Annotated in this window: 849 protein-coding genes, 8 tRNA genes, 10 pseudogenes, 3 CRISPR repeat arrays, 3 riboswitches and 2 other annotated features (2 of these 875 only partly in view); of the genes and pseudogenes, 200 read left to right on the forward strand and 667 right to left on the reverse strand. The window is 46.2% G+C overall.

What is annotated here, in order from left to right:
- The 8 genes from HW560_RS29070 to HW560_RS29105 form a co-directional block, all read right to left on the reverse strand.
- Nucleotides 1–921, reverse strand: the 5' portion of a protein-coding gene (locus HW560_RS29070; protein WP_090895222.1) for a S1C family serine protease. 774 nt of this gene lie to the left of the window's left edge; 921 of the gene's 1695 nt are visible here — the first part of the coding sequence; its start codon is at nt 919–921; its stop codon lies off the left edge, out of view.
- 148 nt (nt 922–1069) lie between these two features.
- Nucleotides 1070–1732, reverse strand: coding sequence for a response regulator (locus HW560_RS29075; RefSeq protein ID WP_090895219.1), 663 nt, complete (start codon nt 1730–1732; stop codon nt 1070–1072).
- Nucleotides 1729–2766, reverse strand: coding sequence for a HAMP domain-containing sensor histidine kinase (locus HW560_RS29080; protein ID WP_177185656.1), 1038 nt, complete (start codon nt 2764–2766; stop codon nt 1729–1731). Before HW560_RS29080 ends, HW560_RS29075 begins: the two co-directional genes overlap by 4 nt.
- Before the next feature lie 3 nt (nt 2767–2769).
- Nucleotides 2770–3825 carry a cell wall-active antibiotics response protein LiaF gene (gene liaF, locus HW560_RS29085; protein WP_090895216.1) on the reverse strand — a complete coding sequence of 352 codons (1056 nt, stop codon included), beginning with the start codon at nt 3823–3825 and terminating at the stop codon, nt 2770–2772.
- Between the two features lie 172 nt (nt 3826–3997).
- On the reverse strand, nt 3998–4183 hold the full coding sequence (locus HW560_RS29090; RefSeq protein ID WP_090902048.1) for a hypothetical protein: 186 nt from the start codon (nt 4181–4183) through the stop codon (nt 3998–4000).
- A 112-nt stretch (nt 4184–4295) separates the two neighbouring features.
- Nucleotides 4296–5069, reverse strand: a complete 774-nt coding sequence (locus tag HW560_RS34325) for a 3D domain-containing protein (RefSeq protein WP_305729124.1) — start codon at nt 5067–5069, stop codon at nt 4296–4298.
- A gap of 182 nt (nt 5070–5251) precedes the next feature.
- Complete coding sequence (gene thrS, locus HW560_RS29100) at nt 5252–7189, reverse strand: threonine--tRNA ligase (RefSeq protein WP_090895214.1); 1938 nt, start codon at nt 7187–7189, stop codon at nt 5252–5254.
- Between the two features lie 426 nt (nt 7190–7615).
- Entirely contained in the window at nt 7616–8560 is a 945-nt protein-coding gene (locus HW560_RS29105; RefSeq protein WP_090895212.1) for a putative sporulation protein YtxC, read from the reverse strand.
- A 179-nt stretch (nt 8561–8739) separates the two neighbouring features.
- Here HW560_RS29105 and HW560_RS29110 point away from each other — a divergent pair, with 179 nt between their 5' ends.
- From HW560_RS29110 to HW560_RS29125, 4 genes are all read left to right on the forward strand, one after another.
- A complete protein-coding gene (locus HW560_RS29110) occupies nt 8740–9144 on the forward strand; it encodes a hypothetical protein (protein WP_090895210.1) in 405 nt (134 codons plus the stop codon).
- Between the two features lie 311 nt (nt 9145–9455).
- Nucleotides 9456–9950, forward strand: a complete 495-nt coding sequence (locus HW560_RS29115; RefSeq protein WP_053780467.1) for a cation:proton antiporter regulatory subunit — start codon at nt 9456–9458, stop codon at nt 9948–9950.
- 4 nt (nt 9951–9954) lie between these two features.
- Nucleotides 9955–11193, forward strand: a complete 1239-nt coding sequence (locus HW560_RS29120) for a cation:proton antiporter (RefSeq protein ID WP_090895207.1) — start codon at nt 9955–9957, stop codon at nt 11191–11193.
- A 112-nt stretch (nt 11194–11305) separates the two neighbouring features.
- Complete coding sequence (locus HW560_RS29125; RefSeq protein WP_090895205.1) at nt 11306–12211, forward strand: YitT family protein; 906 nt, start codon at nt 11306–11308, stop codon at nt 12209–12211.
- Nucleotides 12212–12309: 98 nt separating this feature from the next.
- On the opposite strand, the gene HW560_RS29130 is transcribed toward HW560_RS29125, so the two are convergent.
- The 6 genes from HW560_RS29130 to metA form a co-directional block, all read right to left on the reverse strand.
- Nucleotides 12310–13323, reverse strand: a complete 1014-nt coding sequence (locus HW560_RS29130) for a zinc-binding alcohol dehydrogenase family protein (protein ID WP_179265310.1) — start codon at nt 13321–13323, stop codon at nt 12310–12312.
- Nucleotides 13320–14297 (reverse strand): aldo/keto reductase, encoded by a 978-nt coding sequence (locus HW560_RS29135; protein WP_179265311.1) that lies wholly within the window; start codon nt 14295–14297, stop codon nt 13320–13322. The genes HW560_RS29130 and HW560_RS29135 overlap by 4 nt, the downstream gene beginning before the upstream one ends.
- A 244-nt stretch (nt 14298–14541) precedes the next feature.
- Nucleotides 14542–15678, reverse strand: a complete 1137-nt coding sequence (gene mqnC, locus HW560_RS29140; RefSeq protein ID WP_090895199.1) for a cyclic dehypoxanthinyl futalosine synthase — start codon at nt 15676–15678, stop codon at nt 14542–14544.
- Between the two features lie 243 nt (nt 15679–15921).
- Nucleotides 15922–17115, reverse strand: coding sequence for a trans-sulfuration enzyme family protein (locus HW560_RS29145; protein WP_090895195.1), 1194 nt, complete (start codon nt 17113–17115; stop codon nt 15922–15924).
- Nucleotides 17108–18295: an aminotransferase class I/II-fold pyridoxal phosphate-dependent enzyme gene (locus HW560_RS29150; protein WP_179265312.1), complete on the reverse strand. Its 1188-nt coding sequence runs from the start codon at nt 18293–18295 to the stop codon at nt 17108–17110. The genes HW560_RS29145 and HW560_RS29150 overlap by 8 nt, the downstream gene beginning before the upstream one ends.
- A 24-nt stretch (nt 18296–18319) precedes the next feature.
- Nucleotides 18320–19237, reverse strand: coding sequence for a homoserine O-acetyltransferase MetA (metA, locus tag HW560_RS29155; RefSeq protein ID WP_090902042.1), 918 nt, complete (start codon nt 19235–19237; stop codon nt 18320–18322).
- A gap of 234 nt (nt 19238–19471) precedes the next feature.
- Nucleotides 19472–19596, reverse strand: a riboswitch (SAM riboswitch).
- Nucleotides 19597–20049: 453 nt separating this feature from the next.
- Between metA and corA the strand changes: the two genes are divergently transcribed.
- Nucleotides 20050–20985: a magnesium/cobalt transporter CorA gene (corA, locus tag HW560_RS29160; RefSeq protein WP_024629019.1), complete on the forward strand. Its 936-nt coding sequence runs from the start codon at nt 20050–20052 to the stop codon at nt 20983–20985.
- Nucleotides 20986–21084: 99 nt separating this feature from the next.
- On the opposite strand, the gene HW560_RS29165 is transcribed toward corA, so the two are convergent.
- The 8 genes from HW560_RS29165 to HW560_RS29200 all read right to left on the reverse strand — a co-directional run bounded on the left by HW560_RS29165 (nt 21085) and on the right by HW560_RS29200 (nt 28399).
- Nucleotides 21085–22086, reverse strand: a complete 1002-nt coding sequence (locus tag HW560_RS29165; protein ID WP_179265313.1) for an HRDC domain-containing protein — start codon at nt 22084–22086, stop codon at nt 21085–21087.
- Between the two features lie 182 nt (nt 22087–22268).
- Entirely contained in the window at nt 22269–23147 is an 879-nt protein-coding gene (locus HW560_RS29170) for an ROK family protein (RefSeq protein ID WP_179265314.1), read from the reverse strand.
- A gap of 78 nt (nt 23148–23225) precedes the next feature.
- Nucleotides 23226–23921 carry an MOSC domain-containing protein gene (locus HW560_RS29175; RefSeq protein ID WP_179265315.1) on the reverse strand — a complete coding sequence of 232 codons (696 nt, stop codon included), beginning with the start codon at nt 23919–23921 and terminating at the stop codon, nt 23226–23228.
- A gap of 29 nt (nt 23922–23950) precedes the next feature.
- Nucleotides 23951–25057 (reverse strand): phosphodiester glycosidase family protein, encoded by a 1107-nt coding sequence (locus HW560_RS29180; RefSeq protein WP_257031469.1) that lies wholly within the window; start codon nt 25055–25057, stop codon nt 23951–23953.
- A gap of 5 nt (nt 25058–25062) precedes the next feature.
- Nucleotides 25063–25956 (reverse strand): 5'-3' exonuclease, encoded by an 894-nt coding sequence (locus HW560_RS29185; protein WP_072734037.1) that lies wholly within the window; start codon nt 25954–25956, stop codon nt 25063–25065.
- 173 nt (nt 25957–26129) lie between these two features.
- Nucleotides 26130–26495, reverse strand: a complete 366-nt coding sequence (locus HW560_RS29190; RefSeq protein ID WP_090895181.1) for an arsenate reductase family protein — start codon at nt 26493–26495, stop codon at nt 26130–26132.
- Between the two features lie 342 nt (nt 26496–26837).
- Nucleotides 26838–27821, reverse strand: coding sequence for an RluA family pseudouridine synthase (locus tag HW560_RS29195; protein WP_179265317.1), 984 nt, complete (start codon nt 27819–27821; stop codon nt 26838–26840).
- A complete protein-coding gene (locus HW560_RS29200; protein WP_090895176.1) occupies nt 27818–28399 on the reverse strand; it encodes a cob(I)yrinic acid a,c-diamide adenosyltransferase in 582 nt (193 codons plus the stop codon). Before HW560_RS29200 ends, HW560_RS29195 begins: the two co-directional genes overlap by 4 nt.
- Nucleotides 28400–28626: 227 nt before the next feature.
- On the opposite strand from HW560_RS29200, the gene HW560_RS29205 reads away from it, so the two are divergent.
- A complete protein-coding gene (locus tag HW560_RS29205; protein WP_179265318.1) occupies nt 28627–29238 on the forward strand; it encodes a DedA family protein in 612 nt (203 codons plus the stop codon).
- A gap of 105 nt (nt 29239–29343) precedes the next feature.
- Here the strand turns inward: HW560_RS29205 and HW560_RS29210 are convergent, their stop codons facing one another.
- From HW560_RS29210 to HW560_RS29240, 7 genes are all read right to left on the reverse strand, one after another.
- Nucleotides 29344–29880, reverse strand: coding sequence for a bifunctional adenosylcobinamide kinase/adenosylcobinamide-phosphate guanylyltransferase (locus tag HW560_RS29210; protein WP_179265319.1), 537 nt, complete (start codon nt 29878–29880; stop codon nt 29344–29346).
- Between the two features lie 37 nt (nt 29881–29917).
- Nucleotides 29918–30469 (reverse strand): type 2 periplasmic-binding domain-containing protein, encoded by a 552-nt coding sequence (locus HW560_RS29215; RefSeq protein WP_090895169.1) that lies wholly within the window; start codon nt 30467–30469, stop codon nt 29918–29920.
- A gap of 163 nt (nt 30470–30632) precedes the next feature.
- Nucleotides 30633–30899 (reverse strand): aspartyl-phosphate phosphatase Spo0E family protein, encoded by a 267-nt coding sequence (locus HW560_RS29220; RefSeq protein WP_053780449.1) that lies wholly within the window; start codon nt 30897–30899, stop codon nt 30633–30635.
- Between the two features lie 145 nt (nt 30900–31044).
- Nucleotides 31045–32253 (reverse strand): aminotransferase class I/II-fold pyridoxal phosphate-dependent enzyme, encoded by a 1209-nt coding sequence (locus HW560_RS29225; protein WP_090895166.1) that lies wholly within the window; start codon nt 32251–32253, stop codon nt 31045–31047.
- Between the two features lie 13 nt (nt 32254–32266).
- Entirely contained in the window at nt 32267–32767 is a 501-nt protein-coding gene (locus HW560_RS29230) for an Lrp/AsnC family transcriptional regulator (protein WP_090895164.1), read from the reverse strand.
- 163 nt (nt 32768–32930) lie between these two features.
- Nucleotides 32931–33326, reverse strand: a complete 396-nt coding sequence (locus HW560_RS29235; RefSeq protein ID WP_090895162.1) for a spore coat protein — start codon at nt 33324–33326, stop codon at nt 32931–32933.
- A 35-nt stretch (nt 33327–33361) separates the two neighbouring features.
- On the reverse strand, nt 33362–33595 hold the full coding sequence (locus tag HW560_RS29240; protein WP_090895159.1) for a hypothetical protein: 234 nt from the start codon (nt 33593–33595) through the stop codon (nt 33362–33364).
- A gap of 96 nt (nt 33596–33691) precedes the next feature.
- Between HW560_RS29240 and HW560_RS29245 the strand changes: the two genes are divergently transcribed.
- Nucleotides 33692–34912, forward strand: coding sequence for an NAD(P)/FAD-dependent oxidoreductase (locus HW560_RS29245; RefSeq protein WP_179265320.1), 1221 nt, complete (start codon nt 33692–33694; stop codon nt 34910–34912).
- A gap of 61 nt (nt 34913–34973) precedes the next feature.
- Here the strand turns inward: HW560_RS29245 and HW560_RS29250 are convergent, their stop codons facing one another.
- The 4 genes from HW560_RS29250 to HW560_RS29265 form a co-directional block, all read right to left on the reverse strand.
- Entirely contained in the window at nt 34974–36188 is a 1215-nt protein-coding gene (locus HW560_RS29250) for an MFS transporter (protein ID WP_179265321.1), read from the reverse strand.
- 128 nt (nt 36189–36316) lie between these two features.
- Nucleotides 36317–36883 carry a hypothetical protein gene (locus HW560_RS29255; RefSeq protein ID WP_090895152.1) on the reverse strand — a complete coding sequence of 189 codons (567 nt, stop codon included), beginning with the start codon at nt 36881–36883 and terminating at the stop codon, nt 36317–36319.
- 120 nt (nt 36884–37003) lie between these two features.
- The gene (locus tag HW560_RS29260; RefSeq protein WP_090902038.1) at nt 37004–37381 is read right to left on the reverse strand and encodes a DUF350 domain-containing protein; all 378 of its coding nucleotides are present in this window, start codon (nt 37379–37381) and stop codon (nt 37004–37006) included.
- Between the two features lie 114 nt (nt 37382–37495).
- Complete coding sequence (locus HW560_RS29265) at nt 37496–39865, reverse strand: endonuclease MutS2 (RefSeq protein WP_179265322.1); 2370 nt, start codon at nt 39863–39865, stop codon at nt 37496–37498.
- 187 nt (nt 39866–40052) lie between these two features.
- Between HW560_RS29265 and HW560_RS29270 the strand changes: the two genes are divergently transcribed.
- Both HW560_RS29270 and HW560_RS29275 read left to right on the forward strand, forming a co-directional pair.
- On the forward strand, nt 40053–40418 hold the full coding sequence (locus tag HW560_RS29270) for a phage holin family protein (protein WP_053780442.1): 366 nt from the start codon (nt 40053–40055) through the stop codon (nt 40416–40418).
- Nucleotides 40419–40624: 206 nt separating this feature from the next.
- Nucleotides 40625–41008, forward strand: coding sequence for a cupredoxin domain-containing protein (locus tag HW560_RS29275; RefSeq protein ID WP_090895147.1), 384 nt, complete (start codon nt 40625–40627; stop codon nt 41006–41008).
- Between the two features lie 103 nt (nt 41009–41111).
- On the opposite strand, the gene HW560_RS29280 is transcribed toward HW560_RS29275, so the two are convergent.
- From HW560_RS29280 to leuB, 15 genes are all read right to left on the reverse strand, one after another.
- Complete coding sequence (locus tag HW560_RS29280; RefSeq protein ID WP_177185654.1) at nt 41112–43832, reverse strand: cell division protein ZapA; 2721 nt, start codon at nt 43830–43832, stop codon at nt 41112–41114.
- Nucleotides 43833–43970: 138 nt separating this feature from the next.
- Nucleotides 43971–46424 carry a phenylalanine--tRNA ligase subunit beta gene (gene pheT, locus HW560_RS29285; protein WP_090895144.1) on the reverse strand — a complete coding sequence of 818 codons (2454 nt, stop codon included), beginning with the start codon at nt 46422–46424 and terminating at the stop codon, nt 43971–43973.
- A 72-nt stretch (nt 46425–46496) separates the two neighbouring features.
- Nucleotides 46497–47531, reverse strand: a complete 1035-nt coding sequence (pheS, locus tag HW560_RS29290; protein ID WP_090895143.1) for a phenylalanine--tRNA ligase subunit alpha — start codon at nt 47529–47531, stop codon at nt 46497–46499.
- Nucleotides 47532–47989: 458 nt separating this feature from the next.
- Complete coding sequence (gene abc-f, locus HW560_RS29295; protein WP_179265323.1) at nt 47990–49882, reverse strand: ribosomal protection-like ABC-F family protein; 1893 nt, start codon at nt 49880–49882, stop codon at nt 47990–47992.
- Between the two features lie 479 nt (nt 49883–50361).
- Nucleotides 50362–50432: transfer RNA gene (locus tag HW560_RS29300), tRNA-Gly, on the reverse strand.
- Nucleotides 50433–50443: 11 nt separating this feature from the next.
- Nucleotides 50444–50517, reverse strand: a tRNA-Pro gene (locus HW560_RS29305).
- Nucleotides 50518–50659: 142 nt separating this feature from the next.
- The gene (locus tag HW560_RS29310; RefSeq protein WP_090895138.1) at nt 50660–52786 is read right to left on the reverse strand and encodes a bifunctional diguanylate cyclase/phosphodiesterase; all 2127 of its coding nucleotides are present in this window, start codon (nt 52784–52786) and stop codon (nt 50660–50662) included.
- A 412-nt stretch (nt 52787–53198) separates the two neighbouring features.
- Nucleotides 53199–54155, reverse strand: a complete 957-nt coding sequence (locus HW560_RS29315; protein WP_090895136.1) for an aldolase catalytic domain-containing protein — start codon at nt 54153–54155, stop codon at nt 53199–53201.
- 83 nt (nt 54156–54238) lie between these two features.
- Nucleotides 54239–55555, reverse strand: coding sequence for a hypothetical protein (locus HW560_RS29320; protein WP_090895133.1), 1317 nt, complete (start codon nt 55553–55555; stop codon nt 54239–54241).
- Entirely contained in the window at nt 55552–56667 is a 1116-nt protein-coding gene (locus HW560_RS29325) for a DUF58 domain-containing protein (RefSeq protein WP_179265324.1), read from the reverse strand. The genes HW560_RS29320 and HW560_RS29325 overlap by 4 nt, the downstream gene beginning before the upstream one ends.
- 3 nt (nt 56668–56670) lie before the next feature.
- Nucleotides 56671–57639 carry an AAA family ATPase gene (locus HW560_RS29330; protein WP_090895128.1) on the reverse strand — a complete coding sequence of 323 codons (969 nt, stop codon included), beginning with the start codon at nt 57637–57639 and terminating at the stop codon, nt 56671–56673.
- Nucleotides 57640–57767: 128 nt separating this feature from the next.
- Nucleotides 57768–58871 (reverse strand): ATP-binding protein, encoded by a 1104-nt coding sequence (locus tag HW560_RS29335; RefSeq protein WP_090895126.1) that lies wholly within the window; start codon nt 58869–58871, stop codon nt 57768–57770.
- Between the two features lie 443 nt (nt 58872–59314).
- A complete protein-coding gene (locus tag HW560_RS29340; protein WP_024628323.1) occupies nt 59315–59731 on the reverse strand; it encodes a hypothetical protein in 417 nt (138 codons plus the stop codon).
- Between the two features lie 356 nt (nt 59732–60087).
- The gene (locus HW560_RS29345) at nt 60088–60627 is read right to left on the reverse strand and encodes a peroxiredoxin (protein WP_090895124.1); all 540 of its coding nucleotides are present in this window, start codon (nt 60625–60627) and stop codon (nt 60088–60090) included.
- Between the two features lie 273 nt (nt 60628–60900).
- Nucleotides 60901–61986, reverse strand: coding sequence for a 3-isopropylmalate dehydrogenase (gene leuB, locus HW560_RS29350; protein ID WP_024628321.1), 1086 nt, complete (start codon nt 61984–61986; stop codon nt 60901–60903).
- 232 nt (nt 61987–62218) lie between these two features.
- Between leuB and HW560_RS29355 the strand changes: the two genes are divergently transcribed.
- The gene (locus HW560_RS29355; RefSeq protein WP_076289930.1) at nt 62219–63199 is read left to right on the forward strand and encodes an aldo/keto reductase; all 981 of its coding nucleotides are present in this window, start codon (nt 62219–62221) and stop codon (nt 63197–63199) included.
- Between the two features lie 224 nt (nt 63200–63423).
- Here the strand turns inward: HW560_RS29355 and HW560_RS29360 are convergent, their stop codons facing one another.
- The 5 genes from HW560_RS29360 to HW560_RS29380 all read right to left on the reverse strand — a co-directional run bounded on the left by HW560_RS29360 (nt 63424) and on the right by HW560_RS29380 (nt 68843).
- On the reverse strand, nt 63424–64965 hold the full coding sequence (locus HW560_RS29360; RefSeq protein ID WP_090895122.1) for a 2-isopropylmalate synthase: 1542 nt from the start codon (nt 64963–64965) through the stop codon (nt 63424–63426).
- A 123-nt stretch (nt 64966–65088) separates the two neighbouring features.
- The gene (gene ilvC, locus HW560_RS29365; protein WP_024628318.1) at nt 65089–66081 is read right to left on the reverse strand and encodes a ketol-acid reductoisomerase; all 993 of its coding nucleotides are present in this window, start codon (nt 66079–66081) and stop codon (nt 65089–65091) included.
- A gap of 303 nt (nt 66082–66384) precedes the next feature.
- Entirely contained in the window at nt 66385–66867 is a 483-nt protein-coding gene (gene ilvN, locus HW560_RS29370) for an acetolactate synthase small subunit (protein WP_090895120.1), read from the reverse strand.
- Complete coding sequence (ilvB, locus tag HW560_RS29375; protein WP_090895118.1) at nt 66864–68615, reverse strand: biosynthetic-type acetolactate synthase large subunit; 1752 nt, start codon at nt 68613–68615, stop codon at nt 66864–66866. The genes ilvN and ilvB overlap by 4 nt, the downstream gene beginning before the upstream one ends.
- A 78-nt stretch (nt 68616–68693) precedes the next feature.
- Entirely contained in the window at nt 68694–68843 is a 150-nt protein-coding gene (locus HW560_RS29380; RefSeq protein ID WP_163759509.1) for a hypothetical protein, read from the reverse strand.
- Between the two features lie 373 nt (nt 68844–69216).
- Between HW560_RS29380 and HW560_RS29385 the strand changes: the two genes are divergently transcribed.
- On the forward strand, nt 69217–69660 hold the full coding sequence (locus HW560_RS29385) for a GNAT family N-acetyltransferase (RefSeq protein ID WP_179265941.1): 444 nt from the start codon (nt 69217–69219) through the stop codon (nt 69658–69660).
- Between the two features lie 6 nt (nt 69661–69666).
- On the opposite strand, the gene HW560_RS29390 is transcribed toward HW560_RS29385, so the two are convergent.
- The 9 genes from HW560_RS29390 to HW560_RS29430 all read right to left on the reverse strand — a co-directional run bounded on the left by HW560_RS29390 (nt 69667) and on the right by HW560_RS29430 (nt 78491).
- Nucleotides 69667–70041, reverse strand: a complete 375-nt coding sequence (locus HW560_RS29390) for a hypothetical protein (RefSeq protein WP_090895116.1) — start codon at nt 70039–70041, stop codon at nt 69667–69669.
- Between the two features lie 215 nt (nt 70042–70256).
- Nucleotides 70257–71219 carry an ABC transporter permease gene (locus HW560_RS29395; RefSeq protein WP_076289934.1) on the reverse strand — a complete coding sequence of 321 codons (963 nt, stop codon included), beginning with the start codon at nt 71217–71219 and terminating at the stop codon, nt 70257–70259.
- Entirely contained in the window at nt 71220–72299 is a 1080-nt protein-coding gene (locus HW560_RS29400) for an ABC transporter permease (protein ID WP_090895115.1), read from the reverse strand. It abuts the gene before it with no gap.
- Nucleotides 72292–73830, reverse strand: a complete 1539-nt coding sequence (locus HW560_RS29405; protein WP_064639494.1) for an ABC transporter ATP-binding protein — start codon at nt 73828–73830, stop codon at nt 72292–72294. The genes HW560_RS29400 and HW560_RS29405 overlap by 8 nt, the downstream gene beginning before the upstream one ends.
- A gap of 341 nt (nt 73831–74171) precedes the next feature.
- Nucleotides 74172–75212 carry a BMP family lipoprotein gene (locus HW560_RS29410; protein ID WP_090895113.1) on the reverse strand — a complete coding sequence of 347 codons (1041 nt, stop codon included), beginning with the start codon at nt 75210–75212 and terminating at the stop codon, nt 74172–74174.
- Nucleotides 75213–75790: 578 nt separating this feature from the next.
- Nucleotides 75791–76150: a 50S ribosomal protein L20 gene (gene rplT / locus HW560_RS29415; protein ID WP_017689664.1), complete on the reverse strand. Its 360-nt coding sequence runs from the start codon at nt 76148–76150 to the stop codon at nt 75791–75793.
- 77 nt (nt 76151–76227) lie between these two features.
- A complete protein-coding gene (rpmI, locus tag HW560_RS29420; RefSeq protein ID WP_062320217.1) occupies nt 76228–76428 on the reverse strand; it encodes a 50S ribosomal protein L35 in 201 nt (66 codons plus the stop codon).
- 24 nt (nt 76429–76452) lie between these two features.
- Complete coding sequence (gene infC / locus HW560_RS29425; RefSeq protein WP_024628309.1) at nt 76453–76947, reverse strand: translation initiation factor IF-3; 495 nt, start codon at nt 76945–76947, stop codon at nt 76453–76455.
- A gap of 305 nt (nt 76948–77252) precedes the next feature.
- Nucleotides 77253–78491: a glycosyltransferase family 2 protein gene (locus tag HW560_RS29430; RefSeq protein WP_024628308.1), complete on the reverse strand. Its 1239-nt coding sequence runs from the start codon at nt 78489–78491 to the stop codon at nt 77253–77255.
- A 714-nt stretch (nt 78492–79205) separates the two neighbouring features.
- Here HW560_RS29430 and HW560_RS29435 point away from each other — a divergent pair.
- The gene (locus HW560_RS29435) at nt 79206–79733 is read left to right on the forward strand and encodes a phosphatase PAP2 family protein (RefSeq protein ID WP_063564190.1); all 528 of its coding nucleotides are present in this window, start codon (nt 79206–79208) and stop codon (nt 79731–79733) included.
- Nucleotides 79734–79783: 50 nt separating this feature from the next.
- The gene (locus HW560_RS29440; protein ID WP_090895111.1) at nt 79784–80932 is read left to right on the forward strand and encodes an MGDG synthase family glycosyltransferase; all 1149 of its coding nucleotides are present in this window, start codon (nt 79784–79786) and stop codon (nt 80930–80932) included.
- An 86-nt stretch (nt 80933–81018) separates the two neighbouring features.
- Here HW560_RS29440 and HW560_RS29445 read toward each other — a convergent pair whose 3' ends face one another.
- The 3 genes from HW560_RS29445 to HW560_RS29455 all read right to left on the reverse strand — a co-directional run bounded on the left by HW560_RS29445 (nt 81019) and on the right by HW560_RS29455 (nt 84514).
- Nucleotides 81019–82572 carry an ABC transporter substrate-binding protein gene (locus tag HW560_RS29445; RefSeq protein ID WP_371129117.1) on the reverse strand — a complete coding sequence of 518 codons (1554 nt, stop codon included), beginning with the start codon at nt 82570–82572 and terminating at the stop codon, nt 81019–81021.
- Nucleotides 82573–82679: 107 nt separating this feature from the next.
- Nucleotides 82680–83519 (reverse strand): carbohydrate ABC transporter permease, encoded by an 840-nt coding sequence (locus HW560_RS29450; RefSeq protein WP_373565020.1) that lies wholly within the window; start codon nt 83517–83519, stop codon nt 82680–82682.
- An 89-nt stretch (nt 83520–83608) separates the two neighbouring features.
- Entirely contained in the window at nt 83609–84514 is a 906-nt protein-coding gene (locus tag HW560_RS29455) for an ABC transporter permease (protein ID WP_063564186.1), read from the reverse strand.
- 401 nt (nt 84515–84915) lie between these two features.
- Here HW560_RS29455 and HW560_RS29460 point away from each other — a divergent pair, with 401 nt between their 5' ends.
- On the forward strand, nt 84916–87162 hold the full coding sequence (locus tag HW560_RS29460) for an AraC family transcriptional regulator (RefSeq protein ID WP_179265326.1): 2247 nt from the start codon (nt 84916–84918) through the stop codon (nt 87160–87162).
- A 122-nt stretch (nt 87163–87284) separates the two neighbouring features.
- Here the strand turns inward: HW560_RS29460 and trmB are convergent, their stop codons facing one another.
- The gene (trmB, locus tag HW560_RS29465) at nt 87285–88034 is read right to left on the reverse strand and encodes a tRNA (guanosine(46)-N7)-methyltransferase TrmB (protein ID WP_179265327.1); all 750 of its coding nucleotides are present in this window, start codon (nt 88032–88034) and stop codon (nt 87285–87287) included.
- 152 nt (nt 88035–88186) lie between these two features.
- Nucleotides 88187–88387, reverse strand: a complete 201-nt coding sequence (locus HW560_RS29470) for a hypothetical protein (RefSeq protein ID WP_062320234.1) — start codon at nt 88385–88387, stop codon at nt 88187–88189.
- Between the two features lie 272 nt (nt 88388–88659).
- Here HW560_RS29470 and HW560_RS29475 point away from each other — a divergent pair, with 272 nt between their 5' ends.
- From HW560_RS29475 to HW560_RS29490, 4 genes are all read left to right on the forward strand, one after another.
- Nucleotides 88660–89613 carry a tRNA modification radical SAM protein MnmL/YtqA gene (locus tag HW560_RS29475; RefSeq protein WP_179265328.1) on the forward strand — a complete coding sequence of 318 codons (954 nt, stop codon included), beginning with the start codon at nt 88660–88662 and terminating at the stop codon, nt 89611–89613.
- A 1-nt stretch (nt 89614) separates the two neighbouring features.
- The gene (locus HW560_RS29480) at nt 89615–90199 is read left to right on the forward strand and encodes a tRNA 5-(aminomethyl)-2-thiouridylate-methyltransferase MnmM (protein ID WP_179265329.1); all 585 of its coding nucleotides are present in this window, start codon (nt 89615–89617) and stop codon (nt 90197–90199) included.
- Between the two features lie 189 nt (nt 90200–90388).
- Nucleotides 90389–91366: a type I phosphomannose isomerase catalytic subunit gene (locus HW560_RS29485; protein ID WP_179265330.1), complete on the forward strand. Its 978-nt coding sequence runs from the start codon at nt 90389–90391 to the stop codon at nt 91364–91366.
- Nucleotides 91367–91447: 81 nt separating this feature from the next.
- Entirely contained in the window at nt 91448–92425 is a 978-nt protein-coding gene (locus tag HW560_RS29490) for an alpha/beta fold hydrolase (protein ID WP_179265331.1), read from the forward strand.
- A 127-nt stretch (nt 92426–92552) separates the two neighbouring features.
- Here the strand turns inward: HW560_RS29490 and odhB are convergent, their stop codons facing one another.
- The 11 genes from odhB to HW560_RS29545 form a co-directional block, all read right to left on the reverse strand.
- Nucleotides 92553–93830: a 2-oxoglutarate dehydrogenase complex dihydrolipoyllysine-residue succinyltransferase gene (odhB, locus tag HW560_RS29495; RefSeq protein ID WP_179265332.1), complete on the reverse strand. Its 1278-nt coding sequence runs from the start codon at nt 93828–93830 to the stop codon at nt 92553–92555.
- Between the two features lie 5 nt (nt 93831–93835).
- Nucleotides 93836–96709, reverse strand: a complete 2874-nt coding sequence (locus HW560_RS29500; protein WP_090895091.1) for a 2-oxoglutarate dehydrogenase E1 component — start codon at nt 96707–96709, stop codon at nt 93836–93838.
- A 677-nt stretch (nt 96710–97386) separates the two neighbouring features.
- A complete protein-coding gene (locus HW560_RS29505) occupies nt 97387–100974 on the reverse strand; it encodes a DUF5704 domain-containing protein (protein WP_257031486.1) in 3588 nt (1195 codons plus the stop codon).
- Between the two features lie 108 nt (nt 100975–101082).
- Complete coding sequence (locus HW560_RS29510) at nt 101083–102369, reverse strand: S-layer homology domain-containing protein (RefSeq protein ID WP_179265334.1); 1287 nt, start codon at nt 102367–102369, stop codon at nt 101083–101085.
- A gap of 367 nt (nt 102370–102736) precedes the next feature.
- Entirely contained in the window at nt 102737–103198 is a 462-nt protein-coding gene (locus HW560_RS29515; RefSeq protein WP_179265335.1) for an NUDIX domain-containing protein, read from the reverse strand.
- Between the two features lie 144 nt (nt 103199–103342).
- Nucleotides 103343–103705, reverse strand: coding sequence for a cupin domain-containing protein (locus tag HW560_RS29520; protein WP_090895083.1), 363 nt, complete (start codon nt 103703–103705; stop codon nt 103343–103345).
- Nucleotides 103702–104220 carry a GNAT family N-acetyltransferase gene (locus HW560_RS29525; protein WP_371129116.1) on the reverse strand — a complete coding sequence of 173 codons (519 nt, stop codon included), beginning with the start codon at nt 104218–104220 and terminating at the stop codon, nt 103702–103704. Before HW560_RS29525 ends, HW560_RS29520 begins: the two co-directional genes overlap by 4 nt.
- 167 nt (nt 104221–104387) lie before the next feature.
- Nucleotides 104388–104642, reverse strand: coding sequence for a hypothetical protein (locus tag HW560_RS29530; protein ID WP_143067006.1), 255 nt, complete (start codon nt 104640–104642; stop codon nt 104388–104390).
- Nucleotides 104643–104812: 170 nt separating this feature from the next.
- Nucleotides 104813–105181, reverse strand: a complete 369-nt coding sequence (locus HW560_RS29535) for a YybH family protein (protein WP_179265336.1) — start codon at nt 105179–105181, stop codon at nt 104813–104815.
- A 29-nt stretch (nt 105182–105210) separates the two neighbouring features.
- Nucleotides 105211–105720 carry an 8-oxo-dGTP diphosphatase gene (locus tag HW560_RS29540; protein WP_090895079.1) on the reverse strand — a complete coding sequence of 170 codons (510 nt, stop codon included), beginning with the start codon at nt 105718–105720 and terminating at the stop codon, nt 105211–105213.
- Between the two features lie 356 nt (nt 105721–106076).
- Nucleotides 106077–106862, reverse strand: coding sequence for a DUF3891 family protein (locus HW560_RS29545; RefSeq protein WP_090895077.1), 786 nt, complete (start codon nt 106860–106862; stop codon nt 106077–106079).
- Between the two features lie 193 nt (nt 106863–107055).
- On the opposite strand from HW560_RS29545, the gene coaA reads away from it, so the two are divergent.
- Nucleotides 107056–107985 carry a type I pantothenate kinase gene (coaA, locus tag HW560_RS29550; protein ID WP_090895075.1) on the forward strand — a complete coding sequence of 310 codons (930 nt, stop codon included), beginning with the start codon at nt 107056–107058 and terminating at the stop codon, nt 107983–107985.
- A gap of 58 nt (nt 107986–108043) precedes the next feature.
- The gene (locus HW560_RS29555) at nt 108044–108406 is read left to right on the forward strand and encodes a DUF423 domain-containing protein (protein ID WP_109999507.1); all 363 of its coding nucleotides are present in this window, start codon (nt 108044–108046) and stop codon (nt 108404–108406) included.
- Between the two features lie 69 nt (nt 108407–108475).
- Here the strand turns inward: HW560_RS29555 and HW560_RS29560 are convergent, their stop codons facing one another.
- From HW560_RS29560 to HW560_RS29665, 23 genes are all read right to left on the reverse strand, one after another.
- Nucleotides 108476–109027: a histidine phosphatase family protein gene (locus HW560_RS29560; protein ID WP_179265337.1), complete on the reverse strand. Its 552-nt coding sequence runs from the start codon at nt 109025–109027 to the stop codon at nt 108476–108478.
- 32 nt (nt 109028–109059) lie between these two features.
- The gene (gene murI, locus HW560_RS29565) at nt 109060–109884 is read right to left on the reverse strand and encodes a glutamate racemase (protein ID WP_179265338.1); all 825 of its coding nucleotides are present in this window, start codon (nt 109882–109884) and stop codon (nt 109060–109062) included.
- 32 nt (nt 109885–109916) lie between these two features.
- Complete coding sequence (locus HW560_RS29570; RefSeq protein WP_179265339.1) at nt 109917–110303, reverse strand: hypothetical protein; 387 nt, start codon at nt 110301–110303, stop codon at nt 109917–109919.
- Nucleotides 110304–110540: 237 nt separating this feature from the next.
- Entirely contained in the window at nt 110541–111236 is a 696-nt protein-coding gene (locus tag HW560_RS29575) for a GNAT family N-acetyltransferase (RefSeq protein ID WP_179265340.1), read from the reverse strand.
- 232 nt (nt 111237–111468) lie between these two features.
- Complete coding sequence (locus HW560_RS29580; RefSeq protein WP_179265341.1) at nt 111469–112353, reverse strand: serine/threonine-protein kinase; 885 nt, start codon at nt 112351–112353, stop codon at nt 111469–111471.
- Nucleotides 112350–112931 (reverse strand): GNAT family N-acetyltransferase, encoded by a 582-nt coding sequence (locus HW560_RS29585; protein WP_179265342.1) that lies wholly within the window; start codon nt 112929–112931, stop codon nt 112350–112352. Before HW560_RS29585 ends, HW560_RS29580 begins: the two co-directional genes overlap by 4 nt.
- Complete coding sequence (locus tag HW560_RS29590; RefSeq protein WP_179265343.1) at nt 112928–113509, reverse strand: DJ-1/PfpI family protein; 582 nt, start codon at nt 113507–113509, stop codon at nt 112928–112930. The genes HW560_RS29585 and HW560_RS29590 overlap by 4 nt, the downstream gene beginning before the upstream one ends.
- Before the next feature lie 22 nt (nt 113510–113531).
- On the reverse strand, nt 113532–113654 hold the full coding sequence (locus HW560_RS34110) for a hypothetical protein (protein WP_257031488.1): 123 nt from the start codon (nt 113652–113654) through the stop codon (nt 113532–113534).
- A gap of 40 nt (nt 113655–113694) precedes the next feature.
- Nucleotides 113695–114615, reverse strand: coding sequence for an SDR family oxidoreductase (locus HW560_RS29595; protein ID WP_179265344.1), 921 nt, complete (start codon nt 114613–114615; stop codon nt 113695–113697).
- Nucleotides 114616–114701: 86 nt separating this feature from the next.
- On the reverse strand, nt 114702–116018 hold the full coding sequence (locus HW560_RS29600; protein WP_179265345.1) for a F390 synthetase-related protein: 1317 nt from the start codon (nt 116016–116018) through the stop codon (nt 114702–114704).
- Complete coding sequence (locus HW560_RS29605; protein ID WP_179265346.1) at nt 116015–116875, reverse strand: MBL fold metallo-hydrolase; 861 nt, start codon at nt 116873–116875, stop codon at nt 116015–116017. The genes HW560_RS29600 and HW560_RS29605 overlap by 4 nt, the downstream gene beginning before the upstream one ends.
- Entirely contained in the window at nt 116869–117864 is a 996-nt protein-coding gene (locus tag HW560_RS29610) for an NAD-dependent epimerase/dehydratase family protein (protein WP_179265347.1), read from the reverse strand. The genes HW560_RS29605 and HW560_RS29610 overlap by 7 nt, the downstream gene beginning before the upstream one ends.
- Nucleotides 117861–119162 carry an ATP-grasp domain-containing protein gene (locus HW560_RS29615; protein ID WP_090895046.1) on the reverse strand — a complete coding sequence of 434 codons (1302 nt, stop codon included), beginning with the start codon at nt 119160–119162 and terminating at the stop codon, nt 117861–117863. Before HW560_RS29615 ends, HW560_RS29610 begins: the two co-directional genes overlap by 4 nt.
- On the reverse strand, nt 119152–120153 hold the full coding sequence (locus tag HW560_RS29620; protein WP_179265348.1) for a beta-ketoacyl-ACP synthase III: 1002 nt from the start codon (nt 120151–120153) through the stop codon (nt 119152–119154). Before HW560_RS29620 ends, HW560_RS29615 begins: the two co-directional genes overlap by 11 nt.
- 263 nt (nt 120154–120416) lie before the next feature.
- Nucleotides 120417–121298 (reverse strand): TIGR01777 family oxidoreductase, encoded by an 882-nt coding sequence (locus HW560_RS29625; RefSeq protein ID WP_179265349.1) that lies wholly within the window; start codon nt 121296–121298, stop codon nt 120417–120419.
- Nucleotides 121299–121379: 81 nt separating this feature from the next.
- Nucleotides 121380–121901 carry a hypothetical protein gene (locus tag HW560_RS29630; RefSeq protein ID WP_179265350.1) on the reverse strand — a complete coding sequence of 174 codons (522 nt, stop codon included), beginning with the start codon at nt 121899–121901 and terminating at the stop codon, nt 121380–121382.
- 40 nt (nt 121902–121941) lie between these two features.
- Entirely contained in the window at nt 121942–122499 is a 558-nt protein-coding gene (locus tag HW560_RS29635; RefSeq protein ID WP_179265351.1) for a DJ-1/PfpI family protein, read from the reverse strand.
- 18 nt (nt 122500–122517) lie between these two features.
- Nucleotides 122518–123039, reverse strand: a complete 522-nt coding sequence (locus HW560_RS29640; RefSeq protein ID WP_090895034.1) for a DUF4937 domain-containing protein — start codon at nt 123037–123039, stop codon at nt 122518–122520.
- Nucleotides 123040–123719: 680 nt separating this feature from the next.
- Nucleotides 123720–124466: a YdcF family protein gene (locus HW560_RS29645; RefSeq protein ID WP_179265352.1), complete on the reverse strand. Its 747-nt coding sequence runs from the start codon at nt 124464–124466 to the stop codon at nt 123720–123722.
- Between the two features lie 52 nt (nt 124467–124518).
- A complete protein-coding gene (locus tag HW560_RS29650; protein WP_306459223.1) occupies nt 124519–125070 on the reverse strand; it encodes a nucleotidyltransferase family protein in 552 nt (183 codons plus the stop codon).
- A gap of 259 nt (nt 125071–125329) precedes the next feature.
- Complete coding sequence (locus tag HW560_RS29655) at nt 125330–126211, reverse strand: glycoside hydrolase family 43 protein (RefSeq protein WP_257032093.1); 882 nt, start codon at nt 126209–126211, stop codon at nt 125330–125332.
- A gap of 78 nt (nt 126212–126289) precedes the next feature.
- Entirely contained in the window at nt 126290–127147 is an 858-nt protein-coding gene (locus HW560_RS29660) for a DMT family transporter (protein ID WP_257031491.1), read from the reverse strand.
- 42 nt (nt 127148–127189) lie between these two features.
- Nucleotides 127190–128155, reverse strand: coding sequence for a metallophosphoesterase family protein (locus HW560_RS29665; RefSeq protein ID WP_257031492.1), 966 nt, complete (start codon nt 128153–128155; stop codon nt 127190–127192).
- A gap of 262 nt (nt 128156–128417) precedes the next feature.
- Between HW560_RS29665 and HW560_RS29670 the strand changes: the two genes are divergently transcribed.
- The 3 genes from HW560_RS29670 to HW560_RS29680 all read left to right on the forward strand — a co-directional run bounded on the left by HW560_RS29670 (nt 128418) and on the right by HW560_RS29680 (nt 130990).
- Complete coding sequence (locus tag HW560_RS29670) at nt 128418–129188, forward strand: DeoR/GlpR family DNA-binding transcription regulator (RefSeq protein ID WP_090895024.1); 771 nt, start codon at nt 128418–128420, stop codon at nt 129186–129188.
- Nucleotides 129189–129264: 76 nt separating this feature from the next.
- Nucleotides 129265–129795: a TetR/AcrR family transcriptional regulator gene (locus HW560_RS29675; RefSeq protein ID WP_090895021.1), complete on the forward strand. Its 531-nt coding sequence runs from the start codon at nt 129265–129267 to the stop codon at nt 129793–129795.
- A gap of 88 nt (nt 129796–129883) precedes the next feature.
- Complete coding sequence (locus HW560_RS29680; RefSeq protein WP_179265355.1) at nt 129884–130990, forward strand: MFS transporter; 1107 nt, start codon at nt 129884–129886, stop codon at nt 130988–130990.
- Between the two features lie 35 nt (nt 130991–131025).
- On the opposite strand, the gene HW560_RS29685 is transcribed toward HW560_RS29680, so the two are convergent.
- From HW560_RS29685 to HW560_RS29730, 10 genes are all read right to left on the reverse strand, one after another.
- Nucleotides 131026–132060, reverse strand: coding sequence for a formylglycine-generating enzyme family protein (locus HW560_RS29685; RefSeq protein WP_179265356.1), 1035 nt, complete (start codon nt 132058–132060; stop codon nt 131026–131028).
- 28 nt (nt 132061–132088) lie between these two features.
- Nucleotides 132089–133987, reverse strand: coding sequence for a rhamnogalacturonan lyase family protein (locus tag HW560_RS29690; protein WP_179265357.1), 1899 nt, complete (start codon nt 133985–133987; stop codon nt 132089–132091).
- Between the two features lie 234 nt (nt 133988–134221).
- Nucleotides 134222–135739: a sulfatase family protein gene (locus HW560_RS29695; protein ID WP_257031493.1), complete on the reverse strand. Its 1518-nt coding sequence runs from the start codon at nt 135737–135739 to the stop codon at nt 134222–134224.
- Nucleotides 135740–135769: 30 nt separating this feature from the next.
- Nucleotides 135770–138184, reverse strand: coding sequence for a helix-turn-helix domain-containing protein (locus HW560_RS29700; protein WP_179265358.1), 2415 nt, complete (start codon nt 138182–138184; stop codon nt 135770–135772).
- A gap of 65 nt (nt 138185–138249) precedes the next feature.
- Nucleotides 138250–139122, reverse strand: coding sequence for a carbohydrate ABC transporter permease (locus tag HW560_RS29705; protein WP_090895012.1), 873 nt, complete (start codon nt 139120–139122; stop codon nt 138250–138252).
- A gap of 52 nt (nt 139123–139174) precedes the next feature.
- A complete protein-coding gene (locus HW560_RS29710; protein WP_371129115.1) occupies nt 139175–140143 on the reverse strand; it encodes an ABC transporter permease in 969 nt (322 codons plus the stop codon).
- Between the two features lie 24 nt (nt 140144–140167).
- Nucleotides 140168–141745 (reverse strand): extracellular solute-binding protein, encoded by a 1578-nt coding sequence (locus HW560_RS29715; protein ID WP_257031494.1) that lies wholly within the window; start codon nt 141743–141745, stop codon nt 140168–140170.
- A gap of 205 nt (nt 141746–141950) precedes the next feature.
- The gene (locus HW560_RS29720) at nt 141951–142487 is read right to left on the reverse strand and encodes a hypothetical protein (RefSeq protein ID WP_090895008.1); all 537 of its coding nucleotides are present in this window, start codon (nt 142485–142487) and stop codon (nt 141951–141953) included.
- A gap of 119 nt (nt 142488–142606) precedes the next feature.
- Nucleotides 142607–143719: an L-dopachrome tautomerase-related protein gene (locus tag HW560_RS29725; protein WP_177185650.1), complete on the reverse strand. Its 1113-nt coding sequence runs from the start codon at nt 143717–143719 to the stop codon at nt 142607–142609.
- Between the two features lie 220 nt (nt 143720–143939).
- Complete coding sequence (locus HW560_RS29730) at nt 143940–144221, reverse strand: hypothetical protein (RefSeq protein ID WP_179265360.1); 282 nt, start codon at nt 144219–144221, stop codon at nt 143940–143942.
- A gap of 188 nt (nt 144222–144409) precedes the next feature.
- On the opposite strand from HW560_RS29730, the gene HW560_RS29735 reads away from it, so the two are divergent.
- The 6 genes from HW560_RS29735 (at nt 144410) to HW560_RS29760 (ending at nt 147513) form a co-directional block, all read left to right on the forward strand.
- The gene (locus HW560_RS29735) at nt 144410–144652 is read left to right on the forward strand and encodes a spore gernimation protein GerQ (protein WP_090895004.1); all 243 of its coding nucleotides are present in this window, start codon (nt 144410–144412) and stop codon (nt 144650–144652) included.
- Nucleotides 144653–144663: 11 nt separating this feature from the next.
- On the forward strand, nt 144664–145050 hold the full coding sequence (locus HW560_RS29740; protein WP_179265361.1) for a spore coat protein: 387 nt from the start codon (nt 144664–144666) through the stop codon (nt 145048–145050).
- Nucleotides 145047–146183 carry a zinc-dependent alcohol dehydrogenase gene (locus tag HW560_RS29745; protein ID WP_090894998.1) on the forward strand — a complete coding sequence of 379 codons (1137 nt, stop codon included), beginning with the start codon at nt 145047–145049 and terminating at the stop codon, nt 146181–146183. The genes HW560_RS29740 and HW560_RS29745 overlap by 4 nt, the downstream gene beginning before the upstream one ends.
- Before the next feature lie 31 nt (nt 146184–146214).
- A complete protein-coding gene (locus HW560_RS29750) occupies nt 146215–146415 on the forward strand; it encodes a cytochrome P450 family protein (RefSeq protein ID WP_090894995.1) in 201 nt (66 codons plus the stop codon).
- 10 nt (nt 146416–146425) lie between these two features.
- Nucleotides 146426–146722 (forward strand): spore coat protein, encoded by a 297-nt coding sequence (locus HW560_RS29755; RefSeq protein ID WP_090894993.1) that lies wholly within the window; start codon nt 146426–146428, stop codon nt 146720–146722.
- Between the two features lie 521 nt (nt 146723–147243).
- On the forward strand, nt 147244–147513 hold the full coding sequence (locus tag HW560_RS29760) for a SunI/YnzG family protein (protein ID WP_090894991.1): 270 nt from the start codon (nt 147244–147246) through the stop codon (nt 147511–147513).
- A gap of 426 nt (nt 147514–147939) precedes the next feature.
- Here the strand turns inward: HW560_RS29760 and HW560_RS29765 are convergent, their stop codons facing one another.
- The 10 genes from HW560_RS29765 to HW560_RS29810 form a co-directional block, all read right to left on the reverse strand.
- Entirely contained in the window at nt 147940–148902 is a 963-nt protein-coding gene (locus HW560_RS29765) for a glycosyl hydrolase (protein WP_179265362.1), read from the reverse strand.
- Nucleotides 148903–148993: 91 nt separating this feature from the next.
- Complete coding sequence (locus HW560_RS29770) at nt 148994–150004, reverse strand: carbohydrate ABC transporter permease (protein WP_179265363.1); 1011 nt, start codon at nt 150002–150004, stop codon at nt 148994–148996.
- Nucleotides 150005–150036: 32 nt separating this feature from the next.
- Entirely contained in the window at nt 150037–150936 is a 900-nt protein-coding gene (locus tag HW560_RS29775) for a carbohydrate ABC transporter permease (protein WP_063564148.1), read from the reverse strand.
- Nucleotides 150933–153518 (reverse strand): DUF5696 domain-containing protein, encoded by a 2586-nt coding sequence (locus tag HW560_RS29780; protein ID WP_179265364.1) that lies wholly within the window; start codon nt 153516–153518, stop codon nt 150933–150935. The genes HW560_RS29775 and HW560_RS29780 overlap by 4 nt, the downstream gene beginning before the upstream one ends.
- Before the next feature lie 14 nt (nt 153519–153532).
- Entirely contained in the window at nt 153533–154153 is a 621-nt protein-coding gene (locus tag HW560_RS29785) for a YIP1 family protein (RefSeq protein WP_090894980.1), read from the reverse strand.
- Entirely contained in the window at nt 154134–155600 is a 1467-nt protein-coding gene (locus HW560_RS29790; protein WP_179265365.1) for an NHL repeat-containing protein, read from the reverse strand. Before HW560_RS29790 ends, HW560_RS29785 begins: the two co-directional genes overlap by 20 nt.
- 11 nt (nt 155601–155611) lie before the next feature.
- Nucleotides 155612–156475 (reverse strand): carbohydrate ABC transporter permease, encoded by an 864-nt coding sequence (locus HW560_RS29795; RefSeq protein ID WP_064639582.1) that lies wholly within the window; start codon nt 156473–156475, stop codon nt 155612–155614.
- Nucleotides 156476–156477: 2 nt separating this feature from the next.
- Nucleotides 156478–157389, reverse strand: a complete 912-nt coding sequence (locus tag HW560_RS29800) for a carbohydrate ABC transporter permease (RefSeq protein ID WP_090902007.1) — start codon at nt 157387–157389, stop codon at nt 156478–156480.
- A gap of 75 nt (nt 157390–157464) precedes the next feature.
- Nucleotides 157465–160392: an extracellular solute-binding protein gene (locus HW560_RS29805; RefSeq protein ID WP_179265366.1), complete on the reverse strand. Its 2928-nt coding sequence runs from the start codon at nt 160390–160392 to the stop codon at nt 157465–157467.
- A gap of 116 nt (nt 160393–160508) precedes the next feature.
- Entirely contained in the window at nt 160509–161840 is a 1332-nt protein-coding gene (locus HW560_RS29810) for an ABC transporter substrate-binding protein (RefSeq protein ID WP_179265944.1), read from the reverse strand.
- Nucleotides 161841–162403: 563 nt separating this feature from the next.
- Here HW560_RS29810 and HW560_RS29815 point away from each other — a divergent pair.
- Entirely contained in the window at nt 162404–163444 is a 1041-nt protein-coding gene (locus tag HW560_RS29815) for a LacI family DNA-binding transcriptional regulator (protein ID WP_257031499.1), read from the forward strand.
- A gap of 109 nt (nt 163445–163553) precedes the next feature.
- On the opposite strand, the gene HW560_RS29820 is transcribed toward HW560_RS29815, so the two are convergent.
- Together HW560_RS29820 and HW560_RS29825 are read right to left on the reverse strand one after the other, a co-directional pair.
- The gene (locus tag HW560_RS29820; protein WP_179265367.1) at nt 163554–164732 is read right to left on the reverse strand and encodes a DUF4272 domain-containing protein; all 1179 of its coding nucleotides are present in this window, start codon (nt 164730–164732) and stop codon (nt 163554–163556) included.
- A gap of 253 nt (nt 164733–164985) precedes the next feature.
- Nucleotides 164986–166206: an RtcB family protein gene (locus HW560_RS29825; protein WP_090894967.1), complete on the reverse strand. Its 1221-nt coding sequence runs from the start codon at nt 166204–166206 to the stop codon at nt 164986–164988.
- A 297-nt stretch (nt 166207–166503) separates the two neighbouring features.
- Here HW560_RS29825 and HW560_RS29830 point away from each other — a divergent pair, with 297 nt between their 5' ends.
- The 3 genes from HW560_RS29830 to HW560_RS29840 all read left to right on the forward strand — a co-directional run bounded on the left by HW560_RS29830 (nt 166504) and on the right by HW560_RS29840 (nt 168753).
- Nucleotides 166504–167010, forward strand: a complete 507-nt coding sequence (locus HW560_RS29830) for a DUF6773 family protein (RefSeq protein ID WP_179265368.1) — start codon at nt 166504–166506, stop codon at nt 167008–167010.
- A 21-nt stretch (nt 167011–167031) separates the two neighbouring features.
- A complete protein-coding gene (locus tag HW560_RS29835; RefSeq protein ID WP_179265369.1) occupies nt 167032–167232 on the forward strand; it encodes a helix-turn-helix transcriptional regulator in 201 nt (66 codons plus the stop codon).
- 63 nt (nt 167233–167295) lie between these two features.
- Nucleotides 167296–168753: an erythromycin esterase family protein gene (locus HW560_RS29840; protein WP_257031500.1), complete on the forward strand. Its 1458-nt coding sequence runs from the start codon at nt 167296–167298 to the stop codon at nt 168751–168753.
- Between the two features lie 48 nt (nt 168754–168801).
- On the opposite strand, the gene HW560_RS29845 is transcribed toward HW560_RS29840, so the two are convergent.
- The 21 genes from HW560_RS29845 to HW560_RS29945 form a co-directional block, all read right to left on the reverse strand.
- A complete protein-coding gene (locus HW560_RS29845) occupies nt 168802–169224 on the reverse strand; it encodes a hypothetical protein (RefSeq protein ID WP_256221949.1) in 423 nt (140 codons plus the stop codon).
- Nucleotides 169225–169330: 106 nt separating this feature from the next.
- Nucleotides 169331–169768, reverse strand: coding sequence for a GNAT family N-acetyltransferase (locus tag HW560_RS29850; protein ID WP_076289992.1), 438 nt, complete (start codon nt 169766–169768; stop codon nt 169331–169333).
- A 39-nt stretch (nt 169769–169807) separates the two neighbouring features.
- The gene (locus tag HW560_RS29855) at nt 169808–170233 is read right to left on the reverse strand and encodes a GNAT family N-acetyltransferase (RefSeq protein ID WP_179265946.1); all 426 of its coding nucleotides are present in this window, start codon (nt 170231–170233) and stop codon (nt 169808–169810) included.
- Between the two features lie 22 nt (nt 170234–170255).
- Complete coding sequence (locus HW560_RS29860; protein ID WP_179265370.1) at nt 170256–170738, reverse strand: GNAT family N-acetyltransferase; 483 nt, start codon at nt 170736–170738, stop codon at nt 170256–170258.
- A 180-nt stretch (nt 170739–170918) separates the two neighbouring features.
- Complete coding sequence (locus HW560_RS29865; protein WP_179265371.1) at nt 170919–172991, reverse strand: S-layer homology domain-containing protein; 2073 nt, start codon at nt 172989–172991, stop codon at nt 170919–170921.
- A 134-nt stretch (nt 172992–173125) separates the two neighbouring features.
- The gene (locus tag HW560_RS29870; protein WP_179265372.1) at nt 173126–175783 is read right to left on the reverse strand and encodes a winged helix-turn-helix domain-containing protein; all 2658 of its coding nucleotides are present in this window, start codon (nt 175781–175783) and stop codon (nt 173126–173128) included.
- Nucleotides 175784–176127: 344 nt separating this feature from the next.
- Nucleotides 176128–176556 carry a hypothetical protein gene (locus tag HW560_RS29875; RefSeq protein ID WP_179265373.1) on the reverse strand — a complete coding sequence of 143 codons (429 nt, stop codon included), beginning with the start codon at nt 176554–176556 and terminating at the stop codon, nt 176128–176130.
- A 10-nt stretch (nt 176557–176566) separates the two neighbouring features.
- Nucleotides 176567–177154, reverse strand: a complete 588-nt coding sequence (pgsA, locus tag HW560_RS29880; RefSeq protein ID WP_179265374.1) for a CDP-diacylglycerol--glycerol-3-phosphate 3-phosphatidyltransferase — start codon at nt 177152–177154, stop codon at nt 176567–176569.
- A 155-nt stretch (nt 177155–177309) separates the two neighbouring features.
- A complete protein-coding gene (locus tag HW560_RS29885; RefSeq protein WP_179265375.1) occupies nt 177310–179235 on the reverse strand; it encodes an ABC transporter permease in 1926 nt (641 codons plus the stop codon).
- Nucleotides 179232–179987, reverse strand: a complete 756-nt coding sequence (locus HW560_RS29890) for an ABC transporter ATP-binding protein (protein WP_090894957.1) — start codon at nt 179985–179987, stop codon at nt 179232–179234. The genes HW560_RS29885 and HW560_RS29890 overlap by 4 nt, the downstream gene beginning before the upstream one ends.
- Nucleotides 179988–180087: 100 nt before the next feature.
- Nucleotides 180088–181092 carry a sensor histidine kinase gene (locus HW560_RS29895; RefSeq protein WP_090894955.1) on the reverse strand — a complete coding sequence of 335 codons (1005 nt, stop codon included), beginning with the start codon at nt 181090–181092 and terminating at the stop codon, nt 180088–180090.
- The gene (locus tag HW560_RS29900) at nt 181089–181778 is read right to left on the reverse strand and encodes a response regulator transcription factor (RefSeq protein WP_090894954.1); all 690 of its coding nucleotides are present in this window, start codon (nt 181776–181778) and stop codon (nt 181089–181091) included. Before HW560_RS29900 ends, HW560_RS29895 begins: the two co-directional genes overlap by 4 nt.
- Nucleotides 181779–182071: 293 nt before the next feature.
- On the reverse strand, nt 182072–182812 hold the full coding sequence (locus tag HW560_RS29905) for an SDR family NAD(P)-dependent oxidoreductase (RefSeq protein WP_090894952.1): 741 nt from the start codon (nt 182810–182812) through the stop codon (nt 182072–182074).
- Between the two features lie 47 nt (nt 182813–182859).
- Nucleotides 182860–183582, reverse strand: a complete 723-nt coding sequence (locus tag HW560_RS29910; protein WP_090894950.1) for a class I SAM-dependent methyltransferase — start codon at nt 183580–183582, stop codon at nt 182860–182862.
- A 267-nt stretch (nt 183583–183849) separates the two neighbouring features.
- Nucleotides 183850–184356 carry a GNAT family N-acetyltransferase gene (locus HW560_RS29915; RefSeq protein WP_179265376.1) on the reverse strand — a complete coding sequence of 169 codons (507 nt, stop codon included), beginning with the start codon at nt 184354–184356 and terminating at the stop codon, nt 183850–183852.
- 30 nt (nt 184357–184386) lie between these two features.
- The gene (locus HW560_RS29920; protein WP_179265377.1) at nt 184387–184860 is read right to left on the reverse strand and encodes an NUDIX domain-containing protein; all 474 of its coding nucleotides are present in this window, start codon (nt 184858–184860) and stop codon (nt 184387–184389) included.
- 28 nt (nt 184861–184888) lie between these two features.
- Nucleotides 184889–185413 carry a YfiT family bacillithiol transferase gene (locus HW560_RS29925; protein ID WP_090894944.1) on the reverse strand — a complete coding sequence of 175 codons (525 nt, stop codon included), beginning with the start codon at nt 185411–185413 and terminating at the stop codon, nt 184889–184891.
- A 47-nt stretch (nt 185414–185460) separates the two neighbouring features.
- On the reverse strand, nt 185461–186003 hold the full coding sequence (locus tag HW560_RS29930) for a GNAT family N-acetyltransferase (RefSeq protein ID WP_090894942.1): 543 nt from the start codon (nt 186001–186003) through the stop codon (nt 185461–185463).
- Entirely contained in the window at nt 185978–186541 is a 564-nt protein-coding gene (locus HW560_RS29935; RefSeq protein ID WP_179265378.1) for a hypothetical protein, read from the reverse strand. Before HW560_RS29935 ends, HW560_RS29930 begins: the two co-directional genes overlap by 26 nt.
- Nucleotides 186542–186561: 20 nt before the next feature.
- Nucleotides 186562–187002: a hypothetical protein gene (locus tag HW560_RS29940; RefSeq protein ID WP_179265379.1), complete on the reverse strand. Its 441-nt coding sequence runs from the start codon at nt 187000–187002 to the stop codon at nt 186562–186564.
- Nucleotides 187003–187060: 58 nt separating this feature from the next.
- On the reverse strand, nt 187061–187732 hold the full coding sequence (locus tag HW560_RS29945; protein ID WP_256222194.1) for a class I SAM-dependent methyltransferase: 672 nt from the start codon (nt 187730–187732) through the stop codon (nt 187061–187063).
- Between the two features lie 225 nt (nt 187733–187957).
- Here HW560_RS29945 and HW560_RS29950 point away from each other — a divergent pair, with 225 nt between their 5' ends.
- Nucleotides 187958–188731, forward strand: a complete 774-nt coding sequence (locus HW560_RS29950) for a sporulation protein (RefSeq protein WP_179265380.1) — start codon at nt 187958–187960, stop codon at nt 188729–188731.
- Between the two features lie 82 nt (nt 188732–188813).
- On the opposite strand, the gene HW560_RS29955 is transcribed toward HW560_RS29950, so the two are convergent.
- From HW560_RS29955 to HW560_RS29965, 3 genes are all read right to left on the reverse strand, one after another.
- The gene (locus HW560_RS29955; RefSeq protein WP_179265381.1) at nt 188814–189119 is read right to left on the reverse strand and encodes a hypothetical protein; all 306 of its coding nucleotides are present in this window, start codon (nt 189117–189119) and stop codon (nt 188814–188816) included.
- Nucleotides 189120–189364: 245 nt separating this feature from the next.
- On the reverse strand, nt 189365–189508 hold the full coding sequence (locus tag HW560_RS34115) for a hypothetical protein (protein WP_256221947.1): 144 nt from the start codon (nt 189506–189508) through the stop codon (nt 189365–189367).
- A gap of 25 nt (nt 189509–189533) precedes the next feature.
- Complete coding sequence (locus HW560_RS29965; protein WP_179265382.1) at nt 189534–190103, reverse strand: DMP19 family protein; 570 nt, start codon at nt 190101–190103, stop codon at nt 189534–189536.
- Nucleotides 190104–190385: 282 nt separating this feature from the next.
- Here HW560_RS29965 and HW560_RS29970 point away from each other — a divergent pair, with 282 nt between their 5' ends.
- Complete coding sequence (locus HW560_RS29970; protein ID WP_179265383.1) at nt 190386–191543, forward strand: glycosyltransferase family 4 protein; 1158 nt, start codon at nt 190386–190388, stop codon at nt 191541–191543.
- Between the two features lie 242 nt (nt 191544–191785).
- Here the strand turns inward: HW560_RS29970 and HW560_RS29975 are convergent, their stop codons facing one another.
- From HW560_RS29975 to HW560_RS34125, 47 genes and pseudogenes are all read right to left on the reverse strand, one after another.
- Entirely contained in the window at nt 191786–192304 is a 519-nt protein-coding gene (locus tag HW560_RS29975) for an NUDIX domain-containing protein (protein WP_257031507.1), read from the reverse strand.
- Between the two features lie 65 nt (nt 192305–192369).
- The gene (locus tag HW560_RS29980) at nt 192370–193032 is read right to left on the reverse strand and encodes an HAD family hydrolase (RefSeq protein WP_179265384.1); all 663 of its coding nucleotides are present in this window, start codon (nt 193030–193032) and stop codon (nt 192370–192372) included.
- A 288-nt stretch (nt 193033–193320) separates the two neighbouring features.
- Nucleotides 193321–193491, reverse strand: a complete 171-nt coding sequence (locus HW560_RS29985; RefSeq protein WP_094030628.1) for a YHYH domain-containing protein — start codon at nt 193489–193491, stop codon at nt 193321–193323.
- A 103-nt stretch (nt 193492–193594) separates the two neighbouring features.
- A complete protein-coding gene (locus HW560_RS29990) occupies nt 193595–194374 on the reverse strand; it encodes a Cof-type HAD-IIB family hydrolase (RefSeq protein WP_090894922.1) in 780 nt (259 codons plus the stop codon).
- A 272-nt stretch (nt 194375–194646) separates the two neighbouring features.
- Nucleotides 194647–196182: a PH domain-containing protein gene (locus HW560_RS29995; RefSeq protein ID WP_179265385.1), complete on the reverse strand. Its 1536-nt coding sequence runs from the start codon at nt 196180–196182 to the stop codon at nt 194647–194649.
- A complete protein-coding gene (locus tag HW560_RS30000; protein WP_090894918.1) occupies nt 196179–196676 on the reverse strand; it encodes a PH domain-containing protein in 498 nt (165 codons plus the stop codon). The genes HW560_RS29995 and HW560_RS30000 overlap by 4 nt, the downstream gene beginning before the upstream one ends.
- A 113-nt stretch (nt 196677–196789) precedes the next feature.
- Nucleotides 196790–197350: a GNAT family N-acetyltransferase gene (locus HW560_RS30005; protein WP_179265386.1), complete on the reverse strand. Its 561-nt coding sequence runs from the start codon at nt 197348–197350 to the stop codon at nt 196790–196792.
- A gap of 28 nt (nt 197351–197378) precedes the next feature.
- On the reverse strand, nt 197379–197801 hold the full coding sequence (locus tag HW560_RS30010) for a hypothetical protein (RefSeq protein ID WP_179265387.1): 423 nt from the start codon (nt 197799–197801) through the stop codon (nt 197379–197381).
- A gap of 202 nt (nt 197802–198003) precedes the next feature.
- Nucleotides 198004–198780, reverse strand: coding sequence for a hypothetical protein (locus HW560_RS30015; RefSeq protein WP_179265388.1), 777 nt, complete (start codon nt 198778–198780; stop codon nt 198004–198006).
- 109 nt (nt 198781–198889) lie between these two features.
- A complete protein-coding gene (locus tag HW560_RS30020; RefSeq protein ID WP_177185646.1) occupies nt 198890–199045 on the reverse strand; it encodes a hypothetical protein in 156 nt (51 codons plus the stop codon).
- 223 nt (nt 199046–199268) lie between these two features.
- The gene (locus HW560_RS30025; RefSeq protein WP_090894910.1) at nt 199269–199601 is read right to left on the reverse strand and encodes an HIT domain-containing protein; all 333 of its coding nucleotides are present in this window, start codon (nt 199599–199601) and stop codon (nt 199269–199271) included.
- Nucleotides 199602–199621: 20 nt separating this feature from the next.
- Nucleotides 199622–200071 carry an NUDIX hydrolase gene (locus HW560_RS30030; RefSeq protein ID WP_090894908.1) on the reverse strand — a complete coding sequence of 150 codons (450 nt, stop codon included), beginning with the start codon at nt 200069–200071 and terminating at the stop codon, nt 199622–199624.
- A gap of 43 nt (nt 200072–200114) precedes the next feature.
- Entirely contained in the window at nt 200115–200711 is a 597-nt protein-coding gene (locus HW560_RS30035; RefSeq protein ID WP_090894906.1) for an HD domain-containing protein, read from the reverse strand.
- Nucleotides 200712–200743: 32 nt separating this feature from the next.
- A complete protein-coding gene (locus tag HW560_RS30040; protein WP_090894903.1) occupies nt 200744–201595 on the reverse strand; it encodes a GNAT family N-acetyltransferase in 852 nt (283 codons plus the stop codon).
- Nucleotides 201595–202392, reverse strand: coding sequence for an inositol monophosphatase family protein (locus tag HW560_RS30045; RefSeq protein WP_090901997.1), 798 nt, complete (start codon nt 202390–202392; stop codon nt 201595–201597). Before HW560_RS30045 ends, HW560_RS30040 begins: the two co-directional genes overlap by 1 nt.
- Nucleotides 202393–202566: 174 nt before the next feature.
- Nucleotides 202567–203565 carry a phosphotransferase gene (locus HW560_RS30050; RefSeq protein ID WP_179265389.1) on the reverse strand — a complete coding sequence of 333 codons (999 nt, stop codon included), beginning with the start codon at nt 203563–203565 and terminating at the stop codon, nt 202567–202569.
- Nucleotides 203549–204004, reverse strand: a complete 456-nt coding sequence (locus HW560_RS30055) for a GNAT family N-acetyltransferase (RefSeq protein WP_090894898.1) — start codon at nt 204002–204004, stop codon at nt 203549–203551. The genes HW560_RS30050 and HW560_RS30055 overlap by 17 nt, the downstream gene beginning before the upstream one ends.
- An 87-nt stretch (nt 204005–204091) precedes the next feature.
- Nucleotides 204092–204160 (reverse strand): annotated as a pseudogene (locus tag HW560_RS34120) (cytidine deaminase); the annotation flags it as partial.
- A gap of 19 nt (nt 204161–204179) precedes the next feature.
- Nucleotides 204180–204905 (reverse strand): annotated as a pseudogene (locus HW560_RS30060) (aminoglycoside adenylyltransferase domain-containing protein); the annotation flags it as partial.
- A gap of 26 nt (nt 204906–204931) precedes the next feature.
- Entirely contained in the window at nt 204932–205825 is an 894-nt protein-coding gene (locus HW560_RS30065; RefSeq protein ID WP_179265390.1) for a PhzF family phenazine biosynthesis protein, read from the reverse strand.
- Nucleotides 205822–206421 carry a GNAT family N-acetyltransferase gene (locus tag HW560_RS30070; protein ID WP_179265391.1) on the reverse strand — a complete coding sequence of 200 codons (600 nt, stop codon included), beginning with the start codon at nt 206419–206421 and terminating at the stop codon, nt 205822–205824. Before HW560_RS30070 ends, HW560_RS30065 begins: the two co-directional genes overlap by 4 nt.
- A 124-nt stretch (nt 206422–206545) precedes the next feature.
- The gene (locus HW560_RS30075; RefSeq protein WP_090894887.1) at nt 206546–207055 is read right to left on the reverse strand and encodes a GNAT family N-acetyltransferase; all 510 of its coding nucleotides are present in this window, start codon (nt 207053–207055) and stop codon (nt 206546–206548) included.
- A gap of 20 nt (nt 207056–207075) precedes the next feature.
- Nucleotides 207076–207642: a histidine phosphatase family protein gene (locus tag HW560_RS30080; protein ID WP_179265392.1), complete on the reverse strand. Its 567-nt coding sequence runs from the start codon at nt 207640–207642 to the stop codon at nt 207076–207078.
- Nucleotides 207643–208009: 367 nt separating this feature from the next.
- Nucleotides 208010–208858 carry an adenylyl-sulfate kinase gene (locus HW560_RS30085; RefSeq protein WP_179265393.1) on the reverse strand — a complete coding sequence of 283 codons (849 nt, stop codon included), beginning with the start codon at nt 208856–208858 and terminating at the stop codon, nt 208010–208012.
- Between the two features lie 37 nt (nt 208859–208895).
- Nucleotides 208896–209408, reverse strand: a complete 513-nt coding sequence (locus tag HW560_RS30090) for a hypothetical protein (RefSeq protein ID WP_090894883.1) — start codon at nt 209406–209408, stop codon at nt 208896–208898.
- Nucleotides 209405–210082, reverse strand: coding sequence for an HAD family hydrolase (locus tag HW560_RS30095; RefSeq protein WP_090894881.1), 678 nt, complete (start codon nt 210080–210082; stop codon nt 209405–209407). The genes HW560_RS30090 and HW560_RS30095 overlap by 4 nt, the downstream gene beginning before the upstream one ends.
- Before the next feature lie 245 nt (nt 210083–210327).
- Nucleotides 210328–210684, reverse strand: coding sequence for a hypothetical protein (locus HW560_RS30100; RefSeq protein WP_090894878.1), 357 nt, complete (start codon nt 210682–210684; stop codon nt 210328–210330).
- A 47-nt stretch (nt 210685–210731) separates the two neighbouring features.
- Nucleotides 210732–211088 (reverse strand): immunity protein Imm33 domain-containing protein, encoded by a 357-nt coding sequence (locus HW560_RS30105; RefSeq protein WP_256221945.1) that lies wholly within the window; start codon nt 211086–211088, stop codon nt 210732–210734.
- Nucleotides 211089–211420: 332 nt separating this feature from the next.
- Nucleotides 211421–211804: a hypothetical protein gene (locus HW560_RS30110; protein WP_090894873.1), complete on the reverse strand. Its 384-nt coding sequence runs from the start codon at nt 211802–211804 to the stop codon at nt 211421–211423.
- A 35-nt stretch (nt 211805–211839) separates the two neighbouring features.
- Entirely contained in the window at nt 211840–212352 is a 513-nt protein-coding gene (locus HW560_RS30115) for a hypothetical protein (protein WP_090894872.1), read from the reverse strand.
- Between the two features lie 58 nt (nt 212353–212410).
- Entirely contained in the window at nt 212411–212914 is a 504-nt protein-coding gene (locus tag HW560_RS30120; protein ID WP_179265394.1) for a DUF4188 domain-containing protein, read from the reverse strand.
- A 52-nt stretch (nt 212915–212966) separates the two neighbouring features.
- Nucleotides 212967–213449 (reverse strand): GNAT family N-acetyltransferase, encoded by a 483-nt coding sequence (locus HW560_RS30125; protein WP_179265395.1) that lies wholly within the window; start codon nt 213447–213449, stop codon nt 212967–212969.
- A complete protein-coding gene (locus HW560_RS30130) occupies nt 213450–214064 on the reverse strand; it encodes a hypothetical protein (RefSeq protein ID WP_179265396.1) in 615 nt (204 codons plus the stop codon).
- A gap of 102 nt (nt 214065–214166) precedes the next feature.
- The gene (locus HW560_RS30135; RefSeq protein WP_179265397.1) at nt 214167–214628 is read right to left on the reverse strand and encodes an NUDIX domain-containing protein; all 462 of its coding nucleotides are present in this window, start codon (nt 214626–214628) and stop codon (nt 214167–214169) included.
- An 84-nt stretch (nt 214629–214712) separates the two neighbouring features.
- Nucleotides 214713–215120 (reverse strand): hypothetical protein, encoded by a 408-nt coding sequence (locus tag HW560_RS30140; RefSeq protein ID WP_179265398.1) that lies wholly within the window; start codon nt 215118–215120, stop codon nt 214713–214715.
- Nucleotides 215121–215154: 34 nt separating this feature from the next.
- Entirely contained in the window at nt 215155–215676 is a 522-nt protein-coding gene (locus tag HW560_RS30145) for a GNAT family N-acetyltransferase (protein ID WP_257031516.1), read from the reverse strand.
- 482 nt (nt 215677–216158) lie between these two features.
- Complete coding sequence (locus HW560_RS30150) at nt 216159–216647, reverse strand: cysteine hydrolase family protein (RefSeq protein ID WP_179265399.1); 489 nt, start codon at nt 216645–216647, stop codon at nt 216159–216161.
- A gap of 18 nt (nt 216648–216665) precedes the next feature.
- Nucleotides 216666–217229 (reverse strand): AAA family ATPase, encoded by a 564-nt coding sequence (locus HW560_RS30155; RefSeq protein WP_179265400.1) that lies wholly within the window; start codon nt 217227–217229, stop codon nt 216666–216668.
- A 37-nt stretch (nt 217230–217266) separates the two neighbouring features.
- Nucleotides 217267–217974, reverse strand: a complete 708-nt coding sequence (locus HW560_RS30160; protein WP_179265401.1) for an AAA family ATPase — start codon at nt 217972–217974, stop codon at nt 217267–217269.
- Nucleotides 217975–218014: 40 nt separating this feature from the next.
- Entirely contained in the window at nt 218015–218341 is a 327-nt protein-coding gene (locus tag HW560_RS30165) for a DUF962 domain-containing protein (protein ID WP_111619912.1), read from the reverse strand.
- A 178-nt stretch (nt 218342–218519) separates the two neighbouring features.
- Nucleotides 218520–219533 carry a bifunctional glycosyltransferase family 2/GtrA family protein gene (locus HW560_RS30170; RefSeq protein WP_111619913.1) on the reverse strand — a complete coding sequence of 338 codons (1014 nt, stop codon included), beginning with the start codon at nt 219531–219533 and terminating at the stop codon, nt 218520–218522.
- Between the two features lie 2 nt (nt 219534–219535).
- Complete coding sequence (locus HW560_RS30175) at nt 219536–220522, reverse strand: phosphodiester glycosidase family protein (RefSeq protein ID WP_218834983.1); 987 nt, start codon at nt 220520–220522, stop codon at nt 219536–219538.
- A gap of 216 nt (nt 220523–220738) precedes the next feature.
- On the reverse strand, nt 220739–221695 hold the full coding sequence (locus HW560_RS30180; protein ID WP_090894844.1) for a radical SAM protein: 957 nt from the start codon (nt 221693–221695) through the stop codon (nt 220739–220741).
- 105 nt (nt 221696–221800) lie between these two features.
- On the reverse strand, nt 221801–222370 hold the full coding sequence (locus HW560_RS30185) for a GNAT family N-acetyltransferase (protein WP_179265402.1): 570 nt from the start codon (nt 222368–222370) through the stop codon (nt 221801–221803).
- 67 nt (nt 222371–222437) lie between these two features.
- Nucleotides 222438–222746, reverse strand: a complete 309-nt coding sequence (locus tag HW560_RS30190; RefSeq protein WP_179265403.1) for a hypothetical protein — start codon at nt 222744–222746, stop codon at nt 222438–222440.
- A 22-nt stretch (nt 222747–222768) separates the two neighbouring features.
- Nucleotides 222769–223287, reverse strand: coding sequence for a pyridoxine/pyridoxamine 5'-phosphate oxidase (locus HW560_RS30195; RefSeq protein ID WP_257031519.1), 519 nt, complete (start codon nt 223285–223287; stop codon nt 222769–222771).
- A gap of 3 nt (nt 223288–223290) precedes the next feature.
- Nucleotides 223291–223425 carry a hypothetical protein gene (locus tag HW560_RS34125; RefSeq protein WP_257031521.1) on the reverse strand — a complete coding sequence of 45 codons (135 nt, stop codon included), beginning with the start codon at nt 223423–223425 and terminating at the stop codon, nt 223291–223293.
- 278 nt (nt 223426–223703) lie between these two features.
- On the opposite strand from HW560_RS34125, the gene HW560_RS30200 reads away from it, so the two are divergent.
- Nucleotides 223704–224150: a GNAT family N-acetyltransferase gene (locus HW560_RS30200; protein ID WP_179265404.1), complete on the forward strand. Its 447-nt coding sequence runs from the start codon at nt 223704–223706 to the stop codon at nt 224148–224150.
- 57 nt (nt 224151–224207) lie between these two features.
- Here the strand turns inward: HW560_RS30200 and HW560_RS30205 are convergent, their stop codons facing one another.
- Nucleotides 224208–224822, reverse strand: coding sequence for a histidine phosphatase family protein (locus tag HW560_RS30205; protein WP_090894836.1), 615 nt, complete (start codon nt 224820–224822; stop codon nt 224208–224210).
- A 154-nt stretch (nt 224823–224976) separates the two neighbouring features.
- Entirely contained in the window at nt 224977–225057 is an 81-nt protein-coding gene (locus HW560_RS34515) for a DUF2569 family protein (protein ID WP_109999424.1), read from the reverse strand.
- Nucleotides 225058–225288: 231 nt separating this feature from the next.
- On the opposite strand from HW560_RS34515, the gene HW560_RS30215 reads away from it, so the two are divergent.
- Nucleotides 225289–226227, forward strand: a complete 939-nt coding sequence (locus tag HW560_RS30215) for a hypothetical protein (RefSeq protein WP_179265405.1) — start codon at nt 225289–225291, stop codon at nt 226225–226227.
- Nucleotides 226228–226253: 26 nt separating this feature from the next.
- Here HW560_RS30215 and HW560_RS30220 read toward each other — a convergent pair whose 3' ends face one another.
- The 12 genes from HW560_RS30220 to HW560_RS30275 form a co-directional block, all read right to left on the reverse strand.
- Entirely contained in the window at nt 226254–226547 is a 294-nt protein-coding gene (locus HW560_RS30220; RefSeq protein ID WP_090894831.1) for an RNA polymerase alpha subunit C-terminal domain-containing protein, read from the reverse strand.
- A gap of 52 nt (nt 226548–226599) precedes the next feature.
- On the reverse strand, nt 226600–227607 hold the full coding sequence (locus tag HW560_RS30225; protein WP_090894829.1) for an aminoglycoside phosphotransferase family protein: 1008 nt from the start codon (nt 227605–227607) through the stop codon (nt 226600–226602).
- Nucleotides 227608–227610: 3 nt separating this feature from the next.
- Nucleotides 227611–228588 carry a GNAT family N-acetyltransferase gene (locus HW560_RS34130; protein ID WP_256221943.1) on the reverse strand — a complete coding sequence of 326 codons (978 nt, stop codon included), beginning with the start codon at nt 228586–228588 and terminating at the stop codon, nt 227611–227613.
- Between the two features lie 54 nt (nt 228589–228642).
- Nucleotides 228643–229146 carry a GNAT family N-acetyltransferase gene (locus tag HW560_RS30240; protein ID WP_090901980.1) on the reverse strand — a complete coding sequence of 168 codons (504 nt, stop codon included), beginning with the start codon at nt 229144–229146 and terminating at the stop codon, nt 228643–228645.
- A gap of 17 nt (nt 229147–229163) precedes the next feature.
- Nucleotides 229164–230198 carry an alpha/beta fold hydrolase gene (locus tag HW560_RS30245; RefSeq protein WP_090894827.1) on the reverse strand — a complete coding sequence of 345 codons (1035 nt, stop codon included), beginning with the start codon at nt 230196–230198 and terminating at the stop codon, nt 229164–229166.
- Between the two features lie 81 nt (nt 230199–230279).
- The gene (locus tag HW560_RS34135; RefSeq protein ID WP_256221942.1) at nt 230280–230534 is read right to left on the reverse strand and encodes a DUF4275 family protein; all 255 of its coding nucleotides are present in this window, start codon (nt 230532–230534) and stop codon (nt 230280–230282) included.
- Between the two features lie 35 nt (nt 230535–230569).
- Entirely contained in the window at nt 230570–230785 is a 216-nt protein-coding gene (locus HW560_RS34140) for a hypothetical protein (protein WP_256221941.1), read from the reverse strand.
- A gap of 58 nt (nt 230786–230843) precedes the next feature.
- Nucleotides 230844–231386: an NUDIX hydrolase gene (locus HW560_RS30255; protein WP_179265406.1), complete on the reverse strand. Its 543-nt coding sequence runs from the start codon at nt 231384–231386 to the stop codon at nt 230844–230846.
- Nucleotides 231387–231554: 168 nt separating this feature from the next.
- Complete coding sequence (locus tag HW560_RS30260; protein WP_179265407.1) at nt 231555–232232, reverse strand: ABC transporter ATP-binding protein; 678 nt, start codon at nt 232230–232232, stop codon at nt 231555–231557.
- The gene (locus tag HW560_RS30265) at nt 232229–233353 is read right to left on the reverse strand and encodes an ABC transporter permease (protein WP_179265408.1); all 1125 of its coding nucleotides are present in this window, start codon (nt 233351–233353) and stop codon (nt 232229–232231) included. The genes HW560_RS30260 and HW560_RS30265 overlap by 4 nt, the downstream gene beginning before the upstream one ends.
- Nucleotides 233354–233419: 66 nt before the next feature.
- Complete coding sequence (locus HW560_RS30270; protein WP_179265409.1) at nt 233420–234796, reverse strand: sensor histidine kinase; 1377 nt, start codon at nt 234794–234796, stop codon at nt 233420–233422.
- Complete coding sequence (locus tag HW560_RS30275; protein ID WP_090894816.1) at nt 234793–235470, reverse strand: response regulator transcription factor; 678 nt, start codon at nt 235468–235470, stop codon at nt 234793–234795. Before HW560_RS30275 ends, HW560_RS30270 begins: the two co-directional genes overlap by 4 nt.
- Before the next feature lie 313 nt (nt 235471–235783).
- Here HW560_RS30275 and HW560_RS30280 point away from each other — a divergent pair, with 313 nt between their 5' ends.
- Complete coding sequence (locus tag HW560_RS30280) at nt 235784–236752, forward strand: cation diffusion facilitator family transporter (RefSeq protein WP_179265410.1); 969 nt, start codon at nt 235784–235786, stop codon at nt 236750–236752.
- A 164-nt stretch (nt 236753–236916) separates the two neighbouring features.
- Here HW560_RS30280 and HW560_RS30285 read toward each other — a convergent pair whose 3' ends face one another.
- Entirely contained in the window at nt 236917–237333 is a 417-nt protein-coding gene (locus HW560_RS30285; RefSeq protein WP_179265411.1) for a hypothetical protein, read from the reverse strand.
- Between the two features lie 66 nt (nt 237334–237399).
- Nucleotides 237400–237612, reverse strand: coding sequence for a hypothetical protein (locus tag HW560_RS30290; protein ID WP_090894809.1), 213 nt, complete (start codon nt 237610–237612; stop codon nt 237400–237402).
- 143 nt (nt 237613–237755) lie between these two features.
- Here HW560_RS30290 and HW560_RS30295 point away from each other — a divergent pair, with 143 nt between their 5' ends.
- Complete coding sequence (locus tag HW560_RS30295; RefSeq protein WP_179265412.1) at nt 237756–238184, forward strand: hypothetical protein; 429 nt, start codon at nt 237756–237758, stop codon at nt 238182–238184.
- Nucleotides 238185–238295: 111 nt separating this feature from the next.
- Here the strand turns inward: HW560_RS30295 and HW560_RS30300 are convergent, their stop codons facing one another.
- From HW560_RS30300 to HW560_RS30325, 6 genes are all read right to left on the reverse strand, one after another.
- Nucleotides 238296–238583 carry an SHOCT domain-containing protein gene (locus tag HW560_RS30300; RefSeq protein ID WP_179265413.1) on the reverse strand — a complete coding sequence of 96 codons (288 nt, stop codon included), beginning with the start codon at nt 238581–238583 and terminating at the stop codon, nt 238296–238298.
- A gap of 424 nt (nt 238584–239007) precedes the next feature.
- On the reverse strand, nt 239008–239748 hold the full coding sequence (locus HW560_RS30305; protein ID WP_179265414.1) for an ATP-grasp domain-containing protein: 741 nt from the start codon (nt 239746–239748) through the stop codon (nt 239008–239010).
- Between the two features lie 128 nt (nt 239749–239876).
- Nucleotides 239877–240335 carry a DUF2262 domain-containing protein gene (locus tag HW560_RS30310; protein WP_179265415.1) on the reverse strand — a complete coding sequence of 153 codons (459 nt, stop codon included), beginning with the start codon at nt 240333–240335 and terminating at the stop codon, nt 239877–239879.
- Nucleotides 240336–240431: 96 nt separating this feature from the next.
- Nucleotides 240432–240734, reverse strand: coding sequence for a MepB family protein (locus HW560_RS30315; protein WP_373564966.1), 303 nt, complete (start codon nt 240732–240734; stop codon nt 240432–240434).
- A 68-nt stretch (nt 240735–240802) separates the two neighbouring features.
- Nucleotides 240803–241666, reverse strand: a complete 864-nt coding sequence (locus HW560_RS30320) for a phosphotransferase (RefSeq protein ID WP_179265416.1) — start codon at nt 241664–241666, stop codon at nt 240803–240805.
- 10 nt (nt 241667–241676) lie between these two features.
- Entirely contained in the window at nt 241677–242225 is a 549-nt protein-coding gene (locus HW560_RS30325; RefSeq protein ID WP_179265417.1) for an HAD-IIIA family hydrolase, read from the reverse strand.
- A gap of 405 nt (nt 242226–242630) precedes the next feature.
- On the opposite strand from HW560_RS30325, the gene HW560_RS30330 reads away from it, so the two are divergent.
- Entirely contained in the window at nt 242631–242906 is a 276-nt protein-coding gene (locus HW560_RS30330) for a hypothetical protein (protein WP_179265418.1), read from the forward strand.
- A 135-nt stretch (nt 242907–243041) separates the two neighbouring features.
- Here HW560_RS30330 and HW560_RS30335 read toward each other — a convergent pair.
- Nucleotides 243042–243359, reverse strand: a pseudogene (locus HW560_RS30335) (NUDIX domain-containing protein); the annotation flags it as partial.
- Nucleotides 243360–243620: 261 nt separating this feature from the next.
- On the opposite strand from HW560_RS30335, the gene HW560_RS30340 reads away from it, so the two are divergent.
- Nucleotides 243621–244130, forward strand: a complete 510-nt coding sequence (locus HW560_RS30340) for an RNA polymerase sigma factor (RefSeq protein ID WP_090894804.1) — start codon at nt 243621–243623, stop codon at nt 244128–244130.
- Nucleotides 244131–244132: 2 nt separating this feature from the next.
- Complete coding sequence (locus HW560_RS30345) at nt 244133–245179, forward strand: anti-sigma factor C-terminal domain-containing protein (protein WP_257031527.1); 1047 nt, start codon at nt 244133–244135, stop codon at nt 245177–245179.
- A gap of 161 nt (nt 245180–245340) precedes the next feature.
- Here HW560_RS30345 and HW560_RS30350 read toward each other — a convergent pair whose 3' ends face one another.
- From HW560_RS30350 to HW560_RS30365, 4 genes are all read right to left on the reverse strand, one after another.
- Nucleotides 245341–246204, reverse strand: coding sequence for a DUF4085 family protein (locus HW560_RS30350; RefSeq protein WP_179265419.1), 864 nt, complete (start codon nt 246202–246204; stop codon nt 245341–245343).
- 301 nt (nt 246205–246505) lie between these two features.
- Nucleotides 246506–246952: a hypothetical protein gene (locus HW560_RS30355; protein WP_090894799.1), complete on the reverse strand. Its 447-nt coding sequence runs from the start codon at nt 246950–246952 to the stop codon at nt 246506–246508.
- A gap of 3 nt (nt 246953–246955) precedes the next feature.
- Nucleotides 246956–247450: an NUDIX hydrolase gene (locus HW560_RS30360; RefSeq protein ID WP_090894797.1), complete on the reverse strand. Its 495-nt coding sequence runs from the start codon at nt 247448–247450 to the stop codon at nt 246956–246958.
- Entirely contained in the window at nt 247447–247845 is a 399-nt protein-coding gene (locus HW560_RS30365; protein WP_090894795.1) for a winged helix-turn-helix transcriptional regulator, read from the reverse strand. Before HW560_RS30365 ends, HW560_RS30360 begins: the two co-directional genes overlap by 4 nt.
- 245 nt (nt 247846–248090) lie before the next feature.
- On the opposite strand from HW560_RS30365, the gene HW560_RS30370 reads away from it, so the two are divergent.
- Nucleotides 248091–248678: an NAD(P)H oxidoreductase gene (locus tag HW560_RS30370; RefSeq protein WP_090894793.1), complete on the forward strand. Its 588-nt coding sequence runs from the start codon at nt 248091–248093 to the stop codon at nt 248676–248678.
- A gap of 102 nt (nt 248679–248780) precedes the next feature.
- Here the strand turns inward: HW560_RS30370 and HW560_RS30375 are convergent, their stop codons facing one another.
- From HW560_RS30375 to HW560_RS30400, 6 genes are all read right to left on the reverse strand, one after another.
- On the reverse strand, nt 248781–249422 hold the full coding sequence (locus HW560_RS30375) for a FusB/FusC family EF-G-binding protein (RefSeq protein WP_090894791.1): 642 nt from the start codon (nt 249420–249422) through the stop codon (nt 248781–248783).
- Between the two features lie 296 nt (nt 249423–249718).
- Nucleotides 249719–251335: a xylulokinase gene (locus HW560_RS30380; RefSeq protein ID WP_179265951.1), complete on the reverse strand. Its 1617-nt coding sequence runs from the start codon at nt 251333–251335 to the stop codon at nt 249719–249721.
- Between the two features lie 204 nt (nt 251336–251539).
- Nucleotides 251540–252127, reverse strand: coding sequence for a hypothetical protein (locus HW560_RS30385; protein WP_179265420.1), 588 nt, complete (start codon nt 252125–252127; stop codon nt 251540–251542).
- 65 nt (nt 252128–252192) lie between these two features.
- Nucleotides 252193–252849 carry a hypothetical protein gene (locus HW560_RS30390; RefSeq protein ID WP_090894787.1) on the reverse strand — a complete coding sequence of 219 codons (657 nt, stop codon included), beginning with the start codon at nt 252847–252849 and terminating at the stop codon, nt 252193–252195.
- 194 nt (nt 252850–253043) lie between these two features.
- Nucleotides 253044–253916: a carbohydrate ABC transporter permease gene (locus HW560_RS30395; RefSeq protein WP_090894785.1), complete on the reverse strand. Its 873-nt coding sequence runs from the start codon at nt 253914–253916 to the stop codon at nt 253044–253046.
- Between the two features lie 16 nt (nt 253917–253932).
- Nucleotides 253933–254790, reverse strand: coding sequence for an ABC transporter permease (locus tag HW560_RS30400; protein WP_177185780.1), 858 nt, complete (start codon nt 254788–254790; stop codon nt 253933–253935).
- 275 nt (nt 254791–255065) lie between these two features.
- Between HW560_RS30400 and HW560_RS30405 the strand changes: the two genes are divergently transcribed.
- The 3 genes from HW560_RS30405 (at nt 255066) to HW560_RS30415 (ending at nt 260688) form a co-directional block, all read left to right on the forward strand.
- Nucleotides 255066–256880 (forward strand): sensor histidine kinase, encoded by a 1815-nt coding sequence (locus HW560_RS30405; protein ID WP_179265421.1) that lies wholly within the window; start codon nt 255066–255068, stop codon nt 256878–256880.
- Nucleotides 256881–257067: 187 nt separating this feature from the next.
- Complete coding sequence (locus HW560_RS30410) at nt 257068–258675, forward strand: response regulator transcription factor (protein ID WP_090894782.1); 1608 nt, start codon at nt 257068–257070, stop codon at nt 258673–258675.
- Between the two features lie 330 nt (nt 258676–259005).
- Complete coding sequence (locus tag HW560_RS30415; RefSeq protein ID WP_090894780.1) at nt 259006–260688, forward strand: type 2 periplasmic-binding domain-containing protein; 1683 nt, start codon at nt 259006–259008, stop codon at nt 260686–260688.
- A gap of 149 nt (nt 260689–260837) precedes the next feature.
- On the opposite strand, the gene HW560_RS30420 is transcribed toward HW560_RS30415, so the two are convergent.
- The 4 genes from HW560_RS30420 to HW560_RS30435 all read right to left on the reverse strand — a co-directional run bounded on the left by HW560_RS30420 (nt 260838) and on the right by HW560_RS30435 (nt 263505).
- A complete protein-coding gene (locus tag HW560_RS30420) occupies nt 260838–261596 on the reverse strand; it encodes a hypothetical protein (RefSeq protein ID WP_090894778.1) in 759 nt (252 codons plus the stop codon).
- Between the two features lie 500 nt (nt 261597–262096).
- Nucleotides 262097–262291, reverse strand: a complete 195-nt coding sequence (locus tag HW560_RS30425) for a hypothetical protein (RefSeq protein WP_090894776.1) — start codon at nt 262289–262291, stop codon at nt 262097–262099.
- Nucleotides 262292–262977: 686 nt separating this feature from the next.
- Nucleotides 262978–263280 (reverse strand): hypothetical protein, encoded by a 303-nt coding sequence (locus HW560_RS30430; protein ID WP_090894774.1) that lies wholly within the window; start codon nt 263278–263280, stop codon nt 262978–262980.
- A 33-nt stretch (nt 263281–263313) separates the two neighbouring features.
- Nucleotides 263314–263505, reverse strand: coding sequence for a hypothetical protein (locus tag HW560_RS30435; protein ID WP_090894772.1), 192 nt, complete (start codon nt 263503–263505; stop codon nt 263314–263316).
- Between the two features lie 164 nt (nt 263506–263669).
- Here HW560_RS30435 and HW560_RS30440 point away from each other — a divergent pair, with 164 nt between their 5' ends.
- Nucleotides 263670–263927: a helix-turn-helix domain-containing protein gene (locus HW560_RS30440; protein WP_090894770.1), complete on the forward strand. Its 258-nt coding sequence runs from the start codon at nt 263670–263672 to the stop codon at nt 263925–263927.
- Between the two features lie 575 nt (nt 263928–264502).
- On the opposite strand, the gene HW560_RS30445 is transcribed toward HW560_RS30440, so the two are convergent.
- Together HW560_RS30445 and HW560_RS34145 are read right to left on the reverse strand one after the other, a co-directional pair.
- Nucleotides 264503–264718 (reverse strand): hypothetical protein, encoded by a 216-nt coding sequence (locus HW560_RS30445; RefSeq protein WP_090894768.1) that lies wholly within the window; start codon nt 264716–264718, stop codon nt 264503–264505.
- Nucleotides 264670–264798 (reverse strand): helix-turn-helix domain-containing protein, encoded by a 129-nt coding sequence (locus HW560_RS34145; protein ID WP_256221938.1) that lies wholly within the window; start codon nt 264796–264798, stop codon nt 264670–264672. The genes HW560_RS30445 and HW560_RS34145 overlap by 49 nt, the downstream gene beginning before the upstream one ends.
- Nucleotides 264799–265292: 494 nt before the next feature.
- Here HW560_RS34145 and HW560_RS30455 point away from each other — a divergent pair, with 494 nt between their 5' ends.
- The gene (locus HW560_RS30455; protein WP_179265422.1) at nt 265293–266993 is read left to right on the forward strand and encodes a DUF4127 family protein; all 1701 of its coding nucleotides are present in this window, start codon (nt 265293–265295) and stop codon (nt 266991–266993) included.
- Between the two features lie 58 nt (nt 266994–267051).
- On the opposite strand, the gene HW560_RS30460 is transcribed toward HW560_RS30455, so the two are convergent.
- From HW560_RS30460 to HW560_RS30495, 8 genes are all read right to left on the reverse strand, one after another.
- Nucleotides 267052–267864, reverse strand: coding sequence for a stalk domain-containing protein (locus tag HW560_RS30460; protein ID WP_179265423.1), 813 nt, complete (start codon nt 267862–267864; stop codon nt 267052–267054).
- Nucleotides 267865–268633: 769 nt separating this feature from the next.
- Complete coding sequence (locus HW560_RS30465; RefSeq protein WP_179265424.1) at nt 268634–269101, reverse strand: hypothetical protein; 468 nt, start codon at nt 269099–269101, stop codon at nt 268634–268636.
- 173 nt (nt 269102–269274) lie between these two features.
- The gene (locus tag HW560_RS30470; RefSeq protein WP_090894756.1) at nt 269275–270024 is read right to left on the reverse strand and encodes a metallophosphoesterase family protein; all 750 of its coding nucleotides are present in this window, start codon (nt 270022–270024) and stop codon (nt 269275–269277) included.
- A 320-nt stretch (nt 270025–270344) separates the two neighbouring features.
- Nucleotides 270345–271112, reverse strand: a complete 768-nt coding sequence (locus tag HW560_RS30475; RefSeq protein ID WP_179265425.1) for a GNAT family N-acetyltransferase — start codon at nt 271110–271112, stop codon at nt 270345–270347.
- Nucleotides 271113–271466: 354 nt separating this feature from the next.
- A complete protein-coding gene (locus HW560_RS30480) occupies nt 271467–271844 on the reverse strand; it encodes a retropepsin-like aspartic protease (RefSeq protein WP_179265426.1) in 378 nt (125 codons plus the stop codon).
- Nucleotides 271845–272087 (reverse strand): hypothetical protein, encoded by a 243-nt coding sequence (locus HW560_RS30485; protein WP_090894744.1) that lies wholly within the window; start codon nt 272085–272087, stop codon nt 271845–271847.
- Between the two features lie 191 nt (nt 272088–272278).
- On the reverse strand, nt 272279–273034 hold the full coding sequence (locus HW560_RS30490; RefSeq protein ID WP_179265427.1) for a Cthe_2314 family HEPN domain-containing protein: 756 nt from the start codon (nt 273032–273034) through the stop codon (nt 272279–272281).
- Between the two features lie 211 nt (nt 273035–273245).
- On the reverse strand, nt 273246–273953 hold the full coding sequence (locus tag HW560_RS30495; RefSeq protein WP_179265428.1) for a hypothetical protein: 708 nt from the start codon (nt 273951–273953) through the stop codon (nt 273246–273248).
- A 228-nt stretch (nt 273954–274181) separates the two neighbouring features.
- Here HW560_RS30495 and HW560_RS30500 point away from each other — a divergent pair, with 228 nt between their 5' ends.
- Both HW560_RS30500 and HW560_RS30505 read left to right on the forward strand, forming a co-directional pair.
- Complete coding sequence (locus HW560_RS30500; protein ID WP_091002190.1) at nt 274182–274442, forward strand: hypothetical protein; 261 nt, start codon at nt 274182–274184, stop codon at nt 274440–274442.
- A complete protein-coding gene (locus HW560_RS30505; protein WP_091002191.1) occupies nt 274439–274825 on the forward strand; it encodes a pepsin/retropepsin-like aspartic protease family protein in 387 nt (128 codons plus the stop codon). The genes HW560_RS30500 and HW560_RS30505 overlap by 4 nt, the downstream gene beginning before the upstream one ends.
- A gap of 85 nt (nt 274826–274910) precedes the next feature.
- Here the strand turns inward: HW560_RS30505 and HW560_RS34150 are convergent, their stop codons facing one another.
- The 22 genes and pseudogenes from HW560_RS34150 to HW560_RS30605 form a co-directional block, all read right to left on the reverse strand.
- A complete protein-coding gene (locus tag HW560_RS34150; RefSeq protein WP_257031537.1) occupies nt 274911–275126 on the reverse strand; it encodes a tyrosine-type recombinase/integrase in 216 nt (71 codons plus the stop codon).
- A gap of 35 nt (nt 275127–275161) precedes the next feature.
- Nucleotides 275162–275521 carry a tyrosine-type recombinase/integrase gene (locus HW560_RS34155; protein WP_257031538.1) on the reverse strand — a complete coding sequence of 120 codons (360 nt, stop codon included), beginning with the start codon at nt 275519–275521 and terminating at the stop codon, nt 275162–275164.
- Nucleotides 275522–275556: 35 nt separating this feature from the next.
- Nucleotides 275557–276096: a phage integrase N-terminal SAM-like domain-containing protein gene (locus HW560_RS34160; RefSeq protein WP_257031539.1), complete on the reverse strand. Its 540-nt coding sequence runs from the start codon at nt 276094–276096 to the stop codon at nt 275557–275559.
- Nucleotides 276097–276310: 214 nt separating this feature from the next.
- The gene (locus HW560_RS30515) at nt 276311–276604 is read right to left on the reverse strand and encodes a hypothetical protein (RefSeq protein WP_090894742.1); all 294 of its coding nucleotides are present in this window, start codon (nt 276602–276604) and stop codon (nt 276311–276313) included.
- Nucleotides 276605–276733: 129 nt separating this feature from the next.
- Complete coding sequence (locus HW560_RS30520; RefSeq protein WP_179265429.1) at nt 276734–278533, reverse strand: serine hydrolase domain-containing protein; 1800 nt, start codon at nt 278531–278533, stop codon at nt 276734–276736.
- A gap of 361 nt (nt 278534–278894) precedes the next feature.
- Complete coding sequence (locus tag HW560_RS30525; RefSeq protein ID WP_179265430.1) at nt 278895–279203, reverse strand: hypothetical protein; 309 nt, start codon at nt 279201–279203, stop codon at nt 278895–278897.
- 404 nt (nt 279204–279607) lie between these two features.
- A complete protein-coding gene (locus tag HW560_RS30530) occupies nt 279608–282814 on the reverse strand; it encodes an S-layer homology domain-containing protein (protein WP_179265431.1) in 3207 nt (1068 codons plus the stop codon).
- Nucleotides 282815–282908: 94 nt separating this feature from the next.
- Nucleotides 282909–283259 (reverse strand): hypothetical protein, encoded by a 351-nt coding sequence (locus HW560_RS30535; RefSeq protein ID WP_179265432.1) that lies wholly within the window; start codon nt 283257–283259, stop codon nt 282909–282911.
- 430 nt (nt 283260–283689) lie between these two features.
- Nucleotides 283690–284094, reverse strand: a complete 405-nt coding sequence (locus tag HW560_RS30540) for a hypothetical protein (protein WP_179265433.1) — start codon at nt 284092–284094, stop codon at nt 283690–283692.
- 277 nt (nt 284095–284371) lie between these two features.
- Complete coding sequence (locus HW560_RS30545; protein ID WP_257031540.1) at nt 284372–284920, reverse strand: oxidoreductase; 549 nt, start codon at nt 284918–284920, stop codon at nt 284372–284374.
- A gap of 595 nt (nt 284921–285515) precedes the next feature.
- Nucleotides 285516–287237 (reverse strand): helix-turn-helix domain-containing protein, encoded by a 1722-nt coding sequence (locus HW560_RS30550; protein ID WP_179265434.1) that lies wholly within the window; start codon nt 287235–287237, stop codon nt 285516–285518.
- 45 nt (nt 287238–287282) lie between these two features.
- On the reverse strand, nt 287283–288059 hold the full coding sequence (locus HW560_RS30555; RefSeq protein WP_179265435.1) for a (2Fe-2S)-binding protein: 777 nt from the start codon (nt 288057–288059) through the stop codon (nt 287283–287285).
- Nucleotide 288060: 1 nt separating this feature from the next.
- Nucleotides 288061–289101: an ABC transporter substrate-binding protein gene (locus tag HW560_RS30560; protein ID WP_179265436.1), complete on the reverse strand. Its 1041-nt coding sequence runs from the start codon at nt 289099–289101 to the stop codon at nt 288061–288063.
- 388 nt (nt 289102–289489) lie between these two features.
- Entirely contained in the window at nt 289490–289861 is a 372-nt protein-coding gene (locus HW560_RS30565; RefSeq protein WP_074094074.1) for a retropepsin-like aspartic protease, read from the reverse strand.
- Entirely contained in the window at nt 289851–290108 is a 258-nt protein-coding gene (locus HW560_RS30570) for a hypothetical protein (RefSeq protein WP_036669338.1), read from the reverse strand. The genes HW560_RS30565 and HW560_RS30570 overlap by 11 nt, the downstream gene beginning before the upstream one ends.
- 322 nt (nt 290109–290430) lie before the next feature.
- Nucleotides 290431–291027 carry a chloramphenicol phosphotransferase CPT family protein gene (locus HW560_RS30575; protein WP_179265437.1) on the reverse strand — a complete coding sequence of 199 codons (597 nt, stop codon included), beginning with the start codon at nt 291025–291027 and terminating at the stop codon, nt 290431–290433.
- A gap of 180 nt (nt 291028–291207) precedes the next feature.
- On the reverse strand, nt 291208–291747 hold the full coding sequence (locus tag HW560_RS30580) for a hypothetical protein (RefSeq protein WP_090894715.1): 540 nt from the start codon (nt 291745–291747) through the stop codon (nt 291208–291210).
- A gap of 90 nt (nt 291748–291837) precedes the next feature.
- On the reverse strand, nt 291838–292536 hold the full coding sequence (locus HW560_RS30585; RefSeq protein WP_179265438.1) for a cyclase family protein: 699 nt from the start codon (nt 292534–292536) through the stop codon (nt 291838–291840).
- 329 nt (nt 292537–292865) lie between these two features.
- A pseudogene (locus HW560_RS30590) lies at nt 292866–293060 on the reverse strand (hypothetical protein); the annotation flags it as partial.
- Nucleotides 293061–293074: 14 nt separating this feature from the next.
- Complete coding sequence (locus HW560_RS30595; RefSeq protein ID WP_179265439.1) at nt 293075–293629, reverse strand: hypothetical protein; 555 nt, start codon at nt 293627–293629, stop codon at nt 293075–293077.
- 318 nt (nt 293630–293947) lie between these two features.
- A complete protein-coding gene (locus HW560_RS30600) occupies nt 293948–294577 on the reverse strand; it encodes a DUF4367 domain-containing protein (RefSeq protein ID WP_179265440.1) in 630 nt (209 codons plus the stop codon).
- A gap of 543 nt (nt 294578–295120) precedes the next feature.
- Nucleotides 295121–295690, reverse strand: a complete 570-nt coding sequence (locus tag HW560_RS30605; RefSeq protein WP_090894703.1) for a TetR/AcrR family transcriptional regulator — start codon at nt 295688–295690, stop codon at nt 295121–295123.
- 178 nt (nt 295691–295868) lie between these two features.
- Between HW560_RS30605 and HW560_RS30610 the strand changes: the two genes are divergently transcribed.
- Nucleotides 295869–296570: an NAD(P)-dependent oxidoreductase gene (locus HW560_RS30610; RefSeq protein WP_179265441.1), complete on the forward strand. Its 702-nt coding sequence runs from the start codon at nt 295869–295871 to the stop codon at nt 296568–296570.
- A 271-nt stretch (nt 296571–296841) separates the two neighbouring features.
- Here the strand turns inward: HW560_RS30610 and HW560_RS30615 are convergent, their stop codons facing one another.
- The 5 genes from HW560_RS30615 to HW560_RS34330 all read right to left on the reverse strand — a co-directional run bounded on the left by HW560_RS30615 (nt 296842) and on the right by HW560_RS34330 (nt 299901).
- A complete protein-coding gene (locus tag HW560_RS30615; protein WP_090894699.1) occupies nt 296842–297261 on the reverse strand; it encodes a 3-hydroxyacyl-ACP dehydratase FabZ family protein in 420 nt (139 codons plus the stop codon).
- A 210-nt stretch (nt 297262–297471) separates the two neighbouring features.
- Complete coding sequence (locus HW560_RS30620; protein WP_090894696.1) at nt 297472–298020, reverse strand: ATP-binding protein; 549 nt, start codon at nt 298018–298020, stop codon at nt 297472–297474.
- 140 nt (nt 298021–298160) lie between these two features.
- On the reverse strand, nt 298161–298439 hold the full coding sequence (locus HW560_RS30625) for a hypothetical protein (RefSeq protein WP_090894694.1): 279 nt from the start codon (nt 298437–298439) through the stop codon (nt 298161–298163).
- Nucleotides 298440–298625: 186 nt separating this feature from the next.
- Entirely contained in the window at nt 298626–299465 is an 840-nt protein-coding gene (locus tag HW560_RS30630; RefSeq protein WP_179265442.1) for a hypothetical protein, read from the reverse strand.
- Nucleotides 299466–299562: 97 nt separating this feature from the next.
- A complete protein-coding gene (locus HW560_RS34330; RefSeq protein ID WP_306459224.1) occupies nt 299563–299901 on the reverse strand; it encodes a tyrosine-type recombinase/integrase in 339 nt (112 codons plus the stop codon).
- Here HW560_RS34330 and HW560_RS30640 point away from each other — a divergent pair.
- Nucleotides 299807–300034 (forward strand): annotated as a pseudogene (locus HW560_RS30640) (ABC transporter ATP-binding protein); the annotation flags it as partial. The gene HW560_RS34330 and the pseudogene HW560_RS30640 overlap by 95 nt on opposite strands.
- 147 nt (nt 300035–300181) lie before the next feature.
- A complete protein-coding gene (locus HW560_RS30645) occupies nt 300182–300607 on the forward strand; it encodes an exosporium protein C (protein WP_090894686.1) in 426 nt (141 codons plus the stop codon).
- A 229-nt stretch (nt 300608–300836) separates the two neighbouring features.
- Here HW560_RS30645 and HW560_RS30650 read toward each other — a convergent pair whose 3' ends face one another.
- The 4 genes from HW560_RS30650 to HW560_RS30665 form a co-directional block, all read right to left on the reverse strand.
- Nucleotides 300837–301673: a carbohydrate ABC transporter permease gene (locus HW560_RS30650; protein ID WP_090894683.1), complete on the reverse strand. Its 837-nt coding sequence runs from the start codon at nt 301671–301673 to the stop codon at nt 300837–300839.
- A 17-nt stretch (nt 301674–301690) separates the two neighbouring features.
- Nucleotides 301691–302626 (reverse strand): carbohydrate ABC transporter permease, encoded by a 936-nt coding sequence (locus tag HW560_RS30655; protein ID WP_179265443.1) that lies wholly within the window; start codon nt 302624–302626, stop codon nt 301691–301693.
- A gap of 76 nt (nt 302627–302702) precedes the next feature.
- The gene (locus tag HW560_RS30660; RefSeq protein WP_179265444.1) at nt 302703–304004 is read right to left on the reverse strand and encodes an ABC transporter substrate-binding protein; all 1302 of its coding nucleotides are present in this window, start codon (nt 304002–304004) and stop codon (nt 302703–302705) included.
- A gap of 432 nt (nt 304005–304436) precedes the next feature.
- Complete coding sequence (locus HW560_RS30665; RefSeq protein ID WP_090894679.1) at nt 304437–305561, reverse strand: GntR family transcriptional regulator; 1125 nt, start codon at nt 305559–305561, stop codon at nt 304437–304439.
- A 57-nt stretch (nt 305562–305618) separates the two neighbouring features.
- On the opposite strand from HW560_RS30665, the pseudogene HW560_RS30670 reads away from it, so the two are divergent.
- A pseudogene (locus HW560_RS30670) lies at nt 305619–305826 on the forward strand (transposase); the annotation flags it as partial.
- 72 nt (nt 305827–305898) lie between these two features.
- Here HW560_RS30670 and HW560_RS30675 read toward each other — a convergent pair.
- The 15 genes and pseudogenes from HW560_RS30675 to HW560_RS30745 all read right to left on the reverse strand — a co-directional run bounded on the left by HW560_RS30675 (nt 305899) and on the right by HW560_RS30745 (nt 320060).
- On the reverse strand, nt 305899–307170 hold the full coding sequence (locus HW560_RS30675; protein ID WP_090894677.1) for a Gfo/Idh/MocA family protein: 1272 nt from the start codon (nt 307168–307170) through the stop codon (nt 305899–305901).
- Nucleotides 307171–307212: 42 nt separating this feature from the next.
- Nucleotides 307213–308838 carry a type 2 periplasmic-binding domain-containing protein gene (locus HW560_RS30680; RefSeq protein ID WP_179265445.1) on the reverse strand — a complete coding sequence of 542 codons (1626 nt, stop codon included), beginning with the start codon at nt 308836–308838 and terminating at the stop codon, nt 307213–307215.
- Between the two features lie 41 nt (nt 308839–308879).
- On the reverse strand, nt 308880–309764 hold the full coding sequence (locus HW560_RS30685) for a carbohydrate ABC transporter permease (protein WP_090894674.1): 885 nt from the start codon (nt 309762–309764) through the stop codon (nt 308880–308882).
- A 15-nt stretch (nt 309765–309779) separates the two neighbouring features.
- Nucleotides 309780–310742 carry an ABC transporter permease gene (locus HW560_RS30690; protein ID WP_090894672.1) on the reverse strand — a complete coding sequence of 321 codons (963 nt, stop codon included), beginning with the start codon at nt 310740–310742 and terminating at the stop codon, nt 309780–309782.
- A gap of 608 nt (nt 310743–311350) precedes the next feature.
- Nucleotides 311351–312403 carry a LacI family DNA-binding transcriptional regulator gene (locus tag HW560_RS30695; RefSeq protein ID WP_090894670.1) on the reverse strand — a complete coding sequence of 351 codons (1053 nt, stop codon included), beginning with the start codon at nt 312401–312403 and terminating at the stop codon, nt 311351–311353.
- Nucleotides 312404–312564: 161 nt separating this feature from the next.
- Entirely contained in the window at nt 312565–313209 is a 645-nt protein-coding gene (locus HW560_RS30700) for a DUF3885 domain-containing protein (RefSeq protein ID WP_179265446.1), read from the reverse strand.
- Between the two features lie 219 nt (nt 313210–313428).
- Nucleotides 313429–313632, reverse strand: a complete 204-nt coding sequence (locus HW560_RS30705) for a DUF3024 domain-containing protein (RefSeq protein ID WP_256221936.1) — start codon at nt 313630–313632, stop codon at nt 313429–313431.
- A 580-nt stretch (nt 313633–314212) separates the two neighbouring features.
- Nucleotides 314213–314503 (reverse strand): annotated as a pseudogene (locus HW560_RS30710) (VOC family protein); the annotation flags it as partial.
- A 198-nt stretch (nt 314504–314701) separates the two neighbouring features.
- On the reverse strand, nt 314702–315484 hold the full coding sequence (locus tag HW560_RS30715; RefSeq protein ID WP_179265448.1) for a nucleoside phosphorylase: 783 nt from the start codon (nt 315482–315484) through the stop codon (nt 314702–314704).
- 92 nt (nt 315485–315576) lie between these two features.
- A complete protein-coding gene (locus tag HW560_RS30720) occupies nt 315577–316293 on the reverse strand; it encodes a ferritin-like domain-containing protein (RefSeq protein ID WP_090894657.1) in 717 nt (238 codons plus the stop codon).
- Between the two features lie 241 nt (nt 316294–316534).
- The gene (locus tag HW560_RS30725; protein ID WP_179265449.1) at nt 316535–317248 is read right to left on the reverse strand and encodes a metallophosphoesterase family protein; all 714 of its coding nucleotides are present in this window, start codon (nt 317246–317248) and stop codon (nt 316535–316537) included.
- Between the two features lie 231 nt (nt 317249–317479).
- Entirely contained in the window at nt 317480–317809 is a 330-nt protein-coding gene (locus HW560_RS30730) for a low molecular weight protein tyrosine phosphatase family protein (protein ID WP_090894651.1), read from the reverse strand.
- A gap of 228 nt (nt 317810–318037) precedes the next feature.
- A complete protein-coding gene (locus tag HW560_RS30735) occupies nt 318038–318805 on the reverse strand; it encodes a nucleotidyltransferase domain-containing protein (protein WP_179265450.1) in 768 nt (255 codons plus the stop codon).
- A 192-nt stretch (nt 318806–318997) separates the two neighbouring features.
- The gene (locus HW560_RS30740; protein WP_179265451.1) at nt 318998–319381 is read right to left on the reverse strand and encodes a nuclear transport factor 2 family protein; all 384 of its coding nucleotides are present in this window, start codon (nt 319379–319381) and stop codon (nt 318998–319000) included.
- 123 nt (nt 319382–319504) lie between these two features.
- Nucleotides 319505–320060 (reverse strand): annotated as a pseudogene (locus HW560_RS30745) (N-acetyltransferase family protein).
- A 646-nt stretch (nt 320061–320706) separates the two neighbouring features.
- On the opposite strand from HW560_RS30745, the gene HW560_RS30750 reads away from it, so the two are divergent.
- Entirely contained in the window at nt 320707–321411 is a 705-nt protein-coding gene (locus HW560_RS30750; protein WP_090894645.1) for a CAP domain-containing protein, read from the forward strand.
- Between the two features lie 812 nt (nt 321412–322223).
- On the opposite strand, the gene HW560_RS30755 is transcribed toward HW560_RS30750, so the two are convergent.
- Nucleotides 322224–322619: an RES family NAD+ phosphorylase gene (locus tag HW560_RS30755; protein ID WP_090894643.1), complete on the reverse strand. Its 396-nt coding sequence runs from the start codon at nt 322617–322619 to the stop codon at nt 322224–322226.
- Between the two features lie 237 nt (nt 322620–322856).
- On the opposite strand from HW560_RS30755, the gene HW560_RS30760 reads away from it, so the two are divergent.
- Both HW560_RS30760 and HW560_RS30765 read left to right on the forward strand, forming a co-directional pair.
- On the forward strand, nt 322857–323117 hold the full coding sequence (locus HW560_RS30760; protein ID WP_175383790.1) for a hypothetical protein: 261 nt from the start codon (nt 322857–322859) through the stop codon (nt 323115–323117).
- Entirely contained in the window at nt 323114–323500 is a 387-nt protein-coding gene (locus HW560_RS30765; RefSeq protein WP_179265452.1) for an aspartyl protease family protein, read from the forward strand. The genes HW560_RS30760 and HW560_RS30765 overlap by 4 nt, the downstream gene beginning before the upstream one ends.
- A gap of 157 nt (nt 323501–323657) precedes the next feature.
- Here the strand turns inward: HW560_RS30765 and HW560_RS30770 are convergent, their stop codons facing one another.
- From HW560_RS30770 to HW560_RS30845, 16 genes are all read right to left on the reverse strand, one after another.
- Nucleotides 323658–324203 (reverse strand): 2'-5' RNA ligase family protein, encoded by a 546-nt coding sequence (locus HW560_RS30770; RefSeq protein WP_177185638.1) that lies wholly within the window; start codon nt 324201–324203, stop codon nt 323658–323660.
- Between the two features lie 269 nt (nt 324204–324472).
- Nucleotides 324473–324937 (reverse strand): hypothetical protein, encoded by a 465-nt coding sequence (locus HW560_RS30775; protein ID WP_090894635.1) that lies wholly within the window; start codon nt 324935–324937, stop codon nt 324473–324475.
- Nucleotides 324938–325112: 175 nt separating this feature from the next.
- Nucleotides 325113–325919: a restriction endonuclease gene (locus tag HW560_RS30780; RefSeq protein WP_090894633.1), complete on the reverse strand. Its 807-nt coding sequence runs from the start codon at nt 325917–325919 to the stop codon at nt 325113–325115.
- Nucleotides 325920–326230: 311 nt separating this feature from the next.
- A complete protein-coding gene (locus tag HW560_RS30785; protein ID WP_179265453.1) occupies nt 326231–326857 on the reverse strand; it encodes a hypothetical protein in 627 nt (208 codons plus the stop codon).
- A gap of 282 nt (nt 326858–327139) precedes the next feature.
- Nucleotides 327140–328105 carry an FRG domain-containing protein gene (locus HW560_RS30790; protein ID WP_143067003.1) on the reverse strand — a complete coding sequence of 322 codons (966 nt, stop codon included), beginning with the start codon at nt 328103–328105 and terminating at the stop codon, nt 327140–327142.
- Between the two features lie 475 nt (nt 328106–328580).
- Complete coding sequence (locus tag HW560_RS30795) at nt 328581–328760, reverse strand: NUDIX domain-containing protein (protein WP_179265454.1); 180 nt, start codon at nt 328758–328760, stop codon at nt 328581–328583.
- A gap of 255 nt (nt 328761–329015) precedes the next feature.
- Nucleotides 329016–329801, reverse strand: a complete 786-nt coding sequence (locus HW560_RS30800) for a DUF5919 domain-containing protein (protein ID WP_090894623.1) — start codon at nt 329799–329801, stop codon at nt 329016–329018.
- Between the two features lie 9 nt (nt 329802–329810).
- Nucleotides 329811–330281 carry an NUDIX domain-containing protein gene (locus HW560_RS30805; RefSeq protein ID WP_090894620.1) on the reverse strand — a complete coding sequence of 157 codons (471 nt, stop codon included), beginning with the start codon at nt 330279–330281 and terminating at the stop codon, nt 329811–329813.
- A 285-nt stretch (nt 330282–330566) separates the two neighbouring features.
- A complete protein-coding gene (locus HW560_RS30810) occupies nt 330567–330992 on the reverse strand; it encodes an NUDIX hydrolase (RefSeq protein ID WP_090894616.1) in 426 nt (141 codons plus the stop codon).
- A 200-nt stretch (nt 330993–331192) separates the two neighbouring features.
- Nucleotides 331193–332008, reverse strand: a complete 816-nt coding sequence (locus HW560_RS30815; protein ID WP_256221933.1) for a tyrosine-type recombinase/integrase — start codon at nt 332006–332008, stop codon at nt 331193–331195.
- A gap of 108 nt (nt 332009–332116) precedes the next feature.
- Nucleotides 332117–332311, reverse strand: coding sequence for a hypothetical protein (locus HW560_RS30820; protein WP_090894611.1), 195 nt, complete (start codon nt 332309–332311; stop codon nt 332117–332119).
- A gap of 66 nt (nt 332312–332377) precedes the next feature.
- The gene (locus tag HW560_RS30825) at nt 332378–332542 is read right to left on the reverse strand and encodes a hypothetical protein (protein ID WP_177185637.1); all 165 of its coding nucleotides are present in this window, start codon (nt 332540–332542) and stop codon (nt 332378–332380) included.
- 86 nt (nt 332543–332628) lie between these two features.
- Nucleotides 332629–334671, reverse strand: a complete 2043-nt coding sequence (locus tag HW560_RS30830; RefSeq protein WP_179265455.1) for a B12-binding domain-containing radical SAM protein — start codon at nt 334669–334671, stop codon at nt 332629–332631.
- Nucleotides 334672–335639: 968 nt separating this feature from the next.
- A complete protein-coding gene (gene recQ, locus HW560_RS30835; RefSeq protein ID WP_090894607.1) occupies nt 335640–337520 on the reverse strand; it encodes a DNA helicase RecQ in 1881 nt (626 codons plus the stop codon).
- Nucleotides 337521–337863: 343 nt separating this feature from the next.
- Nucleotides 337864–338133 carry an Rpn family recombination-promoting nuclease/putative transposase gene (locus HW560_RS30840; protein WP_090894605.1) on the reverse strand — a complete coding sequence of 90 codons (270 nt, stop codon included), beginning with the start codon at nt 338131–338133 and terminating at the stop codon, nt 337864–337866.
- A 54-nt stretch (nt 338134–338187) separates the two neighbouring features.
- On the reverse strand, nt 338188–339042 hold the full coding sequence (locus HW560_RS30845) for an Rpn family recombination-promoting nuclease/putative transposase (protein WP_090901965.1): 855 nt from the start codon (nt 339040–339042) through the stop codon (nt 338188–338190).
- A gap of 330 nt (nt 339043–339372) precedes the next feature.
- On the opposite strand from HW560_RS30845, the gene HW560_RS30850 reads away from it, so the two are divergent.
- Complete coding sequence (locus HW560_RS30850) at nt 339373–339897, forward strand: DUF5412 family protein (protein ID WP_179265456.1); 525 nt, start codon at nt 339373–339375, stop codon at nt 339895–339897.
- Nucleotides 339898–340043: 146 nt separating this feature from the next.
- Here the strand turns inward: HW560_RS30850 and HW560_RS30855 are convergent, their stop codons facing one another.
- The 5 genes from HW560_RS30855 to HW560_RS30875 are packed head-to-tail and all read right to left on the reverse strand — an operon-like array spanning nt 340044 to nt 345292.
- A complete protein-coding gene (locus HW560_RS30855) occupies nt 340044–341162 on the reverse strand; it encodes a glycosyltransferase family 2 protein (protein ID WP_257031541.1) in 1119 nt (372 codons plus the stop codon).
- Nucleotides 341163–341222: 60 nt separating this feature from the next.
- Entirely contained in the window at nt 341223–341969 is a 747-nt protein-coding gene (locus tag HW560_RS30860; RefSeq protein WP_179265457.1) for a class I SAM-dependent methyltransferase, read from the reverse strand.
- A complete protein-coding gene (locus HW560_RS30865; protein ID WP_257032101.1) occupies nt 341956–343569 on the reverse strand; it encodes a nucleotide sugar dehydrogenase in 1614 nt (537 codons plus the stop codon). Before HW560_RS30865 ends, HW560_RS30860 begins: the two co-directional genes overlap by 14 nt.
- A gap of 25 nt (nt 343570–343594) precedes the next feature.
- Nucleotides 343595–344584: a polysaccharide biosynthesis protein gene (locus HW560_RS30870; RefSeq protein ID WP_179265458.1), complete on the reverse strand. Its 990-nt coding sequence runs from the start codon at nt 344582–344584 to the stop codon at nt 343595–343597.
- Nucleotides 344585–344602: 18 nt separating this feature from the next.
- Nucleotides 344603–345292 carry a glycosyltransferase gene (locus tag HW560_RS30875; protein WP_179265459.1) on the reverse strand — a complete coding sequence of 230 codons (690 nt, stop codon included), beginning with the start codon at nt 345290–345292 and terminating at the stop codon, nt 344603–344605.
- A gap of 355 nt (nt 345293–345647) precedes the next feature.
- On the opposite strand from HW560_RS30875, the gene HW560_RS30880 reads away from it, so the two are divergent.
- Nucleotides 345648–346358, forward strand: coding sequence for a GT-D fold domain-containing glycosyltransferase (locus HW560_RS30880; RefSeq protein WP_179265460.1), 711 nt, complete (start codon nt 345648–345650; stop codon nt 346356–346358).
- A 111-nt stretch (nt 346359–346469) separates the two neighbouring features.
- Here HW560_RS30880 and HW560_RS30885 read toward each other — a convergent pair whose 3' ends face one another.
- The gene (locus HW560_RS30885) at nt 346470–346886 is read right to left on the reverse strand and encodes a hypothetical protein (RefSeq protein WP_090894590.1); all 417 of its coding nucleotides are present in this window, start codon (nt 346884–346886) and stop codon (nt 346470–346472) included.
- Nucleotides 346887–347075: 189 nt separating this feature from the next.
- Between HW560_RS30885 and HW560_RS30890 the strand changes: the two genes are divergently transcribed.
- The 12 genes and pseudogenes from HW560_RS30890 to HW560_RS30940 all read left to right on the forward strand — a co-directional run bounded on the left by HW560_RS30890 (nt 347076) and on the right by HW560_RS30940 (nt 356887).
- The gene (locus tag HW560_RS30890) at nt 347076–348209 is read left to right on the forward strand and encodes an RluA family pseudouridine synthase (protein ID WP_179265461.1); all 1134 of its coding nucleotides are present in this window, start codon (nt 347076–347078) and stop codon (nt 348207–348209) included.
- A gap of 111 nt (nt 348210–348320) precedes the next feature.
- The gene (locus HW560_RS30895; RefSeq protein ID WP_179265462.1) at nt 348321–348902 is read left to right on the forward strand and encodes an SLOG family protein; all 582 of its coding nucleotides are present in this window, start codon (nt 348321–348323) and stop codon (nt 348900–348902) included.
- A 121-nt stretch (nt 348903–349023) separates the two neighbouring features.
- On the forward strand, nt 349024–349839 hold the full coding sequence (gene speD, locus HW560_RS30900; protein ID WP_179265463.1) for an adenosylmethionine decarboxylase: 816 nt from the start codon (nt 349024–349026) through the stop codon (nt 349837–349839).
- Between the two features lie 180 nt (nt 349840–350019).
- The gene (flgB, locus tag HW560_RS30905) at nt 350020–350430 is read left to right on the forward strand and encodes a flagellar basal body rod protein FlgB (RefSeq protein ID WP_090901961.1); all 411 of its coding nucleotides are present in this window, start codon (nt 350020–350022) and stop codon (nt 350428–350430) included.
- A gap of 229 nt (nt 350431–350659) precedes the next feature.
- Nucleotides 350660–351151: pseudogene (locus tag HW560_RS34165) on the forward strand (GNAT family N-acetyltransferase); the annotation flags it as partial.
- Nucleotides 351152–351352: 201 nt separating this feature from the next.
- Nucleotides 351353–351760, forward strand: a complete 408-nt coding sequence (locus HW560_RS33565) for an NUDIX domain-containing protein (RefSeq protein ID WP_256222192.1) — start codon at nt 351353–351355, stop codon at nt 351758–351760.
- Between the two features lie 233 nt (nt 351761–351993).
- Entirely contained in the window at nt 351994–352509 is a 516-nt protein-coding gene (locus HW560_RS30915) for an RNA polymerase sigma factor (RefSeq protein WP_179265464.1), read from the forward strand.
- A complete protein-coding gene (locus HW560_RS30920; protein ID WP_179265465.1) occupies nt 352506–353825 on the forward strand; it encodes a DUF4179 domain-containing protein in 1320 nt (439 codons plus the stop codon). The genes HW560_RS30915 and HW560_RS30920 overlap by 4 nt, the downstream gene beginning before the upstream one ends.
- Nucleotides 353826–353942: 117 nt before the next feature.
- Nucleotides 353943–354986 (forward strand): S66 family peptidase, encoded by a 1044-nt coding sequence (locus HW560_RS30925; RefSeq protein ID WP_179265466.1) that lies wholly within the window; start codon nt 353943–353945, stop codon nt 354984–354986.
- A gap of 64 nt (nt 354987–355050) precedes the next feature.
- Nucleotides 355051–355356 carry a hypothetical protein gene (locus HW560_RS30930; protein ID WP_179265467.1) on the forward strand — a complete coding sequence of 102 codons (306 nt, stop codon included), beginning with the start codon at nt 355051–355053 and terminating at the stop codon, nt 355354–355356.
- A 366-nt stretch (nt 355357–355722) separates the two neighbouring features.
- Nucleotides 355723–356418, forward strand: coding sequence for a threonine/serine exporter family protein (locus HW560_RS30935; RefSeq protein ID WP_373565021.1), 696 nt, complete (start codon nt 355723–355725; stop codon nt 356416–356418).
- A 19-nt stretch (nt 356419–356437) separates the two neighbouring features.
- Nucleotides 356438–356887, forward strand: coding sequence for a threonine/serine exporter family protein (locus HW560_RS30940; RefSeq protein WP_090894573.1), 450 nt, complete (start codon nt 356438–356440; stop codon nt 356885–356887).
- Nucleotides 356888–357097: 210 nt separating this feature from the next.
- Here HW560_RS30940 and HW560_RS30945 read toward each other — a convergent pair whose 3' ends face one another.
- The 9 genes from HW560_RS30945 to HW560_RS30985 form a co-directional block, all read right to left on the reverse strand.
- The gene (locus HW560_RS30945; RefSeq protein ID WP_179265469.1) at nt 357098–358960 is read right to left on the reverse strand and encodes a transglycosylase domain-containing protein; all 1863 of its coding nucleotides are present in this window, start codon (nt 358958–358960) and stop codon (nt 357098–357100) included.
- On the reverse strand, nt 358954–359748 hold the full coding sequence (locus HW560_RS30950; RefSeq protein ID WP_179265470.1) for a HAMP domain-containing protein: 795 nt from the start codon (nt 359746–359748) through the stop codon (nt 358954–358956). Before HW560_RS30950 ends, HW560_RS30945 begins: the two co-directional genes overlap by 7 nt.
- Before the next feature lie 169 nt (nt 359749–359917).
- Nucleotides 359918–361054, reverse strand: coding sequence for a sensor histidine kinase (locus HW560_RS30955; protein WP_179265471.1), 1137 nt, complete (start codon nt 361052–361054; stop codon nt 359918–359920).
- Nucleotides 361055–361108: 54 nt separating this feature from the next.
- The gene (locus HW560_RS30960; protein ID WP_339850192.1) at nt 361109–361831 is read right to left on the reverse strand and encodes a response regulator transcription factor; all 723 of its coding nucleotides are present in this window, start codon (nt 361829–361831) and stop codon (nt 361109–361111) included.
- An 89-nt stretch (nt 361832–361920) separates the two neighbouring features.
- Nucleotides 361921–362742, reverse strand: a complete 822-nt coding sequence (locus tag HW560_RS30965) for a DUF2785 domain-containing protein (RefSeq protein WP_090894565.1) — start codon at nt 362740–362742, stop codon at nt 361921–361923.
- A gap of 242 nt (nt 362743–362984) precedes the next feature.
- Entirely contained in the window at nt 362985–363452 is a 468-nt protein-coding gene (locus HW560_RS30970; RefSeq protein WP_256221930.1) for a DinB family protein, read from the reverse strand.
- A 174-nt stretch (nt 363453–363626) separates the two neighbouring features.
- Complete coding sequence (locus HW560_RS30975) at nt 363627–364571, reverse strand: DUF1963 domain-containing protein (protein ID WP_090894561.1); 945 nt, start codon at nt 364569–364571, stop codon at nt 363627–363629.
- A 155-nt stretch (nt 364572–364726) separates the two neighbouring features.
- On the reverse strand, nt 364727–366016 hold the full coding sequence (locus HW560_RS30980) for an ammonium transporter (RefSeq protein ID WP_179265472.1): 1290 nt from the start codon (nt 366014–366016) through the stop codon (nt 364727–364729).
- A gap of 2 nt (nt 366017–366018) precedes the next feature.
- Nucleotides 366019–366432, reverse strand: a complete 414-nt coding sequence (locus HW560_RS30985) for a hypothetical protein (RefSeq protein ID WP_090894557.1) — start codon at nt 366430–366432, stop codon at nt 366019–366021.
- 284 nt (nt 366433–366716) lie between these two features.
- Here HW560_RS30985 and HW560_RS30990 point away from each other — a divergent pair, with 284 nt between their 5' ends.
- A complete protein-coding gene (locus tag HW560_RS30990) occupies nt 366717–367217 on the forward strand; it encodes a DinB family protein (RefSeq protein ID WP_090894555.1) in 501 nt (166 codons plus the stop codon).
- A gap of 88 nt (nt 367218–367305) precedes the next feature.
- On the opposite strand, the gene HW560_RS30995 is transcribed toward HW560_RS30990, so the two are convergent.
- Nucleotides 367306–367809, reverse strand: a complete 504-nt coding sequence (locus tag HW560_RS30995; protein WP_090894552.1) for a GNAT family N-acetyltransferase — start codon at nt 367807–367809, stop codon at nt 367306–367308.
- Between the two features lie 100 nt (nt 367810–367909).
- Nucleotides 367910–369070, reverse strand: coding sequence for a M23 family metallopeptidase (locus HW560_RS31000; RefSeq protein ID WP_257031542.1), 1161 nt, complete (start codon nt 369068–369070; stop codon nt 367910–367912).
- Nucleotides 369071–369285: 215 nt separating this feature from the next.
- On the opposite strand from HW560_RS31000, the gene HW560_RS31005 reads away from it, so the two are divergent.
- From HW560_RS31005 to thrS (HW560_RS31015), 3 genes are all read left to right on the forward strand, one after another.
- Nucleotides 369286–370053, forward strand: coding sequence for a response regulator transcription factor (locus tag HW560_RS31005; protein WP_179265473.1), 768 nt, complete (start codon nt 369286–369288; stop codon nt 370051–370053).
- Nucleotides 370050–371810, forward strand: coding sequence for a sensor histidine kinase (locus tag HW560_RS31010; protein ID WP_179265474.1), 1761 nt, complete (start codon nt 370050–370052; stop codon nt 371808–371810). Before HW560_RS31005 ends, HW560_RS31010 begins: the two co-directional genes overlap by 4 nt.
- Before the next feature lie 477 nt (nt 371811–372287).
- Complete coding sequence (thrS, locus tag HW560_RS31015) at nt 372288–374264, forward strand: threonine--tRNA ligase (RefSeq protein ID WP_257031543.1); 1977 nt, start codon at nt 372288–372290, stop codon at nt 374262–374264.
- Between the two features lie 120 nt (nt 374265–374384).
- Here thrS (HW560_RS31015) and HW560_RS31020 read toward each other — a convergent pair whose 3' ends face one another.
- Nucleotides 374385–375248 carry an SDR family oxidoreductase gene (locus tag HW560_RS31020; RefSeq protein ID WP_179265475.1) on the reverse strand — a complete coding sequence of 288 codons (864 nt, stop codon included), beginning with the start codon at nt 375246–375248 and terminating at the stop codon, nt 374385–374387.
- Between the two features lie 128 nt (nt 375249–375376).
- Here HW560_RS31020 and HW560_RS31025 point away from each other — a divergent pair, with 128 nt between their 5' ends.
- The gene (locus tag HW560_RS31025) at nt 375377–375922 is read left to right on the forward strand and encodes a hypothetical protein (protein WP_179265476.1); all 546 of its coding nucleotides are present in this window, start codon (nt 375377–375379) and stop codon (nt 375920–375922) included.
- 78 nt (nt 375923–376000) lie between these two features.
- Entirely contained in the window at nt 376001–376732 is a 732-nt protein-coding gene (locus HW560_RS31030) for an MBL fold metallo-hydrolase (protein WP_090894541.1), read from the forward strand.
- A 102-nt stretch (nt 376733–376834) separates the two neighbouring features.
- Here HW560_RS31030 and HW560_RS31035 read toward each other — a convergent pair whose 3' ends face one another.
- Nucleotides 376835–378043, reverse strand: a complete 1209-nt coding sequence (locus tag HW560_RS31035) for a PQQ-dependent sugar dehydrogenase (RefSeq protein ID WP_179265477.1) — start codon at nt 378041–378043, stop codon at nt 376835–376837.
- Between the two features lie 505 nt (nt 378044–378548).
- Between HW560_RS31035 and HW560_RS31040 the strand changes: the two genes are divergently transcribed.
- The gene (locus tag HW560_RS31040) at nt 378549–379637 is read left to right on the forward strand and encodes a M24 family metallopeptidase (RefSeq protein ID WP_179265478.1); all 1089 of its coding nucleotides are present in this window, start codon (nt 378549–378551) and stop codon (nt 379635–379637) included.
- A gap of 150 nt (nt 379638–379787) precedes the next feature.
- Here HW560_RS31040 and HW560_RS31045 read toward each other — a convergent pair whose 3' ends face one another.
- Together HW560_RS31045 and HW560_RS31050 are read right to left on the reverse strand one after the other, a co-directional pair.
- A complete protein-coding gene (locus HW560_RS31045; RefSeq protein ID WP_090894533.1) occupies nt 379788–380471 on the reverse strand; it encodes a queuosine precursor transporter in 684 nt (227 codons plus the stop codon).
- A gap of 260 nt (nt 380472–380731) precedes the next feature.
- On the reverse strand, nt 380732–382129 hold the full coding sequence (locus HW560_RS31050; protein WP_090894530.1) for an L-cystine transporter: 1398 nt from the start codon (nt 382127–382129) through the stop codon (nt 380732–380734).
- Between the two features lie 334 nt (nt 382130–382463).
- On the opposite strand from HW560_RS31050, the gene HW560_RS31055 reads away from it, so the two are divergent.
- A complete protein-coding gene (locus HW560_RS31055) occupies nt 382464–384164 on the forward strand; it encodes a methyl-accepting chemotaxis protein (RefSeq protein ID WP_090894527.1) in 1701 nt (566 codons plus the stop codon).
- A gap of 221 nt (nt 384165–384385) precedes the next feature.
- Here HW560_RS31055 and HW560_RS31060 read toward each other — a convergent pair whose 3' ends face one another.
- The 11 genes from HW560_RS31060 to cobD form a co-directional block, all read right to left on the reverse strand.
- Nucleotides 384386–385927 (reverse strand): cobyric acid synthase, encoded by a 1542-nt coding sequence (locus HW560_RS31060; protein ID WP_090901950.1) that lies wholly within the window; start codon nt 385925–385927, stop codon nt 384386–384388.
- Between the two features lie 72 nt (nt 385928–385999).
- Nucleotides 386000–386890: an adenosylcobinamide-GDP ribazoletransferase gene (cobS, locus tag HW560_RS31065; RefSeq protein WP_179265479.1), complete on the reverse strand. Its 891-nt coding sequence runs from the start codon at nt 386888–386890 to the stop codon at nt 386000–386002.
- Nucleotides 386887–387447 (reverse strand): bifunctional adenosylcobinamide kinase/adenosylcobinamide-phosphate guanylyltransferase, encoded by a 561-nt coding sequence (gene cobU / locus HW560_RS31070; protein WP_090894523.1) that lies wholly within the window; start codon nt 387445–387447, stop codon nt 386887–386889. The genes cobS and cobU overlap by 4 nt, the downstream gene beginning before the upstream one ends.
- Complete coding sequence (gene cobT, locus HW560_RS31075; RefSeq protein ID WP_179265480.1) at nt 387444–388574, reverse strand: nicotinate-nucleotide--dimethylbenzimidazole phosphoribosyltransferase; 1131 nt, start codon at nt 388572–388574, stop codon at nt 387444–387446. The genes cobU and cobT overlap by 4 nt, the downstream gene beginning before the upstream one ends.
- Nucleotides 388575–388621: 47 nt before the next feature.
- The gene (locus tag HW560_RS31080; RefSeq protein ID WP_373564969.1) at nt 388622–389443 is read right to left on the reverse strand and encodes an ABC transporter ATP-binding protein; all 822 of its coding nucleotides are present in this window, start codon (nt 389441–389443) and stop codon (nt 388622–388624) included.
- Nucleotides 389440–390486 carry a FecCD family ABC transporter permease gene (locus HW560_RS31085; RefSeq protein ID WP_179265481.1) on the reverse strand — a complete coding sequence of 349 codons (1047 nt, stop codon included), beginning with the start codon at nt 390484–390486 and terminating at the stop codon, nt 389440–389442. Before HW560_RS31085 ends, HW560_RS31080 begins: the two co-directional genes overlap by 4 nt.
- The gene (locus tag HW560_RS31090) at nt 390483–391484 is read right to left on the reverse strand and encodes an ABC transporter substrate-binding protein (RefSeq protein WP_373565022.1); all 1002 of its coding nucleotides are present in this window, start codon (nt 391482–391484) and stop codon (nt 390483–390485) included. The genes HW560_RS31085 and HW560_RS31090 overlap by 4 nt, the downstream gene beginning before the upstream one ends.
- 198 nt (nt 391485–391682) lie before the next feature.
- A riboswitch (cobalamin riboswitch) is annotated at nt 391683–391820 on the reverse strand.
- 164 nt (nt 391821–391984) lie between these two features.
- Nucleotides 391985–392632: a histidine phosphatase family protein gene (locus HW560_RS31095; RefSeq protein ID WP_257031544.1), complete on the reverse strand. Its 648-nt coding sequence runs from the start codon at nt 392630–392632 to the stop codon at nt 391985–391987.
- Nucleotides 392626–393603: an adenosylcobinamide-phosphate synthase CbiB gene (gene cbiB, locus HW560_RS31100; protein ID WP_179265958.1), complete on the reverse strand. Its 978-nt coding sequence runs from the start codon at nt 393601–393603 to the stop codon at nt 392626–392628. Before cbiB ends, HW560_RS31095 begins: the two co-directional genes overlap by 7 nt.
- A 50-nt stretch (nt 393604–393653) precedes the next feature.
- Nucleotides 393654–394466, reverse strand: coding sequence for an adenosylcobinamide amidohydrolase (locus HW560_RS31105; protein ID WP_179265482.1), 813 nt, complete (start codon nt 394464–394466; stop codon nt 393654–393656).
- Nucleotides 394447–395595, reverse strand: coding sequence for a threonine-phosphate decarboxylase CobD (gene cobD / locus HW560_RS31110; protein WP_257031545.1), 1149 nt, complete (start codon nt 395593–395595; stop codon nt 394447–394449). Before cobD ends, HW560_RS31105 begins: the two co-directional genes overlap by 20 nt.
- Nucleotides 395596–395806: 211 nt before the next feature.
- Here cobD and HW560_RS31115 point away from each other — a divergent pair, with 211 nt between their 5' ends.
- Together HW560_RS31115 and HW560_RS31120 are read left to right on the forward strand one after the other, a co-directional pair.
- A complete protein-coding gene (locus HW560_RS31115) occupies nt 395807–396808 on the forward strand; it encodes a lipoate--protein ligase (protein WP_179265484.1) in 1002 nt (333 codons plus the stop codon).
- Nucleotides 396809–397041: 233 nt separating this feature from the next.
- Nucleotides 397042–397845: a Cof-type HAD-IIB family hydrolase gene (locus HW560_RS31120; RefSeq protein WP_179265485.1), complete on the forward strand. Its 804-nt coding sequence runs from the start codon at nt 397042–397044 to the stop codon at nt 397843–397845.
- A gap of 461 nt (nt 397846–398306) precedes the next feature.
- Here HW560_RS31120 and HW560_RS31125 read toward each other — a convergent pair whose 3' ends face one another.
- Nucleotides 398307–398735: a MerR family transcriptional regulator gene (locus HW560_RS31125; RefSeq protein ID WP_179265486.1), complete on the reverse strand. Its 429-nt coding sequence runs from the start codon at nt 398733–398735 to the stop codon at nt 398307–398309.
- Nucleotides 398736–398905: 170 nt separating this feature from the next.
- Between HW560_RS31125 and HW560_RS31130 the strand changes: the two genes are divergently transcribed.
- Together HW560_RS31130 and HW560_RS31135 are read left to right on the forward strand one after the other, a co-directional pair.
- On the forward strand, nt 398906–400027 hold the full coding sequence (locus HW560_RS31130; protein ID WP_179265487.1) for an NADH-dependent flavin oxidoreductase: 1122 nt from the start codon (nt 398906–398908) through the stop codon (nt 400025–400027).
- Between the two features lie 250 nt (nt 400028–400277).
- A complete protein-coding gene (locus tag HW560_RS31135) occupies nt 400278–400928 on the forward strand; it encodes an FMN-dependent NADH-azoreductase (protein WP_179265488.1) in 651 nt (216 codons plus the stop codon).
- 580 nt (nt 400929–401508) lie between these two features.
- Here HW560_RS31135 and HW560_RS31140 read toward each other — a convergent pair.
- Nucleotides 401509–402447: a DMT family transporter gene (locus HW560_RS31140; RefSeq protein WP_179265489.1), complete on the reverse strand. Its 939-nt coding sequence runs from the start codon at nt 402445–402447 to the stop codon at nt 401509–401511.
- A 120-nt stretch (nt 402448–402567) separates the two neighbouring features.
- On the opposite strand from HW560_RS31140, the gene HW560_RS31145 reads away from it, so the two are divergent.
- Nucleotides 402568–403989: an aminotransferase-like domain-containing protein gene (locus HW560_RS31145; RefSeq protein WP_257031546.1), complete on the forward strand. Its 1422-nt coding sequence runs from the start codon at nt 402568–402570 to the stop codon at nt 403987–403989.
- A gap of 186 nt (nt 403990–404175) precedes the next feature.
- On the opposite strand, the gene HW560_RS31150 is transcribed toward HW560_RS31145, so the two are convergent.
- The 16 genes from HW560_RS31150 to cysT all read right to left on the reverse strand — a co-directional run bounded on the left by HW560_RS31150 (nt 404176) and on the right by cysT (nt 419422).
- Nucleotides 404176–404802 carry an ABC-2 transporter permease gene (locus tag HW560_RS31150; protein WP_179265491.1) on the reverse strand — a complete coding sequence of 209 codons (627 nt, stop codon included), beginning with the start codon at nt 404800–404802 and terminating at the stop codon, nt 404176–404178.
- The gene (locus tag HW560_RS31155) at nt 404795–405661 is read right to left on the reverse strand and encodes an ABC transporter ATP-binding protein (RefSeq protein WP_179265959.1); all 867 of its coding nucleotides are present in this window, start codon (nt 405659–405661) and stop codon (nt 404795–404797) included. Before HW560_RS31155 ends, HW560_RS31150 begins: the two co-directional genes overlap by 8 nt.
- The gene (locus HW560_RS31160) at nt 405661–406041 is read right to left on the reverse strand and encodes a GntR family transcriptional regulator (protein WP_179265492.1); all 381 of its coding nucleotides are present in this window, start codon (nt 406039–406041) and stop codon (nt 405661–405663) included. The genes HW560_RS31155 and HW560_RS31160 overlap by 1 nt, the downstream gene beginning before the upstream one ends.
- Before the next feature lie 220 nt (nt 406042–406261).
- Nucleotides 406262–406843: an ATP-dependent Clp endopeptidase proteolytic subunit ClpP gene (gene clpP, locus HW560_RS31165; RefSeq protein ID WP_090894498.1), complete on the reverse strand. Its 582-nt coding sequence runs from the start codon at nt 406841–406843 to the stop codon at nt 406262–406264.
- Nucleotides 406844–406861: 18 nt separating this feature from the next.
- The gene (locus HW560_RS31170) at nt 406862–407728 is read right to left on the reverse strand and encodes an RNA polymerase sigma factor (protein WP_179265493.1); all 867 of its coding nucleotides are present in this window, start codon (nt 407726–407728) and stop codon (nt 406862–406864) included.
- Between the two features lie 133 nt (nt 407729–407861).
- The gene (locus tag HW560_RS31175) at nt 407862–408641 is read right to left on the reverse strand and encodes an MBL fold metallo-hydrolase (RefSeq protein ID WP_179265494.1); all 780 of its coding nucleotides are present in this window, start codon (nt 408639–408641) and stop codon (nt 407862–407864) included.
- A gap of 157 nt (nt 408642–408798) precedes the next feature.
- Complete coding sequence (locus HW560_RS31180; RefSeq protein ID WP_179265495.1) at nt 408799–409245, reverse strand: hypothetical protein; 447 nt, start codon at nt 409243–409245, stop codon at nt 408799–408801.
- Between the two features lie 56 nt (nt 409246–409301).
- Nucleotides 409302–410237 (reverse strand): ABC transporter ATP-binding protein, encoded by a 936-nt coding sequence (locus HW560_RS31185; RefSeq protein WP_063564391.1) that lies wholly within the window; start codon nt 410235–410237, stop codon nt 409302–409304.
- Nucleotides 410234–411259, reverse strand: coding sequence for an ABC transporter ATP-binding protein (locus tag HW560_RS31190; RefSeq protein ID WP_179265496.1), 1026 nt, complete (start codon nt 411257–411259; stop codon nt 410234–410236). The genes HW560_RS31185 and HW560_RS31190 overlap by 4 nt, the downstream gene beginning before the upstream one ends.
- Before the next feature lie 260 nt (nt 411260–411519).
- On the reverse strand, nt 411520–412365 hold the full coding sequence (locus HW560_RS31195) for an ABC transporter permease (protein ID WP_179265497.1): 846 nt from the start codon (nt 412363–412365) through the stop codon (nt 411520–411522).
- Between the two features lie 7 nt (nt 412366–412372).
- Nucleotides 412373–413323, reverse strand: a complete 951-nt coding sequence (locus HW560_RS31200; protein ID WP_062326882.1) for an ABC transporter permease — start codon at nt 413321–413323, stop codon at nt 412373–412375.
- A 472-nt stretch (nt 413324–413795) separates the two neighbouring features.
- Complete coding sequence (locus HW560_RS31205; protein WP_179265498.1) at nt 413796–415403, reverse strand: ABC transporter substrate-binding protein; 1608 nt, start codon at nt 415401–415403, stop codon at nt 413796–413798.
- 223 nt (nt 415404–415626) lie between these two features.
- The gene (locus HW560_RS31210; protein WP_179265499.1) at nt 415627–416691 is read right to left on the reverse strand and encodes a sulfate ABC transporter substrate-binding protein; all 1065 of its coding nucleotides are present in this window, start codon (nt 416689–416691) and stop codon (nt 415627–415629) included.
- A 55-nt stretch (nt 416692–416746) separates the two neighbouring features.
- Nucleotides 416747–417811, reverse strand: coding sequence for a sulfate/molybdate ABC transporter ATP-binding protein (locus HW560_RS31215; protein WP_024629354.1), 1065 nt, complete (start codon nt 417809–417811; stop codon nt 416747–416749).
- A 1-nt stretch (nt 417812) separates the two neighbouring features.
- The gene (locus tag HW560_RS31220) at nt 417813–418610 is read right to left on the reverse strand and encodes a sulfate ABC transporter permease subunit (protein WP_090894479.1); all 798 of its coding nucleotides are present in this window, start codon (nt 418608–418610) and stop codon (nt 417813–417815) included.
- Nucleotides 418607–419422, reverse strand: coding sequence for a sulfate ABC transporter permease subunit CysT (gene cysT, locus HW560_RS31225; protein ID WP_063564398.1), 816 nt, complete (start codon nt 419420–419422; stop codon nt 418607–418609). The genes HW560_RS31220 and cysT overlap by 4 nt, the downstream gene beginning before the upstream one ends.
- 366 nt (nt 419423–419788) lie before the next feature.
- Between cysT and HW560_RS31230 the strand changes: the two genes are divergently transcribed.
- Nucleotides 419789–420190, forward strand: a complete 402-nt coding sequence (locus HW560_RS31230) for a secondary thiamine-phosphate synthase enzyme YjbQ (protein WP_179265500.1) — start codon at nt 419789–419791, stop codon at nt 420188–420190.
- 194 nt (nt 420191–420384) lie between these two features.
- On the opposite strand, the gene HW560_RS31235 is transcribed toward HW560_RS31230, so the two are convergent.
- From HW560_RS31235 to tkt, 5 genes are all read right to left on the reverse strand, one after another.
- Entirely contained in the window at nt 420385–420987 is a 603-nt protein-coding gene (locus tag HW560_RS31235; protein ID WP_063564400.1) for a TetR/AcrR family transcriptional regulator, read from the reverse strand.
- Between the two features lie 5 nt (nt 420988–420992).
- Nucleotides 420993–421625: a YigZ family protein gene (locus HW560_RS31240; protein WP_072734274.1), complete on the reverse strand. Its 633-nt coding sequence runs from the start codon at nt 421623–421625 to the stop codon at nt 420993–420995.
- 164 nt (nt 421626–421789) lie between these two features.
- The gene (locus HW560_RS31245; RefSeq protein ID WP_076291734.1) at nt 421790–423145 is read right to left on the reverse strand and encodes a glucose-6-phosphate isomerase; all 1356 of its coding nucleotides are present in this window, start codon (nt 423143–423145) and stop codon (nt 421790–421792) included.
- Between the two features lie 186 nt (nt 423146–423331).
- Nucleotides 423332–423649 (reverse strand): pyrimidine/purine nucleoside phosphorylase, encoded by a 318-nt coding sequence (locus tag HW560_RS31250; protein WP_053781719.1) that lies wholly within the window; start codon nt 423647–423649, stop codon nt 423332–423334.
- 146 nt (nt 423650–423795) lie between these two features.
- Complete coding sequence (gene tkt / locus HW560_RS31255) at nt 423796–425838, reverse strand: transketolase (protein ID WP_090894472.1); 2043 nt, start codon at nt 425836–425838, stop codon at nt 423796–423798.
- Between the two features lie 433 nt (nt 425839–426271).
- Between tkt and HW560_RS31260 the strand changes: the two genes are divergently transcribed.
- Nucleotides 426272–426760 carry a hypothetical protein gene (locus HW560_RS31260; RefSeq protein ID WP_090894470.1) on the forward strand — a complete coding sequence of 163 codons (489 nt, stop codon included), beginning with the start codon at nt 426272–426274 and terminating at the stop codon, nt 426758–426760.
- Nucleotides 426761–426840: 80 nt separating this feature from the next.
- On the opposite strand, the gene purU is transcribed toward HW560_RS31260, so the two are convergent.
- Nucleotides 426841–427734: a formyltetrahydrofolate deformylase gene (gene purU, locus HW560_RS31265; RefSeq protein ID WP_179265501.1), complete on the reverse strand. Its 894-nt coding sequence runs from the start codon at nt 427732–427734 to the stop codon at nt 426841–426843.
- A gap of 22 nt (nt 427735–427756) precedes the next feature.
- A complete protein-coding gene (locus tag HW560_RS31270) occupies nt 427757–428884 on the reverse strand; it encodes a deoxyribonuclease IV (protein WP_111621346.1) in 1128 nt (375 codons plus the stop codon).
- A 170-nt stretch (nt 428885–429054) separates the two neighbouring features.
- Between HW560_RS31270 and HW560_RS31275 the strand changes: the two genes are divergently transcribed.
- The gene (locus HW560_RS31275; protein WP_179265502.1) at nt 429055–429525 is read left to right on the forward strand and encodes a DUF2621 domain-containing protein; all 471 of its coding nucleotides are present in this window, start codon (nt 429055–429057) and stop codon (nt 429523–429525) included.
- A 157-nt stretch (nt 429526–429682) separates the two neighbouring features.
- A complete protein-coding gene (locus tag HW560_RS31280) occupies nt 429683–430594 on the forward strand; it encodes a TIGR01777 family oxidoreductase (RefSeq protein WP_179265503.1) in 912 nt (303 codons plus the stop codon).
- On the opposite strand, the gene HW560_RS31285 is transcribed toward HW560_RS31280, so the two are convergent.
- The 16 genes from HW560_RS31285 to HW560_RS31360 form a co-directional block, all read right to left on the reverse strand.
- Nucleotides 430583–432493, reverse strand: coding sequence for a DUF6382 domain-containing protein (locus HW560_RS31285; protein ID WP_179265504.1), 1911 nt, complete (start codon nt 432491–432493; stop codon nt 430583–430585). The genes HW560_RS31280 and HW560_RS31285 overlap by 12 nt on opposite strands.
- 26 nt (nt 432494–432519) lie before the next feature.
- Nucleotides 432520–433029 carry an A24 family peptidase gene (locus HW560_RS31290; protein ID WP_179265960.1) on the reverse strand — a complete coding sequence of 170 codons (510 nt, stop codon included), beginning with the start codon at nt 433027–433029 and terminating at the stop codon, nt 432520–432522.
- Nucleotides 433030–433040: 11 nt separating this feature from the next.
- A complete protein-coding gene (locus tag HW560_RS31295) occupies nt 433041–434126 on the reverse strand; it encodes a pilus assembly protein (RefSeq protein WP_179265505.1) in 1086 nt (361 codons plus the stop codon).
- Between the two features lie 28 nt (nt 434127–434154).
- Entirely contained in the window at nt 434155–436305 is a 2151-nt protein-coding gene (locus tag HW560_RS31300) for a hypothetical protein (protein ID WP_179265506.1), read from the reverse strand.
- A gap of 57 nt (nt 436306–436362) precedes the next feature.
- Nucleotides 436363–437037, reverse strand: a complete 675-nt coding sequence (locus HW560_RS31305) for a TadE/TadG family type IV pilus assembly protein (protein ID WP_179265507.1) — start codon at nt 437035–437037, stop codon at nt 436363–436365.
- Complete coding sequence (locus HW560_RS31310; RefSeq protein ID WP_179265508.1) at nt 437021–437209, reverse strand: Flp1 family type IVb pilin; 189 nt, start codon at nt 437207–437209, stop codon at nt 437021–437023. The genes HW560_RS31305 and HW560_RS31310 overlap by 17 nt, the downstream gene beginning before the upstream one ends.
- Before the next feature lie 11 nt (nt 437210–437220).
- Nucleotides 437221–438090 (reverse strand): type II secretion system F family protein, encoded by an 870-nt coding sequence (locus tag HW560_RS31315; RefSeq protein ID WP_179265509.1) that lies wholly within the window; start codon nt 438088–438090, stop codon nt 437221–437223.
- Nucleotides 438091–438102: 12 nt separating this feature from the next.
- Nucleotides 438103–438864 (reverse strand): type II secretion system F family protein, encoded by a 762-nt coding sequence (locus tag HW560_RS31320; protein ID WP_257031547.1) that lies wholly within the window; start codon nt 438862–438864, stop codon nt 438103–438105.
- Between the two features lie 25 nt (nt 438865–438889).
- The gene (locus HW560_RS31325; protein WP_179265511.1) at nt 438890–440194 is read right to left on the reverse strand and encodes a TadA family conjugal transfer-associated ATPase; all 1305 of its coding nucleotides are present in this window, start codon (nt 440192–440194) and stop codon (nt 438890–438892) included.
- Nucleotides 440191–441414, reverse strand: coding sequence for a nucleotide-binding protein (locus tag HW560_RS31330; protein ID WP_179265512.1), 1224 nt, complete (start codon nt 441412–441414; stop codon nt 440191–440193). Before HW560_RS31330 ends, HW560_RS31325 begins: the two co-directional genes overlap by 4 nt.
- 162 nt (nt 441415–441576) lie before the next feature.
- On the reverse strand, nt 441577–441960 hold the full coding sequence (locus tag HW560_RS31335; RefSeq protein ID WP_179265513.1) for a VOC family protein: 384 nt from the start codon (nt 441958–441960) through the stop codon (nt 441577–441579).
- Between the two features lie 277 nt (nt 441961–442237).
- Nucleotides 442238–443101 carry a DUF6612 family protein gene (locus HW560_RS31340; RefSeq protein ID WP_109998120.1) on the reverse strand — a complete coding sequence of 288 codons (864 nt, stop codon included), beginning with the start codon at nt 443099–443101 and terminating at the stop codon, nt 442238–442240.
- A 100-nt stretch (nt 443102–443201) separates the two neighbouring features.
- Nucleotides 443202–443624 carry a thiol-disulfide oxidoreductase DCC family protein gene (locus HW560_RS31345; protein WP_109998119.1) on the reverse strand — a complete coding sequence of 141 codons (423 nt, stop codon included), beginning with the start codon at nt 443622–443624 and terminating at the stop codon, nt 443202–443204.
- Nucleotides 443625–443768: 144 nt separating this feature from the next.
- Nucleotides 443769–444047 (reverse strand): hypothetical protein, encoded by a 279-nt coding sequence (locus HW560_RS31350; RefSeq protein ID WP_024629327.1) that lies wholly within the window; start codon nt 444045–444047, stop codon nt 443769–443771.
- A gap of 98 nt (nt 444048–444145) precedes the next feature.
- Nucleotides 444146–444391, reverse strand: coding sequence for a zinc ribbon domain-containing protein (locus tag HW560_RS31355; protein WP_024629326.1), 246 nt, complete (start codon nt 444389–444391; stop codon nt 444146–444148).
- Between the two features lie 205 nt (nt 444392–444596).
- Nucleotides 444597–445016, reverse strand: a complete 420-nt coding sequence (locus tag HW560_RS31360; protein WP_179265514.1) for an organic hydroperoxide resistance protein — start codon at nt 445014–445016, stop codon at nt 444597–444599.
- Between the two features lie 445 nt (nt 445017–445461).
- Here HW560_RS31360 and HW560_RS31365 point away from each other — a divergent pair, with 445 nt between their 5' ends.
- Complete coding sequence (locus HW560_RS31365) at nt 445462–446757, forward strand: Nramp family divalent metal transporter (RefSeq protein ID WP_179265961.1); 1296 nt, start codon at nt 445462–445464, stop codon at nt 446755–446757.
- 147 nt (nt 446758–446904) lie between these two features.
- Here HW560_RS31365 and HW560_RS31370 read toward each other — a convergent pair whose 3' ends face one another.
- Together HW560_RS31370 and HW560_RS31375 are read right to left on the reverse strand one after the other, a co-directional pair.
- Nucleotides 446905–447597 carry an HAD family hydrolase gene (locus HW560_RS31370; RefSeq protein WP_179265515.1) on the reverse strand — a complete coding sequence of 231 codons (693 nt, stop codon included), beginning with the start codon at nt 447595–447597 and terminating at the stop codon, nt 446905–446907.
- 170 nt (nt 447598–447767) lie between these two features.
- Nucleotides 447768–448166 carry an HAD family hydrolase gene (locus HW560_RS31375; protein ID WP_228469185.1) on the reverse strand — a complete coding sequence of 133 codons (399 nt, stop codon included), beginning with the start codon at nt 448164–448166 and terminating at the stop codon, nt 447768–447770.
- 117 nt (nt 448167–448283) lie between these two features.
- Nucleotides 448284–448459: riboswitch (cyclic di-AMP (ydaO/yuaA leader) on the reverse strand.
- Nucleotides 448460–448825: 366 nt separating this feature from the next.
- Between HW560_RS31375 and HW560_RS31380 the strand changes: the two genes are divergently transcribed.
- Nucleotides 448826–449302 carry a glutathione peroxidase gene (locus HW560_RS31380; RefSeq protein WP_090894425.1) on the forward strand — a complete coding sequence of 159 codons (477 nt, stop codon included), beginning with the start codon at nt 448826–448828 and terminating at the stop codon, nt 449300–449302.
- A 146-nt stretch (nt 449303–449448) separates the two neighbouring features.
- Here the strand turns inward: HW560_RS31380 and HW560_RS31385 are convergent.
- Nucleotides 449449–449531, reverse strand: a tRNA-Leu gene (locus HW560_RS31385).
- Nucleotides 449532–449905: 374 nt separating this feature from the next.
- On the opposite strand from HW560_RS31385, the gene HW560_RS31390 reads away from it, so the two are divergent.
- From HW560_RS31390 to HW560_RS31400, 3 genes are all read left to right on the forward strand, one after another.
- Nucleotides 449906–450652, forward strand: a complete 747-nt coding sequence (locus HW560_RS31390) for an urease accessory protein UreF (RefSeq protein ID WP_090894422.1) — start codon at nt 449906–449908, stop codon at nt 450650–450652.
- Between the two features lie 272 nt (nt 450653–450924).
- Nucleotides 450925–451128 (forward strand): hypothetical protein, encoded by a 204-nt coding sequence (locus HW560_RS31395; protein WP_063564423.1) that lies wholly within the window; start codon nt 450925–450927, stop codon nt 451126–451128.
- Nucleotides 451129–451155: 27 nt separating this feature from the next.
- Nucleotides 451156–451809 carry a nitrogen regulation protein NR(II) gene (locus HW560_RS31400; protein ID WP_090894419.1) on the forward strand — a complete coding sequence of 218 codons (654 nt, stop codon included), beginning with the start codon at nt 451156–451158 and terminating at the stop codon, nt 451807–451809.
- A 25-nt stretch (nt 451810–451834) separates the two neighbouring features.
- On the opposite strand, the gene urtE is transcribed toward HW560_RS31400, so the two are convergent.
- The 5 genes from urtE to urtA all read right to left on the reverse strand — a co-directional run bounded on the left by urtE (nt 451835) and on the right by urtA (nt 456699).
- Nucleotides 451835–452530: an urea ABC transporter ATP-binding subunit UrtE gene (gene urtE, locus HW560_RS31405; RefSeq protein ID WP_090894416.1), complete on the reverse strand. Its 696-nt coding sequence runs from the start codon at nt 452528–452530 to the stop codon at nt 451835–451837.
- Nucleotides 452508–453317: an urea ABC transporter ATP-binding protein UrtD gene (gene urtD / locus HW560_RS31410; RefSeq protein ID WP_179265516.1), complete on the reverse strand. Its 810-nt coding sequence runs from the start codon at nt 453315–453317 to the stop codon at nt 452508–452510. The genes urtE and urtD overlap by 23 nt, the downstream gene beginning before the upstream one ends.
- Nucleotides 453280–454374 (reverse strand): urea ABC transporter permease subunit UrtC, encoded by a 1095-nt coding sequence (gene urtC, locus HW560_RS31415; RefSeq protein ID WP_179265517.1) that lies wholly within the window; start codon nt 454372–454374, stop codon nt 453280–453282. Before urtC ends, urtD begins: the two co-directional genes overlap by 38 nt.
- 18 nt (nt 454375–454392) lie before the next feature.
- Nucleotides 454393–455298, reverse strand: a complete 906-nt coding sequence (urtB, locus tag HW560_RS31420) for an urea ABC transporter permease subunit UrtB (RefSeq protein ID WP_076291709.1) — start codon at nt 455296–455298, stop codon at nt 454393–454395.
- Between the two features lie 150 nt (nt 455299–455448).
- Complete coding sequence (urtA, locus tag HW560_RS31425; protein WP_090894404.1) at nt 455449–456699, reverse strand: urea ABC transporter substrate-binding protein; 1251 nt, start codon at nt 456697–456699, stop codon at nt 455449–455451.
- A gap of 260 nt (nt 456700–456959) precedes the next feature.
- Here urtA and HW560_RS31430 point away from each other — a divergent pair, with 260 nt between their 5' ends.
- From HW560_RS31430 to HW560_RS31455, 6 genes are read left to right on the forward strand one after another with little or no spacing between them, the layout of a single operon-like run.
- Complete coding sequence (locus HW560_RS31430; protein ID WP_076291707.1) at nt 456960–457262, forward strand: urease subunit gamma; 303 nt, start codon at nt 456960–456962, stop codon at nt 457260–457262.
- Between the two features lie 18 nt (nt 457263–457280).
- A complete protein-coding gene (locus tag HW560_RS31435) occupies nt 457281–457670 on the forward strand; it encodes an urease subunit beta (RefSeq protein WP_090894402.1) in 390 nt (129 codons plus the stop codon).
- Nucleotides 457667–459385 carry an urease subunit alpha gene (gene ureC / locus HW560_RS31440; protein ID WP_090894400.1) on the forward strand — a complete coding sequence of 573 codons (1719 nt, stop codon included), beginning with the start codon at nt 457667–457669 and terminating at the stop codon, nt 459383–459385. The genes HW560_RS31435 and ureC overlap by 4 nt, the downstream gene beginning before the upstream one ends.
- Nucleotides 459386–459400: 15 nt before the next feature.
- Nucleotides 459401–460099, forward strand: coding sequence for an urease accessory protein UreF (locus HW560_RS31445; protein ID WP_179265518.1), 699 nt, complete (start codon nt 459401–459403; stop codon nt 460097–460099).
- Nucleotides 460100–460135: 36 nt separating this feature from the next.
- A complete protein-coding gene (ureG, locus tag HW560_RS31450) occupies nt 460136–460858 on the forward strand; it encodes an urease accessory protein UreG (protein WP_053781689.1) in 723 nt (240 codons plus the stop codon).
- Between the two features lie 58 nt (nt 460859–460916).
- Nucleotides 460917–461735: an urease accessory protein UreD gene (locus HW560_RS31455; protein WP_179265519.1), complete on the forward strand. Its 819-nt coding sequence runs from the start codon at nt 460917–460919 to the stop codon at nt 461733–461735.
- A 160-nt stretch (nt 461736–461895) separates the two neighbouring features.
- Here HW560_RS31455 and HW560_RS31460 read toward each other — a convergent pair whose 3' ends face one another.
- From HW560_RS31460 to HW560_RS31480, 5 genes are all read right to left on the reverse strand, one after another.
- A complete protein-coding gene (locus tag HW560_RS31460; RefSeq protein WP_179265520.1) occupies nt 461896–462312 on the reverse strand; it encodes a helix-turn-helix domain-containing protein in 417 nt (138 codons plus the stop codon).
- A gap of 277 nt (nt 462313–462589) precedes the next feature.
- Nucleotides 462590–463006 carry a helix-turn-helix domain-containing protein gene (locus HW560_RS31465; RefSeq protein WP_179265521.1) on the reverse strand — a complete coding sequence of 139 codons (417 nt, stop codon included), beginning with the start codon at nt 463004–463006 and terminating at the stop codon, nt 462590–462592.
- A 172-nt stretch (nt 463007–463178) separates the two neighbouring features.
- Nucleotides 463179–463261 (reverse strand) — tRNA-Leu (locus HW560_RS31470).
- Nucleotides 463262–463278: 17 nt separating this feature from the next.
- Nucleotides 463279–463354: transfer RNA gene (locus tag HW560_RS31475), tRNA-Lys, on the reverse strand.
- A 107-nt stretch (nt 463355–463461) separates the two neighbouring features.
- A tRNA-Glu gene (locus HW560_RS31480) sits at nt 463462–463533 on the reverse strand.
- A 307-nt stretch (nt 463534–463840) separates the two neighbouring features.
- Between HW560_RS31480 and HW560_RS31485 the strand changes: the two genes are divergently transcribed.
- Nucleotides 463841–464617 (forward strand): DeoR/GlpR family DNA-binding transcription regulator, encoded by a 777-nt coding sequence (locus HW560_RS31485; protein WP_090894388.1) that lies wholly within the window; start codon nt 463841–463843, stop codon nt 464615–464617.
- 3 nt (nt 464618–464620) lie between these two features.
- Nucleotides 464621–465517 (forward strand): HAD family hydrolase, encoded by an 897-nt coding sequence (locus tag HW560_RS31490; RefSeq protein WP_179265522.1) that lies wholly within the window; start codon nt 464621–464623, stop codon nt 465515–465517.
- 66 nt (nt 465518–465583) lie between these two features.
- On the opposite strand, the gene HW560_RS31495 is transcribed toward HW560_RS31490, so the two are convergent.
- Both HW560_RS31495 and HW560_RS31500 read right to left on the reverse strand, forming a co-directional pair.
- On the reverse strand, nt 465584–466255 hold the full coding sequence (locus HW560_RS31495) for an MgtC/SapB family protein (RefSeq protein ID WP_179265523.1): 672 nt from the start codon (nt 466253–466255) through the stop codon (nt 465584–465586).
- A gap of 210 nt (nt 466256–466465) precedes the next feature.
- A complete protein-coding gene (locus HW560_RS31500) occupies nt 466466–467065 on the reverse strand; it encodes a flavin reductase family protein (RefSeq protein ID WP_179265962.1) in 600 nt (199 codons plus the stop codon).
- Between the two features lie 170 nt (nt 467066–467235).
- On the opposite strand from HW560_RS31500, the gene HW560_RS31505 reads away from it, so the two are divergent.
- Nucleotides 467236–467934, forward strand: a complete 699-nt coding sequence (locus tag HW560_RS31505; RefSeq protein ID WP_179265524.1) for an ArsR/SmtB family transcription factor — start codon at nt 467236–467238, stop codon at nt 467932–467934.
- A 228-nt stretch (nt 467935–468162) separates the two neighbouring features.
- Here the strand turns inward: HW560_RS31505 and HW560_RS31510 are convergent.
- The 3 genes from HW560_RS31510 to HW560_RS31520 form a co-directional block, all read right to left on the reverse strand.
- A tRNA-Ser gene (locus HW560_RS31510) sits at nt 468163–468251 on the reverse strand.
- A gap of 5 nt (nt 468252–468256) precedes the next feature.
- Nucleotides 468257–468332: transfer RNA gene (locus HW560_RS31515), tRNA-Asn, on the reverse strand.
- A 162-nt stretch (nt 468333–468494) separates the two neighbouring features.
- Nucleotides 468495–468956, reverse strand: a complete 462-nt coding sequence (locus tag HW560_RS31520; protein ID WP_063564440.1) for a SprT family protein — start codon at nt 468954–468956, stop codon at nt 468495–468497.
- 120 nt (nt 468957–469076) lie between these two features.
- Between HW560_RS31520 and HW560_RS31525 the strand changes: the two genes are divergently transcribed.
- Nucleotides 469077–469427 carry a hydrolase/acyltransferase gene (locus HW560_RS31525; RefSeq protein ID WP_090894378.1) on the forward strand — a complete coding sequence of 117 codons (351 nt, stop codon included), beginning with the start codon at nt 469077–469079 and terminating at the stop codon, nt 469425–469427.
- A gap of 232 nt (nt 469428–469659) precedes the next feature.
- Nucleotides 469660–469803 (forward strand): cortex morphogenetic protein CmpA, encoded by a 144-nt coding sequence (gene cmpA / locus HW560_RS31530; protein WP_090808144.1) that lies wholly within the window; start codon nt 469660–469662, stop codon nt 469801–469803.
- 152 nt (nt 469804–469955) lie between these two features.
- Here the strand turns inward: cmpA and HW560_RS31535 are convergent, their stop codons facing one another.
- The 6 genes from HW560_RS31535 to HW560_RS31560 form a co-directional block, all read right to left on the reverse strand.
- A complete protein-coding gene (locus HW560_RS31535) occupies nt 469956–472178 on the reverse strand; it encodes a Tex family protein (protein WP_257032113.1) in 2223 nt (740 codons plus the stop codon).
- A gap of 274 nt (nt 472179–472452) precedes the next feature.
- Nucleotides 472453–474642: an alpha-galactosidase gene (locus HW560_RS31540; RefSeq protein ID WP_179265525.1), complete on the reverse strand. Its 2190-nt coding sequence runs from the start codon at nt 474640–474642 to the stop codon at nt 472453–472455.
- 236 nt (nt 474643–474878) lie between these two features.
- Nucleotides 474879–475229 (reverse strand): type II toxin-antitoxin system PemK/MazF family toxin, encoded by a 351-nt coding sequence (locus HW560_RS31545; protein WP_024630714.1) that lies wholly within the window; start codon nt 475227–475229, stop codon nt 474879–474881.
- A gap of 3 nt (nt 475230–475232) precedes the next feature.
- Nucleotides 475233–475514: a CopG family ribbon-helix-helix protein gene (locus tag HW560_RS31550; RefSeq protein WP_024630715.1), complete on the reverse strand. Its 282-nt coding sequence runs from the start codon at nt 475512–475514 to the stop codon at nt 475233–475235.
- 261 nt (nt 475515–475775) lie between these two features.
- Nucleotides 475776–476963, reverse strand: coding sequence for an alanine racemase (alr, locus tag HW560_RS31555; protein WP_090894375.1), 1188 nt, complete (start codon nt 476961–476963; stop codon nt 475776–475778).
- A gap of 457 nt (nt 476964–477420) precedes the next feature.
- Nucleotides 477421–478623, reverse strand: coding sequence for a DUF4367 domain-containing protein (locus tag HW560_RS31560; RefSeq protein ID WP_090894372.1), 1203 nt, complete (start codon nt 478621–478623; stop codon nt 477421–477423).
- Nucleotides 478624–478918: 295 nt separating this feature from the next.
- Between HW560_RS31560 and HW560_RS31565 the strand changes: the two genes are divergently transcribed.
- Nucleotides 478919–480412 (forward strand): serine hydrolase, encoded by a 1494-nt coding sequence (locus HW560_RS31565; protein ID WP_179265526.1) that lies wholly within the window; start codon nt 478919–478921, stop codon nt 480410–480412.
- Between the two features lie 43 nt (nt 480413–480455).
- Here the strand turns inward: HW560_RS31565 and HW560_RS31570 are convergent, their stop codons facing one another.
- Nucleotides 480456–482300, reverse strand: a complete 1845-nt coding sequence (locus HW560_RS31570; RefSeq protein WP_179265527.1) for an ABC transporter substrate-binding protein — start codon at nt 482298–482300, stop codon at nt 480456–480458.
- Between the two features lie 125 nt (nt 482301–482425).
- On the opposite strand from HW560_RS31570, the gene HW560_RS31575 reads away from it, so the two are divergent.
- Nucleotides 482426–483643 carry an MDR family MFS transporter gene (locus HW560_RS31575; protein ID WP_179265528.1) on the forward strand — a complete coding sequence of 406 codons (1218 nt, stop codon included), beginning with the start codon at nt 482426–482428 and terminating at the stop codon, nt 483641–483643.
- Between the two features lie 228 nt (nt 483644–483871).
- Here the strand turns inward: HW560_RS31575 and HW560_RS31580 are convergent, their stop codons facing one another.
- Both HW560_RS31580 and HW560_RS31585 read right to left on the reverse strand, forming a co-directional pair.
- Nucleotides 483872–485056 carry a DUF4179 domain-containing protein gene (locus HW560_RS31580; RefSeq protein ID WP_179265529.1) on the reverse strand — a complete coding sequence of 395 codons (1185 nt, stop codon included), beginning with the start codon at nt 485054–485056 and terminating at the stop codon, nt 483872–483874.
- Complete coding sequence (locus HW560_RS31585) at nt 485034–485609, reverse strand: RNA polymerase sigma factor (RefSeq protein WP_179265530.1); 576 nt, start codon at nt 485607–485609, stop codon at nt 485034–485036. The genes HW560_RS31580 and HW560_RS31585 overlap by 23 nt, the downstream gene beginning before the upstream one ends.
- A 173-nt stretch (nt 485610–485782) precedes the next feature.
- On the opposite strand from HW560_RS31585, the gene HW560_RS31590 reads away from it, so the two are divergent.
- On the forward strand, nt 485783–487957 hold the full coding sequence (locus HW560_RS31590; RefSeq protein ID WP_179265531.1) for a serine hydrolase domain-containing protein: 2175 nt from the start codon (nt 485783–485785) through the stop codon (nt 487955–487957).
- A gap of 193 nt (nt 487958–488150) precedes the next feature.
- Here the strand turns inward: HW560_RS31590 and HW560_RS31595 are convergent, their stop codons facing one another.
- Nucleotides 488151–489206 carry a hypothetical protein gene (locus tag HW560_RS31595; protein WP_179265532.1) on the reverse strand — a complete coding sequence of 352 codons (1056 nt, stop codon included), beginning with the start codon at nt 489204–489206 and terminating at the stop codon, nt 488151–488153.
- Nucleotides 489206–491041 carry an HSP90 family protein gene (locus tag HW560_RS31600; RefSeq protein ID WP_179265533.1) on the reverse strand — a complete coding sequence of 612 codons (1836 nt, stop codon included), beginning with the start codon at nt 491039–491041 and terminating at the stop codon, nt 489206–489208. Before HW560_RS31600 ends, HW560_RS31595 begins: the two co-directional genes overlap by 1 nt.
- Nucleotides 491042–491488: 447 nt before the next feature.
- Between HW560_RS31600 and HW560_RS31605 the strand changes: the two genes are divergently transcribed.
- From HW560_RS31605 to HW560_RS31620, 4 genes are all read left to right on the forward strand, one after another.
- Nucleotides 491489–492394 carry an ABC transporter ATP-binding protein gene (locus HW560_RS31605; protein WP_090894356.1) on the forward strand — a complete coding sequence of 302 codons (906 nt, stop codon included), beginning with the start codon at nt 491489–491491 and terminating at the stop codon, nt 492392–492394.
- Nucleotides 492387–493220, forward strand: a complete 834-nt coding sequence (locus tag HW560_RS31610; RefSeq protein WP_090894354.1) for an ABC transporter permease subunit — start codon at nt 492387–492389, stop codon at nt 493218–493220. The genes HW560_RS31605 and HW560_RS31610 overlap by 8 nt, the downstream gene beginning before the upstream one ends.
- Before the next feature lie 218 nt (nt 493221–493438).
- Nucleotides 493439–494725 (forward strand): DUF5050 domain-containing protein, encoded by a 1287-nt coding sequence (locus tag HW560_RS31615; RefSeq protein WP_090894352.1) that lies wholly within the window; start codon nt 493439–493441, stop codon nt 494723–494725.
- Nucleotides 494726–494924: 199 nt separating this feature from the next.
- Complete coding sequence (locus HW560_RS31620) at nt 494925–496559, forward strand: helix-turn-helix domain-containing protein (protein WP_179265534.1); 1635 nt, start codon at nt 494925–494927, stop codon at nt 496557–496559.
- A gap of 95 nt (nt 496560–496654) precedes the next feature.
- Here the strand turns inward: HW560_RS31620 and HW560_RS31625 are convergent, their stop codons facing one another.
- A complete protein-coding gene (locus HW560_RS31625; protein WP_179265535.1) occupies nt 496655–497230 on the reverse strand; it encodes a GbsR/MarR family transcriptional regulator in 576 nt (191 codons plus the stop codon).
- Nucleotides 497231–497727: 497 nt separating this feature from the next.
- Here HW560_RS31625 and HW560_RS31630 point away from each other — a divergent pair, with 497 nt between their 5' ends.
- Both HW560_RS31630 and HW560_RS31635 read left to right on the forward strand, forming a co-directional pair.
- A complete protein-coding gene (locus HW560_RS31630) occupies nt 497728–498957 on the forward strand; it encodes a quaternary amine ABC transporter ATP-binding protein (RefSeq protein ID WP_090894345.1) in 1230 nt (409 codons plus the stop codon).
- Entirely contained in the window at nt 498923–501514 is a 2592-nt protein-coding gene (locus tag HW560_RS31635; protein WP_090894342.1) for a glycine betaine ABC transporter substrate-binding protein, read from the forward strand. Before HW560_RS31630 ends, HW560_RS31635 begins: the two co-directional genes overlap by 35 nt.
- Before the next feature lie 542 nt (nt 501515–502056).
- Here HW560_RS31635 and HW560_RS31640 read toward each other — a convergent pair.
- From HW560_RS31640 to HW560_RS31705, 14 genes are all read right to left on the reverse strand, one after another.
- On the reverse strand, nt 502057–502269 hold the full coding sequence (locus HW560_RS31640; protein WP_179265536.1) for an immunity 17 family protein: 213 nt from the start codon (nt 502267–502269) through the stop codon (nt 502057–502059).
- 185 nt (nt 502270–502454) lie between these two features.
- Nucleotides 502455–505061: an S-layer homology domain-containing protein gene (locus HW560_RS31645; protein ID WP_179265537.1), complete on the reverse strand. Its 2607-nt coding sequence runs from the start codon at nt 505059–505061 to the stop codon at nt 502455–502457.
- Between the two features lie 63 nt (nt 505062–505124).
- A complete protein-coding gene (locus tag HW560_RS31650; protein WP_179265538.1) occupies nt 505125–508043 on the reverse strand; it encodes a DUF6359 domain-containing protein in 2919 nt (972 codons plus the stop codon).
- Nucleotides 508044–508529: 486 nt separating this feature from the next.
- Complete coding sequence (locus tag HW560_RS31655) at nt 508530–509903, reverse strand: ABC transporter substrate-binding protein (RefSeq protein WP_179265539.1); 1374 nt, start codon at nt 509901–509903, stop codon at nt 508530–508532.
- 294 nt (nt 509904–510197) lie between these two features.
- Nucleotides 510198–511019, reverse strand: coding sequence for a carbohydrate ABC transporter permease (locus HW560_RS31660; RefSeq protein WP_090894334.1), 822 nt, complete (start codon nt 511017–511019; stop codon nt 510198–510200).
- Complete coding sequence (locus HW560_RS31665) at nt 511016–511978, reverse strand: carbohydrate ABC transporter permease (protein WP_179265540.1); 963 nt, start codon at nt 511976–511978, stop codon at nt 511016–511018. Before HW560_RS31665 ends, HW560_RS31660 begins: the two co-directional genes overlap by 4 nt.
- A 406-nt stretch (nt 511979–512384) precedes the next feature.
- The gene (locus tag HW560_RS31670) at nt 512385–514202 is read right to left on the reverse strand and encodes an APC family permease (protein ID WP_179265541.1); all 1818 of its coding nucleotides are present in this window, start codon (nt 514200–514202) and stop codon (nt 512385–512387) included.
- A 290-nt stretch (nt 514203–514492) separates the two neighbouring features.
- Complete coding sequence (gene rhaD, locus HW560_RS31675; protein WP_179265542.1) at nt 514493–515338, reverse strand: rhamnulose-1-phosphate aldolase; 846 nt, start codon at nt 515336–515338, stop codon at nt 514493–514495.
- A 393-nt stretch (nt 515339–515731) separates the two neighbouring features.
- Nucleotides 515732–516253, reverse strand: a complete 522-nt coding sequence (locus tag HW560_RS31680; RefSeq protein ID WP_179265543.1) for a GNAT family N-acetyltransferase — start codon at nt 516251–516253, stop codon at nt 515732–515734.
- Nucleotides 516254–516375: 122 nt separating this feature from the next.
- Nucleotides 516376–517059, reverse strand: a complete 684-nt coding sequence (locus tag HW560_RS31685; protein ID WP_256222189.1) for an MORN repeat-containing protein — start codon at nt 517057–517059, stop codon at nt 516376–516378.
- A 182-nt stretch (nt 517060–517241) separates the two neighbouring features.
- Nucleotides 517242–517529 carry a hypothetical protein gene (locus HW560_RS31690; RefSeq protein ID WP_090894322.1) on the reverse strand — a complete coding sequence of 96 codons (288 nt, stop codon included), beginning with the start codon at nt 517527–517529 and terminating at the stop codon, nt 517242–517244.
- Nucleotides 517530–517709: 180 nt separating this feature from the next.
- Nucleotides 517710–518198 carry a DinB family protein gene (locus HW560_RS31695; RefSeq protein WP_113051837.1) on the reverse strand — a complete coding sequence of 163 codons (489 nt, stop codon included), beginning with the start codon at nt 518196–518198 and terminating at the stop codon, nt 517710–517712.
- A 60-nt stretch (nt 518199–518258) separates the two neighbouring features.
- Nucleotides 518259–519137: a helix-turn-helix domain-containing protein gene (locus HW560_RS31700; protein WP_143067000.1), complete on the reverse strand. Its 879-nt coding sequence runs from the start codon at nt 519135–519137 to the stop codon at nt 518259–518261.
- A gap of 286 nt (nt 519138–519423) precedes the next feature.
- Complete coding sequence (locus HW560_RS31705) at nt 519424–519843, reverse strand: NucA/NucB deoxyribonuclease domain-containing protein (RefSeq protein WP_090894316.1); 420 nt, start codon at nt 519841–519843, stop codon at nt 519424–519426.
- 227 nt (nt 519844–520070) lie between these two features.
- Here HW560_RS31705 and HW560_RS31710 point away from each other — a divergent pair, with 227 nt between their 5' ends.
- Complete coding sequence (locus tag HW560_RS31710) at nt 520071–520334, forward strand: DUF2642 domain-containing protein (protein ID WP_371129113.1); 264 nt, start codon at nt 520071–520073, stop codon at nt 520332–520334.
- 219 nt (nt 520335–520553) lie between these two features.
- Nucleotides 520554–521288 (forward strand): hypothetical protein, encoded by a 735-nt coding sequence (locus HW560_RS31715; protein WP_143066999.1) that lies wholly within the window; start codon nt 520554–520556, stop codon nt 521286–521288.
- A gap of 173 nt (nt 521289–521461) precedes the next feature.
- Here HW560_RS31715 and HW560_RS31720 read toward each other — a convergent pair whose 3' ends face one another.
- The 9 genes from HW560_RS31720 to HW560_RS31760 all read right to left on the reverse strand — a co-directional run bounded on the left by HW560_RS31720 (nt 521462) and on the right by HW560_RS31760 (nt 528474).
- A complete protein-coding gene (locus HW560_RS31720) occupies nt 521462–522505 on the reverse strand; it encodes a flavin-containing monooxygenase (RefSeq protein ID WP_179265544.1) in 1044 nt (347 codons plus the stop codon).
- A 209-nt stretch (nt 522506–522714) separates the two neighbouring features.
- Nucleotides 522715–522951 (reverse strand): hypothetical protein, encoded by a 237-nt coding sequence (locus tag HW560_RS31725; RefSeq protein WP_179265545.1) that lies wholly within the window; start codon nt 522949–522951, stop codon nt 522715–522717.
- Nucleotides 522952–523041: 90 nt separating this feature from the next.
- Entirely contained in the window at nt 523042–524673 is a 1632-nt protein-coding gene (gene groL / locus HW560_RS31730; protein ID WP_090894309.1) for a chaperonin GroEL, read from the reverse strand.
- 73 nt (nt 524674–524746) lie between these two features.
- The gene (gene groES, locus HW560_RS31735) at nt 524747–525028 is read right to left on the reverse strand and encodes a co-chaperone GroES (RefSeq protein WP_024630746.1); all 282 of its coding nucleotides are present in this window, start codon (nt 525026–525028) and stop codon (nt 524747–524749) included.
- Nucleotides 525029–525479: 451 nt separating this feature from the next.
- Nucleotides 525480–526265 (reverse strand): twin-arginine translocase subunit TatC, encoded by a 786-nt coding sequence (gene tatC, locus HW560_RS31740; RefSeq protein WP_179265546.1) that lies wholly within the window; start codon nt 526263–526265, stop codon nt 525480–525482.
- 78 nt (nt 526266–526343) lie between these two features.
- Nucleotides 526344–526592, reverse strand: a complete 249-nt coding sequence (locus HW560_RS31745; protein WP_064640077.1) for a twin-arginine translocase TatA/TatE family subunit — start codon at nt 526590–526592, stop codon at nt 526344–526346.
- A 201-nt stretch (nt 526593–526793) separates the two neighbouring features.
- The gene (locus HW560_RS31750) at nt 526794–527279 is read right to left on the reverse strand and encodes a MogA/MoaB family molybdenum cofactor biosynthesis protein (RefSeq protein WP_024630749.1); all 486 of its coding nucleotides are present in this window, start codon (nt 527277–527279) and stop codon (nt 526794–526796) included.
- Between the two features lie 37 nt (nt 527280–527316).
- Entirely contained in the window at nt 527317–527820 is a 504-nt protein-coding gene (gene moaC, locus HW560_RS31755) for a cyclic pyranopterin monophosphate synthase MoaC (RefSeq protein WP_090894306.1), read from the reverse strand.
- Nucleotides 527821–527835: 15 nt separating this feature from the next.
- Entirely contained in the window at nt 527836–528474 is a 639-nt protein-coding gene (locus HW560_RS31760) for a 5-formyltetrahydrofolate cyclo-ligase (protein WP_090894304.1), read from the reverse strand.
- Nucleotides 528475–528752: 278 nt separating this feature from the next.
- Here HW560_RS31760 and abc-f (HW560_RS31765) point away from each other — a divergent pair, with 278 nt between their 5' ends.
- A complete protein-coding gene (abc-f, locus tag HW560_RS31765) occupies nt 528753–530711 on the forward strand; it encodes a ribosomal protection-like ABC-F family protein (protein ID WP_090894302.1) in 1959 nt (652 codons plus the stop codon).
- 523 nt (nt 530712–531234) lie between these two features.
- Here abc-f (HW560_RS31765) and HW560_RS31770 read toward each other — a convergent pair.
- From HW560_RS31770 to HW560_RS31800, 7 genes are all read right to left on the reverse strand, one after another.
- Nucleotides 531235–532791 carry a 2-isopropylmalate synthase gene (locus tag HW560_RS31770; protein ID WP_090894300.1) on the reverse strand — a complete coding sequence of 519 codons (1557 nt, stop codon included), beginning with the start codon at nt 532789–532791 and terminating at the stop codon, nt 531235–531237.
- Between the two features lie 212 nt (nt 532792–533003).
- Nucleotides 533004–533349 (reverse strand) — a binding site (T-box leader).
- A gap of 65 nt (nt 533350–533414) precedes the next feature.
- Nucleotides 533415–533771 (reverse strand) — a binding site (T-box leader).
- Between the two features lie 87 nt (nt 533772–533858).
- Nucleotides 533859–534914, reverse strand: a complete 1056-nt coding sequence (tsaD, locus tag HW560_RS31775) for a tRNA (adenosine(37)-N6)-threonylcarbamoyltransferase complex transferase subunit TsaD (protein WP_090894294.1) — start codon at nt 534912–534914, stop codon at nt 533859–533861.
- A complete protein-coding gene (gene rimI / locus HW560_RS31780) occupies nt 534911–535432 on the reverse strand; it encodes a ribosomal protein S18-alanine N-acetyltransferase (RefSeq protein ID WP_179265547.1) in 522 nt (173 codons plus the stop codon). Before rimI ends, tsaD begins: the two co-directional genes overlap by 4 nt.
- Nucleotides 535433–535448: 16 nt before the next feature.
- Complete coding sequence (gene tsaB / locus HW560_RS31785; RefSeq protein ID WP_179265964.1) at nt 535449–536297, reverse strand: tRNA (adenosine(37)-N6)-threonylcarbamoyltransferase complex dimerization subunit type 1 TsaB; 849 nt, start codon at nt 536295–536297, stop codon at nt 535449–535451.
- Nucleotides 536298–536299: 2 nt separating this feature from the next.
- Entirely contained in the window at nt 536300–536782 is a 483-nt protein-coding gene (gene tsaE / locus HW560_RS31790; RefSeq protein ID WP_053783473.1) for a tRNA (adenosine(37)-N6)-threonylcarbamoyltransferase complex ATPase subunit type 1 TsaE, read from the reverse strand.
- Nucleotides 536783–536973: 191 nt separating this feature from the next.
- The gene (locus HW560_RS31795; RefSeq protein ID WP_053783520.1) at nt 536974–537150 is read right to left on the reverse strand and encodes an H-type small acid-soluble spore protein; all 177 of its coding nucleotides are present in this window, start codon (nt 537148–537150) and stop codon (nt 536974–536976) included.
- 5 nt (nt 537151–537155) lie between these two features.
- Nucleotides 537156–537452 carry a hypothetical protein gene (locus HW560_RS31800; RefSeq protein WP_090894289.1) on the reverse strand — a complete coding sequence of 99 codons (297 nt, stop codon included), beginning with the start codon at nt 537450–537452 and terminating at the stop codon, nt 537156–537158.
- A 197-nt stretch (nt 537453–537649) separates the two neighbouring features.
- On the opposite strand from HW560_RS31800, the gene HW560_RS31805 reads away from it, so the two are divergent.
- The 5 genes from HW560_RS31805 (at nt 537650) to ligD (ending at nt 543050) form a co-directional block, all read left to right on the forward strand.
- A complete protein-coding gene (locus tag HW560_RS31805) occupies nt 537650–538561 on the forward strand; it encodes a non-homologous end joining protein Ku (protein ID WP_090894287.1) in 912 nt (303 codons plus the stop codon).
- A 303-nt stretch (nt 538562–538864) separates the two neighbouring features.
- Nucleotides 538865–539734 (forward strand): VOC family protein, encoded by an 870-nt coding sequence (locus tag HW560_RS31810; protein ID WP_090894285.1) that lies wholly within the window; start codon nt 538865–538867, stop codon nt 539732–539734.
- A gap of 217 nt (nt 539735–539951) precedes the next feature.
- Nucleotides 539952–541049 carry a GerAB/ArcD/ProY family transporter gene (locus HW560_RS31815; protein WP_177185631.1) on the forward strand — a complete coding sequence of 366 codons (1098 nt, stop codon included), beginning with the start codon at nt 539952–539954 and terminating at the stop codon, nt 541047–541049.
- 69 nt (nt 541050–541118) lie between these two features.
- Nucleotides 541119–542084, forward strand: coding sequence for an ATP-dependent DNA ligase (locus HW560_RS31820; protein WP_090894281.1), 966 nt, complete (start codon nt 541119–541121; stop codon nt 542082–542084).
- 75 nt (nt 542085–542159) lie between these two features.
- Nucleotides 542160–543050, forward strand: coding sequence for a non-homologous end-joining DNA ligase (ligD, locus tag HW560_RS31825; RefSeq protein ID WP_090894278.1), 891 nt, complete (start codon nt 542160–542162; stop codon nt 543048–543050).
- Between the two features lie 59 nt (nt 543051–543109).
- Here ligD and HW560_RS31830 read toward each other — a convergent pair whose 3' ends face one another.
- Complete coding sequence (locus tag HW560_RS31830) at nt 543110–544018, reverse strand: YitT family protein (protein ID WP_090894276.1); 909 nt, start codon at nt 544016–544018, stop codon at nt 543110–543112.
- Between the two features lie 346 nt (nt 544019–544364).
- On the reverse strand, nt 544365–545804 hold the full coding sequence (cls, locus tag HW560_RS31835) for a cardiolipin synthase (protein WP_179265548.1): 1440 nt from the start codon (nt 545802–545804) through the stop codon (nt 544365–544367).
- 376 nt (nt 545805–546180) lie between these two features.
- Between cls and HW560_RS31840 the strand changes: the two genes are divergently transcribed.
- Nucleotides 546181–547539, forward strand: coding sequence for a hemolysin family protein (locus tag HW560_RS31840; RefSeq protein ID WP_179265549.1), 1359 nt, complete (start codon nt 546181–546183; stop codon nt 547537–547539).
- Between the two features lie 133 nt (nt 547540–547672).
- On the opposite strand, the gene HW560_RS31845 is transcribed toward HW560_RS31840, so the two are convergent.
- From HW560_RS31845 to HW560_RS31970, 26 genes are all read right to left on the reverse strand, one after another.
- Nucleotides 547673–549262 carry an alpha/beta hydrolase family protein gene (locus HW560_RS31845; RefSeq protein ID WP_179265550.1) on the reverse strand — a complete coding sequence of 530 codons (1590 nt, stop codon included), beginning with the start codon at nt 549260–549262 and terminating at the stop codon, nt 547673–547675.
- A 51-nt stretch (nt 549263–549313) separates the two neighbouring features.
- Nucleotides 549314–550168 (reverse strand): DUF1648 domain-containing protein, encoded by an 855-nt coding sequence (locus tag HW560_RS31850; RefSeq protein WP_179265551.1) that lies wholly within the window; start codon nt 550166–550168, stop codon nt 549314–549316.
- 269 nt (nt 550169–550437) lie between these two features.
- On the reverse strand, nt 550438–550833 hold the full coding sequence (locus tag HW560_RS31855; RefSeq protein WP_090894262.1) for a GntR family transcriptional regulator: 396 nt from the start codon (nt 550831–550833) through the stop codon (nt 550438–550440).
- Between the two features lie 214 nt (nt 550834–551047).
- A complete protein-coding gene (locus HW560_RS31860) occupies nt 551048–552121 on the reverse strand; it encodes an AI-2E family transporter (RefSeq protein WP_090894260.1) in 1074 nt (357 codons plus the stop codon).
- 214 nt (nt 552122–552335) lie between these two features.
- The gene (locus tag HW560_RS31865) at nt 552336–553130 is read right to left on the reverse strand and encodes an ABC transporter permease (RefSeq protein WP_179265552.1); all 795 of its coding nucleotides are present in this window, start codon (nt 553128–553130) and stop codon (nt 552336–552338) included.
- Entirely contained in the window at nt 553123–554031 is a 909-nt protein-coding gene (locus HW560_RS31870; protein WP_090894255.1) for an ABC transporter ATP-binding protein, read from the reverse strand. Before HW560_RS31870 ends, HW560_RS31865 begins: the two co-directional genes overlap by 8 nt.
- A gap of 527 nt (nt 554032–554558) precedes the next feature.
- Nucleotides 554559–555077 carry a hypothetical protein gene (locus HW560_RS31875; RefSeq protein ID WP_179265553.1) on the reverse strand — a complete coding sequence of 173 codons (519 nt, stop codon included), beginning with the start codon at nt 555075–555077 and terminating at the stop codon, nt 554559–554561.
- Nucleotides 555078–555165: 88 nt separating this feature from the next.
- Entirely contained in the window at nt 555166–555732 is a 567-nt protein-coding gene (locus HW560_RS31880) for a VanZ family protein (protein WP_177185629.1), read from the reverse strand.
- Nucleotides 555733–555776: 44 nt separating this feature from the next.
- The gene (locus tag HW560_RS31885) at nt 555777–556694 is read right to left on the reverse strand and encodes an LCP family glycopolymer transferase (RefSeq protein ID WP_179265554.1); all 918 of its coding nucleotides are present in this window, start codon (nt 556692–556694) and stop codon (nt 555777–555779) included.
- Nucleotides 556695–556733: 39 nt separating this feature from the next.
- Entirely contained in the window at nt 556734–558065 is a 1332-nt protein-coding gene (locus HW560_RS31890) for a UDP-glucose dehydrogenase family protein (RefSeq protein WP_090894244.1), read from the reverse strand.
- On the reverse strand, nt 558062–559450 hold the full coding sequence (locus tag HW560_RS31895; RefSeq protein ID WP_179265555.1) for a sugar phosphate nucleotidyltransferase: 1389 nt from the start codon (nt 559448–559450) through the stop codon (nt 558062–558064). The genes HW560_RS31890 and HW560_RS31895 overlap by 4 nt, the downstream gene beginning before the upstream one ends.
- 48 nt (nt 559451–559498) lie before the next feature.
- Complete coding sequence (locus HW560_RS31900; RefSeq protein ID WP_179265556.1) at nt 559499–560491, reverse strand: polysaccharide pyruvyl transferase family protein; 993 nt, start codon at nt 560489–560491, stop codon at nt 559499–559501.
- The gene (locus tag HW560_RS31905; protein WP_179265557.1) at nt 560457–561842 is read right to left on the reverse strand and encodes a lipopolysaccharide biosynthesis protein; all 1386 of its coding nucleotides are present in this window, start codon (nt 561840–561842) and stop codon (nt 560457–560459) included. Before HW560_RS31905 ends, HW560_RS31900 begins: the two co-directional genes overlap by 35 nt.
- Entirely contained in the window at nt 561842–562738 is an 897-nt protein-coding gene (locus HW560_RS31910; RefSeq protein ID WP_179265558.1) for a glycosyltransferase, read from the reverse strand. The genes HW560_RS31905 and HW560_RS31910 overlap by 1 nt, the downstream gene beginning before the upstream one ends.
- 31 nt (nt 562739–562769) lie before the next feature.
- Complete coding sequence (locus HW560_RS31915) at nt 562770–563915, reverse strand: glycosyltransferase family 4 protein (protein ID WP_090894232.1); 1146 nt, start codon at nt 563913–563915, stop codon at nt 562770–562772.
- 39 nt (nt 563916–563954) lie between these two features.
- Nucleotides 563955–565037, reverse strand: coding sequence for a glycosyltransferase family 4 protein (locus tag HW560_RS31920; RefSeq protein ID WP_090901916.1), 1083 nt, complete (start codon nt 565035–565037; stop codon nt 563955–563957).
- On the reverse strand, nt 565030–566184 hold the full coding sequence (locus HW560_RS31925) for a glycosyltransferase (RefSeq protein WP_257031548.1): 1155 nt from the start codon (nt 566182–566184) through the stop codon (nt 565030–565032). The genes HW560_RS31920 and HW560_RS31925 overlap by 8 nt, the downstream gene beginning before the upstream one ends.
- 5 nt (nt 566185–566189) lie before the next feature.
- On the reverse strand, nt 566190–567494 hold the full coding sequence (locus tag HW560_RS31930; RefSeq protein ID WP_179265559.1) for a hypothetical protein: 1305 nt from the start codon (nt 567492–567494) through the stop codon (nt 566190–566192).
- 1 nt (nt 567495) lies between these two features.
- On the reverse strand, nt 567496–568689 hold the full coding sequence (locus HW560_RS31935) for a glycosyltransferase family 4 protein (protein ID WP_179265560.1): 1194 nt from the start codon (nt 568687–568689) through the stop codon (nt 567496–567498).
- 24 nt (nt 568690–568713) lie between these two features.
- On the reverse strand, nt 568714–569676 hold the full coding sequence (locus HW560_RS31940) for an SDR family NAD(P)-dependent oxidoreductase (protein WP_179265561.1): 963 nt from the start codon (nt 569674–569676) through the stop codon (nt 568714–568716).
- A gap of 33 nt (nt 569677–569709) precedes the next feature.
- Nucleotides 569710–570378 (reverse strand): sugar transferase, encoded by a 669-nt coding sequence (locus HW560_RS31945; RefSeq protein WP_218152266.1) that lies wholly within the window; start codon nt 570376–570378, stop codon nt 569710–569712.
- On the reverse strand, nt 570375–571283 hold the full coding sequence (gene galU, locus HW560_RS31950) for a UTP--glucose-1-phosphate uridylyltransferase GalU (RefSeq protein ID WP_079695397.1): 909 nt from the start codon (nt 571281–571283) through the stop codon (nt 570375–570377). Before galU ends, HW560_RS31945 begins: the two co-directional genes overlap by 4 nt.
- Before the next feature lie 259 nt (nt 571284–571542).
- Nucleotides 571543–572226, reverse strand: a complete 684-nt coding sequence (locus HW560_RS31955) for a CpsD/CapB family tyrosine-protein kinase (RefSeq protein WP_090894221.1) — start codon at nt 572224–572226, stop codon at nt 571543–571545.
- On the reverse strand, nt 572207–572959 hold the full coding sequence (locus HW560_RS31960; protein WP_090894219.1) for a YveK family protein: 753 nt from the start codon (nt 572957–572959) through the stop codon (nt 572207–572209). The genes HW560_RS31955 and HW560_RS31960 overlap by 20 nt, the downstream gene beginning before the upstream one ends.
- Before the next feature lie 59 nt (nt 572960–573018).
- Nucleotides 573019–573780 (reverse strand): tyrosine-protein phosphatase, encoded by a 762-nt coding sequence (locus HW560_RS31965; protein WP_179265562.1) that lies wholly within the window; start codon nt 573778–573780, stop codon nt 573019–573021.
- A 151-nt stretch (nt 573781–573931) separates the two neighbouring features.
- The gene (locus tag HW560_RS31970; protein ID WP_090894216.1) at nt 573932–574366 is read right to left on the reverse strand and encodes a hypothetical protein; all 435 of its coding nucleotides are present in this window, start codon (nt 574364–574366) and stop codon (nt 573932–573934) included.
- A gap of 331 nt (nt 574367–574697) precedes the next feature.
- Between HW560_RS31970 and HW560_RS31975 the strand changes: the two genes are divergently transcribed.
- Entirely contained in the window at nt 574698–575066 is a 369-nt protein-coding gene (locus HW560_RS31975; protein WP_024632898.1) for a helix-turn-helix domain-containing protein, read from the forward strand.
- Nucleotides 575067–575173: 107 nt separating this feature from the next.
- Here HW560_RS31975 and HW560_RS31980 read toward each other — a convergent pair whose 3' ends face one another.
- The 4 genes from HW560_RS31980 to HW560_RS31995 all read right to left on the reverse strand — a co-directional run bounded on the left by HW560_RS31980 (nt 575174) and on the right by HW560_RS31995 (nt 583893).
- Nucleotides 575174–575329 carry a hypothetical protein gene (locus HW560_RS31980; RefSeq protein ID WP_161634243.1) on the reverse strand — a complete coding sequence of 52 codons (156 nt, stop codon included), beginning with the start codon at nt 575327–575329 and terminating at the stop codon, nt 575174–575176.
- Nucleotides 575330–575550: 221 nt separating this feature from the next.
- On the reverse strand, nt 575551–580149 hold the full coding sequence (gene gltB, locus HW560_RS31985; RefSeq protein WP_179265563.1) for a glutamate synthase large subunit: 4599 nt from the start codon (nt 580147–580149) through the stop codon (nt 575551–575553).
- Nucleotides 580150–580822: 673 nt separating this feature from the next.
- Nucleotides 580823–583105: a YhgE/Pip family protein gene (locus HW560_RS31990; protein WP_179265564.1), complete on the reverse strand. Its 2283-nt coding sequence runs from the start codon at nt 583103–583105 to the stop codon at nt 580823–580825.
- Nucleotides 583106–583311: 206 nt separating this feature from the next.
- Nucleotides 583312–583893: a TetR/AcrR family transcriptional regulator gene (locus HW560_RS31995; RefSeq protein ID WP_090894209.1), complete on the reverse strand. Its 582-nt coding sequence runs from the start codon at nt 583891–583893 to the stop codon at nt 583312–583314.
- Between the two features lie 357 nt (nt 583894–584250).
- Here HW560_RS31995 and HW560_RS32000 point away from each other — a divergent pair, with 357 nt between their 5' ends.
- Nucleotides 584251–585471: an MGDG synthase family glycosyltransferase gene (locus HW560_RS32000; RefSeq protein ID WP_090901907.1), complete on the forward strand. Its 1221-nt coding sequence runs from the start codon at nt 584251–584253 to the stop codon at nt 585469–585471.
- A 278-nt stretch (nt 585472–585749) separates the two neighbouring features.
- Here the strand turns inward: HW560_RS32000 and HW560_RS32005 are convergent, their stop codons facing one another.
- A complete protein-coding gene (locus HW560_RS32005; protein WP_090894207.1) occupies nt 585750–586607 on the reverse strand; it encodes a cell wall hydrolase in 858 nt (285 codons plus the stop codon).
- Nucleotides 586608–586737: 130 nt separating this feature from the next.
- A complete protein-coding gene (thpR, locus tag HW560_RS32010) occupies nt 586738–587346 on the reverse strand; it encodes an RNA 2',3'-cyclic phosphodiesterase (protein WP_179265565.1) in 609 nt (202 codons plus the stop codon).
- Between the two features lie 189 nt (nt 587347–587535).
- Between thpR and HW560_RS32015 the strand changes: the two genes are divergently transcribed.
- A complete protein-coding gene (locus HW560_RS32015) occupies nt 587536–588492 on the forward strand; it encodes a D-2-hydroxyacid dehydrogenase (RefSeq protein WP_179265566.1) in 957 nt (318 codons plus the stop codon).
- A gap of 136 nt (nt 588493–588628) precedes the next feature.
- Here HW560_RS32015 and HW560_RS32020 read toward each other — a convergent pair whose 3' ends face one another.
- The 27 genes from HW560_RS32020 to HW560_RS32150 form a co-directional block, all read right to left on the reverse strand.
- Complete coding sequence (locus HW560_RS32020; RefSeq protein WP_257031550.1) at nt 588629–589603, reverse strand: TRM11 family SAM-dependent methyltransferase; 975 nt, start codon at nt 589601–589603, stop codon at nt 588629–588631.
- A gap of 44 nt (nt 589604–589647) precedes the next feature.
- Nucleotides 589648–591360, reverse strand: coding sequence for a methyl-accepting chemotaxis protein (locus HW560_RS32025; RefSeq protein ID WP_177185628.1), 1713 nt, complete (start codon nt 591358–591360; stop codon nt 589648–589650).
- Nucleotides 591361–591721: 361 nt separating this feature from the next.
- On the reverse strand, nt 591722–592720 hold the full coding sequence (locus HW560_RS32030; RefSeq protein WP_257031551.1) for an MsnO8 family LLM class oxidoreductase: 999 nt from the start codon (nt 592718–592720) through the stop codon (nt 591722–591724).
- 30 nt (nt 592721–592750) lie between these two features.
- Nucleotides 592751–594166: a deoxyguanosinetriphosphate triphosphohydrolase family protein gene (locus tag HW560_RS32035; RefSeq protein ID WP_090894198.1), complete on the reverse strand. Its 1416-nt coding sequence runs from the start codon at nt 594164–594166 to the stop codon at nt 592751–592753.
- 2247 nt (nt 594167–596413) lie between these two features.
- The gene (gene htpG / locus HW560_RS32040; RefSeq protein WP_063564526.1) at nt 596414–598294 is read right to left on the reverse strand and encodes a molecular chaperone HtpG; all 1881 of its coding nucleotides are present in this window, start codon (nt 598292–598294) and stop codon (nt 596414–596416) included.
- A 1191-nt stretch (nt 598295–599485) separates the two neighbouring features.
- The gene (nikC, locus tag HW560_RS32045) at nt 599486–600385 is read right to left on the reverse strand and encodes a nickel transporter permease (protein WP_090998627.1); all 900 of its coding nucleotides are present in this window, start codon (nt 600383–600385) and stop codon (nt 599486–599488) included.
- A 24-nt stretch (nt 600386–600409) separates the two neighbouring features.
- The gene (locus HW560_RS32050) at nt 600410–601414 is read right to left on the reverse strand and encodes an ABC transporter permease (RefSeq protein WP_090894193.1); all 1005 of its coding nucleotides are present in this window, start codon (nt 601412–601414) and stop codon (nt 600410–600412) included.
- Between the two features lie 154 nt (nt 601415–601568).
- Nucleotides 601569–603227: an ABC transporter substrate-binding protein gene (locus HW560_RS32055; protein ID WP_373564970.1), complete on the reverse strand. Its 1659-nt coding sequence runs from the start codon at nt 603225–603227 to the stop codon at nt 601569–601571.
- A gap of 851 nt (nt 603228–604078) precedes the next feature.
- Complete coding sequence (locus HW560_RS32060) at nt 604079–605017, reverse strand: glycoside hydrolase family 25 protein (protein ID WP_179265568.1); 939 nt, start codon at nt 605015–605017, stop codon at nt 604079–604081.
- A gap of 177 nt (nt 605018–605194) precedes the next feature.
- On the reverse strand, nt 605195–605389 hold the full coding sequence (locus HW560_RS32065; protein ID WP_179265569.1) for a hypothetical protein: 195 nt from the start codon (nt 605387–605389) through the stop codon (nt 605195–605197).
- Nucleotides 605390–605463: 74 nt separating this feature from the next.
- Nucleotides 605464–605961: a phage holin family protein gene (locus tag HW560_RS32070; RefSeq protein WP_179265570.1), complete on the reverse strand. Its 498-nt coding sequence runs from the start codon at nt 605959–605961 to the stop codon at nt 605464–605466.
- A gap of 339 nt (nt 605962–606300) precedes the next feature.
- Nucleotides 606301–606738, reverse strand: a complete 438-nt coding sequence (locus tag HW560_RS32075; RefSeq protein WP_179265571.1) for a hypothetical protein — start codon at nt 606736–606738, stop codon at nt 606301–606303.
- Nucleotides 606738–608225 carry a tail fiber protein gene (locus tag HW560_RS32080; RefSeq protein ID WP_179265572.1) on the reverse strand — a complete coding sequence of 496 codons (1488 nt, stop codon included), beginning with the start codon at nt 608223–608225 and terminating at the stop codon, nt 606738–606740. Before HW560_RS32080 ends, HW560_RS32075 begins: the two co-directional genes overlap by 1 nt.
- A complete protein-coding gene (locus tag HW560_RS32085; RefSeq protein WP_179265573.1) occupies nt 608225–608815 on the reverse strand; it encodes a YmfQ family protein in 591 nt (196 codons plus the stop codon). The genes HW560_RS32080 and HW560_RS32085 overlap by 1 nt, the downstream gene beginning before the upstream one ends.
- A complete protein-coding gene (locus HW560_RS32090) occupies nt 608775–609020 on the reverse strand; it encodes a hypothetical protein (RefSeq protein ID WP_179265574.1) in 246 nt (81 codons plus the stop codon). The genes HW560_RS32085 and HW560_RS32090 overlap by 41 nt, the downstream gene beginning before the upstream one ends.
- Nucleotides 609013–610152 carry a baseplate J/gp47 family protein gene (locus tag HW560_RS32095; RefSeq protein WP_179265575.1) on the reverse strand — a complete coding sequence of 380 codons (1140 nt, stop codon included), beginning with the start codon at nt 610150–610152 and terminating at the stop codon, nt 609013–609015. Before HW560_RS32095 ends, HW560_RS32090 begins: the two co-directional genes overlap by 8 nt.
- Nucleotides 610153–610156: 4 nt before the next feature.
- The gene (locus HW560_RS32100; protein ID WP_179265576.1) at nt 610157–610612 is read right to left on the reverse strand and encodes a DUF2634 domain-containing protein; all 456 of its coding nucleotides are present in this window, start codon (nt 610610–610612) and stop codon (nt 610157–610159) included.
- Nucleotides 610605–611015: a hypothetical protein gene (locus HW560_RS32105; RefSeq protein WP_179265577.1), complete on the reverse strand. Its 411-nt coding sequence runs from the start codon at nt 611013–611015 to the stop codon at nt 610605–610607. The genes HW560_RS32100 and HW560_RS32105 overlap by 8 nt, the downstream gene beginning before the upstream one ends.
- Nucleotides 611008–611994, reverse strand: coding sequence for an XkdQ/YqbQ family protein (locus HW560_RS32110; protein WP_179265578.1), 987 nt, complete (start codon nt 611992–611994; stop codon nt 611008–611010). The genes HW560_RS32105 and HW560_RS32110 overlap by 8 nt, the downstream gene beginning before the upstream one ends.
- On the reverse strand, nt 611991–612620 hold the full coding sequence (locus HW560_RS32115) for a LysM peptidoglycan-binding domain-containing protein (RefSeq protein ID WP_179265968.1): 630 nt from the start codon (nt 612618–612620) through the stop codon (nt 611991–611993). The genes HW560_RS32110 and HW560_RS32115 overlap by 4 nt, the downstream gene beginning before the upstream one ends.
- Nucleotides 612621–612674: 54 nt before the next feature.
- Nucleotides 612675–614456: a hypothetical protein gene (locus HW560_RS32120; RefSeq protein WP_179265579.1), complete on the reverse strand. Its 1782-nt coding sequence runs from the start codon at nt 614454–614456 to the stop codon at nt 612675–612677.
- A 183-nt stretch (nt 614457–614639) separates the two neighbouring features.
- The gene (locus HW560_RS32125; RefSeq protein ID WP_053783415.1) at nt 614640–615074 is read right to left on the reverse strand and encodes a phage tail assembly chaperone; all 435 of its coding nucleotides are present in this window, start codon (nt 615072–615074) and stop codon (nt 614640–614642) included.
- Nucleotides 615075–615255: 181 nt separating this feature from the next.
- On the reverse strand, nt 615256–615663 hold the full coding sequence (locus HW560_RS32130) for a phage tail tube protein (protein WP_076291454.1): 408 nt from the start codon (nt 615661–615663) through the stop codon (nt 615256–615258).
- Between the two features lie 93 nt (nt 615664–615756).
- Nucleotides 615757–617220, reverse strand: coding sequence for a phage tail sheath family protein (locus tag HW560_RS32135; protein ID WP_179265580.1), 1464 nt, complete (start codon nt 617218–617220; stop codon nt 615757–615759).
- Nucleotides 617220–617420: a YqzN/YkzM domain-containing protein gene (locus tag HW560_RS32140; RefSeq protein WP_090894166.1), complete on the reverse strand. Its 201-nt coding sequence runs from the start codon at nt 617418–617420 to the stop codon at nt 617220–617222. The genes HW560_RS32135 and HW560_RS32140 overlap by 1 nt, the downstream gene beginning before the upstream one ends.
- A 189-nt stretch (nt 617421–617609) precedes the next feature.
- Nucleotides 617610–618515 (reverse strand): hypothetical protein, encoded by a 906-nt coding sequence (locus tag HW560_RS32145; protein ID WP_179265581.1) that lies wholly within the window; start codon nt 618513–618515, stop codon nt 617610–617612.
- Nucleotides 618516–618847: 332 nt separating this feature from the next.
- Complete coding sequence (locus HW560_RS32150; RefSeq protein ID WP_179265582.1) at nt 618848–620701, reverse strand: DUF4127 family protein; 1854 nt, start codon at nt 620699–620701, stop codon at nt 618848–618850.
- Nucleotides 620702–621280: 579 nt separating this feature from the next.
- Here HW560_RS32150 and HW560_RS32155 point away from each other — a divergent pair.
- Complete coding sequence (locus tag HW560_RS32155) at nt 621281–621763, forward strand: hypothetical protein (protein WP_090894157.1); 483 nt, start codon at nt 621281–621283, stop codon at nt 621761–621763.
- Nucleotides 621764–621821: 58 nt separating this feature from the next.
- On the opposite strand, the gene HW560_RS32160 is transcribed toward HW560_RS32155, so the two are convergent.
- The 7 genes from HW560_RS32160 to HW560_RS32190 form a co-directional block, all read right to left on the reverse strand.
- Nucleotides 621822–622775 carry a hypothetical protein gene (locus HW560_RS32160; RefSeq protein ID WP_179265583.1) on the reverse strand — a complete coding sequence of 318 codons (954 nt, stop codon included), beginning with the start codon at nt 622773–622775 and terminating at the stop codon, nt 621822–621824.
- A 143-nt stretch (nt 622776–622918) separates the two neighbouring features.
- Nucleotides 622919–623554, reverse strand: coding sequence for a VOC family protein (locus HW560_RS32165; RefSeq protein ID WP_090894154.1), 636 nt, complete (start codon nt 623552–623554; stop codon nt 622919–622921).
- Nucleotides 623551–624021, reverse strand: coding sequence for a VOC family protein (locus tag HW560_RS32170; RefSeq protein ID WP_090894152.1), 471 nt, complete (start codon nt 624019–624021; stop codon nt 623551–623553). The genes HW560_RS32165 and HW560_RS32170 overlap by 4 nt, the downstream gene beginning before the upstream one ends.
- A 19-nt stretch (nt 624022–624040) precedes the next feature.
- Nucleotides 624041–624616, reverse strand: coding sequence for an NADPH-dependent FMN reductase (locus HW560_RS32175; RefSeq protein WP_090894149.1), 576 nt, complete (start codon nt 624614–624616; stop codon nt 624041–624043).
- Between the two features lie 182 nt (nt 624617–624798).
- Nucleotides 624799–625521, reverse strand: coding sequence for a response regulator (locus HW560_RS32180; RefSeq protein WP_090894145.1), 723 nt, complete (start codon nt 625519–625521; stop codon nt 624799–624801).
- A gap of 18 nt (nt 625522–625539) precedes the next feature.
- Nucleotides 625540–627210, reverse strand: coding sequence for a GAF domain-containing sensor histidine kinase (locus tag HW560_RS32185; RefSeq protein WP_179265584.1), 1671 nt, complete (start codon nt 627208–627210; stop codon nt 625540–625542).
- Between the two features lie 94 nt (nt 627211–627304).
- A complete protein-coding gene (locus tag HW560_RS32190) occupies nt 627305–627787 on the reverse strand; it encodes an ArpU family phage packaging/lysis transcriptional regulator (RefSeq protein ID WP_064640192.1) in 483 nt (160 codons plus the stop codon).
- An 884-nt stretch (nt 627788–628671) separates the two neighbouring features.
- Between HW560_RS32190 and HW560_RS32195 the strand changes: the two genes are divergently transcribed.
- From HW560_RS32195 to HW560_RS32205, 3 genes are all read left to right on the forward strand, one after another.
- The gene (locus HW560_RS32195; protein ID WP_090807984.1) at nt 628672–629118 is read left to right on the forward strand and encodes a helix-turn-helix domain-containing protein; all 447 of its coding nucleotides are present in this window, start codon (nt 628672–628674) and stop codon (nt 629116–629118) included.
- 42 nt (nt 629119–629160) lie between these two features.
- Entirely contained in the window at nt 629161–629568 is a 408-nt protein-coding gene (locus HW560_RS32200; RefSeq protein WP_062323893.1) for an ImmA/IrrE family metallo-endopeptidase, read from the forward strand.
- A gap of 192 nt (nt 629569–629760) precedes the next feature.
- Nucleotides 629761–631560, forward strand: a complete 1800-nt coding sequence (locus tag HW560_RS32205) for a 5'-nucleotidase C-terminal domain-containing protein (protein WP_090894139.1) — start codon at nt 629761–629763, stop codon at nt 631558–631560.
- Nucleotides 631561–632149: 589 nt separating this feature from the next.
- On the opposite strand, the gene HW560_RS32210 is transcribed toward HW560_RS32205, so the two are convergent.
- Nucleotides 632150–633919 carry a proline--tRNA ligase gene (locus HW560_RS32210; RefSeq protein WP_090894136.1) on the reverse strand — a complete coding sequence of 590 codons (1770 nt, stop codon included), beginning with the start codon at nt 633917–633919 and terminating at the stop codon, nt 632150–632152.
- A 417-nt stretch (nt 633920–634336) separates the two neighbouring features.
- On the reverse strand, nt 634337–636283 hold the full coding sequence (locus HW560_RS32215; RefSeq protein WP_256221916.1) for an FAD-dependent oxidoreductase: 1947 nt from the start codon (nt 636281–636283) through the stop codon (nt 634337–634339).
- A 446-nt stretch (nt 636284–636729) separates the two neighbouring features.
- Between HW560_RS32215 and HW560_RS32220 the strand changes: the two genes are divergently transcribed.
- Complete coding sequence (locus tag HW560_RS32220; protein ID WP_090894131.1) at nt 636730–637401, forward strand: 3'-5' exonuclease; 672 nt, start codon at nt 636730–636732, stop codon at nt 637399–637401.
- A 55-nt stretch (nt 637402–637456) separates the two neighbouring features.
- On the opposite strand, the gene HW560_RS32225 is transcribed toward HW560_RS32220, so the two are convergent.
- From HW560_RS32225 to HW560_RS32235, 3 genes are all read right to left on the reverse strand, one after another.
- A complete protein-coding gene (locus HW560_RS32225; RefSeq protein WP_090894129.1) occupies nt 637457–638422 on the reverse strand; it encodes a helix-turn-helix transcriptional regulator in 966 nt (321 codons plus the stop codon).
- A gap of 162 nt (nt 638423–638584) precedes the next feature.
- Nucleotides 638585–639289 carry a hypothetical protein gene (locus tag HW560_RS32230; RefSeq protein WP_143066996.1) on the reverse strand — a complete coding sequence of 235 codons (705 nt, stop codon included), beginning with the start codon at nt 639287–639289 and terminating at the stop codon, nt 638585–638587.
- 207 nt (nt 639290–639496) lie between these two features.
- The gene (locus tag HW560_RS32235) at nt 639497–639664 is read right to left on the reverse strand and encodes a hypothetical protein (protein ID WP_167434599.1); all 168 of its coding nucleotides are present in this window, start codon (nt 639662–639664) and stop codon (nt 639497–639499) included.
- 340 nt (nt 639665–640004) lie between these two features.
- On the opposite strand from HW560_RS32235, the gene HW560_RS32240 reads away from it, so the two are divergent.
- The 7 genes from HW560_RS32240 to HW560_RS32270 all read left to right on the forward strand — a co-directional run bounded on the left by HW560_RS32240 (nt 640005) and on the right by HW560_RS32270 (nt 645793).
- Nucleotides 640005–640460 carry a hypothetical protein gene (locus tag HW560_RS32240; protein WP_090894123.1) on the forward strand — a complete coding sequence of 152 codons (456 nt, stop codon included), beginning with the start codon at nt 640005–640007 and terminating at the stop codon, nt 640458–640460.
- Nucleotides 640461–640478: 18 nt separating this feature from the next.
- Nucleotides 640479–641183 carry an AIM24 family protein gene (locus tag HW560_RS32245; RefSeq protein WP_179265585.1) on the forward strand — a complete coding sequence of 235 codons (705 nt, stop codon included), beginning with the start codon at nt 640479–640481 and terminating at the stop codon, nt 641181–641183.
- A gap of 362 nt (nt 641184–641545) precedes the next feature.
- The gene (gene queC, locus HW560_RS32250; RefSeq protein WP_179265969.1) at nt 641546–642235 is read left to right on the forward strand and encodes a 7-cyano-7-deazaguanine synthase QueC; all 690 of its coding nucleotides are present in this window, start codon (nt 641546–641548) and stop codon (nt 642233–642235) included.
- A complete protein-coding gene (queD, locus tag HW560_RS32255; RefSeq protein WP_090894119.1) occupies nt 642232–642723 on the forward strand; it encodes a 6-carboxytetrahydropterin synthase QueD in 492 nt (163 codons plus the stop codon). The genes queC and queD overlap by 4 nt, the downstream gene beginning before the upstream one ends.
- The gene (queE, locus tag HW560_RS32260) at nt 642716–643468 is read left to right on the forward strand and encodes a 7-carboxy-7-deazaguanine synthase QueE (protein WP_179265586.1); all 753 of its coding nucleotides are present in this window, start codon (nt 642716–642718) and stop codon (nt 643466–643468) included. Before queD ends, queE begins: the two co-directional genes overlap by 8 nt.
- A gap of 123 nt (nt 643469–643591) precedes the next feature.
- Entirely contained in the window at nt 643592–644083 is a 492-nt protein-coding gene (gene queF / locus HW560_RS32265) for a preQ(1) synthase (RefSeq protein ID WP_179265587.1), read from the forward strand.
- Nucleotides 644084–644524: 441 nt separating this feature from the next.
- Nucleotides 644525–645793, forward strand: coding sequence for an MFS transporter (locus HW560_RS32270; protein ID WP_090901889.1), 1269 nt, complete (start codon nt 644525–644527; stop codon nt 645791–645793).
- A gap of 546 nt (nt 645794–646339) precedes the next feature.
- Here HW560_RS32270 and HW560_RS32275 read toward each other — a convergent pair.
- From HW560_RS32275 to HW560_RS32305, 7 genes are all read right to left on the reverse strand, one after another.
- Nucleotides 646340–647188 (reverse strand): EcsC family protein, encoded by an 849-nt coding sequence (locus tag HW560_RS32275; protein ID WP_090894113.1) that lies wholly within the window; start codon nt 647186–647188, stop codon nt 646340–646342.
- A gap of 192 nt (nt 647189–647380) precedes the next feature.
- Nucleotides 647381–648361 (reverse strand): glycoside hydrolase family 43 protein, encoded by a 981-nt coding sequence (locus HW560_RS32280; protein WP_179265588.1) that lies wholly within the window; start codon nt 648359–648361, stop codon nt 647381–647383.
- Between the two features lie 595 nt (nt 648362–648956).
- Nucleotides 648957–650378, reverse strand: a complete 1422-nt coding sequence (locus tag HW560_RS32285; protein WP_179265970.1) for an arabinan endo-1,5-alpha-L-arabinosidase — start codon at nt 650376–650378, stop codon at nt 648957–648959.
- Between the two features lie 56 nt (nt 650379–650434).
- Nucleotides 650435–651277 (reverse strand): carbohydrate ABC transporter permease, encoded by an 843-nt coding sequence (locus HW560_RS32290; RefSeq protein ID WP_090894108.1) that lies wholly within the window; start codon nt 651275–651277, stop codon nt 650435–650437.
- A 26-nt stretch (nt 651278–651303) separates the two neighbouring features.
- Entirely contained in the window at nt 651304–652194 is an 891-nt protein-coding gene (locus HW560_RS32295; protein WP_062324023.1) for a carbohydrate ABC transporter permease, read from the reverse strand.
- Between the two features lie 248 nt (nt 652195–652442).
- Nucleotides 652443–653783 carry an ABC transporter substrate-binding protein gene (locus HW560_RS32300; RefSeq protein ID WP_090894106.1) on the reverse strand — a complete coding sequence of 447 codons (1341 nt, stop codon included), beginning with the start codon at nt 653781–653783 and terminating at the stop codon, nt 652443–652445.
- A gap of 133 nt (nt 653784–653916) precedes the next feature.
- The gene (locus tag HW560_RS32305) at nt 653917–654876 is read right to left on the reverse strand and encodes an arabinan endo-1,5-alpha-L-arabinosidase AbnA (protein ID WP_177185777.1); all 960 of its coding nucleotides are present in this window, start codon (nt 654874–654876) and stop codon (nt 653917–653919) included.
- Between the two features lie 354 nt (nt 654877–655230).
- On the opposite strand from HW560_RS32305, the gene HW560_RS32310 reads away from it, so the two are divergent.
- Complete coding sequence (locus HW560_RS32310; RefSeq protein WP_090894102.1) at nt 655231–656148, forward strand: ArsR/SmtB family transcription factor; 918 nt, start codon at nt 655231–655233, stop codon at nt 656146–656148.
- A gap of 80 nt (nt 656149–656228) precedes the next feature.
- Here HW560_RS32310 and HW560_RS32315 read toward each other — a convergent pair whose 3' ends face one another.
- Both HW560_RS32315 and HW560_RS32320 read right to left on the reverse strand, forming a co-directional pair.
- Entirely contained in the window at nt 656229–656744 is a 516-nt protein-coding gene (locus HW560_RS32315; protein WP_090894100.1) for an SRPBCC domain-containing protein, read from the reverse strand.
- Between the two features lie 30 nt (nt 656745–656774).
- On the reverse strand, nt 656775–657122 hold the full coding sequence (locus HW560_RS32320) for an ArsR/SmtB family transcription factor (protein WP_074093855.1): 348 nt from the start codon (nt 657120–657122) through the stop codon (nt 656775–656777).
- Between the two features lie 188 nt (nt 657123–657310).
- Between HW560_RS32320 and HW560_RS34170 the strand changes: the two are divergent.
- Nucleotides 657311–657448: pseudogene (locus tag HW560_RS34170) on the forward strand (thymidylate synthase); the annotation flags it as partial.
- Between the two features lie 63 nt (nt 657449–657511).
- Here HW560_RS34170 and HW560_RS32325 read toward each other — a convergent pair.
- Nucleotides 657512–658375 (reverse strand): helix-turn-helix domain-containing protein, encoded by an 864-nt coding sequence (locus tag HW560_RS32325; protein WP_179265589.1) that lies wholly within the window; start codon nt 658373–658375, stop codon nt 657512–657514.
- 254 nt (nt 658376–658629) lie between these two features.
- Here HW560_RS32325 and HW560_RS32330 point away from each other — a divergent pair, with 254 nt between their 5' ends.
- From HW560_RS32330 to HW560_RS32340, 3 genes are all read left to right on the forward strand, one after another.
- Nucleotides 658630–660318 carry an ABC transporter substrate-binding protein gene (locus HW560_RS32330; RefSeq protein WP_179265590.1) on the forward strand — a complete coding sequence of 563 codons (1689 nt, stop codon included), beginning with the start codon at nt 658630–658632 and terminating at the stop codon, nt 660316–660318.
- Between the two features lie 9 nt (nt 660319–660327).
- Entirely contained in the window at nt 660328–661845 is a 1518-nt protein-coding gene (locus HW560_RS32335) for a glycoside hydrolase family 43 protein (protein ID WP_179265591.1), read from the forward strand.
- 339 nt (nt 661846–662184) lie between these two features.
- A complete protein-coding gene (locus tag HW560_RS32340) occupies nt 662185–664485 on the forward strand; it encodes a helix-turn-helix domain-containing protein (protein WP_179265592.1) in 2301 nt (766 codons plus the stop codon).
- Nucleotides 664486–664599: 114 nt separating this feature from the next.
- On the opposite strand, the gene HW560_RS32345 is transcribed toward HW560_RS32340, so the two are convergent.
- From HW560_RS32345 to HW560_RS32380, 8 genes are all read right to left on the reverse strand, one after another.
- Nucleotides 664600–665646, reverse strand: coding sequence for a glycoside hydrolase family 18 protein (locus HW560_RS32345; RefSeq protein WP_179265593.1), 1047 nt, complete (start codon nt 665644–665646; stop codon nt 664600–664602).
- 6 nt (nt 665647–665652) lie between these two features.
- A complete protein-coding gene (locus HW560_RS32350; RefSeq protein WP_179265594.1) occupies nt 665653–668286 on the reverse strand; it encodes a transglutaminase domain-containing protein in 2634 nt (877 codons plus the stop codon).
- A 7-nt stretch (nt 668287–668293) separates the two neighbouring features.
- Nucleotides 668294–669316 carry a carbohydrate-binding family 9-like protein gene (locus tag HW560_RS32355; protein WP_179265595.1) on the reverse strand — a complete coding sequence of 341 codons (1023 nt, stop codon included), beginning with the start codon at nt 669314–669316 and terminating at the stop codon, nt 668294–668296.
- A gap of 63 nt (nt 669317–669379) precedes the next feature.
- Nucleotides 669380–670666 carry an alpha-L-fucosidase gene (locus HW560_RS32360; RefSeq protein ID WP_179265596.1) on the reverse strand — a complete coding sequence of 429 codons (1287 nt, stop codon included), beginning with the start codon at nt 670664–670666 and terminating at the stop codon, nt 669380–669382.
- Nucleotides 670667–670699: 33 nt separating this feature from the next.
- Nucleotides 670700–672295: an extracellular solute-binding protein gene (locus HW560_RS32365; protein ID WP_109997973.1), complete on the reverse strand. Its 1596-nt coding sequence runs from the start codon at nt 672293–672295 to the stop codon at nt 670700–670702.
- Nucleotides 672296–672336: 41 nt separating this feature from the next.
- Nucleotides 672337–673245, reverse strand: coding sequence for a carbohydrate ABC transporter permease (locus HW560_RS32370; RefSeq protein WP_179265597.1), 909 nt, complete (start codon nt 673243–673245; stop codon nt 672337–672339).
- Nucleotides 673246–673261: 16 nt separating this feature from the next.
- A complete protein-coding gene (locus HW560_RS32375; RefSeq protein ID WP_063564588.1) occupies nt 673262–674233 on the reverse strand; it encodes an ABC transporter permease in 972 nt (323 codons plus the stop codon).
- Nucleotides 674234–675430: 1197 nt separating this feature from the next.
- Nucleotides 675431–676354 carry an S-layer homology domain-containing protein gene (locus HW560_RS32380; RefSeq protein ID WP_179265598.1) on the reverse strand — a complete coding sequence of 308 codons (924 nt, stop codon included), beginning with the start codon at nt 676352–676354 and terminating at the stop codon, nt 675431–675433.
- A 357-nt stretch (nt 676355–676711) separates the two neighbouring features.
- Here HW560_RS32380 and HW560_RS32385 point away from each other — a divergent pair, with 357 nt between their 5' ends.
- From HW560_RS32385 to HW560_RS32395, 3 genes are all read left to right on the forward strand, one after another.
- Complete coding sequence (locus HW560_RS32385; RefSeq protein ID WP_179265599.1) at nt 676712–678454, forward strand: ABC transporter ATP-binding protein; 1743 nt, start codon at nt 676712–676714, stop codon at nt 678452–678454.
- A gap of 106 nt (nt 678455–678560) precedes the next feature.
- Entirely contained in the window at nt 678561–680306 is a 1746-nt protein-coding gene (locus HW560_RS32390) for an ABC transporter ATP-binding protein (RefSeq protein WP_179265971.1), read from the forward strand.
- A 102-nt stretch (nt 680307–680408) separates the two neighbouring features.
- Entirely contained in the window at nt 680409–680924 is a 516-nt protein-coding gene (locus HW560_RS32395; RefSeq protein WP_179265600.1) for a hypothetical protein, read from the forward strand.
- 13 nt (nt 680925–680937) lie between these two features.
- Here the strand turns inward: HW560_RS32395 and HW560_RS32400 are convergent, their stop codons facing one another.
- On the reverse strand, nt 680938–681369 hold the full coding sequence (locus HW560_RS32400; RefSeq protein WP_179265601.1) for an Lrp/AsnC family transcriptional regulator: 432 nt from the start codon (nt 681367–681369) through the stop codon (nt 680938–680940).
- Nucleotides 681370–681496: 127 nt separating this feature from the next.
- On the opposite strand from HW560_RS32400, the gene HW560_RS32405 reads away from it, so the two are divergent.
- Complete coding sequence (locus HW560_RS32405) at nt 681497–682270, forward strand: MBL fold metallo-hydrolase (RefSeq protein ID WP_179265602.1); 774 nt, start codon at nt 681497–681499, stop codon at nt 682268–682270.
- A gap of 355 nt (nt 682271–682625) precedes the next feature.
- On the opposite strand, the gene HW560_RS32410 is transcribed toward HW560_RS32405, so the two are convergent.
- Nucleotides 682626–684131: an arabinosylfuranosidase ArfA gene (locus tag HW560_RS32410; RefSeq protein WP_090894068.1), complete on the reverse strand. Its 1506-nt coding sequence runs from the start codon at nt 684129–684131 to the stop codon at nt 682626–682628.
- Nucleotides 684132–684313: 182 nt separating this feature from the next.
- Here HW560_RS32410 and HW560_RS32415 point away from each other — a divergent pair, with 182 nt between their 5' ends.
- On the forward strand, nt 684314–685219 hold the full coding sequence (locus HW560_RS32415) for an ArsR/SmtB family transcription factor (protein ID WP_371129145.1): 906 nt from the start codon (nt 684314–684316) through the stop codon (nt 685217–685219).
- An 87-nt stretch (nt 685220–685306) separates the two neighbouring features.
- On the opposite strand, the gene HW560_RS32420 is transcribed toward HW560_RS32415, so the two are convergent.
- From HW560_RS32420 to HW560_RS32440, 5 genes are all read right to left on the reverse strand, one after another.
- Nucleotides 685307–686086 carry a C40 family peptidase gene (locus tag HW560_RS32420; RefSeq protein ID WP_090894063.1) on the reverse strand — a complete coding sequence of 260 codons (780 nt, stop codon included), beginning with the start codon at nt 686084–686086 and terminating at the stop codon, nt 685307–685309.
- Nucleotides 686087–686510: 424 nt separating this feature from the next.
- On the reverse strand, nt 686511–689786 hold the full coding sequence (locus HW560_RS32425; protein WP_090894061.1) for a glycoside hydrolase family 48 protein: 3276 nt from the start codon (nt 689784–689786) through the stop codon (nt 686511–686513).
- Nucleotides 689787–689863: 77 nt separating this feature from the next.
- Complete coding sequence (locus tag HW560_RS32430) at nt 689864–692857, reverse strand: glycoside hydrolase family 9 protein (protein ID WP_090901876.1); 2994 nt, start codon at nt 692855–692857, stop codon at nt 689864–689866.
- Nucleotides 692858–693186: 329 nt separating this feature from the next.
- A complete protein-coding gene (locus HW560_RS32435; protein WP_090894059.1) occupies nt 693187–694923 on the reverse strand; it encodes a methyl-accepting chemotaxis protein in 1737 nt (578 codons plus the stop codon).
- A gap of 212 nt (nt 694924–695135) precedes the next feature.
- A complete protein-coding gene (locus HW560_RS32440; protein WP_090894057.1) occupies nt 695136–695687 on the reverse strand; it encodes an undecaprenyl-diphosphatase in 552 nt (183 codons plus the stop codon).
- Between the two features lie 182 nt (nt 695688–695869).
- On the opposite strand from HW560_RS32440, the gene HW560_RS32445 reads away from it, so the two are divergent.
- Both HW560_RS32445 and HW560_RS32450 read left to right on the forward strand, forming a co-directional pair.
- Entirely contained in the window at nt 695870–696859 is a 990-nt protein-coding gene (locus HW560_RS32445) for an LCP family protein (RefSeq protein ID WP_179265603.1), read from the forward strand.
- A gap of 170 nt (nt 696860–697029) precedes the next feature.
- Entirely contained in the window at nt 697030–698280 is a 1251-nt protein-coding gene (locus tag HW560_RS32450) for an acyltransferase (RefSeq protein WP_179265604.1), read from the forward strand.
- A gap of 50 nt (nt 698281–698330) precedes the next feature.
- On the opposite strand, the gene HW560_RS32455 is transcribed toward HW560_RS32450, so the two are convergent.
- Entirely contained in the window at nt 698331–699065 is a 735-nt protein-coding gene (locus HW560_RS32455; RefSeq protein WP_090894051.1) for a hypothetical protein, read from the reverse strand.
- A 220-nt stretch (nt 699066–699285) separates the two neighbouring features.
- Here HW560_RS32455 and HW560_RS32460 point away from each other — a divergent pair, with 220 nt between their 5' ends.
- Together HW560_RS32460 and HW560_RS32465 are read left to right on the forward strand one after the other, a co-directional pair.
- Nucleotides 699286–700233 (forward strand): hypothetical protein, encoded by a 948-nt coding sequence (locus HW560_RS32460; protein WP_090894049.1) that lies wholly within the window; start codon nt 699286–699288, stop codon nt 700231–700233.
- 54 nt (nt 700234–700287) lie between these two features.
- Entirely contained in the window at nt 700288–700530 is a 243-nt protein-coding gene (locus tag HW560_RS32465; protein WP_090894046.1) for an NHLP leader peptide family RiPP precursor, read from the forward strand.
- Between the two features lie 77 nt (nt 700531–700607).
- Here the strand turns inward: HW560_RS32465 and HW560_RS32470 are convergent, their stop codons facing one another.
- Together HW560_RS32470 and HW560_RS32475 are read right to left on the reverse strand one after the other, a co-directional pair.
- The gene (locus HW560_RS32470) at nt 700608–702509 is read right to left on the reverse strand and encodes a sensor histidine kinase (RefSeq protein WP_090894042.1); all 1902 of its coding nucleotides are present in this window, start codon (nt 702507–702509) and stop codon (nt 700608–700610) included.
- A gap of 163 nt (nt 702510–702672) precedes the next feature.
- Entirely contained in the window at nt 702673–702954 is a 282-nt protein-coding gene (locus HW560_RS32475) for a hypothetical protein (RefSeq protein WP_063564602.1), read from the reverse strand.
- 146 nt (nt 702955–703100) lie between these two features.
- Between HW560_RS32475 and HW560_RS32480 the strand changes: the two genes are divergently transcribed.
- The 3 genes from HW560_RS32480 (at nt 703101) to HW560_RS32490 (ending at nt 704069) form a co-directional block, all read left to right on the forward strand.
- Nucleotides 703101–703262 carry a hypothetical protein gene (locus HW560_RS32480; RefSeq protein ID WP_017690239.1) on the forward strand — a complete coding sequence of 54 codons (162 nt, stop codon included), beginning with the start codon at nt 703101–703103 and terminating at the stop codon, nt 703260–703262.
- A gap of 196 nt (nt 703263–703458) precedes the next feature.
- Complete coding sequence (locus HW560_RS32485) at nt 703459–703836, forward strand: hypothetical protein (protein WP_090894040.1); 378 nt, start codon at nt 703459–703461, stop codon at nt 703834–703836.
- Nucleotides 703837–703874: 38 nt separating this feature from the next.
- Entirely contained in the window at nt 703875–704069 is a 195-nt protein-coding gene (locus HW560_RS32490) for a hypothetical protein (protein ID WP_090894038.1), read from the forward strand.
- A 174-nt stretch (nt 704070–704243) separates the two neighbouring features.
- On the opposite strand, the gene HW560_RS32495 is transcribed toward HW560_RS32490, so the two are convergent.
- Nucleotides 704244–705455 (reverse strand): MFS transporter, encoded by a 1212-nt coding sequence (locus HW560_RS32495; protein WP_076290204.1) that lies wholly within the window; start codon nt 705453–705455, stop codon nt 704244–704246.
- Nucleotides 705456–705712: 257 nt separating this feature from the next.
- Here HW560_RS32495 and HW560_RS32500 point away from each other — a divergent pair, with 257 nt between their 5' ends.
- Nucleotides 705713–706363: a peptidylprolyl isomerase gene (locus HW560_RS32500; RefSeq protein ID WP_090894034.1), complete on the forward strand. Its 651-nt coding sequence runs from the start codon at nt 705713–705715 to the stop codon at nt 706361–706363.
- Between the two features lie 182 nt (nt 706364–706545).
- Here HW560_RS32500 and HW560_RS32505 read toward each other — a convergent pair whose 3' ends face one another.
- A complete protein-coding gene (locus HW560_RS32505; protein ID WP_024632483.1) occupies nt 706546–706728 on the reverse strand; it encodes a hypothetical protein in 183 nt (60 codons plus the stop codon).
- 128 nt (nt 706729–706856) lie between these two features.
- Here HW560_RS32505 and HW560_RS32510 point away from each other — a divergent pair, with 128 nt between their 5' ends.
- Both HW560_RS32510 and HW560_RS32515 read left to right on the forward strand, forming a co-directional pair.
- On the forward strand, nt 706857–707114 hold the full coding sequence (locus HW560_RS32510) for a YqkE family protein (protein WP_024632484.1): 258 nt from the start codon (nt 706857–706859) through the stop codon (nt 707112–707114).
- Nucleotides 707115–707271: 157 nt separating this feature from the next.
- Entirely contained in the window at nt 707272–708066 is a 795-nt protein-coding gene (locus HW560_RS32515; RefSeq protein ID WP_090894031.1) for an SDR family oxidoreductase, read from the forward strand.
- 569 nt (nt 708067–708635) lie between these two features.
- Here HW560_RS32515 and HW560_RS32520 read toward each other — a convergent pair.
- Nucleotides 708636–709397: a YwaF family protein gene (locus HW560_RS32520; RefSeq protein ID WP_179265605.1), complete on the reverse strand. Its 762-nt coding sequence runs from the start codon at nt 709395–709397 to the stop codon at nt 708636–708638.
- 227 nt (nt 709398–709624) lie between these two features.
- Here HW560_RS32520 and HW560_RS32525 point away from each other — a divergent pair, with 227 nt between their 5' ends.
- On the forward strand, nt 709625–710599 hold the full coding sequence (locus tag HW560_RS32525; protein ID WP_090894027.1) for a ring-cleaving dioxygenase: 975 nt from the start codon (nt 709625–709627) through the stop codon (nt 710597–710599).
- 180 nt (nt 710600–710779) lie between these two features.
- Here HW560_RS32525 and HW560_RS32530 read toward each other — a convergent pair whose 3' ends face one another.
- From HW560_RS32530 to HW560_RS32540, 3 genes are all read right to left on the reverse strand, one after another.
- The gene (locus tag HW560_RS32530) at nt 710780–711487 is read right to left on the reverse strand and encodes a stalk domain-containing protein (protein WP_109997945.1); all 708 of its coding nucleotides are present in this window, start codon (nt 711485–711487) and stop codon (nt 710780–710782) included.
- Nucleotides 711488–711764: 277 nt separating this feature from the next.
- Nucleotides 711765–712610 carry a hypothetical protein gene (locus HW560_RS32535; RefSeq protein ID WP_179265606.1) on the reverse strand — a complete coding sequence of 282 codons (846 nt, stop codon included), beginning with the start codon at nt 712608–712610 and terminating at the stop codon, nt 711765–711767.
- A 168-nt stretch (nt 712611–712778) separates the two neighbouring features.
- Nucleotides 712779–714056, reverse strand: coding sequence for a methyl-accepting chemotaxis protein (locus HW560_RS32540; protein WP_179265607.1), 1278 nt, complete (start codon nt 714054–714056; stop codon nt 712779–712781).
- Nucleotides 714057–714378: 322 nt separating this feature from the next.
- Here HW560_RS32540 and HW560_RS32545 point away from each other — a divergent pair, with 322 nt between their 5' ends.
- The gene (locus HW560_RS32545) at nt 714379–715809 is read left to right on the forward strand and encodes an aspartate ammonia-lyase (protein WP_090894016.1); all 1431 of its coding nucleotides are present in this window, start codon (nt 714379–714381) and stop codon (nt 715807–715809) included.
- Between the two features lie 169 nt (nt 715810–715978).
- Here the strand turns inward: HW560_RS32545 and rpoN are convergent, their stop codons facing one another.
- Nucleotides 715979–717286: an RNA polymerase factor sigma-54 gene (rpoN, locus tag HW560_RS32550; protein WP_179265608.1), complete on the reverse strand. Its 1308-nt coding sequence runs from the start codon at nt 717284–717286 to the stop codon at nt 715979–715981.
- 121 nt (nt 717287–717407) lie between these two features.
- Nucleotides 717408–718955 carry an L-glutamate gamma-semialdehyde dehydrogenase gene (gene pruA, locus HW560_RS32555; protein WP_179265609.1) on the reverse strand — a complete coding sequence of 516 codons (1548 nt, stop codon included), beginning with the start codon at nt 718953–718955 and terminating at the stop codon, nt 717408–717410.
- A 244-nt stretch (nt 718956–719199) separates the two neighbouring features.
- Between pruA and HW560_RS32560 the strand changes: the two genes are divergently transcribed.
- Nucleotides 719200–720123, forward strand: coding sequence for a proline dehydrogenase family protein (locus HW560_RS32560; RefSeq protein ID WP_179265610.1), 924 nt, complete (start codon nt 719200–719202; stop codon nt 720121–720123).
- Nucleotides 720124–720321: 198 nt separating this feature from the next.
- Here the strand turns inward: HW560_RS32560 and HW560_RS32565 are convergent, their stop codons facing one another.
- From HW560_RS32565 to HW560_RS32575, 3 genes are read right to left on the reverse strand one after another with little or no spacing between them, the layout of a single operon-like run.
- Complete coding sequence (locus tag HW560_RS32565; protein WP_179265611.1) at nt 720322–722121, reverse strand: beta-propeller fold lactonase family protein; 1800 nt, start codon at nt 722119–722121, stop codon at nt 720322–720324.
- Nucleotides 722122–722175: 54 nt separating this feature from the next.
- The gene (locus tag HW560_RS32570; protein WP_179265612.1) at nt 722176–722532 is read right to left on the reverse strand and encodes a hypothetical protein; all 357 of its coding nucleotides are present in this window, start codon (nt 722530–722532) and stop codon (nt 722176–722178) included.
- 58 nt (nt 722533–722590) lie between these two features.
- Complete coding sequence (locus HW560_RS32575; protein ID WP_179265613.1) at nt 722591–724003, reverse strand: beta strand repeat-containing protein; 1413 nt, start codon at nt 724001–724003, stop codon at nt 722591–722593.
- Between the two features lie 456 nt (nt 724004–724459).
- On the opposite strand from HW560_RS32575, the gene HW560_RS32580 reads away from it, so the two are divergent.
- Nucleotides 724460–726154 carry a sigma-54 interaction domain-containing protein gene (locus tag HW560_RS32580; protein ID WP_179265614.1) on the forward strand — a complete coding sequence of 565 codons (1695 nt, stop codon included), beginning with the start codon at nt 724460–724462 and terminating at the stop codon, nt 726152–726154.
- 279 nt (nt 726155–726433) lie between these two features.
- On the opposite strand, the gene HW560_RS32585 is transcribed toward HW560_RS32580, so the two are convergent.
- A complete protein-coding gene (locus HW560_RS32585) occupies nt 726434–728503 on the reverse strand; it encodes an ATP-binding protein (RefSeq protein ID WP_179265615.1) in 2070 nt (689 codons plus the stop codon).
- Nucleotides 728504–728847: 344 nt separating this feature from the next.
- On the opposite strand from HW560_RS32585, the gene HW560_RS32590 reads away from it, so the two are divergent.
- Nucleotides 728848–729132 carry a hypothetical protein gene (locus HW560_RS32590; protein WP_179265616.1) on the forward strand — a complete coding sequence of 95 codons (285 nt, stop codon included), beginning with the start codon at nt 728848–728850 and terminating at the stop codon, nt 729130–729132.
- Between the two features lie 54 nt (nt 729133–729186).
- Here HW560_RS32590 and HW560_RS32595 read toward each other — a convergent pair whose 3' ends face one another.
- On the reverse strand, nt 729187–730857 hold the full coding sequence (locus HW560_RS32595) for a PucR family transcriptional regulator (protein WP_090894004.1): 1671 nt from the start codon (nt 730855–730857) through the stop codon (nt 729187–729189).
- A gap of 190 nt (nt 730858–731047) precedes the next feature.
- Here HW560_RS32595 and ald point away from each other — a divergent pair, with 190 nt between their 5' ends.
- Nucleotides 731048–732181, forward strand: a complete 1134-nt coding sequence (gene ald / locus HW560_RS32600) for an alanine dehydrogenase (protein WP_090894001.1) — start codon at nt 731048–731050, stop codon at nt 732179–732181.
- A gap of 151 nt (nt 732182–732332) precedes the next feature.
- Here ald and HW560_RS32605 read toward each other — a convergent pair whose 3' ends face one another.
- The gene (locus HW560_RS32605; protein ID WP_090901870.1) at nt 732333–733250 is read right to left on the reverse strand and encodes a PD-(D/E)XK nuclease family protein; all 918 of its coding nucleotides are present in this window, start codon (nt 733248–733250) and stop codon (nt 732333–732335) included.
- 264 nt (nt 733251–733514) lie between these two features.
- Between HW560_RS32605 and HW560_RS32610 the strand changes: the two genes are divergently transcribed.
- The gene (locus HW560_RS32610) at nt 733515–734198 is read left to right on the forward strand and encodes a serine/threonine protein kinase (RefSeq protein WP_090893999.1); all 684 of its coding nucleotides are present in this window, start codon (nt 733515–733517) and stop codon (nt 734196–734198) included.
- A 123-nt stretch (nt 734199–734321) separates the two neighbouring features.
- Here the strand turns inward: HW560_RS32610 and HW560_RS32615 are convergent, their stop codons facing one another.
- A complete protein-coding gene (locus HW560_RS32615; RefSeq protein WP_179265617.1) occupies nt 734322–735209 on the reverse strand; it encodes a helix-turn-helix transcriptional regulator in 888 nt (295 codons plus the stop codon).
- Between the two features lie 130 nt (nt 735210–735339).
- On the opposite strand from HW560_RS32615, the gene HW560_RS32620 reads away from it, so the two are divergent.
- On the forward strand, nt 735340–736227 hold the full coding sequence (locus HW560_RS32620; RefSeq protein WP_179265618.1) for a sugar phosphate isomerase/epimerase family protein: 888 nt from the start codon (nt 735340–735342) through the stop codon (nt 736225–736227).
- Between the two features lie 75 nt (nt 736228–736302).
- On the forward strand, nt 736303–737358 hold the full coding sequence (locus HW560_RS32625; protein WP_179265619.1) for a Gfo/Idh/MocA family protein: 1056 nt from the start codon (nt 736303–736305) through the stop codon (nt 737356–737358).
- Nucleotides 737359–737667: 309 nt separating this feature from the next.
- Here HW560_RS32625 and HW560_RS32630 read toward each other — a convergent pair whose 3' ends face one another.
- Entirely contained in the window at nt 737668–738987 is a 1320-nt protein-coding gene (locus tag HW560_RS32630; RefSeq protein ID WP_179265620.1) for a glycoside hydrolase family 125 protein, read from the reverse strand.
- A gap of 247 nt (nt 738988–739234) precedes the next feature.
- On the opposite strand from HW560_RS32630, the gene HW560_RS32635 reads away from it, so the two are divergent.
- Nucleotides 739235–740293: a LacI family DNA-binding transcriptional regulator gene (locus HW560_RS32635; RefSeq protein WP_090893984.1), complete on the forward strand. Its 1059-nt coding sequence runs from the start codon at nt 739235–739237 to the stop codon at nt 740291–740293.
- Between the two features lie 112 nt (nt 740294–740405).
- Here the strand turns inward: HW560_RS32635 and HW560_RS32640 are convergent, their stop codons facing one another.
- From HW560_RS32640 to HW560_RS32650, 3 genes are all read right to left on the reverse strand, one after another.
- Nucleotides 740406–742001, reverse strand: coding sequence for a DUF4179 domain-containing protein (locus HW560_RS32640; RefSeq protein ID WP_179265621.1), 1596 nt, complete (start codon nt 741999–742001; stop codon nt 740406–740408).
- Nucleotides 741982–742554 carry an RNA polymerase sigma factor gene (locus tag HW560_RS32645; protein WP_090893980.1) on the reverse strand — a complete coding sequence of 191 codons (573 nt, stop codon included), beginning with the start codon at nt 742552–742554 and terminating at the stop codon, nt 741982–741984. The genes HW560_RS32640 and HW560_RS32645 overlap by 20 nt, the downstream gene beginning before the upstream one ends.
- A gap of 200 nt (nt 742555–742754) precedes the next feature.
- Nucleotides 742755–743270, reverse strand: a complete 516-nt coding sequence (locus tag HW560_RS32650; RefSeq protein WP_090893977.1) for a mismatch-specific DNA-glycosylase — start codon at nt 743268–743270, stop codon at nt 742755–742757.
- A gap of 243 nt (nt 743271–743513) precedes the next feature.
- On the opposite strand from HW560_RS32650, the gene HW560_RS32655 reads away from it, so the two are divergent.
- Entirely contained in the window at nt 743514–744434 is a 921-nt protein-coding gene (locus HW560_RS32655) for an AEC family transporter (protein ID WP_063567676.1), read from the forward strand.
- Nucleotides 744435–744626: 192 nt separating this feature from the next.
- On the opposite strand, the gene HW560_RS32660 is transcribed toward HW560_RS32655, so the two are convergent.
- The 3 genes from HW560_RS32660 to HW560_RS32670 form a co-directional block, all read right to left on the reverse strand.
- Nucleotides 744627–744878, reverse strand: coding sequence for an RNA-binding protein (locus HW560_RS32660; RefSeq protein WP_063567677.1), 252 nt, complete (start codon nt 744876–744878; stop codon nt 744627–744629).
- A 307-nt stretch (nt 744879–745185) separates the two neighbouring features.
- Nucleotides 745186–745992 carry a nucleotidyltransferase domain-containing protein gene (locus HW560_RS32665; RefSeq protein WP_090893973.1) on the reverse strand — a complete coding sequence of 269 codons (807 nt, stop codon included), beginning with the start codon at nt 745990–745992 and terminating at the stop codon, nt 745186–745188.
- A 26-nt stretch (nt 745993–746018) separates the two neighbouring features.
- Nucleotides 746019–747512 (reverse strand): TROVE domain-containing protein, encoded by a 1494-nt coding sequence (locus tag HW560_RS32670; protein ID WP_179265622.1) that lies wholly within the window; start codon nt 747510–747512, stop codon nt 746019–746021.
- Between the two features lie 474 nt (nt 747513–747986).
- On the opposite strand from HW560_RS32670, the gene HW560_RS32675 reads away from it, so the two are divergent.
- On the forward strand, nt 747987–749342 hold the full coding sequence (locus tag HW560_RS32675) for a helix-turn-helix transcriptional regulator (protein ID WP_090893969.1): 1356 nt from the start codon (nt 747987–747989) through the stop codon (nt 749340–749342).
- Nucleotides 749290–750183 carry a WYL domain-containing protein gene (locus tag HW560_RS32680; RefSeq protein WP_179265623.1) on the forward strand — a complete coding sequence of 298 codons (894 nt, stop codon included), beginning with the start codon at nt 749290–749292 and terminating at the stop codon, nt 750181–750183. Before HW560_RS32675 ends, HW560_RS32680 begins: the two co-directional genes overlap by 53 nt.
- A gap of 128 nt (nt 750184–750311) precedes the next feature.
- Here the strand turns inward: HW560_RS32680 and HW560_RS32685 are convergent, their stop codons facing one another.
- The 6 genes from HW560_RS32685 to HW560_RS32710 all read right to left on the reverse strand — a co-directional run bounded on the left by HW560_RS32685 (nt 750312) and on the right by HW560_RS32710 (nt 754703).
- On the reverse strand, nt 750312–750809 hold the full coding sequence (locus HW560_RS32685) for an LURP-one-related/scramblase family protein (RefSeq protein ID WP_090893966.1): 498 nt from the start codon (nt 750807–750809) through the stop codon (nt 750312–750314).
- A gap of 135 nt (nt 750810–750944) precedes the next feature.
- A complete protein-coding gene (locus tag HW560_RS32690) occupies nt 750945–751685 on the reverse strand; it encodes a hypothetical protein (protein ID WP_090893964.1) in 741 nt (246 codons plus the stop codon).
- Entirely contained in the window at nt 751682–752380 is a 699-nt protein-coding gene (locus HW560_RS32695) for an ABC transporter ATP-binding protein (protein ID WP_179265624.1), read from the reverse strand. The genes HW560_RS32690 and HW560_RS32695 overlap by 4 nt, the downstream gene beginning before the upstream one ends.
- Nucleotides 752373–752783, reverse strand: a complete 411-nt coding sequence (locus HW560_RS32700) for a GntR family transcriptional regulator (protein ID WP_090893961.1) — start codon at nt 752781–752783, stop codon at nt 752373–752375. Before HW560_RS32700 ends, HW560_RS32695 begins: the two co-directional genes overlap by 8 nt.
- 448 nt (nt 752784–753231) lie before the next feature.
- A complete protein-coding gene (locus tag HW560_RS32705; protein ID WP_179265625.1) occupies nt 753232–754098 on the reverse strand; it encodes an aldo/keto reductase in 867 nt (288 codons plus the stop codon).
- 35 nt (nt 754099–754133) lie between these two features.
- Nucleotides 754134–754703 (reverse strand): STM3941 family protein, encoded by a 570-nt coding sequence (locus HW560_RS32710; protein WP_179265626.1) that lies wholly within the window; start codon nt 754701–754703, stop codon nt 754134–754136.
- Between the two features lie 345 nt (nt 754704–755048).
- Between HW560_RS32710 and HW560_RS32715 the strand changes: the two genes are divergently transcribed.
- Nucleotides 755049–757049 (forward strand): S9 family peptidase, encoded by a 2001-nt coding sequence (locus HW560_RS32715; RefSeq protein WP_179265627.1) that lies wholly within the window; start codon nt 755049–755051, stop codon nt 757047–757049.
- 346 nt (nt 757050–757395) lie between these two features.
- Complete coding sequence (locus HW560_RS32720; protein WP_179265628.1) at nt 757396–758598, forward strand: MalY/PatB family protein; 1203 nt, start codon at nt 757396–757398, stop codon at nt 758596–758598.
- Nucleotides 758599–758941: 343 nt separating this feature from the next.
- On the opposite strand, the gene HW560_RS32725 is transcribed toward HW560_RS32720, so the two are convergent.
- From HW560_RS32725 to HW560_RS32770, 10 genes are all read right to left on the reverse strand, one after another.
- Nucleotides 758942–759544: an ABC transporter ATP-binding protein gene (locus HW560_RS32725; RefSeq protein WP_179265629.1), complete on the reverse strand. Its 603-nt coding sequence runs from the start codon at nt 759542–759544 to the stop codon at nt 758942–758944.
- Nucleotides 759534–760490 carry an ABC transporter ATP-binding protein gene (locus HW560_RS32730; protein ID WP_179265630.1) on the reverse strand — a complete coding sequence of 319 codons (957 nt, stop codon included), beginning with the start codon at nt 760488–760490 and terminating at the stop codon, nt 759534–759536. Before HW560_RS32730 ends, HW560_RS32725 begins: the two co-directional genes overlap by 11 nt.
- 2 nt (nt 760491–760492) lie before the next feature.
- Entirely contained in the window at nt 760493–761476 is a 984-nt protein-coding gene (locus HW560_RS32735) for an ABC transporter permease (protein WP_257031552.1), read from the reverse strand.
- Nucleotides 761473–762468 carry an ABC transporter permease gene (locus tag HW560_RS32740; RefSeq protein WP_179265631.1) on the reverse strand — a complete coding sequence of 332 codons (996 nt, stop codon included), beginning with the start codon at nt 762466–762468 and terminating at the stop codon, nt 761473–761475. The genes HW560_RS32735 and HW560_RS32740 overlap by 4 nt, the downstream gene beginning before the upstream one ends.
- Nucleotides 762469–762509: 41 nt before the next feature.
- Complete coding sequence (locus tag HW560_RS32745; RefSeq protein WP_179265632.1) at nt 762510–764156, reverse strand: ABC transporter substrate-binding protein; 1647 nt, start codon at nt 764154–764156, stop codon at nt 762510–762512.
- Nucleotides 764157–764463: 307 nt separating this feature from the next.
- On the reverse strand, nt 764464–764985 hold the full coding sequence (gene nikR, locus HW560_RS32750; RefSeq protein WP_256221914.1) for a nickel-responsive transcriptional regulator NikR: 522 nt from the start codon (nt 764983–764985) through the stop codon (nt 764464–764466).
- Nucleotides 764986–765093: 108 nt separating this feature from the next.
- Nucleotides 765094–765987: a hypothetical protein gene (locus HW560_RS32755; protein WP_179265633.1), complete on the reverse strand. Its 894-nt coding sequence runs from the start codon at nt 765985–765987 to the stop codon at nt 765094–765096.
- A gap of 444 nt (nt 765988–766431) precedes the next feature.
- The gene (locus HW560_RS32760) at nt 766432–768459 is read right to left on the reverse strand and encodes a hypothetical protein (RefSeq protein ID WP_179265634.1); all 2028 of its coding nucleotides are present in this window, start codon (nt 768457–768459) and stop codon (nt 766432–766434) included.
- Nucleotides 768434–769336, reverse strand: coding sequence for an ABC transporter ATP-binding protein (locus HW560_RS32765; RefSeq protein WP_090893939.1), 903 nt, complete (start codon nt 769334–769336; stop codon nt 768434–768436). The genes HW560_RS32760 and HW560_RS32765 overlap by 26 nt, the downstream gene beginning before the upstream one ends.
- A complete protein-coding gene (locus HW560_RS32770) occupies nt 769329–769718 on the reverse strand; it encodes a GntR family transcriptional regulator (RefSeq protein ID WP_053783970.1) in 390 nt (129 codons plus the stop codon). The genes HW560_RS32765 and HW560_RS32770 overlap by 8 nt, the downstream gene beginning before the upstream one ends.
- Before the next feature lie 477 nt (nt 769719–770195).
- Here HW560_RS32770 and HW560_RS32775 point away from each other — a divergent pair, with 477 nt between their 5' ends.
- On the forward strand, nt 770196–771071 hold the full coding sequence (locus HW560_RS32775; RefSeq protein ID WP_179265635.1) for a futalosine hydrolase: 876 nt from the start codon (nt 770196–770198) through the stop codon (nt 771069–771071).
- The gene (locus HW560_RS32780) at nt 771068–771910 is read left to right on the forward strand and encodes a 1,4-dihydroxy-6-naphtoate synthase (protein WP_179265636.1); all 843 of its coding nucleotides are present in this window, start codon (nt 771068–771070) and stop codon (nt 771908–771910) included. The genes HW560_RS32775 and HW560_RS32780 overlap by 4 nt, the downstream gene beginning before the upstream one ends.
- 516 nt (nt 771911–772426) lie before the next feature.
- Here the strand turns inward: HW560_RS32780 and HW560_RS32785 are convergent.
- Together HW560_RS32785 and HW560_RS32790 are read right to left on the reverse strand one after the other, a co-directional pair.
- Nucleotides 772427–773047, reverse strand: a complete 621-nt coding sequence (locus HW560_RS32785) for a pyroglutamyl-peptidase I (RefSeq protein ID WP_179265637.1) — start codon at nt 773045–773047, stop codon at nt 772427–772429.
- Nucleotides 773048–773064: 17 nt separating this feature from the next.
- Nucleotides 773065–774069, reverse strand: a complete 1005-nt coding sequence (locus HW560_RS32790) for a Gfo/Idh/MocA family protein (RefSeq protein ID WP_179265638.1) — start codon at nt 774067–774069, stop codon at nt 773065–773067.
- 228 nt (nt 774070–774297) lie between these two features.
- Between HW560_RS32790 and HW560_RS32795 the strand changes: the two genes are divergently transcribed.
- From HW560_RS32795 to HW560_RS32820, 6 genes are all read left to right on the forward strand, one after another.
- Complete coding sequence (locus HW560_RS32795; RefSeq protein ID WP_090893933.1) at nt 774298–775038, forward strand: ABC transporter ATP-binding protein; 741 nt, start codon at nt 774298–774300, stop codon at nt 775036–775038.
- Nucleotides 775039–775047: 9 nt separating this feature from the next.
- Nucleotides 775048–775797 carry an ABC transporter permease gene (fetB, locus tag HW560_RS32800; protein ID WP_090893931.1) on the forward strand — a complete coding sequence of 250 codons (750 nt, stop codon included), beginning with the start codon at nt 775048–775050 and terminating at the stop codon, nt 775795–775797.
- 33 nt (nt 775798–775830) lie between these two features.
- A complete protein-coding gene (locus HW560_RS32805) occupies nt 775831–777549 on the forward strand; it encodes a helix-turn-helix domain-containing protein (RefSeq protein ID WP_179265639.1) in 1719 nt (572 codons plus the stop codon).
- A gap of 202 nt (nt 777550–777751) precedes the next feature.
- Entirely contained in the window at nt 777752–778723 is a 972-nt protein-coding gene (locus HW560_RS32810; RefSeq protein WP_177185776.1) for a FecCD family ABC transporter permease, read from the forward strand.
- Nucleotides 778724–778725: 2 nt separating this feature from the next.
- Nucleotides 778726–779742, forward strand: coding sequence for a FecCD family ABC transporter permease (locus tag HW560_RS32815; protein WP_179265640.1), 1017 nt, complete (start codon nt 778726–778728; stop codon nt 779740–779742).
- Between the two features lie 94 nt (nt 779743–779836).
- Nucleotides 779837–780784 carry an iron-hydroxamate ABC transporter substrate-binding protein gene (locus tag HW560_RS32820; protein WP_179265641.1) on the forward strand — a complete coding sequence of 316 codons (948 nt, stop codon included), beginning with the start codon at nt 779837–779839 and terminating at the stop codon, nt 780782–780784.
- 160 nt (nt 780785–780944) lie between these two features.
- Here the strand turns inward: HW560_RS32820 and HW560_RS32825 are convergent, their stop codons facing one another.
- From HW560_RS32825 to HW560_RS32840, 4 genes are read right to left on the reverse strand one after another with little or no spacing between them, the layout of a single operon-like run.
- Entirely contained in the window at nt 780945–781367 is a 423-nt protein-coding gene (locus HW560_RS32825) for a macro domain-containing protein (protein ID WP_179265642.1), read from the reverse strand.
- 47 nt (nt 781368–781414) lie between these two features.
- Nucleotides 781415–782353 carry a TIGR02452 family protein gene (locus HW560_RS32830; RefSeq protein ID WP_179265643.1) on the reverse strand — a complete coding sequence of 313 codons (939 nt, stop codon included), beginning with the start codon at nt 782351–782353 and terminating at the stop codon, nt 781415–781417.
- Nucleotides 782334–782831 (reverse strand): riboflavin biosynthesis intermediates N-glycosidase, encoded by a 498-nt coding sequence (locus HW560_RS32835; protein ID WP_179265644.1) that lies wholly within the window; start codon nt 782829–782831, stop codon nt 782334–782336. Before HW560_RS32835 ends, HW560_RS32830 begins: the two co-directional genes overlap by 20 nt.
- Before the next feature lie 18 nt (nt 782832–782849).
- Nucleotides 782850–783779, reverse strand: coding sequence for an NUDIX hydrolase (locus HW560_RS32840; protein WP_179265645.1), 930 nt, complete (start codon nt 783777–783779; stop codon nt 782850–782852).
- A gap of 173 nt (nt 783780–783952) precedes the next feature.
- Here HW560_RS32840 and HW560_RS32845 point away from each other — a divergent pair, with 173 nt between their 5' ends.
- The 4 genes from HW560_RS32845 to HW560_RS32860 all read left to right on the forward strand — a co-directional run bounded on the left by HW560_RS32845 (nt 783953) and on the right by HW560_RS32860 (nt 789359).
- On the forward strand, nt 783953–785101 hold the full coding sequence (locus HW560_RS32845) for a DUF418 domain-containing protein (RefSeq protein WP_179265646.1): 1149 nt from the start codon (nt 783953–783955) through the stop codon (nt 785099–785101).
- A 212-nt stretch (nt 785102–785313) separates the two neighbouring features.
- Entirely contained in the window at nt 785314–785748 is a 435-nt protein-coding gene (locus HW560_RS32850; RefSeq protein ID WP_177185623.1) for a MarR family winged helix-turn-helix transcriptional regulator, read from the forward strand.
- Nucleotides 785749–785818: 70 nt separating this feature from the next.
- A complete protein-coding gene (locus tag HW560_RS32855; protein WP_179265647.1) occupies nt 785819–787540 on the forward strand; it encodes an ABC transporter ATP-binding protein in 1722 nt (573 codons plus the stop codon).
- Nucleotides 787524–789359 (forward strand): ABC transporter ATP-binding protein, encoded by a 1836-nt coding sequence (locus HW560_RS32860; RefSeq protein WP_179265648.1) that lies wholly within the window; start codon nt 787524–787526, stop codon nt 789357–789359. The genes HW560_RS32855 and HW560_RS32860 overlap by 17 nt, the downstream gene beginning before the upstream one ends.
- A 99-nt stretch (nt 789360–789458) precedes the next feature.
- Here the strand turns inward: HW560_RS32860 and lpxA are convergent, their stop codons facing one another.
- From lpxA to HW560_RS32910, 10 genes are all read right to left on the reverse strand, one after another.
- Entirely contained in the window at nt 789459–790235 is a 777-nt protein-coding gene (lpxA, locus tag HW560_RS32865; RefSeq protein WP_179265649.1) for an acyl-ACP--UDP-N-acetylglucosamine O-acyltransferase, read from the reverse strand.
- Nucleotides 790232–791257, reverse strand: a complete 1026-nt coding sequence (gene lpxD, locus HW560_RS32870; RefSeq protein ID WP_179265650.1) for a UDP-3-O-(3-hydroxymyristoyl)glucosamine N-acyltransferase — start codon at nt 791255–791257, stop codon at nt 790232–790234. Before lpxD ends, lpxA begins: the two co-directional genes overlap by 4 nt.
- A 20-nt stretch (nt 791258–791277) precedes the next feature.
- Nucleotides 791278–792108 carry a UDP-3-O-acyl-N-acetylglucosamine deacetylase gene (lpxC, locus tag HW560_RS32875; protein ID WP_090893861.1) on the reverse strand — a complete coding sequence of 277 codons (831 nt, stop codon included), beginning with the start codon at nt 792106–792108 and terminating at the stop codon, nt 791278–791280.
- A 366-nt stretch (nt 792109–792474) separates the two neighbouring features.
- A complete protein-coding gene (locus HW560_RS32880) occupies nt 792475–794046 on the reverse strand; it encodes an ATP-binding protein (RefSeq protein ID WP_257031553.1) in 1572 nt (523 codons plus the stop codon).
- A 660-nt stretch (nt 794047–794706) separates the two neighbouring features.
- Nucleotides 794707–795726 (reverse strand): galactose/methyl galactoside ABC transporter permease MglC, encoded by a 1020-nt coding sequence (gene mglC / locus HW560_RS32885; RefSeq protein ID WP_179265651.1) that lies wholly within the window; start codon nt 795724–795726, stop codon nt 794707–794709.
- Nucleotides 795727–795740: 14 nt separating this feature from the next.
- Nucleotides 795741–797246 (reverse strand): sugar ABC transporter ATP-binding protein, encoded by a 1506-nt coding sequence (locus tag HW560_RS32890; RefSeq protein WP_090893857.1) that lies wholly within the window; start codon nt 797244–797246, stop codon nt 795741–795743.
- Between the two features lie 73 nt (nt 797247–797319).
- Nucleotides 797320–798381 (reverse strand): galactose ABC transporter substrate-binding protein, encoded by a 1062-nt coding sequence (locus HW560_RS32895; protein ID WP_062320799.1) that lies wholly within the window; start codon nt 798379–798381, stop codon nt 797320–797322.
- A gap of 121 nt (nt 798382–798502) precedes the next feature.
- Nucleotides 798503–799729, reverse strand: a complete 1227-nt coding sequence (locus tag HW560_RS32900) for a substrate-binding domain-containing protein (protein WP_257031554.1) — start codon at nt 799727–799729, stop codon at nt 798503–798505.
- Entirely contained in the window at nt 799716–801533 is a 1818-nt protein-coding gene (locus HW560_RS32905; protein ID WP_090893855.1) for a cache domain-containing sensor histidine kinase, read from the reverse strand. Before HW560_RS32905 ends, HW560_RS32900 begins: the two co-directional genes overlap by 14 nt.
- Nucleotides 801530–803149 carry a response regulator gene (locus HW560_RS32910; RefSeq protein WP_179265652.1) on the reverse strand — a complete coding sequence of 540 codons (1620 nt, stop codon included), beginning with the start codon at nt 803147–803149 and terminating at the stop codon, nt 801530–801532. Before HW560_RS32910 ends, HW560_RS32905 begins: the two co-directional genes overlap by 4 nt.
- A gap of 218 nt (nt 803150–803367) precedes the next feature.
- Here HW560_RS32910 and HW560_RS32915 point away from each other — a divergent pair, with 218 nt between their 5' ends.
- Nucleotides 803368–803886: a hypothetical protein gene (locus HW560_RS32915; RefSeq protein ID WP_179265653.1), complete on the forward strand. Its 519-nt coding sequence runs from the start codon at nt 803368–803370 to the stop codon at nt 803884–803886.
- 75 nt (nt 803887–803961) lie between these two features.
- On the opposite strand, the gene HW560_RS32920 is transcribed toward HW560_RS32915, so the two are convergent.
- Entirely contained in the window at nt 803962–804888 is a 927-nt protein-coding gene (locus HW560_RS32920; RefSeq protein ID WP_179265654.1) for a tyrosine-type recombinase/integrase, read from the reverse strand.
- A gap of 170 nt (nt 804889–805058) precedes the next feature.
- Between HW560_RS32920 and HW560_RS32925 the strand changes: the two genes are divergently transcribed.
- Nucleotides 805059–805259, forward strand: a complete 201-nt coding sequence (locus HW560_RS32925; protein ID WP_062320808.1) for a cold-shock protein — start codon at nt 805059–805061, stop codon at nt 805257–805259.
- 75 nt (nt 805260–805334) lie between these two features.
- Nucleotides 805335–805607 (forward strand): HU family DNA-binding protein, encoded by a 273-nt coding sequence (locus tag HW560_RS32930; RefSeq protein WP_053783990.1) that lies wholly within the window; start codon nt 805335–805337, stop codon nt 805605–805607.
- Nucleotides 805608–805886: 279 nt separating this feature from the next.
- Here HW560_RS32930 and HW560_RS32935 read toward each other — a convergent pair whose 3' ends face one another.
- The 13 genes from HW560_RS32935 to HW560_RS32995 form a co-directional block, all read right to left on the reverse strand.
- The gene (locus tag HW560_RS32935) at nt 805887–806687 is read right to left on the reverse strand and encodes an ABC transporter ATP-binding protein (RefSeq protein WP_062320810.1); all 801 of its coding nucleotides are present in this window, start codon (nt 806685–806687) and stop codon (nt 805887–805889) included.
- Between the two features lie 60 nt (nt 806688–806747).
- A complete protein-coding gene (locus HW560_RS32940) occupies nt 806748–807884 on the reverse strand; it encodes an ABC transporter ATP-binding protein (protein ID WP_179265655.1) in 1137 nt (378 codons plus the stop codon).
- Nucleotides 807885–807888: 4 nt separating this feature from the next.
- Nucleotides 807889–808725 (reverse strand): ABC transporter permease, encoded by an 837-nt coding sequence (locus HW560_RS32945; RefSeq protein ID WP_090893845.1) that lies wholly within the window; start codon nt 808723–808725, stop codon nt 807889–807891.
- Between the two features lies 1 nt (nt 808726).
- Nucleotides 808727–809737 (reverse strand): ABC transporter permease, encoded by a 1011-nt coding sequence (locus tag HW560_RS32950; protein ID WP_079349874.1) that lies wholly within the window; start codon nt 809735–809737, stop codon nt 808727–808729.
- Between the two features lie 89 nt (nt 809738–809826).
- On the reverse strand, nt 809827–811638 hold the full coding sequence (locus HW560_RS32955) for an ABC transporter substrate-binding protein (RefSeq protein WP_179265656.1): 1812 nt from the start codon (nt 811636–811638) through the stop codon (nt 809827–809829).
- A 209-nt stretch (nt 811639–811847) separates the two neighbouring features.
- Nucleotides 811848–812534 (reverse strand): response regulator transcription factor, encoded by a 687-nt coding sequence (locus HW560_RS32960; RefSeq protein WP_090893841.1) that lies wholly within the window; start codon nt 812532–812534, stop codon nt 811848–811850.
- Nucleotides 812534–813772, reverse strand: a complete 1239-nt coding sequence (locus tag HW560_RS32965) for a sensor histidine kinase (RefSeq protein WP_179265657.1) — start codon at nt 813770–813772, stop codon at nt 812534–812536. The genes HW560_RS32960 and HW560_RS32965 overlap by 1 nt, the downstream gene beginning before the upstream one ends.
- Nucleotides 813773–813805: 33 nt before the next feature.
- A complete protein-coding gene (locus HW560_RS32970) occupies nt 813806–814252 on the reverse strand; it encodes a hypothetical protein (protein ID WP_179265658.1) in 447 nt (148 codons plus the stop codon).
- A 435-nt stretch (nt 814253–814687) separates the two neighbouring features.
- Complete coding sequence (locus HW560_RS32975; RefSeq protein WP_179265659.1) at nt 814688–815332, reverse strand: CatB-related O-acetyltransferase; 645 nt, start codon at nt 815330–815332, stop codon at nt 814688–814690.
- A 42-nt stretch (nt 815333–815374) separates the two neighbouring features.
- The gene (locus tag HW560_RS32980; RefSeq protein ID WP_090893834.1) at nt 815375–816994 is read right to left on the reverse strand and encodes a glycoside hydrolase family 43 protein; all 1620 of its coding nucleotides are present in this window, start codon (nt 816992–816994) and stop codon (nt 815375–815377) included.
- Between the two features lie 52 nt (nt 816995–817046).
- Complete coding sequence (locus HW560_RS32985) at nt 817047–819023, reverse strand: YjhG/YagF family D-xylonate dehydratase (protein WP_306459225.1); 1977 nt, start codon at nt 819021–819023, stop codon at nt 817047–817049.
- A gap of 16 nt (nt 819024–819039) precedes the next feature.
- Nucleotides 819040–820506: an alpha-ketoglutaric semialdehyde dehydrogenase GucD gene (gene gucD, locus HW560_RS32990; RefSeq protein WP_179265660.1), complete on the reverse strand. Its 1467-nt coding sequence runs from the start codon at nt 820504–820506 to the stop codon at nt 819040–819042.
- 21 nt (nt 820507–820527) lie between these two features.
- Nucleotides 820528–821403 carry a fumarylacetoacetate hydrolase family protein gene (locus tag HW560_RS32995; RefSeq protein ID WP_090893827.1) on the reverse strand — a complete coding sequence of 292 codons (876 nt, stop codon included), beginning with the start codon at nt 821401–821403 and terminating at the stop codon, nt 820528–820530.
- 376 nt (nt 821404–821779) lie between these two features.
- Here HW560_RS32995 and HW560_RS33000 point away from each other — a divergent pair, with 376 nt between their 5' ends.
- Nucleotides 821780–822694 carry an AraC family transcriptional regulator gene (locus HW560_RS33000; protein WP_179265661.1) on the forward strand — a complete coding sequence of 305 codons (915 nt, stop codon included), beginning with the start codon at nt 821780–821782 and terminating at the stop codon, nt 822692–822694.
- An 85-nt stretch (nt 822695–822779) separates the two neighbouring features.
- Here the strand turns inward: HW560_RS33000 and HW560_RS33005 are convergent, their stop codons facing one another.
- Complete coding sequence (locus tag HW560_RS33005) at nt 822780–824201, reverse strand: family 43 glycosylhydrolase (RefSeq protein ID WP_179265662.1); 1422 nt, start codon at nt 824199–824201, stop codon at nt 822780–822782.
- Between the two features lie 117 nt (nt 824202–824318).
- Here HW560_RS33005 and HW560_RS33010 point away from each other — a divergent pair, with 117 nt between their 5' ends.
- Nucleotides 824319–825125 carry a helix-turn-helix domain-containing protein gene (locus tag HW560_RS33010; protein WP_090893821.1) on the forward strand — a complete coding sequence of 269 codons (807 nt, stop codon included), beginning with the start codon at nt 824319–824321 and terminating at the stop codon, nt 825123–825125.
- Here the strand turns inward: HW560_RS33010 and HW560_RS33015 are convergent.
- The 24 genes from HW560_RS33015 to HW560_RS33130 form a co-directional block, all read right to left on the reverse strand.
- Nucleotides 825115–825972, reverse strand: coding sequence for a carbohydrate ABC transporter permease (locus HW560_RS33015; protein WP_256221911.1), 858 nt, complete (start codon nt 825970–825972; stop codon nt 825115–825117). The genes HW560_RS33010 and HW560_RS33015 overlap by 11 nt on opposite strands.
- Nucleotides 825973–825988: 16 nt before the next feature.
- Nucleotides 825989–826882 carry a carbohydrate ABC transporter permease gene (locus HW560_RS33020; protein WP_090893817.1) on the reverse strand — a complete coding sequence of 298 codons (894 nt, stop codon included), beginning with the start codon at nt 826880–826882 and terminating at the stop codon, nt 825989–825991.
- A 99-nt stretch (nt 826883–826981) separates the two neighbouring features.
- Complete coding sequence (locus HW560_RS33025; protein WP_179265663.1) at nt 826982–828298, reverse strand: ABC transporter substrate-binding protein; 1317 nt, start codon at nt 828296–828298, stop codon at nt 826982–826984.
- A 428-nt stretch (nt 828299–828726) separates the two neighbouring features.
- Entirely contained in the window at nt 828727–830709 is a 1983-nt protein-coding gene (locus HW560_RS33030) for a CotH kinase family protein (RefSeq protein ID WP_179265664.1), read from the reverse strand.
- 227 nt (nt 830710–830936) lie between these two features.
- A complete protein-coding gene (locus HW560_RS33035) occupies nt 830937–835268 on the reverse strand; it encodes an alpha/beta hydrolase fold domain-containing protein (RefSeq protein WP_373565023.1) in 4332 nt (1443 codons plus the stop codon).
- A 91-nt stretch (nt 835269–835359) separates the two neighbouring features.
- Entirely contained in the window at nt 835360–836910 is a 1551-nt protein-coding gene (locus HW560_RS33040; protein WP_179265666.1) for an extracellular solute-binding protein, read from the reverse strand.
- A 135-nt stretch (nt 836911–837045) separates the two neighbouring features.
- Nucleotides 837046–839454: a DUF4962 domain-containing protein gene (locus tag HW560_RS33045; protein WP_179265667.1), complete on the reverse strand. Its 2409-nt coding sequence runs from the start codon at nt 839452–839454 to the stop codon at nt 837046–837048.
- Nucleotides 839455–839488: 34 nt separating this feature from the next.
- Entirely contained in the window at nt 839489–840256 is a 768-nt protein-coding gene (locus HW560_RS33050; RefSeq protein WP_179265668.1) for an SDR family NAD(P)-dependent oxidoreductase, read from the reverse strand.
- A gap of 30 nt (nt 840257–840286) precedes the next feature.
- On the reverse strand, nt 840287–842125 hold the full coding sequence (locus tag HW560_RS33055) for a cache domain-containing sensor histidine kinase (RefSeq protein WP_179265669.1): 1839 nt from the start codon (nt 842123–842125) through the stop codon (nt 840287–840289).
- Nucleotides 842122–843159 carry a response regulator transcription factor gene (locus HW560_RS33060; RefSeq protein WP_179265670.1) on the reverse strand — a complete coding sequence of 346 codons (1038 nt, stop codon included), beginning with the start codon at nt 843157–843159 and terminating at the stop codon, nt 842122–842124. Before HW560_RS33060 ends, HW560_RS33055 begins: the two co-directional genes overlap by 4 nt.
- A gap of 42 nt (nt 843160–843201) precedes the next feature.
- Nucleotides 843202–844080: a carbohydrate ABC transporter permease gene (locus tag HW560_RS33065; RefSeq protein WP_179265671.1), complete on the reverse strand. Its 879-nt coding sequence runs from the start codon at nt 844078–844080 to the stop codon at nt 843202–843204.
- A gap of 12 nt (nt 844081–844092) precedes the next feature.
- Nucleotides 844093–845010 carry an ABC transporter permease gene (locus tag HW560_RS33070; protein ID WP_063567852.1) on the reverse strand — a complete coding sequence of 306 codons (918 nt, stop codon included), beginning with the start codon at nt 845008–845010 and terminating at the stop codon, nt 844093–844095.
- A gap of 56 nt (nt 845011–845066) precedes the next feature.
- Nucleotides 845067–845276, reverse strand: a complete 210-nt coding sequence (locus HW560_RS33075) for a tautomerase family protein (RefSeq protein ID WP_179265672.1) — start codon at nt 845274–845276, stop codon at nt 845067–845069.
- Nucleotides 845277–845554: 278 nt separating this feature from the next.
- Nucleotides 845555–846520, reverse strand: coding sequence for an alpha/beta hydrolase (locus tag HW560_RS33080; protein WP_179265673.1), 966 nt, complete (start codon nt 846518–846520; stop codon nt 845555–845557).
- Entirely contained in the window at nt 846517–847146 is a 630-nt protein-coding gene (locus HW560_RS33085) for a TetR/AcrR family transcriptional regulator (protein ID WP_179265674.1), read from the reverse strand. Before HW560_RS33085 ends, HW560_RS33080 begins: the two co-directional genes overlap by 4 nt.
- A gap of 257 nt (nt 847147–847403) precedes the next feature.
- Nucleotides 847404–851037: a CRISPR direct-repeat array (repeat unit 33 nt; unit sequence ATTTCAATCCACGCACTCCATACAGAGTGCGAC).
- Between the two features lie 194 nt (nt 851038–851231).
- Nucleotides 851232–851522, reverse strand: a complete 291-nt coding sequence (cas2, locus tag HW560_RS33090) for a CRISPR-associated endonuclease Cas2 (protein WP_026081267.1) — start codon at nt 851520–851522, stop codon at nt 851232–851234.
- 9 nt (nt 851523–851531) lie between these two features.
- The gene (cas1c, locus tag HW560_RS33095) at nt 851532–852563 is read right to left on the reverse strand and encodes a type I-C CRISPR-associated endonuclease Cas1c (protein WP_179265675.1); all 1032 of its coding nucleotides are present in this window, start codon (nt 852561–852563) and stop codon (nt 851532–851534) included.
- Nucleotides 852560–853219, reverse strand: coding sequence for a CRISPR-associated protein Cas4 (cas4, locus tag HW560_RS33100; protein WP_179265676.1), 660 nt, complete (start codon nt 853217–853219; stop codon nt 852560–852562). The genes cas1c and cas4 overlap by 4 nt, the downstream gene beginning before the upstream one ends.
- Nucleotides 853206–854081 (reverse strand): type I-C CRISPR-associated protein Cas7/Csd2, encoded by an 876-nt coding sequence (gene cas7c / locus HW560_RS33105; protein ID WP_179265677.1) that lies wholly within the window; start codon nt 854079–854081, stop codon nt 853206–853208. The genes cas4 and cas7c overlap by 14 nt, the downstream gene beginning before the upstream one ends.
- Nucleotides 854082–856097, reverse strand: coding sequence for a type I-C CRISPR-associated protein Cas8c/Csd1 (cas8c, locus tag HW560_RS33110; protein ID WP_179265678.1), 2016 nt, complete (start codon nt 856095–856097; stop codon nt 854082–854084). It abuts the gene before it with no gap.
- Nucleotides 856094–856816, reverse strand: a complete 723-nt coding sequence (cas5c, locus tag HW560_RS33115; RefSeq protein ID WP_179265679.1) for a type I-C CRISPR-associated protein Cas5c — start codon at nt 856814–856816, stop codon at nt 856094–856096. Before cas5c ends, cas8c begins: the two co-directional genes overlap by 4 nt.
- A 95-nt stretch (nt 856817–856911) precedes the next feature.
- The gene (locus tag HW560_RS33120) at nt 856912–857115 is read right to left on the reverse strand and encodes a hypothetical protein (RefSeq protein WP_179265680.1); all 204 of its coding nucleotides are present in this window, start codon (nt 857113–857115) and stop codon (nt 856912–856914) included.
- Nucleotides 857116–857352: 237 nt separating this feature from the next.
- The gene (gene cas3, locus HW560_RS33125; protein WP_179265681.1) at nt 857353–859812 is read right to left on the reverse strand and encodes a CRISPR-associated helicase Cas3'; all 2460 of its coding nucleotides are present in this window, start codon (nt 859810–859812) and stop codon (nt 857353–857355) included.
- 352 nt (nt 859813–860164) lie between these two features.
- A CRISPR array of direct repeats spans nt 860165–861192; the repeat unit is 32 nt; unit sequence ATTTCAATCCACGCACTCATATAGAGTGCGAC.
- 339 nt (nt 861193–861531) lie between these two features.
- The gene (locus HW560_RS33130; RefSeq protein ID WP_179265682.1) at nt 861532–861882 is read right to left on the reverse strand and encodes a hypothetical protein; all 351 of its coding nucleotides are present in this window, start codon (nt 861880–861882) and stop codon (nt 861532–861534) included.
- A 370-nt stretch (nt 861883–862252) separates the two neighbouring features.
- Here HW560_RS33130 and HW560_RS33135 point away from each other — a divergent pair, with 370 nt between their 5' ends.
- From HW560_RS33135 to HW560_RS33145, 3 genes are all read left to right on the forward strand, one after another.
- Nucleotides 862253–862462 carry a helix-turn-helix domain-containing protein gene (locus HW560_RS33135; protein WP_091036871.1) on the forward strand — a complete coding sequence of 70 codons (210 nt, stop codon included), beginning with the start codon at nt 862253–862255 and terminating at the stop codon, nt 862460–862462.
- A 578-nt stretch (nt 862463–863040) separates the two neighbouring features.
- Nucleotides 863041–864425: a CRISPR direct-repeat array (repeat unit 33 nt; unit sequence ATTTCAATCCACACACTCCATACGGAGTGCGAC).
- Between the two features lie 378 nt (nt 864426–864803).
- Nucleotides 864804–865382 carry a TetR/AcrR family transcriptional regulator gene (locus tag HW560_RS33140; RefSeq protein WP_179265683.1) on the forward strand — a complete coding sequence of 193 codons (579 nt, stop codon included), beginning with the start codon at nt 864804–864806 and terminating at the stop codon, nt 865380–865382.
- A gap of 85 nt (nt 865383–865467) precedes the next feature.
- Nucleotides 865468–867654 carry a YhgE/Pip domain-containing protein gene (locus tag HW560_RS33145; protein WP_179265975.1) on the forward strand — a complete coding sequence of 729 codons (2187 nt, stop codon included), beginning with the start codon at nt 865468–865470 and terminating at the stop codon, nt 867652–867654.
- A 134-nt stretch (nt 867655–867788) separates the two neighbouring features.
- Here HW560_RS33145 and HW560_RS33150 read toward each other — a convergent pair whose 3' ends face one another.
- Entirely contained in the window at nt 867789–868130 is a 342-nt protein-coding gene (locus tag HW560_RS33150) for a DUF4190 domain-containing protein (RefSeq protein WP_090893780.1), read from the reverse strand.
- A gap of 179 nt (nt 868131–868309) precedes the next feature.
- Here HW560_RS33150 and HW560_RS33155 point away from each other — a divergent pair, with 179 nt between their 5' ends.
- Nucleotides 868310–868861: a mediator of RNA polymerase II transcription subunit 4 gene (locus HW560_RS33155; RefSeq protein ID WP_179265684.1), complete on the forward strand. Its 552-nt coding sequence runs from the start codon at nt 868310–868312 to the stop codon at nt 868859–868861.
- A gap of 74 nt (nt 868862–868935) precedes the next feature.
- On the opposite strand, the gene HW560_RS33160 is transcribed toward HW560_RS33155, so the two are convergent.
- The 3 genes from HW560_RS33160 to HW560_RS33170 form a co-directional block, all read right to left on the reverse strand.
- Complete coding sequence (locus HW560_RS33160; protein WP_079695067.1) at nt 868936–869691, reverse strand: amino acid ABC transporter ATP-binding protein; 756 nt, start codon at nt 869689–869691, stop codon at nt 868936–868938.
- 62 nt (nt 869692–869753) lie between these two features.
- On the reverse strand, nt 869754–870413 hold the full coding sequence (locus HW560_RS33165) for an amino acid ABC transporter permease (RefSeq protein ID WP_090893772.1): 660 nt from the start codon (nt 870411–870413) through the stop codon (nt 869754–869756).
- 109 nt (nt 870414–870522) lie between these two features.
- Nucleotides 870523–871293: an amino acid ABC transporter substrate-binding protein gene (locus HW560_RS33170; protein ID WP_090893770.1), complete on the reverse strand. Its 771-nt coding sequence runs from the start codon at nt 871291–871293 to the stop codon at nt 870523–870525.
- A 171-nt stretch (nt 871294–871464) separates the two neighbouring features.
- Here HW560_RS33170 and HW560_RS33175 point away from each other — a divergent pair, with 171 nt between their 5' ends.
- Nucleotides 871465–872178, forward strand: coding sequence for a hypothetical protein (locus HW560_RS33175; protein ID WP_179265685.1), 714 nt, complete (start codon nt 871465–871467; stop codon nt 872176–872178).
- Between the two features lie 171 nt (nt 872179–872349).
- On the opposite strand, the gene HW560_RS33180 is transcribed toward HW560_RS33175, so the two are convergent.
- Nucleotides 872350–873855 carry an alpha-glucosidase/alpha-galactosidase gene (locus HW560_RS33180; RefSeq protein ID WP_090893767.1) on the reverse strand — a complete coding sequence of 502 codons (1506 nt, stop codon included), beginning with the start codon at nt 873853–873855 and terminating at the stop codon, nt 872350–872352.
- Between the two features lie 199 nt (nt 873856–874054).
- Nucleotides 874055–875068, reverse strand: a complete 1014-nt coding sequence (locus HW560_RS33185) for an AraC family transcriptional regulator (protein WP_179265686.1) — start codon at nt 875066–875068, stop codon at nt 874055–874057.
- Nucleotides 875069–875243: 175 nt separating this feature from the next.
- On the opposite strand from HW560_RS33185, the gene HW560_RS33190 reads away from it, so the two are divergent.
- The gene (locus tag HW560_RS33190; RefSeq protein WP_179265687.1) at nt 875244–875846 is read left to right on the forward strand and encodes a histidine phosphatase family protein; all 603 of its coding nucleotides are present in this window, start codon (nt 875244–875246) and stop codon (nt 875844–875846) included.
- A gap of 161 nt (nt 875847–876007) precedes the next feature.
- On the opposite strand, the gene HW560_RS33195 is transcribed toward HW560_RS33190, so the two are convergent.
- The 8 genes from HW560_RS33195 to HW560_RS33230 form a co-directional block, all read right to left on the reverse strand.
- Nucleotides 876008–878350, reverse strand: coding sequence for a rhamnogalacturonan lyase (locus HW560_RS33195; RefSeq protein WP_179265976.1), 2343 nt, complete (start codon nt 878348–878350; stop codon nt 876008–876010).
- A 799-nt stretch (nt 878351–879149) separates the two neighbouring features.
- Complete coding sequence (locus tag HW560_RS33200; RefSeq protein ID WP_179265688.1) at nt 879150–881582, reverse strand: glycoside hydrolase family 6 protein; 2433 nt, start codon at nt 881580–881582, stop codon at nt 879150–879152.
- Nucleotides 881583–882133: 551 nt separating this feature from the next.
- Entirely contained in the window at nt 882134–883183 is a 1050-nt protein-coding gene (locus HW560_RS33205; RefSeq protein WP_179265689.1) for an efflux RND transporter periplasmic adaptor subunit, read from the reverse strand.
- Nucleotides 883184–883335: 152 nt separating this feature from the next.
- Nucleotides 883336–884700: an ABC transporter permease gene (locus HW560_RS33210; RefSeq protein WP_090893757.1), complete on the reverse strand. Its 1365-nt coding sequence runs from the start codon at nt 884698–884700 to the stop codon at nt 883336–883338.
- Nucleotides 884697–885401: an ABC transporter ATP-binding protein gene (locus HW560_RS33215; protein ID WP_179265690.1), complete on the reverse strand. Its 705-nt coding sequence runs from the start codon at nt 885399–885401 to the stop codon at nt 884697–884699. The genes HW560_RS33210 and HW560_RS33215 overlap by 4 nt, the downstream gene beginning before the upstream one ends.
- 234 nt (nt 885402–885635) lie before the next feature.
- On the reverse strand, nt 885636–886793 hold the full coding sequence (locus tag HW560_RS33220; protein ID WP_179265691.1) for a hypothetical protein: 1158 nt from the start codon (nt 886791–886793) through the stop codon (nt 885636–885638).
- Nucleotides 886790–888253 carry a sensor histidine kinase gene (locus tag HW560_RS33225; protein WP_090893751.1) on the reverse strand — a complete coding sequence of 488 codons (1464 nt, stop codon included), beginning with the start codon at nt 888251–888253 and terminating at the stop codon, nt 886790–886792. The genes HW560_RS33220 and HW560_RS33225 overlap by 4 nt, the downstream gene beginning before the upstream one ends.
- Nucleotides 888250–888963, reverse strand: coding sequence for a response regulator transcription factor (locus HW560_RS33230; RefSeq protein WP_090893749.1), 714 nt, complete (start codon nt 888961–888963; stop codon nt 888250–888252). The genes HW560_RS33225 and HW560_RS33230 overlap by 4 nt, the downstream gene beginning before the upstream one ends.
- A gap of 207 nt (nt 888964–889170) precedes the next feature.
- Between HW560_RS33230 and HW560_RS33235 the strand changes: the two genes are divergently transcribed.
- Together HW560_RS33235 and HW560_RS33240 are read left to right on the forward strand one after the other, a co-directional pair.
- Nucleotides 889171–889647 carry an RNA polymerase sigma factor gene (locus tag HW560_RS33235; RefSeq protein ID WP_111620387.1) on the forward strand — a complete coding sequence of 159 codons (477 nt, stop codon included), beginning with the start codon at nt 889171–889173 and terminating at the stop codon, nt 889645–889647.
- Nucleotides 889648–889852: 205 nt separating this feature from the next.
- Nucleotides 889853–892663 (forward strand): chitinase N-terminal domain-containing protein, encoded by a 2811-nt coding sequence (locus tag HW560_RS33240; protein WP_373564971.1) that lies wholly within the window; start codon nt 889853–889855, stop codon nt 892661–892663.
- 103 nt (nt 892664–892766) lie between these two features.
- Here HW560_RS33240 and HW560_RS33245 read toward each other — a convergent pair whose 3' ends face one another.
- From HW560_RS33245 to HW560_RS33265, 5 genes are all read right to left on the reverse strand, one after another.
- Nucleotides 892767–893183, reverse strand: a complete 417-nt coding sequence (locus tag HW560_RS33245) for a hypothetical protein (protein ID WP_179265692.1) — start codon at nt 893181–893183, stop codon at nt 892767–892769.
- Nucleotides 893184–893420: 237 nt separating this feature from the next.
- Nucleotides 893421–894227 (reverse strand): phosphonate ABC transporter, permease protein PhnE, encoded by an 807-nt coding sequence (gene phnE, locus HW560_RS33250; RefSeq protein ID WP_179265693.1) that lies wholly within the window; start codon nt 894225–894227, stop codon nt 893421–893423.
- Nucleotides 894224–895087 (reverse strand): phosphonate ABC transporter, permease protein PhnE, encoded by an 864-nt coding sequence (gene phnE, locus HW560_RS33255; protein WP_257031555.1) that lies wholly within the window; start codon nt 895085–895087, stop codon nt 894224–894226. The genes phnE (HW560_RS33250) and phnE (HW560_RS33255) overlap by 4 nt, the downstream gene beginning before the upstream one ends.
- Complete coding sequence (phnC, locus tag HW560_RS33260) at nt 895084–895884, reverse strand: phosphonate ABC transporter ATP-binding protein (RefSeq protein ID WP_179265694.1); 801 nt, start codon at nt 895882–895884, stop codon at nt 895084–895086. Before phnC ends, phnE (HW560_RS33255) begins: the two co-directional genes overlap by 4 nt.
- A 173-nt stretch (nt 895885–896057) precedes the next feature.
- On the reverse strand, nt 896058–897008 hold the full coding sequence (locus tag HW560_RS33265) for a phosphate/phosphite/phosphonate ABC transporter substrate-binding protein (RefSeq protein WP_373565025.1): 951 nt from the start codon (nt 897006–897008) through the stop codon (nt 896058–896060).
- A gap of 285 nt (nt 897009–897293) precedes the next feature.
- On the opposite strand from HW560_RS33265, the gene HW560_RS33270 reads away from it, so the two are divergent.
- A complete protein-coding gene (locus tag HW560_RS33270; RefSeq protein ID WP_179265695.1) occupies nt 897294–899033 on the forward strand; it encodes a bifunctional metallophosphatase/5'-nucleotidase in 1740 nt (579 codons plus the stop codon).
- Between the two features lie 219 nt (nt 899034–899252).
- Here the strand turns inward: HW560_RS33270 and HW560_RS33275 are convergent, their stop codons facing one another.
- The 8 genes from HW560_RS33275 to HW560_RS33310 form a co-directional block, all read right to left on the reverse strand.
- A complete protein-coding gene (locus tag HW560_RS33275; RefSeq protein WP_179265696.1) occupies nt 899253–900383 on the reverse strand; it encodes a hypothetical protein in 1131 nt (376 codons plus the stop codon).
- Nucleotides 900380–901066: a hypothetical protein gene (locus tag HW560_RS33280; protein ID WP_179265697.1), complete on the reverse strand. Its 687-nt coding sequence runs from the start codon at nt 901064–901066 to the stop codon at nt 900380–900382. The genes HW560_RS33275 and HW560_RS33280 overlap by 4 nt, the downstream gene beginning before the upstream one ends.
- Nucleotides 901067–901069: 3 nt before the next feature.
- A complete protein-coding gene (locus HW560_RS33285; protein ID WP_090893734.1) occupies nt 901070–901930 on the reverse strand; it encodes an ATP-binding cassette domain-containing protein in 861 nt (286 codons plus the stop codon).
- Nucleotides 901931–901974: 44 nt separating this feature from the next.
- Nucleotides 901975–903621 (reverse strand): ABC transporter transmembrane domain-containing protein, encoded by a 1647-nt coding sequence (locus HW560_RS33290; protein WP_179265698.1) that lies wholly within the window; start codon nt 903619–903621, stop codon nt 901975–901977.
- A gap of 33 nt (nt 903622–903654) precedes the next feature.
- The gene (locus HW560_RS33295) at nt 903655–905034 is read right to left on the reverse strand and encodes a PapB family radical SAM/SPASM ranthipeptide maturase (protein ID WP_090893728.1); all 1380 of its coding nucleotides are present in this window, start codon (nt 905032–905034) and stop codon (nt 903655–903657) included.
- 635 nt (nt 905035–905669) lie between these two features.
- Nucleotides 905670–906713 carry a Gfo/Idh/MocA family protein gene (locus HW560_RS33300; protein ID WP_179265699.1) on the reverse strand — a complete coding sequence of 348 codons (1044 nt, stop codon included), beginning with the start codon at nt 906711–906713 and terminating at the stop codon, nt 905670–905672.
- A 61-nt stretch (nt 906714–906774) separates the two neighbouring features.
- Nucleotides 906775–907620, reverse strand: a complete 846-nt coding sequence (locus HW560_RS33305) for a sugar phosphate isomerase/epimerase family protein (RefSeq protein ID WP_090893724.1) — start codon at nt 907618–907620, stop codon at nt 906775–906777.
- 50 nt (nt 907621–907670) lie between these two features.
- Complete coding sequence (locus HW560_RS33310) at nt 907671–908312, reverse strand: carbohydrate-binding family 9-like protein (protein ID WP_090893722.1); 642 nt, start codon at nt 908310–908312, stop codon at nt 907671–907673.
- A 187-nt stretch (nt 908313–908499) separates the two neighbouring features.
- On the opposite strand from HW560_RS33310, the gene HW560_RS33315 reads away from it, so the two are divergent.
- Nucleotides 908500–909405, forward strand: a complete 906-nt coding sequence (locus HW560_RS33315) for a helix-turn-helix transcriptional regulator (protein ID WP_179265700.1) — start codon at nt 908500–908502, stop codon at nt 909403–909405.
- Between the two features lie 86 nt (nt 909406–909491).
- Here HW560_RS33315 and HW560_RS33320 read toward each other — a convergent pair whose 3' ends face one another.
- The 7 genes from HW560_RS33320 to HW560_RS33350 form a co-directional block, all read right to left on the reverse strand.
- A complete protein-coding gene (locus HW560_RS33320) occupies nt 909492–910016 on the reverse strand; it encodes a VOC family protein (protein ID WP_179265701.1) in 525 nt (174 codons plus the stop codon).
- Between the two features lie 135 nt (nt 910017–910151).
- The gene (locus HW560_RS33325; RefSeq protein ID WP_179265702.1) at nt 910152–911114 is read right to left on the reverse strand and encodes a helix-turn-helix transcriptional regulator; all 963 of its coding nucleotides are present in this window, start codon (nt 911112–911114) and stop codon (nt 910152–910154) included.
- A gap of 114 nt (nt 911115–911228) precedes the next feature.
- Nucleotides 911229–912254, reverse strand: coding sequence for a LacI family DNA-binding transcriptional regulator (locus HW560_RS33330; RefSeq protein ID WP_179265703.1), 1026 nt, complete (start codon nt 912252–912254; stop codon nt 911229–911231).
- A 269-nt stretch (nt 912255–912523) separates the two neighbouring features.
- Nucleotides 912524–913867 (reverse strand): ABC transporter substrate-binding protein, encoded by a 1344-nt coding sequence (locus tag HW560_RS33335; protein ID WP_179265704.1) that lies wholly within the window; start codon nt 913865–913867, stop codon nt 912524–912526.
- Nucleotides 913868–913937: 70 nt separating this feature from the next.
- Nucleotides 913938–914771: a carbohydrate ABC transporter permease gene (locus HW560_RS33340; protein WP_179265705.1), complete on the reverse strand. Its 834-nt coding sequence runs from the start codon at nt 914769–914771 to the stop codon at nt 913938–913940.
- Nucleotides 914772–914783: 12 nt separating this feature from the next.
- Entirely contained in the window at nt 914784–915674 is an 891-nt protein-coding gene (locus HW560_RS33345; RefSeq protein ID WP_072735121.1) for a carbohydrate ABC transporter permease, read from the reverse strand.
- 11 nt (nt 915675–915685) lie between these two features.
- Nucleotides 915686–916786 (reverse strand): Gfo/Idh/MocA family protein, encoded by a 1101-nt coding sequence (locus HW560_RS33350; protein WP_109997833.1) that lies wholly within the window; start codon nt 916784–916786, stop codon nt 915686–915688.
- A 643-nt stretch (nt 916787–917429) separates the two neighbouring features.
- Here HW560_RS33350 and HW560_RS33355 point away from each other — a divergent pair.
- Nucleotides 917430–919421, forward strand: coding sequence for a DUF4832 domain-containing protein (locus tag HW560_RS33355; protein WP_179261374.1), 1992 nt, complete (start codon nt 917430–917432; stop codon nt 919419–919421).
- 195 nt (nt 919422–919616) lie between these two features.
- Here HW560_RS33355 and HW560_RS33360 read toward each other — a convergent pair whose 3' ends face one another.
- Together HW560_RS33360 and HW560_RS33365 are read right to left on the reverse strand one after the other, a co-directional pair.
- A complete protein-coding gene (locus HW560_RS33360; RefSeq protein WP_179265706.1) occupies nt 919617–921458 on the reverse strand; it encodes an ABC transporter ATP-binding protein in 1842 nt (613 codons plus the stop codon).
- Nucleotides 921439–922746, reverse strand: partial view of an ABC transporter ATP-binding protein gene (locus tag HW560_RS33365; protein WP_179265709.1) — the 3' portion only. Its footprint extends 456 nt past the window's final position; only the last 1308 of its 1764 coding nucleotides appear in the window; the start codon falls outside the window, past its right edge; its stop codon occupies nt 921439–921441. The genes HW560_RS33360 and HW560_RS33365 overlap by 20 nt, the downstream gene beginning before the upstream one ends.

Raw genomic sequence — 922746 nt, forward strand, 5'->3', positions numbered from 1 at the left:
TTTCGCTTCATAAGGCTTGCTGTTGTTCTCCAGCGTTACCTGAATCACATCTGCACCCTGAACCACGTGTTGGTTCGTCAGGATGTAGCCTTCTTTGTCAAAAATAAATCCGGAGCCAATGCCAAGCGGAACCAACTGATTGCTGCTTTGTTGCTGTTGCTGCTGATTTTGGCCTTGGTAGCTATCTGTTCCGCCATTGCTTCCACCGAAGAAGTATTGGTACAATGGATCGCTCATCGTAGAACCACCCTGGCTGCTGCTGCGTGTAGACTGCTTGGCAAGTGTTTCGATTTTGACGACAGCGGGACTTGTACTCGTTACTACTGAGGATACATCCTCTTTGCCCGTTGGCAGTAATGACGCTGTCACGTTATTGCTGCTGCCTGAGTTGGTAGGAGTAGATGACTGACTGGAGCTTTCATTTTCTGCACTTGTCAGCGCTTCCTGTGGTGTAAACATGTTTGTTCTGTCCGCTGTGTACATCAGCACTGTAATGACCAGCATCCCGGCGATGAAAGAGAACAGGAGCGATCTTACGGAAGAACGTGGCCGACGGTTATTATAATTCCAGTTGCCATTGTTCTTGCCGCCGTTCCCCTGATCCCCTCCGTTGCCGCCTGAACCATTGCCGCCGCCCCCTCTGGAGGACGTATTGGCTTGATCAGATGATTCGTTGCTGTAATTATTGTAATAAGTAGGTACGGGCTTCACGGGGTCAGGTCTTGTAATCTCTACATTTCCTTCTTCACGTTGATTATGTTCCCCATTATAACTTGCTGTATCTTCCTGATTCACGGACTGAAAAGGTCCATAAGAATAATAATAGGAGGAATCGTCCGTCCCGGATGAATTGCGATTCTCCGCTTGTTTCGTTTCATTTTCCTCGTCTTGACGGTTCGCTCTGTAATTACGTTCGTCCATGCCTCTCTACCTCCCAATCTCTTCTTCGCAAGAGATATTCTTTAACTGTCCTTATTTTGTACTTTAAACCTTAACCGTACCTTAAAAACAATTAAAAAGGAGATAAAAGCACGCTGTTATAGAACATTTTTCCCGCCAAATCTGCATTCTAACCCTTATTCTTCACCCAGCCCTGACGATGAGCGTAGATTGCCAGCTGTGTCCGATCGTCCATTTCACATTTCATCAGCAGGTTGCTCACATGCGTTTTGACGGTTTTGATACTAATATGTAGTTCTTCCCCGATGTCCTTATTGGTCTTGCCCTCTGCAATCAGCAAAAGCACTTCCTTTTCCCGTTCCGTCAGTCCGGATTCGTTCTCTCTTGCTGTGCGCTGTCTGATGCCACGGGTCAATGCCTGGGAAACGTCACCTGTCATTACAGGCATACCTCGGTATGCTCCTTGCAAAGCGTAGATCAACTCTTCAGCAGATACCGTCTTCAGCACATAACTAACCGCACCGGCTTCAATCGCTTGTACCACAAGGTCATCCTCCAGAAAACTGGTCAGCATCACAATTTTCATGCCCGGAAATTCGGCCATGATCGCTTGTGTCGCTTCCGCACCATTCATCACCGGCATCATCAGGTCCATTAGAATCAGGTCAGGAAGTTCACTTTCTCCCAGCTTACGCAGCTGGTTCAATGCATCCTGTCCGTTTCCGGCTTCCCCCATCACATGAAATGTAGGCTCCAGCATTAGATATGTTTTTAACCCCATCCGCACCATATCATGATCATCCACGATCATTACATTCACTTTTTCGCTCATTCCGTTTCCCCCTCTGGTTCTTTCGGGAATTTCGGGATGAATACCCGCACCGTCGTCCCCGCTCCCGGCTTCGATATAATCTGAACCTGACCTCCAAGCTTCTCTGCCCGTTCACGCATTGTTGATAATCCGTATGAACCAGGCCGTTCCGCTTGCTGTAAAAAACCTTGACCATCATCGCTAATGCTCATGCTGATCTGATGTTCACTCTCTCGTATGGACAGGCTGACCAGTCCTGCTTCCGCATGTTTGACCACATTAGCGACCGCTTCCTGAATAACAAGAAACAGCTGGTGCTCAATGGCATCGGAAATTCCGCCATCCAGTTCCAGCTCTTTCACTCCTTTTAAACCATTCTGCCTGCAATAATCCGGGAACCAGCTATCCAGCGCTTCGGCAAGGTCCCTTCCCTCCAACTCCACAGGGCGAAGCTGAGCGATAAGCCCGCGCATCTGCCGCTGTGCGATATGCGACATCTGAATAAGTTGATCCAGGACTTTGCCGCCATGCTCGGGATTCATCTCCAGCAGACGTGGTAAGGAGGAAGCGGACATATGCATGGCGAAAAGCTGTTGGCTGACCGTATCATGCAGATCTCTTGCCATCCGTTTGCGCTCTTCAATCACAGCGCGTTCAGATGCCTGTTCCTTTTCAATGACTTCCTGCTCACCGAGCCGCTGAAGCAATCTCATTTTTTTCTCAATCGAATCCATCATGACATTGAATTCCTGATATACCCGTCCGAAGGAGGCATCATCTGCCTCAGGCATACGAACGGCAAGATTGCCCTTGGACACTTTCAGCATGTTGAGATCCAGAAGATCAATCTTGCGTTGAAGCCTCAGGGCGGCAATATATCCCGTGATTATGGTAGCCAGGAGAACAACTGCAACATAGGTCCACGCACGCTGACGCCCTGTTCCCATCAGCACTTCCCCGTATAGCAAGTAAAACCCGCCCAAAGTAATGAGTCCGGTCAGCGCAAAATACATCATCAGTTCCCACTTATTTGCTTTGAGAATCGTTCGAATCATGCGTTAACCCACCTTGTTCACTTTGACATCTCCAATAAACACACTAACAACAATCCGTACTTTTTTTCCTGCTTCGCGATAATGCGCCGTTTCAGCCTGAGCGCTGCTTAGGAATCCACCCCGTTTTTGATTTAACAGCGACATGTCCCCAATAAACGAGTTCGTCGTCACGGTCACACCCAGATCCATATCTTCCGGTACAAATACCTTCACATCCCCGATAAAAGAGGAAATGTTAATCTTCGTCTCACCGTAAGGTATCTGTGCCTTCGTCAAATCAATCACCGTATCGCCAATAAATGCAGAAATGTTCATCGGTTTGAGGGAAAACACTTCCTGTCCCATATACATATCACCGATAAATGCCGATTTGTTAATCGTATTCCCGTGGCCATCATAATAATTCGAATCATCATCATAGTGGTCATCATCATCAAATGTTTCATATGCCTTTTTATTTGAACCGTAACCTTTATGCTTGTGATGATGATGTTGATGTTTATGATGGTGTTGATGTCCGTGTGATTTATCGTCCTCCTTATCTGTATAAAAAGAGCCATGCGAATCATTTTTTTGTTCCTGTTTCGGTTTGCCAAATGTTTTCTCGAACTGTTCGTCAAACGAAGATGGCATTTCCAGGTCCTCAGGGGACAATGGCTTATAAGGTGGCTCCGGCGGTGGAGGCGGTTGCACTTGGTCATGATGTTTCCGGTCACGACGACGAGGTCCGATCAGAACGAACAATCCCCCACCAATCAGCATCACTGGAATTAAGTAGCGAATGAACTCACCCATGGAGTAATCGATCCATCCCAGATTGCGTGCCAAGAAGTAACCACCAATCGCCAGTACAATGGCAGGCCCAATCAATGCATGACTCCCGTTGCGCCGAATTTCGGTTATACCTTTGACACCCCACCAAATCAAAAATAACGGCCAATATGTTCTGAACATGTATCCGATATCTATGTCATAGCCCAATTGCCTGAACAATATTATTGCGCCAATCGCAATAAGAGGAATGCCAACCCACCAGCGGTCCCGCGTAGATCGTTTCATCGCTCATGTCTCCTTTATCTGAATTCTGTATCCAGTGTACATCAGACAAGGGTTGGTTAACAGCGGCGGCAGATGGAATTGATCTCGGTCTCCAGACGGAGGTGGAAGGGTATTTATGTAAAATATTAAAAACACCCTGGAGAAAAATTCTCCAAGGTGTCTGTGCATTGATTTACTTTTGTGTTTTGCCTGTGTTCTCAGTACCGAACTCAGCATTGTATTTTTCATCAGGTGTTTGGAAGTTATCCTTCACTTTGTTTTGGTGCGATTGTTTCACTTTGCTTGCTACATTCTCTTCTCCAAACTCAGCATTGTACTTCTCGTTTGGCGTTTGTGAACCTTGAGATTTCTTAGCCACGACGATCACCTCTCTCTTCATATTTACATTGCATGTCTGCAACGCGGGGTTCGTCCCCAGAGAGTATTATGTGAAGAGTGCGCGTGTGTTATTCATGTATTAGAATTCATCATTAAACAGCCTTGTCCAGCCATGAATCCGGTACGGATTTGTACACATCGATGGCTTCCGATAACTCTTCCAGCATTTTTTCAGTGCATTTTCCAGCACCTTGTTTGATCACCTGTACTTCGACGTCCTTTTTGCCCCATTCTTTATACACTTGCTTTGTTGTAGGGAAATAAAGATCAATTTTATTGCCCTTGATCGCCGAGCCTGTGTCAGCAACGATGCCATAACCATAGCCGGGAATATATAAAATGGAGCCCAGTGGAAACAGCTTCGGATCAGCTGCAATCGTTGAGACCGTTTCTTTATCGCGGCGTACCTTTACACCTGAATACGTAATTCCGTATTGAGGATGTTTTGGACCTTTTCCGGTTGATTCCACACCTGCAGTGTACCCGGTAGCCGTTACCTTGTGCGTATCCAATACCTGTTCTGTACGCGGAGCGAGCACCGGCATGGATGGGTCCACTCCGATCTGCTTCTCCGGAATTTCCGGTCGCGGAATGACAATAGGCTGTGGAGACCATAAAAACCCCATATAGACCAAAGTTGTGATTTGAGCCTGATCGCTGTATTCATATACTGCCGTTTCTGAATGTATGCCTTCAAGCTCTCCTGAGATTTCGCTGTGCCGATTCTCCACATACCTGACTTCATTTTCCTCTTCAAAGATATAGGCTTCTGCCTGATTCCAGCCCAAGACTACTCCGGTGAGCACTACACAGCAAGAGATGATGAACCTTATGTTTTTCTTCTGAATTAAGAATTGCTTTTTCATTATAGAACCTCCCCCTTACTGCAAAGGTTTTCCAAAATGAAAAATTTCTATACTTTTCTCCGTTAAGGCTTCTAAACCGGATGTACAGAAAACCTGAAAACAACAAAAAAAACCGTCTGAACCATTGGATTTACTCCAATATGATTCAAACGGTTTTCTATTATAGAGCCCACAATTCAGGATTACACCAGTCTTGTTGCAATCTCTTCTTTGAGTTGGGCTACAATTTCGCCCACAGGTTTCATGCCGAGATCGCCTTCTCCACGTTTCCGCACAGATACACCCTCTGCATTACGTTCATTTTCACCAACGACGAACATGTAAGGCATTTTCTCAAGCTGTGCCTCACGGATTTTATAACCTAGCTTCTCGTTACGCAGATCCGCTTCAGCAGAGATGCCTGCACGTTTCAGCTTCGCTTCCACTTCACGTGCATAGTCGTCGAAGTTGCCGGATACCGGGATAACCTTCGCCTGTACTGGGGACAACCACAGTGGCAGAGCCCCTGCAAAGTTCTCCAGCAAGAATGCTGTGAAACGCTCCATCGTACTGATTACACCGCGGTGGATAACGACCGGACGATGTTTCTGCCCATCATCTCCCACATATTCGAGCTCAAACCGCTCTGGCAAGAGGAAGTCCAATTGAACGGTAGACAATGTCTCTTCTTTGCCCAGTGCTGTCTTGATCTGAACATCCAGTTTTGGACCGTAGAATGCCGCTTCGCCTTCTGCTTCATAGAATGGAAGGTTGAGTTCTTCCACAACTTCACGCAGCATGCGTTGGGACATTTCCCACATCTCGTCATTCTGGAAGTATTTCTCGGTATCCTGAGGATCGCGATAGGACAGACGGAAACGATATTCGTGAATACCGAAATCCTTATACACCGTTTGAATCAACTCAATAACACGTGCAAATTCTTCCTTGATTTGATCCGGGCGTGCGAATATGTGTGAGTCGTTCAGCGTCATCGCACGTACACGGTGCAGACCTGTCAACGCACCCGACATTTCGTAACGATGCATCATGCCAAGCTCGGCAATCCGGATTGGCAGATCACGGTAACTGTGCATGCTGGACTTGTACACCATCATGTGGTGAGGACAGTTCATTGGACGAAGAACGAGTTCTTCATTGTCCATAACCATTTTAGGGAACATGTCTTCCTGATAGTGCTCCCAGTGACCGGATGTTTTGTACAATTCAACATTACCCAGCACCGGAGTGTACACATGCTGATAGCCGAGGCTCTCTTCCAGATCCACGATATAACGCTCCAACGTCCGGCGCAGCTTGGCACCATTAGGCAACCAGATTGGCAGACCTTGTCCAACCAGTTGGGAGAATGTGAAGATTTCGAGTTCCTTACCCAATTTACGGTGATCCCGTTTACGTGCTTCTTCCAGGAAGTGCAAATGCTCATCAAGCTGTGCTTTTTTCACAAACGCCGTACCGTAAATACGTTGCAGCATTTTGTTTTTGCTATCTCCGCGCCAGTAAGCACCGGCAACATTCATGAGTTTGAATACTTTGATTTTGCTGGTGGATGGTACGTGGGGTCCACGACACAAATCGAAGAATTCACCTTGCTCATAAATCGTGATAACACTGTCTTCCGGTAAGTCACGAATCAATTCGAGCTTGTAAGGATCGCCCACTTCTTCGAAGATTTTGATGGCTTCCTCGCGGCTAACTTCCTTACGCACAATTGGCAAATTCTCATTCACAATACGTTCCATTTCCTTCTCGATCTTCTGAAGATCTTCCGGATTGAGCGGTTGTTCCAGATCCATATCATAGTAGAAACCATCTTCAATGACAGGGCCAACACCGAGGTGTACCTCTTTGTTTCCATATAAACGCTTCACAGCTTGAGCGAGCAAGTGAGCTGTACTGTGACGCATCACTTCCAGACCTTCTGGTGAATCCAGTGTTACGATCTCCACCAACGCTCCCTCATGAAGTGTTGTGGACAAGTCCACTACGATTCCATCCAGTTTGCCCGCTACGGCATTTTTGCGAAGTCCGCTGCTAATCGAAGCGGCCACATCTTCAATGCTGCTTCCGTCGGCATACTCACGAACCGAACCATCAGGTAGTTTAATGTTAACTGCCATTTGTCTCATTCCTCCTGTAAATTCAACCTCTGTCCATGCATGATCATGGATGGATAATCTATTGCTGTTCCTGCGATTTTTGCAAAGGAACGCAAAAAACACCCGTCCCGGCAAAGGGACGAGTGTTGTATACTCTCGTGGTTCCACCCTAATTCAGCTGCTCATCCATATTGGAAGTACAGCCCTCATTGGCATGACGGTAACGGGCATGACCCGGCATATCCTTACTCATGGATGACTACCTGTATATATAGAGGTGATCTTTATATCCATTTTCAAAACTGCAGCTCCAAAGGGGTAAACCAAACGTGGCATCCGGAGGAAATTTCAGCCTGGTTCCCTCTCTCTGCACCGACCGTACGTGTGGTTCTTGTCTTTGTCAACGCTTTTGCTTATTGTTCCATAACAACTCAAATAAATCATGGATCAACAGTTATTATAATTGCCAAGATCACTTGCGTCAAGACCTGTCAACAACCCGGAGCGCAGCACTTCACACTCGGGGCAATGATGGCATAATTGCACCTTGTCCTCAAAGATCTGACGGATTGTAGAGATAATTGGCAGATCTGGCGTGCGCGTATGCAGCATGACTTTTTCAGGCGAGATGGAGATCAGTGTACTCACAATCATATCTTCGATATCCATTTCCAATTCAAGTCCTGGCATCTCCACAACGACCTGTTCATCCTTTTGAACGGGCAGCACATTAAGCGCAGCATCCAATACCTGAAATTCATGCAATCCTTTGTGTATCAAATGCACAAGAGGTACTTTCGCCTCCTGAAAAAACACAAAATACTTGAGCAGCCCCATAAACTCTTCATATTGACGATCCATCCAGAATTCATCCAACGCATATTCTACCAACTCATGAAGTTCCTGTTTATACTGCCGAATCCGGAAATTAAGAATACCTTCAAGGTGAAAAAAATGAACTTCCTCCAAATCCTGCTTCAATCCATTGGCCAAAGTGGTACGGCGACGCTCGCGCAGTCCTGGCTGATCCAAGTCCCCATTGAATAACAAAGGCATGCATATCCGGTTTACCTTCTCCACCTCATGTTCATCCATGACTGAGCAGGCCTTGGAGATCATCTCTTCCACCATAATACGTTCACGTGTATCCATGATGTAATCTGCAAGTCCCGTGGCCAGCAAATCACTGATCTGAGGCAGCCACTGCTGGAAGTCAGCGTGATTCTCATTGCCTCTGCATACCCAGGCCGCTCTTCCGTCATTATGTTTGAAGGTGAGCCGAAATCCTCTTTTGCTTATATGTAAACCTTTGGTTTTTTCCTTCACACAACGATAAAATTGATCCGCTTCCTCCTGCCCTGATACATCGGTCCATACGGCGAACAGTTCCATAAGAATCACTCCTTTCCTTCCTGTTCAAAGTATATGGCAAGGCCGATAGGGATATACGAAGCGGATTGATGGAAAGCGTGTCATGATTTCTCAGTATATTATCAATCCGTTTGGAGTTAAGACAAAAATGTGTTATTATTTTTATAACAGTATGTTTCACGGAAAAGGGGGAAGCCAAAATGAGACAACAACCAAGAATACTCCGTTACGCCTTTATTATCATTTTGTGCGTATTCCAAGCGTTGTCCTTCCCAATTCCGATGCAGTCGGAATCCGCTGTCGAGGTAACCGTTGAGACAACTTCCAACAAGGAAGTGCTTGTCCACACATTGGAGTCTCAGCAGAAACCTGCCATTCGCAAATACCCACAAGTCATGTCGAAGTTGATTGCGGTCACGCATAACAAACCTGTCTTTCTTGTGCTCGCTTTGTTGCTAATGCTGCGAATTCCTACACCGCGTCTACCCTTTAAACCGTTGATTTGTCTGTTTAAACGCAGATTATTTCTGCTACCTATCAAATTCACCAGTATGTATGTATCTCCCACCCCTATAGCACCAAATTACGTGAACGCTCTTAACTAGCCGTTACACCGTATTTTAGGTTGCTTTGCATGGAGACACCTCTGTCTGAAAGACGGTGTGCTTGTGCATAACTTATAACCCTATTAGCAAATGTTAGATATCGATCAGCCTCATTGGCAACACCTATTTGTTAACGTCTATTTTGTTATCCCCATTTTCATTAAAAATTCACAACACAAGGCTGTGTGTCAGGAGTCCCTGGCTCTGTTTACCCGCATCATTTAATGTTCCTACAAGCAGCAGATCATTCTATTTTCGGGAAATAAGCCTGTCTTCTGTGGCCAGCCCTCAATTTAAGGAGGCTACTATCCATGGATGTACGCGAAACAGATTTGCCGGGAATCGGCAAGAAATTTCAGATTGAAACGAGCAGTGGAGATAAAATTATTGTCATTATTCACGATGACGGTCGCCGTGAAATGTACCATTTTGAGTACGATGATCCAGACCAAAGCATCTCCATGATTACGCTGGATGACTATGAAGCAAGACAGATTGCTGCCATCGTTGGTGGTTTAACCTATAAGCCAAAGCAGCTTGAAAATATTGAAGTAACGTTTGACGATCTGATTATCGAATGGTACAAAATCGAGCCATCCTACGGATGTATCGGTAAATCTATTGGTGAACTGGACGTACGTCAAAACTCAGGGGCAACGGTTATTGCCGTTGTAGAGAAGAATCACAAAAAACATATCAGCCCCGGTCCGGAGGTCGTGATTAGTGCAGAGTCCACGGTAGTAGCCGTTGGCGAACGCAATCAGCAGAAGCTATTCAAATCCCTCCTCCTGACCGGAAGGGGGTGAGTCGATGGATCATCTGATATTCGAAGTGGGTCTGGCACTTGTGCTCATTGCAGCAGCCGGACTCTTATCCGCAAAACTGAGATTTTCGGTCGTTCCATTTTACATCCTGATCGGGATGGCCGTTGGACCTCATGCCATGAAGATCTGGCATCTGGACTTCCGTTTCATTGAAAGTCAGCCGTTTATTGAGTTTATGGGCCGAATTGGTATTCTGTTCCTGCTCTTCTATCTTGGGCTGGAATTCTCGGTTGGTCGTTTGATCAAATCGGGTAAATCCATTGCCGTCGGCGGTTCCATCTATATCGGAATTAACTTCACACTGGGATTGATTTTTGGTTTTGCTTCCGGTTTCCCAGCCGCCGAAGCTCTAGTCATTGCCGGAATTACCACCATTTCATCCAGTGCCATCGTCGCCAAAGTACTCGTTGATCTGAAACGAACAGCGAATCCGGAGACGGAAATGATTCTCGGAATTATCATGTTTGAAGATGTGTTTCTCGCTGTATATATCTCCATCTTGTCTGGACTTGTGCTCAGTGATTCATCCTCCATCGGAGGTGTCATTGTATCGGCACTCATCGCGCTTGGATTCATGCTCATTGTCATCATTCTTGGACGCAAAGCTACACCACTGCTCAACAAATTGCTCAAGATTCGCTCTAATGAGTTGTTCTCACTTGTGATTTTCGGTGCATTGTTCCTCGTTGCCGGATTCTCCGAAACCATTCACGTCGCCGAAGCGATTGGCGCCTTGCTTGTTGGTTTGGTGTTGGCTGAAACGGAACATGCAAAACGGATTGAGCACTTGATCCTGCCATTCCGTGATTTCTTCGGAGCTGTCTTCTTCTTCAGCTTTGGATTGTCCATCGATCCGTTGTCTCTTGGCGGCGAAGCTGTATGGCTTGCTTTGATCGCAGTTGTGCTCACCCTATTCGGAAACTTCCTTGCAGGCATGCTCGCTGGGCGCAGTGCAGGATTATCACCAAAAGCTTCAGCCAATATCGGTTTGACTATTGTGTCACGTGGTGAATTCTCCATCATTATGGCCAACATGGGTAAAGCCGGAGGACTTCTCCCGCTGCTGCAACCATTCGCCGCCTTATATGTACTCATTCTGGCGATCCTTGGACCGTTATTAACCAAAGAGTCCAAACACGTGTTCAGATTATTGGATAAAATATTCAAGTTCAAAGATCCTCGGAAAAAGAAAGAAGAGCCGAAGGTTCTGCAGAAAGAAGGATAACCCCCTTGTCTGTTCAGAACAGACAACGTATCGTAATCGCGGCTCTACCGCCGATCTTTCTGTGATTAACCCAGGGAGAATGGCACGAAAGCCGCACAAAGGAGGATGACCTATGAAAGCACCTCTGATATCGGCTAATCCAGTGCCACAAACCGCCAAGCCCAGACTAACATCTACCCGTCGCCTGTTGAATTTATTGTTTGTAATAGCGGGTGGAATTCTCGCCTCCGTGGGACTTGAGTTGTTTCTACATCCCAATAAGATCATTATTGGAGGCATTACGGGCATCTCTTCGTTGTTCGCCCACTGGACCGAGATGAGAATTGGTTTATTCCTGTTCTTGTTCAACGTTCCGTTTATTTTTCTGTCCTATAGACTCGTGCAAAAGAAATTCGTACTGGTCACTGTTCTGGGTTTGGTTGTCTTTTCGATTGGTGCCATTGTGCTTCATCCCATGCCGCCGCTTGTCGAGCACCCGCTGGCTGCCGCCATATTTGGCGGATTATGTCTAGGCCTAGGAATCGGTCTAGTCGTGCGGTATGGTGGGACACTGGATACGCTGGAAATCGGTGATCCGTCCTCCCGTCCACCTGAACGTGTGTTTAGCGGGAAACGGATGCTTATCGAAAAAATAATCATGCTGCTCAACTTGCTGATTCTAACCGCTGCTGGTGTTGTCTTCGGTTGGGATCAAGCGATGTACTCGGTAATTGCTTATCTCATTGCATATGAAATGGTGTATATTGCATTCCGCGGATTCACAGCTAAGCGCAAAATATGTATTTTAACCACACAAAGTGCTCAAGTTGAAAAAGTAATCCGTAAACGGCTGCGCCGTGAACCTCGAACATTGGATGTTTCAACGGATTCAGGGCACGCTGCTGTCGCTGAAGGTTGGATCCAACACGTACCGGGAGCACTCTACTATGAGATTCATTTCCTCGAAATGATCTGGCTCAAATCCATTGTGCGTCATATTGATCCACATGCTGGTATTGTGACGAACCCGGAAAAATAATCAAAATTCCTATAGGCTAGGCAAATAAAAACTCTCTCTGATTCCTATGGATGTTAACCATTCATTCTGAATCAGGGAGAGTTTTTCATTTATTCTTTTTATAAATCTACTATTGCTTTCACTACATGCGAATCCGGTTGTAACCAGGTTTCGATCGAATCAGGCAATTGATCAAAACTCGCCCGGTGTGTAACGTAGCCATCCATGTTCAACTTCTTCTCCCGCAAGATCGACATGACCTGCTCAAAATCTTCCCTCGTGGCGTTCCGGCTGCCCAGAATGCTCATCTCCCGCTTGTGAAAGTCTGGGTCATGAAAGGAAATATCGGCTTTGACCAGTCCAACAAAGATTAATTGTCCACCATGAGCCACATAATGGATGGCATCATTCATTGAATGCATGTTTCCTGTTGCATCAAAGACAGCCGTCGCATAGTCCCCATCCGTAATTTCAGCAACTTGCTGTACCGCTTGTTCATCGGCCTGAACCATAGCATCCACGCCCGCCCACGTGCGGCTCAGTTCCAGCCTGTCCAGATTCCGGTCAATGGCAATGACCCGAGCACCCGCCTGTTTGGCAAAAGCCATCACACCCAGGCCAATCGGTCCGGCTCCAATGACCACAACCTGATCTCCAGGCCTTAGGGCTGCTCTTCTGACCGCATGAGCACCAATACTGAGCGGTTCTACCATCGCGGTTTCATCCAGTGTAAGTCCGTCGGCTTGGATCAGATGGGAGACGGGTACAACAATCTTCTCTCGCATGCCGCCGTCCACATGCACGCCCATCACCTGCATGGATACACAACAATTTGTTTTCCCTGATCGACAAGCGATACAATGACCACAATGCAAATATGGAATAATGCTAACCTGATCTCCCGCCTTCAGCCCCGCTTCATTGGCCCCGATCTCTTCAATAATCCCTGCAAGTTCATGACCCAGTACACGGGGATAAGTGAAAAAGGGCTGATTACCTTTGTAGGCATGCAAATCTGTTCCACAGATTCCAATTCGGCGGATGGTTACCAGCGCCTGATTCTCGGTTCTTTCGGGTTCTGCTATGTCTCGCAACGCCAAACGATTTATTTCTTCACATATAACAGCTCTCATTCCTGTTCCCCCTTCAATGATGCTTGTTGCTTAAAGTGATGTTCATTGTTATATTCAGGGCGGCCGCTGGCCCAGCTCTCATTATGAATTGGAGCGAGAATACGCAGCACTTCTGATAACAGTTCCTGGTCCAGCGGTTCATCAATCCAGGCTGCATTGTTGCGGATATTATGTTCACTTGCACTGCTGACCAGTGTTGTTGGAATCCGTTCATTAGCTGTTGCAAACTGTACGGCAAGCTTCGCAATATCCGTTCCCTGTTCCGCACAGAACCGTGCTGCTTGCAGACAGACCTGCTTCACACGATCATCTGCCGGGTGCCAGGCAGGAGTACCTCTTGTGCTTAATAAGCCCATAGAAAGAGGCGAAGCATTCACAAGGCCAATCTCTTTCTTTTCCAAAAGGGGCAATAAGGACAGCAGTGAAGTGTCATTCAATGCGTAATGGCAATAGGAAATGATGGCGTCAGCATCAATCTGTGGCAATACCTTTTCGAATAACGGCAGCGGCAATCCACAAATTCCTGCATGGCGAATGACTCCCTGCTCTTTCAGGCGCAGCAAGGTTGGGAAAGCTTCTTCAATAATAATATCGGCCGGGACAAACTCAATGTCATGCAAGAACAGGATGTCGATATAGTCGGTATGCAGTCGATCCAGACTCTCTTGGACACTATCATGTATCCGCTTACGCGAAAAATCAAATGTATTCTCCCCATAACGTCCAGCCTTGGTCGACAGCGTAAACGAGCTGCGTGGCAAACTGCGGATGGCTTCTCCAAGTACGATCTCGGCTTTCGTTAATCCATAATAAGGCGAAACATCTATATAGTTCATCCCTGCATCTACAGCGGCGTGAACCGTACGAATCCCCTCACCTCGATCAATATCACGAAATACCGAACCTAGAGAGGATGCTCCAAAGCTCAGTACAGGTACTTCCAGTCCCGTCTTGCCAAGTCTTCTTGTTTTCATATGCCTGCCCCTTCCCAGCATGTCTGCTTACTCACTTGTCCTTTCATTGTAACAGTTGAATTTCAAACTAAAATATCGCCAAATGCGTAATATGTACTGTTTGATGATCTATGAATAAACGTGGTTGTGAAGTGAAATTAAAAAGTCCGCCGATTCCCCTCATAAAGAGTAATCAACGGACTCATATCCCAACTGAATAAATGATCCTATCAAATCAATTCATCAGCGTGATGTATTATAAATATTAGTTCTGCATTACAAAATCTTGTTGAATGGCATTATTCTCATCAAACGTCCGCAGAATGTCATATCTTGTGTTACGCTGTGCCGGAATATAACCGGACTCCCGAATCAGTTGCGTAATGGAGCCAATATTGACTTTGTAAGTTGCGCCTGCAGCCGATACCACGTTCTCTTCAATCATGGTGCTACCAAAGTCGTTGCAGCCAAATTCAAGTGATTTTTTGCCGATTTCAGGTCCCATCGTTACCCATGAGGATTGAATGTTTTTGATGTTGTCCAATACCAGTCGACTGATCGCTACCGTCTTCAGGTACTCTTCAGGCGTCTGACGCTCCAGCTTCAGATTTGTATTATCCGGTTGGAATGTCCAAGGAATAAACGCCAGGAATCCTTCGGAATCATACTTGTTCGCAATGCACTCATCCTGAGCTTCACGTACACGGAGCAGATGCAGTGCGCGCTCTTCCATCGTTTCACCAAGGCCGATAACCATCGTTGCCGTTGTGTTCATACCGATACGGTGAGCTGTCTGCATAACGTCCATCCAATCGCGCCATGAACCTTTCAAACGGCTGATTTTGCGGCGTGTACGGTCATCCAGGATTTCCGCACCACCACCAGGCAGGGAATCCAGTCCCGCTTCGTGAATTGCACGTACAACCTCTTCCAGAGTGAGACCGTCGGATACTTCGACCATTTTCATAATTTCGGCTGGTGAGAAGGAGTGCATCGTAATGTTAGGGAAACGCTCCTTGATCGCTTTGAGCAGGTCAGTGTAATAGCTAAACGGCAGATTCGGATTCGTTCCGCCTTGCATCAAAATCTCGGTACCGTTCACGTCTTCGGTTTCTTGAATCTTCTGGAAAATAACTTCATCGGGAAGTACATATCCTTCGTCAGAGCCAGGTCTGCGGTAGAAAGCACAAAAACGGCAGTACACATCACACACGTTCGTGTAGTTGACGTTACGCCCAATTACAAATGTTCTGTATGGTTCGGGGTGCATGCGTTTTACAATCACATTGGCGGCGGCCCCGATTTTGTCTACTTCATTCGATTCAAACAGCTGAATCGTGTCTTCCAAGTCCAAACGTTCGCCCCGAAGGGCTTTATCTAAGATACGGTCTACCGTACTCATCGTAAAAAAGCCTCCCTCATGAAGAGAAAATAGTATCACGATCCGTCCCAACTTGTTCATATAGATGAAAGTTTTGGTGGCAACATCGCATTTCTGTACTCCACATATCGTAACACAGGTTACATGTGAAAAAAAGCACCTTATGAGCAGGTGCTTTAAAAATTAATAAAAATGTTTACATATGCCATCTATTTCATTTCTTTTTCAGCAGGCTATAACACCCGTATTTCACTACTGTCGATTCTACGAATCCTGAAGTGCCTGATCCAGATCCGCAATCAGGTCATCGATGTCTTCCAGACCAACCGAGAACCGCAGTAATCCGTCAGTTATACCCCGATCGCGGCGAACCTCAGTCGGCATTGCCGCATGAGACATCATCGCAGGATAAGACAAGATACTTTCAACCGCACCCAAACTCACGGCAACAATTGGCAATTTCACACGGTTAAGTACAGCCTTGGCCCGATCTCCAGATCCAACGTCAAACGACACGACAGCGCCGTATCCGCTTGACTGACGTTCATGAGCTTCACGGCCGGGATGATCCAGCAGTCCCGGATAAAATACAGCCGTAATATCACTGCGTCCACTGAGCCAAGCTGCCAGCTTGGCTGTGCTCTGTTCACTGTGTGCCATGCGCGCACCCAAGGTTTTCATGCCCCGCATCAGCAGCCAGGATTCCTGGGCACCAAGCACAGTTCCAAGTCCATTCTGCAATTGTTTTAGCTGTCTACCCAGTGAATCCGTACGAGCAACGGCTAAACCTGCCAGCACATCACTGTGCCCGCCAAGAAACTTGGTTGCACTATGTACGACAATATCCACTCCGAGCTCAATCGGCCGTTGGTAATAAGGCGTCATGAAGGTGTTATCGAGAATGGAGATTAGCTCATGTTCCTGTGCCCAGGAGGTGACAGCAGCAATATCCGTGATCCGAAGTGTCGGGTTGGATGGTGTTTCCATATAGACTGCCTTCGTATTCGGTTTGAGCGCTGCCTTTACTTCCTCAATATTGGTCATATCCACAAAGGTAGTCTCTATCTGCATCCGACTCAGAATAGAAGTAAGCAGTCGATACGTACCTCCATATACATCTTCCGTCACAATCATGTGATCCCCTGCCGAGAACATCATGAACACACTGGAGATGGCAGCCATGCCGGAGGAATAAGCAAATCCGCGTGCTCCACCTTCCAATAAAGTAATGTAATCCTCCAATGCCTGACGAGTCGGGTTACCCGAACGGCTATAGTCATGTTGAGGTGGATTAAAAATATCAAAATGATGGAATGTCGAGGCCTGGTAAATGGGTACACTGGAAGCCCCGGTGGTTTTATCGATTTCGTCACCGAAATGAAGCAGCTTGGTATCGAACTTCAGGTCGGAATGAACATTCCGTTCATGATTGTTGGCATTATTGTTTTGCTCACTCATGATGCGTTCCCCCTTCAATCTCCTGCTGTGCAGCTGTAAGTGCGTTGCCCAGATCGGCAATCAGATCATCGGCGTGCTCGATCCCAACAGAGAAGCGCAACAGACGGTCATCTACACCTACAGCGTCACGAATTTCAATCGGAATATCCGCATGGGTCTGTACCGCAGGATAGGTCATCAACGACTCTACACCCCCGAGGCTTTCCGCAAAAGCAATCAGTTTGATGTGACGCAGCAATGGTTCAACATAACGAGCATCCTTTACTTTGAAAGAGAAAATGCCTGTGTTCCCGCTGGACTGTTTATTCTGTATTTCAAATCCGGGATGATCCGACAATCCTGGATGATACACTTCATCAACGGCTGGATGCTCCAAAAGGTACTTGGCAATCGTCAAGGCATTATACTCATGTCGCTCCATGCGAAGAGCGAGTGTCTTCATGCCTTTCATCAGCTGATAGGAGTCGCTTGGAGACAACACTGCTCCAATGGAATTGTGCAGGACTGCCATTTCGGCCGACAACTCTTCCCCTTTGGTAATAATCAATCCGGCAAGTACATCATTATGACCACCCAGATACTTTGTGGCACTATGGATGATGATATCGGCACCGAGTTCAATTGGACGCTGGAAGAAAGGAGTCAGTAGTGTATTATCCACAATGGTCAGCAAGTTGTGGCTCTTGGCCCAGGAGCATACCGCTTCCACATCCGTAATCATCATTAATGGATTGGTTGGTGTCTCAATAAATACCGCTTTTGTATTCGGCTGACGAATACTTTCCAGAGCTGCCAGATCATTGGTATCGACGTAACTTGCCGTCACACCAAATCTAGATAGGATGCGCTCTAGCAAACGATACGTTCCGCCGTACAGATCCAGCGATACAATCAGATGATCCCCTTGTCCAAATAAGGCGAAAATCGTTTGCAAGGCAGCCATGCCGGAGCTACAGGCAAATCCGGCGTCACCGGATTCCAACGCTGCCGCTGCTTCTTCCAACACTTTACGGGTTGGATTGGTCGTACGAATATAATCAAATCCCGTGCTTTGTCCAAGCTTGGGGTGGCGAAACGCAGTGGATTGATAGATCGGAAAATTAATGGCGCCTGTTACCGGTTCATTGATAGACCCAATTTGGGCCAATCGGCTTTCGATTTTCAACTTGTTGTCTTCCATTGCAGCATCCTCCTGTAATGTCGATTAGATTTGCGGACCAATATCGTAAGGTGTCTCTTGATACACATAGTAATTGAGCCAATTAGAGAATAATAAGTTTGCATGTGCCCGCCAAGTAGCCGGGGGAACACGGGAAGGATCGTCATTCGGGAAATAATGTTTAGGCAGCGCAATGTTCATGCCTTTAGCTGCATCCCGGTCATATTCCCATTTCAATGAAAGCGGATCATACTCGGCATGTCCGGTTGCAAAAATCTGTTTGCCGTCTTTGGTAGCAACCAGGAAAATTCCTGCTTCCTCAGACTCAGCCAATATTTCAAGGTTATCATTTTTTTCAATATCTTCACGGCGCACTTCCGTATGGCGGGAATGCGGAACGTTGAATACTTCATCAAATCCGCGCAGCAGCTGCACATTGGATCTGTTGATCGTATGTGAGAATACACCGAAACATTTTTCATCCAGCGGAACTTTGGGAACTCCGAAATGATGGTATAAACCCGCTTGGGAAGCCCAACATATATGCATAGTCGAAGTCACATTGGTTTTGGTCCATTCGAAGATCTCCTGGATTTCTTTCCAGTAGTTCACGTCTTCAAAGTCCATTTGCTCTACAGGAGCGCCTGTAATGATCATGCCGTCAAAGCGGCGGTGTTCGATCTCATCAAAGGTTTTGTAGAACAAGTCCAAATATTCCTGCGATGTGTTTTTGGACGTATGAGACTTCGGATGAACCAGAACGATATCTACCTGAATGGGTGTGTTACCCACCAGACGAAGCAATTGTGTTTCTGTCGTTTCCTTTGTAGGCATCAGGTTTAATATAGCGATACGCAGCGGACGGATATCCTGCTTATAAGCGGATGTCTCGTCCATGACAAAGATGTTCTCTCCTGCAAGTACTTCCTTGGCAGGCAGTGTGTCTGGAATTTTGATTGGCATGGTGGTTCTAACTCCTCCTTGTGCATAAATAGATGCAGCCACTGCAGGTGCGATACGCTTCGCATCCGTACAGTTATAGGCTGCCATGAGCTTGCCTGCAGGCGCTGAATTGCAACCACATTGCTGTCGGCAGGCTCAAGTTCCTTAGCGAAAATCACTGCTGAGAAGTCGGTGCATATAACAAAGACCTTCCTCGGATTCCGAGAAAGGTCATATGTAAATAGATATGCGCCTCTCTCATCTCTCAGTTACAACAGTGTCACTCGGACACTTGGTCGCTGCAAGAATTAGCACCGTGCGGTATACCGCCGGTTGCCGGGTTTCATCGGGCCAGTCCCTCCACCTACTCTTGATAAGATTTCGCTTTATTCAATTGTAAAAACTAGTGTGGTTCACCCTTTACTTTAAGACATTAATCCCCTCACGTCAAGGTGTAGTTCTATGCATGTTCCTCAGGATCGGAACCGTTCATCATCCGTTGTCATACACTGCTCCAGGGCGCGAAATCGACACATTTTTGCGCTTGAAAGGACCCTGTACCAGCGGTATACTAGACAAGTGTTATAAACCCTTATGTGAGAGGTGACATATTCAATGGATGGCGACCCGAGGCCTGACTGGCAGCCGAATTCCGACAAACTGCATAGAGAATTGATATCAGCATGCCGGCAGCGGGACGTTACTTCCGTTTGATTATAGAGCGAACGCAGTCCTGACTTCCAGGCTCCGCTGCCGACCGGCTGATCTGTTCTTTTTGCGCCCATATTGATGAAATCCGCCCATTTGGCGGGTGCAGAAGGAGTAGATGAATAATGAAAATCCGGTTGGTAAACAACGGTGTATTTATTCCGGTGGACGACATTCAGCAGGCGCTGACTCCACCAGCGGAAGGATTTTACTGGATTGATGCGGACGTAGACGATTTGGCGGTACTTCAACCCCTTTTCATGATGCATGATCTGGCCGTGGAAGACTGTTTGAGTGACGAAGAACAACGTCCGAAGATTGAAATTTATGAGAGCCATTATTTTATTGTTATTAACAGCATTCGTTTCGATGATGAAGAGATTTTCTTACGTGCCGTCAACCTGTTCCTTGGCAGACACTTTATTATCAGTGTGACCAAACAGAAAGTCAGCGAATTGCGGACATTGAAACCAATCCTGTGGGAACAGGAAATCAGTACACCGGATAAGCTGCTCTATCTGCTGGTTGACTTGATTGTTGATAATTATTTTACCGTCGGTGACCGAATTGAAGCCCGCATCGAGAAGCTGGAAGAAGACATTCTGATGCATACCAAAAAGTCTCACCTGAATGAGATTATCGGGTTGCGCAGTGAGATTTTATGGCTGAAGAAAGTGCTGGGGCCTCAGAAAGAGGTCATTAACACACTCAATAAAAAAGATCTGCGTCTTATTGATGATCAACTGCAGAAGTATTTCAGTGACATTTATGAGAATGCTGTGAAAATATCTGAAACCTTTGAGACTTATCGCGACTTGATGGGGAACTTGCGAGAAGCTTACCAATCCAGTATCGCCAATAGGGCGAATGAGATCATGCGTGTGTTCACCGCCATTACCACGGTGTTCATGCCGCTGACCGTGATCACTGGTATCTATGGGATGAACTTCACGAACATGCCTGAGCTGAACTGGAAGTATGGTTATTTTGTGGTCATTGGCCTGATGGTTACACTGGGCCTGAGCATGTTCTTTATTTTCCGCAAAAAAGATTGGGTTTGAAATAGCAAAAGACGAAGCGCTCCACATCTGGAGAAACGCTTCGTCTTTTTTTAAATTTATTCTATTTTAGAAAAATCCTTCTGCTGATCTATCTTAATTCTAGCCTGCATTCTGTTCCGTCTCCGTGTGACGGCGAAACCGGATGCGAATCATGCGCAGTCTTTCGTAGACCTGCTCCAGGTTGCTCCCGCCAGGCTTTTCTTCTCCATACACCTTATGTAACACGGGCTTCAGAAACGTATCCCCCAGCTCCTCGTAGGCACTCCATACTGCCTCTTGCTCCTCTTCGGGCATGACAGCAAGCTCCGCATCGAGCAGACAATCTGTGTCATACCCCTCCAAATCCAGTGTCTCCAACAGTTCAATTAGCTCCCGCCGGGACAATCCGGAACGATTCACGATCTCCTCCAACGTATATCCTTCCTTCATACCTTCAAGTACCTGCTTCCGTGTGGTGAATCTGTCCAGCTCCTGCTTGTATTTCTGCTCTCTCTGTTTGTACAGCCAGCTCTCATATTCTTGTTCCCTCAGAGCCGTGTACACCCAATCTAGCGGAAAAGATGTGGAACGTTCCATTCCATTCGTAAGCTCCAGCCATTCAGCACCGTACTCGGAAGCCTTGCTCTCTCCTACGCCAGGCAATTGCATCAATTCATCGATGGTTTGTGGAACAAATGCGCTGATCATGCGTAACAACCGGTTCGTTGCAATAAAATAGGGGGCCTTCCGGTCCGACGCCGCTCTCTTCCTCCGCCATATGCAAAGATCCATATACAGCCCCTCATTGCCATATAATTCACTGTAACAATGTAGACGCTGACCGCCATAATTGCGCGACTTCAAATCATCATTTTCGTGAAACAAGCCCTGCAGCAAGGGACGATATCCTTCGCCCATCTGAATAGCTAACTGATGACGATACACATGTAACAGCTCGTCCCACGAACTGCCAGTATACCAGATGGCATCCGTTCGATCTCCTTCCTCATATTGGCTCCATCCCAGATGCCACGCCCCTTCTTCTTCACCGATCCACAGCTGGGCATGCTCTTCATTGTGATCTGACATTCTGGATAATCTGTTCATGAAAATGACTTCCATTTCTTGTCCCTCCTTCAATAGTTCAGCTCTACACAGTCTCTGTTGTACTAAATTAAGCAGCACAAAAAAACACCTCTCCTGCAAAATCCATGCAAGAGAGGTGCTTCCTCATTAACCGTGCTATGCTGTTGCTCATATATTACCACAATGGAAAAATTCGTCAACTACTTGTATAAAGCTATTTACTTGTTCAAAGCCAGTTTCGCCAGCGCAAGCGAACCACACAGTCCCGCATTATCGCCAAGTCCCGGTGAAACGACATATTGGTCAATATCGGACTGAAGTGCAGGATGCTGAACGTATCCAGCGAGCAATTCTTGCAGCTTGCTGCGAACCATCGGGAACAGATGCTCTTGCTTCATTACACCGCCGCCCATTACAATTTTCTGCGGAGTGAGGATCAACACATAGTTCATCAAGGCATGCGCCAGATAATGTGCTTCAATCTCCCAGGCCTTATGATCGGCTGGCAGTTCGTAAGCAGGCTGCTCCCAACGTTTATTGATGGCAGGACCTGCAGCAAGTCCTTCCAGGCAGTCTCCATGATAAGGACAGAACCCTTCATACGTATCTTCGGGATGCCTGCGTACAATGATGTGTCCCATCTCTGGATGTGACAATCCATGGACCATTTTGCCACCTACAACTGCGCCTGCACCAATTCCCGTTCCGACAGTAATATACAGACAGCTATCCAGACCTTGTGCAGCCCCCCAGGTTGCTTCCCCAAGCGCAGCACCGTTTACATCCGTGTCAAACGTCATCGGTACATCAAAGTGCTCCTTGAGCTTACCAATCAGGTTGTACTGACCCCAATACGGTTTTGGTGTTGTTGTAATGTAACCATAAGTCGGGCTTCCTTCAATCGGATCAATCGGACCAAATGAACCTACACCCAAAGCTTCAATGCCTTTACCTTCAAAAAAAGCGATTACTTGAGCCATCGTCTCTTCCGGTGTCGTCGTTGGAAAGCTTACGCGTTCAAGAACTTCTCCTTCTTCCGTACCGATACCACATACAAATTTGGTTCCTCCAGCTTCAATTGCGCCTAAAATCGTCATGTTAGTCACGCTCCCAAGTAGTTTAAAATTAAAATGGATTTTCGAATCTGTTCTCTGAACGACGGAACGACAGCATGATTAATCCTGTTCAGCAGTTCCGAGCTTCGCCAATCGCTTTAATAAGGTCTGCTTCCAGCTGTCGGCTAGTGTTGGAATGGCCAGCAAAGCACGCATACCAGTGACATCCTGCTTCCCCTGATGCATAATTCGATTAGCTTCCAGAATGGTCATTGATGCAGGGTCCGTGCTTACTCGTCTGAATATTGCAGAAGAAGTTACCTCGCCCTCTTGCAATACTCGAAAATAAAATCCGGTATGCCCGCTATCCTGAAAATAAACAGGCAGCTCTTTGTAATCATACCGTGCACCAAGCTTGAAGCAAGGCTGTCTTGGCTGACTGACCTGTACCGTGGCTTCCCCCAATTCATATACGTCACCAATCCGGACTTCTTCCTCCATACAGCCTTCAACTGTCAGATTTTCTCCACAAGCTCCCCAGTCCAGCTTGCGATCCATCAGTTGTTCTAGCGCCGGATAACGACTGTAATCGTATACACAAACCGCCTTGTCAGGCCCACCATGATGCTCCAGATCCGCCTGGGCATCCCCTGTCATTCCGGTGAATGACAGGAAAACCGGGCTGGATATGGGATGTTTCACAATGCCGCTCATCACTTCGCGCTTCTGGCCAGGCAAGGCCTGAGGCTGCCCTACGTTTACAGCTAATACCGCCGTTTTGTTTTCATCTGGCTTCCGGTTATGTGTGAGTGTCATCTGATCCTACCTCCCATATTAGCTTTCTTTTAACGAACAAAGCCACCAAAAACAAGTGTATTACTTAACAAGCGGCCGGGGGAAGTAAGCATTTTGCCGCCAGCATACATACCAGAAGATGCACCACCATCCAGGTTCATTGCCTGCTTGGCACCAAGCTTCTGCATGACAGCAGCCCATTCCTTAATCGTCGCACCTGGCACGGTAGCCAGCATAACCGAACCATCAGCCATAATGGCAATACCGCTTCTTGCGCCGGAGGCATTGAGAATTTTGGTATCCTTGAAGCCCTCACTCGCTGGATTGACGGCAACTTTGCCGTCTTTCACCAGACGTGGACCTGCGCCCACAGCGGTGACTACATCTTCCCAAGGGATCTCCTTGCCTGCTGCATTGGTGTATTTATAATTCATCTCTACAGTCGATCCAACGGTGAAGCGGTCCGAAGAAGCTTTCTGATTCCCCGTGAAGACCAGCACCGAGCCATTCTTCGGAATGGCTACATTGGTATTCGGTACTTTCTTGGTGACAATCCCTTTCTCCATCACAACCGCCGTACCTCCTTTGAACCCGACTGTGGAACCCCGCTCTGGCGTGTATAACATCGTAATACTCGCATTCGCGGAAGGTGTTCGGTTAATAAAGGTCGCATACCAACTGCGTGATTTCCCTTCTGTATCTGTTACTTTACCCGTCAGGCTCACTTGAAGCGAATCCATGATGGCAGAGCCATCTTCCTTAAACCCGATCGTAGTTCCGTATCTTCCAATATGTATAACCTTGCCGTTTGCTATTAACATGCCGTATGGATCTGGAGCTCCGTTATAAGCTTCAAAAAACGCTCCGTTAATGGCCGCTTGCGCGCCATAAGCTTTGACAATCGAAGGTAATGTTGCGGTCTGACCGACCTGCTTCTTCGCCAATCCTACGGTAACTGGTGTACCCTTGGGAATACTAACCGTCTGCACGGTAAAACTGCGTCCTGCTGCTTTTACTTTCTGTACCTTGGTGCTGATTGCCGCTTTGGCATCTGCTGTCTGTGGAGCACTCACCGCTCCTGAAAGGATTACAGGCAAAGCAAGGACGAGGGCCATAGCCCCTGTCCACCACTTTTTGCCCGTCCGTTTTGTCTGCATGCTACTCACCCTATTGCCACTCCCATCCAAGAGCCCAGGCTCTTCATCTCAAGTTGTTCAAACTTGTCCATCACCATATCCGGATCAAGACGCAATTCACATACATCCAGTGCACAAGCTACCGGAACAGCACAGTGAATCTCTGCCAGTTTGCGGGACAGATGCAGCATGTCGAGATCATTCTCAATCTTGTTACGTACCGAAGGGGTAAGTTTGTCCATATTGTCCAAAATACCTTCAATGGAGCCAAACTCCTGTACAAGCTTCAAAGCTGTCTTCTCCCCAATGCCCCGTACCCCAGGATAATTGTCACTGGCATCGCCCATCAGACCTTTCATGTCTATCACTTGACGAGGTGTCAGTTGTTTCTCCGTCATTAGGGATTCAGGCGTATACACCATGTAATTGCCATGACCTTTTTTCATAATAATAATACTTGTGCGGTCATCAATCAGTTGCAGCATATCGTGGTCACCCGTCAGTACCATCACGTTCATATCCGTCTGCTCGGTGTAATACTTGGCAAGTGTACCGATACAATCATCAGCTTCATATCCTTGAGCACCAATATTCGGAATGTTCAAACTATCCATCACTTCACGAATCAGAGCAAACTGAGGAATCAGATCATCCGGAGCTTCCGGACGGTTTCCCTTGTACGCTGCATACTCTTCACCGCGAAACGTCTTGCCCCCCATATCCCAACAGCATACGACATGACTTGGCCCAAAGGTTTGAACCGCATCCCAGAAATAACGGATAAAACCGTATACTGCGTTGGTTGGCACGCCTGCCTTTGTACGTCTGATATATCCGCTTGCAGATGTTGCATAAAATGCACGGAACAACACCGCCATACCATCTACCAGCAACAAAGTAGGTTCATTACGTTGATTCACTTGAATTTGTTCTCTCCTGTCCTGTATCTAGCAAATAAAATATCGAACTAATTCTATCATTATAGCATAGTTCCGCCAAGGATCGACCAGCCAAAAAAGCCCTGAAATTTGAACATTCAGAGCTTTTTTCACCTTGGTTCATTTAACAATCAATGAAATCATTCATCTAAAAATTACGCGTTGTTCCATTCCTGCTCATACGTATCTTCCTTGAATCCGACGGTTACTTTGTGACCATCCGTAACGATTGGACGTTTAATCAGACGACCATTGGAAGCCAGCAAACGAATCTGCTCTTCAGTGGAAAGCCCTGGCAGCTTGTCCTTCAATTGCTGCTCCTTGTATACTTCTCCGCTCGTATTGAAAAACTTCTTCACTTCAAGTCCGCTCTTCTGAATCAACTCCGTTAATTCTGCTTCGGATGGGGGTGTGTCGAAAATAGGAACTAATTCCAGCTCATGCCCCTGAGCTTCCAGCCATTTTACAGCTTTGCGGCACGTGCCACATTTGGCGTACTGAAATACTTTTAGATTACTCATCGTTACTTGTCCTCCTATGTGTGCTCCGGTGGTGCTCCGGTTTCGATTTCTCGCTTCCCTTGGTTTGCTTCGCAAATCCAAAAGTCGCTCCAAACCGATCCATCGCACTGTAAGTTTAAACCTCTTTGCGAATGAGAAAAATGTCCATTCGGCTTTAGGGTCAAAAACCTTAAAACATAAAATCCTACAACCTAAAAATTTTAAAAATTAGCCTGTGGCATTTTGTTCGGATGCAGTTCGCATGCCTCACACGGGTTAAGTTAACTAATCGTTGACATACAGCATGACTCAATGTACTGAGGTAATACACACAGCGCGATTCACAAGCCGTTTGACAGCATTTTATAATACTTCTCTAGGTGATGCCTCAGCATCCAAACGTGCCTCCAGGGCAGCCATATCAGCGGGCAATGGGGCTTGGAACGTCATTCGACTTTGCAAAATGGGATGGTCAAACGCCAGCTCACATGCGTGCAATGCCTGACGAGCAATCCAAGTATCTCGTTCCTCCCGAACAGCCATGGTCTGCCCATCGATCTCATGCATAGGAAGGGTCTTGTACATCCGATCCCCAATTAACGGGCAGCCGATCGATGTCATATGTACCCTTATTTGATGGGTTCTGCCACTCTCCAGCTTCAGGTTCACTGCACTGGCACTTCCACCCGCCCACCTTGCGACTGTCGTGTATAACGTTCTTGCCGCATACCCGTCAGGTGTAACGATTCGACGATGCGGTTCTTCGGCATCACGATCAATCGGGCCATCAATGGCTCCCTCTTCTTGGGCAGGACTACCGTGTACAAAGGCAATATATTGTTTATCCACCGTTCCTGCGATCATTTGTTCAGAGACATGCTGGTGCACATATGGATTTTTCGCGATTGCCAGTACTCCTGATGTTTCCTGATCCAGTCGATGAATCGGTCTGAAGCGGAAACGCTCGCCTTTGGACTTCCAATAATGGACAACCCCGTTTGCCAATGTACCTGTGTAATGCCCATGTGTTGGATGTACGATGACACCTGAATCCTTGTTCACGATAAGCAAGTGCTCGTCTTCATACAGTATCGTAAAGGGAATCGGCTCAGGTAAAATATCATCCGACTCTTCTTGCTCCATCCGGACTTCCAGAACGTCACCTGCGCTAACTTTGACGCTGATGTATACCCGCTCGCCATTCAGCATAATTCCCTGCTCTGTAAGTTTGATTCTCGACAGGAGCTTGCGCGAAACCTGCAGGCGCCGCTGAAGCACGGTCTTCAGCAGCCAGCCATCTTCATGTTCGGGAACCGTGTAAGTAAGTGGTGAATAATAATCGCTCATTCTTTGTCTTTGCGGCGGAATACTTTTTTGCTCCGCACATACTCAATGTCAGCTACCTGTTGTCTCGCATTTGCCGTCCGTGCAACAACGAAGAAATAATCAGACAGACGGTTCAAATATCGTCGCACAGAAGGGTTGATATCCGTATGTTGTCCGAGGGTTACGGCGCGGCGCTCAGCACGGCGACATACGGTGCGGCAGACATGCAATGTGGAAGAGAGCAGACTGCCCCCAGGCAAAATAAACCGTTCCACTTTCGGATTCTCCGCATCATACTGATCAATCCACTGCTCAAGCCGGGCGACCATCTCATCCCGTACTTTATATTTGGATTCGCTAATTTTTACAAAGGCGAGATCGGACCCGCAATCAAACAATTCTTGCTGAATTTCGAGCAAATGTTCACGCAAATCCTCAAATTCCCCATTTGCTTGATCAATAAAACTGATGGCCTGCCCAACAAAACAATTCAGCTCATCAATTGTCCCATAAGCTTCAACCCGGTCATCATCCTTGATGACCCGTCCACCAATGACGGAGGTCTGCCCCTCGTCACCTGTTCGTGTATATATGCCCATTGTAATCCCTCCTATTGTTAATATCATTCGCATGGTAGAACGCTGGGGTTAAATATAAATGCATGACCCTTTTAGAGTCTAACTTAATCAGTATACTTGACCTGCTATGAATACGGGAATGCTATTATTTTCAGAAACCAGTGAGATCCTTCACACGTATATATGAATTGGTGTACTCTGCCGAGTATACGCCAAATCCTTGCAAACCAAAAGTAGAGGAGACGATTATGCAAAACTGGATAACCGATTTCATGGAACAATACGGCTACATAGGCATTGCACTCATTATTGCTCTAGAAAACGTATTCCCCCCCATCCCCTCCGAAATCATATTACCTTTTGGCGGCTTCATGACCACTTACACCAGCCTGACCCTTCCCGGTGTTATTATTGCGGCTACCATTGGTTCTGTGCTTGGGGCTGTCATTCTCTATGGGATCGGACTGCTGATTGATGTCAATCGGCTGGAGAAGATTGTAGAACGTTGGGGTCATATTCTGCGGATCAAAAAAGAAGATATCCACCGTGTCGATGCATGGTTTGACAAATATGGAATGTGGACCGTATTATTCTGTCGCATGGTTCCCCTTGTTCGCAGCCTCATCTCGATCCCTGCCGGCATGTCCAATATGAAATTTGGTTTATTCGTCCTCTTCACAACCATTGGAACATTGGCCTGGAATATTATTCTCGTCTCGGTTGGTGCGGCTCTAGGGGCGTCATGGGAGAGTATCCTGCACTTTATGGACGTGTACTCCCTGGTCGTATATGTGCTACTGGCGATTATTGTTGTGGGCTGTATCATCTGGTGGATCAGACGAAATAAAACTCGGAAATAAAGAAATTTACACGCATAGCTTTTGTCATAAAACAAAGCCTCCGCATCACTATTTGTGGTGACGGAGGCTTCTTTAGGCTCGTTCATCGTTTAACATTATGAAATGCTAATCTTCATATCGCAGCCCTCGATCTTTGAGATCAACAGCCAGGCCAGATATCAACAGATACATCTGTTCGGAATGCGCCTGCAGCGCCCGGTTAACCGACGCCATTCTTGCCGTAAAAATGCGTTCTTCCTCTGAAGGATACAAAGAGCCATGCATTTCATTGGTAATCACGAGCAGCTTTCCCTGGTAAGACAGAAGGGCGTCTAGCAACAGCTGTGTCTCTGAACGCTGCTGATCCAGATCATCACTTGCCCGGAACCCGGCAGCCATCCAGGCCGTCAGACTATCCACAATGACAATTCGCTGATCAGCCAGGAAGAGATTGGATTCCCGATTAATCTGGTGAAGCACCTCCGTCAGGTGCGGGCCGTTCCCAGCCTGGATAGCACGATAATGAGCGGATGGCAATTCGGGAATCACGGGATCATGATCACCAGTGGATAAATAGATGCCCTCCCGGCTAATCCGGGCTGCGTATGCAAGAGCAAATCGGGTTTTACCACTGCCTATGCCGCCTGTGACCGTAATTAGCAATCCGCTCCCCTCCTTCAGTAGCCATACTAGATTGCATTTACTCTGTCAGCGCCTTCAGCACTTTCTTGGATTCTTCGACATTGGACGCCGACACCGGAATGGTAGCAAACAGATTTTGCGCAGCATAATCTACATCTTTGAACATTTGCATATCTTCCAGCGGTATGCCATAAAGATGTGATTCTGTCTTGATATCTGAACCGTCATCTCCTTCACCCTTCTCAACCAAGACACCGCCTTCAAATACACCGCGCTTATACTTCTCCGAATCAAATGTATCATCCAGCGGAATATTGGAGCCGTTACTTCCGTACTGCTTCATATCAGCTTCAGGCAAAATGAAAATATCATGACCACCAGCCGCATACTCTACCATAATTTTCTGAACATCATACATTGCACTGGTGATAACCTCCACCTTGGGCTCCTCGCCCAGCTTCTGCTGCAAATTAGCTTGCAACTGCTCCGAGATCACGGATGGATTTCCTTGGTTATCAATGATAAAAATCGTAAAACCGTCCTTACCGCCACAGCCAGCAAGCAGAAAAATCATAGAAATGATTGCGGTAAGCCCCCAAAATCTCTTCATTCCAGTTCCCCCTTTAGTCTCCTATGTACAATATATCACAATTGTTCCACGCAAAAAAATAACCATGCCTATCCGAAGCAAACTGTTCATAAGCAAAAAAAAAAGACCCCATCAGGGTCTTCTTCGATTCGCAATATGCGTAACGTTTCGATACAACGAAAAATTACTTTCCTTTAATCGGATTAGCCTTCATGTATTCATTAATCTTCAAATCTAGCAAACTGCTAATTTCAATTACAATATCGGATGTGAATGATTTCTCTTCAAGGAATATCTGTTCCATCTTGCGGCGTAGCATATGGATCTCATCTTCCAAGGAAACGTTATGCAAAGATGCGTGATCCGGTTTCACCGACCATCGGTCGCCATGATCGCCTTCTGCCAAATAATGCCCACGATTAGTCGGTAAATCATATTCAACACAAAACAAAGCCAACCCCTCCTTGGAAAAATTAGTTTCCAAATACAAGAAAAACATATTTCAAATTGAAATTATATCACAATATTTTGTAAAAGAAAGTTATTTTTTTCTAGTTTGAAGAAAGTTTATGTCGATCAGAAGCTTATAATCCCTATTAACCCTCTTTTTGCAGTTTGTAAACAAAGTTTCCGATTCGTTCCAATGCTTCATTCAATTGGGTCACAGATGTTGCATAGGAGCAGCGAAGAAATCCTTCACCTTGCGGCCCAAATACATTACCCGGAACAGCCGCTACTTTATTTTCCGTTAGCAGACGCTCAGCAAAAAGATCGGAACTCAGCCCTGTCTTCTGGATACTAGGAAACGCATAAAATGCTCCCTGAGGTTCATGGCAGTCCAGTCCAATGTCTCTAAAACCCTGCACGATAAGGCGTCTGCGCTGATTATAGGATTCAACCATTCTATCCTTCTCACCCAAACCGTTTGTCAATGCCTCAAGCGCGGCCACCTGTCCCATGGCAGGTGCACACATCACCGTGTACTGATGAATTTTGAGCATGGCTGCAATCAGTTCAGGATGTCCGCACATATACCCAATTCGCCAGCCGGTCATCGCAAAAGCCTTGGAAAACCCACTAACCAAAATGGTACGTTCCTTCATATCCGGAATCGAAGCGAAACTAACATGTTTTTGCGTATACGTCAGCTCAGCATAAATTTCATCCGCAATGACGATCAGATCATGCTTTTTGATCACTTCAGCAATAGGCAGCCATTCTTCATAGGTCATGATGGCACCTGTCGGATTGCTCGGATAACAGAGGATAAGAACCTTGGACTTAGGCGTAATTCCCGCTTCCAGCGCCTCGGCAGTCAGCTTGAACTGATCCTTCGCATACGTTTCTACACCAACCGGAATGCCTCCGCCAATCGAAGCGATTGGAGAATAGGCCACATACGAAGGTTCTGGAATTAGAATTTCGTCTCCAGGTACGATCAATGCACGCAATGCCAGATCTATGGCTTCACTGCCACCAACGGTAACGATAATTTCGTCCTTTGGATCATACTTGGTATCAAATTGAGTATCCAGATACTCGCTAATGGCTTCCCTCAGCTTCGGCATACCCGCATTGGAAGTGTAACTGGTCATGCCTCTTTCCAGTGAATATACACAAGCTTCACGCATATGCCATGGTGTTACAAAGTCCGGTTCACCTACACCCAGTGTGATAATATCCTTGTTATCGCCAACCAGATCAAAAAATTTCCGTATGCCGGAAGGCGGAATCTGTTGAACCAAAGGTGCCAAATACGATGTCATTTTCTTGTTGTTTCCTGTTGTCTGTTCATTCACTATCATGACGCATCTTCCTTTACGGCGAGATCATGAGACGGTTGTCTTCCTGATGGTCTTCAAAAATAATCCCGTCCTGTTTATATTTTTTAAGAATAAAATTCGTTTTGGTTGAAAGTACAGAGTCAATCGGAGACAATTTCTCCGAAACAAAATTAGCGACTTCGCGCAGGTTGCCACCTTCCACTTCTACGAGCAGATCATATGCACCTGACATGAGATATACTGATTTCACTTGCGGATACAGATAAATGCGTTCGGCGATCCCTTCGAAGCCACGACCACGCTCAGGCGTAATCTGTACTTCAATCAAGGCTGTTACTTTCTCATCATCAATCTTGCTCCAGTTCACAACGGTTGCGTATTTCACAATCACATGGTCCTGTTCAAGCTGTGTCACGGCGTTCTTGATCTTATCTTCCGACTCCCCCAGCAGCGTCGACAGCAGTGCGGGAGTCCTTCTCGCGTCTTCCTTCAACAAATCCAGAACTTTTAATTGCAGATCGTTCAGATCCTTCATGTCTTTCCCTCCAGCGTCATCCAGGTTCCTGAAAATGAATTAATACTTATATTACATGAATTCAACGATCATGCAAAGACAAAAACCGCCCGCCCTGAATTCGGGCAAGCGGTGGTATGGTCTGCAACAGTACAGTACCTGCTTCAAACCATTATTACAAAGGTTACATGTAATAAGGGTTACCGTAATTCGGTTGATGCTGGGGTACATTAGGCGCTTGGCTGTAAGCACTCGTCTGAGTATTCTTTTCCTGAATGAACTGTTGACATTTCTGTTGGGTCTGGTGGGCCGATTGAATCTGCTTGTCCACATCCTGTCGCAATGCTTTCGAACCTACCGAATACATGTTGTTCTGCTGCATCACATTGAACAGCTCACCTTGCAAACGGAGTGTATCATTGGTCAAGTCTGTGAACATCCGGCGTGTCACGGGACAGGAAGCTTCGGTTGTTGCTGTCGTATATTCGCGCGCGGTTCGTCTTAAATCAGCAAGAATCGACTTCAACAAATCCTGTTCCTGCATAAAAGATCCATTCGATGATAAAGATTGAGAATACACAAAGTTTCCTCCTATACGGTTAGATTCGGCTTCTATTACTGTGCTTGTGTTGGAGCAATAGATTGATGTTGCTGCAAAACATTGACAAGTGTGTTCAGATGCTGTTCATGGGAACGAACATAGTGATTCAGTGCCTGCTGAATTTGCGGATGTTGTGAGATGGAAGCTGTGGCCGCACACTGTTTGATTAGCAATTCTTCATTGGTTATTGAATCCGCAATATAATTCAATTCTTTCGGACTCAGCGCTTGCATGGATTGATTCTGCATGTTCTGGTTGACCTCCTCGGCATTAAGTTATGCGCAATTATTGTTAACCCGGTCACTCAAAAGTATACAAACGTAATCACGAAGGAGATGTTTCTAATGGATCTGGTCTATGGTACACCGTTCTGGCCTTCCACTTTTAATCCGAATTCCACCTACCCCTCGCTACAAAACGACATTTCCTGTGACTGCTTGATTATAGGTGGTGGTATGGGGGGTGCACTGACTTCCGAATTGCTCTCGGAGCGTGGAGTTAAAACGGTTGTTATTGATAAGAGAAAGATTGCACATGGCAGCAGTTCAGCCAATACAGGACTTTTGCAGTACACAAACGACAAAACATTGACATCCTGCATCAATACCTTTGGCGAAAAGACAGGCTTGCGCTTCTATCAACTGTGTCGTGAAGCCATGCAGAAGCTCGCACAAATTGCAGACAGGCTGGATACCGATCCCTGGTTTATTCAGCGGACCAGTCTCTGTTTTGCCAGCAGCACTGATGATGTAGCCATGCTGGAGGAAGAATATCAAACGTTGAAGCATTATGGCTTTGAAGCTGAGCTGTGGAATTCCGACAGAATCAGCAGCCATTTCCCCTTCAGCAAACCTGCCGCACTATATACGTTGGGGGATGCTGAAGTGAACCCGTATCGCTTTGTTCATGCCTTGTTTGAATCGGCAAGTAAACGAGGAGCACGAATCTATGGACAGACGGAGATGATTCATTGTGAATTCGATGATGATGGTGTACTCTGCCATACTTCAGGTGGAAAAATCCGAGCACGCAAGGTTATTTTTGCTGCCGGTTATGAGACGCAGACCATCAAAAAGGATCAAGGAGCCTACCTGCAAACCACCTATGCTATTGCTACTAAGCCGTTGCCTGACCTGAAAGAATGGTACGAACACAGTCTGATCTGGGAGACAGCACGCCCTTACCTGTATATGAGAACTACACCAGATGGACGGATCATTGCTGGCGGTCTGGATGAAGAGACACCTAGGGAAGATCAGCGTGAAATTCGGGCAAGACACCGGGGAGATACACTCCTGGAAGAAGTCCGCTCTTATTTCCCACTAGAAGGTCTTGAAGTGGATTATGCCTGGGGTGCCGTGTTTGGCAATACACATGACGGACTTCCGTTTATCGGCCCACATCCTGAATACCCGCATTCTTATTTTCTCGAGGGTTATGGCGGTAACGGGACGGTGTACAGCATGTTCGCTGCTTCTATTTTGGCCGATGCTGTTACAGGAGTTGAGAATGGCGATATGGAACTTTTCTCATTAACGAGAACGAGTAAACCATCTCCTGTGTAAGTAACGTCTCACATAAATAAGGGTACAGCTCAGGATTCATCCCTGGACTGTACCCTTTTCCCTATGCTGAGGGTTCTTGCTGATCCGGATGCACTAACATGTTGCGCATGAATATCCAGCCAATGAGTGGAAAAGCCCCCAGCGCCACAATAAGCCAGGTTAACGTTTGTAACGAAGGGCCATTCATGACCGTCACAATAAATACAGCAAGGCCAAATAAACGACCGACCATCAAACAAAGCTCCCTTAATACGACAAGTTCAACCCTTTTCTCTACATTTTCGCCGCTCGCTCCCATCAGGTCGAATCCTGCCGAAATCATCGGCAAAATATACAACGGCATCGACAAGGCAGATCCAATTCCCATAATCAAAAGCGTACCATAGCTGACCTTCCATAATAGCGGAATCAACACGATGAATAACAATATCGCGCCGATTAACATCCCCCTGGACCTGTATTGCGGCTTAAACCATTTTCCTGCGGCCCAGTAACTCACCAGTGCTACGGCAGAAGTGATTAGCGAGAACTGTCCTAGCTTATACTCCTGCTTAGTTGCCACATAGACGAGCAGCGCAATCAGAAAGGCAAATACGCCTTCCCGCACGCCTTGCGCAAACAGTCCCATGCCAAGTGGCCTCCATGCACTATCTCTGGCAGACAACTGTCGCCACGGTTCAGACCAGCGGTATGTTCCGCTGACTTCCCTTTTTTTCAGAAAAAAACTGAACACAACGGCAATCACATATATGACCAATGACACCGTAAAAATAAGGCGATAACCCGAATTATCAACCATTCGTGAAATAATAAGACCTGAGAACCACGGGCCGATGATGCCTGTCATGGAACCCAGTAGACCCACCCAGCCATTGAACAGGTCCCGATTCTCCCGGTCAGTCACTTCAAAATAAACCACATTAAACGCAATCCAGAACAATCCAAGTGCGCATCCAAACAAAATTCCCAGAGGCAATATCCAGTCAACCGCCTTGGGTCCCGCCCATAACACAAGCATGTAAAAAATACCTGACAAGGCCGTTCCCAATCGCAACGCACTCATTTTGTTATGTTCCTTGACCCACTTTCCCGCAAGCCAAAACGTGAGCCCAAGTGCAATTTGCTGGCTGATCGTAAACCATCCCAGCATGGCGTAGTCCGGACGGCTTTTCCATAGATACACATTCAGAAACGTTCCCGACAAAGCTCCGGCTAACACAAACAATCCATTCACGCCTAGTAGCAGAATGGATTGTCGGCCCAGTGAAATCTTCATCTGCTCCCTCCTCATTCCACCTGAAGTCAGTACTTCACAGGCAAGGTATCAGGGTTAACGTACCCCAAGCAGAAGGAAAACATGATGAATTTCCCGGAATATTATATTTTCAGTAACGTTTTAATCCCTTATTTCCGTGCACTCAAATTCTGGATCAGACGCAGACGATCATCTTCTGACAAATTATATTGAACCTGGAAGCAGCCTGAGCATACATACATTTGTACAGAGAACGGCGCATCCAGCAACGAGTCCGTACCTAAGACAGCATTGGCAACAGGATTAAACGTATCCTTGGTAGCCTTCTGTGTACCCGTGAGGATCATGAATTCACGACAGTGCGGGCATTCCGGCACCTCTTCTTGCAAATCAAGCTGCTTCTCCACGCCTTCTTCGTATTGAATCAGATCATTGCCCTCATCCGCATACTTCGTCAATGTACGAAGCTCCGGCAATTTCAGCTCTACTTCGTCTCCCCACAGGTTGGCGAGATCCGAAGTTTGTTCATCGTCCTCGACATCATCCAGATCATAGATGTCTTCCTCGGCTTCATCGTTCTCTTCATCACCGATATTGATGTTTAGTGTACGATATCCCTTTAATTCATTGTGGCAGTAAGGGCATTCTTCTTCAGGACCTAACTCCTCATCCCATACAATCTCGGTGTGGCACCATGGACATACTGTTGGTTCCATATTGAATCAACCTTTCTCTTTCAGATAATCATGTGTTCAACACATAAATGACGCCTATGGCAAAAAATACAATCGATGCAGCAAACAGAATCCGTATCAATATTTTCATGAACGGTCCCCCTACATGATGCTCGCGCCAATAACAAATGACAACGAGACGGAAATAATCATGGATATCAATCCTACGGCCCGGTTATCCGCTGCAATCTCCTTGTCAATCGAGAACACCGGCGTCAGAAACTCGAATAGAAAATAGGCAATGAGCAGAAGGACAAATCCTACAAATGACCACGTCATAGCTTCATACACCGATGATTTGGCCTGAATGCAGAAATGAAGCACGTTGCAGATTCCAAAGATTTTGCCTCCTGTAGCCATCGCAACCGCCACATTGCCCTTCTTGATTTCATGCCAGCATTTGTACTTGGTCACCAGTTCAAAGCAAGCCAGAAATACAAGCAGCTCCATAATCGCTACGGAGAAAAATCCGAGCACCATCCCCAAGGGATGAGACAGCAATTCGTCAATCGTCCCTTTCACTCATCGTTCCCCTTCCCCATTCTGCTGCCTGAACTCACTCAGGCGGCAGAACTTCTTTGATTCCTGGTCGGGCTATTCCAATTCTGCGACGGTCACACCGTTTCCGCCTTCTCCGTAATTGCCCAGCCGGTAACTTTTTATATTTCTATGCTTACGCAGGTAATCCTGAATACCGGAACGCAAAATTCCTGTTCCTTTACCGTGGATAATGTAAACCTGACCCAGATTAGCAAGGAAAGCTTCATCGATAAAACGATCTGTCTCCATCAAGGCTTCTTCCAGATTTGTACCCCGCAGATCCAGTTCACTTTTCACATTGTCATCGCGAGTTCGTTTCACACCAGTTACCGGTTTCTGCTTCGGTTTGGCTTCTGCTGGTGCAGACTGCTGTAATTCAAGGTCATTCAGGGATACTTTCATTTTCATGATGCCCAATTGAACCATAGCATCCTTGGTGCCTGACATCTCCACCACATGACCTTTTTGATTCAAACTGTACACAAGAACTTCATCGCCCGGTCCAATGGCACGAGACTTCGTTGCCGTTGAAGTACGTTTAACTGTCTTCTTGCGTTTCTCAGGTTCAGCTTCATCCAGTTGTTTACGAGCAGCAATAAGTTTGTGCTCCTTCACGGATGCGCCTTCTTCCATGGCGAGCTGGCGAAGATCGGCTATAATCTTCTCAGCTTCCGCTCTGGCCTTGTCCACAATGTTACGAGCATCTTCTTCCGCTTTTTCAATGCGGCGGTCACGCTGCTGTTCCAACTTCTCCAGTTCGGCTTGATGACGGCTGCGCAATTTCTCCATATCCTGACGCAAACGCTCTGCACTCTCACGTTCTTGCTCCGCAGTAAGCCGGTTTTCTTCCAAGGAAGCAATCATATTCTCTACGCGCTGGTCTTCCTCTTTCACTTCACCACGAGCGTAATCCAGGATGTATCCTGGCAGGCCGAGCCGCTCCGCAATTGCGAACGCATTACTCCGTCCCGGAACACCGACGAGCAGTCGGTAGGTAGGGCTGAGTGTATTAACGTCGAATTCCATGCTGGCATTAATAACGCCTTTGCGCTCATAAGCGTAAGCTTTCAGCTCACTGTAATGAGTTGTTGCTACCATGCGGCATCCGGTCTGATGCATATGCTCCAGAATGGAGATCGCCAGCGCAGACCCTTCTGCCGGGTCAGTACCTGCACCGAGTTCGTCGAGCAGCACCAGGCTCTTGGTTGTCATGTTCTTCAATATCCGAATGATGTTCGTCATATGACTGGAGAACGTACTCAGGTTCTGTTCAATACTTTGCTCGTCACCGATGTCCGCGTAAATTGCATCAAATACGCATAGCTGGCTGCCATCTTCCGCTGGAACGAACAAACCTGACATCGCCATGAGGCTCAGTAACCCAATCGTTTTGAGGGTAACTGTCTTACCACCCGTATTGGGACCCGTTACGATAATGGACGTATAATCGTTACCGAGTTCAATGTCGGTTGGCACCACATTTTCAATCGAGATCAGCGGATGGCGCCCCTTTTTGAGCTTGATGAATCCACGATCATTCATGAGTGGCAAGGTGGCTTTCAATTCACGGGCAAGACGTGCTTTGGCAAATATGAAATCCAGCGATCCCAGCAGGTCAACATCAACCAATAACCACTCTGCCTGTTCACTGACAAGTGCAGTCAATTTCTGCAAAATCACTTCAATTTCGCGTTCTTCCCGAATCCGGGTCTCGCGCAATTTGTTATTCATCGCAACGATGGATTCCGGCTCAATAAACAGCGTTGCTCCCGAACCGGATTGATCATGTACAATCCCGCCAAAGTAAGAGCGATATTCCGATTTCACGGGAATCACGAAACGGTCTCCCCGAATGGTAATCAACTGGTCCTGCAGCATTTTGGATACCGTCGAAGAACGAATCATCGAATCCAGTTTCTCGCGGATGCGAGCTTCACCGCCACGCAGCTCACGACGAATCTGCGCCAGTGTTACACTCGCGCTGTCTGAGACTTCGGCATTGTCGTCAATACAGATACGAATTGCATCTTCAAGCGCTTTTTGCTCAGATAACTGATCACTGATATAGAAAATCGATTCCACCTTTTCATCATCGTGGAGCGCAGCGATCTGACGTTTCAGTCGACGTGCCGCCAAGGTGGTGTTGGAAATTCCCAGTAACTCATGTGGGTTTAACGTGCCCCCTATTTCGGCGCGTTTGATCGAAGCGGTGATATCCACAATTCCCCCAAAAGATGGAGAGCCTTTCAGACGATCAAAGGTAAAGGCTTCATCGGTTTGCTGGAGCAGTCTCTTCACTTCTTCCAGTTCACTGATCGGCTCCAATTGTTCCGCTTTCTTTTTTCCCATCGTAGTCTGGGCAAAGCTTTGCAATGTATTTAAAATTTTTCGATATTCCAATGTGTGTAAAATTTTCGTGTCCAAGTGTACAACTCCTTCCAAACTATAACTGTATTATAACGAAAGAAACTTTCGAGCGCCATTTAACGAATCCTTCCACACATAACTTGGGACATAGCGCAGCAAACTACAGGTGTCAGGATTGTGCAACCTCGCCATTCAACAGGATGTACAATGCTCAATCTGATCTGAATAAAGGAGGTATAACGCTATGAATTTTCTGGGACATGTCGTGCGATTTATCATCGCCGCAATTGTATTGATGGTCGTCAGCTGGATCGTACCCGGATTTGCAGTAGGTGGTTTCTGGAGCGCACTTATGCTTGCTCTGGTTATTGCACTGCTCGGCTGGGTTGTTGAAGGCATCTTCGGTAAAAGGGTTAATCCTTTTGGCCGGGGTATTGTCGGCTTCATCGTCAGCGCACTGGTGATCTGGATTGGTCAATATGTCGTAGATCATGTGCATGTCAGTCTGCTTGGTGCTGTTCTGGCTGCATTGGTCATTGGGATCATCGATCTGTTCATCCCGGTTTCCACCCCTTTTGATGCCGGAAGAAGGTCGAAAGATCACGCATAGGCTCCACGTACACTCTCCATAGGCTTCCCCTAAACCTCTGATGGCTTAAACGCCTGAAGAGGTTTATTTTTTGGGGGTTATAAGCATGCCCGGATGTTCAAAAAAACGACATAGGCAGCATGTACAGGCATCGACAATTTGCGGTATGATGACTGGAGCAATCATTCAAATTTTATCCATATCACGCTTTTTAAGGAGGCAATATGATGAAGAAAGGCATGGCATGGCTCGCAGCCTTTATGTTGATTCTGGTCCTTGCTGCCTGTGGTGGAACTGGACAATCCGCAGAATCAAATGGCGAGTCCGATTCGGGTGCAACTGCAAGCGAAGAACTGGTAATCAAAGCAAGCAACTATGAATTTGACCAACCTGAATACCATTTGAAAAAAGGTGTCCCGGTTAAGATTGTTTATGAAAATACAAACGGAAACCATGGTGTTCTCGTGCCTGAGCTGAACCTTCGGCTGGATACCAAGAACAATTCCAAAGTGATTACTCCCGACAAGGCAGGGGAATTTGAAATGTCCTGTTCCGTCTTTTGCGGAAGCGGTCACAGCAGTATGATCTCCAAAATTATTGTTGAAGAATAGTGTTCAAGACAAGGAGCCCCCGTAGGACGGGAGCTCTTTCTTTATTATAACAAATTGTACAAGAGTGCGCTGTTCAGGATTCCAGTTATGACATAATCATCAGCTAGGTCTGATCCTGCTCAATCAATTCAATCCATTCGTTATATTCCGTCTGCAATTTCGTATATTCATCCCTCAATTGGCGGTATTCCGTATTCAGTTGCTCCGCCTTCTCCTGCTCCATCTCACGTTCAACCTGCAGCAAACGTAACTGATTGGCCGCGAGTTCATACCGCTCACCGATGTCCAGCAGTTCATTTTCCATCGTCTGCTTTTCTTCGATTGCTTCCGCACGCTGCTGGGCAAGCTGCTGCCGCTCGTGTTCCAGCTCTTCTACCTTCTCCACACTGGCAGCACTTTCTTTCTGCCAGAGATTCAATTCATTCTCCAGTGCAGTCCATCGTTCTTGCCAGGACTGCTCCTGAGCCGTCCATTCATCTGCACGACGTTGCCAAACCTGATCTTGTTGTTCCGCATGTTGTTCTGCTTGTTCTACCCTGGAGCTTAGCTCAACTTCCCGAGTAGTCAGCTCTTGCAGGCGAGAGGAGAGCTCTGCCTGTTTGGCAGACAATTCTTCATGTTTAATCTGCCACTCAAGTGCTTCTTCTTCTGTCTGAGCCAATAAGCTGCCTTGTTCATCGATCCGTTCAGATAGCCGATTGGCATTCTGCCTGGACTCTTCAAGCGCACGCAAGATTTCTTTCTTTTCTTCGCTCATCTCATTCAGCTGGCGAGCATAGTCTTCTTCACGCTGCAGTGCATCACCATATTCCTTGCGGATTTGTTTATAATTTTCCTGCAGCTTGTTTAGCTCTTCACGTGCATCATTCAATTCACCATCAAGCTCTTTATGTTGCAGTTCCAGACGACCAGCTTGTGCAATGTAACGTTCTGCTTCTTCGCTGGCGTGACGAGCTTCTTCTTTAACAACAGATAATTCATCATGAAGGGACTGCACACCAGACTCCAACGTTTCATTCTGTTCTGCAGCTTCAAGTACCTGTGTCTCTAATTCACCGATCTCGATCAGACGTTGTTCAGCCTGCTCTTTCCAGGACTGCTCGCTCTGCGTCAGTGCACCGAGCTCATGTTGCAATGTGCGTACTGCCGCATGGGCCTGCTCAAGCACTTTTTGCAGCCTGCGCTGCTCATCCTCAGACTTCACTTCAGCTTCACGAAGTTTCTTGACTTCCTGTTCGAGCTGTCCGTGCTGCTCCTGTACTTTTCGCAGCTGTGCGGTCAGAGAAGATTCACGTTCAATGGTTTCGTTATACTGCTGTTTCCATTGCTGCTCCGCTTCCCGGAACTGCTCCGCCTCAGCTTCTGTGTTGCGGAGTTGTTCAGTCAGCTGAGCACTATCTGCTTTTAATTGTTCCAGCTGCTGCTCCAATTCCGTAATTCTACGAAGCTGAATTTCCTGTTCCTGCTTGTATACGGCTTGTTCTTTGCGCAACGTTTCAGTCTGACTACGTTCGTGTTGGAGTTGTTGCTCCTGATCCACAACAACTTCTTGAGCATTCTTGAGCTGCTTACGCACCTCGGCTAATTGACTTTCAACATCGGCTAAGCGAGATTTAGCCTGTTCACGCTCTTCTTCCAACTGCTGCTTCAGCTTGCCTCGTTCTTCTTCCAGCAAAATCTCAGCAGTTACCGCAGCTTCGCTCGCCTGAGTCTGGGCCGCTTCATGGATTTGCTGAATCTGCTCTTCATAGGCCGCTTCTTTTTCCATCCATTCCAATTCGGCCTGTTCGGATGACTCCTTGAACGTAGCATTCAGCTGTTCAATCTCAGCCAGTCGCTTCTGCTCTGCTTGTTGCTGCAGTGCGGCTTGTTCTTGTTTTGCCTTTTCAGTCAGTTCTTGAGCTTGATTCACGGCAGCCTGCTCTGCCTGATGTAAACGCTGCTCCATCTCGGATTGAAGTTCACGGTATTGAAGCTGGGCTTCTTCCTGAACCTTTTGCAATTGAGCCTCGGCTTGTTCCAATTCAGACAAAATTGCCGCTTCGGCTTGTTCCTTCGCCGTTTGTACTTGCTGTGCGGCTTGAGCCTCAATTTTTTGACGTTCTGCCATGGCCCGAGCTTCGGCTTCTTTCAGTTGAGCTACCGTCTTATCCTGCAGCTCCTTGTATTGTGCAGCCGCTTTGGCTTGTGCTTGCTGCAATTCATTTGCGGAACGTGCCTGTGCTTCCTTCAGCTGGGCTGCCGCCTGAGTCTGTGCATTCTTCATTTGATTCGCTGCTTTTTCTTCTGCTTCTTTCAGACGCGCCTGCGCCTTCTCCTCGGCTGCTTTAAGCTGCGCCGCAGTTTGAGCCTGAAGCTTTTGCTCTCGACCTGCTGCCTGAGCGCGCTCCTGCTCCAGGAGTGTATTCAACTTGGCTATTTCTGCCTGCTGATCCTTCTGGAGCTTCGCGATGGCTTGTTCCGCCTCAGCCTTAAGCTTCAATGCTTCAGCGAGTGCTTGGTCACGGCGTTCCAGTTCCTGCTGATGTTCATTTTGTATGGCATTCAACCGATTGAGTTCATTTCTCATTTCGGTACGTTCACCGGTCAGCATTTTCAGCTCATTTCGAATTTCCTGAGTCTGAAGAGACTGCTCAGCCATATGTACAGCTGCCAGAACTGCAATACGCGGGGTATCCAGTCGGGAATGATGTTTGGAGATGGCGCTCATCCGCTCATCCACCAGGTTAGCTACTTGTTTCATATAGTCGGCACTGCTGCCAACCAGTTTATAGGAAGTCCCGTAGATCTCTACGGTGACGCGTGTACGATCAGGTGTAGTCACAGTTGTGCCCTCCTTCAAGTCTGTATGTTGATTCTAAGCTGTAAAACAAAAAAAGTCACATCGATCCTCTAATGCTAAGGATTCGATGTGACTTCAAGCAATTCCTGCTAATCTTTGTTCAAAAAATTGACTTATGTTCTATTTACGTAATTCGGCTGCAAATTGCTCCTCCAGACGTGCAACAACACGAGCATGAACCTCGGTAATTTCCTCATCCGTCAATGTGCGTTCACGGTTGCGATAAACGAGAGCCATCGCTACGCTCTTCTTGTCTTCACCGAGCTTGCTGCCTGTGAACACGTCGAATACCTGTACGGTTTGCAACAGTTCACCAGCAGATTCACGAATCGCACGCAGCATATCCCCAGCTTCGATATCTTTATTCACAACAACCGCGATATCCCGCTCAACTGCAGGGAAACGTGGAAGCTCACGATAACGGATATCCGCATCCGCTTCACTATAGATCGCTTCGAGCGCAATCTCCGCCAGATATACATCGTTCAAATCATACTGCTGCTGCAGTTCAGGATGCAATTGACCCATCGTACCAATCCGTTTGCCCTCTCCGCCATCTTTTACATCCAGGTATACCGATGCAGAGCGACCAGGATGGAAACCTTCCGGACTGTTTGCCACCAGGCGAATGCGCTGCTCCAGACCCACATAGGCGAACAGGTTTTCAAGTGCACCTTTCAGATCGAAGAAGTCCACTTTCTCTGCTCCCACATTCCACTGCTGGGATGCACGATTTCCCGTGAGTAACAAGCTCAGGACCGGAATTTCATGCGGTTGCTTCGTCAGCTTTTCTTCCTCAGTGAAGAACACACTGCCTACTTCAAATACAGCCAATGAATCTTGCTTACGGTTCATGTTATACACCGCTGCATCCAACATTTGCGGCAAAATGCTCTTACGAAGCACGCTGCGATCCTCACTCATTGGCATAGCCAGCTTCACGGCTTTACTGCCTTCTGTCAGAGCAGGGAACAAGGAGACTTTATCCGGGTGTACGAATGAATAGCTGATCATTTCCTGCCAGCCACTGCCTGCAAACAGACCACGAATGGTACGGCGCATTGCTTGCGAACGCGTATAAGCACCTGGTGTTGTTGGTCCTTCAATCAACGTAGTTGGAATATTGTCGTATCCGTACAGACGGGCAATCTCTTCAAACAGATCCACATCAAGTGTAATATCCCCTCTGCGGCTAGGCACTTCAACATCAAGCAGACCTTGCTGCGAATCACCACATGCAAAGTGCAAACGAGCGAAAATGGTTTTCACTTCAAGCAGGGACAACTCGGTTCCCAAATAGCGATTCAGTTTATCCAGCGACAGCTGCACAACATGTTTATCCGCTGCGGCTGTTCCAGCTTCCACGATCCCCTGATGAACTTCGCCTTCCGCATAACGCTGAATCAATTCAGCCGCACGGTTCAATGCCGTAATGACAGCAGCCGGATCGACCTCTTTCTCAAAACGCATGCTTGCTTCGGAACGCAGCCCCAGTTGGCGCGACGTTTTCCGAACGGTTCCGCCGTCGAACTTGGCGGATTCCAGTAACAGATTGACTGTGGTTTCCGTTACCTCAGAATTCTCGCCACCCATAACACCCGCGATGGCTACCGGTTTCACGCCATCCGTAATGAGCAGCATATGCGGCTCCAGCTTGCGCTCCTGACTATCCAACGTCACGATCGTTTCGCCTTCTTTGGCCATTCGCACTTCGATATGGCCCTTCTCCAGCTTATCTGCATCAAAAGCATGCAGCGGCTGTCCGTATTCCAGCATGACATAGTTCGTGATGTCAACGATATTATTGATTGGGCGGATGCCCGCAGCCATCAAACGGTTTTGCATCCACTGCGGGGAAGCTCCCAGCTTGATGCCAGTTATATAGCGGGCTGCATAATGACTGCATTGTTCATCAGCCGTAATCTCAACCGAGATATGATTTGCAGCCGCATCACCGATTTCCACCAACTTTTGAGTGGGATCAGGCAGTTTCACTTCACGACCGAGAATTGCACCTACTTCATAAGCGGCACCAAGCATGCTCAGACAGTCGGAGCGGTTCGGTGTCAGGTCCAGTTCAAGAACATGATCGTCGAGACCAAGCACTTGGCTGATTGGCGTGCCAATCTCCGTTTGTGCTGGCAGAACGAGAATGCCTTCCTGTTGGTCCTTCGGCAGCAGCTTGTCGTTCATGCCCAGTTCTTTGGCAGAGCAGATCATGCCAAGGGATACAACGCCGCGCAGCTTGGCTTTTTTGATATCGAGTCCACCAGGGAGCTTCGCTCCTACCAGGGCAACGACTACCTTTTGACCCGCATCCACATTTTTCGCACCACATACGATCTGCAGATCTTCTTCCTGTCCGGCATCAATCACACATACATTCAGCTTATCAGCGTCAGGGTGCTTCTCCTTGCTCTTCACGTAACCGACTACCACGTTGTTCACGCCCTGGTTCCGGTTCTCCACTACATCAATCTCAATCCCCGCACGGGTGAATTTCTCTGCCAACTCCTGCGGTGCCACGCCTTCCAGCGCGATATAATCAGACAGCCAATCTGTCGATACTCTCATGGACGTTCACTTCCTAATCTATGAATTGGTGTTGCAAATGAAGGGCGTTCGCCCTGTATGCTACTTCGGTAATTACAGTCGTCCGAATTGTTTCAAGAACGCCATATCACTGTTGTAGAAATGACGAATATCATCAATGCCGTATTTCAGCATGGCGATACGCTCTACGCCCATTCCGAATGCAAACCCACTGTATTTCTCCGGATCATAACCGCCCATCTCAAGCACTTTCGGGTGAACCATACCGCCGCCCAAAATCTCAAGCCAACCAGTCTGTTTACATACCCGGCAGCCACTGCCTCCACATTGCACACAAGTCACATCCACTTCAGCACTTGGCTCGGTGAACGGGAAGAAGCTTGGACGAAGACGAATTTCAGTGTGTGAACCAAACATTTCGCGTACGAATTGCAGCAAGGTACCTTTCAGGTCACTCATGCGAATGTTCTCGCTAATAACCAAACCTTCAACCTGATTGAACTGGAACGAATGCGTCGCATCGTCATCGTCACGACGGTATACTTTACCCGGGCAGATGACTTTAACAGGCACTTCGCCTTTCATGCTTTGCATCGTGCGAACCTGAACCGGTGACGTATGCGTACGCATCAACAGATCTTCTGTTAAATAGAAAGAATCCTGCATATCACGCGCCGGATGGTTCTTCGGCAGATTCAGTGCTTCGAAGTTGTAATAATCCATTTCAACCTCAGGACCTTCCGCTATGCGGTATCCCATACCAATGAAAATATCTTCGATTTCCTGTACCACTTTGGTCAGTGGATGCAGCCCGCCTTGGCGTCCGCGACGTCCTGGCAGGGTCACATCAATTTTTTCGGACTGCAGGCGTTTCGCCGTCTCTTCCTTCTGGAACTGCTCCTGCTTGCTGTCAATGACTGCTTCAATCGCGCCGCGAACATCATTCGCAACCTGACCAATCACTGGACGTTCCTCTGCACTAAGCGCACCCATGCCGCGCAAAATCTCGGTCAATGCACCCTTTTTCCCCAAATACTTTACACGCAGATCACTCAGCGTTTGTGGATCGTTCACGCCAGACAGTTGCTCCAGCGCTTCGATCTTTAATGCCTCCAAACGTTCTTTCATGTGTAAATGCCCCCTTTATGTGGTTAAATGCAACAAAAAAAGGCCTTCTCTCCCCTGAAGGGACGAAAAGACCGTGGTACCACCCTTGTTAGACATTCAGTGCTGCCCGGCCCTTCCGGCCTGCAACATGTTTGCCTCACTCTATACGGAATAACGACCGTTAACCGTTACCCCCTACTAACTCCTGCGATGAATCGCAAGACATGGTTCAGGGAACCGCTCCGGAGTGAATTTCAGCAGCCTTGTTCTACAGAAACGCTCTCAATCTACGGCGCTTCCTCCCTGTCCAGAGGCACTGCTTACTTGTCTCCATCATCACGTTTGCATGTCAGATAAACCTTCAAATTTACTGATGATCGTCCATTATTATATGCAAAATCGCTCGAAATAGCAAGCCGTAAAGCAGCATAATCAAACGTTAAGCCAAAAAGTAAACCCGCATAAGCTTTGTCAGTCAACTACTTCTGTTTTCGCAGCTCGTGCAACTGTTTTAAACGACGCTGAATTTCGCGAACCTCAGCAACCTCAGCCGCTCGTTCAATTATATCATCAGGCTTAGTCAGCACATCATTGCCCGCACTGTTCATGGGAGATAATAACTCGGACAAACGCATTTCAAGCCGCAGCCGTTCATCATCTGACTCCCGAACCTCAAGGGCGGACTCTCTTAGTTTAATGGATTGCTCCCAGTCTTCCACGCCACCTTCGAACAATGTAGCCTTCCCCCCGGGCTCCAGATCAAGCAAGCGGCTGGCAAGCACTTTGGTCAACATACGGTCATGGGATACGAGCACCAGTGCTCCGGATGCCTGCTTCAATATATTCTCCATCACTTCCTGGGTGTCAATATCCAAATAGTTCGTCGGTTCATCCAGTACCAGTACATTAGAACCTCCGAAATACAACCGCAGGAAAGCAACTCTGCACTTTTCTCCCATACTCAAATCCCCTATACGCTTGAACACATCATCTCTTGAGAATAAAAAGCATCCGAGAATGGTACGTGCAGCACTTTGGGTCATGGATGGAAGACTGAGCAAACTGTCCAGAAGTGTCTCGCTTTCCGGTAACCCTTCAAGCTCTTGCGAAAAATAACCGATCTTCAGCTGTGGATGGCGTGTCACCTCGCCTTGAGAAGGTTCCAGTTCGCCAATCATCAATTTCAGTAGTGTCGTCTTGCCTGTGCCATTCGGACCACGTACGGCAAGACGATCCCCACGTTCGACCGCAATCCGAAGATTGTGAAGCAATGTCCGACTTCCCGGATAAGCAAAGCTAACGTCTTCCAGTGCAAGGAGCTGGCGGGCAGCCAGCGTATTCACTTGCAGCTCCATGTTTAATTTTGCAGCTTCGCGGGGTTTATCCACCCGTTCTTTCTCCAGACGCTCCAGTTGTTTTTGCTTGGCATGGTAGCGGGAAATGTTCTTGTTGGCTTTCGCTTTGTAAAAGCTCTGAGTTATTTTCACTTCCACATCGCTTGCTGAATTATGAGCCTGATGAAACCACTGCTGATAATTGCGAATTGTCTCTTCTAGTGCTTTTCGCTCCAGTTCCTGCTTGCGATAAGTTGCTTCCTGCTCACGCAATTCGCGTTCCTTATGGCCTTTGTAATCCGTGTAGCCGCCCTTATATTTGGTGAGGGCATCCGGGCTAAACTCAATGACACCCGTTGCAACCTGATCAATAAAGGTCCGGTCATGAGAGACAAATAATAATGTTCCGGTATAGGCGGAAAGCCATTCCTCAAGCCAGCGCATGCTCTCTTCATCCAGATGATTCGTCGGTTCATCCAAAATCAGAAATTTGGGTTTACTGACCAGCAATCCTGCGAGACGGGCCTTCGTTTTTTGCCCACCACTCAAAGAATGATACGGCCGACTCCAATGTTCCGACGATAACCCCAAACGCGTCAGTACCTTCTCTACCTCAGTCTCCCACATATACCCGTTCAATTGCTCATATTGTTCCATCGCTATCGTATAGGCTTCGAGCAGCCGCTGCTCATCTGCCGCTCCACTGCTGCTCATCCGTTGTTCTAATTCTTCCAGGTCACGCTTCACCTCGTAGATCCGCCCACTTTCCTGCCGGATAGCATCAAGCACATTCATCTCAGGTTTGATCAAGGAGCGCTGGCGCATGAAACCCCACTCCTGCTGCGGAATGTGGCGTTCGATGCGTCCACCGCCCTCTTCTTCTCCAAGAATGATGCGTAATAAGGTGGTCTTGCCACAGCCGTTGCGACCCAGAATAGCGAGCCGCTCACCTTCATTTATTTCGAGATTCAATCCTGCAAACAACTCATTTCCGTTCCACTCTTTCGATACTTCATGTAGGCGTACCATTGTCATCATGAGGCCTCATCCTTCCTGCAATTCAAAATAAAAAAACCGCTGGCATCAGCCGGCGGTCTGGCAATTCAGGATTGGATAAAGCGTCAAAAAACAAGCATAAGATACCCCACGGCATGAATAAAGAACCCTTAAAAGGGTATACACAAGCTAAGCCAGAACAGCCTGCCTGCTTCCATACCTGATCCCATAGCTGAATTTGGACACACGAATCCCCTCATTGCTCAGCCGCTTTGGCTGACTGCGTCAATACACTCTCTGCAGTTACTGGGGTTCAATTCATGTGTTTTACTTCATGGGACGTATGGTTACCTCTCATTCATGTGTAGTATCGATTTCTCCGTTATTGTACCAGATGATGGGGAAAAAGCAAAGGTTTTGAATTTCAACCTCTCCATTCAATATAACTTTTAGTCATTTGATTTCAGAAAAAAAGAAAAAAACCCTTGTTTTCACAAGGGCTTAAGGTGTTGCATTAGTTAAGCGGGTGATGGGAATCGAACCCACGCTATTAGCTTGGAAGGCTAAAGTTCTACCATTGAACTACACCCGCACGAATGACGATCGGGACGACACGATTTGAACATGCGACCCCCTGGTCCCAAACCAGGTGCTCTACCAAGCTGAGCTACGTCCCGTCAAGTTCCGAGGAACATTAACATGAATTTTATAAAATTAATATACCATGATCATCCAATGCTTGCAACTTCTTTTTACCACTTCCCTCTAACCTTTCGAAACAAAAACAAGACAGAAGCGTGTTCACGCCCCCGTCTATCCTTAACCCGTAGGTTTATCCACATCTCTCAAAAATTTTTTTTCAAAATCGGCTGCCACAATCGGTTTGCTGAAAAAATACCCTTGAGCCTCATGACAATGCTGATCACGAAGAAACGAAAGCTGGTCCTCATTTTCAACCCCTTCAGCCGTTACTTTCAGCTGCAGGTGATGAGCCATTGACGTAATGGTCGATACAATTGCCGCGTTATTGCTATCCTCCATCACTTCATTAACAAAGGAACGATCAATCTTGAGTCGGTCAATCGGTAGATCTTTCAGATAGTGCAGTGAACTGTATCCTGTGCCAAAATCATCAATACTGATGTGCACACCAATTTCCTTAATTTTGCGCAACTGCTCAAACGCACGATCCTTGTCAAACGTCATGCTCTCCGTAATCTCAAGCTCAAGCCACACAGGTTCCAAGCCTGTCTCCTTGAGAATGCCGCTGATGTTGTCCAGCAGATGGGAATGCCTGAATTGTCTCATGGACAGGTTAACCGATACACAAAGCTTGCGGTAACCCGCTTCTTGCCATCGCTTGTTCTGTGCACACGCCTCACGTAATACCCATTCTCCAAGCGGCACAATCAGCCCACTCTCCTCAGCAAGAGGAATAAATTCACCTGGGGATACTGCCCCTCTCAGCGGATGCTGCCAACGCACCAATGCCTCCATACCCACAATCAAGCCACTCGCCAGATTAACCTGCGGCTGATACACAAGATAGAATTGCCCACGATCCAGTGCTTTGCGCAAATCATTCTCAAGCTGCAAACGTTCCTGGGCTTTCATCTGCATCGCATGGGCATATCGGTTTAGCTCTATTCCCTGCTCTTTGGCATTATGCAGCGCCGTATCCGCATTCTGGATGATCTCTTCCGGTGAGTCTCCGTCATGCGGGAATATCGCCATACCGATACCTAACGTGAGATGATACTCGTTCCCATCCACCGTTACAGGTTTTTCGAACAGTTGCAAGATCGATCTTGTCCGCCGCAACGCCGTATCTGTTGTGAAGAAGTCTGTCATGGTCAGTACGAATTCATCTCTTCCCAGTCCGAACACTTCCTCTCCGGGGAGCGAAGAATGCTTCAAACGCTGTCCAACCTGACGAAGTACACGGTTAGCCGCTTGTTGACCCAGCGAATCATTAATCGTTTTGAACCGGTTAATATTCAATACCAGGACTCCGACAAGCTGCTCCTCTACCCTAGCTGAATTCATCATCACTTTCAGTCGCTGAGAAAGACGACGGCGATTCGGCAGCCCTGTCACATCATCATGGTGAGCAATAAAATTCATTTTCGCTTCCGCCACCTGTTGTTTGAGGAAAGGCGTATCCACTACAAACGAATACAGTCCCTTCTGGATGAAGAAATAGCCCAAACAATCGCTTAACAGACCTAACAAGAGATTGAGGTCATTAATCTTCGTAGCAGACACAAAGTAACATTCTCCAAAGAAAAAACAGAGAATGGCACAAAGGATGGTAGGCAGATCACCATCTTTGCCTTTTTTCCATTGAATGAATAACACGACCGCAGTCACGCCATACAGGATTCCGATCAGAAAATGAATTCTTGTAAACATGCCGCCAAGCACATTCCCCTCCAGCAAGTTCGGCAGTACAGACCATTCCTGAATGGCCACTGTATACAAAATAACAAAAATACCGACTGTTCCACTGAAGATTAAAAATTTGCGTGGTAACGCAATTTCCCTCTCGCTGACTGCATATATGACTAGCAAACCTGCCGCACAAACCAGAGATCCAAGCGACATCATCTTCAGCGAGAATTCGGACTCGACCATCGCGCCATTCGGCAATTCTTCGGCAAAAGAAACGATGTGAACCAATTCAAACAAACCAATCAATAAAAACAGCGTAGTCATAAGGACCCTTCGGAGGGTCAGTCGTTGAGTTTGAAACAACCAGCTTTGATTATAAATGCCGATACAGGCCGCTGCCGCAGCGAATCCACCCAAGAGTGTCAAAACCGGATAACCGGATATGATCAGATCAGAGCTTGCAGAGGAACGAAACCATTGACTTGCGAGGAAACACAATAAGCCGCCTATCGCGACCCAACCTATTTTTCTCTGATCTTGCTGATTAGCCTTCATGCCGTGTTTTTTCCTTCCCGGGATCACCTATCCTGAAATAACCTTAACGATATAAATCTACATTGTTACATAATTCGACATTTTTATATCTACCAACGCTCAATTCACATGTGAATACATGCTATCTGGTACATAATAACATTTATTTCCGCAGACGTGAACAAAAAAATAAGCACTTCTAGGAATATTTATTCATAGATATGTAAAAAAACAAGGCAATAAGAACTAAAAAAACATGAACCCCACATTGGAGTCCATGTTTTTTTAGTTTGCAACTGTATTTTAGACTAATTTTCGCTCGCCATTGATGCACCATTAACCATTCGACTTAAAACGCTAAAGCGCTAAAGTTATAGCGTATTAAATCCATCTCTTGTTGACTTGAAGTCAATATCAAGAATTATGAAGGTGCTTATTTGTCAAAATTCACTTCTGGTGTTGTCAATTTATCATAGAAATCAACAACCTTATCTTTATCTTCCGACGAACGCAGTGCCATCGCCGAGCGAGGATGCTCGTCCAATGTACCTGTAATCATATAAGGCAAAATGTAACCCCACTCTTCTTTTTCACGGAGAGGGACCATCAATTGCTCCAATACACCAAGTACTGGACGCAGATTGTATTTCGTACCTTTCAAATGAGCCACGAGCAGTTCAGTCGGACAGTTCCCTGCAGCACGTCCCATGCCGTACACGGAAGCATCCAGCAGTTCAACGCCAAGTTCAGCTGCTACCAACGAGTTCGAGAACGCCAGCTGCATGTTATTGTGTGTGTGAACGCCAAGACGTTTGTTCGGCAGATGAGTTTTGAACTTCTCCACCAGATATTTTACATCGTTATGATCCAGGCTTCCATAGGAGTCTACTATGTATACAACATCCACAGCACTTTCCTTGATCAGTTCAAATGCTTCCAGCAGTTCATTTTCCATAACATTAGACAATGCCATAATGTTCAGCGTTGTTTCATATCCACGATCGTGGAACGTTTGAACCAGAGCAAGTGCCTTGTCTACATCTTTGCTGTAGCAGGCTACACGGATCAGATCCAGCATGCTTTCGCTGCGCGGCAGAATGTCATTCTCGTCCACACGTCCAACGTCAACGAGTGCAGACAATTTGGTGTTGCCTTTTTGCGGAATTACTTTGCGCAGGAAATCATCATTCAGAAAACGCCATGGTCCTGCTTCTTCCGCACCTTTCAAGAGCTTAGGTGAGTTTTTATACCCAATTTCCATATAATCAACGCCAGCTTCATTCAATCCAGCATAGAGCTGTTGAACAAAGTCCACGCTAAAGTCCCAGTTATTTACCAATCCGCCATCACGGATTGTACAATCTACTATTTTGCAATGATTTGTCTTCATTAATGTCTGCTCCTTTTCTAACCAACTTGTGTATTCCTCTCATGATACTTGAACGTAACAAGAAAAGTAAAGGGATTCCCGACTTATTTACTTCGATAAGATTTCCATATCCGATCAATCTCACTCATCTCGGAATGGTCTGGAGCTTTCTTTCCATAACGCACAGCGTTATAAGTATCGGGCAGCATTGCAGAGAGCTTCTGATCGTCTTCTCTGGCTCCATGCTGAACAATGGTCTCCGCAGCCTCCAGTGGCGTATGTGCACCCTGTATATCCACGCCTCGGTGTGCAGCTCTGTCAATCCACTTCCGATAATAATATCGAACACGTTCAGTTTCCTGTGAGGGCAGCGACTCCTTCTTGCGGAACCAGGATTTGCGCGTTTTGGCAGGCGCCTCTAACGTTTCGCTAATGTCCACATACTCCGTCCGGGGTTCTACCTTCTTCTGACCGGGCTGCAGCAGCCCTTTGAAACGCTCCATAAGTTTGTTTATCGCCTTCTGCCCCAAACGCAGGATAAGCCACAAGATCACAACTGCGACAGCCCCCATGACGACCCAGCCTAAGATATCCCAGAAAATAGAGGGCTCCCCTGCCGGTTCCATCCCTTCAGGTATCATTGGCGGCTCATTTGGAGCAGTAGGCGTAATAGGCGGCTCCTGATTGGAGCTCGAGCCTATTAGACTTCTGATCCATGCAAGCAGACGGTCACGCAATGGTCCTAACCAGGCAACAAGACTGGGAAAAGCGCCAATTCCTGCGATCACAATCAGCATCCATAACAGACGCTGGTGATTCGCACGGGCAAACTCACGTAACACGATTCGTTTTGAGCCGTCATTTAATATCGCACGATCCAGTTGCACACTGTATTGTCCTACTAACCAGCCAACAAAACTTATTACTCCCGCTGCATATATGGTTCCGGTGTAAGCCCGAAGAGGTTCCATGAATTCAACTCCATTTGCCGCCCCACTAAGCACAATTGCACTAACTACCCCCCAAATCTGCAAGCGCCAAATCAAAATCGAACGGAAGACAGGTTGAAAATTTATCCCAATATAGGCTGAAATAACCCCCCATACCATTGCCGTCAGCAAATCAGGTAAAGGAAACGCCCATAGCAGTGCGATCACCAATGAGACCAACAGCCCCATAAGCAGCGCTGCTCCCCATCGAATAAATGTGTTTTTTTCGCTGAGGGCTGGTAACCTGTGCTGTACCCACTGACCTAACCAGCCAGCAATAACAAAGACTGCCATTAAGGTGTAAGGCAAATGTCCCGTTGCATAGAGGGAAGTCAGCGTTAAAAGCGGATAGAAATATACTCCAATCAACAGAACGGCCGACATGGATAAAAATACTCTTTCCTTATTACTGCTGCTTTTGGACTCGTTCATGCACTCACCGCCTTGGCATCGCTTTTCCCGCTCTCTACCGGGAGTATGGTCACACGGTGGCCTTGCTCATGCAAACGCGCAATTTCATGTTCCATAGCTGGAGACACATAGGACGTAATTAAGAGATAACTGCGGACCTGCTGAGCTTCTTCATTCCGTTCAACTTCATCACTCAGGAACTGCTCCATGGGAACCATGCATTTCAGCTCCGTCTCTGCCATAGCTTCCAATAACATTTCCAGATGAGGACTGCCGTAATCCGGCTCAATCCGCAATGGATCACGCCCTCCGCTCACACGGTAGCCATTATGAGCAAATCCCGCGGGTAACCCTCTTCCAATCGCATCTACCGCTGCCGTTGCTGCATAACGGAGTGCCCGTTCGATCATCTCTGGGCGGGTAACGACACTCCACATGTCTGCTGACTCCTGAATGTTAACCACAATCCACGATTGAGGGTCCGCAGTCCATCCCTGCTTGTACACCTGTAGTTCTCCTGTGCGTGCACTCGCTTTCCAATGAATACGGTTCATCGGATCACCTGCACCATACGGACGTACCCCGAGAATCAGAAAGGGATCTTCAACAATCCAACGGGATACTTCAACCTCACCCTGCCATACCTGATAAATCTCAGGCAGATCCTCCGCATGAACAAGTGAAGGATATACGACCATGGACAGATGAACGGGAATAGGCTTCGATGTACGCCACAGGCCGAACAAGTCCCCTCCGGTCATAGTTACGGTGTTTAACGTGTAGATTCCACGTCTGCTGCATACAAAAGGATGCTTGCGCGTAATACGGGTAAACGGTTTCAACGTAAAGATACTTTTATGATTCTGATAGATATCTCCCTGACTGATATCCATGCCTGAACCTGAACGGAATACAAATGAAACTGGCATCATAGCTTCAAGTCTGAGCCATGGAACCGAAATTCGTTTTTCATTCGCAATTGTCTCAACCATCTCCAGTTCATCCCCGGCGTAACAACGCATTTTGCTGAACTGTCTGGTGTATTTGAGCTTCCGTAAAGCCGGACGGCCGAACCATATGCCGTGTACTCCAATAACCATGCCTCCGACAATGACTAGCCATAGTAATGCCATATGTTATCGCCCACTGCCTGTAGCAAGATTCTCCGTCGGCACTTCAGTCTGGCTCAGAAGTTCCTGAATAATACGTTCCGCCAAGCCCTCTTGTTGTCTTACCCGGTTGCGGAATACAAGCCGATGGGCCAGCACGGGCTCCGCCAATATTTTAATATCATCAGGGAGAACGTAGTCTCTGCCATGCAAAGCAGCCCAGGCCTGACTTGCCTTGAGTAACGCCTGAGCTCCTCGTGGGCTTACGCCCAGTGAAAGCTCGGGATGCTGCCTAGTGGCTTCTGTCAGTCGGATAATATATCGTAACAGATCTTCGTCGATTTGGACCGAAGTATACGTGCTCTGTGCCTCAAGCAACTGCTCGCGACTAATAATAGCGGACAGATCGGCAACAGAACGGCTCGCTACCGTACGTCTCAGAATTTCTACACTTTCTTCACTACTTGGATAGCCCATTCGGATCTTCATCATGAAACGATCCATCTGTGCCTCGGGTAACGGAAAGGTTCCCTGATTGTCTACCGGGTTTTGTGTGGCAATGACGATAAACGGTCGCTCCAGCTGTCTGGTCGAACCATCAATACTAATCTGCCGTTCCTCCATGCACTCCAGCAAACTGGACTGGGTACGCGGTGTAGCCCGGTTAATCTCATCTGCCAGCACCAGGTTGGCAAACAGAGGGCCTGGTCTGAATTCAAAGTCACCTTCTTTTTGATTGAAAAAGTGAATTCCCGTCAAGTCAGATGGCAACAGATCCGGTGTGAACTGAATACGCTGGAAGGTGCAATCCAGTGAAGAGGCTACTGATTTGGCCAACATGGTTTTCCCCGTACCGGGCACGTCCTCCAGCAGGACATGTCCAGAAGCAATGATAGCTGTCATCACAAGCTCAATCGTATGGTCTTTGCCCACAATGATCTTCCCTACATGGTCCATTAGCTGTTTGTTCATTTGTTCCATTCCCTGGATATTCATAATTGGTTCTTCCTCCCGTAAATTGAGCTATGTATTCGCATTCATTCTAACTATAACCCTAATCGCCCCAACAAAAAACAACAGGAATCGGCGGGTTGGCCAATTCCTGTTCGCATAACTCTTTGCCTTTACACCAAAGGAAGCATAATGATGAACCGGGTGCCTTCCCCTTTTTTGCTATCCACAGAGATGTTGCCTCCGTGATTCTTGATAATCCGGTAACTCACGGAAAGCCCCAGTCCTGTTCCGCTCTCCTTGGTGGTGAAAAACGGGTCAAACAGGCGCACAAGGGTGTTGTGATCCATCCCCTGTCCATTATCAGCAATGGAGATCTTCACATACTTGCCCTCGGTTCCCGTAGAGATCTGAATCAAGCCAGCATGCTCTTCGCCCACATCCTCGATGGCATCCATTGCGTTTTTAACCATATTCAAAATGACCTGCTTAATCTGTTTGACATCAATGGACACATTTAACGGGACTTCTGCTTCATCCAGGGTGATCTCGCACCCCTTCATTAATCCTTCGCTTTCTGTCAGCAAAACCACCTCTTTGAGCAAAGAGTTAACAGACATAATGGTCTTCTGAGGAGCTGACGGTTTCGAGGAATTCAGAAATTCGTAGATAATGTCGTTCGCCCTGTCAATCTCCGTTAGAATGATTCGAGCGTACTCGTCTTTCCCCAATTGCAGCAAATGAGGACGAAGCAACTGGATAAATCCTCGGATAGCCGTCAAAGGATTGCGAATCTCATGGGCAATCGATGCCGAAATCCGCCCCAACATTGCAAGTTTGTCATTTTGATAAGCGGTCTGCTCAATCTGTTTATAATCGGAAACATCCTTCACACTGAAGAGGAAGTCCCCATCCATCTGATCCCCGTACGTTACTGTAACCAGCCAATGCCTGCCATACTCGTCAATCAATTCATGATAGCGCTTACGATGAAAGATAGTTTCCCGATAGATGCGTAAAATTTTCTTTTTCTTGAATCGGCTCATCTGTGGATGATGCAGCATTTGCATCAGGGTGCAGCCGCTCAAAAGACTCCGAGGAAGCTCCAACAATTTTGCCATCTGAACGTTAATAAACGTCAATACACCGTTACTGTCAAACAACATTATACCGCTATCCAGATGCTCCAGGACATTCTCATACTTGTTGTTATCCAGATGTACAGGCGGGAATCCATTCGTTGGTCGAGGCACTGTATCCTGAAATTCACTAATCATGTCAGGTTCCTCCTTTTCACGTAAATGATAAACTTGCCATTCGGACATCATATCATCACAGAAACAGGAAGGGCCGATTTTATTTTTCATTACCGGTGCCCTTTCATTAGGGGGCTGAGCCGAAAATACGGATGGCATGTCCGGAACCCAGGCTGGTCTATTCCGGGTAACCAAGAGTCGATCCGGAAAACATTATACGTTTGTTCCATTCTAAGCTTCTCCTATTCCCAAACACGAACATTTTTTGCTCCGCCTCTTTTGCAAGTCTGTTTTTATCATAGACAAGTTTATAGAAGGGAGTCAATCGGAGAAAGTGTCGAATGGAAATTATTTTAAGAAAAACCGTGAATTAGTTTCTGTATACAACAAAAACGAAGCTTATTCGCTCGATTAGCGAATAAGCTTCATTTGTATAGTTTAAATTTTAAATAATTAAATTCAATCTATAGTCCACTCTTGTTATGCTGAATTTTAAGTCTGCGCTGACTCATGACGGCTAAGCGACGCTTGAGTTCGCTTTCCCACTTCTCATCCTTCATTTCCTTGGCAAGACGAAGTAGATCCAGAGACATGTCGATCTGACGCTGAACAATGACCATAGCATCCTCGCTTTCACGATTCACGCAATTTTCAAAAATCGCATCTTCATCTTCCGTCACGTAATCTTGAAAATCAATCTCCGACGCACCATCTCCATGCGCATATTCAGCCAAAATTTCATATTCATTTTCCACTTTATAATGCACTTCTACCCGGTGACACACCGGACAAAAAAGCAGGGGAACATTATGAACCTGGGTGCGGTAATGCTTCAGCGTGCCCTTTGTTCCCACCATACTTGCCCCACAACAGTAACTCATTTTTGTTCACCCTCCTTATAACGTGCCGAGACTTTTTAATAAAAGCAGTCCCGTACACTTCAAGCACTTCCGAAAAAGGAATAGTTCCATCAGTGTATCACATTCATGTACAAATTATAAATGCAGAGCACCGGAATATTTACCGGGTTTCCATACCCTATTCGCCTTGAGGCCCTTCGATTCCTCTTTCCAGAGATAAAATGAAGGCTTTCTTCTATTACATCATTACCACGTTTATGTCCCTGTTTAAACACTTTTCTTCCTTTAGGACTTACATTCTCGCAAAAGGGTGCAAAAAGCCCTCAATCCCCTGAGGGATGAGGGCTTGAACAATAAACGTTCAAGTTCAATCAGGCTTACAGATTGCTGTCGCCTGGTTTCCAGTTCATTGCACACAATCCACCGGATTGCAGAGCTTGCAGTACACGAAGTGTTTCTTCAACACTACGGCCTACATCATTGTGGTTAACCACTTGGTATTTCAATTCGCCTTCTGGATCGATGATGAACAAACCGCGTAGAGCAACGCCTTCTTCTTCGATCAGAACGCCATAATCTTTAGCAACTTGTTTTGTGATGTCGGAAGCAAGCGGGAAGTTCAATTGACCCAGACCATTGCTGTCTTTAGGTGTGTTGATCCAAGCTTTGTGGCTGTGTACGGAGTCAACGCTCACGCCAAGAACTTCAGTATCCAAAGCTTTGAATTGCTCAGCAGCATCACTCAAAGCTGTAATTTCAGTTGGGCACACAAAAGTGAAATCCAAAGGATAAAAGAAAAATACGAGCCATTTGCCACGATAATCGGACAGTTTTACGGAACCAAAGTCTTGTCCATCTCCCGATACTGTTTCCATTGCAAAATCCGGTGCGGGTCTACCAACCAAACGTTCTGCCATAACTAACAATTCCTCCTTTGGGATTATGTAAGCACTCAAGTTGAATGCTCATCATCAAGAAAAACGAGAACGCTTTTCCTGTAATTAAAATGGGTTTGTGACTTGATAACAAGTACAAGTAAAATGTTATCATCCGGACTTCTCAAAGTCAAGATTATAATCGTTGTTTTTTTATAATCATTATAAATAAGAATTTTTCGTGGCAAAAATTATAAAGGAACAGCCCTCTGCAATTCCGGATCGGAGCAAAGAGCTGTTCGGTTGTTACTATTATTAAGCTTGCTTTTGGATGGCTGCGACGATCAAATCGCCCATTTCTGTCGTGCTGATCGCTTTGCTCTTGTCTACAGCGATGTCGCTTGTACGATGTCCTGCATTCAGCACATCAGACACAGCTGCTTCAATTGCATCAGCACCTTCCGCATAACCAAAGGTTGTACGGAACATCAATGCCAGCGAAAGGATCGTTGCGATCGGATTCGCCAGTCCTTGACCTGCGATATCCGGCGCTGAACCGTGTACTGGCTCATAAAGACCAAAGCTTCCTTCACCCAGTGATGCAGATGCGAGCATGCCGATTGAACCTGTCAACATCGCTGCTTCATCACTAAGGATATCTCCGAACATATTTTCAGTCACGATAACGTCAAAGCTGGATGGACGACGCAGCAGCTGCATTGCACAGTTGTCTACAAGTACATGTTCCACTTCAACATCCGGATATTCCGGTGCTACACGGTTAACAACTTCTCTCCAAAGACGGGAAGTTTCCAGCACGTTGGCTTTATCTACTGAAGCCAATCTTTTGCTACGTCCTTGGGCAATTACAAACGCCTGACGAACGATGCGCTCCACTTCGGTTACATTATATACGCATGTATCCACTGCTTCTTCGCCTTGTGCACCTTCACGTCTGAACTTTTCACCAAAGTAGATTCCCCCGGTCAACTCACGCACGACCATCAGATCCGTACCTTCCAACACTTCCGGTTTCAAGGTGGAAGCATCTTTCAAGCAATCAAACACCACTGCCGGACGCAGGTTCGAGAACAGTCCGAGCGCTTTGCGAATGCCGAGCAAGCCTGTTTCGGGACGCAATTCCTTGCTGTTGTTGTCCCATTTTGGACCACCAACGGCACCGAGCAGCACAGCATCTGCACTCTTACATACTGTCAGTGTTTCTTCTGGAAGTGGTGTACCTTTTTCATCAATAGCGATTCCACCAAACAGCGCATGCTCTGTCTCAAAACGGTATCCGAACACTTCCTCCGTACGTTTGAGAACTTTTTCTGCCTCCGCTACGACTTCAGGACCGATTCCGTCACCTGCGATAACTGCAATTTTTTTCACGTCTGCCATGGGTTGTCCACTCCTTATATCCATTTCATTCGGTTATTCACTTCAATGATTAACGTGTCATTTTTAACTCTCTCTTTTGTATCATATTCAGAGGTCATTTGACCAAGATATACAATCTATGACTTTAATAGTTTTTACCTATAAGCTGTTTAAGATTGGTTGTTCTGCCCCTCTGACTGAGTTAAAATAAAACCTGAAGACAAATTCAGGTAACTCAGGAGGGATTGCAATCATGCAATACACGTACTTGGGAAAATCAGGTCTTAAAGTCAGCCGGATCTGTCTCGGCACGATGAACTTTGGTCCTGCTACAGACGAAAAAGAGGCATTCCGTATCATGGATGCGGCACTCGATGCCGGTGTGAACTTTTTTGATACCGCTAACATTTATGGTTGGGGCGAAAATTCGGGTCTCACCGAGGAGATCATTGGTCGCTGGTTTAAACAGGGCGGAGGCAGACGTGAAAAAGTCGTTCTTGCTACCAAAGTCTATGGCTCCATGCATGACGATACAGACGGTCCAAACAATGATGCAGGTCTCTCCGCCTACAAAATTAGACGGCATCTGGAGGGTTCCCTCCGCCGCCTGCAAACCGATCATGTTGAACTGTACCAGATGCACCATGTTGATCCCGCCATCTCATGGGACGAGCTTTGGGGCGCGTTTGAGAACGCTGTTCATCAAGGCAAAATTGGTTATGTAGGTTCAAGTAACTTTGCCGGTTGGCAGATTGCCGTTGCACAAAGTGAAGCCAAAAATCGCCATTTCCTCGGTCTTGTATCCGAGCAGCATAAATACAGTCTCAACTGCCGGTTGCCTGAACTCGAAGTCCTGCCCGCAGCGAAAGAACTGGGCCTTGGCGTAATACCATGGAGCCCGTTGGATGGTGGCTTACTCGGACGTAATGCACTCCAGAAGCTGGAAGGCACACGCAGTGGTGGCATTGCTGAGCGGATTGAGTCCCATCAAACTCAGCTTGAACAATTCGCAGCACTCTGCCGCGAACTCGGCGAACCGCAGGACACCATCGCTTTGGCATGGGTGGCCGCTAATCCGGCAGTTACCGCACCTATTATTGGGCCGCGTACGCTGGAGCAGTTTGAAACGGCTCTCAAATGTCTCGATGTCACTTTGGATGAAGCGGTCCTCAAACGTCTGGATGAAATCTTCCCTGGACCGGGAGGACATGCTCCGAACGCATATGCTTGGTAAAAGCTTATCGGCTTAACTGAATACGTCTTTTCCATGGAAATACTCTAATAAAATGCAATTATCCTATACGTAACAACAAAAAAGTCTGACCTTCAAATGTTGAGGGTCAGACTTTTTATGTACCTCACTGAACTACAATACTTAGGACTGGGAACCCCACCTCAGCTTCTCCAGCCAGACGAATTCCAGTCCAATGAAGAGCTTTGCTTGCTGCAAATGATGTGTTACAGGTTCACATTAACGCGATCCGTATAGGTTTTGCGTTTCTCAATCAACTTGTTCAATCCATCCACATAAGCACGTGCACTGGCACCCAGTATATCGGTACTTACGCCACGTCCTTGTACAGAAATCTGATTTTGAGTAAGTACGACGTGTACCTCACCCAGTGCATCCTTACCATGCGTAACGGATTTGATCGAGTAGTCGGATAGCGTTACCTCTTCCCCGCTCACTTGGTCAATCGCATTATAGATCGCATCTACCGATCCATTTCCTTCTGCTTGTTGTTCCAACGTATCCCCATCAAGTGTAGCAATGCGAACTTTAGCTGTTGGAGTGGATTCATCACCATACGTCACAAAGATGGATTCCAGTTTAAACACCTCAGGTGCATCCTGCAATTTCTCTTCGATGACTGCCAGCAAATCCTCATCCGTCACTTCTTTTTTCTTATCAGCCAGATCTTTGAATTGGGCAAAAGCACGGTTCAAGGCTTCATCTTCCAGTTCATAACCGAGCTCAATCAAGCGCTCACGGAAGGCATGACGTCCTGAGTGTTTACCCAATACGAGCTTGCTTTCCTTCAGACCGATGGTCTCTGGCGTCATAATTTCGTACGTTGTTTTCTCCTTCAGCATGCCATCCTGGTGAATTCCGGATTCGTGTGCAAACGCATTCGCACCAACAATCGCTTTATTTCCAGGTACAATCATACCCGTCAAACGACTCACGAGACGACTTGTGCGAGCAATTTCAGAAAGTTGCAGCGAAGTTTTTGCCTGGAAAAATTCCTGACGTGTCTCCAGTGCCATGGCAATCTCTTCAATCGCGGTATTACCTGCACGTTCACCAATGCCGTTAATAGTGCCCTCAATTTGATCGGCTCCATTCAGAATCGCTGCAAGCGTGTTGGCAGTTGCCATCCCCAGGTCATTATGACAGTGTGCACTCAGCTGCACTTTATCGATGTTGTGAACGTTTTCCTTTAGATGCTTGAAAATATTACCGTACTCGTATGGGCTCAGATAGCCCACCGTATCCGGGATATTTACAACCGCTGCGCCTTCTTCCACAGCCATATTCACCATCTCAACGAGGAAATCATACTCGGTCCGACCTGCATCCTCCAACGAGAATTCGAGCTTCGAAAAAGTTTTCTTCGCATAACGAATGGCGGAACGAGCTGTATCGAGAACCTGGGCTCTGTCCATGCGCAATTTGTGCTGACGGTGAATAGGTGAAGTTGCCAAAAAGATATGGATACACGGATCTTGAGCGCCCTTCAACGCCTCTTTTACGGCATCAATATCCTGCTCTCTGGAGCGGGACAAGCCAATGACCGTAACGTTTTTGACCGCTTTGGCTACTGCATTAACTGCCGCCAAATCCCCTGGAGAGGCCGCGGGGAAACCGGCTTCCATTCGGTCAATACCAAGCCGCTCGAGCTGGTGCGCAATTTCCACCTTTTCACGAGTGTTCAGATTGACCCCCGGGGATTGTTCTCCATCACGCAGCGTTGTGTCAAATACATAGATTTTACGCACGCCTCGCACCTCCTAGACTTGTATTGTGTGTTCCTCTAAACCAGTAATAGCGGCACACGCATATGCACGGCCGCTATTCCCGGTTAAAGCTGTAAGTTTACTAGATGACCTTAAAACGAATGCTTACTTTTTGATCCAGTGCATCATCTCACGCAATTGTCCGCCAACCACTTCGATTGGGTGTTCAGCTTCGTTGCGACGAGTTGCTGTCAGGAATGCACGTCCGGATTGGTTTTCCAGGATGAAATCACGTGCAAATTTACCTTGTTGGATATCTGTCAGAACTTCTTTCATTGCTTTCTTCGTATCTTCAGTTACCACGCGAGGCCCAGTTACATAGTCACCGTACTCAGCTGTGTTACTGATGGAATCACGCATGCTTGCAAGTCCACCTTCATACATCAGGTCAACGATCAATTTCAATTCGTGCAGACACTCGAAGTATGCCATTTCAGGAGCGTAACCCGCTTCTGTTAACGTTTCAAATCCAGCTTTTACCAGGGCACTTACACCGCCACACAGAACAGCTTGCTCACCGAACAGGTCTGTTTCTGTTTCTTCACGGAAGGAAGTTTCGATAACCCCTGCACGCGTGCAACCGATACCTTTGGCATAAGCCAAACCGATATCTTTTGCTTTTCCTGTTGCATCTTGCTCGATTGCGATCAGGCCTGGTACACCGAATCCTTCCACGTAGGTACGACGTACCATGTGGCCAGGAGACTTAGGAGCTACCAGCAATACATCGCTGTCTTTTGGAGCAACGATTTGACCGAAATGAACGTTGAAACCGTGGGAGAAGAGCAATGCAGCACCTTTTTTCAGGTTTGGTTCGATTTCGTTTTTGTATACAGAAGCTTGTGTTTCGTCAGGCAGCAAAATTTGAACTACGTCTGCACGGCTAGTTGCTTCAGCCGGGGACAGAACTTCGAATCCGTCATTTTTTGCAGTGTCAAAAGATTTACCTTCACGAAGTCCGATGACTACGTTCAATCCACTGTCACGCAGGTTTTGAGCTTGGGCATGGCCCTGGCTACCGTAACCGATGACCGCAATCGTTTTTCCTTTCAATACGCTAAGCTCTGCATCCTGTTCATAATAAGTAGTTACTGGCATGTTTATAAGTCCTCCTTTGTATTGTAAAGAACCCTTCATTAATGAGCGGGTGTCTCAAGGGACCGGCACGCTTTTCCCTGCTTTAGCGTCTCTGGTCTGATCCGATCCATTCAGACACCCGCCCGTTAATGCGGGTGTGTGGCTATATTGTCAAGCGTTACATCACTAAAATGTTAAATTGCAACTTGTAAGGGACTGGCACCTCATCTAAGATTAACGGTATTTCTCAGCTTAATGCTGCTAACGCACCTTAGTCGTTCCGTTGATAAGCATCAGACCATGCTTTTTTTTCAATATGACTGTTTACACGTTGCCTCGTACCAATGCAGTTACGCCTGTACGTGACAGTTCGCGAATGCCGTATGGCTTAAGCAGTTCGATCATCGCATCAATTTTATCTGTGTCTCCGACTACCTGTACAATCAGGCTGCCTGGACCAACATCTACAACAGATGCGCGGAATGTCTCCACCACACCCAGAATCTCAGGACGCTCGGAAGGCTCTGCTTTAACTTTGATCAATGCAAGTTCACGGGCAACCATCGGTTTCAGACTGAAATCAACCACTTTGATGACATCGATAATTTTGTACAGTTGCTTTTCAATCTGTTCCAGCGTTTTGTCATCACCGACCGTCACAATGACCATCCGGGACAAACCCGGTTCCTCGGATTGACCTACCGTGATGCTCTCAATGTTGAACCCCCGTCGACCGAACAACCCTGATACCCGCTGCAGGACGCCAGGCTGATCGTTGACCAATATCGAAATCGTATGTCTTATCATTCCTCAGCATCCCCCATCAGCATTTGATCGATTGTCGCTCCTTGCGGAACCATTGGATATACATTTTCTTCCTTGCGTACTACGAACTCAACAACGACCGGTCCTGGTGTATCCAGGGCTTCTTGCCAAGCACGCTCGGCTTCTTCCTTGTTGGTTGCACGCAATCCTTTTACACCATAAGCTTCAGCAAGTTTTACAAAATCAGGGCTGCCTGCCAAGTCGATATGACTATAACGGTTCTCGTAGATGATCTCTTGCCACTGACGTACCATTCCAAGGACCTGATTGTTGATAATAACAATTTTCACCGGGATGTTGTTAATGGCACAGATCGCAAGTTCTTGAGAACACATCTGCATGCCGCCGTCACCGTTGATCGAAATAACGAGTCTGTCCGGGTTGGCCATTTGAGCACCAATTGCAGAAGGGAATCCAAAACCCATCGTTCCCAGTCCACCGGAGGTTACCCATGAACGTGGCTGGTTGAATTTGTAATACTGAGCAGCCCACATTTGATGCTGTCCAACGTCCGTAGTCACGATTGCTTCGCCTTTGGTTGTATCATTCAGCATTTCCACAACCCATTGCGGTTTCAAAACTTCGTCTGAATCTGTGTAGCTGTAAGGTTTCTCTTGTTTCCACTGTTTGATCTGATCTCTCCAAGCATCCGCACGTTCAGCGCGTTGAACCTCTTTGTTCGCTATTTCGAGAACCGTTTTCACATCACCAACGATTGGAATGTCCGTTGCGATGTTTTTGCCAATTTCAGCCGGATCAATATCAATGTGCACAATTTTCGCATGTGGAGCGAATCCGTCCAACTTGCCTGTTACCCTGTCATCGAATCTTGCGCCGATGTTGATCAGCAAATCCGATTTTTGAATCGCCTGATTGGAAGTGTATGTTCCGTGCATACCCGGCATCCCGGTCCACAATTCATGGCCACTTGGGAATGCTCCAAGTCCGAGAAGTGTTGTCGTGATTGGAATGCCTGTCTTCTCCACAAATTCGAACAGCGCTTCGTGTCCACCGGAGTAAACTACACCGCCGCCTGCCAGAATCATCGGACGTTCTGCTTCCTGAATCGCCTGAGCCAGACGATCAACCTGAAGTTTGTTTGGCACTGTCCGTGGGTTATACCCTCTCAATGTAACAGGTTCAGTTATCGGTTCAAACAACGTTTTGTTGGCCGATACATCTTTTGGAATGTCGATTAATACTGGACCTTTACGGCCCGTATTCGCAATATGGAATGCCTCATGAATGACACGTGGCAGATCTTTTACGTCTTTTACCAGATAACTGTGTTTGGTTATTGGCATCGTGATTCCGGTAATATCAGCTTCCTGGAAAGCATCTGAGCCGATCAGGCTGGAGATTACATTCCCGGTAATGACAACGAGTGGTACCGAGTCCATATACGCTGTTGCAATACCCGTAACCAGATTTGTTGCTCCAGGTCCGGAGGTTGCGATACAGACACCCACTTTTCCACTCGCCCGTGCATATCCGTCAGCCGCATGAATGGCGCCTTGTTCGTGACGGGTTAATACGTGCTTGAAATCCTCGAAACCATACATCGCATCGTAAATGTACAACACTGCGCCGCCCGGGTAACCAAAAACGCACTCTACACCTTCCAGCAACAAGCTTCTCAGCAGAATTTCGGAACCGCTAATGACCTCCGGCTTCATCCATTTTTCACGTAATTCATCTGTCGATCGTACTTCTGGAATTTGAGCTCCCATCAGTCATCCTCCTCTCGGAATTTACATCATTCTGACATTTAAAGTTACAAAAAAAACCTTCCATCCCTGCAAACAAGTTTATGCTTGCGAGGGACGAAAGGTTGTTGCTTCCGTGGTACCACCCAACTTTGTCCGAAATTTCGCAATAACGGACCTTACCAGGTACAAAAAACGATAGATCAAACGGATATACCCGTTCTCCATACCTGTTGTCTGTAACGCAGACATACGATTTCCCCTAATACGCGAGTGGAGTGACATCCAATGCTTTTCAGGAAAACAGCTCCGAGGTGAGCTCGTATATAAGGGGTAATGGTGGTGGTTTCAGCAATTCCAGCCACTCTCTGAGCAAAAGAGCCCTTAAAACTTCGTCCTCTTCATAGCCGATGAAATATTCTCGTTAAATGTTAGGAACATTATATGATTCCTCCAACCGATAAGTCAATACCCCTTTTGTATAAAAATTCAGAACGTCCCTAATCCTTCATTCTCCATCTTTAACGTTACCCCAATCACACTGCTTCATTCAGTCACCTTTCAACTTGCTTCAGGCATAGGATATACGAGCAGCACGACTGGTCCTGAAAGGAGGCTTCCGATGGTGATTCGGCAACGTAAATCCAAGCTGGATGATGCCGCCATAATGAGGCTGATTGACTCTCAACTTGTTCCTCTATCTCATATGAGTGAAAGTGAAATCAATAAAATACGCAAAGATATACCCCTGCGAATGAACAGGGGCATGACCTTTGTTGTCTCATCGAATCCTGACAACGAAGCTGTCGCATTCATTCATTTTCTCATGCACGGCGAACTGCTGTATGTGGATATGATGGCTGTTGCCACAAAAGAACAGCGAAAGAGATATGGTCAGAACTTGCTGCTCAAAGCAGAAAATTTCGCAGCATCTCGAGGTTGCAAAAGATCCAAAGTGATGGTTGATGAAGGCAATACAAAAGGCCTGCAATTTTACCAAAAAAATGGATATAGAACGATTCGATACATTATGTTAAGCCGCTGTTACGAGTTGGAAAAAACATTATAACTCGGTCTAGAAAAATCCTGGTGGCCGTGGTCCGTAGGGTCCATATCCAGGGCCTGGTCCATATCCACCACCAAAACCTGGTCCATATCCAGGGCCTGGTTTTGGTCCCGGGCCATATCCTGGTCCAACACCTGGACCAAAACCATATCCAGGACCAGGGCCGTAAGCATAAGGCAGCGTTGCAACAGCGAGTAAATCAAATAATACCAATGGCAAAATGGCTTTGGTGCGTACTTTTTTGCCAATGGGACGTTTCAAAACCAATTTATTACCTGATACTTTTAAGAGTTTTCCCGTCACCCGAGTTCCGTCTTTTTTGATCGCGACAATATTTTTGCCTATTAATTTCATCGCTTCATCACGCGTAACATGTTGTTTCATACTTTCCCCTCCTCCTCGGATCGTTCAAAACAGTGTATTCGTCCAGGGCCAGCTTCGCCTGTTTCTTTGTCCCTAAATGAAAATATGGGTTTCTTTCTCTATATCAGTTAAGAGAGCTGGTTATCTGTTATTTTTCTTTATGAAACAAAAAAAAGGTCCGCACGAGGCGAACCTTTTCTAGTAAAGCATTATGTGGCAAAACATCATTTCTCTTGTTACCTTTTCCCCGGATCATACGGTTCCCCGAGTGCGGACGGAGCAGAAGAGCGTCCAACAGCCGCAACGAGCACGATGATGGTGAGCAGGTATGGCAGCATATAAATAATTTCCTGGGGAATACTTTGAGACCATTCGAACAACTGTACATAGTTCCGGATAGCTTGAGAGAAACCAAAGAACACAGCCGCCCCAAAGGCGCCAATCGGATTCCACTTACCAAAGATCATCGCTGCAATCGCAATGTAACCTTGGCCGGAAACAGTATTATGAGAGAATGTACCCGTCGTAGTCAGCGTGATTGCAGCTCCACCAATAGCAGCCAGCGCACCACTGATCATAACCGCAACATAACGGTAACGACGCACTTTAACACCTACGGTATCCGCAGCACTAGGATGTTCACCAACCGAGCGAAGACGAAGACCGAATGGGGTTTTGTACATAATGTAATACGTCAGAAAGACGAACAAAACAGCCAGATAAGTTGTCGGGTACACATTCTTGAAGAAAGCTTCCCCAAGCAAAGGAATATCTTTTAACAGTGGCACATCAAACTTGCTGAATCCTTGCACCAATGGTGAATCGCCTGATCCTTCAAACAGCAGCTTTACCAGATAAAGTGTACTTCCTGCTGCCAGAAAGTTAATAACGATACCGCTGATAATTTGGTCTGCCTTAAACGTAATGGAGGCAACCGCGTGGATCAGTGAAACCACTACGCCCAGCACAACTGCGAACAAAATCCCCATCCATGCAGACGTTGTTCCACCCATGCCAGCTTCTTGTGCATAATGCGCAGCAATCCCCGCAGCAAACGCACCAAATACCATGAAACCTTCAAGTCCAAGGTTAGTCACACCGGATTTTTCCGAGAAAATCCCGCCCAGGGATGCAAAAATCAATGCCGTGGCAAAGACAAGCGTCGTATTGATAATTTGCCCAATTGTCAACAAGTCCATCTACAACACCTTCTCTTTCTTGCGCTTGGAATAGAACGGTTTAAGTACCCAGCGCACGATGCCTTGTGCCGCAATGAAGAAGATAATCGAACCGATAACAATCCGAATAATCTCGGGCGGTACATCCGCAGCAAAGCTCATTCCCGCAGATCCATAAGTGAGCGTACCGAACAACAACGCGCCCAGCAACACACCGAACGGATGATTCAAACCAATCAGTGCAACCGCGATGCCGTCAAAACCTGTTCCCGGCGAGCCTGACATAACGGTCTGGTATTGGAACACACCAAGTACCTGGAATGCACCGCCAAGACCTGCAAGCATACCACTGATAAACATAGCTTTCACGATATTGCGATTGACATGCATACCCGCATACTCTGCCGCATTCGGGTTATATCCTACGGCACGAATCTCGTACCCTTGTTTGGTTTTCCACATGTAAATATAAAAGAGTACAGCCATGACAAGAGCAATCAATGTTCCCATGTGGACACGAGAGTTGCCCATCAGCTCGGAAAGCCATGTCAGACTAATCGATGCGGTATCACTGATATCCACCGAACGATTTTCACCTTTTAACAGCAGGAATTGGCGCACGATCAGGTTGGCCAGATACAGACCAATCCAGTTCAGCATGATACTACTGATAACTTCGTTAACCCCACGCGCTGCTTTCAGGTAACCGGCAATAGCTGCCCACAGACCACCAAATACTGCACCAGCAATCAAAGCCAGTGGAGCATGAATGTAGATTGGCAGACCTGCAAACTTCACACCTACAAAAGTTGCCGCAGTCATACCGACGAGAAATTGTCCTTCTCCCCCGATATTAAACAGTCCTGCACGTGCCGCAAATGCAAATGCAAGTCCTGTCATAATGAGCGGTGTCATTTCCCGGACTGCTTCACCAAAGTTGTACATGTCTCCGAAAACCTTCGTAAACAATGCGCTGTAAGCTTCAATCGGGTTGTATCCGCCGATCAGCATGACAATACCACCGAGGATCAGACCCATAATGATGGCTACAATAGGTAATATAAATGAATCACGGGTAAACCATTTCAATACGTTACTCATGCACAGTACCTCTCTTTTGGGTGCTGCCCGCCATCATCAAGCCGAGCTCCCTGTCATTGGTTTCTTCCGGCAGCACCTCGCCCACGATCTGTCCTTCATAAATGACAGCAATTCGGTCGGATACGTTGATAATTTCATCCAGCTCGAATGAGATCAGCAATACCGCTTTGCCCTGATCACGTTGTGCAATCAATTGTTTTTGCACAAACTCAATAGCACCTACGTCCAGACCACGAGTTGGCTGGGCAGCAATAAGCAGTTCTGGGTTCTTATCAACCTCACGTGCGATAATGGCTTTCTGTTGGTTCCCTCCCGATAAAGAGCGGGCTTTCGTTTCAATGCTTGGTGTACGCACATCAAATGCCTCCACAAGACGTTTCGCTTGCTTCTTAATAGCATCGAAGTTAAGGAATCCTTTACGCGTATAAGGAGCTTTATAATACGATTCCAGGACGATATTTTCACTCACAGAAAAATCAAGGACAAGTCCATGTTTGTGCCGGTCTTCCGGAATATGGGCTACACCCGACTCCGAAATATGGCGCGGAGAATGATTAGACAGTTCTTTACCCTCGAGACGAATCGAACCGCTATCTACTTTACGCAGTCCGGTAAGAGCCTCAATCAGTTCGCTCTGTCCATTACCATCGACACCTGCGATTCCCACAATCTCTCCTGCACGTACATTCAGGTTAAGTTCGTTCAGAACCGAGATACCTTCTTTGTTTTTGGCGGTCAATTTGCTAACTTCAAGCACATTGTTTCCTGGTGTAGCCGGCTTTTTGTCCACTTTAAATGTGACATTGCGACCAACCATTTTTTCTGCCAACTCATTCGGATTCGTTTCTGATGTTATAACGGAATCAATCACTTTACCCCGGCGAATAATCGTTACCGTATCTGAGATTTCCATGATTTCTTTCAGTTTGTGTGTAATCAGAATAATGGATTTGCCTTCGGCCACCAACTTTTTCATGATTACCATCAGTTCTTTGATTTCCTGAGGTGTTAATACAGCAGTAGGCTCGTCAAAAATAAGAATGTCTGCACCACGATACAACGTTTTTACAATCTCAACACGTTGCTGCATTCCGACAGAAATGTCATGAATTTTGGCATGCGGATTCACTTTGAGTCCATACTGTTCAGACAGACGCTGCACTTCAGCAGCAGCTTTTTTATAATTAATGTTGAGACCTTTCCTTGGTTCAGATCCCAAAATAATGTTCTCTGTTACCGTGAACGGCTGTACAAGCTTAAAGTGCTGATGCACCATGCCGATGCCAAGATCGATTGCTTTGTTAGGGCTGTCGATGATGACAGGCTTGCCATTCACTTCAATGGAACCTTCATCCGGCTGATAGAGACCAAAGACAATATTCATCAACGTTGATTTACCAGCGCCGTTTTCGCCCAGTAGAGCATGGATCTCGCCTTTACGAAGCTGAAGGCTGATGGCGTCGTTGGCAACAATGCCTGGGAAACGCTTCGTGATTTGTTTCAACTCAACGACGGGGGTTGCTGCACCCATGTAATCACCCTTATACCTGATATAGTGTGGTTCCGCAAACGTAAGAAAAACGTCTAACGACGTTTATTCAAGGAAGATGACCGCATTTCAGCGGTACTTTTTCTTAGGATTATCGAATCCTTCAGTTTCACCGAAACTTCTGCATTCCATAATCTTAAGAAAAGCTCCTACCGGAGCGTTGATACAAAGTCTTCTTGCTTTTGCCGTGGGCTTATGCCCAAGCACGTATTACGTAGCTTGTACAATTGTTATGATGACATGAGCAAATTTTCCTGCTCTGACAATCATAAGGCCGGTCAAGACCGGCCTCGATGATTATTTATTTTCACAGCAGAATCAGATTACTCTGTAGGAACTTTGATTTCGCCGTTGATGATTTTTTCTTTGTATTCGTCCACTTTTGCAAGGATATCAGCAGAAACATTTTTCGTAGAAGTATCAGCGACACCTACACCATTTTCTTTCAAAGTCAGATTCTCAGCTCCGCCTTTGAATGTTCCATCAATGATTTCTTGGTTTACGCGCTTAACAGCTTCGTCAACTTTTTTGATCATGGAAGTCAGTGTTACATCATCACCAAACTCCAGGGATTGGTCTTTATCTACACCGATAACCCAAACGTCTTGGCCTTGTTTCTTACGAGCGATTGCTTCATTGAACACACCATTACCCGTAGCACCGGAAGCGTGGAAAATGATATCTACGCCTTTGTTGTAAAGTGTAGCTGCTGCTGCTTTACCAAGGTCAGGCTTATCAAATGCACCTGTGTAGTTCGAAATGAACTCAGCATTAGGATTAACAGCTTTAACGCCTTCTCTGAAACCTACTTCAAACTTTTTGATCAGTGGGCTTTCCATACCGCCTACAAAACCAATTTTGTTTGATTTAGTTGTCAGACCAGCTACAACACCTACCAAGTAAGAACCTTCTTCTTCAGCAAATGTTACGGATTTAACGTTAGGAGCATCAACAACACTGTCGATGATCGCGAGTTTGGAATCAGGATTTTGTTCAGCTACAGTCTTGATCGCATCAGCCAATTGGAAACCGATACCCCAAGTCAGATCATATCCACCTTTAACGAACTCGTTCAGGTTTGGAATGTACTCTTCATCGGATTTACTTTGCAGGTATTTAACAGCTACACCTGTTTCAGTTTCAGTTGCTTGCAGAGCTTCCCAAGCGGATTGGTTAAACGATTTGTCGTTAACTCCACCTACGTCAGTAACCATACCGATTTTCAAATCGGATTTAGCTTCAGTGTTTTCGCCACCTGTAGTTCCTCCGGCATTTGTTTCCTCTTTCGGTTTGCTACCGCAACCTGCGAGCATAACCGATACTGCCAGCAACATGACCAAAGACAAGCTGAGCATCTTTTTCATTTCTCTTGTTCCCCCTTAATGATATATACCTAATTCCTGTCCAGGCCAAAATGGAACGGATCAACAGATCGATAATAAGGCTTTTAAGCAGAATGTATGGTTTCTTCGACATTAAAAGCGCATTCTTACCCCTTAAAGATTGTGTCACCTGTCGAAAAACCGAACATTATGACATGAAGAGAAAATTTTAGGACTAGCCTACTAGAGGTGATTATACATTCAACCCGTGGTAAAATCCAGATGTTTCATCACCAAATATCACTTATTTTTGCTCTTTTTTTATTGAAAGCGCTTAATAATTTAACGATTTAACACACTAACGTTACAACGATGTGATGTTATATAACAAAAACATATCGTCCTCACTAGAAAGATGTGGAATTGACCTGTTTTGGTTTGCATTATTTCACCGTTCGTATTTTATGTAATATCACAGCCTGTTATTCAACTGTTATATGCTTTCATTGTGTCCTTACAGGCTACAGCATATTCGTTGCGAACCCCCTACTCCTTGGAGTAGATCAATCTTTAAGCCGTAAAAAAAGCCGCCATAGGTACGGCGGCTTGCATAAACAATTTTAAGCGTTGATTTTGCCTTTAGCTACAGTAGCCAAAGAGTTGAACGCATTGATGTCGTTAACGGCCAGATCAGCCAACATTTTACGGTTCATGTCAACTCCAGCAAGTTTCAATCCATGGATCAGTTTGTTGTAAGACAAACCATTCATACGTGCTGCAGCATTGATACGAACGATCCACAGTCTGCGGAAGTTACGTTTTGTGTTGCGACGGTCACGGTATGCGTATACCAGGGATTTCATTACTTGCTCGTTAGCTGTTTTAAAAATACGGTGTTTGGAACCGAAATAACCTCTTGCCAGTTTCAAAACCTTTTTATGACGACGACGTACTACAAAACCGCCTTTTACTCTTGCCATATTAAAGAACCTCCCAATAAATATTAAATGTATCCGTGGTATGTGTACGGCCTAAGCCGATCCCCCATACGGAATTACTATTTCAAGTTAGCCAGACCTTGTTTCAAACGTCTTACGTCCCCGGCAGCCATAACTGGGTTACCGTTCAGAACGCGCTTAGCACGTTTTGATTTGTGGGAAAGCAAGTGGTTTTTGTGAGCTTTGTAACGCAAGACTTTACCGGAACCGGTAATTTTGAAGCGTCCTTTCAAACTGCTGTGTGTTTTCATTTTAGGCATTTTGTGTTTCCTCCTTCAATGTTATCAGGCTTTAGGAGCCAGAATCATGATCATACTGCGGCCTTCCAATTTCGGCTGACGTTCGATGGTGCAAAGTTCTGCAACCTCCACCTTAACACGCTCCAAAATCCGTTGACCAATGGCGGCATGCGCAATTTCACGTCCGCGGTAACGAACGGAACATTTTACCTTGTCGCCTTCTTTCAAGAACTTAACTACATTACGAAGCTTCGTTTGATAATCATGCTCCTCAATATTGGAACGGAACCATACTTCTTTAATGTCAACAATTTTCTGGTTCTTACGGGCTTCTTTGTCTTTCTTTTGTTGCTCATAGCGGAATTTGCCATAGTCCATGATGCGGCATACCGGCGGTTTAGCCTGTGGTGCCACATTGACCAGGTCCAAGTTCAGGTCAATCGCCATTTGCAGTGCTTCCCGAATCGGCGTGATCCCAATTTGTTCTCCTTCAGCTCCGACAAGGCGTACTTCCTTCGCCCGAATCTCATCATTAATCATGTGATCTTTACTAATAACCGTCCACCTCCAGGTCATTTTGAATATCCTGTTACACAAAAATAAAAGGGATGCCGGTTAAGCTACCGACATCCCTGTAATCAACACAATTCTTCATGAGTAAACACTTCATAAATTATTGGGATCGTTGACCAGTCAACATGTTTGTTGATCAGGTGAGAAGTCGGACTTCTACTTGTGATTCCATAGCTATTCATTTAACGCACTTGAATACTATAACATCTTGCAAAACCATTGTCAACGTCTCTACAATATTTTTTCAGAAATGCTCTCATCCAAGTCATTCATTAACCCTGCTTGCTCTGCACCTCATCCAAACGTACAACACGTGTATGTTGGGTATGGCTCCATTGTTTATTGTTCTGCGTGAAGAACGCGTAGAACGTAATTGGATACCATGAAAGAAGGTAAATCGGGAACAAGATCAGGTACAGATACACTTTGGCAAAAGTAACCTTTTCCAGTGCCATGGACAACAAGAATGTCAGGATGTTCAGACCAATCGCTACAAATCCTACCCAAAGCGGGAAGTACCCGTATATGTTTGCGATATGTGGACCACTGAAGATCGCTGTATCCACCCATAGGACAGCTGTCATCAGGAACGTAAGCAAAACAACGTACACGTTTGCGCCATACACAGCAAGGTCAAATTTCACCAAGCTTCTTTCCTTGATACTTTGCCACAGCAGCGGGAAGAAATATCTACGCGCAACTGTAAAGTGACCTTGCATCCAGCGAAGACGTTGTCTTGCTGAAGCTTTAAAGGTTAACGGCTTCTCATCAAATACTTTGGCATCATAGTTAAAGACAGGATATACATTACGCTGAACACTGCGCATCGTAAATTCCAAATCCTCCACCAGACTTGTAGCGCCCCAACCAATTTCTTTCAGCAGGTTGGTCTCGAAGCACATTCCAGTACCTCCGAGGAAATTCGCCATATTCAAATTATGACGGGACAACTGCCACAAACGGTTGATGTACCAGTAAGATACGCCATAAGCTGCAGTGATCCAGGAATCCTCCGGATTTTTCGTATCAATGTATCCTTGAATTACACGCGAACCATTGCACAAGTCGTCATTCATCTCAAGCAAGAAGTTACGGTCAACCAGATTATCCGCATCAAACATGACAACTGCGTCATACTGACGTGGCAATTTCCACAGATATTTAAGCATCCATTCGATGGCATACCCTTTACCTCTGAGATCAGCATTGGTACGTACACAAGCATTCAAACCATGCTGTCTTACAATTTGAGCTGTTCCATCCGTACAGTTGTCACAAATGACAAACACATCGTACAGATCTTCCGGGTAATCCAGTTGTTTCAAGTTCTCCATCAAAGCACCAATAACTTGTTCTTCATTGTGTGCTGCGACGAGTACAGCGAATGATTTTGTCGCCGGATAATGTTTCTTTTTCTTTTTCTTAATCAGACCGAACAGCGAAAACGTGAATTGGTACACGGCTAGCAGTGCCAGAATGACCTGCATCGTGACGAATATAGCGTCCAACATCGTTCTCTGTTACCCCCTTTTTTTCAAAACCAGATTACTTTAAAACGTTTCTCTTCCTGGATTCTGCACTTTTTATTTTTTTTGTGATGCGCAGAATATGACCCTGTTCTTTTGTTTACTACGCAAATATTTCAGACAATGTTTCAAGCATGGTTAATGCCAGTTGGCTGCTTTATCGATTTTGTATTCTTTTCAGCCATTTGTCAAAACCGCAATTCCACTTCCTGAAGCAGAAATGTGAACTTTAAACGCTGAATAGGCACTTCGTGATACTCCAACCTCGCATTCATGCCTGTTATATCTTATTTTCAGCCGTTTACTTGATTTTTATTTCTAAAGTCCCTGCTTTTTTCATCAGGCTGATGCATATCAACAGAGGCTCTATATCAAATAACGTAAACGGACCTCAAAAAGTTCAGTCTTAAACTCACATTTTTTTAACCGCATTTCAGCCATGTTGAATCATTGTATCTTTTTTAGATCGTCCGAGTCAAAAAGTTAAGTTGGGTGTATATCCACTCTTTAACATGAATTTTACCTTATTCACATGTGTTCTTCTTGAAAAGGACAACATTTAAAAATATGATAAACATATACCTGAAATAACCTCAAGTTCACGAAAAAACGGTTATATACTAATCAGGACGAAACCGGACACAGCAATTTACCGGAAATACTGCCGCCAACATGGGGCCTGACTGGCAGGAGGCCAATATGAGCCGTTTATTCGTAAAGTTTCAAGAGTATGATCGAAATGTATTTATGTGGATTAATGGTCGACTTCATAATCGATTTATGAACTTTTGGCTGTATTATTTCACCCATCTGGGCGGAGCAACTTCTTCTATTGCAGTATCCTTACTAATTTGGCTGCTGGCTCCCGCTCCTTGGAGCACAACAGGACTTCAGGCATGCATCGCTCTAGCGGTTAGCCACATTCCCGTAGCAATCGCCAAAAAACTGTATCCGCGCATTCGGCCTTACCTGGCTCTACCGGATACGATTACGTTCCGCAACCCCCTGACGGACCATTCGTTCCCTTCAGGGCATACTACTGCCGTATTCTCAGTTACGGTTCCTTTTATGACGATGGAGCCGTTCCTGTTGCTGTTGTTACTCCCTGTTGCATTAATTGTCGGATTTTCACGAATTTACCTCGGATTACACTATCCCTCAGATGTGCTCGCAGGTGCTACGATCGGTACTTTAGTCGCACTTGCAACAGTTGCTTTATGGACATAATGTGAATATGTTAGACTAAGGAAAACCTAGCAGGAACAGGTGAAGCAAGCGTGGAAAAGAAAAGAGTATTACTATTATCTGAAGGCTTTGGCGCTGGTCATACTCAAGCCGCTTATGCGCTGTCCAGCAGTTTGCGAAAACTTTCGCCGAATGTGCAAACCAAAGTGCTTGAGTTGGGGAGTTTTCTGAACCCCAGAGTTGCGCCACTCATCATTACAGCATACAAAAAAACGGTCATTAATCAGCCCAAGCTCATCGGGTATGTATACAGGCATCAATATAAAAAATCCTTGAACCGGCTGACTACACTTGCGCTGCATAAACTGTTTTACACCCATACACGCAGTATCGTGCGTCAGCTTCGTCCAAATGTTATTGTATGCACCCACCCTATTCCCAGTGCCGTCATATCCAGACTGAAACGTCTGGGTGTGCAGGTTCCACTTTGTACAGTCATCACGGATTATGACGCGCACGGGACATGGATTAGCCCAGAAGTGGACCTGTATCTTGTTTCCACAGATGAGGTAAAGTCCAAATTAATGCTGCGGGGTGTATCTATAGACAAAATTCGAGTTACCGGCATTCCGATCCATCCCAACTTCTGGGAACATCCCGGGCGGGACGAGATTCGAGGCAAATTCAAATTGAAGAACATGCCTACTGTGCTTGTGATGGGCGGTGGTTGGGGAATGCTTAGTGATGAAGTGGTTAACCAATTATTGACACGCTGGCATGAGGATGTTCAGATTATTTTCTGCCTTGGCCGCAATGACAAAAGCCGAATCAGCATGGAACAGAATCCGTTGTATCAAAAAGATAATATTCATATCATCGGGTACACCAATGAAGTGGACAAATTAATGGAAGTATCTGATCTCCTGATCACCAAGCCAGGCGGAATGACATGCAGTGAAGGGTTGGCAAAAGGAATCCCCATGTTGTTCCATAATCCCATACCAGGCCAGGAAGAAGAAAATGTCCAGTATTTCACCGCACGAGGTTTGGGGGAGTCCATAACTTCCCTTGACGTTGTTGTAAAATGGATGAATAAACTGGTCCATAACTACTCTGACATTGTTCGCAAACGCAAACGCCACATGGCACAGATTGCCAAGTATCACCCCATGCAAAGCGCACAAAGTATTATCGACCTTCTGGACCTGCGTCCCTACTCGGCAGACCAAGCCGGACTATAACGGCTTCAAACAAGCCTGCATGTACACAGTAAAGGTGCCTTCGATTCGAAGGCACCTTTTTTTAAAAATATGAAGAAAAGTACAAACTATTGAATACCAGCCGACTTCAAGTAATCCTGCCACTGTTTGGTATACTCACTCTGAATCTTCTCAAGGCCTGCCTGTTTGGCTTTTTCCATAAATGTATTCAGACCCGCTTCTACATCGTCCACCAAGCCCACATTCAACGGATAGAGATACTGCTTCTCTACCTGCTCCAGTGCAGCTTTCTCAGCTTGGTAAGGCGTCCAATCCTCAGCAAATCCGGTGTAGATGTCCGGCTTTTTCATTTTGTCCAGCTCTTTGAAAATAGCCAGCACATCATCAAAGCTCTTATCATAAAGCATGAATTCCGGATTACGCCAAGCCCAGCCATTCATGCCTTCTCGCGGGAATCCGTTGGTCTGGGCATCGCCCACCATTTTATAATAGCCGTCTTGAACTTCAAAGTTTTTGCCTTCGACACCATATTCGGTAAGCCAGTTGTAACGTTTGTCGGTAACCAGTTTCTCATAGAATGCGAGAGCTCTCTCCGGGTTTTTGCTGCTGCGCGGAATTGCAAAACCATTGTGAATCGGGTGAACGGGTTGTGCAAACCCTTTGGCATTCGGGTATGGGAAATAACCGAGCTTCCAATCCGGGTGCGTGGACTGAACCTTGATCACATCCGCGTTAAATTTGTTCGGGTTCTCTCCCGACAGTACAACAGCTGCTTTGCCATTTTGCAGCAATGAGTTGGACGTATCCTTTACATTCAGCACGTTTTTCGGGAAAAAGCCTTTGTCCATCCAGCGTTTGTACGTTTTCAGGTCTTCCAGATGCTGCGCTGACCCCCAATAGGAAGTGATATTGGATGGTGTATCATACATGATGTCCAGTCCATAAGGGAGCTGACCTGCCGTATTCACCAGCTTGGATGTTAATTGACGAATACCATGAGTATGGTTCGCATTGCTATCCGCGATTGGAATCATATTGGGTTCATTAGCTTTGATTCCCTCCAGATAGGCTTCGAGTGTCTCCAAAGATTCCGGTTTGGGCAGATTGTACTTTTCACGCAAATCCTCACGGTACGCAATACCCTCAGTAACATATTCAGTCCATGTCGATGGCACAGTATAGATCTTGTCATTTACTTTTACCGCGTTCCACATGTCATCAGGTACATAACCTTTGAGCGTTGGTGCTGCCTTAGGCAATAGTTCATCCAGAGGCAGGAATGCTCCTTTTTTCGCATAGGACTGATAGAACGTCCAATCCGCGGTAAAGATCAGATCAATCGGTTGACCGGAAGACAGCAGCAATTTGTATTTTTGGTCCCAGTCTGTCCATGAGGTATAGTTGAATTTTACATTGACGTTCAGATCGGCCTCAGCCAGCTTGTTGATTTCCGACTCAATCACAGGCAGATCTTTGGGGGCATCACCAAGCATGTAGAATTGCAGCGTTACCTTCTCCCCTTTGTTTTCAGAAGAACCTCCCTGCTCACTTCCTTGCGCCGATCCCCCCGAACCGTTATTACACGCGGCAAGCACCCCGGCAAACAGCATCAGGGCAAGAACCATAGACAGGTGCCGAATTGTTTTGTTACGCATACGCATCCTCCCTTTTTGTGATCAACCTTATATGTTAGCGCAGACTCGCCATGAATCAGAGGCAGACGGGCAGACAGCTATCCCGCAATCCGTACCCACAGCGCGTACACGTTCTAACCTTTCACCGCACCAATGGTAAGACCCTTGACAAAGTAACGCTGTACAAATGGATACAGGAACAAAATGGGGCCAGTAACCACAATAGCCATCGCCATTTTGGTTGATTCGGTAGGTACATCCTGGCTAAGTGTTATGCCGGTACCAATCGCCATCTGGTCAATGAAGGTAATTGTGTTCATGGTGTTATACAAATAAAATTGCAGCTGGTACATATCCGGGTTGTTAATGAACAAGGAGGATGTGAACCAGTCATTCCAGTATCCCAGCGCCAGAAATAACCCTACAGTGGCAATGCCGGGCATCGCCAGTTTCAGTACTACGCTAAAGTAAATGCGGAAATCATTTGCTCCATCGATTTTGGCTGACTCAATCAGCTCATCCGGAACGGCTGAACGAATGAAGTTTTTCATCAGGATAATCAGAAATGGTGTCATCAGTCCCGGAAAAATCAACACCGTATACGTGTCCGTAAGATTGAAATAATTTGCCAGCATGATGTACCAAGGAACTAATCCCCCACCAAAAAGGGTTGTAAAGTAGATGAAAAATGAGAAGACGTTCCGGTACCTGAAGTCTTTGCGCTGCAGTACAAATCCCGCCATCGTAATGAGAAACAGTCCAAGGGCCGTACCCACAATGGTTGTAAAAATCGTCACGCCATAAGCTTTGAGCACCTGGGTCGGAAATTTGAACACCATCTTGTAACCTTCCAAGGAAAAATCGGTGGGAAAGAGGTGATACCCTTCTCTTACAATCGATTCGTTGCTGCTGAATGAGCCGGATAAAATCAAAAGAAATGGAATGATACAGATTAAGGAAAGAATCAGGATCATGCTGTAAGCGATGATTTGAAATAACAAGGTGAATTCCGTATCTCGGGCACGAGTATGCATAGTGGTTCTCCCTTCTGCTTATTGGCGTTTTAGAACAAAGCGTAGTCCTCATTTACTTTACGGATGATATAGTTGACGGTCATAATCAGGATAAAACCGAACAGAGATTGATACAGTCCAGCTGCGGTAGCCATTCCGATATCAAACGTCACTTTCAGGGAACGATACACATACGTATCGATGATATCTGTAGCGTTATATAAGACGCCGTTGTTTCCAATGAGTTGGTAAAAGAGATCAAATTGTCCCTTCATAATGCTCCCGAGCGAGAATAACAGGAGGATGACAAAGGTCGGTTTTAGCATCGGTACAGTGATATACCAAATACGCTGAAAAATATTGGCCCCGTCAATCCGGGCTGCCTCGTAATACTCATCACTGATTCCTGTAATAGCTGCAAGGTAGATGACCATGCTGTACCCAAGATTTTTCCACAGATAAAAAATGATGATCAGGAACACCCAGATCCAGGGTGTATTGTAAATATCGACGGGCCCTGCCTCGAAACGTTTGAGTACCGTGTTCACAAAACCGGATTCATAGTTGAACATGTTGTAAGCGATTACACTTAATAGAACAAACGAGATGAAATACGGTAAAAACATGACCGACTGCGTAATTTTCTTAAACACTTTTCCCCGAATCTCACTGAGCAAAATTGCACAGAAAATCGCCAGCCCGTTTCCCAATATAATGAAGGCCAGATTATACCCCACCGTGTTGGTTGTCAGCTTCAGCAGCATTCCGGATTGCCACAGGAACTTGAAGTTCTCCAGGCCCACAAACGGACTGCCGAACAACCCACCTTCAAAATCATAGCGGGTAAACGCATAATAGATGCCGACCATCGGAAAATACGAGTTAATCAGAAAAAAGATCAGTGTAGGCAGCAGCATGAGAAACATGATTTTGTTTTTGTTCAATTCTTTGAGCATGGCTCGATCCCTCCCGAATTTCTTACGGCGCGGCGCGCAGTGGAGCTCTGTTTTTATTGTAGATGCCCTGAGTGCTACCGGATACTGAATCATTCGGCCAGATCATGAACGATTCTGCGAAACAGAATATGAACAATATGAACGAAAACTGAAATGAATGTCTGCGCGTTCACAAAAGTTGATATCGTGCATAGGTTGAACCTAGTGAACAATATCGCGAAAGTTGAACTTTAGCTAAGGAAATCGGCCTTAGCATGCCGTCCATCGTTGATGTAAACGCATACATAATATATAATTCAAGTTACATTCGTGATTCACCACGCCCATATATGAAATCTTATCCTTCGCTATGAAGTCTAACTTTGTTCATCCAAAACAGGAGGTCCATGGGAGGAAAGGTCATGCGTAAACGTTCAGAGGACAGTCAGAAGGTGTTTGCACGGATTCTTATCGGCATTATTGTTAGCACCGTTGCCACCTTGCTTGTGGCTTCTACCATTTTGTACGTCAACTATAATCGTATTGCTCTTCGTCAGGTCTACCGAACCGATATGAACGGCCTTACTCAGACCAGTCGGGAAGTCTCCAAGATGACCGAGACCGCCAAATCACTGTCTTATCAGATTTATCAGGATTACACCATCTCTGCTCTGCTGCTCTATTCGAATCCGAGTATCTATGAAATTACGCCAGCGATGGAACAACTCGACAACTATCGCATGTCCCTCCCTTTTATCGAATCCATCTATGTATATAACTCCAAAAATGATGAGTTCTTTATCAGTTCTAATGAAGTTCGCAATGGACAACAGTCCATCTCGGAAATTGACGATCAGGGGATTACAAGCATCCTCGACCGTTTCCATGATTACAAACCTTTTGTCCCCATTCCGCGTACATACCAGGTTGGCTCCACCGAGGAAACTCAGGTCAGCAGCTATACGTACCTCTGCTATGACACGATCAATGACAATGCCACACTGAATTATGCGGTTGTCGTCAATATTAAGGACGACTGGCTCAGTCCCAATATGAACACAGCAGATCAGCCAGGGAAAACGTTTATTATCAATGAACAGGGACAGTTATTGTCCGACTTCAGCAATCGTGCTTTGATGAAAGATCTGTCCAATGAAACGTTTATGCTGCCAATTCTGCAAAATAAAGAGCAGTCTGCTTACTTTACCGCAGAGGTTGATGGAGAAAAATCACTTATTACATACACTGCTCCAGACAACCTCGGGTGGCGTTATGTACGAATCACGCCTTATGACCTGATCACCTCCGATATTCGTAATATGCGAACTCACACTGTTCTGTTTTGTCTCGGGCTATTAATTGCGGGAGTGTTCTTGTCCTACCTCGTGTCCCGGAAGCTATATCATCCCATTGATAAAGTGCTTGTCCGTATGCGTGTGATGGAAGCGGAGCGTCGTGGCAGTCTGCACCTATTACGACAGGACTTTCTACGCGGGGCTTTGCAAGGAAGGGAAACGGTAACGGGAGGCATGCTGGAGGAACGAATGAAGTTCTATGGCTCTTCTGTTGATGTTCATCGTCTAACCCGACTGGTGCTGCTTCGGATTGATCATTTTACCGATTTCAGCGATACCTACCGGGAAGAAGTCCAACTTGTAAAATACGCGATGATGAACATTTGCACGGAGACGGCCGACCTCTACTACCACACCGAAGCTGTGGATATGGGGGGCGATCTGATCACACTTATCTTTAATGATAAAATTCGGGATGAAGCTGATTATGAGGACAGCCCCATTGAGGACCTGCTGCGCATGATGCAGGCTGCCGTGATGACACATCTAAGATGTTCCATTTCATTTACTATCGGACCAGCGGAAGATTCACTGGAAAACAGTATTGCTTCTTATACCCGATCAGCAGAAGCATCGCTTCATCGTTTGTTCATGGGTCCTGGATGCCTGATTTACACCTCGGACATCATGGCGTACCATGCCAAAGAATATACTTTCCCTGTTGGAAAAGAGAGACAGTTGATTGATTGCCTGATGACAGGCAAAACAGGTGAAGCCAAACAGGTCTATGCAGACATCGTGAGCGAAACGGCAACTTATCCATTTACCGTATTTCAACTCGCTCTGTCTCATCTGACCACGACCCTGAATCATGTGAGAAACACACTCAAAAAGAACAACCAGCTTACCCTTGAATCCATCTCCGATCGTTCAATGCTGCCGATCCATGATGCCGAGGATCTCAGTGAGGTTCACGCACACTTTTATCGCATGTTCGACGAGCTGGGATCCAAAGTTGAGGAAAAAAGAACGCTTAAACACGAAGAACTCATTCGCAAAATCAACTGCATTATTGAACGAGATTACGCAGACACCAATCTTTGTCTGACCTCGATTGCAGATGAACTAGCCATGTCACCCATCTATGTCAGCAGACTCTATAAACAACTAACGTTAAAAGGTCTAACCGATGTTATTAACGAGACGCGGATAGCCAAAGCGCAAAATCTGCTTATTGAGACGGAACACTCTGTAGCTGATATTGCCGAGCAAACCGGCTTCACCAACAGTTCTTATTTCTATCGGATGTTTAAGAAATTCAACGGGGTTACTCCCAATGATTATCGACGTAAGGAGCTTCATTCAGAGCTTTAGCAGACTTCAAACGAAAAACGAAGAGCCATAAGCGGTGTCATGAGGTTTAGTTCGATCAGAACAGAAAAAAGCGTGATATGAGAGTCTGATAACCAGACACATTTCACGCTTTTTTTGGAATATTATTCTTGATCTTCGCCAGACTCGTCCGCTGCTTCCCGCACTTTATACTTGTCCAAGCGGATTTGTTGATACTCGCGCAAGGCCTCTTCACCAACGATAACTTCAACCCGATGAATGTTCATGCCTTTACCCATGAATTTCTGCTCGTACTCAGTCATGACATGCTCTTCATTCAATCCATCGCGGTGCAGGTTCAGGGACAAATTGGTCATTTGCAGACCAAAGTCGGCGATCGCATTGAGAGAGAAATCAAACAATGTCTCCGAATCGGTTTTGAAATGAATCTGTCCCTTGGTGTTAAGCAGTTCCGTATATTTCTTCAGGAAACGTGGATGTGTCAAACGACGGCGTGCATGCTTGGCTTTCGGCCAAGGATCACTGAAGTTCAGATAAATCCGTTCCAGTTCTTCCGGTTCAAATACTTCCTCAATCTGTTCGATATTAGCAAGCGCCAGCTTCAGGTTGGGAGGTGTCTCCACTTCTGCCTGGCTCCATGCTTTCCGAGCCTTCTCGCTGGCACGACGCACCAATTCATCATACATATCAATACCGATAAAATTATATTCCGGATATTTATAACTCATTTGGCTGATAAATTGACCTTTACCCATGCCAAATTCCACAAAGATCGGATGGTCATTGCCAAACAGTTCAGACCATTTTCCTTTGTACTGTTTGGGATCAAGAACAACGAGGTCAACTTGTTGTTCCAGATTTTCCCGAATCCCTTTTCTGCCACGTAAACGCATCTTATTCCTCCGTTTATCCATACTTGTCTCAGAATCATTTTGCCGAAGAACCGGCTAATTGTAAAGAGCAATGAAAAAGGAATCTTCGGATCTGCCACTTTGGGGCAAATCTCAAAGATTCCCTCTTCGATTTATTTGGAATTGGGGTCCAACTACTTTAATAGTTCATAGTCTACCTTATCTTGGTGTGAAAAATCAAATGTCTTTTCGAAAGCATCGCGAACTTTTTGTCTTGCAGCCGCTTTCACTTTCGGATTGCCATTGAAACGAACACCTGTCAAAGCCAGAGCTTCTTCTGCCGTCAGTTCTACAGAAACATGATGAAGATCATTATTTTTAACTTGGGAATTCATTCATATCACCTCACGGTATAGTATGGTCCATGACGTCAACATTAATTCAAATGCTATGATGAATAGTACCCATTAGATGGTGTCTGACGCTGGTTTAAATATAACATAATGTGTAAACTATAGCAAGGATAAAACCTCGTTTCTACGGCCTATTTTTGCGACTAGATTCCCCTTTTTTTGAGTTTTTTGATACAATGGTAAAAGTTCAAAAAGAGTCGAATTCAGTAATATAACAAGCAAGCCATTAGGTAAGCCAAAGGAGTACCCTGAAGATGAATGCACCTTCAATACAACCTCCTCTTCTGTGGGGAGATAAACGATTCCATACCTGGAATTATGAAATGAGAGACGAATTTAACAATAAGGTTTTCAAAGTGATGCTGGATGCGGGTTTCACCTGCCCGAACCGAGATGGATCTATCGCCAAAGGGGGCTGTACATTTTGCAGCGCTCGTGGATCGGGTGATTTCGCCGGTAGCAGACGGGATGATTTGGTCACCCAATTTAATACCATTCGGGATAAACAGCATCTGAAATGGCCTACAGCCCACTACATTGGCTATTTCCAAGCCTATACCAACACATACGCACCCGTTGAAGAACTGCGTGAATATTTTGAAGAAATTTTGAAGCAGCCCGGTGTTGTGGGTCTGTCCATCGCCACTCGGCCTGACTGTTTACCGGATGACGTCGTTGATTATTTGGCTGAATTGAATGAACGCACCTACCTCTGGGTTGAGATGGGTCTGCAAACCATTCACGAGTCCACGTCAACCCTAATTAACCGTGCGCATGATACTCATTGCTATGAGGAAGCCGTTGCGAAGCTGCGCAAACGGAATATTCGGGTGTGTACACATATTATTTACGGACTGCCGCAGGAAACCCATGAAATGATGCTGGATACCGGACGTGCTGTTGCCAACATGGATGTGCAGGGAATCAAAATTCATCTGCTTCATCTGATGCGCAAAACACCAATGGTGAAGCAGTATGAAGCCGGTCTTCTTCGTTTCCTGGAACAAGACGAGTACATTAAACTGATCGTCGATACGCTGGAGATGCTGCCACCCGAAATGATTGTACACCGCCTTACAGGGGATGCACCGCGTGATTTACTAATTGGGCCGATGTGGTCCATGAACAAATGGGAAGTGTTGAATTCCATTGATCGTGAGCTGCGTGAGCGGGATTCCTGGCAGGGTAAATACTGGAGGGGTGCTTAAGATGGGCTTTCTTTCAGTTTTAAGTTGTGCCCATCAATGGATTTCTTCCCGTTTACAGCCTGGAGATTTAGCTATCGATGCAACGGTAGGAACGGGGGCGGATACTCTGTTTCTGGCACAAAAAGTTGGTAAACGCGGGCAAGTCATTGGTTTCGATATTCAGAGCGAGGCACTTACCCTGGCACAAGCCCGTATTCGCAAACAAGAGGACAGCGCTAAATTGGGCTCCATCTCCATGCTTCAATTAAGCCATGATCGTATGGCTGAGGCCGTTCCTGAAAGTTGGCAGGGTAACGTCGGTGCTGTAATGTTCAACCTGGGGTACCTGCCTTCGGAAGGTGCGGACTCCACCATAATTACGGAAACAAACAGTACCCTTGCTGCACTTCAGGCTGCACTGGCATTGCTCAAGCCGCGCGGCATTATTACCATTGTGCTGTATCCGGGTCATGATGGAGGATCACAGGAAGCGGATGCGGTTCTTGAGTGGTCCTCTGCTCTGTCTGTAGAGCAGGCACAAGTGGTAATCTATCGCCAATTGCAGCGTGAGACCTCCCCTTTTCTGATTGGCATCGAGAAAAAATAATTTCCTTTGTCCAACAAATGCAATAAACTAGACACAATCGCAACAAAGTACTCTTTGGGTTCAATTTATGCGATTTGTGTTCTACATAAAGACGTGCAACCGTATTCACTTTCTCACATTCATGTCAGCTATCTGGTCATGATTGATTAAAGCGATCCACCATTTCATATACTAGAGGAGAGATTAGGAATGCCTACACCATATCCACTGCAATTCCAACCAGAGTTCAAAGAACGTGTATGGGGAGGTCGCGCGCTGGAACAATTCGGCCTGACGCCACCTGAAGGACATATAGGAGAAGGCTGGATGATTGCGGATCATCCCAACGGTACAACCAAGGTATTGAATGGAGCACTTGCTGGAAAAGGACTGGACGAAGTTCGTGAACAGCAGGGCACAGCATGGCTTGGAACCAAAGGCGTTTCGGAAAAGGGCGGAAGATTCCCGCTTCTGATCAAACTGCTTGACTGTAACGATGATCTGTCCGTACAAGTTCATCCAACAGATGATTACGAAGCACTGCCTCCCGGCGAGCTTGGCAAAACGGAAATGTGGTATGTGCTGGATGCCAAGCCAGGAGCTCATATCATCTACGGCTTGAATGAAGGCGTTAATCGTGAAGTACTGAAGGAAGCGCTGGAAAATGGTACGGTCATGGATACCCTTCGTCAAGTACCTGTAGCGGCTGGAGATACGTTCTTTATCCCTGCGGGAACGGTACACGCTCTATGTGCAGGTGTCGTTGTGGCTGAGATTCAGCAAAACTCGGATACAACCTACCGAATTTACGATTATAACCGCCCAGGCCTGGATGGCAAACCACGTGAGCTGCATGTTGAGGATTCATTGAATGTAACGGCTTATGAGGGTGCTGGCGCCACGACGATGAAAACCAATAACGCAACTCCAGGTGAGTGGCTGAAGCTTGCGGAATGCCCATACTTTGTAGTGGAGAAAGGGATTGTTACCGGACGTTGGGAGCTCTCTACAAGTGCTGAAAGCTTCACTATTCTTGTGGTCTGTGAAGGTAGCGGAACGCTGGAGTGGGATAACGCGGAATCGGATAAGATTGATCTAAAAGCTGGACAATGTTACTTACTGCCTGCCAACCTGGGCTCCTATACGCTGGATGGTAACACTACTGTTCTTCGTTCTTATTTGCCATAATCCAATAACCAATGATCTATTCAAGTGATTTACTTAGCTTATATGGCTCTAATGTGACCTGTGAAGGAGGATTTACACGAGATGCAGGAATCTACCTTTAGCCTGGTTGGCAATGAAGGTACCCGTATTCATGTGTACCGCTGGCTTCCCGATCCGGAGTGTAACATCAAAGGTGTGGTCCAGGTTGCACATGGCATGAGCGAGACTGCTGCCCGATATGCGGAATTTGCCCAACATCTCACCACGCACGGCTACGCGGTCTACGCGAATGACCATCGTGGTCATGGTAAAACGGTAGAAAACCCGAATTTATTGGGCAATGCCGGCGTCGATGCTTTCCGCTGGATGGCGAGTGACATGATGAATCTGGGCGAAGTTGCCGCCAAAGAAAACCCTGATGTGCCCCTCTTTCTGATGGGGCATAGCATGGGGTCGTTTCTGGTACAGCATCTAATGTATGCTGGCCACGAGCGTTACCATGCATTTATTTTGTCCGGCACCAATGGCAAACGTGGTCTTCTTCGGATTGGAGAGAAACTGGCTTTCTTGCAGTGTGGCATTCAGGGGACGGGTCATCCAAGTATGCTGCTCAACGCGCTCGTATTTGGCGGGTTCAACCGTTCTTTCCGACCGGCAACAACACCGTTTGATTGGCTGTCTCGGGACCCCGAAGAGGTCAAGCGATTTATCGATGACCCTTTGTGTGGAGCCATCTGCTCCGCAGGTTTTTTCCGTGACTTTTTCAAACTACTGTTGGAGATTCACTTGCCACGCAACATGAAACGTATTCCCAAGGATAAATCTGTATATCTGTTCTCGGGTGAACAAGATCCGGTGGGACTTCATGGCAAAGGAGTGCTTAACCTGGTCTCGCAATATCGGGAGCTTCAGCTTGAGGATATCGAATACCGCCTCTATCCGGGGGGACGCCACGAAATGCTGCATGAGACGAATCGGACTGAGGTTGCAGGGCATGTCGTGGAGTGGCTGGAGAGGCATACACCCGACTACAGTGCATATCATTCCAAAGCACATGCAGAAACAGCCGATTCCATATAATGCGACATAAATTACTTATACAATGACGAAAGCCCCTGAACGGGTGCACAGCATACACTGTGCTCCGTGTTCAGGGGCTTTCTTTTTTTTATTTATAAGATGGCAATTTAATGTTAAACGTTATGGATTACCCTTCGATCAGCAAAGACTCTGGATCTTCAAGCAATTCTTTCACCGTTACGAGGAAACGTACGGCTTCGCTACCATCGATGATACGGTGATCGTATGACAGAGCGATATACATCATCGGACGGTTCTCCATCCGCTCTGCATCAATCGCTACTGGACGAAGCTGGATTTTGTGCATACCCAGAATACCTACTTGAGGTGTATTCAATATTGGTGTGGACAACAGGGAGCCAAACGTTCCGCCATTGGTAATGGTGAAGGTTCCTCCTTGCAGATCAGACAAGGCCAGCGTGTTGGAACGCGCTTTGGATGCCAGATCAGCAATGCTTTTCTCGATCTCAGCGAAGCCAAGACGATCTGCATCACGTACAACCGGTACGACAAGACCTTCTTTGGCAGATACCGCAATACCGATATCATAGTACTTTTTGAGAACTACATCTTCGCCATCAATTTCCGCGTTAATGGTTGGGAACTTTTTCAGTGCGCCTACAACCGCTTTGGTGAAGAAGGACATGAAGCCGAGATTAATTTCATGTTTCTCTTTGAACTTGTCCTTACGACGTTTACGAACATCCATGATTGCCGTCATATCTACTTCGTTAAACGTAGTCAACATCGCTGCAGTCTGCTGTGCTTCTACCAGGCGTTTTGCAATGGTAGCACGACGGCGGGACATACGTTGACGCTCTACTGGTTTGGTATAGGTGGAACCACCTGCTGCCGGCGCACTAGGTGCTGCTGCGGGAGCTTTAGCAGGAGGCGCTGTAGGAGCGGCAGCCTGAGTGTTGTGAGTTTTCACATCATCCTGATAAACACGGCCAATCGGATCTTTGCTCTGTACCTGATCCAGCTCAATACCACGTTCACGTGCAAGTTTACGAGCAGATGGTGAAGCTGTCTTCGAACTGCTATCCGAAGATTCCGGTGCTGCAGCAACGGGTGCCGGTGGCGGAGTTGGAGCTTCCGGTGCAGGAGCAACTGCTTGTTTCTGCTCCGTCGCTGCTGGTTGGGAAGCGGGCGCGCCGCTTCCTCCCCCAGTTCCTGCCGAGAGTGTTCCAATCGTTTCACCGATTTCAACAGTCTCGCCTTCCTGGCGAACAATTTTCTCAAGAACACCGCTCTCTTCAGCACTGATCTCAATATTCACTTTATCCGTTTCCAGTTCCAGAAGAACATCACCCTGATTAACGGTGTCGCCTTCTTTGACCAGCCATCTGGATACAGTTCCTTCCGTTATCGACTCACCCATTGCAGGTACTTTAATTTCACTCACAGCTGTTACCTCCCCAGTGGAATATTATTCTTCGTCGTTTGCTTCAATGCGGATGTAATGATCTGTTGCTGCTCCATGCCATGCACAAGTTGATAACCGCTGGAAGGACTCGCATGTTCCGGGCGACCTTCGTATTTAACGGTTATTCCTTCTGGCGCGATTTCACGAAGACGAGGCTCCATGTATGTCCAGGCACCCATGTTTTTGTTTTCTTCCTGTACCCACACCAGCTCTTTCAGCTTGCTGAAACGTGCAAGCACACGCTTGATTTCTTCCGCCGGGAACGGATACAGCTGTTCGACACGAATAATGTGAAGCCAAGACCAATCTGCTTTATCCTTCTCAAAAGCATCTTCCAGATCGATGGCGATTTTACCACTGCACAAGATGATACGCTCTACGCGATCCGGTTTCGTGCCCAATCCTGCTTGCTCCAGCACAGGCTCAAACTTGCCTTCGCTGAACTCTGTTGCAGGTGAAGCGACGCGAGGATTACGAATGAGACTTTTCGGCGACATCATAACGAGCGGACGAGCATCTTCTGTTTCAGTCAATGAAGCCTGACGACGCAGCAGATGGAAATATTGGGATGCACTTGTCAAGTTCGCAACGGTCATATTGTCTTCTGCACAAAGCTGCAGGAAACGTTCCAGACGAGCACTTGTATGCTCAGGTCCCTGACCTTCGTTCGCATGCGGAAGCAGCATGACCAGACTGGATTTTTGTGACCATTTGGCACGGCCGGCAGATACGAACTGGTCAAAAATAACCTGTGCACAGTTGGCAAAATCTCCGAATTGAGCTTCCCAGATTACAAGCGTATCTGGAGAGTAGACGTTATAGCCGTATTCGAAACCAACAACCGACTCCTCAGATAATGGACTGTTGTAGATTGCAAAGGATGCTCTTGCCTGTGGCAGATGATGCAGCGGGCAGAATTTCGCACCATTCTCGGAGTCATGCAACACCAGATTCCGATGGGCAAACGTTGCACGCTCTGCATCCTGCCCGCTGATCCGGATCGGTTTGCCATCCGCAAGAATAGTAGCAAACGCAAGCGTCTCTGCAAGACTCCAGTCTACCTTCTCACCTTCGTTCAGAGATGTGCTTCTGCGCTGCAAAATGCGCTGTAACTTCGGATACACATTAAAATTCTCTGGCCATTTCAGCAAGTCTGCATTAATTGCCCGCAGATTTTCCAATGGTACCGCTGTTGGAATAATCGAAACGGCTTCAGGCTCATTAATTTGACGTTGGTAATATTCATGTACTTCATTGTTCTTCATCTGCTCGTATGCTTCTTTTAAGCGGTTCGTCACAGCCTCACGAATGCTGTTGATGGAAGCATCGTCGATTACCGATTCCTCTTTCAGATGATCCTGGTACAAGTGGCTAACCGTTGGATGAGCTTTTACTTTGTCATACACCGTCGGCTGAGTTGTTTCCGGATCATCCGTTTCGTTATGACCATAACGACGGTAACCAATCAGGTCAATCAGGAAGTCCTTTTTGAACAGGTTACGATATTCTGCTGCCATACGAATAGCTGCGATACATGCATCAGGATTGTCTGCATTGACATGCACAATCGGAATTTCATATCCTTTGGCAAGGTCACTCGCATAATACGTTGAGCGTGAATCACCGCTGTCTGTAGTGAATCCAAGACGGTTGTTCACGATAATATGAATTGTTCCGCCATTTTGGTAACCAGGCAATGCTTTGAAATTGAGCGTTTCAGCTACAATTCCTTCCCCAGGGAAAGCCGCATCACCATGCATCAAGATGGTTGCCGCTTTGGTTACATCCTGCTTCGGATATCCCGGATCACGGCGGTCATCCTGTGCTGCACGTGCAAAGCCCTGTACAACCGGGTTTACATATTCCAGGTGACTCGGGTTATTGGCAAGTGTAAGACGCGCTTGTACTGTTTCGCCGTCTTTTACATAACGGTTTGCGCCCAGATGATATTTGACATCCCCCGTCCAACCGTAATTGATTCCTGTTGACCCTTCGGAAGGAACCAAATCCTTGTTCGGAGAATGATGAAATTCAGAGAAAATTTTGCTATACGGCTTGCCCAGTACATGAGCAAGTACGTTCAACCGACCACGGTGAGCCATTCCCATCAGAATATGACTTGAACCAGCGTGTGCCATAATTCGGACTGCTTCATCCAGCATAGGGACTAACACATCGTTACCTTCAATGGAAAAACGTTTTTGCCCAACAAATGTTTTGTGGAGGAAATCTTCAAATTGCTCCACTTCTACCAAACGTTCCAGCAAAGCTTTACGCTCCTCTGGATTAAGCGGTGCCGGCGAAGTACGAGATTCTGCACGGCGGTTCAGCCACTCCCGCTCATGAACTTCATGCACATGGCTGAATTCATAAGCGATAGGACCCGTATATATTTGCCTCAGGCGCTGGATGGCATCCAATCCTGTTACCGTCTGTCCATCTGCACCTTCCCAGATCAGGGAAGCTGGCAGAGCTTTCAAATCTTCTTCATTCAATTCAAAATGCTTCGGTTCAAGCAAAGAAGTATCTGAATCTTCACTGATTCCTAGAGGATCAATGTCGGCCGCAAGGTGACCATAGGTACGAATATTCATTACCAGTTTCCCTGCTGTAACCGCTTTCTGTAATAGTTGAATATCCACGCTTCCGGAAGCCTTTTGGGCATTGCCAGAATACGAGGCTGTATGTGCATCCCTGCCAGACATCGGCGGTGCACCCCATTGTTCAAATAATTCCCGATAAGCCGGTGTAACTGCACCCGGGTCTTGGGAGTATAATTCATATTGTTCCTGTACGTATCCCATATTCGGGCCATAGTAACTTTCCCAGGGTTTCTTGTTGCCTTCCTCGATCGTCATCGACGTTCCCTCCGTCTTGATTTAGTCATAAGTTTTTGACGGAAATCATTGACTAAGCCGTAATTTGCGTTCGTTCAACATTTTAAGCTAAATTTTTCATGAAGTCCAATAATCGTGCTGTTGGTGGTAGTAACGTTGTTCCGACGCTCCCGTCAAGGTTTGTCTGCGTTTTCAAAATCATAGTAAACTGATGATTGTATATACCGTCGCACAGATGTCGAATACTGTCCTGATCCGTTCGAGGGTTACACCTTCCTCAACTTTTCCAAGTGAAGTCCGTGTTCTAATATCTATTCTATAAACTTTTACGCTCAGGAGCATTTCCTATTTTTAGTTCAATTGATGCATAAATTAGATGAATCGAATAATTGGAACATTTCCAACCCACAAATGTGCTCTGATTGTATGGCGTTATGTTGTTAATCGCTTGTCCTAAGATGGTTTCTACATACTTTCAGTTTTCTCCCGATTTTTAGCCTCCTTATTTAGAATTGTGGTCCATATTGTGCAAAAACAAACCGTCAAGATAAATATTAACCATTTGGCTTGGTATTCAACAAAAAAATGGGTGTTTCTTGCAATTCAATGTTATACACCAAAAGCCGCCTGTAATGCGTAAAAGCATCCGGGCGGCTTCTTTTTGAATTGGTTTATTTAGGCTGACAGTCTTTTTATTTTTAATGTGGCACCTGAGACTGGAAATCGCTCCGGCTGGACTGATCTGCGTGGTAAAAGACCACATCGCCATCCTTCAAAGGCCAAGTTCGGCCTTGACTGTTTACTGGGCTAATGTTGAAACCTTCCATCTGCCACTGATTCATCAGTGGAGCATAAATGTATTGCAGGTGTGGAGCTTCTGTATTCCCATCTCGAAGTGTCTCGATATTAAAGTTGACCACGATATATCCGTCCTTCAGAAATACAGAAGCCTTTTCATCCAGTTGATTTTGTCTTGCGAGCGATTCAAGATTGGTTCCCTTTGGCACAGTGTATACATCCGCAGGCAGGCTGTATTCTCCGTACCAACGTTGGATCGCCGCATTCGCTCGGTCTACACTAACACCCGAAGGAATGTCTGTCTTGGGTCCAATCAGTGTACGAATGGAAGCGGGCAGAATCATCCAATCATAGCGGCCTACCCACGTTTTCTGGTGAGAGGTTTGATCTACAAGCGTAACCATATAATCAGCGAGCGAACTCTGATTGCGTTCATCGGCAGTCAGTTCATACGTATACTGATAACGCGCCGTATCCCCCAATTCCGTACCGGGTACGTTACGCAACCTCGAGTTCAGGACAACAAACCTTTTCTCCAAATCCTGCGCCGATCCTATCCGAATAAGTCGCTCTTGACCGCGGTGGTAGTATAGATCAACCTCTTGTCTGGAAGAGCCGTCTTTGCTCACAAAGTAGAATGTTGGAGTAATTCGAACACCATCCTGTTTGCCAAACATATTGCCTTTTGTTTTCAGGTCAAACTTGATATGGTAACCCGTTTTCACCGCAATATTACTGAAACCCTGCACTGGATGACTGCCTGGGCGAACAGGTAACACGAATGGTGCCAGATTCCCTCGCGGATCACCATCAATACTGTTAAGTCCTGTCCAGTAGCTCACTCCTGTCGGTTCCGAACTCCCAAGCTGCTTGCGGAACACGTTCTCCCAATTATAATCAGCGATATCCGTAACGTGAAAATCATACAATCGCCCAATAACCTCCACCGGAACCGTATCTGCCGCAACATGATGGGTCAGATTCGTGTTGGCATCCTGCTGTTCGGTGAATGTCGAAGGAGCATTTTCTGCAATATTGCGAAATTCAATTCGGTAATGTCCTTCATCCACCCATACTGGAAGATAGAAAACGGTATCCAGTTGATTGACCGGAATGTCCACCCAGGTCTTGGCTGGAATAAACTGACTCCTATCGGCGTTATAGACGTCAAAAGGGAAACGAATCTGCTTGATACGAAAATACTTGGCATAGTCCCAATTGCCATAACCCGGGTAACTGTTTGCGTCCAGATGCTGCCCTGCGGTAGGGATGCGCACGATAAACGGTCGTTCCAGAATAAGTGCCGAACTGGTCGGATCAGGTACTGTTTTCTGATTATGCGGCTGATCATCAGACACTGAGGCGTAGTTAACAACAGGCGTGTGCACCGTGACAGAATTGATGCCTTGAATAGAAAACTTCTGATCCTGACCTCCTTTAATGTTGCCAGGAATCAAGCCATATGCGATCTCTCCTGTTGTCGGTTGATCCGCCTTGTTGACCAGTGTATTTTGAATAGTTAAACGATTCTGGTACAGCACGTTGTCGCCGAACATACCAGGCTGAGGGATAGTCCCAGGTCGCGGAGCAGTCTTATCCATCGGAGCAGGATCCATCACAGTGGTACCGTTAAACACTACCTTGTCATTATTTACAGTATTCTCTTTGACCTCGGCCTCTGCTTTGGATTGGAATAATGACGTCTCCTCAGGTGTAGGCGGCTCGCTGTCACCGCCTGGCTTTGTCTCAGTGCCAAGGTCGATTGCCTTGCAAGGTGCTGGTTTCACATGTGCGGTAACGGCATCATCATTAGCCGATTGTAAGGTCGGCGGTGTATATCCGTTTGGAGTCAGCGTTACTGTACCACCGTAGCCACCAAGTGCATAATTGGATATCGTAGCTTGATTTAGCTGATAGACTTCCAAATTATCAATCTGCCAAAAACTATATTGCCGGATAACCTGCATTGGTTTTTCCACAGGAACGTCTAGCTCCTTAGGTTGTGCAGGTGTGCCTGGATCATTCGGTCCTGTCGAGGCTCTGCCCGGAATCGTCCACGTTTTGTGATAATTCTTTTTTACGTTGACCGTATAAGTGACTGTACCCGTCATGTTCACCCAACGGTGCTGGAACAAGTATCCTTTAGCCATGACATTTGCATAGAGATCTTCAGAAGTCGGGATGCCTCGAGTGACATCAAACTTCTCAGATCCCCGATCATCAGCCTTAAGCACGCCCCGCACGGAGGGGTCCATGGCAGCCGATTCGATCAACGTTCCTTTATTAGGGGGACTGATGGTCACGGGGCAACCCACAACACCGCCGTTACCTGGATCAGTTCCCCCGTCTCCTCCGTTGCCTGTGCAATCCTTTACATCTAACACCTGCGTTCCTTGCTCATCCAACTGCTGGGCAGTGTCCACAAATCGCGCAGTGATAGTGGTGCTGCCGACAATACCTTTAATCGTCATTTTCCCATCGGCACCTATGGTTGCTACCGCTTGTTTGGAGCTTTGCCAGGTCAATTTGGGATGAGCGGTAAGCTCATGAACAGAAAGGTCTGACTTGGTCAGGATAGCTTTCGCTTGCAGCGGTGTAGCTGTGTCAGCTTTACAGGCGTTTGGCAGGTTCACAATAAGTCCTGGTTCGGACGTTACCGTAATATCAGCCGTATCCGAGATTAGATATGTACCATTGTTCCAGATTGCACGAACAAAAGCAGTACCCGGCTTTTCAGCCTTCACCATTCCGGTTTTGGGTTCAATACTCACAATACTCGGATCAGATGACCACCAGGTGGTCTCAGCCTCGCGTCGACTTACGTCGATGCCGTTACTCCATTGTGTAGAACCGTAGTTTTTCGTCTTAACTTTGGCTACCATCTGTTTAGTTTCTCCAACCGTTAGGGTGGAATCTGGGGTTACGTCAATTTCCTTTTCTTCTTCGAGATCCCCTTCCCAGATGATGTCCATTGGAGTGAAATAGGCTACTTTATGTTTAATACAGCCTTCGGTTGTTTTTCCTCCATTTTCAAATGGGTCGTTCTGAGTCCATTCATGACTTCCACCAGTTAAAGTCCGAATACCCACAATTGTGCTTGGAGGTGTGATAACCGTTCTTCCTACTCCTGTATAAGATTCTTGTTCAGGTTTTGTTTGATACTCTACACTTTTGATTTTCACTTCCTTGAAACTCGAGGCCGATAAATTATTCCCGTTATATTGGGGCCAAGAAACTGCTGGCCAGCGTGAAAAGTCAACACTATCCGGCACCTCTTTTAAAGCGGGATAGGGAGTGGAACAACCCCCATCATTGTTGGAATATGTGGGACCACCACTGTGGTCTGCTCTAAATCTTCCATCATCAATTTGATACCAGTAAACGCCAGGGGTACCGATTGTTTTTTCAGCTTGAATAGATTTTAGAATAGGACTCTTCATTGACTTTGGACCGTATGGATCACTTACAGCATAAATAGAATTATTCATCGACAACCCCGCCAAACAAAAACTTATGACGAAGAATACAACCACTGTTTTAGACCAACTGAATACGGGCATCCGCATTCGTTTTTTCATAGAAGTACAATCACCTCACTAATAGTACATATTTTGTATTTTCATTTCTCCTATATTCTCCGAAGCGATATGATACGTCCCATTCTTGAAATCTAAAGAAGATCTAGTCCAAAACCTAACTTTTTTGCCCTTAGTAATGAGTTCTCTAGGACTGTTAGGAATGGTAGTGAATCCGTTCTTTTTTGCATAATCTAAATCTAATCTTCTAAACTTCAATAAACCATTATTCAGACCACTACTATAGGTTATTAAATCAGTATTATCTGTGTTTGATGTAAAAGATAGATCTGCAAATGTTAAATAGTAATCACCACTTGAAATTTTGGGTTCCACAAATAGTTTGGTGTACATTCCTTGAGGTTTACCATTTTGAACTTTCACTACTATAAACCTATGAAACGTGAGCACTCCTGAATTGTTAGATAACTTTATATCTCCCTTAGATAAATCACTAACCGTGACAGAATTTTTAGTATAAAAATAATTACTAATCGTCGTTAAATTCGTCCCTGTCGTGCCTACCTCACGCATTTCATTCAGATCACTGTACTTCCCTGCATCCGTACCTTCTACATCCATATAACGCAGCAAAATGGCAGACACTTCGGCTCGCGTTGTTGGATCAGCAGGCTTCAGGGAACCATCCTCAAATCCGCCGACAATGCCAGTGCCGCGAACAAGTGCAAGATAAGGAATTTGCTCTGCACGAATCGTTCCCCGATTCACTTCAGGGGTAGGTAGCAGTGTATTTTGGGTATCGTCAAAAGCATCCTGGAAACTGGTTCCCGATTTGATCAGTCCGTTTGCAATCCATTTCATCATCTCATAGCGTGTCAGCTCAGCATTGGGATTGAATCCTTTCGGATAATCATTAGCGTTAATAAAGCCTTGCCCAACCAACTGTGCCACAGCTGATTCAGACCAGTGTCCCTTGAGATCAGCAAAAGGATTCTCGCCTTGTACCTTTTCCAAGCTGGTTGCACGGCTGAGAAGTGTAGCATACTCACCACGGGTGATTTTGGCATTGGGGCGGAACGTACCGTCCTGGTAGCCGGAAATTAGATTTTTATCATAGGCTTTAACAATTGTAGCCTGCGCCCAGTGCCCTTTGATATCTTTGAACTTCGTAAGCGCAGAAGCTGTAGTGCCCGCTCCATTCGTGCTTGTAGCAGCATCCACAGTAGACACCAGACCGACGGTTCCAGTAGTCAGCAGCGTTCCTCCTATCAAAACCGTCGTCAACATACCGACTATCAACACATTCCTTTTTGATTTCCTACCGTTTAATCTCATCTGCTTCTTCAAATCTACTCACTCTCCTATGTACCTTAGTATGGGGCAAACTTCTGCTTCTTCAGCACTCGTACTACTCTTCAAGCCAAAACCTAAATTTGTCATAATCATCAATATTCTACCATGCAAATCTAGGCTATTGGTATTATTTTTCAGCCATCCCCATCACTACAAGGCATGCAACCTCCCCTTCCAAAGACCCAATTCACCCCTAAAAACACAAAAAAAGGCCACGAATCCGCAGATTCATAGCCTTATGCTTTAAGGTGTCAGTCCTATTCAATTGAAAAAAATGTAATCTATCTATCACAGAATAAACGATTCTGTTCCATTTGACCAGTCCTAAAATTAAACCAAAATAGGTTTCTATCAAAATTGTTCATTCAAAACTGTTACCTGACAACCCTAACACTCCACTATTTCTAATCATATACGCTGCAAATGGCGTCAACGATAACGCTCCGACCTCTTCCATAGTAAACCATTGTGCGCCCAATGAATCTTCACCATCCGGTTCACTTTTGATCTCATAAGGCCGACTTTCGCTTGTCAAATATACATCGTACAGAATTCCAATATGGTGCAGCTCTTCCGGCTCGCCTTCGTAAACCCACACCAATACGTTTGATTCCGCAGAACGAATCACCAATTGTAGATTGGAAAGACCCGTCTCCTCCTCGATCTCACGGTGTAGGGCGGTCTCCGGTTGCTCACCAAACTCCAACCTTCCTCCAGGCAAATCCCATTTCCCCATATAGGCTCCTCTAGCCTTATGTATTAACAGGAATTTTTGCTCCCAAGTGACTAAACCGTATACCCCCATGTGTGTGTACCGATCCATTTAAAGGTTCTTCCTCTCGTCTGAGAGATGCCTAACTTGCTCTTCCAATCTACGAATACGCTTATTCATCTGATAGAACGATGGAGTAAAAATCACCCCAATAATAATAACAATGACCCAAACACTCAAATCATCAGCCCCTATCTAAAAGTCTCCCGCCTCTAGCGATAACCGAACAATTAGTTCTTCACCCTCAATCAACAATGCGGTTAACCCTATATCCGAGCCAGATTGGTGATTCTCTCCGTTGGTCCAATACGCGGCTTCTCCCGATCGTACAGCTACCCGTTCGCCTGTCTCACCTTCCACCCAACCTTCCCCTTCAAGCACCAGAAACACCTGCTCACCCACAGCTGCATGCAAACCTACACTTCCTCCTGCAGACAGTTTCAGTTGTGCTACGTGGCAGGCTGTTGTGCTTCGGAGTATCGGCGTAATCTCTGCTCCCTCACTACCATAAGAGGTAATACTGCGACGGTCCTTTGATTTGAGGCGATATATCTTCACTTCTTGTTCTCCTCTGCCACGGTATCTAGGTCCAGAGCCAAACGGATCATATCGACGCAGCGAATACCATCTTCTATAATCTCTTCTTCATAATGTTTCACAAAAAAATCCCGATCGACCCCTATAATGCGAAAACCACAGCGTTGATACAGCTTCAACTGATGAAAACTTGAGTTGCCTGTCCCAATTTCTATCGTTCGACCACCGAGCCTGCGTGCTGCTTCTATCGCTTCCTTGATCATGTGTTTGCCAACGCCCTGTCCCTGTAACTCTTCCTGTACGGCAATATTAACAATCTCTACCGTCTCTGGACGCGTCTTAAGCAAAACAAACTCTCCTACCATTTCCCCTTCATATTCAGCGATAAAACAAACACCGCGACTCAGATATTCGTCAACTATGGCTTTGGACGGATCAGCCATCAATAAAAGTTCATAAGGTTTTTCTTCTTCCCAGTCCAAAATCCGGAACGACAATTTCACACCAATCTCCACCTTTTCCTCGTACATATTCATTTAACGTCCCGTTTGCAGAAGCCTATGTATGGCTAGTCACCAAATATATAACAACCTTCCGTATATAAATGTTTGGGTCTGAATTCATATTTTTCTCTTTTTATAACCTCGGGTTACTGCGGAACGATATTTATCCTTTATTTCATTCATCTAGTTCACCAAATCTATTAGCTATTTACCGCTCCAGCCTGATTTTGATAATGACGAATCACCATGCCAGAGGCTTTTTGCATGCCCTGTTTCTCATAGAACGACTGAAGTTCTCCCGTTTCTTCATCAACAGCCAGTTCGACAGCATAGGATTGTTCCAGCAATTTCAGAAATGTAGGCGTAGATGGAGGGTTTGGCCAACCTTCGAAAAAATTCCCGCTAAGTTGGTCGATACCTATTCCCTCCAGCGATTCACGAAATGTAATCTCCATAATAGCAAGTCATCTCCTTTTAAAAAAAGTAAACTTCATTATATCATAATATCTGGATATAAATATATATAATTGGCTGATAAAATATGAGGCATGCTTCAAATAGAAGCCTTAATTATTAGCTTTATTCAAGTGAACTGATCTAAACACGCAACGTCCTATTCCTCACGTTAAACCCCCGTACTTAAATGCTCGTGGATTAATTTCCATTCTCCATTGATGTCTGCAACAAATACATTGGTAGCCCGACCTTTTCCCGAAGCCAGCTCCCCTTGATACATTCCTTTCCAGTGATAGGTATAAATACAGACTGCCTGCTCTTCGCCAGTCGTAATCCACGTGACATCTTCTGCACGATATACCTCATCCTTGACTGTCTCCCATGCGTTTTCAAAATAAGCCCGAATTTCGTTAAGGGTAGTGCAAGACGTTCCCGTAAACCAATATACGGCATCCGGTGATAACCATTTGCTTACCTCATCAAACTGATGTGTATTAGTTGCTGCAATATATCCTTCAAGCGCATGCTGGTATCCCATGATTTCTTCCGCCTCCTGAGCGTTTTTAATTATTTGACTTCACTCTGTTCAAGAACCGAATCGCTATACACCATAAACGTCTCTTTCAGTGTACGTCCGGTTGATTTCTCCCAGATTACACTTCGTTCAAACGTTCCTGCTTGAAAAAATCGCGGGAAACGTTCTGCAAACCAATCCTGCATGGGCAGCTCAACCGCCTGTCCTAGAGACACCCACAACAGTTCACCTTCCGGTGGCTCGCTCAAAAGCTCCCCCTCATAAGAAGTAGCCACGTAGTTGAATACCATATAACGTAATCCTTGCTCCGGGTCACAAAATTCATCAAGACCTTTGTATGTAATTTCTTTTACCACAAGTCCTGTTTCCTCTTTAACTTCTCGCACGGCACCATCCACAATACTTTCCGGAAAATCAACTTTCCCTCCAGGAGCAATATATCCCGGAAATCCTTTTCGGTTCGGTCGATTCATTAATAGCACCTGATCATTTCGTTTGTCCCATACCATACACATCGTTAAAATCTCAGTTCTAGTGTCCATGTTGATCCTCCCAGTTGCCTTATACAAAACTTAATCCCTTGCAATCCACACATATTCACTACGACAACAGAAGGCCTTTCCCCCCTTTTATCCCTAGTTTTTTTCTGTCTTCTTCGTTCTTGTGGAATTGTTGAATTCATCATATATATTTCCGTTGTACACTAACACTTCTGGTACGTAGATAGATTTTCCTGCTTCAATCTCTATTCCAAATCCATCTTAAATTTTCCTAACTTCTGCAAAGTCAATTTGGATATAAAAGCATACGAAAGACGGACACCGGAAATTTCGGAGGCCCGCCTCTTTGTGATGTATGCAATGTTTTGTTTTTGAGCCGAATATCGATTAGGCGATCCTCAGCTCATGCCTGTAATTAACACTCGGCGCTCTTTCCACTCGGCACGACGATAAGCCTGCAGCAGACCAAATTTGCGGATACTTGCTTTTGGCACCGATTTGTAAGGCATAACGACCGTAAAGTCCTTATCAAACGGCACAAAAGACAATCCTACTTTCTCATTGGAAAGCCACTCGGCATGAATGGGTTCCCTTGAACAGGCATCGAAGGTACAGCCGAGTCCATCAGCGAAAAAATCATAACGTGCAGCAGGTGTTCCGGGTTCCTCCATACAGAGAAAAAGGCTGAGCTGATCACAAAAAAGCATGATTTCCACATCACTTTTCAGCCTGAGTTTCAACGCCTCACCGCCACCAAGCTGCTGTTCCCAACGCAACTGGTGTTCCTGTTCATCGTCTAGATACTCCCTGATATCTTCATCATCATTGGCGTTAGCACCCAGATTGTTTTGAAACAATTCTGTATACATCATGCTGCACAACAACCCGGCGTACAGGTTTTTCTCACGGACCTCTTCAATACCTTTACGGTAAAATACAAATCGCGGACGTAGCGGAAAATCACGAAACGAATACGGTATCTGACTATAATCATTCCAGAATGGAGCAGAATCCAACTCAATCCATCCCCGATCATGCTCTTTTGCGGCAAGAATCAGATCTTCTCGATGCGCTTCATCAGTTAACAATTCCGTTTTCCAATGGGAAGCCATTTCTCCGGCTACTAGTCCATGCTCATGCTGTGCGGTCAAAACAAAATCATGCTCTCTCTCATATACGATCATTTGCTGTCACCCTTCCGCATGGTATACGTTGACTTTAACATAATTTGGTTTACAATTTCCTATAAGTTGCTTTTCATTCAACTTTCAGGGAATATACTAAGGAGCCATCAATGTAAAGGTGTTGTCAGTTCCCTGAAATTTGGTACACTAATGATTGTGCCAACATAACATTACATACAGAAAGCGGGATCTCATGAATTTATACTCTCCTTACACCGAGTTTAACCGCAAGGAATGGGCTGACTTGAAGAAATATCAGACCACTCTTCCACTAACGACAGCGGAATTGGAACAGCTAAAGGGATTAAATGAAGAGGTATCCATTCAAGAAGTTGAGGATATTTATTTACCTCTTACCCACTTTATTGACTTATACGCAGGAGCTTCACGAGAGCTGAATCGCTTAACGGCATCTTTTTTAAAAAAAGAAGCACATCACGCTCCCTACATTATCGGTATTGGGGGCAGTGTTGCCGTGGGCAAAAGTACAACCGCCCGCCTGCTTCAGGCTCTTCTGGCCAGAGGCAAAGGCAATCCCAAGGTGGATCTGGTCACAACAGATGGTTTCCTGTATCCCAATGCCGTGCTGCAAGAGAAAGGCATTATGAACCGGAAGGGATTCCCGGAAAGCTACGATATCAAGTCCCTGATTCAATTCATGGGTGATGTCAAATCAGGCAAACCCGAAGTGATGGCTCCCGTATACTCCCATCTTGCCTACGACGTTATTGCAGGTGAGGAGACGGCTATCTGTCAGCCGGATATCCTCATTATTGAAGGAATTAACGTGCTCCAGGTTAAAAAGGAAACCCCACTGTTGGTCAGCGATTTTTTTGACTTCTCCATCTATATTGATGCGGAAGAGGAGCATATCCGTCACTGGTACATTGAGCGTTTCAAGCTGCTGCGTAATACAGCATTTCAGAATGAGAATTCCTTTTTCCACAGTCGTTTTGCCAATCTAGAAGAAGATGAGGCTGTTCTTACAGCAAGTCAGATCTGGAAAGATATCAATGCCAAAAACCTGCACGAAAATATCCTGCCAACCAAAGGAAGAGCCAGACTGATTTTGAAAAAGGAAGCGGACCATTCGATTCAGCGCATCCAATTGCGTAAGCTGTAAGCTTCATAATGAGCAGAAACATTCTGCTTCATACTCATTAAAAAGGAGACAAGACCACATGCAGACCTTGATTATACTTGGAAGTATCATGATGTTTCTTGCTGTTGCCCTTGGAGCATTCGGTGCACATGCGCTCAAACGCAGATTGTCTGCTGACATGATCAAAATATACGAGACTGGCGTTCAGTATCACCTTGTTCACGGAATCGGAATCATCCTGCTCGGACTGCTCGCTGATCGACTGGAGCAGCCATCTCTTGTGTTGCTGGCTGGATGGTTGCTATTCGCCGGCATCCTCTTGTTCTCGGGCAGTCTATATGTCCTAAGCGTAACTGGCGTTCGAAAACTGGGGGCGATCACACCCCTCGGCGGAGTAGCTTTCTTGGCCGGTTGGGTCATGTTATTCGTTGCCGCTTTGTAAAACCAACATCGTAAACTGAAAAGAGTGTTCTAGTCGATCTCAAAAATCGCTGGAGCACTCTCTTTATGTTTAACTTCGCCATATACGGCGAATGCTGTGTGTAACTTTATCCCCCTGCTGTTTTTCCATGACATATACATCAGGATTAGATAGATTTTTCCACTCCTCGAAACCAAAGGATGCATCATGACTGCGAATGAGCAGAGATAACAGATTGCCGTGTGTAATCACAGCCCCGCTATGCTCCGGCCTGCTCCACAACTCGTCCAGCACCTCAAGGCCCCGAGCTGTCGCAAAACGTGAAGATTCACCACCTTCTTCTGTCCAGTCTTCGTCCGTGTATGTACGTTCAAGCACATCCATCCAGTTATCCAGATGAAGGGTACTAAGCACCCTTTCTTGAAGACGTTCATCCGTATGTATATGTTGCAGGACGGTTTTGCCCAGTGGCGCTGCGGTTTGAAGTGCCCTTTTCCACGGACTCGACACAATGTATTGTATAGGGTGCTCCGCCAACATCTCAGCAAGTTCTTCCGCCTGACGAAGTCCTTCATCCGTAAGCTCGGCATCCGGTTCTTGCCCTGTAGCTTTGGCATGACGGATGAGATAAATAGACTGCATCGCCCCTCACCTCCTGTTGATTCAACTTACCTTCAATGCTTCTCCAGATATTGGAGTGCAATTCGCATATTCTCCTGGTCTTCCAGACGGCCAGATGAACTAAGAAAAGTAACCTTTTCTTCTGTCCACACGCCCTTTTGTTCTGTTAGCCCAAGAAGCTGCTTCAAGCGGTTAACCGTGCCCGTACTGCCATCAATAATCTGAATATGATCTGGCAGAACCGTACGAAGAATTGAGGTGTAGAACGGATAATGCGTGCAGCCAAGCACAACTGTACCGTATAAGTCCAGATCAAAATCAGCCAGTTTGAGGCGGAAATATGCCGCAATCTTCTGTGGATCAAAGTCCAACTGCTCACACCACTCCACAAGTTCAGGTAATGGAATGGAATCGACACTGTGGTGATCATCCACACGGGATACCAATTCATGATATTTTGTTTGACTCAAGGTCAGGGCTGTAGCAAATACAAGCACTCTCTTACCGCTTCGTCGATTCATTTCCACAGCTGGTTTCACAGCGGGCTCCATCCCGATAACGGGGATATCATATTTGGCACGCAAATCCTTCACGGTCAGACTGGTCGCTGTATTGCAGGCAATTACGATCGCTTTCACATTTTCCTGAACAATCGCCTCCACACAATTGAAGATATGTCCTCTAACCTCATCGGCGGACTTGGTCCCATAAGGAACATGCAGCGTATCGGCATAATACAGAAATGCTTCTTCAGGGAATTGATGCAAAGCCTTATGCAAGACGGTTAAACCACCGATTCCCGAGTCAAAAAATGCAATTTTCTTCTTCAAGGATTTCACCTCTATAACGTATTCTTTCAGGTTCCTGGAACCTCTCATTCCTGCTCATGATGACTGGGAGGTGAGTTATGTTATTCTACCTTCATTTTATACTGTCTGAGCCAGTCTTTGCCACTTTGCCAGTGCTCCACGGGATCACGCTCTCCGAGCAGCTCCGTACTTGCCTGAGCCATAAGCCATTCCTTAAGCCCATCATTCGAACTTGAGTCCAGCTGCTGAATCAGGAGGTTCAATCCCTCTTCACCCGTACTCAGAATCTGAACATATGCTTCTGTATTAGCCGCAATATAATCACCTGGGTTACTACTGGTGAGAACCTCAGGTTCATTCACGATTTGCTGAAGATTGCTTTCAATCTTCCAGCTTATGTCCTGACTTTCCGTCTGATTCGAGCATGCTACCAACATCCATGCTGCACACAGCATCACAGTGCCGCTTGCAATACGTTTGCGAATCATGGAATCACTCCTGTCCCTGCTCAAACTTATGAATAGCATTCTCAGTAAACTCGATAAAGCTATGATTATAATTATACTCATCCCGATAGAGACTGATATGCGCTACAATGACTTATTGCAGGTTCTTTTGTACAAAAATCCTAACCATTGCAAAAACACCAACTTTAATTCCGGGTAACCAACTCAGCGGATTGATACTCTATATTTAACATAAACAGAATAAATGAAACCATCTTTTTATGACGAAGTCGTGATGCTGAAATCCACACCAAACTGGATTAGTCCCAGCTTCCGGGCAACAGCCTGTGAAGCTATATTATCCCATGATGTACTATAGATTGGAATGCGCCCGCTCTCTTTAACATGATACTGCCAGCACTTTACCGCCTCTGCTGCATAACCCTGTCCTCTGAAATTAGGCGCCGTATACAGACTCGCCTCAGCACCCTGTTGGGATACAGGGGCTGAACAACATACAGCGACAGCCGAATCCTCAATGACATAAGCGGCAACGGGCATTTTTCCATGCAGATGCTCTATTAAATCAGGAAAATGCTCTTCCAGAAGAAAAGTACGATGACTCTCTATAAGCTGAACATTTGGATTCCATTCGCCACACGTCTCGGGAAATGTGTATGCCGGGCCCATCCATACACTCTTCACTGGCTTAAACGTCTCCACTCTCCGAATCAGCTTCGCAACATCGAGCGAAAGCTCAGCGTCACAGCCCAGTTCCTCAATCAGAGTGAACGGCAGCTGATGATGATAATAGGAGCATTGCCCGACAGAGGTTATCCCAATAAATAAGGCTGGAGCCTGCCCACCATCCGGTTCATTAATGCTTAACAGACGCTTCTGATTGTCCATCGTATACAATGTCTCTGCCTGAATTTTCATCATATCCATGGGTGATAGGTTTGAAATAGGTTTCATAATTACGGAATGAACCTCTGCAATAATGGTTCGCCTACACTTCTTTTTCCAGCGTCATCCTGCTTCAGAAAATCAGTTATTAATCCGGATATCGTATATTTGCACATTGGCTATACCCCCTCATTAATTTCCATTATACGGTATATCCCGTGCAGATACGAATGCAATGTGCACAATTGCGTATGTGTAATATACGAGAGGATTTAAGATCCAGACAATGATCCAATATCGCTTAATTATTCTGCAGCACAGCTTTTTTCCATGCATCTCCCAATTCAGCTACTGACGCATATCGATTTGCCCGCTCGGGGTCTACCGCTCGAATAACCACCTGGTACAACGCTTCTCCCGCATCCCACTTGGCATAGGAACGATCCAACTCTCCACCGAGCAGCGAGAATGCCATCGCCCCCATGTTGAACACATTTGTGACTCCATCCACCGGTGCACCCAACTCCAATTCCTCAGGAGACATGAACCGGGATGATCCCCACATCCGTCCCATCGTATTCGTGAAAGAGCCCTTTCGATACAAATCAATATCGCATATCTTCATCGTTTGTTTGTCAAAATCATAGATCAGACTGCCATCGTAAAAATCAACAGCCACATACCCTCTCCGCTGCACTTCGATGTGGAAATCCAAAATCTGCTCCATCGCCTGAATGCGCGTATTTACCGGAAGCTGTCTGAATCGATAATAGGGGGATCGAGGGTCCTCATACTTGGCTGGTGGTGGAAAATCCCAATGGGCATGCAGACATTCTCCTTCCACCCAATCAAATACACAGGCGTAGCCATGTTCCGTTGCAAAATGGTCTTTTAACTGAATCAATGTGTCATGTGCCAAATCTTCGTAGATGGAAACGGATGATTTCAAATCATGAATCGCTTCGGCAGGTACAATTAAACTGTTCGCATGTATCGTGCGCGCTCCAGCATATTTCACGAATCTCCGCTTTCCGTCCCGACCCAGAACACCAAAGGACAAATTGCCGGAATCCTGCTGATCAAACACACGAAATACGGTACCCAGGCGCGCGATCCACTCGAATGAATGAGGTTCTTTTAACTCAAAAGAAATGCCGTCAAGTTCAAGCTGAACCGTGTCCGTCATATGTCACCCCCTGCTTCAATATGCTCATAACTCACATTCAAACGCTCAGCATAAAAGTAAGTCATATGAGCCTCATCGTAACCCTTCCCCTGAACGACCAGCGCATTACGCTCAATGCCATAGGTTTCAAAACCGTACTGCTCATACAATCGCCTTGCTGACTCATTTGTGGTAACCACACTGAGATTGATTTGCTCTGTGCCTTCCAATTCCCTGCCCCGATCCAACACTTCGCGGAGCATGCGGGAAGCAAGTCCACATCCACGATAAGACGGTGAGACATAGACTCCCCAGATATATCCTTTGTGCCTCAGCTTTAGTCCCTGTTCTCTTTTGAATCCCATCGTTCCTGCGAGGATGCCTTCTTCTGTATATGCACCCAAAATGTAATCATCGGGTTCGGTATGTATGCGTTCCTGCACTTCACTCATGGGAAGCTGAATGGACATTTCAAATGAAGCCCCGAAGGCTTCCGGATGATTTTTCAGCGCTTCCAGCCGCAAAGGCCAATATTTCTCTGCCTCATCTCTGCGTATATTGCGAAGGATGAACACGTTCTCCTTCTGATCTCCCTTCATTCTTCAATCACTCCCTGCATGTCATAAGGATAATCGATCTGGAGCTTCACATGTTCTGCTGCTTCCTGGCCTGCAAGCAAACCTACAACATAGACCCCAAGATCAATAGACGTCGCTACCCCGCCGGCTGTAATCACATTTCCGTCTTTCACAATCCGGGTTTGAATTACCTCGGCAACGTATGGCTCAAGCAATTCATAGACATTGGGATGCGTCGTTGCTTTTTTACCTGTTAAAAACCCAGCTGCCCCCATCAGCAGAGAGCCTGTGCACACGGATACCTTTAGCGGAACATTCTCGGCCTGTCTCAGCCAGCCCACAAAAGCCTCATCGAATCGAAGCTTGCGTGTTCCCATGCCACCAGGCACAAAAACGAGATCATATTCCGCCAAATTAGGCTTCACCCGGTCCACCTTTAACGTTAGGCCTGATTCGTCCGTAACCTGATCTGTCATCGCACATGTTTCCCATGTCGTGCCTTTGGTTTGTTCAAAGAAATTCAACCGATTGATCACATCATAAAATCCTGCAAAATCAAGGAAAGTCAAACCATCAAACAAAACAAAAGCGATTTTCATATCAAAGCCCTCCAGTGTTTTTTTATTTGGACGCATCCCGCTCCATGGCTTCTTTCACCCAATCACGTTCCGTTAGTTTACTGTTGATACTGAAGAGCAGGCCAACAATGGATAGCAGTAAAATAATGACGATGATTTCGAGCATAGCTCTTTACCCCCAGCATATTAGTTGAGTGCGTTTTGCTCTACTTCAGTCCACGAGCTATAATCCACTCCAGCCATTTCCATGGAAGCAGCAGCTTGCCGATGATAAGCAAACGCGAGCCTTTGCCCAGCGCGTAACGAAGCCTTGGTGCACGCATCCGTGCAATGCGAGCAATCAGATCGGCCACTTCCTGCGGGTCAGGTGCAGTCTCTCCAGCATGCTGGGAATAACGAAGAACCGCATCGAGCTTATCTTTATAGGGAGAATGATCACTTCTATGAATTTCACCCAGGCCTTTATTCCAGATGGGTGTACGATAAGCGCCTGGCTCTACGAGCACAACCCGGACGCCGAACGAAGACATCTCATGACGCAAACTTTCCGTGAAACCTTCCACGGCGAATTTGGATGCAGCATAGGGCGCATAACCTGGAAAACCGGACAGTCCGCTGACGCTGGACAAGTTGATGATCAATCCCTGCTTTTGCTCACGCATGACTGGCAGGACCGCACGTGTAACGGCAATCAAGCCGAACAGATTTGTTTCCATTTGCCGACGCCAATCTTCCATGGATACTTCCTCAATAAATCCGCCAAGTGCAAACCCTGCATTGTTCACCAGCATATCGATCCGCCCATGGTTTTGAAGTACCGTCTGAACAGCCTCCTGCACCGAATCAGCATCCGTCACATCCAGCCGAATAATCTGTACCCGATCCGATATACCCGCCTGCTCCGCCAGCCTTACCAATTTCACATTCCGACTCAAATCTCGCATCGTTGCCACAACACGATATCCTTGTTTAGCCAGCGTAATCGCCGTAAGCATGCCGAAGCCACTCGATGTACCCGTGATTAACGCCACAGGGGCGTTTGGGTCGAACTCTTTCGTTTTCCTCACGGTTGAACCTGTTTCGCCCTGTATATGATCGTTCTCTGTCTGTATCTTCTGTTCTGTCATCTGCTTGACCTCTTCCCTCGGTGGATTTCATGAATTTCGTAATTTAGTGAATTTATTTTCGTTACCACTATCCACATACGCTTCATTCAAGTGTGCTGTCTCTCCACTCGCCGCAGCTTCGTTATTCCCGGTTCAAACGTGTAAGGAACGAATCGGATATCGGGTACGCTGCATTCCAGCCGCTCTCCAAGCTTCATCAGCTCCCGCTGCACATCGGCTTCCACCTGCTGCATTCCTTCTTCTACCGCAAGCCGAAGCGATACTTCCAACATCCCGCTCGCTCGCTGTACGACCCGATAATGCTCAATAGTCGGAGAGGCTGCAATCACCGCACGTGTCACAAAATCCGGGAATACAGGTACGGCTTCGCCCGTTTGTCGATGTGGAAAATAAAGCGTGTCATCACAGCGGCCTTCAATCCGCTCAATGGCAGTGAATGGAGAACCACAGGCACAAGGAACCGCTGCCTCGGTCAGAATGTCGTTCAGCCGATACCGGATAATCGGCTGTGAGGTTCTGGAGAAGTCCGTAATTACAGGCACGAACCTCCGGGTCGCGGGATCAATGAACTCTTTTTCAATATGAACAATATCTTCATTCAAATGCAACGTACCGAAGCTACAGGTTGCGCCCAGAAATCCTTCCGTGCACTGGTACACCTGATGAATCGTTTGTCCAAAAACATGCTCCAGCACCTTGTGATCCAGCGGGTCCAGCACTTCAGCAACCGAAATGATTTTGTCCGGTACAGTGGTCAATGTGCCAGACGTATAAGCGTCAGCCAGCATTCTCAGCATGGAGGGCGGCGCTACCCATACGGTAGGTCGGTATGTTTCCATAAGTTTAACCAAAGTATCGACACGCTCTAACAGATCAAAATATTGAAATTGCAGCTTCCCCCGCTGCACCGATTCATACAGATTACTGTTGGCCCGGAGAAAAAAGGCGATTTTGGCAGGCTTCCACAGTCCGCCAGGCAGGAGCTTGGCCAGCACAGTCCCTGTCCACGCATCCTGCTCCTGATCACTCACCAGAAACAACCCCCGGTTGCCCGATGTGCCTGAGGACAATCCTACCGTCACACCCTGAACGGATGGCTTGAAATCACGCGTTTCCTCGCTTTGCCCGGCGAGAGCCATCGCTTCGTCCTTGGAGATGCCAACCGTGTTGAGCCGATCGAAATGCTGCATCATGATCGTTTTATCAATTAGCTTAAAGCTTCTCCAGTTGGATGCATCCACGTCACCCCACCACTCCCGGTAAAAAGGCGACTTTTTACGAACCCGCTCCACTTGCCGAATGATCTGGCGTTCCTGCCAGCGTTCAAGCTGCGTTCGTGTTTTCCATTTTCTCAATCCCCGTGCAAGTGCATAATGATAGACAATACGCATTGTATTACTCATACATCCTCAGCCCCTATACCCCAAGCATTCAGCGCTTCACGGCAATGACTGGGCACAATCCGTATCTCCGGAAACTGCTGATGCAACTGAACCAGTCTGTCAAAATTTCTTCGATACACCTGACGATCCGACATAATGATTCCAGCGAGTGCGTGAGGTCTGCGTTTCTCCTGAAAAGCACGACTCGACCACACGGCGTCCGCGCACAGAAAATAATCATGCGACTCGGTACTGAGCAAAATTCCCATCATGCCTTCCGCATGACCCGATACGTCAACACCCAGCAGACTGCCATCACCGAAAATATCGTATACCTGGGGAAAAGGAAAATCCTCACCCGCTCTCACCCATCGCTCTGGCTGCTTCGTAACAGGTAATGATCGCGCATCAAAGTCCTCTGGCAGCAGCCCAGACAGAAAGCCTGCCTTTACAGCCGCAATGGGGCCAAGTAAACGCACGGCGTCATAGGCTCTTGGCAGGTAGATCAATTGCGCCTGTGGAAAATCCCGCACACCTGCAATATGATCCCCATGAAAGTGCGAGAGGATGATGTACCGAATATCCGAAGCTTTCAACCCTATACGGGCCAGAAAATGCACCGCACTGTCTTCTTCACGATAGACCACAGGTGTAATGTGACGATACAGCGCGTTTGGCAAATGAGCGGTTTCCTTGAAAAAACGGGAGCTATATCCCGTGTCCAGCAGAATCGGACCATGTACAGGATGAATGATGCACGCAAAGCCGGCCGGAAAGGCCACCGGACGCAAACTTCCACCACGCAGCGTCAGAAACTCCGGATGTGTGCAGTAACCTGCTGCGCCCAGATGAAGTTTTACCGAGGTTGTTGTCAGCATGATTCAGCCCTCCACCAGTCTGCAAATTGTTGTAACCCCTCATCAATGGTCAACCGAGGCACATACCCCAGCTTCTCGCGGGCATCCGTAATATCCAGCGTCTGCGGGATAGATAACGAACCAACCGTATACCGAGTCAATTGAGGTTCTCCTAACGCAGGAATCAAGCGATGTACACGTTCCAGCACTCCGGCTGCTCCGTATGCTGCTCTGTAGGGAATGTTTCGACGGCGTAAAGGCATTTCCAGCATGCCAAACAACGTACTCACCAAATCCTGGAACGGTCTCGGATCCCCATTGGAAATATTATAGGCACGACCCAGCGCTTCTGTCTTGGCATCCCGGCATAACAACAGCGCATCCACCACGTTATCCACACAAGTCAGGTCAATAAGTGCCTGTCCGCCTCCGATCATAGGTACACCCGATTTTGCATTTGCTGCAACGATTCTGGGAAAAAGGGTCTGGTCATACGGGCCAAAAATGGCTCTCGGACGAATCATGATCGATGGAAGTCCATTAGCATGAGCCTTCAAAACCACTTGCTCAGCAAGCCGCTTGGTGGCAGCGTAATGATTGGCTGGTTTGGATGGCAAGGGGTCATTCTCATGTATGTCATATCGCGGACTGTAGTTAAAATATAAGCTCGGTGTTGATACATGAATGAAGCGCTGTACGCCACCTTTCATGCAACGGTCCACCAAATGCTGTGTCCCCTCCACATTACTGCTGTAAAAATCCCGGTATTTGCCCCATGGCGACGATAACGCCGCACAGTGAAACACAACATCCTGACCCGAACAGACCTCATTCACCGCCGCCTGATCTCGTATATCTCCGTTATAAAAGCGAATGCCTGCTGCCTCAAGCTGTGCACCGTGCCTTTGCTGGCGTCCCATACCCGTAACTTGCCAGCCTTGCTCTGCAAGCCGTATCGCCAGATGCCTGCCCAGACATCCGGTTGCTCCTGTAACCAATGCTCTATTCATCGTTGTTCACCGTTCCATTCTATGTCGTGAGTCAAAGCTTCAGTCAGCGAAAACTTATGTTCCCTTGCCAGCCGCCAGGCGGATAGTACAATTGCAAATTGCTCAAACAAAGGTTTCACATCGTGTCTCATATACACCACATCCCTCGTTCCCCGCCAAGCTGTCATCCAAGTCCGCAGGCTGCCCTTCCCCCAGAGCTGCTGCAATCCACTTCCCAGCATCGGAAACATCAACATCGCTTTGCTTCCTTGCTTAGGGACGATTACCTTTGCTGCTTTCACCAGTTCTTCAGGTGCAATTAAAGCACGTACCAAACCATCACCAGGGTGAAACAGATGGATTCCACTGGTCGCCCTCGGATTACACTCAATGGCATACACTTGTCCGTCCTCTGTTTCAATAAAATCAAAACCAATCTGCCCGCTAAACCCTGTCGCCTGTACAAATTGCCTTACCCACTCGTAAATCCCTTCATGTTCCACATGTTCAAAAAAAACACTCGCCCCTACGCTGCCCGTTCGATAGCGACTGTCGTAGGTCGTATGTGCAACGATTTTCCCTTCATAAGCTACGCTGTATGTACATAACATTTGCCCGGCAACATAAGCCTGCGCTACCCAAGGGGAAGCCGAGGATATTTCCATGTCACCAGGAGGATCATTCTGTAAACGGTGCTGCTTCATTTTACCCGCGTATATCTTCTGATCAGGTTCAGGTGCGCCTCCATCAAAGTCTGCTGTGGAGGATATCGGCATACGAACTCTGGCAGCAAAACGGGAATATACGGGCTTCCATACCCATTCCCCCTCTATTTCCAGATCAGCCTGCGCTTCCATCCATTCCTGCCGACTGTTGATTAGACGGGTATCTGGAACCGAAAGGCCAAGCGACTCTGCAAGCTGGATAAAGTGATATTTATGATGCAATTCATGCAGCTGCTCTATAGGCGAAACAAGTACACGGCAGTGATCACGCAGCCGCTCTGCTCCTTGAGCAATATAAAAAACTTCTTCACACATCGGAATCAACAAGTCGATCTGCCAGGCTTGAACCAGACTCTCCATCTCTAACAAGTAATTCTCTGTGTCATGACGTGGAGATGGAACCATGAAGCATTGCTCCACCGCACTGGACAATCTGCACAAATGACGCACCACGCTCTCCGCGACGTAAACCCGGTGACCCGCACGATGAAGCATACGCGCCAGATCAAGGGTTACCGGAGCCCGGCCGCCTGTGAGCAGCACATTTAAGGACGTGGATGATTGATGTCCATTCTTCGTGAATCTAGTAGTCAAAAATAAGTCCTCCCAGTGATAATCCGGCGGCTGTACCGATCATTAGCACCCGATCTCCCCTCTGAATGCGCTGCTGCTTGATCGCTTCATGCAGCCCCATTGGAATGGAAGCGGCAATGGTATTGCCGTGATTTCGTGTAATGTCCATAAAACGGTCCTCTTCGATTCCCAGCTTCTTACGGATCAGCCTCATCGCCATGGCACTTCCCTGATGCGGAATCACCAATTGAAAATCCTTCATCTGATTACCGGTTGCCTGCAACATATCGTCCATAAATGCTGGCAATAACCTGGAAGCCATACGGAAGATGGCCTGTCCATCCATATGAAAAAGATAGGGCTCCGGCTGCTCTGCCACATAGTTCGAGGCATGCAGACGAGTGCCCCCACCGGCAATTTCCGAGAAGCGTGCGCCGCGGCTGTACGTTTTCAGCGAAGCATGTACAATCTGCGAAGACTCTCCCTCAGCGGATCGTTCAATAATGACAGCAGCCGCTCCATCACCGAACAGGGCAGCACTTTCCTTGTTCGACCAATTCAATCCCTTCGAAGCGATCTCTGTAGCTACAAGCAGCACCCTTTTATAACGCCCGGCATCCACCATATAGGAGATAACATCCAACCCGTTCAGAAAACTTAAGCAAGTCGCATCCATGTCAAAAGCCGGTACCCCTGAATCCTGCTGCCCCATCGCCTGCTGAATGAATACCGCCGTACTGGGTAAAGGTTGTTCCTTCGTACCGCTCGTGCACACCAGACAGTCTATATCTGCGAACGTCAATCCCGCATCGGCAAGTGCGGCTTCAGCAGCCCTCGCTCCCATAAAGGAAGAGGTCTCTCCCCCCGAAGCGTAATGGCGAACACCTACACCTGTTGCTTTGCTGACCCAGCCCGCAGGCACCTGCAAACGGTGATCCAACTCCTCGTCGGTTACTTCCTGTTCAGGCAAGTACTTGCCTGTTCCCACAATTCTCACTCTTCTAAGCTGCATATGACCTACCTCTTTCTCTTCTTCTGACTGATCGATATAAGTACAACTAATGAATATTTACTTACATTAAAACTCCGATGACAGAACAACCTTCCGATCGCTGTTATCCAGTGAATGTTTAGTCGAACATATCTAAATGAAAATTACACTTCACCCCGCCTGCCTAAACGCCATGACGAAGTGCAGAAAATACAGCAGAAGGGCAGATATCTCTGCCCCTCCGATGTGTTATCTTTTTTATTCAATCACGTTGATTCATTTCCTTACTTCAAAATCTCGGCCAGTGCAAGATCGAGCGTATCATATTTGAATGTAAATCCTTCTCTTTCCAGCCTTTCGGGAATCACCCAGCGACTTTTGAGAACCAGTTCTGTTTCGGTCCGAATGAATCGCGCTCCCAGTTCCAGCATCCAGCGAGGTGAAGGAAGTCCAATCCGAACTCCCATCTGCCGCCGCAGACTCTCCATAAGCTGGCGATTCGTAACAGGATGCGGAGAGGACGCATTAAATACACCCTCCAGCTGCGGATGCTGCTGAACATAGATCACCATGCGGAACAAATCTTCTATATGAATCCAGCTAAACTGCTGGGTTCCAGGCCCTTGTGATCCACCCAGCCCAAAGCGGACCAGATTGGTGAGTGGCTCCATGACGCCACCTTCTCCCAGCACAATGGCAATCCGTAATGCAATCTGACGTGTAGACGGCAGACTGAATTCAAAAAAAGCCTTTTCCCACGCCTTGGCGACATCTACCGAGAATCCGGAGCCAATCTCGCCCTCTTCCTCCGTCATGGGGCGATCTTCTGCATGTCTATATATGGTGGCCGTGCTTGAATTAATCCATAGTTCAGGAGGATTGCTGCACGCCAGAACAGACTCGCCCAAAATGCGGGTTGTGCGTGTTCTGGATTCCAGAATGATTTTGCGGTTCTCGTCCGTGTAACGGCAGTTTACGGATTTTCCGGCCAGGTTAATCAGCAATTCTGCACCTTCAAGTGCCTGTATAATTCCAGCCTGGTTCTCCCAGGCAATATGACCGGGCTGGCGTGAGATAATGAGCACCTCATACCCAAGCTTCTTGAATCTTTGGGCAAAATCCTGACCTACAAACCCTGTTCCACCCGCCAACACAACCTTTTTCACGGTATCCCCTCATTTCCCCATACTGGGTAAAGCAAGTACGCTATATAGGACTAACACCATCTGCGACCGTTTTGTTTGATTTTAAATTGCGCCCAAGGCTGCGTATAAGCGATTGCGTTCTTCGATCGCCCAGGCGTTCGCTGGGTTTTGCTCCAACTGATACATGAGCTCATCATGGAAATCATGAATCATGAACCCTTCAGGCAAATTCCCCAGCATGGCTGTAAAATTGTATTCAGGCAGTTTTCTTTGTCCTTTACCGATCTGCTTCAACCATTCCATCCATTCGGCAAGCGTCAGCACTTCTGCCTGCCATAGTTCAGCCTGTAATCCAAGTGCATCCTGAAGCTGCTCATAAGCAGATGACTCGGAGAAGGGACGACAAGCTTGCACAGCCAGTTCATACAACTCGATGACTGCGCGCCGCACCTCATGCTCAAGCTCAATCTCCAACCCTTCCATGAAGTCCTGAACTTTAATTGTCCGCCCGTCATCATATAGTAATGGTGCGTGTGCCAACAGACGTACAATCTCTTCCATGTCATGCGCTGAAACTTTCTTTTGCTCATAGAGAGCAGGTAACATATATGCTGTAATGATCATTCACTCCTACATCGTTCTTCTATTAATGACGTATATTATATCATGATTTGGCGTTGAAATATTTGAACACTTGAATCGTTTCTTCCAGATCTTCAGCACCTGAATAGATATTCATCACTTTACCGATTTCGATTCCAAAATCCACATAAGCACTCGCCTTGGCTGTAATGATATGTCCATCAACAACAACACCTTCATTTACATATTTCCCTTGGGCTGTGACTGCTCTCATCTCGGATTCAGCATTAGTCGTAAATGATGTGCTGTCCAATATTTGTGCTTGACCGAACAATAATGTTCCTGCACAGATGGCTGCAATGGGCGTCTTGCGCTCATGAAGTTCTTTGATGAAGTACATCAAGTCCGGACGTTGCAGCATTGCCGTAACATCTCCTCCGGGAATGATGAAAAGGTCCACTTCGGACGGATTAATCTCATTTAGTAGAGCAGAGGGATTAACTGAAAATCCCTCATATGACTGTAACGGTCCCTTTTCCAACGCCACCGTTATGATGTCTCCTTGCGTTTTCATAAAATAGCTGGCTAACATAATCTCAAAGGATACGTATCCTTCAAATAATAATATGTATGTTTTCAAATTTAACTACCTCCTTCCTTATGGTTCTACTCTTGATACATTCCAGTCCGTAATTGTTGTAAAGCCTGCCTCCCATTGCATCCCATCAGGCACACCGTCCAGTGGTTTCCATCCGACAAAACTCATGGATGCGTCTGGATCATACGGTTGTAATAAAAGCCCATCAGGTATTGTAGCATCTAACAAAGTCCCGGATTCTGTGCATTTATAAACGTAGAATTGATGTGATGCTTCTGCCTGAGAGACAAACATATTATTTACGTTAGCAGAGTACAAACAAACGCTGATAGACGTGTATGTATCTATCTGACGGTTGTTGCTTATCAGCTGATCATGAGTCGACCTCATGAATTCGTCATAAGCAGTTTTGGTGCCCCATATCGCCAGGATTACAGCTTGCCGGGGGTTCAACAGATTCCAGCCACCTCGTTGCATCACAAAACCCGGTGCCTTGATTAGTTCCCCCCACTTGGATTGCGCCGAATAAAATGCTTTTTGATGCTGCTCTTCTACTTCACACCAAATGATCTTAAATAGCATCGTAACACCCTCTCTTTCAAGTCACCACCCAATTCTATTTCAGTCTTCCAACCATCTCATTGTACAAGATCCTTTCAGAATATTGGTATTTTTCACCACAAAAAGACAGCCCTTTACGCTACTTGGCGTCGGTGGCTGTCTGCATGTAAGCACATTATAAATGATCAGTAAGCAAACATAATATGTAGGATTATTAAAGATTATTTAAGATGTGTAAGCATTTTCTTTTCCTAAGGAACATAAGACGTCTTATTTGGCCTCTAAACCCTCTTTTACAATCGTAAGGAACCTCAGGCGTGTTATTTCCTAAAAATGCCCTAAAAAAACGCTATAACAGCCCTAAATTCCGATATAGCTTGTCTCAGATTCCTTAGCCTTCTCAGAATACTTTACCCCCCTTAATAACACGTCTCAGGTTCGTTAAGCGCTCCACCCTCTGCTTCAACCGATAGGGAGAGGGACGTCCACGATTTCGACGAAGCGGAGGTTGAACGAAGATCTTACAATGAATATTTTGCCCTCAAATCATTTTTCGATCGCAGTTACCCTCATATTTTCCTTTCCATACTTTTCAGAATGTAAAGATATTAGATAACAAAAAAAGCAATGCTCCACTCGTTTAAGAGTGAGGCATTGCCTATTTTAATTTATACGTCGTAAACTGAAAAACCTTCTCGGGTTTATCGCGTTAACAGATAGAGTAATGCTTTGATTGTCCCAAAATACTCCCGGATCATATTGATCGGTTTCAGATAACCCGGTGAAGGAGCCGATATACCATATTCAGCGGCGTAACCGTTCTTGGCGGCCAGATACTTGGATCTGAACATATGGTAATCACTTGTGACAATCATGATCTCGGGATGCTCCAGCCCGGATGCATCAATGATTTTTTTGGAAAAAGCCATATTCTCCTGGGTGCTCGTCGATCGATCTTCCATAATGACTTGCGCAGGGCTGATTCCCTGATCAACAAGGTAGTTTTTCATGGCGAGCGCTTCCGGAATGGATTCCCCCGGCCCCTGCCCGCCGGATACAATCACTGGCGTCTGAGGATGACTGCGGATATAGTCCAGACTGGCATCCAGCCTTTGTTTCAAAGTCAATGTCAATTCCGTTCCTTTGATGCCTGAGCCGAGAATGATGACATAGTCCGCTTCTTCCGGATCATTCGCGTTAAGCTGAGTAAACACAAGGGCTTCGATAATGACGAATGAAACCGCAACGATCCCGAAGCCGGTAAGCAGAATGCGTTTTAGGAGAATATGCTTTTGATAATCAATCCGCCTTAACACGATAAAGACTACAGTGATCATGCCATAAAACTTCACTGCGAAGTTCCAGCCCCAGAAGACCAGAAAGAACACAAAACATGCAATGAAAATAAGATCAAGGATTAGGCCTTTTTCTCGTATAAACTTTTTCATAAATCCAGTAACACTCCTTCTTGGGCCTTCACTTCCGTCATATGCCCTTGATTCAGGATTTTATGATCGTGAGCTTGGGCCACTGTTGTTGCCAGCATTTCTTTTTTACACGCTGATTATAGTAGTCTGCATCCGAGAAAAACGGACTTTGGCGTACGATTAACGCATACAGATCCTCCAGCCCATGCGGGGCACAGATACGCACCTGACCCTGTTCATCTAACCTCACACCTATGGCTGTGACGATTTCTGGCCAATATCGAAGAGCGTCTTCTGTGGATTGATAGGGCTTATTTCCATTGCGCAGATGCATCCTCGCCTGATTTTTCACCGACCACTTGGAATTGCCTGTTTGCTCGCGAAGCCCTTGTTCCAGCAGCAAGTCCCTTTTCTCACGTATGTCTTTCGTATCGTAGTAAACCACATCAATATCGCTGTGCAGTTCGCGTAGAGGATAGCCATGAAGCACATCCCAGATATAATTGCGAATATACCCCGCACCTATGTAACACTGAGGCAAATCCAGACTGCGAACCCGCCGCAGGTCGTGCATTAATGGTTCATGCTCCGTAATCGCCTGGATCAACTTTTCCTCATGCAGCATATAAGTCTCTCCCCATCACTCTGTTCATTTCATTGTAGAGCTATCATTACTCCCTTTTACATTATCGACACGTTGTTCCTTCCAATATATCATGTTTGAGTACCTGCGATAAAATAAACAAATCCCCTCGGGCAGTCATCCTAAGCTCATCTTGAACAGATGTTCCTTAAGATCATTTACCCTGAGGGGATGAATTGAAGAGTTAATTAAGTGATTAGAACAGTGCCTTTTCCGAATACGTGATCTGCATTTTCAGCATTTACATTGGATTATCCATAAGCGTCAGTTGTCCGTTCTTCTCCTGCATTCGGAAAATAACGGGTCGTTCATTCGGATGATTGTTCGGAGCGTGAATGGTGAGGCACAGTTGTCCTTCGAACGTTCGAAACAACATCCCGTGTCCTCCATTATTGGTGAACAACGGCCTGTCATCCTGCTTCCATGGACCTTGCGGTCTGCCGGACACCGAGCGGGCCAGCCCCATTGTATAACCGTCTTGACCGGATGTGGACCACATCATGACGAGTTCATCATTTTGCATGCGATATAGAAACGGACCATCCGTGACATAACGGTTTCGCTGTTCTCCACCTCCGACAGACCATGACGCTTCGGAAGCTTTGAATAACAGATCAGGCTTGCCTATCGTTCCTTTCAGATCGGGCTTCAGACGTACCGCGTACATCTCCCCATCCTCCACCTGCACCCATTCTTTGCAAAAGATCATCCATGGATCACCCTGATCGTCCACATACAATGTACCGTCCAGGCATTCCCAATCGGGAGGCGTTAGGGAGCGGCACCACAATTCAAAAGGCCCCTCCGGCTGATCAGCTACCAATACACCTGTTACCCGCGGAATGCCTTCTGCCTTGAAACTGGCAAACATATAAAAGCGACCTTCCCATTCATAGACTTCCGGGGCCCAATAGTGGTGATCGGACCAGAAGTCCGCTGGTGCACGGAAGCATGGGGAAGGACCGCTCCAATGGATCAGGTCTTCACTCTCATAGACATCAAAACCGATGGCTGGGCCGTTCCACACATTTTGCCCGATAGAGCCGTATAAATAATATTTCTTGCGCGATGGTATAGCCAGTATGTAGGGATCACGAAAATGAATATCTTCCAAACGGTGCACGTTCAATGGCTCATCCTCCTCATGAAAGCGGTTCATTAACCATGAGTATACACCATATCTCCAAATACTGGAATTCCATTAACCCCACATGCCAATCAGCAATATGCCGCCAAAAATAACGATGGAACAGAGAATCCGCTTCTTCCCCTGCTGTTCTTTTAGTAACAAAATACCGAGGAAGGCCGCAAATACGGTTCCTACTTCCCGAAGCGGGCCGAGTCTGGCCATTGGCGCCTGCTGCAATGCGAACAGGAACAACAAGTACGAGCCCGGATTCAGCAGTGCTCCAAGCATAATGGTTGATCGATTCTTCTGCCACTCCTGACGCAGTTGGCGGGAAGCGAGCAGAGCCGGAGTCAATCCGGCAACAAAGCCAATGTTCGTCACTTCAAGTAACGACAGGGGTGAAATATGCTCTAGATTTAATTTGTCCACGAACACATAACTGGTTGTACATAACCCGACACATAAGGCCATCAGAACCGGCTTAGATCCTATTACCCTTGAGCCAGATTTGCCGTCTCTGCTTCCCACACCACTCAGCACCGTAAATCCTACAATCATGCAGGCAATACCAAGCCAGCCAAACATGGATAACGTTTCCCCCAGAAAAGCAACACCGATCAATGGCACCAGCAAGGTGCTCGTTCCCCGCATAATCGGATAAATCTGCGACAAATCGCCCAATTCATACGTCTGCGACAGCAGCCAGGAATACAAGGCTTGCAGTGCCATCGATAACACAAGCAGCGCATAGGCTGACATGGATAATGGTTCCCGTACCAACTCCACGATGAGCACAGGCAGCAGTATTACGGTCGGAATCATCATGATGGACCATAAAAACACACTTTTGTTTAAGCTGCGTTTGGTGAACATACTCCAGACAGCGTGAGCCATCCCGGAAGCGAGCACCAGAACTATAGGTAAAATCATAATTCAAACGTTCCTCTCTAATGCCTTGCTCTTCTATATTCTCTAATGTGCCGAAGTGCTCTCAGGTTGATGTTCTGGCTGTTCCTTCACGACCGATCCGTCTTCCAGACGAAGCCAGGTATCAAAGCCTCGTTGTCCCGCCTGCAATTGAATGACCCGTCCTCCGCGCAGCATGCCTTCCCTTCCATATGTACTGTGTCCACTCGAACGCCCGTAGCAGAGTCGAATGCCGTGGTAAGTCCCCTGAAAATCATTCACATGATCATGTCCGCAAAAGGTCCCCATCACATCGCCCATCTCCAGCATTGCAGAGAACAGACCCGAGTTCACTTGAGCAGAGCAGACAGGCTCGTACTTGCTGCCATAACAGATCTGTGTGTCCCACATGGACTGATATTCAGGAATCGGGATATGGAAAAACGCCAGGGCTGGGAGCTTCTCCCCGCGGCTGCGGCCGGGATTGACGCGTGTGGATTCAGACATCAGCCACTGGATCTGATTGGGCTGAATCCAGCCATAACCGGGAACGGACTCGAACCGGGAATAGCTCCCTGAATCGAGTAAATACAACACTGCTGCCGGACGGCCATCCGCTCCGGCAATCTCCAATGTGTAATTGCCTAGTCCCGCAATCTCACGCGGTCCCGGTTCCGTCACGGTATGCGCATGCTCCTGAATCACATCCATTAATCCATCGGGGGTAATCCGATTCTCTGTATCATGGTTGCCATACACAAAAGCCCACGGAATACCACGCTCTTCCACTACCGACACGGCATCCCGGAATGCCTGCTGCGGGTGTTCACATTCCTTATTGCCAGGATCAACCGGTCCCGTGTAGATGACATCGCCTGTAAATACAACCAGATCAGGCTGTTCCGCTTCAATGACCGTTTTCATCAATTGCCGGGTCCGAAGATCTTCAGGTCGCCCGTCCTTCCAGTGTAGATCTGTAAACTGCACGATTTTGAATGTCCCATTTTGTTGAAAAGCAAGCTGACGTTTCACCCTTTTTCCTCCCTGATGATCCATGTACTATGGATTAAAATTTCGATGTTGTTTGTTGTGGTTTTTCGTTGTTTTATATGATCTTATCGCCACATCATATTACTGTCAATACATATTAAGAACAGAATATTCTCCTCGTTAGCATTTCAAAATTGACAAGGTCTTCTCTCCAACTTAAACTATTAAAACAACAACAATCCACACTATCTCACAACTCTAAACTAAATAGAACTTAGAATCGAAACTTCAGGAGGCACGACCCATGTCTTTAACGTATGAAGAACGAAGACACACCATTCTTATCCAGCTTGCTACCCAGGGCAAGGTTCAGGTACAGGTTCTCGCGGATCTGTTCCAGGTATCCACGGAGACAATTCGGCGGGATCTGGACCGACTTGAAAAGGAAGGCGAATTGCGCAAAGTATACGGAGGTGCTGTACGTGTACGTTCAGGCATGATCGAAGCCCCTTTTCAAAAGCGTGCGCAGCTTCAGCTGAACGAAAAGCAGGCCATTGGCGTGGCAGCCGCCTCTCTGATTGAGGATGGAGAGACCGTAATGCTCGACAACGGCACAACAACGCTGGAGATCATGCGACAGCTGCGACATCGGTCTCAGGTGACCGTCATAACCAACTCCGTCCCCATTCTTACCTGTGCACTGGAGGAATTTGCAGGCAAAATCATTTTCGCCGGAGGAGAAGTCACCCCGGTCGTACAAGCCTCTACTGGCCCCATTGCTCATGAATTGCTCAGTCAATTCAAAGTCAACAAGGCGTTCATCTCAGCAGGCGGTGTTTCGTTAACGGATGGGATCACAGATTATGTACTCGAAGAGGCACTCATCTCGCGCAAAATGATGGAGCGTGCGGAGGAAGCCATTTTGGTAGCGGATCATACCAAGTTTGGACGTTCCACCTTCGCCCAGATTGCACCTATTAATCAAATATCCATGGTGATTACAGATTCAGGATGTCCCACAGAATGGGTAGATGCTCTCCACCAAATGGAAATCGAAATGGTTCACAACATTTGACAATGTGAGCCATTTTCTATATTTTAGAAGTATAATGATCGTTCTATCTCATTCTGAAAGGAGCGTATTACTTCTTATGAGCAGTAAAAAGGAAATGCTGTTGAACGTGGCTGAGGAATTATTCTACCTGCACGGCTTTCATTCTATCGGCTTGAAGCGAATCATCACAGATGCCGGGATCGCCATCATGACGTTATATAATCACTTCAACTCCAAGGATGATCTCATCGTTGAAGTACTTCGGCGGCGCGAACAGCGCTATCTGGAGCAGCTGCGGCAGTATGCCGACAACAAAGCGCAGCCCGTATTCCTCAATCTGGCGGAAGGACATGCACGCTGGTTGATGGAACATGAGTCAAGAGGATGTCTGTTTCTGCGTGCCAAGGAGGAATTTGGCGGAGATCCAGACAACGTCATCGTACAAACTGTCAACGCGCATAAGAAACATGTGATGACCTTGATCAAAAATCTTGATCCTGCCGCAAGCGACCGTGCAGTGTTGCAATTTAACCTGCTGCTGGAGGGTTCTACTGCACTCGCTGAGACAGAAAATGTAAATAACGTATGTCGGGAACTCATTGACATGACGCAGAATAGTTTCAAGTAGTCCCACACAGGGTGAGTTAGTAGTTCAACTCACTTTTTTATTTCAAAGAAAATATAATGATCGTTCTATATAAAAGGCGGTGGATTTGATGAAAAAAATTATTTTCCCAGGGATTGCCCTTATCGCTGTATGTTATGCATTCGGGAGATTCAGCTATGGGCTGTTTATGCCGGAGATCTCGGAAGCACTCCAACTGGACGATGCCCAATCCGGAGCAATTAATTCCGCAACCTACATTGCTTATTGCCTGTCTCTACTTAGTGCTCCGCTGTTAATTAATCGCATCGGGCACTATCATGTCATTCAAATCGCGGGTATTAGTGCTGTGCTCGGTTTATTGGGCATTGGCTTATCTCCAAATGCATTTGTTCTCACACTCGGCGTTTTTCTTGCCGGATTAAGTACAGGCTTGGCCTCTCCTGCATTGGGTAACACCGTCTATGCTGAGCTTGCGCCTGATCAGCAAGCCAGAGGGAATAGCTGGATTAACACAGGTACCAGCTTTGGCATTATCATATCCGGTCCGATCTACTGGCTGTTCACCGAGTATTGGCGTTTGACCTACATCTTCTTTGCTGTTCTGGGTATTGTGGTGGTGTTATGGAATAGTCGCGTTCTCTCCACACGCAAAACAGAGCCTTGTACCAAGTCCCTCTGGGCATCCATGAAGCCGACCAGACCCGGCGTGGCTCTGCTCATGGCTTCCCTTCTGACAGGTATCAGTTCTGCGATCTATTGGACCTTTGCCCGTAACTTCCTCACAGACGAAAAAGGGGCCTCCGATTCGGAAGCCGTACTGTTCTGGATTGTGATGGGAATTATGGGGATTCTCGGCGGATGTGCTGGCCGGATTATTGAACGCATCGGAATTGGATGGTCCTATCGGATAGGCCTTCTGCTCTTGTCTGTTTCACTTGGCGTGATCCTTCTTCCATCGATGGCCGCCAGCCTGGTCTCAGCCGTTATGTTCGGCAGTACCTATATTTTCCTGACCAGTGTATTCATCGTGTGGGCGACCAGGCTATTTCGTCCAAATACGTCCATTGGGATCAGCCTTGCTTTTCTCGCGCTTGGTGCAGGACAGTTCATAGGTTCATCGTTAGCGGGTTACACCATTGAGATGTTCTCTAACACTACAGCATTTCTGGCCTTTGCTGTACTGGGTCTGTTCGGATTACTTATTCGGGTGAAATAGCCCGAGCCTTACTCTACAAACAAACAGACCATAGACTATACATCCGCTGCACATCTGAAACCGATATGCCCGGTAGATGTATCAGGCGTGTTGGGGATTCTCGCCGCCACTCTATAGCGATTGCAGTAGGAACGGTGGCATAGATAGGAACCACCTTTTAACACCTTGCGATCTTCATGAGGAGATAATTCCGTGTCAGCAGCCGCAGCCTTCTCATGATCCGTAGTGTAGTTGTCAGCGCACCACTCCCATACATTGCCTGACATATTATAAAGTCCGTATGCATTGGGAGGAAACGATTGGGATGGAGCGGTGCCTGCATAACCGTCGGCTGCATTATTTTTCGTCGGAAATACACCCTGCCAGATGTTGCAATTGTGCTGTCCATCCGGCCTTAACGTATCGCCCCAGGGATATTTTTTCTGTATCAGGCCACCCCGGGCTGCGTATTCCCATTCGGCTTCTGTGGGCAGACGTTTACCCTCCCAGCGGCAATACGCATTGGCATCATTCCATGAGATATGAAGAACCGGATGATCAGAGCGATCATTCACATGAGATTCGGGTCCTTCGGGATGAGCCCAATCTGCACCTTCAACAACCCACCACCAGGGTGTCTGTTGTACAACGGTTCGAACTTGAGCCGCCGTTTGCGGAGAAACGAACAGATGAAAAACAAAAGACCAGCCAAACCGCTCCGCCTCAGTCCGATACCCCGTCTCACGTACAAACTGTGCAAACTCCGCATTGGTTACCGTACAGGTATCAAGATAAAAGGAGTTCACCTGAACTTCCCTGACGGGGCCTTCCCCGTCTGCTTCAAAAGCTTCGGGGTCATTTGTGCCCATCAGGAAACGTCCACCTTCAATACGAATGCTTTCTTTCTTCACTGCTCTATCGGTTAGAGCTATCGTGAAGTCAGCTGAATAACTAGTATGACTGGATGGCTTGTCTTCAACAGCCTCTACCGATGCAGCCGTTTCCTCTGACAGACTCTTTTCCTCCAGCTTGCCGCCCCGACTTGCAGCGCAGCAGCAGGAAGAAGATTTCTTTGGCAGCTGATCATGCATCTGGGAAGCATCCCCTTCCATAGGTAGTTTAAGACTCGTTGTCCCTATTGTACACGGCAGGGCGAATATTCGGATACGGTGGTGTTGTCATTCCTTCACCCAGATAATAATCGGTTAGCAAAGACTGCATATATCCTTTGACAGCCAGTCCGTTACGGTATGCCTGATTATGCGGCAGTGTGTAGATGCGGACATCCGACGGTATAGTGGTTGTGTACAGACGCAATTCTTGGAAATCACTCGTCTCATACAGAATCTCTTCCCGCCAGTCCCCGAGCAGATCCCCATACATTACAGGGGCGTTTCTGGAATTCACGCGAACATCATCAGCTGTAAACAGACGTGTCGTCGTGTTCTGCTGCCAGTTCCACTTTTCCACAAAGTTCTTATCCAGCAGCTCGCCGAGCACATCTCCATCCCACCAGATTTGGAAGTTCGTTGATGGTTGAACCGAACTGATCACTTCACCATCCACATTATAGATATTGCCTGAACTGGACCACATCTCAAGCCCTCTGTGCCGTGGATCAATATCCGCCAATGTCCCTCTTGCCACGTCCTGGGGCACTTCTCCCGTACGAATGATCTCACCCGTCACTGCATCCGCGTAAAACCAAGGAAATTGATTAAAGTTGCCGTTCTCCGCCTGCTGGATTCCGAACTGCTCCAGCCCCGGCCGATCCGGATCAATATCCGCAATGTGGAACCGATCACCATGGACTACACCTGGCAGACTGTATAATGTCTCTCCGTTATCATCCAGTGCCCAGCCGCCAAAAGACACCTCATCCTTTCCATCCCCATCGAGATCCAATATGCGAATCTGATGGAAAAACTCACCGTCAGTCCCTACATGTCTCCATCGCTCGGTTAGGGCTCCGCCTGCGTAGTCATAAGCTGACGTCACATACTGGAAATTGCGGCTGAGCGCACGATTCTTGAGCGCCGTAATCAGGCTCGGATGTTCACCATCCAGATAAGCAATACCAAAGTGCCCGCTGAGCGGTCCATCAGCTGCATAATCATTCGTAATTGTAGTGCGTGCAGCTTCTGTACCCGCCAATCCATCCACGACAGATACATACTGTGCGCGCTGCACTGTAGCAGGGACGACCTGACCATCGGCAAACGTCACACCTTCAAAGGTACGCAGCAGTACCTCAGCCTTTCCGTCACTATCCAGATCAAATACTGTAATATTGTCGTTGTCACGCCAGCCGCCCAGTCCAGCCACACCGAATTCGCTCACCGAAGCAGGTGGCGCATTATATGTATCGATTGTGGTCACGCTGTAAGGCCCCAGATCAATTCGCCATAGGAAACCTTCAGTCAGGCTATACGCCTCCACGTATTTGTTACCTCCGTTCACCGGAATCCGGGTGACTACAACTTCATATTCCCCATCGCCGTCCAGATCGCCTGGCCAGCCATGCTGGATAAAATAATCAGACGGATTGGACGTTATGTTTTGCAGCGGAATACTGAAATAATTGCGAATCTCGGGATTTGCGGCCAGCACCACCTCTGCACTTGTACCCTGGAAAGTACCATCCACATAAGACTTCACGATATACGTATGGCTCTGGTTAACATCCACGTCTGTATCCGTATAATTGGTTCCCTGCGTCAAAGGCTGGGTATTCAGCTTCACCTCTGCTGTGCCCGTCCGTCGATACACATCGAAGGTTACCTGCTGCGGTTCGGTCCCAAGTAAACGCCAGCTCAGATAAACTTTGTTCTCACCCAGGTACACGGCAGTAAGGCCTCGTCCCAAGTTTTCTACCAGTCGTGGGGCAGACACTTCTGCGGCCTCTGCCTTGGGTGCTATACCTCCGGTTGAAGCCAAGCCTGTCAATCCAATGACTCCACTCAATAGCCATGTGAACAGCACTTTCTTTCCTTTTGCCACAGTCATTTCGGTTTTCATCAATAATTACCTCCATTGATTAGATTGGCAAAAACTCATAAACCGTCTGATATCTTACGCCAAGCTCCCCTCCTTATCCGGTCATAAAAAAAGCAAAGCAGATGATCTCCACCCTTTAGCCGACGTCTCTCAATCGTCTAAGGGGGGCAACAATCTTCGCTTTGCCTCCGGTTGCCCGGTCAACGGATACACTTGGTACTTCACACACTTATAAACAACTCAATGTTACTCTTTTTACGTCTCCAACGGCTTGGTGCCACCACGATCATAGAAGAACGGTCCCTTGGCCCAGCTAACGGCCAGATGCATCAACAGTTCAGTCTTTAACTGCTCCCGGACTGCAGCATGCTGCTCTTCATCATACAGATTCGTCCATTCATGGGGGTCAACGGTCAGGTGATATAATTCACCTTTTGTTTCATGTACCCTGGAGGCCGATTCCTTAACAGAGCCTTCGATGTACAGAATGAGCTTCCACTCCGTTGTACGCCACATATAAGCCGGGGCCGAATGGGGTGCTGTTACACCTTTACCATGAAATTCACAGAACGTTCCACGATGCCGGAGCTTGCCCAGTAAGTTCACACCCGGTAGCATCGGGTTGGCCTCTAATCCTGCTGCTTGCGTTAATGTAGGCACAAGATCGACCAATTCGGCGGGTTGCTGATCCATAGTTCCTCGCTTCTGTTCCGGAATGTACGTACCGGACAAAATCAGCGGCACTCTTACGCTGCTGTCATACAGATTATATTTGGTGAAGCGGTATTGCCTTTCCCCCAACATCTCTCCATGATCCGATACAAATACAATCAGCGCATTCTCCAGCCTTCCGAGCTGCTCCAGCTTATCCAATGCCAACCCAAAATAGTGATCCAGCCAGGAGCAATTCGCCCAGTACCTCAATGTGGTTCTTCTTCTCTCCTCCGAACTGCGCTGCTCCCATACGGCCTTCTTGTCCAGATAAGACTGACGACTGTTCACATTCAGATCATCCGAGGCTGCCAGATGAGTATTCAATTCGTCTTCCCATGGTGGCTGCGGAATGTCCGGGATATCCTCCAGTCGGTAGAGGTCTTCAAATTGTTGGGGTACGTTGAACCCGGCATGCGGCTTGAGAAAGGACAAATAAAAAAACAGCGGCCTCTCCGGATCTACTCCGTCATCCAGAAATTGCAGTGCCTGTTCGGCTACCCATCCATCCCGATGCTGGTTCATCGGAATTCGGCTGGTGAACCCGGTATAACCGTTGACATTTTCCTCCCCGCCCCCAAAGTCCTTCGTCTCCTGATGATAAGCCTCCAGCGCTTCGGGATGGGTGTCCCCCATCATCCTTGCCCCCTGCTCATAATGACCACTCTGGCGGGAGAGACCGATCGATCTCACTTCAAACCCGCGTGTAGATGGCTCGTCTATACCCTCGCTATGGTTCCAATGCGTTTTTCCAAACCCCGCCGTCTGATACCCTGCGCGATGCATCAACTCAGGCAACGGCTGAGAAGGCAGCTTGTCTTCCTCAAACAAACCACCATAATTCGTTCGAACTCCAAGCTGCGACGGATAGTATCCCATCATCATAGAGCTTCGGCTGGGTGCACACATCGGGGATTGGCAGACCGCATCCTGGAAAGTAATTCCCTCGGCTGCAAGCTTATCCAGATTCGGCGTATGAATATGCTCATTAAAGGTCCCAATACAGTCCCATCGCTGCTGATCCGTCATAAGAAAAATAATGTTTGGCTTGTGCTGTGACACGTTAGATCCTACACTCCTTTCGGCAGAAAATTATACGGAACGGTTACCACGTGAATGCCCGGTTTGCTTGCGAACGTCTTCCCGATAGCGACTCGGCGTCGTTCCCTCGCTTTTCTTGAACAAACGATTAAAATAACTCGCCTGATAACCGACCTGCTCCGCAATTTCATTGATCTTGACGTCTGTTGATTCAAGCAGCTCTTTAGCCCGATTTAATCTAATTTCGGTTAAATAATCCACAAAATTCTGACCAAATGTCTGCTTGAAGGCCCGGCTTAACGTGTAGGCATGAATCCCGTGAAGGTCTGCCAGTTCATCCAGAGATAATGCTCCAGCATATTGCTGCTCGGCGTGCTCCTTCATCTGATGAACGGCCATCTGTATCTGCTTCTCTTCCTTGCCTGTGAATTCCTCTACACATACATGCACGATGCGTTCCCTGAACCACTGAAACAATTCATCCAGATCATGCAAATGTACCACTTCCTCATACACTGCCAAGCCGAACAGTTCAACCGGATCTTCACCTAATTGCAGCAGGGCATGCTGTATCCGCGCCAGCAATTGGAATAACGCCTGGCGAATGTGCTCCTCTGGCGATTCAGATCCTGCGTATGTGTCTATAAATCGCCTGAAATACTCCAGAGCTAATTCCTCATCCCCACTGCGCAATGCTGAAATAATGTCCTGCTCCAATTCGAGTGGATAAGCTCCTTTTTGCTTCACATCCTGCTCCGCCTCCTCATTCATATCCATGATAGACAGATTGGAAGAGAACTGCCTTTTCCTCAATACGGATCGTGATTCTCTAACCAGCTGTGGAATGTGTGAAGCATCCAATGTGAGTTTGCTAAGGACCACCGTCAACCGGATATTCAATTCCGAATGTACACTGTCCATCCACTGTTGGCCCATACGGATCAGTTCATTTCTGAACTCAGCCGTATCCGGCTGGATCTCTGGAGGAACAGCAAGCAGCAAGGCAATGGACATATCATGATAATTGAGTGCCTCAGCCCGATAAGGAAGCTCTTGCAATTGTCTGCCCAATATGTCGGTTACGGCAAAACTGATCCACTCTTGGGATTCACGCCCATGGTGTTCACTCCCCTGAAGAAGAACAACTTCAGGACGAATATGGGCAAGCATAATAACGAACTGTTCATCCCTTAGATCCCATCCGAGCTGGGACAGTCGTTCCCGCCATTCACGGTCTGATGGCAACAAGAGATGACCAAGGGTTAGCTGGATTAACAGGCTTTCCCGGGCAAGCGGCAGATGTTCTTCCAAGCGCTGTTGTAACGATTCCCGTTCACGGTTTATCCCGATCCAGCGCTGTTCGATATGCTTGATTTCATCCAGATGTACAGGTCCATTCGAGCGGACCGGTGCCGATGAGAACACTTGGAATAACGAAGACATTTCCGTTTCCTTAGCTTCTATCGGTGCCTCGGTCAGGGTAAATATCCGCAACAATTTGGTAAAAGGTTTATAGAGTTGAAGTGAACCGACCCAGGACAGGATTAGTGCCAGCAACAATCCTGCTCCGTTCACAAGCAGCACGATACGGGGTACGGACACGATTGGAGCGACAATTTCATTCAGGGGAGCCGCGGAGATATAAGTCCAATCCGTCCCAAGTCTGCGGAAGGTCCCTGATTGAACGGAATAGGTTAAGTCGCCATACTCCATCAGGAAGGAAGACGGATTGGTTTCAAAATTTAACACATGCTCCCGAACGGCTTGCTGTAATCCTCCCAGCTCTTTGTCCTGTGGCAGCATGGGCTTCCCCTGCTCGTCCAGCAAAAAGGTTGTTCCGCCGTTATACGGGGACAAGGTCTGCAGCATGCTTCCAAGCTGCTGGTTATCCAGGGTGACGGTCAACGCACCGAGTGCATCCTCACTTCCACCCGGAAGTCGATTCACCATCATCATGGAACTGCCCTCCAGGGAGCGGGACCAATACGTCGCCTGCGGCTGTTCGGTCAACCGTTCCATCTTTGTGATCTCACTGGGGTCACTTATAAAATCATATCGTTCCGAATCCATCTTCACGGCTCTGGGTTCATCCAGATACAGCTGAACTTTGCCGATAAGTGTATTGGAATTCTGAATCATGAGCAGCAAACGATACAGTTCATGTACCTGCTTATATTTGTATACAAAATCAAGCTCTTTCAGGCGGTTATCAAATACCGGATCGAACGCCCACTGGGAAAAGATCAATTCAAGCGCATCCAATTGCTCACTAACCCATGCGGTCCGCTGCTCGAATTGTCGCAGATGGGATTGCTGCAAAATGTTCTCCATTTTGACGGTAACCCAGCCATACAACAACACACCTGTAATCACACCCGGAATGCAGGCGATAAACAGAATCATCATCAGACTGCGTCTGAAATAGCGCCCTCTTGGCAAGTTGACTGCTGTGCGCTTGATTAACATCTGTCTGTGCCTCCTTCCCGGGAATATAAGCCGAATTAATTGCAGCCTGAATCCTGAACACAGATTTATCCTTTAACCGAGCCGATCAAGGCTCCTTTGGCAAAGTGTTTTTGAATAAACGGATACACAACTAGTACAGGCAGAATGGCTACAATGATCGCGGCCATCTTCAGCATTTCTGTCGGCGGGGTCTCCACCTGCTGTCCAGGTGCAACCAGATCGATATTGGAAGCATTCAGCAGCATGTTCTGCAGCAGTACTTGAATAGGCCATTTGGCAGAATCGTTCAGGTACAACAACGCCGCGAAGAATTGATTCCAGTAGCCTACTGCGAAAAATAAACCAAATGCAGCCAATGCCGGCATAGACAGCGGCAGTACAATCGTGTACCAGGTTCGGATGGCACTACAGCCGTCAATGGACGCCGCTTCGCTGATCTCTGCCGGCAGGCTGTCGAAGAAATTTTTCATCAACAATACCGTCCAGCCATTGGCGAGCGCAGGCAAAATCAGCGCCCAGATGTTATTGATTAGCCCCAGCTCCCGTACCAGCAAATAATTCGGAATGATGCCCGGGCTAAACAAGATGGTTAGTACAATCAGGAACATCAATATTGTTCTGAATTGAAACCGCTTCTGGGACAGCGCATAAGCCAGAGAAGACGATACAGCCAGGCTGCACACCGTGCCCACGGTTGCCAGAAATGCACTGTTTCCCAGCGAGCGTGCAAAGGCAGGCGTCGATAACAAATACGTATACGCTTCGACAGACCAGTGTTCGGGGAAGAGTACGATTTTCTTTTGCAAATACTCTCCTGGATCGGTGAACGAAACGACAAAAACATAATACAGCGGGAAGAACATGACTACTGCCAACAATCCAAGAACAACAGCATTCAGGGACTGCCCAACTCTCTCACTCCATTTCAAACGATGCATTCGAAACCTCCTTCCCCTGAAACATTGTCTGACCCGAAAACGGGTACCGAAACTAGTAAACACCTTCCTGTCCCATGCGTTTTACCAGACGGTTTGCAACCACAACCAGTACCAGTCCGATCACCGATTTGAACAGTCCAACCGCTGTACTATAGCTGAAATCTCCCTGCTCGATCCCTGTTCGGTATACATAGGTGTCGAATACTTCAGCCACTTCGGATACAGCACCGTTGTACATAAGGAATATTTGCTCAAATCCAACCTCCATGATGTCTCCCAATCTTAAAATCAGGAGCACGATGATGACACTACGGATGGCAGGCAGTGTAATGTGCCAGATCTGACGCAGCCGCCCTGCCCCATCCATTCGAGCCGCCTCATATAGTTGGGTGTCCACACTCGCCATGGCTGCCAGAAACACAATCGTTCCCCATCCAGCTTCCTTCCACATCGCTTGCAAGGTCACCATCACCCAGAAGCTGTCCGGGTTCGTCAATATATCTACCCGCTGCCAGCCCCATAAGGTGAACAGTTCGTTAATCAGTCCCGTTCCTTTGGCGAACAAGAGCAGTGTCAGCCCCGCGATGATGACCCAGGACAGAAAATGTGGCATGTAGATAATCGTTTGAATTAGTCTCTTGTACGCCACACTTTTCAGTTCGTTAAGTCCCAAAGAGATCAGAATCGGAAAAGGAAAGAACAGAATCAGATTCAACAGACTAATCGCCAGTGTGTTTCGGAACAGCAAAGCAAAATCCGGATTGGCAAAGAGTTCAGTAAAGTGCAGCAGCCCGACCCACTCACTGCCCTGAATGCCACGAAAAGGGGAATAATCCTGAAAAGCAATGATGATGCCCCACATCGGGATATATTTGAAAACAAGAAAGAACAGGATACCTGGCAATGCCAGCAAGTATAACGACTGGTCACGCCGGAGCGAGGACAGCAAGTTTAACCATTTGCTCCTAGCTGAAGTCTGCTTCCCCTTTACCGTGTTCATTCGTTGTCCATGGCTGCTCATGGTTTGCAGCTCCTTCCCTCAGATTCAATGTCCGTTTCGTTTCTTATAAGCCTCTGTCATCTCATCACTCATCGCTTGAACATTCGGGTCATTTCGCAGCGACTCCACAAAGGTATCCCAAGCTTCAATCGGCTCTCGGCCTAATATAATCTTCGCTTTCAAGTCCTGAATCTTCTTGTTGAGTTCAGGCAGAACCTTCTGTCCGGTCTCCGATTGAAGGCCAGCAGATAGATCAGCTACACTAGTTTTGTCCCGTTCGGCCTCCACTTTCTTGAACAGCTCATTCGCCTGTGTTTCTTCATCCGTTTCGCCTGTCGTATCCCACGGCAGATCAATAACGTTGACGATATGATTGAAATCCGAGGCGTTGTCCGCAGTCAATTTTTCGTTATTCGCTACCTTTTTGCCATCCACCACTTCATAATGTGTGCCTTCAATCCCGAACTGCTGAATTTCAAATACTTCGGGGTTCATCCAGCTATCCACCAGCTTCAGAATACGTTTCATCTTCTCTTCCGGAACACTCGCAGGGATCGCCAGAATTCCGTTGTATCCAGCCCCCTTTGGGTTGTATCCATTCAGATTGGTCAGAGGGTAAAAGTCCGTATATTTGAAAGAAGGATCAACCTTCTTCAAGTCATCCGCATAGATTTTGCGCATCGTTCCTGTCTTGTCCACAATAATGCCTGCCTGATTACGCTTGAACAACTCCCTTGCCTGCGTCAGCTTGAGCGAAAGCAGATCTTCCGGCATCATGCCGCTGCTGTAAGCTTTGGTCAGATATTGAAGGGATTCTCTAACCTCAGGCAGTAACTCCCTGTAGATCAGCTCCCCTTGCGATTCATCCCATTTCCAACTGCTGTTGATTCCAATAAATGAACTTTCAATGGCGCCCAGTACAGGGCCGAGGTTGCCACCCCAACCAAGATCATCCGGACTGATATAAGCGGCAAGTGCCGTCGTATCTTGGGCTCCATTCCCATCCGGGTCCTGCTCCACAAAAGCCTTCATCACTTCGAACAGCTCATCCGTGGTCTCCGGCACCTGCAAATTCAATTTGTCGAGCCAATCCTTGCGGATGATGAAAAAGGAGTCTCCGGTTACCGGGCGGGGGCGGGGAATACCATAATTGTTGCCATCCGCTGCCTTGGTTGTTTCCCAGGCAATGTCGGGAATGCCATTGCTCAGATTGGGATAATCCTTGATATAAGGCGTGACATCCCAGAAAGCCCCCTGCTTGACCATCTTGGTAAACGTGCTTCCGAACGGGTCATTAATCATAATCAAATCCGGAATATCCCCGGAAGCGAGTGTCAGATTCAGCTTGTCACCATAAATATTGTTGGAAACCCACTGGATGTTCATTTTGGAATTCGTCGCCTTTTCGATTGCACGCTTGATGACATTATCATCCGCCGCAGGAACCGCACTTGGCGTAATCGTCATGATACTGACTTCCAATGGATCATCCGCATTACCATTACTTCCGTTCGCCTGTTCTTCTTCTTTATTTCCGCATGCACTGAGTACAACAGATACAACCAACACAATCGATATGATCCAGGCTAAACTACGGGTGTTTCGTTTCCCCACTTTTTGCATGAGCTTTCCCATCCTCCTTAGTCTCTTAAACCTATCGTATTAATCGGATTAACACTAAAAAAAAGGGGCTTCTACAGGCCAATGAAGAATATTCTTCGGCACTGGTCAAAGCTTTCACTCACTATATCGAACACCCGTATTTCCTGCAATTGCACTTTTTTGCACCTGTTAAAATCGGCATAAATAGCCCCTAAACCCTTTCGTCTCAGCGATATGGTCTGATAATTCTCTCGCTCCACACCTGTACTTCGATATAACGCTCCGGTCCGAGATCACCCTGTTGATTCCATTCCTGAGGCCAGCCATAGGTTTGAATAATGTCCAGTATTTCATTTTTCGTGAAGACCTGCTTACGGTAGGGTTTATCGTCCAAATAACGCATCGTTGGAAACAAATCGCCGTAGGTAAAACTTACGGAATCATCAGGCAGATTCTCCCATGAGATCGTGACCCAATCCGGTTCGGTATACCATGATTCCAACCACGTACATGCACTCAGGGTCATATAGTGAGGAAAACGGTTGGTCGGTTTCCCACCTTTGGCGATAAACTGCTCGTACGCTTTCCGCTCAAGTTCTCTGCGAATCATTATGTAATCAGCTGATCGCTGACTGGCAAAATTCCGGCCTTCCTGCCGGATATGCTGCGCAACGGCTTCTGCATCCTGCTCGGACAGACTAGAGAGATTGCGGAATGGTCCCACACTTTTTTCAAAATAATGATACGCGTTCAGGTCTGTCATTCGAAGCTCGCCTCTTTTTCATGTTGAATTAAGCTTACATTTCTGCCTGATAGCTGAATGAAAAAAGGAGCAGCCTGCAACCTTCAGACTGCCCCCTGTTTTGTAAAGTGGGATTTATATCAAAAGGTAGGAGCAGGTAATTCATCAATTTTTATACGAAGTAAACTATACGGTTTTTGTCGCAGGTCTCTTCCATAATGAAATCTCGCCTGCCTATGTAATTGGTTCACAATTACATATAAGTATTGATCCGGACCAATAGAAAAAGTATCCGGCCATAAAATTCTCGGATCATGAGCGATGGTTTCCATGATTCCATTCGGCAATATTTTTCGAATACTATCGTTTTCATAATCTCCAGCATAAACGTTTCCTTGTGCATCCGTTATCATTCCATCAGACGCACCTTTTTCTCCCCAATACTGCACAAGATCACGTAAATTGAAATCCGGTATCGTTCTGTCTCTTAAGGCTTCTGTTGAGATCGAGTATAGATGACGACTGGTTAATGGACAATAGAATAACACTTTTCCATCAGGGGAAATGGCTATACCATCAGAGGCCAATCGAAAGGGAGATGTCGATCCATCCGTGTTTCGATTCATCAAAATTTTACCTTCCACTTTCGGTAAAAAATATGGATCGGGTGAAGTTGAATCTGCTCCATCTAACCGTCTGTATGCATTTCCGTTTTCTAAATTCACGACGATAATAGCGCCTGGACCATTGGAAGAAGAATCGGTTATATATGCATAACCCGCTTTACCTACACGAAAATCAAATCGGACATCATTCAGATACGTTGTCGGCAAGACTACATCTTCTCCAAATGTATATACATTTCTTATTGTATTTGTTTTTAAATCTACAGCAACTAATTTTGCCCCTCCTTTCACAGGCTCAGAAAAGTTTGGTGCAGCCGTATCCAATACCCACAGGGTTCCCCTCCCATCTGCAACTACACTTTGGACACTGATGAAGGACATAGTGATATTCAAAGGGTTTATCAAATTCGTTTCTAAATTTGGATAAGGCTGCACCCGACCCTCAACAATTTCCGCTACCGTAAATCTTACGTCATCTCCCCATTTCGGAAAGCAAATGAAGATGCGCCCGGTTTCTGACACACTAACACCTGTAGGCATAGCCCCATAAAATGAATAAACGAGTTCTAACTTACCGAAATATTCTTCCATTGGCAACATAGGTTTTATGATATCCTCCCCAAACATATTTGAATAGATATACCTATAATATGTTCAAGACATCTTCTAATACCTGGCTCTTAATCATTCTTTTTCTATCCGAAATATCTCAAAAAAAAACAAAGAAGCTTCGGCGCTAACCGAAGCTTCTAACGGTGAGTGTCCGTGTCTATGGCAAATATGTTCTTACAAGCGTCAACACAGGTCATATCCGAAAAAGAAAGCCAATCTCTGCCAAACAAACTGTTTATTGTTGGTCCGGCAGATGTAATGCATTGGCTGAAGTTATCGCTTGATCTAAAAACTCTTCTGCTCGGGTCAATTGCTGCCGGGCCTTCTCCAACGCTTGTGAATTGGTTGCCGCATTAGATTCACTTATGGAGCTTATTGCCTGATTTAAAGCCGTCTGCACCTCAGAAACCGCGTTAGATGCATGCTGCTCCATCGTATTACCACTCGTGTTAAGTGCACCTTCTGCCGGTTTTCTTGCATTTTCGGTGGCTAGATCAATTTTGTTTTTATTGGACACCGTAAGTCCTCCTTCCATGAGTAAGATCATTCATTTAAACAGAAATAAGTATGGGATTGAGATTTTGTTTATATCCCTGCGACGGTATGGGAATTTTCGGATCTTACCTCTCCGGCGATCCATATTAGTATAAGATCCGATGCATTGGAAAATCTAACGTTGATGAAAAAGGAGGTGATCATTTCTTAATGACTAATCCAACGCTAGCGCCTCACGAATCGATGGAACTGCATGAAGCGTTAAACTTCAAAACGCTCTGCCTCGCTAAGTCGAAACTTATGCAAGGCCTGGTCTTTGACCAAGAGCTAAAAGCCTTAATGCAGAAAGACGTAATTCAATCCATACAACAGATCGCCGAGCTGCAAGCAATCTACGCAAGAGCTCCTTTTCAAGCGCCTGTTCCGAATAGTCCGACACCTATAACACATTAAGGGGAACTCAGATGAATACCGATTATTTAGACCCGATTAATTCATTGAATATGCCGGAAATGGCAGATATGACTTTTGCCATGGACTTCCTTCTTCGTGCCAAGGAGGGTGTACGTAATTTGTCCATCGCCCTGACGGAAACGGCTTCACCGGATGTAAGAGCCCTGCTGCATACTCATCTTAAGCAGGGGATTGCAATGCACCAAGAAATCACGGAGCTCATGATTCGCAAAAAATGGTTTCATCCTTATGAGCTGAACGAACAGTACCAACTCGATCAGCTTTCGGCGAAAAATACGGTGATGATCGGGCAGATGAATCTGTTCCCGGATGATACGTCGCGTAAAGGGATGTTTGATCGGACCCCAGATGAGCATATTGGAGGACATAAAGCATGAAGGCGGTAACGTATCAAGGGATTAAAAATGTCGTGGTCAAAGAGGTGCCTGATGCGAAGATTGTGAAACCGGACGATATGATCGTAAAGATCACCAGTACCGCCATTTGCGGTTCTGACCTACACCTTATTCACGGGATGATCCCTAACCTTCAGGAGAACTATGTCATCGGACATGAGCCGATGGGGATCGTAGAAGAAGTAGGTCCTGGCGTGACAAAGGTAAAAAAAGGCGACCGTGTGATCATTCCGTTTAACATCGCATGCGGAGAATGCTTTTTTTGCAAAAATCAGCTGGAAAGCCAATGTGACAATTCAAACGAACACGGGGATATGGGCGCATATTTCGGCTACTCCGGAACGACCGGCGGATATCCTGGCGGGCAAGCCGAGTATTTACGGGTCCCGTTTGCTAATTTTACCCACTTTAAGATTCCTGAAAACTGCGAACAACCGGACGAAAAGCTAAGCTTGATCGCTGATGCCATGACCACGGCATTCTGGAGCGTAGATAATGCCGGCGTAAAAAATGGAGATACGGTCATCGTGCTCGGATGCGGCCCGGTCGGACTCCTGGCCCAGAAATTCTGCTGGCTGAAAGGAGCTAAGCGTGTTATAGCCGTCGACTATGTCGATTACCGCTTGCAGCATGCGAAGCGAACGAACCATGTGGAAACCGTAAACTTCGAACAGGATAAGAATATTGGGAACACTCTCAAGGAAATGACCAAAGGCGGCGCCGATGTTGTCATTGATGCAGTAGGAATGGACGGCAAGATGAGCGATCTTGAATATTTAGCCAGCGGTTTGAAACTGCAAGGCGGCACTATGAGTGCATTTATCATTGCGTCTCAGGCTGTCCGCAAAGGAGGAACCATTCAAGTCACTGGGGTATACGGCGGACGCTATAACGGATTTCCACTTGGTGACATCATGCAGCGAAACGTGAATATTCGTTCCGGACAAGCTCCGGTCATTCACTATATGCCATATATGTACGAGTTGGTTACGTCTGGCAAAGTGGACCCTGGCGACATCGTTACACACGTCATTCCCCTCAGCGAGGCCAAACGGGGCTACGAGGTGTTCGATACGAAAACGGACGATTGCATTAAAGTCATCTTAAAGCCTTGAATATGGATAAATACATGGGAGGACAATCCGAATGAATTCCAATTACGCTTTGCATGAGATGCTTGAGGTTCATGAAATGGCTGCGTTCAAGACGGTTTGCATGACGAAATCAAAGACCATGCAATCACTGGTAACCGACCCGGAGCTTTTGCAAATTTTGCAACAAGAAGTGAAATTATCACAACAGCAGCTTCAGGAGCTTGGTGGAGTGCTGACTAAAGCGACTTTATAGGAGATAAAAAATGAACCCAATATTAGAACACATGACAGGGCTTCATATGCTGACTGATGACGTCATCGCAATGGATTTTTTGATGAATGCCAAGAGCGGAGTCAGAAACTACGCCATGGCCGTGACCGAATGTGCCACACCTGAAATCAAGCAAATTTTGATGAAACAGCTCGATGAGGCCATAGACTCTTATGAAAAGATATCCACTTACATGATGCAGCATGGCTTATACCATCCGCACCATATTCCAGAGCAAATCCAGCTCGATCTGAAAAACATTCAGACCGCTATGAACCTTCCGTCCTGACGCGTTCTTGCCCCGGCAACATGCTTAAAAACATAATGGTTCAGGATTGTTTTTGATTTTAGCCGAAGACTTCAGAGAACAAAATATTTTTGTGTCAAATAATCCAACAAAGAAATAAGGGCGGATACAACTCCGCTCTTATTTCAGTTGCGTTACGAACTCACATTTATTCCTTAGATTTTAAATAAAGCCAAAATTCATTCAATCATACCTTTGCGCTAAAATCCCCGTCGACTTAACGTAAAGACAAGATTAATTAGTCTAGTCTTTTTCGCCCATGACTGCTGTTGTTTTTTCTATAGACAATCCAACTAATGTCATGTTTCACGAATTCTGACGGTTGTATATTTTAACTGCTTGGATTGGCCTATTTAGCCTATTGTCCTTCTTGTATTTCGTATTAAGTAAGCATCGAGTATAATTAATCCATGTATTACCATTTATGATTTTTGAAAAACACACTGTAAGTGTGAAGAGGAAGAATTACATGGTTAGCTGAGATATTAAAGGAGGGCTTTATTATGTTAGGCATCAAAGTACAGCAAGTAGAGAATCAACTCATCATCCGTTGGCAGCTTTCCAAAATAGAAATTCCCATCTCAGATATTAAAGCAGTTACCCTTGATGATACATATGGTGGAAGTGAGCCTTCAGCCGTTCGAATCGGCGCAGCGTATGGCGCTTCCGAAACAATCCTGATGCGAACAACCAATCAATCCTACATCTTGTTTACTTCCAATGAGGCTTTATTTCCAAAAATCAGTGCCATGCTTTCCAATAATGCAGGTTAGCTCTTTATTCAGACCTCATTCCTCCACAAGAAAGACGTCTCATATAAAAGGTGCTATCTCCATAGGGCTTCGCATATCGGTAACCGTGGCCGCACGGCTGGTGAGCGAAATTCGTCAAACTTGCAACGTGCTAACGAATCTAGCGCACCTTAAACGTCCGATTCTCAAGGCATGCCAATTTTAACGAACTTCAGTGACGTTATTTCGGTACAAACACAGCGTCAAAGCCTAAAAAGCGACGCAATACATAAAATAACGTCTCTGGGATTCGTTACATCTTAGAACGGTGCAAATGAGAGCAAATAACGTCTGTCAGGTTCGTTAGGCCAAATCAACGCGAACAAGAGGCGTCCACCGTCATGGTTCATGACTTATGGAACAGCCCCCTTTTTTTCACGTCAGTAGAAGTTCAGACAATAGCCCTCCCTATCTCCAACTCCACTTCGGTAATTGATCCAGCGTAATGATTTCTTCGCTATTATATACTTCCTTCAAATACGCCACGGTATTATGATTGCCACCCTTTAGGAATTCTCCTGTCCAGGTACAGAACCAGCTCCAATATACACCTTGCTCTTTCATTTGCTTTGGATCAGGAATGGAGCCGTTCTCGGCTAAGGCTATGATTTTGCTGTCTTTCACCAGTTCACGCAGATTCTCATAACGTTCAGCTAGTGGGCTGTGATCGCCTGCTTCTGGATACACATCCACACTCACAATATCCACCACATCGTCACCCGGATACCACTCCGGCTTTTCCGAGTTCCACACCCAGATCAGATTACCCAGCTCATATTTGTTGACCAATTGATCATACAGCAGGCGATATAACTGTTTGGCAGGTTCAGGTCCCTGGGCTCCCCACCAGAACCAGCCTCCCTCCGCTTCATGAAGCGGCCGGAATAACACAGGCACCCCAGCATCCTTAAGTTCTTGCAGCTGTAATGCAATGGCATCGATATCCCGGATCAATAAGGTATACTCTTGCGATTCAGGATGAGCCAATGCTGAAGCGAGATCATAGGTGGTTGCATCCGTATAGAAACCGCGCCACCATTCCTTGCCTGGTTCATCCACCAGATGAGTAGGTGCATTCCAATGCCAACACAGAGTCACAATTCCGCCTTGCTGGTGCCATGCAATCGCATCCCGAATCTCCTGGGAGATCGCGCCGCGTTCTGTCCTTGATGGAGAATAATCCATGAGATCGAATCCGATCACCGCCGGCTTGCGGCCTGTATTCTCATTAATCCAGTTCAGATTGCCGTAATCCTGCTGACCTGACAGTACCCCTAATCCATAACGATCCGCCAAGTACGTCATCAGTTCTCTAGCCTCGGAAGTCGCATCTTTATTCACTAAATTACTGCTTATCTTTTGCTCCGTCATTGATAATCCCCCATTCCAAGGCAGGGTACATAGCGACCCAAATATCAAAAACACCCGAATTACGCATCCTGTACGACTACGCCAAGCCCGGTTAACCAACTACACCTGAGCGTTCAATACTTTCCACGAAATAGCGCTGTACAAACAAATACAAAATAATGAGCGGTGCAATCGCCAGCAGAATGCCTGTATCCACGATCATGGCAACATAATTGGGGTCTGCCTTCATGCCCGAGTTCGAGCCAAAACCCATCAATTGGGGAATTAACTGGTTCGCCTGGGCAGGCAATGAAGCCACCTTCAGCGAGATAAGCGGGCTTTCACTCATAAATAGCGAAGAATAGAACGTATCGTTGTACTGCCAGACAAACGAAAACAGAATGACTGTGATGAGCGGTGAAATGGCATTCGGCAGCATGATGCGAGCAAATGTCCGAAATCCTCCTGCTCCATCAATCAGTGCAGCTTCTTCAATTTCCTTGGGCATGCCCTTGAAGAACTGGCGGAAAATATAAATGAACAGCCCTGCCTTCAGCCCACCTGCCGTAGCCGCAGTAATCATGGACGGCCAGTATGTATTCAGCAGGTTGATCCCCTCTCGTCCCGTGAACATATGAACCATTCCGAGGATGTCAAAGTTGCGGAAATGCAGATACATCGGCACCATCAGGGTGCTTGTTGGCACCAGAATAGTGAGGATGACTAATACAAACAGCACATTGCTGCCGGGAAAAGAAAAGCGGGCGAAGCCGTACCCGGCTAATGCACAGGATATCGCTGTGAGCAGCGTTGTAATCGTGACGAACAACAACGTATTCGCCAGCAAAGGCAAATAATCCATCACCTGCGCCGCAAGCTTGATATTATCCAGCGTAAAATGCTGGGGAATCATATAGATGGTCGGATTATAGATATCCTGTTTGCCCTTGAACGCAACCGAGATTTTAAGAAACAATGGATACAAAATAATAAATGAAATACCAATAATCAATGCATATCTGAAGATGGAATACAGGAGGTCCGATGTCTTGTTTCGCACCCTCTGCATGCGGTAGTTTTCTTTCGGAACCACCACCATGCGATCCGTTCCCGACACAGCCATAGTCTCATGCCTCCTTCAACGTTCGTTAGCTTTCAGTTGTAATGAACCCGTCGTGACAGTACCCATCCAACAACAACCAATACCAGGCCGATGACCAGCGTGTACAGCCAGGACATGGCTGAGCTCAGGCCGAAGTTCTGGGTTTTGAACGCCGTCTGGTAGATGGCCTCCGTCACCGGGCTGCCTGCAAAAGAATCAATAATCGTATAGATGACATTTGTCAGGATTAATGGACTCACCATCGGAAACGTAATTTTCCAGAAGGATTCATAGGCCGTCGCTCCTTCAATTTTGGCCACTTCGTACATGGAGCCGGGTACCGATTGCAGCGCAGCGAGGAAGATCAGAATCTGTACGCCAGAGCTGCTGACAATATCGTAGATGCGCATAATGGCTTCCACGATGTAATCGACATATGCCATGGGCAACCCCACATCATTCAGCATTCGCACGATTGAAAGGACGTTAAACGATGCTCCCCCCTCTGCCGACGAATCCACTGCACTGATGTCTCCCATCAGATTGATCAGACCTGCGGACTCGGCCGCCGCCACCGCACTGGAGGCCAGAATGACCGGCAGGAAGAAAATCGCACGCGCCATCGTTCTCCCTTTGAATTTCTGGTTAAGCAATGTGGCCGTAAATAAACTGAAGAATAGAATCATCGGCACATTCAGCAGCATCGCTCCGACCGAATCCACCAAGATCCGGTTGAATGTTGCATCGACCAGGATGGCATCCTTGAAATTTTTCAGCCCGACAAAATCCAGTACATATCCTCCCGGGGCAACCGACAGATTGCTCAAACTGAACCGGATCGATTGCAGCAGCGGCGTAGCGAACAAGAAGATGAAACCAATCAGCCATGGCGAAATAAATGCAAGTCCAAGCAGTGCTCTCCGTGATTTCAATGATAAACGAAGGGTTCTCATCGGTTCACTCCTTCCACTGCATAGTCCACCCCGCCAACGGTAATTCCATCAATCGTTACCGGATCAGCCGTGTAATTTACCAAAATCGTTGCACCGCCACTGTAAGTGACACGTACAACGCCATCCTGAACTCGTTCATGCTCGGTTATTGGCTGGTTCCGCAAAGGACCTAATACCTCATTCGCTTCCTTGTATAATGCAGCCGCCTCATCTACCCAATATGCAAATTCAGTGGCATAAGCCGAATCATAATTGGTCAGCTTCAGCTTGGACGACGGTTCATACGTCCATTGAAATTGCGGAGCTGAGCCCAGCTCCAGACTGCGGAGCAGCTGTTTGCGCAGATCCTGATCCCCTGACGTATTCATTGCGGGAGCAGCGTAGTCCATATATCCATGAATAACCATTTCATAAAAAGGAACTTCCTCATCGGTAATGTTGAACCGGCTGGAGCCTGAGGGAGTATTAACAATATGCTGCGTATATCCCCACGCATAAGCATTAGCGGATGACAACATCATGTTCGGATATTCCTGCTGCAGCTTGCCCAGTTGCTCCTTCACGATGTTCTTCGCAGTTTCTCTGTGGATGACACGACGATCCCGATAATCCGAGCTCAATACCTGCCCGAGATCACGCAGCGATAATGCGCTGAGTTCCAGTTTATTGATTTTCTCGGCAAACCCGCTCACGACATACGGCAGCTTGGCGGCCGACAACAGATAATAACTGTCTTTGCTCTGATCCATCCGGTTGAGGGCAGGATTGTATGGATACAGTTCAGCCATCTCCTTGGTGACAAATCGCGCTGCATCGGAGGATGGGGCAAAGTTCCAATCGTCGTGATAAATACGCTGAAACGCCACATCAGGAAATAACGCTCCGCCAGACTGCTTCAATTGTTCAGACAGATCATGCAACTCGGAACGACTGCCCACTTCACTGTCCAGCTTGACCTGGGTCGGTGTATGGTGGCTGAAACCTCCGCCAAACCATCCCTGATACCGCATCTGCACGCGGTTCACACCTTCCTGCTGTAACTTGGAGGCCATCTCAGCCGCTTGTTCATATGTCGTCATAGCCAATGTGGTCCGATATGGTACACCCAGGAATGAAGCTTTTTTGTCCACTGCACCTAACACATCCACGTAAAAAGGTATGGCTGATTCGTCCTCCAGCGGTTTCAGTACATTCTGCCCCACCAATTGCTGCTGATACAAACGGGCCATCCCGGAATAGCTGGCATCCTTACCATTAAGGAAATGGTATCGCACCTGAATATCCCCGCGGAATGGTTCCTCGCTTAATAGCTGAATCTCCTGCATCTTTTGCGAGGTATACATCTCCAGCTCATCCTCACCCCGCAGGGAGAACGTGCCGTAGACGTGGTTGTAGCTATTTTGCCTGCCTCCAATATCCGCAGAGATACTGGCCATGCCATCCCCTTTTTCAATCACAGCAAACCAGGCATGCTCACCGTTCTTCAATCCAAAGACAGGCATATGGACAGATTCACTGACCTGCGGGCGACTGAGTGAATTGTCATTCGGATCTGCACCGTACACACGCTGTACGTACTGCTCCTCTTTGACCTTTCCGTTATTCAGATGGATCAGACTGCCTGAACCGTCAGGTACAAACATATAACCTTCACCTTTCGTATCCGCGGCACCAAAGTAAGCGAGCAGATCGATATTGCGAATACGGTATTGACCGCTCTCTTTCACCTGACTTAGCGGCACGGTTACAACCAGCGAACCTTGATCCAGCCGATATTCCACCGGAATGACAAAGCTTGGTTTATCCGATGCGCCCCCGCCTTCGACTCCATTCTCCTCATTGTCAAAAGCAAGATCGTCAGCGGTGTACCCCGCCGCCTCAAAGGCATCCAGCATCTTGTTTAGCACAAGCTGCTTTGATATCTGTCCATCCAAGCGTTCCAGCACATCCGGATTGTTCTTGGTTGGATAATAACGAGCCGATGTATATCTTGCCACTGTGGCATCCAGTTTCGAAAGAACCTTCTCCTCCAGACGCTGTTTGCTGATCAGTTTGGGCAGAGCATCAATGCCAAGCGAGGTATCCCCAAGCGTGTATGTAACACGAATGCCCTGATCCACATTGGCAGCTGCGAACTGTTTGTTGCTGATACTGGAGCTAAAGTTCGGAAAGTTCTCCAGCGTACCGATCGCATCCCGGAATGACACGTTCAGCTGGGAGGATAGCACTTCCTTTTCATAAGCGGAAGCCAAGCCATCCTGATTACGTTCGTTCGGATTGCTGTACCAGATCTGTCCACTCGCTTTATCACGAACGGCAATTTCCGTCGTTTCTTCGTTGTAATACAGCGCCAGTCCCTGGTCTTCGACGACCAGTCGCATACCCGGCACACCCTCTGAAGCATCGGTGAGGATTTGCAATGTCTTCGTCTCGGTTGATATGGCCTCTGTTGTTGCTTCAAGATAAGCCGTTGCTTCCACAGCAGGTACTCCCCTGTTATTGATATACAGCAGTCCAGCCGCGATCAGGATCACAGCAGCACCACTGGCCAGCACCGTATATACTCGTTGCCTTTTGTTCACGGATGCCGCCTCCTTTAGGTCCGAAAAATCAACTCGCGGTAGATGTTGTAACCGAATTCATATAACTGCTGCAGCATACTGAACACCAATGCGCCGAGAAACACGATGATGCCCATGACAATTACCGTCAGCAGCATCGTCAGGATCGTTTTGATCACGGTGTACTGGTGTACCGTCATCGTGCCAATGAAGAGCAGCAGCATGAACCAGAAGAACGCGATGCTATTAAATAAATAATAAAAAGCCGTCTCTTCCTGTACCATAAACCGGCTAATGATAATCATCGGGACATAGATCAAAATAATCGGAATAAGCGAGTATCCTGTTGCCAGAAAAATCTCCCTGAACTTTCCTTCACCTTCCATCAGGGTGGTTACCGCCCAGTTGGCTATGCACCAAAGAAAGAACGGTACTGCAACCGTTGCGATCTCCCCTATGCTGTTGATTGTGCGAGGATCGATGTAATTCACAAGAAACCCCGCGTATTGTTTTTGCAAAATCATCATGATAATGGTAAGAGTCAATGCTCCAAAAGCAACGGTCAACCTGCCCCGCTGATCCGACTTGAGATCCCAGAATGCTTCAATGGGGTGAAAAATGAGATGCAGCGGAAACTTAATGTAATCCTGCTTCACGGTCAATCTGCCTCCTCCGTCTCCATTTAACCGCCACTCGGACCAGGATCATAATGAAAATCAGTGCGATGGCAAGTGTGAGAAAGGTGCCGAAATGTTCCTTCATCATCTCTCGCCGATATCTTTTGAACGCGACAGAATAACTTTTGCGATCCATTCCCAGCTCGAAGTAACCCAGAGCTTCCTCGTTTTTCTTCTCCATCAGCAAGGACTTGCCGATACCGATATAGGCGATATCATAGTTGGCGTTCAGCTTCAGCACTTCTTTCCAGATATGAACAGCCTCCGTATCCTCACCCTGATAATGAAGGGCAACCGCCTCATTCACGCTGGCTCCAAACCGTGTTGGCTCATAGATAACCAGAGTGCTTTTCCCCCGATCCAGTACCAATTGATGATCCCCGGATTGTTCTATGGCGACTGGTGTTTTGAGCGTTCCCACCTGATTTCCTTTGCCTCCATATACGTAGAGCAGATGACCTTCATCATCGTAAGTAAACACCCGGTTCTGCGTCGCATCCAGCACACTGTACATACCGTTGCCAAGTACCTTCACATCAATCAGTTTGGACGGACCCGGGTTATTGCGGAATCTGATGTCTCCTTTGACTTCAAAATAACCAAATCTTTTCAGTACATCCTCGCCGGATGGATTGAGACGTTTAATCGGTTCGCTGGAACCCGGGTCGATATTGGTCGCATATACGAACCCTTTGGAGTCAATATCCACATTGGAAAACTCGGTCGGTACAAACAAAACCATTTGCGCCCGCTGGGCTTTAGTTGAGAGCATCCGCCAAATGTATTCGCCGTAGTCGCGTTCCACCTTGTTCGTACCTACGTATCCAATGAATTGACCGTGCTCGTCAAACTGCATAATGCCTTCGTAAACACCCTGAGCCACCACATACACCCGGCCTACCCGATCCACAGTCAATTTCAACGGTTGGAACTGAAAATTGGTAGCAAGGATATCAGACTCCGGCTTCGTAATCGTATGGACCAGCTGACCTTCCTCATCCAGGACAACTACACGGCTGTTCCCCGTATCAGCGATGTATACTCGATCCTCTTCATCCACAAATAATCCACCTGGCGTATTAAAACTCTCCTTGCTGCCGTCCATCATAAATCCTTCGATCACCCGCAGCAGCTTATAATCCGCGTCCAGGACAACAATTCGGCTGTTGCCACTGTCCAAAATATAAATCTGCCCGGAGGGAGAAACGTTTACATCACCGGGGTCTTTGAATTCGCCAATGCCCAGGTCGTTGCCCGAGATGGTTTGCTTGGGCAGATAGGCATCCGGTGACGGAACGGCCTCTTTCCAGTAGTTGTAGTTATAACTCTCATACGGCGCCGGGGAGGCCGCCGCAGGCACGGCATTCACCAGCAGCAGTGATACTGTCGTCAGGAGAACAAGCCATCTTTTCACTGTGCGTGCCATATCGTTCCCCCTTATTCCTTCATGCCCGAACTCGCCATCGTCTCAATGATGCGGCTCTGGGAGAAAATGAATAGCGTAATGGGCACACTCATCAAAATAAGTGCTACCGCAGCACCTGCCCCGGCCCGGGATATCCCGCCCTGAATGATCTGACCCGCCGCATAGTGCAAGGTCTTGAGCTGTTCACTGTAGATGTATCCATTGCCATCACTGCCCCACAGCATCTGGAACAGCAGAATGATCAATGTGAGCCAGGCTGGCTTTACATTGGGCATGACAATGGACCAGAAAATCCGGTATTCACTGGCACCGTCAATTTTGGCTGCTTCCAGCAACGCATCCGGGATCTGCTCCATGAACTGCTTCATCAAATACAGACCCAATGAATAGGCGAATGCCGGAATAATGACGGCCCAATACGTATCAATCCAACCCAGCCATGACATGATCATATAGTTGGGAATGGCTGTCACGGCAGGCGTGAACATCAGGGAAAGCACAACGACCTGGAACATGAACACTTTGCCCGGGAATTTGTGCTTGGCGAGCGGGTAAGCCGCTGCAGAAGCGAGCAGCACATGGCCCACGATGCCAATGCCCGTAATAAATACCGTGTTGAATATATATCGTGAGAACGGAACCCACGAGTCACTCAGCAGATTCAGCAGATCCGTGAAATTGCTGAACGTTGGATTTTTGACAAATAGCGTTGGTGGAAAAGTAAAAATCTCATCCAGCGGTTTGAACGCATTATTGATCGCATAGATCAGCGGCAGCACCATGAAAGCACCAAATACGAGCAGAAGGGCAAACAGGGAGATGCTTCCTGATAAGGAGCGGTTCACCCTTTTTTTGCCTGTCGCAATTGCAGCCATAGCTATTCTCCCACCCTTCGAAGCAGTTTCTGTACCAGCAGGTTGGTGCCCACCATAATCATGAACAGTACGGTTGCAATCGCCGAGGCGTATCCCATCTCAAACCGCGTTGTACCAAAGTCGATCAAATGGGTCACCACCGTCTCCGCCGCATAGTTCACACTTGGGAACCCGGCCAGCGCAATGGATACATCGGCCACCGCGAATGAGGTCGTAAGTTGAATGACCGCACCGAACATCAATTGCGGGCGCATCGAAGGCAGGGTAATATACCAGAGCTCCTGCCAGCGATTTTTGATCCCGTCTACCGCGCCAGCTTCATATAACGTCCGGTCAACGGTCTGCAAACCGGCGATAAACGCCAGAAAGCCTGTGCCAAGACTGAGCCACAATTGCACCAGAATGAGAATTGGCATAATGTAGGCTTCCGTTTTCAACCACTGGATTGGCTCCAGCAGAAATCCCCATTTGATCAGCAATCCATTGGCTATACCGTAACGATCCCCCGAGAAAATCATCAGCCAGATAAAATAGACATTCCCCGAAATGGATGGCGCATAGAAAATCAGCGTCATGAACGCTCTCCATTTGGGTGTTAGTTCATTAATGATCCACGCAAATACGAAACAGGCAATATAACTGATGGGTCCGGTAATAATGGCAAACAGCAACGTATTTTTGATGGCAATCAGAAATACGTCATCCTCCAGAAACAGCCGGGTATAGTTCTGCCAGCCAATAAAACGCGGAAACTCCAGCATGTTGAAATAGGTGAAGCTGAGTATGATGGAGATGACCACCGGAATCACAGTGAACATGATGAATAGGATCATATAAGGAGCTAGCAGCACATAGGAATGTTTGCTGGCCTTTATTTCCTTGAGCTTCCAGGACCACCATGATTTCATACCCATGCCTGGTGTTTTCTCAGGAGGACTGTTTTGTCCGTCTCGGAGTGATATTTGTGACACTGTTAACCCTCCCTCTGCTTACGGAAGACCAAATTCATTACGCTTGATCCGAATCTCGTCCTGAATATACTGGGTGTAATCCATGATGGATTCCCTGGCTTCCACTTGGCCAACAACCGTCTTGTAAAATGCATTGAACAGATGACGTCCGGTAAAATAACCACCAGGCACTTCGGGAATTCCCTTTACCGTCTCGAATTGTGCCTTCAGATTCGCATAATCCTCAGCTGGCCACGGAAGTGAATCAAGTGCCTTAATGTTGGCCGTCGGATAACGTGCAGCCGCACCCATTAACCCTTCCATTTCGCGGCCAAACTCAGCCTGCACCGGTGTACTGGTCCACCATTTCATGAACTCCCACGCGGCCTCCTGATCTTTGGCGCTCTCCAGCATCATGACCGCACTGCCGCCACCCGGAACGTCCCGATTCAATGTTCCATCCGGCTGCACAGTCCCCGGAACAGGAACAAATCCCCATAATCCACGGATCTCCGGTGCAAATACAGACAGTTGGTTATACATCGTGTAATCCGTCAGACCAATCGGCATCTGTCCGGTCCGGAAACGGTTGGCAAAGTCATACTCCCGCTCCAGCTTGTAATCGGTATAAAACTCTGTCCACTTCTTAAAGGTCTCAATTCCGATGCGCGAATCCAGATCCGATTCCTTGCCGTCATTCCGATAGAAGGAGCCGCCGTTCTGGAGCAGCATCGTGGCATACTGCGAGTTAGGCGGGATATTGACCCCCTGAATGTTGGCTTGGGCCACCACCGGCATGCCAAATTCCATATGATTTTTACTCAGAATCGCCAGCAGGCTCTCGACATCATCCCACGTTTGAGGAACTTCAAGCCCCAGCTCTGCAAGCACATCTTTTCGATAAAACAACATATTAAAGGTCTGTGTCTCTGGCAGGGCGTACACGCCTGAATCATAGGCGTACGGTACGATGGCACTGTCTCTAAACGCCTGTGCCACCGTGGTATAGTCACTGAACTGGGTGAGATCCACCGCCGAGTTCCGCATGGCAAAGTTCACCGGCAGATCATTGCCGATCTGCATCGCTACATCAGGTCCTTCACCCGACAAGGTGGCTGGCAACAGCGTACCCATGTTGACCAGCTTCAAATTGACGTTAATGCCGCTCTCCGGTGTGAATGTCTCATCAATCATCGCTTTCATCGTGTTCGCCTGATCACGACCACTGCCGATCCAGACCGTCACCGTGCGCTGATCCTCTGATGTGGCTACGTTCCCGATCTGGTTATAATCAATGAAGAACGAGTGATAGAATGTCTTCGCTTCATGACCAAGCTTCGCCAGTGGACCCGTACCCGTTCCGGGAATGCTGCTGTCTAATGAAGCTATATAGAGAGCATCAATCTCAAGCGGTTGCTCGCGAGCCTGCTGCACCCATGTCCCCAGTCCGCCTGTGTTCGTTTTGTAAGCGGCAAGTCTTCTTGGAATGGTATCCGGCTTATCGATCATCTCATCCAGCTGTTGGGCCATCGTTTTGATCAACGCTTCCTGATCGCTGGACTGGCCTGACAGAAGACGAAGTTGCCTTGCAACTTCCTTCAGACGTTTGCTTTCTCCGCTAAACACCTCCAGCAGATTCGGGATCTGCTTCTCCACCCGATAATCCCGGAATTCATCCGGCTTGGTGCCTGTAATCATTAGGATTCTCCGGTACATGGAGTTCAGGTTGTACAGGCTGTCCTCCACATTGCGAATAAGTGGTGCGAAGTCGCCCAGGCTGTTCTCCAGCCGAATGACATGTTTGCCTTTATCCAATTGGAACTTGTAAGCTTCCTCACCGCCCAGCACATCAATGCGATAGTCGCTTTGGTAACGGAACGGGGCTTTCATCATCTCCGCAAACGGAATCTCGTTATCGATGGTCAGCTTGCGTGTGGAATAGATGCCTTTGACAAAATTTTGCTGAGCGGTAAAACCGATATGATAAAGTCCACTCTCCGGCACGTCCACTTCCCATTCGATCCACTGTCCTGGCAGACGCCAGTTAAAGCCACCAATCGTATTAATACGCACCTGGGAAGCGCTGTACGGAGATACGGCTGAACTTGATCTTTCACTGGTTGGATATAACGTAGGAGAAGATTTGGCAACAGCCGCTTCCCCTTCAATTCGGATGAGCACATCCTTAGGCTGACCGGAAGAATCCGTCTGCTTGGCCCCCGCGGTTTCCGCATAAGCAACGGCTGGCTTATCGTTGAATAGCCGTAGAGATTGAATTACCATGGGTTCGCGAGAGGATTTTAGGGTTAACGTGTGCTTTCCCTTTTCCAGATAGAACTTGAATGGAGCCTGTTCGTACCCGTCCGAGTCCTGAAATGTTTCTTCCATCCAACGCGGCTTCTCCACTTGTTTTGGGCGAAGATCATTGCCCTGATTATCCTGTTCAACAGCTTGTTGCTCATTGCCCCATACCCGGTCAAACTGCAAATAGGCGGCTTCCGCAAACGGAAGTTCACCGTCAATGTACAATGCACGCTCAATGGCCGAACTCTTGCCTTCTACGGGAAAATAGACAGCAGAGAGGTTGTACAGTCCGGTTTCCGGTACGTCAACTACCCAGTCGATCTCGCCTGTCTCCCCGGTATAAAGGGATACACCCGGCCTGCCCTCATAATCCTTCAGCTTACGTACCTCTTCACCCTCTGCCCGTATGTAGTCTCCTGCTTCGATGGTCATATCTACATCCGGTCTTGAGGCCTCGCCTGCCTGGGACAGGTATTGATCATATCCGTTCTTCTGCCTCGTCTGCTGCAAGATGGCATCCACCTCGATGGCAGGCAAACTGCCAGAAGGCACAACTGCACTCTTTACACCTGCACCGGAAGTAAGCAAAAGTATGACGCAGGCTGCCGCCGCTGCAATGACTATGGGCAGAACCCATTTCTTTCGTTGTAGAATTCCAGCCATCCTACGAGCCCTCCTCATCAAGGCTGATGCCAGCAATGCCTAATTGGTGATACAGGAAAAGAGGTACCCATGCGCGAGCCCGGACACGATGCACCCCTGTCTGAATCATGCTGGTATTATGGTTTGCCAAGCTTATCGACTGCCGCTTGTGCCTGTGCTTTATACTTCTCGGCTGTTGCTGTAACGGAAGCATTGTTTTTGATAATGTCGTTTACATAGTCACCGATTGGATAACCCGCGTAGGCGTCATCGAGCAGGATGCGGCCCGTTCCCGCGATATGGTCGCGAATCATGGCGATGTCCTTCTCGTCGGTATAACGGCTTTCCAGGTAATCCTGACCTGGGTACTCTTCGATCTGTGGAATGTCGAAGGTTTCTTCATAGATTTGGTATACCATTTTAGGATCTTCCACACCTTTGGGAATGAATTTTGCTGAGGCAGCGTTGTTGGCGTATGTTACATCCTTGTTGCCCTGAGGACCGTTCGGAATGGGTACGACTCCAGCAGCAAAGGTGATATCGCCCAACTGCCATTCCGCAGCAGTGAACAAAGCCACATCTCCATCCTTGAATGTGTTGCTTTCCTCCCAGTTCGTTTTGTCACCTGTTTTGACTTTCACAACATTCTCGACGTTATACAGGCGTTTGATGAATTCGGCAGCTTCAATCGTTTTCGGATCGGACAATCCTTCTTTTGAATGTTCGTCATCTACAATCGTGCCGCCATTGGCTGCAGTAAAGTGACGAAGCACATCAATCGCCCAGCCGGAGAACCCGTATACGTCAATTTTTCCGTCGTTATCCGTATCTTTAGTTGCCTGTTTCGCCAGCTCCATGAATTTATCCCAATTCCATTCGCCTTTGTTATAAAGCTCCTGAGGATCAGGTAACGACAGCTTCTTGAACAAGTCACGGTTATAGTGAAGTCCCAGACCGATGCTGGTTGGAGATTCAAATGCGTAGTAGTTGCCTGCGATGGCAGGGTATTTAGCGATCAGGTTTGCCTCTTGGTTGATGTTATTCTCAGCTGTGGTGAATTCGGAGATCGGAAGCAGTTGCCCTTTGAGGATGGCGGGTAATGCGGATTTGTACTCCATCTGAACGATGTCTGCGAACGGTTCGCCAGCCAGCGCTGTCGTTGTAAATTTGTTCATGTATTCTTCGAATGGTACATTCACAAACTCGATTTTTACGTTGTATTTCTTCTCGACTTCAGCGATTTTATCCAGTCTCGCCTTATCCGATGCGGTCTCCCCCGCTGGCTTCAGATCCCACCAGGCCGCAACCTTGATGACACGTCCACCCAAATCAGGTGCATCGACTGCCACTTCTTCTGTTCCGCCTTCTTTGTCTGTCTCGACGGTTCCCGTGCTATTACCCGAATTCGTTGGTGCATCAGCAGCCGGCTGGGCCGTACCCCCACCACTGCAAGCGGATACAAAAAGCATTACGGCCAATAACACGAGCGGCAAAACGTTCCATTTTCTAGTCACGATTTTAACAACCTCCCCGAATGTGTATACAAATCATGATCCGGCATAACTCCCTGACTCCCATTTCCCCTAATGAAATTCGATGACCACCACCATTTGTTATTTTAACGTTTGGTTTTGACAAACAAAATTTAACATAGCAAAATGTAAGCGTCAACATTTTTATTGTTAACATTTTCTATTTATTCTGATAAAATGCTGTTATATCGCTTTAATCCCTTATATCACAGCATATTATCCATACACCTTTCTGAGTACCATCTTATTTAAAACAAAAACAAATCCAAGAATTTTGTTATTTTATAAAATAACAAAAGATAATAACTCATTCAAAATTCGCCTTTTTCTACCGCGACATGTCCATCACCAAGGTCAATTTCCGTCGTTATATGTATGAGACACTAACATTTTTACTTCTACAGCCGTTATTAGATTAAGAGAAATACATCATGATATACTAGAAGCAGATTTATTTCGCAATGTAAGGAATATGGCAGAACTACGAGTGTAAGGATGGTATGATGAAGACGAAGGTAACAATTCAGGAAATTGCACATTTTACAGGTCTGTCGAAATTTGCGGTCTCACGAGCTCTGTCCGGAAAATCAGGTGTCAGTGAGCAGACACGGGACGTTATTCTTAAGGCCGCTGGCAAACTTGGATATTTCAAAGATAACAGCATGTTGTCTGGTGATATGTATAGCAGCAATGAACTTCAGGACCCGCAGAACACGCGGTGGAGTGGCACCATTTTGATTTTGTTTCCTAATGTTCGTTATCAGAATCAGGAATCCGTATATTGGGGGCCTGTCTTTAACGGGATATCCTCCAGACTGAACCAGAAAGGCATCAATATTCTTACTCTGACCGAGCCTTCTGCGGATCAACTATTCACGTTGCTGAATCCGGATGCCATTCGTGGCATTATTACGGTGGGTTCCATCTCGACACCTATTTTGCTTGAAATCAAGCGTCTGGGCATTCCCGTCGTCATGGTGGATCATCTGGACCCCGTCTTTCATAGTGACAGTATTTTCACAGACAATTTTGCTTCCATGCGTGATATTATGCTCTATTTGCTGCGCAAGGGATTCAAACGGTTTCAGTTTGTTGGAAATACCAGTGACGCCCACAGCTTCTATGAACGATGGGTCGCCTATACTTCGGTATTAATGGGTCATGGATTGGAGATGAATCAGATCCCCGAACTAAACAGCCCGGATATGGATGATTTTCGCAAGACGTTTACTTCCGTCATTCATGAGGGGAATTTGCCTGAGGTTTTTGTCTGTGCCAATGACTTCTATGCGCTATACACCATCGAGGCTCTGGAGAGCATGGGGATTAGTGTACCCGATCAGTGCGTAGTCACCGGTTTCGATAATGTGTACGACAATATCCCTGTACTTGCCACGGTTAATGTAAACAAGGAGCTGCTTGGTGCGCGTGCGGTCGACCAGATGTTATGGCGAATTGTAAACCCGGAGAGTAATGTAGAGAAAAAGCTGATTCTTGCTGATGTGATGATTCGGGAACAGTACGGAAGACATAGCGGATAAAAGTAAGGTGCCCATAGACAGCAAAACACCCCCATAACCAGTATTCGACTGGCTTGGGGGTATTTGAATTTGGATGCCATCCAAAAATAGTTGATGTTAAAAGTCCATTCTACGTATCTGTCCGTACATCATCCCAATCCTGATCCAGATAACAGATCAGCCAGTTCAGCGCACGGTGGCGTTCGTAGGCCACTCCACCATTCAGACCTCCGGGAGGTGTTTGCTCCTTCACACGATTGTCTACACACACCCAGTTGTAGCGGTAGATTAGATCCGCTGCATCCAAAATCTCGCTTTTGGAGCGAAATTGTGCCCCGGCTACAAAGGCTTCAACATCGTCACATTGCTGCAAATATCCTACATCCTGTCCTACGTTACAAAGATTTACTGGTGCTCCAAGTTCCTTGACATAGCCTAGCGCCCATAACATCAAATGATAAGCCTCATACCCCCATGAAAAGGAGACTACCTCCTGATGCTCTGCCCCATGCTGCTCCACAAATCTTCTCTCCACAGGTGAAAAGAATGAAGTCGCATCATACTTGTCGATCACTTCCCGGACCAGCGCTGCTGTATCTTCTGCGCTCTCCCCCGCTCCCAGGCATTCACCCTTGAGAGCTGCAATACAAAGAGCTACCGCACGTTGAGCCACTTCTTGAACACTGCGGATCGTAGTATGCTCATCCCCGGCTCTTGCAGGCAAATGAAGATTGAATGGGATTCCTTGCTGGGTTAGAAGCTGCTCCGAGCGCTCTTTGCGCAGCATTGCAGATTCCGACGGGGGTCTGACATCATCCAGAAAACTGGTGTGCGCTGTCACTTGGTAATCCTCCACTTCGGATTCTCCGTTGACATCCAACAGCAGCTGACCTTGCGCGTTCAGCAAGGAGCCACCTCCCCAGAAGATGATTGCATCCAGCGCATCGGCTAGATGCAATAATTCATTAAAGAATTCTTCGGAAATGTCCTCTTCCGTCTCGATCCCAACAACCATATTCAGTGTAGAACATTTAATCAATACCTTTTCTTGCAGTGAAGCATTCTTCCCCTCAATCTGACTCAGAAACCCCAGCATCCCCTGTATCATAGCCGTAAATTCTTCAGGGTGTGTCTGGATCGTCATGATATTGAAGCCCTTTGTTTTCTTACTAAATAACTTTTTGCGTGTAACTTGAATATGGGTTTTGTCTTCCTTACGCTCAATTGTATCCTGAGGGTATATGGATTGAATCATTTCAAACAGCTGATCGAGGTCAAACTGCGAGCTGTATATCGCACAATTTCTCATGAGGTTCACCTTCTTCTTTCTATATAAGTTCAACTAATAAATATTTACACTGGCACTCCGATGACAGAACAACCTTCCGATCGCTGTTATCCCCAGATTTTGTTGATTCCCTTCTCCAAAGGGAAAAATCCGGGGATAAAGGCGAGGTCTATGCTTCCGATGCAGCTTTCTTTCAGAAAGCTTTTAGCTTCGCTTCTTCAGGTTCATTCTGTCCTCTCCGTTGTTGTGTAAATGTTGAGTTGAACATATATAACTAGTCCTTATACGGGTCGAATTCATTGCCTCCGGCCATTGCGACACCTACGGGACGCAGGATATGGTTGATTTTCAAGGTATGCGCATGCGCATTCAGCACGTCCTGCAGCTTCTTGTACACAAATGGACTTTCATCCGTTCCTGCACCCCGAAGCTCCACACCATAGGCACGAATCGCCGCTTGCATCTGTTCTTCGCTGATCTCGCCGCCCATGCGTGTGCGCAGCTTGTAATTCATTTTGCCAGCCGCCTGGGTTCGGCTCATAATCCGACCTGCACCATGAACAGTGCTGCGGAAAGACTCGGTATTCTCTTCGCTGTGGATTCCTTCCACGATTACCGAGATATCTCCCATGCTTCCGCCCACAAAACCGAGCTGTCCCGGTGCCAGCGGTGTTGCTCCTTTGCGGACCACCACGACCTCTTCGCCCATATGCTGTTCTTTCCAGGCAAAGTTATGGTGGTTATGAACCGAATACTCTGCGCTCGCCCCGAGAATGCCGAGAACCTGTTCAATCACATAATCACGCCCTGCATACGCATACCGGCCAGCGAGAGTCATTCCGTCCCAATACATATCACCCATTTCACTCTTGAGGTCAAACAGTGTTGGTGGCTGGTCCATCGATTCTCCCGGCGCTTTGCTACTGAATGTACGTCCGGCAGCCAGATTCAGAAAACCACTGGCGACCTTATGGCCAAAGCCGCGACTGCCAAAGTGGTTTGCAATCCATACTTTACCCGTCGCCTCTTCCACAAAAATGTCGACAAAATGATTGCCGCTACCCACTGTTCCCAGCTGATTGCGCGCGAGTGTCTTCAACTTGTGCTGTAGTCCAGGCTCAATGGAATCAAACAGCTTCCAGCTGGCATCCTCAAACAGTTCGTGCTCCACAGGTGTTGGGTTGTTCCGTCCTACACCGAAGGATATGGTTGAGTTAATGTCATCCATAATAACAGCAATCTGGTCCCGGATATCGTCCCACATCAGGTTGGTGCGTACAGCCTTGTTGCCGCAGGCAATATCATATCCAACCCCTGACGGACTGATCATGTTCCGGTAGGCAACGACGCCCCCGATGGGTTGTGAATATCCTTTGTGATGGTCCGCCATTAGAGCCACGCCCAATACATCTCCATACTGCGAGCAAGTCACCGCCTGACTTACCGCATTCTCCAGCGGCTCCCCCCAGACTTTAATGTTATCTACGATACGCATGATCCAGTTAACCTCCTGTCTTATACAAACACTTTGTATATATTACCAAAAAATATGCCATATGGGCAGTAAATCACTTCCTGCTGGAGGATACACATTGCCCCCTCCAATTGCATCCCCTCTACCTCTCGCTAAACATTATCATGTAATCTGAGATTGTTTAATTTTATTATATTGTATTTTATACTAAACAAAATGACATATATATATTGCAAAAAGACTCAAATAGTATTATTATGAAGTCCATAGGGAATATTTCCCACATGTACAGAAATCTTTATAAAGGAGAGGTCCAGCATGAAATGGTTCAAAAAAAGCGGCAATCAGGATGAGCGTATCGTCCATCTAAAAGACAAGGTGTACAAGGAAGCTTACATGTTAATCATGTGTATCTGTGGCATCTCCCTCATAATCAAAAGCTTTCTCAATTGGGAAACTTCCTCCATGCTGACGGAATTGATTGTGCTTCTCTCAGGAAGTATCTATTCCGGGGTTCGTTCCGTCATGCTGGGCATTTATTCGGATGAAGTTGAAGTCCATGATCAGACGAGCAAGATCTCATATAACCTGCGCAGTGTAATCACGGGTTTAATTATCGGCCTTTCGATTGCTTTGTTCATGGGCATAAGAAGTTCCGTTTTGTTTGCGGAAACGACATCTGAGAAGTGGTGGTTTTTCTTCCTCGTTTTTATTACTGCACTGCTGCTTTACATTCCGTTCTTTGCGGGATTCAATGTCATCGTTCATCACTTTGCAAACAAGGCGAGTCAAAAAGCAGCGCGTAAAGATCAGTGGGATTCATAGAAAGGTACAAGGGTGAGTGACATGAAAAATATACGATTAAAAGTCGCCCGGGTAGAAAAGGATCTGTCACAGGACGACCTGGCACGGATCGTTGGTGTATCGAGACAAACCATTGGTCTCATCGAACTGGGAAAGTATAACCCGTCCCTCAGCTTATGTATTGCCATATGCAAGGCGCTCTCAAGAACCCTGAATGACTTGTTCTGGGATGAGGGGCAGTAATAAGCCGGATGGTTCCAATACTGAATCATTTAGGATCACATACATGATGAAGGAGGTATTATTTTGACTTATTTCAGGAAAAGAAAAACGGGTGCTGTATTTGCACTGACTACAGCGATACTTGCGAGTTCGCTCTATCCAACAGGGCATGTAGGTGCGGCAGCAGGACCTACCATGGAAATCATACAGGGTCAGGTCACCCAAGTGCAATCCGCCAAAACATCGGATGAGAAAATTTCAGAATGGAACGAATGGGCCAAAGATCATGCGTATCGACTGGACAGCATCCAGCCTGTGAAGACAGGTCAAGAGCCAGATTCCTTTTCGGATCTGAATATGCTGAAGCCTTTGCTGTATGACAAGCGAATTGTATTTCTGGGCGAAAGCTCCCATGGGGTTGCCGAATTTAATCTGGCGAAGACCCGGCTAATCCAGTTTTTGCATCAGGAAATGGGATACAATGTTCTTGCCTTTGAGAGCGGTCTCTCCAACACATCGCTGGCTAATGCCACGATAACACAGCAAAGTCCGGAGCATACAATGAAAAACTCCATCTTTGGTGTCTGGTGGTCTAAGGAAATCACGCCTTTGTTCGATTATCTCAAAGCTAACGCACAAACCGAACAGCCTCTGATCCTGACCGGTTTCGACATGCAGCTGCAATTCCCGTTGTTGGACGGTAACTGGCTGAAGGATCAAAAGCTCGCCAAGCGTCTCGTACAAACGGAACAAAAACTGTCCGAATTCTCCGCAGGAACGGATCTGAAAGCCTACCGCGCTGAGAAAAATGAAATCATCCAGGTATACAAAGATGTCCTTCAATCCCTGAAAACCGAAGCGAACCAGACTCATCTGCAAAAAGAATACCCGAACCAACCGAAACTTGCCATGCTGCTGGAGCGAAGCCTCAATGACCGAATTCGTGTCGCGAGGGAATATGTCGATCTTTCGATCCGTTCAATGGCGGAAATGAATGAAGGCAAACTGGAGTCGTTTATTGATTCAATGGAGTGGCGCGATCAGGCGATGCATGACAATCTCATGTGGCTCGCTACCGAAGTATATCCAAACGAAAAGTTCATCGTATGGGGACATAATGATCACATCCGTAAAGCGCAAAGCGAAGTAATGGGGTCCCCCTATCCAATAGCTCTGATGGGAGAAAAACTTTCGAAGGAAATGAAACAATCAAGTTATGTGATTGGATTGTATGCATCCAGCGGTCAAACGGCTGATAATGCCCGCGAACTTCATGTCGTTGAGCCAGCGGAACCCGGCTCCATTGAAGGAATTATGTCAGCGACTAATGCAAAGTACAGCTTCTTGGATATGCGGTATCAGAGCAGAGAAACAGGGAACTCCTGGATGTTCGAACCACGATTTGCATACAGCTGGGGCATATACCCTGAGAGCTTTGTCCCACGCAATCAGTATGATGGCATTCTCATGATTGACGATGTTCATCCACCACAATATATTAGATCCTCCTCTTCCGGTTCCAAAGAACAAACGAAAGAGTAAAAAAAAGAGAGCCTTCTTCTCTTTTTTTTACTCTTTATAACCATCTTTTCACTTCTTAGTGATCTTAAATTTGAACTCCCACGTCGCCGTGTTACCCGAATAGCGGCCCCTGTTCTCCGTCACAACAACCGATAGAGTCTTGTTGATTGATTTGGAAATGGAGGAAACCTTAACATTCATACTTTTGCTTCCCAGATCAGGGATTTTGTCCTGCTCTTCGGCATTCGCTTGTAATTTCAGCGTATCTGTAGGTTTCAGATTCAACGTGACCGACGAACCCTCCTCCAGACTCTTGCCGTTCACACTTGCCCCTATGGCCCATTCATTACCAACGGAATTGTTCTCCACCAGTTCTGCACTGACAAGCGTCACGGTCACTTTAACCGTTTTGGCAGCGGCATAGGATGTTGGGGAACATACAGCGAATACCAAACTCAGAATCATCAAGACATTAGCCCATTTTTTGAACACGAGAGTGCCTCCCTCATATCAGTTCATTTATTTCAAGACTATGCCTTATTCGCCCTGCTCCTTAAGTAGTCCTTCTACTTATTAGACATTTTCCGTGATATATTGATTAATTAAAATGCTTCCGATAACCCTGAACTTTCTCATCTTTAAAGCCCAGCTTTTCATAAAAAATATGAGCCTCTTTACGCTGATCGCCAGATACCAGAATCATGTATTCACATCCAAGATCTCTCGCAATGTGCTCAATCTGAAGCATAAGCTTCTGACCAATTCCCTGTCTGCGTACCTGATCGGATACAATCACATTCTCCACAACCATGAAGGGATTGCACTGACCTGCCAGATCCATACATTCAATACCCATAACTGATCCGGCAAGTTCACCGTTGTAAAATGCACCGAGTACATGGTAGTGTCCATTTTGCTGGATATAGTGAAACATCTTCTGCATCTGCTGTTCATTAGTCGGTGTACCCATCAATTCGTTGTATAATTGGCTTAGCGCCGGTAAATCCTCAAGTTCGATTGCTTTAATGGTAACCATAATAATCCTCCTGATTTGTCCTATCTCGCATACATTGTCTTAAGTGAGGTCCTTCTTAAAATAATAATGACTGTGTCCGGTCGGTGCATTCTCGATCGTTGTGATCAATTGGTAGCCATGCTTCTTGTAAAATTCCGGTGCTTGATAGGAGAATGTGTTCAATTGGATGAAGTCACAGGATTTCTCGCGCGCAATACGTTCAACCTCACGCAGCAATTGAGAACCATAACCTTTTTGCCGCTGATTTGCATCCACCCAAAGAATATCAACCTCCAGCCAGTTCCAGCAAAGTGTACTGAGTACACCTGCAGCAATCTCGCCGGCCTCATTTTTGATATTGAAATTCAATTCTTCGTATCGATGCCTTAATTCCTCGCTCACATGCGCGGCATTAAATGCGATAAGTTGCTGACGAACATATTCTGAGTCCTCTGAAGTACTTGGATTGATATTGATTTGGGTCATCATCTTCTCCTCCTTCTCGTCATTACTTCGTAGTAAATATCTGAATAGGACCTTCCCAGTCAGTCTCTCTAACCTCTTGGTATTTATCATCGGTATAGCGTGCAATGACCTTACGCCAGAAAATCTGAGCAGGCTCATTCGTCTCCATCTCCGCTACTTTCCATGTTCCGGGAAAAAGATTGAACACATGAATGGCGGCTTGCGCGCCCACTCCCAGCTTTCTGTATTTTTTCATTACAAAAAATTCCGCCATTTGATATATACTTGTTCCCTGTTCACTCTCAATTTCACGAATCAGTGCGAATCCCGCCAATTGTCCTTCTACTCGAAACAAAAAAGGATATCTGCCCGCTTCTGTCCAATAATGGTCCAGGTACACATACTCATATAACCCGTTTTCGTTAACATCTTCCGGGTCATACTCACTAAAATCGTATTTGTACAATTCCATCAGATTGCGCAAAGTTGATTTATGTTGGTACTCCGCTTGATGAATCGATAGCATGAGATTATTTCCTTCTTTCCAGTTGATCATCGTTTGACGCTGTCACTCGCAGCCTCATTTATTTCTTGCATATTTTAACATAAAGTTATCCCCTACAAAAATAAAAACAACGCACCTTCCATACAGGAAGGCACGTTGATGTAACTTTCTATAGTTCACTTATACTTAATGAAAAATGCTCTACTCTATTTCTCTCAGATCAACGTACAAGTGGCCTATGGCAATTCTGCCCAGGGGATCCGTAGCCTTCACCTCAATCCGTATAGGTTCGATACTCGTCCCCAGTGCTGTAACGTACAATTTCTGTCCAGCCATTCTGACATCTGCCAATTGTGGATCAGGCGAGTCTGCCATAAGGTTGAGGGTTGATCTAGCGTCATCTTCATCCTCAAACATAAAGGACAGATCGATCTCAATCTCATCTCCATTAACATAAGCGGTACTACCCGCAGGTGCCTCCACCAATGCAGGGGGAGCATCATCAAAATCATACATGTACACACGTTGCAACAACGTGTGATGCAGTGTAAAATCAGGCTCTTCTCTCAGGGATATGGAGTTGTTATTCACATCCACGTATTGCAGATCAGACAGTTCAGCAATTCCAATGGGTAAATGAACAAGCTCATTACTGTTCACATCAAGTTTCTGTAAGGAATGTAGTCCGCCCACATCCACTAAAGCAAGTCGATTATTCGCGAGATTCAGAGATTCCAGCTGATCCAGTCCCGTAACATTGATTTCCGTCAGTTGGTTACCGGATAAATCCAGCGAATTCAAGCGATCGAATCCAGAGGCATTCGCCTTGCTTATGTCGTTTCCGGACAGATCGATTTCGTTTACATTCAATCCTTTGAATATCTCGACTCCTGTCAGATCGGAAATGCCTGCATTCCTCGCATACAATCCCCCATTCGTCTGAACAAGAGCTTCCGCCAATTCATCTTTGGTCAGCGGATCATCCACATCCTTTTCCAACCAATATGCAATGGCTCCAGCCAAATGTGGATCAGGAAATTGGCGACTTATCGTATTGGCCTGTACCTTAACCTTAAGTTGTGCCGTAACACTTGCGCCTTGGACGTCGACTGCTTTGATCGTCAGCGTTGTTTCTCCAGCAGCCTGTGGAACAAGTCGAATCACTTTTTCTACCACAGTAGAGGAAACAATGGTTGCATCTCCTGGTATGACACTGAATTGCAATTCATCACCATCTGGATCACTAAAATACGTGGAGACGTTCCAATCCAATGCAGCATGATCTAGTGTAAGTTCCTGATCAGGCAAACCGCCAATAATAACCAGTGGCGCCCTGTTTCCCGTTCCTGGATTGGAGGGAGTGGAAGGATTCGTCGGTGTTGTTGGGGCAGATCCACCTCCTCCACCCGTGCTTCCATTTCCACTTCCTGGCGTCGCCACGGAATTGCCGTTTGTGTTTCCGGTACCGTTTCCTGCATCATTGCCGCCTGAAGTTGTACCCTGCACCTCAGTTACCTTTCCTGGCTCATTAGCATTGGATTCCGGATTGACGCCCCCTTGACTCGCAGCTTCATCAAGCGCTTGAATTACTTCAGTTGCGCGTAATGCGATCACGGCCATTTCCTGTCTGGAAGTAGAACGCTTCGGCGCAAAGTTTCCATTGTCCCCTTTCAAGATTCCCAACTCAACAGCCTGTTGTACACTTGGCAAAGCCCAGGCACTAATGTCGGAAGTATCCTTAAATGACAACTCTTTGGTCAAATTTAATGTTTCATCATATCCCTTAGCCTTCAGAGCACGGATAATCGTCGTTGCCAGCTCTTCCCTTGTTACCAGACCGGCAGGACGAAACGTACCATCCGGATAACCATTCATGATTCCGGCTAATTTGAGAGCATGAATATAGGATCCATTCTCAGCGTTACTGTCCAAATCTTTAAATAACTGATCTGGAAGCTGATCTGACGACAGCACGCTCATTTCCAACAGTTGTGCCAGTGTGTACGCAAGGTCCCCTCTTGTCAACGTTGCGCTCGGGTTGAAATTCCCTGCTTCGTCCGCCAGAATCATCTGTTGGTCAGCAGCTCTTTCAATGGCTTGTCTTGCCCACGGTGCTGCCTGCTGCAAGTCACGAATGCTTACTGCATCGGCCGCTGCACTCACTGTTCCGGGAACAGTAATGACGGATAAAGACAGAAGGGCCGCCAAATAAGGCGAGACCCTACGGTTCTTATTTTTAGAATAAAATTTTTGTTTGGATATACGTGTTGTCATCTCTTAACGTTACCTCCTACATGAACATAACCCTGGAGTCAACTAAGACTCGTTGCGTTACTTGATTATCTTCATTGTAGGAGAGACTATAGTTGGAAAATAGTCTACAAAAGAGTAGACATCGTTTCAGCTCATCATAACAAGCCCCGCTGCTCAGCAATTTGTACAGCATGAGTGCGACTACTCGCACCCAGCTTCGCGAACACTCGGCGAATGTGTGTATTAACAGTGCCGGGTGAGATACCAAACTCGGCAGCAATCTGTCTGCTGGTCAGGCCCTCAGCGATATAACCGAATATTTTTTGCTCCATCGGGCTGAGACCCACTTCCTTTGTATACAGGTTTGCCCCCCCTACAGAGGAGAGGCCCCTTGCCCGTTTGTCTCTTGCGAATGCCGATAATAACTGCTTCACATAAGCCATTTTCACACCATCATCCTGTATCGCCTTCGTACGGCGCAAATACAGGTAGTCCTGCAACAACCGCCTAATCTGCTCACCTTCTGCAACGAATGAACGTATATATCCTTCCGGTCCCCCCAACACCAAGGCACGGGATAACGCTGCAACACTGGCATCTGTGAATCCTTGCTTTTGCAGCATGATGGATTCTAGCAGAGCACACTCTACCTGTTCAGTCAACCAATCCCGTTCTTCAGCCTGGTTACGGATTCGTCTCAGTTCCTCTTGTGCAAAATCATACTGCTTAAGGACAATCATCGCACGTATGCGAACCATGGAATGGAAGATCTGATCACAGCTGGTCTCAGTGGCCTTACTGCCTTCGCCTGCTGGTTTAAGCAGAATGGTTTGGGCCGATTCCACGGGACTCACTTCAAGTAAAATTCGCTGTTGATGTGCTTCCAGTGCTGGCTGCCAGTAGTCCATATCCTTCACAGATAACAAACCTGTGACCTGTTGAAGCAGCTTCATGCCTTCCTCAGGTCGACCCAATGTAAGTTCAAGTCTGGCCTTTAGTACATACGCAGGAACGAGCAGCGCAGCCACCTTGATCTGCAAAGCCACTTCAAGGGCTCGATCCGCATAACTTACCGCTTCTGATAACCGATCCTGTTCCATTAAAATTTCACCATATCCGACACCATAGTAGGACGTTACATAGGCATGTTCAGCTAACCAACGTTCCGTAATCGCCCCAAAGCAAGCTTGCCCACGCCGTAAATAGCCATTAACGCCATGAAAGCTCCGTAGGCGCATGCTCTCTCTCCGATCATAATCCATATACTGAAAGGCAATATCATCGGGATATCCCTGATCGATATAGGACACCAAATAATGAGCGAGCCCATCCAAATCTCTGTTCAGATAAGCCATGTAGGCTCGCATCACACAAATGACTTGCAGCAAATACCCGATAATCTCAGGTTCAAGCTGCCCTTGAAGATGCACCCGGATGACGTGATCCAGTTCATCAAGCTGCTTCACCATCTGTCCATAAGGCATTTCGCGCGCGACAAGGAACAGGTAGGACATATATAATTTCGGACGTGCTTTCACGATCTCCAGTGGCAAAACATCGAAGTATCGCCGGAGCGTCCACCACTCTCCCATAATAAAGTGGGCAAACAGCTCTTCCAGCAGTCTGGCTGCATCCTGCATGTGCTGTCCGAGAATATAATGATCCAGTGCTTCAGCGGGATATCCATGCTGCTCATACCAATGTGCAGCATGGGCATGTAATTCATTCACCTGTTCTGTGCCATAACGAGCCAGCTCACGCCTTAGAAATGCAGAGAACAAATGATGATAACGATACCAGTGCCTTTCCCGATCAAGTGGAACAAGGAAGAGATGTTCCTTCTCCAGCTGCCTTAACAAGTGCGGAGCTTCTTGCATATCACTTAATACCTGACACAAACTGCTGTTCATTCTTCTCGTGATCGCTGTCCGGAGCAGAAATTGCTGCATCTCGGGTGACTGACGCTGGAACACTTCTTCAAGCAGGTAATCCGAAATTGTCCTCTCCCCAGGCTGCCCGTGATCTTCACGAGACAGAGAAGTCGATGGACTGATTAAAGAGTCTGCACCCCATGTGTGAGATAAAGCCAGCAGCTTCAATCCGGCAGCCCATCCCTCCGTCTGCTGTACCCAACCACGCGCATCCTCCCCGGCAATATCCAATTGCATGATCTCCTGGCAAAATTCAATGCCCTCCTCTTCCGTAAACGCCAGTTCCTGAATCGTGAAGTGCTTCAATTCACCTCTCAGACGTAGCTTCTCAAGCTTGAATGGAGGATAGGTACGACTTGACAGTACCAGATGAATGGACAGGGGAAGATTTTCGATAAAGTATTGCATCTGCTCATGAATCTCAGACTGGGTTACTGCATGATAGTCATCCAGAATAAGCAGTGCATGCTGATTGGCGAGGGCAACACGGTTCAACAATAATATTAATGCCGACCTAGGATCTATCGGATACCGTTGCAAAAAGTGTGGCAGGACATCTCCGCAGAGCCCCTCTCTCACTCGATCCAGTGCATGAATAACGTATAGCCAAAACTGAAGTGGGTTCTGATCTTTATCATCCAGGCAGACACTGGCCGCATGTATTGCTTCATTTCTCACCCAGCTGCCTAGAAGTGTGGATTTCCCTGAACCGGCCGGGGCAGTTAACAAAGTGACTTTGGATTGGAACAATTCTTTGCGCTGCAAACTGAGCCGTGGACGGTCCATTGTGTCCGCCGGCAAGGGTGGCAGTTCCAGTTTGGTTGTTAAAATCATAAATTGAAGCCAGTCCCTGTGGAGACCAGCGGTATGTTCCTGTTGCATGAGATCCTCCTGAATCAGCACCATGGTGCCCGTTTTCCGATTTGTTTCATGATGTTTCAGCTACTACAAGTATACTCGGAACACTGCTGAGGCCCTATATTTTTTTGGGTTCTATTGTAACGACAAAGAAACCCTGCGACTTTCACGCAGAGTCTGCCTTTATTTTTTTAATATGCCTATTCCGATAATTGAAGCAACCATTTGCGCAAAGAATCGATCTCTATAAAAATGTCTTCCCCGCCGTTTTTCGGTATGGATATGTTGGGTCTGCCAAGTGTATGATGCTCTTGCAGCATCTTGCTCCATAAGAATTCAATCGCTCTCAAAAGCTCCAACAAAAACTCTTATTCAGATGTAATGAACTGCGTGAGTATTTTCTGAGGATCCAACTCCAAACGAATAGCAAACCTTAATCTGCCCTTTGCCAGCTGCTCCATTTCTAGTAAGTAAGGATCGATTCCATAACTTACACAGGCTTTACCCCGCTCCATCAACTTGCGAATAGCTCGCAAGTAGTCCAGCCATATATTCAAGCCACTTGGAACCTCATATCCAATCAGTGGTTGTCCGCCCTCATCGAATACATGAATGGCCATCTGAAGAGAGTCCAGTCCAAATTTTCTACTCATTATCAACCGTTCTACCTGTATTCGATCATTCACATCCGCGTATTGAACTTCAGGTCTTTGTTTTACAGCAACCAGCCAGTTATCCATTCCACTCTCTTCTTCAATCATAGATCCCGATTTAGCCAGATACACTCTAGCTTTCATGACAAGCCCCCTACCTACCCAACCTAAGCAACCTATAGTTCACTACAATATAGTTCAATCCCGATAACAGCGTAACTCCTACCGCCAGCCACAATAAAATCCCATCAACTCGCACATCTGTCAACAAACTGAACGGAACATTATTCAATAACACAGCAATGATGGCTGCGACCTGCAGCACCATTTTGAGCTTGCCATACCGGTCGGCCGCAAGTGCGATCCCCTGTTCACTCGCAATCATGCGCAGCGCCGTAATGACAATTTCACGTCCAATAATGATTACAGCAATCCATGAACCGATCAGATTCTCCTGAACCATCATAATCAGCGCAACCGAAATCAATAGTTTATCTGCCAGTGGATCAAGCAATTTCCCCAGATTGGTGATCTGATTATATTTTCGCGCCACATACCCATCCAATTTATCGGTACCCGCAGCCAGTGCAAAAATAATAACGCCAATCACCAGACCATGCTGATCCAGAAAACGAATAAGTTCACTCGACTCCTGTATCCATGACGGCAACGGGATGAAGCACAACATAAACAAAGGAATCAATGCCATTCTCGCCAGGGTAATTTTGTTAGCCAGGTTCATGGAAAACCTCCCTCTACTTCACTCCAGTATGTTGTGATTTCTCCACCATTGAGCCATCCTCCTTTTTTTCACAAAAAAAGAAAGGGCAGACTGCTCATACAGTTACCCCTTCTTCGGAATTCTTTAATGTATTCCTCTGTAGCTCATCCTCTGATCTACAATGATTCCTTTATCACTCGTTTGTAATACCATATGGACAACAGGCCGAAGATGGAATACAACAACGTATACACAATCATGACGATTACAGTAGGTGTGGCAAGTTCGGTGCCAAAGAAGAACCAGCCTGATTTCACGGCAAAATAACTATGGCTTAGTCCCACAACAAGTGGAATGCCGAAATTAAACAACTGCTTGTACTGAATTCCGCGTAACAAATTGCCTTGCGTAAATCCAAGTTTGCGCAGAATGGTATAGTTTGATTTCTCTTCTTCGCTCTCATTCATTTGTTTGAAATAGAGGATACACCCGGATGTAATCAAGAAAGTCAGTCCCAGGAAACCAACAATGAACATGATTAGGCCCATACTGGTTCGTTGATTATTTCTGAATTCAATCTGGGAGAAGCTTGGAGCTTCCAATTTCAGATCTGCAAAAATGGCATACGCATTCTCTTCTTGCCCGGAATCTGTAATGTGCACACCGTAATAATCGGTCGCTCCCCCTTTTTGAAGTTTCGGATCAAGATCCTGCTCAAGCTCCGCATAAACCGATTCATCCACAACCGCCACGGGTGTACCCTGGGTATAGTATACGGGAAGCACGCCCTGTTTCGTGGTTCCGATTAATTGCTGGTCAATGGCTTGCTTCAACCCGTGCAGAACAATGGGGCCTTTCTCCTGAATTGAAATTAACTGTTGGATTACATTGCCATACCCCATGAAAACCACTTCACCTGGTTGCAGGTCGATGTTATCTACCATGCTGTCACTTAACACACTACTGAACAATCGATCTTCCGACAGGGAATCATTCATCACCTTGGTTGCATCAATTTCAATATACAAAGGTTGTCTGTGTTTCTCTTCATATGGAATCTGTTTGTGATCCAACTCGGCTACAAAACGATTTTTCACATCAACCTGGGCAAATGAAAAATCATCTGGCAAGCTTTCCTTGGCTTGCGCCTCTGCCGAATAATAGGAAATATAACTGAGCGACAACATGCCTATGGCGAGTGCCGATACGGTAGTAATAATGGTCAGCAGCAAGGCATTCGACTTCATGCGAAACATGATGGAGGATAACGACAATACCTCGTTAATGGAGAGGTAGCCTTTTTTGCTTTTGCGAATCAGATTAAACAGAAAACTGACCGAACCTTTGTAGAACAGATATGTCCCCAGAATGACCGAGAACAGAATCAGAATCATCGTGTACATTAACTGCTGCATATCCAACGCCTCACCATTGAACAGCCGTGCAGACAGGATGTAACCGAACACGATCAGAGCAATACCCAAGATACCCATCAGAATCTGCCCAACAGATAACTTCTTTACCTGCTGCTCTGTTGTAGAAGACACCCGAAAGAGTGATAGAATACTCTGGGCTCGGATAAATGTGTAATTCATCAACATGATAAGCAGATACATGACGGCAAAGACAATCAGCGTTTGTACTAGCGCCATCGGTGAGAAGTATAGCTTCGTGATCACATCAACGCCAATAATTTTGAACAAAATCATCAATATCAGCTTGGAACCCAGAAACCCGATTAGAATACCGATTACCATAGAACCAAAGTAGAGAATGCAATTTTCCGCACTCAAGATGCCAAATATTCTTCCCTTCGTCAGTCCGATTAGCTGAAACAAACCGATCTCCTTACTGCGCCGCTTGATAAAGATCGTATTGGCATAGAGCAGAAAAATGCCCACAATGACAATCAGTAACACGGAGGATGCGCCGATCGCAGCCGCTCCTTTCGTTGATTCAGCAACCTCATCCATGGAGGGATCATATTGTAGTGTCACAAAGGAAAAATACAGCGCCACACTAAAGATCAGGGCAAAGACGTAAAGATAATAATTTTTCAGATTTTTCCTTAGATTGCGAAAGATGATGTAATTCAGGCTCATGGCTGCACACCACCCAACACGCCCTGAGTTTTGATAATATCGTTGAAGAAAGTTTGTCGGGACTCGTCTCCTTTATTTAATTGGGTGTAGATCTGACCGTCCCGGATGAAAATCACCCTGCTGCAATAACTTGCGGCAAACGGATCATGTGTAACCATAATAATCGTAGCCTGATGCTTCCTGTTCATATCACTCATTTTGCCAAGCAGGTCCGAAGCCGATTTGGAATCGAGTGCACCCGTCGGCTCGTCAGCGAAAATAATGCTCGGATCATGCACAAACGCACGGGCGGCTGAAGTTCGCTGTTTCTGTCCACCCGAGATTTCGGATGGATATTTGTCTTTCAGCTCATATATGCCCAGCTCACGGGCGATTTGTTCGAACTTCAGGTGTGCCTCATGCTTCGGAATACTCGTAATCGAGAGCGGCAGCAATACATTTTCCTTCACCGTGAGGGTATCCAGCAAATTATATTCCTGAAAAATAAAACCGAGATAGTCTTTGCGGAACTCAGCCAGCCGTTTCTCCTTCATGCCGGTAAACTCCTGGCCTTCGATTTCAATTGTGCCCTGACTTACCCGATCGATCGAAGAAAGAACATTCAGCAGTGTCGTTTTCCCCGAACCCGAGGGCCCCATAATCCCAACAAATTCGCCTTTACTTACCCCGAGATCAATCCCCTTGAGGACTTCCTGTTTATTTAATTTGTTGCCATAGACTTTATGAATTTTTTTGGCTTCCAGTATCCACATATCCCACTCACTCCTCTTTGGTATATCTCCATCATAGGCGGGATACTCCAATTTATCGTGCGATTCACCGAACAAAACCAAAAAGCATGTGACAATGTTGTCACACGCCTGCAAGGTGGATCATGTCATTCTTTCGCGGGAAGGTTAGCTTGACGCTGGTGCCCTCTCCGGGAGCAGACTGTACCTGAATGTCTATACGAAGTGTTTGTGCCACCTGTCGAGTCAAATACAAACCCATCCCCGTTGCGTTTCCTTCCAGCCTGCCTTGGGTTGAAGTGAAGCCTTTATCAAAGATACGTGGTAAATCCTGCGCTTCGATCCCTCGTCCATAATCCTGAATGGTCAATATAATATGCCCATCCTGTTCCTTGCTTTCAATGACAATGTCAGAGGAATGACTGTATTTCACCGCATTGCTAAGCAGCTGCCGTATGATAAAACCTAACCATTTGCTGTCGGTCAGCACCTTGGTCACATCTAATGACACGTCGAAGCCAATCCGTTTGGATATACACCATGACTTCAAAGCTCTAATCTCGCCATTCAAAATCGGTTCAAGCTCTGTTTCTTCCACAAACAAATCATTATGCATAAATGGAATACGCTTCTGGTGAAGCTGCTGATCGAGCAGTTGGTGAATTCGCAGCCATTCATACGTCATCTGTCCTTGCAGCTTGTCATCCGGCATTCGCTCGATCATCAATTGCAGCGCGGTTAGTGGCGTCTTCACCTCGTGAATCCAGGCTAACATCTCATCCTTCTCCTGCTCCAGCAAAATAAAATGAGCTGATGACTCCTTCCGATAACGTTCGGTCTGGGAAGTCACGGCATCGTGCACAATCCGTTCATAAGGGCTTTCAGCGATATCCAAATCCCCTGGATCATAGGTATGATCCCAGGCAGTTAATCTTTTGTAGAAACGGGTCTCTATTGGATATCTCGCCCAGATAAACACAATGCATACCACTACATTCAGCACGACGATGTACGCTACAGATTGGAATGGAATGGACTTGTCGATATAGGCTACAAATAAAAAGATGAGCTGTATGCTTATAAGCAACACTAGCCAGCTCAGCTTTTCCCGTATGTATTTTCCAATCATGTTTCCGCCTCTTCCGTTGCCATATAGCCCTGCCCCACCTTGGTTTCAATATAGCCATCCAGATTTAGCGGCTCCAGCTTTTTGCGAAGACGATTGACGTTGACTGTCAGCGTGTTATCACTCACAAAATGTTCATGATCCCAGAGACTGCGAATCAGGTCTTCCCGGGTCACAATCTGATTTTTGTGCTCAACCAGCACTTTGAGAATGAACATTTCATTTTTGGTCAAAAGGACTGACTCATTGTCATGGGTAAGCGTATTTTTCACATATTCAATGGTAGCCCCACGCCATGTGCGCAGCTCAATCCGCTCTGTATTGTAGTTATATACCCTACGCAGGATCGCCTGGATCTTGGCTATCAGCACATCGAAATGGAAGGGCTTCTGGATAAAATCATCTGCGCCCAGATGCATCGACATGACCATATCCGTAGGATGATCCCGTGAGGACAGAAAGATAATCGGCACATTGGAATGGGCTCGGATCATGCGACACCAATGAAAGCCGTCATACTGGGGAAGCTGAATATCAATAATGACCAGCTGTGGCTGAATAGCACTGTATTCCTGCATCACTTTGCCAAAATCCTGCACGCCATACACGTCATATGACCACTGGGATAACCGTTCTTTGATTTCACTGAATAACGATTCATCGTCTTCAATGAGCATAATTTTAAACATATACCTTCACCACGTTTCTGTTCTTCTTGGGCATTGCCCGAAGCATATTGTTTGACAATCTACGGGGGACCGTTCCAGATACGGATCGTTCTTCCGATCGCTGTTGCCCCCAAATTTCCTTTATTAAATTTAGAAATTAGGAGACAAAGGCGAACGCTACCGCTTCTTCAGAATCGATTCCGTCTCTTCCACTCCTGCCGCTATTAATAGAACAATACAAATTTCGAGGCAAAGTAAATCCATAATCTCTTACCAATTTAGATGAATCTAAACGTTTATAACTGTTAATCCTGTTATCCCTCCATAGTATGGAGGACCTTGCTTGGATCACTGATTTCTTCCATCCGTTCAATTAATTGCTTGGCGACATCTTGTGGCGATCTTAATTGGCCTGCTTCATAGACCTGACCGAATACCTCAGACAGTGCAAATTCCTCTGCACTTTTGCCTCTTGCCACAGCCTGTAGCTCAGTATCTACCATCCCTGGATCGAATGCAATCACTTCAACGGGATTGGGTTGCCCGGATTGTTCCATCGCTACGCACTGGGTGAACATGTTTATTCCAGCTTTGGAGGCACAGTAAGATGCCATTGAAGGTGCCGGATAACTGCCTGACCCGGACGATACATTGACTATTTTTCTGCGTGTGGTCAGGTGGTTGGTATGTTGTATAAAAGATGAAGTCAGAATCATAGGCGCTGCCAAACTGATGTTCAGATTAAGACTGATCTCCTCTGCACTGCACCGATCTATCGATTTCAACGGTTCCAGCATCGCTGCATTGTTTATGAGCCCAATGAATTCAACTTCTTGCAAAGATATCTGTTTCAAAATGTGTGAGACAAGCTCTTCGATACCACTAAGGTCACCAAGATCGTACTGAAAATGCTTATAACGATCAGTCGCTTCCTTCATGTCAGCTGTTCCGCGTGCAATGCCGTAGACGTAATCTCCTTTTTCCACTAACAATTCTGCGAGTTGCTTACCGATCCCCTTGGACGTACCTGTAATGATAAAGTGCCTGTTTCCCATGTACTTTAACACCCTTTCTGTTACGCATTTTGGTTAGAAACATCTTATTATGTATGGATTGGTTTTCTCCACAACGTCACCCATAGAATGGGCAAGCCAAAACAATCTTCATCCTGATCCATCTCCTTCATCGGTCGCAACTCCACGCATTCAAATGGATCTTCAAGCAAATAGCGAAGCTTTTCCTCCGTAAAAGCCAGACCACCTTTCATCGACTTCTCACGGTATACCTCCCAATCGTCCATAACGCTCTCCGGTCCACCCTGACCGCCAAATCCTGGAGCAAAGCAGGTCATTCCAAAATACCCTCCAGGTTTAAGTGCTTTCTGAATCATCTGTATGTAGGGAATTCGCTGATGTGGCAGCAGGTGGTGAAGACATCCCGAATCATAGACCAGATCGTACTCTTCCTGTGGCGTGAGTTCAAATGCTGATTTGCATTCGAAATTCACCTCAAGCTTTTCTTCCGCTGCTCTTTCCTTGGCCCAGGCAATGGCTGCCTCCGAGAGATCATAAGCATCTACCTTATAACCCTGACGTGTTAGATATATTGCATTTCTTCCCGGGCCACAACCTAGCTCCAATGCTTTACGCCCAGGTAATATCCCTGAGTTCACATGTGCTACCAGATTTTCATCCGGCTTGTTTGGAAAAAAGGGAATCGGTCGGTCCCGATCTTCATAGAACGGTTCCCAAAATTGCTTCGCTGATCTGAATTCTGCGTCAAGCATGTCATATAGATCCTGGACATTTTTAATCGTCTTCTCCATAGCCACATTCCTCCTCGAATTCATACAAAATATCCTGTACATTCCCTCTTATGAATCGATCTCTTTCCCTTTAAATCACCCGATTTATCACGGTTTCTACGCTAAATCAACTACCCTCTATTATAACATTTCCAACCAATCCAACTCTATTTTTCTTGTATGATTCCGAGCCAAAAATGGTCTATTTACATGTAAAAAACGACGTTTAGAAGAAAGTACCTCCCTGTCTTCTCAACATCGTTTTAATCCTTTTTGTTCAGGATTCGATCAGCTTAACTTCTTCGTTAGATACAGCACCACATCGTCATCGATAATCGTTTCATCGCCCCTCTTTAGATAACGATCATGCTTGTGAATACCAAGACCATCCGGTATATATCCACGACGGGCATACAGAATTTGAGCTTTGCCATAATCGGAAAACACCCCGACACCAATCCCCGCAGTATCGGTTCTCTCCTGAATAACTTCTTCTGCCCGGTCCATCAAACGTGATCCAATTCCCTGACGCTGATACTTAATCAGTACATTGAAATCATTAATTTCCGGAATACCCTGTTCCTTGAACGACGGGTAATATGAATTCCACAATACATTTACGTAACCGGCAAAAGCACCAGCAAGCTCCGCTACCAGAGTCACCCGCTCACCATTCTGCTGTTCTGCAAGATATTGAATATACTGCTCTGCCGATTTCGCCCAACCCTGTTCCTGAAAAGCCTGCGAAATTACGACCGGATCGCTCTCATCCAAAAGTCTGATATGTATATTCATCGATGTAATCTCCTTAATATTATTAGATATTTAAATGTTATTTTCACAAAAAGTCAGATCCACGAAGTGTTCGTGTGTCCCTTTGGCAGAATACATCCTCCACTGCTGCAAAAAAGTATAAAACATGTCTCCAAAACTCATACCCTCTGGCAATGTATCCACCATTTTTATCGCATCAATTTCCGAATTAGATTCCATCGATACAGCACGGAATTCCATAATATTCGCATAATAGACCAAGCCGAATTTTCCGTTCATTTCATAGATTCCGAAGGGTTCAAGCATGAACTTCATTGCCCCTGTCTCTTCATACAGTTCTCTTCCAGCAGCTGTAAGAACAGACTCGCCAGCTTCACGATTACCTCCTGGGAATTCCCAGCCTTGGCGTTTAAGGTTATGAATAATGACGTATTTCTCCTGAAACTGAGTAACCATGATGACAAACTGAATCTCTTGTTCCAATTCATGAAATTCACTTAGTTCCAGCCACTGTTGCCCTATCATCAGTAATTACACCTCACATATTTCACCCCTAGATTTCCAACCTGCTTCTAAGCGAGGTAATATGGGCAACGTGGTGTCTGCCATGCCATGCATATACGCCCAAATTGTAGTCCAGTCTGGTCGTTTCTTTGGATGCGGGATGATAAAAGGTTTTGGCATAGTCTACATCTGATAATGTGTTTAACAGCGCTACCCAACGACGATGCAGCGCATCCAGGATTTGCAGGGAAAACTCGACGTCCAGCTCCCGCGAATCACTCAGTTCAGCCCATCGTTCCTCGTAATATGGTCTTATCGTAGGGTTATCCTCCGTCAGTGCCAGCTTGAAACGAACCATGCTATTCATATGGCTATCTGCCATATGGTGTATGACCTGTTTGAGCATCCAGCCACCTTCCCGGTAGGGTAACCTCAATTGGTCTTCACTCAGTCCTTTAACCGCTTCACGGGCACGCTCCGGCAACTCCGCAATATCCTGAATCCACTGCTTCCGCTGCTCTGGTGTGACCTCGCCTGTATGTTCAAATGATCCAATCGGGTATCTCAAATCCATCGATCATTCCTCCTTGTTTAAATGGTTTATATATACACATTGCCCTCCTATGGGGCATACTCCATCAGCCAGCAGTCTCTCATCTGTCCTTCGTGCAGCTCATGTTCTGGTAGAAGTCTGACCTTCCTGAAACCACACTTCTCGTAACAAGCTATGGCACGATCGTTCCACGTTTGCGGGTCCATGACCACTTTCCTGGCCTGCCTCTCGTTGACCAGATAAGCCAACATGGATTGTACTAGTTGTGTGCCAATACCACGGTTCCAGTAATCCACCTCTCCAATAAACTGATCTGTTCCATAGATGATTTCATCTATGTCACCATAACCATACTCATTCCGTTCTTCCTCCTCCAGTTCATAGAACTGGATATAGCCGATCGGTTTACCTTCGTGTTCAACCATACAACGATGTGCCGTATCCTCTTGACTATAAAAGTGCTCTCTGACCAAATTCAGATCATGCGGCTGATCACGGCCTTCATAATATTGAAGTACTACTGGGTCAGACAACCATTGAACAAGGAGCTGTTCATCCTTTTCATCCAGTAAACGCACCGTAATCTCATTCCATTGATAGATTAGCTTCATTCCAAATACTCCTTAATGATCTCCAGAGGCTCTCCTGAGACCCAGCTTGGTCCTTCCCCAATAATTTTTCCTGATGAACATAATAGATCATCGGTTGCCGAATCAGTTCTGCCTCCTCACCCAAAGGATGAATAGTAAAACGCATCTTGTACGTGCCCACCGCATCAGGTATGGAGAACCCTGCAAATTCAGTTATCGCTGTTGATGACTGCCCCTGTAACGCTTGACGAAAAATTTCTTCCATTGCACCTGTGCTGCCGACGGAGGTAGGTCGAATAAATCGGTTGTCCTTTTTGTCATCAAAAGATATTGAACCCCAGCCAGGTACAAGGGGATAGACGGTGTGCTGACCCTTGTCTTCTTTTGTGCGTATAATGGTTAATTGCACCTCGTATTCATCCGCAGCTGTCTGCCGAATCGTGCCCTTCATGTTAACATCCTGCGCTGTAACGCTTGGAGCCAAATTATTATATACAATGAAAGCTGCTACAATAATAATTGCAATACCCGTTATCCAAAATATCGTACTTCTACGCATGTATTTAACCCCCAAGCTGATTAACCGTAAGTCTGAAGTAACTCGCTCTCCATTAGTATATGTGTAATGCTGTCCAGTTCCGGAGAAGCAGACCAATCACTATGTGTATTCAAACCATATTTAATCGTATGGATAACGCTATTGGCTGACATATATAAATTATGGTGTACTCCCGGTTCCACAATGATGTGATCTCCTTCGCACATAACTCTGATTTCAAGCATTTGATCATTCGTAAATTTTGCATAAGCGATCCAACCGGACTGCACAACATAGAATTCGGTTATATGGTTATGAAAATGGCTATTTTGCCATGCTCCCTGAGATGAAGCTACCGTTCTACAATAATAACTGCCATCCTCTGAAACCATTTTGTATTTCCGTTCCCCATTAGCCATCTGCTCGAAGGTGGTAATCACGTTGTCCGGCCCTAGATTTCGTTCTAAAGTTTCTCTATCCAAACCATTACACCTCCTGATCTGAAATACGAAGGTAGCATTCAAACTCTATAATCTTCCTTTAACGCCTTACGGCCTTCCAGATATATTTGTGCTCACGCACAGCAAGTCTCCCATCAATCAGATTTTCCTTCAGCTTAACTTGAAGCTGTTCATGGTACTCAAGCCGTGTGTAATCCGGGTTGCCAGGGATATCGGAAAGAAAGATAGCGAACTCTTTTTCATCAGGGAAAACCATTAAAGCCTCGTTGAATTCCTCAATCTCAATGTTTTCATACTGATTCATGTGCAGCCTTTCTTGTACCTTGCTTACATCGGTATGAATGCCAAAGATCACGCCACCCTTTCGCAGCAATCGCCCATGTTCAATAATGGACGTAGGTCCTCTGCGGTCATAGATCAGGTCGAACTGTTCGTCTTCGAAAGGCAATTCTGTTTTGGTTGTAGCGTAGACAAATTCAATATTTCCAACGTCACTGGCCTCAAGCCCAGCTTGAGCGATACGCAGCAGCTCCTTCGAGTTGTCAAAACCCGTAATATGATCGGTATAGGCCGACATTTTTAATGTGAATTCACCATGACCACAACCCGCATCGAGCACGGATTTATGCTGAGGCAGCAACTGCATCAAACGCGCTTCAAATACATCTTCTGCTGAATTGCCCTCCCAGGTAAATACAGACCTACCCGTGTATCCTCCGTTACGCCGTGCGATCATGTCATACCATTCCATGCCCAATAGATATCCCCCCAGAAGAAAATCCCATATTAAACAACATTCGACACAGGCAAGTCGATTTCCCTGTACATAAGTTAACTTTTTTCTCACTAAAAAAGTTCAATCTATTCACATCTTGTGCTTGTTAAAATTTGAAACGCTTCTCTCGTAGGCGCCGTATTAAGCTCGAAGTCGTATTTTTCAACTTGGATAAACCAATAAGATGTGGAGGTTAAATGAATGTCTTTTTTTAAGAAAATGTTAGCCAGTGTAGGTGTTGGAGCAGCCAAAGTAAATACAGAATTACATACACCTCAGGTTACGCCTGGAGGCGTCATCTCTGGGATCGTGTACATCGAGGGTGGAGACGTGGAACAGAATGTAGACCGAATCTACCTTACGATCAAAACCCATTACATACGGGAGTACAATGATCGAAAAGTAAATGAAACTGCCGTTGTAGCCAAATACTTGCTTACCGAAGGTTTTATATTACAGGCTGGCGCCAAACTGGAGAAATCCTTCTCATTTGATCTACCAGAAAATCTTCCAATTACACTGCATCGTGCAGAGGTGTGGGTTGAAACTGGCCTCGATATATCAAGCGCCATGGACCCCTCAGACCGGGACAGACTCCATGTCGTTCCTACAAAAGATATGAACACTGTGCTTGATGCGATTGATCTCCTCGGTTTCAAGCTGCGTGAAGTGACCAACGACTATGCTCCAAAGCTTGGTGGTAATCTTCCATTTGTACAGGAATTTGAATTCGTGCCAACGAGCAAATTCCGTGGTTATTTGGATGAGCTGGAAGTACTATTCTACCCGATGGGAGATTCACTGGAACTGTTGCTTCAGATCGACCGCCGCGCACGTGGACTTGGTGGCATTTTCTCGGAGGCGATGGGGACGGATGAGAGCTTTGTCCGACTGCATCTCTACGAGAGACACCTTGCACGGGGTGCGCAGTCAGTTGCCCAAGGTCTGGAAGAAGTCATTTCCAAGCATTTATAATCTATTAAAAATAGCCAAAAAAACAGTTCTCCTACCAACTTTCATTGGTGTAGAACTGTTTTTTGGCTATGTTTTTCTTTTATTAATAAACAAGTCCAACCTCAGGAACGCTTTGTCCAGCGCTGTATCCCCGATCGAAGTCCATAATATGCAGCAGCAAGCAAGAGAAATCCAACAGCAGCGATGAGAATGGAAGTCGTGTCCCAGCGGGCAATGGAGCCAAAGCAACTTTGGACTGCAACAATGTGACGGATGAATCGTTATTCATTTCAGGTGTATGATTCAGCGTCATTAACATTCCTTGAACGACATTCCAAGCCATAAAACCCAGTGTGAATAGCAAAGTTACCAACAGGGATTCCACACTTAATCGTTTGTTGATCCTCATGATTTTGCCTCCTCAATTACGGTTTGATAATACTTTGGAAGTTATAACATTCACTACATCATCTGTTGTTTGGCCATCTGTCTGAATGTACTCTTCAAAGCGTGCTCCATGGAATGCTTCGACACACTTAACCGCTTGTTTAAAAGTCCATCCATCGGGCTTATCCCCGCGCTTCAACAATCTCTCATGTAATGTTTCCATGGATGTCATCAGGGTAAAATGAAAAAGGTCAGCGTCGAGCTCTTTCAGACCCCGATGGATGTAACTGAACTGCTCATGTAACCAATCTCTTCAGGATCGTAGATCATGCTGTTCGGAATTAGCGGCTGCAGCTTGGTTGCAGCAGAGGTTTTACCCGGGCCAAATGCCCCATTAATCGTCACAATCATAGTGACGCTCTCCTGCGTGTCAGATTCAATTAGACAAGAGGTGCTGCAACTCCTGTTTCAGTCGATCTTTGTTCGTATCCACATATTGATAAAGGAGTTCAAACACCTCTTCATTATCCGATTGCATGCTTAAATTACCCGCTTCCAGCTCCACCCGTTGCAAAACTTCATGGATCTGTTGTCCATGCGTATTCAGGGTCGTCGTTACATCCTGTTCAGAGAGTGCATTCACATTCTCTCTTAATTGCTCAGGTGTTACACCACTTTCGAATAACATATGCTGGATGTTCTTCAGAATCTCTGCATCTGCATCATTGCCTATGCGCTGCATTGCTTCCATCGTTTCACCCAGAAACTGCCCACTCGCATTTTCAAGAAAACCAGTCATTCCACTCATGGATAGCTCTGTATCCAGATCTATGATCAGGATGGTATCTCGCAATACCTGTGGAAGTTCAGGTCCACACTCCCGAATGGTCGCAAATTCCGCGCGATACAGATCCATGGCAACACTCCCCACCACTTCCTCACCCGACATGCTGTCAAACTGATCCAAGGGTAATAATTGCTGCAATTCTTCCTGTAATTTGTTCATCTCTCTGCCTCCTGTATCTCTCTATCTATAAGTTCAACTAATGAATATTTACACGATCACTCCGTTGACAGAACAACCTTCCGATCACTGTTATCCCCAAATTTTTTTGACGCCTATACATCATAGCAGAATATATTATATAAGTTTATCTGATGAAAGTTTGCATCTATTCACTTCCACGCACACTTTACACGGAATATGGATAAAGTTAACCTGCACTTGACCTTTGGAACATGATCCGCTGTTATGATCTTGTCATCAAGAGTCTTGGGAGGGGTTAAGATGCGCCTGGCCTTGTTCACCGACACCTATGTTCCGGAAACCAATGGTGTTGCCGGTACGCTGCACCGCTTGAGTAATCACTTGAACCGCAAAGGCATTGAGCATCTGCTATTCACACCGCAGTCTGTTATTGAAGGCAACGATGCCGCTCCGGTCCGTTCGGTGACTAACATCCCCTTTTTCCTCTATCCGGAATGTCGTATTGCCTTACCTAATCGAGCAGCGATTCATCGGGAGCTACAGTCCTTTCAACCAGATCTGCTGCATATCGCCACTCCATTCAATATGGGTCTTTTCGGTCTCAGGTATGCGCTCAAGCATCAGCTTCCACATGTTATCTCCTACCACACTCACTTCGATCGGTACCTCGAATACTACAGGTTGAAAAGCGTCATTCCCCTTTACTGGAAGTACATCCAATGGTTCCACCGGGCCTGTGATGCAACACTAACACCGTCTCAGGAGACCTTACACGCATTGCAATTAAAAGGTATTCAACGTCTGAAGTTATGGTCCCGAGGAATCGATTGCAGCCTGTATTCTCCTGATAAACGAAGCACCGATATCCGTACTCGCTACAACATAACGGCTCCTCTAATTTTACTCTACGTTGGACGTATTGCCCCGGAAAAAGATATCGCTACCCTCACCCTTGCCATGCAGCAGTTGCCAGGACCTATGCAATCCCGTGTACACTGGATCATTGTAGGCGATGGGCCATTACTTCCCAAAATGCGTATGCAATCCCCACCCAATGTCACCTTTACGGGGTATCTGCATGGGGAAGAGCTTGCTGCTATGTATGCTTCGGCAGATCTCTTTGTGTTTCCTTCCTCAACAGAAACATTTGGCAATGTGGTTCTGGAAGCGATGGCTTCTGGATTGCCGGTGCTCGCTGCGAATGGTGGCGGTGTAAAAGACTTGGTCACACATCATCGAAGTGGTGTTTTGTTCGAGCCGGGTAATGCGGATGCATTGATTCGAGAGATATGCCTCTGGGGAGATCATCTGGATCAACTGAGGAATATGGGCATTGAAGGCCGAAAACTTGCTGAGCAGCGATCGTGGGATCATATTTTTGACAGGTTGGTCGGAGATTATGAGGAAGCCATTGAGAATCGGAGAAGACGTACGAAAGATCGAATCATCACAGCTTGATTTTCATTAATTAACCGAATTGAATAACTGATGATCACTGCTGCTCCAAGACCCGCCTGTTGAAGTTTGGATATCAATATCCATCATGCTTTTAAAGAGAGAATTTATATTCAATACGAGGTATTAAAAAAGAGCGGGGATGGTTAATATCCTCGCTCTTTATAACAGTCGCCTACAGACGTTTAAACGTTATAGCTTTTTCGATCAGAGATAGGTCCCTTTCCCGGTCAAGACGTCTAACATTACACAACGGGTTGAAAGGATATCGTGTCTTGCATAATACTCCATTCTACCCTCGGTCTAGCCGCTGCCCCTTCCCCATTTAGGACATTACCGATCCATATCTCGTCGGTCTCCTGATTCTGCAAATAGTGCCGGATCGCAGCTTTAATCAGAATGGATGTATGTAAATCCAGCAGCTCATCCAAAGGAACCCAAAATAAATCCCCTTCATCTGATGGAATAAAGGCCCGATGCGTCGTCTCACCAAAATATACAAACTGCTGCCGAACTTCACCGTCGCTATACTGCATCAAAACATATCGAAGACGGAAATTTTCAATTTCCGCTTGCTTGAACCCCGTCTCTTCTTCAATCTCCCGGTAACTGGCGGTCATTGGTGTATTAAGCTCGCCGTGCTCCAAATGCCCGCCAATACCACCCCAGAACTCAAAATCGAACAGCCTGCTGCCTGCCTTCTTCATCATCAACATGTCGTTGCCATTACTCAAAAATGCCGTAGCCATTTGTCTGATCTCCATGTGCACCTACCTCACTGTTCTGTTATGTAATATTGTGTGGTTTGAATCTAATCTGACGATCTTTTCTAGAGTAGGCCTTTTAATTCACCAAGATGCTCAATAGCATGCAATGGTTTGGTTGTAATACTGTCCTGCCAAGGCTGATTGACCTTCATCCAGATCGTGCTCATACCTACTTTTGCCGCTCCTTCAACATCATTGACAGGATGGTCCCCAATGTAGATACACTGCTCGGGAGAGAGGTTGAAATGATCCAATGCCAATTTGAAAATACGAGGATCGGGCTTTTTGACCCCAGCCTCTTCCGAAACGATAATATGATCAAAATCATCCCGGATGCCGAGTTGATCAATTTTTCCGTACTGAATCTCGGTTTTACCATTGGTAATTAAACCTGTTTTATATTTTTCTCTTAGATGCTGAACCACTTCTCTCGCCTGCTGCATCAGAACAGCACTTTTCACATACTCTCTGCCATAGAACTCCATCAGCTCCGCGTGAGGCGGATTCTCAGCCCATGGTAATTCATGCAGCAGCTCGTTGAACAACACATCCTTGTCCTTGTAACCGTCCTCATCCAGCTCAACAATTCGTTTAAGAATATCATCCGTAGTTTCAAGATGGGCAAAATAAGTGTTGATCAAGCTCTGGCCGAAGCCTTCAAAGGTACTTGTTCTGTTGAGAATCGTATTGTCTAGATCAAAAATAATCGCTTTAATATGATCCATCGTCATGCTCCTCCTGTCTGGTCTGTAAAACGTTATTTCCTCAATAGTTGCTCCAGTTTCCGATTGGTTTCGGCCTGCTCTCGAATTAACCGTTTCGTATTAATATCTATGCTGATGAGTGTGACCGTCATAATAATTACACAAATGATCCCAATAAACGCCATAATATCTACTCACCTCTAACGTAATGTTTATTGTATTCTGTTAGCTGCGACTACCATGAATTATAAACATGCAAACCCAACCATAGATCAGACCAGGGCTGGGTTTACCTTGTAAAACTCATTTTCATTTCTTCTTTTTGTGATAATGGTAGCCTGTGCACAAGCCCTTTTGTTTGGATTTCGCGGAACAATTATGTCCACCATTTTTGTCCAGTCTACCTGGATGGGCATAAGCTGAAGAAGATACACCAATAAGTACGACAAAAGACAAGATTACAATGACAACCTTTTTCATAAGTCACCCTTCGATCACACCCTATGCTTTAGGGCTTAATTCATCCTCCATCATTCTACATGAAAACCCATAATTAGGATATCCTTATTGCTCCAAAATTTGCTTATTCTATGATTTTAAACTTCCTCAACGCATGTGTGATGCCATCCTCACTTGCTCGCAGTGTGACATAGTCGGCACTTTGTTTGACGCGCTCTCCTCCGTTTCCCATCGCAATGCCAAGACCCACATACTCTAGCAAATCAATATCATTTTCACCATCGCCAAAGGCCATTGCTTCCTCTTTCGATATATTCAGGTGGGCGAGCACTTTTCCTGCCGCTATCGATTTGGATACTTCGTTCTCTTCCAGTACGTTAGACACGTAAGGATGAAACCTCACGAATTTTAATGCTGGAAATCTGGAATGGAATTTCTCCGCTTCGGCTTGATCGGCATATAAACAAATGCAATACACTTCCTGTTCCAAAGAACTGATTTTCAAAGGGGACTCCATCAGACCGAGCGTATCTCTCAATGCATCGGTGACACGCACATCCGTTGTACATAAACCATTCATCTCGAATGACTCTGTAAAATAAGAAATACTGCTGCCGTTCAGCTCGGCAAATTCACTGAATTCTCTGACCATTCGTGCAGAAAGCACCGATTTATGTATCACTTCTTCACCACTCTTGATCAATGCCCCGTTAGCCGAAATCATGGTTTCAATCCCGAATTTCCTGAAATCTTCGCATAAACTGTACGGTCTGCCAGTGACCAGAACAACCTGTATGCCCCTACGAACCAATTTTCGAATGGAATCCTCTGTACTTGGAGAGAGACTTCGATCCTTCTCACTGAGTAACGTACTGTCCACGTCCATAAATACGATTTTAATCAAAGGAACACCTCCTAAGTTATATCAATTGAACTAAAGCATATTTACACCTGCCACTCCGATGACAGAACAACCTTCCGATCGCTGTTATCCCCAGATTTTTTTTGATTACTATTTTCAAAGGAGAAAATCCGAGAATAAAGCGAGGTGTATGCTTCCGATGCAGCTTTCTTTACAGAAAGCTTGTAGCTCCGCTTCTTCAGGTTATTTCTGTCCTCACAAATTAAAGGCAAGTGCACGGTTAACTTAGTAGTCTTCCTGCACTTGCCTTTAGATTAACGGGTCTGGACGTTCTGGCTCCGCTCCATATACCACAACTGAAACGCTTCTACGGCCTCAACCGGTATATCGTTTAGCGTGTGATGCAGAACAGGTTTGGCACGATTCACGGTTTGAATCGAAGCAACTCCAAACCAGCGTTGCAGCAGACTCCGGGTAATCTGTACCTCAATGACTTTCTCCCGCTTGGAGATGTATAGTGTTGAGGTTAATGCACCCGTTCGCAACTGGATAAAGTTCTGATTCAGCACGTATCGTGTATGGAGAAAATCAGTTAGTCTGCATATGACAATCCACAGTAACAGAATAGCGGAAATCATCCACCATGCCTGATCCTGTCCCAGAATCGGCGGTTTGAAATAAAACAATAATCCCGTTGCAATAATCCATACCCAGCTTGGTGTGAGCATGCGCAGCCATAATGATTTTCGTGGAAGCTTCTGCATCTCCTGCGTAACCTGATAGGATGGCAAAATCTCCGAGATCATATCGTAAGCTTGCTTCACAGGCAGAAAAGGATAGAGCGAGTTAACTTCCTGTTCGGTTTCTCCCACACCACCTGCTGTCGTTAGTTCCACTTCTGCCAATCCTAGCAGTCTTTTCATCGGAGACTGCGTGATTTTCACCGCCTGAACTCGTTCTTTCAGGATCGAAAATGCGGTCTGTTCCAACATGCCCTTCGTAATGTAGATACGTTTGCGATCAGAGGAGATTTGGAAATCACCATACTTCACAAAGGTTCTAACAATACCTAGCATAATGGAAACAGCAATAAGTCCTGTGATGATCAATGCGGTAATCCACCAGGTATCCAGCCACGTTAATAGGATGCTCTCCGTCACTTTTTCATCGGGAAAGAAATCTTTCACCGACGAATAGAGCGATCCCAGAATCGGAATAAGTACCAGAAAGCTGAGCGAGGTAAACGAAGCTTTGAATATATCTTTTCGGGTGGACTTGTAATGGACAATCCGTTCAAGCCCCTCTTTTACAGTTAGTTGAATATCTTCTTCCCGTGTTACGTGTTCAGGTGCTGTCTCGGGTTCTTCGTTTGGTTGTACAGCATCACTGGCGACATTCGCTTCCGACATATGCCCTGCAACGACCTTTTCAAGCCGATCCGATTCCGAAAGCGAAACGACTTGCAGCTGAAAAGTAGCATCGTCTCCTTTGATGCCCGTCTCAAAACGAATGGATGTGACTCGGAACAAACGATGAAACAGCGACGTATGCCGGTTCACGTTCTGAATTTTGGTATAGGGTATCGTTCTTCTTGTGCGATTAAACACCCCACTGTAGATCTGAAAAGCCTTATCATCTGCGGTATAACGTAGTGTAAACCAACTCCAGATAATGCTTATCACACTAAACGCGATAGCCACATAGAAGACGATTCTGCCATACATAATCCACGTGGACGCCGAGCCATGACGGAGAATAAATAAAAAAACGATAAATGCAAAAGAATTTTTCACCAGTTTCCACAAACTCCAGAGCATGGCTAACGGGTGTTGTCTTTTCATCTCGTTCATTCATCCACCTCATTAATCCTTGCATACGACGCAATCTGATTACGCAGTTCAAGTGCCACTTCCTCTGGCAGCGCCGGGATCGTATGAGATGAACCCATCGTGCCAACCGATACAGAATATAGGCCATATTTTCTCAAAAGGGGACCTTGGTTCGTCGTGACGGATTGTACTTTGGCCATGGGAATGATCTGATGTACCTTTTTCAAAGCCCCGTGTTTCAATTGCAAGAACTCTTCATTCGCATCATAATACCAATGCTTGTATAACAATGAAGGCCGGATAAAAATTTCCCACACCGCATACAGCACTGAGATGGCAGTCACTCCCCACAGCAACCAACCAATCCACGCCTTCCATCCATAGATGGAATCCAGAACCAGCAGAGCTGCAAGCACAATCAACCCTATTCCGTTCGATATAACCGCACTGATTCTCCATATGGTTATGGCATCCGGCGATAAACGTTGCTCGGGTGTACTCTGTATGTACTGCATATCTTCACTCCTTTTTCTTACTGTACGAAGAATAGTCCTCTATCGATGCAGAAAGATTGACTTAGTAAAAGAGATGACCCCTGTTCAGTACAGGTCGTCATCTCTTCGTCATTTTATTTTGCAGCAAAATCCTTCACATCGCATAACCACACCATATGGTCCGTGCCTTCACCCCAATAGTTCTTTGCCACGGCATAGGGTTCTCCAAACTTCCGCTGCCATTTCTTCTGCGCTGTCCGGTACCCACTATCCAGGCAAAATTGCGTAATCTCACGCCTCTGAAGTTCAGTAGCCAAAGCCTGAATGAGAGCAGAGCCAATTCCCTGACCCTGAACCTCTGGCAGAACGTAGAGACTACCCAATTCCCCTACTTGGTTCAGTTGGTGGTCTGTGCATTCTTGAATCTCCTCGCCGCAAGGTCCGTAGGAAATGGTGCCCACGACAGTATCTTCCCTTTTAGCTATTAGAAAGAAGACACTCGATTCCTTGTTGTTTTCAGGATGCAAAGCTAAGTGAAGCATCGCTTTCTTGTGTTCAATTTCATCCCGTATGTCTTCGTGCAGGGCACCCAGCCCTTCCTGTGTAAATGCATTCGTAATGGATGTCTCGAATACCTGGCAGGCACCCTTCATATCCGATGCTGTTAAAGGTTGAATGGTAATCAGGTGACTCATATGACCGTCTCTCCGTTTCAATAGCTAGTCAGTCCGTATGACTCTGGATCAGTTTCCTTACTTTGTTTGCATCCTCAATGGGTATGCTGTATCCCACGTGGGTATCCTCATGGTTAACTAGAAGGGCTGACTGCTTGGGATCTTTGCCTATGGAATAATCATACTTCGTTAAGGAGCCATCTGCATCTGTTAAGCTCATCTTGTATTCCACGCTATAATCAAGACTTCCCGCTATACGCTCCGCTTTGTTTATAGCCTCGATTACGATTCCAATCTCAACCGGATCTTCGAATTTCACATCCTCGCACGCTTCAATCGAGAAGTTGGGGTTGCAGGTTAATGTAATGAGCGAAGGCAGAGCTTCTTTCGGGTTAGAAATAGTTTTAATTGGATGATTGCAGGCTGCAAGGAGCATTGCGAAGAGAACTAAGAGAATCCCTGCTTTTTTCATTAGCATATATACCTCCCGGCTCAACTAAACACATAGTACTCACTCTCTAAGCAATCATCTGTATCTAGCTCTAGATACTTATGCTCGCATGCTGCAACTCGGTGTCCCATCCTTGGAGCAGCACTTTTAAACGCTGCGCGGTATCGGCCACGAAAGCCCTTATCTTTACGTCCGTAATGAATTCGGGAACTATACCCGGTGTTCAACCCTGCACTCGCTCTGTTTGTATCCTCTCAAATAACTGCTCCAAATCCGTATGAAGATCCGGCTGTTCGTTAACGAGCAGGCTTATGTATTCCGACCCGCATTCATAGAAAACAAGACGATTAAACGGAGCTGAATCCCCCATATGATTGATTTCCAATCCCAATTTCTCCCGAATTCGATTCTCCAGATAGCGCGCGTAACCTTCGTTCCATTCCAGCCAGTTGAAGTACTCACCTTGTTCTTCACTCAAAGAGCTGAACAGGGCCACTCTCGCCTCTTTCACTTGCAAGAGATCCTTACTCTTCAAGGCTGATAGCAACGAAGTGATCCGCTGGACAACCGTCTCATTGTCATAAGGAAACTCATAATCTAGTTCCCATGTTACACGTTTGATTTGCTCCATCTTACGTTTGATCTCAAGACGGTCACCAATGTCGGTATACTGCTCATATACGTAACAATGGACAAACTCATGAAAGAGGTAGATTTTCTGCTCAAAATTTTGGAACGCCGCATCCGTCACCACTGCGCACATCCGCCCACCCATGTGATGCACCGGGAACGCTGCAAGGCACTCATCGGGAATGTTCAGGTCATCCGGAACGGTTTTTACCCATTCATATTGCTGCGTCTTGGACGAATAATCATACATATATAACAAAGATTCAAATTCCACAACAACGGGATAATACTCTGCGAATAAGGGATGTATACTGACCAAATCTTTTTGAAGCTCCTGCAATTCGTTGATTTGCTCTAAAAAAGTATCCATGTCATTTACCCTCTCTTTAGTTGAATGATAAGTTAATCATATCAATAGAACAACAATAAAACACTGAGAGAAAAATGATAATTCTATTGTTGAGTGATATTTCTAAAGCTTAGAACCGTTCTCCTCGTTTCTCATATAGATAAATGTCCAACGCCTGAATCCCGCGTTTAGCAAGTTTGATAAATAAAATAAAGGCATATACACCCAAACCGAATAACACCAAGTTAAATAAAACTGCGAATGTTGAAATGAATGAAAAGCTCATCACACTTCCTCCTTTTAATCACCGTAATTCATTCATAATTCATATGATCATCATGATTTATAAATAGTCCAAATTATTAATTCACCAACCTATTTTAGCATATTTTACCTTAAGTTACTTTCTTCAAACCATTTTCACATTCTTGATAGGCTGAATTCTAATCATTGCAGTCAAAAAATCTTCCCCCGAACATCCGGCAGGAAGACTTTACTTAAGACTTATTTTATTGGATACGTTCACCGCTTACCACATGCCAGTGTTGATGCTTCGAATCCTGGTAAGTGCCCAGGTTAGTTACGATTTTGGAAGAACCCGTCTGGACAACCATGTCCGCAGCAACCTTTTTGATAACGCGCATAATTTCCAATAATAGTTCATCATTATTTTCTTCTTCCTGTGAAATGAACGATTGGATATGGATCTTTGGAATAACAACAATATGATGCTTGTAGTATGGTCGGGTATGATGATAAGCCAGCACCTTGTCACTTTCCATGACAATATTTACTTGGGTATTACCACTAAGCACTTCATCACAATAAAAATCCTGTGTCATATACGATCCCCTTTTACTACTTAGTTAATATATCCCGCTTTTTTCAGCACATATTCCGTGAACGGATTAATCTCTGGGATTGGCATACTCAGATCAAAATATCGCAGTTCCAGTCCTTCATCATCCATGACGGTTGGTTCGCCCTGAATTTCAGTAGCTTCATAGACTGCCATGACATTATACACTTCATCTCCATGCGGATACTTGTAATACATGTCCTGACCTGAGAAAACGGTAATGAGTTTATATGCACCCGCTCTCAGTCCAGCTTCCTCATATAATTCACGGGCAGCAGCTTCCTCCAAAGATTCTCCCGGTTCCAATGATCCGCCAAGGGTTCCCCAATCCAGACTATCTGTACGTCTTTGCAACAGCAGATGGCCCTGCTCATTGAAGACCAACACACATGAACCAGCCATGATTAGAGGGCGCGAACCCACCAGCTTTCTCAACTCCATGATATATCCCATAAAGATTCTCCCCTGTCTGTGATCAGATAAGTTCAACGTGTCTCTAAGACTTGGATTTAGTTAAGATTCCCTGGTCTACGGAATTTTGGATAATTTGCTGTGCGTACGTCCACAATGTCTCGGAACCGTTCTCAATCTCCCGATTTTTATTTAACACCTGTTCACTTGTAATATTGTATTTCTGCCACGTATCTCCCTCATTCTGATGATTGTGGATCAACGGCTGCAACCGATCCATCGAAGAGGCAAACTGTGCTTCGTGGGTCTCCTTTGCCTCGAACTCCAGCCACAGGTTCAACAGTTCTTCGGCCTGTTCCTCAGGTAATATCCCAAACAGTCGATGCGCAGCCTTGATCTCGCGTTCATATTTATCCGTATGACCTACTGTATCGTAGGCAAATGTATCTCCGGCATCGATCTCAACGAGGTCATGAACGAGAAGCATCTTAATAACTTTGAGAATATCCACCTCCTTGTTGGAATGGCTCTGCAAAATCAAGGCCATCATCGCCAGATGCCAGGAATGCTCTGCATCATTTTCAAGTCTGTCTCCATGGATGATTCTCGTTTTTCGTTCAATCGTTTTCAGTTTATCAATCTCAATTAGAAATTGAATCTGCTCCTGTAATGTTTCGTTCATTTAAGTCTCCTTTCAGCCTTTTTTCAAACCCATCAAGAAAGATTGTACCAGTAAACTCTGTAATCAAAGTTCAGTGACATACCTACACCCTCTGCCAAGCGTATTGAACCTACATTATCTGGGGAACAGTCCCAATACGGATGAATACCTTTAATCCTACATTCTTCTACAAATGCTCGCGCTACCCGTGCACCGTAATTCCTTCTCTTGTAGGTTTCGATAGTTTCAATATCAATTGCATGCCACTGATCTGATATAAACGCCGAAAAGCAAACACTCGCGATATCCTCGCCTTGTACTGCAATGTATCCAAAGCCATGTTCCAAGAACTCATCCATGTTATCCCAAAAGCGTGAGACTTTGTCCTTCAGAAAAGATAGATTGTTAAACTTCCCTGCTTTCAGTAATGCCTCATCTAATTCGAGAAGCCTGACAACCTCATTCTGAGAAGTATACCCTTCATGAATAACCGGTTGACTTAGATGTTCAGTCTTTCTTTGGTCTGAATCCAATGTAAATACATGCTGAATATCGCTATAGAGCTCTTTATTCGTGGCCATATAATGAAGCACATCTTCCCAGCTTTCATCCGCCACACCTACCTCGACTGTGTGGATATTTAATCTTAATAATTCAGGTTCTATATGTTCTTTCATGAACTCTTCCAAGTCGTTCAGAAAGGGTTTACTTCGGGCGTCTCCAATCAACTGGAAACCGCTTTGTCCCTTCACCCAAATTAATGCTGCTGTGATATTCGATGCATCATCAACGTAGATTCGGCCAGGATTCAACCCAGATACCACGGCCTTCACCTCAATATTGCTGTTCAAGTCCGCGAAGTGCCTTACCTTATAGAATTCATGCTTATTAAGCTCGCTAATCATCAGTTCATTCCCTCCCGAACGACACTAAGTAAATACTCACGATGATCCGGATGACAGGCAATCAGATATGGCTCTGAATTCATACCATCAAAGGGAATCCCTTCAAAATCCATAACAATGGCACCTGCTTCTTTCGCCATTAATATGCCCGAATACAGATCGTCTCCTTCCGAATTGTAGAGCACAATGCCGTCAATATCCCCCTTAGCTAACATGCACCACTGTAAGGTTGGAGCCCATAATCGCATCATTCGTTTGAAACGAACATCGAGATGTTGACGTAGCCGTACAGCCTTCTCCTCATTTTGCACCTGATGCCCCTGAATCCATCCAATGGTCCCTTTATGAATCTGCTCTTTCTTTTGGACTTTCATGGGGTTCAGATTACAACTTGCCCCATTCCCACGTGATGCCACAAACAAACGATCCACCAGAGGTTCATAAATAACCCCGAGAACAGGTTCTGAACGATACATTAATGTAATGGAAACGGAAAATATCGGTAGGCCAATGGCAAAGTTGTTTGTTCCATCTAACGGATCAATCATCCACAGCCAGTCACTCTTCTGTCCGTTATGCCCCCGCTCTTCACTATGGATCTCATGATCGGGAAAACTTATGCTAATTTCATCACATATTATCCGCTCTGCTTCATGATCTACTTCAGTAACAACATCGCCAAAGATGCCCTTCTCCTCTGCGCAGGTGATCTGATCAAAATGATCTTTGGCAACTTTTCCGGCTCTTCGAATGACTCTCTCCGCAATCTCTTGGGCTAAACGAATGGTTTGTTCGATGACCATCACTCCGTTCGGTTACTTGATCTGTATTTTCGCATTCTGGACAAAGCTCTTTTGGCATTCGTCTGTACATCGGGTGATCTGCTAGAGCATATGTTTTTCATTCTTATTGGGTATAGGTTGATCCCTAAGGATACCCTCAGTCTCTGACTCATAGTAATCGTTATTGAATCAGACCAAGTATCTATGAAACAATTCTTGAATTTTTAAATCATGCTTATGTAGCCAGTTTATATTCCGCTCAAATTGATTAAGCATAAAGTTAAAGTTTTGCTCAATCGTCACTCCCGCATAATGCTGACCAATATAAAAATGAAGCACCGCTATAAAATAGATTTGGGTAAGTAACGGTAAGTAATTGATTTCCACAGTGGAGTGTTTACGTTCAGTTGAATACCCTTGAAGAAAAGCCTCAATCATATCCAATGCCCCTTCGGATTCCTGAATCATATGATTGAAGCTAATCGCCAATTCCATGAACGCAACATCCGTCCCCATAAAATCAAAATCCAGTACGCCTATGATCTCATCGTCACGAGAGAGCAAATTATATACCAACAAATCATGATGAACGAGTTGACTCGGCAGCACTTCCAAAGAAAGGTTGGATGTCTCCACATCAGTAATCATCCTTTTGTAAAAAGAGTACATTTCATCTGATAATTCAAGAGGTGAATTTTCAAAAAAAGTCTTAATTGACTGACGATTAGCTAAAGGATGAATATCATATATTTTGCTAAATGATATCCCATGATAGCCGTTTTTTTTGGTTTGAAGCTTACTCATCTCAGAAGAGAACGTTCCCACCAATCTACCAAAATGTTTAGCTTTTTTCAGATCAGACAAAGGAGGTATAGAGCCCTCTATAAAATTAGTAATAGCTGCAAGAGACCCATCGTTTAAAACGACGAAATTCTCTCCAGATAAGGTATGAAGAAAGACAGGTACCTGAAACGATAAATGTCTGCCAACAAGAAATGTCGTCACCTGAGTTTCGAGCTCAATACTATCGATCGTTTTCATGTACTTATTATAGATTCGAACGATATACTTCTGCCCATTCATTTCAAGGACTTGGGTTGTATTGGTCAGTCCAAATGGGACGGCTTTCAAGACATACTTCGCTTCACAGAAATAATGTTGAAGAACTTCATCAAATTTGATGTTCATAGATCCGAGTCTCTTCATCATCGAGCAAATATCCATTACCGATATACGCCCAGTTATTTTTTTCATAATAGTCCGTCAAATCCGTACATAAATACAACTTGTCGTAGCCCTTCGTCTTCACCTCATTAATCGCATGATTCTGTAGTTGCCCACCCAGGTTCTTGCCTCGGTATTCTGGATCAACATGAAGGCAGGCAAACCACGGGAACAGATCCTGCCGACTATTCAAATCACTTCGTAACAGAGCATATCCTCCAACAATCCTGTCTCCATCCAACAGTACATAAAATCGGGGTACATCACTCTCGGTTTCCACGGAACGCTCTATGCAATCCCGGTAAAAATGATAACTTGATTCCGAGCCCCACTGCTTCCAAAAATAATGTACAGCTGTCTGCAGCATGTCCGGCTTTTGCCGAATATCAACAATCTCAAACATCACACTCTACCTTCCTTATTATATTCTTGTATATTTTTGTGGTAATAGCTGCCCAATCGTTGTTTTAGAATAACCCTCTTCTCCCTACAAGATGACCTGTGTGTCCTTCCCATAATCACTAATCAGTTCTCTGCAAATACCGCAAGGAGATACCACTTATTTCGTTCAACATGTACTTCGCATAATCCAGAAGTAAATCATTACTTAGATTCACGCTTTCCAGCTCTCCGTTATACTTTGCGAGACATTGTGAGATGACTTCTTTGTACTTCGGTAAAATATGAATGAGTGCCCACTCGCCTGCTTCTCGCTTGGAGTATATTACTGAATCTTGCATATACAATAGAACCCGTGATAGGTTCAAAACATAGTAGACAGGATTCTCCGTTATTTCTTCCATAGCTGAACCAACGTCAGATGTAATAGAGGCCAGCATATATTCACGTTTTACGGGCTGGAATAATTCCTTAATCGGTTTGCCGACAAGCACAATTCCACGGTCAACAATAACGGCCAGATGTGCTACCAGATCCGGATCTTCGTATCCACCGCAAAGATATTGATCATCAGTTCTATACTTTTCTCGGTGATACCCCGAGTAATGAAACTCAAATGGAGTCGGAAACGTCAGTTTAGCAACCGTAGACTCCAAAACAATACTAAGTTCAAATCCTGTGACAATGTGCATTTCATCTTCTATCTGCATCAATTTCTTCGCAATACTTCGATAGGTATCAGCAGACAGCTGCTCCCGGCATACCACCAGTATATCGATATCGCTTTGATTGGGATGGAAGCACCCCATAGCCATGGACCCGTGCAAATAAATTCCCACCAGGGAATCCGAACATTCTTCTTTTAACAAATGAGTAACTGTATGTAGTACCGCCTGTTCATCCACCTAAACCCACTCCTTCATTTACGTTGTTACGTATCTAACTCCACTTTCATTTCCTCCACAAAAACAGCCGTGCCTTGTATTCTGACATCCATGTCCTGTCCATCTCTGACCACACTGACAAGAACTTTCCCATCTCTGCCAACCTCGTGTCCTTGCTCCACAACAAAAAGAGCCTGATCCATCTCAGAATTCATATACTCCAAATAATAGGCACCCATCACACCGGATGCTGTTCCCGTAACCGGATCTTCCGTAGTACCCGAAAAGGGCGAAGAAAAATGTCTGGCATGCATTAGAGCATCTGAATCGCGGGTTTCCAGCGTAAAGGGATGCAAAGAAGCTTTCGGATTTTCAACTAATATCTCAGGGAATAGAGAAGAATCCGGTTTCATTTGTTGGAAAGAAGTCAGTTTACGAATCGGTATCAATAACGTCCAGGTACCCGTAGTTCCATAGACGATGGGTGTGGATAGATCAATATCATCCATGGTTAGATTAATCGAATTTGCCAGCTTCTCTAAGTCACCTTGGAATGGCAGGAAACGGGGCTGATCCTGCTTCATCTCAATGTTGATCTTATCGCCATCCTGCTGGAACTGAATCGGCAATATGCCTACATTAGTCTCAATGGTAATCGACTGCTTATCCTCCAGTAGCCCTCTAGTCTTTAACCCATACATGGATGCCATCGTGGCATGCCCACACAGATTAATCTCATGACCAGGTGTAAAATATCGTAATCTAACATCTGCTACCTCGGAACTTATCACGAAGACCGTTTCATTGAATCCAACTTTATGTGCAATCTGCTGCATCGCTTCCTCACTGAGCGAATCGGCATGAAAAACGACTCCGGCCGGGTTACCTTTACCAGGAACCGTCGAAAAAGCATCATAATGATATACAGTGATTACACTCATTGTAGACCCACCTTCCACTTGACAAGACCAACTTGGTCATCGGAATTTCTCCCTCTTCGTTCACTAAACTCTTTTTCTAAAATGGAGAAGAAATATTGATCCGTCCATTGGTTGTTCCACCAAAGTTCTTCCTTGAACACGGCTTCCCGTGTCATCCCCACATGCTGCATCAGCGCAGCAGATCGGACATTCTGAGCATTGCACATACCTATAACTTTATGGGCGTGTAACCCGTTGAATGCAAATTCTAATAAAAGTTTCGTAGCCTCACTGCCGTAGCCGTTCCCTACATAATTCGGAAGCAGCGCGAATCCGAGTTCCCAGCTTTTTCTATGACCTACATAGCTCCACATCTGGATAAGACCAATTGGTTCTCCCTCGGGATCTTCCAAACGACGAATAATGAAATCATAGGCATACGGTTCTTCATCCGTAGTGAAAAAATGACTACGATATTTATCACGAACTTTCTCAGTATCCGTTTCAACGTCCTCTTCAAAGCTCCATATACTTGCATCACATTCAAGTGTGCATATAAAGTCGAGGTCCTGTTCTGTGACAGGTGTTATTCTTATCTTCTGTCCCGCGAACTCCATTTCAATTTACCTCCTTTTTTTGTTTAGGCCGTCGTTTCCATAGAACTATTGCATCTGCCCATTCATATATCTTCTATGACTTGAAGATGCATCTTGAGCCCAATTGATCTTGAACTTTGACCGCTTACAAAATAAACTCTTCCTTATTCAACGTGTAGTAGAACAAGTCACCTTTCAACTCATCGGCTTTTGAAAAATGCATCTTAACTAACAGGTTCTGTGACCGAATGTTGGCCTGCTCTACTGTGGCTTCAATAAAATCAAGATTCATAACATCCCAACCAATTTTGATGATTTCGATTAAAGCTTCTTGCATTAAACCTTGCCCCCAATAGGAACGGGATAAATCAAATCCAAGCTCCGCGCTTGACGGTTCGCTTTTGGCCCAGCAGTGAAATCCGACTGTACCGAGGAAATGATTATTTACTTTATTGAACAGACCATACCTGCAACCTGAATCATCCATATGAAATTGTATGATTTCTTCTGCTTCTTTTACGTCACGGCAAGGCTCAATATCCATAAATCGAGCTATCTCTGGATCAGCAAAATGCTTGAATACAGACTCACGATCCGCCAAAGTCAGCTGTCTAATATACAATCGGTCAGTTTCTATTTCGGGAAAAGGTTTCATGTGCATATGTCCCTTCTTCTTTAAAGGTTATTGATCGTGTAATGACCCGCCTCACCGAGAAAATCACTTCGGGTTAACCCCTGCTCTCCAAGAAAAACTCTATAACTTGTTATCGTACCATCATGTGAAATGATAAAAGTACTCCCGCTCTGCTCTCTGCACCATTGAATTAGCTGTCCAGCATAAACCTCAAATAGATATTCTTCCATTCGATTAATCCCATCCAACCAGCAATCAAGTCCAAAATCCAGAATTCGGAGCTCCGCATACTGAGCATTTAATTCATCTTTCGAATAGATCTGATCACAGCGCAGAACGGGGAACTCCGGATTTTGAGGGAACATTCTCGGGCCAACGAGTGGACAGACTGTCAGTTTATCGCTGGATGTTAAGAGGAATGCCGTTTCTATCGTTCGTTTTGAAGGACTCACCAAAACGAGGTCTTCCGGTAAGATTTTAATCTGCTTTCGCAATTCAGTCGCCTGCCTCTTTCCTTGTTCAGTGAGTCCGGGATGCAACTGGTTTAGCTGATGAGGATAATGAAGCAAATGTTCAGCGTGACCATGACGAATAAATGTGATATCCATAAACTCCTCCAATTTCTGAACGTAATGTTTAATGCTATCTATGTCACGCTGATGACTCCGGATCATTTTTTCAAAAACAACGGATAAACCTCCATCATTTTGAATGCATCCAGGTTTACTTTGCCGACCAACCAGAGGACAACCCTTCCACAAATCCATTAACAAACGATGGAATAAAAAGTACAATCAACAAAGTTAAACTCCCTATACCCCATCTGATTAATGTTTTGCGTTTGTTCCTTACACCTAAGATGAACAATATAGCGGTAATGACAATTAGTGTTGCCTCGAGAATTAACATAAAAATAAACCTCCATTATGTATGGTATTGCCGTGCTAAGAAATCTTGTACTTGTACTTTAGTATCTCAAAGTGAAACTTTCAGGATCTTCTCCAGTTCCTCCTGGCAAGCAGCGCGGTTATATTCCGAATTGTCCAGCCAGTGTTTGTCCATCTTCAGTAACTGATAAATCTCGGTTTCCAACTCTTTTCTTGCCTGAAGAACCTTCACCGTGCCCTCAACACCATGATATCCTTCCGCCAGCCCCCATCCTTGGTTTGTGTAATATTGTACGAATCCATCTGACCATTCCTTAGGTCTTTCCTGGATTGCCTTGTCAAAGGTATGTGCAAGATCCTCCTGATGAATATAGATTAGTAGCGGATTTAATGGTTGAACGATGCGCTCCAATTCCAGAACATATTGCACGTTTTCTTCTCTGGATTGATTGTATTTCACCAAACCTATGGTCAATGGATTTTGAATAAAACAACATTCGAATATAGTGATGGAATCATCATCCGCACTTATCACGCTTTCGGTAAAACCCCGCCATTTTTCGGTGATCAGCTTCATATTTTGTTCAAAAGGCAGTTCGTAAATATCTTTGCTGAATATCTCCTGCACCACATGGTCAGGAAAATCCACTCCAAATTCCTCTTTCATTTTGCGATACGGAATCAGGAAACCATCCTCATAGACTGCAGCTCTGCTCTCCAATATATGTTTACATGCCTCGTGAGCATCCACCAAAGACCTGAACTCTTCCGCAGAATAAAAGGCTACACCATCATAATCAGCAGGGTGATCCAGATTCCCTTCCTGGATGAGTTGCACCTTTTTGCCTTGCTCAGTCAGAATCTCGGATACCATCTTGGCAATCGTCGACTTTCCTGAACCCGGTAATCCCTCAATAAGTATCAATTGTTTCGTCATGATTTCATCACCCTTTACTTCATTTCCTTCAGTTGTGTTAATCGATGTCTGCAAAAATCCACTTCGCAGCATCGCCATCCGCTTTCTTTTTCCAGAACACCATGCTAGGGCCGAACTCTTCCCCGTTCTCTCTTAATTCAGTAACCATCACAAGTGCCTCATAGAGCTTCTTTTGCTCTCGAATCTTGATCTTGCTCATAGAGATCACCTTGCGAACTTTTGAAACTGGCATGCCTGAGACTGGCGATTGCGGATCAAAAAGGCTCATATAGCCTTTCTCATCCTCTTCCCATATATAACGCATGCGAACGTTCATCAGTTTGACGATTTCCAGTTCATCACCTGTATACTTCGTTTCATCAAGGTAAACAGGAGGAATGCCCTTGTCTTTATTGGGTGCTTCTGCTTCATCGTCCTTCTGCTCAATTGCTTCATCAGTAACACTTTCCGTCACTGGAATCGTCGGTTTCTGCACAGCTTCATGGTTTGTTTTATCCTGACAGGCAATTAAGAACAGAAATAATAACGACAACACGGTTAACTTTTTCATATCCAAGCCTCCAACATATGCACAACTTCGCCAAGATCTTTGCACTCATAATCCGGTGTAATCTGTTGCGGTTGGGGTTTTCCTTTTCGATTCAACCAGATAGCCTTAATTCCCGCATTTTGCGCTCCTTGTACATCACTAACCAGAGAATCCCCTATATGGATCACCTCATTTCGCTGCAAACCGTACCTGTTGATTGCTTCATCAAACATCTCTGACCTTGGCTTATAAGATCGAACATCCTCGCTGGTAATTACTCCGGTCACTTCAATGTTATGTGCCTTCATTGCGGCTTTCACGTCATCCGTATCGATATTAGAAAGGATATATACCGGAACTTCAAGAGAATGAAGAAAGGGAATTGAATCAGCAAATATACAAGGGTTACGCCAATGTGCCAACTGTTCCTGATTAAGTGACTCAGCTTGTAGATCCGATTTGAAATGGAGAAGCGTTTCTGCCAGAGATTGCACATTCAGCATTCTTTGCGTGGTAAACTGGCTGCCGTGGCTTGCATAAAACAATGTTGAAAAAGCCTTCCACCAGTAAGCACCGATCTCATCCGTTGTACATTCCACCTGTGCTGACGCTTGAACTTGTTTATAAATCACAGGAAGAATATCATCATCTTCATGAACAACTGTCCCATAGAAATCAAGGAAAATGGCTTTCATTCTATTCCTCCCACTAGAATAATCTCAATTCGAAAAAAAACTTCCTATGTATGTTAAATTTTCTCTGTAGGTACATCATAACCCATAATGTGGAATTTGCGAATGAACCAAATAACGTAATCCTCCCCCTCTTTACGAATTCTGCTCAACACAAAAACCACGCTGCTCTGCATGTTGGCATCATACAAAAGCGTGGTATGTCGATAAATCCTTTACAACTTCCAATATCATAGAACAGAAACCATCTATCTTTTAAAAAACATGTTCATTACACCAGTGGCTTTAATGTTGATCTCATTACCCTCAGCATCCATAAAAGTCTCATTATACGTAGTAAAGATTCCCACATGCTGTATATGTCCGCTTCTGAAATTAAGACTTCTTTCCTGGCCGTTCGTGATCTGTGTATACGTTGTTTCATTGATGTCGTAGGAGACATGTATACCATACTGGCTTTCCAGCCATGTATAAAAATCGGTTCTGGTTGGATTGGTAAGAGCCAGAATCACAATTATGATAACTACAACACTAATAGCTATGGTTAATTTACTTATCCCGTTTGCTCTATAATTAGATGCTTTGTTATCGTGCACACTTGGCATTGTATGACTCCTTTCAAAGTTCTATTTTAACTCGTTGGTTGCTCTGCTTATGACCTGTTAAGCAACTGTTCGTCAAACCATACATCCTCATAATCTTCTGCAATCACAAACCGCCATCCCGGTGCAAGTCCGAGGTACTTCTTGATTTTGGGGTCCCAGTTATCGATGTGCGTGACATGTAATGGGACAAAAAAGTCATCTGCCTCCAAGTATTCATCCGCCCAAATATACCATCCGGTTGTATCTCCTTCGGGCTGAATACGCATGCCGTGGATCGGTTCTAACTTTTCCTTAACGTTCCAGGCGATTCCGATCTTATGGTGTAGTTCGCTCGGTACATAGTCGGCATTATATTTCTGACACATCTGCATCTGTTCCTGGATGGAATCAGCATTTGTCATCATTAATCATCTCATTTCTCACATGTTGGATATAACTAAGGTAGTTTGTAGTACCGTTTATAATTAGAGACCCATTCCTCTTTGGAAAAATTAACAAAATCATATAACTTACACTGTCTAAGATACTTCAGAATATTGTTTAATTCTTCCGCTTTTTTCCTGCTATCTATTCTAGCATAGAAATAGAATTGAATTGTGTGAAGTACCTGTTATGTTAGAAGAATTTCGAATTAACACAGCATAGTTTCTCCTTCAAAAAGTATGAAAAAAAGAACTACTCCATGAAGAGTAGCTCTCCTATTGACCTTTACCCATACCTGCTGCTAAAGATCAAATCATCGATCCGTTATCAGCCATGTCTTTGCCTCCTCAGGATCAGCATAAAATGATACAGATTGCCCCATCCCCAGGTTCTTCAATCTTCTTTTCAATTTCCAACGATCCATCCCTGATAGTCCTACAAATGAGAGCTTATCCACATGATCTTTGAGATTATTTATGTTGCAGATTAACTGTTCCAAGACTTCTTTGGTAATCTTCGTCTCATACATATCCACCCAAACCTTGAGCTTTTTATTGATCCCTAAGATGAAAGCCTCTTCTTGTCTCATCACATCGAAAAGCTTATCTTGGTCCTTATGCTTGCTGCCATATTTCAGACAATGGATTTCTCCACCTTTATAATAATAAGGAAAAATAGATCCACCTGGAGATTTCATGAAATGATCACTCCTCCTTATATTTTGAGATTACTTTAGGCGTTGATCTCCGTAATCTCCAGATACATCTCCTGATTACTCCGAATTATTTCATTCATGTGTAAAATAGCAGCCTGCGCCGCGGCTCGATATTTAACGTATAGTTCTTCCGTTCTTTGCAGCAGGATCGGGTCTTTCTCCAAATCCGTGGGCAGAACCTCACGCCATGTGTCTCCATCTTTATTTTTATCTGTAATCAAACGCTCGATGTCGTCCAGCAGAGTTACCATTTCATTTTGATTAAAATAGCGCATCCCGTTCCTAATTCCATTCCAGCTCTTCATGTCAATAATGTTGTACGCCGAAAACCAATAAAACTCCGCCAGGCTTTTCGTATGGTTATGATAAGAATAGAACAAAAATATCGCTTGTTGCCCTTCATGTAATTGCCGATATACCTCCACTTTTGCTGCAACATCTTTACCACGAACGGAGATCAACATCGGTTGGACACATAGCCAGCTAAGCTGCTCAGAACCCAAATCTTCTGGTTTGACATTAACTTTCAATAACATGCTCCTCTCTACTTGCGATGATTGTACATTCGAACTTCCCTTGCGTCATATGTTAAGGATTCTTTGGTGTTTTTACTGCCGGATCACTCTCTCCACCCATTCTACGTCTGGACGTTTCTTTCCTGCCTGTCGCTGGAACATGGTTAGACACTTTAGCCAATCCGAATTTGGGCATATTCGCATATATGGTCTCATATGAACCGGATTGAGCTTTGTACGTTTCATGATAAATGCCTACGCTTCCATCCGATCCAATGGATTGGTTAAATCGTTTCCAAGCCTCCAAGTGCAGACCACCGCGTGCGTATTTCTCCAATTCATCATAAGATCTCCAATATTGCAGCAGAGTCACTCCACGCCAGCTCATAAAAAATTCCGTCCCCAGAAACCCGGTATCTGGGTTCATGTACAGTTCTTTGATCATCGGGCCCATGGATTTAAAAACAGGTAACCACTTATGTATGGCCCAGAGGCGATTAACCCTCATTCCAATAATAAAAACAACAAACTCGCCTTCGATCTCAGCTGAATATCTTCCCTTGTGTATGTTCGCCACATTAGTCCCCCTTTTTATCAAATATGCCGTCTTGTTTGCCGTAATTCATCCCCTACACCATTCTGTATTGCAAAATCAGTTGAAGACCATTGATGCCCATTTTCCGCTCGCCCATATTCAGAAAACCTGCTTTTAGATACAGCTTTTGTGCTGCAATATTCCCCTCATTCACAGCTAAAATAATTTCATCGACCTTCGGATCAAGCTGCTTAACTAGTGCAGGCAGTTCCCTCATGGCAGTGAGTGCATACCCGTTCCCCTGATGTTCCAACGTAATGGATAACGCACGAACCAGTATTGTACGGGAAGTATCTCTTTCCTCTACGTATTCAGAATGTTTATGTAATATGAAGAAACCAACTGGAATCTCATCATTTAAAATCACTACCGGATATTTGTTCGGATTTTGGAAGGCTTCCTCCATCACTTCCGCAGGCATTGCAGTAAACTGAACCTGTTCATCACTTAATGAAAAATTAGCCAACTCTTGAGCGTACTTCTCATTATATAGGGCGAGGCTAATCCGTTTTTTCATTTAGAATACCTCCCACTTTGCAAACAACTGTCTAAGTCTTTGGGCCGTTGTTTGTATAAACTCTTCTATAGCTTCCATAGATAAAATGTTCAAATCATCTAAGGGCTCATTTTCAAGGTTATTTAAAAAGTCTGCTTTTTCTTTTCTATATTGATACACCTCTTGCTCCAGCAATCCACCTAAATCAAATGCTTGACCTGCTTCCAGCTTATTCAATAAATCCTGGTCATCAGACCCTTTTCTCAAAATCATAAATTCCAGCTTCGTAACATCCTGCGTATAAATACTTCGTCCATTGGCGTGTTCCTCATATGCGGGATAAATCTCGAAAGTCCAAACCCGATCCGTATATACATGGGCGATGTAGCCGCACAAATATTGCATGAACTTAGGATCACTCTGCGCGCGTTCTTTGTTGGAATTAAAAAATGCCCCGAGCTCTTCGTCTGTTGCAAATCGTCCTGTCTCTGGCATGAGATGAGTTTTTGCCTTTTCGACTTTTTCATTCGTTCTCACATGAATGGCGTCAGGAGCAAGACTTCCCACTATAAATTCAGGGGTTGGATCAGATAATAATTCAGATGCGATTGCAAAATGAACCATGGGCCAAGGCATAATAAATGCTCCTATCTCTATTAAAATGGGGGATTTTAATTTTTACTCACAAACTATATTTTCCCTATTCCCTCTCAAAATCTTCTTTATATCCTCTAGGGCTTAACGCAGAATTGTGAGTTCCCCTTGCATCAAATCTACCAATACAGGCTTCTGTACCTTGTTGATTGTGGAAATATCAATTTCATCTAGACTTTTAAAAACAAGCTCTAGCGATTCATTCTGTTCATCTTTAAATAAAAGGGTTGTTTGATCATCATCAAGTTTCCCACCCAACTCCGCGGAGACGTTGAACAGGAACATTACAAATACAACCTCGTTGCCATCCGGATATGTATATTTCATTTTCTCACCTGTGTAGATGGATGCCAGTTCATACGAACTCACGTCAAGCCCCGTTTCTTCTTTTACTTCTCTAATCATAGTTTCTTCAATACTCTCACCGGGCTCCATACCACCACCAGGTAATCCCCAATCGCCATAATCTGATCTTTTTTGCGGCAGTATTCTACCCATATGATCACGAATAATAGCTCCGCCCGTAACCACAATGCGGCTTGTCATTCATCATTCTCCTCTCTAATGGCTCGCTTCCCCTCTAGTGAATCTTTCATTCGTCATAACCCATGTATTGGTAAATGCGAATATCTAAAAGATCCTTTTTTTGACCAGAATCTCAGTTCCTTCTTCTTTGTACTTCGCAATAAATTCATTGGTCACATGATCATGATGAAGTATGCCCATATAGTCTGTGCCCGGCTTCTTCGGTCTGTAATCGGAATCAACTGTATAGATATTGAAGTGCACCTCATCTTCGTCTTCTGACACGTCCGTATGATTGAAAAGTACAATCACTTCATCTTTAGTTAGAAACTGAAAATCCCTTTGACTCTCTATAATATAAAAAGGATATTTCATCTCCTCTACATGAATTAAATTTTGGTATTCTTTCAGCTCTTCAGGAATTTGTTCCGTGTAATGTAGCGCTACCTCTTCTGCTTGAAATATTCCTGAAATCCACTTGAACCTGCCTTTTGAAGCTACTATAACAAACAAATAATCATCCTTCCTAGTTACGATTCACATAAATCTAATCCGTTCTTGCACGTACAAACGTCTGCGACAGAATCCGATGGCTGCCAGCGATGTTTTCAATTTCAATGCTATACTCCGACTCTACATATTCAATGTGATGTTGTTCATAGTATTTTTTCCAGAATGAAACAGCCGATTGGTTATTAGCCAGTTGCTCCACTTTGAATCTGCCCTGAAATTGTGCAAACACCCTATCAACCGCTTGAGCCGCTAGTCCTTGCCCACGATACTTTTTGACCAAAAATAGCTCTTGAACTGTAAAGTCGATATCCTCATCTACATAAGGAGGAGAGCAAACCAGCACAAATCCGATTACCTTTCCATCATATTGAATAAAAAACGGATGTAATTCCGCCCGTTCCAGATAGAGATAGGTATTCGTTGGATCGAATTTCCCCTCCTCTAGCAAATCCTCACCCGAGAATTCGGAAAGATCATATAAATACAAGTTGTACAGGTTAAGAAATAATTCCTTCTTTTCTTCCAAAATACTCGTGATTTGTACATTCATCATCATTGCATATCTCCCTTATCATGTGATCTACGCTCAACCTTATCGATATACACAGCGTGCTTGCTATGTCCTGCTCTCAATATATCGTTTCAACCACAGCAGATATAGGCAGAGTTTGTTTTAAATCGTGAAGTATCCTGTCTTGGAGAAGATGCTTATGTATAAAAAATAGACCCTTTACAGAGTCTGTTTAAGCATATTTGTCGTTTTCCTTTTCTTCCCTAGGTATGCAACAGCAAGTGCAGCGGGATTAACAAAAGGTAGTAAAGTCAGCCAGCCTATGAACGTAAGTATGGGAGCCAGGATCGAAATCACACCGAAAAACAGCATAAGTGGAGACCCTTTCTTCAACCCCTGAACGAAAAGTACTAACCCTACTGCAATCCACATGATCAAAGCGATGCTAAGTATATTTAAAACCATCACCTCCATTTATACAGTAATCAACGATATCATATCTAGAATTAATTGACTGACACTGACACTTAATGGATTAGATAATTAACTACAGGATAAGAAATCACATTCCGGTCTCTATAGGTCGAAATCACTGCTTCAGGATGCGTACTGAGAATCCCATTTTGCAACATGACAGGTCTAAATCCTCGCTCCATCGCGCCATTATAAGTAAACAGAACACATTCCTCGGCGGCAAATCCCGATATGATCAACAGCTCAACAGTGTTACTCTGTAGAACCTGCTCCAAGTCAGTCTGCCAGAAGGCATTGGAGCTCTCCTTCGTCACCGTCAGATCCTTCTCATTCACATCAACCTCAGAAATAATACGATACGCCTCAGAATTTGAATCCTCCATCCCTTCCACGTCTTGTACATGAACTACCACATGGTCGCTCGAACGAAGCACGTCTGCAACATGATTGATATATTCACAAGCGCGGTCAATTGCTTTTTGATCTAATTTATCCCGTACAGTACTCTCTTGCATATCCACGATCAGAAAACCTATTTTCATATCATCTCTCCTCTAAAATCAATCTTCTACTGATCCATTTTCATTTGTATTTTCATTCAAATATTGCAGCACAATATCCACGCGCTCCTGAACAGAATGACTCCCCTCAATCTTCAAAATCGGGCAACTTATATCTTTCATCCAATGTTCATGCAGCGCTTTACTACGCACATTCAAACCTCCATCCTCATATTGCGAGGCCCACTCCAGAAACGCCTTGGACTCCTCATACATGCTTCCACCTGGCAAAATCGCATCACCATACCTCAGGGCTTCTCTCTTTCTCAGACGCTCAAGTCTGATCTCATTGGGTACATGCAGGAAAATGACCAGATCAAAAAGAGGTTTCAACTGATCCCCCCAACCACAAACCGACCCTGAGAGAATCCACTGCTGATGTTGATCCAGATCATCCGATAACATTTTTAATCTGTCCAATGGTTTCCTCCGTGAGGTGAACTTCTTAAGCCAATAATAGTCATCCGCATCCAGATTGATATGAGGAAGCTTGGTTGTCAGTTCCTGACCCAGAGTAGAAGCTCCTGAGCCCGATGCGCCAAAGATATGTATTCGATGTTTCAAGGCAATCCCTCCTTTATGATGTTAATCGCTCCTTATTTCAGTCCTTGAACAATTCGTTCAGCATTCGGTGCCGGTTTTCCAGGAAACTGCGGGTGATCTGATAATGCTCTGTATCCTCATAATCCACTTCCTGAATCTCACCATCGTCAAAGCTCAGAATGCATGCTCCCGGATATCCCAATAGAATTGGCGAATGCGTCGCGATAATAAATTGGGAATGGTCTGAAAGATCATGAAGAATGCGCAACAAGGAGAGTTGACGGGCTGGAGATAAGGCGGCTTCGGGCTCATCGAGCAGATAAATGCCTTTGGAATTGAATCGGTTCACGAACAGATTGAGAAATGACTCCCCGTGGGATTGTTCATGCAACGAACGCCCGCCGTAATAATCAATGGAATCCGTAGCATCGACATGTGATGCAAACTGGTAGAAGGACTCGGAACGCATGAAGAAGCCTTTGGAGATTTTGGGCAGCCAGGATAAACGCAAATAATCCCCTAATGACGATTCTGCAGCATCAATCTCAAAGTAGTTATTCCTCCCACCCCCGGCTGTATTGAATCCACATTGATGAGCGATACCTTCGAGCAGTGTGGACTTGCCCGATCCATTTTCGCCAACAAAGAAAGTAATGTTATTGTTGAATTCCAATCGCTCCAGAGACTGTATGGACGGTATGTGAAACGGATATTGATCCGGATTCTCGACTTTAGCAGACAGTAACTCCACACTTCGAAGATACATAGACACACTCCTATTTTATAAAGTTCGACTCCTACTGGTTTCAGTCCTGTTTATTGATCCAAGAATGGATGATATCTTTGCGGGTGATGATCTCAATGGTCCTGATAAAAAACCAGGTAAACCCGGCATAAAAACCGATATGCGGATATCGGAATGCCGCCGGTTTGTTGCCTTCGTAATAGAAGTGCCCAATCCAGGACAGGGCGTAATGGATAAGAGCCAGAACCAGCATGACTTTAATATTAATGAACAAGAAAATCCAGGCCACAAACGCCGATAAAAATGCGAAATAATGCAAGATGAGGTTGTTCCGATCCTGATGTTCCTGAAGATAATAACGCAAGTCCTTGCGAACACGGTTCAACATCCGGTCACACTCATTTCACCTAAAATGTGATCATGGCTCCTTTTTCATCAAATACGGCAGTTATATTTATAAATATTCACACAAAAAGTTCCATCTCTATCGTACCTTATAACGAGGTAAACAGGAATGTTTTTGAACGAAAAAAAAGAGAGCAAGCGGTATGCTTACTCTATCCGTGTTAATATACAAATCTGCGCTGCGCCCAATAGCTGAACACAAAGATCGACACTTCTGTTAACAGCTTGGCTGCAATCAGCGGGATTATCAATTTTTCATTGTAGAAGTACAACAATCCGTAATTTAATAACAGCACGAGAATGACCAATGAGAAGTATTTCGGTAAAGACTGACGGACTCTGGACGTTTTTCCAGCTGAAAATACATATTTCCGATTAATCGTATAGTTGAAGATGGAGCTGCACAGTCTCGCTGCAACGACCGATAAGAACAGATTATGCGTGAAGTACTGGATCACGAACAGTAAGCCAAAATCGATCAAGGCCGATAACACCGAAGACGTACTGAACATCAGAATCGGCATATAAATGCGGAATGAATCCACCAGTGGGCGAAAATGAGAAGATTTGTTATGATCCAGATAGACCGTATCTATAAACTCCTCTGTGATCTCATACCCTTCTTTATGCGCTGTTAGCAGCATGTTCATTTCGTATTCAAACCGTTCCCCCGGTATCTGGCACAACCAGTCCAGCATCGAGTACGGAAAACCTCGCAGGCCTGTCTGTGTATCATATACTTTCGTACCTGTCGTGAGAGAAAAGACGCCTCGTGTGACTGTGTTGCCAAAACGACTGCGCGCTGGAATGGTTCCACTGAAACGACGGCTACCCAGTACAATCCCCGGAGTCGTTTGCTCCAATAATACATCAAAGATGCGTTTGATATCATGCGGCAGATGTTGGCCGTCACTGTCTGCGCACACAATACCGCCCTGTGGGCCATGTTCCTTGATATGTTGGAATCCTGTCTTGAGCGCACGCCCCTTGCCCAGATTCACCGTATGTGTCAGGATTGTACATCCATAAGCTTCTGCCGTCTCGAAAATCCCCCTGTAACCTGGCCCGCTACCATCATCTACAATGACAATGGGTCCTAACTGAAACGTCTGCAACTGTAACACGAGATTCAATAAACGAACATCCGGTTCGTAGGATGGAATTAATATGGTCATGATCATTGTCCCTCTTTCAGATAAAGGATGTCACTTACGCCGCGTTCCTGGTTTCTCCCCAGCGGATTATTAACAACCCGGCCCATGAAATACATTGTGGATGAACCGCCGCCGTCCAGATTGTAGGCTTCCGTTGCTCCAAGACCTTTCATGACATCGGCAAGCTCTGCCAGCGTCATGCCTCGGCTGTCATCCTGCCGTCCGTCCACCACAACAAATACATAGTGATTTGGGGCGATCATGCCGATGGCTGTTCTCGGATTGGCATCCTGGATCGACCGGTTGCCAAAGTTGTTATCGATTTTCACACTGCTGAAGTCACTTACAATCTCACCGTCCTGAATCAGAATGGGCCCAAAAGATAACGTATTGGTCGCACCTTCCGCCAGCAGTTCCGATGAGGATATTTCCGTCTCGTTATACGTCTTCATCGTACCGTCACTGAGCAATGCCATCGCATCACGCACCGGATCATCCCGATATACCGTACCATTGCGGATAATTACGCCATCATCGCGGAAGCCGTAGTAGTCACCATTGATCGCAAAGATGGCGTTGTTAGCGGCTGCTATCTCTGAAGTGTTCTCGGTAATATTCGTGCCAAAGCTGTTATCTGCCAGAGCCGTTCGCAGGCTGCTCGCATCTGTCAGCTGTACATCTGCGACGTAATACGTGATCTGATCTGAGCCAGAGCCCGTCTGCACCTTGTCGATCTTGACCTGCATGTCATCGCTGGAATAGTTCCAGTCATCTGACGTTGCATTCACTTCAGTCGCCGGAGTTGAAGTATCGCTGGAGGTGCTGGTTGCTGATGTATTGTCATCCGCTACAACTACCTGCACATGCCGGATTAAATAGCGATCTGCCAGGCTGTATATCACGGTACCAAGGCCTAGCACAATAACAAGGGTGATCATCAGCCATTTGCGCCTTGGTTTTGCCTTTTTATATGGGTCGTTCTCGTTGGTTTTTGGATAGATCTTCATCATGTGAAGTTCACCTCTTCATCTAAGTTCTTAAGGCTCATCATAGGCTGGATAGCTTAAATGAATCTGAAACAGGCTGAACGCAAAGAAAGAAGGTCATCCATTCCCCCGAGAGGAAATCAGACAACCTTCCATATAAGTGATAATGATGGATCTCAATCTATATATGTACCCCAAATAGGGACAAGTACGATGCTAAAAAGCTTTCTATAAACGTGACTATTCACTTGCAAAGAGAGCATCGTATGCAGGGCAGGGTTTCTTTTCTAGATAATCCGTTAACGCTTGTGGCTGCTTGGTATAAATATCCTTCAAAGACGTACCCGTATATATATTACCGATCACGACTGGGTGGCATAACTCACAGATGAGAATATCTCCATTGCCGTGCAAATGCAGCTGCTTCGTCCCATCCACACAATTGGAGAAATACACACCCGATTGTTCTCGTAATCCCAATTGCTCCGCGAAACGATCCATACAGGTAAAATATAATGTCGTATCTTCTTTCTTGTGCTTGATCAGATCGTTTACGGAGTGGATGAGTGATTCTTTGGAAGCAATCTGGCTCCATTGACTATGTGGCATCACGATACTGTTCTGGATCTCATGGATGCGCACACCCAGTTCATAGACTTTATCGCTAATAGCCTGCATGTTGGCTTGGGTGCCTTCAAATAGCAGCGTCTCCAAGACGGTCTCCAGCCCTGCTTCAGTACAAAGACGAATGTTGTGCTCCAATCGCTCATACATGCGGGGATGTACACGGTAATACGCAGCATATGCATCCCGATCTGTATAGTTGAACGAAATATGAATATTGGACAAGCCTGCATCCCGCAAAGCATGAATTCGTTCTTCCGTTAGCAAGCTGGCATTGGTATTTAATTGCGTGTCGATGCCATGTTCCCCGCAATACGTCACAATCTCCAGGCAATCCTGAACTTTCAGAGTCACCTCTCCCCCGGACAAACGCACCCGCTTGAGCCGCGGAAGCTCACGGATGATTCGGATGACCTCTTGACCACTTATGCACTGCCCATCGTCCCGATTGTAGGCGCAGCAATAGTCGCATTTGTAATTGCAATTGGAGGTCACGCCGACCTCCAGTCCTTCCAGTTCATATACGCCGGGTGTTTCAAGCTCAAGTGATTTATATCTATTTTTCGCTGTCAATTCGATGTACCTCCCGATTCCTTATCCATGTTTTTTCAACTTGGAGATTATAGCGAATCTCGGTCGATGCCCGATATGACATTATGTACGTTAGGAATCATATCATCATTTGAAATCATAATCGGATCGAATAATCGCATACATTTTCAAATCCTGCATTTCGTTTTTAATTTTCATATACTTCCGTAAAAGCCCTTCGAATTTCATGCCTGTCTTTTCCATGACCTTTGCGGACCCGATGTTACCCACCAGACATTTAGCCTGAATTCGTTCCAACCCGATGTCTTCAAATCCAAATTGAACGATTCGGCTAACCGCTTCCGTCATGATTCCTCGACCCCAGTACTCATTGGATAATACATAACCTAATTCCACCCTCATACTGTTGCTGTCGCACCCCAGATAATTGCAGCTGCCAATCAACTTCTTCGTTTGTTTATCCTCAATCCCCCATGGCCCCAGCTTATCCACCTCATATCGACTCATGACAAAATCAATAAAGGCTTTCGTATCCTCCTTGCTCTGATGTGCGTCCCAAGTTGTGTACTCCGATACAGCAGGAATCGCGCAATAACGGTACATGTCATCCAGATCAGCATAGGTAATCGGCCTAAGCAGCGTTCGTTCAGTTTCCAATATCGGAAATGGGTCAAAATAACTTTCAATGGACTTCATATGTATGCCTCCTCGACTTATTCAAATTGTTTTACGACCGTTATTGATAAGGAATCACACTATCCAGTTATTCTGTTTTGTTCTGGCTTTCAGCTTCTTGATCTACAGTTTCATAACTCACAAATCGCTTGAGTCTTTCTCTGGTTTTGGAGCTGATTGCTTCATATTCCGCCCATACTAAATAGAACAGGCCCAGGATTAAAGCAGCTATACTCCAACTTTGCGGAGCGGTACCAATATAATTTAGCATGCCTTGAAACAAGTCCGAATCCCACGAAGTTACTCCAGAACCAAAAATGGCAGCACTCAAATATCGAACACTGTACAGTAGGGCCGCTATGACCAGCAGCAGTGTCCCCGTAGTTCTACGACTCACACAATTTCCCCCCTTTATAAAATCAAGGCCATAACCTCTGGCACTTCCATTGACCTTGCTGCAGAACATATTGGATTCGCACATGCTTTCGCTCCGGGTCTCCCTGCCAGAACTCAACTTCCTTTGCGTTCACGGCGTACAGTCTCCAATTCGGTGTAATGACATCAGGATCTCGGCTGATCCGCTCTTTCTGAGCGGCAATGGCGTGTTCCAATTCCTCCTCACTCTCCAGCTCCTGACTCTGTCGTCCTGTCATCGCAACTGCGCGTGCCCCTGCCGATCTTTTCCGAAAATCCGCTGCACCTGCTTCCTCGCCCATATCCACGGCTTCTCCCCTTATGCGAATCTGTCTGCCCAATGCAGGCCAGTAAAAGGTCAGTGCCACACGCGGATTGCTCTCCAACTGCTGTCCTTTTCGACTCTCCGAGCCAGATGCAAAATAAAAAGCTTCGTCAACTACGTCTTTCAAAATCAATACTCGTGCATCTGGAAAACCGTTCGAGTCCACTGTCGAAATCGTCATCGCGTGAGGTTCTTTCACACCTTATTCTATAGCCAGTCTCAGCCATTCCAGAAAAAGATCCCCTGGTCGATCCGGTAACTTCTCGGTATTCCAAGCTGGAAAAGGTCCAGACAAGGACTTCAACCCACGCAGCAAATCACTCGGTTTATCACTCACATCGGCAACCTCCTTAGACTTCCATTTCATTCCATTGTAGCGTAATAGGCCATTTTCTCAACTATTTGTTTTGAAATGATTGATATGTTCAATCTATTTTCACTGATAAAAGAAGGATATATTAACAAAATAGCAAATAACCTACATTAGAATTTTTTCATTTCGAAAGGAGTGATGTGGTATGAAGAATAACCATGTTGCAATGATTTTTAGGAAGGATACGAAGTAACCGCAGAGGATAAATTCCTCTGCGAAGTAAAATTTGGGAGGAATTTTGTATGGTAATTGTATTAAAGCCAGTGTCTAATGAAAATTGGTATGAATGTACCCAGCTTAAAGTTAAGCCAGAACAGCTTCATATCTTTCCTGCACCTGTCGTTTATTGGATTACTGAATCTAAATATGTTAATGATTTTGAATTACGTGCTATTTACTCGGAAGAGGTTTTAGTCGGTTTTCTCGTATTCTGTGCGAACCCAGACAAGGATGATAACTACTGGATTCCTGCCATAATGATTGACGAGAAGCATCAAGGAAAAGGTTATGGCAAGGCAGCAATGAAAACTTTGATTCAGCTTATGAGTATTTCAAATTGCACAAGAATAATGATTGGACACCGACCAGACAATCGAATTGCTGGAGAGCTGTATGAATCTTTAGGGTTTATGAAAGTGAGTGAAGAACTAATAGACGATGAAATCGTACGTCTGCTTCAAATCGGTTAAATAATGTATATAAAGACTGACGGCACCTGTCGGCAGTCTTTATTGTCACAGAAAAAATTAACCTAGATGACTCATCATATTCATGCTGCTAAACTCCCAACCATTTAATCCTTTTTCAACCGTATGAACACTGGTATTCCCGATAGAATGGAACCCCGATGTATTAGTCCAATTTTGGTTTCCTAGTAGATAATAAAGGATGTTGATTACTCCGCCGTGCGTGACCAGTAGAACATTGGATTTGATCTTTTGCTCCTCTATACTCTGGCATAAATCTCGAAAGGATGTACATATTCTGTTATAAAAATCCCGAGGACTTTCTCCTCCTGGAAACGGGGCATCCATTCCAAGAGTGTTAAAATAAACTCCTGCATATTTCACTTCAGCTTCCTTGTTTGGCATGCCAGCCAAATCTCCGTTATTCATTTCTCTCCAGTCTTTCAGGTAATCCCCTTTGATGTTAAGCCTTTTTTCAAGCTCTTTTGCAGTCTGAACTGCACGCGGAAGATCACTACTAATCACCGTGTTTATGTTATATTGCTCTAAATGATGGTGCAGGTAGTCTCCGAGTCTCTCCGATTGAGTCATACCTTCTTCAATGAGCCCTCGCTGACTCCAGCCACCTCTGTAGCCCTCCTCATCCATCCCGTGTCTTACTAAGAAAATCTTCAATTTATCTCCTCCTTAATTTAGCAGCCAATCCCTTCCCCTTAGGTGGATTAATCTTATCCACATCTATATGCAGTTCATTTGGCCATTTTTTTGAATAATTGGATGATAACAACCCCGTCCTTAGATCTACCATCTTAGGTCGGGGTGTATGTTTTTATCTGACAAACGTATTATGGACTCGTACTGATTTGATAAAGTATGGGGTCCATATCGAGGACCTACAACGGGTGATCATAATCAAATTGAGCTGACGTTAACATTTCCTCGCATAATATTTTACATAACCGTCTTATTATACAATGCAAAGAAGCCAAAACGATACCCATTTCACCAGTTCAAGTCACTTATCGATAAAAGAAAGCCTTCGCTATACTTACGCCGTGTTCGGCAGGGTATTCTTCCTGCATACTGTACTTAATTCGTGCAGATGGCACATCTGCACTAACGTTCAAGGAGGAATAATCCAATGTCCAATCCCAAGATAAAACTTCTGCCCTTTGCAGAGATTTCAGCACATTTGGAAGGCTTCGATGTAGTTTCCACTCAGTGGGGCGGCGATGGTCGGGTCTATGTGCTGCTCATAAACCAAATTCCCGAAAGAAAACAAGGCATGTTTGTACAGACCAAACTAAACCAAACCTACACATACAAAGTTCTCATTGTGACGGAGCAATCCATTGAGGAAGTTGTTATTTGGGGGCAAACGTTCAATTATCATTACGTGCAACCATTACATGGTCACCTGCTGCTCGTCGGGGCGCGCTGCACGTATTATGGGAATGACAAGTATGACCTGAACGCCAAAGTGTGTGATCGGGAAGGAAACACGATTCGCGAGTTTCTGCTGGGAGACGGTATTCAGAGTGTGCAGGTGACCGAGAACGGGACCATTTGGACCAGCTACTTTGACGAGGGTGTATTCGGGAACAATGGGTGGAATAATCCGATTGGCTCACAAGGACTGTTAGCCTGGGATATGCACGGTAACAAACTATACGAAGACCATACTGCCGATATTGCCGATTGTTACGCACTCAATGTGGTGAATGAACAGCAGGTATGGTTTTATTATTATACCGATTTTATGCTTGGCTGTGTTTCCGGCGGTACCCAGCAACCTAAAGTAACATTGGTAGATCCTAACCTATCCGGCTCCTCCGGTTTCTGTACGGATGGGTATCATTTTTTGTTCGATGCCGGGTATGGTAAACACGGGACGTTTGTTCTCAAGAAAATGGAGAAGCCCGGCATACTTACAAAAGGGCAGAAGATTGAGTTCGTGAATGAACAGAATAATCCCTTCAAGCAGGCACGTCAGGATTTTCGTCAGAACCGACTGCTCCTCAGTGAGGGAAATCTGTTGTATCAGGTGACGGTTGAGGAATTGGCTTCAGGTTTGGTTTAGGGAGATTAGATTAAGAGTGAAGAGGGTTATTTATTAAAAGATAATCCCTCTTCTTCGAGTGCTTGTCGAAGTTTGGGGATCGCAGAAGGCCCAATCCCGTGCAGCTTCAGAATCTCTTTTTCTGTGTATTGCGAGAGTTTTTGCAACGTCGTAATTCCCTGATTCTCCAGTGCACGTCTAGCGGGTGCCGACAGCAATGAGAGAAATCCCTCTTTCGGTTTTCGTGCCTTCTCACAGACCGGACAGGTTGGACAATCGCTACTTTTGTAATAGGAATGCCCTTGTTCGCATGTTCTTAATGTTCCTTTATCGTTTACCATGCAGCTCACACCTTTCCGTTTTATCGGATAAAATTATCTCGGATCTCGGAGTTTAGCTACTCAACCAGTTCTCAACATCTGAGATCATATCCTCGTATTGTTTTAAAGCTTCTATAGTCCATATAACTTGTGATGTTCCCATTTGTTGTTCTTCATTGTCTGTACATTCAATCCACAAAGAGCGTTTCAGACTGTATTCGAGCCAGTCCAATTTTCCGGCAAAGCCATTTTCGAGAACCATTCTCCAATTGGCGTTCAAATTCCCCACTCGAGACCTATATCCATCTATAAAAGCCAAGAACCTTTCTTTGTCCACGTTTCCGGTGTGATCTACTGACCAATACATCGCTGTTTCCACCAGATCATGCATCGGATTGATATAACCCGCTGATTCCCAATCAATAATGATGGGGGTGTCCTGCTGCCACATCACGTTCTTAGGTTCAAGATCTCTATGGCTAATAACTGTATTTGAAGCCAGTATTACTGATGCATTTTTTGCCTGAGCACTCCACTCATAGAGCTTTTGAATGCTGTTATCTAATAAGATCGTCCAATCCGAATTTTCTTTCTGCCCTTTGTGTAAATAATCATTCCAATCAATTTCTTTGGAATGATCCAACTGAAGGTCAGGAATATGAAGCTGTGAAAAATCAGCTTTATGAATATCCGCAAGAATCATGCCCATATGCTCACAATGGGTTTCGGTTACTTCCTGAAACTCTAGACTTTTACCGTCGATCCAGTCAAATATAAGATAACATTGATGATCTAATATCTGCATTGAAGAACCGTTTATCACTTTGGCAGGTTGAGCATGGATAAAATTTGCTGCAACGTTTGCTATTTGTTCGGATTGGATATAATTCTGCATAGCTGTAGGTCTACTCATAATTTGAGGATTCAGTGCTTTCACAGCATATTTGGCATGTGTAGTTTCGATGGCATACATGCGATGTAAAAGGCCACCCGAGATTGACTTGGGTATACTGAACAACTCACCAAGTTCTAATACAGCGACGAGTTTTTCGAATTTTAGATTATATTGAATATTATTCATACGTTATAACACCTTTTGGAAACTACCAATATCCAATCTGCGATCAAACTTATATCCCACGCCTTTAAACATCGCACATTGCTCATACCCATGCTTTTCGAATAGGGTCTTGCTGCGTGTGTTTTCCATGCATACCGTAGCAATCAAGGTGTAGAACCCTTGCTCGCGCGCAACATCCTCTATAAATCGCAGTGCCGTTCCACCGATGCCCTTCCCTACAATATCCGGTTTCAAATAAATGGTTACTTCTCCCGAGAAGTCGTAGGCTTGTTTGCTCTTGTATTGGGTAATTAGCACATACCCTTGAATTTCTTTCTCTTCTTTAATGACAAATGATTTAAAGCGCGGATTTCTGTTCATGACAGAAGCCTTGATTTCTTCCAGAGTCAATTCTTCAGTATGAAATGAGATAGTCGTGTTGGAAACGTAGTAGTTATATATTTCTCTGACTTCGGTCAAATTCTGTTCCGATATTTCTTCAAAAGAGTAGCAGGGCATTTCCATTTTCATACTGATAAATAACATGTCCTCGCCATTCACTTTGCTATAAAACTCCTTATCTCTTTTAAAGCCTGTCCGCTCATACACTTTAATTGCTCGTTCGTTGAATGTGGCAACCACCAGTCGAAAATGAGAACTATTAAATTGGTTTTGCAAGAATACTAAACTTTGTTTAAGGAATACAGATCCTTTCTTTTGCCCTGTCAGATCTGGATCTAATCCAAGGCCTATATCCAAATATCCTTCTTCTTGATACAGTCCGATTGAGGTTCCTCCCGGAACTCGAGCTGATTGCCCACAACAAATAAATCCCACTACCCTCTCCAGTTCATTCAGGACTGAAAAGTACTCCCCATTCATCAATTCTTGAATATCTTCATTGGATTCAGAGAAACTGTACATTGTATACTCATTTTCATACTTCCAGGTAACGATTTTTTCTGCATCGGCTATTTTCATTGGATGATAGGATAAAAGCATGAATAATCCCCCTTTTATACACTTAAGAGCTTAACGAAGTCGATAGAGACACCATCATTGTTTTTCATACAGACTGGCACTCCAGTTCCCCTGTTTCATTCTGCGGATGTATTGGAATCCATAATCCTTATAGTATTGATTAAGTCTCAGGTTATCTGCCATGCAATCCAGCCTGATCAAGGTTTTACCTTTATGCCTAATGTTCTCTTCTGCTGATTTTAGAAGGAGTAGCCCTATATTTTGCCCTTTAAAATCTCTATTCACTGCGAATCGGTGTATGTACCCGGAATTGGTGTTGTCGAGCTCCTCCCAAATCAGGGGATCTGACCACGTTAAGGTATACGTCCCTACGATTTCATGATTTATTTCAGCAAGATATACGTCAGATCCATCCGTCATGAATTCATTCACTTGTTCCAAATTGAAATACTCAGGACGCCATTGATATATCTCTTTGGAGTTCAGCCACCGGGCAGACTCTTGCCATAGATTCAATACAGTTGAAGCTTCCTCCGGTAATGCAAGTCTAGTTATGAGTTTAGTATTAAGTTGCTCCATCAAGATCCCTCGCTTATTCAAAAGTTAAATACCCCCATCAACCACGCTGCAAATCGTTCTTTCTCCTCGAACTGTGGGTAATGAGCGGATTCTTCAAATACAACAAAATCTTTTTCGGGTGCTCCAAGCTCATCGAAATAATCCCTTGCCGCATTCAGAGACGTCATATAATCATACTTTCCCATAACAAAATAAGTCGGTATCTCCAGCTGATCTACAATGTCTGGCAAATGGTTGGTGGACTCCTCCTTTAGGAGAATTTCCTGTGTAGCCTGCACTCCCATGGAATAGCGAATCACATCCAGTGCATTATATTCGGTTCCCAAAAGAAAGCCGAGCATATAGTCCCTGTTGTCATCAATAAGCCTAGCCGCACCGCCGTATTTGCGAACCAACTTTCTTGGTGTGTATTTCTCGCCTCGCTCAATCGGATTCCGAAGACGTTCCAGACTTTCCGCATCCGCTGTACTGTCGGCTTGTTTCGCTTGTGTGATCGTATATTCCAAACTATCCAACTCACTCTGCACAGTATCAGCTACTTGTCCAATACCTATATAAGCAACGAATTTTTCAGGTGCTTTGGCCGCCGATTTTGTCCCTATGTATGTACCAAATGAATGACCGACCAGCGTAACCTTTCTTTGCCCCAGTTCGGCAGTGACGTAATCCGTTAATGCCAGCAAATCATCTACAAGCACATCTGAAGTCACATCCGAATAATCCTCCATGAAATGATATGACTTTCCACTTCCACGTTGATCATAATGCACAATAGTAAAATGTTGCTCAAGCTCCTGCTGATACTTTCTTACATAAGGAATCTCGGAGCAACCAGGGCCACCATGTACAAAAAGAAGGATGGGATTGTTCCGATCCGCACCGCGAATCATAACCTCATGACCTGCACCATTGATCTCAACCTGTCCTAATGTGCTGATACTATTCTCTCCCTTGATCCCAGGGGTCCAAGTGGGAAAGATCAGAGCGATTATTACGAGTAAAAGAATACTAAGCATGGCGCGTCTGAATATTTTAATCGACCTCTTACGCATCAGATGGCTCCTCCGGCAGATATTCGTGTGTTTATTAAGTGGACTCCAAACTCCTCACTTGTTACTCCTTACTGCTCCTTGTTACTTCACTTTATAAAAATACGGTCCGCACATGGATTCATGGGTATGTACATACGTCCACGTGAACGCTTGGTCAAAAATATAAATGTCCTGTTCCGAATCAAAATCTTCTGCGATGACCTTATTCGCATTCTGAAATATCTGTATGAATGGTGTATGTTGATACATGACATACAATTCATTTTTATTTTCGGCATTAAAAGCATCTCGTGCTGTATTGTCTGTTAGGCAATCCTGTTTCTCATAACTGAACATATGCCACTTGTACTGGCTATAATAGATGGCCTCTTTTACCTCTTCACTGATGTTCTTGGAAATGTGTTATCCCATTTCTGTATAATTTCTTCGGATTCCTCGCACAATTCAGTCACAAGGACCCCCTTGTCCTCCAAATTTTTGTTATACATATATTTGCGATGCACAAGCTCAATTCGCGAGTACACCACATTCAGCTCATGGTCCGGTAGAGCATCCAGCAGAACATTAATTTCATCTCTAATCATCATAACCTCCGAAGTTTATTGGATTTAAGATTTAAGGATTTAGGATAAACTCGCATTCCAGCTACTCACCGTTTGCTTCTTCTCGAAGCAAATAAGCCAATCGGTACATTTCCGCGATATCATATCTATTCTGTTCTTCAAATCTCCTGATCGCTTCACAAATCTCCACAACCTCTACAGCAATTACCTGTTCCCCACCCACCGGATTCAATGGTTTACCGACCAGCTCAACTTCTCCATAGCCAATAAGTCTTACAAAATGAGGGTGAGGAATATGCGGTCTATACGGCTCAGGTGCACTCGACATGCAATGAAATTGTCCAAACAACCGGTACGTGATCAACTTGGCCCCGAGCTCCTCCATCACTTCACGTTGCAGTCCATCCATATAATTCTCTCCTACCTCCAACGTTCCTCCGGGCAGCTCCCATTTTCCGTTATCGATCTGAAAAACAACCACTTGTTCCCCCACAAACGGGATGATACTCACATTGCTTACCAGCGTTTCATCCACGATGTCATTCAGTCTAAACTCCGCTTTAACAATCCCCCAATGAATCGATGTGCTGAGCGCCGGGAACTGTTCCCGATCCAAAATCTTCATTTTTCTATCCGATCCTCTCTATGTAAAATAAATCTTCCATTATAAGTTCTATCTCTCATTATAGATCAAAAAAGAAAAAAGAAGGCCACTTTTCCCATCGGGAATCCATGGACCTTCTCATGTTATTTCAGTTGAACTAAAGAAAGTTTACACTTTCCACTCTGAGCGCTAATGGTGTATCAGTTTCCCGTTTTCCAAAAAGAGAACCCGATCACATAGCGGCAAAATCCGCTCATCATGCGTAACCATCACCGCACTCTTGCCCTGCTCCTTCACGAGCCGTGCAATCATGCCCACAATATCCAGTCCACGTTCCGCATCCAGACTGGCTGTCGGTTCATCCGCGAGCAGGACGGCCGGATCATTCATCAAAGCTCTGGCAATGGCAACCCGCTGGCGTTCTCCGCCGGAAAGCTTCTCGGCATATGCCTTACGCCGATGCGACAAGCCTACCGTATCCAGCAGCTCATCGACCCGCTTCTCTGCCTTGTTTTTGTCCGTTCCAGCGAGCTTGGCAACCACCATCAGTTGTTCTTCCACTTTCAGATACGGAATGAGGTTGGCACTTTGAAAAATAAACCCGAGCTGCTGGAGCCGTACATCGGATATGTCCTGTTTGTTTTTGCCCATAATCGATGCGCCATCCAGCATAACCTGTCCCTCCGTCGGTTCAAGCAGTGCACCTGCGATGGACAGAAATGTACTTTTGCCTGAGCCGGAAGGCCCCATGACCGCGACGAGCTCTCCTTCGGCCACCTTAAGATCCAACTTATCCAATATCGTCCGTTTGACCCCGCCATCTTCGAATGTCTGTGTAATTCCCTGCAATACCAGTCGGTTTCTCATGCTGCTGTCCTCCCAATCGCATCAAGCGCATCAATTTTGGTAACCTTCCACACCGAGAATAGCGAACCCGCCATAGACATCACCACGAATAACACGCAGGTTAGTGCCAGGGTGGACAAACCTAATTGAAACGGCATTGAAGCTGGCAAGATCGATTCAAACAGCTGAACCAGCAGCACACTGATCACCAGACTGCCGATGGACAGAAGCAATACTTGCAATGAAACACTGCCCGCCAGATACGAATTTCGCGTCCCAATGGCTTTCAAAATACCAAATTGACTCGTTTTCTGAATCGTGATGACGTAGAAGAATACCGCAAGCACAAACGCCGAGATAACAAATAAAAAGGCAATCATCATGAGCAGCGAGCCCTGTTCTTCCTTGTACCCAGGAATGGCCGATACTGCATCGGACTTCGTAATCACTTCCGTATTCGGCAAAGCAGTACTGAGTCTATCCACCTTCTCACCTGCATCTTTAACGGCAATCGCACTGTATACCGGAGCATTAGAGTCTGCTGTTCCTTGTGAAGTCCGGGAACCTTCCTGAATAGCGAGCCATTCCTGCTCGTTCATGAACACAACTGGTGAGTGACTGAAGGACTCATTTTCCACAAATCCCCCCACGGTCCACTCCGTTCCCGAGGCTTGATCGACCAGTACCGTTCCAATCGTCACGCCAGATTCAGACAGTTTTTGATCCACCACAACCTGCCCGTCTTTCTGATCCGTAATTGGAGAGCCTTCCGTTACGGTTGGAGCCAGCCAGCCTTCCGGGTTCACCATAAATAGCGTTACATCAATCTTCTTCGTGTCACCAGCTGGACTGACTGTTGTCATTTTCACACCCAGCGGTTCAGCGTTCTCTTGCCCCACAACGGAGCGTGTCTGCTCCAGTTGGTCCTGATTCACCTGGGAGCGGGTAAAACGATGATTCGAATCCTGTTCCAGAACAAAATGGGTTGCTGCCATATTTTTGATAGATGCCGCGTTATCATACGCAAGCCCCTGTGCCAGACCTGTGACAAACAAAACCAGAAATGATACAAGCACCATAATTGTAGCAATTAGTACATATCGCCCTTTGGCAAACCTCATCTCTCTAATAGCCAAGTACATATTCTCTGACCTCCTCTTGATAACCCAAGTATAGGAGGCGAAAATGAACGGCAAATGAATAACAGATTACAACTGCGGAAGCGTCACGGTAAAGACCGTTCCTTCAGCTGAACTGGAGACCTCGATCGTACCGTCATGGATGCGGATAATTTTCTGCACAATAGCAAGCCCCAGCCCGGTCCGGCCGGAAGAACGCTCTCTTGCACGGTCAACCCGGTAGAAACGATCAAACAGGAAAGGCAAATGCTCCGCTGCAATCCCATCCCCTGTATCCCGAATATGGATTACGCACTGGGCATTGGTCTCTTCTGCTCGAATCTCGATGCTTCTCCCCTGCGGGAGATGATTCACAGCGTTACCCAGCAGATTCATCCAGACTTGCATGAGCAGAACTTCATTGCCATAGAGTTGAATGGATTCGGGTACCGAGATCCTTAGCAGCAGTTCTTTTTCTTCCAACTGCCATTGCAGCACCTGAACCGCTTGGCGGAATTGATCTCGCAGAGAAAATCTCACTTTGATCAAATCCTCATGACCTTGTTCAAGGGAGGACAGCAGCAGCAATTGTTTACTAAGCAGCGAGAGATGGCGGCTCTCCTCTTCAATAATGGAGGCATAGTGCTCGCGTTCTTGTTCAGGCAGATCCCGATCCGCTACCAGTTGGGCAAATCCCTGAATCGAGGTCAGCGGGGATTGAATCTCATGTGATACGTTGGATACAAACTGCTGTCGTGCCTGATCCACTCGCTCCAATTCACGACTCATGGTCATGAAATGCTGGGCCAACTGTCCAATCTCATCACGACGCGTGGTGGACAATTTCAGATTATAGTTTCCTTGGGCAATTCGTTTGGTCGCCTCGGACAGACGTTCAATCGGATTCACCAGATAGCGGGTACTGATTATAAAGAGCAGGATACTAATGCCCACCGTAAACGCTCCAATCAACGCAAAAAAGATACGCAGCTCACCGAATTGCAAAATGACATCCGGGCGCATAAACAACGCATAACTTGCATTGCCCATCTGTAGATGAACACCAACGGTATTGCTCAATTGATTATCGAAGAAACCGGTAATGAAAGGTTTGCTGGGAAACTCGGCGACGCCGTGGTATATCTCACCACTGAGCACCTGATCTACAGCCTGCTTGTCCAGATCCTTCTGGCGGAATTCACGGCCATAGAATTGGTCATACCCTTTTCCATCCGTCACATATATTTCGTAGCCTAGCGCTGCGGCATTGTTCAGGTAATGCTCTACCGTAGCGGGCTCCTGTTCAACAAACTGCTTCATTTGCGTCGCGATCCCCACCAACTTCTCGTCATTGAAAGATTTCAGCTTCGCATGATAATAAATATTGGATAAAAGAAAACCCAGCATGGCGCTGACCAGAATCACCGCGATTGTAATCATGAATACCCGAAAATACAGTGATCTCAATGCGGTTTCACCTCAATCTTATAACCAATCCCCCGTACCGTCTGAATGACAAAATCATCCGCATAATCGGCAAAACGATCACGCAGCCGCTTGATATGTACATCCACGGTGCGATCATCGCCTTCATAGTCCGCTCCCCAGACCAATCGAATAAGTTCATCACGCGAGAACAAACGACCTGGAAACTGGGCAAGCTGAGAGAGCAGCTCAAACTCCTTCATTGGTAAAAAGAGAATCGATTGCCCATCGGAGACCTCGACATTGTTCCGGTCAATGACGATGCGATTCATGCGAATGATATCACTGGACGTGCGATGGTAACGACGAAATAACGCCTTGACCCGGTAGACCAGTTCCTCAGGTTCAAATGGCTTCGTCACATATTCATCTGTACCTCTCAAGTACCCATCCCGCTTGTCGGATAACTGATCCCGTGCTGTCAGCAGCATGATCGGGATGTCATAATGTTGGCGAATAAAATCACATAACTCCAGTCCGTCCATTCCTGGCATCATGACATCAAGGATCGCCAAATCGATTGGCGTTTCTTGTATTAGTTTGACCGCTTCCAATCCATCCTGCGCTTCATGAACCCGATATCCTTCCTTGGTCATGACATGCCGGAGGAGTGCTCTAATATTGGCATCGTCGTCCGCCAGAAGCAGATTCTTCATATTGTTGTCGGCCCCTTCTAGTTTCAAATTCATCTAATATGTAGCGGGAACTTCCGCGATATTGATCCTGCACAGATGGTAGCACAAAAGCAACGTAAATCGCCAGTGAACATGCAATGAAGCCCCGCGTGCATGTTTATATTTTCTCAATTCTGGTTGACACTATTATTAGGCCCACTTATAATAAAACCATAACATATGAACAATTGCTCATATGTTCATTTATAAAAATTTTATCATTGCCAAGGATCATTATAGTCACAAAAGAAATCAATTACATAACGGAGCACGGCTCCAAAGGAGAGGATCTCGTATGTCCGGACATCATCACAGCCACGACCATGGACACAATCATGGTAGTACCAATAACAAGAAAGTACTGTTGTTTTCCTTCATTATTATTACCGTTTATATGATTGTTGAAGCCGTTGGCGGTTTCATCACCAACAGCTTGGCCCTCATCTCTGATGCAGGTCATATGTTGTCTGATTCCATAGCTTTGGGGATTGCCTTGCTGGCGTTCACCTTTGGCGAAAAAGCGGTGAATACAGGCAAAACGTACGGGTACAGACGCTTTGAGATTTTGGCAGCCACGTTAAATGGGGTCACCTTAATCGCCATCTCACTTTACATCTTTTACGAAGCAATTGGTCGCTTCATCAACCCACCAGAAGTCGCAACAGTCGGTATGTTGATCATCAGCATCATTGGACTGCTCATCAATATTTTGGTGGCCTGGATCATGATGCGCGGCAGCGATACAGAGAAAAACTTGAATATGCGCGGAGCTTATCTCCATGTCATCAGCGATATGCTGGGATCGGTTGGCGCCATTGCTGCGGCTCTGCTCATGATGTTCTTCGGTTGGGGATGGGCCGATCCACTCGCGAGTGTCATTGTTGCTGTACTGGTTCTGCGCAGTGGATTCTTTGTTACCAAATCATCTTTGCATATCTTGATGGAAGGTACTCCGGCCAATGTGGATGTGAATGACCTGGTGCAGACTATTAAACAAGTCGATGGTGTCAAAGGTGTACACGATGTGCATGTCTGGTCCATTACCAGCAACCTGAACGCACTTACCGCACATATTGTGGTGGACGGAACGATGGATGTATACGCATCCGAGGTGCTTGTTCAGAAGATTGAGCACCTGTTAGAGCATAAAGAAATCAAACATGTGACCTTGCAAGTCGAGTCTGAGAAGCATCTTCACGACACCTCGGTATTATGCACCGTCAAAGGTGACGCACCGGATGCTCATGCGCATCATCATCATTGAGATTAATAGTTGTAAATAGAAACAGGACTTATTCCCGTTAGAGGAATAGTCCTGTTTTTCATTTTGCACGTAACTTTAATTCCTTTCGGGTGTTATGTAATATAGATGGCAGTATCGAAACAATAGACTACAAGTCATCATTATTAAAGGAATATATAATTAGCTTATCCATTTAAGTGGATGGCCTGGATATGTTCTCGATCAAAATCAATAATCATAATGTGACCTTGTAATACATGGTCTCCACAGGCTATCGTTGCTCCATAGTCCTCTTTACTATCAAATGTGATATCTACTTGATAAACTTCAATTTCATTAAACCAATCCTTATGTACTTGTTCACGAAGTTCGTTCTCATAGTAATTTCGAAATACTTCCTCACACTCCGTAAACCAATGCAGATATGACTCTACTACATCAGCAATTGCATCTAACTGAATAGTCGCCGATATATAGATTCGGACATCCTTTAAATCTTCATCCTTTATGGATTGCTTAAATATTTGCACTGTATTTTTCAAAACATAACATTTGTACCTCTCATCACTCTCTTCCACGAGCTCAATGAAATCACTTTGCATCTTAACCCTCCTTCCATAAAACGACCTGAATGATGCAAGGTATTGCTTCTTGAATAGGCACCTATACTATACTTTCTCGTCAATAATATATTTATTATCGCCTTGTTTATTGTTATTTTGTTTTTTAATTTCAGTTCTCAAATAATGTACTTCTTTTATTAGATCCTCAAGTCTTTTCGATGTTTTTGATGAATCTATAGCATAGCGTATAACTGCAGCAACGATAAGAAACACAATAAAACATAGGATCAACGCTATAAGAGCTCCAAAGAATTCCATCCTGATTTACAACTCCTTACTTATATTAAACTGTAATTGATTAACTGCTATGTTTACATGCATATAACGTATTGTCAAACCAAGTGCGACGGAATTACGCTGGAGGATTTGTGAATACCACTATATAGAAAGAGGTAATAATCATGACAAATAGAGCATTTTCCCCGATTCTTCTGCTCATCCTACTTCTCACAGCCTGTGCTTCAGAAGTTCCTGCTGAAAACCATGACACTGAGGTTATCCTAAGAAAAGAAGCTATACCCATAATTACGAATGTTGAGACTAACTATCCCGAAAAAGAAGGTTGGATTGTAATTCCTACAGATATCACAGAGTTAAATGTCACAGTAGAGGCGACCAATGCGGAAACACTTCTTTTCTGGGCCGTTCCAACAGGAACTAAGACTTGGGGAGAACGAGAACTAATTGGGTATGATGCCAACGAGGACGATGGTTGGAAGATAACGTGGGATATTGCGGGTAAGTCTGTGCATCACCACGTGATTGTTCAGGCATTGGGAAGTGATGGGAAGACCATAACCGATAAAACGATAAATATTACGAATGAGTAAGGTTGATTTAAATCCTTTAATTAACGGAGATATTATCATTAATGGAGGCCCACCCCGATAACTATATCTTAGGTGGGCCTCCATTATTTTTGTATGTAAGTTATCTCTGAACTATTTGATCTTAAAAAGCAGCTTCTCTTTCTTTTGATCAAATTCATATTCGGAAATGATATTTTTTTCTTTTAACTCACCTAGCTGCAGAAGTTGTTCATGGACATTTATAGGTTGTTTTTTCCTCCGAGAAGATACAACCAAAGCAATAATTGAGAAGGGTATGGCGTACAGCATGCTTAAAAGTCCCAAGATTGCTGCGCTATCGGGATCTTCTGGCCCTAGTCCGAATATCATTAAAAACGTTAATGTGAATAACAAGATACCGATAATTGACAATACTTTCAATTTAATTCCTCCTATATATTAACTTCGTCCCAATTCATAATGACATATCCAAGTTGAATTATAAGCATAACTAGATAACTTATATTTACAACGAAACTAAATTTATGATTTTTGGCTAATTTCATATACTCTTCTTTACCTATCCTCCCAGTGTCCAATCTGGATTTAAGTTTCTTGTTCGATACCAATAATAAATACAACTCAATAATCCCAAACAATCCCCATACTAAAGTGAAAAACAATGACACGGCATTGGCAACCGACAAAAGCATAAGGGAACCTTCATCCAAACCTTTCTCATTTCCTACCTTAAAGCTTACATTCACGCTTAAGGTCAGAATGACTAGACCAAACCTATGAAACTTAAATATGGTGTGAATTTGGAGCTTCGCATGTGCTCTTCCTTTCCGGCAATCTCCATTTGTCACAAAGTTCTTAGATAATCTGTGGTACTCGTTAATTCTGACCATCTGGCTGAGAGGAATATCGCATAATTTACTGGGCTGATTCCATAGGTTCCTAGAGAATGACCATCATTGATCTCTACCAGTTTCATATTTCCTTCTTGATCCACGCCAAAATCCATTCCATATGCAGCCGGTGCATCCTTAAAATCGCTAATTGCTTTCTCGATAACGCTAGCATTCAACGTTGAATCCCATGCCCCTTTATAGCGCCTGATATCCAGAATTTCTCCGTAACGTATAAAACAACGCCACTCTGTCTTAAAATCGACAATCTCGGAACACCATATGCCAGTATCCTCGTTCTCCTCCACAAGTCCAATAAAATCGCTGTATTCTTTCACCACTTTTCCTGCAAACTTTTTGGTAGTATCCTTCGGTTTGATGAACACATTCCAACTTTCTTTATCTTGAAAAAGTTCGTTAATCGTTGTACTCCACACTTTTCTTCCCAGGTAACCTGCTAAGGCATCTGGATAGTCTATTTCTCCTTGTGCTCTTTCCAATCCTAATTGTTCTATACGCTTTCTTACATTGCCTATGCCTCCCACTAATAAGCTTTCGGGGCTATAATCCTGGATCTCTCGTAAATCAAAAAATTTAATGGTTTCCCACCCCAATGAACTGAAGCCTTCATTAGCAATAAACGCATTAACATTATAGAAGTCTCCATTGTTATTAGTTTGTATATAGGCTCTCATCGGATTCTCCTCCTCACTAATTTTCATTGTTACATAAAATACAGCCAATTCATCGTTGCCTTGTACTTTGCTTTCTCCTAAAATTTCAATAGATATGTTAATGGCTGACCGGCTTAACGTATCCTCACCTAAACATCTGCATCAATTAAATTATAGTCATGATCAAATTTTGCATGAATCCGATGTCCACCGAATAAATCTCCATCTGAATATTCACAGTATATATAGTTCACTAGAAATGCGATATCCAGTAACGATATGACTCTTTCAAAGTCTTCTGTGGTTACGTCATATTTCCCAGCATCTACATCATCCCAATTTAAATTCTCATCATCTTCATCGTATTCAGGCCAAAAATCATTTTTATAATCAATTAAATGATGTGCGATCTGTGTCTTAGCCCTGTTTTCAAATTCCTCAGACTGACAGAATAGTTTTTCTGCTCTATTCATCAATTCATCTACATTAGCACTTTCATTCTCAAGCTTTAAACTGTAATATACTTTCCCTTCCGTATGTTCATATGTATTAAATTCCTCGTTATAGATAAACAGACCTATTATTTTACTACTAATTGTCTTTTCCATAGGTGATTACCTCTCTTCTTCATTTTATCTAGATCAATATTTCATTTCATATTCATGCCCCACCAATATCCTATTTCTATTATCAGATTTTTTCTTTCACTTTTGAATGTTGCCATAAAGAATTTGTACATGTGTCGATCCATCTTTACTCCGCTGCCATAGGGTAACAAATTGCCCAATCTTGGTTGGCGTCGTTTTGGCGACCCGAAATCGAATGGAGAGAGAATTTAAGGTGAGCACATACGCCACGTATTCAGCATTTTGTGCTTCTTCATGTGGTTGTGAGCAAACAAAACCACACCTGTCATAGATAAGTTCTTTACTGGCAAGTAAGTCGCCATGAAGCATCTCGGAGGTCGTCCAAGTATTCGGACGATTCAAACTACTTTTGTTATCCAACTTGTGATATCTCCTGTCATGTATAGTCTGAACTAAGGAATTTGCGATAGCTGTAAAAGTTTGTTAGTTCAAAGTTCCTGACATAATCGCTTCCATTCCTGCCATGCCTTCAAATACTCAGGCAGATCATTAGGGTGATGCTTGTTACTCAGCCCAATTCGGCAATATAGATGGACCAGAGCTTCCTCTATCAATCTGGATTTATCCATTTCCACCTGTTCCAGAAGTTCGAATGCAGCAAATAATGTTTCGGTGTTGATATTATCTGGCGAGGAGCTAAAAGCATACAAGAAATCATAGAGGATAGGTCCAACCATTGGAGATGGGTCAATGACGCCGATGAGTTCATTTTGAGCATATACAAAATTATGAACCCCCGTATCGCCATGCAAAAGAAACTTCTCTTCTTCCTCATGAAACAGTCGATCCACTTTGGATTGGACCAGATTATAATCATCTGTCGTTAAAATACTTCCCATATTCATCTTTGCTTCATGAATGCTAATCTGATTGAATTCTTTCCAGGTTCTCTGTGGGAACTCTATTCTGCCCCATGATTTCGTATCTGAAGAACGCACATATGTATTGAACAGCTCCTTCACCAGACGAGATAACCAGTCTCTTTTTTGTCCCCTGTTAAAATGGGTCGTGCCTTCCATATACGTATAAATAAAATAAGTGTTATCCGGATCAGTCAACAAAACTTCAGGCAGTAACGAAGAATTCTTATACGTATTCAAAAACTGCTGGGCAATGTGAATCTGTTCAGGTTCATCTGATTTCAGAATATAGTGCTTATTCAGGCTCGTAGTCAACCGATAAACACGTCCAGCTGTGGTACCTGACAAACTTTGAATTTTAGATATTTCTTCGTTGATATGATGCACCTTGAATAAGTTATTGATCTCATTAATCGTTGGATTAATTAACATATGGACCTCCTCAATATCTGAATTCCCTTCCATGAATGATCCATTGTACGGCATCCCAAATATCCTCTGCGATATAATCAGGTTCGGTCTCCGTCCATTTGTCTCTGAATTTGGTTAATGAAGATTCCCCCCAGCCTGTTCTCACCATGATCTTGGTCGCTCCTACGGCATGGGCAGCAAGCATGTCTGTATCTCCTACATCTCCAATAACTATGCATTTGGATAAATCCAGACCGTGTTCCTCTGAGGCCTGTAATAACATTCCGGGTTTAGGCTTTCTGCAACTGCATTCTTGCTCATGCGGACATATATAGGAGTGATCGAATCCATACTCGCGAAATTGCTCTTCAAAATCCTCAACACTTGCTTCTTCACGTGAGATTCGATATTGATTCGTAAAAGCCAGTACCATAATTCCTTCTCGTTTCAAACGCATAATTGCTTCTTGAGCATTTGGGTATAATCTGAAATCTCTCGGATGAATAAAATGACCTGTACCACCGATTGTTCCATCTCTGTCTATAAAAACAGCTTGTACGTTCCCCTGTGGTTTCATCATGGTCTGTTCCTTTCTTAGAAAAATTTCAAGTCGTGTCGTTCATCTATACTTTCTCATTGATAATATGCTTGCTATCATCTTGCTGCTTATGTTGTTGTTGCTTCTTAATTTCAGTTTTCAGATAGTGTACTTCTTTGATTAATACATCCAGCTTTTTCGATGTTTTGGATGAATCTATGGCATAACGTATTACTGCAGCAAAGATAAGAACCACAATAAGACTTATAAGTGAGTGATACGATTCAAGTCCAGAAGAATTCCATATTGTTGTTCAATTCCTTACTTACATTAAACTGTATTGATTAACTGTTATGTTTACATGCATATAACGTATTGTCAAACCAAGTGCGACGGAATTACTCTGAAGGATTTGTGAATACCACTATATAGAAAGAGGTAATAATCATGACAAATAGAGCATTTTTCCCGATTCTTCTGCTCTTCTTTCTTCTCACAGTAGAGGCCAATAACGCGGAAACACTTCTTTTCTGGGCCGTTCCAACAGGAACTGAGACTTGGGGAGAACGAGAACTAATTGGGTATGATGCCAACGAGGACGATGGTTGGAAGATAACGTGGGATATTGCGGGTAAGTCTTTGCATCACCACGTGATTGTTCAGGCATTGGGAAGTGATGGGAAGACCATAACCGATAAAACGATAAATATTACGAATGAGTAAGGTTGATTTAAATCCTTTAATTAACGAAGATATAATTAATATTGAAGGCCTCCCCCGATAACTATTATCTTAGGTGAGCCTCCATTATTTTGTTACTTAAAGCCTATACTCTCTTTCAAACGGCTAAACATCGTTTTACTTCTTTCTGGAATTCCCCACTGAAGTTCCAACAAAATGGGAGGATAATAGATGGGGTTGATCCATGAGTAGTTGTCCAGATTTGATACTGCATTCAAATATGATCGTTGAATATTCAACCTGGTGACCATTACTGTATGTAAACCGCTGCTCTTCACCACCATAGATCCCTATCACTTTCTCCGGTTCTATGATAAGTCCTGTCTCTTCCCATGCTTCTCTTACCATCGTTTGAGCAGGAGTCTCCCCGAGCTCGATTGCTCCAGCGATTAAACCCCAGTTGGTTTCATTATGTTTACGACCTAACAATATCTCTCCTTGTTTATTTCAGATAACCCCAGCCACACCCGGCATTCCAAGAGAATTTTAAGTTGTTAAGCTACACTATATCTTTCGGGCCCAATTTATAATTTTTTTTCTAAACTTTCTCATTAATGATATGTTTTTGTTCTCTTACTTATGGTTACTCCTTTTTCTTATTTCAATTTCTAAAGAAACCTCCTAAAATTTTTCAATTTTACTGTAACATTATTTGACTTGACCCGTTGTCTAAAGAGAAGGAGGAGGAAACTTGAAATGAGGAGTGATCTATATGCAGAACTATTCAAGCAGTACCAATCCTCCCTGCATCTCTATCTATACCGTATGTGTGGATCTCAGGAGACAGCTGAGGAGTTAGTTCAAGAAACCTTTTACAGAGCCATGGTATCCATGAAAGCCGAGCATGCAAATTACGCCAGAGCCTGGCTATACAAAGTAGCTCGGCATTTATTTATTGATTGGTATCGTAAATATCGTGGAGAAATTCAAATGAATCGAGAGATGGAACAGCAAGCAACAGAAAATACATATCGTTCCCCTGAGGAAGTACTCACAGCTCGTGAACGAACCCTTCGTATTCAACAAGTGATGAAGAAACTTCCCGAACAGTATAGAACCATTTTGTTGCTAAGAGAAATGAACGAGTTATCTTATAACGAACTTTGCGAGATTCTGGATATGAACATGAATCAGGTCAAGGTCACCCTTTTTCGTGCCAGAGAACGATTCAAAGTAGAAATGCTTCAAATGAAAGGAGACGTTTGAGAATGTCTAAAACACCACATGATGAGGAACGTGTATTTCAGGAAGAGGATTTTGAGTATCAGCGTCCTGAATGGGGTCATAAGCAGTTTAAACGAATGGTTTGGAAAACGAGATGGAAGTTTTTCCTAAATGCAGGAGGAGCTCTTTTTTTAATATTTATGGTCTATCACATCTATGTATCGTCACTCCATATCTACTTTGACCAATCAAAGGTACGTAATGACTTCATTCGTTCGATTGTATCTGTGGTTGAGATGCATGGTGACGGACTTCGGGTAGAGAAGACGAATTATGAACTCTTTGAAGTAACCCCACTCCTAACCCAGAAAGCTAATCTGAAAATATATCGACATGTGGGCTCGTGGGAAGTAATCACAGGTGAAATTCAAGCTGAACTCAATATAACCGGTAAATTCACCTATACGATTACTAATACAGGAGCGTATATGAATGGCAATAACCCAGGCCCTTTCTATCTCCCTTACTCCCTAGTAGATGGTATACCTACTAAAGCCTCTGATGAAAGCAGTAGCTTGAATCGGCTTCGTAAAATTGATGACGGACATGTCGCAGAGATGTCATTATCCTTGAAAAACCTAGCGCATCCCGATCAACTGATGCAGCTTCTTACAGATTATGATGTTGCAGTAACCGCCATGCCGATCTATTCTGGCGAATTAAAAGATCAAGATATCTCTTACTCTCGGTCAGGCATGTTCAACTATAATATTCCTCATTTGAGTCTTAAACCTCTTTCTGAATTTAAAGAGGATGGGGCAAATTGGTATAACTATTTCGTTCCAGAAGATTCAGGGCAGATGCAGGAGCAGGTTCAAGCGATGTTGTCTGATCTAGAATGGATGTCAAACCATCTTGAGTACAGTGGTGCTGAACTAGATAAACAACGTCTTGCCTATTTAAAAAAGAATGGCGTTCAAGTATATGGCGCGGTGGTTACTGGTCCTGTACGAGAGTTAGAGAAACTTACAAAGGTTCCGGAATTCCAACATTTCCAATTGAATCGAGTAGAGATATGGAATTGGGATTAAGATGACTTATCCAGTATCGACATTACGTTTCATATAAAAAAGAGATGATACCTGTTTAATCAGTGGTATTATCTCTTTTTTTCTGATTTCTTTTACCATAAAATCACCTTGTGTAACGTTATTGTTGCGAGAAGCTTAGTTTCTCTACCGCCGCCTCTGTCTCACTCTTCTTCTGCAAGAATATCTTCACAGCGAACAATCAATTCGGGCATATTTTCTCCGTAAAATAAAACATGAAGCTCATATCCGTTATCAATCCGGTACAGCTCTTGATACAGCCAGTAACTGCCTACAATCATACCCTCTTGCTTGATGATTTCGGTTGCAACCAGCGTAAGTTTATTTATATTGGTAAAGCCCCCACGAGTGTCAAAACGAATAACGACCTCATCACCCGTCAGCAGTTCCGTTACTGTACAATCGTGAAATTGAACCCGGCTACGAATTTCATGGGGAATATCCTGTGCTAAAATGACATCCCTGTATTCATTGGATACATGCTCCATCTCTCTCCTATTTTCTGCACTCTGTTTCTTTAGCTGTAGCATAACTTCTCTCGTGCAATAACCCAACGTAAATACACGGATATCCGCAATTTGCTCATAGATTTTCTTGGGTAATCGTTCTTTCTGGTGTTTGTAATCCCATTCCTGCATGTCTTTAAATGCAATTCTATGCTGCAGTTCGTCAAAAGGAGGCCTCACATCAAAATCCGCGATTAATTTGTCGATCCTCTCTCTTTCTTCAGCAGGCATCTGATATACTTTTTTATCATCTTCCGATATTTCATTCCCACTAAAAAACTTCTCGGCAGGTACAAAAACATGGCCATTTTGCTCCAGCAAAAAACGAGGATCTGTATTGTACATCTCACGCTGAAGCTCTATATACTCTTTTTCTTTTCTTTTATACCGTCGTAGGAAAAGTGCTTCGTTTAATTCGTAAGTTCCTCTATGTACCCTCATCCCAAAATGTAGTCCTGTCCGTTGACACAACTCGTACCATTCTTTCGTTAAATATCTCATATGCACCTCTTCTGCTGATTTTTAGAATCTACTTTGCTATTGAAGCGTAGAGCTTTTTAATTTGTGACGAGAATTTAGCTGCAACTGTAATATGTGTGCGTTTAAAATAAGCTGTTAATTGTTTAGGATGATTTTTGACAATATCATATTCTATAATCGTGTTAGCGATAACCAATCTCGTAAAACCCAGAACCTCGACAATTTCAGATCGATCTCGTTAGAAATTGCTCTATTGATTTCATCGCTACTCCTCCAAAATCTTCAGCCTCAACGATTCCTTATATTCAACAGACGTACTGGTCTACGCTAAGGTTTGAAAAAATTTGTGTTTTATTTCTTTGTCGTTTCGCTCCGCCCATTCATGCACAGCTTCTACGCCTGCGGATTCCTGACCTCGTTGAAAATAAAAACATAGATCCATCGGCACTAACCGTTTACCATAGAGTTTGATGCCAATCCGTCTGTAATTCATATAAATGCATTCAATCTCGGATGCATCGTATTTCCGATGTTTCGTAGAAATCACATGATCGCTCTCCAGCGTGATACTGGGTTTAGTGAAAAATAAACGCCAGATCAGAAAAACGATATAACCCAGAATATAGGTCAATATAATGATCAGTGAGTACTTCAGAATACCATTTTCATCGTAAATAACATTTCTGAAAAGCATAGCTTCAATGGCCAGCATGCATAGTAGGTTCAACAATGATCTTGGATAAATTGTCTTGTATGTGATGAGTTCCACCTCCTAATCATTCTCTTTATTAATCCGAAGCCACTCGGAAGGGGCTTTTCTGGCAAAATGCTTTTCAACAAAATCCAAAATATCATCAATGCCGGGCAATGCCGCATTTTCTTTGGCTTCGTCAAACGTCATCCATTGGTACTGGGTATGTTCATGATTTAACCGGACAGGCTGGCTTTCATCCACGTATCCTACGAATACGGGAGCGGTATAGATATACTCCCCCATGGGTGAATAATATTGTTCGAATTGATTGGCAGAATACAGCCGGACTTCAGTAATACCTGTTTCCTCGTGAACTTCTCTGAGTGCAGCTTCCCATGCCTTCTCACCCTTTTCTATCCCGCCGCCAACATAACACCACTCGTTATGCAACATACGACCAGCCCGCTTTAGCATCAGTACACGGTATTGATCGAGGCTCTTCTTCAACAGAACTACAGCCACTCCTTCACAACGAATGGGGACTACCTGTTTCACGTGCTCTGCACCATTCAATTTCTCGCCCCCTTCTCTTCAGAATCGAAGTCCTCCAGAACCTTAAATTTATCCCCGTGGATTTTATCCAAATGCTCTTCTCCCCAATAACATAAATGGTCCAAGGCAGGCTTGAGTCCCCAGCCGTAGTCCGTTAACTCATATTCCACTTTGGGAGGAACCTCCGAATATACCTTACGCTGTACAATCTCGTCCTTTTCCAGACCTCTGAGCTGTGTTGTCAGCATCTTCTGCGTAATGTCGGGGATTAACCGTCGAAGCTCCGACGTGCGTTTACGTCCGGTCATCAAATGATAAATAATCAAAGGCTTCCACTTCCCGCCCATCACTTCCAAGGCCGCTTCTACGCCTACTTTATATTTCTTCGGAGCGTTTGTGTCTTCATGTTCCGTCATTCTGAACCCCTCCATAATCAGGCTGTATTCAAGGTAAAACGTAATCTTCTTGCTGCTCTTTTTTCTATTATTTAAGCCCATTTCGAGGCATCCATTCAGGGTACTTTAATGTTCCTATGGCACTTCATTCTTCCTATAGAACATCAAAGTGCGTACTTCCAGATGTTTTCATACCTGTTTATAATAGCATCAGCCATTGATTCATGGCTACAAGACTGCATTGCAGAAAGGTAGTGAACGTTAAGATGAACGTACTCGTTGTAGTATCCCACCCAAGAAAAGATTCCTTGACCTTTCAGGTAGCTGATCGTTTTGTACAAGGTCTTGCCGAGGCTGGTCACGGTTATGAGATACTGGATTTGCATGGGATTGGATTCGACCCAATTCTTCGTGAGATGGACGAACCAGACTATACCCAAGAAAATCAGGTGTTCTCACCTGAGGTTGAAACCGAGATGAAGCGATTGAAGAAACACGATGCTGTCGCTTTTGTGTTTCCTCTTTGGTGGTGGCATCTGCCAGCCATGTTGAAAGGGTATGTGGATCGTGTCATGAACAACGGGTTTGCATATGGCACGAACAAACTTCCTCATCAGCAGATATTGTGGATCTCTCTTTCAGGTGTGACGGAAGAACAGATGCAGAAGCGCAACTATGGTGAATCGATTGCCAATCTGCTCAATGTAGGTATTGCCGATTACTGCGGCGTGTCCCGATCCAGGGTTGAGTTTTTATATGAAACGTTGGAATCCAAACCTGAGCATTATGAGGCACTGCTGAACCATGCGCATAACCTGGGACTGAACTACGCCAATGATCCTTCGACGCTATAAAGGTATTATAGTGCTACATTGATATGACACCTGACGTCCCAATTCCGCTTGAACACAGCAAAAAGGTCGCTCCAAAGAGCGACCCTGTTTGTTTAGATTCAATTATTTTACGGTCGAGAGAAGAAACTTCTCCAACATACTAGTATCGGTGATACTATGGTTACAAGCTGTGTTATCCATGCATACGTACTGGGCCACGGAAGAAATGTTGTCCGGCGTATAGCTCTTGGTCTTTACGTTGAAGAATCCGAGCTCCTGATGGCGATGACAGAACATACAATACCCTTTCTTGTTCGTGGCTGTAAGCCGTCCCTCAATTCCGAGGAATCTGCCTTCATACGGATACACGATGAACAAGCGATCGGTAGCAATGTCGGTCCATCTCAGATAAGTTGTACGTGCGTAATCGATGGATTCCAGATCCGGCACTTTGAGCTTCTTTACCTTGGGAAACAGCTTCTGAATTTGCTTCGCGGATACTTGCGGAAATGGAATCAGATATGCTTCCAGCTGGTTCAGATAGGTCTGCAACTCATGTGTCGTCTCATACGTGGATAACTGCTCCAGCAGTTGCTTCTGTTCCAGAGTAAGTTCATCGAAGATGCTCACCGCATTTGTGCCGACCGTATAACGGACGGTTTCCAATACTTTTGGATCCACAACCGAGCGTAGCGTTTTGAGCAGGAAATCAGCTTGTTTTTGAATATAATTAAATTGATGATTCTGAATAAATGGTGTTTGCATGGCGTTCAGCCCCTTATTTTTATTGGAAGAACAAATAAGGTGCAAAGCCTGCGGGATGAACCATTATGTTGATATTGATTTCAGGGCAACAATCTCATTTTTGTCGCGCCCTACACAAAGTCCGCCCCTATTCAGGCTTTGCGTAAGGCTTTCTAGCGAACGAGCAATCCGGCATCATCCATATTGCCACGTCATAACCCCCAATACGATAGATATATCGAAATTATAGCAGGGCAGCATAGTGTAGGCAACGAGCTTCGTTTCAATTTCCTCTTTTCAAGAAATATAATTACATCTTAGGCTTTCTTCCCATTTTCCACGAAATGATCTACTGCTGACTGCTCAATGGCCAGTCCTTCCGTGTAACGCTCCATGAACAAGGCAAATCCATTCACGTCCTCGCTATTTGGAGAAACCTCTTGTCCTTCTGCATCAATAAACACCTTGGTATTAAGGTACTCCGCCAAACCCTCGTGCTGCTGCTTATTAACCATGTAGGAAGCCAAAATAGCCATTCCCCATGCGCCACCTTCACCAGCGGTAGACATAACCGAAACGGGAATGTTCAGTGCGGATGCGCACATTTTTTGAGCGACTCGTGGGGTTTTGAACAATCCGCCATGCGCCCAAATGTGCTCAATCGTTACGTGCTCCTTCTGTGTCAAAATATCCAGCCCGAGCCTTAGTGCAGCAAACGCAGCAAATAGATGGACTCTCATAAAGTTTGCCAGATTGAAGCGGCTCTCTGGAGAACGCACAAACAACGGACGACCTTTTGCAATTCCTGTAATATTCTCGCCTGAATAGTAGCCATAGCTCAGTAAGCCACCGCCATCAGCGTCAGCTTTCAGTGCTTCATTGAACAACACACTGAATAATTGGTTCATATCGGGCTTCTGTCCCATCGCCTCATAAAACTCACGGAACATGTTTACCCAAGCATTAATATCGCTGGAGCAGTTATTCGCAAGAACCATAGCCACAGGATTGCCTTCAGGTGTAGTCACGATGTCAATCTCAGGGTATACCGTAGACAGGTTTTTCTCTAATACAATCATGGCAAAAATCGATGTACCTACGGAAATGTTACCCGTACGTTTTTGGACACTATTCGTAGCGACCATGCCTGTTCCAGCATCGCCTTCCGGAGGGCACAGTGGAATATTGGATTCCAAGTTACCCGATAGATCTAACAGTCGTGCACCAGCTTCACTAAGATATCCGGCATGTTCACCGGCAGTATAGACTTTAGGTAAAATATCTTTAAGATTCCACGGGTAGCCTTTGTCAGCAATTAAATCGTCAAACTTCCTCACCATATCTTCATGATATTCCAGTGTGGATTCATCAATTGGGAACATACCTGAGGCATCCCCTATACCAATAGCTTTACTGCCAGTCAACAGCCGATGTATGTAACCTGATAGTGTCGTAATATAATTGATGTTAGTGACATGCTCTTCTCCGTTCAAAATCGCTTGATACAAATGTGCGATGCTCCAGCGCTCTGGAATTTTAAACTGGAATTTCTCGGTTAGCTCTGATGCAGCCTTACCCGTTGTGGCATTGCGCCATGTACGAAACGGAACCAATAACTCCCCTGTTTGATCGAGTGCAATGTAACCCTGCATCATAGCAGAACATCCGATTGAGCCAATTTTTTGTATCGTTACACCATAATTATTCTGAATCTCTTGCTTTAATTGATGATAGGTTTGTTGCAGCCCGTGAATCATTTCATTCATATCGTAGGTCCAATAACCGTCGATCAATTGATTTGCCCACTCATAGCTGCTGGAACAGATGGTATTGAAATGGTGATCCATGAGTACAGCTTTGATTCGTGTGGATCCAAATTCAATGCCCAGCGAAGTTTCTCCCCTGACTATTGCTTGTTTCAAGTTTTGATCCATCATCGTATTCATCCTCTCTGAATTTGGAATTAGCTCGATTCGGGAAAATTTACATCCCCGTCATCGGAGTACATTGAAATGAAACCTACCCTATGATTACTCTTGTGATCACTCTTGGAAAACTGCAAATGTTTCACCTTAACAATATATTGTCCTCATTCGATGGATAGAGTGGTGGACCAGCTTCTTCATATTGCTTTGTTCTTAATATCGTTCTGTAAACCTACTCATCCACCAATCCCTCTTCATTAAATATTCAATTTTGATTGGCATAATAATGTATTCTTCCGTTACTTCAATCAGCTCATTGGGACCGTTATAGATTAAATCCACATTTAAGTGAAACGGTTTAATTTTTCTACCCACTTCATCTTCAAATTCTTGAACATAACGTATAAGGTCAGGTATCCCTTCCCAGTAATTCATTGCAGCTTGCCCGCCCGCAGGCATGTACCACCACTGCCTAAAGGATGGCCATAAATGAACCAATACCTCCCTTAATTCATGTTGTTCAACTAACTTAAAGTCGGGCAGTCCTAGCACAAATGATACATGATGATTATTTTTATGTGCCTTCTGTTGAATGCTGCGATCCCAGAACCATTTCCATTGTATTTCAAGTTTTTGATGAAGTTGATCTGATTCTACCCTTTGCCGGGATGGCCATAGATTATTCTCATTGATCTCCTCTTTAAGAAGGCCATACGTACTCGCTACATAGATCAAAAAGTTCAATTCAATATCACTGGATATACAAACAGACCATGAGTTATGGTTTTGAATCATTGACATTTCACCTTTCACCCAAAATGCATAAATTTAACGTTGATCAAGCGATTTGAGAGATATTCTTCTTCCTATTTTGTTGCACTAATATAGCTCAATTTAAAAATATGATCATACATATATGTGTAAGAATCGTAATACTCAAGCGCCTTTTTTCTCTCTTCGTGGAAAGACTTTAATCTTTCCTTGTCCCCGGTATGAACATAGGCTATTAGCTCAATACTTGCTTTTTTATATGCCTCCAAACTATAAAACGCATCAGATAAATCAGAGGAATTATAGTCTTGTACTGGAGTAAATACCTCTGGACGGATCACGACATTGGATTCGGCTTCCTTTATTAACTGTTGTAATTTGGAGATGTCAACTTGCTCTTCTAATATCACTTTACTAAGGACATCAATCACTTCTTGCTCGATCTTGTTGAATTGGCTTGTAAATTCATAGTTGGATAGATGCATTTCTATTAAATTTTTGGTGTAATGAGAATAGCTATTCACTAAATTAAGCTTGGAGTTCTTATACTCTACCGCAAATCTTGCATCACGAAGAACACTGGCCGGGATATAAGCATGATTGTCAATTATTTTGACTTCTGTCCCTGCTCTGGTCTTTAGTTCTTTTCCATTCAAAACTATACTTATCTTCTGTGGTGCACTTGTCGCTGCAAAAGCAAGAGAAGCGCTTAATAACGACAAAACCAAGGTAACGATTATCATCTTCTTCACTTCGTACACACCCTTCGATATGAATAATAAGGAGAATTTTTAATTAGCTCTCATCGTACCATTTTATTCAAATAAAGGTAATACACTACATATGTGCAACGTTCTTTTTCCATACACAAAAAAGAAGCCACCTCCCTGGCCTTCCACCAGTTCAGCAACTCCTTTTTCACACCTATTCGTACCGCTACTCGACTCTACTCCTTCACAGCCCCAACTACAATCCCGGTTACAAAGTACCGTTGCAAGAACGGATACACGAGCAGGATCGGCAGCGCGCTGATAAAGATCTGAGAAGCCCGAATCGTCCGTTGGGACAGGTTCTTCACCGCTTCTGGATCAAGCTTCGACATGTCGGCCTGCACGATAATCGTCTGCATGAATGTTGCCAGTGGCAGCTTTTCCGCATCACGGATGTAGATAATCCCGTCAAAATATGCGTTCCAATGTCCCACCATCATGAAGAGAGAAACGGTTGCAATAACGGGTACGGAGACGGGCAGATAGATTTTGATAAACGTCTGCAAGTGTCCTGCACCATCGATAAATGCGGCTTCTTCCAGGTCCTTCGGAACGGTACGGAAGAAATTCAGCAGCAGAATGATGTTAAACACCGCAACCAACCCAGGCAAAATCAAGGCCAGCAATGTGTTCATCAGACCCAGCTTCAGAATGAGGATATACCCCGGAATGAGGCCACCGCTGAACAGCATCGTGATGACAAAATACCATAGATAGATGTTACGTGCGCGGAAAACCCGCGTCTCTTTGGAAAGCGCATAGGCTGCAAGCGTATTAACGATTAACGCAAGTCCAGTACCCAGTACCGTCCGTTCCACAGACACCCACAAGGAGGAGAGGAAGTTCGTATTGGCAAATGTCTTCGCATACGCCTCCAGTGTGAATCCAATTGGCCAGAACGTCACCAGTCCAGCATTGGCAGGAGCAGATGCGCTCAGTGATACCATGAGTAAGTGATACAAAGGCAGCAAGCAGAGCAGCGAAAGGATGGTCAGTAACACATTGTTGATTATGCTGAATATGCGGTAAGGCATCGTTTTATGATACATGAGTTCGTCATCCTTTCTAGAAAATTCGATATCCGGCGAATCGGTAAGCCAGTCGGTACGAGATCACGATCAGGATCAGGCTGATGACCGATTTGAACAGATTCACAGCGGTAGCGAAACTGAACTGCCCACTAAGCAGACCTTCTCTATACACAAACGTATCGATAATATCCCCTTGCTGGTAAATCAATGGACTATATAAGTTAAAGATCTGGTCAAAGTTGGCGTTAAGCACATTACCCAGTGCCAGGGTTGCGATTACGATCCCAATGGGAATAAGTGCCGGGATGGTAATATACATCGTTTGCTTCCAGCGTCCTGCCCCATCCACTTCAGCCGCTTCATAGAGTGCAGGGTTAATGCCGGACAGTGCCGCGAGGAAGATGATCGTATTGAATCCAAACTCTTTCCAGACATCACTCGCAATAATCGTGAATCGGAACCAGCTGCCATCCCCCAGGAAGAAGATCGGCTTAATGCCGAATACGGAGACTAGGAACTGATTGACAATACCCGTCTGCGCCAGAATGTCGATCAGGATGCCTGACAGCGTAACCCAAGACAAAAAGTGTGGCAGATACACGAGCGTTTGAATTGTTCTTTTCAGCGCCATCTTCCGTACCTCGTTAAGCAATAAGGCGAATATAAACGGAATGATTAAGTTCATGACGATCTTGGAACAGGCAAAAAACAGCGTATTCCACGTAATTTGCAAGAAGTAATCATTTTCCCACATGTATCTGAAATGCTTCAGTCCGACCCATTCGGAATCGAAAAATCCCAGTGCAGGTTTATAATCCTGAAATGCCATCAAAATCCCGGACATCGGAATGTATGAAAATATAAAGACCATAATGGCCGCCGGCAACACCATGAAGTGCAGAATCCATGGCTGCTTGTAGCGTTTTTTTCTCTTTTTTTCCAGCTTGTTCCCAACGTTTGCCTGCGGGACCCGCTTACCCTCCAATTTAGCCTCCATAGCACTGCTCCTGTTCCCAAAAAAAGTTTTTGTGTGTGATGGGGTTCTCTGATATAAATAGTATCAAGCCATACTGAGGTCTGCTATATAACATTGTTAGGCTTGATAGTGTTTTGTTAGGAACATCATCTGAAGAGGTTGTTTACACACGAATTTGAAGGAGACTTTTTATGAATATATGGAAGCGCTTTATATCATTGGGAAGAACGTCCAGATCCCGGTTTAGTCTGTTTGCCAAAATAAACTGTTTAATTGTGGTCCTCTTCATCCCCATTATTATCATGTATACCTACTCGAACAACGTCACTTATGATGTTGTAAGCAAAGAGCTACAGGTCTCCAATACGAAGCAGCTCACGTTTTTGTCCAGTCAGATCGATTCCCGAATCAATCAGATGATGGATTTCAGTCTTATTCTCTCAAGAGATCCCAATGTCAGAGCATTTAATGGCTTGAACATTTGGAATGATCGTTATGACAAGATGCAGACCCGATATGTTATTCAGGAAAAGCTGATGCTTCAATCCGGTGTTACCGATATATGGCCTACTCGATACGCTGTGCATTCACAACAGAATCAAGATGTCATTGCCAACTATAATAGAACAACGGGGTATGATGAGGATTACCTAAAAAGAAATATGAGCGGACAATGGACATACGGTGATGGTGCCGAGTCCAAAGAGGATATGAAATCCTTCTACTGGTTCTTTACGGATTCCTTGGCCCAGCCAGGCATGTTGACGGGAAGCAATCTGGTGATTGAAGCCAGCTTCAGTTATGAGAACATTCAGAACATGCTGGATACGTATAAAGCAGGTGGGCAAGGTGATCCCTTCTTTTATCACAAAGGAAATTCGCCCATTCTGAACCGCAGTGCAGACAAGCAGCTGTCCGAAGAACTTATCCGTTATCTGGATGAACACTCGTCAGAGGATATCACCCAGGATGTCGTCCAGCTAAACGGGAAGAAATATCTGGTCAGCTCGGTGAAGTCCTCCTATCTGGATTGGCATTTGGTCGATGTGGTACCACTCTATCAGATTCTGCAGCCGATCTCGCTCAGTCGGAACTTGTTCTATCTCTTTATGATTCTGCTGTTTGTGGTGGGCATTTCCGCTTCGATCCTGTTATATCGAAACATTCAATATCCGATCAAAAAGCTGATCCAGGGCTTACGCCGCGTGCAGCGCGGAGATTATTCCGTACGTCTGCATAGCAAGGATCAGAATGAATTCTCGTTTTTGTTCCATCGATTCAATGATATGTCCCATCAGATTCAAGACCTGATCGAGAACGTGTTCCAGGAAAAAATCAGGGCCAAGGAAGCTACGCTGAAACAGTTACAGGCGCAGATCAATCCGCATTTTCTGTATAACTGTCTTGGCTATATCATCAACATGGCCCAGATGAAGGACGAGCAAGCCGTCGTCTCCATGGCGCATAACCTCAGTGCCTACTATCGTTATACGACACGAGTGGAGCGGGAGACATCTTCTCTAAAAGAAGAAATCAATCTGCTGGTCAACTATTTGGATATCCAGAAGCTGCGTAATGGCAGAATTGAATACCATATCGACATCCCTGAGGATATGCTTGCACAGTCGGTCCCACGATTAATGCTGCAACCGATTGTGGAGAATTCAGTCATTCACGGCGTCGCGAAGTCGTATTCATCTGGTGAAATCCGAATTACTGGCGAGAGCTCGAACGGGTTCTGTAAAATTTACATTGATGACGACGGACCTGGCTTGAGCCCGGATCAATTGGAGGCGTTGAATCTTAAAATGCAGCAGCCGCTGCAGGAGGAAATGGGCTGTGGCCTCTGGAACACGAATCAGCGTATCATGCACTTATTCGGCAATCAGTCCTACCTTCTATTCGGTCCATCCCCTCTCGGCGGATTCCGAACCGAGATGGTCTGGGAGATACCGAAAGATGATACAGATTCCGATAGAGGAAATACCGATACGAATTTAAGTTAAGCTACATTACACGCTAAACGGAACGGGCAGAACAAATCTCGAAAAGCGAAGCGCTCGCCTTTATCCCCGGATTTCCCCATTGATTAGAGATTCAAAAAAATCTGGGGATAACAGCGATTGAGAGATGGTTCTGACCGTGTAGTGACCACGTGAAATAAAGAGATTCTACTTTTAAGGAGTAAACACCATGCAAATGATCATCGTAGACGATGAAGCACACTGGGTTGATAATCTGTCCATGACCAAGCCCTGGCATACGCTGGGGATCGAACAGGTACACAAAGCATACTCAGCACACGAAGCACTTCAACTGATCGATACCCACCCTATAGATATTGTGATCTCGGATATTCAAATGCCTGAAATGACAGGTATTGAACTGATCGAACGGATCAGAGTCCGTGACAAAAAAATAAAGTGCATTCTTTTATCCGGACATTCCGAATTCGATTACGCCAAAAAAGCCATCCAGTTCGAGGCCGTAGATTACTTGCTGAAACCACCAACAGACGATGAATTGATGGGAGCCGTTCAAAAAGCCATCGATCAATTAAACACCGAATGGGAACTCGTAAGCTCACTAAAACGAACCCAGTTTACCCTTCGAGAGAACCTACCGCATTTGCGGGGTCGACTGCTGCTTGAGGCTTTGCAAGGACATCGAATTGCCTCCAGCGAATGGGCACGAAAACTTGCCAATTACGATTTGCCCTTCCACGCCGGCGATTGCGCGTTAATGCTTGTACGTATGGAAGAAGAATTCGGGCAATATGACAACAACGATCAAACCTTGCTTGAATATGCGGTCATCAATATGGCGGAAGAGATTATGGGTGAGTTTATGGAAGTGTGGGGCGTGAAGGAGGAGCATGGATATCTGGTGTTTCTGCTTCAACTGAAAGTGAACGACACCGACATTGGCAAAGAAACCATACTGGAGAAGCTTTCGGTACAGCTTCAGTCCAAAGTTAAACAGTTTCTGAAGGGTTCCCTCTCCATCGTCATCACCGAATGGTTCGCGTTTCCCGATCAGCTATATGATCGTTTTCGGCAGGCCTCCGCTTATTTCCGGCAAATTGTCGGGGACGAGCGTGAATTCGTCATGCGGGTCAGCGACGTGGAGACTCCGTCGGCACAAGGTCCGCTGGATGTCCTGTATACCCCACCCACTTTCATTCATCTGTTAGAGAGTGGTCAATGGGATGCGGCAGAAGAAAAAATACTAGCCGTCTGTGCGGAGCTGGATGAGAAATGGTCGGAGTCGTGGGAGCATTGTATGGAGGCTGGATTTCTAATTACGGCTTCGTTCACCAATCTCGCACACCGGAACAGGCTGACTTTAGCTAATTTAATGGGTGACGATGTCGGGTTGTTACAGAGTGGAGAAGCCTTTACTACCATCAGTAAACTGCGCAAATGGTCGCTCAGTGTACTTGGCAAACTCAAGGAAGGCACGTCCAACGAGATCAAAGACATCCGTTCCGAGTATGTGAAGAAGATTCAGGATTTTACGGATAAAAACCTGCATCTGGATGTTTCTTTGCGTGTACTGGCCGACCATGTCAATCTGCATCCGACCCATTTGTCCAAGATTTATAAGATTGAAACAGGCGAAGGCATTAGTGATTATATCTCGCGCCTGCGCATGGATCGGGCCTGTCACAAGCTCGTTACGACTACCAAAAAAGTATATGAAATCAGCATGGAGATTGGCTATATGGACCCGGCTTATTTTATTAAAGTGTTCAAGCGCCAGTTTGGCGTCACGCCGCAGGAGTACCGAGACCAACATTAATTTGCATAATTTAGAGGTTGTTCAAAAATTCCGCTTTTGATTACGAAGGATGCCTCACGACATCATCAGCATCGAATATGGGATTCAGCCGAAATAAGCGGGAGGCTTACGAAGTATGTTTCCTTTGGAAACATTGTAGTTGCTCACGTAGTTTGCCTACGCTCCGCTACTCCATTTCTAGCTTTATCCCATCTTCTCGGTACTGAAAACCGAATTTTTTGAACTTGCATAATAGAGTCCTATCGAAACTAACAAACTCATATAGATGCCCTCCCGCCCAAATTGGTACAGTTACACTGTAAAGATCATACATCGTAGGGGGATTGAACAATGATCAAATTCAAAACATGGTGGTCACTGCTCATGGTTATCGCACTCATCACGATCACTGCGTGCGGCAGTAGCGATACAGCGAGTGACAATGGTACCAAAGATGATACACCGGCGACCGTCGGTTCAGCTGAAGCAGAAGCTGCTTTTGCCAAAGGAAAATACGATCCACCCATCGAATTCAGTTCGGTATTAATGCCGAAGAAATACGTTCAAGGGGATACCAAAGAAAATAACGTTCACGATCGCTGGATGCTGGAAACGCTGGGTATGAAGCATAAAGATACCTGGTATCCGGCCAATGACGATCAATACAGACAAAAGCTTCAACTGGCTATCGCCTCTGGCGAGAAGCTGCCTGATTTCGTATCCGTACCGACCAATGCGGTATTGACCAATCAGCTGATCGACTCCGGTCAATTCATCGCCATCGATGAGTTGTTCGACAAGTACGCGAGTCAGACCCTGAAAGATCACGCAGCAGCACATCCTGAGCTGTGGTATCCGTTCACCAAGGACGGCAAGAAATATAATATGCCGATCATGGAGTATACGGATAACGACGATACGCTGCTCTGGCTCCGCGAGGACTGGATGGAGAAGCTGAACCTGGAAGCTCCGAAAACCATTGCAGACCTTGAGAACATCATGGACAAATTCAAAAACGAGAACCCGGACGGTCTGTCTCCAGACAAAGTATTCCCGCTGGCGATCTCGCTGAAAAATAACACCAACACCTGGATGGGTCAGCTCGACTGGTTGTTCGGTGCATATGGCACAATCGAGGAGCAATGGAACAAAGACGCAAACGGCAATCTGGAGTACGGCTCCGTTAACCCGGGTGCGAAACAAGCACTTGCCAAGCTGGCTGAATGGATGAACAAAGGTTATATCCACGCCGACTCCGCCCTGTGGGACGAAGGCAAATCCGCTGAAAGCTGGACGGCTGGCAAAGCGGGCATTCTGCCTGGCGCAAACTGGGTACCCGACTGGCCGGCACCGGACCTGCTGAAGAACGTACCTGGCTCAAAATATAAAGCTTACCCTGTTCCGGCTGGCCCAGACGGCAAGATCGGCACAAAGTGGCAGAACTCTGGTGTCAACGCAAGTATCATGATTAACAAGGATGCGAAGCATCCAGAAGCCATCTTCCTGTACTACAACTACCTGCTCGATAACCTGGCTAACCCGGCTGCGGGCAGTGAGTATGAATACGGCTTCGCCAAAGGTTACGACTGGGATATCATTGACGGACAACCGACCAGTGACAAAGAGAAGATCAAAGACTTCTCCAACGAATTCCCTTTCCTGACCGGCCCGGCTCGTATCCCGGATCTGTACATGAAAACACTCGTGAAGCTGGCCAACGGCGAGAAGCCTGAAACACCGTACGAGAAACAAATGGCCGAATTCCGTAAACCGGAAAACTGGTATGCAGGTAAAGTCGTTATGTCCCAGATCGACATTCGTAAACAAAACTACTTTACTGGCGCTGCAACACCAACGATGGTATCCAAATGGAACCTGCTCCGCCAATCCGAGATGGAAACCTTCAACAAAATCATCTACGGCCAACTGCCAGTTGATGCCTTTGACCAATTCGTCACCAACTGGAAGGCCAATGGCGGAGATCAGATCACGCAAGAAGTGAATGAATGGTTTAAATCGGTGAGTGGGAAGTAAGATTTCGGTTAAAAGAAACAATTAAAAATAAGCCGAAGCGTGTAATTCTATCGCTTCGGCTTGTTTTTGGTTTGTTGATTTTTATTATTATAGCAGGGATCACACTTATTAAGTTATGTTTGCCACTATACCAACTACATAAATTGTTATTAAAACGCCGTCCAAGGTATAGGTTTAACGTTTCCCTTTGTAGAGCTAAAGGAGTAATATCTATGAGCTGGGGTTGATGCTTTAATATTTATCCCCAGAGTATCACTAACAAAACCTATAGCGCCTGTAGCTCTCATTGTCCAAGTTCCACTACCATGAAAATAACCTTCAGAAATATAACCTGGGTTATTATTTGAAGTTTCACTTAAAATAAATGCGGGATTTCTATTTACATGGGCATATGATACCTGTAATGGTCTAACTGCAACAGAACCATTGTGCTCCCAGCTGACTGTCAGAGTAATTGTAGTTGTATCTACTCCAAAAACACTAAATGTAAAAGACTTACTCGCTGAAGCAGCTGTGTTAGCTGCTGCTAGAGCATTTGTAGAAGATTTTCCGCCCTGAGTCCCATTAGATGATGATTCATCAACTACCGTGACCGGAACTTCTTCTCCATTATAATTGTACGTTGTTTCCTTTTCCCCCGTTGCAATATCCTCTATGGCTTCAGCATAGTCAATAGAAGTTATAAACCGCAAGAATGTCTCCTGTTTTGATGGCTCCAACCCATTAAATTGATTCAGACTCTCACTTGCTCCCACATCTCCATTATTAATAAGTTCCGTCAAATAATCTACATACATCTCAGGTGTGTATTCATTACTTTCCCCTGAGTTATCTGCATAAGTTAATGAAGAAAACAAGGTTGTTACGAGAATTAAAGCAAGTACGCTCTTTGATATTTTCTTTAACATTGAATGATTTCCTCCCTAATGGTTATATATATTGTATTGGCATGGCGGTATATATTACGTTACCATTAATTAGGTAATTTGAAACACTTATTGAAAATACTTTAATAAAAGGTGGATAATAGAATATGAAAAACAACAAAGTTTTGTGGACGATTTTAGGAGTTATTGCAGTTTTATTAATACTTTATGCTTTTGTATCCATGTCTAAATAAATATAGGAGACGTTTTTTTTACAAAGACTTTCAGTTATATTAAATACATTCTTAATATTCCCTTTAAAGATATGGCTGAATTACGCAACCATAAAAACTGGGCCGGTGCTAAAGTGGTAATATTGCAAATGAAACTACTTCAATAGCAATGCAATGATTGGTACAAGTCGGTAAGCGGGAAGTAGAATTGAAGAATTAACACAGGTCAAAATAAAAGAATAAAAAACAAGCCGAAGCGTACATTTCCATCACTTCGGCTTGTTTTCTAAATCAATTTAATCCAGCACTTTAAAATACAGGAACTTCAACATAATCTGTACTCATAACTCTTTTTCCATCTTTCTCTTCTGATCCAACCTCAATACCAAATTTTATTGATTCAGAGAGGGACATACCCTTTTTATCCGGACTTAATTCGATCACAATCGTTCCAGTACCTCCGCCATTTGCTATATAATTTCGTTCTCTCCCAATTTCAATCATCGTGCGCCATGAAGAGTCATCAGAAGAATTCATCCAGGTGTATACATACTCAGCAGGCTTCAACTTCGATTGATGTTCAGGATAACTGCTGGTGATGCTGGAGACACTCCATTGATCAGGGATATAAAATGCAACACCACCCCAGTCAGCGGGATCAATCTCTACATGTGCTACTATTTTTATATGATAATATGCTCCTTCTCACCCTCAACAAATATCGATCCTTCTGTCATTGTCTTTAAATTCGTTGATTTGGCATCCAGATCAAAGTTTCAACTTGAATAATATTGCCATTAACAACTGGCTCATTGGCTCCTTTTTGTTGAAATTCAAGATAAACAGAACAAACACAATCGCAATAAACATAAAAAGTAAGATTAAGTATTTAGATCTTTATTTCATATAACCACACCTCACTTCTGCCTTTGTTTCTTTAAACTTAACACATACTCAACGCCCTCCTTTCCTTTATCAGCTCCTTCCAAGCCTTCGCAGAGTTAATTCATGGTGTGCAGCTGTATACATATATAACGTTACAATCTGCATCGAAGTAATAATTTGTAATTTAGAATTTGGAAAAGTAGAGCATTAAAACCGGAGCGGAAGCGCTAGATTCACGCTTCCGCTCCGGTTCTTAAATTAAGATCAAGGTAGCTTCGCCTGACTTATGGGTTCGCCTTAGTGGATCAAGCCTCTGTATCGGTCTCCTCTGGCATCGACTGACCCAGTAAGGATACTGTGAGTTGAATGCCATCTTGTAGTCCCTGCATATACAACCGCTCATTTTCTATGCCTTTGCTGACAATATAACGATTTTCCCACTCGATATATTCAGGTGTCTGCTCGATATCCTTGCCAGCAAACAATCCTTCGAACGCTTCGTCCTTTTTCTCACGTACACGACTCAATTCAGGGTCATGCTCGATTCTGGCAGATACTTCATCTAACCTTGCCTGGATCGCTTGTTGCAACCACGGCGGAAAATCCATTGCTTCCCCTCCCCAAAGCATTATGTACCTCGCTCATCCTCGTACAACTCGGTGATGTCTCGCCTTCATTTCACTCACTCGTGCTGCCACCAGTTCATCCACCCTTCGGCTCTGTTCCTGAACCTCGGGATTGTCCCACAACGGAATCGCTTGCTTCAAGGATGCCTCACCTAGCTGATTAAGTTTGCGCCGTTCCTCTTCCAATAAGTCAAGCAACTGGCTCATACATCCACCTCTCTGATGGGTCTAAACTGCACTATGTCTTGTTAAGACTAGACGTGAGCAGTCAATTTTAATGCGAATATCGGTTTATTTTATTTTAATTCGATATACGCATTAAAAAAACTATTATTTCTCATACAATTTGGTTGAAATGAGGGGTGTACATAATGAAGCATAGACAAGAACCACCTGGCGATAAAAACATAATCGGCTCCCGAGTCGTAGCTATTCGTAAAAGTAAGGGCATCAAACAACGAGAGTTCCTCGCCAGACTGCAAACATTGGGTTTGGATATCAGTCAGACAAGTCTTTCGCGTCTAGAAGGTCAATATCGTCTTGTTCAGGATTATGAAGTGGTGATGATTGCTAAGGCTTTGGAGGTTTCTGTGGGGTATTTGCTTGGGGAAGAAAAAGGTTGGGTATAGCTTGTGAGTTACTGCTATACCCATAAAAAATTTAGGAAATGAATTGCAAATAATTAATTAAATATAAACTCATATATTGTGAATGTTTATTTTATTGTTTAGCATAAAAAAATATAAACCTATATGCTAAAAAGTCAACTTATTCTGAAATGGTCTCATAGGAATCATTCAAGTTATGAGTCCTTCCCTACTTAAAATTTGTATTGCTGATTTCCTATAACATTTTTGTATTCACGAACCCTCACTGCCTTAAACGACCTAAGGGAGGAAATTAGTCGAGAATTTCAATATTACTATGATACATTCTTTTTACCTAAATATGATACGTTCCTATTGCCTAAATTAGAAAATAAATCGCTCCGTGCGATACCATGACATTCTTGGATTAGATGTACAAAAAAAAGAACTGGACTCTCCCTTTAAATGGGATGTGTCCTCTTCTTTATGTTTAACTAACTGTCCTGCCCCATTAGTTTAATGAATGGTTAAAAACCGTTTTCCTGTAACTCATCGGAGAACGATTTTCTTCTGATGATGCAATGCAAATCTGCCTGACCAAAACTTTATATCTACCACTAAGAATGATCTAAAACAAATTCAAGGAATTCACAAATGATTTCTGAAGCAGCTTCCTCTTCGGGTAACCGGATATATCTACTGATAAGTTTGATGTCTTCTTTGAATAAATCAATGAGAAGAAGAATAGATTCAGCATCTTTGTCCTTTGCTGCTCCTAAAATACTTACAAATTCACTGTCTCTGATAAATGTTTGAGCATCTTTTTCTTCCATTTGTTCACCGCCTGTTGACTTATATTCATTTGACTCGCAACTTCTTTTTCTGAATAACCTTCTATGTATAACTTAATCATCACATATTTTCCTAATTCAGGAAGATACTTTAATATCTGTTCCACTAATATTTTATTTTCCGCATGCTTAGTAAAATTAGTATTTAAAATTTGATCATTATATATAGGAAGCTCCCTCTTTCTAATATTTTTAGCACGATATTGTACTCTCCATCCAATTCGATATAGTTCTTCCTTGTAACGTTGGTAGATTGTTTGTTGTTCTCCCAGTTGTGATCCCTCCTAAAATTGTGATTATGTTCCTCAAAGATTTAAAAGGAACAAATGTTCTTTTTTTGATTATATCTCAAATCTCATTTTTAGAAGTCTAAAAAAAGGCGGTTAAAAAACGAATTTATGTTTTTTTATATTTCAGGTTGTATTTTAGGGCTACAGACTACCTTATAAGTGAAGGCACAAACAAATAGAAATGAGATGGGATTGGGGAAGAGATCCTTTTCATTTCTTTCTTCCCTTGTTATTGAGCCTATATCAAACTAAGGGAGTATAGGAATATGAAGAATGTATTGTATGTACCGTTGGATGACAGACCAGTGAATTTGGATGATGTCATCGTGCTAGGTAGATCAGCAGGAATTAACGTAATTACCCCAAATTTAAGTGATATTACAAACCGTCTGGATTCCCAAAAGACAGCTTCTGGATCCACACTGGTCTCGACATCTTCGCCGACTTACGGAAATCCGGCGAATATCCGTCAGTTCATCTTAAATAATGCTGCCTCTGTCGACGGGTTTATTATATCTTCAGATATGCTTGCCTACGGAGGTCTCATTGCTAGTAGACGATTGCGTACGAGTCCTGGGGGAGCTTACCCGGCCTACGATAGTGCCACAACGGATCTGTTGGATGTTATTCGACTAGTAAAACAATCTTATCCGAGTAAGCCAATCTATGTGTTAGATACAATTATGCGTCTAGCTACAACTGCCTTTGCAGGCGGACTGTCTTTTGCCGCTTACAATGAATCACGTACGTTTATGTTGCAGCCGAGAAGAAGTTTTTCACAGTTTGCAGATATTATTGCAGGTTACAATTTGTCGCCTACCGGTTCATATGGTAGTACTACAAACTTCAATAAAGAACAGTACTACAACACTAGACAACATAAATTTAAAAGTAATCGTTACATTCTAGAGCAATTAGCACAGGCAGGATATATTGATTTTCTAGCTGTAGGAGTTGATGATGCGAATACCCAAGGGGTGCAGATTAATGAGATTAATTTTGTTGAGGGTCGTATTAACGCCTGGCTTGGTGGTACAAACGGCCAAAATCCGGACCGAGCAATTATTCTCCCTGATGCGGATGGATTGGGTCATGCCTTGATGGCCAGAATGGCAAATCAGCTATATCTTAATGGGGTAAGACCAAGGTATACAGTTCAGTACTTCGGCCCTCATGGTTCCACAATTACTAGTCAGTATGAATATATGGATGTGCACCAAAATATTCTTCGTCACATTGATATTGTTGGCGGTCAGTCCGTGAGCAGTTCACCAACTGTCGAAATCATTGGGGTTACAGATGCTGCTCAAGTTACAGCAGCCGTCAATCGAATTGTGGCTAATAGTACAAATCGCGTTCCGACCGTGGTAATTGATTTTGTTGGAGGAGGTTCAGCAAACGCTACGGTCACAGAAGGACTGTTGGGTAGTCAACACACCGGACGTATCTTAGGTTACAGTGCTTGGAATACACCAGGAAATAAGATCGGTATAGCCTTAGGAATGGGACAAGCACGATATGCATATTTGGTCACTGAAACAGATCTCAATGCGCTTAGCACAGCAGTACATGCACACGGTTCTCTCTTGTTCAAACGTTTCTTAAAAGACTACTATTACAAAACGGTTGCTATTGACGAAATTCGTACCTACTCTAGAGCGAATTCGCTATATACTAATGTTGCTACAATTGCGGATCAGAATATGCTTCTATTTAATAGTCCTGCAGATTATTCACATTTGCAAAGTGTATTGCGAAACAGAATGCAAACGCATCGAACGACACTTTCCGGAAAAAGTGCTTTCCTTATTAACGGTACAGGAACTTCTTATAATGTACGACAAATTACGGGAGGAACTTGGTCGTTTGCAGGATATGCCAATTCAACACTTGCATACGGAGATCCTGATTATCTCTGGAAACGGGCTTTTGAAGTTACGTTGAATCCTGTAGTAACGCTACAGTAATAACAAACAAGAATAAGACGGCTCCTATGTGGAGCCGTCTTATTCTTGTTAAGTAGTGTTACGGATTCAATACTTCTTTGATCAAAGAGAAATCTACCCCATCCACTTTCCAGCCTTTACTGGTATATACAAGCTTAGCTGTTCTGTAGAGTGTTTCATTAGGAGCATATTTAGAATCGGGACCCGAAGACTGGCTTAATTTGGCGGTATTGGTGTTGGTATAACTGATGGCCGATTGATAAACTGTTGTAAATTTAAAATCATATTTCAACCCTTTGCTACGAATGATTTCATTGATAAATTTATCCGTAAAATATGGGCTGAAGGTCGCTCGGATTTGCTTAATTGATGATAGATCCGTTGCTTCATTTAATTTGTTTACGAATACCTGTCTTTGCTTATCCGTGATTTTTTTTGCATTTGGAATTTGAACTTGTGGTTTTTGTATGGTTACTTGGAGTTGCTTCCCATCTAACGTAATCGTCGCCTGACTCGCTTGTTGATTCCAGTTTACGTCTGCTCCTAAAGTTTGACTTACAAAACGAGCAGGTACATATGTGGAATTGTAATTTAGTTCTGCTGGAACATCCAATAGAATCTCCGATTGATTAAGCATTACTTTATTTGAATTAATGGTGAGAACCATTTCTGTATTTTCTTTAGTAATGGTAATGGTTTTTTGTTGTTGATTCCATTTCACGTCTGCCCCTAGGTTTTCAGAAACAGCTCTTAGCGGGATGAGTACTCGATTGTTTTTTAAAATACCACTGTCTATAGTGATTGGTGTATCAGCAGCAAAGCTAGATGAGCTGAAGTTAGGCAGGACAAGCATAGAAGCTGCCAACATTGTAAGAGATATTTTCTTGAACATTTGTAATCCTCCTAAAATTAAGCTTATTTGTAAGTTTAGACGCGATACATAGAGAAAATGTTTCTATTTGGATGATAAAACTTCAAATTAATGTAGTTTATATGAAAATTACCTCTTACAAGAACTTAACCATGTCCGCCAAAACAAATCTTTATGCAAGTAATTCAATTTTCAGGATTTCAATCGCTTAACAAGTACTACTTTTATCACGTATTTCCTCTCTTATGTAAATAATAATTTCTTTGGGTTATAGGAAGTAAGAAATTGATCAAATCCGTTCTTTAACAAAAGTATTGAGAACTGCCGCAAACATTGTCCCCGTCTCTGAGGATTAGGTAGAGGCTTTTCAGTGCTAAGAGTGATTAGCATTTCATTATTTACAAACGAAATTTTCAAGTGTTTTTTAAGACTAACTTGTTGTTTAGTTGCGCTCCGATAATAAGTGTTAAGTTGAGTGACTAATGCTTGAATCTGCTTCTGAACAGATAGATCGTTAAGCTTGGATCTATGCTGAGGATTCTTGAACGTCATAGTTAAATTGTAAATGTTCTTATACATCTTATCCATTCCCCCTTAGTTTCTGTATTTAATTTCCTTCTAGTTCTTCTTACAATGATTTCTTATAACGTTCCTGTATTCACGACCCGACGCATGTCGGGTGTCCGGCAAAGGCCGGACCAAGGACGAATGTCAGCAGCGTGAATATTATGTTATAGGATGTCAGCAGCTTCTTCGAATCACTTATACTTCTTATACCATTCCCTTTATATCAACTATATTTTTCTTTTAATATTTCTATATATTTGAGTGGAATTTCTGTGATTTTCAAAATATCTGATACTTCAAATCCCAGTTTTAAGGCGCTTCTTGCAGTCTTCAAATTATACTTTACTTTAATCATACGATCTTTAAGTAATACGTCTCCAAAATCCAGGTAATCATCAGCGATCTCACCGTTCAAAAAGAACTCTATATCATAAGTTCCTATTTGCTCTTCTATGTAAAAGATATTAATCGAGCAAAATAGCACGGCTTCTGTTGTATTAAAACTATATTTTAGGTATATAGCACGCTCTTCAAGACTTATAAATTCATCATATAACTTTCCCATAAAAGTATCATGATAATCGCTTTTGTTCTCGTCACGCCACTTCCTAAAGGTTTTCCAGTAATTTTCTTTCGTGCGTTTCATCGCACTATGCTTACTGTCCCATTCAAGTAGAATGTCTTTATTCACTCAATCACTTCTTCTCAAAAAATATGTTGAATAAAACAAGTTCTCTTCGTGTGTTTGCTGATTTCCTATAACGTTCCTGTATTCATGAACCCCAAAGGGGTTGTCTTCTGAAATTCCTCCTCGAAGTCCATCCCAGACCAAGGCTCCGAAGGAGCCGCTGCTTGAATATTATGTTATGAGATGTTATTGCCATCTTTGAAATCTCTCTCAAGTTGATTCCCATGAAATGCTTTTATCATAAACTCTCTGTCTGGAACCTGTAACTGTTCAAAAGACTCCAAAAATGCTTTATTGTCATATGTGGTTCCTATAAGTTGTATATTCATTGTTCTTTTTTGCAGTTCTACTACCGCGTATCTTGCAATCGCATGCTCATTACAACCTAAAGCTCCAGGATTCAAATAAACTCTTTGATCTGTCTTAAAGTAATGGATTGGATGATGATGACCAAAACAAACGAGATTGTATGGTGAACCTTTATACTTTGCGTCTAATGCCAATCCTGTCGGGCTCTCATCTATTACTTCTCTTTCTTCTTGATTCATATGATAATGGGTTATTAATATTTTTTGCCCTCCTACTTCAACATCTAATGTTTGAGGAAGATCTTCTATAAACTTGATATTTTCATTTTTGAGATTCTTACCTACCCACTTATGATGTCCAGCGATCATTTCATGACCCGGCAAGGTATCCTTCCCTTGCAATAGTTTTAAAACCGCTTCTTCATGATTACCTGAAACCGCCGTTACATCCTTTCGATTCATTATCTCTTCAAGCACTTCGTTAGAATTAGGACCAATGCCAATCATATCACCCAGACAATATGTATGTTCGATATCCCCGCGGGAATCAATATCAGAGAATACGGCACGCAATGCCGGATAATTACCATGAATATCAGTTAGAATTGCAATCTTCATTTAGGCTTCTCCTTCAATCATTTTTATTTATCTTTGATTTTTTTCTTGCAATAATTTCTCATAACGTTCATGTATCTACGAACCCGAAAGGCTTAAAGGAGCAAAGCGACTGGGTGGCTCCGCCACTTAGCCTTGCAGGGGTGTCTGCCTGAATCCACTTCTTCGAAAATCCTCGGGCAAACCAAGGAGCGATAGCGACGCAGCGTAGATATGTTGTTATAAGATGTATCGGCCTTCTTTGAATTACCTACAAGTATTTTCTTTGCAACACTCAACTACCGTGTCCTGTTATCTTAACGCCGTCCCCATAGTGTGACTGTTTATATAGAGTACACTTCGTATTCTTTTTCCATTTTGTAACCTAATTTTTCTGCAAGAGCAACTGACTCTAAATTGGCTGCATCCCAGTTTGGGTGGATATTTCGGCTCATGCACTCAAGAATCAATCTTGATGCGCAAGCTAGTGCCAAACCTTGGCGCCTGTACAAAGGATGTGTCCCAATTGTAACTTCAATACACCCTTCATGATAAGTATAAGAAGAAGCACCAGTAATAATCTGATTATCCTTGAGAATAACAAATCCAATTCCATGCTGCATAAATTCTTCTAAGGAAGAGAAGAAACAACAACAATCTGCCATAAAGGGATCTTGCAGTACCATTGGGTAATTATGTTCATCTATGGGTACGATTTTGAAAGCAGTATCTATCATTTTTATGTTCTCTTCTAACTGTTCTACTTGGAAAGTCGGTTCTTTCTTAAAGGAATACCGGTTAAACTTTTGAAATGAATCTGAGTAATGTTGAGATAAAAGGGATATCCAAGAAAACTCATTTGTAATTATGATTTTCCTCCTGCATTCTTCAAGAACAAACCGCAATGGAACATCTACTTCTTTCAATGCTTCGACACTTCCAAGTAAGAATGCGAAATCTCCTGCAATAATTACGGAGTAAGTGGGCTTCTTCTTACTATCAATCCATGTCCTTCCTATCTTTCCTTCTATATTTGCAAAAAGAACTGTATTACTTATACCGCTGCATAAAAAGCGAGCAGTCTCAAGCTCATTCATCGCTAATTCTAACACCAATTATCCCCTCCACATTCAAGCAAGTTGCCCTTAAAAATTACTGATAATCTACACTTTACCATACAGATAGCTCGTTGAAGTTCAAAAATGTATTAAGCTGGTTTAACTTAAAGTACATCTGAGCTTTGATGAAAGGTTTTATTCTTTGCGGCTATTTCTTATAACGTTCTTGTATTCATGAACCCCGAAGGGGTTGGCTGCTGAAATGCCTCCCCTTGAAATCCACCTCGCAGACCAAGGCTCCAATGGAGCCGCTGCTTGAATATTTTGTTAAGTGATGTTCCTGTCTTCCTCGAATCACCACTCAATCTCTTATGTCTTTTATCTCTTATCTCTTATGTCTTTTATCTCTTATGAACGAAGTAATTTAAATTCCTTTAGATCAATATCAAATTCTCCTTCCGTCAGTACATCTAGTCCCAAAAGTCCGTTAATGTTGTGATATTTAAATGAAGTAAAGTCTATGTATACATCCTTTAAAATAAAATCTCCTACCTGTATACCGTCGATTCGCTTACTGAAAGCATGCTCTTTACCTCCAATTCCGTAGCTGGTTATAATTTCATCGTCCATACCCACTAGTATCCCAATCTCATCCACTTCATCTTGTGAAATCAAGCTATGACTGGCTCCTGTATCAATCACGATGTTCGATATCACTTTCTTCTGCTTATTAAAATGGACTGTTATTTCCGTGAATAACAGCCCATCTCTATATTCAATATTCATTTAAAGATTTCTCCTTAATCCTATATTTTTCCGAACCTTCACAACGATTTGATCTTTGGATGTATGGTAAACCAAGGTTTTGTCTCTACTGTTCAATAATTCGCGAGTCGCTTCTTCATCACTGATCGGGCCAATCACGGCCACATCATCAATGATCTCGTGATTGTCTGTTTCTTCAGAATGAAGAACTTCGAATTTTACGAATTGGTTCGGGAAAATCTGTTGAACTTCTTGCCATTTCATCATTGTCCCTCCTCTGTTTTGATGGTTATATTATACCATTTTACAAGCCTTTAGCTCTCACTGGAATTTCACTTAACGTTCCTGTATTCACGAAACCCGAAGGGGTTGGCTGCTGAAATTCCTCTTCGAAATCCTTCTCGCAGACCCAGGCTCCATCGGAGCCGCAGCTTGAATATTATGTTAGCTGAAGTTTATCCCTTCTTCTCAGTAGCCTCAAGACTTCTCTTAAATACATTTAAAAATTTGATAAATTCTTCAATTATTCCATCTATATTTTCAACAAATTCATTTGATGGCGTATAATTTCCGACTCCAAAACTTATTTTTTTCAGTTTCCCATTTTCTTTTTTCTTACTTATTCCAGAACTGATATCGTTCGGTGCAAAGTTATGTGTAATATCATTTCTAAGTACTCTTGATCTTTTAAATGCTTTAGAATTATTGGTTTTATTAATTTGTCTTTTTAAAACTGGATTTACACTATTGAGATTCGTTAATATTTTTCGATTAAAATCTTTACTTGTTTCTATATCGAATTGGTATTGAATATTAATGATATGAAAAATAGTATCCCAAGCTGAAAAAAACTTATAATAGAAAGCATCAACATAATAATCAAACATTACTTTATAATTAATTGTTTCATCTTTCGTAAAGTGAGGGAAATACTGAATTGATTGTCCCTCCTTCCCCGGTGAGATATACCATTCTTTATCAGGAATTCCTTTATTGTAGTAGTGCATAAAAAAGATATAACTTGTTCTTGATTGACCCAATCTATTATTAAATAACCTAACCCAACTTGCCAATTCGTGTTCTGTAAACAGAGCAAAAAAGTCAGTGATTTCCGGCCGCTTTATATCGAGATATAAATGATTAATCTTTGAGTGCTCTTCTATATCAATCCACTGTTCTTTGGTTGGATATTCTAAATATTCATGAATCATTTAATCTCATCCTTTACATGATTTTCAGCTAACATCTTTGTATTCATGAGCAGTCACTGTGGTTCGAGGGACTTAGCCAGTAGGGTTGTTGGCTGCCATCACTTCCCCAAAGTTCCCCCGCAGAGCCGAAAACCGGATGACCCGATGCGTGAACATGATGGTAGCTTGAGTTAACTCTTCTTTGGATAATCTAGTATCATTTAATGTTCGTTTAATTTCTATAATGATTAATAAATATCCAGCTCACTTTATCTACTTCTGATATGTTTAACAGTTTATATCCAAAGTGAGATTTAACGTAATATTGTTCTCTACATATTGTTTTACCTTGTTCGCGTCTTACATCATACACATACTTTATTTCCTCATTTGCAATTGTCTTATATACAACAGTTGCTCTCTTAAGCAATTGAGGATGCGGATGGTTTTCTAGAGATTGAGCAAAAATAAATAATTCTTGATCACTCAAAAAAATAGGAACAACTTTTTTAATTTCCTTGATTGTTTGATTGCTCTCTATCTCAAGTGCAATACTACACTGTATAACCATCGCTGGGCCTAGATTTCTCAATCTAAGATAATTCAATAACTCCCCTTGAACCACTCCATCCCGTACTAATTGATCTAATTCAATGAAATTATCGGTTTCAATAATCCTTAAATCCTTGTCATGGACATTGTTATAGCCTTCTAATCTTGAACCTAAACTATCAATTTCTTCAGCCACAATATAAGTCCTATTGCTTTGTTTATACTGATTTTTATCCCGATTTAATGTCATAAAATAGGTTATCACTAATGTGATAATTGAACCAAATCCACCTGACAATAGTGTTATAAGTAGTGGGTTGAATCCATTATCATTAGTTGTGAACATTTTTTTTAATTCACTTGCAGATTGTATAAATATGTCTTCCATGTTTTGTCTCCTAATTCTGCTTTTAGTTAATTTCAGCTAACGTTCCTGTATTCACGACCCGACGTATGTCGGGTGTCAGGCGAATGCCGGACCAAGGACGAATGTCCGCAGCGTGAATATTATGTTATACGAAGATTCAGACGCCTTTGACTACACTTAAACTTCTTTATTGCCCTTCTCCTCTATTCTACGTACAATTAAAAGTAAAGAATCAAAGGAGGAAAGGATATGAAATGGTCTGAGGCTAGAGTTCAGTTTCCTGATCGTTGGGTTCTTGTTGAAGCAATTTCAGCCTACTCAGCTAATAACATGCGTAATATTGAAGAATTCTCTGTCATTAATGATTATAAAGATACTAAGCTTGCTTGGGATGCTTACAAAAAACATCATTCTTCTGAACCTTCACGTGAGTACTATATCTTTCACACCGCCAATGAGAACATCGAAGTTCAAGAACAAGAATTCATTGGAATTAGAGGTCTTCGATGAAAATAAGATTAGTTAATGGCCTTCCTATTATTGAAGTTTTATTCACTTATCAAAATCAATCTGTCTTGCTTCCCAATGTATTATTGGATACAGGATGTGCAACTACCATCTTTGATATTGATTTAATCGAACCTACTGGCCTAACCATTGATCCTATACAAGGTCGTGCTGTTCGAATGTATGGAATTGGAGGTCAAAGTGAACTTTCATTTCAACAGCCCGTTCACTCGTTGACCTTAAACCACCATATATTAAATGATTTCGTCATTCAGCTTGGACAAACAAAAGAACCTTATGGTTTTGATGGAATCTTAGGTGTTGATTTTTTATCGACTTTGCAATTGAATATCGATTTTAAAGATATGGTAGTTAGGAAATCCTAACTGCTCTTTTTTCTTTTCAAGAATTTTCGTATAACATCTAATTTATGTACTTCGTAAATACCACACATCCTGTATGATATCTGAACTACGTATATGATAACCTATGAGGCGATATATGCGAAGAAAAATTTGGTGAAAAAGGGAGATAAATGAGGAAATCTCCCATGTCCATACGATCCAATGGACTCTGAATACGTTGAATATTTTTCGTACTAACATGCGTATATCGCTGAGTTGTTCGTGCACTCGTATGACTAAGTAGCTCCTGAATGTATCGTAGATCTGTCCCGTTTTCCAGCAAATGAGTGGCGAAGGAGTGTCTCAGAGCCTGAATACTTACCTTTTCACAATTCCAGCACGTCGTCTTGCATCTTCAAACAACTTCTGCACGCTCCGCTCAGTAAGATGTCGATCAGAAGATTGCCCCGGAAACAGCCAACGATTGGGTCTGTATTCATCTATGTATTCCTGCACGATATCCCAGGCGAGATTTGAAAGAAGTGTCCTCCGATCCTTTTGCCCCTTCCCCTGTCTCACAAGTAGTGTTTTCCTTTCAATATCCAGATCACTGCAACGCAGACGCATAACTTTACCTACACGAAGCCTGGAAGAATAGGTCACAAACAATATGGCCTTATGTTTAGGGTTGGTTACGGATTTGAGTAATTGAGCAACTACTTCCTTTTCGGACAACACTTATGAAGCTTGGTCTGCTTCTTGGGACGAATATACTAGAGATCCATGGGGTGATGGAGCACATGTTTGCAATAGAAGCGGAGCGCGCTAATGGTCTGATTCACGCTTGAATGGGAAATTCCTCGCTCCAGCAAACCTAAACAATACATCTGAATATTGGAAGTAGTGACATCCTTATTTTTAAGGCTAAGGCTGCTTAGAAAACGCTCGACCTGTTTATAATACGCTTTGATCGTTTTGCGACTATATCCTCGTAACTTTAGTGCCTTCTGTAACGGTTCTTTGCTCCACTGCTTGTTTCCCCTATTAGCTTTCCATTGCTGCAGTTCTTCATTGTCAACCCACAACTCCGGGGTAATCTGAACTTCATCTGGATCAAACTGGCTCGTAAACTCCTGGATGGCCGCAATAGTGTAGGGTATGATCCACATTTTCTGTTTGGGTTCCCACTTTCTGTCCGTAATCTGGCGAATGCGCTGAATATATGCATGGTTATAGGGACAACGAATATGCAATGAATGAGTAGAACCTTTAGTTATGGTGATCGTCTCTTCGGTTGTAGTATCATCGTTCATAGGAAACTCTCCTTTGTTTGAGTCTATGTCTTTCTCAGCAATTTTGAAAAATAAAAAAAGAAGGATCTCTACATCCCATATAGGGAATCAGATAACCTTCCGATGCTTTCGGAACATTTATGATGTTTAAAAGTAAAGATGGGCACAGCCAGTGCAATAAAAAATTGCCACTCCATGTAGCTTCAACAAAGCATACCTACTGATCAATTTGTCCTCATCGATAACAGTAGACGATTGAACCAGCTGGTACTTCGTCTGGGGAAATCCCTTTCCCCAAACATATACCGATATTCTTCTTGCCGGATATAGAATGGTTAATTTGAGTAGAGACAACTTCAAGTATTTGCTCCTCCCCATCCGTTTTTTTGATGATAATCTGGTCACCGATCATCTCTTTGATTGTTGACGGAAGAAGTTCATCCAACTCTTCATTGGCCCCCATAACGATGATTCCGAATTCAGGTGTTTCAAAGACTAAACCAACTCCAAACAAAATTTTAGTTTCCATTCTTTGACCACCTTATCCCTAATCTATGAATAGCTCACCTTTGACATCTCGCACCCTAAGATCGGAATTACGAAGTCTAACCATGGCATCTATCAATATGCTTAAGTTATCCATTTAGCTTCTGCCCTTCTAAACATACAAATTCCATCCCAGAATAAAAGCAGCCAAGATGAAAGCCGAGATGCCAGACATGATGTACATCAGCTTTTGCTTTTTGCTGTAACTGCTCTTCCGAAGTTTGAACATAAGCAAGCCAAGATACGCCACTGCTAGAACCACATAAAGTAAATTAAACAATAAATTGATCCGTAGCGAAGAATGAGTGGGATAACTTGGGAGTCTCGTGTGTATGATGAAAAGGTTAAGAGGAAGTACCGCACCTGCAAAATTAATGGCAAGATAATATTTAACAAAATGGGTTGGATGATTTCCCCGTTTATTTCGTTTGTAAAAAAGCATCCGGATTAAATAGCCGATCAACACACTTAAACTGAAAATGATGGCTAGCGCAACAGGAATAAAAGATATTACAATCAAGTTCACCTTCAAATTCGATACAGGCAAGTAATCCATGTAAGGAGTGTAGGAAATTTTCTCAACAACCCCATTATGCTCGACAACATTATACAGACTACTTAACTCCGCTTTTGAAAATTTGGTTATATCAAGCTGCCTGAATAAATCAGTAAATCTAGAAGAAGCCCGTCGTGCGGATTGAAAATATCCCCCACCTTCAGAAGTAACGGAACTAACGTATGTACTATTACCAAAGATTTTGCTAATAAGTCCATAATAATAGATTTCCTCAAACGCAATGTTTGTCATGACCACCATCCCAAATTTGGATGCTGGATCAAAGACAACTTTACTTGAAAATCCTTTTAAATTCCCCTCATGCATCAGCGTAGGCACCACGTATTCCATCTCAACGAACCCGTGCGCAAATCGCGGAATAGAAGTCTCATCATAATATAGACTTGTTGACAACATTTCGTCTAACGTATCCCTCTTTGCAAATAATACATGGCTATCATCAACAGGCATCAGCGCTGCAAGGAATTTCCCTAAATCTTCTGCTGTCCCGATCGCTGCCCCTGTAGGATAGAACGTTACGAATACTCTGTTCTCAGGGATCCGTTTCAAATCTTTCGTATACCCTTCGATCTCATTCCTTCTTTGCACTAGGTCTGGACGATTTTGCCCCGTTGGATGAACCGTAGTGTCGTTCATATGAAGAGGTTCAAAAATATGTTGATTAACATATTCATAATAAGGTTGGCCACTTACCAATTCCACAATGTAACCGGCTAATCCAACGCTATAGTTTGAATAACCGACGACGCTATTCGGCTTATATATCTGTTTCGGCTCATTTTCACGCAACGTTTCTCCCAAATCAACATTTTCATTCTCTTCGTAATAATACACTTCGGACGCTGTTTGATCTTCCCAACCCGCATTGTGATGCATCAGGTTCATTAGGGTAATCGGTTCATCGTATTTCAGCTTTTTGAAAAATCCCTCTGGTAGATATTCTTGGATATCCGCCTCCAAATCAAGCTTTCCTTGCTCGACAAGCTGCATCACACTCGTATAGACCAACAGCTTAGAGATCGAAGCCCATTCAAAAACCGTAGATGTATCCGCCTTTCGCTGATTCTCCATATCCGCGTAACCATATGCCTTATTCACAATGGTTTTTCCGTCTTTGATAGCCACAACCGAGACAGCAGCGGTATACTTCTCATACGAGGCAACATAAGCATCAATCGTTTCCTCTAACTTGGATAAAGGAATCCTGGATGGTGTAGTCTCAACCTGTTCTTCTTCAGCGTGGACAGGTGCCGCTATTGCCATAATGATAAATATGAATGACAGAATACAAGCGATTACTTTGTTTACAGTGTGATATCCACGACTCATCTGCATTAGCTTCTCTCCTTTTATTTTAAATGATATTTACATACTCTTGTTTTCACGTATGCGTTTTCAAAAAAGTCCACATGAATCTAAATTTTTTTTAAATGCAATTACACTCCATTCAGGATAGAGGTCAAAGAATTTCATCTATTAATTTGGGCGTGATGATCTCATCGCTCCATTTCGGTGTTAATACTCTTCTGTATCCTATATATTCTTTGGTCCAGCCTTCGAATTCTTCTCCTCAGAAACGATATGTAATGTGATTATTCCTTCGTTGTTAGCATCCGGATCAACATAACATTAAAATGATCCATTGCAACGAACGACTTTACTCGCATTATTATTTTTTATAAATATCCTTCATTTATCACATATATCCATCTTCAGGTTCACCAACATCAAAACCTAATATTTTTGACGCTTTCAATTTAAATGCTTCTATCCAAGAAGTCCAATCATCATTATTCATCTGTGCATAAAATGATAATCCACTAGGCTCAACGGATGCTTCAATGAAGACATCATCCTCTTCAGTACCAAACCAATATGGAATTCCACTTTTATAACCCATCCACCCTGGCATATTCTCATATACTTTAGAAACTTTATCCCACACCTCATCAGGCAGATCATACCTTATATTTAGGTTGCAATGATGAGAATTTATGTTGTTCATTTACATTCTCTCCTTCTACATTGGAGGTATATGAAGATATATCCTCTATTTTTATGGAAAGTATTACACTTCTTCGATTACTAATTCAAGGATAGATCTCTTGGATTTTATATACTATTTTCGTTATCATTTTTGTAACGTTCGTATATCTACGAACCCAACCGTTTAAGGAAATCCTCCCAGGGCGCACCATTTTGGCTTTCCAAAGCAATCCATTAAGCATAATCTGGTTAGATTTTTATTAAAATCTCATTCTGTCTAACTTGATAGTCCTTTTTGGAAATCTGTACACATAAAAATGCCCCCTCACTGTAGCAGGTTTTCTCTATATACCTGCTACAATGAGGGGGACAAATCTTTGTCTTACATCTGCTCAAATTTAAAAGCTATAAGCTATTTCATGGTTAACCCAGCAATTTATTTATCGCTGGATTCTCTCTCAGCATGTGCATTATAACCGTTAAGGCTTCCGCCCTCGTGAGGTTAGCGTCCGGTTCAAACCGATTCTGGCCCTTCCCCTCGATAATTCCGGCCTTAGCTGCCAATTCAATGATCTCCTTAGCCCAATGCTGGGGTGCTACATCAACGAATGTTGCGGCATCGCCAGGTTGAATGTTCTGAAAAATCAGGATTTTCGAAATCATGGAAACCAACTCGGCTCGAGTAATCCTGTGATCAGCGTGGAACGTTCCGTCAGAGTAACCGTTGATCACTCCATTGGAAGCAAGAATTTCTATAGAGTCTCGAGCCCAGGAAGTCTGAATATCCCGTAACTCAATCGTTCCGCTTCCTGAACGTAAGGCAAATGCTTTGACGAGAAGTGTGCTAAACTCTGCTCTCGTGATAGAAGCATCCGGTCTGAATCTGCCGTCTGGATAGCCGTTAATTATACCTAGCTTGGCGGCCGACAAAATATCTTTGGAAGCCCAATGGGACGCCGCGTCCTGGAACGTTACAGAGTTTCCGCCCAATGCATCTTGTATATAAGCTGCGAGCCGATCAATTTCAACAAGAGCGTAAAAAGTCTTGGTCTCCTGAGCAGGCGGCGTTGAAGGGTTCGATTCGGCCGGGGTGTCCGTATTGATTGAGTTGCTTGTATTGGTTGAACTACTCGAAGAAGATTCTGACCCCGAAACTGGCGTGCCGGTTACTGTTACGTTTATATCTACCGATTGGGTTCCATAGACAGCACTTACGACAGTACTGCCCGGCGTCTTACCTGTAACCCTCCCGCTGGTAACATTAGCGATTGCCGGATTCCGAACAGTCCAGGTTACCGATGAGGTCACATCTATATGCGCCTGATTTGAAAAAATAGCTGTAATCGCTACGGATGCCGTCTGCCCGGTCGGTACGCTTAACGTATTCGAAGTGGCCTTTAAACTGCTTAATGCATGCAAGGTAACGCTCTTTGTTGCGCTGCTGCTATTATTGGTACCATCGCTTACGGTGAAGCTGATCGTGCGCGTCGTCGTAATAGGAGTAATGGCTGTATTATTGTAAGTAACTGCGTGCAAAGCGGCTTGCCACTGCGCCAACGTCGCAGTTCCGCCCGCGGATGTCAGCGTCAGCACACCAGTAACTGCATTATAACTGGCTGTAATATTTCCCATGGTCAGCCCATCATTGATGAAACTGAGTACATCTTCTCCAGCATGAAAATTGCCTGTGACTGCCACTGTTGCGCTTTCAAGGGTAGTGCTGCTATCTGCGGTTACCGTTATACCGGAATCGATAGCGACCGGTGTCGAGATCACGTTATCTCCAGCCAAGAATGAAGTCGAACCGCTGCTTGTGGTCAGACTGGGTGGCACGATCACAGTTACTTCCACTGTATGTGTAGCAGCAGCGCTGGTCTTCATTCCGTCGCTTACAGCGTAGCTAATGATGCGTTGCCCTGGCGTTGCGCTCGTGCTCGAGAACGTAATTCCCCTCAACGCACTCTGCCACTGCGCCAACATTGCAGTTGCACCTGTAGACGTCAGCGTCAGCACGCCAGTGAGAGCATCATAACTCGCCGTAATATTTCCCATAGTCGCCCCATCATTGGTGTAACCCAGTACATCTTTTCCCGCTTCGAAATGGCTCGTGATGCTAACCGTTGCGCTGCTCAATGTCGTATTGTCCAGGTCTGATACCGTCAGACCACCGTCAATAGCGACCGGAGTCGAAGTTGTACTATTCCCAGAAATGTAATGGGTCGACCCACCGCTCGTAGTCACAATTGGTGTCTGGTCGGTATCCGTCACCGTTACAGTTCGTGTCGCCGTACTACTTGTATTGACGCCGTCCGTCACCGTGAAGCTAACCGTACGCGTCGCCGTATTAGGCGTGATCGCTGTATTTATATAAGTTATTGATCTCAACGCGGCTTGCCACTGCGCGAACGTTGCAGTGCTGCTCGCTGATGTCAGCGTCAGCACCCCAGTAGATGAATTATAACTGGCTGTAATATCTCCCATGCTGGGCCCTTTATTAGTGAAGGACAGTACATCTTCTCCAGCATGAAAATTGCCTGTAATCGCCACTATTGCGCTTTCAAGGGTAGTGCTGCTATCCGCGGTTACCGTTATGCCGGAATCGATAGCGACCGGATTCGATATCTGGTTATCTCCAGCCACGAACGAAGCCGAACCGTTGCTTGTGGTCAGACTCAGAGGCACGATCACAGTTACTTCCACTGTATGTGTAGCAGCAGCGCTGGTCTTCATTCCGTCGCTTACAGCGTAGCTAATGATGCGTTGCCCTGGCGTGTCGCTCGTGCTCGAGAACGTAATTCCCCTCAACACACTTTGCCACTGCGCCAACGTTGCGGTTGCACCTGCGGACGTCAGCGTCAGCACGCCAGTGAGAGCATCATAACTCGCCGTAATATTTCCCATGGTCGTCCCATCATTGGTGTAAGCCAGCACATCTTTTCCCACGTCGAAGTGGCTCGTGATGCTAACCGTTGCGCTAGCCAATGTTGTATTGTCCATGTCTGATACCGTCAGACCACCGTCAATAGCGACCGGAGTCGAAGTTGTACTATTCCCAGAAATGTAATGGGTCGACCCACCGCTCGTGGTCACAATTGGTGTCTGGTCGGTATCCGTCACCGTTACAGTTCGTGTCGCCGTACTACTTGTATTGACGCCGTCCGTCACCGTGAAGCTAACCGTACGCGTCGCCGTAATTGGCGTGATCGCTGTATCTGTATAAGTAATTGATCTCAAAGCGGCTTGCCACTGCGCCAACGTTGCAATGGCGCCCGCGGATGTCAACGTCAGCACGCCAGTAGATGCATTATAACTGGCTGTAATATTCCCCATGGTCAGCCCGTCATTGATGTAACTCAGTACATCTTCTCCAGCATGAAAATTGCCTGTAATCGCCACTATTGCGCTTTCAAGGGTAGTGCTGCTATCCGCGGTTACCGTTATGCCGGAGTCGATAGCGACCGGAGTTGAGGACGAATTATCTCCAGCCACGAATGAAGCCGAACCTCCAGTTACAGACAATACAGGACCCGCGGCTGCAAAGGACATCGGCGTGATATAATTCCCCAGTCCCGTCTGGAAGGTTAATGCGATGGTAAGCAGGACCATCAATTTACGTAATAATTTCTTCATTGAATACTTCCCCTATCATTTAGATTTAATCCTGAATTTCTAGAGTAATATGCTCCGTGAAAAAGAGATCAGACCTTTAGATTTACTTGAAAAATCAATCTTGCCGAAGCAATACGTGGTCTATCCGGGGGAAAGCGTTAAGTTCCGTTTTTCTGCTTATTGCATCCAGCTCTATCTTCTCATCGGTTGGGTGCTCGCTGCGGACGGATCTTTCAGTTCCATAAGCTGTATAGCGATGCGTTGTCTCATCATTTCCTAGACCCTCGTCTGCCGCACCACAGCTTGCTGTACAAAGGGCTTGCACGTATGAGCCGCTGTCTTCAACTCCCCCACAAAACTGTACATTGGAATTTGAATAATCAATAATCCCGTTCCAGAACGATAGCATTTCTGCATCTTTATTCAATGTTCTCTTGCAATCATTACTATTTAAAGTTGTGCCCAATCTACTTCCATCTTCAATTTTAAATTAAACCTGATTTTGTAAATGAATAGTCAGAGTTCTGAACTTTAGACAATAACTAATTAATTTAATATGTTCTTATATTCAATGGATACTATATCTCCTTTACATGGTACATAATAACCCATTTTGTGACATTATCGAAGAGATTTCCTGTGCTTAAAGAACTATTTTTTAGAACTTTCAACCTATTTATCTATTTATAAAGTGCTATTGTTAGCATCTTGAAATCACTGTTGTAAACTCTTACTATCTCCCCTTCACCGCATCAACCGAGTGTATATGCTGTCCCTATCCTCATCATCAATAATTCAACAAAATTACTACTAAGTGTAATATATATCCATCATGCTTGTGTATGAAGATATATCCTCTGTTTTTATGTAAAATATCACACTTCTTCAATGCTAATTCAAGGATAGATCTCTTGGTCTTTATATACTATTTTCGTTATCATTTTTGAATATTTTAATCTCGTTATTTCAATCAGTTCATTTGGCTGCATCATATTCACGATGTGACTATCATTTATTTTAATTTTGGTATTACCTCGTCCCAATCCTTTGACTATTACGATGTTATTATTCACATCTACTATTTGTCCAATTGTGTTGAACTGCTCTTGTTTCTTGAGATCAAGGTATGTTACAAGGCCAAGTATACAAAATATAATAAAGCAAAAAATTGATAACGCAGTTGTCCATGCAGGAGGATGATATGCTAAGTTATTGGTAGTTACTTGAATTACGATTATAAAAATAAATAGAACGATGAATAGAAATTGCTTTTTTAATTTGCCTTTAGCTTTTTCGTTCATAGCTTCTCCTTATTAGGTTTTGTGGTATTTCAAATAACGTTCGTGTATCTACAAACCCTCACTACCTTAAAGATTGCAGCAACTTGCCGCGATGCGGTAAGGTAGTGCAGGGGTCACCTAGCAACTTTACTTCTTCGAATATCCTCAACAGACCAAGAAGCGAATGCAACGGCGTAGATATGTTGTTATCTAGATGTCAATTGCCTTCCGCAAACTACTACTTATAGATTGTACTTCATTTTAATTCCTTCATATAACTTAAAACCCTTATTCCTATTTACAACTCTCCAATTAACTCTTTCCATTTGTTTTCAATCCACTTAGGACTTTGTTCTTTCAGAATATCCTCGTTAAATTGACTATCAATATACTCTAAATCTTGTTTAAGCACTCCTATATCCTGAATAAGTTGATTTCTCGATTCTTTTTCTAGCGACACCTTATTTGATAAAATGTCGTCTATGATATCTGCTCTTATATACCAATACATATCTCTAAACACATTATAGATTAAATCGGTTGATGATAATTGATCTTCTTTGAAATCGGAATCCAGAAAGATGAATGATTCTTCACCCACTTTCAAAGATACCGCCAGATTCCCTAATGTGTATATGACTGTTTCCTTCGAAGAATTGTCTTCTAAGCTCTTTATCACATAATCTAAATTCTGGATTGATTCTTTTATACCAATTTGAGTTCCATGATTTAGTTTAACCGCGTAATCAACTTCTTGATTGTCTTTGTACGCTTTGAATTGATAGTTGAAGTACATGCTTATTATCAATCCAACCATTAGTATGATTATTGCAATATTTTTTCTCATTAAATCACCTCGTAATCATGTCATTGAATTCATATAATATCTAATTTTTGTATTTCACAAATACAACATATCCCATCTACTAGTGCCTGAACTAGGTATATGATAACCCATATTGTTACAATTGCGCAGGCAAATTGGCGAATAGGGGAGATTTATTAGTTTTCTTAAACCCTTATCCAGATGATCCAATAGGCTTTGAATGCTGAATATATGCAAGGTTGTACAGGATGCGAGTATGCAGTGGAACCTTTCATTATAGTAATAAAACAAAAAGGCCCTTCTTCATCCCATAGAGAATCCGACGACCTTCCGGTGCTTTTGGAACATATCAACTTTATAAAAGGTAGAGCGTATCGCGGCTTGTGCAATGGCAAGCCGCATCAAGAGGGAGGTGCTGCGCCCAATTCGGCCAGCACCTCACAAAGGATGCACCGCGTCAATGATCGCGGCGCTCACCCCAAGCCGCCCGCCCTACCTGGCAACAGCACATGTACCAGCAGCATGTAATATGCCCCGCTGCCCTTCACGCTGCTGGTGCCACGACCAGCAGCGTACGGCCTTTCGCTGCAAGCGGTTAGCGCCAGCAACCGCCTGCTTAAGCCAACAACGCCTGAGCGACCTGATCCACAATGCCATTGATGCCTGTTGGTCCATAACAACCGATCCATGTCGCGGCATCTACGGAGTGTATTTGCTGTCGCTCATCCGTATCGAGCATCTTCCAGACACGCTGCTCTGTCGCGGATATGCCCTCCTGCATGATCTCATTGCTAAGCAAAAAGTAGTGGCTGGCATGTACAGCCGGTAGTCTGTCAACTGAAATATGATAAGCCGTGTCGGAGGTATCTGCCACAAATAATGGAACAGGTAAACCTAGGTCACGGTACAGCACAGCACCTGTACGATGCGAGGCAGAATGTACGCGAACCAGAGAATCAAGCGGACGAATCAGCGCCACGCTCTTACCTGCCAGCACGGGAGCAAGTTCTTCGGACAGCAATGCGGTTCGTCGATGATAATCCGCAAGTATCCGCTTTGCCTCTGCCCGCTTACCAGTTAGTTCACCGAACAAGCTTAGAATGGTCTGCCAGCTCTCATTACGCTTAAACATAAGAACCGGAGCGATCCGGCTTAGACGTTCAACGTGCTGATCATGCACCTCGGTGCAAATAATCAGATCTGGAGACAGTCGTTCCACTGCAAGCAGATCAGGGTACTCATACGTTCCGAGCAATTCGGTAGCCTGAAGTCCTGCCCTGATATATTGCGGGAAATGGAACGTTGCACTTCCTACTCCTACACTTCCCGCTGGAGACAACCCAAGCGCAAGCAAATGATCGGCATACTGGACATCAAGTACAGCGATACGCTGTGGTGACTCGGTGACAAGATATTCCCCTCGCATATGGCAGATCACAGGCCCTTGGGCCGACTCATACGAAGAAGCTACACGATTCCCCAGCAAGGAATGAACATAGTCTGCATCCGTTTTCGAAGCGGCGGCAAGCCGGTAATGCAGTGGTGGGATTCCATAATATTTCTTAAACGCCCTGCTGAAATAATACATGTCGCGATAGCCCATTTTATCAGCAATTTCGCCGATAGAAACATCCGTATGACGCAGTATTCGCGAGGCACTCTCCATGCGCAGCTGAATGACGTATTCCATTGGTCCGAGCTCTTTCTCCTGTTTGAATCGTCGCTGCAGCTGTCTTACACTGCATCCGGCAAGGGCTGCCAGCTCTTTCAGCTCCAGATTCTGACGATAATGCGATGATATATATGACACGACAACATCCACCATGTCGGACTCTGCTCCGCCTTGACCACATTCATACTCCATGATCAGTTCGTAGATCATCACCTGGAGCAACGCATTGGCATAAAAACGTTCCAGCCCTTCGCCGCGGCGCCATTTGGCAACGATTTTTTCCGCATTCTCGATCCATTCCGCTTGAGTCACAGGGTTCTGAATAAACGAAGTTTGCAGTGGGTGTTTGCGATACGAGGGTATAACATGAGAGGCTCCTTCCATGGAAGAAGCCTTGTACATGATCACGATATAATAAAGTTCGTCTGATCTGGCGGTCAGCGTGAAGGATGTGCCCTCCACCACATGACAGGCAAAAGAAGCTCCAATGTGGCAAACCTCACCATTCATTGCAAGCTCCCCTTCCCCTCCGCATGCCAGCAGCAGCACATTTGAAGTTAATTGAGTTTCGCTAAGAACACTGCCTGTCTGCAAAGTACCGCTATACCCGTCAAGCATCTTGATCGTCGTATCACTCCATAGACTTGTCTGTTCTTGCAGCGGCATTTCTCTCATCTCCTGACAATAGCAAAGGTAAAGTTGTTGCTGTTGTCATTTTAATTGAGATTTATTCTCATTGTCAATTTTCGGACATTTTCTGCAATATTCCCCTGACATTTGATAATAAAAACAACAGGTGATCCGCTCGCTTTTCGCAACGTGCACATTGTCCTTACAATCGGTGAAGCGGGTCAACGGATTCTTTCTCACACCGAACACTTGCCCGGACGCCACTTGCGTAAGATATGAAAAGTCCGCCTGGATGTGCTCACTATCCTGCTCTGTCTCGTCGGCATCAGGCGTATATAGCGGGCCAATGCGTACCATAATGTTCTCCCAGAGAATACTCATGGAAAGAGGCGCAATCGCAGCAAGCGTCTTTAACAGGGGTGTATGCTGTACCGCAAACATCTCCTCGACCACCTTTTCCCGCCACACGTTCCTGTCTCCAGTCAGTGCTTCAGCCCCAATTCCGTTCACTGCTAGAAAAGGAAATCGTGTACCGCCCTCATGTTCTTCGAGCTTCGGATGATAGAGAAAGCTGTTCTCCAGCTGAAACGAAACATGCTGGTGATGAAAAGTCATCGCGGTCATCAGCGGAGCCGTCCACAGATAGCCAATTCGCTTGGCTAACATGGAGGCGGCAACCTTCATGTCAGGCGCATCGATATACTCCTGAAACCAGCTGATATACTCCCGGCAGGCCGCTTCGTCATGCAGCTCACTTAGAGCAATGGTACGGATGCTATGTTCAGGCGGCTCACCAAGCAAAATCGAATGATCCTCCACGGTCTCTTTCCATAAGTCTGTCGAGAGATATCGGTTCATATTAATTCGATCCGAGCAGGGCTTCCGCTGCCTGATCTACAATCAGATTAATCGCAAGCGGTCCGTAGTATGCAATCCACAGTGTTGAGTTTACGTCATACGTGCGGTTATTTTTCACAGCATCGAGGGACTTCCACACTGGATTAGTCAACATAGCCTCTGCCTCTGCCGCAAACAGCTCATCCGACAGCACAAAATAACGATCTGCCTTAATATCAGGGACTTTCTCCATCGAGATTTCAACAGAGGTATCATCCTTGATTCCCTCAACGAGTGCAGGCATTTTCAAGCCCAAATCCTGATAAAGAATGCCACCTGTGCGATGCTCGATACCATGAACACGAATGCCTTCTTTTCTCGGACGAATCAGCGCTACCGTTTCATCACCCAACTTCTCCGCAAGCTTGGTCTTCAATCCAGCAACTTTTTCCTCATACGCTTTACGCACCGTCTCTGCCTCGTCCTGCTTGTCTGTAATCTTAGCAACTGTGGCTAACGTATCACGCCAGTCTTCGTAAAAATCAAGTACCAGGGTAGGTGCAATTTTGCTTACACTCTCATACTGCTTCTCCTGGAAGTCCGTCATGATAATCAGATCCGGGTCCAAGGCTACAATTGCTTCCAGATTAGGCTCGTCCCGTGTACCCAGAACCTGTACATCACTCGGCTGATCTCCTAAGTATTCAGGAAAATCGGTGTTGCCTCCAGCGATGACACTGCCAGCCGGCTTCTCGCCAACAGCTAACATTTGATCGAGAAACTTAACATCAAGCACCGCAATTTTCTTAGGTTTTTCGTTTAGCGTCAGCTCACCCTTCATATGCGTGATCGTTACGGGAAAAGCTCCGTCAGTCTGAGTTTCTGCGTTCGCAGGTGTCTCCGCTGGCGTTGCCGCCGACGGTTTGCCGCTATCTGTACCTGTTCCGGCACCGCAAGCCGTCAGGACAAGAATAAGGGCTAACATCAAGCCCATGAATAATCGTGATTTGCGAGCAGCATATGCCTTGCTTCCGGCAGCCTGCCCCTTTGTTCCTTGATTCATGATGAATCCCCCTTATGTATAATACTGATAATGATTTTCATTATCGAAACATAAAGAGAGTATATACGATCTCCGTATCGGGTTACCATGTACTTTTGCGACATTTGGGCCGGACTAATGCGACATGGTGCGGAGAAAGGCAATAGCTTCTTGGAAGAAAGTAAACCATGCTTCTTGTGCTCAAACCGGAGAACGGGCAATCGGTTTCATAGCAGCGAATCGTGCTTATGTTTAGTGTTGGTTACGGATTAGAGTAATGGGATAAGAGCATAATTCAACTATTGAAAAGCGCGTAGGATCTAGAACAAAAAAACCCAACAAAATTTGTTAGGTAAAAACCACTTGTATATGTATCTTATTATCCGAAACGCACTCTACAATTTTATTTTCAATAATGTAATTCTAATGTTTTCAGATCAATTATAAAATTTTGTTGTTTCAGAATATCCAATCCGAGAAGCCCTTTATGTTCTTTAGGTAATATGCCTACATCTATTTCTATATTCCCAATGCTTTTTGTTCCTATTTCAATCCTGTCCATGACTTTGGTGTAGAAAGGAATACTTCCTCCAATCCCGTATGCTTCATATATCGAATCGCCGGTTTCATAGGTCACACCGATTTCCTCTAAAACATCAGGACTAATGATCGTATGTGAGGATCCTGTATCTATAATTACATCATCTATTCTTAATACTCTGCCTCTAAATGTAACGGTGAGTGACGTTGTAATTAACTGACCATCATAGTTAATTTTCATTCGTATTACGTCTCACTCTCATTAATGGATCTCTGCGAAGGTTGATCACAAAGTCTTGATTTGAAGTATGATACACGACGTTACCAGGCTCTACTTGAAAAAACTCTTTATTTACATCTCGTTCTGATATGGTTCGGATTGGTGCAACTTCATCTACTATTTTTTTGTTATCTTCCTCATGATAATGAATGATAGAAACCAGAACAAATTGGTCAGGGAACAGTTCTCTAACTTCTTGCCATTTCATGTGTTCTACCTCCTGTTATTGAGTTAGTTCTACTTTCTGTAATTTTAACATATCTCCTGATCTCATTTTACCGTATTCATAACGTCTGACTTGATCAGATGTGGTTTGCTGGAATAACCCACCATGATCCATCTTATACTGTTACTGGCACCAGAGGTCTCCGATGAAAATCCAGTTTCTCTAACTCTCCACTTCAAACCGTGTTTGAAGCTCTTTAACAAATACCTCAATGGGTTCTTTATAGTCGATGGGTTTATACATAGATCTATTATTCCACATATGCCGTTCATCTTTATCACGAAAATCATTGAATTCATTTCTTTTACGGTGTTTTTACCTCTCTTCTGCTTAACTTCTTAAATGCCAAGTATTCCTGCTCGGAATATATATAACTTAATATCTTTTCCGCACATGCAGCTGAGCTAAGCTCTTCCGTATTCACTTCCAGATCATATTCATCATAAGAGTAGATGTAGTCGAACTGGGAATGGGCAAGTCCAATCTCACGATCTCTCCTGCTCTGCTCTCTTCTGGTGAGTTCTTCTTTCGAGCACTGCACACCTACAAACAATATCGGATAATCCGATAGTAAATCATAAAAACCGTTAAACCACTTGTCATTGCTGATGACCGTATCTACGATGACATTCAAACCCATTTCCGAAAACAGTTTAATGGTTGCACAGTACAACGAATTGATAGGGTCGAACAGGATATCTGTCATCACATGGTGTTCCACTTCTCTCGTTGGTTTCATATCTGGGTATGTATTGTCGATAAACTGATCATAATTTTGGGCAAATTGATCTACAGACAGATGATGAAACGGAACCTCTCCCTGATTTTTCAATTCCATCGCGATGCTTGTCTTCCCCGCACTTGACGTTCCGTTCAAAAATATAATGAGTCCTCGTTCCATATTCATCCACCCTTATCATTAGAATTGGTGCTGCCATTCAAATCACATACCAAAAAAATTCCCAAGTCATAAGGCCTTCCCTTATAGCTTTTATACATCCTAGAACCAGAATCGAATAAAAGATTTGGTTCGAAGCTATATGTCCCATGAATCATTTTTCCAACGAAATCTTCTGCCAAGTTAATTAGATACTTCTCTTTCCTTCATAATATATTGTTTAAAATACTCCCTAAACACATCATTAATCTCCTGCATTTCAATAATTTCGTTTCGAAACTTATCTTTTATCTCTTCTCTTTGTTTATGTTCAAGCTCCATGTTGAATTCTTCAGCTTCATATTGACTTAACAGATCAAAAAAGTATTCACAAGGCTCTTTCACAGCTTCACAACTGTCAGCATACTGACCAGATTCCAGCAGAAAGCTGGCCCAGGATATTTCTCTTCTTTCGTACTTTATGTACAAACAAGCAATGTATTGATCGAAATGTTTACTATTGTAATAAGTAATACAAGGTTCTGAATGAATGTATTTGTTAACGATTTCAATAGCACTGCCTTGATAACGCACCGCAGCTAACTCGATGATCCAATACGGCGGTTTCGTGTATGCAAGGATCATGTCATCACAAAAAGGCTGAAAATGCTTGTACCAGATTAATTTACTCCCCAGCATAATGCCTAGCTTACAAGCAAACTCTTTATTAGGTTCTATTTTCATGTCGAGAACTCCTTGTCTACTAGCCTTCAGCCTAATCTCCCAGGTGACTACGCCAATAAAATTGGACGAATAGGTGAGCCTGATCCATTTTTAATTTTCAAAGGAAGTGCCATAAATATGCCCTGCTGCTGGAGCCTGATTCATTCTGCTGAACCCTTCCATGATCAAGATATGGTTAGGCAAAAAATATTCTACATGACCTGGAGCGCTCAGGATTTCCCCGTTCACCATACAAATATCTACCCCTGGTGTATCTGCTCCAATAGCTTTAATGCCCGACTCGTAAAAATATTTGCACACCTCACGGGTGAGTCCAGGCTCATTTTTCCCCCACCAGTCTCTCTCCTTGCCGCTCGCATCCGGCTTATAGTATTGGTCCCAGCCAAAGTCAATCAGCACAATATCACCTGCCTGAAGAGTGAAGTTATCCCGCTTCTCTACCTCTCGGATCATGTCCAATCCAACAGGTTTGCCTGCTTCAAGAGTGAAATTTTCCAGATCATATTTCTTGTAGGGACCAATCAGGCAATCCACCGGAAGTTGATCAATCGCTGCCTGTTCTCCGTGACAATGCACTGGGGCATCCACATGTGAGCCCGTATGCTCTGATATGATTAACGTCTGTGCATAGTATCCATGATGGCAGAAGTTGCGATGATTCTCCACAATGCCGAGAGATGGATGATGATGAAATCCCGGCATATTCGTTTCAAATACGGGTGAAATATCGTATACGTTCAGTTGATTAAAACAATTCATAAATTGATGGACAAGCTCAGAAGATTGCAAAAGAAACACCTCCATACTTGAGTAAACTTACTGCTCTGCTCTACTCATCTCGCATACTTCTTTTTACATCTTTTATTCTCTCATTCTGACTAGTGCTCGTTTGGCCGCTAGTTTCCCCTTATGCATTCCGTCTTTGGAGACCTCTATCAACTTTTCTCTAGTCGGAGTGTAACGATGGAAACCAATAATCTCACATGCTCTCTCTTGTACTCTGTTAAAGAGCTCCGCAAACATATTTTGCCCCCTTCCAGAATTTATCCCACACCAGATTGATCATGAAAACAATCGCTATGTTTTATTAACGTTTGCCAATGTATAGCTTCGTTTGAGTCTCTCCATTCTTCCGTAATATCTTCGTCCTCTTCAATCTCTAATCCAGCCAGCCTAGCCGCCTTGTCGATAAAATCAGCCAATTCTTCACGTTCCATCGTCTCAATAAAATAATCATTGGCCTCATTCATTTCGTTAAAGGTAACCAACACTTCTTCTACAGCCTTCATAATACGCTCGGAATCATTCCCTCCATATTTAGCTTTTACTAACCAAACCAGAAAATCACCCGCACATCTTTGGGCTCTCCTAACGCTGACAGTTTCGGGATAGTTTCATGAATGAAATCGGAACATACGTGTTTAACATTTCTGTATTCCATGAACGTATCACAATAAAAGCGCTCGTCCCATTTGAAATGCAATAATTCCTCTACTAGAAGCCAGCTGTGGTCATAGAAGTCATCCTTATTCTCCAATGCAACTTCGCGTAATTCAGGAGACAGATCAGTCGGTAAGCCTCGCGGAGAGGATATAAATTTAAGATTGCGCTCATTTCTAGTATTAGACAAAATACCAAATAGATCATAATTTCTATTCCCTCTATAAAATTCACTTGGATCACTTAGTATGAGCTGAGAAATATCTTCTTCCGGGTACAGGTAGTGGTTAGGATTAACCTTCCAGCGATCCTCACTGACCCAGCGGGCTGTATCATTCAGTTCTTTTTCACTCTTGGGAATCTCGATCACGCTGCCATTCGTCCATTGATATTCTCTTTGGTAGTGTCTTTTTTCTACATAAAACCAAATGTCTGTCCCCATGACTCCTCCAGAAACATGTTGTGACTTGTTGTGACTTCATCAGATGATTGACTCCCATCTCCATTTAAACATTTCATTCTAATGTAAAGATTTCGCCTTTCCAGTTCACCCTTCTGATCTCTTTGTCTTTCAAAAGACACCAGTCAATAATCTCCCCAATCAAGCCTGGTGTGACAATTCATATTTAATGATCCCTTCATCATCAATATCCGGTTCCACGTACAAATACAACAATCGACTAAAACGATGATCTTGCGTTTATATTTTTTCCTTACACCCATCATTTTACCTCATCTTTTAATCTGTCCTCTCACTGTATTACTGAACATTCATCGATTCTGCAATTTGGATTAATTTCTCTGCCGACGTCTGCTGGCCGATGAGTTCATACTGCAGCGCCTTTCTGCTGCTTCCCTCTTCAATCCAAATCAAGCGATCTGTTCCGTGATTTGAAAAGTAAAATGCTTCCGCACCCCGTACATGCAATGATTTCACCTGAGACAGTTCATGGTCAGACAGTTGAATTCGGCTTTTGGTCGTTCCGAAAATGTTAAGTTTAAACGTACCGTATTCTTTGTACGTGATACGGACACCCACAAGCTTGGTGTTTGGTTTCAGGTCGCGCACCACAACATTTTGTCCAGATGTTTTGCTTTCTTCCACCATTTCATCTATCTCATCCGGTGTTAGATTATCGAACCCATAATAGACTTGAATGGTGTGCACATCAACATGAGCCGGAAACCTTGGGCGCCACAGAGATAATGTTTCCGATAACCGATCCAAGCCATGCTCCCACTCAACAGCTGCATAGTTTATTTGCTGCGTGAATTGGTTTTCTGTGGCATCCGCAATATAAATCGCCTTCCCATCCACCCGGCCGCAGATCACGTATGATATGGTCCATGATATGATCACTTTCAAGCGATTCGATCTGAATTTTCCCAAGAAAATCACCGCTTTTATTTTTAATTTCCATACGTGCTCACTCCTTTGCTTTTGGGATATATACTCATCGTTCAAAATAGCTTCACTTTTATGTTAAAAACATGACATTTTCTCTCAGCATTGTCAATTCAGGATTATCAACCACACTTATTTTGCGCTTAGGTTGTGCTGTCTTGTTAATGTGCCTTGCTTTCCAGCCAGAACTTTCGTCAGCGAAATAGAAGGGCGATTCACTTTTTTTTGTAAAAGGTGAAGCGGGACGCGGCTGTACAGTAACAAGCCGCGTAAGGGTGAGGTGCTGCTCCCATTGGGTGCAGCACCTCATGGGTAGGTTACCCCGCGATATGTGATCGCGGGGCTCATGCTGACATCACGGGTGCATGACCGTGATGTCAGCATGTGCGTGCATCACGACGGCTACTCGTGATGCCCAAAACGTGCAGCATCACGTTGGTGCAACTGTGATGCACGCCAATAAGCGCCACGATCACGTCGTCGTGGCGCTCCTCCCCGCTGCATGATACCAATCGCATGCAGCTTCTTTCAATTATCCGTATCCAGATTCCTTTCGAGCAATGCACCTATACGCTCGGCCATAACGGATGGAGGAAGTGGCTTTTCTTTTTTAAACCACCATTCTACTACGCCAACAATCGCCGCCCCCAGAAACTGAACCTCAACATTTATCCCTTCCGTTATTGCTGCAATGCTTCCACCTTCGGATACACTGTTCCCTTTCTCCAATTCTCCGATGAAAAAGGCCAGAAACTGATTTCGGAAAAAAGAACTTCCTTTACTCGCCAGCAATGCGGAGAAAAATAAAGAATGATTTTCAAAATATTCGAACCACACTAACCCCATATCGTTATAACCAGCATCATCTTCTGTAGATTCACAGATCTCGCGCAGGTTCGTAATATGTTCTTCGATGAGCTTATCGAGAAGATCGAATTTGTCCGTGTAATGAAGATAGATCGTTCTGCGGCTAACATCCGCTCTGTCGGAGATATCTTGTATCGTGATTTGATCAAAATCCTTTTCAATCATCAGTTCAATAACTGCCATTTTGATGGCTTCCTGGGATTTACGTACCCTTCGATCCACCTTTAACACTTGAAAACCCCCAGTTTTCTTCATAGTTCTTACACAATTTCAGTGAACCTGTGAACTAATGCACGAAATCCGACTTTTTAAGACTTGTAGCGTTTTTATTTCTGTATACCATTATACATACATGATAAATAATACACTATCGTGCATTTATGCATGAATGGGAATGGAGTTAATAAACATGAAAATTGCAGTTATTGGGGCTACAGGAGGAACTGGAAGGAAAGTAATGGACCGTTCGCTTGCTTTAGGACACAAGATTATCGGCGTTGCTCGTCGGCCGGAATCCCTATCGCCAAAAGAGGGACTCACCGTTAGAAAAGGAGATGTATTAGACGAACATAGCATGGTCAACGCCATTACGGGGGCAGACGTTGTGATCAGCTGCATAGGTCCTCCCAGTAATTTGTCGCCGGAGTCCGCCGCGAAGAACTTGGGAAATATCAGAGCTGGAATACATACAATCGCGGCTAATTTCTCACCAGGTACGGTCATGTCCGAAGGAATTCCAAATATCGTTTCAGCCTGTCAGCGTACAGGTGTGAAGCGCATAGTTATGCAGAGCGGCATTAATTTGAGCGATGGGAAAGAGCTTTCTCTTTTCAACGGGTTGGCGGTGTGTCTGATGCGCAGCATCTTTCGGAAGGCGATTCAGGATAAAAGTATGGCAGAGAAAGCACTCATCCAGAGTGAACTGGATTGGGTCATTGTACGTGCATCCGTGCTTCAATATGCGGAGGGTACGTTGCACTATACGGCAGGACCACTGGCTCGCATCAACCCGCTCGGGGCGCTTCCCTTTGAAGACTGTGCCGACTGCCTGGTGCGTGCGGCGACCAGTGAGCCCGAGTGGACAAGAAGGATTGTTAATGTAGGACGGTAAGATTGATAGCGATGGCATATTAATTTCATTTTCTTTGTCATTATTACAACACCACAGCACACTGCCTTGAAGAAATTCAAAAATTGCAATACGACCCAGCATGTGTTGAGGTTCTTTCTCCTACTTGGTCCAAGGACGGAAGTCTGATGTGTGAATATCGATTTTCACTTCTTCCGAAATAAAGCCCGGAACCTCGTCGAAAACCCCGGGCGGACCAAGGAACGACAGTCCATCAACTTGAATGCGTTGTTATCGGATTTTTTCCTTTTCCTCAATATACATACTCGGTGTTGGCTTGTAAGTATATCATAATTTCATCTGCTCTTATAATGACTTTATTCCCCACAGTAGCTACTCCTTCTCCAATAATGAAGCCTCTTTTGTTCTTTAAAACCTTATAGTACAAATCTAATCGATCACCTGGGTATGCCTGGCCTAGAACTTCAATACCCTTTAAAGCGGACAAGAAGCCTAGCCCGTTATTGTTTGACATTGTTGCAAATGCCCCCAATTGGGCAAGGCCCTCGATAATCAAAGTGCTTGGAACTGAATTATTATTTTCATAAAAGAACCATTCATTAATTGTTATGTTCTTGTATCCCTTAACCCACTTGTTCTGTTCAATTTCAAGAATTTGATCTACAAATAAAAAAGGATACCTGTGAGGTAAAACGTTTGGTATTTTTGTCATGTTTGGAACTCCCTTAAGTCATCTTTCAGCTCATAATACTTTTCCCGATAACGTCTTTGTATTCACGACGCGAGCTGGCCTTAGATAGCTCCTATCTTAGGTCGGCTCGTGTAAGTCCGATTATCTACCATGATTATACATCGGACGATCAAGGGGTGTAAGCCCCGCAGCGTGGATATAATGTTATCTGAAGGATCGGCCTTCATCGAATCATCTAGTACCAGTGATTGCTATTATTTGTTGAATAATTCCCACGGTATTATTGAGGTCATTAATGATAAATATATAATTTGCTTCATCTTTACTTGGTTCTATTTCTGACAAATTTTCTTGTCTCTCCAATACTTCCAAAAAGCTTGATGCACTTCTAAATATAGCTTTGCTTCTTTGGGAGCGTATAACACGTTCTTTCAGTAAATCATTGGGTAAATCAAAATAAACAATTATACTTTTAAATCCTTTATTATGAAAATATCGGAGAACTTTTGCTCTTCCTGATTTATTCAAATTAGAGTTACTTAAAATAATGTGGAAATTGCTTTGCTCCGTAGCATAGTTAACAATTGCGTCAGTTACAGAGAATTTTAAAGTGTTCGGACCTTCTATAGGACGAAGTTTCTTGTAGTGCTCATTAATAAATTCAGCATGATTATCTTGATCAATTACAATAGCTTGTTGTAATACGGATTCTAATTCTTTGGCAAAGGTGGTTTTGCCACTATGAGTTTTCCCAACCGTCATGACTACCAAGCGATCCATAAGATTCTCTCCTATTTCTTTTGGGGTGGGGTTATCTGCTTCTTAAATTCCTCTCCGAAATCCTTCCCGCAGACCTAGGCTCCAGAAGGAGCCGCTGCTTGCATACTATGTTATATGTTGTCAGGCTCTTCTTCGAAATACTAATAAATCATCATGCCTTCAATTGCTCTGATTTTTAATATCTCCTGGCGTTCCGTTGTCTTTATAAATCCTTCATTTTCGTGCCTATTGTCACTAACCATTCTTCTTGCTTTGTAATCTCTTTTATATGTGTTGTAGTTCCTCAATGAATGTTTTGCTTTTTCACTCAATTCAATTTGATCTCTTTTGACTAATATGAACTCATCACATATGGTAAATGCCAAAGATATTAATTGTTTATATGTTACTCCTGTCGGCTCTTCTAATATTTGTATCATTCAATTCCCCTTTTATAAAACGCTTTATCTTATAGCCTGATTGCAGATAACGTTCCTGTATTCATGAACCCCGAAGGGGTTGTCTATTGGAATCCCTCTTTGAGATCCTTCCCGCAGACCAAGGCTCCAAAGGAGACGCAGCGTGAATATTATGTTATAAGATGTCCCTAACTTCCTTGTAATCTCTTAAGTATGATTTTTCTCAATGTATTTTTTAATCATCATCTTAGAAATGTTTTTGCACTTCTCTAGCTCTTGAATTTCAATGATTTTGTTACTACTTCCATGAGCTACAAATTTATTTCTAAAGTTCACTATTTTTTTTGCTTCTTTGCTGTATTCACTTAAACCTAGATCCATTAAAGCTATATCAATTTTCTTTTTAAGTTCAATAAATCCCAAACTGTGTATGTCGGTACAAATTTTTTTTAACTTATCAAGATTATCTTCTTTGTGTTTTACATAATCTTCAAGATTTTTTACTAAAGATTTTAGATTCTCTTCATTAGAAATTTCTTTTTCCTTCTTTCCTTCTTCAAGATATGTATTTGAAATAACTTCTATTGCTTTGAAAAAGTTGAGAAACGCTTCATTATACCATTCTCCGACTTCAATTCCTTTCAAATATGATTGATAGGCTATAGTTCCAATATTATTGGAGTTACTGATCCCTATAAAAATATCATTGATATTTTCCAACTCAGTTTCTGGGAATGGAACTCTTACTGCAACAGCACCAGCTAAAATCGAATCACCAACTAATTGAGATTTTCCATCACCTTTTTCCTGTTGGATATCCATAACATAAAAGTTAATTCTCTTGTTTAAAGTGAATTCCATAGCACTCAAGACATCTTGCAATTTCATTTCACCTTGCTTTTCAGCTTCTTGAATGTCTTGAGCCTCAACTTTCAGTTCAGCATAATTAACCGCATCATCCCGATAAAAGCTGACGTCATTGATGGTGATTTTATTGAAGAAATTCAGATACGACTCAATCTTATATTTCAATTTCCAAAAGTTCATTTTGTATTCTCCTTGTTCATTAAATATTATTAGGGATTTCTCATAACAGCTAATTTATGTACTTCGTAAATACCAAACATTCGGTCACGTATCTGAACTACGTATATGATAACCCATGTTGTGGCATTTGCGTAGAAAAAATTAGGGAAAAAGGAAGATTTAGAGAATCACTCCATCCCCATGTCCATCCGATCCAACGGGCTTTGAATACGCTGAATACTTTTCTTACTAACTGCTGAGTTGTTCGCGCTCTTGTATAACCGAGTAGCTCCTGAATGTACCGTAGTTCTGTCCCATTCTCCAGCAAATGAGTGGCGAGGGAGTGCCTCTGGGCATGAATACTTACCTTCGCGATAGCTTTGGTCGGAGAAACTGAATTAATTCTGGCCGATGAGCCGACTCGAAATCTGGATCGAAAAACCGGAGAGGAGATCATGAATCTATTGCAGCAGCTCCAACAGGAAGGAAAAACCGTCATTATCGTAACCCATGATCTGGAAGTCGCCAAAAGATGCAACCGCATCATCGAAATTGTTGATGGAAAAATAAATAAAGAGCAGCTTCAATGATAAAAAATAGCACTGTAAGGGAAAAAAAGAAGGCCCCTCATCCCTATTAGGGAATCAGACGACCTAACACACATCTTACATCATTGTCCAATCACTCTCTATGTGTCCAACATATCTTAAAGATATCAAACAAGAGGAGTTGATATTTTGGTACGTATTCTCGATAAAGCTGCCGTACAGCCGCGCCGTAGGTTCAACTTAGCAAACTCGTTTATTATCCGGCGTTCACCGGCAAGATCTCGCCTTGCAACAATCACTTTACGGATTCCAGTCAATGCTCAACCTAATCGGGTAGATTTAGTAGCAACCGTTGGGGTTCGAGGTGTCACTGGCATTGCGCAAATACTCTTTAGAGTCTTCCGCGATGGAAGAGAGATTTTCAACACCCAACAAGGTATCGAATCTAGTGGTTCTGAACAAAATTATGCAGTTACGTTCCAGGCAGAAGATAGAAATGTAAAAGCCGGTTCCCATGTTTACACAGTCACAGCAGAAAACCTTACTGCAAATACAAGAGCCGATGTTGTTGGGCCTATATCGTTTAGTGGGCTAGCCGTTAAAACGAGAACCTGATACCATTTTCCCCAATTCTCAGCACTTGAATGATAGCCCTATAAAAACCTCAATTTTGAGGGAATAAGTACTCTAAGATGGAAAAAGAGATAGAAAAGTAATAAGCAGCTCGTTCTCGTCAGAGGATGGGCTGCTTTTGCTCATGCCTCATCGAAACCCATCTCGCAGGCCAAGGCTCCATCTACACTGAGGTTCCGAATCGCTGGAGCTTTATTCATACAAATGATGTTCAACCTTTTATACCGCTAAATGTAATGCCGCTAATAAACGTCTTTTGAAGAAAAAAGAACAAAACAATAATAGGCAATGTCATCAAGGTGGATACGGCCATTAATAGACCCCATTCGGATCCCTTTTGACTCTGAAATTGCTGCAATCCGAGCGAAACCGTGTAAGATGGTTCATTGGTTAAATAGAGCAAGGGGCCCATGAAATCAGTCCAGCTCCCCATAAATTGAAACAATGCCACCGCTAAAACGGCGGATTTGGCTAGTGGAAACATGATCTGTAAATATATGCGGAACTCACTAGCACCGTCTAAGCGGGCCGCTTCGCGCAGGGCATCAGGCAGTCCCATGAAAAACTGCCGTAGTAGAAAAATGTAAATGGGCACTCCAAAAAATTGGGGTACAATCAGTGGAAGAGATGTTCCTACCCAACCTAATTTAGTAAACAACAGGAATAAAGGAATCATCGTCACCTGTCCGGGAATCATCATCACAGCGAGGGTAACAAAGAAAAGTAAACCTCGCCCACGGTACTCTAACTTGGCAAAACTATAGGCAACCAAGGGACAGGATATGATCACACCAAGCGTACTAACGATTGTTATAATCGCCGTGTTTTTCAGATATGTCCAGAAAGGGATATACTCAACGGCACGGGAATAATTACTCCACAGAATTGGATGAGGAATCCACTCTGGTGGGAATGTAAAGATTTGTGTGAGTGGTTTAAGAGAAGTCGAAAGCAGCCAAATGAACGGAATCATGAAAAATGCAGAAGCAATAATTAGACATACATAGGCTAACGCACGATTGATTCTTTTGATAGCGGTAGGATTCATCCCTTACTTCCTCCTCCTTATTTTCCTTGATAATGAACCCAGCGTTTAGACGTAATAAAAATAATTCCGGTTAATGCCATGACGATAATAAATAAGATCCAGGCCATTGCGGAGGCATAACCCATTTTGAAATACCTGAATCCGTTCTCATATAAATACATGACGTAAAAAGTCATGGAATTTGCAGGAGTTCCTTGCCCTTTGGTCAACGTATAGGGAAGAGTAAACTGTTGAAATGCACCGATCATTCCCATGACAAGGTTGTAGAAAATAACGGGCGTGAGCAAAGGCAGGGTTACCTTTCTCGTTTTCTGAAACCAGTTAGCTCCATCGATTTGTGCTGCTTCATAGTACTCATCAGGGATGTCTCCTAGTCCAGCAAGGTAGATAACGACAGCTTGCCCAATACCCCAAAGCGACATCAAGATGAGCGAAGGTTTGGACCACGCCTCACCACCAAGCCAAGAAGGCCCAGCGATACCGATATGCGCTAACATCCCGTTCACCAATCCGAAGTTTGGATGTAACAGCCACATCCACAGTACAGCCAGAGCCACTTGTGGCACGAGAGTAGGTAAGAAAAAGATCGTTCTGAATATAGCCATTCCCTTGACCTTCATATTCAACATCATAGCGAGTGCCACACCGAAAAATATACTTAATGGAACAAAAAATACGGTAAAATAAATCGTGTTGTATATGGATTTCCAAAACAGAGGATCATGAAATAGATCTCTATAATTATTCATTCCGACAAATTCACCAGGCTGCAGAATGCTGTAAGTAGTGAAGCTGAAGTAGATGGACATTAGCATCGGAATTGCATAAAAGCATAGCAGCCCTATAGCCCAAGGTGAAGCAAACAGCCACCCAGTCACGTTAGTTCTGTGGAGTGCTCGTTTCCTTGCCGATGGAATTGCGCTTACTTGAGCTGAATCGGCTAGTTTCGCCATGTGCATTCTCCTTCCAAAAGTCATTCATGAATAGGCAAGGAGAGAGGTTCGCTTCACTCCCTGCCTACCGAGCACCCTATTTGTCGTATTTTTCTAAAGCCTTATTAACCGTCTCTGTTACTCTATCCAGGTTCTCTTTCGGAGTACCGTTACCGCGGGTAGCCTTTTCCGTTGCGGAAGCTAACTCATTCCACAACAGCTGTCCTTCAGGAATAACCGGGCGGTTGTGTGAATTGGGCAAAATATTAATAAATTCCTTCATAATCGGATCGTCCTTGTAACCGTATTTGTCGTTAACCGAATCGATAACGGAAATTTGAGAGTCAGCGTTTAATAACGTTTGCCCCTCTTCCTTCCCTAAGAATTCGAGGAATTTCCAAGCAGCAGCGACGTTCTTGGCGCCTTTAGGGATAATAGCGGACCCGCCTCCCGACCATGTCGTAAAATTAGTACCTGTTGGGGTCGGTATTGGTGCAACACCGTAATTTAAATCCGGCTTAAATTTTTCGATACCCTTCACCGTAAAGTTTCCACTTATCTTCATGCTGACTTGACCGGAAATGAACGGATCCATTTCCTCCGTGCCAGCTGCGCTTGTGAATCCGGCAATATCCTCGACATTGTATTTTTTGCCGAAGTCGGTCATCCATTGCAGCGCTTCAACGACTTTAGGATCATTGGCAGTAATTTTGCCGGTGGAAGCGTCCTGGAATTCTCCTCCAAAAGCCCATCCCCAAGTATACAGCCAGCCTTGCGAATACCATGGGATGAACCCGATCCGTTTGAAACGTTTACCTTCCTTGATGGTTAACTTTTCGGCGGCCGCTTCAAGCTCGGCAATCGTTTGTGGTGGTTTGTTGGGATCCAGCCCTACTTCTTTGAAATGATCTTTATTGTAAAATAGCAAGCGAGAGTCCGTATCCATCGGCATTGCATAAAGCTTTCCTTGATAACTGGACTCCTCCCAAGCAAATGGATAATACATTTCCTTGCGAATTCCGGATTCTGCTGCCATCGAGGATAAGTCAGTCAGAGAACCTTGCGCAGCCCAAGTACCGACCTTAAACCGGTCGAAAAGTGCAACGTCAGGAGGATTGCCGCCTGCGACTGCAGTCAGCAGCTTCTGATCGGATCCCTCGCTGGATTCGGTATAAACCAATTTCATTTTGATGGTAGGATTTTTCTCTTCAAATGCCTTCACGACTTTATTCAAATTATCTAAATCAATGGAGGTAAGACCATGCCACATCGTAACCGTTGTATTCCCCTCTCCGGCCTGATCGCTTGAGCCTCCATTCGTTGAGCAAGCGGTTACAAGTAGTGACATAGCCAGAAAGTAAACAAGAATTGGAAATGCGATTTTTTTGGATCTCCTCATTCAAAGTCCCCCTTAAGTTAAATTCATTCGTTTAACTTGAATTCCTATAGAATCCACTCCATTTTCTGATAGTTCCACGATTTATGTAAGCGCTAACAAGATTGATGATATGAACTATTAAAATCAGAAAATGATGAACGAAGTGAATTTTTTATAAGAATTCTACTGGTTATACCAGTTATACTAAGTATATTAATATGACATCATAAAGCATGTCAATTGCAATATTACGACATAAATATTTATGACGTATGGCCATAATTAGATATATAAATCGACGTTTCAAGGTTCGATAAGCTCCCAGGTCTGGGAGGTCCTCCATGCTTCAAAGTTTATATTTCTGATATCAAAAAAAGTGCCGATAAGCCCCTGGGGACTTCTCGACACCTTTAACAAAATGCTTGATTTTGTTGAGCTGCGCTTGTATTAACCCTACCTGTTATTTTTTATGACCATACGATGTTCAATAATGTTCAGCTCGGGAACTGCTGTTCCATGCAACTGAGAGATTAGCATATCCACTGCCAATTCACCCATCTGCTTCTCATCCTGCTTAATATGAGTGAAGATGGGTTGACCCAGGTGATCGTTCAGGGAGTCGAAACAAACAATCTCGAATTCCTCCAGAGATTTCCCCATGGAGTGGATGACCTGAGCCAGCATGGTAGCTATTAGAAATTCCGACGCGACAAACGCCTTTACATCAGGGTGTTGTTTCAAAAAATGCTTTACTGTTTCTTTATCACTTTCAATCGCTGTTCCGTTTATGTTCATGGGAAGGGTGCCCTTCAAGTTCGTCAATACATAATCTTTGTTCAAGTTCATTCCTTCTTGGGTGAAGGCAAACGTATATCCGAGCAGCCTTTCCTCCAATGTTGACGTGTTCTCTTCCGGCGGAGATAAAAAGGCAATTTTTTTATGACCTTTGCTAATCAGATGACGCGTAAGATCCATGGCAGCTTTCTTATTGTCTGTGTATACGGAACAAACCGGAATTCCTTTTAGATATCTATCAGCTAAAACAATTGGAAACCGATCTAATACAAGTCGAAGCAGCTCCGAATTATAGTGTTGGCCATGAATGGGGGTCACGATTAATCCTTTGATGCCTAAACCAATAAATAAGTCGATCGCGCGTTTTTCCTCATCCCGATCCCCGCAAGTTCGCTTGATAATGAGTTGATAATTATGCTCAGCACTCCGCTTTTCCATCGATCTAAGAAGTTGTAGGCCAAACTCGTCAGAAAAATTCGGTATAATAAACCCGATTAACCGCTTATCATCCTCAGGCACCAAGGTCGTTTTCACCTCTGAATAGTGCTTCGGTTCTTGTCCTCCAACTATACCATCGGCCACATATGATCCTTTTCCTTGTATTCGTTTAATAACCCCAGAATCTGCCAATTTCTCCAGAGCCTTTTTAGATGTAATACGACTGACGCCAAATTGTTCAGCCAACTCTTTTTCAGAAGAGACCCGGTCTCCTTCTTTTAATCGACCTTCTTTAATCTCTTGTACAATATAGACATATATCTGCTCGTATAAATGCAATTCCACAAAACCACCCTGACATCATAGTATTAATATACTAAGTATATTACACAAGGAGTAATTCGCAAAGTTACTCAGATTACCGGCGAACTTCTGTGGCATGGCGTTTTCCAAGTCTACTGTGTCAGACCTCTGCTTACAGTTAGATCCTATGGAAGGGGCATGGAATAACCGGCCCTTAGTCGACAGCCGATTCCTGTTTATCTTAGTGGATGGGATGGTGGTGAAGATCCGTGAAGAAGGTCGAGTGCATCCTAGAGGCATGATGATTGTACAGGCGTAAAAAAGCTGTCCCTCAAAATATATTCATACCTTGAGGGGCAGCTTATCGATACACTGCTGATTATTTAGATAGCTCTTCCTTCACCATAAGCTGACGGGCATATTCATTCAGATCGATAGACTCGCCCCCGTTCAGCCGTGACTTTTCAGCTGCGAATGCGATCAGATGGCTCCGGACGGAAGCTGCAGCCGATGTCAGGCTCTCCTGGCCGTTATAGTGACGCACCTCATCCAGAAAATTCCTCACAATGCCGCTGTCTCCCCCACCATGACCACTGGTTTGAGAAGGGATTGTGATTTCTGTTTTTTGATGTGTCAAAAAGTCGTACACCGTAATTTGATCTTCCTCACCGCGAAGTTCTCCTTTCGTACCCATGATCTGGATTCTACGTTCCTGCTCAAATGTAAAGCCGCACATACTGAACATGGCCGTAGCTCCTCCTTCAAATTCCATATTCACGACCTGATGATCTACTACATTATTGTCACTCCGGTATACACACCGGCCGTAATCGGTATCACGCAAGCCCTGTATGATATTCGGCTTCGTCAGCTCCTGTGTAAAATGTCCTGCCCAACCCCTGAACGGGTCACTCAAATAAAATCTTGGTGCAGAATACGCGCAGGTTGGTTCTACAGCACAATCCAAGCATCGATCAGCGGAACCTTCCGGTGCATTGCCTTCATGAAAATGTTTAAGAGATCCGAACGAACTGACCTTGAGGCAAGGCTGATCCACGAGCCAGGATAATACGTCCATATCATGGCATGACTTGGACAGGATCATCGGGCTGGATGTGTTGGAATTGTTCCAATTTCCTCGCACGAAGCTGTGGGCAATATGCCAGTAACCCACATTCTCATTCAACTGAATGGAGACAATTTCTCCGATACGCCCTTCTTGTATCACCCTCTTGATTGTATTCCAGAACGGTGTGTACCGCAGCACATGACAGATCGTCAACAGCCGGTCATTATCTCTGGCCGCTTGTTCCATCTCAAGACATTCCTTTGGATCAGGTGACATCGGCTTCTCCAGCATGACATGATACTTCTTATCTAAAGCCTGCATCGTTGGGCCATAATGCATTCTGTCCTGTGTACAAATAACCGCAATATCAGCCAGCTTAGGTTCAGCCAACAGGGGCTCCCAAGTCTCATAACAGTGTTCCGGCGGAATCTCGTGCTTCTCAGCAAATCTTGCTCTCCTCACTGGATCGGCTTCCGCAACTGCAACGAAGGTAAGCTCATGCGGATAATCAAGTGCATAGGGTGCATAGCCACCCGCTCCCCTCGCACCCGCTCCAATCAGGACTGCTTTCAGTTGACTCATATTTGTTCACTCCTTTATGATCTGAAATTACGGATGAACCTTTTAATCCGCTTGGGTATAACGGTCTGCTGCTGACTGATAGATGGCTACATATCGTTCTACGCCCATCTTTTGGAGAGCTGCCACATACTGATCCCAATTGTCAAAGGATTCATTTCCAGTAATGAATTTGTCACGCATTTCATCTACATACGTTTCAATATCTGTCTGGAAAGTGGTCAGATCTCGCTGCTCTTCCTGTGTGAAATTAAATGGAGGCCAAATTTGATCTTGTGGTAAGATGTGAGACTCTGCTTTTTTCGCATTATCAACCGAAGTTGGCAGACCTTCAGCACCCTTGAAGTATTTCTGCTTCACAAAACCAGGGTAGTATCCACCCGGCCAGATCAGGTATTGACCTACCGCCTGGTCCAGATTAAGGCCATCCGGGTTGTTTTTGATATTGTCGACATAGTCTACGTTACCGTCTGCGTCTTCTTTATACGTCTCATCTTTCCAGCCCATGAAGAACGTCTTGATGCCTTCATCGCTGTAGAAATAATCCATCCAACGGATCATGGCCTCTGGATTTTGGGCTTTATCTGTCAGTACGAACATCCCGATATTACCGAGTGGAGAACCATAGGCGTTGTATGTCTGATCGCCATGAGGACCCTTCAGTACGGGCATGCCAACATAACCTTGCTGATTGTATATCGCAACCGGATCGACATTATCAACGACTCCGATCAGGCCTTCCATACCTTTAGCATCCACTTCGGTACTCTTAACAGATACAATGTCCTGCTCGAGCAATCCGTCCTTGTAGAGCTTATTCACGAACTGCAGCAGCTCCTTGTATTGGGGATCGGTTGGAATAAAGCGTACTTTATCTGTCTGAGGGTCTGTATCAATGTTAATGTTGGAGGTGCCATGATTATTCAACCCAAATGAACCTCTCAGGTAGTTCACCACACCATTCGTTCCCACACCGCCCCAAGCAATCTCGTCCTTTTGCCCGTTGCCGTTCGGGTCCTTTTCTTTAAATGCTTTCAACATATTATAGAAGTCATCTAATGTCTGCGGTTCCTGCAAACCTAATTTATCAAGCCACTCTTTCTTCACCCAAGGTGTTCCGTACAGAACCGACTTGAATTCCGGATCATACAAGGTTGGCAGCCCATATATGTTACCATCCGGCATCGTAATCCCTTTGCCAATAACCGGATATTTCTTCATCAGAGCCTTAAAGTTAGGCGCGTATTGGTCGATCAGATCATTCAGAGGAATGAATGCACCTTGCTTGCCGTATTTCAGCAGATCCGATCTGGAAAACGCCGAGGCGTAGAACAGCTCCGGGTAAGCGCCGCCTGCCAGAAGGAGATTGCGTTTTTCCTTCAAATTATCCTTCTGCACCGTATCCCACTGGATATGAACATTGGACATTTTCTCATACTCTTTCCAGAGTCTGAGATCATTCCAGTCCGCATTGGCAAAAAACTTCCCGGCAAATCCGCTCACTGTAATGGTGTCATTTACGATCGGAAATCCGCTCGCATTGACTTTGCCATTGGCAGCTCCTTTATCTTTGGTACTTCCCGGATCAGTATCCGTAGAATTGCACCCGGCAAGCATCGAAACGGACATCATACAAACCAGAGCGATACTCCCCCACTTTTTGAGCGTCATTCTTATTCCTCCCTTTGTCCCATCGTTAGCCATACAAGGATTCATCCCTTAATGGCACCAATCATTACGCCTTTAACAAAATATCTTTGCAGGAAAGGATAAAGCAGGAGCACCGGTATATTGGCAACGACGAGTACAGCATATTTAATGCCCTCCACTTCCCTTTGCTGCTTAATCGCAGACTCGGTTGACATTTTGACCATATCGTTCGTCTGGCCTTGAATCAGAATCTCCCGCAAAATGAGTTGAAGTGGAAATTTGTTCTTGTCTGACAGATACAACATTGCGTTAAAGAAGGCGTTCCAGTGCCCAACAGCATAGAACAGAATCGTCACCGCTATAATAGGCATGGATAAAGGCAGGATAATCCGGGTTAACGTTTGAATATTGGAGCAGCCATCAATCGTCGCCGCCTCATGCAACTCATTTGGAATCGATTGCTGGAAGAATGTCCGCATAATGATGATGTTCCAGATCGAAACGGCATTCGGAATGATCATGACCCACAATGTGTTTAACATGCCAAGGTTTTTGATCAGCATATAGGTTGGAATTAATCCGCCACTGAAGAACATCGTGAAAACAAACAGGGCCATGATGGCATTGCGGCCTATAAAATCCTTCCGGGATAGCGGATATGCCGCCAGAATCGTCATGACGAGATTAATCAGTGTCCCCACTAACGTATAAATCAGTGTATTGGAATAACCTCTGAGGATATCTTTGTTCTGAAAAATCTTCTCGTAAGAATGGAGATTGATCCCCTTGGGCCATAGGAACATTTCACCACGCAGGACGGCCTGCGGATCACTGAACGAAGCACTTAACACAAAAACAAGCGGGTAGATTACAATGAGCGTAATGATAATTAACAAAAGGTGGTTAATCCCATTAAAAATACGATCTCCTCTCGATTCAACAAGCATGCATCAGCAACTCCCTTACCATAGGCTCGTTTCACTCATACGTTTTGAGATCTGGTTAACAGTAACTAATAAGATGAAATTGATTATGGAGTTAAACAGACCAATCGCCGCCGAGAAGCTGTATTCAGCATCTTGTATCCCGCTCCGGTAAACGTAGGTAGAGATAATGTCCGAGGTTTCTAAATTCAGTGTGTTCTGCATCAGCAGGACTTTCTCGAAACCAATACCCATGATGCTTCCGATATTTAAAATGAACAAAATGATAATTGTCGGCATAATACTCGGTATATTAATATGCCATATCCGCTGCAACCGGGTTGCCCCATCCACTCGCGCTGCTTCATGAAGCTGAGAGTCCACGCCGGCTAATGCCGCCAAATAAATAATCGAGCTCCAGCCCATGGTCTGCCATACATCCGACATCACAAATAAGGTCTTGAACCAGGATGGCTCAGACATGAAATTAATGGGATTACCGCCAAACATACCAATGAAGTGATTAATGATTCCGTATCGCGGCGATAAAAACATCATCATCATGCCTACGACCACGACGGTTGATAGGAAGTGCGGCGCATAGGTTATGGTCTGAACAAATTTTTTAAACTTTTCCGCCCTTACCTCATTCATCAGAAGCGCCAAAATGATAGGGACTGGAAAACCTACCGCCAAGCTGTACAACCCAAGTCCAAGCGTATTTTTAATTAATCTCCAGAAGAAATAACTGTGAAAAAAACGTTCAAAATGTTCAAAACCGACCCAGGGACTTCCCCAGATTCCCTTCGTTGCAATGAAATCCTTAAATGCGATTTGAATGCCATACATCGGCAAGTACTGAAAGACAAGGTAATAAGCAACAACTGGCGAGATTAACAAATAAAGCTGCCAATTTCGTAAAATCGGGTTCCACTTTTGACGTCTTCTTTTCTTCTTTTCATGTACTGCATTCATTGCAGGTTGTACAGTTGTATTGGCCATGAACATCCCCCCCTGGAATTGTCACTACAATTCTGCCTGGCAAAATGTCTTTGTGTTACCACCAGCGCTTACGCCGCTCGAAGCAGTTCCCACCTTTCTTTTTTGATTTCTAAGATTTGATTTAAAGTACTTATATGTTAGAAGTTGTTACACAAAGTGAGTGAATAGCGTTAATAGATGACTTCATCATCTAACGCAAAAGGATTTGTTTTTTTTGGATATATATTTGGATATATATTCGGTTCTAGTTTGGAGTATATTTTATGTAAATTGAAAGGAATCAGTTTGGATAATAGGTTGTAAGAGTTTTAGAGGATTCTTGTTTATTTTATATAAACATTGATTTAAAGGGGTGTGGAAACGCAATCAAAAATGTGGTTTAAGATATAATCTTAGCTGCTGGCTAAATCCAAAAACATAGAAAATAAAGCCAAATGCTTAATTTCATACATCATAATATAGCCCACAGACGGTTGTCAAACATTTTTTTGGTTTTATTTGGATCATTTTTGGCTAAAAAGACAAGAAAAACCCACGCGGATGCATTTCTCGCAGGTTTTATATTAAAGTTATCTGGATTCATATGTAATATAATATCACACAACTAACTAGTCATTTGTACGATTTGTACGATCATAAACAGATGATTCCCTCACAATAAGGGTGCTGGGCAACAAAACTTTATGGAGAGATGAATAACGTCCTTCCAGATAATCGTTAATTAGTTGCGCTGCCACTTTGCCGATTTCATATTTTGGAACTTGCACGGACGTCAGAGGTGGTGTCGTATACTGCGCCATAGAAATATTATCCATGCCCACGAATGCTATATCTTGAGGAATACGGCCATTTTGTTCAACAACTGCCCGCATGGCAGGAATAGCGAGCATATCACTTGCACAAAAAATTGCCGTTGGCCAATCAGACTTGGGCGTCTCGGTCAGGAGATCCGTCAGTCTGCTGTAGCTGAGATTCACATTCCAGTTGGTGTTGATAATCCAATGTTCATTCAGATTCAGGTTTGCTTCCAGCATGGCAAATTTATAACCGACATACCTTTCTTCGCTCTCTATTTGTTCCGAATATGCGGGGCCACCGATAAACCCAATCCGGGTATGGCCTTGCTCGATCAAATGACGGACTGCTGTGCGGGCAGAAAATATTCGGTCACAGTCAACGACCGGTACAGTAAGCCTTTCGTCATTGAGACTTACACCCAATACAGTGATATTCTCTTGCTCAAGCATCTCAAACAATTTTTCATCGTACCAGCTGATTGCGACTATACCTTGAGTACCCGTTTCCTGAAGCATCATCTTTATCCGTTCGGCGTCACTAAGTTCTTCGCAAGTGCGGACAATTGCTGGAGGCAGCCCCAGTTCCGTCATTTTAACGTGAAAACCAGTCAGTACCTGTGAAAAGTACGGATGATCATCCATCAAAATCTGTGGCACGATACAAGCTATCCGTTTGGCTGAGGTATTCTCTTTGCCAATAGCTTTGGAGGATTCATCCAAAATGTATCCCAACTCAAGAGCAGCTTCCCTAATTTTTCGCTTTGTCCCTTCATTGACCGGTCGATTGGTATCATTGCTGATCGCACGCGAGACCGTTGATATGGATACGCCTACACGTTCTGCGATATCTTTTAATTTTGGCATTACAGCACCTCACCTCGCTCTCTTCATTTGGAGCCAAAATTTATGTTTAGCAATGATCATATCATAATATTGTAATATTTTGGCGTCAATTAAATATGACTTAGACCGATTTATTCGATGGAAATATTTTCAATAATCAATCACGTAGATCAATACTCGCACTATCCCAGAAATACGTTGTTAATACGTTCTCGATCATAATCTAGAATCCAATCGTTATATTCTTTATAGATATCCGTTAGCGCTTCTCTTGATGCTGAAATAACATCGCAACCTCTATCATCATAGATATGAAATATCGTTTTCTTACTTATATTAATGAAATACACCCTATGATAGATCATTGGCTTAATGCCAGCATCATGATTACATATCGCTTTGATTAACTGACCATATTTTAAGTCCTCAATTCTACATTTTGTCCAGTACCTGTACATGTTGTTCCTTGGATCTGGGGTTTCATCCGGTTCACAATCCAAATCTGGAAGTATCTCAAGTCTCAAGGCTCTAATCGGCTCTTTCTTCTTGACATATTTCCTGCACAGGTTCAATTTCTTCACTTTGTGTTTAGGCTTATCTGCAAAATAAGCTTGAGTTATTAATAGAACCTCATCTTCTTGATCATGAAGAGCCTTAAATAATTCAAGCGATCGATGATACACTCGTTCCATGTAATGCTCCTTATTTATTCCAAACATCAGAGGATTGCCAAGTTCGAATCGCATTGAAGTATGCCAATTATAGAAAAGAGGCGGTTCTAAGGTCAGGTTTGGGAAATGCTCTGCCAGGTACGTCTTTAGGTCCATTCTGTGGCCTCCATTTCAAACCTTGTTTGAATCTCTTTAACGAAATTCGATGTCTCTATCATTCTTAATCCCATATCCCCCCAGTAATCTGAGTAAAAGGGAGTTATATTTTGCTTGACAATGTTTTTTCCGTTATACGTACGTAACCATGATTTTGCTGCACGAAGTCTGCCTTCACGATTAAGCCTTTTATGTCTTAGTGTATTATTTTTCTTCAAATTAACCCCAGAACATTCCATTATGACCTTCGTCCACGATCTTGAGCTGTGTTTCAAAATCTTCGTTCTGTTCGATATCATCGATGAAATGCCACTTGCCTTTACTGTCCTGCCAATACACTTTCCTTGCCTTCTCATCCAATCTGAACTGTGCTACCGGCATCTGTACCCATCGATCCGCTTTGAAAGGCTTGTCATTCTTCAATCAACGTCACATGGTTACCTCTGATTTTGTAACCGATCTTTATTTTTCACATGCTCAGCCCACGCATTTTCAGTGTAATGGTCCATAATCTTTCGAATGCGTTTCTTCGTAAAATCATCCATGCTCTCTAACTCTCATGCCTTGATCCGTTTTGCTTTGATTATATCATGTTGTTTTCTCCGATTTAAATGATGCTTTACTTGTAAAAGGTAAAACGGGACGCGGCTTATGCAATGCAAGCCGTGTGAGGATGAGGTGCTGCGCCTGATGGGGCAGCTCCTCACGGGGTTGCACCGCGTGCATTAGCGCGGTGCTCATGCTACCATCACGAGCACACTTCCGTGATGGCAGCACTTGGTGCATCACGATCGCTGCACCGTGATGCCAAAATTTGCGTGCATCCACCATTGCTACGCTGTGTGATGCACGCCAAAAAGCGCCACGATTGCATAGCCGTGGCGCTTCCTCCTGTGCATAATGTCATCTGATGCCGGCACTTCTTTTGAAACATCCCAATAAATAAGTTCTTTAATTCATCTCTTTCAAAAGGTCTTCCCACTCTTCTATTGATAATTTATGGATCTCTTTTTCCAAATGGAACTGGCTCTATTTCAATTGTTTGAAGCCATTTCACACTGTCTCGAAGATCTTCATAACTCACTCGAAATGCTATATGCCTCAATGATGGATGATAAGAAGTCATATACTCTTCGCCTTGCCATAGACCCACCCAACTCTTGTCTTTTTCAATCCAGAAGAAAGCTGTATCTTCATCTCTCCAGGCCAGCTCTAATCCTAATTTAGAATAAAATTCGATTGATTGCTGTAAGTTGCTCACTGGTAAATGTGCTTCATACAATCCAAGTATCATGTTTTTCTCCTTTCAATCTTGCCGGTTTCAGATAACGTTGGTGTATTCCCGACGCCCCACCGACTTAAGCCACGTTAGGGGCCAACAGCGTGAATACGTTGTTATATATTGTATCCACCTTCATATTTACATTTAACTCTTGGTTGTCTATTAGCATTTCCCTTTTAATAATTAATCAATGGATTATAGCTATTCCATTTATAAAGCACTGCATATCCGCAATGATATTTGAACAAGGTTTAATCTTATTTCTGATCTGCTATTCCAACTTCGACTATCCCATTCAACACCACTTAAATCATCACCGCCATACAAGATAATACCTAATTTCACATTTCTAAATTGTGAAACAGCCATAAATGCTGCTGCTTCCATTTCTACAGTTACACACCCTTCTGCTTTCCGCAACTCAACCTTTTCTTTAGTCTCTCTGTAAAATGAATCTGTCGTCCAAGTTTTGGCCTTTATATACCTTATATTATGTATATTAAAATCGTCCTCTATGATTTTTAATACCTCTAGATTACATTCAATTTCTCTTGATGGCTTAATGTAATGGTATGATACCCCTTCATCTCTCACTGCAGAATCTGGTACTATTACATGTCCAACAGCAATGTCTTTTTGTAATACACCTGCACCACCACACACTATAAATTTCTGAAAACCATAGGCTATCAGTTCTTCTAAGAATCCTGCTGAACCTGCAGCTCCTAAATACCCCAAAGTAATATGTACTTTTTTTCCTTGATAATATGTTTCATATATTGGCAAATCTACAGTCTCGCAATGTAGACATGCAACTTCTTTCAACTTTCCCTCCGTTTTCATCTTTTCAATTACATCTCTAAAAAATGTTATGACACAGTATTCAAATTCTTCTTTTGGATTGATAAAATTAGTTGCTTCTATTATTGCAACTCGCGATTCATCAAATTCCAATATCGGGAATTCTTTACTATCAATTTTTTTGCTCTCCATCTCAACTTACCTCCAAAGGAATTAAATTTTTTTATTATTTCTTTGCGGCTATTACATATAACGTTACTGTATTCACGACGTCCCAACCTCTACTATGAATTAGCTATAATCTTCTTTGTTAAGTTAAACTCATGACGGCATTCATAGTAATAACTTTTGAGTTTATATCCCCCAGCTTTAAATACAGACTTATGTTGATACCACACTATAATTAGCGTTCCTTCAAAAAGGATTCTACGAAGGATATAAACTATTCTGTTAAAGAGAGCGCTTCTATTTTGAGCAAATTGTTGAAGTGTTTCGGATTGAAACTGAACATGTTTCTCTTCATCACTTAAAATCTGATTACATAAATCTATTAATACTTCTGACTTTGTAGATTTTTGCAAGGCTTTATAGTACAACTTAGCAATGATCTCAGCAGTTAATAGAACAATGACTGATTGCTCTAGACTCGCATATCGACGTAATCTTCTAAATACATTGTCCACCCAATGTCTACGAAGGAGTGGGATTCCCTGTACCTTCATAAATCTGCCTAGATCTCTAGCGTGCCTCTGTTCTTCTTTAATGAATTCTATAAGTGCTTCATAGTAATCCTGATCTTGTGTCTGATGTACATATTCTTGCGCACGTTTAATTAGATATTTACCTTCAGAGTTTTCTCCTAATTGAAACTGTTGAATTGACTTAATGATTATTTCTCTTTCATTAGTTGTTAATTTATAGTTGTCATCCCAATGAATATATTTGAGATTTTGATTATTTCTTCGATAATATTGCACCCATTTCGAGAAAGTGATATTCATTATTTGCTCCTAAAATGTAATAGGTTTATGTCAGATAATCTTCGTGTGTTCACGACGTCCAACTCCCTTAAGCCCGAATGATGGCCGCGATGTGGTAGGGAGTTGGAGGTGTCCGGCTGATTCCACTTCCCTGCTGCTGCCAATTACTTCTCCGAATCCTCATCTAACTCCTGCCGGACCAAGGGCCGAATGACTCGAAGCATGAATATGGTGTTAGGTAATATTTTCCAAATTATTCATATCACTTCAAAACCTTTATCTGTTCTGTAATATAGGATCCTTCTTGGAAAATCAAACAATTTAATTGCATCCCATATGCGCATCCGCCATCGATTCCTATCTTGTCATCACTAAACCAAATATCTGATGTGCCATGGATGTCTATTGTTTTTGTATGCCCAAAAATAATTTTTTTGTTTAGATCAAAGCTAGCTCGAATAAATTCATCCTTAATATACATAAAGTCATGTTCAGGCTGGTTCTTCCAATCAATAAAATTGGGATTCAAACCGGCGTGAACATAAATGTGATCTTTGTCTTCGTGATAAAAAGGTAGTTTACTTATATAGTCAATATGATGATAATAATGAGTTTTTATAAATTCTATCGCCTGGTCCAGGATCTCATCAGATATTTCTTCATTATTTATATCACAATAACTTTGGAGCGTTTGTTTCCCTCCGTGTTCTAGAAACTTTGATCTTACCGTTACGCTATCACTGTTTATCAAATCAACTAATCGTTGGTCATGATTACCTCGTAAGGCAATTGCGTTATGATTCATTACTAGTTGGATTACTTTATCAACTACTTCTTTACTGTTAGGCCCTCTATCTACATAATCACCTAGCAAAATCAACTTATCCTTAGTAGAGTTGTATTCGGTAAGTTGCAATATCTGATCTAACTGATCGATACATCCATGAATATCGCTAATCATAATTGTACGCTTCATAGAATCTCCTATTTTATCAATGTTTTTAGTTCTTGGGATTTTCAGTTAACGTTCCTGTATTCATGAACCCCAAAGGAGTTGTCTGCTGAAATGCTTCTCCGAATCCCTTCTCGAAGACCAAGGCTCCATCGGAGCCGCTGCCTGAATATTATGTTATAAGATGTCGGGGGCCCCCTTGAGCTACTTACAAAATGCTCTTTTTTCGTACTCAGTTGCTTTTGTTCTTAACTATTATTCTGGTACTTCAACGTATTCCGATAGTCTAGATTTCAATATCTCTATTAATTCTTCATCCATATATTCATAATCATCCGATATATTTAAGCATACCAAACGTTTGTTTATTAGTTTATTTGAGAATTTATCTTTAAGTCTTCTTACATGTTTTTTCTCCATTACAAAAATCATTTCTGCCCATCCAACGTGTCCTTCAGTGACTCTAATTCTAGCTCCCTCTTCTGTTCCAGCAGATCGCACTTGATATCCATTGTATCCATCAAAAATCTTCTCTGCTGTTAAGCTGCGCCATTTGTTTCGACTACAAATAAATAGTAATTTAATGCTTCGTCACCTATCTCATATCTATTTTTTTGTTTTATTATAGCACCTGAATTTAAGCAATTATCCCGATTTCTTATAACGTTTTGTATTGACGATGTCCTGGCCCCTTAGAGTCGCTGCTTATAGTTGTGAGGCTTGCCGAACACTTAATGCAGTGACGTCCCGACGGGCTTAGGGGCTGAATCTGGTCATTCGCTTCTCAGAGTGACCCGGATCGTCAATATTTTGTTAGTCGAAGGAAGTTCTGGAAGCAGCCATTGCATTTAAAGCGTTCTCCAAATAGCTATTTACTTCATCTGCAATTCCCAGAAACTCTTCAACAAGTACATTACTATCCAAGTAACAAGCATACAGATAATCAACTAAAGCAGAGTCAATCTCACAATAGTTTAATATGGCATTCTTCATCTTAATCATGTCATCTTGCCATACCCCTGTATCTTCTAAAACCAAAGAGTATAATGCACGAATTAATCTCTTCGAATACCCTTTAATATACCTAGTTTTCATTGTGTTATCACTAGCATTAGAAAGTAAACGATGTATACGATTTACTTCCTCCTTGGTCTCTGTATTTAAGTCTAAAATGAACTCTGGAGAAATAATGATCGGTGGTACTTTTTCACCAATGTCATGACCATATAGGCAAACACAAATGATCTTAACCCAAAAACCCCACTCATTCGGTTTACTTAATACATCGTCAATCGAGCAAATTATCGTATCAATCTTAGTTACTACTGGATATTCTTTCAAAAGCCTGTCTTTAATATTTGACAATCTTTCGTAATCAATATCTTTGGGATTTACACATACAATAGTAAAGTCTGCATCTGACTTAAAAGGTTTAGCCGTTCCTTTTGGAATCGAGCCACACATATAAATGCTATGAATCTTACCTTTAAATTCGGCAAGTATATGATCTATATACTTATCAACTAAATCCTTATATTCACTTTGTATTACAATTCTATTTATAACTTTTTCTAATATCATATAGACTCCTCCTAAACTAAGAAATTCTTTTGGCTAACGTTTCTGTATTCACGATGCCTGACGCATGTCAGGTGTGTCCGGCTTTCTCCGCTTCCCTGAAATGCTTCTGCTGGACCGAGGGCGTATGCCCGATGCGTGAATATATTGTTATCTAATTTTCAGGGTAATCTATGAATAACTTTCAATAATGTTTCAACTATGATCTTCAATCAGTATTAACTTCTTATCTTTCATTTGAAATATTGATTTCCCTTGAAGTTTTAATGTTTCTCCTGCTTTCATTCCATTAGGGAGATCACTGGACAATACTCCCTCATAATCAATGTCAACCTCTGCTTTATCTCCTGCAAAAGTAATGTTCTTTATTACTTGACGCCTTTGAGAAAATACCTGAATTGACTGCTCTGCTAATGTGCGAAATTCCTGAATCCCCTTTGTTTCCGAATTCACTTCACCTTTAGAAAAGTTTCGAAAATGAATATTTTCATTTAAAACTCCTATCATTCCATCAATGTTAAACGTGTTATATGCGCTCAGGTATTTTTCAATAAGATCTTTTAAATTTGAGTTCTCCAAGTCGAATCACACTCCTAGATTTTGATATTATATATTTGTCCTGATTTCAGATAACGTTTCTGTATTCACGAATCCGAGAGGCTCAAAGGAACGTAGCGACTGGGTCCGTCAGGACCTAGCCTCTCAGTGGTTGTCGCCTGAGTCCGCTTCCGTTCTACTGAATTTCGCTAAAACCTCATCAATGTTATCCCATTCATAAATTAATTCATTTAGAACTTTTCCTCCGATTATTATTTGAATTGATTTACATAATTTAGCTCCATAATGTTCATAGAAATATCGTGTCTTATTATCTTCTAGAACTTCAACAAATATCTTTTGATAGCCTAAAAATTTAAATTGTAGAAACAGTTGTTTAAGTAATTCTTTCCCTAAACCTCTTCCATGATATTCCTTAAGTATGTATATAGATGTTAAATCACTAGAATTGGCTACTATATTTGTTTCTCTCTTCCAAGAATCTGCAAATCCAATAATTTCTCCTTCTGGGTTTTCTGCTATAACTACAAAATTATCTTCTCTTTCAATATTTTTAATCCATAATTCAGTTCTTTTTTTTATATGATAGATTATATAAGAATTCATCTGGAATAATACCTTTGTAAGTTGTTCTCCAACTATCCACATAAACTTTTGCAATGCCTTCTGCATCATTAATCGTTGCTTTTCTTATTTGCATAATAACCACCTCATAAGATTAGTTAAAACGAATATTTCAAGCACTTAGCCATAACTGTATATAATGCGTAGCATTATACAGTTCCTATCTTGTAATTTATTTACGATGATTTCTCATAACTTTCTTGTATTCACGAAACGCCCCGGCCTTAGATAGCTCTTATCTTAGGCTGGGGCGTTTGTTGACTGAGATTTCTTCCATGATTATACATCTTTCAATCAAGGGACGATAGCCCTACAGCTTGAATACTGTGTTAAACGCAGTTTCTGGCTTCATCGAATTATCAAATATTTGCTTTCAGTTTGTTTTATATGATGCAGCATATGGTTTATATTCTATAAAATTGTCTATTAGTTTGAAATAGATTCTCCCAATTATCCATCGAAATACTCCAATCATCAGGAATCCCATTGAAATAGATATCATTCATCCCGTGATGCATTTATGACCCGATATGGCTTTCTTTATCCATAACCATTCGCAACACGCTTTCCTCGAGACACAAAAAAAGACAAGGCTATCTAAACGGTATCGATCATAAAAAAGTACTGGATAAGGAGAGAAGCATATTAGGAATAAGTAAATGGCATACAGGAAAACATAAATCCGGGAACTTCATTAACTAACGGATCTAGGAGGTCGTCAAATGGCAAAGTTTTTCGTTTTAATAATATTATTATTGGTGGCAGGCTGTTCGTCCCATAACAATATGATGCAAAAACAAGTGACTCCTGAGCAAAAACAAATTTCAATTCATGATCATGCTGCACCAAACTCTGTCCTCACACAGGCATCATCAACAGCTACATCGTGGCAAGAGAGATCTATTACAACAAAAGAAGCCCAAAATGGAATTCCATTAGATTTGTTGGATCTGGTTCGAACACCGGATGGAAATCCAGTAAACCAGGCACCTGCAGGAAATCCTGAAAATAAGGAGCCAACAGGACAAGTACAGGAAGGTAAAAAAAATACTACGGATAAAACCGATTTTGAGCAGCAGGTTATGGATCTAGTCAATCAAGAAAGGGCCAAAACAGGATTAAGTTCCTTGAGTAGGAATGAAGAATTGTCAAATGTGGCTATGGTCAAGGCACAGGACATGTACAACAACAGTTACTTTGATCATAATTCGCCAACACATGGATCCCCCTTCGATATGATGAAGGAATTCGGGATCACATATAATACCGCTGGAGAAAACATCGCAAAAGGGCAAACCTCCCCTACCCAGGTTATGAAGGAGTGGATGAATAGCCCTGGCCACAAAGCAAATATACTGAATAATAGTTATACTCATATCGGTATTGCTTATTATAACAACACATGGGTCCAGGAATTTACTGGGTAGCGCCTTTCATCTCCCAACAATAAAGTATCAAAAGCCCGCAATTTATGTCGGGTTTTTGATACTTACAGATCCTGCATACGCCACCAGTTGTTTTGTTTCCTCGAACCGGATTAAATCGTAAATATTATCCATATTCATCTTATTTGCATTAATTTCACCTACCGTTTTTACGTGATAGATTGTCAAACCAAGTGCGACAGTTCCTCTGTGAAAGATTCGTGAGCTGTTTTCCAGCCCAGACATTTCCGAGGGCGATGGTTGATTAAATGAAGCGAACGATCCAATGCTGCATCTAATATTTGAGTAAAGTCTGTGCCCTTGGGAAAAAACTCACAAAGTAAGCCGTTTGCATCCTAATTTGAACCTCGTTGCCAGGAAGAGAAGGTCGGCAAAATAGATCTGTACGTCGTGCGTTTCCTCCAAGTTCGTGTAGCAGGCACATTCCTTCTCACGGTCTGTTGTAGCAGTTTGAAAAGCTACAGCAAGATACTGAGCAGCGGCTACACCAAAGGCAATCTCCATCGATAGAGCCGTACGAATAGGCATTTGAATCACGGTGTACAGGCGTGTTTTCCGTTCAATGAAGGTTGCTAAATTGTCGATGTAGGATTTCTAGCTTGCTGCGTTCGATTATGCTAAGATGTGAATAACTCATGAACTGATTCTCCTTGTGTGAATTCTGGTGTGGTAATTTTCATTCTACACGAATCAGGCTATGGGCCATTTTTTTATTTCCAGTAGGTGTCGCAAATCATATTACAATCCGTCATGTTTATAAACACGAGAGGCTTAATGAGCGTCTGCTTTTCTGCTTAACACTCTACTACCTTTAATGTTTCTAATGCAGTACATTCAGCTATTGTGACACTTGCATTTAGCCATGGTTGGACTTCTGCAATGACAGTTTCCTTAGCTTCTGCTACATAGAGATAAGAAATACCTTTTGGATTTACCCTACCATAAGAAGCTTTTCCGTCAGGCGGAGCTCCTAAATCCTTATCCTCATTAAACGGACTCAATCCATTAACCCTTGCTCTATAAAATTTTTGACCATTCATCACTTCATATGTTTTTGTTACAAGACTGGAAAGATAATCTTTGATAAAATCATGATCCTGATCGATCAAAAACCTATTATTTTTGAATAGTTCCGTAAATTGAGAATACTTGTTCAGAGCATCATCATTATTGGATATATATATTTCCATCTCTCATTTCTCCTTTTATTATGCTTGTAGTTCTGAGTATTTCCGATAACGTTCCTGTATTCACGACCCGACGCACGTCGAGTGTTCGGCGGATGCCGAATCCAGGGCGTATGCCCGCAGCGTGAATATTATGTTATACGAAGATTCAGACGCCTTTGACTACACTTTAACTTCTTTATTGCCCTTCTCCTCTATTCTACGTACAATTAAAAGCAAAGAATCAAAGGAGGAAAGGATATGAAATGGTCTGAGGCTAGAGTTCAGTTTCCTAATCGTTGGGTTCTTGTTGAAGCAATTTCAGCCTACTCAGCTAATAACATGCGTAATATTGAAGAATTCTCTGTCATTAATGATTATGAAGATACTAAGCTTGCTTGGGATGCTTACAAAAAACATCATTCTTCTGAACCTTCACGTGAGTACTATATCTTTCATACTGCCAATGAGAACATCGAAGTTCAAGAACAAGAATTCATTGGAATTAGAGGTCTTCGATGAGAATAAGATTAGTTAATGGCCTTCCTATTATTGAAGTTTTATTCACTTATCAAAATCAATCTGTCTTGCTTCCCAATGTATTATTGGATACAGGATGTGCAACTACCATCTTTGATATTGATTTAATCGAGCCTACTGGCCTAACCATTGATCCTATACAAGGTCGTGCCGTTCGAATGTATGGAATTGGAGGTCAAAGTGAACTTTCATTTCAACAGCCCGTTCACTCGTTGACCTTAAACCACCATACATTAAATGATTTCGTCATTCAGCTTGGACAAACAAAAGAACCTTATGGTTTCGATGAAATCTTAGGTGTGGATTTTTTATCGACATTGCAATTGAATATCGATTTTAAAGATATGGTAGTTAGAAAACCCTAACTGCTTTTTTCTTTTCTGAATTTTCGTATAACATTCCTGTATTCACGACCCGACGCATGTCGGGTGTCCGGCTTATGCCGGACCAAGGGCGTATACCCGCAGCGTGAATAATATGTTAGATGATGTCATTGTCTTCACCGATTAACTTACAAAGATCTTATATAAGTGCCTTACTAATTACAGTTTCAATCACTCTTTTATTATTCTGGTATATAATTTTGATCAATGATATTTCTTGTACTTCAGTTTGCATACTCTCTAATCTTTTTGTAGTGAAATGTAATGCTTCTAAAAGTTTTTGATCATCTAAGTGGTTGGCAATCGTACAATGGGGTATCCATCTTTCAGGGTGATACATCAGATTGGAAAAAGCATTATATTTCTTGAAGTGGTTATGATAATTAGAGTGAAAGTTTATAAGTTCCTCGGTCGGATTTGGGGATAAGAATAAGGCTCCGCTGTTCATAAAGGTTCCTAATGTGTTGTAGCTAAGACGAATTTTTGGAGCCGAATTATAGTAACCATCAAACAATTCGCTATACTCCGATTCCTTTAGATCTGAATAATCTGCTAGTGTTAGATGAGGCTTTCTATTCTCAATCTCATAAGCATAGTTAGATATACCGCTATCGCTTAATTCCTTCCAAAGCGTTTTTATGATTCGTTCTGTTTCTAAATCAAAATGAAGGACTACTCCATACAAAATTAAATCCCTACTTTCTACTGTATGTATTCAATAAATACTAAAGAGTTTTTACATTCTGCAATGATTTCGTTTAACGTTCCCGCATTCACGACGTCCCACCGACTTAAGCCCCGCCAGTGACGGCCGCGATGCGGTTAGTCGGTCGGATGATGTGTCCGCTGATCTCGCTTCCCTGCAGTTTGCTTCTCGCGGACCGAGGGCCGTCAGGCCCGAAGCGTGGATATAATGTTATACGCAGTACCTGACATCTTCGAATCTCATTCACATTAGCTCTTTTTGTATATCTTCTCTAGTGTTTTATAATCTTCATTAAGAAAAGTCATTTTTGGAACTTTGTCTAACCATTTAACTCCTGTTTCTAAGAATTCATTCCGATTAATCAGATCTTTAGGGTTATTTAGATCAATCCCAATCCGGTTCCATCTAACTTGATCAAGAGTAGTTTCAACTTCAGCTACAATTAAACTGCATGATAGATCACAGTCATCTGGGCACATTAAGATTGGTACTATCTTAACTTCGTCTGTTGCGTTAAATGTGTTCTCAACTATGTTGGACTCCTCATCAACACTCATCCAGTCAACTATCGTTGGAATTAACCCCAAAAACAAATCATCAGGATATAATTCATTCAAAATATGATCCAAAGGCTTTCCATCAACATAAATGATTGGATGAGCTTCTTTTACATATTTACTTTTCATGTTCTCGACTAAAATCTTATTTATCACTTAATTGCACTCCTTTGAACTACAAAAAAAACAAAATCCAGAAATTGCGTATAACGATCCCGTATTCACGACCCGACGTATGTCGGGTGTCTGGCGAATGCCGTACCAAGGACGAATGTCTGCAGCGTGAATATTATGTTATAGGATGTCGGTGCTTTAAAAGTTTATAATATATTCAGTTGATGCCCTTTATGCTTTTTTTAATCTCTTCATCAGTAATCAATTTATTAATACTTCCGTCTTGATTTCTAATTAATAATTTATGCTTTCCATAAGGATTAACTTCAATTGTTTCATCAGTCTTTAAAAATGGAACACAATATGATAATCCTAACAATTCAATCAAATGACCAGAAATCTCAAGAAATTGCCCTTTCAAGTAAAAAGAACCTTGTGCCATATCCTCAAAGCCTTTATGTATATTAGTGGATGCTAATTCACTTAACGAAGTAATAACATTTCTATTCTCATCATAAAAATTTTCTATAAGAACTTGAACTTTACCTTCTACTAATTTTCCTTCTTTTATCAATTGATCAATCTTCTCTTTTCCATTCTCCGAAAAAATTGGTGTATAGACAATCTCATTATCTTTGGGCGTAAAGATACTTATAGTTATAAGAATCTTCGTTATTCTTCCTTCTTCATCTAACTCTGTTGACGGCCTTAAATTATACAATTGTATATCCTTCCCAAACATCTTCGAACTTGCTTCTGCATATTCCATAGCTGGCTTTGTATAATCCGTTGCAGAAAAGAATGCTCCACCTGTTACTTCATTTAGGTCCACTAAAGCTCCACTTAACTTTTGAATATCTCCTCTACCCACTTTTGCTCCCTTTACAGTATAATCCTTTGCCTCGCTCATTCTTTTTTTGGATTTATCTTCTAGCATCACATCTATTTGATATAATGTGTTACTAAACTCTCCTCTAAGTTTTTCATCATGCGTTACCTTGCTCTCTTTGTATAGCAATTTCATAACAGCGGCTGAAATTTTCTCATATGCTTCTCCACTTTTTTAGGCTTGAATCCAAAAAGTTCTTCAAATAAAACATCAATTTTTGAAATCATTTTCTTCCCTCCAATAATCATTTAATATTCTTCTATATCTTTTAATTGATAGTTCTTACAGATTTCCTATAACGTTTCTGTATTCACGACTCAGAGTAGCTGAGTGTCTGGCGAATGCCGGACCCAGGGCGTATGCCCGCAGCGTGAATATTATGTTATGTGATTAGCCTGACATCCTCGGAAAATATATTCATTTCGTTTTCATCTCCTAAGAAAATATTACAACCCTAACTCATTCTTCATTTGTTCAAGTATATTCTGTCTTAATATATCAGCATCAATATATATACTATCTACTAAGTCCTGTATATTGATTGTTGCTTCTTTTTTGTTCAATCTTGCAAGATATGTATCAATATGTTCTTGAGGTCTTTTGTTAATTATGTTGTTTAGATAATCCAGTATTGCTTTATCTGTCTTATCTCCGAATGTAGCTTCTGCAATAAAAAAAGAACCGATTGATTTAGGTTTATTTTTATCATACTCAACTAAGCCTTCATATTCATATGGCAAATACTCTTCCAACTCATCTTCTATTCTTCTTTTTTCTTCCATAGAAGCAAATTGTTTTCCTTTTGTTCTTGAATGAAGTTCAAGATTAAATTTTAGTTTTGCACTTAGCAAAGTATGATGCATAGCAAGGTCATCTGTAAGTCTTGAAAATATCCCAAACTTCTTATCCCATTTTTCTTGTTCTTTAGTTTTATCAAACTGCCAGTTCCATAATGAAAAGGATAAAATTGTAGTAATTAGACTTGTTGTCAGGGCTGTTAGTATAGTGTTTCTCAATAGAACCTTCCAATTTTCACTTACTTTTTTCCCAGGGTTGTTATTTTTTCTTGACATATGTTTCTACCACATTTCTTAAAATAATTATTTAGTAGCTGTGAACACTATTTTTAAAGTTTATACAGATTTTCAAATGATTCGGTTTTTCACATAACGTTCACGTGTTCACGACGTCCCACCGACTTAAGGCCACAACGTGGCCGGGCGCGATGCGCTAAGTCGATGCGGATGTGTCTGGCTGCTCTCTTCTCCGAATTCCCTCTGCCAGATCGAGGGCGAATGCCCGATTCGTTAACACCGTGTTATGTAATTACTATGCCATCTAGAATTACTACAAGGTTAAGATCGATAATTTATATCAAATTCACCATATAATGATTTTGTAAAGCCATCAATTCCTGGATAAATAGTTTCACTAGATATATTCATTAACTTTAATTCTCTTCTAATTTCATTATGAAAATCTTTTGGAATATTCACTTTAAGCAATGCACATTCCTGATTCAATAACTCTATTAAATCTTCATCATGATTATCAATTATCTTACTTATTGGTAATTCCTTTCTAAATCTATTTACAGTTAAGGACAGATTGTATTCAAATGCTTGATGTCCTTCAAATGGAATAGCGAATAGACCTTGCTGACTGGAGAGTCGCTCATGTATATTAAAGGGCTCAATTAACATTACAAGTGGGCTTGAAGTTTGTTCAATTAATTTTTCATTACAATATTTTCTTGTCCCAAAATACTTCTCATCCTCTAAACCTCTCCATTTTTCTGTTTCAAGACCCTTCGCATTGATTAACTTTTTATTTAGGCAGAAGACAGTAGATTCTTGCAATGCCTGATCAATTGAAAAAAACAAAGCCACAAAGTATGAATAGGAAAAGTCTAATAATCTCGTTGGTCCTCCATGATGTTGTATTAAAGATAACCACTCTAAAACATTCTCTACTTCTGGAGGCTTTTCCAAGTAATGAAAAGCTCTACGTTGAAATTTTTCAATAATTTTTCTTTCAATCATTGGAATATCTCTAATATTAGAGTTATTGATTTTAGCTCCTCTTTCTAATGTAGTTTGTAATGACCATTGACTATTTGATTGTCCCCTAAATACCCACTTTTCAATGCTTCTAAATAACTTTCTGCAGTCTTCCCATGAATTAATCGTATACTCACAGAAAATATTGTCACTGTGCTTACTCATAAAAACACCTCTTAAGTTATTTTTTTTTGTTAGAATCAGATTATATATAATTGTAAATTGCTTTTGCATAGGTTTCACATAACGTTGTGTATTCACGAACCCTCACTGGCTTAAGCGCGTAAGCGCGGGTCGACGGACTTAGCCAGTGCAGGGTTGTCGCCTGATTCAGCTCCCCCGAAATCCCTCCCTAGCGACCGAGGGCGAATGCCCGATGCGTGAATATGTTGTTATGAGATGATGATGTTTTCTATGGATTACTTTCAAATATTACGCTAGAATATGGTTTTATTACTTGATCCGAAAAATATTCTTTAAAGAATTCATTAGTTGTTCTAGGAAATTTACAATGTTCTAAAGATTCTTCTAGCCTATACACTGTCCTCTTAATTTCATTAATGGGTAACCATTCAATCCCAACCTGTCCAACATCAGCTTGTAGGCTTCTTAATTCATTATTTAGGAAATGAGTGCTGCACTCATAAATAAAATCAATAGAATGAACCTCCTTCATTATGAAAGAGTATTCATGATTGCGCGATATGTATTCTCTTACACAAACTAACCTACTACTCTATATTTCGATACCCAGTTCTTCCATACACTCGCGACTTAAAGCCTGTTCCAATGTTTCATTCTCTTCTTGAGCTCCTCCAGGTAGTACATAATAAACACCTATATTTGCTCTCTTTTTCTTTATTAATAAAAGATTGTCTTTCTGAATAATCAATGCTCTTACTGTATTTCGAATCATTTAGAATAATCCCCCTCTACATCACTATCTCATAACGTCCCTGTATTCACGACCCAGCGTGTGCTGGGTGTCCGGCGAATGCCGGATCAAGGACGTAGGTCCGCAGCATGAATATTATGTTATATGCTGTTCCTGGGTTCAATAAGTTATAAATTGAATGGTTTATTTATCATGAAGTATATTTCATTGACATAAGGACTCAGCCTAGAGTTTATTCTACTCTTCGCTAAGTCCTTATTTCAAAATCAATATCTCTTAATCTTGTTTTGATAGCGAATAATCTTCCGAAATAGACCATATATCTTCAAAATGCTTATTGTATATTTCAAAAATCCCTTTATCAATCTCCTTTAAATTCATTAAGGGAGCAGCAGCTCCTCTCAATCCATAAAGATGAGGAGTCACTAACATTTCTGAATCGAATTTATAAATTGAATTGTAGAGTGGTGCATCATGTAGTCTAATTTCTATAAATCCTTGTTCTAGTAAAGGACTTAATCTGGCCAACGTTGTTTTAATTCGGTCAGAAATAGATCCTTCGTTCTTCTCTTCTTCGTTTCTTGCTTTTATGTAGTAGCCATCAGGCTTACCTAATAAAATTCTTATACGACATCCTTCTTTGTTTTTAGTTTCAATCAGCTCATTGAACTCATAATGCTCTGGAAGGAAATGAACAGCATATCCTAAAATATCTATAGTCGACTTAGATTCTTTAATTTTCTTTATCCATATCTCGTTATCTATTGACATCCTTCTGCTCCATATCCCTATCAAACCTACTTTGGATGTTTGATTTAAGAGTTCCACCGACTCTTTCAAACTCAAATCCAACTTTTGCAAACTCGAAACTATAGGAAGAATAGGACTACCTACGAAATGATTCAACAAAAAATATATGATAGCCGAGGCAAGTATAGATGTTCCAATACTAGTGAAAATACCATTGATAGTGTTTCCTAAGAATTGGCCACTTACAATAGCAATAACCCCTAAAAGTAAAACAACAATATATACGAGCAATTCATTTTTATTTTTTTCCAATTCCAATCCCTACCTAATCATTGATTTTGAAGAGTTCGAGAAGAAATCCTCTAACCTAATTTTTTGTGCTGGATGCATATTCACTTTAAACACTTCTTCTTTTTCAAAAAATCTAACTTCGTAAGACTCATTGCTAACACTAATTTCACCTGATTCTAAAATGCAATGAAAACAAATTGAAAATTGTTGTCTGATCTCTCCATTTGAATACTCGATTATATGATTGGGATCTGAATATATGCCAATAAGTTTTTCTACTCGAACTTCTAAACCAGACTCCTCTTTCACTTCTCTTATCACAGTTCTCTCAATATTTTCTCCATACTCCATTGCTCCTCCAAGTAGAGACCAAGAATTATTGTCTCTTCTTCTATGAAGTAATATTTGATTTTCACTATTAGTCACAATGGCCGAAGCTGCTGCAATAATAGAATTTGGCTTAGGAGCGTTATTGTCATAATAATAATCTTTTCTACTCAAAAATTAGCACCCTTTCTAGTTAGCTATCTAGCTAAATTTATTTTAACACGGCTATTGTGTTAACTTGTACATATTTCTCAGGAATTGCATATAACGTTCAAAGGTTCACGACGGGCTTCATCCTTATATAGCTCTTATCTTAGGATGAAGTCTGTGTTGGTGATTTACTTCTATTGTATTGACATCTTCCAACCAAGGACGATTGTCCACTGCGTGAAACTTGTGTTATAGGATGTCAGCGCCTTCTTCGATTCACATGCAAAAGGTCTTTTATTCCTTGTTAACTTATAGAGTAATTTCTTTAAGAATCTTATCCTTACTCATCTTAACTTGTTCAATCATATGCCCAATATTACCCTCACCTGCAAACAATGACATATCGAAAAAATCCTTATTTAAATCGGACCAGTATAATTCATTTTCATCCCCGTAGACGTCTACATGATAATTTAACTCGCCAAAATAAACTTCCACGTAACATTCTTGAATATAGTATTTGAAGTCCATTAAATGATGTAGAATAATATCTTTATTAGATATGCCAGTCTCTTCAAATAATTCTCTATATGCCGCCATAATGCCGGATTCTCCGTGTTCAATTTTACCGCCAACAAGATTACTTAAACCCTTATATGGATTCCTTGATCGCTTGCACATAAGTAATTTATCCATATCTTTGCTGTAAATCATGAGCACATTATACCCTTGCACTATTGATCCCCCTTTTAGAGACATTTAATATTGTCTGCTAGTTGATTTTTAACATATTGCGCTGATTTCCTATAACATCTAATTTATGTACTTCGTAAATACCACACACCCTGCATGATATGTGAACTACGTATATGATAACCTATGGTGCAGTATTTGCGAAGAAAAATTTGGTGAAAAAGGTAGATTTATAGCAACACTCAATCTCCCAGATCCAAACGATCCAGCGGGCTCTGAATACGCTGAATATTCTTCGTACTAACATGCGTATATCGCTGTGTTGTTCGTGCACTCGTGTGACCAAGCAGCTCTTGGATATAGCGCAGGTCTGTTCCGTTTTCCAGTAAATGCGTGGCGAAAGAGTGTCTTAAGACATGAATACTAACCTTCTTCACAATGCCTGCACGTTGTCTGGCTTCTTCAAGAACCTTCTGCACACTCCGCTCCGTAAGATGCCGATCAGAAGATTGCCCTGGAAAGAGCCATCGAGTTGGTCTATATTCAGTGACGTATTTCTGCACCATACCCCACGCTAGACTCGATAGGATCGTTCTCCGATCCTTTTGCCCCTCCCCCTGTCTCAAGATGAGTGTTTGCCTTTCAATATCAAGATCGCTGCACCGCAAACGCACAACTTCACTTACACGAAGTCCAGAAGAATAGGTTAGAAACAATATGGCCTTATGTTTAGGATTGGTTACGGATTTGAGCAATTGAGCGACTTCCTTTTCCGACAATACTTGTGGAAGCTTGGTCTGCTTTTTGGGACGAATATACTGGATATCCGTAGGGTGATGAAGTACATGTTTACAATAGAAACGTAGCGCGCTAATTGTCTGATTCACGCTTAAATGGGATATCCCTCGCTCAAGCAAGTCTAGACAATACGTCTGTAAATTAGATGTCGTGACATCCGTTTTTTCAAAAGGAGTATGTTTCAGAAAACGTTCGACCTGATTACAATACGCTTTAATTGTTTTGCGGCTGTATCCTCGTAACTTTAGTGCCTTCTGCAATGGTTCTTTGCTCCATGAGTTATTGTTTCCTCTACTCGCTTTCCAGCGCTGTAGATCTTCGCTCTCAATCCATAACTCCGGGGTAATATGAACGTCATTTGGATCGAACTAGCTTATGAACTCCTGTACAGCATCAATAGTGTAAGGGATGATCCACACTTTCAGTTGGGGCTCCCAACGTCTGGCCGTAATCTGGCGAATGCACTGAATATATGCGAGGTTGTATGGGATGCGAATGTGCAGTGAATCAGTGGAACCTACTGTTATAGTTATCGTTTCCTTGGTTGTAGCCTTATTAGTCATCTGAAGCTCTCCTTTGCTTGAAGTTGTTATACCTGAAAAACAAAAAGGAAGGCCCTTCTTCATCCACTAGGGAATCAGACGACCTTCCGATGCTTTCGGAACATATATGTTTAGATAAAAGGTGAAGCGGAGCGCGGCTTGTGCAGTGGCAAGCCGCGTAAGGGTGAGGTGCTGCTCCCAATGGGGCAGCACCTCACGGGATTGGACCGCATCCATAACCGCGGTGCTCACTGTTGTTGCACCAGAACGGCAAAGCCATGGTGCTTCCCCCACTGCATGCAGCCATCGGCCATGCAGCTCCCCAATGCCGCTGCAACCTACATGGCAGCGGCTTCTTCTCCCAGCGGCAGCGTGTAATACTGCGCCTGCTGCCCTTCATGCTGCTGGTATACAACGACCAGCAGCGTCCGGCCTTTCGCGGCAAGCGGGCTGACGCCAGCTAGCACACGCTCAAGCCGGAACGGAAGCACATCCAATACGGTGTGCTTCTGCAGTTCCTTTTCGCCGAGACCGAGGTCGGCGAAAGCACGGGCACCCATGACCGTCTGTGCGGTCATGGCCGAGGTCATCGGCAACGCACGCGAAGCGTTGCCGTCCACCCCGTCCGCCGCTCCATCCGCGGCGGACCCTGTTGCGTCGCCCGAAGCGAGCGACGCTGCACCCCCGGCACTGCTGCCGATCACACCCGCCGCATCTGCGGCAGAGTCTTCCCCGGCAGCAGCCGAACTTCCCGCAGCGGCAACTGCACTCGTGCCGCTGCTTTCCAACCAGGCCGAGCCAGCGGCACCGGCAACGCGTGGCAGGCGAACGTCTTCCGGACGTTCAGCCAACGTTTTCATATAACCCGCCCACTGATCCTTCTGGAGTGGATCTTCCCACCAGATTTTGCGCGGTTTGTATTTGTGACCGAGGAAATAATCGAGCTTCATCAGGCCAAGCACAACATCCATGTGCGGTGTGTTGCGCGACTCTAGGAAGCTGTGCAGACGAGTGAACAGATCCTCCAGTTGGTGACCGATCTTCTGCCAACCTTGACCCTCCCAGTAATCCCCGAACGCCTGGAAGAAATCAAATGGCGAATCAAACTCTTGCTCCATTAGATACTTCAGCGTATGGTCCATCCGGTGTGCGTTCCAGTATTTCTCCAGCACATCCTCCAGCCGCTTCAGACGCACGATGTCGCTGAACGGCAGCACGTCACTGCCCAGAATTTCATACGGCGCATGATCCATATACGTATAGTTGTACTTCTCCGCATCCAGACGCAGACCTGTACCACGTAGCATTTTAAGGAATCCAAGCTGCAGCTCTTCCGGCCCCAGAGCAAAAACATCGTTAAACGTCTTGCGGAACGTATTGTAATCTTCCTCCGGCAGTCCGGCGATGAGATCCAGATGCTGATCGATTTTACCGCTGGCTTTCACCTTGTTCACCGTACGACTCAGCTTCGTAAAGTTCTGGCGGCGCTTCACCAGTTCATTCGTCGGATCATTGGTTGACTGAACCCCAATCTCGAACCGGAATGTGCCCGGTGGCGCATTCTCTGCCAGATAGTCCAGTACTTCAGGACGCATAATATCCGCCGTAATTTCAAACTGGAACACCGTCCCCTGATGATTCTCAATCAGGAATTTGAACATTTCGAGCGCATAATCCCGCTTGATGTTAAACGTCCGGTCCACAAACTTGATCAGCTTCGCACCTTTCTCAATGAGGTACAAAATGTCCGACTTTGTCCGCTCAATATCGTAATACCGCACGCCGACCTCAATACTGGAAAGACAGAACTGACAACTGAAAGGACAGCCACGGCTGGTCTCAAAATAAACAACCCGTTTCCCAAGCTCCGGGATATCCTCTTCAAATCGATGCGGCGACGGCAAATCGTTCAGATCCGCCTTCGGTCGTCCTGGCATGAGAATGACTTCTTCCCCTTTGCGATACGCCAGTCCATATACGAAGTGGAACTTCTTGTCTCCCTCCAGCTCCGTCAAAAGCTGATGCAGCGTCTCTTCCCCTTCACCCATCACGATGAAATCCACATTGGGAATCCGGTTCATCCAATATTCCGTGTCGTAGGACACTTCCGGCCCACCCAACAGAATTTTCACCTCAGGCATAACCTTTTTCAGATTATCAATGACCTTGATCGTCTCTTCAATGTTCCAGATGTAACACGAGAACCCAATCACGTCCGCGCCGCGCTGGTACAGATCAGACACAATATTCATCACTGGGTCCTTGATCGTATACTCCGCCAGGTCAATATCAAAATCCTTCTCACTGTACGCCTTCAGACAACGCAAGGCCAAGGATGTATGGATGTACTTTGCATTTAATGTAGAAAGAATAACCTTCATGGTTCACAACCTTTGCCTGGACACCCAGACCATATTTTTTTTGTAAAAGGAAAGCTCTACAGCCATCCATCCGGCCTCGGACGCTGTTCATACAAACCTCTTTTGATAGCCATTCCATGTCACATGGACATATCCAACTTTTGTCTTTCAAAGAGTGGACACTCTTTTCAAAAAGACATATACACCCCGTCATACCAAAACCACAACCACAACATACAGTATAAAACCCGAGCATTCAGCCTACATGTCGTAGAATCTACTGTCCACCATTTTTAACGCCAATGTCCACCCTTTGAAAGACAATTCACCTTCTTTTGTCCACAGTGCAGAGACACCATAATCAACTTCAAACTCAACTTCAACCTGTAAAAGACCTCATTCGCATTCCATCCACAATTCGTTATCCCATATTACTGCCTTGAGACTTAAGGATTTAGCCTCGAACCTGTGCCAGACACTCCCCCGTATCATGGACGAACCTTCGAGCTCTTACTAGAGTGTGTTTTCAAACTCAGGCAGGAGATACGTTAAAAGAATACCAGGGTCCAAGCCCCCTTGAAGTCCAGTCTGGATAATCTGGAGAATTGTCCAGACCATTTTCTAAGGAACCGAGGACGACCTATTTGGCCGTTCGGGTCCCCTCCTTTTATTTTTAAGGAATATCAGACACGTTATTGACCAAAATCATCTTACAAATACGCTGTAAAGGGCTGTTTATACCAATATAGCGTGTGTCAGATTCCTTAGATTGCTGTGGGCACTTCAAACCCCTGAATAAGACGTCACAGATTCGTTAGCGTTTCCGCTCCATGTTCCGCTCCTGACACTCAATTGTACTCCGGCTTTCGGCAGGTACTAAGATCCCCTCTAGATTCATATCTATCATCTTTTCGAACATTTAGATTTACTCACGTGAACTTCAAATATTGGAAAGCGAGAATTCATCAATTCACAATTCAAAATCCACACTAATCATACTCGTAAAACGCATCATCATCCGTATCCACGTCTTCGCCCGTTTGCTTCTGGAAAAACTCGAGGAACGGCAGCCCGTACTTACGGTACTTAACCTCACCGACCCCTTTAATATCCAGCATGTCACGTTCTGTCTGTGGACATACCACACTCATCTCGCGCAAGGTCGCGTCATTGAAAATAATGTACGACGGCACATGCTCTTTCGCCGCCAGATCACGACGGATCAGACGAAGCTGCTCAAATACCGTCTCGTTAACCGCAGATGGCATTGCATCGCGTCCACGACGTCCGCCATAGTTCGTACCCGAAGCCGTCGCCGCCGTCTTGCGGACCACCCGCTGCATCACTTCACGCTGACCTTTGAGCACTTCCACCGCCAGTGGCTGCAAACGAACAACTGGATACTGCCCCTCGGACAGCATCAGATACCCTTCCGATACCATGACGTTGATGATCTCCGCGATCTCACGTTCCGTACGATTACCCATCACGCCATAGGTTGGCAGGGAGTTGAAGCCGTAATCGAGCACTTTTTTGGCACGGGAGCCTTTGAGCACCGAAGCGACCAGCGATACCCCATACCGTTCACGCATCCGGTGAATGCAGCTGAATATTTTCTGCGCATCAATCGTCATATCCACCAGCTCGCGATCGTCCGTACATGAACTGCATATACCGCACGGCTTATCCTCATGCACCTCACCGAAATAATCCAGCTGTGCACTGCGCAGACAACGCGTCGTATAACAATAATCCACCATCTGTTGCAGCTTCCTGTAGTCGTTCTGCTTGCGGTCGCCCTCCATCGGGTTCTGCTCGATCAGGAACTTCTGGGTGATAATGTCCTGTGCCCCGAATAACAAAATGCACTGGCTCGGCTCTCCGTCCCGTCCCGCACGACCGGCTTCCTGCACATACGCTTCCATGTTCTTCGGCATGCTGTAATGCAAGACATAACGCACGTTGGATTTATCAATCCCCATCCCGAACGCATTGGTCGCCACCATTACCCGGATATCATCGTACAAAAAAGCTTCCTGGCTCTGGGCTCGTTCATCGTCCGTCATCCCGGCATGGTAGCGTCCTGCTGGCAAGCCTGCCTGCAATAAACGCTGATGCAGATCGTCCACGTCCTTACGGGTCGCGGCGTATACAATACCCGGCTCGCTGGCATGCTCGCGCGCGTAATTCAGGACAAAGTCCTTCTTGCTCTCGCCGCGCAGCACGCTAAAAGCCAGATTATCCCGCCCAAGTCCGGTCACATACGTCTGCGGGTCCTGCAAACGCAGTAGCCGCAGAATATCGCCCATGACCTCGGGCGTCGCTGTCGCCGTGAAGGCCGCAACCACCGGCCGCTCCGGCAAACTGTCCACAAACGGCGCTACCGCCAGGTAGCTCGTCCGAAAATCATGCCCCCACTGTGACACACAGTGGGCCTCATCCACAGCAACGCACGAGATAGGCAAATAGCCCATCTCCTCGCGGAACCAGTCCAGCTCCAGTCGCTCAGGCGCGACATAGAGCAGCTTCAGCTCACCGCGCTGCGCGGCGCGGATGCGATCATTCACTTCTTTGCCGCTAAGTGTACTATTAATATACGCGGCAGCAATTCCGGCGGTCGTCAACGCATCGACCTGGTCCTTCATTAACGAGATCAGCGGGGAGACGACAAGCGTCAGACCCGAATATAACAAAGCGGGGATCTGATAACAGATCGATTTCCCGCCCCCGGTTGGCATAATACCCAGCGTATCTTCACGTTCGAGCAGGCTGGCTACGATCTTTTTCTGTCCCTCACGGAAGTCGGGGTAGCCATAATATTTTTGCAGGAGACCCTGCGCTTCTTCTAATGTAGGTGTTTGCACACTCATGTAAAGACTCCTTACTTATCACCGGTGTTCTTCCACCAGCTTGGTCCGATCCGATTCTGACATCCGAAAGCGGCTTATACCGCATCCTTGACAACAAAATGGCGTTCTCATGACTTGTCCGTCAAGCAAACGCCGCTCCCTTTAGTTTAACGGCCCAGACCCGAATGAGCAACCGCGTTTTCATGTAAAACGATCTTCGGCAACTGTGTAACAGCGGTATAACCTAAGTGATCAGAAAGATTACAAATAGAATCTGGTGTGATTGAACATTCTAGGTCAAATAAAAAAACAACCGCCTGCCCTTTTGGGAACAAGACGATTGTTTTGATTTAAAGTGCATTTGCTAATCTTTTAGCGCCTCAACTTCAGACTCGGTTAGACCACTTGTTTTGGCGATGACAGATACTTCGATGCCGAATGAAAGCATATTTTTAGCTATTTCAATCGCCTTTCTTTTTTCACCTTCCGCTAATCCCTTTTCCGTAGCCCACTCAATCATCGAGGCTTCATCATGCAAATACTTTTGCCGCTCTTCATCCAAGCGACGTGCTTCACGATCCTGACTCAGAAACTCAAGCGTATCCATCGCTTTCTTCAATGTAGGTTCATTCATTTGCAGCACCTCTCATTGTTTGTGGGAACGAGTTTTTTTCTGTGGGTTGCGTTGCTAATCTTTCAATGCCTCAACCTCAGACTCGGTTAGACCACTTGTTTTGGCAATGACCGAAACTTCGATGCCGAATGAAAGCATATTTTTTGCAATTTCGATCGCCTTCTTTTGTTCGCCTTCCACTATACCTTTAGCAATGCCCTTCTCCGTAGCCCACTCAATCATCGAGGCTTCATCGTGCAAATACTTCTGCCGCTCTTCATACAAACGACGTGCTTCACGATCCTGACTCAGAAACTCAAGCGTATCCATCGCTTTCTTCAATGTAGGTTCATTCATTTGCAACACCTCCCAATTGGATTTGTCAGCACCTTTCAGGAACAAAAGCCAGTTAATCAGACCACCTTCCATCGGAACGGATTGATCATCCAGCTTGGACAGCTCCATAAAATGAACTTCGAGATCATCACTCAATTCAAGTCCAGTATGGTCTTCCCTCAGATGAAATACATTATGATAACGCTCATTTTCGATAAACGAGTAATTTAAAATATTAATTGTCACACACTTTTTCAGTTCCTTGTACGTTTGGCCTTCCTGCAACTGACTGGAATAACGCTTGCTCCAATAGTATAGGGTCCGTTTTTCAATATCGTATTTATTAAATAACTGCATCTCAATGTTGATCAATTTACCTTCAGCTGTTTTCGCCCAAATATCAAATATGGACTGTTTATCCAGCGGAGCATCTTTATCGGTATACGGATTAAGGAGTACAATCTCCGTCAGCGGCTGTTCCCCCGATTCTGCAAACGTTCGGTTCAAGAAAACCAGCAGTACATCTTTATTTTCTTCACTGCCAAAAATACGCTTGAAAACAAAATCGTTTCGAGGATCGAGCAAATCAGACATCTGACCATCAACTCCGTTTCTTTCTATTATACCATGCTTGGCATACTTAATTGCAGCATCAACCACCATTATCCAAGTTAAACATTCCTCATCAAACTACTACCTCCAACTGCTTCTTCAAGTCCTGAATTTGCTAACAAGACACTCTTTCTCCAATTAATTAAGCTCTTGCTTGGTTAAGGATTATTTTAACTTATTTGTTATTAATTATATCTACAATATGTTACCATCAATTAATGATTAGCTTACAGAAAAGACATTTGTATACCTACATATCCATTACCGTATATCGTTTGATCCCACTGCCATTAAAGGAGGGCCGTTTTATTGATGTCGAAACAACATGCACATGCTAGTGACTCTTCAAACATCTCATCACCAAAATCGTGGATACACCGACATCCGATATTCACCGCATTTTCGATACTGATTCTGGCTCTGTTCGCCGCCGTATTGCTGTATTTCTGGCTTCGCCCGTACTTCTCCACGTTTGATCGTTCCCAACAAGGAGATCTGAGCTACTCCATGCCTTCACGGAACGTAGAATATACCGCCGAGATTTACGGCGTGCCTTATGGTGGTGCGGCAGGTGGAGTCACCATCTGGGTGGATGTGAAGAAAACAAATGATCCGAATGAATCCACCGTAAAAACCATTTATCGCGCCGAGTATCATGGACATAACCATCTGGAATGGGAAGATGAACACACGCTCCGGATCGAAAACGGGAATGAATATGTAGATGAAACCATTACGCTAAACATCGATGAAGAAATCTATGACGGTTGGGGCTGGGCATGCCAAAGCCTGCGTATGAAGGAACAGTACGTTCGCTGCCTGGCACCCGAAAAATAAAAACACAAATAAACAGCCCCGCTCGCCGAATCTCATGGCAAGCGGGGCTGCTCTTCTTCCACCTCTAGAGCGGAGCAATACTACTCTTACTCTTACTCTTACTCTTACTCTTACTCTTACTCTTACTCTTACTCTTACTCTTACTCTTACCCTTTCTCTCTTTCTTCCGTGCCCTTGTTCCCCTTACTCATCACCGCTTCAAGCTTCTGCCGATTGGCAATCAGGCCGGGGTCATTCGGCAGATACTCCCTTGCTTTGCTGTTATGCAGAAGCGCGTGCTCCCAGTTCCCCATGTGAGCGTAACAAAGGGAGAGTCGGGCGTGGGGCAGCCAAGTGCGGCATGCCGCTGGCACCGGACGCAGACCCGGATCGCGGCTGCTGACATCGAGCGCCTGCATATACCAGTAGATGGCGGACACAATCTCCTGCCGCTCCTGGAAGCAGGCAGCGATAGCGCAGCAGAAGTCGGCATGCGGCAGGTCGAATTGAAATGACTGTAACAGTGCCCCCAGCTTCCGGCCCGGCTCGCCAAGCCGTTCGTAACATTCCGCCAGCCGCGCGCAGGCGATGAGCCGATCCTCGCGATAACCGCTCGGCTCCAGCACCAGCTTCGCGTACGCCCGAACCGCCGCCGCATAACGCCTGCGGTCGTAACATTCGCCTGCATAATAGAACAGCAGGCGTCCCTGGGCTGCGCCCTCTTCGGCGATCCATTTGCGCAGTATGCGCACGTTTCGCGCCGAATGATGGCCCGCTTCGCGGCGGTGCGTGACGGCAATATCTGCCGTAATGACGCCGCTCTGCGGGAAGCCTAACTGCTCGTGCAGCCGGCCATGCCAGCGGCAGCCCGCTTCCCGCTTGACGAGGCGCAACCGTCGGTCCGTCACGAGCGGACTTCCCTCCGGGCCCTCGGCCAGCGTATAGCTCAAGATCACAGCCGCCGTCTCTCCCCCGGACGGCAGCTGCTGCTTCAACCTTTGCAGCTTCGCCAGTTCCGCGGGCAGCAGCACATCATCCGCATCCAGCCACAGGATATATTCCTGTGTGGCCTGATCGAATGAATAATTTCGCGCTGCGGCGAAATCATCTTTCCACTCATACGTGTAGACCCGGTCGGTATATTGCGCAGCGATCTCTTTCGTACGGTCGGATGAGCCGGTATCTACAATCACGATCTCGTCCGCGATGCCGACGACCGAGTCGAGACAGCGCGCAAGTGTGCGTTGTTCGTTCTTCACAATCATACACAGACTGATGGTGATCACGGTTTAAGCCCCTTCCTGTCTTACGCGTATTGCGGTTTTTTTCTTTCTCAAACTCGTCTGCTACCCTTCCCCCGTCTCCTGACGGCGCAGACGTTTAACCTGCTCCACCGCATTGTCCAACGCTTTCTTGCGTTGATTCATCAGGCGAAGGTGATTCTTCTCCACAGCGGCAAACTGTACGTGATCCAGCTCCATCCATTCCGTCAGTTGGTTCAGGGTTGGTGACATATACAGCTGCGTTTTCCGTCTTTTTCGTGCCACACAACATAGATATTTATGATGAACTTCCAGCTTCAATACTTCAAAATACGGCAGCAAGCACATCGCCAGATTCCCGGCATAAAACGTCTGCTTGTGATCGTAAAAGGGATGGTAACCATACGGCACGGTCACAACCAGAGTTCCCTCCTCCTGCAGCAGTCGGTGAATTTGCAGCAATAACGTCTCCGGATGGGCAAAATGCTCCAGCACTTCACCAAGCAATACGGTATCAAAGGTGGTTCTTGCTTTCCATTGCGTAATGTCCAGCAGGCGAAAATCCACATTGTTCCGCACGGGTCTGGATTCCTTCGCCAGTTCCTCGCGGGCATACTGTATACTCTCTTCTTCCAGATCAATTCCGGTCACCCGAAAGCCTTCCCGCCCTAGCAAAATGGAGGTAACTCCCTGGCTGCATCCAATATCCAGAATTCGTTTGCCTGTCGCTTCCCGGCACATCCAGTGAATGCGGGTACGTGTGGCTTCATGTGATTCCTCCGAATTGATCTCGCCATAATAACGCTCGTTGACCCGGTCATGATTTGCCATGGCTGCCTCCGCAATTTTCGTGCGAGTGTTCGTTGGTTGGTTCAATGCTCGGTTTACTGGCTGGTTCAATAATTGGTTCAGTCTGTGCTTTAACGTTTGCCTCACTGTCTGACCGGATAGGATTGGTGTGTCCCTGCTTATCCCCGTCCACCTTCTGAGACACTCGCATGTTTTCGTGAATTTGCAACTCATGTATTCCCTTCATACCTTGCACCACGTTCACTTCTGGTCGAATCGGCTGTCCAAGCACCACGATATTGCCACCGACACATCCGGCTGTAGCATTACGTGTGTCGAAGATGAGCTTGGCATGATCCGCCATCTCCTGATAATCGAATCCCGTATGATCCGTCGTAATGATGACCAGATCCGCCCCGGCCCACAATGCTGATGATGCTGGTTGAGCATGAGCAACCGTGCCATCATCCTTGCGGAATACAGGCACCATTGGATCAGTAAAAACCACATCTGCCCCCGCTTCACAAAGCAGTCTATAGACATCCAGCGCTGGCGATTCACGCAGATCGTCGATATCTTTTTTGTACGCCATACCCGCCAGCACAATTCGGGCTCGCTGCAACGATGAACCGTTCTGTTCGAGCAGCTCGGCGGCCCGCTTGACCACTCTTTCCGGCATTTGCCGATTGGTTGCATCCGCAAGCGAAATGAATTTCAGCTCCGACCCCTGACGGCCTGCGGCCCAGGACAGATAGATCGGGTCAATTGGAATGCAGTGTCCACCAATGCCCGGACCCGGATAGAACGGCATATAACCGAACGGCTTGGTTGCCGCAGCGTCCAGCACCTCCCAGATGTTTACGCCCATTTGCTCACAAGCGGGTGTCAGTTCGTTCACAAGCGCGATGTTCACGCTGCGAAACGTATTTTCGAACAATTTTGCCGTCTCTGCCACAGTCGTAGAACTAACGGGGACGATTTCGTTCAGGAACGAACCGTAGAATGCTTTTCCATAAGATAGACAGGACGGCGTGGAGCCGCCAATGATCTTCGGTGTATTTTTCACCCCGTAATGCACACTTCCGGGATCTACCCGCTCGGGAGAATAACAGACATGGAACTGCTGCCCTACTTTCCACCCTTTCGCGGCTTCGATCGGCTGCTTTACACGCTCCTCGGTGGTGCCGGGATACGTGGTACTCTCCAATATAACCAGGCAGCCCTCCTGAAGATAAGGCGTTATGCCATCCACCGCTGCAGCGATAAATGAAATATCCGGCTGGTGCTCCGCAGTTAAAGGCGTAGGCACACAGATAACAATGACATCGGCCTGCGCTACTGCTGCGAAATCCGTGCCTGCGAGGAACAACCCAGCCTGAGCAAGGGATTGCACCACTTTATCCTCAATGCCGATTACATACGATTTCCCGGCACACAGCTTAGCCACTTTCGCTCCATCGATGTCAATTCCTTGCACCTGATACCCAGCCTGCGCCATCTCCATCGCCATCGGTAACCCGACATACCCCAGACCAATGACGGCGGCTTTCAGGGAGCGGTTGTTTATGTTTTGAAGCGTGGTTCGTTCCTGTGTTTCCTTATTTCCTACGTGCATGCTGCTGCCCTCTTCCATTCCTTCCACCTCCAAACGGTCCGCCTCCCTTCTATTAATCGATAAAGCCGCCTGCACGCAAAAATTGGGCAATAGCGGAACGGTTCATCATCGCGCTGTCTGAACGATACTCGGAAAAGGTCACACGAGGCAGCCCACTATACCGATCTGTCAGGCTTTTCTCCGGTTCTTGTGGCAAAATCACATAATATTGCTCGTCATATTTGTAGGTACGTGGTGCCTCAAATGGAGAAATGAGTACTTCATGCAATTTTTCGCCCGGTCGAATCCCGGTTACTGTATAGTCGTGAGCCGGACGACCTGCCTGTTCCAGCATGACCGAAGCCAGATCTGTCATCTTGCAGGCCTTCATTTTCATTACAAAAGTCTCACCGCCCACCGCTGCCTCAGCTGCCTTCAGCAACAAATGAATGGCCTCCGTCCGCGTCAGGAAAAAGCGGGTCATGCCTTTGTCCGTAATGGTCAGGCTCTTGCCTTCATCAATCTGACGACGGAACAATGGAACAACACTGCCACTGGTCCCAAGCACATTGCCCCCGCGAATACACACAAAACGGGTGGACTCGCTCAATCCATTGGCATGAATCATCATCTTTTCCCCCAAAGCCTTGGTCATGCCGTAAACGTTAATCGGATCTACCGCCTTGTCGGTGGAGACGTCAATGACTTTGGCAACCTGCATGCGAATCGCAGCGCGAATAATGTTCTGCGTGCCGATGACGTTGGTCTTGAACGCTTCATCCGGCTGATCCTCGCATACCGGAACATGCTTCAGTGCAGCCAGATGGAAGAGAACATCCACTCCGCGACAGGCTTCCTCCACGGCCCGATCGTCGCGAATATCCCCGATGACAAAGTGCAAACGCGCATCATGACCGAAATCCCGCTGCATCGCAATCTGGGCATACTCATTACGCGAGAGAATCCGAATCTCGGACGGATTCTGCTCCAGCAGTACCTCCGTCAGCTTTTGTCCCCAGGAGCCTGTTCCTCCGGTGATCAGAATGGTTTGTCCTTTAATCATGGTTGAATCCCTCCTTGTTCAGATCATGAATTCGCGTAATACCGCAGCCATCTCTTCCCGGCTCAACCGATCTTTGGGCGGTACTTTTTTGATGGAAGTATTGCTGGAATGCACAATATTCACGTAATTGCGCGGTGCCAGCAGCTCATGCGGCAGGTCAATAACATTGCCATGTGTTCCCCGGCCCGGAAGCTTCACCCGGTATCCCGCCGCGTACTCTGCAGTCTTATATAAGTAGACATAGAACTGCGGGGAACGATGAAATGCTGGCGCCATCTCATGATTCACGCTATCCCACAGATATCCATTCTGATTAATGAGAGCCATTGTTCCTGGCTGTGGCTGCACATCATAGAGCTGTTGAACAAACGTCTTGTGATACAGATCATCTGAATCCAGTCGGGCTATATAGGTATCCTCTGCTCCCTCGGCAAAAGCCAGAATGGCCCGCACACTCTCGATATGAGTCCCAAACCGGATGTTGGCAGGCAGCGGCTCCTGTTCCGAGAGAATCTCCTTTATGAGTTCCCCCGATTCTTTTGAAATCTTCACTACCGTCAGATAGTCCTGATTGGTCTGGGCCTTTAGGCAATTCAGGGTGAATCTACGAAAAATGCCCATCCGCCGCTCCAACCATTCTCTCGTCAAGCGCTGCGGGTCCATTCCATAATTGTTGAAGTTAATCTCAATAACCACTCTTCTGGACATACCCTTCCTCCTCATCAAGTCTGTGATTTTCTTTCACTTAATTCAGAATGTTTTCATAGTGTTTACAGTCGTTCCCACACCAAAATGTCCCTGTCTGCCTGAAGCTCTATACAGAAGCTCTCGCCAATCCAGCCGACTCTATACCGTATGAAAAAATACTAGAATCGGTCCGGACACCTGCACGGGTTCTCTTATAATTGAGCATTTTACATAAGTCCATTAAGCCCCTCACATGCTTCAAGAAGTAGTTTGATATGCACCAGAAACGCGCCCTGCGGGTCGAACACACAATACGTTGCCGAGGCCGAAACATAGAATAGAGCAATTGAATTTTCAAAGGAGGCTTTATACCACTATGAGTCCAATCTATCTCGAAATGGATGGTGTGTTGGATCAACTTGAAGCCGCATTGAGGGATAAGCGTCCCTTCTCTCTGGTTCGTGTGGGCGATGGGGAGAATATCGTTTTGTCCCAGGAAACGGTCTGGAGCACGGAACAGGTTTTGCAGGAGCGATGGGCCATCAAGGCCAATCTGGGACAAAAAGGACTGCGTCTACCCAATCTGCAGCTACGGGATGAGGTCGCCGCTTCCTTACAGCGGGCGAATATCGTCGGCGTTCTTCCACACGGGGACAGTACCATCAAAGCCCCGGAGCATCTCAAAAGACAGCTGACCGATACGGTGTTCGCACATTTCGGTATCTCTCCGGCGCTGACTTGCCATGCCTGTGTCAATCGGGAACTCGCGCAGGTGCCCCGCTTCTGGAATATGCTTGCCGGCAAGCGGATACTGCTCGTTACCCGTGAGATTGAACAGCTGCGAGCCACACTCGTTCAGGAGCCGTATCACCTGAATATTACAGCTGCGCTGCCCTTCGACAGCTGGGATCAGATGCAGGAAACACTGGAGTGGATTCAAACGAATCAGGATACCTTCGATGTAGCTCTCTTCTCCTGTGGCGTGAACGCGGTTGTCCTTGCGGAGCGTACAGCGGCACTTGCAGGCAAAGTCGCCATCGACTTCGGCAAAGCCAACAACATTATTTTGAAAGGCCGCGCCAACTAGCCTTTAAAAGTAGATACTACAACCAAAATCCCGGACTCCTTGGAGCCGGGATTTTGTTCTGCTAATCATAAGATGCCGTAACGTAAACACTCTTTCTGTTGAACCTTTTGTTCATAGGAACCAATTGGTGGCTGCAATACCATAGAACACCTCAGGTCCGGTCCGTACAGATGTGGACACCCCGGAAATGAACGAGGTATACACACTTTCCAGTGCAGGCGGTGCGGACAAATCCTGTGCAGTGAACGAATGAAATTCAGCGCCACCGTTCTGACCTATGGTACCTTCGGCGCGATAGATTACAAAGAACGGATCGTAAACACTGCCCCGTACAAGCTCAACAACGAACGTATCTCCCACTTCTCCGGTAACGCCAACCGTGCCATTCAAGGTGATTATGGGGTTTGGGACACCAAGGGTCTGCAGACCAATGGAGCCGAACGCTTCTGGTGATGGGCCCAGAGACAAACCGGGCTGTCCTACAGTTCCCGAGTTCATCGAAGTTCTCATATCGAGAAACACACCCATGAGTAACACCTCCAATGCTATGGGATACGTTATTCTATGAATCTCGACTCTCTTTGGATTGGATGGGTAACAGTTTCAGTCCACCTATTTTTATTTGCCCCCGGTTAATGGTATATTGAACTGCATAACGAAATGAACGGATCGTATGCACACAAGCGGTACAGGCTGTTCAGAAGGAGATTACTATTTATGAATAAACGTAAACGCCCAACAGGCAATACATCTGCCAAAGGGAAAACATCCGCAGGTTCGTCCACAGCGCGGTCGGGTCGGTCCACTTTTACTTCCGCCAAATCATCAGGACCATCCGCATCACGCAATACAGGAGCGGCGAAAAAGCCAGCAGCTGCCAAAACCTCGGCGGCTCCCAAGAAAGCCGGAGCACCCAAACCCAAAGCAGCCAAACGCTCGGGCAATTCCTATTATCGCAAGCAAGAACCACCACGTCCGTACAAGGTTACTGAACCTGATGAGCTGCTCAGCTTCCTGCTGAAACATTTGAAGTCCGGCCGTAATGCGGTCAAATCCATTCTGGGTCGCGGACAGGTATCCGTTGATCAGAAAGTGGTGACCAAGTTTAATCTGGAGCTTACGCCGGGGCAGATCGTAACGATTAGCAAAGAAGGTGCTGTTGCCGCTCCTTCGCTGACGGGGATTAACATTCTGCATGAAGACGATGATATCATTGTCATTCGCAAGGAAGCCGGACTGTTGTCCATTGCCGCTGACAAAAGTGATGATCTTACAGCTTATCGCCAGTTGACCGAGCATGTTCGCCGTACCAACGCGCTGAACCGGATATTTATTGTCCATCGTCTGGACCGCGACACGTCAGGTGTCATGATGTTCGCCAAGAGCGAAGAAGTGCAGCAGAAGCTGCAGGACAACTGGAAAGAAAATGTACAGGAACGTGTGTATGTTGCCCTTGTGGAAGGCGCCGTTGCAAAAGAAGAGGGCACCATTTCCTCATGGTTGAAAGAAACCAAGACGCTCAAAATGTATTCCAGTTCTCGCCCGAATGATGGACAACATGCCATTACTCACTACAAACGTCTACAATCGAACCGTGAATTCTCCCTGCTGGAAGTCCGTCTGGAAACGGGACGCAAAAACCAGATTCGTGTGCATATGGAAGATCTGGGCCATCCCATCGCAGGCGACAAAAAATACGGTGCTCACACCAAAACACTGGGTCGTCTGGGGCTGCATGCACGGGTACTCTCGTTCATCCACCCAACGTCGGGTGAGCTGATGAGATTTGAGACCGATATTCCAAAACAGTTCCTCTATCCATTCCGCACGGATGCTCCATCAGCGAACTAACGGGATGATTCAAAGAACAGGCATCGCTGACTCAACGATTTCAGCCGATACTGGACAAGCCGCGGTGCCGGAACTGGCCGATGGCCTGACCACGTCTGAAAGGAGGAAGCGATGTTGAAAAACTTGCTTATTACCGGTTATCGTGCACATGAACTACAGATTTTTGGACAGAAGCATGAGGGAATTCCTTTCATCAAAAAGGCGATCGCCTCCCGTCTTACACCACTGGTCGAAGACGGGCTGGAATGGGTGCTGACACCAGGCCAATACGGTGTAGACCTGTGGGCCTGTGAAGTGGTGCTTGAGCTGAAGAAGACGTTCCCGGATCTGAAGCTGTCGATCATTACCGCTTTTCAGAATCCTGAGGAACAATGGAAGGAAGACAAACAGGAGTATTATCGCTCCATTCTGCAAGGTGTGGACTATTATGGTGCGATTAGTCATCAGCCGTATATCGGGCCGTGGCAGTTCACTGCGCGGGATGATTTGCTGCTGCGTAAAAGCGACGGTCTTCTGCTCGTGTATGATGAAGATGCCGGGGATGGCAGTCCCCGTTTTATAAAGGAAAAAGCGGTCAAAAAACAGCAGAATGAAGCTTACACCATCATCAGCATTACCTCGGAGGATATTCAATCGGTCGCCGAAGATGAACGGATGAACGATGTCGGGGATTACGAAGATCCTTCATTCTAATCTGTACACGACTGGAGCAGCAAAGAATGACGTACATATGTTTTTTTTGGCGGCAGGTTGGGTATAAGTAGTAGTAAAACTGCGATTACCATGTCGTATGGGACAAAGGGGAACTGCAACCATGACATTAACGCCAGAGCAGCGCATTCAACTGCATGGATTCAACAACCTGACCAAGTCGCTGAGTTTCAATATGTACGATATCTGTTATACGAAAACCAAAGATGAACGCGAAGCTTACATTGAATATATTGATGAACAATATAATGCTGCCCGGCTGAGCAAAATCCTGAACAACGTGTCTGACATTATCGGTGCCCATGTGCTGAATATCGCCCAACAGGACTATGTCCCCCAGGGTGCAAGTGTGACGATGCTTGTGTCGGAAGGCCCCATTGTGGAGATCCCTGAGGAATCCTTCGATGAATCTCCCGGCCCCCTGCCCGATAATGTCGTCATGCAGCTCGACAAAAGCCATATTACCGTTCATACGTACCCCGAATTCCACCCGAGCGAAGGCATCAGTACGTTCCGGGCAGATATTGACGTCTCTACCTGTGGTGAAATCTCGCCGCTAAAGGCACTGAACTATCTGATCCACTCGTTCGATACGGATATCATGACGATGGACTACCGGGTACGTGGTTTTACACGGGATACGAGTGGACGCAAGCTGTTCATTGATCATGAGATCGGTTCGATCCAGAATTACATTCCGGATGAGATCAAGAGCAGCTTCGACATGATTGACGTGAACGTCTATCAGGAGAACATTTTCCACACCAAGTGCAAACTGAAAGAATTCGATCTCGATAACTATCTGTTTGGTTATACCAAAGATAAACTGAGCAAGGTCGAGCAACAGGAAATTACGGAGTGGTTGAAGCTGGAGATGGATGAGATTTATTATGGCAAAAACATCAATCGTCCTTCTTAATAGCTGATTCGTGAGGACTGATTCATACGGGCTGGGACAAGGATAAGATGTCATGAAGCAGGATTTCCTAATGGAAACCTCCGGCATGCGCTTATCCTTTTCTTTTGCCTGACTTGACAGGCAGCAGCTCATTTTTTTATGATGAAAGCAATTGCATTTCCATTGAAGGAGACTGAGCCGTTGATTGAAACGAACACTTCCAGACGCAATGAATCCCTGTTACAAGCGCTGAACGCGCAGCACAAGGTCACCACTGAAAATATTGCCAATGCAGACACACCCAATTACAAAAAGAAATCGGTGGAGTTTGAGGAAGAGCTCAGACGTATCATTGAGAATGGCAAAACAGATCAGCTCGCCATGAAGCGGACGCATGAGAAACACTTTCCGGTCAGTAATCCCAATGACTCCATCGTAAACTACCGGATTGTCGAGAACAACGAAACTTCCATGAATAATAACAACAATAACGTTGATATTGACAAGGAAATGGCGAACCTTTCGGAGAATCAGCTTATGTATAACTACATGGTTGATCGGGTCAGTGGGCACTACAAGAAAATGAAAAACCTGTTGCAGAATATGAAATAATGAATGGTAGAGCAGCCCTTTGGCTGCTTTTTGTTTTGGCTACATTCGGAAATATCCAGATGATCTATATTGAATTATATGGATCTATATTAACCGCATTTAGCGTCGCTTTTCTTTTCCTAATCAGGAGGGTATGCTCCCCTGCTTCTGCCCTTTTTCGGTATCCTCTCTGTTTCGTAGTATAATGAGATAAAATGTATGATTTCATATCCAATAAAAGAGGTGCAACATGGCTCCACGTCATTTAAATGCTTTTCAAGGCTCCAAAATCCGGCTAGCCGCTCCTTGCCCAGAAGACTGCATGCGGCTCTCCCGCTTCACTGACAGTTATGATTACTTGCGTAATCTGGATACCGATATTGCTGTCCCGCTAACGCCGGATGAGACGGGGTCATCCGCAGTTCGCAGAGACAACGGTTTTGAATTTGCGCTGCGTACTCTCGAGGATAATCGGTTCATCGGATTCACGGCTCTCTACCGAATTGAATGGAATAACCGCTCTGCACGCCTGGCCATTGGTATTGGTGATGATAAAGATCGGGGTAAAGGATACGGCAGTGATGCTCTCGCCCTGATTATTCGTTATGGATTCCATGAATTGAATCTGAATCGGATTGCGCTGGAAGTAATTGAATACAATGAGACTGCCCGACGCGCCTATCTGAAAGCCGGATTTCGGGAGGAAGGCCGCCAGCGTTCTGCCGTTCTACGGGATGGCACGCATTATGATCTGATCTCGATGAGTATTCTTGCAGAAGAATGGTCAACGCAGACCAAACTTCCGCTCGCGTTTCAGTCCACTCATGCCCAAGGAGCTAAACAGAACGAAGATCACTCAGACTCACGATTGGTCGCTGCCGAAGGATCTGCGTTGTCCTTACTTAACACCAAAGGTACAGAGAACTCTCCTGTCCAACCTCGGATTGGTGTGGGAGCAGTCATCCTCAACGAACGTAATGAAGTCCTTTTGGTTTGGCGGAATCGTCAGCCTGAACAGTACACCTGGAGTATCCCTGGGGGCAAAGTTGACCCATACGAATCCGTTGAAACGACGGTCATTCGAGAGATCAAGGAAGAAGTCGATCTGGATATTGCCATCGACAAGCTGCTCTGCACCGCAGAGACGATCCGACCTGAACAACAGGAGCATTGGATTTCCGTCCTCTACTCAACTCGAGTTATTGGCGGTATTGCTCGTAACCTCGAAGAAGGCGGAGCGATTGGTGAGATCGGTTGGTTCCCGTTGGATGATCTGCCATCGCCGCTCGCTAGTTTCGCGGTGCCTGGTCTGGAAGCTGCGAAGAAACTCCATCTTTATTCTGAAGATTGAAATCGGGAGAAACGAATCTCATTACGGTCAGACAAGTCATATGATGAATAACAGCCGCCGAACTCCTCTCTCTAACATAAGGGGGAGCTTGGCGGTTGTTTTCAGTTTCTGCGCAATTTCCTTCTTGGTGGTAGTCTCAGTACGTGAATACATAACTTTTTTTCCAAAATCAAGAACCGTTTGGCCCTTTCCACGGTCTAATACGCAACAACATCCATGAAAGGAGGAGCCATGTGACCCCTGCTCAACTGACCATCGCCGCACAGAAAGGGGATGCCGAGGCTTTTGCAGCCTTAATGGAGATGCATCAGAGCCGACTGTACCGGATCGCCTATGCCTATCTGCACAGCGAGGAGGATGCGCTGGAAGCGATACAGGAATGCACCTACAGAGCTTATCGAAAGCTCAAGAAATTAAAAGAACCCTCCTATTTCGCCACTTGGCTGATCCGCATTCTGCTGAACTACTGTGTGGACGAACGCAAACGCAAGAGCCGGTTCAGCCACGTTACCGAAATTCATGAACCTAGCAGCTGGGACCAGACCGCAGACCCTGATCTGGCCGCAGCTGTCTCTGCGCTGGATCCGGATTGCAAACTAATTATTATTCTAAGCTATTTCGAAGGTTTCTCCTTAACAGAAGTCGCTGATATTCTCAAAATCCCGACCGGAACCGTAAAATCCCGATTGCACCGGGCACTTAGGCAGCTCCGGGACCAACTTGAAACGAAAGGAGATATAACATCATGAACGATGAAATAAAGCCATTTGAAGCCCTTGAGCAGCGTCTGAATGATCGTAAAAGGGAATACGACGCCATATCTGTACCGGATGCCGAAGCATATCAGGCTGTACAGGCCGGAATCCGTCAGGCTGCGCGCAAGCGCAAGTCACGGCTGCGCTGGGTTATGAGCTCCATATCTGCAGCCGCGATCATCCTCGTGTTTACGGGATGTATCCGCATCTCCCCCGCCTTTGCGTCCTTTGTGGAGCAATTGCCCGGCATGGAAGGCATTGTGAGCATGATTCGCCAGGACAAAGGATTAATGATGGCCATCGATCAGTCCCTCTTGCAGAAGGTTGGTGTGACCGATGAGCATGATGGTGCTTCCTTGACCGTTGAAGGCATTATCACAGACGAGTCACGTATGGTCATTTTTTACACGATGAAAGGCATGAAAGATCTAGAGAAAGGTCGATATGATATCGATTTGCTTGATAGGGATGGAAAAAAGCTGCCTGTTGCGTTTAGCTACTTCTCTCCTACGCCGGCTTCAGAAAGTGGCATTTATGAGGATAAAATCGATGTCTCATTCGCAGAGTCTTTACCACCACAAGAGCTGACCGTTGTATTTAAGGAACAAGGTAAAGAACCGAATAATAAGTGGAAGGTCACCTTCCCAGTGGATCGCAGCTTAACGAAAGGCATGAAAAAAATCATTCCCGTAAACCAAACAATGACCGTGGACGGGCAGCGTATTCAAGTAAAACAGGCCGTTCTGTATCCCACTCGCCTTGTTCTTGATATCGAATATGATCGGAACAATACCAAAAAAATCTTCGGAATTCGTGATCTGCAGTTGGTAGATGAGCAAGGCCGAGCATGGCGAACGGATTCCTCCTCCATCTCAGGCTCTGGAAGCTCTGTCTTTTTCGAAAGCATGTACTTCTCCGCTCCGAAAAAGCTGACGCTGCAAGGGTCTGGCCTTTCAGCAGTGGATAAGGATGAACTGGTTATCAGCATCGATCCATCTTCAGGTGAAATACAAGGTGGTCCATCGAGTTTGAAATTCCTGAAAAGCACGGCCCAGGGCAAAAATCTCATCCTCGAGTTTTCAATCGCAAACGCTCAAAATGCTACTTCAGGGCTATCATTTACCAATATCAAGGACAATAAAGGGAACCCTTTCGAAATTAATGAAGTAGGCTGGAGCCCTTCCGTCTTTGAAGCAAGGGTTGTCATTAAAAATGGAGCCGCAGCTAAAGGAAATCTGACAATGGAAATAGACTCTTACCCTGATCAAATTCGTGCACCGTTCTCCATTGAAATTCCGGTGACTCCCTAAAGGAAATGTCAGTAGCCATAATCACAAGCCACATGAAGTAGTCATGTACTATAATGAAATGAAAATATCAAACATCTTCGTTAAATCGATATGTTCACAAGAAAGGGTGTTTCCACAATGAATAAGCGTTCGATCCGTTACCCGCAACCCCTCGCTCCGGGAAATACCATTGGTGTGGCTGCGCCATCCAGCGGTGTAAGTGAATCCTTGCATCATTACCTTGAAGAGAGCAGGCACAACATGGAGCGACTTGGTTTTGGTGTTCAGGAAAGCCCATTTCTACGGCATAACGCCAAATGTGTAAGTTCATCCAAGGAAGATCGCGCTGCCGAGATGAATGCATTTTTCCGTGACCCTGAGATTCAGGCTATTATCCCTCCGTGGGGTGGAGAGTTCCTTATGGATATTCTGCCCCTGCTCGATTGGGAAACTTTGAAAACCTTGCCGCCCAAATGGGTTATGGGATATTCGGATATCAGCACCTTTTTATTCGCATACACCCTGATCACCGGAACAGCTTCGGCACACGGTACGAACTACGTGGACCTTAGATCCAATGAACTCGATCCGGTGACCGCCCGCTGGATTGATGTATTACAGACTGGCCAGGGAGGGCAGGTTACCCAATCTTCCTCCACTCACTATCAATCGGAATGGAAACCGGAGTTGTCGAGGTTCAATCTGGATACTCCTTCTCACTGGAAACAGCTGGGGCAGCCCGAAGGAGCAGACTCGCAGGTTACATTCTCAGGTCGGTTGATCGGCGGCTGCATGGATACAATCACCTGTCTGATTGGCACGCCTTACGCACCAGTTGAAGCGTATCTTGATCAGTATTGTGCAGAAGAAGGAACGATCTGGTATCTGGAAAGCTGTGAGATGAATGCGGGTGATATCTACCGTCATCTGTGGCAGATGAGACAGGCTGGCTGGTTTGCTGGCGTTAAAGGCTTCATGTTTGGCCGACCTGCTGGTTATTCCGATACAGGAGATTTCAATTTCACCGATGCCCTGTCTTCGGCTCTCGGAGATATGGATGTACCCGTTTTGTATGACGTGGATCTTGGCCACATCCCGCCACAATTAACTTTTGTGAATGGCGCACTGGGCAGCGTGGCTTATGAGAATGGGCGCGGAAGACTTGAGATGGCATTTGTGTGATCACCTTTTGTAGGCAGATGCATACCTTGAAGTAAGAAATGATTTTGAGGAAGGGTTGTGCATCATGTCTGAATCCACATCCACACCATCCTCACGGGTCGTATACCAAGCCAATCAACCAATGCTCCAATCCGTGCAAAGTGTGCGGAATATGCTTCATCATACAGCCCGGCAGCATGTCGGCAAGAAGGTGCAAGTCCAGAATATCGATGGTCAGGTATGGGAAGGCGTCATTATCAGCGCGGATCGGGGAATTTTGTATCTCCAGGTTACGCCGATGCATGGATATCCCGAGCCACGTGCCTTGTTTGGACCAACCATTCTGCCACTCGTGCTGTATGAGCTGTTAGTCATTACGCTGTTGATGTAGTTGTTTTTGGTATCGATCGATCCTAGCCCAAGAAGCTTCCCTCCCTTTGACCATCAGGCCGCGGGAGCGAAGCCTTTTTTGGGTTTTAAGCGTTAATGGGTTATCAATTTGGTGTCAATGTAAGCAATAGTCTCTATAGCCTGGATGACTACCTGTGGTTCGTGCGGTATGTTTCCTTGTTAACGTGTGAAATATGATACAATGGTGTCGGCACCAAGCCTTATCTCATATGAACGGAGCTTGATCCGGTTGGAATATATCCCTCATGATCCTCCACCCGCGCCTCAGTCTGAGACGGAGCTGGTTGGGACAAATCATACTGAACAATCCCGCGTGATTGCAATCTGTCTACTGGCAGGCAAAATCATGCTGCAAAGCGGCGGTGAAACCTATCGTGTGGAAGATACGATGAAACGCATGGCTGCCGCGCTGGGCCTTCCCCATTCGCACAGTTATGTTGTGCCCACAGGCATCTTCTTCTCGGTTGATGCAACCGAGCCTGCCAAGCTGATACGGATTTCTGAACGAACCACGGATTTGCACAAGGTGTCCGAAGTGAATGCCGTTTCCCGGCGTATTGGACAAGGGGAATTGTCCGTTGAGGATGCCTATGCATTGTTACAACAAATTGAGGGACAGCCCTCCTCCTATTCTGCGGTTATACGGCTTACGGCGGCGGCGTTATCCAGTGGGTGCTTTACCATTATGTTTGGTGGAGGCTGGGTCGACTTTCTCCCTGCTGTACTCTGCGGTGGTATTGGCTATGCAGCGGTCATTGCCTTCCATCGACTGGTACTCGTAAAGTTTTTTGCCGAGCTGACAGCTTCATTTGTGATTGGTCTGCTCGCCTTTTTGCTTGTCTATATGGGCGCGGGTCATGAACGGGACAAAATCATTATTGGCTCAGTCATGCCCCTGGTACCGGGACTGCTGATTACTAATGCTGTGCGTGACCTGATGGCCGGGCATCTCGTGTCCGGGTTATCCAAGGGAGCCGAGGCGTTTCTGACGGCTTTTGCGATTGGTACAGGCATTGCTGTTGTTTTTTCACTTTTTACGTAAGACGGAGGAGTTGCAGGTTATGCTTCATTTTATTGAACAAGCCCTGACCAGCTTTGTCGCCTCGGCCGCTTTTGGCATTATTTTTAACGCTCCTCGGCGCATGCTGCTTCACGGTGGATTTGTCGGCATGATCGGCTGGATCATCTATATTGTGCTCGAATATGCCGCGGATGCTGTTCCTGCTACCTTGGCAGCGACCATCGCGGTTGGTGTCATAAGCCAGCTGTTCTCCCGCATGTTTCGCGCACCCGTCATTATCTTCAGCGTGGCAGGTATCATTCCGCTCGTCCCCGGTGGACTGGCCTATAATGCGATGCGTAATTTTGTGCAAAATGACTACGGTGCTGCCATGGAGATGGCTGCCAAAGCGCTCATGTTATCCGGTGCCATCGCGATCGGACTTGTATTGTCCGAGGTGTTGAACCAGATGATTCGTCGTATACCTGAATCTTTGCGAGCAAAACCCTAACAGCAGATGAATATCATTACAACGATAAAGACCCGTTAGAGACAGGGTAAAATACTGTCCTTCACGGGTCTTCCATATTTCCAGACAATATTGATCCGTGATCATCTAATATGAGGTGTTTTGTTTTCATCATTGTATCCATTTGTTCGATAACTGTGCGATCCATGTTGAAAAATCCCTGAGTAATGGATTACGGTAAACCATTCTCTTCTATGGCAATGCACGCTTCATCACCGACGCAAATAAATCCGCCGCGGCACCACTTCCGGATCTCATATAATGCTCTGCATCCGTACGATCAAATCCCATCCAGACTGCAGCCGTCCACTTGCTGGTATATCCTACAAACCACAGATCCCTGTTCGCCTCCTTGCTTACACCAGGTATTGCAGCTTGCGTTGTTCCTGTCTTCCCCGCTACCTTATGCTGACTCAGTTGTGCCCTACTTCCGGTACCTTGACTGACCACATCTTGGAGCATGCCGGTCATGGTCGTCGCCGTACTGTTGGAGATCACCTGTTTGTTCTCTGGCTTAAAAGCATAGATTGTCCGGCCGCGTGAATCCGTAATTTCACGAATCAGATGTGCCGTATTGAACTTGCCGTTATTGGCAAACACGGAATATGCCTGAGACATTTTCAGTGGAGACACCCCTTCATGCAAACCACCCAAAGCGATCGACAGATTGAGATCCTCCCTGCCCAGTTCAATGCCCAATCGACCTGCAAATTGATGTGCCCGTCCCAGCCCTGTCTCATGCAGCAGCCATACGGCTGGAGCATTGATGGAATGTTCAATCGCTTGCGACATCGTAACTGTACCTCTGTAACGCCCGCCCAAATTGCTTGGTTGATAACTCCCATATTTCATGCGTTGATCAGGTAGTATACTCTCTGGCTTAAACCGACCAGATTCCAATGCAGGTCCATATACAATAATGGGCTTAAATGCAGAACCGGGTTGTCTTGCATCCGTGGTTGCCCGGTTAATGCCTCCTTTTACAGGGTCTCGCCCGCCCATCATCGCTTTGACTTCACCGTTATGCTGATCCAGTATGACCATGCTCGCCTGCACTTGCTCATCCTCACGATCATCGGTGAATCGAGAAGATTCACGGAATGCTTGCTCCATCGCCAGCTGCGCCTGATCATCCAATCCCGTACGAATGGTCCAGCCTGCGGATTGAATCTCTGCTCCACTCTTGCCTGTCAGACGGGAAGCCTCCTCGATTACCGCATCCAAGGCAGACACGTAGGCAGGCACTGTTGAGGCTGGAGTCGATTCAGATGTTAAATTAGGCGGTGTATAGTCCACACTTCGCGCCTCATTCATCTGTTTCTTGGTGATGATTCCTTGCTCATGCATGAGGCCAAGAACCACAGAACGCCTCTCTTTGGACAGGTCTTCCCGATCCACCGGATTGTATATGGAAGGTCCCTTCGGAATTCCGGCCAGCGTAGCCATTTGCCAGATCTCCAGTTGATGTAAATCCTTGATCCCGAAGTATCGCCATGCCGCGGCTTTAACCCCATATTGCTGGCGTCCCATATAAATATGATTCAAATACAGCTCCAATAGCTCATCCTTGCTAAATCTCTTTTCCATCGCCATGGCAATCGACATTTCATTCACCTTGCGGACCAGCGTTTTATCCCCGTTCAAGTAGAGATTTCTGGCTAGTTGCTGTGTAATCGAGCTGCCTCCCTGACTCAGGTTCATATGTAAAACATCCTGCACAACCGCCCTGCCAATTCCGATAAAATCCAGTCCATCGTGGTTATAGAAACGTCGATCTTCCGTAGCCAGAAACGCCTGCTTTAATAGATCCGGCATATCCTTCAAATCGGCATACTCCATATATCCCTTGGTTTGCACTTGTAATCTCGAAATTTCTGTTCCAGCTGCATTGGTAATGATGGTGGAAGAGGCCACTGAAATAGCCTCAGGATGATTGCGAAGCACACCTTCGCCGTAAGTAACTAGATAGATATAGCCAACCGCTAGCAAAATAACGATTACTACAGAGGCATCAAATATGTGATAAATTCCGCGCCTTATGCTGAATCTCAACATTCAGGTTTCCTAAATGCATGTGGATTGGAGCCTGAATGTTCCTGTGGCTTCATTTCCATAGAATCCAGGGCAAGCTCCAGACTTAACGTCTGTTTATACGCCAGTTTGACCCAGTGCAGAATCTCCGATTCATCCCGGCAGCGTCCTTCCATGATCGTGTCAAGTGAAGAACGAACACCGTAGAGAGTCAGTTTAATCGGCAAATCGGCATTTATACGACCAGATTGTGATCCAACCCACTCTTCTTGATTACGTTGCTTATGGTTTCTCTCATTCTCTAACACCATTTGTTCCCGGCTACTTTCATCGCCATACATATACTCACTAGGACTGGACCAGTTTTCCCCACTCGGTTCTCTATTTACCCACTCCCGGTCTGAACTGTTTATGTGCTCCGCTTGTATACGTACCACAACGTCATTCAGATCGGCTGCAATCTGACGCAGCTCTCCTCCGTTCAACACTTCTATCTGTGCTGGAATTCGGCCATTGGCCAGTTCATGAGTTCCACGACCAATCACCTTGAGGTCATCTGCAATCTTCTGGGATCGAATCCAAAAAAACAAAGCAAATAGACCACCCCCGATGAATATAACGAAGGGCGTTGTACCGATATGGTTTATCACCCAGTACATAACTCGAGTTAAACCAGTTGTCTCTGACAGGATATGATGGTGGGCAAAACGTAACATGTGATAAACGACAAATAGGAGCGCTGCGCTAAGTAACGCGCTTGCTCCACAGATATATATGTATCTTAGTCTGACTGTACGTAATAATAATCTCATATTCGGTATCCTCCTCAATTTTGCGATTCATGTGTACGATTGAGGTTAAGAATACAGAATATTTCTTAATGAGGAAGTGGGTAACTTCTTATCATTTTCTTAATTCAGCATTATGCCTACATGTTGAATCAAGCAAGCTCTCTTACAATTAGAAGAGAATTCTGCCAGGTTACCGTTCCTCTGTATCTCTGTTCATCGGAGGAGCAGTCACCGGAAAACGGGTAACAAAATCGGTTCGGCCCTGCTCGCTATATGCAGCGATACTCCCGTGATGTAATTCAATCATGGATTTGGCAATAGCCAGCCCCAGTCCGGTGCCGCCCGTATCACGCGAGCGGGACTTGTCCACCCGGTAAAATCGATCGAATAAATGCGGCAAATCCTGCGCCGGAATCGGTTCACCATAATTGCTGATGCGCACCACAGCTTCTTCACCTTCAAGTGACAACGCGATCTCCATCACTTTCCCCTGTGCTCCATAACGGATCGCGTTACTGAACAGGTTCTCATACGCACGAACAAGCTCGCCAGGAGCAGCCTGAATCCATAAAGGCTCATGTCCACCAATGATCTTATATGTCATGCCCGCTTCTTCCAGCATCGGAGCGAATTCTTCCGCAAGCTGCATCAGAAACGGATTCAGGTTCAAGGAAGTCAATGACAAAGGCAGGCTCCCACCACTGACACGGGTATATTCGAACAAATCGTCGATCAGCTTCCTTAATGTCAATGATTTCTCGTATGCTATGCTCACGTAATAGCGCATCTCAATTTCATCCTGGTACCGATCCTTCTCTATGTACTCCAAAAATCCGAGAATGGAGGTTAGCGGAGTCCTCAAATCATGAGAAATACCCGTGATCAAGTCATTTTTGGCAGCAACTGCACTACGCTCCTCCTGCAATGACAGTTGCAATTGTTCAGCCATCTGATTAATACTGGCAGCCACAACGCCAAACTCATCCGATGTCTTCACCTCGATTCGATGAGACAGCTCTCCTTTGGCAACTTCCTGAATTCCCGCCGTAATCTCGTCCAGAACCAGCATCACCCTACGCGTGAACAGGAAAAAGAACAGCACAAAGCCAAGTATGGCAACCATAATCATTAATGGCACCGACCCAATATTGTTCACCAGCCACCTGATGCCCCTTGCAGGGATCGAATAATCAGGATAGGTCTGAGCCGCCAGAATGGAGTGTGCAACTTTGCTGCCCCCATACAAGATAGCCGCCGTCAAAATGCCACTCAGCAGAAATGCGTAGATAAATTTCCACCGGACTGTGTTAATTAATTTTGAATTCATCTCGGAACTCCCTGCTTACGCCCTTTATCCAAAAAACCTTATAGACGCACGTGCTTATTGTGGTTTGATCATCTTATAGCCAACACCCCATACCGTCTGTATGAACTTGGGATGTTTGCTGTCGAGTTCGATTTTCTCACGAATCTTGCGGATATGCACCATGACGGTGTTGTTGGACTCCATAAACTCTTCTTTCCAGACCTGCCTGTAAATCTGCTCCATACTCAGCACAGAGCCTTGATGGCGCGCCAGCAGCTCCAGAACGGCAAATTCACGAGGAGTCAAGCGAACAGGCTGCTCATCCAGCCAGACCTCATGCGTATCGGTGTTAATGACCAGATCGTCAATCACCCACTCATGTTCCTTGTTCTCCCGGCCTTCATTGAAGGTATGGTACCTGCGAAGCTGCGACTTTGCCCGTGCCACAAGTTCAAGCGGGTTAAACGGCTTGGTCACATAATCATCAGCACCAATGCTCAGCCCTGTGATTTTATCCATATCCATGCTTTTGGCGGACAGCATAATGATCGGCATTTTCTGCTCTTCCCGAATTTTCATACATGCTTCAATTCCGTCCATATTCGGCATCATGACATCCAGAATGATCAGATCAATTGGCTCTTTCTTCAATTGCTCAAGCGCCTCGATCCCATCACTGGCTGTCAGAACCCGGTATCCTTCATTGCCAAAATAAATCTCCATCAGTTTAATAATATCCTGCTCATCATCCACAAGCAGAATGGTTGCTGGCTGTGCCACGGCATTATTCCTTTCCATTCCATGAATCATTTGTTGATCAAAGTATACCATTAGGAGATGAATCTGCGAAAAATCATCGCCTTTGAAAGAAGAGAAAACGTTGTTTTTCAGGAATAATATACTTTTTCTATTTTATATAAAGTATGCTCGATTGTTGGGCAGAGATCAGCATCCACTTTGTGAAATTTGATTCGAAAGTATAAACTTTTCAAAAAGTTCTTTTTATTATTTTTTTGCCTAAAGGCAGGAAGGAATTCTGGATTTTTCTCCACATCACCAAAACGTTGAATCCATTGCTCTACATAATTCTGACTAAGTATTTTTCTATTTAAAACACTAATTATGGATTTTACCATTCTTTCATCTTCCCCATCGGAGTAAACTCGATCAGTGATGGTCATCTTTTCGTAAACCAAATCGAGGATGGTTAAGAGGTCATTTTTATCCAGCTCGGAACATTGGGCCAATTCGTCTAAAGCATCTGCTGCATGCGCTATGGCATGCGCCCAACCTTTTTCTTCGTCATACCCGCGATAATCTCGCTCTTTATGTACATTGTAAAAAACGTTCTCTTTTATCTGATGAATATGCTCTCTTGAGAGATATGGTGATTCTCTATGCCTCATGAGGAGGAGCGGGATAACCAGCATAGAGAACGATCGAGTAAAGACTGCGTCTGTATTGGTTTCACCAATCCTAAAAAGCAAATGCTTATTATCCAAAACAACGGTTAGAAGTTGTTCTAGTTCGTTTACTGTTAAAGTATTATCAGGAATCCAATTTGATAAGGTTGTATAAATTAGGTCATCACGTAGTTGGGCATCCAAAGAACCGATGTTAACCATCATTTCTTGTATCAACTGGAATGTATCGGGAGACGCTTGGTAGCCATTCTCTTTTATTAATATCAACTTTTCTTTTAAACTCATTTTACACGTCCCTACTAGAAGATTTTCCGAACTTACTATTTTAGTTTCTACTGACAATGTTGCATTTGGAGACGTTGGTTTTCTTTACTTGTAGCTGATCCGGCAATCCCTATTATTAACGTATAGGATCGTCGATCTAATCCTTGCTTAACCGCTGCTTATTGCCGATAACATGCTCTATGTATTCTATTAAATCTAGCTCTATATTCAGGCAGAACCTCGCATTATGGACCTGGGTCTATCTATTCAAATAACGCTACTTTGGGCTCAATACCAGTCAGTGTCAGCATCGTATGCAGTTGACCCCTGTGGTGATACACATGTCCCATGATCTCAAGCAGCCATTCCAGACGACTGTACGACGCGCCCCAATAGGAGTCAGTCACCTGTAATAATTCCTCCGTATTAAACTGTCTGTATCGATGGTAGAGGTACATCTGATTCGCAATCAACGCTTCCCTAATCTCACTCAGTGAATTCGGCTGATTTTCCTCGTAAAACAAAGCCATTTCTTCTTCGGAAGCTCCCTCCGAAATATGTACATCTGCACGACAAATGACGGATAGATGAGAAAGCAATTCTCCAACCGGCCGTTTGCCTTCAATCGGAGTCAAAGCCAAGTCCTGCTCCGACAGTTGGTCACATAAATGGATTAATGATGTCACTGCCACATCAATATGTTTAAATGCAGACTGAATCAACTGTAACACTCCCTTTTTATCCCATTATATAGAACATATGATCGCTAATCAACTATAAATTCCCCCTTTATATATAAACCAGCTTTGCTCGAAAACCAACAATGACGAACAAAAAAAGTCCCTCCTCCCTCATATAGACGGAATTTGGGACATTTTGTTGCTCTAATGATAACAAACACGAACTCAACTTGAATATAACGAACAATACGTTTGATCGAACCGTCCCGCGAGCAAGTCAGCCTTGCGAATGAAAAATTGCAGTTCCCCACAATCCCACCATTGAAAACCGATAGCGTCATGCGTATCAATTTTTAATAGAAGCAAGGTATCCGCAAGCTCTTGTTGTGTCCGTTTCTCATCCCCGCCATAATGTTCAGTCAGCTTCCTCTCACACGCCTGCTCGTCATAAGCATACTCTTCACCAAGTACGATCTGTAACAGCGCCTGGTGTTCTGCATCCGGATGCTGACCGTCAGGATATCCAAACATGCCACCCCAGTTCTGCGTACTCGGATGATTCCAGCTGGACTCAAATTCCAGGTATCGGTCATATAGACCTTCCTCCCCTTCGACAGCTACCGTTCCACCAGATAGCGGGGCGGCGATTGTATTCAGAGCCAGAGAATCAATGTATGCATATGTAGGAAACTCGAGATTAGGCAGCACTGTTACCGAATGTGCTACAAAATCATCCTTACCCAGCGCGGTTTCGCCATCAGGCTCTCGCCTTATCAGGTTATGAGCATCCGGCTCATAAATCACACGATGCTCAATATGATAAGCAGGTTCATCCACACCAATGAAGAAGTATAACATGCCCCGTTCGGGCAAACTCCCGCGCCCATCATTAGGCGTATATGGCGTCAAATCCACGAGATTCAACTGGGCAAGGAACGTCATGGGCACCCCGTCCTGTGTCAAAGGCCATTTCATGTTGCTCGGCAGATCCGGATTTCCACCTACACGTGAATTTCCTGTTCTGCGATACTCATCGATTGTCGATACATCAAGGCGAATTCCCCAACGACTTGAAGATAACAGCAGATCGGCAGCATTACCCAATCCATACTCCTCAAGAGTTTTCCGGGCTTTTCTGGTCAGTCTTTCACATTGTTCAGGTTTAATCATACAGATCCTCCCCTTCTGACACTACATCTATGGTGAGACATATTCAGGTTCACACCTGTATATTCTTCCGCTGACTCTTCTTTCCCTGCTTCTTGCAAAAAAAGAGACTGACATCCGGTGTCAGTCTGCTTCCTTATTATCCATTTGGCTCATTCTTAACGATTCCGATTCGGTGAATCATCCTGGAAAGCACGAATATGCTCCTCGCCATCCAGAAATTCATGTGACTGGTGTGCAGCCATTACACCATGATAACTAATATCCAGACCCAAATCTTCCTCTTCTTCCGTGGAACGGACAGGAACCATTTTACCAATCAATTTCAAACCCATCCAGGTCATGACAAACCCCCAGACAACCAAAGCCGTGAGGCCGAGCGCCTGAACACCCAGCAGCCTCCAGCCACCTCCCATGAACAAGCCACCATCGGTTGCAAACAAACCCACGGCAATGGTACCCCACATCCCGGATACAGCATGAACTGGGAACGCCCCCACCGGATCATCAATCTGCCTGCGGTCCAGCCAATTCGTTGCAGCCATCATGAGCAATCCGGATACCGCCCCGATGAATATCGCAGCTACATCACCGACATAAGCACACCCCGCCGTAATACCAACCAGACCGGCAAGCGAGCCATTAATGACCGATGGTGCGTCTGAACGATTAAACCGGAACAAGGTGTAGAGCAGTGTAACCGCACCGCCCGAAGCAGCAGATAACATCGTAACGATGGCAATGTGACCGATCCTTACATCAGTTGCACTGAGCGTACTTCCTGCATTGAAGCCAAACCAGCCGAACCACAGCAGAAATGCGCCTACAGATGCCAGCGGCAGATTGCTCGGAAGCGCAATGGCACTCACGCCAAGCGACGTGTATTTGCCTTTACGCGGCCCAATAATAATCGCTGCGGCCAGTGCGGAGAACCCGCCCAACGCGTGAATGACTGCGGAACCGGCAAAATCCTGCATCCCCAGCTTGCTGAGCCAACCGCCGCCCCATGCCCAGTGTCCGCCAATCGGATAAATAATGGCCGTCATCAATATGATGTACAGCAGATAGGCACGAAAGTTAATCCGCTCTGCCACAGCGCCTGATACGATGGAAATGACGGCAATGGTAAACGCGGCCTGGAACAACCAGAATGTTTCCAATGATACGGGTACGTCCAGGTGAGACAAATCCCCATGGAGAAAAAATCCGGTTATGCCTACAAAACCTCCAGCATCAGAGCCATACATCAAGCCAAACCCGATGGCATAGAAAAGCAACGTTCCAATGGTAATATCAGCGAAAACCTTCATAATAATATTTACACTATTTTTATAACGTACAAAGCCAGCCTCCAGCAGGGCGAATCCGCCCTCCATCAACAAAATCATGGCTGCACTCAGTACGACCCAGACCGTATCCATTCCGGAGCTTAACGTCTCCAATGTCATGCTTATACATCCTCCGTTTCCCTAAGCTGTCTAATCTCACGGATCGTTTCGGGCGCAAGCTCGATCTCGTCCCGTTCGATGCTATCCGGATGCTTGATTCGTTCAGCAATGCGGTCCAGTTCACGTATCCGCCGCCGGATTTGTTCCATTTTGCGAAAACGTTCCTTCACCTGAACCATATATTCCACCGCCTGGTGATGGGAGGCGGGGCGGCCTGCGAACCATTTGCGTACAGTCGACAAGGATTGATAAGCCACTTCTTCCGCACGTTTTTTTTGTTCGAATTGTTCAATTTTATGTTTGAGCGTTTCGATCTCATTTTCTTTTTTGACCTTGAGCTGTTGGATAAGGTACAATAAATCGGACGATGATATTTGCAATGCTGTATGGTGATACACCTCGTCAATTACTAACATACCATGTCAGGACTCCTTACATATCAAGTTACTTGTTATCGATTATAGAGTGCAGCACTACTTAGCGTCAATCCTTTTTTGGCGATGACATAATTTGATATGACCCGTTTATAAAAAAAACAGCGTCAATCTCATATACATAACTTCAACTAACAAAGTATTTAAAACATATCTTCGCATTCACCTTTCAGATCCTCTATGATGTATATCAAGCATCCACATTTTAGGCACTGTGCTTACACAAGCTGACATCATAGAACTCATATAAAGGAGAGGATCGCGCGATGTTCACTCGTAATGACGACATTCGGAGCCAAATCTGGGAAGCAGTCTCTGGACTCAATGAAGAACAATTGAACCTCCACCCAAAACCTGACCACTGGAGTATTATGCAAGTTCTCCGTCACCTGAATTTGATGGAAAGCATCATTGTGAAGCAAGCCCGCACCGCGCTAGAGAAGGAACAGACCGTTGCTGTGGACAAAAAGCCATATGAGCTTACACTGGATCGCAGCCACTCTGTTAGTGCTCCATCTCACCTCCAGCCTCCTGCGGAACCAGAGACGATGGCGAATGTACGCCACGACCTGGAAGACTCGCACCAGGCATTGATGCACGTTGCACAAGATCATGAGTCTGAACTGCTGCGGAGCAAATCCTTTCTTCACCCGGTTTTCGGTGAGATGGATCTGGCTCAATGGGTCGATTTTGCAAGCTATCATGAAGAGCGTCATCTGGCACAGATTCAGGATATTAAACAAAGGCTTGGCGTGTCGCACACCTAAGTCATCCCCTATTTACTCTATGTAAGCAAAAATAACCTCCAATCCACGCATTGTGGATCTGGAGGTTTTCATTTATTTTGAAACATGCTTATATTTTTTTGCCCAAAATCGCCAAATCCCGGTTGACGCCATCCAGTACAGCCACTTCAGGGTAATATCCCCACTGTTCAAAGCCATGTTTGCGCAATAACCCCAGACTCGGTTCATTATGTCCAAACACAAAACCCAGAATCGTCTTGATTCCAAGCGCAGGACAAGCATCAAAAATCGTATGCAGCAAACGTCCGCCAGCCCCAATTCCTCGGCACTGCTGATCCACATACACACTGACTTCCACCGTCCCATTGTACGCAGGGCGTCCATAAAACGAACTCAGGCTGGCCCAGGCAACAACCTGTCCCTCATGTCTCATAACCCAAAGTGGGCGGTGATCGGATGAGTGCTCCTCAAACCACGGAATACGTTGCTCCACGGTCACCGGCTCCAAATCCGCCGTCACCATTCGGCTTTCAATCGTAGAATTATAGATCTCCACAATCCTTGGCAAGTCCTCACGACGCGCATACTCAATCTGCACACTATCCAGCTTCATGTCTACTCCTCCATCATCCAGATCGATTCTATCTTATGACGGTATTATAACGGAGGAAGGAAGTCGACGTCATCCCCCAACATTCGGGTCAACTCCACACTTACTCAGGCAATCCTTGAATTGTATTACCCCGAGTCATCTGCTGGCTCTGATCTGCCCAACGAATGTTAACAGAACGGGAAGTGAATAGATCCGAGCCGTCCGATACCTGAAAATGCAAATGAGCTTCACTGGAATTACCTGAGTTACCCAGCTCTCCAATGAGGTCTCCCCGCTTGACTTTATCCCCTTTTTTGACCGCTACACTGCCTTCCTTGATATGCGCGGTGATGCTGTATTCTCCGTTTCCATGGTCAATGACCACATTGTTACCCGCAGGTTGTTCCGGGTTCATAACACCTGGTATGTTGTCTGGAATATCATTCTTGATATCAACTACAGTTCCGTCCGCAGCTGCATAGAGCGGCTCACCAAAAGCGTAGTAGTTTTCGTTCACCTTCGGATCTCCGTTGTAACTGAAAGCATCTTTGGTCCGAATGATATCTAGCGCATAACGCTGTGTTTCATGCTCGTAATGATAGTTCGACATCACATCATTGCCTCCCCAGAACACATACCATTCACCCTTCATAGGGAACTGAAATTCGGTTTTGGTGAGCTTTTGGTCCGTATCCTCATGTGACTCCAGTGGTTGGATTAACAGCCCTTCAATCTGATTGGCTTCGGTAAAATAGGCTTGAATGCCTTTGGTTCCCGTTTGATCCTTCCAGGCGAACTCGGTTATATCGTTCACTTTGGCATCCACCACTAGATCAAAGGAAGTTACACTCTCAAGGAATTGATCCGCAGACGTTTTAAACTGTTCAAGCGTTAGTGCGTCCTTCAACTCGGGACTCATCTGACTGTAAATGGCATCCTTGGAACCGTTCATTAACGTATCGATGAAATTGTCTGGTGTAATGATGGCGCTCACCTCTGTACCTGAATTCTCTTCCTGACGGGTATTCTCACTCGCTTCGTTGGTATTTGTCGTCTGTCCCTTGGACTGCTGCTCCGCCTGCTCGGATGTAATCGAGTTACTGTTACCGCATGCAGACAACATCACGCAAGCGCCAAGGGTAATGGCAATCATCCTCCAGCTCTTTCTACGCTGTAATTTCTCAGGTGCCGCATATTCGGATTCCAGCATATTTTCCCCGCAATTTGAACGCTGCTCCTCTATTTCGCTTCCCTCATGCTGCCTGTTCATTCTCCATCTCATGCTCAACATCCTTTCTGGTGTTCGTTATACTTTCCAGTTAAGTGTATAGAATGAATCTTATCCTTCGTCTAACCCATCCTTACATGTAGTTAAACTGTGGCGTCTTCTATAGCTTCATAATTAAGATTCCGTTAAGATAGCTCACACACTACATAGCCCTCTCGGATGGTATGATTAGCAATAAACAAACAGGAAGCCCTAGGAGGTCATTACACATGGATCACGTCTCCATACTGCTAGTTGATGATGAACAAGCCATTTTACATATGCTCAAAACCGTCCTGCTCAAAGAACAATTTGTAGACATTGACACCGTTACCACTGGAGAAGAGGCGATTACCGCCTGCGAAAATAAAACCTATCACTGTATCGTGCTGGACATCATGCTGCCTGGCAAAAGCGGACTGGAAATCTGCCCCTTTCTGCGGCAGGTGACCGATGCACCGATTCTTTTTTTGACCGCCAAAACAACGGATTATGACAAGTTAACCGGATTCGCCGTTGGCGGCGATGATTATGTCGTTAAACCATTTAATCCACTGGAAGTGGTCGCCCGGATCAAATCACTGCTGAAACGTTATTTACCTACCAAAATAGCGACAACTACATCGGCGACTCCGCCCTCTTCTGACGCAACTTCGTCATCTCCTGCTGTGCAGGGAGGGGTATATGATTTTGGCCGTTTTCAAGTGTTTGAACAAGCTGGTGAGCTTCAGGTTGAGGGGCAGCCCGTAACCTGTCCGGCCCTTGTCTATCAGCTGCTGCTCTTTTTCTGCAAGCATCCCAATCGTATTTTCACCAAATCGGAATTGTATGAGCGTGTATGGGGTTCGGAAGCGATCAGCGATGACAACACCGTTATGGTTCATATTCACCGGATTCGTGAGCGGATTGAAGATGATCCCTCTAACCCTGCGTTTCTCGTCAACGTCCGGGGATTGGGGTACAAACTCATTCAGCCTAACCAAGTGTCACGCGCATGAGTATTCGTCGCAGGTTAATGACCCGATTTATCGGTATGCTTGCTGGCGCAGTAGTCCTTATCATCCTGTTGGGTTCTGCAGCCACCTATTGGGTCGTTCAAAAGGTAAATGAAGTAAGCCTGGTGGATGACTTCGCTACAAGTGGGCTTGACCAACTGATTAATACCGCAGAAATCATGCCCGATGGTACGGTCCGTTATGATCCCAGGCTGCTGAAACAGGTCGAGAAAAATCAGGGATGGCTTCAGGTTGTGGACGAAAAAGGCTACGTTATTGATGATTTTGATACACCTGATGACGTCCCGAAGCAATACAAGCCTGGAGAATTGATCGCATACTGGGAGGCGAAAAAGCCGTTCCCGTACCAGATTGTCATGCTGATTCGGGAGAAAAACGGCGAGATGTTCACCTTGCTGTACGGCGAACGCAATCAGGCCAAATCCTTACTCGATCAAGCCCGTGTGGACAGTCATTACACCAATGGAGAGCTGATGCTGCAGCCCAAACAAGAGGATGCCATTCGTTCCAAAGGTGCCTATCTGCAAATTTTGGACGCTTATGGTCAAGAGCTGGCTTCCTATAATAAACCTGCCATGAACGTCCCTAGCAGTTACAACATACAGGAACTGGCTTTGCGTATTCGTTACCCCAATCGATATGGAATATCGATCGCAACTTTTTACGATGATCAGAATGGCACGACCTGGATGCTCAGTATACCAGTCGATCCAACTGCTACAGGGGATGAAAATCCTTATAACTTTATTTTGACCCCAGTGGTCATCGTGCTGCTCCTCTCCGTTGTCATTTTGCTTATCCTGCTGGCCCTATGGTACGCCAATCGTTTCGGTTCTCCCATGCTGCATATGCTCCAATGGCTCCAGCGCCTGGAACAGGGACATTATGAAGAGCCCACAGGCATTGGCGGCGTACCTCGCAGCCAGCGACGAAATGGCAAATGGAAGCGGAAGTACCACGTTTATGCCGAAGTGCTTCGCTCCATGCAGGCATTATCCGCTACACTGAAACAGGACGAAGAGCTCCGTAAACAGACCGAATCTCTGCGCGAGGATTGGATTGCCGGAATAACGCATGATCTCAAGACACCGCTGTCCTCCATCCAGGGATACGCCCATATGCTTGAAGCACAGAAATATAGCTGGTCCCCGGAAGAAGTGAGAGAATTTGCGAGCATTATGCTGGACAAATCCATGTATATGGACCGACTTGTGAATGACCTTGCCATGACGTACCGATTGCGCAGCGGCGGATACCAGCCACAAGTGGAAGAAACTGACGTAAATACGCTGCTGCATGATCTCGTCCAGCGTGCAGAACGAAACCCGGTATATGGAGAGGGGCGTATTGTATTCCGCCCTGCGAAAGTTCCGGTTTACGGCCATGTGCATATTCCTTCGTTTGAACGTATTGTAGATAATCTGACCGCTAATGCCCTTCTGCATAATCCAGCGGAGTCCACATTGACCGTTAGTGTGCATCCAGGTAAGCAGGCGGGTGAGTTCAGTGTTCATTTTGCCGATGATGGACAAGGAATGGACCCGGAACTGGTCTGGAGGCTGTTTGAACGATATTACCGAGGGACGGATACAGGCACGTCCGATGTCGGCTCAGGCCTTGGTATGGCCGTAACAAAAGGCTTAATTGAAGCGATGAAGGGTCGTATTGAAGTACAATCGACTTCTGGTGAGGGTACTGTCATTCGATTAATATGGGATGGACCATCAGAACAGGGGTAAAAAACATTCCGCTTGACCTTTTCATTTTCAATCTATATAATCGACACTCAATAACACCTGTTCCAACATTTTGATATGGACTTGAACGATATTAAGATCAATTTAATGGATATCGATTTTGCATATTTGGCGATGACCAGAGACAAGATTCCGTTTGCGTGCTGCCCAGAGAGAGAAGGGATTGGTGAAACCTTCTTCAGCGAACGGACCGGAATTACCCCTCTGCAGCCGTGACCTCGAACATCAGCTTTTCGGTCTTCTTCCCGGATTCCGGACAAAGCTGTCAGTAGAGTTCACCGCCTGATCCCCGATAACGGATTCCAATGAGGGTTATGATGTTTCTTGCTTGCGGCGGCTGGTCGTGTTCAGGAGCATTCATAACCAAATTAGGGTGGAACCACGAGCTGAGCGCACTCGTCCCTTTTCCGGGACGGGTGTTTTTTGCGCTTCAAATTTGAATATTGGAGAGTGGTTCACATGAGTAATCCGAATAATAACAGCCAATCCAGCAACCAATCGAATGACCAACAGCAACCTGGGCATCCAATTGAAATTCGCCTTCAAGGCGGAGCTGTACGTTCTTACGACGCAGGCATCACTGTAGGAGCGGTCGCCTCATCCATCAGCACAAGTCTGGGTAAACAAGCCATCGGCGGAATCGTAAATGGCAAGAATGTCGATCTCGACTGGCTGCTTGAGCAAGATTGCGAACTCGTCATCGTTACTTTGGACAGCGCGGAAGGTCTGTATCGTTACCGACACAGCACAGCTCATGTACTCGCGCAGGCTCTCAAACGCATCTACGGTGCGGAACAAGTGAAGCTGGGCATCGGGCCAGTCATTGAAGATGGATTCTATTACGATGTCGATCTGGAGCATGCTCTATCGATCAGTGATTTGGCTGCCATTGAGCAAGAAATGAACAACATCATAAAAGAAAATGAAAAGATTAGCCGCCGAGTAGTTAGCCGGGAGGAAGCACTTCGCATCTTTGGAGAGATTCAGGACCCGTATAAGCTTGAACTCATTCAGGATTTACCGGAGGACGCTGAGCTTTCGATTTATGAACAAGGAGAGTTCTTCGATCTCTGTCGCGGCCCACATCTTCCTTCCACTGGTCGGATCAAAGCATTCAAACTGCTGAATGTGGCTGGTGCATACTGGCGCGGCAACTCGGATAATAAAATGCTGCAGCGCATCTACGGCACTGCTTTCCCGAGCAAAGCCCAATTGGATGAATATCTGCACATGCTGGAAGAAGCGAAGAAACGGGATCACCGCAAACTGGGCAAAGAGCTTGAACTGTTCATGTTCTCGGAAGAAGCACCCGGTATGCCGTTCTATCTGCCCAAAGGCATGACTGTCCGTACAGAACTGGAGCAATTCTCCCGTGAACTGCAGCTACAGGAAGGCTATCAGGAAGTTCGCACTCCCCTCATGATGAACAACCGGCTGTGGGAGCAATCGGGTCACTGGGAGCATTACAAGGACAATATGTATTTCTCGGAAGTGGACGATGCGACTTTTGCCCTGAAACCTATGAACTGCCCGGGTCACATGCTGATTTTCAAAAATACACTCCATTCCTATCGTGAGCTGCCGATTCGTATGATGGAATTCGGTCAGGTGCACCGCCATGAATTCTCAGGCGCTCTGAACGGCATGATGCGGGTGCGGACATTCTGTCAGGATGATGCCCATCTCTATGTGATGCCGGAGCAGATCGAGGAAGAGATCAATCAGGCGATTTCATTGATCGGACGTATGTACGACATCTTTGGATTTGAGTACAATATTGAGTTGTCCACTCGTCCGGAAGATTCCATGGGATCGCAAGAGCTGTGGGATCAAGCAGAAAGCGCATTGCAGAATGTACTTGATCGGCGCGGTGTGAAATACCGCATTAACGAGGGTGATGGTGCCTTTTACGGTCCGAAAATTGACTTCCACATTCTCGATGCACTGAAGCGCAGCTGGCAGTGCGGAACAATTCAGCTTGATTTCCAAATGCCCGAGAAGTTCGATCTCACTTATATTGGCGAGGATAGCCTGAAACACCGTCCTGTCGTGATCCACCGTGCCATCTATGGTTCAATTGATCGTTTCATCGGCATCCTGACTGAACATTATGCAGGTGCGTTCCCGCTCTGGCTCGCGCCCGTACAAGTGAAGCTGCTGCCAGTGTCAGATCATTACGCAGATTATGCGCTTCAAGTTCAGAGCCAGCTGCGGGCTGCCGGTATTCGGGTAGAAACAGATTTGCGCAGTGAGAAGCTCGGCTACAAAATCCGTGAAGCTCAGATGGAAAAAGTGCCTTACTCGCTCGTACTCGGGGAAAATGAGAAAAATGCCTCATCCGCCTCTGTCCGTGCATACGGTCAGGGCGATCAAGGCATTCAGCGTATTGAATCATTTATGGAGCTGATTCAGCAAGCTGTGAAGGCCAAAGCCTGAGCGCTCAAGCAGGAATGGGCTGAAACTTAACGTTAGAGGCAGCCCGTTAATATGGAAAACGGCTGCCTCTAATTATGTGGAAACAAGTAAGCCGCATCTGCCGCTTCGAACAGTCAGTAGTTACAATTTTTCCTCGGGTCTAAGTCCAACTTGCTCTTCGCTCCATGTCCAGAAACGCTCAGCGGCTGCAACATCCAGCGCATGGGCTTTCAACTCCTGGTCCTTTTGTTGATAGTAGTAACGACCGGTTACCCCGGCGACTTCAGGGCTTGTGGCGAGATAGATGGCCGTTTGTGCCCCTTCTTCAGGTGAAAGGAAAAACGGCAGCTTGCCCACCAAAGCCATAATACGAGTGCCAAAACCGGTATTACGGTCTACGCCAATACTTGTGCCCACCGCACCGGGATGAAGACAATTCACGGTGATTCGGGTATCCGCTAATTTACGGGCCAGTACACGGGTGAACAACACGTTAGCCAGCTTGGATTGGGCGTAACTTTTGATTGGATTGTAGCCTTTGTGCAGATGGGGATCTTCGAAATGGATTTTGCCGGCTTTGTAAGCACCAGACGAAACATTTACAATACGCCCCTGCTTCGCAGACTTCAAAGGTTCGATCAGGAGTAACGTCAGCAGGAAATGTCCAAGATGGTTAATACCGATCGCTTGTTCGAAACCGTCGGAGGTTTCCTGGCGCTTCAACATGACGACACCCGCATTATTAACGAGAACGTCAAGTGTGTCGTAACGCTCACGGAAGAATTGGGCAAAATGGCGAATGCTCTCCAGTGACCCCAGGTCACACAGCATCAGTTCAATCGCAGTAGAGCCGGACTGACGTAGCGCCTCCTCCAGTGCCTGCTGTCCGCGCTTCTCGCTGCGGCACGCCATAATCACGTGATACCCTTGCCTTGCAAGTTCAATGGTGGTTGCCAAACCCATGCCTGAGTTGGCTCCCGTAACAATGGCTGTTGGAATGGACATCAGGTACTTCCCTTCTGAACCAGAGGTTCTTCATATTTTGGAACTCTCGTCTTCTTGTTTCTTAGCACTACTGACGGCAATATGAGATAATTGAAAGATCACATATTGGTCTTATAGGGAGGATACGTATGCTAACCAAAGAAGACTTCAAGAAACTGAAAAAAGAAACAAAACTTGAGATTGCACTAATCGAACAGGAAGTTCACAAACTCCAGCAAAAGACAGACTCATCCCTGTATGAAAAAGATAAACTGTGGAACGATGGAGAGATTGGTGAGCTTACCCAAAAACGGAAAGAGCGAAAATATAGTTCATGGACGATTGAATTATGCACGATTATTGAAGACCTGCTGAATCAACTATACCAGCAAACGTATCAAAAAAAATTCAATTCGATCCAGCTGATGAAAACTCCTGCATACCGTTCATTATCCAATATCGAGATCCTTCAGGCTGAATTGAAAAATCAGCATCTTTCCCTGAAATCGGGAGAAGAGAAATTAGAAGAAGAAATAGCCAAAGTGTTTCAACTGAAAAATAAACTTATTCATTCCAACTTTTCTTATGCTTCCATCATTAGAGAACATCACGATGCAAATCAAGAGTTTGAATCCACTCTGGATACGGTGAAGAAGTATAGAAAATACTTGAAATATAATCAGCCAGAGAATTAACGAATGCATGATAACCACAACATGCAAAATGGTCCTACACAATAAAGGAGGTGCTCCGGGTTCGATCCGGAAATAAATATGAACAAACCATCCATGGATATTACGGTTCTAAATCTTCATATTGTTACACCTGCGGGTAAAAACCCGATCTATCCTGTCATGTTGCGCGATGAAGATGGTATTACGCTTGTGGATACTGGCATGATTGGCCAATTCGCCGAACTTCAGTCCGCACTGGAGCATGAAGGCGTTCAGCTATCTGATATCAAGCGCATTATTTTAACACATTCTGATATAGACCACATGGGAAACCTTAGTGCCCTGGTGAATGCTGTTCCGGAAGTAGAAATCTGGGCACATAGCGATGAAATTCCGTATATCACGGGCAAAGAGCCCATGATCAAGTTCACACCAGAACGCAAAGCGTTGCTGCCTAAACCTATAGCGGAGCTGGCGGAACAATTGATCTCACAGCGGACTGAGTTCAAAATATCCAAAGTGTTAGAGGACGGTGACATGCTGCCCCTACAAGGCGGCATCCAGGTCATTCATACACCAGGGCACACCCCAGGACATATCTGCCTGTACTTCCGGGAGCAACAATTCCTGCTCGCTGCGGATGAATTGCGTGTGGTCGACGATGAATTGGAAGGTCCTTCTCCACCTGCAACACCGGACATGCCTGAAGCACTGCGCAGCTTGAAAAGATTGCTTGGCCTGAAGCTGGAGAAGGTGCTTTGTTACCATGGTGGTGAGTTTACCGATGAGCCCAGTAAGCGCATTGCTGAACTCGCGGAAAGCGCGGACTAATTGGTATCTGCAACCTAAGCTATATTTACGTAAATATTGAAGCGAAGGGGCTGTCCCATACGTCATGAACATGGCGGGACAACCCCTTTTCTATTGTAAATGTTACAGTTTCGGCGTCAGAACGATTAATTGGTCATCTCCATCACGCGGAGATCCCCTGCCATCCCCGTTGTTCGTCAGCACATATAACTTCCCGTCTTCTCCGGCAGTCACATTACGAATACGTCCCCACTCGTTCTTAAAAATCGGCTCCACCTGCGTTACTTGTGTACCGTCTTCGGAAAGAGTAATTTTGAGCAGTTGTTCACCCCGCAGATTGGCAGCAAGCAGTGATCCGGCCCACGGACCTTCCTCAATAAAGGCTACACCTGATGGTGCCCATGTTTCATCTCCACTATGGGCAAGCGGAGCCTGATATGTGCCGTTGTCATCATCGTCTCCCTCCACCTCAGGCCAGCCATAATTCTCACCAGCTTCAATCCGGTTTATTTCATCAAAATTACGCTGACCATGCTCTGTGGCATACAGATAGCCATTGTCCGGGTTCCAAGCCAGGCCCTGTGCGTTCCGATGCCCTATACTGTACACAGGTGAATTAGGCCAAGGGTTATCTTCTGGGATCGATCCGTCGAGACCAATCCGCAATATTTTGCCACCCAAGCTATCTTCGTTCTGGGCCAGCTCCGGTTCATAGCGTTCACCTGTCGTAATATAGAGCAGATTGTCCGGGCCAATCTTGATCCGTCCTCCATTGTGATTCACCCCACCAGGAATGTCACTGAGCAGCTCCTTGTCTATGGTCGCCTTCCCATCACTCACCTTCAAGCGCAACACCCGATTGGCAATGTCACCATCACCTTCCAGATAGGAATGGTATGCATACATATAGCCGTTATCATTAAAATCCGGATCAGCAGCAAGTCCAAGCAGGCCGCCTTCCCCCTCTTCATTAAACGGAGCAGCAAATTCAATCAGAGGTTCAGATGCCAACTCTCCGCTTTCGATGACCCGAATGGTACCCGGTCGCTCTGTTACAAACATCCGTCCATCAGGCACGCTTACCAACTCCCAAGGTACATTGAGTCCTTCGACTAGCACGGAGGCTTCGTAAGGAATTACAGCATTCTCATCTGTTTCCTCTTCCCCACCACTCGCACCGTTATTACCACCTTCCGCTGTCTGGCCCTGACCTGTACCCTGTCCTTGTGATGTCTGCTGCGCTTCTGTCGCCGGGTCACCCGAAGCACAGGCCGTTAGCAACGCCAAACTGAGTAACGAAGCATATAACGGAACGCTTAGTCGATTATTCATGAGTACGTCTCCCTTCTAATGTGTTTGTTATATCGTGTAATCCTGGCTTCAAGGACCGTCCATTTCTAAAGTAAGTAAATAAGTAAGTTAAGCAAGTAAGCAAGCAAATTAGCAAACCTACGCGGTTTCGCCCTGTATTACCCTCCCCACCTGCCGCTTAAACGGGTAGTTAACGCTAATTTTCGGTCATCATGCTGCTTCCCATTTGGATTTCCCCGACATTCTTCTATAATAGAAAGAAGATATATAAATTGAACTAAATATTTACACGAGAACGGAGAGGACAGAAATAACCTGAAGAAGCGAAGTGTTCGCCTAAAAGCTGTCTGAAAGAAAGCTGCATCGGAAGCATACGCTATCCCCGGATTTTACCCCTTGAAAAAGATAATCCAAAAAAATCTGGGGATAACAGCGATCGGAAGGTTGTTCTGTCATCGGAGTGGCAAGTGTAAATATTATTTAGTTCAATTTATGTAGAACGAATGAAAGGTGGAAAACTACACTCATGAATCAAACTCCTTTATCCCGGCTGGAAGCGGGTCTGTCTACAAAAGGATTAGACGCCATGCTGATTACAGATCCGAAACATATTTACTATTTAACAGGTTTTGCGAGTAATCCGCATGAGCGTTTCCTCGGGCTTGTCCTTGCACGCGGCGAAGATCCGCTGTTGATCGTGCCTGCACTCGACGAGGAAGCTGCCGCTGCCGCTTCTTCGGTATCCAACATTGCCACACATTCCGATACGGACAATCCTTACGCCTTATTTGAGCGTTATCAAGGACGTCTGGGCCGCGTAGGTCTCGAAAAAGAATACGTGACTGTTGCACGTTATGAACAGTTGACCGCCGCTCTTGGTGCTGCCAACTTTGAAGATGTCGGTCCTCTGCTTCGCACCTTGCGTGTGAAAAAGACACCGGATGAAGTCGCTCGCATTCGCCACGCCATTCATCTGATCGAGGAGACGCTTCGCCAAGGACTGTCCCACGTTCGTACGGGCGTATCCGAAATTGAACTGGTTGCCGAAATGGAATACCAGATGAAAAAACTGGGTGCAGACGGCCCTTCCTTCGATACGATGGTGCTCACTGGACCCAAAACAGGCTTGCCGCACGGCACACCAGGTGAACGCAAATTGCAGCATGGTGATCTGTTGATGTTTGATATGGGTGTCTACGCTGGTGGGTATGCATCAGATATTACGCGTACATTTGCCTTTGGTGACATTTCACCTGAACTTAAAACCATCTATAACACCGTGCTCGCAGCAAACGAAGCTGCCATTCGTGCAGTTAAGCCAGGCGTCACCTGTGCGGATATTGACCGTGCAGCACGCCAGGTTACGGAAGAAGCCGGATACGGCGAACGCTTCTTGCACAGAGTTGGACATGGAATGGGCATTGACGTGCATGAGTATCCTTCCCTGCACGGGCAGAACATGGACATTCTGGAAGAAGGTACAGTATTTACGATTGAGCCTGGCATCTATACTGGCGCAGGCGGTGTGCGTATCGAGGATGATGTACTTGTGACAGAAACTGGCGTTGAGGTGCTGACGTCCTATCCGAAAGAGCTGCAAATTCTGACGGACTAATCCTTTTTGGGATCACCATACTACCCAGCCAGCTCCTCCTAAAGAAAATATGATGCCATAACAAAAATGTCCCGCGAAACCATGAATGCATGGCTTTGCGGGACATTTTTCTTTTGTTCTTCAGATTTTGCCGTCTGCATAACAGAGAATCTAGGCTTCGTCCTTGAATTTAAAGCTGCGTGCAGCATATAGAAACGGCGTTCCTACCGCGGTCAATACAAATTTGATGACGTACGTCGTCAAGAAAATTTCAAGCCAGACGTTCCATGGATAGATGAAGGCAAACGCAATCGTGCAGAATACCAGCGTATCCGCAAACGAACTGATGATCGAGCTGCCGTTGGTACGTATCCACAACTGATTGCGCCCTGGCGCCACCTTGCGCAGCCAAGTGTACAGTCGTACGTCCAGAAACTGGCTAATGAAATAGGCTGTCAGACTTCCGAGTGCCAGACGTGGCAGCAAACCAAACAGCTTCACCATCGAATCCTGTGCAAAGTCCGTCGACGCCGGTTCAAAGAACAATACCATCTGCATCAGCACTGTCGTCATGATCAATGTGAAGAACCCGAACCATACGGCTTTACGTGCCTCACCCGGTCCATACTTCTCATTGAGCAGATCACTCGTCAGGTACATGCTAACATACATCGTATTGCCCAGCGTTAGAACGATACCCATAATATCTATCGTTTTGGTCACCTGTATATTGGCAATAACTGTTGCCACACCGATCCAGGCATAAAGACCCTTTTTACCGAACAAGCGGTAACATAAAAGAAAAAAGCCATACGTTACGAGAACAAAAAGCGCTCCCCATCCTAAATTAAACAATATAAATACACTGCCTTCCTAGTTTTGATTACGCGGGATGGTTACGAACCGCGGTTTGGCTCTGGGCCAAAACATGAATACTCTATCACATTTCCCCCAAGTTGAACAGCACTAAATAACTCCAACTGGCTTCAAGTGATATTTACGGTATGCCCTAAGGATGCTAAAAAGCAAAAAGCCGCCCTCCGGATTAACCCGAAGAACGGCTGCTCTTGTATGGCTTGTGGCTGTATCTGCCATCCGCCTATTATGAATCTGAATTACACCTGAACGGCGGAATCCAGATCACGGCTTTGATCATTGAATGTATCCTGATCGTTTTCTTTCAAAATTTTGCTGGATACGAGACCTGCGGTCATCGAATCGTTCACGTTCAGCGCCGTACGGCCCATGTCGATGAGCGGTTCAACCGAGATCAGCAAGCCTGCCAAGGCTACCGGCAGGTTCATCGTGGACAACACGATCAGAGAAGCGAAGGTTGCCCCGCCGCCTACACCGGCTACGCCGAATGAACTGATCACGACTACCAGGATCAGAGTAATAATGAAATCCCAGCTCATCGGGTCAATCCCGACCGTAGGAGCAATCATGACCGCCAGCATGGCCGGATAGATCCCGGCGCAGCCGTTTTGACCAATCGTAGCACCAAAGCTTGCCGACAAGTTCGCAATCCCGTCCGAAACACCCAATCTCTTCGTTTGTGTCTCCACGTTAAGCGGAATCGCTGCCGCACTTGAACGGGAAGTAAAAGCAAAGATCAGTGTTGGCAGAACCTTTTTCACATACGTAATTGGATTGAAGCCAAACAGTGAAATAATAATCAGGTGGATGATGAACATAACGATCAACGCCACGTAGGAAGCAATGACGAATTTGATCAGCTTCAGAATCTCATCCGGGTTCGTTGTGGCGGTTACTTTCGTAATCAGCGCCAAAATCCCGTAAGGGGTCAGCCTCAGCACCAGCGTTACAATCCGCATAACCACCGCATATACCGCATTGACCATGCCGCGGAATGTTTCCGCCTGCTGTGGTTTTTTGCGATCCAATCCGAGCACTGCCACACCAATAAAGGCCGAGAAAATAACAACAGCCAGCGTGGATGTACGACGTTCTCCGGTCATGTCCGCGAATGGATTCGACGGAATGAACTCCAGTACTTGCTGTGGAATCGTCTGATCCTTCACATCAACGAGACGTTCTTCCATCTTCTGGCCTTGTGCAAGCTCTCGGTCTCCACCTTCGATCTCAATGGAAGTCAGATTGAAGCTCAAGCTCGTCACAATACTTACACTTGCGGCAATCGCTGTCGTGATGAGCAGGATTGCGATAATCGAAAGGCTCATTTTACCGAGATTTTGCTTGCCTTTCAGATTCATGATAGCCGAAATGATGGAAACCATGATCAATGGAATCACGACCATTTGTAACAAACGAACATATCCTGAACCGGCCAGATTAAACCAATCGACCGACTTGGTAATGATGTCAGAATCAGATGTGTAGATCAATTGCAGAATGACGCCGTATACGACCCCAATGCCCAAACCCGCAAACACACGCTTGGTAAAAGAAACATGTTTCTTCTGCATCCAGAACAGGACACCCAGAAGAGCGAGCATAACCACGACGTTCAAAATGATTAAAAAGGTATTCATCTGTATAAATCCTCCTCAGTGTGAGTAACCGGATATCCCGGTTTTCTACTCGCTCAAAAGCGATATCCAACAATATATCACATAACAAACTATTCTGGTAGGTATTAATTGATATTATGTAATATGCGTGTAACAAATTCATCTATTTCTGAAAAAAATACACTGAATCGTGAAAATTATTGTATTCAACCTCCGGTTAATTTTGTAATATAGGTATATCCGCTTATTCCCAAGTTTTCTCAACGTGAAAATTAGGCCTTTCTTCGTTGGTATTTAGTCTTACGATAACGGAAAAGCGATAATGTTAATGAACATGACGTGAAAGGATGATTCTATGTTTCGAAATCGCACCGTTGCCGGTAAAATCAGAGGCACGCTGTTCCTCGTACTGCTGGTTGCTTCCTTGTTGTTTAGTATCAGTTTCTATGCTGTCTCCATGAATATTATGCAGAGCTACGTGCTTCCACAGTTCGACAAGGTCCTGAGCACGTCCATTCAGGATATATACAAGAACACATCCGCTTCTAAAATTTTGCAAGTACAGAGTGGCGGAGCCGGATCTGAGGGTGCTGCACTGACTGTGGAATCCTATCTGGCTGGCAAAGCCAAAGAGCATAATTTGGACGGAGCCTACGTTGTGTCCATTCAGGATGGTAAAGCTGTCGTTGTCATCGCGAATACCTCCTCGGGCATGAAAGCCGGAGATGAAATTAAAGTAGAAACAGCAATGAATGAGGCCACTGAGAAAAAAGAAATGGAAATCAGCCAGGTTTATGCCGATTCCTTCGGTGTACATAAAGCAGCCTTTATACCGATCGCAGGAAGTAACATGATCATGGCTGTTAGCATGGATGCCCAATTCATTCAGGACAAGATTGCACAGATCTTCTGGTTGTGCCTCGGTATCACAGCATTGGTCTTTGTGCTCGGATGGCTCATCTCGACTAGCATGATCAAACGTGTAACCAAACCGATCATCAAGCTCGTTCAACATAGCAAACAGATATCACAAGGAGATTTGACTGCTGAACTTCAGATTAAAGGTAAGGATGAAATTGCACAGCTCGCTTCAAGCTTCCAGACGATGACTCATAATCTGAAAGAAATGATTAGCCGCGCCCTCTCTACATCCAATGAAGTTGTAGAAGGCTCCAATGATTTGCTCAAACGGGTAGAATCCATGTCCGGTATGGTGAAAGACTCCAGTCGTTCTGCGGAAAGTGCCGAGAAAGGCAGCGTAAGCATCGCTTCCAGCGCAGCCGAAAATGCAAGAGCCATGGAAGAAATCACACAAGGCATTATGCATATTGCTTCCTCTTCTGCCGAAGTATCGGAGCAGATCGGAGATGCTGCGAACGAAGCTGTTAACGGTAACCGACTGGCACAGGATGCCATTCAGCAAATGGAACGTGTTGGCCAGACCGCAAGCGAATCTCTGCGTTACGTCGAAACAATGAACGAGCGCTCGATCGCTATAGGGACCATCGTTCAATCCATTTTTGAAATCACGAAACAGATTAACATGCTGTCCCTCAACGCTTCCATTGAAGCAGCTCGTGCGGGAGAACATGGACGCGGATTCGCCGTTGTGGCCGGAGAAGTACGCAAACTGGCGGAGCAATCCAAGACAGCTACAGAGGAAATCTCCGATTACCTGGGTACCATCCGCGAAGATGCTGAACGTTCCGTTGATGCCATGAATCGTGTAACCCAAGAGATTGGATCAGGTACTCATGTGGTTCAACAGGCAGGCTCCGCGTTCCAGCAGCTTAACGAATTAATTCAGAACGTTAATCTGACCATTCAGACGGTATCGGCCTCTACCCAGCAAGTATCTGCTGGAGCTGAACAAGTCAGTGCTTCCGTGGAAGAAACGGCTCAGATCACGTCCAAGTCCCGTCAAAGCATGCAGGAGATTGCTTCTACAGCGGATCTCCAACTGAATGAGATGGATTCCCATTCCAGCACCGTACGTCATCTGCATGAACAAGCGGTAGAACTGCAATCCGCCATGAAGAACTTCAAAATAAACTAATCGGAATACCTTTAACCCATTATTTCCATTTTCGAATCAAACTTAACATTAGCTACTCAAATACCCCCATGCTCAGCATCGTTCCAGATTTCAGGGAACGTTGCCACGCATGGGGGTATTCTTTTGGACTGCATATTATATAAATTGAACTAATGTATATTTACACGCGCCACTCCGATGACAGAACAACCTTTCGATCGCTGTTACCCCGAGCAGTTTTTTTATTCAGGCGCCTGAACGCCTATAATCTCGTATACACGCTGCATATCCAATGAAGAACGTAATGATTCAGCTACACGGTCGAACTCCATTTCCTTGCGTTCACGTGCGCTGTACGTCTCCAGCAATGGAGAAAGCCCTTTTCCTTCACGCAGACCATTGAGCCATGAACGCCGGAACTGATCACTTTCAAACAAACCATGCAGGTATGTTCCCCACACTTTGCCGTCAATTGTGCCCCAGCCTTCATTGAAGGATTGACCTCCCGGATGGGCGATTTCGAACAAGGCCGTTACACGTTCAGGCTCAAGACACTCGGTAACACCCATATGAATCTCGTATCCATTAATCGGCAACGAGCTTGCTGCATCGCTTTCCTTGGGCAAACGAATTGGATGAAGACCGTGTACATGCCCGGAGGCTCTTACCGTTTGTTTGTTCTGCAGAAAGGTTGTCGATAGGGGCAGCCATCCCAATCCATGGGCTTCCTGTATCTGATTCGCTTCTACCGCAAATGGATCTTTGAGATGCTGACCGAGCATCTGATATCCACCACATATCCCTACAAGCTGAACATGTTCACGCTCCGTCTGGCTGGCAATCGCTTGCTCCAGTCCTGACGCACGCAGAAAAGCCAGATCTCCAATCGTGTCCTTCGTACCCGGAAGCAGAATGGCGTCAGGATGTCCCAGTTCATCAGGAGAAGTCACGTATCGCACACTCACATCCGGTTCTCGGGAAAGAGCATCAAAGTCTGTAAAGTTGGAAATACGCGGATAGCGAATTACCGCAAGGTCCAGCTCCTGCTGACCGGATTTGCCATGTCGCATGGAGTCCAGCACCACGGAGTCTTCCGCTTCAATCTGAATATCACTTATGTAAGGCAATACGCCCAATACAGGTATGCCTGTCCGTTCTTCAAGCCAGTCCAACCCAGGCTGCAGCAAGGAAAGATCTCCACGAAACTTGTTGATGATGAATCCTTTTACACGCTGAACCTCATGCGGCTCCAGCAGCTCCAGTGTACCTACAATGGAGGCAAAGACGCCGCCACGATCAATATCCGAGATCAGAATAACCGGAGCATCCGCCCAGCCCGCCAGATTCATATTAACGATATCCCGATCCTTCAAATTAATCTCTGCAGGACTTCCCGCACCTTCCATCAGCACGATATCATACGTCGCGCGCAACCGATTCAGTGCATCCATGACCGTTTGTTTGGCTTCAGGCAGGAAATGCTGCCGGTAGTCCCATGCACTCATCTGTGTAAGAGGCACACCGTGCACGACAATCTGGGAATGCATATCCCGAACCGGCTTGATCAGGATCGGATTCATATCCGTTGTTGCTTCAATGCCGCATGCCTCGGCTTGCGCCCCCTGGGCTCTTCCGATTTCCTTGCCGTCTTCTGTGACGTAAGAATTCAGCGCCATGTTCTGTGATTTGAACGGAGCCGGCCTGAAGCCATCATGCTTGAATATTCGGCATAAGGCCGTTGTAATCACGCTTTTTCCCACATCCGATGCTGTCCCTTGCAGCATTAATACGGCCGCCTTTTGTTCAGACGTTTGTGCAGCAGTATCTTCCACGTTCCCTCACCCCCGCTCTCCGCGTTATATCAAAAAGAATCCCTGCAACAAACTAAGTACCGTTAGCAGTGCGGCCTCAAGCAATTCATTCATGGCTCCATACGTGTCCCCTGTAAGTCCACCCAGCCTTTCACTGATACGCCCGGCAACGAATTTGCCAATCACATAACCAGCCAGTGGCACCACAATGATCGCTGCAACAGGATATAGCCACCATGGTAACGTCCCTAGTCCATTCTCCATTGCCAGTACCTGGAACATGGCTGTATCCGGCTGGAAGATCCATACCACTGCCCATGTGATCACACCTGCCAGAAAGGTTAGTCCTACCGCAGAGCTGCGTGCACGCTGGACTTCCTTTCGTTCACCCAAACCCTTGAACAGGACAGCGAGTCCGTCGTCCTTGCGTGCATTCGGCAAGGCCGCCATGGCATACACCATGAACCATCGGCTCCAGATCATCGGCAGGATGAGCAAAGCTCCATAGTCCCAATTGCCACGTGCGATAAAGTCAGCAATTAATGACGCTTTCATCATCAGCAGCAGGACACAGGCGATCACGCCCATGGCTCCCACACGGCTATCTTTCATAATCTCCAGCATTCGCTCACGGGATCGATAACTAAGCAGCCCATCTGCCGTATCCATCCAGCCATCCAGATGAAGGCCTCCGGTTAGCCATACCCATAACGTCAAGGTTAACACCGCTGCCGGAAACGATGGAAGCAGTGCACCCGTCAGGGCTCCACCCAGCCAGACGCATAATCCGATGACCGCACCAACCAGCGGGTAATACACCACACTCTCCCGCAATAATGGCGGGACGAAATCAAGCTGCATTTTTACCGGGAAACGGGACAGAAATTGAAAAGCGGCCGCAGCCGCATGTTTTTGTTCAAGATCGCCTTTACTCATAAACGATACTCCCTGCTTTTCAGCTCAATCGCAATACCCACTGTCACCAGAAACACTTCGCGGCAAATCGCAGCAACCCGCTGATTGAGAATACCCGCCAAATCCCGATATCTTCTGCCCAGCGCATACTCCGGCACAATACCGTCCCCTACTTCATTGGTGACAAGCACGAGCAGACCCGGGTACGACTGGATGGCCGCTACCAGTGCGTCCATATGATCGTACAGCACCTGTACCGGCTCATGTTCATGCGCTAACAGCACATTGCTGAGCCACAGTGTCAGACAATCCACCAGAACGGTCGGTGCAGACGTACCTGTATAGGACTCTCCCATTCGTGTAATTAATTCAGGCAGTGCCAGCGGTTCTTCCACCGTATGCCACAGATATCCTGCTTCATCCCGCTGGCTCTGATGCAGACGTATCCGCTCGCGCATCTCGTCATCATAAGCCTGCGCCGTAGCGACATACCAAGCCTCAGAGGATCGCTGCATACAGAGACGCTCGGCAAACGAACTTTTGCCACTTCGCGCCCCGCCCGTCACAAGTACACTCATGGGGATACCTCTCCTTGAACCGATGAATCAACAGATTCTGATGGATTCTCGGTAGGTAGAGTCTCCGTCGTACCACCAGATACGCCCGCACTTGCAAATGTCGCCATCTCATTCAGAATGCGACATGACGCATCAATTAGATGAAGACTGAGCACGCCTCCGGTGCCTTCACCCAGTCGCATGTCCAGATCGAGCATAGGCTTCAGACCCAGCTCACGCAGCAACGCTGCATGTCCGCTTTCATGCGATGTGTGGGAAGCAATCATGTATTCTGTACTGAGCGGAGCAAGCTGACTCGCAATCAACGCGGCGGCACTGGAGATAAATCCATCCACGACCACAGGGCATCCGTTTGCAGCAGCAGCGAGAATCACGCCTGTCAGTCCGGCAATCTCCAGTCCGCCCACTTTGCACAGTACATCGAGTGCATCGTCTGCATCCGGAGCATTTACGCTGAGGGCTTGGCTGACCACTGCGGCTTTGCGCTGCAATCCGGCATCATCCACACCTGTTCCCCGACCAACCGCTGAAGCAGGTGCTGTTCCGGTTAATGCACACATCACCGCTGCGCTAGCGGTTGTATTGCCGATCCCCATCTCTCCGGTCACAAACAACTGCGTTCCCTTCGCTACCTCGGTGGAAACCACTTCAGCTCCTGCAAGAATGGCCTGAATAGCTTCATCCCGGGTCATTGCAGCACCCTTCGCCATGTTGGCTGTTCCTTTGCGGACTTTGCGGGAGACCAGGTCCGGATGATCCAGATCGGCATTCACGCCGATATCCACACAGATCACATGAGCTCCAGCGTGGCGTGCAAGCACATTGACAGCCGCTCCCCCTGTTAGGAAATTCAGGACCATCTGCGGCGTTACCTCAGCAGGAAAAGCACTAATCCCTTCTTCAACCACCCCATGATCCGCAGCCATAACGATAACAGCTCTTCGATCAAAGCAAGGCCGAGTCTCACCGGTGATCCCCGCCAGACGAATAACCAGCTGTTCAAGCTTGCCCAGACTGCCGGGTGGCTTGGTCAATGCATCCACATGTGCGGAGGCCTCAGCTGCAACTGCCTCATGTGGACCCACGATCCGACCCATTAACTGTTCCAACACCTGTTCATTATTCATGCAGCCAGCACTTCCTTTATCAAAATATGGGGTCTCCCCCGATTCATTCATTTCTTCTCTCGTCTTAGCAACAGCTGTGGCAATCCATTGTCCGGATGATTCACCATGGCCGGACTCACCCGGAAGATCTCCCGAATGTTCTCTTCCGTCATCAGCGAATGGGGTGTGCCACTGCCTACACAAGTCCCTTCACGCAGCGCCAGAATATGATCACAAAATTGCGCGGCCAGGTTCAAATCATGCAGCACCGCCACAATCGTAATATGAGTTTTTTGACGCCACGCCGATAATAACTCCATGAATTGCAATTGATATTTGATATCGAGAAAGGTGGTTGGCTCGTCCAGCAATAATAGCCTGGGTTCCTGAGCCATGACTTTGGCAAGCGCAACCCGCTGCCGTTGACCGCCACTCAGTGCATCCAAAGGTCGTTCGGCCATGTCACTCAGACCCAACTCCTCTAACACCTTATCAACTATCGCTGCTCCATCCGACGGTTCTTCGCCAAGCCAGTTCTGGTAAGGATAACGTCCCATCTCGACAACATCCCTTACGGGATAAGAGATGGCCGGTAGTCCATCCTGCTGCAAGACTGCAATCATGCGCGACAGATCTTTACGGGTGTATGAGGAAATGTCGCGACCATCAATCTGTATGCTGCCAGCGTTCGGCTGTTCGGTTCCGGCAAGTAGCTGAAGCAGGGTCGATTTTCCACTGCCGTTTGGACCAACAACGCCCCACCATTCACCTGCTTTTACTTTCCAGTCCACCGCATGCAGAGCCCGATGGTTACCATACATTTTATCAGCTTTCGTGACTTCAATCATCGGCCGACTCTCGGTAGGGTCTGTTTTCATGAATGTACTCATGGCATCATCCCCTTCCGCAGCTTTTTGTTCCGATGCAGCAGATACGCAAAAAATGGCGCTCCAACAAAAGCTGTAACTACACCCAGCGGAATTTCGGTTGGGGCCAGCAATGAGCGTGCAATCGTGTCTGCCCAGACCATGAAGATGGCTCCCCCAATCGCGGACAAAGGCACCAGCAAGCGATAATCAGGTCCCACAATGAGCCGAAGAATATGCGGAATGACCAATCCGACGAAGCCAATCACGCCCGATACGGAGACAGCGCCTGCCGTAAGCAGCGTACCCACAGCTAACACCGACAGCTTCAATCCATCCACCTTAACCCCGATATGAGCAGCTTGTCGTTCCCCCAAGGCAAGCACATTCAACGAACGCGCACGGCTCCAGAGGAAAATCAGCCCCAGCACAAAATACGGGAAAAGGATGGCCGTATACGACCACCCACGCAGTGCCAGACTTCCCATCGTCCAGTATATAATTTCATTGATTGTCTGCTTCGACATGGTCGACAGGAAGGAGACGACTGCTCCCAGGAAACTTTGCATGACGACGCCAGCCAGAATCAGGCTGTGTGTAGGTATTTTGCGTCCCTCACGAGCGAGGGCCAGCACAAACCACAATGTGACTACTCCCGTCAGAAACGCGACCAGTGGCAGAGTCCAGATCCCAATCAGTGCATACTGCAATCCGAAAAAAATCAGAAAAGCCGCACCTACCGATGCACCGGACGATACGCCCAGGGTAAACGGATCAGCCAGAGGGTTACGAAGAACCCCCTGGAATCCAGTTCCGGCAATCGCCAGCGATGCACCTACAAGCACGGCAAGCAGTACACGTGGGAATCTGACCTTCCATATGATCTGTTCTGCTGCTGTATTCCAGTCAGGAACAATCCAGTCGCCCAGCCAGGGAATGCGATGAAGCAAGATGCCCGCAATGTCCAAGGCAGGCAGGGCAACCGAACCGATGCCCGTGCAGATGAGCACGGTTAACACAAGCAGCACAATTCCGGCCGTTCCGTACACTGCCAGCTTTTTACTCATTTGAACAGATCAGGGTAGATCGCTTTGGCTACTTCTTTCAGACCTTGGGTTACCCGTGGTCCCGGACGGCTCAACAGGTTGGCATCCAGACCGATGACTGCATCGTTCTTCACAGCCGTGATTTGATCCCATCCGCTGCGTGCTTTGATGATTTGATCCAATGTTTTGTTATCTTCCACTACATCGTTCGCATACAGAATGACGTCCGGATTAGAAGCAATAATGTTCTCTTCATTAATCTGGTTCCAGCCAGTCAAGTCGGAAGCTACGTTGTTACCTCCGGCCAGTGTAATCAATTCATCCATGAATTCACCTTTACCCACAGTCCAACCTGGGGAGAATTCAACATATACTTTTTTCTTCTCTTCCGGTTTAACTGCCTTCACAGCTTCAGTTACATCAGCCACATCTTTTTTCATCTGGGTGATGATCTCCTGTGCTTTTTCCTGATGATCCGTGATTTTACCAAAAGTTTCAATGTTGTTTATTACATCATCCACTGATTTAGGATCTGTTTTGAAAATCGTAATGCCCAGATCACGCAGTTTCTTCACCGACTCTTTGCTCATTGAGATACCTGTAAATACGATATCTGCTTCAGCCGCAATGATCGACTCTTCATTAGGCTTGGATACTCCGCCCATTTTCGGTTTTGTTGTTGCTGCTTCCGGATAATCGTCATAGTCGGATACCCCTACGATCTGCTCGTCCAATCCGAGTGCGAACAGGGATTCCGTTTCAGCCGGAGATACGGATACGATTTTGGCTGGTGCTTTGTCAAAGGTAAACGATTCACCCGTAGCATCTGTAACCGTGAGTGGATATTGTGTTTTGAGATCTGTCTGCGCCTGTTCCTGGGATTGCTCCTGTGCAGGTTGTGAGGTTCCTGTACCCTCGTTCGTTGTTGTTGTACCACAACCGGCCAACGTCAGTGCCAGCATCGCTGCGCTCAGCAGTGACGCTACGCCTTTCCATGTCTTGAAATTCATTGTGTTCATTCTCCCCTTCTCTATCCATTCTAGTGAGTAGTGCTCCTGTCCCAATTCCGCTTGAATTTGTGTTCCGAAAAAATAAAATCCCCAATCCTTGGTCAGAATCAGGGATGACGTCTCGCATGTGGCGATCTGCGCATGGTCAGCTTGGCGCTGTTTATGCACAGAGAACTGCCCGAAACGCTGTCCTTTCCTCGAAGGAACACCGGTTTATACGTCCAGGGCAGGTAACCTGACTTACAGGAATTCATCCTGATTTACAGTGGCGGGACCGTGCCGGATTTACACCGGCTTCCCTATTTCACCCGTATGCCGTTCATCGCCTCATATAAAAGCATGAAACATTCTGCATGCACGCGGGACCCTTGGTCGCTAATATTGTTTAACCATTCAAGTGAGCATCGTGCATCCTTGGTAGAGCTTGTTGCGCCTCCATCGATGATGCACTTGCTAAGTCACACTTCTGTTGTGATTATAGGTTATATTGTACATCCTTACAACCCGATTTACGGAAAAGTCAATCTGGTTCCAACCCAGCTCTCCCCATCGCCATCCAGCCGGATTTTGATCGCTTGTCCTGGTATTACCTGCGTATCCCAAAATCCTTGATCTGGAATGAGACGTGATACCATATAACGAATAACACCGCCATGCGTAATTACGGCTACCTTTGGCACGTTTATGCTGCGAGAGTGCAGTATTGGTGAAAAGGACATCAGACTCTCTTCCAGAAATGAATCAATCCGCGCGGCAAATGCTGTCCAAGGCTCGCCACCCGGTGGCGTTACCTCCTGCGGCGCATCAATCCAGTCTCGGTACTGCGGATTGTCCTTGAGCTGATCATAGGTCAACCCCTCCCACTGACCAAAGTTGATCTCCCTTAGTCGGGGATCAAGCTTGGCCTTTCCCATTTGGGGCGATGCAATGTGTGTAAGTGTCTGCTGACAACGCAGCAGATCACTGCAATACAGAGCTTCGCATGTGATATTGCTGAACTCTTCGCGCAGCGAAGATAGCTCCTGCTCTGCTTCAGGCAGCAGTCCGATGTCGGAATACCCAAGATATCTTTTTTCCAAGTTCCACACCGTTGTACCATGACGTATCAAAATAATCTCACAGCTTTGCATGCCGCCATGTCCAGCTTCTATTACCATAACAGTGTACCTCCAGCAGACCATATCCCTAAGGTGAGCAACCAACATAATATAACAAAAGAACCTGCCGACCAGAACATAAGCCGTGTTGTTCGTACAATATCTTCTGCTTCCATCCGTCTTGTAGGATCGCCCATATATGCGCGAAATGAAGCCACGCCGTGATATACGTTATGTCCACCAAGTCTTATACCCAGCGCTCCGGCCACCGCTGACTCGGGAAAACCGCTATTCGGGCTTGGGTGCAGTCGTGCATCCCGGGACACCATGCGTGCTGCCCCTCTGGCATCCAACTTCATGAACCAGGCTCCCATAATTAACAGCAAGGCAGTAAGACGCGCGGGAATCCAGTTGGCCCAATCATCCAGACGGGCAGACGCCCAGCCGAGATGCAGATATTTTTCATTTTTATAACCCACCATGGAGTCCAGTGTATTCACCGCCCGATAGGCCATGGCAAGTGGTGCACCACCAATCAGGGCATAGAACAGTGGAGAGACGATTGCATCCACGATATTTTCCGCCACAGTCTCCACCGTTCCCCTCACAATCTCCGGTTCATCCAGATGAGCCGTATCACGTCCTACAATCATACCCAGTGAACGTCTCGCCGCAGGCCAATCCTGTTGACTTAAATGGCGGTAAACTTCCATACCTGCATCCTTCAAACCTTTCGAGGCAATGGTGGTTGCGATCAGCACCACTTCTGCCACAACTGCAACAACGGGATGAATAAGACCCAGCACATAGATTAATCCCCAAGTCAGTGCAAAAGAACCGCCTGCAATCAAAAGTGGAAATAAAACGCCAGCTCTTTGGAGTGCCTGTTTCGAATCCACCCGCGACCTTATCGCTCGCTCCAGTGCAGAGATGGCCTTTCCCATGCCAATCACCGGATGGGGAATCCAGCGCGGATCACCGATGCAGCGATCGAGTATGTATGCTCCTACAATAATCCAGGCTCCAGCCATTCCCGTCCAGATCGGCCAGGAAGCCCATTGATGCAGCAGAGATGTCATTGCTATTTATTCCTCTCTTTCCACTCCTGCGCGGCTTGCAGGCTTTCCATTATTGTGTCATACACCAGCCTGCCGATCGCTGCACCCATGACCGTAGCCGTCCCTGCGTAACTGATGAGCGGTTTATCTACTCCAGCCTGGCTGACCGCGAGTACGATGGCATCCGTTGTTGTTCCGGTTGCAGGCAGACCATTCTCTGAATCCATCACACCGAAATCAGCTAACGCAGCGGCTTTCGCCTCTACCGCAGTCTGAATGGCATTCACCATCGCTCCAGCAGTCATACACCCATTCATCCACAACATGATATTGATCGTACCGGGAGTATAGGTTGAAGACGAAACTTTCCCAATTTTCTGGGACACCGTCCCATTGCTCATCTCATTCCCCGCAGCATCGAACACGGTTCTTGCAGAACCTGCCCGTGCAGCATTCGATACCCCTGCTGTAGTGCAGCAAAGCAAACCGAATTCATCACTTTCGTATTCCTGGATCGCTGTGTGCTCCAATCGAACGGCAGTCAGAAGACCGGCACATTGTTCCTGCTGCTCCTGCCATTCACTCAACAGCTCGGCAATATCACGTGGTGGATCGTCACAGCGATAATGTCTGTCCACATAGATGTTGAATATACGATCCAGTTCAATCATGCCGCCCCCATACACAGCACTGGAAAGTGCTGTTACAACAGAGGGACTGGACGCTTTAATATGCCGTTCATGTGCAGAGACGTATAATCCCGGCCATACAGAAGATCTGTATTCGTTCTGGTCCTTTTGTACATGGGAGTAATAATTATAGAATGGCAGTGCCATCGCTTTGTCCCCCTGCCTCTAACCCGGTTGTCGGATTAGGCGTAATTACATTTCCTATTGTTTCCAGCAAACGTCCATTAGCCTCCGCGTCCTTGACCGCAAAACGTACATGTCGTTCCCCAAGTCCGGGATACATCGCGCAGCTTCGGATCAGTATTCCCCGTTCTCCGAGAGCAGCCTGCATGGATGACGCTGTCCACGGTTCTGGAAGAGCTGCCAATATAAAATTTGCTTCCCCTCGTGTAACCTCACACCCCAACGCTTCCAGACCTTCCGTTAATCTCTTTCGTTCGTGTGACACCAGTGCCAATGTCTCCTGTTCAAAATTTTCCCCACTGCGCAGACAGGCTTCTCCTGCGATCAGTGCAAGCCCGTTCACACTCCAGGTGACCTGTTTCTCTGTCATGGCGCGAATCAGTTCAGGACGCCCCATCGCATAACCCAGACGCAGGCCTGGAATCGCATAAAACTTGGTCATCGAACGAATGATGATCACTTGCGGATACTCTTTCAATCTGGATGCAAGCGATTGACGCTGTGATTCAGGAATAAAATCGATAAATGCCTCATCGACAACCAATATTGTGCCTGTTGTCTCTGCTTTACGAGCAAGCCGTTGCAGAACTTCGACCGGATACTGTACCCCATTGGGGTTGTTGGGCTGTCCAAGGAAAAGCAGGTCCACCCGCTCTATCAGCTTCTCAATATCTTCCGGTTCTGCTCGCCAGTCCAGTTCTTCCCGTCCTTGAACATGGTGGACTTCTGCTCCAAATTGTCTGGACAAAGCACTGTACTCTGAAAAACCGGGCTCTACCGTACCGACTCTGCGCGGCGCGAGTCCAATTAAGATTAGAGCCATATTTTCCGCCGCCCCATTGCCAACAGATATGTGATCCGGGGTTAAACCCAGTCGGTCACTAAGCAACATTTTGAACGCCCGATGGCCCGGATCAGGGTAACGAAGTACCGTATGTAATCCTTGTTTCAGAGACTCCAGCACTTCCCGAGGTGGACCCAGAGGATTAATATTTGCGCTAAAATCGAGGAAATCCGCAGGATTCCCTCCAAAACGTACAGCGGCCGTCTCCACATCACCGCCATGTCCAAAAACTTCAATTAAACCGGTCATCCTATCCGTCATCCTTTCTGCATGTCCTTTTTATTATGGATGTCGTGGCAGGCAGGGGTCAATCCTGTTTTGGCTATTTAAGCCCTTTGCGGCTTCAATTTCTTTGTGTCCTTTCGACAATTCGTTTACAATAGAGAAGGAATTTCGATTCCGCAAAGCATCACTATATAAGGGATATACATCCCTCACATACATTAATGGAGGAATGACCATGCTGTTTGTTGATAACCAGGGCATTACAGATCCTTCTGTAAACCTCGCCATTGAGGAATACATTCTGAAGCATCTGCCGATGGATGACAGTTACTTGCTGTTTTACATCAACCGCCCGTCCATTATTATCGGAAAACACCAGAACACCATTGAAGAGATCAACATTGAGTATGTTCAGGATAACGGTGTGCAAGTCGTACGTCGTCTTTCGGGAGGCGGAGCCGTTTATCACGATCTGGGCAACCTCAATTTCAGTTTTATTACCAAGGATGACGGACAATCCTTCCATAACTTCCGCAAATTCACGCAACCTGTGGTGGAAGCCCTGCAAGAGCTTGGGGTCAATGCCGAACTGACGGGACGCAACGATCTGCAAGTCGGAGAGAAGAAAATTTCGGGCAATGCCCAATTCTCTACGCGTGGCCGCATGTTCAGTCACGGCACATTGATGTTTAATTTGAACCTCGAACACGTCCAGGCTTCACTCAATGTGAATCCGGAGAAGTTCAAATCCAAGAGCACCAAATCCGTACGCAGTCGTGTAGCGAATATTCGTGATCTAATCGACAGCAATTTGACCATTGAACAATTCCGGGACGAGCTGCTGCGTCACATTTTCCGCATGGAGCCACAAGATGTTCCTCAATATGAACTCACAGAGAAAGACTGGGACAAGATCAACGAAATCTCTGCTGAGCGTTATAACAATTGGGACTGGAACTACGGGCTTTCCCCGGAAAGCAATGTGAAGCATACACGTAAATTCCCTGTCGGCATCATCGATCTGCGCATGAATATCAAGGATGGACGGATTGAAGATATCAAAATCTTTGGTGATTTCTTCGGCGTAGGTGATGTAGCGGATATCGAAGATATGCTGCGTGGCAAGCGTTACGAGGAATCTGAGATGCGTACTGCACTTGAGGGTCTGGATGTAAAACATTACTTCGGTAACCTGGAGCTGGAGGACTTTATTGGCCTCATCTTCCTGGAAGAGTAAGCAATTTAGATGTATATAGATGTTTTGAACTAACTATGATCACTGAAACGGAGAGGACAGAAAAAACCTGTAAAAGCGAAGCGTTCACCTTTATCACCGGATTTCCCCCTTATAAGAGGGATCAAAAAATCTGGGGATAACAGTGATTGGAAGGTTATTCTGTCATCGTAGTGCTTGTGTGAGTTTATTTAGTTCAATTAAATAGATACAGATAAAAAAGGAGAGAAACACAGATGACCTACAAATTAATCGCAATTGACATTGACGACACACTGATCAACGATAACAAGGAAGTAACGCCTGCAACACAGACTGCCCTGGAACAAGCGGTTGCTCATGGTGTCGTTGTAACACTGGCAACCGGACGTGCTTATGCTTCTGCCCAAGCACTCGCTCGTCAAACGAAGCTGAACGTGCCCATCATTACGTATCAAGGCGCTTTGGTGAAAAACTTGCTGGACGAAAAAGTACTCTACGAGCGCTACGTTCCACAGGACGCTTCCCGCAAATTGTACGACTACTGCCTGGAGCATAATCTGCATCTGCAAACGTACATTGACGACAAGCTGTATGCCCGTGAAGAAAACGACAAGCTGCGTGACTACGCTAAACTGAATGGTACTCAGTACCACATCGAACCAGATTTCATCAAAGTGATTGAGCAAAAAACACCGAAACTGCTCATCATTGATGAGCCAGATTACCTCGATGAGGTTGCCATTGCCCTGCGCGAACTGCTCGGACCTGAAGTACACATTACCAAGTCCAAGCCATACTTCCTTGAGATCATGCACCGCGAGGGAACGAAAGGCCATGCGCTCACCTTCCTGGCAGATCACTTCGGTCACCAATTGAGCGAATGCATTGCCATCGGGGATTCCTGGAATGACCATGAAATGCTGGAAGTCGCTGGTTTGGGTGTAGCGATGGGGAATGCGATCCCTGCTCTGAAAGAGCTGGCAGATTACATTACCGCGAGCAATAACGAAGACGGCGTGAAGCAGGTTATTGAGAAGTTTGTGCTGAACGCGGAGTAAGAATTTCAGCAAAGCATTTTACTTTTATACATGTATTATGGACAATACAAAAAAACAGCCCTGTCAGCGATAGCTCGCTGTGCAGGGCTGTTCTTTTAGCTTTGACTATGTATGTTCCTTCGCATACAGCTTACTTTCTTGTTCTCACCGGCATACATCTGGAATCGACAAACGCTCCTTCCTGTGGCTACAAACGCTGGAAAGAGGCACTGTGTTCTGCCCTACCGTTGGTTTCCGAACTGCTGTATCTTGCCATCACTCCAAGAAATACGAGTGGCTCGCTATTCTATCGGCCGCCCAATTAAAGCTTTCCGATATTCTTTGGCGAAAAGTCCAAACTCCAAATTTTCGTCTTCTCTTCTGCGATTTGCAGCTCGAATTTGGCCATCAGCTTGATTAATGCCTCATAGAATCGATCTTCACAACTAGGCTTGGTCGCACCGAAAGTTGAGTTAAGCACATTAATTCACCGTCTTAATCTCCAGGCCGTGACCGTGACATTTAAAGTTATAGTTGGGGTTTTTCATAACTTCTTCTTTCTGAAGTTCATACATGGCTAGTTTATAGTTTATTTCTTCCAAGTGTCTTTGACTTTCCTCAATTTTCTTCTGAACTTCCAATTTATGCTGCATCAACATTTCTTCTCTTTGCAAATAAGTGCTATTTCCCAATTCATACAATTCCTTGTAATCCTTGATTTTTGAAAGAGGCATCCCTGTCTCTTTGAGACAACGAATAAAAGAAATCCAATCTATTTGTTGTTGGTTATACACTCTACGACCTTTTTCGTCACGAGATATATTCGGCAATATCCCCTGCTCTTCATAAAATCGAAGTGTCTTTGCAGATACATTTAAATTCTCCACTACATATGTCATTGAATACAACATCTATTCGTCCCACCTTTAGTTACAGTTACTGTAACTAAATATATATCATAAAGAGAATGACAACACAACAATTCTGTATATAATCATATAAAAATAAGTCCTTTACTTAACGTAACAGTAACCAATTACACTGAAATAGAAAAGAAAATATGATAGCGAGGTTATAAGAAATGAATCAAAAATATAATAGGTTATTTGAATCCTTCACATTCAGAAGTGGAATAACAATGAAGAATAGAATTGTTATGGCACCTATGACAACCTGGTCAAGTAATGACGATCTTACCATTTCGGATGACGAAGTAAAGTATTACAAACAAAGAGTGAATGGAGTAGGACTCGTCATTACAGGGTGTACTCATGTCACACCGAATGGACAGGGTTTTACGAATGAATTCGCCGGATACAATGATGAATTTACTCCAAGTTTACGAAAACTAGCTGAAGCAGCCAAAAGTGGAGGCTCTCCTGCGATCCTACAGATTTTTCATGCTGGCAATAAAGCTTTGCCCGAATTGGATGCAGTTAGTGCGAGTGCATTGCAACCCGAAATTACTAATTTAGGTTCAACTCCAGAAACAAGAGAACTATCACATGAGGAGATTTTGTCGATTGTACGTGCTTTTGGAGATACAACAAGACGAGCGATTGAAGCCGGATTTGATGGCGTCGAAATTCATGGCGCACATGGATTTTTAATTCAGAATTTTTGGTCGCCAGCGACAAATCAACGGACGGACCAATGGGGAGGATCACTTGAAAATCGCTTGCGTTTTCCATTGGCGATTATTAACGAAATCAAAAATGTCATTGAAAAACATGCTGCAAAACCATTTATGATTGGTTTCCGCCTTTCCCCTGAAGAATCCCACAAAGTGGACGGATTACGTATGAAAGACACGTATGAATTAATTGATTTCCTTGTTGAACAGGATCTAGATTATATTCATGCTTCATTAGATAATGTTTCTTCAAAACCAGTAGATAGTCAAGATGAAAAAACACGGCTTGAATTAATTATTGAAAGAGCAAACGGTAAGGTACCTGTGATGGCTGCTGGTTCAATACTAACACCGGATGATGCTCTTCAAGCTGCGGAATTAGGATTGCCGCTAGTCGCCATTGGGCATGCGTTAATTATGGATCCTAACTGGGTTGAAAAGGTCGCAAATGGACGTGAAGCCGAGATAGATTCTGAATTGAACGTTTCGAAATTCGACCAGCTTACTATTCCAGAAAAACTTTGGAATGTAATTCAAGCAATGCCAGGTTGGTTTAATGTTAGTAAATAAAGAGTAGTCTTAAAGGCTACTCAGATTGATCAGAAACCCAGGTCTTGAATGAGACTTCGGGTTTCTGATCCTGATTTTAAGGTGCTCCATCGAGATCGGCTGAATGATGTAATAGAGATTCTAATATTTACAGCAAATCAAGTTAAACGTTTATTATATTTTGTTGCCTGTGTCTCGTATGAATCAATACGCTTGGTCACTAACATCGTGTCTTCATTTAATACTATCAAAATCAAGGAGTGGATCTTTTATGGCAACTGTACTGTACATTACTGCACATCCTATGAAAGAGGATACCTACAGTTTATCGGTCGGCAAACAGTTTATTAAAACCTACCGGGCGCTTAACCCTGGGGATGAAGTAATACATTTGGATCTATACCGCATGGATCTTCCGAGAATTGATGCTGATATTCTAAGCCATTGGGGACAACCACTAAGTGGACCAACTTTTGAAGCATTAAACGAAGAGACCAAACAAAAAGCAGTACGGATGCGTGAGATACTGGAACAGTTCATGGATGCGGATAAAATTATTATAGTAAACCCTGTATGGAATTACTCTTTTCCTTCTGTACTGAAAGACTACATTGATGCAGTTACGATTATAGGTGGAACTATTAAGCGAGCAGACAATGGGCTCCGCGGTTTGTCCGGACTGATTGGAACTCAGCAAGGGAAAAAAGTAATGCACATTCAAGCTTCAGGAACAGTTCTTTCACACGGAACGTTTGAAAATGTTGAATACAGTCACAGTTATATCCATTCTGTTATGAAATTACAGGGGATTGACGACGTTCAGGCTATTTTTATTGAAGGGATCAGTGAGGGGCCAGATCAAGCAAAAAGAATTAAGGAGCAAGCAATTCGCAAAGCAATATTGGCAGCAGGAACATTTTAATTTTTACAGTTAAAAAGGGAAATCAATACCTTAAAAGTTTACAAAACAAATAACGCGTAAGCGTTTATTACAGCATTACTTTGGGTATTCCGATCGACTTAGACGAAAATGACTCGGTTGTTTGCCGGGGCACATATATTGCCTGCATTTAATCAGCCTCTATCTTGCCGGATCACTAGCAGAGAACCTGTCTTGGAGATTCGTATTTTGGCTGGTACCGCCTTTCATTGGTTTGGCTGTCCTGCTAACGCTTCCCGCTTTTCATTTTCTTTATTACCTATCTCATTCACACTCTTTACCTAGCCTGAACGAAAAAATCCCAGATTACGACATCTTGCGATGACGTAGCCTGAGATATTTAATAAAAGGATCGCAGAACCAATCCAGCCACGAGTCTCCGAAACAGCTTCAAAATAACGTCCCCACGTATAAGAGACCAGACTGCTACGGTTGGGATGTATATAACGATCGCAATATGAATAGCACCATACAGTATAATGCCTGCAAACAGTAATATCGCCCCAAGTCTCTGCCTGTTCAGTATGGTCTTCGCCCATTCCTGCGCTGAATTACGCTTCGCCTATTTTACCACAGGTTTGGATGCTTGAACCATCCGATTAGAACGACTTCTTTTACCAAGCCACCCCATCACCTTCTCATTCATCGCCAGTAAACCTGAAACGATCAGCGCAACGCCCAACCAGGTAATCCAGCTTACATGCTCATTGTAGAGAACCGCCCCAAGCCCAACCGCAATCGGAGGGGAAATGTATAACCAGGTCGCCGGGAATAACGGGTTGGTACGAGACATGATCCAGTAGAACAAGCTGTGCCCCACCATCGAACCGATGACCGTCAGATAGATCAGAGATGATATTGCGGGCATCCAATCCAGTCCAGTTGTGCTCCACGATTCCGTCACCGCCGAAAGCGCAGATAACAGCAACCCTCCGTACATCATTTGCACCGCATTGATTGCTACCGGATTAGCCTCCTTAAACTGATTAATGACTTTTTTGGAGTACAACGCCCCTGCCGAATAACAGACTTCACCAACCAATACCGCAATACAGCCCCATAGCCACAGGGAGTTACCACCAATCGATACACCCGGCAATACAACAAGGATAACCCCTGCAAAACCGATCAGGCAGCCCGCAATCATGCGTGCAGACGTTTTTTGACGCAACAACGCTGTCTGCATCACCATAATCATCAGTGGACCTGTTGCTGACAGAATTGCACCAACACCCGAGCTCACATATTGTTCAGCCCAATATAAGGCCGCAAAGGTCCCGAACGTCAATCCGGCCCCGGTCAAGAGCATCTCTTTACGCCATAATAAAGACAGGTTCACTTTCCCTTTCATCCACATCCATGCAAACATTAGAGCACCTGCAATGATAAAGCGCAGTCCGGCCGATAGAAAAGGCGGCATGCCTGCCTCCACGCCAATTTTAATCGCTAGAAACGTTGTTCCAAAAATAAGACACATTACGGTAAATGCTACTGCAACCATGCTAGCCCCTCCTTCATCTGTTCTCCATCATATAGCACTGTCTACAGAACAGAATGAATAAAACAGAACAGTTAGTTCCCGTTTGCTGTTACAATGGAGTTCAAAAGGAGCGTGAGCCGGGTGGGTAAAACCATGTTGATGACAGATAACAGCCTGAAACTATATGAGCAAGTGGTACATTATCTGGTTGTACGGATCGAAGCCGGAGAGTGGAAAGAGCATGAGAAGCTGCCGTCCGTGCGGAGCCTGTCCGAGCTGCTCGGTGTACATCGCCTCACTGTTTTTAAGGCATATCAGGAATTAAAAGAACGGGGGAACGTTTACGTCAAGGATAAGTCCGGTTATTATGTCAGTCCTGCTGACCCTTCTCCCGTGACAGATCAGGCCGATGACCCGGCCGTGTCTGCCTGGCTGCATTGGGATTCACTTGCCCGCGTGCAATCCCTTGAGGCGGAATACCAATTTTCCAAATCATTGATTGACCCCGCCCTGCTGCCCAACCGCTATTGGGGAGAACTGATGCGGGATTTGCTGGATTTATATCCCCGTCTGCTTGGGACGTATTCCACGATTCAAGGAGATCTGGAGCTGCGTAGTGCCTTGGCAAGCCATCTGACGACGAGGGAACGTTTCTACATCTCGTCTGATGAAGTGCTGATCACTTCTGGTGCACAGCAGGCCATTGATGTGATCTCCCGCAGTCTCGTCAGACCCGGTGACCGTGTGCTCATGGAGAGGCCAACGTACGGCCCTGCGATGGAAATTTTTCGCAAACAGGGTGCCAAGTTGATTTTTACGGATATTCATCGTGACGGCTACGATCTGGAACAGATTGAACGCCTGATGAAGCAGGAAAAGCCAAGAGTATTTTATATGACGCCAACCTTCCAAAATCCTACGGGCATCAATATTCCGACCGAGCAGCGCAAACAACTGCCTGAACTGGCGGAACAGTACGGATGTTTCCTGGTGGAAGACGACAGCACCTATGATATCTATTTCAAGGAAAAACCTCCTGCGCCGATCTTCACATACGATACTACAGGGCATACACTCTATATTCGCAGCTATAGCAAATATGTCGTGCCGGGTCTGCGAATTGCCGCAATTATGTGCCGTCCCCGGTTTATGCCAGGATTACAGGCCGTAAAAGCACTGACAGATAACGGATCACCTCTGCTGAACCAGAAGCTGTTCCTCCGTTATTTCCAGTCCCCACGCATGCACCAGCACTTGTCCAAGCTGCGTACCGCCATTCAACTGCGGATGGAAGTAATGGAACAATGCCTTCAACAAACCAATTGGACGTGGACTCGTCCTGAGGGTGGACTTAATATCTGGGCAGAGCTTCCGGAAGGTGTAGATACGGGGCGCTTGCTTCACCGATGCATGGAGCATTCCGTCGCTTTTGTGCCGGGAACGGTATTCGATCCTTCCGATGCGAATGCCAGTCGCAAGCTGCGTCTCTCCTTCTCCTATGCTCACGAGCAGCAAATCCGGGAAGGCATGAGCAGACTGATTGCGTTGGCTGAAAATACGTGATGATACGTTTGCAAAATCTGCATTTGCAGATTAACGACAGCTTGTCTGGCAGGTCACAAATTTTAAATCTTCTGTAACACAAAAAGTCGCCATTTGGCGACTTTACTTTTTGGGCTGCTGTTCTGCTGTTCTCGACTGGCAAAGTAAGTTAGAAATTTTTTTTATTGAAATCCTTCTTCATTCATCCTATAGATCTTTCCTTGCAAACAGTCGGACCGTTACAAAATAGGAGACAATGAACAACAGAAGAATGCAAACTGAAACAAAAACATAAACCGAAGCACGACCCATTCCGTTCTCGCCTGCCATATATAGGAGCGAGGCAACAGGTTGCGCTAAAATAATAAGAACGATCATGAAAACCGTATTAATGATTCCCGCTCCCTTTTTACTAAGGGCGTAAAAAAGAGGCATATAGATCGAAATTAAAACCAGCACCATTCCAATCGAAATCAGGATGTCCAGTACTGAAAATTCCGGCTTGTTCAGTTCGGGAAAAAGAAAGTTAACCAGCCAGTGAGCGCCAGACGAAGCGAAAACTCCAAAAAGCGTATAGAGAATGGCAGACAGATACTTCGCTTGCACAATGTTTCTTCGGCTAAGCGGAAGTGTGACAAGAAATTTATGATTATGGTTTTTGATATCAATCATAGTTGCAAGCATAATCGAACCGAAAGCAGTATATATCCCTACAAAATACATCGACATTTCCACTGTCGGGATAAATGCGACACTGAATACAACAAAATAAAAAAGGATGGCCCATAGCGAGCTTTTCAAAGCGATATAATCTTTGCGAAGCAAGTTAAGCATGATGTCGTTCCCCCTTGGCCGTAAAATAGATAAGGTCTTCGAGGGAGGGTCTATGTAAAAGAGCATAATTGCCAAATAATCGTTCTGCTTCCGCCCTGTTATCTGCCAAGCCTTCAAAACCAACCGCTGTCTCACGGATTCCGACGAATTGTCCTCGCGTGTCCGCATCAAGCAGCTTCATGTCCCCCTTTACTATTATGTACCTTTCAAGCACATCATCCTTTGCTTCATTAAACACAATCTTTCCTTTATTGATGAACGTAATATAATCTGCTATACGCTCCAAATCCGTCGTGATATGAGTCGAGAAAATAATAGATCGAGTTTCGTCCTGTATCATATCTGCAAGCAGGTCAAGCAGTTCTCTCCGAAACACAGGATCAAGCCCGGATGTAGGCTCATCCATGATGAGTAGCTCAGCATCGTGAGATAAAGCGATAGCCAGTGAAAATTTGATTTTCATGCCTTTGGACAGTTCTTCAATCTTCTTTTTGGGAGACAATTCGAATTGCTCCAGGTAGTTGTTAAATTGCTTCTCATCCCATTTCTTATAAAAAGGAGCAATCATGCTTTTCATTTCACGGATCGTAAGATGCTCATAATAGAAACATTCATCTGAAACAATGCCAATGCCTTCTTTAACATTAACTTCCTGAGCAGGCATCTCTTTTCCCAATGTTTTGATGCTCCCGGAGTCTGGACGAATCAAGCCGGTGATTAAGTTGATCAGTGTGCTTTTCCCCGCCCCGTTCGGGCCGATAAGTCCGGTAATATAACCTTGTTTTACATCCAAAGTGATCTGATCCAGCTTAAATAAGGGGTACGTTTTGGATAGGTTGCGCAACTCAATTGCGTTCATCATGCTTCTTCCTCCTCAACTAGCAACGTAAAATGCTTAACTACATCTTGAACACTCATGCCCAGTTCCTTGCTCTCACGAAGGACATCGAGCATTTTATCTTCGATTCGTTTCAGCCGCTGTTCCCGAATAAACTCATGATTGGCCCCGGAAACAAAACAGCCTTTGCCTACGACAGAATCAATCAGTTTCTCTTTCTCCAGTTCTTCATAGACACGTTTGGTTGTAATTACACTGACCTGCAGATCCTTCGCAAGTTGACGGATGGAGGGGAGACTCTCCCCTGCAACCAGTTCCCCGCTTAAAATGCTCTGTCTAATCTGGGTCAGAATCTGCATGTAGATGGGATCGCTTGATGCGTTTGATATTAGTATGTTCATGTTCTCTCACCTCACTGGTTTCAATCCAACCCATGTATAGTGTATATATATAATATATACACTATACATGGGTTGAGTCAATAATCATTCAATTTTTTTTCAATACAGATAAGACAGCAAAGTAGCCCGGAAAGTCGAATGACCTTCCGGGCTACTTTACTGTTCATTATACTTGCTTTTCTTTTGTCGTGTTTTTTGGCATGTATGGTATCTTTTTTTCTTACGTACTGGATATGACCTTATCCACAAGACCATACTCGACGGCTTCCGCAGCGGTCAGAAAATAATCTCTGTCTGTATCCTTTTCAATCCGATCCATCGGCTGTCCCGTATGATCGGCAAGCAGCTTATTGAGGCGCTGACGATGCTGGATAATCCGGTTGGCATGAATCAGCATATCCGAGGCCTGCCCCCGTGTTCCGCCAAGCGGCTGGTGAATCATAATTTCACTGTTTGGCAGCGCCAGCCGTTTCCCTTTTGTTCCACCCACCAGCAGGATCGTACCGAAGCTGGCTGCCATGCCTGTGCAGATCGTGGAAATGTCAGGCTTCACGAATTGCATCGTGTCAAAGATGGAGAATCCGGCAGTCACGGAACCACCCGGACTGTTGATATACATCTGGATATCCTTCTCCGGGTCCTCTGCGGTCAGAAACAACAACTGGGCCACGATCGCATTCGCCATCTGATCCTCAATTTCTCCGGATACCATAATGATCCGATCTTTCAGCAAACGGGAATAAATATCATAGCTCCGCTCTCCGCGGGCTGTCTGTTCAACAACATAAGGTACCACGTTCATGCATTTTGCCTCCCCGGTTTACGCAACCATGGTAACCGTATATCCTCCCCCATACGACATGGAATTCGTACCGGAGCTTGAATAACTGTACATCACTGGCTGCATCGATTGAGACGGCAGAGTCTGCTGCAAAATCGTTCCCGCCACAGCCATCGGATCATCGGTCTGACTCAGGCATAGATCAATTAAACGGGCAGTATCACCGCTGCGGAACGCCAGCAAATAACTGCGCAGTTCCTCCCTATTTTGCGGATGCTCTTCCAATTGATTGGTCTGATCAGCATCCGCTTCATGCAGGCTGTGCCTCACTTTCGCCAGAGCAGTGCGGGCACGACTCAGGGCAGCTTTGACCGCCCCTTCCGTCGTATCCAACAGTTCAGCAGTCTCTACCGTCGTGTATCCCATTAAATCACGTAACATATATATCGCTCGCTGCCACGGTGGCAGTTCATCCACAAGGATTTGAACAGCGGACTCGACTTCCTCGAATCGCTCTTCTTCCTCAAATTCTTGCATAAATGGCTTCATGCTTTCCAGTTTGCTTGCCAAGTTCTCACGCTTCCGTATGGCGTCAATCCAGGTGTTGCGTGCAACACGGATGAGATAGGCTTCCCAGTTCATGTCCGCTGTCATTCCCGTTCTTCGGGCAGCTGAAGAGGATAATGCTTTAACACATGTATCCTGAACCAGATCCTCCGTCTCCCAGACCGAACCAGTTAATGACATACAGTAGGCGTACAACGAGCCCAGCAGGCTCGGAAGCGCAGCTTCAATCGTTTGCTCTAACGTATATCCGGTTTGAACACCGGAATGGTTATAGGGTTCAACCTGTTTATCATCATGTGGTCTGTTGATTCTGCAATCCACGGACTTCACAAAGGCCATGTTTGGGGCCCCCCTTTGTTGGTTCCTGATTGATCTTGCTTCAATTCACTTGCTGTAATGGCCTTACACTATGTAAACGAAGAACCTCCTGCAAAGGATACGCTCTTCTGAATTTATTTTTAACATGGCTGTCCTATTCTCCCAGCTTCACCTTCAGACCAGTAAGTGCCAGCGTAATCCCCTGATCCAGATCATAATTCTGGCGTACATCCACGTCGTGAGACATATGTGTAAAATAGGTCTGACCCGGCTTCAATTCCTGCAACAGCTCCTGCGCCTCAACCATATCGTACACCGAGCGTGTGGAGAATTCCGCAAGTTCATGAACAAAGCTCGTTCCGAGTACCAGCAGATCCAGCCCATATAGCGGCTGCTTCTCCGAAGCCTTCAGATCAATGGCATCCGAGCAATATGCCCAGGTATATCCTTCACGCTCCAATCGATACGCATACGAATAGCCATTATGACCGTGGCAAACTTTCCAGGAGTGCACCTTCCATCCACCGAGCTCGATATCCGCATCCGTTTCCAGAAAATTCATATGACGACCGAGCCATGGAAACTGACTTTGGATGGTCGCGATCACCTCCCGTGGTGCATACAACTGCCCTTTTACACCCAACCAGCGACACGCATCTGCCCATTCGGGCAAGCCTCCAATATGATCAAAATGCGCATGAGTGATCAGCAGCGTCTGCACCATCCGCATCCCTTGATCTTCCATCTGTGATCTCCAGTCCGGTCCGCAGTCAATCATGAAAGGTTCGTGCTCGCCATCACTATGAATCAAAACAGCAGCACGTTTGCGAAGGTTGATCCCCGTAATTCGGGCTTCTGTACAAACGTCACAATCACAATACACCCGCGGAACACCCATCGCATCCCCGGTTCCCAGAAATGTTAGCTGATTCATTATGAAAGTCCCCTCTCTATCCCGGAAGCAATACATCCCAAATTCGTGTTCCATCCGATTAATGATATGTAAATTGTAATCTCCCACCTCTGTTTTTGCAAAAAAAAGACCATCACGCCGCAGTTAATCACTGCAAACGGGACAGTCTGTTGTTTCACTATACCAAAGCCCGCAGCTTCAACGTCAGCTCTTGGCCCTCAGGTACATGTTTGGATTCGGTAATCACCCAGTTTGATGCAAGGCGTTTGGCCAGTACATCTGCCTGCTCCGGTTTTAATATCAACCCGGTTACGATGCCTTCACCCACAGTGAAGTCTTTCTCCGGCTGTAATCCGAAGGACTTTTGCAAGTAGATTCCCAGACCACCACGAGTGTTAAAGGTAATCCGGTAGCCGTCTTTAACCGCACCTTCCAGATTCTCGCCATGCTCGTCCGCATAGGAGAAAAGATCATCATATCTGTAGTGCTCCTCAGACACGGCATCAAAAGCAGCCACATCTTTGGCTTGAATCGCTTCCAACAAAGCTGCATCTGACATGCCTTTGCTACGAGCCTGTTCCAGCCGAATCGCTGTATTTTGGGACAACTTAAACTCAGCGCTCATCCAACTCACACCTTCCTGCCACTATATATCATTAGTCCATTGAACTTCCTAATCCATTATATCCTGTCTCGATAGCCGGATACAAAGTGTCCTGGCGAAACTTCCATCCACTCCGGTTCTTCATCCCGTCCCCGAGCGGATGGATCGGTATCCCCACTGTAGATCGGCGGCATCACGTTCCGCACCGTTGGATCAGGTACAGGAATTGCTGCCAGCAATGCCTGGGTGTACGGATGTACCGGATTACGGTACAGTTCTTCTGTTGGTGCTACTTCTACCAGCTTACCGCGATACATCACACCGATTCGGTTGGAGATGTGGCGTACCATGGACAGATCATGGGCAATGAACAAATAGGTCAGTCCCAGCTCTGCCTGCAAATCTTCAAGCATATTGACCACCTGTGCCTGTACGGACACATCCAGGGCGGACAACGGCTCATCACACAAAATAAACTCCGGGTTCACCGACAATGCACGGGCAATGCTGATCCGCTGACGCTGCCCTCCACTGAATTCATGTGGATAACGCTCCGCGTGCTCTGGCTTCAGGCCCACGCGGTTCATCAGGTCAAGCGCTCGCCCCTTCATCTCTGCCTTGGAAGCATAATTATGAATTTCCATAGGCTCACTAATAATCTGCAGGACATTCATACCCGGATTCAGTGAAGAATAGGGGTCCTGAAAAATCGTCTGCATCCGTTTGCGAAATGGCTTCAACTGGCGTTCATTCATCTTTGCAACGTCCTGTCCACCAAACATAATGCTTCCGTCCGTCACATCATAAAGTCTTACGATGCTGCGTCCAGTCGTTGATTTGCCACAGCCGGATTCACCGACCAGTCCGAATGTTTCTCCCTTGTGAATATGAAAACTGACGTTGTCCACGGCTTTCACGACGTCTTTGCCTTTGCCAGCACCACGTACCGGAAAATGTTTTTTCAAACCACGCACGTCCAGCAGTACTTCACGCTGATCGATTCCTGTACTCATTTCTCCACCTCCTCTGACGATGCTCCTGTTTGTACTTGATGTTGTTCCCGACCTTGATCGTCCAGCAACCAGCATAGCGCTCGATGACCGGGTGCAGTCTCGGTATACTTAGGCATCTGTTTGCATACTTCCATGGAGTGTGGGCAACGTTCCATAAACGGACATCCGGTTGGCGGATGAAGCAGATTGGGCGGTGTACCTTCGATGGTTGCCAGCCGCTGGCGTCCACCTTCCTCGCCGTGCTTCGGAATGGAGCGCAGCAATCCCTGAGTATACGGATGCTGCGGATGAGCGAAAATACGCTCCACTGGCCCCTCTTCCATAATAAGTCCACCGTACATCACAATCACTCGGGTACAGACCTGAGCAACGACACCAAGGTCATGCGTAATCATCAGAATGGATGTCTGCGTGGACTCTTTTAGTTCCTGCATCAGCTGTAAAATCTGTGCCTGAATGGTCACATCCAGCGCTGTCGTCGGTTCATCCGCGATCAATAACTCCGGCTTGCAGGACAGAGCCATGGCAATCATTACCCGCTGTCTCATGCCTCCGCTGAACTCGTGTGGATATTGGTCAATCCGTTCTTCCGGAGAAGGAATGCCCACTTGCCGCAGCAACTCAATCGCTTCCTTGCGTGCAGCCGACTTGTCCATTTTCCGGTGACGACGAATGACCTCTGTCATCTGTTTGCCTACACGAACCACTGGATTAAGTGAGGTCATCGGGTCCTGGAAAATCATCGAGATGCGGTTGCCCCGGATTTTGCGCAGCTCCTTGTCCGACTTGGTCAGCAGATCCTCTCCACGGAACAGAATCTGACCATCCGTAATCCGGCCCGGCGACTGGATCAGCCGAATCAGCGAACGGGCGGTAACACTTTTGCCACTTCCGGATTCGCCGACCAGCCCAACCACTTCACCTTCTTTTAACGTAAAACTCACACCCCGGACGGACTGTACCTCACCTTCCCGAGTTGCAAAGGACGTTTTCAGTTGTTTGACCGATAATAAATCTGTCATTGTATTCACCCCGCTGTGTAAGTTCAACCAAAGAATATTTACACTAGCCACTCCAAAGACAGAACAACCTTCCGATCGCTGTTATCCCCAGATTTTTTTGATTCCCTTTTCGTAAGGGAAAATCCGGTGATAGCGTATGCTTCCGATGTAGCTTTCTTTCAGAAAGCTTTTAGGCGAACTCTTCGCTTCTTCAGGTTATTTCTGTCTTCTCCGTTCTCGTGTAAAATGTTTAGTCGAACCTATATTTAGTCGAAAATCATCTATCGCTTGTTCGCTTTGGGCTCGAAGGCTACGCGGAACACATCCCCCAGGAAGTTAAACGACAGCACCGTCAGCAAAATAAACAGTCCCGGGAAAATCGCCATATACGGCGCTTCACTAATAAAGCCTTGTGCATCATTCAACATGCTGCCCCAAGAAGAGTTCGGTTGTTTAACACCCAGTCCGAGGAAGCTTAGTGACGATTCCATCAGAATCGCACTCGCGATGTTGATGGTTGCTGCGACAATAATGGTTGGAATAATGTTGGGAATAATGTGCTTCATGATGATCCGGCCAGGCTTTTGACCCGATACACGCGCATACAGTACGTATTCCCGCTGCTTGACCGACATCGCCTCAGCCCTGACAATCCGGGCAATATTCATCCAGCTCAGCACCCCGATAATGACAATAATCGTACCGATCCCCGGCTTCAGATAAGCGTTCAGGATCAGCATCAGGAAAAAGGATGGAATCGACATGAGCACGTCAACAATACGCATCAACGTATTATCCACCCATCCGCCAAAATAACCACTAACCGTACCTACCAGTGTTCCCATAATAACGGCGATTGCCATCGACAGGAAACCTACGGCGAGAGACACTCGTCCTCCGTATAACGCCCGAGCCAAATAATCCCGTCCGTAATCGTCCGTACCAAACCAGTGATCTGCACTTGGCTGTTGAAGTCGCTCCATCACTACAATTTCATTCGGATCATGTGGAGACAGGAACGCAAACAGGGATGCGAGCACAAAGATGCCCAATATGATGACAGCCGCAAGGCCCAGTTTCTGCTGTCTTAACTGCGTCCGTAAATTACGCCAGCGCATTGAATTCATTTTTGTCTCACCCCGTTGTCTTGATTCGTGGATCTACCACGCCATATAAGATATCAGCTACCAGGTTTCCGACGACCAGCAGCACAGAGGACATCATCGTAATGCCCATAATAATCGGATAATCCAAGCCGTGAACGGCTGAAATCCCTAGAGATCCCATTCCCGGCCATGAGAAAACGGACTCCGTAATAAACGCTCCTGCAATCAGCTCTGGCAAAGACATACCGAGAATGGTGATTACAGGCAGCAGTACATTTTTGAGTACATGACGAAGCAGTACCGTTCCTTTGGTTGCGCCGTAGGCATACTGGATTTGAACATAGTCCTCTTCCAGTTGACTGATTGTATTCGAGCGAATATACCGCATGTACACGGATACGTTCATGAAGGTCAATACGGTACATGGCAAAATGCCGTGTTTGATTATATCCCATGCAGAGTCCATACCCACCGTTCGCATCCCCATGCTTGGTAACCAGTGCAGCTCTACTGCAAAGAAATAGATCAGCATCATACCGAACCAGAAGCTAGGAATCGATATCCCGATATACGAGATTAAGCTGAGTCCACGGTCAAACAGGCTGTTCTGACGCGAACCCGCAATCATGCTCAGCGGAATAGAAATCAGCAAAGACAATAATAGCGATGCCCCCATCAATCCAAATGTAGCGGGCAATCGTTCAATAATCATTTCGGCAACCGGGCGATGGTTCACCAGTGAATAACCAAGGTCACCAGACAGTACATTTTTGAGCCATACGACATATTGCACGTACATCGGTTGATCAAGACCGAGGTTTTGCCGAATACGCTCCACATCTTCTGCCCCCATATTCGGGGTAACAAAGGAAAGCACCGGATCGCCCGGCGCCAGCTTGATCAAGGTGAACGATACGATGGAGATTACAAAAAGAAGAGGGATCGCTTGTGCGATCCTTCGAACAATATAGTTGTTCACATGGGCACCTCCGAATCAACGCCGGCCTCGCGGCCGGCGTTATTGGCTTGTTATATAGTATGAACGCATGTGGATTGAACCAAGGATTCACATCGGCCACTCCGATGGCAGAAAAATCTTCCGATCACTGTTATCCCCGGATTTCTTGATTTCCTATTCTATATAAGTTCAACTAATGAATATTTACACTGGCACTCCGATGACAGAACAACCTTCCGATCGCTGTTACCCCCAGATTTCTTTGATTCCTTTATAAAAAGGGGAAATCTGGGGATAAAGGCGAACGCTTTGCTTCTTCAGGTTATTTCTGTCCTCTCCGTTATTGTGTAAATGTTTAGTTGAACATATATGAACATATATAGTAGGAAGAAATCCAGTGATAAAGGCGAACACGTCGTTTCTCCAGATTTTTTCTGCCCTCTACGTTCTTTGTGAATCTCGAAGGTTCAAACAATACGTTCATTCTATATGATTATTTTTTAAATAGTTTGGACAGATCTTCAAGCATCACGACTGGTTTCGGATTTGCATCTTCAACGCCGCCGTAAGTGTTGTCAATCGCTACTACAGCTTTCGTGTAGGCAATCGGGTATACCGTCATTTCGTTTGCTACAGTTTGTTGGATTTGTTTGTACAAATCGCCACGTTTCGTTTCGTCAATTTGAACGGCTGCTTCATTCCACAGTTTATCGAAATCGGCATTTTTGTAATGGGAGTAGTTATATGCCGCATCACTCAGGAAGAGAGATTTATAAGCATCTGGCTCATACCCCATAATGTATCCACCAAAGGACAATTCAAAGTCTGTGTTGTTCATATCCAATGTGCGGTTACCGTAAGCTGTTCCATCCATCGGCAGCAATTCTACTTCAATGCCCACGTCTTTCAGTTTTTGCTGAATGTACAGCGCTTGGCTTGTTTGTGGTTTGTTGGTGTTTGTGTAAGCAAGACGCAATTTCAGGTTGCTTACGCCTGCATCAGCCAGCAATTGTTTTGCTTTTTCCACGTTGTAGTCGTATTTCTCAACATCGTCCGTTTGGTACAACGTGTCCGGTGTCAGAATCGACGGAGCCGGTTCAGCAAAGTCAGCTGAAGAATACGAAGCAGTGATCAATTCATTTTTATCCAAAGCATAAGCGATGGCTTGACGAACTTCTTTCTTTTGCATCGAAGGCACGTTCAGGTTGAACACCATGTATTGCAAGCGACCTTCCGGGTAAGTCAGCATGTTGAATTTGCCTGTGTCGTTCAATTTGTTGTAATCCTGTGTGTCAACCATACGCATTTGAATCTCGCCGTTTTGCAAAGCCAGGTTCGCTGCATTTGGATCTTTCGCTACACGATACGTCACGCTATCCAGATGAGCTTTGCCTGCAAAGTAATCATCAAAACGTTCCAGTGTTACGTATTCGCCCGGACGGTATTCCTTGAACTTGAACGGACCGGAACCGATCGGGTTGTTGTTTTTGTCGCTTTTCTCAATATCGGCTTCGCCTTCAAAAATATGTTTAGGGATTGGAGAGAAAGAAACCAATGCTCCTTCAAAAGCAGCAGATACTTCCGGCAATTTGAATTCTACCGTCAGGTCATCGACCTTGGTTACTTTAACCGGTTTGCCATCAAAAACATACTGACTACGGGAAGAACTGTGCTGTTTCTCATCAAGGATACTATCCATCGTGAACACAATATCATCCGCTGTAAGAGGCTGGCCGTCATGCCATTTCAGGCCGTCTTTGAGCTTCAATGTATACGTCAGGTGATCATCAGAGAAGCTGTCGCTCTCTGCGAGCACATACGTTTTTTTGCCATCATTCACATTGAACAGTGGAGCATATAAAGATTGATCAATCGTCAACGTTACACGGTCACCCGCATAGATCGGATTCATCACTTTAGGATCATCCTGAACGGCAATGATGATGCTTCCGCCATCTTTCGGTTGGCTATCATCCGTTGTCGCTGTATTTTCTGCGGTATTAGACGAAGAACTTGTTCCGTCACCGCTGCTTCCGCATGCACTCATGATTGCCACAACCAGAACCAGCATCAATGACAGCCACATTTTTTTCGATTTCATTATGATATTTCCCCTCGCTGTAATTTAACGTTCTGTTAGATAGTATAGGCAAGGATTCGACAAATTGCAACGATTTTTTCCAACTTAACCTATCGGGTTTAAATGAAATAACATTATTGCCTAGCAATGCAAAAAACCTCCATATCACTTTTTATCGTGAAAGGGAGGTTTGAATAACAATTAATCTTCTGAAATTCAATAACAGGACGATGCTCGTACGATCTTACAACCCGGCCAACACCTGGTACCATACGCCTCGTTTGGAATACAGTGTACTGCGTACCTTGTCCCATCCGCCGAGGTAGTTAATATCGAACAGACCTTCAGGCGTTGGGAACGAGGACTTCGTCTCTGCAAACACCTCAGGATCTACCGAACGGAAACCGTGCTTGGCAAAAATGCGCTGTGCTTCCGGTGTTCGCAGATAGGCTACAAAAGCCTCCGCCAATTCACGATTGCCATGCTTATCCGCATATTTGTCCACAACAACCGCCGGATTCTCAATCAGGATTGTGTTTTTGGGAACCACGATATCATAATTGACACCCTTGGCAATCCGGGCAAGCAATTCATTTTCATACGTGACGATAACGTCACCCACGCCATATTCAAATGCCGCCATGGAGGATCGGCCACTCTTATCCAGTGACTCAACATTCTCATGTACTTTTTCCAGAAAAGCTTTAGCCACGGCAGGATCTTTCTTCCCTTGCTCCTCCTCAGATAACTTCAACCCTGCACCATAGATGGCATTAATGTCCCACTGTGCTCCGCCTGACGTCTTCGGATTAGGATAAAGCACCTTAACCCCCGGCTTGGTCAAATCTTCAAAATCGCGAATACCCAGCGGGTTGCCTGCTCTTGTACCCAGAACAACAATCGAGCGGGTGATCATGCCATCACTCGGTGCCTGTTTCCAGTTGGAGCTGACCAGATCAGCTTTGACCAGCTTGTCGATATCACTTTCCATCGCCAGAAGCGCAACATCAGCTTCGAATCCACCAACAATGGCTCTGGCTTGTGTCCCTGAGGCTTCATAGGATTCTTGAAAGTGAACCGTCTGTCCAGTCTTGGCTTTCCATTCCGCCTGGAACTTGGGCAATAACTCTCCGACGGCGTCTTTGGCTACACTGTAAGCACCGATAACCAATGTATTGGATTGGTCGTCTGTCGAAGTTCCGTTCTGTCCGCTCGCATCCTCCTGCTTGCTACATCCAACGGTCATGCAGACGAGCAGAAGCATGAGGACAACGTATAAAGGGTTGAATTTCTTCTTCATCGTCTGCATGGGCAGCACCTCTCTCCAAAATTCTAGAACAATTCTGAAACAAATAATCTTCTGATTAGATGATGACCGGCATTGGATCTTCCTTCAATCGGTTCTCAACAACCCAGCTATGGGTATCATTGAACAGATATGCCCGATGCACAAGCACCCGAATCTGTTGGCCGACTTGCAGCGTTGTTTTCTCCAGGGAACGATACGTAATGAGTTTATGGCCTTCAACTTCCACTTCCACCATCCATTCACTTCCGCGGAAATGAAGGTGTTTGACGGTACCCTTTTCAGTAGCAGACAACATGCTAAACTCGTTCTTCAAACCGATCTCGATATACTCAGGGCGGATCAACGCACGGGTGCGCTCCCCTTCCACCGCATGTTCGAAACCCTTGAGCTGTGAAGCATCCTCCACAACGGTGGATTCCCCGATAAATGTAGCAACAAAAGGTGTCTCTGGATTTTTGTAAATATCCCATGGCGTGCCCTTCTGCTCCAACCGCCCTTGGCTGATAATCATAATTTCGTCGGCAACTTCAATCGCTTCATCCTGGTCATGGGTTACAAAAATCGAAGTGATACCCACCCGCTCAATCAGTTCTCTCAGCCACGAACGCAATTCCTGACGGATCTTGGCATCAATGGCGGCAAACGGTTCATCCAGCAGCAGCAACTGGGGCTCAGGGGCCAATGCTCTGGCAAAAGCGACACGCTGCCGCTGTCCACCAGACAACTGATGTGGATAACGCTGTTCGAAACCTTTCAGCCCTGTCAATTCCACCAGCTCCATGACCCGATCACGGATCTGTGCTTTGGGGGTCTTTTTGACCTTGAGTCCAAAGGCGATATTATCAAATACCGTCATATGTTTGAACAAAGCATAGTTCTGAAATACAAATCCGATTCCCCGCTCCTGCGGAGGCAGATGGTTTACGACCTTTCCGTGAAAACGAATTTCCCCGGAACCTGGATTCTCCAGACCCGCCAGCATACGCAGAATGGATGTTTTCCCACCTCCGCTGGGTCCCAGCAAACCGATTAGATGGCCTTTGGCAATATCGAACGAGACATCTTTTACCGCATGAAAATCACCGAAATGTTTGTTCAGATCACGGACTTCCACATGCATCTCAATGCACTTCCTTTCGCTTCTTGGCCCATTCCATCATAAGCAGCAGCCCGACAGAAAAGGTAACCAGTACCAGTGCCACACCATTTGCGGCAGCTACGTTAAAATTCTCTACATCCTGATATACAAGCGTTGTGGCCGTCTGCGTTTTGTTCATAATGTTACCGGATACAACCAGCACTGCACCGAATTCCCCAAGCGAACGGGCCACCGTCAACACAAGACCGTACACAACCGCCCAGCGGATGGAAGGCCAGGTTACACTCCAGAACGTTCTCCAGCCGTATGCACCCAGCGTTGACGCAGCCTCTTCCTGCTGAGATCCAAGCTCCTGCAAGACAGGCATGACCTCTCGGACCATCAGTGGAAACGTGACAAACAACGTTGCAATGACCATGCCCGGGAAGGCATAGACCACATTGAATCCAATTCCTTCAAAAAAAGCGCCCATAATGCTGTTGGGACCCAGCAGTAGTACAATCATCAATCCGCCAATGACGGGTGATACGGCATAGGGCAGATCCACAATGCTGTTCAGCAGCCCTTTCACCCGGTCACTCAGCCATCCGGCGCGAACCAGATAGATGGCCATCATAACGCCAAACAATGTATTTAACAGCGTGACAACAAGTACAACAAGTCCTGTCATCATCAAGGCATGAAGCGCCTCAGGGCGCAACAACCCATCCAGGAATCCTCCTGCCCCGTCTTCAAATGCACCAATAACAATACGTCCAAGCGGGATGATCAGCAGTACAATAAACACCGCAAACGTCAGTCCGATTAATAGTCGCCTCATCGTCTTCTCCCCCGCATCTGTACCAGATTAATGAGCCAGAGGATCAGGAAGGAGAGCGTTAAGAGCAGTACGGAAACGGCCGCGGCACCGGTTGGATTGTCACTTTCGATCTCTCCGTAAATAAATACGGAAGCCGTCAGTGTTCTTCCCGGAATATTGCCTGCCACCAGTACAACAGCCCCGAATTCGGCCAGTGCTCTGGAGAATGCGAGCATTCCCCCACTAATCATGCCCGGAGCCATGGACGGAAGAATGACCTGCCTGAATGTGCGCGCCTTCGATGCTCCCATCGTGTAGGATGCCTCTTCCTCCGAAGGATCGATCTCCTCGAGCAAAGGCTGCACTGCACGAATGACAAATGGAAACGTTACAAAGGTCATCGCGATCACAATCGCAGGCTGGTGAAACACAATTTCAAACCCCATGGATTCCGCCAGTTTGCCAATGGCACTGATCGGACCCAGGAGCAGCATAATCATCAGGCCACCAACGGCTGTTGGCAATGCAAAAGGAAGATCTACAAGACTGTTAAGGAATGACCTCCCAAAAAAGCGATAACGTGTCAGCACCCAGGCAATCATGGTTCCCAGAATGACATTAATCACCGTAGCTATAACAGCCAGCCGGATCGTTAACAGCACAGCTTTCCATGCGATTGGGTCCATAATGCTTTGGATAAAGTTGCTCCATCCTTCAGAGAAGGAATTGACGTACACACCGATGATTGGAAGTACAATGAGTACGATAAAATATAGCAATACGGTACTGCGGAATCCCCAAGTCCATCCCTTGTGACGAAGAACGGTATTCATTGCTGCATTCCCTCCCAGCCTCCGGTTCTATGTCCGGTCGGCAGTCTTCCTGTTTTGGTACAACCATTTTCCTAAGTTGGATTTTATTACTTTAATATTATTCCCATTAGTCTACTTGGTTTTTTGCTTATCTGATACTTTACCAGTTTGCAGTGCTAATCGTCAATGCTTTTATTGAATAAAATCGGCGTACATATGAGATGGATTCATATCTTATTACACTGCCTGCTACACGGCCAGAACAACCTTCCGATCGCTGTTATCCCCAGATTTCTTTGATCCCCTTTTATCTGAGTGGTTTGTTTGGTATGTAATGGTTAAGGTACAATCTAGAGGACATAATTTGGAGCAAAGGAGTGAAGTAGTATGTTATATACGAAGAATTTATCGACATCCCGACGGGATGAGATGAAGGATATTACGCGGGAGGTGGAGCAGGTTGTCCGTGACAGCGGTGTGCAGAATGGAACGGTATTGATATATTGTCCACATACGACAGCAGGCATTGCAATTAATGAAAATGCAGACCCGGATGTCAAACATGACGTGCTGCTTCGTCTGAACGAAGTGTATCCTTGGGAACATCCCGAATATCGGCATGCTGAGGGAAATACGGCTTCTCACTTAAAATCGATCACAACCGGACCATCACAAACGGTGATTATACATGAGGGCAGATTACTGCTTGGCAGATGGCAGGGCATCTACTTTTGCGAATTTGATGGTCCCCGTCAACGGGAATATTTCCTTAAAATCATGGAAGGTTAGCTCCATACCAACCCTTTTTCTATTGATTCGCCATTGATTGAAATAAAAAACAAACAGGCGGCCCACCCAATTTTAGGGATGTAACCCGCCTGTAATGATCTTCTTCGCGCAAAAACTTTCGCGAGACAACGTTATAAAGAATTAATGTTATGACAATTCACCGCCCTGAAGTGTAGGAGTGCGACAAAAGCGCCTTATTGGACGCCAGGCTGGTGTTGGAGATTACGGCAGAGTACTTTGACATGAGATAACGCAGCCGATTCAATCTCTGCAAAGGTTAAACGGTCCTGAATATAATACGATATGAATCCGTGCATGGATAAAAACAGCGTACGTGGTACACATTGAATATCCTCTTCTGTACAGCCCTCTTCATTCATGTATTGCCGAATAATGGAGGCGAACAATTCAAAGCATCTTCCTTGCTCCGTACGACAATACGATAGCAATTCCTCATCCCGAATCATGAACATGATCTCGTACTGATACGGATTCTCCAAACCAAAACGAATAAACTCCATCATGATATGTTCCACCTTGCTCACGCCGCCCATGACTGGCCTGACCATGGCTTGCAGCAGCAAATGCCCCAGATGATTGAAATCCTCAACCACGATGGCATAAAACAGCTCAGCCTTTTCCTTAAAATGGTAATACAGCGACCCATGACTATAGCCCAGATGCTGGCCGATGCTTCGCATCGAAATGGCACGGTATCCTTTGGTAATAAAAAGATGCCTCGCCGCCTCCAGTATCCGCTCCCTCGACAACTCCTGTTCGACTGCTCTTCTAGCCATATATTTTATTCCCCTTCAATAAAATAAAGCCGCTGTCCCTCCGTGATCCGGGATTGCCCTTGCGTCAAATCTGTGATCCAGGCCACAAATGCCTCAGTTTCACTATCCGGCGGAAGACAAGTCAACGTAACCTTATCGGTGAACCCAGTTTCACCTGTACGGACTTCCCGGCTCCTTAATTCATTTTCTACTTTGCCCAGCCATGTATAATCCAGTTCAACAAACACTTCACGATGGAGCACTTTGGTAATCGCTTCCCCGGCTTCTATGGCTGCAACTGCTCCATCCGTATAAGCGCGAATTAACCCACCTGCTCCAAGCATAATTCCCCCAAAGTAACGTGTAACAACAATAGCCACATTTTTCAATTGCTGATTTTTGATGACTTCAAGAATCGGTTTTCCAGCGGTTCCGCTTGGTTCGCCATCATCGGATTGCTTCTGGATCTCATCCCGCTCACCAATCATGTATGCGGAGCAGTTATGAGTAGCATTCCAATGTTTTTTCTTGATTTCATCAATAAAAGCATTGGCTTCTTCTTCTGTCGTGACCGGCATAATATGACCGATAAACCGCGACTTTTTGATTACAATTTCCAGATTGCCCGGTCCTCGAACCGTGCGATAACGTTCAATCATCCCTATCCAACTTTCCACCAATTTGATCCATTTTACAAGAAAGCAGTTCCCCGCGCGCACGCGGACGAACTGCCTTGGTTTAACATCCGGGAAACCATTGCTTCACAATGACTCCCCGAATGTAATTACATTACCTTATTTAACTATATGAGCAGACCGATGAATTATTCGGAAAGTCTCGCTTCAAGCGCTGCTTTCTCTTCTTCAAAGCCTGGTTTGCCCAGCAAAGCGAACATATTTTTCTTGTAAGCTTCCACGCCTGGTTGGTCAAATGGATTGACTCCCAGCAGGTAACCACTAATGCCGCATGCTTTTTCAAAGAAGTATACCAGATATCCGAAAGAATATGGAGACATATCTGGAATGTTCACAATCAAGTTCGGTACTTGACCATCTGTGTGTGCAAGCAGTGTTCCTTGGAACGCTTTTTTGTTAACGAAGTCCATCGTTTTACCTTCAAGGAAATTCAGACCATCCAGATCATCCGGATCCGCTTCGATCGAAATATGCTCCGATACTTCAGCAACCTGAATCACCGTTTCAAAGATGTTCCGGCTACCCTCTTGAATGAATTGACCCATGGAGTGCAAGTCAGTCGAGAAATCAACGGAAGCAGGATAAATCCCTTTGTAGTCTTTACCTTCACTCTCTCCGTAAAGCTGTTTCCACCATTCGGATACAAAGTGCAGGGAAGGCTCGTAGTTTACGAGAATTTCTGTGCCTTTACCTTTGCGATACAGTGCGTTACGAACAGCTGCATATTGATATGCTTCGTTCTCAGCTACGTTCGGGTTGCTGTATTCTTTGGAAGCGTCAGCCGCACCTTGCATCATTTCTTCGATGCTGATACCAGCTGCTGCGATTGGCAGCAAACCTACAGCCGTCAGAACGGAGTAACGTCCACCTACATCATCCGGGATAATGAAGGATTCATAGCCTTCTTCATTCGCCAGTTTTTTCAGTGCGCCGCGCTCTTTATCTGTTGTTGCATAGATCCGTTTGCGAGCTTCTTCTTTACCGTATTTTTTCTCCAGTGCTGCACGGAAGATACGGAAAGCAATCGCTGGCTCCGTTGTTGTACCCGATTTGGAAATAACGTTAACGGAGAAGTCTTTGCCTTCAACCAGATCCAGCAAATGAGTTACATACGTGGAGCTGATGTTGTTTCCTGCAAAGTAGATTTCAGGCGTTTTGCGTTTGTCTTTAGGCAGATTGTTGTAGAAAGAGTGCGTAAGCATCTCGATCGCTGCACGTGCACCAAGGTATGATCCACCGATACCAATAACGATCAGTACTTCAGAATCACTTTGGATTTTAGCAGCCGCTTTTTGAATACGGGAGAACTCTTCTTTGTCATAAGCGGTAGGCAGGTCGATCCAGCCCAGATAATCCGATCCGGTTCCCGTTCCGTTGTGGAGCTGCTCGTGAGCCAAACGAATCGGTTCAGCGAAATAGTCCACTTCATGTTGATTGACAAATTGCAGGGCAGTGCTGTAGTCAAACTTCACTTTTTTTGCCATGATCTATAAAACCTCCTGATATCGGTAGCGTATTTTTTCCGTTTTCCATTCTAAAACAACTTAGCCTAAGGATACTTCAAATCCACAGGGCTGACAAGCTTGCAGCCCGAACTTTGTCGTTAGAGTTTAAGAAGCAAAAAGGGTTAACCGAATCCGCGAGTCGCGGTTCTGGTTACCCTTCTTGTATTATTCCGCCGGGTACGAACAGCAGTAGTCGGTAACGCTGCGTATCTCCAGTTTAAATTTGGATTCGGCAGGTACGTGGAACGTAGCTTGACCTTGAATCTCTTGCCAATCTTCTTCTCCGGGAAGCAATACTCTCAGATCGCCGGACAGAATCTCCATAATTTCACGGGAATCTGTACCGAACTCATAACTGCCTGGAAGCATAATGCCCAGAGTCACCTTGCTGCCATCCCCCAAAATAACTGTTCTGCTGGTTACCTGGCCCTCATAATAAATGTTGGCCTCTTTCACTACACTGACTTGATCAAACTGTGACATGCGTACCCGCTCCCCCTGAAGTTAATGAAAACAAAAGGCAAAACAGATCAGGGCGATTGCCCGCCCATTCTCTGCCGGAATTCACTTGCTGCTCGGCAGGACTCGCAGTTGAGCTCATCCCATTCACAGCAGCGCTTATGAAGCTATTACAGCAATGCTTTTACGCGACTAACCACGTTCTCCACGGTGAAGCCGTACTCTTGGATCACACGGTCGCCAGGCGCAGATGCACCGAATGTGTTGATTCCGAGAATGTCGCCTTGATCGCCGACATATTTTTCCCAACCCATTGGGTGAGCCATTTCAATCGCCAGACGCGCTTTAACATCCGGAAGCAGGACGGATTCTTTGTATGCTTTGTCCTGTTTCTCGAACAGATCCCAGCTCGGCATGCTGATTACGCGAACTTGGATGCCTTGTTCAGCAAGTGCTGCTTGAGCTTTGACAGCCAGCTGCACTTCGGAACCTGTCGCGATGATTTGAGCAACAGCTTTGCCGTCTTTTGCATCAGAGACAACATATGCACCACGTTTCACGTTTTCACGGGAACCTTCAACGGTACCTTCCAGAATCGGCAGGTTTTGACGAGTGAGTACGAGTGCAACCGGATTGCTCTTGTTCTCAAGCGCATAAGCCCATGCTGCAGAAGTTTCATTACCGTCAGCCGGACGAATAACTGTCAGGTTAGGAATGATGCGCAGGGATGCCAATTGCTCGATTGGTTCGTGAGTAGGACCGTCTTCACCAACAGCGATACTGTCGTGAGTCAGGACGTACGTTACAGGCAGACCCATCAGGGCAGCGAGACGAACAGCTGGACGCAGGTAGTCTGTAAATACGAAGAATGTACCTCCGAATACTTTCACACCACTGTGCAGTGCCATACCGTTCATTGCTCCAGCCATACCGAATTCACGGATACCGAAGTAGATGTTGCGGCCGGAGTAATCTTCAGGTGTGAAGTTCTCCAGGTTGTTCAGGTGAGTCATTGTGGAGCTTTCCAGGTCAGCAGATCCACCTGTCAGTTGTGGCACGTTATGAGCCAAACCGTTCAGAGCATTACCGGATGCTACACGAGTGGATACAGCTTTGTCTGTTGCTGCATATTTAGGCAGATCACGATCCCAACCTTCTGGAAGGTCGCCATTGATTGCCGTTTCGAATTGAGCTGCCAGCTCAGGGAATGCTTTTTTGTACTCGGCAAATTTCTCGTCCCATGCTTTGTTTGCAGAGATACCACGATCTTTCACTTGTGCAAAGTGTTCGCGAACTTCAGTTGGAACGTGGAAATCTTCCTCGTAAACCCATTTGTAAAACTCTTTGGTCAATTTGGCTTCGTCTGCACCCAGTGGAGATCCGTGAGTACCGCCGTGGCCGCCTTTACCTTGTTTGTTCGGGCTACCGTAACCAATTACAGTTTTAACTTCAATCAGTGTAGGACGAAGCGTATCTGCTTGACCTTCCTCGATTGCTTTTTGGATTGCAGGCAGATCGTTACCATCTTCAACGCGCAGTACTTGCCAGCCGTAAGCTTCAAAACGCTTCGCAATGCTTTCGGAAGAAGACAGATTCAATTTACCATCCAACGTGATGTCATTGGAGTCGAACAACATGATCAATTTACCCAGGTGCAAACGTCCAGCCAGGGAAGCTGATTCATGGGATACGCCTTCCATCAAGTCACCGTCACCACAGATTGCGTAAGTGTAGTGGTCGATTACGTTGAATTTGTCTTTATTGTATGTTGCGCCCAGTTGAGCTTCAGCCATAGCCATACCTACAGCCATTGCAATACCTTGGCCCAGTGGTCCAGTTGTTGCGTCAACGCCTGCAGTATGTCCGAATTCCGGGTGACCCGGCGTTTTGCTTCCCCATTGGCGGAACTGTTTCAATTCTTCCATAGGCAGGTCATACCCGCTCAGGTGAAGCAAGCTGTACAGCAACATGGAGCCATGTCCTGCGGACAGGACAAAACGGTCCCGGTTAACCCAAGTTGGGTGGTCCGGGTTATGTGTCATCGTTTTTGCAAAAAGTTGGTACCCCATTGGAGCGGAGCCCATAGGCATTCCCGGGTGTCCGGAATTTGCCTTCTCGATTGCATCAATCGCCAGTGTACGTACGGTAGTGATTGACAGATTGTCGATGGTGTTGTTCTCTTCCTTTTGAATCGCTTCGTTCTTGTCAGTCATGGTTTGTCCTCCTCATGTCTTTAGATAAGTCGGGTTGCGCAAGCGAATCCCTCTCATCATACAAGCAAACCGAATTTCACAATAAGTGAATCCGCTTGAGTGTTTCATTTTGACTTATTCACTTTTGTATTGTATCACTTGGCGTGAAGGTTTTCCATAACCTTCTTTTAGAAGATCGGGAAAATTCGGCTGTTTATGACGAGGGATTTGTTTCCAGTTGCGCAAAAAGAGTGTCATACTGAGCATTTCAGCATATCTTCTAGCTCAGCCAGCATCGCAAATCCATCGGATGAAGTATAACCTTTAAGCGGAAAACCATACTCTTTTTAGATATTGAAGTTGATTTTGCATATAATGGTCCTTGATCATGATTGGAAAAATCGGACTTTTATGCACATCAGGCTGTACTTCATATGGAAAGGAGGGTTCGCATATGCCGGAACATTTGGCTAAGTCAACAAATTCGCTAAAGCACATATTACCCTGGAAGGCCGGGGTTTTAACAGGTCTTACATCCGGACTGGTGCTCGGGTTCTTTTTAAAGGCTATTCAGACCTACACTGGTGAAAAAGTCTATACCTTGCTGCTGAACATTGATTTTGTTCCATGGCTTCCGCCCACATTACCTGAATACATCGAATTTGTGCTGCATCTTATCGTTTCCATAATCATTGGCATCTTCTACATATGGTGGATTCAGCGTTCAGGTCATCCGATATTCAAAGGCATCCTGATTGGAGTTCTATCTTCCCTGCTATATATACCGCTCTCCCAGCTTTCGAGTCGTGTGCCTGATCTATATGATATAAAAGCGATTCTTTACTGGTTGGCAGGGCATCTGTTATTTGGCGTGGTCCTTGGCTGGTGCGGTCATCTACGGAAACACAACCAAAAAGGCGATCCCCCGTTCAGACATGAATAGGGAACCGCCTTTTCTTTTTTTCGGAATAGAACTGAACTGCATCTTTCCGAATCAACCTTGCGCAGTATTAAAGCATTAGCTTAAAATACAACGGTTTTATTTTCATGAACCAGTACACGGTCTTCAACATGCCATTTGACCGCACGAGCAAGAACTACACGCTCAATGGTACGTCCAATGCGTTTCAACTCGGTTACATCATCCCCGTGGCTTACACGCTGAACGTCCTGCTCAATGATCGGTCCGCCATCCAGCTCTTCCGTAACATAGTGAGCCGTCGCACCGATAATTTTGACACCTCGGTTGTACGCTTGGGCATACGGTTTACCGCCGACAAAGGCAGGCAGAAATGAGTGATGAATGTTAATTATGCGATTGCGGTAATGCTCAATGAACATCGGGGAAATGATTTGCATGTAACGCGCAAGAATAATTACATCGATATCATTGCCAATGACGTCCAACTGACGTTGTTCCGCTTCCTTCTTCGTATCTGCTGTAACCGGAATATGGTGATAAGGAATGCCAAATGATTCTACATAATCCTTCATATCCAGATGATTGCTCACGACAAGCGCGATGTCTGCATCCAGATCGCCAGCCTGCCATTGCCACAACAGCTCAACCAGACAGTGATCCTCCTTGGATACAAAGATGGCAAGTTTCTTCTTGCGGCTAACCGCAGAAAGGCTCCAATCCATTTTGAAACGGCTTGCCACTTCTTCAAAATCAGCTTCCAGCTTGGGCAGGTTCACCGATAATTGTGGAAGATCGAACTCAATCCGCATAAAAAACATGCCGCCAGCCGGGTCCATTGTGTATTGGTCCGACTGTACAATGTTTGCACCATGCTGGTGCAAGAAATGGGATACTGCGGCAACAATTCCCGGTCCATCCGGACAGGAAATAAGCATCCGCGCCCGATCGGCGCGGTTTTTAACATCAGGTCGTACTTGTTTAGCGTGAATCTCCATCGGGTTAATTTTCCTCCTTCAACTAGGCCGTGACAAAAATTTCTTTGCCTGCAAGCCAGGCGATCAAACGTTGATTCAGTTGTTCTTCATTCAAGTGCGGGAACAATGCGGCTTCAGCCACGAGGTCATACAGACGTTCCAACGGCTCACGTGGATCGGCTTTTTTCGCTTTGGCATCATTCTTGAGCAATGTCCAGATATCCAGAACATATGAACGGGACTCGATCTCTTTTCCTTTGAAGAAATGATGCAGTTGTTCCACTTCTGTCAGAAATTCGGGACCAAATCGACCAGCAACATCCCCGCGTAGCAATGCAATCTCTGCTTCATACATAGGACGCTGAGTTTTGGCTTCTTTACCAATCCAAGGCGTTTCCAAAATAAACGGACGCCCTTGAAGAGCCTCGTGATGCACGACACGGTTAATGGCTTCAAAACCAATCCAGCCGGAGCCAATCGGTGTATGACGGTCCTTGTGCGCACCCACAGGGTTCTTACTATCATTAATATGCATTACGGCAATGCGGTCAAGCCCTACCGTACGATCAAATTGTTCAAGAACACCGTCCAGGTCGTTCACGATATCATAACCCGCATCGTGAATGTGACATGTATCCATACATACAGTAAGGCGTTCATTGTGTGTAACCTTCTCCATGATCTGAGCAATTTCTTCGAAGCTGCGGCCCATTTCAGTTCCTTTGCCGGCCATCGTTTCCAGAGCGATATTCACATCCGTCTCTTTCACTCCGTCCAGCACTTCATTCAAGCCTTCAGCAATACGTCCGATGCCGTAGTGAGCATCCTTGTCCGTAAATGCGCCGGGATGCAGCACGATATTTTTGACACCAATCGCATGTGTACGACGGATCTCTTCCTGAAGGAAACTTACGGCCAGTTCATACGTGTTTTCTTTGTATGATCCGAGGTTAATAATGTATGGCGCATGGACAACGATATCTTCCATTCCGCTCTCTTGCATCGCAAGCTTGCCTTCCTCAATAAACATGGACTCAATAGGCTTGCGGCGGGTATTTTGCGGTGCACCCGTATATATCATAAACGAACTGGAACCGTACGAGGACGCTTCCTTCGTTGCACTCAATAATCCCTTGTCCGAAAAGGACACATGGGAGCCGATTTTAAGCATCATTAATCCCCCTTTTTCTGAATTATCCCTTATTCTAACGCGATTATCGAAATAAATCTAGAAATGCGCTATAATTCGGGATATAGGCTATTTTTTACAGCTGTAATTTGGAACATGGGTGGGCGGAATCCGTCTTTCCGTGAAAATCAATAATCCGAGGTGACTCCGCAATGATTTTCGACTCCTACGCTTTGACGTTGACCGTTAGTTCCCCCAGCAATTGGTTTATGAACACGATCGCATTTTGGACCGTTCTTTTGCTTGGAAGTATGTGTGTTGGCGGATTTTTTATGATGCGCAAGTTTTTGAAAGTGCTTCCGAAGGCAGACGGGAAATCCAAACTCGATTGGCAGAACCACTGGGTTGAAACCAGCCGTCATTTATGGACAGATGAAGCAAAAGCTTTTCTCGACCAGCTTGTAGAGCCCGTTCCAGGCCCATTTCGAGATATCGCCAAACATTCCATCGCAGCAGAAATCGGTAAAATTGCGTACGAAAATAATGCACCTGAAGTATCCAGAGATCATTGCATTAAAGGATACATTATAGCCACACCGAAGCGGGATAATAAGTTTCTGGTGAAATTTCTGGAGAAGAACCAAATTGACTATTCGCCTTATAAACATTTGATGAATAAATAGATCAATGAATTCAGCCGAACATGTATCAGGCTTACATATGTGCAAACATGCTCCGTCAGGTAAGTCATCCCCAGCAAGGCAGTGCTTACCGCCCGGGGCTGTTTGTCGATCCAGCAATACATGTCAGTACAGTCAAAATAACAAGGGGGGCGCCAAGATGAAGATTGCGATTTGTGGAGGTACCGGTTTTGTCGGAGGAGCGCTCGTTGATTACTGGCTTCAGACAGGCCATCATGTGAAAGTTATTACACGCAAACTGCCGAATTTACATAATCCCAGCCAAAACCTTACTTATATCTCATGGGAACAGGTAGAGGAACAGCCTCATTTGCTGGAAGGAATGGATGCCCTGGTGAATCTCGCCGGGGAAACGTTGAATCAACGTTGGACAACCAAGGCGAAACTGGAGATCGTTGAATCCAGAGTGACTACTGTAGCGCGCGTAGCCAAATTGGTGAATTCACTGGAGCACAAGCCGGAGGTGGTCGTACAGGCATCTGCCATGGCAATCTATGGCACCTCTCCCACAGAAACATTTGATGAGAACAGTCCACAAAAATCGATGAATTTTCCATCCCGCGTCTCTGAGCAATGGGAAGTTGCTGCTGATGCCATCAAACATGTGAGACTCGTGAAAATCCGCGTCAGCCTCGTGCTTGGTCATAAAAAAGGGGCATTTCCATTAATGAAACTTCCTTATATGCTTGGTGTTGGGGGCAGGGTGGGAAGCGGCAAACAGTGGACCAGTTGGATTCATATTATGGATATTGTGCGTTTGATTGATTTCACGATCCACAATAAAGAAATCTCCGGTCCGGTGAACGCCTCTTCGCCTAACCCCGTTACCAACGATGAATTCGGACGAACGGTAGGCAAAGTGTATCATCGTCCGCACTGGTTCCCTGTACCCGCAATTCTGATCAAAACACTGGTTGGAGAACTCTCTGTCGTGCTGCTGCAAGGGCAGCGGGTTATCCCGCAAAAAGCGTTGGATCACGGATTCCAGTTCACCTTCCCTACATTAACCGAAGCACTTGAAGATCTTAAACACCGGGGTCTATCCGACTGATCGATACGTATAAACAGACTCAGCCAACGTAAAGGTATCTCCATCTTCAAGTGGATATTCTTTGTACGGAGCAAGAACATTGCCCTTGAGAATAGTTCCATTCACGGAACCCAAATCCTTGATAACATAGCCCGATTTGTTCCGGCTCAATTCCACATGAGCACGGGACACGCCGGTTGCTGAATCTACCCACTGGACCATGTCCGCCGATCGACCAATAACAAACGATGCTCCACGGACATCCATCCGTTCATGTTTGTCTCCGCTTGCTGATCTGCGTTCAAGATAAAAGGAAGGTACAACTGGACTTGCACCTGTTAAGCCTCCGCCGGCAACACTCTGCAAGTTTACAGTTGCATCAGCCGCCGCATGATGACGCACAAGTTCCGATGTTGCTGCCATGGCTTCGACAGTATGCTGAATGAAAGGTTCATCGGATGCTTCAGATGGTATATGTAGATTATGAAAGCGAGAATTTCCTGCTACAGATGACCTGGATTCATAAAATTCCCCCCGTTCTGATTGAGCACTCTTCATATCACCAGAGCTCTGTTGACTCGTGTAACCTTGTGCATACGTGTTATCTTCGGGTGACATTTCAGATGCATTCCAACGCCAGCTCTCCTGAAACATCTCTTCTTCGCTTTCTTTCTGCTTATCTTTGCCTCTACCCAAGCCAAAAAAAACAGATCGCTTATTGGATGACCCCTCCTGTAATTCGTTATCTGTATATTCTTCATTCGGCATATTTTGGCGTAGCCGATTGGATTTCGAATTTCCAAATTTCCCTTTGGTCACCCATGCCCAACCTGCAATCCCAAGCAACCCAGCACTTAATGCTGCGGATAGAATCATTTGTGTCTGCCCTGGTTGTTCCATATAGATGAATCTCCATACCAATGCCGTGGCAATCATACAGCCCAGAAGGATGTAGGTCGTTTTGGAAGATGCCTGCTTCTCGTCCTTTTCCATATCATCATCCTGTAATGAATCAAACGTTTGACGCTGTGACGGATTCGTTGTAACACCTTTCGCTTGTAATGAGGACTCTATGGGTGAACGTCTGCCGGATAATCCTGAAAAGGGTTTGTTAAGCGGTTTGTCTTCCTCCCCAGTAGATACCCAAGGTTGATGATTTGATTTCAAGTGCTGCCCAGCTTCGCCGTTTCGATCTAACTGACGATACTGGTCTTGCCCACTTCTATTGGAAAACGACTCATGTCCCTGCTCTGGGATCACAGAAAATTGAATTCCTAATTTACTGTCAGTTAACCCGGATGACCCACGAGAAGACATAAATGATGCCTGTCCTGAACCGCTCTGCTCATCTGCATATAACTCAAGCAAAAGTTCACGCAGCTGTCTGATATCCCATTGTTCACTGTCACATAGCTGGAGGACACGCTGAATCCCTTCGCCTTGAAGTTCCTGAACATGGGCCATCAGCCTAATAACCAGTTCGCGGAATTGCTGAGGCGTCGGATCACTCTCAATTGCATCAACAATCGGGATGTATACCAAACCAAGTTCTCCCAGTTCAAGTGAACCATTAATAAATATGTACTCTTCCTGAATCTGTAATTTGCGTGAATCCAACATATATTGTCTACATTCCGTAAACGTGTCTGCCAGCTGAAACAATAGTCCATATAACACACGCAGCTTGATTTTTCCTGACTTCAACATCTGAGGTAACATCTTATATCCTGAAATATCATATTGTAACGTTACATTTCGGTCTACCTCTCGAATATGAATTGGAAGAAGTCGAGGAATTTGATTGGAAGACAACATGCCCATCTGCACACGGCTCAGTTCGTCCATTCGCAACCCTTCCACTTTCTCCAAAACCATAAACGACCCGCCGTTTCGAATGAAATCTCTCGTTAATCCATACATGCCAATCCTCTCTTTCCATTGCTTAATTAAGTCATGTAGATATAGGCGCTAATGAATCCCGGCAATACGGCCAGCATAAAAGGAAACTTCAATGTCTTTTCATGATGAACCAGTTTGAGCGAACCGAGCATGAAGAAACCGGCAAGATTCCCTGCCATGCCGCGAATGCGCTTTGCAGAATCCCTGCGGAACAAGAGAATAATTAATCCAATTGCCCCTGCATACAAAACGGAGTAAATAATAACGTGAACGCCAAAGGCCAGTCCTGTCCAAACTCCAATTCCTCCAAACAATTTAACATCTCCCGCACCCACTGCCCCAATCAGATACATTAGAAATAACACACCGAACCCTATCACGAATCCGGCTGCAGAGAACAGAAACCCCTCCCATCCTCCCCAAATAATATGGGCCAGCACTCCCGCGACAGTTACTGGCAAAGTCAAACGATTTGGGATTTTCATTGAACGAACATCTGTAACAAAAGCCGCAATCACATATAGACCACAGGCCCAGTAAAACCACTCCACCTCCATCATCTCCCTCCTTATTTTCTGGAAGCCACATTAAACTCAGTCACCGTCTTGGCACCCTCCGCTGTCTCTACAACAAATGTCCATGTGCCTTCTGTAGTACGTGTACCGACAAACCAGTTCCACTCAATCACACCATTTTCGTCGGCAGTTGCCCATCCGATATGTTTGGCTGAACTTTCACCGGACTTGTAAAATATCGTAAGATTCGCTGTAGCCCCAGGCTCCACTTTGACCTTAATGGTCGCGTTGTTGCCTATGTATGCTGGCTCCGGCTTGGATAACACGGTTGCTGCTCCAGCTGAATCCGCGTCTCCTCCACTACTATTGGAGCCTTCTCCGGTATCTCCAATCCACACCCGTTCTGCCGCAGCAGCTTGAATACGTAAAGACTTCCCTAAAAAGGGGACTTTAACAGGCAATTCATAGCTCAATTCAAGCCGAAAGTAAGGATTCGTTTTATTTTTGAGATCAGGTATGGAAATACCATTAACATGCACACGCTCTACATCCAGTAGAGAAGTATTAATAAAAGGCTTGAGCAGCGGCTTAACGGTCGGATCAAGCACCGTCTCAAGAACGGATGTCTTGATTTCCTGTAACGGTTGTTCACCTCTGGCAGCAGCTGCACGAACCCAATTACTGAGTGGCTCCGGCAGTGAAGAGGCATACTCTTCGGCCCATTCCGTCAGTGACAGCTCCGGTATTTTCCATCCCCCCTCTGAGCTTTCACTACCCGCGGAATCAGAGGGTGTGAACACAAGGGATACGGGATATATTTGGGTGGATAACTGCTTTACCGCCTCACCTGCCGTGCTCTGCAACGCTGTTGATACCAACGTCATCTGCACGATGTAAATCAGGAACATGACAAAGAACAGGAATACAGGCAAAACCAGCGAGGCTTCCAAAACGATGCTGCCTATTTCCTTTTCTGATGAATCCGTCTTTCTTGGAGAACATTCTTTTTTTGGAAAACGCACCTTGGGAATAGAATGTATCTGCTCAGTCAGAGACTTCAATCTTTCCAATCTACGCACTCGTGTAAGTTGATTCTGTAAACGTGCCAATTTTTTTTCCTGCTGATGCTGCTTATCCATAATCCCTCCACGAAACAACCCGGATTATTCAATAGGAATAATCGGCCTTCCGATCTATGAAAAATCGCCCATCTTCTACCTGGTCTGCACTACCCATGACAGCACCTATACTTCTTGTGACTCCAGGTAAAAACCACAATTTGATACTACTGCGCATGTTTCCTGAAGCGTATGTCTGCTTCTCATCCGGATTCACTCCGGTATTCAATCGGATCAAAGCCAACATTCTGGACATTTTGCGTTCATTGTTGCTATGCATTAATAGGAACAAACGGAGATGGTCCCTGTATGTAAGCTTGACTTTGATATATTTGGACAATTCCACACTGCCGTCTTTAGCCAATTTCACCATATCTGCTATAGCGTTTGTAATTCCGTATAAAATCGCAGCAGATAATACAAGTAGTGGATTCCCCAGCTTGCTATTTTCAATTAATCCTTCTGCAGTTCGAATCGCCAGACGCATACCAAAGATCTCCGCATATGCAGCCGCCATATTCCCCGAAGGATTATGAAAACCATAGATAATATACTCCAGTTCCTGATTTTCCAGTTTAAACACTTCACCAGCATCTCCACTACCTTCAGTCCAGCTCAGCAGCTGTCCAAAATCCATCGAGTTGAAATATGCCAGTGCATACTCATTCTGAAACAATTCATCGCCAAGACTATCCAGCAAATTGGACATCCCGCCGAACAAACTGTCCATTCCGTTCATGGCATCACCACCAGAGTCATACGGATCGCCAGCAATCTTTGCCTTCTGGGCTTCCTCACGGCTCGCTTGGTTAAAAGCGATGTTGGCGTTGTAGTACTCCTCCAGTTGTTTAAAGGCTTCCATGGAGCCGGAGCTCCCCTTTTCGATTTGCGATAATATGCGTTTAACTTCCTTCAACTTCCCTTTGGATTCCTTATCATTCGCTTTGCGCTGGGCATCGGAGCCACGACCGCTCTCCAACAGCTGTTTGCTTTGAAGAATGACATTGGAGGGACCACTTCTTACGTAAGTGTCCATGTATTGTTCCGTGACCTGACTAGCCTGTCTAACCGCTGGTTTAATGGAAACACCACTCATTACCGTAACCGAACGAAGCTGCATATTAAGCTCCATACTGTCATTTCTGACATTGGTAAAATCCGAATTTTGTGAGCGTACACGTGCATTTAACTGATCGAATAATGTGTCAGCTCTTACAAGTTCAGAAGCAAGGGAGCGTGTACTTTTGGCTTCACTTCCCGATCCGGTAGACGGAGGACTCGTCCCAGGCAGTGTTGAGTTGCCTACTTTTTCATAACTGGCATTCTGTGAACGGTTCTCCCCCTCAGCGATTACACGCTTCATTTCCTCATTGATCTGGCGAGCTTCTTCAATCTTGGCCTGGGCTTCCTCCAATTTTGTCTGGTGAGCCTGCAATGCTGGTTGTATGATCATGCTTATGCCTGTCGCCACATTCCCCACACCTGTCCGATAACGAGCCAGCTCTAGCATGTACTGTTGCTGGTTGAATGGCAGTCCTTCATCCATTTGTTTCTTGTTTAGATAATCCGCATAACGCGCTGCTACTTCAGCAGCTGTCTCTGGCGTCTCTCTTAACATCTCATCGTAAATGGCAGAGGAAGGCGGATTCATGATCAGTGCGGGCAGACCCTTCAGCTTATCGGCAGATTCCGTCTGATTGGCTATTGCTTCGTCCAGCAATTCCTCACGTTTGTCATACAGTTTCTGCAATTTCTTGAGCAGATCAACAGTATGAGCAGCTTCTTTCATCTCTTCTGACATCGGCTTAAAACGATTGACCACTTCCAGGGTAAAATCAACCGGCGCACGATATTTCATATCCTCCTGAATCTGGCGATTAAAAATATCGTATCTGCCCAGTTCACGCTCCATGCTTAGTGAAGTCGTATCCCATTGGATATCCAGAATGGGAAAACCATCTTTCACAGCCGAGGGCTTCACACTATCATTCAGCACTTTGGCCATAATGGCCTCACCACTGCTGTCACCGTATCCAAATAGACCATACTCCCGCAAGGAAGTATCATAGGCTGACATCACAGATCTCATCGCTGCATGCGTCATTCGTTCTGCCTGTACTTTGAAAGCTGCAATACGTGCATAATCAATGAAAATGGAAACAAACATAAACATTCCAGCCAAAATCAAGATCAAGAACACGGTTACGGCTCCTGATTCACCGTCTTTTTTTCTGAACAGTGTTTCCTCCTCCTCTCCTCATTTTTTGGTTTTGCCAAAATACTGTACAACCTGTCCCGCTTCAGCGGCAGTACTGGCTGCGGCTCCGCCCTTGCCTTTAAACTTGGCCGCATAATAACGGACCAGATCCACCGTTCGGATGAATTCACTCGGTTCTACAACTGCTGAAGATCCTTGTGTTAATACACTGTTACCTGAATCGAATAAAAAAGAAGGCAGCGGTAAAGAAATCACCTGCTCCAGCTTGGTTGTAACTTTTCGTTGGATCAGCGAGTTCTGATATTCTATTGTCCCGTTCATGCCAGAAGGCATGCCTTGTGCGGCTTGGGACAGTTTCTTTTCCGATAGACTTCCACCTTCCCCCGCAGGTACAGACACAATAACCTCATTGTCCGCTCCCGCCCAACCAAACAGTGCTCCAAGCAATCGATCATCGGTCAGTCTCCAGTACAGGTTGTCATATTCCCCAGCCACAACTTCACCCGTCATCGCCTGCTTGTGGCTGTTGTCCCAGCTGTAGGCGGCACGTTCAGAAGCTGCATACGCATGTTGGTTCAGAAATGTTTTCTGATACATGTACATGGAGAAAAAGAGGATCAAGACGAGAATAAACAACACGATAGGGAAGACCAGGGAAGCTTCAATGGTGAAGCTCCCTTCTTCCTTTTTGAATTGGTTATTCGAAAAACTCATTACTTCTATTGCTCACATTCGTTAACAGTCTTTCTACCAATTTTTTAATTTGATCCTTGAATATTAATGCAATAATGATAATAACGCCGATGATCAGAATCAGCTCCAGCGTACCCAGCCCGTCCTCTTCCTTCCAAAATTCTGTTACTTTGCTTTTCATCAATTCCAGCATCCCAATTCCTCCTACATATTCATCATCATAAAAGCAGGTGCCCCGATCATCACGACAATCGAAAAAAAGATCAATACCATCGGAAACACCAGTTTGGAAGAAGCCTGTTCTCCCTTAGCCCGACTAACGGCCTTGCGTTTTTCCCACAACACATGGGACAGATCCCGCAGCGCCAGTACAAAGTCACCTCCCCCTCGCCGAAAATTCAGCAGCACTGTTGTTGTAAAAATCGTCACTTCCTGTACACCACACCGACGACTGAACTGTTCAAAGGATTGTTGAAACGAATAACCGTTGTTCCAATCCCCAACCATCTTTCGCAGCTCATTATAGAGGGGATGATTCCGTTCTCCCTGACTGGCTACACAGTGAACAATGGCACGCTGCACCGTTTCTCCCGCACCAACCAGCAGAACAATGCGGTTCAACAACTCCGGCAGCTCCATGAGTATGTCCTGATCTCTTCGCTGTACTTTGGTGTTAAGGTCTTTATAAAGGGCGAAGGGCAGTGCAACACCCAGTGCCAATCCACCTACCATACCGCCAAGTCCCATATCCCCAACGAGCGACAAAAGGCAGCCTACGAGCAACATCAGCCACGAGTAAGTCAGCATTTCAGCACAGTAGAGCATCGTTTTCTCGCCACTATGCTGTATGCCATACATTTTCTGAATGGCATGCTGCATACGGAACATGAGTACAGGTAATCTGCGGCCCACTTCGAACTTGTCCATTAAAAACAAAAAGGGACCATGCAGCTTCTTCAGACGTAATCCTTCCATATCCAGTTTGCGCAAATGTCGGTAGGTCTGCCCACGCGTTCGATCCAGCACCAGCCACCCTGCTCCGAGCACCCCTCCGAAAATAACGGGAAGCAGCATCGTGTCAGCTCCTTATACTTTGATATCCATAATGCGTGTAATCCACAAATAACAGCAGGCGAGTAATGCCAATGCCCCGCTGGAGATCATATATCCCATCCCGCTGTATAACGGCTCCATAAAATCCTTGGCCGTAAAGTTTAGAAAAATCAGAAAAATAAATGGAGCGGCAAACATCACTTTGGATTCAAACTTTTTCTGTGCCACCGCTACCATGATGTCCTGCTGAATATCCAGCTTCTCACCAATGACCGCAGAGGTTCGCCTCACCACTTCGACCAGATCTCCACCCGTTCGCTTACAAGTGATGAACACATCGGCAAAGTTTGTGATATCCTCGATTTTGGCCCGGTCCGAGAAGTCTTGCAGTGCCTCTTCAATGGGCTGACCATATTCCATCCGCGTCCTCAGAATGGTGAATTCCCGAATGAGATCCGTATCGGCCTCAGGGTTCAGCATGCGCAGATCCTCCACGGATTCCTTAAAACCGTTCTCTACCGATTTTCCCGCAGCCAGCGCGGAGGACAACGCATATAATGCCTGCTTAAAATGCAAACTGAGAGTCATTCTTCTTCGTTCCAGCAGTACTTCTGTCCAGTGTTTTGGTACCCATATACACCCCGCAGCCAATATCAGTCCGGCCAACCAGTGATGATAGAACAGAATACCGACACCAAAGAACAACAAACCACTAATCAGCATGCAGACCATCCGCTGTTTCTGGGATAGCGTATATACGGTGTAGTCCGTTAACGCCTGTCTGGCCTCACCCAACTTCATCACCTACCCATAAAATCAACTAATTTACGTTGTTATCCGATTCATTCAACTCATCGCTATTGCGTTCTATGTACTCGTTCAACCATTCCCCTAGCCCAGCCATCTGAATTTTATCCACTTGTCTCAGCGTTCCAACTTGCACGAGTCCACCAATAATCTTGCCTTCTTTTTCTTCGATTTCCTGGAAACGAAACAGTGGATTGAGCAGTACTTCTCCGTCCTGCATGCCAATCACTTCGCTAATCTCGGTCACCCGACGTGAACGGTCGCGCAGCCGGGATAGATGTACAAAGATATCAATGGCCGAGCTGATCTGCTGCCGGACAACTGCAATGGGAAGATCCGCTCCGCTGAGCACCATGGTCTCTAATCTGCTGATCATATCGGAGATCGTGTTTGCGTGCCCTGTGGACAAGCTTCCATCATGGCCTGTGTTCATGGCCTGCAACATATCCAGCGCTTCTGCTCCCCGCACCTCACCAATGACAATTCGATTTGGACGCATCCGCAAGGATGACTTGATCAGGTCACGGATGGATATTTGCCCCTTGCCCTCGGTATTCGCATTGCGCGTCTCCAGCGATACCAGATTGGGTACTGTGACAATCTGTAATTCAGCAGAGTCTTCAATCGTGATGATCCGTTCATCCGCAGGAATAAACTGAGATAATGCATTTAGGAAAGTGGTTTTCCCCGACCCGGTTCCGCCGCCGATAAAAATATTGTATTTGCTGCGCACCAACTGCTGCAGCAGCTCTGCCGCTTCCTCATGCAGGGCACCTTTACCAATCAGATCGGACATCTTCATTGGTTCACTCGGGAATTTTCGAATCGTCATGGTCGGACCCTTCAATGCAATCGGAGGCAGCACGATATTGACCCGAGAGCCGTCTTTCAACCGCGCATCCACGATTGGAGAAGACTCATTCACAATCCGGTTCACCCCGGATACAATTATCTGGATAATGTCTTCCAACCGTTCCCTTGACTCGAACTCCAGTGTGATCTGTCTGACTTCACCTTCCTGCTCAACGAAAATCTCCCGGTGGCTGTTGATCATAATCTCCGTAATTTCGGGATGATCCACCAATGGTTGCAGAATATCCAGCCCTCGAAAGGAGTCAAATAACCGTTGCACCAGCGTATGACGCTCCCCGGAGGTCAGATCATCCAGCTTGGGGTCAGAGAGCACTTTGCGCTCAATTCCCTGCCACAGTTCTTCGTCTCCCGCAGACGACGTTAAATCGAGGCCAGCCCTGACCTCGCGACGCATGATCTGAAACTGCTCTTCACGGTCCAGTATCATCCTGGATGAGTCCGTCATAGTGACCACCCATCACCCTTCTGGATTCGTCCTGTCTGCTTCAGTTCTTCTTCCCCGTCCTGTACAATCATGGCGCATAGTCTCTTCACTTCGCGTTGAAAGATCGGTGAGCTGAGCATCACTTCCTCCTGGCTTAGCTGCTTCCAGGAAGGGATATACGGCAGCACAGCATCCAGATGCAGATCAGGTCTTGGCAAAGCATTGATGACGCTGTCCCGATACTTGTTGACAATGAAGCGGGCACGATCCAGTACACTTTCATGCAGATCCGGCCACGTACGCTCCATATGCTGAATCCATTGACCCCAGCGGTGCATGGAAGAGATGTCATCCTCAACCAGCCAGACGAAAGCATCGGCAGCATCGAAAATCCCCTCACTTCGTCCATCCCAACCTGAGTCCCCATCCAGAATGAGCACATCATATTGCCCGCTGTCGGCCAAATAACGGATCAGGCTCTTCGTATCTTCACGGGACATTTGCAGCAATTCCTTCCGATTCGATAACGGCCAGAATACATCCGACTTCAGCGCTTCGTGACGTAGCACATATCCGTCCACCCCTTTGGTGGCGGACTGTGCTTGTCCCTGTTTGCCTGATTCCTTCCTGCCCACCTTCAAATCATAAAGCAGACGTGACAGCCCCGTTTCTGCGTCAGGTATACGCTGCCCACTTCTAGACAGACCTTTCTCTAGAAACGGCATCGAGCTATCCAGTGTCTCCAGATTGAGATACAGAACAGCATATCCTGCAAGCCCCAGCTGCTTCGCCATATGCATCGCCACCGCAGTTTTGCCACTCCCTCCGGAAGCTGATACAACTCCAATAGAAAGTGTCTCCTGTCCTGGACGATGGGTTTTCTTCCGACGCGGTTGCCGACAAACATTGAGAACAGCGTCCAGCAGCGTAGGCAATGGTTGATATTTCATCAGTCGTTTATCCTCATCCACTTCATCTAATCCTTCACTAAGCATCAGCCATGGAATACCCGAGGTTTCACCACCGTGACTCAGCCAGTGGTTCAGAAATTCCGGTTCCGCAATCACCAAATCCGGCACTTCCCTGCCTTCCTGCTCATTCATGTGATCCCTGAACGGTTCCCATTGTGAAAAGGCGGTAAATCGTATACTGGAGCCGGACAGGCTGCCTTGTACAAAATCAAGCCAGGCGCTGATATACTCTCTGTCTTTGGAAGCCAGCACTGCCTTAAGAACAATCAATTCTTCTCCCCTCCCTGCAAAAAAAGCACAAAAAAGCACCGTCCAATAACCGCAAAAAGTATGCAGTGTATGGACGGTGCTTCCGTCACGTGCTATGAATGTATGGATAATATAGCATACAATTTCTGGAGGAGCAAGGGATTTATTCAAACGTAAATCCGCTCAAGAATGATAGGGTGCATCAAATTCAATAATATTGCAGTCAGGATCAAGCACAAAAATCTGTGCAAACCCGGCAACACTATCTGGTCTTGCCTCATATTCAATTCCCTGCTGTTCCAGCCAGGCCAAAGTCTCCTTGTAACTCTTCACCCAGATCGCAAAATGTCCATCTGTTGTATCGATGCCAGCCTCACGAAGCGTATGTCCCTGCGGATGCTGTAATAGATGAAGCTGTTGACTACCAATGGCATACCATGTGCCCGTAGAGTTGAACGGCGGACGTTCAATCTCCTGCATGCGTAGCAAACCGGAATAAAATTTCTTCGCAACCTCCAGATCACGTACAGCCAGACTCACATGGTGTATATGTGCAAATTCTATCATTTCTTTGACCTCCTGCCTGAAATAGCCTTCCTTCAACTTCCCATCAACTCTAAATTCAATCGCTTACACGACTATACTATAACACCTTGGACTATAACCACAACGCATACAAAAAAGAAAAACACCCCTGATTGAATCCAGCGAACCTGTCGGTTCACACAAATTCATTCAGAAGTGCTTACTCCAGATTATCTACCTCATACATCCATTATCATGGTAGATTTAACCAGGTTAATTTCTCATTAGAGAGAATCACACCCGCTTATCCTTACGCTTCTTATTTAGCACTATCCAATGCTTCTTGCGGGATCTTGATCTCTTTCACGCCATTATGGTTAGAGAACGTGCTGGTCATCTTCATGTCCATCGAGATTTTCTGTCCTTCCTGCTCCATATCCATCACCATGTTGACATCCGTACTTGCAGGCAGATAGGTTTCTTTGTTGATCATATATTTCATTGTCATGCTGGTAATATTCATTTGATCAAGCATCGCTTGAGTTTGGGCATCCGATCCGTTTTGCTCCATGACCGCTTTGGCCAGCTCCTTCACGTTATCACCGGATACGTCAGCGTTAATGACGTAATTGTCGCCTTCTTCCGTAATTTTGGTGTCTTCGGCAATCTTTTTGAATTGCTCCAGCTCACCTTCCGGATTCATGCTTGCCTGCATCTGCTCAATCAGTGGTTTCGTTTGCTCGTCAGGAATTTTGACCCACTGGTCCCCCACCTGCGAATAAATCTTATCCGAAGTGATGTACTGCTTCACGTTCTGCGCTTCCTGTCCGGACATTTCCATCTTCATCTCCTGATAGATCATCATCGGATCTTTGATGATATCCATCTTCAGCGATGTTTTCACCTGTTGATCCTGGGACTGCTCGCCGTTCACCAGCTTCAAATTTTGATCAATATTGGCTTCCGTAGTGAAGCTTTTCATGTCTTTAGTCGCTGCATTCGTTTTCTCAATTAATTCGTCCAATGTAGGGAGTTTTGTCGCCTGCTCCGCAGTTGTATTCTCCTCATTCGACGTTTCGTTGCCAGCTGGCGGCGTTGCTGTACTGTTATCTGCATCGTTACTGCAAGCGGTCATGCTTACTGCTAATAATGCCCCAATCATTAATGTAGTCCACTTCTTCAAGTTATTTGCCTCCCAAAATAGAATTGATCCGTACTCATTACCCAATTATTTCCGTTATTAATCATTCGTTAACCGATACAATATGTCACGCTTCTGTCTTTTAAAGGAATCGATCCTTAATATCAGGTGTAGGCAGCATACACGCTTCATCTTGACCGAACCAGCGATATCGGTTGCGAGCTACCATGTTATATATGGCATTCCGAATAAATTTCGGTACAATAATCAACACGTACAATAATGGATAAGGGAATTTCAATCCTTTGGCCAGACGCAGCGCAGCGGTTGAACGTGTATAATATTTTCCATCCTCAATGAGTACAAACGTATCCATGCTGTCCGTGGACAGATTGCCCTTCTCCAGCAATTTTTTCGCTACATCCGATTGAAGTGATGCAAAATGATATTTCCCCTCCGGGTCACGCTTGATGATCCACTTCGTTAATCCTTGGCAGAAATGACAGACTCCGTCCACAAGCACAATCGGGTGTCCCTCATGCTGATCCGTTTGATTTGCTGTCATAATCGTGACCTCCTCATGTGTCCTATTAGCATAACTTACCCGTTTCGAGTCATCCCGGTCGCTTTTTTTACATTTTATTTTATTGTAACGGAAAATAGAAAAAGAGCGCAGGCTCAATGCCCACGCTCGTATCTGTCTTGGCAATTACTCAGCAATTGCCTTTTCCATCCATTGGTCATCAATCATCTGTTGATGCAGGTCACCAGCCCACTGGTCCATGCATTTGCAAATGAAATCTTTGCGACATACCGGACAAGGCGTTTTCTGTAGACGGCTGATATTGGTCAGCTTCCATTCCGGGGAATGGGAGTAGAATACACGGCATTGTGTGCCGTCTACCAATTTCATTTTAAATTCATACAATCCATCTTCCTTGTTGCCACTAGCTAATTCTAAATTTGCAATACGCGGTCTATAAGACATGGATATCACCTGTTAATTCAAATTTGGTTCATGCATTGACACTTCTCAGTACTAAGTCATATTAAAGAAATTTTAGTTCGATGTCAACTCACGCACATTTATCCCCCAAATAGAATATCAAGAATGGTACCCACCTGACCCTGCTTTTTCCCTTTCAGCACATCCGGATCGAATACTTCAACATATCCACAGGAAGAACAGGCGACGAAGAGATAATGATTGTGCTGAATATCAAACATTTTGCTAAGTCCCGCTCCTGACATGGATACTTCCTTAATGTTGCAATCCGTACCCCTGCATTTGGTGCATACAAATCGCCGTTCTATCATCTCTTCAATACTCATGGTCGTTCCCCCTTATTCGAATGTATGACTTCAAGCAAGAGTAGATTATGTAAAATAGTACGCTGTTCAACATGCAATCTCCTGCATCGCAACTGTATTATACAATACAAAACCCTGCCGAAGGCCAGCAGGGTCTTGTACTCGAGCATCAGGCATCCAAGGATATCCTGCTCTATATGTTCCCTTTACTCCTGCGAGTCAGGTCTTAAACTACATTAAGTACCACATCAATATTGCCGCGAGTTGCCTTGGAATAAGGACAGAAATCATGTGCCTTACGAGCAAGATCTTCTGCTTGACTGTGATCGACGCCAGGCATGCTCACATCCAAACGTACAGACAGCTGGAAACCATCATCCGCAGGATCTTTGCCGATGGATACATTACTGGTTACCACCACATTCTCCAACTTCACGCCCGCTTTGCGTGCCACATTGGCAAGAGCACTTTCATAACATGCACCATATCCCGCTGCAAAGAGCTGCTCAGGATTGGTTCCTTCACCACCGGCGCCTCCAAATTCTTTTGGCATTTTCAGATCATGCTTGAGCACGCCATCCGAAGAAGCCACCGAACCTGTACGTCCACCTTTAACTGTCGCTGTTGCTGTATATAAAGCTTCCATTAAGAATCTCTCCTTTACCTTTAAGATTTTTGATGCCTACACTTCAATTTAAACTTCTGGCTCATTTTGAAACGGTTGTTAATCCTTATTCAGCTTTTACAACTTTTTTATTTTCATGCATTTGGGATGAACTCAGGTAATTTATCTAGGGTTGGGTAATATACTAAGGCACATTTACTCCTGCTAAATTTTGTCCCTCTACACAAAAGTTGCACTAGACAAAAATAATTGAAGGAGTACAATGTAAGTATCAACATAAACGTTCAGACATATGTGAAGTCGTTTAATTACCCTTTTAAGATCTTGGTTTCAATGTTCAAATGTAATCAAAGGAATGACACCGTTCCTCTTCATATAGAATATCAATACTTCAAAGTCGGGTGATTATATTATGAGTAAAAAAAATCCGTTCAACACTCCTTCAAATGAGCCATTGGCTGCGGGTATGGCCCCATCTCTCGGGGAAGCCCACAGCTCCATGAAGGTGCCTCAGAACGCTGCTTGGTGGAGAAAGTTCCTTGCTTTTGTTGGACCTGGTTACCTGGTTGCCGTTGGATATATGGACCCCGGGAACTGGGCAACGGATATTGCCGGTGGTTCTCAGTTCGGTTATACGTTATTGTCCGTTATTCTGATATCAAATCTAATGGCTGTGGTATTGCAGTCTCTTGCTGGCAAGCTCGGGATTGTCACAGGACGGGATTTGGCGCAAGCCTGCCGCGAACGATTCAGCATGCCTGTAGTCATGATGTTATGGATTTTGTGTGAGCTTGCGATTGCAGCCACCGACCTTGCCGAGGTTATTGGTTCAGCCATCGCGCTCAAGCTGCTGTTCAACATTCCCATGTTGTACGGCGTCATTATTACCGCTGTCGATGTACTGGTCATTCTTTTGCTGCAAAATAAAGGCTTCCGCGCATTGGAATCGCTCGTGATCGTGCTGATGGCTACCATCGCCCTCTGCTTCGGGATTGACCTGTTTCTCGCTAAACCGGATATGGGCGGCGTCATGCATGGTTTTGTACCCAGTGCCGAGATTTTGCAAAATCCAGCCATGCTCTATATCGCCATCGGAATTATTGGCGCAACCGTGATGCCCCATAATCTGTATCTGCATTCTTCCATTGTGCAGACCCGTCAGATTGAAAAGACACCTCAGGGTAAAAAAGAAGCGATTCGTTATACTACCATGGATTCAACCATCGCTTTAACGCTGGCCCTGTTTATCAATGCAGCCATCCTGATTCTGTCAGCTTCCGTGTTCCATAGTGTAGGCATGACCCAGGTCGCGGAAATTACAGATGCTTACCATCTGTTGACACCACTTCTGGGTACCACCATTGCAAGTATCCTGTTCGGTGTAGCCCTGCTGGCTTCAGGCCAGAACTCAACACTCACCGGCACGTTGTCCGGACAGATTGTAATGGAAGGCTTCCTGAACATTCGTATTCCGGCGTGGCTTCGTCGACTGGTAACACGTCTGATTGCAATCATTCCGGCCGTTATCGTAACAGCCATTGCCGGAGAGCACGGAACAGAGGAACTGCTGATTCTGAGCCAGGTTGTGCTGTCACTGCAGCTTCCCTTTGCCGTCATTCCACTGGTGATGTTTACGAGTGACAAAAAAAGCATGGGGGCTTTTGTCAACAAGCCGTGGCTCCAAATCATCTCCTGGATCATCGCTGGGGTTATCGTTGTCCTGAATGTGTATCTGATTATCCAGACCATTATGTTGTTCTAGGTTACATGGAACTACGCCGTATTTTGTCTAACTCAAAAAGGCTGATCAACTCAAGTAACGTATCCCTTGAGACGATCAGCCTTTCCTTTTATATGTTTGAGCATTAACCTGATCCATACTAACCGGATCTTAAAAAACGCACTTCATTTAGTTGTCTGAATTCTGAGTTACCATCAACAATGGAAGAAGCTCCTCCAGTGATTTAATCGTCCAGTCTGGACGTTCTGCATCCGCAAGCTCCGGCTGGAACCTGCCATAACCCTGCAAAATCCGGATCGTGTGCATACCCAGCTTCTTAGCTGGAATAATATCATTATCGATCCTGTCGCCGATCATGACCGCTTCCTCGGGTTTACATCCCGCCTGTTTCAACGCTACAGCATACAATTCAGGATCAGGCTTGGACACTCCTTCTTCAGCCGAACAGGCCAGCACATCCACATACTTGCGCAAGCCGTAGCTATTCAGTCGATTTTCCGTCCCCGGGCTCTGATTGGCAATGATACCAATCTTATAGTGCTGCGACAACGTCTGAAGAACAGCGTCGGCTGACGGGAAGGGTCGCTCAAGCTCTTTGCGGAACTTCAGCTTCTCCTGTATCTGTTCCCGGTGCCCCTCATCGCTGATCAGAGTACGAATAGCCAATTTCATCGGCCATTGCTCGTAATTTCGGTAGGAGGCCGCAAATATGTCTCGCACCGTCTGCATCTCCACCTGATAACCAAGCGCACAAGCTTCACGAACGAACTGACCGATAATATCATCTACCGGCTCCCATTCGTCCACAAGCGTATCCCCCACATCAAAGAACAACCATTGTATTCCACGTACATCCGGCACGCCTATTCCTCCTCGTTAGCCACAGGAAATTATCCCTATTTCCCAAACCATAAAAAAGAAGACCCACCATCATGCATGAGTCTCCTCAAGAATCCGTTTTATTCATGATTTCAATTATAACAGGCAGCTGACACTGGATCAATCACAGGAATAGTACGAGCCACTAGCCATTAGCCATTAAGCAGAAATCCAACTTCCCCATTCAAGGAATATACAATACGGTCTGCTCCCATTCCCCGATAGATCCCTTTGGGATGACTTTGTTCGGTAATCACACACAGGGACTTGGATGTCCAGGATCGGCAGATCTGCAAATATCGACAGGTTAGGTTTAGGCTATTTTCAAAAATAAAAACATTGCCGACACTACCTTGCGGCAAAAACCATTTCTGAGCTGCAGCCGTGTTCATGCGAATGACATGCTCTACACCGATTCTCCGGAGCCTGCGCTCTTCCCCTGCACTGTTAGTCAGAACGGCAAAAGGCATTTTTTTGTACATCAGCAATTTGATAAATTTGCGTCCTGCTTCATTTGGAGCAGTCACTAAGATCATCTCTTTATCCATCATTCGTTCCTCCCTTGGCGTGAAAAGACAACAAAAAAGAAGCGTGGGGGACCAAGGCCTCCCGGACGCTTCTTCAATAATCCATAGCAAAAAGACACTATGAACCAGCGTACGGCTTGTTGCCTCTCCCTTTAACGCTTACGAGGTTAGCTGACGGATTCGGGCGCGAGAGTCGCCCTATTTCCGGCTGTCACCGGAAAATTCACCCCATGGATGCCCACTGTCCTGGACAGTTCATCCTGTTGGTTCCCCCGTTTCCCACCCATGAATGAATGGAAACTCAGCGATTAAAACATCGTTCTTATATCATCATAATCAGAGCGATATTATCGTTTGTTTCGTTTTTCATGTAAAATTTAATTTAAATTGGAATTACGATATGAATCATACACCCGTGCCATATTGGTGTAAAGTCTGCGCAGATCACCGAATCGACGGATTTTTGCCATTTCACATCAATAATAGCGCTTACAACACATCCATTCTCTACCCATCTCTTCAAAGCTCTCTAATTCTCTCTCTAGCGAAAATAAGGTAGCAAATCAGTCACAGATCATACACGACAGCTTGAAATGGAGTTAAAAAAGCAATATAAATTTTGCAATATTTAATTGCAATCAATATAATAGAGGATATAAGAAAATGAGATGGAGGCGATTTTCATGTCAGTCTACGACTACAAAGTAAACACCCTTCGCGGTCAGGAAGTTGAAATGTCCAACTATCGTGACAAAGTACTGCTTATCGTAAATACAGCAAGCCAATGCGGCCTTACACCTCAATTCAAAGGTCTGCAAGAACTTCAGGACAAGTTTAAAGACTCCCCATTTGAAGTTCTTGGTTTTCCAAGCAACCAGTTTGCACAGGAAAAGGGCTCCTCTGACGATATTGCTGAGTTCTGCCAGATGAACTATGGTGTCAGCTTCCCGATGTTTGAGAAAATTGATGTGAATGGTTCAAGCGCTCACCCTCTATTCCAGCATCTTACCAAAGAAGCACCGGGCGTACTCGGCTCCAAAGCCATCAAATGGAACTTCACCAAGTTCCTTGTGGATCAGAACGGTCGTGTTGTGAAGCGGTATGCTCCCAAAACAACACCTGATAAAATTGAAGCAGACATCAAAGCATTGCTTAAATAACAAGTAAAGGCCATCCCACCCCGGCAGACAGCATGAGCATGCATTCAGGGGAATCGGATGACCTTTTTTTTCGGACCCGGTTACTGTAAAAAACACAAAAAAAGAAGCTCCCCATACGGGAAGCTTCTTCTTAATCGTTCTTATGATGCGGTCGAGAGGACTCGAACCTCCACGGGTATACACCCACTACCCCCTCAAGATAGCGTGTCTGCCATTCCACCACGACCGCATGTCGTAAATAATCGGCAACAGAATTGATTATACCCGGTTCATGTTTAAAAGTAAAGCATTTTTATTAATATTATTTTAACTGCGCTTTTCCTCCCATAAATCGTATAATCTCGTCATTTTCTCCTACGAAGTGCATATGATTAAATTTGATCTCGTTTGTATATCCGATTAGGCTGATCACTCTACTTTCTTTATGACCACTCTTCATATTCTCTCAGTAGAACATAACTTATAAAGTTATATAAAATAACATTAAATAGATTTTATAGTTAAACAACCAAGAAACTATTGACAAAAAGCGGATATTTATGTGAATATATATATCATATAATTCGGATTTACAAACATAAAACGAACCAAAAAGGAGTATAAATGTTATTTAACATAACATTTAACGAACGTAGGAGGCGAAAGATTGTGAACCGTGGGAATAAGCTGCTCGATTACGTCAAACTGCTTGATTCCTCTATCCAGGTCGGAGGCTTCACCCATTCCTTCGGAATGGATGCCCATATCGCGGAAGGTACCATTCGTAGTGCTGAAGATCTCGAATCATTCATGCGCTGCCAATTGCATCCCAGCATCGTGCGTCTGGAAGGCATGGCGATTAAAGGCATATACACCGCCGCAGATCACAATGACGCGTGGCGTACAGCCCTCATCGACAAGCTCGTCCATGTCCAGCGCACCCCAGTCAATCTTAGAGAACATGCGACCACAATGGGCAAACGACTGATTAAGCTAGCTCGTGCACTCCACCCCTGGATTGATTTTAGCCACCTCGAACACACCCTGGCTAAGTATGAATCCGTCGGCTGCCTCTCCACTGTTCACGCCTGGATTAACCACCACCTCGAAATCCCTGTCGAGGAGGCGGTCCTTGGTTATCTGCATTCAGCCATGAGTGCCTGCATAACCGAAGCCTCCAAAGTAATTCCTCTTCATACCGATACAATCCAGGACCTGCTGGTTCGCCTGGCCGCAGACCTGGAACATGAATGGCATACCGTCAGCGCCTCCGCTGCCGATGGACTGGTACAACCAACCTCAATGTCCATGAAAACGTTGTTCCCAAGCTTTCACATGCTTGGAGCAGGGCTTCACGCCTACCGAGCCTAATCTACCCCCTCCCCTTCATACCCGCGTCCTCACGCAGTAAAATATATAAAAAACACGCCGCAACCTCATTGCTGGCGTGTTTTCTATGTCAATTATTTTGTCTATTTAACGTATTTACGCCATTTTTCATATTAAAATACACTTATTTCCGTCTTTTTTAATTGTTAGATGACGCAAATACGTATATAATAAAACATACAGCTCGCATATCTATATACTTTACACCAAGAATAACCAGCTGAACACTACATTCCAACGAGGGGTGAACCCTTTTGAACAAAAAGAAACCTGTGACTCCTTTCGGATGGGCCATCAAACGACGACTAACCGAACTCCAGGTCGACCAAAAGACATTTTGCGAACAGTATGGCATTCCGCCATACCGTCTGTCCAATCTCATTCACGGCACGCGTAAAGCAACCCGGTTCAGGAACCAGGTCGCTGACATTTTGGAAATTCCAGATGATTTAAGATAAGATTTCTGCCAAGGAGGAGCTCATTTCATGAGATACTTAATATCCGATCTGGAGAGATTATCGTTCCAGTCCATGCAGCACCAGCTTATCATCGTCGACCACAACTGGATTATTCGAAGCTGCAACACCGCTTGGCAACACGGACTCGGGCAACTTCTTCCCAACCCAAGCGTAGCAGGCCCCTCAAGAACAGCACCTGAACCACCTCATTACCTTCACCTTGTAGAGGGGTGGACATTCCGCGAGGAGAAAGCAAAGAATGCGAAAATTGTTCAGGAGTTAAAACGTATCACTGCACCTTTTAAAGACAGTTATACATACGACATCTCCGTTCGGACTATCAACAACGAACAGCGGTGGTTCCGCCTGGAACTCACCCCATTGATTCAGGCCGACCCATCCCTGCTGTCTGATCTCGCATTGATTGCACACACGGATGTGACCGAACAGAAACAGACAGAACGCCAATTGAAGAAGGCCCTGTCTGAAGTGCGTACTTTGCGCGGACTACTTCCCATCTGCGCTGTCTGCAAACAAATTAAGGATGAACAGGACAGCTGGAACTCTGTTGAGAGTTATTTGGAGAAGCACACTCATGCCGAATTTACCCATGATATCTGCCCGGATTGCATACGAAGACTATATCCCAAATACTCCAACATTCTGGACAAACGTTCCTGAACTCACCCTACACCAAGAACCCAAGCTACACAGACAGGTGGTGCTCAAACTGCGACATATCCAGCTCTCGCGGTGTTCCTTGCAGTGCAATTGCCCCTTTGTCCATTACATAGATATAATCTGCAGCACCGCGTACAAAATCAATGCTTTGTTCCACCAGCAAAATGGAGATTTCACCCTTTGCCTTAATTTGCAAAATGACCTGCCGGATATCCTCTACGATGGAAGGCTGGATGCCTTCTGTCGGCTCATCCAGAAGCAATAATCCGGGCCGGGAAGCCAGCGCGCGGGCAAATGCCAACTGCTGTTGCTGTCCGCCACTCAGATCACCACCCTGCCGTCCATACATCGTGGCAAGCACCGGAAACATCGCCAGCACATCCTCCGGGAACGTCTTCCCCCCTGTGCCACTGGTCTCCAGACCCAGCAGAAGATTTTCCTTTACCGTAAGCTGCGGGAAGATCTCCCGCCCCTGCGGCACATATCCAATCCCCGACCTGGCCCGCTTGGCCGGATCGTGGGTGGATAATTCCTGACCTTTCCACTGAATACTTCCCTTGCGCGTTTTAAGAAGCCCCATCAACGTCTTCATCAAGGTGGTTTTTCCTACACCATTACGACCCATCAGGCACACCACCTGACCCGGCTCGACATCCAGACTCACACCGCGCAGCACATTGCTCTCCCCGTAGCCGGACTCAATTCGTTGCAGCGACAGCATGTTCATCCCTCCTTTTGCCCAGATACACTTCAGCGACTCTCGGATCTTCCTGCACTTCCGCCATCGTACCTTCCTTCAGAAGTTTACCTTCATGCATCACCGTCACTTTTGCTGCATACTCGCGAACGAATTCCATATCATGCTCCACTACCACAACAGACCTTTCTCGCGCAATCTCCTGCAGTAGTCGGCCCGTCTTATGTGTTTCTTCATCCGTCATCCCCGCTGCCGGCTCATCCAGCAGCAATACACGGGGCTCCTGCAGCAGCAGCATGCCAATCTCAAGCCACTGCTTTTCCCCATGTGATAGCGCCCCTGCACGTGCATTCACACGGTCCTGCAGACCAATCTGGAGCGTAATCCGCTCCATGGCCGTACTTATTTTTGAATACCGCTGAATACCCAGAGCCTGTAAAGGAGAACGACGAGTCTCCGCAGCCAGCGTCAGGTTCTCCTGCACGGTCAGACCAGCAAAGATCGATGGAGCCTGGAACTTGCGCCCTACCCCTTTTCGAACAATCTGGTGCTCCTTCAGACGTGTCAGATCCGCACCATCCGCCATCTTCACTGTACCGGACAAGGGCTTGGTTTTGCCGCAAATCACATCCAGCATCGTTGTTTTCCCCGCCCCATTGGGGCCGATCAGAAAATGCAGATCATGCTCATGCAGCTTCAGATTCATGCCTTTGACCGCAACAAAACCGCCAAATGCCACCGTAATTTCTTCAGCGACCAGGACTACCGGAACGTCAGTAGACTTTTGGTTTTTCCTGACTGACTGGAACATGCACAACCTCTCCTCTCCGTTTCAGCAAGCGCACCACATGACGGTATACACCAACAAGCCCACTCGGCATGAACAAGACCACTGTTACAAAGAGCCCACCAATGACAAACAACCAACCTTCCGGATAAGCTTCACTGATGCCCGTTTTGGCTGCATTCAGCACCACAGCCCCGATTACCGCACCAATCAGCGTTCCACGACCGCCCAAGGCAACCCATAACACCATTTCAATTGAAGGCACAATCCCCATCATGGAAGGCGAGATGATCCCTACCTGGAGCACAAATAACATACCAGCGATTCCCGCCAGCGCTCCGGAAAGGGCGAAGGCCAGTGTTTTAAAGCCAGCCGGGTCATAGCCAAGAAAGCGAACCCGATTCTCCCCATCCCGCGCAGCTTCAAGCACCTGACCAAACCTGCTGTTCACAACCCGGCGACAAAGCAGGTAGGCGAGCACCAGAATGGCAAGCGTTATATAGTAGAGAGCAATCGTTGTCCCTGCCGAATGAAGGGTAAAACCAAAGATTGCGTTATATCCGGTTATACCGTTAGTCCCTCCCGTCCATTCCTGTTTGCCTACAAATAACGTTACGGTAATGAGGACTAACGCTTGGGTCAGGATGGTAAAATATACACCGGTGATCCGGTTACGGAACGTGAACCATCCCAGGGCAAAGGCCAGCAATGCCGGAAGAGCGATGCCCAGCAATAGCGCCACCGGAAATGACCTGAACGGCTCCCAGAACCACGGCAGACCGCTAAGACCACTCCATCCCATAAAGTCAGGTAGTGTTGAACCACTCGCCTGCAGCTTCAGATACATCGCCATGGCGTACCCGCCAAGTCCAAAGAATACGCCATGCCCCAGACTAAGCACCCCTCCATATCCCCAGATCAAGTCCAGACCAATCGCCAGAATGGCCAGGGCCAGGAATTTCGCTAACAGACTAAGCCGGAATTCCGTGGAAATGAGTGGAGCCAGACACATCATAATCAGGACAACCGCCCAGATGATCTTCATTTTCAGACTACCCGTCTTGAGAAGTGCCGACATCATATAACCCCCTTCTTCGCATTAATCCAGACTCCGGGTCCGTATAGCAACGAGCCCGCGCGGCTTCCATTGCAGAAAAGCTACAATACAGACAAATACGAGCACCTTACCGATCGAGGCCGAGGTATACGTTTCGAATAATGTATTGAACATGCCAATTCCAAGCGCACCACACACAGTCCCCACCAGTTTCCCCACACCACCCAGCACAACCACCATGAACGCATCCACGATATAATACGTGCCCAGCGAGGGACCAATCGGGCCAATCAGTGTCAACGCACATCCGGCGATGCCGGCAATGCCCGAACCGATGGCAAAGGTCATGCCATCCACTCGTCTGGTGGAAATCCCGAGACAGCCCGCCATGCTTCGATTCTGCATCACGGCCCTCATCCGTCTCCCGGAAGAAGTCCGATAGATGTACAAATACATACATAGCAGCACAACCGCGACCAGCGCGATAATGAAAAGACGTTTATACGGAAACACAATGCCGTCCGCGATGGTCAGACCTCCGTTAAGCCAAGCCGGACTGGACACCCCTACATTGGGCGCCCCAAATATCGTTCGGGCCAATTGTTGCAGCATCATGCCTACGCCCCATGTAGCAAGCAGACTGTCGAGCGGTCTCCCATACAGATGCCTGATCAGCACCACTTCCAGCAGCCAGCCTATAAGAGCGGCCACACCAAAGGCGATAGGCAGAGCCACAATAAAATAGACATCGAACCACGCTTGCGGAGCATACGAAATGAACAAGTTTTGCGTCACATACGTAGCGTAAGCGCCGATCATGATCAATTCACCATGCGCCATGTTAATGACATTCATCAATCCAAATGTAACCGCGAGTCCCAACGCAATCAGCAGCAGGATGGAACTGATGCTTAACCCATTGAACATTTGCAGGACAAACATATCCATCGCCTTTCCCTCCTCATGCTGTGAACATCTGAATAATTTTATACAAGACATCATTTACGTTTCGCATCAACGCTTTACCGTAATGTTGTAAGAGGGTGTGTTGTCGCACCCTCGTCTGTTATTCAACAGTTGTGACGTGAGATGCCCATGCTATTTGGTACTAAGGGAAGCGCCCCACTCGTACGTTTTCAGATACGGATCAGGTTTGACGGGTGCGCCGGAGTTCCACAATTCCTTGAACTGTCCATCTTCCTGCACTTCACCAATTCGCACCGTTTTGTAGATATGCTGATTCTCTCCATCCACCGTCACTTTCCCTTCCGGCGCATCGAATTCCAGACCTTTAGCGGCCTCCTTTACCTTTTCAACATCGGTCGATCCGGCTTTTTCAACGGCTGCTTTCCACAGATAAACGGCTACATATCCCGCTTCAATCGGATCGGCCGTCACCCGGTCAGCTCCATATTTTTCTTTATATTTCTCTACAAATGTTTTATTTTCAGGTGTATCTGTCGTTTGATAATAGTTCCAGGAAGCCAAATGTCCTTTCAGTACATCCGCCCCAATCCCCCGAATTTCTTCCTCCGCCACACTCACTGACAGAGTCGTCAACTGTTCGGAAGAGATCCCGGCATCCTTTAATTGTTTGAAAAAGGCGACATTGCTGTCTCCATTCAGCGTGTTGTATACAATATCCGGCTTGGCAGCCTTGATTTTGCTGATAATCGTACTGTAATCCGTGTGCCCCAGCGGTGTATATTCTTCCCCCACCACTTCGCCACCCTCAGCTGCAAGCTGAGCTTTAATGACCTGATTGGCGGTTTTCGGGAAAACATAATCCGAGCCCAGCAGGTAGAACTTCTTGCCCCTGTTCTCCAGCAACCAGGTTACGGACGGTACGATCTGCTGATTTGTCGTGGCTCCTGTATAAAAAATGTTGGGTGATGATTCCAACCCTTCGTATTGCACCGGGTAAAACAACAGACCCTTGTTCTGCTCAAATACCGGAAGCATCGCCTTCCTACTCGCAGAGGTCCATCCGCCGAATACAGCGGCCACTTTATCCTGCTGCAGCAATTTCCCTGCTTTCTCTGCAAATGTAGGCCAGTCGGAAGCGCCGTCCTCAACCACAGGCTCAATCTGTTTACCCAGCACCCCGCCTGCTGCATTGATCTCTTCAATGGCAAGCATCTCCGCATCCTTAACCGAGACTTCACTGATTGCCATCGTTCCACTTAGGGAGTGAAGAACACCTACTTTAATGGTGTCTCCGGATGAAGCTGGCTCTACCGTCCCACCGGAACCCGTCGCCTCAGGCGGCGTACCACCCTCCACACATCCTGTCAACGCAATGACTGCACCAAGCAAAACACTCCATAACTTGACCGACCTCTTCTTCAATAGCCTACACTCCCTTTTTTTAGTCTATTGACGAACATTAAGGACATATATGCCCGAAATGTTCGTTGATCCAAATTATGGAGTCTTACACTCACGGTGTCAATAATGCTTACACAATTTTATTTTATGCATACTCGTTTCATGCATGCTGCTAATATAATTGGAACCATATTGACAAAGGGTTCACCCTGTGTGAGTATATTTAACATATAACATGATCCATGACGACATAGACTATCTAAGGGAAAGGTCGGATTACCTTGCACTGGACTGAGCAGGAAAAAGAAAAACTCCTGATTACCGTGGCTGCTAACCTCGCCCGCGAACGCAGAGGACGCGGACTTAAGCTGAATGTTCCCGAAGCTATCGCCTTGTTAACCTCCGAGCTCATGGAACGCGCACGCGATGGCATGAGTGTTGCAGAGTTGATGCGATACGGCGGCACGATCCTGACACGCGAAGACTGCATGGAAGGTGTACCCGATATGATTCCTGAGGTACAGGTGGAAGCCACTTTTCCTGACGGAACAAAACTGGTCACTGTCCATGAACCTATACGCTGAGAAAGGCAGGAGAACTCCATGATCCCTGGTGAATATCGCTTAAAACAGGATGATGAGATCGTCTGTCATCCCGATCGCTCAACCGTACGTCTGATTGTACTGAACCGTGGCGACCGCCCGGTTCAGGTCGGTTCTCACGTTCACTTCTATGAAGTCAATGCTGCGCTGGACTTTGATCGCCCTTCTGCTTTTGGGCACCGCCTGCATATTCCGGCAGGCACCGCTGTTCGTTTTGAACCTGGTGAAGAAAAACCGGTCGAACTGACCACATTTGGCGGCAAACGTCAGATTTATGGATTTAACGGATTAACTGAAGGTTCAGCAGATCAGCCACCTGATCCACAGAAACTGGATACATTTCTGAAGGCTTTTGCACCCCCTGTGCAGGACGGAGGGGAACCTCTATGAAACGAATGAGCCGAGAACAATATGCATCCATGTTCGGACCCACAACCGGGGATGCCGTCAGACTGGCGGATACGGAACTGTGGGCTGAGATTGAGCATGATTATGCTGTCTATGGAGATGAAAGCAAATTCGGCGGTGGTAAGGTTATTCGTGACGGGATGGGTCAGTCCACATCAGCCCTTCGCAGTGACGGTACACCCGATACCGTCATCACCAACGCCGTCATCATCGATCATTGGGGGATTGTAAAAGCGGACATTGGCATTCGTGATGGTCTCATCTGCGCAATCGGCAAATCCGGTAACCCGGATACGATGGACGGAGTTGATCCCGCGTTGGTTATTGGCGCTTCGACCGAAATCATTGCCGGGGAAGGCATGATTGTAACCGCAGGAGGCATTGATACCCATATTCATTTCATCTGCCCACAGCAGATTCAGACTGCGTTATCCTCCGGGGTCACGACCATGATCGGCGGTGGTACAGGGCCGGCAACAGGCACCAAAGCCACCACCTGTACACCTGGAGCCTGGCATATCCACCGGATGTTGGAGGCCGCAGAAGCATTTCCCATGAATATCGGTTATCTCGGCAAAGGCAACAGCTCCAGCACCGCTCCATTAATTGAACAGATTGAAGCCGGGGTCATTGGACTGAAGCTGCATGAAGATTGGGGCACAACGCCAAGTGCGATCGATGCTTGTCTGACCGCAGCCGGAGAACATGATGTTCAGGTAGCCATTCATACCGATACGCTGAACGAGACCGGGTTTCTGGAAAATACATTGGCGGCCATTAACGGACGCACGATTCATACCTATCATACGGAAGGTGCTGGCGGCGGACACGCGCCGGATATTATCCGCGCTGCCGGAGAGTCTTACGTCATCCCCTCTTCAACCAACCCAACACGTCCTTACACACGCAATACCGTAGAAGAACATCTTGATATGCTGATGGTTTGTCACCATCTGGACCCATCGATCCCTGAAGACGTCGCCTTTGCTGATTCGCGTATTCGTCCCGAAACGATCGCGGCCGAAGACATTTTGCATGATCTTGGTGTATTCAGCATCATCAGTTCCGATTCACAGGCGATGGGCCGGGTTGGCGAAGTCATTATTCGCACCTGGCAAACCGCCGACAAGATGAAAAAGCAGCGCGGCAAGCTTGAACTGACCCCAGGCTCACCGTCCGATAACGATCGGATCAAAAGGTATGTCGCCAAATATACGATCAATCCGGCTATCGCTCACGGCATAGGCCATCTCGTCGGTTCTGTCGAGGTTGGCAAGCTCGCAGACCTGATCGTCTGGAACCCGACCTATTTCGGTGTAAAGCCCGAGATGGTCATCAAGGGAGGTATGATCACCTTCGCTCAGATGGGTGACCCCAACGCATCGATCCCTACGCCGCAGCCCGTCTTCGGCAGACCGATGTTCGGTGCTTACGGCGGCGCACTCGCCAAAGGGTCGATCACCTTTGTCTCCCAAGCCGCAGCAAATGCGGGAATCAAGGAGGCATTAGGCTTGAACAAGCGCGTGGAACCCGTCAAAGGCTGCCGTTCCGTGAGCAAAAAAGACATGATTCACAATGACGTAACACCCATCATTGAAGTCGATCCCGAAACCTATGAGGTACGGGCGGATGGCGAGCTTCTCACCTGTGAGCCTGCGGACGAATTACCGATGGCACAACGCTATTTCATGTTTTGACAAAGGGGGCCACGCATGATGATGCACAGCGGCACGAAATTGCTCCGTTATGTTCAACTGCTGGATTCAGCCCTGCCCATTGGCGGGTTCTCCCACTCGTTCGGTCTGGAGGCATACACTCATGATGGCAGAATAGAGACGACCGCCCAGCTCGAACAATTCATTCGCGGCCAGCTTCATTCCAGCCTCGTGCGGCTCGATGGCCTTGCCATCAAAGGGGTTTACCAGGCCATTGAGCAACAGGATGCCGCCCTTCTAGCCCTTTACGACAAACGTGTACACGCCCAGCGAACCCCCAGGGAACTGCGGGAAAGTGGACACAAGATGGGGAAGCGTTTACTCAAACTTGCGAGATCACTTTACCCATGGATGGACTTTTCTCTACTCGATGAAGCTGTTCAGGAACACGGTGCCTTTTGCGGCATTACAACGATTCACGGCTACATCAATGATCAGTTGGAAATTGGACTGGATGAAGCCGTCACCGGACATTTGTACACCTCAGTTAACGCTTATGTAAATAGCGCTCTGCGTCTTCTGCCTATCGGGCAAACCGAAGCACAGATGCTTATTCAAAAACTTTTGCATGATATTGATTCTGAATGGTCTCAAATTCGGGATGACGACCCTGAAGATATGCACAGCTTCGGTATTGCCCAGGAAATCTATGCTATGCGGCACGAGAGCCTGCCAGCCCGTCTGTTCATGTCCTAACTACTACAATAATTCAAAACCAAGGAGGAATTTGTTATGTGTGGAGGAGCTAATCATACGCATCATGCGGAGTGGGAACGTAAGGTATTTGATCGGAGTCGCCCGATGCGAATCGGAATCGGCGGACCGGTAGGTTCAGGAAAAACAGCCCTAGTAGAGAAGCTGTCTAAGGCATTGCGTACACGCTACAGCCTGGCCGTTATTACCAATGATATATACACAAAGGAAGATGCCGAGATTTTGCTGCGTCAGAATGCGCTCGCACCGGAACGTATTATCGGTGTAGAAACAGGGGGATGCCCACATACAGCTATTCGCGAAGATGCCTCCATGAATTTCGAAGCCGTTGATGAATTGATTGAACGCTTTCCTGACCTGCAGCTGATCTTTATCGAAAGTGGCGGCGACAATCTCTCTGCTGCATTCAGCCCGGAGTTGGCAGACGTATTCATTTACATTATTGATGTCGCTCAGGGTGAAAAACTGCCCCGTAAAGGCGGTCCGGGTATTACACGTTCAGACCTGCTGCTGATTAACAAGACCGATCTTGCCCCTTATGTAGGCGCAAGTCTGCAAGTAATGAAGGATGATACTGAACGGGTGCGCGAAGGACGGCCTTATGTGATGTCGAACTTGATGAGCGGTGAAGGGGTATCGGAAATCGTCCATTGGCTTGAACATCAATATATGGATGACGATGCTTCCGCTGCGCATCTGCATACACACACCCATGAGCACGGAACGACTCACAGCCACTAATTCATCTTCCTCTTTACATGGAGTTGAACATGGACTGAACCGCAGTACAGGAGAGGCCGTGATACGCCGCAGCGAGCTTCGGGCCACTTTCGCCCTCCAAGGCGGGCGCACCGTCATGACCGATCGGTATTACAGCGCCCCTCTCCGGTTCAGTCGATCCTTTCGACCTCCGGGTGGCGGAGATGAATTATGTGTATACACTTCAGACGTCTCTCCAGGCGTGCTGAACGGTGATCATTATCGATCCGAATGGCAATTGGGCCAGAACACTCACTTAATGTTAAGCAGCACATCAGCCACAAGGCTTCATCCCACACCTACTGTTCCGTCATCTGTGAACCATCACTTTCGACTGGACCAAGGAGCAGTGCTGGAGTACTTCCCTGAATGTGTTATTCCGTTTAAAGGCAGCTCATCCTCACTGACCACAACCTTTGAGCTGGGTGAACAAGCAGTACTTGCATATGCCGATATCTGGTCGGCTGGACGGATTCATCGGGGAGAAGTCTTTCAGTTCAAGCGATATCGCAGTCTGACAGAAATCTGGCAAGGGAAGCAGTTGGCTGTGTGGGATCGATTCGGACTCGAACCAGCATCGGGCGATCCGAAATCATCCGCAGCGTTGTTAGATTACACCCACACTGCGGCTTTATGGATGATTGCCCCTGGATTGGGCGCAGCACAGTTGGAGTCCGTACGGTCCATCTTGCCCCCAGATGGTCGCATGCTCGCCGGGGCCAGCTTGCTCGCTACAGGCGGGATTGGTGTTCGTTTGCTCGGAAAGGCTGCCTGGGAACTTCAGGAGCAATGTCTTCAGATCTGGAACACCCTTCGCTCCGATCTTTTGGGGAAACCCAACCTTATATTCCGCAAGTGAAGACTATACGTCTATCGGAATGGCTTTCGAAATCACATATTCATGTTTCAACGGGTCCCAAAGAAAAAACCTCTGAACAACTCTCCGACGTCTTTCGGATTGTTCAGAGGTTTTATATATCCTGATGATTCAGTCAAGTTGCACCTTTCAATAACTCACGCTACAACAGCTCATCTCCTTCAGGCTTATCTTCTCCCTTGTAACGAAAGTCGCCTGAATCTCTGCTTTCTTTGGACTTGCGATAACGTGTAAATTCAATATATTCACTGATAAAAGACTGTTCCACAGTTGATAATTCACTCTCTAGGCAATCCAATTGCCGCAGCACGTCAAAAAAATAATTCTCCCGTTTTTCACGTACCATCGCTTCCTTGGATGGACGCCCAACCATGAGCCAGTCGAGGCTCACATCAAAAAACGAAGCAATCTCAATTAGTTTATTTGTACTCGGAGTAGATTTACCACGTTTCCAGTCACCCAGATTACCCGTGCTAATCTTCAGTTGCTTACAGAATACTTTCTTAGTCATTCCTCGTTCGGCAATTAGATGTTCAATTCGCTCATAGATCGACTGCATAATAAACCGCCTTCCATCCGAAATAATTTAAAACATCCACTTGTCTCCACCAATCGCCGGACAATTCGTATACCCGATTGTACCACAATATTCCTGAATACTCCGTGTTATCATCCCAGTCTCCTGCTCTCAGCGGAATGCATAGAAAACAGTGATACTCGTCTTCCCCGCCAATCACCATTCGAGTCTAATCTATACATTGTTGCTCTAAAGCATTCGAGAAGACCTAACGTCCAAATGTATTCGAGTTTGTGTAGAGAACTACACGATCTTGCTGCTACACCGACTCATCTGCCTCAGGATTATCTTCTGCCTTGTAACGAAAAGCGTTTGAATCTCTGCTTTCTTTGGATTTACGATAACGGGTAAATTCAATATATTCACTGATAAAAGACTGTTCCACAGTCGATAATTCGCTCTCTTGGCAATTCAATTGCCGCAACACGTCAAAAAAATAATCCTCCCGTTTTTCCCGTACCATCGCTTCCTTGGATGGACGCCCAATCATGAGCCAGTCAAGGCTCACATCAAAAAACGAAGCAATCTCAATTAGTTTATTCGTACTCGGAATAGATTTACCGCGTTTCCAGTCACCCAGATTGCCCGTGCTGATCTTCAGCTGTTGGCAGAAAGCCTTCTTGGTCATTCCTCGTTCAGCAATCAGGTGTTCAATTCGCTCATAGATCGACTGCATACAGAACCGCCTTCCAACCGTAATAATCAATACATATACCTAAATTATACCACAACCTTATTGAATGCTCAGCCTTTTCATCCCAGGAATACGTTCTGGTATTTCTCATAACACAAAGATAGACTCCCATGAATAATCACGAGAGCCTATCTTATACCGTTTGTTGCTGTGATGCGGTCGAGAGGACTCGAACCTCCACGGGTATACACCCACTACCCCCTCAAGATAGCGTGTCTGCCATTCCACCACGACCGCATATTCAATTGTAAAAATGGTGAGCCATGAAGGGCTCGAACCTTCGACACCCTGATTAAAAGTCAGGTGCTCTACCAACTGAGCTAATGGCTCTTGCTGTAACTTCACCGGATGTGCCATACGTAACTCTTTTGTTCAGGAGCTATGACTTTTTGAGGATACCTCGTCAGGATTGTGCACCCCTGAGGTGGTGAAGATAATGACCCGTAGGGGATTCGAACCCCTGTTACCTCCGTGAAAGGGAGGTGTCTTAACCCCTTGACCAACGGGCCTTGTAAACAAGTTGTCTTTCTTGGCGACAAGAATGAGTATATCATAGGCCAACTTAAATGTGCAACACTTTTTTTCATTTTTTTTATGCACCCCTGTTCCCCTCCTTCTTCATGAGGTCAAGAGCGTGTTCACGCCTGAAATGTCTTTCACAAATTTATCACCGTCATCCTCGCAATTTGTAAAATCAGCATCAAAAAACTTAAATACACTTACATTCACTTATAATATTGCAAATCTCATTATTAGTACTTATAATTAACTTATCAGTTATATACACGGTCAGCTACGTATAAGGAGGCGGCACGTTTGTTTCAGGAAGAACGAATGCAGCTAATTATTGAACATTTGCGTAAACACAATCGCATCTCGGCTGATGATATTGTATCCCTCTTTGACGTTTCCCGGGACACAGCACGAAGGGATCTGATCAAGCTTGAAGAACAGGATGCCATTATCCGAACACGCGGCGGTGCAATTCTCCCCGTTCCACCAGACGAGCACCGATCCTATAAAGATCGTCTGCTCCACATTTCCGATGAAAAAAGAGCTATTGGCAAGCTAGCCGCTGCTATCGTCCGCCAAGGCGAACACATTATTCTGGATTCTTCCACTACAGTGCAGACCTGTGCCGAAAATCTAAACGGCAAATCCTGTACCGTCATCACCAATTCCATTTATTCAGCTGAACTTCTCTCCAATCATACCGCTGTCGAGATTCGTTTGCTGGGCGGCAAAGTCGATAAGGAACAACGTTACGTCTATGGTACTTCAGTGATTGAAACTCTTTCCCATTATTATGTAGACAAAGCCTTTATCGGCATTGGCGGAATTACGATGGACGGCTTCAGTGCCTCTGAAGAAGAAGGAAAGATCAAGCACAAAATGATGCAGGCTGCGAAACAGGTTATTGTACTCGCTGACCATTCCAAGTTTGATAGGCGTTATGGTTATCGTTTTGCGGACTGGTCACTCGTTAACATGTTAATTACAGATCAATGGCCTTCCCAAGAATGGCGGACTTTTCTAGCCGAACAGCAAGTCGAGATTCTCATTCCCGAACCCACAATTGAAAAGGAGTTGTAACATATGAAATTATTTGCTACCGATCTAGATGGAACACTATTGAACAGAGACAGTCAGATCAGCCCGGAAAATGCAGCTGCAATCCATAAAGCGCAACAAGAAGGATTGAAGATTACGATTGCTACAGGACGGGTCTATTCCGACGTATTAACGATAAGCAGCGAAGGCGGAATTAACACGCCAGTCATCGGCTCCAACGGAGCTACCATCCATGATGCCAACGGTGAACGTCTATTCCATCTTCCACTTGAGCGTGAGACGGCCGCCTCCGTCATGCAGTGGCTGGAGGATCACCATTGCTACTACGAGGCCTCCACACAACAGGGGATTTATGCCCCTATCAGCAGCCATGAGGCGATGCTCGCTGAAATGGATCGTATCCTTGGCTCAAGTCCCGGTGAGGATATTGAACGCCTTATTCGAGCTGTTAAGAAGCACTATGACAAGAAAGACTATCACCGCGTAAACTCCCATCAGGAAATCCCTTCCGAAGCTTACATTTACAATATTATGGCCTTTTCATTGGATCCGGCTCAATTACAGCAGGGACGCGAATACTTTACCTCTCGCTCAGATGTAGCCATGGTGGTGTCCTCTGAACACAACTTCGAAATGCAGCATCCTGATGTATCCAAAGGTAACGCCTTAAGCAAACTGGCAGCCCATCTGAACATCTCCATGGAAGATACAGCAGCCATTGGTGATAACTTCAACGATGTATCCATGCTCAAAATGGCAGGACTCGGTATTGCCATGGGCAATGCTGAACCGGAGATTAAGGCGATTGCCAAGGCTATCTCTTTGACCAATGTGGAGCATGGTGTCGCACATGCCATTCAGTGTGTTCTTGAAGGCAAGCCCGTTTCCCGGCCAGAGACCGTCATTGAAGGCAGTCAGTAATTGATTGTCGTTATAGCTCGGCATTGCGATCTAGCGACCTAGAGATAGCTTGGTGATAGCCCGGGCTCACCTCATATCAACGGATCGAACGTGAGGCACATCCTGCAATAAAATAATTAATTGCTCTGCCCGATATGATCCAGGCAGTTGCAGAGTGAATTCAAGTACAGTCTCCTCCCCGGAGTCTGTGCTTATTTGCTGTTCTGTTTTGAATCCGACCACCGAGATTTTCTCCTGTCCCAGCAAAGCCAAAACGGTTTTGAGGGTGTCCCCTTCCTTTAGCAGTCGAATAGTCAACGTCTCTGTTCGCGCAGACACCAACCAGCGTGTCGGCCGATGCAGCAGCATCTGGGCCAGAACAATAAGCAGCGTCACCCCCGCACCTGTCCAATACAATCCCGAACCCACAGCCAGTCCCATTCCTGCAGTCGCCCAGATTCCCGCCGCTGTTGTCAATCCTCGGACCGTGTGGCGTTGTGTGAAGATCATTCCGGCTCCAATGAAGCCGACTCCACTGACCACCTGGGCGGCAATCCTGGATGGGTCAAGCGAGAGATTGGCCCAGCTTGCCTGATCCTGAAAGCCATACTTGGATACAATCATCATCAACGCTGCACCCACCGCAACAACAAAGTGAGTACGTATACCCGCTTCCTTCATTCGGTTCTTGCGCTCATATCCGATCAACACGCCGCATATGCCAGCTACGAGTACACGCATTAAGTATTCCATTTCCATGCTCATCACCTCTCTTATGTATATGCTTACATGTCTCTTTCTTTACTATTTACCCAATCCTTGACTAATAAAATAGCCGAATGTATAGATTACTTGGATGAAATCTTTATGAAGTCTCATATACACAGAAAGAAGCGGCGCCCCAACTGGCCCCACTTCATCTATTCTGGATTACTTGCTGATTGTCTATGCTATTTTAGAGTCCACACATCACTTCTCTGCCCGAAAGCTCTCCCCATGCCTTTCTCCAAGTCCATAATAATGTCTGAAATTATAAATTAAAGGATTCCATTCCTCGGGGTTAATCTTGTTCAAACCTGATAACAGCCGGGTATGTGCGTGTACCTTCAACGCTTTTATTTCCACAATCGCCATAAAAGGCGTATGTTCGGGAATGCGAATGTGCTGTACCGCGGCTTCGATCTGGAGCGGACATTCCGCTATTTTATCCGGCTCAACCTGAATTGAACTTTGGGGTGTCAGTCCAGAGACGGCAAATTTATCATCGCAAAACTCAAACCCCATCTTCCTTTTCTCTTCAGGAACGGGATATCTTCCGGTATAACGCCCCAACCGCTCAACCTGCTCCCACATGGTTGCATCTGGCAGATTAATTACACATTCGGGATGACGACGCAGGTTCTCAAAGGCTTTGCCCTGAATACCCACTCCAAGTACCAAGCAGTCGCCCAGTGCCCAGGATGAAGAAAGCGGAGACAGGTTCGTCGTTCCATCTTCGTTTAACGTGCTCAGCAGCAATACTGGTGTGCCATAGTACAAAATACTTGGAGTTATCACCTCATGCTGCATCAGTTCTCTGTTCAAATCCCGATGGTTCACCGATTCAAACTCTTCGTGCGTTCTATCATTGGTATACATTGCTTCTTCCTCCACTCTTCAATCCATCCCTTCTATCTGTTAGGTTGTAATTCTTGCATGGTTGAATTGTAATACACCAATAGTTAAGGTATCATCGAAGTATGAATACATATCCGAATATTTCTGTTATTGCGTCGTTAATTGCAGATCCCAGTCGTGCTATTTTTTTGGAAGCTTTGTTGGATGGTCGTGCCCTTCCTGCCGGCGAACTCGCTTACATGGCGAGTGTTACTCCTCAAACGGCAAGCAGTCATCTCGCCAAGCTGGTCGAAGGCAGGCTGCTCGTTGTTGAACAGCAAGGACGACATCGATACTATCGTCTCGCAGGCAAAGAGGTTGCTTTTCTGATTGAGACGATGGGAAGTATCGCCGCACCAGTACAAGTGAGATCCCTCAAACAGTCCAACCAGCTTCAGCATCTAAGCTTTGCTCGAACCTGTTATGGGCATCTAGCTGGAAAGTTAGGGATATCGTTGTGTGAAGCTTTATTGCGGGAGGGATATCTCGAAGAACCTGAGGAAGAGCAGGCCAAGGATTACCACATTACAGAGATAGGGATTCAATGGCTCACTTCTTTTGGCATTATTCTTGAAGGGAAAGCCGGATCACGCCGCGCTGTGGCTCGTAAATGTCTGGATTGGAGTGAACGTCGTCACCATATCTCCGGAGTACTGGGAGACGAACTAGGACGCCGCTTGTCTGAACTGGACTGGACCCGCCAGAAGGCAGGCAGCCGTTCGGTGGAAGTCACGGAAGCTGGCAAGAAGGGTTTGTACGAGGTATTCGGCATTTCACTATAGGTCGGCAATCGCTCTTTCGTGTACATTGGCAAAATGAGATACATCAAAAATCCCCCTCCTCAGTAACCTTTGTCGGTAACCGGGGAGGGGGATTACGTTTTATTTTATTGAGAACGGAGAGAGAGGGATACTCTCACTTCATTCGAGACTGCGATGTATGGCTTACGAAGCATATGCTCCGACGAACCTTTAGGGTTCTCATCCCTTATACAGAGAAGTAAATCAGAACGGAGAGAGAGGGATTCGAACCCTCGCACCGCTTACGCAGTCTAACCCCTTAGCAGAGGGTCCCCTTATAGCCACTTGGGTATCTCTCCAAGAATGGCTCCCCGAACAGGGCTCGAACCTGTGACAACTCGATTAACAGTCGAGTGCTCTACCAACTGAGCTATCAGGGAATAATAATCTTGAATAACCTAAATTTATCATGATTAATATTCCAAGTCAACATGCCTCCGGTGACTTTCTTAATAAGCTTTAGATACTCTTATTAATAGTCACCACGAGCACAGTACACATGGCTCTGTGGTAACAAGTGGCGCTGCCATAAACCATTCACCTTAGATTGTATGAATCCCTAACTTGCCCGCACATCGACCACAGCGGTACCGCTTCGGATCAACTTTGCGTTTACGCAAATATTCCGTGCCACAGCTTTTGCATACCAGCTTATAGCGATACGGTAATGGCTTTCTGCCCTTTCCATCCGGAAGGGACTGACAGAACCTCGAGCCGCCCACCTTCTGCAACAGGGCCTTGAATTCAGGGTCCCGGTGTTGGTAGCCCCGTCCACGAATGTGCAGATGATAATGACACAGCTCATGCTTGATGATTTTCTCAACCTCTTCCCGCCCATAGGCTTCGAGCTGATGAGGATTAATCTCTATTCGATGACTCTTGAGCATATAGCGCCCACCTGTCGTGGTCAGACGACGGTTAAACAGCGCCTCATGAGTGAACGGAACCCCGAAATGATCGAGTGACACCTGCTCAATCCATTGCTGCAATTCCTCATTTTCCATCGGTTTGTCCTCCTTTCACACCCCTTGGGCCATTTGTTTTTCCGCCATAATACTTGAATTTTAACCGTTTCGTAGGCTACACTGTCAAGTAGAATGTATGAGGGGAGATTATTACTCGTTATGCCTACAATGCGCTACGTCATCCTACAGCAGGAACAGCAATTGCAGTTTGTGGAAATGCCTGCCGATTACGCTTATCAACTCAGTGCGCTCAACCTTCGCCTGCACAAAGAGATTGACAAACTTACCGCAGCAGATGTACCTGTTCTGCCTTGGGCAATCGCCGAATGTGACAATCTTGATCTTCTGGACGAGCAACTCTCCATCATCGGAGGTCTTGATTATATCAATGCGCTTGAACAAAGCTTTGCAGCACTAAGAGAGAGCGAATATCCTTTGATTTCCCTGCTCACTGAAATTCGGGCGCTTCAGGCTCAATTAGAGCAATGGTATGAAGAAGAGATGGAATGACTCTAATGTACTTATGGACTTATTAATAATGCAGGATGGAACCAAAAGCGCATCTCCTCAAAGCGGAGGTTGCGCTTTTTTCACTTTTCCAACCCTACATTCATGGGCCCCGCCTCTCGTATATCCGTATATATATTGAATTTTCCGTGTTCATCACGGGATATTCGCACAGTCCAGGCTATTGCCACATATGCTAACGTACAGATGAATTATGCAAGAGGAGGAGATACCCTTGCCTCAATGGCTTTGCAATCAACTGATGCGTGCATTTCACAAAAAGGACAGCAGACAGATTAAGCTGCTGAACGAATGCTGGTTCTTTTACCGAAACAAACCGACAAGTGGCACCCCGCGCAGCGCGGACAGCGAACTCTAAGAATCTGACGCCACTCTCTCCGTCCACTTCAAGCTCTCACTTCATTCATAAAATCCCTTCGAAGAATACAGTACGGGCAACAGTACTATTATAACTGACACAAACAGCCTTCCCGTTACAGGGAAGGCTGTTCTCCAATCATTGTGCCTGGATTAGGAAGACTGCTTAGAAGAAGCAGGTTTTTTCATCGTGAGGCCGACACGGCCTTTTTTGGTATCCACGTTCATCACCCAAACCGTTACATTATCCCCCACAGATACAACATCCATCGGATGTTTAACGTAACCGTTGCTCAGCTGTGAGATGTGGACAAGTCCGTCACTCTTGATGCCGATGTCAACAAAAGCACCAAAGTCGATTACGTTACGAACCGTACCTTGCAGCTCCATGCCCTCCACCAAATCTTCAATTTTGAGCACATCCGTGCGGAAGATCGGTAGCGGCATTTCCTCACGCGGGTCACGACCCGGACGCTGCAAGCTGTCCAGAATGTCACGCAGTGTAGGCACGCCCACATCCAGCTTCACAGCCAGCTGTTCCGGTTGTTGCTCCGACAGGAGCACAGACAGTTCCTTGCTGCCCAGCTTGTCCAGCGCAACCTGAAGCTCCTTAAAGAGCTGGTCAACGACCTTATACGATTCAGGGTGAATCGGTGTGCGATCCAGCGGGTTCTCACCTTCAGCAATCCGCATAAAGCCTACGCATTGCTCATAGGTTTTGGCCCCCAGACGCGGCACCTTCTGCAACTGGCGACGATTCGTGAACCGGCCGTTCTCTTCGCGGTATTTCACAATATTTTTGGCAATGGTGGCATTTACACCCGCAACATAGGACAGCAGTGAAGGCGAAGCCGTGTTCACATCCACGCCCACATGGTTAACTGCGGATTCCACAACAGCCTTCAAGCTTTCTTCCAATATTTTTTGAGAAACGTCATGTTGGTATTGGCCTACACCAATGGCTTTTGGATCGATCTTAACCAACTCAGCCAGCGGGTCCTGCACCCGGCGGGCAATTGAAGCAGCACTCCGCTCAGCAACGTCAAGATCCGGGAATTCTTCCTGAGCCAGCTTGGATGCAGAATACACACTCGCTCCAGCTTCATTGACGATCAGATACACGAGACTTTCGTCCCCGTTCTCCTGAATAATCTCGGCAACAAACTGTTCTGTTTCACGCGACCCGGTACCATTACCGATAACAATCAATCCGATATCGTACTGCTTGATCATCCGATGGAAAACCTCGGCAGCTTCACGCTTCTTGTTGTGTGGTGGCGTTGGGTACGTAACAGCCACTTCCAACAGCTTGCCCGTATCGTCGACCACAGCCAGCTTACAACCGGTACGATAGGCAGGATCGACACCAAGCACACGTTTGCCATGAATCGGCGGCTGAAGCAGCAGATTGCGAAGATTGGCCGAGAATACGGATATCGCTTGGTTTTCACCTTTTTCCGTCAGTTCTGCACGAACCTCACGCTCAATTGAAGGGGCAATCAATCGTTTGTAAGCATCTTCAATCACAGCACGCAATACGTCTTGGACCGCAGATGCACCCTTGATGATCTGTCCTTCCATATGACGGTGAGCCGGTTCAGGCTGCACGTCCAGACCCACTTTCAAAATGTTTTCACGTTCACCGCGGTTAATGGCGAGAATACGGTGAGGCGGCATTTTTTTGGCTAATTCACGATAATCATAGTAGTTCTCATATACAGACTCCTGCTCAGCATCCTTCGCTTCCGAAGTCAGCATGCCATGATCGAGCGTATAACGACGAATCCATGCACGAATAGCAGCATCATCTGCAATATTCTCAGCCAAAATATCTTTGGCTCCCTGAAGTGCGATCTCTGCATCTTCTACCCCAAGTTCAGCATTGATATAACGCGCAGCTTCCTCCATAACATTACCTTGCTTCGGTTGACCCCAGATCCAGACAGCTAGTGGTTCAAGACCTTTTTCCTTCGCTACACTGGCACGGGTTTTCCGCTTCTGACGAAACGGACGGTACAAGTCCTCCACTTCCTGCAGCTTAACTGCCTGCGTGATGGATTGTTTCAATTCTCCGGTCAGCTTGCCTTGTTCCTCTATAATACGGATGACTTCCACTTTGCGGTCTTCCAGATTACGCAAGTATACGATGCGTTCTTCAATGAGCCGCAGCTGGTTCTCATCCAGCTCTCCAGTCATTTCTTTACGGTAGCGGGCGATAAATGGAATCGTATTGCCTTCGTCCAGAAGCTCCGACGTGGTGCGGACCTGCTTCAAGGACAGTGACAGTTCCTTGGCTACCTGTTTGATGATTCGTTCATGGCGTTCTGCCTTTATTGTTTCTTCATTGGGTTCCAGAACCGTTTCCTGTTCAGACAAAATAAATCCCTCTTTCCTTCCTGAATCGTTCAGTTGAAGCTTGTTCAGGGCAGCTTTGCTGCTGTAATCACAGTATCGAACCTGCATACATACAGATTCCTCTCCCCTATATTATCACAAAATCCCGTTCAGATTTCCAGCATTCGTCCAGGTTACAAGTTCTTACAATTGAGATTACGTATCAAACCTACGTCTCAGCCATAAGAAAAGACCGAAAAACGTCTCCAGACGTCTTCCGGTCTCCCCTGATAAACCCTGCGTTCACGCCAGTTTATTATACCCGTTCGAAGCGGAACATTTCACTCAGATAGTCTCCAGATGCACGGCCTACCGAGATCCCACCATACATCAGTGCATCCCCGGTATATGTCTCGGAGCCACCTTTCAGGCGGTAATCCGCATTAGGGTCCAAGCCCTTCAGCTTCAGACGTTGGAGCGGTGCATTCGGTTCAGAGAGCACACGGAAGTAGAATACAACGGCTTCGCTGCCATCTGGTGAAATAAACATCCATGCCGTTTCATTTCCCTCAAACGGACTTAGCAAGCGGCGGAACGTTCCGTATTGGATGGTTCCCCGAATTTCTTTGTACAGCTCAACCTGCGCCTTCACAATGGCATTCTCTTCCTCTGTGAAACGAGTCAAATCCAACTCGTATCCAAAGTTACCGGACATAGCGACATGTCCACGAATTTCCAGTGAAGTAATTCGGTTGACCTGGTGATTAGGAACAGCAGAGATATGCGACCCCATTGAGCTTACCGGATACACCAGGCTTGTACCATATTGAATACGCAGACGGGATATTGCGTCCGTATTATCGCTGGTCCACGTTTGCGGCATGTAATACAGCATACCTGGATCAAAACGGCCGCCACCACCTGAACAGCTCTCGAACAGGATATTCGGGAACGCTGAAGTAATACGTTCCATGACTCCGTATAATCCAAGCATATAACGATGCGCAGTCTCACGCTGTCTGTCTGCCGGCAGCAATGCAGAGCCCACTTCCGTCATATTCCGGTTCATGTCCCATTTCACATAAGTGATTGGCGCAGATCCAAGCACATCGCTTAGCATGCGTACAATCTCATCACGCACATCCTGACGGGAGAAATCGAGTACCAATTGTTGGCGCCCTTCCGTGCGGCGGCGATCCGGCACATGCAGACACCAGTCCGGATGAGCACGGTACAAGTCGCTGTCAGGCGAAATCATCTCAGGTTCGAACCATAGTCCGAACTGCATGTCCAGACTGGTCACCCGATTTGCCAAATCATCCAGCCCTTGAGGCAGTTTGTTCTTGTCCACAATCCAGTCACCGAGTGACGAGTTATCGCTATCCCGATGTCCAAACCATCCGTCATCCAGTACGAACAGTTCAATACCAAGCTTTTTGCCTGCCTGGGCGATCTGCTCAATCTTATCTGCATTGAAGCCGAAATAGGTCGCTTCCCAGTTGTTGACCAGAACCGGACGCTCTGCATTGCGGAACTTGCCCCGTGCAAGGCGCTCCCGATACAGTTTATGATACGACTGAGACATGCCATCGAGACCCGCATCCGAGTACACCATGACCGTCTCAGGCGTCTGGAATGACTCCTGCGAATCCAGCTTCCAGCTGAACTCAAACGGATTGATTCCCAGCGATACACGCGTGGTGTGGAACTGATCCACCTCCGCCTGTGCTGTGAAGCTGCCGCTATATACAAGGCTGAACCCGTAGACTTCACCCTGATCCTCGTCTGTACCTGGTGTCATCAGGGCAATGAACGGGTTCTGCTGGTGACTGCTTGAACCCCGACGGCTCTCGATGCCTTGAAGGCCGGAAGCAAGTGGTCTGCGAACGATGTCCCGTTCACGCGTCCATGCTCCTGACAGTTGCAGCAATTCGTAATCGGCATGCGGGAAATCAACAGAAGAGCTGAGCGCACGTGCAATATTCACCGACGTAGCGCTCTCATTAATGATACGCATGGAACGCGTAATCGCATTAAAGGCCGTAAAGGCCGTGTAGCTAAGTTCAATCCTGATTCCTGCAACACGGTCCTCCAATTCAACGATGAGTGTCTCGGCTTCATCGTCAGATTCAACATAAGTTGCAGGCAGTCCGGTAAGCGCTGCCTTTCCTTTGATCAGTCGATGGCCTGTATACGTAAACTCCGAAACGGTTGAACCATTCTCAAGCTCCAATTGGATTGCCGGATTACGGAAATCACTTGTACCGTAAACGGGCAATTCTTGAGCCAATGTGTCGAAGGAGATCGTCCGATCTTCCGGCACCGGATTTGGGCTGAACGAGGCACGCTCTGTACGCACATGAAGCCAGCTTAGATCGGTATCACGCAGCCTTTTGCCATAATATAAATGTACCAAATATCCCGAAGGCAGAACCTGAAATACATAGCTTGCCTTTTGAGTCTGTAGATGAAATTGAAGCTTCTCCTGATCAATATAAATGCTCATATGTCTCCTCCACCTCTATATATGTCGATTGACGTAAACGGTTTCTCGGTATCATTATAACGAAAAGCTTCACAATGTTCTACGCTTTCATGAAGCTTTAATCAAAAGAGCGCACCCCGGCCGTTAGGCTGTTGTACGCTCTTCTGATTGCTGTCTGAAATTGTGTGTTCCTGCAAGGAACATCCATTGTCTACGGATGGCACGGCAGCAGAACAAAGAAACAACTGCCTGGTGCCTTAAAAATCGATTAAACCTAGGCTGATCTGTAAGGCTTCGTTGACCAGTTTCATGGTCTCCTCGTCCAGATGGGTAATCTTGTCGGTCAGCCTCTGCTTATCAATCGTCCGTATTTGTTCGAGCAAAATAACCGAGTCCCGGTCAAAGCCGTGTGCCGCCGCATCAATCTCCACATGCGTCGGCAGCTTTGCCTTTTGGATCTGGGCGGTGATCGCCGCCACAATACAAGTAGGACTAAACCGGTTGCCGATGTCATTCTGGATGACCAGAACCGGCCTGACTCCACCTTGCTCGGAACCGACAACGGGAGAAAGATCCGCAAAAAAAACGTCACCGCGTTTTACGATCAATGTCTACACCCCGCTAACTAAGCGGTCCAGAGTGCTGTCCGCATCTTCCTCCGCGTGAAAGGCCTCGGATGCCATGGTGAGGTTAATCTTCGCCATCTCCATGTACCCTCGCTGCATCGACTCACGGATGTAACGTTTCTTACGCTCCGTCAAATACAGCTTCATGGCCTGCCTAATCAATTCGCTGCGGTTGGAATTCTCCAGCGCTACGATGCCATCCACTTCTTGCAAAAGATAATCAGGCAAACTGATCATGATCCGCTTGGTGTTCTGCAAGTTGGCCACCTTTCTTCCACCCCCACAAACCTTTCGCCATTGTGAACCAGTATTACGTTTTTCCAGAACTTTTATACAAAGGAATATATATGCCCCGAGTATATCAAGTATGCTGTACTCCATTATAAACACGGGGAACAATATTCGTACAGACCAAACATCTCTTTTCAGGATTTTTCATCCCAGTCATCATTCATAATTCGAGATGCTCCGACAGTTTTCCTTCTGTTCTGAAAAAAAGTTTATTGGAAATAGCGTCCAGTCAAGCCATCAGGATGTCAAAAGAGGGTTGATTCTGGCGACTACTGCTCCATGACGGGTATAAACCCGCGGAATTCGGTGCGCCATCATGCAGATCACTTCGTAGTGAATTGTACCGAGCTGAGATGCCACCTCGTCTGCAGTTATGACTGCACCCGATTGGTGACCGATGAGAACAACCTCTTCGCCGACTTGAATTTCTTCTGCTTCTGCTGCAAAAGATTCTAGCGACACCATACACTGATCCATGCAGATCGTACCGACGACGGGAACACGGCGGCCGCGCACAAGTACTTGTGCTTTACCTGACAGCATTCTTGAAAATCCGTCTGCATAGCCGATAGGCAGGGTCGCTATTCGTTCATTCCCTTGTGTTACATAATGGGTTCCGTAGCTTACACCCCAATGAGGAGGCAGCGTTTTGACAAGAACCGCCTTCGTCTTCAGTGTCAATACCGGGGACAGCTTCACCACCTGATGATTCACCTCTGCGGTAGGATAGAGTCCGTAAAGACTGATTCCCACACGCACCATATCGTAGGACAATTCCGGCGTATCAATGGCGGCAGCGCTGTTCGCCGTATGTATAATCGGGATGACACATCCCTGATCCCGCAGTGCATCAACCACACTTCGGAACCGTCGATACTGCTCCAGTGTATAGGTCTTGTCTTTTTCATCCGCTTTGGCAAAATGGGTAAACATGCCTTCCAGGATCACCTGCTTCAGCTTGGCTGCTTCCAGAATGAAAGCAAGTGCCTCGTCGCCTGGCAACAGGCCAAGCCTGCCCATACCGCTGTCGATTTTGATGTGAACCTTTAGCTTACGAGAGGATGTGCCCGTCTCCAGATGTTGAATGGCTTCGAGTACTTCCCTACTGAACAGCGTTATGGTTACATCATGTTTCCAGGCTTCAGCGATGCCTTCTGGCGGCGTGTAACCCAATACCAGAATCGGAAGGGTAATTCCGTGTTGTCGCAATTCAAGCGCTTCGTCAAGAAAAGCCACACTTAAGTAATCCACGCCAACTCGTTCCAGTTCTCTGGCCGTCTCCACTGCTCCATGCCCATAGGCATTTGCCTTCACACAAGCGAGCAGCTTCATGCCTTGCGGCAATGCTTCGCGGAAAGCGTCTACGTTGTTGCACAAATGATCCAAATTGATTTCCGCTTGGGTCGGCCGATATTGTTCTTGCACGTTAAGTCACCTTCTCTAATCATCTTAATCCGGCTCACGTCAGACTCCATCGTAATGCTCAAGCATGTGACTGTCAAATGAACGGAAGATCTGCAGTCCAAAACACATACAGGAGCGCTATCCCGGAGCCGGGAGCAAACGCGGAATAAGACCTATAAGCCAGACCATGAATGAGATATTTGTCTCTCCATAACGTAACTCATCTGCTTATATCGTATTATTTACCCGGTTCCTCCCGCGTAGAAGCGTGTTTTGCATTATTGAGTACACTGGACCTAATCCTTTCTTATCTTACGCCGGATCATTGGCTGTTGATACACATAGCTTCAACTGAAATCATATCTTGCGAATCACTGCAATAAAACAGGAAAGATGACCTGTATATGCAGCAAAGCACCGGAGAATATCTCCGATGCTTCTTAGCATTCCTTATGTTAGGACGACTATACTTTCCAAATCATTTCCCTGACTCTTCCTGCATGGAGGTCGCAATCTGTATCATCTCGTTTTCTGGCAAATCTGCGCTTGTAATCCTGTACTCCACTCCATCTGTCATCCAAGTGAGTGTCTGTAAAGCATCTCCGCTGATCATTCCCAGGGTGAATCCAAGATCCACAACTCGGGACGGCGCAAGGGATACGGCTCTGTCCTGCGGCCGCGCCTCAAAGATCGTGTAATTATAAGTTCCTTCGTAACGAAGCATAACCGAATAGTCTCCTGACCCTTCCACGATCTGATCGTCTTTCAATTTGACGCCTTCCGGTGCATAGGTTGGCTGAATAACCCCGAAGCTGTCTGTACCTTCCGGCTCGGCTGATGTTGGTTCTTCCGTTCCTTGCCCGCTGGCTGGATCTTCTGAACCTTGCTGTTCGGCGTTATCACTCACACCCGTCTGTCCATCACTAACGGTTCCGCTTGGATTCGATGCAGAACCTTCCTCTGTAGCAGCTTGAGGTTTGGTAGTCTCTTTACCGTCCCCAGCAGGAGCCGCGCCTGAGTCAGTACCAGCCTTGCCACCATTTTCAGTAGCAGCAGTCATATTACGCTGCATGTCAAACGCGTCTTTCTCAAATTCGGTACCAAATTTGAAGCTATCGAACTTCACATCGACCACCACATTGGCATTCGAATCGGACACTTCTACCTGTTTCGGTGCGTAATCGCTTTTGTTCAACCATATTTTCTGTCTGACCAATGCATGTGTATTGTAGTTGGCAGCTACATCGAATACATAGCTTTCCTTCTCATCGGCAAACTGGCGGGTCGAATCACCTGTTATGCTGCGGATCAGTGTCTCGTAGAGGTATACCTGGCCTTGGTTATCCGGCCAGTTACTCTGGAAACGGAAGCTTTTGTTCTGACTCGGTGTCAGGACAAATACGCCCTCATCATTGCGCAGTACAATTTGTGTTACATCCTTTTTGGCATTCGTTAACGCGATACGATAATACGAAGGCTTTTGATGCCATACCTCGACCTTGTACTGCTGCGGCGTATCTCCGGTATGCAGCGTCATAACGCCTGCCCCCTGATAACTTTCCATTTCTCCTACGACTTCGTTCAGATCTTTGACCACGGCTGCCGCATCCTTCTTCCCGCAGGCGGCAAGTAAGGTCGATAAGACCAATACCATGGCAAGCATCCATGATATTCGGCGCATGACATCATCCCCTTTAGCACATGTTTTCACTTCAGGATTGTGCGTACAGCAGAACCCCTACTTGATTAGTACATGTTATGAGGGACTTGTTCGATATATGCGGACTAGTTTGACAAGCATTCCATCGTGCATTGCCACAATACCCTATCTGGTAACAAAATCAGTCTCGGGTAGGATGTAAAATCCAACCAGATTCTTCATAGTAAATACAGATAACAACCCAACCAATGTAATTACATAACACTATTATGTAGCTGAATTGATGTACAACTCTATTTTAAATTGGAGGAAAATAATGAACACAACCTATCTTCACTCATTGCTGAATGGATTGGATGATTTTGTGGAAGAGCAGCTTCAACGCTGGAAAGGAGTAGGTGTGGCGGTAGCGATTATTCACAGGGATGAAGTCATTTTGCAAAAAGGATACGGTTATCGCGATCTGGAGTCCAAGCTCGAAGTCACACCCCATACCTTATTCGCGATCGGTTCAAGTACCAAAGCCTTCACAGCATCAACCGCTGCCCTGCTCGTCGATCAGGACATGCTGAAGTGGGACACACCTGTTAGGACCTATTTGAAAGACTTCAAAATGTTCGATCCCGTAGCCACAGAACGCCTGACCATCCGCGATATGCTCTGTCATCGCTCCGGTCTTCCAAGGCATGAGATGGTATGGTACAACTCATCACGGAGCAGAGAAGAACTCGTAAACGCGCTTCAGTATCTGGAGCCTAATGAGGACTTTCGGAACAAATGGCAATATCAGAACCTGATGTATATGGCGGCTGGTTATCTGGTGGGTCAACTTAAAGGAACTTCATGGGAGAATGTCGTCCAGGAGTCCCTGTTTAACCCACTCGGGATGAATTCAAGCGTCTTCTCTGTTGATGAGATGCAGAATCAACCTGACTTCGCCTTCCCTTATATAGATCAAAACGGTGAGAGCACGCGGATACCTTTTCGGAAAATAGATGCCGTGGGGCCTGCTGGCTCTATTAACAGCAATCTGGTGGATATGATTGCCTGGGTGCAATTTCAATTGAATCAGGGGCAACAGGGTGGGAAACAACTGATTTCCAAAGAACAGTTGGCTGTTCTACACAGCCCGCAAATGGTTTGTGATTCACCATTTCACAGCAAAGAACTGCCTCTTAGCACGTACGGCCTAGGCTGGATGATAGATTCTTATCGCGGACACGCCATGATCCACCACGGCGGGGCAATCGATGGATTCGCTTCACAGGTCGCCTTTTTACCAGGGGAACAGATCGGTGTTGTAGTTCTTTGCAATACTAATGGGAGCATTCTTCCCTACACGATTTCTTTTAACGTTATTGATCGTTTGCTTGAATTGGAACCTGTAGATTGGAGTGGGAGATTAGCCAAATTAGTGACTGGAGATTCAACTGATTCCGAAGCAGCAACAGACACCATCGAAACACCAACGACGTCAAAAACTTCTGTTGAGGAAAAACCAGTGGAAACTCAGGTGCATCCCCATGATCGTCCTATCCATGCGTATGCGGGAAGTTATACCCATCCAGGTTACGGAGAGATCGTTATTCAACAGACGAACGACGGGTTACAGGCCACATTAAATGCCATTGAAATGCCTATGGAATACACTGGAAAAGATACGTTTTCCGTAGAGCTTGTCCTGTTTGGCTTGAAAATCACTTTTACGTTTAAGACGGATGAAGAGGACACCATAAGCTCTCTATCCATTCCGCTGCTGTTCGAACCTGGTACGAATCCCATTGAATTTGTAAAGACACCTTCAGTATAAAAGCATCCCCCACCGGCCCATCCCATTGTAGTAATTACACTCTTTACCACAATGGGATATACGCCGGATAACTCGCAGTATCTTCTACTGTATTTGAACTCCTCTTCACCCACAATCGACGCAGATCAGGCATACCGTATGCTACGACACGATAATCCTGAAGCGAAACGTGGTGTGCATGCTCTTCCCTAAAACTGTATGTAGGCAGGAGCAGAGCCTCTTGAATGAGCCGGTCTTCCAACGTCATTAGCGTACGCAATCGCTCCGCACTATCCTGAATCCTAACGACGTGTCTGCATTCGCGTTCCAGCTCCCTTTTTCGCTCGTCATCCATAGCCATAAGAAACAGCGTATTCTGAAACGTATACATCGTTAGTAGACTCAGCGTCACATGCTCATCGAACACTTCACCCGTGTAAATCACATCATAAGCGGCAAATTCATCATGGTATACGGCATTTACCGGATTACCTGGCGTCACGCTCACTTTCAGTCCAATAAGCGCACAACGCTTTGCGAACCAGGCCATGTCTGCTTCCATTTTCTCGCCTTCCTCTACCCATACCTTTATGATCTGGCCTGCGTAGCAGCTGCGTTGTAACAGCTTGGAAGCTCTTACGAGAGATGAGTCAGCAGAGAGGGCTGTTGGCTTCGATTCTATTCGTTCAAGCATCTGCTTTTCCTCGGACTTGTCCCGGACCAGGCTATATGCAGCCTGTACATCTCTGCGTGCCAATGCCCCCATCATCTCCTGTGGATCCATCAGTTGCTGAACACCCTGACGAAAGTATACATCCTGCTGTGGGCCTTCTTTTCGCATATTAAATGTCATATACACCCCGCCCTGAACCTGATGCTGAATCGAGCGAGCCTGTCCGTCTGGAAATAAATCCTGTTTGATCGCCGACTCCACTAGACCCGTCTGGGGAAGCTGCCATATTTCAACCCGATCAATAAACGCCCGTCCTCTGAAATAGGAAGGAAACACCTCCAGCACAAGCAGCTTGGGATGATTGCGTGCCAATCGGTAAGGACCCGTACCCATCGGATGCATCGGGTCAAGCTCCACATCACGGGGCAAAATGGATGCATTCATGCTGCTCATCATATCCGGGAACATAAAGTTGGGAAACAGCAACACAAAGCGCACCGTTAGCTCGTCGAACGTCTCTATGCGATGAATGGAGCCAAACAGTGACCTGCAAGGGTTCTCCTCATCGGAAATAATCCGTTCAAACGTATATCTTACGTCCTCTGCATCAAGAATCCTGCCATGGTGAAAGAGTATGCCTTTATGCAAATAAAAGGTCCACTCTGTTCCCTCAGGGTTGCTCTCCCATGCAACGGCAAGGCTTGGTTCACAGACTTGGCGTTCAGCGTTGTACAGTACCAAGCGATCAAATACCTGCGCAACAATCCCAACTTCTCCCCACATGTAAGCCCGGGTCGGGTCCAATGTCTCAAAGGCAGTCTCCTGTGGAATTCGCAGCGTATCAACTCTTCCTCGAACGCCGTGATCGGAACGTAGACCGAACTGTCCCTGCAATCCTTGCATCAATAATTCTTGCATCGAGAACGGCATTGCCGAAGCCAGCGCATAGGCCTCTTCCAGCTTGTTGCCTTGCAACAGTCGGTCGAATCGTTCCTGAACAGCCTGTAAAAGAGGATGGCAAAAAACGAGCACCGATGTCTTCCCTCTGCCGCGTTGTGGGCTCCATCTGATCCAGCCATGATCCATAAATTTGTTCATAATCAGATTCATATTGCGCATCGTACAACATAAATGATTCGCCAGTTCACCAATTGTTGTATGTATTTCTTCCTCTTCGCCTACATTCGAAAAGACCATGCGAAGCTGAATATAATGATCCATGACCTCCACAACCATCCCTGCTTTCCTTCCCCTGATTAAAATACGAAATTGATCCGTACGCTTCTACAGTTTTTCTTCAGGTTTTCCTCCATTATACTCAGGTACATCGACAACACCAGTGGGAAGGAAGAGAACTGCACATGAAATATACTGATTTGCATCGCAACATCAAGATTCGTATCATTACTGATTTTTTTACAGATCTAACTCAGAAATCCATTATTCCTTTTATGGCGATTTATCTGAGTGTGCAGATTGGTGAAGGCTGGGCAGGTATGCTGTTAACCGTTAATATTGTGGTCTCCATGATCGTTGGCTTGGGCGCAGGTTACTGGTCTGACCGAGTGGGGCGCAAGAAACTGATGGTCATCGCCCAACTGCTGCAGGTATTCGCCTTGTTCTGGCTGGCTGCCGCCAACTCCCCATGGATGAACTCCGTTCCTTTAACTTGTGCCATGTTTCTGCTCAGCAGCATTAGTTCGGGTATCACCGGACCCATTGCCAATGCCATGATTGTAGACGTGAGCAGTGAACATGAACGTCAGTATGTCTACGGGTTGCAATATTGGACCACCAACGTTGCCATTACGATTGGTGCGCTGATGGGCGGGTTATTATTCGAGTCCTTCCGCTTCATTTTGTTCAGTCTGGTATGCATGGAGAGCCTAGTAACACTATTTATTCTCTTGTTCTACATTCATGAAACAATGAATAAAAAACACTCTAAGCACCTTGATGCCCCGATAAATAGGAATATATTGAAAACTTACGTCGGTGTATTTAGAGATAAACGTTTTATGATTTTTTTCACCGCAACAGTGCTGGCTGTCTCTCTGGAATTCCAAATGGATAACTACATCGCCGTTCGTCTCAAAAGTGAATTCAACGCCCAACTGTTCCATTGGGATATCTCAGGTCTGCAGATGTTCAGTCTGATCATGGCGATTAACACTGTACTCGTCGTAATCATGGCCATTCCATTCTCCAAATGGATAGGGCGTTTCCAATCCAGATTTATCATGACCGTTGGCATGTGTCTGTACACTACTGGTTTTGCCGTGCTCGCTTTCAGCAATTGGGCCTGGCTGCTTATTACATCCGCTGTACTGCTAACCATTGGTGAGCTCATGTATGCGCCTGTCCGTCATGTCATGCTTGCTGGCATGATTCCTGAATCCGACCGTGCTGCCTATATGGCTGCAGACGGCATGAGTTATAACGCGGCCGCTCTACTGGGTAGTCTTGGCCTAACAATGGGGGCCTTTCTGCCTTCCTATGCAATGGCTGGCCTGTATGTATGGATGGGGATCGGTGCTCTCGTATTTTTCCGCCAGTCGCTCCGGCCATCAACGAGTTAAAATGATCCCCTCTGCTGATGTAACGAATCGAGGACACCTTAATACGGGAATGAGCTCGCTTCGTCCTAAAAATTCTCACTAACGTTAAACAATAAAAAAAGGACCTTCCCCCATCTTCTAAACGTTGACCCGTTCGAGGTACACTTTGCTAAAAGTGACCTCTCGCGGGTCAATGTCTACTTGATGACGATGGAACAATCCTTTTTTTCCTCTGTAGATAGACTGCAATTACAATTTGACATCAATTTTCAGTTCAAGATCATCGTAATACACTTTTGAATCGTTGCCGTTTTCGTCTAGAACGGGAAGCCAGTCACTGCCAATAATAAATGCATAGGGCTTGATGATCAGTTTTTTGGGTCGCTGGTCAAAGGGAGCATAGGTTTCCTCTGAATGTGACATCACTGGTGGAAGTCCATGTTCAAATGTGGTGTATTCCTGTTCAACGCCCTCGCCCTGTTCATTGATGATCTCAAAATGAACAGCACTGAGTTTGTGCCCCTTGGGCAAAGGACCTGCATCCGGGGCAAAGCCTTTTGTGTCCACGATGAGCTTGGTCATCGCCGGGGTGAGTATTACCTTTTGAACCGTATAAGCGAATTCGTCATTGGACTGCGACTTCTCCGGGCTGAGCGTGATGCCATTCAGCATCTTCTTGACCGGAATCACAAATTCATACGGCTGCTCAATCCCGGTGACCGGAATAAGAACCCGCATCTCAAAATCATCAGGGATATCCCCGCCGTCAGTCCTGCTCAGATTTTCGAATTCGGCTATTAAAATCTTATCGCTAAACCCGACCTTACCGGCCTGATCCGTGCTGGCAATCTCATTCAAGGTTCTTGTCCGGTAGCCTATCTTCGTATCTCCAAGGTACATTTCGGGATATCCAAGGTACCCTTTGGCCGGATGCTCCTCTACTCTGTCCCGATTAACCATGTTCAGACCCTCCGCGCCTTCCCGCTCAATAGCCATACTTAACCGGATGCCATCATAGGCTACCTCCGAGATCGTTATCGTGATCTCATCCTGTGCGTCTTGTTGTTCAGGAACCGTTGTAAGCCCTGCTTCGGATGCTTTTTTCAGCCCGCTTTTCCCGACATCCTGAAAAAGACCGCCAACAACTGGAATGTTTCGCAACGCGGCAGCCATCACGGGGGAGACAAAACCACTGCCAACAATCCCTGCACACAACATAGCACTTGCTACAGTCACAGCAATCATTCTTCGAGCGAAGTGAGGACGCCGAACCTTGCCGGGCAGTTTCAACCTGTTATTTCGTGCCTCCTCCTGCAACCGCTTCATGATGCGATCGCTGTATCCACCAGCAGGCATACCCAGATTCAAACCAGCATCACTAATTTCCTGTAAGATATCCGCTTCTTCCATCTCACTTTGCATACGATTCGTCATGGCTGATCCCCCTCCTTGTCTTGTTATGTTGGACCAACTTCTTCCGAAGACGCTCGTACTTTTTGCGCAAGGTTGCCGGTTTCATATCCATAATCTGACCAATTTCTTCAAAACTGTACTGCTGCACCACCTTAAGCATCACCAGATTTCGCTCTTTGGTAGTCAAATGCATCAGTAACTCGTCAAGCGTTGTCTCGTGTGGTTGAGGGGACTGCTGCTGATGTTCTTTCCACGAAGCGATCAGCCGATTCCAGCGTTTGCGTTTGCGGATCAAATCAATGGAGTGATGGTAGGCGACCTTATACAGCCAGGAGGTGAATGAAGTCCCGGCCTGATACTGTCCGATATTTTGATAAACTGTTATAAAAATGTTCTGGAGTGCGTCCTCCGCTTCCTCACGATTGCTTAGTATGCCGTAACAATATGTATACATTTGCCTCTCATATGCTCTGATCAGTTCGGCATAGGCTTGTTGGTCTCCGGCTTTTACACGCTGCACAACCTGTTCTGCTTCCCCGGCATCCAGAAAGCATCCCTCTCTGGTACGTTTCAATACGTCCACTCCTTTCTCCCAATATCTCTATAACGCACCTGAACCCGTTATTTGTGACAAGTAAATAAATTAAAAAACAAATCTCCCCAAAATTGTGAAACCTGTCTCTCAATTGAGCTGTAGTATACAAGAGTATGTGATTTTGTAAAAATTTACTTAAAAGGAGTGTTTGCATGCATTTATCCAATCGAAGCACCCGCTTCAGGCTCACCTCCATAACGGGGGCGTTCATGGCGTTGGTCCTGTCCCTCAGTCTATGGGCACCCGCCGTGCAAGCGGAGACCGCACCTGCTGCGGTCAATGAAAAAGGGAAAGCGACAGCGCTGACAACGGAGTCCGCGACAGCCTTTCTGGATACATTTTTTGATTCCCCCGAAGCGAAAGCCCAATATGTTGGTGCTTCCGTAGTCGTTGTCAAAGATGGAAAAGTTGTGGCAGAGAAAGGGTATGGATATTCCGATCTGGAGAGCAAAGAGCCCGTTGATCCGAAAAATACCACCTTCCGTATCGCCTCGGTCTCCAAAACATTCACGTCAGCCGCTGTCATGCAGCTCGTAGAGCAAGGCAAGGTGGATTTGAAAGCTGATTTTCAGACCTATGTGAAAGGACTGGAATTCGATAATCCTTTTGACAAACCTGTAACGGTAGAGAATCTGCTCACACACACCACCGGATTCGAGATTCGCGACCCGCAGCAGGAAGACATCCATGATGATTTTGACAAAAGTGTATCAATGGAGGATTATGCCAAGTTACATATGCCACCTGTGGTTCGAGAACCTGGTAGCGCCTACATGTACGACAACTTCGCCTTCCTGCTGCTTGGCATGATTGTGGAGAATGTGAGCGGCGAGCCGTTTGAATCGTATATGCAGCAGCATATCTTCCAACCTCTGGGTATGGATAACAGCAGTTTCATGCTGAACGGCAAGTTCAAAAACCAACTTGCAACTGCCTATGATGCGGGCCATAATCCACTTGACCTGTACACCCTTTCCCCAGCACCTATGCCTCAAGGCGGCATGCTCTCAACGGCAGAGGATATCGGGAATTTCATGATTGCTTTCCTGAATGATGGTGTGAAGGATAACGAACGTATCTGGAAAGAATCTACGGTAAAAAGCATGGAACAATACCGTTCTTCCATTCATCCGCTGCTACCCAATACCACGTATGGATTTGAAGCTGCTTTTCAGCTTCCGGGTGCAGGCAGCAGTTCCAAAGTTATCACCAAGGCTGGCGACCTAATCGGATTCAGCTCTTATCTCTTCCTTATTCCTGAGCATAACACAGGTGTCTTCCTTACTTACAACCAAACGGGAGCACTTCGTAATCTCTTCTATCCTGCCTTTATCCAAACGTTCTTCCCGCAATATGCGGAGCCCGTCAAGTTCAAGGACTATACACCTCAAACTGCGGATGAGCTGCAACGCTTCGCGGGGCTATACGCGGACCTGCGACTGAGCACCATTGTCAGTTCCCTGAAAGATGGCGGCAAAGAACCCGGACAATTAAGCATTTCCGACGTCTTTCTTGGCTCACGTACCCTGATTCAGGTTGAAGATCATCTCTTCAAGGATGAATTAACAGGCCAGTTCACGGCGTTCAAGGAAAATGCTGATGGAACCATCTATATGAAAGAACCTTATCTCAACCCGTTCGGATATGAGAAAAAAGGGCAGAAACCCCAAGGCTTCCGGGATGTCCAGGCGAATAGTCCTTATGCTGAAGCCATCTATGGATTACAATCCCTTGGATACTATAGCAATGATGCAAATGAAGCTTTTCAACCCAAAAATGCCGTTACACGGGCTGAATTCATTGAGGATGTCCTTAAAATGAGCGGGCTGAAAGCCAGCAAAACGACGCCACCTGCGGATACCGACTGGGCAACTCACCCTGCTGCCGGTTACATTCAGCTGGGTTATGAATCCGGCATGATCACAGGTGCGGATGAGAAACAGTTCAAACCGGATCAGGTCATCACACGTCAGGAAGCCATGGTGATGATCTGGAGAACTTTCCAGCTGAAATATCCGAACGAACTGTTCGAGGATGTGAAGCTGGCCGGGCAGACAGATGCCTGGGCTGTGCCTGCGATCCAGATGATGGTGAAGCTAGGCATACATGGCCCAGAAGTGAAGGTGCTGGAGGATGGATCAGTCGATTTCCTCTCCCGCAAACCACTGATTCGCCAAGAAGAAGCAGCGATTATGTACCAGCTTTTTACACAGCCAACCGACAAGATCGTAGCTGACCTGATGACCAAGCAGCCGCAATCGGAAACTTCCTCAGACGAGGAACCTGCCAATGATACAACCGCGCCTGCAACCGTGACTCCTGAATAATCAGAATACCAACATCATATTCACGGTATAAAAACGATAAACAGGCTTGTTCAAAGGAGGATAACCCTTCTTCTGAACAAGCCTGTTTTGCTTAGCGCAGTGACATTTAGGAGTACCGTCCGATAATATCCTACATCATACTGTCTAATAAGATTTGCTGAGTTCGTTATCAGCGCTTTAGGAATTATACTGACTATACCTCGCTTAACATAGAAGAGACATGCTGATTCCCATTCCGCTGGTCATATTTATCTGCAGCCGCTTTGGCATAAGCCGCAAAATAGTCGGCCAGTTTAGGCAAATCTCCTGGATCTCCTTCATAGGGGAAAGAAGCAGGAAGCCGCAATCGGTATCCTGGAGATTCGTCAGCCCAGCGGTGCAGCAGTTGTGCTGCTCTGGCATAGAACATCATTTTGGCAAACGGATCTTCATGCTCCATCGCGAGCACTATGTTTTCTTCCAGAACATCGATGCCCTTCGCCGGGTTCGTGCGTGCAAGATAATCCATCTGCTCAGCAAAGCTCTGAACGAAATCATTATGTCCTTTGATCATGCGATAGCCTTTCGCCTGATGTTTGTCAGCTTCATAAATCCTGCCAAGCCGGTATAGTGGCATCAAAATCTCTGATAAGGTCAGGTGCGGAATTTCGGCACAACTCATTCGCCCTTTCAAAATGGGCTTCGCCGCTTCCAATACCTTCTCATCATCACCTACCAATAACCAGTAGCGCATGATCTCGTCCTGCTCACAGGCTTCACAATCACTCATAAAGTCACGATCCATACTTCTGAACTTCGTATAGCTGGTACCTGCCTCCTCCAGCTCGCCAAGATCCATAGATATGCGGAATCGATAATACCAATACGAACGTTCACTGTACCCAAATGATTTGAAGCGACGTCCAAAGTCCTCCAGCAGCTCCATCATTTTAACGCGAGACACTTCCGGGAAGCTGGATAGTTCACCCAAAATCCATTTATATGACCACATTAACGTTTCTTCGTCATAGCGTTCAGGCTGTTGATCAAACTTGCCTAGCTGCCAGGAAAAAGCAATCAGTGCTTTCATCGGATAACCGCAAAATGTCGCGGTCTCCACAATCTCTGAACGTGCTTCGTATGCTTCCTCCTCCATACCATTCACATCAGCGACTCTTGCCGCTTCCTCCAGCATACCAAGCTTCGCTGTTCCATTAGGCAGGCCATAGGCCTCATCCATCAGATCCTCAAAATCCATTTCGGTCTTCATCAGGCATCCCCCTTACGATCTGTATTCGCACGCAAACCCCAATCAATAAAACGAACGATGCCCTGATTCAACACCTCAAGCTCCTGCCGATTCATCGCATAATGTCCCATCATCAACGCGTTGACATATAACATCTCAATGGCAATCGGAGTCATTTGGGCATCCGGTGAAGTCAGGACCCGCTGAATAATTGGATTGTTGATGTTCAGGTACAGGGTCGAATAACCTGCCGAACTAATGCCGGATGACAATGATCCTAGGACAGATGAGAATAATTCTGTACTCTCCTCACTTGCTTTTTCCAATGCACGCAGCGTGGAAGACTCCTGCGAGAGCGTGAACAGCACCGGCAAATCGGCTGGCTTGAAGCCCTTCACCTCTGCACGGCAGCGGAAACGTTGCAAAGCAGAATCAGCAAGGCGCAGGGCATCATAATACTGATTTCGTTCAGCCGGCGGCACATCGATGAAACTCATGGATACCTCGTCCGGCTGCAGCCGCTGCGTCTGTACATGCTGTACCGCCAGTGGCAGCATGGCCATCAAATCGCTGTCGTAGATGTATCCACCGTTAATGACCATCATCGATTGGGCTGACGCGACATGATGAATCTGGCGATACTCATCCACCGTGGTCGTGAAATACAACGTTTCTCCTTCGCTCATCAACTCGCCCAGTTCCCGATGGCCGCGGGTACTTTCAAACGGAAGCCAGCGGTGAATCATGGCGTAGAACTCCTGATCCTGCACAGCCAGTGCCTTCATCGACAGCGCATGCAGGCGAATCAGCTTCTGCAGTCGCTCCGTTTGGCTCTCAGCCATGTCGGCCAATCCTTTACGAAGGGCATCGCCAAGTTCGGAGCGAACCTCTTCCAGCTTTTCATTTTCATAAAAATGTTCCCGTGAAGCTGTTGGTTGAAGCTCATCTGTCCAGATCAGACATTTCACGAAGAAGGCCCAATCCGGCAAAATATTCTCCGCCTTCTCCGAGATCAGCATTCGCTTCAGATACACCCGGTGAGAACGCTTGGCATTCAGATTAACAGCATGGGGCAGAACAAAGGCTATACCTCCTGTACGGCCTGAAGCCGTCGTCAGTGGGATGAAATCCTGGAACTTCTCTCCAAGCAATCGTTCACCAAAAGCCAGCACCTCCGCTCGGCGTCCACGTGCAAGCTCAGGCTCCATCAACCAGATCGGTGACTGGCTATTGACAATATGTTGAACTCCATCGCTATGCAAGCGGACTGGATAAGGCAGCAGCGCTCCATAATAGAACAGGGCTTCTTTCACATATTCCGTTTCAAAGTAATGGGCGGCATCCGGCGTACAGCGCAGATATACTTTCGTTCCCGGAGACAACTGTGTATCCAATTGACGAATCGTATACGTACCGTCGGGCTTACCCCGCCACTCCATCGAAGGTCCACCCTTCGCGGATTGCGTCAGCATGACGATTTCATGACTCACCATGAAACAGGACAATAATCCGATCCCGAATCGCCCGATAAACGAAGTCTCTCCATCGAGCAAGGCCTGCTGCCCACGCTTCGAGGATTGACCTATCATCGCGAGAAACTCATGGATATCGGCTTCCGTCAAACCAATGCCGTTGTCCTCCACCATCATGGTCAACTGCTCACCTGTTCCGGTTAGTTCCACACGTACTTCACCCTGGAATCCCGGTTCCGCCTCTGTTCGAGCTGTAATAGCATCCGTCGCATTCTGCATTAATTCACGTAAAAATACTTTAGGGCTGCTGTAGAGATGGTTCGATAAAATCTGGATCATACCGCTTAGATTCACCTGGAAGCGATATTCATTGGATGCTGTCATTTCGCTCACCTTCCTCTGGTCCAAACACATCTGATGTTTCCTACTTGGAAGTGTTCGTATGATGTGTTAGACGAAATAGTTATGTACTCACAAGACATGAGACGCTCCATAGATGGATACGCCAAGTGACGACGTCAAACCGGCCTTGGCTAACCAAGACCGGCGTTAGATGAATATTCAGGCATTCATGATATGTAAGAGGCCTTAAGTCTAATTACCACGTTATGGATGGCAATGAAACGGGATATTGCATCCTTTTAACCAGAATACATGGTATAAACCATAGTGAAAACAAACCTTAGACCCGATTTCGCCGGACTTTAGGGTGAAGTTGCTGCTCACATTTGGGACTAAAGACGGAGAAGTGTTATTTTCTGGCCCACCATTTGAACGATATAGCTCATCTGGACGTATAATCTCCAAACTCAGATCGGACGGTGAATATATATGATTGAAGTTCGCAACATTTCCAAGCAATTTAAAGTGCATCAGGCACTGAACGATGTCAGCTTCACGGTTGAACAAGGCAGCGTTACCGGGCTGATTGGTCCCAACGGCTCGGGCAAAACCACCCTGATCCGCATCATGAACGGCGTTCTCGGTGCTTCGGGTGGGCAAGTGAGCATTAACGGCCTTGATCCCTTCCGTGAGACAGAGAACGTACTCGCCATATGCGGCACATTAACCGAACAGAGCGGATTGTATGAAAATATGAGTGGGCGCGACAACCTGATCTTTTTCGCTGAAGCTTTCGATGTACAACATGCCAAAGCACGGATTGACGAGCTCGTGGAACTGTTCGAATTGCAGGAATATCAACATCGAAAAGTAGGCACCTACAGCACAGGTATGAAAAAGCGCGTAGGTCTAGCGCGGGTGCTGCTGCACCGCCCCTCCATTCTTTTTCTGGATGAGCCAACCAATGGGCTTGACCCGGACGGGATTCAGATGGTGCTCCGAATCATTCGTCGGCTAAATCAGGAGGAACATATGACGATTCTCGTGTCGTCTCATGTGTTATCCCAGCTATCGGCCGTGTGTGATCGGTATATTTTCATGGAAAAGGGGCGCAAGGTTGAGGAGGGTACGGAGCAGGAGATCGTCAACCGATACCTGACCTCACCCCGGATTGAAGTTGAAGCGACCATGCCAAATGGCTGGCAAACGGTGGGTGGGTATACACCGGAGACAGTTTCCGCGAACAAAGCCGTTTTCCAGCTTCAAACCCGTGAAGATATTCCGTTGTTGCTGCGACAATTGACCGAGCGTGGACAAGTCTATCAGGCCCGGATTACGGACAGCGATCTGGAAAGTATTTATTTTGCCATTAGGGAGGCACACCATCATGAATAACAGACAAGCCATACGTGCACTTGTTCTCAAAGATATTCGAGCCATCACAGCCAGCGTGCAGCTCTGGCTGCCTATGTTGATCGTTCCGCTGGTTATCGGGATCATTATGCCAGGGATACTCATTTGGACAGCTTCAAGGATGGAACTTTCTTCCTTCGGCAATATGAGCTTCCTGCTTGATACGCTGGATAACCTCACCCATGCCGGGCGGATTCCACAGCTTGCTTCGATGCCTACGGATAACCACCGTATTGTTTATTACCTCGCCTTGTACATGTTTGCGCCCCTGTTTCTCATCATTCCGGTGATGGCATCCAGCATTCTAACGGCCAACAGTTTTGCAGGCGAGAAGGAGCGCAAGACTCTGGAAGGTCTTCTGTTTACTCCGATGAGTATGGATACGTTGTTTAAAGGCAAGGTGTTAGCCGCCCTTATTCCTTCCCTGCTGTTATCCTGGATTACCTTCATGATCTACGGCATCATTGCCAATATCCTGATGTATCCCATGTTCGGGGCATGGATGTTTCCCAATCTGAACTGGATCATTCTCGTTCTGTGGGTTGTTCCGGCGTGCAGTCTTGTGGTCATTCTGTTGAATGTACTAATCTCGGCGAAGGTGCGTGGATTTCAGGAGGCCTATCAACTCGGAGGACTGGTCGTTCTTCCATTGCTTGCCCTGATCGCCGGTCAGGCGAGCGGCATGCTGCTTATCAGTCCTCTTATGTTACTTCTGGTCGGAGCGGTGCTTCTGCTCATCAGTTTTGCTTTGCTTCGTCTGGTCACCTTGTGGAACAGTCGCCAGCAGCTGGCTGAAAGTCAGATTTAAGATGGCATCCCGCTCATATTGCTTCTGGAATGCTTTTGAGCGGGATTGGCAGCAGCATACGCAGATGTATTTAAGAGAGCTATTTTAATGAAATTCAATTTCATATCTGTCCATTTTATCCGACTGAGATGTGTAACATATTTTCCATAGTTTACCGATATAACGTAAGGTGATAATGTGTTACTTACATACATAAACAGAAGGGTGACGATTGATTTATGAACAAATGGTCTACACGCATGCAACGCACGGTCTGCTCCTTGCTGCTGTTCACACTGATCGCGGCAGCCATGCTTGGAGGCGGAGCCAATGCTCATGCAGCTTCCCTCGGCCAAACTACGGTATATTATGAGTCCGATGGTGTATTGTACAAAGTATCCGGTGACGGAAGCGGAACCACAGAGGTATTGCTTGATTTTGAAGGAGAGGGTCTATCTGCGGCGGGAACCTATCTCTATTACACCCGTTCCGAGTCTTCCACAACGCTGCTTCGCGTTCCTAATGATGGTTCAAGTGATTCTGCTGAAACCTATGCGACAGATGTATTGAGCTACTTTACGGATAATGGGTTCATCTATTATATGGATTCCAAAGGAACGATCTATCGTGCAAATGGCAATAGCGAAGCTTCCGCTGCCACCAAAATTGCAGACAAAGCAGATACGGATTTCCCGCTGCTCGCCGTAACGAAAGGCCGTGTATACTATAATGGGCTCGTTAATGGGAACCCATGGATCGTTTCCAAGGCATCCAATGGCAGCGGAGCCGTACAGCGGATTGCTGCTGGCGCAGTAGAAAGTCGTTATTTTATGAACGAGGCCAAAAACGAACTGCAATTGATGGTAAACACTGACCCATACGAGCAGTACTACTCGACCAACGCCATTATCATGTACAAGGTAAACTACACTACAGGCAAAGGTACAGCTGTTAATCCCAAAGCAAAGCTGGACGTAAACGCTGTTTATGCCGGCGGCTGGGGCAACAATCTGTATGTGTATAACAAAGGCATCAAGCTGGACAGCAACAAGGATTATGATTATTCAACAGGCAAAGCCTTTGCATTGACCACTTCTGGCAAAACGCTTCAGATTCATAGTAAGAGCATCCGGGAGGTAAGTCCGCTAGGTACGGATAAGGTTGTCGTTGTGGATGCAGACAAAAAGGCATATGCCAAAACCATCGCTGGAAACAAGGTATCCAAGTCTGCCAACCTGAATTTGAACAGTGTCACTTTCGTAACTGCTCAGCTGACCAACGGAACACCAACTATTGCGTATCTATCCGGTACAAATGGTCTTTATTCCGTGAGCACAGCCCTCAAAGTAGCCAAGCTTGCTGGAGAGGAATGGGCAACGTTCCAGCTTCATGACGATGTTCCGGGCATGTTCTACATCAACGCTAATGATGTCTATCGCCTGTATCATGTGCAAGCCAATGGCTCAGGCAAAAAGGTGCTAAGCGACGTTTTCCTGGATGATATCCTTCTGGTCGTGCCAAACTAAGCCACACATGTGGGAATAGTTCTTATAGAGTCTTATAGCTAACTTAACATTGTTGTTTCAAATAAAGAGGATAACCCTAAAGCCATCACGGCTCTGGGTATCCTCTTTTTTTCATGTCCAAAACTATTTTTCAAAAACATCTTCCATATGAGAATGATAATTGTTATCATTAAGAAAATAAGACAAAAGGATGGTCCGTATGACTGAACAGCTTCCCTTCATTTCTGAAACCTCATCTCTGCCGCTCCTCTCTTCCATGTGCCGTGTACGGCGCGGGGAGCATTTCCGTGTGCAAGGCAAGACGGTGTCCCGGCCCATGCTCTGTCTTATTTTACAAGGAGACGGTGTCCTGGTCTTGAACGATACAGTCTATACCGCCGAAGCCCATCAACTCTATGTTCTGAAGCCAGGAACAACAATTGAAGCGGCTGCACGCTCGGCTGTTACGGAGTTTATAATACTTAGTATGGATACGGTATGTTTACAGCAAGTGCACGGCCAATGGATAATGTCCTCCTCCTCCTCCTCTGCTTTCCCGCTTGATTGGGAGACAGGCAGACTGATGGTTCGTCACGACCAACAAGTCAGAGCACGATTTGAACAATTATATAAAGCCTATCGCGGCGTTCACCCTGATCACTTTATCAGTATACATAGCCAGCTGCACGAGCTTTTGCAGTATCTCTCGGAGAACCGGCTTGAAGAAAATTATGAGAAGGTCGATCCGGCGCTTGAACGCAGCATTATGTATATGAGGCGGTTCATGAGTGAAGGTATCAGCATGGATCAACTGGCCAAAATTGCCGGATTGACACCTAGTTCCTATTCTCGCAGTTTCAAAAAAGCCAAAGGCATGTCACCTACCGATTATCTGAATCGCTTACGGATCGACGAGGCCAAAAAACAGCTCAAGCAGGAGTCATGTGAACTCAAAGACGTCGCCGTATCTGTTGGCTATGGCAATGAATACTATTTTAGCCGCAAATTCAAACAAACCTTGGGGATCGCACCCAGCCTATATATGAAAAAAGACCACATTCGCGTGGCTACTGCGTCCAGGATTGAACTTCATGAGAATCTCTCTTCGCTCGGATTACAACCCGTAGCTGCAATGGACGGATGCCATAATCGGGAGCTTGATGAAGTCGAGCAGCAGCAGCAGCTGGCTACGCAATTGGAGAAATTACGTCAGGCCAAGCCGGACCTGATTATCGGTGATTTTTATCATAAACCCTTCTACGATCAGCTCAAAAGTATTGCACCTACGGTTATCCTGGATCAGGCCGATGACTGGAAAGAAAATCACTTACGCTTGGCTGAACTGGTCGGACGAGAGCAGCAGGCTCTGCAAAATTTCAAACAGCTTGAGCTTCGCAACCTTGATGTTGGGCTGCGTTTGAAGCATCATTTCGGGCAAGAACGTATTATGCTTATGCAGGTTACGAATCAGTCTATCCGGCTCCAGGAAACTATCGAGCATCCATTGAATCGCCTTATCTACGGTGAACTCGGACTAAAACCTGCACAGATCATGTCTACAGATTTAATGACAGATGAGTATGCGGCAGATAGCATCCCCATGCTGGACACGGATCATCTGTTCATGAATCGCGTCACCAATTCGCCTGCCAGTGAGAAACAGCTTCGGCGTATGAAACAAACTACAGCCTGGAATCGCTCTCCAGCCGTGTTGAAAGGTAACGTACATGATATATCTAATTGGTCTGTATTATCCTGGACCCCAAGCGGACGCCATCAGATCATGGACGAACTGGAACAGATCGTTCAGCAACTTGTAACCTTATCACGTGTAGGATTAATCGGACAATTGTAAAGCATGTGTTTTTCTTCATTATAAATGTACATGTGCATAATCAACCTAAGACCAAAGAGCCCTCTCCAATTCGGAAAGGGCCCTTTGCGTTGCTGTTATTCATGTTCCTTGATCTCTTCCTTCGGAACCAATTTGTATATTTCTTCATCTTCCATGGTATCAATCAAGCGATCCAGCCATTTGTAATAGGCCTCTGCTTGAAGCACTTTATGCTTGTCTTCCTTAAGAATGTGAAGAAGCTCAGCATCTCCTTGTTCATCCAGGTCAGCAATCAAACGATTCATTTCATCAACGGATTTGCGCAGTACCTGAAGGTTACTCTCCACGGCTTTTCTCCATTTAATCACAAAATAATCCGTAAACGTCTGATGCCAGTCATACTCCACTTCATATAGGTCTTTCCGGGAGCCTTTGCTCCATACTTTATTCACCATTTTTAGATCCAGCAGTGTACGTACGCCGGTACTCATGCTCGTTTTGCTCATTTCCATTTCCCGGCCCATATCATCAAGGGTCATAGGTTTGTCTGCAAAAAAAAGCAATCCATATAAGTGTCCCGTGGACAGCGTAACGCCGTAGAGATCCATATTACGCCCAATGGCTTCAATGACGCGTTTACGGATTCTAAGAACGGTTGCCTGCTGTTCCTCTTGTAAATGGTCCAAGCTCATGCTTGCAACCTCCATTCTGAACATTCCCAGTCTCGGCAAAATAATTGCAACGGTTTAAGATCCGGCTTACATGGGAAAGTATCCGGCAGGACATCCTATATGCCAACAGGCTTTAGGTTACCCCATGTATTTCATGGGTTCTCTACCAAGTTGCAAACGCCTACGACTATTTTTTAACCAAAAAAAACGGCTTAGATTCAGCACATTTTCTATTGTAGGAAAAGCGATATCAAATGTAAAGGTGTCTTATTAGCCAGAATAAGGAGAATGACGGAGCATATGGACGGAAAACTTCGTACAGTTTTTACTGTACAAACATTATGTACTGTTTATTCGGTTGCTATACGGGTTAAGTATTGTTAGAATACAAAACGTTACCCAGAAAGACGGGAAGCGAAGCAACGATTACCGGATTTCGTGGCTGGGCGCACAAGTGTATGGGCTTGTGGATGCTGAAAGCCGTTCGAAGTGCACAACACATCAGAAGGGGTGAAAACATGACCATACTTGAAGTAAAGAATGTAAGTAAACTGTTTGGCCCCCAAACCGAGCAAGGTCTACAATTACTGGAGCAAGGTTGGGGTAAAGAAAAGTTGGCCAAAGAAAAACAGATAACGGTTGGTGTCAACCGGGTCAACATGGAAATTCAGGAAGGTGAAATTTTCGTCATCATGGGACTGTCCGGAAGTGGTAAGTCTACACTTGTTCGAATGTTCAATCGTCTGATTGAACCGACATCGGGAGAGATTCTTGTCCATGGTAAAGATCTACGTAAGATGAACAAAGAACAATTGCGCGAAGTGCGTCGGAAAACGATCAGCATGGTATTCCAGAAGTTTGCGTTATTCCCGCACCGTACCGTTCTTGATAATGTGGAGTATGGACTCGAAGTTCAAAAGGTTGATAAAGATGAACGTCGGGAAAAAGCAAAAACGTCGCTTGAACTGGTTGGCCTTAAAGGCTGGGAAGACAAAATGCCAGATGAGCTGAGTGGCGGGATGCAGCAACGTGTAGGTTTGGCCCGTGCGCTGGCGAATGACCCGGAAGTACTGTTAATGGATGAAGCATTCAGTGCACTTGATCCATTGATTCGTCGTGATATGCAGGATGAGCTGATTGAGCTTCAGGATAAAATGAAAAAAACCATCATTTTCATTACCCATGACTTGGACGAAGCGCTGCGCATCGGCGATCGTATTGCCCTCATGAAAGACGGCGCAGTCGTGCAGATCGGTACTCCGGAAGAAATCATGATTCAACCGGCCAACTCATATGTGGCCCGCTTCGTCGAAGACGTGGACTTGTCCAAGGTCCTCACCGCATCTCATGTTATGCGACGTCCGGAAACGATTACGCTTGACCGTGGTCCTCGTGTTGCCCTCGAATTAATGCGCGAACGTGGTATTTCCAACCTGTTTGTCATTGACCGTTCGAAAAAGCTGCTTGGTGTTATTACAGCAGAAGATGCAACCCGCGCGATGCGCGAAAACAAAGTGTTGAACGACATTCTGATCACGGATGGGCCGACTGTGTCGCCCGAAACCCTGATTCATGAATTGTTCGAAATTGTAAGTTCAGCCCATGTGCCGCTCGCTGTTGTTGGCGAAACTGGCCGTCTGCAAGGTGTTATCGTCCGCGGTGCCCTGCTTGGAGCACTAAGCGGTGAAGTTGCAGTAAAGGAGGAACTTGCGAATGATTCCCAAAATACCACTAGCATCGTGGATTGAAGCGATTGTTGACTGGATGAGCTCCTCGCTCTCCGGATTATTTAAAGTCATTTCTGTTGTTATTCAGGAGGTTGTCGGATTTTTCTCCGGGCTGTTCATGCTCCCCCATCCGCTCCTCTTTATTGTAATCCTTGGTGTATTGGCATATCTTGTTGGCCGAATACCACTGACCCTGTTTACAGTTATCGGTTTCTTGCTTGTAGATAACCTCGGATATTGGTCCCAATCGATGGATACTTTGGGCCTCGTTATTACATCAGGATTAATCTCCATTCTGCTTGGTGTTCCCATCGGTATCTGGCTCGCATACAGCAAAACTGCAGCCCGGATTATTACACCATTGCTTGACTTTATGCAGACCATGCCTGCATTTGTCTACTTGCTGCCAGCAGTAACCTTCTTCAGCCTTGGTGTGGTTCCCGGTGTTATCGCGTCCGTTATATTCGCGATTCCACCAACGATTCGCCTGACTCACCTCGGAATTAAGCAGGTATCTGGCGAACTGGTCGAAGCAGCGGATGCTTTTGGTTCTACGTCCATGCAAAAGTTGTTCAAAGTGCAGCTTCCACTCGCATTGCCTACCGTAATGTCAGGGATTAACCAAACCATCATGCTGTCGCTGTCCATGGTTGTTATTGCTTCCATGATCGGTGCACAGGGTATTGGTGCGGAAGTCTATCGTGCGGTAACACAGCTGCAGATTGGTAAAGGTTTTGAAGCAGGTCTAGCTGTCGTGGTCCTTGCGATCGTACTTGACCGTTTCACTCAAAATCTGTTTATGCCAGGCCGCAAGAAAAGCTCACGCTTCTCAGCGAAACAAAAAGCCTGGATTACTGCTGCAGCAACATTCGTTGTGCTCGTAGCTGGTTTCTCACAATACTTTGTTGGCGGCAACAGTACTTCTGCCGGCGGTAACAACACTCCAGCGAATGCTGTAGGTGAAGAAGTTAATTATCAGATCATTGGTATTGATCCGGGTGCAGGCATTATGAAGTCCGCTGCCAAAGCCATCGAAGATTATCATCTGACGGACTGGACCCTGATTGAAGGATCTGGTGCAGCGATGACTGCCACGCTGGACAAAGCCATTAAAGCGGAACAACCGATCATTATTACAGGCTGGACTCCACACTGGATGTTCAACAAATATGATCTAAAATATCTGGATGATCCCGAAAAATCTTTCGGTGATGCAGAAGAAATTCACACCATCGCACGTAAAGGCTTAAAAGAGGATCACCCGGTTGCTTATGAATTCCTGTCCCGTTTCCAATGGACATCAGATGAAATGGGCGAAATGATGAGTGCCATCCAGAATGGTACATCACCAGAGGAAGCCGCAAAAGACTACGCTGAGAAACATGCAGACCAGATTGACGAATGGACCAAAGGTCTGACGCCAGTTAACGGTGATGCATTTAAACTTAGCTATGTAGCCTGGGATTCTGAGATTGCAAGTACCAACCTGTTGAAATATGTCATGGAAAGCAAACTTGGCTATAAAGTGAACGCCCTGCAAGTTGAAGCTGGACCTATGTGGACAGGTGTCGCTTCAGGCGACGTAGATGCCTCTCCAGCAGCTTGGCTGCCATTAACTCATGCTGACTACTGGGAACGTTACAAAGACCAGGTGGATGATCTGGGAGCCAATATGACGGGTGTACGCACAGGGCTCGTTGTTCCTGCCTACATGACAGACGTTAATTCGATAGCAGATCTGGAAACAGGTGCATCTTCCTCTACTCCATCGGCGAATGCCAATGTGGGAAATGAAGTGAATCATCAAATTATCGGTATCGATCCAGGTGCCGGAATTATGAAATCCACAGCCAGTGCCATTGAGAAATACGGTTTGTCTGACTGGAAACTGGTTGAAGGTTCAGGAGCCGCAATGACAGCTACACTGGATAAAGCCGTTAAGAATAAGGAACCGGTTATCGTTACCGGTTGGACACCGCATTGGATGTTCAACGCATATGACCTGAAATACCTGGACGATCCGGAAGGCGTCTACGGCGAAGCAGAACAAATTCATACCATTGCCCGTAAAGGGTTGAAGGAAGACAAACCTGTCGCTTATGAATTCCTGGATCGCTTCTCATGGACACCTGAGGATATGGGTGAAATCATGGTCGCCATTCAAAACGGAGAAGATCCCCAAAAAGCCGCAGCAGCTTTTGCCGAGAAACATAGCGACAAAGTGGCTGAATGGACCAAAGGTCTGACCCCGGTGAATGGAGATTCCATTAAACTGAGTTACGTAGCCTGGGACTCCGAGATTGCAAGTACCAACTTGCTGGAGTACATCCTGAAAGAGAAACTGGGTTACAAAGTAACCTCCCTTCAAGTGGAAATCGGTCCAATGTGGACCGGCATTGCCAATGGTGATGTAGATGCAACTCCAGCGGCATGGTTGCCGCTCACCTCTGCCGATTATTATAACAAGTACAAGGATCAGATCGATGATCTCGGTCCAAATATGGACGGTGCCAAAACAGGTCTGGTTGTACCAACCTATATGGACATCAATTCCATTGAAGATTTAAAAGATAATTAAACCAGATTGAGATGGATAAACCTGAATTTGGCAAAAAGACCACCGAAATTTTTTCGGTGGTCTTTTTAGTGTAACTTTTACTTGGGAGTGTCTCCAAACCTAATGAAAGCCTGAATGTACCTGAAGTTCCGTTAAAGTGGATTTTCTCCCTTTCAATGAAAAGGTCCGCTCCGGATCGAATCCAGGGTCAGCTTCACACTGGCGGTTGGAGCAAAGCAAGTGCAAGTGCTAACGAATCGGAGACGTCTTATTCAAGGATATGACGCAATTCCAGAAATCTAAAGCGCCTGAGACACGCTATATCAGAATAAAACAGTCGTTTGCAGTGTTTTTGTCAGGCAATTCAGTAAATAGCGTGTCTCATGTTCCTTACTTTGTAAAAAGAAGAGCTGAAGGCAAAATAAGGCGTTCTGAGTTCCTTAGAAAATTGTCTCGAAAATCTCAAGCATAAAGCTAAACGTACTAATCATTATCTTCTACATTAAAGGCTGTGAAACTGAATTATGTACTCACAATCTGCAAATTTCTTTTCTTTTTCCCGCTCATCCAATCAGCAGCAATAATACGCCAATCGTAATCAGCACAATACCAAAAAGCCCATACACCACTCTTGCACCCTGACGTCCAATCGTTTTCACAAAGAGACCTGCTCTGAAACTCTTCATAAACCAATCCCAATTGTTGATTCCACCCAACAAACTGAAAATCCCTGCGGCAATAGCCAATAGTGCGATTAAAACCGGTTGATCTTGCATGTCAACCCTCCTTCAATATAATCCTGTCTACTATACCTTCCTCTGGTAAAAATGAAAAGTCATTAATTAGTAAAAAACAGCTTGCAGATGTAGGTCTGCAAGCTGTTTTCCTTAGAGTAAAAGAGTTTAGCATTCAGGTTAAACTGGTTTTGGCTTCCTTTTCATAGGAAGATTGACTCGTCTTATTACTTCGCCTGAAACTCACTCGCTGACATCAACAGCGTTACAACTTCAGCACGAGTTGCTTCAGAGAGCGGGTTAAACAAGTTTTTGCCTGTGCCTTTCACCAGCCCTGCATCATATGCAGCCGCGATATAAGGCACGGCCCATGCAGATATTTTATTTGCATCTGCAAAGGTTAATGTGGCATTCGATTCAACTGGAAGTCCGAGTGCTCTTACGAGCATAACCGTCATCTCTACACGGGATACTTTGCCAAATGCACGGAACGTCTCATCCGTATAGCCACTAATGATCCCTTGTTCTACAGCTTGAGCAATAAAGGATTGTGCCCATGCTGGAATTTTGGAGGCATCCTTAAACGTCAACGCCTTGCTGCTGGCCGGAAGTTCAAATGCTCTTGCCAGCATTACAATGAACTCGGCTCGAGTCGCCGGTGCATTTGGACGGAAGTTACCGTCCTGATATCCATTTACAATTCCCCGGGAAATGGCCTGCTCAATGGCAGCTGCCGCCCAGTGATTGCCGATATCTTTCAAAATCACACCCGGATTGGTTGGTATAGTACCGCCACCATTCCCATTACCAGGGACGGAAGGAGTTGTAGGCGTGTTCGGCGGGGTTGGATCCGTTGGTGTTACAGGTGTGGTTGGTGTCGTTGTACCTCCACCACTATTACCACTGCCCGGATTACTTCCATTATTTCCACCGCCATTACCAGGGTTGCCTCCATTCCCATCACCCGGAAGTGGAGCTCCCTTCAGATCGGTACTACGTCCTTCCGTTGTCTGATTTACCGTACCTACCCGGTCCAGATGTTCATGGAAGACTTCATAATCGACCAGATTCAGTTCATAGTACCGGTTGTCATTCTTCGCCGCTCTCATGGAACGATAAAAGTCTCCACCGTTAGCCATAAACGAGTTCGTCGCTACGATGTAGTATCCGTTTGGATCGATATCCGTGTACGTACCATTGGCATTCTTAATCTGTACTTTGAGTACGCGTTGACCGACTTGGGTCACCGTATTAGATATGGCATCAACTTTCTCTCCCGGCTTCGTGGAATCGTAGTAGAAACGCATGCCTGAAACTTGCGGGAAGCGCCCTTCTCCTGTTTCCACGCCGCTCACACCATTTTCCAGCGCAGCCGTAATTTCCTTACCTGTCATTTTCAGCGCAGACAGGTTGTTGCCGTATGGCATTACGGCCAGCAGGTCGCCCAGGGTAATATCTCCCTGCTTGAACGATTCCCGAATGCCTCCACCATTTTGGATGGCGACATATCCTTTGACATCGTTTTCCTTAACAATGGATTTCACTTTCTCCAGCATGCCGTCTGTCACGAAGTTTCCTAGATTCGTTTCTTTTTTACGAACACTGTTACGTTCTCCGTCCAGGAATACATTCGTTTTACCGATAACTGTTTTTCTGAACTCTTCCAGAGGTTTCGCATAGGTTGCCAGCTTCGCTTTTGCATTCGGATCATCTGTGTAAACATACTTACCGGTGGCATCCTTCGCATCCAGGTTCAGCAATTTGCCGTTCCATGTTTTCAGTACGCCTGCTTCGTTGAACGTGACATCCAGTTGACCCAGGGAAACGTCATATTCTCCTGTCTGTACGACCAGCGTAGGATCGGTGTGTGTATCTACAACCACCGGTTTGTTCAGAATGGTGTGTGAATGACCACCTACTACGATGTCGATGCCTTCTACCGCTTCTGCCAGTTTCAGGTCTTCCGAGTAACCCAAATGCGTCAGCGCGATAATTTTGTTGATACCTTCATCTTGCAGCATGTTCACTGTCGCCTGAGCACTTGCTTTGTAATCCTTAAACTTCAGATCATCTCCCGGTGATGACAGGGATACGGTATCCGGTGTCGTCAAGCCAAAGATTCCGACTTTCTCGCCGTTTACTTCCGTGATAATAGCCGGATAGATTTGGGAATTCTCGCCTGGATTTCCGATAGTACTGTTGTACAAGCTACCCAAACTCGCATCCTTGGTATAGTCAATATTGGCACTCACAAATGGGAATTCTGCTTGTTCAATAAATGTCTTGAGTACGCTTGGGCCTTTATCAAACTCATGGTTTCCAAAGGTCATGGCATCGTATCCGATCATGTTCATGAACTCCAGATCCGCCAGACCGTTAAAGAGGTTAAAGTACAATGTACCCGAGAATACGTCCCCTGCATCCAGCACCAGGGTGTTATCATTACGTGTTTCCTTAATCGCTGTTACGCGGCGCGGGATGTTATCCAAATGCGCGTGCGTATCATTGGTGTGCAATACACGCAGGTTGAAGTCTCCCTCTTCTGCCGTGCTTCCAATGCTCAGCTGCGCGAGCAGCGGATCATGGTCACTGACCCGACCATGGGAATCTTCGAAATCAGCATTCACATGAACTGCTTCGATCGCCGCAGTTTTGGACAGATTTTTGCTCACCAGAATGTGATCCAGTGTCTGAGAGTTTCCGTCATAGATGTAGGAATAACGCTTGTTCTCTGGCAGCTTGTTTACCAGATTGTCCAGTTCATTACCTTCAACAATATTCAATGTTTTGGAGAACTGGAAGTCATTGAAGTCGCCAAGAACAGCGACATTCACCTTAGGGTCTTTGTCGATCAATTGGGATACAAATTGATTGACAATTGTCGCTTGCTGCGCACGCTACACTTCGCTGCTGCGGGTTACAGGCTGAACATTTCCAAATGGGGCTAAATCTCCACCCTTGGAATTGAAATGGTTAGCGATAACAACCACACGTTCACCATTAAATTCAAACTCTGCCGCAAGCGGTTTTCTTGAAGTTTTAAAAGCAACATTATCTGGTTGAATGCGCCCTGGATTCAGCGACAAGTTGCCACTTGCATCGAGGGCAAGCGCTGTTATTGCATCACCTTTGGTACCTGCTTTTAAGGATACCCGATCCGGATTGTACAGGAACCCTACTCGGATATTACCTCCGGTTGCTCCCCCATCCATATTATTTAGCGGTGCAATATCGGTATACTGATAGCCTGGTCCATTATTGCTTTTAATTGCATCCAGAAGTGTTTTGAAGCTTTCACTCGCGTCTGTGTTTCCGCTATCTGTTGCGCCGTCGTTATCCTGAACTTCCATAATCCCGATGATATCAGGACTTTTCAGATTGTTCACAATAATGTTGCCGATTTTATTACCACGTGTCGCATCTTTTTTGCTGAAGTTCTCCACGTTAAACGTAGCAATGGTCAACTTGTCTTGGTTCGGTTCAATCGACGTCGTAGCCTGTTGCAACCCACTGGATACAATGGCAGGCAGGCTGCCTTCCAAATTTACTTTATAATTACTACCCGAATAAGAAAGCACTCCATTAATCGGACCTGTAAATTTATCACCTGTGGTCACAGCTTGAGAAGGTTTTTTGTTAATAAACAAGCGTTGAGGATTTAGAGAACTTTCAAACTCTCCTGCTCCGTCTCCACGTAAGATTAACCCTCCTGCCGGAGTCTTCAATGGTTTATTAGGTTCATTGTCTACTGTCACTGCTAATCCAGGACTGCTGGAGTAAGGTCCAAGAATGGTTGCATCATTTAACTGAACACGCATGCCTTCAAGACTTTCATAGAAATCAATGGCATCCACATCGGGGTTGAATTCGCTCAATCCATCCGAATCAATGACATTCGGTATTACGCGGCCACCTTTTCCAATGATTACGGGTTGTGGCAATTCAACATTGGGTTGTTCCAACGTAATCTCAGAAGCTACAATTTCAGTGGTTGGCAGGTCTGTTGCACTTGCTGCATACTCTTTCACCTTGCCGGCAACCTTTACCTGGTCCTTGACCTTCATTCCATGATCTTTCTTATAGATTAAAATCCCCTCAGAAGTTGCTGGATCTCCATCTTCCTGACCAGGAATGGATTGCATATAGAATGAATCTGCGTTAACTAGAGATGTAACAATCCCATCTACATTCTGTACATTCAATCCATCATAAATGGAATAATGGCCTGCCCCCTGAATTTCGTGAATACGTACACCATCCACCCGATTCACCGCAGTATACTCAAAAGAAAAAATGGTGCTTACTCTGCTATCCGCAGTGGCAACAGCTTTAATGATTTGATCTTGATTAATCGTAATAGGCTGTGTGTATTCCGTTGAATTCACAGTTGGTTCGGAACCGTCCAGTGTATAGAAAATTTGGGCACCAACATATGGAGAAGTCAACGTAACTTCCGTTCCTTTTACAATGCCACCGGAAGGTGTGCTCGCTGTTACGGAGAGCAGATCTTCCAGAATATCCGACGCCGTTCGAGGAATCAACTCCAGACCGTAAGTGGAATGGTAAGTCAAGACTCCTGTCACTTTATGATACGATTTGCCAACAGAGAGAGCAGATGGGCTGTTTTTGGCATAAATCAGCATTTCCCCGCCATGATCATCTGTCGCCGTATACGTGGAAGAGCTGCTTTTTGTCACTTGAATATTGTTTACTTCGACAAGCATCCCTTCATACTGCCCTCCAGAACCCTTAGTCCCCCCCGTACCTGGAGCAAAATGGGATGAGTTGAGCGATACAGGTGAAGGTAGATCCTGTGACTTTTCGACAGTCCGAATATAGCCACCCTGAAATCCGGATTTGCTTGCTTCAACTTGGACTAGGCCGTTGTAGATCGTAATTGGACCGTAGGCTTCTATCCGGTCTCCAACTTCCACACCAGAAGCATTGCCGCGCACAACGATCCCGGCATCGTTATCCTGAATATACAGATTGAATACACTTCCGGATAATTCGCTGTAAGTTACAATGCCTTGAACGGTAACGGTCGTATTTTCAGTCGCTTTTCTTGCATCAGAGATGGAAATAGGGCTGTTGTCGACGATGGTGTAGTCAAATCTGGTAACATCGCTATTGTCGATCCCCTCTTTGACTGCGTAGGTTTCAATATGAGTTGCATCATTTACCGTGATGGGCACGGTGTAGGGAAGATAATCAGTGTCCGTATTCTGCTTGTAGTATACCGTTGCCCCGACTGTGGTTGTTTCCAAGGCCACCTTGGTCCCGGTTGGAACAGCGCCGGAAGCAGGATTGGCTGTGACGTTTGCCACTTTAGTTACAGGAGTCTCATCGATTAGTTGGAAGGTTGTTGAAGTGGAGTCAATGTATTTGAGGCCAGGAAGAGAAAGATAGGAAGATAACGTTCCATTGGTTATCCTGACTTTTTTGCCAAAAAGCTCGGGATTTTTATTTAATCCAAATATGTCCCGCACTGAGGGATCACTGGGAATTTGAACAGACATAATCTTGCTTAAATCCGTTTCCCCTGGAGTATCAGCAAGTCCGAAATTACTACCTCCGCTAAACGGAGCTTCGGTTTGAAGTTGGTTTTTAGAATTATTGTTAAAATACCCGATAACGTATCCTTCTACTGTCCCCGGTAATCCATCATTGCTGCGAGCTATCGCCTGAGCAACCGTTGACGGCTCATCCGCCGCGGCTGCCTTACTGCTGAACAATCCAGCCGGAATAGCACCTGTGATGAGCAGAACCATGGCCAGGAACAACCTGAGCCACCTCTTCATTTGCAGAACATGCATCTTTTACCTACCTCCATGTTTTAAATTCATAATCATTTGTTCATGAAGCTTGTACATTAGTTCAAATATAAGATAACTGAACTTCTACTATGTGTAAACAATATTCTTTTAAAATGATATAAAACAGAACATAAACATCACAAAATCGATCATGAGAAATAAAAACAAGTAAAAAAGTACTACTTCACAGCTTTCATATGTCAGATTCATTGCTTCCACAGTGAAATTTTGTGTATTTTAGCCTACATTGAGTAACTTAAACTAACACGAAAGAGATGAAAGTCTCTGTATTCGACATATATTGCTAGATATCCCTATAGCCCATTCGTCTTAAAGCGATTTGATTCAAGATCTTTTCACAGCAAAACGATGCGACAGTCAGGGTTGACCATCGCATACGTCTCACTCATTTGACATCCTAAGTTAAGCCATACATTTCAACTTTGCTATATCCAGCCTAAAGTTTGTCCTACTTCAAGAAATAAGTTACTTCTTCACCGTGCTGTTATATTGCCCAATCTTATCTGTAATTTGCTTCGCTGCTGCATCCAATACGTCTTGTGGTGTACCTTGTCCATTCAGAACGGTCTCGATCGCTCCTTCGACAATTTGACGGGCTTCGGGGAACACACCCATGACGGCCCCGGATGTTGCTGTCGAATCCGCGGAAGCATGCAATTGGTCGACTGCTGTCTGGAATTGCGGGTACTTCGCCATATTATCCTTTAATACTTGCTCATCGTAGGCTGCTGTCGTAATTGGGAAGTATCCTGTCGCAACACTCCAGTTGGCTTGTACCTCAGGTGTAGCCAGGTACTTGATGAATTCCCAAGCGGCTTGCTGTTGAGCCTCGGATTTGTTGTTCATGATATACAAGCTTGCGCCACCAACAACAACGCCGCCTTCTTTGGCATCTGCCGGACGTGGCAGGAAGCCTGTTCCCAGCTCAAACTTGCCACCAGCGCCCTCTACAATTTTGCGCAATCCAGCGGTGGAATCCAGTGTCATGCCAATTTGCTGCGCGGTGAATGCAGCGGTCGTATCATCCGTGCTGCGTCCCAGATTGGAGACGATTTTCTCGTCCATCATCTTTTTCCACCATGTCAAAGTCTTCACACCAGCCTCGGAGTTCAGCATGGATTCAGTCGCTGCACTTGTTCTTCCGTTACCATTGTTTACATAATCTGCATTCTGGTTCGCGAAGAACTGTTCCATAAACCAGCCATAGATGGCCATGGACGCACCTGGTTTACCGTCTTTCGCCAGTGCTTTAGCTGCTTGCTCAAACTCTTCATATGTCTTAGGCGGGTTCTCCGGGTCCAAACCTGCTGCTTTGAACATATCTTTGTTGTAATACAGAATCGGGTTCGATGTGTTGAACGGCATCGCGTTCAATTTGCCATCGATGGTGTAATAACGGATGATATTGGGCTCCAATTTGGACAGGTCGAACTTGTCTTTATCGATAAATTGCTGAACCGGTGTAATCATGCCCGAATCAATCATGAACTTGCTGCCGATCTCGTATACCTGGATAATATCCGGACCGCTGTCCGATCCCATAGAAGCTTTAAGTTTGTTCAGGCTCTCATCATATTTCCCTTGATAAATTGCCTTCACCTGAATGTCCGGGTGACTTGCGTTGAAATCGGAAGCGAGTTGATTAATGGCTTTCTCCCCTGCACCCGACATCGAATGCCACCATGTCAGTTGTACCGGTTCAGCAGCTGCAGCATCTGCCTGCGCTCCACCCGTTGTGCTTGTTGTTTCGGTTTTTCCGCCACAAGCGGACAATACCAGCATAAGTGCAGCCAACATCAATGCAAATGTTCCTCTTTTTTTCAAACGAAACCCGATCATAATCGCTCTCCTTTTTTTGAGGCTCACGTCACAATAAGTGCTTTAACTTCTGCAAGGTGGCCGTTACGGTTACGAATCGTTCTTTTGATCGCTGTTATCACCGGATTTTTTTCATCTCCCTCAAAGGGGAAAATCCGGTGATAAAGGCGAACGCTTCGCTTCTACAGAATCGATTTCGTCCCCTCCACTACTTTTGCAGGCTTCAAAGAACATATTTCAAGAGTGAGGCCTTGTTTATTCGCTCCTGGGTATCCAAACCACAAATCCGTTAAATCCATAAAACTTTTAACTGAATCAACCCTTCAGGGCGCCTGCGGCCATACCGCGTACAAGCTGTTTCAAGCCAAAGACCAGAAGCAGCAGCGACGGTAAAATAACAAGCGCTGTGCCGGCAAACACCAGATTCCATGCTGTGGATTCCTGGAACTCCAGCATCGAGATCCCGATCTGTACCGTCCTCATCTCCGGCGTATTTGTGACGAGCAGCGGCCACAGATAGGAGTTGTACATGCTAAGGAACGAGTATATTGCCAATGTTCCAAGTGCCGGACGGGACAATGGCAGGACATGGGACACAAAATACCGAATGTGCCCACAGCCATCCATCTTCGCCGCTTCAAACAGTTCCTTGGGCAGCTGCATGAAGAATTGTCTCAGCAGGAATGTACCAAACGCTGTTGCCAGGAACGGAATCGTCAGCCCCTGATACGTATCGAGCCATCCCCAACTGCGTACTGTCAGATAGTTCGGAATCATGGTAACTTCCCAAGGAATCATCATCGTCGCCACAAACATGCTAAAGATGACGTTCTTGCCCTTAAACTCCATTTTCGCGAATGCATAGGCCGCCATACTCGCTGTAACAAGCTGACCAAGCATCGTCAGTCCTGCCACCAGAAACGTATTGCCGATAAACGTACCAATCGGAACGATATCGAATACTTCCGTGAAATTGGACAGGTCTATCGATTGCGGGATGATATGTGGCGGATACGCACTGGCATCCTCTGGCGTCATGACCGCCATGAAAAAGGTGTACAGCACCGGATACAGTACAAGTGCCGCACAGATTGTAAGCAATACATACAGCAATGTTTTGGTCCATGGTGTCCTCATTGGTAATGCACTTTCCTTTCCATCCATTTGAACTGAATCAGGGTCAGCAGCATAATGACCGCGAACAGGATAAGCGCCTGCGCACTCCCCGTCCCAAAGCGGAAATTAACAAAGGCTTCCTGATAGATGGAATATACGAATACATTGGTACTGTCCATCGGGCCACCCCGGGTTAGAATATTGATCTGACCAAACGATTGGAACGCACCAATGATCGATACAACAGTGACGAAAAACAGGGTTGGCGACAACAGCGGCATCGAGATTTTGCGAAAAGTAAGCAAAGGACCTGCGCCATCAATCTTCGCGCTCTCATAAATTTCATCCGGGATGCCCTGTAATCCGCTGGATAGAATAATGTAATTGAATCCGAGATTCATCCAAATCGTCATAATGGAGATCGATATTAACGCCCAATCCGGGCTGGTCAGCCAGGGAATTGGATCGATTCCAACTTTGCCTAATACATAATTCAGCATGCCCAAGGTTGGATGGAACAGGAACTTCCAGATGACCGCCGATGAACCGACAGACAATACCACGGGCAGAGAGAATACAAACTGGAATATACGCATTCCCTTGAAACGGTTGTGTGTTAATGCCGCTAGAATCAGAGCTGCCAGCATGCCAGTTGGCACGGTAAACAGAACAAATAGCAACGTCACTTTCATGCCTTGCAGGAACAGTCCGGACTGGAATACCGCCTTGAAATTGTCCAGTCCCACATAAGCTGCAATCTGTCCGGTAGGGTCAGTGGAATGCAGACTCAGGTACACCGACTTGAACATCGGATAAAACAGAAACACTGCAAATAAAAGCAGCGATGGTGCCAGGAAACCATAGGCCAGCATATTCTCCCGCATCCGCTGCACACGCAGCGAAGCTGTCCGGCGCTGACTCGAATTAGATACGCGCCGTCTGGCAGCAAGCAAGCCGATCCGGTTGTCAAGCTCACTCATCGGATTTTCTTCCCCCTTGATCTACGCATTCGGTGTGTGAACTTCATCACCCACATTACCTAGTGTAAAAGCCAACTGTCACAGCAGCATCGGTTCTGAATCAACGGAGCGTTAATCGTGGACAAGCAACTTTACCAAACAAGAGATGTTAGATAGACTTCAAAACAAGATCAGCAAACAGCAAAAAAACCGCAAGAACTCCCCTGATTTGGGAATGCTCGTGCGGCTTAATGTGTTAAGAGAAGATGAACACCGATTCGATATCAACTCCATAAATTTAACAGAAAACTGGATATTTAACATTAACGCAAAATGTTCAGTTGAAATTTTATAAGAAAATGGTTGGCATGTAAGCACATTACATACTCTTCTCATGCCCATTGCCTATTGTAATAGAAGAATCCTTTTATCGATTGAGATGGTACGGCACAGTGGTAACAATCACGTCTTTGTAATTGATCAGATAAGCACGGATCATGAAGCTGGTCTGATTATGCAGTACATTTTGCCACCAATGCTTAGTGATGAACTGCGGAATTAATATCGTGATATGGTCTGTCTCGGCCGTCTTCCATTCCACGGTATCAATGAACTTCTTGAGCGGTCCCATAATGCTGCGGTATCTCGATTTAATGACAACCAGGCGAACGCCAGGGTTCCACTCTTCCCACTTCTGTTCCATCTTTCGGATGGCTTCATCATCGAACCCGATATACAAGGCAACCACATGATCTGACATCGTCTGGGCGTAAGAGATTGTATTCATGACCACCCTTGTAATGCCAGCCACCGGAATGACGATCGTATTGCCCTTTCTCACCGGTTTCTCCAGCTTGATATCAATCCGCAATTCATCCGCGATGTTGCAGTAATGACGGTGAATGCGCATGAACACGTAAACGACGAGTGGCAGGAAAATAAAGATAACCCAGGTTTGCGTGAACTTGGTGAATATAAAAATCAATGTAATCGACAGCGTGGTCAGCATGCCAATTGTATTGACGAGCAGCTTCACACCCCAGCCGGTTGGTTTGACTTTGATCCAACGAATCATCATGCCCAGCTGCGACAGGGTGAATGGAATGAACACGCCCACGGCGTAGAGTGGAATCAGGCTTTCCGTATTCCCTTTGAATCCAACAACCAGCAAGGCAGACATCACACTGAGAAAAATAATACCGTTCGAGAAGCCAAGGCGGTCTCCTCTAACCATAAACATATGCGGCATATATTTATCCTTTGCCATCATGAAGGACAGCAGCGGGAACGCAGAATACGCCGTATTCGCCGCCAGGAACAAAATCAAGGCCGTCACGCCCTGAATAATAAAATACATCGCTCCCCTGCCAAACGTAGCCTCGGCAATCTGGGAAATAACTGTAGCTTTCGGATCAGGCTTTACCCCGTAACCATAAGCAAGCAACGTGATCCCGATAAACATGGCTCCCAGAATACAACCCATAAGCATCAAGGTTCCCGCTGCATTTTTCTCGGCAGGCTGCTTGAAGTTCGGAATAGCGTTACTCACCGCCTCAACTCCGGTCAAGGCCGAACACCCCGAGCTGAATGCCTTCAGCAGCAAGAACAGACTCACATGAGACATACTCGTTCCGAATTCAGGGGCGGCAGCTTCCATGCCACCAGCGAGAAATTTGATCCCCCCGGATATAATCAGAATCGCAATCGAAAAGATAAACAGATATATGGGGATCGCCAGTACGGAAGCAGATTCCGTCACCCCCCGCAAATTCATAATCGTCAGAAATACAATCATGATCAGTGCAATGACTATGCTGTAATCATGAAGCACCGGAAAGGCAGATGTAATCGCATCGGTCCCTGCGGACGAACTTACCGCAACAGTCAAAACATAATCGACTAGGAGTGATCCCCCGGCAATCAGGCTTGGAGCCGTACCGAGATTATCTTTGGCTACGATATACGCGCCGCCCCCTGTGGGATAAGCAAATATCGTCTGGCGGTAGGAAAAAATTAAAATGACGAGTAATCCCAACACGGCGATGGAGATGGGAACAGAGTACCACAAGGCGGCGAATCCGGCCGCAACGAGCACCAGTAAAATCTGCTCCGTACCGTAGGCAACGGACGATAGTGCATCGGAGGACAGGATGGCGAGTGCCTTCCATTTCCCCAATTTCTCTGCATCCAATTCAGCCGATTTCATAGGCTTGCCTATTAAGATTCTCTTCATTTTGCCAAGCATGATCATAACTTCCTTCCGTCTTTCATCTGTGAAGCATTGTTATTATGCAAAATCGCTGAGCCATTGACAATACGTCATTTCACCCGAATTTCGTCAGCGTGTGATAATGCATCCTACGATTCAATAATCGATAACAAAGCCGCGCTTTATTAGCTTTTTGAACTTTTTTGAACCAAAATGGCGTTTGTTCCCGAAAAAAAAGGAAATGGCCTTCGGTTTAATAAACCAAAGACCATTCATATTAGACTGTGTTGGAGCTCTTTCTTTTATACGATCTCATTACGTCAAACCTACATACTCAAAATGCCAGGACGTGGAGTGACACCGAAAGCCTGGGCCAATGTAGCTAACTGATGATCTGTAATTCTCTGTCTGATCTCATGACCTGCAACCAGCATATACACCTGGGCCGCCTTCTCAATGGTCTCGATGAGACCAAATGCTTCATCAATCGTTGTACCCGTTCCAAAAATCCCGTGCTGCGGCCAGATGACCGCGTGGTATTCCTTCATTTTCTTAGCCGTTTCCCGTCCGATTTCATTCGATCCAGGCACCATCCACGGAATAATACCAACACCGTCAGGAAATACAACAACGCATTCCGTACACATCTGCCACAGCGTCTTTGTAAATTTCATCTCATCCAACTCATGGATAAATGTCATCGCCAGAACGTTGGTCGCATGGTTGTGCATCACAACCCGGTGATTGGGGTCGACTTTCAGACGTTCAATATGACTCATAAAATGCGTAGGCCATTCACTCGTCGGGTTCGCTCCCGACTTTAGCCCCCACAGCACTTCCAGCTCCTGTCCATCATTCGATACACGCAGCACCCCCAGATTGCTCTCTGGATCAGCCAATACATTTTTGAAATATTTGCCCGAAGCTGTCACGATAAAATATTTACCTGCCAGCTCATGCATCGAAAATGCAGGTTTGATCTTGCGAATAACATGGTTGATATCAATATATTGGGCGACTTCCTCTTCCTTCAGCAGATAGCTGACATTGCCACCGTTTCGTTCATCCCAGCCGTTCTTCCACATATGTTGAGTAATTTCCGCCATCTCACGAACAAATGGGATATGGAATCCCGCCGTCTGCGTTGTTTCATTGGTAAGGGTCACGTTCATCATCATTCTCTCCTCATGATAAAAAATAGACTTCCCGTCACGTACATAGTAAGTTCCTTTTTTCACATTCATTATACCTTTGTTTATCTTTGTAAGTCAACATTTCACAGATAAATACACCCTATTTATTTTTGTTTACGTTTGTTTTGTGTACAATTATAAAATTAAGCAAAAAAAATACCTCACCGGCGTCCGGCGAGGTCAGTCACACATCTATCTAACACGAGAAGGGGTTTACAAGAATTATCTTACCTCTGCTACCTTAATAGAAGCTGAAAATGAAATAAAAAAACGATGAAAACCCATTTACCAAAAAATTACGGTCAACACCGCTACACATCCATTTAAGCTATATATTTAAAGACCTTGAGTTACCCTGAATGTGCAACGTATTTATTCCTTTTTTAGCAAATAGGATGGGTGCATCAGCCCTGTCGGTTCATAACGCTCATCGCGTACATATTGGAATCCCAGCTTGGATAGCATGTGACGTGACACTTCATTATCTGGATGATGCCCAGCAAACAACGCTTTAACCTTCAGTTCTCCAAATGCATAGTCAATTACCGCCCGTGCTGCCTCCATGGCATAGCCCTTACACCAGTAATCCCTGGTAAGATGAAATCCCAGTTCATATATCTCTTCTTCCGGAGAATAGGGGCGCAAACCGCAGCAACCAACAAATACTTCCGAATCTTTCTCAAAGAGGGGCCAATATTGCACTCCCACCTCTTCTTGCCTTTTTATTTCCTGCGTCAACCGCGCTTCCACTTCATCCTCACTCAGAAACCCCTTGCTGCTGATCCACTTCGTTACCTCAGGATCTCCCCATAGAGCTGACGCCAGAGCACGGTCTTCTTCATTCCATGTCGAGAATACAAGTCGCTCGGTTTCAATAAACGTTATTCTGTTCATGTCCAATAACCTCCTGTTTCACAACATCAGTCTTCTATACCACTTCTACAATGAATTACTCGAATAGCCGCATTAGTAAACAAAAATATAATTTCACACGTTATATCATTCAAGATTAATAACTATAATTTCTGAGCCAGTTTCTCAAACTGATTAATATGAGGCTTAATCTCTTTTTCTACACTTTTGATAAAAGAACTAAATTGCTTCTGACTGAATTCATCTCCAACACCGACATCTTTGTATACTTTTCCTTTTTGATATGTAAATGAAAAGAAATAACCGACCTTCAATCCATCTAATATATTCCCGGCATCTCCCAGAATTTTAAGACTCATATTAGAATCCTTGTAAACAAAAGAATAAGGAGGGTCTGCCACAGTAATATGTCGAACCTCATACCCTGTAATCCACTGATCTTTCGTAAATGTTCCAGTTTGAATTCTTGCTTCCTGCATTTCATCGGTCAGCGAAGTTTCTTTAATAAGCAACTCACCCTTCCCTTCTTTTTTATCATTCTTCCAGAACCCATCATATTTAAGCTCAGTAATGCTGTCCTCTCCACGTGTAACTACTTTATAAGTACCTTGTCCCGAACGTTTGCCTGATACCCAGTTCCCCTTATAAGTCTTGCTCTTACCCCAGGTCATCGTTCCATAGCCATGAGGCTTGCCATTCTTGGTTTCACCATAATAAGTTACTCCATTCCCAAACTCCAAGGACCTCATTGAAGAGGCTGCGTCTAAAATGTGTAAAGGCATGAACAACGATAAACACAAGGTGAATCCCAAAACGTAAAACAACATCTTTTTCAAAATTTACAATCTCCCTTTCGTTTTGATATAAGAATACATTATTCCTATAACAACTACTTAAATTTATAATCCCCTAGTATAATATCATTTCAACCCCAGATGCATCCATAAAAAAAAAGAAACCCTCTGCCGACAACATGTCCGACAGAGGTTCACAAAGCACGCTACATTCATTAGAAATCAGATGTTGCGATTTGAATTGTGCCTGTTGAAGCACCTGACGGAGTAGTCAACAAAGCAGCTACGAGCAGCAAATCAACAGACAGCGTAAGGCTGTTGCCTGCAGGGATCAAATACGTGATCACTGGAGCGTTAACACGAGTCACAACCAGGTCTACCGGGAAAGGACCAAAATTGTTCACTGTGATGCTGGCATTCGTGCCTCCAGCAAGGTTTTCATAATATGATTTACCCACACTAGCCTCTAAGGCATAAAATTGTTGCGGTAAAAGGATGGCCATGGAAATCACCTCCTTTTGCTTTGATACGGTATTCTATGTTTGGAATCTATTAATGTAACGGTAAAATGACCGTGTGATAACGTCCATTTTGATAGAGATGCTAGAATATTAGACACAAAAAAAAAGCCCCGCCAGATCATCCGGCGGAGCCAATAATAACCATATTCATACTTTAAGGTTCTAAGCGTACAGCATGAAAAAGTTCAACTCATGCCCCTGCTGTTTGAGGTAATTATACAACTGTGAACGGTGATGGAACACATGCGTTAGCGTTTCAATCTGCCACTGAGCCTGCAAATGACCATGCTCCATATAGAAAGCTTTGGTTGAACGATTCAACAGATCTTCTTCGCTGAGTGATACAATATAAGCCTTGTAAGCTTCCAAATTGCCCCAAAGTGTTGCCTCCAACTTTTCAATATCCTCGATCCCTGACAGGCTATTCTCTACCACACCAACCTCAGCTTCGCTCTTCTCCTGCATAATGGCGAGGTCCGATGCCGTGATCTGAATAAAATGATGAACCAGTTCCACCAGTGAACGCATATTGTCCTGCGGGCGGTAAGCCCAATCCTCTGGACGGATCAGACGAATCAGGCTCGCCCCCGTACGTACTCCCGTCTCCAATTCATTGAGCAGATGATCCCGCATTTGCAAAGTTCCATTCATATATGATATCTCCTTTACTATTATTCTCACGATTTCAGTATAACGGAAGAGGCAACCGAGTTATTGTACAAATCGGACAACCTTTTGTCGATGTTCTTTGGCAGCGGTCAGCGGAGTTTCTCCATAAAACTTGCGGAATTGACGAATCAAGTGAGCTTGGTCAAAGAAACCATGATTCAGGGCCAGTGCTGCCCCATCCAGCGTATGCCCCTGATGAATACTGCCCAGGACACGGTGAAAACGAACCACCTCACTGAATCGCTTCGGACTGATTCCGACCCATTCTGCGAACTTCCGATGCAGCTGGCGTTCGCTGACAACTTCTCGCATGGCCAGCTCGCTGACGCTCATACGTCCTCCATCGATAAAGATGCGATGCAGCGCGTTTTTCATCAGATCATTCTCATATGTACTGGTTTGCACGGATAGTGGACTCAGATAGGCATTCATTACCCGCACCCGTTCTTCAAAGGTTCTTGTTCCAGCCATCCGCTCCTGAAGCTCATTCAACCTGACTGGCCAACATTCCTCAAGCGGAATTCGCATGTCCGTAAATCCTTCCAATGGCAGACCATGAAACACGTACGCCCCTCCCGGAAAAAAACGTACGCCAAATGTGTAATCAGCAGAAGGACTTACATCGGATGCCTCGGGCACAGAGAACGGATGCGAATAATTGCCACAGTACGCATAGGAATGAACCGAACGGACCGCGTCGTATGTAATCAGCATATCCGTGCAGCCATCAGGCAATACCCGAGCGGGCACTGAGATCGTTTCCTGATCTCGCTCTCCCTCATGCGGAATAAAACCTGATTCCCAATAACAGGCTACATGAGCCATCAGGGAAACAGAAGGTATTCGCTCAAAATAATAGGTATTTCTATCTGTCCCATTCATCTGAATGGGTCTGAACAGCGGATGCAGGCTGGGGTCCACGAACCATCCCTCCGTTACTAGCATTTATGTATATATCTATCATACCATTAACCGATGAAATGAAGAAAAAAAGTGCCCCGCCGGACGATCCGACGGAGCTAGTCACACATCTATTTAACACGAGAAGGGGCTTACAAGACTTATCTTACCCCTGCTACCTTAATGGAATCTGAAATGAAGATGAAAAGAACATCAATTTTTATGGGCAACGCCGGAGACATTTATTGCTCCCATGAAGGATTAAGCGCTCTAGCCATGGCACGAATATAATCCTGACTAGCCCGCTTCATTTTACTGTAAACTTGATCCTTGTCCCATCCGCATATTTTTCCAACTGATTGCCCACCCAGGAGCCAGCTCCCCTGTTATCACTTGGACTTATGTATCTAATATCAGCGCCCGCGCCACCTTCTTCACACATCGCCATCGGCCACTCATCCCGGTCATAACCCGCCTTGGTCGGATAGCCTTTCAGCGACTCTCTGCGATTGGCATCCGCCCCATCCCGATCAATGGTACAAACTGCCGAATGTCCTGCTGCAATGGCATCACGAATATGTGCTCCTGTCTCCGGGTAACGATCCATCGGGAAGGTCAACGTGTACGTGGTAGCAGCACCCTGGACTGTTGAAGAGGGCTGTACATATACACTCCCAGATAAAGCCATAACAAGAATAAGGACAAGCGTACACCACTTCTTAACCATCCAAACACCTCCAAATAATGTTAAATACCCTCTCAGTTTACAGACGCATTGTGAGAGAGTATCGCACCATTTGTAAAATAAATGGAAGAAATGATGTTACATGTTGACCTATTGACAAGCGATTTGCCTTGTTGGAATTTTAAAATGATGGACTTTAGGTCAAACGCCCAGTCGTTTGGGTAGGCAATCGCATAGAATGCCGTATAAATGATTTGGGAGGTTTTTTCTTGAATAATTATCACATGATGCATCCAATGGCCAACTCACATTATGTACCCCACATGCCACATAACATTGTCGTTCATCCAGTGGATCATTGCGTAGTCGAAAGTCTGATGTCCCTGGTTGGAAAAGTAGTTATCCTGGAAACGACTCGCGGTAGACTGGATGGATGTGTGGTTGCTGTTAAACATGACCATGTTGTACTGGAGGAAAGAAACAGAAAATTCTTCGTGCGTATTGCCGAAATCGTCTGGATTATGCCTGACTAAATATCGATTGAGGGCTAACGAATCGAACGCCTCTTAAAATGTAGGATTAGACCACACTTAAGAGATGACTCCTGTACTGCACGTGCTGCAGAGGAGTCATCTTTTTAGTCTGCTCGTTCCACTGTTCATCTTTTTTAAAAAAACGCGTACAGGTTTAAAGTTTCTCAAAGGAACATTATAATGAGAGTACGAAATAACGATGCACTACGAGGTGAGAATTTGCAATATCTGTTTATAATACTATTCATCCTAGGTTTTATGGCTTTCTTCGTATTTATTGTTTTGATGGTCTTATTCATACGAAAACATAATCGGATATCGATAAGGCATGTGATGTTAACGGCGGCATGTTTTGCAATTGCTTCGATCGGAATGTATGGCATGTTGGCTTTACCTTCAAATTCTCCGCAATCATCTGGGACAAATCACACGGAGAAACACGAATCTGGCCCAGCTACAACAGAGGAACATCATGCACCTCTAACTCAAACGAATGCCTCTGGCTTCCATATGACAATGGAGGAATTCAAAAACAAATTTAATGGCGCCGTGGGCAAATACCGATTGAATGGTTTGAGTATTACCAGCTTGAATATGAAAGACTCTTCAGAGCAGGATACTGGCGCTTTCGAATATTTATTTAATGATAAATTAAGATTGGTTGGTACATTAAATTCAGATCAAAAAGTACAAGAAGTCAGGTTGTACGAGACTGGTGATATCAGCGAACCAACGGGTGGAATCTTTTTGACGGCTATCGCTACACTTATTCTGACAACCAATAACGAGTACACGTATAATGATGCGCAAGACGTGATTCAGGATATCGGCATATTGGATCGTGATGTAAGTCAGAGTAATTTTGATGGAACGACGGTTCGAAATGGATATGAATATCGCTTCAGCGTACAGGATCATGATCACTCTACTTTTGAAATAACTGTTGCGAAATAAGACCCCATTGTGTAAAGAGGCCGCTCCATGAAGGAACGGCCTAACGTGTGATATGTACTGTTTGGATAGTTCAGCTTTTGTAATTGTGAGCTCCTCTTTTTAGGAATATACCCAAAAATGTGACTTATGGTATTCGCTAATCATCCCTAGCATCTGCTCTAGCATGATGTGTCTTACCTTTGAATCACATGATTAACGATACTCTGAGCATCGTATTTAACCCATCCCAATAGTGCTGAACCTCGTGATGTTTGCCAAGGCAGCCCTACAAAATATAGTCCAGCAACCGGTGATACGCCTCTCTCGTGTAAAATTCCACCTTGGGAATCAAAAGCAGTAGTGATATCAATCCAACCATCATTTCGTTTAAACCCCGTCGCCCAGATAATATTATCTATTCGTGTCTCACTACCATCCTCATACAGGATGAGGTTATCTATTGCATTTATAGCACGTGGACACTTGTTAACTTGCCCTTTAATGATCAACTCTTTTAACTCATAGCCATAGACGTACTCTGGCTGATTTCGCAACCATTTTCCAACCATACGATCTGCACTTGCACGTAATACTCCGAGCTTTTCAAAATACCAGAATATACTTCGTTTCATAACATGCAAAGGCCTAAAGGTTATATTTCGAGCTATAGATATGTATACGGTTTGTTTATCATCTGATGCTAACTCCACGGCGATTTGGGCACCTGAATTCCCACCGCCTACGACTACTGTTGTTCCAGGAAGCAATTGAGAGCGGTTTTTATACTCTGATGAATGAAGCTGAATTACATTCTCGGATAATGACTTCGCAAAATGAGGAACATTTTTGGTCTGGAAAGGCCCCGTGGCAACGATAATATTGCGCGCTTCAATTATTCCATCATTGGTTTCAGCATAGTACACCTCATCTTGCTTCGAGAGACGGGAGATTACACAGTTTAACTTTATAGGAAGATGCATTTGCTCGGCGTAACTTTCAAAATAATCTGCAATTTCATCTTTGCTTGGCAGGCCATTTTCATTTCCACTAAGCGGCATTCCCGGTAATCCGTCATACATTCGTGGGGTAAAAAGATGCAAGGAATCGTACCGTTTACGCCAAGATTCCCCGACATATGAGGCAGCGTCAACGATTAAGAAGGTTAACCCCGACTGCTGAAGATAGTAACCTGCTGCCAAGCCTGCTTGCCCAGCTCCGATAACCAATACATCATACATATGTATCATCTCCAATATCACTTATGCATTAATATATGAGCACTTATTCATATGTTCATTTTACTTAACTACTGTCTATTTAGCAATAGAAGAAAACATCATCAAACTTGTTAAAATTAAAATGACTCCCTCGCGGGAGCCTTTACTCAATTAATCCTATTTTGCTTGTAACGTATCTTTAATGCTATTCCTGATATGCTGGTTAGTTTTCACCTGGTGTATCGATCGATATCGTCGAACGCAGACTGATGCTCTCTTCTATGATAATCTTCATGCTGACGAACATCGTTCTTTAACTTGGCTAAGAATCCCCAACCCATAAATACAAGTAAAAGCACGCTAATCAACGCATAAGCAAAACTATATAGATTCATGTAAAAATTGATGAAAATTGCACCAAGCATCAAGCCCAGAATCCACAATGTCCACTTTGTACTCTTTCTCAAATGATTTCCTCCCTCGATCTAATTAAATGAAAAAAGGCTCCCTTTCGGGAGCCTTTCATCTATCGGCATTAAAAGGTTTTTACACCTTTATTACATCATGCCGCCCATTCCACCCATACCGCCCATGTCAGGAACGCCAGCAGCGCCTGCAGGTTCTGGTTTGTCAGCGATAACCGCTTCAGTAGTCAGGAACATTGCTGCTACGGAAGCAGCGTTTTGCAATGCATAACGTGTTACTTTCGCAGGGTCAACGATACCCGCTTCGATCATGTTAACCCACTCGCCAGTCGCAGCGTTGAAGCCTACGCCAGTTTGTTCTTTTTTCAGACGTTCCACAATTACGGAACCTTCTTCGCCAGCGTTAGCTGCGATTGTGCGAATTGGAGCTTCCAGAGCGCGCAGGACGATGTTTACGCCCGTTTGCTCGTCGCCGGACAGGCTTACACCTGCAACCGCGTTATATACGTTCATGAGCGCTGTACCACCACCGGATACGATACCTTCTTCAACCGCAGCGCGAGTTGCGTTCAGGGCATCTTCGATGCGCAGTTTGCGTTCTTTCAATTCTGTTTCAGTAGCCGCACCGACTTTGATTACTGCTACACCGCCGGACAATTTAGCCAGACGCTCTTGCAGTTTCTCTTTGTCGAACTCGGAAGTTGTTTCTTCCAGTTGTGTACGGATTTGGCTTACACGTGCATCGATATCGGATTTGTTACCAGCACCGTCAACGATGATTGTGTTTTCTTTCGTTACACGGATTTGACGAGCTGTACCCAGTTGTTCCACAACAGCGGATTTCAGGTCCAGACCCAGTTCTTCCGTGATCAATTGGCCACCAGTGAGGGCAGCGATATCTTGCAGCATTGCTTTACGACGGTCACCAAAGCCAGGAGCTTTAACAGCTACAGCGTTGAATGTTCCACGCAATTTGTTCACAACCAGCATCGCCAGTGCTTCGCCTTCGATATCTTCAGCGATCAAAACAAGCGGTTTGCCTTGTTGAACGATTTTTTCAAGCAATGGCAGGATTTCTTGCGTGTTGGAGATTTTTTTGTCTGTGATCAGGATGTACGGGTTGTCCAGAACAGCTTCCATTTTGTCCGTATCCGTGATCATGTATGGAGAGATGTAACCGCGGTCGAATTGCATACCTTCAACCACTTCCAGCTCGGTAGCGAATCCACGGGATTCTTCAACCGTGATAACGCCGTCTTTACCCACTTTTTCCATAGCTTCAGCGATCAGTTCGCCTACTTCTTCGTCAGCTGCAGAAATTGCTGCAACTTGTGCGATGGATTGTTTGGTTTCAACTGGTTTGGAGATGGATTGCAGTTCAGCTACAGCAGCTTTAACCGCTTTGTCGATCCCTTTACGGATACCGATTGGGCTGGCGCCTGCAGTTACGTTTTTCAAACCTTCTGTGATCAGCGCTTGAGCCAATACAGTTGCAGTTGTTGTACCGTCACCGGCAACATCATTGGTTTTGGTTGCTACTTCTTTAACCAGTTGTGCACCCATGTTCTCGAATGCATCTTCCAGTTCGATTTCTTTAGCAATCGTTACACCGTCATTCGTGATGAGCGGGCTTCCGAATTTTTTCTCCAGAACCACGTTACGGCCTTTAGGACCGAGTGTTACTTTAACTGCATTAGCCAATGCGTCCACACCACGAAGCATGGAACGACGAGCGTCTTCACTGAATTTAATGTCTTTAGCCATGGTAAGAAAACCTCCCTAGTATATTGTGTAAAATGGTGTTGCTATATGGTTCGGTTAACCGATTAAATTTGAATTAGTCGAGAATCGCGTGAATATCGCTTTCTTTCATAATCAAATATTCTTTACCTTCGAACTTGATTTCTGTACCGGCATATTTGGAGAAAATAACGCGATCTCCTTCTTTCACTTCCAGAGCTACACGTACTCCGTCTTTCAATACTCCAGCGCCAACAGCAATAATTTTACCCTCTTGCGGTTTTTCTTTAGCGGAGTCCGGCAGTACGATCCCGAAAGAAGTTGTTTGCTCTTGCTCCAGTGGTTCTACCAATACGCGTTCACCTAAAGGTCTGATCATGAAAAATAGCCTCCTTTTGAAATTATATAACGTTACATTGTAGGTTGTAGCCATATGTATTAGCACTCGACAGTGTTCAGTGCTAACAACCAACTTTATGATACTTCAACTTGAAGCATGATTTCAAGTCCTTTTCATGAATTCTTGCGAGATTTTACGTTGTATTTACATCAACCCAGCCAAAAAACTCCCGATTGGCCTGTGTAAATGCCATAATACCTTTTTAACTTATTCCACAGAATCCGTAAGTCCTCCTGCATCGTTCTCAGGCAGCCCTTTTCCATTGTATCCATTGTTGAACATAATATGCCTGCTTGTCCCGTACATCAGAATATATAACCGTAAAAGTTTGTCGCCCTTCATATCCCGGGTAAGAACTGACCGCCTTATCCCGGGGATGGGCACCATACAAGATTAACACAGTTACAAAAATCGTATGAAATCTCTCTTGTTATACTGCGCTCTGCTTATCATCCTCGTCACGATCATATCGTGACTCGATCGCTGCATCAGCTGCAAGCTGTTTGCGATACACAAAGCCAGACAGAAACACACTGATCTCATATAACAGGAGCAAGGGAATCATCACAAGAAAATCGGAAATAAAGTCAGGTGGTGTGACCACAACCGCAATGAAAATCAGGACAAAATACGCGACTCTGCGCATTTTGCGAAGCCTGATCGGATTCAATATCCGCAGTCCTGTCAGGAACATAATGATTAACGGAAGTTCGAACAACAGGGATACCGGCAGTACAATGCCAAACAAAAAACTGAAATACTGCTTCATTCCGTAGGTCTCGACAAGCCCCATTTTTTCCGTAATTGATGAAGTAAAAGAAAGTGCCATCGGGAAAACAACGTAGTATGAGAAAGCTAACCCGATCAGAAATAACAGAAATACATAAGGTACGTACTTCAGCGTGGCTTTTCGCTCACGCGGCCGCAGACCTGGACTGACAAACTTCCAGAGCTGAAACACCGTAAACGGCAGCGTAATGACCAGCGAGAATAGTCCGGCAATCTTCATGTAGATGCCAATCCCATCCCAGAACGAGAAGGCATGCAGTACAAACCCCTGAGCAGTCTCTGCCTTCGTCAGATATTGATACACCGGGTCCGCTACCAGAAAGCCTGCCACCAGCCCCAAAATAAAAATACTCAACACATAAATCAACCGCTTGCGCAGCTCACTCAAATGTTCTGTAAGCGTCATTTCTTCCTTCTGCTGCGTCATGCCTGCCCCCCATTGTTGCCAGCTTAAAATACAAAACCCTTCCGGCAGGAAGGGATTTCTCTTTCATTGCCGTCAAAGTTATTCCGGCAGGCGTTTGTCCTCAGGCTTGTCTGCAGATGCAGTCTCAGATGCCAGCGGCTTCGCCTTTTCCTGTTCCTTGCGACTGGATGAATCATCATCCGAAATAATCTCACGTGCGCCTTCTTTGAATTCACGGAAAGTGCGTCCGACTGCCCGTCCTAATTCCGGAAGCTTGTTGGGCCCAAACAACAGCAACGCGATAACGGCCAGCAAAATAAAACCTGTTGGTCCAATTGAACTAAACATGGATATTATTCCTCCTCGTTTCAAGCTTCAAAGATGCACACGCTTGCCCATAGGCTCATAGATGTCTTTGCTTCATTTTGAATTATGTCAATCATACCATAGATGTAACCACTTACATAACCCACATTATTCACAAAAGAGACCTCGACATCCAATCATTTTTCCCTGCTTGATTTCCACCCGCTACTATAAGTTTCACACTTATTGCTTGAACTGCCCCGTAACCATCAGCAGCGCTTCCGGAAGCTGATCCATAATGGCCGCCAAATGCTCATGCACACCCTTCGGTGTACCTGGCAGGTTGACAATCAATGTACGTCCGCGAATACCACATACGCCGCGGAACAGCATGGCAGAACGATTCTTGCCCATGACACTGTATCTCATGGCTTCAGCCATGCCTGGAACTTCCCGTTCAATGACCCGCCGGGTCGCTTCTGGAGTAATATCACGAATCGCAAGCTCCGTACCTCCAGTGGTCAATACCAAATCAGCGTGAAAATAATCTGTCATCTCAATCAAAGCCGCAATAATCTCATCGGGTTCATCCGGAACGATGCGGTACTCCACGATTTCCCCACCCAGTTCTTCTTCCACAAGTTCCCGGATCACTTGGGCACTCGTATCCTCACGTTCCCCGCGGGCCCCTTTGTCGCTGGCTGTCAGGATTGCTGTTCTCCACACCATAAAGATCACCCTTCTCCTCTATGAAAATAAATGTCCCTTATCGGCTGAAATCGCCGTTTTTGCCACCACTTTTGAAATTCAGCATGGTTGGACCGATAATCATATCTTTTTGCATGGCTTTACACATGTCATAGATCGTCAGTGCCGCAGCCGACGCCGCCGTGAGCGCCTCCATCTCGACACCTGTCTTTCCTTCGGTTTTGACCGTAACTTCAATCTGCAATTCATCGACACCGTTGTCATGAAAACGGATATCCACACCCGTTAATGCCAATGGATGGCACATCGGAATCCAGTCCGACGTTTTCTTGGCGCCCTGTATGCCCGCAATTTGAGCCACAGCCAGAACGTCACCTTTGCCGATGCGGCCCTCCCGAATGGCTTCAAGCGTAGCCGGATTCATCGTCACTTTGGATACCGCCACAGCTGTACGCACGGTACTTTCCTTACCCGAAATATCAACCATCCGGGCTCGTCCCTGTTCATTAAAATGAGTCAGTTTGCTGCCGGAAGCCTGGTTGTTATTCGTTTCTGAATTCAATCACATCACAACCCTTTATTCGATATGTAATATACCTTCGGTTGTTATCAACAGATCAATCCGCAGATCAAGCGGGTCCATCGGAATTTCATCTTGAAGCTGGCCTGGCAATACCAATGCAGCCATCCGTGGTCTTTTGTCCGTCATCGCACATTTCGCTGCAAGCGTCTCGGCAAAACGGTCATAATAACCGCCGCCATAACCGATGCGCCCTCCTTGAAGGTCATATCCCAGCCCCGGTACGATGACAAGATCGATATCCGGCCAGCAATCAGGTTGCAGCACTTCACAGGAATCCTTGGGTTCAGGTATTCCCCATATTCCCGGCTGAATATCCTGTTCACCCATGACACGCCGCAACTCCATGCGAGCCGGATTCGCCAGCACTTTCGGTGCGAGCATTCGATCTCCATGCTTCCAGCCCTCTTCAAATAAAAAGGCCGTAGATGCTTCGCTTCCATAAGACAAATAGCTAAAAATCACAAGCCGCTTGTTCCCCAGCTTCCATTTGTCCCGTCTAAGGCGCTCCAGCTCCCGCTTCGTCACATGATTAATCTCAGTTATCACCTGCTGACGCATGCTTTCATCCATCAGATCCCGGCTCTGTCTCAGCTTGGAACGAAGGCGGCTTTTCTGTTCCGTATGATCCTGCATGTCCTTGAATAACCTCCTGTTGATCGGGAAGGTAAACTAGCTCTCCATTAAAACCATTTATATGTTATGCACCAGTTGTCATCATGTTGGAATCGTTAAAATGATTCATTTTCTGCAAAATCCTCATGTATTAACATGCCTTCTTTCAGTTTATCATTGATTGACCAAAAAGACTACACGCCCCAGGCACTCCTAATCGGTGCATTTGCTCTGTATTTCATGTAAACTGGGATATAGTTGTCATATCAAGAACTGGACCTATGGAGGAACTTAATTTTATGCTGCTGCAAGTATCCGGAATTATCAAACGTTTTGGTGTCGATCCAATCCTGGACGGCGTGAACTTACAAATATTAGAACGCGAACGCATCGGCCTCGTTGGGGTTAACGGTGCAGGGAAATCCACTTTGCTCAAAATCGTGGCTGGGGAAATGTCCTATGATGGCGGACAGATTTTCAAATCCAAGGAAACAACGCTTGGTTACCTCGCCCAGAACAGCGGACTGCAATCCGATCGCTCCATATGGGAAGAAATGATGAACGTATTCGCCCATCTGACCCAGGCTGAAGCGGATTTGCGTCAGATGGAGCAGGATATTGCTGACCCCTCGCAGATGGAAGATGAAAAAAAGTATGCCGATCTGCTTGAACGTTATGCTAAACGCTCGGACTGGTTCAAGGATCATGGCGGTTATGAGATGGAGACCCGCATTCGCAGTGTACTGCACGGAATGGGCTTTGGTGAATTTTCACCTGATACCCAGATTGCCACACTGAGCGGTGGGCAAAAGACACGGCTTGCGCTTGCTCGCATTTTGCTTCAGGCCCCTGACCTGCTCATGCTGGACGAGCCTACCAACTATCTCGACATTGCCACCCTCACGTGGCTGGAAGATTACCTCAGAGGTTATTCCGGCGCGCTGCTGGTAGTATCCCATGACCGGTATTTCCTTGACCGGCTTGTAACAACCATTGTGGAGATCGAACGACACCGCTCCAAAAAATATACCGGCAATTACAGTAGGTACATGGAACTGAAAGCTGCGGAGTACGAAAGCCAGATGAAGCAATACGAGAAACAACAGGATGAAATCTCCAAAATGGAGGACTTTGTTCAGAAGAATATCGTGCGTGCTTCAACGACCAAACGGGCACAGAGCCGCCGCAAAGCACTTGATAAGATGGAACGGCTCGACAAACCGATGGGAGATCTGAAGAAAGCTCATTTCTCTTTTGAGACGGCTGTCATGTCCGGTAAAGAAGTGCTCCGTGTGGATCAGCTTTCCGTGGCCTACGATGAGGCTTCGCCGTTGTTCCGCAATGTATCTTTTGATCTAAGACGCGGGGAAACGGTTGCTTTAATCGGTCCAAACGGTATAGGTAAATCCACCTTGCTCAAATGCCTCACTGGAAGTTTGCGTCCTGTAAGCGGTGAGATCCAATGGGGTACCAAGGTGCAGATTGGCTATTACGATCAGGAGCAGACGGGGCTTAATCCTTCCAATACGGTATTGGAAGAGCTGTGGAGTGCCTATCCAGGCATGGAGGAAGCACGGATTCGTACGGTGCTGGGCAACTTCCTGTTCAGTGGAGATGATGTACTCAAAAAGATCTCATCGCTCAGCGGTGGAGAAAAAGCTCGTGTCTCCCTCTCCAAGCTCATGCTCAAGGAAGCCAATATGCTCATTCTGGATGAGCCTACGAACCATCTTGACCTGTTCGCCAAAGAAGTACTTGAAGCAGCACTGATGGACTATGAAGGCACGTTGCTGTTCATCTCGCATGACCGGTATTTCCTCAATAAAATGGCTGAGCGCATTGTTGAACTGCATCCGGGTGGAACAGAACATTACCTGGGCAATTATGATGACTATGTGGAGAAGAAACAGGAACTTGAAGATATCGCTCGCGAAGCGGCTGAAGCACGCCTTGCCTCTTCCAAAAACTCGGCTAAGTCTGATCCAGCCCTATCCGCAACCGAAAAATCCGGAGCCGCCTCATTCGAAGCGGACAAGCAGGCCAAGCGCGAAGAACGTAACCGCCAGCGCAAGCAGGAAGCTCTGGAACAACAGATTTCGAAGCTGGAAACGGAGATTACGGAGCTTGAGGCTCAGATGGCCCTGCCTGAAATATATCAGGATTACATGAAGCTGCAAGAACTTCAGGAGAAGGCAGAGGATCACAAGCTTCAACTTGCCAAGGCTTATGAAGAGTGGGAAGAATTAGCTTTGGAATAAGAAACCAAATAGAATGGACTTGATATCAAAAGCTGATTCCTAAATGGAATCAGCTTTTTTTGTTGAACATAAAGCAGGACGGATTGGAGTAGAATGATTCCCCATTTGTCAAATCTACTCGAATCAAGTAAAATATTTTTGCATTGTACAGCTTCTCATTTATCCACAGAAAAGCAAGATAGCAAGCAATTGAATTTATTTAATTATACGGCGGTAGAATAGCTTTTTGCACACAAAAACCATATTTATCCACCAAGTTATCCACGTTATCCACAACTTTGTGGATATAACCCGGCCATTCTATCCCCCAAAACCCATTATTATCGAAAACATTACTGGTTTGACTTTGAGATAGTTACCCACAATTTATACTGAATATGTGGATAACTATAATCACATCTTGACAAACACATTCGTGCTTTCAATTTTTTTCTCCTATAAAGGACAAAAGCAGACCTTTGTATTTAAGGCCTGCCTCTGTTCTTCTTTTAATCAGAAAGTGATGTGATTTGCCGGAATACTTTTACGCATGCACGGATTCATCCATTTCGAAAGTCTCCGCCTTTAGTCCGGCCGCATTACAAGCTGCAACATACGCCAGACCCGCAGCCATGACAATATCATTGTGCGTGGCGGTTCCTCTGAATTCACGTCCTGCACGCTCCACGGTAACCGCAGCTTCTGCACTCGCAGCCTCTCCTCCGCTCAGTGCGTGCATTTCCATATCGACAAACGTAATGTCGTCCGAGATACTTTGACCAATCGCACGAATCGTTGCATCTACCGGACCACCGCCAACGGCAGAATAGGATTGCTCCCCTGCGCTCGTGCGAATACGAACTGCTGCCATTCGATCCGTCATGCTGCCCGCCGTAACCTGCAATTCAACCAGTTCATAATCCTGTGCAGGAATATTCATGGTCTGGCTCACCATCTGCAATAACTGGTCATCACTGACCACCTTCTGTTGATCGGCGGTTTCTTTAAATATCTCATACAGTTGTTCCATTTGCTGCTCATCCGGTTCAAAGCCATATTTGCGAACCCGATCCTTCAAAGCGTGACGCCCGGAATGTTTGCCCAGAATAATCATGCTGCGTGGAATGCCCAGCGCTTCCGGGTCCATAATCTCATACGTACTCCGATTCTTGAGCAGACCATCCTGGTGAATACCAGACTCATGCTGGAAGGCATTGCGCCCTACTACCGGTTTGTTGTAGGCAATCGGGAAATGCATCGCACGGCTAATTTGACGAGAAGTCTCATACAACTGGTTCAGTTTGATATTTGTGGTTGCGCCGATTACATCTCCCCGTGTCTCCAGAGCCATAATCAGCTCCTCCAGGGCACAGTTGCCCGTCCGTTCTCCCACACCGTTGATGGTTACTTCAATCTGGGAAGCACCGTTGGCGATCGCAGCCAGACTGTTGGCAACCGCAAGTCCCAGATCGTTATGACAGTGTGCGCTGTAACGTACCTTGTCTCCGCCTCTTGCACCCTCACGTACCTGACGGAACATCTCTCCATATTCATGCGGCAATGCATACCCGACCGTATCTGGCAAATTGATAATACTTGCTCCTGCTTCAATAGCTACTTCAACCATCTCAATCAGATCATCCATCTTTGTACGAGCCGCATCCATGGCGGTGAACTCCACAATATCCGTGAACTGACGTGCATAGGAGACCATCTCCCGGGCAGTAGCCACGACTTCACTACGCGGTCGGCGCAGTTGATGCTCAATATGGATGTCCGAAGAGGAGATAAACAGATGAATTCGGCGGCGCGCTGCGTCAGCCGTTGCTCGAACAGCTGCATCAATATCCCCTTTGACCGCACGTGCGAATCCGCAAATCTCCACGTTTTGCAATTGTCTGGAAATCGCCTGAACCGCCGCGAACTCACCTGGACTTGAGATCGGGAATCCAGGCTCGATGACGTCGATGCCCAGAGAAGCCAGTTGATGTGCCAGTTCAATTTTTTGTTCAGGCTGCAGACTCGCTCCCGGTGCTTGCTCTCCATCGCGCAGTGTTGTATCAAAAATCTCAATCATGCGTTTGTTATTGTTCGTTGTCATATTCATCAACCTCCATCAAATTTGAATGTATATTGGATTTTGGGGATGTGAACCAGGCGTTCACTTCCCGTTTTCTATGTTTATTCATTTTGCATTCCATGCCGATGTGCACGTCGACTTGCACGCCGGACATATTTCTTTGTCTGAACCATGATTGATTCCCATTGCCCACCCTGCTGCCGGCAGCAAACACAAATAACCCGCCATCTCATCTAAGAGACGGCGGGTTATTATCCCCTCCGCGGTACCACTCTTGCTTGATGGTCCAGGCTTGCGCCAGGCACCATCCACCTCGTCGTCTCCAGCTTAGCTCGGTTGCAGCTGCTTACACGCAACAATAACAGCCGATCCAGCTGGAGAAACACCCTATAACGGAGGTTAGCCGTTGCTGTGTACCACAATGCCCTTTGGTTACAAGAACAAGGGATGAGACATCGTCTCACTGCTTCCACAGCTCCGTTCCCGGGCGAGATTCAAACGATTCCAGCCACTGCGTCGCACCACCCCGCAGCTCTCTGTGCGCTTCATCGTTTTACTGCTCCCGTTCATTACATTTATGATATGTGACCATGCATTCATCACCATTTTGAAAATCAAAAAAGCCTGCCATCTCCTGCAATAATGCAAGAGACGACAGGCTGTTCACCTTCGCGGTACCACTCTTGTTGACTTTCATTTCCTTCGAGCTGATCCTGTATGCGTCCATACCGTTATCATTGCCCAAAGTGACAAAAGCCCCCTCAGTTATTGTTGATCTTCGACCGATATGTTATCCGGCTTCATCAACAACGGCCCATTCACGGAGGCAACCCGTAACCATGTACTTTGGGCCATCATCGGCCTTCGGCTTCTCCCGGGGAGTTACCGTGTTCCATCGTTCCGCTTCCAGGTGAGTTTCAGGTTTCCTTCGACTGCGTTGCACCACCCCGCAGCTCTCTATGACCGGGAATTACCCTACTGTTCCTGTTCATTGCGTTTCAGTTCAGGAATCTGAATTCCTGTTTTAATTTGTAATTAATATACAGTCTTCACTTGAGACTGTCAAGTCTTCAAATACATGAATTATTCTACAGCGATTGAACAGACCATGCCTCAAGTGAAAGTCCCGGATCAGCCTTGGCATCGAATTCCGAGATTTCTCCCCGCTGCCATTTCAAATACGCCGCAGCTCCAATCATGGCGGCATTGTCGGTACAATACTCCATTGGCGGGATCAGCAATTCGAGCCCTTCCTTCGCACAACGCTCCTGCAAAGCTGAACGCAATCCGCGGTTTGCAGCAACGCCACCGCATAACAGCAATTGACGCGATCCATATTCACGGACAGCCCTTACCGCTTTTTCTACCAGCACTTCGACGACAGCTTCCTGAAAGCCTCGTGCCACAGCGGATGGTTCAAGCGTTTCTCCACGCATTTTGGCTTGATTCAAAACATTCAGTACAGCAGACTTCAGGCCGCTAAGGCTGAAATCATACGAATCGGCTTCCAGCCAGACGCGTGGCAAAGGTACCACCTGCTCTGCTTCAGCAGCCATCCGGTCCACATGCGGTCCTCCCGGATAAGGACAACCCAGTGCACGCGCCACTTTGTCATAAGCCTCGCCTACAGCATCGTCACGCGTACGTCCGATCAGTTTGAACTTGCCTTCGGATTCCATATGCACAAGCTCGGTATGACCACCCGAAACCACCAGTGCCATCGCTGGATATTGCAGCTCATGGGTAAGTCTGTTGGCATAGATATGTCCCGCAATATGATGTGTGCCAATGAGCGGTTTGCCAAGGGCCATGGCCATGGTTTTCGCAGCTACGATGCCGACCAGCAATGCACCAACCAGTCCAGGCCCTTGCGTCACAGCAATCGCACTTAGATCACGCGGACGGATGCCGGATTGCTCAATAGCCTGTTCCAACATCAGTGTAATGACTTCCACGTGTTTACGCGAAGCCACTTCAGGCACAACCCCGCCAAATGCCTTATGTGTCTCGATCTGACTGGAGATCAGATTGGACAACACTTCCCGTCCATCCTTGACTACCGCTACGGATGTTTCATCACAGCTTGTCTCCACGGCCAATATATAAGATGGTGCTGAACTTACCTTTTCATTGAAATCCTTCATGAATCCGTTACGCTTCCTTCCTCTTCGCCGCTCCGGCTCGCAGGCGGCAAATTCGCCCACATAATCATCGCATCTTCCCCATTGTCGGAGTAATACCCTTTGCGAAGACCAGCCGATTCAAACCCTTTTTTCTGATACAAGCTCTGGGCAATCCGATTCGAAACCCTGACTTCCAGCGTCATTCGCTCCATCCCGAGATAAGTCGCTGTTCTCATCAGTTCGTCCAGCAGTTTCTCGCCGAGCTTGCGTCCACGATAAGCTTCACGGACAGCGATATTGGTAATGTGGGCTTCATCCATGATCGTCCACATGCCGGCATAGCCGATCGCTGTACCTTCCAATTCCATAACCATATATTTAGCAAAATGATTGTGTGTCAATTCATTCTGAAATGCTTCTTCCGTCCAGGGCAGGGTGAAGGCCTCATGTTCAATAATCATGACATCGGGAATATCCTCCAGCGTCATGAACCTGAACTGAAGCGCTGCTTCCTGCTCGTCACTCTCCACATTGTCCATCTGCTTCCCCTCCCTTTTAGCCTTTGCGCAGCAGGTTGGCTTCCGCTTCAGCCAGCTGGGTATAGTTCGGCACGAGCGCATGCACGTCATCTCGCTGACCTGCAAGCAGCGCCTCGGCGCCTAAGCGCCCAACCCAGCGGCCCTCCAGCTCATAGGGTACGAGCTGGAGCGCCGTTCCTGCGGGGCAGCGAAGCTCAGCCGCTGCTGCCGCATGCGGGCCCGTCTCGCCGACAATCCAGACGGCAGCGGGCCGCTCTTCCGGCGCCGCTTCCGCCATGCGGGCGGCGAGGGCTTCCAGCCATCCGTCCACCAGACGGATGGCATCGGGCGCCAGCCGCCGGGGCGCAGCGCTCCCGGCGGAGGCGAACAGCGCGGTATAGGCTTGACCGCGCCGCGCATCCACAAGCGGAACGATCCAGTGGACAGGGGCGGCACCTGTGCCGCCCTGGTCCGCGGATGGCGTTCCGCCAGCCCCTGCTGCGGCATCCCCTGACGCAGCTTCGGCCTTGGCGGCGAGGCCGCTGTGCCAGCCGCCCCAGGCCAGGGCCTGAAGGCTGGACACCCCGACAACGGGGATGTCCCACGCCCAGGCCAGCGTCTTCGCCGCGGTCACCGCAATGCGGATGCCCGTGTACGATCCCGGGCCAATGCCGACGGCAACGCCGTCCAGCTGTCCTGGCTGCGTGCCGCTGGCTTCCAGCAGCTGCTCCATCACAGGCACGACGTGTACCGAATGGTTGCGTTCTGCCCGTTCATTGCGTTCTTCCAGAAGGGCGTGGCCTTCCATCACTGAGGCTGCCATCACCGCAGTCGAGGTATCCAACGCCAAAAACCGCTGGCGCGGCTGTTTTTGTAAATCTTCCATCATCATTTGACTCCATTCTGTCTGAACTGTCGGCACATGGCAGCATACGTCTCGCCATACCCATCCAGCGTAATCGTTCGATCCTCCGGACCGGTCGTCTCGATCTGCACATGCAAGTGTTCCTGCGGCAGCAATTCGGGAATGATGCTGGACCATTCCACCAGACTGACTCCGGCACCATAGAAATACTCATCCAGTCCAAGCTCGTCCGCTTCTTCCAGCGATATGCGGTACACATCCATGTGATATAAGGGCAGACGCCCTTCATATTCCTTGATCAGTGTAAACGTGGGGCTGTTAACCACATCACGTACACCCAAATGCCATGCAAACTTTTGTGAAAATGCCGTTTTGCCCGCGCCCAGATCACCGTCCAGTGCAATCACCATGCCGGCGGTTGCCTGTTCAGCGAGTGCGGACGCGAGTACTTCTGTATCTGCAATGCCATGGGAGTGATACACCCACTGCTCATGCGTCTGATTCAATATACGCCCCACCTTTGGCGGTCAAGCCGCCTGAGTTCACTTTGAACTTTATTATATCGGTCCCATTCTCCCCCCGCAACATCGAAGGATCAGAAGCAGAACGGAAGACAGGCCACCATTCACACGAACGACAAATAAACCGGCACCTGACGGCACCGGCCTTTCCTGACATCCTTTACCAAACGTCTCTTTTACTCTTCCAAACGATCTACACGTACCGTCTGGGTATTCCCCGGTCTGCTGCCCACTTGCACCGTTGCCATACCATTCGCTTCATCCACATTTTCGATCCAGACCGGATCTCCTTCTAATGTAACTGCAATCGTATCTTTGGAATCATAAATGGCTTTCGCACGTTTAACATCCATCATTATTATTCATACTCCCCTTCCGGATCTTCATGTGATTCCCGTACCATGCTATCTGTCGTACTGTCACCGATATAACCGTTATCTTCCGTAACTTGTCCACCGCCCAAACCCTCATTCACCATCCGGTCAATGTCAAGCATGAACGACTCCCGGTCAAGCGGCAGTTCTTCTGAGGTAATAGCCTCCCAGTTAACCGCTGTTGCAGGCGTATGAAAATCTTCAGACCCTTCCGACTCGGCACGAGGATACGGAGAGAACGTATGGGCGTGAGCTTCAGCTTCGTCTCGTTTGTTCTTCATAGGGGTACCTCCTGACGTGATAGTTGATAACTAACATCATCCTCTTTCAAACCCAGCGTTTTAGATCGCAGATCTTAAAGGATGTTTCTGTTATCATCCCCCACTCTTTCTGAAGCATACCGTTCCGGTGAAATAGGGTTATCCCGCCCACGAAATGCCCATACTATTCATAAAATGTTCTCGGAAAGGAGCCGTTCATGCATACAGTCTGGAAAGGTGCCATCAGCTTTGGTCTGGTTCATGTTCCTGTCAAAATGTTTTCGGCTACCGAAGACAAAGACATCTCCATGCGTTATATTCACAAAGTCTGCGGCAGTCCACTTGCTTATGTACGTAAATGCCCTTCCTGCGAAGTTGAGGTTCAATGGGAAGAAATCACCAAAGGATATGAATATGAGAAAGGCAAATTCGTTTTGTTCGAAAAGGACGAGCTTGAAGCGTTAAATGATTCCAGCAGCAAAACCATTACCATTCTGGATTTTGTGGATTTAACGGAAATTGATCCGATTTATTTTCAAAAAACGTATTATCTATCCCCCGATCAGGCGGGAGGAAACGCCTACCAGCTATTAATGACAGCCATGCGGGATACAGGAAAGATCGGCATCGCCAAGATATCGATTCGTTCCAAAAGCAGTTTGGCTGCCATCCGTGTGCTGGACGATTGCCTCTCCATGGAAACCATTTTCTATCCGGATGAGATCCGTCCCGTCTCTCAGGTTCCCAACCTGCCCGAGGTTCTGAACGTAAACGAGAAGGAATTGACGATGGCCAAACTGCTGATCGATCAATTATCTACTCCTTTTGAACCCGGAAAATATACAGATGACTATCGCGCCAAACTGCTGGATCTGATCAATCACAAAGTGGCCGGTGAAGAAATCAAAATTGCTCCGGCCAAGCCGGAAGCCAATGTCATGGATCTCATGGCAGCGCTGCAAGCAAGTATTGAAGCTGTGAAGCCCATTCCATCCGATCCCGGAACCACCACAGCCAAACCTAAGAAACGAGCTCCCAAGAAAACGTCGGTCCAAGCAGCGGCTGGAGGAGAAACAGAGGCTCCTGCTCCTTCGAAAAGAAAGAAGGCTGCTCCTAAGCCCAAGGCTTAAACAGCAAACAGCACAGGATTCACTTGTCACTAACATTAACATTGGAAATCCGGCTATGGAGCCGGATTTTTGTTTTGCATTCCATGTTTGCAGCAGTCCTCACACAAGAATGATCCCACTACGATGGAAAATACAATTGACGAAAGTTGATTTATATTTTATATTAACTTATGAAAAGTAACTTATTTATAAATGTACAGTTGAGTCTCCTATCTACATGAGCTATGACATTACAATAGTCTGTTTCATTACCAATGCGAGAACCGTAAAAACAACTACACTTGTTTACAGGAGGAAATCCTTATGACTTCTACTTATCAAATTCCTGCTACAACCCATCTGGGTGAAGTAAGTCTGCGAATCAGCAATTTGGATCGATCCATTCAATTTTATACCGAGGTGGTCGGACTGAAACTGCTTGAACGCAGCGAAAAAGTCGCTACCATGACAGCCGATGGAAAGCATTCGCTTTTGCGCCTTGAGCAGTTAGCCAATGCAGTGACGATGCCTGTTCGCTCCACAGCAGGTCTGTATCACTTCGCCATCCTGCTGCCTGACCGCAAATCGCTGGGTCTTGCCCTCCGCAATCTGGCTGAGTCGGGCATTGAAATTGGTCAGGGTGATCATCTGGTCAGTGAAGCATTCTACATTTCCGACCCGGATCAGAACGGTATCGAGATCTATGCAGACCGTGCACGGGACACTTGGAAGCGGGATGCAGATAATAACTACATTATGTCAAGTGATCCTGTTGATGTAGACAGCCTGTTCGCTCTGGCCGCGAACGAGCCTTGGCAGGGATTGCCTGCCGGAACCGTTATTGGTCATGTTCATTTCCACGTACGTGGTCTGGAAGAATCGCGCCGCTTCTATACAGGCGTGCTTGGTTTCGACATCGTTGGTAACTTCGCCAACATGTCTGCCCTGTTTGTGTCCGCAGGCGGTTATCACCATCACATCGGACTGAACATTTGGGCTGGTACAGGCGCACCTGTGACTCCGGCCAATGCGACAGGCATTGACTACTTCACTATCATTTATGACGGAAAAGAATCATTGGAACAAGCTGTTGAACAACTACGTCAATCAAACGCATCGATCGAACAGCAAGGTAAGGACTGGTTTACTGTAGACCCGCAGAATATTCGCATTCGCTTGACCACAACGAACTAACACGGGAAATCCGTGACAATAATATTGTGTATGAAGCTGCGTACTCTGATTAGCCCGGACACCAATTCCCTCGCTCCATATAGGGAATTCAGTTGCCCGGGCTTTTTTGCCTACCTTTTATTATGTTGATATATGCCTTTATCCATTTCCTAATAAAATTGGTGCAATTGGCGCATCCTAACCAAATATCTAGATCGACATGCGAAGGAGAACCCATATGATTGAGAAGGGGCGTTTAACCGTAAGACAACTGGGCTCACTGATGTTCTTATGCACGATTGGTGAGCAGATTATCGTCTTCCCCTCGATGATCACCTCATATGCACATCAGGATGCATGGTTGTCCGCAATATTGGGCGTTGCTGGAGGAGCCGGGGTTTTGTCCATTATGCTTGTTGTTTACAAACTGCAGCCCCGAATGAATCTGATTCAACATGCATTGCATACTCTTGGACCCTGGATCGGGGCCTTCATCAGCTCTTTTTATTTATTCTATTTTCTGATAAGTACCTCTGCGTTCATAAGGGAAATTGGGGATTTCATGACGACCCAGATCTTGCCTGAATCCCCGCTCTTCATTGTGAATTTGCTCTTTGTTTGTACTCTTGTCTGGGGACTCTTATCTGGTCTGGAGCCCATAGGCAGGAGCGCCGAGGTATTTCTTCCCCTGATCGTGCTGTTTCTGCTCATTCTGACCGTCTGTCTGTTCCCACAATCACATCTGGACAACATCAAGCCTGTTCTTGGAGAAGGCTTACTGAATCCCTTTAAAGGATTTGTCGCTGTGCTTACCTATCCTTATTGTGAATTGTGCATCTTTCTTATGCTCTTTCCTTATGCCAAAAAGGAAGCTCATTGGGAAAAGGATATCCTTCTGGCAGCCATCATAGGGGGATTAATGCTTACCCTAACGCTAACGATCTGCCTGTTGGTCATGGGGCCATTTATGACGCAGCACCATTGGTTCGCAGCATTTAATCTGTCGCTGAAGATCAATATAGGCAACTTTTTGCAGCGAATCGAAGCCTTTATGGCTTCCGTCTGGATTATTGCCGTGTTTTTCAAGAGCATTCTGTTCTTCTATAGCTTTGTACTCGGAATGACTCATCTCTTTAAATTGTCCAGCTATCGACCACTTATCTTGCCGGGCGCCCTGTTGATTCTGGCTATGTCCATTATTCTGGCTCCCAACGAGAACTTCTATCTCAAAGTTGTTATTCCGTATTGGATTGATTGGGACCTGACCTGTGGCATCGGAATTCCTCTGCTGCTCATTATGGTACATAAACTAAAGGTAAAGCTTCGGAAGGGCTAACCCCTGTTCCACTCAACTTAGATGATCAACCTCCAGACAGATTTGAAAGAGGAAAGGAGTTTTTGGCACATGTTCAATCCCCTGGTTCCTTTTGAACCTGTATCCCGAGATGTAATCCCTACCGGGCAAAACTGGATTGCCCAAATCAAATGGGATGGGGTCCGCATGCTTGCTTACGAGGACGGAAAGGGAATTCAGTTAATTAATCGCAGATTACACAACCGAACTGTACAATATCCTGAGCTGGTCCAGCCACGCAATCTGTGCTCCGTCCCTTCTTATATTTTGGATGGAGAGATTATTGCCCTTGACCCGGATACGGGAAAACCGTCCTTCTATCACGTGCTGCGGCGAGATCGCATGAGCAGACCGGATGGCATTGCCCAGGCTGTATACCAGATTCCAGTGACTTATATGGTATTTGATATTCTTTTCTGCGATGGGGCATGGGTCACAAATCAACCACTTGCAGATCGTCAGCGTCTGCTGCATCAAGTTCTGAATCCTGCTCCCCATGTTCAGGAGGTGACCAATACGTCAGATTCCGATGCCCTGCTCACTGTGATGAGACAGCACCAGATGGAGGGAATTGTATGCAAAGACCTTTCCAGCACCTATGCAATCAACGGTAAGGATCAACGCTGGCAGAAGGTCAAGATTTTCCACGACCTATATGCGATGATTGGCGGAGTCACCTACCGCAGCGGCATCGTGAATGCAATCGCAGTCGGTGTATACGATGGGCCTAACTTTGTCTATATTGGTCATGTCGGCACTGGTAAATTGAACTCGGACTCCTGGCGTAAACTAACCGAAGAAGTACAACCTCTCATCCGAAAGGTTAGACCCTTTCATAACATACCCGAGAGAAGCGCGGAGACGACATGGGTCGAACCAAGCATCGGCGTCAAAGTGCAATTCATGGAACTGACCCACCATTTCACCCTACGTCACCCAAGCATCCAGGCTTTTGCTTCGGTAAAGCGAGATGAGTGTCAAATCAGCCAGATCAGTCATCTTATTTCAGAACCATAAACCACCTTCCATCCGCCTGAAATAGTAAGAGGGCTTCCCTTAAAATCATACTTGTCACCAAAGGAGGTGTTCTTCATGGCCCATACAATAAAGGGCACCATAACCATTAATGGAATGGAGCTTACAGTGACCAATCCGGACAAGCTGTTATGGCCCGAAGCAGGTGTGACCAAGGCAATCTATTTGCAAAAGTTGGCGGCACTGGCTCCCTATCTGCTTACGTACACCCGAAATCGGCTGCTCACCACGATACGTTATCCACATGGTGCAGGCGGCCAGTTTTTCTATCAAAAAAATGCCCCGGAGCCCGTTCCGGAATTTGTACGAACCGAGATACATGACGGGATACGATATGTGGTGATGGAAAACCTTCCTGATCTGTTATGGCTTGGCAATCTGGCCGCTCTGGAATTTCATCCTTCCTTACACGCCGTAGACAACCATCTGCCTTGCGAGTGGATGATTGATCTCGATCCTTCGCAGGAAGAAGAACCTCGCATCATGCAGGCTGCACTGATCGTGGGGGAAACGCTGACTTCGCTTGGTCTGAGATCGGTACCGAAAACCTCCGGTGCCACAGGTGTACAGATTATTGTTCCGATCCGCCAAGGTGTAACCTTCGATGAGTTAAGGGACATCGGTTATTTTGTAGGCAAATACGTTACTCAAAAACATCCGGATCTATTTACACTGGAACGACTTAAAAAAGACCGGGGCGATCGTATTTATTTTGATTACCTCCAGCATTACGGCGGCAAAACGCTCGCAGCTCCTTACACTCCCCGCGCCAAACCAGGTGGTACTGTGTCTACTCCGCTCACATGGGATGAAGTTCGGAACAACGTTTCGGTCAAGGATTACCACTTGATGAACATCGTGGAACGCCTGACGCAGACCGGGGATCTGATCGCAGCTGTCGAACCCCAACCCGTTGAACTGGTCATCCAGCATTTAAAACAAAAATAGCCGGTCACCCTCAAACCAAGGGTACCGGCTATCTTTTCGTTTAGGCGCGATGAGATTCGCTAATGTATACCTTTTTTCTTGAAACGTCCGCCCTTCACATCGTGAATGTTACCAATCGCTACAAAGGCATGTGGGTCCCAATCTTCAACAATGGACTTCAGTTTAGCTTCTTCCAAACGGGTAATCACCACAAAGATAATTTTCTTCTCATCTCCACTGAAGCCGCCCTCTCCATCCAGGAAAGTGACGCCGCGACCAAGACGGTCTGTCAAGGCAGAACCAATATCACGGTATTTCTCACTGATAATCCATACCGATTTGGATTGATCCAATCCTTCATTCACAATATCAATCATCTTCATTGCAATATAATAAGCAATCATGGAATACAGGGCGTTTGGCCAGCCAAACACAAAACCTGCACCTGCAAAAATAAATACGTTAATGAACAGTACGATCTGACCTACAGACAATGGTGATTTCTCACTTAACAGAATAGCTACAATCTCCGTACCATCGAGTGAACCACCAGAACGAATGACGAGACCAACACCAACCCCCAAGATCAATCCGCCAAATACAGCTCCAAGCAGCGGTTCACCTGGCGTCAGTGCAGGAACGTGGTGTAACAATGATGTTCCAATCGACATTACGACGATCCCGAGCAGTGTAGATAACGCAAACGTTTTACCAATTTGTTTATATCCCAGAATCAGGAAAGGCAAGTTAAGCAAGGTCAGGAAAATTCCGAGTGGCAGATGTGTAATCTCTGACACCATAATCGAGATCCCTGTTATTCCCCCATCAATAACGCCATTCGGCACGAGAAATACTTCGAGTGACACAGCCATCAGTGCAGCACCGACCAGAATCATCACAATGCGCTGCAGAAGCTTCAGTGAAAACACCGAGCTCTTCACATTGCGGTCCGGCTTGGATGTTAGTTCTTTAACCGATACATTGGACATGGTATCCCCCCCGTTTTGATCAATATGTGAATCCATTTCATAAATCATTTAAGTACCCAGAGGAACCCTGCATACAGAGGAACAACACCGTTCCAACGCTATATGCACCCCGTTATAAAAGCACCTAAAGGCTATATGAAATGTATTCAAGTATGTCTTAATTCCGGTTGACACTTCCAAAAGAGAGCAAAAGGGAGCCTGTTTTCCCGCAGACTCCCCTCCTTCGCCAAGACATAATTTATATAAACATTATATCATAAAAGATCAAATTTGAGCAAAATAGTTAGCAAAAAGAAGATAAATTCACAAAAAGTGAATTTATCTTGAGAAATTCGCCCTATAACGGCTAAAGCAGCGGAGAAAGCATGCGAGAAAGCATTTCTGCCCCTTTTTGCCACCGTGAACGCTGCTGAAACGCCTTCACTTCAATCTGGCTGCATTCATCCAGATCACGCTCAAAATCCTCGGTCAGCCGGTCCATGGATGATGTCTCAAACAACACGGCGGTCAACTCAAAATTGCAGAAAAAGCTGCGCATATCCATATTGGCTGTACCTACCGTCGCAAGTAAATCATCCACAATCAGGACCTTGGCGTGTACAAAACCTTTGCGATATTGATAAAACTTCACTCCTGCACGTAACAATTCTTCCACATAGGACATAGACGCCAAATGCACCAGCCGGGAATCTGATTGATACGGAATGATGATTTTCACATCGACCCCACTGACGGCAGCCGTCTTAATAGCTTCGTATAATGCAGGATCTGGAATGAAATAGGGTGTTGTGATGTATATGCGTTCGGATGCCACCGAAATCGCTCCAAAGCACATTTCCTGAATAGCATCCCAGTCCTGATCCGGCCCGCTGGCCAGAATCTGAATCCGTTCTTCCCCACTGCATATATGTGGCGGGAATAGCTCTGTCAGTTGAGGCTCAGTAATCTGCTCGCCGGAAGCGAGCTTCCAGTCGTTCAAAAACGTATTTTGCAGGAAATATACGGCATCACCTTCGATCTGTACATGAGTATCGCGCCAGAAGCCAACCTCCGGATATTGTCCGAGATAATCATCACCTATATTAATCCCACCCACAAACCCAATCCTTCCATCCACCACAACAATTTTACGGTGATTCCGGTAGTTCACCCTCCGGTCAATCGTTGCAATGAGCGGCGGCAGAAAATAATGAAACTCCACACCTGCGTCCTGAAACTTGCGGATAAAGCTCCAGCTCATCTTGTGACTGCCGAGTCCATCGCAGATCAAACGTACTTTGACGCCTTCTTTTGCCTTGCGAATCATCACATCCTGAAACTTTGTACTGATGACATCATCCCGAAAAATATAAAATTCAACATGCAGATGGTGCTCTGCCTGTTCCATGGCCCTCAACATGGCTTCATATGTCTCTTCACCATTCGTCAGTATTTGACTCCGATTGCAGCCTGTAATTGGGCTCTCAGACAGGTGTGACAGTAAATTGAACAAACGGTGCTGATGGATGTACCGGCTGCCCGACATCTGATCGGCATGCTCGATAATGTGAGCCTGCTCCCAGATCGTTTCCCGTATTTCCCGAAAGATTCGTGAACCGCCTTTACGGACCTTCTTACGTTTGCTGTAGTCCTGGGCGACAAAATAATACACAACAAAGCCGATCAAGGGTACACAGAATAAAATAAAAAGCCATGCCACAGCTTTCGCCGGATTGCGGAATTCCAGCAACAGAATGGTGGCTGCCTGAAAAGTAAATACGAGCAATATAATAACCAGCCAAAACATTCGGCTTCCTCCTCATGGCAAGGGGTAACCTTGCCGTTCTCTCTCACTGTACAAGCTTTGACGATAAAGCCTTTAGCTAATCATTAGATACCCAATGTATGCACTGTTCGTAACGTTTGCTTAGATAAAATTTTACATACACATCTGATCTGCAATGGCGCTCAGCCAGTTCATTCCATGCTTTGGCGTTGTATATTCTGACTGTGTTCCCCTCTACATATGATTCATTCCAGTCTGCCGATCAGCACTCCATCGCCATTTCGCACACTCTGTCTTCCAGACTCTTCCTCTTTTCTTGATCGGAAGGTGGTCTTCTTACGTAAAATTAGATATAATATTCGTTAAAAACTTATTACTTAAAGGAGAAGACTAGTTAATGGACAGTGAGAGGTATGCGTTAAATTTAGTATTGGTTGCTTTTTTGATAGGACTTTCGGCATTTTTTGTAGCGGTGGAATTTGCACTCGTAAGAATTCGCCCGAGCCGGATTGACCAAATGATTGCAGAAGGAAACAAGCGTGCCTTGGCTGTTAAACAAGCCGTTGCCAACTTGGATGGATATTTGTCCGCCTGTCAGTTGGGTATCACGATTACATCTCTGGGACTGGGCTGGCTGGGAGAACCCACGGTAGAGAAAATTCTCCACCCTGTGTTCGAAAGCATGAACATGCCGGAGGCAGTTTCTTCATTCTTATCGTTTGTTATTGCGTTTGTCGCCATCACGTATTTGCATGTGGTAGTTGGTGAACTTGCACCTAAAACGATTGCAATCCGTAAAGCCGAAGCCGTTGCTCTACTGACGTCTACACCTATCATCTGGTTTAACCGAATTATGTATCCTTTTATCTGGCTGTTAAACAGCTCAGCGAATCAACTGGTCAAGTTATTCGGAATCAAACCTGCATCGGAGCATGAAGATGCGCACTCCGAAGAAGAATTGCAGATTATCATCAATGAAAGCTTTGAGAGCGGCAAAATCAACCAAGCTGAGTTCGGATATGTAAGCCGGATTTTTGCTTTTGATGACATGCTTGCCAAAGAAATCATGGTACCCCGGACTGATATGGTCTGCCTTTATGTCAATAGATCGAACGAGGAAAACCTGGATATTATCCGTCAAGAACAATACACTCGTTTTCCAGTGGTAAATGAGAGCAAAGACGATATTATCGGTATCATTAATACCAAACAATTTTTCCTGGAGTTGTACGGAAACGAAGAACCTGTCGATCTGTCTTCCCTCATTCAGCCGGTATCGGCTGTTCACGAAACGACTCCGGTCAAGGACCTGCTCAAGAAAATGCAGAAGGATGGCGTGCATATTGCCGTTCTGGTTGATGAGTATGGAGGTACTTCCGGGATTGTAACGATTGAGGATGTGCTGGAACAGATTGTCGGTGAAATCCGGGACGAGTTCGACGCAGATGAAGTCGAGGATATTCAGGTCATCAATGAAAATTATGTCATTATGGATGGCAAGGTTTCGTTGTCCAAAGTAAACGACATGTTCACGTCAAACCTGGATGCAGATGAGTGGGATACCATTGGGGGATGGCTTTATAGCCATCGTCCAGAGATGAATGAACAGGAAGAATATGAGTTCGAGAATCTGACCTTCGTTTTGCTGGAAAAAGACAAGAATCGCTTCTACAAAGTCGCTGTTGTTCCCAAAGAACCACTGACCATGTCTGATTACACCGATGAAGACGATAAAGAGTCCAATTGGGCTAAATAAAGCAACTCCTTCAATATATAAATAAGAAGAGCACTTGCCTACATTGGTAAGTGCTCTTCTTATTATTTCTGGTTGAATGTGTTACTTCCCCATGGTATCACTCAACCAAGAATGGAACTTACCGTCCCGTTTTTTAGTTTGATTTTAATACCCACTTCGCAATATCATCGATAATGGCTTTGGAGACATTAGATGGCTCAGCGTACTCTTGACCAATTGAAAGTCCATCATAGCTGGATAACAGATGATTTACTTTTGGATAGCTATTGTACGTTACATTGGTATGACCTTGAAGAGCCGATTTCCAGGTTTGGAATTGATTCATAGACACTTGCACATCATTTTCGCCTTGGATAATAAGCATAGGGGTATTTTGTGTTTTAGCCAGTTCCGCAGGCACATAATCTCTCTGCTCAAACCACCAATAAGCAGGTTGAAGTGGAAACGCCTCAGGAAGATGATCTACAGAATATTGAGGATCTTTAACGATCGCAGCAACATTTTTATAAAAATCAGCTTGTTCTTTGATGATCTTCGTGTCTAAACCTAGCCGCTCCATCCGGTCTACCAATTCGTCCTGCTGCTCGGTAAGCACATCCACAAAGCTGCTGCTTGGTGCAGCAAGCAGAATACTTCCTGCAATATCATGTTGTTTATCCTCAGCAATGATTAACGGCATTGCAAACCCGCCTTGACTATGTCCAGCCACAAAAATCGCTGTAGGATCAATATTTGAATTCTTTTTAAGCAAATCTACTGCATCGTTTACCTGATCTACGCTTTCTTGTTTTAATGTGAATTTAGGCTGTGAAGCCACCTTATAGGTATGCTCATACGTGACCTTATTGTATCTTAATACAGCAACGCCTTGTGAAGCTAAACCTACCGCAAGATCGCGAAACGGCTTTGCACCACCAATGGCAGCATCTTGATTGCTAGCCCCGGATCCGTGTACCAGAATGACAACTGGGAAAGGTCCCTCTCCCTTGGGCAAAGTTAATGTCCCTGGTAAAGCTAAATCACCTTGACCAACCGTAATATCCTGTTCTGTGTAGGCAGATGGGTCGTCGTAGCTTGGTTTTTGATACACATCTGGAGTAGCGGCCGCAATGTACAAGTCATCCACAAGTCCGTTATGGTTCATTCTGACCGTAATATTTATAGAAGTAAGCTCTGTCTTGAACGTGTAGGTAACATTGCGATGCACTGTGTTATTTTCTACGTGTTTAGCTATGGCTTTATTTGTGATTTTACCATTTTGTCCTTCTAATGCTGCCCATAGCTGACTCAACAACGTGGGTGACAACACTCCGCTAACAGAGGTATGAACATACTTCGCAGCTTCCTTGCCATTGCCCTCACTTATAAGTGAAATAAATATGTCCTCAGGTGCTCCCTTCAGCGTCTCGGCAAGAAATCCCGCATCCATTAAGGTAACTCCTTTCGTTAGCTGAACAGGATTGTCTAAGGGGACGACTTGCCCATTCACCAACGCCTGTTTCTCTCCAACCTTAGCTACAATCGTAAGCTCATTTTTTCGTATGGTGATTTGTCCTGTTTTTTGTTGCCAAGATACCTCTGCCCCATTCTGTTCTGCAATCTCACGAATAGGAACCAGATTTTTAGTCCCAGCGGGTTGTTCAGCAGCTGCTGAGATGGATGTTATCGGCAGAATGAGACCTACTAAAGTAAGAGAACATAATAGCTTTTTCCAATGGTTCATCGTCATAACTCCTCCTAATCATTTTTATGTTATGCATAGATCTATGAGCATTTATTGGCTCAGAACTCTGCTTATAACAACAATAGCAATGATAAGTAACAACAGGACCCAGGATAGTGGACGAGCGAAGTTAATCGTCCAGCCTATGCCATAACGTTTTTCTACGGTAAAAGAAGGATCATTGGCATTGAAGTAAATAAAACCAAGCTTCCAATGATCATCGTCATTCACAGGCTGCTCCTTGGATCGTTCACGACCCTCTTGATGATTCCGAATTTTCCCACCGCCTTGTCTGCCTGTGAGAGATAGCCCTATCGCGCCTAACAAGATCAGCACAGGGGTGATGAAGCTAATACCTTTTAACAAGACGAGATTTGGGACGAACATATTCATCTGAATGAAGGCAAATAAAATGGTAAGAAGCAACCCCGTTATGATCGTAAATAGGGACCACTTACGGCGGAATTGAATATTTTTAGCAGCAAATTGGGCTGGATCAGACGTGGAAAGCTGTTGTTTGCTTGTTTTAATACTCCAGTTCACCAGCATCATTAGTGCAATGATGCCTAGCTGCACAAGATTAATAGCCAGTACCGAGAGGTAGGTTTTGGGCGTACTGGAAATGACATTGCCCTGAAGATCATATTTCATCGGAATGACGTTAGGGAGTGCGTTATAATTCAAGATTGTAATGATCGCAATGCTTACAATAATAGCCATGTGAATGAGAAACCAATAGTTGGAATAGGTGAGTTTATTTTGGCGGAAGGTGGTATCGATTTTAACCCGTTGAGGTGTTTCTACAGTTGTAAGTGTTTCTTTTATCTTTTTCATCTTGAAATGAAATAACATATTTAATGCAGCCCAGTACACAATGAAAATCATTGTGCAAACACCGGTAATCATTGCGGTAGACTCTTCATTAGCAGATCGGAGTAAATACAGGCAGACAAGTATAATAATCCCGTTTCCGATTAGACTTACGGTAGCAAACGTTCTCCGTAGCTTACGTAAGACTGGTGTGTAGTAGTTATATTCACTTACCGTAACCCCAAAGCTGATTGTTTCCCTTGTCACATATGGTGCAAAGGATAGAAGTAAGGCTAACGGAGCAAAGATTAAAATGATAGGTAATATACTAAATAGTTGCATACATAACACACTCCCTTGATTCTTTATTCTTTGTTGTGACCTATCTTCACATCATCATACATTTGGTCTAACACCGCAGATAGTTCCTCCTTGGTCATTCCGCGACAAATCGCTTCGGCAATAATCGGTCTTAATTCTCTTTGCTGCTTTTTCAAAAAATCATCCGTTAAATCAGGCATTCCATCAGGGTTCACTACGACTCCCTTTTGTCTATGAACTTGAATGTATCCATCTTGCTTGAGTAGTGTATAAGCCTTGTTGACCGTATGAAGGTTAACCCCAATATCTGCGGCCAAATTCCGAACCGAAGGTAGCGCCTCACCTAGCTGTAACTCACCACTGGCAATACCTTCGATAATTTGATAAACAAGTTGCGAATAGATGGGAAGTTCGGATTGCATATCCAGTTGAATAATCAAGAGTTCACCTTCTCTTTGTTATCTGTTATATATCAAGTATAACAGTTATAACACAAGTGAGCAATATATATGAAAAAAAACCGCATATCCATCGAAAGGGTAAGTTTCCTGACCCTCCACCATTGATATGCGGCTTATCCTGTTGAGCTTATCGATATGTTTCAAGAGCAAACATTAGTGGTGACACATGACACAGTTGTATTTCAAATTCCATTCAGAGCTCAGTCTTATCTTCAACTATCCGATAATGGATTTTGCGAACTATAATTTTGATAATCATATATAGCGGAATAACGATGATCATCCCAAGAATATTTCCCAGATCTGCACCTACGAGCAGCAAGATGACGGTAGTCAACGGATGAATGTCCAACTGTTTGCCATAGACATAAGGAGAGATCAGATTGTCCTGGATCTGCTGGGCGATGACAATGATGACAAGCGACCAGATCGCCATTGAAGGTGATTCAATGAACCCCACAATAACGACAGGAATGGCTGCCAGTAAGGCCCCTACATAAGGAATGAAATTCAGAACAATAGATACGGCCGTCAGAAGCAATGCATATGGCAAACCGAGAAAGAGAAAACCAATATACATCAGGATGCCCAAAGCCACATTGACAATGACACGACCTACAATATAGCTGCTCAAAGCTTCGTCGATTTCATGGACCGTCTCTTCTCCATCTTTACGGTAACGTCTCGGCAGCAACAGTGTGAGATTGGTTCCAAATTTGCTGCCTTCCTTGAGCATGTAATACAGCATAATCGGGAACGTCGCCAGAATAATGACCAGATTGGATACGACCGAGAACAACCCGGATACATAATCCGTTACCTGGGCAATCCCTTGACTCAGAAAATCAGAGAAGCGTGAGAACAGATCGGAATCCTCAGGTATATATTTTGAAAGGAAACCACTTCTTTCGAATTCAGCCAACTGATCACTGAGCGAAGTAACCAGTACAGGGGCATTCTCCACAAAATTCAACAGTTGCTCACGCAGTGAAGGCCATACAAGCACACTGAATCCTGCCATAATCAGCGCAATTACCACGTAAATGATAAGAACGGACAGTGCACGCTTCATTTTGTGCCGTTCCATATAGTCGACGAGCGGACGCAGCAAATAATAGAAGAAACCAGCAATCAGCAGCGGAATGATGATGATGTGAATTAGCGAGGTCAGGGGGCTGAAAATAAAGTTGACTTTATCCCCCAAATACACGATGAGCAGCAGCAAAATAATTGCTGTGCATATACGGTAAAACTTGTTGTTTATCAAGAAACGTGATCCCTCCATACGCTGCTCTGCCAAATACGACTGCGGCGATAATATGTATGTAATGCAATTTAATACAGCATGGGCAGCGTGTTCCATTCCAAGCCGTATTCTTATGTATGATTATATGTACCCTTAAATGCTAGTCATGCCACAGTGGATGATGAATATACTCGCTTTCTGAAAAAGAAATTGGGCAAAAAAAAGAAGCAGGCGATTAGCCTGCCACATCTCTTTTGTTGAATACAACCCATGAGATCAACATGAAAATGACATAATATACAGCTAGCACAGCAATAGAAAAGCCAAGTGTCATACCTGCATTTCCATCGTCAAGCAATCCATAATCTGCTGCTGAATCCATATAACGACTGAGATCCATGTTATTGAACAGAACATACTTAGCCCATTCGTAACGAACGGGATTGAAGATCAATGAGAACAAATTCTGTGTAAACATGATAAATAGAGACAAACCGATGGCCAGAGCTCCTGAACGAAACACGGAGGAAACCATAAAGGCAATAGCGAGCGTAATAAACAGGTCCACGTACAGATATCCCCATAGTGCAAATGCGTGTGATGCAGAAGCCCCGCTTCCATTCTGAGTTACGGAATGGGAGAACAGGATATACGACATTACGGTTGCCAGAATAACAACAAGTAATGTACTCAGAATGCTAAATCCAATCACGGTCAAATATTTGGATGCCAGTATTTTGCTGCGTGACCACGGACGAATCAGCAGTAATTTAATCGTTCCCCAGGTGAATTCCCCAGCTACCGCTTCAGCTGCAATGACGACACAGAAGATGGTATTCAGGAAAAAGACGATTTGAACGGTAGTAATAGCTGCTTGCCAGTATGGAACCTCACTGGACCCCATGCCTTGATTAAGAAGAACCGGCATCAACAGCGAGATCAATGCCAGAATGGATAACATAATCCAAGTACGCGGACGACGGAAAATTTTCATGTTTTCATTCATAATGAGATTGCCGAAATTACCCAATGCTTCCGCCCCCAGTCACCTGCAAAAATTGATCTTCCAGCGTATGGGTTACGTTACGGATACCATATACCTGAAACCCTTCACTAACCAGCCTCGCATTCAAGTCCGGAATCTGCTCACGGGATAAACGAATCACAATGGCATTGCCCTGAACTGTAGCCTCGCTAAAGAGTTCGGCTGCACGCGGGGCATCATTTACCTCAAAAGCAACCTCAGTAAGTACGTCCACTCCCGCCTCAGCTCTGAGATTTCTTACATCAATCAATTTGCCATTTTGGATAATCGCAACGGTATCACACATCAACTCCATCTCCGACAACAAGTGACTGGATACAAAGACCGTGATCCCTTCCTGCTGACAGAGCTGACGCAAATAATCCCTAAGTTCCCGTATTCCCTGTGGATCGAGCCCGTTGGTCGGTTCATCCAATACCAATAATTTGGGTTTATGTAATATGGCTTGGGCCACGCCCAGACGCTGGCGCATACCCAGAGAATAGGTCTTTACCTTGTCATGAATGCGAGCTGTAAGCCCAACTCGTTCAATCGTCTCGGCAATGCGTTCCTTCGTAATACCAGGTGACATCCGGGCAAAGTGGACGAGATTCTGATATCCAGTCAGAAACTTGTACATTTCTGGATTCTCGACAATAGCCCCAACCTGAGCTATGGCTTGCTCAAATTCATTCTTCACACTGTGTCCCGAGATGATGATATCTCCTTGACTGATGGACATCAGTCCTACCATCATTCGAATCGTTGTTGTTTTCCCCGCTCCATTGGGTCCTAAAAAACCAAAAACCTGCCCCGGAGAAATATCCAGAGTCAGGTCACTGACCAATGATCGGGAGGAGATGATTTTACTGACGCCCTGAAGACGGACGACCGGCTCCTGCTGCATTCCATTTCCTCCTTCATCAACGAACATTCACATCATGTCCGTTTCTCATATGAAGATAGTGTATCATAATCTTTAGTATATTGTCCCGCAAACTGGGATTTCCCCTGACGTTTCGTATGAACTACACACGCTTCACAGCATCCAAGCGGCATCTCACTCCGATAAAATCCGGTGCGAAATACGTGATTGCCTCCACAGTCCTCTTCCTTTAGTTCGACAGAGCCCCTAGCGACCGACACAATCATCCCACAACTGACACAGTAAAAGCGGTCCATTTCGATCAATGAATTTCCTTCCCCTCACAAGGAGCATTGGAGTCCCTGTTATTTGTCGTTAGACGCTGAATTTTGATACATTTTGTATCTAATTCGTAATTTACTTGACACCGGGACTAATGTCAACCCCCTACAGGTTTAAAAAGAAATGAAATGCAAAAAAAGCTCTATAAATGCGACTAAAGTCTCGCATTTATAGAGCCATCCCAAGTACAAATGATACAATTCGGTTCATCGTATGGGTTGATACTATCAGTCGGCTTTGTCATGCTCAGTCTTGGTATCTCCATTCTTCGGATAATACCAAAGCAGCGTCCAATCGTCCCCATCCTTTACGATATAACAATCCTGCACGATTTGAAATTGACCAAAGGTTCCCGAAAACTTCTGGGTAACACTAATGCGATACGCCTCTGCAAATGGCTTAACGCCATCAATTACCGTAACGTCAAACTCACGCTCTGGTTTTTCCATCTCCAGCTCAAAGGTTTCCACCCCAAAGTGCTGCATGAAAATATGCGCTCTGGACTGTAAATAGACGCTTTTGGGAAAGCGCTCTTTCATCAATGGATGAAACAACTCCCATGAACTGCCGAAATCACCCGTCTGCTCATATTCGTAAAACTCTTGGGCAATGGCAACAGCTTCATCTGGCGCATCTGCACGAAACAGATATGGGATGGTTCTGCCTATGAGCCATAACAGCAGCAGCACAAGTGCTATGAATCCGATCTTTTTAAGTAACGCATTCCGGTTCCTTCTTCGCAGCATGCCCCGTCCCCCCTTGTCCTACTTCCATACTTATGATGGATAGCAAGCAAGTAGAAGCGTGAACTAACGAGCAGCATTTCCTGGGAAATCACTTTCTTTTGACTGAAGAACGCCTTGGGGACCTGAATCTTCTGTAAACAACATTAACACCCATATATAAGGCAATTCCGCCACATCCGCCAAGCAGGTCCACGCCAACATCACGGATTGAACTCGTCCGGTTTGGGCTGAACTGCTGAATATATTCATCAATGGAGGCGATAACCGCTACTACGGTCAACGCAGCAGCGATACAAGCCCACATTCGCAGTTTCCTATATCTCAGCCCACCATAGATAAGCACCGCCAGCACAGCATATACAAATAAATGCGCACTTTTCCGAAATATGAACTCAACAAAATCATACGGTCGTTGTCTTAAGGAATAATCAAGCTCACCGTATGTGAATTGCACATCGGGTAGTGCAAATCCGATCTTCACCTTTTCAGACCATTTATGCAGCCAAGGCTGGATGGTCTGCTGCTGATATGATTGGGTAGAAAAGTGCCAGATCACCAAAACCCAGGCGGCAATCAGCAGCAGTGACAAGATATAAACATAAGGTCGTTGTTTACGCCTATGCTTATGTCTTCGTTTCCCGTAATCCTCCTCCATAAGCAAGGTCCTCACCACTTTCATAAGCCTTCCATTATTTCTGTTTATTTCTCCAAATGTTCTTCAATTATTCCGTGAATGCGATCCCTTTCCTGCTGATCCACGATGTAATAATAAATCCCATTGATTTTCTCGCCTTTACCCTTAATCTCCACCGTATCCACATTCTCCAGATCATTGCGATATTCGAGGAGAAGTTCCTTCATCTCATCAAAAGTAACATCCGTTCTGACATGAGTACCCAGTTCATCTAACATATTTTGGATATGAAGTACACTGGAGAATTGCATTGTATTCTTAAGCATCTGCTTCAGAACCTCACGCTGTCGATCATTACGCCCCAAATCCCCTTTCGGATCATCATAGCGCATTCTTGAAAAACCGAGCGCAGCAACCCCGTCCAGATGAATATTCCCTTGATCGTACCGCTGTCCCTCATAATCAAATGCAAAAGGATTATTTACGTCCACGCCTCCGACCAGGTCGATGATTTTGGAAAAGCCCTCCATATCCACTTTCATATAATAATGAATGGGGACTCCCAAAAATTGCTCGACGGTATTTACTGACATGTCCACGCCTCCGAAGGCATAAGCATGATTGATCTTATCTACTGTATTGTGTCCCACAATGTCTGTCCGTGTATCCCGTGGAATATTAAACATGAGCACTTGTTTTTTCCCTGGATTTACACTCAGTACGATCATCGTATCCGAGCGCCCTCGATCATTCGGACGCTCATCCACGCCCAAAATCAGTGCGTTAAAAGGCTCTTTGTTGTTGATGTCCACCTGCAGCCCACCTCTGCTATCTGTGACCGAGACGGGCTTTACAGGATTTCGGGGCTCATAAATTTGGTCAGCGGTTGATTTAACGGATTGGTAGAGATATATGGCATAACCAAACACAACAACTACAAAAAAGGAAACAATCCAGATGGTAACTTTCATCCACTTTTTCATGGGTTCTGCCTCACTCACATTCAAGATGATGAATAGCGGTTAGATGATTGCTGCCGCTTTCCCTTCCAGCTTCGTCAAACCCGGACGACCAACAGAATAATATTGAAGAGTAGACGCCTGAACCTGTTCAGCGCTATACAGATTACGACCATCAATCATGATGGGATCCTTCATAATTTTGGCCAGTTCATTCAGATCGATATGAGCGAATTCCTTCCATTCAGTCAACACGCACAGGGCGTCTGCTCCTTCAGCAGCATGAAGCGGATTCTCTTCCCACGTGATGGAGGCGACATCTACTTCTTTACGGAAGTTCGCAGTTGCAATGGGATCATAGGCCTTGATTACTGCTCCGGCATCACTTAAATGCTGAATGATATCGATTGCTGGAGCATCCCGCACGTCATCTGTCTCCGGTTTAAACGCTAATCCCCAGACAGCAATTGTTTTTCCTTTTAAAGATCCTAGCGCCTCTTCCAGTTTGTGAATGACATGAAAACGCTGATCCTGGTTTACCTGGACAACCGATTTTAACAGTCTAAAATCATAATCCACCATGCCTGCGATCTGAATTAGCGCCTGTGTATCTTTTGGAAAACATGAACCCCCATAACCAATACCTGCCTTCAAAAAGGAAGCTCCAATACGTTTATCGTAGCCCATGCCTTCGGCTACTCGTGTAACGTCAGCGCCTACTTTTTCACATATATTCGAGATTTCATTGATAAATGAGATTTTGGTAGCAAGAAATGCATTGGAAGCATATTTAATCATTTCTGCCGACCGAATATCCGTAATGATCAGGTTCTCGGTCAATGGCCGATGAAGTTTTTTTAGTGATTTAATCGCACGATCACTGTCTGTTCCAATGACAATCCGGTCAGGATTCAGCGTATCCTTGACTGCAGATCCTTCTCGAAGGAATTCGGGAACCGAAGCCACATCGAAAGGCTGAGATGAAATACTGCTAACCAGCTCACGAACACGATCATTGGTGCCTACAGGAACGGTGCTTTTGGTCACAATAATTTTGTAGCTTTCTATGTGACTTCCAATCTCTATAGCTACTTGCTCCACATAGCTCAGGTTGGCCTCGCCGTTGGGAAGAGAAGGCGTGCCTACAGCGATAAAGATAATATCCGACTGACTAATCGCATCAGCAATATTGGAGGTGAACGATAGTTTGCCTGCTTGCATGTTGGAAGCCATCAACTCTTTGAGGCCGGGCTCGTAGATGGGCACGTTGCCCTCGTTGAGCATCTTCACTTTGGCCTCATTGTTGTCCACACAGATGACTTGGTTGCCGATCTCCGAAAAGCATACTCCCGATACAAGACCTACATACCCTGTTCCAATCACCGCAATATTCATCTTGTTTTCCCCCAATTCACGCAATTTTGGATAATATCTTTCCATTCCATCTCGATTCGTACGATATCCTCTTCCACCAGCTCACTGCCCATCTGAACTTCAATGATTTCAAGTTCTGTGATAGCTCTTACACTATGTTTTCCGCCAGATGGGATTGAAATGGTATCGCCCTGATTAATCTGTTTTAAATCACCATCCAGAATCAACTCACCTTGCCCGGAAACAACTGTCCAAACTTCGTTTCGTTTCAGATGATATTGGTAAGATAAATTTTTATCAGCCCCAATAATAATGCGCTTGGTTAGTACCTCTTCTCCCTGGGAATTCCGTGTATAATCAAGAACTTTATAACAGCCCCAGCGTCGTTCTTCATACATGGGACGTTCCGCACTATCTTTAAGAATTTCTTTGATTTGTGGACTAGCCTCTTTCTCGCTGACCAGAATACCATCTGGGCTTATAGCTACAATTACGTTTGAAACGCCTAGTACACATACCGGGATATTCAACTCATTGACCAAATGTGTGTTTAATGAGCTATCTGTAACTACTCCCTTGCCCACAATGTTGGTGCTCATCTCATCTGTCAGCGTATTCCAGGTCCCAAGGTCTTTCCAATATCCATCGTAAGGAGTAACTACAATTTGAGAGGCCTTTTCAACAACTTGATAGTCGAAACTGATTTTCTCCAGCCTTCCGTATTGTTTGAGCATCTCTTCATATTGAATTGGCAGTTCAAGTGAGATCAGCAGATTAATGAGATAATTCAGCTTGAATGCAAAAACCCCGCAATTCCAAAGGGCAGATTGCTCTATCATCTCTGCCGCTTCAGTCTCACAGGGTTTTTCTTGAAAACGTGATACTTTGGCGTAATGGTTGTGTTTTTCAGTTTCGTGTGGATCGGGAATAATATAACCGTATTTCTCTGAAGGATAGGTGGGCTTCACCCCGATTAATGCGAGTTCCGCACCAGACTCATCCAACACTCCTTCAAGCTCCGTAACTTTATAGAAAAAGGATTCCTCCACATATGGATCAACAGGAAGTACAGCGACCGTTTCGTTCAGACTGACACCCTGTACCGAGTACAGATAAACAGCTGCTAAGGCAATCGCAGGAAAGGTATCTCTGCGTTCCGGCTCTACGACAAGATCAGCCTCATCGCCCAGTTGACTTCGCAAAATCTCCACCTGTGGCTTACTCGTTGCAATCGTGGCCTTTTCGCTTAGCCCTGTGTGCTGCAGTTGCCTCCATACGCGTTGAACCATGGATTCAGTCTGCCCTTCAGGGCCCTCCAGTACTTTCAGGAACTGCTTCGATCTCGTATCGTTGGATAAGGGCCATAACCTCTTGCCTGATCCACCGGAGAGAAGTACGATTCTCATGGTTATCACTCCACTCTCTATAGTTTACTCACATTGGACCCGGATTTTTTATACGGTTGCGGTTGTTTCCATATAGTTAGGCGCAAGTGGAGAACCGGCTTTTGAAGAGGAATCCATGTTTGCCGAGTTAACTTCATGAGTCCAGATGCTATAATATCCCGAGTTTTTCCCGTAGGAGTTATCAATCAGCACATTGGGTTTTGCCATAAGGCAAGATAAGATGTGTCCATGTAATCTGGAAGAATGAATCATGCGATAGTCTGCGAAACAACGAATAGCCTTGTTCACCAGATAATCACTATATTTCATCCATAAAAACTGTGAAATGGCTCGTGACGCCCGCTTTTTCAATCCTTTACTGATGTAATAAATAAATTTCTTTTCATATCTGTTATATAATGTTGGCCAATCCTGATTATCCCCTTGTACTTCTATCGGGGTTTGTTCTGAATTTTTTTCAATATCGGTTCTATAAAAATTGAGTCTCTCTTTGCTTGGATTAATCTTTACTTTTATTGGCCAAAGTTGATGCGCCATATCTGGAAGAAGAGCAACATGACAATTTATAAAATACGTAGATGCCAACTGATAAGATGACTCATCTCGCACATATAAATGGAGATTTGTATGTTTATTAAAAATTGCTGCTGTTTTAAGAATGTTGCTTTCCTCTTTATAGAAAATAGTCTGAGGCAAAATTACTATTTTGTGTCGAGGAAAATTCTGAACAACTGCTTCTCTCACCTTCTGATGAGCTTCATACAAATCCCCGAAATTACCTCCCCCACTAAGAACAATAATGTGGTCTTCTGGGATATGAATGTTTTCATGAAAATCATGCACACTGTATCTTGCAGAAACGTGAATATGGTTGCTCTTAAAAAAAGCCTCTGCTCCTTTCATAATTAATATATCGCCGCCGTTACTATATACCGGATAATCAATGTAATAAATTTTGGATTTAGGAGGTACGACCTCCAATATCGATTCAAGCCGCTTTTTTAACTCATCCATGGGATGAATCCTTTGAACGTTTGGCATCTTTTCCGGCTCCTTTAAGTATATTTTTCTCTCTCAATCTTTCCTTTAGAAACGTAATATCTTCCTTGTTGTACAACATCTTATGCATAGGCATTTTGAAAATAATGGATACAGATGCCAATGACATCAACATGCGAACAAAGGAACCGAGCAATAATGCCAACCCTATTCCGTATAAGCCCAGAAGTGGAGTGAGCACAAAAAATAAAGTAATGGTCACTGCCAATGCTACAATTTGCCGGAGTACAATTACACCAGGTCTGCCCAATGCATTGAATGCCGAAGCCAGAATCCAGGACCCTCCGCCAACAATGCATTCCAGAGATAACAAATAAAACACACCGCTAGCTTCAAGAAATTCCGGTCCGAACAGTATTCCAATAAAAAAACGACCAATCAGCATACTAGGTATGATGATGATCGTCATAAGAACCATACTAATGCGGAAGGCTCTGCCTACAAGAGTCAGCACCTTCTGCTGCTCCATGCCTGCGACCTTCGGAAAGATCACATTCGTTATGGCAGTCTGAACTACGTTAAACATTCGAGAGAGGGCAAAAACAACCGAATACAACCCAAAATCTTTGGGTGTAAGCAAAGCTAAAATAATAATTTTATCGAACTGGTTATACAAAGTACCAAGCAGTTCCACACCGTATACTCGAATGCCATAACTGAATAGGTGAACACAGGTTCTAAATTGGCCTGCCAGCTTGCTTACTGAACTGAATATTTGCTGACGCATGGCATACATGTAACAGATTAATACAAGTATATTCGCTGCAAAACTAACAATAATTGCTCTTTCCACCGTCAATATGCCTGTTATCCACAGGAACACCAGACCAACAAGATTAAATAAGGGAGCAAACAGCCTGGATAGATTATAAATATGGAATTTATCCGTTCCTTGGGCGGCGGCTGCAAGCACTCCCATAAACAGCATTACAGGAACCATGGATACGGTATACCAGCGAGCAATGGAAACGACCGATTCCGAATACCCGGAGAGCCAGAAAGAGATGCCAAACCAACTTACAATCCCAGCGATCAAGCTGATAGGAATTTGAACTGCAAAACTCATGCTGATGTATGTGGGTAATTGATTGATGTTCTTTTTCACATTGTAGATTAACGAGGTTGGCAGACCAAATGCAGCTAGACCAGATATAAAGGCGGGCCAGAACAATACAGCAGCAAGTTCACCTTTACCCGTTGCCCCGAACATTCGAGCTGTAATAATAGAAGTGAGCGTTGTCACAGCCATAATAAGAATATTGGCAACACTGGTCATAAAAATGGTCTGCACCATGCTATGCTGCCTTGGTTTTTTGGCAATTGCCATGTTCATCAGGTGTTCAGTCCTCTGCTGTTCCGGAAAGACCCTACGATCGTTCCGTTACGATAAGATATCTTTGCCATTTCACTCATGACCTTTTGGACATTATTAAATGAGATTAATATTAATAATGCCGCTTGAATAATCCTTACAGTATGCTTGAATATTCCCCATCCACTCTTCTTATAACGTGTTGCATCACTAATGCCTTGCCAATAAACTCTTCGCAGTAACCAACGTTTAGTTAACCTACTTTTTGCTATTTTGTGCTCTACAATAGCGTATGGACTGTAAAAAACTTTATACTCTTGACGAACTCGGCCAATTAGCTCACTTTCTTCACTTGACATTAAATTGCTACCTACACGTCCCAAATCTTCTCTAAATGGTTTAATCTGCTGAAAAATACTCATCCTGAAAGCTACATTAGCTCCAAAAGGAATAGAAGGTGCCTGCATTTCCACAATATCGCTCGAAAAATCCATCAGCGTATACAGACTAACGATATCATGTGGTATCCAATCAGGCTTCCCCCCCTCCCAGATAGGTACTATTTTTCCACCAACACAACCAATTTGGGAATCCATATCAAAAATTCTAACGACTTCTCTAATCCAGGTAGAACACGCTAGTGCGTCATCATCCAGGAATAAAATAAACTCCCCCTTCGCTTCCTGTATCGCTCTATTTCTTGCATAGGATAATCCTAATTGAGGCTCGAAAATATAGCGAACATGCGCTGGCATGTTAAGAGAGTCGAATAATTCTTTGGTATTATCAGTTGAATTATTATCAATAACCAGTATCTCGTAATCAGCACTACCCGTGTCCCCATTCAAAACACTTTCAACAGCCTGCATCGTGTCTATTGCTCTGTTGTGTGTACAAATGGATACTGAAGCCCTCATGATCTCACCCCAAATATAAAGTTTTATTTGTTCAGGCTAATTGCTTCAACAGCTGTCCGCGATGCGACCATAAGCAATGATTAGTGACCCAGTCATAACCGTTATTTCCCATCGTTCTGGCCAGTCCTTCATCTGTAATCAATTCTTCGATACGATTGGCGATTTCCTTTTCATCCAGAGGATTTACCAGATAACCGGTTATCTCGTCCTTTACTGCGTCAGGAATTCCACCACTATTGCCCGCAATCACAGGTAATCTGTAGTAATTAGCTTCAAGGAATACGATTCCGAAACCTTCTACATCACCTTTTTCCTTAATATCGCGGCTGGGCATGATGAATAAATCAGAACATTCATATAATTGATGCAGCTCATGGTCAGTAATGCCGCCTGTGAAAACAACTACAGAATCTAATCCGTACTGCCTCACCAAACGTTCCAGTTCCCCTCTGTGTGGACCCTCTCCACATATTAGATATTTCAGATTAGGAATCCGCTCGATCACATGACTAATCGCTTTAAGAGTAACATCATGTCCCTTGCGCTCCACCAAACGCGAGACGGTTATCATCACTTTGTTATCATGCAGATTATATTTATCCCGGATATCTTCATGAAGTCCAGAATTAGCGTTTAATTTGCTTACGTTTAATCCTGGTGGGATAATGACAATTTGCAGCTCTGGAATACCGAGCTCAACCAACTTTGACTTCGTATACTGGCTATTGGCAATCACCTTGTCAGACCGCCTCAAAATGAACAACAGGAGTGGGAATAACTTGCTCTTCACCATCCCCATAACATCCAGACCGTGAACATAAGGGAAATATTTCACTCCAAAAAATGTTTTCATCAACGGGCCAGCGATGCCTACTGGAAATATGTTAACAAAATGTATTTCGTCCGCCTTTTTGCGCCATTTCAGAATAATAAGCTGGAAGACTAGGATAAGCTGCGATACGATGAGCAGGAGCTTATTGGAATTCCAAAAGATTCGCTTCCGGATAATCTCGAAATCGGCCTTCTGGTCAAATTGTTCGGAGGCTGCAACATCCTTTATTTTATTCGTTAGAACCGTGGTCTCTTCTGCCGGAATCTGAGATATAAGTCCATAAGCATAATCATGAATCCCTCCTTTTTCCGGGGGGAAATCAATAGCAACAAAAACCTTATTCATACATTTTATCTCCCTTGAGAGGTCTTATGGAAAGAGTATCTACATCGTGTTCATAATGATGTTCACCGTGTCTTTAGCACATTTATTCCAGGAAAACAGACCCGAGTGATCTTTTCCTTTATAAGACATTTGCTTGCTTAATTCCGGATTGGATGTAATTTCAATCAATTGTGAAGCTGCTTCTTTCGGACTGTCCGGATTAAAATACAAAACAGCATCTCCACATACTTCTGGAATGGATGCACGAGAAGATACAATAACGGGGCAACCTGACGCCATTGCTTCCAAAGGCGGCAAGCCGAAGCCTTCATACAAGGAAGGAAATATAAACCCAGCCGCATCCTCGTAAAGCGCCTTTAATTCCTCATCTGTAACATAGCCCACCCAATTAACAGCATCGGATTTGGCCCATGTCTGTTCACCAAAAACTTTACTGTTTTTAGAACCAACAATAACAACGTTCAGATTGTGAGCTTCGATCTCAGGTAATACTTCAAAAATCAAGTTGAAGTTTTTATAGGGATTCATCGTACTCACAGCCAAGACATAAGGTGATTGAATACCATATTTTTCGATCGTTCCTGCAGCCGCCTTTTTTCGATGAATGTGATCAATACCCAGATGAGTGACCACGAGCTTGTGCTCCGCTATTTTACAGTGCTGCATCAGTTCTCCTTTGGAGAAGTGAGATACAGTAATAATCTTCTTGGATGTTTTCCCCAGTCGAACCATCAAAAATTTGTACCAGGCACGGAAAGCAAAAGAAAAAGCCTTCGGGTAATTGAAGACAGCAGCATCATGGATGGTTACAATCTGATTTTTGTTAAAAGCCGGACCCGTGTTACACAGGTTGATTAACAATCCTCCCTTGGCATAAAAGGGAAGTTCAAGTTGCTCCCAAAGATGTCCTTTCAACTTACCAACCGCTTTGTGGCGTATATGCTTGAATGCTGGTTCGTTAATTATATTGGAGGGAGATAATAAGCAAAATTCATAACGGTTTCCGTCAATTTCACCCCGATCAATCAATTGATCCATTTCTTTTACAAGCTCCAGTGCATATCGCTGAACTCCGGTTATGGTCTGGGTCAAAAAACGAGCATTAATATATATTTTAATCATGTGCATCTCCAGCTCTCTTCGAAAATTCTAAGCGACTCGTCACGGGTATTTCCTGAACAGAAGCTCCTGTAAACGCCTCATAATAGAGCCCCACAATTTCTTCGTTCATCCGAGAAGCGTTAAATTTATCCTTATAGATGGCATAACCTGCCTCACCCATTGCTACCAATTCAGCCTTATCTAGGTTCTTCAGGATGTTCAACAGTTCATGAGAATGTTCAATATCAAAAATATATCCACTTTCACCATGCTGAATGAGTTCCGGTAAAGCTCCGCGACTACTTCCGATAACGGGTTTCCGATTCTTCATAGCCTCGATAGCAACAAGTCCAAAACCTTCCCATCTGGATGGCATGATGACCGCATCACATTGCTGATAATATCGATCGATTTCCGCATTGTTCACCCAGCCAAGACGAATAATGTTTTCGGGAAATTCCCATACCTTGTCTTCAAGTACGGTGTCTCCGATAACATACAAGCGAATGTGCTGCTGCAATTCCGGATGTTTTTTAAACATATCCAGAACAATATCAAGCCCTTTTTGTCGGTCATACCTGCCCACGAATAACAACTGAATGATATCCGTCTCCTCTGAAGATTTGCTTAAGGGAATAAAGTCACTAGCTTCGCGTTCACGTATACCGTTATAGACAAGTTTGGACTTAGAAGCGGATAAACCCAAGCGTAAAGATTGTTCCAGTTCATACTTGGAAATATTAACAATGACATCCGTTTTATATTCCATAAGTTTTTCTATTAAAAAATAACCTTTTCTGTACAATGGTTTGGTGTCCATTAGAAAAGCCCAGCCATGGGAGCAATAAAAAACGCTGGCTTTCTGTGGAAAAATAAAAAATAAGCCCCTTGCGAGGATACCCGCAAATGAGCTATGAATATGAATAATATCTGGTTGAATAGACTTAATGGCTTGATGAATTTGTCTCATGGCTGCGAAAAAGTATTTGGGGTGACGTGTATACTTATAACGCAGAATATGATCTGGCTCCAAATCAAAATCAGAAGCCGAATTATAGTCACTCATCAGCAGATAAACATCGAAAAATTCACGTTGGTATCCAACAACTTCATTAAGATAGGTCGCCATTCCACCAACGACGTATTCGCCGATGTGTAAAATCCTCAATCTTCTCACCCCACTTTCTGTGATATTTCCCCTGAATTACGAGACCGAACAATAGCCATGCCAATGAGCATCCAGAAGAAAACGTTGGCAGGAAACAACTCAAGTACATTCGTTGTAAGACTTGCAGCTGCCACTCCCGCGCCAAGTGCAAGTGCCATCTGAGGCAGACGCAAAGGGCTCGAGTCAGTTGACGTATTCATTTTCTTGACAAGAGAGACAACAATCCACATAAATAAAACGACAAAATAAATGATTCCGATCCAACCTGTCTGCTCGTATAAGGAAAAATACTGATTGTCTACCGCAAAATTGCTAGAGTTCACACCGATCATATACGTTCTCCGGCTTGCCGCCCCTACCGAACCAATGCCATTGCCAATTACTCCATTCATCGTAAACGGAGAAGTAAGACTGTTCCCCCATGTCTGTAACCGATCCAATAAGGAAGAACTGGAAAGCAAATTTTTAGATTCAAGCATTCTGCTCCCGAAGAACACAGCTGCTGGGAGCAGCATGAAAGTAACGCCAATTAGCAGTGTGTTTTTTTTGCTATATTTTCGAATCTGGAGAAAGAACATAATGATTTGATATACAAACCATAGTAACAGTGCTGATCGAATGGTCGACAATAGCAAGAAGCTGATTGTCAGTAATTGAATGATTACTCGAAAAAAACGATGTTTCAATGCCATTTTAGTTCGTTCTGCAATCAAGCCTGTTATAAGCAAAGCATACGCATATCCGTCAGGTGAATAGGTTATAGATGACAGGCGAGGTACACCTTCTAAATAGTTTTTAATGTTCACTCCATAGATAAAACCAAGCGAAATCAACTTTTCAATCCCAAGTGAGTACTGAACCAGCCAACCAACAATTAATAAAATAAATATAATCAGGTTTGTTCTGGCAAACGCATAAATGCCTTGACATTGTGAGATGAGCATCCCGGTAAACATCATAATTAACGGTAAAAATGTGATTTTAATCCCGTATATAAGTGTTACAACACTCGCACCCAGTAACAGATTTAACGCACCTAGTGCAATAACTGAACCCAATATGAATAGAAAAGGCCTAATGAATAAAGTCTGGCTTCGGTATACTTTCCCTAAAGCAAAGATCGCGACCAACACCATGCCTACGTCCTTTAGTGAACGAATGATGATGTTATCGACATAAATAGAGACCAGACCATAGAAGGATAAATAGATCAGCAATATATGGACGGTTGTATTGAATAGTGAATACTGTGATTCTGGCTTCACATAAACATACGAATGGGGTCTGGCATTCAAGGAAGTAATTTGCATTTTACCCTCCACGCCTGATTAACTTATCGTATATATTGATATGTTCTTTAAGAAGATAGGCTTCATTAAAAGTCTGGCTATGCGCATAACACTGTTGTTTCAATTGAACCTTATCCTGTTCGGGTAAATGATAATATTGAAGAATTCCTTGAGCAATAGCCTCTGAATTGTAGGCAGGAAATGAAAATTTCCCCGGTTCAACCAGAATCTCTGGCATGCCTCCAACACGAGAAGCATACACAGGCGTGCCTACCTGATACGATTCGATCACAACTCTTCCAAAAGGTTCAGCCCAAGTGGAGGGAACAACGGTGAGATCCATCTCTTTCATCTGTAAGGCAATCTGAGATTTATCCAGTTTCCCTCTGAAAATAATGCGTGATTCGGACCCTGCTAACTGTTTCAAATGGTGCAGCAGTGGACCATCCCCAAAAATATGCAGGTTGCCCACAATATCCTGTCCAAGACTTTTTACCGCCTCAATTAGATATTGAACACCCTTTACTTCGGTTAATTGCCCAAAATAACCGATATTCAATGGCTGATGATGGTGAATCTCTTTCTGTGCATACAACTGCTGGACATTGTTGTTCTCCTCTACAATGTTATGAATGACATGTTTGGAGGATTGTTCGAAGAAACCAAGCGTTGTATGACTCCCAAGGATATGATTGGATATACCAATGACCGAAGATATCATTCGGCTGGATCTTCTTGATATTTGCCTATATAACCTGGAGTAGGCAGAAATTTTGATCGGGTCAATTAATGAAAAATCACGTAGGGTATGCACAACCGGAATATTCAACTCATGTGCAGCCTTCCAGATCGCCAGGCTCAGACCAGGGATATTCTGGGTATGAATAATAGCAGGTTGTATTCTGGTTAGAAATGCCTTGATGTATCGATATTGCCTGATATTAAAAATATCCTGGACTCTCCACATCATCTTATTGGCTGCGGACGTTTCTTGTACAGTATCTCCGATCCAGTACCGATTGTTATAAGGCAGCCGCGAGACTTCAACCCCGTTAATCATCTCTGTACGTATTTCCCTTTTCTCGTGCCCACCTACAGTAATGACTTTGACCTCATAATGACGATTCATCGTCTGCGCCAGAATTTGTGTTGATATCTCCGCGCCTCCAATAATATGGGGTGGATACAAGCTGTGAGCAATTAATACTTTTTCCATTCTTCTCAACTCACTTTATCAGCTTCATGAGGTTTCCTGCAGCATCGCCCGGTAATGATCGATCGTAAGTTTTAATCCTTCTTCCAAGCCAATCTCCGGTTCCCAATTTAAAATTTCTCGAGCCTTGTCAATGACCGGACGTCTAACCTTAGGGTCATCTTCTGGCAAAGGTAAAAAAACAAGATTGCTGTCTGATTGCGTAAGCTCTTTAACCAAACGAGCAACTTCAAGTACGCTATATTCTGTGGGATTACCAATGTTGATGATTTCCCCATTCGCTCTATCTACAGCCATCAGCTGCTGTAGTCCTCGAATGTTATCATCCACATAACAGAATGAGCGAGTCTGTGATCCGTCCCCGTATACTGTAATATCCTGTCCTGTCAGTGCCTGTGTTACAAAGTTGGAAATGACACGACCATCATCGTTTCGGAGTCCTGAGGAATACGTATTGAAAATACGCGCTACCTTCACGGGAACACTGTGTTTCGTGTAGTATTCATAACAAAACACTTCGCCCAAACGCTTGGCCTCATCATAACAGGCTCTTGGTCCCCAAGTGTTCACGTTACCTCGATAACTCTCAGGCTGTGGATGAACCTCGGGATCTCCATAAGCTTCGCTCGTACTCGAATACAGGAACTTGGCTCCTTTGGTACGGGCGAGCTCCAACAAATGATAGGTTCCTCGAGTGTTCACCCAGATCGTTCCGATCGAATCCGCCTGATAGAATTTGGGTGAAGCAGGTGAGGCCAGATGATAGACTTCATCTACTGGCTGATCTACCAGAAAATCCAGTGAGTCGGGCAGCGTTACATCAGCTTCAACGAAAAAAAAGAGGGGGCTGTTAGCCACCTCTTGCAGATTTTTAGAAACGCCTGTTGAAAGGTTATCTATTCCGGTAACCTGATGTCCCTGATCAATTAATGATTTGACTAGATGTGAGCCTAGGAAACCGGCCGCTCCCGTCACTACAACATGTTTCAATGCGATCACACTCCATATTATCTAATGAGTAGGTTAAAATGTATTACTTTTAATCATAACGCCAATGGTTTTAAAAATGATAATGATATCCATCTTTAAGGAAACGTTAGAGATGTAGTGAAAATCATATTGCAGATTGTGGTGAATCGGCTCTTTGCGAACATCACTTACTTGCCATAACCCAGTAATTCCTGGTTTCACCAGAAACCGTCTGCGCTCCAGATCCGTGTAGCTTTCTTCTACGATTCGCTTCATTTCAGGTCTGGGACCTATGAAGCTCATGTCACCCTTGATAATATTCAGCAATTGTGGCAGCTCATCCAGGCTCGTTTTACGAAGTAATCTACCCAGCCGTGTAATTCTCGGATCATCGCTTGTCGTTGGAGATACGCCATATTTGGGCGCATCTGTACGCATCGTTCTGAATTTATAAATACTAAATTTAACTCCGTTTTTCCCGTAACGTTCTTGTCTGAATATTACAGGTCCTTTGGAATCAAGCTTAATCATAAGCGCTGCAACAAGCATGACCGGTGATGTAATCAGCAACAGCACAGCCGCAATAATAAAATCAATAAACGGTTTTATTACGTCAGCATATCCGCCAACACGCTGGGAGTAAGGCTGTTCCAATACTGCCGAAGTGCCATCCTTGGCCAGGGCTTCTCCACTCCCAAAGTATTCCGGTCTTGAAAGTTTCACAGACTATCCCCTCCTGCTACAAGCATTTGGTTCAATTGTTCCTTCATCAGAATCTCTTCGATCGCCATTAGAACCGGCGCACGCAATTCTTTATTTTTGAGGGCAAAATCAAGTGTCGTCAGGATATAGCCCAGCTTCTCACCCACGTCAAACCGGGAGCCTTCAAAGTCATAAGCACTGATTCCTTCATCCCGATTCAGCATTTGCAGCGCATCCGTGAGCTGAATCTCACCACCCGCACCCACATTTTGTTCTTCCAGATACTCAAATACTTTCGGTGTCAAAATGTAACGGCCCATAATAGCCAAATTGGAAGGTGCTGTACCCAAAGGTGGCTTTTCAACCATGCTGTTCACAGAAGATAAACGTCCCTCTGTATGCAGGGGATCAATAATTCCATAGCGGTAAGTTTCACTTGGACTTACTGTTTTTACTCCGAGTACAGACTGGTTGACCTTCTCATATTGCTGAATGAGTTGCTTCGTGCACGGCACATCCGAAACCACAATATCATCGCCAAGTAATACAGCAAACGGTTCATTACCAATAAAATTTCGAGCACACCAGACTGCATGCCCGAGTCCCAGCGCTTCCTTCTGCCTTATGTAATGAATATCAACGTTGGAGGACTTCCGGACTTCTTCCAGTAAGCTGAGCTTTCCTTTTTCGAGCAAATTCTGCTCCAGTTCAAACGCGCTGTCAAAATGATCTTCAATCGCACGTTTTCCCTTGCCCGTTACAATAATAATGTCCTCAATCCCGGAAGCTACAGCTTCTTCAACGATGTATTGAATGGTCGGTTTATCCACAATAGGGAGCATTTCTTTAGGCATTGCCTTTGTAGCGGGTAAAAATCGGGTCCCCAAGCCTGCTGCGGGAATGATTGCTTTCCTCACTTTAGTCATAAATACCACCCTATCCATTATTATTTTTTTATGTTTAAAAGCATGAGTTGGATCATTTAAATCCATGAAACCATGAAATAAATTGATGCAATTCTTACTTTTAATTTCATAAAAGGGCATTAAACCCAACCTCACATCACACCCTTGACGATATACGTCTAAGGTACACTACCCACAGTGTGACCGAGTGCCTACCTTGATAAAGGTATAGTAGACATCACCTTGATGACATTATTTATGGATCAAATGTGTGCATTTGTTACACATTTTCCCCATAGTACGCATTCCGGCTCTTGGGCACCTGTACATTGTTCAAAACTGCTCCGAGGATACGTGCATTCACATGTTCAAGGTGGGCTTTTGCCTTTCTAACCAGATCCCTCTTCACCTTGCCTGCACTTACGACAAGAATGACCCCATCACACAATGAACTAATAATTAAAGCATCGGTAACTGCCAGAACAGGAGGTGTATCAAATAAAATCACATCGTATTCTTCCTTCAAATCCTGGAGCAAGGCCGTCATTTTACGAGATCCAATCATCTCTGAAGGATTAGGAGGTATAGGGCCGGAAGACAGAACATGCAGCCCTTCCACTCCGGTTTCCCGAAGTACTTCCGTAACTTTATATTGGCTGGATAATACACTCGTCAGCCCCACATGGTTAGGAACATTAAACATGCGATGCACCGCAGGTTTACGTAAGTCCGTATCCATAAGCAAAACCTTTTTTCCCTCTTGGGCATAGGTAACTGCCAAATTACCTATCGTTGTCGTTTTTCCTTCACCGGACAACGCCGAAGCAATCATGATCGTTTGAATCTGACTATCAATCGATGAGAATTGGATGTTGGTTCTCAACTTTCGATACGCCTCAGATGACGTAGACTTGGGATTAGCCATGGTTACAAGGCTCCCTTTATCATTGGTTAACCGTGGCATACTGGCCATCACCTACCTGTTTTTGAGATATGGTTGTCTGCTTGGAAAAACGGGCGTCTTCTTTTCGGATTCTGGAGATGACAGCTAGTGCAGGTATACCCAGTTCCTTCTCTAGTTCATCCTCTGTTTTCAAAGTATCGTCCAGGTATTCCAACAGGAATATAAACCCTATAGATAGTAGAAGTCCGACAAAGAAACTGATCAGGATGTTCATAACGGGATTTATATTGATAGGTCCAGAGGAGTCCGTAGGTTTGGCTTCACTCAGAATGGTTACATTATCCACTTTCATAATTAAGGGAATTTGGGATTTAAACACTTTGGCAACGGCATTTACCGTTTTTGCCGCTTTTTCAGAAGATAAACCGGTGGCGGTCAAACTCATAACCTGGGATTCATTCGCGGTGGTTACCCTTAGGCTTCGTCCCAATTCATTACCGTTCATGCCAAGATCGGGGTATGTAGCTGCTACTTTATCGAGGATTGCCGAAGATTTGATTATTTCAATATACGAATTAATCACTTTAATGTTGGTTTGAATTGAACTAATATCGAGGCTCGGTACACCTTGAGCATTATATGCCTGGTTCACGATTAATTTGGCATTCGCCTCGTAAATAGGTACAGTCAAAAAATAATTTTTAACACCTGCCCCAATACAAGCAACCGCAACGAAGGCAATGATGATCCAAAAACGTTTGCGTAAAATTTGCATATACTCTTTTAGCTCCATCTCGTATTCCTCCCATTTAAGTCAGCAAATTATGATGAAGATCGTTTCCTCTTAGCTGGTTACCAGAACAACAATCTACGCTTCATCATTACGGGTTCTTCCGGCTCTATGATTTGATAATTGTTCCATACCGAGCACGCATTATTTTGCAAAGTTTGAACTAGATGACTTCCAAATCGGCGTTCAAGCAGGTGATATGCGGCTTTCATTGAGAATGTTCTTTCTTCCATATTATGGGCGTCTGATGAAATGAAATGAAATCCGTTTTCTTTGCAAAAATGGAAACACCATTTCTGAACTTTTCTTCCGAAAAGCCCCAAGACCGATTGAGCCGTGATTTGACATAGAGCACCTTGCTCAACATATTCAACCAACAAATCGGGATTGTTCTGGATTGGACGATTTCGTTCGGGATGAGCAATAATAGGAATGATACCCGCCAACTTAAGTTCTTGGAGTATCCCGGGGAACTGCGAGGGGATATGACCAAAGGGCAATTCCAGCAACATGTATCGGCTCCCGGCGAGTGTGCAGCACTTTCCTGCATATAAGTCTCCAATCAGGTTGTCATGCACCCTGATCTCCTGTCCGGGACGGATCTCCAAGCGAATGTTGCGTTTGCGAAGTTCTGCATGTAGCAGGTCCACTGCCTGATTGACCACGTTGGGTTTATTGTTGTACTGCCCGTTCAGGTGATGCGGAGTAGCAATGATCGAGGTAATGCCTGAGGCTGCCGCTTTCTCAGCCATCGCAATGGACTGTTCCATATGGACAGGGCCATCATCCAGACCGGATAAAATGTGGCAGTGCATTTCAACCATATCCAAACTTCCTCAATGTATGATCCCCCTCGCCCCTTTATTCATTGCGCAAATGCTTTTGGTGTTAAAGAACTAATGCATAACGCTATGAAATATAGTAAAATGGCGTTAAGTACATGCTTGTTCAGAATATGTTTAGAATGTGTTCATTTCATATGGTAAAATCAATGTAATGATAGGTTTCCTGCAAGTTAGGTGGTTCCGATGCCTTCTCATACTGAAACCGGGAAACAGTCGGAAACTGAACTTCTCGAATCATTGTATTTAACTGTCCCGTTATATATAGTGTCTGCTCTTGCTGAATATGCAAGTTTGAATGATACAATGTGAGCTCACCGAAAGGCTGTTTCCATTGCAACTTTGCGTGGAGTCGCACACATACATGGCTATCTTCTACATCCAAACCAATCAGCATCTCTGGTGATATCGGCAAGTCCAGGTCGCTCAGGAAGGTGATCGCTCGTGTGTCCATACCAAGCAACAGAACGGGGCGTCTTTTGCGGTCCACCCATTTGCCATGAAACTCCTGAATGTACATATGGACATTTAATTTGAGATCCGCCCATTCCTGAATCATTGAATTCATGGCTTCATTCCTTTAGAATGGATTAGCTTGCAAGGTTGCCTATACTCCTTCTCACAGGTATATTGGCTAGGCAACGTGGTCATACTTAAAATATCCCAAATGATACATTTTGTAACTCCATACGTCCAATTTACGATACAATTTGTATCATGTCAAGCAGTATTTGGACATGGTTCTTTTGATTTACGACAATATGAGATGTCCTTAGACAGACCTATATACAACTAGGACTACTAAGGCGTTACGATGATGCAGGAAAGCTGCCCTGATCAAACATTTGGCTCAGGATTGTTTCAATATATATTTGATGGCGTTCAGGGGGAAATAGCATATGAGCTACGGAAATCGCATTGCTGAATTAAGGGAACAGCGGGGACTTACTCAAGAAGAACTTGCGAGCTCCATTCATATTACAAGAGCTGCTCTCTCCCACTACGAGAAGAACCGACGCAAACCGGATTTCGAAGTGTTAACGAGACTTGCTGACATCTTTGGCGTATCCATTGATTATCTCATTGGACGAACGAAACAAAGCGATGTCGTGATGGATGAGGACGTAAGGGAATTCGTGGACGCCCTTGAATTATCGGATAAGGAAGTGTTGGAGCGCTTCGGTCTGATGATTGATGGCAAACCCTTAACAGAAGAAGAGGCACGTCGTTTTATTGCTTTTGTCCGTATGGAACGCAGTATGGATTAAATCCGCAAAGAAGACCCAGCACCGAGGAATATCACGCTCCGGTTTCTGGGCTTTTTTATGTCTTGATTTGATTTCCCTCCATCTATTCGATGCTTGTCGATGTGTTGTCAAGCCCGCTTGTTGTTGTCGGAGGATACGAAATGGTTCCAACGCTCCGGGTCGATTCCGCATTGCAGTAAAACTTTCATGATGTCCATCTGGGTTGCTTCGACTGGTTTACCTTTCGGCTTACGATCGCCCCTGTTTGGATGCTTCATATTCATTCCGCTAACCTCTCTTATCTTTATACTTTCCCTGCACTCCAAAACTAGCCTTATTATACTTGAGAAAGTTCTTCAATGTTGTCGTCTCATGGCGATAGCGTTTTTTGTGCGGGTTCTAATTTTGTCGAAAACCAAATAGGAGCTCTACAGCGCCGCATTGGCCGCCGTAAAGCTCCTATTATTCTTAATACAACCGGTTCATGCAATCGAACAGGAATGGATTAACCGCCTGTACGTGCAAGTTCACGCATGTTGGCTTCAAAAGCAGCCAGCAAAGCGGCCTCTCCGGTGAGGCCTGTTGCCTGAATCCGTTCGATTTGCTCGGTCATTCGTTTGAAGTCCTTCGGAATAACCCGAACAAATTGATCTACAGATTGCTGCCAGTTATCCAGAATGCGCTGTCCAGCCGCACTGCCTGTATTCGCAACATGACGTTGAATCATGCCTCGCAGATCTGCACTCTCAGAAACATCTTCGATACGCTCCAAAAGTACCATTTCCAGATTACAACGTTGCAGGAATGTGCCTTTTGGATCATACACATAAGCGATACCGCCGGACATCCCGGCTGCAAAGTTACGACCTGTATCACCCAGAACGACGACACGTCCACCCGTCATGTACTCACAACCATGGTCACCTACACCTTCAACAACCACTTTGGCACCGGAGTTCCGTACAGCAAACCGCTCCCCGGCGATACCACGAATATAGGCTTCACCACTGGTTGCCCCATATAGAGCGGTGTTACCAATGATGATATTATCTTCGGCATCAAATGTGGCTTTTGGTGAAGGCATGACGATCAGTTTACCTCCGGACAATCCTTTACCTACATAGTCATTGGAGTCCCCTTCAACGGTCAATGTCATGCCTTTAGGTACAAAGGCCCCAAAGCTTTGTCCAGCAGAGCCGACAAATTTGAACTGAACCGTATCTTCAGGCAATCCTGCAATTCCATATTTGCGCGTAATTTCGCTGCCCAAAATGGTACCTACTGCACGGTTTACGTTGGTAATTGGAAGCACCGCTTCAACCGGTTGACCGGATTCGATCGCAGGTTGTGCCAATGGCAGCAGCTGCTGCATATCCAGCGTCTCTTCCAATTGGTGATTTTGATGCTGTGTACGGTAACGTGCAGAGCCTTCTGGCATTTCAGGCACATGCAACAATACGGACAGATCTACACCTTTTTTCTTCCAGTGGTCTACAGCCTCTACCGTTTCGAGGCAATCGGTACGCCCCACCATTTCCTGAATCGTACGGAAGCCAAGCTCAGCCATGATTTCGCGGACATCTTCAGCAACAAAACGCATGAAGTTGACGACATGAGCCGGATCTCCTGTATAATTTTTACGCAATTCAGGGTTTTGTGTTGCTACACCTACCGGACATGTATCCATCTGGCAGACACGCATCATGATACAGCCGAGTGCAACGAGTGGTGCTGTCGAGAATCCATACTCCTCAGCTCCCAGCAAAGCAGCGATAGCCAAGTCACGACCATTCAGCATTTTTCCGTCTGTTTCCAGAACAACACGGTCACGCAGATTGTTCAGCATCAACGTTTGATGTGTCTCTGCAAGACCCAACTCCCAAGGCATTCCCGCGTGGCGAATCGATCCTTGCGGAGATGCACCTGTACCACCGTCATAACCGCTGACGAGGATAATATCGGCACGACCTTTGGCTACGCCCGCCGCAATCGTTCCAACGCCGACTTCGGATACCAATTTAACGTTAATCTCTGCACGTGGATTGGCATTTTTCAAGTCATAGATCAACTCAGCCAGATCCTCAATCGAGTAGATATCATGATGCGGTGGCGGAGAGATCAGACCTACACCTGGTGTTGATCCACGAACCTCAGCAACCCAAGGGTATACCTTACGTCCAGGCAGCTGTCCGCCTTCACCCGGTTTTGCTCCCTGTGCCATCTTAATCTGAATCTCGTCGGCATTAACCAAATAGTTGGATGTTACACCAAACCGTCCAGAAGCCACCTGTTTGATCGCACTGCGACGAGAATCACCGTTGCTATCTTTAATGAAGCGAGCCGGATCTTCCCCGCCTTCACCAGTATTGGATTTACCACCAACACGGTTCATTGCAATGGCGAGATCTTCGTGTGCCTCTTTGCTGATTGAACCGAAGGACATTGCCCCTGTTTTGAAACGGCGCATAATGTCTTCCACGGATTCCACTTCTTCCAATGGAATCGCAGGACCGACCGGTTTCAGTTTCAGCATGGAGCGAATGGTCAGCAACTGATCATTTTCACCTTGCACGAGTTTGGAATACTTTTTATACAGTTTGTAATCGCCCGTACGTACTGCATGCTGCAGCGTATGGATCGTCTGTGGATTGAACAGATGCTCTTCTCCGTCGTTACGCCATTGGTATTCCCCGCCGGAATCCAGTACCTTGTCATTGCCATCTTTGTCCGTAAAGGCACGGTTGTGATGAGTCAATGCTTCGGCAGCCACTTCTTCCAGACCAATCCCGCCAATTCGGGAAGGCGTCCAGGTAAAGTAACGATCAACGAAATCTGATTTCAGACCCACCGCTTCAAAAATTTGAGCTCCGCGATAGGATTGAATCGTCGAGATTCCCATTTTGGACAATATTTTAATAACGCCTTTGGTAGCGGCTTTGATGTAGTTCTTCACGGCTTTCTCATGTGAGATGCCACGCAGCAGCCCTTGCTGAATCATGTCATCCAGCGTTTCAAACGCCAGATAAGGGTTCACGGCACTTACGCCGTAACCAAGCAGCAAAGCATAGTGATGAATATCACGCGGCTCTGCCGATTCCAGCAAAATGCTGACTTTGGTTCTGGTTCCTTTACGAATCAGATGGTGATGCAAACCTGCCACAGCCAGCAAAGCTGGAATAGCGGCATTCTCAGCGTCCACACCACGGTCAGATAGGATCAAAATGTTATGACCTTTGTCAATGACACGGTCCGCAGCTTCAAAGAGCAGTTCCATCGCTTTGCGAAGTCCTTCTGCGCCCTCTTTGGCAGTAAAGAAGATCGGAATTGTCATGGAACGGAAGCCCGGACGACGAACGTGGCGAATCTTCGCAAAATCCTCATTAGAAAGTACCGGTGTATCCAAACGAATCTGACGACAGCTCTCCGGTTCAGGATTCAGCAGGTTACGCTCAGGTCCGATCGTAGTTGCCGTAGACGTTACAATCTCTTCACGAATCGCATCGATCGGTGGATTGGTAACTTGTGCAAACATCTGCTTAAAATAGTTATACAGACGCTGCGGACGATCCGACAGAACCGCCAGCGGTGCATCATAGCCCATGGAGCCTGTAGCCTCCATACCTGTTGAAGCCATTGGCTCCAACACTTTGCGCAGTTCTTCAAATGTATATCCATAGGCCAGCTGAAGCTGGGTCACGTTATCATGTTTTGGATCAGGCAGTTCCGGTGCATCCGGCAGCTCATTCAGATCCATCAGATGCTCATCGAGCCACTCCTGATACGGATTCTCGGCCGCAATGAGAGCTTTCACTTCCTCATCCGCAATGATACGGCCTTGCTCTGTATCGACAAGCAGCATACGTCCAGGACGCAGACGATCTTTATATAGAATTTCTTCAGGAGCGATATCAAGTACCCCTACCTCGGAGGACAAAATAATACGGTCGTCTTTCGTTACATAGTAACGTGCAGGACGCAGACCATTACGGTCAAGAGTTGCACCAATCTGCAAACCGTCGGTAAAGGCCATTGCTGCCGGTCCGTCCCACGGTTCCATCATCGTGCTGTGATATTCATAGAATGCCTTTTTGGCAGGATCCATGCCCTCATCTGTACTCCAAGGCTCAGGTACCATCATCATGGCCACGTGTGGTAATGAACGTCCGCTCAAATACAGGAACTCCAGCGTGTTATCAAACATCGCTGTATCCGAACCATCCGGGTTGATAACCGGTTTTACTTTCGAGATGTCGTTACCGAACAATTCACTCTCAAACAGTGACTGCCGGGCATGCATCCAGTTCACGTTACCACGCATCGTATTGATCTCACCGTTGTGGATCATGAAGCGATACGGGTGAGCACGTTCCCAGCTTGGGAATGTATTCGTACTGAAACGGGAGTGAACAAGCGCAATCGCTGATTCCACGAGCTCTTCCTGTAGATCCAGATAGAACTGTCCCACCTGTTCCGTTGTCAGCATGCCTTTGTAGACGATTTTGCGGCAGGACAAGCTTGGCAGGTAGAATGAACCACCCTCTGCTTCCTCCGCCGAATACCGAATAGCCAGCTCCGCACGTCTGCGAATGACGTATAGCTTCCGTTCAAATCCTAATTCATCCTTAACTTCTGCCGATCTTCCAATGAACACCTGACGTACATAAGGCTTCGCTGCAAGCGCAGAACGTCCCAGCATCTCATCAAACGTAGGCACATCACGGAAACCAAGGAATGTCTGGCCTTCTTCTTCAATGATCTTCTTAAGGCTCTCTTCATGCGCGCTTCGAATGACAGGATCTTGTGAAAGGAACAACATCCCTACACCGTAGAAGCCCTGTTCAGGCAACGCAAAACCAAGACGGTCCGCTTCCTGAGCAAAATAGCGATGTGGAATCTGGATCAAGATACCGGCTCCGTCACCGGAATTCGGCTCACTGCCCTGTCCTCCGCGGTGTTCCATGTTACTGAGCATGGTTAGTGCCTGACTAACGATGTCGTGTGAAGGTACTCCTTTGATGTTGGCAACAAAACCCATTCCGCATGCGTCTTTTTCGAACTGTGGGTCGTACAGACCCTGTTTAGGAGGTAATCCGATGTGTCTCATGGAACGCAACCTTTCTATAATGAAGTATTTCGGAAAGATCAAGAACATAGGCAACAAGCAACAATGAAACGGGAGGAGCGGGCATTTTCAATATGAATAATCGCCGCTAGATGAACGAGGGCGACAGCAATAAATGCTGTCAATCTTACAAGTGCTGCTATTGCGGCAGAGGCCAACCATGAGATGAGCTGATCCAGATCGCCGGCAATCAGCTTGGTATAACAACACGCAACCGCTGGCACGGTCGCTGATATGGAGCGACGTTTTTTGATATAGTTCTATTATTTTAACACCGACCTAACATCAGCGCAATTTAAACTTTTTAATACCTCTGATAAGAAATGTTTTGCAGTACAGCTTTAGTGTACTGACGTTAAAATTCATCTCTTTTTCGAATAATTATACACACTTTATGTCAGAGTACAACTAATTTTAATTGCTGACAAAAGAAAATCATTCCATATGTGGCCTGCGTTTAACCATAGTTGAGCTAAATTCTTATACCTTGCTCCAGCGACTATCTTCATCCCTATGCATTTGTATACAAAAAGAGTCTGCAACCCATTTTCGGGTCGCAGACTCTTTGCACTATTTGACTACTATATTGCATAATTTTGATACTTGAGTTCAAAGTTTATTTTCACTATTCTGTCCGATTCCGGTTCAATTCGGCTTATGCCGTCACCACTTGACCGGATTCAGCCACTTCGACTTCTTTTTTGCGACGTCTGCCGTTCCAAAGGAAGAAAGCCAAGGTCAGCAGCACAGATATACCTGCATAGATTGACAGAATGCCGACCTGATGCCACATTACATCGAAATTGCCACTGGATACAACCGCTTTGAAGCCCATGATGCTGTGCGTCATTGGCAGCCAAGGGCTAAATGCCTGAAGCCATGACGGAATCAGCTCTACCGGGAAGGTTCCCGCACTTGCTGCAAGTTGGAAGACCAATAACAGGATGACAACATAACGTCCTGGCAAGTCAAGCCAAGTTACAAGAGCCTGAACAATAAACATAAAGGTTAGTCCCGTAAAGATCGTGAATAGATAGAACAGCGGTACGCTGTGTGTTTCCAGTCCAAGACCATACAGCATGAAGCTTGCCACGATTACGGATTGGATAATGCTCACAAAGCCGAATACGAGTGTACGGCTGACAAAACGATTCCAACCCGTTGCGCCCGGTACGGAAGTTTCCCGCATTTTCAAAACAATCGTTGAAATCAGTGATCCAACAAACAAACCGATGGACAGGAAGAACGGCGTCAACCCTGTACCGTAATTGCTTACGTTCTCTGTTGTGTTCTCGGCTGTATTCACCGGTTCAGCGAACATATTCACCACATCGTCCGTTTTCTTGACTTCTGACGTTTTCTGAGCTGCATCGTTCAGCTTGGTAGCCAGTTCGCTTGAGCCGTCTTTCAGCTCAGTTAAACCATCTGCCAGCTTGCCTGCACCGTCACCGAGTTGTTTGGAGCCGTCCGTTAGTGAACTCACGCCACCGCTCAGTTTACCTACACCCGTTTGCAGAGCTGTGGTTCCCGAACCCAATTGCTTGGCTCCATCTGCCAGCAATGTACCGCCATTTGCAGCCTCGCCCAGCTTGCCGCTAAACTGCTTCAGACCATCGGAGAGCTTCGCTCCGCCTTGGCTAAGCTGTCCAGCGCCCGCCAGCAATTGCTGCTGACCATCCACCAACTGTTTCGCACCTGCCAGAAGCTGCTCTTGGCCTCCATGCAGCTCGGACGCTCCCGCTGCAAGTTGCTGATTGCCCTGGTGTAATTGATCTGCACCCTGCGCAAGCTTCTGTTCGCTCTCATGCAGTTGCTTACTGCCTTCGGCAACTGCTGCACTGGCTGCCAGCAGCTTCTGTACGTCCTCACTGGCTGCCAGCTCAGGGTTGGATGCTGCAAGCTGCTTCAACCCGTCAGCAACGCCCTGAGCACCGTCAGCAACCTTGCTGCTGCCGTCTACTGCCGATTGCAGGCCAGTGGCCAAAGTGCCGCTGCCTTGCACTGCACTTTGCAGACCCTCGGACAGCTTCGCACTGCCCTGCTCAGACGATTGCAGACCTGCTTGCAGCTTGCCTGCTCCGTCTACGGAAGACTTCAGTCCAGTTTCCAGCTTGGCACTGCCGTCCTTCAACTGATCTGCACCGCTCTGAAGCTGGCTTGTTGCGGCTGTTTGAAGCTGCTGCAAACCGGATACCAGATTCGATGTACCACTTTCAAGTTTGGTAGCACCCGTGTGCAGTGCATTGACACCATCACTTAATGGAGACAAGCCATCCTGAAGTTCCAATGTACCGGACGCCAGCTTCGCCAGATTATCCTTGAGCTTCACCGCCCCGTCATCCAGCTTGCCTGCGCCCGTATTCAAGTCTCCTGCGCCATCGCCAGCTTCAGCCAATCCATCCGATACTTCGGAGAACTTGTCGAGCAGGGTCTCCGCATAGGATTCCGTCACTTTGGCCGAAACCTTAGCTTTCAGATCCTTAATGGCCGTCTTGCCAATCTGCGCACCAACAAAGCTGTAATTACCATTCGGTTCGTAGATCAGATCAGCCGGCTGTGGCTTATCATCAAGCAACGTGGTTGCCTGGGATGAAAAGTTTTCCGGGATCGTGATTTGCATATAATACTTGTCGTTTTCCATGCCTTCTTTGGCTTGGCTGGCACTGACAAAGTCCCATTTAAAATCTGCATTCTTCTTCAGTTCATCCACGAGGTCACTACCGACATGTAGTGATTTGCCTTCCAGCTCGGCACCTTTATCAAGGTTAACAACCGCGACCGGCATTTCATCGACATGACCATATGGGTCCCAGTAGGCCGCCAAATAGATACCACTATATAGAATCGGAATAAACAAAATTGCAATAACGGGGATCAACACCTTCGGGTTTCTCACGGCCGATCCCACATCCTTGAAAAACACGGATAAAGATTTCATGTCATTTTCTCCCCTTGTTCTCTCTGCTTTCCAAGCAGAATAACCATAATGAAATTAATTGATGTGTTCCGGAAAATTACCGAAACACGAAGTGACCACTTTCCTCAAACGGTCACTTTAGAGCAAAAAAACAAACCTGTCTCTCGACAAGCCTCACTGCCTGCAATACGCAAGACTAACCCATATTATAGTAGAATAAATTCGGGCTACGTTGCAGCAGCAATTCCTTCCATTAAGAAAAGGCGAAAGTAATTCTTGATTTCCTCTTTGCTCAGCGGCTCGTGTTGCTTGCTCCAATCTGAGGTGAGGGCGATGTACAAACGAATCATCATAAAGGCTACTACCTGTGGATCACAATCCCGAATCTCTCCGTTGTCTCTTGCCTTCTCAAGCTCCCGTGCCAGAAAATCGGAGATGACTTTCTCCACTTTCTCCAAACCTTCTTTAGCCTGAAGAGTTCCAAAATCCTTAAGCTCCTGGGACAATTTAACCAGCAAATCGTGATCACGGCGAAACTCCAGCAATGAATCAAGCACACGAAACAGATTATCAAAAAAAGCACTTTCCTGATGAACTTCACGATGAGCAATATTTTTCATTTCCTGGATGACTTCCACCAAAATCTGATCAAACAATTGTTCCTTATTCGTAAAGAACGTGTAGATCGTTCCCTTGCCAACATTCGCAATCTTCGCTACCTGATCCATCGTGGTTGCCTTGTATCCAAACATGGCAAAAGACTGCGCGGCTGCATGAATGACCTGCTGTCTCCTGTCAATCGGAGCCATCATATCCCTCCTCGTATTCGTTGATCGTCCTCTTTAAATGACCAAAAATACAATTCGGTCATTCGGTCAAAACCAAGATTACCACTCTCATCATCAGATTGCAACCCTAACATTAAAAATTTGTGTTAAATTTTTTTAACCGAAATGCAGTGGAAACTGCTTCTATCGTCGTCTATAGTGTATGATGACTCCAATAACACGGATAAAGACGAAGTTTCGATGTATCAGAACATTAACTATAGTGTAAATATGTAACGAATGAACATGATTTTCCGCTTCGCTGTATATTCATGTAGTAATGCAACGTGCGGTATGACTATGAATGTTAAATTTAAATTGATGAATAAAGGTGAACTCATGCGAAAACCAAGAGTGCTCTTGTTATCCGAAGGTTTCGGCACCGGTCACACCCAGGCCGCCCACGCGCTCGCAAGCGGCATTAAGAAAGTCAGTCCACATGTGCATAGCCGGGTTATTGAGCTGGGCAAATTTTTAAATCCAACCATGGCTCCGCTTATTCTGTCCGCATACCGCAAGACACTAACCGTTCAGCCCAAGCTGGTCAGTCTGCTGTACCGGACGCAATACAACAAATCGCTAAACGGATTTACCAAACTGGCCTTGCACCGGATTTTCTATACACAGACGGCTCAAGTCGTATCCCAATTGAAACCCGATGCCGTGATCTGCACCCATCCATTTCCGAATGCGGTCATCTCACGACTGAAACGTCAGGGACTTAATATTCCACTATATACACTCGTCACAGACTACGATGTGCATGCAACGTGGATTAATCCCGAGGTCAACAAATATTTAGTATCCACGCCACAGGTAAAGGCTCTGCTTGAAATCAGGGGTGTTGAGCCTTCACGCATTCAAATCACAGGCATTCCTGTGCATCCTGATTTCTGGGAAGCCGGAGACAAAGTGAGCCTCAGACAGGAAATGGGGCTTCAGAACATGCCTACAGCTCTGCTGATGGGTGGCGGATGGGGACTTTCTTTTGATGAAGAGCATATGAAAGCCCTCACGTCATGGGCGGATCGGGTGCAGCTGCTGTTCTGTCTGGGAAGCAATGAGAAAATGATTGCCAAGCTGAAGGAAATGTCCTGCTTCCAGCATCCAAATATACGCATTCTAGGGTATACCCGCGAGGTCAGCAAACTGATGGACGTATCGGATGTGCTCATCACGAAGCCAGGTGGCATGACTTGTACGGAAGCATTGGCTAAAGGCCTGCCGATGTTATTCGTACCTCCATTGCCGGGACAGGAAGAAGAGAACTGTGAATATTTTGTACAAGCCGGATACGGGCAGGTCATTCACTCTGCTGACGTTATTGCGGATCGCTTCAGACATTTGTGTGAGCAGGTCTACGCACCGCATCAAGCTGAAAGCCAGCTGAAATCAGTTCACAATCCAGGTAACAGAAACACCTATGATCCAACGTGTTGTGCCCAGGCTGTCCATGATTTATTGTTCCCGGCTACAGCGGAAGTCACATCGGCACCCAAGGAGCGCTTCACAGCCGGAATTGGGGCAACTTCGCTGTCAGGTACCCGAATCCCATTCTAGCAGCTCTATGACCCCTTCTAGTCGTTCTACGAAGGCGTTTCATCTCTTAAAGACATGCACAAAGAAGGTTCCCCTCCATTGATCCGGAAGGGAACCTTCTTTTATTTCGTTCATATCTCCGTATGATTTGCTGCAAAAAAGGGTAATTTAAATAACAACCCCTCATGTCCAAATAAATTAAAAACGAAGAAATAAAACTGCATTTACAGAGCTTTTCAAGGTCTATGTATCAAATACATAGTTAACTACCCTGCCTGTTTGCAGAATTTACAGGTCAATTACTTGTAAAAAGTATGATGCCCGATCGTTTTTACTTTTTTTTGGGAGCGAGCCACTGTGAGATCGTCCGCAAGCGTCAATGACAAGAAATAATACGTATCATCGGCGACTTCCTTTTTCCCATTCAACGCTGCATTAACTGCCTTGATACTGTCCTCATTGGGAGTAACACGTTTCAAGCGCCCGTTCGCTACAGGACTGAATTGAGATTTCTGGTAGATTACTTTGTAAATGGTATCGGGAAAATTGGCTGACCGCAGCCGGTTTAAGACAACATTGGCTACTGCCACTTTGCCTTCGTACGGTTCACCTTCCGCCTCTGCCATGACGATTTTTTGCAGCAGAAGCAGCTCTTTATCGGACACACTGTATGACCAGGTTGCAAGTTTCGAGTCTTCCTGGTTCAGAAGTTTGGTCCGCGTAAAGTAAAGTTTTTGGGGGGGAGTCGTAATTGCAGCTACCGCTTTGGCACGCTCTACTTTCGCCAATTTGAGAGCAGCCTCTTTCTTTGCTTTGGCCGCTGCTGCAGCTCGGGCCGCATGTTTAGCCTTGGCTTCTTTCTGTTGCTGCTCTTCTTGAGCAGTCGTGAGCCAGTTCTTGGCCGGAAGCGAATTGGTCCAGTTATCAGCCTGGATAGACGCCTCAGTAGACAGACTTGTCCCGTCTTCCATCATCCGCCTGTCTCCGCTAAAAGAATTTTCGCTATTTTCCGCAGAAGCCGCAAGTTCGGTCATCTGTTTGCTATCACTTGCCTCATTCCATTTTCCAGTCGCCTGGACGACATTAGCCCCCACTATACATACAAGCAGCACAGATAACATCGGTGCCACCCAACGATTCTTGCTTATAATATCCATTCGAAGATTCCTCCTGTCGAAACAATTCCCTAAACTTAGTAACCACAAAAAAAGAATTTGAATAACGATGGCTAATATTACATAGGGAATAACGTAATGTCAATGTGATTTTATGTCATATCAATGAGTTTCAGGAAAAAGAAAACGTATCCACGACCTCATACATCGGCGCCTGACCTGGCTGTGTCACATAAAGCACAAAATCTTGCACCATCCAAGAATTAACACCCAAAAAGTGCCCTGGAAGCACTTCAAATATTCCTTTATCCTCATTTCCTGGGTCCCCACCCAGAAATTTACGCGCGATCGTAATATGAGGAGAATAAGGTCTTAATTCAGGTTCGAATCCAAGGGAGAAAGTTGCATCCACGATCCGTTTTTGCAAAAGATGCAGTTGGTCGATCTCTCCTTCAACACCTTTCCACAGCACCTTTGGTGTCTCTTCCAAACCGAACGTTCCCCATCCGGATAATTGCAGTTCAAAAGGCTGGAATCCGGACGCTGCCGAGCGCAGCACTTTCCGAAGTTGGCCAATGTCACTAACAAGGGTATCTCCCAGAAATTGCAATGTAATATGATAATCCCGGTAGTCCGTCCATTTGCGAAAATCAAACTTTCCTTGCACCTGTTCCGCAGACATCCGAAGTGAATTCTGAATATGTGCCGGCACTCGAAGTGCAGTAAATAATCGTTCCCGTCGGGATGGAAGATCCGTATGTGAATGTGAATAGTTATTCATGGTATACACCTCTTCTAAAGTTCGCTTTATTATTTCACAGTCGCCTCTATGGTTTCAAGCTGGTTAAGTATAGAGTGACACAATTTTTGGGATTTGCACATGAGGCTGTATTCCTGCCTTTTACGCACATCACCTTCTTTTCTGCTACACTAAAGCCACAACATATTTCCATTCAGGAGGCCACTAACTATGGGTAAAATTGTATGTTTTCCATCCTTGTCGACAAAGCAGCAGCAACGCATTCTGGATGCAGCACCAGGTTATACACTTACGGTTGGCAAAGCCAGGGAGATTGATACATCGGAGTTAAAAGAAGCCGAAATCATCGTAGGCTGGTCTCCTCTGGTAACCGAGCATGCACTGAAAGAAAACAGTCTTCTGAAATGGGTTCAGGTCTGGTCAGCAGGTGTGGATAACCTACCTTTCTCAGATTTGGAACAAAAAAGTATATTGGTAACCAGTGCTAATGGCGTACACGCCATTCCCATTACTGAAATCATTCTGGGCATGATGTTGTCCCACAGCCGCTGGCTCAGACAAGCGATGCTGCACCAGCAGCAGGCGGAGTGGAAATCACCTGGCAAACCACTGCCAGAATTGCATGGCAAAACTGCGGTTATCGTCGGCGTCGGAGAGATCGGATCAGAAACAGCGCGCATTCTCAAGGCACTGGGCATGAAGGTCATTGGGGTTCGGCGCTCCGGAAAAGACGTTCCGAATGTAGACCAAATGTACAATATGTCCGGCCTTCATGAAGCACTGGGGCAAGGCGATTACGTCATCAATATTTTGCCACTCACAGATGAAACCCATCATATCTATAATCAGACTGCATTTGAGCACTTCAAATCCGGTTCCTGTTTCGTCAATGTCGGACGTGGTCCAAGCGTGAATACGGAAGCTCTGCTGGGTGCACTGAACAGTGGGCAGGTTGCCTTTGCTGCACTTGACGTATTCGAGGAGGAGCCGCTCCCTGCCAATCATCCGCTGTGGGGTAAAGACAATGTCCTGATTACGCCGCACATTGCAGGCAGTACAGAGCAATACACCGAACGGGCGCTTGATATTTTTGTTCAAAACCTGGAAGCGTATATTGCTGGACAAACCCTCCCGCTCAATCTGGTGAATTATAGTCATAAATACTAAAAACGCTAAATTCCCCTATGTGAAATTGTACAAATCCATGTAAGGTAGTTTCCCTACAAAAATCAAAAACCTCGGTACCGGAAAATGAATTTTTTCCGGTACCGAGGTTTTTTCTGTTATTTTCAGTTCAACCGTTCTATGTGCAGAGCCAAATGTGACGTATAAACGTGCCTTTGCTCACCGTTCGATACTGATCAATGTTCCATCCGGCATCCAAAATGTGCCCCGCTACCCATTCGGTGGAAACGATCACTGCCCGTCCTGCAAGTCTCTTCAAACTCGTCAACATAGCAAGTTGCTCCTCATCCGGAAGAATAGAACAGAGATTATATGGCATGTCCAGAATGGCTGCATCGTAGAAACCTTCCAAATCATTCATATCCCCGAGGGTAATTCTGGCTGGATCATACCCATAATGAGGAAGATTAATGCGTGCACCCTGTACTGCCAAAGGGTTCAAATCATTACCTCTTGCCTCAATCCCCATCGACAACGCCTCAATTACAACGGTTCCCATTCCGCAGCACGGATCGAGCAACTGATGTCCCTCCACTTGCGGAATAGCAATATTGACCAACGCTCTGGCTAACGTAACACCAAGGCCCGTAGAGTAATTTTGCGGCTTGTGATGATGGGTTTGCCACGAGCGATCAGCCTCAGTCCATTGACCGAAGAGCCATTTTCCATTCACATGCATTAGTCCAAAAGTCACGTCAGGCTGTTTCATCATAGCTTTGCCTTGAATGCACATGCCCAGCTCTTTTTCCAGCAGACGGGAATGTGCATAATCCGGCATGTCATCGCCCTCTTTCAAGCAGACAACCTTGAACGTTTCACCAGATGACAGGGCGACTTGTGAAGCAGCAGGTTTCAGACCTGCTACTGTATCCGCTTCGGCCATCACATCCAGTCTGCCCCGGACAAATGGACTTCTACCTGGTGGAATGCAAATATTGGAGCGTACATAGGCGTGATCTCCTGAACCAATATCTGTTCCAGGAACGAGCATCGTTTCCAATTCCAATTCACATAGGGCACGTTCATTCTCATGACAAGCGAAGGTATATACGTAACTTCCGACAACTGAATCTTTGCTGTTTGTAGAGCTCAATATAGTACCCTTCCTTCATGTTTCTTCTATTATAAGAAGAGGTTTTATATTTTTAATTTTTCAATGGAAGAAAGCAGATCTTCAGACAGGTCTTTCAAGGTTTGAATATTGCCGCTAATCGTTTCCATTGAACTCACCTGTTCTTCGGCTGACGCTGACACTTCCTCAACACTTGCCGCGGATTCCTCTGATACTGCCGAGATTTGTTGACTGAAATCATTCATCCGTCCGCTCGCTTCCTGCATACCTTCCAGACCATCTGTCATTGTACCAATGACTTGAACCATACCCTCTACCGACTCACTAATGGTACGGAACAGATTGCCGGAATTACGTACTTGCTGCTGCCCTCGTTCTGTCTCCAGTACACCTGTTCGCAATTCCTCAACAACACCCTGAGAATCCTTCTGGATGTCCTCCGTGATGACGGTAATCTCCTCTACAGAAGTTCGAACGGCTTCGGACAATTTCCGCACTTCTGCTGCAACAACTGCAAATCCGCGTCCACTCTCTCCTGCACGAGCAGCTTCGATGGAAGCATTCAATGCGAGCAGGTTGGTCTGTCGCGCAATGTCATGAATGACTTGAACCAACTGCGATATATTTTCGTTTTTGCGGTCCAGCTGTTCCATCTTGTTCATGGAAGACGAAACTACACCAGCAATCTGCTGCATCTGGTTTACGGATTGCTCCATGGATTCGCGACCGGTCAGTCCTTGTTTCAAAATGAGATCTGACATCAGTCTAAGCTGATTCCCCTGTTCGGAATGTTGCTGGATATGTGCGTTCAATCCTTCAACAGTACGGGCAGATTCAACAGCCGTTTCCGCTTGACTCTCTGCCGCTTTTGCCGACTCTTCCATCGTTATGGCAATCTGTCGACTGCCGATCTTAACCTCTTCAGAGGAAATGGCCAGTTCGCTGCTTTGGCGGTTGACGGCTTCAGCGATTCGTCTGACATTCAATACCATCGAGGTCAGATTACCTTTCATGTCATTCACGGCTTTGGCAAGAACACCCACTTCGTCTTCATGTTTGGTATGTATGTCCTGGACATTCAATTGACCTTCCGCAATCAGTTTCACGGCACTGATCACCCGAAGCAGCGGTTTAACGACTTGTGAACGAATAATGGGAATGCTGACGGCCGTAATCACAATCATAATCAGGACACCCACAAAAATGATCATCCTGCCATCTTGTACGGATCGAATGGTCTGCGCGGCAGAGATATTGGACTGCTCCTGATTGTACTGCACCAGATAATCGAGATGAACTTGCATGGAATCAAAGGAAGCTGCCCCTTTTTCGGATACTTCCTTGGCCAACTGTTCCTGGCCTTCATCACTCAGCTTGATGGATTGCGTGTTAATCTTGAGGTACGCTTCCCACTTCATCTTCAGTGCGTCCCAATGTTCCTTTTCTTCCGTAGACTTATCCTGTTGATCATACATTTTAATAGCCTGAGCTGTTTCGCGAATGTATTTAGTACGTTCTTCAGCCAGGTTTGCTTTCTCACTTGCCTGGGCATCATAATGGCGATAACTCAATGACAGAATATGTTCTGTCGTATAGTTCAATCGGTTAATCTGCTGGAGTGATGGTATCCAATTATTGGTGATATCATTCGTGTTATTTTCCATTGAATTCATTCGTGTAATAATCGTGACACTCAGAAGAATTAAACAGAGGATTAATAAATAGAACGCAATGCTGATACGCAGACCGATACTCTTGATCCTGAATCTGCTAAACATGTGATTTCCCCCTTGTGCCCATCTTCGGCCACTTCCGTATTTTAGGTGCTTTTGTCGTTGTTTTACCCTTCTTTTGGCATCTTGCAAAATACTCTTTTCTATATTATATCTATAGGAAAAGAGACGTAAAGTATTATAACATTCTTTTGTTTTAGTCATGCTTTATTTTGTAAAATCTTGTGATTATTTCACACCATCTGTTGAACGGAATCGAATAATGTAAAATTATGACCTAAATGAAGCAAAAAAGAGCTGCAGCATACGGCAAATATCCGATCTGCAACTCTTACGATTTGAATCCATGCAGATGGCAGGTATGGACCCGCCATTCTTTGTATCACAACGGCTAACAGTCGTCCTCTCATGCGTTCATCAGTAACTTATAAGAGGCCAACCTTCGTTCGTAATCCGGTCCAGCTGTCACCACAAGTAGCCGATCCGTATCTAGCCTTTGGCACACCTGTTGCAACTGATCCCAGACCTGTGCAGGTGTACCGGCATAATGCCGCTGTACTCCATTCTCAGTGGCATCAGTGGTCCCGTTGTTATTGCTTGAACTTGTGCTGATGTTGTCAGCCTGCGTAGAAATCTCTTTCCCAACGGCTCTGCGTCTTTCCGCCATTTCGCGGCTCCAGGACAACGCCTCTTCCTGCGTCTCCGCACACAGTACACTGACAGCAACCATAACCTCCGGCTCTTTCCTATTGGCGCTGGGGATAAACCCCTCCCGATAACGCCGCACAGCCTCGGTACCCTCCGTATCACTCATAAATTGTCCGAATACATACCCCATACCGAAGCGGGCAGCAAACTCAGCGCTCTTTACATTGGTCCCCAGCATCCATAAGGATAATGGAAGCTCCGGAATCGGGCGGGCCGTCACCGGATGTTCTTCATAGGTATAGCGGTCTTCCAGCAGTTCGGTTAGTGCAGCGAGCGACTCAGGCAACTTGGACACATGTTGCAAGTAATTGCCACTCAAGGCCATCGTTGCATTAGGACCGCCCCCAGGAGCACGTCCCAAGCCTAACTCAATGCGCCCCGGGTAGAGCGCCGCCAATAGTCGAAATGACTCGGCTACCTTAAGCGGGCTATAATGTGGTAACAGCACAGCACCAGAGCCAAGCTGGATCGTGTTCGTTCGCGCGCCAATATGGGCAAGCAACACTTCAGGTGATGCTGATGCAAGTTCGTCCATATCATGGTGCTCAGACGTCCAGTACCTTGAATAGCCCCATACTTCAGCATGCTGCGCAAGTGTAACGGATTGTTGCAGCGCCTGTTCTGCTGTGGCGCCGTTCAACCTTGGAACAAGGTCAAGTACGCCTAGATTGTATTTTCCACTGATATTCGCACCCAAGCGTCTCATCTCCCTTCGTCTTGCTTATCTCTAATCGAGATCGTAGATGGAACCGACCTTAAGACCGTATAGTTCATTGTATATTTTCTCGGCAAAAGCATCCGTCATCCCGGCAATATAATCGATCACCATATGCTCCCAAGTCCAGATCGGATTCGCCTTCGCCTGATCCTTCTCATAGCGTTGCAGCCAGTCGGACGGAATAATGGATTTGGACGTTTCCGGGTCAAGGAAAGCATCCCACAGACGCTTGATCATCCATTCACTGCGCTTTTGCAACCTCTGCACACGCAGGTCACGAATCATGGTCACCCAGGCAAAGCTCTTGAGCACACTCACCGTACGCAGCATATCGAGATCCTCGGCACCTTCACGGACAAACGTCACCTTTTTCCAATCTCCGTTATCAATAACCCCCAGGCTAGCGACAAAAAGACTGACCCAGTAAGCCTTGACCTCACGGCGGGTACGTGAGTAATCATGCTCGCAGAACGGCATCTTTTCATTCCAGATGCGCAGGAACGAAGCGAGAACTTCTTCGACTTTTTTGCCAATCGCTTCCCTTGTCCATCCGTTCCAGAACAGATCCTCCAGCGTCGTAATCTTATCCACAATCAATCGATTGATATGCGGATCTTGCAGGAAATGCTCGTGTACTTCGATTTTGCCTGCTTTGATGCCATCTTCCAGATCATGTGCGGAATACGCAATATCGTCGCAGAGGTCCATCAGCTGTGCTTCAAGCGTCTTTTTGCCAGCAGGAATGTCCCAACGATTGCGAATCTCGCGGATATACTGCCATTCATGATGGTACATGCCTTTCTTGCTCTCCGTGCCGGGATACGGATACTTGTTGATGCCGAGCAGCACCGCATCCGACAGGTTCAGCCCATCGATATCTTCCCGTTTTTCCAGAAACATAATGAGACGGAAGTTATGCGCGTTGCCTTCAAAATGCTCGTACTTCCGCTTGAGCTCTGCACGAATCTCCGCTTCCGGTTGAGGTGATTTGGCCCCGCGATTTTTCTTCATGATTTTCTTGACCTCTGTGTTAATGAGACCATCGAGGATGCCATCCAGCACTTCTTCACCTTTATGCCCAAAAGGCGGGTGACCGAAGTCATGCGCAATCGCGGCACACTCCACCACTTCCGAATCAATAATCAGTCCGGGACTGTCCGCCTGGTTCAATTCTACCTCCGGGTAGCGACGCAGCAAGCTTCTTGCTGCTTCTCGTGCAATCTGCGCCACCTCCAGGGAGTGGGTCAATCGTGTGCGATAATAATCGCCTGTTCCTGCGCCAAATACCTGCGATTTGCCTTGCAGCCGACGAAAGGTTGGTGAATGTATCAGTCTGGAATAGTCGCGCTCATAGGCTGCACGAGCCCCATCCAGTTTCGTTAGTTCAGGGTATTGTCTATGTTCTCTCAGATCGTTCCATTGCATGTTGATCACTCCTAGCCGACTGTCTCTATTTTGAGTGATTATACACATATTCTGCAGTTTCGAAAAGCAAAACCTGTCTGCGATTGTCATCTCTTCTCACATCAACTTGTGATACACAGTCGTCTTCTCTTATTATACCCTGCCAGACTATCATCCGTGCACCTAAATGATAATGATATAAAATGACATTATAATTCACTCAAATTTTGAGGTGTTTTTTGTCAATAGGAGTTGCTGTACTGAATTCTTACATACGCCCCTAAGGGTTTAAGATAATATTCTAGGTGCGAAAGTTGAGTTAATAAGTACAACGTATCCCATTGATTAAATTCTATTCAAAAAAAAGTTCGATAAAGTATCCCTCAAAGAATGAGAAATCTACTTTACCGAACATTTAATTCTAAGTTCCGACATCCTCACATTACTTTTGATGATTGAAATTTTGCGAGATTCAAGTTGTGAAGAAGGGGTGATTTTTTTTCTCTCGCTAGCTGATTGTAACTTATCCCCAAAAACAACCATGTAGTCAAGTACGAAAATTCCGGGACGGATATCATTAAGGATACATAAATTATTAGCAAAGAAATTTTAAGACCATCATTAAAATAACTTTTCTTTAATTTAAACATTGGATATAAGAAAAATATACTAAATAAAATAAATCCAATAATACCACTATTAACCAATAACGTAGAGAAAAAATCAGTTGAGCGAACATATCCAAATCCAACCCCGAACAACTTGTTGAAAAATGGCATATGTGAAAAATATTCCAGATGTTTGAACATAGAAGAGGATCTTTGAATTCCAGAGTGGGAATCAATCTTATTAAATAGTAAGAATTCAAGAACGGAAGCAATCCTTTTATAATTTAGGATAGCTAAAATTGCGGAGAAATATATTAGTATTTGACAATACCTATCTCTTAAATGATAACGCAAAACTCTATACATGAAATAAATTAATATTCCTAAAAATGCGGTTGAAGAGGTCGATAAAATTAATGCTATTAGCATGGGAATGTGGAATAAAGGTTTGCGTAAATGTATTGCGAATATCCAGAGAGGTAATACAGTTAGCGCGAAAGCGCTTGGCTCTCCTGTTAGACTCTTCATCCTGAGTGTATCTATTCCAAAAGCATCAGTTCTCTGACTCATGCTCCCCAATCTAGGATTACCGTTAATATCTAAAGCAAATACTCTGTTACTTAAAAAGTCTCCAGTTGTTCCAAATAGTAAATAATAAAACCATTCGTAAAACCCATAAATAAGAAATATAGAAGTGCCTATGAATATGTACTTATTCCACTCCTTCTTGTAAAAGTACTTAGTGTAAAAGCAAATTATTGAAGCAGCAATAAGATAAATGGATTGAGTAAATAGGCTCGATCTTAAAAAAACATGCCCATTTTCGTTAACTAATATAACATTGTGTACGAAATTGTAGTCATATCCTCCATTCATTTTGAATAAGACAGTTAATTGTGCTAAGGCGTTAAATAACGTTAACACGTAAACAAAAATAATTAAGTCTCTATAAAAATAATTGGTTACCTGTTTAACTTCCATATTGTTTTTGAATTTTAGACTAATAGCAAATAAAAGCACAAAAACAACTGATAACAAGGATAAAAGTAGCCCAGGCGTTGTTCCTGGATTTGAAGGCATTAAAACCCAAGAATTTATAGGTAAAACAATGGCCCATATTTTAAAATAATTATCAAAAGGTTTAGGGGCGGATAATACTTTAATATACTTTCACCTCTCAATATCGCTTTTGATACAAATTGTATCACTGAGGATAGTATGTATCAATACCAAAGAAATTTTTCTGTAAAAATAGTTTTATTCATTTTCAAAAAATTGCATCAGTAAGAACCACTATCCATAACACATGACCTACCTACATAGCCTCACTTTGTTATTATCACGAATTGTAAAATGAGATGCGACAGTTCCTCTATGAAAGTTCATATTCGGACAATTCAAATACATGAAATATCGCTGTTCTCTCCAGTATCATCCGCCTCTTCACTACTTCCGCTGTTTTTATTAACAAATCCTGATGTCTACAGTAAAAAATCCGACAGGAAGGAAATACCCTGTCGGAGTGCAGATGGTGGTTGCAAGGGTTAGGCCGTTGCAGGTTACAGAAAGAACTCTACCGTACCTTAAACCCTTACGTTACGTAAAATGTTGTAACCTAGCTTTCTTGTTACACCGTTATATCACTGCAGTATTGCGGATTTTAAACCATAACCTTGCAGATATCGTTGGTGAACTCAACCGGGTCTTGAATTGGCAGTCCTTCAATCAGCAATGCTTGATGATACAGCAAGCTTGTGTAAAGGCTCAGTTTTTCTTTATCCTGTGCAAATGCGTCTTTCAAGGATTTGAAGACATCGTGATTTACGTTGATCTCCAGCACTTTGTCCGCCTGTACATTTTCACTGTTCGGCATAGCTTTCAGGATTTTCTCCATCTCAATCGTCAGCTCACCTTCGGTGGACAAACATACCGGGTGGCTTCTGAGGCGTTTGGAAGCTTTAACAGCTTTTACTTTGCCGCCGAGCTGTGCTTGCATCGCTTCGAACAACTCTTTGTTGTCGTTGTCCTGTGCGTCCGTCTCTTCTTTATCTGCACTGTCCTCGATGCCCAGGTCACCACTGGAGATGGATTTGAATTCTTTTTCTTTGTAATTCGTGATCATCTTGATTGCAAACTCATCGATGTCGTCGGTGAAGTACAAGACTTCATAACCTTTATCGAGTACACCCTCGATCTGCGGCAGCTTCTCAATCCGCTCAATGGATTCACCCGATGCGTAGTAAATGTACTTCTGATCTTCCGGCATTCTGGAAACGTATTCGTCCAGGCTCACCAGCTTCTTCTCTTTGGAAGACGAGAACAAGAGCAGATCCTGCAGGGTGTCTTTGTTCACGCCATAGTCGCTGTATACGCCATACTTCAACTGACGGCCAAATGCTTGATAGAATTTCTCGTAATTCTCACGCTCGTCCTTGAGCAAGCTTTGCAGTTGGCTCTTGATCTTGTTTTTGATGTTCTTCGCGATCAGACTGAGCTGACGGTCGTGTTGCAGCATTTCACGGGAAATGTTCAAGGACAGATCTTCCGAATCCACCATACCTTTTACAAATCCGAAGTAATCTGGCAGCAAATCACCGCATTTGTCCATGATCAATACACCGTTAGAGTACAGTTCAAGGCCTTTTTCATACTCTTTTGTATAATAATCAAACGGTGTGTTCTCCGGGATAAACAGGATTGCATTGTATACCACTGCGCCATCCGCGCTGATGTGCAGATGTTTGAGCGGTTTGTCAAAACCGTAGCGTTTTTCCATATAGAAGTTGTTGTAATCTTCTTCGGTCAGTTCGCTTTTATTTTTACGCCAGATCGGCACCATGCTGTTCACGGTTTGTTCTTCTTTGTACTCTTCGAATTCGTTCTCTGTACCCTCTTTTGCACGCTGACCTGTCACATCCATCTTGATCGGGTAGCGGATAAAGTCGGAGTATTTCTTGATGATGGATCTCAGGCGGTACTCTTCCAAAAATTCGTCATACGAATCTTCTTCGGTATTTTGTTTAATCGTCAGGACGATTTCCGTACCCACGGAATCTTTCTCTGCTGGAGAGATCGTGTACCCGTCCGCGCCTTCGGATTCCCATTTCCATGCTTCGTCGCTGCCCAGCGTTTTACTGGTTACCGTCAACTTGTCCGCCACCATAAATGCGGAGTAGAAACCAACCCCGAATTGTCCGATGATGTTGTGTCCGTCTTTGGCTTCATTCTCTTTCTTGAACGCCAGCGAGCCGCTTTTTGCGATAACCCCCAGATTGTTCTCCAGCTCTTCCTGGGTCATCCCGATTCCTGTATCAGTGAGCGTGAGCGTACGGTTCTCTTTGTCGATGGTAAGCTTGATGTAGTAGTCCTCTTTGTTGAAAACTAGTGTGTCGTCCGTCAGTGCTTTGTAATATATTTTGTCAATGGCGTCGCTGGAGTTGGAGATCAGTTCTCTCAAAAAGATTTCTCTTTGGGTGTAAATGGAGTTGATCATCATATCCAGCAAGCGTTTGGATTCAGCCTGGAATTCTTTTTTAGCCATGAATGGGTGTCTCCTTTCAAATTGGGGATAGAATGATTGGGTTAAATATAGAAAGTAAACCTTTGAATACTCCCATGCAGAATGTTACGTTACTAGAAAAGCCTTCAATCGCTTTGATCCCTAGATTTTTTTGATTCACTCTATTCCTCATTTAAAATAAGCGCATGATTTTGTGCGGTCTAGCCGTTCCGGTTACGAATCGTTCTTTCGATCGCTGTTATCCCCTAATTTCCTTGATCTCCTTTTAAAAAGGGAGAAATTAGGGGATAAAGGCGAACGCTTCGCTTCTACAGAATCGATTTCGTCCCCTTCACTATTGCCGAACCATTCACCAACTGATTTTAAACATTGAGATTTTAATCAATTGAAAATCTATTGATCATTCTTTCGCGTACCAGGCTTTTTCTGGCTCATTCCACTCTCATGTCCTATTCAAAGTTAACTTAATCCATATTCAAAAACACAATCATTCCATATGTAGTCGTGCAGTAAAAACATCATTTGTTAGCACTCTGATGATCGGAGTGCTAAACCCTTCCTTTTATATAACATATGGGAAAATTGGGTGTCAATACGATGGCGGTTATTTTAACAAAATCATCGAATAACACTTCAAGTTTTGCACATCTCTAACCATTTTAGCTCAATACATCATGCAACACAAAAGCCGCCTCGAACCAAAGTTCGAACCGGCTTGGAGACAGATTGTAATAAGTATGTTGGAAGAGTAGCTAGTATCACATCGTTCCCCTCTAATGTATTTTGAAGGGTCATCCACCTTGCTGTGTAGCAACAGGCGCACTGGTTGACTAACTTAGGGGCGGTTGATAATGGCAAGCCCACGCTAAGGAACCTCACTGACGTTAATTGGTCCCTTTAAGATGTTTTCATATTCTAACAAATCGTAGACACGCTATTTCTTACCTTTAGTTGACCTTTGGAGACTTTCCGCAGGTTTTTCGTAAAATAGCGTGTTTGAAAGTCGTTAGACTGGGAGATGGGCAGTAAATCGCAGAATAAGGCTTCCTAAGTTCGTTAGATTTGGAACAGAAGTTGGATTACAGCTACAAATTACACTTACATTTAGCGTTGGCGTTCAAGCTGCGTTACAGCAAAAGTTAGAGTTACAGAGGTCGGTTATACATTTAGGTTACGGTTACGGTTGCAGGGTACGGTTGGAGATGCAAACCTCTACTTTTTGGCCATCTTTGGATCAAGGGTATCGCGCAAACCGTCCCCGAGCAAGTTGAAACCAAGCACGGTGAACATGATGGAAAGTCCGGGGAAAATAAGCGTCCACGGCGCTTTTTGCAGAAACTGGCGGGAATCCGACAGCATTTTGCCCCATTCCGGGTCAGGTGGTTGGGCACCCATGCCGAGGAATCCAAGTGCAGCCGCTTCAATAATCGCTGTTCCAATCCCCAGTGTGCCTTGTACGATGAGCGGGGTGAGACTATTGGGCAAGATGTGCCGGAACAGAATTCGCATATTGCCAGCCCCCAGCGTACGCGCTGACGTAATGAATTCCTCCTGTCTCAAGCTAAGTACCCTTGAACGCACCAGTCGTCCGTAGGTCGGGATGTTCACGATCGCTATCGCGAGTAGTGCATTTTGCAAAGACGGGCCGAGAATCGCCACAATGGCGATTGCCAACAGGATAGCAGGGAAAGCGAGCAGGATATCGAACAAACGCGAGATGAGCATATCAGCCCATTTTCCATAATATCCTGCAATCAGACCGAGCAATGCGCCCGCAATAATAGAGCCAATAACAGAAAAGAAACCCACCCACAATGAAATGCGCGCTCCATGCAGCACTCTGGAAAATACGTCACGCCCCAGATCATCGGTACCAAACCAATGCTCTGCCGAAGGGGCCTGCAGACGATCCGTAAGCACCTGCTCTTTGTAATCATACGGGGCAATATACGGGGCAGCAAAGGCCAGCAGGATGAAAAAAACGATAATAATCAAGCCTGCCAGCGCAAGCCGATTTTTCCGAAACGTTCTCCAGGCTTCCCGCCACGGACCCGATGCAGGTGCCGACGCGGCGTCAATGGAAGCTCCCGTATTGGTCGATAATTTGGCCATGCGGCGTCTCCCTTCTGTTCATACTCATTTATAACTAATGCGAGGATCGAATACGGCGTACAGTAAGTCTACAATCAGATTAATCACTACGAAGAAGAAGGCCACAATCAGGATGCCGCTCTGGATCACCGGATAGTCGCGCGAACTAATTGCTTCATATATATAGCGACCGACACCGGGCCAAGCAAAGATCGTTTCCGTCAGCACGGCTCCCCCCAGCAAAGATCCGGTCTGTATGCCGATGACGGTGAGCACGGGAATAAACGCATTTTTCAACGCATGTCCATATACGACGAAAAACGGGCCGAGTCCCTTTGCCTTCGCGGTTCGGATATAGTCCGAACTCATTACTTCGAGCATACTGGAACGCGTCATCCGGGCAATAACCGCCATCGGAATCGTGCCGAGCGCGATACTTGGCAGCAGCAAATGTTTCGTAACCGTCCACAGCTGATCCCAACGTCCGGCAATCATCGTATCGAGCACATACAAGCCCGTAATGGCTTCAACCGGATCACGTGCATTCATCCTGCCGATGGACGGCAACCAGTGCAGTTTATTCGCAAACAGCCACTGCTCCATCAGCCCAAGCCAGAAGATTGGCATCGATACACCCACCAATGCTATGACCATACAGCAGTAATCGAACCACGAGTTATGTTTCCACGCACTGACAATCCCGGCATTCACGCCAATAATGATCGCAAACAGCATACTCGCCATCGTTAATTCGAGGGTCGCTGTCAGATAGGGCACAATTTCCTGGGCAATGGGAACCTTGGTGCGGATGGATGTGCCCAGATCTCCCTTAAACAGATCGCCCAGATAAGCAAAATATTGTTGAAACCAGGGTTTGTCCAGTCCGAGCTGGTCACGCAGAGCTTGCTTGGATTGTTCGGTTGCCTTTTGCCCGAGTATGGTCTCGGCCGGATCACCCGGAATGGCATGGATAATGGAAAAGACGATCAGGGTCATGCCCAGCAGTACGGGCAGTAACACGAGTATACGTTTGACGATGTAACTGTTCACTCCTCATTCACCTGCCTTTAACGTATAAAAAGCGCTGGCAGACATGCATGCTTTAGATCGTTACATCCTGATGTGGGTTCTGCCAAGCATTGCGTATACGCCAGCGCTTTGTAACTAATGAATCCTGTTAATACTAAGTCAGCTCGTATATAAGTTATTCAAAGTAGGCATTGGCATAGGATTCCGTGCCTAATGGGGACGGTACGAAATCCTTCAGGTTCGCTTTACCTGCCAGAATAGGCGTGGTGTGCACCAGTGGAATCCATGGAGCATCTTGCTTAATAATCACTTGCGCTTGCTTGTACAGTTCCGCACGTTTGTCCTGATCCGTTTCTTTCTGCGCACTCGTCAGCAACGTATGCAGTTCTTCGTTTACGTAGAAGCTGCGGTTGTTGCCCGGGATTGCATCCTTATCGAGCAGCGTGTACAGGAAGTTATCCGGGTCACCGTTATCACCGGTCCAGCCGAGCATGTAAATATCGTCTTTCTCCCCGGCTTTGGCATCATCCAGATACGTTGCCCACTCTGGTGATTCAATGTTGACGGTCACTCCGATTTTCTCAAAATCGGCCTGGATCGCTTCGGCAACCTTCTTGCCGTCAGGCATATACGGCCGGGATACTGGCATGGCATAGAATGTTACCGGATCAGGCAATCCGTCAGGGTAGCCGGCTTCGGCAAGCAATGCTTTTGCTTTTTCCAGATCATAAGCATAGTCCTCAATACTGTCGTTATACCCCCACAGTGTTGGCGGCATCGGGTTCACCGCTGGCTGCGCTTGTCCCGCAAAAAAAGCATCAATAATGCCCTGTTTGTTTACCGCATGGTTGAGGGCTTGTCTTACTTTCACGTTATCAAACGGTTTTTTCTTAAAGTTGAAACCAATGTATGACACGTTAAATGGTGGACGCTCGATTTTTTGCAGCTCGCTATTCCCCTCAAGGATGGACAGATCGTCAGGGTTCAAGTCTTCCATGATATCAATCTCGCCGTTTTGCAGCGCATTGAAGCGAGCCGTGTTATCCGGAATGGAGCGCACAATCACTTTGTTTAGCTTCGGCAGTCCCTCTTTCCAATAATTCGGATTCTTCTCCAGGGTGATGGAGTCGTTCCGCTTCCACTCTTTGAATACAAATGGGCCTGTGCCTACGGGCTCGCTCTTGAAATTTTCCTTTTTCTCCTGAATCGCAGTTGGACTTGCAATACCAAATGGCGTCATCGCAATGTTTTGCAGGAAAGGCGCTTGTGGCTGGTTCAGGGTGAACTCGACCGTTGTCTCGTCAATCGCCTTCACTTCCTTAATCACACGTCCGTCTTCCGGACCAAACATGGAGTCATAATAGTCGAAGGAATCTCCCTCGAATTTATATTCACTGGCCGGATCACTCCATCGGTTGAAGTTGAACACCACAGCGTCTGCGTTGAAGTCGGTACCATCGTGGAATTTCACGCCGGACTTCAGCTTGAAGTCATACTTGAGTCCATCCGCCGAAATCTCCCAGCTCTCAGCCAGTCCAGGAACAACCTCGGTTCCACCTTCTTTGTAGTCCAGCAATGAGTCGAATACCTGATGGCCAATCTTCAGCGACTCCCCATCCGTCACAATTGCCGGGTCCAGTGCCACGGAATCTCCACCGCGTCCCATAATCATCGTATCCTGTGCTGCCACTTCTGCCGGAGGCTCGCTACCTTCTGCCGGAGCGGGGGAATTGCCTGTACCCTCGTTACTGGTGCTAGAGCAGCCCGATAGAATCAACACTGTGCTCATAGCCATGGCCATGACCCCGGATAACCATTTTTTTCTCATTCGCATACGTACAACACCCTTCCCTGTCTCATAATGTGTGTGATACTGGCGTGAAAAAACTCCAATGATTACAATCGATCGGTTTGGTGCCTTGTATCATATGAAAGGCTTTAGATGCCTTTGATACCTGTGTTGTAAATCCGGATATGTTAAATCGTATATATGAAGTGTAAAACGGGATGTAACCGTACACATTTTGTTAGTTATTTTCGGATGATGTGGCGAGTTATGAATTACCTGTGCTCGTTGCGTGATAATTGAACTTAGGTCAATAAGCAACAGCAGAATGGTATCGACTTGGTGGCGGCTTAATAAGGCTGATTTAGAGAGAACGGTAGTGTTGTTTGGTATGGAATTTGGTATGGAATTTGGTATGCAGTTTGGCTAAAGGCTTGGCTTAGGGTTTGACTACGAGTTAAACGTCATGGCTAAAATGTAATTGGCAACGTCTAATGATGGCGATTAGCCGGAACAGAAATTTGGTAAACAGAACATTTAAGTGGTTTCTCAAGCAGGTTGGATTGGATTACTTCAATACGTTGTGAAATTGATCAAGAGATGCTGGATTTTACAACAGGGAGACATTACAATAACTTTTGATGTTAAAGTCTTGTCATGATGAGGAGGATTGTATAAATAAACAGTGGTGAAAATCGATTTCGTGTAACTTACTTTACATCACATTCATCAATTAGACAAGAGATTTACGGACATAAGTCTTCAACTTTATTATATATGTTAATATCATTTACATAAAACACAAAAAAGGAACACCGTTCGACAAAATGCGTCGTGTGTCCCTTGTTGTGTTCTCTCTTTTAAAACTAGGTCTAACTTATATTTTAAGTTATGTCAGCTTATTTTTTGAATAAACCTCTGCGGTACATGACCGTGATAAAACGGTAAAAATCATAACTCGCCCCACTATCGATGCTGAACAGCGGATTTTTGGTGTCATATGCCAGCGCTGCGTCCACGGCAGCTTTTGCCCAGACTGGAACTTCCATCTGCTGGCGCGCCTGCAGTTTATCGACCTGGGATTTCAGCGCATCAAACGCTGCTTTCTCTTCGGCTGTCATCGGTTCGCCCCCTTTCGGTGGTTCGGTTGGATTCGTGGGATTGGTCGGTTCGGATGGCTCTGGCGGCTTTGGTGTTGCTGTTGCATATCTTGCTCTCAATTCCGCTGCCGATCCTTGGAACTCATTAATATCCACGTTGCCGCTGATCCCGTTCACCTTGCCCGAGTCCGTATACTGCCAGAACGTCCAACGTTTCCAGGCAGGCTGGTCATCTGGTACACGGGTGTTGCTGTAACGTGCGATCCATAGATCGTATGAGCTGAGTGATGTATCAAAATTCCCGGCAAATGAATTGCCCGTGTATATGATCGGTTTCACACCCTTGAGACGTTGCAATTCCGTTAAAAAAGCCTTAGCTACCGTGTTGATCTGAGCTTTGCTCAGGTTACCAGGGTTGTTCTCATAGTCCATGACAGGAGGTAATTGCAGTGCCTTGGCGCCTCCTACTTTTTGCAGTGTATTGGCATAATGCGCCGCTTCAGCCTTCGCACCATCAGTAGTCGTTGCGCGGAAAAAATGGTACGTTCCGACCAGCATGCCTGCCGCCAGTGCGCCGGTTACATTTTTCTGAAAGTTCGGATCGGTATACGTCTGCCCTTCCGTGGCTTTGATGAACACAAATGTCATGCCGCTTGCCTTCACTTTGGCCCAATCGATCGTGCCTTGATAACGGGAGACGTCAATGCCCTGCGTGTTGCCCGAGCTTCTCGTTTGCATGTTTCTCACACCCTTTATGCGGCAAATTGCCGTTTGTATATAGTTAATGCTTGGGGGGCAGGGGTTGCTTGTGTGCGTGTCCCTGATGTTGGTAAAAGCTGAATTTGGATTGCTAGAGTGTATGTCACATATGGCTATATAAGGGCTTCATATTCTATGTCGTCTGTTGGTAGACTACTAGGTATCCATTAACTCACTAAGGAAAAGATACCGAGTCGGTACGTGACCGTTCCAGATACGGATCGTTCTTCCGATCGCTGTTGTCTCCAAATCTTCTTGATTGATTTTCTTAAAGGTTAGAAATTCAGAGACAAAGGCGACCGCTACCGCTTCTTCAGAATCGATTCCGTCTCCTTCACTACTTGTAGCCAATGAATCAGACTATCGATTCAAATATTTTCTCTCCCTCTCTTAATAAAGGGCACATTTGAATGAATGAATGTTCTTTACTTCGTTTCATCTCTGGTCTGTTTGTCGATATCCTTATCATCTGACTGTACAAAAGATTCTCTGGAATCAGGAGTATACTTGTCGGTAATCCCCCCGTCTCCTCCCTTACCCTTGAGCACTTCAATCGCCTGCCGGATCGCAGGTGGAATTGGTGCTCCCAGCTTGCCCCCATTTTCAATAATGGACAACAACTCATTTGCGATATAAAAAAAGGCGACCGCATCCCTGAACAAATGTCCGTCTCCCAGAACACCGTCCACCAGATGAGCCACCGATACCATTGCAAAAATAAATACCTTTCGGGCGATGCCAAACATCCCGACATTACTCTCTAACCTGCCGCTCATTCCCGCTGCCGCGATGCCGGTAAGGTAGTCGAGAATGACGAATACGAGCAGTACGCCTAGTACCCCTGACCAGCCTCCGAAGAAATAGGTTGCTGAGCTGGTTATTAAGGCGAGGAGCCATTTCCATAGGGTGTCCCATCGTTCCATGGTTTCACCTCCCTCAAAAAAGGTTTCGAACTTTCTCACTCCATGACAACAAGCTACTTCTCAAGATGAAGCGTTTCTCATATGGTCTTATTTCATAGATATTATCCTCGCGGAATGAATTATTTACCCTACTGAACCCGTTAGCAACTTCCTGTTATCCAACATTTATACTTATAGTGTTTACGTTTTTTTCACTATGTACCATCACAATAAGTATACGGTTTAGCCGGTATCTACCCACAATGTCACACCTTTTTCTAGATTCCCTTTGATTATAAAGCGTAGTAAGGGTTACAACATGTCTCCTATACTCATTTTTCCATCTCTCTGTCTGATCATTTATGGAATAATATACGCATACGCTTCTGGCGTTGCGGTAAATCCGTAACTGTCATTCGAACCCGCGAGCCTACATCCCGATGCAGTCACATATGCGTTAGGGGATATCCTTAATGAAGCCCCTGTATAATTGGTTGCAAATATTTGAATACCGTTGTATTTCATCCCTTCCAAGTAGCTCGTTATAAAATTCCGGGTGTAAATAATGTTATCCAAGTTTCTAATTATAAAAATCATTCTTGGAGGTTTGGAAAGTTTAAGGTCGCTAAAGTCACAAGTAAAGTATTGGATAGCAAGGGATTGACTACCGTCTGAATAAGTGAAATTCAGTGTAGTGGATACCCCCGACCAAACGGCGGGCTTTATGAAGAAGTTTTCCGGCACAACTGGACCGTCAATCGCGTAATTATCCAATGAGTAAGCATCAATTTTAGACATCAAATCACCTCCGCGTTCAGGTGGTAAGTAACACCTGCGACTGTGCTGAGTCCTGATATACCTTCGTTAGACTCCTTTATAACGTTTGCAAACGGAACGATTACAGTGTCATAAGGTTTTATTTTTTTGCCGGAAATGATATGGACGCCGCCCACAAGAACAGTTATGGCAGCTTCATTTGCTGTAGGGTTGCAGAAGGCAATTGATTTCAGGATAACACGCGTCCCGGTCGGGTAAAAAGCTGTGCTTGATGTTGCCATACCCGCCCTAGACACGTCCGACTTATAAAGAGTTGTGTTGTTCATCAATTCCCCAGATATTCTATAGTTTAATGACGGCCCAGTACCAGAAAGTTCGATTGTACGCCCTTCATGCAAAACCTGGTCGGCAACAGGAAAAATAATAGTGTCATTCGTTTTTATCGCGTGTTCATATGCAAACCAAACATTGCCGATTTTTATTGAAAAAGTAACGTCAATTGTTTGTGGATTACAAATAACTATTGATTTAATAACAATCTTCTTAGCTGTAGGGACAGTGTAAACCACTTTGTTGGTTGTATTGTTGCTCGGTGATGTTCCTTTAAAAAAGATTGTTGCCTCGCTTGCATCATTAATTGAACCCCATCTCAATTCCGCCTGCCCTTTTTCGAACAATGCAAGGTCATCAGCTTCTGCAGTGTACGGCACATCCACCGCACCCGCTGAAAATTTAATCCTTGAAATAGCTTTAACACTCCCGGGAACCCCAGATGCTCCACCCGCTACAACTAGACGAAGTTTTACCGATGTTACACCGGAAGGAATAGTTACTGTTTTCGACTTCCGATGCCAATTGGAATTAGAGTCGGCGACAAGAGAATTGATTGTTATATCATCACTGGCATTTTTAACTTCAATAAACAAAACTCCCGTTGTCATTCCTAATGTATAAAACATTGCTTGTAAGTTATATGTCCCAGCGATGACATTGATTACGTTGGAATCAAGAACTGCATAAGAATTAGCCGCCACAGCTCCTGTCACTTGAAAATACTTCAGCGTTCTAAAGTTAGTACCAGCGGTCACTGACCATGGAGCTGACCCATAGTCACTCCACCCGTAAAACCCTAAATTTGCGGACGAATTTTGAACAAGATTAGACGAATCCAAGCTGATAATAGACGCTACCGCCGCATTAGCTTTTGTTGTTGCATCCGTAGTCGCTACACTTATAGCCGCAACACTCGCATCCCTAACCGCCTTCTCCGTCGCTGCCACCGTCTCGGATGTACCATCCGTCTTGCTTGACAATTGCACCTTCCCTTTTTGAGTCAAAGACGCATCGGGAATATCCATCTTGCTCACCGCTTCACGAAGCGTATCCAGCTCGGCCTTCGTCGCAACTCCTGCATCAATCTTTTCAAAAACCCCATTAATACTCTCACGGGTAACGTTCTCGTTCCCCAAGGGAAGAGGCAATTTCAGTCGATCTGTTTCTTTTGGCATTACGCCCACACCTCCAGTTCATTCCACGTCAAGGACGCGGTATCGAGTTCGTCCCATGTCATCTGTTTGTCGTCCAGATCATCCCAGACCAGATAACGATATTTATATTCCACGGCCATATGGGCCGGTTTCAATTCATCAATTGCGCGTTTGAGATCGTCAATATTGGGCGGAATGCCCATCGTGTCCACAAATCTCACCGTAAAGCTCCACGCTTCCGGTTGAAACTTTACATCCACCTTGCCCCCGGCGTAAGCCTCAGCCACGTTCGCAACCAATCTCCCTGAAAACTTTCCGGCACCACGCAGCTTCGCTTCGACCACCGCACGCCGCTGATCCACAGGTTTGAGACGATCCGTCTCAATGCCAAGCTCCTGCTCCCAGAAATCCAATCCCCACGTTGCCGTGCGGACAAAAAACTGATCCAACGTCTCATCCAGCGCCTGATAAAGCTGATCCATCTCGGTTCCTTTGGACTGCATATCCGCCTGCATCACACGTGAAGTCTCATAATAGCTCGGCAAATACGAGAACAGCTCCCGCCCTTTTTCACTCGTCAGTCCAACATGTACAGCAGAAGGTGCACTCATGACCGGCATCCTCCTTTCCTTTCGCATCAACGTAGACAGCTTCACTCAATAGCTGCGCTCCCGAGCGGCGTACCACACGACCCAAGCACTCCTCTTCATTTCCAGCTGAACCAGATACCGCATAGTCAGAACATTCCCGATGTCCCACACTACCGCTCCCTCCACATCCGCACTTCGCTCTCACCATCTGCCCAACACTACTCATGCACATCCACCGCCCCCAGTACGGCCACCTGACTCGCGGTCATCTCGATATTTTGGTCGCTCACACCATTTACGGTAAGCTCCGAATAGTCGATAATCGGCGGAATATCAAGCAGAATCGCGGCAATACGGGTGTAACGCACAAGCGGATCGGCAAAAGCCAACTGTTTCAAATATGCGATCACTCCGCGTTCGATCAACGCCCGTACATCTGCCAACGTCGCATCACTTGCCAGCGTCAGCTTCACCTTAATGTTCATCGGCACTTCCTCTGCGGGCATGACAGTCACCACCGGGCCAGCAGGCGCAACGCCTTCCCCCTGTCCATCCTGCGTTGGGTCTACGTACTTCTGCACCGCCGCTACCAGATCGCTACCCGCGGCACGTTTATCCGTATCCAGCAAATACAATCCCACCGTGCCTGGCCCCTGCCATAACGGAATCACACGCGTTGCACCTACACCTGGTACTTCACTGGCCCATTGCACATATTGCGATTTGTTGCCGCTCGTTCCTTGGTTGCGGACTTTGGCATAAAAACGTTCCAGCAGCGCCGTATCGGCCTCAATATCTGCACCGCCTTTAATCACATCAATGTTCGTGACAGAAGTTACGCCACTTACAGGTGTAGACAGCACAGTTACCGTGCCCGCAGGCACATTACTTTCTTTTCCGGCAACAAGCGCTCGCACGCCTACCACCCCGGAGCCCTCTGCATCCAGTTCCAAACGCCCCACCGTTTCATATTCGAGCGAAGCTTCAGCAGATACTTCATCCGCGAGCGTAGCCACGACCGTTCCCGCAGGCACCACTTTCCCCGGCGCACCTACGAACCTCACCGAACCTTGTGCCGCCACCGCAGTCCGCCGCGTAAGGCCATGCTCTCCCGCCCGCAGATCCAGCTCTTCCGAACGAAAATTCGGATCACTGCTCGCAGCCGTACTTGCAAACCCGCGCCGCAGTAATTCCTTCGCCCACAAAGCCGCCTCAGACAGCATAAACGCAACCGGAGCCTCCGCATCCCACAAGAACGAACCCTCCGACTTATCCAGATCCGCGGGCAGACGATCCAGCATACGCTGCATAATCTGTTCCTCCGTCTGGTCCTCCAAATAACGCGGAATCTCAGCCATCCCGTCAGATCACCTCACTTTCCAGAATAAACATCTCTTCCTGCACACTCGCCACCCGACACGAGAACATGCACTGCTCCCGATTCCAATCGAACGTAAACTGGTCCACCGCATCCGTACGCGGATCAGCCAGCAGCGTCTCCGTAACCATCCGGGTTATCTCACTTTCCATCACGCCCCGGCTGTCACCCTGACCAACCAACTCATCCAGCTCCGATCCATAGTTTCGGGAGTAAATCACATGTCTGTACCGCGGCGTTTTCACGGCCTTAATGCACCATTGCACCCAGGCTTCATGCGCACCCGCCGCAGCAACTTTGCCACTTGGAGTCAGCACAAAATCCCCCGCATCGTAATCGAATCGCCAGCTCCGTCCAAATCTCACCTCTTCCGAAGCCGCCCCCGACAGATCTTCCTCGTCTCCCCATACCACACCCGTTTCCGGGAACAAACTAGGCATGCGCACTCACCACCTTACACAGCACCACAATGTCGTTACCGCCATTCACCCGCATCGCCAGCACACGGTCTCCAGCTTTCAATCCTTTACCAAGAGACCACACTGCTTCTTCCACTTCCTCTTCTTGCAAAAGAAACCTTCCCGTGCCGGTCGTTCCGCCGTTTGCCACGTCAGGTATACCGGAAATCGCGCCAGCAGCCTCGCGCTCCGGCAACCCAAGCGTGCCCGGTAACTCGGCCACGAGATAGTCCTGCACTTCGTGCTTGAAATCATCCAGCTTTACGCCGGATGAAGTCATCGTACCCAACACCGCGCCAAGGCCACTCACAGCCTGACGGGTTTGTGTGCTCATCGCCCCCCGCATGACCTCGGCAAAATGCCCATACGGATCATCTTTATTCAAGGTAAACCCTCCTTTTCACCATCTCGACAGTACCCAGCTCCAACGTCATCGTTCCAGGTCCAGCGGACAGATCACGGCTAACCGACATTACGATCAGTTTCAGCCCTTTGAGCAGCACCGCGTCTCCGGCACGAATCGTATTCACATCCGGTGCGGTTACGGTAAAGGTCTCCTGAATACCCGTCAGACGGCTTTTCGCCAGCTTTTTAGCGGCCGCCGCTGTTTTGACCTGATCGTCCTCGATGAGCTTTTGCAGCGTGCCCAGTTCGGCTACACCCTCCTGCTCAATCGCCAGCACTTTGGAGGGAACCTCTTTGCCGCTGCTGGACTCCGAGGCCGCCATCACTTTAACTTTGGTGACCGCACCTTCGAGCGTACGCATCTGGGTCAGATCAATCAGTCGATCCAGCTCGTGCACCTTCGCATTGCTGCCAACCTTGAATAACTGCAACCCGCCGGGCGTCATCCGCGGATGATACATATCCCCACCGGATTTCACCGTTTCCTTCAGATCGGCAAACATCATCGAAAAAATCGTCTGCGACCGATACACCGCTTTGCTCAGCTTTGTTTTGGTATCCGGCAGCGCGGCGTATGGAGTTTTCCATTCCTTGGCATACGTTTTGAGTCGCTGCGTGGCAGTTTGGTCTTTCGGCAGCAGGAACTCGTCCTCTGATTTTTCCAGATAAATCATCCGGTCGTAGACGGTCAGGGACAGTCGCTTGGTGCCGCTGTTGGAGCTTTCCACTTCCCAGATGACCGCAGGGTGCAGCAAGTGGACCATTGATTTTTCGCCAAAAGGAATCCCGCTGATCCGCACCGCCATACCCGGTGAGATCGCAGGCAGACCCGAAGACGCAGACACCGCCAGCCGGATGTTGGCCTGATATGCAATCTGGTCGAGCGAATCCTTCAGCGTAATCGTCTCCACCAGCTTCGTGATGTCATATTTGTCGTCGACAATGACCTTGTAGGTCATGGCATCACCAGCTTTTGTCCGGGCTTGATCCGGTTCGGATCACTGCCGATGGTCTTCACATTGAGCTTATAAATCTCGTTCCATTTGGAACTGCTGCCCAGCTCAAGCTTTGCTATTTTGGACAGGGAATCCCCAGATTTGACGGTGTAGGTCTTGCTGCTCGTTTTCAGATCCGTACGAGAACCTGACTTGCTCGCAGATGTTGTACCGCCAACCTTCTCCACTTTGGAATCCCGCCACGTTCGCAGCGTAATGTCAAAGTAAATATCCCCGCTCTCACCGCCTCGGAAGGTGGTATTGTGGGAGATCAGATACACGGGCACGTTCACCCCCGTGTTGGTAATGATGAAGCGAAGCGGTTTTTTCGATACCAGAAACGTATTCAGCATATTCATCGCTACAAGCGGATCAGGCAAAGGCTCGTACATGCAATAGGACGCATCATATTCTTTGGGAAAAAAAGAAGAGAAGGTGATCTCCTTCACCTTCTCCCCCTGCGCAAAATCAAACTCACCATACTCCAACATATTAATCGTTTCGTATCCCTTGGATCGGGAGATCGTCAGTTCTTCCGGTTTCACCGGAAATTGAAACTTCGTTTTCCCGTCGATCAGGGTAAATTCCATTTTGACACCTTCCACGTTATCTTCAAATACAGTCATGACAGGCCTCCTTTCTGCTTAGGCCATAATGGTTTTGCGATTTTCCATCGCACGGCGCACTTCGCCTGCAAATCTCATTCCAACCTGATGTGAGATGGCATCGTAGTCGATGGCGTTCTCCCGGACAGTCACCTGCACAGCACCTTGTGGTACGTTGACGGTAATCTGGTTGGTCGTCTCGGTTTTAAAATCCTTCAGGTAACCGGACAGACTGCTCATCTGGTCTTCGGATATTTGTACCGTCATCGTGGATGATTTGCCATTGGCCTTTCCAGCAGTTTGCGCTCCGTTACCTAGACCCATGGCTTGGGACTGCATCACGCTTGTTCCCATGAAACCAGCAGATGTAGACTGGCCGACCTTATTGTTCATATATGCTTCTGGACCCGTCATTGTCAGTGCCGGTGGAATATAGGCAGGTGGCATCTGCGGACCTGTTGCTATTTGCGACGTTGAAGCGACCGTTGCCGCCGATACGGTCTTGTCCTCCTTCTTCGAGCCAAAACCGAAGAAACTGGATATGCCATCGGTGATGTTTTTCGTTTTCTCAGAGATGTAATCCGCTGCACCCGACAATGCGTTACCCACACCCTCGGTAGCGTTGGACATAAATTTTCCAATATCCTTGGATTTGTCCCCAATCCATCCCCCTGCTGCACTGCCAGCCCAACCGCCTACTGCACCACCAACCCATGTTCCGATGCCAGGCAAAAGAACACTACCGATGGCGCTACCAATCGCTGTACCTGCTGTGCCGCCAATCATGGAACCAACCGCTCGGCCTCGCTCCTCGGGAGGAGCGGTTGCTATATTCGCCACATCTGCCAACATACTGATGGGACGAATCAATTTACCGGCACCTTTCGCAAGACCGCCACCCCATTTGCCCAACATGCCATCCCCCGAGAAGAGATTGGACATCGCCATGGGTGAACTGGACATCAAGCCTGATACTAAATTTGACTTTTTGCCACCACTAATTCTTCGGTTTCTGTCCATTTTTTTAGCTTCCTGAAAGGCACGCTCAGATGTGTCTGTATCAATTCGGGACACACTTGGCGTTGGTGCAGGAGTTGGAGTAGCTGCTCTGGAAGCAAACCTTCGTCCCCCTCGTCCACCAGATACTTTCCGGACAGGCGGTTTGCTTGATGTGTCACTACCTGTTCTTGAACTGTTTCGAGTTTGATTCTTACCTATCTTACCTTCCGCCACTTCTGTACTCTTACTGGGATTAGAAGCCTTATCCTTTTTAGATTTCCGATCAGACCGCCACTCTTTAAACTTTTTACCTAAATCAGTAGCATTATTAAGAATATCTAAACCAGTGCTGGTGTATTCTAGTGCTTTTTCCCACCACTTTTTATCTTCTTCTTTAGCTGCATTATTTATAGTTGTATTATTACTCCCAATCACAACTGACATAGAAGGCCCACTCACCGGGTTCATTTTCCCCATCGCCACTTCAACCTTTTGCTTCACCTCAACAGATACCGTTCCTGATGCTTTCACCATCTGATTTCGGAAACTGTTCAGTTTTACCAAAGCGCGATCCAATGCTGGACTGAGCTTATCAATCAACCCAATCGTCGGTGTAATTCGCAGCCTGCTGATTCGCACAGCCGTGCTATAAACACTCTCCAGCCTGCGCCCGGTTGTTCTCAGCTCATTGTTCACCTTGATTAGACTCTGATAGCGAACTCTGCCCAGTCGTTCCGTAGAACGCTGGATCTGATCCAGATACCGGATAGTCGTCCGCATTTCCGCATTGGATTTGGACAAACCCACAATCATTTCTGCCATTTCTTTCACCCCCTGTCCGATTTAGTTATCGATTCATTTGCGAGGTTATCGCTGCCATTTCCTCTTCCGAGAACGCAATCAACAGCGAACGCTCCCCGCGTGGCAAAGACCAAAATTCTCCGGGCCGTAGATGATGACGAACCCACATGTGATATAAGAACGTAGTCATCCCGCCGGAGTGAATCAGTTTTTTAGGTCTTCAATCTCCACACCGAAGCCGGACAGCTCCAGCACCTTGTCGCCTACGGCATCCAGTTCACCTGCTAGCAGCATACGGCGAACCGCTTGTTCCCCACCGGACAGCTTCATGCGACCCGTGATGCGGTTGTCTCCCCAACCGGACAGTTCGAGTCCGCGTACATTCATTTTCACCGTCGCTTCGGAGATCAGCAGGGCGTTAAATGTTTCGGTATCCACCTTTTCCTCGGTGCGGCCTTTGACCGTCTTGCGAATCGTACAGCGTTCGCGGATCTGATCCACTTTGGAGGACGTCAATCCACGCAGGGTCAGCAACAGATCCAAACGTTGAATGCGTACATTCTCTTCGGGCAGACGTTCTGCTGCTTCAAACAACTGATCCAAAATTTGTTCTTCAGACATATTCTCGTTCATACTCATGGGGTGCGATCTCCTTCTCATTTCACAATTGGGTTAAAACATCTCCATATGCTGGGACAACAAAGAGACCGAGAATTTCTCGGCCTACATGTGTTCCCATTTCTGTAAGTCTCGTTGCACATACGCCTGATCAGACAAGCTTCATTACGAGGTCTTTTAGAAGTTCGAAGTCATTCCATCCTTAGTTCGCTACAATCGGGTTCAACAATTCAAATCCTTCAAATGTAAAACTTGTTTCCTCCGGTACTTCCTCACCCGCTGTCCAGTTAGCAAGTTGGATTTTGTCCACCATGCAACCTTTCAACAGGACACTCTCATGTCCGTAGGATTCTGGATCGTCCAGCTTCGAGATAATTTGGAACTTGGTGAAGCCGCGCTGGATCATGTCCGAAGTGACTTTGTAACCTGTCATCGTACCTGTTCCTTTTTTCGCACCATTCTTGTGTACTTTCCAGTCGTTGCCGACCAGATTCAGCTCACGCTTCTCAATTTCAACGCTGGCCTCCAGCTTATTAATATTCGTCTGCCACACACCATCGATATGCAGCTGACCATGGGTACCGAGAATGACTCTTGACGCATCCAACATGACAATTCCTCCTTGAGATTATAAAATATCGTATAAACCATCCATTCAACGAATCGGCGTCTCTTTTAAAAGACAGTTTCCTTCTACACAACCTTATTGCACGTAAAACGTTCCAAACAACTGCTCCATGACATCCGTCAGCTTCACATTCCATTGCAGAAATACCTGATCTGCCTCTGGCTTGAGAATGGGTGCAGCACCATAATACGCTGGATCGAGAACGACATCGTATCCCTCAGCTTCAATGACATTGCTCTGTGCGAGCAGCGCCAGATAGGCTTTCATCGCACCGATTAGCGCCTGACGGCCCTCTTCCGTATTGTTTACTTTGCCGATATACGTATCTTCAGCAGAGCGCTGCAAATCTGTATTAATCGCATCCATCACACGAATAGAACGGATTTTTTTCCATGCATTATTCTGTCCTGCAGCAGGGGTCACGAGTGTATTCACTCCGCGAAGCGCCTTTACCTGACGTCCATCATGGAAGAAAATAAATACGCCATTCTGTACCGCCTGCTCCTGTTCTGCACGAGTCCAGCGACGCGTCACGTCATCGAACGGAGAAGGTGCGTATGTGGTGGATTCATTCAGACGTTGTCCGGCAATCAGACCCGCGACGTAAGCAGACGTTTCCGCCGAGCTGTAGAACGCATCTCCCAGACGCACACCCGTACCCACATTGATTACACCCTCATGGTTCAACGTGAGTGAACGTGCCGCCGCCTTCTGTGCTGCTGTAGCAGAGGTGTCATCCGCCGTAGAACCGCCGAATACAGCCATCACAGGTTTACCCTCACTGCGCACACGTTTCACCCATGCTGCAAAGCTCGCCAGCAAAGGCGCATCCGCCGCATGATCCAGTGCCAATACGTCGAATTGCTCACCTTCCAGCGCGCCCTGCACGGCAATATACTCCGCATTGGTCAGTCCATCGTTGCCACTTGCACCACCTTTGAACGCCGCTCCCGCAACGGTTGCAACGACACCTGTACCATCGCCAATCGCCTGAGCGTTAATCCAAATGTTGCTTTCATCCGCATTGATCTCTTTCGCCAGCGACGCTGCCGAAATATCCGCAGTCAGCAGTGCATACAGCATCCGGTTGCCTTCAAACAAGCGCACTTCATGCTTTGTATTATCAATTACTCCCGGCTGAATGGTGACGTAGAAGCCGTTACCTTTATCACCCGGATACTTGGCGTCCAGTTGCAGCACGGCTGCATCACTACTGTCTTTCAGCGTAAGCGTCGCTGCTTTCGCCGTTTCCCCGGCTACCCGATAAGCGAGCAGTTTTTTCGGTCCGCCTAGCAGGGCGAGCTTCAAGGACGTATAAGCTGTCCCGTTATCCAGGGCATGCGCCGAGAAAATACGATCAATTGCAGCTTCACTGCCAATTTCTACAAAAGTACCTACCGGACCCCAGTTGGCCTTTATCGGCACAACAACCGTCCCGCGATTACCAGCCTGAATGGCCGATGACGCTGCCGCCTGAAAATTCATATATAAGCCCGGAAGTACCGGACGATTCGTTTGCTCCCAAGTTCCGCCTGCCATTATCCCTTCACCTTCGCTTTCATAAATTGGTTGATGCGTTCCTTCGCTTCCTCAATGGAAAACGTCACTTGCGCTGCTTCGTACAGCGCACCATGCAGCACCTCTGCCTTAACGGCAAATAGGGCTTCTGCATGATTCATCAGCTCGGCCCGCGTATATTGCGTGGCAGCCTGTTTGTTTTTTTTCACTGAGCTTGCCATAACCATCTCACCTCATTGTTTGACTACTGAATTCGTTGAACCTGATCTTTGGACTATAATTTTGACCTATGAATTTTTGTCCCTATGAACCTACGAACCTATGAACCTATGAACCTATAAATTTGAAGCTAACGTATGATATTGAATTTCTCATCTGGAACCCCATCTAGAGTCCCTCTCGACTAGCACTTACTCTATCCCTTTGCTATGGTGAATCTCGCGGATCAATGGCACATCCGTACCCGGACGGCGAATACGCTGCTGCAGCGTCAGACGAATCTGTCCGTTCAAATAGGCGTCTGCCTGCAAGTCGGCAGAAACTTCATCCAGCGTCACATATCGCGTACCGTCTGTATCCGTCAAAGCAATACGGGGCTGCACAGCCAGTTGTTCAACCAGATGTGTGACCGTTTGACGGACATCTGCTACATTCGCAGCCAGTACATGCCCAATCCATTGCTTACGAATCTCCAGCGCAGAAGTCCCTGTGGTGGTTGTGCTGCATCCCGTCAATCGCCACAGGATGGACTTGGCCTTATAACCACCAGGCCAGACATCCCCATATATGGACCATTCCTGCCCGAGCTGGGTTCGTGTCCAGCCCTGAAGTGCAGCCATCCACGAATCTGTTGCTCCAGCCTGAGTGTATTCCACCGTTTCCGGAACATACACCCCAAATCGCAGGCTGCGCGTAACCAGTCCAGAACTGGCATCCACACGATCACAATCCGAGGAACCCAGATAAATACAGGTAAATGCCCTGCCTTCTTCATCCTCCAGCCTGACCTGATGCAGTCCTTCCATCAGCGCTGCTGACCATGCTTCCACTTGTTCAGCCCCTCCATCTTCGGGGCGTGCATAGGGAGAGATTTTGATGATCCTCCTATACCCCGCCCAAGCAGACTTCGGTACTTCTTCTGCAAAAGCAATTACGGCACAAGGTCCGGCTAATACCTCTCCCGGTGCAGGAATATCCTGTACTCGGCCATTCCATGCCGGGACAAGAGCCTCCAGCTTCTGCTTAATCGTTTGCCTGATGACGTTGCTCACTTGCCCTGTGCTGGCCGTGTTGTTTACCCCACTACTCATAGACACATTCATTTCACCTCCTTCAGCTGCAAGTGTGCGATCTGCCCGCATTGTGCAGCGACAATGCTGCAGCAGCAAATTCCCCCTTTAACTCAGCTCTAAATATACCGGCGCCAAAGCTGGACACCATTCACCGCAACAAAAAGACCGGCCCCTTGTGGCCGATCTGTACATTAGCGTATGTGCTTTCGGTGTGTGTCCTTTGCTATTGATCCGATAATACAATCTTACACCCTTTCATCCCTAGCGCAGATGGTGATTCGTACGACTTCGGTGCGAATAAGGGTGTATCTGGGATGGAAAAAAGACGACTCAGCGCGTCTCATTCCATCAGTACCTTATTTCAGCGTAACCTTCGGATTCAACGTAATCTCAAACGCACGTCCCCAGATGAAATCAGGGTTCGCATATTCCAGGAGTGCACTGCAATACTCCGCATAGTTTGCTTTGCCATTACAGATTTGTTTGATCGCTACGTCCCCTTGGGCAAAGGCTGGTTTTCCTGCCAACGTTGCTGTATGGGTCTGCATCAGATCTCTGAGTAAAGTTTGCAGATGAGCATAATCTTCTTCCGAGTTAAACAACACCATATTCTGATCCGCAAGGGTCGCCACATTGGTATACAGCGCATGCGCTCTGGAATACGTACGAATATCTGCAATCGCTACTGCTTTATAGTAGTAATCTTTCAGGAAACGTTTGAACAACAATGACCCCTGTGCATTCATGGCATCTCGCAACCCGTGGGCATGTGTTTCTGTTGTAATCAGAGCATAACGGGATTGTCCCATACCCACAGCCATACCGATTTTGTTCCCCGGCGTATTCCATGCACTGTAACCCAGAACCCGACCCGTATACGGACTGTTCAGGAGTGCTTCGGCTACATCGACGTTGGCCGGACCTTTTCCTACAAAATCAATCAACACCGAAGGCAGCCCCTTCTCACTATTACTCGTCAATTGCGCCACTGCCGCCTGCACCTGATCCAGCGCTGTAATGGCAATAATCTCAATGTCCACCTGTTTTTTACCCGGTTTGCCTGGATGACGATTCGTCATGCGATCCAGCTCAGACGCCATATCAAACGAAGAAGCTTCAAGGGCAGATGCAGCATTCGTTAATTCATTTCCATTTTCCACATCGGAAGTTGTATCCGTTACCACATCAGATTTTGGATAAGCGGAATCCGCTACAACCACACCACCAACAATATCCACATGACGCACCACATTTTCATGCACATTCATATATTCATAGGCATTGATAATCGTGGAACCATGAGGGCCAAAATATTTCACTGCATAACGCGTCTTCTTCCCACCACGAAGCAGTTGGTTCGCCATACGTGCCACCAGAGCGTGACCCAGGCCATCCGCATCTGGAAGGATGATCGCCCGATCGGGATTTTGTCCATCCGTCCCACCGAGCCATTCATTGATTCGTGCTTCCACATAATTGATCTCGTTAATCTGAACGCCTTGCGTATTCGCATCGTCGACGCCTACAGCGAGGAAGTCAATATATCCTTTGCGAGCAAGCTTATCCAGAATGTACAGATTCGTTTTGAATTTATGTTGTCTGGTGTTGTAGTACTGTTCTTTATTAAAATACGTCGTTTCCCCATATTCCGTAGACTCTGGAGAAAGGTTATACCCGTTCACAATATCCTCGAATTCCGTAAAGGACTGGCGCTGCTGCTGCATCAGTGCACGTGATTCGTTGTAGGCATCCAATGTGAGACCATCTGCAAAAGAGGTGGTAGCGAGTCGCATAATGGTATCCATCACAAACACCGGTTTACGTGGATATTTCCCTTTAATGGTTTTGATCACATCAAGCAAACGTGTGGTGTCCTGATCATAATCAGGATATATGCCGCCTCCATCTTCACGAAGCTGACGACTGCCAATCAGCCCCCCATAAGCCAGCATATCCGAAGAGATGATGAATCCATCGACTTTGGCGGCATTTTTCAAAATGAAATCATGAATGTTGGACGGTTTCCCATACGTAGGCGTAGACGTCCCAAGCAACGTAGACCCTTCAACCGTTTTCTCGGAATCCAGACGATTTTGAATGTCACCCAGGTGCGGTGTAATGATGTGGATACCGGCTGCTTTTCCTTGTACAACGACGTCATCCAGATTCGCTGGACGATCATCCAGTGGAACATACAATACTGTTTTCATATCCGAAAACCTCCTGTTAGATAAGTTGAACTAGAGATGTTACACCTTGTCACTGCGATTGCAGTACCATCTTCCGATCGCTCTTATCCCCAGATTTTCTTGATCCCTTAGTTCAAGGGTAAAATCCGGTGCTAAAGGCGAGAGTATGCTTACGAAGTAGCTTTCTTGCAGAAAGCTTTCAACTTCGCTTCTTCAGATTGGTTCTGCACTCTCCGTTTTGGTGTAAAAATAAAATTCAACTTAATAATGTTATGTTCGTTCTCCCTTTAGTACCCGATCAGAGCAAGTGTGCAATCACCGCATAAAAAAACGACCCTTGGCTGGACCGTACATTAGCGTATGTGCTTATCGGGATAGGCCACTTGCTACTGATCCGATAATACAATCTTACATGTTTAAATCGGTCGCGCTGTCGGTTGTCCGTATGGATTACGTCTATTTGTTGTTGCTCTCACGGCGGTTAAACGTCGATTTCTTGCAGAGACTTCTGTCGGATAACCCAACAAATCCATTCCTGATGCTGTTTATATGATATAGCAGCCTTTCTAACCCTAATTACAATAAAGGATGGATACAATTATGAAAAAAAAGCTCTGGTTCTATCTGTGGATCGCTGTTACCAGTTATATGGCTGGCCCCGTTATGTATGCATTGACAATGTACACCTTTTATCAGGAAACAGATGCTCTAACTACTTCACTCATTGGATGGACCACTGCAACATTCTCATCCGTTGGTATCCTGTTTATCCTGGTCACAGTCATTCTGCTTCGAGTGCTGCACATCTATTATTTCTGGCTGCAAACTCTGCTTTTTGAGTTACTTTTCCTTGTGTTCGTCTATATGACCACTGTTCTGCTTGGGGTTGGAAACACAAGGTTACCCTCGCTCTCCTTTCCTTTTACGTCCGAAGGCATTCCCTTGTGGATGTTCTGGGGGAGTATCGCGCTTATGAGTTCCTGGGGAATATGGTCTGCGCGTCAGCCCATACGAAAATCACCATACATGCTGGCGTCCAGAGTTATTCTAATCCTGTTTATCCTTGAAATATGGCCCCGTTAAAAAGATAAAAAAGAGCACAGCCTTCTCAGGCTGTGCTCTCTTAAATGTATATTGTTGCTCACGCGATAATATAGCGAAAGTTTTCCCAGCTTTCCGGAACTGAATTTCCGTTTCTGGCATGATGGTAGAAGCTGAATGAAAATTTGAACACATGACCTCCATACCAATCGCGGGAACGTCTGTCGGTGAGCCAGTATTCCAGCTCATGTGGAAGTGCAACAGAGCGTTCTGCACGGATCAATGGCAGACGGTCAACTGGAGATTGCAGCGTCGGCATCTCCTGTTCAACATCCACATCCCGGCTCAGTCGCAGCGCCTTGACCATCGTGAGAAAAGGCGGAATGCCTTTGTGGAACAAAGCAGGGTAATCCAGTTCAAATAATATATTAAGCGCATGCCCGTAGGTTAGCATGTGGCCGATCAGATCATGATGTGCTTCTGCCTGATAGATGGTACGAAATGCGCCAAGCTCATCCAGAATCAGCCGGGACAATTGTTCCGGGCGTTCTATATCAGGGAATCCGTCTGCCTCATTTAACTTCAAGCTGCGAATTTCTTTCACCGTTGTGTTTACCCAGGATCTACCTGGAATGGTTCGTTCAAAAGAATCAATAAGCTCAACCATCTGATTCATGTCCTGCTCCGTACCCCAACCATCCAGTTCACGAATGGCTTTTAGACTAAGGGCACCATAGATGGCCTGATGGCCAACCCAGTGCAGCTCTCCAATGGTTCGATCCAGCGCTGCCGTAATACGCGCTTCGGACTCTTCTCTGGGCAAAACCTCTCCCTTCCGGGAGGTCAAGCCATCGTTCAATCCGTGCTGGCGAAGCATCGCTTTCGCCTCAGCTGTAACACTGCCCGCCGCAAGGGCAGTCAGACGATTTTCCCGCACCCAAAAATAAGCCGCAATAGCTCCCGCCCCATAATGGGCGTGCCACAAATCTCCTGTACGCTCTCGACTGGATACCATAATAGCCAGCCCTTCTTCCAACAAACGTCGATCCAACATGCCACCACCCTTCATCGATGCGAATCCTGATATACACACGACCAGCAACAGTTTTTTAGCAAAACACTCCTTTAAAGCGTTTACTTCTATAAGATGATTCAAATGGTGCACATATGACCGTTTTGCCTGCTGTTCCGCGCATTTTAGCCGATTCGAAGTCTCCCAACATCACGAATGGACACTTCCAGCGGATATATGTTAGCATTTTGCTCGGAAAAGAACCAGACTCGCTCCTTCTTCACCACAATAAACAGACCGTTCACATCCCCTATAGGGGCAAATGTATCGCTAATTGCTCTCCATCGTTTCAATCCCATCTGCTCAAGTTCATCTACCGTAGAAAGCACATCTTCCGTAACAAGTCCCACCTCACACACCTGCAGCAGATCCTTCTCCGAAAAGGCGCGGTCACTCTCGTTATGAACGGTATGATGAGCAATCAGCTCCAGAATGTTACCGACAGGATCTTCGAAATAGAGTGAATTCGAGTTCCAATTGGTTGAATAAGTTTCATCCTCACCTTCATGCCTACTTAAACGGACACGTGCCGCTGCCCACGCTTTGGCCTCCTGAAAACGATTTGCTGGAATCATCCAGGCGAAGTGGTAGAACGGATTCTGATCTGCTTCACTTCGCATGAATATCATTTTCGTTAAACCAATCTGTAGCGTGAAGGAATGTTCGGACTCTTCAGCCATGTTCAACCCCAGAGTGTTGATATAAAAGTGCTTGATGTCTTCCAATCGTGCTGTATATAATTTGACCTCTTCAAAAATCATGCTGAGCCCCCATTCACCCGACCGTGTATCTTCTCCCACTCACTCCATGGCACCATGCCGAGTTCCGGCTTCGCTTCATCCGGGAGCATCGATATGAATTCCAGGAAATGACCATCCGGATCGGTAAAATATACGGACACAGCCGGCATCCATCCAAATACGTACAACTCGCCAATATCATCATCCAGAAAGTTACGCGTCTTGATCCCTTTATCCTCAAGGTAAGTGACAGCTTGCTTCATGTCCTCCAACGATACCTGAAAAGCAAAATGCTGTCGCCGCACCTCGGAAGGGTCCTTTTGCCACAGTCCGAGCATCGCGTTGCCTTCACCGCCAATCCAGTAAAAGGAGTTCCCACGTTCCTTCTGCCCATAAGCGTGCTGCAATCCAATGATCTGTTCATAGAAATGATGGGATCTCTCCAGATCCGTTACGTTCAGATGAGTCTCAAATATGCCTTTAATCATGATAAAACCCCCTTTTCTTTTAACTCTCGGACGGCTTCCGTACAGCAGTTAACGTCTCGGCAAGGTGCAGAAATGAACCAATCACGCGTTTGATCCGATCCTCAATGTCCTGACTGCCTTCAAATTCTTCGTATCCGTCAAATGTTGCTTCAAATCTTCTGCGTTGTGCACCACCAATGGAAATCCACTCCTGCGCGTTAATACCATGCAAATTGCGAATAATCGCCTGCAGCTGCAAAAGCGAACTTACTCCCACCGCACCTCCTGCTGAGCTGATGGACAATACCGGCTTACCACTGAAATGAGCCTGGCTCAGGTGATCCAATGCATTTTTGAGTACACCGCTGATGCTGCCGTGATACTCTGGCGTAGACAGAATAATGGCATCTGCGGCAAGCATACGTGTGTTCAGGTCAGACAGATGCTGATCTTCATTCTGTTTTTCATCCGGAGCATAGAATGGGAGCGGTGTCTGATATAAATCGAACAAGCTGGCTTCATGCCCCTGACCGCTAATTACTTCCACGGCATATTCCCCTAAACGTGTACTGGTTGCATTTTTCCGATTACTGCCTGCCAAAATGATAATATTCATCTATGTCACTCTCCTTCGATTTTATATGGACATTTCATCTCTTCGTTTCAACTTTCTCTACTCTCATCTTACCTTGCTTCCACCTCGGAATCGTCGGCAGATAGACTTAACTTGTAGCACAAAAAAACTCAACCTTTGGGTTGAGTTTCTACGACTTTAGACTGAGAGTATATCGGAATGGATCAGACGACCCAACCATTTCTTACAGCATGAAGCGCGGCTTGTGTGCGATCTGCCAGTCCCAATTTGTCCAAAAGATGACTGACATGGGTTTTCACCGTTTTCTCGGTAATGATTAGTTTGATGGCGATCTCTTTATTACTCAACCCTTGTGCGATCAGCCCCAGAACCTCTCTTTCCCGACGGGTGAGCATGTCCGGTCCATGAGAAGTTTCTTTCCCTCGCCCATCCCGCTCTTGCTCTGGAAGTCGAGTAGATGTATGGGGATTAGCATGCCCAGGCAGGTCATTCATTGATTGTTCAGACGAAGCCATCACATGCATTAATTGTCCTGCTGCGGCTGGATGAAGCTCTACCTGACCTGCATGCACATTGCGGATGGCAGCGGCAAGATCCTCTGGCTCAATATCTTTCAGCAGATATCCCTTCACTCCAGCGCGTACGGCGGGTACGACATGATCCTGATCCGAAAAGGATGTAAGTACAATGATACGGATTCCAGGCAAGATCGAACGAAGCCTTCTCGCCGTCTCAATCCCGTCAAGCACGGGCATATGCAGATCCATTAATACCACATCCGGATGCAGCTGTTCTGCTTGTTCAAGTGCTTCCTGTCCGTTTGAGGCTTCTCCGACGACTTCCATATCTGGCTGAGTGGACAAAAAAACGTGCAACCCGCGCCTCACCATGGCATGATCGTCCGCGAGTAAAATCGTAATCGGCATGTCTTCTTCCCCCTGATTTTATACAGATTCGGACGGAAGTGGAATGACGACCGTTACCGATGTTCCCTTACGGGATGAACTCACAAGTTCAAGTCTGCCGCCCAGCGATTGGGCTCGTTCTCTCATGATGGACAGACCAAGTGAACTGGCAGGCAAGGCCTCACGCTTTTTGGCTCCCCCTTTTCCACGATCTGTAACGATTAATACCGCTTCCTGATCGCTTAGCTGGAGGGATATCTCCGCGGAAGGGACCCCTGCATGTTTACGTACATTATTCAGCGCTTCCTGTCCGATACGCCATAAGCCTTCCTCAATACTTTGAGGCAAGGAGCGCATACCCGTTCGATGTACAACGACCTGCAATCCCTGTCCTGTACCATATTCCTGCAAGGCACTGAGCAGTCCAGATTCCAACCCCGCCGGACGAAGCTGCATTATTAAGGCACGCATTTCCTTCAATGCTTCCTGTGACAAGGAACGTATATCCTTCATCGCTTCCGCAGCGGGATGCAGCTGTTGTGATCCGGATAACATGCTCTCCGCCCCTTTGGCTGTCAGGGACAGGGAGAACAAAATTTGGTTCACCGAATCATGCAAATCTCGAGCCAGTCGGTTTCGTTCCTCCAGTCGGGTCAATTCCCGGCGCTTGTATACCAGTCTCAGACTCTCCCACGAGGCTGTAATATGTTCAGCGAGTGCATCGAAAACCTCACGATCTGCCTGAAGGAAGCCATTGGCCGAACCCAATCCAACCACCAGTACTGCCGTTTCGCCAGGGGAACTTAATGGGATGGGCGCAGCCAAGCCCGAAGCCAAAACGGACATAGGGAACCGGGTATTGCAAATGGCAGAAACGTCCTGAATTTCCGTCGCCGACAATACCATCGCCCGATGAGAATCAATCACACGATGCATGCGATTCTCCACCTCTGGAGAGAGTTCGGATTGTGTCATCATTTCGGACTTGCCATGAGCATGAGCCGCCTGTATCATAAAGCTTCCGTTCTTCTGGGATAACAGTGCGGCAAATGGCCAGTCGTAATGATGCCCGAGCAGCTTTACAACCGTCTTGGCCATATCGTCTCCACTGTTGCAATCGTTGACCTTCACGCCTAGCGATCGGCTGAACTCCCCCAGTCTGACATACAGATCCGCTCGCCTTTGCTCTGCGCTATATAATCGCATCCGTTCCATTGCACTGCCGATCTGATAAGCTACAGCCTGCAAAAGCGCCAGCTCACTATCACTAAAATGCTCTTTTCCTGGCGAAGCAACATTCAGCAGTCCCAGCATCTTCTCCCCCGAGCGAAGCGGAACCGTTGCATGATGGGTGATGTCCTGGGTATCTCCCCATTGATGATCGACGGCATCCTCCAGACGTTTGCAATTAATAATATTGACGGCATTGTCCAATCTTCCGTCCCGGAAGCGATTCACGCACCAGCAAGACCCGCAGCGCATCGGCTGCTTGTCATGATGCAGCAGAGCAGGAGGCAGACTGTAATCAGCAATACAGGAGTACTCTCCCTGAGCATCGATCAGGAACACCCAGCCCGTAGTCAAACCCGTCAGTTCCAACAGTTTGCCGAGTACCGTATCCAGCATCAGATTCAGGTCGTTGGATGTGTTGAGCGTTTCCGCGATCGTCTTCAGTGTATACATCTCCTGCATTCCGGCTTGTTCCGTCATGCGGATTCCTCTCCTTTGACTGATCCTTAGTGTTGTTTTCAATTATTGTATACAATCAGCGAAGGATATAAAAGGTTGAACTTCTTGTTTCAATTTAGCCCAGCTTCTGTCGTTCTTTGCGAGAGGCGGATAACGGCTCCATATTAATCAGACCACGGTCCGACAGAGCCAGCGCCATTTTATAGAAAGCACGTGTTCGAATCTTCGTATACGTATCCTTGCTAACAGGTGGGTCAAACACATGGTTATACACTTTATAGTCAAATACATCGTCATCCTTCAGGTAACGCTCTCTGACGAGTACACGTTCCTTCTCGCTCAGTCGAGATACCACAAAATCAATCGTATCGCAGTACGCCTGACGTGCGCGCTGTACATCCACATTATAGATTGCCGTTCTGGCAGTGGAATCCCCGGTCACATTCGTTGCACCATGGAAACGCTCAGCGTAACTCGCCGTCACCATCACCTCGCGTTCTTCAAAAGCAATCGTTTTATAAATCCGGTATTTTTCCAGCGCGGCTTCAACAGCAGTCTGTGTTTTGCGTCGGTCCAATTCGGGCAGCATCAGTTCCATATTCATTCTCCTCCTTTAACATTCGTTATAGAATGAAAGTATAGTAGCTTCGCATGTTCCACTCCGATGACAGAAAAATCTTACAATCGCTGTTATCCCCAGATTTTTTTGATTATATTTTCTAATGTAAAAATCTAGTGATAAATGCGAACGCTACGCTTCTCCAGCTTTTTTCTGTCCTCTTCGTATGCGTAACTTAAAGTTCATTCTATAAAAGTTAAACTCGCATTCATCTCATCTTTATTAGAGTTATCCAGTTCTCTGAAATAGTAACGACATTTTTCAAGTTTTTTTCTGTTGCCTTTTGGAATCAATTAAAGTCAGCTATGAAGCAGGAATAATTCATTTTCCTCATTATCCAACTTGTCTCAACTTTACATTTTGTTCGTATTTTGTTCGTATTTCTATTTGAGGATACCACTTTCTGGGGATCGGCGTAAACCTTCATTTTGGGTCGTTTTAACTATAAAATAAAAGCCGCGCTCTCATTTCCTTTACCTTTTGGCATAATTGTTTCATATCCCTTTACCTAATGGTATATATACGATATAGTACAGATAATTAAAGATCCTCGTATAAGTCATTTTCTAGTTTTAATATTGAGAAGGTACATTTGAATATTAGATGAGGGCAGTATTGGCACTTCAAAGAGAGTGGCAGTAGTGAAGGAGACGGAATCGATTCTGAAAAAGCGGTAGCGTTCGCCTTTATCCCCGGATTTCTCCCTTTAGGAAAGGGAAAAAAGGAAATCTGGGGATAACAGCGATTGGAAGAACGATCCGGTTCCGGAACGGGGCATCCGCAGATGGTCAAGCAATACCTCATGCCTGTTCTTCTCAATATTAATTAGTAATACACTTGTACGAATCAAAGGAGTGGAATGAATTGTGGAGCACGCTTTTGGTCCTTATCTGAAACAACTGCGCGAGCAACAGGGATACAGCATTAATCAGCTCGCCGAAGCAGCAGGAATCAGCAACTCGCAAATCTCACGCATTGAGAATGGGGTTCGCGGAGTTCCCAAACCTGCTACCATCCGCAAAATCTCGGACGCACTCTCGGTTCCCTACGCGGATATGATGAAACAGGCCGGATATCTGGAAACCGGAAAACCAGCAAGTGAGCTCCATGACGCTCCAGAATGGGCAACTTACAAGGACCGTCGGGACTTCAAAAAGATGCTCGAGGACGAGGATGATCTGATGTTTGACGGCATCCCGCTGGATGATGAGGATAAGAAACGAATTAAGGATGTCCTGACAGGTCTGTTCTGGGAAGCCAAACAGATGAACAAACGCAAAAAAACGAACGATCCGGACGAGCGCCCATGAAGCATTTCAAGCTGAACAAACTAAAGCAGCAGGTGAGATGATATGGATGACATTGTAACAAAGCTGATTCGAAAACACCGGACAAACTGCCCTTTCAGCATTGCCAGAGCCATTGGAATACAGATCCGGTTCACTAATCTGGGCAAGTCTACCAAAGGACTGTATTTCCGAAAGCTCCGTCGCAGATTTATCGTCATTCACAATGATTTACCGCCGGAATGGCAGCGCTTCGTGTGTGCCCATGAACTTGGACATGACCGATTGCACAAAGGCATAAACCGGTTCTTTCTGGAGGAACACTCTTATTTTGCCCCAGGCAAGCTGGAAAGGCAGGCCAATCGTTTTGCCATACAGCTTCTAACTTCAGGGGTGATGCCAGAGCCGGATGAATCACTGGAGAAATTTTGTTTACGTACAGGACTGCCACGTGAAGTGCAGCATTTTTTTTAGTCTTTTTAAGAACATATGTTCCTTTAACATAAAATTCTCTCTTCATCTTTCACTGTGAAAATCTGATGTCACTTTCGGGTTACCTATTTTTACGTGAATAGCGAGATTTCCTAATAATAGTCTGGTAAAATACAACATGAGTTGTGCAAACGCTCACGTAGATTATTATTTATGGGGAGGTTACTGATTCATATGAAAATCTGGAAGACTTACGTTTCGCTTGTGCTCACGCTCTGTCTGCTGTTCGGCAGTGTAGGCATTGCCGCTGCTGCAACGGATACCAATCCGGGCACGGGTAAACACATTACTATTCTACATACGAATGACATGCACGCACGCGCAGTTGAGTCCTCTCCTGCGATGGGTTTCGCCAAAGTGGCTGGCATTGCGGACAAATACCGTAGCGAAAACCCAAATACCCTTCTGCTGGATGCCGGAGATGCAGTGCATGGTACAACCTTTGCTACACTTGTTAACGGGGAAAGCATTGTTAAAGTGATGAACGAAATCGGTTATCAGGCCATGGTTCCAGGTAACCACGAATTCAACTACGGCTCCGAGCGCCTCATCGAACTTGCGGATATGATGAAATTCCCTATGCTCAGTGCCAATGTGAAAAAGAAAGACGGAACTCGTCTCTTCGAGCCTTACCTCATTAAAGAAGTCGACGGCGTGAAGATCGGGATCATTGCGCTGACTACACCGGAAACGATGTATAAAACAAATCCGAAAAATGTGGAAGGTCTTGATATTACAGACCCAACTGCGGAAGCCAAAGTTCTTGTTAACGAAATTCGCAGCAAAGTAGATGTTGTTGTTGTATTGGGACACCTTGGACAAGACGCGTCCAGCACCGATACTAGCTTCAAAGTTGTAAAAGAAGTGCCTGGCATTGATGTATTCATCGACGGTCATAGCCATACAGTTCTGCAAGATGGACTTGTATCCGATAACGGAACATTGATCGCCAGCGCTGGTGAGTACACTAACTTTGTAGGTGTGATCGACCTGTGGGTTGACGGTGACAAAGTAACGAAAAAACAAGCAACACTGATTGATGAAACGGAAGCAAAAGACATCAAGCCGAATGAGAAAGTTGCCGCATTGGTGAACTCCATTCAGAAAGAACAAGAACCCATCCTGAAAGAAGAAGTAGCGAATACAGCAATCCTGCTGGACGGCAAACGTGAACAAGTACGCGCAGGTGAAACCAACCTGGGTGACCTCCTGGCAGATGCCATCCGTGACATCAGCAAAGCCGATATCGCGCTCACCAACGGTGGCGGTATTCGTTCTTCCATTGAAAAAGGTATCGTAACCAAGGGTGATATCATTACAGTACTTCCTTTTGGTAATCAAGTTGTAACGCTTGAAGTAAAAGGCTCCGATGTACTGGCAGCCCTTGAAAACGGTGTAGGATCTTATCCGGAACCAAGCGGCGGATTCCCACAAGTATCCGGCATGACATTCAGCATTGATTCTTCCGCCGCCAAAGGCAGCCGTGTACACTCCGTTATGATCGGAGATAAAGCCCTTGATCCGAAAGCAACGTACACATTGGCTACGAATGATTTCACTGCTGTTGGTGGTGACGAGTACACGATGTTTGCAAAATACACAACGTCCGGCATGTACGGTGCTATGGATGAAGCGTTGATTGAATACATGCAAAAACTGGGCGCTGTAGACATCAAAACAGACGGTCGAATCAAGGAAGCAAAAGCTCCTGCGGTTGAACCGGAAGCTCCAGTAACGGAAACACCAGCTCCAACTACACCGAAACCAGAGACTCCAAAACCAGAAACACCGTCGAAACCGACGCCAAGCAAACCAGCTCCAGCCAAAGTGCATGTTGTAAAATCCGGAGATTCCCTGTATTCCATCTCCAAACAATACGGTACCACTTGGCAAGCTCTGCAAAAGCTGAATAAGATCAAAAATCCACACTGGATTTATCCAGGGCAACAATTGAAACTGCCTGCAGCCTCTTAAGTTCAGGGACGAGCAAGTAGTTGTACCCATACGCTCCAAAAAAGGGTGTCCCTCAAGCCATACCCGGCTGATGGACACCCTTTTCTATTTTACATATACATCACTCAGTAGTTAACCTGCCGAGTTGTACACTCCATGGTTTATTTACTTGAATATAGCTTTGCTGCAAAAATAAATCCCCCAAAGTCACTTTAAGAGATCACTTCATCTCATGCCTTTACCATGGACTATTGAAGATATCTCCAAAATTGCCACTCTCATGCGGTTATTTCACATTCAAAACGCTATATTTCTCGTTCCATGATTTGCGTATTTGCACATGCATAGATTCCTGACATGTTACGTCTGAAGCTCTTATGGACAAACCTACTGTATACAGAATACAATTTTTCAAATTCTAGTTATTTGGTATGACAATACGCAAATAGTGTTGCATCCTTACATGACTATAGCCCTCTTTTTAATGCTTTAATCCGTTACATAACCACAAACATCTCTTACCGCATAATATCCGGACCTATTATACATCGTTCTATTATATAGAGGCACGTAGCACGGTTTCATAAGGATATATGTTTTTAATTCCGGACTATAGCTGTTCCTTCACCTGACTTACAGCCTCTTGTGCCGACAGACTGATTCGTTTGGATTCACCTCGTGCTGCAAGAACATGCGATCCAAATTCCACCTGTCCCTCTGCTGCACCTCGGCCAATAACAATCTGGACAGGCAAACCGATCAATTCCGAATCCTTAAACTTCACCCCTGGCCGTTCATCCCGATCATCAACCAGTACGCTGTATCCGGCATCTAATAGTTGTTGTTCCAGTTCCAGAGTGAGTTCGCGTTGCTGTTCATCCTTCCAGCTCATTGGGATCAGATGTACATGATAAGGTGCAATGGCTGATGGCCAACGGATACCATCTTCTCCGGCATATTGTTCAGCAATAGCCGCCATCAGACGAGACACACCGATACCGTAACAACCCATTACAGGTGCGCACTGCCGTCCATTGCGATCCAGGAAGGATGCTCCCATAGCGTCACTGTACTTGGTTCCCAGTTTGAAGATATGCCCGACTTCTATTCCTTTTGTGAATACAAGCGATTCTCCACAGGTTGGGCAGCCGTCACCTTCAGCCGCAAAACGGATTCGGTCTACTTTGTCCAATGCAAAATGTTTACCTGGAACTACATTCGAATAGTGTACATCAACTTCATTCGCTCCTGTAATGGCATGTTCCATTGCAGCTACATCCGCATCAATTACAATCGGCAGATCTAGTCCAATGGGACCCAGGAAACCTACAGTTAATTTCGGATGACCCGCTAAGGCAGTTTCATCAGCCAGAATCAGCTCCTCTGCACCCAATACCTGCTTCAGCGCGATATCATTCACTTCATGATCCCCACGAACAAGTGCAGCGACCAGTTGACCATCGGCCTGATATAGCAATGTTTTGATCATATGCTGAGCATCCTCGCCTACAAAGGCGCTTAACTCATTGATCGTACGTACTCCTGGCGTTTGGATACTAACCAAGGTATCCCCTTCGGCTTTACCATCAGCTTGATCAACCGCTTTTAGGTCAGCAGAAGCTTCCACTAGTCCTGGATTCTTAGCAGAAGATTTAGAAGTCTGATATCCTGCCTTCTCCAGATTTGCGGCATATCCACAGTGTTTGCAGGTTACGATCGTATCTTCTCCCACATCAGCAAGTGCCATGAATTCGTGGGTCTCCCCCTGACCACCAATGGTGCCCGCATCAGCTTCCACTCGAATATATTCCAGTCCACAACGCTCCAAAATGCGCGAATACGCCGTATTCATGGCCTGATAGGTGCGATCCAGCTCTTCCCAATCGGAAGCAAAAGAGTACGCATCCTTCATGATGAACTCCCGTCCCCGCAGCAATCCAAATCTTGGACGACGTTCATCTCTGAATTTGGTGCCAATCTGATAAAGTGTAAACGGCAGCTTCCGATAGGAATTAACCTCGTCACGAGCCAGTGCAGTCACAACCTCTTCATGGGTTGGACCCAGGGCGAATTCCCGTGCATGGCGATCCTTCAGACGCATCAGCTCAGGGCCATACTGTGTATATCTTCCGGATTCTTCCCATAACTCAGCAGGCTGCATGATTGGCAGCAATACCTCCTGACATCCTGCACGGTCCATTTCTTCCCGAACAATACGTTCGACATTCAGCAAAATACGACGTCCCAAGGGCAGATAACTGTATATCCCTGCTGCGAGTTGGCGAATCATACCTGAGCGCAATAACCAGCGATGCCCTGCTGCATCTGCCTCTGCTGGTGCTTCACGTAATGTTGGAACAAGCATTTCACTTTGACGCATCTTGTCACACCCCTTATTCTTCTATTCATTATTGTAAATCAGGTTATAAACAGCAAAAAAACACATCCGTCAAGGGACGAATGTGTCGTGGTACCACCCTTATTTAACTGCACATTGCCGGTTGACCCTGCCATCAAACTATCAAGGCATTCGCTATAAACCGGTTCTCCCGTCTGCAACCTATGCAAAACGTGAACGCGCAGTCCTTCAGGGCATAACGGGCCCATCCGGCGAAGGTTACAGGCCGTTCGGGCCTTCTCCTCCGCAGCTCGCGAGGTAGGAATAACGAAACAGCAACAGAAACCTTGCACTAAATGGTTTCCTCCCTGAAGAAGCTGGCTAACGTAATTGTGTCCTCGTTGATCGCTGTTATCATTTTTGATCACCATAGTGTATTTACAAGAAATTGTCAACCATTCACTCAAATACTACCCCCGAATAATATTCCACCACATCACGGATGAGCATGTACGCGTCTCCATTCGTAAGCTCGTTTTTGTTTGCTATACCAGCAAGCGTGTCCTCGCTTAAGAAGTTCTGCATTTGCAATTGAGTAAGTGCCATTTCAGGTGTAGTTTCAGCTTCAGTAGCTCCCATTGCCAAACATAGCATATATGCAGCCTGATTCAAGGTTAAAGGTGAAGCGGAAGCATTCTTCATGCTCATAACAACTTTATCTGCACTGCCTGTATAAAAGGTTGGAAACATAGCTTGCAATCTTTTCAATTTACTTAAGTAGCGTTCCGGATTCATAGTCGTATCCAGATCCCAACCATCATTATTATAATTACCTGAGGTCATATACATACTCGCAGCAGCAAGTAACCCCCTATAATCCTTATGCTCCATGTACTCAGGCTTCTCAAAATTATGCATCGATAGATCCATGCCTTGTTTCTCCAGCATCTTACGCAATTCGGCTGCACGCTCCTCGGAAGCTGAGATTTCCCGGAAGGACTCCTTGTGCACATATGCCAGTTTGACCGCTGCTCCAGCAGCTTCTCCAGTAGCCATCCCCAGAGGAACGACCCTTGCGCTCCCATGTGGAATCGTGTCATAACTTGCTGCTCGTCCCACTACTAACAGACCATCAACGTTCAACGGAACAAGCGAACGGAAAGGTACGCCATATTGAATTGGACTCAGCATAATTGTGCCAGGATTGCCCACACTCGTACTTTGAATATCGATATCGTATGAACCATAACCAATTGCATCCCAATGATCTCGATTCTCCATAACATCAGCAAGTGTCAGACGATATTCACCATAGATGTGACGTGATTCTCTCACGTAGAGCTCATCCGCCGTTCCGGCATATTCAAGCCCTGCAAATTCCTCGTAATTTTTCTTCAAAAAATCAACGATCAAAGGTGCTTCCTTCCGCCCTATTTCCAGTCCCTCTTTCACAGATGCCGGATCCAGCGGATCCACTCCAAAGATCTGCATCGTATTGATCAAGATCGTATCATCGTTTTGTCTCCCAATGTTCAGACTGCGAATCTTGATGCGTTGCGGATCGGTCGATTCATATTTTCGCGCATCACCGTATCCCCAGGCACTCATTTTATCAACACCCGTACCTTCTCTTTCCCTGAACTTCTGCCAGACTTCATCTGTAACACCACTTAGCTTAAATACGAGCGTAGAGACCATCTTGGACTTGCCATCACCAATGTCCTGTCTGCCTATGGAATATGGAACCCCAGCAGCTGCTGCAATATCTGCATCCTGAGTAGCGTCAATGATTGAACGTGTTGCAATTTTTATAACTGTCCCGTCCTCTTTGGTTATGTTCATCCCCATAATTGTAGTTCGCCCTTCCGAGGCAGACTCAGTAATGGGCTCCACATGTTTAACATTCATCAGAAGGTCAATATTAGGTTCGGAATGAATCATTCGATAGAAAACGTTAGCCGCTGTATGAGTATCAAATGAACTGCCCTCTATTTGGTCAAACCACTCCTGAAAAATCCCTTTATTTAGAAAATCAGGCTGTCGCAGGCTGCTTAACCACTCTGGCTGATCAGGGGAGTAATTCAAATCTAACGTATTAAGTCCCCCTTCGGTCATCAACCCTCCCAGCATATTGCGATCTCGTGCTTCAACCAACAATACACGCATCCCATTGCGGGCAGCAGATAACGCAGCCGTAATTCCCTCCGGATCAGTTCCAGCAACAATAACGTTATAAGAATCGGACAGCGTTGTGCTCGATTGTACAGTCTCCAATGGCTGCCACACATAATTATTATTGAATTTATAGTTCTTGTTCCAGATATAAAAGGCAGCATAAGTTACACTAAATAAAATAATAAATACAGCGACCGTAATTGCTGTTGCTTTCTTTTTTTTGCTAACCAAAATAATTAATCCTCCACTATGTAATGTAAATTCATAAAAACTATTAATGTATCACTAGCTCCGATATTCTTCCAACAAAATACTTGTACGCCCTCCTCTCTAACCATAAAATGTCCAAAAAAAAAAAAAACACTCCCCAACGGTTTGCACCATGTCAGGAAATGTTGATTATATCGGCAACATGTCATGATTAAGATCCTACGATTTTGCATAACAATCACAACAAAAACTTGGACTGTATCCTAACTTCATCCATTATAAAGACCCCTTTTTGCAATGTAAAGGCATATCAAATCTATACACTTCATATAAAAAGGAACTTCAACACTCCCCAACTGTTATTACTCACTCTCCATGAATTGATGGGCGATGGCTGACATGGCCGTGCGTTCCCTGTAATATAGAGAAATAGAAACCATGTATTAATTGATAAAGGAGCTTGTCCTATGCCATATATTATTTACGATCTTGAATTCACAGTAAGTCGCAATACACGTTACTCTTCTGAAATTATAGATATCGGTGCCGTCAAAGTAACGGAAGGTGAGCACGGCCTGTTCGTATCGGACTCTTTCCACACTTATGTTCGTCCATCCAATAAATCGGTGCTGTCTGCCGATACGATTCAGTTTACGGGTATTACGCAGAAAGACATCGACGCAGCCCCTCTTTTTCCGGAAGCGCTGAATCAATTTATCGCCTGGATGGGAAGTGAATCCTATTATATGTGCTCCTGGGGACCGGATGACCGCACCAAACTGATCTCTCATTGTCGTACTCATCAACTTGATGTAGCCTGGATCACCAACCACAATGATCTTCAGCAGCAATGGTCGCGCACCGTGCGCAAAGAAGGAAAATTCCGTCAGTTTGGACTCGCTCAGGCTCTTGAACTGTGCGGTATTGAATTCGATGGCACCCAGCACCGCGCTTTGGATGATGCGATTAATACAGCCAAAGTATTCATGCATCAATTTGATCAATTCAAACTGGAAACCAATTGCGCCGCAGATGATGAGGGTATCACATCCAAAGTGGTCTATTCCAGCAATACAGAAGATGACGACAAAGATTCCCCTTTCGGAAACCTTGCACACCTGTTTAAGACCAAAGAGTAATTGCGTACAACACATGTTTGAACTAAGGTACAGCAGCCATGATCTATACTAAAGTTCAGTTGTAGATCTCCCGCCAACGTTCCAGACGTTCTTTCATCATGAGGCGATATTTCTCAGGCTCCAGAATTTCTGCATCGGGTCCATATTGAGACAACCAGGTTAGAAACCCTTCTTCATCACTCAATATGGCTTCAAACAACAACGTGCCTTCCGGTTCAATCGTCAAGATGGGGCGTGCAAAAAACTGCTCCTGCATGACACGCTCCACAGCGTGCAGTGAGAATCTGATTTTGAATGCAGTCCACTCCGTACTGCCGCTAAGTTCCTGTGGCGTACGGAAGTGAGATTGTAAAAGGTAATCATCTTTGCGGAACGTGCGTGGCAAAATCCGAACCCTGTACAAACGGTTCACTTGAAATATTCTCAGTTTCTCTGACAGGTGACAATACGCCAACAGATCAAATCGGTATTCACGAGGAATAAGACAGTAGGGGTCCATTCGTGCAATCCCCTTTTTACCTTGAAACAGATATTCTCCTTCAATAGTGTTCTGGGAAATTCCGGCCTGAAGCAAGGTCACCAGTGAATGATTCAGAAGTTCGGTACTTTCATTTTGCCAAGCAGAAGTACCCACCTTGAACAACCCGCCAATTTGCTCAGACCATTCCACTCGCTCTGTTTTGTTTTTCTGACTCGAAGCAACCACTTTCTCATACGCGCTCTCAAAAGCAGGCTTCAGCAACGGACGAATATTCTCCATGACTTCTGCCAGGTGCATAAAGGCTTGAGCTTCTTCATCAGACCAATTCAGCGGATACATGGCAAAATGGCTGATAAACATGTATCCTCTCCCGTGTCCCATATTGGCGATGGGGATATGCATTGCACTGAGGGCCTCCATGTCGCGGTATATCGTCCTTTCCGTTGTCTCGCACCGCTCGGCAAGCTCACGGGCCAGAATACCCGGCTTGGCCTGCACAAGAGTTATAATGCGCATTAATCGGATCAGTCGGTCTGTCATTTTGCCGGACCCTCCACGATGTTGTTTCAATAAATTCGATACAACTCCATCCATTTTTTTATTAGTATGTTGTTTAGTACATTCGACTTATTCCTTGACTTCACCTTCAAAAAATTATGTAGAAACATTCCTTTCCGCCTCAACATCCCTAGTTCTTTATCCCTATTCACCTAACATCGTTTTTCCGCGATTATGAACCATAGAATTAAAAGTAATCCCGTAATGGTACCGAAGTTTCTCCACAATTTCGGCTTCCGCATAATAATCCAGATCCTGTTTGCGAGCCGCTTCAATTAACAAAGCATCTGCGTGACGACGCAGCATATCACTGCCCTCTTGTGTACGACCTCTTTCATAAGCGCGCAAAGCTTGTTTAATCAGAGGAACGGTTTCGTTTAATTTAATCGTCTTCTCTACCTTAGGATCTTCCGGCTGGCGCAGCATGCCCAGATGACTGGTGTACTGAATATACAACTGTTCTCTGCGCAGCAGCACTCTCTGGCTTTGTTTCAACTTTCGTGTACTCCAATAAGCTGAACATACGGCACTTTTCCCCGATACACGAGGTCCCATGGCGAATTCGAGTAAGATTTGTTTACTCTCTCCCTTGTATACATCACCAAGTCTTAGAACCCAACCGATATCCGTTTCTTTGGAACGACAGCCATAGATACCCTTGAGCTGAATTCCAAATTCCGGTTTGAGCAAAAGTTCCAAGTCTCGGGACACAATTTTGGGTGCTATTTTCCTGAGTCTTTTGGCAGGGGCACCGTTACGCCACTCTACCATCATATATACGGGGTCGGCTCCCCCTGTCGGTATGGCCTCTCTATTCCACGAATAAGATACTTCAAAGACTGAGTTCACTGGTAGTCTCTCCCCCGATTTATATGTATTATCTTCTAAGTTATCAGGGTAAATGGACACTATATTGTCACGGAACATATGTTCGCAGGAAATTTTTCCATAATATTAGTTTCTCGTCCCTAAATCCGTGTAATTACGACAATAAACGACGAAAAAGCTTGGCAGTATGCCAAGCTTTTAGACCACTTTTATATGACAAGTCCTAACTTAAATCGTAGAAGTATTCATTCCCATTTTGTGTGAATTTTGTATAGAATCAGGTTCTGTGATTGGCGCATAAGTAATGCTGTCGATAATCAATTCACGCCCGATCGGCTCCCCATTTACAGTAATCATAATGGTTTTGGTTGTTGCAGCTTGTTTAGTTGTGTACATACGTCTCTACCCCTTCGTATTCACGATCTTCATAAAAATCGGATATATTGTTTTCTCTCATTAAATTACAAATTTCGTTAATATGAATAGCAGGCACCCTGAGCTGAAGTAAAAGAATGAGGTCAAAACCGTCCAGAGTGCTGCCCTGTCCTTCTATTACCCCGACACCCTTAAAATTAAACAGCTGTCCACATGTATTGATTTATTCTCAAATAGGGTAATTAAAACTACATCATCTTGAACCCATTGTCCCGGTTTTGACGTATAATGTAAGAGCCGTATTTCAACAAATGACGACGGAATCGGCAAACGATTATGTAACCGAAAGAAGGTGCCATTTATGCCAAAACCCATTCAGGGTTATTTCATTCGGGTGTTATTCACCACATGTGTATTGTTTACTGTTTCTTTGACTTCTACAGTCAGTGCAGCAAATGCCAATATATTCTCCGATATCTATAGTGGATGGGAACGAGTCTCCGAGCTTCCTGGAGAAGTAAACGCCTTGCAGGAAAGCTATAAACAGACGCTGGAGCAATTGAATCAGACCTCTGCCCAATTGGGACAAGCCCAGGCAAATGTCGAAGCATTCAAGGCCCAGAACGAGCTGCTGCTGGCGCAAAACGAAAAACTGACCGACATGGTGAGCAAGCTGCAAAATGATCAGGATGCCAAAACGGCAACTGCCAAACGCATTCAAACGATGATTATTACTGCCGTTTCACTCATATTGGGTTACTTTGTTCTGATTCGTGTGATGCGCTGGGGAATGCGTCGCCGTTCAGGCCGAGTATAAAAGAACAGGAGCAACCGCATGCACATACACCTGAACAATGCCGAAGCTGGCGGAGCCGGACAAGTGGTCACGTTTTCGTTGATCCAGGACGACCGCCTGCACATTCTCCACCCCCAGCAAATTGTCGCTTTTCGTGGCCCAAGCAGCAGTCGCCATGACAAATTCATGAATATTTCAGGTATCTATCGCAAAAAAAAGCTGATCAAATCCGAAATTACCGGTCCTTGTCAATTTGTGGCCGCCCTGCCTCCCGGATTCACCATGAAGGAAGTTGAACTGAGCGAGAACAGTGATCTGCTGTACGACTTCCGCCACCTTTTTTTCTACTCCGACGGCGTCACGATGCACACCAAAATTCAGAAAATCAAAAACATGCTGATCACTCGCGATGCCGTGAAAATGAAGTTTTCGGGCAAAGGCAAAATCGGATTGCTGACACAAGGTCAGGTCTGCCAGCAGGAACTGCACCCTACCGCACCACTGTATGTGGATGCAGGCAGTATTATCGCCTATCCCGAGAACGCGCAGCTTGAACTTACCGTGTATGGAAACAACCTTGCCAGCCAGCATATGAACTACCATTGGAAGATGACAGGTCATGGCTCTGTACTCTTTCAGGCCGGCCGTGAAAATCATAGACTGGAACAGGATATGAATGATGAAGGCTTATTTAAGCGCATTCTGAAAGAAGTCATTCCTTTTGGAAATGTAATAATCAAATGAGTCCAGATGACGTTAGGCTCGGTTATATATGGTGTCTCATGAAAAGCATGCTCACCGTATTGGAAATGTGTTATACTGTACCGGACAATTGAAGAAGAAAATCCATGCCAATGGCATGGGAGAGGTTCGCGAACTCCCTCTATAAGACTCGACCTTCACTAAGGTCAATGTAGTCTTGCGTACATTTTAGGTAACAACGTACGTAAAAAACTAAGGACACTAGATCGTGCCTGCATTTTTGAAGCAGCTTACGAGAAGGTGTGTTTTTTGATGGATGCCAGTTCATGAACTTCTCTGTTCTTCCGACTCTCTGTGCCTATGTGCATGGATTGATCTTAAGAAGATGGAGAGGTTTTTTTATGTTGAACGAAGAAAAAGCAGTCGTTGTATTCAGCGGCGGTCAGGACAGTACAACTTGTTTGTTCTGGGCCAAACAGCAATTTGCTGAGGTAGAGGTGGTTACCTTCGATTACGGCCAGCGTCACAAGCTGGAGATTGAATGCGCCGCAGAGATCGCTCGCGATCTGGGTGTGCAGCAAACGGTACTGGACATGAGTTTGTTAAACCAACTCGCGCCCAATGCACTCACCCGTACGGATGTGGAGATTACGCATGAAGAAGGCGAACTGCCGAGTACGTTCGTAGATGGACGGAATTTGCTGTTCCTCAGTTTTGCAGCTATTATGGCGAAGCAAAAAGGGGCTCGTCACCTGGTCACAGGTGTATGCGAAACGGATTTCAGCGGTTACCCGGATTGTCGGGATTCGTTTGTGAAATCGATGAATGTAACGCTGAATCTGTCCATGGACTACCCGTTTGTTATTCACACCCCACTGATGTGGCTGGACAAAGCCCAGACATGGAAAATGGCGGATGATCTTGGTGCCTTTGATTATGTACGTGAGCGTACACTAACCTGTTATAACGGGATCATCGGCGATGGCTGCGGAGAATGTCCTGCCTGCAAACTGCGCAAAGCCGGACTGGATCGCTATCTGGAGCAGCGCACTGATTCTGCTACTGTTGGAACTGCGGGAGCGGACGTGCGATGAGAGAACCGGGAACATTTCGCATTGTGGAGCGGTTGCAGCGGATTGGAGAAGATATCCTGCCTGCACAGCTTCGCTATCATCGCAAACGTGTGCTTGTCAGCAAGGAGTTTACGTTTGACGCTGCGCATCATCTGCATTGTTATGAAGGCAAGTGCAAGAACTTGCACGGGCATACGTATAAAGTCGTTTTTGGCATTAGCGGTTACCCGGGTGAGACCGGACTGACGGTTGATTTTGGACATATCAAGGAGATATGGAAAACACAAATTGAAGGGTATCTGGATCATCAGTATTTGAACGAAACCCTTCCCCTCATGAACACGACAGCTGAAAATATGGTCGTCTGGTTGTTCGAGCAGATGGAGCATGCCTTGCAGACCGAACCGTATGCTGCAATGACCGAAGGTGGTCGAACAGAGTTTGTCCGCTTATATGAGACGCCGACCAGTTACGCCGAGGCCAGACGGGAGTGGATGATCGATGAGTAGTGTGGAACAGAGCAAAGAGGCTCGTATTCCTGTGATGGAGATCTTTGGCCCGACGGTTCAAGGTGAAGGCATGGTCATTGGGCAGAAAACAATGTTCGTTCGCACCGCGGGCTGCGATTATCGCTGCTCCTGGTGCGACTCGGCCTTTACCTGGGACGGCAGTGGCAAGGATCTGATCCGGATGATTACGCCGGAGGACGTGTGGAACGAGCTGCGTCGCGTTGGCGGCTCACGCTTCTCCCATGTGACCATCTCAGGCGGCAACCCTGCCCTACTCGCTTCGCTGGGCGGATTGGTTAAGCTGCTTCGGGAGAACGGCATCCGCACCGCGGTAGAAACGCAGGGCTCCCGTTGGCAGTCTTGGCTGGCGGACATTGACGAAGTCACCGTCTCACCCAAGCCACCCAGCTCCGGCATGGACACCGATTGGGCCGTGCTGGATGATCTGATCGGACGGCTGGCCGCTGGCCCGGTAGAACGAAGTCATAGTCTGAAGATCGTGATCTTTGATGAGACAGACTTGGACTACGCCCGCCGCGTGCATGCACGGTATCCGGGCACAGATTTATTTTTACAGACCGGGAACCCGGATGTCACTTCTGCCGATACGCCAGATCTGGCGTCTTCGCTGCTTGCCCGTTATGAGTGGCTGATTGATCAAGTCAGTGCATCCGATGATCTGAACGACGTTCGTGTGCTTCCACAGCTTCATACGTTGGTATGGGGCAACAAACGCGGCGTCTAATGGGCTATATGGGTGGAATGGGCGGCATGATGTAATTTGGGAAACAACCAGAGGCTAAGATAGCCTATCATATATACCGGTAAGCTTCGTGCGTTGCCGGAAATAAGGAGCGTTTACGAATCCATGAGACAACCTGAAGAAATGCAAGATTTAACGTTGCTGGGTAACCAGGGCGTAAAATATACGTTTGAATATGATCCGGGAATTCTGGAGAATTTTGATAACAAACACCCCTACCGGGATTATTTTGTCAAATTCAACTGCCCGGAGTTCACCAGCCTGTGCCCGATCACGGGTCAGCCGGACTTTGCAACGATCTATATCAGCTACATCCCTGATGTAAAAATGGTAGAGAGCAAGTCACTTAAGCTGTACCTGTTCAGCTTCCGCAACCATGGCGATTTCCACGAGGATTGCGTAAACATCATCATGAACGACCTGATCAAACTGATGGACCCACGCTTCATTGAAGTGTGGGGTAAATTCACGCCGCGCGGCGGCATTTCCATCGATCCGTACACCAACTACGGCAAACCGGGTACGAAGTATGAGCAAATGGCTGAGCACCGCATGATGAATCATGATATGTATCCAGAGACGATTGATAATCGTTAATTGGGTAGATACATCAATTATGTTTTGTACACAATAAATTCATAGAACACACAAAAGCCGAACTCTTCTATCTGAAGAAATTCGGCTTTTTTTTACAAAAAATCCGATAGCAAAGTACAGAGACGTCGATGCAACATAGATAGTCAGAAAAGTCATGACTGCCATCAATAGAATGGTCATCGCCAAATTACGTTTGGCAAGAACATATGGTGATAGCGATTTCATATTGATCAGTCCTTTATCATTTCTGATTTAGCAGACCTTAATAGTAGATTTTTTAAAGTATATCAATAGTTTACATTATAAAGAGAACGTTAATTTCACCTGTTCCCCTTGTCGACCTATCAAATCTGTCCTATTATGTAACAATATGCTTAGGCACATCACATCATCAGGCGCTGATCCCTCGTGACCGCGACCAAAGGAGAACTGTTCATGTCCATGCAAAATTCATTATCCAAAGACGCCGCTGCGCGTTCGAAAGCTCCACCCGGATTGGATGCTCAAGGTACCGTTTATCGGATCTTAATTGCCATCAGTCTGGTTCATTTGTTCAACGATTCCATCCAATCTGTCATTCCAGCTATTTTTCCAATTCTGAAAGACTCCATGCATCTCACGTATACGCAGATCGGATGGATTTCGTTTGCTATTAACTTTACTGCTTCCATCATGCAGCCTGTTGTAGGCTGGTTTGCTGATAGAAAACCGACACCATCCATTCTACCCATCGGTATGGGCTTTACGTTTACCGGTATGCTATTGCTAGCCTTCGCCGACAGTTATATGGCTGTCCTGATCTCTGTCATCTTTGTTGGGCTCGGTTCGGCGGCTTTCCATCCAGAGGGTTCACGGGTATCCCATATGGCCGCAGGGCCTCGTCGGGGTCTCGCTCAGTCAATCTTCCAGGTGGGAGGTAACGCCGGTCAATCTCTGGCTCCATTGCTCACCAGATGGATTTTCATTCCGTTTGGATTGTTCGGCGCCATCGGCTTCACGGGCATAGCTGCTGCGGGGATCGCGGTGCAAATCTATATCGCTCGCTGGTATGGACGCATGCTGCAATCGGGAGGGTATTTGCGTAGACAGGCGGCAGCCCGTCGTGCTCCCAATCCGGCATTACGTAAAAAGATTGCTGCTGCCATAACCATTTTGATTCTGCTCGTCTTTGTCCGTTCGTGGTATGTCGCTTCAATCGGAAGCTTCTATGCGTTTAACCTGAAGGATACATTCAACTTGTCCACAGAGGACGCACAGATCTATATCTTCTTGTTCCTGGCGGCTGGGGCTCTTGGTACGTTCTTCGGTGGTCCACTGGCGGATCGCTTTGGTAAACGCAACATGATCTTTCTGTCAATGGCTGGAGCCGCTCCACTGGCGCTGCTGCTGCCTTACGCGAATCTGTTCTGGACAGCCGTGCTGCTGACCATTATTGGTTTCATCATGTTATCCAGCTTCTCGGTGACCGTTGTGTATGCACAGATGCTGATTCCGGGCAAAATCGGAACCGTCTCCGGCCTGATTACTGGCCTGGCATTTGGTATGGGCGGTCTGGGCGCTCTCGTGCTGGGGAACTGGATCGACGTGTTCGGCGTATCTCCAGTCATGCAAATGTGCAGCTTCCTGCCACTGATCGGAATCTTCACCTTCCTGCTTCCATCGGATAAGTTGCTGAACCGTTGGGCGGAAGAGAATGGTAGTGAAGAATAACAAATCCTACACAACATAAACTTCAATGCACAATGAAACCAAAGAACACTGTTACGAATGTTTAGCGAAAAGTAACGTCAGATGGTTAACTAACCTTGAATTTACGCTTGCATGTGCAAATGGGATGAAGCCTTTACCTTTAGGCTTCATCCCGTTTTTGTTTTGTCAGCGTTAGCGTCAACCGTGTGCAGCTTCCACCACGCGGTGCCCTACTTCATGACAAGGGTGGTCAGCCAACAAGAGCGGCAGCAACTGAGCCTGCGAGAAATTTTGGAAAACAGTAGGATCACATGTGTATAACGAATCCAGCGCACATTATTAGCATCATTTCTGACAATCCGCCAATGTAACGAATCGTAGACGCCTTATTCCTCATGTTTTGTGTGTTTTCGCATCATTTAGTATGATTATCATGCAAATAGCGATGGTGATATTCCTTAGAATCAGCGCATCCTTCTATAGACCATAATAGGGTGCCCTCGATTCGTTAGCCTCAGAATCAGAACCGAGAGGCTGTGGTCACATAGCCATTTTTGTGAAAAGACATCATTGCGAAAGGCGCTGAAGAATCAGGCGCTTTTTATATAACATTTTTCCGGCTTCGGCAACATCACGAATCGTATTTTTGTTACTCACCGAACCGAATACCATACCCGCAATCGGAATGAGCTGGAACAGCTTTTTCCATCCAAACGATTCACTGTAGGAATTAAAAACCTCCCGCCAGCCCTGCATTTGAGAGATAACCTCAACCTGCTTATCCGGATTATCGTAATCGGCGAGTTCATCAATAATCGCTTTCTTGCCCACAATATCTGCCGAAGAGAATTGCAGACATTTGACGATAAATATGCGCTCTTGAGGTTCGTCGGGATCATATCCATAGCATAACGCCATCTCCTGCAGCACCTTCAGGGAAAGCCCCATCACCATCGGAATATCCGCCGCAATCGTTACAATGCCCCCGATACCTGTTGCAGCCCCTTGTGCAGCAGCAAACCTCGTCCGACTATCCGTAATACTATCGGCAGTGCGATCCAGCACTTCAAGCGGTAAGCCTTCCACGCTGTGAATTTTCGTCGTATCCTTTGACTCTCCATCCTGTTCATCGTAAGAGGTATCGGCCTTCATGGAATAACCGGATTGGATCGCTTCCTCTCGGAGCAGCTCAGCCACCTTCTTTTTCTGAACGAGAAATTTCCCGCCATTCTGCACATACTGGCCGACTTCGTTCAGCGAGTCGCCAATCTTCTGTTTCAGCGCTTTGGGCATCACTTTATCCAGCATGGCAAATGGCAAACGTCCAATTTTGTCCCAAATAAACAAGTCCTTCTGCCCTTTTTCCCATTTTAAAATCTGTTCCAGCTCCCGGTCCAATGTCTCACGCGAATCCATATATGGCCTCCTAATGTTATGTGTATAGTAAATTGTATACTCCTCATACGCTTTGGTCAGAGGGATGGTTGCTTCTATGTAAGTTTATGGTATTCATCCTCATGCCTTCATACACAATGTTTGCATAAATAAGAACCCTTAATCAGCGTCATTCGCTAAATAAAGGGCTCTTTTGATCCAAAACCTCAATTCTTATTTTGCTTTAGCTGCAGCCTTCCCATCCGGAACAGGGACTCCAAAGTGAGGCGTGCCATCTTCGTTCCAGTGAATGACCTGCGCGCGGGCGTGACGATTCGGATCGTAGAGAGGGTCTCCCTCGATGTCCTTGTAATTTCGTGCGTGATAGATGAGAATATCCGTCTTGCCGTCCGGTGATACCGTAAAGCTGTTGTGACCCGGACCATATTGACCATTCTCTTCACACGTTTGGAATACCGGCTTAGGCGATTTCACCCAGCTCGCTGGATCAAGCAAATCGGTGTCTTCATCCGCAGTGAGCAACCCCATACAATAATTATAGTCGGTCGCACTCGCCGAGTAACCAATGAAGATCCGCCCATTGCGATGCAGCACTGCTGCCCCTTCATTTACCTTGAAGCCGATGATCTCCCAATCATATTCCGGCGTAGAAATCATGACCTGCTCCCCACGCAGCGTCCATGGATTTTCCATTTCGGAAATGTACAGGTTGGAGTTGCCCGGAATGTCCGGGTCCTTTTGCGCCCAGACCAAATAACGGATCCCTTTGTGTTCAAACGTTGTTGCATCCAAGGCAAATGTCTCCCAACGCGTCCGAATCTGTCCCTTCTCTACCCACGCGCCTTCGAGCGGGTTGGGCGAGTCGTTCTCCAGCACATACATGCGGTGGTCGAAAAGGCCCTCATTGGTTTCGCTGGTATGGGCTGCAGCGTAATGTATATACCATTTTCCATCGATAAAATGAATCTCAGGTGCCCAAATGTTGGCACTCATCGGTCCTGTCTCATGTTTGTGCCAAGCCGTTACCGGCTCAGCATCTCGCAACTCTTCCAAGGTTTGTGCACGCCGAATCTCAATCCGGTCAAAGGCTGGCACGGAAGCAGAGAAATAGTAATAGCCATCTGTGTGACGGTACACCCACGGATCAGCACGCTGCTCCAGAATGGGATTGGTAAATGTAATGGAATCAGTCATGGGAATGCTCCCCTTTCAAATGTGTGTGTATGGCTCGGAGTGAAGATTTGTAACCTTGTGCGGTAAACATAAAACCTATTGCTGGTACACCGCGGGCGCTTCGGGGGTGGCAGGGCCTTGTCGCTCTCTTGTCCTCCGATTTCTTTTTCCCACCGCTCTTGGCGGTTGAAATCGGATGCCAAAGTCGCTCCTTCGGCTCCTTCCTCCCCCTTCACTACTGGTGCACCTCAAAAGCAACAGCCTCGCTCTAACCGCGCTCGCTGAACCAAATCCAAACTCCGAGCCGTCGGTGTGGCTCTGTATCTATGGGGTCGACTGCTTCGCTTGGTCGACTCTCCCCACTAAGTGCATCGCTGGCCATATTTTTTCGGCCAGCCCTTGGTACACCGCGAACGCTCCGGAGGTGGCAGGGCCTTGTCGCTCTCTTGTCCTCCGATTTCTTTTTCCCACCGCTCTTGGCGGTTGAAATCGGATGCCAAAGTCGCTCCTTCGGCTCCTTCCTCCCCCTTCACTGCTGGTGCACCTCAAAAGCAACAGCCTCGCTCTAACCGCGCTCGGTCGACTCCGCCCTAGTTCGAGCCATATCTAAGGCTCTTTACTTCTCCGCTGCGCTGATCTGCTTGCCCCAGACGGCAATGCCGCGATCGTTCAGACCAGTAACCACGAGCGCTGGCTGGCTTCGCTCCCAGTCCCAGGATGGGAGCAGCTTGAGCTCCTCTGTGGAAGCTCCGCCCCACGGGCTTTCTTTCCACTCCAGCGTCAGTGTTTGTTTGCCGTCAAACGTCCATTTGCCTGAACCGTTTTCGCTTTTCAATTGGCCATTGGCTTGCAAGGTGTAAGGCACTGCCTGCACCTGTCCGTCCACCGACGGGTCAACAGCCAGTCCTTCCCACTCCCCGGCGATCATCGACTTCGGTATGTCCTGTGTGTACTCACCTGCATAACGTTCTGGTGATACCACAGGCCAGCCGTCCTTGGTCCACAGCATTTTACGTACATGCAGATACGGCCAGTTTTTATCCGTCTCCCCTCTCGCATGATGCACGATATAATAATTGTCGCCATCCTTAAGGACCGAGTTATGTCCTGGTGCAACCCAGCCTTCACCTTCGGTGAAGCGGTATCCACCCAGAATTTTGGTTCCTACTTCATATTGAGGCAGATGCTCCGTATCCAGCATGTTCATGCCATTTACGTCCGTGTAGGGACCTGTAATGGAATCAGCGCGGGCTACACGCACGTTATAATCTTCGAATAAGGAATCATATGAGACGAATAGATAATACTTTTTGAACTCCGGGTTATACACAATATATGGACCCTCCACCGCACCTTCTTCTGTAGCACGATCACGGGCGGCAATGCGAGTACCATACCCCTCTTCCTTGAACTTTCCAGTTTCCGGATCCAGAGGTGCAATGTATATCCCATCGAAAAAGGAACCGTAGACCATCCATGAATTGCCTTCGGCATCCAATACCGGATTGGCATCAATGGCATTTAACTTATCCTTTTCATTCTCGGATGTTTTAACAACCAACCCTTCATCTGTCCAAGGACCCTCCGGGGACGAGGATGTTTGCAAACCAATAGCCGAACGCGTACTGCCAAAGGTCGAAGCCGAATAATACATCCGGTAGGTGTCGCCAACCTGAATCACATCCGGTGCCCACAGATTTACCGCTCCAGTCCAATCTAGGGCTTCCTTCGGAATGCCTGGCAAAGCCTGACCTACCCATGACCAGTTAATCAGATCATCCGATTTGCGTACCATGACGCCGGGTTTCGCTTCCCCTGCGACACGGACGTCTGTGGAATAGACGTAGTATCCCTGATCTGTTTTGATAATGGCTGGATCATGCGCATTGTTCACAGTCCAACGGGATTCATCATCCAAAATGGAGGTGTCATACAATTGAGTATCTTGGGGAGCCTCAGGAAAGACCGGCGTGGACACCGATTCCCCTGCGCCATCTCCAGAACAGCCTGTAACTCCGACCAACAGCAGCAGCAGCATGGAAGCAACAACTCCTTTTCCTGAATTCGTCCACCCGCGGAATGTTCTCCGCTGATTCATCCTTTCACTCCAGAGATCGCTACCGATTCAATAATCTGTTTTTGGAAGATCAGGAAGATGATCAATACCGGCAGCAGCGCAACAATGGATGCTGCCATAATGAGCGGATAATCCGTCTGGATCGCATACGTGGCATTAAAGTTCGCAATAACGAGCTGCAAGGTCTGTTTTTCAGGTGAATTCAGATAAATAATCGGTGCCAGATAATCGTTCCAGATGCCCATGAACCAGAGAATCAGCTGAGCGGCAATCGCCGGTTTAATGAGCGGGAACGTAATGCTGGAGTACAGTCGGAAATAAGAGCTGCCATCAATTTTCGCTGCTTCAATAATGGCATCAGGCACACTAAGCAGATATTGACGCAGGAAGAAGATCATGACGACGTTACCAAATAATCCTGGAACGATAAGCGGCAGCAGTGTGTCCACCCAGCCCAGCTTCGAGAACATGATGAACTGCGGAATCATGACTGTCGGATACGGAATCATCATCGATGCGAGCAATGCTAGAAACAATTTATTTTTATGCGGAAATCTTAATTTGGCAAAAGCAAAGGCAGCGATACTCGACGTAAACGTCCCGACAACGGTAACACTGATCGCCACGATCAAGCTGTTTTTGATCCCGCTGAGTAGCGGACCTGCTTCCCAGATTTCCTTATACTTTCCGAATTGGAACACTTCAGGTATCCACACAGGCGGAAGTGCGAACACATCTTGCTTCTCCTTCACGGAAGTGGACAACATCCAGATCAGTGGTGCAATCATCGCAATAGCACCAAGTGCCAACACGATAAAAATGATAGAGTTCGTTAGTTTCCTCTTTTGACTGTAAGACATCTCCGGTTCACTCCTTTCCTAGACCATTAATCCCCATCATAGGCTGATTTTTCGTTCATTTTGAATTGCACCAAGGTAATGACAAAAATGAAAATACCAAGAATCATGGCCATCGCAGAGGCATAACCCATTTGCAGGTTGCTAAATGCTTTCTGCCAGATGTAGAAGACGATGGATGCAGATGAATATTCAGGACCGCCGGTAGGCGTCATAATGTTCATTTCGGTGAAGATTTGGGAACCACCAATGATATTCGTAACAACGAGGAAAAAGGTAACTGGCTTCACCATCGGCCAGGTGATGTTGCGGAAAATCTGGAACCCGTTTGCTCCATCGAGCTCAGCTGCTTCGTAATATGTACGTGACACACTTTGCAGTGCAGCCAGATACAATAACATCGTATAACCTAGACCTTTCCATACCGTCATAATAATCAGGGCCGGTTTAACTGTATCTTTGTTTGCGAGCCAGTTAGGGCCTTCAATACCGAACAGATCCAGGAATTGGTTCACTAATCCGTAATCCCCGTTGTACGCCCAGTTCCACATGATGGACACCGCTGCGAGGGAAGAAATAACCGGAATATAATAGATTACACGGAACGTCGTTGTGCCGGGAATTTTACGATTCAGACCCATCGCCAGCAGCAATGCAAGCAACAAACCAATCGGGATACCCAGCATCAGATAAAAGGTGTTGAACATCGCTTTGTAAAACAGATCATCCGTGAGCAAATCCTTAAAATTGGCTAAACCAATAAAGTTCATCTGTCCCAAGCCATCCCAATCCGTAAACGAACCGTACAAGGAATATAGGAAAGGGAACAGGACAAAGATCAGCAAACCAAGAACCGGAGGCAAAATAAATAAATATCCGTACAGCCTCTCTTTGCGATACAAACTAGATTTTGTAATCACTGCGCTCACCCCTGTTTCTAATATCAGCATGTTGCATGAATCGATACACGCCTGCTTGCTTGATCAATTCATGCAACATACCCGTATGGAATCCAAAATGATGCCAGCAGCGTGATAGCAGGCTGCTGGCACCGCCTTTTTTTGAAAAACGGAATCTACTACTCTATCCATTTGGCTTAGGCTGCTTCTCTCTGAACCTAACTTCATTCTTATTTCATTCACATGATTTCAGCATGTTGCTAAATGTTTTATTTCTGAGATTTCTTCTCTTGTTCTACCGCTTTGTCTAACAGCTTTTGCATTTTGGGCTGCTGCTGCTTCACATATTCTGCGGCTGTAATCTTGCCATCCAGAACCGGTTGAATGTCGGTGAAGAACAGGTCATACCATTCTGCGTTGTACGTGTAGTTCCCTGGAAGAGAACGGCCATAATCTTCTACGATATCAATGAATTCCTGTTTGTTGGCTGGTTTTGTAGATGTATCCTTAGCCCATTCGTCAGCCATATCGAGCAAATTCGGGATCTGTACTTTGGCATCCACCAACTGCTGCATGCCTTCTTTGGAAGCTGTGAGGTAATTAACCAATGCTGCAGCTTCTTCTGGATATTTCGTTTTGGCCGATACACCGATACCGAGTGAACCGATCCACGTTGCGGATTTTCCGGTAGAGCCCGCAGGGAAAGGCAGCAGGTCATACTCGAAAGGCAGTTTCTCGAATGTACTCATATCCCATGGACCTACAGGGAAGAAAGCCATTTCCCCTTTCATCCAGCGTTGGTACGTATCCAATGTTTGCGCTTCCTCAATGGAAGGCGTGATTTTGTATTTGTTTTGCATGTCCGCAAAGAATTGCAGTGCTTCCGCGAATTTCGGATCATCAATGGTCACTTTTGTTTTCGTTTCATCCAGCCAGTCGGCGCCATTGCTCCATACAAAAGCTTGCAAGGCCCACTGTACGTTAAAGCCTGTACCAAATACGTCCGGTTTGCCGTCTCCATTCGTATCCTTGGTCGCTTGCTGGTTTACCTTAATGAACTCATCCCATGTATATGGCTTGTCCTTGTCAGGGAATGGAATGCCTTCTTTTTCAAATAAAGTTTTGTTATAACCGAGTGCAAACGGACCCAGATCTTTCGGCATGCCGTAGAGATCGCCCTGACCTGCCATTTTGCCATCATAGCGATACAGATCCACACCATATTTCCAGATGTTATCGAGATCTACATCCGCATTATTTTCAACGTAAGGTGTCAGATTCATCAACACATTGCTGTTCACATAGGCTTTCACATCGCCAGGGTTAAAATAGAATACGTCTGGCAAGCTGTTGCCTGTAATAGCAGCTCTCAATTTGGTTGCGTACTGATCCGCAGCTGTTACGATAATTTTGACTTTGACACCTGGATGCTCTTCTTCGAATTTCTTAACAACGGCTTGATATGCCTTCTGTTCATCTGTTCCGCCCCGGAACATAAACGTCAGTTCCTTGTCCCCGCTTGAACCGCTGCTGCCACCGCAGCCTGCAAACACGATTGCGCTTACAAGCATAAGAAGCATTATCGTAACCAAACTCTTTTTCTTTACCATCTGAACCCCTCCTGATCTGGATTTGTAACCGTATTCAAGTAGCTGGAAATAAGATTTCTGTTGTTAAATTTATCAAACCCAGATCACTTTAGTCAATACTTTATTAAAACATTTTATATTTATTTAAAATAAATTAGTATGTTGGCCATCCGCTGGAATCCCATAGCAAGTCGTTGATTAGCAATTTTGGATTGCCATTATCATCAGCATCATAGGCGTGGCGCGCAATCACATTACCGTTATACACATCCTGACCACCGGGTCCCTTCCACTTGACGTTCCCCGAGTCCAATATCGTTCCGCCGCCATTCAACATGCTCATACCGTTTTTGTCCACATAAGGACCTGTAATACTCGTTGAACGTCCATAGACCATTTTGTACGTGCTATTTACGCCCTGGCAGCAAGAATCAATCGAGGCAAACAAGTAATAATAGCCATTCCGATACACAATACTTGGAGCTTCAATGGCACCACCATTATTCGGACGCGCCGCAATGGAGGATATGCTTCCGGTCGGTTTCATTGTGTTTTTGTCGAGTTTCACAATCTTCAGACCGCTCCAGAAAGAACCGAAAGCTAGCCACGGGTTGCCTGAAGCATCGATGACCAGATTCGGATCAATAGCGTTATAATTGTTGGCGGTTGTGGTTTGAAGCACTAATCCCTCATCCTTCCACTGACCTGCTCCAATGCTGGTTGCAGACGCAAGCCCGATCGCAGATCTGTTGGAGCCAAAGGTAGAGATGGAATAATACAGCCACACTTTTCCGTTGTACTGCTCAACGTCAGGTGCCCATACATCCAGACCGCTCTGTCCCGGAACGGCAGAGGCCCACCAGGATGGCTTACTCAGGAAAATCTGTGGAACCCGATACCATGATGACCCGTTATCCGATTTCAGTACCTGAATACCAGGACCTGTTGAGAAGGTATACCATGAGTTTCCTTCTTTGATGATGGATGGATCGTGGACGGCAATATCTCCGCTCAGATTCCAAAATGCCGCGAATGCCCGGGACTGACCCGCCAATAGCAAAACAAGTACAAGTAGTGCAGGCAATGCCCAACGCTTCTTCCTGAATCTTGTCATTCCTTTGAACTTTTCCAAATCGAATTCCACCTCTCCTGATCAAATAGTTAATTTGGTTCATGAAGTATTAAATCAATTTAGGTATACTAGGATTATAAAAGCGGTTACATCACATTTCAATGGTATATTTCAAATATATATGAAATGATTCAAGTTATTTTTTAAAGTAAATATTCAACATTTTATGAATATTACGCTCATTTATGCTATGTATACACGGGATTTGGCTTCCTTTTCTCTGCCCTTCCCTTCCATCGGGTAATCATTTATAATTATCTAAAACAAACCATATAAATGTACAGAAGCCTGGAACTCAGAAGGGCTTTGTTCAGAACGTGGAAAGGAAAACCACCTATGATTTATATTAAAGATCTGATGTCTGGCGTTAATATTTTCAAAGCACTCAGTTCCGAAATCCGGATTCAGATTATTGAGTTGCTTGCCAAGAACCAGAGTCTTAACCTCAATGATCTCGCAACCAAACTGGGGCTCAGCAATGGCGCCATTACAATGCATATTAAGAAATTGGAAGAAAGCGGCCTGATTGAGATCAACACTGCGGTTGGCAAACATGGAATTCAGAAGATTTGTTATCTCAATGAGGAAAAACTAATGGTCGACCTGCGTTCACAGGAGATTTTTAACCGATACGAGGTTGAAATTCAGGTAGGTCATTATAGCGATTATCAGGCAGCTCCTACATGTGGTCTCGCCACCCGAGACAGCATCGTCGGTGAGTTCGATGATCCGCGCTACTTTGCTGACCCACTCCGTATTGATGCAGAGATGATTTGGCTGGCCGAAGGTTATCTGGAGTATCGTATTCCCAACTACCTTAAGCCTAATCAGACGTTCAGCGAAATCCAGTTATCCATGGAATTGGGTTCAGAAGCGCCAGGTTTTTGCGATAATTACCCTTCGGATATTTTTTTCTACGTCAACGGCATCGAGATTGGCTGTTGGACGAGTCCAGGCGATTTTGGCAATACCCGGGGTACGTTCAATCCAGACTGGTGGCCGCCGCATCTGAATCAATACGGGATGCTGAAGCTGATCCGCATCACTCAAGAGGGCAGCTATATTGATGGATGCCGCATCTCCGATGTTACTCTGGACCAGATTGGCCTTGATTACAAAAGCGATATCCACTTTCGGATTGCAGTAACGGACGAACCCGTGAATAAACGGGGATTGACGATCTTTGGCAAAAATTTCGGCAATTACGGGCAGAACCTGCTTGCGCGTGTACTTTATAATGTGCAAGAGGAATAGTTGAGTATAAACTGCGTTACACCTCAAAAATCAACAAACAGCCGCCCAGTTAAAAAACGGACGGCTGTTTTCATTTTCTGTTACTTCACTTCGTTCAGACGTTCCGCCAAACGGTCCCAGGTTTCCGTAATTCCCTGCAACATCCCCATATCCATGACGGTTTGCAATGCCTCTGCGGATACATACTCTGATCGATTAACGATCTTTGTCTTGCCCCCAAGATCAATGAATAGCATGGTTACTTCGGTTGTCGGCAGGTTCTCATCTGTGTTGCCTTCGGCGTCCGAGAAATAATCGATATAAACAATCCGTTCCGGCTCAACAATTTCCTTATACACACCTTTTCCCCAAGATTCCATACCGTAAAAATCTCCCTGGTTCTTATCCTCACATTTCATGCAGTAATGCCAAACACCGCCTGGTCGAAAATCCACATTACAGACAGGAATGGCCCACCCTCTCGGTCCCCACCAGTGCTGAAGATGTTCCGCTTCCTTGAACATGCTGAACACAAGCTCACGAGGTGCGTCAAATACACGCTCAAGTACAAGTACCTTTTCATTTTCCACACTCGACGCCATTCCGTTGTTTAACATTGTCATTCCTCCTTATGAGTTAGCGAATACCTATGGTTTGTCTTTCTTACTTTGCAGTTCACGCAAATAATGATCCAGATTGTCAAAACGGTCTTCCATGATATTCTGAAACGACTGCACCCACTCATCCAATGTTTGAAAAGGTTCTGGACGGAGCTTGTAAATCCTGCGGTTGGCCACGGCCTTTACATCCAAAATGCCATGATCACTGAGCACTTTCAAATGCTTCGAAGCTTGAGGTTGACGTAATCCCAGCTGTTCAGCAATTTCCCCCACAGTAAGAGGACCATCACGTAATAATTCGACGATATGCATACGATTCGGTTCAGCCAAAGCGCCCAGCAAGGCCATATCCATACCCGGATTGTGTCCTGACATGCTGTTCACCTCATTCAGTTAATGTGTATAGGTAGAATCTCATCTCCTTCACCAAAATGTTCTTCTTCCTGATATTCAAAGCATACCCCATAAGGAATATTCCTGTAAAGGAATATTATCAAAATAATTATAACTTTTATTAAATAATTCCGAATGATGTATACTACATCCCGATGGAAATACTGAACGTTCCAATCGATACGATTCAAAGTGTTAAACATCAGCCAGCATTATTCCAGATCAGATTGGATAAATTCATAACCAACACGAAGGAAAATAAAATGTACGGTCAGTGGCATGACAACGGACGGCTATTGGACTATTAAATTTTCCCTGAGACAGCAGACAGGACCTCCCTATAAGGAGGCCCTGTTTTGATGTTTCCAATATTAATGATTCTGCCTGTACGTTTTGGGAGACATGCCATACGCCTTTGTGAACTGCCGGGTAAAATAATTACTGTCGTTAAACCCGCATTCATAAGAAATTTCGGTAATGGACAGGTTCCCCTGTTTTAACAGATAACATGCCTTTTCCAGACGCAGCTTCTGTAAATATGAAATGGGCGTCATCTGATAATAGGATCGAAATATCCGGTTCAGATGCCTTATAGAAACATTCGACTTCCCTGCAATCTCATCTAAGGTCAGGGGTTCCAGATAATGATCCTCGATATAGGAAATGGCATTCGCCAGATGCATCAGATTAGTGCCCTCAATTCCCTTCTCCTGTGTCTCATAATGCCTCGACAAATAAACAACCATCTCCGTAAAACGGGAGATCAGCATCGTCTGATATCCTTGCTGCCTGTTTCTATACTCCTCAATCATGACAGTGATTAGCGATTCCACGTACTCCAGGTTGGGAATAGGCAAGGCCATTTTACTCGGATAGGAATGAATACTGCGATAAAATGGCTCCAAAACAAACAAAGCCTGAAACCCCTTGGATTTTCTCAGATCCGGTCCGGCAGAAGCAAGCATTTCCGGTCTGAACATAATATTGCATATCTGAAAATCATGAGGATCACTGTAGGCATGGGGAGTTGAACCATTAATCACAAATACATTGCCCTTCTTAACAAAAAATTCCTCCGTATTGACAACATGTGTCGCATTGCCATTCAGGACAATGACAAGTTCCGAAAAGTCCACATGCTTGTGAAGTTCGGTGTCTTCCTCATGTCCTCCATATTGAATATAGAACGGAAATTCCAGATCAGCTGTAAACCAATTCAAATAGGCGTTGCTCAACAGTTCGCCCTCCATGATTCATGTTGGGATGAATGTCTATATCATGCTACTCCATGACCGAAAAATCAAGGTTTGCCGATCATTGGTTCTCTATAATTCCTCATGTAGCGATGCAAAAACAGCACAAATCGAGGGGGTGTCATTAGTCGTGAAAACCCGATTATATGATTTATTTGTCGGGTGCAAAGGCTTTTTTTAAATCCACAATTGTAAACGCATTCAATACAATAACGGATATTATCAGGGGGGTTATTATGGTTCATTCGATGAGAAAGATTGTAAACTATTCCGTCGCACTCACACTTTCATTAAGTTTGCTGGCAGGGTGCAGTAGTAGCAATGAAAGCTCGGAAAGTAAAGAAGGAAATGCCAGTGATACTTCACCGATGACGTTGACATTCTTCGGAGCAGATTCCAACGCGAACTGGAATAAGATGCAGGATGATGTCGGCAAGGAGATTACCAAGCAGACAGGTATCACACTGGATGCCGAATTCGCAGTATCGGACCCCGCTCAGAGACTGGCACTGATTGCAGCAAGTGGTGATTACCCCGATCTGATCAGTCCCAAGGGGGATTTGGACAAATTGGTTGATGCAGGGGCAATGCTGGACCTTACTGATCTGATCGATCAACATGCCCCAAATATCAAGAAACTCTTCGGCGACCAAATCAAGCGTCTGCGCTACAGTAACGAAGATCCCTCCATCTATGTCATTCCTACGTATTCAGCCATTGACGGAATCAACTTCGTGGCTGGTGCAGGTTTTGAGCTCCAGCATCGTGCTGTGAAGGAGGCCGGGTATCCACAGATCAAGACACTGCAAGACTATGAAAATGTCATTCGATCCTATCTGGAGAAGCACCCTACCGATGAGAATGGCAACAAAAATATCGGAATGACATTAAACGCCGATGACTGGCACATTCAAATTACCGTAACAAACCCTGCAGCTGAAACCACTGGTAAATCTGGTGATGGAGAGTACTACATTGATCCGGAAACGCATGAAGCAACCTACCATTTCCGCACGGAAGGCGAGAAAGAGTATTTTCAGTGGCTTAACCACATGTATAATACCGGGTTGCTTGATCAGGAGTCTTTTGTTCAGAAAAACGACCAATATCTGGCCAAAGTCGCTTCTGGTCGCGTCATTGGTCTGATTGATGCAGACTGGGGCTACTCTGATGGAGAGAAGGCGCTGAAGGCGGCAGGCAAAAATGATCAAACCTATGGACATTATTCTGTCATGCTGTCTGACCAGTACAAGGACAACCGATATCAGTCTACTGGGTTCATGGCAGGCTGGGGAGTAGGCATAACTGAAAGCGCTGAAGATCCGGTCCGAGCCATTAAATTTCTGGATTTCCTTGTTTCTGAAGAAGGCCAAATCCTTAATTATTGGGGCGTAGAAGGTAAGCAATATACGATGGAGGACGGTAAGCGTGTTGTACCTGCGGAAGTGCAGCAGCGCATTATCAATGACAATATCGCCTTTAGCAGAGAATCCGGCGTAGGCCTTTACACCAATATGGGTGGTCATTACGGGGATGGCGTGAAAGACTCTACTGGCAATTATTATACCAAGAACTTCCCGGAACAGATTATTAAGAATTACACGGATGTAGATAAAGAGACTCTTAAAGCTTATGATGCAACGACCTGGATGGATCTGTTTCCGAATGAGAAGGATTTCCCGGTAAAACCATGGGGAGCAGTATGGAATATCTCTGTGCCAAGTGATGATGAAATCAACATTATAGCTAACAAGGTGAAGGATATTACATGGAAGCAGATTCCGCAGGCCGTCATGGCCAAACCGGAAGAATTCGATGCCATCTGGAATGACTATCAGCAGAAGCTTGTTGATGCAGGTGTCGAAAAAATGGAGCAGGGTTTCACCAAATATGTCCAGGATCGCGTTAAACTCTGGAATGAATAGGAGCACTACATGATGACGAACTACAGCAATCCCGTGATTCCGGGCTTCTATCCAGACCCCAGCATCTGTCGGGTAGACGAAGATTATTATCTCGTAACCAGCACATTTGAATATTTCCCGGGTGTTCCCATTTTCCACAGCAAAGATCTTGTGAATTGGCGCCAAATCGGCCATGTTCTCACTTCTGTCGAACAGCTTCCACTTGCTAAAGCAGGCAGCTCCGGGGGCATTTACGCACCGACACTACGCCACCATGATGGCTGGTTCTACATGACAACTACCAATGTAAGCGGAGGTGGCAACTTCTATGTACGAAGCAAGCAACCTGAAGGACCTTGGTCGAATCCTATTTTTGTTGCCCAGGACGGTATAGACCCCTCCCTATTCTTTAACGATGATGGTCGTATTTACTTTCAATCCGCCTGTAATGGCGATGAAGGCGAAGGGATCTATCAATGTGAGATCGACATCTTGACGGGTAACAAGCTGACAGAGAGCCAGTTCATCTGGAGGGGAACCGGCGGTGCCGCGCCTGAGGCCCCACACTTGTACAAAATAAATGACTATTATTATCTAATGATTGCCGAAGGGGGAACCGAATACGGGCATATGGAAACCATTGCGCGAAGCAAGGATCCATATGGGCCATTCCATCCCTGCCCTCACAATCCGATCCTGTCGAATCGCAGCATGAAAACCAGTATCCATGCCACCGGTCATGCGGACCTCGTTCAGGTGCAGGATGGAAGCTGGTGGGCGGTATGTCTGGGCTTCCGTCCGGCAGCCTACCCCATGAGGCATCACTTGGGACGCGAGACGTTTCTGGCACCCGTGAACTGGACGAGTGACGGATGGCCTATAATCGGTTATGAAGGACATATTGAGCCTGTCATGACCGGGCCGCAGCTGCCTGAAGTCCAATGGCCCCGCAAGGAAATCCGGGATGATTTCAATGTGTCCACACTTGGCCTGGACTGGATCTTCCTGCGGAATCCAGCTCCAGACAGTTGGTCACTCACAGAGCACCCGGGCCATCTTGTTCTGCGAGGAAACCCCGTATCTCTCAATGATGGTGGAAATCCCGCCTTTGTAGGTCGTCGCTTGAGCCATTTCTTATGCAGCATGGCTGCCAAACTGAGCTTTGAACCAACGCATGATGGCGACGAAGCGGGATTGACCGTCTATATGAATGAGAAATATCATTATGATCTGGCTATTACGCGGATTGATGGTCACAAAAAAATGATATTCCGACGAACGGTTGGTTCTTTAAGAACCGAAGTAATTCGGGATTGTGGAGCTGGACCTGCGATATTACAGATTCAGGCCCAACGTGATATGTTCACTTTCTCCGTACAGCAAGATTCAACAACTGACTCTGTCCTCGGCTCTGGCGAAACCCATCTGCTCTCTACTGAAGTGGCGGGCGGCTTCACAGGAGTCATCATTGCCATGTATGCCCACAATCCATCAGGAGAAGGTGCACCCAGCCTGTTCGATTGGTTTGATTATGAACCACTGGATTAAATAATGGTGTAACCTTCGAATTTAAATGTAAAAACTATAATATAACCTCTATTACAATCATCCCCTTCAAGTAGATACTCTTTAAAAAGCCTTGTGTGGTAACATAAGGAAAGGAGTGAACTTGAAGGGGATTTTGCTATGGCTAAATCCCTCGATCCGCTCAAGAAACGTTCTGCATGACTCCCCCTTAAATCTCAGAAAAGATTCATTGATTTATTAGAGAAGTTCTCCTAATATTTTTAGTAGGAACACCCAGCAGCTCGGCACCATGGTAATACTTCATTGTCTTTATGAGAGCGCTATCGCTGCAGCTCTAAAGAAAAACGGGAGGTTGCAGATATGAAATGGAATCACTTCAAGTCCAAGCTTCTGCTTAAGTACACGCTATCCTATATCTCCATTTTCCTTATCCCTCTTGTTATATTAACCATCATTATTTATCACAATGCTGTGGACACACTCCGTTCAGAGATCGAACAGACCAATGTCAATCAGTTGACCCAAGCCAAAACGGTCATTGATGACCGCATGAAGGAATTGCAGGATATCGCATTTCGTATCGCCTATGATGAGCAGCTAACCCGTTATTGGACACACCATCCCTATTATAGTCGGGAATCGATTAGTGCCTTGGTCAAATATAAAGCCACCAGTTCCATTATCGATGAGCTATTTCTGTTCTTCCGCGGAGATGATAGCATCTACTCGTCTCAGGGCTCTGAGAACCTGGATGTATTCACGGGCCGCTACAAATTTAATACATGGAACAAAACGGATATGATCCGGGATTTGAATAACGTTCAGTTTCCCACGATACGACCAGCTGAACAAGTCGTTCAAGGAACCAAAGTACCCAATTCCATGCTGGCCTACCTTGTACCGATTGCACCTAATAATACGCCCGCCCACGGCACTGTCATGTACCTGATTCACGAGTCCAATCTGACCGGATTGATTGATTCCATTCTCAGCGACTACCATGGGATGACTTATATTTTCGATAATTATGGGCAGGTGCTGGCCGCTAATTATAAAGGAGAAACCATTACCGAACAGGAAGTCAAATCTCTGTTTGAACTTGAGCCGGGAACACACAGCCTCTCCTTGAATCAAGAACCGCATTCGGTTGTATCCGTCAAATCAGACGCGGGCTGGACTTATGTAACCGCGATGCCAAGCAATCAATTTTTCAGCCGAATTGTCCATATTCGTACCTTTGTTGTTCTTGTTTTTTCCTTCATGGTGGTAATGGGTACCTTCCTCGCCATTATGTTGGCCCGAAGACAATACCATCCGATTTCAGACTTGATGGAGTTTATTCGTTTAAAAAATCATCCTGAACCTTCCGCATCCAGCAACGAGCTGGAATGGATCAAGAAAACGCTGCATGATTACAGCCAGCGTGTGGACCTTCAAGAGCCCTACGCTCGTAATCATATTCTGCTCATGTTACTGAAGCATGGTCATACCGGAGAGCTCCCCTCTGAGTTTACGGATAATCTCGGCATACGCTTTAACCGGTCCCATTATTTTGTCATGACTTTGGGATGGGAAATGCATGCTTTTCCCATCGTAGATCATCCTGAACAGCGTACTGTTATGCAGCTGATCAACGATATGGAACTGCCGGAGTTGTCGGCTTTTGCTTACGGCGTGGAGCTTCCACAGCCAGACCAAGTAGCCCTCATCGTCGGATTTGATGCCGAAGTCGGGCATGAATCCAGCTTGAATGCTCGTATGGAATCTATTGTTGAATCACTGCAATTAATGGTGACAGAGCACGTCGGAATCGCTCCCGCGATCGGGATCGGCAACAGCTATAATTCTCCATTACAGCTGAACCAATCCTATATCGAGGCATCAACCGCGCTGGAAGCGTCTATGCTGCACGGACAAGGCAGCAGTACCTTCTTCAACGCCCTTTCCGGCTCTAGTGAAGAGGATTCTTCCTTCTGGGTCCCTAAGGATGTGCTGCTGAAACTGGTTCAGAGCTTGAAACAGGGCAGTTACGATGTGGCGGTTCAGATGGTATCAACCGCGTTGAATACGCTGAAATCCGAAATGCCGTCTGTACCTCTGCTGCGCTGCATCTGCTTCGATATTCTGAATACGATGCTCAAAACGGCCTCGGAGCTTGGCATTCATCACGTGGTTAATCAGCTTCCAAGGATCACTTCCTACGACTCGTTGGAGGATTTGGAGAAAAAACTGACAGGACTTGCCGCCGAGATCTGTGCTCATGTCGAGGCGAAGAGCGAGACGGAAGAAAGCTCCCTGATGGATGAAATCGTTGCTTATATTGATGCCAATTTCTCGGATTATGACCTCAGCCTGGGTACGATTTCATCGAAATTCACGATCTCTTCATCGTATTTCAGCCGTTCCTTCAAAGAGAAGATCGGCATGAATTTCACCCAATATATCTGGCAGAAACGCATGGATGAGGTCATAAGGCTGCTGCTGCATACGACCGACCCGTTAAAAGATATCATCACGCGCGTCGGTTATCTGGACACACCGAACTTCATCCGCAAATTCAAGAAAGAGACGGGTTATACCCCAGGACAGTACCGCAAAATGCACCGTCCCAACGACTCCTCCGATTCCCCGGATGACGATGACGAGGAATGCCTTGGTTAATGGATGGATTCGTAAAATAAATATAAACCTCCCCCAACCTTTTGGTTAGGGGAGGTTTTGTATGTTTTCTACTCGTATAGACAATTCGATGCATCGGCATCCAGCTCTTTTCTTCTATTTCCCTACCGGAACATCTTGAAGCCCTTGATGTATTGCACCCAGCAGACGATGGGTCGGATCACAGCCGTATTCCCAGAACATAATGCCGGACAGTCCCTGATCCTTCACGTAATCGCATTTGTGCTGAATCGATTCTTCATCATCATACGATATTAAGCTCGACCCATTAAACAGAAACGGTGCACAGGCTTCCTCATCCCAATAACGGATATAACCATTCTTGTTGATGTACTTCGCTTCCAGTTCGGCAAATGCCGGACCGTAGCCGCCTGTGCTACCGGCCATTTGGTGAAGGCCGTGGTTTCGGTCAGGAACCTCAGTCCAGATCCGGGAGTAGAACGCAGCGCCGATAACAATCTTCTCCTTCGGAACACCGGCGCGGACGAACAGATTTACGGAAGCATCTGTACTAATTCGGAACAGATCACCGGTTGGTGTATACAGATTCGTATGATGTCCGGTCAGAACCTGAAAACCGCCGCGCATATCATAGGTCATCAACTGCACAAAATCCAGGTACTGCTGCACCTCAGCCATCTCTGTACCGTCGACGTAGTATTGATCAGCCCCTGCCGCAATGGTGAGCAGATAATGACGGCCATCCTCGGAGCCCTTGGCATCCAGCGTTTCCCGGATCGTTTTGAGAAGTAAGGTGAAATTCCGTTTATCATCAGGACTGGATGCGATACCGGCTTCACCGTAACAAGGATACTCCCAGTCCAGATCGATTCCGTCAAAAGGGTATTCCTCCAGCACCCTAACCGCTGATGCGGCCATACTGTCCCTTCCCGACTGGGTTGAGGCGGCTTCAGAGAAACCACCAGCGCTCCATCCGCCCACGGACAGCAGCACCGTTAGATTTGGATGCTCCCGCTTAATATTCCGGATAACCTCTCCGTTTTTTAAATGCTCGGTGGTGATTTCATCATTCTTGACATGACCAAAGGCTACATTCAGATGTGTCAACTTCAACAGATCCTCATCCGTCATGTCGGGAAGAACAGAATCGACGACATAACCAGCAGCAATATATTTCGTCATCCGCTTTCACTCCGATCCATTCCATGATTGAGATATCGCAGCAGCAATCTGCAGAGCTTCCTTGCCTGTACCAATCTTGTACCCTGAGGCCGAGTATCGGATTTGATCCTGATTATCCAACACGAACAGATGCGGATAGCCCGCTTCGTGAGCGGCAGGTTTCGAAATGAAACCGGACAAGGCCGCATAGCTTGAATCCCGTACAAAAATCGTACGTACCGGCAGCCTCGAATGAGCCCCAGAGTCAAAGGAGGCGTTCCATTCTGTATCTCCGATCACCAGCACGATAGGCACGCCCAGCTTATCCAACGGCTCAGCCAGCTCACACAGCTCACGAATCAGATGTTTGGTCGGTTCCCGTTCTGGTTCAATCCACGCGGCAATGGCCCCCTCTGATCCCAGAAGGTCCTTCAGCACCACCTCTGAACCATCCAGACGAGTCAGCTCATTGCCGGTTGACAGATTGCCCAGCACAGGGATGTCTACCACCGTCTCCCGATAAGTCAGTACTACCTCCGTGGTGTCTCCAGCCCGAACGGTGCAGTAAATGAAGCGGACTCTTACCGTTCCGTCTTTCAGACGGATGCCGGTCGTTAAGCGATAAGCTCCTGGTTCAACCTCAAATGGTTCGCTATAGATATCGGTGTGACCATATGGATAAATCAGCGTTTTGTACACGCCATCCTCCAGACGGGCCAACGAGAAATTCTCCGCATAGGATGCTAACGGCGCATCCTCCCGAGCCTCTGAATCCTTGAGAAGTTGCAGCATTCCCCAGCTTGAGCTCTCCTGATTTCGAGAAGAGGTGAGACTGAACACCGCATCCTCCCAGCCTTTGTCACTAAGATACTGCGGTTTCTGCTCGCTCGGATGCAATCGGGCCGGAATGCCCAAACTGCGGCACACCGCCACAAACAGAATATCGAGCGACTGTGAATCTCCCTTCATCAGACTGTACGTACCTATAGGGTTTCCCTTGCCTTTCAGGTTAGGAAGATCCTCATAATACGTATAGCTCTGTTCCAGATTGCATGCAAGCATCAAAGGATCTTTCCTGAACACCGCTGCTTCTTCCTCGGAATAAGCATTCTGGAATACGGATCGATAAGGCACCACCATTTCATAAGAGACCCTCGGGCACAGAATGTACTTCACAAACGTCTCTTCTGCCCATTGTCCTCGCTGCGAAAGAGAACCTATAAGATGATCGTCCAGTGTCGGCCGAAGAGTATCGATCAAGTCTTTTTCGTTCATCGACTCCAGCAACTGTAGTGGCCACTCACCAAATTCACCGGAACGTTCCTCTAGGAAAGCAGCGATTTCGCGGCTGTTGCCCCGTGCCTTCTGTAGAATATCCCGTACGCGCTCCGGAGGCAGTCCAGTTGTATGAGCCAATGCTAAGGCCTCTTCTTCACTCAGGAATGTATCCTCATATTCACTCCGAATCTTCGTGCCTTCCTCCAGGCGGCGGTTGTGTTCCCGAATCTTCTCTTCCGGTAACGAAGCCACTACTTCTCCCTCCCCTTCCGGAGGAGGAACCATATCAAAATCCACGATGCCTGATGGCTGCTCTGAAGAATCCAACAGCAGCTCAATATGATCGCCGTCCTGAGCTTTGAATAGCATTTCACCCCACTTGCCACCACTAACCGCACGAATCACTAGGTCGCCATGACCTGTCTTAAAGGAAGCAGCTCCTAGTGTATCCGTCTTGATTTCGGCGATCGGATAAAATTCAGCACTATTGTATAGCTCAAAGCGGACACTCGCTTCAGGTACGGGCGCACCCTGCTCATTTATCACCTTCACGCAGATGGTATGCGCAGGCGCATAGTTCTCCAGTAAATTGATCTCCGTATATCCCTTCTCGGAAAGTGTTATATCCTCCGGTCCCGGATAGTCGGCAAATATCCTCGTATTAATCAGCATGGCCCTGCGGGCTGGAGGACTGAACCACCCTTGATTCAATCCGGCTTCCGGCTCGCATGCCCCAATGTAATACCACTGGCCATCCGCCCAGGCTTCTACCCAAGCATGATTGCTGTCACAATGTGCCCAGCGTGGTGTGTAGACCTGACGGGCAGGTATGCCGATGCTGCGAAGAGCGGCTACCGCCAGCGTGGATTCTTCTCCACAACGGCCGCGGGCATTCCGAATCATCGTCAGTGGCGATATCGTTCGCAGATCGCTGCCAATATAAGTTGCTTTCTCATGACACCAGTAATTGGTCTCCAGAATGGCATCCGCCATGGATAACTCCGCTGTCCGGTCAGCCAACTCATCAAAGATAATGCCACGGAAGTCTTCAATATTCTCAGTATTGATTCGATAGGGGAGTACAAAATGCAGAAACAGATGATCCGGTACGCGTTCCCCCCAAGGCACACGCTTGCGAATGTCCAGTGCCCGACGCACATGACGGAGGAACAATTCCCCATCATAATCAGCCAGGTCGTTCACCGGCATGTAGGCATACACATATTTCAAAGCCCATGCCTCTTCTTCAGTTAATGGCTGCTGAAACACATGAAACAGTTTATCTTTGCGGGCATACGCAAAGTTTAACTTCTCCTGGAATTTCTGCTCGATCCGCTCCAAAGACTGTGCATCCATCGAGAACACCAAGGTTTGGCTGGTCATCGCTAGCTCACTCCTTCCACAGCTTTCCGTCTTCCCGAATACAGATTAAGGTAGTGCCGTCCGAGGAAGGCGTACTAATCTGGAATAGGCTACGGGTCGTTTCAATTACAGGCTGGCAAATTAATGTTTCCTCACCCATAAGTAACTTCACATCCTGTGTAAATTCACCATGGGCTTCAAAATAATTGCGTTCACGGTAGTAGAGTCTGCGTAGCTCCCATTTGATTCGTTCGTCTTCTGGCAGCTCAAAGGACTGATCCGTTCCGTCATCCGAAAATACGACATATCCCCATAGCTCCGGATAATGCATGTTGATAATACCCATGGGCGACCAGACCCAGTTGTCCTCCGGATAAGGTTTGCCTGTATCCGGATTCACCACCTTGCGGTACTCACCATCCTGCACCTCGGTCTGCCATTCCACCCGCGAGAAGTTGACACGCCAGAACTCACCCGGTGCAGGAGGACGGTTGCCTTCTGCACATTCCTTTAGGCTGGTCCAGGGAATCGCGACCTCGACGCTCCATTTTCGGTTATCGGCGCCAGGTGTGTTCAGCTCCCCATCGATATGTACGGCTGTCTTGAGACCGCTGATATCCCAACCGTTAACCGGAGGTCCACCATCCCGATATGGCTTCACCAATAACAGGTCCCATACCGTATTCAGCGCATTGATCTCGAACTCATAATATTGATGGGTATCCCCGTCGGGATCGATAAAAATCTCAAAATCATTGTCATAGAAAATAACAGAATCCCGCTCTGTCAACGTAGCCCAGATCTGATCTTCAATCAACTCGGCAGCAAAGTAGAAATAATCGTCATCCCACAGCATTTTTACCCGTGTCTGCTTTCCGGGCTTTGGACGAAGATCGCCTTCGATATCAACGAAATCATCCGTCCAATCGGCCGCATCCCAGAATGCCTTATCTACGCGACCGTCGAGCACCAGCGGTTCCAACGCACGCTTGCATATATAATGTTTGGGAGCATACTCAATCTTCGGCTCAGGTACTCCACTATGATTCATATCGCTCTCTCTCCCCTTCATGAGGGAGGGCATGCATCTATAAGTGCATGCCCTCCCGTAATGTTAGTTATGGGTAACAACGGCTCCTGAACCGCCGTACATTTCCAGTTCCTCGTCGAATTCGAGCTTAAGAACCGTCACCTGCTCATGTGTGTCCTCCGGGGTCATTTGGATCCACGTTGTCCCCGGGATATTGAACCAAGGCACGCCCCCATGAATCTCATGGTGAAGTTCTTTGCCCGAATGCAGCACAGTAATCTTCTTGATCTTATTGCATAGTCCCTTGATGCATACATTCTCTTTTGGATCGTCATAAACAAACAGATACAATGTCTTTCTGTCCTCGGATACGGTGCTTCCCCCCAAATAATAGCGAGGCATAATACCTTCACCCGTTCCGAAGACGGCCTCTTCATGGGTTCGGATCCAAGCTCCCAGTCCTAGCAGAATATCCTCCTGCCTCTTATCAATGGTGCCATCCTCGCGCGGACCGATATCCAGCAGCATATTGCCCCCCATTGAAATACAATCACAGAACATTCGAATGATCTGATTTAACGATTTGTATTTATGGTCTGTTGGTACATAGCCCCAGGATGTGTTGATCGTGGTGCAGAACTCCCATGGTCCCTCCGGTCTTGTAATCGGGATGCCTTGCTCTGGCGTTTTATAATCCCCATAACCTTGAAGGCGGGAGTTGATGATGACATCCGGGTTCAAAGATTGCAGGTAATGCTTGAACTCCGGCAGATTCCACTGCTCCGCACTTCGCTCCCAGTCCCCATCGAACCACAGCAGATCCACCTTACCGTAATTCGTCATGATCTCCCGCAGCTGGTGGTTATTGAACTCAAGGAATTTTTTCCATTTCTCCTGATCCTGAACACCATCCACAGGGCTTGAATGCCGATTGACACTGCTGAGATCCTCCGGTACCTTTCCACCTTCAAACACACTAGGATAATCCGGGTGCGACCAATCAATCAGCGAAAAGTACATCCCCAGATGTATGCCCTTCTCCCGAATTGCTTCCGCATATTCCCTCACGAGATCCCGATTCGCTGGTGTCTGCTTGACGACATTGAGGTCACTATACTGCGTATCCCACAGAGCAACACCATCATGATGCTTCGTTGTCAGTACGGCATATCGGGCTCCCGATTTCTCAATCAAATCCGCCCACTTCTCCGCATTAAACTTCGATGCCGTAAAGCCGTCCAGCTGCTTCATGTACTCTTCGTAGGAGATCCTTCCATTATAGAAGGACCACGATTCCGAAACCCCGTCCACAGCATAGATGCCATAGTGGATGAATATTCCCAGCTTGGCCTCTTCAAACCATTTCTGCATCCTTGTTCACACCTCTTTCTGGAATCCTTGTTCTTATTGGCCTGTGTTCCAGCGATCGTAGGCCCCTTGATACAGTTCAACGATACGGTCGCTGCCCATTTTTTTGATCTGTGCAATATACTTATCCCAGTTCTCAAGCGGCTCTTGGCCTGTTACGAACTTCGCTTCCATCTGCTTGACGTACGTATCCAGATCAGATAATAAAGCGGTCGCTTCGCTTTGCTCTTCATTTGTTAAATAAACGTTAGGGAATGGTGATTTTCCGATAGGCACCAACTTCTCTTGATTCTGCTGGTCAAGCCATTCATCAAATTCGGTTCGAAGACCTTTCGCTATATCCGGATCATTAATACCCGGTGTCAAAATGCCATAGTTCGGCGTAATTTTACCGCGATATTCCTCACGATCCCCGCCACCAGGAACAGGCAGCCACTCTTTTACGAGATTTTCCTTGTCTTTGAATTTCCACAGCAGACCTTCAGGACCTTGATTGAACAGGGTCGCCCCATCATAGCTGTACATATAATCGATCCAACGCATGGTTGCCTCAGGGGACGGGTTGCTGCTCGTAATAGCAAAGGTTCCACGTGCCGATATGCCTGGGTGTTTACCGTATACAGGTGAGTCTGCGATCTCACTCTTCACGGGTGTCATCAGCGGATGCTTCGTGCTAGGCTCGCCGCCGAGTGTGAAGTATGGATGGTAGTCGTTGAACAGCGCAAGCTTGTTGCTTTCGCCTTTTGCTTTTTTCTGATCGCCTGTTTGGGAGAAGGTCTCATGATCCAGCAAATCTTCTTTCCACAAGCGGTTCATGAACGTCAGATAACCTTTGTAACCTTCTTCTTGATAAGGATAGTGAACTTTTCCGTCCTTATCCGCGTAGATTCCTTCGTTGTACATCCCCCAGAATCCGAAGAAGTACATACGAAGATCGTCCAGTTTTACAGAAGTAAGCGGAATTTCATCTTGTTGACCGTTGCCGTTAGGGTCTTCTTCCTTAACACGCTTCAGGTACGTATATAATTCCTCCGTAGTCTTAGGCTCCTCTACATTAAGTGCTTTTAGGAATTCCCCGTTATACCACATCGGGCCTCTGTACCACACGGCAGCCGTATCAATAAATGGCAGTGCATACATATGTCCGTCAGGCGTTGTAAATGATTTGCGAACATCCGGGTTTTCGTCGAGAATCTTCTTAATATTCGGGGCATAACCCTCATCAATGTATTTTTCCAGTGGGATCAGAATGCCTTGAGTTCCATAAGTAACCTGCTCAGCTGGCTTGAGATCCGCAGCATAGAACATATCCGGTAAATCGCCACTTGCGAATACCAGGTTCTTCTTGGTTTCAAAGCTGTCGATCGGCGAAAGTTGATACTCCAGCTTGATGCCTGACAATTTCTCCATCTCTTGCAGGACTGGCATCGTGTTCCAGTCGGCTACCCCCGCATCCTGGGACATGACCTTTAATGTAAGTGGTTTGTCCACAATCGGGAATCCTTCTTTTTTGACCCCTTCGACAGTTGAAGTCGCAGAACCTCCATCTTCATTGGAACCACAAGCTGCAAGCAATGCTGCGGATAGGGTGAGGCAGAGTACAATGGATGAAGCCTTGCGAAGCTTTTTCATGACAACAACTCCCCTTTTTTAGTGTGGATTATGGTTTAAGATCATCCCTTGACGGAACCGATCATAACACCCTGCACAAAGTAACGCTGAAGGAATGGATAAATCGCAATCACAGGTAAGGTTGAAACAATAATGACGGCATATTTGACCAACGCAGCAATTTCCGCTTTGGAATTCATCGCCGTTGCTGAAGAGGTATCGATCGCTCCCCCGCCCTGTGCTGCCATCTCCTGAAGTACCAGGATTTGGCGAAGAAAGAGCTGCAGCGGATACTTCGAGGAATCGTTTAAATAGATCATGGCACTGAAATAGCTGTTCCAGTGTCCGACCCCGTAGAAGAGCGCCATTACAGCAATGATCGGCATGGAGAGCGGAAGCACAATTCGGATGAATAACCGGGTGTTTGTACATCCGTCGATATGGGCCGCTTCCTGCAGCTCCTTGGGAATAGTCGATTGGAAAAACGTACGGCATACGATAATATTCCAGATGGATGCAGCTCCTGGCAGAATAAGCGCCCACATGCTGTTCACCATACCAAGATCCTTAACCAGCAAGTAACTCGGGACAAGCCCTCCGCTGAAAAACATCGTTACCATAAACATGGCCATGAAGAATCCACGTCCCACAAAATCAGAACGGCTGAGCGCGTAGGCTGCCGGAAGAGTGACCATCAGGTTGACGAGTGTACCTACGACGGTATAGATGATCGTATTTTTGTACCCAATCCAGATGTTGGTGTTCTCAAAGACGCGGGCATACCCTTCAAACGTAATTCCTTTGGGTAGCAGCCACATCTCGCCGGAGCTTACAAATTTGGGATCACTGATTGAGGCGCTAATGATGTATAACAGCGGGTAAAGCACAATGATGAGTGCTATCGTCAGATAGATGTAGTTGCACCATAAGAACACTTTATCGCTTCTGCTTTCCTTAACCGCGGTTGACATGTGTTTTCCCCTCCTTTTACCACAAGCTGTTTTCACTGGTGCGACGTGCAATTTGGTTCACCGTAATCAGCAAAATCGCATTAACGACCGAGTTGAACAATCCTACAGCTGTGGAGAAACTGTACTGTGCATCGACCAGACCGGACCGATAGACAAATGTCGAGATGACATCGGATGAACCCATGTTCAACGGATTTTGCAGCAGCAAGATTTTCTCGAATCCCACGCCCAAAATACTGCCCATATTCAGAATTAACAAAATGGTGATCGTAGGGATGATCGCTGGAATGTTAATATGCAGAATTCGTTTAAACCGGCTCGCACCATCCACCACGGCAGCTTCATGCAATTGCGGATCCACACCTGAGAGGGCTGCAAGATATATAATGGTACCCCAGCCTGCACTCTGCCAGACTCCTGAGAGTACGTACACCGTCTTGAACCACGCAGGGTCCGTCAGAAATTGAGGGGCCTGAAATCCAAGAGCCTCCACCAAATTGACAATCATGCCTGACGAAGGCGACAAGAAGGTAATAATCATACCCGACATGACAACGACCGAAATAAAATGCGGTGCATACGTGACCGTCTGTACGGTACGTTTGAAGAAGGAGTCCTTTACTTCATTGAAGGCTAACGCCAGAATGATCGGCAGCGGAAAACCTATAGCCAGCTCATACAAGCTGATACTGAGGGTATTCCATAACAAATCCCAGAAATAATACGAATTAAAGAAGCGGATAAAATGATCGAACCCAACCCACGGGCTTCCCGTAACACCAAGCGTCGGGATAAAGTTTTTGAATGCAATTTGTATGCCGTACATCGGCCCGTAATGAAAAATCAGAAAGTATAGAAATGCTGGCGCGATAAACAGATACAACTCCCAGTTTCGAATCATCCTTCTCCATAATTTATTTTTCTTGCGGTTCGGAATCGTGTATACCGATAGGTTTTGCGACAAGGCGGACTTCCCTTCTGGCTGCATCAGTTGTTTCCTCCTTTTCTAAATGAAAATCCGTCCGTTTTGTAAGAAGAGCGAAACACTCCTGTTCAAATGTAAGGAATGAGTCCCGGACCACATTTCTATCATGCGAGGCCCTTGTTTCCCTCACAATTTGGTAACGCTTACATACTGAGTTTATGAATCATTTTCGAATCCGTAAATATGCTATTTCGATCCTCACTCTTAAAAACACGGAAAGTACTGTTACAACGGGGGTTTACACTTATGGTCCCAGCTTGTCATTGTCATTTTGGAGAAGTAAAACATGTGGAATTTGACCCATTTCCCTCTTGAAATTGTCGTTCGGAGTAGCTTCGCATAATCTTTAGAGATGTCAGATCTGAATAAAAGTTGAGCAACAGACCTTAAAGTCAAAACCCACATATGTTTAGGAAAAAGGTATTCGATGTATGCAGGTCGCATTCTGGATTCACATCGGTCGTACAGGTCGCAAGGTCTTAGCAAGTTTAGCGCATCGCCATCTTGAATGTAATAGAAGTTTCTCTTCATTGCTGCTGTGTTTCGACCTCCTCCTCATGCATTGGTCCTTGCAATGTCTTTCCGGTCTGCTCTCGTAATGGGCGAGGCGTGCCTTTTTTTCTCTTGATGCTTAGAAAAGTAATAAGGATAGATTTAATTCAAACATATTAATGTAATATTATCTACCATACATTTACCACCTGCATCAAGCTCCCTTATGGCTTGGCTTTATTCTATGAGTTTCTTCCCGTCTCGGTAAATATGTCGTTTTTATCCTTGACTACAATGTGCATAAACGTAGATAAACACTGGATATATCCAGTCATATATGTTGATTTTGCACATGACATGGGGAGCTGGAATGAATGATAATTTCCGAATCAGGCCAAAAAAAAGCAGCTCCGTTAACACGAAGCGGCTTTATCGCCTATATAGATATTGATTTAGATCTTATAAACGACAATTCTAATGTCATTTAACATTACATATTTTAGCTTAATTCCATTTTTTAAATTATTTTGAGTTATAAAACATAACACAAACAAATAGAATCATTACATTTCAGTCGGACTACAAACGATTCGGACTGAAAGACCGGTGATCTCCCTAGCAAATACTTCATATCGATCGTCGGTTTCAGAAAGAAATCAAAAAAAAGCGCGCTCCGATCAAGGATCGAAGCACGCTGGCAAGACTTGATTATTTTCCAGAAGGCTGTGCTTCTGCCGTGTATCCTGTTGGAATGTCTGTCTCTGCGGTTACATCGGTAATCACCATTGGATACATCATGTCCGGGTCAGGTTGGATAATCGTATACAGCACAATGGCACGTCCATCCTTCTCCAGTTTCACATCTTCAATCTTCAATCCATAACCAGGATGAGGCATTTGTGCGGTCAGTTTAACTTTTACCGTCTTGTCATCCACTTTGGTAGATGTCACGGTAGGCACAATCCCCTGTTGGCCTTCGCCTGGATTCGTTGGAGTAGGTTCTGCCGATCCGCCATTGCCGTGCTTATCTACAAACTCAAGTGCATTGAAGATCATGCTTGCAGCCTCCATACGGGTAAGCGACTGATCTGGACGGAAGTTTCCGTCCTTATCCAGTTCAATGATGTCCATGTTCAGCAGGTTCTGGACCGCAGATTTGGCGTCCTTACCGATTTTATTTTCGTCTTTAATATCATTATACAGCATGATGACCGGATATTCTCCGGTTGTGTTAATCCCTTCAAGGAGCAAAATGGCAAACTGCTCACGCGTCATTTTGGCCTGTGGATTCAGCTCCACCGGAATGGACAGACCATTCTGTGTTGCAGCCTGAACGGCATCGGCGTACCAAGTCGTTGGACTAATTTTATTTTGTGCCGAAGCGGCAGCGTATTCATTTTTCAGACCAAAAGCGTTCACGATCAGTTGAACACCCTGTGGCTCAGACAATGCGAGATCCGGACGGAATAGATCCGCCGTTACTCCATTAACAATACCTTTGGCATGTAACGAGTCCACAATCGTTTTTTGTCCTTCATCTTTTACATCCGAAAACGCAAGTACCGATGCACCTCCTGCCGTCAAAGACACGCAGAGCGCAAGCGTTGCAGCCAATCCTTTTTTATGTTTCATTTCTTGGCACCTCCATATTTAGTAAACCCATTTTTGACCTCTTCAATCCTACAGACGGGAGACTCTCCGGAAATGTTTCAGTAAAATCGACATCTGGTGAATAAATGACGGAAATACTGCATATACCCTCACCCTGTGGGCGCTGATCTGCTTTCTTTCCATTATGCTTGCTTGCTTCGTTGACTTCCTTACCGATTAGCGCAAAAATAAGAATAGAGAATTCTATGGAATGACGGATAAACAGCAAACCCGATCGCATAAAGTAAGAGGGCACGACGCGCTATTATCAGGTGTCGGCCCTTTTCTTGACTCCGCTTCCGAACCAACTTTCACCCTGAACAAAGGAGAACAAATCTTATGTCCAAGAAAGGATTACTACGAGGCTATGTCATTGCCAACTGGCCCGTATATCTGTTCGCTGTACTACTGATTATTGCCTCCAATGTAGGTCAGGCGTCCTTGCCCCGAATTCTAGGCAGCTTCACAGATCAGCTCATGCAGAACACATTTCAGATGAATACAGTCATCCGGTACAGTCTTTCGCTTTTGGCTATTGCCATCGCTTATAATCTGCTGTTCGGTACCGGGCAATTCATGATCATGAAGCTTGGACGCCGCTTCGAATTTATGACACGTGAGCGTATTTTCGGCAAGTTTTCCGAACTCAGCGAGCACTATTTTTCCAAACAGGGAAATGGGAAACTGCTCAGTTACGTCATGAATGATGTCACCTCGGTACGTGAAGCCATCTCCAACGGCGTCACCATGATGACCAATGCTACATTCCTGTTATTATCCTGTATCGTGATGATGCTGCTCAGCGGAATCCCGATGAGACTTATTCTGATCAGTATTGTGCCTTTGCTGGCCATTCCCTTTCTGGTCGTTTTTTTCGGTCCGCGAATTCGCAAGCGCTCTCGTGATGTGCAGGATGCTCTTGCAACGATGACGGAATCCGCAGAGGAACAGCTGGGTGGTATTCGTGTAACCAAAACATTTGCCATTGAAGACAGCGCCCGTGAACGATTCGGGCTCACAGTAGATGCAATCAAAAGCAAGCAGCTGCGGCTCGTTCGTCTGTCCTCTCTATTTCAGGCCTTGTTACCGCTGCTGGGTGCCATTTCACTGGTTGTCTCCCTTCTTGTTGGCGGAATTTTGACGATGCAGAACTCCATTACACTCGGAAGTTTTGTTGCATTGACGTTATACTTGCGGATCATCATGGGACCGCTTCAACAAATCGGTAATGTGATCAACACCATGCAGCGTTCTGGAGCATCACTGGAGCGGGTAAATGATCTGTTGACTGAAGTGCCTGACGTGCGCGAGCTTCCCAATGCGACAAGTCTCAAAGCCGTGAACGACATTACGATAGAGAATCTGTCCTTTTCCTATCCCGGCAGTTTATCCCCTGCGCTCAAAAACATCAGTCTGAATATCCAGGCAGGACGAACTGTGGGCATTGTGGGCAAAACAGGTTCTGGTAAAAGTACTTTTGTGAAGCTATTGCTGCGTACATATGAGCCGCCTGAAGGCACGATCCGTATTAACGGAACCGACATCCGGCAGCTGTCGCTGGAAAGTCTGCGATCCCGTATTGCCTATGTACCGCAGGATGGGTTCCTGTTCAGTACAACCATTCGGGACAATATCGCTTTTAGCGACCGTGAGGTTCCGCTGGACACCGTAGAGCACAGTGCACGACAAGCGATGATATACGAGAACATTATCCGGTTCCCCGATCGGTTCGATACCCTGCTGGGTGAACGCGGACTCACGTTGTCTGGCGGTCAGCGTCAGCGCACCAGTCTGGCGAGGGGGTTAATCAAAAAAGCGCAGGTGCTCATTCTGGATGACAGTATGAGTGCTGTGGATGCCGTCACCGAAAGTGGCATTCTGCGCAGCCTTCGTGAGATCGGCAAAGGAAAAACAACGCTGATTATCTCTCACAGGATAAGTGCGGTCCGTCATGCCGACGAAATAATCGTTCTGGATGAAGGCCGAATCGCTGAACAGGGAACACATGCAGGTCTGATGGCCGCAAAAGGATTATATGCTGCAACCTATCGTTTGCAGGAGGAGGGATTACATCATGACTGATCGTAACGCTGAAGTTCGTTCAGATGCCGGAGCACAAGCACCGTCAGGGCATGGGTCCGGTTCCGATGCAGGCGCAGACCAGAGTAAGCGCACTTCCTTCAAAGCGATGATGTCCTACGCCAAACCCCATAAATGGGCCTTTGCAGGTATTTTTTTCTGTTCGCTGCTCGGCATCTCCGCCGATTTGCTTCAGCCTTACCTGGTGAAGATCGCGATCGATGATCATCTGGCAATTGGTCAGACTAGTGTAGGTTTCCTTGTCCAGTTGGCAGCTATCTTTTTGGGGCTGGCTGTAATCAGCTTTATTTTTACCTATGTACAAAACAATCTGCTGCAGCATGTCGGTCAGAACATCGTCTCTCGCATTCGTAAAGACCTGTTCAAGCATATCTCCAAAATGTCAATGTCTTTCTTTGATCGCTTCCATATCGGCAGTCTGGTGACGAATGTATCCAGTGATACGGAAACGATCAGCAGTTTCTTCACCCAGGTACTGCTTAGTCTCATCCGGGATGGCATGATGCTGGTGCTCATTATCGTCTTTATGTTCCAGCTCGATCCGGTACTCGCGGGATACTCCCTCATCGTGTTGCCTGTAATCGCCATCGTTGCGGTATTATTTCGGAGCCAGCTGCGCAGAGCTTATCAGAATGCCCGAACTCGTCTCTCCCGTTTGATTGCATTCACGGCAGAGAACCTGTCCGGCATGTTTCTGATCCAGGCGTTCCACCAGGAAGAAGAGCAGAAGAAACGATTCACGGAACAGAACCAACTTCACCTGAAGGCCAACATCACACAAGCTCGTTCGAATGTTATATTCAACCGGACGTTTGATATCCTTGGCAATGCGGCGCTTGTTATGATGGTATGGCTTGGAGGACGTGCCGTGCTGGGCGAATCATTGCAGGTGGGTGTGCTCTATGCGTTTATCAGTTACATCCGTCAGTTCTTCCAGCCGATTAACCAGATTACCATGCAGTGGAACACATTCCAGTCGACCACCGTATCCATGGATCGCATCTGGAACATTCTGAGTACCCGTCCGGAAGTCGCTGACCCTATACCCGGAACTGCCTCCACACTTGAACCACGGAATGTGATGGGACAGATTGATTTTAATGATGTTTCGTTCGGCTATCGGGCAGATCGCCCCCTGATTCAGCATATGAATCTGCATCTTTATCCGGGTGAAATGGTGGGCATTGTAGGCACTACAGGAGCTGGCAAAAGTACATTGATCTCCCTGCTCAATCGCTTTTACGATGTGAATCAGGGCAGCATTGAGATCGATGGCGTAGACATTCGCCATTTCCCGCAAGCCAATCTTCATCGGATCGTTGGGCTGATCCAGCAGGAACCATTCCTCTTCTCAGGCTCCATCATTGACAATGTACGAATGTTCCGCGAGGATATTACGAGAGAGCAGGCTATTCAGGCCTGCCGTTTCGTCGGAGCACATGCCATGATTTCACGTCTGCCGCAAGGGTATGATACTCGTCTTTCCGAACGCGGAAGCGGTCTGTCCGCCGGAGAACGTCAACTGATATCGTTTGCCCGAATCGTGGTCTTTCAGCCCCGAGTGCTTATCCTGGATGAAGCAACCGCGAATCTGGATTCGCATACCGAACAATTGGTACAACAGGCGCTGGAATCCGTCTCTCAGGGAAGAACAACGATTGTTATTGCGCATCGTCTCTCTACAGTCATGCATGCAGATCGGATTCTCGTTATGGAGAATGGTGAGATTGTCGAGGAAGGCTCGCATCAGAAGTTGATCGATGCTGAAGGGGTATATGCTGATCTTTACACCCATGCGCGTGAAGCCGGTAATGATTCAGCTATTTCTGGCTAGCTCATCGAGCCAAATGGGGTAAATAACGTTAAACGTGCCGCTCTGCGATGCAGGCGGCATGTTTGTATATTTTCTGGGAAATGATGTTAAGGAGGCGTATTTATGAAACCTGAAATATATAAATTATCAGAGTCGAAGCTGGAGCATCGACAGATTGGCTATCGCCGCTTCACGGCGATATGGAAAGGAGCAATATGTCTTCTGTTCTTGCTGTTATGTGTCACCCTGTTATGGATCATCTATGAAGATCACGCTGAACAACTGGAGACATTGTATTATTCCATCGCAGCCATTCTTGGCATGTGGTTTATCGGGCCTTTATTTTTTATGTTTCTAGCCCGCGCAATCGCGAGTTCTCCTGTGTTATTATCCTGGAATGATGAAGGGCTTCGTATCCTTAAACGGACCATTCCCTGGAATGAGATTCGTAAAATTGAGCTTGCCTCTCCCGCCTTCAGCAAATGGATATTGTCTGCTTCCCCCATGATTGCCCTGTATTTGAAAAACGGCACCCGGCGTCATATCCAGACCGATCATTTGCTAACCAAAAAAGAGCTCAGTCGAGCAGTTGGCCTTCTGCAGGAGACGCTGCGCGAGAAACAGCAACACCACATCTGAAATCCAGTTCACATTATTCAGACTTTTCGATACCAACAGACAGGTTCATTCTATAATTCCCATACGGCAAAATGTCTTCCAGCAAACTGCCAAGCTGCTCCATTGTTCCTGTGCGTACGATCATCAGATAACAGCCCTCTCCGCTGACACGGTGAACCTCCACGATGTCTTCACGTGCAGCCATAAATTCACGGAAGGCGGCATGCCGGTCGCCGGAATTCAGAAAAATCGTTACAAATGCCTGCAGGCCCAAGCCAAGGCGTTCCGGGTTCCATTTTACCGTATACCCTTCAATAACACCCAGATCATGCAGCTTGCGTACTCTCGCACCTACAGCCTGTCCGGTCAAATGCACCTCTTCGCCGATCTCTTTATGAGAGCGTTTGGCGTCCTGGATCAGGCATTTCAGTATGCGTATATCTGTATCATCAATCGTCTCATTCATCTATTTTGCAATCCTTTCAACTTGAAATTAAAGTGGTCTGTTTTCTTTCAGTGTGTTATTTACGCCCATAAACGGGTTGTATAACATATAGGATAATAACATTAATTCCCGAAGGAGTGCAGCTTCAATGAAAATTCAATTGATTCGTAATGCTACATTATGGTTGGAATATGGGGGTCTGAATATACTGGTTGATCCCATGTTGATGGATAAAGAAGTAATGCCTGCTTTCCCGAACACACCCAATGAGTTACGCAATCCTAGAGTCTCCTTACCCGAGACGGAAACGGATTATGTGAATCCGGATCTGGTGATCGTTACGCATACTCACCCCGATCACTGGGATGAAGCAGCAGCGAAGCAGCTCCGCAAGGATGTACCTCTGCTGTGCCAGCCAGGAGATGAGGCCGTGTTCACTGGAGCCGGATTTACCAACGTTACCGCCGTGAATGAGAAACATGAGTATCATTCTGTACGTTTGGCCCGCACTTCAGGACAACATGGAACCGGAGAAATCGGCGAACGTATGGGCAAGGTGTCTGGTTTTGTATTGGAAGCTGACGAAGAACCTGTCGCCTATATCGCCGGGGATACCATCTGGTGTGAAGAGCCAGCCGAGGCCATTCGTCAATATCAACCTGAGGTGATTGTGGTGAATGCCGGCGGTGCCCGCTTCCTGCAAGGAGATCCGATCACGATGGACGGACCTGACGTAGCTGAAGTGAAACGCCATGCGCCGGATGCTCATGTCATTGCTGTGCATATGGACGCCATTAACCATTGCATGATGTCCCGGATGGACCTCGCCAGTTATCTGGCATCCGAACAATTGGACGGACAGGTGCTCATTCCACGCGATGGCGAGAGTTTTGTGTTTGGGCCGGGAGCCGGGTTGGAGTAAAATTTTCGTTGAGACATGTTATGCCGAAAAGGCAGTCTCCGGGTCTTAAGTATGCGCGAATATAAGGGACTGCCTGTTTTGAATATTTCATCGGAATTCCAAAGTTTAGCGAATAATGTTAGTTAACTGTCTAGGGTTGCTGTTTGTCCAAACATCTAAGGAACCCGGGACACTCTATATGGCGAAATAGTACACGTTTTTATATCACGAAAAAAGGCTGGATGCGTATAAACTCGCATCCAGCCTTTTTTCTTATTAATATCACAGAAATACGGGATCATTCTGCCATCGGAGTGCCCTGTGTTCCGTTGTTCCCTTTATTCCCGGTGCAACCCGCATGAATCTTCCTGATCTACTATTGGACTTTCAATCGGATTACGTTCCACGATGCTTTGGCCAGGCTTGCCGTGATCAATGTATCTGATACTTCTGCATCACCACGATTATGCGGAGCAACGCGATTCGGCTGTGCTGCGGTATTGGCTGCTTTTAGATCATCACTTTCCAGCACAATATGCTCAATCAAGCGGCACTTTCCAAAGCTGCGCAGATCCACTTCAAGCGGAAGTGATTCTTCCAGATGACGGTTCACGGCAAACACAGTTACTTCACCCTGCTCCTCGTTATGCACCGCAATGCCCTCCAGATAAGGAACATCCGTAATTTGTTTGGTATCATATTTCGGTGACTGAATCAACGGCACAAGTGCTGTTCCACGTCCGAACACGGAAGCATGCATGAACGGATAGAAAATCGTCTGTCTCCATGCAGCACCGCCATTATCCGTCATGATTGGAGCGATCACGTTGACGAGCTGCGCCAGACATGCCATCTTGACTCGGTCCGCATGTTTCAGCATGCTGATCAGCATACAGCCCACAAGCAGTGCATCTTCATGGTTGTATACGTCCTCCAGCTGTGGCGGAGCAATCTGCCATGGGTCCAGCTTCTTGTCACTTTCATTGGAGTGGTACCAGACATTCCATTCATCAAAGGAAAGGAACATCGTCTTCTTGCTGCGCTTCTTCGCTTTGATATAATCACAGGTCGCTTTTACCGTCTCAATAAAACGATCCATCTCAAGGGAACGCGCAAGGAATGTTGGCGTATCCTGCTCAGCATTACCGTAATACTGGTGAAGCGACAGATATTCAACATGATCATACGTATGATCCAGCACAGTTGCTTCCCATTCCGGGAAGGATGGCATACCGAGGGATGAACTTCCGCAAGCGACCAGCTCAATCGTCGGGTCTGTCCACTTCATCACTTTTGCCGCTTCAAGTGCAATCCGTCCATACTCTTCTGCTGTTTTGTGACCAATCTGCCACGGACCGTCCATTTCGTTGCCTAGGCACCAGGTTTTGATGGCATGAGGCTCTTTGTATCCATGTTTAATACGCAAATCACTATAATAGGAACCTTCCGGATGATTGCTGTACTCCACGATGTTGCGGGCTGCGTCTACACCCCGTGTTCCCAAGTTGACGGCCATCATCACTTCCGAATTCGCCTGTTTGGACCAATCCACAAATTCGTTAAACCCGAATTCATTGGTCTCGATTGTTCTCCAGGCTAGTTCCAGTCTTCGTTTGCGTTCAGATACAGGCCCAACCGAATCTTCCCAGTTGTAACCGGATACAAAGTTACCGCCAGGATACCGCACAATCGGAACCTGCAGCTCCTTAACCATCTCCAGCACATCACCACGGAAGCCCGCTTCATTCGCTGTAGGATGACCTGGCTCATATATTCCACCGTATACGGCACGTCCCAGATGTTCAATAAATGAACCGTATAAACGTTTATCAACTACGCCAACTGTGAAATCCTTGTCTACCGTCATTTTTGCTTTTTCCATCGTGAAGTTCAGCTCCCTAAGATTAATATAAAAATTAATTGATAATCTATGGATCAACGTTCATATTTATATTAAAATCGATTATGGCAGCAATTTCAACCTGAATTTTGCAAAATGTTATTCTTTTGACTGGATTTATGTTTAACTTAATTCTATAAATCAAAAATGGAGGAACAGATGTGATTAGAGCAAATACCGATGCAGAATGGCTGCCCCTTTACGAAGCACTCGCGAGTGAAGTCCGTCTGCAGATTATCAGGCTTGTCGCGGAGACCCCAATGAACGTGAAGGACATTGCGGCATCACTCGGCCTGAGCAGTGCAATCGTAACCATGCATGTTCGCAAGCTTCAGGATGTGGGCATCATTCAATCCAAAATGATTCGCAAGGATGGCGGCACGCACAAAATGAACAGCCTCGCTGTCGACTGGATTGGCATCTCCATGCCACAGGAAACGGGTACCACCCGCAAGCTTCATGAAGTAGCAATCCCAGTCGGGCATTACACCCATTTTGATGTGTATCCAACTTGTGGACTGGCTACATCCGATCACGTCATTGGACAGTATGATGATCCACGCTATTTTCTGGATCCCGAGCGAATGCATGCCCATATTCTCTGGTTTGGACGCGGCTTCGTGGAATACAAAATTCCAAACTATATCTTGTTAGGCCAACAGATCAGTGCCATTGAATTGTCACTTGAGATAGGTTCAGAGGCCCCTTCGGTCAACCCGAACTGGCCTTCGGATATTACATTCATGCTCAATGGTATTCGACTCGGTGAATGGACAAGTCCTGGAGATTCGGGAAATGGACGAGGCATGTTTACCCCGGATTGGTGGAGCGACAGTGTCAATCAATATGGCATGCTCAAGGTGCTGCGGATCACCCATGAAGGCACATTTATTGATGGACAGCATATGTCCGAAGTTACGCTTGCCGATATTCCCGTGGAACGTAATCAGTGGACATTGCGCCTCTCCGTGGAGGAAGATGCGCAGCATGTGGGCGGGCTGACGTTGTATGGTCAAGGATTCGGCAACTATGATCAGGATATTCTGTTCCGTCTGTACTACCAGGACTAATAAACAACAAAAAGAACCTTCCATCCCCCGTATAGGCAGAGATGGAAGGTTCTATATGTGGTCATTATTTAATAAGCATGCTGGAACTTAAAGTGCACTTCCACCAAACAGGAAACGGTACTCCCAATGTTTGCCGGAGATATCACTAATCGTTACACCGCCGCCAGCGTTGGAATAGGTGTGCAGTATTTTGCCGTCACCCAGATAAATTCCCGTGTGGGTAATCGTAGCAGTGGATTTGTTAACACTAGAATACGATGAAGCCGAACTGCCTTTGTAGGACATAAAGTACATCAGGTCACCACGCTTCAGATTTTTCCAATTGGTCTGAACGGTACCGTTGGCTTTCACATAAGCACCTTGTTTACGCGAATCGGATGGAAGCTTGATTCCAAGTGCATCGATAAATGCCTGGCGGACAAAGCTTGAGCAATCAAACGTAGCCGTACTGTTACGACTTGCCCCAAATTCATAAGGCGTTCCCCAATACTTCATGCCAGCCGCTATGACTTTCTCTACAGAAGCACTGCCTGTAACTGAACTTCCTGTTGTCGTGTTGCCTTTCACGGCTTGTGTATATTTTGAAGAAGAAGATATGTATCCTGTCCGCTTACCGGAGTCCGTAACTTTATACCAGCCTGATCCGGATTTTTGCAGTACCGTAATGGTCTCCCCTTTTGGCACCAAACGAACAATGCTTGCGGAAGAAGATGGTGACGTACGCAAATTTACTCCCCAGATGACTTTAACTTTTGAATTTTCAACTGCGGCTGCCGATGCAGGTGTCGTTAATGCTCCTGTTGTCAGACTTCCCATCAGCATCGTTGCTGTTACACTTGCAGTAATGATCTTGCTTTTCCAGTTCATGATGTCGTGTTCCCCCTGATGTTACAGAATTTTAACCTGGCCTCATTCGCCGGGCTTGCCCCATTGTAAAACGGGCTGTCCATAACGATCATCAGTCCAAAGTCCTGTATTCAATCAGGCAGGCTTGAGCACTAAGAATCAGGGAAACTTCTCACACCCGTTGGCTAAAACTGCCGCAAATCTCTTCTTTTTCAAAGGTTAAATTATTGTAACTATTTGCTGTGCTTCGTTTTACGCAGAAATGAGGCCTAAACCCATCATCACTTGGGACATGCGACATATGACCTATATTTTAATATTTAAATTCTATATTTGGTAAACATTACTATGATTCATTTCTCGATTATCCAAACCTATACTCCTAAAATCATCACAAAAAAGCCGGAGATATCTCCCCGGCTATACTCGTTTCAATATGAATTAATTATGGCTCAATACCCCAAGCATTGACTCCGCCAATATAAGCGGTCACTTTATTCCAGGCGCTGAAGGCCGTTTTGGTCGCATCGAAGGAATAGTCATTGGTCTGATCAAAATTCGTCCAGTTGTTCTTCGAGAAGCGACCTTGGATAATTCCCGTCTCTGCTCCCGCAGCCAGACTGCCTGCTTCGGATTTAAAACCAATCTCCAGATACGTATCCGCTGTGCCTTTGGCCGGATCTACCGTCACAAATTGAGCTTCAACGTTGGCGCTTCCAACCTGAGCGTAATCACACCAGAAACTCAGATCGGATGCACTATCCTTCGTAAAGTAATACCGCACCTTCACCTGACTCAGATCTACTGCTGTCGTGCCTGTGTTCTTGATATTGAACTGCGGGGTCACCGCATTGCCTGACGTCCCTGAACCGCCATTGCGATATTGCACTTCAAGTGCACCTGTTGTTACAGGAGGCGCTGTTGGTGTCACCGTCACTACATTGGACAAGGTCTGCCCGCTTGCATTCACTGCCACCACTCGGTAATTGTATGCAGTACCGTTCACTGCCGTGGCATCCGTGTATGTCAGTGCCGTCAGACCTGCAGCCAGATCGGCGTAGGCTCCACCTGCTACCGAGCGTTGTACCTTGTAACTTGCAGCTCCGGTCGATGCGGTCCATGTCAGCACAGCCTGACTATCGCCTGCCGTTCCCGTAAGGGTTAACACGCCCGGTATGGAAGTTCCCGCTTGCGGTGTTGCAGAGGCTTGAGCAGAAGGTGCAGATTCACCAGCAGTATTCACTGCCGTCAATACATAATAGTACGTTTTTCCATTCGTCAGTCCTGTATCCGTGAAGGTCGAACCGGTAACCCCTGTTGCTATGGAAGTATACGGGCCACCGTTCACCTCTGCACGTTTTACCGTGTAAGAAGCTGCACCCGTGGATGCGGTCCAGTTCAGAACAACCTGCTCACTGCCTGCTGCAGCTGTCAGACCGGCCGGAGCTGCTGGCACTTGGACCCCAGGGCCTCCTGCGTCACCAAGGAGACGATCAAATTCGCCATACGCGGTAGCCATATCCACCTGTGACCAGAAACGGTGATACGTAAAGGTTGGTGCGCCATTTTCCCATTTTTTTGTTGTTGGATTATAAGACGTTTTGTACAGATTATCCAGATAAGCCCATGCCGGATCTTGCTTGATGGCTGGACGCAGGTCAGAATAACCAATGTATACGCCATTACCACCCTTGGCCGGGTCAGAAGGTACGCCGGCTGTACCCGGTATCGTGTTACCCTGTCCGAAGGTTCCTGTCCAGTTCGCCGGAATATAAATCTCTTTGGCGAAGAAGCGGAAGTAGTCTTTACGTACTTCCTCGGTCACAATCCCCACACCATCATTGTAATCCCACGCCGTGTTCAACAGTTTCTCTGCCATATCTTTGGCTGCCTGACCTTTGGCACTGAGTACGCCACCTTCGGCTTGAGTTCCCGCTGCAAAGAACGTCAGGGTTTTGATATAACTTCCTAGCACGCCTGTATCCTGAGCAGGATCTTTGGTTATCACATGGAAATTAGGATTGTTCGTAAAGGAACTGAACCCGTTCCATTTGTCCGGTTGCCCCTGCCATTCCTGGCTGCCTGGAATCCAGAATTCGCCCGGTGCAGGTGTAGTCGCAACCTGTACATTGGTACCGCCAAGAATCCGTTGACCTGCCGCGTTCAGATAATATCCTTCTGCATCCGTCACTGGACGCTCATCAACGAACACATAATCCTTGGCCCAGTCGACCCACTTGGTAATGACTTTTTTGGCCATCTGGAAGTTCTCGGAGCTGAGGTCCCCGCTTTCGGCCAAAATGTAATACATCTCCGCCACGCGCTCCAGCGGCCATGCCTGGAATCCAAACCAGGTGTTGGAATCCGGGTCACGATATACTGGTGCTTCTTGATAGGCCATGTCATAGAATGTGCTTGTTCCTGCCGGATAAGCTGCATATGAACCGCCTATACTGTTGGTTGCTCCCCCGCCGATAGCTCCTTCATGAGATTGTAGCCAAGTGTAGAATTCAAGCTGACGTTTCAGCGTAGCATTCCAATCTGCTTTGGCTGTTGCTGATTTCGGAATCAAGCCGCCAGCCGGATCAGACAAGGCATAGGCTGCCACCGGATTTTGATATGCCTGATGGGTATGACTCGCTCCAATCCGCCAAGCCCAATCCCCACCTTGACCCAAGCCGCCGCCCCATGACGTATACCAGGCCATGAGATACATGTTGGAATCCTTGCCTGTACCCGGAGTTGGTGTACCGTTCTTGGCACTTCCAATCTTTTGGAAGTATTTATCATACATGCCATAGCGAAGATAGTCCCCCATTTTCTTCGCCTTATCCAGATATTCCGTATTGTTGTATCCCATCTCCTTCGCCCAATACAGCACCTGTATAGCACGCGCATCGGCATCCGTTGCGTTCGTGTAACGCCATTGCGCTGACGGTGTCTGATTTTCCTTTGTGAACAAGCTCATGAAGCCTTCGTTTGCCTTACCAAAGGATTTATCATCCTGGGATGGATGCGGGATGGCTTCCCACACAGACTCCTGCTCCCCACGCTGGAACGTGTTCACATAGGTAGCCGTATGCGATGGATTCAGCAAGTTGCCATATCCATACCAATCATCCACATCGACCAGCCAGTGCATGAGATAAGTCTGATTGTCACCATAGGTCGCCTTGAGTTCGGTATCAATTGGGTCTTTACCCGCTGCATATTGACCATTAAGTGGCGATGGATATTGGTCCGGGAAAGGTTTTTCCGCCGCATAGGTAGCAGGGCTGTTCGGGTTGTATGAGCTCATCGTAGGCTGCTCTTCCTTCCCGTCACCTTCGTTGACCGGGATAATATATTTCTCCATGCTGTCCCAAGCCGCTTCCAGTTGAGACCAATCTCCCGTATAGTGACCATACATTGTTTCCAGCCAGAGCCAGTAGCTATATGCCTCGGATGTTGTCATGTGTCCATAATCCGGTGCCTCGCTCATCAGCGTTTCAATGGAATGATAGGGAAGGCCTTCTGGAGAGAAATAACCGTTCGCCGGATCTTTCAGCTGATCATACAATTGCAAAAATCGAGCTTCGTTTATCCCATCCGCCTGAGCATCAATGGTCTGCTCTTCGGCATAAGCCGTTTGGGGGCCCGCCCATAACCCGGAGTATCCGGTCAACATTACAGTCCCTGCAAGCATGGCCGTCAAACTTTTTTTCGCAGCTGATTTCAACATGTACTTACCTCCCTGGAATGGTGAAATTCAATTTGAATTACTTTGGGTCTGCGCATGCTGTTAAACTCCCTTTTAGGTTACGGCTCCATGCCCCAGACTTTCGTCCCTCCCTGAAACCCAGTTACGTGATCCCAGGCAGCAAAGGCCGTCTTGGTTGCATCATAGGAATAGTCGTTGCTCTGATCAAAATTACTCCAATTATTCTTGGAAAAGCGCCCCTGGATCACACCCGTCTCCGCTCCGGCAGCCAGGCTGCCAGCCCCGGATTTGAAGCTGATCTCCAGATACGTATCCGCTGTACCCGTTGCCGGAGTCACCGTGACAAATTTGCCTTCAACATTGGCTGTGCCGATCTGGGCATAATCACACCAGAAGGTCAGATCCCCTGCACCATCCTTGGTAAAATAGTAGCGGAGCTTCACGGTACTCAGATCAATCTCCTGCGTTCCTGTGTTTTTCAGATTAAACTGCGGAGTCACCGCATTGCCGGACGCACCTGACCCTCCGTTACGATACTGCACCTCAAGCGTGCCCGTCGTTGCCGGAGGCGCACTCGGTGTCAACGTCACGATATTGGACAACGTCTGTCCACTCGCATTCACGGCGGCGATCCGATAACTGTACGGCGTGCCATTTACCGCGGTGGTATCGATATAATTCAACACTGCCAATCCAGTTGCCACATCGGCATATGCGCCGCCCCCAACGGAGCGCTGTACCTTATAAGTCTCAGCTCCCGTGGCTGCCGTCCAGGTCAAAATCGACTGGGCGTTCCCTGCTGTACCGCTTAACGTCAGTGCGCCAGGCAACGATGTTCCAGCCTGCGGCGTGGCAGTGGCTTGTGCAGATTCGGGCGATTCCCCGGCTGAGTTAACAGCCGTCACCACATAATAATAGGTCTTCCCGTTCGTGAGCCCCGTGTTCGTATACGTCAAGCCATGTAAGCCTGTCGCTACAGAAGTATATGGACCCCCATTTACCTCGGCACGCTTCACGGTATACGATTCTGCCCCCGGTGATGCTGCCCAGTTCAGGATTACCTGAGCATTCCCCGATACAGCCTGCACCCCCGAAGGTGCAGCAGGCATGACGACCGGTGTGACACCAGGTTCCTGACCGTATATCCGTATTCCCGCATCGTAGACTGGGAGATATACGCTCTTCGTCACATTGCCTGTGCCCAAGCCCTGGAATGAATGATCGTTATTCGCATTCCAGGCGCCTTGCGGGCCGGTAATGCGGAACTGGACCTCTTTGCGATAATGTCCTTCCCCGCCTGGATAGATCTTGGTTCCCGTAAAGTCCGCAGTAACAGCGTAGATTCGTTTCGCCGCATCAACCACAAGCGGTTGGGATACGGTAGCGCCCTCGGCGTATTCGGTTGTAACCTTGACATCAGATACGGTATATCCTGCAGCGTAAACTTCACTCAGATCCACGAAATAGCGAAAAGACAATTTATCCCCCATCCGCGCAGGCCAGCCCGAACGATTGTTCAGTTGAGCCTTGATTTCCGTGTAATTTGAACCGGATGCCTTCACGGCAGCTTCGACAAAGAACTCATCCGTCTTCACTTCTGGAGCCGGAAAATTCGCGATGGGCTGATCATTTTGGCCAAATAACAGATTCATCTTGGCTAACGCGCCTGTAAAGCCTGCATTGTAATCGGTTGCCACCTCATTGCTGACATAGTCACCAATGGAATCGGTATAGGCATCCGTCTCATCCGGTCCACCAACCATCGCTCCGTACAACGTGTGACGGTGCTCTGATGGTGTATTTTCAGAATTCATCCATGAACTGTGGGAGGTTCGGTGATGTGGGTGTTTAGGCGAATTCTGACCATAACCGACCACATAGCTGCTCTGGCGAGGATTATCCCCCAGGATATAGTTCATTTGTGAAACGGCAAAGTCCTGATACCTCGCTTTCTTCACCGGATCACTGACCCAGTCAGAGTACACAAAAGCAATAAAGGATGCATTCGCTGCATAGCGGAGCGATCCCCATGTATCAAGCCAGGCAAGCCCGCCCGGTGTATACTTGATCCGTTGTCCATTCGTGCCTACAGACCAATAATCCAGATTGCGCTCCGTGGATTGAATGAACCGCGTCGCTTCTGGCATGTTCAGGCTCGACGTAATGCGAGCGAGCAGAATCTGGGCTCCGTAATGTTTGTCATCCCAGCCTTGGGTCCATGTGTAGGCCCAATTCCCGTTCTGTCCATCCGCCTGCCACAAATTCGCCGTAGCAATCGCTTTGGACAAGTAAGCGCTATCATTTGTCGCCATATATAACCATGTTGCAGCCCAGGCAAGTTCATCATAGTAACCTGTCCATGAATTGTAGAACGATTGAGCATCTGTAATGCAATCCGAGTATTTGCCTCGATACGTATCACCGAAGCTGTACAACTCCTTGGCATGCTGAAGCAGTTTGTTGGCATAAGCCGGGTCACTGTCACGGAACACAATGGATGAAGAAGCGAGTGCCGCTGCGGTTTCTCCCGCAAGTTCACTTCCCGGACAGGATGCATCGATCTTATAAGCAGGACGGTTCATCTGCATCACTTCAGCCGGTCCCCACCAGGCATGGTCTGTATTGCCTGCTCCAACCTGTCCCCATAATTCATTTGGTTTCGTATGCGCTTTCACAAAATAGTCTGTGGCCCATCTCAAGTTATCCTTAATCTCCTCCAGTTGCCCTGCCTGCTCGTATCCCTCACGGTATTCCACAACAGACCAAGCTAACATCGTAGCCGAATAGGCCATAGGCAGACCAAATTTCACATGATCTCCAGCATCGTACCACCCTCCGGTCAAATCAACCCCAACATCCGCTCCGTCATTTAATCCGGAATCACCACGCCATTCCACCCGATTGTCTTCCGGCAATTTCCCTGAACGCTGTGTTTCATAGAAATAAACCGCCTTCTGCAATGCTTCCGCATAGTTATGATTCCCGGCAGCCGCATCTGCCTTTCCATTCCATGCCTGTATGGATGTACTTCCTGCCAGTAGCCCTGCCGATAACGCAAGAATAGCGATTCGTCTCCACCAGCTTCCCTTCATCTTCAACCATTCATCTCCTTTGGCAATAGTCGTCTCGTCATTCTTCAATTACACTGATGAAATAACCCGCTCCCTTCTATGGTGTAACTCCATGTATTTCCACCATTAATTACCATTATATCCTTTTGTTCCAGTTGCAATATCAGCGCTGGTGACTTCTGAAATAACATTGTTGTGACATGTTTGGGTAGTGATATGACAAAAAAGACTGCCCCTCATATCGCATGAATGCAATATGAGAAACAGCCTAGATATTTCGTATACCCCGTGCTACAGACTAAATTATGATCAAGCCTTTATCCAATCTGAATATCCTTCTTTCGGATCGTTTACACTCTGAATTTGTTGATTTGCTCCTGCAACTCTTCAGCCATTTTGGACAATGAGCCTGCAGATGAAGCAATCTCTTCCATCGAAGCCAGCTGCTGCTGGGTTGCGGCAGATACATTATGTACCCCACCTGCTGCTTCTCCCGCAATGTTGGAGATCTGACCCACATACCCTACCACTTCACTCGTACTTGCAGACATTTCCTCCGAACCTGCCGATACTTCCTGGATTTCACCAGCGACCTTGTTCACTGCATTCGAAATCTGTTCAAAGGCTTGTCCCGCCGCGGTTACAATCTCAATGCCTGCCTCTGTTTCATTGCTATTTACTTTCACAGCCTGCACGGCATGATCTGTATCCTTCTGAATCAATTGCACGAGATCCGTAATTTTTTGAGCAGATTCAGAGGATTCCTCGGCCAGCTTACGCACTTCTCCGGCAACAACAGCAAAACCTCTGCCATGCTCTCCTGCTCGTGCCGCTTCAATCGCTGCATTCAATGCAAGAAGGTTGGTCTGACGAGCAATATTGTTGATAACCTCGGTAATGGTACCAATCTCTGCGGAACGCTCTCCCAGCCCTGTAACCAGTTCTGTCAGTGATGCAATGGAATTGCGTACAGATCCCATCTGTTCAACTGCCTGCTGAATAATCATATTTCCTTCTGCAGACTGATTTGCTGCATCAACGGCAGACACGGATACACTTTGAGCAAGCTCAGCAATCTGTTCCGAACCCAGAGCCATCTCACTCATCGCCTGTGAAGAACGTTTCACCATATCTACTTGATCCGATGTCCCTACAGCCAATTCCTCAACCGTCTCGGAGATCTGTTCTGACGCCCTTGTATTCTGCTCTGCACTCGCGAGAAGTTCTTCCGAGGAAGCGGCTACCTGTTCGGATGTCATCGATACGGATTGAATCATCTCCCGCAGGTTGCCAGTCATCACATTGAAGGAATCGGCCAGCGTTCCCAGCTCATCCTTGTTCTTGAGAACAATCTTCTCACTGGTCAAGTCACCATTAGCAATCAACATCGCTGCTGCATTCATCTTCTGAATTGGACGTGAGATGATGCTTGCAATGAAGAAGGCGATAAACATGGCAATCAGGAAAGCAACAATGGTTACTCCTAAAATAATATTAAATGCTCTTTCGGCGGTCTCAACCGATCCATTCGTAGCTTGATCTGACCCTTGATTCCCCATTTCAATCAATTTGACAATGGAATCGTTGGCTGTATACCACAATGAATAAGCCTCTGTGTGCAGTTTACTGGCCTCGTTATAATCGTTTTTCAATCCTAGTTCAATGAATGCAGGCATCTTTGCCAGATATGCCTCATAGTTGGTGCTAAACTCATTGTAAAGTTTCATTGCCCCTTCATTGCTATTTATGAAAGTTAACAATTGTTTTCGTTCATCTTCTATCTTGCTAAGAAGCTGATTCAAAGCCTCGTTCAACTTGGCAGTTTCATTTTTGTCCTGTTCCACAATGACTGCGAGCGCAAGGCGTTCCACATCGGAAATATCACCATTCATCTGGCCCAACAGAGATACGCTGGGCATCCATGTCTTGTCCACATCATCGGCTTTGTTAGACATATCATGGATTTGAGTCAGCGCATAAATGCTGACAAAAGCTAACAACCCCACTACCATTAAAAATCCGGTCAATAATTTCATACGAATTGTAAATCTAAGCTTCCCCATCACGCTTCCCCGCGTACCTTCCATATTCCCCACTCCTCAACTTAGTGCATAAACTACTACATATTTATAATATATCGACACCTTTCGTCATGAATTGTAGATATCGGAATTCAATTTTTAAAATTTCAGTTAACTTCGAAATAAACACAAAAAAACCTTAAGTCTTTGGCTCCTCAAAGACTTAAAGTTTTCATATCTGAAACTTCTCTTCTGATACCTGCTATATTCAACCGTTTCTAACGGAAAACCCGCTGGTGAATCTTAATGAAGAAATCGGGAATCGACTTGGTATAATTACGCGTAGCAATCAAGATTACACTGACCAGACTTCCCAGAATGAATCCGCCCAGAATATCCCCGGGATAATGTACACCTACATAGACACGCGACACTCCTGTCAGCACAGCAAGCAACAGCATCCATCCTCCGAAGCGGCGCCCGATAAAAAACGAAGCCGCAGCAAGCGCGAATACAAAGGAAGCATGTTTGCTTGGAAAAGATGGATCTGGCACATGCGGAACCAGTTGATTCACCGTGCCTTCCATGAACGGCCTTGGATGACCTACCACAGGTGAAATTCCCCATTTTGCCAGACCAAGTGCTACGATCGAAGCTACACACGCATAAAACACAATTCGTTGCTTCGAAGGATCGCCAAGAAACCACACAATCACAAGAAGCCCTATCATTACCCAAACCGCATATTCAGCTGATGTAATCATAAACCAGTCCAGAAACGGAATTCGGTCTGCAAACTGGTTGATCCAATTAAATACAGATTGATTCATAAAGTGTTTAATACCTCCATTACACAAAACGCGATTATTTTTTACATAATAAATATACACTAACTATTTGTCAAACATGTCGCCTGATAACCGAACTTTCGAAATCAAAGAGGACATTTCTCTTACTTTTTGTTAAACTAGTTTGGGTTACATAATAGTTCATTCATAGAAAGGTGAAGATTATGCTTAAGAAATGGTTATGGGGGACATCCCTAACCCTGGCACTTGCCATAGCCGGCGTTATTGTATATTACGGATACTCGATTGTTCATTTTGCCAATAGCATCTCAACCGCTTCCGAGACTTCCACTTCTGACACAAACCAAAATACGGACACCCCAACCACCCCTGTTCCCAAATGGGAAGGGAAGGAACGAGTTAACATTTTGCTGCTTGGCGGTGACACCAGAGGGGAGGATGCCGGTCGTTCAGATTCGGTTATGGTCGCTTCCATTGATCCTTTATCCAAGAAAGCCCATCTCTTCTCTGTTCTGCGTGATACATACGTTGATATTCCGGGACATGGCAAGAGCAGACTCAACGCGGCCTTCTCCTACGGCGGAGCGGAATTAACCAAACAAACGGTAGGTGACTTGCTCGGCATTCCTATCCAGCACTACGTGTATACTGATTTTGTCGGATTCATGGCGCTGGTTGATGCTGTAGACGGGATCGATATTGATGTGGAGAAAGACATGTATTACACCAGTAAAGCAGATAAACATATGTACGATATTGATCTCAAAAAAGGACTTCAGCATATGGACGGTAAGACTGCCCTCCAATATGTACGGTTTCGGCATGATGCCACATCAGACTTTACGCGTACCGAACGGCAACGGATTTTCATGACTGAGCTGGCCAAAAAGATGCAAAGCACCACTTCACTCTTCAAAATTCCTGAAATATTGGAAGCTGTCGCTCCATATATCGAGACAGACCTCAGTCCAACGCAGATGTTGAAATTGGCTTCGCTCGGATTTGATATTAACGTGAATGAAATCGATAAACAGCAGATCCCTCCTAACACGCTGCTTACCAATGAGCTTGCAGGTTCTGCCCAGGTACTCGGTGTAAATAAACCGAAACTCCAATCATACATTCAGAATTTGTTCGAGGAAGATGCAAAATCTTCAGAGGATGAATCAGCGAAAGCACAAGACTTAAACTAAATGGAACGGAAAGAAAACGAAGATGGTATCGTAATTCGAAATGATAACTTTGATTAAAAAGATGGCAGCCGCCATCTTTTTTTGTACCTTTTTTCCCCATTTAATGCAGCCTTAATGTTCAACAGGTACCCTTAAATGATGAATTCCGGTTACACGAAGGAGGAATACACGTGAATAAACCGCGAATCGTGGAATGGACACAACTGCGCGGCCTTGCCTTTCTCGCCATTGTGATGCAGCATAACATCGCGGAATATATATATCGCACCGATATTGAACAACCTGATTCCGTCATGCTGACCATGATTTATCATCTGACTCGTTTTGGTACGCCGACATTTGTCTTTCTGTCCGGTGTAATGCTGTTCTATCATCACAGTCGCACCAAACCGGATTACCCCCGTTTTATCCGTAAGCGGTTTGGAGATATCTATGTGCCCTTTGTGGTATGGACGTTCATCTATTGGTTGTTTGTCCGGATATTCACGCCCGAGTTCTGGCTTTCGGGTATGCCGGATTTCCATAGTCTTGTTCGTGAACTGTTCCTCCCCCAGACGGGATATCATCTTTGGTTTGTTATTATGGTGTTTCAGTTCTATATTCTGTTTCCCCTGTTTCTTGCGGGAGCCAAGTTCATTCAGAAACGTATTGAAAAAGTTACACGTTTCACCCCAATGCAATCCGTCATCACGCTGATTCTCATTGGGATGGCATTATACACGGTGCTTATGAAATGGTCCTACTACAATATGGGTGGATGGGCAGCTTCCTTACCCCAACCCTGGTCGGGTTTGCTGCAGTATCGCTCCTATTCATGGGTTATGTACTGGTTTTACTTTTTGCTTGGCGCAGTCTGTGCCTGGTCAGTGGATAGCTGGAGAAGTTGGACTGCAAAGGCATTGCCCTGGATTGTCTGTCTGTTTATCGGCATGTACATCTGGCTTGGATATGACGTGCTGCGGGGATCGGACGATGTCGTTAACCTCAATATATCAACCTATCTGAAGCCAACAACATTCATCATCATCATGGCCCAGATGTTCATGTTCTATGGGTTCCTTGTACTTCTGCGAGGCAAAGATACACCATTTCAGCGTCTCCTGACATGGATTGGGCGATATTCGTTTGGTGGCTATCTGGTTCATGCACTGGTGATCTACTGCATCGCGTATATCACCCGGCCACTTACACTAACTGGATGGCACCTACCGGTTACATTGCTTTCGTTTCTGGTCACCGTAGCAACGTCTCTTGCAATCAGTTGGGGACTTTCCCAGCTTCCTGGTTCTCGCTTTACCATCGGATTACAGCGGAAGAAACGCCCGGGTTCCCGTTTGCATGATACTGTTTCTGCGAGCAGAACAAGTTCATCCGAGCGTAATCCTTCAGTCAGCGCAAATCGCAGTCCGGAAACCAGCTAATCCTGGTTGAATATAGAAAAGGCGTCTCCCTTCGTGGAAGACGCTCTTTTTCACTTCACTTCTGTGGAAGCGGATCGACCAGGTACAGGTTCGTGAGGACCAGGAGCTTGATGTGTATGGCCCTTCTGATTAACGAACCTTTTCAGGTCACCCGTCAACTGCTCCTTCAGCTTGTCTACCAGCTGCGTTTCACTGATGCCTTTTGACTGAGCAATCTCAGCAAGTGACTTCCCGCTCTGGAGCTGCTGATGGAGCTGCTCCGGAGTGATGCCGATAAAGCGGGCAATAGCACCCTTGTCCATCATTGGACGTCTGTTGCCATGGTGAGCGAACTCACGTCTTAATTCCCGCAGTGGTGTGTTGATTACCTTCTTCAGCTTCGTATCCATCCCTGCTTTGGCTGCTGCTGCCTGCTCTTTCGTGAGACAGCCTTCTTCCGCTGCTTTATCCACTCGCTGAGAGAGCGAAGGCTTCAGCTTCTCTAACAATTGTGCCTCACTAAGTCCCTTGCGCTCCTTGGCAATCTGAGTCAACGTTTTGCCAAGCTCCATCTGTTCTTTTAAATCACGGAGCCCAATACCGAGCAGGTCTGCCGTTTCTCCTATCATAAACAGGCCATGACCTGCTTGCATGCATGGCTTGGTCTGGTTTGTGGAGGAGGATGGTGCCGCTACTTGATCCTCAATAGATCCATTTGGATCAGCGGATGCTGTATAGCCGGTTGATGCTGTTATAAATACGGCTGCCAGTCCGACTGCCATCCATTTTTTCCATTTGCATTTCATTTTTCTTCTTCCTTTCATATGTCAAAATCCTGTGCTCTCTTAGTTTGAGCCTAACCTCCGCTTTTTTATGCCATAAAAATACAAAATGTCATTGTTTTTTTCACAATTCATCACAAAAACTCCTATTTTTTTCAATTCATTTCCGGTATACTGGAAGTAACTTCATGATCTAGTCGAATAGTCCTTAATCACTTTATTATGGGAAGGGCGTAACCAAACGATGCGGAGAGAATGGTTTGATCCGTTTAGATCCGATGTGGAGGTGGTGTTCGCTGCAGCAGAGCAGCTGGTACAGAAATATCCTGAACCAATGTCAGAACATGCACTAGAACAACTTCATTTGGTCAATCCGTTGTTACGAGATTCGGGTCACAGCTACATTGGCTACATTATTCCTTTGTGGATGCAACTCTCGGATGGTTTGCCTCCAGAGAAGGCACACAAACTGAGTACGGCTTGTCTCCTGCATATGCTATATTTTCTGAATCAGGATGAGGTTATGGACGAACAGCCAGAAGATGTGACACTGAAATTATCACTGGGTAATCTTTACTACGTGGATGCGATCTGTGCCTATTCAGAGCTATTCAGTCTTTCTTCCCCGTTCTGGACGTATTTCAGACAGTATGTGGAGGATTGGGCCATGAGCGTCAACGGTGAGAACACCATCGATTATTTCAAGAGAAGCCCGCTATTCATCGCCCAAAAAGCCGCCCCACTTCAGCTTGGAGCTGCTGGCTCACTCCTTCTTCTGGAACAGGAGCATCGCATCACTCCAGTATGTTCTGCCGTCAACATTGCACTGATGACCCTCCAGATGACAGATGACTTCACAGACACGAAACAAGATGCTGTGCATGGAAATTACAACAGCTTCCTCTCCCACATATCCGCAGCACTGGAACACAACTACCCGGTTCATCCGGTAAGCGAACGTATACATGATAATGTATACAATACTCAATTGATGAACTCCTATGTAGACATTGCTCAGCAATATAACATCAGACTAACATCTTCTAACTCGGGAATTACGCATCTCGAAGCGTTTAATTCTTACTTATGCGGCATTCTGGGACAAACTGTTCAGGACATTGAACAACACAAAAAAATGCTTTTTCAAGGCGGGTTTCATTACTGGATCAGCGAGAAACAACATTTGTCCTAATCAGAAAAGAAGAGCTGGTACAGTTGAATTTTAAATATGAAGGGAATGTTGACGATGATGGTATCAGAGAAAACGTTGCACGAGGATATTATTGAAAAGGCCTGGACCGATGAGCACTTCAGACAACAACTGCACTCCAACCCGAAGCAAGCGCTTCGCGAAGCATTTGGCATTGATATTCCTGAACACATTCAAGTCCGTACCGTTGAAGAACAACAGAACGACTACGTTCTCGTGATTCCTCCCAATCCAGCCAAAGTGAATTATGACGTAAATTGCGGACCGTGGAGAAGCTAAACGGATTCAATTGAATATGTAATGGAACGACACAAGGGGTAGCGAACAAAAAAGCCATCGTACACTTCTGCCACTCGTCATTCGACGAACGCGGCAAAAGATACAACGGCTTCTGTTCCTACTCCTTTTGTACTTGTAAAGCTGATCTGCCCATGCATGGCTTCAACGATCCGGAAAGTCACCATCATGCCAAGGCCTGTGCCCTTGATTTTATTCGAGAAATAAGGCTCCCCAAGCCGGACCAGCGCTTCCTCATCCATGCCTTCACCGTTATCCCTAACATGTACCTTGATGACCCCATCTTGGGCATAAGCCCAAATATCAATCTGACCCTCTCCTTGCAGCGCTTCTATACTATTCTTAATAATATTAATAAAAGCCTGTTTGAACTTGGAAGAGTTCCCTCTAATCCATAGATCTGGTGGAATGTCAGTTGTTATTTTGCCGCCTTCCAGATTAGCCATCGGTACAAGAATACCTTCAATATGATCAAATTCATCCGCGATATTGAGAGAGACAATATGATCGAACTCCGGTTTGGCAAACGTGAGGAAGTCGGTAATAATGCCGGAAGCCCGATCAAGTTCCTCCAGAGCAATCCGCACATACCCCTTGTTTTTGTTGTCTTCCTGCTCTGTCATGAGCTGAAGGAATCCTCGCGTCACCTGCAGCGGATTACGAACCTCATGAGCAACCGACGCCGCCAGTTCGCTAATGATCTCCATTTTCTCGGATCGCTGCAATTCATTATTGAACAATTCCAACTCTTTCGAATATTCAAGCACTTTGGTATGTTTTTCAGCAAATCGGCTTCCCAGTATGGCAATAAGTGAGATAATAAAAGCAACCATGGACCATTTCCACCATATCAGATGATATGTTCCATTACGCTGGTAATACCACAGAAGTTCAGCAACACTGATTAAGGCAAATGTGCCGAATCCCGTAGCCAGCAAAAGAGCTTCCCGGCTCCGTTGAAGCGCTTTGGCGATGGTGCCGATCATTAAGATGCTCAACAGGATCACGAGAACGAATCCAATTACATTCTGAACCAGCAAACTATAGAGCATGTCCCATTGACCGCCTGAAATAAAATCAATCATCAGGGCAGCCACAGCTACTATAGAATAGATGAATTGGAATTTTCTTAGTTTGGTAAAGATGCCATAACGACCTGGTCCGATAATTTGTTCAAAAAAATAACAGAGTGCAGGCATGCCCATCAGCATAGCCAGGTCAAACAATACGGAATAGAGATTACCATAAACCTGGTAGAACGTATATAAAAACTGTGAATAAGTGATAATCATCGTTCCGATTGAACCCATCACGATACATAGCGAAATCCACAACCCTTTATGGAATTTGCCCAGGAAAAATGTGCAGCTCAGCATCGTAAGCGCCGTGAATACAAAGGTCGCTCCCAATATCACATCAAGCAGTCCATTGTGAATATACTTTTCCTGTAATGTAGCATAAGGCCCGACCTGAACCGTTCCGTAGATGCCAAGTCTGCCTTTCTCATTCTCGGACCATATATACAGTTTACTATCTGAATTCTCTCTCGATAAGGGTAACAGCACAGCATTGTTGTCATAATTGTAATGATAATTCTCGTACACCTTACGATCGTCCAGATAGATCACAATGTGGTTCCCTTTAATATTTTCAAAACGGATTGCCGAGCTATCTTCGGTTATTTTAGGAATGGTCACACGAGTCCACATGGAACCCGAAGGAGCTTCTACACTGCTGTATTCCAGCCTTTCTGCACCTTGCTTCTCCCAGATTTCCTCCGAACCTTGAACCTCACTGATGAATCCCTGATCGTGTACGTTCCCCCACTTTACTTCCCATCCCGTAATGGATACAGGTCTGTCAACTTCTCCTGCATTCGCTGAGACGAAACCATGCGGCAAGCAGAGAATATTCAACATACTTATCCATAAGATGATGATAGCTTTGGGCACATTTTTCATTCACAGCACCTCAAAGTTCTTATTTTCTCTATTCCCAAGTTCTCTCATTTATCATTCGCCACAGTTTAACGTGTCACCTTCTTGTGGGGAAATGAAAATTCACATTTTAGTAGATTTATAGTTTTATTTCCATTTTATTGATAGAATCCGAGTGTTTTCTCCATTATCCGCGCAGATCCTCGAACTGGTTCTCAATCATTTCGCGCTCTTTCTGTTCAATCTTCGTGCGATATTCCAGCCACTGCTCCGTTTCCTCATCGTCATAGATCGTCCATATATCCGAGAAAAGATAATCCCGCAACTGGACAATCTGTCCTGACCATATCCCGCCTACCCAGAACAGCCCGTCCGGGCGGCGTATAACGGTACGGGAAAACCCAGGCGTAGACGCTTTTTGCCCGATTCGGATTTGAGTGATCATATTGCCTAGCGTAAACCAATCCAATTGGAATCCCTCCCTCATATATCCATGCTTTATCATAACATAGGCCAAAGATGAAAAGCTGTAAAACTGACCTGAGCGATTCAATCGTGCCTTCCGGGTGTAATGGTTCCTCAAAGCAAACAATTACCCTTGAGGAGATGATTCAAATGAATGAGCCACACAGAACGGTAGAGGTAGAGCATAAGGATGTCCAACACAAATCGGATTCAAGTATGGTCGCTTCCACGTTTATCAAGTATGCGGCTTATATCATTATTTTCTTTGGATTCCTGTACTTTCTGGTCAAATATGTATTTCCCAAGTTTTAAAGTATATAGATTGAATCTGTAATCCGTACATCGTTCACTTTCATCTTATATTCATATTTGGGGAACACAAGGGAATCCTAATGGGTGCGAGATTACAACGTTAGCCCTTTGGGTAACAACGAATAATAACCTTTTCAACATAACTACCCCGTCAAAAAAACCATTAAATATAATCCACTTAAAGGGAGTGTTATTGATGTCAGACAGACCGATTAGCAATGAAGAGAGCGAACGCTACTACGACCGGTATCAGAGGTCACGTGATATTCCACTGGAAACCGAAGTGCCTGAAGGTGACATAGACACTTTTGATGAAGTTACGGGAAGACGCATCGAAACAGAGGAAACAGTCGATACAGTGAATCCGCCTCTGGCAGCGACTACACAAGAACCGGAATTGGAGTCACGGACAGCAGAGCCTGCACTCGAATCCGTACCTGATGCTGATCTTATCCAACCCAATAGTCCGGTTGATCCCGCCGCACCCGACCCCAATGCCCTTCATGGGACGGACTTGCTAAACGGCGCAGGGGCGGACGCCAAACCGGAGAATAATATTCCACCTCGGCGTTAATCCTCATGTCACAGCCTGAATTAGGAGGTGCAGACACGATGAAGGATGATCACAAGCGACAAGTACATGAGCCCGACAATCTGGTAACCGAACGGGATATTGATCCGAATTTTGGATTGTTTACGGAAGATTCCTTTCCGGATGCCCTAGCGGATGAGGATCAGCTTGATGCTGTTGAACATGCAATCCCGAAGGAAAACGTTTCCCGAAAAGATTCATCCTCAGATGAATAGGAACGCATTACAGATCCAATGAGAATATAAGGAAACCTCTTGGTCAAGAGGTTTCTTTTTGCTTTTATCTTCCTGGTAAAAGACTTATCCTGAAAAAGAGATGGCTACCGTAGCTTTACGGTGCCATCCCTTTTCTACTATCCCAATAGCCATTTCATATTTTGGCGTTTTTAATTACTTCGCCAAAGGTTTGCCCGAGCCGGGCAACTTCTCCTCCAGTCGGGACCATTTCGCCACAATGGCGGTAATCAGAAGCGCTACTCCATTGATGATAAAAATCCACCGAATCGGCAGCCAGCCACCAAGAACACCACCAATTATCGGCCCCGCCATCGTACCGATCTGGGAAGCTGATTGATTCAGGCTGAATGCTCTTCCCCGGAAGCCAGGTTCGGTCACTTGCACAATCATTGCATTAATCGCCGGGAACACCGCAGCAAAGAACAATCCATATACAAAACGCAATATGCCGAATCCAATATAACCTGTAGTGAAAAACTGCAGCAGGTTACCAATCGCCCCTCCAACGAGGCCAATGATCAGTACTTTCCCATACCCGATTCGCGAACCGATTTTACCCCAGCGCGGCGCCATAATGACCGTAGCTACACCAACCGCAGAGAAAATTATCCCTGAGCTGAGAGAAGCACGATCGGGCTGAATGCCCATTTCCATCACGTATACGGTCAATAATGGCTCCAGAATCATCACGGAGAAGGTACATATACCCATCATGCCAAGCACCGTAATAAACAATCGATTGGCCCTGGCTTCGCGTATGTCGTCCATCACATGAGAACGTGCCTTGTTCCGGTTAAAATTCTCTTCTTTGACCCAGAAGGTTGCGATCAACGCCGAGACCAATACAACGATGCTGGAAAATAAAAACGCATTGCGGTTGCCATAATAGTGGCTTACCACCCCGCCAATTAACGGGCCGATTATCCCTCCTGTTGCCCCGGCTGTAGACATGATACCAAGTGCATACCCTGTCTTCTCTTCCGGTGTATTGGTACCGACCAGTGCAATCGCCGCCGGAACAAACCCCGCGAGCAATCCCTGAAACAAACGAACCACGATTAGTGAATAGGGGTCCTGCACAAAATAATTGATCAAATACAAAACCGCAAGGCTGTATCCCGACCGGATCAGCATTGGCTTGCGCCCGTATTTGTCAGCCAGCGATCCCCAGAAGGGAGACACCAGCGCACTTGCCAGAAATGTAATGCCAAAGGCAAGCCCGGACCAGAACTCCAGGTGATCACGAACGCCCAGATCGCCACTCAGAAACAAAGGCAGAAATGGGATGGAGATTGAATAAGCGGTGCTGCAAAAAAATACACCAATCCACAAAATCACCAGATTACGCTTCCACGAGAAGTCCATATACCCGCACGCCCTTTCCGTTACTGACGCCGGGACTGCCGTGTATTGGAGCGGACGGAACAGACCCGTACGTCCCTGACTGCGGAAGCATTTTCCTTATTTTACACCTCTGTAAGCATTTACACCATCCCTTATCGCCCACAATATCCTGCCTTGCATTGCCATCTTGTCCGCAAAAACGGTATGATAGTTGAGGAATTATCCGACAATAATTCGGACTAAACATTTTATGCAGAGATGCAAGGGGGAACGTTCTCATGTCTTTTCGGTGGAAAAAAACAACAGCTATGTCGCTGGTTCTAGCGATGCTGCTTATCGTCATTAGTGGTTGTGGGCGCCCTTCAAGTGGCGCGACGGAAACACCGGTCCCGGCTGCACCCGAAGGGCCAAATCCAGTGGCCACAATTGAAATGCAAGACGGTCAGAAAATCGTCATTGAGCTATATCCCGAAATTGCGCCCAATACCGTGTACAATTTCATTTCATTGGCGAATAAAGGTTTCTATGATGGGTTGATCTTTCACCGTGTTATCCCAGGCTTCATGATTCAGGGTGGTGATCCAAACGGAAACGGAACAGGCGGCCCGGGTTATGCGATCAAAGGTGAATTCACATCCAACGGTCACAAAAACCACCTGAATCATACGCGTGGGGTCATCTCCATGGCGCGCGAATCTGATAATCTGGACTCCGCAGGCTCCCAGTTTTTCATCATGTTAGCAGATGCTGATTACCTGGATAATGCCTATGCCACATTCGGTAAAGTGACAGAAGGTATGGACGTCGTTGATGGAATCGCTGCTCAGGAAATAGGCGAAAAAGACAAACCTGTTACCGATCAGGTGATGAAAAAGGTCACTGTGGACACCCACGGTCTGGAATATCCTGAACCGGTAAAAATGCCTTAAACTTTGAAACGGATCTTAGTAATTCATCTTGATTCACAACCTGTAAGACAAACAAAAGCTCTGTCCTGCGTATGCACGCAAGGCAGAGCTTTATTCAATGTTAGCGTTTACACGAATGACTTTATAAAAAATGCCCTCTTCTGGCACAACTCTATATGCAGCAGCTCTGCAACCCGCTGATTTCAATACATCCATCCCATCAAACGCAACCAACCGATGATCGCAATCCATAGCGGACAGCTGAAAGCAACACCCCATGCAAGCCCTTTCAGTAAACTACGGTTTACTTCCACGAACAACGACTCCTTTCTCCAGGGAATAGTCGCAGTATCGGTAATAATATATGAATTTATACCCGTTTTCATTCGTCACGCTACCCCCTATCTCCTGCTTTTGTTCCGCGATTTCATGGAATGGGTATGGTGAACCTGATATAATATGTTTACTGAACGAGAATGGAAGCTGATTTATGTTTTTGAGAGGAGATCATTCTATGGCAAAATCCAAAAAACACACCCCTGCTCCCAAAGCAGCACAGGATAAACCGACCACACTAAAAGATCTGCTGAGCAGTGATGTGCTAGAAAAACTGAAAGCTCAGGCGGATGAAGCCAAGGCTGCCGAGGCAGACCGCAAAGAGCAGGAGCGCCTGCAGGCGGAAGAAGCGCGTAAAGCTGAACAGAAGCGAAAAGATAATGATTTTGAGTACCTGTTGAATAACAGTTCGATGGACTGGAAGAAACACAAGTAACTTTTTCAGCAATCAGATCATCTTGATATCTAAATTATAGATACAGGGCCGTTCAACGGTCCTGTTTTTTTGTGTAATGCGTATGATTCATGACTCTTAAGTCGGGTATGTAGAGATAGAGAGTTACTGATAATTCATACAATACGGAGGGATCAGGATGACTGAACAACGTTTGCAAGGAAAAGTGGCGATTGTAACCGGAGGTGGCTCAGGAATTGGTCAGGCGACAGCCATTCGTTTCGCTGAGCACGGAGCCAAAGTGTTCATGCTGGACCGGACCCCGGAGAATGCAGAGGAAACCAAACAGACGATTGAGAACGCAGGCGGAGAAGCCCACGTTATTGAATGTGATATATCCAAACCGGACAATGTGCAGAAAGCAATCAATCAGGCGGCAGAGCAAGCAGGCCAGCTTGATATTGTATTTGCCAATGCGGGCATCAACGGCACGATGGCTCCGATTGAAACGATGGAACCTGAGGACTGGGATCAAACGATGGGCATCAATATGCGCGGCACGTTCGCAACTGTGAAGTACGCCATACCCCATTTGAAGGACCGCGGAGGAAGCATTATTATCACGAGCTCCATCAACGGTAACCGTGTATTCTCTGGTATTGGCTTCTCTGCATACGCTTCCAGCAAGGCAGGTCAGACGGCTTTTACGAAGATGGCTGCATTGGAACTGGCTCGTTACAAGATCCGTGTCAACGCCGTTTGCCCGGGAGCCATCGATACGAACATCGATGACAACACCTATCCTTCGGACGATCTAAAAGAAGTACAGATCCCGGTTGAATTTCCCGAAGGTCATGAACATCCACTCAAAGGTGAACCTGGAACGTCGAAGCAAGTCGCCAATCTGGTGCTCTTCCTCGCTTCCGATGAATCTTCCCATGTGACCGGTACCCGGATTTACGTGGATGGAGCGGAATCTTTGCTCCGCGGATAAAAATTAGGAACATACTCCATATGGAGTTAACTACCGAACATCCCGCAAACGGCCTGGATATCCAGAACGCAGCGGGATGTTTGGTTTGAAATATATATAGAAGAACGAAGGAAAAACTCGTCGCTTCCTCCCTGGTTTTGAATGAATTGTTAACCAGGGCTTGTCTTCAAATCTGTTGAATAGAGAAGCGTTCCCGAGCGTGTCCAGCGTACGCAAGTGAGCTGTATTTTGAATGTTCGAGCATGCGCCCTTCATCATGAACGAGCAAACGCTAACGAATCTGAGGCGTCTTATTCAAGGATTTGAAGCGTCCGCAGAAATCTAAGAAACTTAAGACACGTTATATCAGAATAAAAAGCCGGTTGCAGCGTTTTTGCCAAGAGATTTTGGGAAATAACGTGTCTGATGTTCTTTACAATTTAAAAAGAGAGCCTAAAGGCCAAATAAGACGCCCTGTGTTCCTTAGAAAATCATCTGGCCATTCGGTGAGAATCAGCCAGCCCCGACTTCAAGACTTTTTGGAACCTGACCTCCATCATTGTATAGCTTGTCTGAGTTTGAAGACATACCTAGAGCGCTGAACTCTTTCCTCTTTTCACTCGATTATTCAACCGCTCCGGAATCGCAAATAGCAGGACGTACATCAGAGAGAACATCGCTACTGCCAACACCTCTTCCCCAAGAATGTACAAGGGATAGGGACCCAACATATCGAGCACTGAAGGCGTATCCGGTTTGTGTCTCAGGAACATATAATTGGCGTCAAGCACGACATCCACACCGTATACGACCAACGCAGCCACATTCACGAACATCATCGAACCCAACACAGATCTCCAGCTTGGACGAAGCTGCTCCACCCAAGTCATATAGAGCAACGCCAGAATAATACAAGCGTGAGCAGTAAAAAATTGAATGAACCGAAAATGTGCATAAGCATAACCGAGATTAGGCGTTACGATTGCCATCAAGGCTCCTGCTATTCCTGCGAACAGCAATGCAGAATGCAGCAGTCGGCTGCGTGTCAACAATAGCAGCGCCGATAACAATAGTGACAGACTGCATAGCTCCAGTGGCAATGAAGTTTGCAGACTCCACACATCCCCATATATATACCAGAGCTGAAGCACAATCTCACAGCCGAACATGACACATGCCAGAACGATCCGAAAGGTACGGCGTGTGTTCGGTGCCCAGGACCGCAGCAAATTTCGAAACAGGAACATCAATATAATTATTCCAGCAATAAGGCTAATCGCCCATAGGTGCGAAGTGGAAAACAGTATAAACGGTTTTGCATCATAAGGGTCTAGCCACTGGGGATAAGCCATACGCCTCTTCCCTCCTTCTCATTACACAAACACAATATATCTCTTTAATGTTAACTTTTTCATTTTGGCATTGAATGAACAGACTGTCCAGATGGAATTCTAAAATAGGATTGTATTTTAAATATCTTTATGTTAAGATAAATCCAACAACAAAACAAACTAAAAGTTAGTAACTTTCTTTACGGAAATACTATAAGAAATAATTTAACCATCAGGAGGAATTTATAATGCAAATCAAAGGACTTCACCACGTATCCGCTCTAACAGCACATGCCGATCAGAACTATCGTTTCTACACCAACGTCATGGGATTGCGCCTGATCAAAAAAACAGTCAACCAGGATGACGTGTCCGTTTACCACCTCTTCTACGGCGATGAAAAAGGCAATCCGGGTACTGAACTTACCTTCTTCGAGATTCCGATGGCCGGACAGACTCGTGAAGGCGTAAACAGCATCTCCGCAACGTCACTGCGTGTTCCAAGTGATGCTGCACTTACGTACTGGCAGCAGCGTTTTGACGAATTCGAAGTCCCACATGGAGAGATCGTTGAACGGGGTGGTCGTGCCACGCTCTCGTTCACAGATTTTGAAGGACAACGTCTGATTCTGGTCTCGGATGAAAACAATGCAGGTGTCGCTGGGGGTAAACCATGGGATCAGAGCCCGGTGCCTGCCGAATATGGCATTGTAGGTCTTGGTCCCATCCATCTTACGGTAAGAGATGCTTCCCTTACCGCTCCGGTTCTTACCGAACTGCTTGGTTTCAGAGCGAAAGGAAGTTACCCTGCCTTTACTCCCGGGCAGCCTGATGTTCTCGTCTTCGAATCTGGTGAAGGTGGAAGTGGCTCCGAGGTGCATGTTGAGGAACGAAATGACCTTGCCCAAGAACGTCCTGGACGTGGCAGCGTACACCATGTTGCGTTCCGCGTGGATAATGAGGAAGAACTGAAACAATGGGTGGAACGGGTTCATAACTTCCGATTCCCTAACTCTGGTTTTGTAGATCGCTTCTACTTCCGCTCCCTGTATTTCCGTGAAGCGAACGGTATTCTGTTTGAGCTTGCAACGGATGGTCCGGGATTTGATACAGACGAAGAAATGGAGCATCTGGGAGAATCGCTTGCCTTGCCTCCATTCCTCGAAGGTCGCCGCGCTGAGATTGAAGCGAACCTGAAACCACTGGATACCGTGATCCGCTAATATTCGTAACTGGCGTGTAATTCAGCAAAAAGATTTCAATTCAAAACAAAAATAAAAACGATGTTCACCAGGCAACTCTGAATACCGGATACGGTTCAGGAATCCCTGGTGAATCATCGTTTTTTTATGTTTAGGCTTGCCTTGCCCCTTCTGTAAGGTGGCAAACCTGCAAATTGTGTTTTACTTCGTCAGATACGATGTTGTCAGCGGTACAAACAGAGCCGAACCTGGATCTTCTGACACAATCTCGACATAGACAGCGTCTGTACCTTTAACGTCCACATCTATACTCATCATACCGCTTTCTGGAGTGATATTGAACTTTTTGAGTGTCGCGAGATCCTGATCATAGATATGAATCTCCTGATTTCCTGTTAGCGCGGCAAGTTCCAGGTGCAAAGAAGAATATTTTTTACCCGTATTAATCTGGATGTCGTCCCCCTGTTTTGAAGGATCATTATGCAGATAAACATCCTTGTAATCCTTGCCTTTATATGTGGTATCCTTAGGATCTTTGGTGTGCCATGCGGTAGATCCAAGTACGGATGTTCCAAGTGCACTCAGCGTTACTTTTCCGTTAGTTACAGGCGCAGATCCATTCGTTCCGCCAATGAGGACGGATGAAGTTGCACTGTCATACGTGATCTCTGTTCCAAGCAAGGATCCCACAGCACGAACAGGCAAATAAGTTGTTCCGTTATACGTAATAGGCAACACCGTTTTACCATTGGCATCTTTGGCTGTCACCGTGGCACCATCCAGTTTTAGCGTAATCTTGCTGTTTAGATAGGCTTTAATCTGTTCCAACCCTGTTGCTGCAAGTGCACCTGTCCCGATCCCAAGCGTTAATGTGCCTACCATCAAACCCAGTACAACCTTCTTCTTCATCAAAATCCCTCCTGAACGTTAAAATAATTTGTCCTTTATACATTTAAACGACTAAAGTGATAATGTCAATTGTTTACTGCATTTTTAGTACATTGTTCCTATCTGTAGGCAGCACAAAACAAGGCTGAATGTCCCGATTTTTTTCAGCCTCGTCCTGTTTCCTACTGCCCGATAAGGCAGAAAGGAAGATATTCTTTGTACATCCTTATCTGGCAGAACTTCTCTTTCACCACGAGAACTGCCAACCTTCGTCCCACCAGATGTCTACACGACCCTATCAATCAAAAGATTCATAATATTCTTCTTCATACACTTCCATGCTGTATTTCAAATTTGCAGCTTTCCACTCGCCATCTTGATACACATAAGCGAATGTCAGATCACCAGCATATAAAGCTGCACCGTAAGATCCTGCTGCTGATACGACAAGTTGGCCATCCTCCACGCTGTAATACGTTACTCCACCGAATCCCAACTCTTTGTTATACAAGCCGCCACTCGTGTCTCCTTCGATCCGTGAAGGTTCTGCTTGAACTCCATCAACGGCAACATCAACATCTACACGGTCTGATCCAACCGTAACCTTTGACTCCACATGCTGCTTCACAATCTCATCCAGAGATTGCATCTTCATCTCTTCCAGCGTTATCGGATTAATGATACGGGCTTGTCCCAAATAAATACCTGTTCCATGACCTTCCGTATACAAAACAACGATCTCTTTCTGGCCATCTCCATTCAGATCCAGTTCGTGCACTTCGGGTTTGTAAGACCCGCCTTCTCCCTTCCAATCACTAAATTCTTGTGTCTTACCGTCCACTTCCAGCACCATTCCGTTATATATATATCCTGAACCCTCCACTTTCATAGGGTACAGTCTTACGTTCTCATTTTCGGGAGCAACTGAGATGTAGTCCTCCTTGATGGAGGTTGCTTCTTTGGTTGTAAAAGCTGCTTCATTCATTGTTTCTATATTGGAAGCCACGACCGCTGAGGTCTGGCTGGATTGATCATCTATGTTAAGCTGTTTTTGCGATTCATTCATGGTTCTGGCAGACGAAGTTGTACTAATCGTAGCTACCGCCAAAATAATCATCAGCAGGATACCTGTCCAAGTTTTCAATATGCTGGGCTCCTTATCTGTTGTGTAATACTACCATTATATCTTCATTTATCGCCCAAGCGTTGCGAATTTGTTAATGTTTCATAAAAAAATCTTTACATATTTCAGTTTTTGCGAAAGAATGTTCGGCTTTAACCATAATAAGCAAAAAAACACCCCGGAAACAGCTCAAGGCTGCATCCGAAATGCTTTCGTTTTGTCCATTAACCGATCTGTTAATTGTCTCAGTTCTTCAGCTGAGGATGAAATCTCCTGCATGATTGCAGTCTCTTCATGTGCCGCATCCATAATCCGTCTCGCCTCATCTGAGAATGATCCGGCTTTTCCTTGGATCTTTTTCACATGACCATGCGTCTGTTCCACGCGACTGGTCTGTTCCCCAATTTTGGATCCGATTTCATAAGCACCCTTCATAAACACTTCTACCGTACCTGTAAGCTCCTGCAACGTCTGATCAACAGAGATCGTACGCTCCGACTCGTTCACTACGAGGCCATGCTGTTCATGGATCAGTTGGGCTGTATCCTTGATACGCTGCTGAACACGACTGATCAGCTCATTAATCCGATGCACCGATTGTTTACTCTCATCTGCCAGCTTACGAATCTGCTGAGCCACGACAGCAAAGCCTGCACCCTCTTCTCCCGCACGCGCAGCCTCAATGGAAGCATTCAGGGCAAGCAGCCCTGTTTCCTCTGCAATGTTTTTGACAGACTGAGTGATGGCTTCAATATCCGAGGCTTCCTTCTCGAGCAGCACCATGATGTCCCGGGAACGGTTGTGGGATTCCGTCAGCTCGTCCATTCCTTTCATCAAAGAAGAGAAGGTCTGCTTCGTATGATCTACCGAACGTTCCATCTGACCGGACATCTCTGTCATACCGATCGACTGACTGTGCATACGCTGAAAATCGTTCAACATCTCATCGGCTGTAATCAGCGACTGATGTGAAGTCGTCTTCTGCTCTTCCACACCCACAGCAATATGATCCACCGCATCAGACATCATTTCGATCTGCTCTGCTGCCTGGGCAATTGCTTCACTAAGTGACTGGGCATTCTGCGAGGTTGTGCGTGTACTATCTGTAATATCGTTTACAATACTTCTCAGATTGAAAACCATTACGCGAAAAGCATCATATAATACAGTAATTTCATCCTGTGTACGTCGCGCTGGAATCTCGGCCGTCAAATCCCCCGACGAAACTTGTTGTGCAGCACGGGACAAATGCACAATTGGACGAGTCAACCAACGGGAGGCAAACCAGCCCAGAATCGCGTTCCAGCATACACCCATAATGAGTACGATAGAGATATATAACCAGCTTGGCATGGAGAACGAGAGCCAGTCCTGAAGAAAAAATATAAAAAAGCCGCTAGTTCCGTACGTAATTAGAGAAATCAGTACCAAACCTGCGACGGTTTTTGCGCCTAAAGTCCATTTCATATTCACACCTCATAGTCCTTTTTTCCTATTTTACCAGTAGATAACCAAATAACATGTGATTTAGATCACTGAAAACGACAAATCCACCACGCATCTTATTCTTCATGCATGACTTCTCCTCTAAGTTGAGCATAATTGAAAAGACGAGTTTTGACTGACTAAACCTTTAATCTGCCAAGGTGATATCCTTAATTTAAATTATTTATCGGTAAAAAGGGTGAAATGATTTAGCTTGGCATCCATTTTGCTTAAATGATATACTGAGTGCGCTTCGGCATTGCCGGAGCTGACCTATTTTTGGATGCCACTGGAGGCGAACGAAATGTCTACAATGTCCACAAGGACGGAGAAAGATTTTATTGGAGAAAAAGAAATTCCTGCTTATGCTTATTATGGAATACAGACGGTTCGGGCTGTGGAGAACTTCCCGATTACCGGCGTTCCGGTACACCGGGAGCTAATTACAGCTCTGGCTGCGGTGAAAAAGGCTGCGGCAATCACGAATATGGAGCTGAAGATGCTGCCACGCAAAATTGGCGATGTCATCGTCATGGCTGCTGAAGAAATGATGAAAGGCCATCATCTGGATCATTTTATTGTTGACTCCATTCAGGGCGGTGCAGGCACCTCCATGAATATGAATATGAACGAAATTCTGGCCAATCGCGGACTGGAACTGTTATTGCAGAACAAGGGTGACTATTTCCACTGTAACCCGAATAACCATGTAAACATGTCCCAATCCACCAATGACGTAATCCCAACTGCACTGCGCATTGCTGCGTATCGGTTGTCTGAAACGTTGCTGGATACGATGAAGCGTCTGCAGGATGCGTTCCGCAAAAAAGAACAGGAATTTGACGATGTAGTCAAAGTAGGTCGGACACATCTTCAGGATGCTGTGCCTATTCGCCTTGGACAAGAGTTCGGAGCCTATGCACGTGTTATCGGACGTGATATCGAGCGTCTTGAGTTCGCAAATCGTCGCCTGCTCACCATTAACTTGGGTGCGACGGCTGTAGGTACAGGTCTCAACGCGAAACCGGAATACATCATCAAGGTCACGGAGCATCTGTCCGATGTGACCGGATTGAATTTGCAGACGGCCGAGGATCTTGTGGATGCGACACAGAATACGGATGCCTATCTGGAACTGTCGGCTGCACTGAAAGTATGTGCTGTCAGTCTATCCAAAATCTGTAACGATATTCGCATGATGGCTTCCGGCCCACGCGCAGGATTCAATGAGCTGCGTCTTCCACCGCGTCAGCCAGGTTCGTCCATTATGCCAGGTAAAGTGAACCCGGTTATGGCGGAAGTGATCAATCAGGTGTCCTTCCAGGTGATGGGCAATGACCATACGATCTGTATGGCCTGTGAAGCGGGTCAATTCGAATTGAACGTCATGGGTCCCGTTATTGCGTTCAACTTGCTGCAATCGCTGAAAATCATGAATAATGGTATCGACGTCTTTACTCGTTATGCTGTTGAAGAAATGGAAGCAAACCGTGAGCGTTGTGCATTGATCATGAAGCAGAGCTTTAGTGTAATTACAGCGCTCAATCCACATCTGGGCTATGACGTGGCAGCCTCCATTGTGAAGGAAGCGTTGAAGACTGGAAACACCTTGCAGGAGATCATTCTTGAGCGGGGTCTGCTGACACCGGAAGAATTGGAAGAAATTTTGCATCCGGAGCAGATGACTACTCCTGGTATTGCAGGTGAGCACTTCCTGCACAATATGGAACGGTAGTAAGCTGTTTTTGAGCTCTACTAATGAATATATACAATGAAACTCCGATGACCGAAAACAACCTTTCAATCGCTGTTAAATCGGAACAAGTAACCCCCGCAGACCGTTACCACGGCTCGCGGGGGTTACTTGTTTCTCGGTTATGTTTTGTTGTTACTGAACCATAGAATTATTTTCCCCAGCGTTTACGCTCAAGTGAAGGTAGAATTTGAAGCTCTTCCCTGTATTTCGCCACCGTTCTGCGGGAGATAACGATGCCTTCATTCGCGAGTAATGTCGTGAGTTGGCTATCCGAGTAGGGGCGTTCCGCCCGTTCAGAACGAATCAGCTCTCTCAATCTGAGCTTCACCGCCGGTGCAGAGGCCATTTCTCCATTCGTTGTTTCAATTCCTGTTGCAAAAAAAGCCTTGAGTTCAAACACACCGTGCGGTGTCTGAACATATTTGCCATTGACCGCACGGCTCACCGTCGACTCATGCATGCCGACAGCCTCGGCAATCACCGCCAGATTGAGCGGCTTCAAACCGGCAGGTCCTTCACGCAGAAAAGATATCTGTTCACTCATGATCGCCGCCATGACCCGCATCAGAGTTCGGCGACGCATGCGCACGCTGCGAATGATCGCTCTCGCCTCTGCTGCCCGGCCTGACCAGACCTCGTCTGCATCGATCTCTCTGATCCAGCGGCAGCAAGCTTCGTTCAGCGATACCCGCGGCACCCCCGCTGAGTTTAAACGTAGAGACACCTCATCATTCCTTATCTGAACAACGGCATCCGGAATAATATAATGTGCATGTTCCGTACACCCGATGGATCGGCAAGGTTTCGGGTCCAGACAAGCAATATAATCATAGGCTGCCTGAGCCTGCTGCGACGAAATCCCCAATCTTGTTCCCACTCTTCCTGGATGGAAACGAACCAATTCCTCCAGACCGTGCTCCACCATTTGCTCCGCATGCTGGTTAGCGAATGGGTCACGCCCGATCTGAAGCAACAAGCATTCACGCAAATTTCGTGCGCCCACACCTGCGGGGTCCAGCGACTGGAGAATGTGCAGAGCTGCCTCAGCCTCAGGCATCGATACTCCCCTCGCCGATACAACATCCGTCAATTCCATCGTCTGATAGCCATCCTCGTTGACGCAACCAGCCAAATAAATAGCTGTTGACTCCATTGCTGGCGGAAGATTCTGCAACCGCAGCTGAGATATCAACAGATGTTCAAGTGTAGGTTCGGCCCCTTTCATCTGTAACAGCGGATCATAAGAGGAGAATCTCTCCCGATTCAGACGTCGGGGAAGACGGGTGCGCAGGGCAGAGGCCTCTTCTAGCTCAAGCACCGGATTTTCATCCGCCGCCTCCTGCAAATAACGAGCCAATTCCTGACCCGACAAGGTCAGCAGATGAATGGATTGCTTCATCTCCGGCGTAATGGATAATCGAATACGCCCCTCTTGCACCAACTGAAATCCTAACATCCGTCTCCCCCCTAAGCGCTGCTCAAGCTACTACAGTATACTGACGAACAAAGACTATTTTCAGGAAATGATAGCATATACACCAAGCGATTGTCAGCGGGCCCAAACCCAATTTTTCAACTTAATATTTCTCCGATACCAACTTCGCCTGGGTGAAAAGCAGCAAGTAGTCTCTTCCTCCTGCCTTCGAATCCGTTCCCGACATATTAAATCCGCCAAATGGATGTGTACCCACCAGTGCACCTGTGCATTTACGGTTAAAGTATAGATTCCCCGCAAAAAATTCCCTTCTGGCTTGTTCCAGATGTTCGCGATTGCGAGAGATCACCGCACCGGTCAGTCCATAGTCGGTATTATTGGCAATATCCAGCGCATCCTCGAAGGATTCTGCCTTGATAAAGGCCAACACCGGTCCAAAAATCTCTTCCTGTGAAATCCGTGCTTGCGGGTCGACATCGGCAATAATGGTCGGTTCAATGAAATAACCTGCCTCGTTCCCTGTACTACCACCGAGTACAAGGCGTCCTTCCCCCTTGCCTATTTCAATATATTCTGTGATCTTGGCATACGCCTTGTCATCGATAACCGGACCTACCTGGTTTCCGACTTCAAGCGGACTGCCCATGCTCAGCAGCTTGGTCCGTTCAATCACTTTTTGCAAGACCTCGTCATATACATCTTTATGAATAATCGCGCGGGAACACGCGGAGCACTTCTGTCCCGAGAAACCAAATGCTGAAGCTGTGATGGATTCCGCAGCCAATTCCAGATCACTGTCGTTATCTACAACAATTGAATCCTTGCCGCCCATTTCGGCAATCACTCGTTTAATCCATTTCTGTCCCGGCGCGGTGCGTGCTGCACGCTCATTGATCCGCAGACCGACGTCTCTGGAGCCTGTGAAGCTGATAAAGCGGGTGAGCGCATGGTCCACCAGATAATCGCCAACCTCACTGCCCGGTCCTGGCAAATAGTTCACTACGCCATCCGGCACACCCACTTCTGCAAGCAGCTCCATAAATTTAGCGGCAATAACCGGTGTTGTACTGGCTGGCTTCAATACAACGGTGTTGCCGGATACCAATGCAGCAGAAGTCATGCCTGCCATAATCGCGAGTGGGAAGTTCCATGGTGGAATGACAACACCCACACCAAGCGGAATATAACTCAATTCATTATCTTCGCCTGCAATTCGTGTGAGCGGCTGTGGTTCACTCAGACGCTGCATCTCACGGGCATAAAACTCCATAAAATCAATAGCTTCGGCTGTGTCTGCATCCGCTTCTGGCCATGTTTTGCCTGCTTCGTATACCATCCATGCCGAAAATTCATGCTTACGACGACGCATGAGCGCCGCCGCTTTGTACAAATAACGGGCACGTTCATTCGGGTCCGTATGCTTCCAGGTGCGGAATGTTTCCGCAGCCGTCTGGATGGCCTGCTCGGCAAGCTCTTGATCGGCCTGATAGATCTTTCCGACGATCTGATTTTTGTACGCAGGATTCACGGAGGATAACGTGCGGGCGCTCGTTATTTTTTGCCCACCGATAATAATAGAGTATTCCTGGCCAAGTTCAGCCTCCACCTTGCGAAGTGCGTTTTCAAAAGCTTCCCGGTTGGCCGGGACTGCAAAGGATGTGAATGGTTCGTTAACAAAAGGGATATTCATAATGATTTCCTCCTTCAGATGTGGGGGTTCGCTGGCTGTTTGCCTGAGTTGCCATGCATTTTTACTCATCACCCAATATATGTAGCAAGATCCGTGCCAACTCCGGTTGATGAAGGAATATTTTTATAAATAAATGTTTTTCTTCAAAATAACCGCCCGTTATCTTCTATGCAGAACAATCTTGGCATGATTATTGCTTGATCACTTTGTTATAAAGAAACATGATCCATAAGGAGGAACCCCGATGAGTATCGGAACGGAAATGTACCGTAAAACGCTGCTGACCGTCGCAGGTAATAAAGCTGTGGAGAATCTCTCCATCAAATACGGCAAAAAGCTGGCTGGCAAGTTTATCGCAGGCAACACACTGGAAGAGGCTCTCGAAGAGATTCGCGTACTCAACAACAAAGGCATTATGGCTACACTGGATCATCTCGGCGAGGGCATTACCCATTTAAGAGAAGCTGGGCTGTATCGGGATGAGTATATACGTCTGGTGGAAGGCATTGCCCGTCAGAATGCGGACTCCAATGTCTCGCTAAAACCAACCCAAATGGGACTCGCGCTGGACCCTGAGGAAGGTTATCGAAATATACGTGCGGTTGCCACCCAAGCGAAGCTGCATGATCTGTTTGTGCGGATCGATATGGAGGACAGTCCGTTTACCCAAGCGACTTTGGATATTGTGCGCCGTTTACATTCGGAAGGACTGGATAATACAGGTACGGTACTGCAAGCCTACTTGCATCGTACCGTGGAAGATACACGTGATATGATTCGGGAAGGAATCCGGCTGCGTCTGGTCAAAGGTGCTTACAAGGAACCTGCATCCGTTGCTTTTCAGAACACTTCAGAAGTGATTGATCAATTCAAAACGATGATTCGCAGCCATCTCGATCAAGGCGTATACACAGCGGTTGCTTCACATGATGACCATATCATTGCCTGGACCAAGCAATACGCGAAGGATCGGGGAATTTCCCCGGATGCGTTTGAATTTCAAATGTTGTACGGCTTGCGTATGGGCGAACAGGAACGCCTGGCCAGAGAAGGTTACCGCATTCGTTGTTACGTGCCCTATGGAACGATGTGGTACCCGTACTACACCCGCCGTCTGGCCGAGAAACCCGCAAATCTCTGGATGGTGGTCAAAAACATGTTCAGATAATTGTTGCCTGGATTAACACTTGTAAGGTACAGCAAGAAGAATAAAAAACCATGCTGCCTTTTTTGAGGCAACATGGTTTTTTGGTTACCAAACAGCTACACAGCAGGCCAGAGAGATGGACCTATCTCATTACCATTCACCAATGTCTAAAAAATGAGCATCCCTAAATTGAAATGTCTACTTTTCTGGACACGTTCATTAAGGATTTATTCCTATACCCAATGGCCCCGTGCTTACTGTAATGGTGGCTGTAACGGTATTGCTATTTCCATCAATTACAGAGACTGTGCTCCCCGTATCTATCGCGACGTAAACTCCATTGGTTAAAGGGTTCACGCCTACACCGGATGGTGCAGTTCCCACCAGAATGGTAGTAACGACAGTATTGCCACTTCCGTCAATGACAGAAACCGTATTACTGCTGTTGTTTGACACGTAGACAAGGTTGGTGTTTGTATTCAGCCCTACTCCAAACGGCCCTGTTCCCACCGGAATCGTAGCTATAACAGTATTGGAAAATCCACTAATAACCGAGACCTCGTTATCACCGTTATTTGCCACATATATCCGGTTATTTATTGGATTTACTGCTACTCCCAACGGCTCTGCACCTACATTAATCGTATCTACGACGGTATTGGTACTTCCATTAATGACAGAAACGGTTCCGTCCCCCACATTAGTCACATAAATGAGGTTGGTGATCGGATTCACCCCTACACCAAATGGTTCCGTTCCCACTGGAATGGTAGCCGTGACTGTATTCGTATTTCCGTTAATGACGGAAACCGTGTTGTCGCTGAAATTATTTACATAGATGAGGTTGGTATTCAGATTCACACCAATGCCCTCTGGCTGAACACCCACTGGAATGGTTGCAACGACGATGTTCGTATTACCGTCAATGACAGAAACCGTATCGTCACTAAAATTAGTCACATAAATCAGGCTGGTGTTTGAGTTCACTGCTATAAACTGAGGCTCATTGCCAACAGGGATCGTGGTTATGATAGCATTAGTATCTCCGTTAATAACACTGACATTATTACCTCCAGAACTAGCTACGTAAATTAAATTCACCGAAGTTGGTATACCAGTTGCACCTGTAACACCGGTGGCTCCTGTGGCTCCCGTTACTCCAGTAACTCCTGTGGCTCCAGTAACTCCAGTACCGCCCGTGAATCCTGTTGCTCCAGTAACTCCAGTAGCTCCCGTAACTCCTGTTGCTCCGGTAACTCCAGTACCGCCCGTGACTCCTGTTGCTCCGGTAACTCCAGTACCGCCCGTGACTCCTGTTGCTCCAGTAACTCCAGTACCGCCCGTGGCTCCTGTTTCTCCAGTAACCCCAGTAGCTCCCGTTACTCCGGTAACTCCTGTGGCTCCCGTTACACCTGTTGCTCCGGTAACTCCAGTACCTCCCGTGGCTCCTGTGGCTCCCGTTACACCTGTTGCTCCAGTAACTCCAGTACCGCCCGTGAATCCTGTTGCTCCAGTAACTCCAGTAGCTCCCGTAACTCCTGTTGCTCCGGTAACTCCTGTTGCTCCGGTAACTCCAGTACCGCCCGTTGCACCTGTTACTCCAGTAACTCCAGTAGCTCCGGTTGCTCCCATGGCTCCGGTAACACCTGTTATACCCAGTGATTCACCCAACAACTCCTGTGACACCAACCGATGAGCCGCCACCAACTCACCTTCGGCATCTTTGCCCCAGACTGAAATTTGCGCTTCCGGAGCAGCTGTGTCTGCGGTTGAAAATACATACTCGAACGCATCAAAATTGGCCGCATAGTCTTTGGTTACAACCTGATTAGGCAGCACATTAAACAGTTCTTCCACATATAACGTTCTAATTCCATCCAAGAAGTAACCCAAAAGAAGTACATTAAACACATCAGTCGAATTTCGGTTATCAATTTTAATGGTGACAAGTTGAGTGGGACGTGTACCCGTTACACCTGAAATATTATTTTCAATGGGTCCAGTTGATAAAATGGCCATTTAATCAACCTCCTTTTTATTATGACTTAATTTCCTTATGTTACCTACTAAATATCATCCCGAGCCTAACTGTTCGGCAGATACTAATCGGTGCGCGTCTACCAGCTCACCCGAAGATGTCTTTCCCCACACGGAAACCTCGGTCTCATTCACAGCTGGACCACTGATCGTGAATACGAACTCGTAAGCAACAAAGTTTGTACTATAATCCCTAGTGAGTACCTGGTTAGGAGAAACTTCGATCAACTCACTGACATACAACGTTCTTTCCCCGTTCAAGATATAACCGAAAATCTGAAGAGTTGAACTATTGACCACATCCGTGTTCACAATCCTCACCGTCACAAAACTCGAAGGATTCACACCAAGAACTGGACTATTGTCAATGGGTCCGGTTGATAGAACAGTCATACAATCCCCTCCTTCAGGCAGCCTATTCCCCATTCTGCATCAGAGCTCACAGCTTTAGTTAGCTGCTCAATTGTTGGATGAGAATGGAAGCATTCGCATTGATCTGTGATCCGCCTGCTAGTGTTTGCAGATCAACAGCCGATGCACTGGAATGATTTCGTAAAGTTATCACATCACCAGGAACAGCGGTAATAATAATCATTCCTGGATTCGGTTGAGTACCAGCTCCTGAACCATAGACACTGCCACCGACAGGGGCTCCGTTTTGATAAAGGGTAAATTGGTTTGCCTGAACACCTGCAATGATAAAGAACACCGCATAGTCCCCAGCATTACCAATATTAATTTCAGCCGTGCCAGGTGTATGAGTAATGTTGGTAAGGTTTTCGTTGCTATCGAAGGTTATATCCGTCTCGGTAGCTACAGACTGAGCTGAGGTGTTAAAGATATAGCCATACGATGCCAAACCTTGGCCTGTAGAACCTGTGGCTCCCGTCACTCCAGTGCTGCCTGTGACTCCCGTCACTCCAGTGCTGCCTGTTGCTCCCGTCACTCCAGTGCTGCCTGTTGCTCCCATCACTCCAGTGCTGCCTGTTGCTCCCGTCACTCCAGTGCTGCCTGTTGCTCCCGTCACTCCAGTGCTGCCTGTTGCTCCCGTCACTCCAGTGCTGCCTGTTGCTCCCGTCACTCCAGTGCTGCCTGTTGCTCCCATCACTCCAGTGCTGCCTGTTGCTCCCGTCACTCCAGTGCTGCCTGTTGCTCCCGTCACTCCAGTGCTGCCTGTTGCTCCCGTCACTCCAGTGCTGCCTGTTGCTCCCGTCACTCCAGTGCTGCCTGTTGCTCCCGTCACTCCAGTGCTGCCTGTTGCTCCCGTCACCCCAGTGCTGCCTGTTGCTCCCGTCACCCCAGTGCTGCCTATTGCTCCCGTCACTCCAGTGCTGCCTGTTGCTCCCGTCACTCCAGTGCTGCCTGTTGCTCCCGTCACTCCAGTGCTGCCTGTTGCTCCCGTCACCCCAGTGCTGCCTGTTGGTCCGGTTGAGCCTGCTCCTACACCTGTGGCTCCTGTCGCACCTGTGGCTCCTGTCGCTCCGGTTACACCTGTTATGCTCAGGGCTTCACCCAGCAACTCTTGGGATACCAATCGGTGAGCCGTGACTAACTCGCCTTCGGCGCCTTTGCCCCATACGGAAATTTGCGCTTCCGGGGCAGCGAGGTCTGCTGTGGAAAATATAAACTCGAACGCATCAAAATTTGCGCTATAGTCTTTGGTTATGACCTGATTGGGCAACACATTAAACATTTCTTCCACATATAACGTTCTGACTCCATCGAGATAGTAACCCATAAGATGAACGCTATATGCATCTATTGAATCCCGATTATCGATTTTGACGGTGACGAATTGAGTGGGGCGGGTACCGGTTACACCTGAAATATTATTTTCAATGGGGCCGGTTGATAGAATGGCCATTTCATCAGCCTCCTTTTTTATTCTTCTTCATACGGATTGAGCCTTCGTATAGCATTATTCAGAAGTTTCTTAATGGTGTGGACAATTCATGCTCTATATGAATAATCACTTAACCAGCCCGGTATCGGGATAAGAGGTAACAGTGTAATTTACCATTTCAAATGTTAGTTTTAATAACTCATACCTTACCCGAAATCCTGATTCGTCCATTTTAATCAACAATTATTCCCAAACCATAAAATTGTAAGCGCATAACAAAAATCAACAATCAATACTTCTCCCTTCTATGCCGATAGCATGTATGCTTCATGTCAAAAAATATATACACACTTCATTTGGAAAGCTATAATATGGGTAACCATCATTCTCCCAATCATTTTATATGCAGAACACTTATAAGCAGCTCGTGTAACTGGTGTAGTTTCCGAACGTTATGCTCTAACTGAGGTGATACCGATGAAACATTTACTTCCAGATTTGATGTCCTTATTACGTACAGATATGAGTATCCTGGATTCAAGCCTCTCCATGCCCAGCATCCCTTCAACCACTGGACTGGCCGACGCCATCCCCCTGTTCAATACAAGTCCTTATCTGTTAATTCAGGATGATGGACCTTCGTTGGGCTATATTGCTGTATCCGATGTTCTGCAAGAAATGATGCATGCCCATCGGCTTATGGAGGCTTATTTCGAGACAACACTGGAGACAGCAGGCTCAGCTCTGACGTTGATTAATGAAGAAGCAAAGGTAACCTACTGGACATCGGGTGCGGAGCATGTTTTTTCCATTAACAAAAAAGATATCATCGGCAAACCGGCAGCGGATTTCTTTCCCCCGGATCGCCTTCAATCGCTCAAAACGTTATATACAGGGGAAACTGTGTATCGAAAGCAGCACCAACCAAGACCCGATCTGTTCGCCCTGATTAATGCACGTCCGGTGCATCTCGATGGACGTATTGTAGGCGCGGTTGCCGCCGAAGTGGATATAACAACCGAAATCCGTCTGCATCAAGAGTTATTACATATGACTTCCAAAGTCCAGCATCTGGAGAAAGCCGTTGCCCGTCTGCGGCCGGATTCCGATCCGTTTGCCAGAATCAAGGGCAGCAGCCCGGTAATCAACCAGTGTCTGGAGACTATTCGCAAGATCAGTACCACCTCAGCTACCGTGCTTATTCTTGGAGAGAGCGGAACGGGCAAGGAGTTATTCGCCAAAGCCATTCACGACCTGCGTGAACCGCAGACAGCGCCGTTTATTGCCATTAACTGCGGAGCTATTCCTGGTTCATTATTTGAGAGTGAATTATTTGGCTACGAGAAGGGTGCATTTTCAGGGGCTGATCCCAAAGGAAAAAAAGGGAAAATTGAACTAGCCGAAGGCGGTACGCTCTTTTTGGATGAAATAGGTGAGATGCCACTGGAGCTTCAGGTGAAGCTATTGCGTGTATTGCAGGAGAAAAGTTACTTCCCTGTCGGTGGAACACGCATGAAACAGGCCAGCTGCCGGATTATCGCCGCAACCAATCAGAATCTGCTGGGCATGATCGCCCGCAACCAATTCCGGGAGGATCTCTACTATCGACTGAATGTCATTAACCTCGTCATCCCTCCTCTGCGTAAGCGCAAGGAAGATATTTACGAGTTGACACAGACATTCCTGCAAGAGTTTTCCTTGCTCTATAATCGTCATATTGAATTGGTTCCTCCTGAGGTGTTCAAGCTGTTATTCCAATATGACTGGCCGGGTAACGTACGGGAATTAAGAAATGTGATTGAACGGATCACCATTCTCACCACGGATGGCGAGGTTAAGCCCGAATATCTCCCTGACACCTTCATTTCATCCATGGATCAGGCACAATCCATTTTGCACGAGACGGAGCAGCTTCATCCACAGCCTGGCCTGGAATCGGGCTCATCTCCTCTCCCAAGTGGCACGGGCCCATCTGTTCCAATACATGAAGGAGAAAACGAGAAGTCCACGGATACTTCGACCCTATCCTATCAGGAGCAGTTAGACACCTATGAGTCGGAACTGCTGCTGCAATATTTGAAAGCCGCCGGAGGCAACAAAAGAACACTCGCCCGGCAGCTCGGCATCTCCAGAGCAACGCTCTATAACCGCATGAAGAGGCTCGGTCTATGACCAGCCTCTTCTTATCGATATTCTGGTACGGACGGAACCCCATAGCCATTCTCATCCAGATAGAAGAACTGGCCGATTGGTTAGTGGAAACGAAGCGTTAATACTTCCATTTTGACTAACTTATCAGCTTCATGAACCTTGTATCTCATAGTCATCTGATTAAGATTGACACCATCAAAAAAAACACGCAGATCTGGCTCAATTGGCCAGTTACTGTGTGTTTTTTTAGGTTATTTCAATGATTAAATTTCCAGTCAGCCCGCATTATGCTTTCTGTCACTATAGCACTCTTGCCAATCGGACCAAAGCGGCTCGCAGATGCCGATAGAATGTGGCCCGGCTCATTGAGCATGCCTGCGCTGCGGCAGTTGGATTGCCAGCATGTGTCCAATAGGCCGCATATAACAGCAGCTGATCCTGCTGGGAGATACCATGGACCCGACCCTCCAGCAAATCCAGGATATGCGTCTGTAGGTGGATTCCACCCGACATGCCATTCACTCGCGCAGCATACTCATGCAATTCTCCGGGAGAGTGCAGATAAGTCAGCATTTTACGCACGTCCTGTTCGGACCAGGGAACCTGATTCACTCCAGATGCCCCCTGCTGTACCCCACTGCCCTTTGTATCCGGAACCAAGAGGGACATCACCCAATCCCCGAATTGTCCACTGCGCAAATCCAGATCCAGTACATCTGCCTGATCTTCATAAAGGTCACATAAACGAGTACGCGCTCTTTTACTCCGAAAACCAATGCTCTGCAAAAACAGCTTCAGATAAGGATTGGTTGCGACCAGTATAACCCTGGCCCCTTCTCCCAGTAGTGACAGCCGATCCAGCGACATATAACCCACAAGTTCTTCACGTTTGTAACCTGGCACATCAGCCCTTGCTGCAGCAAGTACCGCAAAGTGAGTATCCGTCTGGTCCGGATCGCAATCCAGCTCTTCCGGTGTGAAGCATTCCTGCATTTCGGCTGGAAAATAGTTGCACAACAGCCCGCTACTCTCCCGGTGCACGAGTACCGTAATGAACATCGCGATCGGAACGCCCTCCTTGTCACGCATTAATACAATTCCCTCAGGATAACGCTGTGCCAATTCGTCTAAAAAAGCTGGATAAGACGGCGCCTGCCACGGCTCCACGCTATATTCACACCACTGTTGAAGCAATTGGTGCAATGCCGGCAAGTCTTCCGCTCGCATCACTTCCAGCGGAGAAAACAGTGAATCAGCCGACACATCAGCGTACTTCCGATGCTGGAGCATGGATTCCTGACACAAAAGGAGCATTTTCCTCGTAATCTGGCGTCTCTCATGCGGACCCGCTTGTTCATGGAGCGGCTTTAACAGACCTGCTATTCGCACACGCATGGCTTGCAGACGCTGTGGTTCGCGTTGGCGAAAATCCCGAAGCAGATGTAATCTGGCCATATCATGCAGCGCCAGACCATTGGGCCCGGAACGAATGAACGACATACGCCTCAGAACGTTATATTCCTCAAGCGTCACCTCTGTTTGCAGCACGGAGGCCAACAATTCCTGATTCGCTGTTTCCAGCAGCGTTAATACCTCAACCATCGGGTGCAGGCGGGGTAGCGTCAATTCAAGCAGCAGCCTGGCGCTAATCATTTGTGACAATTCGGTCCAATCGGAAAAGGGAACATGCCTGCGCTGATCCGCAGCCTCCACAGCAAGCGCCAGCCCGAGCGGATGTCCATCTGTCATACGCGCAATCGTCCCGGCCAAGTTCTTATTCAATGATCCTGCCACCGCAATATATTCGGACACTTCTTCACCCGTAAAATGTAGGAGAGGCATCTGTACGAGGCGCTGCCGCAACCTTGGATGTGTCCGCCACGCTGAACCGAGCTCCGGCCTTGAGGCCAAAATGATAAGTACACCATATAAAGGCAGCTTGGATACGAAGACTTCCATAAACCAACTTTCGAGAAGAGCCAGCTCTTCATAATTATCCACAGCAAGGACCAGCCGCCTCTGTACTGAAGGCTTATTCAGCAGGCTCAATGGCCGCGGGTTACCATCACCCCCCATGGTCTCAAGTCCCAATGTAGAGGAGAGATACTCCAAAAAAACTGACGGTGTCGAGCCGCAGGATCTGCCATCCATCCATATTGCGGTCGCTCCCTGGTTTCGAGCAACGGACAACATCTCGGACAGCAAGGAAGATTTACCGATGCCTCCCATGCCCGTAACTGAAAAAATGGTTAAAGGTGCTTCCGGATTGCCGAGCCATCGGTCCAACATCATCAGTTCCTTGGCTCGACCCACAAAACGTTTTCCATGACCATAGTGGCTATCGTATTGAACCTCACTACTGTTCTCCATCTGTGTCCTCCGTACTAGATACTGGTACTTTCCATATATCTTATTTCCTCACAAGTTGAGACTATATTGAGACGCACAGTTACATGTGAAGTGATAAAATCTAGATAAAAGCCAAATTATAGTAAAATATATAAAACAGCTATATGTAAACGTTTAACACAGGGTACATACAGCTTTCATTCCGCTGTTTAACATAATCGCCATTCCGCTAATCGAGCACACCAATCAAGTGGGCATTGGATGTGATGCAGAACGCTGAAGTCCATTAGCATCACCTATTTTCGAACTTCATGCTTCCCTTTCAGAACCTATACAGCCCGATATTCAAGGAAAGGCGGATTTGTGTGAAAAAAAACCTCGATATCTGTAATCTGAGCGGACAACTAGGAATCAACCGTGAACGACTTGATGAATGGTTGCGTCAAAGCGTTGTTTCATCCAAAAAGATGGAGACGGAAACTCTTCCGGAGCGCAGCTCTTCGCCATATCGCTTGGCCGCTCCCACCTCGTTATCCCTTGCACCTTCCTCCGGACAACCCAAACTGTTTCGCGGCCGCCGTTCGGATTCTGGCACAACCGTATTACCAAGAGAATTACGACAAGCCCGTCGCATCAGTAAAAATAGCTAGACTGTGCATATCTTCCATTGATGCACAGTCCGGACTGTCTTCCAGCCTGATCCATCAAGACGAAAAATCCTGTTCCTCCTCGATCATGGCATGAGCAAGCAGCGCCATCTCCAGGCAGATTCTTCTTTCCTGATCCATAAAATCAGGTCCCATTAATTCTTCTAACTTCTCCAATCTATTGTACAGAGTTTGCCGATGTATGAACAATTGAGCAGCCGCATCCCGCTTGGAACCGAAGTTTTGCAGAAAGGCATCCAAGGTCTCCACCAGCCTTAGATGATGTGTCCGATCATAGTCAATCAGGACGCCCAGATGGTCATTTACAAAAGGCTGTAGAAACGATTGGGGCAATGCTTTTAGCATTTGATATATACCCATACGTTCGTAAAAATGAATATGTTCCAGCTGATCTACGGATCGTGAAACTTCGATAACCTGATACGCTTCCCGCAGACTGTCCGGTAACCCTGTTAATCGGTTACGCACCTTGCCAAATCCGGCATGGATCGTGACCTGCTTCAGGTTGCGACTCGCAAATCTCTTTACATCACCAAGAATGCCTTCAAGTGATTTTACCAGTTGATTTCGTGTGGATGTCTTGCTCTCTTCCTTGGCACAGCATACGTATACCTGATTATTTTTCAGCATGATGAGGCTGGCCAGATTGTTCTTTTTGAGTAAAGAACGCAGCAGCACCAGAATATCCTGATGGTTGGTTTCCATTCGCTCACGGCCGATGCCTTTCAGACGGTGCTCCATCTCAATAACTCCGCCGGCAAACCAGTACTGTCCCTTCACCAACAGACGGAGACCCATTCGGGTCTGAGCCTGCTCCTCATGAAGAATGTTGCCGTTCATCAGATCCTGGATCAGCTCATTCTGGTTGCGTACCATCTTCTCCTCCAGAAACTGGGATCGCAGAGTCAGCGCTGCCGCTGCCTTCGCCGTATAATCGAGCAACAGTTTAAGAAACTCGACGGGTGCTGAAGGATGTACAACCATGCCTACCGCAGAAAAAACCTGACCAAAACATACGACCGGGTGACACAGTAACACCTGTTCATCATCCAGATGGAACCATAGCTCAGTGTCTGAATCATTAAGATCCAGATGCTCAACCTCCTGTTCGTACCATGTGTAGATTGCTTGCTGTATGTCCGAAGGCAGTTCCGGCACAAAACTGCCCGGTTCCATGGACGAGATGTACACAACCGGCTTGGCCGCGTATTCATGCAAAAGGTTAAGTACAGCCGACATGTCTGTACTCTGTAATGTTCGCTGCTGAAGCTGACGGGAATAGGTTTCCAGGCTCTTCAGCAGCTGGTGTTGATGGTTGATGAGCAAAGCGTGGATATCCTGCGTGATCTCAACAAAACGGACCGGTTGCTCAAACACGATAAGCGGGAATTGATGCCTGTCAGCCAGTTCAATCAACTCTTCGGGAATGCCATGAATGCTTGTGCCAAACTCCACGCAGAGCCCTGCCGCTTCGCTCCGGATTAACTGGAGCAGATATTCTTCACGCCCTTCTTCCGATTGAAGCCATAGTCCAGTGGATAAAATAAGATCATGGGGACTTACAAAGGGAGAGACATTGGTAATCTCCAGCACATGAACCCATCCAACTTGACGTGATGTTCCTTCTTTCCCCGCAGCAAGCCGGGCTTTGGCAAAGACGGGGCGAGCCAGAATATCCTTTATCGTAAACACGCGGTCATTTCTCAATATCGATCCCTCATAGTGTCATTTTTTCTTACATTATAAGCGATGGACAAATGTCCTGAATAGTCTTTTCTCGACATTATGTTGATTCATTTTTGCAAAACATAGACATAAGGTAAGGTGCAAAACGATGCTCCAGGTCATAAACTTGTAGTATAAGCTAACAACCATTAAATGGACGAGGTGCATGGCGATGAGAATCGGAATCCCGAAAGAAATCAAAAACAATGAAAATCGTGTAGCAATGACCCCAGCCGGAGCTGCTGATTTTGTCAGAGCCGGACATCAGGTCATGATCGAACGTGGCGCAGGATTGGGTAGTGGATTCACAGACAACGAATATCAATCGGCCGGAGCGGAGCTTCGGGATACAGCTTCAACTGTGTGGGCGGAGGCAGATATGATCATCAAGGTCAAAGAACCCCTTGCCAGCGAATACGCCTATTTTCGTCCTGGCTTGATTCTCTTCACCTACCTGCACCTCGCAGCGGAACCTGCACTGGCAAAGGCACTGATTGAAAGCCGGGTGACCGCCATTGCGTACGAGACACTCGAAGTTAACGGTACGCTGCCTCTGCTCACCCCGATGAGTGAAGTTGCCGGACGGATGTCGGCTCAGATTGGAGCGCAGCTGCTGGAGAAAACGGAGGGCGGCAAAGGCATTCTGTTATCCGGCGTACCTGGCGTAAGCCGTGGCAAGGTCGTCGTTATTGGTGGCGGCACGGTGGGCACGAACGCCGCCAAAATCGCGATCGGTCTGGGTGCGGATGTGACCATCCTCGATTTGAATCTGAATCGTCTGCGCCAGCTGGATGATATTTTTGGCAACCAGATTCATACGCTGGTATCGAGTCCATCCAATATTGCGTCGGCTGTTGCGGCTGCCGACCTGCTGATCTGTGCGGTGCTGATTCCAGGCGCCAAAGCGCCAACCCTTGTCAGCGAGCAAATGGTTACCACCATGGCACCCGGTTCGGTCATTGTGGATGTGGCGATTGATCAGGGCGGAATTGTGGAGACCATTGATCATATCACGACCCACGATGAACCGACCTATGTGAAGCATGGTGTGGTGCATTACGCGGTAGCGAACATGCCAGGCGCGGTGCCGCGCACGTCTACGGTGGCGCTGACTAACGCCACCATGCCTTATGCGCTGCAGCTGGCGAACCATGGTGCAGCCGCCGCGATTCGCGGCAGTTCGTCCATTCGCAGCGCGGTGAACGTGCTGAATGGACATATCACGTATGAGGCGGTTGCCCGGGATCTCGGGCATGACTATGTTCCCGCAGGACAGGCGCTGGAGAATACCGCCGCGGTCCAGTAATCTTGATATGACCGTTCCACCCGGCGCCTTGCCGCTGGCATGTGGAACGGAATAGAAGCGCCAGTCCGGGCAGATCCTGTCCAGGCTGGCGCTTCTTGTTTTATTTTCACATGAAATAGGAATGAGATCTGAAGATGCTTCGGGTGGCGCTCTATACTACACGTTCGCTGCATACCTCACGGAAATTACAGTCCCGGCAAGCGCGGCGCGAAGGCATGGGCGTGAAATACGAAACGTCCTTGGGACGGTTGTAATACTCATCATCCACACAGGAGCGCATCTCCGCAATATACCGCCCCACGTTCTCCTCCACCTTCAGAATATCCTCTTCCGTTGCCGTAAACTCTCGGTGTGTCCCGGTTAACAGGTACTCCACCCGCAGCTCAATCTGCTCCAGCGGAACCCGGTAATGCTCCCTCACATAGGATGCGTACAGCATCAACTGATCCGAGAAGTCATCCTCCTTACCCGTCTTCCAGTCCACAATGACGATGTTGCCGTTGCTGCGGCGATATAACAAGTCCATCTTCACATATACACGCGTATCGTGCAGCATCATCGTATCCCATTTCTCAATCTCCAAAATATCCGTACTCGCACGGGACAGGTCCTCCCATGTAAGCGTCTGGTACAGATTGCCGACACAGGCCGAGGCCCGTTCTTTGATCGTGGCAATCCGGTCATTCAACGTGTCATCCCCGTAATACATCTCGGACAACATCACCCGGTTCTTGGGGTCGAGCCGCCACTGATCCTGATCCATCGATTCCACATACGCCTGATTCAGCAGCTTGCGCATGGTCTGTTCCAGAAAGTGCTCACGCGGTTTATCCTTGCCTTCTTCCCTGCTGCGTACCGCTGATTCACACATCCGATGCGCGAGGTCACCAAATACGAGGTATAGATTACTGAGCTGCTTCAACCGATACAGACGTACCTGCATCTCATCGGCTGACTCTGCCTTCCAGCCGTTATGTGCTCCATAATAATGATAATAATATTTGCGCAGGCACTCATCGAACATACTCGCCCGCGACTGCGAATAAGACCACTGCGGGTATTGTGCCATAAGATATTCTGCCTTTCTGTATGCCGGATCTGCATGAGATCCCTTAATGCTCACAGTATATAGGAAAGGGCAAAAACGCCGCAAGCACCCTTCCGTAATTTTCTTCTATCCGCAACCGTTTCCGATTCGATGCGTAACGTTTATATAGTAACATCACCAAAAGATGAAATTACAGAGTTGAACGTATACTATACTAAAAGAGTACAGGATTTTGCAGTTAGACAGATGAATTGTACAGGCATATCCTAAAAGGAGGCACCACCCATGAATCGACCGGATTGGTTCCAGGCGGAAGAAGCATTACAACAAATCCAAGTCATCGGAAGCGACCGGAATGAGCTCGTGAACATCATTGGCCATGTAGAAGGATTAAATTGTATCGGCACAGGAACGGATGCGGCGGTATTTACGTATGACGGATTGCCGCAGTATGCCTTCAAGATGTACTCAGATCATGCCCTGGACAAACTTGAAAATGAAAAACAGGTATATGAGCAGCTCCAAGGCCTGCCCTATTTCCCCACCTATTACGGCAGCGGCCGGAATATTCTTGTGATCAGTTTTGAAGCGGGAGATACCTTGCTCGAATGTCTGGAAAAAGGAATCCCGGTCCCCGAGCAGGTCATGCTCGATGTGGACGAAGCGCGCGAGGCAGTACGCAGCCGCGGCCTGAATCCACGAGATATTCATCTGAAAAATGTCATTCTTCAGAATGGACGCGGTAAAGTCATCGACGTCTCGGAGTATATTCAGGACGGCAACGATAATCGCTGGGAGCATCTCGTCTGGGCCTATCACAACATTTATCCACGGATCAAAGGCACACCCATTTCCCCACGCATGCTGCAAACGATCAAATGGGGTTACAATCAACTGGATCAGGCCAATATCAAATTGGACGACCTCTCCAAAAAGGCTAATCGATTATTCTCAAAATTCATGAAATAAACATCTTCATAAACAGAATACGTTTCTGATATCTGATATTGATAAAATAATCCGGATTACTCGCGCATCTCTGGCGGTGATCCGGATTTTTGTTTGTTTGTACCATGTTGACGCAAGGCCTTCCTATTTTAATCGCCCCTGCGAGGGTGTCATCCCTTTGTATTGTTTATACAGCTTCGTAAAATAGTTAGCATTATCACAGCCAACCTGGGCAGCGATCTCGGTAATGGTCAGGCTGCTCTCCTGCAGCAGCTGTTCGGCTTTCGTCATTCGGCACCCGTTCACATATTCCACAAAGGTGCGTCCAGTCAGTTTTTTGAACATTTTGCAAAAATGATACGTGTTCAGCCCTACCTGCCCGGCTGCCTCGGTAACGGACATTTTCCCTGTTGGCTCCGCTTCAATCTGCTCAATCAAAAGCTTGAATCGTTCCCGATTGGGAAAATACGATTCCGTTGTTTTATCTGGGAGATGGTGTGGCATAAATGTGCGGGCAAGCAGAGTGAACAAGGCATGCAACTTGGATTTCACAACCAATTGATAGGCCAGCGGCTGTGAGGCCATCTCCTCGATAGCTTCATCCAACAGGGAGTAATAGCCTTGGCAAGCTATGTCGTGCTCCGCCGGTTTTACCGGGAACCTTACCTTCCCTTCCAGATAGGGAGCAACATATTTCAAGTGAACGGGGTCATGGGTAAAATCATGAAATAATGCACTGTTGAGCACAACCGAATCATAGTGGATATCCCCTTCCTCCAGAGCATACCCGACATGCAGCGCCCCACCAGGAATAATAATGACCTCACCTGCTTGAGCTACGTACGGCCTGCTGTCGATATGAAACAGGGCACTACCCTTCCGCATAAAAATCAGTTCAAAGTGTTCATGCCAGTGCAAGTACAGAATGCATTCTTCCGTTTTCATCCCCCAACAACGATTCTGGAACAGCTGAAATGGATGCGATTTATGGTCAATGCGGGTATTTTCGTGAAGCGCTTTCAGATCCAGCACGCTGTCTCCTCCTTTCCCCACAAGATCAGACTAATATTGCACAAGATTGTATAGAGCCATCCGGCAGATGCCCGGCTATAATGAGTGTGTCACGAAGTACTATAAGCCAATATTGGAGTGAAATACAACCATGAATAATCCGTTACGCATAGGCACCCTTGTAGGTGGACACGACGCAGTCCGCGTCATTCCACAGATTATGAAACATGGCTTCGAATCATTCAATCTGACCTTCTGGCAAACAACTGGTGATCTGAACCTCGCCGAGACAGCCAAACGTGTCCGTGAAATCGTGGATGAACAGGGAATTGTCATCTCTGCAGTAAGTGTGTTTGGCAATCCGCTCACCGGAGCCGGGGATAATGCCGATACACTAGCCAGTTGGGAACGGGTAATTGACCATGCCCAGCTCTTCGGAGCGGATATCGTCTCCGGGTTCACCGGACGACTGACCGATCAACCGATTGACCAATCCATCCCGCGATTCAAAGAAGTGTTTGGAGAACTGGCACGCCGGGCTGCAGACCGGGGTGTACGCATTGCATTTGAAAACTGTGATATGGGTGGTACATGGCAGATGGGGGATTGGAACATTGCTCATAATCCAACCGCCTGGGAGATGATGTTCGATGCAGTTCCCGATGAAAACATCGGATTGGAATGGGAGCCATGCCATCAAATGTCCAGCCTGATCGACCCGATTCCGCAGCTGCGCAAGTGGGCGCCTAAAGTGTTCCATGTGCACGGCAAAGATGCCACCATTGCCTGGGACATCGTCAAAGAATATGGCGTGCACGGCCCACGTGAATTCGTCTGGCACCGTACGCCAGGCTTCGGGGATACCAACTGGTCTGACATCATTACGATTCTGCGCCAAAACGGGTATCAGGGGACGATTGATATTGAAGGCTGGCACGATCCTGTCTACAAAGATGAACTCGAAATGACCGGACAGGTGCACGCACTAAACTATTTAAAACAATGTCGCGGTGGAAATTTTGTTCCCAATCCGGTATAGAAACGGGATTAACATGGAGTGGCATGATGTCCATTGCACGAGCATAGAAAATGAAAAGCATAAGGAGATGATAGGATGAGTCATCCTTATCGGGTAGTTGTGGCAGGCTGTGGGGCCATGTCCAACACCTGGGTGGATTACGCCATGCAAAGGCCGGACACGGAAATTGTGGGGCTTGTCGATCTGTATGAACATACCGCCGTTGCACTCGCTGCACGTCATGGCCTTTCCTGTCCCACGTTTACGGATATCAGTGAGGCCATTCAAGCAACAGATGCCAACATCGTATTTGATGTCACCATTCCAGCGAGCCATCACGGCATTGCCATGACGGCGTTACAACAAGGATGTCATGTATTTGGCGAAAAACCTCTGGCGGAATCCTTCTCTGACTGTGAAGATATTGTTCAGACGGCACACCGTACGGGCAATATTCAGGCTGTGATGCAAAATCGTCGTTTCGATCCACGCATTCGCGCTTATCGGCAGTTGATTTTCGACGGAACGATTGGTCAGGTCGGTTTTGCTGGGGCAGATTTCTTCCTCGGACCTCATTTTGGAGGATTCCGTGACCTGATGGATAGTCCACTGCTGCTGGATATGGCGATTCACACCTTCGACCAGGCACGATATATTCTCGGTGCCAACCCGGTTTCAGTGTACTGTCACGAATTCAATCCTCCAGGGTCGTGGTATCAAGGCAATGCGATGGCATTGTGCATCTTTGAAATGTCCGATGGCTCCGTGTTTAACTATCGCGGGTCCTGGTGCACAGAAGGTGTGCCTACTTCATGGGAAGCATCCTGGCGCGTAACCGGAGAAAAAGGAACCGCCATCTGGGACGGACATGATGACATTTATGCTGAAGTTGTCTCGGCGCAGCATCTGGATGCGGAAGGCAAACCGTCCTTTTTCCAACCGTGTGAGCGAATTGAGGGACAACAGCCCGTCATGGAGAAAACAGGACATCACGGCTGCCTCGAAGACATGTTTGCAGCGCTGGAGTCCGGACAACTGCCTGAGACCGATTGCAGTGACAACCAGTTCAGCATGGCCATGGTCCTTGCGTCCCTCGAAAGTGCCCGCACAGGTCAAAAGGTGTTCATCGCCGATCTGCTGAAGACTGTATAGCGAAGCCGTGAGTAACATAGCCTTCCTCATAAACCAAGCCCAAACTGCGAATCTTTTGCAGTTTGGGCTTTATTGTTTCTTACCTACTTCCTTTTCCTATACAAGGTACAAAAAAAGTTTCTGATAAAACGCGAAGTAGTGGAGGGAACGAAATCGATTCTGAAGAAACGAAGTGCTCGCCTTTATCCCCGGATTTCGACTTTACAAAAGGCGATCAGGAAATCCGGGGATAACAGCGATCGAAAGAACGATTCGTAACCGAAACGGCCGCTTTACGAGGAGTAAGCAAGCTTTTTTTACATGTATCTTTTATAGAATTCCTTTTTTCATTGCTTTGTACACAAGCTGCGAGAACAGGCTGTTGGACCAAGCAAACCAGGGCCTTGTGAACGTGTTTGGATCATCCGAATGAAAACCTTCATGCATGTACCCAGTGCCTGCATCCGTGTTCTCCAGCAGATCGATCATCTCCAGCATTTCCTTATCATTGTCTGCGGTCAGACCCTGCATGGACAACGCCATGTGCCAGATGTATCCGGGAGGAGTATGAGGGCTGCCGATGCCTTTGGCTGCTTGTCCTTCATAATAAAACGGATTTTCCTTGCTCAAAATAAAGCGGCGTGTATTCTGGTACACGATGTTCTCGGTGGAAGCATACTCCAAGTATGGAATAGACATAAGTCCCGGGGTACCTGCATCATCCATTAAGCAAAAGTTGCCGTAACCGTCCGTCTCATAGGCATAGATCTGCCCATATTCGGGGTGACGGTAAATACCGTATAAGGAAATACCATGTCGTATTTCTTCTTCCAATTGGGCCATCACGCTGACAAGCTTCTCATCCCTGAATACCCACCTTGCAATTTCCCCCATTTGGCGCAATGTCACCGCTGCAAACATATTTGCCGGGATATTATAATGAAAATCACATGCATCATCACTAGGGCGGAAGCCGGACCAGATCATACCGGTATAGTTTAGCGGCATCCCCAATCCTTCGTTACGGAGCGTATCATGGGCCGGGCAATTCCGCCGCATGAATCGATATGGCGACTGCTCACCATGGCGCTGCTCCGTTTTCCACAGACTGACTATGCTTTCCATCACCCTCTTGAAACGCTCGTCAAATATATCCGTCAATTCCGTCTCACGCCAATACGCATAGGCGAGCCGCATAGAGAAACAGAGTGAATCCAGCTCAAACTTGCGTTCCCACACCCACGGCGACATTTCTGTCTCATCATTCGCATCCCAATGCCATCCATTAGCCGTTTCGTTGAACGCATTGGCATAGATATCAATGTCCGCATAGAACGTATGCCGTTTGATCAGCCCCCCAATAATCCGTTGCAACTGTTCGTCTTCCTTCGCGAGCGGAACGTAGTGCATCACCTGCTCCACCGAATCACGCAGCCACATTGCCGGGATATCCCCTGTAATAACAAAGGTTGTCCCATCATCCAATAGCTTTGTCGTCGTTTCCAGCGTGTTGGGAAAACAGTTACGGAACTGTGCCAGCAATCTTGGTCTATGTTGCAGCCGTTCCTCGGCCTCGGTAAGAATGTTCTGCACAGCTTGCGGTAATTCCAGATGCGGCATGGGGATTTTCGGTAATCTGAACTGTTCCATGGATGTCGTCTCCTTTGAATTGAAGTTTCCATATTTGTTTGCATCGTTTCATTCAATGAATTGTGTCGCATTGTTATTTTCGTTATGATAAATTATAATAACATTATTATTTGTAAGTGTACTTTGCCGGAAGATGATCGTCAATTCATAACGGATGGTATATTAAAAAATAAATTGGATCATATGTTGTAGATTGAAATGGCTCGTTGGTTTTATGCAAATTGTTTACATATGAAGGAGTAATGAAATGTCACGTAAAGTATCTATCCAGTCGCTGGCCGACCAGCTTGGATTATCCAAATATGCCGTCTCCCGTGCACTCAGCGGCAAGACAGGCGTCAGCGAAGCGACTCGCGCCCGTGTGCTTGAATTAGCCCGTGCCTTGGGATATCGCCAAAGCACCCCAGGAAGCAGTACTGTTCCAACAGCTACCCACGCAGAACAATCCGAGCCCCCATTTGCTCTCATCTGCATGAATCAGCTCAACCGGGGTGAGCCTCACTATTGGCAGCGCGTCCTCTCCGGCATGATCTCTGCCTGTAATGAAAGAGGATGGCATCATGCCATTGTATCTCCCTCTCTGGGAGTTGCTGATGAACACACACCTCCAGAACGGGCAATCGCTCCTCACTTGGATTGGGAACGTTGTGCCGGGGTCATCGTTATGGGCGCTTTCCCCCATGCTGTCCTGCAACGACTGGCTCAGACAGGTCGTCCCATTGTACTCGTGGATCATCAGGAGCCACTGTTGAACTGTGATACCATCAGCCATGATAACCTGGAAGCAGGCATAACTGTGGCGAGATATTTAATGTCGATGCAGTGCCGTCGCATCGGTCTGATTACGGATGATGGCCGAGCTGCCAGCTTTGCACAGCGGAAGATCGGCATCGAACTGGCCTTGAACCATTTTCACACAGACAGCAGTCGGTTGATCACGTTCAGAGAATGGAATATTCCTTATGAGAACGGCGAATGGATCGACCAATTGGCTGCCACAATCAAAAACATGCCCGCCGACGAACGGCCCGATGCCTGGATTGGCGTCAATGATGATATCGCCTTGCAGTGGATGAATAAACTGCAGGAAATGGGATTCTCCACACCTGAGGATTGCCTTGTCATCGGTATCGACAATGTGCATGCTGCTGCTACATCGTCCCCGCCTCTGACCACAGTCAACCTATGCAAAGAGGAACTCGGTCAGCGTGCGATCGAAGCTTTACAGCGCCGGATTGAACGTCCAGGCACACCGAAGGAAACGGTCATGTTATCCACGTCCCTTATTCCACGGGAATCGGCGTAACTTTAATTTATTGAATACCAAAAAGGCCTCGCATGTTATTATGCGGGGCCTTTCATCACTATCTTGTTATTCATCCAAGCTTATTCCATTCCGTTCTTGGCATTCATAACTGTTATTTCTGCCAAGGCAGACTGGTGTACGACGGAAGATCTACTTCCCAATTCACGTCTCGATACTCACGATTAACTACGGTTCGTTTTAAGGTTAATTTCGTTCCATCTTCTTTGTAAAAACCACGGATGACCAATTTCAGATTGTCTGCAACGTATTCTCCGTCATTATTAGGCTGGTCTGGATAACCGATTACTTGAACAGGATACTCTTTTCCTTCCGAATCTACGGCCACCCAGCGATCGCCATTAAAAGCATTTCGGAACGTTCCTATTCCCTCCAGGACTAGTGAGTAGTTTTTGTCATAGGATTCCCACACCGGTTTGTAATTGAAGTCAGAAAATAAAATTTCATCTCCATATTGTTCAAATTGCAATACGTAGGTGTAAATTTCAGCATCCTTACGCATCTTTTCCAGATCCACTTCCACGGACTTCTCCTCCCACACTGGGATGGTGTAGCCTTCCAGAATAAAGCGAATCTTCTTCGCATCCACCGTAACAAAAGCAGGGTCCCATGTCTCCGATAACTTCAATGGACCGCCATCCATTAATCCACTCAAATCTCGGAGCCGGAACTTGGCTTGACGGGCATCTGGTCTGCTCCCGTTGAATATTCGATACTCATTCGTTTCAGGAATTTCGAGGTGATACATTAAGTCCATATCATTCGCCCAATTCTCTCCGACTTTGGCACGCAGTTGATCATCCAGACTGATGTTCATGTCAAGACGGGTCCCGTTTGGCGTACGTACAAGCTGTGTCATATCCAGTTTCATGCCCTCAGGAGTGGTGTAGGTATTGTTCATGGGAGCCTCAACAGCCAGTGATTTGGCTTTGGTCATATCGATGTTGAATTGAAAGCTCCAATCTATAACAGCATTTTTATCTTCGTATGATTTTGTCTCAAAATTATAATAGCTGCCTACTTTTAGATGCCCAAGTTCTCCACGCACGATCACCTGATCCGGGATATCATCATGCAACTGGAATATAAATCGTTCAGCTGCCGAACCGCTTGTTCTGGTATCCCGGGCGAGAGTTGCAACCTGCTGCCCCTGATCGTCCGTAATATGAATTCTCCCCGCCTCTGGAGATATCGCAAAAAGCCCTAGCCCATCAGGTGTTGTTTGTTTCATTGTGATCACGATTTGAGAACGATCCACCAACACATCTTCAATCTTAAGCGTGTAGCCCTTATCCTCGATTTGGATGTTGGGATTAACTACGAGACCGAGCGGCTTCAAACGTTTGTAATCATCGGCAAAATAGGAATACTTGAGTTCTTCTGGAACAGGTATGTTAGGCAAAGGCGGGTTATTTACAGCATTTACCGTTGGTTGCGTCGATTTTGCTGTGTGATCAAAAGCAAACCAGGCCCCTCCCACAAGGATTACAACTGCCGCCGCTGTGATTCCCGTACGGCGCATCCAATGGGACTTGGAAGCCTTTTTCGTGAATGGATCCACGTCTTCTGCGCTCTCCATGGACACCCCTTCCAGCTTCCGCATCACCTCAAGCGTAAAGTCCGCATCCGGTTCTTCACGGAATAAATGCTGTTCCCACAATCGATCCTCATCATTTGGAATAGGCTTCATACGTCGATAAACCTCCTTTGCGCTCCATTTGTTTCTTCAACGTTTTCTTCCCTCGATAAAGTGCATTACGCACTTGCGTCGGACTCATGTCCGTGATATCTGCAATCTCTTCATAGCTCAGCTCATTCGTATATTTAAGAAGCAGCACAAGCCGATACGATTCTGGCAGTTGGTCCATCTGGCGATAGATTTCACGCTGCATCTCCTTATGCAGTACATGTTTCTCTGGCGTTTCACCACTGGTTTGTTCCAAACCCGTATGAACAGCGGTCATCACAGGTTTCTGTTGCCGCATAAAATCCCGCATCCGATTCACAGCGATGGTGTATACCCAAGACGAGAAACTGCTTCCTTCCCTTCGTGTCGGAAGATAGCGGTACATCCGGAGAAACGTATCCTGAGCGAGATCCTGTGCATCCTGATGACTCGCACCCATTCCGCGCAAAATGCCGAAGACTTTATTTTTATATCGATCCACGAGCACAGCAAATAACTGTTTGTCCCCCGCAATAATACGCTGAATGAGCTCCTCCTCTGGTATCTGTTGAGTCATGTAATCCCCCTTCTCTACAGCTTCCATGCATGGTTCTGTACTATTTAGACGGAAGCACTTCCTGAAACCTCTCACTTTATCCAAAAAAAAGAATTCGCGCCACCCGGTGTAAACCGGATAGCCGAACTCTGCAACCATTGAAGGTTCATTGTTACTGCTGCACTTGCTGCCATGTGGAGTTTTCTTTTTTGCTTCGTTTATCAGTCCTCTCTGCTTTTCTCGGAGACAAAATCACTAAGCTGTGAATAGATCGCTACGATCTCATCCATCGACATACGCACGAGTCCACTGGATGACGGGGCAACAAACTCATGAATTTCCTTGACGACCGGGTCGTCCTGAAATCCCCATTCTGCTTTGGCACGCTGACTGTACTGGGTGTATACCCCTTTCCCAACAAAACAGGCGATGTCTGGTCGGTATTCCTCCAGCTTTTGCCGTAAAATCTGCCGTCCCTCTGCATATTCTTCCTTTGTAATATCGTCCATACCTTTTGTTGGCCGGGCAACAATATTCGTAAATCCGTACCCCAGCTTCAGCAACTCCCCATCCTCTTGTGCATCATATAAACGAGGTGTCAATCCGGAACGTTCAAGAATGCGCCAGAAACGGTTTCCTTTATAAGCATAATGATGACCCGTCTCTCCAGACGTAATGCTCGGATTGAATCCAATAAATAAGATTGATAAACCATAATCCAGATGATCTGGAATCATAATGAAGAGCCCCCTTATCTTTTTTAGTCAATTACATCTTTGATCTGTGTCAGCATTTTGCATAATTCGATTCTAATCGTTCTCGGGTACAAGATATTGACGAATAGAACCATTTCGATCTATATCTTGCTGATTGAAAGTCACTCTTTGGATTTTTGCAAAATGCTCGTCTATAAAATGATATAATGGTTGAAGTATTTTCGAAATCGGACTGAAATTTTCATGAAAAAGGAAGCTGAACTGATGATTGCAGACATCATGCTTGAAGTCGTCCTGCCCGTCTTTCTCCTGATTGCCGTCGGGTCCTGGATGCAAAAGGTGTTCAAGTTGGACTTGTACACCCTTGCCAAAATCAATTTCTATTGTATTACCCCCGCAGCCGTCTTTATGAGCATGTATCACTCCGATATGTCAGGGGAATTGCTCGGAACTGTAACGCTCTTTTACGCCTTATATGTACTTATTCTCTATATTGTGGGGTCTGTGTTCGCACGCTCGCTTCGCATGAATAAAGGCATGAAGGCCGCCTTCAACAATAGCATCATGCTGGACAACGCAGGCAATTATGGCCTGCCTATCAACTCCCTGGTATTTCGTGGTGATCCACTGGCCTCTTCCATCCAGGCACTGGTCATGTCTTTACAGGCATTGCTGACGTTTACCTATGGTGTGCTTTCCATTCAAGGTGCGAAGCTCAAAGGCAATTACCGTGCGGTAATCATTGGATTTCTAAAAATGCCCGTTCCTTATGCGCTGTTGCTCGGCATTTTGTTTCATATGGGAAATATTCCACTGCCCACTTTCCTGTCCATGCCGCTGACTTACGCGCAGCAAAGTATGGTCGCTGTAGCACTACTAACACTCGGCGCCCAAATTGTAAAATATCCGATCCGCTTGTATCGTCTTGATGTGTATATTAGCACATTTCTGCGTTTGCTGATTGGTCCAGCTATTGGGATTTCCATTGTACTGCTGCTCGGTTTGCAAGGTATCGCCGCTCAGGCCCTTATTATCGCATCCGGTATGCCTACCGGAGTCAATGCGTCCATTCTGGCCGAGGAATACGATAATGAGCCAGACTTTGCCGCCCAGACGGTTCTGATCTCAACTTTGCTTAACATCATTACGATTACCGCACTGATTTCGTTTGCGAAGACATTCTGATGCAATATTTTAAAAAATGTCCAGTTCACTCTCCTCCAAGGAGCAGTGAACTTTTTTTGTATGGCGATGGATGATATAACAGTTGAACTAAAAAAAGTCCAATGCACCCATATGCCGGATGCCTTGGACCTCTACTATTGCCTGCATATGCCATCTGATCAAGTCATTGTACGACTTACCAGCCTAAAAAAACTAAGATTCACATGTCGTTCGTTCAGGGAACTTACCGCCTTCTCTGAACAAACATCGAACCAGTCGCTGTGCGGCCCGATTGAAATAAAAACTCGGACTGACACCCTCCACCTGAACAGGCTCCAGTTCCTTCACACTTTCTTTGACCTTATTCATTTCAATGAGTCCCATCTTCCGCTCATTCGGTCCGAATCGATAAATAACCTTTTCATCGTCTTCCGTCTGTTTCACCAGCAGAATCATTGACGCCATACAGGTTACCCCCTATCGTTACGTTGTGAGATTCCAATGACCACTTGCTTACTATTAATTATTACCCAGAACGGATAGGAAACATATAGGGCTTTAGTTATTTATATTAACGTTAAAACTCCTAATTTTAATTATCTTGAATGAAATATTTTGACGAAAAAATAACAAAAACAGGTTTGGATATACCAAACCTGCCCTATTACCTTGCACCTAAAGGAATCATAAGTCTCATGCTTCATCGATCCTTTTACAAACGTGGGTCCACCGATTCAGACTCCAGATGTGCAAATACGCACGACCTCGTACTTTAATCGCAGGTTGGAGCCCACACCTCTTGCAGTGCAAAACGGAAGATCCGATCCAGTTCTTCATATTGAATAATCTGTTCATTCTCCAGTTGGGATGCCAGTTGTTCATAATGCGCAATCTTCTCAGCCAAAAAAGCCTGTATGGCGGGCAGCTGCGGCTCCAGATCAAGTTCCTCGCCTGCCTTTTTCCGGCGCAGCAGTTCATGAATCTCCGTATACAGCGATGTATTCGCAGGTACAAGTTCTTGCACTAGCTCTTCAAATGCCATCGGTGGCATCGCATCATAACGTTCAATCCAGCCACAAGCGAGTAATGGACGAAGAACATAGAAATATTTTTTAATCCTCACTCGCTCACCTTGTAAATAATCCCGGAAATTGCCCTTTGCCATATTCAGATAATGATACATGCAGGACTTGGGCGAGAAGGTCAACGGTGAAAGCGCACGGATATGCTGTGCCACGTTATACTGTTCATCATACTGAATGGGGGATTGCAGCCACTCCAGTAACGGTGGATTTGATTTGCGAAACAGCTTCAAAGCCTTACGCAGATCCCAACCATTGATATCAAGCTGATCACTAATCGGGCGTTCGATAACATCCCTTTTATCCTCAATGGACAAGTACCATTCCAGCGGTCTCACATAAAGAAAACGCACATCATAATCGCTATCCTGTGAAGGAAACCCCCACGCCCGACTGCCAGATTCACAGGCATAAATGATCCGTACCTGCTCCTCCTGTTCAATCTGCTTCAACTGTTGTCTGATCGTATCTTTCATTTCTTCATTAACGTAGGTCATGGTCAGCCGCCTCCACATTTTCCAATTTAAATCTCTGTCTCTCTCACCCGGTTCGCGAGTGTATCATATCCTGCCACAGTCTCGGCAATATACGTCAATACCGCTTCACTCCAACCGTAGATATAAAAGGTTTTGCCATCCCGTGGCGGTACCATTGCCTGCTGATAAGGTGCTATATCCACAATAAATGCCTTCAGCTCCGGATTCATCATCCGGCGATATCGCTCAAGCTCGGCATATAACGGGGTGCCTTCATTCTGCTGTTCATCGGTGATCATAATGATCTGATCCACTTTTTCTCCGATATCCCGAAGCTCTCGTACAGGCCGTCCCGTGTCTGTTCCACCTTGTGCACGAATCCGGTGAGCTTGGGAAAGAATGCTTTCATCCATCTTTGGACGAGCATCCTCAACCATATGGTCGAATAACCAGAACAGCGAGTTGCCGCGTGTTTGTTTATATAGCGCCAGTGCCAGCACCGAACCAATCCGCAAATAATCCCCTTGCATTGAACCGGAGCGATCCAGGAAAATGGCGGTTCTTCCCGGCAGCAATGGCAGGTTGCCAATCGATAGCTCCACCGCTTCCCGCAAAGCATATCGCAGCTCTTCTCTTGCGATCATTTCATACGCACTGGCAAATCGGAAAGGCAAGATGCGCGACTTGCGCAGGGCTTCTGCATCCGTTAAACGGCCCGTCACGTAATCGATATTTTTCGATTTATCAAAAACACCTGCCCGATCCATTGCATTCAGATGACGTAACAAGGCAAAGGTCGGCATCTGGGACATCAACGCCTCCCATACCGTACGTGTCGGCTGCATGATCGATGTGACCACCGAATACGGCAGTTTGCCTTTTTCGATCAGATGCATCCGACTCGCCGGGTTTGGGGTAGCTTTCAGCTCTTCCAGCGCCTGCAACTGCGGCAGTTCCGCAAGATCCACCTCATGTCCTCGCAAATAACGGAACAGGGCTTGTTGCTTCATATCTGTCGGCTTGGGGTGTGCTGTAGCGATCATATCGCCCAGACTGTATCCACGTCCGCGCCCGTTGTATTTGATCGCCCAATATTCAGTAATGCCGTTCAAAAATTGACTTACCTGACGCTTCACCGCTCGACCGCCCTGCCCCCGACCTGTTCCTCTTAGAATCGTCAGAAAATCGGCCAAGTCAGCCGGTGTCTGTACGACCTTGGAGAATATCTTCGCAAACTGATCCGGCTCCACCTTGGACAACAGTGCCAGACCGTACAGAGGCTGTAAACGCATCAAGCCTTCATTACGAGCATAGACCAGCGCCCGCGCCATAAACCCTGCATCGACCTCAGCCATCTCCTGATGACTGACCATCGCATCGTCCATCAGTTGCTGTGTATCTGCATAGAACGTATTGTTCAATGTATTGGTCATCAACAACTGTATATATTGTTCCTCCACCAAACGCTCATAGGCACCGTAGCCCCCATGATTACGTGTCGTTGGCTGAGGTTGATTGAATAATTGTTTCGCTCTGCTCATCACTCATGACCTCCCGGTGTGAGTCTATTTACTGATATTCCATAATAAAATGTTCCGAGGAAAAAGGTGGGAAGGTATAATACCCGCTCTACCGCTGAGCTACACCGCCATGAACGGCGGCGATTGGATTCGAACCAACGACCTGGTCGATTAACAGTCGAAGTAACCCTCCCTGGCGCCTCGGAACCTTGATCCGCAGAGTTTGTTGCTGCCCCGCTTCACAACCTTATTATGCCTCACACATTTGCACGCGAACATGGCGAAAGTATGGCGACGAATCAATTTCATAACTCATAAAAATATCGTTTTCAACCTCCATAAGTTTAAAATGAAACCAGCCACTCATCCTGATACAATGAAGGGATAACGGTAAATGGGAAGATCACGAATGATTCTATATAATGCAGAATTGTTCTGCCAACATAGTCATCCACTACATCCGCCTGACTCCAGGCCACCAAGGAGTGAATGTTCATGGCTAAAGAGAGCTTTGACAAAGAAATTCAATTTCTGCGCATGCTGTCCCTGACAAGTGGTGCGTATAACCGTAAACAGTATGCCGAACGGCTTGGCATATCCGTACATACTTTTGATAAAACCCAACGCAGATTAAAAGAAATCATGCAGACCGTCGCTGACCAACGCTCAGGCTCGGAACCAAACAAAGAAATGGCGGATCTCGTCCGCTTCCAGTACGGAGAATCTGCTGAGCCCATGCTGCTCTTCCTCTTTCGCGCCAAGTCGATGAAAGAGACTGAAGTTCAGCGTCTTTCTATCCTTTTGCATACCTTACAAGATCAAGCTTTAACCGCCATGGAGTTACTGGATGCCTGCTGCGCGGATCTGCCAGAGGAACTGGCGCTACCTGACGAAAAGACCATTCGCTCCGATCTGAAGTATCTGGAAGAAGTAGGGGTGATCCGCAAGGAACCTGGCGGCAGGCCCTATCGTTACCTTTTGCAGCAGGACGTACTTACGGGTTTAACCGTGGAAGAACAGCTGGAGTTGTATGATTTTGTGGATATTATGGCGAACACCCAGGTTCCGTCCGTACAAGGCTATATATTGCGGGACAGTCTCAAAAAAGCCATTGCTACAAGCTATCCACAGGAAGAAGCCACCGAGCCATTTATATATAAATACCACTATTATTCACGCATTCTGGACGAAGCACATCTGTACACTCTGCTTAGTGCGATTCGTCAGCGAAAGTATGTCCAGTTTCTGTATTATTCACCCAAAAAACCGTCCAGCTACAGCTCGCAGAATACGAATCCGCGCTTCGAACGGGAAGCAGGCGGACGACCCAACCGGATCGTACCGCTTGAAGTTGTCTATGACCATCAGTATGGTCGCTGGTATGTCATTGGATATCAGGGACGCCGAGGCTTTGTGAAATTCCGGATGGAAGGTATTACACAGCTGGAGGAACAGGATTCGATTGAAGAAGGATATATGCTCGAATTGAAACAACAGTGGGCCGAGATCAGCCGCTACAGCTGGCTGGTGGATACGGGGAATACCGTGACGGTTCAAGCCCGATTCTTCCATCCTCAGGACGGCCAGCGTAACTTCATTCTGGATCGGGTTCGTTTGCAAGGCCAGTGGGGAACGATCACGCCCGAAACGGAACATACCTTTCTCTATGAAATTCAGGTCAACGGTACCACCGAGATTAAGCCGTGGCTTCGGAGTTTTGGTTCAAGCTGCGAGGTGATCGCTCCACAGAGGCTGCGTCAGGAGATGATTAAGGAATGGAAGGAGATTGCGCAATATTATGAATCTGTTCGAGAAGATGTTCAACTACCAGATGATGACGAGATTGAATGAAACCGGACTGTTCACCTGGACTTCACAGGAAAGAGCCTGGCTGCGCATGATGCTGAATCACCCTGCCGCACCAGAAGCGCTGCACCCTGATACGTTGCACAAAATGCATGACATGCTGGATGCAGAGCAGGATCTGGACCTTCAGGATTACCTGACCGAAAAAGCCAAAAGTGAAGAGAACAGTGTCTTTCATCCACTGCTTAAACCATTACGGCAGATGATTTTGCATCATCAGGGGTTTCGTTTGACAGGGCGTGTCCGCAATGGACGAATCAGCCAGGATCAGTTTGGTTACCCCTACAAGCTCGAATATTCCATGGTCAAAAAAGAATGGTACGTGCTCTGGTATGCTCCACTCTACAACAAACTGATGTCCACCAAGCTGCACAGCATTATTACCGCGGAAGCCCAGCCGCTTCAACCGGAAACCGCTTCTCAATATGCTGCCAAAATCGCGATTTTAACGGAGAACCGGAAGACATCCGTGACGATCGAAGTGCTGCCTGAGTTTAATCAGGAGTTATCGCGAATTCTGTATGCCTTTTCCTGCTTCGAGAAGCAGGTCGAATTTGTGGAAGCACAACAGACGTACCGCATTGAATTGACCATTCCGAGGAATGAGATGGATTATGTGCTGTCCAAAATGCGTTTTCTGGGCAAACGGGTACGGATTGCAGATAACGCTGCGCTTCGGGAACGAATGTCTGAGACAGCGGCCAAAGTATTGGCACGTTATGCTGAATCCGAGCCTGAAGCAAAGCCGGAACGGACTTCTGGAGGAGTGCGGAGCCACCACGGAGAGGAACCTATTGTAAAGAAGGAAGGCAGTGATTCTGCATAATGATTCTGCCTAAAGTATGTATTTTATTTCCAATCATTTACAGATAACTTGCTAACCAATTGCCGCAAAACACAAAGGGGTTATCCCGAGTCATGAAGATGAGGGGATACCCCCTTTTGATGATTAGCTTACGCGCCACTACCGGCAGCCGAATTCCTTCTTTTATTAATTGCATGCACACCCATCACAACCGCAATCAATTCATACGTATCCAGATGTTCTGATTGGTTGTCTAACACAAACGCGCCGGAACCGAACCAGCCACTTGTACGCTTGAAGCTTGCCACGATTTTGCCGCCCATCCCGGTGATATCATATTCCTGTGAAAACGCCGGAGCGGAGACATCATACACACCACGCGGTCCTGCATCGTACTCATACTTTTTACTGAAGAAGCTGATCCTCGCCCGTAAGACACCCCATTCCCTTCCATCGGCTGAAGTCACATCCCAACGGTTACTTAACATGCGGAATTTACCACTGCAGATGAGCCCCGAGTTATCGAATACATCAAGCGATGAACCAAATGCACTTTTCAAATCGAGATGACCTGCCTGTTCCTGTTCATGGTTCATAATCTCGGTGTACCCAGCATTAAAGAAATTATCTCTGAAATAGAGTTCCATGGAATCCCTCCCTTACAAGAAATAAACCTTCTCCCTTATTGCAAAACGACATATATCCCTATTTACGTATAAGAACTGGGAATTTATTCAAATAAAAAAATCTGCCAGCTAAATTGCAGCTGACAGCATCTTAACTTAAACTTCAACTTTTTTATTATTCAGATATACGGCAACACCAACCAAAATCACAGCCACGATGATTTCAAAAATAATACTGGCCCATGTTCCATCTGACCATGTAATCCGATTGGACGTAAAGGAGAGCGCTGTGCTTTCTTCAGTGAAATGAAATAATTCATTGGTGTTAAAGCGACCCGAGAAGATGATATTCTCCAGCCAGCTAATGACATTGATTAGTACGAAAAATGCGACAATACTAATCCATGGTCCTGTTTTAAAGCGGAAGCTGCCTCCAATCGAAATGGAGAGAAAGATGATTATGATACAGAATATAGCCACCCACCAGAGAAACAGCAACACATTGAGAATCTCCGAAAGATGAATACCCGAATCGTTCATGTAGCTGGTAAAGTTAATCCCTGTATGCGTTGTACTGTAAATAAAGTAGTGAATGGCAGCAACAACCATTAAGCCCAGCCAGCAGAGTGTTCCAAAAATGATCGGAGACAAGACGTGAGACAGCCCTGTTACCGGCACAAGACGGCGGTTGAACGAACGGATATTGGATCGATATGTCTTGATCATTTTCACATAAATGGCCACACCTGCTCCGACATATGCAATGACACCTACAAGACTCCCTGTTACTTCAGAAAAAAACAATGCCAGCCCAATCTGAACGATAATCAATACGGCTAGCCCAGCCAACAATGTATTCCAATTCCTTCTAAAGTCATACTTCAGCAGTGTCATCATTCCGCATAAACCTCCTTGAACATTTCATCCACACTTTTACCGTACTTGAGGCGCAGTGTCTCCACTTCTTCCCGCATTACCAATTCCCCTTCACGGATGAAGATCACTTCATCAAAAATTCGTTCAATATCCGTTACGAGATGTGTAGAGATGATCAGACTGCTGTCTTCGTCATAGAACTTCACAATCGCATCCAGAATTTTGCCACGTGCAACCGGGTCTACCCCGCCAATCGGTTCATCGAGCAAATAAAGACGAGCTTTACGAGAAAGAGCCAGTGTTAATTGCAGTCGTTCATTCATGCCTTTCGACAGATGTCTTACCTTTTCGCCCTCTCCCAGCTTCATGAAATCAAGCATCTCTCTCGCTTTCTCTTGATCAAAATCAGAGTAGAAATCACGGTAATACGCAATCGCGTCCCGTACCTTCATCCAACTCTCGGTTAATGGGCGGTCCGGCATAAAGGATACCAGTGACTTCGTTTCCAAGCCTACCGCTTTTCCCGTAACACGAACATCTCCACTGCTGGGGTGCAGAAGCCCTGCAACCAATTTCATCAAAGTACTTTTACCGCTACCGTTACTGCCCAGCAGACCTACAATTCGGCCTGGTGCAATATCAAGCGTGATATCTTGAAGGGCTTTCTTGCCGCCATACGTTTTGCTCACATGATTCAACTCAAGAATATTACTCATTCACTGTTCCTCCTCTTCCATCACGATGCAGTGATTGCTTTCCTTCTGCAACGGCATCCGCCACGATATTTACGATATCCTGTTCTTCGATGCCCAGCTCCTGCATTCCTGTCAGAAAACGCTCCAGCAATTCACCAGCCATCTCTTTTTTGATCGTCATAATTTTCGACTCCTCACTTGTCACGTATCGGCCCAGACCTCGCTTGGTTTCAACCACTTCTTCCCGCTCCAACTCCTGAAATGTTCGCTGTACTGTATTGGGATTGATCTGTAATTCGGCCGCGAGCTCACGAACCGAAGGAATTTTATCGCCTGCCTTAAGTGTACCGGTCACAATCTGTCTTTTGATGTACTGCATAATCTGCAGGTAGATTGGCAAGTTGTTGTCAAATTCGATGCTCACAATGTCCTCGCTCCTCTCTGTATCTGTGTGTTAGTTACATAGTACACTAGTGATTTGTTGTTGTAAAGCCCATTTATTTAAAATGGCTTCAAATGCAAAAAAAAGGGCTGTCATAAAAAATTCAACCTCGCTCCATGCGCTAACGAACCTACCGCACCTTAAAAGGCGGATCATCAACGCTTGTAAAATTTAACGAACCTCCGTAACGCTATTTCGTCATAACACGTTGCCAAAATCTACAAAATCGACCGAATCGATGAAATAACGTCTCTGTGATTCGTTAGATCTCAGATCTGGGCAGATGGGAGCGAATAGCGTGTCTGATGTTCATTGAAACAAAATAACACGAATAAGGGATGTCCTCTGTCATATTCATGACTGATGGGACATCCCCTGATTCTTCCAACTACATTCATTGTATGATGTTATGGGTCTGACAAGAAGTTTTCTATACGATATCCAAAGGCACTTTGCCCTTAGGTGCAGGGAATGCCTCGTTCAACCGAACAATTTCATCTTGGGTCAAAACAACGTCCATTGCCGCAGCATTTTCGGCAACATGTTCCAGCTGTACAGCTTTCGGGATCGCCAATATGTCTCCATCCCTGATAACCCAGGATAACGCAATTTGGGAGGGACTGACACCTCGATCCTTGGCAATCTCCTGAATGACTGCATGCTCCAGTAATTCTTTACGAAGTCTACCACCTTGGGCCAGCGGACAATACGCCATCACAGGAATACGGCGTTCCCTCAACCAGGGAAGAAGCTCGTATTCTATACCACGAGAAGCTGCATGATACAGCACCTGATTCACTGCACAATGCTGACCAGCTGGAATGTTCCAGAGCTCCTGCATGTCCTCAATATCCAGATTCGAGACACCCCAGCGCAGAATTTTGCCTGATTGTTTCAACTGTTCCAGAGCTTCAACCGTCTCTTCCAACGGCACACCTCCACGCCAGTGCAGCAGGTACAGATCCAAGCGATCTGTACCCAGACGCGAAAGGCTGCGCTCACAAGCAGTAATCATCTGCTTCCGATCCGCATGATGAGGATACACCTTGGATACCAGGAATACATCATCGCGACAGTCTGCTATCGCCTTACCAGTGACCTCTTCCGCTCCGCCTTCTGCATACATCTCGGCCGTATCTATCACTGTCATTCCACGTTCAATGCCATAACGCAGTGCCTGAACTTCTTCTCTCCGACTGGATTGTTTCTCACCCATGTACCATGTTCCCTGTCCGATTGCAGGCAGTGTTGTCCCATCGGGCAGCTGGATCGTACGCGTTTGATTTCCTTGTTGCATCTTTACTCCTCCAATCTGAAAATAGTCCTCATTATCTATTCATTATTAAACCGATCTAAGCTATTACCTTCACTCGCCCCTTTATTCGAACGCTTCCAACGCTCCACCATCATGATATACAACTGATCCAGTGGTAATGTGAGGCTGTTCTGGGCAATGCTTACCGTCGCATCGACTATGCTGCTGTTTACCGTCATTAATTTGCGTTTCATCCCATTCTGACGATCCAGAAATGCTTTCTCGTCCCACAATTTAACCCCAATCATCTTCTGTCCCATGAATTCATACATAAAAATATTCTCAACATCTTTCCAGGCAATTAACCCTCCTGATGTGTAAGAAGATGAATCCACAAACCCATGCTCATCGACAACAAAGGAAGGTTCCTTCTTAATCATCTTCACCAGGCTGTAGCAGAGACAAAGCCCAAAAAATAAAATGGAGAACACGCCTATAACCGAAGAAATGGCAGAACCTTTGGCTGAAGAATCATCAAACAATAAAAAAAATCCGGCTGCTACAAAAAGTGCCGCCCCCACTGTAAGCCATGCCATTCGTTTCCGGCTCGGGTATTCCACGTGCTGTTGATCATAGGATGTGGACAAAGTGATGTTCCTCCTTCATGGTGACTGAGACAAGAATATTCTATATCAACGAGGTACAGCTCATTAAATGGGCTGGATTACCAAATATACTTAAATAGCATTGTTCATTAAACAGATTCAACTAACATTAAACATCATGTTCAGACAGGTTTTCGTCCATTTCATGACTATTCAAACATTAGGATTCGTCATGCTTCCAATAATTCCTTTCGGGCACAGGCGATATTGTTAAGAAATAGGAGTATGTTCGTTCAGAATCGTGTTGTCCTGCCTCATGCTTTCCGTTAATATAAATGGAAAGGTTAGGAAATTAAAACAATCTGATTTGTGGTGGGAGGACAAACAATGAAGAGTCTGCGCGGCATAACATCGGAGGATCTTTTTCAGATTACATGGGTTAATGATCCAACTCCGTCTCCTCAGGGCGGACAATTGGTATATGTAAGCCGGAAAACAAACGAAGCACGAGACGGTTATTCTTCTCACCTGAGACTCCTTAACCTGGAGAACCAGAAGGACAGACCTTTCACATCCGGAAATCAGGATCACGCTCCTGTTTGGTCGCCGGATGGTTCACAGCTTGCTTTTTTACGAGAGCACGAAGGCAAAACACAAGTGTGGGTGATCGCCTCAGATGGTGGAGAAGCACAGCAAATCAGTCATTTAGAACATGGCGTCAGCTCCCTGCTCTGGTCACCAGATGGGCTCACTTTGCTTGTTAAATCATCTGTGGACACGAGCGAAAAAGACGAAGATGGAACTAAAGATATCGATAAAAAACTGCTGCAAGAACTTGTGGTGGATCGAATTCGAATGAAATCTGACAGCGGTGGACTGTGGAACGGTCGCCGAACCCATCTCTTCCGTGTTCCAACCGAAGGTGGAGAGGCGATCCCTGTAACGACAGGCCATTATGACGTTGGGGACTATGCGTGGTCGCCGGACGGAGAGTCCATTGCGTGGATCGCTCAGTTTCCGGAAGAAGGCGAGCAGCATAACGATTACACCCTGACGAACCATGTGTATCGTGCCAAGGCTGACGGATCTGACGTGCAGCAGTTGACTCCGGAAGGATACTCTTTCGGCCGGCTGACGTACGCACCCGATGGACAGTCCTTTGCGTTGCTTGCCAGCGACCGCTCCTATGGAAATGCTACGCTGGTCAAACTCTACACCCTTCCGATCTCGGGCGGCAAACCCACATGTCTGAGCAAGGATTGGGATGTACAGATCAATCACAGCCTCGTTGGTGATATGCGCTCACACCTGACCAATACAGGTCCTGTATTCAGTCGTGATGGTTTATCCATTCTCTGTCTTGCCACTATTGAAGGCAGTGTCCGGATGGCCCGATTTGCACGGGACGGCAGTCATGCCGAATACATTTTGCAGGACGAAAAAGAGTTCTATCAGTTTGCTGAGCTGGAAAATGGACAGATTGTGGCTGCCGTAGCAGACGTACTTCGTCCTGGTGATCTCTTTCTATATACTCAACCTGATGAAGTTGGGGCCGAGCCTATACAATTGACCCATAGCAATCCTCAACTGGTTGAAGAGATTCAACTTAGCACACCCGAGACCTTCTGGTTCGATTCCTCTGATGGCCTGCGACTGCAGGGCTGGATGCTGAAACCAGCTGGCATGGTGGAAGGAGTCAAAGTCCCAACCATCCTTGAGATTCATGGCGGTCCACATATGATGTATGGCTTTACGTTTATGCATGAGTTCCAGATCCTCGCAGCACAGGGATATGCTGTTGTGTATATCAACCCGCGAGGTGGGCTCGGATACGGGCAGCAATTCGTAAATGCCTGCCGGGGTGACTATGGCGGCGGGGATTATCGTGATCTGATGGAAGCCATGGATTATGCGTTATCCCAATATTCGTTTATCGACGAGTCCCGTCTGGGCGTCACTGGCGGCAGCTATGGTGGCTTTATGACCAACTGGATTGTTGGACATACCGACCGTTTCAAAGCAGCCGTCACTCAGCGTTCCATATCTAACTGGCTCTCGTTCTACGGGGTGAGTGATATTGGATTCTTTTTCACGGAGGACCAGATTGGCGGTAATGCATGGGATGACACCGAGAAGTTATGGAAACACTCCCCGCTTGCATATGTAGGTAATATCAACACGCCACTGCTGATTTTGCATGGTGAGCAGGATCTGCGTTGTCCGATTGAACAGGCTGAACAACTCTATGTTGCCTTGAAGCGGCGCAAACAGACCACTCGGTTCGTTCGTTTCCCGGGAGCCAATCACGAGCTGTCCCGCGGAGGTCACCCTCACTTAAGGGTACGTCGTCTGGAGCATATTGCTGGATGGTTCAATGAGCATCTATAACGCCATCATAAGATCACATTTATGAAATAAAAGGTAAATTTTCTTCCTCCTGCTACCTATGTCTGCCTGAGCGAGAAGAATTCTGGATCAGCAAAAAACCACCAGCAGAATCGGTCATATCATGACCTTCTCTGGTGGTTTTTACTGTTTGGACGTTTAGAAATAGGGTAAATACTGCGTCACTGTCCATACGCATGCTCGAATCATTTTTATAATAAAGCCCTGGATGCAGCCCCATACAAAATGGAACCCATCTGCTCGTTACAAGTTGCGAAATCATCAAATTTATTAGATAATAATCTGTCGATTGTAGTCGAAGGAACGGATTTCAAGGGGGATTTAAGCAATGAGCAAGAGCAAGAGCAATAGTCATACATTTGACGAGCAGATTAATCGGCTCTCTACGGGATCAGAGAAATGGGATGCGCTTGAGGAGATTTTTGGTGTGACGGATGCACTCCCCATGTGGGTTGCTGATATGGATTTCGCCGCTCCACCATCGGTCATTCAGGCGTTGAAGACTCGAATGGAGCATGGGATTTTTGGCTATACGGTGCGGACAGATGCGTATCACGCAGCGCTATCGGGATGGATGGAGCGACGTCACCACTGGAGTATTAACGATGAATGGGTTGTATTCACCCCAGGTATTGTTCCTGCACTCAGTATTGCTGTCCAACGGTTCACCGAACCGGGAGATGCAGTAGTAATTCAGACTCCGGTGTATGCACCCTTCTATGAAGTAGTACGCGGTCAAGGCAGAGAACTGATGACCAATCCGTTGGTGGAGAACGATGAACATTACTCCATGGATCTGGAGCATCTGGAATCCTGCCTGAAGACGGGTCGGGTCAAAATGTTAATTCTGTGCAGTCCTCATAACCCGGTTGGACGGGTATGGACTCATGAAGAACTTCAAAGCCTTGCTGCTCTCTGCGTGCAATATAATGTAATCATCGTTTCGGATGAAATTCATGCCGATTTGGTCCACGAACGCGGTGCGCATACTCCGCTGGCCCTTATTTCTGAAGCTGTCGCTGAACTCAGCATCATCTGTACAGCACCAAGCAAAACGTTCAACATTCCGGGTCTCTGCACCTCCAATATCATCATTCCAAATGTCAAACTGCGGGAATCATTCATGCAGGGCGTGAAAACGATGGGACTTGCCAACATCAGCACGTTGGGAGCAGTTGCATCCGAAGCGGCCTACAACGGTGCTGAAGAATGGCTGGATGACTGCCTTGCCTATATCCGCGGAAATATGGAATACGTGCGGCAATATGTCGCAGAGCATATGCCGCAAATCGGAATCCGGCTTCCGGAAGCGACTTACCTGCTATGGATGGATTTCCGGAAGCTGAATATACCGCATGCGCAGCTCTGTACGATGCTGCTCAAAGAAGCGGGACTCGCTTTCAATGATGGAAGTATCTTCGGAGCAGAAGGCACAGGATTCATGCGCATGAATGTGGCCTGCCCACGTTCCACAGTGGAAGAAGCCATGCGCAGATTGTCTGTGCTGGTGGGCAGACTGTCGAGCAAGTAAGTTGAACTACGTTAAAACTATTGAATATGCTTACGAATTGGATACACCTTATTCCGAAGGTTAGCGTGAAATGGGAAAGCTAACGAACTTCAACCCCTTTATTATCGTTTGCATAGCAAAATTCTGTGAAAATACAGGCAATACGGGCGTATAAGGTGCCTACGATTCGTTACAACACCGAAACTGTAGAATTTCGTCTCATAGCGCGCGCTCGGTTCGTTAAAATATTGGTTTCGTTAACATTGCAAAAGGGGCTGTCACTGTAGTCAAATCCATGATTCATGTTCATGGTGGACTACTCGGACACCCCTTTTATATTGGAAAACGGTTTATACCCCATAAGTTATGAAATTGGCATTTGAACAATCCGATCGCATAACCTGTCCAGTAACTTACGGTCATGGCTAATGATTAATAGTCCCAGGTTGCGCTGACGCGCGATATTCATCACCGTATGCCAGATCTGGGCCTGTGTGATCGCGTCCAGCATGGTGGTCATCTCATCCGCAATGACGTAACGCGTCCCTGTACCGAGTGCGCGTGCAATACAGAATCGTTGCAATTCGCCGCCTGACAACTCACCAGGCCTGCGATCCAGCCAATTCGTCTGGATACCCAAGTCATCGAGCATCTCCTGATCCTCGATTGCCGCTTCCCCCAAGACACGGCGCATCCGCCAGCGAGGATTCACCGCTTTCTCCGGATGCTGGAATACAAGCTGAGCCGGACAGGCTCCGGTTTGCGGAAGCGACTTCCCATCCAGCAGCACTTGACCTGCCATCGGTTCCATATAACCTGCAAGGATTCGTCCAAGACTTGTTTTGCCACAGCCACTGGGACCCCACAAGCCAACGACTTCTCCCTGATGTACTTCCATACTTATATTCTGAAATACCCAAGCGTCTTTACCATAACGATACCCTGCATTTCTAACCTCAAGTGGCATGAATGCACCTCACTTCCCCACCACGAACTTTGCGCAGCTCAGGACGTTCACTCGTGCATGCCATGGTCGCTCCAATGCAGCGTGGTGCAAATGAGCATCCTTCTACCTGCTGCCGACCTGCTGCAGGCTGGGTACCAGACAGAGGTTGAAATTCATTTTGTGGCAATGCGTTCCAGAGCGCCTTTGTGTATGGATGTCTTAACCGTTCGCCCTTTCCCGTAAAATCACAAGCCTGTGCCGTCTCCACATTGGAGCCTGCGTAAAATACAGATATGCGGTCTGCTGCCGTCAAGGCAGTCGTAATATCATGGGTAATCCAAAGAATGCCGACCCCTTCATTGGCCAGTTGACGAAAATGCTTCATCGTTTCAGCCAGCACTTCGGGATGAATGCCAGGTGTTGGCTCATCTGCAATAATGAGTTTCGGAGCACCAGAGGTAGCTGTTGCCATCAACACCCGCCGAGCCATACCACCTGACAGCTCAAACGGATATTTGCCCGACGTGCCATGAGGCAATCCATAACGTCCCGTCAGCTCCTGCTCTGCCTTTTGCATCGTGGATCGGAGCGTCGATCCGTGCTTACGCCCTGTCTTTTGGCTTAGAGGTTGAACCTGCCTGCCCACCTTCAATAACGGGTCCAAATAACTGACCGATTGCGGAATGTACACCAGCTCATCTCCACGCAGATGAAGCTGCCGATCCTTGGTCAGGTGCTCGCCTGCATAGCTAATCCGACCTTCTATCGTCGCATTGGCAGGAAGAATGCCCATGATCGCCTGCGCCAGCACACTTTTGCCAGATCCACTTGCCCCTACGACGGCGACAATCTCCCCTTCATTCACAGACAGATTCAGATCCTGAATAACATGGTTCTCCTCGTGCCCAAACCATCCCCGAGCACGCCGGAACGAAACCGATACTTCCTCCACTTCAAGAAGTGCCATGTTTACATCACCTCCCTTGAACTGCCGGTTCCCGTTAATGTCTTCAGACTACCGCCCAACACATCAAACGCACGGACAACCAACAACAATGCGAGACCTGGGAAAAAAGCCAACCACCACATACCTGCGGATAAATATCTCATCGACTCTGATAAAATAATTCCGATCGCTGGCTGCTGCGGTGACAACCCCAGCCCCAGAAACGTAATCGCTGCCTCATGCAGAATGGCATGAGGGAAGATTAGCAGTACTCCCACGAACAGCTGTGGAATCAGATGGGGCAGCATGTGCTGCACCGCAATACGCATTCGCGAATGACCCAATCTACGTGAAATGTGAATATACTCGGCTGATCTCAGCTGAATCATCTCTGCCCTTACAATGCGGGCCAGATTCGGCCAATGGGTCAGGGCAATCGCTAACGCCACCCCAGGCAAACCTCCACCGAACACAAAAGCCAACATTACCAGCGACACCAAGTGAGGAACACTCAGGAAGAGGTCAATGATCCATGAAATGACCCGGTCCGCAGCTTTCCCTGAAGCAGCAGCAAGACCCAGCAATAGCGCGATAAGTCCGCCGCCGCAAGCCGCGAGTAACCCCACCTGAATGCTCGTTGCCAATCCTTTCAATGTGCGCATGAACATATCTCGTCCCAGCCAATCCGTACCGAAAGGATGTGCCCAGGCTGGAGCCAGATTCCGATCCATTAATGAGGTCAGCGTCGATTCTGCGGGAAGCAGTCTGCCTGTCAGCCACACGGTGGCAATCCAGATCACTCCCAGGCCACCCCAGATCATCGCCCATTTGCGCGGATTACGGAAACGAGGATTACTGCCACCTGAATAACCTTTCCCACCATGAGTACGTGGATGGACTGACCTCCAATTCCTCTTGTTCCCCGCCTCACTTCTGGGAGAGTTAACTTTCGGATGCTGTGCAGTCTGAGCCGCAGGCCGGGAGGGACGTTCCAATGTCTGTTTCATCCTGTAGCCTCCTCCTTCATGCGCGGATCAATGATACGGTACAGAATATCGGCAATCATGTTGCCTGTAAACACAAATATCGCACTGCACAGTACAAGTCCCAGCAGCAGCGGGACATCACCGCGCAATCCCGCCTGGACCGTTGCTTGACCCAATCCGGGATAGGAAAACACTTGCTCCGCGAGCACAGCTCCACCGAACAATTCACTAAAAGATGCAAATTGCAGCGTCAAAGCTGGCAGTACCACATGCCTGAACCCATGACGACGAAACAATTGAACACCTCGCTCACCTCGTGCCCTAGCAAAAAGAATAAAATCCGAGTCCAGTACATCCACCAGCTTCTGCCGGGTATGCAAGGCAATGGCAGCTACACCAGTCAAACTCAATGTGAGCGCAGGCAGAATCATGTGTATGACCCGATCGCCCCATGACACTTGATCTGCCGCCATGCCCGCAGGTACACCAAGCCCAATGGGCAGCCAGCCAAGCCATACACCGAATACCATGAGCAGCAACAGCGCGATCCAGAATACCGGCGTGGAAGCCAGTGTGTAACAGTACCAACAGATCAGACGATCCAACCGTGAATCCCGTTTCATGGCAGCAACGACGCCCAGACCGAATCCAATCAGACCGGATAACACCCAGGCCACCGCCATAAGAGCGACAGAATTCATGAATCGTTCCTGGATGATGTCCGCAACCGGCTGTCTATAGATCATCGATGTTCCCAGATCGCCCTGGACTAGTGCCTGTCCCCAAGTAAGCAGCCGTTCTACGGGTGAATCATTGAGTCCCCAGCGTTCCTCAATAAGACTACGTTGTTCTGCGCTCACCCTGATCATATCTCCACCAATGTAAGCCTCCACCGGGTCCACTGGAGAGAACTGCATTAATATAAAAGACACCACGCTGACTCCTGCCAGCAAAGATAACAGCCGCAGCATTTTAAATCCGACAAATCTGGCCCATCCCATCCTGTCCTCCATCCAATCTCTCCCCAATTCAGGTTAAAGCTACCGCAGCGTTTCTATTTCGAATCTTCTTCCCAGGACCATTCTTCCAGGTTGGATGTCACAGGCCACCCATGACCATGTGGATGGATCTGCTGTTCACCGATGTTGAGTCCATTCTTCACCAAATACAGATGATCAATGTTCACCAGCCATGCCCATGGCGCATCGCCCTGGTAACTGAATCCTGTCGATCCATCCCACTCCGCTTTCTGCCAGAAGGGCAGTGCCTCTTCTTCCGTTGTCGCTTGGAGAGCCTGCTGCATCCAGTTGTCCACGGTTGGATTACTGTACAATCCAGTGTTGTAGTACCCTTCCCCTTTATGGGAACTACTGTAGAGGTTGTATGTCTCAAGCGGATCATGACTGCCCCACCCGAATAATACGGCATTGGTATAAGCCAGCTTTTTCGTCTCTTCCCGGCTCTTTCCCTCTACATTGACCTTGATCCCCGCTTGGGCCACCATATCCGCAGCAGCCAGTGCCAACGACTGTCTCGTTAAATCGCCTGCAAAATAAAGCAGATTGAACTCGGCCTTTGTACCGTTCTTCTCGACAATTCCGTCACCATCTGTATCCACCCAGCCCCCATCAGCCAGAATCTGCTTCGCTTCATCCGGATTCGCATCTGCAAATACAGAATCCGGATTGCTCCACGGCAGGTCGTCGCTGACCGAGTAGGCCGGACGACCATGGCCCTCCAGTACCCCTTCCACCAATGCTGTGCGATCAATCGCCACATTTACCGCTTTGCGAATGGAGATGTCGGATGTAACATCATTGCCTGCCGGCAGGCCATCACCAGACTTCACGCCTGCGGGCTGCATCGGGAACATGATGCCCCGGTTATCCACTGTTTTCACTGATTCCAGCTTCATGCCGTTCACCTGCTGCTTGCTGAACGCCGCCGGGATAGCCGCAATATCGACTGTTCCGGCTTGCGCCGCTGCAAAGGCTGCATCCTCATCCAGATAGAGGAACGTCAGTTTATGGAATGTGGACTTTTTCCCGTAATATTGTTCGTTAGCCTCGACGATCGCCTGCTGACCCTTATCCCATTGCACCAGCTTGTATGGACCAGACCCAACCGGATGCTCGGCATAATCAGGACCATAGGCGTGCTCGGGCACAATTCCGAGTGTCGTCAGAAGACTGATAAACGTGGACTGCGGCGACTTTAATGTAAAAACGACAGTGGTTGTATCCGGGGCTTCCACATCAGCCATATTGGTCAAATCGATGACCGAACCGCTCTTGGCAGCCGTTTCAAATGTAAACCTGACATCTTCGGCCGTCAGTGGCTCACCATCGGAGAACTTTACATCATCCCGGAGTGTGACGGTCCAAGTCAGCCCATCTTCACTGACGGAATGCTCTGTCGCCAGATCATTGACCAGTTGAAGTTTGGCATCCCTTTTTAACAAAGTGCTCTGAAAGAGCGGTGAACCGTACTGTCCCCAACCCGTAGTGGGATCAAATCCGCCCTCCGGTTCCGTGCCAACAGCCAGCACCAATTCGTCTTTGGGGAGAGAAGTCGCCGCCTGATGAACGCTCTCTATTGTTGAGGATGTCCCCTGTGTACATCCCGATAGCCCAACTGTGCATATAAGTAAAATGCCTAATCCCGCTCTAACTGATCGTTTCCCCCATGAAAATCCGTGCATTACGCTGTTCCCCCTTCAATTTTTACGATTCAACCCATTACGTGTTACTTTTTTTGAAAATTGTAGCACAAAATAGTTTTATTGTGTCAACAAACTTAACTTCGAAATCCATTTATTTTCATTTACAGGGAATTTAAACGAGATTAACAGGGAGGTCCGTAGATGGTACAGCGTTTCAAGTTAGGTATTATAACAAAACAAAAAGAACAACAGATTATCGGTAATGGACCAATAATCTGTTGTTCTACATACGTGCTATGGACAAAGTCGGCTAATGCCAATGAATCGGTTATTGAAATTTTGAAAGTTAATCCGTTGAAGAATCAGGAGAATGGTGAGGATGGTGATGACTTTGTTGATTTTGGCTGTGATCATGATTGTGCGGACTGTGGTGGCTTGCCATTTTGTTGAGCTCATCCACATACGTTACGGACAGCTCTGCATACAGTACTCCTTTTTGAACCTGGATCTGCTGATGCAGATGACGCAATCGTCCTAGGTTGCCCCGTACCGCAATGACCTCCAGACACTGATCATGGTTCAGGTGCACATGCATATTGGAGATGATGTCATGGTGTGCCTCGTGCTGCAGCTCCATTAACCGAATAGGAAGATCACTGATATGGTGGTCATACACCATCACAATGGTTCCAGCTACATCCTGCTCGGAATGCAATGCAGAAGGCTCCAGCAATGTTTTACGGACCAAATCACGGAAAGCTTCTGAACGATTCTTATACCCCTGCTCTTCGATATAGCTGTCAAACTGTTCAATCAGAGGCGTGGGAAATGCCACACCGAACCGGGTCAAATCTTCTTTGTCTGCCATTCATATCCTCCTGCCGCCTCGTTTGCTTCGAGTGTACCACAGTCCTGTCTTCTCATCGACTATACTGTTGTTTCTTGGTAGTGGCAAAAAGGATAATGTAGCTCGCATTTATTTAGGTATCTTGGTCAGTTCCTGTCTGACTTTGGCATAGGTAGCACTTACCTTCTGTTCCAGTGTATAGATATGTTGTTTGGAGCCTGCCCATTTCTCCGCTGCTGCGGATAAGGAGTTCAACGAGCTTAATACGCGTGATGACTGGCCTAGTTTTGCACTCTGTTTGAACTGCTGCAACGCGTTTGAATATCGCTCTTTCGATAGGCTCGCCTGTTTTTTGCCCGTTTGAATCTGCTTCTTCACGGGATCAGCTCCAGCCAGTAAAGTACGCAACCGTTTCACTTCTGTGCTCTTTCGTTTGCGGGCTTCGGCAAGCTCCTTTTTCTTGAAACGAATGTCTTGTCGAGCAAGCTGAACAACTGGTTTTAACGTATCCGCTTGGGTGCGAATAGCCGCACTCCATTCCTTGTTTTTGATCGCTTTGGCGGCATCGAGCTGCCTATTCACTGAACTGTACAAGGCAAACAAAGACTCATACCGGGCCTCGGTTTGTTTTACCTTTTCGGTTAGACCAGCGATCTTTGCATCATCGATTTGCCTTATACCCACACGTAATTGTTCCAGCTCCTTGGTATTGGCGGCATGAATGGTCTTTATCTTTTGTTCCCAAGCTTGTTCCTGAGTCGTCCAGTTGCCTACGTTCTCGTACGCTCGTTGCAGGGACAACTTGGTCTGCGAATCGGCCTTGCTAAGCACGGTCTCCCACGCCTTCTGGGCTGTTACGCCAAACTCAGGACCCGCCGCTTCAGCAGCGGAGGAATAATACATCACACTCATACTGAATATGATGATGAGTCCCAGGCTCATACGGGTCCATACGTTAGCGCGAAGGTTAGGGCGCGCCCCGCATCGGTTGCTCAGGTTGCTCATGAAACTATGATTCTTCATGCTCCTCATAAGGGATTGATTCATAATCTTTTGGTTGTTATCATTCCCCTCATTTATGCCGTGTTCCCTGATTTGTGTTGCACACGAACAAAGACCCACCTGATGATTTTCCTTTTCTTCCAAAATTCCAGTTTGCATTCTCTTCTACCCCCTCAATGTGAATTGATAATTAGAACCTGCTGGATGTGTCTGTGCGGTGACTCGATTACGATCCCTGATATACAAACTGGCAAAAAACAAAAAAAGCACCCGCAAGTCAGGCGTATTGCCTGCTCTTACGGGTGCTTCCCTCATAAGCCGTTCCATATGGGATTCGCCGAAATGGTCATCATCTCGAATCGAACCATTACCTTTTCCTAATATATTCCATACTTGTATTCTGGTCAAGTCAGATAGAGAAACCAGCATATCAACCGGGAGAACCCTTCCCGCTTGCAGATTACTTTACCGTCCAGCCAGGATGGCTTTCATTTCTTCTGTCAGGTCTTCTTCTTTCAGGATCATGTAAATGTTCTCCCCCTGGGTAACATTCAACTTGATCTGATAGATGGTATCTTTCTCTGTTTGATAACCGGACCTTTGACGTTGAAGCAATTCGCTGATAATTTTTTTATTTTTGGTAGCGATCTGTTTGTTGCCACTTAAATTCCCGTCCACATATTCTGACTGAGGGTACACCATCTGAGGATTTCCGGGACTGTTAATCTCTTGCATCACAAACTGCGCGGAAGCCACCTCATCTACTGAAAATTCCAGTTGTTCGTATAATTTGTTTTCTTTCAGCCAATTCAATACCCGATCATAGCTTGGTTTGATCTCAAAATTCCACATCTCCTTAGGCTGAAAAGGATCATTCGATGAAGAATCCTGATTCATTTCCGCAAATGCAAAAGACTGCCACGGGGAACGTTGCTCCTCGTAAGTCTGGTCCATAATGTCCTGCTTCAGCAATTCCTTGAACTCACGAACTTGCTGCGGATTACTGATATATACCTTCAGATAAGGACTAATGGTTGAGCGAATTCCAATACTCAGCGCGTCCTCTTCCAGCTTATACGTATCGTATGCAACTCTTTTGTAGTCCTGGGTCTGTTTCAAAGTCATTAATTCCTGACGGAACTCCGCTTCGGGAATGTAGTATTTACGTTTCATCACCTTGCCGTTATCCAGCTTGTAATTAATAAACACATACTCGTCATTACGCATACCTGGATTGATGGGATCATCCAGCAAAGACAGATCAGAATCCACGATCTTCTGATGAAGAGCAATAACAGCTTTCATATATTCAGAATCACTTGAATAGAAAGGACCATCATCCATTTTCGATGAGACACCGTTAATATAAGTGTATCTCTCTCCACCTAGCTTGATACTGTTAACCTTGTTCAACTCAGGCACTCGTGCAGCATATCCATTCCAGCTGGCAACAGGCACGTACAAAATCAGTCCGGCGACGATAGCATATAAAACCATCTTGGGCAGCAGCTTGCTGCTCCAAATCAACCACGTCTTGCGAATAATCATCTCGGCTACAATATAACCGACAACTCCACCGAGGATATATCCGAAGATTCCCCACCCCGATGATCCTCTTGGAGCAATAATGGTGAAGTAGGCTCCGCTAATTAAAACCAGCGTAAACATTAAACCAAATCGGAATATGGGTTTAACAAGTGTAAATGTCACCGCTTGGGTAGCAGATTCCACCTGTCTCTTCGCATAGAATACGTAAGATAACAGAATGAACAACACTGTCAATATGAAATAAATAATGAGTTCCCAACCGATCACAGGAGCTCCACTAATCGAACCCATGCGAAGAACTAAAGATATTTTTTCTGCATTTCGCCCAACATCATCGTACGGATATCCAAGCAGGTAATGTTGAAGATGCAAGGAAAAAATGAACCATACAACAACAGGCAACAGTAGGAGTGCGTATACGGTGAGTCCCTGTAATACAGACTGTCCAATGCACATGCCTACCACCACGGTCAGCATGAACATAAACAGCGAGTAAATGCTCATACTGAGGCCCCACATCCAGATTGAACTACCACCGAAAGTAAAAGCTGGATGATCCAGTACTGCCCATACCCAACCGGTTATTGCTGCGGTAATCCAGACCGGAACCAAAGTCACGACGAACCCCGTCAACAAATTAACGGTTAACAGATGCTTGCGGCGCAGCGGCAAACTGTGGAACAGATCCGAAGGTGCACCAGATTGCATATAACGGAATAAAAATATACCCGCAGCTACCGGGAACGTAATGGCAAACAGAATTTGCACTTCCCCATTCGCCTGGAACAAGCTGGTAATCTGCTGTGGTACTTCCCGGTACTCTGTACCGATATAGAGCGGCAGCGAAAACAACAACGTGAGCAGATACAAAATGCCAATCCATCCATGCTGCCTGAAATTTTGGAACAGGATGCCCCGGTTACAGAACAATCGGTTGAATATCATATCCTGCATCCTCCATTTCATAGATAAATATTTCTTCCAGCGTCAGCGGCAGCACATCCAGCAGATAGGGATCAAGTGCACGGAAGCGTTCCGTTACAGCCTCGCGATTGCCTTTCACAATAAACAGGGATACACTGCCACGCTTCTCTTCATGCAGAATATTCACCTGTTCCTCCATAGCCTTGGCATGATCCGGATGACGGAATGCGACCTGTATTTTATGCGTATCAGCCTTCAGATCATCCAGATCTTTCTCTACGATAATCCGGCCTTTGTGCATGATGGCAACATGGTCGCACAGGTCTTCAATTTCGCGCAAATTGTGAGACGAGATCAGAATCGTCACCTGACGCTCCGCTGCTTCCTGGAACAGCAGATTCTTGATCTGCTGCCGCATGACCGGATCAAGCCCATCGATTGGCTCATCCATGAGCAGCACTTCAGGCATGCAGCTAAGTCCAAGCCATACGGCTGCCTGACGGCGCATACCTTTGGACATGCGATGCAGTTTACGTTTCACGTCCAGTTTAAATACACTGCCAAGCTGTACAAAACGCTCCTCATTCCAGCGCGGATATACCGAACGATAGAAGGCAGCCATCTGATGGATGGACGATTGCGGGAAAAAGTATGGTGCATCTGCCATAAAAATGGTGCGTCCCTTGAGGTCCATATTTTCATATATTTCTTGTCCATCCATACGAACCGTGCCGCTATCCTGACGATAGATGCCTGCCAGTATTTTGAGCAGCGATGTTTTGCCTGCCCCGTTGGAACCGAGCAAACCGTAGATCGATCCCTTATGTACTTGCATCGTGACGCCATCAACGGCTTTTTCCTGTTCAAATGCCTTAATGACCTGATTCAGCTCAATCATGTGGCTCCCCCTTCTCTATACGGGCCATCGCTTCCTCAAATAAAAGCGTCATATCGGCTTTGCTCAAACCGGAATATGAAGCTTCCGCAATCAGCTTCACCAGAGCGGCTCTGATTTCATCTCTCATGGCTGCATTCGGATGTTCCACGGACGATGATACGAAGCTCCCTTTTCCCTGCAATGAATAGATATAACCTTCACGCTCAAGTTCCCGGTACGCCTTCTGAATCGTATTCGGATTAACCGTGAGCTGCCCGGAAAGTGTGCGAACGGAAGGCAGCTGCTCATCGGGTTGGAGAACACCGTACACGATCATTTCTTTGATTTTGTCCACTAGTTGCTCATAGATCGCCTTACGGCTGCGTACATCCAATTCGAACATCCCGCACCTCCTCTCTATAAAAGTTGTAATACCCTATTGATGAACGATGACTGTATTTTGAAGTGTATGTATCCAACCCTAAGGTGTATTAACTGTACTACTATTATTAATACAGTTAATACAGATTGTCAACCATTTACTTTGACTTCTTATATAATTCGCGTTAGGTTTATATATATGATCAAAGTGACATATTAACGAGCTGAAATAGATCACTCCGCTAGATAAAAGGCGTAATTTTGGGGTTCAGTTTGGTTCGGGCGGGTCTCTCCTGGTGGTAAAATCACTTTTCGGGCTAAATACGTTCAAAGCTTGTTCTGATCTTTCACCTTCCGTTATGATGGAGAAGAACGTTGTACTTGCATACTGGTTCTCTTGCTCGCTTCGCTCGTTGCTTGTACAGTTGTCACTCCGTCTGGCCTATGCGTACATATTTTATAGATGGCTTTATAAAAACCTCATGAGGGAGAATTCGGAATGAACGAACAGAAACAGAATGATTCTATAGATCGTAATCGCCCAGAAACTACAAGCGTGTCAAATCGCTTTGAAACAAACGCGACAGCAGCAGCATCGACAAAGCGTGTATTAATCGTAACCGCCGTTGATGCGGAAAAAGAGGCTGTACTGCGCGGCCTGGGTGACAAAGCAGCGGAACGCTTTGATGTTATTGCTGCGGGCGTAGGCCCTGCCTCGGCCGCAGCAGGAACCGCTGCCGCGCTGGCCTTTGCCTCAGCAGCGGCTGGCGCAAGTGCGCTGGCGCAAGGCTCCGCCGCGCCAAGCCAAACTGATGCGGCACAGGCATCTGCCGCATCCTCAAGGCCGGGGCCCCTTGCCGGGACCGGACTGACCCCAGCGTACACGCTGGTGGTCAGTGCCGGCATCGGCGGCGGGTTCCCCGGCCGGGCGGACGTCGGCTCCCTCGTGGTGGCCGACGCCATGGTTGCCGCCGATCTGGGCTCGCAGACGCCAGACGGCTTCCTCAGCGTGGACGAGCTCGGCTTCGGCTCGTCCCGTGTGGCGGCGGACGCGGTGCTTGCCGCGCGCCTGCGCCATGAGCTGCAGCGGGCAGGGCTCGCTGTCAGCGGAGGCACGGCGGTCACCGTATCCACGGCGACCGGAACTGCCGAGACGGCCGCGGAGCTGCTGCGCCGCGTGCCAGATGCCGCCGCCGAAGGCATGGAAGGCTTCGGCGTGGCAACGGCAGCCCAGCAGTTCGGCTTGCCAGCACTCGAACTGCGGGCCATATCCAACGCGGTCGGCCCACGCGACCGCGACGCCTGGCGCATCAAGGATGCCCTGGATGCGCTCCAGGCTGCAAGTTCCATTTTACGGGAGGTACTTACATCATGAAAATTGCATTTTCCCCTTGTCCCAACGATACATTTATCTTTCACGCCTGGGTGCATGGACTGATTCCTGGTGCACCTGAGCTTGATGTCCGTTATGCGGACATTGATATTACCAACGGCCTTGCCGCAAATCCGGATGGACCAGATACACCTGAAGTCATGAAAATATCCTATGCAGCACTGCCTTATGTGCTGAATGATTATGCGCTTTTGCCTGCGGGCGGCGCACTTGGCAGAGGATGTGGTCCACTGGTTCTGACCGCTAACGGCACAACCGATCCGGCCTATCTCTCGGGACGCCGAGTTGCCGTGCCGAGTGAACGTTCAACAGCCTACCTGCTATTCCGTCTCTGGGCAGCACAAAATGTTCCCGGCGGTGTAGGCGAGATTGTCGTTATGCCATTCGACCAGATTATGCCTGCTGTCCGGGATGGCAAGATCGATGCCGGCCTGGTTATCCATGAAGCACGCTTCACGTACCAGAATTATGATCTCAAACTGATGACAGATCTCGGTAACTGGTGGGAAAGCGACACAGGTCTGCCAATCCCGCTGGGTGCAATCATCGCCCGTCGCAACCTGGATGCTCACGCCCTTGCAGGTTGGGCACGTGCCTCGGTGGAATACGCATGGGCGCATCCGGATGAGTCCAAAGCATACGTCATGGAACATGCACAAGAGATGGACCCTGATGTAACTGCACAGCATATCGGCCTGTACGTTAACGAGTTCAGCGCCAACCTGGGCGATGATGGTTACGGTGCAATTACAGCATTGCTTGGACGAGCGATGAAAGAAGGACTTGTTCCCGAGTTCAATCTGGATTTGTTGCGGATCTAATTCGCAAGGGCATCAATCCAAACAATCAATGAAGCTAGGCTGTGCCAATCTCTCTTTCTATTTTCTGCTGGGTACAGTCTCATTGCTAATATCTCGTGTCCGAGGCGCTAACGAATCGGTAACACCTTATTAAGCAGAATTGAGCGGAACGGCAATACTTACGAACCTCAGTCACGTTATTCCGTTAAATCTCAGCGAATAGATAGAAAAAACAGAAAGAACGGCGAAATAACGCTTCTGTGATTCGTTAGATTCCAGTATCCGTGGAATTCCGCATATTAACGTGACTCAAGTTCGTTAGATAATACAAAGGGCTGTCCTATAAAGTCATATTCATGACAATAGGACAGCCCTCTTTAATTTATTTCAATAACAAACCGAACCTATATACACTGATAATCCAAACCTCGGCACATTGATCCCACCACGCGTATAAGACCTAACCACTCAGCGGATCTAACCACTCATCCATTCAATGTAATCTCAAACGTTCTTCTTACAACGATCCAAACTTTATTACACCCCCACTACCGTACGAATCATAACCCGCAGAGCATCCAGCATCATGGGGATGGGCAGTGACGGCACCGAAGGCTGATGCACAGCCATCTCTGTTGAAGCTGGAAAATGTACAAATCCGGCACGAATCGGAAGCTGCTTCAACCGGATATAATCCAGCACCCGATACATCGTATTGTTACAAATATACGTGCCTGCCGTATTGGACACCGCAGCCGGGATGCCTGCTGCCCCCATGTTATTCACCATTGCACGAATGGGCAATGTGGAGAACAGACCGTCTGGGCTTCCCTCCACGATGAGCTCGTCCACGGGAAGCTGGCCTTGGTTGTCCGCATAGGAACCTGGAGGAATATCTTTGACATTAACAGCAATCCGTTCAGGTGTAATGGCCGTCCTGCCTTTGGCCAAACCACAGGCGATGACGACATCCGGTTGATAGGATTCCATCTCTGCGATCAGCAGATCCGCACATTCATCGAAGTGCACAGGCAGCAGGACTGTTTTCAATTCCGCTCCCTCTATCACTTCCTGCACAAGTGCCTCCATCAGCTCTCCCGTCGGATTGATCGCATCCCAGCCAAAAGGTTCAAATCCGGAGATCAGAATTTTCAGCATCGCTTTTCCTCTCCTGTCTATTTCTCGGATTTGTAACGCAAGCCCCACTGCCCGCGGATCGTGTCCATCAACTTCATAATTTCCAGGGATTCGTCCAATTGGATCGTTCTGCTCTCCGTACGTCCTTCCAGAATGCAGCGCCCTGCTTCCTCTGCTTCAAACGCATATCCAATGCACGTCCGGTCATCGGTAAATGTCTCCGGTTCGTCCTGGCCGTTCACGTGCAGATAAGCTTCTTTGCCTGCCAAGAAAAGTGGTAAACGAATATACCCTTCTGTGCCATATATGACCGCTTCGTTACTCAAGTTAAGACGAATGGCCCCATTCAGCGATGCAGAACGACCTTCGGAATAAGACAACAGTACGGAGAACTGTTCGTCCACACCCGTCTGTCCAATATTCGCCGTACTCCACACATGCTGAGGCTGCTCGCCAAAAATCATGGACGCGAAGGAGATCGGATATACCCCTGCATCAAGCAAAGCCCCACCACCCAGATCCGGGTTAAGCAACCTGCCTTCCGGCTCCCAGCCTACGCGGAAACCAAAGTCGGCTTTGACCAAACGCACCTCGCCGATTCTGCCTTCCGCAATCCATGCTCTGGCTTGGGTAATCGGTGGCAGAAAGCGTGTCCACATGCCTTCCATAAGAAAAAGCTTGCGCTCACGCGCCTCCTCGACCAGCTGCTCCAGCTGACGGGCATTCATCGTAAACGGTTTCTCACAAAGTACTGCCTTGCCCGCTTCCAAACAAGCAAGCACATTTTCCTTATGTAACGGATGCGGTGTTGCCACATAAATAATATCCACTTCAGGGTCCAGCAGCATCTCATCGTATGAACCGTAAGCGCGTGCAAAACCATAATCAGCTGCAAACTTCTCTGCGCTTTCAGATGTTCGTGAACCCACCGCCGCTTTTACGGCGTTCCCGGCATGCTCCAGGTCTCGTGCGAACTGGGATGCAATCCATCCCGTACCCATAATGCCCCAATTCACCTTGTCCCGTCCAACAACTTTCGTCATCGTAAAGCCTCCCCTGATATCAACATATTTTAAAAAGATCACGATCTCGATTAGGCCAACACGGAGTCTTCTTTATTTTACCAAAAAGAACCGCTTGCGTCAGACCCGTTTCATCTTTCACATTCCATGATGTCATTTCATTGATCTAATTGAGATCCACTCTCATTTCAATTTTTCTGTATTTTTGCTAAGATGATTGCAGATCACGGATGAAAGGACGACCCGACTTTGTCCACACTGTTAACCATTGATAAACTAGTGAAACGTATCGGTTTAACCGAGCAGCATATTTTATTTGAACATGTGAACGCAATCGTGGATCAGGGAGAACGCATTGCCATACTTGGTGCATCCGGCCAAGGAAAAAGCACATTGCTCCGCATTCTCGCCCTGCTGGATATTCCTGATGAAGGAGACCTGATCTGGAAAGGAATTTCTTATCGGGATTCGGACCCTCGTATCTGGCGCATGCGCATGACTTATGTCGCACAGCAGGCTGTCATGCTGGCAGGCAGTGTGGAAGATAACCTGAAAACCGTGCACCTGCTTCACAGGCAGCCATACGATCAGGACCTCGCCCGCCTCCTGCTTGCAGGAATGGGATTGGAGAATCTTGATATTCATAAGCGGGCCATCGACCTCTCCGGTGGGGAGAAACAACGCATAGCCCTAATCCGTTCCATGATGCTGCGTCCTGAGGTCCTGCTGCTGGATGAAGTGACTGCTTCCCTGGATCGGACCAACGCACGCCTGGTGGAGGAACAATTGACCCGCTGGAGCCAGCAGGAAGGCACTTCGCTCGTCTGGGTTACCCATGATCAGGAACAGGCACAATCATTCAGTACAACCACCTGGTTTATGGGCAATCAGACACTGCTGGAGCGCCAGCCAACAGCTCATTTTTTTGACAACCCGGCTACGGACCTGGCCAGACAATTCATTATGCATCCTGCCCCCGCGGCAGAATAAGGAGAAATCATGTCACTCATCGCTCTGAGTTTTACCATTATATTCGTGATGGTCACCATGCTCATCTCTGTCTGGCAGAAGCTTGATCTGGAAAAAGATATCGCTATAGGCACCGTTCGTTCCGCTGTACAGCTGTTGCTTGTCGGATATATACTTCAATTTATTTTTAACTCGGATCACCCCGCTCTTATCGTTGCCATTGTCGGATTCATGATTATCGTAGCCTCCCTTAATGCTGGCAAACGCGGCAAAGGACTTCGCTGGATTTCCTTGTATATTGCGGCTGCAATTACGGTCACGGAGCTGCTCATGATGGGGCTGTTGTTAGGACTGGGTATTGTAGAGCCTACCCCCCAATACATTATTCCGTTGAGCGGGATGACCATCGGTAATGCCATGGTAGTGTCCGGGCTGTTCCTGAATCAGATGAAACGCGAGGTCGAGTCCTCCAAAGGAGAGATTGAATCCCTGCTTGCACTGGGCGCAACGCCAAGACGTGCTTTTCAGGACGTATTGAAACGTTCCGTAAAATCCAGCATGATCCCCACGATTGATGGCATGAAAACGGTAGGACTTGTACAGCTTCCTGGTATGATGACAGGCATGATTATTGCGGGTGCCGATCCGGTTGAGGCCGTGCGTTACCAGATTCTGATCGTGTTTGCTTTTACCAGCTCAGCCGCCATTACCAGCATTCTGCTCAGCCTGATGACGTACCGGCAGTGGTTCACATCGGATATGCGTCTGCGCTCGCTATGATATATCCACCTTGCGAGGAAAGGAGGTCACACCATGTTAACCCATCCAATCACCAATAATAACGGCAGCACCTCCCATACATTGACCCAGCCGGATCACCCGAAACGCTCTGATGAATCCATGTCCCGAACGGAAATGGATGCTTTTCTGAACGATGCGCTGCTCGAACTGCGTCAGGCAGAGCTGGTTACCGTGAATACGCATTGGCAATGGAGTCAAACGGAGCTTCCACACCATACTTTGGTCTACATGCACAAATTCACGGGCAAGCTGGTAGCGAACGGTATCGAATCCCTTGTCACTCGTAAGTCCGCCTTCTTGTCTACACCGGGAAACTTTCTTGAGCTTATCTCTGATACGGACCAAGAGATTGAATTGTATATCATTCATTTCGATCTGTTTCGGGTGGCTGAGAAAACGAAAGAACGGCGAATATATGAGCGAGAGCTTGGTTCCCCTGTAACAGGATGGATTCAGGGCCCTTACTATGGGATACAGCGAATTGCCGCACAATTAACAACTGAAGCTTCACAGACCAGCCTGAAAGTGCAGCTGCTTCTGACTGATCTGCTTCATATGCTCTGGCCGCAGGAAGGTCAGGTGCATGCGGAAGCACAGGACGAGCCTGAACAATGGCTCAGATCCACCTTGCAGTACATGCGGGAAAACTATATGAACGAAATCAAGCTGGAGAAGCTGGCCGAACTGGCAGGTATGCATCCATCGTATTATTCACAGCTGTTCAAGAGCCGGATGCAGAAAAATCCTATCGAATATATCACTCATTTACGAATGAATCGGGCCAAGGAATGGCTCATGACTTCAGATCTGCGTATTCGTGATGTGGCCCGCCAGGTAGGCTATCGGGACGAATTCTATTTCAGCCGCCGCTTCAGAAATCATGCCGGTTATGCGCCAACTTCCTATGCCAAGCAGGTACATCGAAATATCGTCTCACTCTCCTATCCATACACCGATCACCTGATGACGCTTGGCATCACACCCTGTGCAGCTCAAATCCAGGGCCATCTGCCCCATGTTCCCAAATCGTTGACGCTGCCGTTCCATGCCTATGAACCATGGGAACAGGGACGCCAGGCATTCCTGGATGTGAATCCCGATTTGATTCTGACCAAGGACAACGCAGCCGTTAAAGCGATGGAACATATCGGAGATGTCGCTCCAATCATCACCATCCCTTGGAATCAGACAGATATGTTTGGTCATTTGCAGAAAATTGCCTCTATTGTTGATCGTACTCAAGCGGCTAAGGAGTGGCTGGATCGGCATGAGCGCAAGGCGGAGCGGGCTCGCAAAAAGATCAGGGAGACAGCGGGTCAGGTCACCGTCGCGATCTGTACCTTAACTGCAAAAGGACCGCGTATGTACAGCAATCGTAACTTCGGACATGTATTTTACCGCAGCCTGCAACTGGCCGCTCCTGATCGAATTCAGAAGGAACTAACGGGCAAACCTGCCGGAGTGGGATTCAACTGGATGTCTTTCACGCCTGGAGAATGGGATGGATTGGAAGCGGATGTGCTGCTAATTGCGGTTACGTCCATGCACGAACGTACCACTCTGTTACAGCAGATTACTGCTGATCCATTGTGGAAAAACTATCCCGCGGTAAAGGCTGGGCGCGTACATGTCATAGACTGGAATTCATGGGTCGTATACGCTCCGCATTCCATCAACATCCAGCTCGATGAAGCGCTCTCTATGTTGACGAACCATGCAGCATTTCTGTAATCTAAAAAATGTCCATCTCTATAATCTTAATTTATGCCATGTACGGGCCTGAATTAAGATTTTATAATGTTCACTAATTGATAATGATAATCAATAACAACAGCAATGCGTTGTTGGTACCAAAGGAGTGACCCGCATTCAACATCCGGGACTATCACAACGTCCGTCTAAACCAAGAAAATCCGCAGTCACGGTTGGCCTCATGTTTTTGGCGGCCATTGCCGCACTGCTGCTTAGTATGTTTGTCGCCATTTCTCTTGGTGCCAAAGGGCTCACACTGGAGACCGTATGGACTGCCATATTTCAGTACAACCCGGCTTTAACGCCGCATCAGATTATTCACGAGCTACGGCTGCCACGAGTCATTGCTGCTGCAGTGATTGGTGCCGCCTTTGCTGTGGCCGGAGCGCTCATGCAGGGAATCACACGCAATCCGCTGGCAGACACCGGCATTCTGGGGATCAATGCAGGCGCTACCTTTGTCGTGGCTCTAAGCTTCGCCTTCTGGCCGGGATTGCCTTATGGCTGGATTATGTTCCTGTCATTTGCAGGGGCTGTGCTTGGCACGCTGCTCATTTTCCTGCTGGGTATGGCGGCCCCCGGAGGTCTGACCTCCATCAGGCTTACTGTTGCGGGGGCCGTTATTGCAGCCATGCTGAGTTCGCTCAGCACCGGTGTCGCCATCTATTTTGACTTGAGCCAGGATTTGGCCTTCTGGTATGCGGGTGGGTTCGGGGGAATTGAATGGCGGCATCTGAAGCTGATTCTGCCTGTTCTGCTCGTTACTCTGGTACTCACTTTGCCTATGGCCCGTCGGATATCTCTCATGTCGCTAGGAGAAGAAGTTGCGATTAATCTCGGAATCAACCTCCGCTGGACCAGGCTGTTTGCCTTGACGGCGGTTGTTGTGCTGGCTGGCGTATCCGTTTCCGCTGTAGGCTCGATCGGCTTTGTTGGACTGGTCATTCCACATATTTCCCGCAAATTGGTTGGCGTGGATTATCGACTCATCATTCCGATGTCCTCCCTGCTCGGAGCCGTCCTGCTCGTGCTCGCCGATCTGGGATCACGCATTGTGAACCCGCCTCAGGAACTGGCAGTAGGCATTATGGTCGCCTTTGTCGGTGTACCCTTCTTCCTCTATCTGGCCCGTAAAGAAAGGAGGGCCCTATAGCGATGAACAACAATACACCCTCACGGGGCAAACGTTCCATAGCGGTCAGCGTTGCGCTGCTCTGCATCGCCTGTGCCGTTATCGTGATCAGCCTCAACTCGGGAACAATTCGCCTGTCACCAATAGCCGTGCTTCACACCCTGCTTGGTTATGGCACGCCGGATGATCAGATTGTATTGTTCGACTATCGACTGCCACGCATTCTGGTTACTGTACTCGCCGGAGCGGGACTCGGTGTGGCTGGTGCGGCACTGCAAGGCATTACACGCAATCCATTGGCCGATCCGGGCATCCTCGGCTTGCATGCAGGAGCGGCTTTTGGATTGATGGTATTCGTAAGCTTCTCCCATTCCATGAATGGCTCAGTTGCCTTGCTGATTCCGTTGTTTGCTTTTGCAGGGAGTGTCGCCGCGGCGTTGATTATTATGCTGCTATCCTATGACCGACATAACGGAGTATCCCCCATTAAGCTTATTCTGGTGGGCATTGCCGTAGCAGCCGGTTTCCATGCCCTGACGCTCTATCTGTCCCTGCGTTTGGATGAAGACACCTATTCCTTCGCCGCCCGCTGGCTGGCAGGCAGCGTCTGGGGCAGAGACTGGGTTCATGTTCAGGCGCTGCTTCCATGGATTGTGCTGTGCATCTCGTACATATGGAGCCGCTCCAAAACGCTGGATGCCTTCAATCTGGGAGATGCTGCCGCGACCAGTATTGGTACACCCGTCAGATCCCAACGTGTTATTTTGCTATTGTGCACGGTAGCATTATCTGCCGTCAGTGTGTCCATGGCTGGCGGGATCGGATTCATTGGTCTGGCGGCGCCGCATCTGGCCCGCAGACTGGTTGGCCCGATGCATCGCCATCTGATCCCAGCCGCCGGACTCATCGGCATGGTGATCCTGGTTGCAGCCGATACAGTCGGGCGAACGATCTTTCAGCCCAATTCCATTCCGGCAGGCGTCGTGGTCGCGGCGATCGGCGCACCTTACTTTTTATACCTGCTGGTACGAACCAAGTAATGGCTTTATCGGAACAATCCGAATGAATAATTTTACCGGTACACCCAACATAAAAACGACATCCATGAGATGTTCAAGGAGATTGAGATTACCCATGTTAAAGAAAAACCTTATGCTCTTCATGAGCATCTGTCTGGTGCTTGTACTCGCAGCCTGCGGGAACGCCAATAATTCATCCTCTGCGTCGGAAGGTTCTACGAAGGACACTTCGAACGCTGCACAGGACACCCATTCCGCTTCTGGAGAACAACGCATCGCATCCATGTCGATCCATCTGACCAATGACCTGCTGTCTCTCGGCATTACCCCGGTTGGTTCGGTGATCGGCGGGGAAGCCAAAGCCTTCCTGTCCCATGTTGCTGACCGTCTTCAAAATACAACGCCGCTTGGTCCCGTTAAGGACCCGGACATGGAAGCCTTACTTGCCCTGAAACCGGATGTCATCTATCTCGACGAAGAATTCTCCGGTGATGATATTGCCAAATTCGAGAAAATTGCCCCTGTACACGTCTTCAATCTGGATGATGGCACTTGGCGCGACCACCTGAAGGACATTGGTAAACTGGTCAACCGCGAGAAAGAAGCCGAACAATACATTCAGGATTATGCAACTGAAACGGAAGAAGTGAAATCCCTGATCCACGATACAATCGGTGACGGCACTGTAATGGCGATCCGTGTTACTGCCAAAGAACTGCGTGTATTCAGTACACGCCGTCCAATGGGCCCGATTTTGTACGAAGATCTGGGGTTAACTCCAGCTAAAGGCATTAAGGATTTCGACTCGTCCAAACCGTATCAAGTTATTTCCCGTGAAGTGCTGCCGGACTTTGATGCCGATGCGATCTTCGTAGTTGTGAACTCGGATGATGAAGCTCAGAGCATGTTCAAAGAACTGCAAAACAATCCGATCTGGCAAGGACTGAAGGCTGTCAAAGCAGGTCATGTCTACCCGATCGGTGCTCAACCTTGGCTGGACTATTCTTCAATCGGCAATAAAATGGCCATGGATGAAGCCAAAGAAATGTTTTCTAAGAAATAAAATGTTCCTTATGCACAACATATAAAAAAACACCAAAAAACCTCTCTTTGTAGATCGAAACAGAGTCAGCGAACATGCTCTCTTCATCCACTCAAAGCAGAGGTTTTTTTATTATCCAAATCGGTATCCCTGTAGATAAAAGTCCGTCGGCATGGCCTAATCACAAGGTACAAACGACGATCTCAACATCCGTTTCGGCAAAAGCATTCTGAATAATGCCCTTCACCTTATCCCACTTCAACCTGTCCAGCCCGCAGCCGATTTGCGGCATCGCCAGTTTGTTGAGCCTCTCTCTAACGCATATGTCACGCATGGATTCCACGGCACGAGTAAACGACTGATAGGTCGGTTTGTTCGAAAACTTGGCCTTGGTGACCAAATTCAGCGTCCGTCCTACCGGATAACATTGTCCGATCTCAAGCGGCTCCTGCTGCGCCTGCTCCTGGAGAACCTCCAATCCAAATCGCTGCCGAAACTGCACAGCAATGCCTGCACCCATCCGGGCATCTGCGGAAATGCAGTGTGCTAGCGTGTAGGTATCATCCATGGCAAACAAATCCTGCTGTATTTCGCGAAACTCCATATTGTCTTCTTCCCCCTTACAACTTTTACTTTTTCAATTTCTCCAACTCAGTCTCCCGCCAAACGATCCTCAAACGCCTTGAGCGTTTTCTGTCCTGCTGACCGGTCCAATACAGCAAATACGATTCGTTCAAAGGAATGCCTAAATTTCTCCTCTACCAATACATCATGGAAATACTTCGCTACGTCCGCCGGATCATTCCTGAATACCCCGCAGCCATATGCACCTAGTACAATGGTTTGATGTCCATGCAGCGCGGCCACGTCCAGAATATAGCGAATACGCCCTTTCATGACGGACTCAATCTGCTGCTCATCGGCATCCTCCCGATCTCTCACCACTCCTGCATTTACAGCAGGCGCTGTGATGAATGACGTCAGATAATATTTGCCCAGCAGCCGATCCTCGTCATCGCGAATCACCGGGACAGCAGGCGAATAGATCATGTAATCCGAGTACATACAAGATCGCTGCTTGCGATTGTAATCATACATTTCGCTCATTTGGGCGATACATGGGTACAGGCCTGTAGCACGAGCCAAGCTTTCCTCCTGTGCCTGGCTGCCTCCCAGGAAGCCGCCGCCGGGGTTTTTCGCTGATGCAAAGTTCAGGCAAACGACATCTTCCCTTCCTTCATCCACAGAAAGACGTGAAGCGGCTGCGAGTGTGGTCTCGCCCGTAACCTCGATGCGAACGTCCGAAGCTTCGGTGGCAGGTTGCATCTGAACCATTTCTTTAGCTCTCTTTTCTCGAAGAGCGATAAGCTCCGTTGGACGATATAATATCGAATCCTGGATCGCTCGCTGTAAATCCATACCGATCTGAACTCTGCGATCATACTCGTTCACGTATTCTCCTTCTTCCAGAATAGCCAGCGTCTGATGGGCGATACGGGATCGTTTGGAACGTTGATTTGTGCTATGGAAGTCTGTTGTTTTACTGCGATTGTTGTTCTGTATATTGTTCTTATAAAGTTGATCGTTCATCTTCATCACTTCCTATATTTTCTCTAAGACGGGTGAGGATCTCACCCAGCCAGTTGGTTCCCCGCCACGTTTTTCTATTACGGATGCGCGGGTCTTCTTCCGCCAATCCAACACCCCAGATGCGGTCATCCGGGCTTGCTTCCACCAGGGTCGTGCCGCGGGTGGCGAGCAGTGTGGTCAGCAGTTGTTCGTTTTGGGTGAATTTGGCTTCGTTGCCCTCATAGACAATGCGTTTGCACTCCGCTTCCCATACCGTCTGGTCGAACCCTGCGACCTGTCTGCCCAGCTTTTTTTGTACGGAAGCGGAGCTTGCTTTCAGGATCTTGTCTGCAATAATCTGATCGCCGAACAGCAGTGCTTTCTGGTGCATCATATATTGCTCTGCACTCGTGTAATGAACGCCATTCACGGTAAAATCCGCCGGGTGCCACTGTGAGAACGGAGACGCTGTGCGCCAGAAAAATGTAAACTTCTCCATCGATAATCCCTCCTAACTTTATGGGGCCAATCTTTCCGGGTTCAGTCTGTATAAACGAGAGGGGCGATGTCCGGCATTCCCTGTATACTCCCCCGTTTCGATGACCCAATCGGCGATTTTGCGCCGGAAGGCGGCAGCCAGAAGTTTTTTGCCACTGATGGTCTCATATACTTTCTGAAGAGCGGTGAGCGTGAACGTCTCCGGCATCAGATTAAAAGCTATATCGGTATACTCCACCTTCGCCCGCAGACGTTCCAGCGCATAGTAAATGATCTTTGCATGATCAAAAGCAATTCCTTGAACCTCATTCACGGTAATATTGCGGCTGCGCACTCTGCCTTCCAATGTTTCCTTCGTCTCAATGACAGCCGACAATTCCTCTGTTCCATTCGTCAAAATCAACTGCACCCTGCGCTCCGTCACACGTCCACGCTCATGAATATGGCGTTTCTCCTCCAGAAGCCGCTGCTCCATTCGGAACCAGTCTGCTTCGCTGGCATCGTCGCCAGCCTGAAGTTGCAGTTCGCTGCTGTCAACCAGCGCCATGTAGGAGCAGCTGATTACACGCGTACGCGGATCACGATGCACATCTCCCCAGGTATACAGCTGCTCCAGATAAATATCATCCAGTCCGGTTTCGGTGAACAGTTCCCGCCTAGCGGCATCTTCCAACGATTCCTGCATGGAGACAAACCCACCCGGAAGCGCCCACTGCCCCATATAGGGATGACCGCCACGACGGATCAGCAGCAACTGGAGCTCAGGTTCCGCAAGCTTGCGATAGTTCTCCTGCGTCTCACTTCGTATTGTAAATACCAACATATCCACCGTTACGGAAGGGCGATCGTAATCGCCCGCGTCATAGGTTTCTAGAAACTGTTGTTCACTTATATTCACGTGATTCTGATGCGCTAATGGATTTTGATCAGAATTACCCTTATGTGTCATTTCGAAAGACCCCATTCTGTTATTAACATTTTGTTATTAACAATTAGTTAATAACAATCTAACATATCTTTTTGACCTAGGTCAATATTTCCAATTAGGAATAAATCAGTTGTTTTATTTAATACAAATGTGTTATTTTATTTTAAAACACTTGTGTTAGAAAAGGTGAGGCAATGAAACGAATCGCATTATTGGATATTCTCAGAGGTTTTGCCATTATCGGAACATTGGGGACAAACATCTGGCTGTTTGCATACTTAGGTGATCTGAACAAAATGTTTAGTGATCCGCTTGAGCCGTGGTGGAGTTCATGGGACAAACTGCTGCAAACGATGATGATGGTGCTGGTCAATGGCAAATTTCTCGGACTGCTCACGCTACTCTTCGGGGCGGGCATGGAGATGAAGCGGCAAAAAGCCCAGCGTGAAGGCTATACTTGGCCTGGTGTCTACATCTGGACATGCGTTCTTTTGCTGATTGATGGTCTGCTGCATTACACGTTGGTCATGGAATACGATGTTCTGATGAGTTATGCCATTACAGGCATGATTGTCTCCTTCATCATTAATCGCTCCCGTCGTTTCATTCTGATCATGATGGGCATCGCAGGTGGCGTGCATCTGATTGGGATTACCGGAATTACGGCATTATTGGCGCTGGAATCCGGTTCAGCCTTCAATGGCATGGACACGATCACGGGTCTATACGCCTCGGGCACCTGGTGGGAGCAAGTGATGTTCCGTCTTAGCAACTTCGGTTTCTTCCGCACAGAATCCATTGCCATCATTCCACTCAATGTGTTCCTCTTCCTGCTGGGAGCGCTGCTTATGCGGGCTCAAATATTCTCAGATCATGATTCGGGGCGCCTCAAACGTCGCAACTTAATGATTGTGGGACTTGCCGCAGGCATTCCTCTTAACCTACTTCTACTGGTTCCTGGTGGTATTATGGACCTGTTCGTCCGTTATATTAGCGCTCCCGTGCTTACTCTTGGTTACTTGGGACTGATTGCTTATATGATGAAAAAAAATATATTCCCCCGCCTCTTTAACCGTTTTGGCGAAATCGGCAAGATGGCTCTGAGCTGCTATATTTTGCAGAATATCATCGCCTCCGCCCTCTTCTATGGATGGGGTCTTGGACTCGGTGGACAGCCTTCCTCCCTGTTCATTTTGCTAATGTGGGCCAGCATCTGTGTAATATTAATGATCTTCTCCCACCTCTGGCTGCGCAGATTTCGTCAAGGTCCGGTGGAGTGGATATGGCGTAAGTTGTCCATCTCACCTGCCGCTAAAGACACTTCACCTTCCACCCCCATGTAACCTTTGTTCCATATGTAGAATACTCACAAAAAGGATAGGTTCGCGGATTAATACTCCGTTGCCCTATCCTTTTCAATTGGTTTTGATGTTAAAAAATATGGAAGACACCAATCATTCTTTTAGTCAAAAATAAAATAACAACTTTACTTGACGATATGTCAAATGAAACTTATCATTTAGTTAGTCGACTAATTAAAAGGATGGAAGCGCTTATGAAATCAGATCGAAATGAACGGTTAATGGGCCAATTATCAGAACTCGTCAAGCTACAGCGTTACAAGGTTCATGAGAAGCTTGTCAACCACCCTGAGTTATATCCGGGTCAACCGCCGCTGCTATTCCAGCTTGAACGGGAAGATGGTCAGACCCAGAAACATCTGGCCGAACAGCTTCACCGCGCCCCTGCTACGGTAACGGTAATGCTGAAACGTATGGAAAGCTCGGGATTTATACGGCGTGAAGCCGACCCGAAGGATCTGCGCAGCCTGCGTGTCTATCTGACCGACCAGGGCCGTGATGCGCTTAAGGAACTGAGAGAAGTATTCCAGGAGCTAGATCGCCAAGCCCAGAAAGATTTTACACCGGAGGAATCGCAGCTGATGTCGGCGCTCGCCCAACGCATGGTTCAGAATCTGCGAGAATATTAAGTGAGATGTTTCTGTCTGTATGACTATTTGCAACAAGATTATTTCATAACGAATGAGGTGATTTTCCCCATTGTGGACGTTAAAACGATTTCTTACCCCGTATAAGTCAGCGGCCATTCTGGCTCCATTGCTCATGGTCCTTGAGGTTGCCATGGACCTACTTCAACCCAAGCTAATGTCCAGCATTGTGGATGATGGTGTTCTTGCAGGGAACCTGTCCCACATTATGACTACAGGTTTGTTTATGCTTCTTTTTGCGTTAATCGGATGGGTTGGCGGTGCAGGCTGTACGCTGTTTTCAAGCAAAGCGGCTGTTGGATACGGAACCGATCTGCGCCAGGAATTGTTTGATCATATTCAGAAGTTCTCGTTCCGTAATCTGGATACCTTCCAGGAAGGCTCGCTTATTACTCGCCTGACGAGTGATATCACCCAGATGCAGACCTTTGTACAGATGCTTCTGCGTATGTTTATCCGTTCGCCGATGCTGATTATCGGCAGTATTATTATGGCGTTTACGATCAGTGTCAAACTGGCGCTCATTCTCATTTTGTCCGTGCCGATTCTGTTTATCATCTTATATATCCTGATATCTGCCTCCTATCCACTTTTCGCCAGCGTTCAGAACAAACTCGACAAGGTGAACGCGGTTCTTCAGGAGAATCTGGCCGGCATTCGTGTCGTCAAAGCTTTTGCACGCGCACATCAGGAGAAGAAGCGTTTCCAGCAAGCCAATGAAGATTATACCCATACGGCAGTCAAAGCCTGGCGCATCGTATCGCTGAATGCACCGGTACTAAGCCTGATGCTGAATGCAACCATTGTAGCGGTGCTGTGGTTTGGGGGCTTCCAGGTAGTAGGAGGCGATATTGCCGCCGGGGACTTGATTGCTTTTATCAACTACGTAACGGTTGTCCTCTCGTCGCTCACTTCAATCGGCATGATGATGATGAGCTTCTCCCGCGCCAAAGTATCTGCAACACGCATCAATGAGGTGCTTCACACCCAGCCTGATATTCAATCGGGAGATGATATGTCTCGTAAAGGAGCAGGTCAGGTGGAATTCAGGGATGTCTATTTCCGCTATGATGGAGAACATACCCTCTCCGGAATTACACTGACGGCTCGGCCGGGAGAAAAAGTGGCCTTACTCGGCTCTACAGGATCAGGCAAAACCTCACTTGTACAGCTGATCCCCCGCTTGTATGATGCCTCACAGGGTGAAGTGCTCGTGAATGGAGTGAACGTGCGTAACTGGGATCTTCAGGATCTTCGCAGCCGTGTGTCCATCGTATTACAGGAATCCATCCTGTTCAGTGGCAGCATCCGGGATAATATCTGCTTCGGCAGACCTGATGCAACGGAAGCTGAACTACGTGCCGCAGCTCAAGCGGCGGCTGCTGATGATTTTATTATGAATCTGAAAGATGGATATGACACGGAGTTGGGCCAGCGCGGGGTCAATCTCTCAGGTGGGCAGAAACAACGGATTTCTATTGCCCGTGCCCTGCTCATGCAACCGGAGGTTTTGATTCTGGACGACAGCACCAGTGCCGTTGATCTGCGTACCGAAGCAAGCATTCAGAAGGCGCTGCATTCACTAATGAAAAATAGTACGACCTTCTTGATTGCACAACGGATCTCTTCTGTAAAGGATGCAGACTGTATTTACGTGCTTGATGAAGGAGAGATCGTGGCAAGTGGTACACATGAACATCTCATGGCCCATTCGTCACATTACCAATCCATCTATTATTCGCAGCTACGGAAGGAGGATGTTCAATTTGGCTAAAAACGCTTCTTCCTCCATTCATCAGACCGTTGTCCCACCGATGATCGGAAGACCTGGGCCACCTGGCCGAGGTCCGGTTCCCAAAGTAAGAGCCAAGAACGCCCGGCACGCCATCATTCGAGTGTGGTCATACATGGGACGTCATCGCAAAGGGGTTATCGCTGCTCTGGTATTGACGGCTCTTGGAACATTACTTAATCTGGCAGGACCTTATCTGCTCGGCCGTGCGGTCAACGAACATATCGTTCCCAAAATGACGGACGGTCTACTGAAAGACTGCATGTTATTATTGACCGTATACGTTCTCGGTTCGTTTATGATGTGGGCTCAATCCTATGTCATGATCGGTGTCTCTCAACTGACTGTGAAGGATTTGCGCCATGCTCTGTTTTCACGGCTGCAGCAGCTGCCGATCAGCTTTTTTGACAAAAATCAGAGCGGTGATCTGATGAGCCGGGCTACCAATGATATCGATAACGTGTCCACAACGCTGAACCAAAGTGTAACCCAACTGATGTCCAGCGCCATCTTGCTGGTTGGCTCCCTGTCGATTATGTTAGCGCTGGATGTCCGTCTGACACTGCTCAGTCTGGTCACGGTTCCCCTGATTACGATCGCCACTCGGCTGATCGCTTCAAGAACCCGCAAACATTTTACCGCCCAGCAAAAGTTGCTAGGTGAGCTTAATGGCTACGCCCAGGAAACCATTGCCGGACAAAAGGTGGTTGCAGCCTATAATCGCCAGGAGCAGGCCCAAAAACATTTTCAGAATCTGAATGAGAAGCTTCGCACTTCCAGTACCCAGGCTCAAAGCGTATCGGGTCTGGTCGGGCCAACGATGAATGTCATGAACAATATCGGCTTTGCCATACTGGCAGCCGTAGGTGGATGGATGGCTTATCATGATCTGACGTCCATCGGGCTGATTGTAAGTTTCCTGGCTTACTCCCGCCAGATTGAGCGGCCCATCAATGATTTGGCGAACCAGTACAATCTGATTCAGGCAGCTATTGCAGGTGCCGAGCGTGTATTCCACATTATCGATACACCAAGTGAATACGTGGAAGAACAGAAGAAACAACTGGAGCAGATTCAGGGTAACGTTGTATTTGAGGATGTATCCTTTGGGTATAACTCCGAGAGGGACATTCTGAAAAAGGTCAGCTTCACCGCCAAGCCAGGCGAGATGGTTGCACTTGTCGGCCCGACGGGAGCGGGTAAAACAACGATCATTAACCTGCTGCCTCGTTTTTACGAGATTACGGGTGGACGAATTACCATTGATGGCTGTGACATCTCCGAACTGGAGAAGGACCAGCTAAGGCGCGAACTTGGCATTGTGTTACAGGATGCCTATTTGTTCTCCGGCACCATCCGTGACAATATTGCCTACGGCAAACCCGATGCAACGGACGAACAGATCCAGCAAGCAGCGAAGTTGGCAAATGCCCACTCCTTCATCCGCAAATTATCGCAGGGTTACGATACCCCGATCATTTCCGGTGGCAGCAATCTGAGTCAGGGACAGCGACAACTGTTAACCATTGCTCGTGCCATTCTCGCTGATCCTGCCATTCTTATTCTGGATGAAGCCACGAGCAGCATTGATACACGCACCGAAATGCAGATTCAGGAAGCGATGCGCACCTTGATGAAGGATCGTACCAGCTTCGTCATTGCCCATAGGTTAAGCACGATTCGTGAAGCCGATCAGATTCTCGTCATTGATGACGGCAAGATCGCCGAACGAGGCAGCCATGATGAGCTGATACAGCAGCAAGGTTTCTACTATCAGTTGCATCAGGGACAGCTTACTTGATTTGGGTTCGTGTTGATTGACTGGTTAAAAACACAGAACCACAAACTAAAACGCCGCATGAGGTTCCGTTTTATTCCGGACCTTTGCGGCGTTTCCATTTTAACGCTTCATTCGTACAATTCCGCGTGTAGTTTTATTTAGAAAATTTAATGTGTGTTCTTTAAATTCAGAAGGAGGTAGGTTTTTTATTTCTTCAATAGATTGATCGAGAGTTAGCTTTTGGCGAAATAAAATGGTATTAATCTTTTTTATCGTGCTTATTTCTTCATTTGAGAATCCATTTCTTCTTAGACCAACGATATTAATACCATGTATGTACGAACGCGGACCATCTGCTAAAGAATATGGAACGATATCTTGTGAAACTTTACTCCCCGCTCCAATCATTGCAAACCTTCCGATGTTACATGATTGGTGTACACCAGAACCACAACCAAAAGTGATATGGTCTTCAATGTTAACATGTCCGCCAATTTGCACATTATTAACGATGACGTTGTGATCTCCCATCAATACATCATGTGCGATATGAGCATAATTCATAATAAAGTTGTTACTTCCTACTCTCGTGAAACAATCTCCTTTTGATGTGCCTTTACATATGGTGGCATACTCTCTCACGGTATTATTATCTCCAATAATGAGATACGATTCTTCGCCCTGGTAACTTTTATCTTGTGGATCTGAACCGATAATGGCACCATGTGAAATGTAGTTATTCTCCCCCAATATCGTGTTAGTCCCTATAATAACGTGACTTCCAATCCTACACCCGCTACCTATTTTAGAATTTTCTTCAATGATACTGAAAGGTCCCACTTCGACATTGTCCCCAATTACTGCTGTAGGATGAATAATGGCTGACTGATGTATCATTTAGCACCTTCCTTTGTTTTGGAAAGTTCATCAAGTTTTTCATTTAGTTTTTTTATCGTTTGGGGGAGTCTGGAAAGTGCAGCGGATTCTCGTAGTTGTCTCTTATGTGAACGAGCTGTATATCCTGACACCATTGAGTTCTCGGGCATGTTTTTAGTAACCATGGTTTTAGCTAAAACTACGCAGCCGTCTCCAATGGTGATATTATTAATTACCGCACTTCCACCAGCCAATATGACGCGATTACCAATTTTTGATGAGCCCCCAATTGCACTTGTACCTGCGATAATGCAGTGCTCACCAATTTGAACATTATGGCCAATTTGAATAAGGTTGTCCATTTTAGTTCCTTTACCAATACTTGTTGAATAAATCGTTCCGCGATCAATAGTGGTGTTTGCTCCAATTTCAACATCATCAAAAATAACGACATTTCCGATATGTGGGATTTTAACTTGTTTTTGACCATCCCATTCAAAACCAAAGCCGTCAGCGCCAATTACTGCGCCTGAGTGAATGATGACATTATCTCCGATGAAAGTATCATGTAGAACAGTGACATTAGGGTGGATCAAGCAATTCGTTCCAATGGTCACATTCTTACCAATAAATGAATGCGCGGAAATAATAGTATGATCCCCAATAGATACATCTTCTTTGATTACCGCAAATTCGTCGATCTGCACATTACAGCCTAACGTTACCGAAGGATCAATTGCTTCTGATGATAATACACCACTGCTTTTGGTTTTCTCGCTAAACATTTCAATTAGGCGAATAAAATCAAGTCGGGGATTTTTCACCTTAATAACAGGTACTTTAAATTCTATTATTGTCGTTTCTGGCACAATGAAAGCCGAAGCCTTACATTGATCTAATTTATTTAGATTTTTATCCGTAACAAAAGCAATATCTCCCTCTTTAGCAGCATGTATTGAACCTACGCCTGTTATCACGACATTGCCATCACCTATTAGAATCCCATTTAACTGTTCAGAAATTTCATTCAAATTACATGGCATGATATGGCCTCCTTATGTATTTAGATTAGATTATTTAATAATTCTCGAGCAAAAAGAGTGTTCAAATAATGAGACGTTCCTGATCCTATGATTCTTGCATGAAAAGGAGGATTCAAAGCTAAATCGCCAATAAGATCCAGCAGCTTGTGACGAGACAATTCATCATGAAAACGTAAATTGGGATAAATTTTCTTTTCACCAATAACTATGCCATGCTCTAAAGAAGCACCTTGTATTAAACCTTTGCTTTTTAAGTACATTATTTCTTCTTCAAAACAAAATGTCCTAGCTGGCGCAATATCAGTTAAGTAATTGTTTTCTATAAAATTAAAATTGGATGTTTGATCCGAGAGGTAGGCAATTTTATGTTCATTTTTAAAAGACACGCAATAGGAGGTCATAGAGGAGGGACGAGCTTCAAGAAAAGAATCACCGTGCTCAACTCTAATTTTTTGTTGTAAATGAAGGTACGTTTTTTTGACTTCTTGCTGCAGATAGCCAACTTCTGAAATCTTGACTGCAATATCGGTAGAGCTGCCATCAAAAATAGGTAATTCTTCACCATTAACATCAATAATCACGTTATCGATGCCCATCCCACGAACAGCAGACAGTGTATGTTCAACCATAGATACGGTGTATCCATGCATGTTTTTAAGCTGTGTGCAGCGTTCCGTATTGGATACATTACCGATTTTAGCTTCAATAATTTCATATGGATCTACATCCACTCTTCTAAAAATAATACCTGTGTTTGGTTGTGCAGAATGCAGAGTTATATTTGACAAATTCCCACTATGTATAGCAATGCCGTCTAATGTAAAACGATTACGAATCGTTTTTTGGTACATTGCATCTCCTCCATTTTAATTGAATATTATTTTACTGAAATAATGCAACAGCCCACCCTGTTTATCGTGTAACTCAGCAAACAGCCTCGCCTCCTTTGACATAATTCTTCATCCGAATCCTATTTACATGTATTATATCGATTATGATTAGCTGATGTTGTCGATATTTGGAGGCTCGGCAAATTCACACGGATATGTAGCTGAGAATAAAATGATCCGCAAGTACGCTGAAAAAAAGCGTCACCGAAGAGCAGCATAACAAGAAACCTTAGCACGTTATCCGAGCTAAGGTTTCTAAACGAGCCATTTTTTATTTTCTTAACTGTCTACTTGACGGGATCAGTTCAGCGTTTTTGTTAGTTGGAATTATGCCCCCATAGGTAAATGAAGGGTAAATGTAGAGCCAATCCCCATTTCACTATGAACAGTAATTTTGCCATGATGATCCTGAGCAATTTTCTGACAGAGTGCCAGTCCAAGTCCTGTACCTTCTTCCTTGGTCGTATAGAACGGATTAAAGATCGTTGCCAGAGAGTTCTCTGGAATGCCGCTGCCCGTGTCGGTAATCGAAATAAGTGCTCTATCTCCATCATGTAACAGATCAATATGCACTTCACCAGGGTCTTCCATCGCTTCAAAAGCATTACGGATCAGGTTGATTAGAACTTGTACAATTTTGTCCCGATCCATGTTAACAACGACTGGCTCCCCAGTCATTTCAAGTGTAATTCGGTGGCCTCGTGATGCTGCATCTGACTCGGTTAACGACATGACACGTTCGAGACATTGCCCCACTCGTTCAGGTTTCATGTGATTTGTGTGTGGTTTGGAAAATTGTAAAAACTCAGCCGTTAGCTCTGTTACCCGCGTGATCTCCCCCATGATGACTTCATACCATGGTGCAATATTGAATGCCTGTCCGCGTGAGAGCTGCAGGAATCCGCGAATGGCAGTCAGCGGGTTACGAATTTCGTGAGCCATGCCAGCCGCCAGTTCACCAACGGCTCGGAGTCTTTCGGAACGGAAGACCTCCTCTTCGTTTTTCAACCATTTATTGCGTTGCTGTTGGAATAACCTGTCCTCCGCCACCGTAATAAAGTGCTGCAACGTCTCAGACATTCCCGGATATAAGGAAATACTGTAGTTCACCTGCAATCCCCGCAACTCCCCTGACAGCAGTGACGACATGCGTTCTTCAATGTCTTGTATAACAGGCAAAATGACGGCATAGCGATCTCCTGCATAGCGGGATATACCGTATGCATCCGAAAACTGTGTCGTAATAATTTCGCCTGTATTTCCGATTACGCTGCACCAGTTGTCTTCGACCTCTTTGTCAAACCCGTTAAAATTCTGAATATTCAGGATAATCAGTAGAAAGGATCTGTGCTCCTCCACCGTTTTATTAAGAGCATCTATGTAACCTTCGTAATTCAGCAACCCGGTGAGCGGGTCATGGAGGGTGAGAAAGTGATTTTTCTCCCGAAGCCTGCGCTTCTCTGCCTCGCTGTTAATCAGTGTATGATAAAAAAATATAATGACAATCGCCGTTAACATGTCAAACAGGGATACCAGCAAGGCATATGTATCCATCGGTACATAGGAAAGCCGAATCACTGTATATTCCAGCAATAGCAGCATCGATATGGGTAAAGTCTGCGCAACACGTTGTTTATTTTGGATCATCGACATGATCAGCAGATAATATAACAATTCGCACCAGTTCAGTTCACTGAAATAATGGAAAATGCCGAGAAAAATCCAATGGATGTTACGCAATGCAGGATAACGTTTCTCCCCATATATACTTGCTACAAGTAACACACCAGCACATATCATTAATGCGAGATGGGGAGTAAGCCCTAGAAAATAAGAGGACAGGATAACAAGCAGACATCCCAGCGGGAAAATAAGCATTTTCATCGTGTAACTTAGCAAAAAGCCTCGCCCCCTTTGACATTTTACTCACATCAAATACCTCAATTACATGTATTATATCGATTATGTTTAGCTAATGTTGTCGATTAGTGGAGGCTCGTCAAATTCACATGAATGTATAAATTTATAATTAAAATAGGACAAACGGTTTATAGGAAAATGCATATTGCGAAACGATCTTACATATCACAATGGTCAGTACTGTGTTACATTACATTAATGGATTTATTTAGGATATTACCTTGGTTATGGAGTGATAAGCATGATACAACAAAGAAAACCTTTGGGCATAGGACACTTTCTCTGCTGATACTTATTCTAGGATTTGCTTTTAATTATGGTTGGGGAGCAGAGAATTTCAGGTTTGGTTATTATCTGTTTGAGCTACTGAAATTGCCGATTTTTAGTAACGGTGACCAGGGACTCCACCTTCCCTTTGTGGCGACGGCAATCTTCTGGATACCTGCTGTAATTATGGCTAGCAAGTATCGGTCGCACTATGGTACACGGGTAGCTTTTAACGTAGCCGGGTTTATGCTGCTCCTCTGCATCGTTGGTCCCGTGGTTGATATTGTGGACAGGTTTGTAAATTCATAAAATAAAGAAGCCAGCACTCTTGTTATTCGAGAGTGCTGACTTCTTTGCTTTATTACTACACTTCTATTTTTTCGCCATATACTTGCGGATATCAAATGCCACCGCAGCCACAATAATCAACCCTTTAATAATCAGCTGCCAGTAAGGACTTACACCGATAAAGGTCAGACCATAGTTGATGACTCCAAAGATCAGCACCCCTGCCATAACACCAGGCACCGTTCCAATCCCACCCGCAGTCGAGACGCCCCCCACGACACAGGCCGCTATAGCATCCAACTCATACATGTTGCCGTAATTGTTCGTTGCCCCGCCCGTACGCGCGGCTTCCAGCACACCGCCCAGTCCATACAGTGCACCTGCAATGGCATACAACGCAACCAGGTTGCGTGCCACATGAATGCCGGACACATGCGCAGCCTGAATGTTGCCACCGATGGCATACATGTTCTTGCCAAGGCGGGTCTTGTTGAAGACGACCCAGCAGATCAGCGCAACCGCTATAGCAATCAATACGATATAAGGAATGGAATAGCCGCCGCCAAGATCGATGTAACCAGACCCAATAACGGTAAAATCGGGTCTCAGTCCACCAATGGGTTGTGACTGATTGGGCTCTGTATCAAAATAAATCGAGTTCAGACCATATACCGCAACCATTGTGCCCAGTGTGGCGATAAAGGGTGGCACATGTAATTTGGCTACAATGATGCCGTTGACGAGGCCAACCGCCAGGCCAGCAATGATCCCGATGACGATCGGCAATCCCACCCATAAGTGTGGCAGATCGGGAAAGAACCGATTAGCATATTCGTCGATTTGCAGCATCGATGCGGATACAACAGCCGTTAGACCCACGACCCGGCCTGCCGACAAATCGACCCCGCCCGTTACCAGGATAAACGCCGCACCCAGTGCAATGATGGCTCGTGTGGAGGACTGTTGTAATATATCCCGAAGTGTAGAGAAAGCAAGAAAGTGCGGATCGGCAATGGCAATGCCAATGACGAGCAGGATCAGCACAATAAAGATCGCGCGCTGCGCCACATACTGCTTCACCTGATTGATAACTTGTGTATTCATGTATTCCCTCCTGACTAAGCCATCCGCTGCTGTGCGGCCAGCCTCATGATATCCTGCTCTGTTGCCTCGGCACCGTCGACGATTCCGGTGAGCCGTCCTTCGCTCATGACCATAATTCGATCCGACATGCCCAGCAGTTCGGGCATCTCCGAGCTGATCATAATAATGCTTTTGCCCTGGCTAGCCAGTTCCGTAATAATGGTGTAGATTTCAAATTTGGCGCCCACATCAATCCCGCGTGTCGGTTCATCGAGCAGTAGAATTTCAGGGTCAGTCAACAACCATCTGGCCAGAAGTACCTTCTGTTGATTACCACCGGAAAGGTTTCGAATCAGCGTGTTAACTGAAGGCGTTTTAGTTCTAAACTTCTGCGTCTGCTCGCGCGCCTCATCTCGGCCTTTCTTCTCATCCAGCAGACCGATCCGATTCCGGTAACGTCCGAGACTCGCGATAATCGTATTTTCATATACAGACAACACTGGAAAAATTCCTGTGACTCTTCGCTCTTCGGTCAGCAGGGCAATGTTATGACGCTTTGCTGCGGCAGGTGACTTGATCTTCACCTTGCGCCCATGAATCGAGATCGTCCCTGAAGCAAGTCCGCGCAAACCGAACAATGACTCGATCAATTCCGTCCGCTGTGCCCCAACAAGGCCGCCAATGCCAAGCACTTCGCCTTTCCTCAATTCAAACGTCACATCCCGGAACGAATTCGGCTGGCTGGAGGTTAAGCCTTCTGCCTTCAAAATCACTTCTCCAGGTATGTTCGTGCGTTCCGGGAACCGTTCATCCAAATCACGTCCAACCATGCGGGTAATGATCAGATCAGTCGTTAAATCGGCAGCATCCCAGGTACCGACCACAAAACCATCCCGCATAATCGTGACCTCATCCGAGATCGTCAGAATTTCCTCCATCTTGTGCGAAATGTAGATAATGGACACCCCGCGACTGCGAAGTTGATTAATAATGGCGAAGAGCTGGTCCACTTCCTTGCCCGTTAGCGAGGACGTTGGCTCATCCATCACGATGACTTTGGATTGAAAAGAGACCGCTTTGGCGATTTCCATCGACTGTATTTTGGAAACGGATAACGTTCCCGCCTGAGCCTTCGGATCAATGTCCAGATTCAAGTCCTTGAACAGAGCCAGTGTATCGGCATACATTCGTTTCTCATCCACCAGCAGCCCCCTCATCGGAAAGCGCCCCAGCCAGATGTTTTCCATCACCGGACGGTGTGGCACCGGGTTCAGCTCCTGATGAATCATCGATATGCCATGCTGAAGCGCCGCTTTCGAACTCGGAATGTCCACCTCATTGCCGTCCATCCGAATCGTCCCTTCATCCGGGCGGTACATACCGAATAGGCATTTCATTAGCGTGGATTTGCCAGCTCCGTTCTCTCCCATCAGCGCATGAACCGTACCCGGCTTTACCTTCAATGTGACCTGACTTAGTGCCTGCACACCCGGAAATGCTTTGGATATTCCGTCCATCTCCAGCAGGTAAGGTGATTCCATCTTTCATCCTCCCCTTCCTTAAACCCGGCAAAAAAGGACGCCATCTCATGACGGACGTCCCTGTTTGCTGCTGTTATTGGGCGTCGGCAATGTTGTCTTTCGTAATTTTTTTGTAGGCAATCCAGACGTATTTTCCATCCGTAATGTCATAACCGGTGTTTTCCTTCGTTGGCGTCTCACCCTTCGCGAGTACGGAAGCCAGTGCAACCGTTGCTGCGCCCTGGTTCTTGGCATCATTCAACACCGTGCCCAACATCGTGCCGTCCTGAAGGGCCTGAATAGCTGGAGCAGTTGCATCCACGCCGACAACAGGCATCGTTTTGCCGTCTTTGAAGTATCCGGCTGCTTTCAACGCTTCAATGGCTCCGAGTGCCATGTCATCATTGTTAGCCAGTACCGCTTCAATCTTGTCTCCATGGGAGGCAAGGAACGCCTGCATTTTCTCCTGGCCTTTGACCCGATCCCACATCGCCGTGTCTTCCGCAAGCGCTTCCACTTCAATTCCGGCATCCTGGATGGCCTGAACGGAATATTTGGTCCGCAGCTCAGCATCCTGGTGGCCCGGCTCGCCTTTCAGCATGACGTATTGCAGTTTGCCGTCCCCATTTTTATCTGCTTCCGGGTGGGCCTTCCAGTAGTCCACAATGAGCTGACCGGAGATCGTGCCGGACTCTTCCGCCTTGGCTCCAACGTAATACACTTTATCCCACTTGTTCATGTCTTCGGCAACCGGCTCACGGTTCAGGAAGACGACCGGAATGCTTGCGGCCTTGGCTTTATCGATGATGACACCTGCTGCGGTCCGGTCAACCGGATTCACGGCCATTGCGTTGTATTTCTTGGATACAAACAGATCGACTTTCTCATTCTGGGTCGGCTGTGCGTTCTGGCTATCCACGATATCGAGTGTGGCTTTGCCTTCTGCTGCTGCGGTCATTGCATTCCGCACACCCGTCATGAACGTGTCATCGAATTTATAGATCGCCACGCCAATCTTCGGCGTTTCCGTTCCTGCCGCCGCCTGACCTCCTGTATCTGTTCCTGTGCTGCCGCCTGCGCTGTCTCCACCACTGCTGCACCCCGCCGCCGCAACCATACACGCTGTAAGCAACAATGTCATCCACGTTTTCTTCATATCCTAATGACCTCCCCCAAGTTCATTCGGCTTTACCGATGTCTTTATTATGAAAGGGTTTACAATAAATTCGAATACAAGATCTTCCTCTGTTTTATCGAAATCTTCCTCAATTGAACCTTCATTGTACAAAAGGGAACAACAGCTTCTGATTATCCATCCAGAACATATTGTCCGTACTGACCAATTTCGTTTCAAGCGTCACCCTCGCTTGCACCTGTTGATTGTTCAACCGTGCAACAGCCTGATTCACACCAAGATAACCTGCACTGAATCCGTTTTGCACGATCAAATGCTGAATTCTGCCTTCCTGTAACTGCTCTAACTGCTGCTGTTCACTGCCAAAACCCACAATCTTCACCTTGTTCCCATTGTTCTCTGACGTACGTCGGTTCAGTTCATCCGCTGCGCCCAGAGAAGCAGATTCCTGAAGTGCAATCAATCCGTCCACCTGCTGCTGGTCAAGCAGCTGCTTCGCCACCTGCCAGCAAGCATCCCGGGTGCTGCATACGGATTGGGCCTCCACATGAATGTCCGGGTATTGAGCCAGTGATTCCTCTACCCCTAGCTCCCGGTTAATCAGAACAGGATTTACAGGATCAGGACCAAGCAGGGCTATACGTCCTCGTCCTCCCAGAAGCACAGCCATGGCCTGACCCGCCTCCCGTCCAGCCTCAACGTTATCCATCGAGATAACACTTGTTATGCCTTTTACAGGAAATTCATCATTCAACAAAATCACGGGGATAACCACTCCGTTGGCATTTTGAGTCTGTGCTTTCTGGATGATGTCGCTGAGTGCCTTCTCACTCAAAGGATCGATTAACAGGGCCGATGCTCCCTGTTCCAGTGCCAGGGATACTGCATCCACCTGGGCTTGTTCACGCTCGCTTAGTGGATAAGTCCCATCTTGCAAGTGCTCTTGCTTGACCTTTCCCTGTCCTGCTGTGAAGTCGGGAATAGATGGCGCGTAAGTTAACCCCTCTGAGGGAAAAGCCTCCACCGTAATGAGCTCCGCTCCCGCTTCTTTCGCAGCCGCTTCGGCCCCAAGACGTATCGCTTCTGCGAGTTCTCCGGTTCCCGCTGGCGTAATCAGTGCAATACGCGGCGGCGATCCCGCCGGATCAGTGGACATACCACACGCCATACATAACAACAGGCAGCAAATCGCTGCTATCATGCCCGTATAACGAAGAGTAAGGATTCTCGGCCGTATGAATTCCACGTGAGTGCAGATTTTCATTTTCATAACCAGATGATGCGCAATCCATTCCGTTCTATTTCTATGGATCTTATTCGACCTGTTGGTTCGCTTGGTGAACATGCTGTTCCCTTTATTGTTCATCATGAGCATCGTCCTCCTCTCGTTCCGATTGGATCGGAATCCGAATCCAGACGGTTGTGCCTTCTTCCAGCTCACTCTCGAATTCAAGACCGTAAGCTTCGCCATAATAAAGCTGAATCCGATCATGTACATTGCGTACAGCAACACCTGATCCTGCACCACTTTTCACGATAGGACTGCCCATTAGAAGTTTTGACATCTGCTCTTCTGTCATGCCGACCCCATTATCCGTAATCCGAAATACCAGCTTGTCGTCCTCCCGGTATACACGAATCTCAATACATCCCTCGTCCATATGATATTCAATGCCATGCACGATCGCATTTTCAATGAGTGGCTGAAGCACCAGCTTAAGTGTCAGGCAGTCCAGCGTATCCTCATCCGCAGTCATGCTAAAATTGAATTTGCGCTTGAACCGCATCTGTTGAATCGTCAGGTAATGGTGTGCGTGCTCCAGTTCTTCCCTGACCGTAATAATCGTTTTGCCCTGACTGAGACTGATGCGAAACAATCGGGATAACGAAGTGATCATCGTAATGACTTCCTCATTCCGACTCATGCCCACCATGCGCACGACCGAATTCAACGTGTTGTACAGGAAATGCGGATTGATCTGAGCCTGCAAAGCCTCCAGTTCGAGCCGACGCTTCTGTTCCTGTTCATGAATGATTTCACTCATTAAAGTACGGATTTTATAGACCATCAGGTTAAAACGACGGGATAAACGTTCCACTTCCAGCGGCCCTTCGATGGGTAGCTCCACGTTAAAATCCCCTCGCTCCACAGCCTTCATCTTTCGCTCCATCCGCCGGATCGGACGTGTCAGACTGGAAGAGAGGAACAGCGAGACGAGGATAACCAGTACCAGCACAACCAGCAGCACCCGAATCAGATATCCATTGACCTCCTGACGAGTTGTCATAATCTCATCCAGATAGGCCACACCAACGATTTTCCATCCGATATTGGCGACAGACTTGACCGTATTCAACCTTTTCTGCCCGTCCGCCTCATCTTCATAACTGCCGGTTGCAACCAGTGCCTGTTCGATATTTTCGCTTTTGAGCCCCATGTACATTAATTGCTGCTGCGGATGGTAGACAATATTGCCTGCACTTTCGTCGATAATGTAGACGTATCCCCGCTGTCCCAGACTGACCCGGCGGCTCAGTTCGTCCATTTGTTTGAAGTTGATATCCACCAGCAGAATGACCTGCCGATCCTGACCATTTTGGCGTACGGTAATGCCTTTACTCATGGAAACGACCCATTTGTATGGGCCTGTGTACATGTTCTGAATATGAGGCAGCGAGAAACTAAGATGATCCGGCACTCGGAGCGCAGATTGAAACCACCCTTGCTGTGTCACATGGGCACTCGGCTTTAATTCGGCTGAAGGTCGGTTCTTGAGCAAATGCCCAGTTGAATCCAGCAAAGTAATAGAGATGATATCTTCGCGGCTGCTAAGCAGCGTGTCGAGCTGTTTGTCTACCTGATCTCCTTCCCACGTGCCGTCCCGCAGCATATGTTCTTCAATGGCTCGATACAGATGCGACATGCTGCGGACATAATCCTCCAGATTGTAACTGACCTGATCCACGATCTGTCTCGTCGTCAGCTCCGCACTTCGTTCCGCGGCCTGCGTGAATTTGTCATGAAGCAGCATCGCCATGATGGTCAGCACCAATACAATGAAGACAGAGAAGGACCACGTAATAATAAAGCGGATACTGCTGACTCTTGATGAACGCAGCCTGGACCGCAGCTTGAGCCAAAGGGATCTTATCCATCCGGCAAACGTTCTCATCGACTTGTGCCTTCACTAGCTGTTAGAGCAGTCTGTTTGCGATATTCTTTGGGCGAGACGCCGATATGTTTTTTGAAGCAAAAACTGAAATAATTCGGTTCCGCGAAGCCTACCTGCCCTGCAATCTCAAACGACTTCATCTCTGTGGATCGAAGTAATTCCTTCGCCGCCTCCATCCGGATCTGCATCAGATATTGCAGGAAGGTAAGCTGTACTTCTTTTTTGAAAATGCCACAAAAATAACCCGAGCTGATATGCAGATGCCCGCATACTTTCTGAATGGACAGATCCGGATCGGCGAAGTGTTCTTTGGTAAACGACAATGCCTGTTCCACAATATCCTTGTATACATGCTGCCTTCCGCTGGCAATGCGATGTTGTACGAGCAGACAAACCTCACGCACCTTACCTTGTGCCTCAGACAACCCAGGCAAACGGAACAAATCGGCATACAACTGGAACCCTGCTCCAAATATATCCTCCATGGCCTCGCCCGATGCCTGAGCTGCCTTCCAAACGTTTGTTAAAACTTCAATCAGATACAGTTGAATGTCACTTCGCCCATGCTCCACCGTAATTTCCCGGAAAATGATCTCCAGTGCATCCTCCAGCTCCGCCTGCGTGCCCGCTTTCAGACAACGTGTCAGCGTTTGCTGCTTCAACTCGTCAAAACGCAGTTTGCCCGCCGTCTGCCGCTCCACATCTGCAATATAGATAAGCGAATCAGTCCCCGGTACAAGCCGATAATCCAGAGCCAGTAGTGCATCCTCATAGGCATGCTTTACACCTGCCAATGTGTTCACGATCGAGCCCGATCCAACAGTAGCAGGGATACGCAGATAGTGATTGATGCTGCGCATTACATTTTCCAGCGCTTGCTGCTGTCGTTTCTCTCCATCTTCTCCACCCCACTGATCTACATAGAGCAGCACAATCGTCTCCTGATGCATAAAAGCATGTCCGGCCCCATGTTCCGTCCATACCTCTGCGGCAATGTTCAGCGCAGCGAACTGCTTTAGCTCCGCATCCGCGGATTGTTCTCCATCCATATGCAGAGTCAATACGGATACACCATAGCGTTCACCATGCAGATCCAGTCCGCATTGCTTTGCTTTGCCATGGATATATTCCGGTGATTTCTGCCGATGCAGCAAAGTTGCCATCAGGTCCGCCTGTAACAAGGGCAGGCTTGTATAATAATGGTCGCGCAGCTGCTGTACATCCTCTCGTTCGGCCACATCCGCCGCCATTTGCGCACGCAATCTTGTAAGCAGTTCTGTCAGATGTCCCGCCGAGAAAGGCTTCAGTAAATATTCATCCACACTCAGCGAGACCGCTTGCCGGGCGTAGTCGAATTCATCGTATCCGGTCAATATCACCACTTTCACAAGCGGATTGCGTTCCCGCAACCTTCGAGCAAGTTCAAGTCCATCCATAAATGGCATGCTGATATCCGTTACCACAATATCCGGCTCCACTCGTTCGGCCATCTCCAGTGCTTCACGTCCATTCTCCGCCAGACCCACTATGCGCAGATCGAGTGCTTCCCAATCTACCTCTACAACCAACCCTTCGCGTACATCCTCTTCATCATCCACCAGCAATACCCGGTACACGTCAGATTCCTCCTTTTATTTAAGGGGCCATAAGCCCAAGCAATAATGTATATGTCGATATGATTCAAGGTTGCCATCATAATATACAATATAAATTTAATTATGTAATCGCTTACTTTTAAGATGATAAGATTGATATAATAGGCGCTCACAAACGTAATATATGGTAAATTATTGAAAGGGGTTAATTATGAAATAGGATAGGAGTCTATTAACTGATGAATTACTTGAAATCCGGAATTTTAACGACCGGCATCGCCGCAATATTAATTTGCAGTGGTTCAATTACAGAGATGATTCGAACCGATCGATCTGAAGCATCCACCGAGTCTTCACGCTGGGAGAACCAACCTCAAGAACTTCAGGAGAAGTTAACAAAATCATGGATCAGAGGAATAGAGGCGATACGTAACACGCTGAATGAGAATAGTGAGGAGAATATAACTGAATGGAAACTGTTTTACAGCTTGGAGGATTCATTAAACACCCTTCCCGATAAAGATCACTCTTCATTCATCGCTGCCTATTATGGTAACAAACGAAGAACCATGCTGGAAACCGGGGATATCATGCCTGCCTTGCTTTTACATCCTGATCATACAAAGGCAATACTTTTTTGGGAAAAGCATGATGGAACCTACGCCATTATTACATTAGAATCGCAAATCAATGCAAGCAACAAGCCTGAATGGGATGTAAGTCATTCTTGGATAACCAAACAGCCCTCATCCACTTGAAGTGGGTCAGGGCATCATTGATCCTCATTGATCTTATATCCGTTCGTAATCCTCATAAAGAGTTCTGCATGTAATTTAATGCGTTTCCGTTTCTCCATCCTCTTCTGCTGATAAAGATAGGTTGGCATTTAACCCCTTCACATAAATCATCGTGGTATCCGGATTGATATGCCCCATCATTTCTGCCAAGCGATGCAGTGGTGTATGCTCGGCCATGGCGTATCCGAACCGATGACGCAGATCATGGGAACTTAGCCCTTCCAGACCGGCTGTAGTCATCACCCTTTTGATCAAATGGCGCAGCGCCCTCTCTGTTAAGCGATCACTGGTTTTCTCGGAAGGAAACAGGTAAGGACTATCTGGCGCGAGACCCTCCATGTACATCTTCAACAAAGAAATACATGTCATGTTCAGCGGAATTTTCCGTTGACCGTTTCGTTTATCGGCCCGCACGGTAAGTTGCCCGCTTCTTTTGCCCAATTCAATATCATCGGGAGCGAGATTGCATATCTCCATCGTTCGCATACCGGTATGAAACATGAGCGTTAGGATGGTCTGATCCCGAAGTGAGTTGCCATTTTCGACCGCAGATAGGAATGATCGTTCTTCCTCGGTGGTCATTCGGCGGGGGCTGACCTTGTCTTCCGGAATGAATTTCAAAGGTTTGGAAGGGTCACTGTTGATTTTGGATTCCGATGCAGCCCACTTGAAAAAACGCTTCAATGTAATCAGTCTGCGATTAATGGTAGATGGCTTCAGCTGCATCACCTGTTGTGAATCTTCACGGTAACGGACCAAAGTCGAGGTATGCACGTCTTCGATTCGAAAAGAAACTTCTTCACTCCGAGAATCGTTCGCCTTATACCATTCGATAAAATGCTTCAAATCACTCGCGTATTCCTTCAAGGTTTTGGGAGTCAATTCTCCCTCAATCGTAAGCATATGTATGAATTCCTGAACAACCATTTCCCCTTGTATCGAAGTACCAGAACTCTTATCCATTAGAAAAAACCTCCAAATCTTGACTTATATTAGCGGACATGGTATTATCATATTAATCGATACATTAGCGGACATCAAGTCTGTGGGTTTGAATATACCTGATTAGCGTTGATTTTTAAATTAGCCTTTTCAAAATGGTCGTTTAAAAACTTATTTTTTGGAGGAACTACATGCAAACAGGTACAGTGAAATGGTTTAACGCGGACAAAGGATTTGGCTTTATCGAAACTGAAGAAGGAACAGACGTATTCGTTCATTTCAGTGCAATTCAAGGCGACGGTTTCAAAACATTGGATGAAGGACAACGCGTCCAATTCGAAGTAACTCAAGGTAACCGTGGTCCACAGGCTGAGAACGTTACTAAAGTTTAATCATATTAAAGCTGCCTTGCACAAGGCAGCTTTTTGTTTTATTTCATCCAAAAACGAAAAGCGGAGGTATGACAAATGGATAAAGAACAATTGATCACAGAAGTAGCCAAAAACGGCGGATTCTCCAAAAAGAACGCTGAAAAGGCCGTAACGGTTGTACTGGATTCGATTTTGGAAGCTTTAAAAGAAGGCAAAGAGGTTCAACTGGTCGGATTCGGCAAATTCGAAGTACGTAATCGCGAAGCACGTATGGGTAAAAGCCGGAGAACTGGTAAGGAAATTCAACTTCCAGCAGGTAAAGTTCCCGTATTCACAGCAGGATTAACCATGAAAGAAGCTTTAAACTAAACAGCAACAACAGGATCGGAAAAGAGGTTTTTATTCAAACACACAACGAACATTTTGATGTAAATTTCGTATTTTCTACGGTTGATGATATCATTAACTTTTATTCCGGGAAGCAGACCAACCAGAGTAACGCGGAAGATCACACCCATTCAACACCCCCATCAACAGAGTCTGCACAGACGCCACAACCACCCACTCGCTAAAACGAACCTTTCATCTTGGACAATAAGAAGCCCTGTTCCGCTCAAAACGGTCCAGGGCTTGATTTGTGTATTTGTGTCAATCGAGCACCCAGGGAGAATGAATTTTGGGTACGTCATTGATTAATTGTTTAGTATAAGGATGCTCTGCATGGTGAATAACTTCCTCCGCTCTCCCCGCCTCCACCATTCGTCCATGCTCCATAATGCAAATCGTGTCGCTCACATAATACGCCAGACCCACGTCGTGCGTAATAAACACAATGGTCATGCGGTTCTCGTCACGCAGCTTGAGCAGCATATCCAGAATCGTTGAGCGCGAGCACGCGTCCACCATGGACGTTGGTTCATCGGCGATCAACACCTTAGGATGCAGCATGAAAATGCGGGCAATCATGAGCCGTTGCATCTGTCCACCGGACAGTTCAAACGGATATTTGTTGTATAACTCCTCGAACTTCAGGTTGACGAAGGAACAAGCTTCCTTCATTTTGGCATATTCCTCGTCCTTATTCAGCTTCAGCCCCTGAAGTTTGATACAGTCCACCAGCAGCTTTTCCACCCGGTGAAATACGTTGAACGAAGAGAACGGGTCCTGGAAAATGGCCTGGATATCCTTCCAATAGGCTTTACGCTCACGATACCGCTTCAGTTGTCTGGGCTTACCATCGTATTCGATCGCTCCACCCGTTTCCTTGAGCAAACCCATGATCATTTTCGCGAGTGTCGTCTTGCCGCTGCCGCTCTCTCCCACAATGGAGATAATCTCCCCTTCATGAAAATCAAAGCTCACATCGTCCACCGCTGCCTTTTTGCGATTGCCTGTACCGTACACCTTGGTCAGATGGCGGCCGCTGATCAGCACCTTTCCCATCGCCATACTATCTCACTCCTTTCGGGGAGCCTTGATCCGAACCCGTTACGCCCGGAAAGAATCATTTCATTGGTCTGCGATATCGTCTGTGTCAGCTCGAACATCTCGGACATCTTCTTTATTTAGGCCGCTTTCCTCCTGGTTTTGTTCACTCTCCTGGGACTCTTCGTTCACAGCCTCCTGCTCTACGTGACCGTCCTGCTCCTGCTCCCTGATCTGCTCCAGCATCTCGGGTGTCAGGAGACAGCGATATATGCGCCCATCGACATGAATGTTCTCAATTTTCCCCTGGCGGCACTCGTCGGTCACCAGTGTACATCGCTCTGCGAAGCGGCATCCTTCCGGCACATTCTTCAGATTTGGTGGTGCACCAGGAATGGCAGCTAGTTTGTGCTCCTTCATGCCCTCTTCCGGCACAATGATGGAACCCATCAGCTTGCGAGTGTACGGATGCAGCGGATTAAAAATCATCTGCTCTGCCGTGCCTCGTTCCACAATCTCTCCGGCATACATCACCATAATTTCATCCGTGACATGGTACAGCAGAGGCAGCTCATGCGTGATGAACACCAGTGATTTGATTACCTTGCGTTTCAACAAATCCTTCAACAGACGAATAACTGCCTTCTGAGAAGTTACGTCCAGAGCCGAAGTAGGTTCATCCGCAATAAGCACGTTAGGATTCAGAATCGTTGAGATGGCGATAACCGTTCGCTGCTTCATGCCGCCGGACAATTCATTTGGATACATATCCAGTACATCCGGCGACAGGTTCAGTGATTGGAAGCGCTCCGTAGCCATCTTCCGCACATCCGACCGTTTCATCTCCGGACGATGCTCCTTCATAATATCTTCAATAAACCTGATTATACGCAGCGTTGGGTTCAGTGCATTCATAGCGGCCTGCGGAATATAAGCAATTTCCTTGCCCAGAACGCGCGAACGAAGCTGCTCTTTGTTCAGCTGCATAATATCGGTACCATTAATGCGGATCGAACCACTGCCATAATGAAGCGGCGGGAAATAAAAGCCCATCAGGCTGAGCGCCAGCGTCGATTTGCCACAGCCCGATTCACCTGCAATGCCCAGCGTCTGCCCCTCTTTCAGTCCGAACTCCACCCCGTCGACGGCAAAGACGTTCTCCTTGAGCCGGGTACGGTAATAGGTTTTGAGACCGCTGACCTGAAGTATAGGTTGGTTCATGGTCTTAGCTCCTTATTTTCGGATTGAAAATTTCGTCCATGCCCGTATTCATCAGATAAAGCGAGAAGGTAATGACCGCAATCGCCAGCGCCGCAGGAATGAAAGCCCACCACGCCCCTGCTACTGGCGCTTCAAACACAAGTGCCCAGTTCATCAGAATGCCGAGCGAGATCGTATTATACGGCCCCAGGCCCAGCATGGAGATGGAAGCTTCGGACAGAATGCCCGATGCCGTCTGGAGCACAAAAGCCATCACCACATAAGACGCGATATACGGCAAAATCTCATGGATAATGATACGCGGCGTACTGTGTCCCGAAATTTTCGCAATGTGCACATGATCCCGGCTGCGCAGAGATGTCGTCTGGGCTCGCACAGCCCGGGCCGTCCAGGGCCAGCTGGTTATCCCGATAATGATCGCCGTCACCAGGGAACTGCGTGAATCAATGCTGACGGAGATCAAGATCAGAATAATGAATGAAGGAATAACGATAAAAATATTGGTAATTGCCGTCAGAAAGTTATCCAGCATTCCCCCGATATATCCAGACACCAGACCCATAACCAGACCAATAACGGTCGCAAACACACCTGCAATCAGCCCCACACGTATGGATGTCTGGATGCCATACATCAATTCAAGGAAAATGTCCCGTCCAAAATTGTCCGATCCTAGCAGCAGGCCATCACCAGGTGGCTGGAACGCCATCGCAATCATCTCGAGCGGATCACTGCGATTGATGAGCGGATAGATCGTAACCAAGAGCAGCATGCCGACAAAAGTCACCGCACCGATCATGAATTTGGGTGACTTCAGCAAAATAGAGATCGAATGCTTCATATCACTGTTCCTCCATTTGAGCGGCCTTGATGCGCGGGTCTATGAAGCCGTAGATGACATCAATGGTAAAGTTCGCAAGCAATACAGCAATGGCAATCAGCAGCGTACACCCCGAGATTAGTGGGTAATCCAGCTGCCTTATGGCCGTGAACAACCATGTGCCGATGCCCGGATAACTGAAGACAATCTCACAGATAAGTGATCCGCCGACCATCGTACCGATGGAGAGCGCAAGTCCCGTAATTTGCGGCAGCATGGCGTTACGGAACACATAACGCGCGATTCGGCCGTCGCGAATACCCAGCAGTTTGCTGTATAACACATAGTCTGAATTCAGCTCATAGATGGACATCTCCCGCATGCCAATGGCCTGACCACCAATGGTCACAAGCACGATGGAGAGGAACGGCAAGGTATGATGGCGAACCACCGACATGATGAAGTCGAAGCTCAGCTGCGGCACCATCTGGAAGTCATATCCCCCTGATAAAGGGAACCATTTCAGTGATAACGCAAAGACATACAGCATAATAATTGCCAGAGTAAAAAAAGGAATGGAATTGATAAATAACGCTACCGGAAACAGCACTTTATCAAAAACACCCTTCCGGTACGCTGCAATCGCACCGAGCAAATTGCCAATCAGCCAGCCGACCAGGATGGCCGGAAGTTGAAGCCCCACCGTCCAAGGGACGGCGGAGGCCAGAATGTCCGTCACAGGTTTCGGATACAGTCCAAAGGACGTGCCCAGATTACCTGTGAACAGATTTTTTAAATAAATGCCGAATTGGGTCCATAGCGGCTGATCAATGCCGAATTCCACCGTAAATGTCTCATACACCCGCTTGATGGAATCCGAGTCGGTCATCCCTGACGTCATTTTGGAAGCAATCATGCTCACCGGGTTACCTTCTATCAGTCTTGGCAAAATAAAATTCAGTCCGATGGCGATGACCAGGGTCAGGCCGTACCAGAATACTTTTTTGGCGACATATCTGGAATAGGCATTCATAGGATTTAGCACCCCCGAGTTTAGCGGATAAGGGCCTTATGTCTGAAGTGACGGTTCACTTCATCGCGTCCTGATTCAATATGAGTTCCTTAATTGTGAATCTGATACAATGCCTTAATACCTGCACCGTCCATCGAGATTTGCGGCGGAATGTTGGTGCCATCTCCTTCGGTCGGGAAACCTTTCCAGACTGATTCGTTCACGGTGTCAAATACCCATGGTCTGTACATCAGCGGAATGGAAGGGATATCTTTCAGCCAGATGGTATTCAGTTCGGTATACAGTGACTTCAGCTTCGCCTCGTCAGACACAGATGGAATCTCTTCAATAATGGCGTCTGCGCGGTCATTCTGGTAACGTCCCCAGTTCCAGAATGCCATCTCACCCATTGGGGCAACCCCTTTGGAGTACATGATCGTCATCGCACGGTTCCATGGCTGGCTTGGGCTGACCCCGCCTGCAGGTGTGTTCATGATGATGTCGAATTTGCCGGTTTGCAGATCATTGGTCCATACCGGGGATTCCGGGAATTTGGTGCGAATTTCAATTCCTATGGCCTTGGCGCTCTGCGCTACGATCTCCAGGGCAGCGTTCCAGTCAGACCAGCCGTAAGGACATTCAACCTCGAAAGGTCCAAGGCGTGTGCCGTTAAGAACACGGATGCCGTCTTTGCCTTTCGTCGCTCCAATCTTGTCGAGCAGCGCATTGGCTCCTTCAATATCCATCGTCCATTGCAACGACTTGATGGCATCCTGGTCAATATATTTGGACTCGGCGTCTGAGTTCAAGGTCAGAGAAGGCTGCATTGGTGCGGAATATCCGCTCATGGCCAGCTCCGAGATTTTGTCATAGTTAATGCTCATGGCTATTGCACGGCGAACGTCAGCATTATCCAGTCCGGCTTTGGACAGATTGAAGAAAATGCTTGGCATGGAACCGGGTAGATAATACGGTGCATCCTTCAGATACGTTTTGACAGCAGCCCCGCCTTCCCACATCTTCCACACTTGAGGGATAAACTGCTGGGAGACGTCCACTTGCCCACTTTTGAACGCCAGATCACCTGCGGCATTATCCTTGTAGATCACGTGAGTGATGTACTTCGGTGCAGGCAGCTTGCCGAACAATTTCTGTCCCCAGTAGTTGTCGTCACGGACAATCGTAATTTTCTGGTCGTTGTAAAAGTGAAGCTTATAGGCTCCGGTTCCCACCGGATTATCATTAACCTCTTTGCGAATCGCGGTCAGATCATTATTGTTCTTCTTCTCGATCTCTTCCCAGATATGCTTCGGCAGCATCGGGATCAGTTCAATGCTGTCCAGTACGGTCAGCTTGTTAGGGTTATCGGGGTTCAGCTTAATTTCCACAGCTTGCTCTCCATCCGCTTTCACTTCACTGATGTAGGTCCAGAAGCTGCTCCAGTTGATATCGTATTTTTTGCCCAGTTCATAGGTATATACAACATCATCTGCCGTAAAAGCCGTTCCGTCGCTCCACTTCGCATCCGCATTCAGCTCGATACGCAGAGTGGTTTCATCTGTCCATTCATACGACTTGCCCAAGAGCGGTTCAAGACCGCCGTCCAGCTGGTTCACCATGAACAACGTCTCGTACACCAGTTCCCTGGAGTTGCCGTAATTCACTGGAAATGCGGGATTTCCGCTCAACAGATTGAAGTTGGTTGGTGGCCCCCATTGCAGCCCGTTGATATACAAGGTCTCATTACGTGGTGTTTCCTTGTTGGTCTGTGGTGCAGGTTCGTTCTGGGTTGTCGTGGTGGGTGTATCCACCGTCCCTTGTGGTTCACTTACAGATGGTGGCTGAACACTTTGGCAACCGGCAAACAATGTGACCGACATGAACAGAGCGACGAGCGGTGTGGCAGCTCTTTTAAATCGCATTCTGAACCCCTCCGTGAATTCATATTGATGTTATTGGAAGCGCTTACTTAAAGTTATTCTATGACTTATCTCACACCAAACATTCCATCTCTTTTCTCAATTTTGAGACATTATTTATACGGACACACGAAATAACCAACTCCGCAAGAAGCAGCTGGTTATTTGCTGAATTATGATTGATTATTACTCCCCATTAGATCAAGAACGGTTTACTTGACGAATCCATTACGAATGGCAAAGACGACCGCCTGTGTGCGGTCTTCCACCTGAATTTTTTGCAAAATACGATGCACATGCGTCTTGACTGTACTCTCTCCGATAAAAAGCTTGCGAGCAATCTCCTCATTCCGTAATCCATAGGCCATCTGCTGCAAAACCTCCAATTCCCGTCCGGTAAACGGTTCCGGCAATGCTTCATATGCTACTGTTTCCTTCACCGAATCCGAATGACTCGGGGTTGAACGAATGGCGAGACCGATCACCTTGGCTGCCACAGCCGTGCGGTAGATCGCCTCCCCCCGGTATGCAGCACGAACCGCATCAACGAGTTCGTTCGGCGCCGCATCCTTAAGCAGGTAACCGACAGCTCCGGCACGTATTCCTTTGTACACATAATCCTCATGATCGAATGTGGTCAGGATCACCACTTTGCAGTCAGGCAGTATCTTCATTAGCTCCGCTGTCGCTTTCAGTCCGTCTCCTGCTTCCATCTGCACATCCATCAATACGACATGTGGACGAACCTCTGCTGCCAGACGGACTGCTTCATGTCCCCCGCCCGCTTCGCCTACCACTTCCATATCCTGCTGTGCATTAATAATAAAACGTAAACCATGCCGGACCAGATGCTGGTCATCTACGAGGAGTACACGTATTTCCTGTATGTCCTGCTCCATTACTGTTCATCACCTCCCATAATCTCCTTCACATCTTGAGGAATGGTAAGGGTTAACCTCATTCCATGTGGATCGACTGCATCAATCGATAAGGAACCGCCTGCCCTTTCGCATCTTGCTCTCATACTTGATAGTCCGAAACCGGGAGAGATCGGATTTTCTTTGCGATACATTCCGTTATCCTCCACAATCATATGCAGCTGCTGCTCCTTCTCCAGGATGTTCACCTTCACTTGCGAAGCCTGGGCATGACGAATAATATTCGTTAACGCCTCCTGAAGTACACGATACAATAATTCGGACGTTTCTGGCGTCCAATGACTCGTCTGCTCTTGGGGAGTGAGTTTGATCGTAAAACCTGCCATCTCCCGTATCTCATTCACCAGACTCGTCAAGGCGACCAGCCCGAGGCCTGCTTCATTGCTGCCCATCTGATGAGCAACGGTCCGAACCTCCTGGAGACATTGTCTGACTACTTCAAGCACCGTCCCCATCGCTTTGTCCGCTTCTGCTGCGTCCATCTTCATCATATACGGCAATGCCTGAAGCTGAACAATAATGGAGGTCAATCGGTTGCCAACACTGTCGTGCAAATCCATCGAGATCCGGCTTCGTTCTTCAAGTACGGCATACTGCATCAATCGCACGGTAGCCTGCTCCAACTCCTGATGTGTATCCTGAAGCTCCCGATGGGCATGTGTCAGTTCAGCGTGCATCTTCTGCAATTCCTCATAATGTCGTTTGCTGTCCTGTCTGCTTTCCCGTCTGATTCTCGCAGCCCAGCATAGAATATAGGTTCCAGCGTGAGCCATCGAATACACCAGAATCTGATTGGGTTCGTATTGATCCACATAGAGCAGCGCCGCATTCCCGATGATGATAATGATGCCAAGCAACGAAGAACGATGGATGGGCAATTTCAGCGCAGTATATCCGATGAGATAAAAGGTTAATTCAAAGATACGATACTCGGCCTGGAAGAACTGGGCATAGAGCAGCGTCACCATCCAAATCGCCAATATCCCTAACGTTCGCATCCGCTCATTTCGAAGTGACTGCGGAACCCAAACCAACATAAGGTAGGGCAGCCTTACGATCAGTCCTACACTCAACTCGACCCACGCCAATTCTTTGAAGGGCTCGATCAGACTGTAAAGCAGCAGCACCGTTAAAATAATATCTGCTATATGATCCAGTACCACCTTTTGAATCTGCATCCATTTCGAATCGTTCTGCATAGCTTTCCTTTCTAATCCTAAAGTTTGAAACGATTATACACCTCTGCCTTGAAAACGCTGGATTTTGGCATACAGAAAATAGCGCCGGGCAACGATGCTTCCCAGAGGCAGAAACAACAAAGCACTGCTCAGTGAAACCACCGTATGATGCACATCCCATTGGCTGGCGAGCTGTCTCAGCACCATAACCACGATCAGGAGCAAGCTGCTCGCCAGCGATCCCCTGGACATCAATTTACCTGTAGTTGGATGGACTCGAAGCTGCTCCAGATGTACCCGCCACGCACCAATCCCGCAACCGATGAGGAGAAAAACAATATATAACAGGATATTGCCTACTGTTAATGGTGTATTTACTACGCTCGAAAGCACCCAATACGCAATGATTGCTGGAAAGACCCATAAACGGGATGTCTTCACTTCCTTCTCCCTTAAAGATAACAATAGAACAATGACGGCTATTATCACAAGATTCATCATGTTTGTTTCCTCACCTTCTTCACGTGTTCTCTGATCTACAATCAGTGTAGCCGAATTCAGCGGGAGTTAAGTCCACCTGCGGATGGATTGGCTCAATTCATCTTTTCCATCCAGGGGTTTAGCTTGGGATACGCAACCCTCTCCTCCGGCAGAACAAAACAGCTGCGCTGTCCTGAATGGACAGTGCAGCTGTTTTGGAGTTTAGCTTTAAAGTTGTTTTCTTCTACCAACTGTTCAAAATGTACCTGCAAGCTGTTCACTTCCCGAGTCCATGATAAACAGGCAGATACCCCGCAGTGCTGCATTTCCCCGCTTAGGGCAAAGTCGTGCTGAGTTGTATGTCCATGCTCAAGGTCAGTCAGGCAAAATAAAAAACTGGCTCCGTAAGGAACCAGCCATAGTCTCGTTTTTGCACATTAATTCTCGTACACCAACCTACTTGCTCTTCAAAAGCTCACGCAATGTCTGCCGATCATATGTAGAGACCAGTCGTTCCAAATGAGTGTCCAACCACACCTCATCCTGATCCCACCATTTTAGTTCCAGCAGCAAAGCAATGATCTCGTCGTCAAAGCGCTTTTTGATCGGCTTGGCCGGATTGCCACCCCCGATGGTGTAAGGCTCGATATCCTTGGTGACTGTCGCATTGGAAGCAACGATGGCACCGTCTCCAATCGTGACACCCGGCATGATGGTTACATTTTGACCAATCCAGACGTCATTCCCCAATACAGTGTCTCCCTTAAAAGGCAGCTGATCCAGCGTAGGGGTCACTCTCTCCCAACCACCACCAAAAATATTGAAGGGATAGGTCGTCATGCCCTCCATCCGATGATTGGCACCATTCATAATGAATGTCACGCCTTCGGCAATTGCACAAAACTTACCGATCACCAGACGATCACCCAGGAAATCATAATGATGCTGAATGCGGTCATAAAATTGCTCGGGTGGACGACTGTTGTCACTATAGTACGTATAATCACCGATCAGCACATTAGAGCGCGGCGGCAAATTTTGAATGTAACAAACGGTACGAATATTGTCGTTAGGGAAAAGTTTTGTTTTATCGGGAGCCATATATATTCCCTCCTTTTCCACCATTGTAACAGATATTAGATTTTAAACGGACGGAGTTCTATCTATCACTCTTACCGTTTGGTTGTTCATTTCTTTATACACAAAGTAATCGAAATCAGCGTGTTTACGGGTCCCGCCAAGATCCTGCACACAGAGACCGATATAGGTACCGGTAAACCGGATATATTCCGGAGATTCATCAGACAGATGTGTGATATCAAGCCACCCGCTTACCCGACACCAGGATGGATCATCATCTAACGCATAGTAAAAGCAGGCACGATCGTGATTGACCACAACCTTTAAGCGGATTTTGTTCACTGATTCTAACGGAATATCCTCCAGCAGCAGTTCGTCGTATATCCCGTACCTGGACTGAATAATGCCCAAGCACAATCCCTTCTCTTCATGACAAGTAACCCGTAAATAAAGATAGTCTTTGGTATCGTAGTACAGAATCAGTCCTGCCATTTGCTGTGGATGGTCCGGCGCAAATTCCAGACAAGTTTCAGCTTCACACTCAAACGCCTGCAATCTCCGGGCGACCATGCTCTGCCTGTGCGTCGAACTCATAGACTCCATTCCGTGCAAGCGCAAGTAACCGGGACGTTCTGTCAGGCTGAGCCAAGTCGGATCGGGTGGTATACGAAGTGTATTCCAATCGTTCTGAAGCTCGAATTGATCAAAGTGGTCCATTTCTGCTGCTGGTTCAAATGGATGTGCCGTGATCTTCGGTGCGGGCACCTGAACCTCTGGATAACGATCTCCACTCGCAAGCCTCAGCCAGCCGTCCTCGCTCCAAGTGCACTGCTGAAGCGCCGTCTCGCGTCCAAGTATGCAATATTTTTGATTGATGGGCCGCCCGACCAGATGAGCCATGTACCACTCGCCGGTGTGCGTTTCGACGAGGCTGCCGTGACCGGCCTTTTGCAGATCTAGTTCCGGCCTGCCGTATGAAGTGAGGATGGGACTATCAGGATCGACCTCATAAGGGCCTTGTAACGTACGGGAACGTGAAACCGTAACCGCATGCTCATAACCGGTTCCCCCTTCAGCCGTTATTAAATAATAATAGTCCTTGTGCTTATACAGATGCGGCGCTTCCGTCAGTCCTAGTTCCGTTCCTTTAAATATGTTAACTGCAGGCCCGACCATCTGTTGTTCTCGGACAGAATATTCCTGAAGAACGATGCCTGCAAACCGGTTTTTACCCTTACGATGATCCCAGATCATATTGACCAGCCACTTCCGTCCGTCTTCATCATGAAATAAGGAAGGATCAAAACCGCTGCTGTTCAGATACACCGGTTCGGACCAGGGCCCTTCAATATCTGTTGCTGTCACAAGGTAATTGTGGGTATCTTTAAAAGCGCCTACCCGGCTTTTGACATCTGTGTAGATTAGGTAAAATAAACCGTTGTCATAGCTAAGGCAGGGTGCCCATACACCGCCGGAGTTAATGTTGCCCTCCATGTTCAATTGCGTTACACGGGTCAGTGGAGAAGCGATCGGCCGCCAATGAACCAGATCCCTTGAATGTTGTATCCGAACACCAGGGAACCATTCAAAGGTGGAGGTGGCGATATAATAATCTTCCCCCGCCCTGCATATAGACGGATCGGGATGAAAACCGCGAAGAATGGGGTTCGTGATCATATTCATGTAAGAAACCTCCGGTATGAAAGTAATGATAGGTAATCAACAAAGGTTGATTTCAATACCAGCCTAACGCTTTTTTACCAGCTTCCAAGGCGGTTATGATCCGCTCTACATCGTACACATTTCCTCTCCATGTCCCACCGCTGACGGATTGCAGCGCAGCCCACAGCCGGGTATCATCCGGCAGAGCTTCATCAGGTCGCATATCCGGATGGAAAGACCTTTGTGCCAGAGTAAGAGCACCTTCTTCCGGTGAAACCTCCGTCTCTCCTTCTCCGACAAAGTTAATGCTGCCCTCCAGTGTATTGCGATCCACGACGATGTCAATTAAGTCTCCGTTCCGTAGCTTGCCAATCGGTCCGCCTGCCAGTCCTTCGGGTCCAACATGGCCAATACACGCTCCGGTGGAAACACCAGAAAACCGGGCATCGGTAATGAGGGACACGTATTTACCAAAAGACAAATGCTTGAGCGCAGACGTCAGCTGGTACGTCTCTTCCATGCCGGTCCCCGTTGGACCTCGTCCGAGAAGCACAACAACGTCGCCAGCCAGAATACCGCCAGTCTTAATCGCATGGATCGCCTCACGCTCGGTGGTAAACACCTTGGCTCTGCCACGATGACGATATACGCCATGCTCATCCAGCACAGCAGGGTCAATAGATGTGGATTTGATCACAGAACCTTCAGGAGCGATATTCCCGGTTGGAAATGTCACGGTCGAAGAAATTCCAAGACGCTGCGAGTGTTCCATACTCATGATGACACTGTCCGGATCAATGCCATCCTGCTCTTTCAATTGCTTCCGCATGAGATGACGGCGTTCTGACGATTCCCACCAATCAAGCACTTGACCCAATGACGTACCTGTAACTGTCGGTACAGACTCATCCAGCAGGCCGAGCTGTCTGAGGTGGAGCATGACCTCCGGTACGCCTCCTGCCTGAAAAACCCGGATGGTCGGGTAGAAGATCGGTCCGTTCGGCAGGGCACTAACCAGTCTCGGAACATTTTTGTTGACCTGTATCCAGTCCTGTACCGCAGGCACGGTTAAACTAGCCGCATGAGCAATAGCCGGTATGTGAAGAAGCAGATTGGTTGAACCGCCAAACGCAGCATGAACGGTCATGGCATTGCGAATCGACGCTTCTGTGACAATGTCCGCCATCTTCATCCCCTGGGATTCCATGTGGATCAGTGCGCGTGCGGATTGGCGCGCCATTTCGATCCAGATGGGCTGCCCGGAAGGTGCAAGCGCGGCATGCGGCACCGTCATGCCCATGGCCTCAGCTACGACCTGGGCTGTTGCCGCAGTACCTAGAAACTGACAGCCTCCTCCAGGTGTAGCGCAAGCCCGACATCCTAAATCCGATGCCATTTCCAGAGAGATTTCCCCGTTGACGTATCGTGCGCCGATGGTCTGAATTTTACCCGCGTCCTCTCCATCTATAGGCGGAAGTGTGACGCCACCGGGAACGATTACGCCAGGCAATTGCGGCATACCGGCAAGCGCGAGCATCATCGCTGGCAGACCTTTGTCACACGTTGCGACACCAAGCACGCCTTTACGCGTCGGCAGGGAGCGAATCAGTCGGCGAAACACCATAGCGGCATCGTTACGGTAGGGAAGCGAGTCGAACATTCCGGTCGTTCCCTGTGATCTACCGTCACACGGATCGCTGACATATCCGGCAAACGGGATTCCTCCCCGGCTTGACAGCTCTTCTGCAGCAGCCTTCATCAGCAGGCCGACCTCCCAGTGGCCCGTATGGTAACCAAGTGCTGCCGGGCTGCCGTCCTCATTGCGTATGCCGCCTTGTGTACTTAAGATCAGAAACTGTTTACCGTTCAATTCCCCGGGTTTCCAGCCCATTCCAACATTTTGAGACATGCCGAACAAGTCGCCGCTTGGAGCATTTCGCAGCAAATCATCCGTTAAAGGAAGACTTCCGGCAGCCCCTGGAGCATGTGCTATGATATCGAAGCAGTTGGATGCCGTCTCCCCCATAATCGACGTAATCTGTTCGTACATGGTAGCCTCCCAATGTTTATGACTTCACGAAGACGGTTTTGATGGCGGTGAAAAACTCGATAGCCGCTTGGCCCTGTTCCCTGGAATGCGAGCTAGACATCTTCATTCCACCGAACGGAGCCTGCAGCTCTACGCCAGCCGTTTCCGCATTGATTCTGACCAATCCTGCATCCATATCCCGGATGAAAGACAGCATAGCTCCAACATTTTGAGTATAAATGGAAGCACTTAAACCATAATCGGTGTCATTAGCCACCTCTATAGCTTCTTCCAGGGAATCCACTGGCATTAAAGCAAGTACCGGGCCGAAGATTTCTTCCCGGGCGATGGACATGTGCGATTCGACACCTTCAAATACGGTCGGCTGGACATAAAATCCCTCTGCAAGCCCCGGGTCGTCCGGTCTTTTTCCACCTGCCAGCAGAACGGCACCTTCGTCCTGTCCTTTTTGAATATAGCTCAGCACGGTGTTGAGCTGTCCTTCGTTTGCACATGGACCCATCCAGCTGCCGGAAGCCATGCCATCACCCAGTCGGATTTCCTGAATTTGCGAGAGGAGCTTTTCTTTAAAGGCGTCATATATTTTTCGTTCAATAATGACCTTGCTGGTGGCCGTGCATTTTTGACCAGTCGATTTCAAGCCACCGCTGATGGTGGCCTCAACAGCCAAATCCAGATCAGCGTCTGCCGCGATGATAATCGGGTTCTTCCCACCCATTTCAAGTTGATACTTGGCCCCTCGTGCCAGTGCTGCTGCGCCGACGCGCTTTCCCACTTCATTGGAACCCGTGAATGTAATTCCGCCCACATCCGGATGCTCTGCAAGCGCATTTCCGATCACCGAGCCTCTGCCACATACCAGATTAAGAACGCCTGCCGGAATACCCGCCTCTTCAAAACATTCCATTATTTTAGCCGCAGTAACTGCCGTTTCCTGTGCCGGTTTTAACACAACGGTATTGCCGTAAATCAAGGCCGGAGCCGTCTTCCAAATCGGAATCGCTACAGGAAAATTCCACGGAGCAATAACGCCCACAACACCAAGCGGGACGCGGGTCGTAAACATCAGCGCTTCGCTGTCCGTCGAAGGAATAACATCGCCTGTTTTGCGCATGCCTTCTCCTGCGTAATACCTTAAGATCGCGACACCGCGCATCGTCTCTCCTTTGGCTTCAGGAAGGGTTTTGCCCATTTCCCTGGTCATCGCTTCCGCAACCTCATCGGCCCGGCGTTCCAGGACGTTTGCGGCCTGAAATAGATAGTTACCACGCTCCGCACCGGTTAACCTCCGCCAATCCTTGGCTGCTGCCTTCGCCGCTGCAACAGCCTGGTTCAGATCCTCTACGCCGGAAGTGGGGACGTAGCCGACTACCTCCTTCCGATTCGCCGGATTAATACTCGGTTCGGTCTCACCGGTTGTGGCCTTCACCCATTCTCCGTTAATGTAATTGCTGTATGTCTGCTCTACCTGAAATGTGGTCATCGCATTCATCCTCCTTATAAACTAGTTTGAAATGACTGGATTGATGAGTGTCCCGATATCGCTAATAGATATTTCAATACGGTCCCCAGGTTCAAGTGTAAAATCATTGGGTGGTACGATGCTTGTGCCTGTCAAAAGCACCGTACCGTCAAACAAATCGTTATCCCTAGCCAGAAAGGAAACCAGCTCATCCAGCTTTCGGTTTAATTCACTCGTGCTCGCCTCACTCTTGACAACCACTTCCCCTTCGCGATAGATCTGGCAGACGATGCTGAACGCATACGGATTCTGCACCGTTTCCGCTAGTCGAATGGCCGGACCTATGGAGCAGGAATTGCGCCACATTTTTGCTTGTGGCAGATACAGCGGGTTTTCCCCTTCGATATCACGGCAGCTCATGTCATTGCCAACGATGTATCCCACAATGCTGCCATCCGCGGCAAGCACCAATCCAAGCTCAGGCTCCGGGATCTGCCAATTGGAATCGCTGCGAAGCGTGACTGCCTCATGCGGTCCAACGGTGCGGGCAGCTGTGGATTTAAAAAAGATCTCCGGTCTTTCTGCATCATAAACCTTATCGTAAAAAGTCTTCACATCCAGCTTGCCATCCGTGGCTTCATAATTTCGCGCTTCGCGGCTGCGCTGATATGTTACACCCGCCGCCCATACTTCCGGAGCTTCCAATGGAGTGGTTAGATGCAGGGAAGTCCAATCGTCAGTCAGCTCGTTCAACGGCTTAAGAGCGCTTTCAATAAGTTGGACTGGAGAAATTCCCTGCTCTCTTGCTTGATAGATCAAAGTCATAAAATCGGCTTGCGGCAAACGATACGCTTTTTCATCATCCGTAACGGCTGCCAGCCACTTCTGTTGTCCATCCAGAAATCGAATAATTCTCATTCAAGCTTGCCCCCATTCTCCCCCATCGGGTTGATAATACTACCATAGCACCAGCTATGGTTCATGACGATGCTCTAATCACTCCGACGATTTACCCTTTTCACGCATTCTTTTTCTGTTAAGATGGATCTATATCAGTTGAACTAAAGATGATTTACACGGACACTCCGATGACAGAATAACCTTCCAATCACTGTTATCCCCAGATTTTTTTGATTCCCTCTTCACAAGGGGAAAATCCGGTGATAAAGGCGACCGCTTCGCTTTTTCAGGTTTTTTCTGTCCTCTCCGTTTCTGTGTAAATAGTTAGTTCAATTGATATAGACGAAACGATAAGATGTTGGATTATAGAACATTACGAGGGGGTTGGGTTACTGTGACCAAGCTTTCAGAAGCCGTGTATTTAGGTCGTCTGCCCGATGTTCGCATGTCTTTTCAATTATTGGGGCTGCATGCACGAAAAGTAGATTCCAACTGGACTTATCCGTCCCACGAGCATTCGATGTATGAAATCCACTGGATGATGGATGGCCAGATGAACATGGTCGTTAACGGGCAGTCATACAGCCAGTCTGTTGGCGACCTTCTGTTTATCCGTCCTGGTATGACCCATTCCTGCACCGGTGCCGGACCGCAGGGGTTCACTTATTTTTCCGTACATTTCAGCATACACGATACTTCTTTTTGCAGAGAACTCAACCGCTATAAAGACATCTATTATCCGGCAGATTCCGATCTGGCTATTGGTCTGTCCTCTTCCCTGTCTACACTCTATGATCTGGCCACAGAGCATTTGTTGAGCTCGCTGTCTTCCTCCAAACAAATGAAGGTTCATGCCGCCGTATTTGAACTGCTTGGCTCCCTGGTCGGCCAGTTATCTCAAAAAGCATCTGTTACTTTATCCCGAAAAGAAACCATCGCCCATCAAATTGCCGAGCACATTGAGGATTCCGTAAGATATATCCATCTTCATGGGGAAATTCAGGAGAGCGAGCGAACCTGGATTCAAGACATCGCCAAGTCACTGAACATTAGCCCATCCCAGGTCAATCGCATCTTTCGGCAGATCTACGGCATTGCCCCGCGCAAATTTTTATCCGAAACCCTGTTGAACGAAGCCCAGCGGCTGTTAAAGCAAACAGACCTGAACATTGACCATATTGCGATGATGCTGGGGTATAAAACCAATGCGCATTTCAGCCGTCAGTTCAAGCGGTGGACAGGCATCGCGCCAAGTGAATTTCGCAGCCATTCCCAGCAGGCAACGGCAGCCGATCATCCTGATGATTGACTTTTTAGTGTTCACATGAAATAAGCAGCTGCTGAATGATCAGCAGCTGCTCTGTCTTTACAAACGTCGAATCTGTTCAGCCGGTTTATTCTAATGTAAAGGAGGCCAAACTCGCGCCTCCGGCTCCCCTGTAAGTAAAATACAAAGCCTGTCTACCGTCCGGAACGGTAATCTCGGCTGTGTATTTTTTCCAATCATTTGTAAAATGTACCGGAATCACTCCCAGAACAGGACCGTCCCAGGCCGTTTTGACCTCGAAGACTCCATTACAATATCCGCGCACCTTGATCCTAACCTGGCGAATTCCGTTACAATCGAAATATTTAAACCCTGCCGTTGCGGATTCAACCATGTTGGCAATATATCCGGTCTCTTCATCGCCGTCTCTTCCATCCTGAGTAATCTTCGGAAAGCGGCTGTCCAGCCACGCTCCCTGTCCGAAGCCACCTGTATACAGTTGATCATCTTTCGTAAAAAGATTGCAAGCCAGGTAAGCCGAGTACTCCCCTTTTCCTTCAAGAGGTCCCCCATTCAAGCCGAGGGAAGTCATTTCCACTTGAGGAATGCTTCCGTCCTCCTCAAAAGAGATCTTTTCAACGCAGCCCTGACGGTTAAATGCGTCCCCATTGGTGTGGCGGTGATAGAAAATGTACCAGTCCCCGTTTATCTCCACAACGCTGCCATGGTTATTCCCGCCATAATACATCGGCTTGTCAGCTGGTTTATAGGCGTCGATATGAAGATCGCAGTTGCTTACGATAACGCCCTGATATTCAAACCCTTTGTTTGGAAATGTACTGGTAGCATAGCATAATTCATGCATGACGATAGAGGAATAAACCAAGTAGTAGATGTCCCCTCTCTTCCGGATGGAAGGTGCTTCAAAAAATTCATGTCCTTCAAATCCGCTGCCCTTGCTGTATGGTTGGCTAGGAGCTACGAATGCGGGTTCATCCACAATCGTCAGCATGTCCGGACCAAGCACCGTCACCATCGCGCCATGTCTCGATTGATCCCCGGGCGCACAGAAGCCGGTATACAGGTATGTATGCTCCCCTTCAGTCAACACGCCGGGATCGAATTGTGGCTCGTCCCCGTCTCTTTCTCCCAGTCGAGTGCCATCGGCATATTTCACGTAACCGTAGAATTCATATTGGCCGGCAGGTGTATCGCATACAGCCACAGAAACAACCGGCACTTTATCCAGCACATAATACAGATAATACCGTCCATCAGGACCTACCGTAACATCTGGCGCATAGAGGCACATACTGGCATCCGGATTCAGCGGATCATCTGTTTTTCGGTAGATCACACCTTCATTTCGCCAATTCCCCAGGTCATTCACTGGGGCCGACCAGCATACATAGTCATTCAAGCAAAAGACATGTCCGTTAAATCGATCATGCGAACCATACACATAAACTCTGCCGTCAAATACATAAGGCTCACTATCAGGAACGTACTCCCAGGATGGAAGGTATGGATTTAACCCCTGTTTCTTCATTCAAGCTGCACTCCTCGCAAAAGTAATTAGGCAATATGATTTGAAAATAAATCCCGTATAATAGAAAACAACTAAAACGCTTACTGACTTTTCAACTCTAATAATAAGGTGAAGACAATGACAAACATTTTTTACGTTGAGTATGACGCTGCACATAACAGCAATTTTGTTTTTGATATTCCCGAAGGGCACAACTGCTGGCTTTTGGTTATTACACAGACTCCTGCTCAGTTCTGGGTAGATGGAAAACTGAAGGATTACCCTCCCCATTGTGCCGTTTTTTTTGAACCGCATCAAAAAGTGTATTATCGGGCTTGTGGAGAGCAATATATTAATGATTGGATTCGTTTTGAAAGCGATGAGCCTTACGTGACCGAAACCTCGCTTCCATTTGGCAAACCTTTTCCTTTGGATGACCCCGAATATTGCCACATGCTATTCCAACTGCTTGTCATAGAGAATTCATTCAAAAAAGATTACAGGGAATCATCCATAGATTGTCTGCTCCGGACCCTGTTCAATAAACTGCTTGAGTCTTACTTTCAAGAAAAGATTAGTCCTCAACACTATAATCTTTTAAAACTTCGGGCGGCCGTCCACAATAATCCCAGCCACCCTTGGACCATATCGGAAATGGCTAAAATCATTAGCATCAGTCCGGGATACCTGCAATTCATTTACAAGAAATTGTTTGGCCTCTCGTGTATGGATGATGTTATTCATAGTCGAATTCGCTTAGCCAAAGAATACCTTCGACATAACCTCTACACGGTTTCAGAGATTGCAGACCGCTGCGGTTACCGTAATGTAGAGCATTTTTGCAGGCAGTTCAAACAAGTGACTGGTTCGACACCAAAGAGATTTCACAAACGGATCGTCGACTTGCCTGTTGGCACAGCCGATTTCGATGGGGTCAACCCTTGATTCCCGTCATCGTAATCCCCTGAATAAAATACTTTTGTCCGATGAAGAAGAGAATCAGCACGGGGATCACTGTAATCAAGGAAACCGCCATCAGCATCTGTATTTGGGAAGAGCCAAAAGAATTCTGAAAGAACTGCAAACCGATAGCCAATGTAAAATTCTCATCGCTATTCAAATAAATTAACGGAGACATGTAGTCATTCCAGTGAAAGGTAATTGACATGAGACCAACCGTAATCAAAGCCGGTTTGATGGCTGGCAGCAGTATTTTGTAATAAATCTGGAAGGCATTTGCACCGTCAATATAGGCGGCTTCATCCAGATCTTTCGGAATGGTTTTGAAGAATTGTCTGAGAAGGAAAATGTTAAATGCTCCTCCCCCAAAAAAGGAGGGAATGATCAGAGGCATCAACGTATCAAGCCAGCCAAGTTTGGTGAACAACAGATACGTAGGAATGAGAGTCACCTGACTGGGGAGCATCATGGTAGCAAGCACGACGGTAAATAACAACCCGCTGTATCTGGATTTGAAGCGTGCAAAGCCAAAGGCTACAAATGAAGCGGAAAGAACCGTTCCAAACGTTGCCAGTCCCGTTACGATTAAGGTATTCCATGTATACCGTGTGAAATCCGCATACTGCCAACCCTGAATGAAATTATCCCACGTAAAAGTTCCCGGGATGATTTTGGGAGGCAGCGTATAGGCTTCCGAGGGGATTTTAAAGGCGGTGGAAAGCATCCATATAAACGGAAAGATAAAAACGACTGCAACAATTGTCAGTATTATATAACTCAAGCTGACTCTGATTCGATCGCTGGTTCTTTTACTTTTATAATAAGCCTCCATGGCTGCACCTCCCAAATTAGTTATCGTAATAAACCCAGTGTCTGGAGGTCCGGTTTACGATTAGAGTGATGAGCATAATAACTAAGAATAATAACCAGGCCAAAGTTGAGGCGTAACCCATCTCGTTATATTTAAATCCGCTGTTATAAATATGCATCATGTAAGTATAGGTGGAGTAACTTGGGCCGCCTTCGGTCAGGATGAAAGGTTGCATAAAGATTTGAAAACCACCGATAATCCCCATGATCAGATTAAAATAAAGCGTAGGCGTTATCAGAGGCAGAGTAATCCGCGTAATTTTCACTAAACTGCTCGCTCCATCCATTTCAGCACTCTCATATAGGGCTTCCGGAATATCCTGCAGCCCCGCAAGTGTAATGATAATGGAATTCCCGATGGTCCAGACCCCCATAATAATAATTGCCGGCATCGCCCATTTGGTATCGCTTAACCAGTTCGGTCCTGTAATGCCGAATAGAGAAAGGAAATAGTTAACGAGTCCGTATTGAGCATTAAAAATCCACCCCCAAAGCAAGGTAACCGCAACGCCGGATGTGATATAAGGGATATAAAAGCTGGTTCGAAAAAAACCAACCCCCTTAATTTTTTGATTAAGCAGAAGAGCAATCAGAAAGGACAAGAGCAAGCTGGCCGGAACGGAAACCAACACAAAATATAGCGTATTCAGCAACGAACGGTAAAATAGTGGGTCCTGTGTAAAGGCTCTGACGATATTATCTAAGCCAATAAATTGACCTGAGCCGGTCATATCCATATTTGTGAAAACCAGAATGATGGAATAAACCATGGGATATAAAGTGAATATTAAAAAGCCCAAAAGCCATGGCGAGATAAAGAGGAAAAATGATTTTTCCTCCCTTTTTTCAATGCTAATGTTTCGAGCCTTCATTCTTTCGCCTCCATAAATGCCTGCATTTGCAAGACCGATTATGATAGAGATGGGGGGACTGCCCCCCCATTGTTAAACAAACCGTACATTGTTCTTCTATTATTTGTTTTGATGGATCGAGTCAAGAGCGGCCTGAATTTGTGAGGTATAGGCTTTAGCGGCTTCCTCAGCCGATTTCCCCTGAACGGTGACCTGCTGCCAGGTCTGCTTGTAAAGATCCCCTGCCTTAGCAATGGAGCCTCCCCAAGGGAAAGTTATGGCATCCTGCAGTCCAGTTACAAAATCCACCATGGAGATATCTGTACCTTCAATTTTCAAGTTGGCAAACGTACTTTCAGCCGATTCTTTCGCCGCAGGAAGATTTACCTTGCTGTACAATTCGCCTACCTCTTTATTCAGGGATACTGTTTTTATATAAGCCCAAGCCGCTTCTTTATTTTTAGAATCTTTATTCATGGCGAAGCCGGTCTGAAATTTAATGTTGACTGTCTTTCCGGACGGATCTTTTGGAGGCATCACAATTCCCCATTTGAAATTTGATCCAATATTTTTGGAAATCGTCGAAGCTTCAAACACACCTAGCGGATACATCGCAGCCTTGCCTGCAGCGAACATTTGATCCATGGGCATGCTCTTGGCAGCAGCATCATCCGGCATTGCTTTTGCGTTCACCAGGTCGCCAAACAATTGGTACCCCTTAAGCGTATTGGGATCATCCAAAGTCTGTTTGGTCCAATCCTCGTTATATGGCATCCCTCCGTATATAAATGGAGCAAAGCTTTGCAAAATCCAGTGGGACACAATACCGTAGACCCGGTTTACTCCTTCACCCGACGAGATCTGTTTGGCTGTTGCCGAAAAATCATCCCAAGTCCAGTCATTTGTTGGATAAGGGATCCCCGCCTTGTCAAAGATGTCTTTATTGTACGCAATCATAAAATCCGAGGCTGTTGTCGGCATACCTTTGCGTGTACCGTCCGGATCAACATATCCTCCGTCAACTCCCTGCGTAAACAAAGCTTCCAGGTCTAATTGATCCTTTTCAATATAAGGGTTTAAATCTTCGAACCATTTAGACCTTAGCCCTTTCCAGTCCGGGGACATCATAATCACATCACCAGCATTTCCCGCAGCGAGAGCTGCATCCAACTTAACATCGATGTTATCTGCCGGGAGCCAAACTTCATGCACCTTCACTTTTGGATAGAGTTTCTTGAAAATTTTAGTTGCTTCCTTCCGGGACTGGAGCTCCTCACCGCCGCCCCACCCGAAAATGGTAAGGTCGCCGGAAATTTCCTGCCCACCCGGATTAGAACTGCCCCCAGGGTTTTCCTCCGCCTGATTACCGTTTCCTCCGCAAGCTGTGAGCGCTGTCATTAATATCCCGATGAATAGAATGGCTGAAAATCTTCTCATATTTATCCTCCTTTGTACTTAGGCCATGGCTAATGTTATAACCCGATGAATGAATTTAACATCCTGACTACATTCGAAAAACGGGGGAGGGGATTACTGATCAATCCTTATTTAATACAAAGATCCTATGACCAACCCAAACCTGAATCTGTCCTAAAATTGCACGGTGAAACTTCCCAGACATCGCATATCGAAACACCACTCCTTCTGCTTTGTTAGCGTTTTCTTTTGTTATTTAAAAGTAAGGTTTCTCACGGTTTGATTCAATGACCTATCCTAAAGAATTATTGATCAATAGTCACATTCAACTATTTGTTGTTACGGGCTGTGGTAAAACTCTTGCAAGAAAAGAAGATGTCTTAGAGGAATGAGACGAACAAAAAAAAGGGACTCGATGTGCTCATCGAATCCCTTTTATTCCATCCTGATTATTTAGATGTAAGACTTACTTTTGCAGCCGTTTGATCCCAATCCACGGTCAGTCCCAGTCCTTCAGAGATGAAGCGTACCGGTACAAGTGTGCGACTGTTCTTGATAATGGCTGGTGCATCAATTTCGAGCGTTTCACTATTCACCGTTGCCGTGCTGCTTCCGATCTGGAGCACAAGCGTCTGGTCATTCAGAACGGCTGTTACCGTTTTCGCTGTTTTGTCCCACGTTACTTCTGCACCCAAAGCTTCAAGGATGGCGTTCACAGGTACCATAACTCGTCCGTTTTGCTCTAACGGGTCCTGATCCGGGAACGTAATCGCTTGGCCATCCAGGGTTACCGTAATCGCTTTGTCTGTTGTTCCTGTTCCGGTATCCGTACCTGTATCTTCCGAAGTCTCAGGCAGAGGTGTTACTTCACGTCCAAGCTGCTCTTGCAGATTGGCAAGTCGGTTCAGGGCAAACGTCGTCAGCGATCCCGCTGCCATGGAGCCCATACCTCCGCCAAAGTTACCGCCAGGACGTGTCTGGGTATTGCCTGTGCTGGCTGTTGTTCCCGTTCCTGTTGTGCCATCCGGCGGTGTCGTACCATCGGGAGGTGTCATGCCTTCAAAACCTTCCGGAGGCGTCATACCTTCCATGCCCTCTGGCGGTGTCATACCTTCGAATCCTTCTGGTGGTGTACCACCCATGCCACCCATACCGCCTGCTGCATCAGCGTTGGCTGAATATGCGATGTTGGATTCAAACTGCTCTGCTGTGTAGAACTTCGTTGGATCTGCTTCTACATATGGACGAATGATGTCAGCCAGATCTGTGATACGGTCCTGAATGTCTTCCAGATAGTCCGTTAACTCATTGACGTAGCTCAAGTATTTTTCCTTATACTCAGGCACAGCCAGCAGGTTGTTGATCATCGGTACATTTTCCATGCTAATGCCCAGTACTGGCTCGTCCACAGATACGTTCGTTGCGTTGGTGTTGGTCATCGTTGATCCAGTTGTTGTTGTTCCACGTCCGCCTCCACCGGCGTATCCATTAAAAGACATGTTAAAGTCCCAAGGGACAACGGTGAATTTGCCATCTGCGTCGCCGTAGAGCATGTAGTTATGCCCTTTGTCACCGCTATAGCTATCATAGTTGCCAAAGACCATGTTGCCCGCGATATATTTCAGTGCCGAATCCACGTCCAGCACACTCTCGATATCGCCTTTTTCACCTTCAGGCATGTCGTTCAGCGTTTTGATGAAGTTTTTGAGCTTGGTTTTATTCTCGTCCGTACCCAAATCTTCGGTGATGGTGCTGTAGTCACTGCCTTCTGAATACTGCAGATAACTCTTCTCCTCCGTATCGTAGAGGACACCGTCCTCATAATCTTCGCCGTAATTGCGTTCCAGGTAGCTGTCATCTACTGCTTCGACCCCGGTATAGAAACCAACCAGTTCGCCGTTGATATACAGATTAACGTAGTTCGTCATCGGTACATCCATGCCAATGCTGCGCAGCGCTTCATAATGAAGAACTTCACGCATGTACGATGGATCGGCGTAGTTGTTGTTCAGGACCATTTTATCCAGACCAAGCAGGGTTTGTGTTTTGTCGTATTTATCGAACTTCAGTCTGAAGCTGTAACGGTCGGAATCTTGCATCGAGGCTACGGATTTCAACGTCAGATTACCCTTGGTGGAGAAACCAACGTTATCCAGCTTGTTGCCGTCCACTTCCACACTTACCTTCTTATAATCCTTATCCAGCGGGCTTTCGAGCATGCTCTTCCAGTCTGCATCATCAATCGTAACATTCACATCAATGATGTTGTCCGTTTGGAACAACGATTCATAGGCTTGAGTGACACCTGTGCTGGTAGTTGTATCCTCAGCGGCAAACGCAGCGTTCGGGCTTCCTAGCAAAACAAAAGAAGATGATGTTACCATCGTCACGGACAAGGCCGTTACTGCAACTTTACGTAGTAAACTATTCAAATGATGAATCCTCCTTATTGGTTTCTGTTAAGCAACGTAGGCTTATGAAACCATGGTAGAGGACAAACCTTTAATGAATCTTAAATCAATGATCCACAACAAAAAGTAGCCCATCAGGCTACATAAGTTGAACTATAAATGGTACACCTTATCACTCCGATTGCAGGATGGTGTACAATTGAGCTTCAACTTATATAGACGCCTGCCAGGCTACTTGTTCTGATCCTTTATAGCTCGGTAACGGTCACACCTGCTGCTTTGTAGTAGTCCTCATCTACATTGTTTAGAACGTTGGCCTTCATTAGGATGCCGACTCCGGCAAAGAGTCCGATTCCGTTTGTGTTCCCTTCGATTCGGTTATTTTCAATCAACACATTCTCGGGGTTACCTTCGCCAATATTGCCGGCTCCGGCATCGCCTTTGTCGCGTTCAAGACGCACGCCCCAGTATCCGCTTGCGGTATTGTTACGGATCACATTGCCTCGAATCACCGTACCCGGTCCATTCAACACTTTGATTCCTGCCGCATCTGCAATCGTGGTTGTATTCTCGATGAGGTTATCCTCGATTAGAGTATCGGGGGTGCCCATAGTTACCGAAATGCCGATTTGGCTGTTCCTGATCGTGTTGTCATGAATGTAGTTTCCTTTACCCGACTTGCTGTGATTGCTGGGTGCTGAACCCCCTGTATTGCCAAGTCCAATCCCTGCGCCTGTCAGCACATCCGTAATGACATTGCCGGAGATTTCATTCAAATACTCCAGTTCACCATGAAGATCAATAGCATCCAGCTTGGTTCCGTTAAATGTATTGCCACGCAGCACGTTGTTATGAGCGACAAACTGAATCAACGCTCCATGTCTGAGATAAGGGCCCTCAAACGTACTATCCTCAACCACATTCCATAACGTATCATTGTCAAAACCGAGTCGATCAGTCTTGGCCGTTCCCTGAATGGAAATTCCGTAGCCTGAACCCCCAGGGCCCAGATCTGTTGCATTACGGAATGTTGCATGCTTCACAACGACATCTCGGCTGTGTTCGATGCGGATCGCCATTCGTTTGAATTTCTCCACAATTACGCCGTCGATCGTAATGTCATACGATGGAGCCTCACCATAGTTGGCGATGTGAATTAGGCTATCCGGCCCCCCTGCGGAGGGATTGTTGGATTTGTGATCGGTTGTGTAGCTGCCAGACCAAGATGATGTTATGGTCATATTGGATACGAGAATGCTGTGCTGAGCCGATGCTTTCAGGACCGCGCTGCCCGTCACCTGATCCAGCGATGTCTTGAGCACGGTTCCGCCACTGCTCTCTCCTCTCAGATTCACCCCGGATTTGAGCTTCAGGTTGGTGGTTCCATCCGGCCCGGACAACAAATTGTACACTCCATCAGGCAAAAACACTTCATCACCAGCGTTCGCCTCATCAATAGCAGCCTGTATTGCGGGTCGGTCATCACTCGTATGATCAGCCAGATCTGCTCCGTAATCCCGTACATCAATCGTACGTCCGGTTACAGCATGAGGAGAATGGATAGTATGCGGTGCTCCATCTGTCTCCGTCAGTCCTGGAGCGATAAAGGGCACCGTCCCTTCGGGTGGTTGTGGCTCAATGTATGGAATCAGGGCAACAGGCGTTCCTCCCCCTGCATAAGGGGCATACAGATGCACATCGGTCAGACTCGTGTAAATACTTGAATCAGAATTGCCATGCCCGGTGATCCGTACATAACGTGCAGAAGTGTCCGGGATATCAAATGCCTGCATTTCGGTTGTATCCCCACTGCTTTCGCCGCCATATACCTGGGTCCAATGATTCCCGTCAACAGACGTGTCTATCTCAAAGAAGGTCTTTCGGACATCCCCTTTGTAAAAACCAATCCCAACATAGCTCACTTGCTGAACCTGACCCAGATCATACATGATCCATTGCCCCTCTCCGGCAACTGACCAGCGTGTATAACTGTTATTGTCGAGGGTATTGGTCGCCAGGTTGCCGTCGCTACCGCTTGCCGAGACGGAGGCAACAGGCAGGGACGATACCGGAACCGCAAGGGTGGTCATACCGGTTGATAGAGCACTGCTGACGTTGCCGGCTTCATCAATCGCCCTCACTTGAAACGTGTACGATGTTTCGGCTGCAAGTCCGCTGTCACGAAATGACTGCTTACCTTGTTCAGCCAGCATAACTCCATCTCGATAAATCCGGTAGGCAGATACAGCTGTATCATCACTGGCAGCGGGCCATCTCAGTTCTGCAAACTCCGTTCCCCAGTTGCGAATCTCAAGCTCAGCTTCCTGCTGCCATTCTGGCGCGCGTGTGTCGCTTCCATCTTCGATTAATGAGATAACAGATAACTGTGGACGCGGATTGCTCGTTCCGTTGGCTTCCTTGGTGTATACGTTCACGGAAACACCTGTTGATCCCGCATCCGCGAGCAAAAATGCAACCTGATCCGCATCTGGGCGACTCTTCAAATAATCGGTTACATCCACTTCATAGACGGCCGGGCTTCCACTACGATCTGCCGTGACCTGGAATGTGCCAAGCAGCGAACTTTCGCTGAGACTTTGGACCGGGGCATTCGACCAGGTTAACGATGATTCGCTCCAGTCTGTTTTATTCAAACCGTAAAGAGACAACTCTGTATCGATATTCGATGTGCCTTTTTTGGCGGCAATCCGTAGTCGATACCGATCTCCTTCGACCTCATTTCCGGTCATGTCAAATTTGAAGTACACATATTTCTTGGTCGATGGCGTGGAAGAAATGCTTAGCAATCCGGTGCTGGAGCCCGTGGCCTGATTGAAATTCAAGTCAGGCTTGCTGCTGTCAATCGCCGCATCGTCGTTTGGCAGCTTGCTGGCGATGACCTTTTCAATCAACGGTTTCTCTTCTTCCTCTTCTTCATCTCCAGGCGTAGTGTGTTCGGGATTGCTTTTGAACATAACGGGCTCCGTAACGATCCGGTTCTTCACATGTTCATCAAGGAAGGCCCATGCCTCCGCATTGGCAACCTCGGAAGCCGTCCCTGTAAATCCATGGCCCTGACCGGGTACGACTTTCATATCTACAATCGGGACACCCGCCGATTGAAGCTGTCCCGCGAAAGTAACACTGTCGGTATAGGGAATGGTGGCATCAGCATCACCGTGCCGAATCCAGAACGGTGGATCATCTGGTGAAGCATACGTGCCCGGCATGGCAAGTCTGGCCTGCTCCGGAACATCGAACGCACGATGCCCGCCAAGCAGAGCTGTGACCGAGCTATAGTTATTGGCAAATGTCGTCGTAAAATCAGCAGGTCCGTACCAGTCGGCAACGGCCTGCACTTTGTCGGAATACTCAGGCCATCCGCCAGAACCTTCAAGATCAGGTACATCTACCGTCACCCCTGTATCGAGCTCTACAGTGTCCCCAGCGACCATGTCCCCTGTTGTGCCGAGTAATGCAGCCAGATGGCCGCCCGCTGATGATCCCCAGACGCCGATCCGACTCGGGTCCAGATTGTACTGGGCTGCATGGGCCCGCAAATATCGGATAGCGAGCTTTACATCCTGAATCTGGGCAGGGAAAGGCGCCTCAGGTGTCAGCCGGTAGTCCAGAGATACACCGATATAACCGCGTTTGAGTACATAATTGCATATGGAGTTTAATGCCTGCTTCCTGTCCCCGTGATTCCATCCACCTCCATGGATATAGACCATGACCGGCATCGGTTCAGCTGCCGCTGTCTCGGGAACAGCAATGGATGAATAGATTGCTCGCCCACCAGCCGTTCCAATCTCCACATCCTCGTATAAAGTTACTCCTTGTGGTGGCGTAAACTCCGTATTCTCCTCTCCAGGCGGAACTGGGGATGGGGCAGGCGTTATACCGGGAATAGCCTGACCGTAAATGACAACATTGTCGATATACATGTTGGCCTGCATGGCATCTCCTGTTCGAAAACGAATTTTCACTGTGCTGTTATTGTTCGCTTCCGAACCCAGCGTCCAGCTTTTTAACGTATTTCCTTGCTTGTTCTTCGCATCAGGAGTGCCTGGGGCAAGTTCAAATGTCTCCAGCGTTGCCCAGGAACTGCCTCCGTCCTTCGACCATTCAATAATGATGCTTCCGCTGATATAGGACGAGGCGCGTGTGTAGTAGTTCAGCCGGATATTTCCGTATCCAGTCAGATCAAGCGGCAGTGCGATTGCATCGGTTCCGTCAATTTTGATCATGTTGGGCAGCGAGGGGGCGGTTGTGGAAGATGACGTTTTGGCCTTGCTCCCTCCTTCTCCTTCCTGAAGCCAGGGGGCTCTCAGTGCAATTCCGCCTGTAGAGCCAAAGTTGTCCGGATCATCAAAGTTTTCCGCGTAAATCTCCAACTCTGGGCCCTCCGGATCCGGGATATTTTCTTCCTGCGTACTATTTAAAATAGAATGAGGAACAGCGTCTTCGATCGCCCGGACTTCATGCACGGGAACGGTAATACCGCTAATGAGTATGACAGACATGGCAACAAGTACAACCCGCTTCTTCCACGTTTTGAACACGTCATTCACTTGCATCCCCTCCGTATTCAGCTGACTTGCCACTCCGATGACAGAACAACCTTCCGATCGCTGTTATCGTGTAAAATGTATAGTTCAACTTAAATCGTTAGCGACGCGGTGCGGACACGCCTTCACCCTTATTGAATTTCTCGGTGGCTTCTTTGATTGCCTGATCGCCGCCTTTGGATTTCCATTCCTCTACCACTTTCGGCCAATCGGAGATCGGCTCCTTACCATAAACCATCTTGATCATGTGTGTGAGCAATACCTGAGGAGGTGTATCCGAATTGGGAGCAATCTCGGGATTCTGTACAAAAGCTTCCAAACGCGGATCAAAGTTGATGCCATCCCGACCTTCTTTGGCTAAGATGGTATCGTAAATATTCATCAGCGTTCTGCCTTCTTCTGTCAGCGATAACGAGCCTTTATTGTACGTTGTGTCCTGTACGAACCATAAGAACGACTGACGGTAACGCTCTTCGTCTACACCAGCGGAGTCTGTTGGAGCTGTGTATGAAATCACGCCATTATCCTCTGTGTAGGTCTCTCCTTCTGTGCCGTATGTGAAAAACTTCTCCGCTTCGTCAGACACCATCCAGTTGAAGAAACGGATAATGGAAGCCGGATCAGCCGCATCCTTATTAATAAAGTAGGCACGTGTCACCGGACCGTACAAATAATAACCGCCCTTTCCGTCCGGGCCGACAGGGGAAGGGATAATCTCGATTTTGGCATCGGGAACCGACGCTTTAATCTGCTTCTCCCATTGGATCAGTTCGTTGGCATTCATGGACCACATGCCCGCCTTGCCCGAGAGAATCGTATTTTTGAATACGGTGGAATTGATGGTCGCGAACTCTTTGTTGATCAGCCCTTCCTCGTACATCGTCTTATAGACCGTTAGGGCTTGCTGCATATTCTCGTTATCCATAAATTTAGGAACAACCTGGTCGCCCTGCTGCTCCATCATGGACAGGAATTGCTGTACGTCATAGGCACCGAAAAAGGTATCCGCATATTTGAAATCCTCACGCCCCATATACGGATTCTCCACGCCGAGCTTCTTAAAGGCGCGCAAAACGTCCATAGTCTCCTCAACCGTCGTGGGCACCGGCAGTCCCGTTTGATCCAGCAGATCCTTGCGAATCCAGGTTGCCCGGCGGGATGGATTGGATAAATATTCAGGGATAGCATAGATATGGCCGTCATGAGTTACCTGGTCCCAGGCTTCCTTCGGCACGGTTTTGAGCAAATCTTGCCCGTACTGCTGCAGCAGTTCATCCAGCGGCTGAAATACTCCAGCTTCGACCGAGCCTGCCATCTCTTTGCCGTTGACGCCGCCGTCACCCTGCACCACGTCAGGAATATCATTGGTGGCAAACATCTGGACCATTTTCTGTTCATATTCCTTATGGGGGACCAGGACAATTTCCAGATCGGTATTCGTCAGATCCTCCAGTTTTTTCACCCATTGATCCTTGTTAATGTCTGGTGACTTCTCCACATACGTATACGCCAGCGTACGGAGTGAAATGGAGAATTTCGTTTTGCCGTCTCCCCCGCCTTCACCGGATGCCGCTCCGCTGCCTTTGTTGCACCCGGTCATAACAGCTGCTGCCAGCAATAGCGCCATGCCTGAGACCATCCACTTTTTCATGCTACCCCTCTTTTCATCCTGATTTAGGTACCACTCGTTGGTGAAGCGCTTTCAAATAGATGTTAAAACATCCCCACCGCCTGCAACAATGGGGATGTTTTAGATGAGATTGCGTTTTCTTTAGGTCCGCACTCCCTAGTACGTCTTGGATACCTCGATCTTCTTCGTTACACCGTTGTCGGTAAAATAGAGATGGATGCCGTGATCCTGGTCATCGATGAAATAGGGGACATACTTCGGCTCCTCGATTTTATATGGTACAAGCAGTGTTACAATTCTGTGGCTTGAGGCCGGCCGCGTTTCTGCGGTCAGATGATAATGTCTTTCCAGCCCTTCGTACTCTGCCGGGTCCACCTCTGCGAATTGATCCGTCTGGCTGAGCGCCAGCTCACCGGAGGAAGCATATACAAACGTGCCCTCAAGCCCCGCCATATTCCCGTTCAGACGGAAGCTCTGCCCTTTCAGCTGTAGCGGGTGCAGTGCATGGAACAGCCATTGAACGCTGTCCGGCTTCTCCAGGTCAATGTGGTCCACAATGACGAAGTAGGATGATTGCAGAAAATGAATCTCCCGTACAACACGCTTCACATGAGGTACGGTGCTGGCATAGGCATCGGTCGCTACCGCGCGCACATAACCATCGCCGTCCCGCCAATAGGCCTCTTCGATCTGCCCGGTGGCGGCCATATTCAGCACCTTGTTGTTCTCAGCATACTGCCCTGCTCCACCAATCAGCAGGTTGTTTTTGGAACGTGTCTGCCTGCGCCATTCCCGGTGAAAGGAGCTGCCGTGGGCGATATAATAGCCTGTATCCGCCGCAAGCGGCTCACCGAATGCGTGCAGGGTAAAGCTGTTCTGATCCGCATGACTGTGGCTGATGGAGCCATAACGGCTCGACTTGAGCAGCAGCATAACATGCTCATCCGGATCGTCCATCCGGTGATGCATGGCTACCCAACCCACATCACGGAACCACTTCAGCGGCTCGATGTCCACAGGCGACTCTTCCTCCACCTGCGGATAATCGTGGCGGTATACCAAGTCGTCAAAGTTAAAGTCCCACCAACCGTAATTATAAAAAGCTCCCTCTGTCCCCGGATCGGATTGGCGCACACGCTCAAAGTACCACTGGTACCAACGGTTGCCTGTAACACCTGCCAGTTGGCGGACAAGATAGCCTGTTTTCAAGTTTACCGGGTCACCCAGCGTAGACTGATCTCCAAAGCTGGCGCGCCGTGCATCGGGCGGGTACACGTAGAGTGGAAAATCCCCAGTACGCTGGAAGAACGGCCGACGAAAGAAATCGATGCCAGCATAGTTTCGTAACAAATTCATCGCTTCTGTCACGTAGGCCATACCTGTTGTCCAGTACATCGGGCCTTCAGCCCAACCTCCATCACTTCCTCCCCAAGGGGAGTACAGACAGGCATAATAATCGATCGCATAATCCAGCCACACTGCAGCCTGCTGATGCTCATGCAACAAGGCCATACAGCAGGGCACAAGCACGGAAGACAATGAACGCACCGCATGGCTGTCATAAGGCACATGATGGATCTTCGAGCGAACCATCACATGCTGGGCTACCTGTTCTGTCCGCCGCAGCAAACTGCGCCTTACCATCTCTTGCTCTTCACTGTTCAACTCATCATGCAGCCAGTCATAACCCCAAGCAAGCGCAGCGGCAACCCGAAAGGCCGCCTCATCGTTATAATCACGAGAGGTCGTTCCCTCTGTATCCCAAGCCGCCACATGCAATAACCAGGTTTTCGCTGCTCCAAGCAACCGTTCGTCACGTAGCACCCGCCCCGCGATGCTGAGATGTCGAATCGCATATAACGTTTCCTGACAATCAATATACATTTGCCTCCAGAGCGCGGCGACACGTTTGTTCTCCGGGTAAGGCAGCGGTTCACGAATTGGTTCGCGGTTGGCCCATGGCTCCACGGAATTTGCCATAAATACATCCCAGCCGCAATATGTAGCATCTGTCGCAATGGCATCCGCAAGTGCCTGCAGCCCGCTCTCTCCGAGCCATAACCGGGGGTGAGACGTGTCTGTGGAAATGTACCGCTGCGCCCGGGAAGGTAGCGGTGTCTCGGGTAATCCCGCTGGCACAGTGAACTGCCGCACCTCACTCCAAGCCGACATTTCCCCTTGCTTCCTTTGCGAGGCATGCCCTTTGGCTTCACTCCCTTGCTTCCCCTGAGAGACATATGCTTCGGCTTCGCCCACTTGCTGCACTGGTTGATCTACAAGCAGCGCATATCGCCAATAGTACTCCCCAGGTTCAAACACCCGGTCCGGCGTGAAAAAGTTATACGGGAGCGGCGCAAAGGTCATCGTCTCTCCTTCCTGAAAAGAAGACCCCACCGATACTTGCAGCATATAGGCATTCTCGTCTTCTTGCTGTGCCGCCATCCAGGTAAACCTCGGCGGATTTTCTCCTAGAACGGTGTGCTCGTCAGGCGCATAGTCCACATGGAACGGCCCGCTGATTGGTTGGTACAACGGTCTTTCTGCAAGCTTCCGCTTCACTTCCATCGTATCGTCCCCTCCTTATCGCAATGGTGTAGCATCAACGCATGTACATCCCGCCATTGATTTCAATCGTTTCTCCGGTTATAAAAGAACCCAGCTCGGAACACAGGTACAGCGCCGCTCCTGCGACATCATCGGGAGTCCCTTCCCGCCCAAGCGGAATGCTGCTTACCGCAGAAGTTCGGCCTTCCGCCGAGGTGAACGTAGCGTGGAACGCCGTTTGTCCGATGAAGCCCGGTGAAAGGGCATTGACCGTAATCCCGCCAGGAGCCAGTTCTTTGGCAAGTCCTTTGGTTAACGCAATGACAGCCGCCTTGGATGCTGCGTAAATAGCTGCACCCGGCCCGCCACCATTATGAGCCGCTACGGAAGTCAGATTGATAATTCGGCCGCCTCCAACCGCCTTCATGCCAGGAATGACCGCTTTGGAGACAAAGACGGCGCTCTTCAGATTGACATCCATAATCCGGCTGTACAACTCCTCGCTCATTGTTTCAATGGGGCTTCGCTCCACCAGATGCCCCGCATTATTAATCAACAGATCAATCGGACCGCCGAAGCGGAGTGTGATATCCCCAACCATCGATTCTATGGCATTCGTATCAGTCACATCCGCCCGAAATGCCGCTGCTTCACCGCCAGCATCCCGGATGGCGGTCACTACCTCCTCCGCCCGATCCATATTATGCAGGCCATTCACAGCCACCTTTGCTCCGCAACGTGCCAATGCCCCAGCAATGGCAGCACCAATTCCTCCGCTGGAGCCGGTAACCAGCGCAATTTTGTTCTGCAAGTTGATATTCATGTTCTATCTTCCTCCCTGATATAGGTTCAATTAAATCCGTTTACTATGCTGATCTGCGGGAAGCGCCATCGTAATGGTCGTTCCCAAGCCTTGCTCACTCTCAATCATCAAGCCATATGATTCTCCAAATACCAGTTGAATCCGTCGATGGACATTCATAAGACCGATGCCTCCGCGATGGTAGACATCATCGGAATCTTCTCCTGCCAGACGATTCAATTCCAGACGGTCACGCAGCTTCTCCAGGCGTTCCTCGCTCATGCCCATGCCGTTATCCTGGACGATGACAAGAAAGCGATCTTCCAGGCGCCGAGCATCGATGCGGATAAAGTGACCGGGCTCCATGCCTCGTGGAAATGCGTGTTGTAGCACATTTTCGACCAGTGGCTGAAGAGTGAGTCGAACCATTTTTTCCAACAACAGATCCGGTGCAATGATGACCTCAACTTCAAGCTCCCGATCCATGCGATGTTTCATAATGGAAAGGTAGGCCAGCACATGCTTCAGCTCATTCGCAACCGTAATTTCCTCCAGATTGGTCTGAATGGAATACCGGAGCATATGAGCCATGGATTCCACCATCTGTGCAATTTCTTCGGAGTCCTGTACGACGGCATAACATTTGATCGTTTCCAGGGTGTTGTAGAGAAAATGCGGATTGATCTGCAATTGAAGCGCCTGAAATTCCGCACGGTGCCGTTCCAGCGCCTCCTGCTGAAGCTCGATTTCCGACTTCTGGCGGCGCAGCTCGGACTCGTATACACTCTCAATCATGTCCGACAGACGGCTGACCATCAGATTATAGCTGCGGATCAGCACACCAATTTCATCGCGCCTTTCCTTCATCTCCACCTTGTTCCAGATTCCCTTCTCCGTCTGTCTCATTCCGTTCATCAGCACACGAATAGGTTCCACCTGAGATGCTCCGATCCGGTAGGCCACAACAAGTGCAGCGAGCAAGGTTCCTGCACCAACCCATAAGGTGGCCGAACGGATCGTTGCAATCGGTCTTTGCAGCTCAGACAGCGGCACGGAAGCGACAAAGCGCCATCCCGAATATGCAGAAAGCTCCGATATGAGCAGCCGTTTGGTGCGATCCGTGTTCTGTTCCAGTGATCCTGCCTCCATGTGCATAAGCCTGTTCACCGTGCTGGACGGCATCGCTGTCTGCGCCTCTTCGTCCCCGGGTGTGTAGATTACCGTTCCGTTCTGATCCATCACATACTGATACCCACCTTGACCGAGGTCGAGTTCTCCCCATATTTTGTCAAGCTCCAGCACATTTACTTCCATCGCCAGTACTCCGTTGGGCGTATAGGAGGACACTCCTCTGATCCGGCGCGCGATCGTAATCACATTGGCACTCTGTCCACTGCGAATACTGCGGGTAAGCAGCGTCGATTCGCCATTTGCAGGGGTTGCAGCCAGCAACTCCTTATACTGCTGTGCCGCGTCGATATCCGGTATGCCGGCTGAATTCTGGTTGTCATCAATCACAACACGCCCGTTATCCCCGATAACATACAGAAACTTGATCTGTGGGTATAACATAAAAACAGGCGGGAACACGTTCGTCTTAATCTGACGGCTGTACTCGTAATAGGCATAACTGTCCTCCGAATTCATATCGAGGAAATGCTTCACACTTCCGTTCGAGAGAATGGAGTAGGTTGCACGATCATAATTTTGCAAATACAGATCAGTCTGGTACGCCGTATTGCGCATCGTTTGGGCGATGTTGTCCGCAAGCTGGTCGTTCATTTCAGTCGAGGCATAGGTATAGGTAAACAGGCCGATGGCGGACAGAGACAACGTAATCACGACGGCAAAATGAAAGAACAGGCGGATGGACAGGCTGCGCTTCATCATTCAATGCCCAACTTGCTGCGGTATTCGGACGGGGTCAGTCCGGTAATTTTCTTGAATGTTTTCGTAAAATGGGGATGGTCCGCATACCCCACTTCGTAGGAAATATCCGTAATCCGGTTGCCCGGCTGTTCCAGCATGCGTTTGGCCAGTTCCATTTTGCTGCGTATCCGGTATTGGATAAAGGTCTGGCCTGTCGTCTGCTTGAACAGCTGGCTAAAGTAGGACGGGTTAAGGCCCAGCTTGGCAGCAATCTCGTCCAGCGAGACTTCGCGGCGCAAGTGCTTCTCCAGATAGGCTTTTGCTTCTTCCACCGGATGTTTGCGCTTGCCGCTGCGCCGCTCCTTGATCGTCTTCATTAATATGTGGATCTCATTGCCCAGAGCCTCGAAGCACTCTTTTGAGGAAGCGCTTTCATTTATCTTGCAGGATGTACTCATTGTTCCGTTGCCACGTGCGTTCATGCGGGCCACAATCAATTCCAGCAATTCCTGAAAAAGCTCCGCTGTCTGCTCAGGCATCAAGGAATATGCCGGATAACGACCAGACCATGCTGCGAGCAGCTCCGTCACATCGGACTGCCGTAACTCCCATATAGCCTCTTCCAGACGCATCGCCCAATCATTCAGCTCTCTCACGGGTACAAGGGAAACCGCAGGTTTATCCTCTTCGGTGGCCAGCAATTTGAGCAGCAGTTCATGCAGCTCCTGTCGTGCCACAGGCTTCAGCAGATATCGCTTTACTCCATAATCCATACAGGCTCTTGCATATTCAAAGTCCGAATAACCGGAAACCACAATAATGCGCATCGTACTTCCTTGCTCGGATAAACGTCGGCACAGCTCAATACCATCCATCGTTGGCATGCGGATATCCGTAAACAGGATGTGCGGCCGAAAGGCCTCTACCACCTGGAGGGCCTCTTCCCCATGCGCAGCCTGCCGAATCTCACAGTCGAACAGTCCCGCTTGCTTGATCATCTTCGCCAGACCCATCCGAATCATCGGTTCATCGTCCGTAATCAAGATTCTGAACATCGTCATTCCCCCGTTTCCGTCAGATCTGTCTGCTTCTTGTACTTAAGATTTGACGGAGCCAACCATGATTCCTTTTACAAAATGTTTTTGCAGGAAAGGGTAAATGATAATGATCGGCAAGGTGGCGATAATGATGGTTGCCATTTTGATGCCTTCCGGTGATGTATGTGCAAGGGTGCTGTAAACGGCAGAACCCGCATCGACGGAAATATCGTCACTTTCAAACAGCTTCTTGAGTGTGACCTGAATCGGCCACCAGGCTGGATCATTCAGATAATACAGCGCAGTTGAATAGGCATTCCAGTGGCCTACCGCATAGAAAATACCGAGTGATGCCATGGCTGGTTTGGACAAGGGAATGACGATACGCCAGATGATGCCGAATTCCCCACAGCCATCGATGCGGGCAGCGTCGATCAGTTCACCCGGCAGCTGTGCGAAGAACGAGCGCATGACGAAAAAGTTAAAGGCATTGATCGCTCCTGGCACAATCAGTACCAGCGGATTGTTGACCAGATGCAGTTCTTTCATCAGGATAAAGTTCGGAATGAGCGGCGCCGAGAATACAACGGTTATTAGGACAAACATGACGACCACAGAGCGCCCCTTGTACTCTGGACGGGAAACGGGATACGCCAGCGATGCCGTTGCAGCGAGATTGACCAGCGTCCCGAACAGCGTCACCCCAACCGATACTGCAAATGCCCGCCAGAACGAAGCATCGCCGAATACATATTCATAATTGATCCAGGTAAAAGCCACAGGCCAGAAGCTGACCTTTCCGCCCATGATCGCTTCCGAGCTGCTAAGAGATTGAGCCAGCACATTAATGAAAGGCAGAATCATCGTCAACGAGAGCAGCGTAAGAAAAACGAGATTTCCAATGCGGAATATACGGTAACGGACACTGGGGGAACGCATCGATCTCGCCTCCTAATACAGGCTTTCGCCGGTTGTTTTTTTGCTGAAGAAATTACCGAGTAGAACAAGCATCAAACCCACAACTGACTTGAACAACCCAATGGCTGTTGTATAGCTGTATTGCTGTGAGAGCAGGCCGGCTTTGTAGATATACGTATCGAGAATTTCACCCGATTCCAGATTGAGCGGATTCAGGAATACGAACACACGCTCAAAGCCCAGATCGAGGAACTTCCCAATGTGCAGCAGCAGCAGAATCATAATCGTCGGCAGTAAGGATGGCAGGGTAATCGACCATATTTGCTTCAAACGTCCGGCTCCATCCACCTCTGCCGCCTCATACAGATCGGGATTAATGCCCGCAATGGCAGCCAGGAAAATAATTGTGCCGTACCCGGAATCCCGCCAAATCCCCGAACCGATCAGAATGGATCGAATGTACGAGTCTTCTCCAAGAAAGTAGATCGGCTGCATGCCCAGAAATCCAAGTGCCTTGTTCACCACCCCGGCATCCATCGAGAAAATACCCATGAAGATGCCGCTAATGACGACCCAGGACAGAAAGTGGGGCATGTATACAATCGTTTGCAGCAAACGCTTAAACACAATCATCCGCACTTCATTCAGCAGAATGGCCAGTAAGATCGGAACCGGGAATGCAATCACCAGATCATATAGTCCAAGCAGAAGTGTGTTATTGAGAATTCGCAAAAAGTCATAATGGCTGAACATCTTCTGGAAATGCTCCAGGCCTACCCAATCACTTCCGGTGATGCCTTTGAAAATGTTGTAGTTCTGAAAAGCAATGATCGAGCCGAACAGAGGCACATATTTGAAGAGGAAAAAATACAGGATGCCCGGTACAGAGAGCAGATATAGTATCCGGTATCGCCACAGATAACGTCCCGCATCTCCGAGCCGAGTGCCCAGACCAGACGAATTAAGTCTGGCTGTTCCTCGGCTTGGCGGCGCAATGTCCGCCGGCTTCACGTCTTCTCCCCTCCTTGCTTCTGTGATTGCATGGCTTTCAAATTATCAGGAACGTTCTCGTCCCATGGGATTTCATTGAATTCAACGGAAATGTACTCCGGCTCACGATCGATAATACGCGATAACTCGCGTGTGAACACCTCCACGATCTCCTGCTTTTGCTCATCCGTCCTGCCTTCATACAGCCTGATCGTAATTTCTGGCATCCGAGTTAAGCTCCCTTCACCATGTAATGTAAACGCTTCAACAACTTCATCTTAGCGTTCCTGTAAGAGAGCAACAATGGACTGTCTTTTCGTTCACTTGTGTTTTTTTTAGGTTGAAGCAGCCTTTGCGCCACCATTTCAGGCTTTAAAAACAACTGTTCTTCTATGTAAATAAGCCTATAGCGGTTTCGCACGCTATAGGCTGAAAATGCTTGATATTATGGTTTTTTCACCTCGTCAGAAAGCTCCTCTACTATTTCAGCTCTCTAAGACTACATTTATTTTCCTATATACTCATCCAAAAAATGATCTACTCTCTGGAAATATTCAGTGGGGTAGTGATTGATCGCATCGATGTGCTCGGTGTTTTTCGGATACCATACTTCTGCGCTTGGATTATCTTTTAAGGACTCGTATATCATTTCTGTATTTTTATAACTGATTTGCTGATCTCCAGTACCATGAATGAGCATAACGGGCTTGTCTTGCATTTTTTTCACCGCATCCATGGGAGATACGGAATCAAGATCCACATCAAAGACCCAATTGGCCATCCAGGTCGATGTATAACTGAATGGAAACGCAGGTAAACCTGAAAAGAAAGGCAGGCCCTCTCTCAGAAATAGCCCGGCATTGCGAAACGGACTATCCGCGATTACAGCTTGGATATCATCACTTTCACTTGTGGCTAGCAAAGAAGTAGCTGCACCCATTGAAAAGCCGATCACGCCAATGTTATCCCCCGCATGGTCTTTGGATTTTAAATAGTCTACGGCTCCCAGCAAATCATATTTTTCATTGAGACCAAGTGTAATCAGATCACCATCGGATTTACCTTGCGAGCTGAGATCAAATGCCAATACATTGTAACCTTTGGGAACGAGATGCTCTACTAACTTTGGGGTCCGCCCTTTGACTAAACGATTGCTTGTATATCCATGGACGATAATAATCGTCTTATCGCTTGATTTAACACCAGGATTTGCAGGAAAGAAGGTACCTCTAATCGCATTATCATTTTTCAAACTCTTGAACTCGACCTCTTCGTAGGGCGTTTTATTGATATTCAATTCGTAGCTGACATTCGTATCTCTAGGATGATGCAGCAAGGTGTCTACTACTTTATACGATATAAAAAACACAAGAGCCACCACAAGCAAAAGCACGATTCCCAGGCTCCATAAAATGTTGTTCCGTTTTTTCACACGAACGTTATGATTGGGTTCTAATGATGCTTGACTCATTCAGACTCCTCCAGTTTTTCTATAGGTGATATGGGTCCGAACAAATAAAAGGCATGCCCCTTCAGATTTTCCCACTCGGGATGATGAAGAATACTTTCTCCAAGAGTTAAAGCCACACCATTTAAGAAAGAGATATAAGCACGGGAGATCATTGCGGGAGAAAAGCTTTTGTTGAACTCTCCCATTAATTGTCCCTTGGCATAGACACTTTCGATCTCATCGGTCATTACCTTTATACTTTCAAGGACCTTCTGTGTAAGTTCAGGGAATCTTATTCGTTGTCCTAAGACCGATTGAGCAAGCCGTAATTCATTGGTATAGAAGTAGATATGGTTGAATTGTTCTGCCACCATGTTCTTAATCAATGCGCCCGGCGTTCCCTCTTGTTGTAGACAAGCAAGTGATCTCATCTGTATATCAGCAAGCGGCTCAAGAACAGCGGCATAGAATAAAGCTTCTTTGCTAGAGAAATATTGAAAAATGGTTCCAGGAGTCACTCCCACATTCTTCGCAATGATAGCCGTTGTAGTATTTGAATATCCGCTTTCTGCGAACAGAACAACTGCTTCTTTTAGGATCCGTTTACGACGCTCCAACCTTTTTTCTTCATTGATGGGTCTTGCCAAATGTATCCCCCTCTCTAATAAACTTTAATTAATTAAATGATCAGTTAATTAATTAATTAATAATATATCTTTAATTATGGATGATTGCAAGAGCTAATTTAGCTTGCTTACTTCCAAGCAGGATGAATCTCTACAAATACAAACAAGCCGGAGTGCGGCCCAACATGCGCCTCCGGCTTATTTGTATCAGGTTACTTTGAAAGAACACGTTTCGCTTTCCATATGTATTTTGCTGATCGGTTCATAAACGTAAACCAATTTCAATCCACGCACTCCATACAGAGTGCGACCTGGGAAACATCAGGTACATCCCCTGTTCTATTTGGTGTTTCAATCCACGCACTCCATACAGAATGCGACTAAACTCAGTGAAATATTCAATGACAATATTGATGTATTTCAATCCACGCACTCCATACAGAGTGCGACCTGGGAAACATCAGGTACATCCCCTGTTCTATTTGGTGTTTCAATCCACGCACTCCATACAGAATGCGACTAAACTCAGTGAAATATTCAATGACAATATTGATGTATTTCAATCCACGCACTCCATACAGAGTGCGACCCCTGGCCGGATTCACCTTTACACCAACAGCCCGATTTCAATCCACGCACTCCATACAGAGTGCGACTAGCGACCAAACAACTTAATGTATCAGCAAGAGGAATTTCAATCCACGCACTCCATACAGAGTGCGACGCGGGGCAGTCTGATCTCGAATCGTTTACGGAAATTTCAATCCACGCACTCCATACAGAGTGCGACCGCATCAATGGCTCCCGTTTCCGCATGGTCGATCGATTTCAATCCACGCACTCCATACAGAGTGCGACGCGAAGAAGTTATATACAGTGGTTATAACATCGAGATTTCAATCCACGCACTCCATACAGAGTGCGACCAGACACAATCATTAGAGCGTCGGTGTGGCGTATTTCAATCCACGCACTCCATACAGAGTGCGACTCAGGAGTCCAGCAATTTCGGACATATCCTTGAGGATTTCAATCCACGCACTCCATACAGAGTGCGACTCGACCAACATACCGTTGTCATCGATCTTCCAACCATTTCAATCCACGCACTCCATACAGAGTGCGACATGCGGCCCGGGCAATAGACTTTAAGGCTATGAATATTTCAATCCACGCACTCCATACAGAGTGCGACCACCGACCGCTGCGACCTTGTTGAACACCCACCAATTTCAATCCACGCACTCCATACAGAGTGCGACCCTGTTGAACCTGGCGCCATGGATGGACTCCCCAATTTCAATCCACGCACTCCATACAGAGTGCGACCCCATGACTCTGCCGACTGTCTCGCACCGGAGATAATTTCAATCCACGCACTCCATACAGAGTGCGACCACGATCACCAAATGTTGATGTAGCTGCATTAGCCGATTTCAATCCACGCACTCCATACAGAGTGCGACGTGATTGCAAAGGCTGGGTTAAGTTTGTTCTTAAGGATTTCAATCCACGCACTCCATACAGAGTGCGACATGAAACCTACACCCGGGCAGACGGTAAGCCTATATTTCAATCCACGCACTCCATACAGAGTGCGACATATGACTTTATAATACCATACGTTCACAGTATTAATTTCAATCCACGCACTCCATACAGAGTGCGACGAACAGTATCTATAAGATGGCTCGGATGTTTAAAGATTTCAATCCACGCACTCCATACAGAGTGCGACCTGTAGTGTCTGTAATGGCACGCAGTATATTGATATTTCAATCCACGCACTCCATACAGAGTGCGACTTGCTACTCCGTTGTTCAATCTGTTGTTCGGTTTCATTTCAATCCACGCACTCCATACAGAGTGCGACCGCCGCAATTTTTTGTGTAATTTTCTTCGCATATTATTTCAATCCACGCACTCCATACAGAGTGCGACATCCGCGTACTGTTGAACAGATTGCGGCCGACAACATTTCAATCCACGCACTCCATACAGAGTGCGACTGAGGATCGGTTGATGGAGCACCTTACGAAAACGATTTCAATCCACGCACTCCATACAGAGTGCGACGAGTTTCTTCAGTTCCTCGCAATATTTTACATAGATTTCAATCCACGCACTCCATACAGAGTGCGACTTGTGCCGATTTCAAGGCTGCTTTATGTTCCCTAGATTTCAATCCACGCACTCCATACAGAGTGCGACTTTTCTCAGCAATTTCACATCCAAGCCAGCTGCCGATTTCAATCCACGCACTCCATACAGAGTGCGACGCTGTATATTCCGGAAAATGACGACTACATTTATCATATTTCAATCCACGCACTCCATACAGAGTGCGACGGAAGCGAGTTAGCTTATGTAGGTATTGCGTGTATTTCAATCCACGCACTCCATACAGAGTGCGACTCAGTACATTTTCAGTACTGGCTATTTGCTGGTTACATTTCAATCCACGCACTCCATACAGAGTGCGACCTGGACATCCGCTCTTATTTGCAATCACCAAAAGGTATTTCAATCCACGCACTCCATACAGAGTGCGACGTAGCCGGGACGCCTGTTATACGCGGTACCTTTCGATTTCAATCCACGCACTCCATACAGAGTGCGACGACGGCCGTCCTGACGGGCATTGACGAGGAGTACATCATTTCAATCCACGCACTCCATACAGAGTGCGACTCCCGCCGCCTGAAACGGGCTTAAATGCCTCGCCTATTTCAATCCACGCACTCCATACAGAGTGCGACTTGGTCGGGTCGTTAAGGCAACCTAAATCAAAGGGATTTCAATCCACGCACTCCATACAGAGTGCGACGGTTCATTGGCAGTACTGGCGATTAACACAAATAAATTTCAATCCACGCACTCCATACAGAGTGCGACGGTAATGACCCTACACGTATCACCGAGTTCCTTATATTTCAATCCACGCACTCCATACAGAGTGCGACTCGCCAAGGGATCACATCCAACCAAGCGAGCATTAAATTTCAATCCACGCACTCCATACAGAGTGCGACTCATACAGTTCATCAGCGATCTGTTTAAACTCAGGATTTCAATCCACGCACTCCATACAGAGTGCGACCTGCCACCTTATTAAATTTTTTTACCCAGAAATACATTTCAATCCACGCACTCCATACAGAGTGCGACGCCATGAATGCTTCAAATTCGCTGTATTCTTCATCATTTCAATCCACGCACTCCATACAGAGTGCGACAAAATGTTCGAACCTAGCTCATGAGCAGTATGGATATTTCAATCCACGCACTCCATACAGAGTGCGACACCGTCAGGAACAATAGACTTCCGACCCACATCTGGATTTCAATCCACGCACTCCATACAGAGTGCGACCGAATCTTTTCTTGAGTCAGCTTCTTCAGCTCAATTTCAATCCACGCACTCCATACAGAGTGCGACGTTGGTAGCACGATTAACTCAATGGACTTTTCTATTTCAATCCACGCACTCCATACAGAGTGCGACACGTCTGCCAGATCGTAGTTCAAGTTAACTACTGATTTCAATCCACGCACTCCATACAGAGTGCGACATGTTTTTCTATAGATTCTGCTATAATGCAGGGAATTTCAATCCACGCACTCCATACAGAGTGCGACTTAATTTGTGGTACTAGACTCTTAGCAAATTGAAAATTTCAATCCACGCACTCCATACAGAGTGCGACTCAAGATCAAGCCAGGGCTTCCTTCTTGCTGGATGATTTCAATCCACGCACTCCATACAGAGTGCGACTTGGCTGCACCCTAATCGGTGGAATCATTGTAGGGTATTTCAATCCACGCACTCCATACAGAGTGCGACCAAGCGCGCGCGGATGCCATCACATCATACAAGGGATTTCAATCCACGCACTCCATACAGAGTGCGACAGCGAAAAAGTACGTAATAGCAATATTTCTCGAATAGATATTAACGTCTTTTCGTTATTTCAACTTAGTTAGAACCTTTACTCAATCGAATTTGCTTAAAATTCATTGCCAAAAGGTCACAAAAAGGACATTTTCGACAAATTCCGAGGTGCGAATCCCCCAGGAAAATCATGTGAGCTTGGCATTCGCACCTGCTAAAGTATTAACGGATCACCCATATCATAGGAATCTTTGGCTCCCACATGTTGGACTTTACTTTTGTAATTATCGCCTAAGTTGTAGAATCGAAGACTATCTGTATCCTTATCAATCAATTCTTCCAGTTCGAATCTTAATCGTCTAAACTGGGCAGCGTCCAGTATACATTCAAATACTGAGTTCTGCACTCGCTGACCGTGATCCACACACTTTTTAGCCACTTTAGATAGCCTTCTTCGACCTTCACTATCTATTGTGCTCACATCATACGTAATTAAAATAAGCAATCATCACACCTACTTCCACAGAAACGGAGGATATTCATCCAGATCCCCACGTATATATCTTGCCAGTAGTAACGCTTGAGTGTATGGTACAAGACCCCAAGGTATTTTTTCATTCAAATACGGATGCATAATCTTGTCCTGTTTACGATCTTGCCACGCTTTTAACACTTTCTTTCGTGTTTCATCATCCATAATGACTGCAAGATTTTCTTTTACATAAAAGCCTTTATCGTTAATCACTTTTTTATTAATAAGAGAGAGCACAAAACGGTCTGCGTACACTCCCCGAAGTTCCTCCATCATATCCAGTGCAAGAGAAGCTCTGCCAGGACGATCCCGGTGCAAAAAACCAACATATGCATCAAGTCCGACAGATTCAAGTGCAGACTTCATATCATTAGCGAGCAAGGTATAGGCAAAGGATAATAATGCATTCACTTTATCTAAGGGAGGACGGCGACTGCGTCCGTAAAAGTAAAATGACTCCTTTTGCTGTAGGATCAGATCATCGAAAACGGAGTTATATTGAACAGCGGCAGAGCCTTCCAAACCACGCAATATGTCCAATTGTTCTACATCGCGTAACAGCTTCATCGTTTCTCCTAGCGACTCCGTGACCTTCTTGATTCGTTCTGTGTCGATACGTAGTGCATAATCTCGTGTGGCACGTTCCAGAATCCACTTGTTGTTGTATAACTTCCCTGTAATCATATTACGAGCAACCCGCGCACTGCGCACCTCATCGTCCGAGATACGGTACTGCTCCTTCCGCAATACAACATTTCCTCGATCCTCACCAATGACCCGTGCGAGGAATCGCCCTGTTCGTGTCATAAACGTCAAACTAACATTCCGAGACGCACAAGCCCCCATCAGTGCTGGACTTACTCCAGCATAGCCAAAGGTGCATACGGCCTCCAGATTATGTAGGGGATAGCGAGCAAGAATTTCCTCCTCCTGCTTCACCACAATGTTTTCTCCATCCAGTGCCAGGTATGTATCAGGCAATGTTACAAATAAGGTGTTCAGCAGCTTTTTCATTCATTCAACCTGCTTTCGATGTAACTTGAAACAGAGCGTTTGTTCAAGATATCAGGCACACATATGTTGTTCAAAGAACAACTTAGGCAGTGTGGTCCTGCTTTGGCTTTGGGGGTGTGGTTCCGTTCAAAGTAATGTCTCATCTCTTCAATACTTGCCCTCACACGTTCCCGGTCTGCCGTAGTAATAACTACTTCTACCCGATGCTTAATCTCGTCATAATAAAAATAGGCCTTGTTAATATCACATACGAGCATCTCTTCCAGACACATGACTTGTGCTACCAATTGGGCGTGATCGGAATCATTTCGTTTGGGTTTGCCACGTTTATATTCAACAGGAAAAGGAAGGTATAACCCTTCCTCCCCTGCAAGCGGAACTCCAGCCGGATCACGAATGAATTCAACTACGTCACAGATACCTGTGATGCCAAGTTCTCTCGATTGTACCGGAAGTGCACGAACCACCAATTTATCTCCTCGTTTTTCACGAAGCGCTGGTTGATCTGCCTTTCGATGCAAATGATCTCCCTCAATGGTACGCACATTATCTTCCCACTGTTGTTCAATATGAATTAATGCCCACTGCCTTCTACAAAAGTTAAAATGCTGAATACCCGAAAGCAGCAGATAATCCTCTTCGTTATAGTCCTTCATATTCTTGGACTTCTAATCCATCGAGCTGCTGAATATCATAGGTATAACGTGCATAAGTGTTTTTCTCAGCCTCGGTGACTTCCAGATTCTCTTCTATGACCAATGAACGATGTACCTTTGCAGAAGAGTATTGTCCCAGCTTAGATTTGTGCTCCCACCAGTACAGCTTGTGTACCTCCATGCTTCCGTCAGGACGAGCAGAGGATGTATCGTTGGCGAACAATGTGCGAAGCGCCTCCCTCAACTTTTCCGCATCCTCATATGTAAATCCAGTCTTCTCTGCAAGTTGTGTGTTGATGCTGCCATAGATCACGTATACGCCAAATTCGACACGGTGTTTCATACCCATGGTGTCCGAGCCACGTTTGTCTGGATCTTTGGGAGAGGTAACAGAGTTGACGCTTTTCGTAATTTGCATGCTGCTAATATCGATCCGATCCTGACTTACCGCAGTATGAATAGATACCGGACCACGAATACCTACCGACACATCTGTTCCGCTAAAAGCAAAAACCTGCCCGAAGCTGCGTACATCTATCCAAGACTGGCATGCCGCATCTGCATATAATTCCTTATTGGCTTTTTTACCCTTAGCGTGTTCCTGTACGGCTTCATTAGCATCGACTCGATCCTTGATCGAACGGTGCCCATCATCCCGACGATCATCGGATTGCACCAGTATTGACTCGCCCATATCTTGTAGACGGTTGCGCAGCTTGCGCTTGATGCAAACGTCGGAAATCTCTCCGTAACCATCATAATTCTGACGTGGACGGTTCCCGTTCAGCGGGTCACCATTCGGATTGGCATTGCGGACAGAGACTACGACAGCAAAATCAATTTTACGATCCAATACGCTCATTCAATTTTCCTCCTGTGTATCGTTATCTTCACCTTGTTGTGTGTCTGATGTACCCGTCGCTTCCTTGGCTTTTTTACTGGTGTACAGATCGTTACGCTGGCTGTAAAAGCCAAGCAAATACAACCCAGTTAGCGGTTTGTCTGTGTAATCTTCCAGGTTGAGCATCGCACCTACCTCATCTAGCAAACTGTTGTAGTATCTTGCATCCGTACCCATTTTAGCTTGATAAGGTTGTAAGTTCGACTGAATAATACTCCAGGTACGTCCTGGACGTTGGGCAAAAGCATTCATGTAACGAATCGCATTGCTGGCCCGTTTCTCTTCTCGTCCCAGCGCTCTTCGTTCCAGCACATCGGCAATCGCCAGCATCCGTCCAAACAAATAACTGCGATCCGTCGTTTCCGTGTTCAAACCCACATCGAAGCCCTCCTTCTCATTCTCCTTATTCACCAAGGCACAAGCGATGCTCAGCGTCTTCTCCCATTCCCATGTTTCCATCCCAACCGGGTTTGATGCACGCTGTACAGCACTTCGCACGATATCACGAGGCAACTCACGTCCTACTTCTATAATACATGGCAGGATTCGCTCCATCAGACCTTTGACCAGTTTGTCGCTCGCTCTAGGTCCGTATGCCGCAAACGCAATATCTCTTGTCGCAGGTGCCCCGGTAAAGGTCGTCCAGTGGTTGTCCTTGTCCTTCCGGTACCGATGTTGCCAGTAACAACTCGTATGCCACTTTTCCAATCGATCGAGGTAATCCTCATGATTCAAATCCTGATAGTACGTGATCGACATTCGACCTGGCGTCGCCGCGTCCAGCACCATAATCGTGATATGGGCGTAATGCTCACCATCATAACGGTATCCGTCAATGGCTTTCTTAATCTCTCGCGCAAAAGCTTTGGACGTTGTATCGCCTGCCGGTGCAGGATTTCCAGAGTTGGACGAATTATCTCCGTAGGCATCCACATCGAAATCCTCTTCAAACTCGCGATCTTCGTCATAATCCTCCAACTCTTGGGCAGCTTCCCTCAATTCCAATGCATCCTGATGAGGTTCCGGCAAGTCCAGCCGCTGGTTTCCCCATACGACAAACACTTTACCGTCAATCGTAATGCCTTGCCTGTCAATCAGCCATTTAAGCGCATTATGTCCCTTTTGTGATGCCATGTAACTGACGGATGCAGCCTCACGACTGGTTCGAAACCTTCCACGATACGTAAATCCTACCGAGTCATTCGCCGAAATCAGCTTAGATTTGTCGCCAGAATGCCGAATTCGGGAGGTATGTTTATCGGCAACAGGCAATATTTCTCCCGTCACATAACAGATATCCATGTCCACAAGACTACTCTCATAAAACTGAACAAATAACTGTTGTACCTCTATATCTCGCCACAGTCTCGCCTCTGGGTCACCCGGAATGTTGACAGCGAACCGCACAAACGCGCTGCTCTGATCAGATGCCAGCACATTGAAGATCGGCGGTTTTTCACTCGCTTCCTGACTTGGGGCCGGAGCCCACTTATCCCGCAGCTTCCCCTGTTCATCAACATGCAGGATACCTTCGGCAACGAGATCAGCAATCAAAGTTCCTTTGCGGACATATTCATACACGCTCTGCACTTTTTCATGGGAGTAGGACGAATCGCACCAAGCCTTCAATTGAGCCAGATAATCCTCGTAAGGCGTGCCTTTCACATCACCGCAGAACTGAACAAAATCCCCAGCCACATACAACAACTTGTCAAAAAGCGGATATGGCACCGGAGCGCTTGTCCTGCTGGCCGCAGCTTCGGTACACGGAATGATCGTGCTGCCCTCTACCTTGTCTCGAACGTAGGCGGTGGAGAAGTTTCCTTTCCCATCCAAATGCACTTCGATATGTGCAGTCTGCGTTGTATGAGAGACTGGGATCAGGGCGTATTCGCGCCCATTCTTTTTTGTTTCGAATCGTCCTACTGACAATATGTTGTTATTGTAGGTTTGCGTCAGATTCGCCAGCCAGCTCATACCGTATCACGCCCCTCAAACCATTCGTCATGCAACTCATCCACAGATTTCATGTTATCTGTGTGGAATGCTTTGGATGTGCCTTCCCCTATACTACGCACCAACGTGCACTCCTCGGGACGATCGAAACGAATAATGCCGTTATACATCTTGGCCCGCCACAATCGCACTTCCCGCTCATTGCGCCCTGTCTCATCCGGGTAGTTCATACCATGCACCATCGTTCCAAAATCAATCTCTGGCACCTTGTCGTACGCGCCTTCTCCTTCGCCGAATAGACAAGGCTCCACATATGCCTGACATTCGCGAGTTCCGAGAAAAATATCTCTGCGTCCACCGACGTTCACCGCTCGCTTGGCGATATTATGGTGTTTGTGCTCATTTCGGTCGTAGGCCAAGTCTTCCCGATGGGGATTGAACCTGAAATGAGCTTTGACCTGATAACATACGTCTTTCAAATATGTATAATAGGCCAGCGTATTTCCACCATTGTATTCGATAGGGCGCATCCCTTTGGACTCGGTCTGGATTGGCTTCACGATTCGAACCTCATCCACGAACCAGATAATGGTTGGTTTCCAGTAGATGGATTCTACGATCCCTTTCAGCGCTTGATATGTCGGTACCTGATAGCTAAATTTCTCGCCTCCCAGCTTCGTCATCGGATCGGTAAACAACGCATAGTTGCCATATACTTTGAATTCAATCTGGTTCCGCATTGCATAATCCTCCTTTCTGGATAAACGTTGGTGAAGCTTCGGGGAGAAACAAATTATGCTGCTCCCCGTTGCCCAAAGCAGTGTATCAATCTTTTTTAATGTTTAAAACACCAGTTGATTTTAACCTCAATTTTTGTGTTACCAGACACCGCACATATAGCCTTGAATAGTTCAGGAATCATCATTTCGCTTGTTACATGGCTGTTAAAAATTTTTGATGATTCAAGAATCTCGTTTCCTGTGTTACATTCCGTTCTGAAGAAAAGTTTCCCACGACTGGTGCTTTTGGTAAATATCATCTTACTCACCTCCCATCGTATATAACCCATCCTATGTTCAAACACATAGTTTAATTACTTCGTGTGTTTTAAAAGATTGAATGTAAAATTTATCTGTCCATATATTTATGTTACACTCTAAGCGGTTACTACTAATTCAGACTCTAATTGTCGCTACTAAGCGCGGATTGAAAAGTGTGGTTTAATGATTGGAGACTCGCCTTTGGCGAGTTTTCTCTCTTTAACGAGTCATACGTTCTATAAAACCAGGCTCTCCCACTCTCCATTGCCCTCCAGATGCATACCGAACTTTTTCGAGTATGCCGTATCCCTTAATGCAAAGGCTTGTCCGTTTAGCAATGAAATAATCTCATCATTTTGGCTAAGTATCTTCATTTCATGCTCGTACACATTCACGGTATATTGCTGTGCTTGGCGCAATAGATCGCTAAGCTCACCCGGGCCTAATTGACCGTTCAGGTCTGTAATTAGTTCGCGGCCTATCTCATCATAAGGAACGATAACTGGTGTTGCTTTCAACGTGATGACTTCAAAATACTTCTCAACTGTTGCAATAGCAGACTTGTTAACTAGTTCAGGTAAATGACCATGTTTCTGTTTATATCCGTCGATGTTGTATGAATTACGGTTCATCAGATCGAACAGATTTTGCTCCAATTTCGGCACTGGATAATGCACTTTCTCCCCAATGCCATGATAGTAATACTTGAAGTAACAAGTCATCGCCTCTGCCGATAACAAACTACCGCCCAACGCTTCTGGGTCATCTGCGAATTCTCTCAATACCCGTTCCGTCATCTCTGCACCAAGCTTAATTTCTCGCAAATGCTTCAAATTTTCATCAGCCGACCGAATAATATATACATCCCGCAGTGGCACTTCCCGGTGGCGGTTGCACCTCCCCGCTGCCTGCGCTATGGAGTCCAGTCCGGCGAGCGAGCGTATCACACACTGAAAGCTGATATCCACCCCCGCCTCAATGAGTTGTGTACTGACGCAAATAACGCGATCTCCATCTTCCAGTCCGGTAATAAGCCCAGCGAGCATTTCTTTCCGATGAGCCGCACACATGTTGGTACTCAGATGCACAAGTCGAATGTTCTCCGTCTCCACCCATTCGGATTCATTCAACTCGCGATACAATTTACGCACAGCCGACTTTGTGTTCAATATGACCAGCACGCTGTCCACTTTGTTCATCTGTTCTTGTACAAAAGCAGCCAGCTCCTCTGCCACCCACCCCGCAGGGGCTTGAGAAGTCAAATCATGAATGTCCACCCGCCTGAAGGCATCGCCCACATGGCGTAGATCACTTACGATCTCCGCATCATTTGACAGTCGTAGCTTCTGTGGCACCTCATGTAACGCAGGCTGGGTAGCCGTGCATAGCAGCAGACTGGACTTACCGAAAATACGCAGAAAATTGAGTGCTTCGTTAAAGAGGGAAATACAATACACAGGCACTGACTGTACTTCGTCAAAGACTATGACTGCGTTGGATAGCTGATGTAATCTGCGCACATTGCGAGTTCCCTTGGCATAAAACGTATTCAAAAACTGTACCATCGTTGTGAAAATAATCGGGCGATCCCAATGATCCCGCGCCAGCTTCAATTGTTTGCGTTTCATATCATAACGTTCGCCATCTTCATCGTCTTGTCGTTCATCATCCTGGTTATCTACCACATTGGAATGGTGTTCCAGAATCATACCTTCCTCATCATCTTCCCCCAGCAAAATACGGCGGATCTCCGCAGCATTTTGTTCGATTATGGTGGTATACGGTACAACGTAAATAATGCGTTGCTTGCCGTGTTCCAGCGCGTGTCTTAGCGCATAACGCATACTCGCAAGCGTCTTGCCTCCACCTGTGGGAATAGACAAGGAGTAAATGCCCGACTCACGAAATGCAAACTGTTCGCATTGATTGGACATCTCCTGACGCAACGCCTGAATCGGATTAGTTGAGTCTGCATTCAAGCTTATCTTATGAAGATGGTTCATAAGTGCATCGTAACTCTTTTGAAAAAAAGGCTTGTAATCTGGCACCTCAGCCGGAGGCTCGTCCTCTTCAAACTCACGGGTGTTACTTCGGTCAGCATCGATCAGACAACTAAATATGTATTTCGTCATGAGTGACGCCGTAATCAGCGGCAATCCATGATGTTTAGCTTTACGATAAAAATTCTTCCATTCTTCGACGGCTTGAGCAAATAAATGGTCAAGCTCTTCCGTTGTTACATGCTGATGAAATTGTTGCTTAGCTTGCTCATAATGAGGCAGAGCATTATCCTGGACACGTTTCAGATAAGGAGATTCCCGATCCGGTGATACATAATCCCGCAATCCCTGATGGTGTGAGATGATGCAATTCGCCAGCCATTCTGCTGTCATCCGGCTTGGTACCTTCTGGTCAGGTCCACCATACCGTTGATGCAACAGCCTTCCCCCTGCTGTAGAATGATCCACCGATCCCCTACGAGGGGCCTGATCCGATTGGGCAACGGCAAGCTGGATATAGTTTTTGAATTCATCGGTGAACTTGCCCATATCATGTAGTAATCCTGCCAACGCTGCCAGATGTTCCACGTCCATTTTGGCCCCCGCTCGTCCACTGCCTCTGCTTACCTCCAGCAAATGCTCGATCACCGTCTGAATTGCCCAGTCCTTGACTCGTATATGCGCAATGTAGGTCACAAGTGTCCCCCTCATTTGATTTGAAACAACACAATCTTACTTCGGTATTCAGGAGATTCGACTTGTATCTTACATTTCGACAAGAAGATTCGGTTTCCTTTACATGAAATTGTAAAATTTTGTAGCAGGTTAGGTGAAAACAAAAAAACTGGTTTCCAAAATGATTGAAGGCATCTAAGATTCTATAACCGGGCAGTTAGGAACACCCGTAGGAAAAGGATATACTCCGCAATTCCAGGGACAATTTCGAGAAAAAGCCTCCCGTGTCGGATTATATACCTTGCTTAAATCTCTCAATTTAAACAGAGTGCTAAACAAACATGCCGTAGCTTTTATGTGTGATCCTTGATTTATTTCAATCTACGCTCTCATATAGAGTGCGACAAAAGTTTTTTCGACCCGGTCCTTCTTCAAAGAATTTCAATCCACGCACTCATATAGAGTGCGACTATCATACCGTCCATGCACAAGCATTACACGATGATTTCAATCCACGCACTCATATAGAGTGCGACGAGGCATTGCTGCAGCGTTATTATGAGCGTGTCAATTTCAATCCACGCACTCATATAGAGTGCGACGTGGAATACGGGGATGTAACTCGCCTCTCAGGAAAATTTCAATCCACGCACTCATATAGAGTGCGACTTCAACACTCAGCACATTGTCAGCCGCACCTAAAGATTTCAATCCACGCACTCATATAGAGTGCGACGTTAATGCGGTTGCTGTTGCGGGCGAAGAGTACCTATTTCAATCCACGCACTCATATAGAGTGCGACCCTTGTTGCCGAAAACATCGGCCAACTCTGTGATATTTCAATCCACGCACTCATATAGAGTGCGACAGCTGTATACACGTAAGGACGAACTGTCCAAAGAATTTCAATCCACGCACTCATATAGAGTGCGACGCAGCTAACGTGCAGGCGAGTCCGACAACTACACAATTTCAATCCACGCACTCATATAGAGTGCGACTGGAGCCGATGGACGTCATCAAGCGCCGTATCGAGATTTCAATCCACGCACTCATATAGAGTGCGACATAAATTTGATCGCGCGTTTGCCTATACCAGTGAATTTCAATCCACGCACTCATATAGAGTGCGACCGTACGCTATGACAGCATGGAGGGCTCCAAAAGTGATTTCAATCCACGCACTCATATAGAGTGCGACTCTGAACGGTTAGGTACTGCATGGTTGATCCGGTTATTTCAATCCACGCACTCATATAGAGTGCGACTGGGCAAATTGTGCTTTTGCCTGCATTTTTAATTTATTTCAATCCACGCACTCATATAGAGTGCGACAAGCAGCGTCTGAATACCATCGGCAATCACCTTATTTCAATCCACGCACTCATATAGAGTGCGACAGCAGAAAATAACGTATATTCGTTTAAAAAAAGATGTTTTTTACGTTATTCTATCGTTTAGTAAAGATGATAAATTCATCTTAATACAAATAATCCATTTAATTCAAGAATGATGTTGCCAAAAGGGGACAATAATGCTTAATCGACAATTTTCGAGGTGCGAATCTCCTAGAGATTTTATGTGAGCTTAACATTCGCACCAGTAAAGCAGCGCTTTTCAGCGGTCTAATCTTTGTTACTTAAAAATATTATTTTGATAATATCAACATCTAAAGAACCAAAAAATCCCATTATATTCGATCTTATACTATATGCTGCTATGACCATCGCATCATATTTTTATTGAAATCGATCAAGCTTCAAGTTCATATCCACACGTTCTGGAGTCCACAATAAGACATCCGTGAGAAATGTCAAAGCATCCATTCCGCACAATCTATCCACGATTGACTCTATCAGTTCTTTGACATTTCCTTGGGGGTGCTCAGCGAGAATTATTCCTCCGGTATCTCCATTAATATATAAGTGATCTACGTGAGTAACTTTGTGTACATGCCGTAGCCATAGCTTACCTTCGTCAAGGAAAAAAATATAACTTTCATTCAAGACATAGCCTTGGTAAATATAAAAATCCTGAACGTCATCAAAAGGACCGATCACTACAGAAGCTAATTCAATACGATCTGACATACTTAGGAACACCTCTTTTTCATTAGATCGCTATCAAAATCTCATATTTCTGTAACATAATAGATTAGTATAATTATATTTTTGTTTTGTACCGCCTTAGCCTCAGCAAAGTCTAACAATTTTCTAATATATCTACTTGAATCAAAAATCATTTTTCATGCATAGTAATCCTTCGTTCTGAGATATCGCCCCCACATCCAAAGATAAATATATTTTTTAATGAACTAAAAGTTCGATTTATTATACATATAGTATAACAAGTTAAATTTTTATTCAATACTAATTTATACAAAAAGTACGACTTCTTGTATTTATAGTCCATATTCAATAAAATAAATGTATATACACACTTTTTTCTTGGAGGTTAATGATGGCATTAAAACCTAGCTATAAACCAATGGAGATTACTCTAATTAAAAAGGACAAGACTAAAACTTACCTGCGTACTCAACTAGGTATTTCACCTTCTACTCTAGCTAAAATGTCTAATGGAGAGTTTGTTGCGTTAAGTGTGATCGCACGTATTTGCGAAGAACTACAATGTCGTATTGAAGAAGTTGTTGAATTTATAGAGGAGTAAATTTAAGTGGATATCTCAAACTTATTGCGATGCAAGAGACTATACATTTTAGCGGATTTGAAACAGCGGGTTTACTTTATATAGGTAAACTTGTCTGCATTTCACATTAATCTACCATATTCCAACTAACAACCGATACTCCTTTCCAATAAGAAAATTTGATGTTCATGCAACACGAGTTCCGATAATTTTATTTATAAAATAGGTAATCATATTATCCTGATTTAACACATATATCATCAACTTTTGAATAAAAGTGCCTATCTTAATTCTATTAAGGTTCAATCTCCTCTAATATCATCCCCACAATCGAACGTTCAGTAATCGAAAAAGACAAGCTCGTATCTATTCACTTCGCACAGTATAGATGGCCCATCTATACTGTATACCAGAATTATTGAACCCACTAATTTTTTTTAAGGAATATTATTGGAATTCTAAACCTACAACGCTGCATATAAGAACGGTAACACGTTCCAGCATTTTAATTCCCTTTTTTTATTTATCTTCCTCCTGATCTTCGCACTCCATAAGGAGTGCGACCGGAATACGAGACTCGAACTCGTATCAGTAGCTTGATTTCAATCCACGTACTCCATACGGAGTACGACTGCATCGTCACCTATAACGTCCAGCGTGATAAACATTTCAATCCACGCATTCCATACGGAGTGCGACCACATTTATCCTCTCAAGCGTCTTTTAATATAATCATTTCAATCCACGCACTCCATACGGAGTGCGACCTAATTATTCAATCGACGGGGGCAAGGACGTAGTTATTTCAATCCACACACTCCATACAGAGTGCGACCAACATAGGTAAATATGCTCTAGGATGTGTTGAGGATTCCAATCCACGCACTCCATACGGAGTGCGACATTCCGGAATGATGGTCGATCCACCCATGCGTAAGATTTCAATCCACGCACTCCATACGGAGTGCGACTCGGGGCATTTTTGTTTATGATGCTTCTGTTTAGAATTTCAATCCACGCACTCCATACGGAGTGCGACCACAAACGTTGGAGCTTAAACGTGAATATTTACTTATTTCAATCCACGCACTCCATACGGAGTGCGACATGAGCAATTTGACTATTTCACGATGGATCTGGAATTTCAATCCACGCACTCCATACGGAGTGCGACTTCGGTTTTGGGTGGGCAGCGATAAGAGTAATCGATTTCAATCCACACACTCCATACGGAGTGCGACTGGAATTCATGTCCGATTATGCAGCACCATTTTCGATTTCAATCCACACACTCCATACGGAGTGCGACATTCCGCTACGTTCGCATAGCTCTTTGACTTGTAGATTTCAATCCACACACTCCATACGGAGTGCGACCAAAATTATTTTTTCGTTGTGCGCTTCCACTATATTTCAATCCACACACTCCATACGGAGTGCGACTTTGTTTTCTTGTTTTTTTGTCATTAACAACAACCGATTTCAATCCACACACTCCATACGGAGTGCGACTTAAAGGGAGATTAAACACCTTGCTAGCAAGATTGATTTCAATCCACACACTCCATACGGAGTGCGACGCCGTCGGCAAACACCAACTTGATCTCCTTAAGATTTCAATCCACACACTCCATACGGAGTGCGACTGTGACACATCCAATGTACCACCACCAAGAGCTTTATTTCAATCCACACACTCCATACGGAGTGCGACGCCCATTACAGTCGTTGCTTTTGTTTCGCGAGACAATTTCAATCCACACACTCCATACGGAGTGCGACCTCATTACGAAACTGACCACCACACTCAGTATTAAATTTCAATCCACACACTCCATACGGAGTGCGACCGCTGGCCTATCTCTCAATTCTGGCTGGACTTTCTATTTCAATCCACACACTCCATACGGAGTGCGACGCTCAATTTCATCTTTCATTTCCGTCATACTCAATTTCAATCCACACACTCCATACGGAGTGCGACAGCGAAAAAACACATATCTCAACGATCTGATCCATTAAAAACGCGTTTTTTCACTATTATTCTATGACTTTCCATATCATAATTCAATCTATTCCTGTCTACGTTATGCCAAAAGGCAATAAATTCCCCCTTTTCGACAAAATCTGAGGTGCGAATCCCCCAGGGTTTTTATGTGAGCATCACATTCGCACCTGCCTAAGTCACATACCGATTCCCCTGAACAACCTCCTCACTCCCCCATGTACATTATGACCAAGATCACATCCACTCTACCTGTTTCTGTGCTACATTTACGAACGACCAGTTGACCATATTAGTAATCTAGTCAAACATAGACACACCTTTTACTTAATCAGAAAACAAGGAGGTGGATATACCATGAAAACCATCGATCGAAGGCAGCAGGTCATTGACTCTGCTGAGAAATCGTTCGCGCTGTTTGGATACAAAGCCACCACAATGGAGCAAGTTGCGAGACTGGCCAATGTGGGGAAAGGTACGATCTATACTTTTTTCGAGAACAAGGAAGAACTGTTTGGGGAGATCCTCCACTCGATCATTACTGATATGAAGCGGATTACAGAGCAAACGGTTCAAGACGACAAACCATTTCTTGAGAATGTACACCAGACCATGGACGCTTTGCTGGAGTACAGAGAGGAACATGAGCTGTTGATTAAGCTGTTCCAGGAGGTGAACGAGTTCGGCACGCCTCAGGCGAAGGAAGGTCTGCAAAAAGTAGAGACAGCTATTCTCCAATATCTGGAACGACAGGTTCACCGCGCCATGGAACTACAGCAGATTCGTGAGGACGATCCCAGACTGGTGTCTTTTGTCCTGTTGAAGCTGTATGTCACATTAACATCCGATTGGAACAAAGCGCATCCTTCGCTGCACAAGGATCAGATCAAGCATTTCGTGGGCCTCTTTCTCAAACGTGGATTATCCCCTACATAAAGAAAGATGCGCGGCTGAATCCTTTTTTAGATTAAAGATAGATAAAGAGAGCAACAGAGTAGCGTAATGATGGGGAGAGAACATGATGAAATCATTCACTGTATTTGGGCAGGATTTGAAATCCGCCTTCAAGAAACCCAAAGTATTTATTCCGATTCTCGTGGTGCTGTTCATTCCGGTACTGTATAGCGGTCTGTTCCTCAATGCATTCTGGGACCCTTACGGCAAAATTAATGAATTGCCTGTCGCCGTGGTCAACACGGATCAGGGGGCAACCTACAATGACAAATCGCTGGAAGTCGGACAGAATCTGGTCGATGAATTGAAAAAAAGTGACGACTTCAAATGGCAATTTGTGACCCGAGAAGAAGCCGAGAAAGGCATGGAAGACAACACGTATTATATGACGATTGTTATTCCAGAGGATTTTTCCAAGAAAGCAACCACTCTGATGGATGACCATCCACAACCAGCAGAGCTAATCTATGAACCCAATGAAGGTTACAACTTCCTTGCGGGTCAGATTGGCGGGACTGCGGTCAAACAGATCAAATCCAAAGTCTCGGCCAAAGTGACGGAGTCGTATACCGAAACGTTGCTCGACCAGGTGGAGAAAATCTCTAACGGTTTGGCGGATGCCGGAGATGGTGCAGGTCAGATCAACGAGGGTGCGGTTAAGCTGGATGAAGGTGCCTCCAAGCTGAAAGAGAACCTGTCCAAACTGGCCGATGGAACCAACAAACTCGAAACAGGCATTCCCCCGTTAAAAGAAGGCACGAACACCTTGGCTCAGGGTATTGGTGAACTTCATACGGGAGCGAGCTCCCTTTCCAATGGTTTGTCCCAATTGGCGGCAGCAGGTACGAAGCTTGGAGACGGAGCAGCACAGGCTGAAGCTGGCGGTAAAAAGTTACAGGCTGGGATTCAATCCACTAAGGAAGGAGCCGCAAAATTGGATGCTGGACTGGCAGCAACCGAGGAAGGCAGTGCCAAGCTGACCGCTGGATTGCAGACTTCAGTCGGAGGCAGTGGCAAAGTAAGTGAAGGTGCCAAGGCCGTTGCGCAAGGTCTTGCTCAATTAGCTGAAGCCAGTCCGGAGCTCGCTGCTAACCCTGCTGTACAACAGTTGCTGGCAGCAAGCCAGGCTGTTGCCGCTGGTAGCGAACAGGTATATCAAGGTGGACAGCAATTGCTTGAAGGCAGCCAAAACCTGCAAGCTGCTCAACATCAGCTGCATCAAGGCAGCAGCCAGTTAGTGCAGGGTGAGCAGCAGCTTTTAGAAGGAGCAACACAATTGTCCGCTGGACAGGTGCAGCTTGCGACTGGCCTCCAGCAGTTCAACTCCAAGTTGTCTGAGGCTGCCGCTGGCGGAGCCAAACTTTCAGAGGGTTCGAGTCAATTAAACGCAGGTGCAGGGAAACTGGTTGATGGGTTGAACCAACTTTCAGACGGAATCACCACCATTGCCGATGGTTCCCGCAAGCTGGATAACGGCGCAGGAGATTTAAAAGAAGGTACCACCAAGTTGACCGACGGCTCTGGTGAGCTTGCCACCAAACTGAATGATGCCGCCGATCAAACGGGTAGTGTGAAAAAGACGGATGAACTTGTAACGATGTATGCAGAGCCTGTTCAGGTGGATGAACATAAACATAATGAAGTGCCCAACTATGGTACAGGATTCTCGCCATACTTCCTGTCATTGGGACTGTTTGTCGGGGCATTGATTGCAACGCTGGTTGTACCAACACGCAGCAGCTCGGTTACCGATGCGAGTGGTTGGAATCGTTTTGTGAGCAGAACGCTTGCTTTCACGATCATGAGTGCCGTGCAGTCCCTGCTTGCTTCCTGGCTTGTCTTGTCCGGCTTGGGCCTGGAAGTTCAAAGCGTGCCTTTGTTCCTTTTATTCAGTTTCGTTACCAGCCTGACCTTCATGTACATCATTCAGGCTCTCGTCACTTGGTTGGAGAATCCCGGCCGCTTCCTGGCGATCCTCATGTTAATCTTTCAACTGACCACCAGTGCAGGTACGTTCCCGTTGGAGCTCATTCCGAACTGGCTGAAAGGTTTCAACCCATGGCTGCCAATGACCTATTCGGTAACCGGGTATAAAGCGGTTATTTCAAGTGGACAGTTCGGTGTGGCATGGGATCAGATCGGAATTCTGTGCATCTTTGCGGTGATTGGTCTGGCGGCTACCTTTGCCTATTTCATGATGCATCGAACAAATGAGGTCGAAGAAGTAAACAGTGAAGCAGTGCTTCACGTGTAAGGTGGAAACATAAAAAGCAAGGCCTGTTATAAGCAACGCCCTCGCCTCAATAACAGCGGGTGTTTGCTTATACACGGCCTTGCTTTTTTAGTGAAGAGACAAAAATGTAGATCGCCCTTCCTCATTCCTCGATCCTAATATGTAGAAGAAATCTCGCCGCTAGAAAATGCGACAAATGCAACCAGTAGGAGCAAAATGATAATTGCATAAATCGCCGTGCCAATGATGCCACAGACAAGACCAGCAATCGCGAGTCCTCTTCCCTGTTCCATGCGAAGCTTGATTTCTTTAAGAGAAATAGATGCAAATACGATAGCAACAATCCCTATCAGAAATCCCAAGTATGGAATCATCACTGACAAAATCCCCAAGACAAGAGCTGCGATAGACTTGCTATTGGTTTTTGGTACTACATAAGGTGGTGGCGGAAGCGGATCGCTATAATAACGGTCCACATCATTGTGACGTTGATCCAAAGGTAAATCCTCCCTGTTTATTAAGTAGTCTTATTATACTTGATTAACTGGGAAAATATGTCCCATTATTTGTAAATATTCCGATTTTATTAAATATATTTACTTTTTTGTCCGGAAACACGGAGCACCTAAGAGCACAGGAAATATGATATTCTATTTTAAGGATAAGGAGGTTTATTATGTATAAATTCGCATCTTTACTATTGTCACTTACTTTTCTGATGACGGGTTGCAGTGAAACGGATAAATCGGTCGAAGCTTTGAAGTCGGTAGAGCTTCATGAGGAAAATATCCATACTATCAAGGAACTACGTGAAGAAAACGCTCATCTTCAGGAACAGATCGTTCAACTTCAAGAGAACGTACATAGCGAGGAGCTCAGAAACAATTTAAGAGAAACTCTAAACATGACGTTTAAGCTGATCGCTGCTATGGAGGCTGGAGATATTGCGTATATTGAGTCCGTATCTTCACCCAATGTAGATATATCCAAAAATAGCAATACCATGATTATTCATAATGCAGGCCACTCCTATGAAGTCAATTTCCTTAAAGGTATACAGTGGGATGAATTCGAATTCAGAGGTTATAACCAAAAGGATCCGGACCACTTCATGCTGTTCATAGCCAAATACATCACGACAAAGGGTTCGGAAGGAAATACCGCATATGAGTTCTCTTTTGTTCGTTCCCCAGAAGGAAATTGGCTATTTGACGGCTACATCTCATGAATGAAACTTAGTCAAAAAAAAGTGATGCTACATTTGAATGTAACATCACTTTTTTTAAATATATCTATGTTTGCTTACCCTTCCACTTCCACTCGCTGCAAAAACGTGCGCGTGCGCTCCAGCTTGGCATTGCCAAAGATCTGCTCCGGCGGTCCCGCCTCGGCGATTTCGCCGTTGTCCATGAAGAAAACGCGATCCGCGACATCGCGGGCAAAGCTCATCTCATGGGTGACGATCATCATCGTCATATTCTCTTGCGCCAGTTGCTTGATGACCCGCAGTACTTCCCCCGTCAGCTCGGGATCAAGTGCCGAGGTCGGCTCGTCGAACAGCAGAATGTCGGGCTGCATCATCAGTGCGCGCGCAATCGCTACGCGCTGTTTCTGTCCACCGGACAGATTGGCGGGATAAGCATCCGCCTTGTCGGACAGCCCTACTTTACCGAGCAATTCAAGACTTCGCTGCCGGATGATTGCTGAGCTTTCTTTTTTCAACGTCTTCGGTGCCAATTCCAGATTCGCCTGTACCGTCAGATGCGGAAACAGGTTGAAATGCTGAAAGACCATGCCCATGCGATCCGTAATCTTCCGAATATCCGCGGCACCTGCATACGAACCGTTCTCAGCCAGCGCCTGGCCTTGAATGCGAATGGTTCCTCCCGAAATATCCTCAAGATGAATCAGGCTGCGTAACATCGTACTTTTACCTGAACCGGAAGGCCCGATTACGGCAATAACCTCACCTGGCTCCACGTTGAACGATACCTGCTTCAGCACATCAAGTGTACCGAATGATTTTCTTAATTGATTCACTTCTATAATATGTGTCATATGCAGACAGTCCTTTAATTGATGAGATTGGATAACTTCATAAACTTCTGTTCCGTACGCGTTTACTCAAATGTATAACGTTTCTCCAGTGCCTTGAAGAACAAGGTGAGTACCATGGTCATCAGCAAATACATAATAGCTGCAATCAGGAATGGTGTCAGACGGAAATCCCGGTTTACTGCGGCCTGTGCGTAATGCAGCAGCTCAGGTACAGCAACAGCATACAGCAATGCCGTATCTTTAATAAGGCTTATGGATTCATTTGCAGTAGCAGGTAATGCTACCCGAAACATCTGCGGGATGATGACTTTCGTCATCGTCTGCCATTTGCTTAGACCCAGTACCTGTGCAGCTTCATGTTGTCCTTTATCAATCGAGAGCAATCCACCTCTGAAAATCTCGGCAAAGTACGCACCATAATTCAAAATAAAGGCCAGTGCTGCCGCCGTAAAGCGGTCAAATACAAGATACTCCCCTACGCCTGGAAGCAGCGGCAGACCGAAGCAGAAGAACAACAGCTGCAACATCAGCGGCGTTCCCCGCATCACATATACGTACGTATGAGCGATCCATGCCAACGGCTTGAATCGGCTTTTCATCAATAAAGTTACTCCAAATCCAAGTGGTACAGACACTATAATGGCCAGCAAAAATAAAAAGATCGTGGTCTGTGCCCCTTCAAGCATGGGCTTCATGACGCCCCATAAATACTCCCAGCTCATCGCAATCGGCTCCTCTAATCTGTTAACCCCGCATTCCGCAGGAGAATTGCTCCTTTTTGGAATCCGGGGTCATGTTGTTTACTACATATGTCAGGCAAGTGGCCTGATCCTATTTCAAAACTTCATCTTCACCAAACCATTTGGTGGAAATCTCGGCTGCTGTACCATCGGCATTCAGCTCATCCAACGCTTTTTGCAGCTGATTCAGCAGTTCTTCATTGCCTTTTTTCACACCAATGCCGTATTGTTCCGGAGCAAGGGATTCATCCAGCAGTTTGAACGTTCCCTCTTCCTTGGACATGTAATATCTCGCGACCACTTCGTCGATGATGACAGCATCCAAACGTTTCGTCTTGAGATCGGTAAGGGCCAGTACGTTGTCCGGGAATTCGGAAGCATTCACTTTATCCTTCAGAGGACTTGCCGCGAGTGCATCTGCCGCAGAGGACAAGGCCTGCAATCCTACATTTTTGCCATCCAGTTCATCCAACTTCGTAATCGGTGAGTCCGCGAGTGTGACTGCAACCTGGCTGTTCTCCAGATACGGCTTCGTGAACAGCACTTTATCTTTCCGCTCATCCGTAATCGTGTACCCGTTCCAGATCAGGTCGATGCGGCCGCTGTTCAGCTCCGATTCTTTGGAAGACCAATCAATGGGCTGGAACGTAATTTCTTTACCCATTTTCTCCGCTGCCGCTCTGGCATAATCGATATCAAAACCAACAATTTCATTCTTGTCATCCCGGAAGCCCATTGGAGCAAATTTATCATCTATCCCCACAATAATGGCATTATTATCTTTGCTTCCCGAGCTGGAACAACCCGCAACAACAATCATGCATATGCTGATCAATAATAGAAATATCGCTTGTTTTCTCATCTCTCTAACCCCTCCATGTCTATAACCAAAACCCAAACGCTTTAGTTCGTTACCACGTTATCAGAGTATTATAATAACATAGCATAGGAGAAGAGTCGAGCCTCTTACCTTTTCCTTATCTTTGAACCCACTTAATTGTCAACAATTTGTGAAAAAGCTGCTTTCACTTGCATGGAATCTACCAGCTTCTTACGTACTGTTGAATCCCACTCCCCCGGTTCCTGGAGGGTCTTCAATTCCGTTCCAGCTTATGACAGCGAGCAACATTCTTCTCTTGCTTTTCGTCTGGAAGATATTAGGGAGGTGAATAAAATAAAAGTATTCATTACTATGAGAACGAAAATTTCATTCTTGTTCCTTACAACTTTACTAATATTATCCGGCTGTAATTCTACTCCAAGTAACAGTACTAACGGAACTGCCTCACCCCCAGCGACAAATGCAAAGGAAGCCGAGATAGGATCAAAACAGGTTCAAGAATCGGAGCCCAACTTACCTAAGAAATTGCCTACGCCAACTATTCAGAGCGAAAGCGGCACCTCTATTCCAGCTGTACAGGGCAGTTATTGCTGGAGTGGCACCTGTGCTGATTATGTGGGAGGTAAGGACTTGCTTAAAGGACATACACCTATGTCCGCTCTGGTTGGTGAAAAAGTATCCATAGATATGGGCATAGATATCCCACCTGATGAATTAGATTTGTTTGAATATGTGGATGAGAAAATCAAGCCTCTCGCTTTAACGAAGGAGTCATTCCATCTACCGCAAGAACCAGGAACCCACTACTACGGTGCATCTGTCCGCTGGACTTCAAGTCAAGATTCACAGATCAGCTACGGAAGTACTTCTTTTGCGTTTGTAGTTCGTGTTGTTGAGAAAAAATAAAAACAAACAGGGCCCCTCCACTGCAGAGGGCCCTATTTAATCTGTTTAATCTTTTTTTATTCTTTATTTCTTAGTCGTTATTTCTTAATTCTCAAATTCTTAAATCTTAATTCTCAAATCTTAAATCTTAAATTACAGTTTAGACTTCATTTTTGTACATCCTGCCTCTATCTATTGCTGCACTTTCTCGCGATCTTTCCCTTTATCCGATTCACCCGCATTTTTGTTGGCGGCATCGCGATCCTTCTGCATCTCCTCAACGGTTTTCACTTTGAGACGTGCAGCACCTTCATATTCCTTCGTAGGAATCAGGTTGCCTGCAGCCAGTCTTGCTTCTGCCGCAGCAATGGCGTCACCATATTGCGGCAACCATTCGGCTTGAGCGACCAGCATCTCGTCGACCATTTGCCAGATCTCTTTTGGATTACATACCGCACCCACGAGTGGGTCCATCATGAACGCCTGACGCAATAGTTTGTCGTCACCATGTACCGCAGCTTCCACCGCAAGTCGTTGTACGGAAATGCTCACATTACACACGGCAGCCGGGCCGAGCGGCAGGTCACCTACATGTGGCATCGAAATGCCGTTGCGGTCCACATATCCCGGTGCTTCGATAATCGCATCATCAGGCAGATTGGAGATCACACCGTTATTGACGGTATTGAAGTGTCCGCGGTACACGCGTCCCGTCTCCAACCCTTCTATAATGTAGGAACCATGTTCTCCGCCCCGTTTTTCCGGGGCAAATTGCATCGGTTCATCCTTCATCCAGTTCGGGAAATCAGTCTCAAACCAATTTCTGCCCTCTGTACACACACGCAGATACCCGCCCGTCTCGCCGTTAATCCAGCTGTCCAGATCAATCCAGTCCTTGATCTCTTCCGGACGTTTGCGGTACCAAGGTACATATTCACTAAGGTGACCATTCGATTCCGTACTGTAATAACCAAATCGGCGCAGCATATCAATCCGCACTTTCTCGGTACGGCTATACTCTGGATGTTTCTCGAAGGCTTCGAGCAAATCACCCGTAAGGTCTTTCCCTTCATGGGATGCCTTGATGTACCAGGTCTGATGATTAATTCCTGCACATACGATATCCACTTCATTCATTTTCAGTCCAAATGCTTCCGCAATCTGGTGATGACCATGCTGTACCCCGTGACATAGTCCAATCGTGCGAACACCGCCATACTTGTTGCAGGCCCATGTCAGCATAGCCATTGGGTTGGAATAATTGAGGAGCAGCACATCCGGTGCGCTTTGCTCACGAATATCCTTACAGATGTCGAGCATCTCAGCAATTCCGCGCTGGCCGTACATAATCCCACCTGCACACAACGTATCGCCGACACATTGATCCACCCCATATTTGAGCGGAATATCCACATCGGTTGCAAAAGCTTCCAACCCGCCCACACGGATTGTACACAGTACATACTTCGCGTCCTTGAGCGCTTCTCTACGGTCCGTTGTCGGCTGAATCTGAATATTCAGTCCATTCTCGCGAATATCGCGCTGACACAGCTCGGTAACCATGTCCAGATTGTGCTGATTGATATCACAGAACGCAATCTCAATATTGTTGAATTCAGGTACCGCGAGCAAATCACGCAACAACCCCCGTGTAAATCCGATACTGCCCGCCCCGATAAATGCCACTTTAAACGACATGCACAGTTCCTCCCGTAATCCGAGTATATTCGCCCCGGTTAATGTTCTCACTTCATGAAATCATTGTAGCAACGGGTTGTAAGGAAGCGTTATCAAAATCATGACCTCTTCGCAGCGAGGTTGTCAAAAATCCTCACTTTTGTGTCCTAAGATCATCAAGCCTATCCTGCTCAGATAAAAACAGAGTATCTATCCCCTATTATTCCAGTGGATAATGACTGACATGTCGCTCCATCGCGGAACGGAATTCAACCGGAGTTCGGCCTGTATATTTCTTGAATAACATATGAAAATATTGTCTGCTCCCCACGCCCACGTAATCGGAAATTTCGGAGATTGGAATATTGGTCTGCTGCAGCAGCATCTTCGCCTTTTCCATTCGCAGCATCGTGAGATAATCGGTAGGCGTGCGCTGCATGTGCTGGCGAAAAATACGGTGCAAATAGCCTGGATGCAGATTCACCGCTGCTGCGATATCCTTCATTTGAATATTACGATCCATATTGTGATGCATGAATTCAATCGTCCGTTTTACGTACAGCTCTAGCTCTGTCTGATCCAGCGCACTTCGGTTGATTTCCCCGCGAAGTCGTGCAACCCGAACCAGCAGTTGGATAAACAGCGTGCGTACCAACGTACCTTGCTCAGGCGACTTCAAATCACGTGCTTCGCGATGATGCGAGCGTTCCTCCGACGGTATAACTCGCATGGGTGCAGATGGTCGTCCCTGCTCCATCAGTCCACGCTGATCCAGCTCCAGCACCAGGCTTTTCATAATGTGGTACACCTCTTCGGGATCAGGCAAAACCAGATAAGGCGAGGCTTGTGTTAGAAATTCATGGACTTCCTCCTCTTCCAGCGCGAGCTGGCGAATAGAAGGCTGGCCTGGCTCCGAGCTGGCAACTCCAAACTCCACATTCAGCATGCGGCACGGTACCCCATCCTTCACCAGCAGACGGTGCGGAACCCCCGCGTCCAGCAGAATGAACTGCCCTTTTTTCAATACTGCCTGTTCTGAGCTGCCATCCGGCATCTGTACATCGACCCTGCACATTCCCGAAATAATGTACATGATCTCTGTGGAATCATGATCGTGATAGGACATCTGGTAGTTGTCCCATTGCTTGTAATAATACGCGTAGAAACGCGGTCCATAGTCCTCCAAGCGCAGTTTCTCCTGAAACAGACTGCCTGTCGAATGTTTTGCTTCCAATGCCTGCACCTCCGTTGCTGCAACGATCCTCACTTTTCTCCATTGTAGCAAGTCTCGGCGATGTATTTCACCTATGCAAAAGAAAAATCATTGCGATCATAAATTAGATAATCGTATAATTAGTTATAAATCTAATTTATTTTCATCTAATCTATAAGTAGGAGGTCTGGAGACCATGAAAACTACATTTTTACTTGTGAGGCATGCATTAAAAGAAAAGCGCATCGGTGATGTTCCCCTCACATCCGAGGGAGTAGTACAAGCTGAGTCAACGGCACTTCATTTGGCTAATGTACCTGTCACCAAAATCATTGCAAGCCCACTTCGAAGAGCGATCAATACTGCGGCGCATATTGCTCTCAGAACAAAAATTACAGTGACAGAAGACCCGCGTCTGCGGGAACGCGCCAACTGGGGTGACTTGCCTGAACAAACAATAGAAGAATTCATTGCCATGTGGGACCGAACCACAATTGATCCAGACTACCTCCCACCCGTGGGTGATTCCTCTAAGCAGGCAGGCGAACGTTTGGCCTCTTTCCTAACGGAATTGACAAGTGTAGAGCCACCTGATAGCCATATCGTTATCGTTACTCATGGCGGGTTAATTACAGATTTTCTGGTAAACATCTTTCCAGAGTATGAACTTAACGTCTGGCATCCTGCTTTTATCGCTATGCAAAGTCAACTGATTCCCGAATGCTCCATCACCACATTGATTCATGAAAACGGGAAATACACCATTCAAGATTTTGCATCCGTAGCTCATTTGAAATGATGATGTCGACTGTTGCTTCAGTTTAGCCATATCCAAAAAAACTCCGGGTAACCTCCCGTACGTTAAACGCACTGAGGTTACTCCAGAGCTTCACTTTAATACAACAGCAAACACTTCCTATAACAGAATATTACTTTTGAAAACCTATCGCCTTTTACTTCTCACTTTTCACCCTTACCCGACTTGGGCGTGTGGAACTTGGGCAGCGTAACCTTCGACCAGTCGATATCGGATGCCATGTAGAAGGATGGGTAGGACGGCTGATTGTATCCACTGTTCTGCCCGGCAATGCCGACACGATACATCGCATCGTGCATCAGCGTGTACAGTTTACGATCGGTCTTCTCGGTGCTCAGGTAGATGCGGATCGCCGAGCTGTCCTCAGTTCTCACCAGCATTTCTTCCCGCCAGTCCCCGAAGATATCCGCTACGAGAGATGGCGTACCTTTGGTATAATTGTTGGTCAACGTGCCGGTCGCGGTCAACAGCGTACCCCGATTCCAATCTTTAATCGCAGGCGTGACATTGATGGCACCGTCTACGATCTGTGTTGTCATATCGGCGGCCCATCGTATATTCATATTTGTGCCAGGGGCTTTATCGCTTATTTTCTCACCGCTGGCTGTCCACAATCCTACCGCCCATGTCTCCAACCCGCGGCGGGTCGGGTCCACATCACCGATCATGCCGCGTCCAGTGTCTTTGCCCGTATATCCGCCATAGATCACTTCCCCAGTCTTCGCATCTCGCAGGGAATATCCGTATGGCGCCCAAGGACCACCCTCATGCACCATGAAGATCTCCAGCCCCGGACGATCCGGATCAATATCCGCTACATGAAGCGCATCCCCGTGGCCCAGACGTGCGATCGTTCCCGGAGCAGCACTCTCCGCAGGCATCAGGTCCTTGGAGCTGTACAGCACACTGCCATCATGATCAATCGTGGCCGAGCCGTACACAATCTCCTGTTTACCGTCTCCATCCACATCAGCGACACTGAAATAGTGCGCGCCTTGCGTTGTAATGGAGCCATACACCGGGTCTGTACCGTCCACCCCATGCGGACCGTCATTGAACGGGTTCTTCATGGGTGTCCATCCACTGTCCACTTTCCATTCACGCTTGAGCTTTTTGCCATCCCAGTTATAGGTGACCATGGTGGAACGTGTGTAGTACCCGCGTGCAAAGATCGCAGACGGTTTCTTCCCGTCCAGATATGCCACGCCTGCCAGAAAACGATCTACCCGGTTGCCTGGTTCAATACGCGCCATTGCGTAATCGCCCCACATCAACCCATCATCCTGCCGTCCCGGCTCATAAGGAATGGTCTCCAGCTCTTTGCCCGACTCTCCTTCGAACACCGTTACATACTCAGGTCCATCCACGATAAAACCTTCGAACTTGCGCAGCTCATTCTTGTCACTGCGGCTTGGTGCATACACATCGATGAAGTAATCGGCCAAACTCTCAGCATCCTTCTGAGACAATGGATAGTTATACTTTTTGGCAATCCCAAAAGCTTCCTCCAACGTAGCAGGCCAGTTGCCTTTCACGACCTCTTCATGTTTATGCCAGTTCTTGAACATATCCACGACATGATCATAGTAGCCTTCTGCACTTAACCGGTAATCATCTTCGTTGGAGTATCCTGCCTTGCGATCCTGCTTCGGAAGGGTGATGTATTTCTCGGAAGTGACCTTTCCTTTTTTGTTATATTTGATTATCTTGGTTCCCGGTGCGGTCTTGAACATCATCTCAGCCTTGCCATCCCCGTCAAAATCATAAACGAGCATCTGTGTATAATGAGCACCCGAACGGATATTAACCCCGAGATCGATCCGGTACAACAATTGTCCGTCCAGCGTGTAACAATCCACGTACGTTTTACCGGTGTAGCCTTTTTGCGAGACATCCTTGGAGTTGGAAGGGTCCCATTTTACAAAAAACTCATACTGTCCGTCCCCGTCCACATCGCCCACACTCATGTCATTCGCAGAATACGAGTAGGCTTCTCCGACAGGCGTCACACCATCGGCCGGTTTTTGCAAAGGAATATCGACGTAGCCGTTCGCCCAAGGTTTGACGGATGCACTGCGCTTGCTCTCCTTGCCCTTCTTGCTTACCGCTGCCACTTCATAACGGGACGATGATTTGCCTGCGGAATCAACATAGTTAGTGCTGTCGGTAACCGTCGCAATCTTCTTGCCATCCCGATATACGTTGAAATCCGTGCCTGTCAGACCTTTATCGCTATACCCTGTGGCCTCGTCACCAAGCAATCTCCAACTGAGAAAAACACCCTCCGAAGTAGACGCCGCAACCAGACCGCGATCAAGATACTCAAGCTGAATGTCTTTCAAAGAACTCCCTCCCTTATGTGACTGCACGCTGGCCTCAGCCGTGCTGTTATCACTGGAAGCTGCTGCTCCGCTCGCACCCGCTGTTCCCGCAACGAGCAAAGCAACGCTTAGTGCCGAAGACAGCATTTTGGCTGCAAGCGGCATACGTACCTTCCTGCGATTGGAGTCCATACCTGAAACCGATCCTTTATGTATCGGCGCTGTTGTTTTGGATTTCATCGACCTTCACTCTCCTTGAGACAGAATGGGTGATGCTTATGGCTGTGCTTGGATCGTGGCGACATCCGTCAATCTATACAGACGTTCATATTCTTCAAATTTCACTGAATGCGCTTACAAAAATATAAAAGAAAGATCTCCCGCCTCAACTGAATTTCTTGACTCCGTCCCCCTTCCATTCCATCTCCATCAGAGCAGCTTCATGCTACCCATCGGGTATTATTATAGACATCCTACCTGCCGCGACATAGGCAAATATCCGTCCAAAACGATCAATATTCAGTGTTTTTAGAAGACATTTTAGGAAATCAAACCAACGAACAATTCAGTCTCAAGGCTGATTCAGGCTCACCGCCAATTCTTTTGGAACGAATCTCACACACCCTATTGGGGCGTAAAACTCCAACGATGAATTCTAACGAACCTCAGTAACCTTATTCGGACCAAAACGGGGCTATGCGAGTCAAACTCCACCCAAATTCACTAAATAGCGTGTCTAGAATTCGTTAGAATTTCCAACTTAACCAAATCACCTATATAGCCTTCGCTCTGTTCGTTATAAAAGAAAAAGGGCTGTCGCCACAGATCATTTCCATGATCAGAGGACAGCCCTGCTTCATACGTCCGCTTACGCATCCCTAATTTCGGATCTTCAAGCGGCTCTTAAACACTTCCATCAGCGAACTTCATTTTTCACAACCGAACCAACTGTATAACATTCCTTTTAAGGCTCAATGCCCCAGACCAGAGTATCGCCTTTGTAAAGGGTCACCTTGTTCCAATCCTGATAGGATGTTTTGGTTGGATCGAAGGAGTAATCATTACTCTCGTCAAAGTTGGACCAGTCTGTTTTGTACATCCGAAGCTGGATGTCTCCAGTCTGTCCACCAGCCTGAATGCTGCCAGCGCCAGATGTGAAACTCAGTTCCACATAGGAGTCGGTGAATGTGCGCTGGATGTTGGCTCCACCAACTTGAGCGTAATCGATAGCAGAATCCATTGCAGCAGAGCCTTCTTTGGAGAAGTAATACCGGATCTTCAAGTCACTCAGATTCACAGCGGTGCTGCCCAGGTTTTTGATGTTGAAATACGGTTTGATCTGGCTATCCAGAGCATTGGTATCTCCCGCACGATATTGCAGAACCAGATCACTGGTCGGAACAACTACACTTTGCGGTGTTGCAGAAGCTGCCGCAGAATTGGCACTTTCCCCGGCAGCGTTCACGGCACTAACCACATAATGATAGGTCGTTCCATTGGTCAGACCTGTATTCGTGTAGGATGTGCCGCTCACGCCAGCAGCAACCGTAGTGAAGGGACCCGATGCACTCAACGCTCGTTTCACGTTATAACCTGTCGCTCCTGCCGAAGCCGCCCAGGACAAGCTGATTTGAGCATTGCCTGCCGTAGCTGTCAGCGCTGTTGGTGCGGCAGGAGCAGTCGCGCCTGCAACCGGCACAGCACTTTTTACAGTCGAGTTTGCACTTTCACCCACGGCATTCACGGCGCTAACCACATAATAGTAGGTTGTCCCGTTCGTCAAGCCTGTATTGGCATACGATGTGCCGCTCACATTGGCAGCAACGGTTGTGAATGGACCAGAAGCACTCAGCGCCCGCTTCACGTTATAGCTCGTCGCTCCTGCGGAAGCCGTCCAGCTCAGGGAAACCTGTGCGTTGCCTGCAGTCACAGTCAGTGCTGCCGGAGCTGCTGGAGCCGTCGTTTCTCCACCTCCATTATTGCTGGCCGGAAGAACAGGGAATGCATTTTGCACCAGCATGACGAATTGATCATGGAACCAGTGGCCAGATACCGGAGCGTTAGGCAGTGCACCCGTCAACACACCATCACGAGTTGTAAAGGTAGGATCACACATCCGGTCAAAGCCCTTGCCTTCATTGTTCGGAATTTCCGAACTGGAACCGTCGGATTCACCCGGAGGCTTGACCCACACATATGCATCCAGATGAGCTGGTCCTGGTGCTGCCTTCGGTGCTTCACCTATGCCTGCTCCACTGGCATTACACCAGTTCCCCCGATGCTCCCGGCGATCTACACGTCCGGAATTCACATAATCGTTGATGTTGCTGCCCGTAGCCGATGCAGGACGGTTAACCCCGCCCCAACCATTCCGGCTGGTATCAATCAGGAAACCTGTGCTGCTTGGCCAGCCAGCTTGTACGAAATCGGCATACAGCGCAGCGGTGAAATCGGTTTCGTCAAAATAAGGATTCCACTCATAGAACTTGGCGGATTTAATCGGTTGTCCACCGATATTGAGATCCGGGTTGGACAGGTTCGGCTCTCCCAGCGGTGTCGTGTTCGCTGTATTCGTAATGAAGCCATCCGCACTGTTCAGACCTGCAGCTGTCCCTTGCACAACACTTGTATACAGCGCGACTGCTGCAGAACGGTTGTTATCCCACCCAAGCCAGCCGGAGTGGCCGATATCCAGATAGTTGTACACATTCGGAATGGCGTGCAGCTTGTCCAGTGCATACTTCACACCCGCCTCATAGATACCTGTTGAACTGGCTTGGCCACAAGCTGGTGTACTCAGGTTGGTCACAAGGTTAGGCAGACTGTCCGGTTCAATGACTGCAATAATGCGAATATCTTGATACTTCGGATCTGCGAAGATATCTGCGATCACATCAATATAATCCGTTTTATACGTCTGCAGGGCCGCCTGTGTTAGTGGAAGTTCACCATTGGAGGCCAGTGCATGACAATCCCGCCCAGGCAAGTTGTAAATAACGAATGAAGCGGTAATGGGAGTACCTGCCTTCTTTTGCGCCAAGGCGGCATCCAGATGCTGCTCCACACTTTTGCGTCCGGCATTGTCTGTTCCACCATTAATGGCGGCAATACGGTCGATCCAGACTGCTGTTGGATAGGATTTGACCGTTTCCATCTTGGCTTTTAGCGCTGCATCACTGGTGAGAGCGATGGACGTATCTACGAGAGCGGAATAATCCTGGTTTAAATACGATGTAGCTCCGACAAACGGATTATCCACATGGGCTTCAGCCGCCTGAGTTACTCCTGGAGCCATGCCCGGGAAAATCCCTGCCGCGAGCAGCGTTGCTGCCAGCATTTGTTTTACACTTCTGCGAAGCACCTTTCCGCCTTTCGATAAGGTTTTCGATCTTGTCATTAGGGTACCACCTTTCCTGTAATTGGATTGGGTATATACTCATGTCTGATCCTCTGTGTCGGCAAGATGCTATGCACGGTAGAGAACGTATAGATGAGCTGTAGGAACTTCACCTCCATGAATGTAGTTCAATTGGGGCAAGCTAGGTCAACAACAATAAGGTGTGAAACAAGAAACAGAAATGATGGTGTCTTACACTGAGGTTAAGTGACAAAGCAAGGGGGTAACATCTGTAGGTGTGTGGGGGTGATCTTCGGTGAACGGCTTTCAAGGCATTGCTCAGACTTTAATAAAGTAAGCGCTTACTTATGAGGTTTTAAAAAAAGGCTTACCCTCGATACAAACCTCACATCGCGTGTCCACCTCCTTATGAATCGATTATACTCCATGTAAATATTACTGTAAATTGAATTTATTAAAATTTATTATATTTAATTCCATAAATCATGCAGGAATTCCGATATGTCCCTCCCCAAGCCAGAAAAAAGGCCCATCACGGGCTGATCCCCCGTAATGAGCTATTTCACATGGCATATTCTCATGCTCTCTTTTTATGGAAGCACCACAATATCTCCCGGTTTCAAACCGTTCAGTACTTCGGTCTTGTCATCTGTCTCGATGCCTGTTTGAATACTCTGCTGTGCATACTGCCCGTTGCCCTGATCCAGCATTACATATGCCGTATCCTGATCTCGCATGACCGCCAGCGTGGGAACGACCGTCGCTTTCTCCTTGCGCAGCGTTTCAATCTTGCCTTCCAGACTCAATCCACCGATCAGCTTGGCGTTTGGCTTCAGATCAATGACAATTTCGAATTGGGAGGGCTGCTTCAGATCTGTTTCCGTTCCCTTTTTGGCAAACCTGGCGATTTTGCTGACCTTTCCGGTTAACGGAACCTCCTTATTGCCCGTCATATGTACGCTTACAGGCATGCCTGTTTGGATTTTGAATAGCTCCTGCTCGCTAATGGTCGCCACAAATTGTAGTTTGCCCGTGTCCACAATGGTACCCACATACTGACCTTCGCCCACCATCCGTGTCTTCGTCTCCGTATCGTTCATCAGAAATACACCGGATACCGGCGCGTACACGGTCGATAAACCAATCACCGCTTTCTTGGCCTGAACCTCCTGCTCCTTTACAGCGATGGATTCCTTGTTCATTTCGTTGGTCAGTCGTTTTGTTTCCCGCTCGGCGAAGGCTTTCTTCCGTTCTTCCTCGGTAACCCCCAATTGCTCGGGACCTTCACCCTGAGTAAGACCAATCTCATTCAGTTGAGCTTCCAGCCTCGATTTCTCAATATCGGTCTCCAACTGCTGCACTTCCGTCTGCAATGCTTTCGAATCAAGCGAGAACATGACCGCTCCCTTGTGAATGGGCTCCCCGTTCTCCACATTCCACTGCTTTATTTTCGAGGCAAAAGGAGCGTAGACATCCGTCTGTTTGGCATAGGCCGACTTGCCTTTGACCTGAATTTCCTGCGTAATCGTCTCCTGTGTGACTTCAAATGTGATGGGCTGCGGGGCCTCGATGGGCGCTTCGGGTACCGGTTTATATTGCTGGTACAGAAAGTATCCAGCGCCTGCGAGAAGTCCGATCATGATGATTCTCTTTATCCATTTGCTTATTGCCGAGTTCTTCATTGCCGTATGTCCCTTCATTGAATCTGTCTGTTGATTCTGTCTGTTCAATCTGTCTGTTGAATCTGTCTGTTCAATCCCTAAACTTTGCTTCCCCTGTATCTCTGTTTTATTTATGCCGATTTAATCACCTGCAACGCATTTGTACGTGAGGCGCTAATCGCTGGATAGATTCCCGAGAGTACTCCGGTTAACACCGCAAACGCTATACCAGCAGGCAGGGCCGACGTCTGAATAATTACTTGAAGAGGTGTACTTGCCTCCATCGAAATTTGCCCTTGGAGCAGTCCATTGACCCCCTGGATGGCTCCGTAAGCGATGAAGACACCCACAATGCCGCCCAACACTCCAAGTACAGCAGCTTCAGTAATGAACATCTGTCTGATCTGCCACAGATTAGCTCCCAGCACCTTCATGACGCCAATCTGTTTGCGGCGCTGATGCGTGGACATGATCATTGCAACGATAATGGACAGCGAAGCCAGCAGCATGACGAATATGCCAATGCCCATAGCAGCCTTCTGATACATGCCGAGCTGCTCCTTCATCGCCTGCTCCTGATACAGATTGCTGTCTGTCATCAGTGTCAGCTTCTTAATCTGCGCCTGCACCTGTGCCACATACTTTTTGTCCTCCACCTTCACGAGCGCCGAGTTCAACCGTCCTGCTGCGGCGGCCTGTGCCTGACTGCTCTGGAACTGTTCGGCGAGCATCCGTGCGGTTTCGAGGGAAACATAGACCTTTTTGTCATACATGGCATTGTTCTCACTCATGCCGGCAGGCACCTTCAGCACACCCGTCACTCGCAAAGGCGAACTTGTTTTGGCTTTGGACGAATCATTCATGTCCTGATATTTCAGGTTAAACTGTGCCTGAAACAGCTCGGTTTGGGTAGACATCAACGTCATATACTGCTGTAGAAACTCGTCATTAAACGAATCCTCCATGAGCTTGTTGTTCAGTTCGCGTATCACCTCGGCGTCTACAAGCCCGAAGGTTGCACCGTAATTCACAATAGCGGCTCCGCTGATCCCCGATGCCCCGCCTTTGTCAAAACGGTAGCCAAAACGACTCAATGATCCAAGCTCTGTACCGATGACTTCCACATTGGAGCTTTTGCCATCCAATGTAGACATCTCCAGCATATCCAGCTTCAGCATCGGAGCAACGGCGACAACATGCGGAAGGCTGGCAATAATATCGATTTTTCGAGCCGTTAGCGCTCCTCGTTCGAAGGTGGGCGTCTGCCCATTGCTTCCGCCCGAACCGATTCCCTCATTGGGAGACACCGTAATCTCATCCATTTTGTAATTCTCGTTTAACGTTTTTTCACCATAGACTTGTACCGACTGCCCCACACTTAATGCGATAATCATGGCCGCACAGCCGATGGACAGACCAATCATGCACAGTAGAGTAACCACCTTCCTGCGCACAATCTGTCCCCATGACATTCGCAACACATCCAGAACTCTCACAACCGCTCTCCTTGCTCTATTGCCTTGGACGGGCCACTTTCCACCAAGCATCCGTCCTGCAATGTAATGACAACCTGCATCTGCTCCGCCACTTCAGCCTCATGCGTGACAATAACGAATGTTGTATGCATCTCCCGATTCAGCTGTTGCAAAATGGAAATAATCTCTTCCTCCGTTCGTGTATCCAGATTCCCGGTAGGCTCGTCCGCGAATATGACGGACGGCTCCGTAATCAGTGAACGCGCAATGCTGACACGCTGCTGCTGCCCTCCCGATAGCTGGGAAGGGAATAATTCGGACTTGTCGACAAGGCCAACCTGTTCCAGCAGGTGCATCGCCTTTTGCTTACGCTGTGATGGGTGAATGCCCTGAAATACGAGCGGCAGCTCCACATTTTCCCGAATGGTCAGGTTCGCCAGCAGCTCATACGCCTGAAAAATAAAGCCAATATGTGTCCGGCGAAATTCCGCCAGTCGGTTCTCACTCATACGTACAATATCCTGATCTGCAATAAGGATCTGGCCTGTGTCGGGCTTCATCAGACCTGCCATCAGATGCAATAACGTCGATTTGCCTGAACCGGAGCTTCCCAGCAGTGCAACCATCTCACCCTTACCCACGGATATGTTAATGTCCTGCAACACGGGAACAGTCCCTTGTGTATTGCGGAATGTGTGTGACACCTGTTCTACTCGCAGCATGAATCCGGCTTCCTCTCATCGATGTAATAGAGGTAATTATAGCCATCAGATGTATCGGTCCAATCTGGACTTGTATCCAATTTGTAAAATCAGTCTTCAACCAAATTGAATCAAATGGAGATCTGGGGATTTATGAAAAATGCCCGCATAACAAAGAGCCCTATGGGTTCAGTCCTTAACATAGCGACTTCATTCCATAGGACCCTAGTATCTGAGCATTCCATATTCACATCTTTACCAAGCACGGAAGCTAAACCGATATAACTCGCTTTTTTCCATGGAGCTTCCGACAACAAAAAGATTGCTGTCATTCCATTTCAACTTGATAAAATAATTGATATTCCGATAGATAACTGTATCCGACCCCAGCTTGCGGTCATTCAGATAGGCAATGTGCACTTCGTTCTTCTGTCCTTCGAGCGTCAAAAAATAGGCAATGCGGGACTCCTCCTCATCCAGATCGAAGCTCCAGATGGGACCTTTGACCAGCAGCTCAAACTTCTTGGTATCCGCTCGATATCTGTACAATCCTTGTTCGTCATTGATCATGCCCTGAATCAGCATATCCCCATTCTTCAATACCTTAAATTGCTGGATATCCTGGGCAGGAGTGTATGCGGTGATATCATTTTTATCGTTAAGAGAGAAGCTATAGACGGCGTAATTTTCTTTCAGTTTGACCAGCACATACACCCGTGATAGATCCCGGCTGATCTCATATAAATCCAGCATAATCAGGGTATCATCCGTACTTGAAATGTTGCTCGTCTGTGCAACCTTGGCAGCTAACTCATCATAACTGTACAATTCATGTTTCTTTCCTGTCTTTAGCTCCACCATGTTGAACACCAGATCATCATATCCGATGTAGGATTCATTGCCTACAAAGACGCGTGAATAGGAATTGTCATTCTTCAGCTTGCGATGTTCTCCTGTTTTCAAGTCATATTCATAGGTTGTCTTCTGCGCCTGAGTCGATCGGTACTGTGAATAAATCAGCTTGCTCTTATCCGGACTCAGGGTAATGCCATACTCTGTATTGGTGGCGATGTCCTTCAAGAGATTATCATCCATATGCAGCTGTGACAGCTTGATCCCGGTATAGGAACGATCCGGTCGATTCAATATGACTGTGTTGGAATCAGCTACCTCAAAATCATAGATGGCAAAGTCATTGGGCAGCTTGGTAGCCGACTCAATCTGAATGGTGCTGCTTGGCGGCGGGGCGAGGCGGCTGTTGAACTGTTTATCCGGCAGAATGACGGTTCTGGGCTTCCCATGTCCAATGCTGAACAGACTACCAATGCCAAAAATACCTCCGACAAATACAATCAGCAAACCGGATAACATAAGCATATCGCGATGTCTGCTCCAAAATCCTCGTTTCTTCATACGTCCCATTCTCCAGGCAGACTGATATTCACCTGTGTTCCCTTGTTTAATACACTCTTCATCTCCACCGTTCCCCCATGCTGCTCCACCGTGTTTTTCACAATTGACAAGCCCAGCCCGGCGCTTCCCTTCTCTGTCCTGTTCATCCCGTTATCCCGATAAAAGGGTTCAAATACATGCTTCAGCGCTTCCTCCGGAATGCCTTCTCCTTCATCACGAATCAGTATGGCTACCGAATCTCCCAGCCGAAACGATTGGACCTGAATGATGGAATTCACATTCCCGTATTTGACCGAGTTATCCAGCACATTCAAAAAAACTTCCTTGAGCTTGTTCCAGTCCCCCTGGACATACAGCAATTCTTCCAGTTCATAGCGAATGCCAATATTGTACTTGCCCGCCTTGATGGACATGTCTTCGCAGGCTTCCCGAATAATATTCGATACATTTACCCGCTCAAAACGGAAGGTCTGAATCGGTGTGGACGATACGGTCACTTCCAGGATATCCGCAACCATGACGTTGAGGCGTTGGCTCTCGTTGATAATATATTTCAACCCTTTATCGAAGAACGCTTGATCCGTAAATCCATTATCCCGCAGAATCTGGGCATACCCCAGTATCGTGGTCAGCGGTGTCTTTAATTCATGCGTCACATTGTCAAAAAAAACCTTGTTGCGTGCCTGCAAATGCTTGACCTCATCCCGTTCTCTCTCAATCACGTCAATCTGCTCCTTTACCCGAGCAATCATGACCGTAAAGCTAGAAGCCAGCTCTCCAATCTCATCCTTCGTGGAGATGTGGATGTCTGCATTCAGGCTGCCTTGTGCAACTTCTGCTGAACGTTTTGTCAGCACACGAATCGGCTTCGTAATCTGGCGTGAAATAAAGACAGATCCTATGAAAACAAACACAAAAATGACGGCTGCAAAGCCCTTGATGGTGTTCTGAAAGCGCAGATGCCGTTTGAATAGATCCGTATAATCCCTTTCCAGCTGGATAATGCCAAGGATACTCCCCTCCGACAGCACAGGGAAAGACAGATTCCCTGTTACTCTGCCTTTGTCCACCACGGTTGTATAGGCGATCTTTGATTTCATGGCAGCCTGTAGATCAGAGGTTTGAGCAGCAGCCAGCTTCGCCTCCGCACCCGTGCTGCTAAAGGGATTGCCATCAGACCGATAGACCCTGACCTTGCCGCCTACTGCGGAGCCGATCTGTTCTGCGAGGTCCCGATTTCCTGTTCCCAGGGAGTCCTCACTAATCCGTTTGTTATGAATCAGGAAGTATTGATTGAGCGCGATATCCAGATTTTTTTTGGATTGCACCATGTCCTCCTGCACTTCCCTGTACATGTTCTCCTCACCCACTTTATTCGAAATAATGAGCAAGGCCGAAAAACCAATAAATACGATGACCGAGAAAAGAACGACCATTTTGAACTGGATCGTCCACTTCATGTATGCACCTGAATATTCAGTTTGTATCCTACGCCGAAAACCGTCTCGATAAGTGAAATCCCCTGCTCCCCACTATCCAGCTTCTTGCGGATTCGCTGAATATGAATATCTACCGTCCGGGTATCTCCGGGAAAATCAAATCCCCATACTTTATCCAGCAACTCGGACCTCGTATGTACTTTGCGGTGATGGTTGACCAAATATAAGAGCAGATCATACTCCTTATTGGTCAGTCCGGCGCGTTCCCCATCTTTCCAGACTTCACGCTCATCCTTGCGGATCTCAATATGTCTGCCAAGCCGCACCACTTCATAAGACTGATTCTCCAGCGTCTCGCTGATTAGATCAATCCTACGGAAAATGGCCCGAATGCGAACAACTACCTCACGAATGTCGAATGGCTTGGTAATATAATCGTCTGCCCCCAGCTCCATGCCGAGCACCTTGTCCAGCATATCGGACTTTGCCGTTATCATAATCACGGGAATCTTTGAATTCACAGAAAGTTGTCTGCACACATCGAATCCGCTCATATCCGGCAGCATCAGGTCCAGCAGGATCAAGTCTGGTCTGGACTCTCTGAGCAAATCCAGGCCCTCTCTACCTGTTGCTGCTTCGGTCATCTCAAATCCTTCCTTGCGCAAAGAATAGGACAGGATATCGCGAATGGACTCTTCGTCTTCAATAATCAAAATCTGTTTCGCTCTCATGATGAATCTTAATCTCCCTGCTCTATGAATTTCATCTGCTTTATATTTTGTATCTCTGCTCCATGATTGAACAGAGGTTCACCGAAAATGTTACAACTCGGATACAAGTCTGGCGTCTTTGGAAACATCATCCCTATATACTATGGAACATAGAGAACAAACCAGACCGGAAAAGGCCAGATCGGTATCCAAAGGGGAAAACATCACGTGAACAAAACAACCATTCATGATGCTTATGTAAACTATAAATCAGAAGTGACACGGTATCTATCTCAGATCGTCAAAAATCAACAGGATGCAGAGGATCTCACGCAGGAGTGCTTCATTCGAATGATGAATGTATCGGCAGACATTCCGGAAGACCGGCTACTCTACTACCTCAAAAGAATTGCCCGTAACCTCGCCATGGATACATTCCGCAAGCGAACCCGCACACTAAGGCGGGACAGTAGATTGGAGATGCAGACCTATCACTGTGATACCTCCGAGTTGGAGATTTCCGAAGGTGTTAACGACCTTGTGTCGGTCATTAACAATACTGAACATCGCAAAATTCTTGAATTACGCGTGATTCACGGGTACAGCATCAAGGAAACCGCACAGCTCGTCAACCGCAGTGAAGGCATGATCAAATCCTCGGTATTCCATGCCGTCAATCGTATTCGGGCCAAAGTCATCTCATAAGAGATGGCTTTTTTCATGAGCAGAAATGACGTGAAATCAACATCTAATGTTAGAAAGTATCAAAATTTGATAGATGGAGCATGACAAAGGACTCATTTTTACAAAAGTCGAGTTCGTTTTTACAAATTGTTATGACTATGTGAGATTTTGGTGTGTTAGAATATGGACGAACTCATGTTTCAACTAATATTTGGGAGGGATTTGGTTGGGTAAATTGACACGTATGCGAGGAGTATGGGTAAAATCACTCCTGGCATTGTCCATGGCATTGCCGCTTCAGATCGGATTGTGGAACGGAGATGCAACGGTTCAGGCCGAATGGGCAACAGACCCTGCACCGTTCATTCAAGCGAAGGTTGTTAACGGAAATGCAGGCAAGAAAGTACTGTTCGACAATACTCATGCACAGACAGCCGGAGCAGCTGACTGGGTCATTGACGGAGGCTTTTCTGACTTCGGCAATGCACTCGCGAATGATGGATATTATGTAAAGGAACTGCGCAAGACCACTCCTTTTACCTACGACGATCTGAAAGAATATAACGTGTTTGTCATCGCTGAACCCAATGTTCCCTTCAAAACAACAGAACAGGCAGCCATGAAAGAGTATGTAGAAAAAGGCGGCAGCATCTTCTTTATTGGAGATCACTACAATGCTGACCGTAACAAAAACCGCTGGGATGGTTCTGAAGCGATTAACGGCTATCGTCGTGGCGCGTTTGAAGATCCAGCCAAAGGCATGAGCACAGAGGAGCGTAACTCTGAGGCTATGCAGAATGTAACTAGCAGCGACTGGTTGTCCGATAATTTCGGCGTACGCTTCCGTTACAACGCATTAGGCGATATTAACGCCACTAACATTGTGCCTGCTGGACAGGCATTTGGCATTACGGAAGGTGTATCTGCTGTAGCCATGCACGCAGGATCTACACTTGCGATCACCGATCCAACAAAGGCTAAAGGTATTGTATACCTGCCGAAAACGAATGCAGCTTGGCCGAACGCTGTTGACCAAGGCGTATACAACGGCGGTGGAGTTGAGGAAGGTCCTTACGTAGCCGTATCCAAGCTGGGTGCAGGTAAAGCAGCGTTTATCGGGGATTCCTCTCCGGTTGAAGATGCTTCACCGAAGTATCTGCGCGAAGAGACCGGTGCTCGCAAAACAACGTATGACGGCTTCAAAGAAGTGGATGACGGCAAATTGCTGGTCAATACCGTTAACTGGCTTACTACGCAAGAAAATTACACTAGCTTGACTCAAGTAAGCGGACTTCAACTGGATAATGCAACAGCATTGCTTCCGTTCGAACAACCTGCTGCTTCCACAGAACCACAGGCTGAACCTTGGGCCGCACCAGCTGCAGGATACAAATGGTATGATCGTTCCACATTCAAAGCAGGTTCTTATGGTGGACCAGCTTCAAGCGCGAACGCTTCCTACAGCTTCGTGAAGCAGGAAACCCTGCCTAATGCGGAGGATTTCCAGATCCGTGTGGTTGTAGAGAACATGCCTGCTAACACAACCGTTTCCGGTTACAGTGCAGGAATCTATCTGACGGGCGGAACACAGGTCGCCATGATTCAGAATGAAAGTGGTACATGGCCGACTTCTTACGGATATAGCTCCAACTTTAGCGTAACTTCCGACAGCAAAGGTCGCGCAATCAAGGACTTGAATGTCCGCATTAAATCAGGTACAACGGGCGCTGCCAGCCTGCGTCTGCGTCTGAACGGCAGCAACCTGATCACGACTGCAGTTACCGTCGGCAATGTTCCGGCTGAGCAGCTTCCGGAAGAAGAAGGACCAATCCCGGCAACGATCAGCATTGCTGATGCACGCACCAAAGCAGCTGGTTCAACGGTTACAGTTGAGGGTGTCGTTACTACAGAGCCAGGTGCTTTTGGTGGACAATCCTTCTATCTTCAAGACACAACCGGCGGCCTTTATGTTTTCCAAAGCACTGGCGGCTTCCACGCTGGAGATGTGGTTAAAGTAACAGCAGCAACGGCGCTGTACAACAGTGAATTTGAGCTTACGGATATCGTAGCGATCGAGAAAACGGGTACAGCCTCCATCCCTGCTGCCATTGAAGTGCCAGCAGTTACGGCTGCAAACCAAGGTCAACTCGTTCAATTGAAAGAAGTAACTGTTGAGAACATCATTAGTGCAACACCGGTAGGTTCGTTTGAATTCGATGCAGTTGCAGCGGACGGAACAAGCACGCATGTACGTGTGGATACACGCACAGGTGTAACGCAAACGTCCTTCCCTTATGCAGCAGGCGATAAGATCAGCGTGACAGGTGTTGCCGCTATTTTCAAAGATGTATTTCAACTGAAGCCTAGAAGCTTGAACGATTTCGTAGCAGTTGAAGAAGGCGGCGAAGAAGGACCTTCTACGCCAGCTGTTGGCGCACCAGGTAAACCGGCGCTTACATCCAACAATGGTTACAGCAACGGTCTGTCCGAAGGATCTTATACCGTTACGATGAACCTTTGGTGGGGTGACAATGGCACTAGCTATAAGTTGTATGAAGATGGCGTGCTGATTGACACACAAAAGCTCACAGACGCTACCCCAGCAGCGCAATCGGCCCAAACTACGATTAATGGCAAAGCTAACGGTACTTATACCTATGTAGCTGAGCTGACGAACTCCAAGGGTACAACTCGCAGTGAAGTACTCACGGTACAAGTTGCGAATGCTGCCCCTGGCAAAGCAGTTCTCTCCCAAGACAATTGGGATGGGGACGGTAACTACAAAGTGACGATGAATCTGTGGTGGGGAACCAATGCAACAGAATACCGTCTCTATGAGAATGGTCAACTGATCGATACCAAAGCACTGAACGCAGTAACACCTAATGCACAAAGCGCTGTGACAGATGTATCCGGTCACGCGAATGGAACGTACACGTATCGCGCCGAGCTGATCAATGCAGCGGGTGTGACAAGCACGGAAACGATTACGGTACAAGTAACGAAATCCGCTGTATCTTTGCCAGCAGCAAGCTAGGTCTCAATAAGGAATGACTAACGTTTAACCAAGCATAGAAAAAGCGAAGCAAGTTTCCCGGGACTCCAGGCACCTTGCTTCGCTTTTTTGCTGTTTTTTTCTGTTATTTTTCTCTTAAGATGAAATTCTCTTCAAAGTTGTTACCATTCATATCTGTCCACTCAATGACAATAGTTTGGTCTTCATTCCTACTAACCTGTGAACCTCGTGTTCGCGTTATAGGGAACTTTATAGAATTTGAAGCTAAACCTCCATCTTCCTTTCTAGTTATCCTTCCTTCATTGATGTTAATTTTATAATTTTGAATATCTTCTAAATTATCTTTTTTATAAAATATAGTATACTCCCCATTTTCCGTTCTTTCATTTGTTACTGTCGTATCTAGCTCGCCTCTCCAATGATCACTCTCTCCCATGAGATTAATTCTTGTTTGCATTTTTGAACAACCAGTGAGAGACATGCCGACTATTAAAATAAGTATAGATATAGAGACCCATAATACGTTATTGTTTTTTCTCACAATTTACCTCCATTACTAAATTTATAACTATACAGTATCATAAGATGAGTCTACTTCTAAAACAGTAATTTCATATAGACTCAATATTTTGCTGATATTAACTTCCTATATAATGCAAAAAGCAGCACCTGCTATTGCATGGGCTGCTCTTCCGATAGAACACCAACGGAGTGAAACATATCCATCATGTTCTTTATTTTATTCCTTGATTAGCAAGCAAACTTTACCTTTACTTCTCTATACCAGCTTCTTGCGAATATACCCCGAGATCAAATCGATAATCGTGATCATCACGATAATACCCAACAGGATAATCCCTACTCGCGGCCAATTCCGCGTACTGAGGGCAAAGATCAGCGGGGTACCGATCCCCCCTGCCCCAATTACACCCAGTATGGTCGCAGAACGCACATTAATCTCGAACCGATACAACGTGTAGTTAAGGAATCCAGGCAAAACCTGTGGCAGTACAGCAAACCACAGCTGCTGCATGCGAGTTGCTCCGGAAGCTAGCAACGCTTCAGAAGGACCATAATCAATATTTTCCACTTCGTCAGCAAACAGTTTACCAAGCATCCCGATGGAATGCAGTCCAAGGGCGAGTACACCCGCGAAAGAACCCGGGCCCACCGCCTTGATGAACAGCAAAGCCATAATAATCTCAGGGAACGTACGGATAAAGCTGAGCACCATTTTGCCCGTACTCGATACAGGACGGAAGCTGCTCATATTCCGGGCAGACCAGAATGCAAACGGGATACATAATACGGCGGATATGACGGTACCCAGTACGGAGATCGCCAGCGTATCCAACAATCCTCGCAGCAAATCTTCACCCTCAGGCAGATAAACAAAGTCCCAATCCGGGGAGAAAACCCCAGCGATAATTGCCTTCATGATCTGACCAGCGGTTTCCTTCAAACCGGTAAACGGCACACCGGCAAGTGCCCATGCGTACACAAGTATAAGCAAGATTACAATAACCCAGCGAAGCGGGTTCTTCCGTGGTTTGCGCCGGATTACGCTTGTTTCATTTTTCATCATAACAATTTCTCCCGCAGCTTAGTACTTACATAATCAATGATCAGAACAATGACAAGGGTAAACAGAATGATCACACTCGTTTTGTCATATTCCAGGAATCCAAGTGTTGCTTCATAATACAGTCCGATGCCCCCTGCACCAACCAATCCGAGTATGGCAGCGGCACGTACATTAATCTCAAAGGCATACAGTACATAGGAAGTAAACTGGGCGGCCAGTTGGGGCACCACGCCATAAACAATCAGTTGAATCCGGTTCATGCCTACAGCCGTCATCGCTTCAAGCGGTCCCTGATCAATCGTTTCCAGCGTTTCGTAGGTCAGCTTGGCAATCAGTCCCACCGAGAAGACGGCGAGTGCCAATATACCAGGAATCGGTCCCAGTCCAAACACTGCAACGAACAGCGCCGCCAGCAGCAGGTCAGGCACGGTACGAATCAGGTTCAGTACGAAGCGAGCCGGATAGTAGATCCAACGGCTAGGCATTAAGTTGCCTGCACAGATGATCGAGACCGGAATTGCGATGATCGCACCGATCGTTGTACCGATCAGAGCCATACGGATCGTCTCCAGCATGCCCTGAACGATGTTGTCAAAGTAGCTCCACCGCGGCGGGAACATCTCACGCAGCAGATCCATCATGTTCGGCAAACCTTCAAACAGCTCACTGAAGCTGGCATCGGTCTGTCTTGCACTTGCCCACAAAAGCAGCAGAATGATGACTAGCGTGAGCAGATGCTTGGTACGCCCTGGTGGTTTGGGACGATGGACAGCCGAATTCGAGCCTGTGCCAGGACGCTTTCCCTTTCCTGATTCGTTCTGCAAGGATCCATCTATCGATACGTTTACGGGTTGCTTCATACCAGAACTTCTCCCCGCTGTTCCTGTACAGCCTGTTTATCCAGCAGCTCGTCTGCCAGAATAGGTCTGCCATAAATTTCTGCAAAACGCTCATCCGTTGCTTCGGATACCGGACCATCAAACACGACTTCGCCGGCACGCAATCCAACAATACGGGTCGCATACTCTCTGGCTAGATCAATAAAGTGAAGGTTAACGATCGTTGTAATACCGAGATCCTGGTTAATGCGTTTCAGATCATCCATTACCTGTTTCGTTGTGAGTGGATCGAGTGAAGCGACAGGCTCGTCTGCCAGAATGATTTTAGCTTCCTGTGCAAGCACTCGGGCTATGGCCACCCGTTGCTGCTGCCCACCGGACAACTGATCTGCACGGGAATAGGCTTTTTCTTCGATATTTACCCGTTCCAGTGCTCCAAATGCGAGTTCTGTATCTTCTTTGGGAAAACGACCCAGAATGGTACGCATCGTGGAATGATATCCCACGCGTCCAGCAAGCACGTTACGAAGCACACTGGAACGTTTCACGAGATTGAAGCTCTGAAAGATCATGCCGATATCCCGGCGGATCATGCGCAGTGACTTGCCATGAGCTTTGGTGATCGACTTGCCATTAATCAAAATCTCACCTTCACTGATATCATGAAGTCGGTTAATGGAACGCAGAAGCGTCGATTTTCCCGCACCAGACAAACCAACGACGGCAATGAACTCTCCTTGTTTAAATTTCAGATTAATATTATTCAGGCCCTTGGTGCCGTTAGCGTATGTTTTCGTTACGTTGTGAAGCTCAATCATGGCAGTAATCCTTCTTTCATTAATATGGTATTTCGCAAGGTCACGCTCTAATGGGACAAGCCAGCGCAGCGTATGTCACGCTGAACTGGCCTGCCCGCTGTACCAATGAAGTTATCCAATGAAAACATAATCAATGCATTGCGATCATTAACGTTCTTTCTTTTGACAGAAAACTACTCGGTTTTTACTTTCTCGCCGTACTCACGAACGATATCAAACTTGCTGTCATCCGACTCTACATAACCTTCATGTGTGTAGATTTCTTTGATAATTTCGTGACCTTGTGGATCTTTACCGATGTCGATGAATGCTTGTTTGATCTTCGCTGTCCAATCTGCATTCATGTCAGTACGTACTGCGATCGTATCGTTAGGAATAGGCTCAGTGAACGCCAGTACACGAGTATCTTCAAATACAGTCGGGTAATCTTTCGCTACCGTGTTACGAGCATCTTGGAAAATCGCTGCAGCATCAACGTCGCCGTTCAGTACTGCCAGTACGCCTTGGTCATGGCCTTTAACTGTGATTGGTTGTACATCTTTCAAAGGATCAATGCCTCTGTCGAGCAACAGGGCTGCCGGCCATACATAACCTGCGGAAGAAGTTACGTTTTGGTAAGCGATTTTTTTGCCTTTCAGATCCTCAACGGATTGGATCGGCGAGTCTTTTTTCACAATAATCATGGATTTATACGAATCTGCCAGTTGCTCGGTTGGAGCGCCAGTCTCATCATTTACACCAAAACGTTGTGCCTGAAGAATAACTTCAGCTGCGCCTTTTTCTTTGGCAAGTACATAAGCCGTCGGAGGCAGGAAACCTACGTCCACTTTATTGGAAGCCATTGCTTCAATAATTGTGTTGTAGTCTGTGGATACGCTGACCTTCACCGGGATACCCAATTTGTCACCCAGCAGCTTCTCGAGCGGTTTTGCTTTGGCTTCGAGTGTATCTGCATTTTGTGATGGAACGAATTGTACAGTCAGCTCAGTCGGCACGTAACCTTCAGCGGCTTTGTCTGTCTCTGCCGTGTCAGTACTGGATGAATTCGAGCTCGTATCAGCCCCGTTAGCCGAACCTGTTGTACTACTGTTAGACCCACAAGCACTTAGAAACAGAACCAAAATCAACAATGGTAAAAATAAAGCAGACTTCTTCAAGCGAACACCCTCCAAAGAGTTTCTATTTTTCATTACTTGTCTACTATAGTCGTCAATTATTTGCGCGATGTGAAACGAAATTTGGAGTTTTGTAAAGTTTCCTGTCAGGCTGTCAGAGCGGCTTTGATCTGTTAGAATAGCCTCATTACGGTTGATAATACAAATAGAAATGGTGAATTCCCTTGTACTCTGCCGCTAGAATGACCTGTGATTAGATATGTTTAAACTTATATATTTAGAGGAGATTGTAAAATGACATCCATACCAACTACGGCAAACGTCGACATCATGGTAACCAGTGACCTTCATGGAGCCATTCGCCCCATACATTACAACACCAATGCTTATCGCCCAGCCGGACTTGCTTTGCTCGCTTCGCTGATCCGACGTGAACGGGAGCGTTCACCCGAACTGCTGCTCGTGGATAACGGCGATCTGCTGCAGGGCTCTCCCTTGGCCTCGTATGCTGCTTCCTTTGTTTCGAATCACGAAGTGCATCCCTTCATTAATGTTCTGAACGAACTGGGCTATGATGCAGCCGTGATGGGCAATCATGAATTCAACTACGGCCAGGACTTGCTGCGTAAAGCCGTTGAAGATTCCCATTTTCCTTGGCTATCCGCAAATATTGTTATGAATCGTCACAAGGAAGACTACGAAAGTTTAATTGAACAACACAGCGCCGACGATCATCCGTCGTATAGAACTTATCAGGATGACACGGTCGTGATCCATTCATATGAAGGGAATCCTGAAAAAGAAACACGGGTCATTGCACCTATTGGAGCAGGCATACCCGCCTTCGGTCCTCCCTATCTGATTAAAACCTTGTCTTCAGGCGTTAAAATTGCTTTGCTGGGTGCAACGACGCACTATATTCCGAACTGGGAGCATCCGAAAAATATAGAAGGTTTACAGTTCCTTGATGCTATGGAGACTATTCGTGCGTGGGTTGGTTATATTCGTGAACATGAACAGCCGGATGTGCTCGTGGTCAGTTATCATGGTGGTTTTGAGAGCGATCTGGAGACGGGCGAACCTGCCGAGCGGTTAACCGGAGAAAATCAGGCGTACGCCATCTGCCGTGACATTGAAGGGATTGATGTTCTGCTCACCGGGCATCAACATCGTCAGCTTACCGCTGACATTCATGGAGTGACCGTAATCCAGCCTGGATTTAGTGGGAATGGCGTGGGTCATGTATCCATTGAGTTGGACCGGTTATCGAATGGAAAGTGGCAGATTGCAGACAAACAGGCTCGCTTGTTGCTCTTGGATGAAAATAGTGATGTACAGCCCGATGCGGCTGTTATGAAACTGACGGACGAGTTGGAAGCAAAAGCACAGGCATGGTTGGACCAGCCGATTGGCGAGGTGGCCGGAGACTTGTCCATCACCGATCCTGCCGCATTGCGGCTCGCGGCGCATCCCTTCATTGCTTTTGTGCATCAGGTGCAGATGGAAGCAACGGGAGCTCAAATCTCCAATACCGCATTACTCAGCGAAGAAGCGCGTGGGTTCGGTTCCCTCATTACCGTTCGGGATGTGTTGTCCAACTTTATCTATCCCAATACACTGACAGTGCTGGAGCTTCGTGGTCAGGACATTCGGGATGCATTAGAGCAAACGGCGCGTTACTTTGAAGTGGAGGCTTCAGGCGAAGTAGTCGTTAATCCTGCTTACATGCAGCCGAAACCACAGCATTATAATTATGACATGTGGGCAGGCGTCGAATATGAGCTGGATATCTCCAAACCTGTGGGAAGTCGTGTGGTGAAGCTGGAGCGTGAGGGCATACCTGTTGCGATGGACGCGACGTATTCTGTAGTGATGAACAGTTATCGCGCGGCAGGTGGCGGTGATTATGCGATGTATCCAGGCAAAAAGGTACTTCACGAAGGCGCCACGGATATGGCGGCACTGGTGGAGGATTATATTCGCAGACATCAACCACTAACAGTGGAGCATGCGAATAACTGGAAGGTAATTTAATTTTCAAAAATAAAAGTCAAGCCAGTATGTATTTTTAAAAAAGTACAATCACTAAATTCGATAGTGTGGGAAATCCATTAGCTAATGTTCTAGGGCGTGTCTTCAAACAGTTTGAAGACACGCCTTAACTACAAGTAACGGTTTAGTATACTATTAATCATTTTAATTCACTCCAACTCTATTAACTTACGGATAGTTACTTTTATGAAACCATATCTTTTATTCATAGGTTTCATTAAGTCCCCGACGTTGAAGTGAATCGAAAAAGTGATGTTTGTTCTTACTAATCAAACTTTGGGTTATTTGTAGTCCAATCTGATGATCAGTTTCGGAAAGTTCAAGCATATCCCGAATTATATTATATCCATAATTAAACTCATAAAACTTATTCGAATATGGTTCAATGTATAGCGTCTTCTCTTCTAACTTCAAAATATGCTCCAGTTGAGTACCTTTGGGAACATGATCTAATCGAGTAATTATAATTTGGGTAATATTAGGATTAATCTTATGTTCGTTCAACTCATCAAAAATATCAGAGACTACCTGACCATATCTTGTTGCAATAGTATGAGGGATGCCTTTATACTGCACAACGATGTTATTCACTTGAACCTTTTGATAAGGTTGATTTGCTAAATGCCTTCCATTCCATATTTGTCCAAGGGGAACTGCGATGTATGTGGAAGCGATAATCATGAGAATGAAAAGCAATATTTTTTTTTGTCGGCGAGGCCAATCGACCCCTCTCCAACAATAGATGGCCAGCATCAGTATACCAAGAAAAAATATCGACAGCATATTAATCATATCAGGGTAATCTGGATACATAAAATTCAGAGTTGGCGCAACGTACCGAACACTCTCCAGTTTATAACCATGCATTAAAGTGAGGAGCATGTACACAGATACACTGCATAGAATAGCCATTTTAAAAGGTAATAAAGAAATTACAAACGCAAAGCTGATTGCGAAGTAAGATAATCCGAAAATAACAAACACAAGCAGATAAACTGGAGTGTCTTTAAAGATTTCATGAACCGTGAAAAATAAGAGGGTTGAAGCTGGAAGCGTACAAAAAAAACTAAATAACCATGACTGCAAAGTTCTCCGTATAGGGTTCCAGTTGGTAAGTCTTATCATATGAACCATATGGTAACGCTTAGGTGAATTCAATATAACAAGCGTCATGGTGGACATGAAAAGTCCATATAAAGGTATGGTAACAGGCAATTCATCTATGAAAAATACAAATTTGCTCAAATACAAAATGAACAGTCCCATGTAGAAAGCCCAGATATGTTCACTACGCCATAGGACCTTTAGTTTTAAAAACCATAACCGTATCATGTGCGTACAACCTGCTTTCTGAACAACATTGAGCTGATCAAAAGCATGAGGGCTACCCACAAGACTAAGACATACCGTTGAAGCATAAAATTCGGCTGTAGTATCATTTCCGATACATAATCTGGATTAAACCAGATCGCAAACATTGGTTGTCGGACATATTGAATACTGATAATCAAGTAAATAAAAACTAAAATAGTACTGTATATCGTCCTCTTAAAAATAAGTGAGCATAGTCCAGTTAACGAGACAACAAAGGATACGGTTAAGATGATTTGCAAGAGTGTAATTAACCATAAGAGATTAGGACCTTGGTTTGATAATGCAAACCAATAAATAGAATCGATCAGTATCAAACTCATGCTTATTCCGGCCCCAACCGCTACAAGCTTAGAGATTAAATAATTTGATGGGATAATTAGATAAAACATGATCGTTTTCAGTTCAAAGTCTCTTAGTTTTCCGCCCCAAACAGCATTTACGAGAACGGGGACTAGAGGCGTCACAATAATCATTTGGAGCTGAAGCATAGAAAGCCAACGATTTTCAAAGTGGGTCTCTCCACTCATTTGTGCCAAAACAAGTGGGATTATCGTTGTGAGAAAAAAAACAATGATAAGTAGCATGCGATGTTTTAGCAAAGATTTAAACGAAAAATGAAGTTGTACCATAAATTCATTCAATGGTTATACCTTCTTTCTATTCGTATAAATATAGGCGTGCTCCAAAGTAGGCTCTAATAAAAGGCTGCCTTCCAACGGGGTATCCGATAGATAGCGAATATGTACACCACTTGCAGTGACCTGTGTTGAGATGATTAGTGCACCTTGTTTTTGAAGCTTCTCTGTCACATTCTCTCCGCTGTAAAGCCACACCTTACCCTCGACCGATTTGATGAAAGCAGGGATATCTCCAAAGTAGTTAACATTCCCTTGGTGCAGTACAAGAACAAAATCTGTTGTAAGTGCAACATCTTCTACAATATGAGTGGAAATAATAATAGACCGGTCTGTTGCAAGAGTTGTTAACAGTTGTCTAAACGATACACGCTCATGAGGATCAAGTCCAACAGTAGGTTCATCAATCAAAAGTAACTTGGGGTTGCCGACAATAGCCTGGGCAATACCTAAGCGTTGCTTCATACCTCCAGACAAAGCATTGAATTTTTTGTTTCTTTGCTCCAGTAGTCCAACCTGATTGAGTTTTTCTTCAATTTCTGTTATCCGCTGCCTCCCATGAATATTTTTCAAACGACATACATATTCAAGAATCTCCTGCACGGTCAAGTGGGGAAAAAAATCAAACTTCTGTGGCAAGTAGCCAATCTGTTTTCGAATCGTATGTAAATCCTGAACGACATCCATGCCTTCATAGTCTACTTGACCTGTATGGGGGGCAATGAGCGTGGAGATGATTTCGAGCAATGTCGTTTTTCCCGCTCCATTTTCGCCTAGCAAACCAAGTATTCCAGTATTCATTTCAAAAGATACATTCTGGAGAATAGGCTTATCGTAATGTTTCGAAAGATTTTGAACGCTCAATTTCATAAATACTCACCTGCTACCTTATTTTTATTTTGACATCTAAGTCCTTAGATACATAATTCAATTTTTTCATCAACCAAGCTAGGTGGAAGTGGATCATGAGAGATGATAATAATCGCCTTATTGTTCTCTTTCAAAGAGTGCATCAATTCAAAAAAAGTTTGTTTATGCATCGCATCAAGCGCAGAAGTGACTTCGTCAAACAAGTATAATTCTGCATTTACTAGCAGTCCTCTAGCCATGGATAACTTCTGTTTTTGACCAACAGATAGTTCAATTCCATTAATACCGATTAAAGTATTATAATGATGATCTAGTGAATCAATAAACGAAGCAATACCAACCATTTCACACACCTTGCGTAGTTCTCTCGAAGTTGCTTGAGCGTTCCCCAGTAAAAGATTCTCTCGAATTGAGCCAGAAATGACTTGAGGTTCTTGAGTAACGAAACATACCTCATTACAATATACAGAACGAGGGATATCATTAATATCTGATCCCTTATAACGAATCTCACCTGTATAGTTCCGATACAAACCTGCTAGAATTTTTAACAAGGTTGATTTCCCGCTCCCGTTTGCCCCAGTAATTTGAAGAATTTTTGATCGAGAAACAGAAACGGTTAATTCATTAATACACCTAATACCGACTTCAGCATAGCTATAGGAGAGATTTGATATTTCCATGACAGTTCCAGTAAAATCAGTCAAACTTTTCGGATGATATTTACCATTCTCATTGCTATTTTTTGATGCTGCAGCCGGAATATTATCCATTCGATTTATAGAGACCACGGTTTCCTGTACCAGGACGTTAAATTGAGAAAACCTTAACAGAGAGTAATTGAAATTGCTGGAATACGTTGTGAATGCTACAAGTTCCCCCAGAGTAAGATTGTGGTTTCCAATATAATAAAGTCCACCCAAGAGAATTGCTATATATGAAATAAAGTTTAGGCCTTCTACTGTACCACTAGAAAGAATGGTTATCCTGTTCTTTTTTAATGATGACGATTGATAACTACTCAATTCCCCTTCAAACTTTCGAAAGATCAGACCTTCTGCATGAAAAACTCTAAATAGCGTGAATTTCTCCAAGGTCTCATTCAATAAATTAAGATAACTATCTAATTTCCGTTTAACTATCGTGTCCATAAATTTTATTTTTTTTCCAAATACCAAGAATGATATAAGTAATATTGGCCCAAGAAGAACTAAAATTAATGAAAGTTTCAGATTGATTTTAATGAGTATAATAATAATAAAGATGAAACTGATACTATCTACGAGAAACTTAGCTAAGTCCGTTACGGCAATTGAGAATGCTTTTGTATCATTTTCAACTTTGTTAATTAGCTCTCCCTTGGGGAGCGATTCGAAGATGTTCATAGGAAGAAAGAAGATACGTTTAATTAGATCCGTCTTTAAACTGAATTGAATTTTATAAGAGATACTCGCTACTTTATATTTGCACACCAAGTTAAAAAGAAGATTCATCAAACAAACAATAAAAATCAAAAAAACGATAAAAAAAGCATCCTTAATCTGGTTAGAACTAATCAAATCAACGAACTTTCCAAAAAGGATAGGCTGCATTATTCCAAAACACAGAGGAAGCCCCATGAATAACAAAATTGTCACAATCTCACGATTATAAGGGAGCAGTCTTTTATATATAAAAGCAAGACCTTTCATAATTGAATCTCCTTAGAAATACCCTTTTAAAAGTTAACCTAGCAATATCTCTTTTTCTTCTTCTGTCAAAGTTAAGTAAAGATGAAAAATGGAGTGTAATTGTGTTTTGGTAAGCCTACAATAATCCACCGGTGGTGATGTTACAGCTCCAGATAACTCATAGTTCTCATGATGACAGCCACCGCCACACAAATTTCTAGCCCAACAATAATTACAATTTTGCCGATTGGATGTATGTGCTTCTAGAAGAAATACATTTTTCTTATAATGATCAATATCAGAGTATACGTTGCCCTGTTTGTAATTTTTATTGTTAACGAAGCGATGACACGGATAGAGATCACCATGAATATCAACAGCATAAAAGTTAACCTCGGCTCCACACGAATAGGTCGACTCGAAACCACTATGTAATCTCTGTAAAAATTTCATTACATTATTTATCTTTTTAGCCTTACTATATTCCTTCGCTTCTATAAGTTTTAGAAAATACTGTGTTAGAACCTCAAATTCTACACCCAAATCTTCAAAACTCTCTCTGTTAAACATTTGCATAGCAGGTGCTAAAAAAGCACTTCGAAAATTCAAAGAAAATAAGTGTTGGTATATTTCTGTATAGTTCGTATTTGCGGGAGTAAGTGTAGAACGAACCCCCAACTGATTTTTGTTCCTGAGCTCTTCCGTACGATTCATGATTATTTCGTAACTACCTTTTTGGTTACCATAAAATCTATTCTCATCATGAGCAGACTTCTGGCCATCAACACTAATTTGAACATAGATATCATGAGCACGAATAAAGTTAATGATTTTCGGAGTAATGAGGGTTCCATTACAAGTCATACTATATTTAATTTTTTTATGATGTGTCTCCGCTAGTTTATTAGCATATTGTACAACTTGCTCGATTGTTTCAAAATTTAATAAAGGTTCCCCGCCAAAGAAAACAAGAGTCAATTCTTCAATATTTCCTGAATTCTGAATTAAAAAATCCACAGATCTTTTCGCAGTTTCGAAATTCATTTTTCCTTTTTCATTGTACTCGCCATCTCCAGCATAACAATAGGTACACTTTAGATTGCATTCTTGTACCATCATAAGTGTTAGAGCGCTGATTGTTTGAAAATGGGCTGTCTCAATTTCTTTAGTTTTTCTTTCTTGATTGATCATTTCATTCTCGATCAGAGAATCAATGACTTCGAGAAACTCTCCTTTCTCTAATGGTGAAGGTAATTTATTGTATAATACCGATACTGTTTCATTTTCTGACTTGAGAATCATCTCTAAATTGTTATCAATTTCATATAATGCATTACTCTCTGGAACGTATGCATATTTAGTAGAATTATGTTTTAGAAGCATAACATCTCCTGGTGTGATGCGTTCTTCCCAAACATTTGTTAATTCGTTCATTTCCTTTGCTCCATTCTATACGTTGTAAGTTATTCTTGATAAAATAACGCTCAAAAAACCCAGATTATTTCTTAGAAAATCTGGGTTCTTTGCTGAGCAGTGTGTCTAGTAAAAAGCTCACTTCTCACAATCTAACCATCAGAATCTTTGGTAATGCAGGTTTCCCATCCACCTGAACATCCCCAGTCAAGTGCATCACATTTTACACAGTAGTCCTTTGTATCACATGTCCAACATAACTTTGAGTCAGAGGAACCCTTAGCAAATCCCTTGTTGATCTGTTTAAGCATATCTCTCCCTCCCTTCATTTAGATTAACAACCAAATTTAATTAAATTGTATTTGCATAATAAATTATCCAGTAAATTCATTAATTAAACAGTAATAATTATCACTTACATTTCTTCATGTTCGACCATTAAAAGGAACATTGTTGTAAAAAAGAGCAGAACCTTCATGTACGAAGGTTCTGCTCTTTCCATTTCGTATCGATCTAACCAGGGTAGAGGCAAGTGCGGCAAGCAAAAGAATCGTCACCCACACCAGTAAAAATTTGCCATGATCAGCGCGAATTTGTAATTTTTATAGAACATCCAGCAGGTGGACGATGCCAGGATTGGAAATTGATCGCATTAATTATGCCTCTGCTGTCATTTGACCTGTCTTTTCCCCCACCGAAACCAATGCCCCACGCTCATCCGCCGAGCGCATCTCGGCTTCAATTAACTCAAGCGTGCCTGTTGCGCTCTCTGGGGTACATACAGATACAGGCGTACCTGCTTGAACAGACTGGATAAAATATTTGAGCTGGTGATAATATCCCGAGTCGGGTGACAGCTCAGCGACGAAGCCGGGAGCATTGTTCGGATTTACTTTCAGCTCACCATTCTCAAAGACCAGATTCCCCTGCTCCAAATTAACCCGATACGTCATGGAGAAACCGTAGTCTCCCCCCAGTGTCCAGTCGGCTTGGGCATTCAGCACTTTTCCGTCAGGGTATACATAATTGGTGGAGACGGTATCATAGCCACTTCCCGGAATGACGTTGCGAGCCAGCGTGGATACTTGATCCGGTTTGCCAAACACCCAGTGAATAATATCCGCATCATGGATGTGCATGTCTAATATGCAGCCACCGCTTTTCTCCCCATCCAAAAACCACTCTTGAGGCAAACCTGAACCCCTGAAGAAATAACCTGCGTTGACAGCTCCATAGCGACCGTCTTCTACAACGGATTTCAGATACGCATAGGCTGGCCAGAAGCGTAAACATTGACCAATCATCAGTGTTTTCCCAGTCGCTTTGGCTGTCTGCGCCATCTTCCAGCCTTCCGTCGAATGGCGAGCAACCGGTTTCTCACACAACACATGATAGCCTTTCTCCAACAAGGAACACGTTAGTTCAGCATGTAGTGGTGTAGGCAGCGTAATATCAATGATATCCAGTTCTTCTTGTTCCAGCATCGCGTCGATGTTGTCGTACAAACGATAAGGTGTGAGATCATATACTTCTTGCTCTGTTGCCATATTGCCGGCCGCTTTACCGTTCTTCAGTTCCTCTATTCTCAGATCGCAGATGGCTATCAATTCCACGGGTTCCCCTTCTGAGGCAAGGCGTACATAGTTATCAAAATGCATACGTCCCATAAACCCAAAACCGATCAATCCCACTTTTAACATATTTCTACCTCCCATATAAAAATAGAATTTATATTCTTATAAACGTTGTTATCTGAATTTATTACTGAGAACGTCCAAGAATGGCATCCATCGCTTTGGATGTATTGAATATGATCTGTTTCGAATGATGAGTGTAAGGCGGAATCATCTCGGCAGTCACATAGTTGTCGTAACCAATGGCCTGTAGTGCTTGCATCACCGCAGGATAATTCACATCTCCAGCCAGCAAATCCACAAATCCATGAAGCCCTCCCGCTTGACGACGGTAATCCTTGAAGTGCACCTTCTTAATCCGGTGACTGAGAATGCGAACCCACTGCTCCGGGTAACCGTTCTGTACGACATTGCCCACATCGAAATACGAACCTATATAATCTGAGCTAAAAGAATCAATAAAGGTACGCAGCTCTAGCGGCGACACCAAAAATTTGTTCCATACGTTCTCAATACCAATCGATACTCCTGCACTTTTCGCATACGGCAGCAGATACGCAAGGGCTTCTTGTGCCCGTTCGTAAGCTACTTCATAATCCGTTACTTCGCTGTCTGGAATAAAGTCCACACCAACCGCACCCGGAATAACCAGAATGGTATCCACACCAAATGCCGCGGCAAGCTCCAGCTGTTTTTTACACACATCCAGTGCTTTTGTGCGAATCTCCGGACGGGCGCTCGTCATCGGGTAATCCCAGTACAATCCAGTTGCAAGTCCCGCGATTTCGAGTCCAGCCTCTTCCAGACGTCCTTGAATATCACGAACCTCCTGATCCGTGGCAGACAGACTCAGCTCGCCTTCTCCATTAAGCGAAAGTTCAATCCCCTCAAAGCCAGCTTGCTTCGCCGTCTGAATACAATCCGCAATAGAGGCATCTCCTGCAAACGACCATATGTTAATCCCTTTTTTCATCCGAATACCCTCCTTCAAAATATGAAAACCTGTTCTTCAGCATCGCATAGCTATCCCAATTGAAAATAACCAAATCGGCTGGGCAAATGAAAGTTCACAGCCCCCGTGGGCTGCCATGCCTGATACTCCCGATCTCCCTGCACATTCTCATCAATACGGTAAGCGTTGACCCTCCAGCATACGCCTTTAGTCAGGGGCGACTTGAAGTTACTCGCTGGAATATGGATCACATACACCCGATGGCCCTGACGATCCACTTCTACAGCCGTTTGCAACCCCTCCAGCTGCCAGGTTACATCTGCCTTCAATTCGGAACCTTCGCTGTTATTGTGAATGAGCGCATCAAATATTACGTTGTGCGGACTGACCTCCAGTTCGATATAATTCCTGCCATCGCCCTGTTCATCAATGAACAGTTCAACCACATCCTGCTCATACAATGGCTGATCCCTTTCCGTGAAATCAGATACAACGTGATCATCCTGGCATACAAAGCGAATATGCAAATATTCGGGACTCCAGCCAAAACGGACTTCTGTGGATTGATGAGGTGGCCTACCTGTTACCGTGTCCACCAGTTCCACTGGAACACATCGTTCCCAATCCGCAGTCGAGGGGAATCCATGCTGTGCAACTGACCTAAGCGGTTCGCAGCAATAACTCGTGCTCCGTTCCACAGGGAGAGAGCGCATCGTAATCCTCTCCTTTTTTAGCTTAATCCGTGATGTTGTCTCTCTCGTAAGAACATGTGATAATACATATATTATAAATAAATTACGCAGTTATTTATTTAGGAGATAAAGAGATTATTTGCACAATTCCGTTCAGTTTTAAATAGATCTATTTGGGCCAATCTCATCGAAAAAGGAGCTGGAATTTATGTCTCTCCAGCAAGCGGTATATCCTCTGCAACGAACCGTCACTTACAAGGAATGGTCTCCCAACGTACATTATGCTCAGTTCCAGAGCCTTCCTCCCGGCAAGCTGGCAAAGCGGCGTCTGTATGACTTTGAACTTCTGTACGTCTCTCAAGGTGAAGCTGCAACTTATATGAACGATAAACACCATATTTTGAAAGCTGGTCAGCTAATTATGCTGCCTGCCGGTGTCTATCACCAGAATGAGGTGGTTTCCAGCCCGGAAGCACGTTTCATTGGCATTCATTTTGATTTCTTCAACGAATTGACCATTCAGACCGAGGCAGATATGGTTGTTAACGAAGAGACTGTTCTGCACCATAAATTCGCAGTGGAAGCTTGCGCAGAGGGCATGACGCCGCTATCTATCAACCCGGTGTATACCCCTTCTCCAGCTGCGGTGCAGCTCATGGAGCAATTAGTACATGAATTTACGATGCGCCCACCGGGATATGAACTGGTATGTAAAGCCCTGATGCTGCAAATATTGACCCATCTACTGCGTTCATCCTGGCGAAGTTCATCAAGTCATGATTCGGTACACGGAGAGAAGCTGCTCGAACTCATGAAACGTATAGAGGTTGCCCCATCCGACCCGTGGACCAATTCGAGCATCGCCAAACAATTGAACCTGAGTGTGGATCACATGGCCAAATTGTTCAAACAGGTTGCGGGCATGCCTCCCAACGAATATATTCAATCCATACGCCTAAGCGAGGCACGCAAACTACTGCGGGAAACGGATTATTCCATTGAGGCTGTGGGTGTACAAAGCGGTTACCCAGACATTCATTATTTCAGCCGTATGTTCCGCAAATATGAGGGCATTTCCCCCCGGGAATACCGGAAGTTGTCCAGAATGCTGTGAAAAAAACGGTCATCTTCCGCTCGATAAGCGAAAGACGACCGTTTTTATAACTTCTATCCATATTTGATTCAATATTTGATTGATTTTTATTCTGCACTAAAGCTTTTGGCCCATTCAGCGACCCTCTGACTACTTTCTTCTTCTGATAAATCTTCAATTCGAGTTAGAATGGACCACCTTACTCCAAAAGGATCTACTATACTTCCAAAACGATCACCTGAAGCAAAGTTTATAATTGATTCCCGTACTTTGGCTCCTCTTGATACCGCATTTTCGATTACTTTATCCACATTCAAGACGTAAATCCCCAAAGAATAACATGCATTGTCTTCATCTGGTGGCAGAGCCAACTGATATGCTGGATTCGCTGCTCCTAGCTGCAAAAAACCATTTCCAAAATCTAATTCCGCATGAACAATCATTTGATTTCCATCCCCATCGGAATGTTCGGTAATGTCTTTCACCCTTGCATTGAAAACATTTTTATAGAAAGTGATTGCACCAGAGGGATCTTTCACTGTTATAAACGGAGTAATAGATGTAACACCGTTGGGCGTACCATTCGTTGTATATTCGCCTGAGACTGCAGTGTATTTTGTGTTTTCAGTCATAATTACCCACCTTTAAATGATTTTAATTTATTGATTTTAGGCTTATTTATCAAGTGATCCCAGTATCCATCTCGGTAATCCCTGATTGTCATCATTATAAAATAACTACACTGACATCTACTGTCAGTGTAGTTATTAAAGTTGATAGTATTCCATTAACTCGGACACAACCGCAACAAGTTTGTCCTTTAAACTCGGTGGTTCGATGACTTGAATGGACTTACCGTAGGATAGGAGAAAATATGGAACATAGGTATGAAGTGAATTTTCCTCAAGTAAAAAGATGGCTTGGTTTGAAGTCCGTTCTTTCAAATGGTGTCCCATAAACCAATGCAAGCATAAGTCATCCAACGCCTCTGGCCTTCCTGTGATAATTAACTGAATTAATCCATCCTTGTCCACTACATCAGGTAATAAATTATGCATAAAAAATTCACGAGCTGAGAAAGTTTCGGAACGCTTAAATTTATTTTGAGTCCGCTGGATTTGTAGAATCCGTTCGGCCCGAAAGCTGCGAATCTCATTCCTTAGATGGCAAAATGCAATTGTATACCACTTATTGTTCCAGTAAACCATTCCATAGGGATCGATCACCCTATTCTCCGATTGTTCTTTATGGCTTGCGCGATAATCGATTTCTACAGAGAAATCGTTTGCCACAGCCTGCTCCAATTCCATCAACACAGGCTGAATGGAAGGATCTCCCTTGCGGCTGATCACATCAAATCCGGCTAAATGACGACTAAGTATACTTTCTTGTTCCTGATTTGAATATCTTTTCAACTTTGATGTTGCATGCTCTAACGCCTCATTCAAAGGGTATCCCGATTCTTTTGCAAAAACAGCAGCTTGAAGAAGCGCTTTTTTCTCTTCAATATCAAATAACAGAGGTGCTGTGATAAAAGTATTCAGTAAGCTATACCCGCCATGATGGCCAGCGTCTGAAATTATAGGCACTCCACTGGCACATAATGCATCAATATATCGATAAACGGTCCTTATATTTATTTCTAACTTTTCTGATATTTGTTTTGCAGTTATTTTCGTGCCTGAATTTAGCATCCATAGAATGGCTAACATATTATCGTTTTTTGGCATACCATAGCCCCTCGGTTTTAATTTTTTTCTCAACTGGTATATCAACAGCTCTTTTAGTAAAAAAGAGTTCCCTCCGCCCAAAACTGGACACAGGAACTCTTTGGTTGATCGCTATTATATTTTGCCATTGGAAGACTGGCGGAATATACAGCGGTACGGAACGATCATTTTGACAGCCACTTCATATGAATGATCCAGATAATCGAGCAGCTGTTTAACCGCGAACATGCCCATCTCCAGCTTGGGTACATGAATGGTCGACAACGGCGGAGAGGTGAATTCGGATATTTCAATATTATCTACCCCAAAAAAAGCGATATCCTCCGGAATGCGGAGCCCCTGTTCGGTTGCAGCACGCATGGCCGCAATCGCCATCATATCACTGGCTGCAAAGATGGCTGTAGGTCTGTTCGCATTGTTGGTAAATGCCTGCTTGGTCAATTCATAACTCAGCGAAACATCCCATTTCACATCGATCACCCAATCATTATCAATAGGTAATCCCGCATCCGTCATGGCACGCCGATAACCAAGAAACCGTTTTTCCTCACGAAAATCATTCTTGAATTCTGCTCCGCCAATGTAGGCAATGATCCGATGCCCTTGGGCAATCAGATGATTCGTTGCCTCCCTCGCCGCCTCTTCACGATCATAACCGACGACCGGAATGTCCGGGTCCGTAATATCCACTCCCACAACAGTCCGTACATTAGCCTTGAGCCAGCGATAGGCTTCCGGATCAATCCGTTCCACCACAATCATGCCATCAATCTGATGTTCCTTTACCAGAGACTGCAGCTGCACGATATCCCCATCGTTTTCGATGCTGTACACAAATTCCAGACGCATGCCCGCTTCAGCAAGCTGCTTCTCAATGCCTTCCATAATAACTGAAAAATAAGGGCTGTTATATTTATTTTGGGGAATGGCCACCACACAGCCGATCGCATATGCCGTTTTGGGCTGGACCTTTTTCTTCTTGACCAGACGCTGTGAACGATAGCCCAGCTCCTCAGCGGTGTCCCATATTTTTTTGCGGGTTTCATCGCTGACCGATCGATTGACATCGTTCTTCATCACACGTGAAACGGTAGAGATCGATACACCAACGCGGTCTGCAATATCCTTCAATTTTGCCATGTGAAGTCCCCACCTTTCCTTTAACTATGTATTTAAACCCCATTCGTATTGGGGCAATTTCATCTCTTCAAACACAAATTTGCGGCAAATATAATTCTATATTTCTACTGGCCAGAAGTCAATGAAATGGTGCGTGGGCACAGTCTTCTATAAAATAATAGCGGCAGTCAGGGAGCTTGCTGTCCCCCATAACTGCCGCAATTTTGATCCTTTTTAAGAAAACGTATGAAGCTCTTCCCCTCTTCCCCCTCTTGATCGGCTTCATTCACTTATTGCATCTTGGAGGCCAAATCCTTAAGCGCTGCGTTCAGATCACCATCTCCGGCAAGTGGAAGCTTGAGTGATTGCTCACCATACGTCCAGACCAGATCGGTTTTCTTGGTTGTAAAGGGAGATACAATGCCATACTGCTGCGCATCCAGGAAGATTTTATTATCTTCACCTACAGTGGCAATATAAGCATCCGCTGCGGCCTTGTTCGCCGGAATCGAGTATCCCTGCTTCGCCAGTTCTGTCTGTCCTTCCGGACCTGCTAGCCAAGCCAGCAGCTTGTAAGCCGCCTCTTCATGCTTTGTATTGGAGCTGATGGCAAGACCTGCTGGCTGAACAACGGTTTGGTTGGTTTTGAATTTTGGCAAATAGGAGATACCGTAATCCACACCAGCCTCCTGGTAGTTGGTTGTATTCCAGCTGCCACCCGGATTCATCGCTACTTTGGATGTCGTAATCGCAAGATTCACCTGTCCACCCAAACCTTCAATCTGTGCAGGAGTGGTGTTGATCTTTTTATTTTTGGTCAAGTCGATAAAATAGTTCAGCACTTCCATCGCTTCAGGTGTCTCAAGCGCAAGGGAGCCATCGTCATTCACCAATTTCGCACCGTTGGACCACAATTCCGGCTCCAGGAACCAATCCATCGTTGATCCTGGTGAAATGGACAAGCCCCACTGCACAATGTTTCCGGCGTCAAAACCCGCTTCGTCTGCGCTTTTCCCGTTCTTATCCAGCGTCAGCTTGGTTGCAATGTCAGTAATTTCATCCCACGTTGGCTCAAGCGATGGAACGGGAGCTTTATGAGGATTCGTGGCTTCATTCTCAAAAATCGCTTTGTTGTAATACCATACGATGACGTTGGCATCGATAGGCAAGGATACTTGCTTGCCCTGATATTGGTGAAGACCGAGCAGACTTTTGTCCACATTGTTCAGATCAAACTGATTTTCCGCGAGCAAGCCGTCCAATTCCTTGAAAATGCCCAGCTCGGCGTATTTCTCCACGTATGCATAACTCGTTTTGAACACGTCCGGAAGTGTGCCCCCAGCTGCATTGGCTGTTAGTCCGTCCCAGTAGCTGCCCCAATCCTTGCCTTCGAGTTTGACCTTAATATCGGTATTGACCTTCATGAACTGATCCAGCAGTTCCTGTGTACGATGAAGCTCTTCTGCCGTCCCCCACTGGGAGTATGTGATCGTAACAGGTTCGCTCTGGCTGCTGCCGGAATCAGAAGAGTCGGCGTTTTCGGACGATCCCCCGTTTCCACATCCACTAATCACCACCATTGTAGCAAGTACAAGTGCCCAAACATTGAATAGCCGTTTACTCTTCGCTCTCATATACACAGCTCCCCTTTAAGTCATATCAATAAGTCCTGTTCACCTGAAAACCGGAAAGCAGGCAGCCACTCTACCCTTTGGTGCCCGTAAGCACCACCCCCTCGACGATATAACGTTGTGCAAACAGATACAGCAGACCAATAGGTACAATACTGATAAATGCACCTGCAGCAAGCGCCGGCAAATCCTGGCTCGTCTGACCAATCAACAGCTGCAAGCCTACGCTCATCGTAAACATTTCTGCATTTTTGATATACAGGAACGGCCCCAGAAAATCGAGCCAGGAGTTCACAAAGGCAAAAATAATAGTCGTCATAATAATGGGTTTGGACAGCGGCATAATGACTCGTGCATATACCGTCCAGCGATTGCCGCCATCGAGATATGTAGCCTCGTCCAGCTCCTGGGGAATCGTCATGAAAAACTGTCGGAACAGGAAGATATAATAGGCACCTCCAAGCCAGGCTGGCACAATGAGCGGCAACCAGGTATCAATCCAGTTCAGCTTGGAAAAAAGGACGTACGAGGGAATCATCATAATGGATGGAGGAATCATTAAGGTAACAAGTACAACCGGGAACAGAATATTCCGGTACTTGGTTGCAAAACGGGAGAAACCGTAAGCCACAAGTGAACTGGACACCACCGCCCCCGCTGCAACAAAAAAGGAAATGATAAATGAGTTCTGAATCCACTGCCACATCATCGGCTGCACAGCGAACAACCGTTCAAAGGCTTCCAGACTGAATGTGTCCGGCAGGATGGTTGGAGGTACCTTGTAGGTTTCCGCTTTGGTTTTCAGCATGGTCGAGAGCATCCATACCAGAGGCCCTGCGAACAGCATTAATGCTGCAATCAGCATGGTATATTTGGACGCTTTTACCGCTATTTTTCGGCTGTTCATGTAACTCTCCTCCTATCGTTCTCCCTCGTAATACACAAAGCGGTTCGATACTTTCATCAGGATCAGGGTGACAAGCGAGATCACGGCGAACAGGAAAATCGACTGCGTCATCGCCATGCTGAATTTCAGATCGGTAAAGGCCGACTTGTAAATATTGTAGACAAACGTATAAGCAGAGTAGTTCGGACCACCCTTAGATAGCAGCAGCGCTTCCGTAAACATCTGAAAGTTATACATCGTCTGAATAATGATGACAAACAGGATGGAAGGACTGATCATCGGCAGTGTAATTTGGAAAAATCGGCGAATCCCGCTTGCACCGTCAATTGCAGCAGCTTCATACAAATGTCTAGGTACATTTTTCAGTGCAGCCAGGAAGATCAAAACCCCGCTGCCCGAGATCCAGACCTGAAGCATGATGATGACCGGCTTAATCGTATGCTCCCCGCCAATCCAGTCCACTTTGCCTATACCCAGCGCGCCAAGTCCGGCGTTCAGGATGCCGAATTCGGAGTTGAATACCAGTCGCCAGATAATGACCGTTGCTACGATAGGCACCAGGGTCGGTAAATAGAAGAAGGTACGGAACAGGGCAATACCTTTGACATTAAAATTAAGCAGCATGGCCAGACCCAGCATACCCGCCGTTACGATCGGAACACCGAATACCACGAAAAACATCGTGTTCATCAAGCTTTTCAGGAAGATGGGATCATCCATCATGTGCGTAAAATTATCAATGCCGACAAAATTGAAGTTGGTCGCTCCCGGGAGTCTCGCATCCGTAAAGGCGTAGAAAACCGAAGTCCCGAAAGGAAACAGGAAAAAGGTGATAAATCCGATAATCCAAGGCAAAATGAAGAGAAAAAACAGCAGTGTGTCATATTTTCTCAACCTGTTCATGATGACACCCCTCAGCCTGAAATTTCTTCTAAATAGACGTACCGTTCTTCCAAAATAGATTTCTCTGCCGCCAGAGCAATAAGCAGCGCGTTACGACCAACCTGAGCACTAGCAAAGGGCTGTCTGCCTTCCTGTACACATTTCAAAAAATCAATGCGCTGGGTCTGTCCACCCGTGTGTCCACCCATAATGGAATCCGACGTCACATCAATCTCGAGATGGTCCTTCGTCCAGTCCTGCCCGCCAACGATATCAATCGTTTTGTCATTACGGGCAACCATTTGGCCGCCGTTCTCTCCGATCAGGCCAATCTCAAGCCCTTCTCCCATCAGATTGCGCGGTTTCAAATACATGCACAGGCCCAGATTGGCCTTGCTGCCGTTATCATAATCAATGGTGATAAAGGCATGGTCGACGATGGAGGTATCCGAAATTTCTTTCGTCGGGTAGTGACTGTATGAATTCTGAATCCGATTAGGCTCTCCTTGCTTCATGACATGCTGGCCTCCAGAGGCAAACACGCGGACAGGCTTCGCCTGGATCATCCAGTTGAAAATATCGAAGTGATGACAATCCTTCTCTACAATCGCTCCCCCAGACTTGGTCTTGTCATAGAACCAATCCGCAGGCGGGAACGGATCACGGAATTCCTTGCACCACATCAATTTCACGTCACCAAGACGTCCGCTCTCCAGTTCCTTCTCCATTCGGCGATACAGATTCGAATACCGATATACCAATCCGATCTGCAATACCCGTCCCGAGGCTTCCGCCGCTTCTATAATGGCATCACAGTCCTCAATGGTATGGGCAACCGGCTTCTCCAGAAATACATGCTTGCCTGCTTCCAGAAAAGCGACTGCCACTTCACGATGCAAATAGTTCGGTACACTGATGACCACCGCATCCAAATCTTCCTTGGCAAGCAGCTCACGATAATCGCTAACGATGGTAGGATTACTGTTCTTAAGTTCAGCCAGCGTACGTGCCACATTGGCTTCATTCATATCACAGATATAACGAACCTCACTATCCTCAAGCAAATCAAAACCAATGCAATGATGTGACCCCATGTCTCCTACACCGATAAAAGCCATTTTTATCTTCCCCATGCTTACACTCTCCGTTGCTCGTTAATTTGCGGCAAATGCCATGAAGCCAACTCAATGTCAATAAATCTAACAAGACTGTGACTATGTAACGATAGTAAAATAGTTTTAAATCCTTGTCAATTGATTTTGGCTAAATTTTAAATTATTTTGCGGCAATATATTTGCAGTGCATTTCACATACTACTAAACAGTATAACTCTTTATTCATCATAAATTAAGCGTTTACATTTTTATTGTATTATCATATACTTTAATTTGTATTCATTTTTATTTGCGGCAAATATTATATTATTCCCATGTGTACTCATGTTCAAAATTCAATGGAACACGCTTATTTTCAATAGAAAACACAATAAATTCTGGAAAAAATTCTGTTGAATCTCCCGTATCCATCCCCTATAATGCAATTTAGACACAGAATCCAAGAACTAAAAATACATTTTAAATTTGCCGCAAACCAAAATCACATCTTTTTAGTTGTTTATCCCCCGATTACTACCATGAATCTTACATAAAACGTTACTATTCTGCTGCTTCATGCGGATCAGAAAGGAGTTGAGCTCTCCTAACGCTCCCCTCATAACGAAATTCGGGGTGGGCAGAACGAGGTATCATTCAAAATCCATTATTCAGGAGGTATACCATGACAAGATTATTTGATAAAAGCAAGCGGAGCCTTGGATTGTTTTTGGCTTTTGTCCTCATGATTACCCTGCTATTGCCTGCGGGAGCCTTACCCAAAGCCTCTGCTGCAACCATCACCATTGATGGCAATATCAACGACTGGAGCAGCGTTAGTGCTCTCACCACCAATAGTGGCACTGCCCAGACGCTCAAGGTGACCAATGATGGAACCAATCTCTATCTGCTTATTCAAGGCTCTGGTCTGAGTACAACGATGGGCAACTTCTGGATCAATACCGATAACAATACGTCAACGGGTTACCAGGCTGCGGGTTGGGGAGCTACAGGTGTGGAGTGGCTGCTTGAAAATACGGGGTTATACCGCTACGGCGGCAGCGGAACGGACTGGGTCTGGAACTTCAACAGCACGTTGACCAGCTCCCAATTCTACCGCAGCTCCACCGTCATTGAGGTCGCTATTCCTCTCTCTACACTGCAAATCAGTGCTGGCAGCACAGTGCGGGTCGGGTATATCGACAACAGCTCGGATACGTCGAGATTGCCTGCGGCTGGACAAACACTGCCCGCTTACCTTCTGACCTCGGCTGGATCGGGTGGTGGTACAGGGAACAATACCGTAGTGAATCCTGTAGAGCTGGACAGCCCACTCAACAATCCATTCAAAGGCTGGGCGCCTTCGGCCAAGAGCACAACATATACACAGCCACACAGGCTTGTATATGCTGGTGTAACTTGGAAGGAGCTGGAGTCTACCAAAGGCACATATGATTTTAGTGCAATTGAAGCCGCCAACAATTTTGCCTACTGGAAAAGTAAAGGGGTCAAAGTGGTGTTTCGCTTCATTCTGGACAGCCCGACAGGACAGGCTCATCGGGATATTCCCGACTGGCTCTACAATGACATGATTGCCCGCGGAGAATCGCCTGGAACCGTATACAACGATACAACCGGAGGCATGGGTACGGGAAACAACATGGGCTTCTCCCCCAACTACAACTCCACCTATCTGCAAGAACGGCACAAATTAGCCATCGAAGCCATTGCGGCAAGGTACAACACGAATGATCGTCCGGTCACCTTTGTCCAAATCGGTTCCCTCGGACACTGGGGCGAGTTCCATACGTGGCCTTATGTCGGACCCAATGGTGAAACCAATTACACGGGTGCTTTCCCTACCAATGACATCTCGAACAAGTACGTTCAACATTATATTGATGCTTTTGCTGGCAAAGAGGACAAAATGCAGGTTCTGATCCGGCGCAGTATCGCCCTCGCCAAAACCAATAACAAAGGCATGGTCATGGGCATGTTCAACGATGTGTTTGGACATAAAGACAGCTTTGATGCCGATTGGGGCTGGTACACAGGTACCCAGAACGGTTATTGGGATGATATCGGCCAGCAGCAGCCAGGACATCCGAACTTCTGGGAGACACGTATCTCAGGAGGCGAATTTTACGGGGGAGCTTCCGGCATGCTTGCGGCATTAACTACCGGCAGCGGATTCACGGAAACGTTGCGTCAAACGGAGCTTAGCAAACCAAGTTGGCTGGGACCGAATTCCCCTGCCTCGCTTCCTCTAAATCATGCCTTACAGGCCAATATGGATGCACTCAAGAAACGAATGGGTTACCACTTTGTCGTGAAGGAAATTTCGCATCCATCCACCATTAGCGGAAGCACGTTTACAACAACGATTAAAGTGGAGAATAAAGGTGTACAGCACTTCCCATTTGCGTGGCCGGTTGAAATTCAACTGCGCAGCGGCAATACCGTGGTCGCCAAGAAAACAACAACCGTTAATCTGACCACGTGGAAAACGGGTACCTACACCCTGTCCGATTCCATTCCGGTCTCCGGTCTTGCTGCCGGAACCTATGATATCGCGATTGCGATCATTGACCCGGAAACGAATAAACCTGGCGTAGACTTTGCCAATACAAACAAGCTGACCGACGGCTCGTTCAAGCTGAGCAGTGTAACGAAATAAATTACCACAAGCTACAATTCATATCCAATTCAAATGCAAAGAGCAGGAATGCAGGGCACCATGCCCTCCATACCTGCTCTTTCTTTTCCGGGTATAAGAAACTGAACATTCTTTACCAGGATAGCTGGAAACTATCCAATAGAGCCTACAGAAAAGAGCATGGTCGCCATTGTTCTTGGTCCATGCTCTTCTGCGTTATTGCGCCTTGTTCCGCAGCTGACTGTAATACAGTTCGCTGTAGAAGCCACCTTGTTCCAGCAATGCGTCATGCGAACCCTGCTCCAGGAGCTGACCATCCTTCAGTACAAGAATACGATCGGCTTGGCGGATCGTGTTCAGTCTGTGAGCGATAACAAAGCTGGTGCGGCCTTGCATCAGGCGCTGCAGCCCTTCCTGGATTTTGATCTCCGTGACGGTATCGATGCTGCTGGTCGCCTCATCCAATACAAGAATGGACGGATCGGCCAGAATTGCCCGGGCAATCGCAAGCAGCTGCTTCTGTCCCTGACTGATGCCACTTCCGTCGGCCTGAAGCACTTTGTCGTACCCGTCCTTCATCCGTATGATGAACGAATGGGCATTCGCCAGCCTCGAAGCAGCTTCCACCTCTTCGTCGGTCGCATCCAGACGGCCGAAACGGATATTTTCACGAATCGTGCCCTGGAACAGGAATGAATCCTGAAGGACAAATGCCATATGTGAGCGCAAATTCTCGCGCCGAATGGTCGTAATGTCACGTCCATCCACCGTTAGTGTACCGGATGTAGGATCATAGAAGCGGGATAACAGCTGAATCAATGTTGTTTTCCCTGCCCCGGTCGGACCTACAAGAGCAATCATCTCACCCGGCTTGGCTTCAAAGTTAATTTCATGTAAAATATTGCGTCCTTCATCGTATCCAAAGGATACCTTGTCGAAGCGAACGGCTCCCTCCACCTTTTCGAGAGATACTGCTGCGCCTTCATCCTTCGCTTCCTCATCCTCATCCAATACCTCGAACACACGCTCTGCCCCGGCAATCGCAGACAGCAACGTATTCCACTGGTTGGCCAGATCGTTGAGCGGACGGGTAAACTGACGGGCATATTCTACGAAGATGATAATCACGCCGACGGTAACGGAACCTTGAATCGCCAAGATCCCGCCAATGCCTGCGACAATCGCAAAGCTCAGGTTGTTCAGACCATTCATCAGCTTTGGAATAAAACCGGAGATGGTCTGTGCCCAGAAACCGGACAACCGGATCTTCGTATTTCGTTCCTCAAAGCCGCGAATGACCCGCTCCTCCTGAGAGAACGCCTTGATAATCTTCTGCCCGGACAAGGTTTCCTCAATGTACCCATTGAGTTCGCCGAGATTACGTTGACGCTGTTTGAACAACGGTCCGGTTCTGCGCGTTATCCAGCGCATGCCGATAGCCATCAGTGGTACCACGATAAATGTAAGTAAGGTCAGCAGCGGACTTAACCAGAGCATCACGCCAAACGTTCCGATCAGTGTTAACACACTGGAGAAAATCTGGATGGCCGAGCTGTTCAGCGTACCGCTGACATTCTCAATGTCGTTGGTAACCCGGCTCATGATCTCCCCCTGCTGACGCTTGCCGAAGAATGGAATCGGCAGTTTGTGCAGATGGGAGAACAGATCATACCGCATGCGGAACACGGTCTCCTGTGCAATTTCGATCATCCATATATTTTGCAGCCATGACGTCAGGGAGAAGAAAACGTAGACTGCCACCAGACCCAATAAAAATGTCGTCCAGCTGGAACTCGTTGCTTCTCCATCAATGAATTTATCCACGGCCACACCGACCATATAAGGACCAAGCAAAGCGAGTGCAGAACTAGCAAATACCATCAGCAGCACCATCGTCAGCTTGACCTTGCGACGGGCCAGATACGTCCAGATTCGGCCTAACGTACCAGACCAGTTCTTCGCCCTTGCCTTCGGCTTGCGACCTCCTCCTGCCTTCAGCGTATCGGGATCAATCGGAGGCGGGGGCTGACGGAAAGGTTCAATGAATGCTTTGAACATGTGGTGTACCCTCCCCGTATTGTGATTCATAGATTCGGCGATACAATTCGGATGAATCCATCAGATCCTCATGTTTCCCCTGTCCAATCAGACGCCCGTCGTCCAACAACAGAATCAGATCCGCAGAGGTGGTTGAGCTGATCTTCTGCGTGATGATAAACGTTGTACACGACAGCTCTTCCAGTGCGCCCAGCAGCCTTGCTTCCGTGGCTACATCGAGCGCACTTGTACTGTCATCCAGAATCAAGATGCTTGGACGACGAATCAATGCACGGGCAATCGAGAGCCGCTGCTTCTGTCCACCCGACAGATTGACTCCTCGCTGACCCAGCTGTGTATCATAGCCATTCGGCAGCTTCTCAATGGTCTCGTGAATCTGGGCACGCCGCGCTGCTTCCTTAATCTCTTCGAGCGTTGCGTCCTCCCGGCCCCAGGCGATGTTATCCCGTACCGATCCGGTAAAGAGGACCACCTCCTGGGGCACATAACCGATAGCTCCGCGCAATGTGGCTATGTCCAACTGTTCTGCGTCATTACCATCGATACGAACCTCGCCGTGATCTTCGGTATAGAGCCTTGGAATGAGCTGTACCAGCGAGGATTTACCCGAGCCTGTCGCTCCCATGATGGCGATACGCTCGCCTCGTTTGGCTGAGAACGTAATGTCCTCCAATACGGTAATTTCACTGCCCGGATAACTGAACCCTACACCCTGAAAATCAACTCCACCCTGGATCACAGGATTCCCTTTACCCGTTTTTGCAGAACGATCTGTATCCATGGATTGACCCGAATCCGAAACTTCCTCCGTGTCAAAAACTTCGTTAAGCCGTTGTGCCGAAGCACTCGCTCTGGAGAAGGTCACCAGAATCCAGGACAGCGCAGACATGGCGCCAATGGTGCGAAGCAGATAGTTAATAACTGCGACGACTTCACCCACGGTTGCACTTCCGGTAGTGATGTCACGTCGTCCAAACCATAGCACGGCGATGATACAACCATTCATCATGAGCAGCATGAATGGCATCGTCGTCTCCGTCAGGCGCAGCGCGGAGATCGTGCCCTTCATCAGCTTGCCGCTATATCCGGCAAAGCGTTCAATCTCGTGGCCCATCCGGACGAAGACACGGATCAGCCGAATGCCTGTCAGATTTTCCTGGATGACTCCGTTGACGGCATCCAGTCTGCGCTGCACATTGCGGAACAGCAGCGCTGCCTTTTTGATCATCCAGATGACAAACACGAGCAGTACAGGCACCATCACAACGAGCAGCAGACCCAGCTTCGG

Origin of the sequence: Paenibacillus sp. E222, from assembly GCF_013401555.1 — a bacterium.
In the GTDB taxonomy this organism is placed as follows: domain Bacteria; phylum Bacillota; class Bacilli; order Paenibacillales; family Paenibacillaceae; genus Paenibacillus.

What these genes read in the sequence shown, in the direction of transcription:
- HW560_RS32950 (WP_079349874.1), bottom strand. Translation starts at nt 809,737, where the DNA reads ATGAATGCCTATTCCAGATATGTCGCCAAAAAAGTATTCTGGTACGGC.
- lpxA (WP_179265649.1), bottom strand. Translation starts at nt 790,235, where the DNA reads ATGATACATCAGTCAGCCATTATTCATCCTACAGCAGTAATTGGGGAC.
- HW560_RS31175 (WP_179265494.1), bottom strand. Translation starts at nt 408,641, where the DNA reads ATGAATCAGCTAACATTTCTGGGAACCGGGGATGCGATGGGTGTTCCG.
- HW560_RS32170 (WP_090894152.1), bottom strand. Translation starts at nt 624,021, where the DNA reads ATGATTAAAGGCATATTTGAGACTCATCTGAACGTAACGGATCTGGAG.
- HW560_RS32175 (WP_090894149.1), bottom strand. Translation starts at nt 624,616, where the DNA reads ATGAATATTATCATTTTGGCAGGCAGTAATCGGAAAAATGCAACCAGT.
- thpR (WP_179265565.1), bottom strand. Translation starts at nt 587,346, where the DNA reads ATGAATAACTATTCACATTCACATACGGATCTTCCATCCCGACGGGAA.
- coaA (WP_090895075.1), top strand. Translation starts at nt 107,056, where the DNA reads ATGAATTTATACTCTCCTTACACCGAGTTTAACCGCAAGGAATGGGCT.
- HW560_RS31795 (WP_053783520.1), bottom strand. Translation starts at nt 537,150, where the DNA reads ATGGATGTTAAACGTGCGAAAGCCATTTATGATTCCAAAGATACGATT.
- HW560_RS31705 (WP_090894316.1), bottom strand. Translation starts at nt 519,843, where the DNA reads ATGGTTAAGAAGTGGTGTACGCTTGTCCTTATTCTTGTTATGGCTTTA.
- HW560_RS30420 (WP_090894778.1), bottom strand. Translation starts at nt 261,596, where the DNA reads ATGTTAAAGAAAATATCAAAGAGCGTACTTGCTTTAATTCTCGTAACA.
- HW560_RS29585 (WP_179265342.1), bottom strand. Translation starts at nt 112,931, where the DNA reads ATGAAGGGAGATCAGAAGGAGAACGTGTTCATCCTTCGCAATATACGC.
- HW560_RS32505 (WP_024632483.1), bottom strand. Translation starts at nt 706,728, where the DNA reads ATGAAAACGGGTATAAATTCATATATTATTACCGATACTGCGACTATT.
- HW560_RS29760 (WP_090894991.1), top strand. Translation starts at nt 147,244, where the DNA reads ATGTTAGGCATCAAAGTACAGCAAGTAGAGAATCAACTCATCATCCGT.
- HW560_RS32840 (WP_179265645.1), bottom strand. Translation starts at nt 783,779, where the DNA reads ATGACACATAAGGGTAATTCTGATCAAAATCCATTAGCGCATCAGAAT.
- HW560_RS31215 (WP_024629354.1), bottom strand. Translation starts at nt 417,811, where the DNA reads ATGCATGTGGAAGTCCGTGATCTGAACAAACATTTCGGTGATTTTCAT.
- HW560_RS32280 (WP_179265588.1), bottom strand. Translation starts at nt 648,361, where the DNA reads ATGACTGATTCCATTACATTTACCAATCCCATTCTGGAGCAGCGTGCT.
- phnE (WP_257031555.1), bottom strand. Translation starts at nt 895,087, where the DNA reads ATGAAGCAACCCGTAAACGTATCGATAGATGGATCCTTGCAGAACGAA.
- cas5c (WP_179265679.1), bottom strand. Translation starts at nt 856,816, where the DNA reads ATGCGGAACCAGATTGAATTCAAAGTATATGGCAACTATGCGTTGTTT.
- gucD (WP_179265660.1), bottom strand. Translation starts at nt 820,506, where the DNA reads ATGACCACATTTCAGGTAGAGCAGACATACAGCAATTACATTAACGGA.
- HW560_RS30960 (WP_339850192.1), bottom strand. Translation starts at nt 361,831, where the DNA reads ATGGAAAGGAATAATGCCGTGGCACAGCCAGCAACCATTCTGCTTGTG.
- HW560_RS29455 (WP_063564186.1), bottom strand. Translation starts at nt 84,514, where the DNA reads ATGCTCAAAGAATTGAACAAAAACAAAATCATGTTTCTCATGCTGCTG.
- metA (WP_090902042.1), bottom strand. Translation starts at nt 19,237, where the DNA reads ATGCCAATCAAAATTCCAGACACACTGCCTGCCAAGGAAGTACTTGCA.
- HW560_RS32810 (WP_177185776.1), top strand. Translation starts at nt 777,752, where the DNA reads ATGTTTTTGGCGGCCATTGCCGCACTGCTGCTTAGTATGTTTGTCGCC.
- HW560_RS30400 (WP_177185780.1), bottom strand. Translation starts at nt 254,790, where the DNA reads ATGGTGTTGCCGGCGGCCATTATGGTCTTTATATTTTCATACATTCCG.
- HW560_RS32435 (WP_090894059.1), bottom strand. Translation starts at nt 694,923, where the DNA reads ATGGAAGGTACGCGGGGAAGCGTGATGGGGAAGCTTAGATTTACAATT.
- HW560_RS31090 (WP_373565022.1), bottom strand. Translation starts at nt 391,484, where the DNA reads ATGAACACAATGAATTTCAAGACATGGAAAGGCGTAGCGTCACTGCTG.
- HW560_RS29865 (WP_179265371.1), bottom strand. Translation starts at nt 172,991, where the DNA reads ATGACAACACGTATATCCAAACAAAAATTTTATTCTAAAAATAAGAAC.
- urtE (WP_090894416.1), bottom strand. Translation starts at nt 452,530, where the DNA reads ATGCTGTCGCTGCAACGAATTGAGTCCGGCTACGGGGAGAGCAATGTG.
- HW560_RS30720 (WP_090894657.1), bottom strand. Translation starts at nt 316,293, where the DNA reads ATGAATATCACTTTCTCGAAATGGGTGCAATATTATCGAAGAAATAAT.
- HW560_RS31830 (WP_090894276.1), bottom strand. Translation starts at nt 544,018, where the DNA reads ATGTCCAATGTATCGGTTAAAGAACTAACATCCAAGCCGGACCGCAAT.
- HW560_RS32345 (WP_179265593.1), bottom strand. Translation starts at nt 665,646, where the DNA reads ATGACGAAATATATTGCTGCTGGTTATGTCGTCGATTCTGTTCTTCCC.
- HW560_RS30985 (WP_090894557.1), bottom strand. Translation starts at nt 366,432, where the DNA reads ATGTTAGTAATTGACGAGGTGTATCACCATACAGCATTGCAAATATCA.
- HW560_RS29965 (WP_179265382.1), bottom strand. Translation starts at nt 190,103, where the DNA reads ATGAACAAATTACAGGAAGAATTGCAGCAATTATTACCCTTGGATCAG.
- HW560_RS30255 (WP_179265406.1), bottom strand. Translation starts at nt 231,386, where the DNA reads ATGAAGATTTTGGATCGGGAACAGTTCCCGGCGCTCAGCACATCGATT.
- HW560_RS32445 (WP_179265603.1), top strand. Translation starts at nt 695,870, where the DNA reads ATGCTTAAGAAATGGTTATGGGGGACATCCCTAACCCTGGCACTTGCC.
- phnC (WP_179265694.1), bottom strand. Translation starts at nt 895,884, where the DNA reads ATGATTGAGCTTCACAACGTAACGAAAACATACGCTAACGGCACCAAG.
- HW560_RS30065 (WP_179265390.1), bottom strand. Translation starts at nt 205,825, where the DNA reads ATGAGTGTAATCACTGTATATCATTATGATGCTTTTTCGACGGTTCCT.
- HW560_RS33355 (WP_179261374.1), top strand. Translation starts at nt 917,430, where the DNA reads ATGACAAGATTATTTGATAAAAGCAAGCGGAGCCTTGGATTGTTTTTG.
- HW560_RS33220 (WP_179265691.1), bottom strand. Translation starts at nt 886,793, where the DNA reads ATGAAGAAACGAGGATTTTGGAGCAGACATCGCGATATGCTTATGTTA.
- HW560_RS30035 (WP_090894906.1), bottom strand. Translation starts at nt 200,711, where the DNA reads ATGAACGAAACATTACAGGAGCAGATTCAATTTCTAATTGAGATTGAT.
- HW560_RS31010 (WP_179265474.1), top strand. Translation starts at nt 370,050, where the DNA reads ATGAGTATTCGTCGCAGGTTAATGACCCGATTTATCGGTATGCTTGCT.
- HW560_RS32180 (WP_090894145.1), bottom strand. Translation starts at nt 625,521, where the DNA reads ATGCCGATTACGATTTTACTCGCGGACGATCATGCCATGGTGAGGCGC.
- HW560_RS29430 (WP_024628308.1), bottom strand. Translation starts at nt 78,491, where the DNA reads ATGTTGGACGCTATATTCGTCACGATGCAGGTCATTCTGGCACTGCTA.
- HW560_RS32775 (WP_179265635.1), top strand. Translation starts at nt 770,196, where the DNA reads ATGAACGAACAGAAACAGAATGATTCTATAGATCGTAATCGCCCAGAA.
- HW560_RS31915 (WP_090894232.1), bottom strand. Translation starts at nt 563,915, where the DNA reads ATGAATAAGGTTTTTGTTGCTATTGATTTCCCCCCGGAAAAAGGAGGG.
- cobS (WP_179265479.1), bottom strand. Translation starts at nt 386,890, where the DNA reads ATGAGTAAAGGCGATCTTGAACAAAAACATGCGGCTGCGGCCGCTTTT.
- HW560_RS30870 (WP_179265458.1), bottom strand. Translation starts at nt 344,584, where the DNA reads ATGATTAAAGGACAAACCATTCTGATCACCGGAGGAACAGGCTCCTGG.
- HW560_RS30030 (WP_090894908.1), bottom strand. Translation starts at nt 200,071, where the DNA reads ATGGGATATATCATGGAGTTGAGAAAGCTGGTGGGTTCGCGCCCTCTA.
- phnE (WP_179265693.1), bottom strand. Translation starts at nt 894,227, where the DNA reads ATGATGAAAAATGAAACAAGCGTAATCCGGCGCAAACCACGGAAGAAC.
- HW560_RS30925 (WP_179265466.1), top strand. Translation starts at nt 353,943, where the DNA reads ATGAATAAGCGTTCGATCCGTTACCCGCAACCCCTCGCTCCGGGAAAT.
- HW560_RS29905 (WP_090894952.1), bottom strand. Translation starts at nt 182,812, where the DNA reads ATGGGAAACAGGCACTTTATCATTACAGGTACGTCCAAGGGGATCGGT.
- HW560_RS30095 (WP_090894881.1), bottom strand. Translation starts at nt 210,082, where the DNA reads ATGAAAGCCATTTTCCTTGATTTCTATGGGACAGTTGTTCATGAAGAT.
- HW560_RS32210 (WP_090894136.1), bottom strand. Translation starts at nt 633,919, where the DNA reads ATGCGTCAAAGTGAAATGCTTGTTCCAACATTACGTGAAGCACCAGCA.
- HW560_RS33175 (WP_179265685.1), top strand. Translation starts at nt 871,465, where the DNA reads ATGGAATCTACCAGCTTCTTACGTACTGTTGAATCCCACTCCCCCGGT.
- HW560_RS32440 (WP_090894057.1), bottom strand. Translation starts at nt 695,687, where the DNA reads ATGAATCAATCTGTATTTAATTGGATCAACCAGTTTGCAGACCGAATT.
- HW560_RS31800 (WP_090894289.1), bottom strand. Translation starts at nt 537,452, where the DNA reads ATGAAGAACAAACGAGACGAAGCTGAAGCTCACGCCCATACGTTCTCT.
- HW560_RS32545 (WP_090894016.1), top strand. Translation starts at nt 714,379, where the DNA reads ATGTCTACAATGTCCACAAGGACGGAGAAAGATTTTATTGGAGAAAAA.
- HW560_RS30295 (WP_179265412.1), top strand. Translation starts at nt 237,756, where the DNA reads ATGACAAATAGAGCATTTTCCCCGATTCTTCTGCTCATCCTACTTCTC.
- cas4 (WP_179265676.1), bottom strand. Translation starts at nt 853,219, where the DNA reads ATGAAGGACTATAACGAAGAGGATTATCTGCTGCTTTCGGGTATTCAG.
- HW560_RS29765 (WP_179265362.1), bottom strand. Translation starts at nt 148,902, where the DNA reads ATGACGGAGCAAAAGATAAGCAGTAATTTAGTGAATAAAGATGCGACT.
- HW560_RS30055 (WP_090894898.1), bottom strand. Translation starts at nt 204,004, where the DNA reads ATGTTTGAGATTGTTGATATTCGGCAAAAGCCGGACATGCTGCAGACA.
- HW560_RS32165 (WP_090894154.1), bottom strand. Translation starts at nt 623,554, where the DNA reads ATGATTTTTGAAGAGGTCAAATTATATACAGCACGATTGGAAGACATC.
- HW560_RS29115 (WP_053780467.1), top strand. Translation starts at nt 9,456, where the DNA reads ATGGATGTACGCGAAACAGATTTGCCGGGAATCGGCAAGAAATTTCAG.
- HW560_RS30330 (WP_179265418.1), top strand. Translation starts at nt 242,631, where the DNA reads ATGACAAATAGAGCATTTTTCCCGATTCTTCTGCTCTTCTTTCTTCTC.
- HW560_RS32410 (WP_090894068.1), bottom strand. Translation starts at nt 684,131, where the DNA reads ATGGAAAAAGCAAAAATGACGGTAGACAAGGATTTCACAGTTGGCGTA.
- HW560_RS32580 (WP_179265614.1), top strand. Translation starts at nt 724,460, where the DNA reads ATGAAACATTTACTTCCAGATTTGATGTCCTTATTACGTACAGATATG.
- HW560_RS31605 (WP_090894356.1), top strand. Translation starts at nt 491,489, where the DNA reads ATGATTGAAGTTCGCAACATTTCCAAGCAATTTAAAGTGCATCAGGCA.
- HW560_RS29340 (WP_024628323.1), bottom strand. Translation starts at nt 59,731, where the DNA reads ATGAGTTACTGTTGTGGGGCAAGTATGGTGGGAACAAAGGGCACGCTG.
- HW560_RS31295 (WP_179265505.1), bottom strand. Translation starts at nt 434,126, where the DNA reads ATGGATAAGCAGCATCAGCAGGAAAAAAAATTGGCACGTTTACAGAAT.
- HW560_RS30935 (WP_373565021.1), top strand. Translation starts at nt 355,723, where the DNA reads ATGCTGCAAAGCGGCGGTGAAACCTATCGTGTGGAAGATACGATGAAA.
- HW560_RS33325 (WP_179265702.1), bottom strand. Translation starts at nt 911,114, where the DNA reads ATGCCAAAAAACGATAATATGTTAGCCATTCTATGGATGCTAAATTCA.
- HW560_RS30735 (WP_179265450.1), bottom strand. Translation starts at nt 318,805, where the DNA reads ATGATATTAGAAAAAGTTATAAATAGAATTGTAATACAAAGTGAATAT.
- HW560_RS30525 (WP_179265430.1), bottom strand. Translation starts at nt 279,203, where the DNA reads ATGAACAACATAAATTCTCATCATTGCAACCTAAATATAAGGTATGAT.
- HW560_RS32785 (WP_179265637.1), bottom strand. Translation starts at nt 773,047, where the DNA reads ATGCTGAAAATTCTGATCTCCGGATTTGAACCTTTTGGCTGGGATGCG.
- HW560_RS32390 (WP_179265971.1), top strand. Translation starts at nt 678,561, where the DNA reads ATGATGTCCTACGCCAAACCCCATAAATGGGCCTTTGCAGGTATTTTT.
- mglC (WP_179265651.1), bottom strand. Translation starts at nt 795,726, where the DNA reads ATGAATACACAAGTTATCAATCAGGTGAAGCAGTATGTGGCGCAGCGC.
- HW560_RS29825 (WP_090894967.1), bottom strand. Translation starts at nt 166,206, where the DNA reads ATGCGTATCGTAGATAACATTAAAGTCTGGGGGGAGCCGCTGGAGAAT.
- HW560_RS30375 (WP_090894791.1), bottom strand. Translation starts at nt 249,422, where the DNA reads ATGCAAACACCATTTATTCAGAATCATCAATTTAATTATATTCAAAAA.
- HW560_RS33025 (WP_179265663.1), bottom strand. Translation starts at nt 828,298, where the DNA reads ATGAGAAGATTTTCAGCCATTCTATTCATCGGGATATTAATGACAGCG.
- HW560_RS31105 (WP_179265482.1), bottom strand. Translation starts at nt 394,466, where the DNA reads ATGGCACTGCCATTCTATAATTATTACTCCCATGTACAAAAGGACCAG.
- HW560_RS32920 (WP_179265654.1), bottom strand. Translation starts at nt 804,888, where the DNA reads ATGGATAAGAGTTCTGGTACTTCGATACAAGGGGAAATGGTTGTTCAG.
- HW560_RS31500 (WP_179265962.1), bottom strand. Translation starts at nt 467,065, where the DNA reads ATGCAGCATGAGGTGATAACTCCAAGTATTTTGTACTATGGCACACCA.
- HW560_RS29080 (WP_177185656.1), bottom strand. Translation starts at nt 2,766, where the DNA reads ATGATTCGAACGATTCTCAAAGCAAATAAGTGGGAACTGATGATGTAT.
- HW560_RS31910 (WP_179265558.1), bottom strand. Translation starts at nt 562,738, where the DNA reads ATGAGGGCTTCAGTATCCATTTGTACACACAACAGAGCAATAGACACG.
- HW560_RS32770 (WP_053783970.1), bottom strand. Translation starts at nt 769,718, where the DNA reads ATGTTCGAATTGGATGTACGCAGCCGTAAGGCGATCTATGAGCAACTA.
- HW560_RS31170 (WP_179265493.1), bottom strand. Translation starts at nt 407,728, where the DNA reads ATGGCCTTTGTGAAGTCCGTGGATTGCAGAATCAACAGACCACATGAT.
- HW560_RS31035 (WP_179265477.1), bottom strand. Translation starts at nt 378,043, where the DNA reads ATGAATAATCGACTAAGCGTTCCGTTATATGCTTCGTTACTCAGTTTG.
- HW560_RS30455 (WP_179265422.1), top strand. Translation starts at nt 265,293, where the DNA reads ATGAAGAATGTATTGTATGTACCGTTGGATGACAGACCAGTGAATTTG.
- HW560_RS32405 (WP_179265602.1), top strand. Translation starts at nt 681,497, where the DNA reads ATGAAAATTCAATTGATTCGTAATGCTACATTATGGTTGGAATATGGG.
- HW560_RS32540 (WP_179265607.1), bottom strand. Translation starts at nt 714,056, where the DNA reads ATGAAATGGACTTTAGGCGCAAAAACCGTCGCAGGTTTGGTACTGATT.
- HW560_RS32735 (WP_257031552.1), bottom strand. Translation starts at nt 761,476, where the DNA reads ATGAAACAGACATTGGAACGTCCCTCCCGGCCTGCGGCTCAGACTGCA.
- HW560_RS32890 (WP_090893857.1), bottom strand. Translation starts at nt 797,246, where the DNA reads ATGGAATCACCTTACCTGCTGGAGATGGACGGAATATCCAAAGCATTT.
- HW560_RS31815 (WP_177185631.1), top strand. Translation starts at nt 539,952, where the DNA reads ATGATTGAGAAGGGGCGTTTAACCGTAAGACAACTGGGCTCACTGATG.
- HW560_RS31465 (WP_179265521.1), bottom strand. Translation starts at nt 463,006, where the DNA reads ATGCAGTCGATCTATGAGCGAATTGAACACCTGATTGCTGAACGAGGA.
- HW560_RS30415 (WP_090894780.1), top strand. Translation starts at nt 259,006, where the DNA reads ATGATCAAATTCAAAACATGGTGGTCACTGCTCATGGTTATCGCACTC.
- HW560_RS30930 (WP_179265467.1), top strand. Translation starts at nt 355,051, where the DNA reads ATGTCTGAATCCACATCCACACCATCCTCACGGGTCGTATACCAAGCC.
- HW560_RS29165 (WP_179265313.1), bottom strand. Translation starts at nt 22,086, where the DNA reads ATGGAAGTCATTTTCATGAACAGATTATCCAGAATGTCAGATCACAAT.
- rplT (WP_017689664.1), bottom strand. Translation starts at nt 76,150, where the DNA reads ATGGCAAGAGTAAAAGGCGGTTTTGTAGTACGTCGTCGTCATAAAAAG.
- cobT (WP_179265480.1), bottom strand. Translation starts at nt 388,574, where the DNA reads ATGAATAATGAACAGGTGTTGGAACAGTTAATGGGTCGGATCGTGGGT.
- HW560_RS30435 (WP_090894772.1), bottom strand. Translation starts at nt 263,505, where the DNA reads ATGAGCCAGTTGCTTGACTTATTGGAAGAGGAACGGCGCAAACTTAAT.
- HW560_RS32960 (WP_090893841.1), bottom strand. Translation starts at nt 812,534, where the DNA reads ATGGAGCAGGACATACAGGAAATACGTGTACTCCTCGTAGATGACCAG.
- HW560_RS29640 (WP_090895034.1), bottom strand. Translation starts at nt 123,039, where the DNA reads ATGCTATTTAAGATCATTTGGTGTGAAGTAGAAGAGCAGCATCAAAAA.
- HW560_RS30165 (WP_111619912.1), bottom strand. Translation starts at nt 218,341, where the DNA reads ATGTTGAACCGTGTTCGCAAGGACTTGCGTTATTATCTTCAGGAACAT.
- HW560_RS29150 (WP_179265312.1), bottom strand. Translation starts at nt 18,295, where the DNA reads ATGGAAGACAACAAGTTGAAAATCGAAAGCCGATTGGCCCAAATTGGG.
- HW560_RS31930 (WP_179265559.1), bottom strand. Translation starts at nt 567,494, where the DNA reads ATGCAAATTACTTCCTTGAATGCCAGACCCCATTCGTATGTTTATGTG.
- HW560_RS31040 (WP_179265478.1), top strand. Translation starts at nt 378,549, where the DNA reads ATGAATCAAACTCCTTTATCCCGGCTGGAAGCGGGTCTGTCTACAAAA.
- HW560_RS29975 (WP_257031507.1), bottom strand. Translation starts at nt 192,304, where the DNA reads ATGGAGATCAGACAAATGGCTACGGCATTTTTGAGTAATGGCAACGAC.
- HW560_RS32120 (WP_179265579.1), bottom strand. Translation starts at nt 614,456, where the DNA reads ATGGCAGAAATGATTGTGGGTTTGTCCAAATCCAATGCGGAAATGCGG.
- HW560_RS32575 (WP_179265613.1), bottom strand. Translation starts at nt 724,003, where the DNA reads ATGGCCATTCTATCAACCGGCCCCATTGAAAATAATATTTCAGGTGTA.
- HW560_RS30830 (WP_179265455.1), bottom strand. Translation starts at nt 334,671, where the DNA reads ATGAAGGTTATTCTTTCTACATTAAATGCAAAGTACATCCATACATCC.
- HW560_RS30485 (WP_090894744.1), bottom strand. Translation starts at nt 272,087, where the DNA reads ATGAAATGGCAAGAAGTTCAACAGATTTTCCCGAACCAATTCGTAAAA.
- HW560_RS30460 (WP_179265423.1), bottom strand. Translation starts at nt 267,864, where the DNA reads ATGTTCAAGAAAATATCTCTTACAATGTTGGCAGCTTCTATGCTTGTC.
- HW560_RS30480 (WP_179265426.1), bottom strand. Translation starts at nt 271,844, where the DNA reads ATGAATATTGAATATAGAGATGGGCTGTTATTCACGGAAATAACAGTC.
- HW560_RS31870 (WP_090894255.1), bottom strand. Translation starts at nt 554,031, where the DNA reads ATGCAGCAGGAGCCGGTCGTCCGTCTTCAGGGCGTCAGTAAAATCATC.
- HW560_RS32485 (WP_090894040.1), top strand. Translation starts at nt 703,459, where the DNA reads ATGTCAGACAGACCGATTAGCAATGAAGAGAGCGAACGCTACTACGAC.
- HW560_RS29930 (WP_090894942.1), bottom strand. Translation starts at nt 186,003, where the DNA reads ATGAAGCTAATCTATCAATGGAATGAGATTACGGTGCGTTTACTGGAT.
- HW560_RS33135 (WP_091036871.1), top strand. Translation starts at nt 862,253, where the DNA reads ATGGCATTAAAACCTAGCTATAAACCAATGGAGATTACTCTAATTAAA.
- HW560_RS31285 (WP_179265504.1), bottom strand. Translation starts at nt 432,493, where the DNA reads ATGTATGGATTAACGAGAGATTTCATTCGAAACGGCGGGTCGTTTATG.
- HW560_RS29325 (WP_179265324.1), bottom strand. Translation starts at nt 56,667, where the DNA reads ATGGCATTACTATGGCTAGTCATTGTCGGAGGCATGGTTATTGGAGTA.
- HW560_RS32400 (WP_179265601.1), bottom strand. Translation starts at nt 681,369, where the DNA reads ATGAATGAGACGATTGATGATACAGATATACGCATACTGAAATGCCTG.
- HW560_RS29535 (WP_179265336.1), bottom strand. Translation starts at nt 105,181, where the DNA reads ATGGGATACCAGCATGCGCTTGAAGGATATATTGCAGCAACTAATACA.
- HW560_RS33340 (WP_179265705.1), bottom strand. Translation starts at nt 914,771, where the DNA reads ATGAACAGCCGAAAAATAGCGGTAAAAGCGTCCAAATATACCATGCTG.
- HW560_RS33295 (WP_090893728.1), bottom strand. Translation starts at nt 905,034, where the DNA reads ATGAACGAATTAACAAATGTTTGGGAAGAACGCATCACACCAGGAGAT.
- HW560_RS29555 (WP_109999507.1), top strand. Translation starts at nt 108,044, where the DNA reads ATGCAGACCTTGATTATACTTGGAAGTATCATGATGTTTCTTGCTGTT.
- HW560_RS29775 (WP_063564148.1), bottom strand. Translation starts at nt 150,936, where the DNA reads ATGAGAACCCTTCGTTTATCATTGAAATCACGGAGAGCACTGCTTGGA.
- HW560_RS31350 (WP_024629327.1), bottom strand. Translation starts at nt 444,047, where the DNA reads ATGTCTTATAGACCGCGTATTGCAAATTTAGAATTAGCTAGTGGCAAC.
- HW560_RS29645 (WP_179265352.1), bottom strand. Translation starts at nt 124,466, where the DNA reads ATGAAAAAGTTTATACGAGAAAAAGGCCTAATCCTTGATCTTATTTTC.
- lpxC (WP_090893861.1), bottom strand. Translation starts at nt 792,108, where the DNA reads ATGTACCAAAAAACGATTCGTAATCGTTTTACATTAGACGGCATTGCT.
- HW560_RS29770 (WP_179265363.1), bottom strand. Translation starts at nt 150,004, where the DNA reads ATGGCTGTGTCGGGAACGGATCGCATGGTGGTGGTTCCGAAAGAAAAC.
- HW560_RS32680 (WP_179265623.1), top strand. Translation starts at nt 749,290, where the DNA reads ATGAATCTGTTCGAGAAGATGTTCAACTACCAGATGATGACGAGATTG.
- HW560_RS31195 (WP_179265497.1), bottom strand. Translation starts at nt 412,365, where the DNA reads ATGAATTCAATGCGCTGGCGTAATTTACGGACGCAGTTAAGACAGCAG.
- HW560_RS33010 (WP_090893821.1), top strand. Translation starts at nt 824,319, where the DNA reads ATGACAAACATTTTTTACGTTGAGTATGACGCTGCACATAACAGCAAT.
- HW560_RS33180 (WP_090893767.1), bottom strand. Translation starts at nt 873,855, where the DNA reads ATGTCGTTTAAAGTGGCATTTATCGGGGCGGGCAGTATCGGATTTACA.
- HW560_RS32185 (WP_179265584.1), bottom strand. Translation starts at nt 627,210, where the DNA reads ATGACGGAACAAGCCGGAATGCAGGAGATGTATACACTGAAGACGATC.
- HW560_RS29110 (WP_090895210.1), top strand. Translation starts at nt 8,740, where the DNA reads ATGAGACAACAACCAAGAATACTCCGTTACGCCTTTATTATCATTTTG.
- HW560_RS31625 (WP_179265535.1), bottom strand. Translation starts at nt 497,230, where the DNA reads ATGAGCTTGGACCATTTACAAGAGGAACAGCAGGCAACCGTTCTTAGA.
- HW560_RS34135 (WP_256221942.1), bottom strand. Translation starts at nt 230,534, where the DNA reads ATGTTCAGTTATGAGAAACAGGATTGCCTAACAGACAATACAGCACGA.
- HW560_RS31905 (WP_179265557.1), bottom strand. Translation starts at nt 561,842, where the DNA reads ATGAACATGGCAATTGCCAAAAAACCAAGGCAGCATAGCATGGTGCAG.
- HW560_RS31955 (WP_090894221.1), bottom strand. Translation starts at nt 572,226, where the DNA reads ATGCCACGGTTAACCAATGATAAAGGGAGCCTTGTAACCATGGCTAAT.
- cls (WP_179265548.1), bottom strand. Translation starts at nt 545,804, where the DNA reads ATGTTTTGGCTGGTTATTATATTGCTCGTATTTACTTTTCAGGCAGCC.
- HW560_RS33290 (WP_179265698.1), bottom strand. Translation starts at nt 903,621, where the DNA reads ATGAAAGGTCTTGCTTTTATATATAAAAGACTGCTCCCTTATAATCGT.
- HW560_RS32350 (WP_179265594.1), bottom strand. Translation starts at nt 668,286, where the DNA reads ATGACCAGCCAAACCTTGGTGTTCTCGATGGATGCACAGTCTTTGGAG.
- HW560_RS29310 (WP_090895138.1), bottom strand. Translation starts at nt 52,786, where the DNA reads ATGAAGGCTAATCAGCAAGATCAGAGAAAAATAGGTTGGGTCGCGATA.
- HW560_RS29515 (WP_179265335.1), bottom strand. Translation starts at nt 103,198, where the DNA reads ATGGATCGGTACACACACATGGGGGTATACGGTTTAGTCACTTGGGAG.
- HW560_RS29670 (WP_090895024.1), top strand. Translation starts at nt 128,418, where the DNA reads ATGTCTTTAACGTATGAAGAACGAAGACACACCATTCTTATCCAGCTT.
- HW560_RS32980 (WP_090893834.1), bottom strand. Translation starts at nt 816,994, where the DNA reads ATGAATATGATCACGAACCCCATTCTTCGCGGTTTTCATCCCGATCCG.
- HW560_RS33020 (WP_090893817.1), bottom strand. Translation starts at nt 826,882, where the DNA reads ATGAAGGCTCGAAACATTAGCATTGAAAAAAGGGAGGAAAAATCATTT.
- tsaB (WP_179265964.1), bottom strand. Translation starts at nt 536,297, where the DNA reads ATGGAAGATTTACAAAAACAGCCGCGCCAGCGGTTTTTGGCGTTGGAT.
- HW560_RS29450 (WP_373565020.1), bottom strand. Translation starts at nt 83,519, where the DNA reads ATGATCCTGATTCTTTCCTTAATCTGTATCATTCCATTTCTTTTGATT.
- HW560_RS31185 (WP_063564391.1), bottom strand. Translation starts at nt 410,237, where the DNA reads ATGAGTACAGGAATCGATCAGCGTGAAGTACTGCTGGACGTGCGTGGT.
- HW560_RS32060 (WP_179265568.1), bottom strand. Translation starts at nt 605,017, where the DNA reads ATGCAAACGAGAAGCTCGGGCAACACGCAGGGCATTGACGTCTCCCGT.
- HW560_RS29345 (WP_090895124.1), bottom strand. Translation starts at nt 60,627, where the DNA reads ATGGCAGAACGTTTGGTTGGTAGACCCGCACCGGATTTTGCAATGGAA.
- HW560_RS30100 (WP_090894878.1), bottom strand. Translation starts at nt 210,684, where the DNA reads ATGCCAAGTGTGCACGATAACAAAGCATCTAATTATAGAGCAAACGGG.
- infC (WP_024628309.1), bottom strand. Translation starts at nt 76,947, where the DNA reads ATGATTAATGATGAGATTCGGGCGAAGGAAGTACGCCTTGTCGGAGCT.
- HW560_RS32275 (WP_090894113.1), bottom strand. Translation starts at nt 647,188, where the DNA reads ATGGATTCGCGTGAGACATTGGACCGGGAGCTGGAACAGATTTTAAAA.
- HW560_RS31890 (WP_090894244.1), bottom strand. Translation starts at nt 558,065, where the DNA reads ATGAATATTGCGGTGATTGGAACAGGGTATGTAGGTCTTGTATCGGGA.
- HW560_RS31435 (WP_090894402.1), top strand. Translation starts at nt 457,281, where the DNA reads ATGATCCCTGGTGAATATCGCTTAAAACAGGATGATGAGATCGTCTGT.
- HW560_RS32730 (WP_179265630.1), bottom strand. Translation starts at nt 760,490, where the DNA reads ATGGCACTTCTTGAAGTGGAGGAAGTATCGGTTTCGTTCCGGCGTGCT.
- HW560_RS32425 (WP_090894061.1), bottom strand. Translation starts at nt 689,786, where the DNA reads ATGTTGAAATCAGCTGCGAAAAAAAGTTTGACGGCCATGCTTGCAGGG.
- HW560_RS33225 (WP_090893751.1), bottom strand. Translation starts at nt 888,253, where the DNA reads ATGAAGTGGACGATCCAGTTCAAAATGGTCGTTCTTTTCTCGGTCATC.
- HW560_RS30285 (WP_179265411.1), bottom strand. Translation starts at nt 237,333, where the DNA reads ATGCAAAGTGATTTCATTGAGCTCGTGGAAGAGAGTGATGAGAGGTAC.
- HW560_RS32205 (WP_090894139.1), top strand. Translation starts at nt 629,761, where the DNA reads ATGAAAATCTGGAAGACTTACGTTTCGCTTGTGCTCACGCTCTGTCTG.
- HW560_RS29860 (WP_179265370.1), bottom strand. Translation starts at nt 170,738, where the DNA reads ATGCTATCGATTCATCAAGCGGAGTACCAACATAAATCAACTTTGCGC.
- HW560_RS29875 (WP_179265373.1), bottom strand. Translation starts at nt 176,556, where the DNA reads ATGAAAGCTAGAGTGTATCTGGCTAAATCGGGATCTATGATTGAAGAA.
- queF (WP_179265587.1), top strand. Translation starts at nt 643,592, where the DNA reads ATGAGACAACCTGAAGAAATGCAAGATTTAACGTTGCTGGGTAACCAG.
- HW560_RS33165 (WP_090893772.1), bottom strand. Translation starts at nt 870,413, where the DNA reads ATGAGCTGGGAGTATTTATGGGGCGTCATGAAGCCCATGCTTGAAGGG.
- HW560_RS32000 (WP_090901907.1), top strand. Translation starts at nt 584,251, where the DNA reads ATGCGAAAACCAAGAGTGCTCTTGTTATCCGAAGGTTTCGGCACCGGT.
- HW560_RS32150 (WP_179265582.1), bottom strand. Translation starts at nt 620,701, where the DNA reads ATGAAAACAGTATTGTATGTTCCACTGGATGATCGTCCAGCGAATCTG.
- HW560_RS33230 (WP_090893749.1), bottom strand. Translation starts at nt 888,963, where the DNA reads ATGAGAGCGAAACAGATTTTGATTATTGAAGACGAAGAGTCCATTCGC.
- HW560_RS32740 (WP_179265631.1), bottom strand. Translation starts at nt 762,468, where the DNA reads ATGGAGGACAGGATGGGATGGGCCAGATTTGTCGGATTTAAAATGCTG.
- HW560_RS29700 (WP_179265358.1), bottom strand. Translation starts at nt 138,184, where the DNA reads ATGTTAATCAAGCGCACAGCAGTCAACTTGCCAAGAGGGCGCTATTTC.
- HW560_RS31365 (WP_179265961.1), top strand. Translation starts at nt 445,462, where the DNA reads ATGGCCCCATCTCTCGGGGAAGCCCACAGCTCCATGAAGGTGCCTCAG.
- HW560_RS32845 (WP_179265646.1), top strand. Translation starts at nt 783,953, where the DNA reads ATGAAACGAATCGCATTATTGGATATTCTCAGAGGTTTTGCCATTATC.
- HW560_RS29850 (WP_076289992.1), bottom strand. Translation starts at nt 169,768, where the DNA reads ATGGTTACCATTAAAGCAATCGAACTTGAGGATTTACCGGCGCTAAGC.
- HW560_RS31540 (WP_179265525.1), bottom strand. Translation starts at nt 474,642, where the DNA reads ATGAGCATTTATATTGATCAGGAGAAGCTTCAATTTCATCTACAGACT.
- HW560_RS31885 (WP_179265554.1), bottom strand. Translation starts at nt 556,694, where the DNA reads ATGAAAAAGTGGATGAAAGTTACCATCTGGATTGTTTCCTTTTTTGTA.
- HW560_RS31635 (WP_090894342.1), top strand. Translation starts at nt 498,923, where the DNA reads ATGATTCCCAAAATACCACTAGCATCGTGGATTGAAGCGATTGTTGAC.
- HW560_RS32245 (WP_179265585.1), top strand. Translation starts at nt 640,479, where the DNA reads ATGCACATACACCTGAACAATGCCGAAGCTGGCGGAGCCGGACAAGTG.
- HW560_RS33305 (WP_090893724.1), bottom strand. Translation starts at nt 907,620, where the DNA reads ATGAAAAAAGGGATTAACATATGGTCGTTTGCAGGAGATGCCTCTATT.
- HW560_RS29320 (WP_090895133.1), bottom strand. Translation starts at nt 55,555, where the DNA reads ATGAACGAGTCCAAAAGCAGCAGTAATAAGGAAAGAGTATTTTTATCC.
- HW560_RS30325 (WP_179265417.1), bottom strand. Translation starts at nt 242,225, where the DNA reads ATGATGAAACCACAGGGGAACGTACAAGCTGTTTTTATAGACAGAGAT.
- speD (WP_179265463.1), top strand. Translation starts at nt 349,024, where the DNA reads ATGACATTAACGCCAGAGCAGCGCATTCAACTGCATGGATTCAACAAC.
- HW560_RS30145 (WP_257031516.1), bottom strand. Translation starts at nt 215,676, where the DNA reads ATGATGATGAATGTACAAATCACGAGTATTTTGGAAGAAAAGAAGGAA.
- HW560_RS31155 (WP_179265959.1), bottom strand. Translation starts at nt 405,661, where the DNA reads ATGAACGCAATTGAGTTGCGCAACCTATCCAAAACGTACCCCTTATTT.
- HW560_RS32430 (WP_090901876.1), bottom strand. Translation starts at nt 692,857, where the DNA reads ATGAAGGGAAGCTGGTGGAGACGAATCGCTATTCTTGCGTTATCGGCA.
- HW560_RS30565 (WP_074094074.1), bottom strand. Translation starts at nt 289,861, where the DNA reads ATGAAAATTAACTATGATGGTCAGTTAATTACAACGTCACTCACCGTT.
- HW560_RS30885 (WP_090894590.1), bottom strand. Translation starts at nt 346,886, where the DNA reads ATGGGTGTGTTTCTCGATATGAGAACTTCGATGAACTCGGGAACTGTA.
- queD (WP_090894119.1), top strand. Translation starts at nt 642,232, where the DNA reads ATGAGAGAACCGGGAACATTTCGCATTGTGGAGCGGTTGCAGCGGATT.
- HW560_RS31250 (WP_053781719.1), bottom strand. Translation starts at nt 423,649, where the DNA reads ATGTCACAGTTTGATCAAGTCAGTGTAGTGAAAGAGGCCAACATTTAT.
- HW560_RS33170 (WP_090893770.1), bottom strand. Translation starts at nt 871,293, where the DNA reads ATGAGAAAACAAGCGATATTTCTATTATTGATCAGCATATGCATGATT.
- HW560_RS31325 (WP_179265511.1), bottom strand. Translation starts at nt 440,194, where the DNA reads ATGACGGACTCATCCAGGATGATACTGGACCGTGAAGAGCAGTTTCAG.
- thrS (WP_090895214.1), bottom strand. Translation starts at nt 7,189, where the DNA reads ATGGCAGTTAACATTAAACTACCTGATGGTTCGGTTCGTGAGTATGCC.
- HW560_RS31135 (WP_179265488.1), top strand. Translation starts at nt 400,278, where the DNA reads ATGGCAACTGTACTGTACATTACTGCACATCCTATGAAAGAGGATACC.
- HW560_RS29125 (WP_090895205.1), top strand. Translation starts at nt 11,306, where the DNA reads ATGAAAGCACCTCTGATATCGGCTAATCCAGTGCCACAAACCGCCAAG.
- HW560_RS31850 (WP_179265551.1), bottom strand. Translation starts at nt 550,168, where the DNA reads ATGATTACCGGTGTTTGCACAATGATTTTCATTGTGTACTGGGCTGCA.
- HW560_RS29205 (WP_179265318.1), top strand. Translation starts at nt 28,627, where the DNA reads ATGCAAAACTGGATAACCGATTTCATGGAACAATACGGCTACATAGGC.
- HW560_RS32520 (WP_179265605.1), bottom strand. Translation starts at nt 709,397, where the DNA reads ATGGCTTATCCCCAGTGGCTAGACCCTTATGATGCAAAACCGTTTATA.
- HW560_RS31375 (WP_228469185.1), bottom strand. Translation starts at nt 448,166, where the DNA reads ATGATGGATAAAGAGATGATCTTAGTGACTGCTCCAAATGAAGCAGGA.
- HW560_RS32455 (WP_090894051.1), bottom strand. Translation starts at nt 699,065, where the DNA reads ATGAAATGCAAATGGAAAAAATGGATGGCAGTCGGACTGGCAGCCGTA.
- HW560_RS29815 (WP_257031499.1), top strand. Translation starts at nt 162,404, where the DNA reads ATGATGAAGACGAAGGTAACAATTCAGGAAATTGCACATTTTACAGGT.
- HW560_RS32420 (WP_090894063.1), bottom strand. Translation starts at nt 686,086, where the DNA reads ATGAACTGGAAAAGCAAGATCATTACTGCAAGTGTAACAGCAACGATG.
- HW560_RS33060 (WP_179265670.1), bottom strand. Translation starts at nt 843,159, where the DNA reads ATGTTCAGAATCTTGATTACGGACGATGAACCGATGATTCGGATGGGT.
- rimI (WP_179265547.1), bottom strand. Translation starts at nt 535,432, where the DNA reads ATGGACAATGTGGAGAGTGACGAGCAGGAAGCAGCGCTTCAGTTCAGG.
- HW560_RS30225 (WP_090894829.1), bottom strand. Translation starts at nt 227,607, where the DNA reads ATGAATAATATTCAATATAATCTAAAATTCGAAAAACTCGTCGCTGTA.
- HW560_RS29795 (WP_064639582.1), bottom strand. Translation starts at nt 156,475, where the DNA reads ATGGCTGCAATTGCGACAGGCAAAAAAAGGGTGAACCGCTCCTTATCA.
- HW560_RS29740 (WP_179265361.1), top strand. Translation starts at nt 144,664, where the DNA reads ATGAATACCGATTATTTAGACCCGATTAATTCATTGAATATGCCGGAA.
- HW560_RS29170 (WP_179265314.1), bottom strand. Translation starts at nt 23,147, where the DNA reads ATGACGATTTTAGGCGCAATTGAAGCTGGAGGAACCAAATTTGTATGT.
- HW560_RS30130 (WP_179265396.1), bottom strand. Translation starts at nt 214,064, where the DNA reads ATGCCTTGGCCCATGGTTCATTTTGCAATCGCATCTGAATTATTATCT.
- HW560_RS29335 (WP_090895126.1), bottom strand. Translation starts at nt 58,871, where the DNA reads ATGATTAGTGAATTTCAGGATACAGTGCCTCGACCAACGAATGGATTC.
- HW560_RS29545 (WP_090895077.1), bottom strand. Translation starts at nt 106,862, where the DNA reads ATGATCGTATATGAGAGAGAGCATGATTTTGTTTTGACCGCACAGCAT.
- HW560_RS31575 (WP_179265528.1), top strand. Translation starts at nt 482,426, where the DNA reads ATGAAATATACTGATTTGCATCGCAACATCAAGATTCGTATCATTACT.
- HW560_RS29755 (WP_090894993.1), top strand. Translation starts at nt 146,426, where the DNA reads ATGAACCCAATATTAGAACACATGACAGGGCTTCATATGCTGACTGAT.
- HW560_RS30780 (WP_090894633.1), bottom strand. Translation starts at nt 325,919, where the DNA reads ATGAAATTGCTATACAAAGAGAGCAAGGTAACGCATGATGAAAAACTT.
- HW560_RS32190 (WP_064640192.1), bottom strand. Translation starts at nt 627,787, where the DNA reads ATGGAACTGATGCTGCCCGAATTGGACCGACGCAAAACACAGACTGCT.
- HW560_RS32820 (WP_179265641.1), top strand. Translation starts at nt 779,837, where the DNA reads ATGTTAAAGAAAAACCTTATGCTCTTCATGAGCATCTGTCTGGTGCTT.
- HW560_RS32070 (WP_179265570.1), bottom strand. Translation starts at nt 605,961, where the DNA reads ATGGAACGATGGGACACCCTATGGAAATGGCTCCTCGCCTTAATAACC.
- HW560_RS31085 (WP_179265481.1), bottom strand. Translation starts at nt 390,486, where the DNA reads ATGAGTAAAAAGCTGGCAGTGTACGGAACGGCCGGAATTGTGCTGCTT.
- HW560_RS29260 (WP_090902038.1), bottom strand. Translation starts at nt 37,381, where the DNA reads ATGGTGCTCGGATTTTTCTCCGTAGCGATTATGGAGCTGCTTGTATTT.
- HW560_RS30015 (WP_179265388.1), bottom strand. Translation starts at nt 198,780, where the DNA reads ATGGATACTTTTTTAGAGCAAATCAACGAATTGCAGGAGCTTCAAAAA.
- HW560_RS31240 (WP_072734274.1), bottom strand. Translation starts at nt 421,625, where the DNA reads ATGATTGAACGTTATCGCACGGTTCGAGGACCGGGCAATCTGGAAATT.
- HW560_RS32085 (WP_179265573.1), bottom strand. Translation starts at nt 608,815, where the DNA reads ATGAGTGCACCTTCTGCTGTACATGTTGGACTGACGAGTGAAAAAGGG.
- HW560_RS30280 (WP_179265410.1), top strand. Translation starts at nt 235,784, where the DNA reads ATGTCCGGACATCATCACAGCCACGACCATGGACACAATCATGGTAGT.
- HW560_RS32365 (WP_109997973.1), bottom strand. Translation starts at nt 672,295, where the DNA reads ATGAAAAAGCTTCGCAAGGCTTCATCCATTGTACTCTGCCTCACCCTA.
- HW560_RS32480 (WP_017690239.1), top strand. Translation starts at nt 703,101, where the DNA reads ATGAATGAGCCACACAGAACGGTAGAGGTAGAGCATAAGGATGTCCAA.
- HW560_RS31095 (WP_257031544.1), bottom strand. Translation starts at nt 392,632, where the DNA reads ATGGTAATAGAAGCTGGACATGGCGGCATGCAAAGCTGTGAGATTATT.
- HW560_RS31670 (WP_179265541.1), bottom strand. Translation starts at nt 514,202, where the DNA reads ATGCTTGGCAAAATGAAGAGAATCTTAATAGGCAAGCCTATGAAATCG.
- HW560_RS29955 (WP_179265381.1), bottom strand. Translation starts at nt 189,119, where the DNA reads ATGAGGATCAACAAACGATTAAGTGTGGAATCCCTGTTGGTAACTTTG.
- HW560_RS30405 (WP_179265421.1), top strand. Translation starts at nt 255,066, where the DNA reads ATGAATATATGGAAGCGCTTTATATCATTGGGAAGAACGTCCAGATCC.
- HW560_RS33075 (WP_179265672.1), bottom strand. Translation starts at nt 845,276, where the DNA reads ATGCCAGAAATTACGATCAGGCTGTATGAAGGCAGGACGGATGAGCAA.
- HW560_RS32945 (WP_090893845.1), bottom strand. Translation starts at nt 808,725, where the DNA reads ATGAAGCATTCGATCTCTATTTTGCTGAAGTCACCCAAATTCATGATC.
- HW560_RS31120 (WP_179265485.1), top strand. Translation starts at nt 397,042, where the DNA reads ATGACCTACAAATTAATCGCAATTGACATTGACGACACACTGATCAAC.
- HW560_RS31400 (WP_090894419.1), top strand. Translation starts at nt 451,156, where the DNA reads ATGAGATACTTAATATCCGATCTGGAGAGATTATCGTTCCAGTCCATG.
- HW560_RS31615 (WP_090894352.1), top strand. Translation starts at nt 493,439, where the DNA reads ATGAACAAATGGTCTACACGCATGCAACGCACGGTCTGCTCCTTGCTG.
- HW560_RS32335 (WP_179265591.1), top strand. Translation starts at nt 660,328, where the DNA reads ATGATGACGAACTACAGCAATCCCGTGATTCCGGGCTTCTATCCAGAC.
- HW560_RS29315 (WP_090895136.1), bottom strand. Translation starts at nt 54,155, where the DNA reads ATGAAGACAAATCATTGCAAAATAGTAGATTGTACAATCCGTGATGGC.
- HW560_RS31990 (WP_179265564.1), bottom strand. Translation starts at nt 583,105, where the DNA reads ATGAAATCTTTATCCGTGTTTTTCAAGGATGTGGGATCGGCCGTGAGA.
- HW560_RS30085 (WP_179265393.1), bottom strand. Translation starts at nt 208,858, where the DNA reads ATGACGAAACAATTGATACTTATTGAGGGATTACCGGGTTCAGGAAAG.
- HW560_RS32330 (WP_179265590.1), top strand. Translation starts at nt 658,630, where the DNA reads ATGGTTCATTCGATGAGAAAGATTGTAAACTATTCCGTCGCACTCACA.
- HW560_RS30530 (WP_179265431.1), bottom strand. Translation starts at nt 282,814, where the DNA reads ATGAAGAAATTATTACGTAAATTGATGGTCCTGCTTACCATCGCATTA.
- HW560_RS29690 (WP_179265357.1), bottom strand. Translation starts at nt 133,987, where the DNA reads ATGAAAACCGAAATGACTGTGGCAAAAGGAAAGAAAGTGCTGTTCACA.
- HW560_RS30175 (WP_218834983.1), bottom strand. Translation starts at nt 220,522, where the DNA reads ATGATGAAGATCTATCCAAAAACCAACGAGAACGACCCATATAAAAAG.
- HW560_RS32395 (WP_179265600.1), top strand. Translation starts at nt 680,409, where the DNA reads ATGAAACCTGAAATATATAAATTATCAGAGTCGAAGCTGGAGCATCGA.
- HW560_RS31995 (WP_090894209.1), bottom strand. Translation starts at nt 583,893, where the DNA reads ATGGCTCCGATTGACAGGAGACAGCAGGTCATTCATGCAGCCGCGCAG.
- HW560_RS32155 (WP_090894157.1), top strand. Translation starts at nt 621,281, where the DNA reads ATGAAAAAAAAGCTCTGGTTCTATCTGTGGATCGCTGTTACCAGTTAT.
- HW560_RS32995 (WP_090893827.1), bottom strand. Translation starts at nt 821,403, where the DNA reads ATGAGAATTATTCGATTTCTGGATGGACAACAGAAGTGGCTGGCAGCC.
- HW560_RS30345 (WP_257031527.1), top strand. Translation starts at nt 244,133, where the DNA reads ATGTCTAAAACACCACATGATGAGGAACGTGTATTTCAGGAAGAGGAT.
- HW560_RS29950 (WP_179265380.1), top strand. Translation starts at nt 187,958, where the DNA reads ATGTCTTTTTTTAAGAAAATGTTAGCCAGTGTAGGTGTTGGAGCAGCC.
- HW560_RS32110 (WP_179265578.1), bottom strand. Translation starts at nt 611,994, where the DNA reads ATGACCTACAAGGTCATTGTCGACGACAAATATGACATCACGAAGCTG.
- HW560_RS30040 (WP_090894903.1), bottom strand. Translation starts at nt 201,595, where the DNA reads ATGATTAGCGAGCTTAATAAGCATGAATTCTATAAGGTAAGGCACTTC.
- HW560_RS32690 (WP_090893964.1), bottom strand. Translation starts at nt 751,685, where the DNA reads ATGATGACACTGCTGAAGTATGACTTTAGAAGGAATTGGAATACATTG.
- HW560_RS29475 (WP_179265328.1), top strand. Translation starts at nt 88,660, where the DNA reads ATGAATGCACCTTCAATACAACCTCCTCTTCTGTGGGGAGATAAACGA.
- rhaD (WP_179265542.1), bottom strand. Translation starts at nt 515,338, where the DNA reads ATGAACGTGACCCTTACCAATGAAACAACGCAGACGGCGGGATTCCAT.
- HW560_RS33335 (WP_179265704.1), bottom strand. Translation starts at nt 913,867, where the DNA reads ATGAGAGCGAAGAGTAAACGGCTATTCAATGTTTGGGCACTTGTACTT.
- HW560_RS32905 (WP_090893855.1), bottom strand. Translation starts at nt 801,533, where the DNA reads ATGAGAACGTTTGCCGGATGGATAAGATCCCTTTGGCTCAAGCTGCGG.
- HW560_RS31280 (WP_179265503.1), top strand. Translation starts at nt 429,683, where the DNA reads ATGAAGATTGCGATTTGTGGAGGTACCGGTTTTGTCGGAGGAGCGCTC.
- HW560_RS32625 (WP_179265619.1), top strand. Translation starts at nt 736,303, where the DNA reads ATGAGTCATCCTTATCGGGTAGTTGTGGCAGGCTGTGGGGCCATGTCC.
- HW560_RS29445 (WP_371129117.1), bottom strand. Translation starts at nt 82,572, where the DNA reads ATGCGTATGCGTAACAAAACAATTCGGCACCTGTCTATGGTTCTTGCC.
- HW560_RS32360 (WP_179265596.1), bottom strand. Translation starts at nt 670,666, where the DNA reads ATGCAGAAATGGTTTGAAGAGGCCAAGCTGGGAATATTCATCCACTAT.
- HW560_RS30755 (WP_090894643.1), bottom strand. Translation starts at nt 322,619, where the DNA reads ATGGAAATATATATATCCAATAATGATGATGCTCTGAACAAGTATTCT.
- HW560_RS30690 (WP_090894672.1), bottom strand. Translation starts at nt 310,742, where the DNA reads ATGGCCAATACAACTGTACAACCTGCAATGAATGCAGTACATGAAAAG.
- HW560_RS32790 (WP_179265638.1), bottom strand. Translation starts at nt 774,069, where the DNA reads ATGACGAAAGTTGTTGGACGGGACAAGGTGAATTGGGGCATTATGGGT.
- HW560_RS29650 (WP_306459223.1), bottom strand. Translation starts at nt 125,070, where the DNA reads ATGCTGCATGAGGAAAAGTTGATCCAGGCGATTACGGAGCATGAACCA.
- HW560_RS32055 (WP_373564970.1), bottom strand. Translation starts at nt 603,227, where the DNA reads ATGCGAATGAGAAAAAAATGGTTATCCGGGGTCATGGCCATGGCTATG.
- urtB (WP_076291709.1), bottom strand. Translation starts at nt 455,298, where the DNA reads ATGGATATGTTTGTCCTGCAAATGTTCAATGGGTTAAGCATCAGTTCC.
- HW560_RS33315 (WP_179265700.1), top strand. Translation starts at nt 908,500, where the DNA reads ATGTCTCTCCAGCAAGCGGTATATCCTCTGCAACGAACCGTCACTTAC.
- HW560_RS30495 (WP_179265428.1), bottom strand. Translation starts at nt 273,953, where the DNA reads ATGGAAGACATATTTATACAATCTGCAAGTGAATTAAAAAAAATGTTC.
- HW560_RS29105 (WP_090895212.1), bottom strand. Translation starts at nt 8,560, where the DNA reads ATGGAACTGTTCGCCGTATGGACCGATGTATCAGGGCAGGAGGAAGCG.
- HW560_RS32290 (WP_090894108.1), bottom strand. Translation starts at nt 651,277, where the DNA reads ATGTCTTACAGTCAAAAGAGGAAACTAACGAACTCTATCATTTTTATC.
- HW560_RS32460 (WP_090894049.1), top strand. Translation starts at nt 699,286, where the DNA reads ATGCGGAGAGAATGGTTTGATCCGTTTAGATCCGATGTGGAGGTGGTG.
- HW560_RS29720 (WP_090895008.1), bottom strand. Translation starts at nt 142,487, where the DNA reads ATGACAGACCTGAACGCGTATCATTATTTTGAAAAAAGTGTGGGACCA.
- HW560_RS34330 (WP_306459224.1), bottom strand. Translation starts at nt 299,901, where the DNA reads ATGATCTCCTCTCCGGTTTTTCGATCCAGATTTCGAGTCGGCTCATCG.
- HW560_RS31525 (WP_090894378.1), top strand. Translation starts at nt 469,077, where the DNA reads ATGCCTACAATGCGCTACGTCATCCTACAGCAGGAACAGCAATTGCAG.
- HW560_RS33120 (WP_179265680.1), bottom strand. Translation starts at nt 857,115, where the DNA reads ATGATATTTACCAAAAGCACCAGTCGTGGGAAACTTTTCTTCAGAACG.
- HW560_RS30150 (WP_179265399.1), bottom strand. Translation starts at nt 216,647, where the DNA reads ATGAAAATAGGTTTTCTGATCGTGGATATGCAAGAGAGTACTGTACGG.
- HW560_RS31820 (WP_090894281.1), top strand. Translation starts at nt 541,119, where the DNA reads ATGTTCAATCCCCTGGTTCCTTTTGAACCTGTATCCCGAGATGTAATC.
- HW560_RS30725 (WP_179265449.1), bottom strand. Translation starts at nt 317,248, where the DNA reads ATGAAGCGTACAATTATGATTAGCGATATTCATGGATGTATCGATCAG.
- HW560_RS29985 (WP_094030628.1), bottom strand. Translation starts at nt 193,491, where the DNA reads ATGAAAAAGGTTGTCATTGTAATCTTGTCTTTTGTCGTACTTATTGGT.
- HW560_RS31160 (WP_179265492.1), bottom strand. Translation starts at nt 406,041, where the DNA reads ATGAACATACTAATATCAAACGCATCAAGCGATCCCATCTACATGCAG.
- HW560_RS30625 (WP_090894694.1), bottom strand. Translation starts at nt 298,439, where the DNA reads ATGATACAAATATTAGAAGAGCCGACAGGAGTAACATATAAACAATTA.
- HW560_RS29810 (WP_179265944.1), bottom strand. Translation starts at nt 161,840, where the DNA reads ATGCTTTTTGTATCCGCTTGCAGTGGTGGGGGTACGGCCCAGCCGGCT.
- HW560_RS34515 (WP_109999424.1), bottom strand. Translation starts at nt 225,057, where the DNA reads ATGATCACCCGTTGTAGGTCCTCGATATGGACCCCATACTTTATCAAA.
- HW560_RS31975 (WP_024632898.1), top strand. Translation starts at nt 574,698, where the DNA reads ATGAGCTACGGAAATCGCATTGCTGAATTAAGGGAACAGCGGGGACTT.
- HW560_RS29145 (WP_090895195.1), bottom strand. Translation starts at nt 17,115, where the DNA reads ATGAGTGAGCAAAACAATAATGCCAACAATCATGAACGGAATGTTCAT.
- HW560_RS31460 (WP_179265520.1), bottom strand. Translation starts at nt 462,312, where the DNA reads ATGCAGTCGATCTATGAGCGAATTGAACATCTAATTGCCGAACGAGGA.
- HW560_RS29605 (WP_179265346.1), bottom strand. Translation starts at nt 116,875, where the DNA reads ATGCTGACAACAACCTCGGTAAAACTTCATCTGGGCGCAGCAGGTTAC.
- HW560_RS29980 (WP_179265384.1), bottom strand. Translation starts at nt 193,032, where the DNA reads ATGGATCATATTAAAGCGATTATTTTTGATCTAGACAATACGATTCTC.
- HW560_RS33345 (WP_072735121.1), bottom strand. Translation starts at nt 915,674, where the DNA reads ATGAACAGGTTGAGAAAATATGACACACTGCTGTTTTTTCTCTTCATT.
- HW560_RS30240 (WP_090901980.1), bottom strand. Translation starts at nt 229,146, where the DNA reads ATGGAGCAACTTAATACTAAACTCATAACTAGACTTGCATTACCGGAG.
- gltB (WP_179265563.1), bottom strand. Translation starts at nt 580,149, where the DNA reads ATGAGACACATCGGATTACCTCCTAAACAGGGTCTGTACGACCCACAG.
- HW560_RS30185 (WP_179265402.1), bottom strand. Translation starts at nt 222,370, where the DNA reads ATGAAGTCCATTGAAAGTTATTTTGACCCATTTCCGATATTGGAAACT.
- HW560_RS33080 (WP_179265673.1), bottom strand. Translation starts at nt 846,520, where the DNA reads ATGAGTCAAGCATCATTAGAACCCAATCATAACGTTCGTGTGAAAAAA.
- HW560_RS32235 (WP_167434599.1), bottom strand. Translation starts at nt 639,664, where the DNA reads ATGTACACAACTAAACAAGCTGCAACAACCAAAACCATTATGATTACT.
- ilvB (WP_090895118.1), bottom strand. Translation starts at nt 68,615, where the DNA reads ATGGGAGCTCAAATTCCAGAAGTACGATCGACAGATGAATTACGTGAA.
- HW560_RS33140 (WP_179265683.1), top strand. Translation starts at nt 864,804, where the DNA reads ATGAAAACCATCGATCGAAGGCAGCAGGTCATTGACTCTGCTGAGAAA.
- HW560_RS30365 (WP_090894795.1), bottom strand. Translation starts at nt 247,845, where the DNA reads ATGACGGAACATGAAGACACAAACGCTCCGAAGAAATATAAAGTAGGC.
- HW560_RS32495 (WP_076290204.1), bottom strand. Translation starts at nt 705,455, where the DNA reads ATGGACTTCTCGTGGAAGCGTAATCTGGTGATTTTGTGGATTGGTGTA.
- HW560_RS30880 (WP_179265460.1), top strand. Translation starts at nt 345,648, where the DNA reads ATGAGTCCAATCTATCTCGAAATGGATGGTGTGTTGGATCAACTTGAA.
- HW560_RS30700 (WP_179265446.1), bottom strand. Translation starts at nt 313,209, where the DNA reads ATGGACCTAAAGACGTACCTGGCAGAGCATTTCCCAAACCTGACCTTA.
- HW560_RS30010 (WP_179265387.1), bottom strand. Translation starts at nt 197,801, where the DNA reads ATGAAAAAAGCAGGGATTCTCTTAGTTCTCTTCGCAATGCTCCTTGCA.
- HW560_RS30090 (WP_090894883.1), bottom strand. Translation starts at nt 209,408, where the DNA reads ATGAAAAAGTTAACCGTGTTGTCGTTATTATTTCTGTTCTTAATTGCC.
- HW560_RS31210 (WP_179265499.1), bottom strand. Translation starts at nt 416,691, where the DNA reads ATGCAGACGATGAAGAAGAAATTCAACCCTTTATACGTTGTCCTCATG.
- HW560_RS29120 (WP_090895207.1), top strand. Translation starts at nt 9,955, where the DNA reads ATGGATCATCTGATATTCGAAGTGGGTCTGGCACTTGTGCTCATTGCA.
- HW560_RS30570 (WP_036669338.1), bottom strand. Translation starts at nt 290,108, where the DNA reads ATGAAATGGCAAGAAGTTAGAGAACTGTTCCCTGACCAATTTGTTCTG.
- HW560_RS32585 (WP_179265615.1), bottom strand. Translation starts at nt 728,503, where the DNA reads ATGGAGAACAGTAGTGAGGTTCAATACGATAGCCACTATGGTCATGGA.
- HW560_RS30020 (WP_177185646.1), bottom strand. Translation starts at nt 199,045, where the DNA reads ATGAGCTTTTCATTCATTTCAACATTCGCAGTTTTATTTAACTTGGTG.
- HW560_RS32355 (WP_179265595.1), bottom strand. Translation starts at nt 669,316, where the DNA reads ATGAATCATAGTGGAGTACCTGAGCCGAAGATTGAGTATGCTCCCAAA.
- HW560_RS33350 (WP_109997833.1), bottom strand. Translation starts at nt 916,786, where the DNA reads ATGGGGAAGATAAAAATGGCTTTTATCGGTGTAGGAGACATGGGGTCA.
- HW560_RS32825 (WP_179265642.1), bottom strand. Translation starts at nt 781,367, where the DNA reads ATGGAGTTTCGCGAAATACAGCAGGATTTGTTTGCCATGGATGATACC.
- HW560_RS30520 (WP_179265429.1), bottom strand. Translation starts at nt 278,533, where the DNA reads ATGCAGATGAGTCGTGGATATCACACTGTAAACAAAGTAATCGCTTGT.
- HW560_RS29790 (WP_179265365.1), bottom strand. Translation starts at nt 155,600, where the DNA reads ATGGCACGCACAGTGAAAAGATGGCTTGTTCTCCTGACGACAGTATCA.
- cysT (WP_063564398.1), bottom strand. Translation starts at nt 419,422, where the DNA reads ATGAATACCGTTCTTCGTCACAAGGGATGGACTTGGGGATTCCGCAGT.
- HW560_RS32930 (WP_053783990.1), top strand. Translation starts at nt 805,335, where the DNA reads ATGGATAAAGAACAATTGATCACAGAAGTAGCCAAAAACGGCGGATTC.
- HW560_RS30075 (WP_090894887.1), bottom strand. Translation starts at nt 207,055, where the DNA reads ATGAAACCTTTTCCCGAAATAGAAACTGACCGATTGTATATTAGACAG.
- HW560_RS29190 (WP_090895181.1), bottom strand. Translation starts at nt 26,495, where the DNA reads ATGAGTAATCTAAAAGTATTTCAGTACGCCAAATGTGGCACGTGCCGC.
- HW560_RS31665 (WP_179265540.1), bottom strand. Translation starts at nt 511,978, where the DNA reads ATGAGTGAGCTTGACAACCGGATCGGCTTGCTTGCTGCCAGACGGCGC.
- HW560_RS29610 (WP_179265347.1), bottom strand. Translation starts at nt 117,864, where the DNA reads ATGAATAGAGCATTGGTTACAGGAGCAACCGGATGTCTGGGCAGGCAT.
- HW560_RS32745 (WP_179265632.1), bottom strand. Translation starts at nt 764,156, where the DNA reads ATGCACGGATTTTCATGGGGGAAACGATCAGTTAGAGCGGGATTAGGC.
- HW560_RS29620 (WP_179265348.1), bottom strand. Translation starts at nt 120,153, where the DNA reads ATGCAGCTTAGAAGAGTGAGAATTGTGGGAACAGGCAAGTACTTGCCT.
- HW560_RS30685 (WP_090894674.1), bottom strand. Translation starts at nt 309,764, where the DNA reads ATGCTTGTTGAATCGAGAGGAGATCGTATTTTTAATGGGATTAACCAC.
- HW560_RS31590 (WP_179265531.1), top strand. Translation starts at nt 485,783, where the DNA reads ATGCATTTATCCAATCGAAGCACCCGCTTCAGGCTCACCTCCATAACG.
- HW560_RS32610 (WP_090893999.1), top strand. Translation starts at nt 733,515, where the DNA reads ATGAATCGACCGGATTGGTTCCAGGCGGAAGAAGCATTACAACAAATC.
- HW560_RS31495 (WP_179265523.1), bottom strand. Translation starts at nt 466,255, where the DNA reads ATGGAAATGGAATACTTAATGCGTGTACTCGTAGCTGGCATATGCGGC.
- urtD (WP_179265516.1), bottom strand. Translation starts at nt 453,317, where the DNA reads ATGTTCCAGTCAGTCAGGAAAAACCAAAAGTCTACTGACGTTCCGGTA.
- nikC (WP_090998627.1), bottom strand. Translation starts at nt 600,385, where the DNA reads ATGGCCAAATTATCGACCAATACGGGAGCTTCCATTGACGCCGCGTCG.
- fetB (WP_090893931.1), top strand. Translation starts at nt 775,048, where the DNA reads ATGTCACTCATCGCTCTGAGTTTTACCATTATATTCGTGATGGTCACC.
- HW560_RS30370 (WP_090894793.1), top strand. Translation starts at nt 248,091, where the DNA reads ATGAACGTACTCGTTGTAGTATCCCACCCAAGAAAAGATTCCTTGACC.
- ald (WP_090894001.1), top strand. Translation starts at nt 731,048, where the DNA reads ATGAGAATCGGAATCCCGAAAGAAATCAAAAACAATGAAAATCGTGTA.
- HW560_RS34110 (WP_257031488.1), bottom strand. Translation starts at nt 113,654, where the DNA reads ATGCTCGAAATCATCGTCATTATTTTACTGCTATCCATTGTTGGCCTG.
- HW560_RS32510 (WP_024632484.1), top strand. Translation starts at nt 706,857, where the DNA reads ATGGCAAAATCCAAAAAACACACCCCTGCTCCCAAAGCAGCACAGGAT.
- HW560_RS29470 (WP_062320234.1), bottom strand. Translation starts at nt 88,387, where the DNA reads ATGAATTCCCAAGTTAAAAATAATGATCTTCATCATGTTTCTGTAGAA.
- leuB (WP_024628321.1), bottom strand. Translation starts at nt 61,986, where the DNA reads ATGGCAGACGTGAAAAAAATTGCAGTTATCGCAGGTGACGGAATCGGT.
- urtC (WP_179265517.1), bottom strand. Translation starts at nt 454,374, where the DNA reads ATGATGTCGGCACTTCTCAAGACGGGTAGTCTGAAAATGAAGATCATC.
- HW560_RS32925 (WP_062320808.1), top strand. Translation starts at nt 805,059, where the DNA reads ATGCAAACAGGTACAGTGAAATGGTTTAACGCGGACAAAGGATTTGGC.
- HW560_RS30950 (WP_179265470.1), bottom strand. Translation starts at nt 359,748, where the DNA reads ATGAGATTATTATTACGTACAGTCAGACTAAGATACATATATATCTGT.
- HW560_RS29855 (WP_179265946.1), bottom strand. Translation starts at nt 170,233, where the DNA reads ATGACCCAAATCAATATCAATCCAAGTACTTCAGAGGACTCAGAATAT.
- HW560_RS32835 (WP_179265644.1), bottom strand. Translation starts at nt 782,831, where the DNA reads ATGGAGAAGTTTACATTTTTCTGGCGCACAGCGTCTCCGTTCTCACAG.
- HW560_RS32780 (WP_179265636.1), top strand. Translation starts at nt 771,068, where the DNA reads ATGAAAATTGCATTTTCCCCTTGTCCCAACGATACATTTATCTTTCAC.
- HW560_RS32805 (WP_179265639.1), top strand. Translation starts at nt 775,831, where the DNA reads ATGTTAACCCATCCAATCACCAATAATAACGGCAGCACCTCCCATACA.
- HW560_RS34115 (WP_256221947.1), bottom strand. Translation starts at nt 189,508, where the DNA reads ATGATTGTGACGATTAATGGGGCATTTGGCCCGGGTAAAACCTCTGCT.
- HW560_RS30595 (WP_179265439.1), bottom strand. Translation starts at nt 293,629, where the DNA reads ATGGGGACAGACATTTGGTTTTATGTAGAAAAAAGACACTACCAAAGA.
- HW560_RS33040 (WP_179265666.1), bottom strand. Translation starts at nt 836,910, where the DNA reads ATGAAAAAGTGGATGGTCTCAGGCATGGCGCTATTGCTGGCAGCAGCT.
- HW560_RS32650 (WP_090893977.1), bottom strand. Translation starts at nt 743,270, where the DNA reads ATGATTCCAGATCATCTGGATTATGGTTTATCAATCTTATTTATTGGA.
- HW560_RS30890 (WP_179265461.1), top strand. Translation starts at nt 347,076, where the DNA reads ATGAATAAACGTAAACGCCCAACAGGCAATACATCTGCCAAAGGGAAA.
- HW560_RS29135 (WP_179265311.1), bottom strand. Translation starts at nt 14,297, where the DNA reads ATGAAAACAAGAAGACTTGGCAAGACGGGACTGGAAGTACCTGTACTG.
- HW560_RS29995 (WP_179265385.1), bottom strand. Translation starts at nt 196,182, where the DNA reads ATGAACGAGATGAAAAGACAACACCCGTTAGCCATGCTCTGGAGTTTG.
- HW560_RS31560 (WP_090894372.1), bottom strand. Translation starts at nt 478,623, where the DNA reads ATGCGCCGAATATCATGGATGCTTGCCATGGTATTGGTCTTATCGACC.
- HW560_RS30395 (WP_090894785.1), bottom strand. Translation starts at nt 253,916, where the DNA reads ATGTATCATAAAACGATGCCTTACCGCATATTCAGCATAATCAACAAT.
- HW560_RS30305 (WP_179265414.1), bottom strand. Translation starts at nt 239,748, where the DNA reads ATGAGAGCCTATATACAAACTAATAACAATGGAGACTTCTATAATGTT.
- HW560_RS29230 (WP_090895164.1), bottom strand. Translation starts at nt 32,767, where the DNA reads ATGAAGGATCTGAACGATCTGCAATTAAAAGTTCTGGATTTGTTGAAG.
- HW560_RS30845 (WP_090901965.1), bottom strand. Translation starts at nt 339,042, where the DNA reads ATGTCTGATTTGCTCGATCCTCGAAACGATTTTGTTTTCAAGCGTATT.
- liaF (WP_090895216.1), bottom strand. Translation starts at nt 3,825, where the DNA reads ATGAAACGATCTACGCGGGACCGCTGGTGGGTTGGCATTCCTCTTATT.
- recQ (WP_090894607.1), bottom strand. Translation starts at nt 337,520, where the DNA reads ATGAGTGTGCAAACACCTACATTAGAAGAAGCGCAGGGTCTCCTGCAA.
- HW560_RS32725 (WP_179265629.1), bottom strand. Translation starts at nt 759,544, where the DNA reads ATGCCACTTGAGGTTAGAAATGCAGGGTATCGTTATGGTAAAGACGCT.
- HW560_RS31970 (WP_090894216.1), bottom strand. Translation starts at nt 574,366, where the DNA reads ATGAATTCAATGATTCAGGAATGGGCGGATCTCAAATTAAATGTCCAT.
- HW560_RS30675 (WP_090894677.1), bottom strand. Translation starts at nt 307,170, where the DNA reads ATGAGTCAACTGAAAGCAGTCCTGATTGGAGCGGGTGCGAGGGGAGCG.
- HW560_RS31960 (WP_090894219.1), bottom strand. Translation starts at nt 572,959, where the DNA reads ATGGAGCTAAAAGAGTATATGCAAATTTTACGCAAACGTTTTTGGATC.
- HW560_RS29590 (WP_179265343.1), bottom strand. Translation starts at nt 113,509, where the DNA reads ATGAAAATCGCTTTTGTTTTGTTTGATGGTTTGACTTTCCTTGATTTT.
- HW560_RS32115 (WP_179265968.1), bottom strand. Translation starts at nt 612,620, where the DNA reads ATGGAATTTACCCTGATCGACGGGAAAACGAAGTTTCAATTTCCGGTG.
- HW560_RS31520 (WP_063564440.1), bottom strand. Translation starts at nt 468,956, where the DNA reads ATGGAAAATGAGGAATTGCAGCAATGGATTGAGCAGGTGTCACTCGAT.
- HW560_RS31140 (WP_179265489.1), bottom strand. Translation starts at nt 402,447, where the DNA reads ATGGTTGCAGTAGCATTTACCGTAATGTGTCTTATTTTTGGAACAACG.
- HW560_RS29830 (WP_179265368.1), top strand. Translation starts at nt 166,504, where the DNA reads ATGAAATGGTTCAAAAAAAGCGGCAATCAGGATGAGCGTATCGTCCAT.
- HW560_RS32915 (WP_179265653.1), top strand. Translation starts at nt 803,368, where the DNA reads ATGAATTACTTGAAATCCGGAATTTTAACGACCGGCATCGCCGCAATA.
- HW560_RS30200 (WP_179265404.1), top strand. Translation starts at nt 223,704, where the DNA reads ATGGTAATTGTATTAAAGCCAGTGTCTAATGAAAATTGGTATGAATGT.
- pheT (WP_090895144.1), bottom strand. Translation starts at nt 46,424, where the DNA reads ATGAGAGTATCGACAGATTGGCTGTCTGATTATATCGCGCTGGAAGGC.
- HW560_RS29710 (WP_371129115.1), bottom strand. Translation starts at nt 140,143, where the DNA reads ATGAGCAGCCATGGACAACGAATGAACACGGTAAAGGGGAAGCAGACT.
- HW560_RS33190 (WP_179265687.1), top strand. Translation starts at nt 875,244, where the DNA reads ATGAAAACTACATTTTTACTTGTGAGGCATGCATTAAAAGAAAAGCGC.
- HW560_RS32240 (WP_090894123.1), top strand. Translation starts at nt 640,005, where the DNA reads ATGCCAAAACCCATTCAGGGTTATTTCATTCGGGTGTTATTCACCACA.
- HW560_RS32140 (WP_090894166.1), bottom strand. Translation starts at nt 617,420, where the DNA reads ATGGCAAGCTCAGTGAAAAAAAACAAACAGGCTGCCACGCAATATACG.
- HW560_RS32200 (WP_062323893.1), top strand. Translation starts at nt 629,161, where the DNA reads ATGGATGACATTGTAACAAAGCTGATTCGAAAACACCGGACAAACTGC.
- ureG (WP_053781689.1), top strand. Translation starts at nt 460,136, where the DNA reads ATGTGTGGAGGAGCTAATCATACGCATCATGCGGAGTGGGAACGTAAG.
- HW560_RS31050 (WP_090894530.1), bottom strand. Translation starts at nt 382,129, where the DNA reads ATGAATACCTTTTTAATCATTTTGAACGTCGTGGTTATGCTCGCTCTT.
- HW560_RS29800 (WP_090902007.1), bottom strand. Translation starts at nt 157,389, where the DNA reads ATGGGTATGAAATCATGGTGGTCCTGGAAGCTCAAGGAAATAAAGGCC.
- ilvN (WP_090895120.1), bottom strand. Translation starts at nt 66,867, where the DNA reads ATGATAAGACATACGATTTCGATATTGGTCAACGATCAGCCTGGCGTC.
- HW560_RS29355 (WP_076289930.1), top strand. Translation starts at nt 62,219, where the DNA reads ATGCAATACACGTACTTGGGAAAATCAGGTCTTAAAGTCAGCCGGATC.
- HW560_RS30310 (WP_179265415.1), bottom strand. Translation starts at nt 240,335, where the DNA reads ATGGAAAAGACAATTAGTAGTAAAATAATAGGTCTGTTTATCTATAAC.
- HW560_RS29570 (WP_179265339.1), bottom strand. Translation starts at nt 110,303, where the DNA reads ATGATTCGCAAACGTATTGCAAGCGGCACTGTGATGCTGTGTGCAGCA.
- HW560_RS30920 (WP_179265465.1), top strand. Translation starts at nt 352,506, where the DNA reads ATGAACGATGAAATAAAGCCATTTGAAGCCCTTGAGCAGCGTCTGAAT.
- HW560_RS30680 (WP_179265445.1), bottom strand. Translation starts at nt 308,838, where the DNA reads ATGACGCTCAAAAAGTGGGGGAGTATCGCTCTGGTTTGTATGATGTCC.
- HW560_RS29630 (WP_179265350.1), bottom strand. Translation starts at nt 121,901, where the DNA reads ATGATCATTACAGCATATATGTTACCTGCTCTCTATGAGCAAAAGAAA.
- cbiB (WP_179265958.1), bottom strand. Translation starts at nt 393,603, where the DNA reads ATGGCTGGAGCCTGGATTATTGTAGGAGCATACATACTCGATCGCTGC.
- HW560_RS29175 (WP_179265315.1), bottom strand. Translation starts at nt 23,921, where the DNA reads ATGACACTCACACATAACCGGAAGCCAGATGAAAACAAAACGGCGGTA.
- HW560_RS31380 (WP_090894425.1), top strand. Translation starts at nt 448,826, where the DNA reads ATGTCAGTCTACGACTACAAAGTAAACACCCTTCGCGGTCAGGAAGTT.
- HW560_RS32125 (WP_053783415.1), bottom strand. Translation starts at nt 615,074, where the DNA reads ATGAGTATGAACGAGAATATGTCTGAAGAACAAATTTTGGATCAGTTG.
- HW560_RS29540 (WP_090895079.1), bottom strand. Translation starts at nt 105,720, where the DNA reads ATGGACACTAGAACTGAGATTTTAACGATGTGTATGGTATGGGACAAA.
- HW560_RS33045 (WP_179265667.1), bottom strand. Translation starts at nt 839,454, where the DNA reads ATGGAAGTGAAGCGGAAGCTTGCAGAAAGACCGTTGTACCAACCAATC.
- HW560_RS32655 (WP_063567676.1), top strand. Translation starts at nt 743,514, where the DNA reads ATGATTGCAGACATCATGCTTGAAGTCGTCCTGCCCGTCTTTCTCCTG.
- HW560_RS30320 (WP_179265416.1), bottom strand. Translation starts at nt 241,666, where the DNA reads ATGTTAATTAATCCAACGATTAATGAGATCAATAACTTATTCAAGGTG.
- HW560_RS32370 (WP_179265597.1), bottom strand. Translation starts at nt 673,245, where the DNA reads ATGTCAACCGCGGTTAAGGAAAGCAGAAGCGATAAAGTGTTCTTATGG.
- HW560_RS31965 (WP_179265562.1), bottom strand. Translation starts at nt 573,780, where the DNA reads ATGGTTGAAATGCACTGCCACATTTTATCCGGTCTGGATGATGGCCCT.
- HW560_RS30260 (WP_179265407.1), bottom strand. Translation starts at nt 232,232, where the DNA reads ATGAGAAACCGACTGGTATTGCAGGGAATTACACAGACATTCGAAGAT.
- HW560_RS31900 (WP_179265556.1), bottom strand. Translation starts at nt 560,491, where the DNA reads ATGCCAAACGTTCAAAGGATTCATCCCATGGATGAGTTAAAAAAGCGG.
- HW560_RS30340 (WP_090894804.1), top strand. Translation starts at nt 243,621, where the DNA reads ATGAGGAGTGATCTATATGCAGAACTATTCAAGCAGTACCAATCCTCC.
- HW560_RS30445 (WP_090894768.1), bottom strand. Translation starts at nt 264,718, where the DNA reads ATGGAAGAAAAAGATGCTCAAACATTTATCAGAGACAGTGAATTTGTA.
- HW560_RS31630 (WP_090894345.1), top strand. Translation starts at nt 497,728, where the DNA reads ATGACCATACTTGAAGTAAAGAATGTAAGTAAACTGTTTGGCCCCCAA.
- HW560_RS32565 (WP_179265611.1), bottom strand. Translation starts at nt 722,121, where the DNA reads ATGGCCATTTTATCAACTGGACCCATTGAAAATAATATTTCAGGTGTA.
- HW560_RS31305 (WP_179265507.1), bottom strand. Translation starts at nt 437,037, where the DNA reads ATGAGTTTTTCGAATAACCAATTCAAAAAGGAAGAAGGGAGCTTCACC.
- HW560_RS29400 (WP_090895115.1), bottom strand. Translation starts at nt 72,299, where the DNA reads ATGAGTAACGTATTGAAATGGTTTACCCGTGATTCATTTATATTACCT.
- HW560_RS30135 (WP_179265397.1), bottom strand. Translation starts at nt 214,628, where the DNA reads ATGACAAGCCGCATTGTGGTTACGGGCGGAGCTATTATTCGTGATCAT.
- HW560_RS31150 (WP_179265491.1), bottom strand. Translation starts at nt 404,802, where the DNA reads ATGCTTAACTTGCTTCGCAAAGATTATATCGCTTTGAAAAGCTCGCTA.
- HW560_RS31505 (WP_179265524.1), top strand. Translation starts at nt 467,236, where the DNA reads ATGAATACATATCCGAATATTTCTGTTATTGCGTCGTTAATTGCAGAT.
- HW560_RS32695 (WP_179265624.1), bottom strand. Translation starts at nt 752,380, where the DNA reads ATGAGTAATATTCTTGAGTTGAATCATGTGAGCAAAACGTATGGCGGC.
- HW560_RS30750 (WP_090894645.1), top strand. Translation starts at nt 320,707, where the DNA reads ATGGCAAAGTTTTTCGTTTTAATAATATTATTATTGGTGGCAGGCTGT.
- HW560_RS30955 (WP_179265471.1), bottom strand. Translation starts at nt 361,054, where the DNA reads ATGAATTCAAAATTAATTAACACAGTCCGGTGGAAATTTATCTACGCA.
- HW560_RS29575 (WP_179265340.1), bottom strand. Translation starts at nt 111,236, where the DNA reads ATGAAACCTATTTCAAACCTATCACCCATGGATATGATGAAAATTCAG.
- HW560_RS31445 (WP_179265518.1), top strand. Translation starts at nt 459,401, where the DNA reads ATGATGATGCACAGCGGCACGAAATTGCTCCGTTATGTTCAACTGCTG.
- HW560_RS34140 (WP_256221941.1), bottom strand. Translation starts at nt 230,785, where the DNA reads ATGATGATTAGAGATGAAATTAATGTTCTGCTGGATGCTCTACCGGAC.
- HW560_RS31080 (WP_373564969.1), bottom strand. Translation starts at nt 389,443, where the DNA reads ATGAGTACATTCATGAAAACAGACCCTACCGAGAGTCGGCCGATGATT.
- HW560_RS30080 (WP_179265392.1), bottom strand. Translation starts at nt 207,642, where the DNA reads ATGGATATCACATTTATTCGTCATGGTCACGCTGAACATTTGCTTCAT.
- HW560_RS30170 (WP_111619913.1), bottom strand. Translation starts at nt 219,533, where the DNA reads ATGACCATATTAATTCCATCCTACGAACCGGATGTTCGTTTATTGAAT.
- HW560_RS29330 (WP_090895128.1), bottom strand. Translation starts at nt 57,639, where the DNA reads ATGAATATCCAGGGAATGGAACAAATGAACAAACAGCTAATGGACCAT.
- HW560_RS31745 (WP_064640077.1), bottom strand. Translation starts at nt 526,592, where the DNA reads ATGTTTAGTTCAATTGGACCAACAGGTTTTATTTTGCTGGCCGTTATC.
- HW560_RS32035 (WP_090894198.1), bottom strand. Translation starts at nt 594,166, where the DNA reads ATGCAATGGAACGATCTGAGAGAACATAGACAATACCCTGAACTAACG.
- HW560_RS30505 (WP_091002191.1), top strand. Translation starts at nt 274,439, where the DNA reads ATGAAAATAAGATTAGTTAATGGCCTTCCTATTATTGAAGTTTTATTC.
- HW560_RS33285 (WP_090893734.1), bottom strand. Translation starts at nt 901,930, where the DNA reads ATGAAATTGAGCGTTCAAAATCTTTCGAAACATTACGATAAGCCTATT.
- HW560_RS30290 (WP_090894809.1), bottom strand. Translation starts at nt 237,612, where the DNA reads ATGGAATTCTTTGGAGCTCTTATAGCGTTGATCCTATGTTTTATTGTG.
- thrS (WP_257031543.1), top strand. Translation starts at nt 372,288, where the DNA reads ATGAGTAATCCGAATAATAACAGCCAATCCAGCAACCAATCGAATGAC.
- queE (WP_179265586.1), top strand. Translation starts at nt 642,716, where the DNA reads ATGAGTAGTGTGGAACAGAGCAAAGAGGCTCGTATTCCTGTGATGGAG.
- HW560_RS31685 (WP_256222189.1), bottom strand. Translation starts at nt 517,059, where the DNA reads ATGTTGTTTTACGTTTTGGGATTCACCTTGTGTTTATCGTTGTTCATG.
- HW560_RS30850 (WP_179265456.1), top strand. Translation starts at nt 339,373, where the DNA reads ATGTCGAAACAACATGCACATGCTAGTGACTCTTCAAACATCTCATCA.
- HW560_RS31125 (WP_179265486.1), bottom strand. Translation starts at nt 398,735, where the DNA reads ATGTTGTATTCAATGACATATGTAGTGGAGAATTTAAATGTATCTGCA.
- HW560_RS31335 (WP_179265513.1), bottom strand. Translation starts at nt 441,960, where the DNA reads ATGATAGAATTTGCACATATACACCATGTGAGTCTGGCTGTACGTGAT.
- corA (WP_024629019.1), top strand. Translation starts at nt 20,050, where the DNA reads ATGAAAATCCGGTTGGTAAACAACGGTGTATTTATTCCGGTGGACGAC.
- HW560_RS30965 (WP_090894565.1), bottom strand. Translation starts at nt 362,742, where the DNA reads ATGAGTTTAAAAGAAAAGTTGATATTAATAAAAGAGAATGGCTACCAA.
- HW560_RS31770 (WP_090894300.1), bottom strand. Translation starts at nt 532,791, where the DNA reads ATGACAACGAACAATAACAAACGCATGATTGAGATTTTTGATACAACA.
- HW560_RS29835 (WP_179265369.1), top strand. Translation starts at nt 167,032, where the DNA reads ATGAAAAATATACGATTAAAAGTCGCCCGGGTAGAAAAGGATCTGTCA.
- HW560_RS30410 (WP_090894782.1), top strand. Translation starts at nt 257,068, where the DNA reads ATGCAAATGATCATCGTAGACGATGAAGCACACTGGGTTGATAATCTG.
- HW560_RS30560 (WP_179265436.1), bottom strand. Translation starts at nt 289,101, where the DNA reads ATGAATCAAGGAACAAAGGGGCAGGCTGCCGGAAGCAAGGCATATGCT.
- HW560_RS29900 (WP_090894954.1), bottom strand. Translation starts at nt 181,778, where the DNA reads ATGTTTAAAATTATGCTCATTGAAGACGATGAATCGTTATTCAGTGAA.
- HW560_RS32685 (WP_090893966.1), bottom strand. Translation starts at nt 750,809, where the DNA reads ATGGAACTCTATTTCAGAGATAATTTCTTTAATGCTGGGTACACCGAG.
- HW560_RS32940 (WP_179265655.1), bottom strand. Translation starts at nt 807,884, where the DNA reads ATGAACCAACCTATACTTCAGGTCAGCGGTCTCAAAACCTATTACCGT.
- HW560_RS33270 (WP_179265695.1), top strand. Translation starts at nt 897,294, where the DNA reads ATGACATCCATACCAACTACGGCAAACGTCGACATCATGGTAACCAGT.
- HW560_RS31270 (WP_111621346.1), bottom strand. Translation starts at nt 428,884, where the DNA reads ATGCTTAAAATCGGCTCCCATGTGTCCTTTTCGGACAAGGGATTATTG.
- HW560_RS30265 (WP_179265408.1), bottom strand. Translation starts at nt 233,353, where the DNA reads ATGTACTTGGCTATTAGAGAGATGAGGTTTGCCAAAGGGCGATATGTA.
- HW560_RS29200 (WP_090895176.1), bottom strand. Translation starts at nt 28,399, where the DNA reads ATGGGCATATATACACGAACAGGTGACGAGGGGCAGACCTCCGTCATT.
- HW560_RS31005 (WP_179265473.1), top strand. Translation starts at nt 369,286, where the DNA reads ATGGATCACGTCTCCATACTGCTAGTTGATGATGAACAAGCCATTTTA.
- murI (WP_179265338.1), bottom strand. Translation starts at nt 109,884, where the DNA reads ATGAGAGGTTCCAGGAACCTGAAAGAATACGTTATAGAGGTGAAATCC.
- HW560_RS31565 (WP_179265526.1), top strand. Translation starts at nt 478,919, where the DNA reads ATGAACACAACCTATCTTCACTCATTGCTGAATGGATTGGATGATTTT.
- HW560_RS31805 (WP_090894287.1), top strand. Translation starts at nt 537,650, where the DNA reads ATGCATACAGTCTGGAAAGGTGCCATCAGCTTTGGTCTGGTTCATGTT.
- galU (WP_079695397.1), bottom strand. Translation starts at nt 571,283, where the DNA reads ATGACTAAAGTGAGGAAAGCAATCATTCCCGCAGCAGGCTTGGGGACC.
- HW560_RS30245 (WP_090894827.1), bottom strand. Translation starts at nt 230,198, where the DNA reads ATGCGTAAGAGGTCGATTAAAATATTCAGACGCGCCATGCTTAGTATT.
- HW560_RS31650 (WP_179265538.1), bottom strand. Translation starts at nt 508,043, where the DNA reads ATGCATGTTCTGCAAATGAAGAGGTGGCTCAGGTTGTTCCTGGCCATG.
- HW560_RS32340 (WP_179265592.1), top strand. Translation starts at nt 662,185, where the DNA reads ATGAAATGGAATCACTTCAAGTCCAAGCTTCTGCTTAAGTACACGCTA.
- HW560_RS29395 (WP_076289934.1), bottom strand. Translation starts at nt 71,219, where the DNA reads ATGGACTTGTTGACAATTGGGCAAATTATCAATACGACGCTTGTCTTT.
- HW560_RS31360 (WP_179265514.1), bottom strand. Translation starts at nt 445,016, where the DNA reads ATGGAAGCTTTATATACAGCAACAGCGACAGTTAAAGGTGGACGTACA.
- HW560_RS33015 (WP_256221911.1), bottom strand. Translation starts at nt 825,972, where the DNA reads ATGGAGGCTTATTATAAAAGTAAAAGAACCAGCGATCGAATCAGAGTC.
- HW560_RS32955 (WP_179265656.1), bottom strand. Translation starts at nt 811,638, where the DNA reads ATGCGATTTAAAAGAGCTGCCACACCGCTCGTCGCTCTGTTCATGTCG.
- HW560_RS31315 (WP_179265509.1), bottom strand. Translation starts at nt 438,090, where the DNA reads ATGCTGCTTCCCGTTATTTTCGGAGGGGTGCTCGGAGCAGGGTGGCTG.
- HW560_RS31920 (WP_090901916.1), bottom strand. Translation starts at nt 565,037, where the DNA reads ATGATTAAAATATATATTAATGCTCGTTTTTTGACCCAGACCATAACC.
- HW560_RS32005 (WP_090894207.1), bottom strand. Translation starts at nt 586,607, where the DNA reads ATGGATATTATAAGCAAGAATCGTTGGGTGGCACCGATGTTATCTGTG.
- HW560_RS29485 (WP_179265330.1), top strand. Translation starts at nt 90,389, where the DNA reads ATGCCTACACCATATCCACTGCAATTCCAACCAGAGTTCAAAGAACGT.
- HW560_RS31695 (WP_113051837.1), bottom strand. Translation starts at nt 518,198, where the DNA reads ATGAATGGAACTTTGCAAATGCGGGATCATCTGCTCAATGAATTGGAG.
- HW560_RS32525 (WP_090894027.1), top strand. Translation starts at nt 709,625, where the DNA reads ATGCAAATCAAAGGACTTCACCACGTATCCGCTCTAACAGCACATGCC.
- HW560_RS29820 (WP_179265367.1), bottom strand. Translation starts at nt 164,732, where the DNA reads ATGAGAAATTGTGCGATATACAGCTCGCAGTTTGACCTCGATCAGCTG.
- HW560_RS32135 (WP_179265580.1), bottom strand. Translation starts at nt 617,220, where the DNA reads ATGGCAGGCGGAACTTGGGAGCAAACGAATCGTCCGGTACTTCCGGGC.
- HW560_RS32090 (WP_179265574.1), bottom strand. Translation starts at nt 609,020, where the DNA reads ATGAGTAGTGTTGGGCAGATGGTGAGAGCGAAGTGCGGATGTGGAGGG.
- HW560_RS31000 (WP_257031542.1), bottom strand. Translation starts at nt 369,070, where the DNA reads ATGAGATGGAGAATGAACAGGCAGCATGAGGGAAGCGAAATAGAGGAG.
- cas1c (WP_179265675.1), bottom strand. Translation starts at nt 852,563, where the DNA reads ATGAAAAAGCTGCTGAACACCTTATTTGTAACATTGCCTGATACATAC.
- HW560_RS31840 (WP_179265549.1), top strand. Translation starts at nt 546,181, where the DNA reads ATGGACAGTGAGAGGTATGCGTTAAATTTAGTATTGGTTGCTTTTTTG.
- lpxD (WP_179265650.1), bottom strand. Translation starts at nt 791,257, where the DNA reads ATGCCATGTAATTTGAATGAAATTTCTGAACAGTTAAATGGGATTCTA.
- HW560_RS31205 (WP_179265498.1), bottom strand. Translation starts at nt 415,403, where the DNA reads ATGAAATCGAAAAAAATGTGGCTGTCATTGATGCTGGTTCTGGTTGTG.
- HW560_RS29075 (WP_090895219.1), bottom strand. Translation starts at nt 1,732, where the DNA reads ATGAGCGAAAAAGTGAATGTAATGATCGTGGATGATCATGATATGGTG.
- HW560_RS32285 (WP_179265970.1), bottom strand. Translation starts at nt 650,378, where the DNA reads ATGCTGCTGCTGCTGTTGGTCGGAGTTACAGGCTGTTCTGGAGATGGC.
- HW560_RS32635 (WP_090893984.1), top strand. Translation starts at nt 739,235, where the DNA reads ATGTCACGTAAAGTATCTATCCAGTCGCTGGCCGACCAGCTTGGATTA.
- HW560_RS30380 (WP_179265951.1), bottom strand. Translation starts at nt 251,335, where the DNA reads ATGGATCAAAACTTGAAACAAGCAATAGTCAGGGGAGAAACTTCGCTG.
- HW560_RS31600 (WP_179265533.1), bottom strand. Translation starts at nt 491,041, where the DNA reads ATGACAGCATCCAATGAATATCGCTTCCAGGTGAATCTAAGCGGTATG.
- HW560_RS31875 (WP_179265553.1), bottom strand. Translation starts at nt 555,077, where the DNA reads ATGCTGCGAAGAAGGAACCGGAATGCGTTACTTAAAAAGATCGGATTC.
- HW560_RS33200 (WP_179265688.1), bottom strand. Translation starts at nt 881,582, where the DNA reads ATGACAAGATCGAAAACCTTATCGAAAGGCGGAAAGGTGCTTCGCAGA.
- HW560_RS29390 (WP_090895116.1), bottom strand. Translation starts at nt 70,041, where the DNA reads ATGAAACAACATGTTACGCGTGATGAAGCGATGAAATTAATAGGCAAA.
- HW560_RS31640 (WP_179265536.1), bottom strand. Translation starts at nt 502,269, where the DNA reads ATGCAAGATCAACCGGTTTTAATCGCACTATTGGCTATTGCCGCAGGG.
- tkt (WP_090894472.1), bottom strand. Translation starts at nt 425,838, where the DNA reads ATGACTGACAAGAACGAAGCGATTCAAAAGGAAGAGAACAACACCATC.
- HW560_RS33005 (WP_179265662.1), bottom strand. Translation starts at nt 824,201, where the DNA reads ATGAAGAAACAGGGGTTAAATCCATACCTTCCATCCTGGGAGTACGTT.
- HW560_RS33215 (WP_179265690.1), bottom strand. Translation starts at nt 885,401, where the DNA reads ATGCTGCGAGTAGAACAGGTGTCACACACATTCCGCAATACACAAGGG.
- HW560_RS29715 (WP_257031494.1), bottom strand. Translation starts at nt 141,745, where the DNA reads ATGCAAAAAGTGGGGAAACGAAACACCCGTAGTTTAGCCTGGATCATA.
- HW560_RS32675 (WP_090893969.1), top strand. Translation starts at nt 747,987, where the DNA reads ATGGCTAAAGAGAGCTTTGACAAAGAAATTCAATTTCTGCGCATGCTG.
- HW560_RS30650 (WP_090894683.1), bottom strand. Translation starts at nt 301,673, where the DNA reads ATGAATCCTACCGCTATCAAAAGAATCAATCGTGCGTTAGCCTATGTA.
- HW560_RS32270 (WP_090901889.1), top strand. Translation starts at nt 644,525, where the DNA reads ATGCAAAATTCATTATCCAAAGACGCCGCTGCGCGTTCGAAAGCTCCA.
- HW560_RS30615 (WP_090894699.1), bottom strand. Translation starts at nt 297,261, where the DNA reads ATGACAAAAATACCAAACGTTTTACCTCACAGGTATCCTTTTTTATTT.
- HW560_RS29460 (WP_179265326.1), top strand. Translation starts at nt 84,916, where the DNA reads ATGCGTAAACGTTCAGAGGACAGTCAGAAGGTGTTTGCACGGATTCTT.
- HW560_RS30580 (WP_090894715.1), bottom strand. Translation starts at nt 291,747, where the DNA reads ATGAAAATAGAACCTAATAAAGAGTTTGCTTGTAAGCTAGGCATTATG.
- HW560_RS32015 (WP_179265566.1), top strand. Translation starts at nt 587,536, where the DNA reads ATGGGTAAAATTGTATGTTTTCCATCCTTGTCGACAAAGCAGCAGCAA.
- HW560_RS30660 (WP_179265444.1), bottom strand. Translation starts at nt 304,004, where the DNA reads ATGAGGAGATCCAAAAAAATCGCATTTCCAATTCTTGTTTACTTTCTG.
- ligD (WP_090894278.1), top strand. Translation starts at nt 542,160, where the DNA reads ATGGCCCATACAATAAAGGGCACCATAACCATTAATGGAATGGAGCTT.
- cobD (WP_257031545.1), bottom strand. Translation starts at nt 395,595, where the DNA reads ATGACCGGTTTAATTGAAGTTTTTGGACATGGCGGTGATGTGGAGACG.
- HW560_RS29435 (WP_063564190.1), top strand. Translation starts at nt 79,206, where the DNA reads ATGAGCCGTTTATTCGTAAAGTTTCAAGAGTATGATCGAAATGTATTT.
- HW560_RS29675 (WP_090895021.1), top strand. Translation starts at nt 129,265, where the DNA reads ATGAGCAGTAAAAAGGAAATGCTGTTGAACGTGGCTGAGGAATTATTC.
- HW560_RS30220 (WP_090894831.1), bottom strand. Translation starts at nt 226,547, where the DNA reads ATGGTAAACGATAAAGGAACATTAAGAACATGCGAACAAGGGCATTCC.
- HW560_RS31760 (WP_090894304.1), bottom strand. Translation starts at nt 528,474, where the DNA reads ATGCAGGATCATACGGAACAGAAAAGCCGCCTTCGTTCCAAGCTGAGA.
- HW560_RS31610 (WP_090894354.1), top strand. Translation starts at nt 492,387, where the DNA reads ATGAATAACAGACAAGCCATACGTGCACTTGTTCTCAAAGATATTCGA.
- HW560_RS30050 (WP_179265389.1), bottom strand. Translation starts at nt 203,565, where the DNA reads ATGAACATCAAATTTGATGAAGTTCTTCAACATTATTTCTGTGAAGCG.
- cas7c (WP_179265677.1), bottom strand. Translation starts at nt 854,081, where the DNA reads ATGAGCGTATTGGATCGTAAAATTGATTTTGCTGTCGTAGTCTCTGTC.
- groES (WP_024630746.1), bottom strand. Translation starts at nt 525,028, where the DNA reads ATGATCAGACCTTTAGGTGAACGCGTATTGGTAGAACCACTGGAGCAA.
- HW560_RS32975 (WP_179265659.1), bottom strand. Translation starts at nt 815,332, where the DNA reads ATGGCTCCCGATAAAACAAAACTTTTCCCTAACGACAATATTCGTACC.
- HW560_RS29705 (WP_090895012.1), bottom strand. Translation starts at nt 139,122, where the DNA reads ATGCATCGTTTGAAATGGAGTGAGAGAGTTGGGCAGTCCCTGAATGCT.
- HW560_RS29240 (WP_090895159.1), bottom strand. Translation starts at nt 33,595, where the DNA reads ATGCAGAATCAATCCATGCAAGCGCTGAGTCCGAAAGAATTGAATTAT.
- HW560_RS29945 (WP_256222194.1), bottom strand. Translation starts at nt 187,732, where the DNA reads ATGGAATGGTATGACATGATCGCACGGCGTAACGGAGGATACACGGGT.
- HW560_RS31660 (WP_090894334.1), bottom strand. Translation starts at nt 511,019, where the DNA reads ATGAGGACACCATGGACCAAAACATTGCTGTATGTATTGCTTACAATC.
- HW560_RS32375 (WP_063564588.1), bottom strand. Translation starts at nt 674,233, where the DNA reads ATGCAGCCAGAAGGGAAGTCCGCCTTGTCGCAAAACCTATCGGTATAC.
- HW560_RS33160 (WP_079695067.1), bottom strand. Translation starts at nt 869,691, where the DNA reads ATGACACATATTATAGAAGTGAATCAATTAAGAAAATCATTCGGTACA.
- HW560_RS34160 (WP_257031539.1), bottom strand. Translation starts at nt 276,096, where the DNA reads ATGAACGATGATACTACAACCGAAGAGACGATCACCATAACTAAAGGT.
- HW560_RS33205 (WP_179265689.1), bottom strand. Translation starts at nt 883,183, where the DNA reads ATGATCGGACTTCTCGCAGGCGCTGGATACTTTCTGTACCAGCAATAT.
- HW560_RS30110 (WP_090894873.1), bottom strand. Translation starts at nt 211,804, where the DNA reads ATGAAATCTCCAGGTGGATCTATTTTTCCTTATTATTATAAAGGTGGA.
- HW560_RS32470 (WP_090894042.1), bottom strand. Translation starts at nt 702,509, where the DNA reads ATGAAAAATGTGCCCAAAGCTATCATCATCTTATGGATAAGTATGTTG.
- HW560_RS29245 (WP_179265320.1), top strand. Translation starts at nt 33,692, where the DNA reads ATGGATCTGGTCTATGGTACACCGTTCTGGCCTTCCACTTTTAATCCG.
- HW560_RS30945 (WP_179265469.1), bottom strand. Translation starts at nt 358,960, where the DNA reads ATGTTGAGATTCAGCATAAGGCGCGGAATTTATCACATATTTGATGCC.
- HW560_RS32760 (WP_179265634.1), bottom strand. Translation starts at nt 768,459, where the DNA reads ATGATATTCAACCGATTGTTCTGTAACCGGGGCATCCTGTTCCAAAAT.
- HW560_RS29805 (WP_179265366.1), bottom strand. Translation starts at nt 160,392, where the DNA reads ATGGCTGGAATTCTACAACGAAAGAAATGGGTTCTGCCCATAGTCATT.
- HW560_RS30840 (WP_090894605.1), bottom strand. Translation starts at nt 338,133, where the DNA reads ATGAATGAACCTACATTGAAGAAAGCGATGGATACGCTTGAGTTTCTG.
- HW560_RS29525 (WP_371129116.1), bottom strand. Translation starts at nt 104,220, where the DNA reads ATGAATATGTACGAGGAAAAGGTGGAGATTGGTGTGAAATTGTCGTTC.
- HW560_RS30550 (WP_179265434.1), bottom strand. Translation starts at nt 287,237, where the DNA reads ATGCCGCTGCAAGAACAGACAAGTCTATGGAGTGATACGACGATCAAG.
- HW560_RS32025 (WP_177185628.1), bottom strand. Translation starts at nt 591,360, where the DNA reads ATGTTTAGCAGATTCAGGATCAAGAGTATCGGTCTGCGTATCAGCATT.
- HW560_RS31620 (WP_179265534.1), top strand. Translation starts at nt 494,925, where the DNA reads ATGACTGAACAGCTTCCCTTCATTTCTGAAACCTCATCTCTGCCGCTC.
- HW560_RS30575 (WP_179265437.1), bottom strand. Translation starts at nt 291,027, where the DNA reads ATGGAACGAGGACTCATTATATTTTTGAACGGAACGTCAAGTGCGGGG.
- HW560_RS30125 (WP_179265395.1), bottom strand. Translation starts at nt 213,449, where the DNA reads ATGAAAAAACGGATTAGCCTCGCCCTATATAATGAGAAGTACGCTCAA.
- HW560_RS33195 (WP_179265976.1), bottom strand. Translation starts at nt 878,350, where the DNA reads ATGCCGCTTGCAGCCAAAATGCTGTCTTCGGCACTAAGCGTTGCTTTG.
- HW560_RS32570 (WP_179265612.1), bottom strand. Translation starts at nt 722,532, where the DNA reads ATGACTGTTCTATCAACCGGACCCATTGACAATAGTCCAGTTCTTGGT.
- HW560_RS33055 (WP_179265669.1), bottom strand. Translation starts at nt 842,125, where the DNA reads ATGATGAAGCGCAGCCTGTCCATCCGCCTGTTCTTTCATTTTGCCGTC.
- HW560_RS32660 (WP_063567677.1), bottom strand. Translation starts at nt 744,878, where the DNA reads ATGGCGTCAATGATTCTGCTGGTGAAACAGACGGAAGACGATGAAAAG.
- HW560_RS32075 (WP_179265571.1), bottom strand. Translation starts at nt 606,738, where the DNA reads ATGTCTAAAATTGATGCTTACTCATTGGATAATTACGCGATTGACGGT.
- HW560_RS34325 (WP_305729124.1), bottom strand. Translation starts at nt 5,069, where the DNA reads ATGAAAAAGCAATTCTTAATTCAGAAGAAAAACATAAGGTTCATCATC.
- HW560_RS31810 (WP_090894285.1), top strand. Translation starts at nt 538,865, where the DNA reads ATGACTTCTACTTATCAAATTCCTGCTACAACCCATCTGGGTGAAGTA.
- HW560_RS30990 (WP_090894555.1), top strand. Translation starts at nt 366,717, where the DNA reads ATGTTCACTCGTAATGACGACATTCGGAGCCAAATCTGGGAAGCAGTC.
- groL (WP_090894309.1), bottom strand. Translation starts at nt 524,673, where the DNA reads ATGGCTAAAGACATTAAATTCAGTGAAGACGCTCGTCGTTCCATGCTT.
- HW560_RS32385 (WP_179265599.1), top strand. Translation starts at nt 676,712, where the DNA reads ATGTCCAAGAAAGGATTACTACGAGGCTATGTCATTGCCAACTGGCCC.
- HW560_RS32985 (WP_306459225.1), bottom strand. Translation starts at nt 819,023, where the DNA reads ATGTACGAACAGATTACGTCGATTATGGGGGAGACGGCATCCAACTGC.
- HW560_RS29595 (WP_179265344.1), bottom strand. Translation starts at nt 114,615, where the DNA reads ATGACAGAACAGAAGATACAGACAGAGAACGATCATATACAGGGCGAA.
- HW560_RS29480 (WP_179265329.1), top strand. Translation starts at nt 89,615, where the DNA reads ATGGGCTTTCTTTCAGTTTTAAGTTGTGCCCATCAATGGATTTCTTCC.
- HW560_RS29180 (WP_257031469.1), bottom strand. Translation starts at nt 25,057, where the DNA reads ATGCAGACAAAACGGACGGGCAAAAAGTGGTGGACAGGGGCTATGGCC.
- mqnC (WP_090895199.1), bottom strand. Translation starts at nt 15,678, where the DNA reads ATGAGTACGGTAGACCGTATCTTAGATAAAGCCCTTCGGGGCGAACGT.
- HW560_RS30540 (WP_179265433.1), bottom strand. Translation starts at nt 284,094, where the DNA reads ATGAACGAAAAAGCTAAAGGCAAATTAAAAAAGCAATTTCTATTCATC.
- HW560_RS31345 (WP_109998119.1), bottom strand. Translation starts at nt 443,624, where the DNA reads ATGACAGCAAATCAAACGGATCAGCATGAGGGACACCCGATTGTGCTT.
- HW560_RS30545 (WP_257031540.1), bottom strand. Translation starts at nt 284,920, where the DNA reads ATGAGAAAAAATATTGCAATAATCATACTAATGGTTGGATTGATAATA.
- HW560_RS32665 (WP_090893973.1), bottom strand. Translation starts at nt 745,992, where the DNA reads ATGACCTACGTTAATGAAGAAATGAAAGATACGATCAGACAACAGTTG.
- HW560_RS29530 (WP_143067006.1), bottom strand. Translation starts at nt 104,642, where the DNA reads ATGGAGATTACATTTCGTGAATCGCTGGAGGGAATAGGTATCGACCAA.
- HW560_RS31935 (WP_179265560.1), bottom strand. Translation starts at nt 568,689, where the DNA reads ATGGAAAAAGTATTAATTGCTCACAGCTTGTATCCACCCCATATTATT.
- HW560_RS32160 (WP_179265583.1), bottom strand. Translation starts at nt 622,775, where the DNA reads ATGTTGGATCGACGTTTGTTGGAAGAAGGGCTGGCTATTATGGTATCC.
- cobU (WP_090894523.1), bottom strand. Translation starts at nt 387,447, where the DNA reads ATGAGTGTACTTGTGACGGGCGGGGCGCGAAGTGGCAAAAGTTCGTTT.
- pruA (WP_179265609.1), bottom strand. Translation starts at nt 718,955, where the DNA reads ATGAATATCCCTTTTGTTAACGAACCATTCACATCCTTTGCAGTCCCG.
- HW560_RS30500 (WP_091002190.1), top strand. Translation starts at nt 274,182, where the DNA reads ATGAAATGGTCTGAGGCTAGAGTTCAGTTTCCTGATCGTTGGGTTCTT.
- HW560_RS29490 (WP_179265331.1), top strand. Translation starts at nt 91,448, where the DNA reads ATGCAGGAATCTACCTTTAGCCTGGTTGGCAATGAAGGTACCCGTATT.
- HW560_RS29725 (WP_177185650.1), bottom strand. Translation starts at nt 143,719, where the DNA reads ATGTTTGGGGAGGATATCATAAAACCTATGTTGCCAATGGAAGAATAT.
- HW560_RS30000 (WP_090894918.1), bottom strand. Translation starts at nt 196,676, where the DNA reads ATGCAGTACATACAGAGTACACCCGAGCAACGTTTATCGCCGGATGCC.
- HW560_RS29660 (WP_257031491.1), bottom strand. Translation starts at nt 127,147, where the DNA reads ATGATTTTACCTATAGTTCTGGTGCTCGCTTCCGGGATGGCTCACGCT.
- HW560_RS29600 (WP_179265345.1), bottom strand. Translation starts at nt 116,018, where the DNA reads ATGAGTAATACAATGCGTATTGTCTATCATTATGCACTTGCACGGGGA.
- HW560_RS31580 (WP_179265529.1), bottom strand. Translation starts at nt 485,056, where the DNA reads ATGACGAATCGTATGCAAAGTGAGATGGAAGAAGCGGATATCTTACAG.
- HW560_RS32900 (WP_257031554.1), bottom strand. Translation starts at nt 799,729, where the DNA reads ATGATGAACAATAAAGGGAACAGCATGTTCACCAAGCGAACCAACAGG.
- HW560_RS32560 (WP_179265610.1), top strand. Translation starts at nt 719,200, where the DNA reads ATGAGTATCGGAACGGAAATGTACCGTAAAACGCTGCTGACCGTCGCA.
- HW560_RS31690 (WP_090894322.1), bottom strand. Translation starts at nt 517,529, where the DNA reads ATGGCCATCCTTTTACCGCAACAATTTTATGCCTTAGAGGCTAGTGTG.
- HW560_RS32860 (WP_179265648.1), top strand. Translation starts at nt 787,524, where the DNA reads ATGTTCAATTTGGCTAAAAACGCTTCTTCCTCCATTCATCAGACCGTT.
- HW560_RS32645 (WP_090893980.1), bottom strand. Translation starts at nt 742,554, where the DNA reads ATGACTCAACAGATACCAGAGGAGGAGCTCATTCAGCGTATTATTGCG.
- HW560_RS33360 (WP_179265706.1), bottom strand. Translation starts at nt 921,458, where the DNA reads ATGTTCAAAGCATTCATTGAACCTTTCCGTCAGCCCCCGCCTCCGATT.
- HW560_RS29890 (WP_090894957.1), bottom strand. Translation starts at nt 179,987, where the DNA reads ATGTGGATACTGGAAGCCAAAAAAATTCATAAAGTCTATGGCAACAAA.
- htpG (WP_063564526.1), bottom strand. Translation starts at nt 598,294, where the DNA reads ATGGCTAAAAAAGAATTCCAGGCTGAATCCAAACGCTTGCTGGATATG.
- HW560_RS32380 (WP_179265598.1), bottom strand. Translation starts at nt 676,354, where the DNA reads ATGAAACATAAAAAAGGATTGGCTGCAACGCTTGCGCTCTGCGTGTCT.
- clpP (WP_090894498.1), bottom strand. Translation starts at nt 406,843, where the DNA reads ATGAACGTGGTACCTTATGTTGTTGAACAGACAGCCCGCGGAGAGCGG.
- HW560_RS31025 (WP_179265476.1), top strand. Translation starts at nt 375,377, where the DNA reads ATGCTAACCAAAGAAGACTTCAAGAAACTGAAAAAAGAAACAAAACTT.
- HW560_RS29895 (WP_090894955.1), bottom strand. Translation starts at nt 181,092, where the DNA reads ATGATTGGAAAATACATACGGGAAAAGCTGAGCTGGCTAGTGTTGCTT.
- HW560_RS31390 (WP_090894422.1), top strand. Translation starts at nt 449,906, where the DNA reads ATGTTATTTAACATAACATTTAACGAACGTAGGAGGCGAAAGATTGTG.
- HW560_RS33275 (WP_179265696.1), bottom strand. Translation starts at nt 900,383, where the DNA reads ATGATACGGTTATGGTTTTTAAAACTAAAGGTCCTATGGCGTAGTGAA.
- HW560_RS31115 (WP_179265484.1), top strand. Translation starts at nt 395,807, where the DNA reads ATGCTGTTTGTTGATAACCAGGGCATTACAGATCCTTCTGTAAACCTC.
- HW560_RS32705 (WP_179265625.1), bottom strand. Translation starts at nt 754,098, where the DNA reads ATGCAACAAGGAAATCAAACGCGTACGATCCAGCTGCCCGATGGGACA.
- HW560_RS32850 (WP_177185623.1), top strand. Translation starts at nt 785,314, where the DNA reads ATGAAATCAGATCGAAATGAACGGTTAATGGGCCAATTATCAGAACTC.
- HW560_RS29255 (WP_090895152.1), bottom strand. Translation starts at nt 36,883, where the DNA reads ATGGAACCAACAGTATGTCCATGGTGCCACACCGAGATTGTATGGGAT.
- HW560_RS29915 (WP_179265376.1), bottom strand. Translation starts at nt 184,356, where the DNA reads ATGAATATACATATCAGACTTTTGGATGAGAGCGATCCGGTCGTAATT.
- HW560_RS31895 (WP_179265555.1), bottom strand. Translation starts at nt 559,450, where the DNA reads ATGAGAATCGTACTTCTCTCCGGTGGATCAGGCAAGAGGTTATGGCCC.
- HW560_RS32080 (WP_179265572.1), bottom strand. Translation starts at nt 608,225, where the DNA reads ATGCCAAAAGAAACAGATCGACTGAAATTGCCTCTTCCCTTGGGGAAC.
- HW560_RS30795 (WP_179265454.1), bottom strand. Translation starts at nt 328,760, where the DNA reads ATGATTCGAAATACAGTAAGAGCATTGATTATTCAGAAAGACAATCTT.
- HW560_RS32815 (WP_179265640.1), top strand. Translation starts at nt 778,726, where the DNA reads ATGAACAACAATACACCCTCACGGGGCAAACGTTCCATAGCGGTCAGC.
- cas8c (WP_179265678.1), bottom strand. Translation starts at nt 856,097, where the DNA reads ATGAGCTGGCTGGCGAATCTGACGCAAACCTACAATAACAACATATTG.
- HW560_RS32895 (WP_062320799.1), bottom strand. Translation starts at nt 798,381, where the DNA reads ATGAAGAAAACGTGGATGACATTGTTGCTTACAGCGTGTATGGTTGCG.
- HW560_RS30515 (WP_090894742.1), bottom strand. Translation starts at nt 276,604, where the DNA reads ATGGAAACTAAAATTTTGTTTGGAGTTGGTTTAGTCTTTGAAACACCT.
- HW560_RS30610 (WP_179265441.1), top strand. Translation starts at nt 295,869, where the DNA reads ATGAAAATTGCAGTTATTGGGGCTACAGGAGGAACTGGAAGGAAAGTA.
- HW560_RS32715 (WP_179265627.1), top strand. Translation starts at nt 755,049, where the DNA reads ATGAAGAGTCTGCGCGGCATAACATCGGAGGATCTTTTTCAGATTACA.
- ilvC (WP_024628318.1), bottom strand. Translation starts at nt 66,081, where the DNA reads ATGCCAGTAACTACTTATTATGAACAGGATGCAGAGCTTAGCGTATTG.
- HW560_RS31180 (WP_179265495.1), bottom strand. Translation starts at nt 409,245, where the DNA reads ATGAGCGCTGAGTTTAAGTTGTCCCAAAATACAGCGATTCGGCTGGAA.
- HW560_RS30895 (WP_179265462.1), top strand. Translation starts at nt 348,321, where the DNA reads ATGTTGAAAAACTTGCTTATTACCGGTTATCGTGCACATGAACTACAG.
- HW560_RS32630 (WP_179265620.1), bottom strand. Translation starts at nt 738,987, where the DNA reads ATGGAACAGTTCAGATTACCGAAAATCCCCATGCCGCATCTGGAATTA.
- pgsA (WP_179265374.1), bottom strand. Translation starts at nt 177,154, where the DNA reads ATGAACCTGGCTAACAAAATTACCCTGGCGAGAATGGCATTGATTCCT.
- HW560_RS29250 (WP_179265321.1), bottom strand. Translation starts at nt 36,188, where the DNA reads ATGAAGATTTCACTGGGCCGACAATCCATTCTGCTACTAGGCGTGAAT.
- HW560_RS29270 (WP_053780442.1), top strand. Translation starts at nt 40,053, where the DNA reads ATGAATTTTCTGGGACATGTCGTGCGATTTATCATCGCCGCAATTGTA.
- HW560_RS29380 (WP_163759509.1), bottom strand. Translation starts at nt 68,843, where the DNA reads ATGTCTGCGTTACAGACAACAGGTATGGAGAACGGGTATATCCGTTTG.
- HW560_RS32220 (WP_090894131.1), top strand. Translation starts at nt 636,730, where the DNA reads ATGCCATATATTATTTACGATCTTGAATTCACAGTAAGTCGCAATACA.
- tatC (WP_179265546.1), bottom strand. Translation starts at nt 526,265, where the DNA reads ATGACGCAGCAGAAGGAAGAAATGACGCTTACAGAACATTTGAGTGAG.
- HW560_RS31055 (WP_090894527.1), top strand. Translation starts at nt 382,464, where the DNA reads ATGTTTCGAAATCGCACCGTTGCCGGTAAAATCAGAGGCACGCTGTTC.
- HW560_RS29970 (WP_179265383.1), top strand. Translation starts at nt 190,386, where the DNA reads ATGCGCCTGGCCTTGTTCACCGACACCTATGTTCCGGAAACCAATGGT.
- purU (WP_179265501.1), bottom strand. Translation starts at nt 427,734, where the DNA reads ATGGAGATTCACGCTAAACAAGTACGACCTGATGTTAAAAACCGCGCC.
- HW560_RS30105 (WP_256221945.1), bottom strand. Translation starts at nt 211,088, where the DNA reads ATGATGACAAATGCTGATTCCATCCAGGAACAGATGCAGATGTGTCAG.
- HW560_RS29680 (WP_179265355.1), top strand. Translation starts at nt 129,884, where the DNA reads ATGAAAAAAATTATTTTCCCAGGGATTGCCCTTATCGCTGTATGTTAT.
- ureC (WP_090894400.1), top strand. Translation starts at nt 457,667, where the DNA reads ATGAAACGAATGAGCCGAGAACAATATGCATCCATGTTCGGACCCACA.
- HW560_RS32620 (WP_179265618.1), top strand. Translation starts at nt 735,340, where the DNA reads ATGAATAATCCGTTACGCATAGGCACCCTTGTAGGTGGACACGACGCA.
- HW560_RS31980 (WP_161634243.1), bottom strand. Translation starts at nt 575,329, where the DNA reads ATGAATATGAAGCATCCAAACAGGGGCGATCGTAAGCCGAAAGGTAAA.
- HW560_RS31220 (WP_090894479.1), bottom strand. Translation starts at nt 418,610, where the DNA reads ATGAGGCGACTATTAATCGGACTGACGTTTGCGGTGTTTATTGTACTG.
- HW560_RS31230 (WP_179265500.1), top strand. Translation starts at nt 419,789, where the DNA reads ATGTTATATACGAAGAATTTATCGACATCCCGACGGGATGAGATGAAG.
- HW560_RS29910 (WP_090894950.1), bottom strand. Translation starts at nt 183,582, where the DNA reads ATGGAGAAGACGATTAAAAATGTCCAGGATCTATATGACATGCTTGAC.
- HW560_RS29745 (WP_090894998.1), top strand. Translation starts at nt 145,047, where the DNA reads ATGAAGGCGGTAACGTATCAAGGGATTAAAAATGTCGTGGTCAAAGAG.
- HW560_RS31355 (WP_024629326.1), bottom strand. Translation starts at nt 444,391, where the DNA reads ATGAGTATTGAAGAGATGATAGAACGGCGATTTGTATGCACCAAATGC.
- HW560_RS30975 (WP_090894561.1), bottom strand. Translation starts at nt 364,571, where the DNA reads ATGATTAAACCTGAACAATGTGAAAGACTGACCAGAAAAGCCCGGAAA.
- HW560_RS31750 (WP_024630749.1), bottom strand. Translation starts at nt 527,279, where the DNA reads ATGGTGTGGAGAACAGCAATCCTGACAGCCAGCGACAAAGGGGCCCGC.
- HW560_RS31130 (WP_179265487.1), top strand. Translation starts at nt 398,906, where the DNA reads ATGAATCAAAAATATAATAGGTTATTTGAATCCTTCACATTCAGAAGT.
- HW560_RS30860 (WP_179265457.1), bottom strand. Translation starts at nt 341,969, where the DNA reads ATGGCAAATCATGACCGGGTCAACGAGCGTTATTATGGCGAGATCAAT.
- HW560_RS30655 (WP_179265443.1), bottom strand. Translation starts at nt 302,626, where the DNA reads ATGGCGAAACTAGCCGATTCAGCTCAAGTAAGCGCAATTCCATCGGCA.
- HW560_RS33155 (WP_179265684.1), top strand. Translation starts at nt 868,310, where the DNA reads ATGTATAAATTCGCATCTTTACTATTGTCACTTACTTTTCTGATGACG.
- HW560_RS29195 (WP_179265317.1), bottom strand. Translation starts at nt 27,821, where the DNA reads ATGAGCGATTATTATTCACCACTTACTTACACGGTTCCCGAACATGAA.
- HW560_RS32305 (WP_177185777.1), bottom strand. Translation starts at nt 654,876, where the DNA reads ATGACAAGATTCAGGAAGAAGCGTTGGGCATTGCCTGCACTACTTGTA.
- HW560_RS30025 (WP_090894910.1), bottom strand. Translation starts at nt 199,601, where the DNA reads ATGACACAGGATTTTTATTGTGATGAAGTGCTTAGTGGTAATACCCAA.
- HW560_RS32225 (WP_090894129.1), bottom strand. Translation starts at nt 638,422, where the DNA reads ATGACAGACCGACTGATCCGATTAATGCGCATTATAACTCTTGTGCAG.
- abc-f (WP_090894302.1), top strand. Translation starts at nt 528,753, where the DNA reads ATGCTGCTGCAAGTATCCGGAATTATCAAACGTTTTGGTGTCGATCCA.
- HW560_RS29885 (WP_179265375.1), bottom strand. Translation starts at nt 179,235, where the DNA reads ATGAGCCTGAATTACATCATCTTTCGCAATCTAAGGAAAAATCTGAAA.
- HW560_RS29750 (WP_090894995.1), top strand. Translation starts at nt 146,215, where the DNA reads ATGAATTCCAATTACGCTTTGCATGAGATGCTTGAGGTTCATGAAATG.
- HW560_RS30760 (WP_175383790.1), top strand. Translation starts at nt 322,857, where the DNA reads ATGAAATGGTCTGAGGCTAGAGTTCAGTTTCCTAATCGTTGGGTTCTT.
- pheS (WP_090895143.1), bottom strand. Translation starts at nt 47,531, where the DNA reads ATGAAAGAACGTTTGGAGGCATTAAAGATCGAAGCGCTGGAGCAACTG.
- HW560_RS32310 (WP_090894102.1), top strand. Translation starts at nt 655,231, where the DNA reads ATGATTTATATTAAAGATCTGATGTCTGGCGTTAATATTTTCAAAGCA.
- HW560_RS31275 (WP_179265502.1), top strand. Translation starts at nt 429,055, where the DNA reads ATGATTTTCGACTCCTACGCTTTGACGTTGACCGTTAGTTCCCCCAGC.
- HW560_RS29410 (WP_090895113.1), bottom strand. Translation starts at nt 75,212, where the DNA reads ATGAAAAAGATGCTCAGCTTGTCTTTGGTCATGTTGCTGGCAGTATCG.
- HW560_RS32130 (WP_076291454.1), bottom strand. Translation starts at nt 615,663, where the DNA reads ATGTTGGATGCGTCAAGAGTCATTCTCGGTACCCATGGTCAGCTGCAT.
- HW560_RS30385 (WP_179265420.1), bottom strand. Translation starts at nt 252,127, where the DNA reads ATGTCAATGATTCAAAACCATAACTCATGGTCTGTTTGTATATCCAGT.
- HW560_RS31595 (WP_179265532.1), bottom strand. Translation starts at nt 489,206, where the DNA reads ATGAAGACCGAAATGGATTTTGAGGATCTGATGGATGAGGCCTATGGC.
- HW560_RS32765 (WP_090893939.1), bottom strand. Translation starts at nt 769,336, where the DNA reads ATGATTGAGCTGAATCAGGTCATTAAGGCATTTGAACAGGAAAAAGCC.
- HW560_RS30275 (WP_090894816.1), bottom strand. Translation starts at nt 235,470, where the DNA reads ATGAAGAATCTGCTTCTGGCGGACGACGATGCCAATATTAGAGCACTC.
- HW560_RS33035 (WP_373565023.1), bottom strand. Translation starts at nt 835,268, where the DNA reads ATGCAAGTGAATGACGTGTTCAAAACGTGGAAGAAGCGGGTTGTACTT.
- HW560_RS32100 (WP_179265576.1), bottom strand. Translation starts at nt 610,612, where the DNA reads ATGCCTAGTTTGTTCCCGGAAACGGGTGTGGTATGGGGAGACGAGGAA.
- HW560_RS30785 (WP_179265453.1), bottom strand. Translation starts at nt 326,857, where the DNA reads ATGTCAAGAAAAAATAACAACCCTGGGAAAAAAGTAAGTGAAAATTGG.
- HW560_RS31245 (WP_076291734.1), bottom strand. Translation starts at nt 423,145, where the DNA reads ATGGCAAAAAAAGTGAAGTTTGACTACAGCACTGCCCTGCAATTTGTC.
- HW560_RS30875 (WP_179265459.1), bottom strand. Translation starts at nt 345,292, where the DNA reads ATGTCCAGAAGAGTGGTTATTGAGATTAACTTCAACAATTATGGAATG.
- HW560_RS31260 (WP_090894470.1), top strand. Translation starts at nt 426,272, where the DNA reads ATGCCGGAACATTTGGCTAAGTCAACAAATTCGCTAAAGCACATATTA.
- HW560_RS30940 (WP_090894573.1), top strand. Translation starts at nt 356,438, where the DNA reads ATGCTTCATTTTATTGAACAAGCCCTGACCAGCTTTGTCGCCTCGGCC.
- HW560_RS29925 (WP_090894944.1), bottom strand. Translation starts at nt 185,413, where the DNA reads ATGGATTTGAGATACCCGATTGGATCATTTGAACATACAGGCGAGGTC.
- HW560_RS30715 (WP_179265448.1), bottom strand. Translation starts at nt 315,484, where the DNA reads ATGGAGAGCAAAAAAATTGATAGTAAAGAATTCCCGATATTGGAATTT.
- HW560_RS34130 (WP_256221943.1), bottom strand. Translation starts at nt 228,588, where the DNA reads ATGCTTTTATCCTATCATCCAATGAAAATAGCCGATGCAGAAAAAATC.
- HW560_RS31880 (WP_177185629.1), bottom strand. Translation starts at nt 555,732, where the DNA reads ATGGAGGAGGATTACGGGAAACGAAGACATAAGCATAGGCGTAAACAA.
- HW560_RS29500 (WP_090895091.1), bottom strand. Translation starts at nt 96,709, where the DNA reads ATGACGATCGAGGAAGGCAACAAGAAACCCTGGGAAAGTTACTATGGC.
- HW560_RS32320 (WP_074093855.1), bottom strand. Translation starts at nt 657,122, where the DNA reads ATGTCAGGACACAATCCGGGTATGGATATGGCCTTGCTGGGCGCTTTG.
- HW560_RS29870 (WP_179265372.1), bottom strand. Translation starts at nt 175,783, where the DNA reads ATGCAACAGGAACATACCGCTGGTCTCCACAGGGACTGGCTTCAATTT.
- HW560_RS29225 (WP_090895166.1), bottom strand. Translation starts at nt 32,253, where the DNA reads ATGATAGTGAATGAACAGACAACAGGAAACAACAAGAAAATGACATCG.
- HW560_RS31060 (WP_090901950.1), bottom strand. Translation starts at nt 385,927, where the DNA reads ATGCTGCAAGGGACAGCATCGGATGTGGGAAAAAGCGTGATTACAACG.
- HW560_RS29685 (WP_179265356.1), bottom strand. Translation starts at nt 132,060, where the DNA reads ATGCATGATCAGCTGCCAAAGAAATCTTCTTCCTGCTGCTGCGCTGCA.
- HW560_RS32605 (WP_090901870.1), bottom strand. Translation starts at nt 733,250, where the DNA reads ATGGCACAATACCCGCAGTGGTCTTATTCGCAGTCGCGGGCGAGTATG.
- HW560_RS32965 (WP_179265657.1), bottom strand. Translation starts at nt 813,772, where the DNA reads ATGCAGAACGATTCGAAATGGATGCAGATTCAAAAGGTGGTACTGGAT.
- HW560_RS29405 (WP_064639494.1), bottom strand. Translation starts at nt 73,830, where the DNA reads ATGGGTGCAGCAACCCCCGTCGTTGAGTTGAAACAAATCACGAAGCGT.
- HW560_RS33065 (WP_179265671.1), bottom strand. Translation starts at nt 844,080, where the DNA reads ATGCGTTCCCCCAGTGTCCGTTACCGTATATTCCGCATTGGAAATCTC.
- HW560_RS30005 (WP_179265386.1), bottom strand. Translation starts at nt 197,350, where the DNA reads ATGAGTCACCTGATTACCATTCAACCTTTAACAGCATCGGATATGAAG.
- HW560_RS30440 (WP_090894770.1), top strand. Translation starts at nt 263,670, where the DNA reads ATGAAGCATAGACAAGAACCACCTGGCGATAAAAACATAATCGGCTCC.
- HW560_RS29505 (WP_257031486.1), bottom strand. Translation starts at nt 100,974, where the DNA reads ATGAATAATTCTATTTATGCTGTAAGTGATCCATACGGTCCAAAGTCA.
- HW560_RS30470 (WP_090894756.1), bottom strand. Translation starts at nt 270,024, where the DNA reads ATGAAGATTGCAATTCTAACTGATATTCATGGTAATTATCCGGCATTG.
- HW560_RS29735 (WP_090895004.1), top strand. Translation starts at nt 144,410, where the DNA reads ATGACTAATCCAACGCTAGCGCCTCACGAATCGATGGAACTGCATGAA.
- HW560_RS33330 (WP_179265703.1), bottom strand. Translation starts at nt 912,254, where the DNA reads ATGGCAAAATTGAAGGATATTGCAGACCGCGTTGGTGTATCGATCTCT.
- HW560_RS29935 (WP_179265378.1), bottom strand. Translation starts at nt 186,541, where the DNA reads ATGCGTAGAAGTACGATATTTTGGATAACGGGTATTGCAATTATTATT.
- HW560_RS29275 (WP_090895147.1), top strand. Translation starts at nt 40,625, where the DNA reads ATGAAGAAAGGCATGGCATGGCTCGCAGCCTTTATGTTGATTCTGGTC.
- HW560_RS29580 (WP_179265341.1), bottom strand. Translation starts at nt 112,353, where the DNA reads ATGACGGACACGGTTCAGCTTGAACTTGACGGCATTTCTTTTGAGTTA.
- HW560_RS31290 (WP_179265960.1), bottom strand. Translation starts at nt 433,029, where the DNA reads ATGGAGGTGGAGTGGTTTTACTGGGCCTGTGGTCTATATGTGATTGCG.
- HW560_RS31235 (WP_063564400.1), bottom strand. Translation starts at nt 420,987, where the DNA reads ATGGCTAGAAGAGCAGTCGAACAGGAGTTGTCGAGGGAGCGGATACTG.
- HW560_RS33130 (WP_179265682.1), bottom strand. Translation starts at nt 861,882, where the DNA reads ATGTCAGATCGTATTGAATTAGCTTCTGTAGTGATCGGTCCTTTTGAT.
- HW560_RS29920 (WP_179265377.1), bottom strand. Translation starts at nt 184,860, where the DNA reads ATGATAGGGCAACAGTGGCTGGAACTAAGTGAATTTCATGAATTGGAA.
- HW560_RS32300 (WP_090894106.1), bottom strand. Translation starts at nt 653,783, where the DNA reads ATGGTAAAGAAAAAGAGTTTGGTTACGATAATGCTTCTTATGCTTGTA.
- HW560_RS32500 (WP_090894034.1), top strand. Translation starts at nt 705,713, where the DNA reads ATGTCTTTTCGGTGGAAAAAAACAACAGCTATGTCGCTGGTTCTAGCG.
- HW560_RS30215 (WP_179265405.1), top strand. Translation starts at nt 225,289, where the DNA reads ATGTCCAATCCCAAGATAAAACTTCTGCCCTTTGCAGAGATTTCAGCA.
- HW560_RS30765 (WP_179265452.1), top strand. Translation starts at nt 323,114, where the DNA reads ATGAGAATAAGATTAGTTAATGGCCTTCCTATTATTGAAGTTTTATTC.
- HW560_RS32465 (WP_090894046.1), top strand. Translation starts at nt 700,288, where the DNA reads ATGATGGTATCAGAGAAAACGTTGCACGAGGATATTATTGAAAAGGCC.
- HW560_RS30620 (WP_090894696.1), bottom strand. Translation starts at nt 298,020, where the DNA reads ATGGATCGCTTGGTAGTCATGACGGTTGGGAAAACTCATAGTGGCAAA.
- HW560_RS33145 (WP_179265975.1), top strand. Translation starts at nt 865,468, where the DNA reads ATGAAATCATTCACTGTATTTGGGCAGGATTTGAAATCCGCCTTCAAG.
- HW560_RS29130 (WP_179265310.1), bottom strand. Translation starts at nt 13,323, where the DNA reads ATGAGAGCTGTTATATGTGAAGAAATAAATCGTTTGGCGTTGCGAGAC.
- HW560_RS32670 (WP_179265622.1), bottom strand. Translation starts at nt 747,512, where the DNA reads ATGAGCAGAGCGAAACAATTATTCAATCAACCTCAGCCAACGACACGT.
- HW560_RS31570 (WP_179265527.1), bottom strand. Translation starts at nt 482,300, where the DNA reads ATGGTTGTGGAGGTCATGGATCATTATATTCAGCTTCGCATGGTCTTT.
- HW560_RS32830 (WP_179265643.1), bottom strand. Translation starts at nt 782,353, where the DNA reads ATGAACGATCAACTTTATAAGAACAATATACAGAACAACAATCGCAGT.
- HW560_RS32755 (WP_179265633.1), bottom strand. Translation starts at nt 765,987, where the DNA reads ATGAAGAATCATAGTTTCATGAGCAACCTGAGCAACCGATGCGGGGCG.
- HW560_RS29560 (WP_179265337.1), bottom strand. Translation starts at nt 109,027, where the DNA reads ATGCAGTCTATTTATCTCATCCGTCATGCCAAAGCTACAGGGCAAGAA.
- HW560_RS31020 (WP_179265475.1), bottom strand. Translation starts at nt 375,248, where the DNA reads ATGTCCATTCCAACAGCCATTGTTACGGGAGCCAACTCAGGCATGGGT.
- rpmI (WP_062320217.1), bottom strand. Translation starts at nt 76,428, where the DNA reads ATGCCTAAAATGAAAACACACAGCAGTTTGAAAGGACGCTTCAAAATT.
- HW560_RS33300 (WP_179265699.1), bottom strand. Translation starts at nt 906,713, where the DNA reads ATGTTAAAAGTGGGATTGATCGGTTTTGGGTTTATGGGACGTATGCAT.
- tsaD (WP_090894294.1), bottom strand. Translation starts at nt 534,914, where the DNA reads ATGAAGGATTTCAATGAAAAGGTAAGTTCAGCACCATCTTATATATTG.
- HW560_RS30490 (WP_179265427.1), bottom strand. Translation starts at nt 273,034, where the DNA reads ATGATTCATGAATATTTAGAATATCCAACCAAAGAACAGTGGATTGAT.
- HW560_RS33320 (WP_179265701.1), bottom strand. Translation starts at nt 910,016, where the DNA reads ATGACTGAAAACACAAAATACACTGCAGTCTCAGGCGAATATACAACG.
- HW560_RS30995 (WP_090894552.1), bottom strand. Translation starts at nt 367,809, where the DNA reads ATGAAGCTGGATAGTGTGCAGATTGAGTATGCGCGTCGTGAGGACTTG.
- HW560_RS30980 (WP_179265472.1), bottom strand. Translation starts at nt 366,016, where the DNA reads ATGACATTGGAGACGTTAAGCTCCGGAATGGATACGGTCTGGGTCGTA.
- HW560_RS31680 (WP_179265543.1), bottom strand. Translation starts at nt 516,253, where the DNA reads ATGAACAGAATAACGTTTATTGAAACCGAGCGACTTGTATTCTCGACA.
- HW560_RS30555 (WP_179265435.1), bottom strand. Translation starts at nt 288,059, where the DNA reads ATGAACCGATATCTCTCGACAGACTTATGGAAAGAGACCGTGGAGGAT.
- HW560_RS31490 (WP_179265522.1), top strand. Translation starts at nt 464,621, where the DNA reads ATGAAATTATTTGCTACCGATCTAGATGGAACACTATTGAACAGAGAC.
- abc-f (WP_179265323.1), bottom strand. Translation starts at nt 49,882, where the DNA reads ATGATGACAATGGTACGCCTACATGAAGTATCGAAAGAGTGGAACGGA.
- HW560_RS31030 (WP_090894541.1), top strand. Translation starts at nt 376,001, where the DNA reads ATGAACAAACCATCCATGGATATTACGGTTCTAAATCTTCATATTGTT.
- HW560_RS30630 (WP_179265442.1), bottom strand. Translation starts at nt 299,465, where the DNA reads ATGAACTTTTGGAAATTGAAATATAAGATTGAGTCGTATCTGAATTTC.
- HW560_RS32970 (WP_179265658.1), bottom strand. Translation starts at nt 814,252, where the DNA reads ATGATGAATCTTGTGATAATAGCCGTCATTGTTCTATTGTTATCTTTA.
- HW560_RS30425 (WP_090894776.1), bottom strand. Translation starts at nt 262,291, where the DNA reads ATGATTGAAATTGGGAGAGAACGAAATTATATAGCAAATGGCGGAGGT.
- HW560_RS32515 (WP_090894031.1), top strand. Translation starts at nt 707,272, where the DNA reads ATGACTGAACAACGTTTGCAAGGAAAAGTGGCGATTGTAACCGGAGGT.
- HW560_RS32640 (WP_179265621.1), bottom strand. Translation starts at nt 742,001, where the DNA reads ATGAAGCCTATTCCAAATGATGAGGATCGATTGTGGGAACAGCATTTA.
- HW560_RS32315 (WP_090894100.1), bottom strand. Translation starts at nt 656,744, where the DNA reads ATGTTAAACAACGGAATGGCGTCGAGTGTGGAAAATGAAAAGGTACTT.
- HW560_RS30430 (WP_090894774.1), bottom strand. Translation starts at nt 263,280, where the DNA reads ATGGATTTTCCGCCGTGGTTGCAACAAGCGATCCAGGCAAGGTTAGAT.
- trmB (WP_179265327.1), bottom strand. Translation starts at nt 88,034, where the DNA reads ATGCGTTTACGTGGCAGAAAAGGGATTCGGGAAAATCTGGAACAACAA.
- nikR (WP_256221914.1), bottom strand. Translation starts at nt 764,985, where the DNA reads ATGGCAGACAAAGAAGATTTGACCCGGTTCGGTGTGGCATTTCCCACG.
- HW560_RS32530 (WP_109997945.1), bottom strand. Translation starts at nt 711,487, where the DNA reads ATGAAGAAGAAGGTTGTACTGGGTTTGATGGTAGGCACATTAACGCTT.
- HW560_RS31190 (WP_179265496.1), bottom strand. Translation starts at nt 411,259, where the DNA reads ATGACAGATTTATTATCGGTCAAACAACTGAAAACGTCCTTTGCAACT.
- HW560_RS34145 (WP_256221938.1), bottom strand. Translation starts at nt 264,798, where the DNA reads ATGATTAAGTTATACATAGAAGGTTATTCAGAAAAAGAAGTTGCGAGT.
- HW560_RS32095 (WP_179265575.1), bottom strand. Translation starts at nt 610,152, where the DNA reads ATGGCTGAGATTCCGCGTTATTTGGAGGACCAGACGGAGGAACAGATT.
- HW560_RS31720 (WP_179265544.1), bottom strand. Translation starts at nt 522,505, where the DNA reads ATGTATGATGTATTGGTTATCGGAGCTGGGCAAGCAGGCTTGGCAGCA.
- HW560_RS30820 (WP_090894611.1), bottom strand. Translation starts at nt 332,311, where the DNA reads ATGACTAATAAGGCTACAACCAAGGAAACGATAACTATAACAGTAGGT.
- HW560_RS30160 (WP_179265401.1), bottom strand. Translation starts at nt 217,974, where the DNA reads ATGTATCTTCGAAGTGTGGAGTTACTGTCTGCTAAAGTCGAGAATCCG.
- HW560_RS31845 (WP_179265550.1), bottom strand. Translation starts at nt 549,262, where the DNA reads ATGAACCATTGGAAAAAGCTATTATGTTCTCTTACTTTAGTAGGTCTC.
- HW560_RS33050 (WP_179265668.1), bottom strand. Translation starts at nt 840,256, where the DNA reads ATGAATATCAACTTGCAGAACAAAATTGCGCTGGTTACCGGCTCCAGC.
- HW560_RS30070 (WP_179265391.1), bottom strand. Translation starts at nt 206,421, where the DNA reads ATGGAGTTCGCGGGACAGAAGATAAGAATAACACCTGTCACAGAACAG.
- HW560_RS32720 (WP_179265628.1), top strand. Translation starts at nt 757,396, where the DNA reads ATGAGCAAGAGCAAGAGCAATAGTCATACATTTGACGAGCAGATTAAT.
- HW560_RS31655 (WP_179265539.1), bottom strand. Translation starts at nt 509,903, where the DNA reads ATGATCGGGTTTCGTTTGAAAAAAAGAGGAACATTTGCATTGATGTTG.
- rpoN (WP_179265608.1), bottom strand. Translation starts at nt 717,286, where the DNA reads ATGTTAGGATTTCAGTTGGTGCAAGAGGGGCGTATTCGATTATCCATT.
- HW560_RS29215 (WP_090895169.1), bottom strand. Translation starts at nt 30,469, where the DNA reads ATGAAGAGATTTTGGGGGCTTACCGCAATCATTTCTATGATTTTTCTG.
- HW560_RS33310 (WP_090893722.1), bottom strand. Translation starts at nt 908,312, where the DNA reads ATGCGCTCTCTCCCTGTGGAACGGAGCACGAGTTATTGCTGCGAACCG.
- HW560_RS32935 (WP_062320810.1), bottom strand. Translation starts at nt 806,687, where the DNA reads ATGGCGATGGGAAAGGTGCTGATCAGCGGCCGCCATCTGACCAAGGTG.
- HW560_RS32490 (WP_090894038.1), top strand. Translation starts at nt 703,875, where the DNA reads ATGAAGGATGATCACAAGCGACAAGTACATGAGCCCGACAATCTGGTA.
- HW560_RS31310 (WP_179265508.1), bottom strand. Translation starts at nt 437,209, where the DNA reads ATGCTGGAATTGATGAAAAGCAAAGTAACAGAATTTTGGAAGGAAGAG.
- HW560_RS30695 (WP_090894670.1), bottom strand. Translation starts at nt 312,403, where the DNA reads ATGCCAAAATTAAAAGATATCGCAGAACGTGTAGGCGTATCCATATCA.
- HW560_RS30350 (WP_179265419.1), bottom strand. Translation starts at nt 246,204, where the DNA reads ATGAGATATTTAACGAAAGAATGGTACGAGTTGTGTCAACGGACAGGA.